General features: G+C 32.4%; 889 protein-coding genes, 4 tRNA genes, 1 rRNA gene, 1 other RNA gene, 7 pseudogenes, 4 riboswitches and 1 other annotated feature (1 of these 907 only partly in view). Of the genes and pseudogenes, 231 read left to right on the top strand and 671 right to left on the bottom strand.

Going from position 1 to position 922,746, the window contains the following annotated elements:
• Nucleotides 1-524 carry the end of a dihydrolipoyllysine-residue succinyltransferase gene (sucB, locus tag KA830_RS08500; RefSeq protein ID WP_204180019.1) on the top strand. The gene continues 754 nt to the left of window position 1, outside the view, so only the last 524 of its 1,278 coding nucleotides appear in the window; its start codon lies beyond the left edge, outside the window; its stop codon occupies nt 522-524.
• Nucleotides 525-1,057: 533 nt separating this feature from the next.
• Here the strand turns inward: sucB and KA830_RS08495 are convergent.
• Nucleotides 1,058-1,606, bottom strand: a complete 549-nt coding sequence (locus KA830_RS08495) for a helix-turn-helix domain-containing protein (RefSeq protein ID WP_064208960.1) — start codon at nt 1,604-1,606, stop codon at nt 1,058-1,060.
• A gap of 112 nt (nt 1,607-1,718) precedes the next feature.
• Between KA830_RS08495 and KA830_RS08490 the strand changes: the two genes are divergently transcribed.
• Nucleotides 1,719-2,306: a LysE family translocator gene (locus KA830_RS08490; RefSeq protein WP_064208961.1), complete on the top strand. Its 588-nt coding sequence runs from the start codon at nt 1,719-1,721 to the stop codon at nt 2,304-2,306.
• Nucleotides 2,307-2,324: 18 nt separating this feature from the next.
• On the opposite strand, the gene KA830_RS08485 is transcribed toward KA830_RS08490, so the two are convergent.
• A complete protein-coding gene (locus KA830_RS08485) occupies nt 2,325-3,203 on the bottom strand; it encodes an AraC family transcriptional regulator (RefSeq protein WP_046208278.1) in 879 nt (292 codons plus the stop codon).
• Between the two features lie 124 nt (nt 3,204-3,327).
• Between KA830_RS08485 and KA830_RS08480 the strand changes: the two genes are divergently transcribed.
• From KA830_RS08480 to KA830_RS08460, 5 genes are all read left to right on the top strand, one after another.
• Nucleotides 3,328-4,194 carry a sugar phosphate isomerase/epimerase family protein gene (locus tag KA830_RS08480; RefSeq protein ID WP_064208962.1) on the top strand — a complete coding sequence of 289 codons (867 nt, stop codon included), beginning with the start codon at nt 3,328-3,330 and terminating at the stop codon, nt 4,192-4,194.
• Nucleotides 4,195-4,275: 81 nt separating this feature from the next.
• Nucleotides 4,276-5,169 carry a sugar phosphate isomerase/epimerase family protein gene (locus tag KA830_RS08475; protein WP_046208280.1) on the top strand — a complete coding sequence of 298 codons (894 nt, stop codon included), beginning with the start codon at nt 4,276-4,278 and terminating at the stop codon, nt 5,167-5,169.
• A complete protein-coding gene (locus KA830_RS08470) occupies nt 5,166-6,311 on the top strand; it encodes a Gfo/Idh/MocA family protein (RefSeq protein ID WP_204180022.1) in 1,146 nt (381 codons plus the stop codon). Before KA830_RS08475 ends, KA830_RS08470 begins: the two co-directional genes overlap by 4 nt.
• 26 nt (nt 6,312-6,337) lie before the next feature.
• The gene (locus tag KA830_RS08465) at nt 6,338-7,345 is read left to right on the top strand and encodes a Gfo/Idh/MocA family protein (RefSeq protein WP_070038292.1); all 1,008 of its coding nucleotides are present in this window, start codon (nt 6,338-6,340) and stop codon (nt 7,343-7,345) included.
• A 198-nt stretch (nt 7,346-7,543) separates the two neighbouring features.
• A complete protein-coding gene (locus tag KA830_RS08460; RefSeq protein ID WP_046208282.1) occupies nt 7,544-8,107 on the top strand; it encodes a dihydrofolate reductase family protein in 564 nt (187 codons plus the stop codon).
• Nucleotides 8,108-8,284: 177 nt separating this feature from the next.
• On the opposite strand, the gene KA830_RS08455 is transcribed toward KA830_RS08460, so the two are convergent.
• A complete protein-coding gene (locus tag KA830_RS08455) occupies nt 8,285-8,485 on the bottom strand; it encodes a hypothetical protein (protein ID WP_046208283.1) in 201 nt (66 codons plus the stop codon).
• Nucleotides 8,486-8,700: 215 nt separating this feature from the next.
• Here KA830_RS08455 and KA830_RS08450 point away from each other — a divergent pair, with 215 nt between their 5' ends.
• The 5 genes from KA830_RS08450 (at nt 8,701) to brnQ3 (ending at nt 14,057) form a co-directional block, all read left to right on the top strand.
• Nucleotides 8,701-9,510 (top strand): VOC family protein, encoded by an 810-nt coding sequence (locus KA830_RS08450; RefSeq protein WP_204180023.1) that lies wholly within the window; start codon nt 8,701-8,703, stop codon nt 9,508-9,510.
• Between the two features lie 24 nt (nt 9,511-9,534).
• Nucleotides 9,535-9,738 (top strand): DUF6501 family protein, encoded by a 204-nt coding sequence (locus tag KA830_RS08445; protein ID WP_019468793.1) that lies wholly within the window; start codon nt 9,535-9,537, stop codon nt 9,736-9,738.
• 160 nt (nt 9,739-9,898) lie between these two features.
• On the top strand, nt 9,899-10,690 hold the full coding sequence (locus KA830_RS08440) for an ATP-binding protein (protein WP_046208285.1): 792 nt from the start codon (nt 9,899-9,901) through the stop codon (nt 10,688-10,690).
• Nucleotides 10,691-10,702: 12 nt separating this feature from the next.
• Nucleotides 10,703-12,592: a vWA domain-containing protein gene (locus KA830_RS08435; RefSeq protein WP_204180024.1), complete on the top strand. Its 1,890-nt coding sequence runs from the start codon at nt 10,703-10,705 to the stop codon at nt 12,590-12,592.
• 121 nt (nt 12,593-12,713) lie between these two features.
• Complete coding sequence (gene brnQ3 / locus KA830_RS08430; RefSeq protein WP_046208287.1) at nt 12,714-14,057, top strand: branched-chain amino acid-like transporter carrier protein BrnQ3; 1,344 nt, start codon at nt 12,714-12,716, stop codon at nt 14,055-14,057.
• 250 nt (nt 14,058-14,307) lie between these two features.
• Here the strand turns inward: brnQ3 and KA830_RS08425 are convergent, their stop codons facing one another.
• Genes KA830_RS08425 through KA830_RS08415 form a run of 3 tightly spaced genes read right to left on the bottom strand, consistent with a single transcriptional unit; the run spans nt 14,308 to nt 16,373 of the window.
• Nucleotides 14,308-15,441, bottom strand: coding sequence for a toxic anion resistance protein (locus KA830_RS08425; protein ID WP_145381155.1), 1,134 nt, complete (start codon nt 15,439-15,441; stop codon nt 14,308-14,310).
• Between the two features lie 28 nt (nt 15,442-15,469).
• Complete coding sequence (locus KA830_RS08420; protein WP_046208289.1) at nt 15,470-16,090, bottom strand: 5-bromo-4-chloroindolyl phosphate hydrolysis family protein; 621 nt, start codon at nt 16,088-16,090, stop codon at nt 15,470-15,472.
• A gap of 13 nt (nt 16,091-16,103) precedes the next feature.
• The gene (locus KA830_RS08415) at nt 16,104-16,373 is read right to left on the bottom strand and encodes an acylphosphatase (protein WP_046208290.1); all 270 of its coding nucleotides are present in this window, start codon (nt 16,371-16,373) and stop codon (nt 16,104-16,106) included.
• A gap of 337 nt (nt 16,374-16,710) precedes the next feature.
• On the opposite strand from KA830_RS08415, the gene msaA reads away from it, so the two are divergent.
• On the top strand, nt 16,711-17,016 hold the full coding sequence (gene msaA, locus KA830_RS08410; protein ID WP_019468786.1) for a regulatory protein MsaA: 306 nt from the start codon (nt 16,711-16,713) through the stop codon (nt 17,014-17,016).
• A gap of 184 nt (nt 17,017-17,200) precedes the next feature.
• The gene (gene cspA / locus KA830_RS08405; RefSeq protein ID WP_001831260.1) at nt 17,201-17,401 is read left to right on the top strand and encodes a cold shock protein CspA; all 201 of its coding nucleotides are present in this window, start codon (nt 17,201-17,203) and stop codon (nt 17,399-17,401) included.
• A 165-nt stretch (nt 17,402-17,566) separates the two neighbouring features.
• On the opposite strand, the gene lysA is transcribed toward cspA, so the two are convergent.
• From lysA to KA830_RS08355, 10 genes are all read right to left on the bottom strand, one after another.
• Nucleotides 17,567-18,832: a diaminopimelate decarboxylase gene (gene lysA / locus KA830_RS08400; protein WP_204180025.1), complete on the bottom strand. Its 1,266-nt coding sequence runs from the start codon at nt 18,830-18,832 to the stop codon at nt 17,567-17,569.
• A 3-nt stretch (nt 18,833-18,835) separates the two neighbouring features.
• Entirely contained in the window at nt 18,836-19,909 is a 1,074-nt protein-coding gene (locus KA830_RS08395) for an alanine racemase (protein WP_204180026.1), read from the bottom strand.
• On the bottom strand, nt 19,906-21,063 hold the full coding sequence (locus KA830_RS08390) for an amidohydrolase (protein WP_204180027.1): 1,158 nt from the start codon (nt 21,061-21,063) through the stop codon (nt 19,906-19,908). The genes KA830_RS08395 and KA830_RS08390 overlap by 4 nt, the downstream gene beginning before the upstream one ends.
• Before the next feature lie 209 nt (nt 21,064-21,272).
• Nucleotides 21,273-21,992 carry a 2,3,4,5-tetrahydropyridine-2,6-dicarboxylate N-acetyltransferase gene (dapD, locus tag KA830_RS08385; RefSeq protein ID WP_046208294.1) on the bottom strand — a complete coding sequence of 240 codons (720 nt, stop codon included), beginning with the start codon at nt 21,990-21,992 and terminating at the stop codon, nt 21,273-21,275.
• Nucleotides 21,993-22,013: 21 nt separating this feature from the next.
• Nucleotides 22,014-22,736, bottom strand: a complete 723-nt coding sequence (gene dapB, locus KA830_RS08380) for a 4-hydroxy-tetrahydrodipicolinate reductase (RefSeq protein ID WP_046208295.1) — start codon at nt 22,734-22,736, stop codon at nt 22,014-22,016.
• Nucleotides 22,733-23,620, bottom strand: a complete 888-nt coding sequence (dapA, locus tag KA830_RS08375; RefSeq protein ID WP_204180028.1) for a 4-hydroxy-tetrahydrodipicolinate synthase — start codon at nt 23,618-23,620, stop codon at nt 22,733-22,735. Before dapA (KA830_RS08375) ends, dapB begins: the two co-directional genes overlap by 4 nt.
• Before the next feature lies 1 nt (nt 23,621).
• The gene (locus tag KA830_RS08370) at nt 23,622-24,611 is read right to left on the bottom strand and encodes an aspartate-semialdehyde dehydrogenase (protein WP_204180029.1); all 990 of its coding nucleotides are present in this window, start codon (nt 24,609-24,611) and stop codon (nt 23,622-23,624) included.
• Between the two features lie 60 nt (nt 24,612-24,671).
• Nucleotides 24,672-25,880, bottom strand: a complete 1,209-nt coding sequence (locus KA830_RS08365; protein ID WP_204180030.1) for an aspartate kinase — start codon at nt 25,878-25,880, stop codon at nt 24,672-24,674.
• 81 nt (nt 25,881-25,961) lie between these two features.
• Nucleotides 25,962-26,140: riboswitch (Lysine riboswitch) on the bottom strand.
• Nucleotides 26,141-26,325: 185 nt separating this feature from the next.
• On the bottom strand, nt 26,326-27,156 hold the full coding sequence (locus KA830_RS08360; protein WP_073342151.1) for an aldo/keto reductase: 831 nt from the start codon (nt 27,154-27,156) through the stop codon (nt 26,326-26,328).
• A 266-nt stretch (nt 27,157-27,422) separates the two neighbouring features.
• On the bottom strand, nt 27,423-29,027 hold the full coding sequence (locus KA830_RS08355) for an ABC-F family ATP-binding cassette domain-containing protein (RefSeq protein WP_046208300.1): 1,605 nt from the start codon (nt 29,025-29,027) through the stop codon (nt 27,423-27,425).
• 143 nt (nt 29,028-29,170) lie between these two features.
• On the opposite strand from KA830_RS08355, the gene cvfB reads away from it, so the two are divergent.
• The 6 genes from cvfB to phoU all read left to right on the top strand — a co-directional run bounded on the left by cvfB (nt 29,171) and on the right by phoU (nt 35,026).
• Nucleotides 29,171-30,070: an RNA-binding virulence regulatory protein CvfB gene (cvfB, locus tag KA830_RS08350; protein WP_046208301.1), complete on the top strand. Its 900-nt coding sequence runs from the start codon at nt 29,171-29,173 to the stop codon at nt 30,068-30,070.
• Nucleotides 30,071-30,402: 332 nt separating this feature from the next.
• Nucleotides 30,403-31,362, top strand: a complete 960-nt coding sequence (locus KA830_RS08345) for a PstS family phosphate ABC transporter substrate-binding protein (RefSeq protein ID WP_046208302.1) — start codon at nt 30,403-30,405, stop codon at nt 31,360-31,362.
• A gap of 199 nt (nt 31,363-31,561) precedes the next feature.
• Nucleotides 31,562-32,491: a phosphate ABC transporter permease subunit PstC gene (pstC, locus tag KA830_RS08340; RefSeq protein WP_046208303.1), complete on the top strand. Its 930-nt coding sequence runs from the start codon at nt 31,562-31,564 to the stop codon at nt 32,489-32,491.
• A 1-nt stretch (nt 32,492) separates the two neighbouring features.
• Nucleotides 32,493-33,404: a phosphate ABC transporter permease PstA gene (gene pstA / locus KA830_RS08335; RefSeq protein WP_210134178.1), complete on the top strand. Its 912-nt coding sequence runs from the start codon at nt 32,493-32,495 to the stop codon at nt 33,402-33,404.
• Between the two features lie 92 nt (nt 33,405-33,496).
• Nucleotides 33,497-34,378, top strand: coding sequence for a phosphate ABC transporter ATP-binding protein PstB (pstB, locus tag KA830_RS08330; RefSeq protein WP_046208304.1), 882 nt, complete (start codon nt 33,497-33,499; stop codon nt 34,376-34,378).
• Between the two features lie 3 nt (nt 34,379-34,381).
• The gene (phoU, locus tag KA830_RS08325) at nt 34,382-35,026 is read left to right on the top strand and encodes a phosphate signaling complex protein PhoU (protein WP_046208305.1); all 645 of its coding nucleotides are present in this window, start codon (nt 34,382-34,384) and stop codon (nt 35,024-35,026) included.
• A gap of 111 nt (nt 35,027-35,137) precedes the next feature.
• On the opposite strand, the gene pepF (KA830_RS08320) is transcribed toward phoU, so the two are convergent.
• Nucleotides 35,138-36,952: an oligoendopeptidase F gene (gene pepF / locus KA830_RS08320; RefSeq protein ID WP_204180032.1), complete on the bottom strand. Its 1,815-nt coding sequence runs from the start codon at nt 36,950-36,952 to the stop codon at nt 35,138-35,140.
• A gap of 264 nt (nt 36,953-37,216) precedes the next feature.
• On the opposite strand from pepF (KA830_RS08320), the gene KA830_RS08315 reads away from it, so the two are divergent.
• Nucleotides 37,217-37,567, top strand: a complete 351-nt coding sequence (locus KA830_RS08315) for a hypothetical protein (protein ID WP_070038133.1) — start codon at nt 37,217-37,219, stop codon at nt 37,565-37,567.
• A 181-nt stretch (nt 37,568-37,748) separates the two neighbouring features.
• Nucleotides 37,749-38,504, top strand: a complete 756-nt coding sequence (locus KA830_RS08310) for a MerR family transcriptional regulator (protein WP_064208979.1) — start codon at nt 37,749-37,751, stop codon at nt 38,502-38,504.
• Between the two features lie 959 nt (nt 38,505-39,463).
• Here KA830_RS08310 and KA830_RS08305 read toward each other — a convergent pair.
• A complete protein-coding gene (locus KA830_RS08305) occupies nt 39,464-40,660 on the bottom strand; it encodes an SAM-dependent methyltransferase (RefSeq protein WP_204180033.1) in 1,197 nt (398 codons plus the stop codon).
• A 197-nt stretch (nt 40,661-40,857) separates the two neighbouring features.
• Between KA830_RS08305 and KA830_RS08300 the strand changes: the two genes are divergently transcribed.
• Nucleotides 40,858-41,379 (top strand): DUF308 domain-containing protein, encoded by a 522-nt coding sequence (locus KA830_RS08300; protein WP_204180034.1) that lies wholly within the window; start codon nt 40,858-40,860, stop codon nt 41,377-41,379.
• 399 nt (nt 41,380-41,778) lie between these two features.
• On the opposite strand, the gene KA830_RS08295 is transcribed toward KA830_RS08300, so the two are convergent.
• The 10 genes from KA830_RS08295 to KA830_RS08250 form a co-directional block, all read right to left on the bottom strand.
• The gene (locus KA830_RS08295; RefSeq protein WP_070658514.1) at nt 41,779-43,038 is read right to left on the bottom strand and encodes an aminoacyltransferase; all 1,260 of its coding nucleotides are present in this window, start codon (nt 43,036-43,038) and stop codon (nt 41,779-41,781) included.
• Nucleotides 43,039-43,070: 32 nt separating this feature from the next.
• Nucleotides 43,071-44,330, bottom strand: coding sequence for an aminoacyltransferase (locus KA830_RS08290; RefSeq protein ID WP_046208312.1), 1,260 nt, complete (start codon nt 44,328-44,330; stop codon nt 43,071-43,073).
• Between the two features lie 292 nt (nt 44,331-44,622).
• On the bottom strand, nt 44,623-45,282 hold the full coding sequence (locus KA830_RS08285) for a DJ-1/PfpI family protein (protein ID WP_204180035.1): 660 nt from the start codon (nt 45,280-45,282) through the stop codon (nt 44,623-44,625).
• 132 nt (nt 45,283-45,414) lie between these two features.
• A complete protein-coding gene (gene trpA, locus KA830_RS08280) occupies nt 45,415-46,146 on the bottom strand; it encodes a tryptophan synthase subunit alpha (protein ID WP_204180036.1) in 732 nt (243 codons plus the stop codon).
• A complete protein-coding gene (gene trpB / locus KA830_RS08275) occupies nt 46,139-47,353 on the bottom strand; it encodes a tryptophan synthase subunit beta (protein ID WP_073342178.1) in 1,215 nt (404 codons plus the stop codon). The genes trpA and trpB overlap by 8 nt, the downstream gene beginning before the upstream one ends.
• A gap of 2 nt (nt 47,354-47,355) precedes the next feature.
• Entirely contained in the window at nt 47,356-47,985 is a 630-nt protein-coding gene (locus KA830_RS08270) for a phosphoribosylanthranilate isomerase (RefSeq protein ID WP_204180037.1), read from the bottom strand.
• Nucleotides 47,982-48,764, bottom strand: a complete 783-nt coding sequence (gene trpC, locus KA830_RS08265) for an indole-3-glycerol phosphate synthase TrpC (protein WP_192945998.1) — start codon at nt 48,762-48,764, stop codon at nt 47,982-47,984. Before trpC ends, KA830_RS08270 begins: the two co-directional genes overlap by 4 nt.
• On the bottom strand, nt 48,748-49,764 hold the full coding sequence (gene trpD / locus KA830_RS08260; RefSeq protein WP_204180038.1) for an anthranilate phosphoribosyltransferase: 1,017 nt from the start codon (nt 49,762-49,764) through the stop codon (nt 48,748-48,750). The genes trpC and trpD overlap by 17 nt, the downstream gene beginning before the upstream one ends.
• Entirely contained in the window at nt 49,733-50,329 is a 597-nt protein-coding gene (locus tag KA830_RS08255) for an anthranilate synthase component II (protein WP_204180039.1), read from the bottom strand. Before KA830_RS08255 ends, trpD begins: the two co-directional genes overlap by 32 nt.
• Entirely contained in the window at nt 50,326-51,735 is a 1,410-nt protein-coding gene (locus KA830_RS08250) for an anthranilate synthase component I (protein ID WP_210122816.1), read from the bottom strand. The genes KA830_RS08255 and KA830_RS08250 overlap by 4 nt, the downstream gene beginning before the upstream one ends.
• Before the next feature lie 718 nt (nt 51,736-52,453).
• Between KA830_RS08250 and KA830_RS08245 the strand changes: the two genes are divergently transcribed.
• A complete protein-coding gene (locus KA830_RS08245; RefSeq protein ID WP_046208321.1) occupies nt 52,454-53,545 on the top strand; it encodes a prephenate dehydrogenase in 1,092 nt (363 codons plus the stop codon).
• A gap of 298 nt (nt 53,546-53,843) precedes the next feature.
• On the opposite strand, the gene panD is transcribed toward KA830_RS08245, so the two are convergent.
• Entirely contained in the window at nt 53,844-54,227 is a 384-nt protein-coding gene (panD, locus tag KA830_RS08240; protein ID WP_046208322.1) for an aspartate 1-decarboxylase, read from the bottom strand.
• A 126-nt stretch (nt 54,228-54,353) separates the two neighbouring features.
• On the opposite strand from panD, the gene KA830_RS08235 reads away from it, so the two are divergent.
• Nucleotides 54,354-55,226, top strand: coding sequence for an oxidoreductase (locus KA830_RS08235; RefSeq protein WP_073342186.1), 873 nt, complete (start codon nt 54,354-54,356; stop codon nt 55,224-55,226).
• A gap of 294 nt (nt 55,227-55,520) precedes the next feature.
• On the opposite strand, the gene KA830_RS08230 is transcribed toward KA830_RS08235, so the two are convergent.
• Nucleotides 55,521-56,792 carry a Y-family DNA polymerase gene (locus tag KA830_RS08230; RefSeq protein WP_073342188.1) on the bottom strand — a complete coding sequence of 424 codons (1,272 nt, stop codon included), beginning with the start codon at nt 56,790-56,792 and terminating at the stop codon, nt 55,521-55,523.
• A gap of 147 nt (nt 56,793-56,939) precedes the next feature.
• Between KA830_RS08230 and KA830_RS08225 the strand changes: the two genes are divergently transcribed.
• Nucleotides 56,940-57,125: a 2-hydroxymuconate tautomerase gene (locus tag KA830_RS08225; protein ID WP_204180041.1), complete on the top strand. Its 186-nt coding sequence runs from the start codon at nt 56,940-56,942 to the stop codon at nt 57,123-57,125.
• Nucleotides 57,126-57,487: 362 nt separating this feature from the next.
• Here KA830_RS08225 and KA830_RS08220 read toward each other — a convergent pair whose 3' ends face one another.
• Entirely contained in the window at nt 57,488-58,465 is a 978-nt protein-coding gene (locus tag KA830_RS08220) for an LCP family protein (protein ID WP_046208542.1), read from the bottom strand.
• Nucleotides 58,466-58,605: 140 nt separating this feature from the next.
• Between KA830_RS08220 and msrA the strand changes: the two genes are divergently transcribed.
• Nucleotides 58,606-59,106 carry a peptide-methionine (S)-S-oxide reductase MsrA gene (gene msrA / locus KA830_RS08215; RefSeq protein ID WP_046208543.1) on the top strand — a complete coding sequence of 167 codons (501 nt, stop codon included), beginning with the start codon at nt 58,606-58,608 and terminating at the stop codon, nt 59,104-59,106.
• Between the two features lie 59 nt (nt 59,107-59,165).
• Here msrA and KA830_RS08210 read toward each other — a convergent pair whose 3' ends face one another.
• From KA830_RS08210 to parE, 11 genes are all read right to left on the bottom strand, one after another.
• Nucleotides 59,166-60,077 carry a D-ribose ABC transporter substrate-binding protein gene (locus tag KA830_RS08210; protein ID WP_064208990.1) on the bottom strand — a complete coding sequence of 304 codons (912 nt, stop codon included), beginning with the start codon at nt 60,075-60,077 and terminating at the stop codon, nt 59,166-59,168.
• Between the two features lie 15 nt (nt 60,078-60,092).
• Nucleotides 60,093-61,040, bottom strand: coding sequence for an ABC transporter permease subunit (locus KA830_RS08205; RefSeq protein WP_046208545.1), 948 nt, complete (start codon nt 61,038-61,040; stop codon nt 60,093-60,095).
• Nucleotides 61,027-62,517, bottom strand: coding sequence for a sugar ABC transporter ATP-binding protein (locus KA830_RS08200; protein ID WP_073342193.1), 1,491 nt, complete (start codon nt 62,515-62,517; stop codon nt 61,027-61,029). The genes KA830_RS08205 and KA830_RS08200 overlap by 14 nt, the downstream gene beginning before the upstream one ends.
• 12 nt (nt 62,518-62,529) lie before the next feature.
• Nucleotides 62,530-62,919, bottom strand: a complete 390-nt coding sequence (gene rbsD / locus KA830_RS08195) for a D-ribose pyranase (RefSeq protein WP_070658492.1) — start codon at nt 62,917-62,919, stop codon at nt 62,530-62,532.
• Between the two features lie 49 nt (nt 62,920-62,968).
• A complete protein-coding gene (locus KA830_RS08190; RefSeq protein ID WP_204180043.1) occupies nt 62,969-63,973 on the bottom strand; it encodes a LacI family DNA-binding transcriptional regulator in 1,005 nt (334 codons plus the stop codon).
• A gap of 374 nt (nt 63,974-64,347) precedes the next feature.
• Nucleotides 64,348-64,914: a hypothetical protein gene (locus tag KA830_RS08185; protein ID WP_073342197.1), complete on the bottom strand. Its 567-nt coding sequence runs from the start codon at nt 64,912-64,914 to the stop codon at nt 64,348-64,350.
• Between the two features lie 432 nt (nt 64,915-65,346).
• The gene (gene mprF / locus KA830_RS08180) at nt 65,347-67,869 is read right to left on the bottom strand and encodes a bifunctional lysylphosphatidylglycerol flippase/synthetase MprF (RefSeq protein WP_210123859.1); all 2,523 of its coding nucleotides are present in this window, start codon (nt 67,867-67,869) and stop codon (nt 65,347-65,349) included.
• Nucleotides 67,870-68,143: 274 nt separating this feature from the next.
• Nucleotides 68,144-69,376 carry an AI-2E family transporter gene (locus tag KA830_RS08175; RefSeq protein WP_204180045.1) on the bottom strand — a complete coding sequence of 411 codons (1,233 nt, stop codon included), beginning with the start codon at nt 69,374-69,376 and terminating at the stop codon, nt 68,144-68,146.
• A gap of 387 nt (nt 69,377-69,763) precedes the next feature.
• On the bottom strand, nt 69,764-71,209 hold the full coding sequence (gene alsT, locus KA830_RS08170; RefSeq protein ID WP_145381774.1) for a glutamine transporter AlsT: 1,446 nt from the start codon (nt 71,207-71,209) through the stop codon (nt 69,764-69,766).
• Between the two features lie 251 nt (nt 71,210-71,460).
• Nucleotides 71,461-73,863 (bottom strand): DNA topoisomerase IV subunit A, encoded by a 2,403-nt coding sequence (gene parC / locus KA830_RS08165; protein ID WP_210134176.1) that lies wholly within the window; start codon nt 73,861-73,863, stop codon nt 71,461-71,463.
• Entirely contained in the window at nt 73,860-75,854 is a 1,995-nt protein-coding gene (gene parE, locus KA830_RS08160; protein WP_164987281.1) for a DNA topoisomerase IV subunit B, read from the bottom strand. Before parE ends, parC begins: the two co-directional genes overlap by 4 nt.
• A 202-nt stretch (nt 75,855-76,056) precedes the next feature.
• Between parE and plsY the strand changes: the two genes are divergently transcribed.
• Together plsY and KA830_RS08150 are read left to right on the top strand one after the other, a co-directional pair.
• A complete protein-coding gene (gene plsY, locus KA830_RS08155) occupies nt 76,057-76,665 on the top strand; it encodes a glycerol-3-phosphate 1-O-acyltransferase PlsY (RefSeq protein ID WP_046208729.1) in 609 nt (202 codons plus the stop codon).
• A 460-nt stretch (nt 76,666-77,125) separates the two neighbouring features.
• The gene (locus KA830_RS08150; RefSeq protein ID WP_046208554.1) at nt 77,126-77,422 is read left to right on the top strand and encodes a HesB/YadR/YfhF family protein; all 297 of its coding nucleotides are present in this window, start codon (nt 77,126-77,128) and stop codon (nt 77,420-77,422) included.
• Between the two features lie 207 nt (nt 77,423-77,629).
• Here KA830_RS08150 and menI read toward each other — a convergent pair whose 3' ends face one another.
• The 3 genes from menI to KA830_RS08135 form a co-directional block, all read right to left on the bottom strand.
• Nucleotides 77,630-78,091, bottom strand: a complete 462-nt coding sequence (menI, locus tag KA830_RS08145) for a 1,4-dihydroxy-2-naphthoyl-CoA hydrolase MenI (RefSeq protein WP_046208555.1) — start codon at nt 78,089-78,091, stop codon at nt 77,630-77,632.
• A gap of 221 nt (nt 78,092-78,312) precedes the next feature.
• On the bottom strand, nt 78,313-81,015 hold the full coding sequence (gene acnA / locus KA830_RS08140) for an aconitate hydratase AcnA (protein WP_046208556.1): 2,703 nt from the start codon (nt 81,013-81,015) through the stop codon (nt 78,313-78,315).
• Between the two features lie 260 nt (nt 81,016-81,275).
• Nucleotides 81,276-82,919 (bottom strand): BCCT family transporter, encoded by a 1,644-nt coding sequence (locus KA830_RS08135; RefSeq protein ID WP_371090931.1) that lies wholly within the window; start codon nt 82,917-82,919, stop codon nt 81,276-81,278.
• A 216-nt stretch (nt 82,920-83,135) separates the two neighbouring features.
• On the opposite strand from KA830_RS08135, the gene mscL reads away from it, so the two are divergent.
• A complete protein-coding gene (gene mscL / locus KA830_RS08130) occupies nt 83,136-83,486 on the top strand; it encodes a large conductance mechanosensitive channel protein MscL (RefSeq protein ID WP_046208558.1) in 351 nt (116 codons plus the stop codon).
• Nucleotides 83,487-83,945: 459 nt separating this feature from the next.
• On the opposite strand, the gene sbcC is transcribed toward mscL, so the two are convergent.
• The 8 genes from sbcC to sosA form a co-directional block, all read right to left on the bottom strand.
• Nucleotides 83,946-86,972 carry an exonuclease subunit SbcC gene (gene sbcC / locus KA830_RS08125; protein WP_204180047.1) on the bottom strand — a complete coding sequence of 1,009 codons (3,027 nt, stop codon included), beginning with the start codon at nt 86,970-86,972 and terminating at the stop codon, nt 83,946-83,948.
• Nucleotides 86,969-88,102, bottom strand: coding sequence for an exonuclease subunit SbcD (gene sbcD / locus KA830_RS08120; protein WP_064209000.1), 1,134 nt, complete (start codon nt 88,100-88,102; stop codon nt 86,969-86,971). The genes sbcC and sbcD overlap by 4 nt, the downstream gene beginning before the upstream one ends.
• A 175-nt stretch (nt 88,103-88,277) precedes the next feature.
• Complete coding sequence (locus KA830_RS08115; protein ID WP_046208561.1) at nt 88,278-88,745, bottom strand: CcdC family protein; 468 nt, start codon at nt 88,743-88,745, stop codon at nt 88,278-88,280.
• Between the two features lie 246 nt (nt 88,746-88,991).
• Nucleotides 88,992-89,177, bottom strand: coding sequence for a hypothetical protein (locus KA830_RS08110; protein ID WP_046208562.1), 186 nt, complete (start codon nt 89,175-89,177; stop codon nt 88,992-88,994).
• A 312-nt stretch (nt 89,178-89,489) separates the two neighbouring features.
• Nucleotides 89,490-89,729, bottom strand: coding sequence for a YneF family protein (locus KA830_RS08105; protein ID WP_019467986.1), 240 nt, complete (start codon nt 89,727-89,729; stop codon nt 89,490-89,492).
• A 210-nt stretch (nt 89,730-89,939) separates the two neighbouring features.
• Nucleotides 89,940-91,928 carry a transketolase gene (tkt, locus tag KA830_RS08100; RefSeq protein ID WP_145381769.1) on the bottom strand — a complete coding sequence of 663 codons (1,989 nt, stop codon included), beginning with the start codon at nt 91,926-91,928 and terminating at the stop codon, nt 89,940-89,942.
• A 76-nt stretch (nt 91,929-92,004) separates the two neighbouring features.
• Nucleotides 92,005-92,253 carry a DUF896 domain-containing protein gene (locus KA830_RS08095; RefSeq protein ID WP_046208564.1) on the bottom strand — a complete coding sequence of 83 codons (249 nt, stop codon included), beginning with the start codon at nt 92,251-92,253 and terminating at the stop codon, nt 92,005-92,007.
• A 123-nt stretch (nt 92,254-92,376) separates the two neighbouring features.
• Nucleotides 92,377-92,610, bottom strand: coding sequence for a DNA damage-induced cell division inhibitor SosA (gene sosA, locus KA830_RS08090; protein WP_107525846.1), 234 nt, complete (start codon nt 92,608-92,610; stop codon nt 92,377-92,379).
• Nucleotides 92,611-92,752: 142 nt separating this feature from the next.
• Here sosA and lexA point away from each other — a divergent pair, with 142 nt between their 5' ends.
• The gene (gene lexA / locus KA830_RS08085; RefSeq protein WP_046208566.1) at nt 92,753-93,376 is read left to right on the top strand and encodes a transcriptional repressor LexA; all 624 of its coding nucleotides are present in this window, start codon (nt 92,753-92,755) and stop codon (nt 93,374-93,376) included.
• 188 nt (nt 93,377-93,564) lie between these two features.
• Here the strand turns inward: lexA and KA830_RS08080 are convergent, their stop codons facing one another.
• From KA830_RS08080 to rpsN, 3 genes are all read right to left on the bottom strand, one after another.
• Nucleotides 93,565-94,581, bottom strand: coding sequence for a CAP domain-containing protein (locus KA830_RS08080; protein WP_107525847.1), 1,017 nt, complete (start codon nt 94,579-94,581; stop codon nt 93,565-93,567).
• 20 nt (nt 94,582-94,601) lie between these two features.
• Nucleotides 94,602-95,579, bottom strand: a complete 978-nt coding sequence (gene guaC / locus KA830_RS08075; RefSeq protein WP_204180048.1) for a GMP reductase — start codon at nt 95,577-95,579, stop codon at nt 94,602-94,604.
• Nucleotides 95,580-95,770: 191 nt separating this feature from the next.
• Complete coding sequence (gene rpsN / locus KA830_RS08070) at nt 95,771-96,040, bottom strand: 30S ribosomal protein S14 (protein ID WP_046208569.1); 270 nt, start codon at nt 96,038-96,040, stop codon at nt 95,771-95,773.
• A 223-nt stretch (nt 96,041-96,263) separates the two neighbouring features.
• Between rpsN and rpmG (KA830_RS08065) the strand changes: the two genes are divergently transcribed.
• Nucleotides 96,264-96,413 (top strand): 50S ribosomal protein L33, encoded by a 150-nt coding sequence (gene rpmG, locus KA830_RS08065; RefSeq protein ID WP_017724369.1) that lies wholly within the window; start codon nt 96,264-96,266, stop codon nt 96,411-96,413.
• Nucleotides 96,414-96,763: 350 nt separating this feature from the next.
• The gene (locus tag KA830_RS08060) at nt 96,764-97,012 is read left to right on the top strand and encodes a hypothetical protein (RefSeq protein WP_046208570.1); all 249 of its coding nucleotides are present in this window, start codon (nt 96,764-96,766) and stop codon (nt 97,010-97,012) included.
• Nucleotides 97,013-97,341: 329 nt separating this feature from the next.
• Here KA830_RS08060 and KA830_RS08055 read toward each other — a convergent pair whose 3' ends face one another.
• Complete coding sequence (locus KA830_RS08055; RefSeq protein WP_046208571.1) at nt 97,342-98,829, bottom strand: catalase; 1,488 nt, start codon at nt 98,827-98,829, stop codon at nt 97,342-97,344.
• Between the two features lie 223 nt (nt 98,830-99,052).
• On the opposite strand from KA830_RS08055, the gene KA830_RS08050 reads away from it, so the two are divergent.
• Both KA830_RS08050 and KA830_RS08045 read left to right on the top strand, forming a co-directional pair.
• Entirely contained in the window at nt 99,053-100,498 is a 1,446-nt protein-coding gene (locus KA830_RS08050) for an amino acid permease (protein ID WP_204180049.1), read from the top strand.
• A gap of 203 nt (nt 100,499-100,701) precedes the next feature.
• Entirely contained in the window at nt 100,702-101,016 is a 315-nt protein-coding gene (locus KA830_RS08045) for a hypothetical protein (protein ID WP_046208573.1), read from the top strand.
• Between the two features lie 274 nt (nt 101,017-101,290).
• Here KA830_RS08045 and KA830_RS08040 read toward each other — a convergent pair whose 3' ends face one another.
• The 4 genes from KA830_RS08040 to KA830_RS08025 are packed head-to-tail and all read right to left on the bottom strand — an operon-like array spanning nt 101,291 to nt 105,411.
• Nucleotides 101,291-102,094: a Cof-type HAD-IIB family hydrolase gene (locus tag KA830_RS08040; protein ID WP_064209007.1), complete on the bottom strand. Its 804-nt coding sequence runs from the start codon at nt 102,092-102,094 to the stop codon at nt 101,291-101,293.
• Between the two features lie 53 nt (nt 102,095-102,147).
• Nucleotides 102,148-103,059: a homoserine kinase gene (gene thrB / locus KA830_RS08035; protein WP_204180050.1), complete on the bottom strand. Its 912-nt coding sequence runs from the start codon at nt 103,057-103,059 to the stop codon at nt 102,148-102,150.
• A gap of 1 nt (nt 103,060) precedes the next feature.
• The gene (thrC, locus tag KA830_RS08030; protein ID WP_046208576.1) at nt 103,061-104,122 is read right to left on the bottom strand and encodes a threonine synthase; all 1,062 of its coding nucleotides are present in this window, start codon (nt 104,120-104,122) and stop codon (nt 103,061-103,063) included.
• 5 nt (nt 104,123-104,127) lie between these two features.
• Complete coding sequence (locus tag KA830_RS08025; RefSeq protein ID WP_192946296.1) at nt 104,128-105,411, bottom strand: homoserine dehydrogenase; 1,284 nt, start codon at nt 105,409-105,411, stop codon at nt 104,128-104,130.
• Between the two features lie 192 nt (nt 105,412-105,603).
• Between KA830_RS08025 and KA830_RS08020 the strand changes: the two genes are divergently transcribed.
• Nucleotides 105,604-106,971 carry an aspartate kinase gene (locus KA830_RS08020; protein WP_064209011.1) on the top strand — a complete coding sequence of 456 codons (1,368 nt, stop codon included), beginning with the start codon at nt 105,604-105,606 and terminating at the stop codon, nt 106,969-106,971.
• Between the two features lie 96 nt (nt 106,972-107,067).
• On the opposite strand, the gene KA830_RS08015 is transcribed toward KA830_RS08020, so the two are convergent.
• Complete coding sequence (locus KA830_RS08015; protein WP_210122819.1) at nt 107,068-107,661, bottom strand: hypothetical protein; 594 nt, start codon at nt 107,659-107,661, stop codon at nt 107,068-107,070.
• A gap of 111 nt (nt 107,662-107,772) precedes the next feature.
• The gene (locus KA830_RS08010) at nt 107,773-108,219 is read right to left on the bottom strand and encodes a DeoR/GlpR family DNA-binding transcription regulator (protein ID WP_239436888.1); all 447 of its coding nucleotides are present in this window, start codon (nt 108,217-108,219) and stop codon (nt 107,773-107,775) included.
• A 283-nt stretch (nt 108,220-108,502) separates the two neighbouring features.
• Between KA830_RS08010 and KA830_RS08005 the strand changes: the two genes are divergently transcribed.
• Nucleotides 108,503-109,366 (top strand): NERD domain-containing protein, encoded by an 864-nt coding sequence (locus tag KA830_RS08005; protein ID WP_046208581.1) that lies wholly within the window; start codon nt 108,503-108,505, stop codon nt 109,364-109,366.
• A 236-nt stretch (nt 109,367-109,602) separates the two neighbouring features.
• On the opposite strand, the gene nucI is transcribed toward KA830_RS08005, so the two are convergent.
• The gene (gene nucI / locus KA830_RS08000) at nt 109,603-110,136 is read right to left on the bottom strand and encodes a thermonuclease NucI (RefSeq protein ID WP_046208582.1); all 534 of its coding nucleotides are present in this window, start codon (nt 110,134-110,136) and stop codon (nt 109,603-109,605) included.
• Nucleotides 110,137-110,313: 177 nt separating this feature from the next.
• Between nucI and KA830_RS07995 the strand changes: the two genes are divergently transcribed.
• A complete protein-coding gene (locus KA830_RS07995; RefSeq protein ID WP_046208583.1) occupies nt 110,314-110,505 on the top strand; it encodes a hypothetical protein in 192 nt (63 codons plus the stop codon).
• Between the two features lie 103 nt (nt 110,506-110,608).
• Here the strand turns inward: KA830_RS07995 and KA830_RS07990 are convergent, their stop codons facing one another.
• The 6 genes from KA830_RS07990 to hflX all read right to left on the bottom strand — a co-directional run bounded on the left by KA830_RS07990 (nt 110,609) and on the right by hflX (nt 116,243).
• Nucleotides 110,609-111,157, bottom strand: coding sequence for a GNAT family N-acetyltransferase (locus tag KA830_RS07990; RefSeq protein WP_046208584.1), 549 nt, complete (start codon nt 111,155-111,157; stop codon nt 110,609-110,611).
• Between the two features lie 131 nt (nt 111,158-111,288).
• Nucleotides 111,289-111,489, bottom strand: a complete 201-nt coding sequence (locus KA830_RS07985) for a hypothetical protein (protein ID WP_046208585.1) — start codon at nt 111,487-111,489, stop codon at nt 111,289-111,291.
• 310 nt (nt 111,490-111,799) lie between these two features.
• Nucleotides 111,800-113,140, bottom strand: coding sequence for a type I glutamate--ammonia ligase (glnA, locus tag KA830_RS07980; protein ID WP_046208586.1), 1,341 nt, complete (start codon nt 113,138-113,140; stop codon nt 111,800-111,802).
• Between the two features lie 21 nt (nt 113,141-113,161).
• Nucleotides 113,162-113,530, bottom strand: a complete 369-nt coding sequence (locus KA830_RS07975; RefSeq protein ID WP_073342234.1) for a MerR family transcriptional regulator — start codon at nt 113,528-113,530, stop codon at nt 113,162-113,164.
• 242 nt (nt 113,531-113,772) lie between these two features.
• Complete coding sequence (locus KA830_RS07970) at nt 113,773-114,996, bottom strand: methionine gamma-lyase family protein (protein WP_064209013.1); 1,224 nt, start codon at nt 114,994-114,996, stop codon at nt 113,773-113,775.
• A gap of 14 nt (nt 114,997-115,010) precedes the next feature.
• Nucleotides 115,011-116,243, bottom strand: a complete 1,233-nt coding sequence (gene hflX / locus KA830_RS07965; RefSeq protein WP_046208588.1) for a GTPase HflX — start codon at nt 116,241-116,243, stop codon at nt 115,011-115,013.
• A gap of 103 nt (nt 116,244-116,346) precedes the next feature.
• Between hflX and KA830_RS07960 the strand changes: the two genes are divergently transcribed.
• Nucleotides 116,347-116,820: a glutathione peroxidase gene (locus KA830_RS07960; protein ID WP_046208589.1), complete on the top strand. Its 474-nt coding sequence runs from the start codon at nt 116,347-116,349 to the stop codon at nt 116,818-116,820.
• Between the two features lie 86 nt (nt 116,821-116,906).
• Here KA830_RS07960 and hfq read toward each other — a convergent pair whose 3' ends face one another.
• From hfq to KA830_RS07855, 21 genes are all read right to left on the bottom strand, one after another.
• Nucleotides 116,907-117,125, bottom strand: a complete 219-nt coding sequence (gene hfq, locus KA830_RS07955) for an RNA chaperone Hfq (RefSeq protein WP_046208590.1) — start codon at nt 117,123-117,125, stop codon at nt 116,907-116,909.
• A gap of 1 nt (nt 117,126) precedes the next feature.
• Complete coding sequence (gene miaA, locus KA830_RS07950) at nt 117,127-118,074, bottom strand: tRNA (adenosine(37)-N6)-dimethylallyltransferase MiaA (protein WP_210134175.1); 948 nt, start codon at nt 118,072-118,074, stop codon at nt 117,127-117,129.
• Between the two features lie 15 nt (nt 118,075-118,089).
• A complete protein-coding gene (locus KA830_RS07945) occupies nt 118,090-119,031 on the bottom strand; it encodes an alpha/beta hydrolase (RefSeq protein WP_046208592.1) in 942 nt (313 codons plus the stop codon).
• Between the two features lie 278 nt (nt 119,032-119,309).
• Complete coding sequence (locus KA830_RS07940) at nt 119,310-120,983, bottom strand: glycerol-3-phosphate dehydrogenase/oxidase (RefSeq protein WP_204180053.1); 1,674 nt, start codon at nt 120,981-120,983, stop codon at nt 119,310-119,312.
• Nucleotides 120,984-121,130: 147 nt separating this feature from the next.
• The gene (glpK, locus tag KA830_RS07935; RefSeq protein ID WP_046208594.1) at nt 121,131-122,633 is read right to left on the bottom strand and encodes a glycerol kinase GlpK; all 1,503 of its coding nucleotides are present in this window, start codon (nt 122,631-122,633) and stop codon (nt 121,131-121,133) included.
• A gap of 177 nt (nt 122,634-122,810) precedes the next feature.
• Entirely contained in the window at nt 122,811-123,629 is an 819-nt protein-coding gene (locus KA830_RS07930; RefSeq protein ID WP_210134173.1) for an MIP/aquaporin family protein, read from the bottom strand.
• A gap of 171 nt (nt 123,630-123,800) precedes the next feature.
• Nucleotides 123,801-124,835: a S66 family peptidase gene (locus KA830_RS07925; RefSeq protein WP_145381296.1), complete on the bottom strand. Its 1,035-nt coding sequence runs from the start codon at nt 124,833-124,835 to the stop codon at nt 123,801-123,803.
• A gap of 107 nt (nt 124,836-124,942) precedes the next feature.
• Nucleotides 124,943-125,476 (bottom strand): glycerol-3-phosphate responsive antiterminator, encoded by a 534-nt coding sequence (locus KA830_RS07920; RefSeq protein WP_046208731.1) that lies wholly within the window; start codon nt 125,474-125,476, stop codon nt 124,943-124,945.
• Between the two features lie 13 nt (nt 125,477-125,489).
• On the bottom strand, nt 125,490-127,451 hold the full coding sequence (gene mutL / locus KA830_RS07915; RefSeq protein WP_046208597.1) for a DNA mismatch repair endonuclease MutL: 1,962 nt from the start codon (nt 127,449-127,451) through the stop codon (nt 125,490-125,492).
• Nucleotides 127,452-127,466: 15 nt separating this feature from the next.
• Nucleotides 127,467-130,088: a DNA mismatch repair protein MutS gene (gene mutS, locus KA830_RS07910; RefSeq protein WP_481906240.1), complete on the bottom strand. Its 2,622-nt coding sequence runs from the start codon at nt 130,086-130,088 to the stop codon at nt 127,467-127,469.
• 433 nt (nt 130,089-130,521) lie between these two features.
• Complete coding sequence (gene thiW / locus KA830_RS07905; RefSeq protein WP_046208599.1) at nt 130,522-131,010, bottom strand: energy coupling factor transporter S component ThiW; 489 nt, start codon at nt 131,008-131,010, stop codon at nt 130,522-130,524.
• 34 nt (nt 131,011-131,044) lie between these two features.
• A complete protein-coding gene (locus KA830_RS07900) occupies nt 131,045-131,404 on the bottom strand; it encodes a YlbF/YmcA family competence regulator (protein ID WP_070812723.1) in 360 nt (119 codons plus the stop codon).
• Complete coding sequence (miaB, locus tag KA830_RS07895; protein WP_070658454.1) at nt 131,404-132,945, bottom strand: tRNA (N6-isopentenyl adenosine(37)-C2)-methylthiotransferase MiaB; 1,542 nt, start codon at nt 132,943-132,945, stop codon at nt 131,404-131,406. The genes KA830_RS07900 and miaB overlap by 1 nt, the downstream gene beginning before the upstream one ends.
• A gap of 380 nt (nt 132,946-133,325) precedes the next feature.
• Nucleotides 133,326-133,622 (bottom strand): thiamine-binding protein, encoded by a 297-nt coding sequence (locus tag KA830_RS07890; protein ID WP_046208602.1) that lies wholly within the window; start codon nt 133,620-133,622, stop codon nt 133,326-133,328.
• 83 nt (nt 133,623-133,705) lie between these two features.
• The gene (locus KA830_RS07885; RefSeq protein ID WP_070658451.1) at nt 133,706-134,605 is read right to left on the bottom strand and encodes an NAD(P)/FAD-dependent oxidoreductase; all 900 of its coding nucleotides are present in this window, start codon (nt 134,603-134,605) and stop codon (nt 133,706-133,708) included.
• 108 nt (nt 134,606-134,713) lie between these two features.
• A complete protein-coding gene (locus KA830_RS07880; RefSeq protein ID WP_064209022.1) occupies nt 134,714-135,112 on the bottom strand; it encodes an RrF2 family transcriptional regulator in 399 nt (132 codons plus the stop codon).
• A gap of 68 nt (nt 135,113-135,180) precedes the next feature.
• Nucleotides 135,181-135,804, bottom strand: a complete 624-nt coding sequence (locus tag KA830_RS07875; RefSeq protein ID WP_046208605.1) for a poly-gamma-glutamate hydrolase family protein — start codon at nt 135,802-135,804, stop codon at nt 135,181-135,183.
• Between the two features lie 114 nt (nt 135,805-135,918).
• Nucleotides 135,919-136,542 carry a poly-gamma-glutamate hydrolase family protein gene (locus KA830_RS07870; RefSeq protein ID WP_046208606.1) on the bottom strand — a complete coding sequence of 208 codons (624 nt, stop codon included), beginning with the start codon at nt 136,540-136,542 and terminating at the stop codon, nt 135,919-135,921.
• A gap of 144 nt (nt 136,543-136,686) precedes the next feature.
• On the bottom strand, nt 136,687-137,553 hold the full coding sequence (locus tag KA830_RS07865) for a 2-oxoacid:ferredoxin oxidoreductase subunit beta (RefSeq protein WP_046208607.1): 867 nt from the start codon (nt 137,551-137,553) through the stop codon (nt 136,687-136,689).
• A complete protein-coding gene (locus KA830_RS07860) occupies nt 137,554-139,314 on the bottom strand; it encodes a 2-oxoacid:acceptor oxidoreductase subunit alpha (RefSeq protein ID WP_204180055.1) in 1,761 nt (586 codons plus the stop codon).
• 110 nt (nt 139,315-139,424) lie between these two features.
• Complete coding sequence (locus KA830_RS07855; protein WP_046208609.1) at nt 139,425-140,216, bottom strand: TIGR00282 family metallophosphoesterase; 792 nt, start codon at nt 140,214-140,216, stop codon at nt 139,425-139,427.
• Between the two features lie 166 nt (nt 140,217-140,382).
• Here KA830_RS07855 and KA830_RS07850 point away from each other — a divergent pair, with 166 nt between their 5' ends.
• Nucleotides 140,383-140,598, top strand: a complete 216-nt coding sequence (locus tag KA830_RS07850; protein WP_046208610.1) for a hypothetical protein — start codon at nt 140,383-140,385, stop codon at nt 140,596-140,598.
• A 403-nt stretch (nt 140,599-141,001) separates the two neighbouring features.
• Here the strand turns inward: KA830_RS07850 and rny are convergent, their stop codons facing one another.
• The 18 genes and pseudogenes from rny to rbfA form a co-directional block, all read right to left on the bottom strand.
• Nucleotides 141,002-142,561, bottom strand: a complete 1,560-nt coding sequence (rny, locus tag KA830_RS07845; RefSeq protein ID WP_019468711.1) for a ribonuclease Y — start codon at nt 142,559-142,561, stop codon at nt 141,002-141,004.
• Nucleotides 142,562-142,892: 331 nt separating this feature from the next.
• Nucleotides 142,893-143,948, bottom strand: coding sequence for a recombinase RecA (gene recA, locus KA830_RS07840; RefSeq protein WP_046208611.1), 1,056 nt, complete (start codon nt 143,946-143,948; stop codon nt 142,893-142,895).
• Nucleotides 143,949-144,114: 166 nt separating this feature from the next.
• Nucleotides 144,115-145,266 (bottom strand): CinA family nicotinamide mononucleotide deamidase-related protein, encoded by a 1,152-nt coding sequence (locus KA830_RS07835; protein ID WP_064209026.1) that lies wholly within the window; start codon nt 145,264-145,266, stop codon nt 144,115-144,117.
• Nucleotides 145,267-145,492: 226 nt separating this feature from the next.
• Nucleotides 145,493-146,071 carry a CDP-diacylglycerol--glycerol-3-phosphate 3-phosphatidyltransferase gene (pgsA, locus tag KA830_RS07830; RefSeq protein ID WP_046208613.1) on the bottom strand — a complete coding sequence of 193 codons (579 nt, stop codon included), beginning with the start codon at nt 146,069-146,071 and terminating at the stop codon, nt 145,493-145,495.
• Between the two features lie 54 nt (nt 146,072-146,125).
• The gene (locus tag KA830_RS07825; RefSeq protein WP_080937823.1) at nt 146,126-146,518 is read right to left on the bottom strand and encodes a helix-turn-helix domain-containing protein; all 393 of its coding nucleotides are present in this window, start codon (nt 146,516-146,518) and stop codon (nt 146,126-146,128) included.
• Between the two features lie 31 nt (nt 146,519-146,549).
• A complete protein-coding gene (locus tag KA830_RS07820; protein WP_046208615.1) occupies nt 146,550-147,380 on the bottom strand; it encodes a DUF3388 domain-containing protein in 831 nt (276 codons plus the stop codon).
• A gap of 191 nt (nt 147,381-147,571) precedes the next feature.
• Nucleotides 147,572-148,276: an elongation factor P 5-aminopentanone reductase gene (gene ymfI / locus KA830_RS07815; RefSeq protein ID WP_046208616.1), complete on the bottom strand. Its 705-nt coding sequence runs from the start codon at nt 148,274-148,276 to the stop codon at nt 147,572-147,574.
• Between the two features lie 3 nt (nt 148,277-148,279).
• Entirely contained in the window at nt 148,280-149,566 is a 1,287-nt protein-coding gene (gene yfmH / locus KA830_RS07810; protein ID WP_064209027.1) for an EF-P 5-aminopentanol modification-associated protein YfmH, read from the bottom strand.
• Entirely contained in the window at nt 149,566-150,855 is a 1,290-nt protein-coding gene (gene yfmF, locus KA830_RS07805) for an EF-P 5-aminopentanol modification-associated protein YfmF (RefSeq protein ID WP_046208618.1), read from the bottom strand. Before yfmF ends, yfmH begins: the two co-directional genes overlap by 1 nt.
• A 10-nt stretch (nt 150,856-150,865) precedes the next feature.
• The gene (locus KA830_RS07800; protein ID WP_046208619.1) at nt 150,866-151,579 is read right to left on the bottom strand and encodes a GntR family transcriptional regulator; all 714 of its coding nucleotides are present in this window, start codon (nt 151,577-151,579) and stop codon (nt 150,866-150,868) included.
• Nucleotides 151,580-151,581: 2 nt separating this feature from the next.
• A pseudogene (locus tag KA830_RS13905) lies at nt 151,582-153,036 on the bottom strand (DNA translocase FtsK); the annotation flags it as partial.
• 105 nt (nt 153,037-153,141) lie between these two features.
• Nucleotides 153,142-154,014, bottom strand: a pseudogene (locus tag KA830_RS13900) (DNA translocase FtsK 4TM domain-containing protein); the annotation flags it as partial.
• A gap of 280 nt (nt 154,015-154,294) precedes the next feature.
• Complete coding sequence (gene rnjB, locus KA830_RS07790; RefSeq protein WP_046208620.1) at nt 154,295-155,968, bottom strand: ribonuclease J2; 1,674 nt, start codon at nt 155,966-155,968, stop codon at nt 154,295-154,297.
• Between the two features lie 352 nt (nt 155,969-156,320).
• The gene (gene pnp / locus KA830_RS07785) at nt 156,321-158,429 is read right to left on the bottom strand and encodes a polyribonucleotide nucleotidyltransferase (protein WP_046208621.1); all 2,109 of its coding nucleotides are present in this window, start codon (nt 158,427-158,429) and stop codon (nt 156,321-156,323) included.
• Nucleotides 158,430-158,584: 155 nt separating this feature from the next.
• On the bottom strand, nt 158,585-158,854 hold the full coding sequence (gene rpsO / locus KA830_RS07780) for a 30S ribosomal protein S15 (protein WP_019468698.1): 270 nt from the start codon (nt 158,852-158,854) through the stop codon (nt 158,585-158,587).
• Nucleotides 158,855-158,961: 107 nt separating this feature from the next.
• On the bottom strand, nt 158,962-159,933 hold the full coding sequence (locus tag KA830_RS07775; protein WP_046208622.1) for a bifunctional riboflavin kinase/FAD synthetase: 972 nt from the start codon (nt 159,931-159,933) through the stop codon (nt 158,962-158,964).
• Nucleotides 159,934-159,946: 13 nt separating this feature from the next.
• Nucleotides 159,947-160,864, bottom strand: coding sequence for a tRNA pseudouridine(55) synthase TruB (gene truB, locus KA830_RS07770; RefSeq protein ID WP_210134169.1), 918 nt, complete (start codon nt 160,862-160,864; stop codon nt 159,947-159,949).
• A 126-nt stretch (nt 160,865-160,990) separates the two neighbouring features.
• A complete protein-coding gene (rbfA, locus tag KA830_RS07765; RefSeq protein WP_019468695.1) occupies nt 160,991-161,335 on the bottom strand; it encodes a 30S ribosome-binding factor RbfA in 345 nt (114 codons plus the stop codon).
• A gap of 423 nt (nt 161,336-161,758) precedes the next feature.
• Between rbfA and KA830_RS07760 the strand changes: the two genes are divergently transcribed.
• Nucleotides 161,759-162,631, top strand: a complete 873-nt coding sequence (locus KA830_RS07760) for an HTH domain-containing protein (RefSeq protein ID WP_204180056.1) — start codon at nt 161,759-161,761, stop codon at nt 162,629-162,631.
• Nucleotides 162,632-162,698: 67 nt separating this feature from the next.
• Here KA830_RS07760 and KA830_RS07755 read toward each other — a convergent pair whose 3' ends face one another.
• From KA830_RS07755 to ylqF, 26 genes are all read right to left on the bottom strand, one after another.
• Nucleotides 162,699-163,694: a hypothetical protein gene (locus tag KA830_RS07755; protein WP_239436886.1), complete on the bottom strand. Its 996-nt coding sequence runs from the start codon at nt 163,692-163,694 to the stop codon at nt 162,699-162,701.
• Between the two features lie 316 nt (nt 163,695-164,010).
• On the bottom strand, nt 164,011-166,110 hold the full coding sequence (infB, locus tag KA830_RS07750) for a translation initiation factor IF-2 (protein WP_204180058.1): 2,100 nt from the start codon (nt 166,108-166,110) through the stop codon (nt 164,011-164,013).
• A 4-nt stretch (nt 166,111-166,114) separates the two neighbouring features.
• Complete coding sequence (locus tag KA830_RS07745; protein ID WP_046208627.1) at nt 166,115-166,432, bottom strand: L7Ae/L30e/S12e/Gadd45 family ribosomal protein; 318 nt, start codon at nt 166,430-166,432, stop codon at nt 166,115-166,117.
• The gene (gene rnpM / locus KA830_RS07740; RefSeq protein ID WP_046208628.1) at nt 166,429-166,713 is read right to left on the bottom strand and encodes an RNase P modulator RnpM; all 285 of its coding nucleotides are present in this window, start codon (nt 166,711-166,713) and stop codon (nt 166,429-166,431) included. Before rnpM ends, KA830_RS07745 begins: the two co-directional genes overlap by 4 nt.
• A gap of 16 nt (nt 166,714-166,729) precedes the next feature.
• The gene (nusA, locus tag KA830_RS07735; protein WP_046208629.1) at nt 166,730-167,926 is read right to left on the bottom strand and encodes a transcription termination factor NusA; all 1,197 of its coding nucleotides are present in this window, start codon (nt 167,924-167,926) and stop codon (nt 166,730-166,732) included.
• 23 nt (nt 167,927-167,949) lie between these two features.
• Nucleotides 167,950-168,417: a ribosome maturation factor RimP gene (gene rimP / locus KA830_RS07730; RefSeq protein ID WP_046208630.1), complete on the bottom strand. Its 468-nt coding sequence runs from the start codon at nt 168,415-168,417 to the stop codon at nt 167,950-167,952.
• A 207-nt stretch (nt 168,418-168,624) separates the two neighbouring features.
• The gene (locus KA830_RS07725) at nt 168,625-172,941 is read right to left on the bottom strand and encodes a PolC-type DNA polymerase III (protein WP_210134167.1); all 4,317 of its coding nucleotides are present in this window, start codon (nt 172,939-172,941) and stop codon (nt 168,625-168,627) included.
• A 385-nt stretch (nt 172,942-173,326) separates the two neighbouring features.
• Nucleotides 173,327-175,027, bottom strand: a complete 1,701-nt coding sequence (locus KA830_RS07720) for a proline--tRNA ligase (RefSeq protein ID WP_070658435.1) — start codon at nt 175,025-175,027, stop codon at nt 173,327-173,329.
• A 15-nt stretch (nt 175,028-175,042) separates the two neighbouring features.
• Complete coding sequence (gene rseP / locus KA830_RS07715) at nt 175,043-176,329, bottom strand: RIP metalloprotease RseP (protein WP_210134165.1); 1,287 nt, start codon at nt 176,327-176,329, stop codon at nt 175,043-175,045.
• A gap of 310 nt (nt 176,330-176,639) precedes the next feature.
• Nucleotides 176,640-177,416 carry a phosphatidate cytidylyltransferase gene (locus KA830_RS07710; RefSeq protein ID WP_064209034.1) on the bottom strand — a complete coding sequence of 259 codons (777 nt, stop codon included), beginning with the start codon at nt 177,414-177,416 and terminating at the stop codon, nt 176,640-176,642.
• Between the two features lie 17 nt (nt 177,417-177,433).
• Nucleotides 177,434-178,195: an isoprenyl transferase gene (locus tag KA830_RS07705; RefSeq protein ID WP_070658430.1), complete on the bottom strand. Its 762-nt coding sequence runs from the start codon at nt 178,193-178,195 to the stop codon at nt 177,434-177,436.
• 226 nt (nt 178,196-178,421) lie between these two features.
• Entirely contained in the window at nt 178,422-178,976 is a 555-nt protein-coding gene (gene frr / locus KA830_RS07700) for a ribosome recycling factor (RefSeq protein ID WP_046208636.1), read from the bottom strand.
• Between the two features lie 16 nt (nt 178,977-178,992).
• Nucleotides 178,993-179,715, bottom strand: a complete 723-nt coding sequence (gene pyrH / locus KA830_RS07695) for a UMP kinase (RefSeq protein WP_019468449.1) — start codon at nt 179,713-179,715, stop codon at nt 178,993-178,995.
• Nucleotides 179,716-179,849: 134 nt separating this feature from the next.
• Entirely contained in the window at nt 179,850-180,728 is an 879-nt protein-coding gene (gene tsf, locus KA830_RS07690) for a translation elongation factor Ts (protein ID WP_046208638.1), read from the bottom strand.
• A 93-nt stretch (nt 180,729-180,821) separates the two neighbouring features.
• Nucleotides 180,822-181,613: a 30S ribosomal protein S2 gene (gene rpsB / locus KA830_RS07685; RefSeq protein WP_040030607.1), complete on the bottom strand. Its 792-nt coding sequence runs from the start codon at nt 181,611-181,613 to the stop codon at nt 180,822-180,824.
• Nucleotides 181,614-181,982: 369 nt separating this feature from the next.
• On the bottom strand, nt 181,983-182,756 hold the full coding sequence (gene codY, locus KA830_RS07680) for a GTP-sensing pleiotropic transcriptional regulator CodY (RefSeq protein ID WP_046208639.1): 774 nt from the start codon (nt 182,754-182,756) through the stop codon (nt 181,983-181,985).
• A 23-nt stretch (nt 182,757-182,779) separates the two neighbouring features.
• Nucleotides 182,780-184,192 carry an ATP-dependent protease ATPase subunit HslU gene (gene hslU / locus KA830_RS07675; protein WP_046208640.1) on the bottom strand — a complete coding sequence of 471 codons (1,413 nt, stop codon included), beginning with the start codon at nt 184,190-184,192 and terminating at the stop codon, nt 182,780-182,782.
• A 112-nt stretch (nt 184,193-184,304) separates the two neighbouring features.
• The gene (gene hslV / locus KA830_RS07670) at nt 184,305-184,847 is read right to left on the bottom strand and encodes an ATP-dependent protease subunit HslV (protein ID WP_046208641.1); all 543 of its coding nucleotides are present in this window, start codon (nt 184,845-184,847) and stop codon (nt 184,305-184,307) included.
• A gap of 3 nt (nt 184,848-184,850) precedes the next feature.
• Nucleotides 184,851-185,741 carry a tyrosine recombinase XerC gene (gene xerC / locus KA830_RS07665; RefSeq protein WP_046208642.1) on the bottom strand — a complete coding sequence of 297 codons (891 nt, stop codon included), beginning with the start codon at nt 185,739-185,741 and terminating at the stop codon, nt 184,851-184,853.
• A gap of 119 nt (nt 185,742-185,860) precedes the next feature.
• Nucleotides 185,861-187,168: an FADH(2)-oxidizing methylenetetrahydrofolate--tRNA-(uracil(54)-C(5))-methyltransferase TrmFO gene (gene trmFO, locus KA830_RS07660; RefSeq protein WP_046208643.1), complete on the bottom strand. Its 1,308-nt coding sequence runs from the start codon at nt 187,166-187,168 to the stop codon at nt 185,861-185,863.
• Between the two features lie 149 nt (nt 187,169-187,317).
• Nucleotides 187,318-189,384 (bottom strand): type I DNA topoisomerase, encoded by a 2,067-nt coding sequence (gene topA / locus KA830_RS07655; RefSeq protein WP_046208644.1) that lies wholly within the window; start codon nt 189,382-189,384, stop codon nt 187,318-187,320.
• A gap of 192 nt (nt 189,385-189,576) precedes the next feature.
• Nucleotides 189,577-190,449, bottom strand: coding sequence for a DNA-processing protein DprA (dprA, locus tag KA830_RS07650; protein ID WP_046208645.1), 873 nt, complete (start codon nt 190,447-190,449; stop codon nt 189,577-189,579).
• A gap of 226 nt (nt 190,450-190,675) precedes the next feature.
• Nucleotides 190,676-191,581, bottom strand: a complete 906-nt coding sequence (gene sucD, locus KA830_RS07645) for a succinate--CoA ligase subunit alpha (RefSeq protein ID WP_046208646.1) — start codon at nt 191,579-191,581, stop codon at nt 190,676-190,678.
• A gap of 21 nt (nt 191,582-191,602) precedes the next feature.
• Nucleotides 191,603-192,769 (bottom strand): ADP-forming succinate--CoA ligase subunit beta, encoded by a 1,167-nt coding sequence (gene sucC / locus KA830_RS07640; RefSeq protein WP_046208647.1) that lies wholly within the window; start codon nt 192,767-192,769, stop codon nt 191,603-191,605.
• Between the two features lie 107 nt (nt 192,770-192,876).
• Nucleotides 192,877-193,647 carry a ribonuclease HII gene (locus KA830_RS07635; RefSeq protein ID WP_204180061.1) on the bottom strand — a complete coding sequence of 257 codons (771 nt, stop codon included), beginning with the start codon at nt 193,645-193,647 and terminating at the stop codon, nt 192,877-192,879.
• Nucleotides 193,648-193,656: 9 nt separating this feature from the next.
• Nucleotides 193,657-194,517: a ribosome biogenesis GTPase YlqF gene (gene ylqF / locus KA830_RS07630; RefSeq protein ID WP_210122824.1), complete on the bottom strand. Its 861-nt coding sequence runs from the start codon at nt 194,515-194,517 to the stop codon at nt 193,657-193,659.
• Between the two features lie 338 nt (nt 194,518-194,855).
• On the opposite strand from ylqF, the gene KA830_RS07625 reads away from it, so the two are divergent.
• Both KA830_RS07625 and KA830_RS07620 read left to right on the top strand, forming a co-directional pair.
• A complete protein-coding gene (locus KA830_RS07625) occupies nt 194,856-197,432 on the top strand; it encodes a YfhO family protein (RefSeq protein WP_204180062.1) in 2,577 nt (858 codons plus the stop codon).
• A 28-nt stretch (nt 197,433-197,460) separates the two neighbouring features.
• Nucleotides 197,461-200,079: a YfhO family protein gene (locus tag KA830_RS07620; protein WP_343283706.1), complete on the top strand. Its 2,619-nt coding sequence runs from the start codon at nt 197,461-197,463 to the stop codon at nt 200,077-200,079.
• Between the two features lie 83 nt (nt 200,080-200,162).
• Here KA830_RS07620 and rplS read toward each other — a convergent pair whose 3' ends face one another.
• The 4 genes from rplS to rpsP all read right to left on the bottom strand — a co-directional run bounded on the left by rplS (nt 200,163) and on the right by rpsP (nt 202,531).
• The gene (rplS, locus tag KA830_RS07615; RefSeq protein WP_019468465.1) at nt 200,163-200,513 is read right to left on the bottom strand and encodes a 50S ribosomal protein L19; all 351 of its coding nucleotides are present in this window, start codon (nt 200,511-200,513) and stop codon (nt 200,163-200,165) included.
• A 103-nt stretch (nt 200,514-200,616) separates the two neighbouring features.
• The gene (trmD, locus tag KA830_RS07610; RefSeq protein WP_046208652.1) at nt 200,617-201,354 is read right to left on the bottom strand and encodes a tRNA (guanosine(37)-N1)-methyltransferase TrmD; all 738 of its coding nucleotides are present in this window, start codon (nt 201,352-201,354) and stop codon (nt 200,617-200,619) included.
• Nucleotides 201,354-201,860, bottom strand: coding sequence for a ribosome maturation factor RimM (gene rimM, locus KA830_RS07605; RefSeq protein WP_064209040.1), 507 nt, complete (start codon nt 201,858-201,860; stop codon nt 201,354-201,356). Before rimM ends, trmD begins: the two co-directional genes overlap by 1 nt.
• A gap of 404 nt (nt 201,861-202,264) precedes the next feature.
• Nucleotides 202,265-202,531 carry a 30S ribosomal protein S16 gene (gene rpsP / locus KA830_RS07600; protein WP_019468468.1) on the bottom strand — a complete coding sequence of 89 codons (267 nt, stop codon included), beginning with the start codon at nt 202,529-202,531 and terminating at the stop codon, nt 202,265-202,267.
• A 197-nt stretch (nt 202,532-202,728) separates the two neighbouring features.
• Nucleotides 202,729-202,828: riboswitch (TPP riboswitch) on the top strand.
• 107 nt (nt 202,829-202,935) lie between these two features.
• On the opposite strand from rpsP, the gene KA830_RS07595 reads away from it, so the two are divergent.
• The gene (locus tag KA830_RS07595; protein WP_204180065.1) at nt 202,936-203,688 is read left to right on the top strand and encodes a 3-oxoacyl-ACP reductase; all 753 of its coding nucleotides are present in this window, start codon (nt 202,936-202,938) and stop codon (nt 203,686-203,688) included.
• A 19-nt stretch (nt 203,689-203,707) separates the two neighbouring features.
• A complete protein-coding gene (locus KA830_RS07590; RefSeq protein WP_064209042.1) occupies nt 203,708-205,018 on the top strand; it encodes an LLM class flavin-dependent oxidoreductase in 1,311 nt (436 codons plus the stop codon).
• A 254-nt stretch (nt 205,019-205,272) separates the two neighbouring features.
• Here KA830_RS07590 and ffh read toward each other — a convergent pair whose 3' ends face one another.
• From ffh to fapR, 10 genes are all read right to left on the bottom strand, one after another.
• Nucleotides 205,273-206,640 (bottom strand): signal recognition particle protein, encoded by a 1,368-nt coding sequence (ffh, locus tag KA830_RS07585; RefSeq protein ID WP_204180067.1) that lies wholly within the window; start codon nt 206,638-206,640, stop codon nt 205,273-205,275.
• Nucleotides 206,641-206,666: 26 nt separating this feature from the next.
• Nucleotides 206,667-206,999: a putative DNA-binding protein gene (locus KA830_RS07580; RefSeq protein ID WP_204180068.1), complete on the bottom strand. Its 333-nt coding sequence runs from the start codon at nt 206,997-206,999 to the stop codon at nt 206,667-206,669.
• On the bottom strand, nt 206,986-208,221 hold the full coding sequence (gene ftsY, locus KA830_RS07575) for a signal recognition particle-docking protein FtsY (RefSeq protein WP_070037893.1): 1,236 nt from the start codon (nt 208,219-208,221) through the stop codon (nt 206,986-206,988). The genes KA830_RS07580 and ftsY overlap by 14 nt, the downstream gene beginning before the upstream one ends.
• Complete coding sequence (smc, locus tag KA830_RS07570) at nt 208,218-211,787, bottom strand: chromosome segregation protein SMC (RefSeq protein ID WP_204180069.1); 3,570 nt, start codon at nt 211,785-211,787, stop codon at nt 208,218-208,220. Before smc ends, ftsY begins: the two co-directional genes overlap by 4 nt.
• Nucleotides 211,788-212,042: 255 nt before the next feature.
• The gene (rnc, locus tag KA830_RS07565; RefSeq protein ID WP_371090939.1) at nt 212,043-212,753 is read right to left on the bottom strand and encodes a ribonuclease III; all 711 of its coding nucleotides are present in this window, start codon (nt 212,751-212,753) and stop codon (nt 212,043-212,045) included.
• Between the two features lie 249 nt (nt 212,754-213,002).
• The gene (locus KA830_RS07560; protein ID WP_019467939.1) at nt 213,003-213,236 is read right to left on the bottom strand and encodes an acyl carrier protein; all 234 of its coding nucleotides are present in this window, start codon (nt 213,234-213,236) and stop codon (nt 213,003-213,005) included.
• A 162-nt stretch (nt 213,237-213,398) separates the two neighbouring features.
• Nucleotides 213,399-214,136 (bottom strand): 3-oxoacyl-[acyl-carrier-protein] reductase, encoded by a 738-nt coding sequence (gene fabG, locus KA830_RS07555; protein ID WP_204180070.1) that lies wholly within the window; start codon nt 214,134-214,136, stop codon nt 213,399-213,401.
• On the bottom strand, nt 214,129-215,055 hold the full coding sequence (fabD, locus tag KA830_RS07550) for an ACP S-malonyltransferase (protein ID WP_046208662.1): 927 nt from the start codon (nt 215,053-215,055) through the stop codon (nt 214,129-214,131). Before fabD ends, fabG begins: the two co-directional genes overlap by 8 nt.
• The gene (gene plsX, locus KA830_RS07545) at nt 215,048-216,034 is read right to left on the bottom strand and encodes a phosphate acyltransferase PlsX (protein WP_046208663.1); all 987 of its coding nucleotides are present in this window, start codon (nt 216,032-216,034) and stop codon (nt 215,048-215,050) included. Before plsX ends, fabD begins: the two co-directional genes overlap by 8 nt.
• Nucleotides 216,027-216,596, bottom strand: coding sequence for a transcription factor FapR (fapR, locus tag KA830_RS07540; RefSeq protein WP_046208664.1), 570 nt, complete (start codon nt 216,594-216,596; stop codon nt 216,027-216,029). The genes plsX and fapR overlap by 8 nt, the downstream gene beginning before the upstream one ends.
• 290 nt (nt 216,597-216,886) lie before the next feature.
• Between fapR and KA830_RS07535 the strand changes: the two genes are divergently transcribed.
• The gene (locus KA830_RS07535; protein WP_204180071.1) at nt 216,887-218,446 is read left to right on the top strand and encodes a M4 family metallopeptidase; all 1,560 of its coding nucleotides are present in this window, start codon (nt 216,887-216,889) and stop codon (nt 218,444-218,446) included.
• A 50-nt stretch (nt 218,447-218,496) separates the two neighbouring features.
• On the opposite strand, the gene recG is transcribed toward KA830_RS07535, so the two are convergent.
• From recG to KA830_RS07510, 5 genes are all read right to left on the bottom strand, one after another.
• Nucleotides 218,497-220,542, bottom strand: a complete 2,046-nt coding sequence (gene recG, locus KA830_RS07530; protein WP_204180072.1) for an ATP-dependent DNA helicase RecG — start codon at nt 220,540-220,542, stop codon at nt 218,497-218,499.
• 1 nt (nt 220,543) lies between these two features.
• Nucleotides 220,544-221,413, bottom strand: coding sequence for an L-serine ammonia-lyase, iron-sulfur-dependent, subunit alpha (gene sdaAA / locus KA830_RS07525; RefSeq protein ID WP_046208667.1), 870 nt, complete (start codon nt 221,411-221,413; stop codon nt 220,544-220,546).
• Between the two features lie 13 nt (nt 221,414-221,426).
• Nucleotides 221,427-222,092: an L-serine ammonia-lyase, iron-sulfur-dependent subunit beta gene (gene sdaAB / locus KA830_RS07520; protein ID WP_046208668.1), complete on the bottom strand. Its 666-nt coding sequence runs from the start codon at nt 222,090-222,092 to the stop codon at nt 221,427-221,429.
• A gap of 359 nt (nt 222,093-222,451) precedes the next feature.
• Nucleotides 222,452-224,113: a fatty acid kinase catalytic subunit FakA gene (gene fakA / locus KA830_RS07515; RefSeq protein WP_046208669.1), complete on the bottom strand. Its 1,662-nt coding sequence runs from the start codon at nt 224,111-224,113 to the stop codon at nt 222,452-222,454.
• Between the two features lie 14 nt (nt 224,114-224,127).
• Nucleotides 224,128-224,499, bottom strand: a complete 372-nt coding sequence (locus tag KA830_RS07510; protein ID WP_019467949.1) for an Asp23/Gls24 family envelope stress response protein — start codon at nt 224,497-224,499, stop codon at nt 224,128-224,130.
• 240 nt (nt 224,500-224,739) lie between these two features.
• Here KA830_RS07510 and rpmB point away from each other — a divergent pair, with 240 nt between their 5' ends.
• Nucleotides 224,740-224,928, top strand: a complete 189-nt coding sequence (gene rpmB / locus KA830_RS07505; protein WP_002483503.1) for a 50S ribosomal protein L28 — start codon at nt 224,740-224,742, stop codon at nt 224,926-224,928.
• Nucleotides 224,929-225,009: 81 nt separating this feature from the next.
• Here rpmB and KA830_RS07500 read toward each other — a convergent pair whose 3' ends face one another.
• The 15 genes from KA830_RS07500 to gmk all read right to left on the bottom strand — a co-directional run bounded on the left by KA830_RS07500 (nt 225,010) and on the right by gmk (nt 240,796).
• Nucleotides 225,010-225,645: a thiamine diphosphokinase gene (locus tag KA830_RS07500; protein ID WP_046208670.1), complete on the bottom strand. Its 636-nt coding sequence runs from the start codon at nt 225,643-225,645 to the stop codon at nt 225,010-225,012.
• 5 nt (nt 225,646-225,650) lie between these two features.
• Nucleotides 225,651-226,295, bottom strand: a complete 645-nt coding sequence (gene rpe / locus KA830_RS07495; RefSeq protein ID WP_046208671.1) for a ribulose-phosphate 3-epimerase — start codon at nt 226,293-226,295, stop codon at nt 225,651-225,653.
• On the bottom strand, nt 226,296-227,171 hold the full coding sequence (rsgA, locus tag KA830_RS07490) for a ribosome small subunit-dependent GTPase A (protein ID WP_204180074.1): 876 nt from the start codon (nt 227,169-227,171) through the stop codon (nt 226,296-226,298). It abuts the gene before it with no gap.
• A gap of 229 nt (nt 227,172-227,400) precedes the next feature.
• Nucleotides 227,401-229,446: a Stk1 family PASTA domain-containing Ser/Thr kinase gene (gene pknB, locus KA830_RS07485; RefSeq protein ID WP_210134163.1), complete on the bottom strand. Its 2,046-nt coding sequence runs from the start codon at nt 229,444-229,446 to the stop codon at nt 227,401-227,403.
• Complete coding sequence (locus tag KA830_RS07480; RefSeq protein ID WP_204180076.1) at nt 229,443-230,186, bottom strand: Stp1/IreP family PP2C-type Ser/Thr phosphatase; 744 nt, start codon at nt 230,184-230,186, stop codon at nt 229,443-229,445. The genes pknB and KA830_RS07480 overlap by 4 nt, the downstream gene beginning before the upstream one ends.
• 4 nt (nt 230,187-230,190) lie before the next feature.
• Nucleotides 230,191-231,285: a dual-specificity RNA methyltransferase RlmN gene (rlmN, locus tag KA830_RS07475; protein WP_046208675.1), complete on the bottom strand. Its 1,095-nt coding sequence runs from the start codon at nt 231,283-231,285 to the stop codon at nt 230,191-230,193.
• Between the two features lie 3 nt (nt 231,286-231,288).
• Entirely contained in the window at nt 231,289-232,596 is a 1,308-nt protein-coding gene (gene rsmB, locus KA830_RS07470; protein ID WP_348634550.1) for a 16S rRNA (cytosine(967)-C(5))-methyltransferase RsmB, read from the bottom strand.
• Nucleotides 232,597-232,598: 2 nt separating this feature from the next.
• Complete coding sequence (gene fmt / locus KA830_RS07465) at nt 232,599-233,531, bottom strand: methionyl-tRNA formyltransferase (protein ID WP_064209127.1); 933 nt, start codon at nt 233,529-233,531, stop codon at nt 232,599-232,601.
• The gene (locus tag KA830_RS07460) at nt 233,524-234,012 is read right to left on the bottom strand and encodes a peptide deformylase (RefSeq protein ID WP_046208677.1); all 489 of its coding nucleotides are present in this window, start codon (nt 234,010-234,012) and stop codon (nt 233,524-233,526) included. The genes fmt and KA830_RS07460 overlap by 8 nt, the downstream gene beginning before the upstream one ends.
• 200 nt (nt 234,013-234,212) lie before the next feature.
• Complete coding sequence (locus tag KA830_RS07455) at nt 234,213-234,902, bottom strand: GNAT family N-acetyltransferase (RefSeq protein ID WP_210122828.1); 690 nt, start codon at nt 234,900-234,902, stop codon at nt 234,213-234,215.
• 441 nt (nt 234,903-235,343) lie between these two features.
• The gene (locus KA830_RS07450) at nt 235,344-235,811 is read right to left on the bottom strand and encodes a GNAT family N-acetyltransferase (RefSeq protein ID WP_046208679.1); all 468 of its coding nucleotides are present in this window, start codon (nt 235,809-235,811) and stop codon (nt 235,344-235,346) included.
• Nucleotides 235,812-235,980: 169 nt separating this feature from the next.
• Nucleotides 235,981-238,389, bottom strand: coding sequence for a primosomal protein N' (gene priA / locus KA830_RS07445; RefSeq protein WP_046208680.1), 2,409 nt, complete (start codon nt 238,387-238,389; stop codon nt 235,981-235,983).
• A gap of 1 nt (nt 238,390) precedes the next feature.
• On the bottom strand, nt 238,391-239,593 hold the full coding sequence (gene coaBC, locus KA830_RS07440; protein ID WP_204180078.1) for a bifunctional phosphopantothenoylcysteine decarboxylase/phosphopantothenate--cysteine ligase CoaBC: 1,203 nt from the start codon (nt 239,591-239,593) through the stop codon (nt 238,391-238,393).
• A gap of 379 nt (nt 239,594-239,972) precedes the next feature.
• On the bottom strand, nt 239,973-240,173 hold the full coding sequence (rpoZ, locus tag KA830_RS07435) for a DNA-directed RNA polymerase subunit omega (RefSeq protein ID WP_046208682.1): 201 nt from the start codon (nt 240,171-240,173) through the stop codon (nt 239,973-239,975).
• Complete coding sequence (gene gmk / locus KA830_RS07430) at nt 240,173-240,796, bottom strand: guanylate kinase (protein WP_046208683.1); 624 nt, start codon at nt 240,794-240,796, stop codon at nt 240,173-240,175. Before gmk ends, rpoZ begins: the two co-directional genes overlap by 1 nt.
• Nucleotides 240,797-240,955: 159 nt before the next feature.
• On the opposite strand from gmk, the gene KA830_RS07425 reads away from it, so the two are divergent.
• Complete coding sequence (locus KA830_RS07425) at nt 240,956-242,653, top strand: Rqc2 family fibronectin-binding protein (RefSeq protein ID WP_064209059.1); 1,698 nt, start codon at nt 240,956-240,958, stop codon at nt 242,651-242,653.
• A 118-nt stretch (nt 242,654-242,771) separates the two neighbouring features.
• Here KA830_RS07425 and KA830_RS07420 read toward each other — a convergent pair whose 3' ends face one another.
• The 32 genes from KA830_RS07420 to bshC form a co-directional block, all read right to left on the bottom strand.
• The gene (locus tag KA830_RS07420) at nt 242,772-243,179 is read right to left on the bottom strand and encodes a VOC family protein (protein WP_046208685.1); all 408 of its coding nucleotides are present in this window, start codon (nt 243,177-243,179) and stop codon (nt 242,772-242,774) included.
• Between the two features lie 118 nt (nt 243,180-243,297).
• On the bottom strand, nt 243,298-244,152 hold the full coding sequence (locus tag KA830_RS07415; RefSeq protein ID WP_046208686.1) for a YitT family protein: 855 nt from the start codon (nt 244,150-244,152) through the stop codon (nt 243,298-243,300).
• 628 nt (nt 244,153-244,780) lie between these two features.
• Nucleotides 244,781-246,340 carry an MFS transporter gene (locus KA830_RS07410; protein ID WP_239436887.1) on the bottom strand — a complete coding sequence of 520 codons (1,560 nt, stop codon included), beginning with the start codon at nt 246,338-246,340 and terminating at the stop codon, nt 244,781-244,783.
• A 211-nt stretch (nt 246,341-246,551) separates the two neighbouring features.
• Nucleotides 246,552-246,737, bottom strand: a complete 186-nt coding sequence (locus KA830_RS07405) for a hypothetical protein (protein ID WP_046208688.1) — start codon at nt 246,735-246,737, stop codon at nt 246,552-246,554.
• Nucleotides 246,738-246,759: 22 nt separating this feature from the next.
• Entirely contained in the window at nt 246,760-247,371 is a 612-nt protein-coding gene (pyrE, locus tag KA830_RS07400) for an orotate phosphoribosyltransferase (RefSeq protein ID WP_046208689.1), read from the bottom strand.
• A complete protein-coding gene (gene pyrF, locus KA830_RS07395; RefSeq protein ID WP_046208690.1) occupies nt 247,364-248,068 on the bottom strand; it encodes an orotidine-5'-phosphate decarboxylase in 705 nt (234 codons plus the stop codon). Before pyrF ends, pyrE begins: the two co-directional genes overlap by 8 nt.
• Nucleotides 248,069-248,276: 208 nt before the next feature.
• Entirely contained in the window at nt 248,277-251,450 is a 3,174-nt protein-coding gene (carB, locus tag KA830_RS07390; protein ID WP_204180080.1) for a carbamoyl-phosphate synthase large subunit, read from the bottom strand.
• On the bottom strand, nt 251,443-252,543 hold the full coding sequence (locus KA830_RS07385; protein WP_046208692.1) for a carbamoyl phosphate synthase small subunit: 1,101 nt from the start codon (nt 252,541-252,543) through the stop codon (nt 251,443-251,445). The genes carB and KA830_RS07385 overlap by 8 nt, the downstream gene beginning before the upstream one ends.
• Nucleotides 252,543-253,817 carry a dihydroorotase gene (locus KA830_RS07380; protein WP_046208693.1) on the bottom strand — a complete coding sequence of 425 codons (1,275 nt, stop codon included), beginning with the start codon at nt 253,815-253,817 and terminating at the stop codon, nt 252,543-252,545. Before KA830_RS07380 ends, KA830_RS07385 begins: the two co-directional genes overlap by 1 nt.
• Nucleotides 253,801-254,715 (bottom strand): aspartate carbamoyltransferase catalytic subunit, encoded by a 915-nt coding sequence (locus KA830_RS07375; RefSeq protein WP_204180081.1) that lies wholly within the window; start codon nt 254,713-254,715, stop codon nt 253,801-253,803. Before KA830_RS07375 ends, KA830_RS07380 begins: the two co-directional genes overlap by 17 nt.
• Nucleotides 254,716-254,746: 31 nt before the next feature.
• Nucleotides 254,747-256,054: a uracil-xanthine permease family protein gene (locus KA830_RS07370; protein ID WP_046208695.1), complete on the bottom strand. Its 1,308-nt coding sequence runs from the start codon at nt 256,052-256,054 to the stop codon at nt 254,747-254,749.
• A 302-nt stretch (nt 256,055-256,356) separates the two neighbouring features.
• Nucleotides 256,357-256,884: a bifunctional pyr operon transcriptional regulator/uracil phosphoribosyltransferase PyrR gene (gene pyrR / locus KA830_RS07365; RefSeq protein WP_064209064.1), complete on the bottom strand. Its 528-nt coding sequence runs from the start codon at nt 256,882-256,884 to the stop codon at nt 256,357-256,359.
• A gap of 518 nt (nt 256,885-257,402) precedes the next feature.
• Nucleotides 257,403-258,320 carry an RluA family pseudouridine synthase gene (locus KA830_RS07360; RefSeq protein WP_204180082.1) on the bottom strand — a complete coding sequence of 306 codons (918 nt, stop codon included), beginning with the start codon at nt 258,318-258,320 and terminating at the stop codon, nt 257,403-257,405.
• Nucleotides 258,321-258,332: 12 nt separating this feature from the next.
• Complete coding sequence (lspA, locus tag KA830_RS07355; RefSeq protein ID WP_064209066.1) at nt 258,333-258,809, bottom strand: signal peptidase II; 477 nt, start codon at nt 258,807-258,809, stop codon at nt 258,333-258,335.
• A gap of 136 nt (nt 258,810-258,945) precedes the next feature.
• Nucleotides 258,946-259,740 (bottom strand): VOC family protein, encoded by a 795-nt coding sequence (locus KA830_RS07350; protein WP_204180083.1) that lies wholly within the window; start codon nt 259,738-259,740, stop codon nt 258,946-258,948.
• Nucleotides 259,741-260,051: 311 nt separating this feature from the next.
• Nucleotides 260,052-262,802: an isoleucine--tRNA ligase gene (gene ileS / locus KA830_RS07345; protein WP_046208700.1), complete on the bottom strand. Its 2,751-nt coding sequence runs from the start codon at nt 262,800-262,802 to the stop codon at nt 260,052-260,054.
• A 239-nt stretch (nt 262,803-263,041) separates the two neighbouring features.
• Nucleotides 263,042-263,677 (bottom strand): DivIVA domain-containing protein, encoded by a 636-nt coding sequence (locus KA830_RS07340; protein ID WP_046208701.1) that lies wholly within the window; start codon nt 263,675-263,677, stop codon nt 263,042-263,044.
• Nucleotides 263,678-263,811: 134 nt separating this feature from the next.
• Nucleotides 263,812-264,582, bottom strand: a complete 771-nt coding sequence (locus tag KA830_RS07335; RefSeq protein WP_210134200.1) for a YlmH family RNA-binding protein — start codon at nt 264,580-264,582, stop codon at nt 263,812-263,814.
• A 106-nt stretch (nt 264,583-264,688) separates the two neighbouring features.
• Nucleotides 264,689-264,979, bottom strand: a complete 291-nt coding sequence (locus tag KA830_RS07330; RefSeq protein WP_204180084.1) for a YggT family protein — start codon at nt 264,977-264,979, stop codon at nt 264,689-264,691.
• Nucleotides 264,980-264,991: 12 nt separating this feature from the next.
• Entirely contained in the window at nt 264,992-265,573 is a 582-nt protein-coding gene (locus KA830_RS07325) for a cell division protein SepF (RefSeq protein WP_046208704.1), read from the bottom strand.
• Nucleotides 265,574-265,578: 5 nt separating this feature from the next.
• Complete coding sequence (locus KA830_RS07320) at nt 265,579-266,253, bottom strand: YggS family pyridoxal phosphate-dependent enzyme (RefSeq protein ID WP_204180085.1); 675 nt, start codon at nt 266,251-266,253, stop codon at nt 265,579-265,581.
• A gap of 18 nt (nt 266,254-266,271) precedes the next feature.
• Nucleotides 266,272-267,060 (bottom strand): peptidoglycan editing factor PgeF, encoded by a 789-nt coding sequence (gene pgeF, locus KA830_RS07315; protein ID WP_070658380.1) that lies wholly within the window; start codon nt 267,058-267,060, stop codon nt 266,272-266,274.
• Nucleotides 267,061-267,298: 238 nt separating this feature from the next.
• Nucleotides 267,299-268,465, bottom strand: a complete 1,167-nt coding sequence (gene ftsZ, locus KA830_RS07310) for a cell division protein FtsZ (protein WP_046208707.1) — start codon at nt 268,463-268,465, stop codon at nt 267,299-267,301.
• Between the two features lie 29 nt (nt 268,466-268,494).
• On the bottom strand, nt 268,495-269,898 hold the full coding sequence (ftsA, locus tag KA830_RS07305; protein WP_064209074.1) for a cell division protein FtsA: 1,404 nt from the start codon (nt 269,896-269,898) through the stop codon (nt 268,495-268,497).
• Between the two features lie 105 nt (nt 269,899-270,003).
• Nucleotides 270,004-270,894: a cell division protein FtsQ/DivIB gene (locus tag KA830_RS07300; protein ID WP_107360190.1), complete on the bottom strand. Its 891-nt coding sequence runs from the start codon at nt 270,892-270,894 to the stop codon at nt 270,004-270,006.
• Between the two features lie 14 nt (nt 270,895-270,908).
• Complete coding sequence (gene murD / locus KA830_RS07295) at nt 270,909-272,258, bottom strand: UDP-N-acetylmuramoyl-L-alanine--D-glutamate ligase (RefSeq protein ID WP_064209076.1); 1,350 nt, start codon at nt 272,256-272,258, stop codon at nt 270,909-270,911.
• A 1-nt stretch (nt 272,259) separates the two neighbouring features.
• Nucleotides 272,260-273,225, bottom strand: a complete 966-nt coding sequence (gene mraY, locus KA830_RS07290) for a phospho-N-acetylmuramoyl-pentapeptide-transferase (RefSeq protein ID WP_046208710.1) — start codon at nt 273,223-273,225, stop codon at nt 272,260-272,262.
• Nucleotides 273,226-273,426: 201 nt separating this feature from the next.
• Nucleotides 273,427-275,709, bottom strand: a complete 2,283-nt coding sequence (locus KA830_RS07285) for a penicillin-binding protein (RefSeq protein WP_046208711.1) — start codon at nt 275,707-275,709, stop codon at nt 273,427-273,429.
• The gene (gene ftsL / locus KA830_RS07280; protein WP_046208712.1) at nt 275,690-276,094 is read right to left on the bottom strand and encodes a cell division protein FtsL; all 405 of its coding nucleotides are present in this window, start codon (nt 276,092-276,094) and stop codon (nt 275,690-275,692) included. The genes KA830_RS07285 and ftsL overlap by 20 nt, the downstream gene beginning before the upstream one ends.
• 14 nt (nt 276,095-276,108) lie before the next feature.
• Nucleotides 276,109-277,044, bottom strand: coding sequence for a 16S rRNA (cytosine(1402)-N(4))-methyltransferase RsmH (gene rsmH / locus KA830_RS07275; RefSeq protein WP_046208713.1), 936 nt, complete (start codon nt 277,042-277,044; stop codon nt 276,109-276,111).
• A 14-nt stretch (nt 277,045-277,058) separates the two neighbouring features.
• Nucleotides 277,059-277,490: a division/cell wall cluster transcriptional repressor MraZ gene (gene mraZ, locus KA830_RS07270; protein ID WP_046208714.1), complete on the bottom strand. Its 432-nt coding sequence runs from the start codon at nt 277,488-277,490 to the stop codon at nt 277,059-277,061.
• A gap of 149 nt (nt 277,491-277,639) precedes the next feature.
• Entirely contained in the window at nt 277,640-279,253 is a 1,614-nt protein-coding gene (gene bshC / locus KA830_RS07265) for a bacillithiol biosynthesis cysteine-adding enzyme BshC (protein ID WP_204180087.1), read from the bottom strand.
• Nucleotides 279,254-279,528: 275 nt separating this feature from the next.
• Here bshC and KA830_RS07260 point away from each other — a divergent pair, with 275 nt between their 5' ends.
• Nucleotides 279,529-279,969, top strand: a complete 441-nt coding sequence (locus KA830_RS07260) for an N-acetyltransferase (protein WP_046208716.1) — start codon at nt 279,529-279,531, stop codon at nt 279,967-279,969.
• Nucleotides 279,970-280,125: 156 nt separating this feature from the next.
• On the opposite strand, the gene KA830_RS07255 is transcribed toward KA830_RS07260, so the two are convergent.
• From KA830_RS07255 to zapA, 17 genes are all read right to left on the bottom strand, one after another.
• Complete coding sequence (locus KA830_RS07255) at nt 280,126-280,812, bottom strand: YjjG family noncanonical pyrimidine nucleotidase (RefSeq protein WP_107526117.1); 687 nt, start codon at nt 280,810-280,812, stop codon at nt 280,126-280,128.
• Nucleotides 280,813-280,978: 166 nt separating this feature from the next.
• Nucleotides 280,979-281,113, bottom strand: a complete 135-nt coding sequence (locus tag KA830_RS07250) for a beta-class phenol-soluble modulin (RefSeq protein WP_019469303.1) — start codon at nt 281,111-281,113, stop codon at nt 280,979-280,981.
• Nucleotides 281,114-281,161: 48 nt separating this feature from the next.
• Entirely contained in the window at nt 281,162-281,296 is a 135-nt protein-coding gene (locus KA830_RS07245; protein WP_046208718.1) for a beta-class phenol-soluble modulin, read from the bottom strand.
• 34 nt (nt 281,297-281,330) lie between these two features.
• Nucleotides 281,331-281,465, bottom strand: a complete 135-nt coding sequence (locus KA830_RS07240) for a beta-class phenol-soluble modulin (protein ID WP_019469301.1) — start codon at nt 281,463-281,465, stop codon at nt 281,331-281,333.
• A gap of 841 nt (nt 281,466-282,306) precedes the next feature.
• Nucleotides 282,307-282,380 (bottom strand) — tRNA-Arg (locus tag KA830_RS07235).
• A gap of 272 nt (nt 282,381-282,652) precedes the next feature.
• Nucleotides 282,653-283,162, bottom strand: a complete 510-nt coding sequence (locus tag KA830_RS07230; RefSeq protein WP_204180088.1) for a YfcE family phosphodiesterase — start codon at nt 283,160-283,162, stop codon at nt 282,653-282,655.
• Nucleotides 283,162-283,743 (bottom strand): XTP/dITP diphosphatase, encoded by a 582-nt coding sequence (locus KA830_RS07225; RefSeq protein WP_046207830.1) that lies wholly within the window; start codon nt 283,741-283,743, stop codon nt 283,162-283,164. Before KA830_RS07225 ends, KA830_RS07230 begins: the two co-directional genes overlap by 1 nt.
• A gap of 14 nt (nt 283,744-283,757) precedes the next feature.
• Nucleotides 283,758-284,552, bottom strand: a complete 795-nt coding sequence (racE, locus tag KA830_RS07220) for a glutamate racemase (protein ID WP_046207831.1) — start codon at nt 284,550-284,552, stop codon at nt 283,758-283,760.
• Nucleotides 284,553-284,925: 373 nt separating this feature from the next.
• Nucleotides 284,926-285,750: a succinate dehydrogenase iron-sulfur subunit gene (gene sdhB / locus KA830_RS07215; protein WP_046207832.1), complete on the bottom strand. Its 825-nt coding sequence runs from the start codon at nt 285,748-285,750 to the stop codon at nt 284,926-284,928.
• A gap of 1 nt (nt 285,751) precedes the next feature.
• Nucleotides 285,752-287,515, bottom strand: a complete 1,764-nt coding sequence (gene sdhA, locus KA830_RS07210; RefSeq protein ID WP_210134159.1) for a succinate dehydrogenase flavoprotein subunit — start codon at nt 287,513-287,515, stop codon at nt 285,752-285,754.
• A gap of 40 nt (nt 287,516-287,555) precedes the next feature.
• Nucleotides 287,556-288,167, bottom strand: a complete 612-nt coding sequence (gene sdhC, locus KA830_RS07205; protein ID WP_046207834.1) for a succinate dehydrogenase, cytochrome b556 subunit — start codon at nt 288,165-288,167, stop codon at nt 287,556-287,558.
• 337 nt (nt 288,168-288,504) lie between these two features.
• The gene (gene uvrC / locus KA830_RS07200) at nt 288,505-290,289 is read right to left on the bottom strand and encodes an excinuclease ABC subunit UvrC (protein ID WP_046207835.1); all 1,785 of its coding nucleotides are present in this window, start codon (nt 290,287-290,289) and stop codon (nt 288,505-288,507) included.
• A 345-nt stretch (nt 290,290-290,634) separates the two neighbouring features.
• Nucleotides 290,635-290,949 (bottom strand): thioredoxin, encoded by a 315-nt coding sequence (gene trxA, locus KA830_RS07195; protein ID WP_019469293.1) that lies wholly within the window; start codon nt 290,947-290,949, stop codon nt 290,635-290,637.
• An 81-nt stretch (nt 290,950-291,030) separates the two neighbouring features.
• On the bottom strand, nt 291,031-293,379 hold the full coding sequence (locus tag KA830_RS07190; protein WP_204180089.1) for an endonuclease MutS2: 2,349 nt from the start codon (nt 293,377-293,379) through the stop codon (nt 291,031-291,033).
• A gap of 9 nt (nt 293,380-293,388) precedes the next feature.
• The gene (gene polX, locus KA830_RS07185) at nt 293,389-295,101 is read right to left on the bottom strand and encodes a DNA polymerase/3'-5' exonuclease PolX (RefSeq protein WP_204180090.1); all 1,713 of its coding nucleotides are present in this window, start codon (nt 295,099-295,101) and stop codon (nt 293,389-293,391) included.
• A 111-nt stretch (nt 295,102-295,212) separates the two neighbouring features.
• A complete protein-coding gene (locus tag KA830_RS07180) occupies nt 295,213-295,734 on the bottom strand; it encodes a CvpA family protein (RefSeq protein ID WP_204180091.1) in 522 nt (173 codons plus the stop codon).
• A complete protein-coding gene (gene zapA / locus KA830_RS07175) occupies nt 295,734-296,000 on the bottom strand; it encodes a cell division protein ZapA (RefSeq protein ID WP_019469289.1) in 267 nt (88 codons plus the stop codon). Before zapA ends, KA830_RS07180 begins: the two co-directional genes overlap by 1 nt.
• A gap of 301 nt (nt 296,001-296,301) precedes the next feature.
• Between zapA and rnhC the strand changes: the two genes are divergently transcribed.
• Entirely contained in the window at nt 296,302-297,240 is a 939-nt protein-coding gene (gene rnhC / locus KA830_RS07170) for a ribonuclease HIII (protein ID WP_107526291.1), read from the top strand.
• A gap of 90 nt (nt 297,241-297,330) precedes the next feature.
• Here rnhC and pheT read toward each other — a convergent pair whose 3' ends face one another.
• The 6 genes from pheT to KA830_RS07140 all read right to left on the bottom strand — a co-directional run bounded on the left by pheT (nt 297,331) and on the right by KA830_RS07140 (nt 303,747).
• Nucleotides 297,331-299,733: a phenylalanine--tRNA ligase subunit beta gene (gene pheT / locus KA830_RS07165; RefSeq protein WP_204180092.1), complete on the bottom strand. Its 2,403-nt coding sequence runs from the start codon at nt 299,731-299,733 to the stop codon at nt 297,331-297,333.
• The gene (gene pheS / locus KA830_RS07160; protein WP_064209087.1) at nt 299,733-300,791 is read right to left on the bottom strand and encodes a phenylalanine--tRNA ligase subunit alpha; all 1,059 of its coding nucleotides are present in this window, start codon (nt 300,789-300,791) and stop codon (nt 299,733-299,735) included. The genes pheT and pheS overlap by 1 nt, the downstream gene beginning before the upstream one ends.
• 338 nt (nt 300,792-301,129) lie before the next feature.
• Entirely contained in the window at nt 301,130-301,870 is a 741-nt protein-coding gene (locus tag KA830_RS07155) for a TrmH family RNA methyltransferase (protein ID WP_204180093.1), read from the bottom strand.
• A 17-nt stretch (nt 301,871-301,887) separates the two neighbouring features.
• Entirely contained in the window at nt 301,888-302,832 is a 945-nt protein-coding gene (locus KA830_RS07150) for a M23 family metallopeptidase (RefSeq protein WP_080937831.1), read from the bottom strand.
• Between the two features lie 123 nt (nt 302,833-302,955).
• Nucleotides 302,956-303,129, bottom strand: coding sequence for a 50S ribosomal protein L32 (rpmF, locus tag KA830_RS07145; protein WP_019469283.1), 174 nt, complete (start codon nt 303,127-303,129; stop codon nt 302,956-302,958).
• A gap of 81 nt (nt 303,130-303,210) precedes the next feature.
• The gene (locus KA830_RS07140; RefSeq protein WP_046207843.1) at nt 303,211-303,747 is read right to left on the bottom strand and encodes a YceD family protein; all 537 of its coding nucleotides are present in this window, start codon (nt 303,745-303,747) and stop codon (nt 303,211-303,213) included.
• Between the two features lie 126 nt (nt 303,748-303,873).
• Here KA830_RS07140 and KA830_RS07135 point away from each other — a divergent pair, with 126 nt between their 5' ends.
• Nucleotides 303,874-305,016: a nucleotidyltransferase gene (locus KA830_RS07135; protein WP_204180094.1), complete on the top strand. Its 1,143-nt coding sequence runs from the start codon at nt 303,874-303,876 to the stop codon at nt 305,014-305,016.
• A gap of 269 nt (nt 305,017-305,285) precedes the next feature.
• On the opposite strand, the gene KA830_RS07130 is transcribed toward KA830_RS07135, so the two are convergent.
• From KA830_RS07130 to rsmD, 3 genes are all read right to left on the bottom strand, one after another.
• Nucleotides 305,286-305,807: a MepB family protein gene (locus KA830_RS07130; RefSeq protein ID WP_238394754.1), complete on the bottom strand. Its 522-nt coding sequence runs from the start codon at nt 305,805-305,807 to the stop codon at nt 305,286-305,288.
• Nucleotides 305,808-305,954: 147 nt separating this feature from the next.
• Nucleotides 305,955-306,440: a pantetheine-phosphate adenylyltransferase gene (coaD, locus tag KA830_RS07125; RefSeq protein WP_019469279.1), complete on the bottom strand. Its 486-nt coding sequence runs from the start codon at nt 306,438-306,440 to the stop codon at nt 305,955-305,957.
• 1 nt (nt 306,441) lies between these two features.
• The gene (rsmD, locus tag KA830_RS07120; protein ID WP_046207846.1) at nt 306,442-306,984 is read right to left on the bottom strand and encodes a 16S rRNA (guanine(966)-N(2))-methyltransferase RsmD; all 543 of its coding nucleotides are present in this window, start codon (nt 306,982-306,984) and stop codon (nt 306,442-306,444) included.
• A gap of 65 nt (nt 306,985-307,049) precedes the next feature.
• Here rsmD and KA830_RS07115 point away from each other — a divergent pair, with 65 nt between their 5' ends.
• The gene (locus KA830_RS07115) at nt 307,050-307,439 is read left to right on the top strand and encodes a DUF7147 family protein (RefSeq protein WP_046207847.1); all 390 of its coding nucleotides are present in this window, start codon (nt 307,050-307,052) and stop codon (nt 307,437-307,439) included.
• A gap of 84 nt (nt 307,440-307,523) precedes the next feature.
• On the opposite strand, the gene KA830_RS07110 is transcribed toward KA830_RS07115, so the two are convergent.
• A complete protein-coding gene (locus KA830_RS07110) occupies nt 307,524-307,775 on the bottom strand; it encodes a YlbG family protein (protein WP_046207848.1) in 252 nt (83 codons plus the stop codon).
• Nucleotides 307,776-307,906: 131 nt separating this feature from the next.
• Between KA830_RS07110 and KA830_RS07105 the strand changes: the two genes are divergently transcribed.
• Entirely contained in the window at nt 307,907-308,833 is a 927-nt protein-coding gene (locus tag KA830_RS07105) for a glycerophosphodiester phosphodiesterase family protein (RefSeq protein WP_046207849.1), read from the top strand.
• A gap of 67 nt (nt 308,834-308,900) precedes the next feature.
• Here the strand turns inward: KA830_RS07105 and KA830_RS07100 are convergent, their stop codons facing one another.
• Nucleotides 308,901-309,335, bottom strand: coding sequence for a YlbF/YmcA family competence regulator (locus KA830_RS07100; protein WP_046207850.1), 435 nt, complete (start codon nt 309,333-309,335; stop codon nt 308,901-308,903).
• Between the two features lie 11 nt (nt 309,336-309,346).
• A complete protein-coding gene (locus KA830_RS07095; RefSeq protein WP_046207851.1) occupies nt 309,347-310,396 on the bottom strand; it encodes a CAP-associated domain-containing protein in 1,050 nt (349 codons plus the stop codon).
• A gap of 180 nt (nt 310,397-310,576) precedes the next feature.
• Between KA830_RS07095 and KA830_RS07090 the strand changes: the two genes are divergently transcribed.
• On the top strand, nt 310,577-312,832 hold the full coding sequence (locus tag KA830_RS07090) for an ATP-binding cassette domain-containing protein (protein WP_204180095.1): 2,256 nt from the start codon (nt 310,577-310,579) through the stop codon (nt 312,830-312,832).
• A 165-nt stretch (nt 312,833-312,997) separates the two neighbouring features.
• Here the strand turns inward: KA830_RS07090 and KA830_RS07085 are convergent, their stop codons facing one another.
• Complete coding sequence (locus KA830_RS07085) at nt 312,998-313,474, bottom strand: DUF420 domain-containing protein (protein ID WP_046207853.1); 477 nt, start codon at nt 313,472-313,474, stop codon at nt 312,998-313,000.
• A gap of 24 nt (nt 313,475-313,498) precedes the next feature.
• On the bottom strand, nt 313,499-314,410 hold the full coding sequence (gene cyoE, locus KA830_RS07080) for a heme o synthase (protein WP_064209094.1): 912 nt from the start codon (nt 314,408-314,410) through the stop codon (nt 313,499-313,501).
• Between the two features lie 279 nt (nt 314,411-314,689).
• Between cyoE and KA830_RS07075 the strand changes: the two genes are divergently transcribed.
• Entirely contained in the window at nt 314,690-315,598 is a 909-nt protein-coding gene (locus KA830_RS07075) for a COX15/CtaA family protein (RefSeq protein WP_046207855.1), read from the top strand.
• 62 nt (nt 315,599-315,660) lie between these two features.
• On the opposite strand, the gene KA830_RS07070 is transcribed toward KA830_RS07075, so the two are convergent.
• The 3 genes from KA830_RS07070 to KA830_RS07060 all read right to left on the bottom strand — a co-directional run bounded on the left by KA830_RS07070 (nt 315,661) and on the right by KA830_RS07060 (nt 321,353).
• The gene (locus KA830_RS07070; protein WP_204180096.1) at nt 315,661-319,116 is read right to left on the bottom strand and encodes a pyruvate carboxylase; all 3,456 of its coding nucleotides are present in this window, start codon (nt 319,114-319,116) and stop codon (nt 315,661-315,663) included.
• Nucleotides 319,117-319,484: 368 nt separating this feature from the next.
• Nucleotides 319,485-320,720: a cell division peptidoglycan polymerase FtsW gene (gene ftsW, locus KA830_RS07065; RefSeq protein WP_046207857.1), complete on the bottom strand. Its 1,236-nt coding sequence runs from the start codon at nt 320,718-320,720 to the stop codon at nt 319,485-319,487.
• Nucleotides 320,721-321,077: 357 nt separating this feature from the next.
• Nucleotides 321,078-321,353 (bottom strand): Fpa/YlaN family protein, encoded by a 276-nt coding sequence (locus KA830_RS07060; RefSeq protein WP_019469266.1) that lies wholly within the window; start codon nt 321,351-321,353, stop codon nt 321,078-321,080.
• Between the two features lie 344 nt (nt 321,354-321,697).
• Between KA830_RS07060 and KA830_RS07055 the strand changes: the two genes are divergently transcribed.
• Nucleotides 321,698-322,180 carry a hypothetical protein gene (locus KA830_RS07055; protein ID WP_046207858.1) on the top strand — a complete coding sequence of 161 codons (483 nt, stop codon included), beginning with the start codon at nt 321,698-321,700 and terminating at the stop codon, nt 322,178-322,180.
• Nucleotides 322,181-322,354, top strand: a complete 174-nt coding sequence (locus KA830_RS07050; RefSeq protein WP_073342466.1) for a DUF2197 domain-containing protein — start codon at nt 322,181-322,183, stop codon at nt 322,352-322,354.
• A 613-nt stretch (nt 322,355-322,967) separates the two neighbouring features.
• On the opposite strand, the gene typA is transcribed toward KA830_RS07050, so the two are convergent.
• A complete protein-coding gene (gene typA / locus KA830_RS07045) occupies nt 322,968-324,815 on the bottom strand; it encodes a translational GTPase TypA (protein WP_046207859.1) in 1,848 nt (615 codons plus the stop codon).
• 100 nt (nt 324,816-324,915) lie between these two features.
• Between typA and KA830_RS07040 the strand changes: the two genes are divergently transcribed.
• Nucleotides 324,916-325,107, top strand: a complete 192-nt coding sequence (locus KA830_RS07040; protein ID WP_046207860.1) for a DUF5325 family protein — start codon at nt 324,916-324,918, stop codon at nt 325,105-325,107.
• Between the two features lie 193 nt (nt 325,108-325,300).
• Here the strand turns inward: KA830_RS07040 and KA830_RS07035 are convergent, their stop codons facing one another.
• Nucleotides 325,301-326,116 carry an inositol monophosphatase family protein gene (locus tag KA830_RS07035; protein WP_046207861.1) on the bottom strand — a complete coding sequence of 272 codons (816 nt, stop codon included), beginning with the start codon at nt 326,114-326,116 and terminating at the stop codon, nt 325,301-325,303.
• 246 nt (nt 326,117-326,362) lie between these two features.
• Between KA830_RS07035 and KA830_RS07030 the strand changes: the two genes are divergently transcribed.
• Complete coding sequence (locus KA830_RS07030) at nt 326,363-326,974, top strand: YktB family protein (RefSeq protein WP_046207862.1); 612 nt, start codon at nt 326,363-326,365, stop codon at nt 326,972-326,974.
• Between the two features lie 403 nt (nt 326,975-327,377).
• Here KA830_RS07030 and KA830_RS07025 read toward each other — a convergent pair whose 3' ends face one another.
• Complete coding sequence (locus KA830_RS07025; protein WP_046207863.1) at nt 327,378-327,884, bottom strand: DUF4064 domain-containing protein; 507 nt, start codon at nt 327,882-327,884, stop codon at nt 327,378-327,380.
• Nucleotides 327,885-328,122: 238 nt separating this feature from the next.
• On the opposite strand from KA830_RS07025, the gene KA830_RS07020 reads away from it, so the two are divergent.
• A complete protein-coding gene (locus KA830_RS07020; protein WP_064209130.1) occupies nt 328,123-329,448 on the top strand; it encodes an Nramp family divalent metal transporter in 1,326 nt (441 codons plus the stop codon).
• A 225-nt stretch (nt 329,449-329,673) separates the two neighbouring features.
• Here the strand turns inward: KA830_RS07020 and auxB are convergent, their stop codons facing one another.
• From auxB to KA830_RS06960, 12 genes are all read right to left on the bottom strand, one after another.
• Complete coding sequence (auxB, locus tag KA830_RS07015; RefSeq protein ID WP_210134157.1) at nt 329,674-330,867, bottom strand: lipoteichoic acid stability factor AuxB; 1,194 nt, start codon at nt 330,865-330,867, stop codon at nt 329,674-329,676.
• Nucleotides 330,868-330,941: 74 nt separating this feature from the next.
• A complete protein-coding gene (locus KA830_RS07010; protein WP_064209099.1) occupies nt 330,942-332,015 on the bottom strand; it encodes an ABC transporter substrate-binding protein in 1,074 nt (357 codons plus the stop codon).
• Nucleotides 332,012-332,824, bottom strand: a complete 813-nt coding sequence (locus KA830_RS07005) for an ABC transporter permease (protein WP_210134155.1) — start codon at nt 332,822-332,824, stop codon at nt 332,012-332,014. The genes KA830_RS07010 and KA830_RS07005 overlap by 4 nt, the downstream gene beginning before the upstream one ends.
• Nucleotides 332,825-332,829: 5 nt before the next feature.
• Entirely contained in the window at nt 332,830-333,633 is an 804-nt protein-coding gene (locus KA830_RS07000) for an ABC transporter permease (RefSeq protein ID WP_064209100.1), read from the bottom strand.
• A complete protein-coding gene (locus KA830_RS06995; RefSeq protein WP_046207868.1) occupies nt 333,626-334,720 on the bottom strand; it encodes an ABC transporter ATP-binding protein in 1,095 nt (364 codons plus the stop codon). Before KA830_RS06995 ends, KA830_RS07000 begins: the two co-directional genes overlap by 8 nt.
• 11 nt (nt 334,721-334,731) lie before the next feature.
• A complete protein-coding gene (locus tag KA830_RS06990; RefSeq protein WP_064209102.1) occupies nt 334,732-335,271 on the bottom strand; it encodes a helix-turn-helix domain-containing protein in 540 nt (179 codons plus the stop codon).
• Between the two features lie 170 nt (nt 335,272-335,441).
• A complete protein-coding gene (locus KA830_RS06985; protein WP_245337232.1) occupies nt 335,442-335,669 on the bottom strand; it encodes a UPF0223 family protein in 228 nt (75 codons plus the stop codon).
• A gap of 279 nt (nt 335,670-335,948) precedes the next feature.
• Complete coding sequence (gene lpdA / locus KA830_RS06980) at nt 335,949-337,355, bottom strand: dihydrolipoyl dehydrogenase (protein WP_046207871.1); 1,407 nt, start codon at nt 337,353-337,355, stop codon at nt 335,949-335,951.
• A 3-nt stretch (nt 337,356-337,358) separates the two neighbouring features.
• Entirely contained in the window at nt 337,359-338,657 is a 1,299-nt protein-coding gene (locus tag KA830_RS06975) for a dihydrolipoamide acetyltransferase family protein (RefSeq protein WP_064209103.1), read from the bottom strand.
• Nucleotides 338,658-338,802: 145 nt separating this feature from the next.
• Nucleotides 338,803-339,780: an alpha-ketoacid dehydrogenase subunit beta gene (locus KA830_RS06970; RefSeq protein ID WP_046207873.1), complete on the bottom strand. Its 978-nt coding sequence runs from the start codon at nt 339,778-339,780 to the stop codon at nt 338,803-338,805.
• A 3-nt stretch (nt 339,781-339,783) separates the two neighbouring features.
• Entirely contained in the window at nt 339,784-340,896 is a 1,113-nt protein-coding gene (gene pdhA, locus KA830_RS06965) for a pyruvate dehydrogenase (acetyl-transferring) E1 component subunit alpha (protein WP_046207874.1), read from the bottom strand.
• A 265-nt stretch (nt 340,897-341,161) separates the two neighbouring features.
• Entirely contained in the window at nt 341,162-341,788 is a 627-nt protein-coding gene (locus tag KA830_RS06960; RefSeq protein ID WP_046207875.1) for a YkyA family protein, read from the bottom strand.
• 122 nt (nt 341,789-341,910) lie between these two features.
• Here KA830_RS06960 and def point away from each other — a divergent pair, with 122 nt between their 5' ends.
• Nucleotides 341,911-342,462: a peptide deformylase gene (def, locus tag KA830_RS06955; protein ID WP_046207876.1), complete on the top strand. Its 552-nt coding sequence runs from the start codon at nt 341,911-341,913 to the stop codon at nt 342,460-342,462.
• A gap of 54 nt (nt 342,463-342,516) precedes the next feature.
• On the opposite strand, the gene KA830_RS06950 is transcribed toward def, so the two are convergent.
• A complete protein-coding gene (locus KA830_RS06950; RefSeq protein WP_064209104.1) occupies nt 342,517-342,789 on the bottom strand; it encodes a hypothetical protein in 273 nt (90 codons plus the stop codon).
• Nucleotides 342,790-343,283: 494 nt separating this feature from the next.
• Between KA830_RS06950 and KA830_RS06945 the strand changes: the two genes are divergently transcribed.
• Nucleotides 343,284-343,499 (top strand): DNA-dependent RNA polymerase subunit epsilon, encoded by a 216-nt coding sequence (locus KA830_RS06945; RefSeq protein ID WP_046207878.1) that lies wholly within the window; start codon nt 343,284-343,286, stop codon nt 343,497-343,499.
• On the top strand, nt 343,499-345,370 hold the full coding sequence (gene rnjA, locus KA830_RS06940) for a ribonuclease J1 (protein ID WP_064209105.1): 1,872 nt from the start codon (nt 343,499-343,501) through the stop codon (nt 345,368-345,370). The genes KA830_RS06945 and rnjA overlap by 1 nt, the downstream gene beginning before the upstream one ends.
• A gap of 228 nt (nt 345,371-345,598) precedes the next feature.
• On the opposite strand, the gene KA830_RS06935 is transcribed toward rnjA, so the two are convergent.
• From KA830_RS06935 to KA830_RS06925, 3 genes are all read right to left on the bottom strand, one after another.
• Nucleotides 345,599-346,258: a potassium channel family protein gene (locus tag KA830_RS06935; RefSeq protein ID WP_019467854.1), complete on the bottom strand. Its 660-nt coding sequence runs from the start codon at nt 346,256-346,258 to the stop codon at nt 345,599-345,601.
• A gap of 89 nt (nt 346,259-346,347) precedes the next feature.
• Nucleotides 346,348-347,364 carry a cytochrome d ubiquinol oxidase subunit II gene (locus KA830_RS06930; protein WP_046207932.1) on the bottom strand — a complete coding sequence of 339 codons (1,017 nt, stop codon included), beginning with the start codon at nt 347,362-347,364 and terminating at the stop codon, nt 346,348-346,350.
• Entirely contained in the window at nt 347,364-348,716 is a 1,353-nt protein-coding gene (locus tag KA830_RS06925; RefSeq protein ID WP_046207880.1) for a cytochrome ubiquinol oxidase subunit I, read from the bottom strand. Before KA830_RS06925 ends, KA830_RS06930 begins: the two co-directional genes overlap by 1 nt.
• A gap of 200 nt (nt 348,717-348,916) precedes the next feature.
• Between KA830_RS06925 and KA830_RS06920 the strand changes: the two genes are divergently transcribed.
• Nucleotides 348,917-349,156, top strand: a complete 240-nt coding sequence (locus KA830_RS06920; protein WP_070038015.1) for a glutaredoxin family protein — start codon at nt 348,917-348,919, stop codon at nt 349,154-349,156.
• A gap of 226 nt (nt 349,157-349,382) precedes the next feature.
• On the opposite strand, the gene ptsP is transcribed toward KA830_RS06920, so the two are convergent.
• The 5 genes from ptsP to auxA form a co-directional block, all read right to left on the bottom strand.
• A complete protein-coding gene (gene ptsP / locus KA830_RS06915) occupies nt 349,383-351,098 on the bottom strand; it encodes a phosphoenolpyruvate--protein phosphotransferase (protein ID WP_070038019.1) in 1,716 nt (571 codons plus the stop codon).
• 1 nt (nt 351,099) lies between these two features.
• Nucleotides 351,100-351,366, bottom strand: a complete 267-nt coding sequence (locus KA830_RS06910) for a phosphocarrier protein HPr (protein WP_019467646.1) — start codon at nt 351,364-351,366, stop codon at nt 351,100-351,102.
• A 165-nt stretch (nt 351,367-351,531) separates the two neighbouring features.
• Nucleotides 351,532-352,074, bottom strand: a complete 543-nt coding sequence (locus tag KA830_RS06905) for a DUF697 domain-containing protein (RefSeq protein WP_046207883.1) — start codon at nt 352,072-352,074, stop codon at nt 351,532-351,534.
• A gap of 58 nt (nt 352,075-352,132) precedes the next feature.
• Nucleotides 352,133-353,302, bottom strand: a complete 1,170-nt coding sequence (locus KA830_RS06900) for a class I SAM-dependent rRNA methyltransferase (protein WP_064209109.1) — start codon at nt 353,300-353,302, stop codon at nt 352,133-352,135.
• Nucleotides 353,303-353,512: 210 nt separating this feature from the next.
• Nucleotides 353,513-354,814: a lipoteichoic acid stability factor AuxA gene (auxA, locus tag KA830_RS06895; RefSeq protein WP_064209110.1), complete on the bottom strand. Its 1,302-nt coding sequence runs from the start codon at nt 354,812-354,814 to the stop codon at nt 353,513-353,515.
• Between the two features lie 237 nt (nt 354,815-355,051).
• On the opposite strand from auxA, the gene graF reads away from it, so the two are divergent.
• The 4 genes from graF to KA830_RS06875 all read left to right on the top strand — a co-directional run bounded on the left by graF (nt 355,052) and on the right by KA830_RS06875 (nt 358,740).
• Nucleotides 355,052-355,186: a glycopeptide resistance-associated protein GraF gene (graF, locus tag KA830_RS06890; protein WP_196296357.1), complete on the top strand. Its 135-nt coding sequence runs from the start codon at nt 355,052-355,054 to the stop codon at nt 355,184-355,186.
• 569 nt (nt 355,187-355,755) lie between these two features.
• A riboswitch (TPP riboswitch) is annotated at nt 355,756-355,857 on the top strand.
• 74 nt (nt 355,858-355,931) lie between these two features.
• Nucleotides 355,932-356,507, top strand: coding sequence for an ECF transporter S component (locus KA830_RS06885; protein ID WP_204180100.1), 576 nt, complete (start codon nt 355,932-355,934; stop codon nt 356,505-356,507).
• 12 nt (nt 356,508-356,519) lie between these two features.
• A complete protein-coding gene (locus KA830_RS06880) occupies nt 356,520-357,941 on the top strand; it encodes an ABC transporter ATP-binding protein (RefSeq protein ID WP_204180101.1) in 1,422 nt (473 codons plus the stop codon).
• Nucleotides 357,934-358,740 carry an energy-coupling factor transporter transmembrane component T family protein gene (locus tag KA830_RS06875; protein WP_046207888.1) on the top strand — a complete coding sequence of 269 codons (807 nt, stop codon included), beginning with the start codon at nt 357,934-357,936 and terminating at the stop codon, nt 358,738-358,740. The genes KA830_RS06880 and KA830_RS06875 overlap by 8 nt, the downstream gene beginning before the upstream one ends.
• Before the next feature lie 206 nt (nt 358,741-358,946).
• Here KA830_RS06875 and purD read toward each other — a convergent pair whose 3' ends face one another.
• Genes purD through purE form a run of 11 tightly spaced genes read right to left on the bottom strand, consistent with a single transcriptional unit; the run spans nt 358,947 to nt 370,182 of the window.
• Nucleotides 358,947-360,191, bottom strand: coding sequence for a phosphoribosylamine--glycine ligase (gene purD, locus KA830_RS06870; RefSeq protein ID WP_046207889.1), 1,245 nt, complete (start codon nt 360,189-360,191; stop codon nt 358,947-358,949).
• A 22-nt stretch (nt 360,192-360,213) separates the two neighbouring features.
• Entirely contained in the window at nt 360,214-361,692 is a 1,479-nt protein-coding gene (gene purH, locus KA830_RS06865; RefSeq protein ID WP_046207890.1) for a bifunctional phosphoribosylaminoimidazolecarboxamide formyltransferase/IMP cyclohydrolase, read from the bottom strand.
• Nucleotides 361,693-361,707: 15 nt separating this feature from the next.
• Complete coding sequence (gene purN / locus KA830_RS06860) at nt 361,708-362,274, bottom strand: phosphoribosylglycinamide formyltransferase (protein ID WP_046207891.1); 567 nt, start codon at nt 362,272-362,274, stop codon at nt 361,708-361,710.
• A gap of 2 nt (nt 362,275-362,276) precedes the next feature.
• Entirely contained in the window at nt 362,277-363,305 is a 1,029-nt protein-coding gene (purM, locus tag KA830_RS06855; protein WP_204180102.1) for a phosphoribosylformylglycinamidine cyclo-ligase, read from the bottom strand.
• A complete protein-coding gene (gene purF / locus KA830_RS06850) occupies nt 363,298-364,785 on the bottom strand; it encodes an amidophosphoribosyltransferase (protein WP_070038035.1) in 1,488 nt (495 codons plus the stop codon). Before purF ends, purM begins: the two co-directional genes overlap by 8 nt.
• Nucleotides 364,764-366,953, bottom strand: a complete 2,190-nt coding sequence (gene purL / locus KA830_RS06845) for a phosphoribosylformylglycinamidine synthase subunit PurL (protein WP_046207894.1) — start codon at nt 366,951-366,953, stop codon at nt 364,764-364,766. The genes purF and purL overlap by 22 nt, the downstream gene beginning before the upstream one ends.
• On the bottom strand, nt 366,946-367,617 hold the full coding sequence (gene purQ, locus KA830_RS06840) for a phosphoribosylformylglycinamidine synthase I (RefSeq protein WP_046207895.1): 672 nt from the start codon (nt 367,615-367,617) through the stop codon (nt 366,946-366,948). Before purQ ends, purL begins: the two co-directional genes overlap by 8 nt.
• Complete coding sequence (gene purS / locus KA830_RS06835; protein WP_019468141.1) at nt 367,617-367,877, bottom strand: phosphoribosylformylglycinamidine synthase subunit PurS; 261 nt, start codon at nt 367,875-367,877, stop codon at nt 367,617-367,619. Before purS ends, purQ begins: the two co-directional genes overlap by 1 nt.
• Nucleotide 367,878: 1 nt before the next feature.
• Entirely contained in the window at nt 367,879-368,580 is a 702-nt protein-coding gene (gene purC, locus KA830_RS06830; protein ID WP_204180103.1) for a phosphoribosylaminoimidazolesuccinocarboxamide synthase, read from the bottom strand.
• Nucleotides 368,580-369,713, bottom strand: coding sequence for a 5-(carboxyamino)imidazole ribonucleotide synthase (purK, locus tag KA830_RS06825; protein ID WP_204180104.1), 1,134 nt, complete (start codon nt 369,711-369,713; stop codon nt 368,580-368,582). The genes purC and purK overlap by 1 nt, the downstream gene beginning before the upstream one ends.
• Nucleotides 369,700-370,182 (bottom strand): 5-(carboxyamino)imidazole ribonucleotide mutase, encoded by a 483-nt coding sequence (gene purE, locus KA830_RS06820; protein ID WP_107360204.1) that lies wholly within the window; start codon nt 370,180-370,182, stop codon nt 369,700-369,702. Before purE ends, purK begins: the two co-directional genes overlap by 14 nt.
• A gap of 204 nt (nt 370,183-370,386) precedes the next feature.
• On the opposite strand from purE, the gene folD reads away from it, so the two are divergent.
• From folD to rihC, 7 genes are all read left to right on the top strand, one after another.
• A complete protein-coding gene (gene folD / locus KA830_RS06815) occupies nt 370,387-371,244 on the top strand; it encodes a bifunctional methylenetetrahydrofolate dehydrogenase/methenyltetrahydrofolate cyclohydrolase FolD (RefSeq protein ID WP_046207899.1) in 858 nt (285 codons plus the stop codon).
• Nucleotides 371,245-371,839: 595 nt separating this feature from the next.
• Nucleotides 371,840-372,157, top strand: coding sequence for an immunoglobulin-like domain-containing protein (locus KA830_RS06810; protein ID WP_046207900.1), 318 nt, complete (start codon nt 371,840-371,842; stop codon nt 372,155-372,157).
• Between the two features lie 263 nt (nt 372,158-372,420).
• Entirely contained in the window at nt 372,421-373,542 is a 1,122-nt protein-coding gene (qoxA, locus tag KA830_RS06805; protein WP_046207901.1) for a cytochrome aa3 quinol oxidase subunit II, read from the top strand.
• On the top strand, nt 373,542-375,530 hold the full coding sequence (gene qoxB, locus KA830_RS06800) for a cytochrome aa3 quinol oxidase subunit I (protein ID WP_046207902.1): 1,989 nt from the start codon (nt 373,542-373,544) through the stop codon (nt 375,528-375,530). The genes qoxA and qoxB overlap by 1 nt, the downstream gene beginning before the upstream one ends.
• A complete protein-coding gene (gene qoxC / locus KA830_RS06795) occupies nt 375,520-376,125 on the top strand; it encodes a cytochrome aa3 quinol oxidase subunit III (protein ID WP_046207903.1) in 606 nt (201 codons plus the stop codon). Before qoxB ends, qoxC begins: the two co-directional genes overlap by 11 nt.
• The gene (gene qoxD, locus KA830_RS06790; protein WP_046207904.1) at nt 376,122-376,412 is read left to right on the top strand and encodes a cytochrome aa3 quinol oxidase subunit IV; all 291 of its coding nucleotides are present in this window, start codon (nt 376,122-376,124) and stop codon (nt 376,410-376,412) included. Before qoxC ends, qoxD begins: the two co-directional genes overlap by 4 nt.
• Nucleotides 376,413-376,570: 158 nt before the next feature.
• Nucleotides 376,571-377,479, top strand: coding sequence for a ribonucleoside hydrolase RihC (rihC, locus tag KA830_RS06785; RefSeq protein ID WP_064209116.1), 909 nt, complete (start codon nt 376,571-376,573; stop codon nt 377,477-377,479).
• A gap of 391 nt (nt 377,480-377,870) precedes the next feature.
• Here rihC and KA830_RS06780 read toward each other — a convergent pair whose 3' ends face one another.
• Together KA830_RS06780 and KA830_RS06775 are read right to left on the bottom strand one after the other, a co-directional pair.
• A complete protein-coding gene (locus tag KA830_RS06780) occupies nt 377,871-379,049 on the bottom strand; it encodes a serine hydrolase domain-containing protein (protein ID WP_046207906.1) in 1,179 nt (392 codons plus the stop codon).
• Between the two features lie 18 nt (nt 379,050-379,067).
• Nucleotides 379,068-380,726, bottom strand: a complete 1,659-nt coding sequence (locus KA830_RS06775) for a phospho-sugar mutase (protein WP_204180106.1) — start codon at nt 380,724-380,726, stop codon at nt 379,068-379,070.
• A gap of 456 nt (nt 380,727-381,182) precedes the next feature.
• Here KA830_RS06775 and KA830_RS06770 point away from each other — a divergent pair, with 456 nt between their 5' ends.
• The 4 genes from KA830_RS06770 to KA830_RS06755 all read left to right on the top strand — a co-directional run bounded on the left by KA830_RS06770 (nt 381,183) and on the right by KA830_RS06755 (nt 388,070).
• On the top strand, nt 381,183-382,484 hold the full coding sequence (locus KA830_RS06770; protein ID WP_046207908.1) for an LCP family protein: 1,302 nt from the start codon (nt 381,183-381,185) through the stop codon (nt 382,482-382,484).
• Nucleotides 382,485-382,506: 22 nt separating this feature from the next.
• Nucleotides 382,507-382,977, top strand: coding sequence for a DUF2538 family protein (locus KA830_RS06765; RefSeq protein ID WP_019468155.1), 471 nt, complete (start codon nt 382,507-382,509; stop codon nt 382,975-382,977).
• Nucleotides 382,978-383,055: 78 nt separating this feature from the next.
• Nucleotides 383,056-383,478 (top strand): GNAT family N-acetyltransferase, encoded by a 423-nt coding sequence (locus KA830_RS06760; protein WP_145381238.1) that lies wholly within the window; start codon nt 383,056-383,058, stop codon nt 383,476-383,478.
• 236 nt (nt 383,479-383,714) lie between these two features.
• Nucleotides 383,715-388,070 carry a GW dipeptide domain-containing protein gene (locus KA830_RS06755; protein WP_210134153.1) on the top strand — a complete coding sequence of 1,452 codons (4,356 nt, stop codon included), beginning with the start codon at nt 383,715-383,717 and terminating at the stop codon, nt 388,068-388,070.
• 319 nt (nt 388,071-388,389) lie between these two features.
• Here the strand turns inward: KA830_RS06755 and KA830_RS06750 are convergent, their stop codons facing one another.
• Complete coding sequence (locus tag KA830_RS06750; RefSeq protein WP_046207911.1) at nt 388,390-388,812, bottom strand: MarR family transcriptional regulator; 423 nt, start codon at nt 388,810-388,812, stop codon at nt 388,390-388,392.
• 202 nt (nt 388,813-389,014) lie between these two features.
• Between KA830_RS06750 and KA830_RS06745 the strand changes: the two genes are divergently transcribed.
• Together KA830_RS06745 and KA830_RS06740 are read left to right on the top strand one after the other, a co-directional pair.
• The gene (locus KA830_RS06745; RefSeq protein WP_064209410.1) at nt 389,015-390,019 is read left to right on the top strand and encodes an acyltransferase family protein; all 1,005 of its coding nucleotides are present in this window, start codon (nt 389,015-389,017) and stop codon (nt 390,017-390,019) included.
• A gap of 120 nt (nt 390,020-390,139) precedes the next feature.
• Nucleotides 390,140-391,300, top strand: a complete 1,161-nt coding sequence (locus KA830_RS06740) for an aminotransferase class I/II-fold pyridoxal phosphate-dependent enzyme (RefSeq protein WP_070038056.1) — start codon at nt 390,140-390,142, stop codon at nt 391,298-391,300.
• Between the two features lie 402 nt (nt 391,301-391,702).
• Here the strand turns inward: KA830_RS06740 and KA830_RS06735 are convergent, their stop codons facing one another.
• The 6 genes from KA830_RS06735 to KA830_RS06710 all read right to left on the bottom strand — a co-directional run bounded on the left by KA830_RS06735 (nt 391,703) and on the right by KA830_RS06710 (nt 397,253).
• Complete coding sequence (locus tag KA830_RS06735) at nt 391,703-392,140, bottom strand: MarR family winged helix-turn-helix transcriptional regulator (protein ID WP_064209412.1); 438 nt, start codon at nt 392,138-392,140, stop codon at nt 391,703-391,705.
• 242 nt (nt 392,141-392,382) lie between these two features.
• Nucleotides 392,383-392,574 carry a hypothetical protein gene (locus KA830_RS06730; protein WP_064209413.1) on the bottom strand — a complete coding sequence of 64 codons (192 nt, stop codon included), beginning with the start codon at nt 392,572-392,574 and terminating at the stop codon, nt 392,383-392,385.
• A 47-nt stretch (nt 392,575-392,621) separates the two neighbouring features.
• Nucleotides 392,622-393,440 carry a 1,4-dihydroxy-2-naphthoyl-CoA synthase gene (gene menB / locus KA830_RS06725; RefSeq protein ID WP_046208091.1) on the bottom strand — a complete coding sequence of 273 codons (819 nt, stop codon included), beginning with the start codon at nt 393,438-393,440 and terminating at the stop codon, nt 392,622-392,624.
• A complete protein-coding gene (gene menH, locus KA830_RS06720) occupies nt 393,433-394,239 on the bottom strand; it encodes a 2-succinyl-6-hydroxy-2,4-cyclohexadiene-1-carboxylate synthase (RefSeq protein WP_070657725.1) in 807 nt (268 codons plus the stop codon). Before menH ends, menB begins: the two co-directional genes overlap by 8 nt.
• Nucleotides 394,226-395,908: a 2-succinyl-5-enolpyruvyl-6-hydroxy-3-cyclohexene-1-carboxylic-acid synthase gene (menD, locus tag KA830_RS06715; protein WP_070657728.1), complete on the bottom strand. Its 1,683-nt coding sequence runs from the start codon at nt 395,906-395,908 to the stop codon at nt 394,226-394,228. The genes menH and menD overlap by 14 nt, the downstream gene beginning before the upstream one ends.
• Nucleotides 395,901-397,253 carry an isochorismate synthase gene (locus tag KA830_RS06710; RefSeq protein ID WP_046208088.1) on the bottom strand — a complete coding sequence of 451 codons (1,353 nt, stop codon included), beginning with the start codon at nt 397,251-397,253 and terminating at the stop codon, nt 395,901-395,903. The genes menD and KA830_RS06710 overlap by 8 nt, the downstream gene beginning before the upstream one ends.
• Nucleotides 397,254-397,443: 190 nt before the next feature.
• On the opposite strand from KA830_RS06710, the gene KA830_RS06705 reads away from it, so the two are divergent.
• The gene (locus KA830_RS06705; RefSeq protein ID WP_064209416.1) at nt 397,444-398,382 is read left to right on the top strand and encodes a 1,4-dihydroxy-2-naphthoate polyprenyltransferase; all 939 of its coding nucleotides are present in this window, start codon (nt 397,444-397,446) and stop codon (nt 398,380-398,382) included.
• 84 nt (nt 398,383-398,466) lie between these two features.
• On the opposite strand, the gene KA830_RS06700 is transcribed toward KA830_RS06705, so the two are convergent.
• Nucleotides 398,467-399,018 (bottom strand): GNAT family N-acetyltransferase, encoded by a 552-nt coding sequence (locus KA830_RS06700; RefSeq protein WP_046208086.1) that lies wholly within the window; start codon nt 399,016-399,018, stop codon nt 398,467-398,469.
• 176 nt (nt 399,019-399,194) lie between these two features.
• Here KA830_RS06700 and KA830_RS06695 point away from each other — a divergent pair, with 176 nt between their 5' ends.
• On the top strand, nt 399,195-399,407 hold the full coding sequence (locus KA830_RS06695) for a TM2 domain-containing protein (RefSeq protein ID WP_046208085.1): 213 nt from the start codon (nt 399,195-399,197) through the stop codon (nt 399,405-399,407).
• A 108-nt stretch (nt 399,408-399,515) separates the two neighbouring features.
• Nucleotides 399,516-399,605 (top strand): SAR1012 family small protein, encoded by a 90-nt coding sequence (locus KA830_RS13895; RefSeq protein WP_019469096.1) that lies wholly within the window; start codon nt 399,516-399,518, stop codon nt 399,603-399,605.
• A gap of 400 nt (nt 399,606-400,005) precedes the next feature.
• Here KA830_RS13895 and KA830_RS13890 read toward each other — a convergent pair.
• Nucleotides 400,006-400,137: pseudogene (locus KA830_RS13890) on the bottom strand (MazG-like family protein); the annotation flags it as partial.
• Nucleotides 400,138-400,233: 96 nt separating this feature from the next.
• Here KA830_RS13890 and KA830_RS06690 point away from each other — a divergent pair.
• The gene (locus KA830_RS06690) at nt 400,234-400,575 is read left to right on the top strand and encodes a magnetosome magnetite crystal formation protein family (protein ID WP_204179795.1); all 342 of its coding nucleotides are present in this window, start codon (nt 400,234-400,236) and stop codon (nt 400,573-400,575) included.
• Between the two features lie 734 nt (nt 400,576-401,309).
• On the opposite strand, the gene KA830_RS06685 is transcribed toward KA830_RS06690, so the two are convergent.
• From KA830_RS06685 to KA830_RS06675, 3 genes are all read right to left on the bottom strand, one after another.
• Nucleotides 401,310-401,398: transfer RNA gene (locus KA830_RS06685), tRNA-Ser, on the bottom strand.
• Between the two features lie 2 nt (nt 401,399-401,400).
• A tRNA-Asn gene (locus tag KA830_RS06680) sits at nt 401,401-401,475 on the bottom strand.
• A gap of 153 nt (nt 401,476-401,628) precedes the next feature.
• Nucleotides 401,629-402,192, bottom strand: coding sequence for a competence protein ComK (locus tag KA830_RS06675; protein WP_046208083.1), 564 nt, complete (start codon nt 402,190-402,192; stop codon nt 401,629-401,631).
• Between the two features lie 251 nt (nt 402,193-402,443).
• On the opposite strand from KA830_RS06675, the gene KA830_RS06670 reads away from it, so the two are divergent.
• Nucleotides 402,444-402,662 (top strand): IDEAL domain-containing protein, encoded by a 219-nt coding sequence (locus KA830_RS06670; RefSeq protein ID WP_070657730.1) that lies wholly within the window; start codon nt 402,444-402,446, stop codon nt 402,660-402,662.
• 78 nt (nt 402,663-402,740) lie between these two features.
• On the opposite strand, the gene lplA is transcribed toward KA830_RS06670, so the two are convergent.
• A complete protein-coding gene (gene lplA / locus KA830_RS06665; protein ID WP_046208081.1) occupies nt 402,741-403,730 on the bottom strand; it encodes a lipoate--protein ligase in 990 nt (329 codons plus the stop codon).
• Nucleotides 403,731-403,927: 197 nt separating this feature from the next.
• On the opposite strand from lplA, the gene KA830_RS06660 reads away from it, so the two are divergent.
• Nucleotides 403,928-404,113, top strand: coding sequence for a YkvS family protein (locus KA830_RS06660; protein ID WP_002508073.1), 186 nt, complete (start codon nt 403,928-403,930; stop codon nt 404,111-404,113).
• A gap of 5 nt (nt 404,114-404,118) precedes the next feature.
• The gene (locus KA830_RS06655; RefSeq protein WP_046208080.1) at nt 404,119-404,721 is read left to right on the top strand and encodes a CPBP family glutamic-type intramembrane protease; all 603 of its coding nucleotides are present in this window, start codon (nt 404,119-404,121) and stop codon (nt 404,719-404,721) included.
• 190 nt (nt 404,722-404,911) lie between these two features.
• Here KA830_RS06655 and KA830_RS06650 read toward each other — a convergent pair whose 3' ends face one another.
• The 7 genes from KA830_RS06650 to KA830_RS06620 all read right to left on the bottom strand — a co-directional run bounded on the left by KA830_RS06650 (nt 404,912) and on the right by KA830_RS06620 (nt 414,390).
• Nucleotides 404,912-406,420 carry a bifunctional metallophosphatase/5'-nucleotidase gene (locus KA830_RS06650; RefSeq protein WP_046208079.1) on the bottom strand — a complete coding sequence of 503 codons (1,509 nt, stop codon included), beginning with the start codon at nt 406,418-406,420 and terminating at the stop codon, nt 404,912-404,914.
• A gap of 196 nt (nt 406,421-406,616) precedes the next feature.
• Nucleotides 406,617-407,975: a TrkH family potassium uptake protein gene (locus tag KA830_RS06645; protein WP_046208078.1), complete on the bottom strand. Its 1,359-nt coding sequence runs from the start codon at nt 407,973-407,975 to the stop codon at nt 406,617-406,619.
• A gap of 18 nt (nt 407,976-407,993) precedes the next feature.
• On the bottom strand, nt 407,994-409,748 hold the full coding sequence (locus tag KA830_RS06640; RefSeq protein WP_204179792.1) for a trypsin-like peptidase domain-containing protein: 1,755 nt from the start codon (nt 409,746-409,748) through the stop codon (nt 407,994-407,996).
• Between the two features lie 192 nt (nt 409,749-409,940).
• A complete protein-coding gene (locus tag KA830_RS06635) occupies nt 409,941-410,738 on the bottom strand; it encodes a TerC family protein (protein WP_204179791.1) in 798 nt (265 codons plus the stop codon).
• A gap of 363 nt (nt 410,739-411,101) precedes the next feature.
• Nucleotides 411,102-412,664 (bottom strand): peptide chain release factor 3, encoded by a 1,563-nt coding sequence (locus KA830_RS06630; protein ID WP_046208075.1) that lies wholly within the window; start codon nt 412,662-412,664, stop codon nt 411,102-411,104.
• A 12-nt stretch (nt 412,665-412,676) separates the two neighbouring features.
• Nucleotides 412,677-412,925, bottom strand: coding sequence for a YueH family protein (locus KA830_RS06625; RefSeq protein WP_261789502.1), 249 nt, complete (start codon nt 412,923-412,925; stop codon nt 412,677-412,679).
• Nucleotides 412,906-414,390 carry a UDP-N-acetylmuramoyl-L-alanyl-D-glutamate--L-lysine ligase gene (locus KA830_RS06620; protein ID WP_204179799.1) on the bottom strand — a complete coding sequence of 495 codons (1,485 nt, stop codon included), beginning with the start codon at nt 414,388-414,390 and terminating at the stop codon, nt 412,906-412,908. The genes KA830_RS06625 and KA830_RS06620 overlap by 20 nt, the downstream gene beginning before the upstream one ends.
• A 430-nt stretch (nt 414,391-414,820) precedes the next feature.
• On the opposite strand from KA830_RS06620, the gene KA830_RS06615 reads away from it, so the two are divergent.
• Both KA830_RS06615 and ltaA read left to right on the top strand, forming a co-directional pair.
• On the top strand, nt 414,821-415,996 hold the full coding sequence (locus KA830_RS06615) for a diglucosyl diacylglycerol synthase (protein WP_046208073.1): 1,176 nt from the start codon (nt 414,821-414,823) through the stop codon (nt 415,994-415,996).
• Nucleotides 415,974-417,176: a lipoteichoic acid biosynthesis MFS flippase LtaA gene (gene ltaA / locus KA830_RS06610; RefSeq protein ID WP_204179790.1), complete on the top strand. Its 1,203-nt coding sequence runs from the start codon at nt 415,974-415,976 to the stop codon at nt 417,174-417,176. The genes KA830_RS06615 and ltaA overlap by 23 nt, the downstream gene beginning before the upstream one ends.
• A 127-nt stretch (nt 417,177-417,303) precedes the next feature.
• Here the strand turns inward: ltaA and KA830_RS06605 are convergent, their stop codons facing one another.
• The 3 genes from KA830_RS06605 to KA830_RS06595 all read right to left on the bottom strand — a co-directional run bounded on the left by KA830_RS06605 (nt 417,304) and on the right by KA830_RS06595 (nt 420,315).
• Nucleotides 417,304-417,813, bottom strand: coding sequence for a YjcG family protein (locus tag KA830_RS06605; protein ID WP_019469079.1), 510 nt, complete (start codon nt 417,811-417,813; stop codon nt 417,304-417,306).
• Between the two features lie 85 nt (nt 417,814-417,898).
• Nucleotides 417,899-418,645, bottom strand: coding sequence for an esterase family protein (locus KA830_RS06600; protein ID WP_046208071.1), 747 nt, complete (start codon nt 418,643-418,645; stop codon nt 417,899-417,901).
• A gap of 98 nt (nt 418,646-418,743) precedes the next feature.
• Nucleotides 418,744-420,315: an alanine/glycine:cation symporter family protein gene (locus tag KA830_RS06595; protein WP_046208070.1), complete on the bottom strand. Its 1,572-nt coding sequence runs from the start codon at nt 420,313-420,315 to the stop codon at nt 418,744-418,746.
• Nucleotides 420,316-420,652: 337 nt separating this feature from the next.
• Here KA830_RS06595 and cozEa point away from each other — a divergent pair, with 337 nt between their 5' ends.
• The gene (gene cozEa / locus KA830_RS06590) at nt 420,653-421,738 is read left to right on the top strand and encodes a lipoteichoic acid biosynthesis protein CozEa (protein ID WP_064209421.1); all 1,086 of its coding nucleotides are present in this window, start codon (nt 420,653-420,655) and stop codon (nt 421,736-421,738) included.
• A gap of 85 nt (nt 421,739-421,823) precedes the next feature.
• Here cozEa and fabI read toward each other — a convergent pair whose 3' ends face one another.
• The 7 genes from fabI to KA830_RS06555 form a co-directional block, all read right to left on the bottom strand.
• A complete protein-coding gene (fabI, locus tag KA830_RS06585; protein ID WP_046208068.1) occupies nt 421,824-422,594 on the bottom strand; it encodes an enoyl-ACP reductase FabI in 771 nt (256 codons plus the stop codon).
• A gap of 303 nt (nt 422,595-422,897) precedes the next feature.
• Complete coding sequence (locus tag KA830_RS06580; RefSeq protein ID WP_204179789.1) at nt 422,898-424,736, bottom strand: monovalent cation:proton antiporter family protein; 1,839 nt, start codon at nt 424,734-424,736, stop codon at nt 422,898-422,900.
• 8 nt (nt 424,737-424,744) lie between these two features.
• Entirely contained in the window at nt 424,745-426,145 is a 1,401-nt protein-coding gene (mgtE, locus tag KA830_RS06575) for a magnesium transporter (protein ID WP_103161403.1), read from the bottom strand.
• Nucleotides 426,146-426,156: 11 nt separating this feature from the next.
• Nucleotides 426,157-427,011 carry an RluA family pseudouridine synthase gene (locus KA830_RS06570; protein ID WP_073342601.1) on the bottom strand — a complete coding sequence of 285 codons (855 nt, stop codon included), beginning with the start codon at nt 427,009-427,011 and terminating at the stop codon, nt 426,157-426,159.
• Complete coding sequence (locus KA830_RS06565) at nt 427,011-427,820, bottom strand: NAD kinase (protein ID WP_019469071.1); 810 nt, start codon at nt 427,818-427,820, stop codon at nt 427,011-427,013. The genes KA830_RS06570 and KA830_RS06565 overlap by 1 nt, the downstream gene beginning before the upstream one ends.
• A gap of 11 nt (nt 427,821-427,831) precedes the next feature.
• Nucleotides 427,832-428,467: a GTP diphosphokinase gene (yjbM, locus tag KA830_RS06560; RefSeq protein WP_046208064.1), complete on the bottom strand. Its 636-nt coding sequence runs from the start codon at nt 428,465-428,467 to the stop codon at nt 427,832-427,834.
• A gap of 16 nt (nt 428,468-428,483) precedes the next feature.
• Entirely contained in the window at nt 428,484-428,831 is a 348-nt protein-coding gene (locus KA830_RS06555) for a UPF0738 family protein (protein ID WP_046208063.1), read from the bottom strand.
• A 189-nt stretch (nt 428,832-429,020) separates the two neighbouring features.
• Between KA830_RS06555 and KA830_RS06550 the strand changes: the two genes are divergently transcribed.
• From KA830_RS06550 to yjbH, 3 genes are all read left to right on the top strand, one after another.
• Nucleotides 429,021-429,605 carry a CYTH domain-containing protein gene (locus KA830_RS06550; protein WP_046208062.1) on the top strand — a complete coding sequence of 195 codons (585 nt, stop codon included), beginning with the start codon at nt 429,021-429,023 and terminating at the stop codon, nt 429,603-429,605.
• An 87-nt stretch (nt 429,606-429,692) separates the two neighbouring features.
• Complete coding sequence (locus KA830_RS06545) at nt 429,693-430,064, top strand: globin domain-containing protein (protein ID WP_046208061.1); 372 nt, start codon at nt 429,693-429,695, stop codon at nt 430,062-430,064.
• A 16-nt stretch (nt 430,065-430,080) separates the two neighbouring features.
• A complete protein-coding gene (gene yjbH / locus KA830_RS06540; RefSeq protein ID WP_046208060.1) occupies nt 430,081-430,869 on the top strand; it encodes a protease adaptor protein YjbH in 789 nt (262 codons plus the stop codon).
• Between the two features lie 712 nt (nt 430,870-431,581).
• Here yjbH and pepF (KA830_RS06535) read toward each other — a convergent pair.
• From pepF (KA830_RS06535) to spxA, 4 genes are all read right to left on the bottom strand, one after another.
• Complete coding sequence (gene pepF / locus KA830_RS06535; RefSeq protein WP_204179788.1) at nt 431,582-433,390, bottom strand: oligoendopeptidase F; 1,809 nt, start codon at nt 433,388-433,390, stop codon at nt 431,582-431,584.
• Nucleotides 433,391-433,444: 54 nt separating this feature from the next.
• Nucleotides 433,445-434,446: a competence protein CoiA gene (locus tag KA830_RS06530; RefSeq protein WP_204179787.1), complete on the bottom strand. Its 1,002-nt coding sequence runs from the start codon at nt 434,444-434,446 to the stop codon at nt 433,445-433,447.
• Nucleotides 434,447-435,033: 587 nt separating this feature from the next.
• Entirely contained in the window at nt 435,034-435,750 is a 717-nt protein-coding gene (gene mecA, locus KA830_RS06525) for an adaptor protein MecA (protein WP_046208057.1), read from the bottom strand.
• Nucleotides 435,751-436,062: 312 nt separating this feature from the next.
• Nucleotides 436,063-436,458: a transcriptional regulator SpxA gene (gene spxA / locus KA830_RS06520; RefSeq protein WP_040030144.1), complete on the bottom strand. Its 396-nt coding sequence runs from the start codon at nt 436,456-436,458 to the stop codon at nt 436,063-436,065.
• Nucleotides 436,459-436,762: 304 nt separating this feature from the next.
• Between spxA and trpS the strand changes: the two genes are divergently transcribed.
• Nucleotides 436,763-437,752, top strand: coding sequence for a tryptophan--tRNA ligase (gene trpS, locus KA830_RS06515; protein ID WP_046208056.1), 990 nt, complete (start codon nt 436,763-436,765; stop codon nt 437,750-437,752).
• 395 nt (nt 437,753-438,147) lie between these two features.
• Here the strand turns inward: trpS and KA830_RS06510 are convergent, their stop codons facing one another.
• Genes KA830_RS06510 through opp3b form a run of 5 tightly spaced genes read right to left on the bottom strand, consistent with a single transcriptional unit; the run spans nt 438,148 to nt 443,842 of the window.
• Nucleotides 438,148-439,797 (bottom strand): peptide ABC transporter substrate-binding protein, encoded by a 1,650-nt coding sequence (locus KA830_RS06510; protein ID WP_070657767.1) that lies wholly within the window; start codon nt 439,795-439,797, stop codon nt 438,148-438,150.
• A 17-nt stretch (nt 439,798-439,814) separates the two neighbouring features.
• Nucleotides 439,815-440,756, bottom strand: a complete 942-nt coding sequence (locus KA830_RS06505) for an ABC transporter ATP-binding protein (RefSeq protein WP_150822840.1) — start codon at nt 440,754-440,756, stop codon at nt 439,815-439,817.
• Complete coding sequence (locus KA830_RS06500; RefSeq protein ID WP_046208053.1) at nt 440,746-441,831, bottom strand: ABC transporter ATP-binding protein; 1,086 nt, start codon at nt 441,829-441,831, stop codon at nt 440,746-440,748. Before KA830_RS06500 ends, KA830_RS06505 begins: the two co-directional genes overlap by 11 nt.
• A gap of 17 nt (nt 441,832-441,848) precedes the next feature.
• The gene (gene opp3C / locus KA830_RS06495) at nt 441,849-442,916 is read right to left on the bottom strand and encodes an oligopeptide ABC transporter permease (protein WP_046208052.1); all 1,068 of its coding nucleotides are present in this window, start codon (nt 442,914-442,916) and stop codon (nt 441,849-441,851) included.
• Entirely contained in the window at nt 442,916-443,842 is a 927-nt protein-coding gene (gene opp3b / locus KA830_RS06490; protein WP_064209430.1) for an oligopeptide ABC transporter permease, read from the bottom strand. The genes opp3C and opp3b overlap by 1 nt, the downstream gene beginning before the upstream one ends.
• A gap of 245 nt (nt 443,843-444,087) precedes the next feature.
• On the opposite strand from opp3b, the gene KA830_RS06485 reads away from it, so the two are divergent.
• Complete coding sequence (locus KA830_RS06485) at nt 444,088-444,462, top strand: DUF3899 domain-containing protein (protein WP_064209431.1); 375 nt, start codon at nt 444,088-444,090, stop codon at nt 444,460-444,462.
• Nucleotides 444,463-444,498: 36 nt separating this feature from the next.
• On the opposite strand, the gene KA830_RS06480 is transcribed toward KA830_RS06485, so the two are convergent.
• The 3 genes from KA830_RS06480 to KA830_RS06470 form a co-directional block, all read right to left on the bottom strand.
• Nucleotides 444,499-445,749 (bottom strand): MFS transporter, encoded by a 1,251-nt coding sequence (locus KA830_RS06480; protein WP_064209432.1) that lies wholly within the window; start codon nt 445,747-445,749, stop codon nt 444,499-444,501.
• 244 nt (nt 445,750-445,993) lie between these two features.
• The gene (fabF, locus tag KA830_RS06475) at nt 445,994-447,238 is read right to left on the bottom strand and encodes a beta-ketoacyl-ACP synthase II (protein WP_073342619.1); all 1,245 of its coding nucleotides are present in this window, start codon (nt 447,236-447,238) and stop codon (nt 445,994-445,996) included.
• An 11-nt stretch (nt 447,239-447,249) separates the two neighbouring features.
• Entirely contained in the window at nt 447,250-448,191 is a 942-nt protein-coding gene (locus tag KA830_RS06470) for a beta-ketoacyl-ACP synthase III (RefSeq protein WP_040030149.1), read from the bottom strand.
• 228 nt (nt 448,192-448,419) lie between these two features.
• Between KA830_RS06470 and KA830_RS06465 the strand changes: the two genes are divergently transcribed.
• Nucleotides 448,420-448,614 carry a YjzD family protein gene (locus KA830_RS06465; protein WP_046208047.1) on the top strand — a complete coding sequence of 65 codons (195 nt, stop codon included), beginning with the start codon at nt 448,420-448,422 and terminating at the stop codon, nt 448,612-448,614.
• Between the two features lie 257 nt (nt 448,615-448,871).
• Here KA830_RS06465 and clpB read toward each other — a convergent pair whose 3' ends face one another.
• Complete coding sequence (clpB, locus tag KA830_RS06460) at nt 448,872-451,481, bottom strand: ATP-dependent chaperone ClpB (RefSeq protein ID WP_204179786.1); 2,610 nt, start codon at nt 451,479-451,481, stop codon at nt 448,872-448,874.
• Nucleotides 451,482-451,799: 318 nt separating this feature from the next.
• Between clpB and KA830_RS06455 the strand changes: the two genes are divergently transcribed.
• A complete protein-coding gene (locus KA830_RS06455) occupies nt 451,800-452,219 on the top strand; it encodes a nuclear transport factor 2 family protein (protein WP_064209435.1) in 420 nt (139 codons plus the stop codon).
• 172 nt (nt 452,220-452,391) lie between these two features.
• Here KA830_RS06455 and KA830_RS06450 read toward each other — a convergent pair whose 3' ends face one another.
• The gene (locus tag KA830_RS06450; RefSeq protein ID WP_204179785.1) at nt 452,392-454,215 is read right to left on the bottom strand and encodes an acyltransferase family protein; all 1,824 of its coding nucleotides are present in this window, start codon (nt 454,213-454,215) and stop codon (nt 452,392-452,394) included.
• A gap of 231 nt (nt 454,216-454,446) precedes the next feature.
• Entirely contained in the window at nt 454,447-454,755 is a 309-nt protein-coding gene (locus KA830_RS06445) for a metal-sulfur cluster assembly factor (protein WP_019469047.1), read from the bottom strand.
• A gap of 113 nt (nt 454,756-454,868) precedes the next feature.
• On the opposite strand from KA830_RS06445, the gene KA830_RS06440 reads away from it, so the two are divergent.
• From KA830_RS06440 to KA830_RS06425, 4 genes are all read left to right on the top strand, one after another.
• On the top strand, nt 454,869-455,711 hold the full coding sequence (locus KA830_RS06440; RefSeq protein ID WP_046208043.1) for a Cof-type HAD-IIB family hydrolase: 843 nt from the start codon (nt 454,869-454,871) through the stop codon (nt 455,709-455,711).
• A gap of 29 nt (nt 455,712-455,740) precedes the next feature.
• Nucleotides 455,741-457,063 (top strand): CoA-disulfide reductase, encoded by a 1,323-nt coding sequence (locus tag KA830_RS06435; RefSeq protein ID WP_204179784.1) that lies wholly within the window; start codon nt 455,741-455,743, stop codon nt 457,061-457,063.
• 225 nt (nt 457,064-457,288) lie between these two features.
• On the top strand, nt 457,289-457,585 hold the full coding sequence (locus KA830_RS06430; RefSeq protein WP_002311824.1) for a hypothetical protein: 297 nt from the start codon (nt 457,289-457,291) through the stop codon (nt 457,583-457,585).
• A gap of 6 nt (nt 457,586-457,591) precedes the next feature.
• On the top strand, nt 457,592-459,544 hold the full coding sequence (locus tag KA830_RS06425) for a hypothetical protein (protein ID WP_000163792.1): 1,953 nt from the start codon (nt 457,592-457,594) through the stop codon (nt 459,542-459,544).
• A gap of 71 nt (nt 459,545-459,615) precedes the next feature.
• Here KA830_RS06425 and dfrG read toward each other — a convergent pair whose 3' ends face one another.
• The 10 genes from dfrG to KA830_RS06375 form a co-directional block, all read right to left on the bottom strand.
• Complete coding sequence (gene dfrG, locus KA830_RS06420) at nt 459,616-460,113, bottom strand: trimethoprim-resistant dihydrofolate reductase DfrG (RefSeq protein ID WP_000868795.1); 498 nt, start codon at nt 460,111-460,113, stop codon at nt 459,616-459,618.
• Nucleotides 460,114-460,411: 298 nt separating this feature from the next.
• Complete coding sequence (locus tag KA830_RS06415; protein WP_046208041.1) at nt 460,412-460,801, bottom strand: YisL family protein; 390 nt, start codon at nt 460,799-460,801, stop codon at nt 460,412-460,414.
• Nucleotides 460,802-461,027: 226 nt separating this feature from the next.
• Nucleotides 461,028-461,933, bottom strand: coding sequence for a fumarylacetoacetate hydrolase family protein (locus KA830_RS06410; protein ID WP_210134145.1), 906 nt, complete (start codon nt 461,931-461,933; stop codon nt 461,028-461,030).
• A gap of 119 nt (nt 461,934-462,052) precedes the next feature.
• Nucleotides 462,053-463,192, bottom strand: coding sequence for a DUF418 domain-containing protein (locus tag KA830_RS06405; protein WP_046208039.1), 1,140 nt, complete (start codon nt 463,190-463,192; stop codon nt 462,053-462,055).
• A 25-nt stretch (nt 463,193-463,217) separates the two neighbouring features.
• Nucleotides 463,218-466,889 carry a helicase-exonuclease AddAB subunit AddA gene (gene addA / locus KA830_RS06400; protein ID WP_204179783.1) on the bottom strand — a complete coding sequence of 1,224 codons (3,672 nt, stop codon included), beginning with the start codon at nt 466,887-466,889 and terminating at the stop codon, nt 463,218-463,220.
• Nucleotides 466,886-470,350, bottom strand: a complete 3,465-nt coding sequence (gene addB, locus KA830_RS06395; protein WP_210122936.1) for a helicase-exonuclease AddAB subunit AddB — start codon at nt 470,348-470,350, stop codon at nt 466,886-466,888. The genes addA and addB overlap by 4 nt, the downstream gene beginning before the upstream one ends.
• Nucleotides 470,351-470,579: 229 nt before the next feature.
• Complete coding sequence (lepB, locus tag KA830_RS06390) at nt 470,580-471,152, bottom strand: signal peptidase I (protein WP_064209440.1); 573 nt, start codon at nt 471,150-471,152, stop codon at nt 470,580-470,582.
• A gap of 18 nt (nt 471,153-471,170) precedes the next feature.
• The gene (lepB, locus tag KA830_RS06385) at nt 471,171-471,689 is read right to left on the bottom strand and encodes a signal peptidase I (RefSeq protein ID WP_204179781.1); all 519 of its coding nucleotides are present in this window, start codon (nt 471,687-471,689) and stop codon (nt 471,171-471,173) included.
• A gap of 4 nt (nt 471,690-471,693) precedes the next feature.
• Nucleotides 471,694-472,269, bottom strand: a complete 576-nt coding sequence (locus KA830_RS06380; RefSeq protein ID WP_105873816.1) for a TVP38/TMEM64 family protein — start codon at nt 472,267-472,269, stop codon at nt 471,694-471,696.
• A 229-nt stretch (nt 472,270-472,498) separates the two neighbouring features.
• Entirely contained in the window at nt 472,499-473,830 is a 1,332-nt protein-coding gene (locus KA830_RS06375) for a glucose-6-phosphate isomerase (RefSeq protein ID WP_145381506.1), read from the bottom strand.
• Between the two features lie 354 nt (nt 473,831-474,184).
• On the opposite strand from KA830_RS06375, the gene KA830_RS06370 reads away from it, so the two are divergent.
• The 6 genes from KA830_RS06370 (at nt 474,185) to KA830_RS06345 (ending at nt 480,303) form a co-directional block, all read left to right on the top strand.
• Complete coding sequence (locus KA830_RS06370; protein ID WP_064209443.1) at nt 474,185-475,387, top strand: argininosuccinate synthase; 1,203 nt, start codon at nt 474,185-474,187, stop codon at nt 475,385-475,387.
• Entirely contained in the window at nt 475,380-476,762 is a 1,383-nt protein-coding gene (gene argH, locus KA830_RS06365) for an argininosuccinate lyase (protein ID WP_204179780.1), read from the top strand. Before KA830_RS06370 ends, argH begins: the two co-directional genes overlap by 8 nt.
• A gap of 252 nt (nt 476,763-477,014) precedes the next feature.
• The gene (locus KA830_RS06360; RefSeq protein WP_046208030.1) at nt 477,015-477,329 is read left to right on the top strand and encodes an ArsR/SmtB family transcription factor; all 315 of its coding nucleotides are present in this window, start codon (nt 477,015-477,017) and stop codon (nt 477,327-477,329) included.
• Nucleotides 477,330-477,332: 3 nt separating this feature from the next.
• Nucleotides 477,333-478,622: an arsenite efflux transporter membrane subunit ArsB gene (gene arsB / locus KA830_RS06355; RefSeq protein WP_204179779.1), complete on the top strand. Its 1,290-nt coding sequence runs from the start codon at nt 477,333-477,335 to the stop codon at nt 478,620-478,622.
• Nucleotides 478,623-478,639: 17 nt separating this feature from the next.
• Nucleotides 478,640-479,035, top strand: a complete 396-nt coding sequence (gene arsC / locus KA830_RS06350; RefSeq protein ID WP_070039204.1) for an arsenate reductase (thioredoxin) — start codon at nt 478,640-478,642, stop codon at nt 479,033-479,035.
• A gap of 284 nt (nt 479,036-479,319) precedes the next feature.
• A complete protein-coding gene (locus KA830_RS06345) occupies nt 479,320-480,303 on the top strand; it encodes a glycerophosphodiester phosphodiesterase (RefSeq protein ID WP_210134143.1) in 984 nt (327 codons plus the stop codon).
• A 61-nt stretch (nt 480,304-480,364) separates the two neighbouring features.
• Here KA830_RS06345 and KA830_RS06340 read toward each other — a convergent pair whose 3' ends face one another.
• The 5 genes from KA830_RS06340 to KA830_RS06320 all read right to left on the bottom strand — a co-directional run bounded on the left by KA830_RS06340 (nt 480,365) and on the right by KA830_RS06320 (nt 486,099).
• Complete coding sequence (locus tag KA830_RS06340; RefSeq protein WP_019469653.1) at nt 480,365-481,609, bottom strand: Glu/Leu/Phe/Val family dehydrogenase; 1,245 nt, start codon at nt 481,607-481,609, stop codon at nt 480,365-480,367.
• Nucleotides 481,610-481,716: 107 nt separating this feature from the next.
• Nucleotides 481,717-482,907 carry an ornithine--oxo-acid transaminase gene (locus KA830_RS06335; RefSeq protein ID WP_210134136.1) on the bottom strand — a complete coding sequence of 397 codons (1,191 nt, stop codon included), beginning with the start codon at nt 482,905-482,907 and terminating at the stop codon, nt 481,717-481,719.
• Between the two features lie 445 nt (nt 482,908-483,352).
• A complete protein-coding gene (locus KA830_RS06330; protein ID WP_204179776.1) occupies nt 483,353-484,486 on the bottom strand; it encodes an NADH-dependent flavin oxidoreductase in 1,134 nt (377 codons plus the stop codon).
• Between the two features lie 186 nt (nt 484,487-484,672).
• Nucleotides 484,673-485,074 carry a S1 domain-containing post-transcriptional regulator Ygs gene (gene ygs / locus KA830_RS06325; RefSeq protein ID WP_046208025.1) on the bottom strand — a complete coding sequence of 134 codons (402 nt, stop codon included), beginning with the start codon at nt 485,072-485,074 and terminating at the stop codon, nt 484,673-484,675.
• Nucleotides 485,075-485,502: 428 nt separating this feature from the next.
• A complete protein-coding gene (locus KA830_RS06320) occupies nt 485,503-486,099 on the bottom strand; it encodes a peptidylprolyl isomerase (RefSeq protein WP_046208024.1) in 597 nt (198 codons plus the stop codon).
• A 67-nt stretch (nt 486,100-486,166) separates the two neighbouring features.
• On the opposite strand from KA830_RS06320, the gene kapB reads away from it, so the two are divergent.
• The 9 genes from kapB (at nt 486,167) to KA830_RS06275 (ending at nt 493,713) form a co-directional block, all read left to right on the top strand.
• Entirely contained in the window at nt 486,167-486,547 is a 381-nt protein-coding gene (kapB, locus tag KA830_RS06315) for a sporulation phosphorelay system protein KapB (RefSeq protein WP_204179775.1), read from the top strand.
• A gap of 128 nt (nt 486,548-486,675) precedes the next feature.
• Nucleotides 486,676-489,093 carry a Na+/H+ antiporter subunit A gene (locus KA830_RS06310; protein ID WP_204179774.1) on the top strand — a complete coding sequence of 806 codons (2,418 nt, stop codon included), beginning with the start codon at nt 486,676-486,678 and terminating at the stop codon, nt 489,091-489,093.
• Nucleotides 489,074-489,502: a Na(+)/H(+) antiporter subunit B gene (locus tag KA830_RS06305; RefSeq protein WP_080760407.1), complete on the top strand. Its 429-nt coding sequence runs from the start codon at nt 489,074-489,076 to the stop codon at nt 489,500-489,502. Before KA830_RS06310 ends, KA830_RS06305 begins: the two co-directional genes overlap by 20 nt.
• A complete protein-coding gene (gene mnhC1, locus KA830_RS06300; RefSeq protein WP_040030166.1) occupies nt 489,502-489,849 on the top strand; it encodes a Na+/H+ antiporter Mnh1 subunit C in 348 nt (115 codons plus the stop codon). The genes KA830_RS06305 and mnhC1 overlap by 1 nt, the downstream gene beginning before the upstream one ends.
• On the top strand, nt 489,836-491,332 hold the full coding sequence (locus KA830_RS06295; RefSeq protein ID WP_046208020.1) for a Na+/H+ antiporter subunit D: 1,497 nt from the start codon (nt 489,836-489,838) through the stop codon (nt 491,330-491,332). The genes mnhC1 and KA830_RS06295 overlap by 14 nt, the downstream gene beginning before the upstream one ends.
• Before the next feature lies 1 nt (nt 491,333).
• Nucleotides 491,334-491,813, top strand: coding sequence for a Na+/H+ antiporter Mnh1 subunit E (gene mnhE1 / locus KA830_RS06290; protein WP_070657792.1), 480 nt, complete (start codon nt 491,334-491,336; stop codon nt 491,811-491,813).
• On the top strand, nt 491,813-492,106 hold the full coding sequence (locus KA830_RS06285; protein WP_046208018.1) for a Na(+)/H(+) antiporter subunit F1: 294 nt from the start codon (nt 491,813-491,815) through the stop codon (nt 492,104-492,106). The genes mnhE1 and KA830_RS06285 overlap by 1 nt, the downstream gene beginning before the upstream one ends.
• Complete coding sequence (locus KA830_RS06280; protein ID WP_064209455.1) at nt 492,084-492,440, top strand: Na+/H+ antiporter subunit G1; 357 nt, start codon at nt 492,084-492,086, stop codon at nt 492,438-492,440. The genes KA830_RS06285 and KA830_RS06280 overlap by 23 nt, the downstream gene beginning before the upstream one ends.
• A 127-nt stretch (nt 492,441-492,567) precedes the next feature.
• Nucleotides 492,568-493,713 (top strand): NAD(P)-binding domain-containing protein, encoded by a 1,146-nt coding sequence (locus tag KA830_RS06275; protein WP_145381499.1) that lies wholly within the window; start codon nt 492,568-492,570, stop codon nt 493,711-493,713.
• A gap of 146 nt (nt 493,714-493,859) precedes the next feature.
• On the opposite strand, the pseudogene KA830_RS13695 reads toward KA830_RS06275, so the two are convergent.
• The 7 genes and pseudogenes from KA830_RS13695 to KA830_RS06245 all read right to left on the bottom strand — a co-directional run.
• A pseudogene (locus KA830_RS13695) lies at nt 493,860-494,028 on the bottom strand (transposase); the annotation flags it as partial.
• Nucleotides 494,029-494,343: 315 nt separating this feature from the next.
• Nucleotides 494,344-494,724 (bottom strand): hotdog fold thioesterase, encoded by a 381-nt coding sequence (locus KA830_RS06270; RefSeq protein WP_204179773.1) that lies wholly within the window; start codon nt 494,722-494,724, stop codon nt 494,344-494,346.
• Between the two features lie 29 nt (nt 494,725-494,753).
• Nucleotides 494,754-496,070, bottom strand: coding sequence for a Na+/H+ antiporter family protein (locus KA830_RS06265; RefSeq protein ID WP_046207525.1), 1,317 nt, complete (start codon nt 496,068-496,070; stop codon nt 494,754-494,756).
• Nucleotides 496,071-496,280: 210 nt separating this feature from the next.
• Nucleotides 496,281-497,756 (bottom strand): leucyl aminopeptidase family protein, encoded by a 1,476-nt coding sequence (locus KA830_RS06260; RefSeq protein ID WP_204179772.1) that lies wholly within the window; start codon nt 497,754-497,756, stop codon nt 496,281-496,283.
• Between the two features lie 170 nt (nt 497,757-497,926).
• Nucleotides 497,927-499,135: an NAD(P)/FAD-dependent oxidoreductase gene (locus KA830_RS06255; protein ID WP_046207523.1), complete on the bottom strand. Its 1,209-nt coding sequence runs from the start codon at nt 499,133-499,135 to the stop codon at nt 497,927-497,929.
• A gap of 237 nt (nt 499,136-499,372) precedes the next feature.
• Nucleotides 499,373-499,732 (bottom strand): HesB/IscA family protein, encoded by a 360-nt coding sequence (locus KA830_RS06250; RefSeq protein ID WP_046207522.1) that lies wholly within the window; start codon nt 499,730-499,732, stop codon nt 499,373-499,375.
• A gap of 13 nt (nt 499,733-499,745) precedes the next feature.
• Nucleotides 499,746-499,982, bottom strand: coding sequence for a YuzB family protein (locus tag KA830_RS06245; RefSeq protein WP_019469672.1), 237 nt, complete (start codon nt 499,980-499,982; stop codon nt 499,746-499,748).
• 441 nt (nt 499,983-500,423) lie between these two features.
• Between KA830_RS06245 and KA830_RS06240 the strand changes: the two genes are divergently transcribed.
• Nucleotides 500,424-501,488, top strand: coding sequence for an NAD(P)/FAD-dependent oxidoreductase (locus KA830_RS06240; protein ID WP_064209459.1), 1,065 nt, complete (start codon nt 500,424-500,426; stop codon nt 501,486-501,488).
• A gap of 92 nt (nt 501,489-501,580) precedes the next feature.
• On the opposite strand, the gene KA830_RS06235 is transcribed toward KA830_RS06240, so the two are convergent.
• The gene (locus KA830_RS06235; RefSeq protein ID WP_064209460.1) at nt 501,581-501,892 is read right to left on the bottom strand and encodes a YuzD family protein; all 312 of its coding nucleotides are present in this window, start codon (nt 501,890-501,892) and stop codon (nt 501,581-501,583) included.
• A 106-nt stretch (nt 501,893-501,998) separates the two neighbouring features.
• Between KA830_RS06235 and KA830_RS06230 the strand changes: the two genes are divergently transcribed.
• The gene (locus tag KA830_RS06230; protein WP_019469675.1) at nt 501,999-502,241 is read left to right on the top strand and encodes a NifU family protein; all 243 of its coding nucleotides are present in this window, start codon (nt 501,999-502,001) and stop codon (nt 502,239-502,241) included.
• Nucleotides 502,242-502,604: 363 nt separating this feature from the next.
• Here KA830_RS06230 and dltD read toward each other — a convergent pair whose 3' ends face one another.
• The 8 genes from dltD to KA830_RS06190 form a co-directional block, all read right to left on the bottom strand.
• Complete coding sequence (dltD, locus tag KA830_RS06225; protein ID WP_210134134.1) at nt 502,605-503,750, bottom strand: D-alanyl-lipoteichoic acid biosynthesis protein DltD; 1,146 nt, start codon at nt 503,748-503,750, stop codon at nt 502,605-502,607.
• On the bottom strand, nt 503,747-503,983 hold the full coding sequence (gene dltC, locus KA830_RS06220) for a D-alanine--poly(phosphoribitol) ligase subunit 2 (protein WP_046207518.1): 237 nt from the start codon (nt 503,981-503,983) through the stop codon (nt 503,747-503,749). The genes dltD and dltC overlap by 4 nt, the downstream gene beginning before the upstream one ends.
• 17 nt (nt 503,984-504,000) lie before the next feature.
• Nucleotides 504,001-505,215: a D-alanyl-lipoteichoic acid biosynthesis protein DltB gene (gene dltB / locus KA830_RS06215; protein WP_046207517.1), complete on the bottom strand. Its 1,215-nt coding sequence runs from the start codon at nt 505,213-505,215 to the stop codon at nt 504,001-504,003.
• The gene (gene dltA, locus KA830_RS06210) at nt 505,212-506,675 is read right to left on the bottom strand and encodes a D-alanine--poly(phosphoribitol) ligase subunit DltA (RefSeq protein ID WP_204179770.1); all 1,464 of its coding nucleotides are present in this window, start codon (nt 506,673-506,675) and stop codon (nt 505,212-505,214) included. The genes dltB and dltA overlap by 4 nt, the downstream gene beginning before the upstream one ends.
• A gap of 14 nt (nt 506,676-506,689) precedes the next feature.
• On the bottom strand, nt 506,690-506,836 hold the full coding sequence (locus tag KA830_RS06205) for a teichoic acid D-Ala incorporation-associated protein DltX (protein WP_046207515.1): 147 nt from the start codon (nt 506,834-506,836) through the stop codon (nt 506,690-506,692).
• A 446-nt stretch (nt 506,837-507,282) separates the two neighbouring features.
• Nucleotides 507,283-508,242, bottom strand: a complete 960-nt coding sequence (locus KA830_RS06200) for a 2-hydroxyacid dehydrogenase (RefSeq protein ID WP_046207514.1) — start codon at nt 508,240-508,242, stop codon at nt 507,283-507,285.
• 10 nt (nt 508,243-508,252) lie between these two features.
• Complete coding sequence (locus KA830_RS06195) at nt 508,253-509,032, bottom strand: TIGR01457 family HAD-type hydrolase (RefSeq protein WP_073343673.1); 780 nt, start codon at nt 509,030-509,032, stop codon at nt 508,253-508,255.
• Nucleotides 509,033-509,038: 6 nt separating this feature from the next.
• A complete protein-coding gene (locus KA830_RS06190) occupies nt 509,039-509,473 on the bottom strand; it encodes a DUF86 domain-containing protein (RefSeq protein ID WP_210122938.1) in 435 nt (144 codons plus the stop codon).
• A gap of 145 nt (nt 509,474-509,618) precedes the next feature.
• On the opposite strand from KA830_RS06190, the gene KA830_RS06185 reads away from it, so the two are divergent.
• Complete coding sequence (locus KA830_RS06185) at nt 509,619-509,885, top strand: DUF3055 domain-containing protein (RefSeq protein ID WP_046207511.1); 267 nt, start codon at nt 509,619-509,621, stop codon at nt 509,883-509,885.
• 300 nt (nt 509,886-510,185) lie between these two features.
• On the opposite strand, the gene KA830_RS06180 is transcribed toward KA830_RS06185, so the two are convergent.
• From KA830_RS06180 to sufC, 12 genes are all read right to left on the bottom strand, one after another.
• Nucleotides 510,186-510,572: a YutD family protein gene (locus KA830_RS06180; protein ID WP_064209465.1), complete on the bottom strand. Its 387-nt coding sequence runs from the start codon at nt 510,570-510,572 to the stop codon at nt 510,186-510,188.
• 171 nt (nt 510,573-510,743) lie between these two features.
• Nucleotides 510,744-511,673 carry a lipoyl synthase gene (gene lipA / locus KA830_RS06175; RefSeq protein ID WP_046207509.1) on the bottom strand — a complete coding sequence of 310 codons (930 nt, stop codon included), beginning with the start codon at nt 511,671-511,673 and terminating at the stop codon, nt 510,744-510,746.
• Nucleotides 511,674-511,754: 81 nt separating this feature from the next.
• Entirely contained in the window at nt 511,755-513,074 is a 1,320-nt protein-coding gene (locus KA830_RS06170) for a bifunctional metallophosphatase/5'-nucleotidase (RefSeq protein ID WP_046207508.1), read from the bottom strand.
• A gap of 20 nt (nt 513,075-513,094) precedes the next feature.
• Nucleotides 513,095-513,919, bottom strand: coding sequence for a sulfite exporter TauE/SafE family protein (locus tag KA830_RS06165; RefSeq protein WP_204179768.1), 825 nt, complete (start codon nt 513,917-513,919; stop codon nt 513,095-513,097).
• A gap of 12 nt (nt 513,920-513,931) precedes the next feature.
• Nucleotides 513,932-514,780, bottom strand: coding sequence for a DUF72 domain-containing protein (locus KA830_RS06160; RefSeq protein ID WP_064209466.1), 849 nt, complete (start codon nt 514,778-514,780; stop codon nt 513,932-513,934).
• 186 nt (nt 514,781-514,966) lie between these two features.
• Nucleotides 514,967-516,037, bottom strand: coding sequence for an NAD(P)H-dependent flavin oxidoreductase (locus tag KA830_RS06155; RefSeq protein ID WP_204179767.1), 1,071 nt, complete (start codon nt 516,035-516,037; stop codon nt 514,967-514,969).
• 65 nt (nt 516,038-516,102) lie between these two features.
• Nucleotides 516,103-517,122 carry a hemolysin family protein gene (locus tag KA830_RS06150; protein ID WP_046207504.1) on the bottom strand — a complete coding sequence of 340 codons (1,020 nt, stop codon included), beginning with the start codon at nt 517,120-517,122 and terminating at the stop codon, nt 516,103-516,105.
• A 237-nt stretch (nt 517,123-517,359) separates the two neighbouring features.
• Nucleotides 517,360-518,757: a Fe-S cluster assembly protein SufB gene (sufB, locus tag KA830_RS06145; protein ID WP_046207503.1), complete on the bottom strand. Its 1,398-nt coding sequence runs from the start codon at nt 518,755-518,757 to the stop codon at nt 517,360-517,362.
• A 136-nt stretch (nt 518,758-518,893) separates the two neighbouring features.
• Nucleotides 518,894-519,343 (bottom strand): Fe-S cluster assembly sulfur transfer protein SufU, encoded by a 450-nt coding sequence (gene sufU, locus KA830_RS06140; protein ID WP_046207502.1) that lies wholly within the window; start codon nt 519,341-519,343, stop codon nt 518,894-518,896.
• On the bottom strand, nt 519,333-520,571 hold the full coding sequence (locus tag KA830_RS06135; protein ID WP_046207501.1) for a cysteine desulfurase: 1,239 nt from the start codon (nt 520,569-520,571) through the stop codon (nt 519,333-519,335). Before KA830_RS06135 ends, sufU begins: the two co-directional genes overlap by 11 nt.
• Nucleotides 520,572-520,742: 171 nt before the next feature.
• A complete protein-coding gene (gene sufD, locus KA830_RS06130) occupies nt 520,743-522,050 on the bottom strand; it encodes a Fe-S cluster assembly protein SufD (protein WP_046207500.1) in 1,308 nt (435 codons plus the stop codon).
• A 98-nt stretch (nt 522,051-522,148) separates the two neighbouring features.
• Entirely contained in the window at nt 522,149-522,910 is a 762-nt protein-coding gene (gene sufC / locus KA830_RS06125) for a Fe-S cluster assembly ATPase SufC (protein WP_046207499.1), read from the bottom strand.
• Between the two features lie 365 nt (nt 522,911-523,275).
• On the opposite strand from sufC, the gene popT reads away from it, so the two are divergent.
• Entirely contained in the window at nt 523,276-524,127 is an 852-nt protein-coding gene (popT, locus tag KA830_RS06120; RefSeq protein WP_070039165.1) for a polyprenyl-phosphate transporter PopT, read from the top strand.
• A gap of 980 nt (nt 524,128-525,107) precedes the next feature.
• Here popT and KA830_RS06115 read toward each other — a convergent pair.
• The 3 genes from KA830_RS06115 to KA830_RS06105 form a co-directional block, all read right to left on the bottom strand.
• Nucleotides 525,108-525,476 carry a hypothetical protein gene (locus tag KA830_RS06115; protein ID WP_204196322.1) on the bottom strand — a complete coding sequence of 123 codons (369 nt, stop codon included), beginning with the start codon at nt 525,474-525,476 and terminating at the stop codon, nt 525,108-525,110.
• 181 nt (nt 525,477-525,657) lie between these two features.
• A complete protein-coding gene (locus tag KA830_RS06110) occupies nt 525,658-526,671 on the bottom strand; it encodes a Kiwa anti-phage protein KwaB-like domain-containing protein (RefSeq protein WP_204179765.1) in 1,014 nt (337 codons plus the stop codon).
• 177 nt (nt 526,672-526,848) lie between these two features.
• Nucleotides 526,849-527,256, bottom strand: a complete 408-nt coding sequence (locus KA830_RS06105) for a YjdF family protein (protein WP_204179764.1) — start codon at nt 527,254-527,256, stop codon at nt 526,849-526,851.
• 326 nt (nt 527,257-527,582) lie between these two features.
• Here KA830_RS06105 and KA830_RS06100 point away from each other — a divergent pair, with 326 nt between their 5' ends.
• On the top strand, nt 527,583-527,999 hold the full coding sequence (locus KA830_RS06100) for a VOC family protein (protein ID WP_204179763.1): 417 nt from the start codon (nt 527,583-527,585) through the stop codon (nt 527,997-527,999).
• A 78-nt stretch (nt 528,000-528,077) separates the two neighbouring features.
• On the opposite strand, the gene KA830_RS06095 is transcribed toward KA830_RS06100, so the two are convergent.
• The 11 genes from KA830_RS06095 to KA830_RS06050 all read right to left on the bottom strand — a co-directional run bounded on the left by KA830_RS06095 (nt 528,078) and on the right by KA830_RS06050 (nt 533,082).
• Nucleotides 528,078-528,668, bottom strand: a complete 591-nt coding sequence (locus tag KA830_RS06095; RefSeq protein ID WP_204179762.1) for a type 1 glutamine amidotransferase family protein — start codon at nt 528,666-528,668, stop codon at nt 528,078-528,080.
• A 38-nt stretch (nt 528,669-528,706) separates the two neighbouring features.
• A complete protein-coding gene (locus tag KA830_RS06090) occupies nt 528,707-529,051 on the bottom strand; it encodes a DUF4260 domain-containing protein (RefSeq protein ID WP_204179761.1) in 345 nt (114 codons plus the stop codon).
• A 178-nt stretch (nt 529,052-529,229) separates the two neighbouring features.
• A complete protein-coding gene (locus tag KA830_RS06085) occupies nt 529,230-529,403 on the bottom strand; it encodes a hypothetical protein (protein WP_239436873.1) in 174 nt (57 codons plus the stop codon).
• 189 nt (nt 529,404-529,592) lie between these two features.
• Entirely contained in the window at nt 529,593-529,772 is a 180-nt protein-coding gene (locus tag KA830_RS13690; RefSeq protein WP_239436872.1) for a hypothetical protein, read from the bottom strand.
• Between the two features lie 412 nt (nt 529,773-530,184).
• Nucleotides 530,185-530,430 carry a hypothetical protein gene (locus KA830_RS06080; RefSeq protein ID WP_204179760.1) on the bottom strand — a complete coding sequence of 82 codons (246 nt, stop codon included), beginning with the start codon at nt 530,428-530,430 and terminating at the stop codon, nt 530,185-530,187.
• A 166-nt stretch (nt 530,431-530,596) separates the two neighbouring features.
• Nucleotides 530,597-531,148, bottom strand: coding sequence for a terminase small subunit (locus KA830_RS06075; RefSeq protein ID WP_204179759.1), 552 nt, complete (start codon nt 531,146-531,148; stop codon nt 530,597-530,599).
• A gap of 44 nt (nt 531,149-531,192) precedes the next feature.
• Nucleotides 531,193-531,399, bottom strand: a complete 207-nt coding sequence (locus tag KA830_RS06070) for a hypothetical protein (protein ID WP_204179758.1) — start codon at nt 531,397-531,399, stop codon at nt 531,193-531,195.
• Nucleotides 531,400-531,401: 2 nt separating this feature from the next.
• Nucleotides 531,402-531,998, bottom strand: a complete 597-nt coding sequence (locus KA830_RS06065; protein ID WP_204179757.1) for a pathogenicity island protein — start codon at nt 531,996-531,998, stop codon at nt 531,402-531,404.
• 15 nt (nt 531,999-532,013) lie between these two features.
• Entirely contained in the window at nt 532,014-532,184 is a 171-nt protein-coding gene (locus KA830_RS06060) for a hypothetical protein (RefSeq protein WP_204179756.1), read from the bottom strand.
• Between the two features lies 1 nt (nt 532,185).
• Nucleotides 532,186-532,734, bottom strand: coding sequence for a hypothetical protein (locus KA830_RS06055; RefSeq protein ID WP_204179755.1), 549 nt, complete (start codon nt 532,732-532,734; stop codon nt 532,186-532,188).
• A 3-nt stretch (nt 532,735-532,737) separates the two neighbouring features.
• The gene (locus tag KA830_RS06050; RefSeq protein WP_204179754.1) at nt 532,738-533,082 is read right to left on the bottom strand and encodes a pathogenicity island protein; all 345 of its coding nucleotides are present in this window, start codon (nt 533,080-533,082) and stop codon (nt 532,738-532,740) included.
• Between the two features lie 1,012 nt (nt 533,083-534,094).
• Here KA830_RS06050 and KA830_RS06045 point away from each other — a divergent pair.
• The 3 genes from KA830_RS06045 to KA830_RS06035 are packed head-to-tail and all read left to right on the top strand — an operon-like array spanning nt 534,095 to nt 535,364.
• The gene (locus KA830_RS06045; RefSeq protein WP_204179752.1) at nt 534,095-534,232 is read left to right on the top strand and encodes a hypothetical protein; all 138 of its coding nucleotides are present in this window, start codon (nt 534,095-534,097) and stop codon (nt 534,230-534,232) included.
• A gap of 10 nt (nt 534,233-534,242) precedes the next feature.
• Entirely contained in the window at nt 534,243-534,380 is a 138-nt protein-coding gene (locus KA830_RS06040; RefSeq protein ID WP_204179751.1) for a hypothetical protein, read from the top strand.
• A 24-nt stretch (nt 534,381-534,404) separates the two neighbouring features.
• Entirely contained in the window at nt 534,405-535,364 is a 960-nt protein-coding gene (locus KA830_RS06035) for a hypothetical protein (protein WP_204179750.1), read from the top strand.
• Here KA830_RS06035 and KA830_RS06030 read toward each other — a convergent pair.
• A complete protein-coding gene (locus tag KA830_RS06030; RefSeq protein WP_204179749.1) occupies nt 535,344-535,523 on the bottom strand; it encodes an excisionase in 180 nt (59 codons plus the stop codon). The genes KA830_RS06035 and KA830_RS06030 overlap by 21 nt on opposite strands.
• Nucleotides 535,524-535,596: 73 nt before the next feature.
• Here KA830_RS06030 and KA830_RS06025 point away from each other — a divergent pair.
• Nucleotides 535,597-536,818 (top strand): annotated as a pseudogene (locus KA830_RS06025) (tyrosine-type recombinase/integrase).
• A gap of 128 nt (nt 536,819-536,946) precedes the next feature.
• Here KA830_RS06025 and KA830_RS06020 read toward each other — a convergent pair.
• The 7 genes from KA830_RS06020 to KA830_RS05990 all read right to left on the bottom strand — a co-directional run bounded on the left by KA830_RS06020 (nt 536,947) and on the right by KA830_RS05990 (nt 541,585).
• Complete coding sequence (locus KA830_RS06020; RefSeq protein WP_046207497.1) at nt 536,947-537,762, bottom strand: MetQ/NlpA family ABC transporter substrate-binding protein; 816 nt, start codon at nt 537,760-537,762, stop codon at nt 536,947-536,949.
• A gap of 18 nt (nt 537,763-537,780) precedes the next feature.
• Nucleotides 537,781-538,476, bottom strand: a complete 696-nt coding sequence (locus KA830_RS06015) for a methionine ABC transporter permease (protein ID WP_204179748.1) — start codon at nt 538,474-538,476, stop codon at nt 537,781-537,783.
• Nucleotides 538,469-539,494, bottom strand: a complete 1,026-nt coding sequence (locus KA830_RS06010) for a methionine ABC transporter ATP-binding protein (protein WP_046207495.1) — start codon at nt 539,492-539,494, stop codon at nt 538,469-538,471. The genes KA830_RS06015 and KA830_RS06010 overlap by 8 nt, the downstream gene beginning before the upstream one ends.
• 81 nt (nt 539,495-539,575) lie before the next feature.
• Nucleotides 539,576-539,681, bottom strand: a riboswitch (SAM riboswitch).
• 53 nt (nt 539,682-539,734) lie between these two features.
• On the bottom strand, nt 539,735-540,034 hold the full coding sequence (locus KA830_RS06005) for a thioredoxin family protein (RefSeq protein ID WP_046207494.1): 300 nt from the start codon (nt 540,032-540,034) through the stop codon (nt 539,735-539,737).
• A complete protein-coding gene (locus KA830_RS06000) occupies nt 540,031-540,423 on the bottom strand; it encodes a toprim domain-containing protein (RefSeq protein WP_046207493.1) in 393 nt (130 codons plus the stop codon). The genes KA830_RS06005 and KA830_RS06000 overlap by 4 nt, the downstream gene beginning before the upstream one ends.
• 248 nt (nt 540,424-540,671) lie before the next feature.
• Nucleotides 540,672-541,052 carry a glycine cleavage system protein GcvH gene (gene gcvH, locus KA830_RS05995; RefSeq protein ID WP_204179747.1) on the bottom strand — a complete coding sequence of 127 codons (381 nt, stop codon included), beginning with the start codon at nt 541,050-541,052 and terminating at the stop codon, nt 540,672-540,674.
• 179 nt (nt 541,053-541,231) lie between these two features.
• Nucleotides 541,232-541,585, bottom strand: coding sequence for an arsenate reductase family protein (locus tag KA830_RS05990; protein WP_046207491.1), 354 nt, complete (start codon nt 541,583-541,585; stop codon nt 541,232-541,234).
• A gap of 143 nt (nt 541,586-541,728) precedes the next feature.
• On the opposite strand from KA830_RS05990, the gene KA830_RS05985 reads away from it, so the two are divergent.
• Nucleotides 541,729-542,049 (top strand): thioredoxin family protein, encoded by a 321-nt coding sequence (locus KA830_RS05985; RefSeq protein WP_046207490.1) that lies wholly within the window; start codon nt 541,729-541,731, stop codon nt 542,047-542,049.
• A 122-nt stretch (nt 542,050-542,171) separates the two neighbouring features.
• Here the strand turns inward: KA830_RS05985 and KA830_RS05980 are convergent, their stop codons facing one another.
• Entirely contained in the window at nt 542,172-542,717 is a 546-nt protein-coding gene (locus KA830_RS05980; protein ID WP_046207489.1) for a nitroreductase family protein, read from the bottom strand.
• A gap of 66 nt (nt 542,718-542,783) precedes the next feature.
• Nucleotides 542,784-543,503, bottom strand: a complete 720-nt coding sequence (aroD, locus tag KA830_RS05975; protein ID WP_204180426.1) for a type I 3-dehydroquinate dehydratase — start codon at nt 543,501-543,503, stop codon at nt 542,784-542,786.
• A gap of 174 nt (nt 543,504-543,677) precedes the next feature.
• On the opposite strand from aroD, the gene KA830_RS05970 reads away from it, so the two are divergent.
• The 5 genes from KA830_RS05970 to KA830_RS05950 all read left to right on the top strand — a co-directional run bounded on the left by KA830_RS05970 (nt 543,678) and on the right by KA830_RS05950 (nt 547,663).
• Nucleotides 543,678-544,103, top strand: coding sequence for an organic hydroperoxide resistance protein (locus KA830_RS05970; protein ID WP_046207487.1), 426 nt, complete (start codon nt 543,678-543,680; stop codon nt 544,101-544,103).
• Nucleotides 544,104-544,590: 487 nt separating this feature from the next.
• Nucleotides 544,591-545,127 (top strand): GNAT family N-acetyltransferase, encoded by a 537-nt coding sequence (locus KA830_RS05965; RefSeq protein ID WP_204180425.1) that lies wholly within the window; start codon nt 544,591-544,593, stop codon nt 545,125-545,127.
• A 212-nt stretch (nt 545,128-545,339) separates the two neighbouring features.
• Nucleotides 545,340-545,606 (top strand): hypothetical protein, encoded by a 267-nt coding sequence (locus KA830_RS05960; RefSeq protein ID WP_046207485.1) that lies wholly within the window; start codon nt 545,340-545,342, stop codon nt 545,604-545,606.
• A gap of 172 nt (nt 545,607-545,778) precedes the next feature.
• Entirely contained in the window at nt 545,779-547,074 is a 1,296-nt protein-coding gene (locus KA830_RS05955; protein ID WP_070039157.1) for a CitMHS family transporter, read from the top strand.
• Nucleotides 547,075-547,426: 352 nt separating this feature from the next.
• Complete coding sequence (locus KA830_RS05950; RefSeq protein ID WP_210134132.1) at nt 547,427-547,663, top strand: hypothetical protein; 237 nt, start codon at nt 547,427-547,429, stop codon at nt 547,661-547,663.
• Nucleotides 547,664-547,672: 9 nt separating this feature from the next.
• Here KA830_RS05950 and KA830_RS05945 read toward each other — a convergent pair whose 3' ends face one another.
• Entirely contained in the window at nt 547,673-547,888 is a 216-nt protein-coding gene (locus KA830_RS05945; protein ID WP_046207482.1) for a sterile alpha motif-like domain-containing protein, read from the bottom strand.
• A gap of 311 nt (nt 547,889-548,199) precedes the next feature.
• Nucleotides 548,200-548,406, bottom strand: a complete 207-nt coding sequence (locus KA830_RS05940; RefSeq protein ID WP_019467917.1) for a TM2 domain-containing protein — start codon at nt 548,404-548,406, stop codon at nt 548,200-548,202.
• Nucleotides 548,407-548,682: 276 nt separating this feature from the next.
• Between KA830_RS05940 and tsaT the strand changes: the two genes are divergently transcribed.
• The 5 genes from tsaT to KA830_RS05920 all read left to right on the top strand — a co-directional run bounded on the left by tsaT (nt 548,683) and on the right by KA830_RS05920 (nt 551,407).
• Nucleotides 548,683-548,865 (top strand): type II toxin-antitoxin system toxin TsaT, encoded by a 183-nt coding sequence (gene tsaT / locus KA830_RS05935; protein ID WP_064209474.1) that lies wholly within the window; start codon nt 548,683-548,685, stop codon nt 548,863-548,865.
• A 568-nt stretch (nt 548,866-549,433) separates the two neighbouring features.
• The gene (locus KA830_RS05930) at nt 549,434-549,682 is read left to right on the top strand and encodes a hypothetical protein (protein ID WP_107359963.1); all 249 of its coding nucleotides are present in this window, start codon (nt 549,434-549,436) and stop codon (nt 549,680-549,682) included.
• 127 nt (nt 549,683-549,809) lie between these two features.
• Nucleotides 549,810-549,944: a hypothetical protein gene (locus KA830_RS13800; protein WP_256277551.1), complete on the top strand. Its 135-nt coding sequence runs from the start codon at nt 549,810-549,812 to the stop codon at nt 549,942-549,944.
• A gap of 149 nt (nt 549,945-550,093) precedes the next feature.
• The gene (locus KA830_RS05925; protein WP_204180424.1) at nt 550,094-551,056 is read left to right on the top strand and encodes an arsenic resistance protein; all 963 of its coding nucleotides are present in this window, start codon (nt 550,094-550,096) and stop codon (nt 551,054-551,056) included.
• A 162-nt stretch (nt 551,057-551,218) separates the two neighbouring features.
• Nucleotides 551,219-551,407 carry a hypothetical protein gene (locus KA830_RS05920; protein ID WP_046207477.1) on the top strand — a complete coding sequence of 63 codons (189 nt, stop codon included), beginning with the start codon at nt 551,219-551,221 and terminating at the stop codon, nt 551,405-551,407.
• A gap of 92 nt (nt 551,408-551,499) precedes the next feature.
• Here KA830_RS05920 and KA830_RS05915 read toward each other — a convergent pair whose 3' ends face one another.
• The gene (locus KA830_RS05915; RefSeq protein WP_225309938.1) at nt 551,500-551,739 is read right to left on the bottom strand and encodes a hypothetical protein; all 240 of its coding nucleotides are present in this window, start codon (nt 551,737-551,739) and stop codon (nt 551,500-551,502) included.
• 412 nt (nt 551,740-552,151) lie between these two features.
• Between KA830_RS05915 and vraX (KA830_RS05910) the strand changes: the two genes are divergently transcribed.
• The gene (gene vraX / locus KA830_RS05910) at nt 552,152-552,316 is read left to right on the top strand and encodes a C1q-binding complement inhibitor VraX (RefSeq protein WP_164996921.1); all 165 of its coding nucleotides are present in this window, start codon (nt 552,152-552,154) and stop codon (nt 552,314-552,316) included.
• Nucleotides 552,317-552,578: 262 nt separating this feature from the next.
• Here the strand turns inward: vraX (KA830_RS05910) and KA830_RS05905 are convergent, their stop codons facing one another.
• Nucleotides 552,579-552,965 carry a VOC family protein gene (locus KA830_RS05905; protein WP_046207475.1) on the bottom strand — a complete coding sequence of 129 codons (387 nt, stop codon included), beginning with the start codon at nt 552,963-552,965 and terminating at the stop codon, nt 552,579-552,581.
• A gap of 234 nt (nt 552,966-553,199) precedes the next feature.
• Between KA830_RS05905 and KA830_RS05900 the strand changes: the two genes are divergently transcribed.
• Nucleotides 553,200-553,400, top strand: a complete 201-nt coding sequence (locus KA830_RS05900) for a helix-turn-helix domain-containing protein (RefSeq protein WP_046207474.1) — start codon at nt 553,200-553,202, stop codon at nt 553,398-553,400.
• Between the two features lie 252 nt (nt 553,401-553,652).
• Here KA830_RS05900 and KA830_RS05895 read toward each other — a convergent pair whose 3' ends face one another.
• Nucleotides 553,653-553,835: a hypothetical protein gene (locus KA830_RS05895; protein ID WP_046207473.1), complete on the bottom strand. Its 183-nt coding sequence runs from the start codon at nt 553,833-553,835 to the stop codon at nt 553,653-553,655.
• A gap of 127 nt (nt 553,836-553,962) precedes the next feature.
• A complete protein-coding gene (locus tag KA830_RS05890) occupies nt 553,963-554,778 on the bottom strand; it encodes an alpha/beta hydrolase (protein WP_204180423.1) in 816 nt (271 codons plus the stop codon).
• 183 nt (nt 554,779-554,961) lie between these two features.
• On the opposite strand from KA830_RS05890, the gene KA830_RS05885 reads away from it, so the two are divergent.
• Nucleotides 554,962-555,234 (top strand): hypothetical protein, encoded by a 273-nt coding sequence (locus KA830_RS05885; protein ID WP_046207471.1) that lies wholly within the window; start codon nt 554,962-554,964, stop codon nt 555,232-555,234.
• 649 nt (nt 555,235-555,883) lie between these two features.
• Entirely contained in the window at nt 555,884-557,314 is a 1,431-nt protein-coding gene (locus KA830_RS05880) for a YfcC family protein (protein ID WP_210122950.1), read from the top strand.
• A gap of 347 nt (nt 557,315-557,661) precedes the next feature.
• Here the strand turns inward: KA830_RS05880 and KA830_RS05875 are convergent, their stop codons facing one another.
• From KA830_RS05875 to isaB (KA830_RS05860), 5 genes are all read right to left on the bottom strand, one after another.
• Complete coding sequence (locus KA830_RS05875; RefSeq protein ID WP_070039147.1) at nt 557,662-558,141, bottom strand: GNAT family N-acetyltransferase; 480 nt, start codon at nt 558,139-558,141, stop codon at nt 557,662-557,664.
• A gap of 159 nt (nt 558,142-558,300) precedes the next feature.
• The gene (locus KA830_RS05870; RefSeq protein WP_204180421.1) at nt 558,301-560,367 is read right to left on the bottom strand and encodes a heavy metal translocating P-type ATPase; all 2,067 of its coding nucleotides are present in this window, start codon (nt 560,365-560,367) and stop codon (nt 558,301-558,303) included.
• Between the two features lie 179 nt (nt 560,368-560,546).
• Entirely contained in the window at nt 560,547-560,918 is a 372-nt protein-coding gene (locus tag KA830_RS05865) for a VOC family protein (protein WP_046207467.1), read from the bottom strand.
• Nucleotides 560,919-561,128: 210 nt separating this feature from the next.
• Entirely contained in the window at nt 561,129-561,209 is an 81-nt protein-coding gene (locus tag KA830_RS13845; RefSeq protein ID WP_343283716.1) for a hypothetical protein, read from the bottom strand.
• 763 nt (nt 561,210-561,972) lie between these two features.
• A complete protein-coding gene (gene isaB / locus KA830_RS05860; protein ID WP_204180420.1) occupies nt 561,973-562,452 on the bottom strand; it encodes an immunodominant staphylococcal antigen IsaB family protein in 480 nt (159 codons plus the stop codon).
• A gap of 216 nt (nt 562,453-562,668) precedes the next feature.
• On the opposite strand from isaB (KA830_RS05860), the gene qac reads away from it, so the two are divergent.
• Together qac and KA830_RS05850 are read left to right on the top strand one after the other, a co-directional pair.
• Entirely contained in the window at nt 562,669-562,992 is a 324-nt protein-coding gene (qac, locus tag KA830_RS05855) for a QacCGHJ group quaternary ammonium compound efflux SMR transporter (RefSeq protein ID WP_046207463.1), read from the top strand.
• Between the two features lie 210 nt (nt 562,993-563,202).
• The gene (locus KA830_RS05850; RefSeq protein ID WP_070039142.1) at nt 563,203-563,391 is read left to right on the top strand and encodes a hypothetical protein; all 189 of its coding nucleotides are present in this window, start codon (nt 563,203-563,205) and stop codon (nt 563,389-563,391) included.
• Nucleotides 563,392-563,506: 115 nt separating this feature from the next.
• On the opposite strand, the gene KA830_RS05845 is transcribed toward KA830_RS05850, so the two are convergent.
• Nucleotides 563,507-563,890 (bottom strand): YxeA family protein, encoded by a 384-nt coding sequence (locus KA830_RS05845; protein ID WP_046207461.1) that lies wholly within the window; start codon nt 563,888-563,890, stop codon nt 563,507-563,509.
• A 364-nt stretch (nt 563,891-564,254) separates the two neighbouring features.
• Between KA830_RS05845 and KA830_RS05840 the strand changes: the two genes are divergently transcribed.
• Nucleotides 564,255-565,394, top strand: coding sequence for an MFS transporter (locus KA830_RS05840; protein ID WP_070039139.1), 1,140 nt, complete (start codon nt 564,255-564,257; stop codon nt 565,392-565,394).
• A 102-nt stretch (nt 565,395-565,496) separates the two neighbouring features.
• On the opposite strand, the gene KA830_RS05835 is transcribed toward KA830_RS05840, so the two are convergent.
• The 3 genes from KA830_RS05835 to KA830_RS05825 all read right to left on the bottom strand — a co-directional run bounded on the left by KA830_RS05835 (nt 565,497) and on the right by KA830_RS05825 (nt 566,690).
• Nucleotides 565,497-565,901 carry a hypothetical protein gene (locus KA830_RS05835; protein WP_210124023.1) on the bottom strand — a complete coding sequence of 135 codons (405 nt, stop codon included), beginning with the start codon at nt 565,899-565,901 and terminating at the stop codon, nt 565,497-565,499.
• Nucleotides 565,902-565,921: 20 nt separating this feature from the next.
• Nucleotides 565,922-566,251: a hypothetical protein gene (locus KA830_RS05830; RefSeq protein ID WP_204180418.1), complete on the bottom strand. Its 330-nt coding sequence runs from the start codon at nt 566,249-566,251 to the stop codon at nt 565,922-565,924.
• Between the two features lie 229 nt (nt 566,252-566,480).
• The gene (locus tag KA830_RS05825) at nt 566,481-566,690 is read right to left on the bottom strand and encodes a hypothetical protein (protein ID WP_046207460.1); all 210 of its coding nucleotides are present in this window, start codon (nt 566,688-566,690) and stop codon (nt 566,481-566,483) included.
• Nucleotides 566,691-568,272: 1,582 nt separating this feature from the next.
• Between KA830_RS05825 and KA830_RS05820 the strand changes: the two genes are divergently transcribed.
• Nucleotides 568,273-568,851 carry a hypothetical protein gene (locus tag KA830_RS05820; protein ID WP_210134130.1) on the top strand — a complete coding sequence of 193 codons (579 nt, stop codon included), beginning with the start codon at nt 568,273-568,275 and terminating at the stop codon, nt 568,849-568,851.
• A gap of 226 nt (nt 568,852-569,077) precedes the next feature.
• Here KA830_RS05820 and KA830_RS13885 read toward each other — a convergent pair whose 3' ends face one another.
• Complete coding sequence (locus KA830_RS13885) at nt 569,078-569,311, bottom strand: YolD-like family protein (protein WP_204180529.1); 234 nt, start codon at nt 569,309-569,311, stop codon at nt 569,078-569,080.
• 440 nt (nt 569,312-569,751) lie between these two features.
• On the opposite strand from KA830_RS13885, the gene KA830_RS05805 reads away from it, so the two are divergent.
• Nucleotides 569,752-570,312: a hypothetical protein gene (locus tag KA830_RS05805; protein ID WP_204180528.1), complete on the top strand. Its 561-nt coding sequence runs from the start codon at nt 569,752-569,754 to the stop codon at nt 570,310-570,312.
• A gap of 463 nt (nt 570,313-570,775) precedes the next feature.
• Here KA830_RS05805 and KA830_RS13675 read toward each other — a convergent pair whose 3' ends face one another.
• The gene (locus tag KA830_RS13675; protein ID WP_239436928.1) at nt 570,776-570,928 is read right to left on the bottom strand and encodes a hypothetical protein; all 153 of its coding nucleotides are present in this window, start codon (nt 570,926-570,928) and stop codon (nt 570,776-570,778) included.
• Nucleotides 570,929-571,423: 495 nt separating this feature from the next.
• A complete protein-coding gene (locus KA830_RS05795; RefSeq protein WP_210134128.1) occupies nt 571,424-572,434 on the bottom strand; it encodes a YrzE family protein in 1,011 nt (336 codons plus the stop codon).
• A gap of 568 nt (nt 572,435-573,002) precedes the next feature.
• Here KA830_RS05795 and KA830_RS05790 point away from each other — a divergent pair.
• The gene (locus tag KA830_RS05790; RefSeq protein WP_210134126.1) at nt 573,003-573,599 is read left to right on the top strand and encodes a hypothetical protein; all 597 of its coding nucleotides are present in this window, start codon (nt 573,003-573,005) and stop codon (nt 573,597-573,599) included.
• A 58-nt stretch (nt 573,600-573,657) separates the two neighbouring features.
• Here the strand turns inward: KA830_RS05790 and KA830_RS05785 are convergent, their stop codons facing one another.
• Nucleotides 573,658-573,894: a hypothetical protein gene (locus tag KA830_RS05785; RefSeq protein WP_210134203.1), complete on the bottom strand. Its 237-nt coding sequence runs from the start codon at nt 573,892-573,894 to the stop codon at nt 573,658-573,660.
• A gap of 706 nt (nt 573,895-574,600) precedes the next feature.
• On the opposite strand from KA830_RS05785, the gene KA830_RS05780 reads away from it, so the two are divergent.
• Together KA830_RS05780 and KA830_RS05775 are read left to right on the top strand one after the other, a co-directional pair.
• A complete protein-coding gene (locus KA830_RS05780; RefSeq protein WP_069796053.1) occupies nt 574,601-575,119 on the top strand; it encodes a hypothetical protein in 519 nt (172 codons plus the stop codon).
• A 1-nt stretch (nt 575,120) separates the two neighbouring features.
• A complete protein-coding gene (locus KA830_RS05775; RefSeq protein ID WP_069796050.1) occupies nt 575,121-575,492 on the top strand; it encodes a hypothetical protein in 372 nt (123 codons plus the stop codon).
• 71 nt (nt 575,493-575,563) lie between these two features.
• On the opposite strand, the gene KA830_RS05770 is transcribed toward KA830_RS05775, so the two are convergent.
• Genes KA830_RS05770 through KA830_RS05755 form a run of 4 tightly spaced genes read right to left on the bottom strand, consistent with a single transcriptional unit; the run spans nt 575,564 to nt 577,279 of the window.
• Nucleotides 575,564-575,899 (bottom strand): sigma factor-like helix-turn-helix DNA-binding protein, encoded by a 336-nt coding sequence (locus KA830_RS05770; protein WP_210134124.1) that lies wholly within the window; start codon nt 575,897-575,899, stop codon nt 575,564-575,566.
• Nucleotides 575,896-576,210: a hypothetical protein gene (locus tag KA830_RS05765; protein WP_069796046.1), complete on the bottom strand. Its 315-nt coding sequence runs from the start codon at nt 576,208-576,210 to the stop codon at nt 575,896-575,898. Before KA830_RS05765 ends, KA830_RS05770 begins: the two co-directional genes overlap by 4 nt.
• Nucleotides 576,207-576,743, bottom strand: a complete 537-nt coding sequence (locus tag KA830_RS05760; protein ID WP_210134123.1) for a pathogenicity island protein — start codon at nt 576,741-576,743, stop codon at nt 576,207-576,209. Before KA830_RS05760 ends, KA830_RS05765 begins: the two co-directional genes overlap by 4 nt.
• Nucleotides 576,744-576,769: 26 nt before the next feature.
• Nucleotides 576,770-577,279 carry a phage terminase small subunit P27 family gene (locus KA830_RS05755; RefSeq protein WP_069805117.1) on the bottom strand — a complete coding sequence of 170 codons (510 nt, stop codon included), beginning with the start codon at nt 577,277-577,279 and terminating at the stop codon, nt 576,770-576,772.
• Nucleotides 577,280-578,383: 1,104 nt separating this feature from the next.
• On the opposite strand from KA830_RS05755, the gene KA830_RS05750 reads away from it, so the two are divergent.
• Nucleotides 578,384-578,542, top strand: coding sequence for a hypothetical protein (locus tag KA830_RS05750; protein ID WP_210134122.1), 159 nt, complete (start codon nt 578,384-578,386; stop codon nt 578,540-578,542).
• 110 nt (nt 578,543-578,652) lie between these two features.
• Here KA830_RS05750 and KA830_RS05745 read toward each other — a convergent pair whose 3' ends face one another.
• From KA830_RS05745 to KA830_RS05695, 11 genes are all read right to left on the bottom strand, one after another.
• A complete protein-coding gene (locus tag KA830_RS05745) occupies nt 578,653-579,108 on the bottom strand; it encodes a hypothetical protein (RefSeq protein WP_210134121.1) in 456 nt (151 codons plus the stop codon).
• Between the two features lie 11 nt (nt 579,109-579,119).
• Entirely contained in the window at nt 579,120-579,749 is a 630-nt protein-coding gene (locus tag KA830_RS05740) for a hypothetical protein (protein WP_210133713.1), read from the bottom strand.
• A gap of 181 nt (nt 579,750-579,930) precedes the next feature.
• Nucleotides 579,931-580,383, bottom strand: a complete 453-nt coding sequence (locus KA830_RS05735) for a hypothetical protein (protein WP_210134120.1) — start codon at nt 580,381-580,383, stop codon at nt 579,931-579,933.
• A 5-nt stretch (nt 580,384-580,388) separates the two neighbouring features.
• A complete protein-coding gene (locus KA830_RS05730; protein WP_071560456.1) occupies nt 580,389-580,664 on the bottom strand; it encodes a pathogenicity island protein in 276 nt (91 codons plus the stop codon).
• A complete protein-coding gene (locus KA830_RS05725) occupies nt 580,651-581,454 on the bottom strand; it encodes a bifunctional DNA primase/polymerase (protein ID WP_210134119.1) in 804 nt (267 codons plus the stop codon). The genes KA830_RS05730 and KA830_RS05725 overlap by 14 nt, the downstream gene beginning before the upstream one ends.
• Before the next feature lie 165 nt (nt 581,455-581,619).
• The gene (locus KA830_RS05720) at nt 581,620-583,236 is read right to left on the bottom strand and encodes a phage resistance protein (protein WP_210134118.1); all 1,617 of its coding nucleotides are present in this window, start codon (nt 583,234-583,236) and stop codon (nt 581,620-581,622) included.
• 60 nt (nt 583,237-583,296) lie between these two features.
• A complete protein-coding gene (locus KA830_RS05715; protein ID WP_210134117.1) occupies nt 583,297-583,590 on the bottom strand; it encodes a hypothetical protein in 294 nt (97 codons plus the stop codon).
• Nucleotide 583,591: 1 nt separating this feature from the next.
• Entirely contained in the window at nt 583,592-583,879 is a 288-nt protein-coding gene (locus tag KA830_RS05710) for a hypothetical protein (protein WP_210134115.1), read from the bottom strand.
• Nucleotide 583,880: 1 nt separating this feature from the next.
• Nucleotides 583,881-584,060 (bottom strand): hypothetical protein, encoded by a 180-nt coding sequence (locus KA830_RS05705; protein WP_210134113.1) that lies wholly within the window; start codon nt 584,058-584,060, stop codon nt 583,881-583,883.
• Nucleotides 584,061-584,075: 15 nt separating this feature from the next.
• The gene (locus KA830_RS05700) at nt 584,076-584,294 is read right to left on the bottom strand and encodes a helix-turn-helix transcriptional regulator (protein ID WP_210134111.1); all 219 of its coding nucleotides are present in this window, start codon (nt 584,292-584,294) and stop codon (nt 584,076-584,078) included.
• On the bottom strand, nt 584,291-584,512 hold the full coding sequence (locus KA830_RS05695; RefSeq protein ID WP_210134109.1) for a helix-turn-helix domain-containing protein: 222 nt from the start codon (nt 584,510-584,512) through the stop codon (nt 584,291-584,293). Before KA830_RS05695 ends, KA830_RS05700 begins: the two co-directional genes overlap by 4 nt.
• A 151-nt stretch (nt 584,513-584,663) precedes the next feature.
• Between KA830_RS05695 and KA830_RS05690 the strand changes: the two genes are divergently transcribed.
• Genes KA830_RS05690 through KA830_RS05680 form a run of 3 tightly spaced genes read left to right on the top strand, consistent with a single transcriptional unit; the run spans nt 584,664 to nt 587,080 of the window.
• The gene (locus tag KA830_RS05690) at nt 584,664-585,326 is read left to right on the top strand and encodes a helix-turn-helix domain-containing protein (protein ID WP_210134107.1); all 663 of its coding nucleotides are present in this window, start codon (nt 584,664-584,666) and stop codon (nt 585,324-585,326) included.
• A 14-nt stretch (nt 585,327-585,340) separates the two neighbouring features.
• Nucleotides 585,341-586,447, top strand: a complete 1,107-nt coding sequence (locus tag KA830_RS05685; RefSeq protein ID WP_210134106.1) for a tyrosine-type recombinase/integrase — start codon at nt 585,341-585,343, stop codon at nt 586,445-586,447.
• Nucleotides 586,448-586,456: 9 nt separating this feature from the next.
• Nucleotides 586,457-587,080 (top strand): hypothetical protein, encoded by a 624-nt coding sequence (locus KA830_RS05680; protein WP_210134104.1) that lies wholly within the window; start codon nt 586,457-586,459, stop codon nt 587,078-587,080.
• A 107-nt stretch (nt 587,081-587,187) separates the two neighbouring features.
• Here the strand turns inward: KA830_RS05680 and ssrA are convergent.
• The 12 genes from ssrA to KA830_RS05620 form a co-directional block, all read right to left on the bottom strand.
• Nucleotides 587,188-587,547, bottom strand: a transfer-messenger RNA (tmRNA) gene (gene ssrA / locus KA830_RS05675).
• A gap of 99 nt (nt 587,548-587,646) precedes the next feature.
• Entirely contained in the window at nt 587,647-588,111 is a 465-nt protein-coding gene (gene smpB / locus KA830_RS05670; protein ID WP_046207457.1) for an SsrA-binding protein SmpB, read from the bottom strand.
• Between the two features lie 22 nt (nt 588,112-588,133).
• Nucleotides 588,134-590,506 carry a ribonuclease R gene (gene rnr / locus KA830_RS05665; RefSeq protein ID WP_046207456.1) on the bottom strand — a complete coding sequence of 791 codons (2,373 nt, stop codon included), beginning with the start codon at nt 590,504-590,506 and terminating at the stop codon, nt 588,134-588,136.
• A 35-nt stretch (nt 590,507-590,541) separates the two neighbouring features.
• Entirely contained in the window at nt 590,542-591,282 is a 741-nt protein-coding gene (locus KA830_RS05660) for an alpha/beta hydrolase (RefSeq protein WP_046207455.1), read from the bottom strand.
• 140 nt (nt 591,283-591,422) lie between these two features.
• A complete protein-coding gene (gene secG / locus KA830_RS05655; protein WP_019469442.1) occupies nt 591,423-591,656 on the bottom strand; it encodes a preprotein translocase subunit SecG in 234 nt (77 codons plus the stop codon).
• Nucleotides 591,657-591,724: 68 nt separating this feature from the next.
• Nucleotides 591,725-592,186 carry a hypothetical protein gene (locus KA830_RS05650; RefSeq protein WP_204180216.1) on the bottom strand — a complete coding sequence of 154 codons (462 nt, stop codon included), beginning with the start codon at nt 592,184-592,186 and terminating at the stop codon, nt 591,725-591,727.
• A 264-nt stretch (nt 592,187-592,450) separates the two neighbouring features.
• A complete protein-coding gene (gene eno, locus KA830_RS05645; protein WP_204180215.1) occupies nt 592,451-593,755 on the bottom strand; it encodes a surface-displayed alpha-enolase in 1,305 nt (434 codons plus the stop codon).
• A gap of 193 nt (nt 593,756-593,948) precedes the next feature.
• A complete protein-coding gene (gpmI, locus tag KA830_RS05640) occupies nt 593,949-595,466 on the bottom strand; it encodes a 2,3-bisphosphoglycerate-independent phosphoglycerate mutase (RefSeq protein WP_046207452.1) in 1,518 nt (505 codons plus the stop codon).
• Between the two features lies 1 nt (nt 595,467).
• Nucleotides 595,468-596,229 carry a triose-phosphate isomerase gene (gene tpiA, locus KA830_RS05635; protein ID WP_204180214.1) on the bottom strand — a complete coding sequence of 254 codons (762 nt, stop codon included), beginning with the start codon at nt 596,227-596,229 and terminating at the stop codon, nt 595,468-595,470.
• A 64-nt stretch (nt 596,230-596,293) separates the two neighbouring features.
• Entirely contained in the window at nt 596,294-597,484 is a 1,191-nt protein-coding gene (locus KA830_RS05630; protein ID WP_046207450.1) for a phosphoglycerate kinase, read from the bottom strand.
• Between the two features lie 129 nt (nt 597,485-597,613).
• Nucleotides 597,614-598,621: a type I glyceraldehyde-3-phosphate dehydrogenase gene (gap, locus tag KA830_RS05625; protein ID WP_019469448.1), complete on the bottom strand. Its 1,008-nt coding sequence runs from the start codon at nt 598,619-598,621 to the stop codon at nt 597,614-597,616.
• A 39-nt stretch (nt 598,622-598,660) separates the two neighbouring features.
• Nucleotides 598,661-599,635 carry a sugar-binding transcriptional regulator gene (locus KA830_RS05620; protein ID WP_239436901.1) on the bottom strand — a complete coding sequence of 325 codons (975 nt, stop codon included), beginning with the start codon at nt 599,633-599,635 and terminating at the stop codon, nt 598,661-598,663.
• Nucleotides 599,636-600,043: 408 nt separating this feature from the next.
• Between KA830_RS05620 and KA830_RS05615 the strand changes: the two genes are divergently transcribed.
• Nucleotides 600,044-600,271, top strand: coding sequence for a hypothetical protein (locus KA830_RS05615; RefSeq protein ID WP_046207448.1), 228 nt, complete (start codon nt 600,044-600,046; stop codon nt 600,269-600,271).
• Between the two features lie 142 nt (nt 600,272-600,413).
• Here KA830_RS05615 and KA830_RS05610 read toward each other — a convergent pair whose 3' ends face one another.
• Nucleotides 600,414-601,070, bottom strand: coding sequence for a DUF4887 domain-containing protein (locus KA830_RS05610; protein WP_204180212.1), 657 nt, complete (start codon nt 601,068-601,070; stop codon nt 600,414-600,416).
• Between the two features lie 281 nt (nt 601,071-601,351).
• Here KA830_RS05610 and KA830_RS05605 point away from each other — a divergent pair, with 281 nt between their 5' ends.
• The 3 genes from KA830_RS05605 (at nt 601,352) to KA830_RS05595 (ending at nt 603,018) form a co-directional block, all read left to right on the top strand.
• A complete protein-coding gene (locus KA830_RS05605) occupies nt 601,352-601,540 on the top strand; it encodes a hypothetical protein (RefSeq protein WP_046207446.1) in 189 nt (62 codons plus the stop codon).
• A gap of 365 nt (nt 601,541-601,905) precedes the next feature.
• A complete protein-coding gene (locus tag KA830_RS05600) occupies nt 601,906-602,802 on the top strand; it encodes a TIGR01777 family oxidoreductase (protein ID WP_064209495.1) in 897 nt (298 codons plus the stop codon).
• An 18-nt stretch (nt 602,803-602,820) separates the two neighbouring features.
• On the top strand, nt 602,821-603,018 hold the full coding sequence (locus KA830_RS05595; RefSeq protein WP_046207444.1) for a hypothetical protein: 198 nt from the start codon (nt 602,821-602,823) through the stop codon (nt 603,016-603,018).
• A 141-nt stretch (nt 603,019-603,159) separates the two neighbouring features.
• Here the strand turns inward: KA830_RS05595 and clpP are convergent, their stop codons facing one another.
• Nucleotides 603,160-603,744 (bottom strand): ATP-dependent Clp endopeptidase proteolytic subunit ClpP, encoded by a 585-nt coding sequence (clpP, locus tag KA830_RS05590; protein WP_046207443.1) that lies wholly within the window; start codon nt 603,742-603,744, stop codon nt 603,160-603,162.
• A 150-nt stretch (nt 603,745-603,894) separates the two neighbouring features.
• Here clpP and KA830_RS05585 point away from each other — a divergent pair.
• Nucleotides 603,895-603,966: transfer RNA gene (locus KA830_RS05585), tRNA-Arg, on the top strand.
• A 1,781-nt stretch (nt 603,967-605,747) separates the two neighbouring features.
• Here KA830_RS05585 and KA830_RS05580 read toward each other — a convergent pair.
• The 21 genes from KA830_RS05580 to KA830_RS05480 all read right to left on the bottom strand — a co-directional run bounded on the left by KA830_RS05580 (nt 605,748) and on the right by KA830_RS05480 (nt 618,464).
• A complete protein-coding gene (locus KA830_RS05580; RefSeq protein ID WP_081357272.1) occupies nt 605,748-606,080 on the bottom strand; it encodes a DUF1722 domain-containing protein in 333 nt (110 codons plus the stop codon).
• A gap of 81 nt (nt 606,081-606,161) precedes the next feature.
• Nucleotides 606,162-606,353 (bottom strand): hypothetical protein, encoded by a 192-nt coding sequence (locus KA830_RS05575; RefSeq protein ID WP_107523577.1) that lies wholly within the window; start codon nt 606,351-606,353, stop codon nt 606,162-606,164.
• A 398-nt stretch (nt 606,354-606,751) separates the two neighbouring features.
• On the bottom strand, nt 606,752-607,099 hold the full coding sequence (locus KA830_RS05570; RefSeq protein WP_150822751.1) for a hypothetical protein: 348 nt from the start codon (nt 607,097-607,099) through the stop codon (nt 606,752-606,754).
• Nucleotides 607,092-607,418: a hypothetical protein gene (locus tag KA830_RS05565; protein WP_064209742.1), complete on the bottom strand. Its 327-nt coding sequence runs from the start codon at nt 607,416-607,418 to the stop codon at nt 607,092-607,094. The genes KA830_RS05570 and KA830_RS05565 overlap by 8 nt, the downstream gene beginning before the upstream one ends.
• On the bottom strand, nt 607,415-607,951 hold the full coding sequence (locus KA830_RS05560; RefSeq protein WP_064209743.1) for a hypothetical protein: 537 nt from the start codon (nt 607,949-607,951) through the stop codon (nt 607,415-607,417). The genes KA830_RS05565 and KA830_RS05560 overlap by 4 nt, the downstream gene beginning before the upstream one ends.
• A 366-nt stretch (nt 607,952-608,317) precedes the next feature.
• Nucleotides 608,318-608,824 (bottom strand): phage terminase small subunit P27 family, encoded by a 507-nt coding sequence (locus KA830_RS05555; protein ID WP_181187453.1) that lies wholly within the window; start codon nt 608,822-608,824, stop codon nt 608,318-608,320.
• Nucleotides 608,825-608,904: 80 nt separating this feature from the next.
• On the bottom strand, nt 608,905-609,114 hold the full coding sequence (locus KA830_RS05550; RefSeq protein WP_210134102.1) for a hypothetical protein: 210 nt from the start codon (nt 609,112-609,114) through the stop codon (nt 608,905-608,907).
• Nucleotides 609,115-609,157: 43 nt separating this feature from the next.
• Entirely contained in the window at nt 609,158-609,574 is a 417-nt protein-coding gene (locus KA830_RS05545; RefSeq protein ID WP_210134100.1) for a DUF3102 domain-containing protein, read from the bottom strand.
• A gap of 1,599 nt (nt 609,575-611,173) precedes the next feature.
• Nucleotides 611,174-611,629 carry a hypothetical protein gene (locus KA830_RS05540; protein ID WP_210129266.1) on the bottom strand — a complete coding sequence of 152 codons (456 nt, stop codon included), beginning with the start codon at nt 611,627-611,629 and terminating at the stop codon, nt 611,174-611,176.
• Nucleotides 611,630-611,641: 12 nt separating this feature from the next.
• Nucleotides 611,642-612,280: a hypothetical protein gene (locus KA830_RS05535; protein WP_210129267.1), complete on the bottom strand. Its 639-nt coding sequence runs from the start codon at nt 612,278-612,280 to the stop codon at nt 611,642-611,644.
• Entirely contained in the window at nt 612,240-612,449 is a 210-nt protein-coding gene (locus KA830_RS05530; protein ID WP_210123251.1) for a hypothetical protein, read from the bottom strand. The genes KA830_RS05535 and KA830_RS05530 overlap by 41 nt, the downstream gene beginning before the upstream one ends.
• A 12-nt stretch (nt 612,450-612,461) precedes the next feature.
• Entirely contained in the window at nt 612,462-612,926 is a 465-nt protein-coding gene (locus KA830_RS05525; protein ID WP_210134099.1) for a hypothetical protein, read from the bottom strand.
• 465 nt (nt 612,927-613,391) lie between these two features.
• Entirely contained in the window at nt 613,392-615,125 is a 1,734-nt protein-coding gene (locus KA830_RS05520; RefSeq protein WP_107386561.1) for a DUF927 domain-containing protein, read from the bottom strand.
• Between the two features lie 13 nt (nt 615,126-615,138).
• Nucleotides 615,139-616,017, bottom strand: coding sequence for a primase alpha helix C-terminal domain-containing protein (locus tag KA830_RS05515; RefSeq protein ID WP_107386560.1), 879 nt, complete (start codon nt 616,015-616,017; stop codon nt 615,139-615,141).
• Nucleotides 616,018-616,116: 99 nt separating this feature from the next.
• Nucleotides 616,117-616,425, bottom strand: a complete 309-nt coding sequence (locus tag KA830_RS05510) for a hypothetical protein (RefSeq protein ID WP_107386559.1) — start codon at nt 616,423-616,425, stop codon at nt 616,117-616,119.
• Nucleotide 616,426: 1 nt separating this feature from the next.
• Complete coding sequence (locus KA830_RS05505; RefSeq protein WP_107386558.1) at nt 616,427-616,837, bottom strand: hypothetical protein; 411 nt, start codon at nt 616,835-616,837, stop codon at nt 616,427-616,429.
• 1 nt (nt 616,838) lies between these two features.
• Entirely contained in the window at nt 616,839-617,186 is a 348-nt protein-coding gene (locus KA830_RS05500) for a hypothetical protein (RefSeq protein ID WP_229767955.1), read from the bottom strand.
• The gene (locus tag KA830_RS05495) at nt 617,183-617,329 is read right to left on the bottom strand and encodes a hypothetical protein (protein ID WP_154409531.1); all 147 of its coding nucleotides are present in this window, start codon (nt 617,327-617,329) and stop codon (nt 617,183-617,185) included. Before KA830_RS05495 ends, KA830_RS05500 begins: the two co-directional genes overlap by 4 nt.
• A gap of 11 nt (nt 617,330-617,340) precedes the next feature.
• On the bottom strand, nt 617,341-617,601 hold the full coding sequence (locus KA830_RS05490; protein WP_192947445.1) for a DUF771 domain-containing protein: 261 nt from the start codon (nt 617,599-617,601) through the stop codon (nt 617,341-617,343).
• Between the two features lie 16 nt (nt 617,602-617,617).
• Complete coding sequence (locus tag KA830_RS05485) at nt 617,618-618,241, bottom strand: BRO-N domain-containing protein (protein ID WP_107523358.1); 624 nt, start codon at nt 618,239-618,241, stop codon at nt 617,618-617,620.
• Between the two features lie 10 nt (nt 618,242-618,251).
• Nucleotides 618,252-618,464 carry a helix-turn-helix transcriptional regulator gene (locus KA830_RS05480; protein WP_107523359.1) on the bottom strand — a complete coding sequence of 71 codons (213 nt, stop codon included), beginning with the start codon at nt 618,462-618,464 and terminating at the stop codon, nt 618,252-618,254.
• Nucleotides 618,465-618,618: 154 nt separating this feature from the next.
• Between KA830_RS05480 and KA830_RS05475 the strand changes: the two genes are divergently transcribed.
• Complete coding sequence (locus KA830_RS05475; protein ID WP_107523360.1) at nt 618,619-619,176, top strand: helix-turn-helix domain-containing protein; 558 nt, start codon at nt 618,619-618,621, stop codon at nt 619,174-619,176.
• Nucleotides 619,177-620,226, top strand: coding sequence for a tyrosine-type recombinase/integrase (locus KA830_RS05470; RefSeq protein WP_210129270.1), 1,050 nt, complete (start codon nt 619,177-619,179; stop codon nt 620,224-620,226).
• A gap of 374 nt (nt 620,227-620,600) precedes the next feature.
• Here KA830_RS05470 and KA830_RS05465 read toward each other — a convergent pair whose 3' ends face one another.
• The 20 genes from KA830_RS05465 to fakB1 all read right to left on the bottom strand — a co-directional run bounded on the left by KA830_RS05465 (nt 620,601) and on the right by fakB1 (nt 645,786).
• Nucleotides 620,601-621,446 carry a YitT family protein gene (locus KA830_RS05465; protein WP_046207442.1) on the bottom strand — a complete coding sequence of 282 codons (846 nt, stop codon included), beginning with the start codon at nt 621,444-621,446 and terminating at the stop codon, nt 620,601-620,603.
• A gap of 342 nt (nt 621,447-621,788) precedes the next feature.
• Complete coding sequence (gene whiA, locus KA830_RS05460) at nt 621,789-622,733, bottom strand: DNA-binding protein WhiA (protein ID WP_046207441.1); 945 nt, start codon at nt 622,731-622,733, stop codon at nt 621,789-621,791.
• A gap of 51 nt (nt 622,734-622,784) precedes the next feature.
• On the bottom strand, nt 622,785-623,771 hold the full coding sequence (locus KA830_RS05455) for a gluconeogenesis factor YvcK family protein (RefSeq protein ID WP_105873836.1): 987 nt from the start codon (nt 623,769-623,771) through the stop codon (nt 622,785-622,787).
• The gene (rapZ, locus tag KA830_RS05450) at nt 623,758-624,684 is read right to left on the bottom strand and encodes an RNase adapter RapZ (protein ID WP_046207439.1); all 927 of its coding nucleotides are present in this window, start codon (nt 624,682-624,684) and stop codon (nt 623,758-623,760) included. The genes KA830_RS05455 and rapZ overlap by 14 nt, the downstream gene beginning before the upstream one ends.
• Before the next feature lie 476 nt (nt 624,685-625,160).
• A complete protein-coding gene (trxB, locus tag KA830_RS05445; RefSeq protein WP_046207438.1) occupies nt 625,161-626,105 on the bottom strand; it encodes a thioredoxin-disulfide reductase in 945 nt (314 codons plus the stop codon).
• Nucleotides 626,106-626,170: 65 nt separating this feature from the next.
• Entirely contained in the window at nt 626,171-627,619 is a 1,449-nt protein-coding gene (locus KA830_RS05440) for a tetratricopeptide repeat protein (protein ID WP_210134097.1), read from the bottom strand.
• 23 nt (nt 627,620-627,642) lie between these two features.
• Nucleotides 627,643-628,119 carry an acyltransferase gene (locus KA830_RS05435; protein ID WP_046207436.1) on the bottom strand — a complete coding sequence of 159 codons (477 nt, stop codon included), beginning with the start codon at nt 628,117-628,119 and terminating at the stop codon, nt 627,643-627,645.
• Nucleotides 628,120-628,128: 9 nt separating this feature from the next.
• Entirely contained in the window at nt 628,129-628,965 is an 837-nt protein-coding gene (lgt, locus tag KA830_RS05430; protein WP_204180210.1) for a prolipoprotein diacylglyceryl transferase, read from the bottom strand.
• Nucleotides 628,962-629,900 (bottom strand): HPr(Ser) kinase/phosphatase, encoded by a 939-nt coding sequence (hprK, locus tag KA830_RS05425; protein ID WP_046207434.1) that lies wholly within the window; start codon nt 629,898-629,900, stop codon nt 628,962-628,964. The genes lgt and hprK overlap by 4 nt, the downstream gene beginning before the upstream one ends.
• Nucleotides 629,901-630,226: 326 nt before the next feature.
• Nucleotides 630,227-633,064, bottom strand: coding sequence for an excinuclease ABC subunit UvrA (gene uvrA / locus KA830_RS05420; RefSeq protein ID WP_204180209.1), 2,838 nt, complete (start codon nt 633,062-633,064; stop codon nt 630,227-630,229).
• Between the two features lie 5 nt (nt 633,065-633,069).
• A complete protein-coding gene (gene uvrB / locus KA830_RS05415; protein ID WP_176745312.1) occupies nt 633,070-635,055 on the bottom strand; it encodes an excinuclease ABC subunit UvrB in 1,986 nt (661 codons plus the stop codon).
• Nucleotides 635,056-635,363: 308 nt separating this feature from the next.
• A complete protein-coding gene (locus KA830_RS05410) occupies nt 635,364-635,594 on the bottom strand; it encodes a CsbA family protein (RefSeq protein WP_019469490.1) in 231 nt (76 codons plus the stop codon).
• A gap of 5 nt (nt 635,595-635,599) precedes the next feature.
• Nucleotides 635,600-636,241, bottom strand: coding sequence for a YfbR-like 5'-deoxynucleotidase (locus KA830_RS05405; protein ID WP_019469491.1), 642 nt, complete (start codon nt 636,239-636,241; stop codon nt 635,600-635,602).
• Between the two features lie 353 nt (nt 636,242-636,594).
• The gene (locus KA830_RS05400) at nt 636,595-637,515 is read right to left on the bottom strand and encodes a COG3942 and LysM peptidoglycan-binding domain-containing protein (RefSeq protein WP_204180208.1); all 921 of its coding nucleotides are present in this window, start codon (nt 637,513-637,515) and stop codon (nt 636,595-636,597) included.
• Between the two features lie 412 nt (nt 637,516-637,927).
• A protein-coding gene (prfB, locus tag KA830_RS05395; protein ID WP_107360125.1) for a peptide chain release factor 2 occupies nt 637,928-639,053 on the bottom strand; the annotation gives its coding sequence in 2 pieces (ribosomal slippage) (nt 637,928-638,980 and nt 638,982-639,053; 1,125 coding nt in all).
• Nucleotides 639,054-639,295: 242 nt separating this feature from the next.
• Entirely contained in the window at nt 639,296-641,827 is a 2,532-nt protein-coding gene (secA, locus tag KA830_RS05390) for a preprotein translocase subunit SecA (protein ID WP_046207429.1), read from the bottom strand.
• 279 nt (nt 641,828-642,106) lie between these two features.
• Nucleotides 642,107-642,673: a ribosome hibernation-promoting factor, HPF/YfiA family gene (gene hpf / locus KA830_RS05385; protein WP_046207428.1), complete on the bottom strand. Its 567-nt coding sequence runs from the start codon at nt 642,671-642,673 to the stop codon at nt 642,107-642,109.
• 66 nt (nt 642,674-642,739) lie between these two features.
• Entirely contained in the window at nt 642,740-643,288 is a 549-nt protein-coding gene (locus KA830_RS05380) for a ComF family protein (RefSeq protein ID WP_245335753.1), read from the bottom strand.
• A 110-nt stretch (nt 643,289-643,398) separates the two neighbouring features.
• Nucleotides 643,399-644,667, bottom strand: a complete 1,269-nt coding sequence (locus tag KA830_RS05375) for a DEAD/DEAH box helicase family protein (RefSeq protein WP_210122954.1) — start codon at nt 644,665-644,667, stop codon at nt 643,399-643,401.
• A gap of 255 nt (nt 644,668-644,922) precedes the next feature.
• Nucleotides 644,923-645,786, bottom strand: a complete 864-nt coding sequence (gene fakB1 / locus KA830_RS05370) for a fatty acid kinase binding subunit FakB1 (RefSeq protein WP_046207425.1) — start codon at nt 645,784-645,786, stop codon at nt 644,923-644,925.
• 138 nt (nt 645,787-645,924) lie between these two features.
• On the opposite strand from fakB1, the gene KA830_RS05365 reads away from it, so the two are divergent.
• Nucleotides 645,925-646,566: a YigZ family protein gene (locus KA830_RS05365; protein ID WP_046207424.1), complete on the top strand. Its 642-nt coding sequence runs from the start codon at nt 645,925-645,927 to the stop codon at nt 646,564-646,566.
• A 213-nt stretch (nt 646,567-646,779) separates the two neighbouring features.
• Here the strand turns inward: KA830_RS05365 and KA830_RS05360 are convergent, their stop codons facing one another.
• Nucleotides 646,780-647,838 carry a glycosyltransferase family 4 protein gene (locus KA830_RS05360; RefSeq protein ID WP_070039105.1) on the bottom strand — a complete coding sequence of 353 codons (1,059 nt, stop codon included), beginning with the start codon at nt 647,836-647,838 and terminating at the stop codon, nt 646,780-646,782.
• A gap of 408 nt (nt 647,839-648,246) precedes the next feature.
• Here KA830_RS05360 and gdpS point away from each other — a divergent pair, with 408 nt between their 5' ends.
• The 4 genes from gdpS (at nt 648,247) to pepT (ending at nt 652,210) form a co-directional block, all read left to right on the top strand.
• Nucleotides 648,247-649,317, top strand: a complete 1,071-nt coding sequence (gene gdpS, locus KA830_RS05355) for a GGDEF domain-containing protein GdpS (RefSeq protein WP_046207422.1) — start codon at nt 648,247-648,249, stop codon at nt 649,315-649,317.
• A 366-nt stretch (nt 649,318-649,683) separates the two neighbouring features.
• Nucleotides 649,684-650,445, top strand: coding sequence for a threonine/serine exporter family protein (locus tag KA830_RS05350; protein WP_046207421.1), 762 nt, complete (start codon nt 649,684-649,686; stop codon nt 650,443-650,445).
• Nucleotides 650,446-650,459: 14 nt separating this feature from the next.
• On the top strand, nt 650,460-650,960 hold the full coding sequence (locus KA830_RS05345; protein ID WP_046207420.1) for a threonine/serine exporter family protein: 501 nt from the start codon (nt 650,460-650,462) through the stop codon (nt 650,958-650,960).
• 11 nt (nt 650,961-650,971) lie between these two features.
• A complete protein-coding gene (gene pepT / locus KA830_RS05340) occupies nt 650,972-652,210 on the top strand; it encodes a peptidase T (protein WP_107525902.1) in 1,239 nt (412 codons plus the stop codon).
• 143 nt (nt 652,211-652,353) lie between these two features.
• Here pepT and KA830_RS05335 read toward each other — a convergent pair whose 3' ends face one another.
• The 4 genes from KA830_RS05335 to KA830_RS05320 form a co-directional block, all read right to left on the bottom strand.
• Complete coding sequence (locus KA830_RS05335) at nt 652,354-652,512, bottom strand: hypothetical protein (RefSeq protein WP_210134095.1); 159 nt, start codon at nt 652,510-652,512, stop codon at nt 652,354-652,356.
• A gap of 154 nt (nt 652,513-652,666) precedes the next feature.
• Complete coding sequence (locus KA830_RS05330; protein WP_064209511.1) at nt 652,667-653,791, bottom strand: glycerate kinase; 1,125 nt, start codon at nt 653,789-653,791, stop codon at nt 652,667-652,669.
• A 235-nt stretch (nt 653,792-654,026) separates the two neighbouring features.
• Nucleotides 654,027-654,347: a bacillithiol system redox-active protein YtxJ gene (gene ytxJ, locus KA830_RS05325; protein ID WP_019469507.1), complete on the bottom strand. Its 321-nt coding sequence runs from the start codon at nt 654,345-654,347 to the stop codon at nt 654,027-654,029.
• Nucleotides 654,348-654,500: 153 nt separating this feature from the next.
• Nucleotides 654,501-655,388, bottom strand: coding sequence for an EMYY motif lipoprotein (locus KA830_RS05320; RefSeq protein ID WP_046207417.1), 888 nt, complete (start codon nt 655,386-655,388; stop codon nt 654,501-654,503).
• 127 nt (nt 655,389-655,515) lie between these two features.
• Between KA830_RS05320 and KA830_RS05315 the strand changes: the two genes are divergently transcribed.
• The 3 genes from KA830_RS05315 to KA830_RS05305 all read left to right on the top strand — a co-directional run bounded on the left by KA830_RS05315 (nt 655,516) and on the right by KA830_RS05305 (nt 657,433).
• On the top strand, nt 655,516-656,058 hold the full coding sequence (locus KA830_RS05315) for a GrpB family protein (protein ID WP_204180205.1): 543 nt from the start codon (nt 655,516-655,518) through the stop codon (nt 656,056-656,058).
• A 124-nt stretch (nt 656,059-656,182) separates the two neighbouring features.
• Nucleotides 656,183-657,106: a UDP-N-acetylmuramate dehydrogenase gene (gene murB, locus KA830_RS05310; protein ID WP_046207415.1), complete on the top strand. Its 924-nt coding sequence runs from the start codon at nt 656,183-656,185 to the stop codon at nt 657,104-657,106.
• 12 nt (nt 657,107-657,118) lie between these two features.
• Nucleotides 657,119-657,433: a CHY zinc finger protein gene (locus tag KA830_RS05305; protein ID WP_204180204.1), complete on the top strand. Its 315-nt coding sequence runs from the start codon at nt 657,119-657,121 to the stop codon at nt 657,431-657,433.
• 128 nt (nt 657,434-657,561) lie between these two features.
• On the opposite strand, the gene KA830_RS05300 is transcribed toward KA830_RS05305, so the two are convergent.
• The 8 genes from KA830_RS05300 to nrdI all read right to left on the bottom strand — a co-directional run bounded on the left by KA830_RS05300 (nt 657,562) and on the right by nrdI (nt 666,157).
• A complete protein-coding gene (locus KA830_RS05300; RefSeq protein WP_046207413.1) occupies nt 657,562-657,891 on the bottom strand; it encodes a PH domain-containing protein in 330 nt (109 codons plus the stop codon).
• Nucleotides 657,892-658,147: 256 nt separating this feature from the next.
• Nucleotides 658,148-659,197, bottom strand: coding sequence for a ferrated catecholamine ABC transporter substrate-binding lipoprotein SstD (locus KA830_RS05295; RefSeq protein ID WP_210134093.1), 1,050 nt, complete (start codon nt 659,195-659,197; stop codon nt 658,148-658,150).
• 106 nt (nt 659,198-659,303) lie between these two features.
• Nucleotides 659,304-660,104, bottom strand: a complete 801-nt coding sequence (locus KA830_RS05290) for an iron ABC transporter ATP-binding protein (RefSeq protein ID WP_046207411.1) — start codon at nt 660,102-660,104, stop codon at nt 659,304-659,306.
• Nucleotides 660,101-661,060, bottom strand: a complete 960-nt coding sequence (locus tag KA830_RS05285; RefSeq protein WP_107360119.1) for an iron chelate uptake ABC transporter family permease subunit — start codon at nt 661,058-661,060, stop codon at nt 660,101-660,103. Before KA830_RS05285 ends, KA830_RS05290 begins: the two co-directional genes overlap by 4 nt.
• Nucleotides 661,050-662,018, bottom strand: coding sequence for an ABC transporter permease (locus tag KA830_RS05280; RefSeq protein ID WP_046207409.1), 969 nt, complete (start codon nt 662,016-662,018; stop codon nt 661,050-661,052). Before KA830_RS05280 ends, KA830_RS05285 begins: the two co-directional genes overlap by 11 nt.
• A gap of 465 nt (nt 662,019-662,483) precedes the next feature.
• Complete coding sequence (nrdF, locus tag KA830_RS05275; RefSeq protein WP_019469517.1) at nt 662,484-663,452, bottom strand: class 1b ribonucleoside-diphosphate reductase subunit beta; 969 nt, start codon at nt 663,450-663,452, stop codon at nt 662,484-662,486.
• A 238-nt stretch (nt 663,453-663,690) separates the two neighbouring features.
• Nucleotides 663,691-665,796 (bottom strand): class 1b ribonucleoside-diphosphate reductase subunit alpha, encoded by a 2,106-nt coding sequence (nrdE, locus tag KA830_RS05270; RefSeq protein WP_046207408.1) that lies wholly within the window; start codon nt 665,794-665,796, stop codon nt 663,691-663,693.
• Nucleotides 665,759-666,157, bottom strand: coding sequence for a class Ib ribonucleoside-diphosphate reductase assembly flavoprotein NrdI (gene nrdI, locus KA830_RS05265; protein ID WP_046207407.1), 399 nt, complete (start codon nt 666,155-666,157; stop codon nt 665,759-665,761). Before nrdI ends, nrdE begins: the two co-directional genes overlap by 38 nt.
• A gap of 710 nt (nt 666,158-666,867) precedes the next feature.
• Between nrdI and KA830_RS05260 the strand changes: the two genes are divergently transcribed.
• From KA830_RS05260 to KA830_RS05240, 5 genes are all read left to right on the top strand, one after another.
• Nucleotides 666,868-667,755, top strand: a complete 888-nt coding sequence (locus tag KA830_RS05260) for a DMT family transporter (protein ID WP_046207406.1) — start codon at nt 666,868-666,870, stop codon at nt 667,753-667,755.
• A gap of 13 nt (nt 667,756-667,768) precedes the next feature.
• Nucleotides 667,769-668,269, top strand: a complete 501-nt coding sequence (gene queF / locus KA830_RS05255) for a preQ(1) synthase (RefSeq protein WP_046207405.1) — start codon at nt 667,769-667,771, stop codon at nt 668,267-668,269.
• Between the two features lie 182 nt (nt 668,270-668,451).
• Nucleotides 668,452-669,966: a peptide MFS transporter gene (locus KA830_RS05250; protein WP_204180200.1), complete on the top strand. Its 1,515-nt coding sequence runs from the start codon at nt 668,452-668,454 to the stop codon at nt 669,964-669,966.
• Nucleotides 669,967-670,226: 260 nt separating this feature from the next.
• Nucleotides 670,227-671,735 carry a peptide MFS transporter gene (locus KA830_RS05245; protein ID WP_204180199.1) on the top strand — a complete coding sequence of 503 codons (1,509 nt, stop codon included), beginning with the start codon at nt 670,227-670,229 and terminating at the stop codon, nt 671,733-671,735.
• Nucleotides 671,736-671,942: 207 nt separating this feature from the next.
• Nucleotides 671,943-672,896 carry a diacylglycerol/lipid kinase family protein gene (locus tag KA830_RS05240; RefSeq protein ID WP_073343207.1) on the top strand — a complete coding sequence of 318 codons (954 nt, stop codon included), beginning with the start codon at nt 671,943-671,945 and terminating at the stop codon, nt 672,894-672,896.
• A gap of 238 nt (nt 672,897-673,134) precedes the next feature.
• On the opposite strand, the gene KA830_RS05235 is transcribed toward KA830_RS05240, so the two are convergent.
• The 6 genes from KA830_RS05235 to KA830_RS05210 all read right to left on the bottom strand — a co-directional run bounded on the left by KA830_RS05235 (nt 673,135) and on the right by KA830_RS05210 (nt 681,591).
• Entirely contained in the window at nt 673,135-673,683 is a 549-nt protein-coding gene (locus tag KA830_RS05235) for a 5' nucleotidase, NT5C type (protein WP_046207401.1), read from the bottom strand.
• A gap of 230 nt (nt 673,684-673,913) precedes the next feature.
• On the bottom strand, nt 673,914-674,969 hold the full coding sequence (gene hisC / locus KA830_RS05230; RefSeq protein ID WP_046207400.1) for a histidinol-phosphate transaminase: 1,056 nt from the start codon (nt 674,967-674,969) through the stop codon (nt 673,914-673,916).
• A gap of 188 nt (nt 674,970-675,157) precedes the next feature.
• The gene (locus KA830_RS05225) at nt 675,158-676,672 is read right to left on the bottom strand and encodes an ABC transporter permease/substrate-binding protein (protein WP_210122958.1); all 1,515 of its coding nucleotides are present in this window, start codon (nt 676,670-676,672) and stop codon (nt 675,158-675,160) included.
• Complete coding sequence (locus tag KA830_RS05220) at nt 676,669-677,631, bottom strand: ABC transporter ATP-binding protein (protein ID WP_204180198.1); 963 nt, start codon at nt 677,629-677,631, stop codon at nt 676,669-676,671. Before KA830_RS05220 ends, KA830_RS05225 begins: the two co-directional genes overlap by 4 nt.
• A gap of 287 nt (nt 677,632-677,918) precedes the next feature.
• Complete coding sequence (gene recQ / locus KA830_RS05215; protein ID WP_204180197.1) at nt 677,919-679,697, bottom strand: DNA helicase RecQ; 1,779 nt, start codon at nt 679,695-679,697, stop codon at nt 677,919-677,921.
• A 13-nt stretch (nt 679,698-679,710) separates the two neighbouring features.
• Nucleotides 679,711-681,591, bottom strand: coding sequence for an ABC-F family ATP-binding cassette domain-containing protein (locus KA830_RS05210; protein ID WP_204180196.1), 1,881 nt, complete (start codon nt 681,589-681,591; stop codon nt 679,711-679,713).
• 112 nt (nt 681,592-681,703) lie between these two features.
• Between KA830_RS05210 and KA830_RS05205 the strand changes: the two genes are divergently transcribed.
• Nucleotides 681,704-682,522 carry a ZIP family metal transporter gene (locus tag KA830_RS05205; protein WP_046207395.1) on the top strand — a complete coding sequence of 273 codons (819 nt, stop codon included), beginning with the start codon at nt 681,704-681,706 and terminating at the stop codon, nt 682,520-682,522.
• Between the two features lie 521 nt (nt 682,523-683,043).
• Here KA830_RS05205 and ltaS read toward each other — a convergent pair.
• The 7 genes from ltaS to KA830_RS05170 all read right to left on the bottom strand — a co-directional run bounded on the left by ltaS (nt 683,044) and on the right by KA830_RS05170 (nt 690,513).
• Nucleotides 683,044-684,984 (bottom strand): polyglycerol-phosphate lipoteichoic acid synthase LtaS, encoded by a 1,941-nt coding sequence (gene ltaS / locus KA830_RS05200; RefSeq protein WP_046207394.1) that lies wholly within the window; start codon nt 684,982-684,984, stop codon nt 683,044-683,046.
• Nucleotides 684,985-686,065: 1,081 nt separating this feature from the next.
• Nucleotides 686,066-687,070 carry a 5-oxoprolinase subunit C family protein gene (locus KA830_RS05195; protein ID WP_046207393.1) on the bottom strand — a complete coding sequence of 335 codons (1,005 nt, stop codon included), beginning with the start codon at nt 687,068-687,070 and terminating at the stop codon, nt 686,066-686,068.
• Nucleotides 687,058-687,765, bottom strand: a complete 708-nt coding sequence (locus KA830_RS05190; RefSeq protein WP_204180195.1) for a 5-oxoprolinase subunit B family protein — start codon at nt 687,763-687,765, stop codon at nt 687,058-687,060. Before KA830_RS05190 ends, KA830_RS05195 begins: the two co-directional genes overlap by 13 nt.
• 22 nt (nt 687,766-687,787) lie before the next feature.
• The gene (locus KA830_RS05185) at nt 687,788-687,991 is read right to left on the bottom strand and encodes a hypothetical protein (protein WP_071562148.1); all 204 of its coding nucleotides are present in this window, start codon (nt 687,989-687,991) and stop codon (nt 687,788-687,790) included.
• A gap of 197 nt (nt 687,992-688,188) precedes the next feature.
• Nucleotides 688,189-688,797: an aminotransferase class IV gene (locus KA830_RS05180; RefSeq protein ID WP_204180194.1), complete on the bottom strand. Its 609-nt coding sequence runs from the start codon at nt 688,795-688,797 to the stop codon at nt 688,189-688,191.
• On the bottom strand, nt 688,797-689,936 hold the full coding sequence (locus tag KA830_RS05175; protein WP_204180193.1) for a chorismate-binding protein: 1,140 nt from the start codon (nt 689,934-689,936) through the stop codon (nt 688,797-688,799). The genes KA830_RS05180 and KA830_RS05175 overlap by 1 nt, the downstream gene beginning before the upstream one ends.
• Complete coding sequence (locus tag KA830_RS05170; RefSeq protein WP_210122960.1) at nt 689,920-690,513, bottom strand: anthranilate synthase component II; 594 nt, start codon at nt 690,511-690,513, stop codon at nt 689,920-689,922. Before KA830_RS05170 ends, KA830_RS05175 begins: the two co-directional genes overlap by 17 nt.
• Nucleotides 690,514-690,763: 250 nt before the next feature.
• On the opposite strand from KA830_RS05170, the gene queC reads away from it, so the two are divergent.
• From queC to KA830_RS05145, 5 genes are all read left to right on the top strand, one after another.
• Nucleotides 690,764-691,435 carry a 7-cyano-7-deazaguanine synthase QueC gene (queC, locus tag KA830_RS05165; protein ID WP_046207388.1) on the top strand — a complete coding sequence of 224 codons (672 nt, stop codon included), beginning with the start codon at nt 690,764-690,766 and terminating at the stop codon, nt 691,433-691,435.
• A 1-nt stretch (nt 691,436) separates the two neighbouring features.
• The gene (gene queD / locus KA830_RS05160) at nt 691,437-691,862 is read left to right on the top strand and encodes a 6-carboxytetrahydropterin synthase QueD (RefSeq protein ID WP_046207387.1); all 426 of its coding nucleotides are present in this window, start codon (nt 691,437-691,439) and stop codon (nt 691,860-691,862) included.
• Nucleotides 691,855-692,571 carry a 7-carboxy-7-deazaguanine synthase QueE gene (queE, locus tag KA830_RS05155; RefSeq protein ID WP_046207386.1) on the top strand — a complete coding sequence of 239 codons (717 nt, stop codon included), beginning with the start codon at nt 691,855-691,857 and terminating at the stop codon, nt 692,569-692,571. The genes queD and queE overlap by 8 nt, the downstream gene beginning before the upstream one ends.
• Before the next feature lie 242 nt (nt 692,572-692,813).
• Nucleotides 692,814-693,407: a hypothetical protein gene (locus KA830_RS05150; RefSeq protein WP_070039048.1), complete on the top strand. Its 594-nt coding sequence runs from the start codon at nt 692,814-692,816 to the stop codon at nt 693,405-693,407.
• A gap of 63 nt (nt 693,408-693,470) precedes the next feature.
• On the top strand, nt 693,471-693,725 hold the full coding sequence (locus tag KA830_RS05145) for a GlsB/YeaQ/YmgE family stress response membrane protein (protein ID WP_145381720.1): 255 nt from the start codon (nt 693,471-693,473) through the stop codon (nt 693,723-693,725).
• A gap of 538 nt (nt 693,726-694,263) precedes the next feature.
• Here KA830_RS05145 and KA830_RS05140 read toward each other — a convergent pair.
• The 11 genes from KA830_RS05140 to norA all read right to left on the bottom strand — a co-directional run bounded on the left by KA830_RS05140 (nt 694,264) and on the right by norA (nt 708,310).
• The gene (locus tag KA830_RS05140; protein WP_210134091.1) at nt 694,264-695,364 is read right to left on the bottom strand and encodes a glycosyltransferase family 2 protein; all 1,101 of its coding nucleotides are present in this window, start codon (nt 695,362-695,364) and stop codon (nt 694,264-694,266) included.
• A 523-nt stretch (nt 695,365-695,887) separates the two neighbouring features.
• Nucleotides 695,888-696,727: an aldo/keto reductase gene (locus tag KA830_RS05135; protein ID WP_046207382.1), complete on the bottom strand. Its 840-nt coding sequence runs from the start codon at nt 696,725-696,727 to the stop codon at nt 695,888-695,890.
• A gap of 255 nt (nt 696,728-696,982) precedes the next feature.
• On the bottom strand, nt 696,983-698,335 hold the full coding sequence (locus KA830_RS05130; protein WP_046207381.1) for a hemolysin family protein: 1,353 nt from the start codon (nt 698,333-698,335) through the stop codon (nt 696,983-696,985).
• Nucleotides 698,336-698,633: 298 nt separating this feature from the next.
• Nucleotides 698,634-699,794 carry an N-acetylglucosamine-6-phosphate deacetylase gene (nagA, locus tag KA830_RS05125; protein WP_070039039.1) on the bottom strand — a complete coding sequence of 387 codons (1,161 nt, stop codon included), beginning with the start codon at nt 699,792-699,794 and terminating at the stop codon, nt 698,634-698,636.
• A 170-nt stretch (nt 699,795-699,964) separates the two neighbouring features.
• Entirely contained in the window at nt 699,965-701,902 is a 1,938-nt protein-coding gene (locus KA830_RS05120) for a PTS fructose transporter subunit IIABC (RefSeq protein ID WP_073343251.1), read from the bottom strand.
• Between the two features lies 1 nt (nt 701,903).
• Nucleotides 701,904-702,827, bottom strand: coding sequence for a 1-phosphofructokinase (gene pfkB / locus KA830_RS05115; protein ID WP_204180190.1), 924 nt, complete (start codon nt 702,825-702,827; stop codon nt 701,904-701,906).
• Nucleotides 702,824-703,582: a DeoR/GlpR family DNA-binding transcription regulator gene (locus KA830_RS05110; protein WP_046207377.1), complete on the bottom strand. Its 759-nt coding sequence runs from the start codon at nt 703,580-703,582 to the stop codon at nt 702,824-702,826. The genes pfkB and KA830_RS05110 overlap by 4 nt, the downstream gene beginning before the upstream one ends.
• A gap of 796 nt (nt 703,583-704,378) precedes the next feature.
• The gene (gene ybaK / locus KA830_RS05105) at nt 704,379-704,858 is read right to left on the bottom strand and encodes a Cys-tRNA(Pro) deacylase (protein ID WP_204180189.1); all 480 of its coding nucleotides are present in this window, start codon (nt 704,856-704,858) and stop codon (nt 704,379-704,381) included.
• Between the two features lie 75 nt (nt 704,859-704,933).
• On the bottom strand, nt 704,934-705,806 hold the full coding sequence (gene galU, locus KA830_RS05100) for a UTP--glucose-1-phosphate uridylyltransferase GalU (RefSeq protein WP_046207374.1): 873 nt from the start codon (nt 705,804-705,806) through the stop codon (nt 704,934-704,936).
• A gap of 164 nt (nt 705,807-705,970) precedes the next feature.
• Nucleotides 705,971-706,633, bottom strand: coding sequence for a hypothetical protein (locus KA830_RS05095; protein ID WP_348634549.1), 663 nt, complete (start codon nt 706,631-706,633; stop codon nt 705,971-705,973).
• A gap of 516 nt (nt 706,634-707,149) precedes the next feature.
• Nucleotides 707,150-708,310, bottom strand: a complete 1,161-nt coding sequence (gene norA / locus KA830_RS05090) for a multidrug efflux MFS transporter NorA (protein WP_204180187.1) — start codon at nt 708,308-708,310, stop codon at nt 707,150-707,152.
• Between the two features lie 216 nt (nt 708,311-708,526).
• On the opposite strand from norA, the gene KA830_RS05085 reads away from it, so the two are divergent.
• From KA830_RS05085 to KA830_RS13665, 3 genes are all read left to right on the top strand, one after another.
• The gene (locus KA830_RS05085; protein ID WP_107360218.1) at nt 708,527-708,946 is read left to right on the top strand and encodes a PPC domain-containing DNA-binding protein; all 420 of its coding nucleotides are present in this window, start codon (nt 708,527-708,529) and stop codon (nt 708,944-708,946) included.
• Between the two features lie 736 nt (nt 708,947-709,682).
• Nucleotides 709,683-710,348: a DUF1361 domain-containing protein gene (locus tag KA830_RS05080; protein ID WP_081357273.1), complete on the top strand. Its 666-nt coding sequence runs from the start codon at nt 709,683-709,685 to the stop codon at nt 710,346-710,348.
• Nucleotides 710,345-710,620, top strand: coding sequence for a hypothetical protein (locus KA830_RS13665; RefSeq protein WP_239436898.1), 276 nt, complete (start codon nt 710,345-710,347; stop codon nt 710,618-710,620). The genes KA830_RS05080 and KA830_RS13665 overlap by 4 nt, the downstream gene beginning before the upstream one ends.
• Before the next feature lie 76 nt (nt 710,621-710,696).
• Here KA830_RS13665 and mdh read toward each other — a convergent pair whose 3' ends face one another.
• The 5 genes from mdh to KA830_RS05055 form a co-directional block, all read right to left on the bottom strand.
• A complete protein-coding gene (mdh, locus tag KA830_RS05075) occupies nt 710,697-711,635 on the bottom strand; it encodes a malate dehydrogenase (protein WP_204180186.1) in 939 nt (312 codons plus the stop codon).
• Between the two features lie 238 nt (nt 711,636-711,873).
• Nucleotides 711,874-712,491: a DedA family protein gene (locus tag KA830_RS05070; protein WP_107360220.1), complete on the bottom strand. Its 618-nt coding sequence runs from the start codon at nt 712,489-712,491 to the stop codon at nt 711,874-711,876.
• Between the two features lie 43 nt (nt 712,492-712,534).
• The gene (locus KA830_RS05065; protein WP_046207367.1) at nt 712,535-712,834 is read right to left on the bottom strand and encodes a hypothetical protein; all 300 of its coding nucleotides are present in this window, start codon (nt 712,832-712,834) and stop codon (nt 712,535-712,537) included.
• 25 nt (nt 712,835-712,859) lie between these two features.
• Nucleotides 712,860-713,768: an aldo/keto reductase gene (locus KA830_RS05060; protein ID WP_204180185.1), complete on the bottom strand. Its 909-nt coding sequence runs from the start codon at nt 713,766-713,768 to the stop codon at nt 712,860-712,862.
• 37 nt (nt 713,769-713,805) lie between these two features.
• Nucleotides 713,806-714,732, bottom strand: coding sequence for a CobW family GTP-binding protein (locus KA830_RS05055; RefSeq protein ID WP_070657618.1), 927 nt, complete (start codon nt 714,730-714,732; stop codon nt 713,806-713,808).
• A 225-nt stretch (nt 714,733-714,957) separates the two neighbouring features.
• Between KA830_RS05055 and mgrA the strand changes: the two genes are divergently transcribed.
• Nucleotides 714,958-715,401, top strand: a complete 444-nt coding sequence (mgrA, locus tag KA830_RS05050; protein ID WP_046207364.1) for a global transcriptional regulator MgrA — start codon at nt 714,958-714,960, stop codon at nt 715,399-715,401.
• A gap of 242 nt (nt 715,402-715,643) precedes the next feature.
• On the opposite strand, the gene cydC is transcribed toward mgrA, so the two are convergent.
• Together cydC and KA830_RS05040 are read right to left on the bottom strand one after the other, a co-directional pair.
• Nucleotides 715,644-717,320, bottom strand: coding sequence for a thiol reductant ABC exporter subunit CydC (gene cydC, locus KA830_RS05045; RefSeq protein ID WP_192946467.1), 1,677 nt, complete (start codon nt 717,318-717,320; stop codon nt 715,644-715,646).
• Entirely contained in the window at nt 717,317-718,942 is a 1,626-nt protein-coding gene (locus KA830_RS05040) for an ATP-binding cassette domain-containing protein (protein ID WP_204180184.1), read from the bottom strand. Before KA830_RS05040 ends, cydC begins: the two co-directional genes overlap by 4 nt.
• 387 nt (nt 718,943-719,329) lie before the next feature.
• Here KA830_RS05040 and KA830_RS05035 point away from each other — a divergent pair, with 387 nt between their 5' ends.
• The 4 genes from KA830_RS05035 (at nt 719,330) to KA830_RS05020 (ending at nt 722,107) form a co-directional block, all read left to right on the top strand.
• Nucleotides 719,330-720,205, top strand: a complete 876-nt coding sequence (locus tag KA830_RS05035) for an undecaprenyl-diphosphate phosphatase (RefSeq protein WP_204180183.1) — start codon at nt 719,330-719,332, stop codon at nt 720,203-720,205.
• A gap of 160 nt (nt 720,206-720,365) precedes the next feature.
• The gene (locus tag KA830_RS05030; protein WP_046207360.1) at nt 720,366-721,067 is read left to right on the top strand and encodes a hypothetical protein; all 702 of its coding nucleotides are present in this window, start codon (nt 720,366-720,368) and stop codon (nt 721,065-721,067) included.
• Between the two features lie 5 nt (nt 721,068-721,072).
• A complete protein-coding gene (locus KA830_RS05025) occupies nt 721,073-721,537 on the top strand; it encodes a YaiI/YqxD family protein (RefSeq protein WP_204180182.1) in 465 nt (154 codons plus the stop codon).
• Nucleotides 721,538-721,540: 3 nt separating this feature from the next.
• A complete protein-coding gene (locus tag KA830_RS05020; RefSeq protein ID WP_046207358.1) occupies nt 721,541-722,107 on the top strand; it encodes an LOG family protein in 567 nt (188 codons plus the stop codon).
• 59 nt (nt 722,108-722,166) lie between these two features.
• On the opposite strand, the gene KA830_RS05015 is transcribed toward KA830_RS05020, so the two are convergent.
• On the bottom strand, nt 722,167-722,784 hold the full coding sequence (locus KA830_RS05015) for a LysE/ArgO family amino acid transporter (RefSeq protein ID WP_204180181.1): 618 nt from the start codon (nt 722,782-722,784) through the stop codon (nt 722,167-722,169).
• Between the two features lie 305 nt (nt 722,785-723,089).
• Between KA830_RS05015 and KA830_RS05010 the strand changes: the two genes are divergently transcribed.
• Nucleotides 723,090-724,520: an aminotransferase-like domain-containing protein gene (locus KA830_RS05010; RefSeq protein WP_204180180.1), complete on the top strand. Its 1,431-nt coding sequence runs from the start codon at nt 723,090-723,092 to the stop codon at nt 724,518-724,520.
• A gap of 202 nt (nt 724,521-724,722) precedes the next feature.
• Here the strand turns inward: KA830_RS05010 and KA830_RS05005 are convergent, their stop codons facing one another.
• From KA830_RS05005 to KA830_RS04990, 4 genes and pseudogenes are all read right to left on the bottom strand, one after another.
• Nucleotides 724,723-725,277: a GNAT family N-acetyltransferase gene (locus KA830_RS05005; protein ID WP_204180179.1), complete on the bottom strand. Its 555-nt coding sequence runs from the start codon at nt 725,275-725,277 to the stop codon at nt 724,723-724,725.
• Between the two features lie 94 nt (nt 725,278-725,371).
• Nucleotides 725,372-725,668, bottom strand: coding sequence for a hypothetical protein (locus tag KA830_RS05000; protein ID WP_046207354.1), 297 nt, complete (start codon nt 725,666-725,668; stop codon nt 725,372-725,374).
• A gap of 265 nt (nt 725,669-725,933) precedes the next feature.
• Nucleotides 725,934-726,132: pseudogene (locus tag KA830_RS04995) on the bottom strand (SA0632 family lipoprotein); the annotation flags it as partial.
• A gap of 53 nt (nt 726,133-726,185) precedes the next feature.
• A complete protein-coding gene (locus KA830_RS04990; RefSeq protein ID WP_204180178.1) occupies nt 726,186-726,647 on the bottom strand; it encodes a GNAT family N-acetyltransferase in 462 nt (153 codons plus the stop codon).
• Nucleotides 726,648-726,745: 98 nt separating this feature from the next.
• Here KA830_RS04990 and KA830_RS04985 point away from each other — a divergent pair, with 98 nt between their 5' ends.
• Nucleotides 726,746-727,429 carry a DUF1129 family protein gene (locus KA830_RS04985; protein ID WP_046207554.1) on the top strand — a complete coding sequence of 228 codons (684 nt, stop codon included), beginning with the start codon at nt 726,746-726,748 and terminating at the stop codon, nt 727,427-727,429.
• Between the two features lie 76 nt (nt 727,430-727,505).
• Here the strand turns inward: KA830_RS04985 and KA830_RS04980 are convergent, their stop codons facing one another.
• The 5 genes from KA830_RS04980 to KA830_RS04960 form a co-directional block, all read right to left on the bottom strand.
• Nucleotides 727,506-728,666, bottom strand: a complete 1,161-nt coding sequence (locus KA830_RS04980) for an MFS transporter (protein WP_046207351.1) — start codon at nt 728,664-728,666, stop codon at nt 727,506-727,508.
• A gap of 158 nt (nt 728,667-728,824) precedes the next feature.
• Nucleotides 728,825-729,313, bottom strand: a complete 489-nt coding sequence (locus KA830_RS04975) for a DUF456 domain-containing protein (RefSeq protein ID WP_107360323.1) — start codon at nt 729,311-729,313, stop codon at nt 728,825-728,827.
• A gap of 6 nt (nt 729,314-729,319) precedes the next feature.
• Nucleotides 729,320-730,528: a sugar efflux transporter gene (locus tag KA830_RS04970; RefSeq protein WP_046207349.1), complete on the bottom strand. Its 1,209-nt coding sequence runs from the start codon at nt 730,526-730,528 to the stop codon at nt 729,320-729,322.
• An 88-nt stretch (nt 730,529-730,616) separates the two neighbouring features.
• Entirely contained in the window at nt 730,617-731,471 is an 855-nt protein-coding gene (locus tag KA830_RS04965; RefSeq protein WP_046207348.1) for a LysR family transcriptional regulator, read from the bottom strand.
• A gap of 170 nt (nt 731,472-731,641) precedes the next feature.
• Entirely contained in the window at nt 731,642-732,358 is a 717-nt protein-coding gene (locus KA830_RS04960) for a ribonuclease FAU-1 family protein (protein WP_064209555.1), read from the bottom strand.
• A gap of 210 nt (nt 732,359-732,568) precedes the next feature.
• On the opposite strand from KA830_RS04960, the gene KA830_RS04955 reads away from it, so the two are divergent.
• On the top strand, nt 732,569-733,681 hold the full coding sequence (locus tag KA830_RS04955) for a 5-methyltetrahydropteroyltriglutamate--homocysteine S-methyltransferase (RefSeq protein WP_204180177.1): 1,113 nt from the start codon (nt 732,569-732,571) through the stop codon (nt 733,679-733,681).
• A 68-nt stretch (nt 733,682-733,749) separates the two neighbouring features.
• Here KA830_RS04955 and KA830_RS04950 read toward each other — a convergent pair whose 3' ends face one another.
• From KA830_RS04950 to KA830_RS04930, 5 genes are all read right to left on the bottom strand, one after another.
• Nucleotides 733,750-734,253, bottom strand: coding sequence for a cupin domain-containing protein (locus KA830_RS04950; protein WP_064209557.1), 504 nt, complete (start codon nt 734,251-734,253; stop codon nt 733,750-733,752).
• Nucleotide 734,254: 1 nt separating this feature from the next.
• Nucleotides 734,255-734,971 carry a YebC/PmpR family DNA-binding transcriptional regulator gene (locus KA830_RS04945; RefSeq protein WP_046207344.1) on the bottom strand — a complete coding sequence of 239 codons (717 nt, stop codon included), beginning with the start codon at nt 734,969-734,971 and terminating at the stop codon, nt 734,255-734,257.
• 566 nt (nt 734,972-735,537) lie between these two features.
• Nucleotides 735,538-735,894, bottom strand: a complete 357-nt coding sequence (locus tag KA830_RS04940; protein WP_046207343.1) for a transcriptional regulator, SarA/Rot family — start codon at nt 735,892-735,894, stop codon at nt 735,538-735,540.
• Between the two features lie 166 nt (nt 735,895-736,060).
• Nucleotides 736,061-738,211, bottom strand: a complete 2,151-nt coding sequence (locus KA830_RS04935; RefSeq protein ID WP_204180176.1) for a helix-turn-helix transcriptional regulator — start codon at nt 738,209-738,211, stop codon at nt 736,061-736,063.
• A gap of 460 nt (nt 738,212-738,671) precedes the next feature.
• Nucleotides 738,672-739,334, bottom strand: a complete 663-nt coding sequence (locus tag KA830_RS04930; protein ID WP_046207341.1) for a Bax inhibitor-1/YccA family protein — start codon at nt 739,332-739,334, stop codon at nt 738,672-738,674.
• Nucleotides 739,335-739,785: 451 nt separating this feature from the next.
• Here KA830_RS04930 and KA830_RS04925 point away from each other — a divergent pair, with 451 nt between their 5' ends.
• The gene (locus tag KA830_RS04925) at nt 739,786-740,595 is read left to right on the top strand and encodes a LysM peptidoglycan-binding domain-containing protein (protein ID WP_046207340.1); all 810 of its coding nucleotides are present in this window, start codon (nt 739,786-739,788) and stop codon (nt 740,593-740,595) included.
• A 582-nt stretch (nt 740,596-741,177) separates the two neighbouring features.
• Here the strand turns inward: KA830_RS04925 and KA830_RS04920 are convergent.
• From KA830_RS04920 to KA830_RS04900, 5 genes and pseudogenes are all read right to left on the bottom strand, one after another.
• A complete protein-coding gene (locus KA830_RS04920) occupies nt 741,178-742,185 on the bottom strand; it encodes an inorganic phosphate transporter (protein ID WP_046207339.1) in 1,008 nt (335 codons plus the stop codon).
• Nucleotides 742,186-742,198: 13 nt separating this feature from the next.
• On the bottom strand, nt 742,199-742,816 hold the full coding sequence (locus KA830_RS04915) for a DUF47 domain-containing protein (RefSeq protein ID WP_019468170.1): 618 nt from the start codon (nt 742,814-742,816) through the stop codon (nt 742,199-742,201).
• Nucleotides 742,817-743,493: 677 nt separating this feature from the next.
• Entirely contained in the window at nt 743,494-744,519 is a 1,026-nt protein-coding gene (locus KA830_RS04910) for a sensor histidine kinase (protein WP_204180174.1), read from the bottom strand.
• The gene (locus tag KA830_RS04905) at nt 744,512-745,186 is read right to left on the bottom strand and encodes a response regulator transcription factor (protein WP_046207337.1); all 675 of its coding nucleotides are present in this window, start codon (nt 745,184-745,186) and stop codon (nt 744,512-744,514) included. Before KA830_RS04905 ends, KA830_RS04910 begins: the two co-directional genes overlap by 8 nt.
• Nucleotides 745,187-745,199: 13 nt before the next feature.
• Nucleotides 745,200-746,113: pseudogene (locus tag KA830_RS04900) on the bottom strand (NAD-dependent epimerase/dehydratase family protein).
• 121 nt (nt 746,114-746,234) lie between these two features.
• On the opposite strand from KA830_RS04900, the gene KA830_RS04895 reads away from it, so the two are divergent.
• Nucleotides 746,235-746,741, top strand: coding sequence for a GNAT family N-acetyltransferase (locus KA830_RS04895; protein ID WP_046207335.1), 507 nt, complete (start codon nt 746,235-746,237; stop codon nt 746,739-746,741).
• 368 nt (nt 746,742-747,109) lie between these two features.
• On the opposite strand, the gene KA830_RS04890 is transcribed toward KA830_RS04895, so the two are convergent.
• From KA830_RS04890 to KA830_RS04835, 12 genes are all read right to left on the bottom strand, one after another.
• On the bottom strand, nt 747,110-748,141 hold the full coding sequence (locus KA830_RS04890; protein ID WP_070038992.1) for an alpha/beta hydrolase: 1,032 nt from the start codon (nt 748,139-748,141) through the stop codon (nt 747,110-747,112).
• A 147-nt stretch (nt 748,142-748,288) separates the two neighbouring features.
• On the bottom strand, nt 748,289-749,356 hold the full coding sequence (locus tag KA830_RS04885) for a YkvI family membrane protein (RefSeq protein WP_064209560.1): 1,068 nt from the start codon (nt 749,354-749,356) through the stop codon (nt 748,289-748,291).
• Between the two features lie 536 nt (nt 749,357-749,892).
• Nucleotides 749,893-750,393, bottom strand: coding sequence for a hypothetical protein (locus KA830_RS04880; protein WP_046207332.1), 501 nt, complete (start codon nt 750,391-750,393; stop codon nt 749,893-749,895).
• A 185-nt stretch (nt 750,394-750,578) separates the two neighbouring features.
• Nucleotides 750,579-750,944: a dihydroxyacetone kinase phosphoryl donor subunit DhaM gene (dhaM, locus tag KA830_RS04875; protein WP_204180173.1), complete on the bottom strand. Its 366-nt coding sequence runs from the start codon at nt 750,942-750,944 to the stop codon at nt 750,579-750,581.
• Nucleotide 750,945: 1 nt separating this feature from the next.
• The gene (gene dhaL / locus KA830_RS04870) at nt 750,946-751,521 is read right to left on the bottom strand and encodes a dihydroxyacetone kinase subunit DhaL (protein WP_204180172.1); all 576 of its coding nucleotides are present in this window, start codon (nt 751,519-751,521) and stop codon (nt 750,946-750,948) included.
• A gap of 31 nt (nt 751,522-751,552) precedes the next feature.
• The gene (gene dhaK / locus KA830_RS04865; protein ID WP_107360151.1) at nt 751,553-752,521 is read right to left on the bottom strand and encodes a dihydroxyacetone kinase subunit DhaK; all 969 of its coding nucleotides are present in this window, start codon (nt 752,519-752,521) and stop codon (nt 751,553-751,555) included.
• A gap of 238 nt (nt 752,522-752,759) precedes the next feature.
• Entirely contained in the window at nt 752,760-753,776 is a 1,017-nt protein-coding gene (locus KA830_RS04860) for a FecCD family ABC transporter permease (protein WP_204180171.1), read from the bottom strand.
• On the bottom strand, nt 753,773-754,774 hold the full coding sequence (locus KA830_RS04855) for a FecCD family ABC transporter permease (RefSeq protein WP_204180170.1): 1,002 nt from the start codon (nt 754,772-754,774) through the stop codon (nt 753,773-753,775). Before KA830_RS04855 ends, KA830_RS04860 begins: the two co-directional genes overlap by 4 nt.
• Before the next feature lie 8 nt (nt 754,775-754,782).
• The gene (locus tag KA830_RS04850) at nt 754,783-755,586 is read right to left on the bottom strand and encodes an ABC transporter ATP-binding protein (RefSeq protein WP_046207326.1); all 804 of its coding nucleotides are present in this window, start codon (nt 755,584-755,586) and stop codon (nt 754,783-754,785) included.
• A gap of 313 nt (nt 755,587-755,899) precedes the next feature.
• On the bottom strand, nt 755,900-756,736 hold the full coding sequence (locus KA830_RS04845; protein ID WP_046207325.1) for a YitT family protein: 837 nt from the start codon (nt 756,734-756,736) through the stop codon (nt 755,900-755,902).
• Between the two features lie 649 nt (nt 756,737-757,385).
• A complete protein-coding gene (locus tag KA830_RS04840; RefSeq protein WP_070657593.1) occupies nt 757,386-758,615 on the bottom strand; it encodes a NupC/NupG family nucleoside CNT transporter in 1,230 nt (409 codons plus the stop codon).
• A gap of 338 nt (nt 758,616-758,953) precedes the next feature.
• Nucleotides 758,954-760,672 (bottom strand): ABC transporter ATP-binding protein, encoded by a 1,719-nt coding sequence (locus tag KA830_RS04835; protein WP_204180168.1) that lies wholly within the window; start codon nt 760,670-760,672, stop codon nt 758,954-758,956.
• Between the two features lie 241 nt (nt 760,673-760,913).
• Between KA830_RS04835 and pbp4 the strand changes: the two genes are divergently transcribed.
• Nucleotides 760,914-762,206, top strand: a complete 1,293-nt coding sequence (gene pbp4, locus KA830_RS04830; RefSeq protein ID WP_204180167.1) for a penicillin-binding protein PBP4 — start codon at nt 760,914-760,916, stop codon at nt 762,204-762,206.
• A 202-nt stretch (nt 762,207-762,408) separates the two neighbouring features.
• On the opposite strand, the gene tagD is transcribed toward pbp4, so the two are convergent.
• The 4 genes from tagD to KA830_RS04810 all read right to left on the bottom strand — a co-directional run bounded on the left by tagD (nt 762,409) and on the right by KA830_RS04810 (nt 765,975).
• Nucleotides 762,409-762,807: a glycerol-3-phosphate cytidylyltransferase gene (gene tagD / locus KA830_RS04825; RefSeq protein ID WP_019468395.1), complete on the bottom strand. Its 399-nt coding sequence runs from the start codon at nt 762,805-762,807 to the stop codon at nt 762,409-762,411.
• Nucleotides 762,808-762,898: 91 nt separating this feature from the next.
• Complete coding sequence (locus tag KA830_RS04820) at nt 762,899-763,957, bottom strand: glycosyltransferase family 2 protein (protein WP_070038982.1); 1,059 nt, start codon at nt 763,955-763,957, stop codon at nt 762,899-762,901.
• A complete protein-coding gene (tarB, locus tag KA830_RS04815) occupies nt 763,954-765,045 on the bottom strand; it encodes a teichoic acid glycerol-phosphate primase TarB (RefSeq protein ID WP_204180166.1) in 1,092 nt (363 codons plus the stop codon). Before tarB ends, KA830_RS04820 begins: the two co-directional genes overlap by 4 nt.
• A 129-nt stretch (nt 765,046-765,174) precedes the next feature.
• Entirely contained in the window at nt 765,175-765,975 is an 801-nt protein-coding gene (locus KA830_RS04810) for an ABC transporter permease (protein ID WP_019468398.1), read from the bottom strand.
• A 365-nt stretch (nt 765,976-766,340) separates the two neighbouring features.
• On the opposite strand from KA830_RS04810, the gene tagH reads away from it, so the two are divergent.
• Nucleotides 766,341-767,135 (top strand): teichoic acids export ABC transporter ATP-binding subunit TagH, encoded by a 795-nt coding sequence (gene tagH, locus KA830_RS04805; protein ID WP_046207318.1) that lies wholly within the window; start codon nt 766,341-766,343, stop codon nt 767,133-767,135.
• Between the two features lie 156 nt (nt 767,136-767,291).
• Here the strand turns inward: tagH and tarA are convergent, their stop codons facing one another.
• On the bottom strand, nt 767,292-768,038 hold the full coding sequence (gene tarA / locus KA830_RS04800) for an N-acetylglucosaminyldiphosphoundecaprenol N-acetyl-beta-D-mannosaminyltransferase TarA (protein WP_210134089.1): 747 nt from the start codon (nt 768,036-768,038) through the stop codon (nt 767,292-767,294).
• Nucleotides 768,039-768,293: 255 nt separating this feature from the next.
• On the opposite strand from tarA, the gene KA830_RS04795 reads away from it, so the two are divergent.
• Nucleotides 768,294-769,043 (top strand): M50 family metallopeptidase, encoded by a 750-nt coding sequence (locus KA830_RS04795; RefSeq protein ID WP_204180164.1) that lies wholly within the window; start codon nt 768,294-768,296, stop codon nt 769,041-769,043.
• A gap of 404 nt (nt 769,044-769,447) precedes the next feature.
• Here the strand turns inward: KA830_RS04795 and KA830_RS04790 are convergent, their stop codons facing one another.
• A complete protein-coding gene (locus tag KA830_RS04790; protein ID WP_046207315.1) occupies nt 769,448-770,092 on the bottom strand; it encodes a metal-dependent transcriptional regulator in 645 nt (214 codons plus the stop codon).
• Nucleotides 770,093-770,213: 121 nt separating this feature from the next.
• Between KA830_RS04790 and KA830_RS04785 the strand changes: the two genes are divergently transcribed.
• The 3 genes from KA830_RS04785 to mntC are packed head-to-tail and all read left to right on the top strand — an operon-like array spanning nt 770,214 to nt 772,732.
• Nucleotides 770,214-770,948: a metal ABC transporter ATP-binding protein gene (locus tag KA830_RS04785; protein ID WP_046207314.1), complete on the top strand. Its 735-nt coding sequence runs from the start codon at nt 770,214-770,216 to the stop codon at nt 770,946-770,948.
• 21 nt (nt 770,949-770,969) lie between these two features.
• Nucleotides 770,970-771,800 carry a metal ABC transporter permease gene (locus KA830_RS04780; RefSeq protein WP_064209569.1) on the top strand — a complete coding sequence of 277 codons (831 nt, stop codon included), beginning with the start codon at nt 770,970-770,972 and terminating at the stop codon, nt 771,798-771,800.
• A complete protein-coding gene (gene mntC, locus KA830_RS04775; protein ID WP_046207312.1) occupies nt 771,800-772,732 on the top strand; it encodes a manganese ABC transporter substrate-binding lipoprotein MntC in 933 nt (310 codons plus the stop codon). The genes KA830_RS04780 and mntC overlap by 1 nt, the downstream gene beginning before the upstream one ends.
• 822 nt (nt 772,733-773,554) lie before the next feature.
• Here mntC and KA830_RS04770 read toward each other — a convergent pair.
• The 9 genes from KA830_RS04770 to KA830_RS04730 all read right to left on the bottom strand — a co-directional run bounded on the left by KA830_RS04770 (nt 773,555) and on the right by KA830_RS04730 (nt 782,438).
• Nucleotides 773,555-775,606 carry a cation:proton antiporter gene (locus KA830_RS04770; RefSeq protein WP_046207311.1) on the bottom strand — a complete coding sequence of 684 codons (2,052 nt, stop codon included), beginning with the start codon at nt 775,604-775,606 and terminating at the stop codon, nt 773,555-773,557.
• Nucleotides 775,607-776,013: 407 nt separating this feature from the next.
• On the bottom strand, nt 776,014-776,463 hold the full coding sequence (locus KA830_RS04765) for a Na+/H+ antiporter subunit G (RefSeq protein ID WP_046207310.1): 450 nt from the start codon (nt 776,461-776,463) through the stop codon (nt 776,014-776,016).
• Nucleotides 776,438-776,740, bottom strand: a complete 303-nt coding sequence (gene mnhF2, locus KA830_RS04760; protein ID WP_046207309.1) for a Na+/H+ antiporter Mnh2 subunit F — start codon at nt 776,738-776,740, stop codon at nt 776,438-776,440. The genes KA830_RS04765 and mnhF2 overlap by 26 nt, the downstream gene beginning before the upstream one ends.
• On the bottom strand, nt 776,737-777,219 hold the full coding sequence (gene mnhE2, locus KA830_RS04755) for a Na+/H+ antiporter Mnh2 subunit E (protein WP_040029960.1): 483 nt from the start codon (nt 777,217-777,219) through the stop codon (nt 776,737-776,739). Before mnhE2 ends, mnhF2 begins: the two co-directional genes overlap by 4 nt.
• Nucleotides 777,219-778,721 (bottom strand): Na+/H+ antiporter subunit D, encoded by a 1,503-nt coding sequence (gene mnhD2 / locus KA830_RS04750; protein WP_204180493.1) that lies wholly within the window; start codon nt 778,719-778,721, stop codon nt 777,219-777,221. The genes mnhE2 and mnhD2 overlap by 1 nt, the downstream gene beginning before the upstream one ends.
• Nucleotides 778,711-779,058: a Na+/H+ antiporter Mnh2 subunit C gene (gene mnhC2, locus KA830_RS04745; protein ID WP_019468411.1), complete on the bottom strand. Its 348-nt coding sequence runs from the start codon at nt 779,056-779,058 to the stop codon at nt 778,711-778,713. Before mnhC2 ends, mnhD2 begins: the two co-directional genes overlap by 11 nt.
• Nucleotides 779,055-779,480 carry a Na+/H+ antiporter Mnh2 subunit B gene (gene mnhB2, locus KA830_RS04740; protein ID WP_019468412.1) on the bottom strand — a complete coding sequence of 142 codons (426 nt, stop codon included), beginning with the start codon at nt 779,478-779,480 and terminating at the stop codon, nt 779,055-779,057. The genes mnhC2 and mnhB2 overlap by 4 nt, the downstream gene beginning before the upstream one ends.
• Nucleotides 779,467-781,863 (bottom strand): DUF4040 family protein, encoded by a 2,397-nt coding sequence (locus KA830_RS04735; protein WP_145381465.1) that lies wholly within the window; start codon nt 781,861-781,863, stop codon nt 779,467-779,469. Before KA830_RS04735 ends, mnhB2 begins: the two co-directional genes overlap by 14 nt.
• Nucleotides 781,864-781,886: 23 nt before the next feature.
• Nucleotides 781,887-782,438: a tyrosine-type recombinase/integrase gene (locus tag KA830_RS04730; protein ID WP_046207306.1), complete on the bottom strand. Its 552-nt coding sequence runs from the start codon at nt 782,436-782,438 to the stop codon at nt 781,887-781,889.
• Nucleotides 782,439-782,584: 146 nt separating this feature from the next.
• Here KA830_RS04730 and sroA point away from each other — a divergent pair, with 146 nt between their 5' ends.
• Nucleotides 782,585-782,791 carry a sigS mRNA-stabilizing protein SroA gene (sroA, locus tag KA830_RS04725; protein WP_046207305.1) on the top strand — a complete coding sequence of 69 codons (207 nt, stop codon included), beginning with the start codon at nt 782,585-782,587 and terminating at the stop codon, nt 782,789-782,791.
• 13 nt (nt 782,792-782,804) lie between these two features.
• Nucleotides 782,805-783,023: a DUF2922 domain-containing protein gene (locus tag KA830_RS04720; protein WP_046207304.1), complete on the top strand. Its 219-nt coding sequence runs from the start codon at nt 782,805-782,807 to the stop codon at nt 783,021-783,023.
• Between the two features lie 191 nt (nt 783,024-783,214).
• On the opposite strand, the gene KA830_RS04715 is transcribed toward KA830_RS04720, so the two are convergent.
• The gene (locus tag KA830_RS04715) at nt 783,215-783,463 is read right to left on the bottom strand and encodes a hypothetical protein (RefSeq protein ID WP_204180494.1); all 249 of its coding nucleotides are present in this window, start codon (nt 783,461-783,463) and stop codon (nt 783,215-783,217) included.
• Between the two features lie 252 nt (nt 783,464-783,715).
• Between KA830_RS04715 and KA830_RS04710 the strand changes: the two genes are divergently transcribed.
• The 3 genes from KA830_RS04710 to sarA all read left to right on the top strand — a co-directional run bounded on the left by KA830_RS04710 (nt 783,716) and on the right by sarA (nt 786,509).
• Nucleotides 783,716-784,645 carry a DMT family transporter gene (locus KA830_RS04710; protein WP_046207302.1) on the top strand — a complete coding sequence of 310 codons (930 nt, stop codon included), beginning with the start codon at nt 783,716-783,718 and terminating at the stop codon, nt 784,643-784,645.
• 203 nt (nt 784,646-784,848) lie between these two features.
• Nucleotides 784,849-785,772 (top strand): efflux RND transporter periplasmic adaptor subunit, encoded by a 924-nt coding sequence (locus tag KA830_RS04705; protein ID WP_070657581.1) that lies wholly within the window; start codon nt 784,849-784,851, stop codon nt 785,770-785,772.
• 362 nt (nt 785,773-786,134) lie between these two features.
• The gene (sarA, locus tag KA830_RS04700) at nt 786,135-786,509 is read left to right on the top strand and encodes a global transcriptional regulator SarA (protein WP_019468421.1); all 375 of its coding nucleotides are present in this window, start codon (nt 786,135-786,137) and stop codon (nt 786,507-786,509) included.
• A gap of 226 nt (nt 786,510-786,735) precedes the next feature.
• On the opposite strand, the gene KA830_RS04695 is transcribed toward sarA, so the two are convergent.
• From KA830_RS04695 to KA830_RS04615, 17 genes are all read right to left on the bottom strand, one after another.
• Nucleotides 786,736-787,539 (bottom strand): alpha/beta fold hydrolase, encoded by an 804-nt coding sequence (locus KA830_RS04695; protein WP_210134087.1) that lies wholly within the window; start codon nt 787,537-787,539, stop codon nt 786,736-786,738.
• A 220-nt stretch (nt 787,540-787,759) separates the two neighbouring features.
• Complete coding sequence (locus tag KA830_RS04690) at nt 787,760-788,470, bottom strand: hypothetical protein (protein WP_046207299.1); 711 nt, start codon at nt 788,468-788,470, stop codon at nt 787,760-787,762.
• 139 nt (nt 788,471-788,609) lie between these two features.
• Nucleotides 788,610-789,116, bottom strand: a complete 507-nt coding sequence (locus KA830_RS04685) for an SA0570 family protein (protein ID WP_046207298.1) — start codon at nt 789,114-789,116, stop codon at nt 788,610-788,612.
• Between the two features lie 150 nt (nt 789,117-789,266).
• Nucleotides 789,267-790,064 (bottom strand): alpha/beta fold hydrolase, encoded by a 798-nt coding sequence (locus KA830_RS04680; RefSeq protein WP_204180496.1) that lies wholly within the window; start codon nt 790,062-790,064, stop codon nt 789,267-789,269.
• 3 nt (nt 790,065-790,067) lie between these two features.
• A complete protein-coding gene (locus KA830_RS04675) occupies nt 790,068-790,766 on the bottom strand; it encodes an HAD family hydrolase (RefSeq protein WP_046207296.1) in 699 nt (232 codons plus the stop codon).
• Nucleotides 790,767-790,868: 102 nt separating this feature from the next.
• Nucleotides 790,869-791,819, bottom strand: coding sequence for a FecCD family ABC transporter permease (locus tag KA830_RS04670; RefSeq protein ID WP_070038959.1), 951 nt, complete (start codon nt 791,817-791,819; stop codon nt 790,869-790,871).
• A 228-nt stretch (nt 791,820-792,047) separates the two neighbouring features.
• Nucleotides 792,048-792,929, bottom strand: a complete 882-nt coding sequence (locus KA830_RS04665; RefSeq protein ID WP_204180497.1) for an ABC transporter substrate-binding protein — start codon at nt 792,927-792,929, stop codon at nt 792,048-792,050.
• 76 nt (nt 792,930-793,005) lie between these two features.
• A complete protein-coding gene (locus tag KA830_RS04660; protein WP_204180498.1) occupies nt 793,006-793,641 on the bottom strand; it encodes an endonuclease III domain-containing protein in 636 nt (211 codons plus the stop codon).
• A gap of 153 nt (nt 793,642-793,794) precedes the next feature.
• Nucleotides 793,795-795,462 carry an arginine--tRNA ligase gene (gene argS / locus KA830_RS04655; RefSeq protein WP_070657576.1) on the bottom strand — a complete coding sequence of 556 codons (1,668 nt, stop codon included), beginning with the start codon at nt 795,460-795,462 and terminating at the stop codon, nt 793,795-793,797.
• Nucleotides 795,463-795,915, bottom strand: a complete 453-nt coding sequence (locus KA830_RS04650) for a YwiB family protein (RefSeq protein WP_481906233.1) — start codon at nt 795,913-795,915, stop codon at nt 795,463-795,465.
• Between the two features lie 263 nt (nt 795,916-796,178).
• On the bottom strand, nt 796,179-796,691 hold the full coding sequence (locus KA830_RS04645) for a YwhD family protein (protein ID WP_204180500.1): 513 nt from the start codon (nt 796,689-796,691) through the stop codon (nt 796,179-796,181).
• A gap of 126 nt (nt 796,692-796,817) precedes the next feature.
• Nucleotides 796,818-798,134, bottom strand: coding sequence for an HD domain-containing protein (locus tag KA830_RS04640; RefSeq protein ID WP_174894800.1), 1,317 nt, complete (start codon nt 798,132-798,134; stop codon nt 796,818-796,820).
• Nucleotides 798,135-798,151: 17 nt separating this feature from the next.
• Nucleotides 798,152-798,631, bottom strand: a complete 480-nt coding sequence (locus KA830_RS04635) for a GNAT family N-acetyltransferase (protein WP_064209583.1) — start codon at nt 798,629-798,631, stop codon at nt 798,152-798,154.
• Between the two features lie 131 nt (nt 798,632-798,762).
• The gene (locus KA830_RS04630) at nt 798,763-799,302 is read right to left on the bottom strand and encodes a flavodoxin family protein (RefSeq protein ID WP_070038947.1); all 540 of its coding nucleotides are present in this window, start codon (nt 799,300-799,302) and stop codon (nt 798,763-798,765) included.
• Between the two features lie 295 nt (nt 799,303-799,597).
• Complete coding sequence (locus KA830_RS04625) at nt 799,598-800,533, bottom strand: aldo/keto reductase (RefSeq protein WP_046207286.1); 936 nt, start codon at nt 800,531-800,533, stop codon at nt 799,598-799,600.
• 237 nt (nt 800,534-800,770) lie between these two features.
• A complete protein-coding gene (locus tag KA830_RS04620) occupies nt 800,771-800,923 on the bottom strand; it encodes a hypothetical protein (RefSeq protein ID WP_210134086.1) in 153 nt (50 codons plus the stop codon).
• A gap of 309 nt (nt 800,924-801,232) precedes the next feature.
• A complete protein-coding gene (locus tag KA830_RS04615; protein ID WP_070038945.1) occupies nt 801,233-802,213 on the bottom strand; it encodes a ketoacyl-ACP synthase III in 981 nt (326 codons plus the stop codon).
• Nucleotides 802,214-802,492: 279 nt separating this feature from the next.
• Here KA830_RS04615 and KA830_RS04610 point away from each other — a divergent pair, with 279 nt between their 5' ends.
• From KA830_RS04610 to KA830_RS04600, 3 genes are read left to right on the top strand one after another with little or no spacing between them, the layout of a single operon-like run.
• The gene (locus KA830_RS04610) at nt 802,493-804,088 is read left to right on the top strand and encodes a xylulokinase (RefSeq protein WP_204180501.1); all 1,596 of its coding nucleotides are present in this window, start codon (nt 802,493-802,495) and stop codon (nt 804,086-804,088) included.
• 49 nt (nt 804,089-804,137) lie between these two features.
• Nucleotides 804,138-805,385: an MFS transporter gene (locus KA830_RS04605; protein ID WP_046207283.1), complete on the top strand. Its 1,248-nt coding sequence runs from the start codon at nt 804,138-804,140 to the stop codon at nt 805,383-805,385.
• A gap of 19 nt (nt 805,386-805,404) precedes the next feature.
• On the top strand, nt 805,405-806,187 hold the full coding sequence (locus KA830_RS04600; RefSeq protein ID WP_210134084.1) for an SDR family NAD(P)-dependent oxidoreductase: 783 nt from the start codon (nt 805,405-805,407) through the stop codon (nt 806,185-806,187).
• A 179-nt stretch (nt 806,188-806,366) separates the two neighbouring features.
• Here the strand turns inward: KA830_RS04600 and KA830_RS04595 are convergent, their stop codons facing one another.
• The 6 genes from KA830_RS04595 to pta form a co-directional block, all read right to left on the bottom strand.
• Nucleotides 806,367-806,705: a YuzB family protein gene (locus KA830_RS04595; protein ID WP_064209587.1), complete on the bottom strand. Its 339-nt coding sequence runs from the start codon at nt 806,703-806,705 to the stop codon at nt 806,367-806,369.
• A gap of 425 nt (nt 806,706-807,130) precedes the next feature.
• Nucleotides 807,131-808,207, bottom strand: coding sequence for a phosphomevalonate kinase (locus KA830_RS04590; protein ID WP_046207280.1), 1,077 nt, complete (start codon nt 808,205-808,207; stop codon nt 807,131-807,133).
• Between the two features lie 12 nt (nt 808,208-808,219).
• Entirely contained in the window at nt 808,220-809,203 is a 984-nt protein-coding gene (gene mvaD / locus KA830_RS04585) for a diphosphomevalonate decarboxylase (RefSeq protein WP_204180503.1), read from the bottom strand.
• A gap of 4 nt (nt 809,204-809,207) precedes the next feature.
• A complete protein-coding gene (gene mvk / locus KA830_RS04580; protein WP_204180504.1) occupies nt 809,208-810,131 on the bottom strand; it encodes a mevalonate kinase in 924 nt (307 codons plus the stop codon).
• 542 nt (nt 810,132-810,673) lie between these two features.
• Entirely contained in the window at nt 810,674-811,513 is an 840-nt protein-coding gene (locus tag KA830_RS04575; protein ID WP_070038936.1) for a lipoate--protein ligase family protein, read from the bottom strand.
• Nucleotides 811,513-812,499, bottom strand: coding sequence for a phosphate acetyltransferase (gene pta / locus KA830_RS04570; protein WP_046207276.1), 987 nt, complete (start codon nt 812,497-812,499; stop codon nt 811,513-811,515). Before pta ends, KA830_RS04575 begins: the two co-directional genes overlap by 1 nt.
• A 171-nt stretch (nt 812,500-812,670) precedes the next feature.
• On the opposite strand from pta, the gene hemQ reads away from it, so the two are divergent.
• The 3 genes from hemQ (at nt 812,671) to KA830_RS04555 (ending at nt 815,404) form a co-directional block, all read left to right on the top strand.
• Nucleotides 812,671-813,420, top strand: a complete 750-nt coding sequence (gene hemQ / locus KA830_RS04565) for a hydrogen peroxide-dependent heme synthase (RefSeq protein WP_046207275.1) — start codon at nt 812,671-812,673, stop codon at nt 813,418-813,420.
• Nucleotides 813,421-814,166: 746 nt separating this feature from the next.
• Nucleotides 814,167-814,940: a threonine/serine exporter family protein gene (locus KA830_RS04560; protein ID WP_046207274.1), complete on the top strand. Its 774-nt coding sequence runs from the start codon at nt 814,167-814,169 to the stop codon at nt 814,938-814,940.
• A gap of 11 nt (nt 814,941-814,951) precedes the next feature.
• Complete coding sequence (locus KA830_RS04555; protein ID WP_046207273.1) at nt 814,952-815,404, top strand: threonine/serine exporter family protein; 453 nt, start codon at nt 814,952-814,954, stop codon at nt 815,402-815,404.
• A 202-nt stretch (nt 815,405-815,606) separates the two neighbouring features.
• On the opposite strand, the gene KA830_RS04550 is transcribed toward KA830_RS04555, so the two are convergent.
• The 4 genes from KA830_RS04550 to KA830_RS04535 all read right to left on the bottom strand — a co-directional run bounded on the left by KA830_RS04550 (nt 815,607) and on the right by KA830_RS04535 (nt 818,590).
• Nucleotides 815,607-817,097: an APC family permease gene (locus tag KA830_RS04550; RefSeq protein ID WP_046207272.1), complete on the bottom strand. Its 1,491-nt coding sequence runs from the start codon at nt 817,095-817,097 to the stop codon at nt 815,607-815,609.
• Nucleotides 817,098-817,160: 63 nt separating this feature from the next.
• The gene (locus tag KA830_RS04545) at nt 817,161-817,523 is read right to left on the bottom strand and encodes a DUF423 domain-containing protein (RefSeq protein ID WP_046207271.1); all 363 of its coding nucleotides are present in this window, start codon (nt 817,521-817,523) and stop codon (nt 817,161-817,163) included.
• Between the two features lie 24 nt (nt 817,524-817,547).
• Nucleotides 817,548-817,919, bottom strand: coding sequence for a DUF5327 family protein (locus KA830_RS04540; protein WP_046207270.1), 372 nt, complete (start codon nt 817,917-817,919; stop codon nt 817,548-817,550).
• Between the two features lie 5 nt (nt 817,920-817,924).
• A complete protein-coding gene (locus KA830_RS04535; RefSeq protein ID WP_256277550.1) occupies nt 817,925-818,590 on the bottom strand; it encodes a uracil-DNA glycosylase in 666 nt (221 codons plus the stop codon).
• A gap of 244 nt (nt 818,591-818,834) precedes the next feature.
• On the opposite strand from KA830_RS04535, the gene thiD reads away from it, so the two are divergent.
• Nucleotides 818,835-819,665, top strand: a complete 831-nt coding sequence (thiD, locus tag KA830_RS04530; RefSeq protein ID WP_204180505.1) for a bifunctional hydroxymethylpyrimidine kinase/phosphomethylpyrimidine kinase — start codon at nt 818,835-818,837, stop codon at nt 819,663-819,665.
• A gap of 81 nt (nt 819,666-819,746) precedes the next feature.
• On the opposite strand, the gene isaB (KA830_RS04525) is transcribed toward thiD, so the two are convergent.
• On the bottom strand, nt 819,747-820,274 hold the full coding sequence (gene isaB, locus KA830_RS04525) for an immunodominant staphylococcal antigen IsaB family protein (RefSeq protein WP_019468208.1): 528 nt from the start codon (nt 820,272-820,274) through the stop codon (nt 819,747-819,749).
• 284 nt (nt 820,275-820,558) lie between these two features.
• On the opposite strand from isaB (KA830_RS04525), the gene vraX (KA830_RS04520) reads away from it, so the two are divergent.
• Nucleotides 820,559-820,729 (top strand): C1q-binding complement inhibitor VraX, encoded by a 171-nt coding sequence (gene vraX / locus KA830_RS04520; protein ID WP_019468209.1) that lies wholly within the window; start codon nt 820,559-820,561, stop codon nt 820,727-820,729.
• Nucleotides 820,730-820,976: 247 nt separating this feature from the next.
• On the opposite strand, the gene KA830_RS04515 is transcribed toward vraX (KA830_RS04520), so the two are convergent.
• The 9 genes from KA830_RS04515 to KA830_RS04475 all read right to left on the bottom strand — a co-directional run bounded on the left by KA830_RS04515 (nt 820,977) and on the right by KA830_RS04475 (nt 828,966).
• Nucleotides 820,977-821,417 (bottom strand): ASCH domain-containing protein, encoded by a 441-nt coding sequence (locus tag KA830_RS04515; protein WP_204180506.1) that lies wholly within the window; start codon nt 821,415-821,417, stop codon nt 820,977-820,979.
• 307 nt (nt 821,418-821,724) lie between these two features.
• On the bottom strand, nt 821,725-823,137 hold the full coding sequence (locus tag KA830_RS04510; RefSeq protein WP_046207266.1) for an MFS transporter: 1,413 nt from the start codon (nt 823,135-823,137) through the stop codon (nt 821,725-821,727).
• 186 nt (nt 823,138-823,323) lie between these two features.
• Entirely contained in the window at nt 823,324-823,590 is a 267-nt protein-coding gene (locus KA830_RS04505; protein ID WP_070657562.1) for a hypothetical protein, read from the bottom strand.
• Nucleotides 823,571-823,954: a hypothetical protein gene (locus KA830_RS04500; RefSeq protein ID WP_070657560.1), complete on the bottom strand. Its 384-nt coding sequence runs from the start codon at nt 823,952-823,954 to the stop codon at nt 823,571-823,573. Before KA830_RS04500 ends, KA830_RS04505 begins: the two co-directional genes overlap by 20 nt.
• Entirely contained in the window at nt 823,926-825,068 is a 1,143-nt protein-coding gene (locus tag KA830_RS04495) for a thiolase family protein (RefSeq protein ID WP_046207263.1), read from the bottom strand. Before KA830_RS04495 ends, KA830_RS04500 begins: the two co-directional genes overlap by 29 nt.
• Nucleotides 825,069-826,436 carry an AMP-binding protein gene (locus tag KA830_RS04490; RefSeq protein WP_343283712.1) on the bottom strand — a complete coding sequence of 456 codons (1,368 nt, stop codon included), beginning with the start codon at nt 826,434-826,436 and terminating at the stop codon, nt 825,069-825,071. It lies immediately after the preceding gene.
• A 503-nt stretch (nt 826,437-826,939) separates the two neighbouring features.
• Nucleotides 826,940-827,488, bottom strand: a complete 549-nt coding sequence (gene hxlB, locus KA830_RS04485) for a 6-phospho-3-hexuloisomerase (RefSeq protein ID WP_204180509.1) — start codon at nt 827,486-827,488, stop codon at nt 826,940-826,942.
• A gap of 1 nt (nt 827,489) precedes the next feature.
• Nucleotides 827,490-828,122 carry a 3-hexulose-6-phosphate synthase gene (gene hxlA / locus KA830_RS04480; protein WP_070039425.1) on the bottom strand — a complete coding sequence of 211 codons (633 nt, stop codon included), beginning with the start codon at nt 828,120-828,122 and terminating at the stop codon, nt 827,490-827,492.
• A gap of 115 nt (nt 828,123-828,237) precedes the next feature.
• Nucleotides 828,238-828,966 (bottom strand): glucosamine-6-phosphate deaminase, encoded by a 729-nt coding sequence (locus KA830_RS04475; protein ID WP_046207259.1) that lies wholly within the window; start codon nt 828,964-828,966, stop codon nt 828,238-828,240.
• Nucleotides 828,967-829,326: 360 nt separating this feature from the next.
• On the opposite strand from KA830_RS04475, the gene KA830_RS04470 reads away from it, so the two are divergent.
• The 5 genes from KA830_RS04470 (at nt 829,327) to KA830_RS04450 (ending at nt 832,820) form a co-directional block, all read left to right on the top strand.
• A complete protein-coding gene (locus tag KA830_RS04470; RefSeq protein ID WP_145381450.1) occupies nt 829,327-829,686 on the top strand; it encodes a YojF family protein in 360 nt (119 codons plus the stop codon).
• A 12-nt stretch (nt 829,687-829,698) separates the two neighbouring features.
• Nucleotides 829,699-830,364 carry a bacillithiol biosynthesis deacetylase BshB2 gene (gene bshB2 / locus KA830_RS04465; protein WP_019468220.1) on the top strand — a complete coding sequence of 222 codons (666 nt, stop codon included), beginning with the start codon at nt 829,699-829,701 and terminating at the stop codon, nt 830,362-830,364.
• A 14-nt stretch (nt 830,365-830,378) separates the two neighbouring features.
• The gene (gene folE2 / locus KA830_RS04460) at nt 830,379-831,257 is read left to right on the top strand and encodes a GTP cyclohydrolase FolE2 (RefSeq protein ID WP_046207256.1); all 879 of its coding nucleotides are present in this window, start codon (nt 830,379-830,381) and stop codon (nt 831,255-831,257) included.
• Nucleotides 831,258-831,638: 381 nt separating this feature from the next.
• Nucleotides 831,639-832,445, top strand: a complete 807-nt coding sequence (locus tag KA830_RS04455) for a helix-turn-helix transcriptional regulator (protein WP_204180511.1) — start codon at nt 831,639-831,641, stop codon at nt 832,443-832,445.
• Nucleotides 832,446-832,481: 36 nt separating this feature from the next.
• Nucleotides 832,482-832,820 (top strand): transcriptional regulator, SarA/Rot family, encoded by a 339-nt coding sequence (locus KA830_RS04450; RefSeq protein ID WP_046207254.1) that lies wholly within the window; start codon nt 832,482-832,484, stop codon nt 832,818-832,820.
• A gap of 135 nt (nt 832,821-832,955) precedes the next feature.
• Here the strand turns inward: KA830_RS04450 and KA830_RS04445 are convergent, their stop codons facing one another.
• The 3 genes from KA830_RS04445 to tadA all read right to left on the bottom strand — a co-directional run bounded on the left by KA830_RS04445 (nt 832,956) and on the right by tadA (nt 835,002).
• Entirely contained in the window at nt 832,956-833,522 is a 567-nt protein-coding gene (locus tag KA830_RS04445) for an NADPH-dependent FMN reductase (RefSeq protein WP_046207253.1), read from the bottom strand.
• A gap of 18 nt (nt 833,523-833,540) precedes the next feature.
• The gene (locus tag KA830_RS04440; RefSeq protein WP_204180512.1) at nt 833,541-834,413 is read right to left on the bottom strand and encodes a Cof-type HAD-IIB family hydrolase; all 873 of its coding nucleotides are present in this window, start codon (nt 834,411-834,413) and stop codon (nt 833,541-833,543) included.
• A gap of 79 nt (nt 834,414-834,492) precedes the next feature.
• Nucleotides 834,493-835,002, bottom strand: coding sequence for a tRNA adenosine(34) deaminase TadA (gene tadA, locus KA830_RS04435; protein WP_046207251.1), 510 nt, complete (start codon nt 835,000-835,002; stop codon nt 834,493-834,495).
• A 64-nt stretch (nt 835,003-835,066) separates the two neighbouring features.
• On the opposite strand from tadA, the gene KA830_RS04430 reads away from it, so the two are divergent.
• Both KA830_RS04430 and KA830_RS04425 read left to right on the top strand, forming a co-directional pair.
• Nucleotides 835,067-835,684 (top strand): deoxynucleoside kinase, encoded by a 618-nt coding sequence (locus KA830_RS04430; protein WP_046207250.1) that lies wholly within the window; start codon nt 835,067-835,069, stop codon nt 835,682-835,684.
• The gene (locus tag KA830_RS04425; protein WP_040029931.1) at nt 835,677-836,339 is read left to right on the top strand and encodes a deoxynucleoside kinase; all 663 of its coding nucleotides are present in this window, start codon (nt 835,677-835,679) and stop codon (nt 836,337-836,339) included. The genes KA830_RS04430 and KA830_RS04425 overlap by 8 nt, the downstream gene beginning before the upstream one ends.
• A gap of 525 nt (nt 836,340-836,864) precedes the next feature.
• Here KA830_RS04425 and KA830_RS04420 read toward each other — a convergent pair.
• Both KA830_RS04420 and KA830_RS04415 read right to left on the bottom strand, forming a co-directional pair.
• Nucleotides 836,865-837,254, bottom strand: a complete 390-nt coding sequence (locus KA830_RS04420; RefSeq protein ID WP_046207248.1) for a hypothetical protein — start codon at nt 837,252-837,254, stop codon at nt 836,865-836,867.
• 217 nt (nt 837,255-837,471) lie between these two features.
• Nucleotides 837,472-838,158 carry an HAD family hydrolase gene (locus tag KA830_RS04415; RefSeq protein ID WP_204180518.1) on the bottom strand — a complete coding sequence of 229 codons (687 nt, stop codon included), beginning with the start codon at nt 838,156-838,158 and terminating at the stop codon, nt 837,472-837,474.
• A 175-nt stretch (nt 838,159-838,333) separates the two neighbouring features.
• Between KA830_RS04415 and KA830_RS04410 the strand changes: the two genes are divergently transcribed.
• Nucleotides 838,334-838,840, top strand: coding sequence for a cupin domain-containing protein (locus tag KA830_RS04410; RefSeq protein ID WP_204180519.1), 507 nt, complete (start codon nt 838,334-838,336; stop codon nt 838,838-838,840).
• Between the two features lie 135 nt (nt 838,841-838,975).
• On the opposite strand, the gene KA830_RS04405 is transcribed toward KA830_RS04410, so the two are convergent.
• Both KA830_RS04405 and KA830_RS04400 read right to left on the bottom strand, forming a co-directional pair.
• Nucleotides 838,976-840,052 carry a branched-chain amino acid aminotransferase gene (locus tag KA830_RS04405; RefSeq protein WP_040029928.1) on the bottom strand — a complete coding sequence of 359 codons (1,077 nt, stop codon included), beginning with the start codon at nt 840,050-840,052 and terminating at the stop codon, nt 838,976-838,978.
• Nucleotides 840,053-840,580: 528 nt separating this feature from the next.
• Nucleotides 840,581-841,537, bottom strand: a complete 957-nt coding sequence (locus KA830_RS04400) for an NAD-dependent epimerase/dehydratase family protein (protein ID WP_046207245.1) — start codon at nt 841,535-841,537, stop codon at nt 840,581-840,583.
• Between the two features lie 408 nt (nt 841,538-841,945).
• Here KA830_RS04400 and fusF point away from each other — a divergent pair, with 408 nt between their 5' ends.
• Complete coding sequence (gene fusF / locus KA830_RS04395; protein ID WP_040029926.1) at nt 841,946-842,590, top strand: fusidic acid resistance EF-G-binding protein FusF; 645 nt, start codon at nt 841,946-841,948, stop codon at nt 842,588-842,590.
• A gap of 388 nt (nt 842,591-842,978) precedes the next feature.
• Here fusF and KA830_RS04390 read toward each other — a convergent pair whose 3' ends face one another.
• On the bottom strand, nt 842,979-843,869 hold the full coding sequence (locus tag KA830_RS04390; protein WP_040029925.1) for a LysR family transcriptional regulator: 891 nt from the start codon (nt 843,867-843,869) through the stop codon (nt 842,979-842,981).
• Nucleotides 843,870-843,992: 123 nt separating this feature from the next.
• Here KA830_RS04390 and KA830_RS04385 point away from each other — a divergent pair, with 123 nt between their 5' ends.
• On the top strand, nt 843,993-845,174 hold the full coding sequence (locus KA830_RS04385) for an MFS transporter (protein WP_070657531.1): 1,182 nt from the start codon (nt 843,993-843,995) through the stop codon (nt 845,172-845,174).
• Between the two features lie 151 nt (nt 845,175-845,325).
• Here the strand turns inward: KA830_RS04385 and KA830_RS04380 are convergent, their stop codons facing one another.
• Both KA830_RS04380 and KA830_RS04375 read right to left on the bottom strand, forming a co-directional pair.
• Entirely contained in the window at nt 845,326-845,802 is a 477-nt protein-coding gene (locus KA830_RS04380) for an SRPBCC domain-containing protein (protein ID WP_040029923.1), read from the bottom strand.
• A gap of 75 nt (nt 845,803-845,877) precedes the next feature.
• The gene (locus tag KA830_RS04375; protein ID WP_204180162.1) at nt 845,878-847,260 is read right to left on the bottom strand and encodes an amino acid permease; all 1,383 of its coding nucleotides are present in this window, start codon (nt 847,258-847,260) and stop codon (nt 845,878-845,880) included.
• An 834-nt stretch (nt 847,261-848,094) separates the two neighbouring features.
• Between KA830_RS04375 and KA830_RS04370 the strand changes: the two genes are divergently transcribed.
• From KA830_RS04370 to KA830_RS04360, 3 genes are all read left to right on the top strand, one after another.
• Nucleotides 848,095-849,339, top strand: coding sequence for a Glu/Leu/Phe/Val family dehydrogenase (locus KA830_RS04370; protein ID WP_107525619.1), 1,245 nt, complete (start codon nt 848,095-848,097; stop codon nt 849,337-849,339).
• Nucleotides 849,340-849,562: 223 nt separating this feature from the next.
• The gene (locus tag KA830_RS04365; RefSeq protein ID WP_210134082.1) at nt 849,563-850,507 is read left to right on the top strand and encodes an agmatinase family protein; all 945 of its coding nucleotides are present in this window, start codon (nt 849,563-849,565) and stop codon (nt 850,505-850,507) included.
• Between the two features lie 61 nt (nt 850,508-850,568).
• The gene (locus KA830_RS04360; RefSeq protein ID WP_481906239.1) at nt 850,569-851,744 is read left to right on the top strand and encodes an Nramp family divalent metal transporter; all 1,176 of its coding nucleotides are present in this window, start codon (nt 850,569-850,571) and stop codon (nt 851,742-851,744) included.
• 71 nt (nt 851,745-851,815) lie between these two features.
• Here the strand turns inward: KA830_RS04360 and KA830_RS04355 are convergent, their stop codons facing one another.
• The 5 genes from KA830_RS04355 to KA830_RS04335 form a co-directional block, all read right to left on the bottom strand.
• Complete coding sequence (locus KA830_RS04355) at nt 851,816-852,889, bottom strand: YkvI family membrane protein (RefSeq protein ID WP_064209867.1); 1,074 nt, start codon at nt 852,887-852,889, stop codon at nt 851,816-851,818.
• A gap of 291 nt (nt 852,890-853,180) precedes the next feature.
• Nucleotides 853,181-854,500 carry an MFS transporter gene (locus KA830_RS04350; RefSeq protein ID WP_204180159.1) on the bottom strand — a complete coding sequence of 440 codons (1,320 nt, stop codon included), beginning with the start codon at nt 854,498-854,500 and terminating at the stop codon, nt 853,181-853,183.
• Between the two features lie 31 nt (nt 854,501-854,531).
• Nucleotides 854,532-855,902, bottom strand: a complete 1,371-nt coding sequence (locus tag KA830_RS04345) for a flavin monoamine oxidase family protein (RefSeq protein ID WP_070039441.1) — start codon at nt 855,900-855,902, stop codon at nt 854,532-854,534.
• Nucleotides 855,903-855,934: 32 nt separating this feature from the next.
• Nucleotides 855,935-856,816, bottom strand: a complete 882-nt coding sequence (gene dapA / locus KA830_RS04340) for a 4-hydroxy-tetrahydrodipicolinate synthase (RefSeq protein WP_064209870.1) — start codon at nt 856,814-856,816, stop codon at nt 855,935-855,937.
• A gap of 27 nt (nt 856,817-856,843) precedes the next feature.
• Nucleotides 856,844-858,334 carry an aldehyde dehydrogenase family protein gene (locus KA830_RS04335; RefSeq protein ID WP_070039444.1) on the bottom strand — a complete coding sequence of 497 codons (1,491 nt, stop codon included), beginning with the start codon at nt 858,332-858,334 and terminating at the stop codon, nt 856,844-856,846.
• Nucleotides 858,335-858,511: 177 nt separating this feature from the next.
• Here KA830_RS04335 and KA830_RS04330 point away from each other — a divergent pair, with 177 nt between their 5' ends.
• Nucleotides 858,512-859,372: a MurR/RpiR family transcriptional regulator gene (locus KA830_RS04330; RefSeq protein ID WP_210134080.1), complete on the top strand. Its 861-nt coding sequence runs from the start codon at nt 858,512-858,514 to the stop codon at nt 859,370-859,372.
• A 100-nt stretch (nt 859,373-859,472) separates the two neighbouring features.
• Here KA830_RS04330 and KA830_RS04325 read toward each other — a convergent pair whose 3' ends face one another.
• Genes KA830_RS04325 through eda form a run of 8 tightly spaced genes read right to left on the bottom strand, consistent with a single transcriptional unit; the run spans nt 859,473 to nt 867,183 of the window.
• Complete coding sequence (locus tag KA830_RS04325; protein ID WP_070657517.1) at nt 859,473-860,294, bottom strand: SDR family oxidoreductase; 822 nt, start codon at nt 860,292-860,294, stop codon at nt 859,473-859,475.
• Nucleotides 860,294-861,325 carry a mannonate dehydratase gene (uxuA, locus tag KA830_RS04320; RefSeq protein ID WP_046207233.1) on the bottom strand — a complete coding sequence of 344 codons (1,032 nt, stop codon included), beginning with the start codon at nt 861,323-861,325 and terminating at the stop codon, nt 860,294-860,296. Before uxuA ends, KA830_RS04325 begins: the two co-directional genes overlap by 1 nt.
• A 2-nt stretch (nt 861,326-861,327) precedes the next feature.
• A complete protein-coding gene (uxaC, locus tag KA830_RS04315; protein WP_210122968.1) occupies nt 861,328-862,734 on the bottom strand; it encodes a glucuronate isomerase in 1,407 nt (468 codons plus the stop codon).
• A 15-nt stretch (nt 862,735-862,749) separates the two neighbouring features.
• Nucleotides 862,750-864,045 carry a TRAP transporter large permease gene (locus KA830_RS04310; protein ID WP_064209874.1) on the bottom strand — a complete coding sequence of 432 codons (1,296 nt, stop codon included), beginning with the start codon at nt 864,043-864,045 and terminating at the stop codon, nt 862,750-862,752.
• On the bottom strand, nt 864,042-864,551 hold the full coding sequence (locus KA830_RS04305; protein ID WP_107360019.1) for a TRAP transporter small permease: 510 nt from the start codon (nt 864,549-864,551) through the stop codon (nt 864,042-864,044). Before KA830_RS04305 ends, KA830_RS04310 begins: the two co-directional genes overlap by 4 nt.
• Nucleotides 864,526-865,563, bottom strand: coding sequence for a TRAP transporter substrate-binding protein (locus KA830_RS04300; RefSeq protein WP_204180155.1), 1,038 nt, complete (start codon nt 865,561-865,563; stop codon nt 864,526-864,528). The genes KA830_RS04305 and KA830_RS04300 overlap by 26 nt, the downstream gene beginning before the upstream one ends.
• A 28-nt stretch (nt 865,564-865,591) precedes the next feature.
• Complete coding sequence (locus tag KA830_RS04295; protein ID WP_064209877.1) at nt 865,592-866,563, bottom strand: sugar kinase; 972 nt, start codon at nt 866,561-866,563, stop codon at nt 865,592-865,594.
• 2 nt (nt 866,564-866,565) lie between these two features.
• Nucleotides 866,566-867,183: a bifunctional 4-hydroxy-2-oxoglutarate aldolase/2-dehydro-3-deoxy-phosphogluconate aldolase gene (gene eda, locus KA830_RS04290; RefSeq protein ID WP_046207228.1), complete on the bottom strand. Its 618-nt coding sequence runs from the start codon at nt 867,181-867,183 to the stop codon at nt 866,566-866,568.
• 145 nt (nt 867,184-867,328) lie between these two features.
• Here eda and KA830_RS04285 point away from each other — a divergent pair, with 145 nt between their 5' ends.
• Nucleotides 867,329-868,273, top strand: coding sequence for a LacI family DNA-binding transcriptional regulator (locus KA830_RS04285; RefSeq protein ID WP_204180153.1), 945 nt, complete (start codon nt 867,329-867,331; stop codon nt 868,271-868,273).
• A gap of 438 nt (nt 868,274-868,711) precedes the next feature.
• On the opposite strand, the gene cidR is transcribed toward KA830_RS04285, so the two are convergent.
• The 4 genes from cidR to isaB (KA830_RS04265) all read right to left on the bottom strand — a co-directional run bounded on the left by cidR (nt 868,712) and on the right by isaB (KA830_RS04265) (nt 871,443).
• Nucleotides 868,712-869,587, bottom strand: coding sequence for a cidABC operon transcriptional activator CidR (cidR, locus tag KA830_RS04280; protein ID WP_040029908.1), 876 nt, complete (start codon nt 869,585-869,587; stop codon nt 868,712-868,714).
• Between the two features lie 42 nt (nt 869,588-869,629).
• The gene (gene bla / locus KA830_RS04275; RefSeq protein ID WP_239436895.1) at nt 869,630-870,478 is read right to left on the bottom strand and encodes a class A beta-lactamase; all 849 of its coding nucleotides are present in this window, start codon (nt 870,476-870,478) and stop codon (nt 869,630-869,632) included.
• 232 nt (nt 870,479-870,710) lie between these two features.
• Nucleotides 870,711-870,866 carry a hypothetical protein gene (locus KA830_RS04270; RefSeq protein ID WP_192947283.1) on the bottom strand — a complete coding sequence of 52 codons (156 nt, stop codon included), beginning with the start codon at nt 870,864-870,866 and terminating at the stop codon, nt 870,711-870,713.
• Complete coding sequence (isaB, locus tag KA830_RS04265) at nt 870,856-871,443, bottom strand: immunodominant staphylococcal antigen IsaB family protein (protein ID WP_107360022.1); 588 nt, start codon at nt 871,441-871,443, stop codon at nt 870,856-870,858. Before isaB (KA830_RS04265) ends, KA830_RS04270 begins: the two co-directional genes overlap by 11 nt.
• Before the next feature lie 273 nt (nt 871,444-871,716).
• Between isaB (KA830_RS04265) and KA830_RS04260 the strand changes: the two genes are divergently transcribed.
• Nucleotides 871,717-872,022 (top strand): monooxygenase, encoded by a 306-nt coding sequence (locus KA830_RS04260; RefSeq protein WP_040029905.1) that lies wholly within the window; start codon nt 871,717-871,719, stop codon nt 872,020-872,022.
• Between the two features lie 129 nt (nt 872,023-872,151).
• Here the strand turns inward: KA830_RS04260 and KA830_RS04255 are convergent, their stop codons facing one another.
• Nucleotides 872,152-872,994 (bottom strand): sialate O-acetylesterase, encoded by an 843-nt coding sequence (locus KA830_RS04255; RefSeq protein ID WP_204180152.1) that lies wholly within the window; start codon nt 872,992-872,994, stop codon nt 872,152-872,154.
• A 229-nt stretch (nt 872,995-873,223) separates the two neighbouring features.
• Between KA830_RS04255 and KA830_RS04250 the strand changes: the two genes are divergently transcribed.
• On the top strand, nt 873,224-874,291 hold the full coding sequence (locus KA830_RS04250; RefSeq protein WP_046207223.1) for an acyltransferase family protein: 1,068 nt from the start codon (nt 873,224-873,226) through the stop codon (nt 874,289-874,291).
• Between the two features lie 156 nt (nt 874,292-874,447).
• Here the strand turns inward: KA830_RS04250 and KA830_RS04245 are convergent, their stop codons facing one another.
• The 10 genes from KA830_RS04245 to KA830_RS04200 form a co-directional block, all read right to left on the bottom strand.
• Nucleotides 874,448-876,964: a glycosyltransferase gene (locus KA830_RS04245; RefSeq protein ID WP_210134078.1), complete on the bottom strand. Its 2,517-nt coding sequence runs from the start codon at nt 876,962-876,964 to the stop codon at nt 874,448-874,450.
• A gap of 11 nt (nt 876,965-876,975) precedes the next feature.
• Nucleotides 876,976-877,917 (bottom strand): NAD-dependent epimerase/dehydratase family protein, encoded by a 942-nt coding sequence (locus KA830_RS04240; protein WP_204180150.1) that lies wholly within the window; start codon nt 877,915-877,917, stop codon nt 876,976-876,978.
• Nucleotides 877,918-878,407: 490 nt separating this feature from the next.
• Entirely contained in the window at nt 878,408-879,373 is a 966-nt protein-coding gene (locus KA830_RS04235; protein ID WP_204180149.1) for an ornithine cyclodeaminase family protein, read from the bottom strand.
• Nucleotides 879,374-879,382: 9 nt separating this feature from the next.
• Complete coding sequence (locus KA830_RS04230; RefSeq protein WP_070657494.1) at nt 879,383-879,793, bottom strand: hypothetical protein; 411 nt, start codon at nt 879,791-879,793, stop codon at nt 879,383-879,385.
• 147 nt (nt 879,794-879,940) lie between these two features.
• Nucleotides 879,941-880,591 carry a 3-oxoacid CoA-transferase subunit B gene (locus KA830_RS04225; protein ID WP_046207218.1) on the bottom strand — a complete coding sequence of 217 codons (651 nt, stop codon included), beginning with the start codon at nt 880,589-880,591 and terminating at the stop codon, nt 879,941-879,943.
• Nucleotides 880,584-881,288: a CoA transferase subunit A gene (locus KA830_RS04220; protein ID WP_070039461.1), complete on the bottom strand. Its 705-nt coding sequence runs from the start codon at nt 881,286-881,288 to the stop codon at nt 880,584-880,586. Before KA830_RS04220 ends, KA830_RS04225 begins: the two co-directional genes overlap by 8 nt.
• 159 nt (nt 881,289-881,447) lie before the next feature.
• Entirely contained in the window at nt 881,448-881,954 is a 507-nt protein-coding gene (locus KA830_RS04215) for a GNAT family N-acetyltransferase (RefSeq protein ID WP_070039462.1), read from the bottom strand.
• A gap of 24 nt (nt 881,955-881,978) precedes the next feature.
• The gene (locus KA830_RS04210; RefSeq protein WP_070039463.1) at nt 881,979-882,548 is read right to left on the bottom strand and encodes a GNAT family N-acetyltransferase; all 570 of its coding nucleotides are present in this window, start codon (nt 882,546-882,548) and stop codon (nt 881,979-881,981) included.
• Between the two features lie 107 nt (nt 882,549-882,655).
• Nucleotides 882,656-883,150, bottom strand: coding sequence for an AAA family ATPase (locus tag KA830_RS04205; RefSeq protein WP_204180147.1), 495 nt, complete (start codon nt 883,148-883,150; stop codon nt 882,656-882,658).
• A 195-nt stretch (nt 883,151-883,345) separates the two neighbouring features.
• The gene (locus KA830_RS04200) at nt 883,346-884,533 is read right to left on the bottom strand and encodes a glycine C-acetyltransferase (protein WP_046207675.1); all 1,188 of its coding nucleotides are present in this window, start codon (nt 884,531-884,533) and stop codon (nt 883,346-883,348) included.
• Between the two features lie 190 nt (nt 884,534-884,723).
• Between KA830_RS04200 and KA830_RS04195 the strand changes: the two genes are divergently transcribed.
• Nucleotides 884,724-885,896, top strand: a complete 1,173-nt coding sequence (locus tag KA830_RS04195; RefSeq protein ID WP_046207676.1) for a M20 family metallopeptidase — start codon at nt 884,724-884,726, stop codon at nt 885,894-885,896.
• Between the two features lie 160 nt (nt 885,897-886,056).
• Here the strand turns inward: KA830_RS04195 and tuf are convergent, their stop codons facing one another.
• The 28 genes from tuf to KA830_RS04055 form a co-directional block, all read right to left on the bottom strand.
• Nucleotides 886,057-887,244: an elongation factor Tu gene (gene tuf, locus KA830_RS04190; protein ID WP_046207677.1), complete on the bottom strand. Its 1,188-nt coding sequence runs from the start codon at nt 887,242-887,244 to the stop codon at nt 886,057-886,059.
• Nucleotides 887,245-887,459: 215 nt separating this feature from the next.
• On the bottom strand, nt 887,460-889,553 hold the full coding sequence (fusA, locus tag KA830_RS04185) for an elongation factor G (RefSeq protein WP_046207678.1): 2,094 nt from the start codon (nt 889,551-889,553) through the stop codon (nt 887,460-887,462).
• A gap of 118 nt (nt 889,554-889,671) precedes the next feature.
• Nucleotides 889,672-890,142 (bottom strand): 30S ribosomal protein S7, encoded by a 471-nt coding sequence (gene rpsG / locus KA830_RS04180; RefSeq protein WP_019468564.1) that lies wholly within the window; start codon nt 890,140-890,142, stop codon nt 889,672-889,674.
• Between the two features lie 71 nt (nt 890,143-890,213).
• On the bottom strand, nt 890,214-890,627 hold the full coding sequence (rpsL, locus tag KA830_RS04175; protein WP_019468565.1) for a 30S ribosomal protein S12: 414 nt from the start codon (nt 890,625-890,627) through the stop codon (nt 890,214-890,216).
• Between the two features lie 94 nt (nt 890,628-890,721).
• The gene (locus KA830_RS04170) at nt 890,722-890,976 is read right to left on the bottom strand and encodes a ribosomal L7Ae/L30e/S12e/Gadd45 family protein (protein ID WP_064209889.1); all 255 of its coding nucleotides are present in this window, start codon (nt 890,974-890,976) and stop codon (nt 890,722-890,724) included.
• Nucleotides 890,977-891,259: 283 nt separating this feature from the next.
• On the bottom strand, nt 891,260-894,853 hold the full coding sequence (gene rpoC / locus KA830_RS04165; protein WP_169926877.1) for a DNA-directed RNA polymerase subunit beta': 3,594 nt from the start codon (nt 894,851-894,853) through the stop codon (nt 891,260-891,262).
• A gap of 170 nt (nt 894,854-895,023) precedes the next feature.
• A complete protein-coding gene (rpoB, locus tag KA830_RS04160; protein ID WP_064209891.1) occupies nt 895,024-898,575 on the bottom strand; it encodes a DNA-directed RNA polymerase subunit beta in 3,552 nt (1,183 codons plus the stop codon).
• 199 nt (nt 898,576-898,774) lie between these two features.
• A complete protein-coding gene (locus KA830_RS04155; RefSeq protein ID WP_046207682.1) occupies nt 898,775-899,383 on the bottom strand; it encodes a class I SAM-dependent methyltransferase in 609 nt (202 codons plus the stop codon).
• A gap of 251 nt (nt 899,384-899,634) precedes the next feature.
• Complete coding sequence (gene rplL, locus KA830_RS04150) at nt 899,635-900,003, bottom strand: 50S ribosomal protein L7/L12 (protein ID WP_046207683.1); 369 nt, start codon at nt 900,001-900,003, stop codon at nt 899,635-899,637.
• Between the two features lie 40 nt (nt 900,004-900,043).
• Nucleotides 900,044-900,553: a 50S ribosomal protein L10 gene (rplJ, locus tag KA830_RS04145; protein ID WP_046207684.1), complete on the bottom strand. Its 510-nt coding sequence runs from the start codon at nt 900,551-900,553 to the stop codon at nt 900,044-900,046.
• A 76-nt stretch (nt 900,554-900,629) separates the two neighbouring features.
• Nucleotides 900,630-900,777: a sequence feature (ribosomal protein L10 leader region), on the bottom strand.
• Nucleotides 900,778-900,867: 90 nt separating this feature from the next.
• On the bottom strand, nt 900,868-901,563 hold the full coding sequence (gene rplA / locus KA830_RS04140; RefSeq protein ID WP_046207685.1) for a 50S ribosomal protein L1: 696 nt from the start codon (nt 901,561-901,563) through the stop codon (nt 900,868-900,870).
• Nucleotides 901,564-901,791: 228 nt separating this feature from the next.
• On the bottom strand, nt 901,792-902,214 hold the full coding sequence (gene rplK / locus KA830_RS04135; RefSeq protein WP_019468573.1) for a 50S ribosomal protein L11: 423 nt from the start codon (nt 902,212-902,214) through the stop codon (nt 901,792-901,794).
• A gap of 312 nt (nt 902,215-902,526) precedes the next feature.
• Nucleotides 902,527-903,075, bottom strand: coding sequence for a transcription termination/antitermination protein NusG (nusG, locus tag KA830_RS04130; protein ID WP_210134077.1), 549 nt, complete (start codon nt 903,073-903,075; stop codon nt 902,527-902,529).
• A gap of 14 nt (nt 903,076-903,089) precedes the next feature.
• Entirely contained in the window at nt 903,090-903,269 is a 180-nt protein-coding gene (secE, locus tag KA830_RS04125) for a preprotein translocase subunit SecE (protein ID WP_046207686.1), read from the bottom strand.
• A 127-nt stretch (nt 903,270-903,396) separates the two neighbouring features.
• Nucleotides 903,397-903,540, bottom strand: coding sequence for a 50S ribosomal protein L33 (gene rpmG / locus KA830_RS04120; protein ID WP_071560108.1), 144 nt, complete (start codon nt 903,538-903,540; stop codon nt 903,397-903,399).
• 122 nt (nt 903,541-903,662) lie between these two features.
• Nucleotides 903,663-904,244, bottom strand: a complete 582-nt coding sequence (locus tag KA830_RS04115; RefSeq protein ID WP_204180145.1) for a sigma-70 family RNA polymerase sigma factor — start codon at nt 904,242-904,244, stop codon at nt 903,663-903,665.
• 74 nt (nt 904,245-904,318) lie between these two features.
• Entirely contained in the window at nt 904,319-904,843 is a 525-nt protein-coding gene (locus KA830_RS04110) for an NYN domain-containing protein (RefSeq protein ID WP_019468577.1), read from the bottom strand.
• Nucleotides 904,840-905,589 carry a 23S rRNA (guanosine(2251)-2'-O)-methyltransferase RlmB gene (gene rlmB / locus KA830_RS04105; protein WP_046207688.1) on the bottom strand — a complete coding sequence of 250 codons (750 nt, stop codon included), beginning with the start codon at nt 905,587-905,589 and terminating at the stop codon, nt 904,840-904,842. The genes KA830_RS04110 and rlmB overlap by 4 nt, the downstream gene beginning before the upstream one ends.
• A gap of 7 nt (nt 905,590-905,596) precedes the next feature.
• Nucleotides 905,597-905,983 (bottom strand): Mini-ribonuclease 3, encoded by a 387-nt coding sequence (locus KA830_RS04100; RefSeq protein ID WP_064209902.1) that lies wholly within the window; start codon nt 905,981-905,983, stop codon nt 905,597-905,599.
• A 1-nt stretch (nt 905,984) separates the two neighbouring features.
• A complete protein-coding gene (cysS, locus tag KA830_RS04095; RefSeq protein ID WP_064209893.1) occupies nt 905,985-907,385 on the bottom strand; it encodes a cysteine--tRNA ligase in 1,401 nt (466 codons plus the stop codon).
• The gene (cysE, locus tag KA830_RS04090; protein WP_046207703.1) at nt 907,369-908,010 is read right to left on the bottom strand and encodes a serine O-acetyltransferase; all 642 of its coding nucleotides are present in this window, start codon (nt 908,008-908,010) and stop codon (nt 907,369-907,371) included. The genes cysS and cysE overlap by 17 nt, the downstream gene beginning before the upstream one ends.
• A 323-nt stretch (nt 908,011-908,333) precedes the next feature.
• Nucleotides 908,334-909,788: a glutamate--tRNA ligase gene (gene gltX, locus KA830_RS04085; RefSeq protein ID WP_210134076.1), complete on the bottom strand. Its 1,455-nt coding sequence runs from the start codon at nt 909,786-909,788 to the stop codon at nt 908,334-908,336.
• A 438-nt stretch (nt 909,789-910,226) separates the two neighbouring features.
• Nucleotides 910,227-911,285, bottom strand: coding sequence for a PIN/TRAM domain-containing protein (locus KA830_RS04080; RefSeq protein ID WP_204180143.1), 1,059 nt, complete (start codon nt 911,283-911,285; stop codon nt 910,227-910,229).
• A 74-nt stretch (nt 911,286-911,359) separates the two neighbouring features.
• The gene (gene radA / locus KA830_RS04075; RefSeq protein ID WP_073343636.1) at nt 911,360-912,730 is read right to left on the bottom strand and encodes a DNA repair protein RadA; all 1,371 of its coding nucleotides are present in this window, start codon (nt 912,728-912,730) and stop codon (nt 911,360-911,362) included.
• Between the two features lie 350 nt (nt 912,731-913,080).
• Nucleotides 913,081-915,543: an ATP-dependent Clp protease ATP-binding subunit gene (locus KA830_RS04070; RefSeq protein ID WP_046207694.1), complete on the bottom strand. Its 2,463-nt coding sequence runs from the start codon at nt 915,541-915,543 to the stop codon at nt 913,081-913,083.
• A gap of 11 nt (nt 915,544-915,554) precedes the next feature.
• Complete coding sequence (locus tag KA830_RS04065; RefSeq protein ID WP_046207695.1) at nt 915,555-916,565, bottom strand: protein arginine kinase; 1,011 nt, start codon at nt 916,563-916,565, stop codon at nt 915,555-915,557.
• Complete coding sequence (locus KA830_RS04060; RefSeq protein ID WP_046207696.1) at nt 916,558-917,109, bottom strand: UvrB/UvrC motif-containing protein; 552 nt, start codon at nt 917,107-917,109, stop codon at nt 916,558-916,560. Before KA830_RS04060 ends, KA830_RS04065 begins: the two co-directional genes overlap by 8 nt.
• 24 nt (nt 917,110-917,133) lie before the next feature.
• A complete protein-coding gene (locus tag KA830_RS04055; protein ID WP_019468588.1) occupies nt 917,134-917,595 on the bottom strand; it encodes a CtsR family transcriptional regulator in 462 nt (153 codons plus the stop codon).
• A gap of 156 nt (nt 917,596-917,751) precedes the next feature.
• Here KA830_RS04055 and KA830_RS04050 point away from each other — a divergent pair, with 156 nt between their 5' ends.
• Nucleotides 917,752-918,966, top strand: coding sequence for a NupC/NupG family nucleoside CNT transporter (locus tag KA830_RS04050; RefSeq protein WP_064209898.1), 1,215 nt, complete (start codon nt 917,752-917,754; stop codon nt 918,964-918,966).
• Nucleotides 918,967-919,026: 60 nt separating this feature from the next.
• Here the strand turns inward: KA830_RS04050 and pdxT are convergent, their stop codons facing one another.
• Complete coding sequence (pdxT, locus tag KA830_RS04045; RefSeq protein WP_073343643.1) at nt 919,027-919,602, bottom strand: pyridoxal 5'-phosphate synthase glutaminase subunit PdxT; 576 nt, start codon at nt 919,600-919,602, stop codon at nt 919,027-919,029.
• 1 nt (nt 919,603) lies between these two features.
• Complete coding sequence (gene pdxS / locus KA830_RS04040; protein ID WP_064209900.1) at nt 919,604-920,491, bottom strand: pyridoxal 5'-phosphate synthase lyase subunit PdxS; 888 nt, start codon at nt 920,489-920,491, stop codon at nt 919,604-919,606.
• Between the two features lie 97 nt (nt 920,492-920,588).
• Between pdxS and pdxR the strand changes: the two genes are divergently transcribed.
• Nucleotides 920,589-921,965 carry a MocR-like pyridoxine biosynthesis transcription factor PdxR gene (gene pdxR / locus KA830_RS04035; protein ID WP_070039494.1) on the top strand — a complete coding sequence of 459 codons (1,377 nt, stop codon included), beginning with the start codon at nt 920,589-920,591 and terminating at the stop codon, nt 921,963-921,965.
• A gap of 657 nt (nt 921,966-922,622) precedes the next feature.
• Here the strand turns inward: pdxR and rrf are convergent.
• Nucleotides 922,623-922,737: ribosomal RNA gene (rrf, locus tag KA830_RS04030) — 5S ribosomal RNA — on the bottom strand.
• Nucleotides 922,738-922,746: the final 9 nt, after the last annotated feature.

The raw sequence follows: 922,746 nt of genomic DNA, 5'->3' as shown, positions 1-922,746 counted from the left end.
GTTTCATGTCATTCTTTACAAAAGCATCAGTAGCAGCATTGAAAAAGTACCCTGAAGTAAACGCTGAAATTGATGGTGAAGACATGATTACAAAACAATACTATGACATCGGGGTTGCCGTATCTACAGATGACGGATTACTCGTACCATTTGTAAGAGATTGTGATAAGAAAAACTTTGCCGAAATTGAAGATGAAATAGCTAATTTAGCTATCAAAGCGCGTGATAAAAAATTAGGTTTAGATGATATGGTAAATGGCTCATTTACTATTACCAATGGTGGTATCTTTGGTTCAATGATGTCTACACCAATTATTAATGGTAGCCAAGCTGCGATTCTAGGTATGCATTCTATTATTACACGTCCGATTGCTATCGACGCAGACACAATTGAAAACCGTCCGATGATGTACATTGCATTAAGTTATGATCATAGAATCATCGATGGTAAAGAAGCAGTAGGTTTCTTAAAAACTATTAAAGAATTAATTGAAAATCCAGAAGATTTACTATTAGAATCTTAATCCACAACACAAAATAGTTTACTAACCTTAATACAACGGCGTTCAGCGTCGTTGTATTTTTATGTGCTTATTTCATTTTTGATAACATTCAAATGCACGCTCTAGTATTATTTTACTGTTGAAAGTCATTGTAATGATTTGAATATAAAATAAAAAGCACCTAAATTATTTAAGTGCTTTTGTATTATATGAAAGATATTATTACTAATAATAAAGCACAAGCTAAGCAGATGTAGCCTGTAACTTTAAAATTTTGCTTAAAAAATACATAACTTAAAATGAAAATAGATAGAGTTAGACTTAAGGTGGATAGTAGAACAGATACATGAATGATATTAAAACTTATGAAAATATGAAAAACAAATAACATTGTAGCTATTATTAATAATATTATTTCAAGTGGTTTTAAATCTTTCATTTGAGGATTGACCAAAATATTGTCCTCCCTGAATTTATCTAATTAAGCATATCCATATCATCAAACATGAAAAGCTGTAAAAATATTCATTTCAATCTATTGATATTATTACATATTAATAATGAATAGTCATATGTAAATACACAGGTTCATCATGTTGGTTTAAATATTGGTGAAATATATTTCCATTGAATTTAATAGCTTCATTTTTATGAATAACAAAGGTTTCTCCATCTAATATAAGTGTTAAGGTACCTTCATAGACTGTGATATATTCCATTGTATTTGATCCATGGGGCGACCCGTCCATTTGCCCTTCAACTCCAATAACAACCATATAGCTTTCAAACTTCTTTTCAATATCAAACTTAAATAGAGGATATGCTTTATATTTATTATCTTCTGAAATTAAGGGTTGTATTTCATTCAAACTAACTTTCTGTATAATATTGCTATTTTCTTGTGTTAATTCTGTGAATGATACTTTTAAACCATTTGCTATCTTCCATAATGTTGTGATAGATGGAATGGATATCTTACGTTCTATTTGTCCCAACATTGTTTTACTTACACCTGTGACATCAGATAATTGTTCCAAGGAATAACCACTTTGTTTTCTATATAATTTTAAATTTTCAGCTATAATGTCGTTAATTTCTCTCATCAATTTAAGCACCTCTATTTACAATATAACGTATAAACCATATACTTTAAAGACCAAACATTATAACGTAAATTTGGACGTTATAATGTTTTGATACGTGGGGGAGATTAAAATGTTAATAATATCTATGCTTATATATGCTGTTGTTGCAAGCTTTACACCCGGTCCTAATAATATAATGGCTTTGTTTTTTTCTCAAAATTTAAATTTTAAAAGCAGCTTACGATTTTCAATTGGTGTTGGATTTGGTTTTCTTTTGTTGTTACTAATATCCAGTATATTTAATACAACTTTGCATGCCGCTTTTCCTAAAATTGAATTTTTGATGAAAATATTTGCATTTATATATTTACTTTATTTAGCTTTAAAGATTTCTATGAGTTCTATTTATGGGACAAAGCAAACTTTTAGTCACAAGCTCAGTGGTTTAAAATCTGGTGTAATGCTACAATTCATTAATCCTAAAGGAATTATTTATGCTTTAACAGTAATTTCTACTTTTATCACACCTTTTTCTACGGATTGGCAAAAACAATTACCCTTTATTATCTTACTGGCTATTATCGGTTTTTTAGGTACTTTGAGTTGGGGTGTTTTAGGTTCTTTATTTAAATCATTTATATCAACACATGAACGTATATTTAATTTTGTCATGGCTGGTCTATTAGTTTATGTTGCTATAAATATTTTAATACACTAGTTATGAAATAATTGTTATTTAATGATTATCATATTGTTGTGAAAATTCGCGCGGACTACAACCATATGAGGTTTTAAATCTTCTGTAAAAATTCGAATAATCACTAAAACCACAATGAGTTGCTACTTGTTGTGGATTTTCTCCATTTTTTAATAACCTTTGAGCATTTTGCAAACGCAGATTTAATAAATAACGATATGGTGGATAGCCAACTAGTTTTGTAAATTGTTGCGTGATTTTATGTCGACTTACAAAAAATTTATTTTCAAGTTGCTCTAATGATATTTCCTGACTGTAATGTAATTCCATATAGTCTAATACCTGTCTAACTAAGTGACTAGATGGGTCATCACTATAATCAACGATACCTTCATTTTCTATTGCTACTCTATTAAGTATGATTAAAAACTGTGTCAGTAAAGATTTAGCAGCTAAATCTTTACCAAAAGCTTGATTATCTTGTTCATTAATTAAACCTTGTAACAAATAATATAATTCTCTTTTTTGATATTCCGATAACTGCAATAGATATTTAAATTTAGATGAATATTTATCAAAACACACGCTTAGATCACAATTTTCTACAGAAAGTTCATTTATTATTTCAGCATCAAATCGTAAGCCGATACGCTCTGCGTGACCATCCTTTTGTTCATCCAAACGATGGAATTCGTATGGTGGAATAATGAGCATTGAGCCAACCTCTAAATTAAAAGATTGTCCTTCTATGGTATAAAGCAAATTTCCAGATAATGAAAAAAATATTTCATAATGATCATGATAATGTAATTCATTTCCAAAATGACCGTCACTTATTTTATGCCATGCGGCGTATTGACCATCAAAGGGTAATGAAATTGTATCAAATTGTTGGGTAAATGTTTCTCTATCTTTCATGAAAATATCCCTCCTGCTCAAAAAACATACTTTTTTCCATGATTTACAATGTTGTTATTTTTCCCTCAAATTATAATTATATTATAACACTAAAATATAAATATTTTTGAAAGGAAGAATGAATATGACATCAACTCAAATTGGCGTTCAAATGATGATGCTCAAACAAAAAGTACAAGAAGAAGGATTATATAACGTACTGAAGAAAGTCAGTGATTTAGGTTATAATGCGGTCGAAATTTCTCAAATCGACATGAACCCACAGAATATTGAAGCAATGCAACAAGCGATTAATGATTTTGGAATGAATATTGCAGCAATGTCCTGTGGTGTAGAACATATATCTGCTAAACAAAAATATCCTGGAGATACATTAGAAGATGATTTCGATAAAATTGTAGCTGATTGTAAAGCTGTGAACTGTTCTATTTTGAGAATAGGAATGTTACCAATTAACTATATGGGATCCAAAGAAAGCACCTTACAATTTGCTGAAATTTGTGAAACTTATGCCAAAAGACTTAAAGAAGAAGGCATTGATTTATACTATCATGCCCATAATTTAGAATTTGTTCAATACAATGGACAATTTATGCTTGATTTAATGAGAGATCATACAAATCATTTAGGTTTCGAACTAGATATCCATTGGATTTGGAGAGCAGGACTTAATCCAATAGATGTCATTCCAAAATATGCAAATCGTATTCGTGCTATACATTTAAAAGACTATCGAGTAGGTGAAATAGATATGTCACAATACCCTGGCGAAGGACATGAAAAATTATATTATATGTTACATATGATTACTCAATTTGCTGAATTAGGAAAAGGCACTTTACCGCTTAAGGATATTATTGAAATTGGACGTGAAAGTGGCAGTGAATATTTCTTCGTTGAACAAGACGAGCTATACGGCGAAGATCCATATAATTGTTTAACAATTAGCCGGGACCACTTATATGATCTGGGTTATAAATCTTGGTTTTAATGTTTACTCTAAAATAAATATTCTGTGCTTATTTACATTTAATTAAGTAAGCGCTATCAAAATGATAAGGATGTAGATACGATGTTTAAAAATATTGAGATCTCTGGATTTTCTGATGAAATCGCTTCAGATTTTCAAACACAGTTAAAAACGGTAAATGAGCTAGGCATGAGCTATATTTCCTTACGTGGAATCGATGATAAAAATATTGGTGATTACTCAGTAGAAATGATTAAGAAAGATGTAATTCCTCGCTTAAAGCAATGGAATATCGGAGTATCATCTATAGGTTCACCAATTGGCAAAATTTATATAGATGATGAAGCAGCGTTTGAAAGACAATTAGTAATGCTCAAATCATTATGTGAAATAAGTCAATTGCTCAATTGTCAGTATATTAGAATATTTAGTTTTTATATTCCTAAAAAAGACAATTTTGATGATTATAAAAATGTAGTGATTTCAAAATTAAAGGAATTTGCAAAAATAGCTGAGCAATACAATATTGTACTGTTACATGAAAATGAAAAAGATATTTTTGGTGATATTGCTCGTCGATGTAAACTTATTCTTGATGAAGTAAACTCTCCAAATTTCAAGGCGATATTTGATTTTGCGAACTTTGTCCAATGTGGAGAAGATACACAGGACTGTTACGACTTACTTTCAGATGACATAGCGTATATCCATATTAAAGATGCAGTATACAAAGATAATGTTAATGTGCTATGTGGTACAGGTGATGGTCAGATTGAAAGTATCTTAGTACAATTTTTTGAATCAGGTTATCAAGGATTCTTAACACTTGAACCGCATCTTGTCGTTTTTGATGCTATTAAAGACTTAGAATTAGAACATTCAACTGAAACAATTCAAAATTCTGCTGCAAAAGATGGTGCAGAAGGATATAAAATGCAATATGAAGCACTTTTGAAAATATTATCGAATATAAACAATAAGGAGAATACACAATGAAAAAAATTCGTTTAGGCATTATTGGTTTGGGCGCTCAAGGTAGTACGTATGCTGAATTTATTAAAGCTGGTAAAATTCCACAAATTGAAATTGGAGCGATTTGCGACATCAATACTGAAAAGAAAAATGAAGTAAAAAATCATTATCCTAATGTACCATTTTATAATGACTATATCGCTATGCTAGAAAGTGGGGATGTTGATGCAATTGTTACAACCGTTCCTCATTATCTGCATACTGATATAGGTAAAGAAGCCTTAAAACGGGATATTCACGCTTTACTTGAAAAGCCGGCTGATATTTATGCTGAAAAAGTGAAAGAAATAAGTGAATTAGCAGCATCCAAACCACATTTAACATTTGCGATATTCTTTAATCAACGCACAAATCCACTTTATCAAAAAGTAAAATCTCTTATTGATGACGGTGTAATTGGAAATATTCGTCGTACGAATTGGATCATCACGACTTGGTGGCGTCCTCAAGCATACTATGATCAAAGTTCATGGAGAGCTACATGGTCAGAAGAAGGCGGCGGTGTTTTAGTAAACCAAGCGCCACACCAAATAGATCTATTACAGTGGCTATGTGGGATGCCAAAATCTGTGTTTTCAAATATTAAATATGGCTCTCAGCGTGATTTAGCGGTTGATGATGATGTAACAACCATTCTAGATTATGGCAATGGTGCGACAGGTGTATTCATTACATGTACCCACGATATTATCGGTACTGATCGTTTAGAAATCACAGGTGATAATGGCAAAATATTAGTTGAAGATAGTAAGACAATCACATTGACACGTTTAAAAGAATCAGAAACACAAATGAATCGAAATATGTCTTGGGAAGAAGCAGCTAAAATCTTTAAAGGCAACGGATTAGAAAATATTTATGATCAGCAAACATTTGAATTTGAAAGTGTATGGGGTGAGCAACATATAAATGTATTAGAAAATTTTGCTGCTAATATCATTGACGGGACACCTTTAATTGCGCCTGGAAATGACGGCATAAATGGCGTGAATTTAGTAAATGCAATCTATTTATCTAGTTGGACAGGTAAAGAAGTAACAGTTCCAGTAAATCCCTCAGAATTTAAAGATGCATTAAAGCAACAAATTCAAAACGAAGCACATTAAAAATGTTGAAAATCGGAGCTGGTAATATGTTGAAAATTGGAATTATAGGACTAGGTGATATTTCAGCAATACATCTCAATACGATAGAGGCAAATTCCAATGTAGCATTAGTAGCTGCATGTGATATAGATAACGCCATGCAAACTAAAGTACCCAATGCTCAATTTTTTACAAATTTTGAAAATATGTTAAAAGAAGTGGATCTAGATTGTGTACATATTTGTTTGCCTCATCATTTACATGTATCTGCGACAACTGCCTGTGTAGAAAGAGGTATACATGTTTTGCAAGAAAAACCTCTATCAATTAATGCTAAAGAAGGATTAAAATTAATTCAATTAGAGCAAAAATATCCAGATACTAAAATATGTGTTTGCTTTCAAAATAGGTTTAATGAAACATTTCAAACTTTAAAACAGATAGTACAAAGCAAAAAGTTTGGTGAAATCATTGGTATAAAAGGTATCGTTACTTGGTTCAGACCTGAATCATATTATACTGATAAACCATGGCGTGGAAAATTAGATACTGCTGGAGGTGGTGTATTAATCAACCAAGCCATACACACCTTGGATTTAATGCAATTACTTTGCGGCCCTGTTGATACAATTAAAGGCAATGTATCACAATTGTTAGATTATCATATTGAAGTCGAAGATACCGCTTCTGCACATATCAAATTTAAAAATGGGGCGAATGGAATGTTTTTTGCCACTAACGCTAATTTTGGCAATTCAAGTATCGAACTTCAAGTCATTTTTGAAAATGAAAAATTCACAATTAAAGATAATATACTTACACGTGTTAATAAAGAAGGATACAAAATTCATATTATTGAAGATAAAAAATTGCCAGGTACAAAATCATATTATGGACCAAGTCATGGGACACTCATAAATCAATTCTACGATTCCATTTATAATCACACTAAAAACTATATACACGTTAAAGATGCATTACCATCAATAGCAATCATAGATGCAATACAAAAATCTTCACAAACAAATGAGACAATTCATTTTACGAGTATTTAGCAAACAAATGAAATTTTGGTATTTTAATTTATTGTGGAACATAATCATAGCGATTAAAAGTAAACTCATTCAAGTTAATTAATGAACTGGGCAGAAATCCTTTTTATATCGATTTCTGTCCATTTTTATTATTCTTAGCTTTATTGTAAATAGTAATTTTATAAACTATAATGATAATAACCAAAATAAGGAGTAATCATGATGACCACAAATAAAATTATTTTAGATTTAGCGATTACATTGGATGGATATATAGAAGGGCCGAATGGAGAAGTTGATTGGTGCATCATGGACGAAGAAATGAACTTTAATCATTTTCTAGAACAAATTGATACTATTATATATGGTAGGAAAAGTTATGATTTATGGGGAGAATTTATGCCAAATTTAAAGGATGATCAATTTGGAGATAAAATGATGTGGGACCAAATTCATAGCAAGCAGAAATTTGTGTTTACTAACCAAAATTATAATGATAAAGCGCATACAAAGTTTATTAACGGTGATGATATCAGTAGCAAGGTTTTGAAAATCAAAAAACATAGCAACAAAGACATTTGGCTCTATGGCGGCTCAAATATTATCACAACTTTTATAAATCTTAACCTTATTGACGAATATAGACTTTCAATCCACCCAGTCATTTTAGGATCTGGAAAACCTCTTTTTGAACACAATCAAAATCGGGTCAACATCTCATTGTGTAATACACATGTTTATAAAAGTGGTGTAGTGCAAATGATTTATCAAAAAATAGACTAAACATAGAAGCAAAAATATCTTATTTTTGCATAAACAACTTTAAATGGGAAGTGGGCTTTATCTTATTTGCATTAAAATTAACAAAATGTCAATTTCTATAATTTTTCAATAGAAATTGACATTTATATTATTTCACCAATAATATTAAAATCTTTGGCTAATTTAAAGCGCGTTATTTTAAGCAATAAATACAAAAAGCTCAATAATCGCTAAAATTAAAAACACTAGAAAAACAATGCCATAAATATTATTTTTCTTAATACTTTCTTTGCTTGCTTTTTGCTGTTTTGCTTTATTATTTATATTGGAAAAGAAAGTAATACCTGAATAAACTGCAATCAGTACTGTGACACCAAATAAAATCCATGTACCAAACATATATATAACCTCCTTAAATAACTAAAATAAATTTTTTCATACATATAAAATAATTATTCCTATTATATACCTATATTAATACATTTCTGCTAATCCTCCAATGTTTAAAATTTACAATTTTGTAAATACAATCACAATCAGATACTTCATCATACAAATAACATGTAAAATAAGTTATAATGTATTGAAAGAATATGAATAGAGGGGTTAATATAATGAATGGTCTTAGAAGTGTAACTACAGGGACAAATGATTTAAGTAAAACCAAAGAGTTATTCTCCAGCATACTTGGATTAAATGTGGCAGATAAAGGACAAGCTTTACGTTTTGGTGATGCTGAATTAAATTCAGGTACACGTATACATTTTGTAGAAGTACCAAACTATATTAACAATAACAACCATATTGAAAATATCGGTTTAAGAGTTCCAAGTGATGAAGGACTTGAAGAATATCAATCAATTTTAGAACAGCATCAAATTGCTTTCGGTGCGCCTACTGATTTAAACGGTCATAAATATTTCAATTTCCAAGATCAAAATGGGCAGACATTTAATATTTATTCCAATGAACATAATTCTGGTACACCACTCGGTATACCAACCTTCGAAAGTAATGTAAACCCGCTGCATCAAATTCAAGGCCTAGGTCCTGTTATCTTAAAAGTTAACGATATAGTACTTACACAATCTATTTTAACTAGGGTGTTTGGCCTAGAACATTTTGCAGAATATACTCCTAACGACCATGCTAATTTTAAAATACAAGTTTTTCGTATTGGTGATGGTGGTTTAGGCGGCGAGCTGCATGTTTACGCATCAGACGAAGAAATTTTAATGCCGGAACATGGTATATTAGAACAAATTGAATTTGGAATAGAATCTAAATCACAATTCCAAAAGACTATTGAAGAACTTGAATCCATTGGAATCCCTTATCAAACATTAGATCAAGAAGGCGAAAGATCACTAAGAATCACTGAAAAAAGTGGTATTACATTCATTTTAACCTTAGAAACTTCATAATAAAAAAAGAGAGGATTTTTAGCTATGCTACATGAAACTTGGAAAGATCATACACCCATTAAAAAAGTAGAAGTTACACATACAGATGCACAAAAATTCACAGTGTCTGACATGTTAACTGTAGGACAACAATATGATGTAATAAATGAAACTGAAGAATATTATCAAATCATCGACAACTCTGGACTTGTCGGTGGCTACTTTAAAACCTATTTTAAAGAGGTATAATTTACAATATGAAACATGTGAAATAGAAAACGTGTAATATTAAATATAACTTAAATTAATAAGACTAGGGCTATATAATTTCAAACATTATCCAAGCCCCAGTCTATTTTTAATGATATGAATTTTATAAATTATTTTATTTTTAAAGGAGCAAGGAACAATGACGAATTCGCAATATATTAACAAAGATGAAACTGTGTTTGATGATGCAACATCAATGATGGCATTGAATAAAAATATTTTATTAAAAGGACCAACGGGCTCTGGAAAAACAAAGCTAGCTGAGACTTTGAGCGAAACAATAGATCGTCCAATGCACCAGGTCAATTGTTCAGTAGATTTAGACGCTGAAAGTTTATTAGGTTTTAAAACGATACAGACAAATGAAAATGGCACACAAGAGATTGTATTTATTGATGGACCAGTTATCAAAGCAATGAAAGAAGGCCATATACTTTATATCGACGAAATCAACATGGCAAAACCAGAAACTTTACCCATTTTAAATGGCGTATTAGATTACCGTAGAAAATTAACAAATCCGTTCACTGGTGAAATTATCAATGCTGCCCCTGGATTTAATGTAATCGCTGCAATAAACGAAGGATATATTGGTACATTGCCAATGAACGAAGCACTTAAAAACCGGTTTGTCGTTATTCAAGTAGATTATATTGATGGCGATATTTTAAGTGATGTAATTAAAAATCAAAGCCAATTATCAGATGATAAAACAATACAAAAAATCATTAATTTTAATGAAGATTTACGAACAATGACCAAACAAGGCCAAATTTCTGAAGAAGCAGCGAGTATACGTGCTTTAATTGATTTAAGTGATTTGGCTACCGTGATGCCTATAGAGCGTGCCATTAAACGTACAATTATCGATAAACTAGAAGACGAACGTGAACAGCAAGCCATATTAAATGCAGTAGAATTAAACTTTTAGTGAGGGATATTTATGAGCGATCGTTTTATATTATTTAATGACGAACAGCTAGATGCAAAGCAAGTAATGATGTTGCAAGATTTGGCTCGATTATTACTAAAAAATGAACAAACACAAGTTAAAATTCAAAAATTCCCATATTACGATCCAATCAATAATATGTTAATAACGAGTGCTTTTTGGTCGCATAGAAGAAATGACATTGAAACAACGGGGCTCAAGACTGATGTCATGCTTGCTGCTTACGGCTACAAATTGATGGATGAAACAGTTGTCAACGAAGTTATTCATAATAATACGTTTAAGCATCCAAAATTTTTCCAACAACTTTTTAAATTATTAGAAGATAAAAGAGTATTAAACGAAATAGTTAAACAACGGCCGTCTACTAAAGATGCTATTCACATGCGCAATGAAATTAGATTAAGTTATACTAGTACTCAAATCAATGTATATAAAACCAAAAAGACGTTTACAGATTTACTCTTTTTATATTTGGAATCATCGATTTTAAATGAGAACTTTTACGACATACCCCAAATTGGTCCACAAATTGATGATATTCTGACAAATATGTATCAATATTTGCCTAATTTTTTCTATAATGATTCGTCCGAGGATAATATGTACTTAGCTGAACGGATTATGTTCCAAATTGATGATATCTTAAATGAAGATATGTTAAATGAATATTATCATTTACCTAAAAAAGTATATGAAGCCATTCACGAACTCAAATTTGAATATATAAAACGAACGGATGCAAGTAATACTGATAAATCTTCAAACAATGACCATGACGAAGAAAGTGTTAGTGAAGATATAGAATCTAATCATCAAGATAGTGCTTCACAAGGTGGAGCATATTTAGAAATGGAACTACATGAAGGTGAAAATAGTGAGGTTGTTGGTGATAATGACACTGCTAGAGAAGGCGACAGCGGTGATGATATGACAGATATGCAAACTAAAAAAGGTAAAGGATCTACGAATCAAGTAGAAAGTGAAGAAGGTGGGTCAGTAGGCAATCATTCTGCTTTTGCATTAAAAGGGATAAACGCAAACGTAGACGTTAAATGGAACATACCTGAAATACTACCTGAATATCATAATGCATATCATGGTGTTGAAAAAGAAGTCCAATTTGAAACAAAAGACTTGATACAAATTATCAAAAAAACAATAGATAGAGAATACCAAGATGAGCGTCGAAATCTAACAAAAGGACGATTACAAAAAAATCTATTAAATTGGTTTATTGATGATCAATATAAATTATTTTATAAAAAACAAGATTTAAGTCAATCATTTGATGCAACCTTCACTTTATTAGTTGATGCTTCAGCAAGTATGCAAGATAAAATGTCTGAAACAATTAAAGGAGTCGTTTTATTTCATGAAACGTTAAAATCTTTAAACGTAAAACATGAGATACTAGCATTTAATGAAGATGCCTTTGATGCTGATGATACAAAGCAACCTAATATCATTGATGAAATTATTGCTTATGATCAATCAACTATAAAACGAGAAGGACCTAGAATCATGGCTTTACAACCACAAGATGATAATAGAGACGGTGTTGCGATAAGAATTGGCAGCGAACGCTTAATGCGTAGAGCGCATAATCAACGTTTTCTAATTGTGTTCTCTGACGGTGAGCCATCAGCTTATAATTATAGTCAAGATGGTATTCTAGATACTTATGAAGCTGTGGAAACAGCTCGTAAATTGGGTATTGAAGTTTTTAATGTATTTTTAAGTCAAGACCCAATTACAGAAGATATTGAAGAAACAATTCATAACATTTATGGCAACTATGCAATTTTCGTAGAAGGTGTAGAAAATCTACCAAGCCATCTTGCACCATTACTTAAAAAATTATTATTAAAATCTTTTTAGTACGTAATTTATTTATAAAATCACACATAAATTGAAATATTCAGAAATTTATATAGACGCATTCTTATAAATCGTGATAGAATAGTAAATATTATTTTATAGGCAAGAAGGAGAACGATTTATGAATAAAAATACATGGATTATAGGATTCACGCTGTTTGCTATGTTTTTCGGAGCCGGCAATCTTATATTTCCACCAAATTTAGGTTTAGATAGCGGCCAATTCTTTTGGCCTTCCATATTAGCATTTGCTTTAACTGGTATAGGATTGCCCTTATTAGGGGTAATCGTTGGTGCTTTAGATAAACAAGGTTATATTGGTTCTTTAAATAAAATTTCACCAAAATTTTCTGTGATATTCTTAATTGTCATATATTTAACAATTGGACCTCTTTTTGCAATACCACGTACTGCATCTACGTCATTTGAAATGACAATTACGCCAATTGCCCATACAAATAGTAGCTTAGCATTGTTTATATTTACAATCATTTACTTTTTAGTAGTTTTATATTTATGTATTAATCCAAATAAAATGGTAGATCGCATTGGGTCATTGTTAACACCATTATTATTAATTACTATTTTAGCGATGATTATCAAAGGGTTTGTTGATTATGGTGGTAATACACATAGTCAGGCAGCTGAAGCTTTTACTTCTAATTTTGCAGGTTTTTCACAAGGATTTACGAATGGTTATTTGACAATGGATGCGATTGCTGCCATTGCTTTTTCAATGATTGTGGTTAACGCGGTAAAAGCAACTGGTATCACGCACGCCAACAAAATTTTCAGACAAACACTATTAGCTGGAATTATTGCTGCAGTGGCACTTATGTTTATTTATATTTCCTTAGGATTTATTGGTAACCATATGGCTGTCCCGCAAGAGAAAGTTGCCAGTTTAATTGCTAACGATCAAAATATTGGTACATATTTACTAACGACAATGGCAAGCGCTGGATTCGGTGCTTTTGGAAAGTACTTGTTAGGTATCATCGTAGCTCTTGCTTGTTTAACAACTGCTTGTGGATTGATCGTATCTGTTTCAGAGTATTTTAATAGAATATTCCCAAGAATTTCATATAAAACTTACGTTATCATCTTCACGTTAGTGAGTTTTATTTTAGCAAATCAAGGATTAAACTCAGTGATTACAATGTCAGTTCCTGTTTTAAGTATTGTATATCCAGTAGCGATTACTTCGGTACTTTTAATATTACTAGCACGTTTTATTCCAACAAAACCAATTGCACAGCAAATTCCTGTAGCAGTAGTTTCTATTATTTCAATCCTTAGTGTGATTCACACACAAGGTTGGTTCAAGTTAAGTCTTATTGATAACTTACCACTGAAAGATTATTCATTAGAATGGTTCCCAATAGCAGTGATCACTACAATTATTGGTTATATTGTAGCACCGTTATTTAAGAAACAGAAAACTATCGTTTATGAAAAAGAATAATAAAATCAAATAACTCGTAGGGTATAAACATCCCTCATTTACGAAAAAACGTCAATTTCAATAGAAATTGACGTTTTTGTATATTAAGATTACTTGTTCTAGGTGAAAGGAGTACGTAACTGATGGATAGTAACAAGCTCATGATATAACAACCAAGACAAAATATACAATAAAAAAAGAGACCCGTAAATGAATCATTAAAAACATTCATTTGCGGGCTTAATATCTTATAAATTATTTTTTATCCATTTTATTTTTGCTGTTTCATACCTAATAATTGATTTTTCATTTCTGTTTCTAATTGGTTTAATTCAGTTTCTGCTTGTTTACGTTTATTTCGACCCTGTTCTTGGATTTGGAGGGTCTGTTCAATTGTGTCTATGATATCTTGCTGTGTTGTTTTTAAGGTTTCAATATCGACAACACCACGTTCATTTTCAGTAGCTGTAGCAACAGCATTTTGCTTTAAAAGTTCTGAATTCTTGAGTAACAAATTATTTGTAGTATCTGTTACTGCTTTCTGTGCAGAAACTGCATTACGTTGTCTCATTAAAGTCAGTGCAATAGACATTTGGTTTTTCCATAAAGGAATGCTCGTTAAAATTGAACTTTGAATTTTTTCTGCTAATGCATGATTCACATTTTGAATCATTCTAATTTGTGGCGCAGTTTGTATAGCAATTTGTCTGGATAGTTGTAAATCATAAATGCGTTTATCTAATCTATCTATAAATTGTTCCATATCTGATACAGCTTGTACATCCATTTGATTACCTGTGGATTCAGCTTGAGCATTTAATTTCGGCATATCTTCTTGTTGTATCACTTGTTGCTTTCTTTTAGCTGCTTCTATATACAGTGTTAATTCATCAAAATACGTTTTATTTAAATGATACAATTCATCTAGCATTTCAATATCTTTATTTAAATTATTTTTATGTTTATCTAGTTCAATTGAAATGCGATCAATTTGAGATCCTACAGATTGCATTTTTGAAAAAATTTCATTAACTGAAGCTTTTGTTCTTCTAAAAATACGTTTTAATTTTGATTGATTTTCTGGGTTTAACTCATCTGGGTTTACAGATTTAAGTTTGCTCATCAATCCATTTAAAGATTCCCCAACAGGACCAACATCTGTGGTTTTCACCTCATTAAGAATACGATGTGAAAATTGAGACATATCAGATTGTGCAGAAGTACCATAATTTAATAAGCTATCATTATCCATTGGTTTTATTTGTTTAGTTAATTCATCAATCTTCTGTTCATCTTCTTTAGTATATTGTTTTGTGCTGTTAATAATTTCTGATTCATTTGCTGATTGTTCATCAATATATTTATCCAATGGGTGCGAATTTAAAAAGTCTTGTTCTCTTACCATTTAATTTCACTCCACTTCTTTATATAAGTTACTTTTGTCTTTTTTGTTCAATTTTATTTAATTCCATTTCTATATCTAATTGGCTATAATCTTCTTCATTAATTCTCTTTAAATCTGCTACTAAAGTTCGTTTAACTTCATCTAAAGTGATGCGAGTTTGTGCTAACTTTTGCTTTTCTTCTTCTGATTTTTTTGGTGATTTTGCTAATCTCGTATAAGATTCAATGAGATTTAATGCATTATCAATATGAGAGTAGAAAAAACTTTCTACTTTAAAAAACATTCTGGGTTGTTGCTTTACTGCATAGTATATTGCTCGAGATATTCTATATATTTCGTTTACTTGTCTAAAATCTTTGATTGATCTTACGTTAACAAAAGTTTTTAAAATTCTTCTTATCTTGTCTTGTGCATTATTTAATTGACTATTTACAAAATGATAATCTCTTCGTGTTAAACCAATCTCATTTAAATATTTTCTAGAAGTTAAACGCTGAGTAGGGAAGTAGAATGCTATAAACGCTACTGCAGAAATAAGAAAATCAAAAATAAAATTTAACTCTAATGCAAATACACTAGAAATCCACGCGATAACAGCTATTGGAAAAGCAATAATGGTCCCATAAATTCGCGAAATATTATATCTCAAACTTCATCTTCCTTTATATTGTACTAAAATTTTCCCATGATTCATTCGTTTCTATCTCTTCAATTTCATAATCTTCAACTTGAGAAGCAGGTGAAGCACCTTCAGTGATAGCATTAATAAATGATGTTAGTGATGATTCATCTCCTTGAGCATAAATCTCTACATAATCAGATATATTTTGAACAGTACCTACAACATTATATTTTTTTGCTATCTTCTCAGTATAATAGCGAAAACCAACGCCTTGTACTATACCAAATACTTTAATATGTTTGCATTGCATATAATCACCTCTTATTATCATTATACGAAATTTTATCATACAAAACTAATATTTTTGTCTGAATAACAAGTGTCTATCCGTCAAAAGTATGAAACAGATAACTTGATTTTATATATGATACAGTTAAAATATTACACATAGCTATTTAGCAATATCTTTTGCGTATGGATGAATAAATTTTTTAAAATACGTTACATAACATATAGACAATATATAAAATTATATACAAATAATTCAAAATAAACGTAATAAATCATGATTAATATAATGATGATCATTACAATGATTTATTTGATAAGAGCAAGTATGAAGTTGAAAGTGAAAGGGTGTAATTTACATGTGGACAGTTGCAAAAATTCGGGCTGATTACGAAGGCTGGTGGTTATTTAGTGACTGGACTGATCATATCGTGGAACAATATCATTTTGAAAACTATGAAAAGATGCTAAATTACTATCAATCTATCATTGAAAATAGTAAAAAGCACTATGACAATTTTCTGGTTGGTAAATACAATATTCATGCATTTTATAATAATTGTGAATTAGGATTTTGTGAAGATTGTGATGAAGATTTACAGATTTTTTATAGTTATATTGTTTTAAATAATAATGAAGTTTATTATAAATTACCGATTGTTTAAGAAATTGTTTTTTCACAATTGCATTGCATTTTCAGCTATTATGGCTTATAATATGAGTCAAGCAATTGTTTTATTCCATATTGCAAAGAATATTGTAAGACAGATTTACACTGTGAAATTGTATTTTTTGTAATATGCGAATAATGCATATTGAATGAATATTAGTCTTGGAGGTTTCACATTTATGAAACAAGGTACAGTAAAATGGTTTAACGCTGAAAAAGGATTTGGTTTTATCGAAGTAGAAGGAGAAAACGATGTATTCGTACACTTCTCAGCGATTAACCAAGAAGGTTACAAATCATTAGAAGAAGGTCAATCAGTTGAATTTGAAGTAGTTGAAGGCGACCGCGGTCCTCAAGCTGCAAACGTTGTAAAACTATAATATAGATTGCAATATTGACTATAAAAAGAACCTTGTTAAAGGTTCTTTTTTAATATATAAATTTTTAAAATGTAATTTAAAAAGCTCTTTTTAAAGTGAATACTCGTTAATCGAGTACTTTAAAAAGAGCTTTAATTATGATTGATTCTTTATATTATTAACAAGTTATTTTGTATCATTTATGATTAATTGTCGCAATGATTGTCTTTTTATAACTTCTCTAGCTTTACTATCTTTTAGAAAGAATACTGACGGTTTTTGCATTTGGTTGTAATTAGATGCCATGGAATAATGATAAGCACCTGTTGATAAAACAGCTAGATAATCACCGCGTTTAACGGTACTAGGTAACTTAGCATCTTTAATTATAATATCTCCAGACTCACAAAGTTTTCCAGCTATTGTTACAGTTTCATCTTTTGGTTCATTTCTATTAACTAATAATGCTTCATACTGAGCATCATATAATGCAGTACGAATATGATCACTCATCCCACCATCAACTGATACATATTTGTTAACATTGGGAATCTCTTTAATTGTACCAACTTCATATAATGTTACACCGGCTTCTCCAACTATAGATCTACCAGGTTCTATTCCAATTTCTGGAAGAGGGTAGTTAAATTCAGTTGAAATTTCTTTTATCGCATCAGTAATTTCTGAAATTCCAGTTTCGATAGGGAAACTTACATCACCTTCAACATATCTAATACTGAAACCACCGCCTAAGTTAATCAGTTCAACCTCTATAGCATTTTCTTTTAACCATTGAATTACTATTTTTGCTGTTTCAATCATCGCTTCTGTGCCTTCAATTTGCGATCCTACATGAAAGTGAACACCTTTTAAATTTAAATGTTTCGTGTTTTTTACTTTTTCAACTGCTTGATTTGCCAATCCATGTTTAATTGACAAACCAAATTTACTATCTTCCTGACCAGTTTGAATAAATTCATGTGTATGGGCTTCAACACCAGGGTTTAAACGTAATACGACATTTACCGTTTCACTCGCATATTTATCTATGAGTTCTATTTCTTCTAATGCATCAATAACGATATAGCCAACTTTGCTTTCTAAAGCATACTGTAACTCATGCTTTGTCTTGTTGTTACCATGAAAATGTATATGCTGTGGGTCAAAACCGGCTTCCAATGCTGTATACAATTCTCCTTCAGATACTACATCAAGTTCAAGACCTTCTTCTTGTACTAATTTCACCATTTGTAGACAAGTAAATGCTTTAGAAGCATATGAAATGTTATAGTTTAATCCACTTTTCTGAAAAGCAGTGTGAAATCGTTGCATTTGTGATCTGATTTGATGTTCATCGTAAACAATAGTAGGGGTTCCGAAACTTTGAGCTATTGTTTTAAGACTTGTACCTCCCATTGTTAACTCGCCACGATCATTATATTCTACTACCATAATTTATCTATACTCCTTTATTAGTGAGTCGTGATTCATTGCACTTAATTGTTCAGAATTCGCGCCAACACCTTTAAATGTAAACTCGTCAACACGAATATCATTATTATATAATATTACTTCATCTTGTGCATGCACGTTGTTATCAACTTCAACAAACATATGGCTCATCATCAACGCACGAATAGGGTAACGCTTGCCGTTGATAAGTGCCTCATGTTTTGCTCTTGATTTAAGAATACCATCTCCATAGCCAATATCAACTACTGCTAATTTTGTGTGATTATGCGTAGCTTCGAATGCAAAACTATAGCCACAATAATCACCCTCATTTACTTCACGAACTTGGATAACATTACCTTTAACGGTCAGTGATTGTTCAATCTCATTTACATCAATCGTTTGATAAGGTCTAGAACCGTAAAGCGCAATGCCAACGCGCGCATGTGTATGGTTATCAAACACACCGTTTTCCCTATAATAACTTGCACTGTTTTGTGCATGTATCATTTCAAAGTGATAACCTTCGTCTAATAATGCGTCAACAATCTCTAACCAAGCTTTACGCTCTTTATGATATTCTGATACATCAAATTCATCTGCATATCCAAAGTGAGTCCATAAACCTGTAATACGCATTTTATCTTTACTTTCATCTTTCATATGATGGTGCAACACTTCTTTTATTTCATCTATACTCTTCAAACCTGAGCGATGCAGTAAATTTTCAAATTCTAAATGAACTTGAATACCTTGTAAATCTTCAATATGTTCATAATAGAAATTTAACGAGGGTAGGGTCATTTGAATTTGATAATCTCGCACTTTATCAAATTCATATACTGCATTCATTAAGAAAATCGTTGCATTAGGGGCTAATTGTCTTATGCGAACTGCTTCTCTTAGGGATGTCGTACTAAAAGTATTAATACCAGCTTCTAAAAATTGCTGTACTGCAAACTCCAAACCATAATGATAGGCATTATTTTTAACTACTGCCATAATTTGATTGTTTTGGATTACTTTAAGCACATTATTGTAAAATCGTTGAGTGTCAACAAACCAAACTGCGGTCATTGTGATTCCACCTCACTATAGGATTTTAAAATCGCTTCATAATAATCTGCAATTTTAATCAACATATGTTCATTAAAATTTAAAAGGGCAGTATGCAAACCTGTGACAAAACCTTTTGTCTCGTCTCGTACACCGACAAAAATAAAATAACTAGGTGCAAGTTGACTATAAAAGCTGAAATCCTCGCCAAATAAGTAAGGTGTAGGTTTATCAACTATTTTTAAGTTAGCAATGTTGAGACCATTTTCAATATGTTTACGTAATTCAGGTGAATTATATGTTGGTGGATAGCCTTCTTCAAATTTCACTTCACAATCAACGTCAAATAACAATTTTACACTTTCAGCAATTTTGTGCATTTGCAGTTTCACAGTTTCCAAATCATGGACATCATAAGTTCTAATAGTGCCTTCTAAATAGCCATTGCTTGGTACTGTGTTTATGGCTTCTCCGGCTTCAAAATGACCCATATGTACAATATTTCTCTTTAAGCCATTTAAATGGAATTGTTGTATCTGACCCACTTGACTTAAAACATGCTGCAGCGCTTCTCCAGCAGAATGTCCTTGTTCTTTATCTGCAACATGACTTGATAGACCAGTTAAATAAAAACGATACTCTGTAGCACTTGCTGTAATTTCTTCATCACGAATTACAACTCGACCTTCATCTTCAAAAGGCATCACGTGGATACCAAATATAGCTTCGATAGGGTATTTATCAAAAGCGCCTGCACGGATTAAACGGTTTGCGCCACCTCCTGTTTCTTCAGCTGGTTGAAAGATAAATACAATATTTTGAGGCAATGTGCCTTGATCAGCCATAGACTTACAACGTTTAACAAATAACATTAATGCAGTTGTATGCCCATCATGTCCACATGCGTGCATGACATGATCTGTTTCACTTCGATAAGAGACATCATTTTCTTCATAGATAGGCAAAGCATCTATGTCTGCGCGATAAGCAATCGTATGATTACCATTACCTGGTAGATAAGCAATCAAACCTGTTTCCAATGGACGATCGTATTGGACACCAAGTTCATCTAAAAATGCAGCAATATATTTAGTGGTTTCAAATTCATGGAGGCTTAATTCTGGATGTTGATGCAAATGACGTCTATGCGTTGTAACAAATTCTATCTCATTCATTAAAATCAAATCCTTTTAGTTATTTTAATATGTATTAATATAAAAAATGCTTATTTATGTATAAAAAGGAGGTTAGACGATTTTATAGTTACAAATTAATATATACATTAATAATAAATGAATACATTAGTAATAAAATGTTATATCGTCTAAAACCTCCTACAAATATTAAAAATTCAGTTTTTATGATCTATCTTCTTAATTCAGTATTAATCGTTTAATTTTCTTAGTGCTGAAACGATTTCTCTTTTTGAATCTTCAACTTCACTTGTTTGCTTAATTACTTTTGCTGGTGTTCCAGCAACCACAGAGCCGGCAGGGACATCTTGCGTAACGATTGCACCAGCTGCAACAATAGAGCCTTCGCCAACGCGAACACCTTCAAGTATTACAGCATTTGCACCAATGAGTACGTCATCTTCAATGATCACAGGTGATGCACTAGGCGGTTCAATTACGCCAGCTAATACTGCACCAGCTCCAACGTGAACGTTTTTACCTGTAGTAGCACGACCACCAAGTGTTGCGTTCATGTCAACCATCGTTCCTTCGCCGACTACAGCACCAATATTGATCGTAGCACCCATCATAATCACTGCACCATCTTCAATCGTAGCTTGTTCACGAATAAATGCACCAGGTTCTATACGTGCATTCGTATTGGTTAAATCTTTTAATGGAATTGCTGAATTACGACGATCCATCTCAACTTCTAATTCATCAATCGCTGATTGATTTTTTTCATAAAATTGTTTCCAATCATCCGCTTCACAAAAGATTACTTTAGAGTCAGGTCCGCCAAATACTTTAAAGTTATCAGGAAATATTACTTTATCGAACTTACCATTCACATAAACTTTAAGAGGTGTAGATTTCTTCGCATCACTTATATATTGAATAATTTCTTCTGCCGTTAAATGTTGTACCATAATTTTTTCGCTCCTTAAAAGTTATAAATTATCAAATGTATAAAAATCATTTGATTTATTAATTAATTTTTCTGCTGCACCAATCGCTCCATTGGCAAAAATATCTTTTGATTGAGCACGATGGGTGATTTCTATTGTTTCATCAGTACCTGCAAATAACACATCATGTTCACCAACAATCGTACCACCACGAATTGAATGGATACCAATTTCATCTTGTGTACGTTTTTCATCTAACTCATGTCTGTCGTATACTGGCGTTGTTTTTTCACGTAATGACTCAATGACATCATAAAGCTTTACTAATGTACCACTAGGTGCGTCCACTTTTTTATTATGATGTGCTTCAGTTAGTTCAATGTCAAAATCTTGAAGTAGGGGAACCGCAGCTTCCAAAATTTTAGTTAAAGCATGAACTCCATAACTCATATTTGCACTGAAAAATACTGGCATTTTACTACTTAATTCTTTTAATTTTGCAATAATTTTTTCTTTTTCTCCAGTTGTTGCGATAACTAATGGCAAATTAAATTCATCATCTAATAAAGGCAACAATAACTCTGGATTTGAAAAATCAATTGCAACATCGGCATCTTTAACGTCTGAAATACGTTGGAACGTTGGATAAGGGTATGATTTAGATGAATTAGGTACAATCACACCTTCAATTTGATGTCCTTTTGCTTCAGCTAATCTTGCTACACGTTGATTCATGGCACCATAGCCTATTAAAACAATGTTCATGTATTGTCACCTGCTTTAAATTGTTCGTATGCTTCTTCTAACGTTTGACGTTCTGCATCTTGCAGTTTCACTAGTGGAAGGCGTACTTCATAATTACCAAACCCTTCAACGGCTGTTAATGCTTTGATAGGAATAGGGTTAACATCAACAGCTAATGCATCTAATAGCGTTTGTATAGGTTGAAATTGTGAATTGATATCTTTTCCACTTTGTTTTGCATCGAATAATGACTGGAATGCATTAGGAATTACATTTGCAGCGACAGAAATGACACCGTTACCACCTTTTTCAAAATAATCTACCACATTATCATCATTACCGCTATACAAAGCAAAATGATTTAAATCTAAACGTTTTTTCAATTCATCCATATATTCAAAATCATTAGTAGCATCTTTTATCGCTACAATATATTCATTATCACTTAATGTTTCAACCGTTTCTGGATTAATAGTCATATTCGTACGTGAAGGTACATTATACAAAATGACAGGTAATTTTACTGCATTAGCTATCGTTGTAAAGTGTTCAATCAATCCACGTTGATTTGTTTTATTGTAGTAAGGCGTGATTAACATAATACCATCTGCGCCAATTTCTCTCGCACGTACTGAAGCTTGAATAGATTTTTGAGTATTATTCGTACCTGTGCCAGCAATCACTGGTACTTTGCCATCTACATAATTAACAACCGTCTCTAATACTTGATCTTTTTCTTCATCAGTTAATGTAGGGTTTTCGGCTGTTGTACCATTAACCACGATACATTTCGCATTATTTTCTAATAAATATTTTACATGTCTTCTAAGGGCATTTAAATCAACTTCGTTGTGTGTGAAAGGTGTTGTCAAAGCAACACCTACACCTTCAAAAATATATCCCATTTTATCTTACTCCTTTCAAACTCATTACTTGTTCTAAAACTTGTACTGCATTTAAAGCTGCACCTTTTAGTAAGTTATCTGAAGTACACCAAACATGGAAAGTATTATCTAACGAATCATCTCGACGAATTCTACCAACAAATATTTCATCCTTACCAGTTGCATTTATCGCTAGTGGATATTCATTTTGTTCTGGATTATCAATCAGTACGACACGTCCGTCATTGTCAAAAAGCTGCTGAATTGCTTGTACTGAACTTTCGCTTTCAAGCGTAACGCTCATATGCACACTGTGACTATCTTGAACAGGCACACGCACACAAGTTGCTGTTACTTTCAAATCTTCATCTTTTAAAATTTTTCTTGTCTCATCAATCATTTTTTGTTCTTCTTTTGTATACCCATTTTCTAAAAAACTATCGATATGTGGTAAAACATTATTATAAATAGGATGTGGATATGCTTCAGGTGCTTTACCATTCGCACCTTCAGATAAATCTTGTCTGCCTTTTACACCAGACCCTGAAACAGCTTGATATGTTGTATAAGCTACACGTTCTAATCCAAATGCTTCTTGCAATACTTTTAAAGGTACAACCGATTGAATAGTAGAGCAATTTGGATTAGCGATGATTTTTCTTTTTAATACAGGTTCATTAACTTCAGGTACAATTAAATCAATGTCATCTGCCATTCTCCATTGACTAGAATTATCAATAACAATGGCACCAGCTTGTTCAAAAATAGGGGAGAAATGGGCGCTGGTACTTCCACCGGCACTCATTAAAACATAGTCATAATGTTCACTTGCAGCTTCTTCAGTTAATTCTTTAACCGTATATGTTTTGCCTTGAAATTCAATTTTTTCTCCTGCTGAACGTGCTGAAGAAAACAATACTAATTCATCAAATGATATGTTTTTACAATCTACTGTTTCTAACATTTTTCTTCCAACTAAACCAGTTGCGCCTGCTATTGCTAATTTTGTCATATATTATACACTCCATTTTCATTTTAATAAGTTTGCTAAAATTAATTATATTTAGAAAATTCAGATATCAAAAGTTTGATACAAGGCATGAACTGCGCGTTCACCATTTTCAGAATCTATTACACATGAAATACTTATTTCGGATGTAGTGGTTTGATAAAATGCTATATCATTTTCAATCAATGTTATAAATGCTTTTGAAGCAACACCAGACATATCTCTCATACCAGAACCAATTAATGAAAGTTTAACGTATCCCTCATTTATCTTGAAGTCTAAAGCATTAAACCTTTCTTTTAAGTCATCTAAGATGTTTGTTATTTGAACAGCATCTGTATCTTTTATCGTGAAAGACATTTGTAACCCTTCCAAATTAACGATTTGAGAAATCATATCGACATTGACTGATCCTTCTTCTAAATGGTTGAATAAATCTGTCAGTAATCTATTATCCGGTAGGGGATAACTAATTGTAACATGTTGCATATGTTTATCTAATGCAACACCAGTAACTGCTTTTTTTTCTAATAATTCTGCTTGTGACATAATCCATGTTCCTTTCACATTTGATAAAGTTCTTCCTAAATACAAGGGGATGTTATAATTTTTCGCTAATTCAACGCTTCTCGTTTCAAGTACGCCTGCACCTAAAGCGCTCATTTCCATCATTTCTTCATACGAAACATACGACAGACGTTTCGCATCTTTGTAAACCCGTGGGTCAGTCGCATATACACCATCTACATCAGTGTATATCTCACAAGTCGTTTGGTTACTTGCAGCTAAAGCTACAGCAGTGGTATCTGAGCCACCACGACCTAAGGTAGTTACTTCTAATTCATCATTTACCCCTTGAAATCCTGCTACCACTAGTACATCGTTACTTTCAAAAGCTTGTTCAAATGTACTTGGGTCGATTTCAGCAATTTTACTTTTTAAATGATGACCAACCGTTTTGATTCCTGCTTGATATCCAGTCATCGCTTTTGCATTTATACCGATGTCATTTAATACCATCGATAAATAGGAAACGGTCTGTTGTTCACCAGTTGTTAATAACAGGGCCAATTCTTGATCTTTTGGTGTCGTAGTAAGTGTTGAAACATTAGCCATCAGCTCATCTGTTGTTTTACCCATTGCACTTACAACAACGATAAGTTGCTCACCTTCCTCAACTCTTGTTTTTAACATGCCTGCTATATTTTTAATTTTAGTAAAATCACTTACTGAAGAACCTCCAAATTTCAAAACACTTCTTTCCAATTCCATATCCTCCTCATTTGATAGGGGAGAATCACAGTGATATAAAAAAGAACAAGTCCGGAATGCGAACCTGTTCTATAATTTATATACAAGTGATGCACTCCATTATTTTAAAATAATGACAGACTCTTAGCTCTTAACCATAAAGTCCAACTTGTTATAAGCTGCTATTATAACTGTTTCGGCATCTCACCCTTTCAAAATTAGCTGCTAGCAGACAGGTTCTTCTAAAATTTACTAATGATTGATGCGCCTCATCAAAACTTATTTAATTTTTGTTTATGAATCATATTATACATATGCTTATATGTACTGTAAACCGCTTTTACAAAGTTTTTTAAATTTACTGAAAAATTAAACGTTTTTATAAACGTTTTGCTAATTAAGTGTAATTTATATACTTTTAAAAAGAACTAAAATATTAAACTTTTAAAATTTATGAGCTTTTTCTTTAAAATTCTTCATATATGGCTGGATCTTGGTCTTTACGTCTACCATCTACACGTGTTAATGCGTTGATTTTCTCAATGTCATTATTATCAAGGGAAAAATCAAAAATATCAATATTTTGTAATTGTCTTGATACTGTCGTAGATTTCGGAATAGGTACAACACCATTTTGAACATGCCATTTTAATATAACTTGAGGAATAGTTTTATTATGTTTTGTGGCAATTTCCACAAGGTTTTCATCATTGATAACACTAGAAGCACGACCTAATGGACTCCAAGCTTGAGTAACAATTCCTTTAGAAGTATTGTACTGAACCAATGCTTCTTGATTGAAGTATGGATGTAACTCAATTTGGTTCACAACTGGCAAAACGCCAGTTTCTTGTTGTAGTGTATCGATATGTTCTGGTAAAAAGTTACATACACCAATTGATTTTATTAAGCCAGCTTTTTGTGCTGCAATCATTGCTCGCCAAGCTTCAACATACTTTCCTTGTTTGGGATTAGGCCAGTGAATTAAATATAAATCAAGATAATCTACACCTAGACGATAAATTGATTCCTGAATTGCAGTCAGTGCATCGTCGTAAGTTTGATAACGACCAGGTAATTTTGAAGTAATCATAATTTGTTCACGTGAAACTCCACTCATCTCGATTGCTTTACCTACAGTACCTTCATTCTCATAATTATAGGCAGTATCTAACAAACGATAACCTTGTTCTAAGGCATTCACAATCGCATGTGTGCCATGCGCGCCATTTAACTTATATGTACCAAAACCAATTTGAGGAATTACTTGTCCATCTAACATATTTAACTGTTTCATTTGCATACCTCCATAACGAAATATGTATTTGATTATATTATGCTTAACCATTTATGCCTAATATTTAGACTCGTAGGGAGGAAGTTACTATAAATAAAAAAGCTAAGATATGTTAATATCTCAGCTTTTAACGTATGATTTCAATCATTGATAATATTTTGCATTTATTTTTAATAACGCGATTTACAATCTGAATTTTTGAAATATACAATACGTATCATCAATTCAATATGATACTTTATATATCGCTTTGTATTTTTAAAGGGTTATTTACTTAATACACCAGTTTCTTGTAAATAAGCTTCATAAGATATTTCTTTTGATAAACCACCAGTAGGGTTTAAGTCAATTACTCGGTTTGCAATTGTATTGATAAATTCAAAGTCATAAGATGTGAAAATCATAGAACCTTTGAAATTTTTCAAACCATCGTTTACTGCAGTAATACTTTCTAAGTCTAAGTGGTTTGTTGGTTCATCTAGCAATAGAACATTTGCGCTAGATAACATCATTTTACTTAACATACAGCGTACTTTCTCTCCACCAGATAAAACACTAGCTTTTTTCTTAACTTCTTCGCCACTAAATAACATACGACCTAAGAAACCTCTTAAGAATGTTTCAGTTTGTTCATCTTCAGGTGCATATTGACGTAACCAATCAACTAAATTCATATCTACACCTTCAAAGTAGTCAGAGTTATCTTTAGGGAAGTAACTGCGAGAAGTTGTGACACCCCATTTTACTGATCCTTCGTCTGGATCCATTTCACCTGCAAGTATTTTAAGTAAAGTAGTTTTCGCAATTTCACTATCTCCAATTAAAACCGCTTTATCATTAGGGTTCATTGTGAATGAAATATTGTCTAACACCTTATTACCATCAATCGTTTTTGATACATTTTCCACAAATAGCAAGTCATTACCAATTTCACGTTCTGGCGTGAATTTTACGTATGGATAACGGCGTGAAGAAGGTTGAATATCGTCTAATTCAATTTTTTCTAGTTGTTTTTTACGACTTGTTGCTTGTTTAGATTTAGATGCATTTGCAGAGAAACGAGCAACGAAATCTTGCAACTCTTTAATTTTTTCTTCTTTTTTCTTATTTTGCTCTTGTGCCATTTTCATTGCTAATTGACTTGATTGATACCAGAAATCATAGTTACCAACATAAACTTTTATTTTTCCATAATCTAAGTCTGCAATATGTGTACATACATTATTTAAAAAGTGTCGGTCATGTGATACCACAATTACTGTATTTTCAAAGTTAATTAAGAAATCTTCTAACCAGCTTATCGCAGGTATATCTAAACCGTTGGTCGGTTCATCAAGTAGGAGTACATCGGGCTTGCCGAATAAACTTTGAGCTAATAATACTTTTACTTTTTGATTATTTTCTAATTCAGCCATTTTTTTATCTTGTAAATCAGCAGATATACCCAATCCAGATAATAAAGAACCTGCATCTGCTTCGGCATTCCAACCGTCCATTTCAGCAAATTCGCCTTCTAATTCTGCAGCCCTGATTCCATCTTCATCACTGAAATCTGGTTTCATATAAATCTCATCTTTTTCTTTCATTACTTCATATAAACGTTCATGACCTTTAATCACAACATCTATTACACGTTCATCTTCATAAGCAAAGTGATCCTGTTTTAAGATTGCTAAACGTTCGTCTTTTCCCATAGATACATGACCTGATTGTGCATCCAACTCACCAGATAAAATCTTTAAAAATGTTGATTTTCCAGCACCGTTGGCTCCAATCAAACCATAACAATTTCCTTCTGTAAATTTAATATTTACATCCTCGAATAATTTACGATCACCAAACCGTAAACTTACATCAGTAACTTGTAACATGCATTTGCTCCTTTACGTTAATCTACCGGACAAATTATAACACACTTAAGAAGGAGTTTCGACCATTCACAATGAGGTGATGCTTGTTTCTTTATAGCATGTTATAATAGTTAAGAATAAATTTAAGTACGAAGGAGAACAGTATGGCCCAAGAAGAGAAAAATATTGTAGGTTCCATTGAATTTCTTGAAGTCGTTGGATTAGAAGGATCTACTTACAAGTTACAAGGACCAAACGGAGAAGAAGTTAAACTCAATCAATCAGAAGTTAATGAAGAAGACGAGTTAACGATAGGCGAGGAATATAGTTTCTTCATTTATCCTAATAGATCAGGTGCATTGTTTGCGACACAAAACATGCCAGACATTACTACTAGCAAATATGATTTTGTGAAAGTATTAAAAACCGACCGAGATGGTGCACATGTCGATGTAGGTCTTCCAAGAGAAGTTTTAATTCCATGGATAGATTTACCAAAAGTCAAAGATGTATGGCCGACACAAGGTGATGAATTATTAGTTACTTTGCGTATTGATAGTGAGAATAATATGTATGCTCGATTAGCAACTGAGACAATTGTTGATTCAATGTACACGCCAGTACACGATGATACATTACAAAATAAAGTTATTGAAGCAAGACCATACAGAGTTTTAAGAGTCGGAAGCTTTATGCTATCCAAAGATGGCCATAAAATATTCGTACATGAATCTGAACGTAAATCTGAACCTCGTTTAGGTGAAAAACTAGAAGTTCGTATCATCGGACATAATGAAAAAGGGGAGCTTAACGGTTCATTTTTACCATTTGCACATGAAAGACTTGACGAAGATGGTCAACATATTTTTAATTTACTCGTAGAATATGATGGTGAGCTTCCATTTTGGGATAAATCAAGTCCTGAAGCGATTAAAGAAGTATTCAATATGAGTAAGGGTGCATTTAAGCGCGCAATTGGCCATTTATATAAAAACAAAATTATAACTATTGAAACTGGTAAAATTGCATTAACTAATAAAGGTTGGAGTAGAGTCGAAGATTAGTTTCTACTATATAAAATAGTGTTTAGATACTTATAAATTAAATTTATCCTGTACTACATAAATCGTTGTGTAGTACAGGATTTTTTTGTTTTTATATTACAAAACAAACGTGTTTTGTAATATTTATATTTTTACAAATACCGTCATATCAACATTTCAAAAATCATAACATACATAGAATCTCTTATTGTGAATTTTGTAAATGAGGTCAATAAATACTTAACAAAAGATTTACATTATCTATATTTGTATTTAATAAAAGGTGTGTAGTATAGGAACTGTAAGAAATACATATAACTTTTGGGTTATTCACTTATTAGGAGGATGTTTCAATGAAAAAATGGCAATTATTTGGTACTACTGTAATCGGCGCTTCACTTTTATTAGGAGCTTGTGGCGGTGGAAATAGCGATTCTGGTAAAGGAAGTGGAGAAGTTAAAGGTGATGGTTCATCTACTGTAGGTCCAATCATTGAAAAATTAAATGAAAAATTCGCAAAAGATAATTCAGATGTAACTGTATCTAATGGTACAGCTGGAACTGGTGGCGGTTTTGAAAAATTCATTTCAGGCAGCACTGATTTCTCAAATGCATCTAGACCTATAAAAGACGAAGAAAAGAAAAAATTAGATGATAAAGGTATTAAATATGATGAGTTTAAAGTTGCTCAAGATGGTGTGACAATTACTGTAAATAAAGATAACGACTTTGTAGATGAACTTACTAAAGAACAATTAAATGAAATCTACTCAGGCAAAGCAAAAACATGGAAAGACGTTAATTCAAAATGGCCAGACAAAGAAATCAAAGCATTTTCTCCTGACCAATCTCACGGTACTTACGATTTCTTCTCTGAAGAAATTATGGACAAAAAAGATATTAAAGCAGAGAAAAATGCTGATACAAATACAATTGTTCAGTCAGTAGAGAAAAATAAAGATAGTGTCGGCTATTTTGGTTATAACTTCTATAAACAAAATAAAGACAAGCTAAAAGAAGTTAAAATCAAAGATGAAAATGGTCAATTAACTGAACCAACTAAGAAAACAATTCAAGATGGTTCTTACGCATTAAGTAGACCACTTTATATCTACACTAACGAGAAAAAATTAAAAGATAATGAAGGATTCCAAGACTTCATGAAATTTGTCATGAAGGATAAAGGAAAATCAGCTGAAGACGCAGGATTTGTTGCCTTACCTGAAAAAGATTACACTGAACAACAAAGCAAATTAAAAGACATCATTGGTAAAGATAGCGACAAAAAAGACAGCAAAAAAGAAGATAAATAAACATAATAGCAATTTTAAAGTTGGGATTCAGGAAGTAGATAGACAAATAGCATGATTAAGTTATCTATCTACTTCCAAGTTCAATTTATCTAGCGTTTAACAATATAGTGAAAATCGCTATGTTGCTCAACACTAGATGATGAACAATCCCGACTTTTATTTTAAATATTGGGAGTCTATAAGAAAGAAGGGTATTTACATGGCTAATCAGAATACTTCTGTTAGTGAAATGATTGCTAAAAACAATGCTAAGAAAAAAGGTATTAGCGATAAAATTGTACCGATCATTCTGGGAATCATTGCAATTTGCTCAATTTTAGCAACAGTAGGGATAATCGTTACATTATTAACAGAGACCATTACATTTTTTACACGTGTTCCAATTACTGAGTTTTTATTCTCCAAAGATTGGAATCCATTCTCATCAACACCACAATATGGCATTTGGGCATTGATCTTAGGTACGCTTAAAATAACAGTTATTGCAACAATTGTTGCTGTTCCTTTAGGATTAGGCGCTGCTTTATATTTAAGTGAATATGCTTCTACAAGAGTGAGAAAAATAATAAAACCGATTTTAGAAATATTATCTGGGATACCAACAATTGTTTTCGGCTTTTTCGCTTTAACATTTGTTACCCCTGTACTCCGTGCAATATTTCCTGAATTAGGTAGTTTCAATTCAATTAGTCCAGGTATTGTCGTAGGCGTTATGATTATTCCACTAATTTCGAGCATGAGTGAAGACGCGATGTCATCTGTGCCAAATAAAATGCGTGAAGGTGCACTTGGTTTAGGCGCAACAAAATTTGAAGTTGCCACAAAAGTGATATTACCAGCTGCTACTTCAGGTATTATGGCATCTATCGTATTAGCTGTCTCACGTGCAATCGGGGAAACGATGATTGTATCACTTGCAGCAGGTAGTACTCCAAGTTCTTCATTAGATTTAACCGGATCTATCCAAACGATGACTGGATATATTGTACAAGTTGCAACAGGAGATGCGACATTTGGCTCTGATATCTATTACAGTATCTATGCTGTTGGTTTCACACTATTCTTATTCACACTTGTGATGAATTTAATTTCACAATGGATTACGAAACGCTTTAGAGAGGAGTATTAATATGGCAGAGACAAATACTAAAGCGCTTGTTAATCAACAAAAAGTTGAGAAAAAACTTTCCAGTAGGTTAGCAACAAATAAATTCAATAAATGGGCATTTTTCACATGTACTTTAGTAGCCTTACTTTTTTTAGCTGCTTTAATTATAGATACACTCATTAAAGGTGCAGGGCATTTAACACCGTCGTTCTTCACCAATTTCTCATCTTCTACGCCTTCAATGGCCGGTGTGAAAGGCGGTTTAATCGGTACAATTTGGTTAATGATTACTATTATTCCAATTTCAATTATATTGGGTGTAGGTACAGCAATTTATTTAGAAGAATATGCTAAAGATAATGCATTAACAAGTTTTATTAAAGTTAGTATTTCAAACTTAGCTGGTGTGCCTTCAGTCGTTTTTGGTTTACTTGGCCTCACTATTTTTGTAAGAGGTATGGGTATAGAAGCGCTTGCTTTAAGTAACTCTGTACTTGCTGCGGCTTTAACTATGTCGTTACTTATCTTACCAGTCATTATCGATGCAAGCCAAGAAGCCATCAGATCGGTGCCAAGCTCTGTTAGAGAAGCTTCATATGGCTTAGGCGGAAACAAATGGCAAACGATTCGCCGTGTTGTATTACCAGCAGCGATTCCTGGTATATTAACAGGCTTCATTCTAGCATTATCTCGTGCATTAGGTGAAACTGCACCACTCATACTCATTGGTATACCAACCGTATTATTAAGTTTACCATCAAGTGTTTTCGACCAATTCCAAGCGTTGCCAATGTCGATTTACAATTGGGCAAAACTACCACAAGATGAATTCCAAAATGTTGCGTCGGCCGGTATCATTGTCTTGCTAGTGATTTTACTGCTAATGAACGCAATCGCAATATTCTTAAGAAACAAATACAGTAAAAAATATTAATGTTATTTCAAAATCAAATTTAATTAAGCGGTTATTTTGGGGAAAATTATAACTTTATAGTTTATAACATAATCGCAAAAGGAGTTTTAATTATGACTAAAGATACAATTAAAGAAGAAAAATCAAAAATCGCAGAACATACAAATCAAGATTCTGCACCAATTGCATCGATTGATAGAGAAACAAATAAAAATGACAATAAAATTCCTGATAGTGAGAAAAAAATAGTCTATTCTACAAAAAATTTAGATTTATGGTATGGCGATAATCATGCTTTAAAAAACATCAATCTAGATATTTTAGAAAATAACGTCACTGCAATCATAGGACCATCAGGTTGTGGTAAATCTACTTATATTAAAACATTAAATAGAATGGTAGAACTTGTGCCATCTGTTAAAACAGCAGGTAAAATCATTTACCGTGATCAGAATATTTTTGATGAAAAATATTCTGTTGAAAAATTAAGAACAAATGTTGGAATGGTTTTCCAACAACCTAACCCATTCCCAAAATCCATATATGATAACATCACTTACGGACCTAAAATACATGGTATTAAAAATAAAAAGATTCTTGACGAAATTGTCGAAAAGTCTTTACGTGGCGCTGCAATATGGGATGAGTTAAAAGACCGCTTAGATACAAATGCATACAGCTTATCAGGTGGTCAACAACAACGTGTTTGTATCGCACGTACATTAGCAATTGAACCAGATGTTATTTTAATGGATGAACCAACATCTGCGTTGGATCCAATTTCAACATTGAAAGTAGAAGAACTCGTACAAGAGTTAAAAGAAAAATATTCAATTATTATTGTTACACATAATATGCAACAAGCTGCGCGTGTTTCTGATAAAACAGCATTTTTCCTTAACGGCTATGTAAATGAATACGACGACACTGATAAAATCTTCTCTAATCCTTCAGACAAACAAACAGAAGATTATATCTCTGGTCGCTTCGGTTAAGATATGGTTATTAGAGAAAAATATGAAGGCCAATTAGACGAATTAATGAAAGATTTACGTCGACTTGGCCTTCACGTATATTATAATATTGAATATGCATTAAGATCGTTAAGTGAAGAGGATAGAAATTATGCGCGGCAAACAATTGCGAACGATAAGGATATTAATGCCTTAGAAACAGAAATAAATGAAAAAGTGATTATGTTAATCACTAAACAACAGCCTATTGCTACTGATTTAAGATTAATGATGGCTGCACTAAAAATCGCTTCTGATTTCGAAAGAATAGGTGATAATGCCGCAAATATTGCCGAAATTAGATTACGCGCTAAAATCACCGATGAATACGTGCTTACAAGATTGAATACTATGGGTAAACTCGCATTATTAATGTTAAAAGATTTAGATGATGCAGTAAAAAGAGATGATGTCACTTTAATTAAGGAAATTATCGAACGTGACGAAGATATAGATGATTTATATAAAAATATCGTTAACACAACTTATTTAATAGATAACGACCCTTTTGTTGCAGGACAAGCACATCTAGCAGCTAGACATTTAGAACGTATTGGTGACCACATTAGCAATGTTGCAGAAAGCATTTTTTACTTTGTCACAGGTGAACGTTACGAATCATATGATTAAATACAAATAGCACGATGTCGAATATTAGCTACATCCAGTTGGAAATCCGGATTTGCTTATTTTATCGGCATCGTGCTTTATATTTAAGATAGATCTTTGTTTATATTATAGTTATTGATCTTCAGCCTCGATTTCATCTGTAAGTTGTTCTAACTCATCTACCAAGTTACCTATATATGCAATTGTCGCTTTTAGTGGTTGATCTGTGCTAATATCAATACCAGCTAATTGAGCTAATTCAGCAGGTGATTGGCTACCTCCTGCTTTCAATGTAGTTAACCAATCATTCACAGCAGGTTGTCCCTCTTGTTGAATACGTTGTGACATTACCGTACCAATTGTTAAACCAGCAGAATACGTATACGAATATAATCCCATATAATAATGTGGTTGTCTCATCCATGTAAGTTCTGCACCTTTTGTGAATTTAACACTTTCTCCAAAAAATTGAGAATAAACATCCAACATAATTCGATTCAATAACGGTGCAGTCAATGATTCACCATCATCAACTTTTTTATATACCTCGCGTTGATACGCTGCTTCTAGTAAGTGCGTTACCATATTGTGATAATAAGTTCTAGAAACGATAGAACCAATTACCCAGCGCTTAAATTGAGCATCACTACTGTTTTTGAATAAATAATTTGCCATTAGCATCTCATTCATTGTCGATGGTGCTTCTACAAAATACATGGACGGTTCTGATTCTAAATAATTTTGATGACTTTGTGCTAAGGTAAAATGACCAGCATGACCTAATTCATGTGCTAAAACAAAGGTTTCAGTCATTTTTCCAGTCCAAGAAATAAATATATATGAATGTGTAGCATATGGACTTGCACAATACGCACCAGTATCTTTACCTTTATTTTGAGCAAAATCTATCCATCTATCTTGATAGGCCGTTTCAACCATATTTAAATAATCTTTACCTAAAACATTTAATGCACCATAAATATACTTTTTAGAATCCTCAATAGAGATATCGGGTTCGTAATTAGGATCTATAGATATTTTTAAATCTTCAAAATGCATGACTTCTAAGCCATGAACACGTTTAATCAATTTTGCATATTTTTGCATAATAGGTGCTAAATCACTCATAATAACATCAATTTGGCGATCAAACATATCTCGATTAATTTCTTGATCTTGTAATAGGTAATCTATTACAGAATCATAACCGCGTAAGTCTGCTTCAATTTTTTCTTGTTGTACTTGCATATTATATGTCGCAGCAGTTGTATGTTGATACTTATTTAATGCATCGCTAAATTTTTTGAAACTAATTCTTCTAAATGCTTCTTCTGGATGATCTTCATATTCATTTTCAAAAGTAGCATAATCTAAAGAGTATGTTTTGCCTTTATATTCAAATGAGTCAAACTCTATATCTAACATCTTCGTGATACCATATAATTCAAAAGGGCGTTCAAACACTGATGATAAACTTGCTAATGTTTTTTCAACTTCAGGACTAAGTTGATAAGGTTTGCGTGTCTTTAATTTTTCCAAAAAATGTGGGTATTTAGATGTTGAGATAAAACGCTTGAACGTTTCATCTGAAAGTGCCAATATTTCTGACTCAACAAATGATAATTCACTCGCAATTTTCCCAAACGTATTTGAAAATTTAGCACTTAATGTTTGTGCTTGTTCATTTGTTGTATCAACACTTAATCTCAACTCTGCATAATTTGCCATTTTATCTAATTCAATCAGGATATCAGAATATATAGCCAATGCCTTTTCAATTATAGTAGGATTATCCAATTGATGAACATAGTTTTCATTAAATGTTTTAGCAGCAGCTGTTGTTTTTTCTAAAGTTTGATAAAATGCTTCATCGGAAGAAAACAGAGCTGAAATGTCCCAAGTTATTTCATCAGAAACTTCATTTCTAAGTGGTAAAGTATCCGCCATTTAATCACTCCTAGTTATGTATAATAAATTCAATTTTAATTATACATGAAATCACCTTGTAAGATACAATTGTGCGTTTATATGCTAAATTCGCATCAGAAAACAAACTTTCTACTTGAACAAAACAAATGTTAATTGACGTGATTGAAGCAATATTTTAATATATTATTATACGATTCAAGATGGATATGATATATAATTTCGTTTAGTATAATAATATTGTTATAATGACAAATATGTCGATTTTTATAAGGAGCGCTATAAATGACTATTTTTGATTTACCCAATTTTTTATGGATTACAGTGGTAGCTGTTATAATAGTTACATTATTCTGTACACTTGTTTTAAATAAATGGTTTACATCAGCTATTTTAACATTTGTAATTTTAGCTATTGCTGCATTCTTAATACCTAATTTCGAAAATATTACTTACGAGCCATTATTAGGTTTTGCTGCATTTATGGCGGTACTAAGTTTAATCATGAGCTTTTTAATTTGGTATTTCACACGTGACTTTAGACGTAAACGTCGAGAAAAAAAGGCGCTTAAAGAAATGCGAAAACGTGGTATCTCACCTGAAGACGAAGCACATGAGTTTAAAAGAAGAAAATAATTATTTAAATGTAACATAGAAAATTAATCCCATAATAATTGCGTCAATTAATATGGTTAAAAGTCCCAGACATATTTTGTCTCAGGGACTTTTTTTATACTGCTATAAATTATGTAAAAAGTTATTATTGACCCTAACGTTCCGTTAAAGATTATAGTTATTATATAAGGAGGTAAATTAAATGCAAATGACAGTTAAACAGATTGCAGATTTAGTAGGTATCAGTGTGCGTACGTTACATTATTATGATGAAATTCATTTATTAAATCCTACCAAACTGTCTAAATCGGGGTATCGGCTATATTCAGAAGCAGACTTAGATAAACTACAACAAATATTATTTTTTAGAGAGCTAGATTTTCCTCTTAAAAAAATTAAATCAATCATTGCTAGTCCATCCTTTGATAGACAAGAAGCCTTAAAAATGCACAAACAATTGCTTATAGATCGAAAAAATCGAACCGATCAAATGATTCAAACAATCGATCAAACGTTACGCTATATGAGGGGAGAAATAACTATGACAAATGAAGAAAAATTCAAGGGTTTTAATTTTGACAATTTACCCAAAAGCTATGATGAAGAAGCACGTAAAAAGTGGGGCGATACTACCGTTACGAAAGCGAACGAGCATATCAACTCATGGTCAGATAAAGAAAAAGATGTAAAAACTAAAGAAATGAATGATATCTTTTCAACTTTTGCCAATTTAAAAAGTCAATCGCCAGAATCTGTTGAAGTCCAATCAAATGTGCAAAAATGGTATGATTATTTAAATTCAAACATAAATTTTGATTACACACTAGATATCTTTGAACGTTTAGGTCACTTGTATGTCGAAGACGAACGATTCAAAGTAAATATTGATAAATTTGGAACCGGCACCGCTCAATTCATTAAAGACTCAATTGAAGTTTATGTAAAGAACAATCAATAATAATATTGCCTTTATTAAATCAAAAAAATTACGATTTGATTTAATAAAGGCATATATTTTATATGACATTATCTGTTAATTACGTTAAATAACTACGTCAAAATCAACAATAATAAATTATAGATTTACAGCAAATATTTAACATACAATCTAACTTACTGGCTATAAAGACACATGGTCGTTTGATATTTACAGTCATGAATACAGTATTAATATAACTCATAATCTAATTTAAACAGAAACTAAAATATAAATTAATGCAAAATAGGTGCCCTATATCAAAATATACATAACTTCCTATAATATATATTATGTAAACTAAAATGCTAACTGAAATATGTATGCCGATTTTCGTCTTATTTAAAAGATATTTATCACTTACTTTATTAAAGTCCAAGTATTACTTAATCCAGCTTTGATAAATCATCAAAATCTATACGTTTAAAATGAATTGAAAACATACATTAACAACAATTTCAATTTCAATATGTCTATGTTAGTCATCATCATTATATGTATTTAGTTTCATTCATTTGCTCTTAATTTTTCAACAGCAATGCTCAATATATAATTTTTATAATCTTACTGTAGAGATCTAAATACCGATAACATATTTATAAACATATTTATAAACAAATTTTTGTTCGCTCATTTGCAATCATATCTACATTGATACACAAAAACGAAGTTCAACGTTCAAAAATCGACTTCTCAGCGCTTCAAAATGATATAGCTTTATTAAAATAATTATAAGTTTTAAAAATATAAGCGAGAATGCTATCAAACATTACTCGCAATATTCTTTAACTGTATGGTTTTTAATTAAACCTGTAATATTTATAGTTTACATAACATAAATAAAGTAAACTATAAATTCCGATTACTTTAAGTACTATATAAATATAAATGGTGTTAAAACAGAAAATTAAGTTTCAACACCATTTATCAAAATTTTTGTATTAATTATCACAGTATAAATAATCTCTTGTCATTGGAAGTTCATTATTAACACCTTTTGTGATTAAAAATTGGTGCAAATCGGAAACACCACATGTGAAGTTTGCCGCACATGCATTTAAATACAAACGCCACATTCTTATAAATCGCTCATCAAATTGTTCGCGTACTTTATTTATATTTGCTTCAAAATTTTCTGCCCAGTTACGTAAAGTTAAAGTGTAATGTCTTCTTAAGCTTTCTACATCTACAATTTTCAAGTTATTTTGTGACATATTGTCAATTAATGCTCTTATTGAAGGAATTGCACCTCCGGGGAAAATATATTTAGTGAGAAAGTCGTTACCTTCTACTTCAACAAGTCCAGTAATACAATGTAACAATGCAACACCGCCATCGTTCAATAACTTATGTGTATTTTCCATGAATATAGGAATATGATCATGCCCAACATGTTCTAACATGCCTACACTTACAATTCGATCAAAAGTTCTTTTTTCATTAATAAGTTCTCTATAATCCATTAACTTAACATCCACCTGGCCAATCAAACCTTCAGCTTTTATGCGTTCTTTTGTTTTGATATATTGTTCTTCACTTAATGTAATACCTAATGTTTGAACATTATATTGTTTTGCAGCTTCAATAATAAGATGTCCCCATCCAGATCCAATATCCAATAAACTCTGGCCAGACTGTAAATTTAACTTTTTTAATATATGGTTAATCTTGTTAACTTGAGCGGTATATAACGAATCTGCTTTCGTTTTAAAATATGCACATGAATAATTCATCGTTTTATCTAACCATAAGCGATAAAAATCATTGCCTAAGTCATAATGAAATGAAGCATTTTCTTTAGCATTTTTTTTAGTATTTTTATATTTTTTTCGAGAATGCACATGCTTTTGCTTAGGTTTATTTATAAAACTTCTTTGTTGTGAAAAAATGGATTCCATAATATATTCTAAATCCCCATCGACTTCAATATCTTTATCCATATAGCCTTCAGCTAATGCAATCATGGGATTTGTTTTTAGAAGTTTTTTATTTAACGGTTTGTTAAAAATTAAATGGAATTTAGCAACTCCATCGTTATAATTTACCACTGAACCATCCCAAAACGTTACACTAAACGGATCAGTAGCTAAATTTTTTAGTATCTTTTTATAAATTGATTTTTGAATCGAAATACCCATTAATCAAACACTCCCTAACGTAAAATGAATATTTATTTTAAAACCCTATATCTTATACATTGGACCTAAATATTGATTAAATCAAACAAAACAGATTACTTTGCTATTCGTTTTTGTTAACATAACATTATTATGATTTACCAAAGTGTTGAATTCTTTCATTACGGGTAAATGTTATTGAGATTGGAGTGTAAAACATGCAACAAAAAACGGGAATTAGATGGTCCAGTTTATTAATTGGTGTTTTCTTCTTGATTATAGGTGTTTTTATCATTAGTTTTCCTGAAGAAAATTTATTTGCTATTACTTGGCTAATAGGTATTTTATTCGTTATTAACGGTTTCATTGAAATTTTTGTGAGACGCATTATGAAACAAGCTACGCAAAAGGGTTCAAATTTGCTGATTGTCTTAGGTATTATCAACATCATCATCGGCATGCTTATATTATTTAATGTAGTAACAAGTACGACATTTATTGTTTACTTATTTGCTATATGGTTTATTATTAATGCCGTTTTAAATATGTTTACAATTACACCCGCAGAAGGTTCAAACAAACGATTTCATATGGTATCTATCTTATTAAATATTATAGAAATTATATTGGGTGTAATATTATTATTTAATCCATTGTTCGCTGCTGTTATTATCGCTATATTTATGAGCGCAGTTTTCTTTATTATTGGAATAACTTATCTCATAGACGCCTTACGTTAATTTATTCTTTTAAAAACGTATTTAAAATGTAAATGTATAGTAAGCACATTTTAAGATTATAATAAATTAATAATATAATATAAGAATTTACTATTTCAATTATAGAATAAAATAATATTGCGCTTCTTATGAGTGAGTTATATACTAAAAATGTGGAAACAACCAGAATAGACATCGCATGATTATCCACATAAAAGGAGTTGGCAGAAATCTAATTTTCAGCCGCGGCAAAAATGACTAGAATTGAAAAATTATTAGGGTTTATCAGAGCTTCAGTTCAGTCATCTATTGCCAAAATAAAATGAGGTTCGGCGAATACATTATGTCGCTACCTTTTTTGAACATAAGAAAGCATACTGGCTTAGGGCTTATATACCAGTATGCTTTCTTTTTTATTTTTTATTTTTTAATTTTTTTCCTAATATTGTTAAGCGTATTGAATAACTTATATTTTGTTTTTTTGATTGGTTTATAAAAATCACCAATTAATTCTTCGATTTGTACACCGAAACCACGCTTAAATCGGTAAACACCATAGTCTTCACTATTTTCAGTGAAGTCACCAGATAAGCCATAGAAATTATAACGACCATATCCGTGATCAAAACAATAATTAATCATAAACCAATGCATCATATATGGCCCCATATATTGATTGTATTTCTCAGATGACCCACCTGAGAAGTAATTCACTTCATATGCATTAGCAAAATATACGCCTGCTGCAAGATTTAAGATTGAGCCATCTGTCTGTCTTAATTCACTCGCATGTAATAATTCTTTTTTATCATGTTCAATTTGTTTATCGATTTCAGCAATTTTTTTCAATTGCTTGTCAGATTTATTCTCATTTTGCATCATTTGATCTCTACGTGCTTCTTTTTCATTAATACTTTCTTGTGTATGCGTAACATATTCATCTAAATCAATATAAGCTAGAGGAATCAAAGCTTTATCCCCATAATTATCTATGAAATTATAGAAATATTCATCCGTTTTGGATACAAAACCAGCACGTTTTTCAGTTTCACGATAAAGTGATAAAAAGATATCAAATTCTTCTCTTTCTAAAAATCTTACTCTCACGCCGAAATTAATAGCTTTATTTATATTTCGTTTTCTTTGACTATCAAACTGTTTTTTTAATGACGCAGGTGTTTTACCATCTAAATTAAGCACACCCATCCATCTAACCTGACTTGATGTATCATATTCTGTTGTAAACCCATGATGCGTATATCCATGAGATTTAAATAAATTAACAAGCGCATCATTTTCTTGATGATCAGCCATTGGATGAATATCTTTATCATAAATTTGGTATATCCAATAAGGGTCCATTTTTACATATAAGCAATTTTGTTTTTGAAGATAAGTATCTAATTCACGTAAATAGAAATCAACTAAACCTAAATCTTTATAATCCATGACTGGACCACGGTTTGAATAATAAACATAGCTTCCCATAGTTGGGATTTTAGAGAAAAGACTAGCTGCGATAACTTGATTATCATCATCTTTTAAGCCTAATAAAACAACTTGAAAACCATCTTCTTCTCTAGTAGCTATATTTTCTTTTACTTGAAAGTAATGACTCTCTAATGCTGGATTTTGTACAAAATTGTCAAATTCTTTGACAGTTAACTCTGTAAATTTCATTATAGCTAGTTCCTTTCTAAATATAATACGTATTACTTTTTATCTTTTAATCCCTTTAACATTGTATAAATTTTGTACATTGGCTTATTGATTGGTTTTATAAAATCACCAACATATTCAACTACATCAGCGTTGAATCCTTTTTTAAACTTCACAACACCTGCATCTTCTGCTTCTTCCGAAAAATCACCACTAATGCCATAGAAGTTATATCTATCGATATTATTATCGATTGCATAATTAATCATTTTCCATTGTATTGCATAGCTTCCTGCAAAATGTCTAAACTCGTTAGATGTTCCTCCCGCATAATACACTACTTCGTATGGATTGACGATAAAGAATGCTGCTGAAATTGGTAATTCATTACCGTGTTGTTCTTGTAATGATTTAGCTTCATCAATCTTTTGTTGATTTGCAATAAGTTGTTTTTCTAAATTTTCTTTTTTATTATATGCTTTTTTATTTTCTGGACGTTTTTCTATATCTTTAAGCGCTTTGTTAATATCTTTACTTAACACTTCACGCTCTGACTTGAGTTCATCGATGTATGCTTCAAAATCCATATAGGCTAATGGCACTAATACACGATTCTTATAATACTTCAGTCTATTGTAATAGAAGCTGTCTTCTCTATCATCAAAATCTTTCGATTCTGAAGTATCTTCCATAAACGAACGGAAAATTGGTAATTCATCTTCGCCTAAGAATCTGACTTTCACACCATTTTTTTGAACTTTTTTTGTATTACGTTTACGCAAACTATCCATATCATTTAGGACATCTTTTGCTGTCTTATCTTTTAAATCTAAAACAGAGTGGAATCTTATTTGAATAATTGGATCAAAACCAGTTAAAAACCCTTGATGTTTATATCCAAGTTGCTTCATTTTATCGAAAATCCAATCATGACCAGCATTTTCTAATACATCTCCATCATGATTTCGATATTGATATGCAAGGTATGGATCTACTCTTAAATACAATGCATTATGTTTTTTCACATATTTAGCTAATTCATTGAAAAAATAATGGACAAGTTCTTTATTTTCGAAATCAATCACCGGTCCACGATTTGTATAAAAATATTTGAATATTTTCATAACCGGTACAGCAGTTAATAAGCAGGCTGCTATAACTTCATTTTCATTATTTTTCACGCCTACCAAATGCGTTTCTGTACCTTCTGCAATTTTTAACTCATAATTCCCTACCATTTGTGTAAAATGACTGTTGGGCATATGGTCAACAAATGCACCAAACTCTTTTGCAGTTAAATTCGTAAATTTCATTTTATATACTCCTATTTGTCTATAGTACTTTATTTCGAGTTTAAACTTTAATCTTAATTATTATACAATATTCAATTATAAAACTAAATCGATACCCTAGTTAGAATTACTAAATGCTACAATTTACTTATAATTTATGTGTTGTTTTATTATAGCATTACTTTTATTCTAACAAAGAATAACTATTTAAACACAAATCTTAATTAAATTATGAAAAAATAAAAACTACTAACAAGTTTTATACTTGTTAGCAGCTTAGGTTATCTAAAATCACCTGGTTTTTAAAGACTAGCTATTTTAAGGCATCTTTTAGTGCTTTACCGATTGCTACACTAGATTGAGGATTTTGGCCAGTGATGAATTGGTTATCTGTTTCAACATGTTCTGTGAAGTTATCTTTTGGAACAAATTTAGCGCCTTGTTGCTCTAATTCTGTTTGCGTTAAAAATGGTACTTTATTTTCTAGTCCCATCGTACGCTCTTCATTATCTGTAAAGGATGTTAAAGTAACACCTTCTACAAGATATTTACCATTTTTGTCTTTTGCACCGACAAATGCACTTGGACCATGACATACAGAACTGATAAATTTGCCTTCATCTTTAAAATCAGACAATATATTCGCTAATTTTTGATTATGCGCGAAATCAAATACTGTACCGTGACCTCCTGGTAGGTATACTGCATCATATTCTGAAACATTAATATGATCTATATTTGGCACATCACTAATTTTTTCTACAAATTGTGCGTATTTCGTTAATTCATCATTTTGAGTTGAATTTGGATCTAAAGGAATTTCTCCACCTTCAATTGAAACGATATCTACGTCGATACCTGCTTCCGTTAAAATATGATGCGGTTCACTTGCTTCCTCTAACCATAATCCTGTTGGTGTACCGTCTTCATATTGTGCTCTACTTGTTATAATGAATAAAACTTTTTTATTCACGATTGTCACCTCTTCATTTATTTAGGTTTTTATCTGCTTGAACTCAGTTAGAATTCAATTCTGTGTTTCGATATTGACTATCTATTTCAAACAATACCCACCTAAAATAAACTTTACACATCAACCGTTAATTTATACATCATCTAACGCTGTTCTAATAGATTTTAGATATGCGATTGTTGATGCATTTTGATCTTGTTCAAACCGTTTAACAATTTCACTACCGATGACTACACCATCAGCTACTTCGCTAATATCATTAACATGAGCTTTAGTTCGGATACCAAAACCTGCCACTACAGGTACATGCGCTTTGTTTTTAATTTTTTCAATTTTTCGTTTCAGCTCTGGATGGAACTTTCCATTTTCTCCTGTTGTCGCATTCATTGTAACTGTGTAGATAAACCCTTCCGCATTTTCAGCAATTTGATTGATGCGTTCATCAGATGTTGTCATAGCAACTAATGAAATAATATTAACTTTACGGTGAGGATGTCTATTTTTTAATTGTTGGACAAGTTCATGTGGCAAATCAGGTATTATTAAGCCATATACACCAGCTTTCTCACATGCGTCAAAAAAAGCGTCTTCTCCATAATGATTAATGATATTGATATACGTCATAAGTACGTATTGACTGTTTATAGCATCACGATGTGCAGTCAGTTCATTAAAAATATATGTGATATTCACACCTTGTTGTATGGCTTTATTACCGGCTTCCATAATCACTGGTCCATCAGCTACTGGATCTGAAAATGGCACCCCTATTTCAATAATATCCGCGCCTGATTCACCTAATATTTTCATGTTTTCAATAAAATTTTTGTTCCCCATGATATAGGGAATAAATAATTTATGCATTACTTTCGCCACCTTGTCTCATGTAATTTCTAATTGTTTCCATATCTTTATCACCGCGCCCTGACACAGTAACAACAATGATTTGATCTTTATCCATAGATGGTGCTAACGCTTCTACAAAACTTAGTGCGTGTGCACTTTCTATCGCAGGTATAATACCTTCTGCCTGAGTGAATTTCACTAAGGCATCCATAGCTTGTTTATCGCTAGCAGTTGCATATTTAACTCTACCAATATCATGATAATATGAATGTTCCGGTCCTACACCCGGATAATCTAACCCAGCTGAAATGGAATGTGCTAATTCTATCTGTCCATTTTCATCTTGTATTAAATACATTTTCGTACCATGTAAAATACCTTCTTTTCCTTTATTTATTGCGAGTGCATGTTTGTCACTGTCAATGCCCTCACCTGCTGCTTCAACACCATATAGCGCCACATCATCTTGAATAAATGGGTAAAATGTACCAATTGCATTTGAACCTCCACCTACGCATGCAACCATCGCATCTGGTAAACGTCCTTCCTTAACTTTGATTTGATCTTTGATTTCATTACCTATAACTTTTTGGAAATCCCTCACGATAGTTGGAAATGGATCTGGACCTAAAGCAGACCCTAATAAATAATGTGTATCGTCTACATGACTTACCCAATATTGTAGCGCCTTATTAACTGCATCAGATAACGTACCCTGACCTTCCGTTACGGGTTCTACTTTTGCACCAAGTAATTCCATTCTAAATACATTTAATTCCTGTCTTTTGATATCTTCTTCACCCATAAACACTACGAGCTCCATATCAAACAATGCCGCTGCTGTCGCACTAGCAACACCATGTTGTCCTGCACCTGTTTCTGCAACTAATTTATTTTTGCCCATTCTTTTAGCTAAAAGTGCTTGACCCAAGGCGTTATTAATTTTGTGAGCACCGGTATGATTTAAATCTTCTCTTTTTAAATATATTTTTGCGCCACCTAGCGCTTTTGTATATGATGCTGCATATGTTAACGGTGTCTCTCTTCCTACATAATCTTTTAAATAATTATTCAGTTCATTCTGAAACTCAGGATCTATTTTAGCTTCTCCATAAGCTTGTTTAAGTTCTTGAATTGCTGGCATTAACGTTTCAGGGACATATTGACCACCAAAATCACCAAAAAATCCAAATTCATCTGCTTCTGTCTGTATGTTTTTAACCATATTTAATTAACTCCTTTTACAAGTTCTATGATTGCTTGCATTTTATTGCTATCTTTTATACTATTTGTTTCGATACCACTTGCAATATCATAACCATTGTGATTTAAATTAAGTTTATTTATACTTTGAATATTTTTATAATTCATTCCGCCAGCTATTAAAAAATCTACATCTTTTATATCTTTTAAGATTTCCCAATCATAGGATTGGCCAGTACCACCGTAAGCAATTGAAGGTGTATCAATTATAAATTGGTCTACAAAATCTTTATAATATCGAATGTCTTTTGCTAATGTATTTGCATTTTTTGCAGGCAAAGCTTTAATAATTTTTATATTACTTTTTTTCTGACGTATAAAATGAATAGTTTCTAATTTTTCTGTTCCATGTAATTGAATGGTAGTAATATTTGTATTATCTATGAGATGACTGATTGTTTGATGATCTGGATTTACTACAATTACTACTTTGTCTTTATCTTTTGGTATTAAATTTGCAAATGCCTGTATCTTATCAATTTCCACATAACGTTTACTATTGGGATAATGAATAAAACCTATTGCATCAATATTTAAATCTTTTGCCTTATTTACATCTTCAAGTGTTTTAAAACCACAAAATTTCAATTTCATCCTTTCACCTTATCTAACTTAAGACTTGGTAAAAACTGACTTAAATCATCACATTTCATTAAAGATTCACCAATAAGCAAACCATCAATACCTGCGTTTACAATGTTTAATACATCTTGTTGATTACGTATGCCACTCTCAGAAATATAATAATAACCTGCTTTTTTATTTTCTAAAATTTCATTGGTATGCAAAACATCTGTTACAAATCGTTTTAAATCTCTATTGTTTACACCAATAATTTTGGGATTCAACTTGTAAGCACGTGCCAACTCTTCTTTATCATGAACTTCTACTAAAACTTCTAAATTTTTTGAAGTCGCGTAATCATATAATTCTTTCAACTGCTTGTCGGTTAATACATTTACAATGAGTAAAATGATAGACGCTCCTGCTTTTTTGGCAACATCAATTTGAATAGGATCAACTACAAAATCTTTACACAATACTGGTAAATCTGTGACCTGTGTCAATGTTTGTAATCGTTCGTAACTTCCGCCAAAATAATGTTCGTCTGTTAAAATTGAAACTGCATTAGCACCAAATGCTTCATACGCCCTAACCTGTTGTGTTAAATCTCTTCCTGGAAGTTCAGATAATGTCGGACTTTTTGATTTTATCTCAGCAATTACTGATAATTGATCAGCTTGTGATAACTGTGATTCAAACGTTTGTTTATGCGTGATGTCTATTTGCTTAAGGTCAGATAATTTTTTTGTATAATAACCGCTTTGTAACAATTCCTTTTTATAAGCTACGATTTCATCCAATATAGTCATACGTTTTGCCTCCCATTTTGTTGTATTGTTTGAGCGCATCTCCATTTTTAATCAGCATCTTTGCTTTATGAACACCTTCTTGAATGGTGGTAGCTTTTTCAGAAACATATAAGGCAATGCCTGCGTTCAATAGCACCACATCTCTTTTCGCGCTTTGATCTTTACCATTTAATATTTGTTTTGTGATTTCTAAATTTTCCTGGGGAGTTCCTCCTATTAAATCTGCATTTGGGGCATAATCTAATCCTACATCTGTCGCATTAATAGTATAAGATTTAATATATTTATCTTTCGTTACTTCATATAGTGTGTTTTCCCCGGATAATGTAGCTTCATCCATACCATTGGCCCCATGTAAGACGATTGCTCTCTTTCTACCTAAATCAGCTAATGTTTGAGCAATTTTATTTAACTGTGAAGATTCATAGACACCCATCACTTGATAATCTAATTTGAACGGATTAATGAGTGGTCCAGTAACGTTAAAAATAGTTGGATTACTAATGGCTTTCCTTAACGGTTGGATATGTTTCATAATTGGATATGTTTCAGTCGCATTTAAAAAAACAAGCCCTTGTGCTTTTAAATGCGTTGCTGTTTCCTCAACATTTCGCGTTGGAATACACATTGCATTTAATAAATCGGTACTCCCTGAAGCTGACGTAACACTTCTATTACCATGTTTAATCACTGGAACACCTGCACTAGCCAATACAAAAGATACTGTTGTTGAAATATTAAAGCTATTAGATTTATCTCCACCAGTCCCACAAACGCACATACTATTAGGATAAGTTGGTTGTTCAGGGTACATAGATCCTATTAAACTTTTCGACATATATGTTAATTCTGCTTGACTCGGTTCTCTCTCTGAAAAGGCTTCTAACAGTTCTCTTTTAGTATCGATTTCTAATTGATCCGTGATCAATAATTCTATAAATTCATTCATTTGTGCTTGATCAAGTGGTTTATACTGTTTTATATGATTTTGTAGACTCAATATAATTGGCCTCCTCTACTATATTTAAAAAGTTACTTATGATTGCTTCCCCATATTCTGTCGCAAAAGATTCTGGGTGATATTGAATACCAAAATGTAAATAATTAATATGTTCAAATGATTGAATACTATCTTTTGTTTGAGCAGTTATTTTTAGTGTATCTGGTAATGTTTTTGGGTCACTAATCAATGAGTGGTACCTCATTATTTCAGAATATTCTGTAATATTCCGGTATAGTTTAGACTCACTTACAATCTGCATTGTATCTTTTTTTCCGTGACATATTTTTTTACTCTGGATAACATCTCCGCCGTGGTAACATGTCAATGCTTGTGATCCCAGACATACACCTAATATCGGTTTATATTTATAATGTTCAATAATATTGAGTAAATGGTTAGTATCTAGCGGATGTCCAGGGCCAGGTGATATAACCAAACCATCTATTTCTAAATCAAATATATCTGCATCGTCTGGATATTTAATAATTACATCAGAAGTCTTTCCTACAATATCGACTAAGTTATACGTAAAAGAATCGTAATTATCCACTACTAATATCATGGTGTAACCTCCAATAAACTTTTGGCTTTTAATTTTGTTTCTTCTAATTCTTTTTCAGGTATTGAATCATAGACGACACCACATCCTGCTTCTACATTGATATACGTTTCATCAATCATCATTGTACGAATCGCTAAGGCAAAATCTAGGTCATGATTACAGTTGATATATCCTATACCACCACTGTATACACCTCTTTTTTGAGGTTGTGCTTCATATATTCTTTGTATCGCTCTTAATTTAGGTGCGCCAGACACAGTACCCGTTGGTAATAAACTTGCGATTACAGTCATCGGTGAATAATTTGATTTCAGCTTTCCTGTTACCTCACTCACAATATGCATCACATGTTCATAGCGTTCTATTGACATTAATTTTTCAATTTTAGAACTAGCAATTTCACTTACTCTATGAATATCATTTCTACCTAAATCAACAAGCATGCTATGTTCGCTTATCTCTTTTTCATCGCTGATTAACTGTTTTTCATTTTCAAGATCTTCTTTGTCAGTCGCGCCCCGTTTTATTGTTCCAGCTATTGGGTTTGTTACTACATTTTGTCCTTTCACTTTGACAAAACTTTCAGGCGAACTACCTACAATAATTGGTTCATCAAAATTCAAATAATACATATAAGGACTTGGGTTTTGTCTCTTTAAATTTTGATAAAGCTGATAAGATAATTGTTGTAAATTCATTCCAAAATCATGTTTGTACTTATATATAATTGAAGGTACAACTTGAAACATATCTCCTTGTTGTATCAGCGATTTCATTTCGCTAACAGTTTTTTTAAATTGATCAGGAGCAATATTTGACTCAATTGCTTTTGCTTTTGTGTCATTTTTTATAGGTGCAGGATATATATTTACGTCTTGTAACTCATCAACATGACGTTTGACACGGCGTGCTAATTGTGCTTCACTTTCATTTGAAAACAAGTTTGTGGATATAACATATAGATGCTCTTTGTAATGATCAAATACATATACATCCTCTACCATGTAAAATTTAGCATCGTGTTGTTTATGGTCAGCTAAATCGATTTGCTTTAATACAGGAAATTCATGTCTTACTAAGTCAAAACTACACGATCCAACAAATCCCGATACAAACGGTAATTGTGCTAAATCTTCATCTTCTATTTCTGCTTTATATTGATCTATAAAAGCTTTCAACTTTTCATATGGTGCTTCGTTTTCTATTTCATTTTGCCTATCATTGTATTGAATGACCATATTTTCATTATCTAAAGTCACGGCGCCGTACACATCAAATATTACAATTGAATAGCGTCCTTTTACTTTAGATTGTTCTGTACTTTCCAATACTATTTTTCGTTTTTTCAATCTTGCCAATGCTTCTGGTGTTACTTCAGCATTTATCCTTTGATATTGTACTTTCATTTTTATTCCTCCTCATAAAAAAATCAGCATCCTTAAATATTAATTAAGGACGCTGATGCGCGGTACCACCTAAATTAGTAGACATTATCAGTTTCATCTACTCACTCATTTAATTATGCAATTTTAATCCAACAAAACCCAATTTCAGTATGTGTAGGTGTTAGTTTTCATCTACCACTAACTTTCTGCTTGCTACCATTCACAACTTACTACATTTTGTTTTTTTATAAAAAAACACCACACTAACGCATGCTGTAAGGACGCGTTACCGTGGTGCCACCTTAGTTAACAATTTCATTGCTCACTTTAAATGCTATTATATTATCCTCACGTTTAAAAGCCCAATTCACAATATATGTTGTGCTAATTTTCATCTGCCATTAGCTTTCTACTTGCTACAAATCATATACGTTACTTTATCTTTCAAACGGCAACTATCGTTGCAAAATGAATTAACTAGAATAATACAAGTATCATTTAATTTTGTCAACTCTTATTTTAAATTTCTTCAGTTTATTTAAAGTTACTTAGTGACTAACCTTTTTAAATATATAGCCTTTGTTTTAGTTAAATCATTTCGAATCAAAAGTGTTTTAAAATCGTGTCCTTATATGTTAATTCTGTTTATGAAATAGAAATTGAAACACGTATTGCGAATTAACTTCACCTACTATACAATGTTACTATTCTGAAAATTTTGATAGAGGTGGTCAGCAAAATGAAACAAATACTTTTTGTAGGTTTAGGCTTAATTGGTGGTAGTCTGGCCAGTAATTTAAGATATTATCACAATGACATTGAAATTACTGCATATGATGCAGATCGCTCTCAACTAGAAAAGGCTTTATCTATTGGAATTATTGATTATCAATCTAGTGATTATAAAGCCTGTGTAGAAAATGCAGATATTATTATTTATGCCACGCCTGTGCAACAAACAATCAAATATTTACAAGCACTACCAAACTATCAAACGAAGCCTAATGTCATCGTTACTGATACTGGCAGTACTAAATTGACAATTTTGCAATATGAGCAATATCTTTTAAATCACAATATCCACTTAATTGGTGGTCACCCAATGGCAGGTAGCCATAAGTCCGGTGTGCTCAATGCAAAGAAACATTTATTTGAAAATGCTTTTTATGTTTTAGTTCACGATGAACCTGCAAATGATAAAGCTTTTGATGAAATACGTTTATTACTTAGTACAACAAATGCTAAATTTATTGCTACCAATCCAAAAGAACATGATTTTGTAACAGGCATTGTTAGTCATGTCCCTCATATCATTGCATCGAGTCTCGTGCATTTAAATGCAAACCATGCGTCTCACTCTTCACTTGTTAAGACACTTGCTGCTGGAGGTTTTAGAGATATTACAAGAATTGCAAGTGGCAGTCCAATTATGTGGCGTGATATTACCATTGAAAATAAAAATACCATCGTTGATATATTAAAGGAATGGAAATCACAAATGGAAGATGTCATCACGCTCGTTGAAGAAAATAAACCGGAGGCGTTATATGATTTTTATAATGACGCAAAAGTATATAGAGATGAATTGCCACTTAAATCACAAGGAGCACTGTCTATAGAGTATGATCTTTATGTAGATATTCCTGACAAACCAGGTATGATCAGCCAAGTAACACACATCTTAAGTTTACATAATATTTCTATAAGCAACTTAAGAATATTAGAAGTTCGTGAAGATATTTATGGTGCATTAAGAATTAGCTTTAAAAATCCTGAAGACCGAAAAAAAGGCGCTGAAGCATTAAGCGACTTTGATACTTATATTGAATAGACTTTATCTTATCTTTATAATTTAATAACTTCATTGTGATTGTGTTAAGTAATTGCTTAATTTAATTTTTCTTTGCACAAATGCAAAACTTGAAAAAACATTTAAGTCAGTTACTTATTTAGAAGCTGTTAAATATTAATTAGTTCAATGTCAAAATAAAAACGTTTTAGTATATGACCAAATATGAGCCTAGCGCAAGTTTTATTAGAAAACTTGCGCTAGGCTCATATCATTTAGTTCTTTTGTCGATTTCATTTGAATTAAAACTATCCAATATATCATACGCTGTGCTACATATTTAATTTATCAATTTCCCTTCTTCTTCTTGTATCATCTCTATAATTTCATTATCTTCATTCATAAGTGCAACTTTTGGACTATGATTTAATGCTTCTTCTGCTGTAACTTGTACATAAGACATGATAATAATAATATCATTTACTTGAACAAGCCTAGCAGCTGCACCATTTAGGCATATTTTTCCACTATTACGTTCTCCTTCAATCACATAGGTTTCTAATCTTTCTCCATTGTTATTATTCACAATTGCAACTTTCTCATTTGGTAATATATCTACCGCATCTAAAATATTGCGATCTATCGTGATACTTCCTACATAATTAAGATTAGCTTCTGTTACACGTGCACGATGTATTTTTCCATTCATCATAGTTTTTATCATTTGTTTTATACTCCTGTTCAAAAAATTAATTTTACATTTTTAGTTGATTAACACTTTATTATTTATTACTATCATAAGCATATCTATTATAATTTTATTTTCTAAATAAACGGAGGTCAACTATAAATGAAAAAGATAGGTATTATTGGTCCTGGCGCTGTCGGTAGTTGTATCACAGTTCAACTTTTAACAACAGAACATAAAGTCTATTTAATTGGTAGACGTAATGCGTGCATTACCTATCAAGATCCTTCGAAAAATGTAAATATGACACTTAATGTTGTTACAGCATCGGACATTACCGAACCATTAGATATTATATTCATCGCTGTTAAAATCCCACACTTAGATGGATTATATAAACAAATTAACCATTTAACTCAAGATACTACTATTGTTATATTAGCTCAAAACGGATATGGACAACACTTTAAGCTCCCTTTCCAAAATATGTATCAAGCTGTAACTTATATTAGTGGTCAAAAGACTGATCAACACGTGATTCACTTTAGAGATGAGATACTTCACTTACAACAAGATGATAACACAGAGTCATTGAAAAAAACATTAGCTTCAAGTGGACTTTCACTTGTGTTACATAAAAACATTGAAGTGGAAATCTGGTATAAACTATTAGTTAATCTAGCAATCAATACAGTTACTGCGCTTGGAATACAGCCTGCTTCTATACTCAAACAACCTCATATTTATTCGCTATGTGTATCGCTATTAAAAGAGGGTTATATAATAGCTAAACACTCTGGCATTAATTTTTCTGAGGATGTTATTGATGAAATAATGACAATTTATCAAGGTTATCCAGATGATATGGGAACAAGCATGTATTATGATGTACTTGCAAATACTCCATTAGAAATCGATGGAATACAAGGTTTTCTATATCGACAAGCGCGAAAGTATAAATTAACGACACCGCACCTAGATACGATTTATGCTTTATTATTATCTAGACATCATGTTTTTTCAAATAATTCATAGTAAGCATGTGCACCCTATTATTTTATACATTGCTTCTTATGTTGATATTATATTTACAGTTTAGTGGGTGTGTGTTTATTTTATCCTTACGTAGTATAGACAAGACAATTCGTTAATGATGTTATAGATATATGATTTAAATTGTGTCGTTAAGCGCTCACTCAATTTGATTTAATAATTATTTTTGGAACGGGCCGCCCCATATAAGCTTATTTAAAATGATACCCGTTCCACATATTGATAATGAAGTTAATTTATAACTACTTTAAATCTTTAGTTTATCATTATTCCTTTTCACATTTTATGGCCGGCCATAAGCCCTAAACGCCCATGTTTTGTACCTGCGTCTGTATAAGAGATTGCTTTAGATACGATACCCTTACCAAATTTTTGATGTAACGCGTCAATCGTTTTGGCCAATTTTTCATTTCTTTTTCTTTCGTATTCATCTATAAATAAATTCAATTGTGTATTTCGCTCATCTATAAACTGTGTGAGTGAAATACTCACTGTTCTATATAGCATTGTTGAATCACATAATTTGTCAGCTAAAGATTCTACCACCTTGAAAATCGTACCTTCTAAATTAGTTGGATCCTCTAATGTGTATTGCTTATGCACCCCTCCATGATCACTATAACCAAATGAAAAATGTATCGTCTTAGCTAATTTATTTCTTGCTCTAACACGACTCGCTACATCCTCAATTAACTCCTGCATCACTACTTTAGCTTCCTCATAACGATAATCACGCATCAATATTTGACTTTTACAAATCGAGGGATTAACTACACTATACTTGTCTCTTATTCTACTTTGATCAATACCATTCGCATGTAAGTGTAAATCCACACCTACTGTACCAAAATCCCTTTTTAAATATTGATATGGATAATGCGCTAGATCTCCTATAGTAAAAATACCGCGTTTATTCATTTTTGCTTCTGTTTTTTTACTAATTCCCCAAAATTTACTCAATGGTGAAATAGGCCAAAGTTTGTGTGGCACATCTTGATATCTCCATTCAGCAATGAAACTATTAGTATGTTTTGCTTCTATATCCATTGCAACTTTACTCAATAACATATTTGAACCAATTCCTATTGAACAATGTATACCAGTTTCTTCTAGAATTTCATATTGTAGCTTTTTGCAAAAAGATTGAATTGTACTACTAAATCTGTGATAACTATTTGTTACATCCATAAAGAACTCATCAATGCTATATTGATGTAAGTCTTCCGGAGCGACATAGCGTAAAGCAATTTTAGAGATTGCTACTGAAACTTCCAAATATTTTCTCATGCTTGGATTGATAATATATATATCATTTCTATGAGGAATTTCGAATAATCTCGATCCTGTTTTAATACCTATAGCTTTTAGTGGACCCGTAGCAGCTAATACAACTGATCCCTGTCTCTTAGTATCTGCAACAACTGCTAACTTTTCTTTCATTGGATCTAGCCCTTTTTGTATACAAGAAACACTTGCAAAAAAACTTTTCTGATCAATACACAATATATCTCTTTCCTCTAGCAGATTGTAATCATAAAATTCATACATATGACATTCCTCCCCTAATCACTTATATTATACAAGAACAAATGTTCTATTTCAACTTAAATAAGAACGTTTGTTCTTATTGTTATTTTTATAATTTTGTGAATTTTCATGCTATAATATATAAAAATAGATTAAGGTGGGATTTAAATGCCAATAGTAAATGTAAAATTGTTAGAAGGTCGCTCTGATGAACAACTAAAAAATTTAGTCACAGAAGTTACTAATGCAGTAGAGAAAACAACAGGCGCAAACAAAGAAGCTATACAAGTTGTAATAGAAGAAATGAAAACTTCTCATTATGGCGTTGCAGGAATTAGAAAATCAGATCAATAATAATTTACATATCAAAAATATAGAACATAAACATCAATATCTATTGCATCATATAGATATTGATGTTTTTTTACTTTTGCCAAATCTAACTATACATGAATGGTATGCTTAGAGAAACGTATCATGTGTAGGCATATAAAACTGTTTCAACTACATCACTTAAAGCAATTGGGTAATTTGCTGACACCCGAGGAAACTGATATGCGAAAGAGACTATAGGCAAGAATCATATTCCTAGGCAAACTGCACAATCAAAATCGCAACATTCAAAATAAATAAGGACTAATCCATTGGCATACGGATTAGTCCTTATAGCGTGAAATTTGTATTCCATTCTCATTTAAATGAATTCACTAAACTCGTTATTCATTCAAAAATTTCTGTACTTCCTTTTTATTTTTGGCTTTATCGATTTCTAACGCACTACCATCCATTGGTGATTGGATATCTTGATAAGTGTTTTGTATAGGTAAAGTAATAGAATCTACCTTTTTATCACCACGTATTCCAAAATTCAAACCAGTTTGAATGAGTGCAGAATCAGGCATATTTGTATTTAAATAACCTCTCAAAATACCCGCAACTCGAGGTAATTTAGGTAGCGTATCCAAACTCGCTAATTCTTGTTTAAGTGATTGCATGACTTGTTGCTGACGTCTTACACGACCGAAATCGCCTTCTTCATCATGTCTAAATCTAGCATACCCTAATAATTCTTTACCATTTAATCGATGATGACCTTTCTTCAGTGACACACCTATATTTTTAGACATATCTTTTTCAACATCAATTGGAACACCATTAGGTTCCAATTCATCAATCATTTTTTCAAAACCAGTAAAATCAAGAATTGCATAATACTCAGGGTCTATACCTAAATTTTTCTTTAATGTTTGTCGCAATAGTTCAGGTCCACCGATAGAATAAGCAGAATTAATTTTATGTTGACCATTTCCCGGTATATCCGCATAAATATCTCGCATGACAGACATCATCTTCATTTTTTTATGAATATAATCATACTGTGCAATCATAATCGAGTCGGTTCTAGAAATACCACCTTGCTCTTTATCTGCACCTAAAACCATAATTGTGATTTTTCCATCATTTTTTTTAGCACCGTTAAATTTGTGTTGCTTGAGCGTTTTGCCCTGATCTTTTGCGTATTCAATACCTGATTTATAACCATGCACAGAATAGCCAACAATAATGGCTAAAATAATTACAATAATTAAAATTATAATTGGAAATTTTTTTAATTTTTTCTTTTTTGTCCTACGCATCGTCGGTTGTTCTTCTGTGTTTGTGCTTTCTTTACTTCTGTGTTTATGTTCATTCATATGTAATCAACCTTATATCTTCAAAATTGCACTGCTATGTACTATAATTAACATATATTAAAGTTATATAAAAACTGAATAAAAATCAAGTAATATCTTAATATATGGTACTAAGGTCTAATATGGAAAGGATGTTAAACATGAATATAAATAAAGCATACTTCGCTGGAGGTTGCTTTTGGTGTATGGTCAAGCCTTTCGACACATTTGAAGGGATTGAGAAAGTGACTTCTGGTTACATGGGAGGTCATAAAGATAATCCGTCGTATGAAGAAGTTAAGACGGGTGACACCGGGCATTATGAAACAGTTGAAATAGAGTATGATGTCGCTCTATTTTCATACAATAAATTATTAGAAATATTCTTTTCTGTAATAGATCCAACTGATGAAGGAGGACAATTCCAAGATAGAGGATCACAATATAAAACAGCAATTTTTTATACAAACGAAGACCAAAAAGCAGTAGCTGAAGATTATGTAGCACAATTAAAACAAACCATAGACAAAGAAAAAGCTATTGCTACAAAAATATTACCCGCTTCTACATTTTATGAGGCTGAAGCAGAACACCAAGATTTTTATAAGAAAAATCCCGAACGATATGCTCAAGAACAACAAGAACGTCAAAAATATAAGTAAACAAAAAAACCGGTGCTTTTGCATCCGGTTTTTATTTATTACTCGCACTTTAACATAAATTACTGCCGCTTCATTTCTAAAGGAATTTTATTCTTTTTCTCAACCTTTTTACCATTATATAAATCCATTATCGTTTTAACACTTTCTTCACCCATCAAATTAGGTTGTTGCGCCACTGTAGCAAATAACTTACCTTTTTCAACAGATTTAATCGCATCTTCATTACCATCGAAACCAACGACTTTAATGTCTTTATTTCCTATCGCTTCTACAGCACCTAATGCCATTTCATCATTTTGAGCAAAAATAGCTTGTATTTCAGGATGAGCTTGAATAATATTTTGTGTCACATTTAGACCTTCTGTTCTATTAAACTTAGCACTTTGTTTGGAAACTACATCAAGTGATTGATCTGCGACGTTATGGAAACCTTTACCACGTTCACGTGTAGCACTGGCACCTGGGACACCTTCAAGTTCAGCTACTTTCGCATCTTTACCTAATTCATCAACAATGAGTTTCCCTCCCATCTCACCGCCTTTGATATTATCCGATGCTATAAATGAAGCAACATCCCCTTTAGCTACATCTCTATCTAATGTAATGACTGGTATTGCCTCATCATTTGCGATTTGAATACTACCTGATATCGCATCAGAATCTGTCGGGTTTACAATCAAGTAATCTACTTTTTGTTGAATTAAGTCATCAATATCATTAGCTTGTTTCGCTGCATCATCTTGAGCATCTGCAAACTTAACTTTGACGCCTTGTTTCTTCGCTTCTTTTTCAATACCATCTTTAATTTTCACAAAGAAAGGGTTATTTAATGTAGAAATACTCACACCAATAACAACATCAGATTTTTTCTTATCTACTTTACCATTGTCATTTTTTTCTATAGGTGATTCTAGTGAACAACCTGTTAAAAATAATAATATAGCTGTTACAGTTATAAAAAGCTTTTTCAATACCAACACCCCCTGTTATTTGTTTTTTCTATCTATAAGTACTGCAATGATAATCACGACACCTTTAACCACTTGTTGGTAAAATGAAGATACACCTAATAAATTTAAGCCATTGTTTAAAACACCAATAATTAACACACCAATCAACGTCCCAACTATACGTCCTTTACCACCTGTAAGCGAAGTACCGCCAAGAACTACTGCTGCAATAGCATCTAATTCATAGGACATCCCTGCAGTTGGTTGTGCCGAATTTAAACGTGAAGTTAAAATTGATCCTGCCATAGCTGACATTAAGCCGGCTAAACTATAAATCATTATTTTAATTTTATTGACCTTAATCCCTGAAATAAATGCCGCTTTTTCATTACCACCCATAGCATAAGTCTGTCTACCAAATACAGTTTTATGCAGTAGGATATATAATATGATAAATGTAATAAACATCGTGACAGCTGGTACTGGAATACCTAAAAAGTAGCCTCTACCAAATAATTGAAATGCATAACTACCATTTAAATTTGTAATAGGATTTCCATCTGTAATAACAAGTGTTAGCCCTCTAAATACGGTCATTGTAGCTAATGTCGCAATGAAAGGCGCCATTTTACCTATCGTGATGAGCAAGCCATTTATAGCACCCAATACCGCCCCAAATATGCAACCTATAAATAAAGCTACAATAGAATCCATACCAGAAACCATTAAAATCGCAACAAATGCACTAGATAAGGCAAGTGTCGATCCTACTGATAAATCAATACCTCCAGTTAATATTACGAAAGTCATGCCAAATGCAATTAAACCATTAATTGAAACCTGTCTTAATAAATTAAATAAATTAGAAGGCTCTAAAAAAGCGCTATTTAATACACTGATAATAACAACTAATAATATTAAACCAATAAAAGGTATAATTTTTTCTAAATACGAATAAGAAAATGATAATTTAGACTGCTTCATTTAATTTTCCTCCTGTAGCTAAAGTCATAATACGCGCTTCCGTGATAGCTGAATCTTCTAATATGCCTGCAATGGAACCTTCATGTACAACAGCGACTCTATCACTCATGCCTATAATTTCTGGTAATTCTGATGAAATCATAATAATAGACATACCTCGGTCCGTTAATTCATGCATCAATTGATATATTTCTCGTTTAGCACCTACATCGATGCCACGTGTTGGTTCATCTAATATTAATACATGTGGTGCAGTCGCAATCCATTTAGCCAAAACAACTTTTTGTTGATTACCACCAGATAAAGTGCCACATATATCTCCTATTTTGCCTTTAATATTTAAACGCTGAATCATCTGTTCTGAATATTGTTCCATAGCATGTTGTGTTAAAAATCCAGAGCTTGAAAAGCTTTTTAAAGCTGGTAAAGTAATATTTTCTAAAATTGAATCTTGTAAAACTAACCCTTCTTCTTTTCTATTTTCTGTAATAAAAGCTAAACCTTGTGAAATAGATTGATTAGGGTTTTGAATTTGTAATTGTTGATTATTTAGTTTTACCGTTTTATTCCCTTTATCTAATCCAAAGAGTACTCTCATAATTTCTGAACGACCCGCACCCATCAAACCACTAAAGCCAAGTATTTCTCCTTTATGTAAATCAAAATGTATATCCTTTAAATGATGTTCATCTGAATCTAAATTTTCAACAGTAAGCACAACATCTTCTTGATGATATTGTCTAACAGGGTATTGATTATCTAAATCTCTACCAATCATAGATTTTACTATTTCAGCATGTGTCGTATTTTGTGTTTCCTTAGTTAAAATCGAACGACCATCTCTCATAACTGTAATACGATCTGAAATTGTAAAAATTTCTTCCATTCTATGAGAAATATATACAAAAGAAACGCCATCTTTTTTTAAATTTTTAATTTGTTCAAATAATGTATCTATTTCATTATTTGTTAAGGCTGCAGTAGGTTCGTCCATGATAATGATTTTTGATTTTTCCATTAATGCTTTACTGATTTCAAGCATCTGTTGCATACCAACAGATAAAGTGCCTGCCATACGATTTAAATCGATTTCAATATTTAGCTTTTTAAAAATGGACAAAGCACGTTGTTTCATTTTTTTATTATCAACAATGCCAAAAAATTTTGTTTCTTCTTTTCCTAAAAACAAATTTTCAAGTACTGTAAGATTAGGCCAAATATTTAACTCTTGCTGAATAAACGACACACCATTTTGTTCAGCATCTATTGTATTTTTAAAGTGTATCGGCTGACCATTTTCTAAAACATTACCACTATCCGCATTATATACGCCAGTTAATATTTTCATAAGCGTACTCTTACCAGCTCCATTTTCACCCATTAACGCATGTACTTCTGCATCATTGATTTCAAAATCAACACCTCTTAAAACATCGTTTTGCCCAAATGACTTATATATTTGATTCATTGTTATCATATTTTTCACCCCTTAAAATAAAACACCACTAGATAAAATTACATTAGCGTAAGGTGTCGCTTCACCTGTTCTTATAATTGCTTTAGCTTCCTTACTATACATTTTTAAAGTTTCATGAGATTCCGTGACCATATCAATATTTTCAGCTAATAATTTCACATATAACTCACTATTTTGTTTTATCATTTCATTTGCAATAGTAAGCTGTTCAATTGCCATATGTTCTTTAACTACATTAAATACTTCTTCAAATGATGGATGTCCAAAAGTTAATGCTAAATCTATTTTTTTAACACCATCTGGTACCGGCAGTCCACAATCAGCTATGATAATTGTATCTGTATGACCTAAATCACTAAGCACTTTAGAAATTTCGCTATTTAAAATACCAGTTTTATACATTTAAATCCCCTCTCGTTAAATCTTATTTTATGTAACCCGTTACACATTACTACTTAAATCTAATACTATTTCTGCGTTTAATTGATAACTTTAACCTATTATCTTGTTGTTCAATTATAGAATTTTTATTTAACTTTAATAAAATTGATACCGCTTGCTGCCCTAAAAAATATGCGGACTGATCAATAGTTGCAATTTGAGGAAACGTCATTGCAGAAAAAGGTATATTATCATAGCCCACAATTTGAATATCCTCGGGAACTTTCAATTGAAATTGTTGAATAAGGCCCATCGTTTCAATTGCCAGTACATCATTGCTGCATATAATACTATCAATCTGTAAATCTTTAATTAATGAAATAAATGCACTTTTATTATTTAATGTTTCTGCTGAGCAATCATAATAGCTCACATTATAGTTATTCAATTCTTGTTTAATACCATCTGTCCTTAATTTAAATGCCCGTATATTCAAATCTAAATGGAGGATCAAAATATTTTTTGCTTTACCTTCTAACACAAGTCGAGCTTGTAATTGTCCGCCTTCAAAATGATTCATAGAAATACCATTACCTTCATTTTCAACACGATCTACAAATACATAATGAATACCTTGTGACACTAATAACTTTTCAATTTGATCATCAGCAAATGCTGTTGCAATAACACCTACACAATTATAAGCATTGAAAGTGAATAAATACTCTTTCGCCTTATCAACATCGTTGTCACTATTTCCAATTAAAACTTGAAAACCGTGCGCAAGCGCTATATCTTCAACACCTCTTGCTATAAGTGTAAAAAAAGGATTACTGATATCTGGTAATAATAAGCCAATCATTTTTGACTTACGTTTATATAATGTACGTGCTGCTTCATTAGGTTGATAGTTAAGCTCATGAATCGCACGTTCAATTTGTATTTTTGTTTGAGCTTTGACATATCCATTATTATTTATCACTCTAGATACCGTTGCTACTGAACAACCAGCTAACTTAGCTACTTCTTTAATTGTAACTATAAAAATCACCTCTATTTTTGTAACCGTTTTCATATTATCATAATCATTTACATTTTGATAGTTTATTTGAAAATTTAATTATTGTAATATTTAATATCCTATATTTTTTTAATTTATTTATATAACACGAAAACGATAATTTATAGTAATCAAATCAGCAGTATAAATAATTTTTTATTTTATGATCAAAAAATTGGCGTTAACTTTTCTATTAAATAATTATATAAACAGTTGAAATCAGTTATATTAAATTCGTACTTATACAAATTTTTATTTAGCGCTTACCTCATTATGTTTTAAAATATATTTCTGTCATATCGTAAAATTCAAATAAAAAAGACCCATCCAGTAGTTCGGATAAGCCCTTTATGCTGATAATAAAATTTTTATTTTCTCACATTATAAATTTATTTTATAGTAGACACTTGATCTATATTCTCTATTGCCTTCACCTTTTTATTTGAATCAAAATATACTTTAACAGAGAAATGATTGGATGGATTATCATCGTATATCATCGTACCATTGTGATTATTGTGTACTCTATAACCATGTACTTGCGAAAATGATTCAATAGTAACATTATCAGGTACAACAAAAATTCGTTGAACTTTATTATTTTTGAATAAAAATGCCATGTCACCATATTTATGTGCTTTCATATTAGCAATTTGTATTGTTTTTTCACTATCACCAAAGTATGTTTCAACTTTGTGTTTGTCCATGCCTTTAGAAATGTGCATATAATGATTTCTTACATCACTATTCATAAAATTTTCACTGAATTGTTGTGACAAAACATTGATCTTAGGCAATTTATATTTGGTCTTTTTCTCCTGTTTAAATTTTTCGTTTTGAGCAGATTGATTTGAACCTTTGTAATTTGTATGTATGTTATCATATAACGATTTAATTGAGAGTGTTAACGCAACTAAAAGCATCACGATTACCAAACTAATTATAACTTTTTTCATTTCCCCACCCCATTGTTCACTCTGCAAACATTAATATTTACATATTACTACATTATATTGAAATTTTAAATGTATATTAATAATATAACAAATGAAAATAATTCAAAAAGCTAATGTTACTACAGTGTAAAAGAACAATTATATTTCAAAAAGAAACCAACTATATAAAATGTTAATTTTCATTCAAATAAGATGATATCATGATGTTGAAAGCGTTTTCTAATGATGATATATTATAAATACACCTTGAACAAAGGGTAACTAGAAATTCATAAATATAGTTAGAGTCAAAATGATATTTAGAAAGTATATCGTTAGTTTATTAAAAAGTAGTTAATAACTTCTCCGGCGTTAACTACAAAAACCATTAAAAACTATAACTCCAAAAAACAACCAACAATCATTAACGGGATTGTTGGTTGTTTTGTTTTATTATTTCTTTCTAATTACACGCATGACTTTTGTCATACTTACCCATAATGAGTTATCTTTACGATACACTAAGAACCTTGGCTGCCAATTGGGATTAAACTTTTCTTTATAACGTCTTAATCCTTGAAATCTATATAATCCATTGAAATGCTCAAATACTCTACCTGCAAGTCTTTCTCTATAAAAAGAAAAAGGTACTTTACCCACATTGGACAGTGTAGCCATGCCCATATTAAAGTATTGATACTCATTTGCCTTAGCCCATAACAGCATATGAAGATATAAACTATCCATCAGAGGTAAGGAGGTATCCGATTTCCAACGTATTAAATCAATAGACACAGTTGAATTATCATTAACAGGCATAAATGTACAAAAACCAATTATAGCATTCTCTTTATCTTTAATAACTCCGATCGGCGCCTTCGATATATAATGTTCACTAAAATGTCCTACTGAAAATTGCATTTCTGTAGAGCCTGATAACCAATCATCGCTTATTTGTTTTAATTCATCAAAAACGTTTTTTGAAAAAGGAGGTTCTAATATCTCAAAAGTACACCCCAAATCATCTAACTTATTTAAAGTAGCACGTAAACCACGCTTCTTTTTACCTGAAGTAGTGAAAGTTGATAAATCAATAATGGCTTCTTCGCCTAATTTAAAAAACTGATTTCCAAAATCATGATAAATTGACATATATTTATCAGTGACTTGATAGAAAATAATGTCGTAACCTAAATATTGAGCTTCATTATAAAATCTTTCGAGCAACTCATGGAACGAAGCACTATTTCCAATGGGGTCACCTAAAACAATATATGCATTCCCCTTATAACGATACATCACAAATGCGTCTTGTTGTTCATTAAAGAAAAACTTCTTATCACCACTGTATATGAGATGACTTAAATGATTTCCCCCAAATTTCTGAATAATCGTTTCACATTGTTCTAGTTTTTGACCACTGCCTGCAGATTTGAATCTTGCTTCAAACCACCACACAACAATACTGACTATAATTGCTACTGTAATAATCGTGAACCAAAAATAATATCTTAAAAGAGACGTATCTACTTCTATATGATAAATATCTAAAGTGTAAAATGTATTTTTTATAAACACATGATTAATGAATAACACAAGAGCCCCAATAATTACACTAGACAATAGTTTCGTATATCTAAACGGACGCTTTATGACACGTGCACTTCTATAAAATACAGCGAGCATTACAAACATAGTAATTAACCAACCTAAAAGTACCAAAGAAGGATAAGTATAAACAGTGACACTAAATATGATAATGATTGAACAAATTGCAAACAAAAGTGCTCTCCTAGATAAATGATATACACCTATCACATTTAATAATAGTAATAGACATGCACATGTATGAATAGAAGCGATAATATAATAAAACGCATGGTTATTACTATATAACCCATCATAAATTATTGTAATGTTATTAAAGAAAAATAAAGCACTCGTAAATAAAAGTAACAATGCAATGGAAAATGCTGGTATCCTAGTTAAGATATCTTTTTGATAAGATGCTAAAAGTGATGACATATCTTTCACAGGTATCATAATTTTAGAATCATCCAAATAACGTTTTGCCGTATTTCTAAATTCAAACGTTGAGAGAATAAGGGCAATTAAAACAGGAAATAAGTAATAAGCAAACCTGTAGAGCAATAAAGCTAAAACAATTTTTTCTTCTGGAATATTTAAACTTTTCAATCCTAGTAATAGTACCAAATCAAATGTACCAAATCCTCCAGGAATAAAACTGATTAACCCTGATAATGCACCAATGATAAATATTCCCATAAATACAGAGAAATGCACCTGTATACCAACAATTAATAATGCCATATATAATACTGCAGCAGCAATCATCCATTCAATACTAGAAACAATGGTGCAATAAATTCCAGTCAATTTACTTTCTTTATTTACTGGTTTCCAAATTGTAATAAAAATAAAAATAGGCAAAAACAACGCAACAACATACATTAACCATCTAACCCAAGGGAACGGACTAAATACATGTCTAACATCAAACACATGAAATACTACTAAAATAGAAAGCATACTTAAACCCGTCAACATGGAGATTAAAACAATAGAAATAGTATGCAGTAATGCCTTTTTATCTTCTGTAGTATCTTTATATAATAAAAATCTTACGCTCGCTCCTATGAATCCTCCAAAGCCCAATACTGCGTTCAAAGCATTTACAATATATCCTATACGTACGGTTTTAACTAAAGATATCTTCAAGTGTAAAACTTTAGCTAAAATCACATCATACATTGATAATACCAGTATGGCTAGACCACCACTCAAAAAAAGCACAACCAACCATACACTATTAATATCTTTTATAGAATGAATCGTTTCTTTTAAATTTATATTTGCTAGTTCTTTATATAAAGTAAAAACAACAAATATAAATAATGAAATTGCAAATAAAACTTTTATTATCGTTAATAATTTATTTCCTAGCTTCTTTGACATGTGTTCACATCACTTTTCTATATTCATATAACATTTAAAATATAGCACAATTTTTATTTTTTATAAATAATTTTTATACGAGTTAAATATTACAATATTGTTAGACCACACACTCAGTTACAAAAAAATATACACATACTTTCATTTTATACGCACAACAATAAAAAGTATCTTAATATATCATTTCACTTAACAACGTGTCATTCCACTTCAGTTATGATAAGAGGCTGAGACAATTAATTTGTCCCAGCCTCTGTCGTACATTATTTATAATTTAACTTTTACGAATTTCTTCATCAGAAGTAATTTCATATTCTCCTGCATCATCACCATAATATTTGTTATAACGACGTTTGTACATTGTATATAAATGCGAAACTAGTACTTTCAATATTGCATAAGCAGGAATACCTAAAATGACACCGACAACACCTAATAAATTACCTGCACTTAATAAGATGAATATAATTGTAAGTGGGTGAATTTTCAATGTTTTACCCATGATATTTGGAGAAATAAAATGCCCTTCAATAAATTGAACAGCCGTCCAAACTATCACTAACTTCAACAACATAATTGGTGAAGTAATTAAAGCAATAATAATTGCTGGTGATATCGCAATCGTTGGACCAATATATGGAACAACACTAGTAACTGCAGCGATCGAAGCTAAAATTAAACTGTAGTCTAAACCGATGATACTATATCCGATAAATAATAATATACCAATACAGAACGATACAATAATTTGTCCTTGGATATAAGAACCAACTTGTAGACTCATTTTATCTAATAAATCATGAAAGTCTTTTCTAAATTTAGGGGGCATTAAGTTTGTTGAAAACTCTTTGAAACGGTGCCCATCTTTTAACATAAAGAATAAAACAAATGGTGTTGTAGCAATTACCACGCCAACATTCACTAATGCTTCAGCAAAATTTTTAACTTTAGAACCAAAACCATTAAAGTAATCAGACACCATTGAAGGTAATTTTTTCGCCAATGAATCTAATTGATCTTGAATTTGACCATAAAAATTAGAAATTAAAGAGTATTTCGTTACACTATCTATAAATTTATTAACCTTATCTACATAGTACGGGAAGTTATTTCCAAAACTTTTAAACTGAGCACCAATTACAGGTATTAATAAATTAATTGCTAGCGCAATAACACCAATAATGACTAAGAATAATATGATTACACCCCAAAGTCTTGAAATATTATACCGTTCCATCAAATTAACTAATGGGTTAAATAGATAATATAATATAATCGATACAATAATCGGTGCTACAATTGTATTAAAAACAATTATAAATGGTTTAAAAATATAAGAAACTTGATCGAATATAAAAATAGCACAGCCAATAAATATTAATATGAGCAAAGCAAAAACTAAATCTTTGCCACCTAAAAATTTCATAAAGCGTGTTTCAGGGAAACTTAGTTTTAATCTATTTTTCTTAGATGTCGTTTCTTTTTTTAAATTATCTTCATTTGACATAACATCACCAAACCTTATTTTTCAAAATATATTGCTTATTTAGCGCATAGCCAAAAAATAATGCACCTTTGTAATACAATACATAACGTTCAATATTTAAAATAACTAATGTTAATCATAACACAATGACCATTTACCAAACATATATTTTGCCATGTTTTATTAAAAATTAACTAAACATCCATAATAATAGCAACGAACAATATGTATTAATACGATATAAGTATATTATACTAAAATATAAAAATGTATATTAAAAAGCAGTAATATAAAATCAAATGTTTATCATCCATTTTATATTACTGCTTATATATGAATTATTATTAAAGAAACTATGATAATGATGTTGAAGAAAATTCAAATCTTTGCATTAATGTTTAAATACAATTACTTCTTCTTCATTCCCCAACTCTCAATACCAAACAAGTTAATTTCTAACTCTTCAGGTTTAAATACAGGTTTTTTGCCAGCTTTACGTTGACGTTGGTAATCATTCATAACTGCAAAAGCAATGTTAGATAAACCAATAATAGCAACTAAGTTGACGATGGCCATTAGACCCATAAACACATCTGCTGTACTCCATACCGTTTCAGTTTTCACAACAGCACCGACGAAGACAAGTACAACAACTAAACATCTGAAAATAAATAATACTGTTTTATTTTCCCATAAAAATTCCATGTTCGATTGACCATAGTAGTAATTACCAATAACCGAAGAAAATGCAAATAAAGTGATAGCAATCGTTAAGAAAATACCACCTGCGCTACCTAAGTGTTCATTTAAGGCAGATTGTGTAACTGCAACGCCTTGTGCTGCATTCTCTCCAAATTCTAATCCTGTATATAATAAAATCATGATCGCCGTTGCCGTACATACTAGCATCGTATCAAAAAATACGCCCAATGATTGGATTAAACCTTGTTTAACTGGATGTGGCGCTGCAGCAGTAGCAGCAGCATTTGGCGCAGAACCCATACCAGCTTCGTTTGAGAACAAGCCACGTTTTATACCTTGCAGAACGGCTGCTCCAATCGCACCTCCTGTTGCTTGTTCAAATCCAAATGCATTTTTAATTATAGTTGCAATCATCGGTATGATTTGATTATAGTTAAATATTAATATTACAGCAACTAATCCTATATATATAATTGCCATCACAGGCACAATAATCGAAGATAATGTTGCAATACTTCTTACCCCACCAAATATAATAATAGCAGTAATAATAGCTAAGATTACGCCCGTTATAATAGGACTTACATTATATTGCGTTTTTAATGATTCAGCTATCGTGTTTGATTGTACTGTATTAAAAACAAATGCAAATGTCACTGTGATTAGCACCGCAAACACAATGCCTAACCATTTTTGATTGAGTCCCTTAGTTATGTAATAAGCTGGTCCTCCACGATAGCCACCTTCTTCATCGGGTACCTTGTACACTTGTGCAAGCGTTGCTTCAATAAATGCACTGGCTGCTCCGATAAAAGCAATAATCCACATCCAGAATACTGCACCAGGACCGCCTAATACAATTGCTGTCGCAACACCGGCTATATTACCTGTACCAACACGAGAACCTGCACTAATCGCGAATGCTTGGAATGGTGAAATACCTTTTTTACCATTTTCTAATGTTTCAGGTTTTTCTCCAATTGCTCGAAACATTTCCGGTATCCATCTTAATTGTACGAACTTAGATCCAATAGTAAAAAATATACCTGCTGTGATTAATAGTCCAATTAAGTATTGTGACCAGATTAAATCATTCCCGACTTGAACAAATGCTTTGAACCAATCCGGAATCAAACTATCAAAATTGCTCAATTTAATCCCTCTCATCTATACAATTTAATTTTCATAGTAAAATCAAGAGATTTATAGTCGCATTCATGTTTATAAACAAAATTCAATGCTTATGTAGACATGAAAATGAATGAATCAGTTCAGTATAAAACATTACGCCTTGCACTAAACTTTTTCACATTACTATAAATCTCTTGCTTCATTTTTGTTACACCTTATAGGTATTTTATCATTATATTGTTGTATTTACTAACAAAATTTTAAAATTAAAGTTATTTAACAATCATACTAACAACGTCGCCAAACTCTTTAACATCTACTACAAAGCTGCCATTAGTATATTGTTCTGATAAATGAATATCTTTAATATTGCCACTTTCTTCATGTTGTTTTGAATATATTGTATAAATCGTATGATCTGGCTGCACAACGTTAGCTGCTACGATGCGATGCGGTGATTTTTTAAGCTCTTTTAATAAAGTAATACCACGTTGTGCACGTTTGGCATTTTGTAAAATATTGAATCCTATGCGTTTTAATGAACCTCGTTGTGTTGCCATCAAGATCGTATTTTTTTCATTAACGATTTGGGTTAAGACAACAAAGTCTTCACTTTTAAGATTAATCGATTTAACACCAGCGGCTCTAAGTCCTGTATCTGATAACTCTTCACTACTGTAAGTTAATGACATACCTTTGTGTGTTAGCACGGTAATCGCTTGAGGTTCATCTAATCTCATTACATTTATCACTTCATCATTATCTTTTAGTTTCATAGAAACAAGTGGTTTGTTATATCTTGATGTTTTAAACATAGAGACATTGCTTTTCTTAATCATGCCATTGCGCGTAGCTAAAATATAAAATGCGTCTGGTCTAAAATCATTTTCACAGTAAACATCGATAACATGCTCGCCTTCATCAATGGGTACAATCTGTGATACATGCTGTCCTAAATCTTTCCACTTAATCTCTGAAAGTTTATGAACTGGAATATAAAGATGTCTGCCTTTATTCGTAAATACTAATGCTGTGTCTAATGTATTGACTTCTTGGTATTTGAGCATTGCATCGCCATCTTTCACACCTAGCTCTTCTACACCACTTGCATTAAAGCTACGTAACGATGTTCGTTTAATGTAACCATGTTTCGTAATACTCATAATCACATTTTCACTTGGCACCATAACTTCTTTATCAATCTTAATTTCACTGATTTCAGCTTCTATAGAAGATAAACGTTGTTGTTTATATTTATTTTTAATTTCGCTCAATTCTTCCTTGATAACATTTAACAAAGCATCATGATTATCTAATATATTTTTTAAATGTGCAATTTTAGCTTTTAATTCATCATGTTCTTCTTGTAGTTGTACAATATCTGTATTTGTCAGACGATATAACTGCAACGTAACTATCGCCTCAGCTTGTGCTTCTGTAAAATCAAACTCAGAAACTAAATTATCTTTAGCATCTTTTTTATTTTTTGAATTTCTAATGAGCTTAATAACTTCATCTAAAATTGACAAAGCCTTCATGAGACCTTCTACTATATGCATTCTACTCTCTGCATTATCCAATTCAAAACGTGTACGCTTTGTAACTACATCAATTTGATGATTGAGATAACTGTCTATAAATTGACGAATACCCATAAGAAGCGGTCGACCATCACTTATTGCTACCATATTAAAATTATATGCCACTTGTAAGTCTGTATTTTTATATAAATAATTAGCAACCGCTTCGCTATTAACATCTTTCTTTAATTCGATGGCAATACGTAACCCTGTACGGTCAGTTTCATCACGTACTTCTACAATACCATCTACTTTTTTATCTGCTCGCAGTTCATCCATCTTTTTAACAAGTGCACTCTTATTAACTTCATAAGGTAATTCAGTAACGATGAGTTCTTTTCTACCATTTCTTAATTCTTCAATATCAACTTTAGAGCGCACAACAATTTTACCTTTTCCGGTTTCATACGCTTTCTTAATACCGTCTATTCCTTGAATAATACCACCAGTAGGAAAATCGGGACCTTTGATATACTTCATCAACTGGCTTACTGTGATATTTGGGTTATCTATATACTTCAATGTTGCTTGAATAACTTCAGCGAGATTATGCGGTGGTATATCCGTAGCATAACCTGAAGATATGCCTGTACTTCCATTAATTAACAAATGTGGCAGTCTAGCTGGTAAAACCATAGGTTCCATTGTCGTATCATCGTAGTTAGGCATAAATGGCACTGTTTCTTTATTAATATCTCTTAATAGCTCTTCTGAAATTCTGCTTAATTTCGCTTCTGTATAACGCATAGCTGCTGCTGGATCGTTATCGATACTACCATTATTACCTTGCATTTCTATCAAAACATGTCGCAATTTCCAGTCCTGACTTAATCGAACCATCGCATCATATACAGATGAATCACCATGCGGATGATATTGTCCGATGACATCACCGACTGTTTTTGCACTTTTACGGAAATTTTTATCAAATGTATTACCACTAGCATACATAGCGTATAAAATACGTCTTTGAACAGGTTTAAGCCCATCACGAACATCTGGTAATGCACGCTCTTGAATGATGTATTTACTATATCTACCAAATCGGTCGCCAATAACATCTTCCAGCGACAAATCTTGAATTATTTCACTCAATTCATTTCCTCCTCATCAGAATAATCCTGTTCTAGTATTTGAATTTCATTATTATCCAGAATACTTTGATCTTCTTGAAGACCAAATTCAACGTGGTTTTCAATCCACTCACGTCTAGGAGCTACTTTGTCTCCCATTAAAGTTGTTACGCGTTTCGATGAACGTAACTCATCATCAACTTGTACTCGAATCAACGTTCTTGTATCTGGGTTCATCGTTGTTTCCCATAATTGATCAGCGTTCATTTCACCTAAACCTTTATAGCGCTGTAAACTAAATCCTTTACCTAATTTTTTTTGTAATTTTTCTAATTCTTCATCTGTCCATGCATATTCTATTTTCTTAGAAGCACCTTTACCTTTTTCCAGTTTGTATAATGGCGGTAAGGCTATAAATACTCTTCCTGCTTCTACTAAAGGTTTCATATATTTAAAGAAAAATGTTAGTAAAAGCACTTGAATGTGCGCACCATCAGTATCAGCATCTGTCATTATAATGACGCGGTTATAATTGCTATCTTCTAATTTAAATTCATTACCTACACCTGCACCTATTGTGTGGATAATCGTGTTAATCTCTTCATTTTTAAAAATATCTTCTAAACGTGCTTTTTCAGTGTTTATAACTTTACCTCTTAATGGTAAAATCGCTTGATATTTGCGGTCACGTCCCAATTTTGCAGAACCGCCAGCTGAATCACCCTCAACTAAATACAGTTCTTTTTTCTCTGTATTCTTACTTTGTGCAGGTGTTAATTTTCCTGATAACAACGTATCTTTTCGTTTATTTTTCTTACCAGATCGTGCATCTTCTCTTGCTTTACGTGCTGCCTCTCTTGCTTGCTGGGCTTTTAATGCTTTTTTAACGAGTGCTTTTGACAATTGTCCTTTTTCTTCTAAATAATAAGGTAATTTTTCAGATACAACAGAATCTACTGCACTTCTCGCTTCAGGCGTGCCTAACTTAGACTTAGTTTGTCCTTCAAATTGTAATAATTCTTCTGGAATACGAATAGAAATAATCGCTGTCAAACCTTCACGTATATCATTACCATCTAGATTCTTATCTTTTTCTTTCAATTCATTAATACGTCTAGCATAGTCATTAAATACTCTCGTCATGGCTGTTTTAAAGCCAACTTCATGCGTACCGCCATCTTTAGTACGTACATTATTGACAAAACTTAAGATACTCTCCGAATATTGATCATTATATTGAAATGCGACCTCTACTTCTATTCCATTAGCAGTTCCAACAAAATTTGCTACATCATGTAACACTTCTTTACCTTCATTTACATAACTTACAAATTCTTTAATGCCATCTTCATAATGGAATACATCTTCTCTTTCTTTACCAGATCTTAAATCCTTAAGCGTAATTCTAAGATTTTTAAGCAAAAATGCTGATTCTTGTAAACGTTCGCTTAGCACGTCATAGTTAAAAGAGGTTGCTGATTTGAAAATTTCAGCATCTGGTTTAAAGGTAACTTTAGTACCTGTTTTTTTAGTTTTCCCTAGTTTTTCTAGGCCTGTAGCTGGTATACCACCTTGACTGAATCGTTGTTTATAAATAGCGCCATCTCTGTAAATTTCTACTTCTAACCATTCACTTAATGCGTTTACGACTGATGCACCTACACCATGTAAACCTCCTGAAGTTTTATATCCACCTTGTCCAAATTTACCGCCTGCATGAAGTACTGTAAATATTACTTGAACAGTTGGTTTGCCCGATGTATGAATACCAGTCGGCATCCCACGTCCATCATCTTCTATAGTAATACTTTCATCTTTATTTATTGTAACTGCTATTTCATTACCAAAGCCGTTTAATACTTCATCGACGGAATTATCGACAACTTCATACACTAAATGATGTAATCCTCTTTTATCGGTAGAACCAATATACATACCAGGTCTTTTTCTAACGGCTTCTAGCCCTTCCAAAACCTGAATGGAATCATCCGAATAATTATTTTGTTTGTTCATTGCCAATCGTTTCGCCCTCCTACAAACGTACGTTCGTTTTTAAAACTATACATTAGTTATTCTTATATAAATCTTGATAAATTGCAAGTATCAAATTATATTTGAACCGTGTTTTACTACAGTTATAAATTTTTGTTCGTCTAACCGTGGTCATATGTGGTAAAATAATTTTAATGTCATTAAAGGATGTGGATTATGTATGGTGATGATAATAATCATGTTAATTTTAAGTTATCTCATTGGTGCTTTCCCAAGTGGCTATGTAATAGGTAAATTATTTTTCAAAAAAGATATTAGACAATTTGGTAGTGGGAATACAGGAGCAACAAATAGTTTTAGAGTGTTAGGTAAACCTGCAGGATTCCTAGTTACATTTTTAGATATATTTAAAGGATTTATTGTTGTATTCTTACCACTTTGGTTACCAGTACATGCAGATGGTGCTATTAGTACATTTTTCACAAATGGACTCATCGTAGGTGCATTTGCAATTCTAGGTCATGTGTATCCAATTTACCTTGGATTTAAAGGTGGAAAAGCAGTTGCCACAAGTGCAGGTGTGATACTTGGAATCAATCCTCTACTATTACTCATTTTAGCAGCGATTTTCTTTGGCATACTTTATTTAACAAAGTATGTATCACTTTCGAGTATCATAGCATCAATCTGTTGTGTTATCGGTGCGCTGTTAATTCGTGATTATATCTTATTAGTCGTGAGTTTCGGTGTAGGCGTCTTATTAATATTTAGACATCGAACAAATATCGTGAGGATTTTTAAAGGCGAAGAGCCAAAAATTAAATGGATGTAACTATTACAAAAGTCATTAGCAGTCAATAAAAAAATAGCAAACATTGCTCAGTCTGAGATATTCTTATGTCTCAACTATTGAAAAGTAGAAACGAATATTTGGCTAATAGAAAACGACAACACAAAAACTTGTTTATTAGCTAGTTTCCCAACATAGTGAAACAGAAATCTTTAACACAGACTTCTGTTTCACTATTTTTTTATTCATTAAAACAACAATATACACTTCAGAATATTATATTACTCTTAATTATGTCACACTAATTCACAACATTTTTAAAAATTCTTTGCCCTCACCCTAAAACATATTGAACAATTTGAATTTAAAGAAAATTATACTTAATTATGTTATACTACTTTTATTGTTACTCAAATTTGGGTAATAGATATAGTACTAATTTAAAAATTAGTAACCAATGGTCACAAGTTTTAAACTTGTGAAATGAGAGGGGACTTTTATTATGGATATAAAACTTTCAGATAACGCTGTATCTTGGTTTAAAGATGAACTTGATTTACCTGAAGATAACAAAGTCTTACAATTTTTCGTTCGCTATGGTGGAGAATTCCAATTAAAACAAGGATTTAGCCCTGCATTCAGTGTTGATCAAAAAGATGATGTAGAAATTGGTTACGAAAATCATTTTGACGGCTTAGATGTAGTAATTGCAGAAAAAGACTTATGGTATTTTGAAGACCATGATTTATTCATAGACGTCAATGATAGTGTCGATGAAATTTCATATTCTGCTAAATAATATTAGAACTCAATTCACATAACATAATTGATCATTCATATATAAATATATACTTAAAAAGAGCCTGGTTCCATTCCAGGCTCTTTTTATTTATCATTTTGATAATCTTGTGTACATTTCAAAAACACATTGCAAATCAATCATTGTATATAAATACATACGCATACACTTAATTATGCATTTATACATTTAACTACAACTATTATATTAAAGTATGCCATTTTTCACTTCAAATGTTTCTCCTGCTTGATTTCTTTTATCTACATCGGCATACATTGCATGCCATTCAGGAAAATATCTATCCAATCTAATAGGCTTAAAGTTATCCTTTCTAATACAAGTCAAAACAGTTGAACCAGTAGTCGCTAAATCACCTACTTCGTTATATACTTCATAACGATAAATTGATCTTAAACGCGTATATTTTTCAACCCATGTCTTAATTTTCACAGTTTCAGGATACTGTATTGTTTTTATATACTTAATATCTAAATCTGTAACCGGTGAAATAATACCAGATTCTTCCATAGCTTTATAGCTAAAACCTAATTTTGATATATAATCTGTACGTGCAACCTCAAACCATGTTGGATAATTACCGTGATAAATCACACCCATTTGATCTGTTTCTGCATAACGTGAAGGAATTTCTGTAATACTATAAATCATTATAAACGTCCTCTTTTCAATTGTTCGTAGTACTTATATATAAATATTAACATAAAAAAGAATGCAAGGCAGAAATCACATTTTAAAATTCGTTGATTATAGACTCACCGAGCTAAAGATAAAACGCTAACGTTTAAAAAATCTATTCAACGTTCGCAAATTAAAATAAAGGCTGAGACACAAAATATTGTCTCAGCCTTAACTATATTCATAATGAACAGTTAATTTGCTAGTTTATTTCTTAATACTAATTGTAAAATACCGCCATTACGATAGTAATCAATTTCTACATGTGAGTCGAAACGTGCAACTGCTTCGAAGTCAATAACTTCTCCATTCTCTTTTTCAGCAGTTACTTTTACTAAATCATGTGGTTTTACACTTTCATCGATATCTACTGAAATCGTTTCTGTACCATCTAAGCCTAAACTATCAGCAGATTCGCCATCTTTAAACTGTAAAGGTAACACACCCATCATAACTAAGTTAGAACGGTGAATACGTTCATAACTCTGAGCGATTACAGTTTTAACACCTAGTAAATTTGTACCTTTAGCTGCCCAGTCACGAGAAGAGCCCATTCCGTAATCATTACCAGCTAATACTACTAAACCAGTGCCATCTTCTTTATATTTCATCGCTGCATCATATATAGGCATTTGTTCACCAGTAGGCCAATAAGTTGTGAAACCACCTTCTGTACCTGGCGCTAATTGGTTTTTAATACGAATATTAGCAAAAGTACCACGAACCATTACCTCATGGTTACCACGACGAGAACCATAAGAGTTAAATTGACGAATAGGTACGTCATGATCTAATAAATATTTACCTGCTGGTGTATCTTTACCGATAGCACCTGCTGGAGAAATATGGTCAGTCGTAACTGAATCTCCAAATTTACCCATAATACGTAAATTATTTAATGATTTAATATCATCAGGTTCTTTAGATAAGTTTTGGAAGAATGATGGATTTTGAATATAAGTTGACTCTGGATCGAAATCATATAACGGTTGGTCTGTTACATCGATTTCATTCCACATTTCATTATTATTATAAACAGTTTCATATTCTTCTTTAAACAATTCAGGAGTAACAACACTGTCTACAGTATCTGCGACTTCTTTAATTGTTGGCCAAATATCTTTCAAGTAGATATCTTCTCCATTTTTACCTTTACCTAAAGGTTCATTTTGTAAATCAATATCGACTGTACCTGCAAGTGCGTATGCAACTACTAATTGAGGTGATGCTAAATAGTTCGCTTTTACTAATGGATGAATACGTCCTTCAAAGTTACGGTTACCTGATAAAACAGAAGTCACAAGTAAATCTTCTTCAGCAATCGCTTTTTCGATTTCTTCTAATAATGGGCCTGAGTTACCGATACATGTCGTACAACCATAACCTACTAAATTAAATCCTAAGTCATCTAAATATTCTTGCAGACCAGAATCTCTTAAATAACCAGTAACAACTTTAGAACCTGGCGCTAACGATGTTTTAACATATTCAGGTACTTTCAAGCCTTTTTCTACTGCATTCTTAGCTACCAAACCGGCACCTAACATAACATATGGATTTGACGTATTTGTACAAGATGTAATTGCTGCAATAGCAAGGTCACCTGTAGTCATTTGTGTTTTAGATCCATCTTTAAATTCAATTGTTGCTGTTTTATCAAATTCACTCTCATCAAAACCATGACCTTGGTTACCAGCTGGTGCAGTAACAGATTTTTCAAATTCTTCTTTCATATCACTTAAGAAGATTAAATCTTGTGGACGTTTCGGACCTGAAAGTGAAGCTTCAACTGTAGCTAAGTCTAATTCAACAACGTCTGTATAATCTGGTTCATCTTTATCAGCAGTAAAGAACATATTGTTTTCTTCTAAATATGTTTTAACTAATTCAATTTGTTCGTCTGAACGACCAGTTAAACGTAAATATTTTAAAGATTCTTCATCTACAGGGAAGAAGCCACAAGTTGCACCATATTCAGGCGCCATATTTGCAATTGTAGCTCTATCTGCTAATGGTAGATGTTCTACACCTGGACCAAAGAACTCAACAAATTTACCAACAACGCCTTTTTTACGTAATTCTTGTGTTACACGTAATGCTAAATCCGTTGCAGTAGCACCTTGAGGTAACGCATTGGATAATCTAACACCAATCACTTCAGGAATTGGGAAGTATGAAGGTTGACCAAGCATACCAGCTTCGGCTTCAATACCACCTACACCCCAACCTAATACACCTAGACCATTAATCATAGTTGTATGTGAGTCAGTACCTACTAAAGTATCTGGAAAAGCAACTGTTTCTCCGTCTACTTCACGTGCGTGAACAACGTTTGCTAAGTACTCTAAGTTAACTTGGTGTACAATACCAGTTGCTGGTGGAACTGCACTATAGTTATCAAATGCTTTAGTAGCCCAATTTAAGAATTGATAACGTTCATAGTTTCTTTCAAATTCTAATTTCATATTTCTTTCTAGTGCGTCTGGATTCGCATAGCTATCTACTTGAACTGAGTGATCGATAACTAAATCTACTGGCACTTCAGGGTTGATTTTGTTTAAGTCTCCCCCAACATCATTCATAGCTTTACGTAATGACGCTAGGTCAACAACTGCAGGTACACCAGTGAAATCTTGTAAAATAACACGAGATGGTTTGAAAGGTACTTCACCTTCTGTACCTTTATTGAATTCTGACAATGCTTTGATGTGCTCTTCAGAAATAACAAATCCATCTTCTTGTCTCAATTCAGATTCTAGTAAAACTCTAATCGAATATGGTAATTTGGATATCTTTGTTAAACCTTGTTCTTCTAAAGTTTTTAAATCATAGTATGTGTATGATTTCCCATTTAGCTCGAATGACTTTTTCGCTTGCTCTTTTAAATTAGAAGCCATATAAATCCCCCTTGAAAATTTTAGTAATTATATGCCGTTAATTAAATTGTATAATTATATGTAACTTAAAACAACTACCTACCATTATAAACCTCTATAATTTAGATTTGAATTTACAATCAGTATGTATAAGCAAAACTTATCGCGAGTGTATCGTGTAATAAGTTATTATTATTAATTGAGAATCATTATCATTAATTTAGAGCAATTAGTATCTAAACAAAAAACTGAGAGCCTATGTTGGCCCTCAGTTTTTAAGACTATTTTTCAGATTTTTCAGCGTCTCTTAACGGCGCTCTTCTATTAATTATATCATCTTCAAAATCTTCTTGTTGATATTGTACATAATCTTGTAATCTGTGTTTGTTAGGCGTTAAAGTTAAGCCTAAGAATTTACGTTCCTTATTTGCATCCTTGTAGAAAGAAATCATCATCATTATAACTACAAAGGAGAATGGTAACGCACTAATTATCGCAGCACTTTGAATTGCATTCAACGCATCTGCACCATTTCCTCCACCTGCAAATAGTAATACGAAAGCAATTAATGACTGAGCAATACCCCAAGTCACTTTAACAACATTTGAAGGTTCTAATGAACCAAATGTCGTTTGCATACCTAATACAAATGTTGCAGAGTCGGCAGATGTAATAAAGAATGATGCAATGAGTACTAGTGCTATCAACGACAATATAATTCCAAATGGTATTTCATTAAACACACCAAATAGTTGTGTTTCAGCAGTCATATTAAATAGTTCTGGATTTTTCTTACCAGTTTCAATACCTAATACACCAAATACGCTGAACCATACAAAACTTACTAAAGCAGGTACTAAAAGTACACCAGCAATAAATTCACGTACTGAACGACCTTTAGAAACACGTGCTATAAAGATACCTACGAATGGACTCCAACTTAACCACCAGCCCCAATAGTAAAGTGTCCAGCTAGACATCCATTCACGTTTTTGTGGGTTTTGAGCTGCTGTATCAAAAGTATTAAATAGGAATGAATTTAATAAACTACCTGTTGAACTTGTCATCATATTTAATATCAACACAGTTGGTCCAATAATTAAAACTGCAATCATTAAGACCGCACCCAAGCTAATATTTAAATTACTTAAGTATTGGATACCTCTACTTAAACCTGACCATGCACTCATAATAAATAGAATCGTAACGATCACAATAATGATTGCTTGTACCCAAATAGTATTTGGTACACCAAATAGGTAATTCAAACCACCATTGATTTGTAGTGCACCCATACCTAACGAAACAGCAACACCGACAACTGTTGCAAATACTGCTAACACGTCAATAATCGTTCCAATTGGACCTTCTACTTTATTGCCTAAGATAGGGCGTAACGTTCTTGAGATAAGTCCTGGTTCTCCTTTTCTAAACTGAGCGTAAGCAAGTGCTAATGCAACCACACCATAAATAGACCACGCATGGAATCCCCAATGGAAAAACGTAGAACGTAATGCTTCAGTATATGCTGCAGTAGTTTTAGGTTCCGCATTTGGCGGTGCAGCAAAATCTGCCATAGGTTCAGCAGCACCGTAGAACACAAGTCCTATCCCCATACCAGCACTGAATAGCATCGCAAACCAAGATATCGTATTAAACTCTGGTTTATCATTTGGTTTACCGAGCTTTAATTTTCCAATAGGACTAAAAATTAGGAAAATACAGAAGAAAACAATAAACGTTGTAAGAATTAAGTAATACCAACCCAATTTATCTGTAATCCATAGCTTAATTGTGTTAGTAACATTGTCAAATTGTTCTGGAACAATTGCCCCGATTAAAACAACGATACCAACAATAATCGCACTATAAATAAATACTGGGGATATCTTCTTACCGTTTGGTTGATTTTCAGAAGAATTCACAATTAATTACTCCCTTTCATATTCATATTAAATTTTTAAATCTAAATAGAAATTTGCAAAAATAAATTTATTTCTATTTTTTAGTTTAACCATTCATAAGAATAACAAACATCTATGTTAATATCAAATTCACTTTTAAAAAGTATTTTCATAATTTAATAAATATTGTATAATAACATTTATATTAAATATATTTAATTAAGAGAGGTTAATAATATGCTACAAGAATTTAAAGATTTTGCATTGAAAGGGAATGTCTTAGATTTAGCAGTAGCTGTAGTTATGGGTGCAGCTTTCAACAAAATTGTAACAGCTTTGGTATCATATATTATCATGCCATTAATCGGTTTAATCTTCGGTACCGTTGATTTTGCCAAAAGTTGGTCCTTCATGGGTATCAAATATGGTATGTTTGTACAATCGATTATTGACTTTATTATTATTGCATTCGCACTATTTATATTTGTTAAAATTGCAAATACATTGATTAAACAAGAAGAAGAAGAAATTGAAGAAAACACAGTACTATTAACAGAAATTCGTGATTTATTACGTGACAAACAATAAACGTTAACACGAAATATTATTTAGTACGCTCGTATTTTTGTAAGAAATTAGGATAAAATTCCTTAAACTATAATCCCGTAAATGAATTTTCGACATTCATTTACGGGATTATTTTGTTATTTGGACATTCTACCTTTAATTCATAAGACGAGCTAACTTGTTGCTATTTCCTTTTTATAATAAGACTCTTTGTTACAAATACTTCACCCCTAGTTTTAAATTTAGCGCTATTTGTCTAAGCTATTCTCAATAAAAAACAAGGCCTTTGCATATTATTAATAGATGATTAAACTAAACTTATAACCTAAATCAACATATCATCCATGTATAAACTTTCATTAAGTTTATTTTAAAATGAAATTATTTAAATAACCATCTTCAATGCCCTTATATACCCATTTCTTTAAGATTAAAAACAGTGAATTACTGTTCATAAAGTAATTCACTGCTTTTATGCTTTTATTGTTTTATAAACTTTGTTTTACTTTGGTATTGTTCTGTCTGCACTTCTAAAATAAGTGGAATACGTTGCTTTAATTCACTAACATGAGAAATAATTCCAACCATTCTTCCAGAAGATTTTAAACTAAGTAGTGTATCCAAAGCAGTTTCTAGGGTCTCCTGATCTAAAGTACCAAATCCTTCGTCTATAAACATCGAATCTAATGCAATGCCACCAGATTCCTGTTGTACTACTTCACTCAGACCTAAAGCCAGCGCTAAGGATGCCTGGAAGGTTTCTCCTCCTGATAACGAAGTAATATGTCTTTTCTTATTAGAGTGCGAATCAAATACATCTATTTCTAAGCCACTATACCCTTTTGAAGTTTGTTCCCTTCTAACTAATTGATACCTTTCACCTGTCATCAATGATAAGCGTTGGTTCGCATGCGCAAGTATACGTTCTAAATAATAAATTAAAACAAAATTTTCTAAAGTTAATTTTTGTTCATTTTTCCCAGATAAAACTTCTGCTAATTGAAAAACTTCTTGTTGTTCTTGTAGTTCTTTTTCTAAATGATTTATAATAGCATAAATATTATCAATTTTATTGTTGTTAAACTCAAGTTTATAATTATGTTTACTTAACATCGCTTTGGCATGATCTAGTTGTATTTTTTCCTGCTCATAATCTTTTTTTAATTGATTAATATCACATAATTCTTGGTCATTAATTTCTGTTTCCAGCTGTTTGATGATAATCTCAAATTGTTGTTTCTCTTGATTAAATTTGTTGATTTCTGCTTCTATTTTCGTTTTATTAGGAATTTCATTAATCGTGTGTTCTACATCTTTTAATGATGTAAAGCCAATTCTATTCATTTCATTGTTGATTTTATGGTCCGCTTCTTTAATATCCTTTTGCAAACTCTCTTCAGTATTGTCAAGATGTGCTTTGTTATTCATTTCTAGTGACAATGCGTTTTTAGATTCTTGAAGTTGCTGTACTAACCATTCATATTGCTTTTGATAATCATTGACTTTCACTAATGAATTGTCATAAGCAGTAATAAATTTATCCACGTCTGTATATTGTGTTGTATTTTCAAAATCATTTATCATCAATGTATTTTCATCTAATTTGAATTGTTGCGTTTTTAAATCCAATTCTAACTCATGTGCTTTCTGCCTTAGATTAAAAATTTTCTCTTGAAGGTTTCTAATTACTTCATTTTCCTCTTCTAGCAATCTTTTTTCTTTTAATAAGTTATCTTTAGTTAATTCCAGCTCAGTATAATTTGTTTTTTCTAAATCATCTAAGTTAAATCTATGTAACTGTTCTGAAATGTGATGCCATTCACTATCATATTTAATTTTTTGCTCTTTTAATTTTAGACGTTGTTGTTCTATATGATCAAGCTGACTATGTCTTTTGGTAAGTTCATCAAAATCTATATGATGTTCAATTTCATGAATTTCATTGCCACAAAGCGGGCAAGTATCACCTATAGCTAGCACTGATTGTAACTTAGATATCATATCTTGTTTATTATTTAAATCTATATTAGTTTTATCGATTGCTTCATATTTAGCGTCTAATGTACGCATTTCAGATTGAATATATTCAGTTTGGTTTGTTATGTTAGTTTGTCGCTTTTGCAAGTCTTGATATTCGTTTTTATTCAACTCATTTTGTTTGTTAACCTTAATTTCATAATCCAACTGATGTATTTTTTCATTAAGTTGTTCATTTCTTTTATAATCTGGTTCTCTGTCATTTAATTTTTCAATATATTGATTAAGTAGTTGTTTTTGTTGCTCATACGTTGATTTTAACTCGACATATGTGTAATTTAAATTTTCTCTTTGTTGATATATATCTTTATACTTATCAAATTTATTGTAAAATATTTTAGAATTTTCTATAAATGATTTCGATTTCTCTATTGTTTCAGATAGTTTCTGATGTTTTTCAAATTGTTGCTCGTAGTCTTCTAATTGTCTTTGTAAATTTGAAATGACTGCTTTTGTTTCTGTTTTATCTTTTTTTATCTCTTCGTGCTTTTTTAAAAGTTTCTCTTTTGAATCAAGTAAATTAGAAAGTGGTCTTACCTCATTGATCTCATTTAATAGTTTTATTTGATTTTTTATATGATTTTCATTGGATAACAAATCTTCTTGCTTTTGCTTATTTTGTTCAAGACTTGTCATAGCATCTTGAAGTTTTAAATTACGATTTAATAAATTTTCAGCTTGCTCAAATTTTTCAATACTTCTTTTTTCAGCTGCTAATAAATCATTTTGAATAGATTCGCCTATACTTTTGAATTGTGGTATTAATGCTTTAATTTTATCAGTTTGTCTTGAACTAACTTCTTTATATTCTTTTAACACACTATCATCAAAAGTATCCAAATCCATCCAATCCGTTTCAAGTGTATGATATCGCTTTTCAATATTCGCCCTTACCTCTTTAACATCATCATTTAACAATTTTTGTATTTCTTCAAATCTTTGACTATTAAACAATGTTCTTAGTATTTCTTGTTTTTCTATACTTTTAGATAATAAGAAACGTTTAAATTCACCCTGAGGAAGGATAAATAATTGTCTAAACTGTTCCGAATTAACTCCAAGTAACGATCTAATAAATTGATTTCCAGCATTCACTTTACTTTCACGTAATTCATATGTATCTTCAAGTTGATAAATCGAAAGTTGTCCAAGTGTTTTATTTTTATTGCCTTCTTTTACAAATGCACCTTGTCGATTAATTTTATAAATACTATCTCTCAATTTAAACTCGAACTCAACGACCATTGGTAATTTAGCATCTGCAAAGTGACTACGTAAATCCCCTTCGTTTCTATCTTTTGTCGATGCTTCACCAAATAAAGCGAACACAATAGCATCAAATATCATCGTTTTCCCTGATCCCGTTTTTCCGCTAATTAAAAACAATTGATCATTGTTTACTTGTTGAAAATCAATTGTTTCATCTAAAAAAGGGCCGAAATTAGTTAATTTTAAAGTTAAAGGTCTCATTTAGTCTGATCTCCTTCAAGTAAATGATTTAATACTTTACCAATTTTATTATTTTGAACGCTCGTTAATGTTTCATCCGTCATATTTTCAAAAAATTTATTAATGATTGTTTTATCATCTAATTTTTGTATTTCTATATTTTCATGATGTAACGAGGTATTAAATTCAAACGAACTATTGGTAAGTGACAACGTGTTTGGATAAATTTGTTTCAAATGCATCATTGGATCACTAACATGTGACATGTGTTTTAGTTTAAAATGTAAATAATTGTTTTTATCTTTTATGTCTAATTTTTCTTGGATAGCATCTTCGTAGTCCCCTTCAATGACTTCTAATTGTCTTAAAGGTGTTAATGGTTTAAATTCATTTTTTAATTTATGATCTATCACTTCAATTACCCTATAACCTTTAGGTTGTGTAGCTTCTGAAAAAGAATATTGTAATAAAGAACCACTATAATGAATAACATCCGAATTTATACTAAATGGATGATGTAAATGCCCTAACAATACTGCATCAAATTGTTGGAATGAATTTTCTGCAACTGATTCAACAGTGCCAATTGTCAATGCTCTTTCAGATTCGCTGCGAATACCACCTTGGACTGTGAGATGTCCTACCAGCATATTCACTTTATTTTCATTTATATTCTGCGTTATAAATTCTATTGATTTATTCACGGCTTGTTGATGCGTTTCAATCGTTTTATCATTAAAAAAATAACTTGTTTCATTCACAGTAGAAAATGGTAATGTATAAAAATCAATATTTCCAATCGAAATAGGATAACACATATCTTCTAATGAGGTTCTAATATAAAGTTGAGATTTTTCAAACCACTTTGAGCCATAATTTAACCGTTCTTTACTGTCGTGATTTCCACTTATAATCACTAAAGGAATGTTCATTTCTAAATTTAACGTATTAATTGTATTTTCTAATAACTGAATTGCTGCTTTGTTCGGATAACTTGTATCGTATAAATCACCTGCTATTACGATTACGTCTGGTTTTTCGTCGTTCATTTTATCTATAAATTGGTTTAATATATGTGATTGGTCTTCCAGTAAAGATTTTCCATTCAAAATCCTACCTAAATGCCAATCAGCTGTATGTATAATTTTCATTCTATCACTCCTAATAGAACATCCGTTCGATTTTATGATATAATACTCCAACTTAATACTCAAGTAATTTCTCAAAATATAAAACAGGCTACTTAAATTCCGTGATTTTTAAGGAAATTTAGTAGCCTTTTGTATCAAGCATATTCAATTACACTAGTATTATTACATATTTCGCTTATTTAATTAATGTTTTCTTAACTTTTTTATATTGATATAACATAGCCAATCTCCAAGGTACAATCATACAAAATGCTAGTAAGAAAAACATGCCAGCAATTTCACCTGGATCTATTTTATTACTAATAAATATTTTTATAATCGTTCTAATCAACAATAGCGAAATTAAGATAATAGGAAAAGCTTTAGATCGCTTCATATATATTTCACTACCGTATGTCTCAAAACGAGACGTCCAAATCAATATCGTTGAGAAAAGCACGCCTAATATAATGCATTCTATTATTTCCATACCTGTTAACCTGAAATAAGGAACAACATACATTAATGCACCTGTTGCCATAAAAAACGGCGGTAAAATAATTTTCTTTTCATTCACTGGATATTGTTGCGCCTTCATTCTTACAACGATTACCCCAATACCCATTAAAAAAGCTACAACTATAGAAAAAACTAAATATAACATGCTTACACCTTCTTTATGTTACTGGCTAAATCTCCACCTAAAATAGTATATCATTTTACTATTTAACATTCAGTAATTTTAATATGTTTCATTTAATCTGTATAACATGTTATTTAGCCTTATTTGTAGATTTCAAAATTCAATTATGTATATATCAAATGATTAATGCCAACGTCGAGAGGTATTGATAGAAAATTACTCAAAATAAAATAAGCCTTGTTTCAGACTTATCTTATTCATTGCTATTTAAATAGCGCGTGTTGTATCACAAGCTGACAATGCATTTTCTAAAGTATATCTAAGATAATTCATATCATGCATTTGCATCGCATTGTGATATTCTTTGAAAGCTTCATCAGTAGAAAAGTTAATATGCATATTTGCTAGTCGATCTAAAACTTCTTTGTCTTCCATGTCATAAGCACTCTTCACTTATTAATACCTCCCTTATATATACAAATTATAACAAATATGATTTTACAATCAAATATTTACTGAATATTTAAAAAATAAATTACATTCACTTTCACTTTAATTATTTTAATGCCCATTTAAAAAACTTAATCCATCTATAAAATTTCGAATCATTATAGTATGGTTTGCAAATAGCAAAATTAAGCACCATCACATTTATATGACCGAACCTAGATTATATTCTCATTTTTTAAATATAATAGGTATTTGTTCAAACCAAAAAAGCTGACGATTTACTAGTAGGTAGTAATCATCAGCCTTCACAAGACGTTATTTCTTCTTCTTGAATGCGTCGTCTTGATTTTTATTCATCATTGTCATCATTTGATTTATTTTCTTTTGAGATGGTTTTTGACCCATCTGCATCATCATCATTCGTAGCATTTCTTCATTAATTGGCGGGTTCTTTTTCAAATAATCCATCATATATTTTCTCGCAAGGAAAAATCCACCGACTAGTCCTAGAATAAGTGCTAACACGATTAATAAAATTGCTAACCAAGTTGCCATTGTTTCACCCACTTTCCTATCCTAATGCATTTTACTAAAATAAGCACTCCTTTTCAAGAGTGACTCAATTCATTTATATTTCCAACCTTATGTATTATATCAATTATAATTTCAGTTTGTAAATATAATCCAATTTTTATTTATAAATAAAAATTGGCATGAGAACAAATGCTCTCATACCAAAATATTAGCTATCTTTTATACAAATGATTAGAACGATTGAATTTGATTTAGGACGTTTTCTTTAGTGAAACCATATTTTTCAACTACTAAATCACCAGGCGCACTTGCACCAAATCCATCAATACCAATAACTTTACCTTCAGTACCTACATATTTATGCCAACCTAATGATGATGCCATTTCTATAGCTATACGTTTTGTAATTGAAGATGGTAATATTGATGCTTTATATTCATCTGATTGTTGATCAAATGCATGCCAGTTAGGCATTGATACAACACGTACACCTTTACCTTGTCCTTCTAAATCTTTAGCAGCTTCAATAGCTAAATTAACTTCTGAACCTGTAGCTAATAATAAGAACTCTGGATCTTTATCTGATTCAAACACCACATAAGCACCTTTACGTACACCTTCTTCAACAGTTTCTTTAGGTAAATCCATTGTTGTTAGGTTTTGACGCGTTAGTACTAAAGATGTAGGCGTACTTTCTGATTCCATCGCTACTTCCCAAGCTACACGTGTTTCATTACCGTCTGCTGGACGAATAACATTCATGTTTGGAATTGCACGTAAACCAGCTAATTGTTCGATAGGTTCATGTGTAGGACCATCTTCACCAACAGCAATTGAATCATGTGTAAAAATAAACGTTGAATTTAATCCCATGATTGCTGATAAACGAAGTGCTGGTTTTAAATAGTCACTAAAGACGAAGAAAGTTGCTCCATATGGGTGTAAACCACCATGAGCTGCCATACCATTCACTGCAGCCCCCATTGCAAATTCACGTACACCAAACCAGATATTTTTGCCTTCAGGTGTATCTTTATCAAAATCAACCGCATCTTTAACGTTTGATTTATTTGATCCTGCTAAGTCAGCTGAGCCACCAAAGAATGAAGGCACTGTTTTACTAAGTGCTTGAATGACTTCACCAGAATCTGCACGTGAAGCTCCACTATGTCCTGCTTCAAATTCTGGCAATTCATCTGAGTAGTTCGTTGGTAATTTACCACTGATTGCTAACTTAAATGTTTCAGCTAATTCTGGATATTTTTCACTGTATGTTTCAACAAGTTTATTCCAGCTTTCTTCTTTTTCATTAGCACGTTTCAACATTGTTTGTTGGAAAATTTCATATACTTCATCAGGTACGTTAAAGCGTTTTTCAGGATCCAAACCATAGTTTTCTAATGCTAATTTTCTTTCTTCTTCACCTAATGGAGCTCCGTGTACACCATGAGAAGCTTGTTTGTTTGGTGCGCCGTAACCTATGATTGTTTTTACTTCGATAATTGTTGGTACATCAGAAGCTTTAGCTTCTTTAATAGCATTATCGATAGCATCTATATCATTACCATCTTTAACTAAAATATGTTCCCAACCATATGACTCAAAGCGTGTTTTAACATCTTCAGAAAATGCTTTGTTTAAATCACCGTCTAAAGAAATGTCATTTGAATCATATAACACGATAAGCTTATCTAATTGGTTATGACCAGCTAATGATGCAGCTTCATGCGAAATACCTTCCATTAAATCCCCATCAGAAGCTATCACATAAGTATGGTGGTCTACTACGTTAGCGTCTTCTTTATTAAACTTACCAGCAAGATGTTTTTCAGCCATTGCCATACCTACAGACATAGCAAAACCTTGTCCTAATGGTCCAGTTGTTACTTCAACACCATCTGTATGTCTAAACTCTGGATGACCTGGAGTTTTTGAACCCCATTGTCTAAATTGTTTTAATTCATCCAATTCTAAACTACCTGAAACATGTAATAAACTATAAAGCAACGCAGAACCATGCCCTGCAGATAATACAAAACGATCTCTATCAAAGAAATCTTTTGATTGGGGGTTGAAATTTAAGTGGCGTGTCCATAATGTATATGCCATTGGAGCAGCTCCCATTGGTAATCCAGGGTGACCTGAGTTTGCTTGCTCAACAGCATCGATACTTAAAGCTCTTATCGTATCTATTGCTAATTGATCTTTTTCTTTATTCATCTAAATGACTTCCTTTCTTATAGCAAGTTTCAGTACTATTATACCTTATTTAGTATTTATTTAACAAAAAATTGATTTAGTTATTATCTTTTTTATCTTTAGAATCTAATATTTTTTTCACCTTTTCAGGTGTTACATCATTGCCCTCGGGATCAATGACTCTTGTACTTTCAATTTGTTTTTTAAAGCTTTTTCGGAAAGAATCTAAATATGCCTTCCTTAATTTCGATTGCTCTTTTGATTCAGATTCAGTTAACCCTTGTTCCTTTTTCTTTTTTGCTAACTCATTTATACGCTTAATATCTACGGCATCATTTTTCGCCATAATAAACCTCCGTAATTCATAATATAGAAAATATAACAAAAAAATAAGCGAAACTAAATAGTTACGCTTATTTTATCATTTTCCTAAGCAAATTCACTTTCACAATAAAAGTGGCTTAATATTTTATTTGGCTTTAGCTAAAAATTGATTAAGTGTCCGTTCGCTTTTTTCATCTGAGTTCATTTGATACTGTTCGTCTTTTGTAGAAACATTTGTCATTTGATGATCTGTCATTTCGTACGTCTGTTCTGATTCCGTATTATAATAAGCAGTCAATATGAATACAGTACATAAAACCATTGTAGCTAACAATACTGCAATATAAGGTTTGATTTGATATATATATAGTTTAAGCATATAAGTCACTCCTAAGAACGTTTGTTTGTAGCTATACTTTATCAGAACATCTGTTCTCTGTCAATATAAAAACGAACAAACGTTTGTAAACGTTAATAATACATGCTATAATAAAAATAAATTAATGTAGGGAGTGCCTATTATGAGAGAATTAACTAAGCGACAAAATGAAATTTTTGAATATATTAAGCAGACTGTTCATTCAAAGGGTTATCCGCCAAGTGTTCGAGAGATTGGTGAAGCTGTTGGTTTAGCATCAAGTTCAACTGTGCACGGACATCTTTCTAGATTAGAAGAAAAGGGTTATATAAAAAGAGATCCAACTAAACCACGTGCAATCGAAATCGTTACCGAACAATTAGGTGAAACTGTAAACATGGAATCCACAATCCACGTGCCAGTCATCGGTAAAGTAACAGCAGGTATACCTATCACTGCTGTCGAAAATGTTGAAGAGTATTTTCCGTTACCTGAGCACTTTACATCTACACATAACAGTGATATTTTCATCTTAAATGTTGTTGGTGATAGCATGATTGAAGCTGGAATATTGGATGGCGATAAAGTTATCGTAAGAAGCCAAACGATTGCTGAAAATGGTGATATTATTGTAGCCATGACAGAAGAGAATGAAGCTACAGTCAAACGTTTTTACAAAGAAAAAACACGTTACCGTTTACAGCCGGAAAACAGTACAATGTCGCCAATCTATTTAGATCAAGTTGCTGTGTTGGGTAAAGTTGTCGGCCTATTTAGAGAAATTTAATTTTATAGATAAAGACACTCTCAATAAATAAGAGGCTACGCTCTAAGCGTAGCCTCTTATTTATTGTCATTTTTTTCTAAAACATCTTTTACTTTTTCTAGTATATCTTCTGTTTGATCTTTTTTATTTGTTGTCATAATACCTCATCCTCACAGAATACAGATACCCTTTTCAACAATGTATAAACACTATCCCGTATAATTTTCAGTCCAATAAGGTTGTTTGTGTTCATTAAAATCAACTCCGACACCTAACGTACTAAATTCATCTTTAAGGATATTTTTTCTATGGCCTAAAGAGTTCATCAATCCTTGATGAGCATATATACTACTTGGTTGACCATAAGCTAAATTCTCGCCAGCTGCATTAAAATCATGGCCATCTTGTTCTAATCTATCAAATGGTGAATCACCAGATTGATTATTATGGTCAAAATAATTATTCTCAGCCATATCAGTGCTGTGTTTACGTGCTGTATCAGAGATAGCCGTCGAATAATCTAACGTATTTAACCCATGTTGTACTCTTTCAGCATTGACCAAATCAAGGTTTTGCAGTTCAAAACCTTTTGCTAAATTACGCGATGGTGTTGCATATTGATTTTGAAGTCTATTCTCCATTTTTTCACTTACTAATAGTAGCGCAGTAAGATTATTGTCATTATGTTTGTCATAAAAAGCAGTTGTGTAAATGTTGTCTTTTTTAAAATTGTCAAATTCATTATCGCGAACGTCTATACTTAAATGACCTTTGCGTTTTGCAGTTATCGGATCACCTAATCGTTCTCTAACTATATCTTTAGGAGTGTTGTATTTGATTTTAGATTTTGAAGAAATAACATTTTGATTACTGTATAGTCCGTTCACTTTACCTTTAATATAACTTACCATAATAAAACGCTTATAATTCTCCGAATAGTAAGTATACCATTGCGTACCATATTCATTTGAAGTAACACGTTTTGCCTTACCTAGTTTTGTTTCAACTTCATCCTTTGACATATTCATTTGAATGTTATTCAAAGCAAATTCTTGCTCATCAGGTACTTTTAAAGCATTTTCAGTTTGTGACTGTTCAGAAGAAGACCAACTATCTACTTTTGCTTTAAATTGTTGCTGTAAATTTTCTAAAGGTGTAAATGCTTTGATTGGAGTAATTAAAACAATACAAAGAAATACAATTACATATAATAAAAATCGTTTAATTTTTTACACCCACTAGTTTATTAGTCTCTATCTCCATTAAAGATTGAGTTTCTTACTATAACATAATCCACTTTAGTCAATGAATTTAAATCATTGCCACCTGCATATGAAATAGAACTTTGTAAATCTTGTTGCATTTCAATTAATGTGTCTTTCAATAAACCTTTATGCTCAACAAACATTTTTTTGCCTTCAACATTTTTGTGTTCACCTTTTTGGAATTCTGACGCACTACCAAAATATTCTTTATACATTTTTCCATCTAATTCAACGGTTTCACCAGGTGATTCTTCATGTGCAGCAAACAGTGATCCTACCATAACCATTGATGCACCAAAACGAATTGATTTAGCAATATCACCGTGAGTTCTGATTCCTCCGTCAGCTATTATTGGTTTTCGTGCAGCTTTACTACAATGGTTCAACGCGGCTAATTGCCAACCACCTGTGCCAAAACCTGTTTTAATTTTTGTAATACAAACACGACCTGGTCCAATACCAACCTTAGTTGCGTCTGCACCAGCATTTTCCAGTTCACGTACGCCTTCCGGAGTACCAACGTTACCAGCGATAACAAATGCTTCAGGTATGTGCTTTTTAATATGTTTAATCATATTAATGACAGCATCTGAATGACCATGAGCGATATCAATTGTTATATATTCAGGAATCACATTATCATGTGCTAATTTTTCAACAAAATCAAATTCACGCTCTTTGATACCAACTGAGATTGAAGCAAATAATCCTTTATCATGCATTTTCTTAACAAATGGTATACGCGCTTCTTCATCAAATCTATGCATAATATAGAAGTAATCATTTTCAGCGAACCATTCTGCTAACGTCTCATTCATTACTGTTTCCATGTTTGCAGGTACCACTGGCAATTTAAATGATTTTGGTCCAAATTTCACAGTAGTATCACATTCTGAACGACTATTTACAATACATTTATTTGGAATAAGCTGTATATCTTCGTAATCAAATATCTTCATAATTAAATAAACCCCTAACATTTATTAATAAAATAGTATTTAAAGGTAAGATTTTCAAATGAAATTCATAACTATAACTGAAAATACTTATACATACGATAGTTATTTCCGAACAATGACATTTAATTTATCTTTACCAATAGTTAATATACATGCTTTTACCTTAAATGTAAATGAACTAAAGTCTGAAATTACCAACTTGATTTTTTTACGCCTGGTATTTGACCTTTATGCGCATGTTCTCTAAATGCAATACGTGACATTTCAAACTTTCTGAGCACCCCTCTTGGACGGCCAGTTACTTTGCATCTGCGTGTCAGTCTTGTCGGTGAAGCATCTCTAGGTAATTTGCGTAATGCTTCATAATCTCCTTGCTCTTTCAATGCTTTTCTCAATTCGTAATATTGTGCTACTAAGCGTTCTCTCTTTTGTTCCTTAGCAATTTTGGATTTTTTAGCCATAATATTCTCTCCTTTTAAATCGTAATAATTACGTTTTGTATAATAACACATTCTATTCATTTATCAAACTAAAATAATTAAATGATTAAAATCCAAATAATAATTATCAATTTAAAATATAATTAACTATACACTTTTCAAAATTAAATCTTATTGAAATTAATAATAGAATATGGTAATATTTTAAAACGTAATGATTCCTGTTAAGAAAGAGGTGTTAACTTTGCGCGTAAATATAACATTAGCTTGTACTGAATGTGGTGATCGTAATTATATTAGCACTAAAAACAAGCGTAATAATCCAGAACGAATTGAACTTAAAAAGTTCTGTCCACGATTAAATAAATACACTTTACATCGTGAAACAAAATAATTCTGTGCTTTCATTATCTTTTTAATACGACACTTCAAGCTAATTGTCTGGGGTAAAACATCTCAGACTTAGCGTAAACGTCAATTCTATTTCATTACAATAGAATTGACGTTTTTTATTATATAGTCATTTTATTAGTTTCAACATTCATTGAAAAAATGGTGATTTAAAAACTTTAAATACATAAAATTACTATCGCTTATTACAAATTATAATTTATTCACCAATTTTAATAGTTATTTAACAATAAAGTGTTTAATTAACACTTTTAAATAAGTTAAGTGTCTATTAATCATGGTCCCCAAGCCTTATAATGAAATCGTATATTAAAAAATATGGAGGCGTTTTATATGGAAAATCGTCATATTACTGATAATCAAAAAAAGCACATAATCAATTCAATAACGGAGAAAACAAAAGATAAAAGCGTATGTAACTGTGAACATCCAAATATTGAAATATTAGATGGACATTATTTTCTACCATTGTTAACAGCTTCTTTAGGAAATGATCCAACACCTATGATAACTTTATTGTGTAATAATTGTGGGAAAATGCATTTCTATTCACAAAACTTCTTAGGTATAAAAACACGGTAAAGATTTTTAATAACTGTGTTATAAAATTAGGTATCATTCAGTCGAACATTATGTTGTTAGCGTTAATTAAACAATTCTTTAATAGCTTACAATTCTCCAACTTTGTAAGCTATTTTTATAAATGGAACAACTTAAAAACTAAACCATACTTAATACTTCAGCACGAAATATAAAAATGGATGATTTTTTACAATATAAAGTAAAAAATCATCCGTTTAATATCATATACGCATTACAGATAACTCAAATATTTAGAATAAATGAACTGTTTTCATATCATTCTATACGCGAATAGAACATGGTTATGCATGTATAACAAAATACACTTATTAATCTGCAATTTCTAGGTCTACATCATTAATGTCAATGCCTAGTGCTTTCGCAACACCTTTACCATACTCGCTATCCGCTTTATAGCAGTGACGAATATGACGATGTTGTACCTCTAAAGTAGTACCTTGCATTTCATTGGCTGTATTTTCAAAAATACGTTCTTGTTGTTCTTTTGATTGTAATCTGAATAAACGACCTGGTTGTTCGAAGTAGTTATCATCGTCTTCTCTGAAATCATATTCATAAGCTTCTCCTTCAACTTTAAGCCCAGGTTTTTTAAATTCAGGTTGATCTTCAAATGAGCCATCACTATTTGGATAGTAGTGTGTACCGCCACCTTGATTATTATCAAGAATTCTCATTTGACCATCACGACTGAATGGGCAAATATTTTCAATGCCTACACCTTTAGGTTGGTTAACTGGGATTTGCCAATGGTTCACACCTAATCTATAACGTTGCGCATCACCGTATGAGAATAATCTACCTTGTAACATTCTGTCTGGAGAGAAATCTATACCAGGTACAATATTTGTTGGTGCAAAAGCAGCCTGTTCAACATCTTGGAAATAGTTATCTGGATTACGGTTAAGTTCCCATTCCCCAACTTCAATAAGTGGGTAATCGCCTTTATACCAAACTTTAGTTAAATCAAATGGATTATCTTTATGATTTCTAGCTTGTTCTTCTGTCATTACTTGTATATATAATTTCCATTTTGGATAATCTTTATTCTCAATTGCTTCAAATAAATCACGTTGTGATGATTCTCTATCATGAGCAATGATATTAGCAGCTTCATCAGGTTGTAAGTTTTCAATACCTTGTTGTGTTCTGTGATGGAATTTTACCCATACACGTTCACCTTTGTCGTTATACATTGAGTACGTGTGTGAACCAAAGCCGTGCATATGTCTAAAGCCTTTAGGAATACCACGGTCTGACATTAAGATTGTGACTTGGTGCAATGCTTCAGGCAATGATGTCCAGAAATCCCAGTTGTTTTGTGCGCTTCTCATATTTGTTCTTGGGTCACGTTTTACAGCGTGGTTTAGACTTGCAAATAATTTTGGATCTCTAAAGAAGAATACTGGTGTGTTGTTTCCTACTAAATCCCAGTTTCCTTCATCTGTATAAAATTTCAACGCAAATCCACGGATATCACGTTCAGCATCAGCCGCACCTCTTTCACCTGCTACAGTTGAAAAACGTGCAAACATTTCCGTCTGTTTACCAACTTCAGAAAAAATGCTTGCTGATGTATATTGTGTAATATCATTTGTAACTGTAAATGTACCAAATGCACCTGAACCTTTTGCATGCATACGTCTTTCAGGTATAACTTCTCTATCAAAATGAGCCATTTGCTCTAAAAAGTACCAATCTTGCATTAATAATGGACCTCTAGGGCCTGCTGTCATACTATTTTCTCTATCTGAAACTGGTGCGCCAAATAAGCTCGTCAATTTTTTCTTGTTACTCATAATATTTCCCCCGCTTTTTCTTATTAATAATAATTATTACCTAGTACTTATTTTAATCTATAACATTTGTAAAAGCAACTCACAATACATGTATAAAATAACAATTTTCAAAATATTTGAACATTTTATGGCTTTAAAGTCATAAAAAGCATTGCTCTTAAATCATAAAACCATTAAAATGAAGAATATATTTAAAATTCAATAGACTATAGGAGACTGTATTATGGCACAAAACAATATGAATCGTGGTCTAAATTCAAGACACATTTCTATGATAGCAATTGGCGGTGCAATTGGCACAGGCTTGTTTGTAGCTACTGGAAGTGTAATATCACAAGCTGGACCAGGTGGTGCAATATTAGCTTACTTGATTATTGGTGTAATGTTATATTTCTTAATGTCTTCAATTGGTGAACTTGCTACCTTTTACCCTGTATCTGGTTCTTTTAGTTCTTATTCAACCCGTTTTGTTGATAGCTCCCTAGGTTTCACCATGGGGTGGCTATATTGGGCAATTTGGCTATTAGTTACAAGTGTTGATATTATTATTTCTTCAAGTGTAATTTATTATTGGGATTTCTTCCAATTTTTCAGCCCAGTTACTTGGAGTATTATCTTCCTTGCTATACTTTTCTTACTTAATATTTTCTCTGTAAAAGCTTTTGGTGAAACAGAGTTTTGGTTATCTCTTATCAAAGTTGCAACAATAATTATTTTCATCGTTATTGGTGTATTAACGATTATTGGTATCTTAGGTGGAAAGACATATGGTTTAGGTAACTACGTAACAGGAGAAGCTCCTTTTGTAGGAGGTATCTCTGGCTTCCTGGGTGTTTTACTTGTCGCTGGATTCTCTGTCGGCGGTACTGAAGTCGTAGCCGTAACAGCTGGAGAATCTTCAAATCCAAGTCAATCCATGCCAAAAGCAATTAAACAAGTATTTTGGAGAATATTATTGTTCTATGTTTTATCAATCGCCGTTATTTCAGCAATCATTCCTTACACAGATCCATTGTTATTAAACAAAAGTGAATCTGTCTCACAGAGTCCTTTTACAATCGTTTTTGATCGTGTAGGTATTGCATTTGCTGCATCTGTTATTAATGCTGTTATTTTAACTTCATTATTATCTGCTGCAAATTCAGGTATTTATACTACAAGTAGAATGTTGTTCTCAATGGCTGAAGATAAACAAGCACCTAGATTTTTGAGTAAATTAAATAAAACTACAAAGTTACCTTTAGTATCATTGTTCGTAACTTTTATGATCGTTTTATTAATAATTATAATTGCTCAGTTTAAATCAGATATCGTCTTTTCATTATTAAATATTATTGGTTCTTTAGTCATCGTTGTTTGGGCTTCTAGTATCGTAGCACAAATCCGACTGCGGTCTGCGATAAAAAAACAAAACAAGAACCCTAATGAAGTACTACCTTATAAAGCTCCCTTTTATCCATTAGGGCCAATCATAGTTATCATTGCGTTATTATTCTTATTCATAGGAAATTCAATTGGTGCAATTTTAGCAGGCGACATTAGTGTCTTAATTAGAAACCTATCGCCAATGATCATTTTAGCCATCATATATTTTGTCCATAAATTATTGCGACAAACTAAAATTGTTAAACTCGAAGACATTGATTTAAAAGAACATGATTATAATTAATGAACTGCACTGTAAAAGTATTTTAAGATACTTTTTGCAGTGCTTTTTTAATATTAAAAACCTTACAGTTATTTATTACCTACCTATTCTAAAATAAACCTTTATCATGAGATTTTATAATAATTAAAAACATATCATATTTTCAGATAGTCAAAATTAGGGTATAATGAAGTTAATAATTTAATGACTTAGAGGTGGAAATTATGATTGGACAAACAAACCTATTTGACGATATTTTAGAAACTGATGAACGTTTCGTTATTGTTGTACAATCACTTGAAGAAAGACATGATCAACTAATCAAACGCACATTAAGAGAGTACCCAAGTTTAGATCACTCACAAATGGAAAGTCTTTTTAGCCATCTTAAAGAACTATTTTCAGAAGAAGCATTTGAAGACAATCAATCAGCGTTTTCAATTACGGTTTATACCAATTTAAATTATGCAGCAGATAATGTCTATGCGCATGTTAAAAGACATCGAGGTAAAAATGAATGGACACATACTGCAAAATAAGTACTTACTTAAGATGAGTCTGAGATATAAAATTCTTGGACAAATGTGACGTATTTTAGCGAAACGCTTGAGGAAACAGGACAAGCTGAAGACTACAGGTTAAAGCTATCATTCAAAAGGCGAGTCAATAATAGGAAGTATTAAATAAATGAAGCACTCAGATGATATAATTTAATTCATCTGAGTGCTATTTTTAGATTTGTGCCCCACTCTCATCTATATTCAGAATGAGGTTTTTGAATAAGATTATCAATCAATGACATAATACAACATTTTAATTGAGTAAAGATTTCAGAGTATGTGGGATACCATCATTATCATTTGTTAAAGTAACTTCATCAGCAACAGCTTTGACATCATCATTTGCATTACCCATAGCAACAGCTTTACCAACTACTTTTAACATCGATATATCATTCGAACTATCACCAAAACCAATAACTTGAGATAAGTTTATATCTAATTTTTGACACAACTCGGTAATCGCATTGCCTTTTGATACGCCCTGAGCCATAAATTCTAAGAAAAAAGGTTTACTTGTAGTAACATCGATGTTTTCATTAAAATGACCATCTAAATTATTTCTAATACTTGTAATATTTGGAACATAATCAATGCCCATAACTTTAGGTACATCTTGTTGAATATATGCTTTTAAATCATCTACCTGTTTCATTGGCAGGCCTGTGAGTTCTGATTCAATGTTCATATATTCATGCTCACCCTCATAGACGATATAACCATCTTGATAAGTTAAAACAAACAAGCTATGTGCTCTACAAAAATCAACAATACTATCAAAATCAGATTTTGATACAGTGCGACTCACTTCCACTTTTTCATCAGAAACGTTAACCGTTTTTCCACCATTATAACTTATGACATAACTTTTATATTGGTCTAATTTCAAATGTTTTGCTGTAGGCATCATACCATCTGTTGGTCGACCTGAAGCAAGTACAACTTTATAACCTTGCGCTTGGATATTCATTAAATACTTGGCTGTTTCAGCGCTAACTTCGTTATCCGAAGTCATTAATGTATCATCCATATCCATCACTATTAATTTATATCCCATCTTATAATCTCCTTTCAACATCTACAAAACTATATTATAACAAATCAATCAAACTAATATACTACTTCAGATTCAACACCTGTGATATTGACTGTAACGAGTTCTGATCGACAATTCGTAAATTCACGTTTCAATTCTCTTACTAGTTCGCCGCTTCGTTCAGGTGCAATCAGGGTTAATACAGTTGGTCCTGCACCACTAATAACAGTAGCATAAGACTTATATTGTTTTGCAATCTGTTTAATCGTTTGGAATTCTGGGATTAAATGTTGGCGATATGGTTCATGAAAACCGTCTTGTTCCATCATTTTGCCTGCCAATTCATAATTCTGTTGTATTAAAGCACTAATCATCGTATTACTGATTGCACTATTTCTAACAGCGTTTTTATGCGAGAATGTTTCCGGCAAGACATTCCTTGAAAGCGTTGTACTCAATTCATTTGATGGTATTGTAATGATAATATCAGCTTTTGGCGGGTCAATATATGATACATCCGTCACTTTTGTTTCAGGATCATAATATCCTAAGACAAGCCCACCATAAATCGTGGGTGCCACATTATCAGGATGTCCTTCAAATTCAGTTGCCAACTGCAATAATTCATATTTAGAAAGCTCTATATCACCAAAATAATTCGCTATGTATAATCCACCTACGAGTGCAGAAGCAGAGGAACCTAAGCCTCTTGCTAACGGGATTTCACTTCTCATTTCAATAGATAGGGGCGGTAAAGTCACATCATATTTATTGGCTACTTGCTGTGCAATTTGATAAATATAGTGTGTTTCATCTGTTGGTAATGATTCAACATTAGGGCCTATATGTTTAAATGACCATCTATTGCTATTATTGATACGCACATCAAGATACAAAAATTTATTTAATGCCATTCCAATAGAATCAAACCCGACACCTAAATTAGCAGTAGATGCCGGTATTTTTAAATGTAAGTGTACACTCATACTAAAGTGCTCCTTTAATATATTCTAAAATGCTTTCTCTATCATTTGGTAGTGGCTTAATTGGGTTATCTAATAATGAAATAGCTGTATCTGGATCTTTTAAGCCATTACCAGTCAATACTGACACTACGCGTTTACCCTTAGGTAACTTACCAGCACGATGCAACTTAATCAAACCAGCAATAGAGGCATTACTTGCAGGTTCACTAAATATACCTTCTTTTTGAGCCATCAATTGGTATGCTTCTAAAATTTCTTCGTCTGATACACTATCAATGAGGCCTTGTGATTCTTTTAGGGCATGATTAGCTTTATCCCAACTTGCTGGGTTACCAATTCTAATTGCAGTAGCTACCGTATCTGGATTCTTCACTACTTTATTTTGAACGATTGGTGATGCACCTTCGGCTTGGAACCCGTATAAATGAGGAAGTTGTGTATCATTTACGTCATGATACTCTTTAAATCCTTTCCAATATGCTGAAATATTACCAGCATTTCCAACCGGAATCGATAATATATCTGGTGCTTGACCATTCAGCTGTTGAATTACTTCAAAAGCGCTTGTTTTTTGACCTTCAATACGATAAGGATTAACAGAGTTCACAAGCGCGATTTCACCATTTTTAGCCACTTCTTGTACAATTTCAAGCGCTTCATCAAAATTGCCTTCTATAGAAACAATTTCTGCACCGTACATAACTGCTTGTGACAATTTACCTAAAGCTATTTTCCCTTCTGGAATAACAACAATCGCTTTTAAGCCTGCTCTCGCAGCATACGCTGCTGCAGAGGCTGACGTATTGCCAGTTGAAGCACAAATCACAATTTTCTTGCCTTCTTCTTTAGCTTTTGCCATAGCCATTACCATGCCTCTATCTTTGAATGAACCTGTTGGATTTGCACCTTCATACTTAACATGTAATTCAATACCAAGCATTTCAGACATATTCTCGCAATATATCAAAGGCGTATGACCTTCATTTAAACTTACTTTTGGTGTATTAGCTGTCACTGGTAAATATGCTTTAAATTCTTCTACAAGTCCTTGCCAATTTTTCATAAACATTAAACTCCTTCAACTGGATATATTTTCTGTACTACATAGCCTGATTCTTGAATCGTTGCTATCGGTGATTCATCAATACCTATAATAACCACACCTGCAGTATGTGCATCACGTTCAGCCACTACTAATGATTTATGAACAGGTAATTCGCCTTTTAACAAGGTTTCAACTTGTTTTACATCTTCCCCATCTGTTTGGACTACAACATAATAACTTTCCTTACCTTTAATAACAATCGTATCTTCTTCTTCATTCATCATTTCTTTGGTTTCTTCAGTTTTTAATTCAAAATGCGGGGGTAACGTATGTAAATTAGTATCAAAATTAAATGTTACATTTAATAAATCACTGACAACAGCACTTCCTGTTGCTAAACTACCCGCACCTTTACCATAAAACATTGTTTCTCCAACAGCATCACCAATAACATAAATCGCGTTAAATTCATCTTCAACAGACGCTAACTGATGGCTTTTATCAATCAAAGTTGGTGCAACAGATGCATTGACCTGAGCATTTTCATATGTACCTTTACCTATCAATTTTATCTTATAGCCAAGTTTATCAGCTACTTTAATATCTGGTAGCGTAACATCGCTAATGCCATATCTATCAACTTCATCTAAATTAATTACTTGGTTAAACGATAAATACGAGGTAATGACGACTTTTCGTGCTGCATCAACACCTTCAACATCATCAGTTGGATCCGCTTCTGCAAACCCTAAACGTTGTGCTTCTGCCAAAGCTTCTTCAAATGATGTCTCTTCTTGAGTCATCTTACTTAAAATAAAGTTAGATGTACCATTTAAAATCCCCATAAACTTACTTATATTATTAGCATTTAAACCATTGTTTATCGCATTTACAATAGGAATACCGCCTGCAACACTAGCTTCATATTTTAAAGCAACGTCATTTTCTTGCGCTAAATGTTCTAACTCTCGTAAGTTTTCAGCCAACAAATCTTTATTTGCTGTAATCACATGTTTTTGCTCACTCAATGCGCGTTTTAACCATTCTACTGTAGGTTCAACGCCTCCGAGCACTTCGACGATGATATCTATTGAGTCATCATTAAATATATCTTCTATATCTTCTGTTAAGTTATATTTTGATGTGTTAATAGGCCGTTTTCTAGACTTGTCACGTACTAATATATGTCTAATATTAATATCTTTATTCATCGTTTCTCTAATTTGTTCTCTATTTTCTTCTATTATTTTTACTACACCAGAACCTACTGTTCCTAAACCAAGTAGTGCTACATTTAATTCTTTCATGTTTTCATTCCTCCGTTTGTTTATCTAAAAAATACAATTGTACAGTTGAAAAATACTTGAATATGGTATAGTATAAATTCATTCATTATTTTTGTAAAGTCTACGTATATTTAAAACGTATATATATATTATCACTCCTGTGATAAAAACTAAACTAAATTTTCTGATTTTTTAGAAAGGTTGTATAACATTATGAAAGTAACTAAATTCGGAGGAAGCTCTGTTTCCAATGCAGAGCAAATTAAAAAAGTATTAGATATTGTTAATTCAGATGAAGCTCGTAAAATTGTAGTTGTTTCAGCTCCAGGAAAGCGCGATAAAGATGATGTAAAAACCACTGATTTATTAATTCGACTTTACGAAAAAGTAATAGAACGATTGGACTACACTTCTAAAAAAGAGGAAATTATTCAACGCTACAAGGATATTATTAATGAACTCAACATGAGCGACACACTTTTAAAAACAATTGATGAGACTTTAGAAAATTACATAGCAACATTGAGGAAAAAACCATCAAGACTACTTGATGCTCTACTTTCATGTGGCGAGGATTTTAATGCTCAAATTATTGCAGAATATAATAACAGCCAAGGCATTCCAACGCGCTACATTTCACCTGGAGAAGCTGGTATTACCGTTACAGATTTACCTCAAAATGCGCAAATCTTAAATCAATCATATGAAGCACTGTATAAATTACGGTCATTTGAAGAAAAGTTAATCATTCCTGGATTTTTTGGTATTTCAAGACAAAATTACGTGGTCACATTTCCTCGTGGTGGTTCAGATATAACAGGAGCCATAGTAGCAAGAGGTGTGAGAGCGGATTTATATGAAAACTTTACAGATGTTTCAGGCATTTTTAGAGCCAACCCTTCTATTGTTAAAAACCCTGAAGTCATAAATGAAATTACCTATCGTGAAATGCGTGAGTTGTCTTATGCTGGTTTTGGTGTATTCCATGATGAAGCGTTACAACCATTACACAAAGATAGAATTCCTGTCGTTATAAAAAATACAAATAGACCTAATGATATAGGCACCTATATTAGACATGATAGAGAAATTGATTCAAATAGTGTTGTAAGTGGTATTAGCTGTGACAAAGATTTCACAGTATTAAATATTAAAAAATACCTTATGAATAGACAAGTTGGTTTTACACGTAAAATATTAGCTGTACTAGAAGACTATAATATTTCATTTGATCATATGCCATCAGGTATAGATAACATTAGTATCATCATGCGCTCTAAAGAGATACAAAACAAAGAGGAACAAGTACTTAATGATATACGTAAAAATTGTGATGTAGATGAGTTAAGCATTGAACATGATTTGGCAATTTTAATGGTAGTTGGTGAAGGCATGCATAGAATTGTTGGCACAGCTAGCACAATTACGCATGCACTTGCAGAATCAAATATCAACTTAAAAATGATGAACCAAGGCGCCTCAGAAATTTCTATGATGTTTGGTATCGATGTGACAGATGCCGAGAAAGCTGTCAATGCGACTTATGAATATTGTTACACTAAAAATTGTTTGAATATTTAAATAATAATTCAAAACTTTATGTCTATAAAAAAATCCTTCAAATCGTATAGTCTCATTTGAAAGTTAATGAATACTATTGAATGATTTGAAGGGTTTTTAAATTGCTTTTTTTTCAGATATAAGTGCTTGGTTAATACGTTCATCTCCGACTACTAAGCGTAAAATAACAAATTGATAATAACTTAATGAATCAATTACGCTTCTATAATTCGGTAATTGATGATAATCAATCGGATCTAATAATTCATACATTAACACAATTTCAGGTTTAATATAATCTACATCCCATTTGATAGAATGAAAATAAATATGCTTTTCAGGTAATCGAATATTGTGATTCCATCTAAACATCCATTCATCATTTTCTACGTCATAAACGATGATTGTCATGATTAACTCATCATTTATATAAATATTTGCGTGAGTAACATCTACAAATTTTAACTTTGAAAAATCAGTAGTAGTATTTGTACCGTCATGTAACACAATCGTATTATCTTTAGGTATAAACTTTAAAACTTCACCTAGATATTTTCTTTCGACACTAATATCAACCTTATCGTCTAAATTAAACTCATCATGAAGAAAGAGTTGTTTTGCGACTTCACCATTATATTTAAACAGTTCAGGTACATTTTCAGTTAAATTTTTTACAACTTCTTTAATATTTTTATTATTACTAACTGCCAAATCTGTACCTCCTATCAAAAGTAAGCGTTTCCATTAATAATCATTATATTATTTGTTGCCGTATTTTTCAATGTGAAAAGCACAAAAATGTGAACTTAAACACATTTTTATTTAAAACTTGCCAATATAGCTATAGTCTTGTCGATTTTGTAGGTTCAAAATGCTCGGTCTGTTAACAATAAATAATGCTTCTGAACTATGGTATAAAGCCAACTGAATTTTAGCAATTTCTGGCAATGTTTGATACAGCGCCTTATCTACCATGTAAGGTGCAGTTGCAAAATAGTAACGAATGCGGTATCTCGCAAATGTTTGGATCACTTCCGAACCAGTAATAATATGTAGTGCATTGTCTACTTTTCCATTCGGCATTATGATATTAAAATCAGTGTATCTTGCGACATATTTAATGATATCTGTTGAAAAAGTAATCACTGAAATTTTAAGATTAGCATCATATAATTCGTCAAGAATTTGATAATTAACTGGATGATTATCGAATGCAATAACATCTTCATTATTTATATTTTCTATTATGTAGTTGATATATTTTTTCATAGTCGTCAATTCAATGTCCTCCAAACAGACTTTTCAATACTTAGTTTCATTGATAATATATGTATTACCCGATTTAGCACTTATTTAATAGGCATATATGTTTTTTAATTCATTAATTTCTATAATAAATCAAATCGCTCTATTATATATTAAGTAGGAATTGCTTATAATTAAAAAATATGATTATACTAATATTGAACTTATTAGTTAGTTGTATTTGTACTAATATAAATAAAAGAGTAAAATATAGTTTATTAAAAATATTTAGATTAGGATGATACCAATGTTTTTCCCGATTATTTTAGCAATAATTATTGTAATACTATTATTAGTTATTATTATTGAAAGAAGAGTGATGAATCATAAGCTTGAGACTGAATCATACGCAAAAGATCAGTTAATAAATAAAATTAGTATCATCACGCGTGAAAACACATATTTAAAAAATCAAATGCTTGAAAAAGATGTAAATAATGATACACATCATCATGGATTAAGAAAAGCAAAACAGGATTTAAACGACATATTAAATCAATATCGAAGTGAAGGTTCAATTTCATTTTTTGATATTATCACAACTGGAAATTTAGCAGTGAAACATCCTTTGTTTGAATATGCTAGAGCTTTCGATTACATCGTCATTACTGAAAAAGGATTATTTAATATCAATGTGAAAAACTGGAAGCAAAAAACATTTTATCATTTCACGGTTGACCCAACAAATGACACACAAAATAATGGAAGCGATACAGTAAATCAAACGGTTGGACGTTATATTGCAAACCAATTCCACAGTCAATTTCAATCAACACGACCAACAACATACACATTTGTTGAAAGAATTAGAAATAATTCTATTATTTATGACTTTTATAACTATGATCCATATGAACAGTCTTCAAAAAATGCCAAAGCATTGGAAGATAGAATTGCAGACCAATTAAACCACAGAATTCAAAATATTGGTTTAGTTTATTTTACAGATGGCAGCGTCAATTTAATTGATGGACCTACAGAAAGACAAGATTTTGTAGAAACAGTTTCATCCAAATCTTCACTAAAAGAAGTCATTGGTGAGACGATTGTAAATGCTCAAGAATCATTAACTGAGGCACAATACAATGAATTGCTTGCACATTTTCACTAATTAAAAGGTATTTAAAAAGCTGCAATAGAGATTTTGTTACGTGACATCATATCTGAAAGTGATTTAAATGAAAGAATACAAACTTAGATTAAGTAAAGTTGAACACAGACAAACAAGCACGGTTAAAATCATAAAGATTTAAATATAAAAGAGAGCTAATCCATTAGGGTAGCTCTCTTTTTTGAGTATGGTTATTTATGTACCAGCCTCATTTGCGTTTAAGCCATTTGAAATTTTTAACTCCAAATATTTTCTTTATTGCTTTTAGCCATCTGTTCTGCTTTTTCGAATAAGTCTCTATATTTTCCATTTGGTGAAAAATATTTTTCTCTTGCCAATCCTTTTTTCACTAACAATTCATTGAACATGGTTTCTTTATCTAACCATACATATGCTAATGTGCGCCCATAACGATCTTCTTTTTCTTTATCATATTCTAAAAAGACATCTTTATCGGTTAAATGTTCTTTTGAAAAATCAGATGCTTCCTTACCATATGGTTGTACAGGTGTATTTGGTTTAACAGTCTCTGGCGTGTCTACACCTATCAACCTTACTTTAATTTGTTCATGCTGACTATTGTTTGCTACTAGTGTGTCTCCATCAACCACACGCGCTACATGTACTTTCTCAGTTTGTTTTGGTCCAGTATGATTGTTATTGGAATCATTAGATGAAAAAGGACCAGTACCATTAATAAACTGAAATGCCAGTACACCTAGTACAACTATACTTATAATTAATGTCGTAATTTTCTTTGTTGATTTCATTGTTGCACCCACTTTTTTTGAATATACCAAATTATCATATAGAAAATTAAAGTTTACGTCAAGATGCTCATTCCAAAGAAAAATTACGCTTTTACAACAAATGAAACTATAATAGTTCTTTATTTTAACTCACTTAACAAATCGTGCTATAATACTAAGATGATAGGAGTGAACAACTTGAGTATATTTAAGGAGAACATGATTACAGTTATTGCGATTGTTATAGCAATCATAGTGGGATTAATATTACAGTACCAATATCAATTCCCACCTCTTGTATCTGCAGTTGTAGCAATATTTTTAGGCCTTTTTATTGGATTTATTGTCTTTCTCATTCAAGTGATTGTAACTAAAAACAAGAAAAAATAGTACCTTCTGCCGAGTGTTTAAATCGGCAGTTTTTTATTTAAGTTAACATAATATTGTTATTTTTATATATAGTAAAAAATAAGTTTTGCTTTAGAAGTTATATTTATAAAATCGCTCGGTTTAATGTTTTTTCTAATAACGTCCATGCTTCGTAATCTTTTTCATTTGAAAGGATTGGTCTAAACCCATAATTTAGATACATATTAACCGCTTGATAACTAGTGGTTTGAGAAGTTAAAAACGCTTGGTTATGATATTGAGATAGGCGATTCATTGCTTCAGATAATAAAGGTTTAGACAATTGCTTACCTTGATACTCTGGGAGTATCGCCACCCAATGAATGCGTCCGCAAATTTTACTATCTCTTGTTAAATTTCCATACCATGCTGTTGTAGTACCTATGACTTCACCTTTAGGATTTTCAAGAAACAAACATCTTTGTTCCATTTCATGCATATTTTGTCCGAATTCAGTGTTAAAATGTGTCAATGCTTGATCTGTAGTATCAAATTCATTTACTTTCATTTCTAAATTTGCCCATTTTACTTCTTCTCCTATTTTAAAATTTCGAATTTTATATCCAACAGGCAATTCATACTGTGGAATACTTTCTAAATTTTCTCTTATCATCTGTACTTTTAAATATTTCATACCTTAATCCCCTCACTCACAAGCCATTTGTCATCAGAAAAAGGTTGAGACATGATGTTCGTCTCAACCTCAATTAGTATAGTTTTCAATTCACTGAACCTTACTTGCATTATAAATTATAACGCTTGTATTTACTCTACTTCTTTTATAAATGTTAATATAGCATGAAACTCTTCTTCATTTGCTGAGAAAGCACGCTCTTCCACTTCACGAACGGTTGAATTGAGTAATTGATAATCCGCTACTTCTTCATCTTTTAAATATGCATTTATGCTACTTTCTAATTCTTTTAAGGAACTCGCTTTTAATGTACTTAGTTTTACTTCTTGCATGTAACTACAACCCCTTTTAATTATTTTTAATCATTTTAATAAGATTAAAAGTTATTTTTACTTAAAAAACTATAAATATGATATGTTTTTTCAAAACCCCTAATCTTATTTTCAAAAATTATATCACTTCATACATATTTTACATAGTTTTTTTATTCTTTAATAGTTCAAACAATGCTTATCGTCCCCAATTTCCACCCAAAAAGCTTTAATTAATACAAATAGGTGCTTAAAAAAGCAATCCAAATCACTTATGAGTAAGTGACTCGGATTGCTTGTATACCTAGTGTTTGCCCCTTTTGCTTAGCACCTAGTATTGTTTTAAATATTGCTCTCTTTCCCATTCAGAAACTTGAGTTCTATAATAATCCCATTCAATAGATTTTGAATTTATAAATTGATTATAAATGTGATTACCCAAAGCCTCTTTAATAGAATCATTATCTTTCATTGCTTTAATAGCAGTATATAATGTTGATGGTAAGTCTTGAATACCAACGGCTTCACGTTCTTCACGATTCATTTCATATATATTTTGATTTACTGGCTCAGGTACTTCTAATTTATTTTCAATACCATCTAAGCCCGCTTGTAAAATAGCCGCTAATGCTAAGTAAGGATTGGCTGCTGGATCTACTGAACGAACTTCTACACGTGTTGATAAACCACGTGAAGTTGGTACACGAATTAATGGCGAACGGTTTTTACCACTCCAAGCAATATAGCATGGTGCTTCATAACCTGGAACTAAACGTTTATAAGAATTAACCAATGGATTACATACACCAGTTAAACCTCGTGCATTTTTTAGAATACCTGCGATAAAATGATATGCATCTTTAGTCATTTCCATATCGCCTTCAGGATCGTAAAAGGCATTTTCTTTACCCTTGAAGAGTGACATATTGAAGTGCATGCCGCTTCCATTCACACCAAATAATGGTTTAGGCATAAATGTTGCATGAAGATTGTGTTGACGTGCAATTGTTTTAACAACTAATTTAAATGTTTGGATATTATCACACGCAGTGATAGCATCTGCATATTTAAAATCAATTTCATGTTGTCCTGGTGCCACTTCATGGTGACTTGCTTCAATATCAAAGCCCATGTCCTCTAATTCTAAAACAATATCACGACGACAATTTTCACCTAAATCTGTAGGCGCAAGGTCGAAGTAACCACCATTATCATTTAATTCTAATGTTGGTTCACCTTTTTCATCTAATTTAAACAAGAAGAATTCAGGTTCTGGTCCTAAATTAAGTTCACTAAACCCTAAATCTTGCATGTTTTTTAATACACGTTTCAAGTTTGCACGTGGGTCACCTTCAAACGGTGTGCCGTCTGTTTTATAAACATCGCAGATAAGACGAGCCACTTTGCCTTGACCTGCTGTCCATGGGAAAATAACCCATGTATCTAAATCTGGACATAAATACATATCTGATTCTTCAATACGGACGAAGCCTTCGATTGAAGATCCATCAAACATCATTTCATTGTCTAAAACTTTTTCTAATTGGCTTACTGGTACTTCCACGTTTTTAATAACACCTAAAATATCAGTGAATTGCAAACGTAGGTATCTGACATTTTCTTCCTTAGCGAACTTGTGTATGTCTTCCTTGGTAAATGTACGTTTTGCCATTATAAATGTCCCCCATTAATTTTATTTGATAAATCGAGATAAGTCACCACGATTTATCGGAATCGCTTCTCGTTGTGGTTTCTGTGTAGCATCAACAATCATTTGTTTTCTCGTTTCTTGTTCATCATCAGAAAGGTGATCTTGTTCGTCATTTAAAATCTGTTTAATACCTTTTAAATTAAAGCCTTTTTCTATCAATCTTTTTATCTCTAAAAGGCGTTCCAAATCGTTTAACGAAAAAAGTCGTTTATTTCCTTCTGACCTATGTGGTTTAATCAGTTCATGTGTCTCATAATAGCGAACTTGTCTAGCAGTTAGTTCACTTAATTTCGTAACAACACTCATAGAGAAGACCGGCATGCTTCGTCGTATCGTATCTTTTGACTCCAATCCAATCACCTCTATTTTTGAACTTGTATTTAATTTAGCATAATTCTTAAAGCAATTCAAAAATATGTCAGGTTTTCTAACATATACTTCAAACCATTGATTTAATTAACTTTATAATGCACTTCCTACATTTAATCGCAGAATTTTCCGAAATTTTTTCTATAATTAGAAATAGCCACATATGCATTTTAATTTGCTATTTGACCTAGCTATAAATACAATGTGGCCTCTCTTTAAATTTATTAAAATATTTTTTCAACAGCTCTTGTTACAGCTAATTTAACGTGTTCATACGTTAAGCCACCTTGAACATAAGCCTCATACGGTGGTCTTATAGGACCATCTGCTGATAATTCAATTGAAGAACCTTGAACAAACGTACCCGCAGCCATAATGACATCATCTTCATAACCCGGCATATAAGATGGTTCAGGACTAAAATGTGCGTTAATCGGTGAAGCTGCTTGAATACTTTGGCAAAATTGAATCATCTGTTCCTTCGTATCAAAAGTGACCGTTTGAATTAAATCCGTTCTAGGCACATCAAATCTTGGTGAGGTGTGCATATTCATTTGTTCTAGTAACAAACTCGTAAATAATGCACCTTTCAAACTTTGGCTCACAACATGAGGCGCTAAGAAAAATCCTTGATACATTTCTTGTAACGAATATAGTGAGGCACCAGCTTCTTTACCAATTCCTGGCGCAGTTAAACGGTATCCACATCTTTCCACCAATGTTTCATTTCCAACGATATAACCACCGATTTTAGCTAGCCCTCCACCAGGGTTTTTAATTAAGGAACCAGCCATTAAATCAGCGCCGCACTCTATAGGTTCTCGTTCTTCTACAAATTCACCATAGCAATTATCTACAAATATTATGATTTCAGGATATTGCGCTTTTATTTGTTGAATTGCACTTTCTATTTTTGTTAAATCTATGGATGGTCGTTGATCATAACCTTTCGAACGCTGAATAGCGATGACCTTAGTTTGTGGTGATATTTTAGTTAATACCTTATCAATATCGATTTCACCGTGCTTTAAGTCTACTTTATTATATATTACTCCGTGTTCTTTTAAACTTTCTATACCATTACCATTAATACCTATCACTTCTAATAATGTATCGTAAGGATCACCTGTAATATACATTAATTCATCCCCATATTTCAAAGTACTTTGTAAAGCAATTGTAATCGCATGCGTACCAGAAATAATCTGAGGGCGCACTAATGCGTCTTCCGCCTTAAATGCATGTGCATATACAGCTTCTAAATGATCTCGACCTATATCATCATATCCATAACCCGTTGTGCCAAGTAAGTCACTTTCGGATACTTTAACAGCGTGGAACGCGTCCAACACTTTTTCTTGATTGATATAAGCAATCTCTTCTATATTTTTAAAATAAGGTTCTAGTTTCGCTTCTGTATCTGCTATTAATTGTTTCATATTTTTCATCGTAATTCTTCTTCCTATTCTTTTTTAAACCCTTTTACAGTATATGTTGCATCTTTCTCATTAAATATGATTTCTGTGACGAGTGTATGTTGTTTCAAGAAATATAATCTATCAGCATCAGCACTTGAGACATTTTCTTCATAAAAAGTTAAAGCTGATTTAACTTGCTCTATAAGTAATTGTTTCACTTTGTCTTCATCTTCTTCATTTTTACTTGAAACAAAAACTGATGGTAAATGAGTTGTTGGCATAGTTCCTTCGTGTAAATCTTTTTTATTAAAAATAATAGCTTGAGGAATATGCCCCATATCTAAGTCACCTATGATTTGGTTTACTGTATCATACTGAACTCGATATTCAGGATGACTAGCATCCACAACATGTAATAGTAAATCTGCGCCTTTCGCCTCTTCTAAAGTGGATTTAAACGCAGCAATGAGTGTAGTTGGTAGTTTTTGAATAAAACCAACCGTATCAGATATGATTAGGTTAAATCCATCATTGATTTGAATTTGTCTTGTTTTAGGATCTAGCGTAGCAAAAAGCAAGTTTTTCTCATAAGTAGCTTCATTCGCCAATGCATTAAACCAAGATGATTTACCAGCGTTTGTATATCCAATAAGTGCTACTTGAAACACATTATTTTGTTCACGTTTGTTGCGATATCGCTCTCGATGTTCAACCACCGTTTCTAATTGATGTTTGATTTCATTCATACGTGTTCTAATATGACGACGATCCATTTCTAACTTAGTTTCACCTGGACCTCTCGTTCCGATGCCACCACCTAATCTTGATAAACTACGCCCATGACCTTGAAGTCTAGGTAATAAATAATCTAATTGCGCTAATTCTACCTGAAGCTTACCTTCTTTACTTCTTGCTCGAAGTGCAAATATCTCTAAAATCAGTTGTGTTCTGTCGATAATTTTAACGTTCAGATTACCATTTAATGTTTTTGACTGGGCTGTAGTCAATTCATCATTAGCAACAAGTACATCTATATCATTCATTTCTATATAAGCTTTTATGTCCTCTAATTTACCTTTTCCAACGTAATATTTATTATCAAAATGTTGTCTGTTCTGGGTAAATTCAGCTTGTACATTTAATTGGCATGTTTCAGACAATGAAGCTAATTCTTCCATTGTTGATTCAAAATCAAACACTTCATCGGTTTGAGCTTGTACGCCAACTAAAATCGCTGTCTCTAATTCTTTTTTAGTCGTATGTGTTTGTTGGCTCATAACATGCACCTCTTTCAAAGTTTTCTTTGCTATTTTATCATAGTGTTTATATAAAGACTATCTTCTCAAATTATGTTAAATTAATAATAAGAGGTGACATGATATGACTATATACGATATAGAAGTTCAAAAACCAAATGGCGAAACTTACAAGTTAGAAGAATATAAAAATAAAGTATTACTAATTGTCAATACTGCAAGTGAGTGTGGCTTCACACCACAATTTGAAGGACTACAACACTTATACGACAACTATAAAGATCAAGGATTTGTTGTGCTAGGTTTTCCATGTAACCAATTCGGAGGTCAAGAACCAGGTACGGGTGAAGAAGCTACTCAAAACTGTAAAATTAACTATGGCGTTTCTTTCCCAATGCACGAAAAAATTGATGTCAAAGGCGAAAATCAACACCCTTTATATCAATTTCTGACAGAACAACAAAATGGATTTTTCAATGAAAAAATCAAATGGAACTTCACCAAATTTTTAATCGATAGAGAAGGTAATGTAACTAATCGATATGCGCCACAGAAAAAACCGAGCCAAATTGAAGCTGATATTGAAGCGTTATTATAAATAAATTACTGATTTAAAGAAGAAAGCTACACTTGAGTGTAGCTTTCTTCTTTAAAAGTATGCAAAAATAAATTGTTTTTTTAATGTTATACTTCTTCTACTGCATCATCAAGTGTGAATGTACTGATAGCATGTTTATAAATAAGATGTTGCTTTCCTTGTGTTAATAAACAAACCAAATTGTCATCATAATCTTCGATAATACCTTTCATTTGAAAACCATTCACTAAAAATACGATAACTTTCGTTTGATCAGCCTTAAATTGTCCTAGGAATTTATCTTGGATGTTTTCTGTTGTATTCATGTTATGTTCTCCTTTTCTTTATTTGGACTGAAACTTCATCTAACATCAATGAAAGTGACATTATCTCTCTATCTAACCATACTACGTCGAGCTTGTTTTTGAACCAAGTCATTTGTCTTTTAGCATAATTTCTAGAATGCTTTTTCAATTTATTTGTTGCTTCGGCTAGACTAGCCTCATTTTTAATTACAGGTAACATCTCTTTATATCCGATAGCTTGCATACTTTGACAAGTCTCAAAACCATCTTCAACGAGTTGTTTCACTTCATTTAGTAATCCGCGTTCCAACATTATATCTACACGTTTATTAATTCTTTGATATAAAGTTTCGCGTGACATTTCTATCCCTATTAATAATGTATCATAATTTTCTGTATATTGTTGATTTTTCTTGCGTGAACTTAAAAGTTTTTTTGTTTTTAAATAATATTCAATCGCTCTACGTACCCTTTTACGATTATTTGGGTGAATAGTATCAGCTGAATCTTTATCTATCGAAGCTAAATAATCATGCAATACTTCATTTGATAATGAATCTAATTCATTTAGCGTATGGTCTACTTTAATTTGTTGTGCTTCAGATATCGTTTCATCTTCGAAAGCATAATTATAAATTAATGATTGGATATACAAACCTGTACCGCCTACGATGATAGGCATACGACCTCTAGCCGTAATTTCATCTATTAAATTTTGCGCTCTATTTTTAAAATCATACGCAGAAAATGTTTCATCAGGTTCAAGAATATCTATCATATGATGTGGAATATCCGCCATCTCTTCTCTATTTATTTTTGCTGTTCCAATATCCATATGTTTATAGACTTGCATAGAATCTCCGCTAATAATTTCACCATTAAATCTTTTAGCCAATTCGATGCTTAATTCTGTTTTACCAACAGCTGTTGGACCAACTAATGCAATTATAAAAGGTTTATCGCTCTGCACTTATATCAACTCTCTTTATGCTTTATCTACTCTGTTATATTTTTTTAAAATTTGTCTTTCTATCCAATCATACATATGTTGCCACGTAGTCGTAGCATCTTTTTCAAATAATACTTCATGTCTTTTATTTTTGTATAAATGTACTGTAATATGATGAATTTTACCCTTTTTATATAGTTTTCCTAAATGTCTAATCCCTTTTCCATAATTGCCTATCGCATCATCTTTTCCAGAAATTAGTAAAATAGGAAGATCTGACTTCATTTTTTTTATGTTTTTTAATTTGCTTGTCTGTAACATATACTTTACTGTTTCAAAAATCAGTTGATTTGAGACTAAAAATCCAGTAAAAGGGTCTTTTTCAAATTTTTCAACTTCTTGGTCATCGCTGGATAACCAATCATTTTTCGATTTGTTGTTTTCTATATTTTTATTGAAAGTTTTATACATTATTTGGTTTAACCATTTCAAACGACGTCTTTTACCAGTTATTAAAGTGATAAGTTTTAAAATTATTTGTACGCATTTCCCTAAAAACTTAGGGTATTGCATTGTTCCTGATAGAATCATGCCTTGTGCAACATCTGGATATTTTTGGGTGAAAATTCTAGCAATAATAGAACCCATTGAATGCCCCAATATAATATATGGCGTATGCACAGTATCTGAATACAACGTCTGTGCAATTTCAAAAGTATCATCTGCCACTTGCTCCATACTATCAATGTGACCACGTTCATATGATGCTATATCTTTACCATGCCCTCTATGGTTGTGTCGTAGTACATCATATCCTTGTTGGTTTAATGAATCAATAAGTGCATCATATCGATCCATATGTTCTGCCATGCCATGAAGTAAGTGTATAACACCAATCGTGTCTTTTTTCGCCTTATTCAATTTCACTTCTAAAGTCGTTCCATCTGCAACAGTGATTTTAAACTCATTTCCACTCATGTTTTACCCCCAAATCACGTTTCATTTCATTCATCATACATTATACAATATACCTTCAAAATACACTGTTTTCAAATACAATGCTATTCGGCTTATCACTTGTTACAGCGCTATTATTGATAAAATTAAATGCAAAACCTCATTAAAAATATAAAAACCCCTCCAAAGTCTACATTTTTTAATGTCTACTTTGAAGGGAAAGAACTATTGTTCAAAATTTAAATCTACTAACTCATTATTGGATAAAGATCAAATGTTAGATTCGGACAATATTTAATTTATTCTTTAACTGCAGGTTGATTATTACCTGTTTGTGCTTCATCAATTGCAGTTTGAAGTTCTTTTGTAAACAAGTCTTTTTGAATATCTGTGTAACCTAGTAATTCAGTCATTACATCAATAACTTGCTCTTTATAATTGAGAACGTCATCTATTTTGAAATAAAGTTTACCAGTACGACGAATAAAGAAATCTGTTGGACGATGAACCATTTCGTTTTGAATAGAATAAATCAATTCTGTATAAATATCTAATGGTAAACCAAATTCTTGATATTGTGCTGTTTGAGCAATTTTGAATAATTCTTCTACATTTGAACCATATTTCGTTGCAAAATGACGTGCTGTCGCATCATCTATTTGATAAGCTTTAGCATCTTCAACTTTTTTATCAATAAATTGATCAAAGTTTGCACTACCACCAACATCTCCACCAGAAATTGGTAAGTGTTTTGTAGCACATTTATCAAATTTCAAACCGTATTCTGATTTTAAGCGTTTAGATAAAAGGTCTACAATTTCTAATGCCATATGACGATAACCAGTTAATTTACCACCAGCAATTGTAAGTAGGCCTGATTTACCTTCCCAAACTTCATCTTTACGAGATATTTCTGATGGGTCTTTACCTTCTTCTAAAATTAATGGTCTTACGCCAGCCCATGATGACTCAATATCTTCATCAGCTACATTTACATCTGGGAACATATAGTTGATCGCATCAATTAAGTAATCTCTGTCTTCTTGTGTAGCTAATGGTGATGTTTTATCGTTATCGTAAAATGTATCTGTTGTACCTACGTATGCTTTACCTTCACGAGGAATCGCAAAAATCATACGTCCATCTTTTTCAGTATCAAAGTATACTGCTTGTCCTAATGGGAATTTTGATTGATCAATAACAATATGAACACCTTTTGTTAAACGTAATTGTTTGTTATTACGTGCATAATCACCACTACGTACTTCATCTACCCATGGGCCACTTGCATTGATTACTTTTTTAGCCTTAATTGGATAAGTCTCACCAGAAATTTGGTCTTCTGCATGAATACCGTTGACCTTTTCATTTGAATCATATGTGAAATGTACTGATTTCGTATGATTGATTACTGTGGCACCTTTTTCAGCTGCACGTTTCATGACTTCAATTGTTAAACGCGCATCATCTGTACGATATTCAACATAAGATCCGCCACCTTTTAATCCTGATTTTTTAACAAGTGGCTCTTTCGCTAACGTTTCTTTAGCATTTAACATTGTTTTACGTTCTGATTTTTTAACGCCTGCTAGTCTATCATACATTGCTAAGCCAATAGATGTAGTAAATTTACCCATAGAGCCACCTTTATGCATTGGCAATAGCATACGTTCAGGTGTCGTTACGTGAGGCCCATTTTCATATACAATTGCACGTTCACGTCCAGTTTCTGCTACAACGCCAACTTGCAATTGTTTCAAGTAACGCAAACCACCATGCACTAATTTTGTTGAACGTGAACTTGTACCTTGTGCAAAGTCTTGCATTTCTACTAACGCGACTTTCATACCTCTTTGTGTTGCATCTAATGCAATACCTGCACCAGTAATACCTCCACCGATAATGACAACATCAAAAGTATCATTTTTTAAATCTTGCTTAATCTGTTCTCTTTTCAAAGTTGATAAACTCATAAAATCTAGCGCCTCCTAGTAGTAATAAAAAAAGAGAGACCTATCCCATACATATATAATTGTACGAACAGTGTCTCTCAATTCTCATCTCGATAATATTAACTTACCCTTATTATAGCATAAGAAACTTAGATAAGTCTAATTCTTTTATTCTTCGTCTAACTTAAAGACTTGAGTGGCCTCTACAGCTTTTTTCCAGCCTTTGTATAATTTATTTCTTTCTTTTTCTTCCATATCTGGATTAAATTCTTTTTCAAGTTTCCAACGGTTAGCAATTTCATCTTTACTATCCCAGAAACCTACAGCTAAACCAGCTAAATAAGCGGCACCTAAAGCTGTTGTTTCGTTAATTTCTGGACGTTCCACACTCACGTTTAATAGGTCTGATTGGAATTGCATAATAAAGTTATTTTTAACAGCACCACCGTCGACACGTAGGTTATTTACTGTAATATCAGAATCTTTTTCCATTGCTTCAAGCACATCACGTGTTTGATAACACAATGATTCTAATGTAGCACGAATAAAGTGTTCTTTTTCAGTACCACGCGTTAAACCAAAGATTGCTCCACGTGCATCAGCATCCCAATATGGTGTTCCTAAACCTACGAATGCTGGCACAACATAAACACCTTCCGTAGATTCTACACGTTCCGCGTAATTTTCTGATTGTGGTGCAGAATTAATCATTCTCAATCCATCTCTCAACCATTGAATAGCTGATCCTGAAACAAAGATAGAACCTTCAAGTGCATAATTAACTTTTCCGTCTAGTCCATAGGCAATTGTTGTTAATAATCCACTTTCAGATGCTACAGCTTCTTCACCAGTGTTCATCAGCATAAAGCCACCTGTACCGTAAGTGTTTTTTACATCTCCACGTTCAAAGCATGCTTGACCAAATAATGCTGCCTGTTGGTCACCTGCAATACCAGCAATTGGAATTTCTTGTCCGAAGAAATGATAATCAATGGTATTTGCATAAACTTCACTAGATTCTTTAACCTCAGGTAACATAGTATTTGGAATTTCTAATATATCCAATAATTCTTGGTCCCATTCTAAATCATGGATATTATAAATCAACGTACGGCTTGCATTCGTATAATCTGTAATATGAGCTTTACCACCAGATAATTTCCACACTAGCCAAGAATCAATAGTACCGAATAATAAATCTCCATTATCAGCTTTCTCTCTAGCACCTTCCACATTATCTAGAATCCATTTAACTTTTGTTCCAGCAAAATATGGATCTAGTAAAAGACCTGTTTTTTCTCTAAATTTATCTTCTAAACCTTGTTCTTTTAATTCTTGACAGATGCCTTGAGTTTGACGAGATTGCCAAACAATCGCATGATACACTGGTCTTGATGTTTTCTTATCCCATACTACCGTAGTTTCACGTTGGTTTGTAATACCAATACCAGCTATTTGATCTGCACCGATGTTTTCTTCATTTAAAACTTCCGCCATAACAGCTAAAACGGACGTCCAAATTTCATTGGCATCATGTTCTACCCAGCCTGATTTTGGAAAATATTGTTTGAATTCACGCTGTGCAACTCCTTTAATTTTTCCATCTTGATCAAATAGAATTGCTCTCGAACTCGTAGTGCCTTGGTCGATTGACAAAATATATTTTTCCATAATGATTAGCTCCCTCTTCAAATGTTCGTAATACGAATTACATATGTAATTCACATTGATATATATATTTCTCTGTACCCAATTTTTATTAGTTCACTCAACTAATAATTTTATATTAATACAATGACAATAATATCTAGTTATATTTTAACGTAAATACACTTAAATTAAACGTAATTAATATATAGTTTCTATACCTTTAGCATTTTTCGCTTTATTTAACGTTACGCCTAAAACAAGTGTGATAATTAATAATACGATAGCAACTACCGACATTGTATCAAATGCACCTTTGTAAAATAATCTGTAAATCACTGCACCAATCATACCACCAGTTACAGGCCCTAACACAGGTACAATTGCATATGACCAATTAGAATCACCTTTACCTGCGATTGGTAAAATCGCATGTGCAATACGTGGACCTAAATCACGAGCTGGGTTAATTGCATAACCTGTTGGCCCACCTAGACTTAATCCAATTGCAACGATTAAACTACCGACAATTAATGGATTTAAACCATCAGCAATTTTGTTCATACCAATGAATAAAAGCCCCATTGTTAAAATACCTGTACCAATAATTTCACTCATGAAGTTTGCAAAATAGTTTTTAATGGCAGGTGCTGTAGAAAATACAGCTAATTTTGTGCCTTGGTCTTCTGTGGCTTTCCATTGTGCTAAATACATTAACCAAACTAATGCACCACCAACGATACCACCTAGAATTTGACAGATAATATAGCCTGGCACCATAGCCCAACTAATGGCACCATCCATGGCAAATGCTAAAGTAACTGCAGGATTTAAATGTGCACCTGAAATATTACCTACCGCGTACACTCCCATAGTAACTGCTAATCCCCAACCTGTAGCAATAACAATCCAATCTGCGCCATTCCCATTACTTCTTTTTAAGTTGACGTTCGCAACAACGCCTCCTCCAAATAGTATAAGTATTGCTGTTCCCAAAAATTCAGCAAAATATTCACTCATAAAGACTCCTCCTAAAATAAGACAGGGAGACCCCTACAATTATATCCAGTTGTGAACCACCGGTTTAATTACTGTAGAAATCTCCCATTTCTGTTCTAAATATTAACTTGTGTACATCTTACACCGTTGTTGTAAGCGTTGTCAAATACTTTGTAAAAAAGTTGTCACAACTCAAGTTGATATCACACTATTTTCATCAATACTAAATTGACTAGTCAATGGGTCAATTTGTGCCGTTAACCCATAAGGAATCGCATGTTTGGGCTCGTTATGACCAAATGATAAATTATAAAAAACTACCATTTTAGGATTATTGCTTTTTTTAATTATTTTTAATATCTCTCTTTTATAATTTTCATAATATACATTATTAAATGGCTTACCAAAAATCATACCATTCAGGTGATTTAAAATCCCTTGCTTCAGCAATTCCTCTAAATATTTAGCAAACATATCAGGTGTAGGTGTGTCTTCTGAGGTTTCTAAAAATAATATTGCACCATTAAATGCTTCAATTTCAGGAAATATTGATGTATGCATTAAATCAACAAAAGTTTCTAGATTTCCACCTAAAAGGTGTCCGCTCACTTTTTTATTTCCATTTAATATTTCGTATCCTTTTTGTTCTATTTTAGCTCTACATGTATATTTGTTTTGTTTATTCCATTTTAATCCATATGGTCTCATATAAAATGCTGGTTCTATTTTTCCTATTTTATTTGTATTAAACCAACACTTGTTAATATTCTCTACTGTATATGTATCCATTGCTATATTTTCTGCAAAGTCAGTAAGTAATGCCTGACCATAAAAACTAACTATTCCCATTTTATAAAACATCAAATGTACTGTTGTTGTATCTGAATAACCACTGAATATTTTAGGGTTGTTTGCAATTGCTTGGAAATCTACATAAGGTAAAATACGTATCGCATCTTCTCCGCCAATACAACTAATAATAGCTTTAACTTCTTGATCTTTTACTGCTTCATTTAAATCTTTAGCTCTACATTCTGGATGATTGTGAATAAACGCTACACCTTTTAAGGCATTTGGCATTACTTTGACTTTTAAGCCAAATTCATTTTCCAAACGTTGAATGCCTTGTCGAGTTCGCCATAACATATTACTTTCACCTGCTAAACCAGAAGAAAGAGACACAATTGCTACTGTGTCTCCTACTTTCAATTGCTTTGGTTTTATCATTGTCGTCATCCCCTTATACTCGTTCACAACGATTGATTACAAATAAATGAACCAATAATATGGAAATAGTTAAATTTTTATCATTTTAGTGACAATACATGATTCGATTACCATAGTGATCGGTCACTAGTTGTAATATATTTTGCACCATTTGAAACTGCAACATCTACTTCTTCTTTGCTATTTATGAGCCCACCTGCAATTACTGCAGTATTTGTTTCTTCGTTAATGATACGTATTGCTTTAGTAGCAATACCAGGTAAAACTTCCACAAAATCTGGTTCTACACGCTTAATCAATTCGATACTTCTAGATAGTGCATGACTATCTAATACAAACACTCTGAACACGGTTGTAGTATTTAATGATTTTGCTTTATTAATTACTTTTGTCTTAGTTGAAACGATGCCTTTAGGATGATAATTTTGAATGATATATTCACAAGCAAATTCATCATGGCTCATACCTTTGATTAAATCGATATGCATGTATGTTTCAATCTTATTCTTGTTTAATAGACCCATAATACTTTTAACATGTCCGATATGCGCATCTAACATGACACATGCCTTGTAATCGGTCATCGTTAATTTTTCTAAATCTTTCATTGAGCGAACTGCAGGCAAAATATGCGGTTTCAACATGAATTCCTCCTTAGACAATACGTTTAAATAGGCGTTCTAATTCATAATTTGAGAAATTAATAATAATGGGTCTACCGTGTGGACAGGTAAATGGGTCTTCAGTGTCTCTCAATTGATTAACTAAATCTGCCATCTCGTTATTTTTTAGATAGTGGTTAGCCTTGATTGATTTTTTACAGCTCATCATAATCGCAGCTTCTTCACGAATTTTTCTCACGTCAACTTTTTTATGTTCTAATACATATTCGATCATATCCTTGATGATTTCTTCAGCTTCTTCTTTAGGAAACCATACTGGATAGCTATCTACAATGTAATCATGTCCACCAAATGGTTCTAAATGCACGCCTACTTTATCTAATTCATCTTTATATTGATTAATTATCATTAATTCATCTTTTGAAAAATGGAAAGTTAATGGAATCAATAAATTTTGACTTTCATTTACAACATCACCAATTTTTTCTCTGAAATATTCATACTTTATTCTTTCTTGAGCTGCGTGTTGATCAATCATAAACATACCATTTTCATTTTGAGCGATGATGTAAGTGCCATGCACTTGTCCAACAATTTCCATATAAGGTATTCTACGTGTTGGCGAAGCACTCACGCGCCCTTTAATATCTTCTTCACCATTGTCTTGTAAAATGTTATCCGCGGTTGATACTTCGTTATCAGTAGAATCACTACTTGTCGTTTCTAAATCATAAAGCAAATCATTTTGTATTTTCTTATAATCATCATAATCATTTTGTGACTCTTGAATGCCGCTTCGTTCATTATCCGGTTGATTTATATAGGATGTTGAATTGTCTGCACTTGCGTTATTTGCATTATTCACGTTTGGTTCACTTGATTGCTCAACATTTTGCTCAAGGTTATTTTGTTGTTGCCGTTTTTCGAAGTCCATTTTCTGTTGCTCAAATTGGTCTAATACCTTGTTTTTCTTCGTCATTTTATCCATATCATTTTGAGGAATTAAAATACGATCTTTAAATGCTTCACGAATTTTTGTCACAATTAATTCAAAAAGCTGGTCTTCTTTTGATAACCTTACCTCTAGTTTAGTTGGGTGCACATTAACATCTACCAATATCGGATCCATTTCAATGTTGATATAGCATATTGGATAACGACCGACCATTAATAAAGTATGATAGCCCTCTAAAATTGCTTTATTTAATAAGAAGTTTTTAATATATCTGCCATTAATAAAGATAGAAATATAATGCTTATTACTTCTAGAATGTTCTGGCTTTGCAAAATAAGCATCTAAATGATAATCACTTGTATCACCCGTTACATGAACTAGATCTTTTGCAATTTTCATACCATAAATTTCTGCCATGACTTCATTTGTTCTACCTGATCCATTTGTTTTTAATATTGTTTTACCATCAGAAACTAGTGAAATACGAATATCAGGATGACTCATAGCCATACGGTTCACGATATCTGTAATCTTTCCAAGTTCTGTATAGAGACTTTTAATATATTTTAAACGTGCTGGCGTATTATAAAACAATGACTCTACCAAAATATCTGTGCCTCTTTTTGCTTTAGCTGGTTTTCGATTTAAAACTTCCCCATTTTCCACATAAATTTCTTGGCCTTCTTGATTATCTGTACATGTTTTCAATGTCACCTTAGAAACTGAAGAAATACTAGCTAAAGCCTCACCGCGAAATCCTAATGTGCGAATATGGAACAAATCATCATCTGCATCTAATTTACTTGTTGCATGGCGATGGAATACTAAGTCTAAATCATCGATTTCTATACCAGTACCATTGTCAACCACACGTATAGAAGCGACTCCTGATTGTTCAACCTCTATGTTTATTTCTGTCGCTTGAGCATCAATTGCATTTTCCAATAATTCTTTCACAACCGATCCAGGTCTTTCTACTACTTCACCGGCTGCTATTTTATTTGCTAAAGATGTCTGTAATTCTTTTATTTTACCCATTGAATGACCTCACCTCTATTTTAACTGTTTTTGTAATTCACTAAGTTTTACTAGAGCTTCTATCGGTGTCATATTCGATAAATTTAATTGCTTAATTTCAGTCTCTACTTCACTTTGTTCCGCAGGATAATCAAACAAATCAAAAGCTGCTTGTTCAAATTGGTGGCTACTTTGTGCTTGCGTGTCATCGTTATAGCTGTGCTCGTTTTCAGATACAAATGATTTTTCTATCGGCGGTGCTTCCACGCCCGATTTAATAACGTTCATTTGTTCATTTGTCGCTTGTCCATGATTATTATTTTGTTCAAATGCATCTAGAATCACTTGTGCACGTGATATAACTGCTTCTGGTAAATGTGCTAACTTCGCAACTTGGATACCATAACTATCATCGACAGCCCCGTCTTTAACTTTGTGTAAGAAGATAAGCTCACCTTTGTATTCATTTGCTGCAACATGAACATTTTTCAACGAAGGCAACGACTGATCTAATGTTGTTAACTCGTGATAATGTGTAGAGAATAATGTCTTAGCATGAGAAGTATGTGCCACGAATTCAATCATTGCTTGTGCCAATGCTAATCCATCATAAGTAGAGGTTCCCCTACCTATTTCATCAAAAATAATTAAACTATTTTCTGTAGCGTTAGCGAGTGCTTTTTGTGCTTCCAACATCTCAATCATAAATGTACTTTTACCAGAAACTAAATCATCTGCAGCTCCAATTCTTGTAAATATTTGATCAAAAACTGGTAATACAGCTGTTTCACACGGCACATAAGCACCCATTTGTGCCATAATGCTTATGATTGCAACTTGTCTCATATAAGTAGATTTCCCAGACATATTAGGTCCAGTGATTAAATAGATAAACGTATCTTGATCTAAATTACAATCATTTGGCACATAGTCGTTGTGATCCATAACGCGTTCTACAACAGGATGTCTCGAATTTGTTAATTTAAGTGTTTTGTCTTCGCTAAATGCAGGTCTTGCATAATTATATTTTTGTGCTATCTCGGCAAAACTTTGCAAACAATCTAATTCAGAAATAACTTTTGCTTGTTTTTGTAAGCGTTCTGTATATGTCTTTATTTGTTCACGTAATTCAACGAATAATTGATATTCTAATTCAATCGCTTTATCTTCAGCGCCTAATATAATGTCTTCTTTTTCTTTTAATTCATCCGTAATAAACCGTTCTGCATTTGATAAGGTTTGTTTACGATGATAACCATATGCAGAAGGGTCAAAACCTTGCAAGTTGGCTCTTGTAATTTCAATAAAGTATCCAAACACTTTGTTAAAGCTAATCTTCAGTGATTTAATACCAGTGCGTTGACGCTCCTTAGTCTGAAGTTCAGCCAACCAAGATTTACCATTCTTCGATGCTTCTAAATATTCATCTAGCTCCTGATTAAATCCTTTTTTGAATAATCCACCTTCTTTAACAGATATTGGCGGTTCTTCTTTCAAACTATTTTCTAATAATGCTAACAGTTCATCTAAAGGTTCAAGAGCTTTAAATTGCTCAGTAGTTTCTGTATCTAAACGATCTAATAATTGCTTAATATTGGGTATTTCAGAAATTGAATGTTTGAGTTGAATTAGATCTCTAGCATTTACATTACCATAACTCACTCGACCAACTAAGCGCTCGATATCATATACTTGATTAAGATGTTCTCTCAATGTATCTCTCTCTATAAAAAAGTCTATAAATTGCTCAACTGTATCTAGACGTGATTCAATTTGATTTTTGTGGATTAACGGTCTATCAATCCATTGTTTTAATCTTCTTGCACCCATAGGGGTCTTAGTTTCATCCATCAACCATAGCAATGTCCCTTTTTTACTTTTCAGACGAATACTTTCTGTCAATTCTAAATTTCTTTTTGCATAAAAGTCCATTTTCATAAAATCTACTGCTTCATATTTAACAACAGTTTCTATATGAGATAGATCTCGTTTTTGCGTATGAAAAATATAATCAAGTAATAACTGAGTCGCATTGTATAAAGATTGTTCATTACTAGTATTTACTGCATAATGTGCATCTGATATTTCATTCAATACTGTAATCGTTTCAGTTGTTAAACTTATTTGACGTTTTAGTTCTTCATCAATATGCTCATTTACCACGATTTCATTTGGATTAATGGTTGTTATTTCATTTATTAATGTAGCTTGATCGTTAAAGGAAGTTACTTTTAGTTCTCCCGTAGATACATCACAATAACTTAATGCATAACAGTCATTTATTTGTACAAAGCTCAAAATATAATTATTTTGTTTTTCATCTACGCCACCTTGATCCATAACCGTACCTGGCGTAACGATTCTAACAACTTCACGTTTCACCATTCCTTTTGTCTGTCTAGGATCTTCCATTTGCTCACAAATAGCTACTTTATATCCATTATTAATTAATGTTTCAATATAGCCATCTGCTGAGTGGTAAGGTACCCCACACATAGGAATAGGATTTTCTTTTTTAGCATCACGCTTTGTTAATGTAATCTCTAGAACTCTAGAAGCTTCTTTCGCATCTTCAAAAAACATTTCATAAAAGTCGCCTAATCTAAAAAATAATAAACAATCTTGATATTGTGATTTTATTTTTAAATACTGTTGCATCATTGGCGTTTGGTTAGTCATTTAATCTTTCACAATCCTTCTATTAGTTTCTTACTGTTATTTACAATACATTAAATAAACTATTATTTATGTATGTTATATCATTAAATCAGATGGTTGCTCACTTGTTTAACTGATTGCTATTTTTACTTTATAACTAGTTTCTATTCTTATATTATTTCGTACTTTTAAACCATATTTCGATATTTTTATTGTCCATTTAACTCTTAAATTTTAACATAACTTTAGTTTTTACGCTTATGCTTACAAATTAGGATTGATGTAAAATGTTGTCGTTTAACTACTTGATGAATGATATTTATAAAATAAAAAAGATTAAGCTTCATTTGCACATACAATTAATTAATTACAAATCCACATTATAATTAAATCATTGATATGTTAAAAGCAATGAAACTTAACCTTTTCATATTTATAAGAATCGTTTTAAGATGCCTTTTCTTTTCATAACCATTAAAATAACATAACTAATCATTGCACCAATCACACTTGAAGCAATAAAAGCTATCATTAAAGGCTTGACAGCAAAGTTAGCAAAACCTAATACCCAGGCTAATGGTATACACATAATACTACCAATGATGCCTGTACCTATAACTTCACCGATTGCTGCCATAAAAATATGCTTGCGATAAAAGTAAAAACCACTTGCTAATAATACACCTACCATACTTCCAGGAAATGCAAAGAAACTACCGGTACCAAACACCATTCTTAACAGCGAAGAAATAAACGCTTGTGCCAGACCAAACCAAGGCCCCACAAATACCGCACATATCACATTGATTAAATGTTGTATAGGCGCCGCTTTGATAGGCCCAAGTGGTATAACAACAATGCTACTTAACACTACATTTATTGCAATCAATATCGCAGTCAGTGTTAATTTTCTTGTTTTCATATTGCTCATTTCCTTTCTACATATGGATTATGCATTAATCTTTATCTTGTTGAATTTCATTTAAACGGTTTGACATCGTACTAATCATCATTTGCAATAAGTCATTTGCCTGTGCTTGTGATTCTCTAAATTCTTCAACAATAGGTATAATATTGAGGTTTTGCTCGATATCTTGAATTTTATCTTCAGACTGACGCAGTGCCTGCTGTTTACCATAATTTTGTAAATTAACAGACTGTTTCTGCGTTTTTTTCAAGTCTTTCATACGTGTTTCAATATTTTTATTTTGATGAATTTGCTGTTCAATCGCTTGATATTCTTTAACAGTGTCTAATGATTGAATACGTTGACTGAGTTTATCTGCCTCTGCCAATATTTCATCTTTTTCATACATTATTGTGTCACCACTGCTTTTTCACTAACGCCTAAAAACGTACCATTCAATGAAAACTGTTTAGCTTCATCAACTTTTACATCAACAATCTTTCCAATCATTTCTTTAGGTGCTTTAAAATTAACTAGTTTATTTTTATTCGTATAACCTGCAAGTACAGTATCATCTTTCTTACTAGCACCTTCACAAAGAACTTGTACTGTTTGGCCTTCATATTGTGCCATAGCTTGTTCAGAATAATAGGCTACTTTTTTATTTAACTGTTGTAATCTTGCCTTTTTTTCCTCTAATGGTACATTATCTTTCATTTTAGCTGCTGGCGTGCCATCTCTTTGAGAATAAATATACGTATATGCATGTTCAAATGCTACTTCATCATATAAAGTCAATGTTTCTTCAAATTGTTCTGCAGTTTCATTTGGATAGCCTACGATAATATCTGTTGTTAAAGCAACATCAGGTATTTTTGACTTAATACGATTGACTAAATCGAGATAGCTTTCTCTCGTATATTTACGTCCCATAATTTTAAGAACAGCATTATTTCCTGATTGTACGGGCAAATGCACATGTGGAACGATGTTTCCACCGTTAGCAATCACTTCTATCATACGATCGGTGAAATCCCATGGGTGACTCGTAGTGAAACGTACTCTAGGAATATCTATTTTCGAAATATCTTCTAGCAAGTCGCCAAGTCCATATTCTAATCCATCAATATCCTTACCGTATGAATTAACATTTTGACCTAATAGTGTAACTTCTTGATATCCTTGACGAGCTAAATCTCTAACTTCGTCTATAATATCTTGTGGTCTTCTACTACGCTCTTTACCTCGTGTAAATGGCACAATACAGTATGTACAGAATTTGTCACAGCCATACATGATATTAACCCATGCTTTTATATTACCTTTTCTGACTTTAGGTAAATTTTCAATTACATCGCCTTCTTTAGACCAAACTTCTACCACCATTGCTTTTGAGAGATAAGCTTCTTCGAGTATTTCAGGCAGTCTGTGTATATTATGCGTACCAAAAATCATATCCACATTTTGATATGATTTTAATATTTTATTCACGACTGATTCTTCTTGAGACATACAACCGCAAACACCAATAACTGTTTCAGGTTTTTCTTTTTTCAAGTGTTTTAAATTGCCAATCTCGCTAAACACTTTATTCTCTGCATTTTCACGAATTGCACAAGTGTTAATTAAAATAACATCCGCTTCATCGATTTCTTCTGTTGGCTGATAACCTAAAGCACTTAAAATACCTGCCATTACTTCTGTATCATGTGCATTCATTTGGCAACCATATGTTTTTATTAAAAATGTTTTACCTTTACCCATACCACGATATTTTTCATCGATTTGAAAATCACGGTTATAATGTACTTCTTCTTTACCACGTTTACGTGCTTCTTTTAAACTTGGTGGTTGGTATACATGCTCAAAATACTTACTATAATCTTTTGTCTTCTTATCGCGCTCGGCCAAAACATCTATAGAAGTTTGCTTTCTTTGTTCTTCATTCACGCTAACAAAACCCTTTCTATATCATAAAAACTATGAACAAACGCATTAAAATAGATCTTATCTCGCTGTTTTACAATCGAGTCGTTCAAAGTTCTATAACTTTATCTATAATCATTATTTCATTATATTAAATTTAGCAATAAAGTGCAAAAGTCATCTACAATAATGAATGTTGATTTCAAAAGTACATTTTACAATAAAAACCATCTTGATTAAATATACTTTGTCCAATAACAAACATTTTTAATAAAATAATGATACAAAAATAAGGCACTTACGTATCATTTAATAACATTTATTAAATAAACGATGTACCTTATAGTTATGACTTTAATTTCAATTTTACACTATCATAATGCAATACCTTACAAGAAAACTACTTAGATTTCATCATATTTTCCAGTTAATGTTTCAATCGTTATACCTTCTGGAACATGATAAAATTTCACTTGACTGATAGTACTTGGTATTTCTAGTTCTACCATTCGCTCATTAAGCTTTTGGATTAATATTAAACATTCATTCATCTCACCTTGTACAGTTGTTTCTAAAGGTCCAACGCGATATTCCAAACCAGAATCATCGATCACTTGAATTGCTTCATCTACGTAAGGTATAACATCTTCACCATTAGCAGTTTTAGGAATAATTTGTACACTCATTAAAGTATCATTCATACTTGTTCAACCCCTTAAATTTTACTTACCTTCAGTTTACCAAAACATTAACTTAAGGTATAGAAATCGAAAGCTTTGTTTATTTATTGATAGGTTTCGTTTATAAGTGACATCATCATATTTTTAGCAACGTTACCACCATTTGAAGCCGCATCGATTAATTGGCTAGGAAAATTGTCCTTAGTCTCTCCAGTTACATATAATCCATTAATATTTGTTTCTCCATATGGTGATGATTTGATTTTGCCCTGTTCATCACGTTCTAACAATATATTATTTAGAAAATTGAATTCGGTATCCCACCCCATTTGTGTAAATGCACCTTCTATTTTTATGACACTACCATCTTCTAATTCGACTCCTTTTAATTGTCCCTGCTCTCCTAATAGTTTTTTGATTGTTGTTGAACAGACCTCAATATGATGTTGTTCTAAAAATTTAATTGCCTCTGGTTCTAACGTTTCAATACCATTAGTAAATACAGTGATTTTTTTCGAAAAATTTCTCAATAATTTAACAATGTGTATTACATCTTTATCAGAGTAAAATACGCCTAATTGAGTATGTTTCATTTCAAAGCCATCACACCAAGGACAATAAAATACCGTTTTACCGTAAAAGGATTCAATATTATTTATTTTAGGTAAATGTTCTCTAACACCTGTAGCAACAAGTATTTGCTTGGCTGTATAGGATTTTGATGCTGTTGATACTTTAAATCCGGATTCAATTTGTATAATATCTACGACCCTTGCATTCACTATGGATACATCTTTGTATTTGGAGACATCTTCTATAGCTTGTTGTTTAAATTTTTGTGGCGAAATACCATCTTGCGTTAAATAACCATGTGATAATTGAGTAACTTTATTTCGTGGTTTATCTTCATCGATGACTAATGTATGCATCATTCCTCTACCAAAATTCAATGCAGCGCTCATACCTGCTGGGCCACCGCCTATGACAATTACTTCATATTCCATCATTCCACTCCTTTTAATTACACGTCTATTAAAGACTTTTAATATCTATAATAGTTTTAAAAAAGTGTATAGAAATAGTTTATGCTTTGCTATTTCTATACTATAAAATTATTTAACTACAGGTTTTAGCAGACTCGATAGTTTCTTTTGCTTCAAAGTTGTTACCAAAGTTGTTTCAGCATCTTCCATTATAGCTTTGATAGGACAGCCTTCATCATGATTAAAAGTGTCTTCTAATAAACTTTGCTCCCCATCTATCGTAACAATGACTTCATAGATAGATACTGAATCCCATCCATTCTTTAATTGATATCCGCCTTTAGCACCACTACTAGCAGAAATGATATTACGCTTAACTAAACGTGTCATTACTTTTGATAAATAAGTTGTAGAAACACCTAAAACTGATGCTAAGTCTTGTACAGGAATCTTTTTTTGATCACCTTGATTATTAATCATAAATAACAGTGCATGTAAAGCATAATCAGTCGCCTTTGAAAATTTCATAAATTTATCATCTTCCTATTATAGATATAATAAATCTATAATAACTTATTTGTTTTTCTTTTTCAATATTACACTAAATTTTTAGTAGCATTAATAATTGCATCTGCAAAATCATACATAAACTGAGCCCAGTTACTACTGTTCTCTCTACTTTTTTTATTATAACGTTCATTTTCAAACAATTTCTTTCTTATTCCTGAGGTTAACTCGAGTTGGACACCTTTCTCAGTTTTACAGCAATTTACAATATTGTCATCATGCGCACCAGACATATGTGACGGGGCTTGTCTGACAATTATCCCTAATTTTTCAAATTCTGCCGTCATCTCATCCATTAATTGCTCATCCTTACCACCCATATAAACAATTTCATCTTCACCTTTACAGCCATGTATCGCGATGGCATATTGATTATTTGCAATCATTTTCATTAATTTAGGTTCATCATAATGTCTGGACGTCACATGTAATTCTGCATTACCTTTTGTTCTAATTGCTTTAAACGTAAAGTAGTCAAAACCACCTTTTTCAGCTGTTAATTCCGCCAATTCGGTAGTAGCAGGTTCTATTGCTCCGCCATGAATTGCAGTTATGATAACATTGCTATTTCGGTCAATTGAATTAATAATCCAATCCGTATTTTCCTCCGTTAGCTGCATTAATTCCGTCATAGATTTAAATCGATCAGCCATTGATTATCCCCCTCTATTTTATATGTACACTTTTTGTATACCACATTTTAGCGTCCATTATTTTAAATCACTGTTAAGTTTTTGATAATTTATTAACTCAATTTTTACAGTTAACTATTGCTGATTATTGATTGCTTTAATCATTGCTTTTGAAAACGCTTCTAAATAGGTTGACCAGTTCGAACGATTTTCTCGGTCATTTAAATTAAATTTTTTATTAACAAAACAATGCTTCCTAAAGTTAACAGTCAATTCTAACTGTACCCCCATACCTTTTTGACCACAATTCACAAAGTTATCCTGTTGTTTACCAGAAATATGAGAAGGTGCATCCTTTGTAACGATTCCTGTTTCATTTAACGTTTGTTTTATCTGCGTAATTAGTGCTTTATCTCTACCACCGATATACACTTCATTTTTCTTACCCATGCAACCATGTATAGATATAACTTGAGCATGTTCAGTCACAATCTTTTGTAATTTTGGCTCATCAAAATGAATTGAAGTTACATGAAGTTCATTGTTTTTATTTTTTCTTACACCTTTAAAACTATAAAAACTATAATTACCTGTTTCACTTAAATGTTGTGCAACTTCAGTAGTTCCTCTTTCTATAGCACCGCCATGGACAGCAGTAATAAGTACTGGTGAATCTCTTTCACACGTTTGAATTTCCCAATCTTTATCTTCATTTGTGTAAGTTAATAATTCCGTCATTGTTTCAAAGTAATCAACCATATCTCTCTAACCTTCCATTTTTCGTATATAAATATAAAACTAGCTGATTCACAAATATAAAACAATGATTTTTTCTATGAAAATCATCTTTTGTGATCAGCTAGTTATTTTACGCTATTGATTCTTATTTAAGTAGATAAACGCTTATACAAACTGCTTTGTTAAGTCTTTAAATTGTTGTTCATCAAGGTGAATATCTTTTTTGGCTAATGCTGTACCTTCTATTTCTTCAATTTGAGATTCATAAGAAGGTGTTTCCGTGTCTTGATATACAATGCCTTTAAGTAATGAATTATACTCTAAAACCTTTTGAGTAGCTTTTTGTTTGTCGGTCGCATCAAAATCTTCAATTTCATCAATACTTGTAAGATTTTCTTTAAACCAATCATAAGTGTTGACTTTATTATATGTTACACATGGAGAGAATACGTTAACAAATGAAAAACCGTCATGGTTAATTGCATCTTCCAACATTTTAGTTAATCCTTTAATATCACTAGAAAAACCTTGTGCAACAAATGTAGCACCTGAAGACAACGCAAGTTCTAATGGCGCAACATTTTTTTCAATATTACCTTTAGGCGTAGATTTAGTCACAAACCCTTGTGCTGATGAAGGTGATGTTTGTCCTTTAGTTAAACCATAGATTTGGTTATCCATCACTATATATGTCATGTTCATATTTCTACGCAACGCATGGATCGTATGTCCCATACCAATCGCATACCCATCACCATCACCACCAGAGGCAATTACGGTCAAGTCTTTATTAGCCATTTTCACGCCTTGTGCTAATGGTAATGAACGACCATGGATCCCATGTACACCGTATGAATTAACATAACCTGATAAGCGGCCTGAACACCCGATACCTGTTATAATTGCAACTTCTTCAGGTTCTAGCCCAACATTTGCAGCTGCTTTTTGAATAGCTGCTTGAACAGAGAAATCTCCACAACCTGGGCACCAATTGGGCTTCACATTATTTCTAAAATCTTTAAATGTTGCCACTTATACCAACTCCTTTAAATTTTTGGCAATTTCTAATCCTTTGGCTTCTATTTCATTTGGTAAGAATGGCGTACCATCATATTTCGTTTGATTAATTAATTTATCTCCAACGTTCACATTCATTTTTAATATATTAGAAAGTTGTCCTTGATAGTTATGTTCCACAACGACAACTTTTGAAGCTTTATCAACCGCTTCTTGTATCGTTTTGCTTGGGAAAGGATGTAGTTGTCTGATTTGTAAATGATTAACCTTCAATCCTTGTTGCTCTAACCTTTCTTTACCTTCTTGAATCGCACCTTTAGTAGAGATGAAACCTAAATAAAGTATGTCTGCTTCATCATGGACTGCATTATTTTCTACAGGTTGATTGATCAATAGATGTTCTGTTTTTCGCATCCGTTTATCCATTTGCTGTTGTCTGTTATCAGCTGCTTCACTTGTCTTACCTTCTTCATTATGTTCCACACCTGTGACATGGTGGATGCCCCCTTTAACTCCAGGGATTGGTCTTGGAGAGACCCCACTTTCAGTCAACGCATATCGTTTGAAGTATGTTTTATCATCTTCATCTCTTTCTATATCTGATTGAATCGTTTCTCCTCGGTTTATTTCAATTTTATTATAATCTAATGATTCTACAGTTTGTTTACCTAATGACAATTGTAAATCACTTAAAATAATGACCGGGCATTGATACATTTCAGCAAGATTGAAAGCTTCTATCGTAAGGTAAAATGCATCTTCAGCATCTGTTGGTGCTACAACTATTTTAGGTATATCTCCATGCGTACCGTAGATCATTTGCATAAGGTCTGATTGTTCTTGCTTGGTAGGCAATCCAGTGGACGGACCGCCGCGTTGTGTATTGATTACAACAAATGGCGTTTCCGTCATACCAGAAAGGCCAATTGCTTCCATCATGAGTGAAAGACCAGGACCAGCGCTCGCTGTAAATGCACGTACACCAGCATAGTTAGAGCCTATTGCCATATTTGCCGCAGCGATTTCATCTTCAGTTTGTACAACAGTACCCCCAACTTTGGGTAAATTTTCAATCATATATTCCATGATTTCAGATGCTGGTGTAATAGGATAAGCTGCCATAAATCGAGAACCAGCTGACAACGCACCTAGACCTATCGCATCGTTACCAATCATATATAGATGTGGTGTGTCTTCTGTTTTTTCTAAAACAAAATCACCATCAATATGACTTAATTGTTCGTTCATTAAACGGTAACCTTCATTCAATGCTTCAATATTCATTTCTACAACTTTATCACCTTTTTTAGTAAACATATTGGTGATAAGTGTCTCAAAATCTGAAATGTCTAAGTTCATTACTGCACATGTCGCTCCAACCGCGACCATATTTTTCATTAAAGTAGTGCCTAATTCTTTCGCAGTGGCAGTAAAAGGTAGCGCAACCAATTGTGCGTCACAATGTTCAGGTTTTTCTGGTTTAGCTTTACTATCAGCAATAATCACACTGTCTTTACGCATCTCATGGTGGTTCACTTCAATTGTTTCTTGATCAAATGCGATTAATATATCTAAATCATCACTAATTGCATGTACTGGTGATGTTGATACTCTAATTTTATTATTTGTATGACCGCCTTTGATTCTACTTGAAAAATGACGATACCCATATAAGTAGTATCCTTTACGGTTCATAGCAGTGGCAAAGATTTCACCTGTTGATTCGATACCTTCCCCTTGTTGTCCGCCCACTTTCCATGATACTTGAGATTTCATATCATCTAGCCTCCTAGTGGTTATAATAATTCATATTTCATCATACCAAAACAAACCACGCTTTTACTATGAAAAGAGCGGTTTATTTTAAAATTCATACTAATGGACGATTATTTAAAAGGATGGTCATCATTGATAAGGATACGTTCGATACGTTTTGTTTTACCATCTTTGTTTAAATCTATAATCACACCTGATAATACACTACGACCTTCATCAGGAACAACATGTCTTTGTGGTAAGCTTGTGATAAAACGCGTAATCACCTCTTCACGATTAATACCAAGAATACCATCATAGTATCCTGTCATACCTACATCTGTTATATATCCTGTGCCTCCAGGTAATATTCTTTCATCTGAAGTTTGGATATGTGTATGCGTGCCGACAACAGCACTAACTCTATTATCTAAATACCATCCCATTGCATTTTTTTCTGAAGTCGTCTCAGCATGAAAGTCAACAAAGATATAATCTGTTTCTTTTTTTGCTTCAGTTACTAACGCATCAGCTTTTTTAAATGGATCATCAATATCTTGCATAAATGCTCGTCCCTGTAAATTAATGATAGCCAATTTGATTTCGTTAATTTGAATGTAGCGCATACCAACACCAGGTGCTTCATCCGGAAAATTGGCCGGGCGAACCATACGATTGGCATTTTCTATAAAATCATAAATTTGTCGTTGACCATATGTATGATTACCCATTGTCATAAAATCAACGCCTTCTCTTAATAAAGATTTGTATATTTTTTCAGTCAAACCTTTACCATGTGCTGCATTTTCTGCATTTACGATTGTAACCGTAGGTTTATAAGTTTGTTTCAACTTGGGCAAATAGTTTGAAATAGCTTCTCTACCTATTTTACCAACAATATCCCCAATAAATAAAATTCTCATTTACGTGTCATCCTCTCTTACTGTTAGTTTAATTGAAATTAGCGATGATGAAAAGGCTCTTTAATAAATATTCATAAACATTACTTTGTTTTAAATTTATGATTGGTGGTAATATTTATATTATAGTTATGTATCATTTCAAAAAAATAGGAGTTGTATGTAAGATATGTCAATTAATATTGATCCACAACATTTTGCTGATTTAGTTGTTTCTGCAAACCCTTCAAATAGTGACAATCCGGAGGAGATTGCTAAAGATAGCTTGGAGTTATATATCAATGCTTATAGACTTGCTGAAAGATATGCCAATATCTCCACGAATTGTTATGACACTGCCGAAGTAATTAAAGAATTAAGTAAAGTAGATTTAGAATTAAAATAACTTAACGTAATTCACAGTAATAAAAGAGACTGAAGTATAGTGTTTAGTTTCAAAACAAAGGAGTCTGGGGAACATTATTGTTCATCCTAGACTCCTTTGTTTTTTTCCAGATTTCTAACCTAGTCTTTTGAATTAAAGCATGTACGAGTGTGATTGTGCTGTAATATGGTTTACATAATCCGATCTTGCAATAGCTCTCACAAATAAATCATTCTATCCAATCCAAGTGTCAGCTGTTACGAGTGAAATATGTTAAATCGAAAAAGGGTGAAGTTAACCACAATGTATTTTTACTTTAACTATACTTCTTAATAATATCGGTTTTACAAACTAAAAATAACCGCTAGTAAAATTTTACATCTCTACTAGCAGTTATTCCGTAACTTAATTAAGTTCTTATTTATTATTTTGCGTATTCAATTGCTCTAGTCTCACGAACAACTGTCACTTTTATATGGCCAGGATATTGAAGTTCATCTTCAATCTGACTCTTAATATCTCTTGCTAAGCGGTGTGACTTTAAGTCGTCGATAGTTTCTGGTGATACGATAACTCGAATTTCTCTACCAGCTTGGATTGCAAATGCTTTTTCAACACCATCATAACTTTCTGAGAGTGTTTCTAGTCTTTCTAACCTTCTAATATAATTTTCTAGGGTCTCTTTACGAGCACCTGGTCTTGCAGCTGATAGTGCATCTGCTGCTGCAACTAATATAGAAATAATAGAAGTTGGTTCTACATCACCGTGATGTGAATGTATAGCATTTAATACTGTTTCACTTTCAGCGTATTTTTTAGCTAATTCTACACCAATTTCAACGTGACTGCCTTCAACTTCATGGTCGATAGCTTTACCAACATCATGAAGTAGTCCAGCACGTTTGGCTAATGTAACATCTTCTCCTAATTCAGCCGCTAACATGCCGCTTAAATGGGCAACCTCTATAGAATGTTTTAACACATTTTGACCATAGCTAGTACGATATTGTAAACGACCTAGAATTTTAACTAAATCTGGATGCATATTATGCACATTAATTTCAAATGTTGCTTGTTCACCAGCATCTCTTATAATATCGTCAACTTCTTTTCGAGCTTTTTCAACCATATCTTCAATTCTTCCAGGATGGATACGTCCATCTGAAACAAGATTTACTAATGCAGTTCTTGCAATTTCGCGTCTAATTGGGTCAAAACCTGATAGAATAACTGCTTCTGGTGTATCATCTATAATTAAATCAATACCAGTTAACGTTTCTAACGTTCTTATATTTCTACCTTCTCTACCAATAATTCGACCTTTCATTTCGTCATTTGGTAAATTAACAACTGATACTGTAGATTCTGAAGTATGCTCTGCAGCTAACCGTTGTACAGTAGTTGCTAATAATTCTTTTGCATTTTTATCGACTGCTTCTTTTGCTTCTTTCTCTTTTTCCTTAACAAGTATTGCAATATCATGTGACAATTCTTCCTCGACTCTTTGAAGTTGTTCGTTAGCAGCTTCTTCTTGAGTGAGACCAGAGATGCGTTCTAATTCTTGTTCATGCTTATTTATTAATGACTGAACACTACTCTCTTTTGCATCTACTTGTTGTTGTCGTTCTTCAAGTTTAGACTCTTTTTGCTCTAAAATCTCATCCTTTTTATCTAAAAGATCAGATTTTCGCTCTAAGTTTTCTTCTTTTTGAAGAAGTCGTGCTTCTTGCCTTTGAAGATCACCGCGTCTTTCACGAAGTTCATTTTCACTTTGCTCTTTTAAGATTTGATTCTCTTCTTTAGCTTCAAGGAGCTTTTCCTTCTTAATATTCTCTGCTTCTTTATTACCATGTTCGATAATATCTTCTGCAGTTTGTCTTGCTTGTAATTGCTTTTGATGCAATATATTTCGGGCAATAATATACCCTACAACAACTCCGAGAATAATACCTAGCAAAATGAGTAGGAGGTTTAATAAATTCACACAAACACCCCCTTTTTCTAGGATTTTGCTCTGTATATCAAATTCAATATGATTATATGAAGTTATATAAGAATCATACAATGTAATTGTACGGTTTCAAACTAAGAAGTGTCAAGGTGTGCAACTACATTAATTAAATATTTGAATAGCTTCTTTTACATTAAAATAGTTACAGTTACTGCTATTGCTTATTTCTTGTTGTTTTTTCATCATAAAAAATTTTTATTTAATAATTTTGAACCTATATGCAATCACAAAAAAATAAGTATGTATTTATAAATACATACTTATTTTATAAGGAAAACTATTATATTTTAATTTAAATTATAAGTTACTCATCTTTTTCATCAAAAAGTGTAGCTGGTGCATCTTCTTCCTCTTTTTCATCTACGTCACCATCAAAAATACCAAGTTTTTCTCGCAATTTCTGATCGATTTCTTGTTTAACTTTTGGATTTTCTTTTAAATATAATTTAACGTTTTCTTTACCTTGACCCATACGCTCACCATTATATGAATACCAAGCACCCGATTTATTAACGATTTCATTTTCTACACCAAGGTCTATGAGCTCTCCTTCTTTAGAGATACCTTTTCCGTACATCATATCAACTTCAGCCACTCTAAATGGAGGTGCTACTTTGTTTTTTACCACTTTGATTTTTGTTCTGTTACCAACAATTTCTTGACCTTGTTTCAACTGTTCAGCACGACGAACTTCTAAACGTACAGAACTATAGAATTTTAATGCACGTCCACCTGGTGTCGTTTCAGGATTACCAAACATAACGCCAACTTTTTCACGAATTTGGTTTATAAATACAGCAGTTGTATTTGATTTAGAAATAGCACCAGACAATTTACGTAATGCTTGTGACATTAAACGTGCTTGTAAACCGACATGTGTATCGCCCATTTCGCCTTCAATTTCAGCCTTCGGTGTTAACGCAGCTACTGAGTCGACAACGACGATATCAACCGCACCACTTCTAACAAATGCTTCAGCGATTTCTAAACCTTGCTCACCATGATCTGGTTGAGATAAGTATAAGTTTTGAATATCAACACCTAATGCTTCTGCATAAACAGGGTCTAAAGCATGTTCAGCATCAATAAATGCAGCGATACCACCATTTTTTTGTACCTCGGCTATGGCATGTAATGCAACTGTTGTTTTACCAGAACTTTCTGGCCCATATATTTCTATGATTCTACCTTTAGGGTAACCACCAACTCCTAATGCGTTATCTAGTGTTACCGAACCACTTGATACACTAGAAACTTTACGTGCTTCATTATCACCAAGTTTCATTACTGCACCTTTACCAAATGATTTTTCCATATTTTTAATTACTGTATCTAAAGCTTTTTGACGATCATTATCCAAAACACTGGACCTCCTAAATGAGATTTATCTCTGAAAAATATCTTAACCATACTATACATTGATTTAAAGTATTCTGCAAGCATTTTGCGAATATTTGTTCGCTACTAATAGAACAATTCTTCACAAAAAGGGAACGTACGTACTAATCATTGTTTGTTTTGAATTATTAATTTTTTTCTCTAAAGTAGTTTAATAATCTAATCAATGAATAGTTTTGTGATCTTTTTTTTATTAAATTTCTATTCTTCGTCATTTTAAATGATTTAATGGTTAGGTATTCGTTTTCTAAAATACCTAAGTATACTGTACCATTTTCATGTAATAATGAAATACCAATTTCAGCATTATACAAATCTTTGACGATACGGCATGAAATTAGTAATTGATGCTCCATATCCTCTTTAGAATTTATAAACTGTTGGTGATGGGGTAACATACCAAATAGCTTATTTGAATAATCATGATCTTTCATTCTAGAATATAATTCGCCATCTGTTACACCATCATAGATTGCAAATGATTGTTTCATATGTGCTAAAAAGGATGATTCTATGGAATTATCATCTGACCCGTAATAATATTTACCTATACGTGACAGGATTTCTTTTTTTACTGGTGCTATTAGTGCTTCACACTCTTGTTTAGAGTTACCATTCGCCGTCAGTCTTATATTAACTTCATGCGTACCAGCTAATGGTGCAATAGTAGGATTTGTTTGATTATCTATCAAATCAATTAAAATAGTTTCAACTTTAGATTCACCTATCCCTGCAAAACGCAATAATTCTGAAAAAATAATACCTTCTCCAGTTAAAAAATATGGTAATAAGCCATCTTTTGCCATCGGTTGCATTTCTTTAGGTGGACCAGGCAATAGAGCGATGTGTTTATCGTTATATTCAATCAGCATACCTGGTGCCATACCTACTTTATTTTCTAAAACTGTTGCACCTTCAATGACTAGTGCTTGTTGTTTATTGTTCGGAGTCATTTCAACATTTTGATCTTTAAAATAATGCTCAATATACATCAATGACTTTTCATCCGTTACTAAATTGCGATCTAATATTTGAGCTACCGTATGCTTTGTTAAATCATCTTTAGTAGGTCCTAATCCACCAGTAAGAATAACAGCATCATATTGTTCCAATGATGAATGTATTGCTCTTTCAAGTCTATTAGGATTATCTCCTACTACAGTGTGTTCTACAACACTATGTCCTATATCATTAAATAATTTTGATAGATATTGACCATTGGTATTTGCAATTTGACCCAGCAATAATTCAGATCCAACTGCTATAATTGATATATTCACACTTTCCCCTCCTTGTCCGAAAGAAAAATTTCGCTATTTAATTTGTTAAACTTATTATTTATATTATAAATCCAATTCTATTTAAAAACTAAAATTTCGTTTGAAGATTATTCTGTCTTAATTAATAACGATTCTGTATCAAGATATACTATTTTAACAAAAAAACTGGAAAGGTGCTTAAAAACACTTTCCAGTTGAATTCATGTTTGCCAGAACCAAACTCATATTATTTAGCCTTAAATACATCTCTACCTTTATAAAAGTATTCAATACCAGATAGAATCGTAAAGAATACCCCTATGTATAATAGCACCTGACCTATTGGAAAACCAATCCATGTAGCTAATGGGTCGCCTAGTAAAATCCATACTAACGCAATCATCGTAACCGCCGTTTTAATTTTACCTAATTGGCCTGCTGCGCTTACAAAACCTTGTTCGATTTGTAATAAACGTAACCCTGTAACCGCAAATTCACGTGCAATAATAATAATCGCAACCCATGAGTTTGTTAACCCAATTTCAACAAGAGCAATCAAAGCACTTGAAACGAGTAATTTATCTGCTAATGGGTCTAAAAATTTACCCATATTTGTAACAAGCTGCCATTTTCTTGCTAAGTAACCATCTGCAAAGTCACTTAACGAAGCAACAATAAAGATAATACCACTAATCAATAATTCAATTCTAATTTCATATCCACCAATAAAAGTTACATTACCAAAACCAAAATCTACTAAAGCGAATAATAGAAATACTGGAATTAATATAACTCTAAAGACAGTTATCCAATTCGGAATATTCATTTCAAATCCTCATTTCTATATATATAACTTACAACAAAACTACAATAACATTTTTTATAAAAATAATACCGCTAATATCCACAGTATGGCAGTGATAATAATCACTAGACTTATTACTACTGCTAACTGCAGAGGTTCTTTGTTTTTACTACGATAAGTAGGTTGATGATCTGAAGAAAAAGCATCAATCGTTTCTTTCAAATTGTTATCATGATTAGGAATTTCATCTCTATGTGCATGAATAAGCTGTTCAGCATCAATATTTACAGCCTTTGCATATTTGCGAATAAAACCTTCTACATAATCTGCATTTTTAAGGGACTCAAAATCATTATTTTCAATGAGTGTTAAAGCTTGGCGTTTGATTTCTGTTCGGTTTTCTAATTCTGTTAATGTCATACCTAATCTTTCGCGACGTCCTTTTAAAGTTTGACCAACTAAACTCACGATGTTAGTCCTCCTCATCCATTATCTTTTACTATTCAAAAAATCCAAAACCACCACCGAAAACATCGTCACCGAAATCAAGATTATTTTTACTTTTTACGGTATGTTTTTTCATTTCTTCATAATGGATTTCTTGATTTTTATTTTCTCTTAGCTCAATGATATAATCAAAGTCACTCATCTCATAATCACTAGTTTCCACAAATAAATCTGGATGTTCTACAACTTTAATCGCTGGTAAGCTCATAACTTCTTTCACTAATTCTTGATGTTTTTGGTTAGATTCTCTGGCTGTAACCGCACCATCAATAATATAGACATGATCAGAATCATACTCACCTTTGATGAGCGAACTACGAACAGTTTGTTTAATTAGCGTAGAACTAATAAATAGCCAACGCTTATGGGCACAGACACTACCAGCAACAATCGATTCAGTTTTACCTACTCTAGGCATACCTCTAATACCGATTAATTTATGCCCTTTTTCTTTAAATAATTCGGCCATAAAATCTACTAATAAACCTAAATCTTCTCTTTCAAAACGAAATGTTTTTTTATCAGCAGCATCTTGTTCTATGTATCTACCATGTCGTACAGCCAATCGATCTCGTAATTCTGGTTTACGCAATTTAGTAATAGAGATGTCATCAATTTCACTAACGATATTTTCAAATCTACTAACTTTTTCAAGGTTATCTGATTTAATTAATAGACCTCTTCTGCCTTCGTCAATGCCATTTATTGTAACAATACTAATACCCATCATACCTAATAAACTGGAAACGTCACCTAATAATCCAGCCCTGTTCATTGTAATTTCATATTCTAAATACCATTCTTTTTTTGTAGCAACTGTCATGGCATATACACCCCTTAGTTTATAAATTGCAACAATGCGCTTTGACTAAAATCTATCACATTTTCAGTTATTTATTTAATGAAAAAAGCATAGTACCACATAAATAATTTAAAAAGTAATGTAATGAATGATATTGATATTATATCATTGAATGATTCACAGGTGGTTTATTTTTTCTATTATATCAAAAATTATAAATACCAAGCACCATTCACTTTTTGTATTGTACCAGTGACACTTTTGGCTAATGGATTACAAAGATAACTACAAGTATGGGCAACTTCTTCTGGTTCAATAAATCTTTGTTGTGGTAAATCTTGAGATAAAGTTTCAAGATCATTTTCTCCCCAAGCTTTTAACATATTACCACTTACAAAACCAGGTGCGATCGCGTTCACAGTGACTGAAGTCAATGATAATTCTTGACTCAGTGCTTTTACGAAGCCAATTTGAGCTGACTTCATCGCCGAGTAGACTGTTTCCATACTCGCACCTGTTTCTCCCCATATTGATGAAATAACTATAATCCGCCCATTTTGACTTTGTCGTAACTGATCTACAAAATATCTACACATTCTAATGAATTGGCGCACGTGAATTTGATAATGCTCATCAATCATTGCATCCGTCATATCTTGCAACTGACCATACAATGCAGTGCCACTCGCATAAATAAGACAATCTAAATTTTTTATAAAATGAAAATATTGGTTAAAATCATCTACGTTGCGCAAATCACATTGTACCAATTGCACTGAACTATGGTTGAACTGAAACTTTAATTTATTGATATCTGTATTATTATAATGAACGATGACTTCATACCCATCAGATAATAAGCGATTAACGATTGCAGAACCAATTGACCCTGAGCCACCTATAACTAAAGCTTTCATTGTTTATTTCATCTCCAAACGACTATCTACAATTTGGGATAAATTCAAACTCGATTGTGCCGTTTCATTTACGCTTTCCAACGTAATACTTTCAACAATATCTAATAGATCAAATAAACTTACACCTTCAAAATAAAGTTTTGTATATTGGTTCGCAATATATTCAGGCGAATTCAAACCAGATATAAACTCACCAATAAATTGCTTTTTCAATAAATTAAATGCTTCTGTATCAGTTAAATTGCCCTGTTTTGCTTCGAGTTCATCCAACAATAATTTTTTTAACTTATCTGGTTGTTGAGTCGCACTGGTAATCATGGAAAAACTATATGTAGGCTCTAATACAAATTGATACCCAAATGTTTCATCTATCAACTCTTCATTAAGTAACGTTTGATAAAAGTCAGTTTCTTCACCAAATAGTAATTCAAAAAACAAAGTCATTTCTAAATCTTTTTTTACCAATAATCTATCTGGCACATCAGTTAATGGCATATTTTTAAAGCCAAGCATAATTCGAGGTGATTGCAATTTCATCTTTTCAGTTACTACTTTTTCTTTTACACTATCCTGTTCTTTTAAAGAATCCCTAACTATTCGAGGTTGATTCGTTTTATCTCTTTGATTTTCATGGTCAGCAACAACATTGTAAATATGGTCTACATCTACATCTCCAACAACAAATAAAACCATATTAGAAGGATGATAGAATGTTTCATAGCATAGGTATAAATCTTCTTTAGTTATTTCATAAATACTTTCTACACTACCAGCTATATCTACACGAATTGGATGTGATTCATACATAGCTCTTAATGTATTAAACATTAATTTATATCCAGGTTGCTCTTGATACATTTTTATTTCTTCAGCAATAATACCTTTTTCTTTATCTACAGATGCTTCGGTAAAGTATGGTGTTTCAACCATGGTTAACAAGCGTTTTATATTGCTTTCAATATTATCTGTTGCACTAAACAAATAACTTGTTCGGTCAAAACTAGTAAAGGCATTTACTTGTGCATTATCTTCTGCAAATGCAGTAAACAAGTCTTCTTCCTCATTTTCAAATAGTTTATGTTCTAAAAAGTGCGCTACACCATCTGGTACAGTAACAAAATCTTCACTGCCATGTGGTTTAAATTTACGGTCTAAGGAACCAAATTGAGTTGTATATGTAACAAATGTTTTCTGAAAGCCAGTTTTAGGTATAACAAATAATTTCAATCCATTGTTTAACTCAGCTTCAAATACATTTTCATCTATTTGCTTATAGTATGTGCTTTGCATTAATAATTACCCCCTTTCGTTAAAACATAGATTGTATTGAGTTCTATATTTTTTGCTAAATCTATGATTTCAGCATGATCCACATCTTGAATGTGTTTAATGTACGCTTCCTCTGATATATCATGTTCTAATAGAATATTATTATTTAATATCTCTATGATACGTTTAGGACGGTCATATGACTCTTGACGCTGTGAAATAATAATCTTTTTAGCAAGTTCTAATTTTTCTTCGCTAAATTGACCTTGCTGGAACTTTTCAAATTCCGCAATAATTGTATCTTTCGCTACTTCATATTTGTCAGATGAAACACCACTAAGAACAAACATAAAACCATTTTTTGCATCTATTTGGGAATGAATTGAATATGCTAAACTTTGTTTTTCTCGTACTTCGTTAAACAAAACGGAAGATGGATCTCCGCCAAACATAGTATTAAAAACAACACTGGCAAAATATTGTTTATCTCCAAATTGTACAGGCAATTTAAATCCAATATTTAATTTAGCTTGATCCACTTCATCTGTTTCAATAATTTCTTGTGGCACTTTATCTGCTTGTGGCACTGGCGTCGCATGAGATTGTTTGAATTGGAATGGTTTTATATCAAAATAAGTTTTGATTTGAGATTTTACTTCTTGTTCATCTACATTACCCACGACATAAACAGCACAATAGTCGTTGTGTAGCATAGATTGATATGTATGATATAAATTTTCAGGTGAAATATCTGCTATGTAATCTACTTGTCCTGAAGCTAGGTGACGATATGGTTGTTCACCAAACATATATTTCAATAAATTTAAAAAAGATATTTGAGATTTATTATCAACCATTGCTTCTAATTTTTTAGTTAATAAAGCTTTTTCCTGTGAAACGAAGTTTTCGTCAAAACGATCATTAACAACTAAAGGATTCCAAATCATTTCTCTCAACAAATCTAAACCTTTTTCAAATAATGGGGTTTGATCAGTAAGATAGCGTTCATTCACTAATTCCAATGATATTGTGATGACATGTTTGTCTTTAAATTTTGAGACAAAGCTATTAACATACGCGCCATACAATTCTGAAAGATGACGGTTAAACGCCTTGTCTGTTGGCCATTTTTTTGTAGCACGCACGAGTAACTTACTGAGAATTGATCGAGCTGTCATGGTTTCACTATCTAATGGTGCCATAAATTTTAAAGTAATTGTGGTCGTTTTGAACTTTGTTGTTGGTAACACATTAATATGCAAATTATTTTGTTGTTCATTAATTTTCAAATTGTCAAACCTCACTTTCATAATTTTGTTATTATATACTATTTCTAACCGTTTTAAATTTTACTAAACTACTTTTGAAATAATTAAAAGAATAAAGTATTGGTTGATCATTTTTATCATAATGAATTAATTTCAATAACATAAGTCCTTCATGCGGCGAAGCATCTAAAACATCCGAAATATGTGGTTCATAACCAATAGCTTCAATCTCAGTTTCTGCATATGCCACTTTTTTCGAAGCATAATATTCCAAAGCATTTAACAAAGATTCATCACTATTTTGATACTCTGCACATGTTAAATCTTCAGCTGGTAGCTTATCCAAACAATAAACAACTGGCATGCGGTCAGCCATTCTCACACGTTCAATAATTGTCACCAACGCCTTTTCAGGAAGATTTAATCTTTTAGCATCTAAAGAGGTCGCAGGTTTTTCGTCTAAATTTATAAATTCTGTACTCGCATGATACCCTTGATCTTCTATCATTTTACTAATACTAACCAACTCATCTAATGGATAGAAGAATGGGTGCAGCTTTTTAACACTTGCACCTTCTTCTAAATTATTAGATAGCACTTGCTCAGTAATTAGTTCATCAACTGCATCGTATACATCATCTGTTTTAACATTTAATTTTCTAGCAACCGCAAGATTACTAGGTAAAGCATCTCCCGGTTTCAATCCTCTCGTACTTATCTCTTGAATCAGCCATTCTTTTACTTTATAAACAGAAGTTAATTCCATATTTACACCTCATCACTATCTAAATCCACAAGTATTTGTCTAGGTTTACTACCTTTTTGTGGTCCAATCACTTGATTACGTTCTAAATCATCCATCAATCTAGAAGCACGGTTGTAACCAATTCTAAATTGTCTTTGCAATAACGATGTACTTGCCTTTTGTTGTTCAATTACAAATAAATACGCTTCATCATATAAGGCATCTTCACTCTTCATTTCTGATTTTTCAACTGGAGCATCAGGTTCCATTTCTTTTACATAATTCGCTTTTTGTTGCTCTACGACATAATTTACGATGTCTTGAACCTCTTGGTCACTTAAAAATGCACCTTGAACTCTTGTTCTAGTTGATCCACCATTAGCTACATAAAGCATATCACCTTTACCAAGTAATTTATCTGCTCCGCCACTATCAATGATTGTTCTAGAATCAGTTTGTGAACTCACAGCAAAGGCAATTCTAGACGGAATATTATTTTTGATTAAACCAGTAATTACATCAACGGATGGACGTTGTGTTGCGATTATTAAGTGAATACCAGCAGCACGTGCCATTTGTGTAATTCTTTGAATTGCGTTTTCTACTTCTTTACCAGCAACCATCATTAAATCTGCTAACTCATCTACAATCACGACAATGTATGGTAATTCTGATTGCTTTTCATCTAACGCTTCATTTTGTTTTCTAATCGCTTCATTATAACCTTCAATATTTCTAGTAGAAGAATGTTGAAACAAGTCATACCTTCTTTCCATTTCTGCAACTACTTTTTCCAAAGCTTGTGATGCTTTATGAGGATTGGTTACAACAGGTATGAGCAAATGAGGGATGCCATTGTATACGTTTAATTCTACCATTTTCGGATCAATTAACATAAGTTTAACTTCATGTGGCTTTGCATTTAATAGGATACTTGTAATAATACCATTGATACAAACAGATTTCCCGCTTCCTGTAGAACCTGCTACAAGTAAATGAGGCATTTTGTTAAGTTCTACTGTGATTGGGTCACCTGAAATATCTCTACCTAGTCCTACTTCTAATTTATTCGAAGCTGGAAATTTTTCATCTAACACTTCTTTTAAAGAAACAAGTGAAATCTTATCATTTGGTACTTCTATACCAACAGCAGATCGGCCAGGTATTGGTGCTTCGATACGTATGTCCTTAGCTGCTAATGCTAACGCAATATCATTATGAAGATTAACAATCTTACTTACTTTAACACCTTGAGCGGGTTGTATTTCATATTGTGTCACTGCTGGACCTATTTTAATTTGAGTGACTTTAGCATCTACACCAAAGTTTTTTAAAGTGTTTTCTAACAACTGCCCTTTTTTCTGCACTTCAGCTTTAGAAGTTGATTTCTGTTTAGCTGGCTGTTTCAATAACGTTAATGGCGGTATTTTATAGGCTTCGTTTTCTACTTCTCCTGCCTCAGATATAGAATTTGAAGCTGCATCTTCATCATATGCTTCACTTTCTTCTAATTCGTTTAAAGGTTGCTCTGTAATTCCATTATCTTCTTGATTCATTTGCTGCGCCGCACTTTGATTATTTTGATCAAAAACACGTTTAGACCTTTTATTTTGAGGTTGTGCTTGTTGATTATCTTCATCTTTATAATCGTTATGACCATAAATCGGAATTGATTGTTGCTCAGTCGTGTTGCTGCTAATCTCAGGTAAATCAGTGACATCTTTAACGTTATTTTGAGATTGTGATTGCTCAGCTGCTTTTTCAGCTTTTCTTTCTGCTTTTATACGTGCTTTAGCATCTTTCTTAATTTTATTTTCTTTACGACGCTCTTTAAGATTTGCAGAAGCATCCTGACTTTTTATTTTCATTTTTTCAAAAGCAACTTTAGATACATCTCTATGTCTTTGTTTTGTCAATAAGATAAAACTAGAAGCGATTAATAATATCGTTACAATAATAACTCCGACAATTGAAATAAGAGGTATTAATAATGCCAATAAGTAATGTCCAAATAAGCCTCCACCAAAATTTGGAAATGTCGTATGTTCATAAGATTTATAAACATATGATAGCACAGGCTCTCTGAGCGATTGTGCTCTATGCATGAAATAGTATACTATTTGAGTCACAAGTAACAATGCAATTTGTAAAACAAATGCGCCAGTGGTACGTCTTGTCTTTGGTAACGCTTTATAATAAGTAATGAATACAGTACTAATCAAGATTAATATATAAGTTAAATACCTACTTGTACCAAATAAGTAATTGAAGAAACTATCTATCATGGTGCCTATAATACCCAATTGAAAAACACCAAGGATGATAGCAATAAAAATCACTATCGCAATAATATATCTTAAAGGACTATCACTTTTCTTTTTTTTATTATTTGCGGTTTTCTTTTTCGTATTCGATGTTTTTTTCTTTGTTGTTGAGCGCTTTCTTGTTTGTGCCAACATTCACACCTTCTTTTCAACTCTGTTTTTTCAATATGTATATGAACCATAAATGTGTATTTTAATTACAAGTGAAAATACACATAATAAATATGCTTTTAAATACTATAAAATCATTTTATTACATACTTATAATAACATAAAAGAGGTAAGACATTATTCGCTCCAGTATATTTAAAGGTTGTATATAATTTGTTTAGATATAACATATATACAATGTACTTTTAAATAACTTTACCAAAGCGTCTGTCTTAACCTCTTTATTTTAGAATAGAAATTATTAAATTTCAGAAATTACCGGAATAATCATCGGACGGCGTTTTGTATTTTCAAAAAGTAGTTTGCTTACTTGATCACGCATATTTTGCTTGATTTCTGACCATTCAATACGTTTTTCTTGTAAACCTAATTCAACGATTTCACGTACTTTTTCTTCAGCTTCATTTAATAAAGCCTCACTTTCCCTTACGTAAACAAAACCACGTGATTGAATTTCTGGACCAGCAGCAATTCTACGATTCTTAGGATCTAGCGTTACGACTGCGATAAAAATACCATCTTCAGCAAGTAAATGACGGTCACGTAATACGATGTTACCAACATCACCTACACCTATACCATCAATGAGCACATTGCCAGAATTAACTTTCTCATTTAAAATCATTTCTTCGCCATCGTAGTTTACTACATCGCCTTTTTCCACTAAGAATATTTTTTCTGGTTGGACGCCTGCCTCATTAGCTAACTTGGCATGGGCAATTTGCATTTTAAATTCACCATTTACTGGGATGAAATACTCAGGTTTCATGATATTAATCATCATTTTTAACTCTTCCATACAACCATGACTTGATGTATGAATTTTTTTACTGTTTGGAATGATTTCTGCGCCTGCTCGAACGAGTTCATTTAACGTATTTCCAACAATCACTTCCATATTAGCAGATGCAGTAATTGCTAAGAAGACGGAATCTCCTTCTTCAATATTCATGATTTTATGTTTCTTTTGAGCCATTTGACTTAAAGCTTCAACAGGTTCTCCTTGCATACCAGTAGCAATGATAATCACTTCGTTTTTGGGATAATTTTCCACTTCATTAATTGGTATTAGTAGATCCTTAGAAATATCAAAATAGCCAAGCTTTCTAGCGATATTAAACGAACTTTCTAACGAACGACCTAGGAAAGATACTTTTCTATTTAACCTTTGTGCAATGTTTAAAACTTGTTGAATGCGAATAAAATTAGATGCATAACATGAAACGATTAATCTACCTTTCACCTTTGTAAATGCATCATACATATGAGATTCTATCACGTTTTCAGGTGTATTATAACCTGGTTTTTCTGCTTCAGTAGAATCACTGATTAACGCAAACACACCATCTTGTCCAATCTCAGTCATCTTTTTCAAATCTGGTGCATAATGACCTTGTAAACTTTGATCGAATTTGAATTCTCCAGTGTAAACAATCGCACCATATGAAGTGTGTATACAAACACCTAAACTATCTGGAATACTATGAGTAGTATTAAAGAATGTGACATTAACACCCTTAAAGCGCATAATTGATTCATTATTAACAGTATAATATCTAACTTTCTTATTAACATTGCGCGCCTTCATATTTTCCTTGATTAATGCAATTGTTAATTTCGATCCATAAACAGGTGCATCAACTTGTTCAAGCACATAAGTTACAGCTCCTATCGCATGCTCATGCCCGTGCGTTAGGAATATACCTTTTAATCTCTCTTTATTTTCTATCACATATTGAATATCAGGAATAACAATATCTACACCTAACATTTCATCTTCTGGAAACATCAGTCCCGCATCTAACATAAACATTTCATCGTCTACTTCAACGATATACATATTTTTCGCAATTTCCCCAACGCCTCCGAGAGGGATAATACGAATATTTTTATTTTTTTTCTTAATTAAACTCAAAATGTTACCTCCTATTTAAATTACCCGTCCATATATAAACTCATAGTTTATTATAAGTGAAAATAGGCCTTATGTACACTATTAAAGTAGTTCTTTAGTTGTTTTAAAATATATCATTGGAGGATTTGTATTTATGTAAAAATTTTTCTCAGGAGCGTAATGTCGTATTAATCGCACTTTTTAATGTGCATTTTCAAATATGTATTTAACTTTTGACTTAATATTTTTTATTAGACTAGCTCAAACATTAAAAAAAGAAACCAGTGAACTGACTTGAACTTTTCTACAATAGAATTAAAGTAATTCTATTGTAAGCAGTTCTCATCATTTTACCAGTCTCTAGCAATAAACATTATTTAGAATGATTAGATAGTAATGCTTTATGCGAAGCATTTACTCTACCTTGTTTATCAATTTCTGTAACTTTAATTTTAAATGTGTCTCCTACTTTCAACACATCTTCTACTTTATCAATGCGCTCATTAGCAATTTGCGAAATGTGTACAAGTGCGTCTTTACCTGGGAATAATTCAACAAAGGCACCATATTTTTCAATACGTTTAACTGTACCATTGTATACCTCTCCAACTACCGCTTCTCGTGTGATTTCGTCTATGATACTACGTGCTTTTTCAATCGCATCTTTATCTACTGCACCAATAAATATCGTTCCATCTTGTTCAATATCTAATTTAACACCCGTTTCATCAATGATTTCATTGATTTTTTTACCACCAGGGCCAATGACATCTCTAATTTTTTCAGGTTTAATAGACATCGTAACAACCTTAGGTGCAAAAGCACTAAGTTCACTACGTGGCGTATCAATTGTTTTTAACATATGATCTAATATGGCTAAACGACCTTCTCGAGCCTGTTCAAGCGCTTCTTTAATAATTTCTTTAGTTAAACCATCAATTTTGATATCCATTTGTATAGCTGTAATACCTTCCGATGTACCTGCTACTTTAAAGTCCATGTCTCCAAGCGCATCTTCCATGCCCTGTATATCTGTTAAAATCGTATAACTATCGTCACGTGTCACTAATCCCATGGCAATACCCGCAACTGGGGCTTTGATTGGAACACCTGCGTCCATCAACGCTAATGTGGACCCGCAAATAGAAGCTTGTGATGATGAACCGTTTGATTCTAATACTTCACTCACTATTCTCACAGTATACGGGAAATCTTTAACGTCTGGAATGATGTGGCTAAGCGCACGTTCTCCCAACGCACCATGTCCAATTTCACGTCGACCAGGTGAACGAACTGGACCAGTTTCACCAACTGAATAATTTGGGAAATTATAGTGATGCATAAAACGTTTTTGTTCTTCTTCACCAAGACCATCTAAGATTTGGTATTCACTCATTGACCCTAATGTTAATACTGAAAGTGCTTGAGTTTGTCCTCTTGTGAATAAACCTGAACCATGTGCTCTTGGTAAAATACCTACTTCAGATTCTAATGGACGAATTTCATCTGTTTTACGACCATCTGGTCTAATTTTTTCTTCTGCAATGAGACGTCTAACTTCTTCTTTAACCAAGTCATCTAATATACTGTAGACCTCTTTGATTAATGCTTCATTTTCGTCATCATTTTCATCAACAAATTCTGATGCAACCTTTTCTTTAAGTTCATCTAAATTAATATCTCTTTGTTGCTTGTCAAATGTTAATACGGCCTCTTTCAAACCATATGATTCAGTTAATGATTTTACATTAGCAACGAGTGATTCATCTTTTTCAACAGGAATAAATGCTTTTTTCTCTGGTTGAATATGGTCGATAATTTCTTCTTGGAAGCTAACTAGACGTTGAATTTCTTGATGTCCAAAGAAAATCGCTTCAAGCATTTCATTTTCTGTAATTTCACTTGCACCAGCTTCTACCATATTCACCGCATCTTTATGACCAGCTACTTCTAAATCGAGTCTAGATACTTCTTTTTGTGCAACAGTAGGGTTAATCACATATTCACCATCTATATAACCAACGTTTACACCTGCTATTGGACCTTGAAAAGGTATGTCAGAAACACTTAATGCCATTGACGAACCTATCATTGCTGCCATTTCAGGAGAACAATCTGGATCAGCACTCAATACTGTATTCATAATTTGAACGTCATATCTGTAACCTTTAGGGAACAGTGGTCGAATGGGTCTATCAATTAAACGTGCAGTTAACGTGGCTTCATCACTTGGACGTCCTTCGCGTTTTTTAAAGCCACCAGGTATTTTACCTGCAGCATACATTTTTTCTTCATAGTTAACCATTAATGGGAAAAAGTCACCATCTCGTGGTTCTTTTGATGCTACTGCAGTAGATAAAACGACTGTATCACCATATCTAACAAGTACTGCACCGTTTGCTTGTTTGGCTAATTGTCCCGTTTCAATCGTTAAAGATCTATTTGCCCACTCGGTTTTGAAAACTTTTTTTTCTTGAGACATTACGAATCTCCTCTCATTTATCTATTAATCCTATCATATCATTTATTAATAAAGATTTATATTAGTATATAGTTTAATGTATAATTATAAATGCAAAAATTATAAAAAAGGGAAAGACCCCAAAGGTTCTTTCCCGATAAATATACGTCTAAAGATTAACGACGGATACCTAATGATTTAATTAATTCACGGTAACGTTGAATATCTTTGCTACGTAAGTAGTTTAATAGGTGTCTACGACGACCTACCATTTTTAATAATCCACGACGTGAATGGTGATCTTTCGTGTGTTCACGTAAGTGAGTGTTTAATGCAGTGATTTCTGCAGTTAACACAGCGATTTGTACTTCTGGAGAACCAGTGTCCGCTTCGTGTGTGCGATATTCTTTAATTAATTCATTTTTACGTTCTTGTGAAATTGCCATAGTCAATTTCCTCCTTTTTATTTTTATGCGCCTTTATCCGAGCAAAACGTCGGAGTCTCGAACTGCCAAGATAAAGGTGCCTAGTATGTGTGTTTAACACATCAGACTTAAATATTATATGATATTTCGTCACCAAAATCAACAGAAAGTAAATATTTCGCTTTTTCTTTATCTTTATTCATTTGTTCAACCAAAGGATCTATACCATCAAATTTAACTTCTGGTCTTAAATAATGATGCCAATAAACGATAACACGCTCACCATATATGTTTTCATGAAAGTCAAACAGGTTAACTTCTATTACAACTTGCGCTTTAGACGGATCATGAAATGTGGGTTTGACGCCAACATTGGCAGCTCCACGATAAACTTTATCATCTGCACCTATTTTCATACTCACGGCATAAACGCCATTTTTAGGCAAAACGTAATCTCCACTGGGCTCTACATTCGCAGTGGGAAAGCCAATTGTTCTCCCACGTTTTTCGCCTTGTACAACCATACCTTTAATTCGATATCGATATCCAAGTTCATCGTTGGCTTTTTGTAAGTCTCCTGTTTTGAGTGATTTTCTAATATCTGTTGTAGAAATTTTTTCCGATTCGAGCTCTTGTTTACTCACGATAGTCGTATTAAATTCCGTCATTTCATCTAAAATCATCATGTTTCCTTTTCCAAATTTGCCGAAAGTGAAGTCAAATCCTGCAACCACTTCTTTTACATGATTATTAATGATATATTCTCTTATAAATTCTTCGGCACTTACATTGGCGAATTTAGATGAAAAGTTAATAACGATACAATAATCAATACCGTATGATTCTAATATTTCTATTTTATCTTGAATCGGTGTTAAGTAATCTGTACGTTTAAGTTCGGGGTTTAACACAACAGAAGGATGTGGATCAAATGTCATTACAGCTTTTTTTAAATTCGATGCCTCTGCCTTTTTTTCTAAAGTATCAAATACCTCTGCATGGCCCTTATGCATGCCATCAAAAAAACCAAAAGCCATTGCTACATCTTCTGATATATACTGATTTTCTTGAATCGGATGAGTTACTTCAATTACTTTCATGGTTATTTCTCCTTTAGTTAAATACCTTCTTTGGTTTTATTTCATAAGGTTTATCAGGATGTGGTGTGTAAATTGCTAATGCCTTATTTTCTTTTGTGTCAAACATCACAACCAACGTGTTAATAGACTGATCAAATTCATTCTTACTAAATTTTTGACCATTCAATATTTTATTTTTCTGATTTTCGTTTGAAATATTGACTTTTTCCAAACCTCTCAAACCATATTCTATCGGAAAAAGATTTTCTTGTAATGTTTCGTGCTCATGTAGTGATTGTACATGTTCGATTGAAAGGCTATCTTCAATATCAAACCCACCACTTTGTATTCTTGTTAACTTTGACATATGTGCTGGTATATCAAGCATCTTTCCTATATCTGTTGCCAACGTTCTAATATAAGTACCCTTACCACACTTTACTCTGATATCAAATTGACAACCTCGATTTTCAAATCTTAAATCAGACGCTCGTTTAATATCGTAAATCTCAACTTCTCTTGAAGGCCTTTCGACTGTTTCATTTTTTCTTGCATATTCATAAAGCTTTTTACCATTCACCTTTACTGATGAATACATTGGAGGAATTTGCGTAATGACACCTTCAAAACGTGCTATTGCGCTATCAATCTGCGCCTCTATAAGTGTATTTTCCTCAATGTGCTTTTTTTCTAAAATTTCACCTGTCTGATCTTCTGTAGTTGTACTAAACCCTAAATATACAGTTGCAAAATAAGTCTTTCCCATTTCCATAATATAATCGCTTACCTTTGTTGCTGAACCTATACATATGGGTAATACACCTGATACTTCAGGATCTAATGTACCAGTGTGTCCAACCTTTTTTGTTTTTAAAATCTTCCTTAATTTAAATACAACATCATGGCTTGTTAAACCACGTTCTTTATAAACAGGTAAAATACCGTTATACATTTTAATGTCACCTTCAATCGTCCTTTTAATATCATTCCTTATTTATATTAACACGTCTCAATAAATAAATGGTTATAAAAAAGCTGAAACAAATATCTCAATGGGTATTTGTTTCAGCTTTTAAAGTTAATCATTTTTGTGTAAATCTTGAATCATCTTTTCAATTTTATTACCGTAGTCTATCGATTCATCGTATTCAAATTTTAAATCTGGAACAATTCTTAAGCGCATTCTTGAACCAATTTCAGATTTTATAAAACCTTTCGCTTTCTCTAAACCTTTAAACGTATCATCAATTTGTTTATCATTTCCAAGTACAGTTAAATAAATTGTTGCAATAGATAAATCATTCGTCAATTGAACTTCTGTTATTGTTAGGAAACCAATTCTAGGGTCCTTGACTTTATTATTAACAATATCCATAATTTCTTGTTTCATTTGTTCGCCAACACGTTCAGCTCTCATATTCATATTATATTTCACCTCACAAATATCATTCATACATGTATATTTATCTTACTTAAAGATTATATGACAGTTCATTTCACAACGTCAAACAAACTTCCTTCTTTTTTACGTTTAAAAATTTAATTACAAATTCATTATAACTCAAAAAGGTAATAGCTCTGAAACAATTAAACATGATTTCATAACAGTTAGGCACAATTATATTTCCAAAGTGTTATAAAATGAAACTTTATTACATTTTTGTTTTTTAAATACAATGATCATTTATGAAAAACTAAGTTTAATTTTATAAAAAATCACTACTTTAATATCATTTAAGTTTTTAATTTATTTTATAATGTTTTACACATTATAGAAAGTATCATGCTATAATTCAAACTAATAAAAAATGAATTTTTCTATTGAAATGATAAGGAGCGTGTATACTTGGATAAATCAGAAAGACTACTTTATATTTTCACTCGTCTATTTAACGGAAAAAAATTAAGCAAAGAAGAACTTGCACAACAATTAAACGTTAATGTAAGGTCCATACAACGAGATTTTAGTGATATAAATAACTTTTTATATGAAGACCATGAATGGGAAGGGCTAAATGCAAGGATTGTTTATGAAAATAATATAGGCCGACATCGCATTAGTATAGATCGCTATAAATTTAAAAATAATCGGTTACTTAACTTGCTATTTAGGATGAAAAATTTCACACCTCACATTCATATCGATACCTACAATTTAATTAGAGGGCTAAACAGTAATTCGAATCTAGCTGAAAAATTTTTATCTAATACATTACTTAATCAATTTACAATCAATCACGAATTAACAGAATCAACACTTATTTATAAAATTCAACTTGCTATACAAAACAAACAGATTATATTGCTAAATGATGTTGACAATCAAACGTATAAAGTCGTACCGGTATACACAAGATATTTCAAAAATAAATATTGGATTACTTATATATATCAACACGAAATTTTTACACAAGATTTAAACTCAATACATGATATCGAGCAATATGATGAAGCATTTGATGAAAATATCTTTCTGCAAGTTCCAACAGTCATTATGAAATTTCGCCCTTCCATATGGGAACAAATTCAACGGCAATTTATAGTACTAAATTCACAAAATAATGAAGCATTTATTGAAGCAGAACTCATAATCTCAAAAAACGAATGCCTAAATTTAGCATATGAATATCCACAAGAAATCATTTTATTAAAACCAGATCATTATGTAGAAGATTTTAAAAATCAAATCAAATCATTATTCAAGCATTATCATATTTAACTACATATTAAAGGTAACTTTCATATCATTTGAAATGAAAGTTACCTTTTTAGTCAGTTCAATTTTACTAACGCGGTAATGCTTCTTTATATTGAATAGCTTTAAGCTTTCTTATAAAATCTGAATTCCCTAGCTCTCGCTCTTTCTTTTGTTGCTGATTCCACTTATAATAATCTATTTTATTCAATGACTCTTTCTTTTTTAAACGTCTAATATGCTCTTTATAACTCAATACATTACATGCTGTAATATGTCTATTCTGTTTAGATGAAAGCACAAACAAATTGTCAACAAGATATTGATGTAAATCACTATTAGTAAAATTTTTAAAGATTGAAATAAAGAGTTCTTCTTCACTAACAATATAAATTCGACGCTTATCATCATTTATAATTTTTAGTAAGAGTTCAAAATTCATAACTTGTGACGGTAGATAATGGTTAAATGTTAAAAAATCTTTTGGTATACCTGCTGTATGACCAGTTTGATATGGAAAGAAATTCATAACCATCACTCTATTGGGATTAATATTGAATTGCTTCAAAATGGATCCGTTACTATATATATATTTCTTAAACCAACAATGATGATCTATATAAGGAATAAATACCTTATGACCGTTTAAATCTAATTTACCTTGTATGTCTTGCAATATTCTATTACGATAATGTACCACCATATCATCTGGTAAGGTAGGATCATTAATTATAAAATCATTTTCCGCCTTTTTTTTCAATATTACAATATCTGCTCTTTCAGGATTTCCAAAATACGGCCTTGCTATGGCTGGACTTAATTCTGCTTCATTTTGGACAATTCGTTGTCTATGCTTATTGATTTTTACTTTTCCATTTGCAAAATCAATCAACTTTTTAAATCTTGGTATGTTACTAAAATCTTCACCAAAATTTCTTTTTAAATATGCTAAATCTTGAGGGTGTAGAAAAGCAGTCATGTCATGTCTTTCTCTTATTTCATTTAAAGTTTCTAAGTCATAAATAGAGTTATATTGATCCAAGTATTCTTGCCAAAATTCATTTATTTCTTTTAAATATTCACTCATCACTTATAACCTCCTATTTATGCTAAGTTTAATTAAGTACATAGACAGTTAGTGTCCATATTAAAATAACAAGCAATTTTACTAAAAATTTTTTAACTGGTTTACAATGCTTAATAAATGGCTAATTTTACAAGTAACTATGCACTTAAAACAAAACATTATATTAAATTATAAAAATAAACAATTTTTTCAAATGCTTCAAAGCCACACCTTCTCTTACCCAAAAGATAACATATTTAAAATAAAAAAACCGTAAGCTAACATGATAAATTAGCCTACGGTTTAAAATTTTTGTATTTTCTTAAGATAACTGTCTTTATCTTTTAATTTCAACCATTTCGAAAGCTTCTATTATGTCGCCTTCTTTTAGGTCGTTATATTTTTCAATCGTAATACCACATTCATAGCCTTGAGCTACTTCTTTTGCATCGTCTTTATAACGTTTTAATGTGTCCAGTTCACCTTCAAATTGGACGATACCATCTCTGATAACACGGACACCCGCATTTCTCGTAATCTTACCATCTGTGACATAACTACCAGCTATTGTACCCACTTTTGAAACTTTAAATGTTTGGCGCACTTCTGCTTGGCCAATCACTTGTTCTTCATATTCTGGATCTAGTAAGCCTTTCATTGCAGCTTCTATTTCTTCAATAACACTATAAATAACACGGTGTAATCTCATATCTACACCTTCTGTTTCGGCTGCACGTTTGGCACCAGTATCCGGTCTTACGTTAAAGCCGATGATGATACCATTTGACGCATTCGCTAAAGTTACATCAGATTCATTAATCGCACCTACTGCAGTATGAATTATGCGAACATTAACGCCTTCTACTTCAATTTTCATTAGTGAAGCTGCAAGTGCTTCGACAGAACCTTGAACATCACCTTTAATGATGACATTTAAATCTTTCATTTCACCTTGTTTCATTTGTTCAAATAAATTATCTAGTGAAACGCTCTTACTTTCTTGACGTTGTTGTAAAACATTAGCTTCATGACGTGCTTCACCAATACGTCTTGCTTGTTTCTCATCTTTAAACACAACAAAACGATCCCCAGCTTGTGGTACATCATGAATACCTGTGATTTCAACAGGCGTAGACGGTTCTGCAGATTTAATTCTTTGTCCTAAATCATTAACCATCGCACGAATTCTACCATACGTATTACCAACAACCAAAGCATCTCCAACATGCAGTGTACCATTTTGCACTAGAAGTGATGCAGATGGACCACGTGACTTATCTAATTCTGCTTCTATCACTGTACCTACTGCTTTTTTAGCAGGATTTGCTTTTAGTTCTTGAATTTCAGATGTAAGCACAATCATTTCTATTAAATCTTCTATACCATCGCCACTTAAAGCAGAAAGCGGTACGAAAATTGTATCGCCACCCCAGTCTTCTGGAATTAAACCGTATTCTGTCAATTCTTGCATTACTCGATCAGGGTTAGCAGTTGGTTTATCAACTTTATTGACTGCTACAATCGTTGGTACGTTCGCTTCTTTGGCATGGTTGATTGCTTCTATCGTTTGAGGCATTACACCATCATCTGCTGCTACAACTAAAATTGTAATATCAGTTACTTGCGCACCACGTGCACGCATTGTTGTGAATGCAGCATGTCCTGGTGTATCAAGGAAAGTGATTTTTTTGCCATCATTTTCAATTTGATAAGCACCGATATGTTGTGTAATACCACCAGCTTCACCTGCTGTTACTTGTGTGTGACGGATAGAATCCAATAACGTTGTTTTACCATGATCAACGTGTCCCATAATAGTAACAACTGCTGGTCTTTCTACTGCATCTTCATCTTCAGATTCATCATCAAAGTAAATTGATAAATCTTCTTCATCAACAACAACTTCTTTTTCAACTTCAACACCATAATCATCAGCAATTAATTCTAAAGTTTCATCATCTAATGCTTGATTAATGTTAGCCATGATGCCTAATAAGAATAACTTTTTAATTATTTCTGAAGAATCAACATTGATTTTTTCAGCAAGTTCTCCAACTGTGATACCTTCTTGATAAGTGATGTGTGAAGGTATTTCTTTTGGTTCTTCTTGTTTAGTTTGTTTATTTTTGTTGTTTTTGCTGTTTTTCTTATTTTTGTTGTTATTTTTGTGGTTATTTTTGTTGTTTTGATTATTATCTTTTTTATTAGCATTAGACTTGTTATTTGATGGTTTTTGTTGATTTTGACCTTGTTGTTTATTTTCTGATGCATTCGATTTCTCTGGTTTATAAACCTTATCTAATGCCTTGATTTGGTCATCTTCTAACGTTTGCATATGGCTCGTTACCTCAACGTCCATTTTCTTTAACTCATCTATAATATCTTTACTTTTTAATTTTAAATCTTTGGCGTATTCGTAAATTCTTATTTTACTCATATAGTCACTCCTTACGATATTCATCTATCATTGACACTAACTTTTTAGCAAAGCCTTGATCAGTGATTCCAATGTTAACTCGTTCTGCTTTACCTAAAGCTTGTCCTAATTCAGCTCTTGTTCCAAATATGCGAAATGATATATGGTAACTTTCACACTTGCTCTGAAACTTTGTCTTTGTATTTTCAGAAGCATCAGTTGCAATAATTACGAGCTTTAACCTATTTTTCTTAATGTCATTTAAAATGACCGATTCACCTGTTTTTACTTTTCCAGCACGCATTGCTAAACCTAAAAAATTTACGATTTTCTCTATAGTCATTTAGGTATCTCTTCGCGATAAATAAGACGTATAATTTCCTTATATACAGGATCTAGAGTTTCTGCATCAACTTTAAAGTATTTTTCTAATACACCTTGTTTTTGTGCATCTTCTACTAATTTAACATCTTTTGATACATATGCACCACGACCTTGTTGTTTTCCTGTAGCATCAGCAAAAATTTCGCCTTCTTTATTAATAACAACTCGAATCATATCTTTTTTTGGATGCATTTCATTTGAAAGTATACATTTACGCATTGGAATTTTTTTCTTTTTCATAAAAGCTCACTCCAAATTATTTTTCAGCGTCATCTTCATCTATGCTATCTGTTTCATCATCCGTTTTTAAGTCATGCGTTTCAATATTCACATCTTCCAAATCAATGTTTGTATCCTGTTCAATATTTTCATCTTCTTCTATTTCTAGTGCTTCGTCTGTCGGATAAACACCTTCAGCTCTAGCATCACTTTCTGATTTAATATCAATTTTCCAACCAGTTAATTTCGCAGCTAAACGTGCGTTTTGTCCACGCTTACCAATCGCTAATGATAATTGATAATCAGGCACAACTACAATAGTTGATTGGTTTGCTTCATCAACAATCACTTGTAGTACTTGAGATGGACTTAAAGCATTTTTAACAAAGACCTTCGGATCTTCATTCCATTGAACAATGTCAATTTTTTCGCCACCTAATTCTTCTACAACCGCTTCAACACGAGAACCTTTAGCACCCACACATGCACCTACTGCATCGATATCTGGGTTATCTGAATGAACACTGATTTTAGAGCGGTCTCCTGCTTCACGTGCCACAGATTTTACAATGACTGTACCGTCAAAAATCTCTGGTACTTCTTGTTCAAATAAACGTTTGAGTAATCCTGGATGGCTACGAGAAACGTAAATTTGCGGTCCTTTTGTCGTTTGCTCTACTTTATTGACATACACTCTAATTCTTTCATTAGGAATATAACTATCATTAGGGCTTCTTTCAGCCTCAGATAATACAGCTTCTGTACGTCCTAAATTAACATAAACATAGCGGTGATCTACTCTATCAATAAGACCATTAACAATATCATCTTCTTTATCGATAAATTCATCATATAATATTTCACGTTCAGCATCACGTAAACGCTGCATTACTGCTTGTTTCGCAGCTTGTGCACCTACACGCCCAAAGTCACTTGGTGTTACATCTTCTTCGTATATATCACCAACTTCATATGCTGGGTTTTTAACTAGCGCTGTACTTAAGTCGATTTCTTCTCTATTATCCATTACTTCTTCTACGACTTGTTTACGAGCAATTACATGAAATGTACCTTCATCCATGTTTAACTCAACGCGTACACTTCTTGCACTGTCATAGTTCTTTTTATATGCAGTAATTAGCGCTGCTTCAATTGCATCAATTAATACTTCTCTTGGAATCTTTTTTTCTTTTTCTAAATATTCAGTTGCTAATAATAATTCATTACTTGACACGACTTATCATCCTCCTCATCACATTAAAGCATTACAGCATGACGTGCTTTAGCGATTTTATTTCTTGGAATTTCAACTTGTTTCTTCTTTGACTTTTCTTTTACTTCCATAATAATCGTTTCACTTGTTACTTCTTTTAAGATACCTAACCATTCTTTTCCACCTTCAATTGGCGCATATAAAGAAACGTATATTGGTTTTGTAACAGCATTTTGGAAATCTTTTTCTTTTTTTATAGGTCTTTCAGCACCTGGAGAAGCTACATCTAAATAATACATTTCTTGAATAGGATCTTCTTCATCCATAATTTCACTAATCTTTTCAGAAGCTAAGGCACAATCGTTTAAATCGACGCCACCTTCTTTATCAATGGATACTCTTAAGAAGTAATCTTTTCCTTCTTTTGTGTATTCGACTTCAACTAATTCAAAATTTAAGTCGTTAAGGACGGGTTGAATAATTGATTCAACTTGCTCAGTTACTTTACTCATACTGACCTCCTTTTTTGGCAAATAGAAAAGAGCGGGTATAACGCCCACTCTTCCTGCCTGAGTCTAATTTTTTAAGCAACATTATTATACCATATGTTTATTTCCTATACAAACAACTATATATTTTCATATAGTATGACAATAACTAATATCAAAATTTTATACATTTAACATTTTTTATTCCATGCCTACCAATATATTGCTCGATTACATATCAAATATTGATAATTGTGCTTTATCTGGCAAGTTAGGTAATGAACCAAGTTCATCTAAATACTCGATGACTTTTTGTGACAACCCAGCTTTTTTATTTAAATCTTCTTTTGATAAAAACGGTCCTTCTTCGCGTGCTTCAACAATACGTTGTGCAACGTTTTCACCTAATCCAGGAACAGCGATAAATGGCGGAATCAAACTATCACCTTCAATGATAAAATCAAATGCTTTACTTTTCTCTAAACTAATTGGTTGCATACGATAACCGCGTTGCGCCATTTCGTTCATGATTTCTAATACGGTTAATGTATCTTTTTCTTTTTTTGCTAAATCCATATAACGAGAATACATATCGTTTACTGTATTTCGAATACTTTCTTTATCCTTAATCATTGAAATTAAATCAAAATCAGATGCACGTACCGTAAAGTAACTTGCATAATAATAAAGTGGATAATGAACTTTGAAATACGCAATACGTACTGCCATCAATACATATGCTGCCGCATGGGCTTTAGGGAACATGTATTTAATTTTTCTACATGAATCTAAATACCAATCTGGCACTTCATTGTCTACCATTGCTTCAACCATATCGTCAGTTAGCCCTTTACCTTTACGTACAAATTCCATTGTCTTGAAGGCGAGTGAAGGCTCTAAACCGTTATACATTAAATAAACCATAATATCATCACGACAACAAATAACACTTGATAAATCACAAGTTCCTGAGCGTATTAAATCTTGTGCGTTACCTAGCCAAACATCCGTACCATGTGATAATCCAGATATTCTTACTAACTCTGAAAATGTAGTTGGCTTGGTATCTTCTAACATTTGGCGCACAAATCCTGTACCGAATTCTGGCACACCAAATGTTCCAGTTTTACATAAAATTTGTTCTGAAGTTACACCTAAAGGTTCTGGCGAACTAAAAATACCCATAGTTTCCTTATCATCAACAGGTATCGTTTTAGGATCAATACCTGATAAATCCTGCAGCATACGAATCATCGTCGGATCATCATGTCCTAATATATCCAGTTTCAAAACGTTATCATGTATTGAATGGAAATCAAAATGAGTCGTCATCCAAGCCGATGATTGATCATCTGCCGGAAATTGAACAGGTGTAAAATCATAGATATCCATATAATCTGGTACAACGATGATGCCTCCAGGGTGTTGTCCTGTTGTACGTTTTACACCAGTACAACCTTTTACGAGTCTATCAACTTCAGCGCCTCTTTTGTGAATACCTTGATCGTTTAAAAATCCTTTCACAAAACCGAAAGCTGTTTTTTCAGCCACCGTACCAATTGTACCTGCACGAAAGACTTTATCTTCACCAAATAATTCTTTTGTATAATTATGAGCTTGTGGTTGATATTCACCACTAAAGTTCAAGTCGATATCAGGAACCTTATCACCTTTAAAACCTAAGAAAGTTTCAAAAGGAATATCCTGGCCTTCTTTAATTAAATCACATCCACATGTGGCACATTTTTTATCTGGTAAATCAAAACCAGAACCAACGGATCCATCGTTAAAGAACTCACTTTCTTTACATTCTGGACAAATATAATGTGGAGGTAATGGGTTAACTTCTGTAATTTCAGTCATTGTCGCTACAAAACTCGAACCTACAGAGCCACGTGATCCAACTAGATAACCGTCATCTAATGATTTTTTAACCAGTCTTTGTGAAATTAAATATATCACAGAAAAACCATTCCCAATGATACTTTCAAGCTCTTTCTCTAATCGGTCAATTACAATTTGTGGTAAATCTTCACCATACAATGCTCTGGCGTTAGCATAACTCATATCTCGTATTTCATCATTAGCACCTTCCATGCGGGGCGTATACAATTCATCCTTTATCGGAACTACGCGTTCGATACGGTCTGCTAAGTCATTTGTATTTTTCACAACTAATTCATGTGCTTTTGCTTCACCTAAGAAATGTAATTCATCTAACATTTCATCCGTAGTTCTAAAGTGCGCCTCAGGTAAAGTACTACGATTTAACGGGTTACCTGGCTGTGATGCTATTAAAATTTTACGTGCAATACCATCATGTTCATTTAGATAATGCGCGTTTCCTGTTGCAATAACAGGTATATCATTCACATCTCCAGCTTGGATGAGACGTTGATAAATTTCATGTAATGTTTCATTATCTCTCACCAATTCTCTATCTATTAAATCTTGGTATAATGCAGGTGGTTGTACTTCAATAAAATCATAGTATTTTGCTATTCTTTCCACTTGAGATTGGTCTTTTTGCATTACTGCAGTAAATACTTCACCTTCATCACATGCGGAACCAACAAGAATACCTTCTCGATATTCATCTAAAAGTGAACGTGGAATTCTAGGTGTTCTATAATAATATTTAACTAAAGATGCGCTTACTATTTTAAATAAGTTCTTTAAGCCCTGTTGATTTTGCACAATAAGTGTTACGTGATTTGGGCGAGCACGTTTATAAGCGTCTTCATTTGATAAAGACTTATTAATATCTTGATGATTATAAACTTCTGCTTCTTCTAATTGTTTTAACATCTTTATAAAAATATAAGCTGTTGCTTCAGTATCATAAATCGCTCTGTGATGTTGTGTTAAATCTACACCATATTTTTTAGCTAAAAAGTTCAGACCATGTTTTCCATATTCAGTGTTGATGGTTCTAGAAAGTTCAAGTGTATCTATCACACCGTTAGTTGATGCGCCTAGGCCAGTTTTTTCATAACCGGTATCAATGAACCCCATATCAAATGATGCATTATGTGCTACAAATATCGCGTCACCGACCCACGCTTTAAACTCGGTTAAAACAGTTTCAATTTCAGGTGCATTGACGAGCATATCGTCTGTGATATGCGTTAAATTCTTGATTGTTTCAGATAAACGTTCGTGTGGATTACTAAAACGTTCAAACTTATCAATAATTTCTCCTTCTTGTACTTTTACAGCTGCGAGTTCGATAATTTTATCATACTGATTAGATAGACCTGTTGTTTCAACGTCAAAAACAACATATGTTGCAGTTTTTAAATCAATGTCTTGAGGCTTATACGCTATGGGCACACCATCATCGACCAACATGCCTTCCATGCCATAAATCATTTTAATATCATTTTTTTCTGCTGCAGCATGCGCATCTGGAAATGCTTGAACCACATTATGATCAGTAATTGCAATAGCTTTGTGGCCCCATTTAGCTGCTTGTTCTACATATGCACTTATATTCGGAATGCCGTCCATCTGACTCATGGACGAATGCAAGTGAAATTCTACGCGTTTTTCGTCTGCTTTATCTTGTTTAACTGCTTTTTTTATTTCTTCTATATCAGACATCATCATGACTAAATCACGTACGAATGTATCTTCTTCTATTCTGCCTTGTGCTCGAACCCATTTACCGACACTGAGAGCTTTAAAATGAGCTAAATCATCTTTATTTTTTCTAGTAAACATTTTCAATACTAAGGAGTCTGTATAATCTGTAACTTTTAGTTCTACAATATGGCGTCCACTTTTCAATTCTTTTAAATTAATATCAAAGATAACACCTTCAACTGCAACTTTAAATTCCTCTTCAATAATCGATTCAATTGGTTTTACATTTTCTATTTGAATTGGTTTTCCAATTTGACATTTAGCTACAGTACTTTCATTATTATCTTGTTGTTTAGCTTTTTCAGCACGCATCTTTTCTAACTTTTCAGTGGCTTCACGTGCACTTTGCTCATCTTCTTGTTGAATGTGTGCTTCTAACGATGCCAAATCGTCTCCATTAGATGTTTGGTCTGTTTCAAAAATGATACTGCTGATTGCAAAACCACATTGTTGAAATGCTTTAATCAAACTTCCATTGCACGCTTTGTCAAAATGATCTCGCTCTATATCATTCTGACACATGACTTTGAGCACATCCCCTGACATAATTAAGCGCTTTTGCTTAAGCTGACCTTTTACTTTAGGTGATAATTTTGTTTGGTCAATGCAATAACTAAAGTATTTCAATGCATATTCATCTTGATTCGCTTTATTTGTGATTGTAAAATTACAATCGACTTTAGCGATTGTTTTAAATTCTTCAGTAATTGCATTCATAAATAACAGATAATCTTCAATTGGTAAAAAATATGGAAATGTTATCTGAAATACCCAGGTACGATCCGTTGTTTTAACATCTACACGTGTTAATTCACTTTGTGCTAAAATTTCTGGATCCAAATGATCTGCAATTTTAATTTGATCAGCTAAGATCTTGAATTTTTCTTGATTTGTCATTGACATGACGATAACCACCTTACTATTAATTACACTACGTTACTAATTCATATAATTTCTTTAACTGTCGCGTATGTATTTTGTACATTATCTATCTTATAACGTAAAACCTTTAATTTCTAATACTTAAACTTTACTATTTTTACATTATGGTTTCTTATCATAAATAAGAGCGGGAATGAAATCAAACATGATTCATTCGATTTCGCTTTCCCGCTCACTAATTAAGGATGATCAAACATTAAAGTACAGGTTAAACTAAAAGTTTCATCTAATACTTTTAGCAATGATATGCATTTATATAAAGTATATGCGTATTAATGTTTTAACTTACATCTTAATTTTAGCAACGTATATGATAGCAATCATTTTGTTAAAGTTGACTGTTGACTTATATACTTAGGTATAAATCATTAATATAACTATTTAAGTTATCAATTTGAACATCTTCACTTTCACCTGTATCACGTCGTTTAACTTCTACGATACCTTCAGCAGCATTTTTACCAACTACTACTCTAATTGGTAATCCTATTAAATCGGCATCATTAAATTTAACACCTGCACGTTCTTTACGGTCATCATAAAGTACATCATATGTTTCTTTTAATTGTTTATATAATTGATCAGCCAATTCACGTTGTTCTTCTTTTTTAGGATTGATTGTAATTAAATGTAAATCAAATGGCGTTACTGATTTAGGCCATATAATACCATTTTCATCATTATTTTGCTCAACAATCGCACTTAAAGTCCTAGAAATACCTATACCATAACATCCCATTAATAAAGGTTTAGCTTTACCTTGATTATCCAGGAATGTTGCATTCATTGCTTCAGAATATTTAGTACCAAGTTTAAATACTTGCCCAACTTCAATTCCTTCGGCAAATTTAGCATCACCTGATCCATCAGCTAAAGGCTCTCCTTCTAAAATAAATCTAAAGTCTCCATAAGCTTCGATTTCAAAGTCACGCCCTACGTTTGCATTCAATAAATGGTAACCATCTTCATTAGCACCTACAACAATATTATTTAAATCTTTTATAAAATTATCAGCATATACTTTGATGTTTTTATCGAAAATAGGACCAAGTGAACCAGGAGATGCACCTAATAAATTTTTAATTTCATCTTCTGTAGCTAATTCGATGTGATCCGTACCAAAGAACGCTTTTAATTTCACATCATTAATTTCATGGTGACCACGTACAAGTACCATAATAAATTCACCATCAACATTAAATACCATGGATTTTGTGATTTCATCCAGTGGTTTTTCTAAAAATGTTGCTAATGCTTGTGCTGTATGTACTTGAGGTGTTTCTATTTTGGTTAATGACGCTACCTCATCATGCTTTTCATTGGGATGATATACAACCTCAGCTTTTTCAATATTAGCTGCATAATCACTATTTTCACTATAAACTATTGTGTCTTCACCAATTTCACTTAAAGCCATAAATTCATGTGTATGACTGCCACCAATAGCACCTGAATCTGCAACTACTGGTCGCGCATTTATTCCGACACGTTTAAATATGCGGTCATATGCGTGATACATATCTTGGTATGTTTCATCTAATGAAGTCTCATCAGCATGAAATGAATATGCATCTTTCATAATAAATTCACGACCACGTAACAATCCAAAGCGCGGGCGTTTTTCATCTCTAAATTTAGATTGTATTTGGAATAAAGTAAGTGGTAATTGTTTATATGATTTAAGTTCATCTCTGATTACAGATGTTATAAGTTCTTCATGTGTTGGTCCAAGTGCAAACTCACGACCATGTCTGTCTTTCAAACGCATCAATTCTGGACCATATGCACTCCAACGACCGGATTCTTCCCATAGTTCAGCTTTTTGTAACGCTGGCATTAAAATTTCCACAGCGTCGATACGTTCCATTTCTTGTCTTACAATACTTTCAATGTTATTCAAAACTTTAGCAGCTAACGGTAAATAGCTATAAATACCACTCGTACTTTGTTTGATTAATCCTGCTTTTAACAAAAGTCTATGACTCAAAGCTTCAGCTGCTGCAGGTACCTCTTTCATCGTTGGTATAAATACTTTAGATTGTTTCATTTACATGCTCTCCTTTTATAAGAAATAACGTTGAATGTCATTCCACGTCACTAAGACCATTACAATTAATACAAATACTGCACCAATTGCAATAATTGTCGTTTCTGCTTTTTTGTTTAATGGTTTTCTGAAAATCGCTTCATATATTACAAATAAGATTCGTCCGCCATCAAGTGCTGGGACTGGTAATAAATTCATTAAACCTAAATTGACGCTTAGTAAAGCTGTCCAAGAAATCAAATTAATAATACCTGTTTTAACAACAGAGTCAACTGTATGATAGATACCGACTGGACCATTTAACATATCAAATGAAAATTGACCGGTGAAAATGCTCGCAATCATGCTTAAAATCGCGGTAAATATCAGTTTTCCAGCTACAATTGTTTGCTTTACGCCTTCAGTAATCGGTTTAAATACCGTATGTTCTGTAGAAGCAGTATAACCTAACAAATATTTAGTTTCTGAATGTGTTTTAGTTACTTTTTGTTCATATTTTTTTGGTTTTACTTGCAAGGTTTCTGTTTTACCATCTCGTTCTACTTTAATTTGTGTCTTTTTGTCTTTAACCTGTGATATTGCTTGATCTATATCAGATTTACTATTGATAGATTTGTCAGCAATTTTCACGATAGTATCACCTGTTTTTAAGCCTGCGTGTGCTGCTGGGCTATCTTGCGCCACTTTATCAACTGTATTTGTTGGTGTACCTTGATAATAAGCTAAGCCAATAAATAATACTAATGTAAGTAAAAAGTTAAGTAATGGGCCAGCAAACAGTGTTAAGAATTTTTGATAAGGCTTTTTGTGTGTGAATTGTCGGTTTTTGGGAGCTATTTGAATTAAACTACCATTCTCAACAAAATAGGCTTTGTCAGCAATTTGATAATGATGTCTTTGCTGATCATATGCAGTTACACCTTCAATGTATAAATCTTCTTTAAAATCACATTGTTTAACTTCCATTGCTTCAATTTGTTGGAACTTATGTTGATCATCTAAAATGATATGTGTGATTTCATCTTTATCATTTAATTTTATCTTTACATGCATACCTGGTTGAACGGGTGGTTCCTCCAACCCGTCACCTGCCATTCTTACATATCCTCCAACAGGCAATAAACGAATGGTATATAAAGTTTCATTTTTTCTGAAACTAAAAATTTTTGGCCCCATTCCAATTGCAAATTCTGGACACATAATGCCAGCTCTTTTTGCAAAAAACATATGACCGTATTCATGAACTGTTACAAGAACACCAAATACGATTATAAAAGAAATAATTGTCACTAGAAAACTCAAATTGATACACCTCATATTTTCCGTAAGATTGTTCCATTATTTTTTATATTGCTATAATATATAAGCTATTTTAATGCTTTTGATTATAAAATTATAACATAACAATACTAGCTGATACACGTAACTTTATGCAGTAGAAAAAATTATCATGACTTAACACTTAATTTCTCTGTAACATATTTTAAAAACTTATGAAAAGGAGTTAAAAACTTAAATGTTTCATTTGATTTCTCATCGACATTTAAATTCATAACTCCTTTTATTGTTCAATTATACAATTTTATTGGCACTTCGTTTACCTTAAAATCACTTATATTAAGAATATGTTTAATAATGGTAAGACAAACATAAAACTATCAAATCGATCTAATATACCACCGTGACCAGGTAAAATGCGTCCAGAATCCTTCACACCAAAATGACGTTTAAAGCCTGACTCTACTAAGTCTCCTAACTGACCAAACATACTTAAAATAACCGTACATAACAGTAGTAACCATATTGCAATATCAAAATCTATAAACATCATCATTACAAGCGGAACTATCAAACTACAAATAATGCCGCCAATAAACCCTTCAATTGTTTTATTGGGACTGATGACAGGCCATAATTTATGTTTACCCATTAATCTACCAAAAATATACGCGCCAGTATCTGTAGACCACACAATTAAGAAAGCTAAAAGTATGTAATGTAATCCTTCTGATCTAGTTTCATATAGATACATGAAGCCTATCCCTACATAAGCTATAGACATTAAACAAAAGGCAGCATCCATAAAACTAAATCTATTTTTAGAAAGTACTGTATAACTGAGTAAAATAAAACTCATTGCTATTAAAGATTTTAATTGTAAATCGTTTACCCATGTACCTGCTTCTTGCGGTATCATAATAATTAATATTCCTAATGCACTTATAATTCCTGGGATGGATAGGAACTTTATCATATTCATATTCAACAATTCTTTGAGACCTATAAATGCTAATAAATAAGAAAAAAGCATTAGTACAAGGCCACCCTTTAACAATACAGGTAGAAAAACAATAAGTGCTATTATTGCTGTTAAAGTTCTAACTTTCATACTATTCTCCTAACTATTTATAATCCCCCAAAACGTCTTTGACGAGATTGATAAATTTTAATACAGTTTATTAATTCTTCTTTGTCAAAATCTGGCCAAAATTTTTCATTGAATATAAATTCACTGTAAGATACTTGCCAGATAAGAAAGTTACTAATTCGTTGCTCACCTGAGGTTCTAATTAAAAGGTCTGGATCAGGATAATCGTGGGTCATTAAATGTTCGTTAATCAATTGCTCTGTAATATGATCACTGGATAAGCCTTCTGAAGATAATTTTTCATAAATTGATTTTACACTATGGACAATTTCAGCACGTCCACCATAGTTAATTGCAAAAATTAATTTTAATCCTGTGTTTGCTTTGGTCTGTTCTTTTGCCTTATTAATCGCTTCAAGTGTTGCAGTTGGTAAATCATTTAAAAAACCAATCGTTTCTACTTTAACATTATTTTCTATTAATTCAGGTAAAAAGGTTTTTAAAAAGTTAACCGGCAAGTTCATGATATAATTGACTTCATTTTTAGGTCTTGTCCAATTTTCAGTTGAAAATGCATACAACGTTAAATATTTAATACCTAAATCACTAGCTTCTTTAGTTATTTTTTTAATCGTTTGCATACCTTGATAATGGCCTTTGATTCTAGGCAATTTTCTTTGTTTAGCCCAGCGTCCATTGCCATCCATAATAATTGCTATATGATTAGGTACATTATGTAAATCCAACTCATTGTTGGATGCATTAGGCTGGTTTTTTTTCTTGTTTAGCTTTTTAAACATGGTATTTCCTCCGAGCGTTATCATCTCTGCTTATTAAATTAGCTTCTAAATGCAATTATCTATCATTTTATCATACTAGATAAGCGCAATGAATAAACAAATAAAAAAACTGTACCAAAGTCTGATTTGATACAGTTCAGATAAATTTATAATATGCTTCATTTTCAATACCAAACAACTTAATGTTGAGTATTTACTCACAAAAAACATATCATAATTACCATGTTTATACTGACATAATATCTTGTTCTTTTTCTTCTAATAATTTATCAATGTCATTTATAGAATCGTCAGTTATTTTTTGTACTTCATTCGTTTGAGTTCTTAAGTCATCTTCAGTGATGTCACCGTTTTTCTCTTGCTTTTTAAGTTCGTCATTCGAATCACGGCGTACGTTTCTAACTGCAACTTTAGAATCTTCACCAATTTTTTTAACTTCTTTTACAAGCTCTTTACGACGTTCTTCTGTTAATGCAGGCACACTTATACGAATGACCTCACCATCACTAGATGGGTTTACGCCTAAGTTTGCTGCATTAATTGCTTTTTCAATATTAGCCACTGATGTTTTGTCGTATGGTGAAATGACTAAAAGACGAGCTTCTGGTACATTGATACTCGCTAATTGTTGAATAGGTGTTGGTGCTCCATAATAATCAACAGTAACACCGTTTAAAAGGTTTGAATTTGCTCTACCAGCACTAATATTAGCTAACTCTCTTGAAAGACTATCAATTGATTTTTTCATCTTTGTTTTCGTGTCATTAATTATGTCACTCATTTTATACACCTCTAAATTATTTTGTAATTAATGTTCCTATTTTTTCACCCATAACAGCGCGTTTAATATTTCCTTCTTCTGTGATAGAGAATACATTCAACGGGATATTGTTATCCATACAGAAAGAAGATGCTGTTGAGTCCATGACTTGTAAGCCTTCTTGTAACATTTGAATATGTGTTAAATGTTCATATTTAACCGCATTTTCATCTTTTTTAGGATCTGCAGAATAGACACCATCAACATTATTTTTGCCCATTAAGATAACATCTGCTTCAACTTCAGCAGCACGTAAAGCTGCAGTTGTGTCAGTTGAGAAGTATGGATTACCTATGCCAGCAGCAAATATAACAACACGCTTTTTCTCTAAGTGTCTAATTGCGCGACGACGAATATAAGGTTCTGCAACTTGTTTCATCTCTATAGAAGTTAATACACGTGTATCACACTCTAATTGTTCCAAACTGTCTTGTAGTGCTAAAGCATTCATAACAGTAGCTAGCATGCCCATATAATCTGCTGTACCACGATCCATACCTAGATCACTACCGGTTTTACCTCTCCAGATATTACCTCCGCCAACAATCACTGCAATTTCACAATCCATTTTTGCTACCTCAGCTACTTGTTGAGCAACACTTTTAATAATTATGGGATTTATCCCGAATCCATCTTCACCTGCTAGTGCTTCACCACTTAATTTTAAAACGACACGTTTATATTTAGAAGTTTGAGCCATTGTCTTATCCTCTCTATTGTGAAAATATGTATTTGATACAAGTAAAGAAGACACAGTAGAACTTCCAATATAAAAGTAAGTCTTTCATACGGAGCACAAAAAGGTGTCTTCTTTCTTGTTCAAACTATGAAATATTATTTCATTTGTCCTTTTACTTCGTCAGCAAAGTTTTCTTCACGTTTTTCCATACCTTCGCCTACTTCATAACGTACGAAGTCAACTAGTTTTCCACCTTTTGATTTTAAGAAAGCTTCAACTGTTTGATCAGGATCTTTAACAAAGTTTTGGTCAACTGCACAAATTTCTTGTAAATATTTACGTAAACGACCTTCAACCATTTTTTCAACAATTTTTTCTGGTTTGCCTTCGTTTAAAGCTTGTTGTTTCAATACTTCTTTTTCATGAGCAATTTCATCTTCACTTACTTGTTCAGATGAAACATATTTAGGGTTAATCGCAGCAATATGCATAGCTACATCTTTAGCAGCATCGCTATCAGTAGTACCTTCAACAACTGTTAATACACCGATACGTCCACCCATGTGTAAATATGAACCAAATGCATCATTATCTGATTTTGTTCTAACAGCAAAACGACGGATACTTAATTTTTCTCCGATTGTAGAGATTGCTTCTTTCATGCGTTGGTCTACAGTTTTACCGTCAGCTAATTCAGATTCTAATAAAGCTTCAACAGTATCAGCTTTACTCTCTAACACTTGTGTAGCAATTTCTTTCACTAATTCTTGGAAACCTTCGTTACGTGCTACGAAGTCAGTTTCTGAATTAATTTCTACGATTGCCGCTTCATTTCCTTTTTCTTCTACATGTACTAGTCCTTCTGCAGCGATACGGTCAGCTTTTTTAGCTGCTTTCGCAATACCTTTTTCACGTAGGTAATCAATAGCTTTATCAATATCACCATCAGTTTCTGTCAACGCTTTTTTACAGTCCATCATACCAGCGCCAGTTTTTTCACGTAATTCTTTTACAAGTTTAGCTGAAATTGCCATTTCATATTCCTCCATTATTTAATGAATTTTAATATATTTATTTTAAAAAAAGGTGATAAGCTTAAATATCTTATCACCCATTTTACATTATTCTTAGTTTGATTCAACAGAAGTGTTTTCTTCAGTTGTTTCTGCTTCAGTAGCTTCTTCTTTTGATTCATTTAAATCAATGTTTTGTTCAGCCGCTACTTCTTCATTTGATACACCTTGTTGACCTTCTAAGATTGCATCTGCCATTTTACCTGTTAATAACTTAACGGCACGGATAGCATCATCGTTTGCAGGGATAACATAATCGATCTCATCTGGATCACAGTTAGTATCCACAATACCAACGATTGGGATGTGTAATTTACGTGCTTCAGCAATTGCGTTGCGCTCTTTACGAGGGTCAACTACAAATAATGCTTGAGGCATAGATTTCATATCACGAATTCCGCCTAAGAATTTAATTAAACGGTCATATTCTTTTCTTAGTTCTACTACTTCTTTTTTAGGTAATACTTCGAATAAGCCATCTTCTTCCATTTTTTCAATTTCAGAAATACGTTTGATACGTTTTGAAATTGTTTTATAGTTAGTTAAAATACCACCTAACCATCTTTGGTTAACGTAGAATTGACCAGCACGTTCAGCTTCAGCTTTCACTGATTCTTGTGCTTGTTTTTTCGTACCAACAAATAAAACTTTTCCGCCATCTTCTGAAATTTGTTTTATAAAGTTGTAAGCTTCTTCTACTTTCTTCACTGTTTTTTGTAAGTCGATAATGTAGATACCGTTTCTTTCAGTGAAGATGTATCTTTTCATTTTTGGGTTCCAACGGCGTGTTTGGTGACCGAAGTGAACACCTGCTTCTAGTAATTGTTTCATTGAAATTACTGCCATAAATAAAATCCTCCTATTGGTTTTTTACCTCCATAAAAAGCTCATATAAACACGATAACAATTTATCGCACCCTTTATACTTCCGCTCTCTATGTGCGTATTGGCTTAATAGCCGTGAATAAATATATCATATTCATACATATAAAGCAATAGTTCAGCTTATAATTTCTCATTTATAATTGTGAAGATTCAAGTCATATTTTTATCAATTCAAATATCACTGTAACACTTTATATAGTAAGCAGTTTCCATTATAAAATGATATTGTATTTATTTTTTACATATTCACTAAATAAACGCATAACGCATGGATATACTAAATGATATGAAAGCGTATATAGCAATCACATTTAAAAGTGATTCTACATTTTATTTTATTCTATCTAATTCATCTAAGAATTTTTCTTTTTTAACTTTAATAAACGTACCTTTCATACCTAATGAACGTGATTCAATAACTCCTGCGCTTTCTAACTTACGCAATGCATTAACAATCACAGAACGTGTAATTCCAACCCTGTCAGCTACTTTAGAAGCAATCAACAAGCCTTCTTTACCACCTAATTCTTCAAAAATATGTTCAATCGCTTCACTTTCTGAGTATGATAATGAATTGATTGCCATATTAATCGCAGCTTTATCTCTAGCTTCTTGTTCAACTTCATTATGTTTTTCACGCAGAATTTCCATACCAATAACTGTAGCCGCATACTCACCTAAAACAAGATCATTTTCAGAAAAGTCGTCTTGTACACGTCCTAGCACTAACGTACCTAGTCTTTCTCCGCCACCTAATATTGGAAAGATAGTTGACTTACTATCTTTAAATACATCTTCGTTTTCAGGTGGAAAAACTGAAAGATCACTTTCGATTCCAATATTGGATTCTGTTTCTTTTACATCCATTAACTTATCTGTATATTCCACAGGTATGTGTCTATTTTCTAGCATTTGAATAATACGTTCATTTTTTAACAATTCATTTAAACTTGATCCTAAAATTTTACCTTTTCTTGACACAATGAAAACATTTGTCACTGTTACACTACTTATCGTTTGTGCGACGTCTTTAAAGTCTACAGCGATTCCTTTGTGCTTTTGCAAAAGTGTATTTAATTCTCTTGTTTTTGATAATAAGCTCATATTACTTCTCCTTTTTGTTTATATTATAAAATAAATGCACTTAAATCTTTATTTGTTGAAATTGATTTCAACTTATCATCAACATATTGAGGTGTGATATCTACAACGGCATGTGGCATGCTCGGTGCTTCGAACGATAAATCTTCTAACATTTTTTCAAGTATTGTATGCAATCTACGCGCACCAATATTATCTGTATCTTGGTTAACTTGAAAGGCAATCTCTGCCAAACGTTTAATCGCTTCTTCGGTGAAATTCACCGTTACTTGTTCCGTTTGGAGTAGCGCTTCATACTGTTTAATCAATGATAATTTGGGTTCAGTTAAAATGCTTACAAAGTCTTCCACAGAAAGGCTTTCTAATTCAACACGAATTGGGAAACGACCTTGTAATTCAGGTATTAAATCACTTGGTTTTGAAACATGGAATGCACCAGCACCAATGAATAGCATATGTTCAGTATTAACAGTACCATATTTAGTTTGAACCATGCTACCTTCAAGTATAGGTAAAATATCTCTTTGTACACCTTGTCGTGAAACATCTTGACCTGAATTTTGATTGTTAGTAGCCACTTTATCTATTTCGTCAATAAAAATAATTCCCATTTGTTCGGCTAGCTCAATAGCCTCTTGATTGGCAGTTTCTTGGTCAATCAGTTCATCCGCATATTCATCAGTCAAAATATTTCGAGCAGTTTTGACAGGGACTTCTCTTTCCACTTTTTTCTTAGGCATTAGTTGGTTCATCATATCTTGCATTTGTTGGTTTTGATTTGTACCTAACATACCTAAAGCACCTGGGTCCTGTTCAACTTTTAATCTCACTTTTTCTTCTTCAAGTGAACCATTTAATAATTGTTGTTTGATTTCAGAACGCTTTGTTTTGATTTCTTCAGTTGGCGTTTCTTCATCATCGTCCTCATTATTTTGACCAAAATTAGGTATTGCTCCGCCAAAAAGAGATTCTAAAGGGTTGTTACTGTTAGTGCTATTCGCTTTCTTCTTCATGCTTGGAACTAAAAGTTTAACTAATTTTTCGTTTGCTTTACTTCGCGCTTCATCTTCAACTAACGCTTTCTTTTGCTCTTTTACCAATCTAACAGCAATATCAACTAAGTCTCTAACCATACTTTCAACGTCACGCCCAACGTAACCTACTTCTGTGAATTTCGTAGCTTCTACTTTAATAAAAGGCGCACCAACCACTTTAGCCATGCGTCGCGCAATTTCAGTTTTCCCTACGCCAGTTGGTCCAATCATTAAAATGTTTTTCGGTGCAATTTCTTGTTTCTCTTCGTCAGAAAGTAGGCTTCGTCTATATCTATTTCTTAATGCTACTGCTACCTTGCGTTTAGCGTCATCTTGACCAACTATATATTCGTTAAGTTTTGAAACGATATCTTTTGGCGTTAATTTAATACCATTCGACTCCATATGAGAAATACCTCCGTTACTTTATTTTCTTCAAAAATCCATTATTTATTATACATTTATTTCATAAATTTTTACTTTTTGTTATTACAACATATTTTAAAATATAAGTTTTTTAAAGTTCTTCCACAACGATTTGGTCATTCGTAAACACGCAAATATCAGAGGCAACCTTTAAACTTTCATATGCCATCTCACGCGCACTTAAATCAGTAGCATGACGTTTTAATGCTCTACCTGCACTTAAGGCATAATTGCCACCGGATCCAATTGCAATTAAATCATCATCTGGCGCAATCACTTCTCCAGTACCACTTACGACTAGTATTGAATCTTTATCCATAACAATAAGCATCGCTTCTAGCTGTCTTAACTGTTTATCGCCTCTCCATTCTTGCGCTAACTCAACAGCGGCTCTTTCTAAATTACCGCTAAACTGTTGTAATTTTGTCTCGAACTTTTCAAATAGTGTAAAAGCATCTGCCACACTACCTGCGAATCCAGCTAACACTTTATCATTATATAAGCGTCGAACTTTTCTAGCGGTTTTTTTCATAATAACTTGTTCGCCAAGTGTTACTTGTCCGTCACCAGCCATTGCCGAATGTCCATTATGTTGTACTGCGTAAATAGTTGTCGCATGAATAGATGTACTCATATTTTAATTCTCCTTTTTTGCACGAGGATGTGCATTTAAATATACTTTTTTTAATTGATCATTCGTAACATGTGTATAACGACCTGTCGTCGATAAATTGACATGTCCTAGTAATGATTGCACTGTTCTTAAGTCAGCACCCTGATTTAACATATGTGTAGCAAATGTATGTCTTAATTTATGCGGATGTATATCTGTTACACCTGCAGTTCGTTTCACTACATCATTTAACACATAACGAATGCCACGCTCAGTGATAGGCGCACCGTTCATGTTAACTAACAAATAGTCGTGTTCAGTACCTTTTTTAGGACTAAATGCTTCTAAGTAATGTTCAATGCTTTGTTTACAAAATTCACCGAAAGGGATAAACCTTTCTTTACCACCCTTACCTAAAACTTTAACACCTGGTAAATTCATATCCAAATCTTGCTCTTTGATATTTACTAACTCTGATACCCTGATACCAGTAGCATATAAAAGCTCCAAAATAACACGATCTCTTAATCCTTTTTTTAAATCTTTATCTACTGTTTTAAATAATGCTTCCATTTCTTCTTCATAAAAAAAGTGCGGTAAATATTGTTCTTTTTTCGGATGAACTAATTGTATAAATGGATTTATGACACTTTCGTCTTGTACCATCCAATACTCATAAAAACTTCTCAGCGTAGAAATTTTACGAGAAACCGATGTTCTTTTCAAGTTTTTTGAATATAAAAAACTTAGGTAATTTCTAGCATCTTTATATTCAAAATTAGCTAAGCTTAAATGCTCTTGATTTAAAAAATCATTAAATTGCTCTAAATCATCATGATATGATTTCAATGTATGTTCAGAAAAATGTCGTTCTACTTTAAGCATGTATAAATAAGCTTGTTGGATTTCTTCCAATAAAAACCCCTCCATCGATATAAATTGTAGCATATCGATAGAGGGAACTGCGAAACATAACTATTAAATTGAGAAAAACTTTTTTTAATTTTCTGAATCAATATTTCACTATATTAACATTATAATGTTTCTTTAAAGTTGTCCAAATATGTCAAAGCTCTATGCGCAAGTTGTTCATATCTTATTTTTTTATCTTTAATTTTTTCATCTAAATCCGGTAGCAAACCAAAATTGGCATTCATCGGCTGGAAGTTTTTTTCATTTTTCGCATGAGCAATATAATAAGCCATGCTACCCAGCATCGTTTCTCTAGGGAAAATAACCCTTCCTTTATTTTCAACTTTATGAGCTACGTTGATACCAGCAATCAAACCGCTTGCTGCACTTTCTACATAACCTTCTACACCAGTCATTTGACCAGCAAAATGAAGAGATTCTCTTCCTTTTAATTCATAAGTTTCAGTGAGTACATCAGGGGAGTTAATAAATGTGTTTCTATGCATGACACCATATCGAACAATTTCAACATTCTCTAAACCTGGTATCAATCTAAGTACTTCTTTTTGTGCACCCCACTTTAGATGTGTTTGAAACCCTACTAAATTATACAAAGTACCAGCAGCATCGTCTTGACGTAACTGTACAACTGCATATGGTATTTCGCCAGTCTTGGGATCTTCTAAGCCAACTGGTTTCATCGGACCAAACAATAACGTTTTACGTCCACGTGCTGCCATTACTTCAAATGGCATACAACCTTCGAAATATTTTTCTTTTTCAAATTCATTCACTGGTGCGACCTCTGCTTCTAATAAAGCATCATAAAATCTGTTAAACTCTTTTTCCGTCATCGGACAATTTAAATAAGCAGCTTCACCTTTATCATAACGTGACTTTAAATAAACTTTATTCATATCAATACTATCTTTTTCAATAATCGGTGCTGCAGCATCATAAAAATATAGTTGATCTTTACCTGTTGCGTCAACAATTTCTTGAGCTAATTGATCTGTTGTTAATGGACCAGTAGCAATGATTGTATATCCATCAGGTATAGTGTTAATTTCTTCATTAATTACAGTTACATTCGGATGGTTTTTCAATGTTTCAGTAATATACCCTGCAAAATCATGTCTATCTACAGCTAACGCACCACCAGCAGGAACACGCGCTTTGTCTGCTGCAGTTATAACCAATGAATCCATTCGACGCATTTCTTCTTTCAATACACCCACGGCATTCGTAAGCGCATTGCCACGTAATGAATTGGAACAAACTAATTCAGCAAATTTATCTGTATGATGTGCCGGCGTTTGTTTAACTGGCCTCATTTCAATTAAATTTACATGAATGCCTCTTTGCGCTAATTGATAAGCGGCTTCTGAGCCAGCTAAGCCAGCCCCTACAACATTGACAATTTGAGTCATATATATATCCTCCTATACAAAAAAATAGCAACTACGACACTATTTTATAAGCTAAATAACATATCTCTACATTATAAATATGAATCGTAAGTTGCTAAATATTATTAAAAAATACAGTTTCCTTTTCTAATAATCAATTTATATATTTGTTATTTTTGTTCTTCTTCTTTGTAATCACAATTTGAGCAAACAACCTGACTTTTACGTCCTTGTTTTTTCTCAACTAAATAATGTTCACATTTTGGACAATCACGTCCAATAGGTTTATCCCAAGTTACAAAATCACATTCGGGATATTTAGAACAACCATAGAAGATACGATTTTTCTTAGACTTACGTTCAACGACATCGCCCTCTTTACATTTAGGGCAAGTCACACCAATTGTTTTGACGATTGCTTTAGTGTTTCTACAATCAGGGAAGTTTGAACATGCCATAAATTTACCATATCGACCCATTTTTATAACCATTGGTGCACCGCAAACTTCACAATCTTCTCCTGCAGGTTCATCTTTAATTTCTATTTTTTCCATTTCTTCCTCTGCACGTTCAACATCTTGCTTAAAACTATTATAAAAATCTGAAATAACTTTTTTCCAAGCAATTTCACCTTCTGCAACTTTATCGAGTAATGTCTCCATATTAACTGTAAAATCTACATCTATAATTTCTGGGAAATATTCTTTTACTTGTTCATGAACAATTTCGCCTAATTCGGTAGGAACAAACCGTTTACTTTCATTTTTAACATAGTTCCTTTTTTGTATAGTATCAATTGTCGGTGCATAAGTTGAAGGACGACCAATTTTCATTTCTTCTAAAGTTTTTACCAATCTTGCTTCTGTATAACGTGGTGGAGGTTGAGTGAAATGTTGTGAAGGTTCAATATTGGTTGCTGTAACCATTTCACCTTCATTGATATTAGGTAATTTATTTTCTTTACCTTCATCTCCATCATCTTTTGTTTCAACGTATAAAGTCATAAAACCTTTGAATTTAATTGTTTGCCCATTTGCTCTGAATTTCAAATCATTTTGTGTTAAATCTAATGCTACTGTATCTAAAATAGCAGGTGCCATTTGACTTGCTACAAAACGCTCCCAAATTAATTTATACAGTCTATGTTGGTCTCTAGTTAAATAATTTTTCATTTCGCTAGGTGTACGTAAAGTACTTGATGGTCTTATAGCTTCGTGTGCATCTTGATCTCCTTGACCTTTAGATTTACGATTCGAAGTATATTCATTACCATAAGTGTCTTTAATATAATCCTTGGCTTCACTTTTAGCTTGTTCAGAAATTCTAGTAGAATCTGTACGCATATAAGTGATTAAACCAACTGTACCTTGTCTTTTCAAGTCAATACCTTCATATAATTGTTGGGCAAGCATCATTGTTTTACGCGCTTTGAAATTCAATTTTCTTGCAGCTTCTTGTTGAAGTGTTGAAGTCGTAAATGGATTGGCAGGATAACGCGTCTTTTCTTTTTTTGTTACCTTTGTAACTTCAAATTGATCCCCATCAAGCTGTGACGTAATCGTCTCAACATCATTTTTATTAGTTAATTTGTATGGCTTGTTTTTATAATGTAAGAATTTAGCACTAAATTTAGATTTTTTATATCTAAATTCTCCTTCTATTTTCCAATATTCTTCTGGTTTGAAATTTCTAATTTCATTTTCACGATCAATGACTAATCTTAATGCGACAGATTGAACGCGACCAGCAGAAAGTCCTTTTTTAACTTTCTTCCATAAAACAGGAGAAATATTATAACCAACTAAACGGTCTAAAATTCTTCTAGCCTGTTGTGCATCCACAAGTTCCATTTCTATGCCTCTAGGATGTTTAAAACTTTGTTTCACTGCATCTTTGGTTATTTCATTAAATACTACTCTATTTTCAGTAGCGTCTTCTAAATTCAATATATTCGCTAAATGCCAAGCAATTGCCTCACCTTCACGGTCGGGGTCACTTGCTAAGAATATATTTTTTGCTTTCTTAGCATGTTTTTTTAATTCCTTAACAACAGGGCCCTTACCGCGTATAGTAATATATTTGGGTTCATAGTCATTTTCTACATCTACGCCCATTTGGCTTCTTGGCAAATCTCTAACATGCCCCATAGATGCGATAACTTTATATTTTTTACCTAAATATTTTTCAATGGTTTTAGCTTTTGCAGGCGATTCAACTATGACTAAATTTTCTGCCAAAGTAGTTACCCCCTTGCATTTCTAATTACAAAGATAAATGATAAACGGTCTATTTTGTTTTTGTCAATGTTTTTAATTTTAAATTTATTTAATCAAAGGCGTATTTAGAATTAAATAAAGGAAAAGACACTGTTTATACACATCTTTTTCAACTATAAAACAATTGTTCAAATAAATACATTGATCTAAATTTTAGTTAAAATCATCTATGATGTCTTTCGCAGATATAACAATTTTCGCCCCTTCTTGCGCACTTATTAAGTTCCCCATTGTCATATCATTGAACATCGAACCTGGCAAAACATATACTTCTCTATTTTGTTCTAATGCACAATTAGTCGTAATAGAAGTACCACTTTTAATTGTAGATTCTGTAATCAAAACCCCTTTTGATAAACCACTAATTAATCTATTTCTTTCTGGAAAATGATGTTTAAGCGGCTTTTGATATGGTAAATATTCACTTATGACTAAGCCAGTGCGCTCAAGTTGATTTCTAATATTTTGCGTTGATTTGGGATAATGATTAAGATGGCCAAATCCTAACACCGCAATCGCTGACATTTGATTGTCTAATGCATGTTGATGTGCTGCTTGGTCTGCACCTTCTGCTAATCCAGAGACTATGGTTAGATCTTTCTTTTTAAATGAAGGGAAAAGGAATTTCAATGCATCCCCTGTATATCGAGTAGCATGTCTAGATCCAACGATTGCAAGGGTTTGATCACGCGTTGTTAACGTGATATCTCCTTTATAAAAAAGTATAAGTGGAGGATCATGTATTTCGCGAAGCAATTTCGGATATGATGGATGGTTAATACCAATAAAATTAATGTTCCATTTATGTAATTGAATAAGAATGGCATCAATGGGATTGTTTACAAAATCTTGATATATTTGATCTTTCTTTTTAGATTTAATTGTTGATAAATATAGTTGTAATATTGCTTGCTGCTCGTGTTTATTGTAAAACATAAAATCATTCTTATATTTCAGCAATCGATGTATTTGATGTGTGGACAATCCTGAGAAACGCAATTTTAAAAATAAATAATCTATGTTCATATATCGTACTCCTTTATAAAATAATTATAAAGTAAAACAATATAAAGTTTGTTTACAAATTAAATTCATTTAGACTGTATTTGTAATCTAGTTTTAAGAAGAAATTTAAATACGTACCCCACACTACTTCAACACCATACAAAATTCAAACACTGAAAATAGCACAAACTCCAACATATTTTAGGAGTTTGTGCTCATTTTTAAGCTATTCTATTATTAAATTGCTTTATTTAATAGTAAGTAACTGTTCATAGATACCAGCTTCTTTTGCAGCATCAATTAATGTTGTGCCAATTTCTGATGGTGTATCAGCAGTTTTCACACCACAACTGTTTAGTGTTTTAATTTTCTCTTCTGCTGTACCTTTACCGCCAGAAACAATTGCGCCAGCATGACCCATACGTTTTCCTGGAGGAGCTGTTTGTCCACCAACGAAACCTACAACAGGTTTATTCATGTTAGCTTTAATCCATTCGGCAGCTTCTTCTTCAGCAGTACCACCGATTTCACCAATCATAACAACTGCTTTCGTTTCATCATCTTCATTAAATTGTTTTAATACATCAATAAAGTTAGTACCGTTAACTGGATCTCCTCCGATACCTACTGCAGTAGTTTGACCAATGCCTTCTTCAGTCAACTGATGTACAGCTTCATAAGTTAATGTACCTGAACGTGAAACGACGCCCACATGGCCTTTTTTGTGTATATAACCAGGCATGATACCAATCTTACATTCATCTGCAGTAATAACACCTGGACAGTTTGGTCCAATCACACGTGTTTTCTTGCCTTCTGAATAACGTTTTACTTTAACCATATCGATAACTGGAATATGCTCCGTGATACATATAGCTAAATCTAACTCAGCTTCAATACATTCTAAAATAGCATCTGCTGCAAATGGAGCAGGTACATAGATTACTGAAACAGTTGCACCAGTTTCTTCTTTAGCTTCTTCAACAGTATTGAAAACTGGTACGCCTTCTACTACTTGTCCACCTTTACCTGGAGTTACCCCTGCAACAATTTGCGTACCATATTCAAGCATTTGTTTTGTATGGAAAAGTGCAGTAGACCCTGTGATACCTTGTACAATTACTTTTGTATTTTTATCTATCATTACGCTCATCTTAGCGTTCCCATCCTTTCCTTACGCTTCTTTTACAAGTTTTACGATTTTTTGTGCGCCTTCTGCCATTGTTGCAGCTGGTTCAATAGCTAATCCTGATTCATTCAGAATTTCTTTACCTCTTTCAACATTTGTACCTTCTAAACGTACAACTAACGGTAAAGTTAATTCAACTTCTTTAACTGCAGCAACAATACCTTCAGCAATGATATCGCATTTCATAATACCACCAAAGATATTAACAAAGATACCTTTTACGTTTTCATCACCTAATATGATTTTAAACGCTTCAGTAACTTTTTCTTTCGTTGCGCCGCCCCCTACGTCAAGGAAGTTCGCTGGATTACCACCAAAGTGATTAATTGTATCCATTGTCGCCATTGCAAGACCAGCACCATTTACCATACAACCAATGTCGCCATCTAATGCAATGTATGATAAATCATATTTAGAAGCTTCGATTTCTTTTGGATCTTCTTCTTCTAAATCGCGTAATTCTTGAATATCTTTATGTTTAAATAACGCATTATCATCAAAATTAAGTTTTGCATCTAATGCAAGTACTTGTCCATCACCTGTAGTTACAAGTGGGTTGATTTCAACAATTGAACAATCTTTTTCAATAAATACATTATAAAGTGATACTAAAAATTTAGCTGCTTTATTAATTGATTCTTTAGGAATATTAATATTGAAAGCAATTCTTCTTGCTTGATAAGGCGCTAATCCAACAACTGGATCAATTGTTTCTTTGAAGATTTTTTCAGGTGTCTCAGCAGCAACCTTTTCGATTTCAGTACCGCCTTCTTCTGATGCCATCAAAGTTACTCTGTCAGTTGCACGATCGATTACAAATCCAACATAATATTCTTTTTGAATGTCGCAGCCTTCTTCTATGTAAAGGCGCTTAATTTCTTTACCTTCTGGCCCTGTTTGATGTGTTACTAATGTTTTACCTAATAATTCTTTCGCATATGTTTCCACTTCAGATAGTGATTTTGCAATTTTAACGCCGCCTGCATTACCTCTACCCCCGGCGTGAATTTGCGCTTTTACAACATATACATTTGAATCTAATTCTTTTGCCTTTTCAACTGCTTCTTCAACAGTAAATGCTACACGTCCTTCTGGGACAGCAACGCCCATTGAACGAAATATTGCTTTACCTTGATACTCGTGGATATTCATTCTCCATCCTCCTGTTTCTTAGGTTAAGTTCATATTTAATTATAGGAAATGAAAGCGCTATTGTAAACTGATTTAAACTACTTATTTCAATTCTTTTAATTTTTAGATTATTTATAAAGCGATTTAATTGGTTGAAATGTTTTTCTGTGGGCATTTAAAATGCCGTGATTTTTAATTGCATCTAAATGTTGTTGAGTTCCGTAACCAACGTTTTTTTCAAACCCATACTCCGGAAACTTTTGTGCAAGCTGCGTCATATATCTGTCCCTATTTTCTTTAGCTAGGACACTTGCTGCAGCAATTGATACACTTTTAGCATCACCTTTCACAAGTGATGTTTGATCGATATCTGTTTCTAGTGTCATCGCATCAATGAGTAAATGGGTAGGCTGAACTGACAATCCGTTGATCGCACGTTTCATAGCTAATTTTGTCGCTTCATAAATGTTGATTTCATCAATTTCTTCTACTGTGGCATAGCCGAATGCATAAGCATGTAATTCATCTAATAATTGGCGCTCTAATACTTTTCTTTTTTTGGCGGTCAGTTGCTTCGAATCATTGAGGCCTGTATAGTGATGATCATGATTTAATATCACCGCACATGCAACAACTGGTCCAGCGAGTGGGCCTCTGCCTACTTCATCGATACCACAAATCATCGCATTTCCATCATTTGCTAATATTTGATTTTCATAAAAAGTCATAGCTTGATATTGATTTAATAATTGTTGTTCCTTATCTAGTTGCTTGATTCGTGTTGCTATGGCTTTTTGGACACCTTTACGGTCATCTTTATAAAATGGTTGAAGCTGGATTTCATTAACTGAGTGTAAGGTGGCTAAGTGGTCTTTAATATCTTTGATTGTTTGCTTCATAAATTCACGTTACACTTCCATTTCTTTAATAACATCAAACGTATATGTTCCTATTTTCGCATTTCTAATTTCATGTATGATTAATTCAATGACCGCTTCATAGTCAACTTCATTACCACTACGCAACAATCCTCTACGACGTCCAACAGCATCAAACCATTCTATATTTTCTGCTTCTATCGGTACATCTATTTTATAATGATTTTTCAATCCTTCATAATCATGCGTTTTTAAAAATTCAAGACCGTAAATGGCAACTTCATCTAAATGAACGATACTATCTTTAATCGCACCTGTAATACTTAGTTTTTTTCCTACAAGTTGGTCTTCAAATTTGGGCCAAAGTATACCTGGTGTATCTAATAATTGGAGCGAATTGCCAACTTTGATCCATTGTTGTTGCTTTGTAACACCAGGTGTATTTCCAGTTTTAGCAATAGATTTGTGGGCTAACTTATTAATAAGTGTAGATTTCCCAACATTAGGAATGCCGACGATCATCGCACGAATCGCACGTGGTTTTAATCCTTTTTTCTTTTCACGATCAAATTTTTCTTGTGTTGCTTTAATAGCTGCTTGTTCTACTAATTTTAGTCCTTTTCCATGTTTAGCATCAATCGCCACAGGATAATAGCCTTTTTCTTTAAAATAAGACTCCCATTTTTCTAATTCTTTTAAATTCGCCATGTCTTTTTTATTCAAAATAACTACTCTCGGTTTTTGCTGTATAACATCATCAATCATTGGGTTTCTTGAACTATAAGGAATACGAGCATCTACTAGTTCAAAAACAACATCTACTTTCTTTAATTGTTCTGCAACTTCGCGTTTTGCTTTCGCCATATGCCCTGGATACCATTGAATTACCATGTACATCACCTTTCTCATACGTTTATGTTTCAAAATTATATGTTTTACTCATACCATTCATTGACCTTAAAATCATAACATGAGGGATGAATAGTTATAAATAAAAATTTGTATTTACTTTATTAAAAAACTCATTCACACTATTTTCCTATAATAATTACCAAATTGTCTAGAACTGTAGTGAAACTAACCAACTGAGTATCTTACCAATACTAAATTTCAAAATAAGTATAATATTTAAATTAATTTTCTTAAATTAAATAATGGTAATTTTTATCAATAAATCTAAAAAATCGTTACAATGGAATTAAAAATAATTCGATTACAGGAGACTACTCATGAAAAGGATGCTTTTTTACATATTATTATGCTTTATATTAGCAATCATTGGACATGGCTATGTTATCTATAGATTTATAAATGAGGGTGTTTTATTTACGGGGCCCAATGATGGCATGGAACAAATGATACCGATGCAAATGTATTTGTATGATAAATGGAGTCAAGGTCAATGGTTTTACGCCACTGATTTCGGATTAGGTGGAGATTTTTTCACTGACCTAAGTTACTATTTTTCAACCAATATTTTGTTTATACTTAATGTAATTTTCATCTTTCTCATAAAGTTAGCGATTGATTGGGACACGCAAGACATTATGTTTTGGATGACAAATGCTATTGTATTGTCCATTTTTAAATCAACATTAGCGATGTTAGCAACTTTTGGTTTTGTACGCTATATTACTCAAAATAAAAGCATCGCAGTACTAACGTCATATCTTTTTGTCATATCACCACTCTATTTTAGATTTACTGTATATTGGCCATTTTTCAGTGATATTTTTATATTATTACCGCTACTCTTATGGTCTATTGAATTATTTTTACAAAAAGAAAAAAAAGCCATGTTTATCATCGTAGTCACAGTTTCCTTAATAAATAACTTTTATTTTGCGTATTATCAACTCATCGTAGGTCTAATCTATTTTACAGTTAGACTAATATTTAAACATAGACATGATATCGTACCTAGGTTTAAAGCAATATATACCATCTTCATTGCTGCAATTTTAGCATTTGGTTGCAGTCTTTTCTTTTTTTATCACGGTTTACGTGCTTATACCAATAACAGACGTATACCTTTTAATGGAGACGTAGATTTTTTAGAACCTTTCAACCAAAACACGAATGTATTTTATGACAATTACTTAATAGTCATTTTATTTTTAGTAATACAAGCACTGTTATCATTTAAACTATACAAGCATTTTTATTTTAAGTTATTTGCAATTTTTATGATACTTACTATAGGCGCTAATTATTTACCATTTGTCGATCAGCTCTTTAATGGTTTTTCTGCTCCTCAAAAAAGATGGCATTATCTAATTGCTTTTAACGCAGCATTGCTCATAGGGCTATATGTAAAGTACTTTAGCACGCTAACAATTAAAAACTATATTTTTTCTTCAATCATCAGTTTAAGTTTTGTTTTTGTGAGCGCGTGGATTTATGATGATTTTGTTTCATGGCTCTGGTTTACACCTATTGTTTGTTTGATAGGCTTGCTGGTACTGTGTCTTAAAGCTCCAACTTATCGTAAACGTTTCATTTATTTTTATTATACTGCCATATTGATATTAGCAACACTTGTTGTAGCCGTTTTTATACGCAATCAAATTTATTTTGAAGATCATGTTGAACGAGCAAATCGCTATTATGTCAATGCAAGTCTATTTAACACACCGTTACAAAGACAATTAGTCTCTGAAATGAATCATTCAAAAACGGAAGACGAACGTATCGATTGGCGTGTTAATGAACAAGATAACACACCTATGTATCAATTCTTTAAAGGTTCAAGTTTATATTCAAGTATTTTTCATCACAACATTTTAGACTATTACTATGATGATTTGAAAATCAACCTTCAATCTGAATCTGTGAGTAGATACCAAAGTACTAATGGACGACAAAATATTGGCAGTTTATTTTCAATGAAATATTTAATGTTAAAAGATTACGAAAACAATGTGCCTAGTTATTTTAAAAATGTAAAAAGTGAGGGACAATACCACATTTATGAGAATACTTTAAACTTGCCTTCTGTAAAAGTGACTAATCAAATCTATAATTCTGACACTTTAAAAACGCCTATCGATCGAGAACATGCGATGTTGGATGGTGTTGTTATAAAAAATTCAGGTAAACCTTACACGGATAACGCACAAAACCTTATCGATGCGACCAAAATATCTTACCAAAATATAAAAATAAAAAATAATCAACAAATCAATCTGCCCAAAAACCAAGGTCAAATTAAAATTCACGTCCCAAATCACATAAGAAAACGTTATTCAGACTTTTATTTAAATTTAAAAGTTCGACGTGGTCAACCCGACAGTAATTATACAATTAATATAAATAATTATGCTAACCACCGGTTGTATAACAATTCGACCTATAAAACTGGTGTTGAAAACCAACTATATAGGACACAACCAGACAAAGATGGTAATATTAACATAGCTATTAACCCTAGAGGTAGTTATTATTTTGATATTCAAAGTCTTCATGGTGAAAATTATAGCAAACTCAAAAAAGCCTATAATAAGAAACAAAATCATTATTATAATGATATTAAAAATGGAGTAAAAGTGAAGTTAGCACCTCATACAAAGGGAATCGCAACGATTAACATTCCATATCGTGACGGTATGGTGGCTTATGTAGATCATAAAAAAGTAAAACCTAAAAAAGTAAATTATATGATGACTGGCGTACCAGTCACTAAACAAGATAGTGAAATTATCATTAAATACCGCCCTAAATATTGGTTTACGATGATTATAATTTCAGTTATAAGTATCTTAATAAGTATTTTTTGGTGTCTAAAGAAAAAATCTAAACTTAAATAAAGGAGTTTATCTGAGATGAGGTATGACCGTGTTTCATAGAATTTGGTCCCACAAACTAACAAGATTTTTAACAATTCTTTTAATGGGCGTCGGCGTAGCTTTATTAACGTTCACACCGTATATTTATCGCTATTTAACTGACGGTACTGTATTTAGTGGTCATGGTGATGGTTTTAGGCAAATGATGCCTTTCCAAATGTATCTTTACGAACACCTTAGCCAATTCAAAAGTTTTTATGACCATTCTTTTGGTTTAGGTGGAGATTATGTTAAAGATTTATCCTATTACTACGCAACCTCACCTTTTGTACTAATTAATTTTTTATTCGTATGGTTATCTGAAGTAATATTTAATAGCAACCCTAGCGACATCACGTATTGGGCAAGCAATCAATTAATAGTAGCTTTTTTCAAATGCATCGCTACATTTATCGTTGCGTTCTATTTCTTTAATTATATCAAGCTCAAAAAACACATAGTATTTTTGGCTTCAATGTTATATGCAGCTTCAACAACCGTTATTTATTTTAATTTTACTTGGTCATATTATGGAGATTTATTAATTTTTCTTCCCCTATCTTTGCTCGGTATTGAACGGTTTTACAAAGAAAGAAAAATAGGATTATTTATTTTTTCTATTGCTTTAACATTATTTTCTAATTTTTATTTTAGTTATTACGAAGCCATTGTAATTTTGAGTTACTTTATCTATAGATGTGTATTTCCTCATGCAAAAGATATTGTTACTAGGAAACAACAACTTTGGATGATTCCTACAGCTGTTATATTAAGTTCTTTAATTGCTATTTGGGGCTTTTATACTGGCGTTTCTTCTTTTTTAAACAATGATAGAGTAAGTAATCCTAATTTTAATTTTGGTGTCATTACAGATTTCGCACGACAAAAACATTTTTTTACAAACGGATTTTATATCACTGTGACTATCATCGCACTCATTGCCTTACTATCTTTTAAACTATATCGACATTATTATTATAAACTTTTTGCGATTGCAACTTGGATCATGCTTATAGGGTCACTAACCCCTCTTTTCGATAGTATGTTTAATGGGTTCTCAACGCCTGAACGCCGTTGGGTTTATATATTTGCACTTACTACTGCTGGATTAATAGCATTGTTCATTCATTATTTATCTGAATTATCTTTGAAGTCGTATATATTCGCTTCCCTTCCAGTATTAATGATTATGGGAATCATGCAAATGATCGTTAAAGACCAGAAAATGACATGGATGGGCATCTGTCTCGTAATTATGATTTTTATCGGCATATTGCTTTATAAAAAATCACTATTCAAATTAAAATGGCCGTCTATTGTGCTAATCATATTATTCATTATTCAACAAGCGATTATTTTAGATAACGACCATGTCAATAATGTTCAAAAATACGAATCAACAGTTTCATCAATGCATGATTCAAAATATAAAAGTCCTGCATTAGCGAATAAAATAGATAAAATTAAACAGCATCAAGACGATCCGTTCAGTAGAATTGATTACATGTCACAATACGGCTTGAATTCACCAATGATATATCATTTTAACGGTATTGCATTATATTCAAGCATTTTCGATGGCGACATTTTAAAGTATTATGATAAAACATTACAAATCAATATGCATACGGATAAAAACAGCACTTATCGTCTACTTTCAAATAGAGCAAATTTGATGGCACTTTGGGATGTCAATGATCGTATACGTCGCCCAGAAGACAAGAATATCCCCTATGACTTTTCTAAGCAAAGTACAATCAAACATTCTGATGAGGAATCCTTTATACATTCAACAAATAAAGCCAATTATCCAAGTGCGCACATTACAAATAAAGTATTCGATAAAAAAGATCTCAATTCGCCTATGGATAAAGAACAAGCTATGTTACAGGGGGTAGTTTTTGATCAAGCAGATGAATATTCTACAAATCAACAGTTCACACCAAATAAAAACTTACTATCAGAAACTTCTACCAATTTAATTAATGCAAAGCGTACACAAAAAAATAAATTAACCGTTTCTAAGGATGGTGGAGGTGTCCATTATCAGTTACCAGCATCTATTGCAAATCAGTATGAAGATCTCTATGTAGAGATGGATGTTGAATTGTTAGGGCCAGACAAGGCTCACAATGTTGGTGTGAATGAATATAATCAACATCGAAATAACCTATCTTATAAATACAGACGTTTCGTCACTCCAGTAACGATGCGAGTAAAATCTGTGCAAGACTTGAATATAAAATTATCTAAAGGTAATTATCGCTTTAATGTTAAAGGAATTTATGGAGAAAACTACGATGTATTAAAGAAAGCACATAAACAACTACATTCTGTGAAAGTTTCACAAAATCCACGTCATTATACAATTAAAAAAAATAAAAATGATGAAGGCTACCTCGTGTTGCCAATGCCTTATAGAGATGGAATGAAAGCTTATACAGACAAAGGCAAAACATTACCAGTTAAAAAAGGTAATGGTATCATGACAGTAATTCCTGTAGAGCAAGGACAAAAGACAATTACACTTAAATATACACCGCCCCATACATGGTTATTAGTAATAATAAGTATTATTGGAATCATTTTAAGTTTCGTTTATACAAAATGGATTTATATTAAAAAATAATATCATCTTCAAATTGATTACAAAATATAAAAAAGAAGCAGTTCCTAGTCGGAACCGCTTCTTTTTTATGACTTTTATGCTGATTAACGAATTTCTTTAATTCTAGCAGCTTTACCACGTAATTCACGTAAGTAATATAATTTAGCACGACGTACTTTACCGCGACGTTTAACTTCAATTTTTTCGATTTTTGGAGTGTGTAATGGGAATGTACGTTCCACACCTACACCTGAAGAAATCTTACGTACTGTGAAAGTTTCTGAAATACCTCCACCACGACGTTTGATTACAACACCTTCGAATACTTGGATACGTTCGCGAGTACCTTCAATAATACGTACGTGAACTCTTAAAGTGTCACCTGGACGGAATGAAGGTAAGTCTGTGCGTAATTGTGATTGTGTTACTGCTTCGATTAATTTGTGATTACTCATTATTTTTTCTCTCCTTCAACCTATGTTCTTGCCTAGACAAATATATAGCAGCGGATCATAGTGATTTTCGTGTGTCGCACACTTAAATTATGTTAGCACACTGTTATTCATTTTTCAATTGCTTTTTGTATCTTTCTAAAATATCTTTGTCTTTATCCGTAAGTGGATAATTTTCTAATAAATCTGGACGCTTTTCCCATGTACGTATCAGTTTTTGCTCATGACGCCATTGATCAATATGTGCATGATTTCCTGACAATAATACCTCTGGTACGTTCATATCTTGATATGAACGTGGTCTAGTATATTGTGGAAATTCTAATAATCCATCCTGAAAAGAATCATCTTCATGTGATTGTTGATTACCTAAAACACCTGGAATTAATCTTACAATTGCATCGGTCATTACCATCGCAGGTAATTCTCCACCTGTTAAAACATAATCTCCCATAGAAATCTCATCCGTAACTAAATGCTGGCGAATGCGTTCATCATATCCTTCATAATGCCCACAAATAAAAACTAAATGCTCTGAATGACTGAGTTCCTGTGCAATTTCCTGATTAAATGGTCGACCTTGTGGGCACATTAAAATCACGCGTGTATTTTCTGTTTTGTCAATGTCTTTCATTGCATTAAATATAGGTTCTGGTTTAAGCACCATACCTTGCCCTCCACCGAATGGATAATCATCTACTTGATTATGCTTATTTTCAGCAAAATCTCTAAAATCGACAGTATTAATTTGTAGCATTTCCTTATCTTGCGCTCTTTTTAAAATCGATTGATTTAATACACCGTCAAACATTTGAGGGAACAAAGTTAAATAATCTATCTTCATTACTCCAACAGTCCTTCCATAGGCGTAATATCAATTCGTCTACCTTCAATATCTATATGTTTAACAACATCTTCTATATATGGTATAAGATATTCTTTATCACCTTTGACAACCCAAACATCATTGGCACCCGTTTCAAAAATTTCTATCACTCTTCCAATAGGTGTTTCATTATCATCGAATACGGTACAGCCAATAATATCTGAGTAATAGTATTCATGCTCCCCTAATTCAATTTCTTCGTGGTCTCTATCTTGTAAAAGGATTTCACCTTTTAAGTGCTCAATATCATTAATATTGTTGATACCTTCAAAGGTCAACATGTGCAACCCTTTATGCATACGATATGTCGCAATTTTCAATTCTAATGTTGGTTCGTTTTGACGTTCTATCATCACAGTTTCACCTGGTTGAAAGCGTACATCTGTAAAATCTGAGTGAGATTGGACTTTAATTTCGCCTTTTATACCATGTGTATTGATAATTTTGCCTATTTCTACTTTCATATAAGCTCCTCCGATAATGTATATGTATCATTGAAATTCGTTATTTTTTATTTTTCGACTAAAATAATTATATCATGAATTGTTAGTATTATTTTAAACCTTCTCTATATGTTATGAGCTAAAATATTGTATAAATCATCTTAAGTCATTCTTGATCAATGTATTCACTCGTATAAGTCTACTAAATTGTTGATGTTGCTTTATATAAATGATTACCGGTATGCTAATTTAAAAGGCTGGGACAAACGAATTGTCTCAGCCTTTTATGATTATATTGGCATGCACAATGGTTAACATTCAACCATAGTCATCCATACCGAGATGAGTCGTCGAAATCATTTTAAATGACTACGATTTCCACGACTCTCTCTTTTTTTAAAATTTTTATGTGCTAATAATGACGATTATTTTTGATCGTCAAATTTTTTCAAGATACCTTCTCTTGATAAGATGTTGTGTACAGTATCTGTTGGTTTAGCACCATTTTTCAACCATTTTAATGCTAACTCTTCGTCAATTTTAACTTCTGGAGCATTTACATTATTTGGATTATAAGTTCCGATTTGTTCGATGTTACGACCATCACGTGGCGCACGAGCATCTGCTGCTACGATACGATAGAATGGATTTCTTTTTGAGCCTAAACGTGTTAAACGTAATTTAACTGCCATTTATATTCTCTCCTTTGATTGTTCTAATTTTTATTTTCTACAAGAAATAATATTAACAGTTATCTAGAAGTTTGTAAAGAGTTTCTTCTTTACCATTTTATACTTTTAATCACTTCATTGTACCAATATTATTTTCGATATCATCGTAAACTTGACATTAACTATTAAACACTATAAATTGAAAATAAATTAAATATTAAATGCACTAGGGGTGTTTTTTAACTGAGATGAGATTTACTCAAACCCTTTGAACCTGATCTAGTCCATACTAGCGGAGGGAAGTGTTACAAAAATAACAAAGCTATATCAACATATTAACTATAGATTGTAGATTTTTAGTACACAGCTTCTCTTATGGAGGTTGTGTATTTTTTTATTTAATAAATGATTCTAGGAGTGAAATGATGAGTAAAACAATACTTATAACTGGTAGCAGTAGAGGATTAGGAGCATCCATTGCAAAAACTTTAGGTCGCCAAGGGCATCATGTAATTATCAATTATTTTCAGAATAAGACATTAGCAGAAAAGGTTGTAGACGAAATTGGTCACGAACATGCAATTGCGATTCGTGCTGATGTCACAGACAGAGCACAAGTAGATCAATTAATTGCAGAAGCCACCAATCATTTTGGAAAAATAGATGCTGTTGTGAATAATGCGCTTATAGGGTTTAAATTTGATCCTTCTCGCCAAAAATCATTTAAAGACTTAAATTGGTCAGAATACCAACAACAAATTGACGGCACTCTAAAAGGCGCTTTTAATGTAACCCAAAGTGTTATCGACCAATTTATTGAGCATAAATCAGGTACTATTATATCTATCGGAACGAATTTATACCAAAATCCTGTCGTTCCCTATCATGAATATACTACCGCTAAATCAAGTTTAATCGGTTTTACAAGAAATATTGCTGCTGAACTTGGTCAATATGGCATCAAAGCTAATGTCGTTTCTGGTGGTTTATTAAAAACTACAGACGCCAGTGCTGCCACTTCAGATGAAGTATTTGATTTAATTGAACAGACTACACCATTACATAAAGTAACAACACCACAAGATGTAGCAAATATGGTGGCATTTCTAGTTAGCGATCAAGCTAATGGTATCACTGGTCAAAATATTACCGTAGATGGCGGTTTAACAATGAACTAAAATATGGAGGGCATCAATTATGACGCACGATCAACATCTCAATATAGGTGTATTAATTTACGGTTGTGGCCATCACCAAGCTGCATGGCGTATGCAAGATTCTAGTATTGAACGAATCGGTGATATCAATTATTATCAATCGTTAGCTCGACTATCAGAACGAGGCTTGCTAGATGCTATATTTTTTGCTGATAATCAATCTTTCCCTGCAAAAACGGATAATGATATGCCTGCTTTTTGGTTTGACCCTTTAATGAATTTAGCAGCAATTGCGCAAGTAACTCATCATATAGGTCTTGTTGCGACTATCTCAAGTACATTTTCGAATCCTTTTACTGCTGCAAGACAATTATTGAGTCTTGATCATATGAGCCAAGGACGTGCAGGTTGGAATTTAGTAACATCTATGACGGATTTAGAAGCTGCAAATCATAGCATGTCTAGTTTACCCGCACATCACGAACGCTACAAAAAAGCAGATGAATTTGCATGTGTTATGAATCAACTATTAACATCTTGGAGCTTAGAAGATTTTGTACATGACAAGACACAAGATATTCTAATCAATGCAAATCATATCCATGCCATTAGTCATACTGGAGAACACTTTAAAGTACAAGGACCTTTAACAACACCAAGTAGCCTACAAGGAAAACCTGTTGCTATGCAAGCTGGTGCATCCGACCCTGGTATTGCACTAGCTACGAAATACGCAGATGCCGTTTATGCAGTAGCTTGGAATATACAACAAGCTACTACATTTAGAAAAAGATTAAATCATCAACTGGAATTAGCAGGTAAATCAAAGAACAGTTTAAAAGTCTTTCCAGGACTAGTCACATATGTCGCACCAACATACGAAGAAGCTTATGCTAAAAAGCAAAAACTAGACACACATTTAGCAACTGAAACAGCATTAAATCAATTAGAATTTTTCATTCATCAAGATTGTCATAATTGGGATTTGGATGAACCGGTCCCACCTTTACCACCATTGGAATCTTTTAATGGCCCTAAAGGTCGTTACCAAACTGTATTGGAAATTATAAAAGATAAAAACCCAACTTTACGACAATTGTTAGGCTATCTCAGTGCAGGTGGTGGACACTTGACACTCATCGGAACGCCTGAACAGATTGTTGACGAAATGGAACGTTGGTTCAATGCAGGGGTAGCTGATGGATTTAATTTAATGCCACCAACTTTACCAAATAGCTTAGAAGATTTTGTAGATTACATCATTCCTGAATTACAAAAAAGAAATCTTTTTAGAATACAATATGAGGGTAAGACATTTAGGGAAAATATGAATTTACCTAAATCAAATTAAATAACTTCCCACCTACACATAAAATTTCATCATTTAATATTTTCCATGATTTTGTAACGCGCTGACGCCTAGGGTTATGATATGAGCGAGAGACTACTGGCTCGAGCCATATCCCCAGGCAAGCATGCACGAGCAAAATCACTTATGATTCATATAAAAAGGACCAATCCATTTTCATACGGATTGGTCCTTTACTTTGTAATATGCCTTATGTTCTACTCACTACTTTTACAACTATTTTATAGACAAAATTGTTAAAATGGTAAATTCATACTATTTAACATATTCTCCATTTGCTTACGTTTACCTTTTTTACCTTTGCCGCCACCAGAAAATTGCTTCATCATTTTCTTCATTTCATTAAATTGTTTCATCAATCTGTTAACTTCTTGAACAGTACGTCCTGAACCCTTAGCTATACGTTTTTTACGTGATACATTTAATGTTTCTGGATTATTTCGTTCATTAGGTGTCATAGATTGAATAATTGCTTTAATATGGTCAATTTGTTTATCATCCATATTAAGATTATTCATCCCTTTCATTTTGTTCATGCCAGGAATCATTTTCATAATGTCATCTAATGGACCAAGGTTTTTAACTTGATCTAATTGTTCTAAGAAATCTTCCAAAGTAAATGATGACGTACGCATTTTCTTTTCTAAGTCTTTCGCTTTATCTTCATCTACATCTTGTTGTGCTTTTTCTATTAAACTTAACACATCACCCATACCTAATATTCGAGAAGCCATACGTTCTGGATGAAATGGTTCTAAACCATCTAATTTTTCACTCATACCAACAAATTTAATTGGCTTTTGTGTCACTGATCTAATTGATAAAGCAGCACCACCACGTGTATCACCATCTAGTTTAGTCAAGGTTACACCTGAAACTTCTAGCTGTTCATCAAACGATTGCGCTACATTTACTGCGTCTTGACCAGTCATCGCATCAACAACAAGCATAATCTCATCTGGTTTAGTAATTTCTTTTACATCACTTAATTCTTCCATTAATGCTTCATCAACATGCAAACGACCTGCCGTATCAATAATAACAAAATCTAAATGTTCTTCCTTTGCGTGTTTAATGGCATTTTCTACAATTTGTTGAGGTTTTACTTGATCCCCTTCACTGTAAACAGGAATATCAATTTGCTTACCAACAGTTTGTAATTGGTCAATCGCAGCTGGTCTATAAATATCGGCTGCTACTAATAATGGTTTTTTGTTGTATTTTTTACGCATGAGTAATGCTAATTTACCTGCAGTTGTAGTTTTACCTGCACCTTGTAAACCAACCATCATCACAACTGTTGGCGGTTTATTGGCCATCTTGATGGTTGCATTTTCGCCACCCATCAGTTGTGTAAGTTCTTCTTGTACTATCTTAATGACTTGTTGTCCAGGTGTTAATGACTTCATTACATCTGAACCTAAAGCTCGTTCTGATACGGTTTTGACAAAATCCTTTACGACTTTAAAGTTAACGTCTGCTTCAAGTAATGCTAGTCGAACTTCTCGCATCATTAATTTAATATCTGCTTCTGTAACTTTTCCTTTGCCACGGATCTTTTGCATCGTCCCTTGAAGACGATCGGATAATCCTTCAAATGCCATATCATTACCCTCCTTTATACTCTCAATTATTCCAAATCTTCAAGCGTTTGAAGATACTGTTCAATTATTTCTGGCTCATCAATATGCTTTTTGATCGCTTCATATATGTTTTGTCGTTTTTCAAAATTTTGATAAAGGCCTAGTTTCATTTCATAATCTTCTACTAAATCACCAGTTCTTCTTATGTTATCATACACTGCTTGGCGGCTCACATCAAACGTATCTGCAATCTCACTTAAAGAATAATCTTGTAGATAAAATAGTTCTAGATAGTTACGTTGTTTTTCCGTTAATAATGATTGATAAAAATCAAATAAATAATTCATACGTATGGTCTTAATTAAATCATTTTGTGTCATCTGTATGACCTTCATTCTGTACATCCGTGCTATCTGTATGATCATCCGCAGCATTTGAATCATCAACATTTTGTTCAATCATATCAGCAAACAGTCCATATACATAGCTTTCTGGATTAAATGGTTGTAAATCATCTAATTTTTCACCTAAACCAACATATTTAACTGGTATTTTTAATTCATTACGTATCGCTAAAACGATACCGCCTTTTGCAGTACCATCCAGTTTAGTTAATACAATACCAGTCACATTCGTAACCTCTTTGAATGATTTAGCTTGGGACAAGGCATTTTGTCCAGTAGTAGCATCTAAACAAAGTAGGACTTCATGAGGCGCTTCAGGTACTGCTCTACCTATCACACGTTTTACTTTTTCTAGTTCATTCATCAAATTAGATTTGTTTTGTAAACGGCCAGCAGTATCACATATTAAAATATCTACACCCTTACTTTTAGCTGCATTAATGGCATCATACATAACTGCTGCAGGATCCGAACCTTCTTTTTGACTCATTACTTCTACGCCAACACGCTCTCCCCAAATTTTGAGTTGTTCAATAGCACCAGCTCTAAAAGTATCACCAGCTGCTAGCATCACTTTCTTACCTTCAGCTTGGTAGCGATGTGCTAATTTACCAATTGTTGTCGTTTTGCCCACACCATTGACACCTACCATTAAAATGACATTTAACCCTTCATTTTCAATGTTCATAATTTCTGAGTGTTCATCGTCTTGATGATAGATTTCTACAATTTTTTCTACGATAACTTCTCGCAAATCTTCAGTTTCTGAAATATTACGACGTTGTGCTTCGGTACGTAATTCTTCTACGAGTTCCATCACTGTGTTAAAACCAACATCTGCAGTTATTAACATTTCTTCCAGTGCTTCAAAGAAATCTTCATCAACTTTACGATAACGTGCAATTAAATTGTTTAACTGTTCTTGGAAATTTTCACGCGACTTTTCTAATCCAGCTCTAAATTTTGCACCAAGTTGTTGCGCTTCAATTTCTTCAAAGTCCTCAATTGAAATTAAACCGTCGTCATCAAAATCAGCTTCTTTTAATTTTTTTGGCTGCTTTGTTTTTTCCTTAGGCGCTTCGGATGATTGAGGTTGATCTACATCTAATTCAGATTGTTGTTCTTGTTCTAATTCGTCTGGTTTTTGATTTTCTGCAGACGTTGTGAATTTATCTTTTAGTCGTTTGAAAAAGCTCATACTTGTTCCTCCTTAATGACTTCATCAATCGTATTTAAATTGACACTTACTAATTTTGATACACCTGACTCTTGCATCGTTACACCGTATAAGCGATCAGAAAATTCCATTGTACCCTTACGATGTGTAATGACTATAAACTGAGTTTGGTTTGATAATGCTTTTAAATATTGTGCATAACGTATAACATTGGCTTCATCTAAGGCTGCTTCTACTTCATCTAAAATGACAAATGGTGCCGATCTCACTTTTAAAATAGCGAACAACAAAGCAATTGCACTCAAAGCACGTTCCCCACCACTTAATAGTGATAGGTTTTGCAGTTTCTTACCTGGTGGTTGAACAATAATATCTACCCCTGCTGATAAATAATCATCATCTGTCAAGCGCAACTCTGCTTGTCCTCCACCGAATAGTGATTTAAATACTTCAGAAAAATGACCTTGTACAGCGTGAAAAGTCTCTTTAAATCGTTCTTTCACTTCATTATCCATTTCTTCTATTAATTGTTCTAACGTCGCTTTGGCTGCTCTTAAATCAGCACGTTGTTCATTCAAGAATGTATAGCGTTCGTTGATTTCTTCAAATTGTTCAATTGCATTTAAATTTACGGGGCCTAATTCTTCTATAGACATTTTGGTTAATTTTACTTTTTTTCGTAAACTGTCAATATCCTCTTCTAGTGTATATATTTCACTTGCCCGTTCATAAGTAAGATGATACTGCTCGCTCAAATGGTCTATCGCATGATTGATTAGCACATCTAAACGAGATTGTTCTGCTTTAATATCTTGGTAACGATTTTCAATCGATAAAATATCTTGATTTGCTTCTTCCAACTTACGCTCTGTTGTCTCAATTGTATCATTCAAAGTTTGGCGTTGTGATTTAATAGTAGCCAAGTCTTCTGTTAATTGCGCTTTATTACTTTTACTTTGTTCAATATTATTTTGAATCGTTTCGAAAGCTTTTTCACCAGTTATCTCATCCGAATTAAATAATTCAATTTGCTCACTCAATTTTTGTTTTTGCTCTTTTAATTGTTTAAGTTGATGCGTTAACCTTGTTTCCGTTTGCTTTTGAGTACTTAATCTTTCTTTAACTACTGCTAAATCAGATTGTTTTTGATGTAATTTTTGTTGTATTAACGTTGTACTCTCTTTACCTTCTTTTGATAATTTTGTATAGATATTAATATCTTCTTCTAATTTTTGCAATTGCGTTTGGATTGTTGCCAATTGCGCTTTTTTTTCATTTAAGGTTTGCTTACTTGTTTCACTTTGGTAACCATCATTTTTCTCAAATTCAAATTCTTCATGCTCATTTTTTAAATGTGTTTCTTGTTTACGTAATCTATCTAATTCTAAGTCAAATTTATGTACGTTTTGTTTTATCGTATTATAACTTTGACTCGTATCGAAATAAGTATTACTTAACGCATCGGCTTCTTCTTTAATTGCTTGAAATTGTTTTTCAAATGAAGCAGTTTGTTGCTGATAATCTACTAATTGCGCACGCATTGTTGAGAGCTCATCTTTTTGAGATAAAATGCTCTTAGTTTTACGATCACCACCACCAGTCATAGAACCTCCTGGATTTACAATATCTCCCTCTAACGTTACGATACGTGTTCGATACCGAATTTTTCTAGCTAATTCGTTAGCATTTTTTAAGTTGTCTACAATTATTGTATTGCCTAATAAATTTTGAATCACATGTTTATAATCATTTTCAACTTGTATCGCACTTGAAGCAACGTTCACAAAACCAATTGAATTATTAGCTATCTTCAAAATATCGCTGGCAATATTACGAGGTTGAATGACGTTTAATGGTAAAAATGTAGCTCTTCCTAGACCATTTTGTTTTAAATATTGTATTGCTTGACGACCATCTTTTTCAGAATCCACGATGATATGTTGTAGCGAAGCACCTAATGCAGTTTCAATCGCTTTCGTTAAATTCGAAGGTACTTGGATAACTTCTGCTACTGCACCACGGATGCCAGAAAGTTTATTATCTTTCATTTTCAATATGTGTTTTACACCATTGAAAAAATAACTATATTCTTCTTGTTGTGTTGCTAAACTATCAATACGTGATTTTAATTTTTCATTAAATCTGTATGCTTGATGTAATTTCTCTTCGTATTCATTTTGTTGATTTTTAAGTTGCGTTAGTTTTTTTTCATAAGATGCTAAATCACTTTCTGCTTTTTTCAACTCTTTTTTTGCGATTGAACTTTGTTTCTCTGTTTCAGTGATTTGAGTTTGAATATTTTTTAATTCCTTATAGGCATCAAGCAAGCGTGAATCTAAACGTGATTGCTTCGTTTCATTTTCTTGAATTGTATGCTCTAAAAAGCGTATATCATTATTGACATCTGATTGTTCTGACATGAGTTGATAGTATTCATCTTTTATTGATTCTAACTTTTCATCATGTTGTTCATCGGACACATAAAGTTGTGATTCATATTGTTGTATCTCTTCATTTAGATCATTTTGTTTCGTTTTTAACTGTTTGATTTGTTCTTTTACTTCTGATTGCTCTTGCTTTAAATTTGTCACTTGTGTCTCTATGCTTTCTTGTTCTTCTTCAAATCGTGCATTGGTTTGCGATTGATTCTTCTTACGTTCTTCCAACACATTCAATTGTCCAGCAAATTTTTCAACTTCTTCAGTCGCTTTAACAAGTTTAAAATTTAAAGATTCTATCGTTTCATCTAATTGTTGCCGTTCAGATTTATATTGATTTAATGATTGTGTATGCTGTGCCTTTTCCGCATCTTTTGAAGCTTGTTGACTTTTTAAGCGATTGAGATTTTCGTCTAGTTCATAAATATTTTGATTATATTGTCCAATATCATAAACAGTGACCAACACATCACTTTTTTCCATTTCACTAGACAGATGTTTATATTCTTTTGCTATTGCAGCTTCTTCACGTAATGGTTCGACTCGACCCTCTAAATCAAATAAGATATCTTCTACACGCGTCAGGTTATCTTCTGTTTGATCTAATTTTTGCACAGAAGTTGCCTTTCTTTTTTTATATTTTAGTACACCTGCAGATTCTTCCAATATTTGCCTTCTATCAATTGGCTTTGCATTAAGAATTTCATCTACGCGACCTTGAGATATTATACTGAATGCTTCTTTTCCTAATCCTGAATCTAAAAATAGTTCTATAATATCTTTAAGTCGTGATCGGTCATTATTTAAATAATATTCACTTTCCCCGCTTCTATATAAACGACGTGTGACTACGAGTTCTTCTGTATCAACATTTAATTTACCTGAACTATTATCTAATTTTAATTTTACTTCAGCAAAATTTTGAGCTTTTCTATGTTCTGCACCAGAAAAAATAATATCTTCCATTTTTGCGCCACGTAATGATTTAGCAGATTGTTCACCCAAAACCCACTTAATTGCATCTGTAATATTACTCTTACCACTACCATTAGGTCCTACTATTGCCGTGACACCTTCATCAAACTGTACATTTGTATGTTCAGCAAATGATTTAAATCCAAAGGCATCAATAGATTTCAAATATACCATGCTATTCTCCTTTAAAGTGTTTCTCAGATGCGAGATAAAAACAACGTAATGCAAATACGTTCATGCTCTCGCTTCTATATGATTAGTGCATCAATAAATTTGTCACAGCGACTTGCAATGATTACATGCTTTATTAACTCATCTATTAGAAATGCTTTCATATCATTCATTAACGCATCTTAAATTATTTACATTTTCGTCCAACATGCGCTAAATCGTCTGTAAGCTACACCACAATATACGATGGAACTGACATTAAACCTCTTTATTTTTCAAGAGTTTATAAGCACTTTCTGCTGCTTGTTGCTCTGATTCTTTTTTCGTTTTGCCTTTGCCTATCGCAACCGGCTTGTTTTCTAAAATCACTTCCGACGTAAATAAACGATGATGTGCAGGACCTTCTTCATTGATTAAACGATAAGTAACGTCACCTTTGTTTTGCTGATGCACATATTCTTGAAACTGTGTTTTAAAGTCGACGACACCATCCAGTTTATCGTCTTCCACAAATGGAAAAATCACATTTTCAGCAAATTTCCAAACAGCGGTTAGGCCTTGGTCCAAATACAGTGCACCTACAAAAGCTTCAAATGCATCTGATACAAGTGAGGGTCTTGTTCTACCACCTGTTTTTTCTTCTCCTTTACCTAACAAGATAAGTTCGTGTAATGCAATTTTATTCGCGAATATTACAAGTGAAGGCTCACAAACAATTGTCGCACGCATTTTCGTTAAATTACCTTCTGGTAACTCTGGATATTTGTCAAACAAATAGCGTGAAACCGTCAATTCTAATACCGCATCTCCTAAAAACTCTAAACGTTCATTATGATCTAATCTATCCATATTGAAATCATTGATAAAGCTCGAATGTGAAAATGCTTGTTGATATAAATTCACTTTATTAAAATTCAAATTTAATTCTTGCATTTTTTTTGAAAACTTTTCTTGGAATGCATTAACCATTTCCTTTTTTTTATGATTCGTCAATACTTTTCCACCTCAATTTAAAGTAATTTTGTATATACTTATGCCTTTATATTTTACGTGAATTTATTATAAAACTAAAGGGAAAACTGCTAATCATACATTCATTTTATCATTTATAGAACATTAACCCTCTTTAACGATTACTATTGATATGATTACTAAAGTTAACTGCTTTTTAATAGAAAAAATCTGAGCCGTAAAATCCACGACTCAGATATTTGTTTATTATTTTTCCATACTATTGATAAAGTTAACTGCATCACCAACAGTGTTGATTTTTTCAGCTTCTTCATCTGGAATTTCAGTACCAAATTCGTCTTCTAATTCCATAACTAATTCAGCAATATCAAGTGAGTCAGCGCCTAAATCATCTTTGAAAGATGCATCTTGAGTTACTTTTTCAGCGTCAACACCTAAACGGTCAACGATGATATCTTTTACTTTGTCGAAGTTTTCCACGTCGATTCACCTCCTTTTAAAAGCCTATGATAGACTTTTATATTTTCCCATTTTATCGATTGAAATACAAGTAGTATTTCAATGAATTACATACTTAGAGCATGACATACATCCATAAGTCATATCAAGTCATGTTCAAAATGGTATGTCCGTACAGTTACACTATTCCATAAACATACCACCATTGACATGTATTGTTTGACCAGTAATATATTTTGCTTTGTCTGAAGCTAAAAATATTACTGTATTTGCAATATCAGTGTCTTCTCCAAATCTTGCTAATGGAATTTGTTGCAACATTTGATCTTTTAAATCATCTGATAATGCATCTGTCATGTCAGATACAATAAATCCTGGTGCAACGGCATTAACTGTGATATTTCTTGAAGCTAATTCTTTCGCAGCAGATTTAGTCAATCCAATAACGCCTGCTTTTGTTGCAACATAATTAGCTTGGCCTGGATTTCCTACTGCACCAACTACACTAGATAAATTGATGATTGACCCACTTTTTTGTCTTAACATTTGTGGTGTAACCTTTTGAATACAGTTAAATACACCTTTTAAATTAGTGTCGATAACGTCATCCCATTCACTTTCTTTCATACGCATCAATAAATTATCTCTAGTAATACCTGCATTATTGACTAATACATCGACTGTACCAAATTGGTTTACTACTTCTTTAATCATTGCTTTTACTTCATCGCCATTGGCAACATTAGCTTGAATTGCTAAGCTTTCTACACCTTTAGCTTTCACTTCTTCTACTACAGCCTCTGCTTTTTCTCTATTACCTGCATAGTTTACTGCTACGTTATAACCTTCTTCAGCTAACTGAATTGCTATACTACGACCAATACCTCTAGATGCTCCAGTTACTAATGCATTTTTAGTCATTTTCATTCCACCCTTTTACGTCTTCTAATGTTTGAATTGAAGTAAGCTTAACATCTCTATTTATTTTTTTTATTAATCCTGAAAGTACTTTACCTGGCCCAATTTCAATAAAATGGTCGACACCTTGATCAAGTAGCCATGTCACAGAATCTATAAATTGAACCGGAGAATATAATTGTTTAATCATATTCTCTTTAATTTCTTTAGCATCTGTTTCACCTTTAGCATTTACATTTTGTACCACTGGATAATTGGCGTCGTTCCATTCAAATTGTTCGATATAATTTGCAAAGTCCGATTCAATAACTTGCATCATGGATGAATGGAAAGGACCAGAAACGGCTAAAGGCATGACGCGTTTAGCACCCAAAGATTTTCCTTCAGCAACAAGTTGATCTATTAATGTTTTATGCCCTGAAACCACAATTTGTCCAGGTGCATTGATATTAGCAGGTTCTATGACTTCGTCTTCTGTTGAAAGTTGTTTGCAAATGTCATCAACTTCACTGTAATTTAATCCTAGGACAGCTGCCATGCTACCAACACCATCAGGAAAAGCTGCTGCCATCAATTGTCCACGTTTACGAACTATTTTTACCGCGTCCTCAAACTTTAATACGCCACTCGCTACTAGACTCGCGTACTCACCTAAGCTATGACCCATTGTATAATCTGCATCAATTTGTTTTAATGCCATTAATAAAGCGGTACTATGTGTAAGTAATGCTGGTTGTGTATTTTCAGTTTGGCCTAATTTACCTTCGGCATCTTCAAACATTGTTTCTAAGATATCAAAATCCAATTGTGCTTGTGCTTCATTTAGAATTGATGTTGCGGCATCACTTTCATTAAACAAATCACTAGCCATGCCTACTTTTTGTGACCCTTGTCCAGGAAAAATAATCGCTGTTTTACCCATTTTTTGACCCCACCGTTTCTCTCATTGTATCTACTATATTTAATTCTCCAGCAACCTTAGCTTGACGAATTGCTGAATAAAATGCCTTGGCATTAGAACTACCATGTGCTTTTACAACGATACCATTCAATCCTAGTAAAACTGAACCACCATATTCTGCATAGTCCATTTTTGTAGTTAACTCATTTAAATCTTTGCGTAAGACTAACGCTGCTAATTTATTTTTTAAACTACTTAAAAGTGTAGATTTCAACATTTTCCCTATAGATTTTGCTACACCTTCTAGATTTTTTAGGATCATGTTACCAGTATAGCCATCTGTGACAACGACATCTGCAGCATCATCCATTAATACTTTCGCTTCTACATTACCAGCAAAATGAAATTCTTGTTGTTCATCCATTAAATTAAACGCTTTTTTAGTTAATGTATTTCCTTTAGCTGCTTCAGTTCCTATATTAAGCAATGCTACAGAAGGTTGTTCAATATTACGTATTTTTTGTGCGTAAATATTGCCTAATTGTGCATATTGCAATAAGTGTTCTGCTTTAGCATCCGCATTTGCACCGACATCCATAAATACAAAACCTTTACCTGATACAGTAGGTAAAGTAAGCACTAATGCTGGTCTTTCTACACCTTTAATCCTACCAACAATAAATAGTCCTGCAGACATTAATGCACCTGTATTACCGGCTGATACACATCCATCCGCTTCACCAGATTTTACTGCTTCAGCCATGCGCACCATCGAACTATTTTTTTTCCGTTTAATTGCTCTTACAGGTTCATCTTCCATCGTTATCGCTTCTGTACAGTGACGTACTTCCACTCTTTCGTGATTAATATTACATTTATTTTGGTCTCCAAATAATATAATTTCTAAATCTTTAAAATCATTGACCGCTTTTTCAACAGCTTCTAAAACGATGCCAGGTGCGTCATCGCCACCCATCATGTCGATAGCTATTTTAACCATTTTGTTCATCCTCACTTGTATAATACATTTTGAATGTACCTCTAAATACTAAAGTATCTTTGACATACGAATTTACTTTTATCTTAAAATATTTATTCGTTATTTCGACAGCTTGTGCTTCAGCACGTACTGTATCGTTTAATTTAACTTGTTTTAAAAATGAAACATTACTTTCTTTAGTTAAAACGACTGGTTTATGTATAAGTGCCACACATAATGAATTGGCCTGTGCAAACAACACATGACCTCTGGCAATCTTATTTCTTGTAAATACTGAATCTTCATCAATATTAATCAGAGATGTTGCTTGATGATCTGGTTCAACGTTAATCACATCACCTATGATTTCACTTCCATCAATAGATCGAATACTTTCATGATTTTTTCTCGCAACGGATTTTATTCTTTTTCTCAATTCAGGAATATTTAAGTGTGTACGATCCAACCTTATTGTTTGGATACTGACTGAAAAAAGACTGCTTAAATCAAGATCAGTAATAAAGGGATTTTTTTCTATTTCTTTTTTTATCGCTTCACGACGTTCTTGTTTTTTTAACTTCATAGTTTACTACTCCCTAATTTTAGTACCAAGTCTTAAACATTCCTAACATATCATAACACTTTCTATTTCAATTGCTCAACTAAAAACATAAGACTTTCTCCATTATATTGAGTTAAAGCTGAACACTTTTATAACCAAAGCAAAAAAGTTTTTAAAGTTAATATATAACTTTTAATAATAATATGTTAAATTATATAAAAATAAAATTTATCGTTTTTAAAACGCTTAACTATTAAAATATTTTCAGAAATACATAGATTATTCATTCCAATTCAAAGGGGTTGTAAACATTGAAAAAAGTAGTGACCAATGCATTGCTATCTGCAACATTTTTTGCAGCTTTTTCCACTCAGAGTAACGCAAAAGAAATCAATAGTATCGTTCCTGAAAACTTAGAAAGTTCAACTGAAACAAAAATTTCCAATAAAATAGATGTAGAACATTTCCTACAAAACAACGCTACATCTGTGCTCAATACAAATAAAACTAAAACAGAATCTATTAATAAAAATGCATTTAAACAATACAAAGTAATCAATAGTAGTGTTGATTCAACTGGCGTTAAACATTATGAATTAAAACCAAAAATCAATCATATTTTAGCTAATGATAGCACAATTAAAGTCCATGTGAACTCTGATGGAAACGTATCACTTATCAATGGTCATATACACAGACAACATATCGACGTTAATAATACGGTGAAACTATCTTCTTCCCAAGCAGAAAAATTAGCCTTTAAAGCAATTGGTAAAAAAAGCAATGACGTTACAAACATCGATGGCTTTAAAGTAGTGTCTAAAAACAAACTAGATGTTAATAGTAAAAAAGAAAGATATATATATAATATAGAATTAAATTACATATCTCCTAAGCCTGCACATTGGCAAATACAAGTTGATGCTAGCACTGGGGAAATATTAAAAAAACAAAATGTGATTGAACACGCTTTAGAAAAAGGCTCTGGTATCGGAGTGAATGGTGATAAAAAATCACCACTTTATGTATCTAGCAACAATGGACAATATACTTTAAATGATACAACGACAGATGCACATATTAATACTGAAAGTGCCAATGGAACCACTGATCAATTTTCTCCTATCATAAATGATTCAAAATATTTTGATGAAAAACAACAACGTCCTGGCGTCGATGCACACTATTACGCAAAAGCAGTTTATGATTATTATTTAAATACACATGATAGAAATAGTTACGACGATAATGCTGCTGATATTAATTCAGTTGTCCATTTTGATAAGAACTATAATAATGCAGCATGGACCGGACAATATATGGTTTACGGTGACGGTGATGGTCAAACATTTAATCCCTTATCAGGCGCTAAAGATATTGTTGCTCATGAATTAACACATGCGGTAACTGAAAGAACTGCTAATTTAGAATATGTAAATCAATCGGGTGCACTCAACGAATCTTTCTCAGATGTATTTGGGTATTTTATTGACCCTGACAACTGGCTGATGGGTGAAGATGTATATACTCCCAATCAAGATGGTGACGCTTTAAGAAGCTTAAAAGATCCAGAAAAATACGATCAACCAGCACATATGGATCAATTTTATACTGGCGCTGAAGATAATGGTGGTGTCCATATTAATAGTGGTATTCCAAACAAAGCTGCATATCTAACGATACAATCAATTGGTAAAGAAAAAGCTGAGCAAATATACTATCTCGCATTAACTCAATATTTGACGTCCAATGCTGAATTTTCTGATGCCAAAATTGCCTTAAAACAAGCAGCAGATGAATTATATGGCCATAATAGTAACGAATCACAATCTGTAACACAAGCATGGACTAAAGTAGGTGTAGGCTCTTAAATATTAAAAAACAGCAGTTTAGCAAATGACATGCTAAATTGCTGTTTTTGTTAATCAAAACTAGTATATAGTAAATTATCTTCTACAAATGTTCTTAATCTTTGATACTCATCTTCAAAAAATGCACCGGATTGAATTAATTCTGCTGCCTCATCTCTCGCTACTTCTAACATTTTATAATCTTCAACAACATTCGCTACTAAAAAGTCAGGTAACCCACTTTGTTTCACACCAAAGAAATCACCAGGTCCTCTCATTTCTAAATCACGTTCACTTAATTCAAAACCATCTGTTGTTTGTGTCATTACATTCATACGTTCTATCCCTGTTTCAGTTTTCGGTGAAGCAATTAATACACAATAGCTTTGGTGTTCACTTCTACCAACACGTCCTCTTAATTGATGTAAAGTCGATAATCCAAATCGATCCGCATCATATATCATCATAAATGTTGCATTTGGGACGTTAACTCCTACTTCTACCACTGTCGTTGACACTAATATATCAATTTCATGATTACTAAATTGTTGCATCACTTGATCTTTTTCTTCTGAGGTTAATTTACCATGAAGTAGTCCAACTTTTCCTTTACCATAATAGGCTTGTAAAGATTCGAACAATTCAACTACATTTTGTACATCTTCTAAATGCTCTGAACTTTCTATCAATGGACAAATCACATATGCTTGTCTACCTTTTTTTAATTCAGCAGACATTTGTTGTAATACACTTTCATATGCTTCATGTTTAGACCAAGAGGTTATAATAGGTTTCCTACCCTTTGGTAACTGTTTGATTGAGGATACATCCATTTCTCCAAAAACAGAAATTGCTAATGTGCGTGGAATAGGTGTCGCTGTCATAAACAAAACGTTTGTCATCGCGCCTTTTTCTCTCAGCAATTGTCGTTGATTGACACCAAAACGATGCTGTTCATCTGTAATTACAAGGCCCACATTATTAAAGACAACATCATCTTGAATAAGCGCATGTGTACCAATAATACAATCTATCTCATTTTGCTCGAGCTGTTCCAACAAAATTTTGCGTTTTTTCCCTTTTACTGAACCTGTAAGTAAAGCAATGTTCATTCTGTCACCAAAGATTTCTGCAAGACTTTCAGCATGCTGTTCTGCAAGTATTTCCGTAGGTACCATTAAAGCAGATTGATAACCTGCTGTTTTTAATGCATACATACAAATTGCAGCTACGACTGTTTTTCCCGATCCAACATCACCTTGTAACAATCTATGCATGCGAATAGGCGCTTTTAAATCTCTAAATATCTCGTTTACACTTTGCTTTTGTGCCTCAGTTAATTCAAATGGTAAACATGATATAAAATTTCTTACTAATTGAATATCATAATCAATTTCGATTGCGTCATCTGATATTTTTTCCAACCTATTTAGCCATTGCATTCTAAGTTCAAACATAAATAATTCAATAAATGCGTAAGTTCTTCTCGCTTTGAGCAATGAAGTTTTGTCCGGTGCAAGGTGTAATGTTTTGATTGTATCTTCTAGTGTTTCTAATTTATATTTTTCTCTCAATGAATCTGATATCCATTCATGAATCGTAACATGTTCTAAAACTTGCCTAATCATATCACGTAATGGTTTTTGCTTTATCCCTTCTTTAATTCGATAAATGGGTTCAAATTGTACATCTTCCATTGCTGGTTGATTAAAAAACATTCGATTTCCGATAATTTCTTGCTTATTTCTATTCCATTTTCCTTTAATCGTAACCGTTTGGTGTAGTTCTAGTTTCTTTTTCAAGTAGGGTTGATTAAAAAATACACATTTTACTGCAATATTGTTAACCATTAAATGAACTGTCAACTTAGATTTATTCCTACCAAAAAAAGCGACAGTGGGTGTTGAGTATACTTCCCCAACAACAGTCACCATCGCTTGATCCTCTGCTTCATTCAAGTCAACTACAGTATTGTCTTCATAACGCGTTGGTAAATATAAGATTAAATCTTCTACTGTATAAATGTTCAATTCATTTAATACCGCTAACCGCTTAGGACCTAAACCCTTGATTTGTGATAATGGAAATGGGCTTTCTATTAAATTGACTTTTGACATTTTAATCACCAAATATTTCTTGTTTTAAACGCTGTCCTGTCGGTGTGCCTGCTAAACCTCCACGACCAGTTTCACGCAACGCTGAAGGCATCGTTTGCCCTATTTTATACATTGCTTCTATTACTTCGTCTGTCGGGATTCTGGAAGTTACACCTGCTAATGCCATATCGGCTGAGACGATTGCATTAGATGCCCCAGCTGCATTTCTTTTTACACAAGGTACTTCTACTAATCCAGCTACAGGGTCACATACTAAACCTAGCATATTTTTCAAACAAATTGCAAAAGCTTCCGAAGATTGTTGTGGTGTACCACCTGCAAGCTCAACTGTCGCACCTGCAGCCATAGCTGCGGCCGATCCAACTTCTGCCTGACAACCACCTGCTGCACCAGATATCGATGCATTATTTGCTACAACAAATCCAAATGCGCCTGAAGTTAATAAGAAATTCAACATATCTTTACGTGTAGGTTCTAATCGTGGTTTCAAACCAAACAGAACCCCAGGAACGACTCCAGCTGAACCAGCCGTTGGTGTAGCACAAATTTTACCCATTGCTGCATTTACTTCATTTGTTGCTACTGCTTTGCTCACAGCATCTAATAATGTTGCACCAGATAAAGATTTACCTGTTTTTAAATATTCTTTTATTAAAACAGCGTCTCCACCTGTTAGACCAGTCGTTGAAGTTACGCCTTCTAAGCCTTCATCTAATGCATTTTCCATAGTTTGTAAATTTTTATCCATATGTGCATATACTTCTTCTTCTGATAAACCAGTAACTTCCATTTCTTGCTCAAGCATCACTTCATATATTTTTTTATCTTCTGTCTCACATTTTTCAATGAGTTCTTTTACACTTTTAAACATTGATATCCCTCCATTAGGCGTCGCCCATGAGTGAGACTGTCACTACACCATCGACGTTTTTTATTTTTTCTATTATTTCATCATTGATAGCATCATCTAATTCACATGTCATTAATGCTTGGTCACCTTTTTCTTTTCTTGAAACTTGCATGCTGCCAACATTAATACTGGAATCACCTAATATATTAGCTACACGGCCGATCGTACCAAATGTATCTTTATGGAATACTAAAAGTGCTGGATAGTTACCACTAATTGCAATACTAAAACCATTGATTGCAACAACTTCTATCTTACCGCCACCAATAGACACACCTTCAACAGAAATTTCTTTTTCTCCGTCTCTCATATTAATAATTGCAGTGTTTGGGTGAGAGCGTTCTTCTGCCATTTCAATAAAATTCACTTTCATGCCAATTTCTTCAGCAGTCTCTAAACTTTTTTGGATTCGATCGTCGTCTGTATCATATCCTAATAAGCCACCCACAAGTGCTACATCTGTACCATGGCCCTTATATGTTTCCATAAATGACCCATACAAATATATATCAACTTGTTTTGGTATTTGATTAAATAAATCTTTAGCTACTAAGCCAATTCTGACTGCACCTGCTGTATGTGAAGATGATGGACCAACCATTGTTGGACCAATTATATCGAAAACTGTTTTATATTTCATAATGGATACCCCACCCTTATTTTTAATCATTCTAAAGTGTTGCGCTTACATTTTATTTGCACCTTTATTATTATAACAATTTAAGTTAACATTATAAACTAATTTTAGTTGTACTGCTTTTAATTCAAAATTATTACAAATTGCACACTATTGTGAATTGAATACACATATAAACATAATGAAAATAATTATTCTTTACCGTGAATATTATTACGATATTTACATCTATTTAGTATATACTTCTTTAAACATTAACTTCACCCATTTTTTTGCGTCAAAATAAATATACGTAACCAGATATGACACATACCTAATTACGTATATTGATAGAAATTTTTGTCGTTATCAACAAACTAACATTATTCCACAGAAAACAGATATTGATATACAGGCTGATCACCTTGATGTTGATCTATTTCAATATCTGGATACGTTGTTTCAATCCAGGATTCAACATTAGATGTTATATCACTATTGGCATCTTCACCGATAATCATAGTGATTATTTCACTTTCGTCCGTAATCATTTGAGACAATAACTGTTTAACAGTCTCAAATTCATCTTCATTGCTTGTGACAATTTTATCCTCGACTAATCCCATAAATGCATCTTTTTTTATTTCTACACCATCGACTTTGGTATCCCTAACAGCGTAAGTAACAGAGCCAGAAGTTATCACTTCTAATGATTCAATCATGCGTGCTTTATTATCAATTAATTCGTCTGATTCATCATAATTAAATAATGCAGCTATTCCTTGTGGTATAGATTTCGAAGGAATCACAATAGTTTCAGCATCTACAATTGATGCAGCTTGTTCACTCGCCATCATAATATTTTTATTATTTGGCAAGATGATTGCACGTTTACATTGGGATTGTTCAATCACTTTCACAATATCTTCAGTAGACGGGTTCATTGTCTGGCCACCACTTATTAAATGTGTCGCACCCATGGATTTAAACAATTCTGATATGCCTTCTCCCATAGAAATAGCGATGACAGCAGTGTCTACTGTTGAAGTTTCTTGATTAGATTGTTGTGTATTTGTACCTTTTTGTTCTTTTTTTACAACTTCACGATGTTGTTCTCGCATATTCTCAACTTTTAATTTAATTAATTCACCATATTGTTGTCCGTAATTAAAAACATCGCCAGGTTTTTCTGTATGTACATGAACTTTTACAATTTCATCATCATTAATAACTAATAATGAATCCCCAAATTGACTCATTTCTTCTCTAAAAGTATCTTCATCGAATACTTTTTTATTCACCCCAAAACGAACCATCATTTCGGTACAATATCCATAAACAATATCTTCAGTATTAATCACACCGTGGAAGTCATGTTCTTCATTCACTAAAGTTTCTGTATCTAATTTTGGAGTTTCTGCAGTTACAGTTTCACCTTTTAAAGCTTTTAGGAAACCTTCATAAACGATAACTAATCCTTTACCACCACTATCAACTACACCAACTTCTTTTAATACAGGTAACAAATTGGGCGTATTCTCTAAAGAAATTTGGGCTTGTTCTATAATATATGTCACAAGTTCAATGCAATCTTCTGTTTCTTGTGCCTTTTGTATACCTGCATCCGCAGCATCTCTAGCAACAGTTAAAATTGTGCCTTCTACGGGTTTCATAATTGCTTTATATGCAGTGTTAACACCAGCTTTAAAACTTTCTGCTAATTGCTGTGCATTAATTTCGCTAAAACTTTCTAAATTTTTGCTAAATCCTCTAAAAAGCTGTGATAAGATAACGCCAGAATTTCCACGTGCCCCCATTAATAAGCCTTTTGAAAATGTTTTACCTAACTCGCCAATATGCTGTGATAAATTCTCTTCTACTGCTTCTCTGCCTGATGTCATTGTTAAGTTCATATTTGTCCCTGTATCCCCATCTGGCACCGGGTATACATTTAATGAATCTACTAAATCTGAATGATTAGATAAATTTTGTGCCCCTTGAATAATCATTTCGGCAAATAATTTACCATTTATTTTACTAACCATCTCGTTATGTCCTCCTAGTTTTTCTTGCCATTATCCACTCGTACGCCTTGTACAAATATATTAATTGAATTTACTTTAACTTTTAATGTTTGTTCTAATGTATATTTGACAGTTGATTGAACATTGCTTGCAACTTCTGATATCTTTGTACCGTAACTTACAATGATATACATATCAACATCCAACACACTATTTTCTTCTCTCACAACAATGCCTTTTGCATAATTTTCATAACCTAAAATTTCAGCAATTCCATCTCTTACTTGTTGTCTAGAAGCCATTCCTACAATGCCATAACATTCTACCGCTTTACTACCCACAACTGAAGCTATTACTTCGTTTGAAATGTCTATGCTACCATAATCATTTGTAATTTCTAATGTCATTTTATTGGGCCTCCTAGTTTATGGTTCTCACTTTATTTTTGATACTTTAAAACTTTATATTAAGATTAAAAAATACAATATTATCCATAGTTTACAATTATATCATAAAATGAGTGTAACAAAAGTAGAAGCTATGTAAAGAAATTTTTTTCATTTTATTGCCATTATTTTTTTTATGTGGTACATTATTCAAGTATGTAGTAGATATGTGTATTTATATTTATTAAAGGAGGTACTTTCATGGGCAAACAATGTTTCGTAACAGGTCGCAAAGCTTCAACTGGAAACAATCGTTCACACGCTTTAAATTCTTCTAAAAGAAGATGGAATGCTAACCTTCAAAAAGTTAGAATTCTTGTAGACGGAAAACCTAAAAAAGTTTGGGTTTCTGCACGTGCTTTAAAATCTGGTAAAGTAACTAGAGTTTAATAAATATAATGCACGAAAAAGACCAATCCTTATGTGGAGGATTGGTCTTTTTTTGTTTATAATTAATTTTGCTACGATTTATCAATCTTTACTTTTAATCATTAATACGCTACCTGAATAAATAGAAACAGTACCTCGTGGTTTTATTAATTCATTAGATATTGTCAGCGTAGAACCGAGCTGTAAAGATGATTGCTTCAATTCATATTTAAAATTGGCTAATGAAATAACTGTAGGATATGTAATTGGGATGAATGATATATATGGATAATTAAAATCTCTTTCAACACAATGATCTTTAGCAGATAAATATGAAATTTCATTTTGTTGGTCAATGATTTTAATGTTAATTTTCTTTTTTGTATATTCTGGTTTCTCTAAAATTTGCAATGCACCCATAAAATGGTCTAAACGTCCACCGGTTGCTCCATAAACACATATTTCACTGTAGCCTGAATGGATTGCTTGATCGATACCCAATGCTAAATCAGTGTCATCTTTTTCAGAATGATATGGATTAATTGCTAGTTTTTCAGCCAAATAATCCCTTTCTTCTTTAGTTATTGAATCAAAATCACCGACTGCAAATTGAGGCATAATACCTGATTCAATCAATATTAATGCACCTCGGTCAACCCCTATCCATGACTCATTTGCCTTATTTTGTAAAATATTTTCTGGTAAATTTCTTGCACCACATAATAAATTGACTTTCATTGACTTCAACCTTTCAATGTTTGCGTCACTTGTTTATAATCTTTTTGTTTAAAGAAATATGAACCAGCTACCAACATAGTGGCACCGTGTTCGATAACAGTTGCAACTGTTTCATCGTTAATACCACCATCAACTTCGATTTCAAATGATAAGTTTAATGCTTTCTTTATCTTGACTAGTTCGTCCAATTTACTAATGCTATCTTGAATGAATGTTTGACCGCCAAATCCAGGATTAACTGTCATGACAAGTACATAATCCACCATTTTTAGCACTGGCATAATCGTATTCACCGATGTACCTGGGTTAATGACTACACCAGCTTTTACATTAGTATTTTTAATTTGTTGTATTACTCTATGAATATGCGGTGTTGCTTCCACATGTACTGAAATCATGTCTGCACCCTGTGCTGCAAAAAGCTCCACATATTTTTCTGGTTCTTCTATCATCAAATGCACATCTATTGGTAAATCAGTACCCTTTCTAACGGCTTCTAATATAGGCAATCCAATTGAAATATTTGGAACAAATTGACCGTCCATCACATCAAAGTGCACACCATCAACACCTGCATCTTCTAATGCTTTTAATTCCTTTTGTAATTGTAAAAAATCAGCTGATAATAATGATGGATATAATTTTGCCACTTAATATCTTTCCTTTCTGTTTGCAATTTCATTAAATAATTGTAAATAATGTTCATATCTAAAGTGAGCTATATTCCCTTTTTCTATTTCATGCTTAACATTACACTTGGGTTCGTTTATATGGTTGCAATCTCTAAATTTACAATGTTCACCATATTCATTGATTTCCATGAAATAATGTTTCACTTCATCTTTTTGAATATGATTAAAATCTAATGCGCTAAATCCAGGTGTGTCAGCTATAAAGCCATTTTTTCGTTCAAATAATTCTACATGCCTTGTAGTATGTCTACCCCTATTTAACGCTCTAGATATATGTTGTGTTTCAATATTCAATTCAGGAAAATATCGATTTAATAACGTAGATTTCCCAACACCTGATTGACCGCTTAATACTACTAGTCCTTCTCCCCATTGCATGAAAACTTCATCGATATGATCTTCAACACTTATAAATTGTGTATAATATCCCATATTTTCATAAACTTTTAGTGTCTGTAATATTTTGTTTTCCATGCTAGGTGAAGTAATATCACGTTTAGTTACTAATATGCGAGGTCTCATATGATACGAGTGTGCTATGACTAAAAATCTATCCAATAACTGAGTTGAAAATTCAGGTTCTACCGCACTCATCACTAATACTAGGTGATCAACATTGCTAACTGGTGGTCTTTTTAATTCATTTTTTCGTTCGTGAACATGGTGAATATAACCTTCTGTAATATTTTCAACTTCAAAATCTACAACATCACCAACAATAGGTGAAAATTTATTTTTTCTAAATAATCCACGTGGTTTTGTGTCGTACATTTCGCCATTTACATCTACGCGATATACACCACTTAATGATTTTATGATGCGTCCTGTTTTCACTTAGGCACCCCTCTTTTAAAAGCTTTACATACTATATTATAGCAAAGGCTTTTTAATTTAAATACGATTTGAGACTATTTCAGTTAAAAATAAATAACAGAGCATTATTACTACATGGAATGATAGCAATAATACTCTGTTATAGTCATTTTTTATAAGCAGTTCGCAGAAGCCTTTGGCTTCTGCATAAGCGCAACTAAACTCCCTTCACTTTGTTCGTTAAGTTGCGCTAAAAATCATAAGGAATATCTTTATCAGCTACAATCTTGCCATCAACTCGAATCGTATAACCCGCCGTCTCTCCTTTTTCAATCGTCATTGGAATAGTAACGGTTTTATCATCTTTAATTTTGAAGCTTTGTGCAGCTGATGATCCTTTGTCATCCTTGTCTCTCACATATACTTTCACTTCTTGGCTTTCATCATCATCACCCGTATAGGGAACTTGATAGGTTTCTGTATATGTTTTAGTTTGAGGTTTATCATCTTCTTTAGATGACTTATCTTCTTGCTCCTCAGAATCTTTATCTTCTTTTTTCTCTGATGCTTTCGGTTTACCTGTAGATACTACGAATTCTACGGTAGAACCTTCATCTACTTCTTCGTCTTTAGGTGATTGACTAATGACATTGTCCTTTTTAACTGTTTTATCAGAGCGTTTTTCTACAGTAACTACTTTAAATCCTTTAGATTCTAGTTCAGATTTAGCTGTCTTGAATGATTTTTTCTCATAATCATCCACATAAACTTGTTTAACACCTAATGATTCAGTCAATTTAATGTCACTATCATTTATTTTCACTCTATCACCTGGCGATATACTTTGTGCTTCAATTAAGCCTTTAGCTACATTTTGTTTCGTATAAGATTGATCTACTTTTTCATCATCAATTCCTAATTTTTTTAATTTATTTAATGCCTCTGCTTTTGGTAATCCATATAAATTTGGCATTTCTGCAGTTTTAGGTCCTTTTGATAATACAATGTCTACTTTACTTTGTTGTTCTAAACGTTCACCTTTACCAGGTGATGTTTTAATAATTTTATTCTCAGGATATTTATCACTATAAGCTCTTGTAGTTTTGCCTAATTCTAGTTTGTTATCCTTTAAAATACCTTCAGCTTCTTTTTCAGTCTTACCTATTAAATTAGGTGTTTCCAAATATTTATTACCAAACATTCCCATGGCCATAAAACCAAATAATCCAAACAACAGTAATACAATGATTAAACCATAGAAAAACTTTTTCTTTTTTGATCTTTTTTTCGGAGGCATTGTATATAATTGTTCCTCATTTGATTGAAAATATTGTTGATTAACAATTGGAATTTGCATGGTTTGATTCATGCTTTTTGCTTTATCTTCATCACGAGTCTGATTAGCAATCTCTGCTTTATCAATAGGCACTGTTTTAGTGTCAGCATCAACAGAATGATAGGGTGATTCATTTTCACGCTCTTTTGTCAGGACAGTAGACAAGTCATCTTGCATTTCCTGAACCGATTGATAGCGATCTTTCTTATCTTTTTCAGTCGCTTTAAGCACGACGTTGCTCAATGATTGTGGTACTTCAGAACGTTTGTTAGAAACATTAGGCATCGGATCTTGGATATGTTTTATAGCGATGCTTACTGCTGTTTCACCGGAAAAAGGAGGTTGTCCTACTAACATTTCATATAGTACAACACCAATAGAATATATATCAGTGCCGTTATCTGTTACATCACCGCGCGCTTGTTCAGGAGAAAGGTATTGAACCGTCCCTAAAACATGATTTGTTTGGGTCATCGTCGTTTCGCTTAATGCTTTTGCAATACCAAAATCTAATATTTTTAGTGTTTGATCACGATTCACCAAAATATTTTGAGGTTTTACATCACGATGAACAATCTTTGTATCATGTGCATGCTTTATTCCTTCAATAATTTGTTCAGTAAATTTGATTACGGTTTTGATGTCTAGAGGTCGATGTTGTTGAATATATTCTGATAAAGTGGGACCTTCTATGTACTCCATCACTAAAAAGAAATTTTCATCATTTTCAGTGACATCAAAAACATTAACGATATTTTTATGTGAAAGTTGTGTTAAATTGTGGACTTCACGTTCAAAACGCTTAATTGTTTCTTCTTTTTCACCAGAAGGTATCCTAATAGCTTTAATTGCTACATTGCGATTTAAAATTGTGTCATCAGCCAAATATACTGTGCTCATGCCACCGCCGCCAAGCTTTTTTATCACTTTATAACGTTCGCTTATTAATTTTCCAATCATACCTTATCTCCTTCAATTTCTGCTAAAACAATACTCACATTATCATTCGTTTCTTGAGATATTGCTAATTCAATAAGATTCCGGCCGTGTGTTTCTAAATCATTTTTTTGCATTAATTCTTCTTGAATCATATGATTTCTCGCAAAATCTGTTAATCCATCCGAGTTAAGTAATAGAAAATCATAAAAATTAGTTCTTTTTACAAAAATATCTGGTGTTACTACCTTATCCGTACCCATAACTTTTGTAATAATATTTTTTTGCGGATGATTGAATGCTTCTTCAGCACTAATTTGACCAATCATCACTAAATGATTAACGAAAGAATGATCGTTTGTAATTTGTTCAATCTCTCTACTATTAACCAAATATCCTCTTGAATCACCAATATTTGCGACCACTACATAATCATCAAATACTAACGCACAAACACAAGTTGTTCCCATGCCATAATAGTCTGTATTATCAACAGAGAGTTGATATAATTCACGATTAATCGCTTTTAGTGTAGTTCTCAGCCAATCCTCGGCTTGGTTAGGTTCAATTAAATTTTCTTCTTCAAAACGACGTTGCAATTCATCTGTTACAAATTGACTTGCTACTTCTCCTGCTAAATGTCCACCCATACCATCACAGAGTACAAGTAATTGTTGTTCTGTTTTATTATAGAACACACCACCTGCATCTTCGTTCTTATCACGATATTGACCTGTGTCAGTAAAAAATTGTGCTTTTAGCATACTATTACCTCGTTTCTACTTTTCGTTCCTTAGCTCTTAATTGACCACATGCTGCATCTATATCAGCACCTTGTTCTCTTCTTATAGTTGCATTAATACCTAGTCTCTTTAATTCTTTTTCAAATTTAAAGATATCTTCTTTAGGCGTCTTGACGTAATTTCTTTCTGGTACATGGTTCACAGGTATTAAATTTACATGACAGTTTAATTTTTGAATTAAATGTGCTAACTCTCTCGCATGCTCAACTTGGTCGTTGACGCCTCCAAATAGACCATATTCAAATGTAACACGTCTATTTGTTGTTTCTTGATAATATTTAATGGCTTCCATTAATTTTTCAACATTATACGCTCGGTTAATAGGCATTAATCGAGAACGAATTTCGTCATTAGCCCCATGTAAGCTTACTGCAAAATTGATTTGAATATCTTCGTCAGCAAAATCATAAATTCTAGGTATAATACCAGAAGTAGAAACAGTAATATGACGCGCACCTATATTTAAACCATTGTCATGATTAACAATCTTCAAAAAGTCCATCATTTCATCATAGTTTTCAAATGGCTCACCAATACCCATGATGACGATTTGAGATACACGTTCTTCGGTTTCATCTAATGCTTTTTGGACAGTAAGCACTTGAGATACAATTTCTCCCGCTTCTAAATTACGCTTTAAGCCACCTAGTGTAGATGCACAGAATGTACAACCTATACGGCAACCCACTTGAGTAGTAACACATACGGAATTACCATATTCATGTCTCATTAATACTGTTTCGATTGTGTACCCATCTTGTAATTCAAATAAGAATTTGATTGTACCATCTTTGCTTTCTTGTTTAACTACTGTCGTCATCACTGTCATTGCAAAATGATCTTTCAATAGTGCTCTTAACTCTTTAGACAAATTTGTCATTTCATCAATGCTGTCTACTCGTTTTTCATATAACCATTCAAAGATTTGTTTCGCTCTGAATTTTTGTTGCCCATTTTCCTTTAACCAATTTTCCATTTCATCATATCTTAAAGAGTATATAGATTGCTTTTCAAAATTGGGAAGAAATTTATTCTTTTTCTTCTTTTCTGCAGTTATCATTATTTATTGGTCCTTTCTTTTTATCCTAGTAATGAAAAAGCCATCAGAATTAAAATGCTGAGGTAACACTTGTAAAGTTTTTACCTTTTCTCCACTGATTGGATGTTCAAATAAATCAAATTCAAAATCTTTATTTTCTTTTAAAAATGTATATATTACATTTTCATTTTCTAACTGTTCTATTGTACAAGTTGAATAAACTAAAGTGCCTCCTGGACGTAAATGATGTTTCACATTATTTAAAATTTCTAGTTGAATATTCACTAAAGATTGAATACTTTGCTGACTTTGTTCGTATTTGATTTCTGGCTTATGTCTAAGTACACCTAAGCCACTACAAGGTGCATCTACTAAAATCTTATCATACACTTTATCATAATTTTCCGTCGCATCGTGACTAAAAGCGGAAATGTTAGATAATCGTAATTTTCGAATGTTAAAATCAATCAAATCAATTTTATGTTCATGGATGTCTGTCGCATCTACATGTCCAGTACCATGTAACCTTTCTGCTATATGACATGCTTTTCCGCCAGGTGCACTACAAGCATCTAATACAAGGTCGCCATCTTGAAGATTCATCACGTCAGCTACAAACATAGAACTTTTATCTTGGATAGATACTAAACCATCTTTAAATACGCGTGACTCTATAATCGGTTTACCACTAATATGTAAACAAATTGTAATGTCATTATCTTGCGTTACAGTGTAACCTTCTTCTTCTAAACGTTGCATCACATGTTCAACTGAAATTCTTGTCAAATTAACCCTTACAGTTGTTGTCACTTTTGTTAAAAATGATTGTGCAATTGCTTCAGTTTCTTCTATTCCAAAGTGTGTCACCCAGTGATCAACAAGCCATTTAGGCAAACTATACTGAATAGCAATTCGCTTCTTATCGTCCGAAATTTCATTGAAATTTGGTAACTCACTGCGCATAAGGGTTCTCAAGATTCCATTAACCACATTACCGTTATGTGGGCCGCCTTTATATTTTGCTATATTAACAGCTTCATTAATAATCGCATGTTCAGGAACTTTATCCAAATACATATACTGATAGATACTCATCCATAGTAACTGTCTGACCCAACCTTTAAGTTTAGTTTGTACAAATGGTTTCAAATAATAATCTAGTATATATTTTCTTTTTAACGTACCATATACTAATTCGGTTAATAAATTCTTATCAGCTCGATTTAACTCATTGTTTGTTAATACCTCATTAATAATAATATTACTATAAGCTTTATCATTAATAATATCTTGTAGTGTTTCAAAAGCTAATAACCTTACATTAGTTTCAATTGTCATTTTAATACCTTCCCAACGAGTGTTGATTGTACACCACTTAAGTAATTAGCTGTAGGCATTCTCTTTTTACCAGCAACTTGAATCTCTGTTAATGCAATCGCATCACTAGAACCTGTAGCCACAATAATTGCTTTCTTAGTTGTCTCTATTATTGTACCTGGCTCACCGTCTTTATCTTTTTCAATGCGTGAAGCATAGACTTTTAAGTTTTCTCCATCCATAATTGTGTAGGCAACCGGCCATGGAGATAGACCTCTAATATGGTTATAAACTACTTCAGCAGGTTCTGACCAATCAATTTTTTCATCTTCTCGACGAATGTTAGATGCAAATGTTGCTTCGTCTTCATTTTGAACAATACTTTCATTCGTACCATTAATAATAGAAGGAAGCGTTTCTTTTAATAATTCAGCACCTAAAAAGCTTAATTTATCATGCATTACACCAACGTCATCTTGTGGTTCAATATCGATTGCTTTTTGAGCTATAATATTTCCAGCATCCAATTTCTTAGCCATATACATGATAGAAATACCAGTTTGTGTTTCTCCATCTATAATCGCTTGATGTATCGGGGCTCCACCTCTATATTTAGGTAATAATGATGCATGCACATTGATAGCACCTAACTTTGGTGAATCCAATAAACGTTGTGGTAATAATTGGCCAAATGCCGCAGTAACAATTAAATCCGCGTTTAAATCAATCAACATCTCTAATTCTTCAGATTTTGACAGTTTTTCAGGCTGATATACAGGAATCGCATGTTCTATTGCAACTTGTTTCACTGGTGGTGGTGTTAATTTTCGTTTTCTGCCAACTGGTCGATCAGGTTGAGTAACGACTGCGATCACGTTATGTTCTGCAATTAACATTTCTAACACTTTTGTTGAAAAATCTGGTGTCCCCATAAAAATAATTTTACTCATTTTCAAAATACGCCTCCACTTCTGCTTCAGTCAAAATTTTATCTGCACGTTCTGTAAAAAGTTTACCTTCAAAATGATCAATCATATGCAATATCATGCGTGCAATATCATCATATGCAGTCATTTCTACTTCGTTTCCATTTTTATCGTTACTTTTAACAACAATCATTTTACTTCTTTCAACTTCACCATAAATGTCAGGTAATGAAATAGAGCCCTCTAACTCAGTTACTTTTTGGTCAGATTCTCGAATGATTTTTGGATTAATAAGTTGTAACAATCCATCTATTTCCATATCTATAATAGCTACCTTTTGTAAAATGCCAATTTGCGGGGCACATATGGCAGAAGCCTCAACTTCATACATTGTGTCTTCTAAATCGAGCAATAATTGAGCTAAGTTTTCGTCAAATCGTGATACATCCGGCACGTGCTTTTGCAAAATTGGATTTTCTGCTGTAACAAGTTGCTTTATTGTCATACAAATTACTCCTCATAAAAATTCATCATATCATTATAACTTATTTTAGTTAAATTTGCACCAAGCTTTGATGAAATACACGAACTGAAATCACATATATTTTCACTTTAATTTTATTCCGTCATCACAAATATAACCGTAAGCCCCCTATACAAGCTTACGGTTTACAAAATATTTATTATCCAGTTAATGTTGTAATATCATAGTGATAACTTATTTATTTGATTGCCAGATTCATCAAAATTATATTCGTTCAACCAATTCTCAAACTTAGTTTTATATACTGACCACTCATCATCTAACATAGCGAGCCAGTATGTATCTCTACTTCTTTGTTTATAAATAGTATGATTTTTAAACAAACCTTCATATTTAAAGCCAAGTCGTTTAGCTGCTTTTATAGAAGGCTCATTTAATGCATCACATTTCCATTCATACCTTCTATATCCCAAAGTGTCAAAGATATATTTTGCTAATAAGTAGTGTGTTTCTGTAGCAATACGTGTTCGTTTCATTTTATTAGCATAATGAATATGACCAACTTCAATTGTTGCATTTGGTTCATTTATTCTAAGTAATGATAAAATACCTACTACATCATTATCAAATTGATCTATTATAGCAAAAAAATATGGATCCTTTGTTTGTACTTTATTTTTTATATAGGTTGCAAAATCATCATAACTTTTAGGCTGCGCGTCTGGTAAATACGTCCAATTAGGTGCATCTTCTTGCTCCTTAAAATGAGTGAATAAAGGGTTAATATGTTTTGAAGCTAATTTTTCTAATCTACAATACTTCCCTTCTAACACATCAGTCGTTGGTGTTTTGGGTTGAGAGAAATCGATTAATGACTTACCGATAGGTTGTTCAAACTGATTATATTCCATTTATATCCCCCTTTTAATCAATGACTAGAGAACTTTATCGCATAATTTATCACGCTAAATATTAATCATTAAAATGTTTAGCAATTGCGTATAATACATCTATACCAATTTTTATAAATTAATATTATGTTATCATTATAACTTATAATGCGAAAGCATTTTTTATTAATCAGTTTATATTCTTTTTAATATTTTATAATATGAATTAATTAAAAAGTAGAAGTAAAAAGAAATAAATACTAGCTGAATGACATTCTTCTTACTTCTACTTTTTCATTTTATATTTATATTTAGATTTATTTTAACTATAGCAAGACATTACTTTATTATTTCTTCAATAAAATAAACCTTAAATTTATACCTTATATTAAAATTTAGTTTATTTAGAAACATCCAAAACGTTAAACTAAATAAACGATATAATAATTAGCTTTATATCTATTACTGTTTCGCTTCACTATTTGCTAACTCAATGGTCATGGATGATACATTTTTTATAAAACCAATTTTAGAATATAATGGCTCTGCTTGAGTAGAAGCTTTTAAATTAACGATATTCACCTGTTCTGTTTTACACTTTAATAAAAGCTCTTCTAGAATTTGTTTACTCAAACCTAATCCTCTATATAATTTAGTTGTATAAACATTAGTAATATAACCTTCTACACCATAATGATTATCATATGCAGGTGGTATCTGTTGGAAGACAACAGCTCCTGTTGCTACAACTTGATGATTATCTATCATAAATACTTGGTAGATGTTTCCTTTATCGAAAACATCTTTAAAATATGCTCTCATATTATCATCAATATCTTCAGTACCATGCATGCCTTGATCAAGTAATTGTTCTTTTCTTAATTTTATAATTGTTTCAATATCATTTTTATTTGCAATTCTCATCTCCATATCTAGTACTCCTTTAAAAAAATATGAGCAAATAAATTTACTATATCTACCAATCATATTCAACCATTAATATTTAATATTCAATAAAAAGAGAGCCTTAAAACCAATAAAATACTGATTTTAAGACTCCCCTTTTATACACTGCAATTAATCCATTTACAACAACAACCTACATCATCATTTGTGGATTGATGTCTATCTTCAGTGATAATTTGTCTTTTAAATACTGATCATGATAAAAATCATCTAAATACTTTAATGCTTCGTGCAATGAAGGTTCGCTTTTATATTTTATTAATATTTGGAAGCGATATTCATTATTAATCCGTGATAAAGCTGCTGGAGAAGGGCCTAGAACTAATGCCTTATCTGATAAATGCTGTAACAATATTTTGTGTATATGTTTAGAAGCTTCCATTACTTTTTTCATATTATTATGCGCAATCGTAAAATTAATTAAAAAGAAATATGGTGGATATTTACCTAACTTTCTATAATTCATTTCTTTTTCGAAAAAGGAATGATAGTCATTATCTTGAACATCTTTAATAGCATAATGATCAGGATTATATGTTTGTATAATCACCTGTCCCTCTTTTTCATGACGGCCTGCACGTCCTGAAACTTGCGTCAACAATTGATATGTACGCTCACTAGCTCTAAAGTCAGGCAAGTTTAACATCGTATCAGCATTTAATACGCCAACCAAAGTAATATTTGGAAAGTCCAAACCTTTCGCTATCATCTGTGTCCCCAGTAAAATATCCCCTTTACCTGAACCAAAGTCATCTAATAATTGTTCGTGTGCACCTTTTCGAGAAGTGGTATCAACATCCATACGAATAATTTTTGCTTCCTGAAAATTTTCTTGTAATAGTTCTTCAACTCTTTGTGTACCTGTGCCTACCTGTCTGATATGTTCACTTTCACAGTTGGGACACTTATTAGGTGGTACTTCTTGATGACCACAATAATGGCATTTCAATTGATCCGTAGACTTATGATATGTGAGAGAAATATCACAGTTAGGACATTGGGGGACATGGCCACAATCTCGACACAACATAAATGACGCATATCCACGTCTATTTAAAAATAAAACAACTTGTTCTTTTTTATCTAAACGCTCTTGAATCGCACTACGCAAATCTTCTGAAAACATAGAACGATTGCCAGAAGCAAGTTCAGCACGCATATCTACGATATTCACGTCTGGCAAAGCTTGCTGATTCACTCTATGAGGTAATGATAATAGTTCATAAACACCTTTAGTTGCACGTGCATATGTCTCTAAACTTGGTGTAGCACTGCCTAATACTAAAGGGCAATGATGATATTGACTGCGCCATTGTGCAATATCTCTAGCATGGTATCTAGGATAATCCTCTTGTTTATAGGAAGACTCATGTTCTTCATCAATAATGATCATACCTAAATCTTTGAAAGGGGCAAATACACTTGAGCGAGCTCCTACACTCACACTCGCTTTTCCATCTCTAATTTTTTGCCATTCATCATAACGTTCCCCTTTAGATAATCCTGAGTGTAAAACTGCTACTTCGTCTCCAAATCTTCGTTTAAATCTTAATACCATTTGAGGAGTGAGTGCAATTTCTGGCACTAACATCATCGCTTGTTTACCTTGATTGAGTACATTTTCTATAGTTTGCAAGTAAACTTCCGTCTTACCAGAACCCGTTACGCCATGTAATAAAAATGTACGTTGTTCACCTTTATTAATCGTCTCAAGTATCGCATCATATGCTTCTTGTTGTTCTTGCGTAAGTTGTTGCTTTTGATCTTGTTCAAATACCCGTGTTGCAAAAGGATCTCGCTCTACAGTTGTATCATATTTCTCAATAAAGCCTTTACGGACTAACGTCTCAATGCTAGATTTTGAAAAACCCATTTCTTCCAACTGTTTTAAAAAAACTACGTGATGATTTTCATCAATTAAATAAGCATATAATTCATATTGCTTTTTTGATTTTTCCAAAGATTCTAATACTGTATCATCATTAAAGCCTTCGACAATGCGCACTGCGCGTTGTTTCTTTTTCTTTAAACTTTGAGACAAAATCGTATCTTCAAGAATTGCACCTTGCTTTAAAAATGGTGCAATGAGCGTTAAGTCTTCATTTTTTTGTGCTACTTTATATGCATAATGTCCTTCCGAATCAAATCGTTTCAACAATTTTTCTGGTATGGCTTCAGTATCTTTAACTGCAAATACTTTAGTATATTTGGCTTTGATTGCGCTTGGAAGCATAACCTCTAACATAGAAATTCGTTTTGTAACAAAATACGTATGATACCAATCTGCAAGTTGTATTAATTCTTTCGTTAATTCAGGTTTAATATCTTGTATTTCTTTTATTGCTTTTAATTTTGATATGTCCATACTAGTGTCGGTTTGCTGAGTGATGTCCATAACATAACCTTGAATCGTTCTCGGTCCAAAAGGTACAATCACGCGCATACCAACTTCAACCATCGCTTGAAATTTTTGTGGAATTAAATAATCAAACGTAAAGTCAACACTTTTAGATGGTATATCTACGATTACTTTTGCTATCATTTTATTTCCACCTTGTTTCTAAACTGTCTAATATATGCTCCGCTAATATGACTTTTTTATGTTTCCCTAATGATATTGTTTCACCGTTTTTATAGTACATAGTATATGCATTATCATCAGAGCTAAACCCAATGGTACGATCGCCAACATTATTCGCTATGATGACATCTGCGTTTTTACTTTTTAGTTTTTTTTGAGCATATGATTCAATATTTTGTGTTTCTGCTGCAAAACCAACTAAAAATTGTTTATCTTTATGCTCACCCAAGTATTTTAAAATATCGGGTGTGCGTTTAAAAGTAACAGTCAAATCACCTTGTCGTTTTTTAAGTTTATGTTCTAATAATTCAGTCGGAGCGTAATCTGATACCGCTGCAGATTTAAAGACAATATCCATCTTATCGAATCGCGTTTTAACCGCTTCAAACATCTGTTGTGCACTTTCTACTTGAATGACTTCTACATTCTTAGGTGGTGTTAGATGAGTTGGACCAGATATAAGTGTCACGGTCGCCCCTCTTTGAGCTAAAGATTCTGCGAGTGCATATCCCATTTTACCTGATGAGCGGTTGGATAAATAACGAACAGGGTCTAGCTCTTCTATGGTTGGCCCCGCTGTCACCAATGCTTGTATACCGTTAAATCTACTATTTTTTGTCACTGACGTGTTGTTTTTAAAATACTGATTTAATCTTTCTACAATTTGTAAAGGCTCTTCCATTCTTCCTTTTGCTACATAACCACAAGCTAGGAATCCTTCACCAGGTTCTAAGAAATAATAACCGTCCGAACTTAATGTTGCTAAGTTATGTTGCGTTCTTTTGTTCTCATACATATGTACATTCATTGCAGGAGCGATAAATTTGGGTGTTTCTGTAGCTAATAATGTTGATGTAACCATGTCATCAGCAATACCATTTGCTAGTTTAGCGATGGTATTTGCAGTTGCCGGTGCTACAACAATCGCATCTGCCCAATCTCCTAAAGCAACATGCTGAATTTCTTCTGGATTGTGTTCTCTAAAAGTACTCGTATAAACAGGATTTCTACCAATAGCCTGAAAAGCTAAAGGAGTTACAAACTCTTGTGCATGATCTGTTAACATCACTCTCACGTTATAATCAGCCTGTGTGAGTTTACTCGTTAAATCTATTGCTTTATACGCAGCGATACCACCAGTGACAGCAAGTAAAATATTTTTCATCGTAGTTTTCCTCCAAATCGTTAATATCTTTCTATTAATTGTTTAACTTTGTAGTTTATATTTTGAAATTTTAAATATATCTAAATATAAACAAATGTTTTAATTCTGTATCAAGGTCGTACAAATAACTACACAATGTATTTTATGTTACTCAGCCAATGAATTATTTTATGCAATATCTTATTTTAGCTTCATTGCTTTAAATATAAATATGATTACTGCTTATTATACACAAATTATTACCCAAATTAAAAAAGCACACCTTGGCTATGAAACCTCAAAGTCATCACATGCGTCTGACTTTTGAAGTGCACATCATTAACCTGGTGTACTTTTCAAAAATATAAAATTATATGATTTAATATTCGCTTAGAAAGTGTTATTTTGTAGTTTCAGGATAAACTTCGCCGCCAGCTATTTCTTCCAAAGCTTTTCCCACTGCTTTTTCTGAATTATATTTGTTTAATAGTGTACTATTTGGATGCTCGTCCAACTCACGTGCACGTTTAGCTGCAGTTGTAGCGATTAAATATTTTGATGTGATTTTAGATGTTAAATCATTTAATGGTGGATATAACATTATTTTTTTGCCTCCAATATCATTTTTCTATATTTTGCTTCAATTCTTTCCCTTTTCAAATGCTCAGCTTCAACAATGGATTGAATACGTTGCTTAGCTAATTCTACTTCATCGTTAACGACAACATAATCGTATAAATTCATCATTTCAACTTCTTTACGAGCTTCAAGTACTCTGCTTTGAATTTTTTCGTCTGACTCAGTACCACGCCCTACTAAGCGCTCACGTAAATGATCTAAACTTGGTGGAGCTAGAAAAATAAATAATGCATCAGGGAATTTCTTTCGAACCTGTTTGGCACCTTCAACTTCAATTTCTAAAAATACATCATGTCCTTGGTCCATAGTATCTTTTACGTATTGCACTGGTGTACCGTAATAATTTCCCACATATTCTGCATATTCTATAAATTGATCTTGTTTAATTAACGCTTCAAACTCTGCCTTTGTTTTGAAGAAATAATCTACACCATCGACTTCACCTTCACGCATATTACGTGTCGTCATCGAGATAGAATATTTATAAGATGTGGTTGGGTCATCAAATATTTTTTTTCTAACTGTACCTTTTCCTACACCAGATGGTCCAGAAAGTACAATCAACAAACCTTTCTCATTATCCATGCCTTACTACCTCTCTAAGCTATTCTTCTATTATTAAACTATGATACCATAATGAGCGTTTGGTTGTATAGCATACGTTCAAACAAACTTTGCTCATGACCAAATCTTTTCACCATGTTACAATATGATGAATGACTAAAAATAAGGTGGCTGATAGTAATGGCATACGATGGTTTATTTACACGAAAAATGGTAGAATCTTTACAATTTCTCGTTGATGGTAGGATTCATAAAATCAATCAACCTGAAAACGATACAATCATCATGGTAATACGTCAAAATCGTAAAAACCATCAACTTCTACTCTCGATTCATCCTAGTTTTGCTAGAATGCATTTAACGAATAAAAAATATGATAATCCATTTGAACCACCAATGTTTGCAAGAGTATTCCGTAAACATTTAGAGGGTGGTTTCATTAAAGCTATAAGACAAATCGGAAACGATAGACGTGTAGAAATAGATATTCACAGTAAAGATGAAATCGGTGATACCACATACCGCACAGTTATTTTAGAAATAATGGGTAAACACAGTAATTTAATGTTAGTAGATGATCAACGCAAGATTATTGAAGGTTTTAAACATTTAACTCCAAATACAAATCAATATCGTACAGTTATGCCTGGGTTTCAATATGAAGCGCCCCCTACCCAAAATAAAACAAATCCATATAGTATTACGGGTACAGAAGTTTTAAAATTCATCGATTTCAATAGTGGAAAAATCGCTAGGCAACTGCTAAATCAATTTGAAGGCTTTAGTCCTTTAATTACGAATGAAATTGTCAATCGTAAACAATTTATGACGACCGACACGTTACCAGAGGCATTTAATTCAGTTATGAATGAGACAATGGAATTACCTACTCCTGTATTTCATAAGAATCATGAAACAGGAAAAGAAGATTTCTATTTTATGCACTTAAATCAATTTTACGATGATATGGTTGAATATGATTCTCTACATGATTTATTAGATAGATATTACGATGCTAGAGGAGAAAGAGAACGCGTTAAACAACGTGCAAATGATTTAGTCAAATTTGTACAGCAACAACTGCATAAATATCAAAATAAACTCAGTAAATTAATCGACGAACAAGAAGGTACTAAGGATAAAGAAATACAGCAATTATACGGTGAATTAATCACTGCAAATATTTATAGAATTAAACAAGGTGATAAGTATCTGACGACTACCAATTATTATGATGGTCAGGAAGTAACCATTCCCTTAGATACAACAAAGTCACCAGCTACAAACGCTCAAATGTATTATAAAAAATATAATAAATTGAAAACACGTGCACATGAATTAACGCGACAAATCGATTTAACAAAAGAAAACATCACATATTTTGAAAATATAGAACAACAACTCGCACACATATCTGTGGATGACATTGATGATATTAGAGAAGAGCTTGCTGAACAAGGTTATATGAAACAGCGGAAGCAAAAAAATAAGAAAAAGAAACCGACCATTCAATTGCAATCGTATGTTTCAACTGATGGAGATACCATACTTGTAGGAAAAAATAATAAGCAAAATGATTATTTAACGAATAAAAAAGCAAGCAAACAGCATCTTTGGTTTCATACGAAAGAGATCCCAGGGTCTCATGTGGTTATCTTAAATGATGCGCCAAGTGAAAATACTATTAAAGAAGCGGCTATGCTAGCCGGTTATTTTTCAAAAGCTGGTAATTCTGGTCAAATACCAGTTGATTACACTGAAATTAGACACGTTCACAAACCTTCTGGCGCAAAACCAGGATTTGTAACATATGATCACCAAAAAACACTCTATGCTACACCTGATTACGATCACATTCAAAAAATGAAGGTGACATGATAACACCAAATACTTTAAAGCATTAGTAACATGCTTCAATCTAAAAAACAAGGCTAAGATTATGAGTAAGCAGCACATGTAACACGTGCATGATACTTTATCTTAGCCTTTTTAATATTTATTTTTTATCTGGTAATGCAAGCTGAAAATTAACGCCAAATCTATCTACAATCCATGTAAATTCTCTGAATGGTGGCATTTCCGTTTTAGGCATTAAAATTGCTCCACCACTTTTCAATTTACTGAATAATCTTTCCATTTCTAACGGACTATCTACAGTGACATATAAAGACATTGCTGGATTCATGTCTACATCGACACCATTCATATTATCAATCGCCATAAAAACTTGATCTTTTAAGCGAAAGATAGCATGTTGTACGGCACCAGTGGGTTCTTTATCATCTTCTTCATATTTGACCATCGCTAATATTTCTGCATCTTCAAATGCATCTACATATAAATTGATTGCTTCTTCTGCTTGTCCATTGAACATTAGAAATGTCGTTATTTTGGGAATTGCCATTTAACTGCCTCCTTAAAACATCTTAATTCTAGAATAAAACAAATGCTTAAAAAAATCGAACGAATAAAATTTGCAATTAACAACACGTCACATGAAGTGCTCCTTTGCCAATCTATCATTAAGATAAATTTATAAATCCATTACCTAATACATCTCTCACATCATGAATGACTAAAAAGGCATTTTCATCTACCTCATTTACAAGCTTTTTAACTCTAGTTACTTGTGATTGTGGAACTACAACATACAACATGCTTGTTTCATGTTTACCATAACCACCTTTACCCTTTAAAAGTGTTGAACCTCTACCTGTAAAGCTATTGATTTCATCACTTATAATCTCATTTCTACTTGATATCACAGTCACCGCTTTTTTAGGATGGAACCCTTCTATAATGAATGCAGTAGCACGTTCAGTTATAAATATCATAATTACAGTAAATAAGACGTTTTCTAAAGGTAAGACAAATAAAAAAGACAAGACAACTAATCCATCTAAAACAAAAATGCCTTGCGATGTTTTGATGTCAAAGTATTTATTTAGCATCTTAGCAATGACTGATGTCCCACCTATCACACCACCAGAAGCAATTACTAATCCAATACCTACACCTACTAAAACGCCACCAAACGAAGCATTTATTACAAAATTATCAATACCTGTCTTAAAATTTTCAGTTAAATCTAAAAAGATTGAAATCGCTGTATTAGCAATAAACGTATATACTGCTGTTCTGGTACTTAAAAAACGCCAGCCTACAATAATGACCAATGTATTAATAATTAATGAGGATATCGCTGGTGAAAAACCAAAGGCATATTTTAATGCTAATGACATACCCACAGTACCCCCATCACCTAAATTAGACTCTAATATAAATGAATTTACAGCAATCGCACTTACAAATGCGCCAATTAAGCATACAATAATATTTTTAGTATGGTTTTTTAAAAGTTGCTTCATACGTTTCATATCATATCCCCTTACATTTGATAATATAAAATTAAATAAGGTAAGCTAAAAAAGTGTATTCAAATCATGCCTCATTTTAATTTTACAAATTTGTTTTTTATACTCACAAATCTATTTAAAACCAAAATAAATGAAAATATAACATTTGTTACAGTTACATAGTATAATTGCAAATGTAACACAACCCATTTCAATATACCACTTCATGTAGTTTGCAACATTAATTTGTAAAGTGTGTAATATTGAAAGCTTTGACGGCTTAAAACCATAAAATCACTTTACTTTTAAATATTTATAGTTAAAATAAATACAAATATAATTGGAGGTATTTCATGTTTTATTACATTATTCCATTACTGATTGCCGCTTTAGTGATACTCATTGGCTTTATCATCATTAAAATTATGATTCGTTAATCCATTTTATATCATAACTTTATAACGATACTTTTTAATCATTTTAATAACATTAATCATTTCAATCATTTTTGTATTATATTAAACAAAACACGCAGTAAAGTAGACATTAAAACCTTGTCTACCATACTGCGTTGCTGTTTTTTACGTTACTTTCTACAATTAATCTTTTTTTAATCTTTCTTTACGATTTCACCAGTTTATCAAATTTTTTATTTAAATTCTTTACTAAAGAGCGTTACAAGTAGCAAAATAATAAAAGCTGCAATAACTGCAGTTAAAAATATAGGCATATACGCAAGGTGTGTAGCATCCTCAATGCCATTTGTAATTGCATGTCTTAATGTATCATTAGAAATTTGATTCACTTGTTCTAATATTTTAGTAAGATTGCCTGAATTATGTTCCATCGTTTTCATTAACGAAACGGGTATATCTTTGAAACCAAAATGGGCTGAATTTATACTTTCTTTAATTTTACTACCCATTTGGCTATATCCGAATTGAATGAATGTCGTAAACATAGTCGGTGCAATTGTTATGCCGACTTGTCTAGAAACGGATAATGTTCCAATTACAGTACTATTATTTTTATCTGAATGTGCTGATCTAGTTGCTAATACAGTCATTGGTGCACCAATAGTAAAACCAAAACCTAAACCTGCGATAATTGAAAATATTAAAAATGGCGTACTTGAATAAGTTAAAAAGGCTAACCCTCCATACCCAATTATGCTAATGATACTCGCAATCACTAATGCAAATATCGGGCCTTTTTTATCAACAATCTTCCCGCCCATTGACGCGCCAATACCTGAAGCTAACGCTAAGGGTGTCATCCAATAGCCACTGTTCTCAGCTTTAACATGCAATACATTTTCAACAAAGGAAGGAATGAAAATAATGGAACCAATTAACATCCCTGATAAAACGCCCATAATCAATACTACTGAAAAAGCTGGTTTTTTTAATAAATAGAAAGGTAAGAATGCATCTATATCAGTTGCTTCGTTTTTATATTCTACTAAAATCAAAATACCATAACCAATGATTGCCAATATAAATAAACCAATCACTGAAAAGCTAAGTATACTATTAGCAATGTTATTCGTTTGTATATTATTAATCGCAAACATCATCAGCAACGTTGAAAATGAAAATATAATGATGGCGTACTTATCAATTTTAGTTTTAACTTTTTCTTGTGTTTCTGGCATTTTAAGAATCATAAAAATAACAATCATTACTGCCACTGGCACATTGATTAGGAATAGCCAATGCCATGTTCCACTTAGGTTAATTAATAAACTTCCTATATTTGGCCCTAATACCGAAGCAATACCATTCATTGCACCTAACCCACCAAGCATTCTACCTTGTTTTTCCTTGGTGTAAGTAGCTATAATATGTGAACTAGCGATTACAAATAAACCGCCTCCACCAAATGATTGAATTAATCGTGCAATAATAAATATTGTATAATTTGGACTTAAAGCAACTAACAATGATCCTAAACCAAATAAAATGACTTCAATAACAAATATTTTTTTACGACCATACATATCAGCAAGTTTACCCGCTATAGGTGTAGTTACAGCCATACCTAATGTGTAAATCGTTATGCCCCATGACCCCATTTGTGCTGAAATTTCAAAAGATTGATTTATTGTGGTTAACGCTGCACTAATAATGCCGTTGTCTAAAGCTGCCATAAACACACCAATGAGTAAAAATAGTGCAACAATATCAAATTTTTTTTGATTCAAGTTCATTCATTCCTTTCTATCTTGGAGTTTTATATGATACTCAGTATTTAAAACCTATTTTGTGAACTAAATATGAACAAAATATATTTATATATTAAAAAATGCCTAAAAGACCTTTTATCAATATATAAAAGTCTTTTAAGCATTTTTTAACCAATTTAATTAAATAAATTTTTAATGTTGTCTCAAATTCACATAATATATTTACATATATCGTTTATTTAATATGTCCTTTTTGCTTTAGATTTAATTTTGATTTTTTATAAATATTTGATTCTGTAGCGTTAAACAACCATTTATTTTCATCTTCTGAAGTTGTTTGTGCTCTATAGTCTTCTGATTTTTTGAGGAATTTATTTAAATGAGCAAAATGATTATAAGCTACATTTGAGTCTTTTGTCATAACATCCCCTCCATCTAACATTTTATGACAAGTTATCTCTCCAATCAACTAATGTAGTAATATCATTTTCAGAAATTTCTCCATTTTCTCTAGCAACCTCAATTAGTTCATTATAATTGCTTAATGTATAGAAGGGTATATCAGCTCGTGCAAATTGGTCATCTGCTTTTTTCAAACCATAAGTAAAGATTGCTACTACACCTAATACATTTGCACCTGCAGCTTTTAGTGCATCTACTGCAGTTATTGAAGAGCCACCTGTAGATATTAAATCTTCTATAACTACTACATTTTTACCTTCACTTGATGCGCCTTCAATTTGATTCTGTTTACCATGACTTTTGCTTTTTGATCTAACGTAATTCATCGGTAAGTTCATCACTTCTGAGACATATGCTGCATGTGGAATCCCGGCTGTTGCAGTACCTGATATAACTTCAATATCTTTAAAATGTGTTTCAATCAATGCTTGCAGGCCATCTCTAATATGAGTACGTACATCAGGAAAACCTAGTGTGATGCGATTATCACAGTATATTGGCGATTTAATACCTGAACTCCAAGTAAACGGATCATTGGGAGATAATGATACAGCTTTTATATCTAACAATGCTTGTGCAATTGATTTAGTCATGTGATTTCAACCAACTTTCTTTAATTTTTTGATAACTCGTTACCGGATTTTCACTTTGTGTAATCGGTCGTCCTACAACAATGTGTGTAGCGCCTAAAACACTTGCTTTTTCTGGTGTCGTAATACGTTGTTGATCATCTGAAGAAGTGTTTTCTGGTCTGATGCCTGGTGTCACTTTCAAGAAAGATTCACCTAATTCCTGTTTTACTAAATTTGCTTCAAGTGGTGAACATACAACGCCATCTAATCCTGATAATTGAGCTAGACGAGCATAATTCAACACTGCTTCATCCATTGTACTTTGGATATTTTGTTCATCACGCAACATTGTTTCTGTAGTCGACGTTAATTGTGTAACCGCAATAATTTTAATATTACTGTTATATTTTCTAATACCTTCTACAGCACGTTTCATCATTTCTGAACCACCAGCTGCGTGTACATTTACTAAATCGACATCTAATTTGCTTAAGCCTTCCATTGCTTTACCAACAGTGTTAGGAATATCATGCAATTTTAAATCTAAGAATATGCTATGACCACGTTTCTTAATATCAGTGATTAATGAAGGCCCAGTTTGATAAAAAAGTTCCATTCCAACTTTGACAAATAAAGGTTCATCAAATTGATTTAAAAATTGTGTAACCGCTTCTGCTGATTCAAAATCTAAAGCAATGATAGGTAGATTATTTTGCATATATATCGCCTCTCATCTATAGCTATTTTATTATATTTGCCAAGCGTGTATGGACATATGACAGCAATAATATTTTGGAATTTTTTTCATACTGACAAGGACGACTAAGAGAAAAATTTCATAAATATATTTTTATCCTAGCCGTCTATTGCCAATAGCATTTCTTTGCATTAAAGCATAAAAATTATTTCAGTTTTTTAATTATATTTTACATATTTTTCATCGTGAAAGTCATGCTTTCTATAACGGATGTTAATGCTTCTGCAGTATCTAATGAAGTTAGACATGGTACGCCATTTTCAACAGAGGCACGTCTAATTTGAAAACCATCACGTTCAACTTCTTTTCCTTTTGTCATCGTATTGATCACAATTTGAACATCATTCGTTTGTATACGTGATAATAAATCGTTTTCTCCACCAATTTTACCTACAGTTTCTGCAGTGATATGGTTATTTTCTAATTTTTTAGCAGTACCTTCAGTAGCTAATATTTTATAGCCAACTTCATTTAAGCGAGCCGCGATATTCACAATTTCATCTTTGTCTTTATCACTTACGGTCATCAATACCGTACCATAATCTTTTACTTCCATACCACTTGCTGTCAAACCTTTATATAATGCTTTTTCCATGGTTAAATCTTTCCCCATGACTTCCCCAGTTGATTTCATTTCAGGTCCTAAGGTAATATCTACATTTTTCAATTTGTTAAAGCTAAATACCGGAGCTTTAACAAAGACACCTTCACTATATGGTTGAACGCCCTCGTTATAACCTAAATCCTTAAGTTTCTCACCTACAATAGCGCGCATGGCCAACTGTGCCATTTGAATATGCGTAATTTTACTTAAGAAAGGAACTGTACGACTTGCACGAGGATTCACTTCTAAAACATAAACACCATCATGTGCAATGACAAATTGTATATTGATTAGACCTATGATATTTAGCCCTTTCGCTAAGCGAATTGTATAATCTTCTAATGTTTTAAGTTCATTTAGTGTCAAAGATTGTGGAGGATATACCGCAATCGAATCACCTGAATGGACACCAGCGCGTTCAATATGTTCCATAATCCCTGGAATAATTACCGTTTCACCATCAGAAATAGCATCGACTTCAATTTCTTTACCTGTGAGATATCTATCAACTAATACTGGATGATCCGGACTCGCTTTCACTGCTTGATTCATATAATTGGTTAACTCTTCATCGTTATACACGATTTCCATTGCACGTCCACCTAATACATACGAAGGTCTAACTACTACAGGATAACCGATTGTACGTGCATTATTGAGCGCTTCATCAGTTGACGTTGCTGTCTTGCCTTTAGGTTGAGGCACATCAATTTTATGTAACAGTGCCTCAAATTCTTTACGATCTTCCGCACGATTCAAATCTTCGAGTGACGTTCCTAAAATTTTCACCCCATACTTTTCAATTTTATCTGCTAAATTAATCGCAGTTTGACCACCAAACTGTACTACTACACCTTTTGGCTGTTCAATATTTATAATATTCATGACATCTTCTTCTGTTAATGGCTCAAAATATAATTTGTCTGAAATTGAAAAGTCTGTAGATACTGTTTCAGGGTTATTATTGACGATAATAGCTTCATAACCAGCTTGTTGAATAGCCCACACAGCATGCACAGTTGCATAATCAAATTCGACACCTTGACCGATTCTTATTGGCCCTGATCCCAAGACTAATATTTTTTCTTTTTCAGTGATAATGGATTCATTTTCTTGTTCATACGTGCCATAGTAATATGGTGTAGCTGATTCAAATTCTGCTGCGCATGTATCTACCATTTTATATACTGGTGAAATATTATGTTGTTTTCTTAAGTTATAAACTTCTGATTCTGACATATCAAAACGATGTGCAATAACGCGATCACTAAACCCATAACTCTTAGCAAATTTTAAATAATCTATATCTCCTTTGTGTACTTTTAAGTCATGTTCTATATCAATGATGTGCAAGAATTTATTTAAGAAGAAGTAATCAATCTTAGTCATTTCGTGTATTTCTTCTAAAGATGTACCTCTTCTTATCGCTTCTCCTATAAAGAATAAGCGCTCATCATCTTGGTCTTGTATACGCGCTTTTATATAATCTAAATCGTATGTTTCACCATTTGGTAATCCCAAATGATGCACGCCATATTCGAGTGAGCGAATTGCTTTTAATAAAGACTCTTCATATGTTCGGCCAATCGCCATTACCTCACCAGTTGCTTTCATTTGTGTACCGAGCACACGTTCACCCTTTTCAAATTTATCGAAAGGAAAACGTGGGATTTTTGAAATAACATAGTCCAACGTCGGTTCAAATGCAGCATAAGAGGTTTTAGTAATTGGATTCAACATTTCATCTAATGATAAACCTATCGCTATTTTTGCAGCTAATTTTGCAATCGGATAGCCTGTAGCCTTAGAAGCTAAAGCTGATGAACGTGACACACGTGGGTTCACTTCAATTATATAATATTTCATTGAGTGTGGGTCTAATGCCAGTTGTACATTACAACCACCTTCAATGCCTAAAGCACGAATAACTTTTAACGACACATCACGTAACATTTGATATTCAACATCTGATAAAGTTTGACTAGGTGCTACTACAATTGAATCGCCAGTATGTATGCCGACTGGGTCTATATTTTCCATGTTACATACAACGATGGCATTATCATTTTTATCTCGCATCACTTCATATTCAATCTCTTTAAAACCTGCGATTGATTTTTCAATTAAGCATTGTGTTGCCGGACTGTAATGTAAGCCATTCGTTACTACTTGTTTAAACTCTTCATCATTATGGCAAATACCACCACCAGTACCGCCCATCGTGAAAGCCGGTCTCACAATTAATGGGTACCCTACCGCTTCTTTAAATTCAAACGCCTGTTCTAGAGTATTGACGATATCGCTTTCTGGAACTGGAACATCTAGCTCATTCATTAAGTCTCTAAATAATTCTCTATCTTCCGCTTGTTGAATAGAAGCCAATTTAGTACCTAGTAATTGTACGTTGTTCGCTTCTAATACACCGCTATCATGTAATTGAATCGCCATATTAAGCCCTGTTTGACCACCTAATGTTGGTAACAGCGCATCAGGTTGTTCTTTACGAATAATACGTGCAATAAAGTCATGCGTTAAAGGTTCAATGTAGACTTTGTCAGCAATTTCATTATCTGTCATGATTGTAGCTGGATTTGAATTTACTAATATAACGCGATAACCTTCTTCTCGTAATGCTAAGCATGCTTGTGTCCCCGCATAATCAAATTCTGCAGCTTGGCCTATAATAATGGGTCCAGATCCTATAACTAAAATCGTTTTAATATCGTTACGTTTAGGCATTTGTCAAAATCTCCTTTTCTTTAAAGTCATGCATCATTTTAATAAATTCATCAAACAAATAATTTGAATCTGTAGGTCCAGGACTTGCTTCAGGATGATATTGTACTGAAAACGCAGGTAATGATTGGTGTCTTAAACCTTCAACTGTACCGTCATTAATCGCTATATGTGTTATTTCTAAAGGTGTACTGGCTAATGAATCTTTATCGATCGCATAACCATGATTTTGGCTAGTTAATGCTATTTTCCCACTCTTTAAATCTTTCACAGGATGGTTTGCCCCTCTATGTCCAAATTTCATTTTAAACGATGTAGCGCCTTGTGAAAGTGCAAATAATTGATGGCCTAAACAGATACCAAAGAAAGGAATTTTTCCTAAAATACCATTAATCATATTAATTGCAACTTTGACTTCTTCTGGATCACCAGGTCCATTAGACAACATGACTCCATCTGGTGACATTCTAATAATTTCTTCTGCTGTCGAATCATAAGGTACAACTGTAACATTACAACCACGTAAATTAAGTTCTCTCACAATATTTTGTTTTTTACCAAAATCTACAAGTACAACACTTAAATCATAACCCGTAGAGACATATGGTGTTTTGGTAGACACTGTTTTCACTTCATCTCTAGGTAATTCAATTACTTTCAACTCTTCTATTAATTGTGGAATATCTGCCTTATCATCTGTAAAAGCTGCTTTTAAAACGCCATAGTTTCTAATTTTTCGAGTAATACTACGTGTATCCACACCTGAAATACCTGGGATATCATAATCTTTTAACACTTCGTGGAATGTTTTTTGCATGCGAAAATGACTCGGATATGTGCTTGCTTCTTTGACAACAACACCATTCAATGTTGGTATCAAAGATTCAAAATCATCTCGATTAATTCCGTAGTTTCCTATTAATGGATAAGTAAACGTAATAATTTGCCCTGTATAAGATGGATCTGATATCGTTTCTTGATACCCAGTCATAGCCGTATTAAATACTATTTCGCCTTTCGTTAAATGGTCCGATCCTAATGGATAACCTTCATAATATGTTCCATCTTCTAAAACTAAATAGCGTTTTTGCAACATTACTTTTCCTCCTTAAATTTAACTTCACCTTCTACCAATGTTAATACTGGAGTTCCGTATACTTTTTCACCTATAAATGGTGTGTTTGACCCTTTTGACGCAAAATCTTCTGCCCTAATCTCTTTCTCGTCTTCTAAATTAATGGCAGTAAGGTCAGCTAAACCGCCCTCTTCTAATCTTCCATATGGTAAATCAAATATTTGAGATGGTTTAATCGTTAAATAGTCAACCAATTGTTGCAATGACCAGTTACCATTTTTTACAAAGTGTGTATACAATAATGGAAATGCTGTTTCACTACCAACAATGCCGAAAGGCGCTTTTGTCATTGGTTGTGCTTTTTCTTCTTTCGCATGTGGCGCATGGTCTGTAGCAATACAATCAATTGTCCCATCTAATAATCCTTCGATTAGTGCAGCTCGATCTGCTTTACTTCTTAAAGGTGGATTCATTTTATAAATTGCATCATCACCAGGCACATCATCTTCTGTTAATAATAAATGATGCGGTGTCACTTCTGCTGTTACATGAATTCCTGCCTTTTTAGCATCTCTTATAGCTCGTACACTTTCTTTTGTAGATACGTGACAGACATGGTAATGTGCACCTGCTGCTTCAGCTAGCAAAACATCTCTCGCAATTTGTACCGCTTCACAAATATTAGGTATCCCCGGTATGCCTAATGCTTTACTACGTTCCCCTTCATGCATAGCGCCGCCATATATCAAGCTATTATCCTCACAATGAGCAACGACTGCTTTATTCACTTTAGCTGCTTGTTGCATAGCTTCATACATCATATTTGCTTGTTGTACACCTACGCCATCATCAGTAAAAGCAAATGTGCCTAACTGGGCTAAAGCTTCAAAATCAACATGTTCAGTACCTGCTTGCCTAACTGTGATTGCACTATATGGTAAAACTCTGACGTGTGCATTTTCGTCGATTAATTTGTTTAAACGTTCTAAATTTTCAACAGAGTCAGGTACAGGTCGTGTATTTGGCATTGGACAAACTGTCGTAAAACCGCCTCTTGCAGCTGCTTGTGTTCCCGTTGCAATTGTTTCTTTATGTTCACCGCCTGGTTCACGCAAATGTACATGAACATCAACTAAACCTGGAGCAACAAAGTGTCCTTTTAAATCAATGATTTCAACATCGGCATCAACCTCTATGTCTGACGCAATTTTTTTTATGGTTTTACCTTCTATTAAAATTGAAGTGGTTTTAAGTTCACCATTTTCTAAGATTTTCGCATTAGTTAGCAATTTCATTTATTGCTGCCTCCTTTGTTTGTAATATATACTCAATTACTGCCATACGTGTATACATACCATTTTCCATCTGTTTAAAGATGCGAGATTTTTCTGCTTCTACTAAGCAATCATCTATTTCAACACCGCGATTGACAGGCGCGGGATGCATAACAATTGCAGATGACTTCAATCGATTATAACGCGCTTTTGTCAAACCAAAATTTTCATGATAATTTTGATTTTCAAAATTCATTATTTCTTCATCACCATGTCTTTCATGCTGTACTCTTAGTAGCATGACAATGTCTATGTCCTCTATGACTTTATCTATATCAACATAAGGTGCTTCTAAAGTGTCATCTCTCCACGCTTCTGGACTTGAGAACATCACATTTGCACCGAGTGCGGTTAAACTTTGAAAGTTACTTCTCGCTACACGGGAGTTTTTAATATCTCCACATATTAATATATTTAAATCTTTAAAGGTTTCATACTCTTCGTATATTGTCATTAGGTCTAATAAACTTTGTGTTGGATGCTGTCCACTACCATCACCTGCATTAATAATCGGTAACTTAAGTGAATTTAAATCATTATAGTATGTTGTATCTGAATGTCTAATTACTAGAACATCTGCACCTACTTGTTCTAATGTTTTACACGTATCGTATAAGCTCTCACCTTTTTGAACAGAAGAAGTGCTCGTTTCGAAATCAATCAGTTTTAATCCTAATTTTTGCTCTGCTACTAAAAAGCTACTTTTCGTACGGGTAGAATTTTCAAAAAATAAGTTTGCTACAAATTTGTCTTCATAATTATGTGGTTTAAATGATCCATTTTTAATACCACTTGCAATTTCTATTAGTTCATAAATCTCATTTGTAGTTAGATGTTCCATTGATAGTAAGTTATCCATTTTTTCAGCCTCCTAGTATTGAAATAGACGTTTATTTATTTGACTCAATCTCTTGCGGTAAAATTAAGTTTAGTAGAATACCTGCCAATGCTGCTAATGCCATCCCTTCAATTTCTAAATTTATACCTATACCATTCAGATTGAAGACTAGGTTGCCAATACCTATAACTAATATGACTGATGCGATGACTAGATTTCGGTTACTTGCAAAATCAACTTCACTTTCTACAAGCATTCGCAGACCACTTGCTGCAATAATTCCGAAAAGTAATATCGATACACCTCCCATAACTGGGGTTGGTATAGATGAAACTAATGCTGTGAATTTGCCTACAAAACCTAATATTATAGCGATGACTGCAGCACCTCCAATAACATATATACTATAAATTTTCGTGATAGCTAAAACACCTATATTTTCTCCGTATGTTGTACTTGGTGGGCCACCTATAATACTTGCAAACATCGTTGACACTCCGTCACCAATAATTGATTTGTCTAATCCTGGATCTTTAAAGAAATTTCTTCCTACGATTTTGTTAATCACCATTTGATGTCCAATGTGCTCACTAACTGTCACAAAAACGATTGGTATTAAGACAAGTACTAAACCTAGATGAAATGATGGTGTGTAATCTTTAAATGGTAGGTACACTTCTGGAAGTTGCAGCCATTTTGCTTCAGCTACAGGTTTAAAATTAACAAGCCCCATAAATATTGACACAATGTACCCCGTTATAATGCCGATTAATACAGGTATAAGGGACAAGAAACCTTTAAAGTATCCTTGAACTATAATCGTCACCAGCAGCGTAATCATTGCTACTACTAAATAACTTAAGTTATAGCCTTTCATATCTCCTGAATTTTCAAACATCGCCATATTGACTGCGGTAGGTGCCAGACTCAAACCAATCACCATAATAACTGGTCCAACAACAACCGGGGGAAGTAAGTGCATAAGCCACCCTGTTCCACTTAACCTAATAGCTAATCCAATAAGCACATACATCACTCCGCTCATAAACAATGCTACTAACATGTCACCTAAGCTATGTGAATTCAATCCAGTTATGATTGGTGTGATAAATGCGAAACTTGAACCTAAATATGCGGGTATTTTCGCTTGTGTAATTAATATATATAATAATGTCCCTATCCCTGATGCTAGTAAAGCAGATGATATCGGTAATCCAGTTAAAAATGGTACAAGGACAGTCGATCCAAACATTGCAAATAAATGTTGAGTGCTTAGAAATGCCCATTGTCCTAATTTAGGTTTATCTCGTACATCTAATACTGGTTTAGCTGTCCGTTCAAACATTGTTTCATTTTCCATGACTTTCCGCTTCCTCTCATAAAAAAAGTCCCTTTACATTGTTTTCATGTAAAGAGACTTAAAAAGTATCTATCCTCAAATCAAAATTCAGCTTGTTCAAACAACATTACGACTTAAATCATGAGCATTGCTGTTTGAATACTTAGCTTAAATTAAGTTCAGATGATATGGAGAGAATCTATAGTATATGTTTTTATAATATAACTATATTTTGAAGTGTGGCTTCCTAGAAACTTGCCTTTGACTTCCACATGATTCTCTTCCCTTTTTCAGTCTCTCGTACTGAATTAAAAGGTGTTGATTTATTCAATTACAACTGCATTTCTACTATCTATTTCACTAAGAAAAACCGAGACAGCTTCTTCTCTAGCGGTCGGTATATTTTTACCAACAAAGTCTGCGCGTATTGGAAGCTCCCTATGTCCACGATCAATAAGCGTTGCTAATCCTATTTTACTAGGTCTTGCATATTGAAGTACTGCATCAAGCGATGCTCTAACTGTACGCCCAGTATATAGAACATCATCCACAATAATCACGACTTGATTTGTTATATTGACATCAATTTCATACGTCTGTTCTGCAACTTGATCTATTGTCTGTTCTAAATCATCTCTAAATTGTGTAATATCAATCGTACCTGTTGGGACAGTTATTTCCTCAATTTGTTCAATTTTTTGTTGGATACGTCGTGCTAAAAATGCCCCTCTTGTTTTAATGCCTAATAAAATTAATTCATCAGTACCTTTGTTGTATTCTAAGATTTCGTGTGCAATACGTGTAACGGTTCTTTGTATTGCTGCTTCATCCATAATTACGCGTTCTGACATTTTGGGCACCTACCTTAATCTTAATGATATTAAAAAACCTCACATCTTCAGAAGACATGAGGTAGCGTAATAAAATATTACAAACAAAATGTAGAGACATATCTAAAACTTAGATGATTTCTCCATCATAACCATTTTTGTACTTGTGATTATGACTTTTATCGCGTTTTACGAAAAACTACGATGGCTTTAGCTATTGTTATAACTTAAATACTTTGTTTGTATATTCTATTTTCATTACATGTCTTCGAAGCCTCTCTGGACTTTCAATTAAAGACGTTCGTTCTTTATTAAACTGTCATTATATTATCATGAATAACATATCGTTGCAAGTCTATATTAGAATATCATTCGTTTTATAAAAGCGATCGTTTGCCTTTAAATCATTTTTTCACTTCTAGTCATCCTTGTTGGGGTGAGATAACGAAATCTAATTAATAAAATTAGATTTCTGTTCCAATCCCATTTATATATCATGGTATTATCTAAAATTCACGATATAACTTAGCAAAGCATTATTAATTATCAGATTTACGAATATCATTTAAGAGTTGCTCAAATTCCTCTGGTAAAGGTGCTGTCTTTTCAATATACGCTTGTGTAACTGGATGTTCAAAACCGATTACTGCAGCATGCAATGCTTGACCACCAATATCTAATGTTTTTTTCTGACCATATTTGGGATCTCCTACTAATGGGTAACCAATGTATTTCATATGCACACGAATTTGGTGAGTACGGCCTGTTTCTAACTGACATTCTATTAACGTATATTTATTAAAATGTTCTAATACATTAAAGTGAGTAATCGCGTCTTTACCATCATCAACTACAGCCATAGATTGGCGGTCATTCTTATTTCTACCAATAGGTGCATCAACAGTACCATAATCATGTGGAATGTTACCATGTACCAATGCAATATATTTACGCGTTACTGTTTTATCTATCAACTGTTCTACTAAACTACGATGTGCAACATCATTTTTTGCAATCATTAATAACCCGGAAGTGTCTTTGTCAATACGATGTACAATTCCTGGACGTATCTCTCCGTTTATACCAGATAAGTCTTTCATTTGATACATTAGTCCATTTACTAATGTACCCGTATAATGACCTGCTGATGGATGTACTACCATCCCTTTAGGTTTATATACAATTGCGACATCATCGTCTTCATAATAAAAATTCAGATTAAGATTTTCTGGTTTAATATCTGCCTCAACAATTTCTTTCTCAGTTACTATAATTTTATCATTTGACTTAGTTTTATAATTGGATTTTATCACTTTACCATTGACTTTAACCAGGCCTTCTTTAATCCAATCTTGCATTTGAGTACGTGACCATTCAGTATTAAATTCAGGCAATAATTTATCTATTCGTTGTCCTACATTAGCTGGGTCGTCTATATTAAACTCATGAAATTCCATACACTATCTCTCCTATTCTTCTGTCCTCATATCCCTTAATAATGCGATTATTACTAAAACGACGCCTATAGTTAAACTAGAATCAGCTACGTTAAATATTGGAAAATTATAACTAAATATATAAGTATCAACAAAGTCTACAACTTCACCATTTAATACACGATCAATAAAGTTACCTAAAGCACCAGCAAACAATAAACTTATAGCAATTTGCATTAACAAATTATGCTTCGCTTCTTTTATAAAAAAGACAATGAGTATGATCAGAATAATGACAGTTATAATATAGAAAAAAGCCATCTTTCCACTTAAAATTCCCCATGCTGCACCATTATTTCTATGTGAAGTGATACTCAAAAAATTAGGGATTACTTCAAATGAGTCACCAATTTGCATTGTTTTAGTTATTATAAATTTTGTGATTTGATCTAATATAAGTATAACAATTGTTATAAATATAGAAATACCAATATAGTACTGACGTTTCATGTCTGTACCTCCTATTTGTTCTTCGTGCGGTCGCTTTTTACAACAACTCTCATTATATCCTAATCAAACTTATAAAAAAAGTTACAGTTCAAATAATAAGTTGATTTTTTAAAATGTTATTAAAATAGACATTATTCTAGAGTACGGAATAATAATTAAACCTAAATTGAATACCATCAGGTCCAGCTAATAATTTATGTGTTGTTTCTGGAAAATGAAAATCTACACACGCTAAACCATAAGTTCTATGATTTTCTATACGTTTTACACTTGATAACCAATTATTCACTACGAGATGTTGGTGATAACCATTTGAAGCTAAATAAACCGCACTGTCAGTTTCTAAAGAAGAAGGTACCAAACCAAAGTAATTTTTATAATATTGCTTAACTCTATTTAATCGAATTGTTTTTAAATTTATATATCCAATAATACTTTCATCAGGAATACCTTGCCACTTCTCATCTGAGACATAAGTTAGTAATTTAGGTACATTTAATGGTTTTGTTTCTAAAACTGCTTTTTCATTTTCAATAGACCATTCATCAATGGGATTATCTACATAAAACTCCAAGCCGTTTCCTTCCGTATCTTCTAAATATAATGAAGTTGAAATGTCGTGTTCGCCACCATTGATAGGTATTTTATATTCACTGAATTGCACAAGCAAGTCTGCTAAGTCTGTTTTAGATGGTAATTTTATCGCTAAGTGAAATAAACCTGCTTCTGAAACAAGAGGTTCTCTTCCCATATTGATTTGATTAAGTGTCATGAAGTGATTCAGATTACCAACCTCATATTGAATTGTAGAATATGATTCATTTACTACATTTAATCCAACAATATCTCCATAAAATTTTTTCATTTCATCTTTATCTCTTACATTTAATATAATGCCATTTACAAAATGGGCACTTTCGTTATGGAACATATTTTACACCTTTCTAATTGCTTATTGCATCCATTATATCTGATTTATTTAATTTTAAATTTTAATATGCTCATTTTAATCTTACTTTTGGATTCGTGAAATAACTCGTTTCATTTTTATATTAGCGAAAAGAAAACCTGGGACATCGTACTGATGTCTCAGGTTTTTCAAAAATATTAGTCATAACTTGTTTTAATGTAAAAATACATATCGCACTTTTTATAATTCTATTTAAATACATCAGAACAAAACCGTTTAATATTTTATGAATAACGTATTTGCCATGTTCTTACTTTAACATTTATCAATATTTAAACAAGTGTTTTAACTACTGCTTGACAACGTGGACATAGGTTATCTAATTCACCTACTGAACCCAATGATTCACTATAGTTCCAACAACGTTCACACTTTTCTCCGTGAGCATGTTCAATGTGGATATCACCATATTGATATGATTCTCCATTTTCAACTTTATCAACTACCTCCGCTTGTGAAGTAATAAATAATTGTTGTAAGTCAGAGAATTGTTGTAAAAATGTAGTCGCATCAAAGTTATCATTGCTACCGATTACCACTTTGGCTTCTAATGATTTACCAATTACTTTTTCATTACGCGCAACTTCTAAAGCACGGTTCACATCGTCACGCAATTTCATAAATGTATTCCATTTTTCCATGAATTCAGCATCAACTGCTACACGTTCAGGCATACGTGTTAAATGAACACTTTCTTCCTCTACATGTGGGATATGTGACCACACTTCTTCAGACGTATGCGCTAGGATAGGCGCTAATAATTTTGTCATGTCTACTACAATTTGGTACAACACTGTTTGCATACTGCGACGTTTATGTGCATTCTGCTCTTCAATGTACAAGATATCTTTACCGTAATCTAAATAGAAATTACTTAATTCAACGTTAATGAAATTTTGTAATTCTTGATATATATCTAAATAATCATAATTATCATAATTGTCTAGCGTATTAGCAGTAAATTCACGTAATCTATTTAATAAATATTTATCTACTTCTAATAGCTCAGATTCTGCAATTGCATCTGTTGAAGGATTATAATCATTTAAATTACCTAACATAAATCTTAAGGTATTTCTAATTTTACGATATACATCAGAAGTTTGTTTTAAAATTTCATCAGAAATACGCACATCTGATAAATAATCTACACTACTTACCCAAAGACGCGCAATATCTGCACCTTTTTGTTTGACGATTTGATCAGGTACAATGACATTACCTAATGATTTACTCATCTTTTTACCTTCACCATCCATCACAAATCCATGTGAAAGTAACATTTTATATGGTGAAATTCCTCTCGTAGCAACAGAAGTTGTAATTGAAGAGTTAAACCAACCTCGGTACTGGTCACTACCTTCTAGATATAAATCAGCAGGATATGATAGTTCCGGACGTTCTTCTAATACACCACGGTGTGATGATCCAGAATCGAACCAAACGTCCATGATATCTGTTTCTTTTGTAAACACACCATTTGGACTGCTTGGATGTGTGAACCCTTCAGGTAGTAACTCTGCAGCTTCTCGCTCAAACCATACATTTGAACCATGTTCTTGGAATAAATCTGCAACATGATTAACAGTTTCCTTAGTCATAATAATATCGCCATTTTCCGCATAAAATACTGGTAATGGTACACCCCAAACACGTTGACGTGATATAACCCATTCGCCACGATCTCTTACCATGTTATAAATACGAGTTCTACCCCAATCAACCTTGAAGTGTGTATCTTCGATTGCATCTAAAATATCTTGACGTACTTTATCAATAGAGGCAAACCATTGTGGTGTTGCACGGAAAATTACAGGTTTTTTAGTACGCCAATCATGTGGGTAACTATGAGTAATAAATTCTAATTTTAATAATGAACCATTTTCTTTTAATAAATCTGTAATTTCTTTGTTCGCTTTATCGTAGAACATACCTTCAAATTGACCGGCTTCTTCTGTAAATACCCCTTTATCATCTACAGGGCTAATAACAGGCAAGTTATATTTTTGACCTACTACAAAGTCGTCTTCCCCATGTCCAGGTGCCGTATGGACACACCCTGTACCAGCATCTGTTGTCACATGTAATCCATTAATCACGAGTGACACACGATCAACAAAAGGATGTTGTGTTTCGATATACTCTAAGTCACTACCTTTGAATTCTTTTTCTAATTCAATGGCATCTTCATTCCATCCTAATGCTTCAGCAACATTAGCAACTAAGTCTTTACCGATGATATATTTGTCACCATTCACATTATATTGACCATAAATTAAATCTGGGTGTACTGTGATCGCAACATTCGATGGTAATGTCCAAGGTGTAGTAGTCCAAATAACGAATTTTGCATCTTCATCAACAATACCTTTGCTATCTTTAACATCAAATGCTACATAAATAGATGGCGAACGCTTATCTTGATATTCAATTTCTGCTTCAGCAAGCGATGATTCACTAGATGGTGACCAATAAACTGGTTTTTTACCTTTGTAAATAAGACCTTTATCAGCCATTTCACCAAATAAACGAATTTGTGCAGCTTCATATTCCGGTTTTAATGTAATATATGGATCAGCAAAATCTCCTTTAACACCAAGGCGTTTAAAATCTTTTTTTTGATTTTCTATTTGTTCTAACGCAAATGCTTCACATTTTCTTCTAAATTCAGCAATTGATAATTCTTTACGCTTAACACCTTTTTTAGTAAGCGCTTGTTCGATTGGTAACCCATGTGTATCCCAACCAGGAACATATGGTGTATAGAAACCTTGCATTGTTTTATAACGCGTAATAAAATCCTTCAAAATTTTATTTAACGCATGTCCCATATGTAAGTTACCATTTGCATATGGTGGACCATCATGTAAAATATAATGTTCGTTATCTTTATTTTTGTCTAATGCTTTTTGATAAATATCATTAGCATCCCATTCTTCTTGGATTTTTGGCTCTTTATTCGGTAATCCTCCACGCATTGGAAAATTCGTTTTCGGCATTAATAACGTATCTTTGTAGTCCATTTCCTACACTCCTTATTACAATATTCTGACTTGTTTAGTATTTAACAATAAAAAGAACTCTAAGTTCAATTAACAGGGACGATATATACCGCGTTACCACCCTGATTAACTCAACTTAGAGTTCTCTCATTGCATGTTATTCAGTTAAAACTACAGTGATATAAGAAACAAATATATATTAGGCTCACACTATCCCTAACTCGCTTGAATATATCGACTGTTTCTTACGCGTCTGCTGTTTATTGTTTATTATTCTCATTATCTGTTGAACCGCTGTTATCTGTTGCTTCTGCATCCGCCTCTGCCGTACTATCTGCTTCAGCTTTTGCTTTCATCGCTTTTTCTTCTTCAGTTAATTCATTTTCATTTAAATGATTAATATTCTCTTGTGTTACTTGTTCAGAATCAAGGTCATAATTTAATAAATAATCCCAATCATCATTTTTAAGTAAATCTAACTGTGCTTCTACTAACATACGGAAACGAGATCTAAATATTTTAGATTGGCGTTTCATATCTTCTGTTTGGAAAGAAAGGCGGCGAGCTTTTTCAACTGCATCATTGACAATACGATCTGCTTCGCTTTTTGCTTTAGCAATTGTTGCCTCTGCATCTTTATTGGCTGCTGCTTTCGTCTCTTCTCCAGCTTGTTTCGCTTGAACTAATGCATCGCTCACAGATTGATGCACATCTTTATAAGATTGAATATTTGTTTCTTTATCTTCGACAACTTTTTCTAGTTGTGCTTTATCTTCTTTTAAACGTTCAATTTCATTACTGAGCTGTTCTAGATAACTTTCAACTTCAGTTGGTTCAAAACCCGTTTTCACACGAGTAAAGGATTTGTTTTTTATTTCACTTGGTGTAAAAGCCATGCGTCATTATCCTCCTTCTATCATACACTATTTTGTAATTTCATTAAATATCATAAATAAAATTTCATCTTATATGGTATCATTGCTTATTTTAGTCGTTAAAATTCGGTTGTTCTACACTTTATAAGTATAACTTATTTAAATAAAGTTTTGTAGGAAATTCGTACTTTATCTTTTTTTGTTTTTCCACCAATATCAGTAATCATTGCTCTGCCATAACCTTGAATAGATAGTAAGTCTCCTTTATCCAGTTGGAAATCTGCAGAATCAATAATCGTATGATTAACTTTAACACGTTTCTTTTCGATTAACTGTTTGCTAATGAAACGAGATTTACGAATCATTTCTTTTAGAACGACATCTAAACGTAAACCAGATACGGTTGTTTCGGATGAGTGCCAGTTCTCTACTGATTGTATCATATCTTTTATTGGTAGCGCATTTAGTTTAACTGTCGCGCCTTTAATTTTATTTAATTCCAATATAATATATGATTCTAATTGCTTTGTCAAAGTAAATTGTATGCGATTATCTACAACAATATCACCTAATTGGTCTCTTTCGATTCCCAATGACATAATTGTGCCCAAGACATGTTGGTGTTGAAGTGTGACAAATTTTTGAGGATAATCGATTTCAAAAAGAATGATTTCAAAATCTTCCACCTCAGGTTGAAAGTAATCTGGTGCTATGATGGCTCTTTGTCTCTCAGCATATGGCCCACCATAAAAAGTAACTTCTAAATCTTGAAAACTACCAACTACAACATTTAATATATATTGGCCTCTGGGATCTAAAAAGGAAGTTAATACAGGTGCAAACTGGTCGTTGGCACGATAACACTTATCGATGAGTTGATCGATTAATTCATGTTCTTCTTTTCTAAAATGTTGATAAATATCGATGTGATTTCACTCCAAATATAAGTTAAAGCACCTCTCGTTTTTAACGTTAGGTGCTTAACATTTATTTTATAATTTATTCAAATATCATTTATCCTCAATACAAAACTTACACTAAATAATTTAAAATTAAATTAAAAATATTTTTTAAACCAGTTTGGAATAATACAAGTACAATTATTGCGACAATGGATGAAATATCAATCATGCCAATAGGTGGAATAATTTTACGGAATGGTTCTAAAAACGGTTCATACAATTTTGATAAAAATTGACCGAATTTATTTTCACGTGTGCCTGGAAGCCATGACATAAAGAAATATACAATCATCCCAAAGTAATAAATTTGAACCAAGAATAAAATAAATTGAAATATATTTGCTAATAAACCTATATCCATGAATGTTTACCTCTATTCACCTTGGTATTCCATATTTTCGATTTGGTCTGTTATGCTTCCTGCAACTTCAACATTATCTGGCGTACATAAGAATATGTCAGAACCTACACGTTGAATGTCTCCACCAATTGCATAAACGGTACCACTTAGAAAATCGATAATTCTTTTTGCAGATACTTTATCAATACGTTGTAAGTTCACTAAAGTTGCTCTGCGATTTTTTAATTCGTCCGCAATGTCTTGAGTATCTGAAAAGACGCGTGGTTCAAATAAACACATTTTAGAACTTTCTTGCGTAAAACCATAATTGTTTTGATCTTGATTATTCATGTTCACAACGTTCCTAGTATTATTTTTAGGTGCACTGTTATTCATTTGATACTTCCTTTCCCCGGTTGATTGTTGTAATCTTGTTGGTTGTTTTTTGGGTACGGACTGTATGCGTTGTCTTTCTGTATTGTCATTTTGTTGATTATTATAATTTGTTTGAGACTGCGCTTGTTGTCTATCTTGTTCTTCTTCAGGTGGCGCTTGTAAATCATCGTCTTCCTCTTCAACTACGAAAAAACCACTAAATAAATCTTTTAAAGCCACGGGGCTCACTCCTCTTTTCCTACAAGTTTAGTCCCAATTCTCACAAATGATGCACCTTCTTCGGCTGCTAAATGGTAATCATTACTCATTCCCATTGACAATTCTGTGCATGGTGCATAATTTAAATTGAGCGCTTTAATTTCAGCTCTCTTTGCTCTTAATGATTTGAATAAATCTTTAATATACGGTTCATCATCCGTATAAGGTGCCATCGTCATAAGACCAATTATTTCTATGTTTTCATATTGCTCTAAATCCTTAATAAACGTATCTACCTCATCTAAAGCGATACCTTGTTTTGACGTTTCTCCAGAAACGTTGACTTGAACAAAACATTTCACTTTATGTTCAGCTCTTTTATTAATCTCTTTTGCTAATTTCAGACGATTTAAAGCGTGAAAATAGTCGATATCGTTAATGACCTCTTTAACTTTTCTTGTTTGTAAAGAACCGATAAAATGCATGACTACATCGTCTGGTAAAGCTGCTTTCTTTTGTTGAAAACCTTCTAAACGATTCTCACCAAAATGTCTAATACCTGCTTGATAAGCATCATTAGCTCGCTCTATTGTAACATATTTTGTCACTGCTATCACGTGCGGGACTGTTGTAATATTACCTTTTTCGCAATGTATTTTCAATTGTTCATTTATTTGCGCTAAACTTTGTTGTACATCCAATTTTTATACACCTCTTAGTTATTGACCAATATAAGCTAACATACGACCTGTATCGCCTTTCTCTACTCTATATGAAAAGAACAAATTTAAATCTTCCGATGTCGCATAATTCGTTATATAAATATTATTTTTCGGAACACCATCATACTCTAACAACATAGCATTCGCCTTTTTTAGGTCTATGCCATGACGATTGTCACCTCTTGTTTCGATATATTGATGAGCATCTATAGGTAATTGCTCAAACTTGCTTTTAATATCATCATTAATTTCATATGAATTTGCAGTTGCTGGTCCAATAACAACGCTTAAGTCGTTCCAATCAAATGGTATACATTTTAACATTTGATTGACAATTTGACCTACTGTGCCACGCCAACCTGCATGAGCTAAGCCTACAAAGTGATGTTTTTCGCTATAAAAATAAATTGGTACACAATCTGCATAACACATAGTTAATAAAATGTCATTTTCAAATGTATACATACCATCTATACCATGTAATGCATTAGAAAGACTATCAATATTAGTACCTTTATCTTTGTTTGTAATTTCAACTACCTTATTTTCATGTGTTTGAATCGGGAAAACCCATTGATTTCTCGGAAACTGAATTACAGAAGCAAGTAACGCTTGGTGTCTCGTTACATTATCTTGATCATCATTAATGTATCTAGCCATATTAAATGCATCTTTCGGGTAATGGCTGTATCCTTCTTCTCTTGTTGTTATACCCAATTTCACATTCTTTAATTGATTATCGTCATATTTTAAAATATGGCGATCTTTGATAAATTTCTCTTGCATGCTATAAACCTCCAGCTATTCAACATTTATAAACTATCTAAAGATATTCGGGAGATTCTAAATAATTGAAAACTATATTTTTCTACATAATAATGTAGTTCACAACAAATGATATGCCAACTTCTAAATTCAAAAAAGTCATCAGATCTTTGGACCTGATGACATTTATATATTTTATATTGTCTAAATTATTATTAATTATTATGAAAAACTAACAGAAGAAGAAGTCCATTCGAGATTAACGTCTAGTTCTTCTAGAACGTCTTTCTTCACGATTTCTGATAAAGCTAGGAATATCATCTTCATTTGTAGTATGTGTTCTACCTTCATTTGCACTGTCTGTCGTTTGTGATGCACTAGAAGAGAATGAATCTTCTTTTGCAGTTGTACTTCCAGATGATGCACTGTTGCCAAATCCAGTATTTGAAGCTTTGCGACCTTGAGATGAAGGTTTATCTTCAAATCCAGTAGCAATGACTGTTACTACGATTTCATCTTGTAATTCTGGGTTAATCACAGTACCGAAAATCATATTAACATCTTCATCAGCTGCATCTTGAACAATGTCTGCTGCTTCTTGTGCTTCAAATAATGATAATGACTCTCCACCAGTAATGTTCATTAGCACACCTTGTGCACCTACAATAGAAGTTTCTAATAATGGAGAAGAAATAGCTTTTTTAGCAGCTTCTACAGCACGGTTTTCACCAGAAGATACACCGATACCCATTAATGCAGAACCTTGGTTAGACATAATTGTTTTAACGTCTGCAAAGTCAAGGTTAACTTCACCTGAAACAGCGATTAAGTCTGAAATACCTTGAACACCTTGACGTAATACATTGTCTGCTTCTTTAAATGCTTCCATCATTGGTGTTGACTTATCAACAATATCTAATAAACGGTCGTTAGGGATGACGATTAATGTATCAACAGCAGCTTTCATTGATTCTACACCAGCAGCTGCTTGTGTTTGACGCTTACGGCCTTCAAACCCGAATGGACGTGTAACAACACCAACTGTTAACGCTCCCATTTCTTTTGCAATTTTTGCTACAACTGGAGCAGCACCTGTACCAGTACCGCCGCCCATTCCTGCTGTTACGAATACCATATCAGCACCTTGGATTGCATCTTCAATTTGCTCACGAGATTCTTCGGCAGCTTTTTTACCAATTTCAGGGTTTGCACCAGCGCCTAAACCACGTGTTAATTTTTCACCAATTTGGATTTTAGACTCAGCTTTAGATAAGTTTAAAGCTTGTCCATCCGTATTGATTGAAATAAATTCAACATTATTCATACCATGATCAATCATTCGGTTAACAGCGTTATTTCCGCCGCCCCCTACACCGATGACTTTTAACGTCGCTAAATGATTAAATCCTTGTTCAAATTCTAACATTTAAATTTCCTCCTAGTTTTAGTGGCCAATCAATCGAATAGAGATTTCATAAGTTTCTTGAACTTACTTTCTTCTTTGTCTTGAGGTTTACTTTCTTCTTGTTCTATGTTGTCTTCATGTTCGTATGCCTCAGACGCTTCTGGTTCTTCTATATCAGAAGTTGATGTATGTGGCTCTTCTTGTTTGTTTGATTTCTTTTTGAACCAATCAAATCCGCTTGACTTCGTACTATTTTCTCGATCATTTGATTCTATGACTTCTTCTTCAAATTCTTCACTGTCATGATTATTTATTGTAACATAATCTAGTAATTCGTCGAAAGTAATGCTACTAGAAATCGTTGAAATCGCTGAAGAAAACTCTGGTTTTCTTATGCCCATTTGGGATGGTGTATGAATTCTTACTTTTTCACTTACCATGTCTTGCAGCAATTCTTTAACGCCTAGTAAATTGGCCGAACCACCTGTTACAACGAAACCACCATTTACTTTTGTAAGACCTAACTCTTGTAATACATCAAACACATTAAAGAATATATCTTCCACACGTGCTTCTATCACATCTGCCAAATCTTTTTGAGTAAATTGTGCTTCTTCTTCGCTATTTATTTGATCAATAGTAAACACATCATGATCCGACGCTGAATCAAAGAAAGCGTGACCATATTGATGTTTGATTTTTTCAGCCGTTTCATAAGAAGTATTTAAACCTTTTGCAATATCTTCCGTTATATCTCTACCAGCCATTTCTATAGCATCAGCATCTACAAGCTCTCCTCTTTCGTAAAATGCCAATTGTGTTATATCCTCACCAATGTCAATAATGCATGCGCCAAGTTCTTTCTCAGTTGCCGAAAGTACTGAGCCATAATTATATGCATCAGAGTATACATCCAATACATCTACACCACAAGATTCTACACATTTAATCATGTTTATTAAAATTGATTTTTGAATCGCAATAACACCAGCTTCAACTTTCAAACTATGTCTTGCAATGAGTTCTTTAGGATCTGACACTTCATTATCGCCATCCACAACAAATTTAATTGGGAAAGCGTTTATTATTTCTGTTTCGGGTACATCATTTTTTTCACGAATACCTTCAAGTACACGCTCAATGTGTGTACCATCTAGTTCAGTATCTTCATAAAATTCAATTTCATTTGACTCATCAAATACCTCAGTTCCGATAATTGGAAGTTTTAAAAATACTTCCTTAACATCGACGCCTGATGCAATAGAGGCTTTTTTGATTGTATCTTTAACCGCTTGTTTTGCGATGTCGAAATCATCAATAAGACCATTTTTTATACCACTTGTGTAGGTCTGTCCTGTACCTATCACATTTATTCCATTGTGAAATTTTTCGCCCACTATCGCTTTAACACTTGACGAACCGATATCTATACTTACATAATAATGCTCTTCCATAGATAGGCACCTCCTGACAATAACTTATTCATGTTCACACTATTAACAGTTTACAATACGTTTTGACGCTTGTGAACTATAAACACATGTATTTGTCTAAATTTTTTAATTATTTTTGTCTGATTCTTTATTTATCTTGTTTAAGGCACTTTGTAACTCGTCTTTCGCCTTATCTTCTTCTGTGTTTCCTTTGTCAACATTTTGATCACTTGTTGATTTAGTAGTACTTCCACCACTATAAGGAATAAAAGAAGCACCAACTGACAAATCAATGTAGCCTGATTTTTTTAAGCTTCCTGATTCATCACGTTCTAACGACTGTGACATTTGTGGATAATACTTCATTTTATTTGCAATAGTATTCAAATTACCCACAATTTGAATCTCATCTGTCGTATATAACTTGATTTGGTTTTGTAAATTTTCTTGCGGGTCATATTGCACTTCGGCGATCATGCTACGCACTTTTGTAGGCATTTTTGCTAATTCTTGTATTATTTTTTCTTTTTTCTCTTTTTTGAATCCTTCAAGGACGGGACCGTCATCTGTTACATTACTTTCTTCATAATTTTCTAATTCTGTTCCATCTTCAAGAATCGGTACATAATGATCTTTCTTTTTAACTAAACCAACGATTTGGCTTTCTGTCACTTTAACCTTCACCTTATTCGGCAATACTTTTGTTACTTCTGCATGCTTTATTAATTTATTCTTTTTTAAATTATTAACAGCTGATGAAGTACTATAGGTATACATTCTAGAGTCATCTTTTACATCTATCGCTTTTTTTATAGAAGCTTTAGATACATTGTCATTACCTTCAATTGTCACCGAGTTGATTTTACTCAATGGCGTGAACATATAAATAAGAATCAGTAAAATAATAAATAGCAAAATACCGAAGATTGCGTATTGGATTTGTTTTTGTTTTTTACGTCGTTTTGCACGTTTCTCTTTTAAATATTCAGAATCAAATTCACTAACTTTATCTGACATTTATTTCACAACCTTTAAAGTGAAGGTAAGTGCGCTTGGAAGCTCTTAATAAACTTATTTCCGCGCTCTTCAAATGTATTGTATTGATCCCAACTTGCACAAGCTGGTGATAATAATACAACGTCATTAGGCTCAATAACTGATTGTACTTTATCGACTGCATCTTCTACATCTGTGGCCTTTATTACATATTTACCTTGATTCTCGCCTAATTTCACAAATTTTTCTTGCGTCTCACCAAAGGTCACCATCACTCTGACGTTATTCATATATGGAATCAATTCATCAAATCCATTGCCTCTGTCTAAACCACCACACAACCAAATAATGGGTTGTTCAAATGAATTTAGAGCAAACTGTGTCGCTAAAGTATTGGTAGCCTTAGAATCATTATAATATTTATTGGTTTTGTTTGATCCTACATATTGAAGTCTATGCTCTATACCAGAAAAAGTTGTCAAACTATCTATTATGGCTCTTACTGAAACCCCTGCTAACAGTGCCGCTAACACAGCTGCGAGTATATTTTCTAAATTGTGTTCACCAGGTAATACTAAGTCATCTTTATGAATAAGTCGGAAACCTTTAAATGTAATATAGCCATCTTTTACGTATATACCATCAACCTCTTGTTGTGTAGAAAAGTAATACACTTTTGCTTTTAAGGATTCTGATTCAATCAGGTGACGTTGATGATAATTACATATTAAATAATCCTCTTCAGTTTGATTTTTATATATTTGTTTTTTTGCATTTTGATAATTCTCTAAATTCTCATGATAATCCAAATGTGCAGAATAAATATTTGTAATAATCGATATATGCGGCTTATATTGGTCGATACCTAGTAATTGAAATGAAGAAAGTTCAGTTATAAGGTAATCCTCTTCTTCTACTTCTTGTGCCACTTTTGAAGCTACATAACCTATATTGCCAGATAATTTACCAGTAATTCTACTTTTTTTAAACATATCACCTATTAAAGAAGTGACCGTTGTTTTTCCATTTGTTCCAGTCACGCCAATAATGGGCGCTTTGGAAACTAAATAACTTAGTTCTACTTCAGTAAGTATGTGTAATCCTCGACGTTCCGCTTCTTGAATTAACGGAACCGTGTATGGAATACCTGGATTTTTAAAAATGAGTGGTTCATTATCAAGTAAGGAAAATGGATGCGCTCCACCAACAACTTTGACACCCATATTTTCTAAATCGATTGCATGTGCATCTTGGCTTAAATCTTTGCCATCGTTAACAACGACATTTGCACCAAGTTTTTGTAGCAATTTCGCAGCTTCATACCCACTTTTTGCTAATCCTATTACTAATACATTTTTATTTTCTAAACCTGTATATTTCAGCAATTTAATTCACTCCAATCCATAAGCCAATAAGACCTGAAATAATACCAACTGTCCAAAATACAGTAACAACTTTTCTTTCATTCCAACCTACTAGCTCAAAGTGGTGATGTAGTGGTGACATTTTGAAAACTCTTTTTCCTGTAAGCTTATATGATGTGACTTGAATCATAACTGATAATGTTTCAGCTACAAATACAAAACCGATAAAAATAAGTGATAATTCTTGATTTAGCATAATTGAAATTGTAGCAAAAATACCGCCTAGAGCTAAACTACCTGTATCTCCCATAAATACCTTAGCGGGATTTAAATTAAAAGGTAAGAATCCAAGTAATGCGAAAATCATGATAATACAAAACAAACCAATAGAATTTGCACCTTGTATATATGCCATAAGCGCATACATAATAAATCCAATAATAGAAAGTCCAGTAGAAAGTCCATCTAATCCATCTGTTAAATTGACCGCATTAGAAAAACCAACCTGCCAAAATACAATGAAAATTACATATGCAATTGATAATGGTACTTCTAAACCTGTAAATGGAATATGAATTCCCGTTGAAAAGTCTGTTAGATTAAACACTTGGCTTAATATGAAGAAAACAACTGCAATAGCGATTTGAGCAAGGAATTTTTGTTTACTCGTTAATCCTTGATTGTTCTTTTTAACAACAATGATATAGTCATCAATAAAACCAATTAATCCAAAACCAATCGTCACAAACAACAACAATATAATCGGATTTGCATTATCCATAAAAATAATAGCTAATATTGATGTGACAATGATACTAAGTAGGAAAGTTAATCCTCCCATCGTCGGTGTACCTGTTTTTTTCATATGGCTTTGAGGGCCTTCTTCTCTTATACTTTGTCCAAATTTCATTCGCTTTAGTGTTGGTATCAATACAGGGACTAATATAAATGTTATTAGTAGTGCAATGATCGCTAGTAAATAAACCATATTATGCTCCTTTAATATTAAATTGGATTGATGTCGTTAATGCTAAGTGCAACTTATAAATCATATGTAACGAGGCAGTAAGTATGTTTCAAATTTCAAAATTATATTTTGTATTCAACATTTAAATTACTACCTCGCATCAATTTTCAAATGATACATTTTAACATGTTTTACCAGTGACGTCAGAAATACAATAAATTTTTATTCACTTTGTTTGTCACTGTTTGAATCTGAGTTATTATCATCTTTTTTATTAGAATCATCTTTGGACGATTCTTTTTCTTTGGATGATGTCGTCGAAGCCTCACCATTAACCGCTTCTGCAGATAACGTCACTTCTACTTTATCTTTTTTATCAACTTTTTGTCCTTTACTAACAGATTGATTAGAAACGAAGCCACTACCTTTTGTAGTTACTTTTGTTTGCGTCAAGGTTTCAAAAGCAATCACTTCTTCTTTTGTCCAACCTGTCATGTCTGGCATAGTTATATCCCCATCTGTCAGTAATAATACCTTACTATTCGGTAGCACTTCTTTATCTGGTGATACTGATTGTTTAACAACTTTATCTCCACTTCCTATGACAATTGGTTCGAGAGACTTACCATTCACCTTATCTTGTGCTTTTTGCGTTTCCTGACCTTGAACATCTGGCACTTTACTATACTTCACATCAGATTTATCTTTAGAATTTTTATCTCCTACGTTTAAGTATTTCAATGTGTTTTCCATAATAGGTTTAAACGCTTTACTTACACCCATTTCATAAGCTTCTTGGTCATTTTTTTGTGCTAAACTCATACCAGCATACACTATTACTTCTGGATCATCTTTAGGTGCATCACCAATAAAACTTACAAAGTATGGATTTTCCCCTTGAACATAACCACCATTATCAGAGTCAGCAACTTGTGCTGTACCTGTTTTACCTGCTACGTCATAACCATCAATTTGATAGTTTTTAGCATGACTATCTTCACTGTTTACAACTTTGTCTAATTCAGTACGCACTTTCTTAGCAGTGTCTTTAGTAATTGGTTTTCCTGCAAACTCTTTTTTACCCTTATAAAAAGTATCATCAGTAACAGGATTGCTCACGCTATCTACAAACCATGGTTGCAGCATTTTACCTTCATTATTAAAAGCGGATTGCGCTCTTAACATTTGGACTGGTGTTACGGTTGTAGATTGACCAAATGAGGATGTTTTTTGCTGTGCTTCATTATCCCAAGCTATACCGCCTGTAGATTCACCATCAAACATACTCTTAGTAGATTTACCAAAACCAAATTTTTCATACCATTCTTTCATCTTATCTGAGCCAACTAAATCTTGTAAGTGCATCATTAAAGTGTTTGAAGAATACGTGAAACCAGTAGACATTGAGATTTTTCCCCAACCTACTTTATTCCAGTCAGATATTTTAGAGCCCATTACTTCTCTAGGTTCAGCAGTATATTTTTTATCAGGTTTAAATTTACCTTCTTGAATTGCTGCCGCTAGACCATAAGATTTAAAAGTTGACCCTGGTTCATATGTGTTTTGATATAAATCATTTGCCCATTTTTTTCCAAAATCTTTACCAGTTTCTGGATTAAAAGTTGGTCTTTGACTAAATGCCAAGATTTCTCCTGTTTTCGCATCCATCACTACGGCAAACAAATCTTTTGGCTTATAATGTTCAACCATGCCATCTAGCGCTTCTTCAACGAAAACCTGTATATTTGAATCAAGTGTTAAATGTACGTCATCTCCACGTTTAGGCACTTTTTCTTTTTTGGTGTTTGGTGCAATATACCCCCAAATATCATGAATATACGATAAAGCACCTTTTTGTCCTGAAAGATAGCTATCAAATATTTTTTCAACACCTAAAGCACCTTTTAATTCTCCACTATCTGGATCTTTTTGAGCTATACCTATCAAGTGAGATGCAAAGTTTCCATTAGGATAAAATCTTTCAGTTTCTGGATATAACGTCACACCAGGAAGTTTCATTTTTTCAATTTTTTCTTTCTCTTGATACGTTAAATCTGTGCCTTTTTGACCAAATTCAACTTGAAAGGCTTTTTTATTATCTAGTTTTTTCTCAATTTCTTTTGCTGACATATCAATCACTGTCGCAAGTTTTTTTGCAGTTTCTTTTTTGTCTTTTACATGCTTAGGTTTATCGCTGCCTTCGCTTGCTTTTTTATCAACAACTGCCACAACTTTATACCGTTCCACATCTTCCGCTAACACTTTGCCATTTCTGTCATAAATCTTACCTCGTTCTGGTTGCTGCTGACTATTTACTAAGTATTTTTCGTTCGCTTTCATAATTAAATCTTCACCAGAAGAGTGTCCTGTCAACATAATATATGAGTATCTTAAAACCAACGTAAAAAAGAGCAGTCCAAATCCAAGAATGAGTAGGACTGCCCCTATTTTACTTTTTTTAATTGAAAACTTCGGTTTTTTTAATTTAATTCTTCGCTTCGCCATTATTACGCACTACCTTTACATTATCGTTCTTAAGGCTCATTCCATCTTTTTTGGCCTTATCGTAAATGCGTTCATATGAGGAGTTCTTTTTAATTTCAGATTTTATTGCGCTGTTTTCACTAGATTGTTTTTCAATTTTTGTATCTAAATCTGCAATTTTTTCTCGAGTTTCATACGCATCCATTTTTAAAGATAGCATATAAATACTTATTAAAGCAATCACTGTTATAAGTCCTATGTATAACATCTTTTCAAACTTAGTTAGCTTGACAATTACTTTACGCTTAACTGTCTGGGGTTGACTCTGGGGATGAGGCGACGGTTGCGTTTGTGGTATTTGTTGTTCTGCTCCACTATACGGTTGGTATATCTTCTCTACTGCCACTCAAAAATCACTCCTTATTTTAGTATTTCAGCTATACGTAACTTGGCACTACGCGCTCGATTATTTTTTTCTAAATCTTCATCTGTAGCAATAATTGGTTTTCGATTAACTCTTTTCAATTTTGGTGTATAAGCTTCTGGAATAACTGGTAAGCCTCTTGGCACTTCGGGGCCTTTTTCATATTCTTGGAACATTTGTTTACAAAGGCGATCTTCTAACGAGTGGAACGTAATCACAGATATTCTTCCGTTCACTTTCACAAGCTCGATTGCTTGTTCTAATGAATTTTCAAATGCAGACAATTCATCATTAACTGCAATTCTAATTGCTTGGAAAATCCTTTTAGCAGGATGCCCGCCTTTTCGTCTTGCCTTAGCAGGTATTCCTTCTTTAATAACATCCACCAGTTCTAAAGTTGTTTCAATTGGCTTTTGTGCTCTATTTTGTTCTATTCGTCTAGCAATTTGTTTCGAAAATTTTTCTTCGCCATAACGATGAAAAATTCTCACTAATTTTTCAAATGACCAATCATTAACTACTTCATACGCTGATAATGATTGGGTTTGATCCATACGCATATCTAATTTCGCATCATTATGATAACTAAAACCTCTTTCAGGTACGTCTAATTGGGGGCTAGACACACCCAAGTCATAATAAATGCCATCTACTTTTTCAATATTTAAATCATCTAAAATTTCAGTTAATTTTCTAAAGTTGCTATGGACGAAGGTAACTTTATGTATATGGTCTTTCAATACTTCTTTTGCATTTTCAAGTGCTGTTGTATCTTGATCAATTGCAATAAGTCTACCTTCGTCTCCAATTTGATTTAATAAATAGAGGGCATGGCCTGCTCCACCTAATGTACAGTCGACATATATGCCATCTTCTTTAATATCTAAATAATCTATAGTTTCTTTTAGCATAACGCTGACATGATGAAACAATTTAACGCCTCCATTTAAAAATCAAAGTCAATTAAGTCTTCGGCAATATCTTCAAAACTATCTTCTGATTCATCATAAAAATCATTCCAAGTTTCTCTATCCCAAATTTCAATACGGTTTGAGACACCTATTACCGTACATTCCTTACTCAAATTGGCATATTTCCTCAAATTTTGAGGAATATTTATACGCCCTTGCTTATCTAATTCCACTTCAACAGCACCTGAAAAGAACATACGCATGAATTTACGCGCATCTTTTTTTGTCATTGGTAAGGTTTTCATTTTCTCTTCAATTACTTGCCATTCTTCTAAAGTGTAACCAAATAAGCATTTATCAAGGCCACGGGTAATTATAAAACGCTCATTTAGGTCATAACGAAATTTGGACGGAACAATCATACGTCCCTTAGTATCCAATTGATGCTCGTATTCACCCATGAACATTTATAATCACCTCACCTTCTTATATATATAATTTACCACATCTCACCACTATCCTCCACTAATTATACAAATTTCACCAAAATTTCTTGAAACATAGAAAAAAACACCCGATTCATCTTTTAAATGAACCGGGTGCTTCCCTTGATACTCTAAGGTTTTATCAATATATGATCAAATGTGTATGAAAGTGGTGGATAAGTGGAGGGACTAAACACATCTATCCCAAAATCATTCATAATTTGAAGTGGATTCCAAATTCTTTCTTGTAATCCACCCATTGGATGGAGTGTTTGACTTATGAGCTCAAAATGTTTCATGCTAATGTCATTTTCTCTTTCAACATTCAATAAATACCGTTTTATTAAATAATCAAATTGCTTTTGGTGAATTTCGTTATTTTTGTTCAACAATACCTTATTATCATGATTGTCTTTAACTTCTGCCTGAAGAGATTGAAACAAATCATTTTGCTGTTCTTTTAAAGCTTCAATCTGTTCTATAAAAGATTGCGAAGCTTTAGATCTAATAAACTTTGTTTTATCTGCTTCAATTCCTTTTTCAATGATATTATTACAATTCAATCGATATTGTGCTACTAATTTTTCTATTCTGGTATTTAAATACGTAATCCTTAATCGTGGTAAAACGATAGGCATATCTACTTGTAATGTTCGAAAAACTTCACTTAATTCTGTCCAATATTTAATTTCACTAGGGCCGCCTATGAATGCTACTGTATTAAATAGCCATTCTTCCATTACTGGTCTCGTAACGACATTATTAGAAAATTTTTCTGGGTCTGTTTCTACCATATTAAGAAGTTCTTGTTCCGAAAACGATTTCTCTGATTTATTTAAATAGAAACGTCCATTTTCAAAAGTTAATAGTTGTCTTACACCACCATCATCCATAAACAAATGTACATTCGTCTCTGTCTGTATCATTTGATCTAAACCGTCAGTGATAGTTTGAGCCTGTGTTTGCCTAAAGGCATCGTCAACTAAATTATGATTTTTAATAATGTCCTTGAACATTGGCTTTTCTAAACGGCGCAATGCTTTATCATTTGCATCTATCAGTAATAATCCGTAATGTTTGAAAACTTCGTGTAATAACGCTTTAAACATATCAGTCCAACCATCATAGTTATCGATAATCTTTCTACACATGTTTAGTAGTTTTGGAGAAGACTCAGTTTCTTTTAATTCTTTGAAAAATTGATTTAATGCTTTATGTAACGCTTCTTTATCTGGCGTATACTTTGAAACACTAGATTCTGGAGGCGTCATAGTACTATATTTTATTTTTTGTAACGTTGCCGTATGTTCATTAAAAACATAAGTATGATTTACTTCATCAAAATCATGATCTTCACCTGCAATCCAAAAAACAGGGACAACATGTGTATCGTAATCTTTCGATAGTTTTTCACTTAATGTAATAATCGAAAATATTTTATGAAACGTATATAAAGGTCCACCAAACAAACCAGCTTGTTGACCACCGATTACAACTTTCGCACCTTTACTAAGTGCTTTTAAATTTTTATTTTGTTGATAATCTAATGTTAAATCATCCATATATGCTTCAATGATTTTGGCTAGAGACGCTTCTCTTCCGTTATTTTCTGAAAGTAGTCTTTTTTTATAATTTTGTTCATCCATTGCATCAAGATGATAATACTTAGCTAAAGTTGAATCACTATTTTTAATATTCGCTATAAATTGATCTTTTTCATTAAGTTTCGTTGTCATACAATCCATTCGTAATTCTCCTTACGTTACTCTATTCCTATTTATTATAAAGTTTATATTCAACATTGACAATTTTACGGCTTATAAATTTATTAGAAAATATACTTACTCTCTTTCAACATTGTAATCCAATGCTTATACATACGATCAGTACCTTTAAATATATTAAAACAAAGCACAAATTAATATTGATTTTACATAAAATGTTTTAAGCATTCATTTTTGTGAAATATCCAATAAAATAAGGTATAATAGTTAGTAATAAAGCAAAGGGGGAAGCTAAAGTGAGTAATGTTAAACGACTAGATATTAATTACAAAACAGATGAATTATTTGAAGATTTTAGGAACTTCGGAAATGAAGATTTATATTTAGTAGATGAATTACGCGGTGAAATGATAGATGCTAGTTCGGACTCACCATTTTATGGCATATATGTCGGTGATAGGTTAGGTGCTCGTATGGCTTTATACCGTAAAGGAGAAGTTGAAGAAGTATACTTCTCAGATTTTGATGATTATAATATTTTATGGAAATTAGAAGTTTTACGTGATTTCCAAGGTCGTGGTTACGGCGAAGCACTGCTAGATTTTGCTAAGGAACAAGGTCAACCAATTAAAGTCATTGCTCGTAATCAATCAAAAAATTTCTTCATTAAACATGGATTTAAAGATATCGAACAACAAAATAAAGACGGTCACGATATACTTATTTGGACACCATGATTTTCCTGTCCAATGCCACTAAAAAATGATACACGCATTTTTAATATATTGTATATGTTTTTTAATAAAATAAACTTTTTCATTTCTTAAATTATCATTAACATAATATGAAGCGTGAATTACAATCAATTTTTCTGATTATAATTCACGCTTCTTTTATTTTGCTATATCTAACAATTGATCAAGCGATTCGATAGTATAATCTGGATTAATTTCTGTATCATTTATTTTATTTCTTGGATTAAACCAACATGTTTTTATTGCCGCATTTTTTCCACCTAAAATATCTGATGTTATTGAATCGCCAACAATCATTGCATGAGCTCTTTTGTCATGACCGATTTTATTAAAAACAAAATCAAAAAATTCTGGCATAGGTTTTTGATATCCAGTTTGTTCAGATACAAACACACCTTTAAACCAATCTCCCATTTCTGTTTTTGCTATACGTCTTTGTTGTGTTTCCAAAACTCCATTGGTAACAATATATAGATCGTGAGTGTTTTTGAGCATACTCAATGTTTCCACCGTATTCATAAAATACTTTATTGGGGCATTTGCGAGTTCATCCCGAAAGATTACATCCGCTTCTTGCCCATTCACATTGATTTGATGTAAATCAAAATACACTTCAAACCTTTTACTTAACACTTCAGTTTTTGTTAATTGATTTTGTTGAAACGCTTCCCAATGTGCTTGATTTACAGTTATAAATTGATTTAAATCATTTTGATCTGTCTCTAAATTATATTTTTTTGTAAGTTGATGAAATGCATATGCTTCAGCATCATGAAAATCTACAATTGTATCGTCAAAATCGATAAGTAAACATCTTTTATTCATAGTATTTTCTAACCCCTTAATGAATTCACTTAATAAAGTCAATTAATTATGTCATCGTCAATGTATAAACATAGTCGAATTTTATTTCATCATACCATATTTCAAATATTAGCAAACAAAAAAGGCCAAGGTTATTACCTTGGCCAGTCCGTCATAGAAATTCAAATTAAAATCCGAATAATTTACTTGCTAAACCTACACCATTTTCTACGATATCTACAATACTAGTGCCTAATTTAGCACCGTCTCCTGCTATGCCAGCTTGTACTGTATCTTTAATTGCATTAAATAAACCTTCCATTATAAACACTCCTCATTATATTATTTAGAATAAATAATCTGCTATTTTTTAAAATCCGAAAAGTTTTCCTAGTAAACCTGCACCACTTGAAACGATATCTACAATACTTGTACCTAATTCTGAACCATTACCTGATTTTGCTGCTTCAACTGTGTTTGCAATTGCTTCTGCTAATTTAGTCATAATTTATTTCTCCTTTATTATTTATATATTTATATTAGAATCCAAATAATTTACTTGCTAAACCTACTCCGTTTTCTACGATACTTACGATACTTGTACCTAATTTAGCACCGTCTCCTGCTATGCCAGCTTGTACTGTATCTTTGATTGCATTAAATAAACCTTCCATTATAAACACTCCTTATTATAAGATAAATGCTTATGACTGTTTTTTTATGTTTTAAACGATACTGTTAATTTGTTATTTAATTAAGTATCGTTTGTTATCTATAACTATAAGACATTTGCATATAAATTTGTGATTTATTTCATACTTCGTTAAATAGTAGTAAAAACTGTAGCAAAAGATACATTGGTTTACAGTTTTGAATGCCCAACTGTATTTTACGCAATTCCATGTCATACAATTTACAAAATAGAATTTATTTATAAAATTTATATATAAATAAAATTAACAAATGCTTTAACGATGATTATATTTGTTGTGGTATTTCTCAATATTTTTATTTGACAGTTTATACATGCATTTATTGATTCGATACAAACACCAAAAAAGCGCCACTTCAAATTGAAGTAGCGCAAACGCAAATAATCATTAAATTATATTACCTTATAGTTATATATTCAATACCACTTAGCATTAGCCTAAAACATATTTATTGTCTTAATCGTCTATATACAATTTAAGCAACTAATAAATTTAAATGATTACAACAATATATAATAATAATTGTTATGCCATAACTATATGATCAAAGCCGTGTTTAAATTTACTAGCTAAAGCATTACTTTCTGACAAAACTTTCATATATTTTGAGTATAATTTACTTGATTCAATAACAAATTTCATAAGTAACCCTATTTTGCAATTAGCAGTTTAACTTTATTAAGCCATAAATTAACAGTATATGTTGTTCACTGCGCATGTAAAAAAACAAAAAAAAAGACCGCTAATATATTAGCGATCTAGTCAGTAAACACATAATTTATTATGTATTTTACGTTATTAGCGTCCTGGGAGGGATTCGAACCCCCGACCGATGGCTTAGAAGGCCATTGCTCTATCCAGCTGAGCTACCAGGACATTATCTTTTGAACACAAGAATAATTATATCTAATTTACACTGATAAAGCAATACTCTATCCCTTAAAAATAAATATGATTTTTCACTATTGTAAACTTTTTATCATAATATTGCTAATTTATTTAAATTCTTTAAATAGTACAATCCATTAACGTGAGCACTATTTTTACAACACTGAAATGTAAAATGTTTCTTACATTCAACGCTTTACAGTAATACGAAGATGAACCTACGATTCAATCATTTCTAGACGCAGATTCACCCCACCTATTTAGATTACAAAATTTTCACTACTGATGATTTCATGATTTCGATTACGGAAATTTAAAGTTGCTTCTAATCTCGTATCATCAATAAGCAATTCTGCATATGTTTCTTCAATATTACTTCTCGACTGTGAAATACTACCTGGATTTATGACATGCACACCATTTATTGTTTCATGTTTAGCAACATGTGTATGACCATAAAAAGCAAATTTACAGTCTGCTGCTTTTGCTTGTTCTGCTAAAGGCATTCTTGTACGATTCACTTGATATAAATGACCGTGAGTTAAAAATGCCTTAATATCATTTATATCGATTGTTTGCTCATTTGGAAACTCAGGATAAAAATCAGTATTCCCTTTTACTCTATAAAAGTAACTGAGTTCACTATCATCATAAGCGAATTCAGAGTCACCTAAGTGAATGGCAGCATCTATATCCTCATGCTGATTTATAATATCAAATAGCACACCTTGTTCAGTATGATTGTCACTAACTATAATCCATTTCGACATTATTGATCACCTTCTAGATATTCTTGTAGCTGTTCTATTGCTTTACCTCTATGACTAATTTGTCCTTTTTCTTCTGCAGTTAGCTGAGCCATTGTTTTATTTTTGTCTTCTACAAAAAAGATAGGATCATATCCAAAGCCATGTTCACCAATTTTATTTAGTGTGATTTCTCCTTGTACAGTTCCTTTAAATTGTACTGTATCTTCACCCGGTGCGCTCATGCTAATAACACAAACAAATTGTGCACTACGGTCTGTTTCATCACCTAACTGAGTTAGAAGTTTTTCAATATTTGCATTATCATCTTTTGTTTCTCCAGCATAACGCGCTGAATATATACCTGGCTCTCCATTTAAAGCAAAAACTTCCAATCCACTATCATCAGCAATAACACGCTTATTTAATGCTTCTGCAGCTGCTTCAGATTTTAGTCTTGCATTTTCTTCAAACGTGTCACCTGTTTCCTCAACGTCAAAATCTTCGATGAGTTCTGAAATGCCTATAACATTATAATCAGGGAAAATAACTCTAAAATCATTTATTTTCCCTTTATTATTTGATGCAATAACAATATCTTCCATTTTTACGCCTCACTTTAAACTTCTATTTTTTCAACTGTTGCTTTCATATTTAACCATTCTTCAATAATACGTTCGATATGTTCTGTTTCTCCTGTCGCAAAAAATTTATGTGCGGGCTGTTTCTTATAACCTGCGTGTTCATTACTGAATGTTAATAATGCACTCACTTCTCTGGCTGTTTCTAGTCCAGATGAAATAACTACTTTTTCTCCGTGAAAATAATCATTAATCGGCTGATAAAGTAAAGGATAATGTGTACATCCTAAAATAACTGTATCTGCTTTGCTATTTCTCCACTGTTTTAACGTTTGATGTATAACGATACTCGTAATCGTTGGATCCTTGTATCTCATTTGTTCTACGAGAGGCACAAAGCCTGGGCATGCCACACCAGATACTTCTACATTTGGATTTATTTGTTTAATGTGATGTCGATATGCCTCTGATTTAATCGTACCTTCTGTACCTAATATTAAAACATTTTGATTTTTTGTTGTCATAATCGCTGTTCTAGCACCTGGTTCAATAACGCCAATAACAGGTATTGCCAATAAGTTTTGTAAATGTTTTAATGCCACTGCCGTTGCAGTATTACATGCAATCACTAACATCTTGATATCAAACGTCATGAGTTTTTCAGCTAATTCTGTAGTAAATTGTCTTACCTCAGAAGCTTCTCTTGGTCCATATGGACAGCGTTTTATATCTCCTAAATAATAAATGGTTTCATTTGGTAATTGGCGCATGATTTCTTTAGCAACTGTTAAACCTCCAACGCCAGAGTCAATAACTCCAATTGGTTTCTCCATATCTTGTTCATCCTTATATATTTACTTGTCTTTTATTGTAGCATAGCTGCGTTTTCAAAATCATTTTCCAAGACCTAAAATACAAAATAGCAGACAATTCAAATGTTATACTTATCAATAGGTTAGCATCATTGATTCATAGAGTCACATCAGTTCTTCGCTATTTAACAAAATTCACAATATTACTAATGGAAAATTTTTATATAATCAGATAATCTATATATCAATATTTTAATACACTAATAAATTAAAAATTTTATTATAGTATATATACTTTTTTAAAGCTTAATCACTGTATTAAATTTGTATCTATAAAATATTTCATAAAAAAATGCCAACAAAGTTTAAACTTTGTTGGCATTTTCATTATATATTAGTTTACTTGGTGGTCTGAACCAAAGAATGATTTGAACATATGGAAAGAAGTTTCACGGTTTAATGCAGCAATTGATGTCGTTAAAGGAATGCCTTTCGGACATGCGTTAACACAGTTTTGTGAGTTACCACATTCTTGTAATCCACCTGCACCCATCAATGCATTTAAACGTTCATCTTTAGTCATTGAACCTGTTGGGTGTAAGTTAAACAATCTAACTTGTGAAATAGCTTGCGCACCAACAAAATCGTTGTTTCTTGTAACGTTTGGACAAACTTCTAAACATACACCACACGTCATACATTTAGATAATTCATATGCAGTTTGACGTTTTTTCTCTGGCATACGAGGACCTGGTCCAAGGTCATACGTACCGTCAATCGGTACCCATGCTTTCATACGTTTCAAATTATCAAACATTCTACTACGATCAACTTGTAAGTCACGAATAACTGGGAATGTACTCATTGGTTCTAACTTTATTGGTTGTTCCAATTGATCAACAATTGCTGTACAAGATTGTCTTGCTTTACCATTGATAACCATAGAACAAGCACCACAAACCTCTTCTAAACAGTTCATATCCCAAATAACAGGTGTTGTTTTCTCACCTTTACTATTGACTGGATTACGTCTAATTTCCATTAAACAAGCAATAACATTTAAATTCTCTTTGTAAGGAATTTCAAATTCTTCTTCATAAGGATTAGACTCTGCATCATCTTGTCGTTTAATGATGAGCTTAATTGTATTTTGATTTTGTTGTTGGCTTTGTTGTTCATCTTGCGCTTGAGTTTCATTTACTTCTTTAGTATCTGCCATTTTATTTACCTCCTTTAGAACTACTTGAATAGTCACGTTTACGAGGTGGGATTAAACTTACATCTACTGGTTCGTATGTAAATTTAGGCGCTTCTGTTTTTCCTTGATATGATGCTAAAGTCGTTTTTAACCATTCTTCGTCGTTTCTTTCAGGGAATTCAGGTTTATAATGTGCCCCACGAGACTCATTTCGGTTATATGCACCGATTGTAATTACACGTGCTAATACTAACATATTCCATAACTGACGCGTAAAGAATACCGCTTGGTTACTCCAAGTTTGAGTATCTTCAATATCAATATTTTGGTAACGTTCCATCAATTCTACGATTTTCTTGTCTGTTTCCAATAATGCTTTATTATCACGTACAACAGTAACGTTTGCTGTCATGACTTCACCAAGTTCTCTATGAAGTTTATACGCATTTTCTGTACCGTTCATTTTCAATAAATTATCGAATTTATCTTGTTCTTCTTTAACACGTTTTTCATAAATACTATCGTCTAAATCTGTATATGATTTTTCAATATTAGCGACATATTCAATCGCATTTGGTCCTGCAACTGTTCCACCGTATATGGCAGATAACAATGAATTAGCACCTAAACGGTTACCACCATGTTGTGAGAAATCACATTCACCAGCTGCAAATAAACCTTTGATATTTGTCATTTGATCATAATCTACATAAAGTCCACCCATTGAATAGTGCACCGCTGGGAAGATTTTCATCGGTACTTTTCTTGGATCGTCACCAGTGAATTTTTCATAAATTTCAATGATTCCGCCCAATTTTACATCCAACTCATGCGGATCTTTATGTGAAAGGTCAAGGTAGACCATGTTTTCACCATTAATACCTAATTTTTGATTTACACATACATCAAAAATTTCACGTGTAGCTATATCACGAGGTACTAAGTTACCATAATCTGGATATTTTTCTTCTAAGAAGTACCATGGTTTACCATCTTTATATGTCCAAATTCGGCCACCTTCACCACGAGCTGATTCACTCATCAATCGTAGTTTGTCATCTCCAGGAATTGCTGTTGGATGAATTTGAATAAACTCACCATTTGCATAAATCGCACCTTGTTGATAGACGATTGACGCAGCAGAACCAGTATTAATCATTGAGTTAGTTGTTTTACCAAATATGATACCTGGACCACCAGTAGCCATAATAACTGCATCTGAACCGAATGATTTTATTTCAGAAGATGTCATATCTTGAGCCACAATACCTCTAGCCATATTGTCATCATCTTTGACAATGCACAAGAATTCCCATCCTTCATATTTTGTAACTAAACCATCCACTTCATAGCTACGTACTTGTTCATCTAAGGCATACATTAATTGTTGACCAGTTGTTGCTCCAGCATATGCCGTTCTATGATACATGGTACCACCGAAGCGACGGAAATCTAGCAAGCCTTCATTTGTTCTATTGAACATTACACCCATACGGTCAAGTAAATGTATAATGTTTGGCGCTTCCTCTGCCATTGCTTTTACTGGTGGTTGATTCGCTAAGAAATCTCCACCGTAAACTGTATCATCAAAGTGAACAGCAGGTGAGTCACCCTCACCTTTTGTATTCACTGCTCCGTTTATGCCACCTTGTGCACATACAGAGTGTGAACGTTTAACAGGCACTAATGAGAACAAGTCAACATGTGCGCCTTGTTCTGCTGCTTTAATTGTTGACATCAGACCGGCAAGTCCTCCACCGACAACAATAATTTTCTTCTCTGCCATAAATAGTCACTCCCCTAAATATATCTGAAACATTTTTAAATTATACGAAAGCAAGGATAGCACTTATTCCGATATATGAAACTACGATAAATACAACAAGTGATACCCATGTAAAGATTTGTTGTGATCTTTTAGATTGTAAAACACCCCATGTAACTAAAAATGACCATAAGCCATTTGCAAAGTGGAATGTTACAGCAAGTAAACAGATGATATAGAAAATTAACCAAATTGGATTAGATACAATATCATGTACCATATCGAAGTTAACTTCTTCACCTAATGCACGCTGAATACGTGTTTGCCACAAATGTATTCCGATGAAAATAAACGTTATAATACCAGTCAAACGTTGTAATAAGAACATCCAATTTCTAAATTGAGAATAATGTCCTACGTTTTCTTTTGCCGTAAAGGCAATATGTACACCATATACCGCATGATAAAGAATTGGAATATAAATCACGATAAACTCCAATGCAATCAAGAATGGTAAAGATTCCATAAATCCAGCAGCCTTGTTAAACGCTTCAACGCCTTTTGTAGCTTGATGGTTAACAAGTAGATGCACTAATAAGAATCCACCTATCGGTATTACGCCTAACAAAGAATGTAAGCGTCTTAAATAGAATTGATTTTTCGAATATGCCAAAAGGAAGTCCCCCCTGTGAAACAATTAATTTTTTGGTATCTTTTTTTAAAGTATAAATGTGATGATACTTATCAACTAAAACTAAACAACAACATGTTATGCAATCGCTTTATATTTATAGCAATATAAACTTCAACATGTATGTATAAAACAATGAAGTAATACCCCTAGTTGAATTTGACAATTGTTTTATTATATAGATTTAAGTGATAACTTTTCTCAATTAGTAAACGCTTCCATATACTTTTAAAAAAAGAATTCCTGTTATTTGCTATTGTAACACTAATTCATAAAATTTTGGGCATGAGAATGATTCTCATGCCATATTCTTTTTTATCTATTTGTTATATAGTGCGTGATGAAGATTCTCAGCAACTTTTTGAGGTAAACCAGAAGATTTCAAATCCTCAATGCTTGCCTCCTTCATTTTCTTTATGGAACCAAAAGTTCGTAATAATTTAGTTTTTCGTTTAGAACCAATACCATCGACGGTATCTAATACTGATTGCAAGCCAGTTTTTTGGCGAGTTTGTCTATGAAATGTAATTGCAAATCTATGAACTTCGTCTTGTATTCTTTGAAGTAAATAAAATGCTTGGCTATTTTTTTTCAAAGGTACAATCTCTGCACTTTCACCGTATAAAATCTCTGAAGTTTGGTGTTTATCATTTTTACGCAACCCAGCGACTGGTATATCCAAACCTAATTCGTTTTCAAGCACATCGATAACCCCGCTCATATGACCTTTACCACCATCAACGATGATTAAATCTGGTAATGGAGTACCTTCATTTAAAACACGAGTATAACGTCTACGCACAACTTCTCTCATAGATTTATAATCATCTGGGCCATCTACCGTTTTGATTTTATATTTGCGGTATCCTTTTTTATTTGGTTTACCATCAATAAACGACACCATGGCTGAAACTGGGTGTACACCTTGGATGTTTGAATTATCAAAAGCTTCTATACGAATAGGTGTCTGAATTCCCATGCGGTCACCTAATTCTTCAATCGCCTTCACGGTACGTGATTCATCTTTAGCAATGAGTTCAAATTTATTCTCTAAAGTAACTTCAGCATTATGATTTGCTAAATCAATCATTTCTTTTTTCTTGCCCTTAATCGGCTGAACTATTTTTGTATCTACAACCGATTGGATAATATCTTTGTTTAAATTTTTAGGAATATGCACTTCTTTAGGGAGAATATGTTGATTTAAATCATAAAACTGACCTATAAAAGTATAAAATTCTTCTTCTTCTGTTTGCTGCAGCGGAATCATAGTAGCATCTCGTTTAATCATATTCCCTTGTCTTATGAAAAACACTTGAATACACATCCAACCTTTTGACACACTGTAGCCAAATACGTCTCTTATAGTATTATCTGAAGTAGTGATTTTTTGTTTCTTAGTTAAATTGTGAATATGTTGGATTAAATCTCGATACTCTTTTGCTCTTTCAAAGTCTAACGATTCACTCGCTTCGTTCATTTTCTGTTCTAAGTTATTCAGTATCGTTTTATCTTCACCATTTAAAAAATCAGTGATTTCTTTAGTCATTTCCGCATATTTATTTAAATCTACCGGGTAAACACAAGGTCCTAAACACTGACCAATATGGTAATATAAACACAATTTGTCGGGCATTTTATCACATTTTCTAAATGGATAAATTCTATCTAATAACTTTTTTGTTTCTTGAGCTGAATAAGCATTAGGATAAGGTCCAAAATATTTTCCTGTCCCTTTTTTAACTGTGCGTGTCACGATTAAACGAGGATACTTTTCTTTTGTAATTTTGATAAAAGGATAACTTTTATCGTCTTTCAACAAAATGTTATATCTCGGTTGATATTGTTTAATCAAATTAAGTTCGAGTAGTAAAGATTCTGTTTCACTCGAAGTTACAATATATTCAAAGTTTCTAATTTCTGAAACAAGTCGTGTCGTTTTAGCATCATGTGCACCTGTAAAATAAGACCTTAATCTATTTCTTAATTTTTTAGCCTTGCCGACATAAATGACTTGATCATTTCGATCTTTCATTAAATAGCAACCTGGTTCAGTGGGGACTACCGTTAATTTTTGTTTAATATCTTCTTGGTATTTTTCCATTTAAGTTCCCCTCCTTTCTTAATAAAAGTACATTGTTAAAATAGTAATTATAAAAATTTGCATAACAGTTATATAGAGATTAACGCTTGTTTGCAAATAAAACTTTTCAATTCTTACCTACATTATAGAATATACATTAGCATTAAACCAAAGTATTCATTTCCATATCAAAAATCTAACAACTAGATATTTTAATTGTTATTCATAAAATGCTTTCATCCTCAAAATGGAAGTGTGGCTCTGAAAAAAGACACTTCAAAAAACTTTGGCTTCAGTTGGAATAACAAAAAGTCACAGAAAAAACCTGAGACATTCATAGATGCCCCAGGTCGTTGCGTTGTACTTTTATAAATGTTTCTCAATAACTTCTGCTAAGTTTTCTTTAGGTTGGAAACCTACAACTTTATCGACAGGTTCGCCATCTTTAAATAAGATTAAAGTTGGGATACTCATTACTTCAAATTTAGCAGCTGTTGATGGATTTTCATCTACATCAAGTTTTAAAATATTAGCTTTTCCATCATAATCACCAGCTAATTCTTCTAATACTGGAGCAATCATCTTACATGGGCCACACCAAGTTGCCCAAAAATCTACTAAATTGACACCTGATTGAATATTTTCATCAAAGTTTGAATCTGTTACTTTTACGATTGCCATAACTGCCAATCCTCCTTAAATTTCAAATGATGAAGAAATTATAACAGACTTTAAGCAAATCTGCATACCTCTTGCTCACATTTATTTCAATTCTGCGACGGTCACGCCAAATCCACCTTCACTTGGCATGCCGTTCCTATATGATGACACATTTTTATGTTGTTTTAAATGTTTTTGCACACCTTTTTGCAACGCACCAGTTCCTTTACCGTGAATAATATATACTTGTTCGTAATTACTTAACACTGCTTGATCTAAATACTGATCAACGGCAACCATTGCTTCATCATAACGGTAGCCACGTAAGTCTAGTTCCATTTTAATACTTTGACGATTTTCACGTTTAACCATTTTAGAAGGTGCTTCTTTTGTCTTTTTTGTTTTTTCTAAATCGCTGGTAGGTAATTTCATTTTAATGATGCCCATTTGAACAACTGCTTCATTATCATCTAGTAACTCTAATATTTCACCTTTTTGCCCATATGTTAGAACTTTTACTTCATCGCCAACTTTAATTTCATCCCATTTTTTCTTTTCAACATTTTGTTTCAATGATTTGGCTTCATATTGATCATCTAACTGTTTCTTTTTATTGATGAGCTCATGTTCTTTTACATCGGCACCTTTTTTGTCTCTAAGTTCACGTAATTCTTTAATAATCTCATCAGCTTCTTTAGTAGCGGCTTTCACACGCTGATTGGCTTTGTCTTTCGCCTCGCTCATTAATTGTTTCTCATGATTACGATATTTATCGTATTCTTTTTCAAGTTCATCATGTGTTTCTTGAGCTTCTCTCAGTAAGCTATCTAATTCAATTCTCTGTTCGTCTACACGTTTAGAATTTTTCTCTAATGAAGCAATCATTTCATTTATTTCTTGTTCATCTTGTCCAATCATTGCTTTCGCATTTTGAATCACTTTCATATTAAGGCCTAATTTTTTTGAAATATCGAAAGCATTAGAACGGCCCGGCACACCCATGAGCAACTTATATGTTGGGCTTAATGTATTTACATCAAACTCTACACTGGCATTCATTACTCCTGATCTGTTGTAACTATATGCTTTAAGTTCAGGATAATGCGTTGTCGCCATAACTAATGAGCCTATTTCATGAACATAATCTAGGATACTCATCGCTAAAGCAGCACCTTCACTTGGATCTGTTCCAGCACCAAGTTCATCAAAAAGTATCAAACTATTTCTGCTTGTATGCTGTAAAATTTCAACAATATTTTTCATGTGTGATGAAAATGTTGATAGTGATTGTTCAATAGATTGTTCGTCTCCGATATCACAATAAACATTTTCAAAAATGCTTAATTTACTCCCGTCTAAGGTAGGTATCAACATCCCTGATTGTGCCATCAAAATTATAAGTCCCAGTGTTTTTAACGTTACTGTTTTACCACCTGTGTTAGGTCCAGTGATGATTACCGTTTCAATATCGTCGGCAAATTCAATCGTATTAGCTACAACCGTGTCTCTATCTAATAAAGGATGAAATGCTTTAGGTAAATAAACAGTTCGTTCACTTGTAAATTCAGGTTTCGTGCCTTTGATTGAACGTGCATAGCGCGCTTTAGCAGTTAAAAAGTCAATTTGTCCCATAATATTTTCCGAAATTAAGCAGGCATCTGCTTCAGCGGCTACATAACCTGTTAACTCAGTTAAAATTCGTTCACTTTCAGCCGCTTCATCATTGCGCAGACGACTAATCTGATTATTCATTTCAACAATAGACGCAGGTTCAATATAGAGTGTTTGACCAGAAGCTGATTGGTCATGAACAATACCATTAAAATCTTGACGATATTCTGCTTTTACAGGAATAACATTGCGGTCATTGCGTACCGTTATAATAGCATCTGACAATTTTTTCTGATTTGCTTGACGTTTTACAATTTTATCTAAGTTTTGTTTTATCCGTTGCGTCGTACCAGAAATTTTACTCCGGATACCTTGTAGTTCATAACTCGCATTATCGTATAAATCATTAGCATCACATTTTTGATGAATATGTTGATACAACTCTGAAAGTACAGGCAATTGTTCCATCCTATCATGTAGAATAGCATAATTCACTGCTTCCTCTTCTTCCAATAAATTATTATAAAATGTTTTATATTGATTTTGAATTTGAATTAATCTTTTAATTGTATTAAGTTCTTTAACACTTAATACACCACCAATTGTTGCCCTATGAATCAGTGATGAAACCTTTGATAATCCACTCAAACTAGGTAAACGGTGTTTATTGTATATTTGAGCAATTTCATCTGTTTCATTCATTTGAAATTCGACTGTTTGAATATCAGTTGCTGGTTCCATTTCAACAACTTTCTCTCTCCCTAAATCACTCATTGTTTCTTTTTCAACAAGTGTTTTAATTTTATCGAACTCTAGGACATTTAATGATTTTTGTCTCATACAATCCCTCTATTTCTTCAATTTTATATTATTGTCAATAAATGCTTTAAAAGATTCTCGATCCATTGTGTTTATAACTCTCTCTTTGTTTACAAATCCTTTTTGTGCAGTAGCTATACCGTATTTCATAAATTCTAAATGGTCTACGTGATGCGCATCAGTATTAATCGTTAGTTTCACATTTGTATGCTTTTTAACTATATCTGAATTTAAATCTAAGCGTTTAGGATTCGCATTGATTTCTAAAATAGTATTTGTTTCTTCTGCGATTTCACATAATTTATCAATATCAGGCCCATAACCTGCACGTTTACCTATGATACGCCCCGTTGGATGTGCAATATGACGGACATAAGGATTACGACATGCTTGCTCTAGACGATACATGATATCTTCTTGAGATTGGTTGAAACTTTGATGTATCGCTGCAATGACATAATCTAGCTGTGCTAATATTTCATCATCATAGTCTAAACGTCCATCAGGTAAAATGTCCATTTCAATGCCTGAGTATATATCAATATCATCATATTTTTTGTTTAGTGCTTTAATTTCTTCATTTTGTCGCAACAACCGCTCAACAGAAAGTCCATTTGCTACTTTTAAACTCTGAGAATGATCTGTAATAACCATAAACTGGTAACCTTTAGCGATATTAGCCTCTATCATATCTTCAATACTAAACGCGCCATCACTATATGTTGTATGCATATGAATATCTCCATTGATGTCATTGATATTGATTATATCTGTTAAATCTTTGTCAAATTCACTACCATCTTCACGTATTGAAGGTGCAATCCAATTTACTCCAAAATGATTATAAATTTCTTGTTCACTGTTATATTGAATTAATGAACCATCCGCTTCTTCTATACCATACTCACTAACCTTCTCATTTTTTTCTTTTGCCAATTGACGGATTCGAATATTATGTTCTTTTGAACCTGTAAAATGCTGTAGTGTATGGTAAAAAGCAGATGGCTCGATTAATCTAAAATCTACGCCAATGGTTTCATCATCATAGGTTAACTCTAACGAAATTTTCGTTGCTCCAACTGCTACTTCTTTAACCTTGTTAGGGATTTTTAATAAAGCTTTTTGAACTTCTAATGGTTGTTCTGTGCTTATAATATAATCTAAATCCTTACTCATTTCTTTATAGCGACGGAAACTCCCAGCAACTTCGTATTTTTCTATCGACTCGATTGAGGATAAATAATCGCTAACTTCTATATTGAGTCCTCTCATTTGATCAATTGGATAACGCTCTTTTTTCGCTCCTAATGCTTTTACTGCTTCAAGGATATTTTGTTCAGTTTTTTTAGCGAATCCACTTAGCTCACTTACTTTTCCTTCTTCACACGCTTTTTGCAATGATTCTTTTCCATCAATATTAAGCGCTTTATATAATTTCGCTATTTTTTTGCTACCGAGTCCTTGTATTTTAAGTAGAGGAATTAATCCTTCTGGCACTTCTTCTTGTAATGTTGCTAAAGTCGTAGAATGACCTGTTTCTCTATATTCATTAATCACCTCTCCTACGCCTTTACCAATACCTTTTAACTCTGTAACATCTTCGATTTGGTCTAAAGGTCGCTCATCTATTTCCAAACTTTGAGCGGCTTTTCTATAAGCAGAAATTTTGAAAGTGTTTTCGCCTTGTATTTCCATATATATCGCAATTTTTTCTAATAATTGAATAATTTCTTTTTTAGTCATTTGTTTCACTCCATAGAAAAAGGTCAAGACAGCATCACCTAACCATTTTGGTATTTAAGTTATGCCTTGACCTCCTAGTTTTTTAAAGCTATAAATTTCACATCACTATTTTTATAGTTGTGTGATAAACATTGAGATAAACGGAATATGTAATAATATATGTTCTGTTATAATCGAATTAGATAGTTGTTGCTGTATCATCCTATTAGGATAAATGGCACAACTATACAACAAAATTATATTAATAGTTACTGATGGAATAATACTTAACATCATACCAAATAACCTGCTTGTTATATTCGGTAATTTTTGTTTAATGGTATAATCGAATATAACGATAATGCCATAGCATATGACTTTTGTAATCAGCGCTATCGTTACAAATGCGACAATATGCTCAAATCGTTGCTGCAAATCTGCAAATTGAAATGCAAAATTCATATCGTAAGCGCGTGTCTTAGGATATGGCACAAATAACTCCAAACGCTGTGCTATCTGTAAATAATATTTTTGAGCCATCCACAAAGCAAAAATAGTTGCACTTAGATGTATCGTCGATAACCACATGCCTCTTCTAAAGCCAATGATGCCAATATATATGAAGATGACAACTATCGCTAAATCAAAAACCATTAATCTTCACTATGCTTCAATTGATTTATTTCTTGTCTTAAACGGTCATTTTCTTCTTCTACTTGCACTTTTTCATGCATGATATTAACCGCAGTAAGAATTGCTTTTCTAGTTGTATCTAAACCTGCACTTTTACTTGCTAACTCTTTGAGTCTCTCATCTACCAAATGTGCTACGTAACGGATATGCTCAGGATTATCTTCTCCGACTATTGTATAATGTTGATCATTTATAGTTACGTTAATCCGATTTTTAAACTCACCCATATAATAACTCCTGACTTTTAAATTTTATTTCTAATCTGAATGATTTTACTTTATTTATATTTATATGTTGGTAATTTATAATATTTATTACGAACTATTATACACGACAAGATATTTTTTTGTAAGAGGTGTGAATTGTTCTATTTGAAATATTTAATGATTATACAACAATTATTTAAATCATTTTTATTTCATATCATATTGCCATTTATATCATAAATAACTAACTTATTTAAATTTATGATATGATATGCATTATCCAATTTTAAAATAAGTTATATGAACAAAGAGAGGTCACTAAATGGCTAATATAGTACAAAAATTAACAAACCAAGAAATACAACAATTAATGACTAAAATTGATTTTAATACGACTAATCTTTCACAAGGTATGAAAGCACGGACGAAATATCGTAACACCGCTATTACGATATACAATTCTAATAAAGTAATGTTTCAAGGTAAAGATGCCGAATCTGTAGCAAACGCTATGTTGCCTAATAAATCAATACCTTCAAAAAGCAACACCAAACACAATCAAAGCAAACAAACTAAACAGCACATCTCCTATAATCAATTTCAATGTATCGGCAGCGACGAAGCAGGTAGTGGTGATTATTTCGGGCCACTAACGGTTTGTGCAGCCTATGTATCCAAAAAGCACGCTCAAATTTTAAAAACACTTGGTGTAGATGATTCTAAAAGACTTACTGATGCTAAAATTATAGAGATTGCCGAACAAATTATAACTTTCATCCCGCATTCTTTATTAACAATGCATAATGAAAAATACAATGAGAAACAAAAAGCCGGTTGGTCTCAAGTTAAAATGAAGGCAGTGTTACATAACGAAGCTATAAAAAATGTCGTTGCAAAAATTGACACGGATGAACTTGATTATATTGTGATTGACCAATTTGCTGAGCCTGGTGTATATAAAAGATATGCACTTAGCAATCTACCGTTTGAAAATAAGACAAAATTTGAAACAAAAGGTGAATCAAAGTCTATTGCAATCGCTGCTGCAAGTATTATTTCACGTTATGCCTTTGTGAAAAATATGGATCAACTATCAAAGCATGCAAAAGTTGAATTACCTAAAGGCGCTAGCAATAAAGTAGATTTAGCTGCTGCAAAAATAATTGATAAAAACGGTGTCCAATATTTAGACGCTATGACTAAAAAGCATTTTGCGAACAGAACAAAAGCTTTGAATTTAATAAATAAAAAACATCAATAAACGATAATCTATAACCCAAAACGTTCTTAATGTAAAAAACAAAGCCTTGAATCATCGCCACATTTGGCATAGATTCAAGGCTTTATAATATTATCTAATCGTCGCACCTTCTGCTTGTAACGCTTCTAAAATACGGTCGTGTACTTCATTTACTTTATCATCAGTGAGCGTTTGTTTTGTATCTAAATATGATAAACGAAGTGCAATTGATTTTTCATCTTCTGCCACATGTTCACCTTCATATACATCAAAGACTTCTGCATTTTGTAAAATGTCACCACCGTTATTTTTAATCACATTAACGATTTTGGCTGATGGCATCGCGCGATTAATGACTAATGCAATATCTCTCGATACACCAGGGAATCTTGGAATTGGTTGATAATTAATATAACCAACGGAAACTGACATCAACTTATCATAATTGAGTTCAAATACATAAGTTCGTTTTAAATCATAGTCGTTTTCAGTTTGTGGATGTAATTCCCCTACAAATCCAACAATTTCATTATTCAGCTTAACCAATGCAGTTCTGCCTGGATGTAATCCACTTATTTCACCAGCTTCATATTCAAATTGAACATCTAAAATTTCAGCAATACGTTCAACAACACCTTTTGCTACAAAGAAATCAATCGCTTCTTTTTTACTTTGCCAAGTATTGACAGCATAATCTCCTGTTAGTATACCACTTAAGTATTCTACTTCGTCTGGCAATTGATCTTTTCCATTGCCAAAGAATACACGGCCCAATTCATAAAGCGCAACATGATGATTACTTCGAGCAACATTATAAGACACATCATCAATAAGATGTGGAATCAAACTCTGTCTCAAAGTGGCATGAGCTTCACTCATAGGCATCAGTAATGATATCGTTGAGCGATCCTGCAATGCAAAATCAGTTGCACGTGCTTTATCTACAAGTGAATAATTAATCGCTTGGCTTAATCCAGCACCTTCTAATGTCGCTTTTACAATTCTTGTTTTTGCTTGTCTATCATTTAGTGTGCCTGGTGTTACGTGTTCAAAAACTGGTAACGTTGATGGTATTTCATCATAACCATAGATTCGAGCAATTTCTTCGATTAGATCTTCTTTTATTGTAATATCTTTACGACGCGAAGGAACCATTACTGTCAGTGTATTACCTTCTTGTGTCGTTTCAAATCCTAATTGAACAAATATCGCTTCAATATCTTCTTTAGATAGTTCAAAACCAATTGTTTTGTTCACTTTTTCAACTGTGATTTCAATAGGTGTCACAAATTGACCTAAATCGCCTTCAGCTACACGATCTTGTAGTACTGTTCCACTTGCATATTGTTGTAGCAAATAACATGCTCTGTCCACGGCTTCGTCTACAAACTCGGTTGCAATACCTTTTTCAAATCGACTTGAAGCTTCACTACGTAAGTTTAGTCGTCGAGAAGTATGTCTAATTGAAACTGGGTCGAAAATCGCACCTTCAATAATGACATTTGTAGTATTTTCAGTCACCTCTGAGAAATCTCCGCCCATCACACCTGCAATTGCAATTGGAGTATTACCATTAGTAATAACAATATCGCTATCTTTTAATATTCTCTCTTGATCATCTAGTGTTGTCATTTTTTCCTCTGCCTTAGCTTGACGCACTTCTATTTGATCAGAACCAATTTGATCTTTATCAAACATATGCAACGGTTGACCATATTCTAATAATACATAATTTGAAATATCAACAACATTATTGATTGGTCGAATACCTGCTTTAATCAATCTCATTTGCATCCATTCTGGTGAAGGATGAATTTTAACATTTTTCACTATTCTAGCACTGTAATAAGGCACCTTGTCCTGATTTTGAACATTGATACTTAATTCATTTGTGGCTTGTTCATTCGTTAATTCACTTTGCGTTTCTGGCTTTTTCATTGGCACATTATAAAGTGCAGCTGTTTCATAAGCAGTACCTATCATACTTAACGCATCTGCTCTATTTGGTGTTAAATCAAATTCCATAACTTGATCATTTAAATATAAAGCAGTAAGTGCATCAGTACCAGGTTGGACATCTGAAGTAAATACATATATACCTGATTCAAATTGTTTTGGAACAAGGTTTGGCGAAATACCTATTTCTTGTAATGAACAAATCATACCTTCCGAACGTTCACCGCGTAATTTTGCTCTTTTGATTTTTATGCCTCCAGGTAAACGTCCACCTACTGTAGCTACAATGACGCTCTGCCCTGCATCAACATTTGGTGCACCACAGACAATTTGAACTGGCGCTTCTTCACCAATATCAACTTGGCATAAACTTAATTTATCTGCATCTGGATGGGGGACTTTAGATTGAACATAGCCAACCACTAAATTTTTAATGTCTTTTGTGTAATCAATAATATCATCTACTTCAATACCTGTGCGTGTTATTTTTTCTGCAAGAACATTTACAGGTTGATTAATTGCTACAAACGACTCTAACCATTCTTTTGAAATAAACATTATAATTCACCTCTATCTTCTACCGCTTTAAATTGATCTAAGAAACGCACATCATTTGTATAAAAATGTCGTATATCTTCGATACCATACTTGAGCATCGCAATTCTATCTGGTCCCATGCCAAAAGCAAAACCTGTATATTTCGATGCATCAAATCCAGCCATTTCTAAAACATTTGGGTGAACCATACCAGCACCTAAAATTTCTATCCACCCTGTCTGTTTACAGACATTACAACCTGCTCCGCCACATTTGAAACATGATACGTCAACCTCTACAGATGGTTCAGTGAATGGGAAGTAGCTTGGGCGCAGACGAATTTCTCTGTCTTCACCAAATAGTTGTTTAGCTAACAATTCTAATGTACCTTTTAAATCGCTCATTTGAATATTTTCATCTACAACTAATCCTTCAATTTGCGTAAATTGGTGACTATGCGTTGCGTCATCAGAATCACGTCTGTAAACTTTACCAGGACATAAAATTTTCACTGGCCCTTGGCCATTACGTTGTTCCATTGTTCTTGCTTGAACCGGTGACGTATGCGTACGCATTAAGATATCTTCAGTAATATAAAAACTATCTTGCATATCTCTCGCCGGGTGTGATTTTGGCAAATTTAATGCTTCGAAATTGTAATAATCTTTTTCAACTTCATATCCATCTACAATTTCATAACCCAAACCTAAAAATAAATCTTCAATTTCCTCAATCGTTCTTGTTAACGGATGCTTAGCACCTATTGAAATTTTACGGCTAGGTAAAGTCACATCGATTTTTTCTTCTGTTAATTGTTGCTCTAATTTTGCATTTGCTAAAATCTCTCGACGTGATTCAATCTCACCTTCAATTGTTTGTCTCACTTCATTTACTTTTTGTCCGTATGCTGGTTTTTCTTCATTCGATAATTCTTTCATATGTTTCATCAAACCAGTCACAGAACCTTTTTTACCTAGATATTTGACTTTGACATCTTGTAGTTCTTTTTCATTTTGAGCTTCATTTATATCTACTAATGCTTGTTGTTTAATCTCAGACATTGCCTCTGTTTGCGCCATACTTTGCCTCCTATTTAAAATCTATTTAAAATCTATATTTTCAAATGATCAATAATTGCATACAAAAAAGCTTTCACCCCTTAAAACTGGGACGAAAGCTTTCCGTGGTACCACCCAAATTTATGCACACGCATACACTTGTAATCTTTGATAACGGAAATGATTTCCGACTTAAATTTCTTTAAGTAACCAAAAAGATGAAAAAAACTAATCACAGTGGATTATCTTTCAGTCTATGAATAATCTCCCTTGAACAACTGCTACTATTAGTTTACGTCTTTTTATAGGTTAATATTTTTCATTGATGTGTTTATTATATACGAAATTCATTCAAAGGGTCAACCTTTCAAATGATACAATAATATACTTCCTGCAATTGCAACATTTAAACTTTCGGCTTGACCATATATAGGAATGTTTAAATTCTGAGTCGTTTGTTTTAATAAATCAGGATTGACACCTTCTCCTTCATTTCCAAGGAGCAGTGCAAAACTTTCTTGATGCTTCACTTGATTATAAGGAATCGCATGCTCTAATGCTGTACCATAAACATTTCCATTAAAACCTTCGATAAATTCACTTAAATCTCTCGTTATAATAGGTATATGAAAAACGCTACCTTGACTTGCACGGAGTACTTTGTCTTGATAAGGATCTGCGGTTCCTTTTTCTAACACGATTAAATCGATGCCTGCTGCATCTGCAGTGCGTATTAATGTTCCCATATTTCCTGGGTCTTGGATACGATCTAGTAACAGTACTTGTTGATATGCTTTTTCCTCATAATGCACTTTTTCTATAATCGCAGAGAACCCCTGCGGCGTAACCGTACCAGACAGTGATTCTGCTACTTTTAAATTGATTTCATATACTTCTTCAACATCATTTACGAGTTGTTCATCTAATCTATCGATATCAATAGCAAATAATTGAACGATTTTGATATTACTCTTATGTGCTTCGTCAATTAAGTGTACGCCTTCGATAAGCACATGACCTGTTTTATCTCTTTCACGTTTCTTTTTCAATTTATTTGCGTTTTTAATCTTATTGTTTTGTGCAGAAGTTATCATTTCCATAATATAGCCTCTTTATTTCAAATTTTAAATATATGTCTTATATTTGAACTTAATTGTTTGCATCTTCTAGCTAAGTCAAATTGATTTTCTAATATTATACTATCTCCACTATAACTTACCATATCACCTTTTTCAGGCAAAACATTATCAAGCAACTTACACTTATATGTTTTAGCAAATTGTGGATTGCTTTGATTCATAATTTGAAAATGTACGTGCGGTTCCATTGTGTTGCCCGAATTTCCTACTCGTGCAATTAATTGTCCACGCCTTATCTGCTCTCCGACACTGACTTCAAAGGAATTTGGTTTAAGATGCGCTATCATACTAAACTCTTTGTCCGTGTGTTTAATAATGATGTAATTACCTTCTGGATGTTTCATATTATTTTCTCCTGGTAGTGCATCTGCTATACCGTCTACGATATCTATTACAACACCATTTGCTGGAGCAATCACACTTTGATTATAACTATAATAACTTTCACAGCAATTAGGATTGCCATGATAAGTCAGATGATTTTTCACTAGAATCAGGTCTAATGCATAACGTTGATTTTTGTATGAGTAATGATGATTTACAAGCTCATTTTCACCACCAGCGTATACAAACCACGTGTCTAGAACTGGTATCGTATACCTTAATTTCGTTTCTTTATGTCTGTTTGACAAATTCATAGGAATAAGCACGAAACCAATAATTTCATGATACTTATTTAACGTCACACTAATACCAGATGTTTTCTTTACATCTAACCATATGTATTCTTCTTTATAATTGAGTTGTATATGTTTGTATAATTTATTTTTATGTCTAATTGTATTATATGATTTCAATAATCTTTCTAACTCGTGATAGGAGGAAATTTCTTGAAAATAATCACTAAACTGATTATACAACCATTCGCTATCACTATTTTCTATTTTTTCTAATATTACTTGTGCATTTATTTCAATCATCATTTACACAACCCATCAATTGTATATAACATTACTATTAAAAATAAAAAATCGCTCATAAATTATTATATGAATAATTAATGAACGATTAATCTCGGCTAAACATTAGCCTTTAAATAAATGAAATTATTTAGATACAACTTCTTCACCTTTGTATGAACCACAGTTCTTACAAACACGGTGAGATAATTTGTATTCACCACAATTTGGGCATTCTGTCATACCAGGTACTGAAATTTTAAAATGCGTACGACGTTTATTTTTTCTTGTTTTTGACGTTCTTCTTTTTGGTACTGCCATGATATATCCTCCTTATATTCATACATTACTAAATTATTTTCAGACTCAATAATCTATTATACTATAAATTATTTAAATCCGCTATTGCTCTTCGTCATATAATTGTTGTAGTTTTTGAAGCCTAGGATCGATTTGCTCAGCTTCCTCTTCTTCAGCAAGCTCAACCGCTTGTTCCTCGTCAATAACTTCCCAACCATTACCTTCACGTAGCATCTGATCGCTATTATTTGCAAAAGCACGCATTGGCTTTTCTATAATAACAAGTTCTTCAGCAATATCTTTTAGATTAATCATGCCGTCTGTGGCATCATGATAATGCTCATCTTCTTCGTCATCACCTATATACGCGTTACCTTCCAAATCAAAAATTTCTTGTGATTTTATGTCAATAGGCACTTCGACTGGTACTAACGTACGCGCGCACGCCATCGTATAGGTTCCAGTTATATGCATATCTGCAATGACTTCATTTGATTTGACAGTTAGTTCACCCTCAACATCAATATCAGATAAATCTATTAAATCTAATGATTTTACTAAATGATCAAAATTCACCGTTTGATGGAACTCAAATGGTTTATCTTGGAATTTTCTTAATTGTGTTATTGACCATTTCATATGGCTTCACCTCTAACAAGCACAAAATTTATTTTAACTTTATAGACAAAAGTTGTCAAGATTTTTTCTTAACACAAATTAATCTGATACAATATCTATAATGAATTCTGAAAGGGAGAATTGCAAATGAAAAGCGTTGCACTAGTCACTGAATATAATCCTTTCCACAATGGTCACTTATACCATGCCCAGACATCAAAGTCAATAACTGCTTCTGAAATATCTATAGCCATTATGAGTGGTAATTTTGTTATGAGAGGTCAACCTGCCATATATAATAAATTTACACGTACTCGAATGGCATTGAGTGCAGTGGATTTAGTCATTGAATTACCAGCAGTAGCTGCATTATCAGCAGGCCAATATTTTGCAGAAACAGCTGTCCAAATAGCGAGTTACGTTGATGCAGATCATCTATCATTTGGTAGTGAATCAGGTGACATCGATTCATTTCATGAATTGCTACAAAATATCTCTAAAATAGAACAATCGCCTGAATTTATTAAGAAACTAAAAGAAGGCAAAAGTTATCCAAGAATATTAAGTGAACTTTTAAACAATCATACATTATTATCTTCACCCAATAATACATTAGGTATTTCTTATATGCGAGCGATTCAAAAGTTAGCACCTCATATCAAACCTTGGACGATACCAAGAGAAAGCAGTCACCACCATGATTCCAATATTTCAAATTTAGATTTCGCTAGTGGCACTTCCATTCGCAATGCAATACAAGCTCATAACGACCAATGGAAATCAGTTGTTCCCGACTCAATACAACAGCTCTATCAAGAACCACAAGCAACTGTAGAAGATACGTTTCCATATATTAAATATGCTGTTTTAAGTCATACGTCACAATCCCTGAAAAATATCTATACGATGTCCGAAGGATTAGAAAATCGCATATTAGATAAAATTAGATATGCTACATCATTCGAGCATTTCATGTCACTTATTAAAACAAAAAGGTATACTTATACGCATATACAGCGTATTTTAATGAATATTTTACTAAACTTTCAACAAAACCATAAACATAACGCTATAAATGCAGTGCACATTCTTGGTATGTCAGCAAAGGGTCAACAATATTTAAAATACTTAAAACAAAAATTTCCAGAACGTCATTTTATTACGCAAATAAATCAACAAAACGCGCATTTATTTGAACGAGAAATCCATTCAACACATATTTATAATTTGCTCACACACCATACAGAAACAGACTTCAATACACATGTCATACGTACTGAAAATGACTGAATCCTAATCAAAACAATTAAAACAATATCCTAGTAATAGAGCCTGTAAACAAATTTTTAGAATTTTATTTACAGGCTTTATATATAGCGTTATTTTTATTATTTAGCTTAATTTTCAATAGTAGTATCTCATAGGTATTTTCAGTAATAATGGTAATTAATTACCTACATTTTGACTTTTATCAAAATAAATCCGTTTGTCTCATTTAGTTTTCGTATTTATAGCGTACGAAAATGACTGATGTCTATATTAAACGGCTCGAATCAACACTATGTATATAATTCAATTAGTTTCTGTTCATCGACATCATATGATAAATCTACAAAATAGTCGAGTTGCCACTTTTGAGTAAGTTTTGCAGTTTTGTTTAAGTCTTTTTCCCAACTTGGATAAACACGAAAAGCCATCTTCCCTTTTTGCTTTTCAGAACTTAAAATATTTTTGCGCATAAGAATTTCTTTTTGAAAAATGAATTGTCCTTTTTTCACTCCATCTAATATATTAATAACTAATTTATCTTCCATCTCATCATAATTAAAAGGTACGTTGTTTCCTTGATCATTTTTACGCCATATCGCAACAAAATAGCCGTGTTTCTTTGGTGTTTTTTTAGCTAATCTACTTTTAAAAGTGACGTGATTAAACATAAAATTGATAGCTTCATATGCTTGATTCCAGTTTTCAATATTTAAGGCTTCAAACGAAAAGGCTAATTTCGTTTCTTTTAATTTATTAAATAGTGAGTTCGAATTATTATTAATGGTTATCATCCTTTTGATAGAAATTTTCATCACAGGTGTACATTGTTGACTTTCTCTCTGCTGCTCGAAAGCATAAGAATCACTAACCCAACAAGTTAGGAAGTGTATTTTGGATTACCTGAGCTTCTGCTCATGCATAAGAACCACTAACCCAACAAGTTGGGAAGTGGTTCTTTATCATTTCTTAAACTTTTCATTCAATGCTTTTTCAACATGTTCTGGTACAAAATCGGATACATTAGCCTTATATGCAGCCACTTCTTTCACTACACTGGAACTAATAAAGGAATAATTTGTACTTGTCATCATGTACATCGTTTCTACATTACTATTTAACTTTTTGTTCATTGAAGTCAATCTCAATTCATATTCAAAATCGCTTACAGCTCTCAAACCTCTAATAATTGTTTGCGCACCAATTTCATCACAAAAATCTACAAGTAATCCATTAAAATGATGTACTGTAACATTATCAAGGTGTTTTACAGATGCTTCTATTAACTCAATGCGCTCATCGACTGAAAAAGTGCCCGACTTGTTGTTATTTTTCAAAACACAAATGTGCAATTCATCAAAGCGATCGGCACTCCTATCAATGATGTCAATATGACCATATGTAATTGGATCAAAACTTCCTGGAATCACTGCTTTAGTTGTAGACATTTTAATCTCCTTTTTCTAATAACAAAGTGTCTGTTAATCCATAGTGATATCTTTTAATCACATGAAATGATTTTGTATCAATCTCTTCTTTATGATTGAACTCACAAACGATAATACCATTTTCTTTTAATAAATTAAACTTTATAATTCCGTCTAACGCTTCATCAATTAATCCCTTATCATAAGGTGGGTCTAAAAATATAACATCAAATTGTATTTCTCTTTTTGAAAGTGCTTTAAGTGCTCTATCTGCATTATTTTTATAAACTTCCGCTTGTTCATCAATGTTTAAATGTTGAAGGTTCGCTTTGATGATTTTTATTGCTTTGAAATTTTGATCTACAAAAATCACTTTTTCCATTCCTCGAGACAATGCTTCAATACCCAAGGCACCACTTCCGGCAAATAAATCTAACCCAATGCCTGATACTTCGTGTAGACTGTTAAAAATTCCTTCCTTAACTTTGTCCATCGTAGGCCGAGTGTTACGACCTTCCATACTTTCTAGTGGTTTACTTTTATGGATTCCAGAAATCACTCTCATTGAGAAACACTTCCATTCTTTAAGTTATTTTTATATAATACATACTGCATGAAAGGAGGGGCAAAATGAAACAAGCCTTTATACAATTGGGCGAGGGCCTTACAGACTTATTTGAATTTACAACGCTCATTGAATACAATCACGCACGAATCGAGCATATCGTTTACTTCCACACCCCTACTTTTGATAAACAATTATCTTCAGTGGCTATTATTATGAAACCTACTCAAGGTCAACATTTTCAGGCGATGTATATTATGGTAAATGCAGTTAAATATCCGTATCCGCATTCGAATAAAAAATTCAATTTAATTAATGAACAAGCAGCACGCTTCAACATTGATGTGAAAGAAATTGATGTGCAACCACCCGAGCATTTTCATTCCAACAGTATTTATTTCAATTATTTAATCAGTGTATTGAGACTTCAACGATGGATACCACCATTACAATAGTCTTAAATAAAACAAAGTCACGTAGTTATATTTAAAGCTAATGTGACTTTGTTTGTTAATAAAAAATATTTAAATTTAATACAATCACGAAAATTCATGTTGTTCTTTTGGATACTCTTTTTTAAGATATTTATAAGGAGAACCTGCTATATGTTTTACATATTTTAAGTTCATCAGTTTGTTTACAATAGCGTCAGCCTCTTCTTCATTTATATACATAATAACATAACGTTGTAACTTATTCGTACTGACTATATGTCCAAATTTTCTAATTTGGCGTTCGTGTTTCATATGTTTTAAATATATTACTAAACTTGTTCTAGATACAATATTCATACTATCATCACTCCATTTATTAGCCACTTTATAATATCATGCCTAATTCTATTAATAAATAACAATTATTTTGAACAATAGCTAACATTTGCTATATTACTGTATATACTCAAATCAAGGAGGATTTGCGCATGACAACAATAAACAAATTAATAAAAGGTGCATTTTTAGGTACGGTTGGTTTAGTAGGTAGTGTTATTTTCTTTTCTAAATATAAAGCTAAACCTACGAACCAAGAAGTTCCAGCTTTTTTCTCTAAGCCTGCACCGTACATTTTCGCACATCGTGGTGGTATGGCAGTAAAACCTGAGCTAACAAAACTCGCATTTGACAATGCTTTATCACATCACGTAGACGGATTCGAAATTGACGTGAGATTGACTAAAGATCAACAATTAGTGGTTTTTCATGATGCAGATGTTGATCGTACAACAAATGGCTCTGGAAAAGTAGCAACACATACTTTAACTGAATTAAAACAACTAGACGCAGGTTATCATTTCAAGGATTTAAACGGCTCAACACCTTATCGTAATCATCCTGACGCTAAAATACTGACTTTTGATGAATTATTAACATTATATCCTAACACACTGATAAATGTTGATCTTAAAGATGATTCACAAAGTAATCTAGGTAAATTAGCACCTAAAATAATTTACGATATCATTGTTAAAAACCACGCGCAAAATCGAGTTTTAGTTACTAGTTTTCAAAGCGATCAAATTAATTTGTTCAAAAAAGAAAGCAACCATACAATAGCGATTGGCGCAAGCCAAAATGAAGTGGCAGAAGGCTTCTTAAAATTCAAATCAGGTTTAGGTAACACGTTTAAACCACAAGCACATACATTTCAAATGCCAGTGAATTTTAATGGTATTAAATTGACTTCTCCTAGATTTATTCAGTGGTTAAATGAACGTAACATCGTTCCAGGCTTTTATGGCATTAACAATTTAGATTTAATGAATGATTTAGTTAAAACTGGGGTGCATACGTTAGTCACTGATAGACCTGATTTAGCAGAACGTTTTAAAAACACCTATCGAAATAAATAATTATACAAAAGCTGGGTCACTACAAGTGCCCAGCTTTTATATGAATTAACACTACAGCGTTGATTTGCTATAAAGAACAGCTACAAGAACCACCTGTAGCACAACCACTTGCATCTTTTTGGAAAAATGGATTGCCAGTTTCTATCTTTACATTTTCAGATACAGCATAAGCTATTTTCACGATAACCTCATCTATTAAGTTTTGTAATGCAACCTCTTTTTGTTTGTAATCCATAACTACAGGTAGCATTTCATAAGCACGTTTACGTTTACGTGTTTCTAACATCACTTTTTGGTAATCTGGATGATATTTACCAAATCTCATGATTTCATCATATTGTTCTTTTGATTTTAAAAAGGCTTGATAGAGTAAATGTGCTTCATCGTTTTCTTGTAAATTTTGTTCTGCTTTTTTAAATGAATGATATAATCGTGAATCAAGTATTTTATCACTTAAATGCTCAATATCATCAAGAATATTCACCGTTTCTTCTGTTATCATAATAATCTCTCCTACTTATCTTCAATGAAAATAATTGTATAATATCCGTTTGACACTTCGCCGCCAACTTCATTGTATTTAGAATTTAACATCCTTGATCTATGAATATCAGAGTTTAACCAACTGTGGATTAAAGTTGGTACTTCGTTAAAATCATAACCCACATTTTGACTAGTGGAAACAAAAGAAATATTTTGTTCATTCAGCTTTTGTTTTAATGCATCTTCTGTGAATTCTACACTGTCAGTATCAATAGCTTCGTATAAATTGTATGATGCGATATGAGCTACGTCATTGTTGATTTTTAAAGGTTTTGCATCTTTTAATTTACGCATTTCATTAGTTATTTCATAAAGTGTCATCAATTGATTTGCATTCTGTTCATATGGTATTTTTTTATAATTATTTTTCACCTTTTTATCTTCTTGTGCAGTTATCATTTGATAAGGTTTAAATGCCATTAATGCTTCACTATCTAAATATCTTACACCTACGATTTCGTTAGCTTGTTGATCAATATATATTTGTGCATAAACATCATTAAATTTAATTAATGTCTGTGTTTTCATATCTGAATCAGAAAGTTCTATTTCATACGTTTTGCCATTAGCTTTAATCGTCGGTTCCGGATTGATACTGTACTTTTCGAAAACATGAGATGCATTGTCACCAATTTCTACCGGATTAGCGTTAGCATTTTTACCAGTGGCATACACAGATTTAATCTTATTTTTTTTAGTTGTTACAAGATAATATTGATCTTTTTGTTTAAAGACGTAGTTTTTAAAACCACCTTTATATGCATACACTCTATCAGCTTGTCCATAATTTTCAGTTAAATTATGTAAATCTTGTCCAATCCAAGTACCCACACCTTTTTTAAGCTTTGGATTTTCAACATTTGTTTTTGTGTTTCGAAAATCTTTATTTTGTGTTGTTTTTGACGTATCTTTATTAGGATTTTCTAAAACATCGAATTTCAAACGCGGTGAGTAAAATAAATAAATTATAAAACAAATCAATACTAATACACCAATAACTTTAATTATCAGTTTCTTCATCGCTCATCCACCTACATTATTCTTTGGTTCATTGTACATGTTTATAACAGATACAAGCAAGGCATGTCCTCAAATTTATTGATTTGTAATCATCCCTTTACATTTTCATCATAGATTATCTTAACACGACTTAATAGACAATAAAATTTTGGGTATAAAATAAATAAAGGGGTGACAAAAATGTCAATCATTCGTATTCACGGTGCGAAACAAAATAATTTGAAAGATATTTCCGTAGATATACCAAAACATAAAATTTCTGTATTCACTGGTCGTTCTGGTTCAGGTAAGTCATCATTAGTCTTCAATACAATTGCTGCCGAATCTGAACGTTTACTTAACGAAACATATTCTACATATATACAAAACCAATTAAAACAATATAGTAAACCAAACGTAGACTTAATAGAACACTTACCCGTAGCTATGATTATCAATCAAAAAAGATTAGGGGGAAATTCACGTTCAACTGTAGGTACAATTTCTGATATATATGCTTCAGTCCGTTTATTATGGTCACGTATCGGTACACCATTTGTAGGATATTCTGATATCTTTTCTTTTAATAACCCAAAAGGTATGTGCGAAACATGCTCTGGCCTTGGATACATAGAAGATATTAACTTAGAAGAGTTATTAGATTTTGAAAAATCTTTAAATGAAGATGCAATCCGTTTCCCTTCTTTCAGACCGGATAGTTGGCGTGGTAAACGTTATTTATATTCAGGTTTATTTGATAATGACAAGAAATTAAAGCATTATACTAAAGAAGAATTGGATACTTTGTTATACACGAAACCTACCAAATTGAAAAATCCTCCTGAAAACTGGCCAAAAACTGCAAAATTCGAAGGGCTGATCCATCGATTCAGACGTTCATTTTTATTAAATGATAATTTCGAAAAAAATAAATTCAAAAATGATATTGAAAGAGTTGTGACGTCACAAAAATGTCCGACATGTGATGGCAAGAGATTAAATCAAAATGTATTAAAATCTAAAATTAACGGCTTAGATATTGCTGATTTCACACACTTATCTATTGATGATGCGATGCATTTCATAAAAAAACTAGAATCTAGTAAAGCACAATTTATAATTAACCCTTTGCTAAAGCAATTAGAATCTCTTAGTTATATCGGTCTTAACTATCTTACTTTGGATCGTGAAACGAAGACCCTGTCAGGTGGAGAGTCTCAACGTATTAAACTTATCAGACATCTAAATAGTCCTTTAAGTGACCTAGTTTATATCATTGATGAACCGAGTGTCGGGCTACATCCTGAGGATATTCAAAAAATAAATGAAATTATTCAATCGCTTAAAAACAAAGGTAACACAGTTCTAGTTGTAGAGCATGACCCTGACGTTATCAAAATCGCTGATCACATCATAGATTTAGGACCTTATGCCGGAAAAAATGGCGGTGAAATTATTTTCACTGGTAGTTATTCTAGTCTGTTATCATCAAATTCTAGTACTGGACAAGCACTAAAGAAAAAACACAAATTAAAATCAAAAGTAAGACCAACTCATGCGTTTATTAACTTAAACCATATGACGCAAAACAATTTAAAGGATATTTCAGCGCGTATTCCTAAACATGCAATGACTGTGGTAACCGGTGTAGCTGGATCTGGCAAGAGCACACTTATACACAGGGGCTTAAAAAATAATACTGATGCTATTATTATTGATCAAAAACCGGTGCACGCTTCAAGTCGTTCTCATTTATTAACGTATCTTGATATATTTGATGACGTCCGTAACTATTTCAGTAATCATACAGGCTTAAAGAAATCATTATTCAGTTACAACTCTGAAGGCGCTTGTCCTGAGTGTCATGGTAAAGGCGTGTTAAAAACTGAGCTTGCGTTTATGCCAGACTTCACTCAAATTTGTAATGTATGTGGTGGTAAAAGATATAAACCTGAAGTATTAAGTGCAACGATTGCAGGCTATTCAATAGCAGATATATTAAACTTAACGGTGGATGAAGCGTTAGATTTCTTCCATACAAATAGGTCTATTGCAGAACCTTTACAATCATTGAAAGCAACTGGCTTAAATTATATGAGTTTAGGTCAAACACTTGATACACTTTCTGGTGGTGAAATACAACGTGTTAAACTCAGCAAGTATTTAACACACACTGTAAGCGGCCATATCTTTGTATTTGATGAGCCTACCACTGGTTTACATGAAGATGATATACCAATTATTTTAGCTAGTTTTGATAATTTAATTGAGCAAGGGAACACTGTGATAATCATTGAACATAATTTAACAATGATGACGCATGCGGATTGGATTATAGATATTGGTCCATATGCTGGAAATAAAGGTGGCAAATTACTATATCAAGGGAAACCGGATGGTCTATTAACAAACACTGCTTCTGTTACAGCAAAACACTTAAATAGATATTTATCTTAGGTTAAGATGCTTCTACACTTAATTCATATTTTCACATTTTTATTAATATAAAATAAATCCAAATGTATCTGTAACCTTTAAATAAAAAATAACCTGCGACACAAAAGTGTCGCAGGTTATTTTTAGATATAATCAATATTTTAGCTAGATTAGTCTCTCGCATCCTTAGCTAAGTATATTTATAAAACCGAAAGTTGCTTTCAATAATGATGTCGTTTCTCCGCCTGGATATAATACATAGAGTAGTACATAAACCATCACGCCTGTGATAGCAGTACAAAACCAAACAATTGATGCAATTGGTCCTACAAATCTGTGAAGTTTAAACTTGTCTTTGAACGCAGTGATAATTTGGAAAAGTCCCAATAACCCACCAATGGTAGCTAAATTGATATGAAAAATTAAGAATATTGTATAATAAATCTTAATTGATTCTGGACCGCCAAAAGCAGTATTACCAATAAATATCGTTCTCGAAGCATAAATAATAAAAAATGTTAGCGCAAATACGGCAGCAAGTAACATAAATTTTTTATGACTTTCGATTTCTCTTTTCCATATTTTACGCCATCCGATTGCAATAAGGATTGCGCTTATCACTATACATGTTGTGCTAATTGTAGGTAAGATTGGTAAATTCATAAATTCCATCCTTATTAATATTTATTAGAACATTTTAATTAATGAAACAACAACAACGAGTACGAAGAAAACTACTAAATAGTTTAAAGAATAAACAAACATTTTTGTTGCCCATTTTGTTTGATCTGAATCTTTTTTAAAACTAGTTAAACCTAAATATAACCAGCCTAAGTTTAATAACGTAGCTAATACTATAAACGTTGTACCAAGATCACTCAATAATAATGGCAATGGTAATAACAATATTAGCCATATAAACATACTCACTCTCGTGCGTTTGAAACCTTTAACAGAAGGTAACATCGGAATATTTGCCAAGCTATATTCATCTTTACGTTTTATTGCCAATGCATAAAAATGTACTGGTTGCCAACAAAATATTACTAAGAATAGCGCTACAGCAATTATACTAATATTGCTCTCGATAGCTGTCCAACCTATTAACGGTGGTACAGCACCAGGAAAACTCCCAATTACTGTATTCCAAACTGTATGACGTTTAGACCAAATTGAATAAAATGACACATAGCCAACGATACCTAACAATCCAATTACACCGGATGGTATATTTAAAGCAAATAATAATGCTTCCCCTACGAGCATCATTCCAAAACTAAGTAATAATAAATTTCTATTTGAAATTTTTCCATTAACTGAAGGTCTTTGCTGTTTACTTGGCATGATACTGTCAATATCTTGATCATAGTAATTATTTAAAGCGCATGCGCCCCCCATAATTAATGTCGAACCTACCAACATCATTAAAATCTGTGGTATTGACGAGAGGAAGGAATGATTTGCCAACACAATTGCAAGCCATGAACCGGCAAACGCTGGAATTAAATTGCCCTGTACTAGTCCCATCTTAATAATTTGTTGTAACTCTTTAAACGTTACACGACTAGAATTATGCGACAAAGTTTGTTCTTTGTTCATAATTTCCCTCCTAAATTTTCCATATAATACAATGATATATCAATTTAAGGTCATTGACTACATTTATACAAAGTTATTTGTGACACTTTATCGACATTCACAAATAGTCATTTTTGTGACACAATTAGAAGTGTATTTCTTGTTATAATAATAATTAAGTTTTATTTAAAAATAAAGAAGTAAATGTAAAGAGTCTTTGGTTTACAGTATAATGGTTGTTATCATTTGAGCTGAACCATTACTCATATTCTGTTTTATTTATTTGTGGGGGGTTAATTCTTGTTTAACAAAAAAAACCTGAAATGGTTATCTGTATTGGCAGCGATAATAATGGCATTTGTACAGCTAGGAGGTGCCCTAGTTACTAAAACTGGTTCAGCTGATGGTTGTGGCTCTGACTGGCCGTTATGTCATGGTGCTTTTTTACCTCAAAATTTGCCTATACAAACAATAATTGAATTAAGTCATCGTGCAGTATCTGGTCTATCTTTAATTCTTGTTTTATGGCTAGTGATAGTTGCTTGGAAACATATTGGTTATATCAAAGAAGTTAAACCGTTATGCATGATTAGTATTGGTTTCTTATTATTACAAGCACTTGTTGGTGCAGCAGCAGTCATGTGGCAACAAAACGATTATGTTTTAGCGTTACATTTTGGTATTTCATTAATTTCATTTTCTTCAGTATTTGTTTTAGCGTTAATTATCTTTGAAGTAGACCGTAAATACGAAGCTGATGAATTATTTATTCGTAAACCACTTAGAATCTACACATGGATTATGGCAGTCATTGTATATTTAACGATTTATACTGGAGCTTTAGTTAGACATAAAGAAGCAAGTTTAGCTTATGGTCAATGGCCGCTTCCATTTAATGATTTAATACCTCATAACGTACAAGATTGGGTGAACTTCACTCACAGAGGTATGGCTTTAATCGCTTTTATTTGGATTTTAATTACGTTTATACACGCAATTAATAATTACAAAGAAAATCGAACAATTCGTTTTGGTTATACCGCTGCATTTATTTTAATAATTTTACAAGTGATTACAGGTGCTTTATCTATTATTACTGAAGTGAATTTATTAATTGCTTTATTGCACGCACTATTCATAACAATATTGTTTGGTTTAATTGCTTACTTTATTGTATTGATGCTAAGAACGATAAGAAGTGGCGGATAATCTACTTTAATTAACTTACAAAAATGCTGGGATACGTTAACCGTATCCCAGCATTTTTTAGTTTAATCTTCTTGCTCTTTTTCAATTTCTATTAATAAATCTCCTGTTTCAATCGCATCACCATTTTGTACTGTCACTTTTCTTAAGACACCATCAAATGGTGCTTGAATAGTTGTTTCCATCTTCATAGCTTCAGTAATCAATAATGCTTGCCCACTCGTCACAGATTCACCTTCTGTAATTTTAACTTCTGTAACTGATCCTGGCATTTGTGCACCAATATGATTTGGATTCAGTTTATCCGCTTTGGGTTTAACGCTGGCATTAGCTTTCACATTTTCATCTTGTATAAAGATACGTCTAGCCTGACCATTCATATCATAAAATATCGTACGTACGCCTTTTTCATCAGGTTCTGTAATCGTTTTAATTGTAATAATTAATCGTTTACCTGTATCAATCTCAATTTCTACAGTTTCATTTGCTCTCATGCCAAAGAAAAATGTTGGCGTATCTAGAAGTGATACATTGCCATATTGTTCTTGTGTCGAAATAAATTGTTCATAGACTTTAGGATATAACACATAACTGATTACATCTTGCTCAGTGACTTCTTTTTGTTGTTTTTCCTCTAATTCTTGTCTCACTGTTTCAAAATCGACTGGCTCTAAGTATTCTCCTGGTCGTTCAGTTAATGGTGTTTGACCTTTCAATATCACTTTTTGAAGGTCTTTATTGAATCCATTTACCGGCTGACCAATTTCTCCTTTAAAGAATGATACGACAGATTCAGGGAAATCTAATTTATATCCATCTTTTATTATCGTTTGTTCATCTAAATCATTTTGAACCATGTATAAAGCCATATCACCAACAACTTTTGATGAAGGTGTTACTTTAACAATATCACCGAATAAGAAATTAACACGTTTATACATATCTTTCACTTCATTAAATCTATTGCCTAAGCCTAAACTTTTCGCTTGTTGACGTAAATTCGAATATTGTCCACCTGGCATTTCATGTTGATAAATTTCTGTGTTAGGTGACTTAATATCACTTTCGAAATCGCTATAGTATTGACGTACAGTACCCCAATAATGTGATAATTCTTCCATACCATCAATATCTGCACGCATGCTTCTACCGAAACCATTCAGTGCATAATACAACGAATTACCACTAGGTTGACTGGTTAAACCACTCATAGATGCAACTGCTGTGTCAATGACATCTACACCTGCATCTATAGCTTCTTTATAAGTTAATAGCCCATTTCCGCTTGTATCATGTGTGTGTAAATGAATTGGTAAATTGACCGCTGCTTTTAATTCACCGATTAATTCATACGCAGCTTTTGGTTTTAATAAACCGGCCATATCTTTAATTGCTAAAATGTGGAATCCTTCTGATTCAAGTGTTTTCGCCATATTTATATAGTAATCTAATGTGTAAATATCAGAACGATTACTATTTAAGAAATCACCTGTATAGCAAATAGCGCCCTCTGAAATCTTACCTGCTTCTTGAACGGCTTCATTTGCCACTTTCATTTGATCTATCCAATTTAATGAATCAAATATGCGGAAGACATCTATACCTGCATCAGCACTTTCTTTCACAAATTTTTTAATGACATTATCTGGATAGTTTTTATAGCCAACAGCGTTAGATGCACGTAAAAGCATTTGGAATAAAACGTTTGGAATAGCTTTTCTTAATCTTTCAAGTCTTTCCCACGGATTTTCTTTTAAGAAGTTGTAAGCAACATCAAATGTTGCGCCGCCCCACATTTCTAATGAAAAACTATCTTTCATTACTTCTGCTGTTTTAGAAGCAATATTCATCATATCTTTAGTTCGTACGCGTGTGGCCAACAATGACTGATGTGCGTCTCTGAACGTTGTATCTGTAATTAATACATCTTCTTGTTGTTTTAACCATTCCGCAACTGCTTGTGGCCCTTTATGATCTAATAACTGCTTTGTACCTTCAAATTTTTCGACAACCTTTTTTGGAACCTGAGGAATTGGCGACGTTTCATAAATCGGTTTCGGCCTTTTTTCTACGTTAGGAAAACCATTGATAGATACATTACCTATATATTCTAATGTCTTTGTTCCTCTATCTAATGTAGGTTCAATATCAAATAACTCAGGTGTACTTTCGATAAACTTAGTCGTGTAATCTCCGGTCTTGAATTGAGTATTTCTCATTACATTAATTAAAAATGGCACATTAGTTTTCACGCCACGAATGCGCATTTCTTGTAATGAACGGTCCATTTTTTCATTTGCTTGTTTAAACGTCATACCATGTGTAGATAATTTTACAAGTAATGAATCATAATATGGTGAAATCTCGGCACCTTGGAAACCATCACCAGCGTCAAGTCTGACACCAAAGCCACCACTTGAGCGATAAGCAATAATTCTACCAGTATCTGGCATAAAGTCATTTGTTGGATCTTCCGTTGTAATACGACATTGAATCGCATAGCCTAATGTTTGAATATCTTTTTGTTGTGGCATGCCTATTTCATCATCAAATAGTTTTTCACCATCTGCTACAAGAATTTGAGTTTTAACAATATCTACACCAGTTACCATCTCAGAAATTGTATGCTCAACTTGTACACGAGGGTTAACTTCTATGAAATAGAAATCGTCTCCAGATACTAAAAATTCAACTGTACCAGCATTTACATATTCAATATTTTCCATTAATTGAATCGCAGCATCACATATACGCTCTCTTAAATCATCAGTAAGTGCAACAGATGGCGCAACTTCAACAACTTTCTGATGTCGTCTTTGGACAGAACAATCACGTTCATATAAATGAACGATGTTTCCATGTTCATCACCAATGACTTGTACTTCAATGTGTTTTGGATTATCTATATATTTTTCAATATAAACTTCACTATTACCAAAAGATTTCTCTGCTTCAGATTTTGCTCTGTGAAATGCTTCTTCCAATTCATCTTCTGAACGCACAATACGCATACCCTTACCGCCGCCACCGCTTGTAGCTTTAATCATCAATGGGTAGCCAGCTTCATTTGCAAAAGCAATTGCATCGGATTGATTATCAATTGGTCCATCTGTACCTGGAATAACTCTTAAATCAGCATTTATAGCTGTCGTTCTTGCCTTAACTTTATCCCCAAACATGTCTAGATGTTCGACACGTGGGCCGATAAACTTTATCCCCTCTTCTTGACAGCGTTTAGCAAAAGTTTCATTTTCACTTAAAAATCCATAACCAGGATGAATTGCGTCCACTCCTGCACGTTTCGCAACATCTAAAATGCGCTCTATATCCAAATATGATTCTGCTGGTCCTAAATCTTTCCCAACTAAATATGACTCATCAGCTTTATATCTATGTAAAGACCCTTTATCTTCGTTTGAATAAATCGCAACTGTTTTAATATTCAATTCTGTTGCAGCCCTAAAAATTCTTATTGCTATCTCTCCACGATTGGCTACCATAAGTTTATTAATTTGTTTCAAATCATGGTCCCCCTTAAATTTTGAATTTTCTAAAAAGTTGAATATAAAATTGATTATAGCAAAATACGAACTATGTATACAGTAAAATAGTTTTCACATTATTTAAAATTACAATAAAACCATTACTTTTATTTTAAAGATAAGACTAACTATTTTATTGTAATTAACACTGAAAAAATGGATACCTATCGTATTTAAGAGAGATTATATCACAAAAACAACATAATATAAAGTTATCATTATTAATAACTTAAACTTATCAAAAGAGTTACACTTATTAACTTTTTCAAAAGTAGCTTGTACAGATAAAAAAATAAGCAAACGTTTCCAACATTTGCATGTTGAATCGTTTGCTTATTTTGCACGTATTAATTATTTTTTGGCACGCTAAAATTTTTAGTATGTTTACGTTGCTGTCTTCTTTTCGATTCATCTACTTTAATTTGTTTAGCTGTAATTAACAATAGTCCCATTGCAATACTTAAGCTAATCATTGATGACCCACCAAAGCTAATAAATGGTAACGGGACACCAGTTAAAGGTATCGTGCCTGAAATACCACCTAAATTGACAAATGTTTGACTACCTATATAACTCGCAACACCTACACAAACTAATTTATAAAAGTATGAGCTTGTTTTACTCGCAAGTTCAAATGCACGATATACAATAAAGAATAATAGGCAAATGACAATTAGCCCTCCAACAAGTCCAAGTTCCTCACAAATAATAGAGAAAATAAAGTCAGTATGTGGTTCCGGCAAATAACCTAATTTCATAATACTATTTCCTAAACCACGGCCTAACAATCCTCCATTACCAATTGCAATTAATGAATTAGAAATGTGGTAACCTGTGCCACCTTCATTACTAAATGGATCTGTAAGGGTACTGAATCTAGCCGTTAAATAATCTGGCACGAGCCCTATGAGTAAAAATAAGCCACCAATAAGTACAACACCTGTAAGAACAATTAAACCATATTTTAACGATTTTTGAACGCCAATACCTGCATAAAATAAGATTGAGAAAAAAATTATTAAAATTAATAATGTTTGCCCTACATCGCGCTGTAAAAACACAAGGCCAATACAAATAGCAGATAAAATGATTGGTGAAGTCATTAATTTAGGATTTTTAAAAACTTTTGGCCTTTTCTTTTCAATCATATATGGAATATATAATATCAAAGCAATTTTCAACAGTTCTGAAGCTTGTAAATTCATAAAGCCTAAATTAATCCAACTTTTCGAACCATTAATATTACTTCCTACTAAAAGTGTTGCCATTAATAATAAGATAATCCCAAGCATCATCCATTTTTGAAACTTAATTGTTTCCAAAAACTTCACATTCATCACAAAAGCCATAATAAAAACAAGAATGATACTCATAATTACGTACATTAATTGCCTAGTGTAAAAATATGTTCCTGTCACAGGTACACCGCCTGTTAAAGAACCTTTAGTGGCTGCAACCATACTTGCACTATATACCATAACTAAGCCAATGAGACATAACAACAAATATGTAATTACTAACGGATAATCAATATATTTAGCATTCTTGCTAATATATTGAAAAAAACTCTTTATGTTATTCATTCGACATATCATCCAATTCTATTTTATATATTCTTTACATATTAATCATTTTTAATAAAAGTTTCAGAAACGTTACGTTATTCTAAAAACCGAAATTGTTTTTTAAATTAATTGTACCTTTAACAGTATATCAAAAATTGTATTCATTTTTCGAACAAATATAATTTGTTGTTCAATCATTAATATACTAATACATCCTTTGTTATCAAACAAAAAAAGTGGCTACGATACAATCAATATAATATTGACATCTTAGCCACTTCAAATATCTTATGTAGTTTTTTAACTACTTAATTTCACTTTATATCATTTTATTTAGTAAAAATAAATTTATACTTTTAAAATTACTGAATCCAATTAAACGTTTGTAAATGCCTCATGCAATTTGGACAATTCTTTTTCTAAACGAAGCATTAAATCTTTGCCCGCTTCTCTGTCTACCAAGCCTAGTTCAACAGCAAAATCAACTTCTTTTTGTAAACCAAACATTTGCGTATCAAGAACTTCTTCATACAATGGGCATTGAGGTAATGTAAGATTATCCATTTGAACTTTGATCAATTGAAGAATCCTGTCTGCATCTTTATTTAATTGGTCATATGCCGCACTGTTTAATTTTTGGCCCTTTACCATGACATACTCCCCCTATCAATTGTAACTTTATATGTAAAAGTTTATCTTACTGATACAGAAAAAGCAAGCGAATTCAGTAATATACTAAGGCTAGTTATTTATGATAATATTAGAAATAGTGATATATTTAGTTTAGTTACATATATAATTAATGAAACGAACTACACAAATCATTGTGCTATGAGCGTTCAAGCAATTAGACATTTTTATTTATATGAAGCATCTCATATGATATAAACTATTTAATTACGTCTAAATTCACAAAAATGTCAATTATTGTAACGGCTGAACTTTTTGTCGATTCGTTTTATTTAAAATTTTTATAATACATTAGGAGTGGGATTATGATTCAAATTAAGGGTGAAGTTAAATTTCCAATTACTTTAGATAGTACAACTTGGATATTTGATGATAGAAAAGTTAAATTAGAAGATTTAGAGAGTGGTGTTTTTGACGGCACTAAACCAATCAATTTCGATGACAATCGGGAATGGAATCGTGCAATTTTAGAAGGACAAACAAATCCTCCAACACTTAATTCAGAAATTAAATATAGAAAAAGAGCAGTTTTAGAAAATTCATTTGTAATTAATATGTCACCATTTTTCAAAAATGCTGAGCCTTATGATCATGCGAAAGCAATACGTTTATTTAATGATAATGACTCAATAGAAGTGCCAATAGATTTACTACCATATCTTTTCTTCCAATTCGCTCGTGATGGTAAAAGACTTTATGAGGATAACTTCGTAGATAGTTTTGTCTATATTCCAGAACAAGGTTATTCATATGAGTTCAAGTATGTTACTCACATCGAGGTGATTTAAATGATAAAAGTGCAATGTATTATCTGTGATACCGAAGTATTCATTGATCAAAATACATTAGAAGCTAAAAGATTAAGAAATGATCCAATGCACACTTTTATGTGCGACGAATGTAAAAGTCGTCTGGATACACCAAAACAACGTAATCAAGCAACAACCTTCGACCATCGATAATCTATTTGTACAGACTTACACATCTTTTAAACCAAAAAGCAAAATATAGCTTCATCATATTAGCAATCATTAATAGCTTTGACCATCGTCATCGACTGTTAATATTTTATTAGTCAACTGGAACCTTAATCTTAAAATACGCCCTGTGAAAGTTTCTATCAATTTGAAACTTTTATAGGGTTTGTTTTATATCACCATTGCTTATCAATTAACTTTCTTGATGTGAAACAACACTAATCCTGTATACTCAAGCAACTCATGATATACTTTGAAGTTTTATCAGTAACTACTATTCTAGATTTCACGATTACTTATCAAATATATTCGCTACAAAATCAAAATATTTATCTATCATGAATAAATACAATTAAATGATTTAATTTGATGTCATGTGTATAAAAGTTATAAGTTAATATAACACCTCTGCTTTACTAAAACGCCTAATTAATTAAAAATCGAACTAATTATATTACCAAATACAGATCATTTTTACTACTTAACAAGTGAATATCATAAAAAAAGCAACATCAATCTCTATATTATTCCAATAGAAATTGACATTGCCATGTTAATCAAAAGTATTTATTGCTCCAATACTATGATGATTTACTAATTACTCTTCTTCTTGCATTAATTGTTTGATTCGTTTTGCTTCTTTTTCACGCGCTGCTTTTTCTAAAATTGTTTTTCTAATGCGAATCGTTTCAGGCGTTACCTCTACTAATTCATCATCATTGATAAATTGTAATGCTTCTTCTAAAGTTAATTTTCTTGGTCGTTTCATTGTAACTGTTTGATCTTTTGTAGCTGAACGTACGTTAGTTTGGTGTTTTTCTTTCGTAATATTTACTGTTAAGTCATTTTCACGATTGTGTTCACCGACAATCATACCTTCATATACTTCAGTACCTGGTTCCATAAAGTTCGTACCACGATCTTCTAATCCCATAATCGCATATGAACTTGCTTGACCTTTGTCCATAGACACAAGCGCACCATTTCTTCTACCGCCTATACGGCCTTTAACACGAGGTTTGAATTCTTCAAAAGTATGGTTAATAATACCGTAGCCACGTGTCTGTGACATAAACTCAGTAGTATAACCGATTAAACCACGTGCTGGAACCATAAATATCAGACGAGTTAAACCATTATCAGTAGTCACCATATCTAGCATTTCACCTTTACGTTGACCTAATGATTCTATGACAGCACCAGTATATTCTTGTGGTACTTCACATTGTACACGTTCGAATGGTTCACATTTAACGCCATCAATTTCTCTTAAGATAACTTGTGGTTTTGAAACTTGTAATTCATAACCTTCACGTCTCATATTTTCAATTAAAATAGATAAATGTAGTTCACCACGTCCTGCAACTATCCATTTATCTGGAGATTCTGTTTGAGTTACTTTTAATGATACATCTGTTTCTAATTGTTCATCTAAACGCTCTTGAATTTGACGAGACGTTACAAAGTCACCTTCACGTCCAGCAAACGGTGAGTTATTAACTCTAAATGTCATTTCCAATGTAGGTTCATCTATTCTAAGAACCGGTAAAGGCTCTTGATGATCATTAGGTGTTACAGTTTCACCTACGTTAATGTCTTCCATACCTGAAACAGCAATTAAATCGCCTGCATAAGCTTCTTCAATTTCTTCACGTTTTAATCCGAAATAACCGAAAATTTTAGTTACTCTGAAATTCTTTACAGAGCCATCTAATTTTAATAAAGATACACTATCACCAACACGCATCGTTCCTCTAAATACACGTCCTACACCAATACGTCCAACATAATCGTTATAATCCAACAATGCTATTTGGAATTGTAACGGTTCTTCTCTATTATCAATTGGCGCTGGCACATAATCAATAATTGTTTCGTAAAGTGATTGCATGTTTTCATCTTGTTTTTCAGAATCTAAACTTGCAGTACCATTAACAGCTGATGCATAAACAACAGGGAAATCCAATTGTTCATCATTAGCTTCTAATTCAATAAATAAATCTAAAACTTCGTCTACTACACCTTCAGGTCTAGCTTCAGGTTTATCAATTTTATTTACTACTACTACAGGTTTTAAATTTTGTTCAAGTGCTTTTTTTAATACGAAACGTGTTTGTGGCATTGTACCTTCATAAGCGTCTACAACTAAGATTACACCATCAACCATTTTCATAATACGTTCAACTTCGCCACCGAAATCGGCGTGTCCAGGTGTATCTAAAATGTTGATTCTGTTATCTTTATAATTAATTGCCGTATTTTTAGCAAGAATTGTTATGCCTCGTTCTCTTTCTATGTCGTTAGAATCCATTGCTCTCTCATCAACATGCTCATTTTCACGGAAAATTCCTGATTGTTTTAATAATTCATCTACTAATGTTGTTTTACCATGGTCAACGTGAGCGATGATTGCGATATTACGAACATCTTCTCTTATTTTAGTCATTTTATATAATTTCCTTTCTCGAGTAAATTCCCACTTTTCTTTGCAACTTTTTTATTATATCATATAATTGGTTAAAGAAAACTATAAAGGTGTGGTTGGGATGCAACAAAAAAAATCTAAATCAATATTCTGGGTACTCGCTATCATAGCTGTTATATTTTTGCTTTTGTTTAGCTTTAGTATCGCTGCTACAAATGTTCCAATGATGATTTTAACATTTATACTATTCATTGCAACATTTGGGTGCGGTTTCACTTTAAAAAAGAAATATCGTGAGAATAATTGGTTATAATTATAAAATAAATGAGGACAGAAAATCATTAAAAAATGTATTTTCTGTCCTTTTTTATATGTTAATTTTATTTAAAAATGCTTTAAAGTTTGTATTTAACACGCTACTAATTAAACCATCATTGACTTTCTGTATCACATCACTTACTTTAAAAGTTAAAATTTGATTAGTTATATGATTCAAAACAATCATCTTAATGTTTTAATCGTTTTTGTAATGCTTCTATCATTTCATTATTTTTTTGAAAATGAAATTCTAATAGTTCTGCATGTAATTGAGGATTTGCCATTACTATGGAACTCGGTTCATATATGGACAAGGCATTTCCCATTAAATCTGTGCCTATGCCACCTACTTCTTGCAAAATGATTAAACCACCAGCAAAATCCCAAGGTTGTAATCTAGGTGTAATGTAGCCTCCTAATTTACCCGTAGCTACATGAATAATTTCTAAGGCAGCCGAGCCATAAGCCCTCGCACTTCTAGCTTCATCCACAATTGGTTTGAACACTTCACCTAACTTTGGCTTTGTAAGCCAATTTGGATTAATACCAATTATACTTGTTTTTAAAGGACTCGATTGAATAGTAGATAACGAATTCCCATTTTCAAATGCACCATCTCCAACTTTTGCATGGTAAAGTTTATCATTTATGACATCGTATACAAATCCTGCATATGGTTTGCCGTCATTAAATATGCCTATAGAAATTGCAAAGTTTTCTTTTTGATGTACAAAATTCAACGTCCCATCGATTGGGTCAACAACCCATACAATACCTGATTCATCTTTAAGGTCGTGTCCATGTCCCTCTTCACCAATTACTAAATGTTCTGGATAAGTCTGCTTAATATTGTCAAAAATATACTTTTCAGTCGCTTTATCAACATTCGTCACTAAATCATTGGGATTTGACTTAGTTTCTATTTCTATACCTTGTTTCATGATTTTTTTTACATTGATGCCCGCTTCTAAAATAAGGCCTTTTGCAAACTCATAAACAGTCATTGTATCCCTCTCCTTTTTCACGACTCACTTTTCATTAATATTTAATAAGATAAAGTTCTATATATTTAAAATAGTCAATTGTATGTAATATCATATTAGTTAATAATACTATGTTTTTACCCTGATTCATAGGTTTATACACGTTTCTGTGCAATGTAATATCGTTCAAAGAAAAATGCAATGGCAATGTTTATAGAATAATATTGTGCTAAAATAAAAATAATAATTACATACTAGGAGGTTAAAATGGCTAAATATACATTTAAAGCAAACGATTTTAAAGCATTTACTGTTGATGGCTTAGATAACAGAATGGAAGCTTTGAATAAACATGTTCGACCACAATTACATGAATTAGGAGAATATTTTTCCCAATATTTAGAGGCAACAACAGGAGAAGTATTTTATCCTCACGTTGCTAAACATGCAAGACGAAGTGTAAATCCGCCTAAGGATACATGGGTTGCATTTGCAACTAACAATCGCGGTTATAAAATGTTGCCTCATTTTCAAATAGGTCTTTTTGAAAACCAATTATTTGTCATGTATGGTGTTATGCACGAAGCAAAAGATAAAGCGCAGCGTGTGAAGGTTTTTGAAGAACAATTTCAAACCCTTAAAAACTTACCATCCGATTATAGTTTAAGCTTGGACCACATGTCTCAAGAAAAAACTTACATCGCAAACATGTCAGACGATGATATACAAAGTGCAATTGATCGTGTTAAAAAAGTGAAAAAAGGTGAATTATTTGTTGCACGCACACTTGCCCCAAATGCGAATGAATTAAAAACAGATAAAGCTTTCTTAAACTTTTTAGAAGAGACTTTCGCACAGTTATTAAAATTTTATAAATAATGTTTAACTCCGATTCTATAAAGCAACCAAGGTATAAATAGCTTAGACCTTATAAAAAGAGTGGGACAGAAATTTATTATTATTAAAAAAATTCGTCGTCCCACTCCAGTCATGTTGATTAGAATTTAAAAAAGAATAATATGAAAGAGTTTAGGTCATCGTTGAGTCGACCTAGACTCTTTTTTATGTTAATAAATGTACTTTAACGTATTTCGTTAACTAACTTTAAATTAACGGACAGAAGCAAAAAAATATATTTATTTAATTTCTATGTCTGTATCCTTATTAAATCCAAAAATTATACTCATAACTAAACTGCTAACATAGACAATACTTTGTTAGCAGTTAGCGTATATTTTCAATTTTTTATAAATCTTTTAATGGTACGAATCGTTCACATAATTTAATAAATATATGGATCCTCATCTTTTTTCTTTTTTAATTCTTGCTCTGGATTCATGTCACTTTTTTGTCGTGGATCATTATTCTTGCCATTTTCACTATTGTCATTTGACTTCATTTGATATTGTGATTGAATTTTGTCTTTTTTTACTAACAGCATAATACCAGCAATTATCCAAAGTATTAATGCGATAAAATTACCAGTAAAAATACTAATTAAAGCCGCTGCAATTAAAAGACACCCAGCTAAAATTCTGTTTCCTTTAATTGTAAAAACACCACAGAATCCTAGAATCGTCGCGAATAATAAAAATCCACCTTGCATTAATATCGACGCTTTAAGTGCATCTGCTGATATAGACATACCTTGCTGTTCATATATTTGATTTAATGCTTCCTTGGATTCGGGAAAATTCAATAAAATTAACCCCAAAATCATGAGTATTAAAAATAATAAACTAAGACCGTTTGCAATCCAAGCAAGGATTTTTTCTGCTTTCCGATTCATCATTTTTTCCTCCTATTCTTTCATTATCACTATCATAGCAAATTTAACAATATTACAAAATTACAAAGTATTATTTTCTATATTTCAAAATATTAATTTACTAATAAAAAATTAAAAGCAGTAAAATTTTAACCTAACATTTTTTCTTTGTTAGGTTGACCTAATAATTTTTTTGGAGTAATCTATAAAAAGTTAGTTAGAAGTATAGGAGGTATCACTATTGACTAATAATATAAAAATGCATAATAAAAGTTTAGAAGAAATCAACAATACGGTTTCTATTAATACCAATGGTAAATTTAGTCAAAAGTTATTATCTTATTTAGGTCCAGGATTATTAGTAGCAGTTGGTTACATGGATCCAGGTAACTGGATTACTTCAATGCAAGGTGGTGCACAATTTGGATACATTTTGCTATTCGTCATTTTACTCTCTAGCTTATCAGCAATGTTACTACAAAGTATGACGGTAAGATTAGGAATAGCTACAGGTATGGATTTAGCACAAGCTACAAAATATTACTTAAATAAACCATTATCTTTTGTGTTTTGGATTATTGCTGAATTAGCAATTATTGCAACCGATATCGCAGAAGTAATCGGAAGTGCGATAGCATTAGATTTATTGTTTGGCATTCCATTACTTGTTGGTGCGCTTATCACCGTATTAGATGTATTTTTATTACTCTTTATTATGCGATTTGGTTTCCGAAAGATAGAAGCAATCGTAGGTACGTTAATTTTCACTGTACTTGTGATCTTTATATTTGAAGTGTTTATCGCTTCACCACATGTCAATGAGGTTTTAAGTGGTTTTGTACCAAGCAAAGAAATCATAACGAATAATAGCGCGTTGTTTATTGCACTTGGGATTATTGGTGCTACAATTATGCCACACAACTTATACCTACACTCTTCTATTGTGCAGTCAAGAATGTATGATAGAAATAGTCTAAAATCAAAAGCACATGCAATCAAATATGCTACAATGGATTCTAATATTCAACTTTCGATCGCATTTATTATTAATTGCTTATTACTTGTTTTAGGTGCAGCCTTATTTTATGGTGTTAACACTGATCAATTAGGTGGTTTCTACGATTTATATCATGCTTTACAAAACCAGCCTATATTAGGAGCTTCTATGGGGGCAATTATGAGTACCTTATTTGCAATTGCTTTATTAGCATCAGGCCAAAATTCTACAATTACTGGTACGATGGCTGGACAAATTGTAATGGAAGGTTTTTTACACCTCAAAATTCCAAATTGGTTACGTAGACTGGTTACACGTCTACTTGCAATTTTACCAATTATATTCTGTATCATTATTTTTAAAAGTGATGAAGCTAAAATTGAACAATTACTAGTATTTTCACAAGTATTTTTAAGTTTAGCTTTACCATTCTCATTAATACCTTTACAATTGGCGACAAACAATCGTTATTTAATGGGACAATTTAAAAACAGAACTTGGGTTAATACGATATCGTGGTTATTAATCATTATTTTAAGCTTATTAAATGTATATTTAATATTAGAAACATTTAAAGAACTTATGTAAACATATTACTTAAATATATACAGAGTAATAAAACAGCAATTTCTTTATTGAAGTTGCTGTTTTGTTTATTTTTAAATCTAATACCTTTGTTTAATGACGATTTCTGTATGTTTTCATTATTATAGTGATTTTGTGAACGGTCAAAATTGTCAAATATTCATATAAAAAAAGCAAATCCATTTTGGATTTGCTCTTTTTTGTGCATAGCATAATAAAATACATGATTTATTTTTCTTTATCTGTATCTGCTGCTTCGCTTTGCATATTCTTACTTGATTGGTTTTGTTCTTCATCACTCTCTGATGACTCTGCAGATTGACTTGTGATTTTCTTTCGTTCTTCAAAATTCATTCTTCGTTGATTAACTGCACTGGGTTGTTGTTTACGTCTTTCTTTTTCACGCTGTTTACGTGCTTTCTTTTCTTGCTTGATCCGAGCTTTTTCTTCTGCTTTTTCTTGTTTCATTCTGGCAGCTTCCTCAGCCTTTTCTTGCTTGATTCGCTGTTGTTCTTCATATGCTTCTTGTTGAAGTTGTTGTTCTTTTTCAAATGCTTCTTGTCTACGTCTAGCTTCTTCTTCAGAGGCTTGGCTATCAAAGTTTTGATCTGCTTGGTCGTTTTGAAGATTTTCATCATTATCATTTGACTGCTGTTTTGATTTATAATTGTATTTGGCTTGTCGAGATAGTACTTGAGGTTCTTCCTCTTTTGAATTGATATCCGAATTTACTTTATTAGCAACTTCGGAACTATACCCACCTCTTCTTAATTGTTGTTCTTGATTTGATGGTTGTTCTACGTCAGAAGTATCTTGTTGTGCTTTGTATTGTGGGTTTGGTTCTGGTCTTGGTTCTGTCCTTGGTTCAAGGTTTGGTTCTGCTTTTCTTTCTTGTCGATAGTCATTATAACCACCTTGATAACCACCTTGATAACCACCAGAATAATATGCTGGTATCATTTCTACTTTATCTTTGCGTGCAAACATCATAATTGCCACTATTAAAAATAGAATCGGTATAATGAGTGGTACAAATAACAGAACTAAAGGTAAAGTTACGATTGTAGCTATTAAAAATAAAAAACCAGATAATATTCTAATATTCATTGATATTAAAGCTAAAAATGATATTAATAAACAAACAATAAAATATACGATAACTGCCCATATACCATTTTGTAACCAAATAACGAATTGAATCGTATTTAATCCATTATTCGCCAGTATTTGCTGAATAAAATCATTACCATTTAACGATGTTTCTAAATTTTGAATAGAACTTTCACTACTAAAAGAAACTAGTGCAATAAACATTGTGATGATTGTTAATAATAGTAAGAATATCCAGCTCAACCAACCCAATACCTTTTCTGCTAGTCGACTCACTGGACGCCTAACTTGAGTATATTGTTCTCCTGACATTTCTATACAACTCCTTATACTACTTATCAAACTATTATATCGAATAAACGATAAAATAACTACTATACTACGCTTTAATTTAACGACATTTTAAAATTTAAAAAGCGTTCATTATATTCACTTAATGTATCCTTACCTAAATCTTTATAGACTTCTAATCTTGCTTGTGTACGTTTTGAAGGATAAAATCGTTCATCGTCTTTGATATTTTTTGGTAATTGTGCTCTTGCAGTCTTATTAGGTGTTGCATAAGCTACCCATTCCGTATTTTGTTTACTATTCTGTGCATCTAACATAAAGTTGATAAACTTGTGTGCACCTGCTTTATTTTGAGCAGTCTTGGGAATAACCATGTTATCAAACCACAAGTTTGACCCTTCTTTGGGTACCACGTAATCAAAGTCGCTATTATTTTGCACAATTGGCGCTGCTATACCGCTCCACACAACCGCGATATTTGCTTCATGTTGTTCAAGCATCATAGTTATTTCATCACCAACGACACCTTTAATATTAGGACTTATTTGTTTCAAATCATGTTCAACTTCTGCTAAGTGTTGTGTTTTTTTATCATTTAAACTGTAGCCTAATTTGTTTAAACCTAAACCTATAACTTCTCTTGCACCATCCACTAATAAAATATCATTTTCATATTTTGGGTTATATAAACTTTCCCACGAATTAAAGTTATCTTTTGGATACACATTTTTATTATATAAAATACCAACTGTACCAAAAAAGTATGGTACTGAATAACGATTATCTCTATCAAATGACATGTTCATATAATCTTTATCTAAATTTTTTATATTTGGTATTTTCTCATGATTTAAAGGCAATAACAAACCTTCTTTTTTCATTTTTTCTATCGTATATTCACTTGGAAAAGCAACATCATAATTTGTTCCACCATTGCGTATTTTGGCTTCCATAGCCTCATTAGAATCAAACGTCTCGTACACAACTTCAATACCAGTTTCCTTTTGGAATTTTTTTACTAAACTTGGATCAATATATTCTCCCCAATTATACACATATATTTTTTCACCTGAAGCAGAGTGCTCTTTTTCAGTGAGTTTTTGACTTATCCATAGACATAGTAATCCAACAAAAATTGAGAGCAAGATTAATTGTAAAAATCGTTTCATTGTTGAGTCACCTGCTTCAATGCTTTATTTCGTTTGATAATTTTTTGTATCAAATAATATCCAAGAATACCTATGATTATTGTTATAAAAAGTATAGTCGATATCGCATTAATTTCCATACTTATACCTTTTCTAGCCATAGCATAAACTTCTACTGATAATACACTAAATCCGTTTCCCGTAACGAAAAAACTAACTGTAAAATCATCTAATGAATAAGTTAATGCCATAAAAAAACCGCCAAGAATCGCTGGGAATAAATGTGGTAACATCACTTTGTTTAACACTTGTAACTCAGTGGCACCTAAATCTCTAGCAGCATCTAACGTATGTGCATTCATTTCATATAATTTAGGCAACACAATTATCACTACAATTGGAATGCAAAATGCAATATGTGAAATGAGCACAGTGATAAAACCAAGACCTAACCCTGTAAAGTGACCAATTGCCGTAAACATAATCAAAAATGATGCACCAATAACAACATCGGAAGAAACCATTAGCACATTATTTAAAGTTAGTAATGAAATTTTTAATTTCTTATTCCTTAAATGATATAAAGCAATGGCTCCCATTGTTCCGATGACCGTTGCAATTGCAGCAGCTAATAATGCCACTGCAATCGTATTAAAAATAACCGATAACAATCTGTCATTGTTAAATAAAGATAGATAGTGCGCTAATGTAAAATGCTCAAAATGAATCATATTACCTGCTGAATTAAATGAATAAAACATTAAAAACAGTATAGGGATGTACAATACTGCAATTAATATACCGATATTTAGTTTGCCATACCATTTCATATGATTCACCCTTTTCCATTTGTAGATTTATTATTTGTGATAATTAAGACAAATGCCATAAAGAGAATGAGAAATAATGCAATTGTAGAACCCATTCCATAATTTTGAATTACAAGAAATTGTTCCTCTATCGCCGTTCCAATATTAATCACTTTATTTCCAGCAATTAACCTTGTAATCATAAACAAAGAAAGTGCAGGAATAAATGTAACTTGCACTCCAGTTAGTACACCTCGTTTAGTTAAAGGCATGATTACTTTTTTAAAAGTGGCTAAACGACTAGCACCTAAATCACTTGAAGCTTGTAATAAATTATTTGGTATGTCTTTCATATTATTAAAAATTGGTAAAATCATAAATGGAATATAAATATAACTTGCTACAATTATAAACGCTGGTCCTGTAAATAACAGTTCCGTTCTAGGTAAGTGTAAACTATATAATATTCGGTTGATAATACCATCATGACTGAACAATCCGATAAATGCATAGGTCTTTAGAAGTAAATTAATCCAAGTAGGTATAATTAATATCAATAACCATACATTCTGATGTTTTGATGTACGAATAAAATACGCCGCTGGATAACTAATAAGTAATGTAGTCAGCGTAATAAGTACAGCGTACAATACAGAGTCCCATAACATCAAAAAATATTTGGTTGTCATCATTTGTTTATAATTTTCTAAACTAAAATCACCATGGATATCAATCATAGAAAAATAAATTAACAAAATAACAGGCACAACAATAAATAAAATCATCCACAAAATGTATGGTACAAATAAAAATCCATTTATTTTACGCATTATCATTTACCTCATAACTATTAATGCGTTTATCAAATTCTGCTTCAGTTTCACCTGGTACCATAATATGAATCGCTTCTGGTTCAAAATATAAACCTACTTTACTGCCTACTTCAGTTTTCTTTGTAGAATGCACCATCCACTCATAACCCTTTCTATCTACACAATTGATTTCGTAGTGCACACCTCTAAATAACATGGATTCAACAGTCACTTCAAATAACCCGTCCCCAGGAGATACTAATGCAATGTCTTCTGGTCTGATAACGACTTCAACTTGTTGTTGACTCGGAATTCCCATATCAACACACTTAAATGATTGATCGTAAATATTAACGACATAATCTTTGACCATCGTACCTTGCAAAATATTAGATTCCCCAATAAAATCAGCAACAAATCGATTTACTGGTTCATCATAAATATCAATCGGCGTACCAAATTGTTGTATTTTTCCATCTTTCATTACAAATATATAGTCACTTAGTGCCAATGCTTCTTCTTGATCATGTGTTACAAATATAAATGTAATGCCTAATCTAGATTGAATTTCTCTTAATTCATATTGCATTTCAGTTCTTAGTTTTAAATCTAGTGCTGATAATGATTCATCTAGAAGTAAAATCTCAGGTTCGTTTACAATAGCACGCGCAATCGCAATTCTTTGCTTTTGTCCGCCACTCATGCCTTCTATCATTCTGTTTTCAAAGCCAGTTAATTTCACTAATTTTAAAGCATCTTGTACCTTAGTTTTAATGACTTCCTTGTTTAATTTTTTTATTTTTAATCCAAATGCGATGTTATCAAATACAGTCAAATGCGGAAAGAGTGCATAATCTTGAAAAACTGTATTTACTTTTCTCTTATTAGCAGGAACTTGATTAATTGATTTTCCTTGATAAATGATTTGGCCATGATCAACTTGTTCAAAGCCTGCAATCAATTTGAGAATTGTAGTTTTGCCACAACCAGATGGACCTAATAGTGTATAAAAATGTCCAGATTCAATATTTAAATCTATGTTATCTAATATTTGAGTTCCATCGTAAGCTTTGCTTACCGATTCAAATGTCAATAAAGGGTTCATGTATTGTCCTCCTATAAATATGATGCTGTTGCAACAACCATCACTTTCACATCTTGTGACGTAAGGTTCTTTAACCTATGTATTTGGTTTGCTTTAAAATATAACGCGTCCCCTTCTTCAGCGTGATAATAGTCACTCCCTAATAAAAGCGAAACCTCACCTTGTAAACAATATATGAATGTGTCGGAATCTGAAGGATCAAAACTTTTATAAGATGCATTAGGTCTTAAAGTAAGTATTAAAGGTTCCATTTCGAAATTATTTGATTGTGTAATTGGCCAATTCAATAAATATCCTCTATCAGATTCATCATAGTGAATTTGCTCATTTTTCTTATATAACACCTTAGTATTCGCTGAATCATTAAAAAATTCACGAGGGGTCGTACCTAACACTTCTAAAATATTAAAAAAAGTTTCCATACTTGGTGAAGCGTGTTCACTTTCTATTTGCGAGACATATCCTTTAGATAAATCTGTACGTTCTGCTAACTCACTTTGAGTAAGTTGTTTAATATTTCTTAGATTTTTTAATTTTTTCCCTATCTTCATTTTGTCACCTTATTTTATAACTTCTACTTTTACACATTTAAAGCTTAATTGTTAATCACAACGTTAGCATGCTCTACACAAAAAAACCATATTTTGTTTACTTTTATCAAACATTATGTTTAGTGCTTAATAAAAGTATCAAAATATGGCTAATATGACAATAGTTAAATTTATTCTGAGCTAAAATATTTTTGGTTAGAAGCCTCTTTGACTGATTTTACAGCTTTGTAGCTATTATAGCCACTTTGCTTCTCAAATTCTTTAAATATTTGCTTTTCTTGAGCTTTACCTGGAACTACTTTTTTAAATTGACTGTAGCGTTCTAACAAAAGCTTGCCCTCAACTTTTGACTCGTAGTATTGCTCAATGGCATTAAAAAAAGCTACCACTTGCATCATTTATTCATTTGTCCATTCAAGATCAATAGGATATGAATATTCCATATCATTACACTCCCTTTTGTTAACAAGTAGTTATCAAAATTTTAAAAAAGTAAAAAAAAGAGCGGGACAGAAACCAATATATTAAATTGATTTCTTATTCCCGCCCTATATATTTGTTATCGCCTTTAAATGTTTGAACATTGACTTGAAAGTGCGAGAACAGTGTTCCTGTTCATACTTCCTAATCACTTAAGTTAAAACGTCTAAAGCATAACAATTTGTGCTTATAAATTATTACATTGTATGAATTGGTAATCCTAAAGCTTTTTCAGCAGCTTCCATAGACATTTCACCTAAAGTTGGGTGAGCATGTACAGTTAATGCTAAATCTTCAGCATTCATACCAGATTCAATTGCTAAACCTAATTCAGAGATAATATCAGAAGCACCAGTACCAACTACTTGCGCACCAACAAGTGTATTATCTTCTTTAAGTGTTAACAATTTAACAAATCCAGTTGTGTCATCTAATGATAAGGCACGACCGTTAGCTGCATAAGGGAATTTAGAAGCTGTAACTTCTAATCCTTCTTCTTTTGCTTGGGCTTCAGTGTAACCTACTTGTGCTAATTCTGGTTCAGTGAAACATACAGCAGGCATACCAATGTAATCCACTTCTGATGCTTCTCCAGAAATAACCTCAGCAGCTACTTTCGCTTCATAGCTCGCTTTATGAGCTAATGGTAGCCCAGGAACGATATCACCAATTGCGAAAATGTTGTCGATAGAAGTACGGCTTTGTTTGTCTACTTCTAATAATCCACGATCTGCGAATTTAAGACCTAATTCTTCTAAGCCTAATTCATCAGTGTTTGGACGACGACCTACAGTAACTAATACATAATCAGCATCAATCGTTTGTTCTTCACCTTTAACTTCGTAAGTTACTTTAACACCGTTGTCTGTTTCTTCAGCAGATTTAGCCATTGCTTCAGTAACAATTTCAACGCCTTTTTCTTTCATACCTTTTTTAACAGGTTGTGTCATTTGTTTTTCGAAGCCACCTAAGATATCTTTAGCACCTTCTAAAATAGTAACTTCTGAACCAAAGTTAGCAAAAGCAGTACCTAGTTCTGAACCGATATAACCGCCACCAACTACTACTAATTTACCAGGAACTTCTTGTAAATTTAAAGCACCAGTTGAATCAATAACGCGATTGCCAAATTCGAAATTAGGAATTTCAATTGGTCTAGAACCAGTTGCAATAATTGCATGTTTAAAGTTATAAGTTTGAGCGCTCTTCTCATCCATAACACGTAAACTGTTGTTATCTACGAAATAAGCTTCACCTTTAACAATCTCTACTTTATTACCTTTTAATAATCCTTCAACGCCACCTGTTAATTTCTTAACTACTGACTGTTTGAATTCTTGAACTTTGTCAAATTTAAGTGAAACACTTTCAGCAATAACACCTAAATTTTCAGAGTTTTTAGTTTCATCATAACGGTGAGATGCGTGTAATAATGCTTTTGATGGAATACATCCAACGTTAAGACATACACCGCCTAATTCGCCTTTTTCAACGATTGTTACTTTTTGACCTAATTGTGCTGCACGAATTGCTGCAACATATCCTCCAGGTCCTGCTCCGATTACAATAGTATCTGTTTCAATTGGGAAATCTCCAACTACCATGTTTTACCCCTCCATTAATAATAATTCTGGATTATTTAATAAACGCTTGATATGGTTCATTGCATTTTGTCCAGTAGCACCATCGATTTGTCTATGGTCAAAGCTTAATGATAATGATAATACTGGCGCAGCTACAATTTCACCATCTTTAACGATAGGTTTTTGGGCAATACGACCAATACCTAAGATAGCTACTTCTGGATGATTTATCACTGGTGTAAACCATTGTCCACCTGCTGATCCAATATTACTAATAGTACAAGTAGCACCTTTCATTTCATCTGAAGTTAATTTACCATCGCGTGCTTTTACAGCTAATTCATTAATCTCATCTGAAATTTGGAACATAGATTTACGATCAGCATGTTTTACAACAGGGACTAATAAACCTCTGTCTGTATCTGCTGCGATACCAATATTCCAATAATGTTTGTGTACAATTTCGCCAGCTTCTTCATTAAATTCTGTGTTAAGCGCTGGATATTTTTTAAGCGCAGAAACGAGTGCTTTCACAACGTAAGGTAAGAATGTTAATTTAGTACCTTGCTCAGCTGCTACTTCTTTGAATTTTTTACGGTGATCCCATAATTCTTGAACATCGATTTCATCCATTAAAGTAACGTGAGGTGCAGTGTGTTTAGAATTCACCATTGCTTTTGCAATTGCTTTACGCATAGCAGGAATTTTTTCTGTTGTTTCTGGGAATTCTCCTTCACTAGAAACTGGCGCTGATTGTGCTGCGCTCGCAGAAGTTTCTTCTGCAGTTTCAGGTGCGCTCTCAGTTGAAGCTGCACTTGCATCTCCATTTAAGTATGCATCAATGTCTTCTTTCGTTGTACGTCCATTTTTACCTGAAGCTACAACAGCTTTAATATTCACACCATTTTCACGTGCATATTTACGTACTGAAGGCATTGCTTTAACACGTTTGTTTTCATCTACATCTGCATCAGCTGATGATTGTGTCGCAGCTGCTTCAGAACTTTCTTCTTTAGCAGGTTCTGCTTCTGTTTCTTCTGCAGATTCACTGCTATCGCTACCTTTAAATTCCATGTCTTCTGCATCAGGTGCGTCAATTTTAACAATTGTATCGCCGACAACAGCTACTGTACCCTCATCTACAAGTACTTCCTCTACTGTACCTGACACAGGTGATGGGATTTCTACTACAGATTTGTCATTCTGTACTTCAGCTAAAACATCATCTTCTTCGATATTATCTCCAGCTTTAACAAACCATTTTACAATTTCACCTTCGTGGATACCTTCACCAATATCGGGTAATTTAAATTCAAATGCCACGTTATTATCCTCCTAAAAATTCATATTTAGTCAAAAATTAGAAAATGAGAACGGAACTTATGATTCGCAATCTCATGCTGTTTTATTATTAATAATTGAAGCTGGGATAACATTTCAAAAGCTATCCCAAACTTATTAATATTTATTAAAATTCTAATGTTGCTTTTGCTTTTTCAATGATATCGTTTTTGTTTGGTAACCAAACATTTTCTGCTTGAGTAAACGGATAAACGGTATCAGCAGCAGCTACACGAGCAATTGGTGCTTCTAATGATAGGATTGCACGTTCAGCTAATTCAGAAGCAACTGTTGCTCCAACACCAGCTTGGCGTTGTGCTTCTTGAACTACAACTGCACGTCCAGTTTTTTCTACTGAAGCAACTAACGTTTCTAAGTCGATTGGTTGTACCGTACGTAAATCAATCACTTCCACTGAATGACCATCTTTTTCTAACTCTTCAGCAGCTTTTAATGATTCTTGTACCATGGCACCGTAAGCAATTAAAGTAATGTCATTACCTTCTTGTTTGACACTTGCTTTACCAATTTCAATTGTATACTCTTCTTCTGGAACTTCTTCACGGAAAGAACGATACAATTTCATGTGCTCTAAATATACAACTGGGTCATTACTTCTAATTGCAGAAATTAATAATCCTTTTGCGTCATAAGGGCTTGATGGAATAACTACATTCAATCCTGGTGATTGCGCTAAGATACCTTCTAAATTATCTGCGTGTAGTTCTGGAGTATGGACACCACCACCAAATGGAGCACGAATTGTTACTGGTGCTTGTTTTGAGTTACCAGAACGGAAACGTGTACGTGCAATTTGACCTGCAACAGAGTCAAATACTTCAAATACGAATCCTAAGAATTGGATTTCCATTACTGGACGGTAGCCTTGTGTAGTTAAACCTAAAGCTAAGCCACCAATTCCAGATTCAGCTAGAGGTGTATCAAATACACGGTCTTCACCGAATTCTTTTTGTAATCCTTCAGTTACACGGAATACACCACCGTTAACACCGACGTCTTCACCGAAAAGTAAGACATTTTCATCATTTTGTAATTCGGTTTTAAGCGCATTGTTAATCGCTTGAACCATTGTCATTTGTGCCATCGGTTACTTCGACTCCTTCTCTTTGTAGATTTCATATTGTTCTGCTAAATGTTGAGGCATTTCTTCATACATATTTTCCATTAAGTCTGTAACTGTTTGTTTTTCTGTATTATCCGCTTCTTTAATAGCAGTTTTAATTTCAGCTTTCGCACGATCGATTACTTCGTTTTCTTTCTCTTCAGTCCATAGACCTTTATTTTCTAAATGTTTTCTAAAACGAACTAACGGATCTTTTTTCTCCCATTCAGAATCTTCGTCTGAAGTTCTGTATTTGGTTGGATCGTCACCAGCCATTGTATGTGGACCATAACGATAAGTAATTGTTTCAATAAGTGTTGGACCCTCACCGTTCACAGCACGATCACGCGCTTCTTTAGTTGCTTGATATACTGCAAGTGCATCCATTCCATCTACTTGTATGCCAGGAATACCTACTGAAATCGCTTTTTGAGCTAATGTTTCAGCAGCTGTTTGTTTACTACGTGGCGTAGAAATCGCATAGTTATTATTTTGAATCACAAAAATTGCTGGCGCTTTGTAAGCTGAAGCGAAGTTTATACCTTCATAGAAATCACCTTGTGAAGAACCACCATCACCAGTATATGTGATTGCTACAGCTTGTTTCCCACGTTTTTTAAGTCCAAGTGCAACACCAGCAGTTTGTACATATTGTGCACCGATAATAATTTGTGGGCTTAGCGCGTTAACACCCTCAGGCATTCTATTTCCTTTGAAGTGGCCTCTAGAGAATAAAAACGCTTCAGTTAATGGCAAACCTTGCCAAATTAATTGTGGTACGTCACGATAACCAGGAAGAATGAAGTCTTCTTGTTCTAATGCGTATTGAGAAGCTAATTGTGAAGCTTCTTGTCCAGCAGTAGGCGCATAGAATCCTAATCTCCCTTGTCTATTTAAAGAAATAGAACGTTGATCAAGAATACGTGTCCAAACCATTCTTTCCATTAATTCTACTAATTGCTCGTCTGATAAATCAGGTACTAGATCTTCATTAACGATATTACCGTCTTCATCCAAAATTTGGATCATTTCAAATTGAGATTCAGTATCTTTCAATACTTTCTCTGCATCGAATTGGGCTTTTAATTTCGGAGCCATTCAATTCACCATACCTTTCCCGTATAATAGAAATTCATTTTATCCTTTAACATTGTATCACAAAACTGTTTCACTGTTAAACAAATATGAAAAGTTCTGTAATACAGTAAATAGGTACAGTTTTAAAACTGTATCACTAATTTCAAACTTGCTGTACTATATTTTTCTCAAGTTTCAAAGCGTCAATGTCCAAAAGAATGTAAGCGCCCTCATTTATAATGCTATAGTTATTTACATTAAATTTCAAATTAATAGCATTTTTATGTTAATTTAAATTATCAACATCTTGTTTTTCTTTATTTACTTTTTCCATTGCGTCTTTGTATTTATTAAACGATTTGTCCATAGTTTTATATGATTTGGATACAGCTTCTGTTTTTTTATTCATTTCTTCTTGATTAGCTTGATCACGTGAGCCATATTCAAATAAATCTTTTTCTTTATTCATAATATTTTTATATGAATTTGCATAGTTATCATGTGCCTTATATTTATCTTTCAAAGCATCATTTAACTCTTTCACTTCTTTTTTCTTATCTTTGTCACTAATATTATCTAAATGTTTTTGAGCTTTTTTAAACGCTTCTTCTGAATTTTCTAAAGCATTTTCTTCTTTTTTAAATTCTTTTTTTCTTTTCTCAACATTATCTACAATTTTTTCAGAAGTTTGTTTTGCTTCTTGTTGGTCTTTACCATTGATTTTTTTCACAAGTTTTTGTTTTTCTTGCTCTAGTTCGTTAAGTTTTTTGCCTACTGAAGAAACAGGCTTTTCTTCATCAAATGCTTGTTGTATCTTTTCATTATAATCTTTTATCTCACCTTTATCCGTTGTACATCCAGCTATAAGTACTGTGGAAGCTAGTATGGCACCAATACCATATTTAAATTTCATTTTGAAAAATCCTCCTTTTTCGTGTGCTATATTATATAATAAATTTTAATAAATCAAATGAATTACTGTATTTTATTTGGTAATCTTTGGTATATTTTATATTAAGGAAGGTGTATGAACAAATGTTAACAATGAAAGATATAATTCGAGATGGACATCCTACACTACGCGAAAAAGCTAAAGATGTCGAGGTTCCATTATCAAATGAAGATAGAGAAACATTAAAAGCTATGAGAACATTTTTAATAAATAGTCAAGATGAAGAAACTGCTAATAAATATGGTCTTCGTTCTGGTGTCGGACTTGCAGCGCCACAGATTAATATTTCTAAAAAAATGATTGCGGTTTATTTACCGGATGATGGCGAAGGTAAAAGTTATGACTTGATGTTAGTGAATCCTAAAATTATGAGTCATAGCATTCAAGAAGCTTATCTACCTACTGGTGAAGGGTGCTTAAGCGTAGACGAAAATATACCAGGCCTAGTACACCGTAAATATAGAGTTACTGTTAAAGCAAAAGATATAGATGGTAACGATGTCAAATTACGTTTAAAGGGTTATCCAGCCGTTGTAGTTCAACATGAAATAGATCATATTAATGGCATCATGTTTTATGATCACATAGATTCAGAACATCCATTGCAACCTCATGAAGATGCAGTAGAAGTATAAAAAAAAGAACTGTTAGTAAACATGCCAATCGCGTACGCTTACTAACAGTTCTTTTTACATAAAGTCGTCTCTTCTTTCATGATATATAATATTGAGCTCTTGTAACTCTTTTTTCAAAGCATTTAATTCTTGAATATCAATAAATACAGGGTCATGATTGTGTTTCACATAATTTTGATCTTCATTTACAGTGTCAATGATTTCATTATAATTGAAAAACATGATAACTTGTTCCGCACGTATTTCAAATGTAATATCTTGAAAGACCTTGTCAGTTCGTTGTTTCTCACTTTTAATATCTTCAACAATACGCTTCACTTTATCCATATCAATCATCCTCATCTCGTCTTTATTACTTTCTACTATTACTTTCTATTTTAAATTATTAATTATTATATTTCCTTTTAATCATAATTAATTTTTATTATTGACTCAAGCTATATGATGATTCATTTAATATTTGAATATATGTAGCCTAAATTTACTTAGTTAAATACCTTTTATAAAGTGAATCACTTTTTTCTACATATTAAGCTTTAGCAGAAAATAAAACTGCTTTATTTATTCTACTACATCATGTAAAATGAGAAATAACTGAAAACATACGAATATGTTCTATTTGTATTTTTCTATACGAACGAATTTAAAATGACCCTAGAAACATACTGGGCAACTGCTCGTATGTTCTCTTTATATAAAACGTAGTTTCAATTCACTTTTAGTGAAATTTATTTTATTTAAAATTGAGAAACTCACAAAATATTATACATTTCAGGGTTTATATAAATAATCTAACTAAAACTTAGGAGGAAATAGATATAATGGCAGTATTTAAAGTATTTTTTCAACATAACAAAGATGAAGTAGTCGTAAGAGAACACACACAAACAATTTATGTTGAAGCTCAATCAGAAGAACAAGTAAGAAGATATTTGAAAGACCGTAATTACAATATCGAGTTTATTACTAAACTTGAGGGCGCACATTTAGAATATGAAAAACAATCAGATCATTTTAATGTGGAGCAAGCTGAGTAATGAAACAAATTCATAAAAATGAAGTTGCGGTATATGCCCTTGGTGGCTTAGGTGAAATCGGAAAAAACACTTATGCCGTAGAATATCAGGATGAAATCGTAATTATAGATGCAGGTATCAAATTCCCTGATGATAATTTATTAGGAATTGATTACGTGATTCCTGACATTACTTATTTAGAACAGAATCAAGACAAAATAGTTGGTCTGTTCATAACACACGGCCACGAAGACCATATAGGTGGTGTGCCCTACCTATTAAAACAAATAAACGTGCCTATATATGGTGGACCATTAGCTTTAGGTTTAATCAGAAATAAATTAGAAGAACATCACTTGTTAAGAACAACAGAACTTGTTGAAATCGAAGAAAGTTCTGTTATTAAATCTAAACATTTCGAAGTTTCATTCTATTTAACAACACATAGTATCCCAGAATCATATGGTGTTATCGTTAATACACCAGAAGGCAATATTGTTCATACTGGTGATTTCAAATTTGACTTTACACCAGTTGGTGAACCAGCAAATATTGCGAAGATGGCAAAACTTGGAGAAGAAGGTGTCCTTTGTTTACTTTCAGACTCTACCAATTCATTAGTTCCTGACTTTACATTGAGTGAGCGTGAAGTTGGCCAAAATGTTGAAAAGATATTCCGTAATTGTAGCGGTAGAATCATCTTTGCTACTTTTGCATCTAATATCTATCGTGTTCAACAAGCTGTTGAAGCTGCAATTAAACACAATCGTAAAATTGTAACTTTTGGTCGCTCAATGGAAAACAATATTAAAATTGGTATGGAACTCGGTTATATTAAAGCACCACCTGAAACTTTTATAGAACCAAATAAAATTAATAGTGTGCCTAAACATGAATTACTAATTTTATGTACTGGGTCACAAGGTGAACCAATGGCGGCTCTATCAAGAATTGCTAATGGTACACACAAACAAATTAAAATTATTCCAGAAGACACTGTAGTATTTAGTTCTTCACCTATTCCAGGTAATACTAAAAGTATTAACCGCACTATAAATGCATTATACCGAGCAGGTGCTGAAGTCATACACAATAAGGTATCAAATATTCACACATCTGGTCACGGATCTAAAGGCGATCAACAATTAATGTTACGCTTGTTACGTCCAAAATTCTTCCTCCCAATTCATGGTGAATATCGCATGTTAAAAGCACATGGCCAATCAGGAATTGAATGTGGTGTGGAACCAGACAACGTGTTTATCTTTGACATCGGTGATGTTTTAGCTTTAACACATAATTCAGCTAGAAAAGCTGGAAGAATACCATCTGGCAATGTTTTAGTGGATGGTAGCGGTATTGGAGATATCGGAAACGTAGTTATCCGAGATAGAAAACTATTGTCAGAAGAAGGCCTAGTCATCGTCGTTGTTAGTATAGACTTTAAAACGAACAAATTACTATCTGGTCCTGACATCATTTCTCGTGGTTTTGTTTATATGCGTGAATCTGGTCAATTAATTTATGATGCCCAAAGAAAAATCAAAACAGATGTTATTTCTAAACTGAATCAAAATCCAGAAATACAATGGCATCAAATTAAATCATCAATCATTGAAACACTACAGCCGTATTTATTTGAAAAAACTGCACGTAAACCAATGATTTTACCAGTGATCATGAAGGTAAATGAAGATAATACATCTTCTCAAAATAAAAAAACACAAAATAAACCAAATCAGAAAAAAGACAATTCAAAAAAACACAATAGTAAATCTCAAAACAAAAATACAAAAGATACTAACAACAAAGATAATAAAAACATCGCTCAGAAAGCAAAACAAAAACAAAAAAATGATGGTAACCAAACGGACCAATCAACCAAATCATAATCAAACTCAATGCCTCATCCATTTGTAATGGATGAGGCATTTTTATATTAAACACTTGCTATTTTGACTGAGTACATTAATTAAAAGTTAAGTTTGAACCTTCGTATAACTTGTCTATTCACAAATATCAAAATCCCTTAAAGAATACACTTTACACAAAAAAGAAGAGTGTGGGACATCACTCACTGTTCTGTTCCACCTCTTCTACGTTAGTTCATATATTAATTTTTATCTTACTACCTTTTTTTCAAATCGGTTTAAGTCATTATCATGACCAATCATAATTAAAATATCCCCAATTTCAATATTTATGTTTGGGTCTGGAGATACGATAATGTCTCTACCTCTTTTAATGGCAATAATACTTATACCATATTGCGCTCTAATATCTAATTCTATAATGGTTTGTCCTGCCATTTTTTCACTAACTTTAATTTCTACTATTGAGTGTTCATCTGCTAGTTCTAAATAATCTAAAACACTAGCACTAGCTACATTATGTGCAATTCTCCTACCCATATCTCTTTCAGGATGAACAACGGTATCTGCACCAATTTTATTTAAAATTTTTGCATGATAATCATTTTGAGCTTTTGCCGTTACTTTCTTAACACCTAACTCTTTTAAAATTAAAGTCGTTAACGTACTCGATTGAATATTTTCACCAATTGCAACAATTACGTGATCAAAATTTCTAATGCCTAAACTTTTCATCACAGCTTCGTCAGTTGTGTCAGCAATTACCGCATGTGTGGCAATATCACTATATTCATTCACACGCGCTTCATCCATATCAATCGCCATAACATCCATATCTAAAGCATTTAATTCTCTAACAATGCTACCGCCAAAACGACCTAAACCTATAACCACATATTCTTTATCCATATGCGTCCTCCAAAAATAAGATAATTGAAATATATCAAATATCCGTAGCTTAAACAATAAACATCGCTACTATATTTAAGTATATTCGTCTATTTTTTACCTTCAACATATTTTTTATCAAAAACAAATAATCTCAATAATAATATTAGCGATGGAATTAGTAAAAGTAAACCTAAAATAAATGCGATGATTAAAGCAATAGCCATCCCACTATTCACAACATGTTCATCTATACGAATATATGGATATAAAATGTATGGTAACTTACTTACACCATAACCGAAGAACGCAAAAGCCATTTGTAAAATAACTAAGACAAATGCAAAACCATGCCATTTTTTCATCAATGTGAGTAACATTGTACCAGCAAAACATAAAAAGCTGAGTGCAAACATCCACCAATAATCAAATACCGCTGTATAGAAATGCGTTTCATTTTGCAATCTTAACGATAAGAATACAAATAATGAAATAGCGATCATTGGTGGTCCCCAAAATAAGAACCAGTATCTTAATAAATCATAAGCTGGTTTATCATTCGCTTTAGAAGCATAATAAGTTAAAAATCCAGATGAAATATAAAGTACAGATATGATTGCAAGAAATACAACTGACCATGAATATGGACTTAACAATAATTCAAACCAATTTAAATCTAAATGGTTGCTTGAACCGGTAATATAACCACCCTCAGAAATCGTTAATGTAGTGGCTAATGCAGCTGGTATGAATAATCCTGCTAAACCATAAAGTGCAAGCCATGGTAGTTTTGTGTCTGGTCCATAGTTTTCAAAAGCATAAAAGCCACCTCTTATGGACAACAATATCAACGCAATTGATGCTGGTAAAAGCAACACTGTGCCAAAATACATCGCGGAATCTGGGAAAAACCCAACCATTCCTACGAAGAAGAATACGAAGAAAACATTCGTTACTTCCCAAACCGGATTAAGGTAACGTGCAATCAAATGGTTTATTTTTTTATCTTGTTTTGTCAATTTAGCATGTAACGTAAAGAAACCAGCACCAAAATCAATTGATGCAACAATAATATAACAAAATAAGAATATCCATAGTACTGTGATACCTATATATGCGAATATCATCATGCATCACCTCTTTCCGATGAAGTTACTTCAAATTCTTTATATGCTGGTTTATTTTTAAACATCCTTATTAGTACATAAGAAGAAGTAACAATCAATATTAAATATAATATACCAAATAATATTGTTACGAACGTTAAACCACCTGCTTGAGTGGCAGCTTCAGCCACTTTTAGATAACCACGCACAATCCAAGGTTGACGACCTTGTTCCGTTAAGAACCAACCAAATTCTATTGCCAACATCGCTGCAGGTCCAGTTAATAAAGCGCCATATAGCATTGGTTTGGAATAAGTGAATTTTCGTAATTTTTTAAAGCATAATGTTAGTACAAAAGCAGCTGAAACAATTAAACAGAACACGCCCATCGACACCATTAAGTCGAAATAATAATGGACAATCATCGGTGGATGTAGTTCTTTTGGAAATTCATCCAAGCCTTTCACCTTAGTATTAACATTATTATCAGCCAAGAAGCTAAGTAGACTCGGAATTTTAATTGCACCAGTTACTTCTTGTGTTTCTTCATTTAAAGAACCAAAAAGCACTAAATCAGCATTGGATTCCGTATCAAAATGCCATTCATACGCAGCTAATTTTTCTGGTTGTTCTTGATGTAAAAATTTTGCAGATAAATCTCCTGCCAACATAGAACCTAACGTAAAGACAACGCCAAGTATCATTGTTAATTTTAAAGCTTTTTTATGATATTCTGCATCTTTTTTAAACTTATTTTTCACTAATTTGAATGCAGCAATGGCAGCTAGTACAAAAGCCATCGTCATAAAAGCAGTCGTTACAACGTGAAAAGATCTTATTAAAAATGAGTCGTTAAACATTGCCACCCAAGGTTCAACATTTATCATTTTACCATTTTTAATTTCAAAACCAGCCGGTGTATTCATAAATGAATTAACCGCTGTAATAAAGAAGGCAGAGAAAGAACCTCCAATAATCACTGGTATACTAATTAAAAAATGCGTCCATTTACCCTTAAATCTATCCCAAGTATATAAGTATATACTTAAGAAAATCGCTTCAAAGAAAAACGCAAATGTTTCCATAAATAATGGTAATGCGATCACATGACCACCCATTTGCATAAATGTTGGCCATAGTAATGACAGTTGTAAACCTATAATCGTACCTGTTACAACCCCCACTGCCACAGTAATCGTATAACCTTTAGACCATCTTTTGGCTAACGTTATATAATGGGAATCATTTTTTTTAATCCCTAAAAACTCAGCAACTGCAAACATCAACGGCACACCTACACCTATTGTTGCAAATATGATATGCACTGCAAGTGTCATTGCAGTTAGAAAACGAGCTAATTCAACTGAATCCATAATATCACCTTTTTAATTTATTTGTGACAAAAATCACAACGTCCATTCATTATAAACCCAATGGCTATGTTTTAAAATTAGTTAAACTCAGAATTAAGTGACAAATTAATGACCAATTACATGTAATTTTATAGCTTGAATTATAATTAAAAGTCACTTACTATTAAAGAAAATGACTTTGTAGAAAGGATTGATGCTGAATGACTGATATCATCATTTACACACAAAATGATTGTCCTCCTTGCACCTTTATAAAAAACTATTTAACTGATAAAGGTTTTAAATATATAGAAAAAAACATTGCTAATCAGCAATATCGAAATGAAATGATTGATTATGATGCATTTGCAACACCCTTTATATTATTGAATGGTGAACCAATGTACCAAGTTGATATGGATAAAATTAACCACGTTTTAAATATTGAAACAACGCATTAAATTTTACAACTCTATAAAATAACCTAAATCAACTAGGCTAATAAGGCAATTTATCACTTTAGTTGTTTTAACTAACCATAACCTAATTTCAGCTATATTAAACAAAATGAACAAGTAGATAGATGCTCCTTATCCACTGTTATATGTATATCTGCTTAGTATTAAAATAAATCGCAATATAACTAAAAAACTGGTAATCCATTATATAATGAATTACCAGCTTTTTTTATTTCGTATAATTACTTACTAAATCTTGTACTTCTTCAGAAGTAGCACAGTTAATCGCTTTTTGCGCTAACTCTTCCATCTCATTTTTACTTAATCCTTTAATTTGACGACGTGCTTTAAGAATTGATGTAGCACTCATAGAGAATTCGTCTAATCCTAGGCCCAATAGTAATGGAATAGCAATTTCATCTCCGGCCATTTCTCCACACATTCCAGTCCATTTGCCTTCTTTATGAGAAGCATCAATCACTTGTTGCACTAAACGTAAAATTGCTGGATTGTATGGTTGATACAAGTAAGATACTCGCTCTGACATACGATCCGCGGCCATTGTATATTGAATTAAATCGTTCGTTCCGATGCTGAAGAAATCTACTTCTTTAGCAAAAACATCTGCTAATGCTGCAGTTGAAGGAATTTCTACCATGATACCAACTTCTATATCATCAGATACTTCAATACCTTCATTTGTTAAATTTTCTTTTTCCTCTAATAACAATGCTTTCGCATCACGGAATTCTTTAATTGTCGCTACCATTGGGAACATAATATTTAATTTCCCATAAGCTGACGCACGTAATAAAGCACGCAATTGCGGTCTGAAAATGTCAGGTTGATCTAAACATAAACGAATCGCACGGTATCCTAAGAATGGATTCATTTCTTCTGGTAAATTTAAATATGGGAGTTCCTTATCTCCACCAATATCTAAAGTACGAACAACAACGCGTTTATCTTCCATTGTTTCAAGTACTTTTTTATAAGCTTCAAATTGTTCATCTTCAGTCGGCATTTCGTCTCTACCCATATATAAAAATTCGGTACGATATAATCCGACACCTTCAGCGCCATTTTCAATTACACCTTTCAAATCATTTGGTGTACCGATATTAGCAGCGAGTTCAGCATGAGCACCATCAACAGTTGTTGTTTCTTCATCGCGTAATTTTTGAAGTTCCTTTTTATCTTCAAAGAAACGTTCACGCTTGTTTTGATATGCAATGACTTCGTCTTCTGTAGGATCAATAATCACTTCGCCAGTTAAACCATCAACAATAATCATATCACCTTGTTTAACTTCTTGCGTTATTGATTTCGTTCCTACTACTGCAGCAATTTCAAGTGAGCGACTCATAATTGCTGAGTGAGAAGTTCTACCTCCAATATTTGTAACAAAACCTTGTACAAATTCCTTGTTTAATTGAGCAGTATCAGAAGGTGTTAAATCATTACCTATAATAACAACGCTTTCATCAATCATACTAGGATTTGGTAATTCCACACCCAATATATGTGCTAAAACGCGTTTTGACACATCACGAATATCTGCAGCGCGCTCTTTCATGTATTCATTATCCATCGCTTCAAAAATAGTAATGAATTGTCCAGTTACATCAGAAAGCGCAGTTGGTGCGTTAACTTGTTCATTTTTTATTTTATCTTCAATCGGTTGAATTAACTCTGGATCATCTAAGACTAGTAAATGTGCATCAAAAATAGCGGCTTTATCAGCACCAAGATTTTTTTCAGCATTATTTCTAATTTTTGTTAATTCAACTTTAGATGTTTCAATAGCATTTTGAAACTTAGCAATTTCTGCGTCGACATCTCGAATCTTCTCACTATCGTATGAAAGATCAGGTTCAACTAATAAATATGCTTTAGCAATTGCTACACCATCTGAAGCAGCAATGCCATTAATGTAATTAGACATATTATTTAGTTAATCCTTCTTTAGATAAGATATCAGTAATCGCTTCCATTGCATCTGTTTCATCGCTACCATCAGCATAGATTGTAATTTCAGCATCTTTACCTACACCTAAACTCATAACACCCATGATTGATTTCAAGTTAACTTTTTTACCGTTATATTCTAATTGAATATCTGAATCAAATTTTGATGCAGTTTGAACAAGCATTGTAGCTGGACGTGCATGAATACCTGTTTCGTCAATAATTACATATGATTTTTGTTCCATAATATGATGTCTCCTTCGTATAGTTAGAATCGTTAGTTTATTATAAAACCTAGCATAGTTTTATATAATAACATTACCAAATTATACATATAAATTCAATTCGTTGCACCCATGATATGACAATATTCAATGAATATTGTTACTTTTTATGAAAACGCTCCACCATTACATTAAAGATTTAACAACCTTTTCACATTTTTCAATATGATCATCACCGATTTTTTTCATAAAGTAATAACTGATTGAAGCCGAAATAGCTTGCCCTACAAGTGGGAACCATTTTGTTTGTTTAGCAGCCATACGTTTTGCAACATCTCTAATAACGACTTTTAATATGGCATTAGATACTTTTCTACCTATAAATTGACTACCCTGTATTGCAGCAGCTGTAAAAATACGTTCTTTTACATCTTCTCTCATTGAATTTACTTGTTTGTGATCTAAACCATAGATTTTATTAACGTCTTCTATAATATCTCTCATTAGCTTGATATCGACACCAAAGTCAAGGCCTGGTATTGGTACAATACTAACACTTGAAGATAACATTGATTTTTTTCTCACTATAGCTTGAGCGCGTTGACGACGTTCATCTAATTCTATGTTAGTCGTTGGTATATCGCTTTTATTTTTTATATCTTCAATATTTAAAACTTTATTTCCGACTTTCTGTGTTACATTATTAGTTATTTTATTTTTAAAACTCATGATATTCACTCCTTGGTAAAATCTTGTACTGTAAAAATATTACCCTCTTTCACAGAAATTACTGTATATTTACAAAAATAGCCTTCAAATATTTTGATGGTTTATAGTGTGGATGTGTTTTAAAATCTTTTGGTAATCCCATTACCTCTGATAGTTCAAAATCAACTTCTGCATTATTCAATGTATCTTTAATCATTTTTTTAAATGCTTTTAATGAAAATGTACTATTATTCGTACACAATAATAAAGTCCCATTTGGCGAAAGTACTTCCAAAGCACCTAGTATTAATTTATCGTAATCTTTCAATACTGAAAATGTTTTTTTCTTATTTCTTGCAAAACTAGGTGGATCAATAACGATTGTGTCATAAAGTAAATCATGACGGCGCGCGTAATTAAAATAATCAAAGGTATCCATTACAAATATATATTGTGTCTTTGGATCAATTGCATTTAAGCCAAAATTTTCTTCTGTTAATGTGCGTGATCTGTTAGCTAAATCAACGCTAGTAGTGACTTTGGCCTTTTCTGCTGAGACAACTGAAAAAGCACCAGTATAACTAAACACATTTAACAAATACCTATCCTCAGCAAAATGATCTCTTAATTTCTTTCGTACTTCTTTTTGATCCAAGAAAATACCTGTCATAGGGCCATCATTTAAATCCACATTATAAAATGTGAAATTTTCTTCGATTATAATAGGAAATTCTGGTGCTTCCCCATCAACAAACCCTCCAGCTATTTGAGCATCTTTAAATCTCATTTTTTCAAACACAGATTTGTATTCTAAGGTATTTTTTAATGCATTTAAAATTTGATAACGGTATTTATAAATACCTTTAGAATACCATTGTATTAAAAAGTGTCCGTTATAATTATCAATAGTTAGACCACCTACACCATCACCTTCACCATTAAATATTCTAAAAGCATTAGTACCTTCAATATTATAAAAATACGCTCTTTCTTGTATTGCGATTTCAAAAAGTCTCTCAAAAAATTGAGTATTAATCACTTCATTTTCATCATAGCTCAATACCCATCCAAGTCCTTTATGTTGCCTTCCGACGTACGCAGTTGCAATATAGGTTTGTTCATCATTTACTAACGAGAATAAATCGCCCTCTTTTAAATGGTCATGCGCATACACGTCATCATCATCGATTAATGGATATCCATTTAGATATTTCGTTTCTTTACCTTTATTTAATACGGCAGTTTTCATAATTATATGTCAGCCTTTCTTCTAATTTTATAATTTATGCTTTCTTATTCTATCATCTCAAGAAATATCGTAACATCATTTATCTATAATTGAATGATTTCTCAATTCAAACATTATATTATTGTTTTAAATCTTTTGTGTTATTTCAAACATGAATCAAAAAGGACTGGCATTTAGCTATAGCCAGTCCTTTAAAAATTTATTTACTTGTTAATCTTTTGAAGGTTCACGCAATTTAATAATAAATGATACAATTACTGCGATTAACATCACAAACAATATTGGCGTAATGAAAATTGACAATAGTAGGCCATGAACCATAATATTCATAAATTCTGTTAACAATTTGAAAAATAATATACTAACCATAAACAACTGCAGATAATAGAATTTATCTCTCAAGAAGTTCGTTAATGTCGTTAATATATAAGCAATAATAATCAGCATTAGTAATAATAAGGTAATCCATTCAATCACATATTGTGTTTGAGAAATTTCCCAATTACCTGAAACAAATAAAGCATTTCTATTATTAAATTCTATAATTGTAAAGAATAATAATACAACACCACAAAATATTTCTACATAAGCTGATTTAACCCATTTTGGAATTTTCATCCAATTTGGAATATCATCCTCTTGTATATCAATAATATTCTTCCATTTTTCGATAAATTTGTCTTTTTTATCTCTTAATTTTTGAATATCAACACTTCTACGTGTTTTCCGAGTAAACTCAGTTGTCTTATCTTGTAAACTTTTCAAATGCTCTTTCGTTTGGTTTGTAACTGTACCTTTGCTTGTTCTAGATAATTCAGGTTCTTCTTCACCTAATTCTTGTTTTGTTAAAGGAAGTGCCCTTCTTAAAAACAAGAAATTCCAAATTGACATTTGACCTAGTAACCACATTATTAAAAAGAATGTATTTACACTCAAAATATCAATAGGGATAATTTCGTCGCTATCTATTCTTCCATATAATACGATTTGCGTAATTAAATAACTTATCCCATAACTGAAAATAATTAATAAATAATGATATTTTCTGTGATCTGGATTTAGTTCATCTTTATATACAATATACCCAATATGAACTACAAATGGGATAATAAAAATGATAGCAAAGAAGCTATAAACTTGTGTCATTAAAATAAGTGTTATAATGAAGAACAGTATACCTATCACTAAGAAGAAGATTGAAACATCATAATCATATCTTGTTGTTCTTAATAGCGTGAATCCGAGTAAGATGACTGCAATACCAAATAAAATAATTAATACTGCACTTATAACAGGGAAATTCCCTATATAATTACTCATGACTCTTATGATTTCTGCAAAAAATGCATTTATAAAATCCCAAACATTATGAATATGTAATTCAATTTTACCTTTATCCTTTAAGTCATGGACCATAGATAAATTTATTAAAATGATGAGACCTGTGAAGAGCGAAACGATGCCTATTATATAACTATATAATATCTCAGCGTGTTTCTTTAAAAAAGACATACCATTCACCTCAAAGTTATTATATATTAACATTTAGTTCTTGTCTTTAATAAATCAATAAATAAGTCTATAGTATGATAGAAAATAGTTGTACAGTCAAGTTTCCACCAAACATAATCGATTAAACAAATATTTCAAATTTAACGTAATATACAGTTAGATCTTTGTGGTTTAGTTTCCAAATAAAGTGGTATATTGAAAACATAAGTCATTTGAATATTGAAGGAGTGTTTAACTATGAGTAAAGAAGAATTAAATAAAAAAGCAGCTGAAAAAGCAAAAGAAGCTGAAGATAAATTGAAAGATAAAAAAGAATCTGCTGAAGATAGTACTGAAGAAACGAAAAAAAATATTCAAGATACTTTAGATTAAACTAAATATGCTTGATTTCTATATGAACATTACAATTTAAATTAAAAGAGAACAATAGCATTTAATTTTTGTTCATTCTATCAAGGTTAATATTAAAAAATCTGAAACATCAATCTCATAATTAGTCTAAAGGACTAAAACCACTTTTACATGGTTTTAGTCCTTTATTTAATATCATGTCATTTGATTTTCATACTTCTTACTCAAAATATGATTCGAGACTATACTCTGACACACATATGAATAAATGGATGAAGCACACAACAACATCTTAACAATGATATATTTGGACAATAATTAAAAACACTTTCTTATAAATTACACTACATCATGTATTTATTGTGATATGTAACTGAACTTGACAATTCCCTTTTTCATTAAAAACGATGAATTAAACAAACTTAAATTAACAAAACCACACTGCTACATCACCCAATCCACTATACAAAAAGTCTTTATTTAACCTTATGTTATGTGCTGTGATTGAAGTCATAAATATCAAATTCAACGTTAATACACCTTGACATAACTAATTAAAAGTCATACATTATAGTTAAAATTAAATTTAATATTCGCACTAGGGGTGTTTAGTGACTGAGATGAGGTATACCCTCAAACCCTTTGAACCTGATCTAGATTAAACTAGCGTAGGAAAGTGTATCGTGATATGTTTTTCGGTATCCGTATGCCTATATTTAACGCGCAACTTCTAGATGGTTGTGCGTTTTTTATTGGAGGAGAATTTATGTCAAAAGGTTTAAAACTATCAGAAATTTTAGTAACCGTACTTATAGCTGTTGTGTTTGCTATCGTCTATAATATTTGGACTTTAGTATATAAGGCAGTGCAAGTTTCTGGTCTTCATATTGAAGAACTAACATATGGTGCATGGTTTATGGCTGCGATTGTTGCATATTTGATTATACCAAAAGCTGGTATTGCGATTTTAGCTGAATTTGCTGCTGGTGCAGGTGAAACAATTGTCATGGGAAGATTTGATATTCCAACAATGGTCTATGCATTACTTCAAGGATTAGCATGTGAGATTATTTTCGCTATTTTCAGATATAAATCACGTTCAGCAATAGTAGCTATGTTAGCAGGATTTTTAGCATCTGTTGCGACACTTCCTCTTGATTTTGCTTATGGTTATTTAGGAGAAATTGCAGGATGGAACTTAACACTTTATATCGTATTTAGATTGATTAGCGGTATTGTTGTGGCTGGATTGTTGTCCTATTATATTGTGAAAATATTAGATCAAACTGGCGTAACCAAATTATTCAGACCTGCAACACAAAAAGATTATGACAATTTATAAGGAGCATAAAAGTTGATAGTCACTGAAAATCTACGTCTTAAATATCCAAATGGACAAAAGAAAATATTCGACAATTTATCACTTGAAATTAAAGATAAAGAGAAGGTGCTTATACTTGGTCCCTCTGGTTCAGGTAAAAGCACGTTATTGAATGTTTTAAGTGGTATCGTACCAAATCTCATTGAATTGCCAATGAAATACGATAAATTAGAGATTGATCAAGATTGTGGTGTTATTTTTCAAGAACCTGATAGCCAATTCTGTATGCCAAAGGTATATGAGGAACTCGCCTTTGTCCTTGAAAATTTACAAACGCCACGACATAAAATGGATGCATTGATTGAATCAGCACTCGAGTCTGTTGATTTAAACGTCAATAAAGACCAATATATCAATAATTTAAGTGGCGGTATGAAACAAAAATTAGCAATTGCAGAAACATTATTACAACAAGCTAATACTTTATTTCTAGATGAACCAACCGCGATGCTAGATGTAACATCAACAGAAGAATTATGGAATAAGATTAAAGCGTTATGGCAAAATCAAACTGTGATTATAGTTGAACATAAAGTAGAACATATATGGCAGCATATCGATCGTGTAATATTATTAAACTATGATGGTGTTATTATTGGTGATGCCTCACCAGCTGACATATTAAACAACTATGAACACCTTTTATCCGAATATGGCGTTTGGCATCCAAAAGCTTGGGATGAAGCACCTTTACCTATAGATTTACAGCAATCTAATATTCAATATGCCAATGAGCATCTATTTCTTTTTGAACAAGGCACTATAAAAAGAAGTAAAAAGACACTTATCGATATACCAAAACTTAATATCACTAGTGGCGAATGGATTACAATCACCGGTACAAATGGCTCAGGCAAGACTTCTTTATTAGAATCGATGATGCAACTTATTAAATATGAAGGCACAATGTCTTTTGATGGCAAAAAGCTTACTAAAATCAAAGAAGCTGCTAAAAATATGTATCTTGTATATCAAAATCCTGAAATTCAATTTATTGCGAATTCAGTTTACAAAGAAATTTTTATACAAAACAAAGCTAATTATCCTTCTATATCAGAAGCTGAAGAAAAAACAATTCAAATGCTTAAAATGTTAAATTTAGAAGATGTTCAATCACAACACCCTTATGAACTGTCAATCGGGCAGAAACGTAGACTGAGTGTAGCTATAGCTTTAAGCTCTACATCAGAATATATTTTATTAGATGAGCCAACATTCGGTTTAGATAGTCATAATACATTTAATTTAATTAAATTATTCCAACAACGCGTTAGAGATGGCCAAACAATTATTATGGTTACACATGATCCTGAAATTATCGCACGCTATCCAACACGTAAATTGTGTGTAAGTCAAAAACAAATTCTAGAGATAGCAGGTGAGCATCATGTTTGAAATGTGGAAAAAACACTACTCTTTCATGGATGATGTGAATATCATTACAAAGTTAGCATTAGCTGTTTTTTTGTTTTTCTTTGTTATATTTGTACATCAATTCGATTTTATGATTTATATTTGTCTATTGATGTTCCTGTTTTTATTAATGTTCAATGGTATAAAATTTAAAATAACATTTGCTTTTATTTTCTTTACTATAACTTTCAGCCTAATTTCAGCTTTATTCATGATTTTTTATGGTGAAGGCACTCATATATTATTTAAATTAGGATTTATTCAAATTAGTACTGAAAGTTTAGTTAGAGGGCTGCATTTAGCATTACGTACAACAACTGTTTCATTTTTCGGTATTTTAATTGCTTTCACTTCTGAAATTGTAATGGTCTTTTACAGCCTAATGCAACATTTAAAAGTTAAGCCTAAAGTTGCTTATGCTTTTATGGCTGCTATAAGAATGGTGCCATTAATGATTAGCACTTTAGTTCAACTTAGAAAGTCTTTAAAAATGAGATATCAAATTATCTCTCAACAAAATTACAATTTATTTAGTAGAATCAAACATCTTATGATTCCACTTTTAAGCCAAAACATTAGAAAAGCACATCAACTTGCTGTTGCAATGGAGAAAAAAGGTTTTAAAGATGGTCCGCGCACCTACTATTATCATACACCTTTCTCGTATAAAGACTTTCTATTAATCATCGTTTTTATCATCATTTTGGTTGTTGCTTATTTCTTAGCACTTCACTTACCGATTACAGGTATAAACGATGTTCGTATAAAAAATATATATTAACGATTACCTTATTTTATCCAAAATTCATTACTATCCAATTAAGAAAAGATAAGACAAAAACTAAACCACTTTGTCTTATCTTTTTATATGTCAATTTACATAGATTGATCTGTGAACACATAGCTTTTAACGATATACAGTTTCAAAATTTAAAAAGTCGTAATTTCTATACACTTCTAAATAGAAATTACGACTTTTTTTAATATTTATAAATGTTTTATTGCTTTATTACTAATATCTTTTCGATAAAATAGTCCATCGCTTTGAATTTTTTCTGCAGCTTTATAGGCATTTGCTTTAGCACTAGTAATATCATGACCTTCTCCTAATGCTAAGATGACACGACCACCATTGGTGACAAATTTATCCTTATCTCTTTTCAAACCACTGACAAAATAATTACCATTTAAATCAAAACCTGAAACAGTCTTACCTTTTTCGTAATTTCCAGGGTACCCTTTAGAAGCAAGCATTACACCAACGACAGACGAATCTTTCCATTTAAATGCTATTTTCTTTTTAGCCTCTAAATCTAAGATATGTTGCATTAAATCACTTTCCAATCTCGTTAGTAATACTTGTGCTTCAGGGTCGCCAAATCTAGCATTAAATTCTATTACTTTCGGACCATCTGCTGTTAAAATCACACCAATATAAAGGACGCCAAAAAATTCATAACCTTCTTTATACATTGCTTGAGCTATAGGTTGTGCAATGATTTCATTCGTGAGGTTAAGTACTTCCTTATCTATATGAGGTACAGGACAATACGCCCCCATACCACCTGTGTTAGGCCCTTTATCGTCATCATATGCACGTTTATGATCTTGCGCAATACAATCAAATGGCACGGCATAATCACCATTTACAAATGTCATCAATGAGAATTCTTCACCTTCTAAAAATTGCTCAAAGACAACTGTACCAAGCTCTTGTGGATACAATGAATGAACCGCTGCTTCAGCTTCACCATAATTCTCAGCTATAATTACACCTTTACCAGCTGCCAAACCATCTTTCTTTAATACGATAGGATACTGGCATGTTTCAATATAATTTAGTGCATCAGATTTGTTTGATATTTCTTTATATTCTGCAGTAGGAATATGATATTTCTGCATTAACTGCTTTGCGAATAATTTTGATCCCTCAATCTGAGCCGCTGCTTGGTTTGGCCCAAACACTTTAATTTGTTTTGCGTTTAATTTATCTGCTAAACCTTCTGTAAGTGGTTGTTCAGGGCCAATAATCACCCACGAAATATCATGCTCAACAGCAAATTCAACAATCTGAGTGTGGTCCGTTTCCGCTATTTCACAATGTACATCTGCAATGTCTGACATTGCGTCATTCCCTGGAATTGCAAAAATTTCATTTACGAGTGAAGATTGTTTTAACTTGTGTGCTAAAATATGTTCTCTTCCGCCTGTGCCAATGACTAGTACTTTCATAAATAATTTTGCCTCCAATATTTTAATGTTTAAAGTGTCTAACGCCAGTCGTTACCATTGCAATGCCATATTTATTAGCCATATCTATTGAATCTTGATCTTTAATTGAACCCCCTGGTTGAATGATCGCTTTAATACCATGTTGCGCAGCTAGTTCTACCGTATCATCCATCGGGAAGAAACCATCTGATACCATTACGACATTATCATTAATTTCAATCGCACGTTCTATTGCAATTTGTGCTGATCCTACCCGATTCATTTGACCGGCACCAATACCGACTGTTTGTTTATCGTTACATAGGATAATCGCATTACTTTTAACAGAGGCAACCACTTTCCAACCAAGCAACATTGCATCCCATTGAGTTTCTGTAGGTGCATTTTCTGTAACGACTTTTAAATCATCACGTTTGATTAATACATTGTCTTTATCTTGTATTAAATATCCACCTGAAACAGATACTATTTCTTGCTCATTATTATCAATTGTCATATCAATTTCTAATAATCTAATATTTTTCTTTTTATTTAAAATCGCTAACGCTTCATCGGAAAATTTCGGTGCAATAATCACTTCCAAGAATATGCTGTGCAACGTTTCAGCCAAAGTAGCATCAACGGTTCTATTTAAAGCAACGATACCTCCAAAAATGGATTGGCTATCCGCTTCAAATGCACGCTGATAAGCTTCATAAATATTTGTTCCAATACCTACACCACAAGGATTCATATGTTTAACTGCAACTGCAGCAGGTGTTTCAAATTGCTTAACTAAAGATAACGCCGCATCTGCATCTTTAATGTTGTTATAACTCAATTGCTTACCATGCAACTGTTTCGCGCCACCTAACGTATGATTGGCATCAGATGTTCTTACAAATGATGCTTGTTGTTGTGGATTTTCACCATATCTTAAACTTTCTTTATTTTCTTTAAAGAAATCAACAATTGCATTATCATATTGATTCGTATGTTCAAATACTTTAATCATCAATGATTTTCTATAAGATTCATCTAATTGATTTGATTTTAGTTTTTCAATCACTTCATTATAATCTGATGGATGAACAATAGTAGTAACGTGTTTAAAGTTTTTAGCTGCTGCACGTAACATAGTAGGCCCACCAATATCTATATTTTCAATCGCGTCATTTTCTGTAACATCTGGATTGGCAACAGTCTCCTTGAATGGATATAGATTTACAACAACCATGTCTATTAAATCAATTTGCTGTTCTTTTAATTGTTCTAAATGTTCTGGTTTATTACGATCAGCTAAAATACCACCATGAACGGCTGGATGTAATGTCTTGACTCTCCCATCCATAATTTCGTCAAAATGTGTAAGTTCTGATATAGATTTAACTGCAATATTTTCATCGACTAACGTTCGCATCGTACCACCAGTCGAATATAACTCATAACCTAACTGTTGGAGTGATTGTGCAAAAGGGACAATGCCTGTTTTATTAGATACGCTTAAAATTGCCTTTTTCATGTTTATTGGCACCTCTTATTGAATAATTTTTGAAATAACTTCTGGATACAATTCATGTTCAATTGCTTTTATTCTTTCTTCTAATTGTTCTTTCGTATCATCCGGTTTTATTTCACATGTACGTTGTTCAATAATTTCTCCTGTATCCATCCCACTATCTACAAAATGTACTGTTGTGCCTGTGATCTTGTCACCACTATTTAATGCTTGACCAATCGCGTCTTTACCACGATATTTCGGCAATAATGAAGGATGAATATTAATGATACGTTTTTGATAGGCATTTAATATATTTTCACCGATTAATTTCATATAACCAGCTAAAATAATCCATTCAACTTTTTCGGTTGTTAACCATTCAATGATTTTCCGCTCATAATCTGCTTTAGAATCAAAGTTTTTAAGCTCATTAATATGTACATCTAAATGATATTTTCTTGCTCGCTCAATACAATAAGCATTAACCTGATCCGTATATAAAGCAGTCACTTCAATGTTCGGCAAATGACCTGCTTCTATTTGTGACATGATACTTTCAAAGTTACTTCCTGACCCTGAAGCAAAGATAGCAATTTTTGTCACTTTCATACCCCCGTCAAATGAATTGGCGCTTCACTTTTAGCAATTTCACCAATTCTATATGCATTTACTTGTGCTTGTTGTAACGTATTTAATACTTTAGCTTCATCATTAGCATCAACAACTAAGGTGAAACCGATCCCCATATTAAATACATTGTACATTTCTTTAGTCGAAATATTGCCTTGTTTTTGCAACCATTCAAATATCTTTGGTGTTGGAAATTGAGTTACATCAATTTTTGCACCTACACCCTCAGGCAATGCTCTTGGGATATTTTCAATAAATCCGCCACCAGTAATATGCGTCATCGCATGTATGTTTACGTGTTCTTTTACAGCTAATACAGGCTTGACATATAGTCGTGTTGGTTCTAAAAAGATATCTAAAAATGTGTGGTTTTGATCAAATTTGTCTTGTAGATTAATACCTGATTTTTTTATTAAATTACGTACCAAGCTGTAACCGTTAGAGTGTATACCACTTGATTCAAGACCTATTATTACATCACCTGGTTTCACGGCTGAACCGTCTATATACGCTTCTTTTTCAACAGCTCCTACAGCGAATCCTGCTAAATCATATTCACCTTCATGATACATTTCACCCATTTCAGCTGTTTCGCCACCAATCAGTGCTGTATTTGTAGCTTCACAACCGTCACTAACCCCTTTAACAATCTGTTCAATAACTTCTGGAACAACTTTATGTGTTGCAATATAATCTAAGAAATACAATGGTTCTGCACCAGTTGTTAAAATATCATTGACACACATCGCTACTGCATCAATACCTATCGTATCGTGTTTGTCATTATCAATCGCTAACTTTAATTTAGTACCAACACCATCTGTTCCAGATACGAGTAATGGTGCTTTCATATTTAACTGTGATAAATCGAATGTAGCACCAAAACCGCCTAATCCACCTAAGACTTCTTTACGCATTGTTCTTTGAACATGACTTGACATACGTTCAACCGCTTCATAACCTGCACTAATATCAACACCTGCTTGTTGGTATGCTTTAGACATTTAAATTACCCTCTCTATCAAAGTATTGTTTATGATTTGCTAAATATTCTTTTTGACGTTCGCTTAAATGTTCAAAATAATCTTGTTCATAATCATAAAGACCAGCAGGATAATCACCTGTAAAACTTTCTACACATAACCCTTTATAAGGAGCATCTACATCAAGGCCAATTGAATCTATTAAACCAGCTACAGTTAGATAGGCCAGAGAATCTGAACCAATATGTTCACTGATTTCTGATGGTGATTTGCTCGCTGATATGAGTTCAGCAGTAGTTGAAACGTCTATACCATAAAAGCTTGGAAACATAAATTCAGGAGAAGCAATACGTACATGCACTTCATTAGCTCCAGCATCTTTTAGCATTTGTACTATACGCTTACTTGTCGTGCCTCTAACAATAGAATCATCCACTAAGACGATATTTTTGCCTTGTACGATATCCTTTACTGCCGATAATTTGACCCTTACACCTTGCTCTCTTAATTCTTGAGTTGGTTGAATAAATGTACGCGCTACATATTGATTTTTGACTAACCCCATCTCATATGGCAAACCACTTTGTTCAGCATAACCAGAGGCTGCTGAAAGTGAAGAATTAGGTACACCAATAACCATATCTGCATTTTCAACTGGACTTTCTAACGCTAATTGTTTACCAGATTGTTTACGAATCGCATGAACATTTTTTCCTGCAATAGTTGAATCTGGTCTAGCAAAATAAATATACTCCATAGCTGATATCGCCGTATTCGTATGTCTCGTATAAGACTCTACTCGAATACCTTCATCATTGATAACCACATATTCACCTGCATGGATATCTCTTACATACGTTGCACCTAAAACATCTATAGCACAAGTTTCACTTGCGATGATGTAAGCACCTGTTTTCATTTTTCCTACAACTAAAGGTCTGATTGCATTTGGATCAACAGCACCATATAATGCATCTTTTGTTAATAACGCAAATGTAAAACCACCTTTTATTTTTCGTAAACTTTCCTGTAACGCTGCTTCAAAGGTTGGCGCTTTACTTTTACGAATTAAATGCATGATTACTTCAGTATCTGAAGAAGAATGGAAAATAGAACCTTGATGCTCAAGAGATTTTCTTAAACTTTGTGCATTTATAAGGTTTCCGTTATGACAAACTGCGACACTCATATCATAAAAATGGTACAAAAATGGCTGAATATTCTCTATACCTTTATTCCCCGATGTCGCATATCGTACATGACCAATCGCATGTTGATAGGACTTAAATGATTCCAACTGTGTATCTGAAATGGCTTCAGTCAATAAGCCAAGCCCTCTTTCTCCAGTGAGTTTTTGTCCATCAGAACACACCATACCTGCGCCTTCTTGACCTCTATGTTGTAAGCTATGTAAACCCATATACGTCAATTGTGCTGCTTCATGATGATTCCAAATACCAAAAACGCCACATTCTTCGTTTAATCCGTTGTAGTCATACATTTAGGAATTGCTCCTTCCCACTGTTCATTCAATTGTTTCACATCACGTGAAATTAACGTGTCCCCGTTAGAAACTACAAATTTTCCATCTTCTGTTAATGTACCAACTTTAATAGCATCTGCGATATCTAAAGGTTGGTCACCTTTTACTGCTACTACATAACGCCCTTGCGTTTCACTGAATAATTGCTCATTTTTTAGATTTAAAGTTACATTTAAGCCCATTTGATAATGTGCACTGATACGAGCAAAAGTCATTAACAGGCCACCTTTACCCACTGTTTGTACGTGGGATGCTATACCATTACGTATTGCCCTTTTAATCGACTCTCCTCTTTTGACTTCATTTGATAAATCAATGGTTTCAACTTCATGATTCACCTTACTGAAAAGTAATTTCTCAATTTGACTCCCACCAAAATCGCTAAATGTATCGCCTACAACATAAAGCGTATCACCCACTTTTGGCGTAAAATCATTGAAATAATCAATTTCTTCAATCAAACCAACCATACCTACGACTGGTGTTGGGAATATTGAAGTTTCTTTTGTTTCGTTATACAAGGATACATTGCCAGAAACGACTGGTGTCTTTAATATTTCACAGGCTTCAGCCATACCTTTAGTAGAATCTGCTAATTGTTGATAAATTTCTTTTTTCTCCGGTGATCCATAATTCAAACAATCGGTCATCGCTAAAGGTGTAGCACCTACAGAAATCAAATTACGGTATGCTTCTGCTACTACCATCTTTCCGCCTTCGTATGGATGATTAAAGACATATCGTGCTTCACCATCTATCGTAGAAGCAATTGCTTTATTTGATCCTTCAACACGAACAACTGATGATTGTAAGCCCGGTTTGACAATAGTATTCGCACCAACTTGTTGATCATACTGCTCGTATAAATAACGTTTTGAAGCAATCGTTGGATGAATGAGTAAACGATTAAATACATCTTCGACATCTATGTCACTGTATTCATTTTTAGGTTCATTATATTGAGGAGTTTCACCTTCAAGCACGTAAACAGGTGCTTCATCTGACAATGGCTGTACGGGTATATCAGCGAAAATTTCATCTTCATATGTAAGTACAAAACGATCTGTATTTGTAACTTCACCGATAACAGCACTATCTAATTCATGCTTATCAAATAAATTTAAGAATTTATCTTCAGATCCTTTTTCAACTACTAATAACATGCGTTCCTGAGTTTCAGAAAGCATCATTTCATAAGGTGAAATACCTTTTTCTCTTGTTGGAACTTTTTCTAATTGTAGATGTAAACCACTTCCACCTTTAGCAGCCATTTCAGAAGATGATGATGTTAATCCTGCTGCCCCCATATCTTGGATACCTACTAGCTCATCAAATGTTATTGCTTCTAAAGTTGCTTCCATTAATTTTTTTCCAACAAATGGGTCACCAATTTGTACTGAAGGTCTCTTACTTTCACTATCTTCACTTAGTTCTTCAGATGCAAAAGTAGCACCGTGAATGCCATCACGTCCTGTTTTTAATCCCACATATATAACTGAATTACCGGAGCCTTTAGCAGTACCTTTTTGAATTTTATCGTGATCAATGATACCTACGCACATTGCATTGACCAATGGATTGCCATCATATCTATCATCAAATTCTATCTCACCCGCAGTTGTTGGAATCCCAATACAATTGCCATAACCGCCAATACCGGCTACTACACCACGTAATAATCGACGATTTTGTTTTTCTGACAATTCACCAAAGCGTAAACTATTTAATAAATTTATTGGTCTAGCACCGATTGAAACAATATCTCTTATAATGCCTCCTACCCCAGTAGCAGCACCTTGATATGGTTCAACAGCAGAGGGATGATTATGTGATTCAACTTTAAATACTACTGCTTGGTTGTCACCAATATCTACGACGCCTGCACCTTCACCAGGCCCCATCAACACATGTGATCCTGACGTTGGAAACTGAGTTAAAAATGGCTTGGAATGTTTATAAGAACAATGTTCACTCCACATGACAGAGAAAATACCAGTTTCAGTAAAATTGGGCTCACGACCTAAAATTTCACATACTTTATCGTATTCTGACTCCGATAAACCCATATCTTTATATCGTTTTTCTAATTTGATTTCTTCCACACTTGGTTCGATAAACTTAGACATTTTGTTCCCTCCAACTATTAACCATTGCTTCAAATAACTTAACGCCACTATCAGTACCTAATAAAGATTCCATCGCACGTTCAGGGTGCGGCATCATTCCACAAACATTTCCGTTTTTATTTACAATACCTGCAATATCATTGTAAGAACCGTTGGGGTTATCCTTGTATTTTAAAATGATTTGATTGTTTTCTTCTAATCTGTCATACATTTCTGATGTACAATAGTAATGACCTTCCCCATGCGCTACAGGATATACTACATTTTCATTCTCTTCATATAAATTAGTGAAAGGTGTATGATTATTGACTACTTTTAGTAGTTCATTACGACTTACAAATAAATGTGAATCATTATGCAATAATGCACCTGGCAGCAAACCTATTTCTGTAAGAATTTGAAATCCGTTACAAACACCTAATACAGGTTTCCCTTCTTTAGCGAAACGTTTCACTTCTTCAGTGATAGGTGCAACACTTGCCATCGCACCTGAACGTAAATAGTCACCAAAAGAGAAACCACCAGGTATTAAAACACCGTCAAAACCTTCTAAAGATGTATTTCTATAGTCGACATATTCTGCTTCTACACCAGATTTCAATGCTGCATTATACATGTCCCTATCACAATTGGATCCTGGGAATTTTAGCACTGCAAATTTCATTATGCTTTCTCCCCTTCTTCCAATACTTTATAGCTATATTCTTCAATAACGGTGTTTGCAAAAAGTTTTTCGCTTAAAGTTGTAACGACATTGTGAACTGCAGCATCAGTAGCTTCATCAACTGTCATGTACAGTAATTTACCAACACGTATATCATTAACTTGTGTGTATCCTAAATCATGTACTGCGCGATTTAAAGCTTGTCCTTGTGTGTCTAATACTTGTGGCTGTAATGTGATATGCAATTCAATTGTTTTCATTTTATAGTTCCTCCAATTTATTAAGAAAAGTTTGATAAGTGTCTATGATTGAACCAGTATCTTCACGATAAACGTCTTTATCGAAATTTGTATCACTATATTTATCCCAAATGCGACATGTATCTGGTGAAATTTCATCTGCTAATAAAATTTGGCCATTCGTGCTACGTCCAAACTCTATTTTGAAATCTACGAGTCTTAGATCCATATCATCCATTAATTCAAGCAATACTGAATTAATTGTTATTGCTGCATCTTTTAATTTTTCAATTTCATCTTTACTAGCTATATTTAATAATTGTATGTGATCTTCTGTAATTAAAGGGTCATTTAAATCGTCGTTTTTATAAAAGAATTCAACTAATGGGCTTTCAAACTTATGACCTTTATCAAAGCCTAATCTCTTTGTTATAGAGCCTGCAGCAATATTTCTAACTACGACCTCTAATGGAATAATGTCTACAGATTTTACGAGTTGTTCAGTTTCTGATAATTGTTCGATAAAGTGACTATTAATATCACGATCTTGAATAAGACTGAAAATTCTAGAAGTAATTTGATTATTTAAACGGCCTTTACCTTCTATAAAATCTTTTTTTGCACCATTACCTGCTGTGACTTCATCCTTATATTTAATTCGAAGTACATCTGATTGTGCCGTAGAAAAAATTCTTTTCGCTTTTCCTTCATATAACAAAGACATTAGCCATGTCTCCCTTCAAAATAATTTAGTAAAGTTTGTTCTGTTTGTTCTACATTGTTTGTAAGCATTGTAAGATGACCCATTTTACGGTCAGGTTTACGACTTGATTTTCCATAAATATGTACATGCCATTCAGGATGGTCGCCGAATTTATGTTCTAACAGATCTAAATCTCTTCCTAATAAGTTCATCATTACACTAGGTTTTAATAATTCGATTTTTTCTGGTAAGTGTTGACCTGTCACTGCTAATATATGTGTATCAAACTGCGAATAATCACACGCTTCAATTGAATAATGTCCTGAATTATGAGGTCTAGGTGCAATTTCGTTCACAAACAATTGATTGTTTGAATCGATGAAAAACTCCACTGTAAACGTACCTACAAAGTGAATATGTTTGATGATCTTTTCAACTTCATTTCGTGCTAATTGTTCAATTTGTGAATCCACACGTGCAGGCACAACAGTCTTAAATAATATTTGGTTTTGATGTTCATTCTCTTGTAACGGGAAGTACGTAATTTGATTATTGTTACCAATCGTTACCGTTAAAGAAACTTCTTTTTGTAGATTTAAAAATTTTTCAGCGACACATTCTTGCTTTTCAATTAACGCTTTTGCATTGTCCAAATCTGTTTCATTTGTAATAAGTAATTGTCCTTTTCCGTCGTATCCACCAAATCTTGTTTTTATCATAAAAGGAAAACCAATTGTTTCTATAGCTTGAGATAACTCATCTGGGTCAGATAATTTTATAAATGGTGCTACTTGAGTTCCAGCACCTTGCAAGGTTTGCTTTTCAATCAATCTATCCTGTAACAGTTGTATAGCTTGATAACCTTGAGGAATATTATATTGAGAAACTAATGTTTGTAATTGATGCGCAGAAATATTCTCAAACTCATATGTGATAACGTCGGACAATTCACCTAGTTGAATAAGCGATTGTTCGTCATCATAGTTTGCTTTTATAAATTGATGCGCTACATATTGACATGGACAATTTTCATCAGGATCTAAAACGATAACGTTATAACCCATTTTCTGTGCAGATTGTGCCATCATTTTTCCTAATTGCCCGCCACCAATAATTCCAATCGTTGATCCAAATGTCAGTTTATTGAAGTTCATGTTGCATCTCACTCACTTTCTCAACCAATAATTTTTCATAATTTTCCAAATTCTTTTGGATAACTTTATTACCAATGCTGAGCATTCTTGCAGCAAGTATTCCTGCATTTTTGGCTCCAGATTTGCCTATAGCTGTCGTTGCCACTGGAATACCACCCGGCATTTGGACAATAGATAGAAGAGAATCTAATCCTTTTAAACTTTTAGATTCTATTGGCACACCAATTACTGGTAATGTCGTCATTGAAGCAACCATACCTGGCAAGTGTGCTGCTCCACCAGCACCTGCAATAATGACATCATAGCCATTGTCTCTAGCTCCTTTTGCAAATTCATACATTAATTGAGGCGTACGATGTGCGGAAACAACTTTCTTTTCGTACGGTATATCTAGTTGTTCTAACATTTGACAACTTTCTTTCATAGTCTCCCAGTCGGAAGAACTACCCATTATGACTACCACTTTCAAAATGAACACCCTTTCAGAAATTTGAAATGTTACGTCTATTAGATGTATATTACAGATATAGCATAACAACTAAAAATCGCTTTTTCAATCAAAAATCGAACTTTAAAGCAAAAAAATCTTTAAATTTTCGTCTTTTGGTTGAAAAACATGATGTTAATTATGTTAAAGTTAAGTAAAGTTCATACATTGGAGGAGGATTTTTTCATGGTCGCAAAAATTTTAGACGGGAAACAAATCGCAAAGGATTATAGACAAGGTCTAAAAGATCAAGTCGAAGCTTTACAAACTAAGGGTTACACGCCAAAATTATCAGTAATATTAGTAGGTAATGACGGTGCTAGTAAAAGTTATGTGAATTCTAAAAAGAAAGCTGCAGAAAAAATAGGCATGATTTCTGAAATCGTACATTTAGATGAAAGTGCTAGTGAAGAAAAAGTATTAAGTGAACTTCAACGCTTAAATGAGGATGACAGTGTCAGTGGCATATTAGTTCAAGTGCCACTACCAGATCAAGTTAGCGAACAAAAAGTTCTAGAATCAATTAACCCCGCTAAAGATGTTGATGGATTCCATCCTGAAAATATAGGTAAATTATATATTGACCAACAAACTTTTGTACCTTGTACACCTCTTGGTATTATGGAATTGCTAAATCATGCTGACATTGATTTAGAAGGAAAAGATGCTGTTGTTATAGGTAGAAGTCATATTGTAGGTCAACCAGTATCAAAACTATTATTACAAAAAAATGCATCAGTAACGATACTGCACTCAAGAACTAAAGACATGCACCAACATTTAAAAAACGCTGATATTATCGTTAGTGCTGTTGGACGTCCTGGACTTGTTACTAAAGAAGATGTTAAAGAAGGTGCAGTTGTAATTGATGTTGGTAATACACCAGATGAAAACGGAAAATTAAAAGGTGATATTGCCTATGATGAAGTTAAAGAAATTGCTGGTGCTATTACACCTGTACCTGGTGGCGTTGGCCCAATGACTATTACAATGGTATTAAACAATACACTTATGGCCGAAAAAATGCGTAGAGGTATTGAATAACAATCACACGCTTAATTTCAAAACATTTTAATAACAGGCAAAACTGAGATTTCGTATCTCAAACTAATGAATAAACGTCAATTTCTAAGTGATCACAATAGAAATTGACGTTTATTTTACTTTTATGAAATATATGCCGTGTTGATCTACTATCTTCCTTATATAAAACTTCAAATCATTTTTTACAAAACGAACAAATTGCGTAAGTGAGAATTGTTTGTAAGCTGAAGTTCAGTTAAATATTTTATACTTTTCAATTCAAATCATATATGGCCAGATAAGCAGACAAAATCTTTTTTCGTAAAATCAGATTTCTGCCCCACGCTCATATTCATTTTTAAACCATCTCCTAAAACAGCTCTTATTTTATTAAAACATCCATCAATAAGGTTTTATTCAAAAACACTCAATTTTCTTTAGTAGTTTTTACGTTTTTCAAAAATTTATTACAGTTAACTGAATTTTTTCGAAAAATTATAACTTAATTTACACAATTACGTTATATTAAGACTATAGTACGATGTAATTTCTATCAAAATAAAATATAGTGTATTTAAGATAAAAAATAAATGACGCTCATACGGAGGTTTACGTTATGAATAAATTAATGCAGTCATTATCAGCACTCGGGGTATCTGCAACCCTTGTTTCACCTAATCTAAGTGCAGAAGCTACAGAAAATTCTATCCCCGAATTAAAAGGAACAAACGATGTTATCATCGATAAAGGAAATAACTATAATTTATTAAATGGCGTACGTGCCTATGATAAAGAAGATGGTGACTTAACGCACAAAATTTCAGTAGATGGAAATATTAACACTGAAAAAGAAGGCAAATATAAAATTGAATATACTGTAGAAGATTCAGAAGGTGCAACGAATAAATCAATAAGATATATTGAAGTAAAATAAATAGTATATCAATACATATGTCATAATGAAATTCACTCAAACAATTAATTTTGGTGTGAAATTATCCTATCGCCTAAAATATGACACTTTTCACAAAATGTACACATAATTTTAACAAATCTTTGAAAGCCCGTCAGACGTTGAGTTTGTTGGGTTTCTTTTAATTTTACAATAATTTTTTTTGCACAAACACTTGTAAATATTGCGTAATATCTTAAAATTGATGGTAAGCCCTACAATTGTAGTATTAGGAGGTCAAAAAAGTGTCAAAATTTAAGTCTTTGCTTCTACTCTTTGGCTCACTAATTATACTTAGTGGTTGTTCAAATGTAGAAGTTTTAAACCCAAAAGGGCCGGTAGCAAGTGACTCGAAGTTCTTGATTATTTATTCAATCATCTTCATGCTTGTTATTATTGCCGCCGTACTTATCATGTTTGCTCTGTTCCTATATAAATATAGATTACACAAAACAGACGAGTCTGGTAAGATGCACCACAATTCTTTAATTGAAACAATTTGGTTTATCATTCCGGTGATCATCGTTATCGCTTTAGCGATTCCTACAGTAAAATCACTTTATATGTATGAAGCTAAACCGGAAAAACAAGACGATCCACTTGTTGTCTATGCAACAAGCGCTGGTTATAAGTGGTTCTTCAGTTATCCTGAAGAAAAAATCGAAACTGTTAACCACCTAACAATACCTAAAGATCGCCCTGTTGTCTTCAAACTCCAATCAATGGATATGATGACAAGTTTCTGGATACCACAATTAGGTGGTCAAAAATACGCGATGACTGGTATGACAATGGATTGGACATTAACTGCTAGCGAAGAAGGTACGTTCCGAGGACGTAACTCAAACTTCAACGGTGAAGGATTCGCTCGTCAGACATTTGATGTTAATTCTGTTAGCCAAAGTAAATTTAAGGATTGGGTAAAAGATGCTCAAAGTCAAAAGAAATTAGATCAAGATACTTTTGATAAACAACTTTTACCAACTACTGAAAATAAAAACTTAACTTTCAGTGGTACGCACATGGCGTTTGTTGATCCAGCAGCTGATCCTGAGTATATTTTCCATGCTTATGATCGTTTCAATTACGTACAGAAAGATCCAAACTTCAATACACCTGAAGAAATTAAAAAAGATGTATTGGATAAACCGAATAAACCTGCACGTAAACCTCAAATCACAAACGCAAACTATGAACGTCATGGTATGAAAGCTATGATTCTAGGCAATAATGAACCATATGATAGTGAATTCAAAGATGAAGAATCACATAATATGGATGAAATGGAAAAAATCTCAGAAGGTGCTAAAGATGAAAAAGCATCTAAAGCTGAGAAAAAAGACCATGAACATGGAGGTGGACATTAATGAATTTCCCATGGGATCAATTACTCGTTCAAGGTAACTGGATGATTACAATGGCGCAAATTGGTGCACCGTTTGCTATCATCGCAGTAATCGCAGTAATTACTTACTTTAAATTGTGGAAATATCTATACAGAGAATGGTTCACGTCTATTGACCATAAAAAAATTGGTGCTATGTATTTAATCTGTGCTGTATTAATGTTCGTACGTGGTGGTATTGATGCCCTAATGATGCGTACACAATTAGCAATTCCAGATAATACATTCTTAGAAGGAAATCACTATAATGAAGTCTTCAGTACGCACGGCGTAATAATGATTATCTTTATGGCGATGCCTTTCATCTTTGGTTTATGGAATGTTATTGTACCTCTTCAAATTGGTGCAAGAGACGTTGCATTCCCTGTATTAAATAACGTAAGTTTCTGGTTATTCTTCTCTGGTATGTTGTTATTCAACCTATCATTTATAATCGGAGGCTCACCTGCAGCTGGTTGGACTAACTATGCACCACTCGCAGGAGAATTCAGTCCAGGACCTGGGGTTAACTACTACCTTATCGCAATACAGATTTCTGGTATAGGTACCCTAATGACTGGTATTAACTTCTTTGTAACAATACTTAGATGTAAAACACCTACGATGAAATTTATGGAAATGCCAATGTTCACGGTTACTACTTTCATTACAGCATTAATCGTTATTTTGGCTTTCCCAGTATTGACAGTTGCGCTAGCACTGTTTACAACAGATAGAATCTTCGATACTGCATTCTTTACAGTCGCAAATGGTGGTATGCCAATGCTATGGGCTAACTTCTTCTGGGTATGGGGGCACCCCGAAGTTTATATCGTTATCCTACCGGCATTCGGTATTTATTCAGAAATTATTCCAACATTTGCACGTAAACGTCTGTTTGGTCACCAAAGTATGGTGTGGGCAACAGCAGGTATCGCATTCCTTAGTTTCTTAGTTTGGGTTCACCATTTCTTCACTATGGGTAATGGTGCATTAATTAACTCATTCTTCTCAATCACAACTATGCTGATTGGTATACCAACAGGTGTTAAATTATTTAACTGGTTATTCACTTTATATCAAGGTAGAATTACATTTGAATCGCCTATGCTATTCGCATTAGCATTCATTCCTAACTTCTTACTTGGTGGTGTAACTGGTGTTATGCTTGCAATGGCAGCAGCCGACTATCAGTACCATAATACGTACTTCTTAGTTGCTCACTTCCACTACACATTAGTAGCTGGTGTTGTATTTGCTTGTTTAGGTGCACTCATTTTCTGGTGGCCTAAGATGACTGGATTTAAGTTAAACGAGACATTAAACAAATGGAGTTTCTGGTTATTCATGATTGGATTTAACGTTTGTTTCTTACCTCAATTCATCCTTGGATTAGATGGTATGCCACGTCGTTTATACACTTATATGCCAGAAGATGGATGGTGGTTGCTAAACGCAATCTCTACTGTCGGTGCATTAATGATGGCACTAGGCTTTATGTTCTTAGTTGCTAGTATCGTATATAGTTTCTTCAAAGCACCACGTGAAGCTACTGGTGACAACTGGGATGGCTTAGGACGTACATTAGAGTGGTCAACTGCTTCAGCAATGCCACCTAAATACAACTTTGCTATTACACCAGATTGGAATGACTACGATACATTTGTAAATATGAAAGAACACGGTAGACACTACTTAGATAATCACAATTATTCTGATATCCATATGCCAAATAATACGCCAGTTGGTTTCTGGATGGGAATTTTCTTCACAATCGGTGGATTCTTCCTTGTCTTTGAAACTATACTTCCAGCCGTTATTTGCTTAATAGGTATCTTTGGTACTATGATTTACCGCAGTTTCCAAGTAGACCACGGTTATCATATTCCAGCTTCTGAAGTAGCAGAAACCGAAAAACGTTTACGTGAAGCACGTATTAAAGAAAGGGAGGCTGTAAGTCATGAGTCATGATGCAAACACTATTGATCAACGTTCGCATGAAGGTAATTTAAATAGACTTGGCTTTTGGGTATTCCTTACAGCGGAAGTCTCATTATTCGGTACGCTATTCGCAACCCTATTAACGCTTCAACACGGTGGCGATTATGGCGGTAAAATGACAACTGAAATGTTCGAATTACCCCTAATTTTAATAATGACATTTGCGTTATTAATTAGTTCTTACACTTGTGGTATTTCTATTTACTATATGAGACAAGAAAAAGCAAAATTAATGACAATATGGATGATTATCACTTTACTATTCGGAGTAGTGTTCGTAGGCTTTGAAATTTATGAGTTTGCTCACTATGTCTCAGAAGGTGTTAACTTAACTATTGGTTCTTACTGGTCTAGTTTCTTTATTCTTTTAGGAACACATGGTGCCCACGTATCTCTAGGGATTGTTTGGATTACATGTCTATTAATTCAAGTTGCAATGCGTGGATTAAATAAAGATAATGCTCCTAAATTATTTATAGTAAGTTTATATTGGCACTTCTTAGATGTTGTTTGGATCTTCATCTTCACTGCCGTATATATGATAGGGATGGTGTTTAGCGGATGAATACAATTGTAAAACACACAGTAGGTTTTATTGGCTCAATCGTTTTGACTATTTTAGCAGTATTCGTAACCCTATACACATCAATGGCACTAAATGCTAAGATTACAATCATCTTTGGCTTTGCCTTTATCCAAGCTGCAGTACAATTATTAATGTTCATGCACTTAACTGAAGGTAAAGATGGAAATGTACAAGGGTTTAAAGTTATATTTGCGGTTATCATTACTCTAATTACAGTTATTGGTACGTATTGGGTAATGCAAGGTGGACACTCAAGCCACTTATAATCCCAAAAAGACTTCTCGAAAGAGAAGTCTTTTTTTTATTCCCGTATCCATGTCCCCTATACCTTTCATTAAATAATTTACTTTGTAACATTTCTTTCTCCAAAAGATGTAGAATATAACTGATAATGCTATTTTTGTAACAGGAGGATTAGATAATTATGAAACAACCAATTATTATTGATACAGACCCAGGTATTGATGATGCAGCAGCGATTAGCTTTGCTTTAAACCATCCAGAATTTGATTTGAAAATGATTTCTACAGTCAATGGTAATGTTGGAATCGAAAAAACAACTGCTAATGCATTAAAAATCAAACGTTTCTTTAATAGCGATGTACCTGTACATAGAGGTGCTTCACAACCACTTTTATCAGCTATTGTAGATGCAAGTGAAGTACATGGTGAATCGGGAATGGAAGGATATACTTTCCCAGAAATCAATGAAAGTGATCTCGATTCTACTCATGCTGTTGAGGCCATGCGAGATGTTTTACTCAAAAGCGAAACGCCTATCACGCTTATTCCTATTGGCCCATTAACGAATATTGCATTATTATTAATGACTTATCCTGAAGTGAAAGCATACATTAAAGAAATTGTATTAATGGGTGGCTCAGCATCTCGAGGTAATGTAACACCATTAGCTGAATTTAACATTTATTGTGATCCTGAAGCTGCTCAAATCGTATTTAATTCTGGCCTACCTATAACAATGATAGGATTAGATGTTGCTAGAAGTTCTAGTTTGACACATGAAACAATTAATGAACTAAAATCAATCAACGAGACTGGTAAGATGTTGCATCAGTTATTCAAACATTATAGAGGAGACGATTTTGAAAAAGGTATTAATGTATATGATGCTTATACATTGCTTTATCTACTGCATCCAGAACACTTTGTTGTACGAGAAGCTGATGTTCAAATTGAAACAGATGGCAAATTAACCAAGGGTGCTTCAGTAGTTGACTTCAAATCTCAATTTCCTAATACAACCGTAGTAATGTCAGTACAAGCAAATATCTTTAAGCAGATGTTTATCGATGCTTTAAAGTATTGTAAGTAAAATTTTAATACACAAATCGCTTGACTCATCTTTTATTATTTACAATTTTTGATCATATGTATGAACTCAGATTCGTAATTAATCATATCTACGACAATCCAGTCTGCATCTTACAAAACAAAAAAGTATTTATTTTGCAGAAAAACTAACACACCTTTTCTAAGGAAATCCATGGACAAACTAATTTAGCGAGATATATCATGCATGTATTTATCTCTAATTAACATTACCGTATAAAAAGCATGCATTTTACGAAACATGAACTATAATTTGTCCTCAAAACATAAACAACTTATTATAAAAGAAAAACCGTCAATTTCTATCGTGGTTTGATAGAAATTGACGGTTATGTTTTAATCAGTGATATTAACACACCTATCACTATTCCCTTTCAATACAACTGTTTTACTCTATTATAATGACCATCTTGATGTAATAACTTAAAGTAAATATGTTTCATTTTATATTCATTATTCATTTTGCCGTTGTCATAATTCGTTGCTAGTACAATAACATAATTATCATTAAAATATACTGTGAATATATTGCCGAAAAAAATGCCATTAATTCTATTTTTATCAGCAAAAGAATAAAAGCCGTATCGGTATGGTCTAGGATATTGTGTAGTCAAACTTTCATGAATAAAAGGCATGGTCGTTGTTTCGTCAAAAATTCTATTGTCTTGTAAATTTAATACCACTTTCCCCATATCATAAGGAGACATGTAAAGGTTACCTGCCCCATCATATTGATTTAATATATTAGGTTTTTGACGAATACGTCTTCCAGTTAATTTATCATTTTTATAACCAACAGCCATATATTTTTGAAAATTTAAATTACTATAACGTGCCGTATATTCTAAATTATATGGTTTCACTAATCTTTCATTTAAATTCTGCATATAAGACTTATGTGTCACCGTCTCTATTACTTTCGATAATATTAAATAATTAGCATCGTTATATTGATATTTATTATATTCTAAAGGATTGATACCTCTCTGTTGTATTGCATGTGTTGCATCATTTAAATCTTTAAATTTTGGATTAGCTTTATATTTATATAACCCACTTTGATGTAACATCAGTTGCTTAATCGAAAGTGGATAAATTGAATCAAACCATTCTAAATAATGCTTTACTGGCGTCATCATATGAATCTCGTCTTCAATTTCTAATTGTTTTAACATGATACCTGTCAAAAATTTTTGTGCTGAGCCAATTAAAAACATCGTATTAGCATTATTTTCTTCACTCTTTTCAAAATCTTGATAACCATAGCCTTTATTCAATTTAAGTTTACCTTTTTCAAAAAGCGCAATGGTACCATTAAAATGAGTTTGTTCCAAATATTCATCTATTTTATTAATTTGTGGATGTTTGTGATCAACAACTGTTTTTAACTTTTTTTGTTTCTTAGATGATTGTTTTTCATTTTCCTTGGTTGAAATCTTTGAAGGACTAATATAATCTTTCATTTGTTTATAGTGTCTATAACCAGTAAAACTTAAAACCAAAAATATGAAAATGATTAAAACAATGATTATTTTATATTTGTTGACTTTCATGTTGTTGCCTCTTTGTTGTTATTTTATATGATTGATATATTCCTCTTTAAATTGATTTGTTAAAGCATCAATATCTTCTATATTTAATGAGAAATACAACTTGATTTTAGGTTCAGTACCAGAAGGTCTCAATGCAATGAAACCTTCATCAAAAATAAAGCGAATTAAATTGGTTTCAGGTAATGATAATGCCTCAGTACTACCCTCTCTTAAATTTTTAATGGTACCTAATTGGTAATCCTCAACTTGTGTTACTTCAAGACCACAAATCGTTGAAACATCTTTATTTCTAAATTGATCCATTATTTTAGTGATTTTTTCAATGCCTTCTGCGCCTTCAAATGTCGGTGATAGAGTTTTATCTTTATATGCACCGATATGCGCATAAATATCTTCTATTGTATCTTTAAATGTCATTCCGTTATTCGCTAATAAATTTTTATATTTGATTAATAAAGGAACCATTTGTATTGCATCTTTGTCTCTTGAAAATGGCTTTGCTAAATAGCCATGGCTTTCTTCAAAAGCAATTAGTAATTGCTTATCTTGATGAGCATTTTCTGTTTCCAATAAATTTGAAATGTATTTAAATCCTGTTAATACATTATTCACTTCTACATCTAATGCTATGGCTAACCTTTCCGCAAGTTCACTTGTGACTATAGATTTAATCATGTATAGTTGCTTACCTTCTTCTACTAAATCTTGGAATCTTAATTTAGTAAGCAAAATACCAATTTCATTTCCATTAAAATATCTGTACGTTTGGTCATTATAACGTTCAATTATACCCAATCTATCAGCATCAGGATCAGTCGCTATAATTAATTGTGCATCTGTATCGTTTGCGAGCTTAATACCGCGTTCAAAAACAGCCTCATCTTCAGGATTAGCTATCGCTACAGTTGGAAAATTACCATCTGGGGTTGACTGTTCTTTTTCAATAACAAAGTTATCATAGTTTAATTCTGATAATATATAAGAAGCCAAAGGTAAACTCGTACCATGTAAACTCGTAAGTACGACTTTAGCTTGTTTCTCAGGAATATCCCCTACTAAATCTTTCACTTCATTTTTATAAGCTTCAGTGACTTCATTTGACATATATGTGATTTTATTATCTTCGAGTAATAAATTAAAATCATCTCTATCAATCTGTAGTGGATGCTCAATAGCGTTAATATATTGACTTAAATGTTCTGATTCATCGGGTAATAATTGTCCACCGTTTTGATCGTATATTTTAATCCCATTATAGTTTTTGGGATTATGACTAGCAGTAATCATCACACCTGCACTTGTTTTTAAATATCTCACCGCAAATGATAATTCAGGTGTGGATTTGTAATTTTCTGATAAAATCGTAGTAATATTATTTTGAGCTAAAACAGACGCCATTTCTTCTGAAAATGCTTTCGATAACAATCTTGTGTCAAAATGGATTACGATGGATGGATTATCAAATTTTGCTTTCAAATATTGCGATAAACCCAATGCAACTTTGCGGACTGTAAATGCATTCAATCGACCCGGTCCTAAACCGAAAGTACTACGTATTCCAGCAGTCCCAAATGTTAGGTTTCCGCTAAACCCTTCTTCTATTTCTTTTTCTGTTTGTGCTTCATAAAATTTTTTTACTAAACTTTCATCTAATTTATCCAACCATTCTGATTTCATGGTTATATCCTCCTTGAAACTTCAATATATTAACAATTTATTCATACGGTATTATCTTTGATTTAATTTAATAAATACCAAAAATCGCTATGACTTTAAAATCTCTGCTTAAAAACTTGCTTAAGTAAAAATATTAATATTATCAATCATTGATAACATTTAACATATGCTAATTATATCGTAAGTTTATAAATAAATCATTTTAGCCATGTCGTTTTTCTTAATAATTATTTCTTTTATTTTCATTAAGAATATTTTAATGGTCAACTGTACGCCAATTTATAATTCAAACTTTAGTAGGATAAATTCTTAGTTGATATTTTTTAATGTTAGTTATAAAATTATAAGTTATAGTACAAATTTCTCTTTACAATAATTTAATGAAATAATCAAAAACTTAACATTAGATCAATATTGTAATATATACAAAATCACATACGATGGGGAGCTTCATACATGAATAAATTTTTAAAATACCTTTTAATATTTCTATCTTTAATTCTTGTAGTTGTTCCAGTTATATTTGCCGTTTTATTACTTAAATCGTCACAAGGTGCATTTGAGCATTCATTGAATACGAGCGATACTTCTAGAGAATCAAGTATTCGTGAATCTAAAGTAAACCCGTCTAAAGATCCAATCTCTATTTTATTTTTAGGTATCGATGATAATAGTGGTCGTGAAAAGAATGGGCAAAGTGCTGAACAATCAAGAACTGATGCAATGATATTATCTACTTTTAACGCAGATAAAGAACAAATTCGAATGTTAAGTATCCCACGCGATACAATCAGTTACATTCCCGAAGTCGGCTATTATGATAAAATTACACACGCACATGCATACAACGGCCCTACAGCTTCTATGGATTCAGTAGAAGCTACATTAAATGTGCCCGTTGATTATTATGTAAGAATTAACATGGAAGCATTCGTGGATGCCGTTGATGAACTCGGTGGCATTGAATACGATGTTCCATATAATATTTCTGAACCAAATACAAACGATACAGGAAAAATAAAAGTGAAAAAAGGTCACCAAAAACTAAATGGAGATGAAGCTTTAGCAGTCGCTAGAACACGTCATCAAGATTCAGATTTAAAACGTGGCCAAAGACAGATGGATTTAATTAAAAAGCTATTTATTAAAGCTCAAAAAGCAGATTCATTCAGTAAATTAGATGATGTAATTGAAATAGTAGGTAAAAACGCGAAGCATAATTTAAGTTACAAAGAAGTAAAAGCACTAGCTACATCTTACTTAAAAGATGATGTTAAAATTAAAAGTAAACAGCTAGAAGGTCAAGATGATTATTTAAATGGTGTTTATTACTATAATCCTAATATTAAAAATATACAAGATACTGCAAATCTTTTGCGCAGCGATTTAAATTTACCTAAAATTAAAGATACAGACGATTTCTTAAATAAACGTGTCATCGACTTTTATGGTACACTCGTACCACAAACAGAAATTGATAGTAGTTTATTACGTAAAAATCAAAAAGATAGCTCTGAGGAAGATGAAGACGATTCAAATTCACAATCGGAACAAAATAATTCAAATTCACAAGATCCAAATTCTACAAATGAAAATCAACAAAATAATATGAATCAAACAGATAATAACCAAACGACAGAGCAACCGAACGATTCAAATCAACAATCTGATTACAACCAACAAATAGATCCTAACCAACAGCAGCAGGATCCAAATCAACAACAAAACACACAAGAATTACAAACAAATCTATATTAAGCTGTAGAGAGGAGATCGCGACATGTCACGAAAAACATATGAAAAATTAGCGAATATAAACGGTATGTTTAACGTTTTAGAACAACAATTAATCCATAGTAAGGATATGGCACTTTTTAGAAATGAATTTTTCTATGTTAATCACGCACATCGTGAAAACTATGAAGCTTTACGAATCTACTACAAGGATAGTGAAACCAACCCTGTTGTAGACGGTGCATGTTATATCGTAGCACTACCCGAAATTTTTGATAAAGTTGATGTTTTTGAATCAGAACTACCTTTTTCTTGGGTTTATGACCAAAATGGTATAACGGAAACAATGAAAGAACTTAGTGTACCACTACAATATTTAATTGCAGCAGCCCTTGAAGTAACAGACGTCAATTTATTTAGGCCGTCAGGTTTTACTATGGGGATGAACAATTGGAATATTGCACAAATGAGAATTTTTTGGCAATATACTGCATTAGTACGTCAAGAAGCTCAATAATACATTAAATAATTACCCTATTACATTATAAATGTGATAGGGTAGTTTTATTATATTCAAAAGAAATGAGGTTTTATCATGTTCGAAGTGGTTACTACATCTAAAATGTTGGATGATGCATACGAAATTAGAAAAGCAGTTTTTGTTCATGAACAAGGAGTCCCGCTTGAAAATGAAATAGATCAATTTGAATCTACCGCTACTCATGTCATAGGTTATGATGAACTACACTCCCCTTTTGCAACTGGAAGGTTTAGACCCTATCAAAATGGAGCAAAAATTGAGCGCGTAGCAATTTTACCAATACATAGAAAATCAGGTCATGGCAAAGCTTTAATGCTTTTTATTGAAACAGTAGCAAAAGAACAAGGGTATAATATGTTAACGCTTAATGCCCAATGCCATGCACAACGCTTTTATGAATCTTTAGGTTATAAAGCTTCAGGTGATATTTTCTTAGAAGAAAATATTGAACATATTTTAATGAATAAAACAATTTGAACTAAATAATTTAATAAAGTTGCAGTTAATGTACATCTTTATTATGTAATATTCCAAAGAGTGTAATATTTTAATATATTTAAAATTAGGCGTATTTCCGCCTTTTCTTAAATTATTTCTACTTTTTTAGTGTCTTAATAAGATTAATTTTATATTACAAATCTATGAAATCAATTCAATTAAACTATCTTCGTATTATAATGGTATTAAATATTAATAATAAAAGGGGCAGTTAAATGACTAATAAAAAGTTGAATTATAAGGTACCTTCAATAGTTGCATTGACGTTAGCTGGTACAGCTTTGACAACCCATTATGCACATGCAGCTGATAATACACAAAATCAGAAATCAAATAAAAATGTGTTGAATGATGAAAATACCTTAAAGCAAAGCGAAGAAATAAAATCTGAAGTTAGTAATCCAACGACAAATATTTCAGGGACACAAACATACAATGATCCAAGTCAAGTGCAAGAACTCAAGTCAGATGAACCTGAAAATTATGATGCACAATTAGACGAACTAAACAAAGACACATCAAGTCAAAATACATATTCTACACAAAATCAAGAAAATCAAAATAATTCTGACAGCAATAAAAATACAGATGCCCAAGCAGTAAATAATGATGTTTCTATAAGTACTGATGTGAAAACCGACAGCACTAACGTAGCAGATCAGAATGATGATAACGCTAATGTTGCTCAAGATGATAATGCTTCTGATGTTGCTGACTCTGAGGTCGCTTCTGATGAATCAACTTCTGATTCTACAAACGATAATAGTACGGCTTCCAACACTAATGAAAGTAAAGACGACAACACTAACGTAGCAGATCAGAATGATGATAAAACTACTGTTGCTCAAGATGATAATGCTTCTGATGTTGCTGACTCTGAGGTCGCTTCTGATGAATCAACTTCTGATTCTGCAAACGATAATAGTACGGCTTCCAACACTAATGAAAGTAAAGACGACAGTACTAACATAGCAGATCAGAATGATGATAACGCTAATGTCGCTCAAGATGATAATGCTTCTGATGTTGCTGACTCTGAGGTCGCTTCTGATGAATCAACTTCTGATTCTACAAACGATAATAGTACGGCTTCCAACACTAATGAAAGTAAAGACGACAGTACTAACATAGCAGATCAGAATGATGATAATGCTAATGTCGCTCAAGATGATAATGCTTTTGATGTTGCTGACTCTGAGGTCGCTTCTGATGAATCAGCTTCTGATACTGCAAACGATAATAGTACGGCTTCCAACACTAATGAAAGTAAAGACGACAGCACTAACTTAGCAGATCAGAATGATGATAACGCTAATGTCGCTCAAAATGATAATGCTTCTGATGTTGCTGACTCTGAGATCGCTTCTGATGAATCAACTTCTGATTCTGCAAACGATAATAGTACTACTTCCAACACTAATGAAAGTAAAGACGACAGCACTAACTTAGCAGATCAGAATGATGATAAAACTACTGTCGCTCAAGATGATGATTCTGAGGTTGCTGACTCTGAGGTAACTTCTGGTGAGACAACTACAACAACTCAATCTGACAATGAAGCACAAACTGAAAAAGTGAATACTTTAGATTCAGATATAAATACGTCACCAAAAACAGTTCAAGTCTATAAAAGTGAGGCAACACCAAAATTAAGAATGGCTAGATCAGTTAGTACACCAACTATAGCTACAAGATCAGCTGTCAGTACTAAATCTACATCTAAAAGTTCATTACCTAAATATACGCCAAAAGTAAATTCGTCAATAAATAATTATATTCGTAAAAATAACTTCAAAGCACCTAACTATGAACAAGATATCGCAAGTTATTTACCAAAATATCAGTATCGTTATGGTAAACCTGAAGGTATCGTTATGCATGATACTGCAAACGATAATTCAACAATAACTGGTGAAATAAATTACATGAAAAATAATTATAATAGCGCATTTGTACATGCTTATGTAGATGGTAATCGTATTATTGAAACAGCTAATACAGATTATTTAGCATGGGGTGCTGGTCCAGCTGCAAACGAACGCTTTATTCATGTAGAATTAGTCCATACTCATGACTATGATTCATTTGCTCGTTCTATCAATAACTATGCAGACTATGCAGCTACAAACCTACAATATTATGGACTTGCTCCTGATAGCGCTGAGTATGATGGTGTTGGGACTGTTTGGACGCATAAGGCTGTAAGTAATTATTTAGGTGGATCAGATCATATCGATCCACATGGTTATTTAGCTAATCATAATTATAGTTATGATGAACTTTATGATTTAATTTATGAAAAATATTTAATTAAAACAGGTAAAGCTGCCGCTTGGGGTTCTACGTCATCTGGAAGTACAAGTGGAAGCAAAAATGAGTCAAGTGGTTCTACTACAAAACCGTCTACTAATACTGGTAAATTAACAGTATCAACGAACAACGGTGTTGGGCGCATAAACACAAATAATGATGGATTATATACCACTGTTTATGATCAAAATGGTAGAAAAACAAGTAAAACGAATCAAACGTTAAAAGTTACAAAATCGGCGACTTTAGGAAACAAAAACTTTTACTTAGTTTCTGATTATAATAAAGGTAATTTAATTGGATGGGTACATCAAAGTGATGTAAGTTATAACTCTGCTAAGCCAGTTGCTAAAAATAATCAATCTTATAAAATCAAACCTGGTGAAGTGATTTATACTGTACCTTGGGGCACCAATTCTCAGAAAGCAGGCACAGTTTCAGGCAGCTCTAGTCAAACATTCAAAGCATCAAAACAGCAGCAAATTGGCAAAACAAATTATATTTATGGCACAGTAAATAATTTATCCGGTTGGGTAAGCTTAAGTAAATTAACTTCAACAAGTAAAACAGCTACCTCCCCTAGTACAAGTAATAATTTAACTGTCAATACGCTTATCAATCAACAAGGTACAGTCGCTAAAACAAATCATGGTGTTTATACATCTGTATATGATCAAAAAGGTATTCAAAAATCATATGTTAATGGTAAAACTTACAAATTAAGTAAAAAAGCTACATTAGGTAAAAATTCATTTTATTTAATTACAGATAACAAAACAAATACTAACCTAGGTTGGATGCAAACAGGTGACATCACTGTTAAAGAAGCAGTTACAAAAGCTACTGCTACTCCTACAACATCTGTTAGTAAAATCGGACAATTAAACACAAACAATTCTGGTATTAAAACAACTGTTTATGATAAAAAAGGTAAAAATGCTTCTAAATTTGCTGGTCGTACGTATACTGTAACTAAGCAACGTACTCAAGGTGATAACACTTATGTGTTAATCCAAAATACAAAACAAAATACACCAATTGGTTGGGTTAATACTAAAGATATAAATACGCGTAACTTAAGCAAAACAAAAGCTAAAAATGGACAATATACTGTAAAAGCTACTAACAATGGCTTATATGCAATTCCATGGGGTACAAAAAATCAGCAATTAGATACCCAAAATAATATTAAAAACAGTAAATTTAACGCATCAAAATCTGTGTTTGTTGATAAAGACGAGTACCTATACGGAAACGTCAATAATAAAACTGGTTGGATTGCAGCTAAAGATTTGTATAAAACTCCAACACAATCAAAAATCACACCACAAAAATTCGACTATGTTATTTACAATGCCAATGGTAACTATTACCTTGATCCTAATGCTACAAAATCAGCTGGATCATTAAAAGGTTTCCATGAAAGCATCTTTACTGTTTTTGAAAAACAAATCATTAATGGGGTTACTTGGTATCATGGTAAATTATCGAACGGTAAAATTGTTTGGATAAAAGAAAGCGACTTACGAAAAGAGCTTGTAAAATACTATAAATCTAATCTCACTTTAGATCAGGCGGTAGCGTTACAACATGGTTTGAAATTCAAACCTCAAATTCAACGTACACCTGGAAAATGGGAAGATGCAACAAAGAGTGAGATTAAAAATGCTATGGATAGTAGTAAGCTTGCTAAAGATCCAACTCAAAAATACCAATTCTTACGCTTAGATAAATCACAAAATATTTCTGGTACTGATTTAGATAAACTATTAGTTGGCAAAGGCATATTAGAAGGACAAGGTGAGGCATTTAGTGAAGCTGCTAAAACTTATAACATTAATGAAGTTTATTTAGTTTCTCATGCCCTACTTGAAACTGGAAATGGAACTTCTAAGCTTGCTAATGGTGGTGATGTAGTAAATAATAAAGTTGTCACTAATGGCGCTAAAAAATATTACAATATGTTTGGTATTGGAGCCGTTGATAAAGATCCTGTAAAACAAGGTTTTGCTACCGCTAAAAATAATGGCTGGGATACTGTTAAAAAAGCAATTGTTGGTGGCGCTAAATACATTGCTAATTCATACATTAACCAAGGACAAAATACTTTGTATAAAATGCGTTGGAATCCTGATAATCCAGGCGTTCATCAATATGCAACTGATGTTGCATGGGCATCTCATAATGCTACACGTATTAAAGGTTTCTATGATTCAATGAATAAATTGGGCAAATATTTTGATGTAAACACATATAAATAGCATGAAATCATAATGTATAAGTTTTAAAACACAAATAAACCTTAGGTGAAAATTCACCTAAGGTTTATTTGTTTATATAGTACTAACATATTAAGTATCATTATACTAAACAGTTTTGTAAACGTCATAGAAACTTTTTAAAACTCTGTTATGACATATTGTTCTTTTCCAACATGAAAGCTTTTCCAATCATTGGATAGCTATTTATTGTTTCTGTTTCTATGCATTTTTGGTTCATTTGAACCCTATCATAACTTTGTATCATATCACTGTGTTACATAATAAAATGATGCTGAAAACTTTAGCCACCATTTGTCATTTACTTGATATAATGATGATGCGTATTTAATTTATTTAATAAATAATTTAGATTTTCAATATCATTTGAAGTTAAATTTTGACACCTTGCTTCTATCAAAGCCACCCTAACTTCGTTAATTTGTTGAACAAGTGCTTTTGTTTTTTCTGTAATCATTAAATCTTTACATCTTAAGTCTTTGTTTGACTGTTTACTAGTTATATAGCCCATTTGACATAATTTTTTGATCCATCTAGACACAATAGACTGTTCTTTATTAATTTTCATTGTTAAATCATATTGTGATAACACATTATAATGATATAAAATCCTTAACATTTCTAACTGTTCTGAAGTTAAATCTGTGCGTTGGCCAAACCTTCTACTGACTAAATTTAAATCATTACTTGTAAGTGTAATTAATTGTTCTAGTTGTTTATACATGTTGTTTCATCTCCACTACTTTAATTAAAATGTTCAATAGCATTTAAATTTATTATTTTATTTTCTAATATTATAATGTTATTCCTCATAATATACAATAATAATCTACAAATCAGTCGGTTTTGTTGCATTTGTCATATGTTTTATAATAAATTAGTAACAGTGATTATAAATTTTACCTGCATATAAAAGGAGCAACCCTATGACACAGTTAAAAGAAAGAGATTATTTCTTCGACAATGCGAGAATGATATTAATTTTTCTTGTTGTATTTGGTCATTTATTACAACCATATACTGAAGAAAGTAAATATCTTTCTTCACTTTATTTAACTATATATAGTTTCCATATGCCCTGTTTTTTATTCATCTCAGGTTATTTTGCTAAAAAAGCAGGCAAAGCTGGTTATCTAGAGAAAGTTTCAAAAAAATTGTTAGTACCTTATTTTATTTTCTTTGGATTTTTCACCTTTTACTATTATTTCACAGGAAAAGAGGACAGTGTTAAATTCGATCCATTTGATCCTGTTTTTGCATTATGGTTTTTACTGACATTATTCTTTTTCCATGTCATATTAGTAATAGTAAAAGACTATAAACCTTATTTTGTATTACCAATATCTATTATTATTTCTTTATTTGCAGGTTACTCAGATAATATTGACAATTATTTAAGTTTTTCAAGAACAATCATGTTCTTCCCTATTTTTTATTTAGGTTATTTATTTACGAGTGAACATACACGTGTGTTAAGAAATAAGAAATTCATACCGGTCGCTGTTAGCATTTTACTCCTTTTTTATATCATTTATACCTTGCATCCTATAAATGCTGATTGGTTATTAGGTGATTCACCTTATATGTCACTGGAAGGTAAACAAGATTTATATAGTCCAATTAAACGTTTGCTATTATACTTTATTATTTTAATTACAATGTTTTCTTTCCTTAATTTAATACCTGAAAAAGAAAGATTTTTCACATACATTGGGCGTCGCACTATGTATGTCTATTTACTACATGGCATTGTAATTGGTATTATACGTGGTTTTAATATTTATCCGTTTAAAGACCACATCTCTATACTGACTTATATATATCTACTCTTATTTACTAGTATAATTGTATATGTATTATCAACTAGATTTATCTCTAAGTGGACCAATCCAATTATTAACTTGCAATCCCCTTCGAATTTTAAAGATTAAAATAATTTCCAGCCGATTTGTAGTTGATTCAAATATGTTACGATGGTAGTAATTTGATATTTTAAGCTAGTCATACTTATTTAACTACAAATCGGTATTTTTATTTTGAGGTGAAAAACAATGAAGCTATCATTAAACGACAATTCTAAATTTTTAACAGCACCAAGTATTAGGCAATTTTCAAATAAAATTAAAGATATTGATGATTGTATCAATTTAACAATCGGTCAACCAGATTTTCCTATGCCTGATGTCGTAAAAAATGCATATATTACTGCAATAAAAGAAAATCAAACAAAGTATTCTCATAACAAAGGGTTACTTGAAACACGAAATGCAGTCAGTCATTATTTTAAACAGCGCTATGGTTTCCATTATAGCTCTGATGAAATTATTATTACAAATGGCGCTAGTGAAGCATTAGACACAGCTTTGAGAAGCATTATTAACCCAGGTGATGAAATATTAATCCCCAGCCCTATTTATGCAGGTTATATCCCTTTAATTAAAACACTTGGTGGCGTTCCTGTATATATCGACACTACAAAAACAGATTTCAAAATAACACCTGAAGCAATCAAGCAAAATATATCGTCAAAAACAAAAGCAATTCTTTTAAATTATCCGACAAATCCCACTGGTGTTATTTTGACTTATGATGAAATTCATGCACTTACAGAAATGTTAAAAAATGAAGAGATTTTTATCATTAGTGATGAAATTTATGCAGAAAATACCTTTAATCATCAACACACTTCTTTTGCTGAATTTAAATCCATCCGTGATCAGTTATTGCTCGTCAATGGATTAAGTAAATCTCACTCTGCTACTGGGATTCGCATTGGTTTTCTAATAGGTCCTGAATATTTAATTGAAAAGTTAACATTTATGCATGCCTATAATTGTATATGTGCTAATGTACCTGCTCAAATAGCTTGTATAGCAGCATTAAACGAAGGATTAGATGCACCTCACTATATGAACAAAGCATATATTGAAAGACGAGATTTTTTAATCACAAAACTACAATCTTTAGGATTTAAACTCGACGCTAAACCAGAAGGTGCTTTTTATATCTTCCCAAGTATTGAAAATTTCACAGAAAATGATTTTGATTTTTGCGTTGATGTACTCGAAAAAGCACACGTTGCAATGGTACCAGGTTCTTCATTTACAGACATTGGTAAAGGCCATGTGCGTATTTCTTATGCCTATGAACTCGATGCCTTAAAAGAGGCAATGAGAAGATTAGAACTTTATATAAAAGAACATTATGAATAACGCCTTGTTATTTTGTATTTAAAATTTATTTACCAATGATTACTACGCTAACTTCCATATTCTATGTAGGCAGTCAAAAAACTCAATTGAATATAATCAAAAAATTTTAGTGTGATTAATATCCGACATTCGATTAGTCGGTATAATGATTTAATAAATCGAGAAACTATATCAAATTGTTAATAATAGTAGGATTAATAAAGTGAATTTTTTAATGTGATTATTATGCTGAGGATTATGTGGAAAACTTACTTAGAGATAACTACGCACTTAAGCAGAGGTAATTTTCTTAAAAATATATCTGTTAAGAAGTATGACATAAAAGAGGCTCGTAAATGAATTTCTAAAAATTCATTTACGGGCTTCTTTTATATTACGCTTTATATTTCAAATATGTGCATTTTATTGATAAATATTTTTTTCAGCAAATTTTTTCATTAATTTATAATATATATCTATATCTTCTGAACTCATATTGAACTGAGTTAACACTTCATCTGAAATTTGCTCAAATTTCTCTTTTAACACACTTCCCTTTTGTGTCAATTGTACTTTAACTCTTCGTTCATCCTCTTCTGTTCTCATACGTTCAATTAGTCCTTTTTTTTCAAGTCTCTTAATAATTGGGCTTATTGTACCAGAATCTAAATATAATTGATCGCATAATGTCTTGATAAATACAGGATTTGAGTTTTCAATATATAACATCACTACATAATTTGGAAAGCTAATATCATACTGCTTTAGGTGTTTGTTAAATTTATTTACTATCTCTTTACTAGAAACATAAAACAGAAAACACATATCTTTCATAAGTTCTTTATTTTTATATTGTGTCATTCATTACTCTCCTCTGCCCTTTTTTATTATATTAATAGAAATTTTATTTTTGGTCAAATATAATAACAAAATGTTTAAAAGTTTTAACATTACTAGTATTAGTCAATAGAATATTCTGAAAACTAATTTTATCCAACTTACATGTTTTTCATTTAATTTTTAATAATAAATTTAAAACCTGGATTTTCATTTTATATTCTCATTTTTATCATTGATGAAAATGAATTTTTTTAACTTTAGATTCATTCATATAACCAGTCATTATGTATCATTTTGGTAATAAGGTGTATTCGTTCGAACCATGCATTGGTCAATTTGTCATTCAGCATCAAATAATCACTAGACAACTTTAAAACAATAAAAAAACCGTTAATTTCTAAATATTCACTAGAAATTAACGGTTGTCGTTTTAGTTTTAATACCATGACTTTCATTCAAAAGCCTCTATATTTATTGACGCGTTGTTACTAAATATCTTTACTTATGGAAATTTAGGGAATTGATCAAAATCAGGATTACGTTTTTCTTTAAACGCATCTCTGCCTTCTTTAGCTTCATCTGTTGTGTAATACAACAGCGTAGCATCGCCCGCCATTTGTTGTAATCCTGCTAATCCATCAGTGTCAGCGTTCATCGCTGCTTTTAAGAATCTTAATGCTGTCGGAGAATGTTGCATCATTTCTTCACACCATTTCACCGTTTCATCCTCTATATCAGCTAAAGGTACAACCGTATTTACTAAGCCCATGTCTAAAGCTTCTTGTGCATTGTATTGACGGCATAAATACCATATTTCACGTGCTTTTTTATGTCCTACAATGCGCGCTAAATATCCTGAACCATAACCTGCATCAAATGATCCTACTTTTGGACCTGTTTGACCAAATATTGCATTATCTGCAGCGATTGTTAAGTCACAAACAACATTTAATACATTTCCGCCACCAATTGCATATCCTCTAACCATAGCGATGACAGGTTTTGGAATAATACGTATCAATCTTTGTAAATCCAACACATTAAGACGCGGAATTTGATCTTCACCTACATAGCCACCATGGCCACGTACTTTTTGGTCTCCACCTGAACAGAATGCTTTATCACCTTCACCTGTAAGGACAATAACCGAAATACGTTGATCATCTCTAGCTCTTGTAAATGCATCTATCATTTCTTGTACCGTATTCGGCGTAAACGCATTACGAACTTCAGGTCTATTAATAGTTACTTTGGCTATGCCGTTATAAAATTCGTACTTAATCTCTTTATATTCTTTAATTGTTTCCCATTGTCTAGTCATTTTGCTCCTCCTTAAAAATAAAACCTAACACTATTTTATCAAATTCTGTCATTTCTTCCACATGTACAGTATGACCACTACCTTTAACTTCAAATAGACTCGTCTCTGGTATTAAGTCGCACATGTGATAACCAATTTTTATAAATTTTTCGTCGAAACTTCCTACAATTATGCAAGTCGGAATTGCAATATCTGATATTTTTGGCCATAAGTTAGGCATTTGTCCAGTACCATAATCTCGTAAAGCTTTTGCTAATCTCACAGGATTTTGTTGTAATCGCATTTGACGAATCTTTCGTTTTGTTTCTGTATTTAAATTATACTGACTTTGAAATAAAGGTAATTTTTCCCAATCATTTACAAAAATTTCTAATCCAGCAATTTCTAAAACTTTTGCACGTGCTTGATCAATTTGAATTCTTTCGATGCGGTCGTCTTCATCTGCAATTCCTGGTGAACTGCTTTCTAATATCAATCCATTTAAGTGGCACGTTCCATAAAGCGCATAATATAAAGCGATTCTACCACCCATAGAATAACCGTGTAAAAAAATACGATATGCCTTAAACAAAGCTAATGTATCGTCTAATAATTGGCAGATAAATTCGAAATTCCAAGTACTCGTTTCACTTGATTGATCAAAACCATGACCTGGCAAGTCAATGGTTAATACATTGATTTCATCCGTGAACGTTTTGATATGTTCATCGAATGTCGATTGATCACTTATAAATCCATGTAATAATACGATCAAATCATTTGAGTTCTTTGTAGATTGATGAAATTTATAATGTAACATCTATAATATCACTCAATTTCAAATAAAGATTTTGGTGTTGGCTTAAGTTTTCATCACGATTTGTAATGATTTCATATATATGTGCACCAAGTTTTGACAGTTCTGCATACTTAAAAGTTTCAATTGTTTCAAAACGTCTGTAAGAAAAATCATAAAGTAATGCAGCATGTTCAAAGTTTAATCCTGTCGGTGTACCAAATAGTCTTTCAAAATAAATATCAGCAGACGACTTTTGTGGTAAAAAGGAGAAAATTCCGCCGCCATCATTATTTAAAAGTATGATATTTAAGTTAATATCATTTAATTTTGACATAAGTAAACCATTCATATCATGGTAAAATGCTAAATCACCTATTAATAATGTGACACGTTTATGTGCTGCCATTCCTATCGCTGTAGAAATAACACCATCTATGCCATTTGCACCTCTATTAGCATAAATCTCTGCTTCACAATCTATAAATAAGTTATCGACATCACGGATTGGCATACTATTGCTAACAAATAATGCATCCTCTTTCGTCAATTTATCTAATAGATTTGCTACAAAAGCTGACTCATCCGTAGCAGTTCTCAAATAATCTTTGATTTTAATATGTGCTTGCTTTTCTAGTGATTGCCATTTTTCTAACCAATTTTTTCGTTCTACAGTTGGAATTTCAGAAAGCTGCCTAAAGAAATCATTGGCCGACATTTCGTAAGATACATGCGGTACCTTTGGAAATGCATCTGGTTGATCATTATTTTGCACTAATATTTGAAAAGCTTCTGTAGCTTTTAACCATTGATTTACTTTTTTAGAAATCACTGGTTTACCTACGCGAATAATAAAATCAGCATTTATAGATAACCCCGATCTATACAGTAAATCATAAGTTGTCACTACATTAGGATGATGTTCTTTACGTAATTGACTCAAAGGATCTGCCAAAATAGGCATGTCATGTATGGTTGCATAAGTAAGTATTTGATCTACATCTTGATGTTGCATATCACCCACAACAATGAGGCCTTTACGTTTTTGCATAATCGTTTTGATTTCATTCAAACTTGCTGTTTTTTGATAATGAGGCAAAATCTTATTATCTGAATTTAACCATTCTACTTTTTCTAGGTTCGGTGTTAATGGCTCTCTAAATGGCAAATTCAAATGTATGGGTCCACGATGCGGACCGTAGAAATATTGGCTTGCTTTTTGTATTTGAAATTTGATAGTGTTTAACAAATAATCTTGTGATTCATCGGCATCTGCTATTGGAAAATCAAATTGGTATTGAACATAATTCTCGAACATATTTGTTTGATTTATCGCTTGCGGTGCACCTATTCCTCTTAATTCATGCGGTCTATCACTCGTCAATACGACTAATGGTAAATGACTTAAATCACTTTCTGCAATTGCAGGCGTATAATTGGCAGCTGCAGTACCAGATGTACATAAAATTGCAACTGGTCTTTCACTACCTTTCATTAACCCCATCGCAAAAAAAGCAGCGCTACGTTCATCTGGATGAATCCAAGATTTCAGTTTTGGGTGTGCCTCTATAGCAATAGCTAGTGGCGTTGAACGAGAACCAGGGCTTATTACCACTTCTCTTATGCCATATGCATATAGTTCTGAGACTAATGTAAAAACTTGTTTTGTTAAAGCGTCTGTGTGATTACTCATATTTCTCTACTCCTAAAGCTTTCATCATCGGATTGAATTTAACCGCAGTTTCTTCTACTTCACTATCAGCATCAGAATTTTGTACAATACCGCAACCAGCAAATAAAGTAGCTTGATTCTTTTTAATTAACATCGATCTAATAGCTACGATGAACTCACAGTTATCATACATATCAATATATCCTACTGGTGCGCCATATAGACCTCGTGTACCAAATTCATTATTTTCAATATAAGAAATTGCTTCTTCCTTAGGATAACCACCTAATGCTGGTGTAGGATGAAGATTATCTAATAATCCAATATATGAATTTTGTAACAACCGTCCTTCAATTTTGGTATATAAATGATATAAATGATCATTTGTTAAAATTTGAGGTTTTTTATTAAATGTAATTTCTTCTACATAAGGTTTGATATCATTCAATATACTTTTAACAACAAAATGATGCTCATTTAAATTCTTGTCATCGTTTAAAAATGCATCAATATTTGCCTTATCTATGTCATCTCGATGTGTTCTTTTAATTGTACCAGCAACAGCTTTCGTCGATAACACGTCATCTTTGACTTCCATTAATTGCTCAGGGGTTTGGGAGAAAAACACACTATCTTGTGATTCAAGCACAAATAAGTAGCTATTATGTTCACCCTGCATTGCCCTATTGAGTATATATGGAATGTTAATGTTTTTATCAAACATAATAAGCCTTTTTCTTGCAAGGACAATTTTTTTATTTTCATCTAAAATATCAATTGTATCTTTAACTAACTCACGCCATTCGTCTTTATAAATATCGTCAATTCTTTTAATATCCCCTATTTCATCACTAGGTTGAACGTCCTTTTGTGTAAGTCTATCAATGATTGCTAAGAAAGTATCTATCTCAAACTTATCGGCTTCTACTGTATACGTTATAAATGATTGTCCCTGCTCCATCGTAACGAGTACTTCAGGTAAGACAAAATGATTAATACCAAACTCACGCCATTCATCACCTGATTTATGCGTTGAAAATTGGAAACCACCACAAATTTTCAAATGATGTCTTTCTGAATTTGGATGTATTAACTCAATATCATTTTTATACTTTTCCCACTCACGAAAAATAGATTGTTTATTTTCAAAATCGTTTTTAAATCTCGTGATAGCATGATAGCCAAAGAATGAAGTTTCGTTGTCATTTTTCTTGAAATAAAAACGGTCTCCCGCACAATCTTCGGTTAAATGAAATAATAATGTAGGCTCTAATTCATAATCTAATTTTGCTTCTACAGAAACCCAAGTATGGTTACTTTCGTATACCGCTTCGACAATTTCACTTTCCTTGACATCTAAAGTCATCTATTTCACTTCTTTCATTTCAATATCAGTTTACACTCATTATAATATTGTACCACTTTTCACAATCTGTGTACGTTTTTCAGCTTATTTCATGTAGACAATTTTTACGTAAGTTGACCTTTACAACTTCTTCTATTAAAATTAATTTGATAAAAATTAATTATATTAAAAGAATTCGAGGTAAATCATTATGGCATCTCAATACCAACAATATTCAACAGTCAGAAAATACTGGCACTTAATGCGGCCACACACATTGACTGCTGCAGTAGTTCCAGTTTTAGTAGGTACTGCAACTGCAAAAATATTCCTTCTAGGTAGTGAAGATCATCTAAAGCTTAGCTTATTCATTGCTATGCTAGTGGCATGTTTACTTATCCAAGCAGCTACAAACATGTTTAATGAATACTATGATTTTAAAAAAGGCTTAGATGACCATACTTCAGTAGGTATCGGTGGCGCAATTGTACGAAATGGCATGAGTCCAAAATTAGTCATGAACTTAGCCATAACATTTTATATTATCGCAGCGATTTTAGGTATATTTATCGCTTCCCAAAGTTCATTCTGGTTACTTCCTATTGGGTTAGTATGCATGGCAGTAGGTTACCTATATACAGGTGGACCATTCCCGATTTCATGGACACCTTTTGGAGAACTATTTTCAGGAATATTTATGGGTATGATAATTATTTTAATTGCCTTCTTTATCCAAACTGGTAACATACAAAGTTTAGCGGTATGGATTAGCATTCCAATCGTAATCACAATTGGTCTTATCAACATGGGCAATAATATCAGGGATTGGGTTAAAGATAAGGCAAGTGGTCGAAAAACATTACCCATTTTATTAGGGAAAAATAATGCTGTTCGCTTTTTAGCATTGATGTATATCGTTGCTTATTTGCTCGTTATCTATATCACTTTCTTTAAACCTGGTGGTTCGATTTTCTTCTTGCTAGCTTTATTATCTTTCCCAATGCCAATCAAAGCAGTTAGAAGATTTAAAAAGAACGACACACCTGAAACAATGATGCCTGCAATGGCTGCTACTGGAAAAACAAATACATTCTTTGGTTTCCTTTATGCATTAGGTATCTATATCAGTGCTTTATTAGGTGGGATTTAATAACACCCTGTATTTAATTTATTATATATACAAAATCGTTCTTCATTCATTTGATGAACGATTTTGTATTTTTACTAGTATATGCTAAACATGTACTAAGTGATAATGCATATGTCCATATAAATCAAATTCACTTTTAATTTCAAAACCTAATTTTTCATAGACACGTAATGCTGCAGTATTATCAACATCACAATTTAAACTCCATTTTTCATCTGGGTAGTTTGAAATGACATGTTTAATCAATTTCGTTGCTACACCATTTCCACGAAAATGAGGAAATGTTGCTACAGTTTCAATGTACCATTCATCATTAGCAGCCTCTTTCATCGGCATTGGTGTGCCATAAGATTTTATATCTTCCTCTAAATCCATGTCTAGCCATGCTTGTTCAAGTTCTAATTCTTTACTGCCAGGATATGCGATCAAACAGCCTGCAACGTTACCATCAATTTCATACACCCATACATTACTAATGTGCCCTCTATATTTTACATCTACCATGCTTTGTTCCATTATATTTAGCAAACGAAATTTTTCGACTTCCTTTACCATATCGATATCTAATTGACTCCAAATGATATAACATAATTCCGCAATATCTTTTTTGTCACTAGGCTTAGCTTTTCTAATCATTTTATTTCTCCTTTATTTATTACGATTATTAATTCCATTATATCTGAATCAATTTAAAATTTCGATGTAATAACAACCATATAATTCAAATTTTGTCACATTGTTTTATTTGTTCAATTTCACTATTTAAGAGATAATTAATACAATAATCTAGAAAATGAAAGGACATTATACACATGAAAGTAAACAAAGTTATATACGTCGTACTTGCATTTCTTTTGGGTTGGTGTGGCATACATAAATTTTACTCAAACCAATTACTACAAGGTATTATACATTTAATATTTTTTTGGACTGGCATCCCTTATATTATTGCTATCATTAGCGGGATATTAACAATTTTCTTTAACAAAGCAGATGAAAATGGTCTCATTACCCTCGAAAAATAGTTTTATACTAACTTGCTAAAAAATCCCTTACATTTTCATTACACTTATAAAAAATGGGTAAAGGTATGTAAGTAGCATGTATGAGTTTCGTTTAGGAGGTAAAATTTTATGAATATTATAAAACGTGTTTTTAGAACACTGATTGTCGGTTATATTGTAAGAGGAATTAGAAACTTAATAAGTAAAAAAACAAAATAAATTAAAGCCCCACTTCTCAATTTATTGAGTTAGTGGGGCTTATGCATGAGCTAGATCAGGCAATCCCTAATACCACTTCTCTATTTATTGAATTAGCGAGCTTATGTATGAGCAATGATGCTCTAGTCACATTGCAATAACGGAAAACAAATCCATATAATAATAAATCTCTCTCTTTTCTGCACCCATCCACATCTAAATTATTCATTTAAACTTACTTTTATGTTTTACTGAAAAGCAATTACTATTTGCTAATGTTGTCGCATAATTTTTATTACGTATTTATCGAAAATTAACCGGACGTAACAAAAAAAGTTAAATCAACGTATTATTTACATCAATTTAACGGGAATTCGGCATTACCTTTACCGTCTTTTAAATCTTCCATTTTGTTACGTTATAATGCTGCACCGACTTCGCCAGCTTCTTCATAGAATTTTAATGTTCGTCTATCTGAATTACCATTATGTAATTTTATATCTATACTCCGTTGTTCTACTTGTATTAATAATTGATCTAGTGTGTTCGTAATTTAAATATTCTTCCTTATCTAACAATATTGTTAGATTTTATATATTGCTTCAAATTTATTTTGTTAAGTGTTTTAATTGCTTTGGAGGTGATTATATTGAATCAATCTAATAAAAATCAAAATATTTTATCATCACTAAGTTATTTCAGTGTGTTTTTCGCACCAATTATATTTCCAATATTCGTTTGGATATTTGCTGAAAAACCAACTTCTACTCATGGTAGAAAAGCATTATTTAATCACATTTGGGTATATATTTTCTTATTCTTTGCAAATCTAGGTTTCATCTTTTCTCGAGAAGTTTTCGATAAACCTTTTGACAATCAAGAAGTAATATCTAATGTTTCATTCTGTATAGGCATTTTTTTATTACTCATTGCTGGCATTATATTTCTTTTCAACATCATTCGTGGTATCAAATTGCTTACGGATAAATAATATTGTCCCATCCTTAACTGGATGGCTTTTTCCATCTTTATATTCTCTCCCTTTCATCGTCTACATACTACAATCTATCAATACTGCCGTGACATTAATTACAAATAAAGCAGCTATAAAGACTTTAAAAAAGTTCTTGTTAGAAACAATGTTGATAATTTTACATCACTTTTGATAAGACATACCCATGCATCAATATATTAAAGTAAAGAATTTTCAATGCCATATATTAGTAAAAGATTAGGTCATGCAAATATTGAAATTACTTGGTGAGTATATAATCATTTGCTTGAATAATTGAAATCACAGGAAGATGATAAGCTACTTAAAGCCTTTAATTTCTAGCTGGACAACTCAACGGACAAAAAATTTTAAAAGTGTTCAAGTCGTCCCATGTTGACCAAAATTTATAGAATTCACTTTTGTATATTTTTCATAAAATAAAAAGAACGCTGATTTAACAACGTTCTTTTGTTATCCAAAGTATTTACTTGAAATGATTTTTCTGTTTTTACGGAAACAGTTAAAGCCGAAAACGATAAGGCTATTCAAGCGTTAGAAAGTATGGAAACTCACACCAATGCGTTGGCGTATCTTGTAAAATCTATATAACTATTAGCGTTTCATCGTCTTAAAAGTTCATTTAAGACACTTAACCAAACTTATCCAAATATAATAAAAACCCGTCAAATCAACGTTTTACTCACGTCAATTTAACGGGCTTATCTAATTTACGGAAACGGAGGGATTCGAACCCTCGCGCCGCTCTCGCGACCTACACCCTTAGCAGGGGCGCCTCTTCAGCCAACTTGAGTACGTTTCCAATGGCTCCACAGGTAGGACTCGAACCTACGACCGATCGGTTAACAGCCGATAGCTCTACCACTGAGCTACTGTGGATAAATATTATCTCTAATCAAGCACAAATATTATTATATCAATTAATAGCAAATTTTCAAGAGATATCGTAAAAAAATATGCAGAACATTTACACTAAATTAATATAATATTCCGCATATTCTACTTTTACATTAATATTTTTAATAAACTTTACTATTTACTTTCAAACAAAGAATACTTAGCAAGTGCTTCATATATATTTAATTGTGGTTTTGTATAATCTATAGGAGATTCTGGATCAAAAGTTGCAACTCTTGCCGCTCTATCCATCATATAATAATAATAAATACCATTTAAATATTGATGTTGCATGCTATGAGCTGAAATGTTTACAACGATAGATTGATTATCAACAAAGTTCACTTTGCATTTTTTATCTTTTAGTGATTTAATACTTTGAACATAATGGATATTAATCCATGTATTTTGTGTTTTTCTATCAGAATGTGTTGGAAAAAAATAAGTGGGAAATAAAGGAGTGAATAAAATCGGGGGCTTGCTGCTAATACCTGTAATTCGAATGGTATCCTCTTTTTTAAAAACATAACTACTACCATAAAATCTACAAGAGCGGTCAATAATTTTGTGGGTACGTTCTTTTATTGTACTTTCATCTTCTTTATACCTTAGCACTCTTGTACCTTCATATTGGCCAACGGGTAAATGGCACGGTTGCAATGACATATCACCTTTTTTAATAATATACGGTTGAATCATAGTTGTAACCTCCTTACAATTTTGGTGATACTCAAATAATATACTATCATCATTTTAAAATCAACTTATATTATAAAATATTTTCTATATATTCTACAATTAAATTTTAGTTACGAATCTTTTTCTATTTTTTAATTATTGAAAGTTTCGTTTTACACTTATTTTTTCGGAAAAGTCAGAATATTCGTTGATTTAAAAATCAAAACCTTGTATAATGTATTTTAAATATAGATAGAGGGGTTGTGTTGATAATGAAACATAATACACATGTAAAATACAATACTTTAGAGTCTTTTGTATCAACAATTAATGACTTAGGTATCGAATTAATCATTGATGAATCGTTAAGGAATGTCCGTAAGCAACAATTAGAAAATCTCATCGATCATGCACTTAAAAATAAAAACGAGAATGATTTCAAACGCTATACAAAAGAATATAAACTTTTGGAGGCATATCTCGTTGGTTAATTTAATTGTCATATATTTAAAATAAGGTCTATTCACTAATTAATTAAAGTTAGCGAATAGACCTTTTATATTGTTTATTTAAGACATTAATCTGATTAACTCATATCTATCAATATCTCCAAAATAGTGATAGATATCATAATCTGCTAATGCTTCTTCTATACTATCAAAGTCATGCAATGTGCCTTCCAATGCATGTTCTAATTCAGTAACGTCTCCCACACCAAAGAAGTCACCGAAAATTTTAGCATGTTCAATTCTTCCTTTTTTAACATCTAATTTAATTTGAACAAATCCCTTTTCAAATTTTTCTTCTCGTTCAAAATTATATTTAGGATTTCTACCGTAATTCCATTCCCAAGTACGATATTTTTCATTACTTAATTGCTCTATATTTGCCCAATCTTCGTCTGAAAGCTTATATTCTTCAACTTGTGTAGCCTCACCAAATATTGTTTTTAAAATAATTTCTTTAAAAGTATCAATATCTAATGGTTCAGTTAAGAATTCTGAGATATTAGCAACTCTACTTCTCACAGATTTAATACCTTTCGATTTAATTTTTGCTGGATTCACACGCAAGGCATTTTGAACTTCATTTAATTCACTGTTTAACATTAAAGTACCGTGGCTAAACATTCTATCTTTTACTTTGACCATGGCATTACCGGAAATTTTAGCTTTACCGATTTGAATATCGTTTCGGCCACTCATTTCTGCATCTAATCCAAGTGATTTCAATGCTTCAACTATAGGTTCAGTGAACTTTTTAAAATTATGAAAACTATTGCCATCATCATCCGTTATAAAACTAAAGTTTAGGTTGCCTGTATCATGGTACACGGCACCGCCACCTGAAATACGTCTGACTACATCTATACCATGTTCATCAATATAAGGTTGGTTCACTTCTTCAATCGTATTCTGATTTTTGCCAATAATAATTGAAGGACGATTGACATAAAACAGAAAATAACTATCGTCATTCGGCATGTGCTTTAATACATATTCTTCCATTGCCAAATTTAATGTTGGATCTGTAATATCATTATTACTAATAAATTTCATATACTGCACTCCTTTTCCTCTTAATACCCTTACCTTATTTATGCAATATTTTCATTAAAAATGCCAATCATTTAACTGATTTATACTAATTTTTCTAAAAAAAGAATGATAACTGTATATTTAAAGGTTATTTGTTTATTTGTCTGTCGTTTTTTTGTATAATACTATCTAGTTAGCATTTCTAGGGAGGATTCAATATGACTGTCGCAGAAGTCGGAAATATAGTAGAATTTTATGACGGTTTAAAAGGCCGCGTAGAAAAAATTAATGATAACTCTGTAATTGTAGATTTAACAATTATGGAAAACTTCAATGATCTAGACCTGCCTGAAAAAACTGTCATCAATCACAAGCGATATACAATCGTCGAACAAGAAGGATAGTTTATATGAATAGAATTTCAAACGCTTTAATCTGGTTTATTGTAAGCTTCATCGTATTTCACATTATTTTATATATCATGTGGGGTGAAAAGCAAGAATACTGGTACCTTTATACTGGTATCATGCTTATCGCAGGTATCAGTTATATATTTTACCAAAGAGATATTGAATCAAAAAGATTATTAACATCTCTAGGGATAGGTATTATTACGGGTATCGTACTCATTATTATACAGCTAGTTTTAGCAGCTATCTCATCAGATATTCAGTACGCATCACTGATTAAAGAGTTAACGCGAACAGGTGTATACTTTAAATGGCAAATGTTAGTTACTTTATTATTTGTGATACCGTGTCATGAACTTTATATGAGAACTGTATTACAAAAAGAACTACTCAAATTAAACATTCCAATGTGGTTAAGCGTATTAATAACAGCAATTTGTTCTGCTTCTTTATTTTTCTATCTAGATAAAATGTGGATTGTTTTCTTTGTATTCATCGTTCAAATTGTACTTTCATTAAGTTATTATTATACGCGTAGAATTGCTACAACTGTCATAGCACAAATTGTTGCAGTAGTTATTCTATTAATTTTCCACGGATAAATTGAAATAGAAACACAAGCTTATGAATGATGTAAAAAAGATTAAGATTTTACAGCTTATACCCCACAGTTTGAAAAAGATGAGGGCATAAAAGGTCTCTGAATGAAAATAAACGCCAATTTCTATTGAAATAATATAGAAATTGGCGTTTTCTTTGGTTTTAAGAGATTTTTATAGCACATAAATTTTATCAAATAATAACATTAAATGTTTGTTTTTGTTCGATGTGGTAGTCATTATCTTTTAAATTTCTAGCAATTAATTCAACCATCGTAATTTCACCCGTTTCGTGAATGACAGCATCTTCTAAATATTGCTTATAGTTTCTATAGCAGTAATCAGTCATACTTACACGATACATGTGGTCTAATTTAATATTTTCCAATGTCACACGATGGTATGGCTCTGCATTCATATCTATTGTATAGTTAACACCTTGCCAAAACGTACATAAGGTTTCATCTACGATTGTTAAGCTCAATGCGCCGTCACTAAAAGCTATATGTGAATAGCAATACTCTAAAATATCATGAATCTGTTGACCTTTCATTGTTAAATCAACTGGGACATCTGGATGAGGATAGGCATTAAATAAATCTTCATTTGTAATGATGCCATTGAGCCCCTCTTCACCACTCGTTGGTAAGTGTACACAAGATATATCATAATCATAGGCTAATCGAATACTATCATGTAATAACTGTGTGAATGGATGAGGTTTTGTTATAACATCACTCAAACCATTTACCTCTGCTGACAAAGCATTTTCGTTTATGCTTTCTTCACTCCAATTACAAACTGTTTTTCTATCATAAAAAGTCAAATCTAATAATGCTTGGTCTTCTGGATAATGATTTAAATCCACAATTTTAGAATTGACATCTTCTAATTCATACGAATTTGTGCGTTTTTTAAAGTTAATCTTCACATGTATAAGTTGTTCAGCATTTTGTCCTGCTTGTACATAAAGCGTCTGATCATCTCTACCGATAAACGTTTGATGTTGATGACCAGTAATTAATAAATCAATAACGCCTAGGGTCTGCATGATTTTTTCCGCTTCATTTACATTTTGCTCACGCTCATTAGAGGTTTTATTTAGTTGATTTAGTCCACCATGGTATATAACAATTAAAAAGTCTGGCATTTCGCTTTCATGAATAAATCGAATCCAACGTTTAGAAGAGCGTAATGTTTTTTCAATTCGTACATCATTTTCCATTTCAAAATGTTCACGCTCCATTAGCCCATCTGAAGTCAAACCCACTATTGCGATTTTGACACCTTCTATTTCTTTAATTGTATATGGTGTAGAAAAATATGGTTCTTTTGTACGTTTATATTCAATATTTGCCGATAACCATGGAAACCTAGACAATGATACTGCCCTTGAAAAGAATGACAGACCAAATTTAAATTCATTAGGACTAATACCACTTGCATCGTATTGCATAGCATTCATCAATTTTATCATTGGATGACGTTTATAAGGTGCTACAACTGCATAATAAAATGCTGCTAACGAACCTGCTAAACTACCACCACTGTCTAATAAAATAACGTGATCATTTGTTTCTCTAATACTTTTAACATAAGATCCTGCTCTATAAATATTGGAATTATTCTCACCACTTTGAAAATAACTATGCATATCAGAAGTAGTGATAATGTCTATTGCGATTTTTTCACTTTTTTTCATACGCCTCTCCCCTCATTAATATTAGTCTAACACGTTTCTAAAACAGCTTGAAATAATAATAAACATATATCATCAACAGTGAATATTTGCCAACTATACGCTTTTATCCTGAAACTAAAAGCACCAGTACATCATTTGTTAGATGTACTGGCACCATTGTTTCATAAACTATTCAGTTCAGATTTACATTTAACAATCAACCAATTTGTACGCGTTCTTTAGGATAATGAAATTTATCGGGTTCTCTACGTCCACCAATCATAATAATAAAACTGATTAAACCAACACGGCCAATTAGCATCAACACCATCAAGACACCTTTACTCATATCATTCACATCACCAGTAATACCTAATGATAATCCACAAGTTCCAAATGCCGACATAACTTCAAAAAACGCTTGTAAAAATGAAACCTTTCCATTTTCAACAACCAGTATAAAAATCATACTCGTAAAAGTTAATATGCTAGCCATGATAAAAACAGCAAATGAACGTTGAACATCAGTTATGTGAATTTCACGATTAAATGCTTTGATAGACGTTTTTTCAGGTTGGTTGCTAAAGTTTAAAAGGAATAATATTAAAATCGCAAACGTCGTAGTTCTAATCCCCCCACCGACAGAACTTGGGGATGAACCTATAAACATCAGTATACCCATAACGATATTCGTACCTTCTCCAAAACCACTTACATCAATAGTTTGAAGCCCTGCGCTCCTTGTTGTAGCTGATTGGAATAATGCATAAAATAGCGATTTGTGCCAACTCATATTCTGAAAAGCTTGGTTATGTTCGAATAAAAGGATAATTAATACACCGAAAATAAACAAACCAAAATAAGTGACCGTTGTGATTTTTGCAAATAATGAAAATCTAAAATTAGGAATTCGATTTTTGATATATGCTTTCACTTCTATCAATACAGGAAAGCCAATTGAACCTAACATGATTAAAAACATAACAATAGTTTGCACAAAATAGTCATTTGCATATGGTATAAGTGATTGTCCAGTTATATCAAGCCCACCATTTGTTGTTGCTGATACCGATACAAATAATCCTTGCATAATTGCATATTGAATGTCGGGATTATCTCTATAGAAATAAAATGCTAATAATGATGCACCAACAAGTTCTATGATAATGATTGTTCGAACAATATCTAAAATCAATTTAACAGTACCACTCATCGTATGTTTATTATTATCAAGCATGATTAATTGGCGTTCACGCATACCAATATGTTTACCTAAGACAACCCACAGCATAGTTCCAATGGCCATAACACCAATACCACCTAAATTTAGTATCAGCATGATAACCACTTGGCCAAATGTTGTGTAAGTATCAATAATGTTAACTGGCGTTAGACCTGTTACACTGACACCTGACACAGCAACAAACAAGGAATCAATTGGATCTACAGAGACATTGGACTTATGGACAAACGGCAAGTTCAGCATTAAAAATGCCACGATAATTGCCGCGATATAATACATTACAATCCCTTGTTGAGGACTTGATTTTTTTAACAATTGGTTGAAAATGGACAACGTTTCTTCACCTCAACGTTACTTCAGTTTAATCTTAATATCCTTTTCTTTACCATCCCTATATATTTTAGCTGGTAGCGTTTTTAAATCATCTTTATGATTAAAAATAATTTGTCTGTATCTAAGATTATCTTCTAATGCTTTACCATCTAATTCTACTATGACATCATTTTTTTGCAACCCGGATTTTTCACCTAATGAATCTTTTTTAACATCACCTACTAGCACGCCTTTTTTAACATCTTCTGGTAAATTAATAGATTGTTTGGTAGCTTCATCAACCTCACTAATATTAGCAATCTTCACACCTGTATTAGGATATTTAACTTCACCTTTATCTTCTAATTGCTTGGCAATGTCTTCAGCGTCATTGACCGGTATGGCAAAGGCAATACCTTCAACATTATCCATATCTATTTTCAAGGATGCTATACCTACTAACTTACTATTTCTATCAATCACGGCTCCACCTGAGTTGCCCGGATTTACAGGTGCATCTATTTGGAAAGCACTCATTAACACATCATATTGATCGTCTTTATTGATATCCACTGGTATGTGTCTGTTCAAACCTGAAATAATACCATCAGAAATACTTCCTTTAAAATCTACACCTAGAGGGTTTCCTACGACTATAATTGGTTCACCTAGTACTAAAGTACTGGAATCGCCTATTTTAATTGGTTTCACTTTACTATCCGATTTTACTTTAGCTTTAACAACGGCGATATCTGAATACTTATCCGTGCCAACAACTTTTCCAATCGCATAGTCATCATTACCATATGTAATCTTCTGTTCTTTTTTATCTCCAACCACATGTGCGTTGGTCATAATAAAAATAGAGTCGCCCACTTTTTTGTAGACGACACCTGAACCTAATTCATTTTCTTTACCTGCTTCTTGTGTCTCTTTTTCGGCAGAAGTTCTATCATCACTTGTATCATTTTCAACAGTTACTACTGAATGAATTGCACTGTTTGCACTTTTCATTGTTGTTGTATAAGCTTTATCTTTATTTTGATTATCGTTAAACACGCTATCATTTGAAGTACCATTTTCATCAACATTTTTGAATATAGCTTGTATGAGTGTAAGTAAAACAATAACTGCAACAACAATTAAAATTTTAGCCCAATGTTCAATAAAGAAAGCCTTAACTTTAACAGAAGTATTAGCTGTGCTTTCATGCTTAGTTTCATTGTTACGATTCGAATGTTCACTGGCACTTTTTTGGTGCTTCATTTGGAAAGATGTTTGTTCATCATTACTCAAATAATCATCAACTCTAGATTGTTGTGCATTCTCTGAGTAAAAGTTTTCTTCCTGCTGTTTTTCAGCTGGGACATGTTGTTCATTTGATTGTGCACTGTTATTTTGATCCACATTCTCAACATGTGATGATTTTGAATTTATATTATTTTTTTCATCCGCTATGTTCTCGTTTTCATTGTATGGATGATTGATATTGTCCGCTGAGGTTGACTCATCGTTTTCTGTTCTCTCTGGTGTATGTTTTGAGTTCCGTGCAGCAGCAATGGCTTGTTGTTGCTGAATTTCTTCTTGTGTAAGCTTTTCAATACGTGCTTTTCTTAAATTTTCTTTCACACGCTCTTCATTATTTTTAGCAAGTATTTCAGCCTTTTCTTCACGCTGTTTTCTAGCTTGACGTTCTTGTTGCACACGTTGTTCCCGTTCCTCGTTATGAAAGTACTCACGTCGTTTGCGTCCATACTTTACTTTTGGGATGACATGTTTTTTATTTTGCGTCACAATAAGCCCCCCTATTACTTTTGATTGCAATTCTATTATGACATATCAAATATAATTTTTCTGCTTTATTTTGTCATATAAAGTTAGCATACTACAGATTATAGTCTCTTTTATTAAAAAATTCTAACTTTATCTCATGAAAAATAAAACAAAGCCTGAGACATAGTTTTTTATGACTCAGACTTATTTATATTATTTATGTTCTTTTTTATTATTTTTAACAGAAGTTAACCAACCAATAATCACAAGTGCAATCATAACCGTCCAGAAAATAGATTGCCATAATACACTGTGCGGGAAGTGTTCCGGTAATATTTTAATATCTGGGTGCGCTAACACCATAATAACTAATTTAATACCTACCCAGCCTACAATTGCAAATGCAGCACCTTCTAAACCAGGATATTTATTCAATAGATTTACAAACCAAGTGGCTGCAAAACGCATGATGATTACGCCTAGCATACCACCTAAGAACATGACTGCAAACTGTCCAAGGTCCATACCACCAAAGTGTATACCAACAGTAGGTAAAGTTACTGCAATAGCAAGTGCAGCTAACATAGAGTCAATCGCAAAGGCAATATCTGCAAATTCTACTTTTAATACTGTGCCCCAAAATGCTTTTGGACTTGCATGCATTTCCTCACCTGACTCATCATAATGGTGGTCATCCGTACCATCTTCTTTTTGGTGATCTTTTTCATTAAAGAATGATATAAGATTCTTAATGGACATGTATAATAGGTAAATTGCACCCAATGCTTGAATCCACCAAAAATGTGCGATGATGCTTATTAAGAATAAAGAAATAAAACGGAAAATAAATGCACCTAACAGTCCATAAAACAATGCTTTTTTACGTTGTTCTGGAGGCAAGTGTTTAACCATGACTGCCATTACGACAGCATTATCTGCTGCTAATAATCCTTCTAAAAATACCAGTACTACTAGAACCCATAAATAAGGTAAAATTAAACTCGGATCCATTTAGGACAACTCCTTTAGTTTTTTACATAAAAATAGAGACCTAAGCTAAGTAAATGCTACACACATTTTCGATCATATACACGCCTATAGTAAATTAAACTTTTAGCTTTATATATTTTGTATGTTTGTAACATTTATAAGCAAAGGTCTCACTCGACAGTATTTTTCTGCCCATTTTACCGGAAACGTTTAACGTTTCGTAATGACGACAAAATGACTATGTTAAAAAGATATATAAAACAGACATTTCACAAAAATATTACTATCTCATATATCTCTTTAAAAACAGTTGAGTTACTCCCCTCCGACTACAAAGTCATAGGTATTCTATTAATAATATAGTATTATACACAATTAATCATATTATAACAAACTGTATAATTTAATTTCTGGAAATTTTTCTTCAAACCATCTCGTTGCAAACTCATTTTCAAATAAGAAAACGTAATTATCATAAACATCTTTAACAAGAATAGAACGAGAAGAGCTCATTTTATCTTTAATATCTTCTTCATTTTCAATCCATCTTGCAATTTTTGGACCAACTGGTTCCATGATGACATCGACATTATATTCATTTTTAAGTCTATGTTCAAATACTTCAAATTGTAACTGACCTACCGCACCAATAATAATTTGATTGGTATGCAATGCTTTATAGTATTGAATTGCGCCTTCTTGAACTAATTGTTCAATTCCTTTATGGAAATGCTTCTGCTTCATGACATTTTTGGCAGAAACTTTCATAAATAATTCTGGTGTAAACTGCGGTAATTCTTGGAAACTGAATTTTTGGTTGCCACCTACTAATGTATCTCCAATTTGGTAATTACCTGTGTCATACAAACCTATGATATCTCCAGCAACTGCGTGATTAACTGTTTCTTTATCATCAGCCATAAACGAAGTCGAACGTGTTATTTTCTGTTTCTTTTTCGTTCTTTGTAAGGTAACATCCATACCTCGTTCAAAAGCGCCACTAACTACCCTCATAAAAGCAATTCTATCTCTGTGTTTGGGATCCATATTGGCTTGAATTTTGAAAATAAAGCCTGAAAAATCCGTATCGTAAGGTGTAACTTCAATATCTTCTTTCGTTTGTCGTGCACTTGGCATAGGTGCATGATCAACATAAGCATTTAAGAAATTTTCTACACCAAAGTTCGCTAATGCTGATCCAAAGAACACTGGTGTTAAATCACCATTTCTCAAAGCTTCATTATCAAATGTTTCTCCTGCTTCTTCTACCAACATTAATTCTTCGATTGCTTGTGTAAAGGCGCTATCATTTTTAATATTATGATCTTCTTCCAGTTCATAATCATCATTTAAATGTAGTACATTTTGTTCATCTCTAAATGGCTCAATCGTATGTGTATCTCGATCAATGATACCAAAGAAATTTTGTCCCATACCCACTGGCCAATTCATAGGATACGTTTCAATTTCCAGTGTAGACTCGATTTCATCTAACAATTCAAATGGCTCTTTTCCTACTCTATCTAACTTATTGATAAACGTAAAAATAGGAATACCTCTCATTTTACAAACTTTGAATAGTTTTAAAGTCTGAGGTTCAATACCTTTTGCACAGTCTATAACCATTACAGCACTATCCACTGCCATTAATGTTCGATATGTGTCTTCGGAAAAGTCTTCATGCCCTGGCGTATCTAAAATGTTGATTTTATAATGATCATAATCAAATTGCATCACTGAACTCGTTACTGAGATACCACGTTCTTGTTCAACTTTCATCCAGTCACTTGTCGCAAACTTACCGCTCTTTTTACCTTTTACGGTCCCTGCTTCTCTTATTGCCCCACCAAATAACAGTAACTTTTCTGTTAATGTGGTTTTCCCAGCATCAGGATGTGAAATAATCGCAAAAGTTTTTCTGGATTCTACTTCTTCCTTTATACTCATTTGTTCTCTCCTTTAATTCTCAAATATCGATTGACCAATATCATCAGCAATTTGTACTGCTGTTGACTCATCAAGTAACGTAAACAAGTGTATCACAAGTTCCTCCTTGATATCATCATCATTTAACGAAGTATCAATTTCTAATGACCAATTGAGGTCTGGTATTGCCATAAGTAAGACATCAGCGTCATCATTTTTATAAATATAACTACGAACTGTTACACCATTCAGACTTATAGGCTTAATTTTCAACAGGACCACCGCCAAACTTTTTATAAGCCGCTTCTAAACCGATTAAGTCATCTCGATGCGGTACTTTTACATGACCAGGCATAATTTGATAAGGCTCACGCCCTTTTGACGCCAAGACAACTGTATCACCAGGATTAGCAATTTCAATAGCATGACGAATCCCTTCCGCACGATCTTCGAATTCAACATAATTACTATGCGTTGCGCCTTTAGCAAGTTCACTTGTTAATTTTTTTGGATCATCATTTGCTGGATTGTCAGGCGTAAAAATAACATAATCCGCTCTACAAGCGACACGACCCATTTTAGGTGTTTTCCCCATATCTCTTTCTCCAGCCATTCCACACAAGAAAATCAATTTCTGTTTTGCAAAAGGTTTCACTGCATCTATAAGTTTATCCATACCATCTGCTGTGTGTGCATAATCTATAATTAAATCAATTGGTAATTTTGGGTCTAAAACTTCAAGTCGACCCTCAACTGGTTCTAAGTTTTCTACCGCTTGAATAATTTCTTCTAAAGTAGCATCTTTTGCCCAAACAGCTATCATTGCTGCCATAATATTAGAGACATTGAAAATGCCTACATATGGTGACTTCACAGGAAATGTACCTTCAGGTGTATTAAAATCAAATGTTACACCTTGTAAAGACTCATGAATATTTTCAGCCTTAAATTGTGCATGTTCTTTGATGCCATACGTAAACACCTCGTAAGGTGTAACTGAAGCTAAATATTCTGAGAATTCATCATCTTGATTTAAAACAACATATTTTTCTTTTGATAAATCTTCACCTAACTGGCTGAATAATAATGATTTGGCATGACCATAAGCTTCCATTGTACCGTGAAAGTCTAAATGATCTTGCGTTAAATTTGAAAACACAGCAACATCAAAATTAACACCACTTAAGCGTCCTAATGATAATCCGTGGCTTGATACTTCTAAAGTCATAGCTTGTGCTTGTTGTTCTACAGCTTCATGAATTTTTTTCGTCAACGCAACTGTTTCAGGAGTTGTATTTGTACCTTTAGATTTTTCTTCGTTAATTTGAAAACCATTTGTACCTAAATAAGCACTACCTTTACCTAATTTTCTATATATGTGGTGTATCATTGTTGCTATAGATGTTTTGCCATTTGTCCCGGTAACACCATATGTAGTAAGTTGTTTACTTGGATAATTAAATAATACATTTACGAGTAAACTAGCAACACGCAACGTGTCAGGAACGATAACTTGCGTTACATCACCTTTCAACAGTTGTTCATGATTTACCACAATAACTTTACAGCCTTGATTCACAACATCTTGACAAAATTTATGACTATCGACGGTATAACCTTTAGAAGCAACAAATATGCTGCCTTCTTTAGCTGTACGCGAGTCCGTTGTTATATCATTCACATTCATATCTAATGTTCCAATCACTTGTTTAACTCTAATTTTTTTAAACAACTCGTTTGCATTCAACATTAACCGCTCCTTTATTTCCAATACTTCTATTATACACATTTTCAAGTGATTTTATAGAAACTAATATTGCATTTTGCCTTTTCTCTACCATTATATATTTTTTTCGTTTTTATTTAAAAACATTATAATTACCGTAAGTATAAACTAGATTTAAAATGTTAATCATATGTAATTAATTATGTAGATTTTCTTTTTTATTTGTTTAATTTCTTTTAAGATGACTTATTTTAAAAGCATGCGTGGTATGGTATAAATATAGAACAATCTAAATTTATCATGATATAATTTTTAAAAATAAGTATGAATTATTTTCTATGCGTTTGTAAAATGATATAATCTCTATTAATTATGTTTTTTCTTTCGCATGACAACAAAATGCGTTAAACTTAGCATGAGCTAAATTTATACTATTGGAGGGTGACTCAAAATGGTTACTCGTAACAAAAAAATATTGATTATTACTGGTTCTTTTGGTAACGGACATTTACAGGTTACTCAAAGCGTAGTAAACCAATTCAACGAAATGAATCTAGACAATTTAACTGTCATTGAACATGATTTATTTTTAGAAGCTCACCCAATTTTGACTTCTATATGTAAAAAGTGGTATATCAATAGCTTTAAGTACTTCAGAAATATGTACAAGTCTTTTTACTATAGTAAACCTGACCAAATAGACAAATGTTTCTACAAATATTATGGTTTGAATAAATTAATTAATTTATTACTAAAAGAAAAGCCAGATTTAATTCTACTTACCTTCCCTACGCCAGTGATGTCTGTATTAACTGAGCAATTTGATATGAATATTCCCATTGCCACAGTTATGACAGATTATAGATTACAAAAGAATTGGGTTACACCACATTCTCAACGATATTATTTGGCAACTGAGGAATTAAAAGATGAATTTGCTGAATTAGGCATTCCAAGAAATCAATTAAAGGTTACAGGCATTCCAATTTCTGATAAATTCGAACAAGATATCGACCAATCTGCATGGTTACGTCAAAATAATTTGAATCCTGACAAACCAACAATCCTTATGTCAGCAGGTGCTTTTGGTGTTTCTAAAGGATTCGATCAAATGATTAGCGATATTTTGACTAAAAGTCCACACTCACAAGTCGTCATGGTTTGTGGTAAAAACAAAGATTTGAAGCGCACATTATCTAGCCAATTTAAAAATTATGATAACGTACTGATTTTAGGTTATACAAAACAAATGAATGAATGGATGGCTTCAAGTCAATTGATGATAACAAAACCAGGTGGCATCACTATTTCTGAAGCACTAACGCGACAAATACCAATGATTTTCTTAGATCCTGCGCCAGGACAAGAGTTAGAAAACGCGCTCTATTTTGAAGAAAAAGGTTATGGTACAATCGCTTATTCACCCGATGAAGCTATACAACAAGTAGCCTCATTAACAAATCATCCAACTTCACTAGTGGAAATGTCTGAAGCAATGAGTGAATCGCGCATTCCATATTCAACATATAAATTATGCAAAGATTTGTTAGAACTTCTAGACCATTCGACACGTTATGAAGAAGTTTATGGAAAGGTTCCTTTATATGCAAAGCTCTTCGTTAAATAATACTAACTACAATTCAAGCACAAATTTTATTATTATGTTGATTATTTTATTTTTAATGGAGTTTGCTAGAGGTATGTATGTATTGAGTTACTTAGCCTTACTTCCAACGGCAACTTCTATTGCGGTAGGTGTTACATCTATCGCTATTTCTATTCACTTTATTGCTGATGCAACAACAAACTTTGTCATTGGTTTTTTACTTAAACGCTTAGGTACTAAACTTGTTTTAACACTTGGATTTTTATTAGCTTTTGGTAGTTTGTTTTTAGTCATTTGGTTTCCTACATCACCAATCATATTAATCACAAGTGCGATATTACTAGGTATCGCAGTGAGTCCGATTTGGGTCATTATGCTTGCAAGTGTTGATGAAAATAACCGTGGTAAACAAATGGGATATGTCTATTTCTCTTGGCTACTAGGCTTATTAGTCGGGATGGTTGGAATGAACTTAATCTTTAAATTCCACCCAACACGCTTTGCGTTTATGATGTCATTAGTCGTATTGATTGCATGGATTTTATACTATTTCGTTAAAATCAGGCTGACTAACTACAATACAAGACCTGTAAAGCAACAATTAGGACAAATTGTAAACGTGACCAAACGTCATCTCATTCTATTTCCAGGTATTTTATTACAAGGTGCTTCAATCACCGCCTTAGTCCCAATATTACCTACATATGCGACAAAAGTTGTCGGCGTTTCAACCGTAGAATATACAATAGCAATTATCATTGGTGGTATAGGTTGTGCCATTTCTATGCTATTTTTATCTAAAATTATAGATAACAATGGAACATTATTTATGTACAGTATCATTTTTGGTGGTTTCGTCTTATACACTATAATGATATTTGCTTTATCTATTATTACAGATATTAAACTAGTCTGGGGCTTAGCATTATTTATTGGCCTAATGTATGGTATCTTATTACCTGCATGGAATACTTTTATGGCTAGTCATATCCATATGGATGAACAAGAAGAGACTTGGGGCGTGTTCAATAGTGTTCAAGGTTTCGGGTCTATGATTGGTCCACTCGTAGGTGGTTTAATTACAGAATTCTCTAAATCTGTTAATAATACATTTTATTTTTCAGCATTAGTGTTCTTATTTTTAGCAATATTTTATGGCTTGTATTTTATTAAAAATAAAAAACAACACAATCACACTTAAGTATATGAGTACGTTTCAACATACAAAAGCGTCGCTATCATTTTAGAAATTATCTAAAAATATGATAGCGACGCTTTTAAAATTTCAATATTATCATCGATTAAAATGATAATTTTATATAAAAAAATTATGCAAAATTAAAATTCTCTAATACTTTCCATTTTTCTGCACTTTCATCATAGTAAACTAAAGAAAGTTGCTCAATTGCTTCTTTATAGTCAATACCCGCTAAGTTCAATTGACCAAAAATGTCTTCGAACTCTTGACTAGTCAAGCCTTGTGCAATTGTAAAATGTGGTACAAATGGATGTTCTGGACGACCATAAAAATCACCACTATTGAATTGATTAAATAATTTTTCTAAATTGTCCGTTTTGGCAACTTTAAAATAAATTACATTTGTAATTGGCGCAAAGTTTGATGCCTTTGTCGCGTGTACTTCAATCGGTGGTATCCCCTCGATTCTTGATTTGATTGTCTCTTTGACAGCGTCAAGATCACCTTCGTTTATTTTAAAATGCTCTTTAATCGTAATGTGTGGCATAATCGTTGCATAGTGAGCATCATAACGTTTACGGTATGCATTTACTTCATCTTGAAACGCTTTTGACGGAATTAATGCTAATCCTAAAATCATTTAAATTCCTCCTTTGTTTAACATAACTACATTATATCAAATTTCACAAAAATTCGTTACTTTTAACTAAATTTCCTACAGATAATTAAAAAGAAATATTATCTGATAAAAAATATTTTAATAAATCATCTAGTAAATGTTTCCAAGATTTCCATCTATGTCCCCCATCAAACTCTGCATAGTGATAAGTAATATCACTATTTTCGATAATCGATTTCAACTGGCGATTAGGTGTTAAAAAATCCGCTTGCTTTCCGGTCGTTGGTAAAGCAAAGTCTTTTTCTTCTAATCCAACTGTATGCCAAATCGTCAATTGTTCTTGAAATTGACATCGTTCAATTAATGTTTGTATTACCTCATCATGTTGAGGACTCAATAGACCTACTTGACTAAAAATTCTTGGATAGGATAAGGCTGTGATCAAAGCTGCACTCCCTGCTAAACTATCACCTAAAATAACTCTGCCATTTCCTACTTTATATGTTGGGAATTGAGCGTCTATAAACGGTAAAATTTCATTCGCCATACACTTTACAGTTAGTGCTGTTTTTGCTCCTTGAGGATGAAATTCTGCTCTTCTTTTTTCAACATCTTCATAATGAAAACCCACAAAGATTGCTCTTTCTACTTCATTTGCTTCCCATAATTTTTCATACGTTCTGTGTATTCTACCAAAGCTAAAAAAATCCAAACCATCAAAACAAAAGACGACCTTGTATTTAAATAATTCTGTGAAATCTTTAGGTAAATAAATAGAAAGTGTGATGTCTCTATCTAATATGTCGCTTGAAAAATTAATTTTATTAATTCGTCCTGCTTGAAAATTGTCCATAAAATAATGCGCCCCCTCATAGTCTTAATGACATTGTATCAAGAGACGCAATATTTTAAAATAACTCCTTTTTATTTAGCAAAGTAAGATATTATTTTTTAATCGTTAATATTCTCTTTTTTAAGGCGTTCAGGATAATCTTTTAGCCAAAAAACAGCATTGGGTACTTTTTCTGGGTCTGGTTTATAAATCGCTTTTCTACCAGATCCTAAACGCTTTTTCTGCAATTCATAATCTTTCAATGCGTTTATAGCTGGTTTATGTAATAGCCAAATCGCTATGATATTAAGCCATGCCATCATGCCTACACCTAAATCTCCCATTAACCATGCTATATCTGCCGTTTTCACTGCGCCATAAACTGTTGCTAATATCAATACAATACGAGTTATATTGATAAATATAAAGGAAGTTCTATAATTTGCAGATCTCGTTAAGTATGCAATATTGGTTTCTGCAATATAGTAATAAGCCAATATAGTAGTAAAAGCAAAGAAAAATAATGCAATTGCTATAAAGTAAGATCCGAATCCAGAGAATGATGGATCAAAATGATAACTTCCGCCTTGTAAAGCCTTATCTATACCTGCTTGAGCATACATTGCTGTACCAGAATAATCTTTATCTCCATTTGACATTTCAACAAAGATACCATTATCTTTAATCAAACTCGCTTTATCACTAGGTGTATTGCCACCATCCGTTACATTATATGTACCAGAAAGCAAGATGATTAGTGCGGTTGCAGTACAGACAAATAAAGTATCAACGTAAACTGAAAACGCTTGCACCAAACCTTGTTTTGCTGGATGTGACACCTCTGCTGCCGCGGCTGCATGTGGTCCAGTACCTTGACCAGCCTCATTTGAATAAAGACCTCTTTTGACTCCTATTTCAATCATTGCACCTACAATCCCACCAAATGCTGCTTGCATGCCAAATGCAGATTTGAAAATTAATGCAAACAATGCAGGAACCGCTTCAATATTAAGTATAATGATAATAACCGCCATTAATATATAAAACACTGCCATAAATGGTACAACTGCTGTCGCTGCATTAGCAATCCATTTGATTCCCCCAAAAATAATTAATCCGATAATGATTGCTAAAAATATGGCTACAACCCATGGATTTAATTGAAACGCATTTTTCATAGAACTGGATATAGCATTGGATTGAACACCTGGCAATAATAATCCGACTGAAATTACAGTGACAATTGCAAAGATCAATCCATATACTTTGCCCAGTTTCCCCTTTATACCATATTCAATATAAAATGCTGGTCCACCTCTATATTGTCCCTTCTCTTCTCGTTTATATATTTGTCCTAGTGTCGATTCTATAAAGGCGCTACTTGCCCCTAAAAATGCTGTAGCCCACATCCAAAATACGGCGCCTGGTCCACCAATAAATATTGCTGTCGATACACCTACAATATTACCAGTACCTACACGACCTGCTAACGATAAGGCGATTGCTTGAAAACTTGAAATACCAGTTGGTGACTTTTCCCCTTGAAACATAAGTCGAATCATTTCTTTAAAGTGTCTGACTTGGAAAAATTTCATAAATAGTGAGAACAATATACCAGTGATTAACAAACCATAAACTAATGGTTTGCTCCATACTATGTCATAAAGCCAAGTTAAAAAACCTTCTATCATAACGTATCCCCCTTGTTATACCATTAAAGAAAATGATATTTTTTAATATTATACACATATGTTATGTTCCGCGCAACGCATTATATAAGTTATTATTTTAACAATTTATATAATGTGTTATGAATTTTTTATATAAATAACATTAATATATTTAATACTTATATTATCTTATAACGTACTATTTATTATTAAGTAACAATTGTTACTTACCTGAAATTGCAGTCAACCACACGGTGCGACTAAGTACATACTTTCACAAATTTACCTTTTGTTCTATCTTTTTTTAAGATATACTGAATTATAAATTCAAATAAAGTTTTATAGGAGGAACCATTCTATGCTTAACAAAGTATGGTTTAGAACAGGTATCGCTTTATTAATCCTGTTTTTACTAATCAAATTGATTATGGAAGTACATAGTATTTTCACACCATTCATTATTATCCTTCAATCTGTGTTACTGCCATTATTATTGAGTGGCTTTTTGTTTTACATTTGTTTGCCTTTTCAAAAAATACTTGAAAAGAATCATGTGCCACGCTGGGGTAGCATTACTCTAATCTTTATAGGCTTAATCATAATTATTAGTATTGTTATTGGGGTATTAGCTCCGTTAATTGCAGAACAAATTGAAAACTTAGTAACTCAAATACCTGCATTACAACATGAAGTTCAAAACATCATTAATTTCGCTCTAGATCAAATGGAAAGATTGCCTAATGATGTAACAGATCGCATTAATAAAATGGTACAATCTATCAGCGACAGTACTGCTGATATTTTATCTAACTCTTTAGGTTACTTAACATCATTTATTTCAACACTTTTCTTACTGATAATGGTTCCGTTCTTTTTAATTTATATGTTAAAAGATCATGAACGTTTTATCCCTTTCATCGCAAGACTATTTAAAGGAGACAGAAAAGTTTTCACTGTAGAATTATTGAAAGATTTAAATGAAACTGTTAAATCCTATATTCAAGGCCAAGTTACAGTAAGTATCATTCTTGGAATTATCTTATACATTGGTTATTCAATTGTAGGACTTAACTACACATTATTACTCGTTATGTTTGCATGTGTAGCAAATATGATACCGTTCTTAGGTCCTTGGATGGCATTTGCACCCGCTGCAGTCATTGCAATTATTCAAAGCCCTACAACATTTATATGGGTATGTATTATCACGCTGATTGCACAACAATTAGAAGGTAATGTGATTACACCTAACGTAATGGGTAAATCACTTAGTATTCATCCTTTAACAATTATTGTAGTGATATTAGCTGCAGGTAATCTCGGCGGTTTCGGTCTAATCTTAATAGCTGTTCCATTATATGCTGTCATTAAAACCGTTGTCAGAAACGTATTCCGTTATAGACAAGAAATTATTGCAAAAGCCAATAGTGATGTCAAAGAATAAAATAATGATATAAAACAAAAAGACTATTCGTTTCAGTTGTTGAAACGAATAGTCTTTTTATATGTTAATAATTAAATATCTTTAATTATTTAACGATATGATAACCACTGTCTACATGGATATTTTCGCCTGTAACTCCACTTGAAAAATCACTCAATAAGTAAGCTGCAGTTTTACCTACTTCTTCTTGGTCTACATTACGTTTTAATGGCGCACGTTCTTCAATTTCTTTCATGATTGTGTTAAAACCACCAACACCTTTAGCGCTAAGTGTACGAATTGGACCAGCTGAAATCGCATTGACACGGATATTATCTTCACCCAAATCTAATGCTAAATAACGTACATTTGCTTCTAAACTCGCTTTAGCTACACCCATCACATTGTAATTTTGCACAGCATACTCGCCACCTAAATAAGTAGTAGCAACAATACTACCACCCTCAGGCATGATTTTTTTTGCTTCTCTAGCAACAATTGTTAATGAATATGAACTAATGTCTTGTGCCAATAAGAAGCCATCACGAGATGTATCTGAAAAACGACCTCTTAAATCTTCCATGTTAGCAAAAGCAATCGAATGATAAACACCGTCAATGTTACCTACTTCTTCTCCAATTTTTGCAAAACCATTGATAACATCTTCGTCTTTTTGTACGTCTATTTGATACATTCTAATTGTTTGTTGATCTAACTGTTCAACAAGTTTTTCCATTTCTTTTTTACTACGTTCTTTACGATATGTAAAAACTAAATTCGCACCTAATTTGTCTAATACTTTAGCTACACCAAAACCGATACTACGCTTATTAGCAATACCCATAATGACGAATGTTTTATTTTCTAAATTTAACATGAAAATAACTCCTTTTTTAAATTTTCATTGTAAATTGGTTCGAGATGTTAAAATCATACTTCCTATCACTTCGCTCGATGCCAATTCTAACAAACTTTATTTTAACATTGGTTTCATTGTTTAAACAATTCATTTTACATTCTATAAACGAATTCATCGTTTTTTGCTTTCTTTCGAGTTGAAATTTTGACCAACGCTTCATTCAATTAATCAGTACTAACAGCTTAAAGTAGCTTGCATATCGTTCTTTCACTATTTATTAATACATATTTTAGGACTTCAATATTATCCTAGATACAGATGTTAATAATAAAATTCTAATTCACGTTTTAACTCATCAACATATTCTTTAGATCCCGTTACAATAACACGGTCTTTATAGCGTAATTGAGTATCACCATGTGGTACAATCGATTCATTATTTCTAATGATTCTCACAAATATGATATCCCCATCAAACGGGAAATTACGTAATTGAATTTGATCATATTTATGATTTAGCATTGCAATTTCATATAAAGATGTTTCCACATTACTTAAAAGATTAAGCATATTGGGTGTTTCTATTAAACCTTTCAAGAGTATCTTATTACTCATAAAGCCACTAAATACTTCTATACCTTCACTTTGTAAACCTTCATCACCAGTACTCGCTTCTAACCTACATATAACTCGATTTACACCATGGCTTTTGGCCATTAAAGCCACTTTTCTATTAATATCGTCATCATTTGTAGAACAAACAACAATATCTCTTTCAAATAAACCTAAGCGTTCTAATAATGGTTCTTCATAATCTGCAATTTCAATCATCGAAATTGCATCTGATAATTTACGCTTATCACTTAAATCATTTCTATAATATAACGAAACTTGATAAAGCTGTGATGTTAAATTCTGAGCAATTGGTATGGTTAATTGGTTTTTACCTATTAAACTCACTTCAATCTGTCTTGTTGCTTCATCAGGCATCGGGAACATTTTCTTAAATATAATTGGTACAAAAACACATGTAATAACTGCACTTAATATTAAAATACCTGATATTTCAGATGATATTGTTCCAAGTTTTTCAGCAATTTTTGCAGAAGCAATAACCAACGATAAAGTTGACGTTAGCAAGAAAGCTGAAGAAATTGTTGTTTTCATATCAAACCATCGACGTATATAAAATACTGGTATTAATTTAGATATTAAAAAGGCCAATATTAAAAATGGAATGATAAGTAATAATGAAGGCTCTTTTATTAACATTGGTATATTTAAATCTACACCAACCATGATAAAGAATATTGGAATAAAGAATCCGTAACCAAAGGAATCTAATTTCTCTACCATATCCTCATCAGGACCCAGTAAAGAAACAATCACGCCGGCTAAGAAAGCGCCTAGAATATTTTCTGCACCAACGCCTTCCGCCAAAGCAACTAGCATGATAATTAACGCAAATACCGCACGTATACCAATTTGTGTTGTACCATCCATCAGTTTTTGCAAGAATTGTGCTTTCTTAAATAATCCACCTAGGAAATAAAAAACAAGCGCAAATACTACTAAACTACCTATTAACCAAAGTGATGTGCCACCTGAAGCGTGTAGTGTTCCGTACGCAGTTAATAATATCATTGTCACTAAGTCAGCTAATACTGCTACTAATAATATGAATTGTCCGATAGTTGTACGCATAATATTCATTTCTTTTAGTGTAGGTACTACAACACCTAATGAAATAGTAGAAATAATAATAATCATTAATAAAACATCATCAATTAAACCAAACCATTTAAATGCATATGCAAATACAATTGAAATAACCATAATAAATAAAAATACAGTAAGTGCTAATTGTAAATGACCGGGTTCTTTACTTTTTTCATTATCTTCTAATGAGCCTTTGTCTTTTTTAAATGCTTTAAAATCAATTTCTAAACCACTCAAAAACATTAAGAATATAAAGCCTAATGTAGATAAAATATTTAACATAGCATCACGTTCTACTATGTTTAAAAAAGAGTGCCCAATAAGAATACCCATTAATATTTCTGCTACAACAACAGGCAAGAATGTAATTCGCAATCTATTGATTAGTATCGGTGTAAGGAATGCTGCCATTACAACGACAACAAGTGATAAAAATTCCATGTAACCCCCTATAATAAGTAAGACATGAATGAAGTTGCTAATCCAAAGTAAATCAACATACTCACAATATCATTGATTGTAGTTATAAATGGACCACTAGCAACTGCAGGGTCAATTTTTAGTTTATTCATAACTAATGGAATCATTGATCCCACTAATGTACCTACTGTCATAGCAATTGTTAAACTGCTTGCCACGATCGTAGCTAAAATTGGCTGTCCATAAAGCACCATTATAATAATAAACAGCAATATAGCACAAATCAAACCACTTAAAAAACCGCTACCTGCTTCTCTCAATGCGACTTTAAAATTACTTTGTTCGTCAATTTCACCAGTTGAAATATTACGTACTGATACGGCAAGTGATTGTGTCCCAGAATTACCAGACATACCACTGATAATTGGAATAAATGCTGCCAATAATGACACTTGTGCTAATGTATCCTCAAATGATCCAAGTATCGTGGCTGTGATCATTCCTAAAAACGTTAAAATAATTAGCCATGGCAAACGTTTCTTAGCAGTTTTAATGACTGAATCATTGGTTGCATCAACATCAGATACCCCGGCTAAACGAGAGTAGTCTTCACTCGCTTCTTCATCCATAACATCTAAGATATCATCGATTGTAATAATACCTAATAAGTGATCTTGATAATCGACAACTGGCATAGCGATAAAATCATAATCACGCATTTTCTGCGCAACATCTTCTTGGTCATCAGCAGCATTAGCACTAATCACACGTTCGCTCATTATGTCTTCTATATAAGCATCATTTTCTGCTACGATTAAATCTCTTAGTGATAAAACCCCAGCTAATTGTTTATGCTCATTCACTGCAAATATGACATAAATTGTCTCAGCATCTGGCGCTTGTTCTTTAACATGCATTAAAGCTTCTTTCACTGGCATTGTTGATTTTAAAGAAATATATTCCGTCGTCATGATACCGCCAGCAGTATCCTCTTCGTAATGTAATAATGCTTTAATTTCTTTTGCATCTTCACGGTTCATCAGTGTCAACAAGCTAACAATTTTCTGCTTAGATAATTGATTCATAATGTCTACTGCATTATCGTATGACATATTTTCTAACACTTTGCTAGCATATGTAGCATCCATAGTATCGAACAGCGCTTCATACGCTTCTTCATCAATTTCTAATTGTTCAAAGAAATCTGCTACTTCTTCAGGGGACAATACTTCAAACATTTTTTGTCTAATATCTTCATCGCTGTCTTCAAAGTATTCACTTTGTTCATATGTGTGCATCGCTAAGAATTCTTCTCTAAATTCACCAATATGATTTTCATGCAGTAATTTATCTAGCATTTCTTGATCATATACTTGCTCATCTTCTAAAACGATTTGGTCTTTTTCATTTGCCAAAAGTCCCACCTCCATAGTTACTCAAATTATATCATATTAAATATGTTTTCTATTGCATCATATTTATCTTGTATTTCAATCTTTTGATCATAGATTGGATGTATAAAAGATATTTTAAAACATCGTAACAACTGATGTTTAAAATACGAATGTTCTCCTCCATATAAATCATCACCCACAATAGGATGTCCTATATGCTGAAGATGGACGCGAATTTGATGTGTCCGGCCTGTTAATAAAGTAACTTCACATAAACTGTAATTATTTTTATGGTCTAAGCATCTATATTTTGTTTTTGCTTGTTTACCATTTGAATTGACTTGTCTTGTAATAATACTAGCAGGATCTCGAGCAATAGGTGCATCTATGATTCCCTGTGATTGCAATTCACCATAGCATACGCATAAATAGGTTTTATCAATATGTACGTTTGACATCAGATGATGTAAAAAACCATGTTTAGCAATCACAACAATACCTGAAGTATTTCGGTCAATCCTAGTGACAATATGCGGTACGATGTTTTGTCCTGATTGTTTAAAATAACCTAGAACTTGTTCAGCTAAACTAAAATGTTTATGTTCCCTTGATGGTGCGCAGTTTTGAAAAGCTTTTTTAGAAACGATTAATAAGTATGCATCTTCATATAAAATATTTAAAGGCTTATTGAATGGGATTAAATTATTACTAGCTGTCTCGTAACCTAAATGTACCTCCACTATATCGCCGTTCTGTAATTGCTTACGCACAGTTTCTGCTTGTCCATTAACAATTAAAGCGCCATTATGCTTAATGGCGCTAATTGTATTCTTAGAATACCCTTGCTCCTGTAAAAAAGTTCTTAGCATTTGAGGGTCTCTAATCATATACGTAAATTGCATTATTCATCGTCTCCACTTGAAATAAAGGAATCATGTACTCTTTTCCAAAATGGAAATGGTCTAAACCTAGCAAATCTAATTTTTTCATTTGCCACCCTAAATTGAATTGCATTAACATTTTTATGTTTTATGCTGACGTGATCTATGGTCGTTAAAATCTTATCATGATTCACTGGTGTAATCAGACATGTATGATGTTTGGGCAATACTAATGGTGACCCAACCGTTCTGAATACTCTATTATTAATAGAAGCGATTTCGGCGATTTGCATCGCTTCCAAAGAAGGATGTATTAACGCACCACCCAACGCCTTATTATATGCAGTAGAACCTGATGGTGTTGACACACACAGTCCATCTCCTCTAAAGCGTTCAAATTGGTTTCCTCTAATATTCACATCCACAACAAGTGTAGAACCATTTTCAGTTTTCATCGTCGCCTCATTTAATGCTAAGTATCTCGTCTCATATCCATTATCGTTATAACGCACTATAATTTCTAATAGTGGATATTCTATAACTTGGAATTCTGAATTATTAATTTCAATAATCAATTTCTCTACTTCATGTGGCAACCAATCTGCATAGAACCCTAAATGTCCAGTATGTATCCCTACAAATGCGCACCTCGATAACATGTGACTATACTGATGGAAAGCCTGTAATAAAGTACCATCTCCACCAACTGATATGACTATTTCAGGATTTTCCGTATCTTCAACCATTTCAAAATCTTTCATGTGATTAATCATCTTATGCTTTAAAGCGTTCGACTTTGAATCACCTTTAGATAAAATTGTATAGCGCATGATTGCACCTCCTAGTCATTATCATGCTTTTTAGCACGTTTTTTGGAATAGTATTTTTGAGCTTCTTGAATTTCCTCTTTAATTTCTGACATTTCTTCATCAAGTAAAAACGCTGCTTCAGCCGCACGTTCTAGTCGGTGCTGAATTTCTGGCGGATAATCTCCATCATATTTATACCGCAAAGTATGCTCGATTGTTGCCCAAAAATTCATGGCTAATGTTCTGATTTGAATTTCTGCTAAAATTGACTTTTCACCTTTAAGTGTTTCGATTGGATATTCAATAATTACATGATATGAACGATATCCACTTTGTTTTGTATTACTGATATAATCGCGTTCTTCTACTACTTTGAAATCTTGACGTTGTCTCAAGAGATTGACCACAATATCGATATCATCGACGAATTGACACATTAATCTCAAACCTGCTATATCATACATTTCTTCATGTAATCGATCAAATGAGATTTGTCTTTTATTTGCTTTATCAATAATGCTAGTCATAGGTTTAACACGACCCGTCACAAATTCAATCGGTGAAGCATTATCTTCTACATCATATTGTTTTCTAAGCCCTTTTAATTTTACTTTTAATTCATCAACTGCTTGTCTATATGGAGATAAAAACTGATCCCATTGATTCATTGTGCTTCACTCCGCTTCACTCTAATTCGAAAGTATCTTCCACAACAGAAACAAACTCCTTACCATAGTTTGAATTACCTTGAATATTTTCTAATATATAATTAAATTCTCTATCGAATTGTTTTAGTTCTAAATGATCATTAACGATAATCTTTTTATTTTTATTTTCATGTAGCATAGACCAGGTTTCTTGAACAAAAATCAAATATGAATACGACTGGCCGTCATCTAAGATATATGCAAAGCTATAATTATCACTATCAACAAGCATTTGTCCTGCTTCTTGTAAGCCTTCTGTAGATTGTTCTGTATAACACTTTAAACTATCTTCTGTTACTTTAATTTCATTCACATAAATACGCATGCTTGTTCCTCCTTATTCTTCATTATTTTAACATAATTAAGACGTACATAACACGTTACATGACTATTATTATGTCATCAATTGACTTAACGTAAATATAATAATTTTCAGTGTATAATGCAATCTAATTTAAATTAACTTACAAGTCCTTTAAAATGAATTATCATATATATTTAAGGAGTGTAACGCGTGGCAACTAATAATGAAATTGAATTTAAACAGTTATTGTCTGAAGACGATTATCAAGCTATATACAACACCTATTTTTTAAATATCAAACCATTTAGTCAAACTAATTATTACATCGACACATTAAATTTCGATTTAAAATCTCATCAATCAGCTTTGAGAATTCGCGTTAAAGATGATGCATACGAAATGACGTTAAAAGTACCAGCTGAAATTGGTTTGATGGAGTATAATTTCGATACAATCGTTGAACCAAAACTAAACAAGCACATCAAAAGTCAGGATCTGCCCCAAGATATTTTAAACCAACTCCTAAAGATGGACGTAGATATTGATGCATTAATCGTATTAGGAGACCTAACTACCGAACGTATAGAAAAAGAAATTAACGGAAATCTACTTGTTTTAGATAAAAATTATTACTTGGATTTCCAGGACTTTGAACTTGAATATGAAGTAAATGATTATAATGAAGGATTAGTTCAATTTAAATCGATTCTTAATCAATTTAATATCAATCATGAAATTCCAAACAATAAAGTCCAAAGATTTTTCAATCGCAAACGTAAATTAAACAACAGCTAATTGCGCACAATATTAAGAAGTCGAATTACTTCCAAATGTAAAAATTCATGTTATATTAGTATTATATTAATAGGATATGGTGATACTATGACTCAAACACCTTACGAGGTTATCGGACAAGACGCCTTATTTAAAATGATTGACCATTTTTATGATATGGTTAAACGTGATGATAGAATCAATCATTTGTTTCCTGGAGATTTTGAAGAAACAAGCAGAAAACAAAAACAATTCTTAACACAATTTTTAGGTGGACCTCAACTGTATACAGAAGAACATGGTCATCCTATGTTAAAAAAAAGACACTTGGAATTTGTAATAACAACATACGAACGTGACGCATGGCTTGAAAATATGTATAAAGCTATTCAACAAGCAGATTTTTCTGCAGGCGTCGGGGATTATTTATATGAACGATTACGTTTAACAGCGAATCACATGGTTAATTCCGAAAATTAATTGTAGGTGAAAAAACATGGCTGAAGAATTAAAATTGATAAATGCTAATAGTCGTGAAGATGCAAATCTTTCACCTTTGAGTAAGATTGAAATTTATTCCTTTTTCGATCCATTCAGTAAAGAGTGCTTTAAATTGTCTGCGATACTTTCAAAATTACGACTTGAGTATAAACAATATATAAGTATTAGACATATTTTAAACCCTTCTTTACGCGTATTAACAAAATGCCAAGCACAAAGTACATCAAATTTAGATAATATTGCACTTGCCTATAAGGCCGCCGAACTTCAAGGTCGATTACGGGCGGAGCGTTTTATCCATCTTGTTCAAAATGAGATAATACCAAAACGAGATATTATCACTGAAGAGATGGTCAATAATTGTATAAGTAATGCTGGCCTTGATTATGAAGTCTTTAAAGAAGACTTACATAAAAGTGCTTTAAGGGAAAGCTTACAAGTTGACTTGCATATCGCTCGAGAAATGGAAATTGAAGAAGCACCTTCTCTTGTATTCTTTAATGAAGATATTCATGAAGAAGGTTTAAAAGTCGAAGGCTTGTACCCTTATCACATATATACGTACATCATAAACGAACTGATTGGTTCACCGATTGAAAAAGAACTCCCACCAAGTTTGGAAACTTACATCTATCAACAACAATTAGTAACCAAAGAAGAATTACTGACTATTTATGAATGGCCTGAAAAATTATTGAATAAAGAGCTGAAAAAATTAGCATTACAGCAAAAAATAGAAAAACTTAGCTCACCAGAAGGTAAATTTTGGAAGTCAAAAGTTTGAAATATTAATTTTGTTCATATCTATATCAATATACTGCACCATAAAACGTAGTATATTTTATGGTTAAAAACTTGTGACATACAACATGCTTACTTTCCGAACCAAAAGCTAAAAGCATAAGTCAAAATAAAATGACTTTAAAATATTTTATATAGGTTAATGATTTAGCTAGAAAATGTTTCATAAACTTATAAAAGTTAAATAAATATTTTGAATATACGCTAATATCATTGTAGATAGAATTACAAAATTTCATAAAAGTAAAGAAATGCCAACTTCTATATGAGGACTAAAGAAGTTGGCGTTTTTTATTTATTATTCCTAGTTATGATCACTCAATCACTTTTTTGTATAATATATACCTGCAATTACTTGCTTAGTAGTTACTAATAGTTAATCATTATTTTCAATATACATTCATGTTTTATATAAAATTCAAGTCAAAATATATGCTGAAATATCTGAATAGTTATTCAATTTCTTATACATATAAAAGTCTTTAAATTTGAACATAAAAAAACGCCGTGTCTGATTACACGGCGCTAAACAAAGGGGATGGGAGAAATTTTTCACTTCAAACAAAGGGGTATGTTTGTTATGTGATTAATTTCATGTATATAATATAACACGGTGTTATATACCTTTCAACCTTTAAAATTAAATAAATCTCCTTTGTCACAAACTTGTCATATTGTAAACGAATACATTCATACTAAGCTTTCATTAACTTTTCAAAAGCGTCTAATTTTTGTTCGAACACTTGGCAAGCTTGTTCAATTGGTTCTGGAGTTGTCATATCTACACCTGCGTTTTTTAAGATTTCAATAGGATAATTTGAACTACCTTTTTTCAAGAATTCATTGATATATCGCTCAACAGCAGGTTTACCTTCTGTTAAAATTTGATGACTTAAACTTTGAGCTGCACTGTATCCGGTTGCATATTGATACACATAATAATTCATATAAAAGTGTGGTATTCTAGACCATTCTTTACTAATATTTTCATCTGTTTCAACAGAATCTCCAAAATATTTTCTGTTGAGCGCTGCGTATTCTTCATTCATACGGTTAGCTGTTAATGGTTCTCCTGCTTCTTCTATTTGGTGGATTTTATGTTCAAACTCTGCGAACATTGTTTGTCTAAATAGTGTTGCACGGAAACGTTCAAGTTCTTGGTTTAATAGTAATAATCTGCGCTTGTCATCTAAATGTTTATCCATATAATCACTTAATAGTGCTTCATTACAAGTCGATGCAACTTCTGCAACGAAAATAGTGTAATCACTTAAATTAGATGGTTGATTTTGACGACTAAAGTAGCTATGTGCTGAATGACCAAATTCATGTACTAAAGTATACAAATCAGAAACAGTATTTGACCAATTTAGTAAAATAAACGGATTTGTTAAGTGTGCACCTGATGAATAACCTCCAGAACGTTTACCTTTATTTTCAAAGACATCTACCCATCGATGATTCAATCCTTCTTCTACAACTTTCATATATTCTTCACCCATCGGTTGTAATGCTTTCAACATCCAATCTTTAGCCTCTTCGTATGGCATTTCAAATTTAATATCTTTAACAAGTGGTGTGTAAACATCATACATTTTCATGTCATCTAAGCCCAATAGTTCTTTACGCAATTTAGTATAGCGATGAAGTAAAGGTAAGTATTTATGAACTGTTTTCACTAAATTATCATATACAGCTTCTGGAATGTGATTATTACTTAACGCTGCTTCTCTTGCTGTTTTATAGTTATGTGTTCTAGCGTTAAAAACATTTTTCTTAACTTCTCCAGCGAGCGTCGCACTTAGTGTATTATTATAAGCACCGTATGCTTTATATAAATTTTCATAAGCAGATTGACGTAATACGCGATCATCTGATTCCAGACATTTAATGAATGTTCCTTGTGTTAATGAATGTCGTTGGCCTTCACTATCTATCGCATCTTCAAATTCTAAATCCGCATTACTAAACATGCCATACACATTGTCAGGTGTAGACAATGCATCTTGTGCTTCAGTTAGTAATCTTTCTTTATCTGCACTCAATACATGCGGTCTTTTTTCATTAATTAATTTTAAATCAAATTTGTAACGTTCCAAATCATCATTTTCATCAATAAATTTTTGTATCGTTGCTTCATCTATTTGTAGAATTTCTGGCACTAAGAAACTCCATGCTGAGCTGAATTTTATGATTAATTGATGTGCTCTAGATTCATAACCTGTGTATTTATCATTCGCCGTATCTTGATCTTGTTTTAAATGTGCGTACACATATACTTTTTCCAACTTAGAACCTATTTCATCTTCTAGTGCTAATGCATTATATAGTGTAGATGAGCTATCAGCTAAGTGACCGACATATTGTTGTTCTTTGCCGATATTATTTTCTACTTCTTTAAATGCATCTTCAAAAGCATTATCAGATTCAAAAATGGTAGATAAATCCCAAGTATATTCTGGATATTTACGTTCTTGCTCTTCTCTTGTTAATTGTTGTGTCATAATATCTAGTAAACCTCCTATAAAGTCTATTAGTATAATTTTCTCACGTCATGATTATTTTTGCACGCTATAACACCCATGATTATTATAGAATTGTTTGAACTTTTGAACAACGCTATAGCTTATTTGCGTTTTATCTATTTCAACATTATAAAAATGATTTAATTCTATCAGTTGTTTAAATCGTGTCATGTTAAAAGTGTGTGTGTGCCACAAATATATAAGTTGTAATTGCCAATACACAGGATGTGACTTAATATAAATTTGTTCTGGGTAAATTATACCTATATATTTATTTACCCATGCATCCGTTAATTTTAAATTATACATTACACTTAAACTTGGTTCTAAAACTGAGTGTGTTTTACGGCAGTTTCTCAAATAAGTGCTTATAGCACTTTTGGATAATTTTAAGGGCTGTGTTGGTGCATGATAAACACGCTCTATTTGAAATTGATTAATTAATTGTGCAAATGTCATATAATGCCTTTTGGCAATAAATTGTTGTCCTCCTAAAAAATTAATCACTTTATAACCAAAAAGAATTTTATGTGTTGTATCCCACGATAATAATAATCTATTATGAATATTAATAAAATTTCTTTCGTATTTTGATAAATACAAAACACTATTACTTTTATTATATTTAACTTTTTTTGTTATCCAATACACTTTATACCCAGCATTTTGTAAAGTTTTACTGCGTTTTGAAATACATGCTGTCGTTACTTTTGAAAATTGTATTTCTAATACAATTTCATCATCAATGATTAAATCAGGATATTGGTAACTTTGTGGTACATAAGGTTCAATGTTAACTTTGTGATTTAAGCCTTTTAACTCTCGAGCAATATGGTATTTTAAATTAAAATGTTCTTGTGATTCATTTTTATGACAGTATGAACGATCATTACGGATATGCGCAAAATGAGGTGTATTGTATGTTCCTTTTTTTAATATCACTTTGCATTTACAAAATGGGCAACGATAATGCTTATTTTTTATCGCATCTTTTGCCCAAACGGCCTGATTTCGATTATTGTTCGCGTATAACATTTCTTCACCTCATTTAATTACACGTGTGAAGCCAACAAATTACTATACTTTATTTAGAAATCACCTTGTTAATACATAAAGAATCTGAGACATAAATCCTAGAAAAATAGCACGCAGATGATTTAATTCATCTGCGCGCTTCTTTATTATTCAATACTTCGTATTGTTGACTTGCTTTCTTAGAAAACAGCTTCATACTGCAGTCTTCAGCTTATCCTGTTCCTTCAGTACCTCACCAAAATACAACGTATTCATACGTAATTTCACATTAAAATACTTTAAAAACAACGTCTTATATCAACCAAAATGATGTTAACAATTATTCTACATGTAGACACCCAATCTGTATGCTCTGGTCGTACAATAGAAAAAGGTCAATAATGGTATCTGAATGATGTAGCTCTCACAGAATCAAATGCCTTACTTTAAAACAATACAGAAAAAGGCAATTTCTATATTATTTCAATAGAAATTGCCTTTTTCATTTGTCCAAGAACTTTATGTCCCAGACTGTCAGTTTCAAATTAATCTACTAATCAAATCATAATCATTGTTGATAATAATTTATATTAGTTTCTTTATCGTAGTTATTCTGTTGTATCAGGAAAATAACGACGTACTTGTGAAGCAACGTTATGACTCATAATAATTTTTGCGTAATCGTTTAAATATACTTCTGATTTATCAGTAGGATATGCGAACTCAAGTAATTGACTGTAACTATCGTTAATTGTTTCTTGTCCAACTGTTTCATCAAAGTGAACAGCGTAGTAATATACATTATTAAGACTATATAATAAATCTTCAAACTCATCTGTTCTTTGATTATTATGGTAAGCATAATCAATTACTTCTTCCAAGTCATTAAATCTAACTATAACAGTACGTGTATTTTGCGGCTTACGTTTGTTGCGTTCTTGATCTTGTTGCGTCTCTTTTTGTTGTTGTCGTTGTTCAAATAAATCCTCTAAACTATCATCTTGATCAAATGTTTGTGATAATAAATCATTAACTTGATGATCTAATTGGTCATTGTCTTCATCAGACATATTGATAAGATCTTCGTTTTTAGATTTAGAAATTGTTACTTCAACGCCCTTTTCAAAGGCATGTACTTGAATCCATAAAGGACCTTCAACAACAAAATCTTCTTCTTCATTGATTTCTTCCATCATGTTCCAAAAGAATTCTTCTCCACGTTTGCGATTAGTCCATAAATCTTCTCGTTTAAAACCTCTTGCTTCTATATCACTATATGTTATAAATAGTTTAACGGTAGTATCGTCAACTCGCTCTATTCTCATATCATCTCACTCCTTACAGTCGATGAATAGTAATCATTATTGTATTAGAACGTAGTAAGAATTACAATTAATTTGTTTGATTAATTTTTACTATTTTCTATTTGGTCTCTTATAATAACATATACCCTTATAAAAGGCCAAAAAACAGCACTTTTTATAGAGTGCTGTTTGAATTTAGTCAATAATTATTCACAATCGAATAATCGATTTGTTTGACGTAAGTATACATTTATCTGTTATGGTAAACACAACAAAACCACAAAGCAACATCACAATAACATTACTTTATGGCTTAATCGCTCTATTTATAAATTAATCAACCATACGTTGCGCTTCTTGCAATTGGAACGTACGTACTTTTCTAGGTAAAAAACGTCTGATTTCGTCTTCATTATAACCAACTTGTAAACGTTTATCATCTAAGATAATCGGACGTCTTAATAAACCTGGATTATCTTGGATAATTGAATATAAGTCTTGAAGTGGTAAAGCATCAATATCTACATTTAATTTTTGATAAGTTTTAGAACGAGTAGATATGATTTCGTCTGTTCCATCTTCAGTCATTTTTAAAATTTGTTTAATTTCATCAATTGTTAAGTGTTCTGAAAAAATGTTACGCTCCGTATACGGAATGTCATGTTCTTGTAACCATGCTTTCGCTTTACGGCAAGATGTGCAACTTGGTGAAGTAAATAATGTTACCATACATCTCACTCTCCTATTTTTCATGAATATAAATTCATTAGATTTCAATTTTTATATGATTAAGAAATTACAAAGTCATTTTTACCTCTCTTAACCTTACAATTAAAGTATACCCTATCAACATTAAAATTAAATGAGAATTCTCTAATTTTTTTAAAAATTTTCAAATAAGCTTAATTCCCAATCAATTTAGTTAGAAATATTGATATGTATACAGTTTAACATAACTTACAAATGATTGAAATACTGTTATACTATTACTAAAGTAGATAAATTAAATTATTAAAAAGGTAGGCATCAAAAAATGGAAACTTTATTTTCTGGTATCCAACCTAGCGGCATCCCAACGCTTGGTAATTATATTGGTGCGTTGAAGCAATTTGGTGAAGTCCAAGAAGACTATGATTGTTTCTTCTGCATCGTGGATCAACACGCAATTACAATTCCACAAGATCGATTAAAACTACGTAAACAAACAAGACAACTAGCAGCAATTTATTTAGCTTCAGGCATTGATCCAGAAAAATCAACATTATTTATACAATCTGAAGTGCCAGCGCATGTGCAAGCTAGCTGGATGTTAACAACTATTTCATCTATTGGTGAATTAGAACGTATGACACAATTTAAAGATAAAGCAGTAAAACAAACGGAAGGTATACCAGCTGGCTTACTTACATATCCTCCATTAATGGCAGCAGATATCGTTATTTATAACACAAACATCGTTCCTGTTGGAGACGACCAAAAACAACATATTGAATTAACTAGAAATTTAGTAGACCGATTCAATTCACGTTACAACGATGTTCTTGTAAAACCAGAAATACGCATGCCAAAAGTTGGTGGTCGTGTTATGAGTTTGCAAGACCCAACGAAAAAAATGAGTAAAAGTGATGATAACCAAAAAAATTATATCTCATTGTTAGATGAACCCAATGTTGGCGCTAAAAAAATAAAAAGCGCAGTAACAGATTCAGATGGTATTATTAAATTTGATCGTGACAATAAGCCTGGCATTTCAAATTTATTATCTATCTATTCAAGTTTAACTGATAAAACAATTGATGAACTCCAAACACAGTATAAAGATTCTAATTATGGTGAATTTAAATCAGATTTAGCTGAAATTGTAAAAGACTTTTTAGTTCAGTTCCAAGAAAAATATGAGTATTATTTCAACTCAGATGAATTAGATACGATTTTAGATAATGGTAGAGAGAAAGCTCAAAAAGCTTCATTTAAAACATTAAAAAAAATGGAAAAAGCAATGGGCTTGGGTCGAAAAAGATAATCTAAAAATCAAAAAATTGGCATACATCTCATTTTAAAACAGACCAATCCAAATTAAAGGATTAGTCTGTTTTTTTCAACTTTCGATACATATATTAATCTGGTTGTACTCAAATTTCATCATTCCTTCTACAACTATCCGTGTGATTTTAGCAAATTACAATTTTGTTTAGTTGATGAATGCTACATTAACACCGTAATTTTTGAAATATATCAATTAGGTCTTACAATATCAATAATCATTTATTGTCAGTTCTTCTGTTGGAAAGTAATTATTTAACAAGGATCAAAAATGTATGATATCAAAGAATACGTCACTCTCTATATAATGACATAGAAAGTGACGTATTTTCATTATTTCAATAAGTTGTACTCAAATTTCATTTTTCACTTCTTTTATTTCTTTTTACCAGTTTCACGGTCAATTGATTTATCAATGCTTACTTCTTTTAACGAAGTATCACCACCAATTTGGTGATAGAATAAACCTTTGACTTGTGGATTGGTTAAATGTGCTTCCCCTTTTTGATATATAGGTGCTACAGGTGCATCATTGAGTAATAATTCTTCCGCTTCTTTCATCGCTGCATTACGTTCTTCCGGTTTTTTCAATAATTTACCATTCGCATCTTTAACGAGTTGGTCGTATTTTTTACTACCCCAAGCTGTATTATTTGAAGGATTACCTGTTGTCATAATTTCCAAGAATGTTAGAGGATCTGGATAATCTGGCCCCCAACCTGATAGCGATGCTTCAAATGTTTCAGAATGTTCTTGGTTTACTCTCTGTTTAAACGGTAATTGTTTAATCTTCAAAGTGACACCTGGTAAATTCTTCTCTACTTGTGCTTTAATATATTCTGCTGAAATCTTTGCATCTGGTGTATCTTCAGTATTCATGGTAAACGTCAATTCTTTCACACCTAAATCTTTTTTCGCTTTTTCTAAGTGTTTCTTAGCTGCTGTCGGATTATATGCAAGTGGTGAATCTATAGATTCAGCAAAGTCTTTGCCGTCAGGTGTTTCTGCCGTTAATTTAGCTGTGAACCCATCTGTCGCTTTTGATCCATTATTTTTTACAGAATTCACATACCCCTCTTTATCAATCGCTTGCGAAATAGCTAATCGCATATCTTTATTTTTAAATTCAGGTACATTATCTTGATTTAGCTTCATATAGAACGTACTAGCCAACAAACGTTTCTTCAAACCAGGATTTCCTTGATATTTATCCACTTGGTCGGCGGTGATAGTAGTATCATCTACAGAACCAGTGTCATAAAGTGATGCTCCTGCTTGCTGGTCTTTTAACACTTTATAATTTACACGGTCTAAATGAACTTTTTTCTTGTCCCAATAATCTTCATTTTTAACTAATTGAATTTTATCTTCAACTTTCCAATCTTGAACTTTGAAAGGACCATTAAACACTGTTTTATCTGCAGTTGTAGCATATTGTTCACCATGCTTTTTCACAACTTTTTCTTTTTGAGGCAAGTATGTGCCAAATGCGAGCATTTCATTAATATATGGTATTGGCTTATTTAGTTCAATTTTTAATGTGTGGTCATCTAACGCTTTTACACCTAATTTATCAACATCTTTTTTACCCATATTAATGTCTTCAGCATTTTTTAAGTCATACATTATGTAAGCATATTCTGAAGCTGTATCTGGATTGACAACACGTTTCCATGCAAAAACAAAATCTTGTGCAGTAACTGGATCCCCATTAGACCATTTGGCATCCTTACGCAATTTAATTGTCAATGTCTTACCGCCATTACTTTTCTTTGGCATTTCTTTAGCGACACCTGGTTGTGCTTTATCATTCTTATCCAAAGTGTAAAGACCTTCATAGACTTGATTGAATAAATCAAAAGATACCGTGTCGGTCACTAGTGCAGAGTCTAATGAAGAAATATCTTGTGGTATCACTTTTCTAAATACTTGTCCTTTGTCCGAGTAGATACCTTCAGCACTGCTACATCCCGCTGTAATCACCGTTAAAGCTAATAAAACTATAAATAGTTTAATCCTTTTCATATTAATCCCCCTTCCCCTTATACTGATGGTGCTTGCATTTGAGATTTTAATGTTTCTGCTTCTTCATCCGTAGTAAATACAAAATGGCCAGGTTGTATTTCATTTAATGACCGTTGATTATTTTTGGATGTGTCTTCTTTATACACTGTTCTTTTTCGAGAACGTTCACTTTCAGGATCCGGTTGTGGTACTGCTGAAAGCAATGATTTCGTGTAAGGATGTAACGGATGATTGTATATTTCATCTGCAGAACCTAATTCGACAATTTTACCAAAATGCATTACTGCTATTCTGTCTGAAATATATTTCACCATTGAAAGGTCATGGGCAATAAATAAAAACGTAATATTGTGTTCTCTTTGCAACTTTAATAACAAATTAACGACCTGGGCTTGTATTGACACATCTAACGCTGATATTGGCTCATCTGCAATAATAAATTCTGGTTCTACTGCTAATGCACGTGCAATACCGATACGTTGTCTTTGACCGCCTGAGAATTCATGTGGATAACGATTGGCATGTTCTTTGCTAAGACCTACTGTTTCTAATAAATTGTAAACTCTTCTTTTTCGGTCTTTTGTCCCACTAGCTAGCTTATGAATATCTATCCCCTCTGCTACGATATCCATGACTTTTAACCTTGGGTTTAATGAAGCATACGGATCTTGGAAAATCATTTGCATCTTTTTATTAAACTTTAAAGAATCTTTACGGTTTTTTATTTTTTGAATATCGATACCTTCATAAAGTATTTCTCCATCAGTTATATCATTGAGTTTAATAATAGCTTTACCAGTTGTAGATTTTCCACAACCAGATTCACCAACTAATCCAAATGTTTCCCCTTTATAAATATCAAATGAAATATTTTCAACTGCACGCACTTCGTTACGCTTTCCTTCATTAAAATATTGTTTAACATTTTTCACTTGTAAAAGTATGTCTTTATTTTGCATCATCAAACGCCACCCTTTCTACTTGTTGTGGTTTATCGTAATTATTTGGCATCTTACGTAAACGTTTTTGTACCATTTCTGGTGGTTCAACATGAGGTGCACGCTCGTCAAGTAACCAAGATTTCACAAAATGTGTATCAGATATTTTGAACCATGGTGGCGGTGTTTTAAAATCCACATCTAATGCATATTGGCTACGTTCAGCAAATGCATCTCCTTTAGGCGGGTGTAATAAATCTGGTGGTGTACCTGGAATAGCTAATAATTCTGTTTCTGAACCAGTCGTTAAATCAGGCATCGATGATAATAGTCCCCAAGTATACGGGTGTTTAGGGTCATAAAATATTTCATCTACATCCCCTGTTTCAACCATTTGACCACCATACATAACAGCTACTCTGTCTGCTATATTAGCAACAACACCTAAATCATGAGTGATGAAAACGATTGAAGTACTTATTTTACTTTGTAACTCTCTCATCAATTCTAATATTTGAGCTTGCATCGTTACATCAAGTGCAGTAGTTGGCTCATCAGCAATTAATACTTTAGGCTCACATGCAAGTGCTGTCGCAATGACTATTCTCTGTCTTTGTCCCCCTGAAAATTGATGTGGATAGGCATTAAAACGTTTTTCAGCGTTTGGTAAACCGACAAGGTTTAATATTTCCAATGCTCTTTTTTTCGCATTTACTTTATTGTAATTTCTATGTTTCATTAGTGGTTCCATAACCTGCTTGCCTATTTTCATTGTAGGATTAAGCGAAGTCATCGGATCTTGAAAAATCATAGAAATATCTTTTCCTCGTAATTTAATTAACTCTTCTTCTGATTTTTGAGCTAAGTCTTCACCCAAGAAATTAATAACACCTTTTTTAATTCTCCCTGTATCACCTTGGAATAATTTCGTAATAGCTTTTGTTGTCACTGATTTCCCAGAACCTGATTCACCAACAATCGCTAGTGTTTCTCCTTTATCTAGAAAGAAATCCACGCCACGTACTGCTTGCACTTCCCCTGCGTCAATATCAAAGGAAACATGCAAATTGTTAACTTCTAATATTCTTTCTGACATAAAATGTTGCCCCCTTTTTATTTACGCATTTTCGGATCAAATGCATCACGTAATCCATCACTAAATAGATAGAAGAATAATATTAATAAACTTAAAATAATAGCCGGAATAAATAATTCATGTGGATGAATCAATAACATTGCGCGACCATCATTTACAAGTGAACCAAGTGATGTTCTTGGTGCTGGCACTCCAATACCAATAAAGCTTAGGAATGCTTCGAAGAAGATTGCATTCGGCACTGTAAACATAGATGTAACAACTATAACTCCTAGTGTGTTAGGTAATATGTGCTTAAATATTAATTTAAGTTTAGATGCACCTAATGTTTTTGAAGCTAATACAAATTCTTGGCCTTTTAATTTTAAGAATTCCCCTCTGACAACACGACTCATTCCAATCCAGCCTGTGATTGCCATCGCTAATATAATCGTCCATATAGATGGTTCAAAGATTAACACGAATAAAATAACAACAATCAATGTTGGTATAGACGCAACAATTTCAATAATACGTTGCATCACATTATCAAGTCGTCCTCCAAAAAATCCTGAAATCGCGCCATAAATGACCCCTATAAAAATATCGAGCAATGCTGCAACAACACCAATAAATAATGATACTTGTGCACCTTGCCAAGTACGTGACCATAAATCTCTACCTAATTGGTCTGTACCAAACCAGAAATTTTCTTTCACTCCAGCTTCTTCATAGGCATCTTTACCTTGAGCACCTTCACCATCAAATGGTAAAAATGAAATTTGATCTAGTACAGGTATTTTAGCTGGTAAGTTACGTCTTTCAACATCTTGTTCAGCATAGTCATGCGCACTAAATAATGGCCCAATTAACGCTAAAATAATGATAATAATTAACCCTATCATACCAACTACCGCTAATTTATTACGCTTTAATTGTGTCCATGCATCCTGCCAAAAGTTTTTACTTTCTCGCTGTATTTCAGGCTCTTTTTCAATATCATTGTTACTTCTAATAAAATCTGATGCTGGTATTGCTTCTGAGGTATGTGACATAACTGCATTTGAATAATCTTGATTTAAATTTTCATTTTTATTATCAGCCATTATTTTTTACCTCCTTGTACACGTATACGTGGATCAATAACACCATATAATATATCTACAAGGAAAATAGAAACTATAAATAGTGTACTGAATAAAATAGTTGTCGCCATAATTACTGGGAAATCGTTCGTGGTAATCGATCTTACGAATTGATCCCCTAACCCTGGCACACCAAAAATATTTTCAATTGTCAAAGTACCTGTTAATATACTCGCCAACATTGGCACAATAATTGTAATTACTGGAATCAAGGCATTTCTTAATGCGTGTCCAAATAATACTCTCATTGTTGAATTACCTTTGGCACGTGCAAGTAAAATATAATCTGAACTTAACACTTCTATCATTTCTGCTCTTATGTATCTTGCTACCGTCGCTAAAACTGCTGCTGATAGTGCTAAAGATGGTAACACTGCTGTTGAAATACCTTCCCAACCTGCTACTGGGAACCATTGCAATCTTACTGAAAATACATATTGTAATAAAACAGCTAAGACGAATGATGGTACCGATACTGCTATAACTGAAATTACTGTAGCTGTATAGTCAGCCCAGGTGTTTTGCCGGACTGCCGCAATGACCCCTAAAATCAGACCGAGTATGACACCAATCACCATCGCTGTTAAACCCATTTCTAAAGATGGTAATAACCTTGGTTTGATTAAATCCCAAACTGGCTGGTTATCATATTGGAATGAGTTACCAAAGTCCCCCGTAACAACATTCTTCAAATAACTCGCATACTGAACTGGTACTGGGTCATTCAAACCATATTTTTCATTTAGAATTTGCTTTTGTTCATCATTTAATTTTTCATCATTAAATGGTGAACCTGGCATAAGTTTCATCAAGAAAAAAGTAATGGTAATGATAATGAATAATGACAAAAACATATAACCCAATCGCTTTAAAACATATTTAAGCATATTGTATCCCCCTTTGAATCGAATTAAACATTCCCTTCACAATATTCAGAATATTTAATAACATTATACGTTTAGTTAAGATTTTAATCAATATTCTATTGCTTTACTTTATTAAAGAAATTAAAAATTAATTAATTTTAAACTTCTAATTAAATACTGTTGTTAACGAATTTATAGTAATTTTTATTCATTTTTTAGTTAACTTAAGTTACAATTAATTTAATTCTTTTTTGGGGGGCAACGACATGAAATATTTAAAACATCTCGTATTATTTTTACTTATTACACCTATAATTTCATTTATTTTATGGTTATTTTCAAACCATAATTGGATAAACTTTATTAATATTATATTCTATGTCTCTATCTTCTTAGCAATATTCTCTTTTATCATTTTGGTTGTGCAGGAAGGCGTTTTAGATCCTACAAGCTTTGGTTTTAGAAGATTAAAATATCAATTGATGAGAAAGAAACATAGAAGCTCGCTTGAAGATGATACGTTTTTTAAGCCTACTAAACCTAAAAAAGATATTTATATTGTTTCATCTTGGGTGAAAATTGCTTTTCTTTGTAATCTCATTTATGTCATTATCTCTATTTTAATATCATTTGCTATATAAAAAGACTGGATTAGTAATTGTATTTAATAACAATAACTAATCCAGCCTTTTTTTCTGTTGATTATCAATATTGGGATTACAAAAAAGTGCATAATAAAGTAGGATAAAGCCCAACAAAACAATGACTGCCACGTAGATAGACATCATCCATGGTAATATAAATGCGCCAATAATAAGTCCTAGACGTGCTAAAATATTTCCGCCGTAAAATGAAACCATTGCAAATGTACTATACGTACTTCGTTTATCTTCAGGAATCATCAAGAATCGTTGTGCATTTTGTATAGGTGAATATATTAATTCCCCTAAAGTAGCCAAAATTGAAAATAAGCATAAAATCCAAAACGATGTTGCAGACGTCAATACACTGTATCCTAATGTATACAAGACAATCCCAATCATAAATGCAATTCTAGTCGAAGTCGCTGCGACAATTCTGTTGACAGTAAATGTTAAAGTGGCGACAACTACTGTATTAATAATCATAATGACCGTAAACATTCTGACACCATCTATATAAAAACCTAAAATCGATAATGGTTCAAAAGCATCTTTCAACCTTACCACGACATAAGAATTTAAACTCAATTCAGCCATGATGACCATCATATAGCCCAAATTTAGCATCATATAATATTTATCTTTAACTACATCTCGATAGCTTTCAAAAAAATGTTTAAATTTAGTCGTAACGTCGCCCTTTTTACTAATAACTTGTTTAACATCATAATACTTCTCAAATAAGTACCAACTTACTAACATAGCGACAAAGAAAAGAATAAATAATAAATGTTTATGCCCCAAATATAATAATGCACCTAACGCCATACCGATGGCTGTACCGATATTAAACATCCAATAATTGAGTTGATATACATATGCCCTAACATCTTCATATATAGCATCCATAATAGCCGCTTCAAATATAGGTTCACTTGCAGCAAATAATAATTGAAAAACAAAAATAGCAATACAAAATATAACTAAACCAGTACCGTCCATAGTAACCGTAATACTTAGAATAATTAGGCAAATTGCATATAAAAAGTGAATATAATTCACCGTTTTCTTCCTATTATAATTATCACCTAAATATCCACCTAAAAAAGACACTATAAAACTCACTATAATATTTATAATTAAAAATGTCCCTGCAAAAACTGCGTTCACCTTGCTCGTTAAATAAAGTGCTATAAAAGGCATGATGGCTTGACTTGCTATAATCAAGATAAAATCTGCAATCATTCGTGTTTTCAAAGTTGTTGACAAAGTTGAAAAGCGTTTCATCTTGACTGCCTCCTTTTGAAGTAAATATAAAGCACATTATACACTAGATGCACACTATAAATATACAATATATCAAATTTAATTATGTATTTTACTATTAAAATATATATTATTTAAAAATTAAAACTATCTTCAATAGATATCATCGCTTATTCATATCACTCCGTATCTGTTAAATAATTTCAGCCAAAATAAATAAGGCTGGACAAATGAATTGTCTCAGCCTTTTATCATTACATATGATTTAGTCGTTAAATTTTTTCAAAACAAGGACGGCATTATGGCCACCAAATCCTAAACTATTACTCATAGCGTAAGTAATATCTAAATCTTCAGCTTTATTTGGAACAATGTCTAAATCACACTCTGGGTCTGGAGATTCAGCATGGATGGTTGGCGCGATGCGGCCATCTCTAATAGATAAAGCAGAGAAAATGGCCTCTAAACCACCTGTTGCACCTAATAAGTGACCAGTCATTGATTTTGTAGAGCTAATTTTTAAGTTTTTAGCTGCTTCACCAAATGTATTTTTAATCGCTTGAATTTCAGTCAAATCGCCAACTGGCGTACTCGTACCATGAGCATTTAAATATTGAATATCTTGGGGCTCAATGCCTGCATCATCAATCGCTGCTTGCATCGCACGTGAGCCGCCTTCGCCTTCAGGTGCTGGAGCTGTAATATGATAAGCATCACCTGTTGAACCATAACCAACTACTTCAGCATAAATTTCTGCACCACGTGCTTTGGCTGACTCTAAAGATTCAAGTACAACAATACCTGCGCCTTCTCCCATTACAAAGCCATCGCGGCCTTCTTGGAATGGTCGACAAGCTGTTTCTTTATCTTCATTCGTTGTTAAAGCACGGCTTGCACTAAAGCCTGCGATTGCCATATGTGTAATTGGCGCTTCAGTACCACCTGTAACCATAGCATCGGCATCACCGCGTTGGATAATCTTGAAAGCTTCTCCAATTGAGTTTGTACCTGTAGCACATGCTGTAACCGTAGCACCATTCGGCCCTTTTGCACCTAAATCAATAGATACTTGGCCTGTAGCCATATCAGGAATTAACATCGGAACAAAGAAAGGACTGACACGTCTAGGGCCACGCTCTAGCAATTGGCTATGTGATAATTCAAATGTTTCCATGCCACCGATACCTGAGCCAATCCAAACACCAATTCTATTAGCTGTATCTTCATTAATATCTAGTTTTGCATCCTTAACCGCTTCTCTTGCAGCGACTACTGCATACTGTGTGAATCGATCCATACGACGCGCTTCTTTTTTATCTATATGATCTTCAATATCAAAGTCTTTTAATTCACCAGCTAAATGAACTTTATATGCTGATGTATCTATACGTGTTATTTCATCTATACCACTAACACCATTTAGTGCATTTTTCCATGAAGTTTTTGCATCATTACCGATTGGTGATAAAACACCCATACCAGTAATGACGACACGATGTTCCTTGCTCATATATTATCCTCCTATTTTCCCCATCTTATTGTTACAGCACCCCAAGTAAGACCGCCACCGAATCCTACTAGTACTAAAACATCATCATCTTTAATTTTACCATTTTCTAATTCTTGTGCGATACTTAATGGAATTGAAGCTGCAGAAGTATTACCAAATTTATCCACTGAGACGCTCATTTTTTCTTTAGGTATACCTAATCGTTCTCTTGCAGATTCCATAATTCTAATATTCGCTTGATGTGGCACAAACATATCGATATCGTTTGGTTCTAAATTTGCTTTTGCAACTGCATTATTAGAGGCTTCACCCATGATTCTAACAGCAAATTTAAACACTTCTCGTCCATTCATAAATATCTTACCATTTTCTGGATTTAAATATAAATATTCGCCTCCAGAACCGTCTGATCCAAGTTCATAACTTAAAATACCTCGGCCTTCAGACACTTCGCCGATAACGACTGCACCAGCACCATCACCAAATAAAATAGCGGTTGAACGGTCTGTGTAATCTGTGATTTTAGATAATTTATCTGCACCTACAACTAAAATATTTTTATAATCGCCTGATTGTACGAATTGTTTAGCGTTAATCATTGCATACATGAAACCACTACATGCAGCTAACTGATCCATAGAAGCAACCTTTCCGATACCAAGTCTGTCTTGTAATATGTTAGCCACAGTTGGAAATGGAAAATCTCCTGTAGATGTTGCAACAATAATCATATCTATGTCCGTTGGTTCAATACCAGCATCATTAATAGCTTTAACACTTGCTTGATAAGCTAAATCAGACGTCTCTTCATCTTCATCAGCCCATCTTCTTTCTTTAATACCTGTCATTTTCGAAATCCATTCATCTGAAGTTTCTAAAAACGATTCAAAATAGGCATTCTCTACTACTTTTTCAGGCGCATATGCGCCGAAACCTTTAATACCCACGTTCATGGTTGTACACCTTCTTAATAATTTTTTAATACCAGGTATTAATTTAACATAATACATAATTTCAATACAAGAACTTCACCTAGTATACTCATTAAAATCACATTTATTATTATAATTTATAGTGAAAATTAGTACAATTAAAATCTACACTTTATAACTTACTACTATACAAATATCACATTCTTATTTATAATAAATGTATATATATTAAATTGGAGGCATTACATAATGAAATACCTCGCAGTGTTATTTTGGTCTATTGTCTTATTACAAATGGTAAATTTCGTGCTTAACAGTCTTTCAGGTGGGGGCGCACTTAATTTGATCACCCCTATTATTGGTGCTATTGTATTTACAATCATTGTCGTATTATTTGACTTGATTATTAAACCTTCAAAGCATGAAACGAAAGAACAACACTAATTATTTATCGCATACACATTTTTAAGAAGCGTTCGAAACGAAAATATCTCGAACGAATTTAAAAAGGCAATCTCTAAGTTATCAATTTAGAGATTGCCTTTTTTTGCTATAGAAAATTTCTAAGATTTTAAATGTACTAACTTTTTAATTAATCCAACATTAATATAATAGTAGCCCATAAATGAATTTCTCCAAATCATTTATGGGCATATTTTAATAGCGATGATGCGCAAACACTATTTTCTATTTATTTCTTCTTATATCATTTCTGGTTTAATTTCTTCAAATGTTAAACCATCATCAGATAAATTTATTTTTATTAACGTACCTTCTGGTAGATTTTCTCTAATCATTTTGCGTGCAAGTGGTGTTTCAATTTGTCTTTGAACAAATCTTTTAAGTGGTCTTGCACCAAATTGTGGTTCATATGCTTCTTCACCTAACCAAGTCTTAGCTTTGTCAGAAACTTCAATTGAAATACGTTGTTCCATCAGTCTAATGTTTAATTGTGTTAAAATTTTATCAACAATTAAACTCATATCATTTACAGATAATGGTTTAAATAATACGATATCATCCATACGATTAATGATTTCAGGTTTGAAGTATTGATTTAAACTATTCATAACTGCTTTTTCTGTTGATTCAGTTATTACACCTGTATCTTTTACATTTTCTAATAAAATTTGTGAACCTATATTACTCGTCATGATAATTATTGTATTTTTAAAGTCTACTTCTCGACCTTGTGAATCAGTTAAACGACCTTCTTCTAATATTTGAAGCAACACATTGAACACATCTGAATGTGCTTTTTCTATTTCGTCTAACAGAATGACTGAATAAGGATTACGTCGTACTGATTCAGTCAGTTGACCGCCTTCTTCATGTCCAACATAACCTGGAGGCGCACCTATTAAACGTGAAACAGAATGTTTTTCCATATATTCACTCATATCAATACGAATCATATGTTTTTCTGAATCAAATAAAGTTGATGCTAAAGATTTCGCTAATTCTGTTTTACCCACACCAGTTGGGCCTAGGAATAAGAAGCTGCCAATGGGTCTGTTAGGATCTTTAATTCCAGCACGTGCTCTGACAACTGCGTCTGCAACCAAATCTACAGCCTTATCTTGTCCCACAACACGTTCATGAAGTATATCAGATAAGTTCAAGAGTTTTTCTCTTTCAGTTTCAACTAATTTTGATACTGGAATGCCTGTCCAAGAACTAACAATATCACCAATTTCTTCATCGGTAACAATTTCACGAATGATGCGGTCATTGTCTTCATTTTGTTCATTTTGGAAAGCATCTTCTAGTTCACGTAATTCTTTTTCTAATTGTGGAATTTTACCGTGCTGTAATTCCGCTGCTTTTTCTAAATTGTAGTTGTTTTCAGCATCTTCTAAAGCTTTTCGATTTTCATCTAATTCTGAACGTTTCTCTTGCAACTTAGCTATTTTTTCTTTTTCTTCTTCAACACGTGATTGAATAGAACTTTGTTTTTCTTTTTCGTTCGCTAGTTCTTCTTGTAGCTCTTGTAAACGCTGTTTACTAGCATTATCAGATTCATTTTTCAATGCCGACTCTTCAATTTCCAGCTGCATAACACGACGATTCACTTGATCTAATTCTGTTGGATTTGAGCCCATTTCAGTACGTATCGTCGCACATGCTTGGTCTACTAAATCTATTGCCTTATCCGGTAAGAATCGATCTGTAATATACCGATCTGATAATTCAGCTGCTGCTACTAATGCTTTATCTTGTATACGAACACCGTGATATACTTCGTAACGTTCTTTCAAACCACGTAAGATAGAAATTGTATCTTCTACATTAGGCTCAGATACATTTACTTTTTGGAAACGACGCTCTAAAGCTGAGTCTTTTTCAATATATTCTCTATATTCATTTAATGTAGTCGCACCAATACAATGTAGTTCACCACGAGCTAACATCGGTTTAAGCATATTACCTGCATCCATAGCCCCTTCAGTTTTACCAGCACCTACAAGCATATGAATTTCATCAATAAACAAAATAATTCTGCCGTCAGAGTCTTTGACTTCTTTAAGTACTGCTTTCAATCTTTCTTCGAATTCTCCTCGATATTTAGCTCCAGCCACAAGTGCACTTAAATCAAGTTCAAAAATTGTTTTATCTAACAATGATTCTGGCACATCTTTACGAACGATACGTTGCGCTAACCCTTCGACGATTGCTGTTTTACCTACACCTGGTTCACCAATCAAAACAGGATTATTTTTAGTTTTTCTACTTAATATACGGATTGAATTACGAATTTCTTCGTCACGACCAATGACAGGGTCCATATTTCCTTGACGTACTTCTTCAACTAAGTCACGACCGTATTTTTCTAAAGCTTCATAATTTGCTTCTGGATTTTGTGATGTCACGTGATTGCCTCCTCTAACTTTTTTAATAATTTCTTCAATAACTTCTTTTTTATTTGCTACAAATTGTTTAGTCGTATCATCTATATCAATAGCAGCTAATACGATGTGTTCCATAGATATATATTCATCTTCATATTTTTTCATATAAGATTCAGCTTTATTTAATAAATTGTTAGCATTTTGGCTTATATATTGGCCATATTGGACATTATCTCCTTGAACGGATGGATATTTTTTAAGCTTTTCTTTATATGATTGATCTAATTTATCAGTGTCTATATGCGCTCTATCAAAAATACTTTTAAATAAACTTTCACTTTCTGTTAATGCCGCTGATAATACAGCTTCAATTTCAATATTTTGATTTTCATTTATTTTAGCCAGTTTAATAGCATTTTGTAATGTACTTTGGACTGCATAGGTCATTTGATTGATATCCAAATTGATTCACCTCACCATTTAATGATTGATCAATAAAGTAAGTTTGACTTTGACTTTCTTTGACCTTATTTATATTATATTACGCTTCTCGGCAATAATCAACAATAAAGGGTTGGTTTTTCAATTATTTTTTATAAGTTTTGAACGCTTACTATATCATAACTTTTACCAGATACATATATGTTAAAACATCTAGATAAATAATATAAAGCTATTAAATTCTATAGCAATATTTATATTTTCAACAATAGGACATTCCTCATTACTTTAAAGCTATGTTAGCATTATTGTAAATATACAAGATTGGAGGTTATCTATATGAAAGATGTAATCAAAAAGCCAACGCCGCCGTTTAATAAACAGACAGCTTTAGAAAAAGTTAAATTGGCGGAAGATGCATGGAATACTAGAGATCCTGAAAAAGTATGTCTCGCTTATACACTTGATTCACAATGGAGAAATCGTAATGAGTTTTTTGAAGGCCGAGAAGCAATCAAATCTTTTTTATATAGAAAATGGAATAAAGAACTTCATTACAAATTGATGAAAGAATTATGGTGTTACACCGATAACCGTATTTCAGTTAGATTTGAGTATGAATGGTATGATGCTTCAACAACTCAATGGATGCGTACCCATGGTAATGAACATTGGGAATTTAATAGCCATGGACTCATGACTAGAAGGGATATGAGCGCAAACGATTACCCAATCAAGAAACAAGATAGAAAGTATTAATATCAACTATGCTAATTCATTAATGGTAAATATATGTCATTTAAAGTACATCTTCAAATGACAGTTTTCTATTATAGATGTTCAAAAGCAAAGTAAACGCCAATTTTAACAAAAATTGGCGTTTACTTGTTAGTTAAGCTTCATTGATTTCATATTTCTCTAAGTTTTTAATTTATTTTGCATTGCTAGTTATATGTTTTAAAATTTCATCCGTCAATGCCTCTACACCTTTTGGTTCTAAATGAATACCGTCTGGTGCAAAGTATTCTGTATGATTTTCAGAGCGTTTGTACCAATCAACAAGCGTTACATTCTTGTGTGTGTGTGCAGCATCTGTCATCAATTTATTCACATGGCCTTCATAACTTCTCGGAACTCTCGTATTCACTAAATAAATTTGAGCATTCCCGAATTTATTGATTAACGTATCTAATTGTTCTTTACTAAAATCTCCATTTGTACCAAGCTCTAGTACAATTTTATCTGATTTTTTATTAAACGAATGATAATGTTTTTCTACAAGTGGAGCGACATCGTAAAGATTACGACCAACCTCACCATCAATTTGTGCATTGGGCACCCTTTTTTTAAAATTCTCACCAATATCAACCATCACTGAGTCACCAATGAGCAGTGGTTTAATATTTGTAAAAACTTCTGATTTGGAGGTTTTTTTAGCATTTGATTTACCAAAAAAGTTTACATCATCAATTGGTATAGGCCTCACTATTTGTTTATCAAATTCATTAGTCTTAAACGTAGTTTTTTTATCTGAAACCATATCTTTTCCTAATTTATCAAAGCTACCAGCTAAAACAAATAAACTTGGAATCATAAAAATTAATAAAACAGCTGTTCTTACTAATGGTATTTTTTTGTTTAATTTTATAGAAAGTGCTTTGAAACCTTTTTTTCTAAAAGGCGTTTCAATATAACGATACGATAATTCTGCTAAAATAATTGTCAATATGATATCTAATAAGTACACATAACTCGGTAATTGTCCATCAACGTAATATGAATGTACAAAACTAATCACTGGAAAATGCCATAAATATAAGCTATAGGACCTTTTACCTATCATAACAAAAATAGGATTTCCTATGACTTTAGCAAAGTAACCTGATGGATGAACAACACTCATTATGACAAATAATGTCATTACAGATATTAAATAAAAACCACCATTATAAATCCAATCGCTATTATCATTAACTTTATAAAAAAGTAAAAGCAAGATGAAAATACCAAAAACACCAATACCATCTATGATATGCGTTAATGTCTTTTTCGGATGTTTTTTCAACTTGAACGGAGGCCATAAAAACGCTAATATGACGCCTAATAACATAGTTTGAAGTCTTGTATCTGTACCAAAATAAACTCGAGAATGAGACATATGTGGTTGTGAAATGCTTATCATCACTAGTAAAGAAATTAACGAAATAATCCAAAATATCAAAACAACATTACGATATTTTTTAAAAGCTAATAAAAGGAATATAAAAAGAATTGGAAAAACTATGTAAAATTGCTCTTCAATTGCTAAAGACCACAAATGTTTTAATGGCATGAAAGCAAATTGTTCAAAATAATTGACATCTGTAGCGATGTACCACCAATTTGAAAAGTAAAAAATTGCTGCTATTGCATCTTTTTTAATATTAATAATTTCGTCTGGTTTTAATACCAGTGTTACCACAATGACAACAAATACTAAAGTTAATAATGCAGGTATCAATCTTTTAAAACGTCTTATCCAAAAGTTTTTTAAATTAATTATCCCTGTTTCTTCATATTCATTTAACAGTAAACTAGTAATTAAATATCCCGAAATAACAAAAAATGTATCAACACCTAAAAATCCACCGGTTAACCATTGCTTATTTAGATGGTAAATAATAATACCAATCACTGCAATTGCCCTTAAACCATCTAAACCTGGCATGTATCGCGTGCTACGTTTCACACGACAATTTTCAAGATTATTGTTCATTTTCCCACAAACTTTCCTAAAATTACATAAACATCTATTTTATTTACCTAGCCATTGTAATACTAATGTAATACAACTGCAATTATTTTAATGAATTGAACGATAGAAATAAATAATTTTAAAATAGCCTGACACAAAGTGGGTATATGTTGTTTAAATAAAAAAACTAGCTTAAGTTAGCAATACGTATCTCATCGCATTGTTACTTAAACTAGTTCTCTAATCTATATATTAACCTATGCCTAGCGCTATTTTTGCATAGCGTGACATCATTTCTTTACTCCATGGTGGACTCCAAACAATATTTACTTCTGTATCTGAAATCTCTGGAATTTCTGCTAAGACCATTTTTACTTGGTTCATAATTTGCGGTCCAAGCGGACAACCCATAGAAGTTAACGTCATTTCCACTGTACATAAACCTTCATCATCAACATCTACGTTATATACTAAACCTAAGTTTACAATATCGATTCCTAACTCAGGGTCTATGACCATCTCTAAAGCATTTAGTATGCTATCTTTTAATCCTTCGTCCATACTTTTCACCTCTTCGTATTTAATCATACTAACAATATATCAAATATCTTACAAAACGCCAATAAAATGCTATGATGTTCATACATCATTTATTAAATTCAAAGGAGATTTACATGAGTTCTTATTTAATTTGTTTAGACTTAGACGGAACACTATTAAACGATGACAAGAAAATTACACCTTATACAAAAAAGGTTTTAACTACATTGCAAAAGCAAGGACACAAACTAATGATAGCAACAGGCAGACCATACAGAGCCAGTCAAATTTATTACCATGAACTAAATATGGATACTCCTGTAGTTAACTTTAATGGTGCATTCGTTCACCATCCAAAAGATGATCATTTCCAAAATAAACATGAAGTACTGGATTTAGACTTATCACATGAAATCATTCAGTCACTGAACAACTTTGGTGTCTCCAATATTATTGCTGAAGTAAAAGATTATGTTTTTTTAAATAATTTTGACCAAAAATTATTCGATGGTTTTTCAATGGGAAATCCTAAAATTGAAACTGGTGACTTACTTTACTCCTTAAATGAATCGCCTACTTCCATTTTAGTTGAAGCTGAAGAATTTATGATTCCTAGAATCAAACAAATGCTAACCCGTTTCTATGCAGAAAATATTGAACACCGAAGATGGGGCTCACCTTTCCCAGTAATCGAAATCGTAAAACAAGGAATTAGTAAAGCTAGAGGCATAGATTATGTGAAAACTTATTTAGATGTAGACAGAAACCATATTATTGCATTCGGCGATGAAGATAATGACTTAGAAATGATAAAATATGCAAAACATGGTATTGCTATGGGAAATGGTTTAGATGAACTAAAACATGTAGCCAATCATGTGACTTATTCAAATAATGAAGATGGCATTGGTCGCTATTTAAACGATTTCTTTCATTTAAATATATCGTATGAAACAGTAGTAGAATCACATATTTAAACACTAAATTTATAGGGGGCAATAATACTATGAATAAAATTGTAGTGGTGGGTGCTGTTGCTGGAGGTGCAACCGTTGCTAGCCAAATCAGAAGACTAGACCATGAGAGTGAAATAACTGTTTTTGAAAAAGATAGAGATATGAGTTTTGCTAACTGTGCACTACCTTATTATTTAGGAAATGTCGTAGATTCAAGAGACAAAGTATTAGAAGCTACACCCGAGTCTTTCTATGATTCTAAAAAAATTGTTGTTAAACCTTACCACGAGGTAACTGCAATTAATGACAAAGCGCAAACAATTACTGTTTATAATAAACGTGACAATACAACGTTTGAAGAAGATTATGACACTTTAATTTTAAGTCCAGGGTGCAGTGCGAATACTTTAAACTTAAACAGTGATATCAGTTTTACATTAAGAAATATGGAAGATACTGATGTCATTGAAAAATTTATAGAACAGCAAAACGTTAAAACTGCCCTTGTCGTTGGTGCAGGATATATAGGTTTAGAAATATTAGACAATTTACACCATAGAGGTATCGAAAGCACATTGATACACCGTTCAACTCATGTAAACAAGTTAATGGATAGCGATATGAATCAACCCATTTTTGATGAAATGGAAGCGAGAGATATCAATTATCGTTTAAATGAAGAAATTCAATCAGTGGATGGTAATACAGTTCATTTCAAATCTGGTAAAGTTGAAAACTATGATTTGATTATTGAAGGGGTTGGAGTAAAACCTAATTCCGAATTTATTCAATCATCAAATGTAAGTTTAGACAGTAAGGGTTATATTCCAGTAAACGATCAGTTCCAAACTAACATTGAAAACATTTATGCTTTAGGTGATATTATTACTTCACATTATCGTCATGTGGACTTAAATGCACACGTACCATTAGCATGGGGTGCTCATAGAGCAGCGAGTATTATAGCAGAACAACTAGCTGGTAATGCATCTATACACTTTAAAGGTTACTTGGGTGCAAATATTGTAAAATTCTTTGATTATACGTTTGCCAGCGTTGGCGTAACACCACAAGAATTAGATAACTTTGATTACGAAATGGTAGAAGCTAACCAAGGAGAACACGCGGGCTATTACCCAGGAAATACTAAGTTACATTTACGTGTTTATTTCGATAAATCAAGCAGACGCATTATTCGAGCTGCTGCAGTAGGAAAAAATGGTGCAGATAAACGTATAGATGTTTTATCTATGGCAATGTTGCATAAGTTGACAATAGATGAACTTACTGAGTTTGAAGTTTCCTATGCCCCACCTTATAGTCGACCAAAAGATATTATCAATATGATTGGTTATAAAGCGCGCAACAAATAATTTCAGCTAATTTAATACGTGAAAATAAAAAGCGGAGACAGCTTAATGTAAGTAGTTCAGTTTTGGAGTACAAAAAGTGAAAATGTAAACCTAAATGAGTATCAAATTGCAACTGAATTTGATACTCGTTTTTTATTGTTAAATCAACGTTTGTTGTTAATTTACACCACAAAATGTAAGTTAAAATGTATATAAAAATGCGAACGTGAAATAATTATTGTAGGAATGCAAATTGGTGTGTTAAAATGGTTACAATTTACTAAGCAAAAAGGGGTGCATTTTCCTATGCAATTTCTTGAGCCAAAAAATAAGAACGCTAAGTCTGTGGATTGGGAAATATCAGAGCAAGTAAGGGTGATAGTTAAGCAATACGCTGAATATGCAGAGCGTACTGAAAGCGAAGCAGTGGATGAATTCTTATTGAACATTTTAGACGATAAGAAGTTTATTGAATGGATTGCCAACAAGCGAAGTAATAAGCGGATTGTTGAAAAAATGGGTATCAAAGATAGAGTGGGTTGATAGACAATGACCAAGCTTAAAAGATTAGCCACGAAGGAAGATGAAATTGTAGATGTTAAAATTCCGATTTCAAACGAAGAATTAAAAGATAGGGCTAAACAATATGATTTATTAACTCCAAAACGATTTGCAACAAGGTATAACAAAATGTTGTTCTTGCCAACGTCTTTTAAATGGAACGGTTCTGAATATCCCATTCAATATAATTACTGCATCAATCCGTTTTGTTGTAATTTTGGGAAAGAACAGCACAAATTCAAAGATGTAAAAGGGAAACCAAGTCGATATAAAATGACTGGTAGTTCCAAAGATAAAGGTCATAAAGGTATGTACTGCAATGACAATCCTATTGGCAGAGGTGTATCGCAAAACTGTACAGTAACCCCTTTATCTAATTGGTCTGTTGTTGAAGAAATTAAACGCCTTATAGAAATCAATAGCATCCAAGATGTTGAGCCAGATTATCAATTTCATAAAGAAGGCTGCTCGGAAGAAGAATCAACCCCATTCAATGAGCCGAAGCAATTTTACAAAAGGGGGAAAAGTAGGGGCAAATCTCAACGCTATCAATGTAAGGCGTGTAAGAAGTTCACTAATGTTCTACCAAAAAGAGAAGAAACCACTACTTATCACCAACAAAAGAACACCATTCTTCCAATGTTCGCTAAGATGGTTGTTGGAAGGGTTTCAGTCAGTCGTACTTGTGATATTTTAGGAATTGGAGTTGGAACCTACTATCATAAGCTGGAGTGGCTGTATAGGCGTTGTTTGGAGTTTTTAGAACGATATGAGACACAACCCCTTCAAACAAAGAAATTTAACGAGATGTGGCTTAATACGGACAAGATGCACTACTACCTAAATAACGTCCGTAAGAAAGGACAAGGTTCAAAGAAATATACGGGGTTTGAAGACCTTAATATGCAAACGTATATAGTTGTATCTGCTGAGGTCTTATCAAGATATGTGTTCCGTTCTGATGTTGCCTATGATTGGAATATTTCAATGGATGAATTAAATGAAGATACAAGAAAATTCAAAGAAGACCATCTCAATACTTTTAGTCGTAAAAATGATAGGTTAGATTGGTCTTATTATCCACAAGAACCATCCGCTAACGATAGCGAAAATAGGAATGCTTATCTTCACGAATTAGGGAAAATTACTAATAGGAGTAGATTTGTCGATGGTTTAAATGTTGATGCTCCTTATACTACAACTGCTCACTATTGGTTAATTAAACAAATGGTTAATGCCGACGAATGGCGAATGATTAGTGATGATGACTTCTCTATTAGAAACGCCTTTTATAGAGTATTCACGAAAGAATTAAGGTTGAGCGATGCACATCATTTTATTTGCCAAGTTAACAAGACGAAAAGCAGAAAACAATGCTTAAAAGAATTCGGACAAGCAAAAGCAGAACTGCTCGATTGGGGAGATATCAGAGGATTCAAAACAAAGTTTCTACGGACTTTGGCATCTCATTATCTAACTGAATTACTAACAAGTCATCAATTCCACGAAGAGGCTATTAGTAAAGATGGAGAAAGATATCGCAAATATGCCGATAACCCTATCAAACATCCATTAGCCACTAAGGATAAAGGATTTTATTCAGTTGATTGTAGAACGGATTTATCTGCTCTGGAACCAAACGAAATCGCAAAGATGCTATTAAATGTTAATGACCATTCGACCAATAGCTTTATTCAACAGATAAGACGTTATATATCATCTCTTGAAAGACCATTAACAACAGCTCGTGGTGATAAGAAGAGCTATATTTACGCTAACTTCAATCCGAAGTATGCTCAATTTGCGATTACAATTCTAAGAACTTACTACAACTTTTGTCGCCCTTTTAAATCAGCGGATAAAAAGGTTTTGACACCTGCTCAAAGATTAGGGATTACAGATAAACAATTTGATTGGAAAGATATAATTTATTTCAAATGACAAAAAGAGCTTGGAGTAATCCCAAGCTCTTGTGCTTTATCTTTACTGTTCTTCTTCAATTAACGCACCCGTTAACTCAATAAGTTTTTTCTTTCATATACATGAAAATAGTAGTTATACGGATTTTTATCATTCTTTATCCCTTTTTGGGCAAATACCTCATTCCATTCCTCATAATTCACTTCTGGAAAAAAAGTATCTCCTTCGAATTCATGATGTATTTTTGTGATGTACATTTTCTCAACATAAGGGAAAAACAAATTATAAATCTGTTCTCCTCCGAAAATAAAAATTTCTTCTTCGTTTTTACATAACTCAAAAACATCTTCTATTGAATGAACAATTTCACAACCATTAAAGGTAAACCCCTTATCTCTCGTCAGAATAATATTTCTTCTGTCAGGTAAGGCTCTTCCGATTGATTCAAGGTTCTTCCTACCTAATATTATCGGATGTCCCTTTGTAGTATTTTTAACATATTCCCAGTCCTTGGGAATCCTCCAAGGAATGTCATTCTCTTTGCCAATCACTCTATTCTTATCCATCGCAGCAATCAAAGAAACTTTCATTTATAACACAGCCTTTTTAACTAATTTACCATCTAATTTCTTATTTCTATCAAAAAACCTTTTCTCATTATCCTGCCCGTTAGTTGAATAAGCAATTTTTTCTATAAGTTATATTATCATAATACCACAAAATCACAAATTTTCATTCAATTATCATTTTCAATTGCATTTTATAAATCATTTTGTATGTAATTTGGTATGTAAGTTAAAATGAAAAAAGTAGTCCATTTTGAAGTACATTTTGTCATTTTGTACTCCAAAACTGAACTACTTAAGCTTAATGTCTCCGCTTTTTATATTACATACCAAACATTTGTGTGATTGGGCCTTGCGGTAAAATAACCCCAATAATGATAGTGATTATAATAACTGCAATCGTGCTCCACATCATACCATGACTTGCTTGTCCTTTTTTTCGTTTTGTAACTGTAACTTCCATTAATGCTACGACAGCCACACCACAAATCATTTTCAATGTTAATAACATGTGCCCGCCTGAATTTCCATCACCAAATGCTTGAATCCAAATCCAGAATCCTGAAATTAAGACTAAAACCATGAATAACCTTAATAACATATGAATTGGTTTAAAATAAGGTGTCGCACCTTGCTTTTCTGAGAAATTAAAATAAGCAGCGAAAAACAAGATAATTAGCAATACCCAACTTGCAATATGCATATGTAACATATTTAATACCCCCACACTATTTTTACTTTATAAAAATATCAATACATTGTTACTTTTAATTATAAAATTAAAAGCGTACTTTTTTAATCATACTGAAAAAGTAAATATTTTTCAAAAAAAGTTCTGCACTTCACATTTTATCTTCATTTTCAATTTATAGCAACATCATTACTTTATATCAAAAAAATTAGGCTAACTTATTATAATTAGCCTAATTCATTTATTATTATTTTTCTGCTATGACATTTGTTAAAGTACCAATATTATCAATCGTTACTTTTACTTCATCACCTGGTTGTAAAAATTTAGGCGGTGTCATACCTGCCCCCACACCAGCTGGTGTACCAGTAGCAATAATATCACCAGGATGTAATGCTACATATTTCGAAATCTCTTCAATCAATTCATCGATTTTAAGAATCATTTCTCCTGTATTACCATCTTGACGAATTTCATTGTTTACTTTAGTTACAATATTTACATCTTCAGGTGTCGGTAATTCATCTTTAGTTACTATATATGGACCAACTGGGCAACCACCAGTTAAACTTTTAGATAAGAATGCTTGATCCTGTTCATTTTGGGCTTTGCGGTCAGTAATATCATTAATGATTGTATAGCCATATACATAGTCAAGTGCTAAAGCTTTAGGAATTTTCTCACCAGATTTACCTATCACAATACCCAGTTCACCTTCATAATCTAACTGATCTGTAATATCTTTATGATTTGGTATTACACTATTATCACCAGTTAACGATGAAGCTGCTTTTGTGAAGACGTATAAACGTTGTACCTCATGATTTAATTCACTAGCATGGTCTTGATAATTACGTCCAAAAGCAATCACATTATTTGTTGGCGTGACCGGTGGTAATAATTCAATATCTGCAAATGCGACTTTATATTCTTCACCTCTACCACTATCTTCTGCCGCAACGACTGCTTTACGAACCTGTTCTTGGAAATCTAATATTTGGTTTTGTTGAAGACCATTCAATAATGTCTTAGGATGAAAGTCCCCTTCCGCAAAATCTGCAAAGACTTTTTTCAAGTCCCAAGCAGCTTCTTCTCTTTTAACTTTCACACCATAAGATGTCTGTTCATTATGTCTGAATGATAGAAATTTCATTCAATATCAGCTCCTCATCTATATCTTATTACATATTATAACTATATTTAGTAACAAATCACAAATAAATACCCATTATTTTCAAAAAATTCAATAAACATAGACATGATATTGTATCGTTATTTTAAATAAGTCACTTTACGCCACAACCATTCAATAGGGCCGTACCTATAAAATTTCAGATACACATAGCAGAAAATTAGTTGTAAGCTATATACAACCAATACGATTAAATAAGATTCATACAGTGGTAACTTATTATATAAACCTAAACCTACATAAATAAATGTAAAAATAAAACTTTGCATTAAGTATACTGTTAGACTCAATTTTCCTGGGTATTTAAAGATATTTACGGTTTTGGAAAATTGCTTAAATCGACAACAATAGATAAATAATAATATGTAGCCAAACGCTACAAGTGGCCCACCAATCATAGCACTAATGATTGCAAAAGCTTGGTTTCCAATGTCCACTACATATGGCATTTTAAAAGCGTATCCAACAATTAACATAAGGCATGCATATAAAACGTGACGATGACGATTTTGTGCGAATTGTACCTTTTCAACCAAGTTGTATTTTTGTGCTGCCATTCCTAAAAACACATACGGTAAAAATTCAAAATATGCAGAAAAAGTTATTGTATCTATAATATTATAGGTGTTTTCTACAACATTTACTTTTAAATAGTTAAAATATTCGCCACTTTGCTTTAGATTGACGATTTCAGAAACATTAAATCCGCTTATATTAATAGTACTATATGGATCATCTAAGTATGTTACTAAAAAAGTAGGTAAAATTAAGATAAATACTTTTATTGCATATAAAATAACACCTATTTTAAAGAGTTTCTTGCTACTTTTTTTAATACATAATACTGCAATCATCCCTGTAAATGCATAACTGAACAAAATATCTCCTGAAAATAGTAAAAAACCGTGTAATGCACCTAATATTAATAAAAAAGTTAATCTTCTATAAATAAAGGGATAATATTTCATCGCTCTTCTCTGACTATGTTTGTACATAATGGCTAAACCATAACCAAATAAAAAGGTGAAAATAGGATAAAAAGAACTGATTACAAACAGTGTAATAACTCTTAATATACTTTGATCTATCCCTTTCACTAAATCCGGTAAAAATGATTCCTCATATGGCATACTAAATGTCAATATATTCATCAATACAATACCTAACAAACTGAATCCACGTAAAGCATCCAGTTCGAATATTCTCTGTTGTGTCGACACTGTTTAGCACTCCTTTATCAAAGCATTATTTAATCGATTTATCATCTATTGAAAGCTGACCAAATTTAAAGAAGTATAAATAACCTTTAACAGGTTCGCCAAGTATGGTCTGTAAGGTATTTCTATAGTATTCCATTTGTATTTTATAACGCGCACGCAATTGATTTCCAACTTCTTCATCTGACATATGCAAGCGTCTATTAAATGCATCTGTTTTATAATCAACAAAGTAATATTGCTGATCTTTAATAAAAATCAAATCAATCATCCCTTGAATGATTGATGCGTCTGTTTCTACATCTTTCAACTGGTCTACTTTTGCTTGATTCACAACGAAAGGTAATTCACGATAAATATAATCACTTTGAGCAATCGTAAGATACAAGTCACTCTCAACAAATTTATAAATATCATCAAATTGAATATCAGCTTTTGCATCTTTAGGTATGATCGCTTTAACTATTAATTGGTCAACAAATATTCCAATTTCTTCTGCTGTCAGCCTTTCTTCTTTAAATGGTAAATGCTGCATTACCGTATGCATTAATGTCCCTATTTCATTTGCTTTTCTCTTTGTTTGTTGACTTAAGAAAGCTGGTCTTTCATATGAAGTTGTGCCAATACGATACTGACGAACTCTATCATAATTTGTATCCGCTTGTTCTGTTTCTAATTGTCGTTTTAATTCAGAAACGGACTGTTTTGAAGGTTTCATCATAGCTTCTTGATATGGATAGACGTAACTTAATTGCTGATGTATTTGCGTTTTTAATGTGTCATTGCCACTATTTATATACTCAATATCACTAACTGTACGCTGTTCACTATCTGAAATAACTTGTTCTGAAGCAATGTCTTCATAAAATTCTGTAGTCAAATTCACATAAGGTTGCATCGTTGAATCAATATCTTCTATTGATTGCTCAAAACGCATCTCTCTTGGTAAAGATGATGATTGATATTTTGCTAATATTGGGTATATCATATCAATCGGTCTTTGGGCTGTAATCCGATAACTGACTGGTAAATGTGTTTCCGAAACAGAAACCTGCTCTAATTGTGTTAATTCTTTCTCATCTTTAACACGGCCAATCAAAAATAATTGTTCCTTAGCACGTGTCAACGCCACATAAATTAATCTCATCTCTTCTGAGACCATTTCTTTTTCCGCGATTGCTTTCAAAGTGACTGATGATAATGAAGGATAAGCTAAATTTGATTCTACATCATAATACGTCATTCCAAGTCCATAATTTTGATTTAAAATCACAGGTTTATGTAAGTCATCTCTTCTAAACTTACGCGATAAGCCAGAGTAAATAACAAATGGAAATTCCAGCCCCTTACTGCTATGGATTGTCATCATTCTCACAACATCATCATTAGGACCTATGATGTTTTCTTCACCGAAATCTTTTCCTCGCTCCATAAGTTCATCAATAAATCGAATAAATTGATATAGACCACGAAAACTAGAATTTTCAAATTCTACTGCTTTATTAAACAAACCATATAAATTCGCACGTCGACCTTTGCCACCAATAAGACCACTAAAATATTGTATAACATAGTGATCATTGTAAAATTTATCAATCAGTTGATATACAGGATGATTTTGACTGTACGATTGATACATAGCTATATCTTTTAAAAATACTTCTAATTTTTTGACCAATTTCTTATTTGCCACGTCATTTTCCATATAATGTTGGATAGATTGATAAAAATAATCATCATGAGGACTAAATACTCTAATGTTTGATAATTCATCTTCTGTAAATTGGTAAATAACTGAACGCATTAAACCGACTAAATAAATATCTTGTAGTGGGTTGTCAATCGTTCTTAAAAAAGACAATATCAGTTGCACTTCTGTTTGTTCAAAATAACCTTCTTTACTATTAACATGGAACGGAATATTATGATCCTTAAATGCTTGTTGTATTTTTCGTGCTTGCCCATATGATCTCTCTAAAATAACAATGTCCTTGTAGTTAGGCTTTCGATATTGTTGGGCTTTAATATCAAAGATTTCACGTGTATTCATTATTTTTTCAACTTGTTGTACAATATATTCTGCTTCTTGTTCAGAACCATTTAACTCAGAAGATGCATCTTCTACTAGCATATTTAAATTCACATCATATGGCTTGTTGTCAAAGGGAGCTCCATAATATAACTGTGCTGCATCATCATAGTTAATCTCTCCTACAGATTCATCCATCATATGTTTAAATAAATAATTAGTTGTCGTTAACACTTCTAATCTTGAACGGAAATTTTGTGATAAATCTATACGTAAGCCATATGATGAGCCATCTACAGTAAAACGATTATACTTTTCGATAAACAAACTAGGATCTGCTTGTCTAAATTTATAAATCGACTGTTTGACGTCCCCTACCATGAATAAGTTGCCATCATGTTCCTCACCACGTTTAATACATGACAAAATCTTTTCTTGTACTCTGTTTGTGTCTTGATATTCATCTACTAATATTTCTTCAAACTGATCACGATAAGATTGTGCAATCATTGAAGGTGAACCATCATCATTTGTTAAAATTTTCAAAGCAAAATGTTCATAATCCGAGAAATCTAAAATATTTCGACTGCGCTTTTTTTGATTAAAAAGTTCTATGACATCTTTTGTAATAAGGCTAAGATAAGATACTCTAGGCGCTAAACGTTGCATATCTTCTTTTAGATTTTCTGAAGACCTTGAAAAATAATCATTCTTAACTTTTGACACTAATTTTTTATAATTATCATAATATGCTTTACCATCATCATAAGCATCTATCATCATTTCGTTTGCTTCTTTAATTTTTTTATCTTTTCGAGGAAATGTTTTTTCAAATTCGTGTTGTACGATTGCTTCATGATTGATATGGCCATTTTCCATAGCTTTGTTTAAAAATTGTTGTTCTTTTTCAATAACTGCAATTTGTTTATCGACTTGTTCCAGCATCATAAATAAATCATAACTTTTATTTAATGACTCTAAGGCAGACTCCATAAATATCATGGCCAACTCATTAAGTAATTTTAATAACGCTTCCTGCTCCACTTCATCTTTATATGGTGTTGCAAGACCGCTTAACCAATTCAAAGGATTGGGGTTAGCAACACTAAAGAAATACATTTTTTTTACAATGTCTCTGAGTTGTTCATCATTCCTATCTGAGGACAACTGTTCAGTTAAATCAACAAAATGAGGGTCTAAGATGTCATAATGTTGTTCTAAAACCTCATCTATGGTTTGTTCTAGTAATAAAATATTTTCCGCTTCACCACTTGTTTTAAAGTTTGGATCAATATCCAATACATCGTAATGTTGCTGAATTAACTTTAAACAAAAACTGTGTAGTGTAGAAATTTGAGCTTGGTGAATTTTGATGCGCTGATTCTTTAAATGCGTATTATCAGGTGATTCAATAAATGCTTCTTGTATTCGTTGATCTACACGTTGCTTCATCTCTCTTGCACTTGCATTAGTAAACGTTACGACTAATAAACGATCTACATCGACCTTATCTCTAAGAATGCGTTGAATGATGCGTTCTACTAAAACCGCTGTTTTACCAGAACCTGCAGCTGCTGCTACAAGTATGTCTTGATCCTTTGCAAAGATACTTTTCCACTGATTATCGGTCCATCTTGTGCCAGCTGGTTTTACAGGAATCTCACTGATCATTCTTCTTCCTCACTTTCTAACTCCATATTTTGTACTGCTTCAATTGGGTTGATTGTTTCGTCTACGGTTCTATAGCGTTTACTGTCAATCATGCCATCAACATGACAGACTGGTTTATAGTTACAGAAATCACATGGCAGTGTTTGATTATATTTCATTGGCGCTACTTCTGTGTGACCATCCATAATATTAGATGCTGTTTCTATAAAATTTTGCTTATTATGTTGAATTAATTTATAAATCGTCTTTTCGTCCGCGACCTTACTATTAGATTTAATGCCTCCATCTTTTTTTAAACCTAAAGGTACAATATCTGAATTATAGCTAGGTTCTATTCGAGTATCAAAAGCATCCAATACTGCTTCGTCACTATTTAATAAGCCACTTAATTTAAAGGATTGAATAAATTCTAAATCCCTTTTCGTTTCATTTAATTCATTCCACGCAAGTTTAATACGTGGTTCATGGACATGAAAGTACAATAACCCACCCGGCTTAGTCATATTGGTTAGGCCGAGCCTTGCTTTATTTTGTAATACAATATCCATATAAGTCATCATTTGCATTTGCATGCCATAATAAACTTTTGTTAAATCTAAGGTCCCACTATATTTTGATGATTTATAATCAATAATATTCACAAAACTTTCATTTCCGTGGTTATACGTATCTATCCTGTCAATTTGTCCTCGAATGTTGATAGGAACCCCTTGTTTAGTTTGTAAAGGCTGCGCATACAGTTCTTGATTGTCCCTAGGTTTTTTTCTGAAACTGGCTTCAAAGCGTTGCGGTGTGAATTTACTATAACTACCTTGATATTTTAACGCCGTTAAAGTTGTTTCTACTATTGAACCAATGCGCTGTGACAAATAGCGATAATAAGCTGTTGAATTTAATAGATTAAATTGTATCTCTGGTAGGATTTCAGATAACGCGTCACTCGTCAATTTGTGAATTTGCTTGATGTTTAAATTCTTAAAGTCGCCATTAATTTTTTCAGAGATAAATTTTAATACTTGATGGAATATATCACCTAAATCAAAGTTTTCTAGTTTATATTTTGTTCGTTCATTAAGTCGTAAACCATGTGAAGCAAAATGCTTAAATGGACATGATTGATACCCTTCAAAACGTGATACACTAGCATTTATAGTCGTACCATATAAATCTTTTGATAAAGATTCACTTAATTGTACAGTTTTATTATCGTAAGTGAGTGCTGATAACAAATAAGTAAGCCCTTCATTTAACTGCTCATCATCCCTCATAACTTGGTATGTATCTAACCACGTATCTGCGACGATTTCTTCATCAAGCCAAGCTTTAAGTGATTCAAATAATGCAATTTTTGTTTGATGTGGATGTTCCATTAACGTTAGCGGATTTGCTTGATGTTGACGCTGGATGTTTTGTACTTCAAGATCTGTAAACAATTGCTGAATTTGACCTAAAAATGGGCTCGCTTCTTTTTCCTCCCCATTTGATCCCATTAAGGAATATGAAAATGTCACCTCTGAACGCCCTCGTGTCATAGCAATATAGCAAACAAATGCTTCATCCATTTGTAATATATCTGATGTTGGACTTAATTCGATATCAGCTTGTTCTTCAAAATATTTTTTCTCCTCATCTGTTATTAAGCCTGAAGCATTCACAGTCTGTGGTAAAACGCCATCATTGACCCCAACTAAATACACATGTTCTTTATTATCAACTTTTGCTAGGTCCATTGTACCAATGCTAACTTGATCAAGCGTTTGGGGAATCATTACAAATTCCAATTGATCCAAACCAATATCTAATAACTCTAAAAATCTACTTTTTGTTAAATTTTGAGTTCCAAAAACCGTAACTAAATCATCTAATGTTTGAATAAATCCATGCCATATTTGATCAATTTCTTCTGATTTACGGTGTTCGCCTTCAGCGTCTAACGTATCACGTTCTGTCATTAACTGACTGGGCAAATCGAACGATTCAATAGCTTCGTAAAACGCTGTTGCAAAATCAACAGCTGTGGTTGCATCAGCCATTTGATTTTCAAAGCGCATAATTTTATCTATCACATCTGTTTTTAACTGAATAACCCTTTCAAATGTTTCACGTTCTTCTTCTGTTAATGGTTGTCGTTTTAAACCCATTTTCCTAAATTGTTCAACTTGGAAATATTTATCATCTATCCAACGTTTTCCATAAATACCACGTTCTAATACAAAATTTTCTAAAATATCAATTAAGTACTGGCTGTCTTTAAATTTTTTAGTTAAAATATTCGTTTTAAACAAACGCATTAGAGGCTCAAAGTTCCAATTTGTCTGAAGCACTTCAATTAACGAGCGAAACATTTCCATTATAGGATGATGAGTCATAGAAGCCTTGACGTCAATGTTATAAGGTATATCGTATTGTGGTAATATCGATTCCATTAAGTAGGCATATGATTCATCTCTATATAAAATAGCAATATCTTGAAAACGTCTACCTAATTCACGGTTTTCTTTTAAAATCCGTCTAGCAACTTCATTTATTTCTTCTCGCATCACTGATGATTTTAGGATAGAGATATGACCTGTTGATGCAATAGGTTCAAATTGCAATGCATTAAAGTTTTTCTCTAAATGCGATAAGTCATTATGAATAAATCTTTGTTGTTGATAAAATGGTTTAACATTTAAATGGATATTCAAATCATTTGCGATGGCTTGCATTTGTGTTAATGATTCTGACGGCTTTCTAAATAAACTAAAAACATCTTTATCTCCATCTGTAGTTAAAGCAACCGTAACTTGCTTGGTATGCTGAACTAATGAACGAATGATTTGATATTCAATTGTAGAAAAGTTATGAAATCCATCAATGTAAATCTCAGCACGTTGCAACCAATCGGATTGGTTCATCACCTCAATAAATCGCTGCAAACTATCCTCAGTAGAAACATACTCGCCACGAATCCTATCTTCTAAATGTTTATATATTAACGCGATGTCTTCTAATTTGTGTTTAGTCCTCGTTTGTAAGTGGTTGTTTGCTATATAATCTTCAATATGTTGTGGAGAAACTGCATATTTTTTAAAATCTTGAATTTGCTCATATAATTTTTCACTAAAGCCATAGTATTTTACTTGAGATTGATATAATTTCAATTCTGACTGATGTTGTTGAATAATGTCATAAATCATCATTTCAGTACCAACTTTGGATAACTGTTGTTCTGTTAATCCACCAACTTCTTGAAAAACACGGTGACTTAAACGTTCAAAATGGAGCACTTCAGTTCTCAAACTGCCATATAATGATGGATCTTTTACAAAAGCTTGCTCTAACTGAAACGTGTTTTGGGTAGGTGCGATTAAGATAATAGGATCACCTAATGGATTTTGTTTCATTTTAGTTTTTATTTCTTCTATTACACTGTGCGATTTACCAGTGCCAGCTCTCCCAATATAAGCATTAAATTCCATTGCGTGCAACAACTCCTTTGATTCATATTTTAACATATTAGGCATTACACTTTGTTTAATAGTCTATGTGATTTACCTACATTTAAGTTCATAAATGAATGATATACTGTGTAAGTTTAATATTTGAAAGGTGTCATTCAAAAGGTTCAAAAAGCACAAATTGAACAACATTAATATATAGAAAAACCTGAGACATTTTTATGTCTCAGGAAGTATACACATATGCTATCTATTCATAACTAACATCTGGGTTAAATCCAAATGTCATTTTATTTAACGGCCAATATCTAAATGAAACTTTACCTACTACCTTATCTTCATCAATCAAACCAAATGAGCGGCTATCCTTACTCACTTCTCGATTATCGCCTAATACTAACAATTTCCCTTTTGGAATTTTGTTTTTTCCATCAACCTGATTGATTTCTTTTGTTTTATAAGTACCTGTAATATATTCACCTAGTTTGTGTTTTTCATTGTAATCTAAATAAGGCTCATCAACTTTTTTACCATTAACATATAATTGATCTTTTTTATATTCGATGTTATCTCCGGATGTACCAATAATACGTTTCACATAATCTTGTTCCTTATTAGCGTGGAATACAATGACATTTCCCTTTTCTAAATGTCCTAGTTTTTGACCAATCATATTTACAACTACGCGTTCACCATCTTTTAAGGTTGGGTCCATAGAATCCCCTTTGACTGTGTATGATTTTGCAACAAAATTTGTAATCAATAGGACTAACGCTACTGCGACAGCAATTGACACAATCCATTCTAGTATTTCTTTTTTCACTTTTTACACCTCGTCTATTTATTTAAAGTTTACTGTGAAGTTGCTTAAAGGGTAATACCTTAAACTTACATCACCAATAATGTCTTCTTGTCGAACAAAACCCTCTGTTCTTGAATCGTTTTTTAGTTCCCGATTATCATTCAGTACAAAGTATTCGCCTGGTGGAATTATATCTCCTTCAGAGCCTTTAATATTTCTGAGGGATAAATCTTTCATACTTGACTCAGTATACATTTCATCTACTTGTCTGTCATCTCTATACAACTGATTATTTTTAAAGGTTATAGATTGGCCAGGCTTCCCGATAATTCTACCAATATGTACATCGTCACCTTTATGGTACATGATGATATCGTTAAGCTTTAACATATTAAAAGTCGTTTTGATTTTATTAACAATCACACGATCATTTTGTTTCAACGTTGGCGTCATACTTTTTTCTTGTATGACTGCTCCTGTAATAATAAAAGTCTGAATCAATATTACAATAATAATCGCAAATATTATAGAAATCAAATGTTTTACTACCCTACTCAAATTGTCACTCCTCTGGAGAATGCATAAAATATCGTTCAAGTTTTCTACCTATAAACCAAACGACAATAATAACAATAATGATGATGACCAACCTTAAAGGCTGTGTAAATAGTGTCGTAATATCATTGCCTAACCATCCAATCAAACCAATCATTATCAATTTCGAACTGAACAATACTACCAGATAAACGTGTGCTCTGATATGCGACAAGCTTACGACCAAGTTTACTAATGCACTTGGGGTAAAGGGGAAACATAATAGAATGAAAATAGGAATAACGCCTTTTCTATCTATAAAATGTATTAACCTTTGAACCGAGGTGCGTCGCTGTAATTTTTTCATATAACGTGTATGGTTCAATTTGCGAAAACCTAAAAATACAAGATAACTTCCTAAAACAGTACCCAACCATGCTAATAATGTACCCATCAAAAATCCAAATGCATTCACATTCACAATCACAAATACAATAATAGGTAGTACTGGGATAAATGCTTCAATAAAAGGCAATAAAAATCCTACGATATAACCTAAACTACCAAATAAATCAAACCAATACTGCACTTGTTCTTGAGTCATTTCATCAATCCCTACCAATGTTAGTCAACGATTATTATAAGTGTATTATAGCGATTTTAAAACAATTATGTATACTTTTGTGTAAATATCAGTCTCAAGTACCAAAACAGTAAATGACATTACACACATATGATAAGTTTTTTTATAAAATAGCACATAAAAAAATTTCCGCATTTTCAATGCGGAAATCATTTTCTCAGTCACTTATTAATCTAATGCACAGATAAAATTATAGACGTTTTTCTAATGCTTCTTTTTTATCTTCAAAACCTGGTTTACCTAATAATGCGAACATATTTTGTTTATATGCTTCTACACCAGGCTGGTTAAACGGATTTACACCAAGTTGATAGCCACTCATTGCGCAAGCCATTTCAAAGAAATAAACGAGATAACCAAATGTTTCTTCATCTAATTGTGGAACATTGATCACTACATTTGGCACGCCACCATCAGTATGTGCTAATAAAGTACCTTCAAAGGCTTTAGTGTTCACTTCATCAATTGTTTTACCTGCTAAATAGTTTAAACCATCTAAATTGTCATTATCTTCTTCAATTGTAATATTATGCTTTGGTGTATTTACTTTGACAACAGTTTCAAATAAGAAACGACGACCTTCTTGTACATATTGTCCAAGTGAATGTAAATCAGTTGTATAATTTGCACTGGATGGATAGATGCCTTTGTAATCTTTACCTTCTGATTCACCAAATAATTGTTTCCACCACTCGTTAAAATATTGCATTGAAGGTTCATAATTGATTAACATTTCAGTGTCATAACCTTTAGCATATAAAATGTTACGGATACTAGCATATTGATATGCAATATTATCTTCTAAGTTATCAGAAGAGAGCTCTTGTCGCGCTTTTGCAGCCCCGCCCATTATTGCTTCAATATCAATACCTGCGACAGCGATTGGTAATAAACCTACTGCAGTTAAAACTGAGTAACGTCCACCAATATCATCCGGCACTACAAATGTTTCATAGCCTTCATTTGTTGCTAATTGTTTTAATGCACCTTTTTCTTTATCAGTAGTAGCAAAAATACGTTGTTTTGCTTCTTCTTTACCATATTTATTTTCTAAGATTTGTTTAAATAGTCTAAATGAAACTGCTGGTTCTGTTGTAGTACCAGATTTAGAAATAACATTTACTGAAAAATCTTTACCATCTAAATAACTAATTAACTCTTGTGTATATGTCGAAGATAAATGATTACCTACAAAGACAATTTCAGGATATTCATTACTATTTCTAAATGCCGGTGTCAACATTTCAATTGCAGCACGTGCACCTAAATATGAACCACCAATACCAATTACAACAAATACATCTGAATTATTTTTGACACGTTTAGAAGCTTCTAATATACGTGAAAATTCTTCTTTATCATAATTAACAGGTAAATCAATCCAACCTAAGAAATCACTACCAGCACCTGTTCCTTCATGAATTGTATGATGAATTGATTTAACAATATCCTTTTGTTGTTTTAATTCATGTTCGCCGAAAAATTCTAAAGTTTTACCGTAATCTAATTGAATATGAGTCATCTAAATTGCCTCCAGTGTTTTTGATTTCATACATATTTTACTAAGTTTATTTTGACTATTCAAACAACTAGCCTACAAAACAAAATTTTTTATAATTATTTTAGCTTATTCATTTCTTATATAACAGACAGAACATCCAATCATATATTCACTGATATATACATCTTCATAAAACGCATATAACTTCAAAATACCTATAATTCAATATACAAGAAGACAGTTAAATTGTAAGAAATTTCTACAATTTGCATATTTATGTATAAAAATGGTTTTATTTTCATCATCCTTCTGCTATACTTACTAATATCAAATTTATAAACAACGTATTAAAAAATTCAATTGAGGTGTAACGGTATGAAGGAAAAAATAGTTTTAGCATATTCGGGCGGTTTAGATACAAGTGTTGCAGTGAAATGGTTGATAGATAAAGGCTATGATATAGTAGCTTGTTGTCTGGACGTCGGCGAGGGTAAAGATTTAGATTTAGTGCATCAAAAAGCTTTAGATATGGGCGCAGTTGAATGTCATATTATTGATGCCACAGAAGAATTTAGTGAAGATTTTGTTTCATATGCAATCAAAGGCAATTTAATGTATGAAGGCACATATCCCCTTGTATCTGCATTATCAAGACCTTTAATTTCAAAAAAATTAGTTGAAATTGCTAACAAAACAAATGCAGTAGGTATTGCACATGGTTGTACCGGCAAAGGTAATGACCAAGTTCGTTTTGAAGTGGCCATAAAAGCATTGGATCCAGAGTTAAAAGTATTTGCTCCAGTAAGGGAGTGGGCTTGGAGCCGTGAAGAAGAAATTGACTATGCAATCAAACATAATATTCCAGTACCTATCCAACATGATTCACCATATTCTATTGACCAAAATTTATGGGGAAGAAGTAATGAATGTGGCATTTTAGAAGATCCATATGCAGCACCACCAAAAGATGCATTTGACTTAACGAATGAAATTGAAGATACACCTGACGAAGCAGATGAAGTCGTACTTACATTCGAACAAGGCTTACCTACCGCTTTAAACGGTAAATCCTATAAATTAAGCCAATTAATTTTGGATTTAAACAAATTAGCGGGTAAACATGGTATTGGAAGAATTGATCATGTAGAAAATAGACTCGTCGGTATTAAGTCTAGAGAAGTTTACGAAACACCTGCAGCAGAGGTTATAATCAAAGCGCATAAAGCACTCGAAACGATTACTTTAACTAAAGATGTCGCTCATTTTAAACCTGTTATTGAAAAACAATTTTCGGAACAAACGTACAATGGACTTTGGTTTTCTCCACTAACTGATAGCCTAAAAGCGTTTGTAGATAGTACACAAAAATTCGTTTCTGGTGACGTACGTCTTAAATTATTTAAAGGTAATGCCGTTGTAAATGGTAGAAAATCGCCGCATACACTATATAATGAAAAATTAGCGACTTATACAAAAGAAGATGCATTTAATCAAGAATCTGCAGTCGGCTTTATTGATATCTTTGGTTTACCTACAAAAGTTAATTCTATGTTACACGGCGGATATTCAGATGAGTAATAAAGCTTGGGGTGGAAGATTTAGTGAGCAACCCGAAGACTGGGTCGATGAATTTAATGCCTCCATTCACTTTGATAAAACGCTCATCCAATATGATGTGCAAGGAAGTATTGCTCACGCTAAAATGCTAGCTAAACAAGATATCATAACCGATGAAGACTGTCAGCAAATAATCAATGGTTTAACAACGATTTTAAATGATTATGAACAAGGTAATTTATCATTCGATGTTTCTTTAGAAGATATTCATCTTAACATTGAGCATGAATTGATTAAACGTATCGGTGATGCAGGTGGTAGGTTGCATACAGGACGTAGCAGAAATGACCAAGTTGCTACTGATATGCACCTATATACTAAAGAAGAAGTTACTCAAATTATTGAGCTCGTCAATGAGTTGCAACAAACAATTGTCAATATCGCAGAACAACATGTCAATACAATTATGCCTGGTTATACACATTTGCAAAGAGCTCAACCTATTTCATTTGCACACCATATACTGACTTATTACTGGATGTTAGATAGAGATAAATCGCGTTTTCAAGATAGTTTGAAGCGAATCGATATTTCACCACTTGGTGCTGCTGCTCTAAGTGGAACGACTTATCCAATCGATCGTCATGAAACGCAAACTTTATTGAATTTCGGCTCTGTTTATGAAAATAGTATAGATGCTGTAAGTGATAGAGACTATATAGTAGAAACATTGCACAATATATCATTAACAATGATACATTTATCACGTTTTGCTGAAGAGATTATCTTTTGGTCATCAGCAGAAGCCAATTTTGTAACTTTATCGGATGCATTCTCAACAGGTTCCTCAATTATGCCTCAAAAGAAAAATCCTGACATGGCAGAGTTAATAAGAGGCAAAGTAGGACGTACGACAGGAAACCTAATGAGCATTTTGATGACGCTCAAAGGTTTACCACTTGCCTATAACAAAGATATGCAAGAAGATAAAGAAGGGCTATTTGATGCGGTGCATACGATTAAGGGCTCCTTACGAATTTTTGCTGGCATGATAGATACAATGACTGTGAATGTCGATCATCTACAACAAACTGTTTACAATGATTTTTCAAACGCTACTGAATTGGCTGATTACCTTGTAAATAAAGGTGTTCCGTTTAGATCAGCACATGAGATTGTAGGAAAAATCGTACTGTGGTCAATTCAACATAATGTCTATTTATTAGATGTGCCGTTGGAAGAATATCAGAAAGCGCATAAACGTATTGATTCAGATATTTATGATTATTTAAAGCCAGAAAATTGCGTTAGTCGTAGAATTAGTTATGGCTCAACTGGACAATTAGCGGTAGAACATCAATTATCAGTTATCAAGCAACATCTAAATACAAATTAATAAACCTTTAAAAACTGGAAGTTAAACCAATACTTAACTTCCGGTTTTTTTCTTCCATCCATAGTCCAACGTTTTAATCCATTTCACATTTTACGTAGCTCCCTCAACATATGTTTGTATAAATGTATTAACAGTACCCAACTCACCATATCTTGAATCCTATAGATAAAGCTATTTATTTATATGTCTCAAATCTATATAGACACTTTTCTATATAGATGTTAGTCTATTTAATGCTTAGGAGGTATCATTATGTCTTATAAAAAACTTTCAGCATTGCTTAAAGTTTTATCAGATTCAAACAGATTAGAAATATTAGATTTACTTTCTTGTGGTGAACGATGTGCATGCGATTTGTTGGAGCACTTTCAATTCTCGCAACCCACGCTAAGCCATCACATGAAAACATTAGTGGATTATGAGTTAGTGCATACACGTAAAAATGGAAATAAGCGTTTGTACCAGCTTAATCATGTTATTTTAGATGAAATCAATCAAAGTCTCAATATAATTCACACATCGAACCAACATTGCGCATGTCATAATATGAAATCAGGTGAATGTTAATCAATGACCATTTTAGCTATATTAATTTTTCTTTTAACATTAATTTTTGTCATATGGCAACCTAAGGGATTAGATATTGGTATTACTGCTTTAGCTGGGGCTATCGTAGCTATAATTACAGGTGTAGTTAGCTTTTCCGATGTATTAGAAGTAACAGGCATCGTTTGGAATGCCACGTTAACTTTTGTTGCTGTTATTCTTATTTCATTAATATTAGATGAAATTGGTTTCTTTGAATGGTCTGCACTACATATGGTTAAAGCATCGAATGGTAACGGGTTAAAAATGTTTGTTTTCATCATGCTATTAGGGGCAGTTGTAGCAGCATTTTTCGCAAATGATGGTGCTGCTTTAATCTTAACGCCTATCGTATTAGCCATGGTGAGAAATTTAGGATTTAATAAAAAAGTCATCTTCCCTTTTATTATTGCCAGTGGATTTATCGCTGATGCGACATCATTGCCCCTGATTGTAAGTAACTTAGTAAATATCGTTTCTGCAGATTATTTTGATATAGGATTCATTGCGTATTTTAGTCGTATGATAATCCCTAATGTATTTTCTTTACTAGCTAGTATTCTCGTATTGTGGCTTTATTTTAGAAAATCTATACCACATACATTTGATACTGAAAACATTTCAGTACCTAAAGATGCTATTAAAGATCCTAAATTATTTAAGATTTCATGGATTGTATTAGCCGTACTGCTCGTAGGCTATCTTGTAAGTGAATTTATCCAAATACCTGTATCAATCATTGCAGGTATGATTGCTTTTGTCTTTGTATGCTTAGCTCGTAAATCTAATGCAGTTCATACTAAGCAAGTAATTAAAGGTGCTCCATGGAATATAGTGTTATTTTCCATTGGTATGTACCTCGTCGTATTTGGGTTAAAAAACGTGGGTATTACCACAATTTTAGCCGACGTATTATCCAGTATTTCAAGTTATGGACTATTCAGTAGTGTTATGGGAATGGGCTTTATATCGGCCTTTTTATCATCAATCATGAATAATATGCCTACCGTTTTAATAGATGCAATTGCTATTGGCCAATCCAATGTCGTTGGCACTTTAAAAGAAGGTATGGTTTATGCGAATGTCATTGGCTCTGACTTGGGCCCTAAAATCACGCCTATTGGTTCTTTAGCTACATTATTGTGGCTTCATGTTTTAACACAAAAAGGTGTAAAAATTGCTTGGGGTACCTATTTCAAAACAGGCATCGTCATTACCATTCCAGTACTATTTGTTACCTTGTTAGGTTTATATTTCACGCTCGTTATTTTTTAAGAAAAGAGGTCTTAATTATGAAGAAGAAAATAATTTATTTTATATGTACTGGTAACTCTTGTCGTAGCCAAATGGCTGAGGGTTGGGGAAAGCATATATTAGGTGAAACATGGCATGTCTATTCTGCTGGTATTGAGACACATGGTGTTAACCCTAAAGCGATAGATGCTATGAATGAAGTAGGTATTGATATATCAAATCATACGTCAGACTTGATTGATAATGATATTTTAAAGCAAGCAAATTTAATCGTAACATTATGTAGCGATGCAGATAAAAATTGTCCAATTTTACCACCGAATGTAAAAAAAGAACATTGGGGTTTTGATGATCCAGCTGGAAAAACTTGGACAGAATTTCAACGTGTTAGAGACGAAATTAAATTAGCAATTGAAAATTTTAAAACCAAATAAATGTATTAAGTCACCGGCACAGCAGCTTTGACTACGCCAAAGCGTCCGTTTCAAATGAAATTGACGCTTTTTGTTGGTTTGAACTTATATATAGACATATGAAGTTAACGTGATTAAACTAATACATTCTATATATGCTAGAAAAAATTTTAATTAGTTTAATATATTGTTATAACAATATTAACTTTTTAAATCTTAAATTTTAATCGTGTAAATGTCATTCTCAAACAAACGTTTATTTTGTAGGGTTGATATGTAAATACATATCGAGGAGTGACCCATTCTTGCAAAATTTTAAAAAAGCATTATCAACGAGTCTAGCAACGTTATCTCTAGCTTTGATTGGAACGACATCTATAGCAACTGCAAGTGAAAATAACCACAATATTAATACACAATCATCTGCCACACCCTCAAAGCAACAAGGTAACAACTCACACAACCCAAACAGAGCTCAAAATCTAACAGGTGAAAAATATGCAACGATTGCTCATAGAGGTGCCAGTGGTTATTCACCAGAACATACTTTTTATTCATATGATAAAAGTCACAATGCAATGGGAGCATCATATATCGAAATCGATCTTCAGATGACTAAAGATGGTCATCTAGTTGCCATGCATGATGAAACAGTTGATAGAACTACAAACGGTACAGGTAGAGTTGATTCATATACACTAAAAGAATTAAAGCAATTAGATGCTGGTAGTAAATTTAATGCCACAAACCCTCAGTATGCTAATTCAAATTATGTAGGTGCTGAAATTCCTACATTAGATGAAATTTTAGAACGATATGGTCCGAATGCAAATTATTATATTGAAACTAAATCACCAGATGTGTATCCAGGGATGGAAGAAGCAGTATTAAAAACACTAAACAATCACAAAATGCTTAATGAGCAATCATTAAATCAAGGGCATGTCTTATTACAATCATTTTCACCTGAAAGCTTAAGTAAATTACATCGTTTAAATAGCAATGTCCCATTGATAAGGTTATTAGATAAAGGTGAATTACCCGCGTTAACCCAACAAGATTTTAATCAAATTCGTCAATACGCAATTGGTGTCGGCCCTGAATATACAGACTTAACTAAACAAAATGTTAAAAATCTTAAAAGAGCTGGTCTGCTCGTACATCCTTTCACCGTTAATAATGAAACCGATATGCACCGCTTAAATCGATATGGCGTTGACGGCGTTTTTACAAATTATCCTGATTTATATAAACAAGTCGTTCTAGATAATGAACAAAAAAATAAATAACAAAAAAGAAGAAGTTCTTGGGTTCAAGAACTTCTTCTTTTTCTAAAAGTTTAATATTTAATTAAGCCCAACCACGATAACGTGCAGCTTCAGCAGTACGTTTAATACCTACAATATAAGCTGCTAAGCGCATATCAATTTTTCTATTTTGGGATAACTCATAAATTGTATCGAAAGCTGTGATAAGTTTTTCACGTAATTTTGTATTTACTTCTTCTTCTGTCCAATAATAACCTTGATTATTTTGTACCCATTCGAAGTAAGAAACTGTTACGCCACCTGCACTTGCTAATACATCAGGTACGAGCAATTTACCACGTTCAGTTAAAATACGTGTACCAGCTGGTGTTGTTGGGCCATTAGCCGCTTCAACCACAATATCAGCTTTAATTTCATTTGCATTGTCTTCTGTGATTTGATTAGCAATCGCTGCAGGTACAAGAATATCACAATCAAGTTCAAACAATTCTTTATTAGAAATTGTTTCTTCAAATAAATTTGTTACAGTACCAAAGCTATCTCTTCTATCTAAAAGATAATCAATGTCAAGACCGTCTGGGTCATGTAAAGCACCGTAAGCATCTGAAATACCCACAATTTTTGCTCCCATATCATAAAGGAATTTAGATAAGAAACTACCTGCGTTACCAAATCCTTGAATAACGATACGTGCACCTTTCAAATCTAGACCTCTTCTTTTAGCAGCTTGTTCTATGGCAATAACTACTCCCAGTGCAGTAGAACGGTCTCTACCTTGTGATCCACCTAATACAATCGGTTTACCAGTAATAAACCCTGGTGAATTAAATTTATCTAATGAACTATACTCGTCCATCATCCAAGCCATGATTTGTGAGTTAGTAAATACGTCTGGTGCTGGGATATCTTTTGTAGGTCCAACAAATTGAGATATCGCACGTACATAACCACGAGATAAACGTTCAACTTCATGTATACTCATTTGTCTAGGATCACAGATGATACCACCTTTACCGCCGCCATATGGCAAGTCGACGATACCACATTTTAATGTCATCCACATAGATAATGCTTTAACTTCTTCGACATCAACGTCTGGATGGAAACGCACCCCACCTTTTGTTGGTCCAACTGCATCATTATGTTGAGCACGATAACCTTTAAATGTTTGAACCGTACCATCATCCATACGTACAGGAATGCGGACTTCAAGGAATCTTAATGGTTCCTTTACTAAATCATACATCCCATCATCAAATCCCAATTTATGCAATGCTTCTTTAATAATTTGTTGCGTAGAAGTAACTAAATTATTATTCTCAGTCATGATTCATTTCGCCTCTTTTTCGTTACTAATGATTTCGCTTTCACGATAATTGTAACATAAGATTTTGCTTTTTAAAGGGTTTTCAAAACTTAAGTTACAGAACATTTTTATTTAAAAACATTTCTTACTTTATCCAATGCAAAGTCCAGTTCTTCTTTGGAAATAATAAGAGGTGGTGCAAATCTAATTACTGTATCATGTGTTTCTTTACATAATAATCCTTCTTCTTTTAACTTTTCACAATAAGGTCTAGCATTTTCATTTAGTTCTATACCAATAAATAATCCACGACCACGCACTTCTTTAATCGCTGGGTGATTTATTTTTTCTAATTCTGATTTAAAGTACTCACCTAGCTCTAATGAACGCCCTGCTAAATCTTCATCAACTAATACATCCAACGCTGCAATCGATACAGCACACGCTAATGGATTACCACCAAACGTTGATCCGTGAGAACCAGGTGTAAATACGCCCAACACTTCTTCGTCAGCTAATACAACAGAAATTGGGAATACACCTCCACCTAATGCTTTACCTAAAATATAGACATCTGGTTTTACATTATCCCAATCTGTGGCAAATAATTTTCCTGAACGCCCTAGTCCAGCTTGAATTTCATCAGCAATAAATAATACATTATGCTCATCACATAATTCTCTAATTTCTTTTAAATAACCTTCTGGTGGAACATTGATACCTGCTTCTCCTTGAATAGGTTCGATTAAAATAGCAGCAGTATTTTCATTAATTGCTTCTTTAACAGCTTCTATGTTACCAAAATCAACTTTACGGAAACCATCTAATAATGGGCCGTATCCTCGTTGGTATTCTGGTTCAGATGACAATGATACTGGCGCCATTGTTCGGCCATGGAAGTTACCATTGAACGCAATAATTTCAGCTTTATCAGGTGCAATATCTTTCACATCATAAGCCCAACGACGTGCTGCTTTTAGTGCTGTTTCAACCGCTTCAGCACCTGTATTCATAGGTAAGGCTTTATCTTTACCGGCTAACTTGCATATTTTTTCATACCATGCCCCTAAGTTATCACTATGAAACGCACGTGATACTAAAGTCACTTTGTCAGCTTGATCTTTTAAAGCCTGAATGATTTTAGGATGTCTGTGACCTTGGTTTACTGCAGAATAAGCAGATAGCATATCCATATATTTATTTCCTTCAGGATCTTTAACCCATACACCTTCAGCCTCTGAAATTACAATTGGAAGTGGCACATAGTTGTGGGTACCGTAATGATTTGTTAATTCAATGATTTCTTCAGATCTTGACATAATATCTCCCCTTTGCATGAATTATATAATAATTTATTGGCATTACTCATTCATAGCATAACGTATTTATTCACTTACGAAAACTATTTTCCGAAAATACTATAAAATCATCGATTCAGAACTTACATTACAACTTTTAAACGTTAAATTTAGAATATAACCGTCAAAATGTAAGCCTTTACATTAATATAATGACACATTCTCGACCGTTTACACAAGCCAATTTTTATAAATTTAAAAATTCTTCTTGATTTAAATCCAGATTACAAGATTTATGCTAATTCTAGTGTTTATAATTTAAAATTTTATACAAACAAAAAACGTCAATTTCTATAATTTTTTCAATAGAAATTGACGTTTTTTTGCTAGTAAAATATTTATAACTTGTACTCACTTTGGCAGTTAGATAGGATTAATAAAGTTAGTATTTACGCATTCAAAACTTTTATTTATTATCAGTTCTAGGTAATGGATAAAAACCTTCATTAAATTGTTCCCATAATTTTGGTGGCAAGTGATGTTTATCTGCTCTTTGCGGATCAAATTGAGATAGAATTTCATCTTCTTTGCCATCTTTAATTTTACTTACAAAATTATGATCTAACAAGATTTCACGTCCTAGTGCGACCAGTTCTACACCAGTTGACTCAATTGCTTCAATAGCTTGTTCAGCTGTGAAAATAGATCCTATACCTATGAGTGGCATACGTCCATTCATCCACTCTAAAATAAGTTTAATACGCTCTTTGCCTTTGTATTGACCTTCACGCGTTTGTGAGTGAATATCCATTAACGATACATGTAAATAATCTAAAGGTTTTTCTACTAATAATTCAATCAACTCTTTAGTAATTTCCATGCTTATACCTGGAGATTCAGCTTCTTCAGGAGAAAATCTATAGCCAACGATAAAATCTTTACTTCCGTATTGCTTAACAGTATTTGTCACTTCATCTACCACGCTTGTAGCAAATTTATAACGGTCTTGTCCCCACTCATCATTACGACGATTATAATATGGAGATACAAATTGATGGATTAAGTAATGGTTTGCACCGTGAATTTCAACACCATCGAATCCAGCTTCAATGACTCTTCTAGTTGCTTCACCGAAAGCTTTTATTGTTGCTTCAATTTCCTCTTTTGTAATTTCACGTGCATCATGTGCTTCTTGTTCACCAAAACTCTTTAATGATATCGGGCTTGGCGCCGCAACATCACCATTAGGTGTTAAATTAGGTAAAGATTGCGCGCCACCATGATGTATTTGAACAACCGCTTTTGCACCATTTTTTTTCATAGCTTTTGCCAAACGTTTTAGACCTTCTATATTAGAGTCATGTGCTACTGAAGGTTGTCCAGGAAAAGCTTTACCTAAATCTGTTACATTGCTTGCAGCTGAAATTGCTAAACCAACATCTTTTGAACGCTGTTCCATATACACAACCTCTTCATTAGAAATTGTGCCATCGTCATTAGATGAAACATGTGTTAAAGGTGCTAGTACAAATCGATTGTCTAAAACAACTTGATTTGGTAATTTTAATTTTTCAAATAACGGTTGAAATTTTTTATCCATTAAATTAAATCCTCCTAAAATACAAAATACTTAAATGTCATTACATAATCACTTTAAGTGTTTTTAATTCTAACTTCCTTAGTTTTAAATATAAAATTATATGCTCACGCATATAATTTTATATTGCTACTCTTCCAATAAATTTTAGCTTATAAATAAAAAACACTAACATCTTAAAATAAAATGTTAGTGTTTTTTAAAAGATGACTGTTCATCTTTTATCGCGTTTTTGGACTGTTTAATCCAAACCGGTAAGCGTTCTTTAATTGTTTGAAACCCATATTTCTCGGTTTCTTTAATTTCATCTAATACTGATTGCTTTTCTTTTTTACGCTCATAATTTTTAAAATAGTCGTTATCTTTTAAAGAAAGATTTAACTTTCCTTCTTTATCAATTGAAATGACTTTTGCTTTTACAATTTGTCCTTCCGATAAAAACTTTTTTAAATTATGGACGTAATCATCCATAATTTCAGAAATATGGATTAATCCTTCAGTATTGTCAGGGGTTTCTACAAAAGCGCCATACGGTTGAATACCAGTCACACGAACTTTGATATGTTGACCTACTTTATAGTGATTATTCAACGTGATAACCCCTTAATTCGTTTTACTTAACATGTTCATAATAGCATAAATCATTCAATGGTACTAATATTACCTAGAAAAATTTCACGATTTATCAAAAATCAAGCTACACAACCACGGATTGAATTTCACTTATATCTCACTATACAAAGGCTTTTAAACCATTCCCAAGAACTGTTACTTTCATCAATACTTTCAAAATAAAAATTCTTAAGTTTTTGCCTATAATGGTATTTTATTGAATATATTACACCATCACGCTCCAATGGAGATAACTAAAATTGTCAAAATAAAATAAGAGGCTGAAACAATGAATTTGTCTCAACCTCTTAAACATTTTTTATTTTTAATATAACAGGTATTTAAAAACAATTTAAAAATGGTTAAATGCTTACTAGAGTTTACCATCTTTCAAACTTTATTTTACCTTATTTTTCAATAATATCTATTGAATCAATCGTGATATCATGTAAAGGTTTATCCTGTGGTCCTACCTTAGTAGCCGCAATATCTTCTAATGTAGATTCACCTTCTAATAATTGACCAAAAACAGTATGCTTTTGATCTAACCAAGGTGTACCACCCTTTTCACCATAAGCTTTCACAATCGGTTCTGGCCAACCACCATCTGCGAGTTGGCTAAGCATAGATTCTGGTACTTCTTTCATTTGAACAATAAAGAATTGTGAACCGTTCGTATTCGGTCCAGAATTTGCCATCGATAAAGCACCATATAAGTTGAATGCTTCTAGTGAAAACTCATCTTCAAACGGACCTCCATAAATACTTTCACCGCCCATACCAGTTGCTGTTGGGTCGCCTCCTTGTACCATGAAGTCATTGATTACTCGATGAAAAGAAATGCCATCATAGTAGCCATTTTTTGCATGTGTAACAAAGTTTTCTACAGTTTTAGGCGCAATATCAGGCAATAATTTGAAAGTCATATCACCCTTATTTGTATGCATAACCATTTTTATTTCATTTTCGTTTACTTCTGAATTTAACTGAGGATAGTTCGACATTTTTATTCTCCATTTCATGTTAAGATGATATATGTATTCTAACATAAAATGAGGAGTGTATTGAATTATGTTATATCGTTTTGCACATAAAACTGGAAGTTATGGTGTATCTATTATAGAAGAAGATGACAATCAAGTACTTGTTCAAATTGAACAGGTCATTAAACATCCAAAACAAGGAGACTTACATCACCCAAACGAAACGAACAATGTCTTTTTTCACGAACGCAAAGCTTTAAGTCAATTTGAAAAGCGCTATACTTCAAAATCCAAACTTAGACCTTTTAATGTAGAAGAACTGGATTATATACAATCTTTACAATTTGCCATTACGAATTTAGAAAACAAATTAAAAAAAGAAAATACCGAATTTGCACAATACTCACTTGCTAATTTAGCACAATTAAAAAAAGATTATTCAATTCAATACAAACAAAATTTTGAATAAAAATACCGTGTTTCTTCTTATTTAAAACAAACTTAAAATTAAAGCTCCACAAGGGTTAGCGTGGTTTTTCAGAATAGTCTTATTCATGTATAATGACCTTATACTATTTTTAAAAGGAGGATAAAATAATGAGTTTGATACATATAGCGGTGTTATTACCGTTAATATTTGCACTCATTATTCCAATTGTATATCGCATACATAAGCGGATACATTTAGGATGGTTTGTGTTACCTATCCCCGTCGTCTTATTTATATATTTTATATCAATCATTTCGACAACAATGTCAGGTGAAAACGTAGTACATAAAGCAAATTGGATGCCTCATTTTGGCATGAATTTCGATTTATACGTTGATGGCTTAGGCTTATTATTCAGTTTATTAATAACTGGTATCGGAAGCTTGGTTGTATTATATTCCATTAGTTATTTAAGTCGACAAGAGCAATTGGGTCATTTTTATTGTTACCTTTTGCTTTTTATGGGTGCCATGTTAGGGGTCGTATTATCAGATAATATCATTATCTTATATCTGTTTTGGGAGCTAACTTCATTTTCAAGTTTTCTACTCATTTCATTTTGGAGAACAAAACAAGCATCTATTTATGGTGCACAAAAATCAATGCTCATAACTGTTTTGGGCGGTCTTTCTCTGCTAGGTGGCCTTATTTTACTATCACTTGCAGGTAATTCTACCAGTATTCAAACGCTCATCAATCATGCGTCTGAAATTCAGACAAGCCCTTACTTTATATTGTCTATGATTTTTGTCATCATTGGAGCAATGACTAAATCAGCTCAGTTTCCATTTTACGTTTGGTTACCGGATGCTATGGAAGCACCGACACCCGTTAGTGCTTACTTGCATTCTGCAACGATGGTTAAAGCTGGCCTTTACTTAGTTGCTCGTATGACACCAATATTCGCACTTTCTCAAGGTTGGATTTGGACGATTACTGCAGTCGGCTTAATCACGCTGTTCTGGGCATCTTTGAATGCCACAAAACAACAAGATTTAAAAGGCATTTTAGCTTTTTCAACTGTCTCACAATTAGGCATGATTATGTCAATGTTAGGTATCGGGGCAGTAAGTTATCATTTCGAAGGTGCAGATAGTCAAATTTATGTTGCTGCGTTTACAGCGGCTGTGTTTCACCTTATAAATCACGCTACATTTAAAGGTGCATTGTTTATGGTAACTGGTGCTGTTGATCACAGTACAGGAACACGTGATGTCAATAAATTGGGTGGCTTAGTAACAATCATGCCAATTTCTTTTACGATTACATTAATTACATCATTGAGTATGGCGGGTATTCCACCGTTTAATGGTTTCTTATCTAAAGAGAAATTTCTTGAAAGTATGATTGAAGTTACACATGCTAATATCTTCAGTTTAAATAGTATTGGCATACTCATACCTATCGTAGCAATTTTGGGCAGCGTATTCACTTTTGTTTATGCAGTTAGATTTATTGGTCAAATATTCTTAGGTAGTTATAAACCAGATAATTTACCAAAATCAGCTCATGAAGTTTCAAAATTAATGCTAATCTCTCCAGGTATTTTAGCACTACTCGTCATTGTTTTTGGGTTCTTCCCTTCAATATTGACAGGTACGATTATTGAACCAGCTGTCAACGCAATCAGTAATAATACAAATGCAACAGCTGAGTTTCATATGTTCCATGGATTTACACCAGCCTTTTTCTCCACATTGGGCATTTATGTAGCTGGTATATTCTTAATATTTAGCTTTGGTTATTGGATTAGTTTATTAAAAGCACAACCTACAAAACTAACAATCAATTATTGGTATGATAAAGTTGGAACGGTATTCCCAGGCTATTCTAGTCAATTTACCAACACTTATGTTACTGGATTTACACGTAATAACTTATTAATCATTTTTGCGTCTTTAATCGTAATTACACTTGTGACGTTATTAGTAACACCATTCAGTGTTAACTTTAAAGATGTTAGTGAAATCAGACCATTCGAATTGATCATCGTAGTCATTATTATTACGGCAGCTTCAATGATTATTTTTGCTCGCTCACGTCTATTCAGTATTATCATGGCAAGTGCAGTAGGTTATGCAGTAGCAATCTTCTTTATTTTCTTTGGTGCGCCAGACTTAGCGCTGACGCAATTTGTTGTAGAATCTATTTCTACTGCATTGTTCTTATTATGTTTCTATCACTTACCAAATCTAAATCGACATAACGAGTCCACTTCATATAAGTGGCTGAATGTTTTGATTGCCATCGGTGCTGGTACTGTTGTAACAGTATTGGGTTTAATCACATACGGAAATAGACACTTTGGCTCAATTGGAGAATTTTATAAAGCGCATGTATATGATTTAGCTCATGGTACAAATATGGTCAACGTTATCCTAGTTGACTTCCGTGGTACGGATACTTTATTCGAATCTTCAGTATTAGGTATTGCTGGATTAGGTGTTTACACAATGATTAAACTTCGTTATAAAAATAAACCAAATGATGAAGGAGGAACTCACATTGAAAAGACAGAAAAATAATTTAATATTCCAATACTCTGCCATTGTGATTTTCTTCTTAATCGTTATGTTTGGTTTACACCTATTTCTAACAGGACATTATACACCTGGTGGCGGTTTCGTCGGTGGCTTACTATTATCAAGTTCACTTGTGATTGTAGCTGTGGCTTACGATATTAAAACGATGCGTAAAATATACCCATGGGACTTCAAAAAACTCATTGGTATCGGGTTGTTCTTTTGTTTAGCTACACCGATGGCGAGTTGGCTATACAATAAAAACTTCTTTACGCATACACCTTTTGAAATTCCATTAGGTATTTTAAAACCTATAGAAATGCACACTGCCACATTTTTTGATTTAGGTGTTTTATGTGCGGTTGTTGGCACAATAATGACTATAATATTAGCGATTGGAGAGAATGAGTAATGGAAATAGTGATGATTTTTGTTTGTGGTATTCTCACTGCAATGAGCGTCTATCTCATTCTTTCTAAAAGTTTGATACGCATCATTATTGGGACTACATTACAAACACATACAGCTAATTTATTTTTAATAACGATGGGTGGTCTTAAAAAAGGTGAAGTCCCTATTTATGAAAAAGGGTTCACTTCATATGTGGATCCAATTCCACAAGCACTCATATTAACAGCAATTGTAATTTCATTTTCAGTAACAGCCTTTTTCTTAGTATTGGCTTTTAGAAGCTATAAAGAACTAGGTACAGACAACGTAGAAAGCATGAAAGGGGTGCTAGATAATGATAGAGAGTAATCTTATTATTTCATTACTTGTCATACCAATGTTAACAATTATTGCATTAATTTTTATTGGTAAACGCCCTAAAATTAAACGCTACGTTGCATTAACAGGTACTGCAGTTACATTAATTTTTGCTTTTATAAATCTAAAGAATGTTCTCAGAGATGGACCTATAAAACTCGAGCTTGGTTCATGGGATGCACCGTATAGTATTGTTTTTGTTACAGATATTTTTAGTATCTTACTTGTGATTACAAGTTTGATTGTAACAATGTTGATTATCTTATATTCATATCAATCAGTAGGTATCGAACGTGAAACATATTATTATTATTTTGCCATAATGTTTATGCTCACAGGTGTTATAGGCTCATTTATAACTGGTGATATTTTCAACCTTTTCGTATTCTTTGAAGTATTTTTAATGGCATCTTATATTTTATTAGTTATTGGTGGCACACAAGTTCAATTGAGTGAAACGATAAAATATGTGCTTGTGAATGTGACATCTTCTGCTTTCTTTGTTATAGCCGTTGCAATGCTTTATTCTGTCGTCGGTACATTGAATTTAGCAGATATCAGTGAAAAATTAAGCCAACTATCAACACAAGACAAAGGAATTATCAGTATTATATTTATTATGTTCATCTTTGTTTTTGCTACAAAAGCTGGTGTGTTTCCAATGTATATCTGGCTACCAGGTGCTTATTATGCGCCACCTATAGCAATTATCGCTTTCTTTGGTGCATTGTTAACAAAAGTTGGGGTTTACGCAATAGCTAGAACAGCAAGCCTTTTCTTTGGCGATTCCTCTAATTTTTCGCTGTACACCATTCTATTCTTAGCCTTACTTACAATTATTTTTGGTTGTGTGGGTGCAGTAAGCTACTTTGATACTAAAAAAATTATCATTTATAATATTATGATTGCTGTTGGTGTCATTTTAGTAGGCGTAGCAATGATGAATCAGGCTGGCATGATGGGCGCAATTTATTATACTTTACACGATATGTTGATTAAAGCAGCACTATTTTTCTTAATTGGTGTGATGTATAAAATTACCAAAACACACGATTTACGCAAATATGGTGGCTTAATCAAACATTATCCTGTATTAGGTTGGTCTTTCTTTATCGCTGCTTTAAGTTTAGCCGGCATTCCGCCGTTAAGTGGTTTTTATGGTAAATACTATATCGTTCAAGCTACTTTCGAAAAAGGATTTTATCTAAGCGGTATAATCGTATTACTATCTAGTTTAGTCGTACTTTACTCTGTTATTCGTATTTTCTTAAAAGGATTCTTCGGTGAATCTGAAGGTTATGAAGTCAATCCTAAACTGCAGTACAAAGGTATCTTAACAGTAGCTATTATCGCAGTTGCCATATCAGTAATATTTGGCCTATCCGCTGACTTTTTACAGCCAATCATAAAAGATGCTGCTGAAACATTCTATAATCCTAGTGTATATATAGACAGCGTATTGGGGGGTAAATAGTATGGCAATTCAAATATTAGTAAATTTAATTTTATCTGTGTTTTGGCTATTCGTTACCGGCAGTTATACATTTAATAATTTCCTTTTAGGTTATATCTTTGGTCTTTTATTAGTATTCCTAATGCGCGGTGTCTTACCCGGTAGATTTTATATTATTACTATTTATAAAATTATTAAATTATTTATCGTCTTTTTAGTAGAATTGATTAAAGCAAATATTGATGTTATTAGAATCGTAACTAAGCCTAAAATCAACAACGAACCCGCCTTTTTTACTTATCCGACCGATTTAAAAAAAGATTGGCAAATTGTGTTGTTATCAAATTTGATTACACTGACACCAGGCACAATTGTTCTAGGCATTAGTGATGATCGCACAAAAATATACATTCACAGTATTGATTTTAGTACTAAGGAAGAAGAAATAGAAAGTATTAAATCATCACTTGAAAAAGTGGTAAGAGAGGTAGGCGAATATTAATGAACTACAACGTAATATTAATCGTGGCATTAGTTATCGTAACATTGTCAATGTTTGGTATGCTTGTTCGTGTCATTATCGGCCCTTCTCTTGCGGATAGGGTTGTGGCACTCGACGCAATGGGTATCCAACTAATGGCGATTGTAGCACTATTTAGTATTTTCTTAGGTACTAAATATATGATGGTTGCTATTTTGTTAATTGGTATTTTAGCATTTTTAGGAACCGCAGTGTTTGCAAAATATATGGATAAAGGTAAGGTGATTGAACATGATAACAACGATCATCATTAGCATAGCGCTTATCTTAGTTATCCTTGGCTCACTCATAAGTGCACTAGCTGCGATTGGCCTCTTGCGTTTAGATGACGTATATGCGCGCGCACATGCTGCTGGTAAAGCTGCTACATTGGGAGCAATGTTACTTATAAGTGGTGTTTTCTTATATTTCATCGGGCGTGAAGGTTACGTAAATATGCAATTACTTATTGGAATATTATTTATTCTGATAACAGGTCCACTAGCAAGTCACCTTATTATTAAATCCGCATATAATTTGAGAACACCCGCTTCCAAAAGAACAAAACGTGATGATATACAAAAAGACCTAAAAGATACAAAATTGTAAAGTCATTAACTTACGCATTCCAATTAACTGGGATGCGTTTTTTATTTTATAAAATTAATGATTGCTAAATTCGGTGTATGATGATATATTAAATCGTAATTATTACGTTTTAAAAGGAGCTGAAAATATGTCTACTTGGACCATAATCGGTGGCGGTATCCAAGCAGTTACAATCGCAATAAAATTAAAATCCATAGGTATCAAAGACCACGAACTAACAATTATTGATCCACATCAAAGTTTATGCGAGCAATTCGAGGATTATACTCAACGCATTCAAATGCCTTATTTACGTTCGCCGTGTGTCCACCATATACATCCTAATCCCTTTCATTTAAATCAATTTGCTAAATGTCATCAATATATTAATGCCAGTTATGGACCGTATAAAAGACCAAATCGAGCGTTATTTATAGACCATATTCACCATCTATTACATAAATTCAATTTGAACAAGAACCATATTGTCGGTTTTGCTAATAAAATCAGCTTCAACCAAAAACAATGGCATGTACAATTATCACAACACAATTGGATTACATCAGATTACTTGGTGATTGCAACAGGTTGTAATCACGTACCCTATATTCCACATAACTTTAAACATACACCAGATGTATATCATATTTTTGATTCACGATTAAATTTACATAAACAAACTTCTCATGTCGTCGGAAGTGGGATTTCTGCAGCACATGTCACTTTAAAATTACTACAACATCAACCGCAATCAGTCATTCATCTTTGGACAAATAAAGTCATTGACGTACATGACTTCGACGCAGATCCAGGTTGGTTAGGTCCCAAAAAAATGTCAAACTTTAGTGCATTAACTGACTCTAAAACCAAAATGAAAATCATTCAAAAAGAGCGCCATAAAGGTTCTATGCCTAAAGAATTAGCATTGAGGCTCAAAAAACACATGAAGCAAGGTAAATTAATAATGCATATCAATGAATTAAAAGATATACATCATCATCATATTTGTACAGAACAATATTGTATGTTCTATGATAGCGTAGTATTAGCCACAGGTTTCGAAGATACACTAATGCAACAACCAATTATCAAGCAGCTCGTTAAAAATTTTAATGCACCTGTGTCAGACGCGGGACTGCCTTCTATTTCATCTCATTTAGAATGGTTACCGAATTTATTCGTCACAGGTGGTCTAGCAGATTTAGAACTCGGTCCCTTTGCTCGCAACATCATGGGTGGCCGTGAAGCAGCAGCAAAAATTGCAACTGCTGTATTATCAAAAAAACCGTATTGAACATAAGATATATTTAACAACAAATAAACATATTCAAAAGAATCTGGGACATAAAGTTCTTGGACATGTGAAAAAGCCAATTTCAATTGAAATAATAATTAACTCATTGAGTTGCTACTTTGCTCATATTAAATACCATTAATACCAAGAAATAAAGATACTAATAAGACATCTACTTTAAGATTTACTTTAAAACGATTCATTGTTTTATAAAAGGTGTTTGATTTTGTGAGAGCTACATCATTCAGATACGATTATTAAGCATTTTTTCTATTTTACGATCAGTGTATACAGATTGGTGTATGCATGTAGAATAATTATTAATATCATTTTGGTTAATATAAGACCTTGTTTTTAAAGTATTTTAATGTGAAATGACATATGAATACATTGTATTTTGGCGTGTCGATTGAGGAAACAAGACAATCTGAAGCTGTTTCCTAAGAAAGCGAGACAACCATACGAAATATTGAATAACAAAGAAGCACGCAGATGTATTAATTAAATCATCTGCGTGCTATTTTTCTAGGTTTTTATCTCAAGCTCATATATAGTTTACATGTAATAATAATTAGCTTGAATACACGCTAATCATTAAGATTAAAATCACCAATCTAATACTTTAATTGCTCATTGCCGTTTACGTGGTTTTATAGCAACGGTTCCTCTCATTACACAAATCAATCTATTATTTTGGTCTCTGATATCTATGTTCCAAACTTGAGTCGTACTACCTTCATGTATGATTGTAGCAGTCGCAAATATTGTCCCTTCGGTTGTCGAACCTATATGATTCGCATTCATTTCTAAACCTAGGGGAATGTAATGCTCTGTGTCAATGATTTCAGCAGCCCCCATAGAGCATGCTGTTTCTCCGAGCGCTAAACTCGCCCCACCATGTAAAAAGCCAAATGGTTGTTTCACTTCATCTGTTACTGGCATGGACATAACCATAAGTCCATGTTCTTGTCGCTCTACCTTTATCTTTAAAGCATCAAGCATATTTGCCATTTAAGACACCTCTTTTTTTGTTCTTAGATTTATAATATCATAGCCGCTATTGTTCCAAAAATAATTAGAGGAATGTTATAGAAAACAAAGTTTGGAATACATGTATCACGAATGTGATCATGTTGACCATCAACATCTAAACCTGCCGTAGGTCCTAATGTTGAATCACTTGCAGGTGATCCTGAATCACCTAATGCACTTGCTGTTCCTATCAACGCAATCAATGCCATAGTACTTAATCCTAAAGATTCACCTAATGGCACAAATAACGTTGCAATAATAGGTATTGTAGCAAATGATGAACCGATACCTAATGTTACGACCAAACCAATAATGTACATGACAATAATACTAAATAATTTATTCTCACCAATAACATCGCTAAGCCCACTTACTAAATTACCGATATCTCCTGTTTCATTCATTACACCTGCAAATCCATTTGCTGATAAGATTACGACACCTATAAATGACATAATTTTAATACCATCTACAAATTTTTGGTCTAACTCAGTCCACTTGTATGCACGTGAGATGAAGAATACAAGCACACCAGCTAAAGCCCCAAATATCATAGAATCAGTGAACATTTGTACTAAAAACGTAGCAATAATAGAAATAATGGTTACTATGAGGACATATGGTCTAATTTCAATTTCACTCATATCTTTAATATCTTTATGTTCAGAATATTTTCTAGGTTTTCTATAATAATAAATACCTGCAATTAAGCCAACAATATAGCCTAATGAAGGAATCAGCATCGCTTTCCATATCATGCCCATTTCAATTGGATGATCTGCTTTAGAAAATCCGCTTTGAATGATTTGATGGAAAATCTGACCGAAACCATATGGCAATAATACGTATGGCCAACATAAACCAAAGCCAATGATAATAGCAATTTGTCTTCTATCTATATTAAGTTCATTGAACAAACTTATTAATGGTGGTATCACAATTGGGATAAATGCAATATGTACAGGTATTAAGTTTTGGCTCATTACACTCATAATTAAGAGGGCACCGATAATAATCACTTTAACTTTAATACGTGACATTTTACTGTTTTCCGCGTGAATAGCATTGATAATTTTATTTACTAAATAGTCAGTAATACCACTATAAGAAATCAACGCAGCAAACCCACCTAGTAAAGCATAGCTCAATGCCACTTCTGCGCCATCAACAATATTTTTACCAAATACAGATACAATGTCTGTGACGCTCATACCTGCGATTAAGCCACCAACTAGTGCACTGATAAATAAGCTTATAACAACATTTAATCTACATAAACAGAGTACAATCATCAGTACCACTGCTATAACAACTGCATTTATCACAAAAGCACAACTCCTTTATTACGTTATCGAACTAAAGTATCACGAGATTTATAATAACAATTGCTTATCAAATTGTCAATCCTATCTTGATATTTAGATAAAATATGAATCATTAACCTGCCAACCTTGTGATATAAGGTTAAAAAAACTTCAAGTTAATCTACTAAAATTAACTTGAAGCTTTTGTTTTTAATGGTAATATTGTTACATCTATAGTACGCGTAACCATTGTACGATTGTTGATATTAGATAACCTGTAGGTCCCACAGGCCCTTTATAACTTGATTTATTCGTAGTAGCAGGCCCTGCGATATCAAAATGTAAATGTGGTGTATTACCTGCAAAATGATTGATAAATGTTGCTGCAAACAATGCTTTACCTTGACCATTGGTATGGTTAACTAAATCAGCCACTTCACTTTTTCTTATCAGTGCTTGTTCTGTGTCAGTAATCGGTAATTCAAAGACTTTTTCATCCATCATTTGTGCTTGTTGTAGAATAGATTTTAACGTAGTGTCAGCATTTTGATTAAAAACGGCAGCTTTATCTTCACCTAACGCAGCTACAGCAGCGCCAGTTAACGTTGCAAAATCTAATATTATACTTGGCTGAAATTGATTTGCATAAAATACAGCGTCACCTAAAACAAGGCGCCCCTCTGCATCAGTATTTAATACCTCTACTGATTCTCCGCTAAGTGCTGTGTAAACATCATCTGGTTTCATTGCTTCGTCATTCACCATATTTTCGGCAGCGGCAATAATTCCAACAATATTTAGTGGCAGTGCTAATTGACGAGCAGCTTCGATCATTCCTATTACATTTGCTGAGCCACACATATCAAATTTCATGGTCTGCATACCTGTTTTTGATTTGATTGAATAGCCACCTGAATCATACGTAATGCCTTTACCTACGAGTGCAATAGGATTTTCTCCTGGTTTTCCACCATTATAAGTCAACGTTATTACGCGTGGACCATTTTTAGAACCTTTACCAACTGCATGAATTAACCCAAAACCTTCTTTTTGTAAAGTTTTATTATCTTTGATATCAACTGATACGCTAGTGTCATTAAATTGATTTTGTATCAATTCTGCATAATAAGCTGGTGTCAATATGTTAGGTGGTATATTACTATAATCACGTGCTAAATTAACAGCAGTTGCAATAGCCTCTCCTCGTTCAATAAACTCGACAATGTGATCTTCTTCTGTGTGAATCTCTATTGTTAATTGATAAGGCGCTGATTTATTAGTTTTATAACCATCAAAATGATAGATAGATTGTTTACTTTGTTTACCAAGAATTTCTGCTATTAATTCCGTTTCTACTTTTTGAGATTTAAACGTGTTAAACAACAATGATGCTTTAGTTATCCTTTTGCTATTTAAAGTTTGAAATAAATTTCCGAAGATTTTTAAATAATCATTATATCCTAATGTTTTAGTATTTCCTAAGCCCACAGTAATCAGTTTATGTGCCTTCTCATCTACTTTAAAAAATGTACTCGAAATCGCTCCAACATTGGTGCTGAAAATATGATGTTCTTTTAAAGGGGATAATAAGTCTTTTATGTCATTTCCAGCAATTTGTATCGACTCTAATTGATTTAAATGTTCAGGCACACCTACAATAATTGTTTCTTGTTCAATCTTAGAAGTGTTATTTATAACTGTTTTCATCAAACATCCCTCATTTCAATTTATTCTGTCACATTGTATCATTTTAATGTCGGATCATTATAAAAATGATAGATTATATCATACTATATATAAAATTTGAGGCTGAGACAATTTATGTCTCAGCCTCAATATTTATGGTCAATAGATACATATCTATTGGTTATCAGTTATTAAAATTTACCTTTTTTAAATGCTAAACCAATACCACCAAGTTTGAATACTGCACGTGTATCGATTACTTTTTTCATAAATGCAGCTTTTTTACCTTGGATATCTTTACCATAAACAACACCAACGCCATCGTTAGCACCTAAAGAACATACTGTACCGCGATCAACATATTCAAACTCTTGAGTAGGTTGACCTTCTAAAATATTTTTAATGTTTTTAGCAGTGTGCTCGCCTTCTTGCATTGCAATTTGTGCTGTAGTAGGTAATGGGCGTTCTTCACCAGCTGGAATAAATGCAGAACAATCACCTATTACAAAAATATCATTATAACCATCGATTGTTAAATCTTGATTTGTAACGATACGGCCACGTTTAACGCCTTCGAATGATTCTTCCATTAACTTACTACCACGAACACCTGCTGCCCATACAACTGTATTTGCTTCTAATTGTTGTTCTTCATCATTAACTTTAACTACGAAACCTTTTTCATTTGCAGCAACAATCGGTGTAGCAATTTTAAATTCAACACCTTTACTTTCTAAATAACTAACTGCATGGTTTACTAATTCATCAGAGAATTGAGGTAACATTTTTGGAGCAGCTTCTACACAAGTAATTTTAACTTTTGTTTGATCTACACCATATTTGTTACATAACTCAGGGATACGGTCAGTTAATTCACCTAAGAATTCAACACCTGTAAAGCCTGCACCACCAACGATAATAGCTAAATCTTTATCATCTTTATTTTTAGAAGCAGCGTAGTTAGCAAATTTGTCTTCAATATGGCGCGCTAATTTACGTGCAGTTAAAATATTTTCGATTTGGAAAGCATGATCTTTCATACCTTTAATACCAAATGTTTCACTTTCGAAACCTAAAGCAACAACTAAAATATCAAAATCAAAGATTCCTGCATCAGTTTCTACTTTTTTAGCATTGCGATCAATTTTTGTAACTTCTGCTTTAATGAAGTTTACTTTATTCTTATTGATTACGCTTTCAACTGGATATAAAACATCTTCATAACTAATTGTTCCAGCTGAAGCTTCATGTAACCAAGTTGCTTCATAGTGATAATCATTCTTATTGATTAATGTAATTTCAGCTTCATCAGCTGAAAGTTGCTTTTGTAATTTGGTAATAGTTTGTAACCCAGCGTAACCAGCGCCTAAAACTAAAACTTTTTTACGTTCTTGAGCCATTTCATTCACCTAAGCTTTCATAATTTTTTTGTTGCGATCGTCTTTTTATAATTTACTGATTTACATAGAAATTCACAAAAAAGACATTTTTCATCCAACACTAATTTTATAGTTTTTATAGTTTATTTTCAAGCCGAAACGCATATATTGTTTATTTTTTCACATAAACAGATAAAAGACTATAGTCCTAACCACATTTAGTCGAACTATAGTCCATAAACACTCGGTTTAAAATTTTTAACAATCTTCTGGTGAACCAGAAACTTTTGCAGTTCTGAATGAACTTCCACAACCACAAGATGCAATTGCATTTGGATTGTCTATTTGGAAGCCACCGCCCATTAACGATTGTTTGAAATCAATTTTTGTACCTTCCAATACTGGTATATCATATTTATCAACTAGCACTTTGACACCGTGAAATTCAAATATTTCATCATTTTCACTAGGTTCAGCTTCTGCAGACATACCATACGTTAATCCTGTGCAACCGCCACCATTAACTTTGATTTTCAAAAAGCCATCTGGCATATCATTCTGTTCCATCATATCTTTAACTTCGTATGCTGCCGCTTCTGTTAGTTCAACTACTGCCATTGAAATTACCTCCCTAAAAAATCCATGTTTCTTCTATATGTGAATAAATATTTTGTAATAAGTCGTCTGGTGATTCTCCTTCAACAATATCACCGTTTACTAATGCATACAAGCCACTTGAGCAAATGCCACAATTTTGCAGACATCCATATTCTAAAACGTCTACACCTGGATCATTTTCAAGTTGATTATATACATAATCTCCACCTTTCGCTAAATTCGAAATGCAGAACTCAACTATTGGATTCATATTACACCCTCTCAATTAATTATCAGTTTAACAATTATAACAAAATCACATCACTTTTGACCACTTACTAGCTTATATGAATTAATCATTCATTTTGTTGTTTTTGTAACAATTCAATTAAAACAAAACACGTTTTCGTATAAAATGCCATTCACACTAATTTTTTATATTGTTATAATCATATTGTATTTTTAAAGATTTATGTTTACAAATTACAATTCATCACGTTTATTTGTAGAAGTATATAAAAAAGCATATAATATATCTAAGTAAGCTTATTATGAAATTGGTATTTCGTTCAATGAAGACGAATATGATTTAACCAAATTGTGTTTATTGACTTACATTGACGACAAGAGATAAAAATATTATTTATTAACAAAAAATAAACTGTATTTTTATCAAATTGCTCAATATATTTTTACTAAAGGGGTATCATAAATGAAAAATTTAGTACTATTGGGTGGCGGATATGGAAATATGCGCATTATGTCTCATATTTTACCATCGGCACTTCCTGAAAATTATTCTATTACATTAATTGATCGTATGCCTTATCATGGTTTAAAACCAGAATTCTATGAATTAGCTGCTGGTACTAAATCAGACAAAGATATTCGTATGAATTTTCCAGATTCAGAACGTATTAATATTGTGTACGGAGAAATCAATGATATTAATTTAGAAGATCAAATTATTTCAGTTGGCAACACAAAAGTAGATTATGACGAATTAGTCATTGGACTTGGTTGCGAGGACAAATATCATAATGTCCCAGGAGCAGCAGAATACACACACAGTATCCAAACGTTATCAAGTTCACGGGAAACATTTCATCATATCAGTGAATTACCAAATGGAGCAAAAGTGGGTATTGTAGGTGCGGGTTTAAGTGGCATCGAATTAGCGAGCGAACTTCGCGAAAGCCGTAAAGATTTGCAAATATACTTATATGATCGAGGAGAACGTATTTTACGTCGTTTTCCAGAAAAGCTAAGTCGTTATATAGAAAATTGGTTTAAAAAGAACGATGTAACAGTAGTTCCAAATTCTGATATTAATCGTGTGGAACCTGGTAAAATTTTCAATAACGATGTACCTGAACCATTGGATTTAATCGTATGGACTGCTGGCATTCAACCTGTGGAAATTGTTAGAAATTTACCAATTGATATTAGCAGAGATGGCCGTGTCATCCTAAACCAATACCATCAAGTCCCAACCTATAAAAATGTATACGTAGTTGGCGATTGTGCAGATTTACCTCATGCACCTAGTGCACAACTTGCTGAAGTTCAGGGAGACCAGATTGCTGATGTTATGAAATTACAATGGCAAGGTAAACCTCTACCAGAAAAAATGCCAGAACTCAAAGTTCAAGGCTTCTTAGGTTCCCTTGGTGATAAAAAAGGGTTTGCTTACATCATGGATAGAACCGTTACGGGTCGTTTAGCTTCAATCTTAAAATCTGGTGTGCTATGGTTATACAAATATCACAATGGATAAATTTTAATCAGTAATTATAAAGACACGTCTTCCTATACTTTATTAACATGCGTAAAAAGTATAGGTACGTGTCTTTTTTTAAAATAATTAAATTAATGCGCATCCATAAATTGAGTGATATCTCTCAATTGTACATACCCATCTGAAACGTATTCATCATTCATCGTTACAAGCGGATAGAACAATTCATCATCTTGAATACGCTCAATATATTGTTGATCATGATCAGTTAAATTTTCAGTATCCTTTTCTATATCAATATACGTAAACTCAAATTGGATATCTGGATACTTTCTTTTGAGCAATGGTTGCAACCAATCAAAAGTATTACGCGCTGTTGGCGCATTAACACAGCTTGCACAAACAACATCTGCACCATAAACGACTACACTTACTTTATTCATTTTACTTATCCCCTTTTGTCTCGATTGATAGATTTTTCTTTATATATCTATTATAATAAAAAGATAGATAGAAAATGAAATAATATACTTGAAAGGAGGCATTTCCATGCCAACTGAAAACGTAACAATGTTTGATCAAGTAGCAGAAGTAATTGAAAAACTACGTCCATTCTTACTACGTGATGGCGGCGACTGTTCGCTAGTAGATGTAGAAGATGGCATTGTTAAACTTCAATTGCACGGTGCATGTGGTACATGCCCAAGTTCAACAATCACATTAAAAGCAGGCATCGAACGTGCTTTACATGAAGAAGTACCTGGAGTAGTAGAGGTAGAGCAAGTATTCTAGTTGATCAACTTATAAATAAATTAAACAACAAAAACGTCAAATTTTATAGAATTCTTCGTTTATGAATCTTTCATCAAATAGCTGATTTATAACAAAATGCACTTTCATTTAAACATGAAAGTGCATTTTTATATTAAAACCAGAAATAAAATTGAAAATTGTATGATAGCGAAGTGATTTGACTTTATTGCTTAAATTTATACAAGTCATTCCTGACGTAATCAGCACGCTGTTCATTTTTAATCAAAGGCACAACCGATAAATAAAATCAGTAAACACGATAGAAAATCCATAGTTGCGATTTCCTATCCTAGTCAACATTTTAATCATCATTCAAATCATTCATCCTTAATTTGAAAGTAGTTATTTGCGCATGTGCTGAGCAATGTGCTCACTAATATAAACCCAACCTTTCCATCCTATATGGACGGCATCACTGATAACATAAGGTTCATAATCTTTATCTGTCATGTCGTAAATTTTCCCGCCACGACTAATAACTGTGCTCTTAATTTTATTATATACTTTCTGACGTTTTTCTTTATTTACACCTATGTGATCGTACCATTTTCCATTTGATGGAAGACTAATATATTCAATATCAGCACCAGCCTCTCGCATATTATCTACCAATAACTCCAAATCTTTAAATTCTGGAGAATTACTATTAAATTCATAATCTCTGTTCACTTTACGCTTATGCTTTTTTATTAATTGCCAATACTCATCTCTAATTTTAAATATATTTGATTGTGAATGTTTAGCACCATAGTATTCAGCTTTATTGCGAAGCATCCCCCAACTGTCATCTTGTGCAGTTACCGGTGTAATATCTGCTAACTCAGTATTTGCAAGAGGTAAATTCGACTTTATTGCTTCAATTTTTTCAAATTGATTCATTTTAAATGATGATACATATTGGTCATTGTCACTAATTTTACCTTTAGCTACTTTTTCTAAATAGTTTCGATTTTCTACATTTTTAAATCTTAATAAACGTTTGGCATAGCGCTGTTTAAGTTCTGGGCTTAAATGCTTTTGCTTAAATAAGCGGTTCAACTGTGCTTTAGACATACGAGCATCAAAATTTTTATTAGTTAATCCATGGTTTGTAAACCATTGCGGCGATATAATAAGTGACATTTTCTTTCCTTTTAAATGATCATATTGTGAGGCTAATTCCACAGCATTAATTAAATCTGTAGAACCACCTGTGCCAATTAGAAATGGTTGCTTAGCATGCATATTGTTATCGCGCAACAATATAGATGGATTAAACGGGTCATCTTTCCCAAGTTCACTAGAACCGTAAATTGGATAAAAATGATTCGACTTAAACATCTGCTCTTGGATTAACGTACCTTTTAACACTTGATCTGAGAGTGAAGTACGTTGATTATCTAACGTTTTCTGAGTGATTAATCCACTAAACCAACTAGAAGGTAATATTAAGAAAATCCCAAATAAACATAAACTGATGATAATTGGTATAAAATGTTTTAATTTCATCTTAATTCTTCTAATACCGCTGCAATCTTATTTGGTGTTGCCCATTCATCTCTGTCAAAATCCATAATTGAAACCTCAATATCTAATTTGTTTTGAATTTCTAATAATAAACCGACCGTTTGAAATGAATCTATAATACCTTCTTCAAATAATTCAATGTCAGGATTTTCTTTCACGATATTATTTTCAGTTACTTCAACTAATAAATCTAATACTTGTTCTTTAAATTCCATTATTATTCCTCCTAATTTTAAAACAGTTTTCCTGAAAAAATCAGAAAACCAAATGTTACAAAATGAAATGTTACAACAATACTCAAAGCAGTTGTAAACTGGTTCTGCCAACGTGGACGATGTTTTTTTCTCCATTTTTCATAATAGCCATATCCAATAAATAATGCTGCATGATACAACCCATACAAAATGTAATAAAGTTCTATACCATGCCATATGCCCATTATTAAAAAGTTTAAGAAAAAGGCTATATTCGACATTGCAAATTGACTTTTTAGTAATTTTTTCTTTGACATAAAAAATAATGACCGCATATAAATACAATCTCTAAACCAAAATGATAGTGACATATGCCATCTATTCCAAAAATCTTTAATATTTTTAGCTTTAAATGGCTGGTTAAAGTTTTGTGGCGTTTGAATACCATAAATATAGCTAAACGCAATAGCAAAAAGTGAATATCCGGCAAAGTCAAAAAATAAATATAAACTGTATGCGTACATATATAACCATTTTGTGATAACACCAGAAAAATCGAGCATTAATGGATTAATTGCAAATGTTTGTATCAAATAAGCAATAATATATTTGTATAAAAATCCAAGCATAATGTAATGTATTGCTTTGACAAATAAACCATTATAGTCACTTCCACTCAGAATTTTATTGTCATCTTTCACAAAACGTTTGTAACGATCAATTGGTCCTGAGGAAATGGTTGGAAAAAAAGATATAAACTGTACGACTTTCCAAAATTTAATCTCTTTGATTGAGCCATCTCTAATTTCCATTAATAGTTGAACACTTTTAAAAGTAACATACGAAATGCCTAAAAATCCGATGAATTCTATGACTTTACTCTCATGTAGTTTTAACTGTGCCATTCCAAACCACGAACTTTGCATAACTTTCACAACAATAAGTGGCAAAACAGAGAGAAAAATAACCGATATAAATTTTGCTGTTGTATTATTTTTAGCACGAGAATTCCAGTAATATATGATAATCAACACTTGCCAAATTAAATAAAGGATAAAATTTATCAGTTCTAAACTCAAAAAAGCTTGTCCAAATAGATGATGCTTATTCGATGAAAATATTAATATAATCATGACTGCTGTACTCAAACCATTATAAATTTTGCTCTGCTTACCCATAAATCCTAATATAATAACTGGTAACAAAATAACAAATGCTATAAGAAAGAATGTAAAATCGCCGTATGGAATCATTTCTCTATAGCCTCAGCAATCTTTTTACGATCTAATTTTCCATTCATCGTAAGCGGTAATTTCTTCATATATATTAACTTTTTAGGAATCATATATTCGGGCAATACATGTTTTAATTCCGTTTTTATTTCATGAGTTAAAGTTTGAACGTCTTCGTGGGTTTCGCAATCACTTAAAATAACTGCAGCATTTAAATGAATGACTTTGTTATTTTTATAAGTTGGTACAACAACTGCATCTCTGATTTTTGCTAACTTTCGCAATTGAAACTCTATTTCTTCTAATTCCATACGATAGCCGTTTAATTTAATTTGATAATCTATTCTTCCATTAATAAACCATTGGTTATCAATCAATTGTGCTTTGTCACCAGTATAATAAGATTTCTCACCATCCGATTTGGTAAATACTTTTTTTGAACGTATGTCATCTTTGACATACCCTTCACTTACGCATTTACCTGAAATGATAAGTTCACCTTCGTCGGTTAACGATAACTTCGTTCCCGGTTGAGGTATACCTACTGGTAATGGATTATATTGATTTAAAACTTCATCTGTAACTAATATACTTGTGACTGCTACCGTAGCTTCTGTAGGGCCATATGTATTGTAAATGTATGCAGATGGGAACCGTTGAAGCAATAGTTCTGCTGTTTTATGTGCCAAAATCTCACCACAAAAGAAAAATTCTTTCAAATTACTATAATATGTTTCCGTTAAGCGTGGCAGCATAAGACACATTTCCATAAATGAAGGCGTAGATACCCATACATTTATTTTTGCTTCTTCTAACATTTGATTTAATAATTTTGGTTTATTTATCATTACTTTATCTACTAAGTTTAAGGTTCCAGCAGTCATTAAACACGGGTATATAGACATGACAGATAAATCAAATGAAAAAGGCGCTTGATTGAGCCATTGTTGATTTGAACCAACTTGATTGAGTTCTAACATCCAATTTGTAAAAAGATTGAGACTTTCATAACTGATTTGTACACCTTTTGGTGCTCCAGTAGAACCTGATGTAAAAATAGTATAAGCAATATCAGAATCTTTTATATTACTTACTGTGGTGTCATCTTGTTTTACACTTGATAATGAATCTTTTGAAATAAAAGAAACATGCTCTATTTCTATTTGTTCATCAGTAGTATTAAATATATATTGTGGCTCTATTTTATTTATAATTGATAGCATACGATCTTGAGGGATAGAAGTATCTAGGGGAACATAACCACAACCTGCCTTCATACTACCTACCATTCCTACAATCATATACGGGGACATATGCCCGTATAAAATCAATGGTGTTTTAGCATCTTTTAATATCATTGCAAGTTGGTTGGCTAACCGATTTAGTGCTTCATAGGTCAAAATTTCGTCATTATGTTTAACTGCAACTTGATTTGGACAGTTTTCTCCATGTCCTATTAAAGTTTGAATGATGTCTTTCATGATAGTCTCCTTAATTAAAATTCATTGTAAATAAAGTTATTGTGTGTATCACCTGTACCATAAATTAAATATAATGCAATTAATATAGTTAGGTACATTACTGTCAATAACCATGGCTTGAATTTTTGTAAAGCAGTATGTTCTTTATCGTTTTTGTGCATATTTCACCTCTAAAATTTATATAAATTCAACATTAATCATCTTCATTAAATTATTTTTTATATTTTACACCTTATTGTATATAAGTTATTAAACTTTTTCACCAATTAATTATACAATTTTTCCTACATCATTACAATTAAATATTTGTGCATATATATAACAAAATTGTTAGATAGTATATAAATAAATAGAGTATTATTTTAAAATTCAAAAAAACACACAATAAACTCATTTAAAAGAATTTATTGTGTATTAATTTTAACTATTCTAACCCAAGATATAGTAATATACATGAATGTAATGACCCTTTTTATCAAATGAGGTGAGCATCCTCGATTTATTAAGTAAGTTCAAATTACGCTATTTAATGTAATGTTACTAAAAAATAAGCTGCCAATCACCCGAGCTAAACAGGTAATAAGCAGCTTAAATTCGTTTCAATCATTTATACAACGGGCGTTTTAGGATCTTTTTCGTCTAATACTAGCTTTATATTATCTACGCACAGTTGTATCATTCGGTCTCTTGTTATAACCGATGCACTACCAATATGTGGAAGTATCGTTGCATTGTTCATTGAGAGTAATGGATGTTGCATATCTATGGGTTCCTCTCTTAAAACATCTAAACCACATGCTTTAATTTCTTCATTTTGCAACGCCTTCACTAATGCTTCTTCATCGACAACAGCACCTCTACCGATATTGATAAAAATCGCATCTTTTTTCATCATTTTAAATGCCTTATCGTCAAATTTATCACGTGTTTCTGCAGTTAATGGTGCCGTACAAATGACAAAATCACTCTCTTTTAATAATGTTTCAAATGAAACGTATAATGCACCAAGTGCTTCTTCATCATCTTTATGTCTGGTTCTATTATGATACATTATATTCGTATTGAAACCTTTTAGGCGTCTCGCGAATGCTTTTCCAATATCCCCCATACCATAAATACCAACGTTAGCTTGATATAAATCTTTACCAGCAAATAAATACGGCCCCCAACTCTGCCATTCACCGTTTTGAACATATGTTTCCGCTTCGACTACACGTCTTGCTACTGCAAGCATTAAGGTAAATCCTAATTCTGCTGTCGTTTCAGTTAAAACACCTGGTGTATTCGTCACAACAATACCCTTACTTTGCATCAAATCAATATCTATATTATCATAGCCTACTGCCATGTTTGCTATGACTTTCAGATTTGGTGCAGCTTCAATCACTTCTTCATCCATTATTTCACTTAATGTCACAAAACAAGCAGTTGCGTCTTTTAAAGCAGTTAAAAACTTTTCTCGTGGCATAGGGGTCAATGACGCATCCCAAACTTCTACTTCACCGATGTCCTCTAATTGCTTAATAAATTTCTGTGGAATTTTTCTACTAACTACGATTTTTTGCATTCAATCACTCCTAAATTTCGAGTTCTTTGATTACTTCATTTAAGTCTTTAAAACTATATGTTGGCGGTGTTGCTTTTTGATTAACATCATCTAAAGTTGATACACCTGTTTGAACATGTATTGTATCAACATCAACATTGATTCCAGAAAGTATATCTGTATCATATAAATCACCTATCATTGCAACTTCAGAGCGATCTAACCCTAAAATTTCCAAGGCTTTATTCATAATAATAGGTTCTGGTTTACCAATAAATATTGGTTCAACACCAGTAGAGACTGACACAACGCTTGTAATCGCGCCATTACCTGGTAAGAATCCACGTTCTTTGGGAATGGATACATCTTTATTAGTTGAAATAAATTTTGCACCGTTTCGAACACCTAGCGTAGCAGTTGCTAATTTTTCATAAGTTACAGCTTCATCCAAACCAATAACTACGTAATCTACATACTCATCATCTTTTATTTTCAAATGATGTTGCGTTAACGCTTTTTCTAAACCTGAGCCACCTAACATATAGATTGAAGCGCCTGGTTGTTCATCAGCAATATATTCTGCAGTTGCTAGAGCAGACGTCACGACTTCATCTGCTGTAGCATCAACTCCCATCGCTTTTAATTTTTCTGCTACTTCTGTAGGTTCTTTGGTAGAGTTATTCGTAACAAATAAATGAGGTATTTGATGCTTGTTTAAGTATTCAATAAACTGCGCTGCACCATCAATTTTTTCATTTCCTTTGTACATCGTACCATCCAAATCAATGAGATATGCTTTGTACTGTTTCATCAAAACTTACTTCTCTCCTTTTTGTCCAAATGCTGTTATAGGCACATTTTCATTATCCAAAAATTGTATTACCTCATCGATAAATTGTTGATAATAATCAAGTGTTTTATCAAAAAGTGGTTTTAACTTTGTAGTATCGAGCTCGTCATAATAATGAACGAATTGTTTTCTAACATCTACAGTTTGGTTAATATTACTTTGAGTATCTTTAGTGATTACATTTTCTAACTCTAAAATATCGATGACATCTTTATAATTGCCTGGATCTCTTAAAATAAAGCCATCAATAATCATATTACCAATATCTACCGATGATTCGATCAACATTTGTGAAATTCTTTCAAATGCATAGTGATTATCTCTATATTTCGGATAATCATTTACCAATTGTTGTAAGTAATTTATTTTTTTATCTAACTTTTCTTTATTAACAAAATACATCTATGTCACCCCTATCATTCTCATCATACCACACCTTTGCAGTCGAATTCATTTATGGTTATACTGTAAATTAAGACTTTTTATTTCATTAAATGATTCGAATGATAAAAAACTTTAATAACTCAATGATGAAAGGGTGTTTATTATGATAGATATGTACCTCTATGACGACGATGAATCATCACAGGTACAATTTGTAGGTTTCGTCGGAGAATATAGTCGTTATGATTTAATGCTCATACAAACTGATCGCCATTTTGGAAAAACAATGGTTTTAAACATGCAAACAAATAAATTTGGCATTATTGGTACAGATGATTTAGAAGAAGAAGGCTATATTGCTTATATTTTAGGTGTAACTGAAAATGAAGGCAATGAAATCACTGAATACCTCAATCAAGTTATACAATAATTACCACGATAAACGCACATGTTTAGATAATATTGCTTGCATAAAATCACTTCAATTTGTTAGCAATTAGTTTATCCAATATTGCTAATGAAATTAATGCACATGATATGTCACAATGTCATGAATCATTCAATAATAACTGCTTGATGTAAGGCTGAATCACCTACGATAATCAGCCTTTTTCATTAGGCACCATATTTCAATCATAGAAAAAGGCTACGATACTAAACCTTAAATCTCGGTTTAATATCGTAGCCTAACTTATTAATAATATGAAACTAACTCTAAATTTACATCAACTTAGTGCTCAGTATCTTGAATTGTTGGTTGGATTTTGACATCTTGTAATTTATTTTCTTCAAATGGTATTTCTGCATTTTCATCCTCTGTTTCAATTCGGGATTTAATCTCACTTTCAGGAACTTTTCTTAAAATAAAATACGGACATCCAAAATTGCAGTATTCTAATAAATAATCTTGAATTGTCGAAAAGCGCTTACTTAATTCAGCCTTTTTATTCGAGTCTTTATAGAATCCTTTTAACCTTAATTGATCATATCCAAAATCTCCTACAATATAATCATATTTATCTAAAATGTCTGCGTAACGATTTGCAAATAATGTTTCATCAAAACATTCTCTATATTCTTCTATAATTTCAAAATAAAAACTATTAACTTTTATCATTATACTCACCTAATCTAATTTTCATTACTCAATTTAACCATACAGTGTCTGACTTAAAAAGGTTAGTAATCTATTTTTATAATTGCTAATAAAAGACTTAGCCCAAAGTGAGTTAACGTGCGTCGTTAATTGCTCTAATTGAACTAAGTCTTTAAATACAATTTCTATATTTTAACTATTAGAATCCATGTTAAGTTGTTCTTCACCTAAGCGATGTCTTTCTTTTGCAGCTTCATTCACTTGCTCATCTGCATGATAAGAACTTCTCACAAGTGGTCCAGCTTGGCAATGTTTGAAACCTTTATCCATTGCTACTTTTCTTAATTTACCAAATTCTAATGGTGTATAGTATTTTTCAACTTTTAAGTGTTTACGTGAAGGTTGCAAATATTGGCCGATAGTCAAGATGTCTACATCATTTGCACGTAAATCATCCATTGTTTCATAAATTTCTTCGTGAGTTTCCCCTAGTCCTACCATTAAACTAGATTTTGTTGGTATATCAGGTTGTAATTCTTTAGAACGTCTTAAGAATTCTAAAGTACGGTCATAAGTCGCTCTAGCACGAACTCTTGGTGTTAAACGACGAACTGTTTCAATATTATGGTTTAAAATATCTGGTTTTGAAGCCATTAATGTTTCTAAAGCTTCGAAGTCACCACCCATATCAGATGGTAATATTTCTATTGAAGTATAAGGGTTACGCTCACGTACTTTACGGACTGTTTCAGCATAAACATTTGATCCAGCATCTCTTAAATCATCACGTGCAACCGCTGTTATAACAACATGTTTTAAATTCATTAATTCAACAGATTCTGCCACACGCTCTGGCTCATCTAAATCTAACTCATTTGGCAATCCGGTTTTAACCGCGCAGAAACGACATGCACGCGTACAAACTGCACCTAAAATCATAAATGTCGCAGTACGACGCTCGCCCCAACATTCATGTATGTTTGGACATTTTGCTTCTTCACACACTGTATGTAAGTTCTTTTCTCGCATCATTTTCTTAAGACCAGTGTAGTTTTCGTTAGTATTCAGTTTTATTTTCAACCAATCTGGTTTACGTAAAATTTCTTCATTTTTAGTAGCCATAACCGTACAATTCCTCCTGATTTCAAATCTGTAATCATTATAACGAAAATCGGATTAAATTAAAACGTAAAATGTAATATTTTAATATTCGAGCAATTTATCTTTATAAATATCTCTTAAAAATTCTGGCATTAAGTAATCTATAGATTGTTCTTTAAGCGTTGGGAAATAACGACCAAATGTATACATATCAACAGTACCTAGCACATAACTTTTATCGTCTTCAATTTCTTCTCCGTTGATAAAATATCTTGCTTCAGATTCGATTAATCCTAAATTATAAAGTATATAACCACCAAATATATCTCCTCTAAAACCTAAACCTTGTGCATGTTCATTTAGATATTCTTGCTTTTGACTTTTAATGATTATATTTTTTAATTCTAGACCGTTTAAGCGGATGCGAACAGCATTAATAGGATGAGGTAACATTTGATGTATATCAAATTCCGTCACTTGATCCGCTGAAATACCTTTTACAATCAATCCTGCATTAATAATTGTGCAGTCAGCATTCGTAAATTCAAATATACTTTCAGCTAACATATAAGACGTCTTTGTTATTACATCTGTCCTTCTCTGCAAATCAACTGGTCTATTAATAACTGGATCGCTTAACAGTGCTTTACCTTCTTTTTCGAAATGTGTTTCTACTTCCGGCAAAGTGTCTACTGGATAAATCACTGCTTGTTTATCTACAACTTTTTTTTGGTCTATCTCTAATGTTACTTCACCTAAAAAGTGACCATATTTACCAGCAGCTGCCATTAGCACACCATTATTCATTTCACCATTTTCAAAATAATGATGTGTATGACTACCCAATATTAAATCAATTTCAGGAATTTCTTGGCATAATTTTTCATCAAAAAACACACCCACATGACTCATAATAATCAATAAGTCATACGCATCTTGATGTGCGCTAATTTCATCTTTAATCGCTTCTAATGGATTCGTAACAACCCAATCCAAAGCCCTATAAAATGGTGTGAATGGCGCAGTGGCTGCAACAAATAAGATTCTCACACCTTCAATCTCTTTGATGATTGATGATGTAATATTTCGAGGTAAGTCACCCTGTTCGTCAAAAACATTTGCACAAGTTACATCAAATTCTGCATTGTCATAAAGTGTGTTTAATGCATCATGTGATATTGTCATACCTTCGTTATTACCAATAGTTGCTATATCACAATGTGCTTGATTTAAAAGCTCAACATTTTTGATTCCCATAGTAGCTTCTGTAACAGGAGCAGATAAATCTACATGGTCTCCAATATCTAAATAGAGCGAGGGATGATTTAATTTTGGTCTCTCTTGAGCTAAATATTCGGAAATACGAGCATACTCATGCAAATGACTGTGAATATCATTTGTATGGTAAATAGTTAATTTCACCTTGGTACCCTCCTCTTAGTTTATAAAAATGACTTAATAATTAAATATAGTCCCATTATAAGCATAACTGTTCTTAATAACATAACCACAGTATTTGATTGTATGGATTGATTGACTTTTACACCAATTTTCGCACCCAAATAGCTAGAGATGATTAATACAATAGAATATACCCAAGCTACATGTCCTTGTGCAATATGTCCAATAGAACTCATCACGCTGGAAAAGAATATCATCATCATACTTGTACCAACTGCGACATGTGGTGGAAATCTAAAAACAATTAACATTAGCGGTGTCATAAGTGCACCACCACCAATACCAAACAATCCCGTCAAAACACCTATAAATAACGTTGATATAAATGCCACAATTGGCGGAACACTATAATGATGTATTTTTCCATAACCGTCTACATATGTACGCTCATACTTAGGCTTAATAAACATTTTCATTGGTTTTATATTATTTCTTATCATAAGCAGAATTGCTACGAATATTAAGAAAATACCAAAATATAAATTAAAAGAATCTAAAGTTAAAAAACGACTTAAAATTGATCCAACCAAAGAGCCTGGTAACAAACCAAATAAAAAGATGGAACCATTTTTGACGTCAACTTGTTTCGTTTTTAAATAACCTAATGTTGACGATAGTCCTGTCACGATTAATATTAATGAAGATGTTCCTATGGCAATCTGAGGTGTGATGCCATGTAGTAAATCATTTTCTACGCCCAAATAAACTAAAGTTGGGACGATGATAATACCGCCACCAATGCCCACAAGTGAACCCAATATGGCTGATAAACCACCAATTAAAATCAAAATGATTATTGTTAACATATCTGACCGCTCCTAAAATAATTTTAATTGTTGTGGTGCTAAGCCTTCATAATCAATGCCTAATAATGTTTGGTATGTTTTAGCATTTTGTGCAGCATGACCACCGGAGTTATTATTAAACACGACATAAATATTTTTAGCTTTTTGTTCTAATAATTTCACTTTTTGCGCTAAATCATTAAGTTCTTGCTTATTATAATCATACAAATATCTAACGTCTCTCCAAGCTTCATCCGTCATGTCTTTTTTTGTCCATCCATGTTCGTTTCTACCATGATAACGCACAAATGCTGTTTCGTTTGTAATACGATTGACTAATGGTATAGAACCTTGGCCTACTTGTGGTTCATCACATACCGCATGTATCATGTCATGTTCAGTTAAAAAAGCTAATGTTTCTTCTTTATACTTATCATTAAACCAGGATTGATGTCTAAATTCTATACAGACAGGAAAATCCTTCAACTGTTCTCGTACATATCGAATATATTTAATGTTTTGAACTGTGCAGTCAAACCAAGGTGGAAACTGTACTAATACCATCGCTAACTTTTTTTCAGATTTTAATGGCGCTAACATCGCTTTAAACTGATCAAAAAGTATTTGTCTTGATTCTGCAAAATCATGATAATCTGCATGAAGTGTTAATGCCTGATGAATTTTAACTATAAATTGGAATCTCTCAGGCGTCTCTCTTATCCATTTTCTAATATTTCTTTCAGGTTGTATCGCATAATATGATGCATCTAATTCTACGATGGGAAAGTGACTTGCATATGTAATTAGCTTATCTGATTTACGCTGTAAATCTTCGTACAAAGTATCATGGTCTCCCCAACCTGTTAATCCAATATTTATCATAGTATCACCAGTTACATGATACCATAGATGATTTATAAGATTCACTTGATTAAATTTTATTCTTCAATTATTTCAACGGTTAAAGTTAAGAAAATCAACGGTCATTTTAAAAGATTCAATAGATACAAAAATCAAAAAAATTGCTATCATTTTTTAAATAGCAACTTTTATTAAAACATCTAAAGATTAATCATCATTGAGTATGCGTTCTGTTTCTTGTACGATATCAGCTATCAATTGAGCAGCTGAATTCGGTTGGGATAACCTTGGACTTTGTCCGCTCCATAAATGCGTCCATTGTTCCTTACCTAAATCAGCTGCAGTTTTACGAATACTATTCGTCAATTGATTTTGAATAGGATAATCTGGAATATCATCAGCATAACTTTCCATCTTGTGTATAAATTCATTATCGATACCTCTAGCTGGTTTTCCCGTAAAGGCTTTTGTGATAACAGTATCTGTTTCTTTGCTCTGCTGTATTGCATTTTTATATAATGTTGAAGCTCCACTTTCTTCTGAAGTTAAAAATGCTGTTCCCATTTGTACAGCCTCAGCACCTAGCACCATACTTGCAACCACACCACGTCCATCCATAATGCCTCCTGCTGCTATAACTGGAATAGATATATTATCCACGATTTGTGGAATCAATGACATGGTACCAACCAATGGCGTGTGTTCACCAGAAGTCACAGTGAAAGAACCTCTATGACCACCCGCTTCACTACCTTGAGCAATAATCGCATCCATTCCTGCGCTTTCATTGGCTTTCGCTTCTTCAACAGAGGTTGCTGTGCCTACCACAGTAATCTGACGCGCTTTCAATTTTTTGATAATATTTTGATTTGGGATCCCAAAAGTAAATGATACTACAGGAACCCCTTTTTCAATCACCATATCTATGGCATCGTTAAATTGCTGTTCTTCACTAATATCAATCACAGGTTCCTCTAAGTTTAAAGCTTTTCTATAGGGGTTTAACCATGCATTCATGTGTTCTACATTTTCTGGAATATATAATTGTTCACTTGGAACAAATAAATTAACGGCAAAGGGTAAGTCAGTTAATTCTTGCACATAAGTTATCTCAGAATCTAATTTTTCTGGAGTAAAATAACCTGCTCCAATCGTACCAAGTCCTCCACTATTACTGACAGAAGCTACTAATTCCGGTGTCGTACTACCTGCCATACCTGCCTGTATGATTGGAAGCTTGATATTCAACATTTTGGTCACCTTTGATGAAAAGTGCATACAAAACACTCCTTTTATTGAAATACAATAACCTAAATATCACTGAAAATTTATTACTAAAGTTTTTACTTTTTATTATAAGCTTGCATTTGTGCGTCTAATTTTTCTCGTTCTTGTTCATCCATTTCATCTTCAATTTCCATACCTAGCATCTCTTCAATCAAGTCTTCATGAGACACAATGGCATCTGTGCCACCAAATTCATCTAATACAATCGCTAAATGTTTGCGCGACACAGTCATTTTTCTGAGCACCCATTCTGCTCTATTATGTTCATTCACAAATAAAGGTTCTGAAGTATATTGTAAAATATCATTTGACTTTTCTTTACTCCATGCTAACAAATATTTTGAATGGAAAATGCCAATAATATGATCGATATCACCATCATATACTGGATAACGGGTATATGGATTCGTCACGACAGTGTCATATGCATCTTCATAAGATATATCAGCCGGAAACGCGGTTACATTAATCCTCGGTGTTGTATCAATATTGGTTATTTTTAATTGTTCAAAATCCATAACACCTTGGATTCGATTTCGTTCCATTTCATTAAATGCACCTTCGCTACCTGCAATTGTAACCATCTGTCTAATTTCTTCTTTTGATAACCGTTGTTGATCTTCTTGTCCTTTGGAAAGTAAATTATTAATCATATCCGTTAACCAGTTTAACAATTTCGTAATTGGTTTAAATATTATGACAAAAAATGCAATTGGCGTGTAAACCAATCTAGACATACGATCTGGATAAGTTGCAGCAACAGATTTTGGAATTACTTCAGAAATAATGATGATAGCAACCGTTGTCACTGCAGTAGCTATACCAACGTTCACGCCAATATCCACTGCTAAGACTGTCACCAATGTAGGTAAAATAATATTCGCAATATTATTTCCAATTAAAATTGTAGTAATAAACTCACTGGGTTTTGTAAGTAGTTTTGATAATTTAGCGGATTTTTTATCTCCATTTTCAGCTTCAGTTTGTATTTTCATCCTATTTGCAGCAGTTAAAGCTGTTTCACTACCAGAAAAGAAGAATGAAGCAAATAAAAGTATGATTATAGCAATAATCATATCAGCATAACTCCTTTTTGTGTTCTATAAAATTTTAAACGATATGTATCAATTCCCTCATATTACAATGCATAAACGCATTTCTAACTATTAGAACTACGTTTTCAAAACAATACGAATAAAAAAACACGAGGTGATACAAATTTGAATCCCAAAAGTATACGGGTATCAAAATAGTATCACTCGTGTTTTATATTTAATCATTTACTGTAAAACCAAATTTTTGATTACCAATTTTTAGCCGATTGAACCTTCCATTTCAAATTTGATAAGACGATTCATTTCAACAGCATATTCCATTGGAAGCTCTTTAGTAAATGGTTCAATGAAGCCCATAACAATCATTTCTGTAGCTTCTTCTTCAGAAATACCACGGCTCATTAAATAGAACAATTGTTCTTCAGAAACTTTTGATACTTTAGCTTCATGTTCTAATGAAATATTATCATTAAATACTTCATTGTATGGAATTGTATCTGAAGTTGATTCATTATCTAAAATTAAAGTATCACATTCAATGTTTGAACGTGCACCTTTAGCTTTACGACCAAAGTGTACGATACCGCGATAAATTACTTTACCACCGTCTTTAGAAATTGATTTAGATACAATCGTAGATGAAGTGTTAGGTGCTTTATGAATCATTTTTGCACCAGCATCTTGAACTTGACCTTTACCAGCGAAAGCAATGGATAACGTACTACCTTTAGCACCTTCACCCATAAGTACACAGTTTGGATATTTCATCGTTAATTTAGAACCTAAGTTACCATCAACCCATTCCATATTACCATTCTCATGTACTAATGTACGTTTTGTAACTAAGTTATAAACGTTATTAGCCCAGTTTTGAATTGTAGTATAACGCACATGGGCATCTTTGTGGACGATAATTTCAACTACAGCTGAGTGTAGTGAACTTGTTGTATAAACCGGAGCCGTACAACCTTCTACATAGTTAACTGAAGCACCTTCATCTGCAATGATGAGTGTACGTTCAAATTGTCCCATGTTTTCAGAATTAATACGGAAATACGCTTGTAATGGCGTATCTAGCTTAATATTTTTCGGTATATAAATGAATGAACCACCAGACCAAACAGCTGAATTAAGTGCTGAGAACTTATTATCTCCAGCTGGCACAACTGTTGAGAAATATTGTTTAAATAGGTCTTCATTTTCTTTTAATGCAGTATCAGTATCTTTAAAGACGATACCTTTTTCTTCAAGTTCTTTTTCCATATTGTGATAAACAACTTCGGATTCATATTGGGCTGAAACACCGGCAAGGTATTTTTGTTCAGCTTCAGGGATACCTAATTTATCAAATGTACGTTTGATTTCTTCAGGCACTTCATCCCATGAACGTTCAGTTTGTTCAGATGGCTTAACATAATAAGTGATATCATCAAAATTCAATTCTGATAAATCGCCACCCCATTGAGGCATAGGCATTTTGTAGAATTGTTTTAATGCTTTCAATCTATAATTAAGCATCCATTCTGGCTCTTCTTTCATATTTGAAATTTCACGGACGATATTTTCTGTTAAACCGCGTTCTGATCTAAAAATGGAAACATCTTCATCATGGAAACCATATTGGTAATTACCCACATCAGGTGCTTTTTTAGCCATTTAAATCACTCCTTTTATATATTAAAACGACTCGCGTCAAGACAACTTCGTTTGTAGTTACATCGTATTACAACTAATCTTGGTGTTATGTCTAGTGTGAATGGAAATTTACACAATGTCAACGTATCAACATGGATTAGTCTTCTGTATTTCCTTCTTTTTCAACTGTACCTTTTTCTAAAGCTTTCCAAGCCAAAGTAGCACATTTAATTCTAGCTGGGAATTGAGAAACGCCTTGCAGCGCTTCAATATCTCCCATTGCTTCACTGATTTCATAATCTTCACCAAGCATCATTTTTGTGAATTCTTGACTCATTTGCATTGCTTCAGCTAAAGAGTGACCCTTTACTGCTTCAGTCATCATTGAAGCACTAGACATTGAAATTGAACAACCTTCTCCATCAAATTTTGCATCTTTGATAAAACCATCTTCAATATCAAACGTAAGATGAATGCGATCCCCACAAGTTGGATTATTCATATCAACTGTCATTGCACCAGTATCTAAACGCCCTTTATTTCTAGGGTTTTTATAATGATCCATAATGACTGAACGATACAACTGGTTTAAATTATTAAAATTCATATGAGAAAAACTCCTTCGTTTGCTTCAAGGATTCTACTAATTGATCAATATCTTCTTTAGTATTATAAATATAGAAACTTGCACGTGCAGTTGACGATTGATTCAACCATTTCATCAATGGTTGCGCACAGTGATGGCCTGCTCTAACTGCAACACCTTCAGTATCCACTGCAGTCGCTACATCATGAGCATGAACATCAGCCATATTGAACGTTATAACACCCGCACGTCTGTCTTTTGGTGGCCCATATATTTCTATACCTTCAATTTCAGACATCTTATCATAAGCATACGTCGTCAATTCATGTTCATGTGCTTGTATCGCATCAAAACCTAGGTTTTCAATATAACGGATTGCTTCAGCCAAACCAATCGCTTGCGCAATTAATGGTGTACCCGCTTCAAATTTCGTAGGTAAATCAGCCCATGAAGCATCATATTTTTCAACAAAGTCAATCATATCTCCGCCAAACTCGACTGGCTCCATTTTATCTAGCAAGGCACGTTTACCATATAATACTCCGATACCCGTAGGTCCTAGCATTTTATGGCCACTAAAACTATAAAAATCAACATCTAGTGATTGCATATCTAAATCCATATGTGGCGCTGCTTGTGCACCGTCTACGCTTACGATAGCACCATGTTCATGAGCAATATCAGTAATAGTCTTAATGTCATTAATTGTACCTAATACATTTGAAACGTGTGTAATAGCGACAATTTTTGTATTATCATTAATTGTTGCTTTTATATTTTCAATTGTAAGTTCACCATCATCTGTCATTGGAATGAACTTTAAAGATGCATGCTTACGCTTAGCCAATTGTTGCCAAGGCACGATATTGGCATGATGTTCCATTTCAGTGACTACAATCTCATCACCTTCTGAAATATTCGCATCTCCATAACTATGTGCAACAATATTAATTGATGCTGTAGTACCACGAGTGAAGATAATTTCTTCAAAATATTTTGCATTAATAAAACGTCTGACTGTTTCACGTGCGCTTTCATAACCATCAGTTGCTAATGATCCAAGTGTGTGTACACCACGATGTACGTTAGAGTTATAACGCTTATAATAATCCGCTATAACATCAATAACTTGTATTGGTGTTTGACTAGTAGCAGTTGTATCTAAATAAGCAAGGCGATTATTGTTAACTTTTTGGTTGAGAATTGGAAAGTCTTTTAATATTTCGTTAACATTTAATGATTGGGTCAAATTATCCACAGACCTTTCTTAATTTAAAAAATCAATAAAGAAACCGTAGCAATTTAAGAAATACAACAAACTAACGTATATTATTTCATTTAATCTGAGCATTTTATAGTCATGTTCAATAACATTCTCTTAATCTTATTTTGCTGCGGATTCAATTGTATTCAGTGTTTATTATTTATTAACTTTTAATTCGATGACTTCACGTAACTTACGTTGAACATCTTCGATTGGCAATTCACGTACAACTGGGTCCAAGAAACCATGAATAACGAGACGTTCAGCTTCTTGACGTGAAATACCACGGCTCATTAAATAATACAATTGTTCAGGATCGACACGACCAACTGATGCAGCGTGACCAGCCTCTACATCGTCCTCATCGATAAGTAAGATAGGGTTCGCATCTCCTCGTGCTTTCTCAGATAACATCAGAACACGAGATTCTTGGTTCGCAATAGATTTCGTACCGCCATGTTTAATATAACCAATACCATTAAATACTGTTTGCGCACCTTCTAACATTACACCATGTTTTAAGATGTAACCATTTGTTTCTTTACCATATTGAACAATTTTAGAAGTTAAATTAATTTTTTGGCTACCAGTACCAACAACAACTGATTTGAGTTCACTTTCAGAACGGTCACCAATTAAATTCGTTGTATTATCAATGATTTGGCTACCTTCGTTCATTAAACCTAACGCCCAGTTGATAGTGGCATCTGCTTCAGTAACACCGCGACGAATAATATGCCCAGTGAAACCTTTATCTAAATAATCTACTGAACCGTATGTGATTTTCGAATTAGCTCCAGCACTCACTTCTGAAACAATGTTAAGTTGATTGCCTTCTCCACTGGCGATTGATAAGTAGTTCTCTACATACGTTACTTCAGCACTTTCCTCAGTTGCAATAATGACATGATTGAAGAAACTGGCATTTTCATCGTCATGCAATACTACATATTGAATTGGATGCTCAACTACTACATTTTTTGGAACATATACAAATACGCCACCATTTAACAATGCAGTATGTAGTGCAGTCAATCTATGTTCATCAACTGTAACAGTTTCATTCATAAAATATTTTTTCACTAAATCTGGATGGTTTATTAATGCATCTGCTAAGCCTTCAACGATAACTCCATCATTTTGAGCTGAATCAGAAACTTTTGTGAACGCTAAAGTATTATTATGTTGAATAACCAAATTTTCAGTGTTTTCAACATCAATTATCTCTCTAACTTCACTTGGCAATTCTTCTAATGACTCATATACGCTACCTGTTGTTTCATGTTGTTTAAATGAATCAAAGTCCCATCTCGTGATTTTTGTTTTATCTGGTTTTGGCATTTCTAAAGTTTCAGTTAATTTCAACGCTTCTTTACGTAATTCAGTTAACCAAGAAGGTTCATTATGGGCTTGTGAATATTCAACAAGTTGTGCTTCAGAAATGTTCAAAGTTTCAGTCGTCATACTTTTTTCCTCCCATTTGATGATTGTATGATTTAACTCATCGGTATAAATCAAAACCTAAATCTTCATCTATAATATTTTTTCATATGAATTAAGACTTATTCTGCAGCATTAAACTCTTCTTTAACCCATTCATAACCTTCTTCTTCAAGGCGTTTCGCTAATTCAGGTCCTCCTGAAGTAACAATTTTACCACCGTACATAACGTGTACATGGTCAGGTGTAATATAATTTAATAGTCGTTGATAGTGCGTAATGATTAATGAACCAAACGTTTCTCCGCGCATTTGATTGATGCCTTTTGAAACTACTTTTAATGCGTCAATATCAAGTCCTGAATCTATTTCATCTAAAATAGCAAATTTAGGTTCTAACATCATTAATTGAAGAATTTCATTACGTTTTTTCTCCCCACCTGAAAATCCTTCATTTAAATAACGTTGTGCCATATCTTGATCAATATCTAAAAAGTCCATTTCCTTATCTAACTTTTTAATGAATTGCATTAAGTTAATTTCTTCGCCTTCTTCACGTTTAGCGTTTATCGCTGAACGCATAAAGTCTGCATTCGTTACACCAGTAATTTCTGATGGATATTGCATAGCAAGGAATAATCCCGCTTTAGCACGATCATCAACATCTAACTCTAAAATGTTAACGCCGTCTAATAATACTTCACCTTGTGTTACCTCATAGCTAGGATGTCCCATGATTGCAGATGATAACGTCGATTTACCTGTACCATTAGGTCCCATTACTGCATGTACTTCTCCTGTATTAATTGTTAAATTAACACCTTTAAGAATTTCTTTATCTTCAATAGACACATGTAGGTCTTTAATTTCTAATGTTGATGGCATACATATTCCCTCCGTATTATATGATATGTTTTTCCTATCCAGTTTATAATAATTTTAATCTACAGTCAAAAGACTGAGCCCTTGTTACACCTTCTAATTATAACGCAGTTGTGTTGGAATATAAACCTTTTCAAGTGCTAAATTAAAATTGTTATCAAAATACAATGATTTTTGTTAGTGCATTAAAGAATTCTTTAACTGATAATATAAGATATGATGTTCTCAACTCATTTATCCCTATATTATTCATTATGAACAAAGCATATTCTATAATCATTTATTCATTTTAACTTTTGTTTTTAATATAGTTCTATGACAAATTGTGCTATCATTTTTAATATATTTTAGATAGAAAGGATTATGATATGTCAAAAATTAAGTGGTCAAATCTATGGAAAGGATTTGCAATGGGCACATCAGATTTAGTACCCGGTGTAAGCGGAGGAACTATCGCTTTACTTCTAGGTATTTATGATGATTTTATACGCTCTATTAGTGGAATATTTTCAAAGAAGTTTTGGGAAAGCTTAAAATTCCTGATTCCTATTGGGTTAGGGATGGTCATTGCCATAGGTTTATTAAGTAAAGTAATTAATTATCTTTTAAGTGAACATACCGTGCCAACGATGTTTTTATTTGTTGGTCTAATAGCAGGCATCATACCCTATTTATTAAACACAGCAAGAGTTAAACAAACATTTCAAACTTCTCATTATTTACTCGTTTTACTTGGTATTATAATCATTGTAGTGATTACCTTATTAAATGATGGTGATAAACATGCAGGAGAAACACTTGAATTATCAACTGGTCTTATTATTAAATATTTTATTGCAGGTGTTTGTGCTTCTAGTGCAATGTTACTGCCAGGTATTTCAGGGTCCTTTATGCTATTAGTATTTGGTGTATATGGTACTGTAATGTTTTCAATTTCAGAATTTATGTCTTTAAATTTTAACGCTGTACCTATCTTAATGATTGTAGGTATTGGAATTATTTGTGGTTTCTTATTTTCTAGTAAATTGATTCAGTACCTTTTAAACCATTACACATACTTAACATATGCCATTATCATTGGTTTTGTTGTAGGATCACTGTATGCAGTATTTCCTGGGTTACCAAGCGATGTTACTACATGGATTATTTCTATTATCACAATAATTTCAGGTTACTTTATTAGCTATAAACTAGGACATATTACGAGTGATGATTTTTAATACTTCTATGCAGAAATCATATTAATTTATCACTAGCTTACTAAGATTTTGACTTTGAAATCACGTAATAACATTTGATTTCTCCCCATATTAAAATATTAAAAGCCCGGAATGGTAATGATTCGTTGCAATAACTAGTTAAGTAGTTTAGTTACAAATCCATACCATATCCGGGCTATTTTACATTCATGCTTATACATCAACAGCGAAATGATATATGATGAACGCTTATATATATAATGACGCAACCTATATCATGATATAAGTTACGCACAATTTTAAGTTCTCCCTGTCACAGTTTGAATGATAATATAATATTGAATAACGCCTTCAATATTTTCGTGCTTTAAAGCAATTCACTCAAACATAATTTAATTTTAGTCTATAAAACTTTAATTTTCAAATATGCAATTTTTCTATATAAAATCACCTTGTAAACAAAACAAATGAATACCGCTTCAACTTAAAAGCCATTTTGTAGACCATTAAGCCCATTGAGTAATATTTCATAAGTTACTTGCATCAAATAGTTTTTGATAAGAAAATATGATCATCTTGAGTGAATAAATTTAGATCAATATAACTGTTTGGACGAATTTTCCGAGTTATACTGATAATTTCACACACTGTCCTTTTACTAAATTCAAACAAAAAGAACCCTTCAACTATTGAAGTTAAAGGGTTTGTTAATTGTGTTGCTATTATTTTGCTGGAATAATTAAGTAGATTATCAAGGAAGCTCATGAATAACCAAAATACTGTTATAGAGGCATTTATTGGCATATTTCGATAAACTCCAGTTCATACCATTGCACTTATTATCAAAATTATGCCCTTTTTTTGCCCTTGAAAAACAAATATATATAATCGACTCACTTATTAACTTAGTTAAACCCGTTCTTCATAAATAAAGTAAGTATTTGTAGGTAAGAAGTTAACTCTTGTATATATCCTTCTACTTTTAAACATTTAGTTTCATTTTAGCTGTATTCATCAAAAATGAAATACACATTATTAAAAATTTTTTTGTAGTAAACTTTTTTGTCTAAATCTATACTTTTACTAACAACTGCATAACCTTCAATTAATATATCAGCACTTTGCATATTAATTTTATAAACTTTAAAATTCCCAAGTAAAAATAATGGATTTATAATTATATAATCATTTTTAGTAAATATTATCACTATAAGCACCAGTAAAGTTATAAAAACCGTATAATCTAGTTTTGTATTAATATCTTCAAAGAGTAACGGCATAAACAATGTTAAGATAAAGTAACTATATTCACTTATTGGTAGTGTCTTGTTAGATTTGACGACACCAATTTTTTTAGTGTTTTCATTCAATTTACTTTTTTCATAAATTAAATAAAGTTTGCCTGAAAAAAAATATATCGCTACTGATGAGATTAGAAATAATATCGCGTATATCCACGAGTCGTTTAAAGACCTAAATACAATAATCAAAAATATCGGTAAATATGCTAAAAACCATAAAATAAACTGCTTTATTTTATTAGTACTAATCTCAATCACCTTTTTCTAAATAACCTATGGAAGCCTTAAATTCTTTTGTCAAAAAAGATTTGACTATTTTATTTTGTAATAAATAAAATACTGCATTCATATCGTTTTTATTATCTTCTGTTATAACAATTTTTCTATTCTCAAAATCAATAAATTTAAATAAATCAGTTATTATTCCCAAATTATCATTCGTATTTTTTTTCAGTGCTGCTAATTCATCAATTCTTTCATTGAAATGATTTTCTAAATTTGATATTAAATTTTCGTTAATGGTAGCTATAGATCTTGATCTAAGATATTTACTCGCTTCTTCTTTAAAAACACTCCCACTTTCATCACTTAGGAAGATATTTTTTTGAAGAATCTTTTCAATATTTTCATCTCTTTTTTTATTAATATGATCTTCATAATCAAAAGCCCATTCAAAAGGTCTTGGAGCATGAATATATAATACTTCATTTTCATCTATAATAAAGTCAAGAAAACCACCGATCTTTATTAAATCTGTATCTATTAATTTGTAATTTTCAGAATTAATAAGCCCTAATTTTTTATTAGATGAAGCTTTTTTTATCCCTTGATAATAAAACACATAACAACTCTTCTCTTTTGTTTGGTCAACCAATTTTATCGCTTGAAATTTGGCGTTTTTTAGAATCAAATCATTTTTAGAAAAACTATCTTTCATTTTATTAAACTTTTTATTCAATTCTTCGTTTTCATTTAACTTTATATTTGCTAAAGAATCATTGATATGAAATTCATCATTATAGGAGCTTATCGAAAATTCTCCATTATGTTTAAGTTCATTTAAATTATTCCCCAATATATCTCTTAAAAATGCAATTACATCATCTTTTAGAGATAACTCTAGCGCTTCATATACTTCTTTTTTATTTTTAAGTTTTCGTAATAAGTAAAATTCGATTTTAATATCGCTAAAATTATTTAAAAATTTTTGTATTATTGAATTCTCATTATTAATATAATCTGTTTTATTTGCTATTTCATTCATTCCCCTTAGCCTCTTTCTGTGTGTAATAATGAAAGTATACATTATATTTCGCACAATAGAAATAAAGATTATAAAAAACGCAACCAACATCGGGGAGACATTGGTTGCTACTACACCTTCTATTATACCAAATCAAGACAATTTCTACTAATTGCATACATTATTACACGCAATCAATTAATGCCCTTTATGCTTTTCTTTTGCTTTGTATTTCTTGATTTTTCTTTTTCTCTCTTTGAAAGCATCTATTTTGGCTTTATTTCGCTTCTTACTTTGTTTCTTTTTTAACTCTTGTTCTTCTTTCAAGGCTGATTGTGCTTTAGTTAAATCTTTGGGTGTTTTTTGTTCCTTAGCTACTTTCCTTTGTAATCTTTTGGGATTAACTCTTTGCTTTCGACTTTTAGTTCTGACACTAGTTTGAGTGTTTTCTATCAATATTAGCAAATAATTATCAATAAAACAGAGAATTTCTCCATCGTCTGGCTCTGTTCCAAAAGTATACTTAGCAAATTTTGATTTATTATCGTATTTATATTCAATCAAACCAATAAAAAACTGTCCGTCATGAAATATAGATAGCTCCATGCTATCCCTCCTCTTAATTAATTCAGAAATGATGGACGACCTGAGGAGGAAGGTTACTGACAAATAATCGTATTTGCATTGGGACTACCAACCCAATTGTGTTTTTACATTTCTATATATAATATAACTCAAATAATTTTATTATTAAAGGGTATTAAGTATTATCTAAATAGCAATCAAAACCCACCAACATTTCTGCTAGTGGTAATTGTTTATATACCTGTAAGAAGCGAACATAAGAATCTATGTTTTCCCAAAATTATTCTTGCACTTAACGTAACGTAATACTTTACACTAAACATAAATTCAAAAAAGGTGGTAATACAATGGAATTTTATCAAATGCCAATGTTTAATAAAATATTAGTCTCTGATATTGAAAAATCAGAAAAATGGTACGAAAAAACATTAGGATTCAAAAGTGTATTTAAATTTAAAAATGACAAAAGCGAGATACTTATGAATCATTTAAGATTAGAAAAATATCAAGATTTAATGCTTATTTGTAGTAATAATTTTGAAGTAGGAAACTCAATTTACTTAAATTTATTAGTTAAGGACATCGAAAACAAATCTAAAACTATTTCTCCAAAATTTGTTGTGAGTAGACTTGAAGAACAATCTTGGAATGCTAAGGAAATGACAATTAAAGATCCTGACGGACATTTAATCACACTTACTCAATCAAACATTAGCGATGCTGATTTCGAAATACTAATGAATCAAACTTCAAAAAAATTCTAATATATCTAATTTAAATATTTAATATTATAGTTGATATAACAAACCCACTCCTCAGATCAGAGATAGTGGGTTATATTATTAATTAAATGGATTTCCAAATTTTTCACAATACTTATAAAATCCAAATCTTTTCATATACATAGTTTTTTCAATATTTTCAAGTGTATCAAAATTAATTTCTTTTAAAATTTCTTTAGTGAATTCCAGAGGAGCCGTGCCATTGGCTGTAACTAATCCCCTATCATTTACTGCTTGTATTTCCAAAAATTTATCTTCAGATGTGTAGAACTCGTGATTTTTCCATAAATAAACTGAATTGCCAGTATGTTTATAGTCATTTAGAAAACCATTTTTAGCTAGATAATCAACAGCACCGCATATAGCTCCTATTACGATGTTTTTATTAAATGATTCTTCAATAAATTTAAAAAGTCTTTGATCATTAATATTCCAAGAATTACCTCCAACCAAAATCAACAAATCATAATCTTTAGGTTCAAAACCAATAATATAATCAACTAATACTGAAAATCCACCAATAGAAATTACTTTTTCTTTTAAAGAAATAGTTTTCACTGACCACTTTTCATTTTGATTTAAAATTGAAGATAGATGCGAGCCTTCCCAATCTGCAAAATCATCTAATAATAAAAACAATGCTTTTTTCATGTTTTTCTCCTTTGATATTATTAATGAACAACAACTTCTTAAACTTTTTGAATAGTAGTTTTATCGAAACCAATAGCATATTTGAGTCCATAACCAATTGTTCTATCCATACTAATGTGTGCTATCCAAATCAAAGATACTTGTAACAGTATAGACTCTTTAGTTAACAAATAACACAAAGTGATTAATATAGGTAATATATATGTATGACCAATATTATAAATTTTACTACCCACTTCTTTATTTATAATATACCCAAACATAGATATATCAGGTAACAATAGAAATAAAAGAAATATCCATAGTGAGAAATCAAAAATAAAATAAACACATAACGTGACAATAAATACAAATGCATTTTCTAACTTAATGAAGTTGCTCAAATTGTAACCCCCTTCGTTATATAGTGTAAAATTCAAATATATTTTAACATATATTCGAATAATTATGTATTGCGCACAAACCACCCACTCCGTGACGTGTGTGGGTGGTTTAATATATAATAACAAGACAAGAAGAAAATCGTTTCAAAACCTAAAAGCAAAACCAATTAGACTTCTCTTATTTTTGCTTAACCTCTTTAGACTCTTTCTTAAAAAACATATCGTAAACAAAAGATAATCCAGCTAATATAAAACCTAATGTTACCAACCCATTTAAATTTTTATTTTCGTAAATATTTATTAATCCTAAATTTCCAAGTTTACTCCAATATTTATTTAAACTAATATTCAAATCTATGTAATTTAACACAGTCGCTACTAAAAAAATAATTACGATAATAATAATAACGTCTTTAATTGCCTTAAAAAGTTTATTCTTAATACTTACACCTCCACAATTCTTAAATTAACATAATTGCTTTATTGACGTTGAGTCTCTGTACTCTTAACGATCAATAATTTTTTCAAGAAAATATGTGTGCTACTTTTTATCTTTAAATTTTTTTAGCACAAAGAAAAATGGTGTCATAACGAATGCAAAAATTAATGAAGAAATTAGATTTGCATATATATCAAATTCAATTGCTAATACTAAATCCAATAGAGAGTACAAAACAAAAAATGAAAGAAAAAAATATATAAATGACAAAAAGATCTTCAAAATACAACCTCCTTTTTAAGTGAACTTTATTTCAGTTTAATTAATCTAAATTCTAATATAAATATAACAAAAATAGGGTAAGCACATAAGCGCCTACCCGAGCAGTATTCTCTAGTGGAGACTAGATAGAATATAAGTAGTGACAAAAAATATAGTCTAAACAACTACAACTATATTGTACCCAATCATTTCACATTCAATCATCTAATAAAGTAGCCACCCATAGGGATGGCTCAAAAGGGAATGAAGTTCTGAAGGAACTTCATGAATACAATTGTATTACACCCTATTAGATTGTTCGACGCTATTTACAATATCTTAATACTACTCAGACAATTTAATTTTATTGATTTTCAAAATAGTGAAGATAACTACGATAGTTATTGTAACGAGGTCAAATGATCTTGATTTTTTATCCTTTCTTCCATGCACTGAATAGGCCAATTATGAAAATTAAAATAGAAACAAATAAACACAAAGTATACAAGCCATTAAACTCTGGAGTGTTATACAAACCAATTAATTCTAAATTGCTAAGATTATTAAGAAAACCACTATCATTAGGAGACATTTCTAAATGATCAAATATCATTATCAAAATAAATGTTCCTACAGCAAAAAAAATAGCAGAAATTAAATATTTAGATACTCGTTTCATATTCCCCCTCCTAAATATCGCTTAAAATATAATTTCATACTAACATACTTTTAAAAAACTTATATTGCCTATATGTACAAATTAACTTCCTAATCGTCTTATCAGCATTATTATATGTAACAACAACAAAACACCCACCAGAACATATACTGGTGGGTGGCTTGGTCTAATCCTCCAACGGAACATCATCTATAATTTTAGTTCTATTAGGGTATTTCTTATCCATTTCCTCTTCTTCTTCATCATCCCACTCACCTACATTAATGATTACCGGTGTGTCACCAGTAAGTTCATGCTTATCTGTAAATAGTGTATGGTATTTACCAAGTAGATCACGCGCTTTTAAACGGTCACTAATCTTGATAGGTACTTCCACCATCTCAACACTCTCATTATAGATAATGTTGTACTTCCCTGTGTCTGGATTCTTAACGTATTCACCACGTTTAGTGACGACCTCTTTCATCTCAGTTTCTTCCCCTACTGCTGCGTTAGATAGTAGATGTAGTATCTCATTCGCAGAAAGAACGTTATCATCAATAACCTTGCTTTTAACTTCATTCAGATAGTTTGCTATCTTTTTATTCTTAAGTAACCTATGGCCTTGTGTGTGGGCGCTCTGTGGGCTATACCCTGCCTTGATAACCGACTGCGTTAAGTTTAGAGTCTTTAGATATTCAGAAACAAATTTCTCTTGTCTTGGGTTTAATTCGCTCAAATAATCACCTCTTTTTAAAAGGCTAGGCAAACGCCCAGCCCAATTTATTTATCCTTAATTAATCTATTTTTCTTAGCAAGCTCAAGGATTTTATCACCAGAACTCTTTTCGCCTTTTGGCATGTTTGCTTTAATATCTGCATTAACCGCCTGCTTAAGTACATCAACAATATCATCATCAAGGTTAAGTGGTTTTCTAATTTCGTTTAGTACTTTATCTGTGTTATTTATTTTATATTGAGTATTTCCCATTATTATTTAGCTCCTTTAAATTGTAGTTTCTTATCGTGTATGAAAGGTAATTCACTAGCATTTATAAAATCACTATATTGTGTTTCTTTGAAGTTATTTCTTAACTCTGCTTTAATTGATTTATCATTTTGCGATTTCTTAAATATATCTTCACTCTGGTATACATCAACAAAGCGCGCATGTTCTTCCCCATAATCTTCATTTACACTTTCAATTTTTTCTATAACAGTATTATATTGATTCACAATAGATTTTAATTCTTCGATTAGTTCGGCTTTTTCGTTCGCATATAAGCGAGACAATTCTTTTTGATGTTTCAATAACTCAACAGTTTTCTTATCTCTAGCTTCTTGAGATACTTCCTTTTTAGTATCAAGACGCTTATTTATAGCATTTAACTTTTTATCATCTTTAGCAATCACAGAGAACAATTCATCAGCTTTGTCATCCTCACCATTTGCGATTAGTTCCTTATATCTAGATTGATTTTCCTTATTCCTAGACTGAAGTTCCTGTTTTTGTTTAGTTAAATCTGAAATACTTTGCTCTTGGTTGTTGATATATTCGTTATATTCATCGAATAGATGTTGTGTTTTCATTTTAACGCTCCTTAGCTATCTATTATTATGGTAAATAATTTTTTTATCTTCTAATACTTTTTCAAAGTCTTTATCACTTCCGTAAGTCAAGCTGTCGTCTACCTTCTTGATTCTTGGAGATTCCGTATCATTAATGATTCTAGTTAAATCTTTTTCATATTTTGCAAGTGATTTATATTCCGCCATTTCAACTTTGCACACCTTTATTTCTAATTTGTTTAGCGTGCGCTTCATTACGTTCACGCCGTTTGATTTCTCTTAGTTCATTTCTTTTTGTACGATCATCTATTACTATTTCATATAATTCCGACTTTAATCTATCTATAATATCTGGTATATAAGTAGCATTAGATTTCATGTATCGCTTAATATCATTCTGTTCATTAATGGTGTACTTACCTATCACCTTATAAAAGGCTTTTAGGTCTCTTTGACTCTTACGCACAAACTTATCAAGCTTCTGCTTTTGTTCCATTATCTCTATTGCTAAAGTTTCTAGTGGAAAAGCTTCATAATAGATTTGATGTAGGTATTCATCACTAGCTAAGTGAGGATAAGTACGGTCATACATCGCTTCTATATCTTCTTCTGCGCCACTTATCTTTTCTGAGATGTAGTAAGGATTAAACCTTGTAAGTAATTCATAATCACTAACTTCTTTTTTTATTTCATATGTCACTGGTGGCTCATATGTGCCATATGCAAGCTCCGGTTGATTATCAATAATAATACTCACCTACTATACCTCTAGTTTCTTAATAGCTTCATATCGTCTCACACTGCCATCTATAAGCCTTTGTATGCTAAGCATAGCTTGTTCTTGTTCTTCTTTATTACTAATCATGTAATAGCCACGCTGTGTCTTTTTATAGCTACACCCAATCGCATATCCATGTTGTTCAATTAAGTTACTAATTACTGATCTAATCCATCGTTCATTCGTACTATTTATCTCATAACCTAATTGATTTAATATCTTTTCTTTAGTAATATATTTATTCGAAGCATTTCTTATCACGTTGAGTACCTGCAAGTGGTCATCGGGTAAGGTTTGCTTCTTTTTTTCTGGCGTTGAAGTTGTCATTTAATCACCTCGTTTCCTTTTACTTTATACAGTAATTATACCATTATTACACGTTTACTACAAACTAACGTTCGTTATTTTACATTATTTCAAAACTATTAATCATCATTTAAATGACTGCAATTAAAGACTTTATACAGTATATTCATACATAATCACACTATACCATTAACAGAACTAATGTTCTTTTTCGAGTTGTTAACAACTTTAACTTTTAATGCTATCCTTATACAAAAAGGAGATTTCATATGAGTTTACCTGTTGCGATAATATTAGGGATTATTTTTGTACCAGTCTACACATATATAGGTATGCAGATAACATTCAAATATCATAATTACAGAAGAAAGCACTATAATATAAAGCCTATGTCTAATCTTCGTATTTATACTGAAACCTTCTTCCTTGTAATAGTTGGTATCGCATTTGTAGCAACACTCATCTATATAGCATATTTTAGCTAAGTTAGCTTAAAACCACCTTGCTGATCTAACTATCTCTCTATCTTCCCAACGTTCCGGGAAGATTCTTTGATAATGAGCTAATTCGCCAATTTAGCGTATTAGATGCTACTATAAATAGCTAGGGAAGGAACGATTCGTTCACCCCAGATCATGACGTCGTATTTCACGACCCCCTTTATATGCTTGATATAAGCATTTGTAATCGTTATTTGAAAAATATATAAATGATAAGTATTTAAGTGACTTGGAAAGAATCAATAAATATTTGGAATCAACTAAAGACACACCACAATCAGAGCATGAATAACCCCTACACAAAGGAGCATTACTATGGATATACTTATAGGAATTATAATCAAAGTCATAAATTTCATATTAAGCACAATGCTCGATGGTTACTTGTATACTAAAGAGTTTATTGAAGAGAGAAAGAAGAATAAGGAATAGCCACCCACTACGAGTCTTTGCACACGTACGCCCTATTTTAAGGTTGTGCGATACATAGTAATATTTAAATTGAGTAGCGTTGAAAGGAGAGGAGTGATTACATGAAATTCGGTAAGTATAAATACGATTACAACTATTTACTGATGGCGATACCACTCTTAGTAACATCTATATTTGTACCAGCAGTTTTTATAGCATTTCTAATCTGTTTAATATGCGGATTTGAGGAGCGTAAATAGGAGGGATATTATGAAATTCGGTAAGTACAAGATTGACGAGTTTTATCTAATCGTAATTGGTGGATTTTTAGTAACATCTATATTCGTACCATTCATGCTAATTTCAGTAGTAATAATGCTTATTATAGGATTAGAGAAAGAAGAATAATATATAACAAAGGGGAAATTAAAAATGTCAAATTCACATGAAACTTTACAACCTGAAATATATTTAGAAAAAATAAAAGAATCTTATTTAGAAGGTTATAAAGATAGCGTAGAAAATAGGATGTTATATCAATTCAAAAACTCTCCAGAGAACTTCCCTATTTTTAAAGATAGTAAATGGAATATTACTTTAATACAATTGGATAGTGACTTTTTTGAATATCCAAATGTATTATTAATTTCAAATAATCCAGAACAAAATGAGTATATTTATAAAGATAAACAATACGATAAAATATATCTATCTCAAAATTATTCTCAAGACGTAAATTCACCCGAAAAATACATATACAAAGAATTACCCATTATAGATTTTAATAATTCTGATTGGGTTATGGAAATCTTCTTTGGACCTATTGAAATTATAGATTACCAACTAAGTAATAGATTAGAAACCTATTATAGTGCCGGTAAAAGAAAAGCTAGTGAGCATCTGAGGGATTATAAAGAAGTCTCTACCCAAAAAATGAAAGATAAAAATCATCAAAATATATCGCCTTTTAATCATTTAAATTTAGACGATATGAAAAGAATTGTGCATGACGATACATTTGATTATCAAATAAATCAAGGGCTTGAAGCATATAAAAGAGAATTATATTTACCGGCTGCAGCCACATTTGCAGTAGCAATAGAAACATTTTTAATTAAACTTAAAGTGGCAAATAATATTAAGCATAAAAGTTCTGATACAACCATGTATGATAAATTGCTGGAAGATTTAAAAAGGGAAAATAAAATAAATTATAGAACTAAAAAGCGTGTGGAAGTGGCATATGCCATGAGAAACATTATTAATCACACACAGGCTGGTGCTGTAGCAAAAGCGGATTGTGACTTTTTATTAAACACATTAAAAGACTTAGTAGACAATAACCAAGAAACGATTACAGAGTATGATAAATCAATTGATGATTCGAAATAAATAGTCACTACAATATTTTGATTCAATTTTATTTACTATAGATTCAAAAGCTTCTTTCTTTTTTGATTGTTCTTCATCATAAATAACAAATTCATTACTGTAATTTTGTACTGATTCTTTAATATAAGCAATCTCTTTTTCATCAAAATTTATATTCAAATAATCACCAACTTTTTCTTTTATTATAACACTTTTTAGTATCTGGTACTAATTTTTAAGGAGGGATGAAAAATTGTGGTATGAACAATTCACTAATAAACATAATCAAACAAAGTATCGTTTCTATGAGAAGTACAAAGACCCATACACAGACAAATGGAAGCGCGTGAGTGTTGTTCTTAATAAAAATGGGAAGCAAATCGCAGAAAGAGGCTCAGAGGCTCTTAAATGAGCGCATAGAGAACAAACTAAATGACAAGACCCCAACAGACCTAAAAACACTTACCTTTCATCAAGCGTGCGATGAGTGGTTTAAAAATTACGTTAAAACATCTGGATCAAAACGAACAACAATTAAAACAAAGTTGAGTAAATTAAACACTTTAAAAAAATTTATAGATGAAGATATTTTAATCAATAAAATCACACTGTCATACGCACAACAAGTATTTGATGAAATAGATAATAAAGGTTATGTGTACCAAGTGAACAAAGAAGCATTAAGTATATTTAAACATGTATTTGAGTACGCAAGGCGTATTTATAATTTACAAAACTTAGAATTCTTAAAAGATATTACACTAAACAAAAAAATCAAAACGTATGATGAAATCAAGAACAAGCGCAATAAGTATCTTGAAGTAAATGAAATTAAATCTATTATAAAAGGCATTAATGCAAAAGTACAGAAACTTCATTCGGGTATTCATAAGAGATTTTATACATTCGTTGCACTCATGACTGAATTTCAAGCGTTAAACGGTATGCGTATCGGTGAAATGTTAGCCATTCAAAATGAAGATGTAGACTTTGAAAATAAAAGTTTAAATATTAATGGCACAATACATTGGTTTCATGATGAATCTGGTGGATTTGGTATCAAAGATACAACAAAGACTGAATCTAGTTACAGAACAATCGGATTAAGTAGCAGAAGTTGTGAGATATTAAGGAAAGCGATATTGGAGAACAAAAAAGATTCAAAATGGAACGATAATTACTTAGATAGAAACTTTGTATTTACTAATCACAAAGGTAATCCAATGCAGACTGAAAGATTCAATAAGATACTTAGGGAGTCAGCTAAAGATGTTGGTATCAAGAAAGAAATTTCTTCACATATATTAAGACATAGCCACATATCATTACTCTCTCAACAAGGTGTATCACTTAAAGCTATTATGGATCGTGTAGGTCATTCAGACCACCGTACAACCCTATCTATTTATTCTCACGTTACAGAACAGATGGATAAGGATATGATGAACAAACTTGAACAAGTAAAACTTGGATAATGCGCTCAAATCTGGGCGTATTTTTTATGCTTTAAATTCGATAATTTCACACACTGCCCTTTTACTAAATTCAAACAAAAAGAACCCTTCAACTATTGAAGTTAAAGGGTTTGTTAATTGTGTTGCTATTATTTTGCTGGTACTACGGCTCCGTCATATTTTTTATTGATGTAATCTTTAATTTCTTTAGACTGTAATACATCCATCAACGCTTTAATTTTTTTGTCGTCTTTATGGCCTTCTTTTACACCAATCAAGTTAGCATATGGATTATCTTTTGCTTTTTCTAAAACAATTGAATCATTTTTAGGACTTAATTTTTGATCAATTGCGAAGTTTGAATTGATGATTACTGCGTCAGCATCTTCTTTTTGATAAATCTTAGGTAAGTATTCTGCCGATTGTTTATTATTAAATTTGATATCTTTTTTATTTTCTACGATGTCATCAAATTTAGCATCTTCAGTTTTAACACCTTTTTTAATTTTAATTAATCCAGCGTCAGAGAAGAATTTTAAGAAACGTCCTTCTTCTGCAGGGTTGTTTGAAACATAAACAGTAGCACCTTTTGGTAATTCTTTTAAACTTTTATATTTCTTTGAGTAAACAGCCATAGGTTCTAAATGTACATTTCCTGCTGACTCAATTTTATAGTTTTTGTCTTTCTTTTCAGTATTTAGATAAGGCGTATGTTGAAAGAAGTTTGCATCTAACTCACCTTTATCTAATAATTTGTTAGGTGTTGTATAATCGTTAATCGTTTTAATTTTTAAGTCATAACCTTTATCTTTTAGAATTGGTTTTGCTTTTTCTAATATTTCAGCATGTGGTGCCGGAGAAGCGCCAACTGTAATTGTCTTATCTTTACCTCCGCCGCCATTACCACAAGCAGCTAATACTAATGCTAAAGCGATGATTGAAGCTAAACTAAATAATTTTTTCATATAATTGTCCCCTTTAACTTAACGTTTATCTATTTTATTAGTAACTTGATCTCCAATAAATTGGATGATAAAAACAATAATTAAGATTAAAATTGTAGAAACGAATATGACATCGTTTTGGTTTCGTGTGAAGCCAGTTAGGTATGCTAAGTTACCTAGACCTCCAGCTCCAATCACACCAGCTACTGCAGTAGAGCCTACTAATGCTATTGCTGTTACAGTTATTCCAGATATTAATGCTGGCATAGCTTCAGGTAACAACACTTTCTTAACTACTGTCCATGTTGTAGCTCCCATTGACCAAGCCGCTTCTATAACACCCTTGTCTATTTCTTTAAAAGCAATTTCCACTAATCTAGCGTAGAATGGTGCTGCACTGATAATTAGTGCAGGTAAAGCACCTGTTGGACCACTAATTGTTCCAAGTACTAAACTCGTAAATGGTATAAGTAGTAAAATTAAAATAATGAATGGTATTGCTCTGAATAAATTCACAATAAACGATACGATACTGTAAAACACTCTAGCTACTGGTGATTGGCTTTTAGCAGATAAGAATAAAAGCACACCAAGTATCAAACCAAAAATAAAAGCAAATATTGTAGAAATCAATGTCATATAAATTGTTTCATATGTAGCTAACCAAACTTCATCCCAACTTACATTAGGCATTGTTAGCATTTCCTGTAGAATCTCGCCGAATGAACTACCCATGCTTTAACACCTCCACAGAAACATGTTGTGCTGCTAAATCATTTTTGAACTTTTCGAATTTTTCAGAATTCACATCTAATAAATGTAATACTAAAAATCCTAGAGCACCATCTTTAGTATGCTTAATATTTGCTTCAAGAATATTAACATCTATATTATGTGTCTTTGTTATGTATGATACCAATGGTTCAGTTGTATTATTTCCTGTAAAATTCAATCGTACGATATAAGCAGTTTCATCTAATTCGATTAATTCAGAAATAGACTCATCAAACTCATCATTTAAGTCCTCTTTCACAAAGCGTTTTGTTACTTCATGCTGTGGATTTTCGAAAACATTTGACACTTGTCCTTGTTCAATGACGCGACCATTTTCCATTACTGCCACTTCATCACAAATACGTCTTATGACCTGCATTTCATGTGTGATAATAACTATTGTTAAATTTCTTTCTTCTTTAATTTTTAATAATAATTCTAGTATTTCATCCGTTGTTTGCGGGTCTAATGCACTTGTAGCTTCATCGCAAAGTAAAACATTAGGTTCATTTGCTAATGCACGGGCAATACCTACACGTTGCTTTTGTCCACCCGATAACTCTGATGGATAGGCGTTTTCTCTACCCTTTAGTCCTACCAATTCCACCAGTTCAATCGCTCTTTTTTTGGCTTCATTGCGTGATACACCAGCAATTTCTAATGGAAAAGTAATATTATTTAAAACATTACGTGACCACAATAGATTAAAATGTTGAAAAATCATGCTCACTTTTTGACGTTTTTTTCTCAATTCTGATTTTGATAATTTCCCAATCGTATCTCCATCAATGATGACATCTCCTGAAGTTGGTTGTTCAAGATTATTTAAAAGTCTTATCAAAGTACTTTTACCTGCACCCGAAAAACCAACCACACCAAAAATCGAGCCTGATTGAATACTTAAATCAACATGATCTACTGCTAACACATCGTGTTTTTTCGTCTTGTATCTCTTAACGATTTGATTTAATTCAATCATTGTCGTTTCCTCCTTGTATTGCTCATTCAATTAAAAAATGCTTTCTCTTTTCACTGAAGAATAGAGAAAGCAATGTCGCTTCTCTCATCTTCTAAAGTTTATCTACTTTATGTGAATTGGCACCATTTCTATTACAGACGGTTGCCGGGCTTCATAGGGCACATCCCTCCACCTCTCGTGATAAGAGTACATTATTTAATTATCCATAATCCTACCATTGTACTAAAGATTCGTCAATAATTATTTTAAATTTTCTAACAAATAAGGCACTGATTGAAATGCATAAATTCTTTTTTGTTCTTCACCTTTAGACATAAGCATAAGTATCGGTACCGATTGTATCTCATGTTGTTGACTAAAATCAGGATGAAAATTTAAATCTATTTTAGTAATTGGTAATTTTAAAATTTCATTCGCAATATCTAACATGCGTTCTGACACTTTACATGTACCACAAGTTGGCGTATAACCAAAAATTAGATATTTTTCTTTATCTACGTGTTCGAAAACATTAACACGCGTTTCATTCTTTACATTCATGTTAATAAACTGACCCTTTCAGCAATATAATCTAATTTGGCTTTTGCTACTTTTTCTTCATCTTTCACTATAAAACCATGTTTTGCTAACACTTTTGACAAATAGGCTTTAGGGCATCTCGCTACTTCACCATATTGTTTCTCTATGCGAATATGTTTACTTTCACTTAAATATTTTTTGAACCATTTACGTATCTTTTCACCTTCATCATCTGCATCCGCAAGCACATAAACTTGCTTGTCGTATAACGATTCTATCATCTCATCTAACTTATCAATTCCCATAGTACCGTTTGTACAAATGATTTCAATCGGTTGGTCAATCACCTGCTTCACCCGTTTCTTGTCTGTTTTACCTTCGACAATTATAACTTGGTTTAATATCGCCATGACAGTCACCTCTAAATGTGATAGTAAATTCAATTTTATATTTAGTTCTACACCATACATTATCAACATAAACATTTATTATAGTTTCTTATTAAAATCTTATAATTGAACCATCCATTTGTCACCATTGAACTTTTTAATGTTTTTGACACTTCAAAATCAATTAATATATTCAAGTGAAATTTAATCTTTTGTTATAGAAAAATAAAAACTCCATGATATATCGTATCGTGGAGTTTGATTTCATATTATTCACCGATCATTTCAGAATATTGGTCAGCTGACATTAACTCGTCTAATTGACTTTCATCGCTTAACTCAACTTTAACCATCCATGCTTTTTCGTATGGTGATTCATTAACGAATTCTGGACTATCTTCTAGTTCATCATTTGTTTCTACAACTTTTCCTGAAACAGGTGCATAAAGTTCTGAAACTGTTTTCACTGATTCAACACTGCCAAAAGATTCACCTTCATCAATATCGTCATCAGTTTCAGGCAATTCAACGAATACGATATCACCTAATTCACTTTGCGCATACTCAGTGATACCAATTGTTACTGTATTTCCTTCAATTTTTACCCATTCATGTTCTTTAGAATATTTTAATTCATTTGGTACTGCCACGAGAATCCCCTCCTAAATGTTTTTACATATTCATGATGCCATATGAAAGGCTTACAATCAACTATTTAATTGATTTTACAATACTTCTCATGTTTTACAATTCATCGCACAAAACTTTTCTGAAGTATATAACGGTTTTTTCAAAAGTTGTTAAAAATGAATTGTAAAAGCATGTGTGTTTACAACCAAGTTTCCTTGTATTGTTCCTCTTTAAAACCTACCGTTACTTTATCCCCTAATACTGCGAGTGGTCGTTTCACTAACATACCATTTGAGGATAATAAATCTAGTTTTTCTTCGTCAGAAAGGTCTTTCAATTTATCTTTAAGGCCTAGTTCACGATATTTTGCACCATGTGTATTAAATAGTTTATTGATATCTATACCTGTAGTATTTATGATTTCTTTAAACTCATTTTTAGTTGGTGTATGTTGCACAATATCGATGGGTTCAAAACTTACCCCGTATTCTTGTAAAAATTTAGCTGCTTTTTTACAAGTTGTACAATTAGGATATTGGTAAAATTTTATCATTTTTCAGAACCTCCTATGCTTAGTTAACACTAATATAACAAACTTATAACAAAAACGCTCTAATTATTAAGCTGATTTTTTTATTTACTGCAATTTGTCAGTTATAATGTCAATACTAATATCTTTTATAAAGGAGTCTAATTATGGAATCTATTAATACTAATGATCAATTTAAAAGCACAATACAAAGCGACGCACCAGTCATCGTTAAATTTGAAGCAGGATGGTGCCCAGATTGTAAAGCTATGGACATGTGGATTGACCCAATTGTAGAAAAATACAATAATTATAATTGGTATACTGTAAACCGCGATGAATTAGAAGATGCCGCGGCTGAAAATGACGTTATGGGTATTCCAAGTTTATTAGTTTTTAAAAATGGGGAGAAATTAGCACATTTACATTCAGCAAATGCAAAATCTCCTGAACAAGTTGAATCATTCTTAGCTGAAACATTTGAGTAATTTTTGCTTTAATTCTTTTATTTTAACTTTTAAACAATCATAATTTTAAAATAGACATTATTAGGGAGTGGATCAGAAATCTTTTTATTAAAAGATTTCTGATCCACTCCCTTTTTTCAAAATTAGAACTTATCAATGATTTGATTGTGTTGGCGTTCTCTGTGTGGCATTCTTTCTAAATCTTCCAAATCTGTTAAATATAATAACCCTACTAAACGTTCATCATCTTTCACACCAAATATTTTACGTATTTCAGGATTAAATATATAAGCCGGAGACTTCCAACATGTACCAATACCTGCTTCAAAAAGTAATAACATGAGATTTTGCGCAAATGCACCAAATGCCATATTATTCTCTAAACTTTCTTTTTGTCTTGGATCTTCTTTAACGATTAAAGCAAGCATACCACCTAAATTAGTAGCAACTTTATAGTGATCTTCCTGTTTTTTTCTTAGATTAGGAAAAGCAATTTCAGTTAATTGCTTACTCATATCTCCCAATCTATCTTTTGCGATATGAACCACTCTCCAAGGTGCTCTCAAACCGTGATTCGGTGCATCTGTAGCACGCTGTATCGCTTCATATAAAGCATCGTCATCTATATTCATATCTCTTCTAAAGACCTTTATACTTCTTCGTTGAGCTATTGCATCTTGTAGTTCCATCTAATATCGCCCTTTCACTATTGATAACTATTTTCAATTATAAGACAGGACGATAAGATTTTCAAACTACTGATATAACTTTAATTGCGCGCTTAAAGTTTCAACTTGAATCTGTCCAGGTGCTTTAGGATTATCTAAACAACCATATGATACTGCGCCTCCAAATAAACCTTGTGCAGTTCTCGAAATGGTGCCTAATTTTGACATTGCAATGCCAATGACTTGTTGCGGAACTGTATCTACTGTTGCTGATAATGCATATAATAAATTTAAAACATCTTCTTTACTTAAAGGCATGACCGCGACTTTTAAGTAATCTGGATTCATTTGATGCATTTTAAAATATAAATGTTTTAGCTGTGTGAGTGCTGGTGTTTTTTGAAAATCATGATAAGACAATATAACTTCAATATTATTTTTGTGTGCTTGGTCAATCAAGTTCAATATATATTGAGATTGTTGGTTAATTTCAAATTCTACATCAATCATATCTATGTGATTTATTTCAATTATGCTTTCAAGTAATTTAATGTACGAATCAAACGTCAAATCACCTTTACCCCCTTGTGATTGTGTCCGATACGTAACTAAAAGTTTTTTATTTAAATTTAATTCATATAATTTATCAATGACATTAGCTATATCATTTATCTCTGGTGTTGCCCAATGATCAACTCTCAATTCTATTATATCGATAGAAGTTTGATATTTTACTAATTCATGTAAAAAAGTTTGTGAAATTTTATTTTCTGGCTCTATCGTTACCGCAATTTTTACTTCAGACATTTTAAAAACTTCCTTTTCAATCAACATTAAAATTATTGTATAACAATCTTAAGAACTTACACAATCTTTAAAGCATACATTTAAACAAATAACAAAAATCCATTCACCTTTTATATGATTTAAATTTAATTTTAAGGGTATTGTTGTTATATAAGTAATTTAGGAGGTAATATAATGGCAGTAAATTATGAAACAAAAGCAACGAATACAGGTGGTCGTAACGGTCACGTGCAAACAGATGATAAAGCAATTGATGTAGCAGTCATTCCTCCAGCACAAGCTGATGCTGAAAAAGGTACTAATCCTGAACAATTATTTGCAGCAGGTTATGCATCATGCTTTAATGGTGCATTTGATTTAATTCTTAAACAAAACAAAGTCAGAGGCGCTGAACCTGAAGTCACTTTAACAGTACGTTTAGAAGATGACCCAGATGCAGAAAGCCCTAAATTAAGTGTTTCAATAGATGCAAAAGTTAAAAATGTTTTATCACAAGAAGATGCTGAAAAATATCTACAAGATGCACACGAATTTTGCCCATATTCAAAAGCGACACGCGGTAATATTGACGTAGATTTAAATGTACAAGTAGTAGAATAGTAACAATAAAAGCCCCCAAAATTCGATTAGAATTTTGGGGGCTTTTATTGTTAAATTAGTACTGCTTATGCTTATGTCGTGATGTCTTTTGATCATTTCCTCTTTTTTTAATTGTCTTCATCTTTATAATTAATCCATATGTAAATCATTAATATGGCAAAAGAAATCAAGATAAGCAAAATTAGCGAAACTATAATAGTCATTAAAGATTCCACTTATCGTGCCTCCGCTCATAATATATCACTCACCATATTATACCATAACCATCCTATCCATTCGCGTCATTTAAAAATTAAATAAAATACAATTAAACACTTAATAATTTTATATTTTTTTGGCTTTCGAAATAAACATGATTCCATGTTTTTGAATAAAATTAAATATAGTGTTGCTCAATTTTACTTTTTCCCTTAAAATCAAATTTAATACGGCGTTAAAATTAATTAAACTATTATATAAATGGTTTATAAAATTTAGGAGGCACTCAATGACAAATATACGTTACTTATCAATCGATGATATATCCAACTATAGAACATTATTAAAACGTGGCATTCATGAAGATCTTGACGTATTTGCATGGAAATTGCAAAATGATCGCTGCTTGGCCGAACTAAATTTACAAGATTTACTTTCTACCAATTCAAATAAATCAATTGTCATTGGAGCCTTTCAAAATAGCGTTTTGATAGGTGCTGTAACACTTATGTTTAATCAGAGTTATAGCTTGGCACACAAAGCAGTTATTGAGAATATGTGTGTTATGGGTGAAAACCATGAATCTAGAGAATATCTTGCTAAACAATTAATGGAATATGTATTCCAAATCTGTCAAAAAAAACAAATTGAAATTCTAATGACTTCACTTATATCAAATAATATTAGTGGCAAAGTTTTTTTTAGCAATTTAAATTTTGAATTACTTGCAATAGAAAAATTTGCTCGGAAATATGAAGTGGGTTATGTTGACGAACACTGGTTGATTTATTATTTCAACGGAGAAGATATGGCATTATTCGAATAACATATGACATAGTTATTGAAACCACCTCATTCAATCAATATACGTTCCACTACCAATGATCATTTAGCATTTTTGTTAATAACCTTTTTAATAAATGTTATGACATATTTAAAAATGACTTGCAATTAAATTGTTAAGCAAATATTATTTTATTAAGCTATCATTTAAAACATTAGATTAATAAAAGTATTTCTTAGAGAGGACTGAACAATTTGAAATATGCAACGACATTATTATCACTGTTCTTGTCATTAATTACATTAACTACCCCATTATTAGCTGTTAATAAAATTTTAGAAGAAGATATGCAATTATTAGCTGGTCTATTATTCATTTTAGGCGTACTACTCATTAATTTATATGCATGTTTACGTGGGGATCGTATTGCTAATATATTTGCAATGTTGGTATCGTTATTTTCATTCGCATTATTAAGTTATCCATTTTGGAAATCGTATGTAATAAACTTTTTCATTTAATTTTATGAATACATATTTTTTATAATATTTAATTATCAAAACACTTCATAACTATACATTTTAGTTATGAAGTGTTTTTTCTATATACATTTTTTAAAAAAGAAAAAAATTTTATTTTAAAAATTTTCTGAAAAGTATATAATGATTAAAACAAAGGGGGAAAATTGAATATATGAACTTAGCAATTCTCGGTTTTATTATGATTATCATCTTTATGGTATTAATTATGACTCGTAAAATGTCAGCTTTGACTGCATTAATTGTTATACCAACCATTTTTGCTTTAATCGGTGGTTTCTACTCAGGTTTAGGTAAGTTTATGCTTGATGGCATAGAAACTGTTGCACCAACTGGAATTATGCTGACTTTTGCCATACTTTATTTTGGCGTTATGATAGATGCAGGATTATTTGAACCAGTCATTAATCAAATTATAAAAGTCGTTAAAGGGGATCCAGTAAAAATAGCAATAGGGACCGTAATATTAGCATCAATGGTAGCACTTGATGGTGATGGTACCACTACTTTTATCATAACTGTAACTGCAATGATGCCGCTTTATAAAAAAATTGGTATGAGTCTGTATACTTTATCTACATTAGCACTTTTATCTATCGGGGTTATGAACATGTTACCTTGGGGCGGACCCACTGCACGTGCGATTTCATCTTTGCAAGTAACTACTGAGGAAGTCTTTGTACCAATCATTCCTGCAATGATTGCTGGTATATTATTTGCTTTTGGAGTTGCTTACATACTTGGAAAACGTTCAAAAAGATATCTCACATCAAATACAAATATTGATTTAAACGATATAAAACCTACTGATACAAAAGAAGAATCTTTATTAAAAAGACCTAAAATGCTTATTCCAAATGCAATACTTACAATTTCATTAATCATCTGTCTGGTTATCGGCTTAATGCCAATACCTGTTATGTTTATGCTATGGTTTGGCTTTGCAATTTTACTAAACTATCCTAATTTAAGTATCCAAAATTCTGTTGTGAAAAAACATGCTGGCGACGTACTTTCTGTAATTAGTCTTGTTTTCGCTTCAGGTATATTTACAGGCGTAATGAATGGGACAAAAATGGTTAACGAAATGGCTAATACCTTAGTACAAATTATACCAGATGCTATGGGGAACCACTTTGCACTAATCACTGCAATTCTGAGCGGACCATTTACATACTTTATGGCAAATGATCCTTTCTATTATGGTGTATTACCTATTTTAGCTGAATCTGCACAACAATTTGGCATTTCTAAAGTTGATATGGCCAGAGCTTCAGTTCTTGGTCAACCTTTACATGTATTAAGTCCATTGTATGCTGCTGGTTATTTACTTGTAGGTATGCTAGATATAGAATACGGTCAAAATCAGCGTATTGTAATAAAATGGGCAGTTGGCTCTAGTCTATTCATGATTTTAATTGCTTGTATTTTAGGAATTATACCGTGGTAAAATGTAATTCACAACTTGCAACTAGAATATATGTAAAGCAAACAAAATCGTTAGCTTTTGAATATAAAAAGCACTCATCCAATTTTTTAGTTTGGATGAGTGCTTTATTTGTATACGAGATGAATAATTTGTCTCACCAAGTTAATTAGTCGATGATACGTTTTTCGTACTGTGCTTATATTTATATATTAACGATGATAAATATAAGCTTTAAAACACTGCATAATAACAAATTTCAATCATTTATTATTTTTTCATCAATAAGTAGACAAATAACATAAAATTGTCGTTTTATTTTATGGGTACTTGGGTAAAACTTAACGTCGGATTTACAATGTTAAGGAGTGTTTTTATGGATCAGATTCATGAGTGCAAATATATTAATCCTTCAAAAATTTCTCTCGATTGGGAATGTTTTGTTCTAAGTAAAAGTGACATGGAATTGGATGGTTTACCTACAGAACTTATTAATACATGGATGACTCAAAATATTATTGAACCTTTTTCAATAAGAAATAATGAAATTAACTTTAGAACGGAAGACATTAAACATGCTTTAAAAATAAGAAATTGGTATTACGAACACTGAATCTTTATTTTAATTGACGCTTAAATTATTCAGATATAAACTTAATGCCCTTTTTGCAGATGTCATTACTTCATTGTAATTATAATTCGTTTTAAAGTATGCATATAATTCCTGATAACCAGTTGCATGTTTAGGGAAATTGTTATCTTTATTTATAAAATAGGCAAGTTGACCAAGTGGCGTGTCGTCATTAACAAAGTCAATAATAAAATCATAAAATGTCATAAGCATTACCTCGATTACTTAAATTTTAATCGTTACATGTCTTACTATTTAAAGCCTTTTCATAATCATAACAAATAATATTTATTTGTCTATCACTGTTCATTTTTAAAATTAAAAATGATGAGTTTAATTGTTGTTTCCATAGTATTTAACTAAAATTGTAAATATTGTAAAGTTTATGGGTTTCATTACTAAAGCAATAAAAATTTTATATCTTTTCACTTAAATTTTATTGTAGTCATTATTCTTTTACAATATATAAACAACCTAGGCGAAATTGTTTCGCTTAGGTTGTTTTTTATACACTAATTTTAAACTAAAACATTACCATTTTGATCTGCAGGTTTGAATACCGTAATAATTGCACCAATGATAGCTAAAATTTGTGGGATACCTGTCCAACAAAATACAAGGAACAAGAGACCCATTCCGGTTTTTCTAGCATAAAACTTATGAATTCCAAAACTTCCTAAAAACACTGCTAAAACAATATAAATCACTTTATTGACTTCATTCATTATTTTCTATCTCCTTACTTATTCGATTCACTACTATTATACAATGTTATACTAAATAAAATCTAAAATTTTAATGCTATACGCTTATTCTTTTCTAATGCGCAGACACTTTTCAAACTAAACGCATTAGAATATCTTATACTATGGCATCTTATGAATAAATGATAAAATAAGACTCAAACTAGCTTACTAATCTAAAAACAATTAATTTTTAAGTTATTGAATAAAATCATCAAATTGTACAATTAAGATGAAATGCAAAGGAGGGACAAGACTTTGAGTTTACATTTCATGATTATATTTTGGCTTTCACTCATATTTTTAGTTTGTGGAATTATTTCCTTAATAATCTATAAGTTAAAAGGTACACAACAAACAAAAGAATCTTTACTCGGACTGACTGTTATTTTAATTATTTTTGGTGTTGTAGGTATACTCTTCACTATCATTTTCGGTTAGTTCATTTTAAAACTTTCAATATACGTGCAAAGTGTAGCGATCAAACATGCTTAACTTAAACCAAACGATATTATAAACTTCTTGAGGTACCACTTAAAACAAATTAAATAAGTGGTGCTTTAGTATAAGCTTTCGCTCATATAATATTTAAAGTTCATTTTTCTTCCTAAAACCTTAACTCATTTAAAAAACGAATCAGGTATGCTTATACCTATGTTTAAGTATCGAACGTATCGATTCAGTTTGTAATAAAATGAAAAACCATTAAGAGAATAATAATTAATATAAAGAAATATATAAAACGTTTAATCGCTCTGATTTTTTCATGGCGTATTTCTTCCTTAGAGTGATTGACATTTTCATGCAACCTCGTATTTATAAATAAAAATGGCATCGTTGCTAAAAAAGCAAAAATTAATGCTAATATAATAGATAATAAAACAATCATGCTATCACCTCATATCAATATATTTATTGAACTTATTCCCTTTCGAGTTCAATTAATTCAAAATTTAAGATTCTACTGTAGAAAAATCTTAAAAAAGCACAATCATAAGGAGAGAAAAATATGAAGTTAACTTATTTACCTAAATGGCAAATAATAAATCAAAGTCAAAAAAATTTTATGATTCAAGAAGATACAACATCTATTTCTCTTGTGAGTCCAATTAATGAATACGCGATGGGCATTTTAAGCCAAATTTATTTTACGATTGAGCAAGGCAATGTTGTTAATACTACGATTGAAAATAATAGTGATGAATTGAAAGTAACTGTCGATGAAGAAAATTTAACACTTTATATCTTCGACATTTAAACAAACCAAACATGAAAGAAGCTCACTTCACCGTATTTTTATTCAATTAGTCGATGATTAGTGTATGATATATATAAATATAATTACTTTGTAACAAGCATATAAATTCATACAGGTAGGTGAAAAGATGAAACTATTAAAAAATCTGTTGTTACTTATATCTGGCGTTTTAGTGATTCGTGCATTGCTTTTAAGTATTGATAACACAAACGATGATAAAATCGAAAATAAAGTGAGCGTTCAAGATAAAAACAAAAAATAAAATCTAAACTAACTGTTCATATAAGAAGTGGGACTTGAAATCAAATGTCATACATGATTTCTCTCCACTTTTTTTGTTTCAACTATTCTGTATCACTGACTGTGTATGTACCAAATCCAAGAACAAAAATTAATATACGAGAGGTTATTATGCAATACATAAAATCCAAAATTGAAAAATACCAAATTTATATTTATTTTATTGCACTTTTTAGTGGAATAATCGTTGGCTTAATATCCAATGCTTTTGCTAATATATTAGAAACTATTATTTCTGCTAGCTTGTGTATCCTTATGTTTAGTATGTTTTCACAAATTCCATTTTTTAACATCAAACACAACTTACTTAATATAAAATCTATTTTGGCATTATTAACATCAAATTTTATAGCTATACCATTATTTGTTTTTGGTTTAATTCAATTGTTTGATGTTTCAAATGTTCCTATCATCATAGGGTTGTACCTTGTTTTACTAACGCCTTGTATTGACTACGTAATCGTTTTTAATGCTTTAGGAAAAGGAAATGAACAACTCATGTTGTTTGCTACACCACTGCTGTTTATAGGCCAAATTTTATTATTACCTTTATATTTTACGTTGTTTCTAAACATTGATATTTTTTCACAAATAGATATTTTGCCATTCTTAAAGTCATTTTTAATGTTCATAATTTTCCCTTTATTATCAGCACTTTTATTACAATATACCAGTGAAAAATCTGAAAGCATAAATCAAATATTAAAGTTAACATCTTGGCTTCCCGAAATTTTCATGGCACTGGTTTTATTTTCAATTGTAGGTTCACAAATAAATAAAATTATTTATAACTTAAATATTGTCTTTTCAGTAATACCTATTTATATTTGCTTTTTAATCGTATCCCCTTTTATAGGTACTTTATGTGGAAAATTATTTAAAGTAACACAAGAAACTAAAAGAACGATAGCTTTTAGTTCAAGTACAAGAAATGCACTTGTTGTCTTACCTTTAGCTTTAGGTTTACCAAACCATTGGGTAACCATTGCAACTACTGTCATTATTACGCAAACATTATGTGAATTATTAGGCGAACTTATCTACATCAAAATGATACCTAAATACATTAAATAATTATATTACTATTTATCAGAGGCTAATTATTATTCATTTACTCTTAAATATATTAAACTAATATATAATTAACATTTTACACCACTCTCATTAAATAGTTCATGAACTCTGTCTCATTTTAGCCAAACGCTAATTTTTCAATTTGAAAACGGGGTGATTAAGATGCAAATTTTAAGAAGCGTATCTGAAAATAACCGTACAACTTTCCACATTAAAACGGATTTAGGCTTAATTATTAAAGTTACTGTTGATAATGAATTAACTTCAAAAGATAACAAACTTTTACTAATAAAAATAGCTAACGACATGGATCAAAAACTCCAAGGCAATGTTGAATCTTTTAAAGCTTAGTGATTTTTGAATAAATGTATGCATACAAAAAGGAGTGAAAATAGGAAACCATCAGTAAAATATGGATTCCTTTTCACTCCTTTTATTATTTATTAATTAACCAGCACAATGATAAATCCAATAAATAGCACTAACATTGATAGCCTTGGCTTACTTTTTCCAAACAAACCACTCAATAATACAAATGCTAAACCTACAATTAATAATTGATTATTAAACGTTGTTAGCCCCATTAAATCACCAGCCATCATTATAACGCCATATATAACAACAATCGTTATCGCTAGGCTACATAAAAATGACAATATACTCAATAATCTCACAATATACATCCCTTTTTATAAATAGTTATACTATATGCAGTATAAAACAAAAACGCCGCTTCGAAAAGCGACGTCAATCTCGAAAATATATTCCACACTAAAGTTTGGAGGACTTTTTGTGCTTGGTTAGTTATACCCTTCTTTATAAAATAAAAACACAAAAAACTAATTTTTCCAAAAAATTATCATGAATTATAATTAACAGTTAAAAATGCATTGTTTTGAATAAGATTCAACAAGTTAATTAAATTAATTGAATCATACCAGTGGAAAAGAATTTAATAAAAAGTTATCCTATAGTTAAAGTATTAATCATTTCAATTATAAAATAATAATTTATTCGTCTTATAAAAGTAATGTTTCTATTTATGCATTATTTTATATTGTAGTGAATTGTTTTATAGAAAAAAAGGGTGATGAGATGAAAGTATTACGGAAAGTTTATAAAGACGAAGAACCAATTTACCATGTTAAAACCGATAAAGGTTCTGTTATTAGAATTAAAGGTTCTGACGAATTGACCGATGCAGAAACTGAAGAATTATTAACAATAGTTGCAGAGGATATTGATAAAATGAAAAAATAAATAATCAAATTTTGAACGATGATGTTTACGATGGACAAAGGGGTTACATCGTAAGTATCATCGTTATTTTACTGCTTGGTTAGGTATCATAACTGAGTCTTTATATATTATATAATGCTTTTTTAACAATGATTGATACTGAAATCACATTTTATAAAATACTTTGATGTAATAAATAACAAGCACCAAGTTTAATTTACATCAACATAAATTAAATTTAGTGCTTAACAAAAAATTACGGAAACTATTCGTAAATATATAATTATTGCTCAATCAATTGAATTAAATTACCACAAGTGTCATCAATGATTGCTAATTTAATTCCTTCAACCTCTTTTGGTACTGTATGGAATTTCACATCTAGATCTGACAGTGACTGATATGTTTGTTCTAAATTAGAAACGCCAAACATTGTGACAGGAATACCTGCATTAAATAAATCGTTTTGATATGTTTTTGCTATAGGATTCTCGTTAGGTTCAAGAACAATTTCTACCGGGTTGTCAGAATTGTTTTCTTTTACAGTTAACCATTTAAACCCGCCACCAATCTCCATATCATGTACAAGTTCAAAACCGAGCTTTTCTGTATAAAATTGTTTTGCCTTTTCTTGATCATCTACAAAAATACTCGTAGCAATTATTTTCAATTTATTTCCTCCTTTATTTATAAATATTTTTAATGTCTTCTTTTTATACCCAATTCTTGTCCCCTGACACTTTAAATATTCAACCAATGATTCATAGTTAAATTAAAAATATTAAAGTTGTTAGTAATGACAATGCCAATGAATACTAAATTATTAGTAATTTGAACATACCTTTTATCTGTACTAAAATAACTAATGTAAGTCTTATGTATTTAATTATGGGAGGTTTAAATTTTGGAAGCTTTAACTGAATTACGCGAAAAAAAGCATTTAAGTTTGTCTAAATTAGCGATTAATTTAAACAAAAGTTATGAGAAAAATTACAGAATATGTCAAATTTGGGATTGGGAACATGGATATAGAGAACCATCAGAGAATGACACTAAAATACTAGCTGATTATTTCAACGTATCTCAAAAAACATTTAATCAATAATTATATGAATTTAGTACGAATATTGAATTTATATAATTATTGATTAGATTGTTATCATGTATCACTATTTATATATAAACTAGACAACTATCATTTATTAAATCGTCTAGTCGACATGCAAAGTCACAGATAGTTAATGTATGTTTATTGTTAATGAAAGTCATGCAATAACAGTCATTTTCTAACTGTTCAGAGTCTGTATGTTGTTTGAGCCTGAAACATTTTCAGGCTCTTTTTTTGTAGTGTTATTCATTACTTTTTATAAACAATTGTAATAAAATAATCTACGCCTTCCACAGTGTTCGTAACAGAAGGTGTCACTGATACGAGTTCCCAGTGTTGTTTATCATCCACTTCATGTAAAAATTGGTTCACTCGTGCATCAAATTCTTCAAAACTTTCTTCGTATTCCATATGCAAAGTTTTAATAAACATATTTGTCTCCTTCTATTATTTTGTCTTAATTATTTTCTTATTATAAATCTTCCAAATTACTGAAACAAACATTTTAAAATATTTGAAGACTTAATAAACTATAAATTTGTAAATATACTTTAAAAACTTATGATAACTGCATTTCATTATTTAACCAATCAACAATTTCTTTAAAAATACTCTTATTAAAAGAAGATTCATTAAATATTTCATGTTGTAAACCATCATATATATGAATTGATTTGTGTTCTGAACCTATTTCATCAAATAATTGTAGTGAATCTTTATAACTCACCAAACCATCCTCTTTACCATGTAATATTAATGTAGAATCAATAAATTTAGAGGCATTTTCTTTTAAATACTTTATTCCCTCAAAGAGTGTTGATACTAGTCCCATTGAAATTTGTTTAGCGTTTAAATCATCTAATGCATATTTTTCAACAACTTCTTGATCAGAGCATAGTCCTTCACTAAGCACGTTATCAAAATAACTATTCATATCTATCTGTTTGTCTACTTCACCAAATAATTTTTTATTATATCTCGTTAAAGCTCCTGATGTTATGATGCCACTTACTTCATTCGGATGTTGTGTACCGAATAAAGTTACAGTATATCCACCCATACTATGACCAATTAAATAAATTTTACCTTCATAATTTTCTTTAACTTTATCAATCACTGCAGACAAATCTTCTACGATTTCATCCTTATTACTATAAAATGTCTGCTTTCCTTCCGAACGGCCGTGTCCACGTTGATCATATCTAATGACATTGAATTCATTTTCATTCAAATAACTAGTTATTTCATCATAACGATCAAGATGTTCAGCTAATCCGTGGACAATGATAATATTTGCTTTAGCCTTTTCAACTTCATTTATTTTTGTATAAAGTTTCGTGTTATCTTTGGACAATACATATTTTATATAATTCATTTTCACTTCACCTCATAGTATTAAAAATAAATTTATTTATACTATTAAAGTCCCCCTTTCAAATTAAAAACAAACTTAATCTGCCTATAATATTCCATAAATTCGTAAATGGTGATTGACCTCGACCTTCTTTCAACCTTTAAATCTTAGTTAATGATATGATTATATTGGAGGGCGATATGAATGGCGAAATATATATTATCCTATAATTTAAATTCTATTTCTTATGGATATGAAAAGTTACCATCAAAGTTAAATCTTGTAGGTAAACCATTGTACATTTATAAAGGACTGTGGTTATTAAAAAGTGACTTGGATCAAAATAGCATTTGTGAAAATATAAAGAGTGCTTTCAATTCAAATGATGATTTTTTAATATTTGAAATTAATCAAAGTCCTTTGGGCACTTTGAGTGCACAAAAGTACGACGAAATATTAAATTTACTTAATGATTAAACATATTCTTAAATTTGAATGTGTTTTTTATTTGTATTATTTAAGTTAATTTCATAAATATGTTATACTTTTTATTACTTAAAAGATTTATGTATAGTACAATTATATAAATGGTCAGTTTTGTACTTCAACCTATTTCACAGTTTCATTTGCAATTTCATAATTTTAAAACAATGACCATTGTTAAGGGGATATTTATGAAAATTATTGATTTCAAAATTAGTAACTATGATATAATCTATACTGTTAAAACGGATAACGGACATACGTTTTCCCACGCTCTACCAAAGGATACAACATCACAAAATGTTCATCGTTATTTGAATATATTGTGTATTAATGTTGACCGAACAAAGTAATATATACCTATAATTATTAAGAGGACAGCTCTTTTAACTGTCTTTAACTATCAAATAGATACAATATTTCTAACAAAGTCTAGCAAATGATCTGCAAAGTTCATTTACTAGATTTTTTTATTCTCATTAATTCATACTACATTCTTCAACTAAAATCATATCTATTTAATTCTTTTATAAAAATTTTGTTATAATTAAGTTTAAAATAATTTTTCAGAATATTAAGATTCTATTTTATATAAAATAATGATATTAGTTCAAAATTTATGTTAACTCAAAGGGGTGTATCAATGAAATTTTTAAAAAACAAAGGGAAAACAACAAATAAAAACAGAAAAAAGTTCGAAATGCCTCATATTTATGTCATATTATTTATATTTGGTGCCATCGCTACCATTTCCACTTACCTCATTCCTTCCGGAGAGTTTAATCGAATTAAAGGACCTGAAGGCAGAGAAATGGTTGATGCAGATTCATTTCATTACATAAAAGCTACACCAGTCAATATAATAGACTTTATATCCATTATTCCTAAAGGACTCATAGCAGCAGGTGAAATCGTATTCTTCACACTTATTATTGGTGGTATGTTTATGGTATTAAGACGTACTGGCATTATTGAAATTGGTGTTGATAAACTCGCGCGTAAATTTTTAAATCATAGTATCTTTATCATTCCAGTATTGACCTCTGTATTTGCAATTATTGCTACTTTAATTGGTACAGCTGAACTTTCGCTTGTATACATACCAGTTATCATTCCGTTAATTATTGCCTTAGGCTATGATTCTATAACGGCTACTGCAATTGCGTTATGTGGTACTGTAGTCGGTTTTACAGTTGGTGTATTAAATCCAATCAACACTGGATTGGCTCAAAAATTGTCCGGTGTACCTGTTTTTTCTGGTATTGGCTTACGACTCACACTCTTTATCATTGTGCTCTTTGTAACAATATTATTTATAATGAGATACGCTCAAAAAGTAAAACAAAATCCAAATATCAGTTTAGTTTATCAAGAAGACACAGAAAAAAGACAGACATATAAAGATATTACGAAGCACAAACCATTGGTTGCCACTCAACGTCAAAAAATCGGTATTGCTATAGTATTAACCTTTTTCGTCATACTTGTTTATGGCGTGACTACACAAGGTTGGTTTATGGTTGAAATGTCCGGCTTATTTATCATTATGGGCATTGTCGTTGGATTAGTTACCGGGTTGACTACACGTGAAATTTGCGAATCATTTAACGACGGATTTAAGGATGTTTTGATGGGAGCTATCATTGTTGGGCTTGCCCGTTCTATCGTGGTCGTTCTTGAAGATGGTAAAATTATGGATAGTATTGTCTATGGATTAGGTTCTGTTATTGAGGGGGCCACACCGACTGTCGCAGTCATTGGTATGTATATCGTTCAGGTATTAATTAACTTCATCATCTCATCGGGGAGTGGTCAAGCACTTGTCACTATGCCTATCATGGCACCTTTGGCCGATATGCTAGGTATTACTCGCCAAACAGCCGTTTTGGCTTTCCAATTAGGCGATGGTTTCACACATGTATTCTACCCCACAAGCGGTTATTTCATGGCTGCATTAGCTATTGGTGGCGTGTCTTATACCAAGTGGATCAAGTTTTTCTTTCCACTATTTATTATATGGGGACTTATTTCTATTGCTACATTGGTAATTGCGCAATTAATTGGCTGGTCCTAAATATGCTAATACTGGTCATTCGTATATCAGCACTATTGATAAAATTTTAGTCTTTTAAAACTTTTAATGAGTGCATAAACGTCAATTTCTATTGAGATGAAATAGAAATTGACGTTTCTTCTCTTTTATAAAAAATGATATGCTGTTGAACGATTAACCCTTTTGGCATACTTTGATAATCAATTCAAGTTCACGTTTCCCCTATGGATACAGTCAATCACCATTCTATTAAAAATCAATCAATCATTAATACATTCTAAAATACTACGGTTTTCATTTTCTTTGATTACCAATTTTTAAATTCCAGTTGCAAGATTATTCTCTTATTTTTAAATTAATGTTTTATGTTAATCATCATTCTCTATCACTTTTTCCATTCTATAATTAGTAGTTTGAAACCCTAACTTATGATACAAGGACACTGCCCGCCTATTATGACCGAACACATGTAAACCGATACGATGTATATTATTTTTTTCACAATAATCTTCGATACAAAGCATAGTTTTCTCACCTAATCCTTTCCCTCTATAATTGTCAAAAATATGTACATCATAAATAAAACACTTATTTATCTTTTTATTTTCCGCAAAATGCAGCCAGCAATATCCAATCGTTTCGTTCAAATAAACAACAGTAAATAAATATTGATTATCAGTAGCTAATCCGTGGGGCAGTAATTTTTCAAAATCTGAACGTGCCCTTTCAATAGCTCCTTCTGTTTCCCAAACACCGCTTTTTATATGTTCATGTGCATATTCATGTATGCTCTTTTCATAAACTTTATCAAAAGTTCGTTGCGTCATTGGTTCTAGTGTTAACGACATGTCATCCCCCTCTCTTTAAATTAACACTAGTTTAGCATAATTCATTTTTCGTTTACGAATTAAAAAAAGTGGAACAAACACGTTACCTTAAAAAAGATAGTGTCGTTCCACTTTATCAAAGTCACTATATTCGCACATTTATTCAAAATTTTTATAGTGCTATTTCAATTTCAATGTCATCGCATTAATGGCAACAATAACCGTACTTAAAGACATCAAAATTGCTCCGATAGCAGGTGATAAGATTAAGCCAATAAATGCTAAAACGCCAGCTGCGAGCGGTACAGCAACAATGTTATATCCAGCGCCCCACCATAAGTTTTGAACCATTTTTCTCATAGTATTTTTAGAAAGTGTAAGGAAATGAATAATGTCTGATGGTGCACTTTTAACAAGAATCACATCTCCTGATTCAACAGCAACATCCGTACCTGCACCAATAGCCATACCTATATCCGCTCGAATTAAACTAGGTGCATCATTGATTCCATCACCAACCATCATTACTTTATGTCCCTCAGCTTGATAGTCTTGAATAATCTTTTCTTTATCTTCAGGTAATAGTTGAGCATGAACATCATTAATACCTAGTTCTTTAGCGACTGTATTTGCCACTTCATTATTATCACCTGTTAACATCACTGGTGTAATATTTCTTGATAATAAATCTGAAACCATTTTTCTCGAACTTTCTTTAATTTTATCACCTTGTGCAATCACTCCAATGACTGCTTCATTATGAATTAAAAAGCTAACTGAATTACCTTGTTTAGCAAGTTTTTCAAACTGTTCTATATCATATTTCAAATTATTTTTTTCTAAATAACTTACATTGGTAATTTTATATTTTTGATTTTCTATTATACCTTGTAAACCAACACCTGGTATATTTGTTACTTCTTGAGGATTTTTGATTGTGATACCTTTATTTTTTGCAAACGTCACGATGCCTAAAGCAAGTGGATGGTTAGAATTACTTTCCAATGAAGCAAATAAAGATAAGATTGCTTCATTATCACTTTGAGGTGTATAGCTTTCATAATGATTAACTGAAAAATCACCTTCAGTTAAAGTCCCTGTTTTGTCCATCATAATATAGTCAATATGCTGAGCTAATTCAACAGAAGATCTATTTTTTATGATTAAGCCATGATGTGCACCAATAGAAGTAGAACGTGCTGTAACAAGTGGTATTGCTAATCCCAATGCATGCGGACAAGCAATAACCAATACTGTCACTAATCGTTCCAAAGCAAAATCTAAATTATTATGGATAATCATCCACACGATAAATGATATTAAACCAATACTCACTGCAAAATAAAATAGATAGCCTGCTACTTTATCTGATAATAATTCAGCGTCTGATTTGTCATTTTGTGCTTGATTGACTAACCCCATCACTTGGGATAAATAGCCATTTTCACCTGTAGCAGTTACTTTGACATTTACCGTACCTGAACCATTTATTGAACCACCAATCACTTCATCTTGTACATTTTTAACCATTTGCTTAGATTCTCCTGTGACTAATGATTCATCTACAGAAGTACTACCTTGAATAATCACACCATCTGCCGGTATGCTTTCTCCAGCTTTCACTTCTACGATATCATCCACTTCGATTTCTGAAATAGAAACTTCTTCTTTTTGTTCTGAATCTATGATTCTTATTGCTTTGTTAGGTAGAAGTTCTGCCATTTTCTTTAAAGCATTTCCTGCATTACCAACTGCATTCATTTCAATCCAATGTCCTAATAGCATAATTAATATTAATGTTGCTAATTCCCAGAAAAAGTCCATTACATGTCCTGATACATTGCTAAAATGATTCATATAAAATGCATATAAACTATAAACATATGCTACAGAAATACCTAGCGCAACAAGTGTCATCATACCAGGCTTTTTAGACGCAAGTTCATCTTTTGCACCAGTTAAAAAAGGTTTGCCACCATAGAAAAACAAAACTGTGGCAAGTACTAATACAATCCAATCAGAACCATTAAATGAGAACTGAAACGGTAATTTTATTCCCATCATTGGTGATAAAATGATGATTGGTATGGCAAATAATAATGATATAAAAAATTTACGCTTAAAATTACCATGATGATGTCCATGGTGTTCATGCATTTCATGTTCTTCATGATGATGTGTATGATGTCCTTCGTGCATCTGATGATCATGACTATCATGTGCTTCATGATTATTGGAACTTGTCATATTATATCCTCCTTACAAAGTGTATCGTTATTCTCTTAACATAAACGATTATAACATATACCCCTATAAGGTATAATAAATATGCTTACAATTACTAAAAAAGACTGAAACCAACGAATTTCATCGCCTTGATTTCAGTCCTTTTGATCACAGCTATTTATTTTAAGAAATACTAAATGCTATTCACTTACTGCAAAATAATTACCTTGTCCATCTTGAAAATTAAATACACGCGTTCCTGACATTTCAATAATATCATGTCCAGTTAAACCCATGTCTTTTAATTTTGTATAAAGCTCATCAAAATTAGAAGCTTTAAACATCAGTGATGGTGTTCCCAGATTAACGCCTGGGCTATATTTTTTTATAAATTCTTTCTCCATAATAGAGATAGATGTTTCAACTTCATTATTGGGAGCAATTTCTACTGCTTTATATCCCTCCGCTAATGCTTCTTCTGATAAAACTGCAAATCCCATGGTATTTTTCCAAAAATCAACAGCTTTTGACTGATCATCTACATATAGCATGACTTGATTTAATTTTTCCATTTCAATACACCTTTCAATTTTAGACATGCTTAAATATAGCCAAAACGATATACATATAAACGATTTATGTAAAAAATTTTTTCCTGTATATAAGTATATAAATTTAAATTTTAGTATTCTCATTAATAATTTAATCTTCTAAAGGATTCAAGTTCCTACCTAAACGCAGTGTGGTTATATATCATTGGTGGGATGAATTTATTATTTTATCTATGGGTTATTACTAAAACCACCGTCAACACCCATTTTTTTCATTTCTTTTCCTTCTTCTTGACTATTCAATGTAAACACATGAACTTTTAAACCGCTTTTTGTGAGCTCGTTTAATCAACAATTTTATAGTAAAATTCAGCAACACTGTGACATAAATAAATTATTATTATATAATATGAGCAAATAATTCATTTGTCATAGTTATTTCAAAATCATGATATGCTAAATCAAAATGAGGTGCTTTATGAGATTTAAAAAAAGTCTAAAATATTCTACTATTTTTTTCTTGATAATAACATTTATCACAATTTTAACCAGACCATCAGAAACAAAAATGAATGAAATTATGAACGCTTCTAATTTCAATACATTACTTTTGATTAGTAACGAATTTATAAAAACAATATCTATAAGTTTACCACCATCAATCATCATATTTTTGGTTTTTTATTTTTATATTTTAAGATCTCAACAAGATTAATATGCTAAATGCTTTTTTGGACAAACGTACTTATCTCTTATTACAACGCAAAAAATTGTTAAAAATAAATTTGTAATTAAAAAGTTAATGCTTCTCAAAGCACATGCTTAAATCTTTACTTCTAAAATTATACATATAATTATATTTATTCATTTAGCCTTAACCTATTAAACCCACTCTAAAAATAGTTTTTATTACAAAAACGCCCACCAATTGGTGAGCGTTTGTTTACTGAAATTTAGTTTTATAAAAAGAAGCATAAGCATCATCTATTAATCACTTTATGACTATGCATTTGTAAAGTACACACTGCTAAAAAATTTAAGGAATAATGTGCAACCTACTTTTATTAACTACATTTTAAGTATTAATTTGTACTTTAGTTACATAGCCATCATTTACATAAAATTTAATTGATGTACCATTATAATTACGTTCATACATATTCCCTGCTGGTGTGTCCGTTACATCTGAAGGTCCATATACTGTTAATAAATCATTTTTTGAAACAGTTTTACCATCTAAATCAAAAGTAACAGCATCTGCTTTATTTTCGCCAGTTTTACGAAATGATTGATCATATATATCTACCATCTCCGCTGTTTCTGCATCGCTATTTGTAATTTTATAACCATTAATTGTTAAATTTTTGTATTTAATTGCATTAATAAAATCTTGATCCAAAATAAATTCACTATTTGCTGATGTATAACCTGTATAGTTATAATATGGCGTTTCTGCTGCTTGGGTTTGTGATTTATGTGAATCGATTGCTGCTGCACCTACTGCTGTACTAAATACGAGGCCGCAAGATAACATTATCTTTGACACTTTATTCATATTAAACACTCCCTGTAAAAATTTTGAATCTCAGTTGATTCAATTGTAATATTACACTAATATTACAAAAAGTCAATTATTTACTGATTAATATAATACCCAAAATTTTTGAGTTCACAAAAATTGACACCTCACAAATCGTTAGAAAATTACAAGACTATTATTCATTAATTAAACAAGTAAAATGAAATTATCAATTATAAAGGAGAGAATATCATGCCTTATTTATTATTAATTTTAGCTATAGTGGGAGAAGTCATAGGTAGTGCATTTCTTAAATCATCTGAAGGTTTTTCTAAGCTTTTTCCAACTTTGGCAACAATTATTTCATTTCTTGCTTGCTTTTATTTTTTAAGCAAAACTTTACAATATTTACCATTAAATATTACATATGCTAGTTGGGCTGGACTTGGTTTGGTACTTACAACGATTGTGTCAGTTGTAATTTTCAAAGAACAAATTAATTTGATGAGTGTCATTTCAATTACTATTATTATTGTGGGTGTTGTATTACTTAATACTTTTGGGTCAACTCATTAGACACTTGATTTTTAAATTATTAGCCACCTTAGATAGGTGGCTACAGACTGTCCACAAAGTCTCCAACTTTGTTGGCAGTTTTTTTATACACGCTTTCCGCGGGCACTGCCTTAGCCTGTAGTCTTCGTCTAGTGCTATTCCCGCAGGAGTCGGAATAAATCACTGCCAACATTATAATATATGTAAATTAAGCAGTGATGGTGTTTTTTTATGTTGAATAAATCAATTGATAAAAGAGATCAATATGAAATGATTTCTATCTCTGACTTAGTCGCTAATAGTCATTTATTACGTAAAGTCGATGCGATATTAGATTTAAATTTTGTATATGAACTTGTCGAATACAAAGGAAGAATGAATATAAACATGGTCATAGTAAATTCGTTTCTGAAAAATTGAAATGTGCCTTATCTATAGTAAAAATACGACTTACTATAGAATCCTAATTCATGTTCATAATAAAAAAAGGAACTGTTTGAAAGTCCCTTTAAAGTGAGTTACCAAGTTATAATTTTTAATTTTCAATTTCCTTCAATGCCTTTTTAGGTATATCCATTTTATTCACTTCTTCATACGTAGCCACATGGGCTCCTTTATGAGTGATTTTCAAATATTTGTCTAGCTTTAAAGTTTTTGCAGCTGTGAAAGTTATATCTCTACTTTCACCATATTTATTATAAGCATTTTGTGTGTAGCTAACTCTATCATATTCGAGAAATTTATCAGGCTTTTTTGTTTTTACATAACTATTTTCTTGTTTCACTAGGGGGTTAATTTGATCAATTATGCCGGCAATTTCTCCCTCTTGCTTTTTTCCATTAGATACTATGTACATGCCTATTAGTATTATTGCTAAACCTAGTATTACAACTGGCATTAAAATCAATATCTTTTTCATTTAAAATCATTCCTTTCGTTATATAAAATATTTTATCAATCAATATGAATTAACTGTACTTACAATATTGTTATCTTTTTTCACTTAAAATTCAGTTGGATATATAAACTAATATAGTTTTAACCATACTTTTTAAATAAATAGAAATATTCTAAGTAATTATTTTCGTAAAAAATAAAATATTGTATAATATAATCATCAAAAGGAGGAGATTTTATGCTAGTCAGAAAAAATACATTAATAATTCAAATTAAAACTAAAACAACAGGAGGAATAAATGATTAAATCAATCAATTGTATAAATTTGCAAACAATATATGATTGAAATCTTACTTTTAATCATTTATTCCAATAAGGAGTTATAATGATTAAAAGAAGTTTAATTATTCCACTTTATATCAATATTTTTTTGGCATTTACTGGCATAGGACTAGTCGTTCCAAGTTTACCTTTAATAATTAAAGATTTATCTATAACTGGAAATGCTTTTGGAGTACTTATTGCAGTTTTTTCTTTTTTCCAAATGATTTGTTCACTTATAATTGGATACTTTTCTGACAAGTACCCCAAAAAGCACTTTCTATCGTTTGGATTGTTATTCTATATAATTTCAGAATGCTTATTCGGGATAGGTATGGATTTTTATACACTCTTTGTTTCCAGAGTATTGGGAGGCATAAGTGCTGCCTTAATGACTACATCTATTATTGGCATTATCGGAGATATCTCTGATGAAAAAAATCGTGATAAAAATTTCGGCACATTTTCAGCTATAACATCATTAGGCTTTATCATTGGACCAGGTATAGGAGCGTTGTTTTCATCAATCCACATAAGATTACCTTATTTTATAGCTATGGTAATAGGTATGATCATGTTAGTTATAAATTTAAAGTTAAGTATTCCACATATTAAAAATGAAGATGTACCAAAAAATAAAAATTTCAAAATAAAATTCAAAGACTTAAAACTATATTTATTACCTTCTATAATTATATTCTTATTAGCATTTGGACTAGCTGCTATAGAAGAGCTTTATCCATTATACTTAGTCGATAAAGCTGCGTTTACATCTATTAATATAGCTGCCGCGATTATAGGTGGATCTTTGCTAGGCGCTTTCACTCAATATTTTCTATATCCTAAAATTTCAAAGTATTTGAGTGAACTTTCGATCATCACTATTAGTTCTATGTATTCGATCGTCATATTATTTAGCTTGTTATTCTTAAATTCTGTAATATCCCTCATATTAATAAGTTGGATTATATTTATTGGATTTGATATCATACGCCCTACTATAACAGTGTATCTATCAAAATTAGTTCAAAACAAACAAGGTTTAGCAGGTTCAATAAACTCTACTTTTACCTCTTTAGGTACTTTAATAGCACCAATTATTGCTGGTTATTTTTACTCTCAAAATATAAATGCACCAGTTTATCTTGCTATGATTTCTATTGTCTTAAGTATTCTTACTTTGTTCATTTTTCCTAAAAAGTAAATACTGGATAATTAAAAAGGATAGGCATTCATTTGCCTATCCTTCTGCATTAAATCCAAAATGACCTGCTAGCTTTTCTGATTCGTAAAAAGTAGTTCATTTTTATATTTCTTTGCTCAATATATTTTTTATCTTTTCTTTAAAAAGTGGTGTATAAATATAGCGATAGCCTTTTAAAGTTGGGTGTGCATCATCAGCAAAAAGTGTATTATCATATTTTATTTGTTCATTTGCCCATTGATTGCCCCAAACATCTAAAATTTCAATATCCCATTTTTCTTTTAGTTTATATAAATTATATACCAAAAATTCATAATAAGGATCTGCTTTTCTAATACAAGTATAAAATAATATAGGCGTATCCAAGGTTAATTTAGCGTAACTAATAATATATTCCATTGCGCCAATTGTTGTTTCTACATCAAAAGCATTATGATCATATGCTTTTTTTATTTCACCTACAGATTTATTTAACCTACCATCATTCGTTGATAACTGACAAATCAACAAATCAAATTTGTTTTTACTTAACTTCTCTTTTTTATTCTTTGGACATATGAATTTTTTTCTGTTCCTGCCAAACTTGTACCCGAAATTGCTTCTTTCGTTGTGTTCATATGAGATTCTATATTTAAAAATTCAACAAATGAAATCCCATGAGAAGCCGCACCATATGTAATTGAAGAACCTAAAAAAAGAATGTTTTTATCAGTTAAACCATCTTCTCTTTTAAAAAATTGGGAGTTCGGTTTAAAACTACTTTTATTGCCTTTTCGTATATCATTAACAAAATTTGTCACTGCAGAAGCTAATTTCCCAACAATATACACGCTAATTAACATTATTACCTTTTTCAATTTTATAGCTCCTTTTGGATATTATCATATTAAATTCTCAAATATACACTTTAATTAGTTAGGTACATTGAATTACTAATTTTCATGATATTATAACTTGATTATGACAGAAAGTTTATAGTCTAACTGTATGCATAAGTCAATGAAAAACAACTCATGATATCAATATTTTTTATATTTCACATTGATAATCTTATTTAAGTATTCTATTTTATATAATTTAATCTTTTTAGTTCAAAAGTTCTACGTCTATTGAAATAATATTACTCACATTGATATATCTACCACTGTCTTTTAAGTAAAAGTATTCATGTTTCTTAATTGCTTTTTCAAACCTTTTTAAAGCCAATGCTTCACTAATTTCCCAAATATTTTCTACATACTCACGAAACATATTTCCATCGTTCGTTTTTATTTTAAAAACAAAAATTTCGTCCATCTATATTCACCCTGTGTAAGTATTATAAATTAATTATCCAACTAATTACTTAGCATTGCAAATTAGATACATTCCTAAATCGAAATACATTCTTACAATAATTTAATTGCTTTCAAAAATAATGCACAAGCACATAGCATATAGATTTTTAATAAAACAAAAGCCCTCAACCGCAATGGGTGAAGGCTCGGCTATGAAGACGCTGGGAGTTCGTTAAAGCGATTAACTATACATTTTTATAACTAATGCTATATCAACGTTTACATTGTCTTGATGCTGTAGTGTAAAATATTAAAATTGCAAAAACAACATAAATTTGTGCACTCTTAATGTATTCGTTCTCGCATGCAAGAGTTAATTACTTAAATACTTAATAATGTTATTAATCTGTTTCTTTAAATCGTTCTTGAGTAGCTGGCTCAGAACTTTTTTCTTCGGTTGTATTTTCAGAATGTTGCTCTTTTTTTATAGACTTCCCAATTGTACGTTTTTCTTATGTATTTTCAAGAGTCGTTCCTTTATTTTTGTCCACAATTACTTATGCTTAAGATGCCTCATTTTGACCATAAAAAGGTGTTTCTATGTAATAGTGATTTTCGTCACTTTTGCCTTTGTGATGTATTAATCACTCTTATTAAAAAATACTTGATTTTCCGTTTATAACTTTTCATTAGCAATTGTTTTCGCTTGATTGATAGTTAATTTTCCACCTTAATCATGTGACTTATCATCGACATTTTGTTTGTTATGTTTTGAATTACTTTTATAATTTTCATTCGACTTTTTATGGTCTTCATTGGGTTCATTTGAATTCCTCACATCATCCAGACTAATAAAATCACATCCACTCAAAAAAATTATAGTTACCAATGCTGAAATAAACAAACTTTTAATTTCACAATAAACTCTTATCTATATTCCTAGTACATATAACTTAGTAGAGATGTTTTTAACATAAAATACATAATTAAATATTAATATCCAAAATATTTATATATAACATATAATATTAATCCAATGGTTGGTCCACCAATTATTACCATAACCACAATACACCCAGTATCACCCAAAGCCCAATGCAATATTTTAAAGATTACTAGCCAAAATACAACAGTAACAACGATCCCTATAAGTAATATCAATAACATAGTAAAAATTCCAATTAAATCCATTCTATCCTCATTACTACTCCTTATACTGTTTTAAAATTTAACAAAGAATATTGTAACATTCTTTCACTTTCATTCAACAATAATGTTATTCAAAAAATATAATGTCCTATCATTAATTATTTACATATTGTTTTTCACTATCTAAAATGATTACAATTTTTAAATCTGCTATTCTTCTTTAGATTAATAACTTTCGTTACATATCCCATCATACATTAAGTTACTTAATATATTTCTGACATTTACTCTGTAATACATCGGGCAATGAATTTACGTATAGTTTTCGCTTTATTAAATAACCATAAGCATATTCACAAATATTAAATTTAACTATAACCTTTTGTTATCACTATTATTTTTTAAGTATAGTACAATTAAGTTAATAATTTATTTTTAAGGGAGAGCATTAAATGAAAAAGTTTTTATTTTTATTATTAGCAAGTTTTCTAGTTTTAGCAGCATGTGGGAATAAAGAAGAAAATAAATCAGAAGATACAAAAGAAACAAAATCATCATCAAAAGATGATAAGAAAAAATCAAATGATGATAAAAATGCATCTAAGGATAAGAAAACAAATAAAGAAGATAACTCTGATAGCGATAATCAAACTACTAGCAGTGACAGTCAATCACAAAATAGTGATGGCCAACAAGCTAACGTAGATAATCAAAATCAAACTACTAGCAATACACAACAAGCTAATTCAGATCAACAAGACCAACAAAATAAACAAATGAATGCTAACCAACAACAAAACACCGCTAACACACAACAACCGCAACAAGACAATCAACAAGCTAACGGTTATGATCCTAATAATCCATATATGAATATGCCTGACCAAGAATGGCGTAAAAACACTGGGGATGGTCTTTCATCTGGCGAAAAGCAAACTATGTATGCAATTGAAAATAATCAATATGAAGTTGAAGACGCAGAGCAAAAACTTGTAGCATTAAAATATTATCAAAATAAATATAGTCAATAATATTTACGATCACACTACTTGTGCATATATCTTTTATAAAACAACCCACCTAAACGATTAGGTGGGCTTATTTTATCTCCACAATATCTAATAAATTAACATTACTTAAACCAGTTACTTTATATAATTGTAGAGTTTCTGTGTACGGGTCTATTTTGTGTATGTAATTCACTTTTGTTTCAATATATCCACCTTCAAAGTAACGTATGTCAATTAATGGGTGGTTTTACATTTTTAATATTAATGTATCGTTTAAATCAGCAAGTTGGTGGTCATTTAATGTGGGCTTGTCTATCTTATTTTGGTCATTCATATACTGTTCTAATCTTTCGTACTGTTCGGGCATACTCTTGAAGGCCTGCCATTTAACCATTCCTCTGCCCTTTGGTATGCGTGGATTAAGATATTCACGTGGTATTTTAAGATAGTCAGTTTCATTTTTATATTTATTTGGCATCATAGTATCACCTCACTAAACACAACGGAACATTCGTTCGCATATGTAAATAAAAAAATAACCACCCAGTGACTAGTGTGGGTGGATTAAATCAAAACGGTACAGTTAGCTTCTTACTACTAAACGCAAGTAAGTCCACTGCACGTAATAAAATAAAACATACAACCAAATGATAGTATGCCAGTGTTAAACACTGTTTCCTCATTTATATTGTACCATAAAAAATAGGGAAAGCGCATATTGCCTATCCTAAACAGTATTATTAGAGAGCACTCTATTAAGGAATGGTAAAACTTATTCTAGTAATTTAAAATCATTTTATTACTTATTGATTTTAGTAAATACTATCAGTTTGGAATTTTATTGCAACACATATGAAAAATACCATTTTATTTTATATTATATTGTTATGTTAGTTATATAAATCAAAGGAGGTATTCATTATGAACAATTATGCGAAGTTTACTAGTATTGTATTAGCATCAATATTTACGTTATCTTTAGCCGGTTCACCTATCACACAAGCGAGTAAAGAAAACATTAATGTCCATCAAAAACAACAATTGAGTATAAATAACATACCAAGTGATGCACAAAAAGAAGGAGACCACTACGTTAAATATATTTCAGATCAAGAGTTAAAATCAGAATTAAATAAAAAAGGATATGATACTAGCGGTTTTGAATCAGCTGAAAGTAATAATAGTATCAATACTTATGCCGCTAAAAAAGGCGGAGTAACAAAAGCAGTATATGGTAAAGGCAAAAATTCGGATAAAGTAGACTTATACCTATCACATAGTGCAGCAACAGGTATAATAAAAGCTGGAGGGTCTGGTGCAGCTGGTGCGTTAGGAGCTTTAATTGGCGGTGTATCAGGTGGTTTTACAGGTTCGTTTGCAGGGTATCTAGTTAATGCATTTGGCGGTAATGCAGTTCCTAAAAATGGCATTATAATTAAAGGTAAAGTTGATGGTACTGTAGATAGTGTTGTAAATCAGTAGCAAATGAGGTGTTTTCTATTATTAAAATTTTAATTGTTTTTTTATCAGCCTTATTATCCACGTTGTACGCGTTGCTAATTTTAAATTTAGTTACCAATAAGACATTAAGTTCTATCTTAATAGGAATTGGTCTATTTATAATAGTATTTACAATTACTACAATTGGACAAAAGATGAATAATAACAAAAATAAATAAAAAAAGGGGTGGTTTTCAGCCCCCTTTTATTTACTTCATTTTATCCAATAAACTATTAAACATCTGCCTAATTCTTTGTGACTGCACACCAAATATACTCCCAGTTTCTTCAAATTTCACACCATTACTAAGTAATAAGAATAAATTATGTTCTTCTTCAGTCGCTACTCTTTCAACAATAGCCTCTAATTCATTAAAAAATATAACATCTTCAAAGCTTGTATCGTTATTATCTATTGTTTTATGGTAGTTTAATATAAATTCTTTTACAGTACCTTTATCATACTTCGTACATAATCTACTGTCTTTGCAACACGTTTTAATATAACTTCTTTTGCGTGTCTTAACGTTAATTCACTTATGCCCATCACATCAGCTATAACGTTCTCTGTATGGTTGTTATCATCCCACCATGACAATTTAATGATCTGTTGTACCTTTGTTTAGGTATTGTTGTATACCTCTGTAATGCCCTTTACAATCGATTCTAGGTTCATATATTGAAGTTCATCCATATCACTAGGTAGATTCTTATAAGTATCTACCATATTATGATAATTACACACGTATCTTTCTAGAACAACTTTCAATAAATTTCAAAATTTTTTACATGAAAAAAGCCCTCAACCACAATGATTGAAGGCTAGAGTATGGAGACGGCGGGAGTTGATTAAAGCGTTTATCTATACATTTGAAAATCGCTATAAGTATTGTCAAATCAATGTTTACATTGCCTTACTAGGTTAGTGTAAAATGTTAAAATTGCAAAAACAACATAAATTTGTGGCAACATATACGTATTCATTCCCGTATGCGTGAGATTTATATTCGCTAAATAAATGTAGTTGAAATTACAAAAATAAATTATCAACTACAATGATTTCACACAAATAATATTTTATCTTTTTATGACGTTATTTCTCATAAAATCCTAAAATATATTCATTTAAATCATTTTCATTTTTGAAAATCATTTTTTTATAGTAAAGTTTAACTTCAGCTAAGATCTCTGTCAATTCATCCTGTGCATCATTTACTATTCGGTTTATTTCATCAAATTTTTCTATTTCAAGTTTTATTGCTTCTTCCTTATATTTACCTTCTTTTTCATAAATGTAATTTTCATCTTCTCCTATTTGAAAAGAAACATAATCAGGGTCATAATTTTCATTTATATACCTTGTTAAATTTTCTTCATTTTTTATTGTATCTAATATAGTAACTTCATTTTGTATGATTTCAATTCTACATTCAACAAAATTAACTGAATTATCTCTATTTGGTTCAAGAAAAACTTTGTTAAAATTATCATATTCCTTAAGTATCAAATGGTTTTTATCAACATCTTGATTAAATTCTTTACTTATTTCTTTATAAATGATTTCTTCATATTTTTTTACCATTTTATTCTCGATATTATTTAAATAATCCTTTAAATAATAAAGTTTAATTCTATACAATTCAAAAGGATAAAACACACTATGAGATAATTCATCATCATATTTGATCCCACATTTTCCTACTTTCCTATTTAATTCATAAACAGAAAATTTATAATTTTGAAATTCTAAGGCATTTGATAATTCTCGTTTATTATGTATTTTCTTGATTAAAACTTTATCTATGTTCTCATCAAAATCTTTTAAAAAATTTCTATTATTAATAGAATACGTTTTTAAATCATCCATTATCATTTGATTTTTAGCTATTTTACTTGCATTTTCCCCTGATATTTTAGCACCTAAATAAGCACCACCAAATGTGGCAAATATTCCAATAAAACTAATCGCTATTGTATAACCTTCCAACTTATTTTCAGGGTCTATATTACTTAATATGTAGCCAATCGTAAAAATAAAAGCGAATATCATTAAACCAATTACACCAATAATAGTTATGACAGTTTTGCCATCCAATCTATTCAAGTTCTACTCACCTCTTAATTATTGTCATTTTAATTATCTTCTAAAAAGCACCCTAATACAAGATGAATTAAGAAATAATATTACTATTTACTTTTCATTTATATACAATTGGACTTTATCGTCCTTTGCTATCGTCTTTTTTGGATAAAAGTATGTGGTCATTTTTGACCGTGTATCGTTACATATTGGTTAAACACTTTTGTCTAACCAATATAAATACTCATTTTTGAGTAATAGCACATAAACTTTTTTGTGTGTGTACTTTTAATAAGACATTTTTGTCCGACCAATTTTACTGATTTTAAGTAACATCACACCTCTATCTTAAAAGATTACACCAAAATTACCAAATCCATTTAATTATCGACTCTGACATTCACTCTGTGCTGCATCGAGAAATGAATTAACGTATAGTTCGTTTGACGTTCTATAATTATGTCCATATTATCATTAAATATAAACAAATTCTTAAATTTTTATATTAACCATAACTTTTTGTTATCACCTTTATTTTTTATGTATAGTACAATTAAGTTAATAATTTATTTTTTTAAAGGGGATAAGTAGAATGAAAAAGGTCTTATTTTTATTATTAGCAAGTTTTTTAGTATTGGCAGCATGTGGGAATAAAGAAGAAAGTAAGTCGGAAGATAAAAAAGAAACTAAATCATCTAAAAAAGATGATAAAAAATCAAATGGCGATAAAAAGTCTAATGACAACAAGAAAACTGATGATGAAAAATCAACATCTAATGAACAAGTAGCAACACAAGAAGAAACTACTCAAACACAAGAGCAAGTTAACACACAAGAACAACAACCTGTTCAATCACAGAAACAAACACCTACACAACAAGAGCCTACTGACCAAGAGAAAATGGAAGCTAATGCAAAAGTTGCGAAAGAACACGGATTTACAGGTATTCCTAATGGCGATGTTGGCATGTTAGATGAAAATCAATCCCCAGACGACGATTCAGAACAAATTTATGATTATGAAAATAACGGAGTACAACGTACACCTAGTGAACAAAAAGCACATGAAGATTGGGTTAATGGGCAAGATGAGTGGATGAAAGCTAGTGAATCTGAAAGAGAAGAAATAAGAAAAGCTGATGCAGAAAAGTATGGATATGAATATGATCCAAGTGATTATGAAGAATAGTAATACAAATGCACCTCATGTCATTATATATTTTTATAAAATAAACCCACCTGTGGGTTTATTTTATAAAAATTCTATCATCATTCAAGTACGGGGATATAACAATTTTTCTATCTAAATTATTTTTGACAAGTATCAAAGCAAATTCTAATCGTATTGAATCTTGATATATTATTTCTAAGTCCTGCCATATCTCTTTTTCTTTGTCTGTCATTAAATCAGTATGCTTGATTGTGACTTTATTTAACTTTTTGGCACGTTCCACCATAGCGTTATAGTCTATACCTTTGTACATACAATCACCTCATCTATATGATAGAACAAGTGTTCGTGTATGTAAATAAAAAAATAAGCCCACCTAAACGGGTGAGCTAGTTAAGAGATTGTTTTAGAGTTTTGGCAAGCGTTCTATGACGCTTAATTTAATATACCACATAATTTTTAATATAAACAAAAACCCCACCCGAAGGTGAGGCATTTAATAAGTGGGAGCCACTACAGCTCCAATGGTAAGTATAACATAAAAAAAACAGGGCAAGCACCTAGTGCCTACCCTTTGTAGCGACATAAAAAATCATAACATAAAAAGTAGGCACGGGACAACGTACCTACTTTTAACTTGAAAATGAATAGCGATTGTATGGCTAAAATTATTTTATCATAAAAAAGACACCCCATAAAGAGGTGTAAACAAATGTATTTAAAAATGAGATAAAAATTCTGGAGAAAAAATTATCTAAATTAATTATATCATGCCCAAATAATATTAGCTAATTGTACCCAACACATATTACTTCTAAAAAATAACCACCCAGTGACATGTGTGGGTGACAAACGAGTTTTATTGTTTAATGTAGTCATACAATGCTACATGTAATTATAATATACCATAAAACAAAACCACCCACCAGTTGGTGAGTGTTTTTATTTACTATTCAAAACCCTCCCTTAGTTATAGTATGATAGTTATAATTATTACAATTTATTAGGAGGCTATAATAATGGAATTACCGAATAGCGATATAGAGATTCGTCCAACCTTAAGTAGTTATAACTTTTATATAGGTCAAACAGGAAAACCAGAACATAACCCATTATACAATTTCGACTTATTATATGATGGCGCTGAATTAGGTTTTTCTTTCACTTTAAGTGGTTTAAATAGGGTAAACAATCCATATGATTCAGAAAACAAAATATCTATTTTAATTATGTATTACATTAAAAATGGTCAAGTTGGTTTTAAATTAAATAACATGTGGACTATAGATTTAGATGAAAAGCAGATGCAAAATACTCATGAAAATTTCCAATTTACAATTACTAAAACATATTTAGAATTCGAACAAAAAGAATATGATATGTACAACACGTATCCACTATTAAAAATCATTGCTTTTCCTAAGAAAATAAACTTAGAAGAAATAAATGAAAACATATTATCTCAATGGATGACATGGAACCAAACAGGAGAACTTTTAAACGTCAAAATACCTATGTTTCCCGAAAGGAATGTATAATATGGGAGCAACAAAAGTGATTTCACAAGAGTATTTATTGAAAAGGAAAGGCTTAAAAGATACCGATATACCAGCTAATTATGATAAAATGGAATCATACAATGGAACTGGCTCCGAAGGAGGTAAAAAACTAATGAGTGATCACATAAGCAGAGAAGAATATGAAAATTTCAAAAATCATTTAGACACTAAATTTGATAGAATTATAGATAAATTGGATGAGAATCGTAGAGAAATCAAAGATGATATTATAACTAGCAGACAAGAGATGAAAGATGATATAAATGAATTTAAAAATAGAACGCTAACCGTATTTGGTCTAGCTGTGGCAGTTGTGGGTATTATAGTTCCAATTGTACTTCACTTTATATAATTTTGGACAGTAATACTGTCCTTTTTTTATGCAAAAAATAGGGCAAGCACATAAGTGCTTACCCTTATTTATCATCCCAACTTATCTAATACATTATCCAATATTTGCCTAACTCTTTCTGCAGATACTTCAAATATACGGCCTATTTCTTGATAAGTCTTGCCTTCTGCTAAAAGCCAAAATATGCATAACTCCTTATCTGTGGCCACTTGTTCCACTAACATTTCTAGCTCATTATAAAATATGCTATCTTCAATATGATTATCGTCTATAGGGACTGTTTCCACTTGATTATTCACACTAAAGAAGTCATCCAACGTTGTATCTTCATCACACTCATTATGATTATTCGTCGTCTTGTAGTAATTCAGTATAAACGCCTTAACTGTCTTTTTATCATACTTCATACATAATCTACGGCCTTTGCCACACGCTTTAATATAACTTCTTTCGCATGTCTTAACGTCAATTCACTTATACCTATCACATCAGCTATAACGTTGTCTGTATAGTTTTTATCGTCCCACCATGACAATTTAATAATCTGTTGCACTTTTACTTGGCTATTGTTGTATACCTCTGTAATACCCTTCACAATCGATTCTAGGTTCATATATTGAAGTTCGTCCATATTGTGAGATTCATTCTTATAAGTGTCTACCATTATGTGATAATTGCGCATGTAACGTTCTAATATAGGATAGTCTACATCAGTCATATTACTAACTCCTCATGTTCTTGATTTAATGAAGCTTTTGTTTCAGTTAAAAAGTTTTGATATATGACTTCACTTTCTTTTTGACGCTGTTTATTGCGTTCTACACGCTTATGATGATGGACTTTATACAAATCTTCCTGTAGCTTATCAATCGTCTTGTGTGGCTTCTCACTGCCATTTGATTGGAAATATCTCATGACTTCTTTTTGCTCTCTATGTGTGTATCTATGAATGATTTTCTTTAACAGATTCAGTTTCTTAGTGCTATTACGTTTAAAGCGATCGAGTTCATCTTTTTGTTCTATGATCCACAATACTAATTTCTCTAAAGGATAAGACACAGTGGTCACACCCTCTACTTCATCGCAGTACGTATGGCTCATATTTAAGTCATACATGGTATTAATCTGTTCTTGTATGGTACGAATCTTACTGTTAATCATCATTGGGGAGTATTGTGTTAAAAGCTCGTATTCGGTAATCTTAGGTTCTTCATAATACCAAAGCACATTTTTACTTCTTTTTAAAATCATTGCAGGCCTCCCTAGCACTTTATTATTTAATCGTTATTATCCATACCAAACTCTTCATATACCGATTGTGGTTTTTTACCATCTTCAAAAAATTCACTGAATGGATCATATTGTTGCTTAGGTTTCGGTTCCATGATTTTAAGCCGAGATTCAACTGTAAGTCCTAACTTAGGCGCAATACTATTTAACTGTGATAATGCATCACGTTTGATTGTATGATTAGGATTAAGTTTTGACCCTCTTTCAGTCACAACTACCGAATCTTCATTTTCTAATCGTTTATTGGCGTTGATGTAATCAGAATAGGCTTGACAATACGTTGATACTAACGCCAAATCTAAGCTCGCTACAGGCAACTCATTAAGTAGTGGATAAATTCTGTACCATTCCTTTGTAGCTTCTGAATCAAGCCAATCAGGTGCTTCTGGTGCTAATTTAGTAAGATTATTCATTGCTTCTTCAGTAGCTTTTCTTTGGTCTTGTACATCTTTTGTACGGTATGCTTTCTGTTGTGATAATAATTTTCTTTGTGACATCCATATCATCTCCTATTAGTATTATATGTATTGAAACAATAATTCATATTAAGCTCTGACAAACGTCTTATAGTGCATTGAAAGGCTTAATAGTCGGATATTAGGCCATAAACGGCTTAAATTAGGCTATTTTATCTATTGATATTGTGAATTTTTACACAATTTTAGCTTTTCATTTCAAGATTCGGTTACGGATAAGTCGGGCTCGTTTAATTCGTTTTCAAAAAGGCTGGGCGCAAATTCAACGCCCCCCTTTAAAATTAGAAATTATTTTTTTCAAATTTTATTTTCTTTTTTATAATCTCCAGTATTATTTTCACTGCCCGATTAAATTATCTATCCCATTAAAATTATTCATACCATCTAATTCACTCTTACTTTATTCAAGTATATTTATCGCTAAAAACTTCACTTTTAATCTATCTATTTAAACAGCTTTCACGCACTATATAACAGCTTGTAACACTTAATATATAATCATCTATACATGCGCTGTATCACTCTCTAAATGGCTACAAACACTATTGTATATAAGCAAACCATTTACGCTTAGTCATAACGATTAGTAACTCATTTATGTTTCTCATATTGTTGTTACTTATCATCTAATAACAATAATTAATATTTATATTTATTATTTGAAATCAGAATCTTAATTTAATTTTCGATTTACTTTTTAAATTTATTCTCACAAACATTTTTGTAATTCAAATCTCAATTTACTTTTGTCTTTAACATTTACTTTTTGATTTGGTGAATGAACTTCACAAATGAATTGAATAAACAATAGAAATCATTAATCTTCTGAAGTTAATCAACAATGAAACTAAACAGAAGAACATCAACAAACAATTAATGTTAATTAAATTAAGAACAAATGATTTAAGTTAATTGATTGAATTAATTTAAATTACATTTTGTTTCTTCTCTTTTATTATCAATGAACAATCACAACAAACAAATGAAACTCTTTACACAATGAGTTTGATCACTTAATGTAATGACCTTATAAACTCTGTGTTCAATAGACTGACCTTTAACATAGGTAGCTTATTCACTGTGTCCTTTATTGTGCAGTCCCTTGATAACTATACCTTTAATATATTGGCATCTCCTTATATATCAGCCACATTCAATCTACCCATACTTTCATCACACCCACTACTTATAAGAAAAGACCACCACCAATTAAATAGTGATGGCCTTCGTCAACGTGCACAAGATTACACAGAACTAGAACCTAATGAAAATAATAAGGAGTAATATACCCAATGGCTAATTTAGACTTTAATATTGAGCGCTCAGTATTAAAGATTTAAAATATCTTCAATATCTATATTATAACATGAACGCTGCCATAAAGCTACTTCTCACTACTTAGTATTAATAGAAATCGCACGAATATTATTTACTTTTTCAATATGGTTATTGTGAATCGTTAAAGCATCTGAATAGACTTGTACATTCTTAATCTTGTTCTGCTGTACCAACTTCACAAATTCTTTCAGTATAGGTCTTTCATCAACAGTTATTGCTATACCTAAGACACCTTTGTTATTCAATACGATAAGATTACCTCTTGAAACAGAACCGAGCACATTTCCTTCAGTATCATTGTCTAACATCACACATAGTTTGCCGTTATCCTTAACATCATTCAAAGCACCTTTGCCTATCTCAACAGGTTTAAAACTTTGATGTGTCGTGTCTGCACCTTTTGTATCACTCATTTCAGCTGATGCACCTTCAGCCAGCGCCTTAAATGTAATACGATTTTTAGCGTTATTATATTTAATATTATGATCTGATTGTTTAATTGTTCTAAGCATAAGCGACCTCCTTACCACTGTTTATGACCATAGTAATATTTTTGAAAATCATCACGAGAAACAGCTCCTAATTTCTTCTCTAGTTTCCACGCATAACCTCTAGGCGTTGTATCGTGTTTATCTTTATCCAAATTAACTTCATGGTCGAAAATTTGTCCTTTATAATGATTGTAAGTTGCGTTAGGCGCTAGTTTTTCTTGTTTAACGTATTGTTCACGAGAAACACGGCGACCTGCCTCATTTTTGTTTTCAACCATTTTACGGTAAATATCTGCCACTTCATTTAGCTTATTATTCATTTCTTCCGCTAATTTTTGATGTGCAGCCTTAAATTCTGACATTTCTTCGTTGTATGCCTTATAGAACTCTTTAAATTCTTCATCAGTCACTTTGAAATTTTCTTCATTAAGTTTATCATCTAATTCAACTAACTCATTCTCTAAATCTGACTGTTGTCTCTTCAATTTAGTAGCTTCAGCATAATCGTCATTTTTACGATGATATTCTATTTTATGACTGATATCTTTAATACGTTCCGTTAATTGATTATATTCTTGCTTGAGTTTTTTAGATCTAACGCCCTTATCATAAATTCCATTATCAAAGATATTGATTGTATTGTCTTGTACTGTTTTTGCCATAATTAAATTCCTTCTTTCGATTTTGATTTATAATTCGTTTTATTTCGTTAAAGTCTTTCTCTTTTCTAGCATATTTCCTTATCAAAGAACTAATATACCTATTCGATACATTGTTCACATGAGTAGGTAAACGCGCTAGAATCTGATATGCTATCCGTTTGTGATTCATGGAAACACTCCCTTAACTTATTTTCTGTGTATTACCTTTAATATGGTGTGTTGGCATAACATAGTGACTACTTCTATCAATTTCTAACATACGTTTATCATCTCTGTATTTCTGCCAATATTTAGCATCTGCAGTGAGTTTATTAATTTCATCTAGTAAATAATTAATCGCTAAATGATCACCGCGTAAATATATTGTCATATGCCCTACACTGTTATAGTTGAGTTTCAAATTATACCCTCTTAACCACAAGAAAATTGATTCAGTATTTAACCTTGATTGCAGCGTTGCCTGTCCTAAACCCGACAAACACCAATCACATGTTATAAAGTCTATTTCTAAATAGTGATACTTGCCCTGTGTTTTATAGATGTGACAAATAGGTTTGTTAGCAATTTCTAAATTCTTGATATCATTAATATTGAGTTTCTTATTATTTAATTTGAATGATTTCTTATAGCTCATATTCTTCATCCTCTATTCTTTTTAATATATCCCAAGTAATTTTTAGTACGTGCTATTACTAATTCAAATCCACCATGAGCAATCAATTTATAACTGGTACGTCTATTAGTATTAGGTACATAACTTTCACGCCATGCCACCCATTTTTCATCAATGTATTCGACATAGACTGCCGATATTTTACTTATTGAACAGAAATACATTTCTTCTGGTATTCCAACAATTAAGCCTATCTTTTCAGCTTGTTTATCATAATTTATTTCAATATTAGTAGCCTGCACTTCTTACAGTAGCCTCCCAACTTTTTTCATCGAAAACATCACCATTTTTATTATCCCCAATCAAAATACGCAATGGTTCAATGTCGATGTTACATTGCTTCGCATAGCTTGCTGCTTTATATAAATCATTATTCCTATATTCGCTTTCACCATTTACAATACGTTGATATGCTTGTTTACCTAATCCACCTTTACCAGCACCTAAATGGTCAAAATTGTGGTCTGATAGCACTTGTTTCATAGAATATGGCTCTAACACTTGTTGGGTGTAATTACCACGTTTAGAAAAAATGCGATTTTCAAATTCTCCATTATATTCCGTTACATCTTGGTCGTTATGTTTATAAATCCCCTTATGCGTTTGACTATTTGCTAACACGAAATAGTTGTTATCATGCGCCTTTATATCTACTGATGGTAAATAATCTATTTTTTGGCCGTATTCAATACCGACCCTTTTTTTGAATATTATGTGCTTGCCACCACTAGGCGTTGTTTGTACCAAAGTATTTTGAGCATTTGCTACAACCTCGTTATAAAAAGGAATCATCTTTAAACTTTCAAATCCGTTTTTACTTTTAACATGATCTACATCAATATCGATACACCACACACCACGTGTAAGTACACCCAATACACGCGTTTGATGATAAAAACTTGAATGATATTCAACGAAATCATCGGTAACATCTATATCTGCAAAAGTTACACTAGGTTTCTTGTACTGATTTAAAGGTATAACTTGAATATTCTTTTTTAATAAATATTTTGCTACATGATAACCTGTCATTGAATACCTCCTTACCTAACTCTTGTAGCGCTAAATTTTTCTATAGTAGCTAAAGTATTTTACACTTACAAAAAACGCTATAGAAATTAGAGTTACAAGAGTTAGTGACTGTTATTACAACGTTTTAAGAGTTATAATAAGAGTTAGTAAGAGTTATACTAACCCTTAATCTTCTGAAATTAATTCTAGCGCCATATTAAATAATTCTGCATTCCCAACATTGTGAACTCTAGTATTAACACCATCTATCCATTTTTGATTATTTATACTAACCCCAATTTTTTTCATATCATCTTTAGCTTGCTTGTATCGTAAACTGTTATAATCTTGTTCAATCAACTTTTGTAACGTTTCATCACCAGCAAATACAAAACTTTGCCTAGACAATGCTTTCAATAAAGAACCCTGTGTTTCAGTCAATTCATCTTCACTAAAATAATGTTTAAGTGTTACATCGTTGAACTGAAATTCTCGGCCAATTTCTTTCAGATATTCTAAACTTGCAATCAAGAATGAAACTGCAGCTGCTACTGATTTTTTACCGTTAGGTTGCACAAAATCCCAATAAGGCTTAAATATTTGATAACGTTCTTCGTCTGTTTCGTTAAGTGGTCTATCTTTAAGTGAAATCTTAATTGTACGTGTCGTATTCGCTGTAATTTCTCCTGTATCCACACTTTCATTTGTATCAAGAATTAAAACTGCGTTATTTTTAAATGTGAATGCATTTCTGCCTATACCTCGCCCCGAAATAACTTCACCAGTAGCAATTTTTCTTAAAATACGCATCATTACTTTTGTAATTTCACCAGTTTCGTTTGCGTGTGCAATATCTGCACCGTAAAAATTCATCCATTCGTTAGATGCTTCAAATCCACCTGAAATTAAGCTGTCAAAATTCACTTTATTAACTTGTAACAGTGCATCAAATGTAGTCATTAGTAAGCCTTTGCCCGAACGACCAAAATCCTTCATCAAAAACCATTTCTCAGCTTGTATAAGGTTCATCTTGCGATACATTGTATAAGCGTGCATTAGCATTAAATTATTTTTGCTTTTATCATTTTCTGTTACTAGATCATAGAAACATTTAGGTGTATCTGTATCAATCGCTGATGTATTAACATCATATTTTTTAGCGTATAATTCATCTGAATTGAGTGATTTTTTCTTAAACTCTAAGTTTCTACAATCGTATATCCAATCATTACCTGCAATGGTATATGGAAGGATATTATACCCATGTTTAACATTTAAGTGTTCTCGATACATTTCAAGCATCACTTCTAAAAAATCGTTTATTTGATGCTTATTATCGACTGGATAATTTAATGCAAAATTCGTATCGTCTATCACTTCATACGTGTTATTTTTCACTATTAAAAATGAATCTAATTCATCTGAATAAATCACTTTATCTGATATGAGATCAGCTATAAATCTTGCGTAATTGTTGAATGTATCTGATTTAAAACTTGCTTTCTTTTCCTCTTCGCCATTGTCATTTTCTGTAATTTTAGTATTTACAATTCCGTAAATAACACCAATTTCTTTAGGAATTATGATATAATCTAAAGTAAGATTATTAATGTAATCACCTATATCATTCTTTTCACGATGATACAAATTACCTTTATTATTAAAAACTTGTTTATCACTAGAGATAGAAGCGAAATTAATTCGCTTACTGATCTCCTTGATTCTGGATAAACTTGTTGTATTGATATAATCTAAATTTGAATGAAATTCAAAATGTTGTTTATAAAGTGTTGTTTCGTCCATACAATCAACCTTTCATATATGTTAGTATTTAGTTAGATATTTTTTGTTAAATATCCGTGTTTACGCGTTTCGTGATTCCTCGCCAAAGTTCTCACGGGACGCTTTTTCTATGCCTAATATTTCATCAAGTTTCTCATTTGCTTCTGATTCTGTTTTTTCTGCTGCATCATACATTGCCCATATTAAGTTGGCAACTTCGCTTAATTCGCTATATTCTTTACTATCTTTATCAGTGATTAAATCCATTTTTCTTACAATTAAATCCATTGATTCTCTAAATGCCTTAGCTTTAGCACCGTAATGAGCTAATTCTACTAATACTTCACCTTTAGTTACTTTTTCTTCTCTGACCATTTTATAACTCTCCTTCTATTCCATAATGTTTGTCAAACGCAATTTCTTTTGTTTCAAATTTAGAAGATTTTTCATCAAACTTATTAGCTTCATCTTCTAAATCTTTAGATATTATTTCTCGTAATTCTATTAATTTTGTAATTGCTTCAGCATCTTCATTAGTACAATTAGTTTTAATAAATAAATCAATTGCTTGAACCATTTCTTTATGTGTTTCAAATCTTCCGTATTGATATTTCACTTCTGCAAAAGTCATACAAAAATCTTTTAGTGGGCTTGTATTTTTCATATTATTTTTCCTCCAATAATTGTTTTCTAATTTTTCTATCATTAAACCATTCTGTTATTGCCCATGATGTAATAGCTAGTGGACTATATAAAGCCATACTATTAAAAATATCTTCTGTCACATAACCTACTGTAAATGAAGTCAATGAGCTTGCTGTGATAAGTGTTCCGAATAATTTCATTTTTGTATTCACCTCCTATTGTCCTACTGAAATTGAATTACTAAATAATTCATCAATTGGCATTTCATACAATTCAGATAAAATTTTAGCTTCTGGTAATGTGAAGTTGGCCTTTCCCAGCTCTTTAAGTCCGTACCTTTGTTTTGAAATACTCAACTCACGTGCAACTTGTTCTTGTGTGTGACCTTTCTCACGTCTTGCAACGAATAACATTGGGTATGCTAAATTTGTCATTTTATTTCCTCCTTAATTTCAAAATCAAATAAATAATCCATATTTACGTTTAAATTTTCCGATATCTTTTTTGCCATTTTAGGGCTTGGTGTAGCTTTGTTATTTACAATCAAACTTAAATAAGAAAGTGAAATACCACTAATTTTTGAAAAACTTCTTAAACTATGTCCTCTTTTAGCAATCAAATATCTCAATTCAGGTATATTAGTTTTTGTCATAAGTCCACCTCACTTTTTGTTACTTAAACAAGTAACATTTATTTGCTACACCCTAAATATAAACTAAATTAAGTTACATTACAAGTACAATTTTATAAATGTTATCTTTTTTTGTTACATTTATGATAAACTTCAGTTTGAGGTGATTAATATGAATCAAGATGGAACATTAGGTAAAGCAATAAGAAATGCTAGAAAAAGTTATCCACTTACACTTGAAGAATTAGGAGAAAAAGTAGGGGTAACTCATGCATTCTTGTCACGTGTTGAAAACAATAAAGTTATCCCAAACGATGAGTTACTTATAAAAATTGCCAATGTATTAGATTTTAATGATAGTCAAGATTTTTTAAATGAATTTAGAGTATTGGCAGGTATTTATGAAAATATAGAAGAAAACACAACGTTTTTTAATACTTTGAAATCTAGTGGCAGATTAAAAATTAATACATTTAACGGAGAAAAGAAAATTGTAGATAAACCATATTACAAATTAAATTATTTATTTGAATCTGAAAACAAAATTTTTTATGACATCAAAACTTCTGTTTTTGGTGAAAAAGTTGCGACTGTAGAACTACCACATGATCTGTTACATCAAATATATAAAATGTTAAATTTAGAAGTCATTAAAACAATTAAGAATAATCCTAGTCTTTTAAAAAGCATTGAAAACCCAGAAGTTATTGATGAATATCAAAATGAAAGAAAAGAAAAAAAGTCTGAGTTCAATGAGTATATGAAATACCTAAATCTAACAGATTCTATAGAAGATTTTATGCGTGAAATATATGATGATGAATATTTAACATGATAGAGGTGAACCTTATGCAACACGACCTTAAACTATCCCACAACATCTATAAAGATGCTAAACGTGGTACATATTACTTCCGTATCACATACTATGATAAGACGAATACAAGAAAAGAGATTAAGCGTACAGGATTTAAGCAACGTAAGGAAGCTGTGAAGGCTTGTAACGCTTATATGGATGAATTAGAGGGTATCGGCAAGATTAATCAATTGCCTTTTGATAAGCTAGTGGAAGAATATATTGATTGGTATACAGCAAGACGTAAATCATCAAGTGTGAAAGCATTAAAAACACATACCAATAATCATTTAGTACCCTATTTTAAATCAATGGACGTTTTCAATATGACTACACAAGATATTATGAAGTTTCAGAATAAGAAGATGAATGAAGGACGTTCTGGGGAATATTTGAAGAAAATGCATGTGTTTTTAGTATCAATACTTAACCATGCTATGAAGTATCATGATCTAAAGCAAAATGTTGCATCATTAGTCGGTAATTTTGAAATTGAAACACAGAAACGTTTGAATTACTGGACGTTAGAACAATTCAATCAGTTTTACGATATTTTGCCTACTATACAGCAAAAGCTATTCTTCAAGTTACTTTTCATGAGTGGCGCACGTAAGGGCGAGATTAGAGCGCTCACATGGGAAGATGTAAACTTTGATGATGATTATATCCATATAAACAAAACGGACTATCACGGTGAAGTGACAGCCCCTAAAACGAAAGCAGCCATACGTGATATTTACTTACCAACTCACATGATGGACGACTTACGAAATTATTTAACTTGGTATAAAGAGAATAACGTATATAAGGATAATTATGTATTGTTCGGAACATTCTTTAAAGCGTTCAGCGAATCCACCATTGATAGATGGTTTACTAATGCATTAAAAATTTTAGATGATGAATTACCAACTGGTGAAACATTTCCTCGTATTGTAATCCATGAGTTAAGGCACAGCCATGCCTCTATGCTAGTCAATCATGGTGCTAGTTTAATGATAATTGCACAAAGGTTAGGTCATTCGTCCATTGAAGAAGTAAGCTCACGTTATGGGCATTTGTACCCTAGTACACAAAAAGAAATAATAAAATATTTATGAGGTGAATAAATGAATGATTTAGGAAATACAGTTATTGAAAATTTTAATACATTCCCACCACCTAATACTTTTCTTAATTGGGTTAAAATTTTAGCCACACCAACTGCTACTATAATCGTTGGTTTATTGGTATATTGGTATACAAATGCACATCATAAAAGGACTTTGTTAAATGAATTAGATTCAAAATCAGAGTGGCGTAAAACTTTGTTTGTAATCGCTGGTAAAGATAAAATTACACTTGAAGATGTTTTTAAGCTAAGGGCATGCTTGCGATTCGATACAAAAGATAATCCACATAACATTTTTGATAAAAAAACAAATCAAATAATAGAATTCTGCGAAGAAATGAAAACAAAGTATGACAATAAATATTCTTGCGAAAGTAAAATATTGTTTACAAAGGATCGTGAAAAAGTAAGGATATATTCAAGATATTTACTAGCTAATCATTGGGAAATTTTGCAATTAACAAAAAAAGATTATAAAAAGTATGAAAAGCTTAGAAACAGAGAAATAGAACAAGACCAAAAGAAAAACAAAGAACAAAAACTTAATGCATCTAAAAGTTGGTTTAAAAAAGAAAAAGAACTGAATAAAAAAACAGAGGATTTAATTAAAGAACTTGATTAAAAGACACCTTAATTTTCGGGTGTCTTTTTTTATGTACTGTGGCACATCTGTGGCAATACTGTGGCAACAAAAATAAAAAGCCCCAACCACAAGGGTTGAGAGCTGTATAGTGGAGACGGCGGGATTCGAACCCGCGTCCAGAGGTCCTGATACTAATCTTTCTACGTGTGTAGTCTATCAAGGTATTTCGCATAATGTTAGGTGATAGACAGCCGACATTATGCTAGTTCGATTAATCTCTTCTAGGCAGACTTCGAACGGCAGTGCCTAGCGTATCCTATTAAGGTTGAATCGCGTTAACTGCACATAGGAAATGCAGTTAGGCGATGCAGAGTGCTATTAGGCAGCTACTGCGAAATTATTGTTTGATTTGTCAGTTAATTTTTAACTGTGTGTGTTGGTGCGGAGACAACCCTCCGACACGCTTAACTAGCTCGGGGACCCCTGTCGAATCCAAAAACGTCCCCTTAATAATATAATGTACTTTCTGCAGATTTAATCATCTATCTTTTTCAGAAAGCACATATTATATTACCAAAGATCGAAGTCTTTGGCAATATTTTCGCTTAATAACGCGCTTTAAGCGCTCTATCTACGTCACGTTTCATTGCTTTTTCTTTCAATGCCTGACGTTTATCATGTTTTTTCTTACCTCTTGCAACACCAAGTAAAACTTTGCATTGACCGTGTTTTAAATAGAGTTTTAAAGGAATGATGGAATAACCAATTTCTCTAGTACGTTCTCCTAATTTTGCTATTTCACGTTTGTGTAATAGTAATTTGCGTGAACGACGTGGGTCATGGTTAAATCGATTTCCTTCTTCATATGGGGCAATGTGCATATTATTTAAAAACATTTCGCCACGATTTACTTGCGCATAGCTATCTTTAAGGTTTGCACTGCCACGACGAATGGACTTAATTTCTGTCCCTTTCAACACAATGCCCGCTTCAATCGTATCTTCTATATTAAAATCATGTCTGGCCTTACGATTTTCAGCTAATGTTCCTGGTGATTTTTTCTTTGGCATTGAGTTTCACCTCTTTGTTGAATTATTTTTTCTTCTTACGAGCTTTATTTTTCACTTTTTTATCTTTGTAAAATGGCTTGTGTTTGGTGTTACCACTTGCTTGTTTGTTTTTATTGCGTTGGTTTTTACCTTTTCGTTGTTTCTTCTTGCCTTTTTTATCATTATTTGAGTTATCTAATGATTGACCGCGTGGCTTCGCTTGAATCGTCTTACCACGTGAAGGTCTTGGACTACGCTCTTTTTTCGGTAATGGCATACCGACAATTTGGAAATCGATCATACGCTCATCAACATCTACGTTAACAACTTTGATTTTAACTGGATCACCAATGCGGAAGACTTTAGCTTGGCGTTCTCCAATCATTGCCATTTGACGTTCATCGAAGTGATAATAATCGTCGGTCATCTCTGATACATGTACCATACCTTCGATTGTATTTGGCAATTCGATAAACATACCAAAATTAGCTACAGAGCTGATGATACCTTCATATTCTTCTCCGATATGTTGAACCATATACTCTGCTTTCTTCAATTCATCGGTGTCACGTTCTGCTTCGATCGCTCTACGTTCTCTTTGAGATGTATGATCAGCAATTTCTGGTAATGCTTCTTCCCATTTATTAAGTGTTTTATCATCCATTGTTTTATCAATAAGATATTTACGAATAAGTCTATGCACGATTAAATCTGGATATCTCCGGATCGGTGATGTGAAGTGTGTATAGTGTTCTGCTGACAGGCCGAAGTGACCTAGATTCACATCATCGTAACGTGCTTGTTGCATTGAACGTAACATCATAGTAGAAATGACCATTTGCTCTGGTTGACCTTCTACTTCTTGTTGAATTTTTTGTAAAGTTGATGGATGTACTTCTTCGCCAGTACCTTTAATCATTAAACCAAAGTTAGTAATAAAGTCAAAGAATTGGCGTAAACGTTCTGATTTCGGTTGCTCGTGTACACGATATATAAATGGTACATTTAATCGATCGAAATGTTCTGCTATCGTTTCGTTGGCTGCTAACATAAACGATTCGATGAGACGTTCACCTTCACCGCGTTTTCTTAATTCTACGTCTGTTGGAATGCCTTCATCATTGACAAGTACTTTGGCTTCACTGATATCGAAGTCAATTTCACCACGGCGTTTACGCATGTTGATTAAACGTTCAGACAAGTCTTTAGCTAAATCAAGCATTGGTGTAACTTCGTTATATTGTTTGCGCGTATCTTCATTTTGATCTGTAATAATTTCATTCACTTCATCGTATGTCATACGATAATTTGAATGAATCACACTATCAAAGATTTCATGATTAACCACATGACCACGTTCATCTAATTCCATCTGGCAACTTAAAGTTAGCCTATCTACTTGTGGATTCAATGAACAAATACCGTTACTAAGTCGATGAGGTATCATTGGAATTACACGGTCAACTAAATATACACTTGTTGCACGGTCGTATGCTTCTTCATTTAGTGCTGATCCTTCCGTTACATAATAACTGACATCAGCGATACTCACTGTCAATTGTGTATGACCATTATCTAACTTCTTGACACTAATTGCGTCATCTAAGTCTTTAGCGTCTGCGCCATCAATTGTAATAGTTAGCTCATTTCTTAAATCACGACGTCCTTCGATTTCAGATGGTTTGATTTCATCTGGTACAGCTTCAGCTTCTTCTAATACCTTATCTGGAAATTCTATTTCAATACCATGTTGATAGATAATCGACAAAATGTCGACACCTGGATCATTTTTATGACCTAAAATTGCTGAAACTTGGCCTTCTGGGTTATCGGTACCGTCCGCATATTTCGTGATTTGTACTAATACTTTATGCCCATCTATCGCACCTAAATTATGACCTTTAGGTATAAACACATCTTGCATAATGCGTTTATCATCTGGTAAGACAAATCCAAAATGTCGAGCTTCACTGTACGTGCCCACCACTTGGGTAACGGAGTGTTTTTCGATTGATTTTACTTCACCTTCCAGCTTACCTTTATGTTCACCTTTAGAGTTTTGTAATTCGACAAGTACAGTATCTCCATCCATTGCACGATTAATCTTTGTAGGTGGGATAAAGACATCATCCATCTCATCGTCTTCAGGACGTAAGAATGCAAAGCCTTTTTTATTTTGACTAAGCGTACCTTGTATTAATTTCGATTGTTTTGATTTTTTAGATTCCTTACGTTGGTATCTGTCTGTCTTCGTACGTTGAATTAATCCTGTTTGTTCTAATTCAACAAGTACCTTGATTAAGTCTCTAAATGAGTCGGCACTATTTAAACCTAATGCATCTTGAAAATCTGATACAGACATGGGTTCATAATCTGGTTGCTTAATAATTTCTTCTATGGATTGCTTTAAATTCATTATGCCCCTCCTTTCTATAATTAAATACTAAAAATTTATTTGGACCAATCTAATGATTCTAAGAATTGGTATATATCTTCAAAAACTTTTTCTTTTTCTTTATCAATTGTAATGACATGTCCTGAATTCGCATACCATTTAATTTCTTTATCATCAGACTCGCTGTCATTGTATATAATATTAGCAGAGTCGGTATTAATCATTTGATCTTGCTCCCCTTGGATAACAAGTAGCGGATCCATTACCTCGTCTACTTGATTACGTATACTTTGAATCTGACCTTGTAGATCTTTTAACGTATCTGTTGGATGAAACGCATCCATTTCTTTTTCTATTGTCGCTTCATCTTTGCCTTCGTATTTTTTGAAATTACGCGCATACGTTAAGACACCATCAAACATTGCACCTTCAGTCTTAATATGCATAGGTGAACACATTGTTATAATACCCTTTACATCTCTATCTAAGCTTATTTTTAATGCATAACAACCACCCAGTGATAAGCCAGCAACCACAATTTCATCATATCCTTTATCAACAAGGAATTCGTATCCATCTATTGCATCTTTATACCATGCAAATGGACTAGATTGCAATATCTCTTCTGGTGGTGCTGCATGACCATCATATTGTGGTGCATAAGAAGTGTAACCCTTTTTTTGTAAGAATCTACCTAACTGTCTTACATCTGAAGAATTCCCTGTAAAACCATGTAAAAGTAATACAGCACGATTACCTTCTTCAAAAAAGAATGGTTCTGGTAATCTAATTTGCATTGTGACTCAATCCCTTCATCCAAGCTATTAAAATAATTATGATATCAGTTGTACTCAAAATATATTCCCTACTTCGAATCATTTAAAAGTCGAATACTTCCATTATAAATAAAAAAGCCCGACTTTTACATTGTCGGACCTTATAAACCAAAATAACTTATGCCTAACATTAACAAGAAGAAAATGACAGACAATACAATTGTTAATCTATGCAAGAATAAATCAACGCCACGTTGTTTTTGTTTACCAAATAACTGTTCAGCGCCACCGCTTATCGCACCTGATAGTCCATTACTTTTACCTTCTTGGAGTAATACAACAGTCACTAATGCAATACAGTCTAAAATTAAAATGATCATGAAAAATGTATGCATAAAAATTGTCCTCCATTCATTATATACGAACCGCATTATATCACACGTTTATCTTATTTAGCAAACTTCTATCTATTAAAAGTGCTTTTACGTTTAATTGAAACAACCAACATATATATCGCTAAAATAAGTGACATGATCAATACAATTGTTAACGGTAAGATATTAATCATTGATTTTGTATCTAATATCGCTTCATAAACCGCATTGATATTAACTAAATTATATAAAATTTGTGAAGTGAATACTGCAAACATAAACCACCACAAATAAGTATGCCTATTCCAAATCGCAATAATCCCTGTTAAATTAGCAATCACATACATGATACCTGTAAATTGGAAACTGTTTTTTATCACACCAATTGCGTTTTCAGAAGGCTTTTGTCTACTATTTATTAACATTTGTTTTATTACACTATCGTCTAAAATAACGAATAAATGAATCGCATAAAGTATTGCTATAATTAGTGAAGTGTATGCAAGAAAATGACCTGTTCGAATTTCTATTGTTTTAGGTTGTGCCTTCATAATCAGTCAATGCTCCTTCTATAATTTACACTATTAATTATATCAGTTTCACAAACAAAGATGAACAAATTAAACAATGTAAATCTTGTATTTCATTAATATGTATGTTTCTCTGACACAATTGGTCATCATAACTGAAATCGACAGGTATCGCAATAACCTAACTGCACCATACGCATAGCGTATGGTTTTTTTATCCAATCAAAAAACACGCAAACCCATAGGGTTTACGTGTTAGCGCGTGAACTCATTTTTAGATAAACATTATTTATCTAAATTGTAGAATGATTTAATACCATCGAATTTGCCTGTTTCAAATAATTCATCTTCGATGCGTAATAATTGATTGTATTTAGCAATACGGTCAGTTCTTGATAATGAACCAGTTTTAATTTGACCTGCATTTGTAGCAACTGCGATATCAGCAATAGTTGTATCTTCTGTTTCACCAGAACGGTGTGATACTACTGCTGTATAACCAGCTTTTTGAGCCATTTCAATAGCATCAAATGTTTCAGTTAATGTACCAATTTGGTTAACTTTAATTAAGATTGAATTACCGATACCTTTTTCGATACCTTCTGATAATTTAACAGTGTTTGTAACGAATAAATCGTCACCAACTAATTGAACACGATCACCGATACGGTCAGTTAATACTTTCCAACCGTCCCAGTCATTTTCGTCCATACCATCTTCAATAGAAATAATTGGATATTTATTAACCAATTCTTCTAAATAGTCAACTTGTTGTTCTGCTGTAAGTTTTGAACCATTTTCGCCTTCGAATTTAGCATAGTTATAAACACCATCTTCGAAGAATTCTGATGAAGCACAGTCAAAGCCTAAGAACACATCTTTACCAGGTTCTAAACCTACTGCTTTAATCGCTTCTAAGATTGTTTCAACAGCATCCTCTGTACCTTCAAATTTAGGAGCGAAACCACCTTCGTCACCTACTGCTGTTTCTAAACCACGGTTTTTAAGGATTGATTTTAAGTTGTGGAAAATTTCTGCTCCCCAACGTAATGATTCTTTAAATGTTTCTGCACCAACTGGTAAGATCATGAACTCTTGGAATGCGATTGGCGCATCAGAGTGAGAACCACCATTTATAATGTTCATCATTGGAACTGGTAATTGTTTACCATTGAAGCCACCTAAATATTTATAAAGTGGTTGGCCTAATAAATCAGCTGCTGCACGTGCTACTGCAATAGAAACACCGAGAATAGCATTTGCGCCTAATTTACCTTTATTTTCAGTTCCGTCTAATTGAATCATCATTTTATCAATTGAAACTTGTTCTAATATTGAAAATTCACCTTCAACTAATTCAGGTGCAATAATTTCATTTACGTTTTCAACAGCTTTCGTTACACCTTTACCTAAATAACGTGATTTGTCTCCATCACGTAATTCAACTGCTTCGTGCTCACCAGTAGACGCACCTGATGGTACAAGTGTGCGACCAAATGCACCGCTTTCAGTTAATACTTCTACTTCCACTGTTGGGTTGCCGCGTGAGTCAAGGACTTCGCGAGCATAAACATCTGTAATAATTGGCATGTTTGTAATCTCCTTTATAAATAAGTAGTTTAGAAATATTAAATTTCATCTTTATTATAGCTATAAATACTATAAATACAAATAATTTAATTACTTCATTTTGATTAGGCGTGCCATCAGTCATTTAAGCAAATCTTAAAAATGACACGCCCTTATATTTCTGGTCTTTAGTCCATATTGTGTTTATATTATTTTAATGCTTGATAAGTGATTCACCAGTCATGTCTTCAGGTTGTTTTACTTGTAACAAATCTAATAGTGTAGGCGCTAAATCACCTAGTCGACCTGTTTCACGTAAAGTTTCACCCTCTTTAGTAACAATCACTGGTACAGGGTTAGTCGTATGTGTTGTCATTGGTTGCTCATCATCAGTGAGTACCATATCTGAGTTACCATGGTCAGCTGTAATGATAGCGTGACCACCCATATCAATAATTTTATCTACGACTTCACCTAAACACTCATCAACTGCTTCAATCGCTTTAATCGTAGGTTCAAGCATACCGCTATGCCCCACCATATCAGGATTGGCAAAGTTTAATAAGATTAAGTCTAAGTCACCTTTATTCAACTCTTCAATCAGTGCGTCTTTGACTTCATAAGCACTCATTTCTGGTTTAAGATCATAAGTTGCAACTTTAGGTGAGTCAATCAATCTACGACGTTCACCTTCGAATTCATCATTGCGTCCACCACTCATAAAATAAGTGACATGCGGGAATTTTTCAGTTTCCGCTATACGTAACTGTTTCAAGCCATTATCTTGTGCAACTTCACCAATTGTATTTGTTAAGTCGACTTTTTCAAAAACAATTTTTGCATCTACATTATCATTATATTTTGTAAATGTAGCGTAAAATAAGTCATTAACTTGATCTACTTTAAAGCCTTCAAACGCTTTATCTGTAAAGATTTCAGACAGTTGACCAGCTCTATCAGGACGGAAGTTATAGAAGATGACTGCATCTCCATCATTCACGCCATTATTTTGATCTTTGATGATAAATGGTTCGACAAATTCATCAGTTAAATCTTTAGCATAGTTTGCTTCAACACCAGCTTTAGCTGATTCAAATGTTTCTCCACCAAAGTTACGAATTGCGTTATAAGCTTTTTCTTCTCTATCCCAGCGTTTATCACGATCCATTGCGTAATAACGACCTGAAACAGATGCGAATTGGCCAATGCCTAATTCTTTAAATTTAGCTTCTGTTTCTTCGATATATTTAAGTGCTGATTTTTGGTCGACATCACGTCCATCTAAGAACGCGTGCACATAAACGTTGTCAACGCCTTGCTTTTTGGCTAATTCTAATAAAGCAAATAGATGCTTGTAATGACTATGCACACCACCATCTGACAATAAACCAAAAATATGAAGTGCTGATTGATTGCCTTTTACGTGTTGAATCGCCTGGTTCAATACATCATTTTCAAAGAAATCACCATCTTCAATGGATTTATTGATACGTGTTAAACTTTGATAAACAATGCGTCCAGCGCCAATATTCATGTGTCCAACTTCTGAATTACCCATTTGACCTTCAGGAAGTCCAACATCCAAGCCACTCGCTTCGATTTGTGTTGTTGGATATTGATTATAATAACGGTCAAAATTAGGTTTATTAGCTAGTTTCACAGCATTACCATGCTCACTTTCTCTATTTGCAAAACCATCTAAAATAATTAATGCAGTTGGTTGTTTAGCCATATTATTTTGCACCTTCTAACAATTGTACAAAATCATCCACTTTAAGTGATGCGCCACCTACTAATGCGCCATCGATGTCTGATTCTGCCATGTATTCTTTTATGTTGTTAGGTTTAACACTACCGCCATATTGAATACGTGTTGCATCAGCAACTGATTGTCCTGATAAGTCTGCAATCGTTTCTCTTACAAATGCACACATTTCATTGGCATCTTTTGCAGTTGATGATTTGCCAGTACCGATTGCCCAAATTGGTTCATATGCAATGACAACTTGTTTCAATTGTGTTTCAGATAATCCTTCAACAGCTTTTTTCACTTGGTTGCCAACAACTTCATTAGCTTTGCCACTTTCGCGTTCTTCGTCTGTTTCACCAACACAAATAATTGGAGTCATACCATGATTGAATACGGCATGTGCTTTTTTGTTAATATCTTCATTTGTTTCATGGAAGATTTCACGACGCTCAGAGTGTCCAATAACAACGTATTTTACGCCTAAATCAGCTAATGCTACTGGTGATGTTTCACCTGTAAATGCACCATTATCTTCATAAAAAGCATTTTGTGCACCAATTTGTAAACCTTGTGCTTTACCTTCATTAACTGCTGTTACTAAGGCATCTAATTGAATTGTTGGAGCACAAATGACAGATTCTACCTCTTTAGTATCTGGTAATGCTGGTAATTCATTAATAAAATCTTTAGCCTCTTGAACTGTTTTGTTCATTTTCCAGTTACCCGCAATAATTGGTTTTCTCATTATATACACTCCTATTAGTAAATTATGATTAATGTTTAATCAAGTTTTGCTCGTAAATTAACGATTATTTATTAGCAATCGCAACGACACCTGGCAGTTCCTTACCTTCAAGATATTCTAATGAAGCACCGCCACCAGTTGAAATGTGACTAAAGTCATCAGCATATCCTAATGAAATCGCTGCTGCAGCTGAATCGCCACCACCGATAATTGTGTTTGCATCTTTCATTTCAGCAATTGCTTCACAAACCCCAATTGTACCTTTTGCGAAATTACTGAATTCAAATACACCCATAGGTCCATTCCAAACTACTGTATGAGCGCCTTGTAGTTTTTCTTTGAATAATTCTACAGTTTTCGGACCAACATCCATCGCTTCTTGGTCGGCAGGAATGTTATCGACGGAAACTTCTGTAATCTTTGCATCATTAGAAAATTCTTTTGCAACTTTACAGTCTACAGGTAATACAATTTGATCTCCTGCTTTTTCTAACAATTCTTTTGCAAAGTCTACTTTATCTTCTTCTAATAAAGATAAGCCGATTTCTTTACCTTGCGCTTTGAAGAATGTGTATGACATACCGCCACCAATAAGCACTTTATCTGCTATTTTCAATAAGTTAGTGATTACACCAATTTTATCTGAAACTTTAGCGCCACCAAGAATTGCAACTACAGGTTTATCTGGGTTTTCTACAACACCACCGATATATCTAATTTCTTTTTCCATTAGATAACCTGCTACAGTTTCTAAGTGAGCTGCAATACCTACGTTTGACGCATGTTTACGGTGTGCCGTTCCAAATGCATCATTTACAAATACATCACCTAATGATGCCCAGTATTCACCTAATTCAGGGTCATTTTTAGACTCTTTTTTACCTTCTAAATCTTCAAAACGTGTATTTTCAACTAATAGCACATCACCTTCATTTAAATCTTTAATTGAGTGCTCTAATTGTGTTCCACGTGTTTCAGGAACAAATGCCACGTCTTTATTTAATTTTTCAGCTAATGCATTAGCTACAGGTTTTAAAGTTAATTCTGCTTTATCACTTTCTTCTTTAACTTTTCCTAAGTGAGAGAATAAAACGACTTTACCACCTTGTTCAATAATATATTTTATAGTTGGTAAAGCTTGAACGATACGATTGTCGTCCGTAATTTCACCGTCTTTCATAGGTACGTTAAAATCTGCACGTACAAGTACAGTTTTACCTTTTAACTCGATATCAGATACAATTTTTTTTGTCATGTAATCTTCCTCCTTTAGATGGATGAATAAAGTAAAATAAGCGGAGAAGCGTTGAGCTCCCCGCTTACTCCTAAGCTTATTGATTCAATTTCACAACGCTATACTTGTTAAACTAAAGTGAGCATCAAATTATTTAGCGTGACTTGCTAAATATTCTAATGTGCGTACTAATTGTGAAGTGTATGACATTTCGTTATCATACCAAGCTGCTACTTTAACTAATTGACGATCTCCAACAGTCATAACACGTGTTTGAGTTGCATCAAATAGTGAACCGTAAGTCATTCCGATTACATCAGAAGAAACGATTTCATCTTCAGTATAACCGAATGATTCGTTAGATGCATTTTTCATTGCGTTATTTACGTCTTCGATACTTACATTTTTATCTAAAACTACTGTTAATTCAGTTAATGAACCAGTTGCAACTGGTACACGTTGTGCTCCACCGTCTAATTTACCATCAATTTCAGGAATTACTAGGCCGATAGCTTTAGCAGCACCTGTTGAGTTAGGGATAATGTTTTCAGCAGCTGCACGTGCACGACGTTTGTCACCTTTTCTATGAGGCGCATCTTGTGTGCTTTGGTCACCAGTGTAAGCATGAATTGTAGTCATGAAACCTTCGATTAAACCGAATTCATCATTCAACACTTTAGCAACTGGTGCTAATGAGTTAGTAGTACATGAAGCACCTGAAACAACGTCTTCTGAACCATCTAAAGTATCATGGTTAGTGTTGTAAACGATTGTTTTCAAGTCACCTTTAGCTGGTGCTGAAATCAATACTTTTTTAGCTCCTGCATTGATATGTGCTTCTGCTTTTTCTTTATCTGTAAATAAACCAGTACATTCTAATACTACATCGATATCTAAGTCTCCCCAAGGTAATTTGCTTGGATCTGGCTCAGAAAATGATTTAACTTCTAATCCGTTAACGCGGAAACCATTCTCTTCAACTTCAACTTCTCCTGTGAAGCGACCTTGTGTAGTGTCATATTTTAATAAATGAGCTAACATTTCATCATCTGTTAAGTCGTTTACTGCTACTACATCGATTCCTTCTACATCTTGAATTCTTCTGAATGCTAAACGACCAATTCTACCAAAACCATTAATTGCTACTTTAACTGCCATTATAATGGCCTCCTTTAAAATGATATTTAAAAAGTGGAATCACTTTTTATTACTATTATTCGCGATAATACTTGCCGCTCCTTCATCTGTGATTAACACAGTGTTTTTGGGTGCAATCGAAAGATAAGCTTTAATTGCCTCTCCTTTTGATTTACCCCCAGCAACGGCAAAGATAAACTTTTTCGATACAAGGTCTTCTAATTGAAGTCCAATCGTTTTTACTTTGTGAACGATCTGCCCTTGTTCATCGAAATAATATCCAAATGCTTCTCCCGAGGCATTGTGATGTTGAAGTTTTTCAATAACTTCACTAGGTGATTGACGTCTACGCGCCATCTTCAGCGCATCACCAATGCCGTGGATTGTAATATTTGCTTCTTTAATTTTTTCTAAAGTGTGTATCACTGAAGGCTCTAACATAAGTGTATTATACGTTGTTTCACTGACATTATCTGGTACATAAAGCGTTGTATAATCTCCATCTGTTTGCTGTGCCATACTGGCTGCAATCGTATTGGCTTGATATACAACGTTTTCACCAAGCCCACCTCTTGCAGGTACAAAAAATACGTCGTAAGGTTGCCGATGCATAGCTTCACTTACGTATGCCATCGTTGAGCCACCAGTAACTGCTACAGTTGCATGATCGTATAAAACATCTTCAACTAGCTGTCCGGCTTGTTTAGATAATTCAATTTTAACCGTTTTATCAGTGTCTGAATCACCAGGAATGACATAAGCATCTTTAATGCCATATTTTTCTTTGATAATTTGAGCAAGGTGATGATCATCTGAATAAACGTTAAAATAACTATTGAGTTGGCGTACTGTCGTTTCACCAGCTTCAGTGATTTCCATACCTGTGGGTTTAACTTTGATAAGTGCTTGTTTCTTTAAAACATCTGTTTCAGACCGCAACACTCTTTCAGTTAAATCCATATATTCACTTAAACTACGTCTACCGACGGGTTGATACTGAGCGATAGTAGTGAGTATTGAAAAACGACGATACATCTTTTCAACAATTTCTGGGACAAGCTTTTGTTGAATTTTTATCAAGTTCTTCACTACTAACCTCCTCCGTTTCTATATACAAGGGTCAAGTTCTAACCATAGATTGACTTTTTACGTCCCTACTGGGACAAAAAAATATAACCTCTTATATTTGCTATAATACTACTATACATTTAAAAAAGCAAGAGAAATACTTCGGTCTTAAATAAAGTGAAATTTATACTTTTATAGTTCTATTCTCTATAGAAATATTTTACCCATTTTCTTTTTTTATTAATCATTTTCCACATGACATTTTTTAATTATATGTTAAACATAACATCATCAACATGCGTTTCTTTGAAACAATCTCCAATTATGCTTAAAATAAATATAAATTTAATGAGTTATTTTTCAGGAGGAATATACATGTCTAACAATAAACAACCAGAAGTTATAGACCCAGAAGATAAAAGATACAAAGATGACGATTACTTTAAACAAAAGAAAGAACATTCTCAAAAAAATCCATATCAATCATTTAATTACAACAAACACATTGGTTGTCATTTAGGTCCATTTGGTTGTTTAGGTGGCTGCTTATCAATCATACTGCTTTTGTCACTCATTTCATATTTAGTGAGCTTTTTATTTTAATCATTCTTTTTTTGTTTCATATGATTCTTACTACAATGATAAGCTGCGTTTCATTTTAGTGCTAAATTCACATTAATATTTATAAAAAACACGCACTGTATGTGACAGCACGTGTTCTAGAAATATAATTTTCTTTTTATATTTAATCTTCATCAGATGATTGCGAACTTTTTTCTGTGTTTGAATTATTATTTTGAGTTGAACGTTGTTGAGTATTTTGTTGCGTACTGCGTTGTTGTGTAGAAGGTTCACTCGTCTTCTCTTCTGTTGAAGGCTCAGATGTGCGCTCTTCAGTAGAAGGTTCACTCGTCTTTTCTTCTGTTGTTTTTTCTTCTGTTGAAGGTTCGCTTGTTTTTTCCTCTGTTGAGCGTTCTTCAGTAGTACGTTCTTCCTTTGTTTTTTCAGGTGAATCTTTTTCTTCCGTAGTTCTTCTTTCTTGTGTTCTAGGTTGCTGTGTCTGTTGGGTTTGTTGCGTCTGTTGTGTCTGAGGAACTTGTTGTGTTTGCTGTGTTTGCTGTGTCTGTTGGGTTTGTTGTGTTTGGTTTGTTTCTTCAGTTGATTTTTCTTTTTTCTTGTCTTTTTGTTCCTTAGTTTTTTCTTTCTTTTTGTCTTTTTCTTCTTGTTTTTGGTCTGCCAAACGTTCATTGGCTTTATTTGAATGATCTACGAATGCAAAAATTGCAAAAACTAACCCACCTATAAGTAATAGGACAATCAATCCACTGATCAGTTTTGCGAAACCACTCATTTTTTTATTATCTTTGTCATCAAAATTGTTATTTTGATTATGCTTAGGCATATGCTCCCCTCACTTCAATTTATATCAAATCATCATTTTCAAATGGCATTTAACTTCATGTTAGAACTATATTTTACACTATTTCATTGATTAAACAACCTTATTAACCACATTTTAATGTAGATGTTACTTTGATTTCCAAACTATAGTAAAATAATCACATACAACACTTTTATTGTAGCTTCAACTTAATACTAATCTAATTTCGAATATTGTTTCAATACTTTTATTTAAATTATTCTTTTACTATCAATAATATCATAACAGGATGTGACTAGATTTTGAAAAAGTACGACTTATTTAATGAATCAAATCAATCACAACAAAAGCCTACCCATTTGCGTCATATGATGAGCGTAAATGATAATGATGAATCAAAAATCCCAATTAAAACGCGCTATAAACTTTTTATACTTGTGCTATTTTTGTTTTTAATCGCTTTTGGCATTATCGGCTTATTTATTTTATAATATGTAGTACTTCAATTACACTATTATAATGACATCAAAATAATTTCTGCCGATTCAATGATGTATATTAAGAATCACAAAAAATTAGGCCTACACGATAATCGTATAGGCCTCTACTAAAGGGAGTCAAAATTTTACCTTCGCTAGTATATTATGGGGTATACTCGAAATAATTAAGAGATGATTAATTAATATCGAAGGTACCTTTATTATAACGACATATGATTTTATTTTAAATACATCTTTGACATAGTAAATGACATATTTTTGAACAAAATTCGAATAAATTTTGTCATACTCTTTATGAGATTTACTTGCATTTAAAACCTGAACGATTCCATACTACAATTCTATGAGGTGATACTATGAAACACTATCTAATTACAGGCGGTACTGGTCTAGTAGGTACTCAGCTAATCGAGGCAATACAACAAAGTGATTCCAAAATCACGATATTAACAAGACAAAACAATGCTACATCACATCCTAAAATCACATATGTTAACTGGTCAGAACCGAATTGGGAAAGCCAAATTCCAGATATTGATATCGTGATCAATTTAGCCGGTGCTAGCTTAAATAATCGCTGGACCTCCTCACATAAACAAAATATTATGTTAAGTCGATTACAATCTACTCAGGCACTATACGACCTTTTTAAAAACAGAAAGCAAAAGCCAGCTGTATTCTTTAACGCCAGCGCAGTAGGTTATTACAAACCTGATTTAACACGTACATATACTGAGCTGTATCAAACATTACCATTTGATTTTTTATCTGAAGTGGTATATCAGTGGGAACGTTTAGCACGTCAATTTGAATCATTAGGCACACGAGTAATTATTGGCAGATTTGGAATGGTACTATCAAATCAAGGTGGTGCATTACCATTGATGAAATTACCTTATGATTTAAATGTCGGTGGTAAAATAGGTAGTGGTAGACAATGGTATTCTTGGATTCATATTGAAGATTTAACAAGAGCGATACTCTACACCATAAATAATGAAAAAGCACGCGGTGTATTTAATTTCACATCACCAATTGCAGAACATCAAAATATGTTTGGTTATACCATTGCAAGAGAAGTTCATCGCCCACACTATACATGGGTACCTTCATTTGCACTCAGACTTATCTTAGGTGAAATGTCGACAGTTGTACTTGATACTCAAAAAGTTTTACCTAATAAGTTGCAAGCACTAGATTTTGAATTCAAATACCCAAATCTGAAACTAGCACTAGAAAATTTAGTTCATTAAGAAAGGGACTATTTAAAAATGAAACAAGATAGTATTAGCCATATCTTATTATTCATTGCAGGTTTACTCCTCATCACCAATGGTATTTTGGCATTTGAAAAACCTGCTATTATGATCGTCATTTCTATGTCTTTAGTAATCATTGGATTATTGACGTTAGTCATTTCGATTATTTTAATTTATAAAAAGAAACAAAATCTCTTAAATAAACACTAATCATACTTTCAAAATATTATTAAAAAAACAAGCCACACATGTCAACCACATCGTATATGCATCATGCATTTTAGAAATGGTCGTACATTGTCGTGACTTGTTTTTTGTTACTTGTATGTCATTATTATCTTACGCGATATATTATGATTCTGGCACCATAACATCATCGATTAAACCGTATTCTTTAGCTTCTTCTGCTGATAAGAAGTTATCACGGTCAGTATCTTTTTCAATTTGTTCAATTGATTGACCTGTGCGCTCAGCTAAAATTTTATTTAATTTAGCACGTGTTTTCAGAATATGATTAGCGGCAATTTCAATTTCAGTTGCTTGACCTTGCGCACCACCAAGTGGTTGGTGAATCATTACTTCAGCATTTGGTAAAGCAAAGCGTTTACCTTTTGCTCCTGCTGCAAGTAAGAATGAACCCATAGATGCAGCCATACCAATACAAATCGTTTGCACATCTGGTTTAATGTGTTGAATTGTATCATAAATAGCAAATCCAGCAGTTACACTACCACCTGGTGAGTTAATGTAAAGATAGATATCTTTTTCAGCATCTTGTGCTTGTAAAAATAATAATTGTGATACGATAGAGTTGGCTACGTTGTCATCAATTTGTGAACCTAACATAATAATACGGTCTTTTAATAAACGTGAGTAAATATCATAAGCACGTTCCCCACGGTTTGTAGTTTCAATTACTGTAGGTATTAAATTCATTAATATTGCCTCCTTATTTCTAACTGATAAATTTATTTTAACCTAAAAGTCAAATATGGTCAAAAAATAACGCTTAGAATTTCATTAAACATTATAAATTATTGTTGACCAACACTTATAAGATTTGTACACTAATATTATTGTTATTTACCCTTCGTAGTGTAATGGATAACACATAAGATTCCGGTTCTTAGAATAGGGGTTCGATTCCCTTCGAGGGGATTAGTAAGTCATTTTCTCATTTTCACCCGGTATCACTAGTTGTCAAAAATCTTGTGGTGTCGGTATTTTTATATTTTATAGTGTCATTCATTTTGATACGTTTTGAATTTCGCGCCCCCATTTAGTCCCCATTAACAATTTCGAATATATTAAATGATGAAAGATAACGCACTCAAACACTTTTTACTTTGATAAGTTGAAAATGAAATCTTAAATGCCTCTAATAACTTTACTTTTTATTGATCTTATATTGCTAACATTAGTTTACTTGCAACTATCTTTTAAGCAAAAGTAATAACGCTTTTTTATTACTTTTATCAAACCGTTTTAAAGCTAAACTTTCATCAATTTTCCAAACGTTTTCTACATACTCACTAAAAATGTACCCTCATTTAATTCTATTATAAAAAAACAAATCTCATTCATTTACAATTCATCCTATATAAGTATTGTATAAATAATTATCCATCTTAGAACTTCTTAATACAACACAAATCTTCTCTCAGAACGCAAAACACATCCCTACCTTTTATAAGATAAAGAAGTATGAGATTTACAAACTTATTATTACATTTATTACCATTTTTATATTGCTAAACATATATTCATATATATAAACATAAACAATATTAAAACTAGAGTTTTCATTAGTACACGCACTTTTTTTGAGCTGTTACTCAATTTTAAGTAATAGTGTAATAAAGAACAGGTAAAAAATCACCGAGTCTACAAATCTGGGGGGCAAATTGGATTTTGGCCTGCCCTAATGATTCATTCACTCCTTATGGGTTAGCATTTTACGTCCTCTCTATTTTACAAGTATTGCTATAGTTATTACCAGTTGGATAATCTAAATCACTCAGATATGAGTAAATTTTTTACAGACTCTTCAATTTAGAGTTCTCTAATATATTCAAATCCAAATGTATAACATCACGCTTAAAATTTGCTCAAAGTTATCAAATAACCTTAATGTATAGTTTTAACATTTGGTCTGCGTTGCATCAACTAATTAAAATACATATATTAGGGGATATTTAATGCGTCAATTTTGTCTAACTCGAAAATTATTTTTGTTAATAGAATCCCTAAGTAAAATGACAATCAACGAGCATGTAATGATAAATTTAGTTACTAACGCTCACCAACAGGTGAGTGTTTTTATTTTGCTTGACCAAACTATGAGGAAATGATAATTTTTAAATAGACATACAATTCACATTCCTTTATTATTATTATTAAAACACACAAGTAAGAAAAGACAGGCTTTGTGCTTGTCTTTTCTTATTAAATTGCATAATTTAAAATAATGTGTCAAATTGTAAAAATGGCCATTAAACATATAATTATAATTAACATACTATAGATTATAAGGTCTTTCTGGTCTGGATTTTTTCTTGTAATAATATAATCAAATCAGTCAACACACTTAACAAATTTATATGAAATAAGCCTATAGGTTTTTTATTTATTTAAAAATTCATTTAGTGTAGAGTTATCACTTTCTTTTTCAATAAGATTCTCTATATTTTCATTGTCATTTTCTTTTGAACTTATAAATCCATCATCTATTAAACTTTCAATTCTATTTTCTACTTCTTTCTACTTCTTTTGAGTTCCAACCTATTTTGTTGATTTCTTTTTTGTAATCCATATATAATCTCCTTGGTTATTTATTTGTAATATAATCAAATGTATAACATAAATAGCAATAAAGATATTAAATTAATTTAAATATTAAAAAGTAGATCAAAGTTATAATAACTACCTATAAATTATACTCACCTATTTAGATTTGGATCACTTATAATAGAGGACTGTTTTAAATAAGAAACTTCATATAAATCTGCTAACCTCTTAATAAAATCAATTAAATTTCTTTCATTTATTAATTGATTTTCAAAATCTGTTTTTAATTTTATAAATTTCTGTTTTTCTTGTTCGGTGCTTATCTTTTTGAAATACCCCCACATATGACAAAAGGCATTAATTATTGAACCTTTAGATGGTTTCTTACTTAATGCGTATTGAATTTTTTGCTGAACTAATTCGATTTCAGCATCGTTATTCATCAAATATCTAATGTCATTATAAGTATTGTGATCATGCCACAAAACTTCATATTTATATCTACTCCATAGTTTTTCTTTTTGAAGTCGTTTATTGATTTTAAATACCTACTTTCAATATTTAATTTAATAAAAAGGAATTCTTTTACTGGCTTCAATAATATCTTTAGTAAAGAAAAATTGTTTCCCTTGTCCAGTATATGCTGGATTAAGTATCAAATTTGCTTTAGCATTATATAACCATTCGGGATTTATTCCTGAATTCAAAATATCTTGAAACTCTTGAAACTCTTTATTCCAGTCTAAATTGGGTTTCATTTATAATCACCTCGTAAATATAATAGAACTCTAGTTCGTATATGTAAATAAAAAAAGACAGACTAGACCGTCTGCCTTATAAATTAAGAGTTATAATGCTAAAAACTGATAAATACATTTTAACATGACATTGAACTATCAAGCAAATAACCATCCCATAACATACTTGGGCAATTGTTATATGTAAAAATTAATAATTATAAAATAATATATATAGCTGTATATAAGTTTACTATAGCATTAAATATCAGAATAAGCCTATTTTATACTCACTCCAATGTGATTAAAAGAAAAAATTTAGTTGTATAATAACCAAATAAAAAAGACGACTTTAAAAGTCGTCTAGTGTGTATTCGTTTGAAAGTGATAAGTGAGTCCATTACCTATTATATACAATTTTAGTTATATTGCAAATATTTAATCATTTTAACTATTAACTTGTCTAACATCTGCTTAACTCTCTGCTCGCCTACTTCGAATATACGAGCCATATCTTTGTAAGTTTTCCCCTCTACCATCAGTAAAAACAAATTAAACTCTTTGAATGTTCCTACTGTTTCGGCGGCCAATTCTAGCTCGTTTAAAAATATCGCATCTTCTGTATTCATTTGATCTATACGCTTATGGCCAACTTCAGCACCTAACTCAAAGAAATCATCTGTTTCAATGGGTTTATCTTCATAATCATCGTTAATATGCTCGTGACAACTCAATATAAACTGTTTAATCGTCTTTTTATCATACATAGCCGATTTCACTCGCCAATCGATCTAATATAGACGTTCTAGCACGCAACAATGCCCTTTGTTTAATACCGATGATGTCGCAAATAACGTCATCTGATAAGTTTTCCTTGTCCCACCACGTCAACTTGATAACTTGTTGCTTTAATAAAGAAGAATCATTATATACAGCAGTAATCCCTTTAGCTATATCGCATATATTTCGATATTGAAGGTCATTAACGCTATGAGGTCGGTTAATATACCAGTCACACAATCTGTGATAGTTCAGCATGTACTTAGATAACATTTTATAATTTACATCTTGATACTCAATAATCATATAGCAAGCACCTCACGTTCATTTTGTAGGCTTTTACGTTTAGATTCGATATAATCGTTGTAAATAACTTTATTGGCTTGTGTGCGCTTCTCATTGCGTTCTGAACGCGCTTTATGATGTATTTGGTATAAATCTCTTTGAAGTTTCTCTATGGCTTTGTGTGGCTTATATGAGCCGTTTGATTGCATGTATTGAATAACGGCCTTTTGTTCATGCGGTGGGTAGCGTTTAATCAACTTTTTAACTAGGTTCAGTCGCTTATTGGATTGCTTTTTATATCTATCCAGTTCTTCTTTTTTATCCACGATCCAACATACCAACTTTTCTAGTGGATACGAAGTGGTGATAACGCCCATTACATCATCACAGGTCATATGCGATGTATTAAGGCTATACATACATTCGATTTGTTCCTCTATTGCTTGTATTTTACGATTAATAAACATAGGATTATAAGCAGTTAGCAGTTCGTATTCAGTAATCTTTTCAACGGGATAATATCTTAATACTTGCTTACAGGGTTTTAGATGCATGTTATAACCTCATTTCTTTATATAGTTATATAAACGCTTATAAGTTTCTGCAACAGTTACAGAAAACCATCTCTTTCCAAAATTTGGAAGGCATTATTATATATTTAAGTTTGTACAACGAGATTTGCTATTTATTAGTTTATACATTCCAATTAATTGTTGTTATGACTCTTGCTAAAATTACGCATCATATTTTTTGAGATTAAAGGATATACCAAAAACGTCACAACCTAAGTAGATAACAAAAATAGTTATGTAGTAACGGACATTTTTGTCTATAGCTAGATAAGTATTTAAAAATGTTGATTACGTAGCTATTACTCAAAAAAGAGTAACAGCTCAATTCGCCAAAGTTTTTCTAAACTATCAATCATCTTTGCCTATGCCAAACTCTTCATATACTGATTTAGGCTTCTTACCTGTCACAAAATCACCTACGGGATCATACTCATTTTTTGTCTTAGGTTCCATAATCTTGAGACGTGCCTCAACAGTTAAGCCTAATTTGGGACAAATGGCGTTCATTGTATTCACGCTATCCCTTTGTATTGTGTAATGAGGTGAGAGTTTACTTCCACGTTCAGTCACAACCACCATTCCTTTTTCTTGAATTTTGAGTGTGGCATTTTTGTAGTTACTATATGTTTGGCAATAAGTAGCAAGCAGACCTTTGTCTAAATCTTTTATAGGTAATTCATTAATAAGTGGAAGTACTCTATACCATTCTTGAATAGCATCATCGTCTAAAAAATCGGGTGGTTCTTTTGATAAAGGTGTAAGCTCATTCATAGCTTTCTCAGTCGCATTTCTTTGTTCTTGTACATCTTTGGTACGATAAGCTTTTTGTTGTGATAATAGTTTTCTCTGTGACATTTATATCATCTCCTATAAATATTATGTATTTTTTAAGCGAGCGCTCGCTCGTATTCTTTAGTAATAAAGTCAGCGCTGTCTTATTGTCGGAAAATCTCGACGCTAATTCTAAAGAATTCATACACAAATGCGACCACGTGGTCGTTTTTTAGTTGGTCGCCGTCCAACTGTTGGACTTCGTTGTAATTTTGAACGGAATTATAAATATTCTTTTTCATAACTTCTTTTTGTAATGACTTTGGTGCATTTAAGAAATTGTCTTTTTGAACGTTGTCCAGATTTGTGGACAACTCATTTAAATTAATATAGTAATAAATTTTAAACTTATTTAAGTTATTGCTTACGTGCAATCGATTCAGAACGTTGTGCTTGTTCCAGTTGGGATTGGAGTTGGGATTTTTCTTCCTGTTCTTGCTTGATTTGTTTTTTTAATTCTCGTAATTCTTTAACAGTCATTTCATCTGGTGTTTTAGTTTCTCCAGTTGATGTTGTGTGTTCTTTGGTACGCTCTGGTTCGGGTAACGTCGAGATTTCATAGAGAACATTTATACCTATTTGTTGCGACGTCGCAACATTTGAAAACTCTTCAGAAACCTTTATAAACTTGTGAGCTTGAGTTCTATCCATGTTGAATGTGCTAAGCCATTCCGACCATTCTCCATGAACAAGGTCATTTTCTTTCACATGTTTCAATCTACGTCCAATCTCGAATATCGATTGACCTGCAATGTTTTGGTAACTAACACTCACAATTATTTGCTTGTGTTGTATATTGCGCCTATCCACGAAAAGATGAAAGAGAATAATACAAAGCTTAATATTGTAAGCATTAATAGAGACGTAGTTATTTCATCAAAAACTAGGCTCTGTGAGAAGCTCTATATTGCATTGAATGAATAGTTACATGGATTACAGGTCATTACGTGCCGTAAATCGCTTAAATTAGACTATTTCGTTAGTAATCATTGTGAAAAAATACACAATTTTAACTTTTCATTTCAAGATGCGGTTACGGATAAGGCGGGCTCGTTTAATTCGTTTTCAAAAAGGCTGGGCGCAAATTCAACGCCTCCCTTTAAATTTAGAAATAATTTTTTCAAATTTCATTTTCTTTTTTATAATCTCCAGTATTATTTTCACTGCCCGATTAAATTATCTATCCGTTAAAATTTCCACCACTACTTTAATTATCTACTGGGCAAAATTAATTTACTTTCAATCTAAGTTTAGTTACTTTTTATTCTTTTCATACAACGTATTCTAAGCCCATTTAAGCCACATGTAAGATTGTTGAGTACAAAACATCTAAATAATAAATGTATGCTCTGTGTAGCTCTCTAAATGGCTACAAATGGCATTGTATAATGCAAAGTATTCATGCTTAATTATAACGTTTTGTATTTCCTAATTGCTTCTAACATTGTTCTTGCTTATCACTTTACGAACAACAATTATTATTTATATTTTTAAATATCATTTTGATTTTTTAATTTTTATTTTGAAATTAGAAATATTATTTTGAAAATAATTCTTTAAAACTTTTTTGTAATTCAAATCTGAAATTACTTTTTACATTTACTTTCTTCTCTTAATGAACTTCTTAACTGAATTGATTCAACAAATGAAATCATTTATCTTCTGAATTCAATCAACAATTGAATTTCAACAAATGAATTAACTTAAACAATTTATCTTAATTGGATTAATCATTCTTAATTAGAAATTAAATATCAATTACAATTCATTTCTTCTACAATTCATTTCTTCTCTTTGAATGTTGATGAACAATCACAATGAAACTTCTATGTGAACTATCTCATTAGTTGGATCTAATACTCATACTAAAAGTAGTGACCTTATAAACTGTATGCTTAATAACCCGACCTTTAATGTAGGTAGCTTAATCACTGCGTACTTTATTGTGCAGTCCTCTAAACTATCCACCTTAATAAGCAGTGTGCTTTAATACACAGTGTCTTTAATGCTTGGGCACTTTATAACAGATGGCGCTTTATTATCTATGCTCATTGTTTGCCTGCACCTTTAATACTTGGGTCTTATAACTGCATGTGCTTTTATATACTATGTTGAAGTATCTGCTACACATTGAATGCGTTCCACATATATCATTGTGATTACTTTCACATATATACTTTAAGAAAAGACCACCACCAATTAATAGTGATGGCCTAAACCAACGTACAGAAGAACTAGGAACAAATGAAAATAACAAGAGTTAAATGCCCAATGGCTAATTTAGACTTTAATACTGAGCGCTCAACATTAAAGATTTAGTACATCTTTAATATCTATATTATACCATGAACGCTGTTATAATACCACTTTACATTACCTAGTATTAATAGAAATTGCTTTTATTTTACCAATCTTTTCAATGAGCTTATTCATCGATGTCACTTCATCTGTATAGATTTGTACACTCTTAACTTTGTTCTGCTGCACTAACTTTATAAATTCTTGCATAATTGGTTTGTCATCCACTTCTATAGACAGTCCATACAGTCCTTTATTGACTACCACTGTTAAATTGCCACGATGTATCGATGCTAGGATATTACTATCCTTATTGTTGTCTAACATCACACATAGCTTGTCATTTTCTTTTAATGCTTGAAATACATTATTATCTAACTCATATGGTTTAAATGTCTGATAGTTAGGATCTACTGTTTGGGTCGTTCCCATTTCTACAGGTTTATCTGTCGTAAGTGCTTGTACTGTAATTCGATTCTTTTGCTTATTATATTTAACGTTATTATCTGATTGTTTGATTGTTGTTAGCATATACTCACATCCTTACCATTGTTTCTTGCCATAATGATATTTTTGGAACTCATCACGAGAAACGGTATCTAATGCTTTCTCCAGTTGCCATGCATAGCCTCTAGGAGTCGTTTGTTCGTCGTACTTGTTGCCATCACCTAAATTTATTTCATGGTCTAGCATTTGGCCTTTATACTGGTTGTGAATGTTACCAGCATTATTTTTCTCTTGCTTAACATAACGTTCACGAGATATACGACGACCAGCCTCATTTTTATTCTCAATCATTTTACGATACACTTTCACAACATCTTGCAGTTTATCCTGCATCTCTTTCGCTAGTTTTTGATGTTCATCCTTAAATCCTGTCATTTCTTTGTTGTATGCCTTGTAGAACTGGTCAAATTCTTCTTCAGTTACTTTATAATCTGATGAGTTAAGTTGTTCGTCGACTTCGATTAATTCTTGTTCTAAATCTGATTGTAGACTTTTTAATTTTGTTGCTTCTGCAAATTCATCATTATATTGATAATGTGTAATTTTACTATTAATCTGTTTAATACGATTTGTTAGCTGATGGTACTTCTGTTTAACCTCTTTTGCCTTAACACCCTTATCATAGATTTGATTATCAAAGATATTGATTGTATTGTCTTGTACTGTTTTTACCATAATTAAATGCCTTCTTTCGTTTTTGATTTATTATTCGCTTTATTGCACTAAAGTCTTTCTTATTTCTAGCATATTGCCTTACCAGTGAATCAAGATACCTAACAGATACATTGTTCACATGGGTAGGTAAACGCGCTAGAATCTGATGTGCTATCCGTTTGTGATTCATGAAAACACCCCCTTAACTTATTTTCTGTGTATTACCTTTAATATGGTGTGTCGGCATAACATAGTGACTATTTCTATCAATTTCTAACATACGTTTACCATCTCTGTATTTCTGCCAATATTTAGCATCTGCAGTGAGTTTATTAATTTCATCTAGTAAATAATTAATCGCTAAATGATCACCACGTAAATATATTGTCATATGCCCTACACTGTTATAGTTGAGTTTCAAATTGTACCCTCTTAACCACAAGAAAATTGATTCAGTATTTAACCTTGATTGCAGTGTTGCCTGTCCTAAACTCGACAAACACCAATCACATGTTATAAAGTCTATTTCTAAATAGTGATACTTGCCCTGTGTTTTATAAATGTGACAAATGGGTTTGTTAGCAATTTCTAAATTCTTAATATCATTAAAGTTGAGTTTCTTATTATTTAATTTGAATGATTCAGTCGGTATTAAATGGTTTACCATAATTTATTAGTCCTCCTGTTTTGAAATATGTTTAATAAGTTAATTCTATAATCACACGATTGTTACCGTTATTAGTTATTACTGTTCCATATCTGTTGCCACTATTGTATAGGTATCTCATTTTCTTAATCTCCTTTTTGTTGGTGTGAACCGTTCCGTTCTTACTCTCCCAATGCTTTCAAGAATCGTTCACATCACGGTTCACGTTTTTTCAAATAAGTGTGAACCACTCCACTCTTACTCTCCCAACGGATTAAGGGCAATGGTTCACGATGTTCACGTTTTTTTTGAAACATATGCCTTTATATAAAAGATAAAATACTTTACTTTTTATCTATATACATATGTATATTATTATTACCGTGAACTTCGTGAACTATCTACTCTAAACCCTTGACACTGTTGACTTCATGCGGTTCACGATTTCGATTTTTTACCGTGAACTCATCGTGAACTCCGTGAACTCTAATCATATCCATATGGATTGTGGTATTGACTGAAATCATAATCTAACTGATCTAAAACATCTTTTTTTATCATATAGCCATTGGGCTTTGTTCCTTTATGACTAATGCGTTTGGTACGTCTGCCATCTTTATCAATAATAAGATAATTATTATCGACCCAACCACCTGTGATATTGTTTACTTCGTCACCCAAGAAGTCTTTAACGGTTTGTGTAAGGATACATAAACCTTCTTTTTTATATATGGCCTTTACATCACCATGTGTAACTCGGCCGTATCCTTCGCCTTCAATGCTATTTCTATTTGCATCCAAGTAATCTAGTAATTCTTCCAGCATTTTTTTAGACTTATCAATATTTTTATTATTCTTTATCATGCTATTGAAAGCACTATGCGTAATAATGTATGGATCATGTTCGAAACCTTCAATATCATTTAATATTTCACCAGCCACTTGTAATAAAGCAAAACTTCTAGCGATTCTAACCATAACTTCATTACCTTCAGCCTTATCTATAAAAACTTTTTGAGCGCCCTTGAACGATGATTTATATTTATCCTTATCACTGTTATATTTTTCAATGAATAATTTACCAAGTAATCCATAATTGCTTTCGAATGTTTCGGCTATCTCATTAAAAATATCTTGTGACGTGTTGGGAAATGGATTATCTAACAATGTAATTACACGACCAGCTACGCCACCTTTTTCAGAAATATCTGGTGTTGAAACTTCCCCTGTAGATAATAAAATAGTATTCCATTCTTCAAATACATCAATACCTCTTTCTTTAGTAGCTCGCCCTTTTGACTTTCCACCCGAAAATTGGTAAAAAATCTGTGGTAAATCTTTATAGTTTGCTTTTCGAGTATCGTCCATAATTAAAGGGAATGAATTTAAAAATGCTGCCATTCGTTCAACACTGGTTTTTGTAGTGTTCCATTCCATTACTAAATCTTCATGCCAACCCCACACGCTTGCACAAACACGTTCTGTAAAAGTTTTACCTTTTGAAGTTCTAACTGCTTGCTCTATGATAATGGAATCTGTTCCAAATTCTTTAACTAATATTGAACCAACTGAACCATAAAACATCATCATAACCATTGGATTATCTTTGACATGTTTAAATAATCCATCTATATATTTTTCGATATTTCCTTTACTTCTAAACCCATCAATTATTTTTTGTTTACCTGGGTCAGAATTAAATAATTTAAAATCATTTTTATTATTATCTTCTACATAAGGTGAAATGAATTTTTTACCTATATGTCCTAATCGTGTAGCCACATCAAAATCTTTTATATTGTTCCAACGTCTGTATGCACTAAGGTAATGTACAAGAGAAGGCGATTCGTTTTGTGTAATTTCTAGCCCTTTGTTTGCAAGCTCTACTATATTTCTAGCCTGCGTTATATCTCCAGCATTAACACGCAATTTATGTTTACCTTTTTTGTCCTCAAATTCTAATTCGAAATATATATCTCCTGTTTCGATATCTTGATAACGTTCAGTAAGAATAGGTGGCGTACTTGTGATATAAATATCCTCAATCTTATCTTCTTTTTGAACATATTCAGTAATTTTACGATAATATAACCATTTTCCTTTGATTAAATAAGGTTCTGGAATAGTTGGTTTATCTTTATTGATTTCTTGAAATTTTTCAAGACTATTCATAGTTTCAAATACATCTTCTTTAGTTACTTCCATTTCCTCTACTGTCATATCCCGTCCCCCTCTAGTTATTCATATGCTTTTTGAGTATCGAGTTAAATGTTTTGTTTATCTCTCCATCGTCCATAGGTGGATTACATGATTTGCCCCACGCTATCACAAGGCCATATACTAGGTTGGCATCTACATATCTTCGCAGTAGGTATCCACTAATTGATGCTAGCGCTTGATTACGTTCGCCTTCTCCTACACCAAACGCAAGATCACGCCAATAAGACGATGTTCGCTTAGGATATTTTATAATATTGTTCTTTTTAACATTAGAATCCAAGGAACCAGATGTTACAAATAATCCAAGTTGTTCAATCGTAACTGCAGGTGCATCGTTATATTTAAAAATAAATGGTATATTCTTATCTGGCCTCACTGGTAATGCCATAGCTCTTGATGGTTGGAAACTACCCTCATCAATTTTGTAGCCTATTTTACGAGCGAGCGCTCGCGTGTACTTCCTATAATCATCTGCACTCACAGGCTCATTTACAGGCACCATAAGGCGTATACGTGGTTTATCTGTAGTGTGGTTATAAGTTGTGTGGAATGCCCACGAATAGCCCTCTAATTGCTTATGAATGGTATCGTTTAATCCTCTGAAATCAGTTATATCATCATAATCAAGTGCTAGGACTGAACGGTACAAAATATTAGCATCGTTCCTTTGTTTTTTAATGATACGGTCATCTTTTTCACCATCTTTAACATCACCGTAAATGACAGTACCACGTTTATATTTATAGTCGTTATTTCTAACAGTCTGTAATGTATTGAGCCAATCACTCCAAAGGTGCTCGTCTGCACTTTCAAATGATTCAGCAGATAAATTTTTATATTTAACTACATTTATTTTAAAGTCGTTTTCTAAATTTATTTGGTTAAATCCCATTGAATTTGCCCTCCTACTGTTAAAACAAGGCGTGAAATGGTATAATTAAATATATAAATAAGCCAAGTCACGCTTGTTTTTAAATATTCCAAATTGTGTTTAAGCGTTATCTGTTGAGTTTGCCGACTGTACAGATGCGCTTTTTTCTTGCTTAATATTCATTTGGATATCATCGTGCATATGCTCAATATCTGTTCTAATAGCTTGTAAAGTCGATGAGATAATGTAATTTTGTTTAATGTTATTATTAACAGCTTGATGATAAACAGGTTGATTCGTTTTTATTGCATGTTCTCTATCATCTTCTAATTGTGATGATTCCATACCGATGTAGTCGAGAACGCTCTGAATCTTATTTCTCAAATCTGCAAATTCCACTGACTCGTTAACTTTTTCTGTGTATAACATGTTATTTACTCTCCTTATAAAAATTAATGTAATTTGGTCTATTTCTCTCGATCACTTTGATTAACTTTTCAATTTCTAGCTTAGCAAGATAAAGATTGTTTAAGTCGTCTTCTCGTGAGAAGTAACTAATTTCATTTGCTATATCATAATTTTTAACTCGCATTTTCTTTAAGATGTTTGTTGCATATACTGACATTTGAGCCATCGTTTCAAAGTCTTGAATCATATCTAAAATATCTAATTCACCAATGTATTTATCGTTTACGCTTTGATGTTTCATGTATTCTTGAATTAGTTCCATCTCATGTACTTCTCTATCATCTTTACTTAAATTTCTATTATTGATACGCTCGCTTATTAGCATTAGTGTAATCTCTCTGCCATATTTGCTTTTAAATTCTTTAATTTTCATATTAATTTTCCTCCATCATTTCTTCATCATCTAGGTATACGTCATACTCATCGTCGAATTCACCATGAAATTCATTTTTACTAACAAAAATTCTAGATTCATCTTCAACAGTTAGGCCATATAGCAATTCAGCGAGACATTCTTCATAACCTAATTGTTTTAACGCTTCAACACGACGGATTCCGTCAATAATATATAAGCCATCTTGTCTTACACTGACTGTGATGTAACCTATAGCAAGTCTGTTGAAATTTTCCACAATACCATCAGCATTTGGATTATTTGTGGAACGATAACTATAATCTACTTTCAAATCATTAATTTTAACTGTTTCAAATTTTTTATTCATTTTGATTCCTCCAAATTTTCTAATTTAAGTCCGTATGCTGTTGCGACAATAAATAGTGCAAAGGCTACGTATATATCACTTAGTACACCTATAAAAACTGTGCCTATTGATAATATAAGCATGTATAACATGTATCTTTTCATTTAATGTCCCCCTAAGAGTTATATATTTCATTAAAATTTTTCTTGATATACTCTTTCATTGGTTCTGCTAAAAACTTGTAATGATCTGCTTGTGATTTAGGCTCATGTACATACCTTTCAATATCCTTTTTAAATTTTGGATTTAGCAATAGTTTTTTCATAATTGAATTCCTTGATAATTGCATGTGTGACTGTAAATCTTTGAATGACCACACAAGTTTAGGTTCATTGATAATCACAATACTTTCATTTTCTTGTAGTTGTTCTTGCATTATTTTCACCTCCTTATTAAGCAGTAGCTTGTGTATTTAAGTATTTATTGTAAATGGTTTTACTGACTGAAATATCTAAACCAAATTTGTTAATAGAAGTCATTAAATCGACTGTGTCATCTAAAATTTGTTGTCGAATAATTAACATATCTTCACTCATTTGATCTTTTTTTAAGGCTTTATCATAACCAAATAATGTTGAAACACATTTATTAACTACAGTCGCACATTTTATATAGCTAATTTTTTGGGGATTAGATAAACCTTGTTGCAAAACGTCCATAGCTTTTCGTTGATGTTGCTTATCCATTAAGTGGAATACTTCATGTTGCTTTAATCCGATTGATTGTCTTAACTCTCTAATAACTTGCTTAACCCACTTTTTAAATTCTTTTGCTTCATCACGTCTGCTATTCCAAATAGCTTCGTAAATACCAAATTCTGAAAGTATCGTTGTTTTTTGTTGTCCTCCAAGGGTACTCACAATGTGAACCCCCTTTTCATCTTCATCAATCATACGATTCATATTAGTTGTGACACTGTATCCTAATACATTTGCAACATCACCTGCTATTGCCCAATACTCCCCGTCTTTTTCAATAAAACGAATTTCTTTACCGTCAAAAAATTGAGTAATCATTTAATTCCTCCTATATTTGTAATTCTTGAATAACATTAAAGTTAAAAATTTTTTCCGGCTTTTCATTTAAACCTGAAGCGATTTTACTTATTGTTTCTAAACTCGGATTAGTTTTTTGATCCTCTAATTTATATATTGTAGTTCTACTAATACCTGATTTAACACTTAGTTGAGTAATTGAAATTCCCTTAGATTTTCTTATTTCTTCTAATTTGTTATTCATGATTAACACCTCCTATACACAGAATACAAAATTCCAAACAACATGTCAACCATGAATAACAAAAAAATATTTGGCTAATTTTGTTAATCCTGTTAATCTTGAAGTACAATAATATTATTGACATAAATTTCAGTAACTTATAGGAGTGTCTACGATGAACGAATTCGGAAAAAAAATAAAAAAGTTACGCGGTGAAAAATCTATTCGTGAAGCAGCCAGAGGCATTGGAATAAGTCATACTTATTTGGATAGTTTGGAAAAAGGCTACGATCCCCGAACTGGTAAGGAAAGAAAACCAACCATAGATGTTATAAGCAAAATTTCAATTTACTATAATTATGAATTTAGCGATTTAGTTGATTTAGCAAATGTTTTTGTTTCACTTAATGATTTACCTGAAGAACAGAAAAAGATTCAAGCACAAAAAATGTTTTCAAAGTTTGAAGAACACCAGAACTTATCGAACAAAAATGTTAAGAAAACTCTACAAAATATTATCAATAATGACATTTCATCAAATCAATCACGATTTTTAGCTAATTCTTTAGAGTTTTTAAATGATTCGGATGAAGACGATATCAGATTCGTTGGTATTCTCCTTTTAATGTTAAATAAAAACAAAAAATGTGAAAATGAAAATGTTTACGAAGACCTAAGTTTTGAATTCAATAAATTTTTAAAAAAATATCTTAATATAAACCGAGGTGATTAAGTGGCATACATTGAAAAGCGAGGTAAAACATGGAGATATTCAATCTCATATGTAGATGATGAAGGTAACCGTAAAAAAGTTCAAAAAGGTGGTTATCGCACTAAACAAGAAGCTAAACGAATTGCAGAAGATTTAGAATATAAAATGAGAAATGGTTATGCTGTAAGTAATGATATAACATTTGCAGATTACTTTTATCAATGGTATGAAGTTAATAAACTACCACACGTGTCAGAATCAACTAAAAGACATTATGAATCTGCATACAAGCATATTAAAGACCATTTCAGACACAAGTTATTAAAAGATATTAAACGTACTGAATACCAAAAGTTTCTCAATGAGTACGGTTTAACGCATAGTTATGAAACGATTAGAAAGTTAAATAGTTATATACGTAATGCATTCGATGATGCTATACATGAAGGTTATGTTATTAAAAACCCTACATACAAAGCAGAATTACACGCATCTATTCCAGCCAAAACAGAAGAAATGAAGTTTATTAATGAATCAGAATTCAAAAAACTTAAACATTATTTTGAACAAAAAAATACCACCTCATCACTTGTGCTATTAGTAGCACTTGCAACAGGTGGTAGATTTTCAGAAATTGCTAAATTGAAACGTGAAGATCTGGATATTAAAAATAATAAAATTCATTTAAGAGGTACCAAAACCGAAACATCAGACAGAATAATAAGTATTGATACAGTAACTATGAAACGTATTCAATCATTTATTGATTCACGACCTACTAATATCAGTGGTTACATCTTTACTGTTGATGGTAAAACGATAACTAACGCTGCTGTAAACAAAGTACTGAGAAAAGCATGTGCTAATCTAAATATAAAAGAGATAACTATTCACTCGCTAAGACACAGTTTCTGTTCTATACTCATACATCATGGCTTTTCAATACTATATATATCAAAACATTTAGGGCATTCCAATCCAGCCACGACACAATCGATTTACTCCCACTTACTTCAAGAAACTTATGAGCGTGAAGATGAAAAAGCAATGAAATTACTAGAAACTATTTAAGCCACTTAATTATAAATATTAGGTGGTTTTTTACTATAATTTATTTTTCAGTCCCCAAATAGTCCCCACAAAGTAAAGAAAAAGCTTATATAACAACGTTTAATAACTTTATAATATGCCCTTCGAGGGGATATTTTGGATAATCTTCCTTAAAACCATCAAACTGAACATTGAAGTTTTCGGGCTTTCATTGACATTTACTATCCGTTGATGAAAGTCTTTTTTTATTTTCACACCATGAAAAATACCAAACCAGTAGATTTGAAACTCGCTGTTATTCAAAACGCTTAAATTTCAACATTTAAGCGTTTAAGATTTTGTGAAAATGATTTTGTATTTATTTATCAATATTTAATAACTTAAGCATAACACTATTACTTTACATTGATAAACGTGCTGCCTAAGACATCTCGCACATCATGAATAACTAAAAAGGCATTTTCATCTACTTCATTGACTAATTTTTTCACTCTTGTCACCTGAGATTGCGGCACAACAACATATAACATCGTTGTTTCCGTTTTTGCATAACCACCTTTTCCATTTAATAAAGTTGAGCCCCGACCAGTAAAGGAATTAATTTTGTCACTGATGATTTCATTCTTATTAGATATGATTGTAACGCCTTTTTTAGGATTAAAGCCTTCAATTATAAATGAAGTCGCTCTTTCAGTAATGAATAGCATAATAATCGTAAACAAGACATTCTTTAATGGTAACACCATCAAGAATGATAAGACGACAATGCCATCTAGAATAAAAATACCTTGTGATGTCTTCATTTCTGAGTATTTACTTATAATTTTAGCAATTACAGATGTGCCTCCAAGAGTACTCCCTGTAGAAATTACAAGTCCAGCACCTATTCCTATAATTGCACCACCAAATACAGAATTTATAACAAAATCATCTATCCCTAAATTAATATTTTCAGTTACTCGTAAAAAGAATGAGAGTGCCGTGTTTGAAATAACGGTATAAACAGCGATTGTTTTACTTAAATACTTCCAGCCGATAAAAACGACTATGGTATTAATAATCAAAGAAGACCAAGCTGGAGAAAATCCCAAAGTGTATTTTAAGGCTAGCGCAATACCTACCGTACCGCCATCACCCAAATTTGATCCAAGTAAAAAGCAATTTACACCTATAGCGTTGATAAACGTTCCAATTAAACATAAGATGATACTTTTATAATGATTTTTTATTAATGCTGTCATTGATTCACTCCCATTCTATTTCATTTAAATTTTAATCATGTCACAGACTATCTGCCATAACCTGTACTAAATATGATACTTAGCTGTACCTAACCTTAGACTGCAATAGCATACGCTTAATCTTCATAATCTATTTGGTGTCAACAAAGTAAGTTGATGCTTCAGAAAATACAACTCCGTTTGAATCATATTAAAAAAGACACCTCATATGAGGCGTCATATATAAATCTAATTAGCATATTATAATATCAAAACGCAGTTTTTTTCAATAACATTTTAATATATTTTTAAAATTAATTTTATCACTGGTAATAAACGCCATTTTCTTTTACAGACAAATGATTAAAGTTCAATTGTTTCACCACTACGAATTTTATCAGCCATTTGGTTTAATTTTCTTAAACGATGATTGACACCGGATTTAGAAATTGTACCTGTAGACATCATTTCGCCTAATTCTTTCAGAGAAATTTCTTGATGCTCTATGCGTAACTTCGCTATTTCCCGTAATCGATCAGGAAGATTATCTAAACCAATTTCTTGGTCGATTAGTTGAATACTTTCGACCTGCTTCATCGCTGCACTAACGGTTTTATTTAAATTCGCCGTTTCACAATTGACCAATCGATTTACGGAATTTCTCATATCTCTAACAATACGCACATCTTCAAATTTAAGTAATGCCTGATAGCCACCGATTAAACTCAAGAAATCAGAAATTTTTTCAGCTTCTTTTAAATAAGCAATGCTTCCTTTTTTTCGTTCTAGATGTTTAGCATTGAGTTCATATTCATTCATTAAATTCGTAATACCTTCGGAATGGTCTTCATACAATGAAAATATTTCTAAATGATAAGAAGATGTTTCTGGATTATTCACTGATCCACCCGCAAGAAAAGCACCTCGTAGATAACTTCTTTTCATTTCATCTTCACGAATCATCGCTTCATCTATTTCATGCGTAAAGACACCATTTTTCAATATACCTAATTCATCTAAAATTTCTTTAGCACGTGCTTTAATTCTACAAATATAAATATTGTTCTTTTTTAATTTCATTTTTTTTCTTACAAGTAGCTCTACTTCAACATTAAACACTTTTTTTATTAAGGAATATATCCGTCTTGCTGTCGTAGCATTTTCAGTTTGAACATTAATCACAAATTGTTGATTGGAAAGACTGAGTGCACCATTCATCCGTATAAGCGCACTGAGCTCTGCTTTTGCATTTGTTTCATCTACTTCTATTCTAGTCAGTTCATTTTTCATTTCTGATGCAAAGCTCATACATCTTCAGCCCCTTCTTATCTAAGTTTAATACTTAGTTTTTTTACGATTTTATTTATCTCGTTTAAATTCAATCGTTTCTGTCTCTCTCATAGCGATCTCGTAAATCATTTTAGACAAGACCTCTGTATTGTGTCGAACATAATTTTCTTGTGATACTTCCACCAAGTTTTCGTGCGTAAAAACTTTGATGTTTTGTGCTTCCATATCACTCATATTGCATTTAACTGGAACTGCCCCATCTTCTTTATAACGTTGTAAGACATCAGTGTTAAAAGTTTGGGTACTACATATAGCATAGTTTATACATTGACGACCCATGTGATTATGTATTGCTTCGACATGATCTAAGGCAGTGTAATGATTGGTCTCACCAGGTTGTGTCATAACATTTGATACATATAGCTTAGGCGCATCACAATTTAATAACGAATCCGCAATACCTTTAACGCATAAGTTTGAGATTACACTTGTATATAACGAACCTGGTCCTAAAACGATTAAGTCTGCATCCTCTATCGCTTCAACCGCTTCTTCCATAGGTTCTACATTTTCTGGTTCTAAAAATACACGTTCGATTTTTTTATTTTTTTTAGGAATTTTTGATTCACCATAAACAATTTCGCCATCTTCCATCACTGCATTTAAGCGTACACTAGAATTTGTAGATGGTATCACACGGCCTCTTATATTTAAAATTTTACTTAATTCTTTTACTGCATGGCCAAAATCATCATTTATATTCGTTAATGCAGCTATCAATAAGTTGCCTAAAGAATGACCTTCAACTTGATTTTCTTTAAAACGATATTGAAACAATCTTTCAATTGTTGATTCAGAATCACTGAGTGCTGAAATTACATTTCGTATGTCACCTGGTGCAGGAATATCCATTTCATTTCTGATTTTCCCCGTACTACCTCCATCATCAGCAACTGTGACAATCGTCGTAATATCTATCGGGAAGTCTTTTAAACCACGTGCTAAAACAGATAAACCTGTACCACCGCCAATAAGTACAAGTTTAATTCTTTTCATTTTTTCGTTTCACGCCACTTTCAATTTGAGCATCTCTATGATGCACATATACATTATAGTCAAAATTTTCATTAAGCTCTGCACCAATACGTTTTGCTAAAGCTACAGAACGATGCTGGCCTCCAGTACAACCAATCGCTATCACAAGTTGTGATTTACCTTCTTTTTTATAACCTGGAATCATAAATTTTAATAAATCCATTAATTTCTCATAAAAAATATTTGTTGCTTTCCATTTCATAACGTAATTATATACTGCTTCATCTTCACCAGTTAATGGTCTGAGTTCATCTACATAATGCGGATTCGGCAAAAATCTCACATCAAACACTAAATCCGCATCCATTTGAATACCATGTTTAAACCCAAAACTTGTTACATTGATATTAAATGTTTGATAATTACTTTGATTAAAGTAATCTCCAATGCGCTTACGAAGCTCTTTAGGTTTCATAAATGATGTATCAATCGTATAATTTGCTAAACTTTGAATTTCAGCGAGTAAGCTGCGTTCTTCTTCAATTGCTTCAATTAATGAGCGCTGGCCTTGTTCGTTTAATGGATGTGCACGTCGCGTCTCTTTATAACGCGAAATCAACTTTTCATTGGATGCTTCTAGGAACATCATATCAACGATAATGTCTGAGTTGCTTTTGATTTGATCGATTTCTTTAATCAATGATTTGAAAAGTTCTTTCCCTCTTAAATCAATGGCAATGGCAACCTTTTGCAACGAAGGATTTCCTTGACCCATTAATTCTACAAACTTCGGCAATAGTATTGGAGGTAAATTATCTACACAAAAATAACCGATATCTTCTAAACTTTGAATTACAACCGACTTACCTGCGCCAGACAAACCAGTCACAACTAATAATTCACTTTTAGTCACTTCTTTTTCTTCTCGTTGCATTGCTTTACACCATCCAAAGATTATTTTTAATATTCCATTTATAATATTGGAATTTTTTATCCATATACGCAATCGTTTTAACTTAGTCAGTTTATGACCACTATGCTATCACATTATATTTTACATGAAAAACGACTTTGGTAGTAGTTTTATCACTTAATTCACCTTAACTGCTATTGCAGACTAACTTAAAAGTAACAAAGTTGTTGCCAAAAATGTTAAAGGACCTTTATCTCTTTTTCGATTCACATCATTTATGAAAAGCAGCATCTCTTTACGACGTTTTAAAAATCATCACGCATACATCTGCATAAAAAAACTAAAACGCATAACTAGCGAATACTTCAACCTTAAAATGCGATTATGTAAAAAAGCTAGAATGCTCAACCTACATGATTCGTGTAAGGTTGGTACATTCTAGCTCTGTCTGAATCTCGTTATTATTTAATTAATTACAGTAAATAACGCTTTTATGCCTATGCTTCTATAACATCTTTTAATTCTTCAATATATGAAATTGCACTTTGTGCTGCAATACTGCCATCGCCTGTTGCAGTTACGATTTGACGTAGACCTTTTGCCCGTACGTCACCAGCAGCATATACGCCTGGTATTTTCGTACTCATATCTTCATTAGTAACAATATAACCTACTTCATTTGTAATGCCTAAATTTTCAAATGGTGCTGTTAGTGGTTTCATACCAATGTATACGAAAACACCATCAGCATCTAATGTTTGTTCAGCACCATCTTTAGTAGATTCTAAAGTAACTGAACCAACTTTGCCGTCTTTTTCATTGATTGTTTTTAGAGTATGGCTCCAAATAAAATCGATTTTATCGTTTTTAAATGCACGATCTTGTAAGATTTTTTGCGCACGTAGTTCATCTCTACGGTGTACGATTGTTACACTATCAGCAAATTTTGTAAGGAATGTACCTTCCTCAACTGCTGAATCTCCACCACCGATAACAAATAATTTTTTGTTTTTGAAGAATGCACCATCACATACTGCACAATAACTTACACCGCGACCGCCTAATTCTTGTTCACCTGGCACACCAATTTTTTTATATTCAGCACCAGTAGATATAATCACAGCTCGTGCAGTAATTTCACTGTTTCCAAGATTTATAACTTTGTATTGACCTTTATCTTCTATTGATTTGATATCACCATATTGATATTTTGCGCCAAATTTTTTAGCATGTTCAAACATTTTAGTTGATAAATCTGGCCCTGTTATCATTTCAAAACCTGGGAAATTTTCAACTTCTTCTGTATTTGCCATTTGTCCACCTGGCATACCACGTTCAATCATTACAGTACTTAAGTTTGCACGCGATGCATATACGGCAGCAGTCATACCAGCTGGTCCTGCGCCTACAATTGCAACATCAAAATCCACTTGTTCAGCCATTTAAATTGCCTCCTGTTTATTAATTCATTATACGCATTATATACGATTTCTTGCATTTCATAAAATTATATGCTTACCAAATAATCTATCGTTTTATTCAAACGATAAGCTGTTATATCAAACCATTCCAATACTTGTTGCTTCGTAATCTTAGCATCCATACTACGATAATACATATAAACAAAAGCTGCCACATAATCATCTACATATGTTAAATCTGCTTGTTCTGCTATAATTGCCTCTGCTTTATCAATCCATACAATAAATAATTCTGCGTTATTTTTCAAATATTCAATATTATACAACATTAACATGCCTCTATGAATGAAATCTAACTTATTTAACTGTAAACCTTGAATAAGATAAGTTAAATATAGTTTTTCATAATCATTCATATCTTCTAAGACAGCCCATATATCTTGTGTGAGTAGTACTTCACGACCCTTTAATTGATTTAACAAGAAAATCCCGTATAACCTATGATGACTATCATCACTTAATAATAGTGGTAACACTTGCTCGTTAAAGTACGACTTGCTTTGTTCAATGACCCAAGGTGCATAACCTACATCTACCTTAGATATTTCTTGTAACTTGGACCAAAAAAATTTGCTATCTTCAATATTATTGAGATGATAATGATTATGGCTCAACGCATTATACATTTGTATAGAAAGAAATTTCCCTTTTCTATAAAGAGGTTGTAACAATTTTTGGGAAGCTTCATATTGTTTTAAATAACATAGGACAATACCTAATTTGAATGATTCATCATCATTCATAGGTACAACTTTACTTAAAATATTTAAATACCGTTGATACTTTTCTTGTTCATTAGTGTTATACAATAATAATGTGTAATGGCAAAGCGCATGTACATCAGTATTGTCCTCATTAAGCAAACGTTCAAACATTACTTTAGCAGTATCATATTCATTGAGATAAAGGTAACACATAGCTAATAAATTTCTAACCACTCGATGATCTTGAATCGCTTCATTTTGATTCAAAATAAAATTTCTTGCTTCAGGTAGTCTACCTTGTGAGAATAAATATTGAAAAATGAGTTGAACAGCAAATAATTGACATTCAATCTCTATCTTTTCTTCTGAGTTATAAGTAACTTCAAACATTTCTTCTAGCTCTTCTTGGTAATCATCATCTTCTGCTAAAATGACGTAATTCATTCCAAATAAAAAGGCTTTATTTGCTTCATTTAGTGTAATATTCAGTTGACTGAGTTGATAGTAACTATCCATGACTGATTCTTGCTTTGCAATCATTTCATAAAAAATATGTTCTGCTCTATTGTTATAACCAAGATGTGCGAGACACTCTGATAATTTTACTTTAATTTCAAAAACATCAAATTCCTGGGGTGACATTTCAAGCACTTTTTCATAGTATTCTGCTGCCTTTTTATAATCTTGTTGTTGATATTTTTGGTCCGCTAATTTCCTATAAAAAGGACTGTCAAGCTTCATTGAAATAATTTTATTGTTGTTTTGCGCCATCCATGTTCACCTCCTGTATTTAGTCATTGTTTCAGTTGCATTGGATTTCCGTACGCCAATGTGTGATTAGGGATATCTCTAGATACTACAGTACCGGCACCAACCTTCACATAATCCCCAATTTTCACACCAGGTAAAATGGTTACATTGGCTCCGATTAACGTATGATTTCCAATATCAACATGCCCTGTACGAAATTCATCCACTAAAAACTCATGCGTCAAAATAGTTGTATTATAACCTATGACACAGTTTTCACCAATCGTGATATATTCAGGATGCAATAAATCAGGTACGACTTTAAATGCAAATGCACTATGTCTACCTATATTCATATTTAATAAATTGCGATACATCCAATGCTTTAATTTCACATTAGGTAAGTAGCGACAAACTTCAACAACTACTGTTTGTTTAAACATTTTGACGCGGCTTATATAACGATACATATGCCACAACGGATTTTCACCGTCAACTTTTAACTTTTTTAAGTCACGCATTATATTCTATCACTTCACCTTTTGCTTTGACCATGTTAAAGGGCCAACATCTTTATATCGTGGTGCATTATATTTCAATCTTCTAACTATCATAAGGACAATTCCAGCAACTATAAGCACGACAGACATCAGTTGAGCAACACGTATATCTCCAGTGAGCATTAAACTATCTGTGCGCAAACCTTCTACAAAGAATCTACCTATAGAATACCAGATAAGATATAGTGCGAAAGTATCACCTATACGTAAGTGTTTTCTTAATGAGATTAATATAACAAATCCTAGAATATCCCATATAGATTCGTATAAAAACGTCGGTTGGTAGTATTGGCCATCAATATACATATTGTCAATAATAAAGTCCGGTATATGGATATTTTCTAAAAATGATTTAGACACAGGACCACCATGGGCTTCATGATTCATAAAGTTACCCCATCGACCAATACCTTGTCCTAAAATCAAACTTGGCGCAATCACATCACCAATTTGAAATGGATTGATATTTTTTTGTTTACACACGAAAATACCTGTGATAAAACCACCAATTAGACCACCGTGGATAGCGATACCACCATACCAAATCATTGGTATTTCTATTGGATGTTGTGCATAGTATGGCCATTGAAAAATAACAAAATAGATTCTGGCTGCGATAAAACCAAAAATCGCACTCCAAAAGATGATATCAATCAATATATCTTTATCAAAACCTATGCGTTTAACACTTTCTTGAGCGATAAAATATCCTAATAGTATACCTGCGGCGATGATAATGCCATACCAATGAACCGAAATAGGACCAAGCTCAAATGCGATTGGATCAATATAATTCAATAACATCATTGATTCTCCTTATTGTTGCTACCGTTACGCATAATTTCAGCATTTAAGCGTTCATTGAATTCTTCTGCAGTGTTAATGCCCATAATATTAAGTCTGTAGTTCATCGCTGCAACTTCAATAATCACTGCTACGTTACGACCTGGTCTAACCGGTATTGTCTTTTTAGTAATCTCAGTATCTAAGATGCGCAATGTTTCCTCATTCAAGCCAACACGGTCATACAATTTATCTTTATGCCAATTTTCCAAATGAATATTTAAACGTAAACGCTTTTCAGTCAAAATGGAACCTGCACCAAACAGTGTCATGACATTAATAATACCTAAACCTCTAATTTCTAATAAATGCTCTATTAATTTAGGTGGCCTACCAATCAATTCATCTTTACTTATTTCTCTAATTTCTACGTTGTCATCCGCGACAAGCCTGTGACCACGCTTGATTAATTCAAGTGCTGTTTCACTTTTACCAATGCCTGAGTCTCCTGTTATAAGCACACCGACACCATACACATCTACCAACACACCGTGCAATGAAGTTGTTCTTGCCAGCTCATGTTCTAAGAAAGTCGTTAAACGACTCATTAATTGCGTTGTTGCAACTGTTGATGTGATAAGCGGTGTATCAAACTCTTTAGCTGATGCTACAAGCTCTTCTGGCGGTTCTAAATCTCTTGTCACAATAATTGCTGGTGTTTCTGGCCGGCATAATTTTTTCATGCGTCCTTTGCGCTCTTCATCAGGTAGTAGGTTATAAAATGACAACTCTGTTGTCCCTAACAACTGAATGCGGTCGGATGCATAGTGAGAAAAATATCCAGCCATTTCTAATCCTGGTCTTGATATATCTGTGTTTTTTATTTGTTTATTTAAGCCTGACTCTCCAGCTATAAGCTCAAGGTTAAAGCGTTCAATTAAACTCTTTGTTGTTAACATAGATTCACCTCTATTAATATTTCTCCTGAAATTACATATGTCATTATCATATCAAAAAGGACTGATAATCTATATAAAAAAGTACAGAAGTCCAAAATAAATCCTATCGTAAACATCATACCTTATATTATTTATGAATGAAATTACTGTCACTGATTTAAACATTTAATTTATTTTAAATCATTGCGTTGACCACCCAACATGTCTAAATAAATTAAAATATTAGATATCAAAAAATACTCCATACATTCTGACATATGATGATGTCTACTTGTATGGAGTAACTAATATTTTATATGTTATTACAAAGTTTATTCAATATAACGTTATGCTTGAACAGTATCTCTTTCTAAAACTGGTTTTAAATATTGACCAGTATAGCTACCCTTCACTTTTGCGATATCTTCTGGTGTGCCTGTTGCAACAATTGTGCCACCACCATCACCGCCTTCTGGACCTAAATCAATAATGTGATCAGCCATTTTTATAACGTCTAAATTGTGCTCGATGATAACAACTGTGTCACCATTATCAACCAATTTATTTAATACTTTTAATAATCGACTAATATCATCAACATGTAAACCAGTGGTTGGTTCATCTAGAATGTAGATAGAACGACCTGTAGAGCGTTTATGCAATTCTGAAGCAAGTTTAACACGTTGTGCTTCACCACCAGATAATGTCGTAGCCGGTTGTCCTAAAGTAACATAACCTAAACCAACATCAACTAATGTTTTCAATTTACGATGTATTTTAGGCACATTTTCAAAAAAGTTTGTTGCTTCTTCGGCAGTCATAGCCAAGACATCTGCAATGTTTTGACCTTTGTATGTTACTTCAAGCGTTTCACGATTGTATCTAGTACCACCACAAACTTCACAAGGCACATAAACATCTGGTAAAAAGTGCATTTCTATTTTAATGATACCGTCACCTTTACACGCTTCACAACGACCACCTTTAACATTAAAACTAAAGCGGCCTTTAGAATAACCTCTCACTTTTGCTTCATTCGTTTGTGCAAAAATATCTCGTATATTATCAAAAACACCAGTATAGGTTGCTGGATTAGAACGTGGGGTTCTACCAATCGGTGATTGATCAATATCAATAATACGATCAAGTTGGTCTATACCGTTAATTTCATCATAATCTCCTGGTTTGACTTTAGATTTATTAATCTTCTTAGCTAATGACTTATACAATACTTCATTGACTAATGTACTTTTACCAGAACCAGACACACCTGTAACAACATTCATCGTTGAAAGTGGAAAATCTACACTGACATCTTTCAAATTATTACTACGTGCGCCTTTGACACTAATCTTTCTATCCGTAACTTCACGACGTGATTCTGGCACCTCAATTTTCTTCTTACCACTCAAATATTGACCTGTTAATGAATTTGTATTTGCCATAACTTGTTTAGGCGTACCACTAGCAACAATTTCACCACCGTGTTCACCAGCACCTGGTCCTACGTCTACTAAGTAATCTGCAGCACGCATCGTATCATCATCATGTTCAACAACGATTAAAGTGTTACCTAGATCGCGCATTTCTTTTAATGTGCTAATTAACCGATCATTATCACGTTGATGCAAGCCTATAGAAGGTTCATCTAAAACATATAATACACCAGAAAGCCTAGAACCAATCTGAGTTGCCAAACGTATGCGTTGCGCCTCACCACCTGATAAAGAGCCAGATGCACGATTTAAGGTTAAGTACTCTAAACCTACGTTATATAAAAATTCTAATCTCGAATTAATCTCTTTTAGAATTTGATTGGCAATTTTTCTGTCTTGTTCTGACAATGTGATATGTTCATAGTTATACAATGCATCTTTAATTGAACGTTCTACCACTTCACCAATGTTTTTCCCGTCCACATATACTGATAAGGCTTCACGGCTTAATCGTTTACCGTGGCAAGTTTCACAAGTGAGTTCTGTCATGTATTTGCTCATCATTTCTCTTACGAGTTCTGAAGGAGAATCATGATAACGTCTATTGATATTATTAATCACACCTTCAAACGCCATTGTACGTTTTCTCGTTTGGCCATTTCGTTGCTTGAATGTAAATTCAATTTCTTTATCTTTGGAACCATAAAGAATAATATCCTTTTGACGTTCAGTTAATTTTTTGAATGGTTTGTCCATATTTATTTTATAGACTTCACAAACACGATTTAATAATGTTGGATAAAAGTCTGAACTTGATGATTCCCAGGCAACGATTGCACCTTCATTCAATGATTTCTCTTTATCAGGAACGACTAAGTCTAAATCGACCATCAGTTTTTGTCCTAAACCATCACAAGTCGGACAAGCACCGAATGGGCTGTTAAAACTAAACATTCGTGGTTCTAATTCCCCGATTGAGAATCCGCAAATAGGACAAGCATGATTTTCGGAAAATTTCAACTCATCGCCACCAATAATATCTACAATTAAGTTACCTTCAGCTAATTGTAACGCCGTTTCTATAGAATCTGCTAGACGTGTTTCAATACCTTCTTTGATTACAAGGCGATCTATGACAACTTCTATCGTATGATTCTTATTTTTATCTAAATTCGGCACTTCATTAACATCAATAATTTCGCCATCAACACGCACACGTACATATCCCTTTTTACTAATATCATCAATTAATTTTTCGTGCGCACCTTTTCTATGAGTTACTACAGGCGCCAGTAATTGAATCTTACTACGCTCTTCAAGTTGTAAAACTTGATCGACCATTTGTTGCACAGTTTGAGATTCAATTTCGATACCATGATTTGGGCAAAATGGCTTCCCAACACGCGCATATAACAGACGAATATAATCATAAATTTCAGTAACTGTTGCAACTGTAGATCTTGGGTTTTTACTCGTTGTTTTTTGGTCTATTGAAATCGCAGGAGATAAACCTTCAATCGTATCGACATCTGGCTTGTCCATTTGTCCTAAAAACTGTCTTGCATAAGCACTTAATGACTCTACATATCTACGTTGACCTTCTGCATAAATCGTATCAAAAGCCAATGAAGATTTGCCTGATCCAGATAAACCTGTTATAACTATAAGTTTATTTTTAGGTATTTCAATATCAACATCTTTTAAATTATGGGCACGTGCCCCTTTAACTACAATGGATGGTTGTTTCATTTTCGTCACCCTTCTGCTTTTAATTCAAACAACATATCTCTGAGTTCAGTTGCTTTTTCAAAGTCTAAGTCTTTAGCTGCTTGCTTCATTTCTTTTTCTATATTATCAATCGTTTTCTCACGCTCTTTTTTCGTCATTTTCTTAGGTACTTCCGTACGTTTTGCTTCGTTTGTTTCATCTGTTTCAACAGTAGCACTGATCACATCATGAATTTTTTTATTAATAGTAGTTGGTGTAATATTATACTTTTCATTATATGCTTGTTGAATCGATCTACGACGCTCTGTTTCATCAAGTGCATAGCGCATTGAATCCGTAATTTTATCACCATACATAATCACTTCACCACCACTATTACGGGCTGCACGACCTACTGTTTGGACAAGTGATCTCTGAGAGCGTAAGAAACCTTCTTTATCTGCATCTAAAATAACGACTAGTGATACTTCTGGTATATCAATACCCTCTCTTAATAAGTTAATACCAACGATCACATCGTAGGTACCCACACGTAAATCTCGAATAATTTCAATTCGCTCTAAAGTTTTAATTTCTGAATGTAAATAATTCACTTTAATGCCTGCTTCTTTCATATACGTGGTTAAGTCTTCACTCATCTTTTTAGTCAATGTCGTTACTAAAACACGTTCATTTCGTTCAATACGCGTTTGTATTTCGCCAAGCAGATCATCAATTTGATTTTCTGTAGGTCTCACTTCAATTTTAGGATCTAATAATCCTGTTGGACGAATGATTTGCTCCACCATTTCATCTGTATGTTCTAATTCATAAGGTCCTGGTGTAGCAGATACATATACGAGTTGTTTCGTTTTTTCTTCAAATTCTTCAAATTTTAACGGTCTATTGTCTAAAGCACTTGGTAGCCTAAATCCATGATCCACAAGTACTTGTTTACGCGCACGGTCACCATTATACATACCTCTAATTTGTGGTAATGTCACATGTGACTCATCAATCATCACAAGCCAGTCATCTCCAAAATAATCAAGCAATGTATAAGGCGTGGAACCCATGGGTCTAAGTGTCAAATGTACAGAATAATTTTCAATACCTGAACAAAATCCCATCTCTCTCATCATTTCCAAATCATAATTCGTTCTTTGTTCTAAGCGCTGAGCTTCAAGCAATTTATTCTCAGAACGCAATTCTGATAATCGTTCTTCAAGTTCATTTTCAATACGTTGGATGGCAGATTTCATTTTTTCTTCTCGTGTAACGAAGTGAGAAGCTGGGAAAATAGCAAAATGATCGCGCTCTCTCAACACTTCTCCAGTTAAGTAATTAACCTCACGTATTCTATCTATTTCATCTCCGAAAAATTCAACGCGAATACACATTTCTTCACGAGAGGCAGGAAATATTTCTACAACATCTCCTCTAACTCGGAACGTACCACGTCTGAAATCTATATCATTTCTTGTGTATTGCACATCTACTAATTTTTTAAGTAACTCGCTTCTGTCCATTTCCATACCTACACGAACACTAACCACTAAGTCCCGATATTCTTCTGGATTACCTAAACCATAGATACAGCTCACACTAGCTATGATAATAACGTCATCTCTTTCAAATAGTGCACTTGTCGCAGAGTGACGCAATTGGTCAATTTCATCATTAATTGACGCATCTTTTTCAATAAATGTGTCAGTTGATGGTACATACGCCTCTGGTTGATAATAATCGTAGTAACTGACAAAATACTCGACTCTATTTTCAGGAAAGAATTCTTTAAATTCACTATATAATTGTCCTGCTAACGTTTTGTTATGGGCGATGATTAAAGTCGGTTTACCAACTTGTTGAATCACATTACTCATTGTAAATGTCTTACCTGTACCCGTAGCTCCAAGTAAAGTCTGATGTCTCTTACCCGCATTCACACCATCTACAATTTGTCGAATCGCTTCTGGTTGGTCCCCTTTAGGATCAAAATTCGATTGCAATTTAAATGGGTAGTGTTCCATAATGACACATGCCTCCTATTATATTTCTATCCGTTCGAACATAGTTTAAATATTTCATTTAATACGCGACTTATTATAGTGGCTGTAACTATATTTTACTTAAGTATACTATTAACAGTTTACATTTTAACAGATTTATTACCTTTAATACAAACATTTGTTCGCAAAAATGATGTTTCACTAAATAAAAACAAACACAGTATAATACCATGTTTGTTTGCGTTCATAAATTTTTATTCAGATAAAATGAAGTTAAATAATTATATACCTTTCATCATGCTATTACAATTAAGTTGCTTAACGCTTAATACTTAATCATCTTCTTTTTTATGGAGTTCTAGTTGGTCAATAATTAAGTAACCTGCTAATAACGAAGCAACGTCTATAAAAATAATCCATTCATCATGAAAAAATCCTTTTTCAATTGAAGTACCTATTAAAATCAAAGTTAAAATCGTACCTACCCATTTACTTCTAGTCAGTACGCTAAACAATACGACAAGTATGCATGGAAAAAAAGATGCAAGTATATACCAGATCATTCATGTCACCCGTTCCTATTATTTAAAATAGACATCGTTGTTTCTCGTAATTCCGATTTCGGTATAAATCTCTCTGTAAGCATTTCAGGAATAATATTTTCTATAAAATCTTGTACTGAATTCAAATGATCAAATTGCATGATTGTTTCTAATGACATTTCATATATTTCAAAAAATAGTGGTTCAGGATTACGTTTTTGAATTTCACCAAATGTTTCATATAACAAATCAATTTTATCAGCAACTGATAAGATTTGACCTTCTAGCGAATCGTCTTTTCCTTCTTGCAGTCGCTCTCGGTATATGGATTGATATTGCTCTGGTATTTCTTCGTTTATAAAATGATCTACCATTTCTTCTTCTACTTGTGAGAATAATTTTTTTAATTCTCCACTCGCATATTTGACTGGCGTTTTAATATCCCCTGTAAAAATTTCGGCGAAATCATGGTTTAAGGCTTTTTCGTATAAGCTTTTCCAATCTACTTTATTGCCGTGATATTCTTCTACTGTACCTAAATACTGAGCAATTTTAGTCACTTTAAAAGAATGTGCAGCAACATTATGCTCAAAATATTTAAATTTCCCAGGCAATCGTATTAATTTTTCTAAGTCTGATAAACGTTTAAAATATTGATGTACTCCCATGATAGCGCCTCCTCATTTATTTAATGATTGATTATACTTGATTTTATAATATCATTCCATATGTAAAATGTCTTTTTAATGCCGTTAAATATCATCAAATCGTTCTAATTTTAAAATATAACTTACTTTTTAGTCTTTCAAGTTTTACTCATTTTACAAGATTCAAAAATAATAAGACTGTAATAAATTTTAGTGAAAATCATATTGAGTGTAAAAAATACTGATTCTGACACGTTTAGCCTGCACGCAGGGCCTCTAAAATAATAAGCCCGAGACATGTTTATGTCCCGGGCTATACATTAAGAATATTGTTACAATTGCAGATGAAACTGCTAGATATAAGTTTTTATTTTTTAATGAATATAATTATATTGTCCTGAATTGTAAATCGTTCTATAGGATTTTTGTCCCAAGCCTTGCATGTTCATCTCTGAAACTAAAATGGAGCCATCACTGTTTTGACGTTCTACAATCCCTACATGACCATAATTTCCAGCGCTACTCTGTAAAATAGCACCTACTTCAGGTGTAGCATTAACCACATAACCATTTTGACGCGCAGCCGATGCCCAGTTATTAGCATTGCCCCATAAATTGCCTATAGATTTACCAAGTTGTTGACGTCTATCAAAAGCATAGTATGTACACTGCCCCCAAGCATAATAATTCTGCCCACCGGCTACATAGTGTTTTGATTGATAGCTATTATTGTGAAGGTTGTGACTATTTGAAGTGGTATTGCGCTCATCAACACTGTTATTTGACCAAGATTGCTGCTTTACTGGTATATAATCGTTCGCTAATCTTGTGAAAGCATTACTGTTTTCAGTTGTTACCACTGTTGTGAATGGATCATTATTCGAGTCACTTTGTACGTATGCACTCTGTAGTTGGTTGTCTAAATGTGACGATCCTTTTTCAGAAACTGCAATGAGTTGCCCAGGATAAATTGTTTCAGTAATGAATGGATTTAATTGATAAAGTTCATTTAAACTGAGGTGATGTTTATTCGCAATACTTTGAAGTGTATCGCCTTCTTTAACTTCTACAATATCTTCGTCAGGTAATACAAGCGTTTGCCCAACCTTAACCGACTGCACAAATTCCATATGATTCAATGATTGTATCGTATGAGTCGTTGTTGCGAATGCATGCGCTATATTTGATAAATCCGTATCTTCTTTCACTGTATGTACTTGATCAGCTGACGCTAGACCATTCATTCCAAAAAACAGTGCTGCAGAAGTTACAGAAAAAGTTAAGCCTTTCTTCATGATGTATTTCAATCCTTTGCTGTCTAATTTTATTCAATATTTAATCAATCATAATATAGCATATTCTCTGAATACTTTTACCCTTGTTATCGTTTTGTAATGCAAAAGATATTTTTGAATGAATCCCCTTTTAACGCTTTAATCATAGCTTTCTTATCTTTATCACAATAGTTTTAATCACCTTTGAATATCTGTTAACTTTAACTGTAATATTTAAGTTTGTATTTTACATATAAGTAGTAGTTTATCTAAAAATTACTGAAATAAATTAAGCAGTCGTTTCGTATGAACGTGTCAGTCTTGCCTACTTTATACTGCTATAAAAAATATGAGTAAGTTAGAAAACAATAAGTTATACATTGGTTTCTAGCTCACTCATAAAGTTATGAATAATAATTGTTCTATTTAAGTATTAATCTTTTTCTGAATGATTCAGATTCATTTGCTTGCGTAGATAAGCTTCGATAAACGGTCCTAAATCACCATCCATGACTGCATCGACTTTACCGGTTTCTTCGTTTGTTCTATGATCTTTAACCATTGCATATGGATGGAATACATAAGATCTAATTTGACTTCCCCAACCGATTTCTTTTTGTTCTCCACGGATTTCGGCCATTTCTTGTTCTTGTTCCTCAATTTTTAATTGATATAGTTTAGACTTCAATGTTTTCATTGCAGCCTCTCTGTTTTTGATCTGTGAACGTTCATTCTGGTTATTTACCACAATACCTGTTGGATGATGGGTAATTCTAATAGCAGATTCGGTTTTATTGATATGTTGACCACCTGCGCCCGAAGCTCTAAATGTATCAACAGTAATATCATCAGGATTGATTTCTACTTCTATTTCAGTGTTATTAAATTGTGGTATGACATCACATGAAGCAAAAGATGTATGTCGACGACCAGATGAATCAAACGGTGATATGCGTACGAGTCGATGTACACCTTTCTCGGCTTTTAAAAAACCATATGCATTATGACCTTTCACAATCATTGTTACACTTTTTACGCCCGCTTCATCTCCAGGTAAATAGTCTGCGATTTCAACTTTAAAGCCTTTTTGCTCACAGTAGCGTTGATACATTCTCAACAACATATTTGTCCAATCTTGTGATTCAGTACCACCTGCACCAGGATGCAATTCAATAATTGCATCATTCGCGTCATAAGGCCCATCTAACAATAATTGTAGTTCAAATTGGTTTAATTCGTTTTGAAAATGAGTGACGCTCGCTTCTAAATCGTCTTTCATCGACGTATCGTCTTCTTCTAACAATAATTCTCGTGTCGTTTCCATATCTTCTATATTTGCTTCTAAATCTCTGTACGCATTGACAACAGATTTTAAAGCATTATTTTTATCTATTACGTCTTGCGCTTTATCTTGATTATCCCAAAACGAAGGATCCGCCATCATTTCTTCGTATTCTTGTATGTTTGTCTCTTTTTCTTCTAAGTCAAAGAGACCCCCTAAGTTGTTCTAACTTTTCTTTATAAGCATCTAAATTACGCTTAATTTCAGATAATTCCATTATGCATCTCTCCTAAATTTTTCGAATGAAGTATAATTACTAAATTAATTACTAGACTATCATACATATGATACAAAATATAAACTGTTAATTTCAACTTAAGCACCAAATCGCTGCTAGCTTATGTTAAAAAAACATCTTTCACAGTTAAACGCTACAATTTAACTGTAAAAGATGCCTGACATATAAAAATAATTCAAATAGTGAAATCCTGTCTCACATGTGTATCATATTAGATAAACTTAAGCGCCATGACAGTTTTTATACTTTTTACCACTACCGCAAGGACATGGGTCATTTCTACCTATATGTTCATCTTTAACATAAGGCTCTGCTTTCGCTTTTTCTTTTCCATCTTCTGCTGATACATGCTCAGCTTTACCAAAATCAGTTGTCTTATCACGTTCTACGTCATCTTCAACGGAAATCACTGATTTTAGAATATATTTACTTACGTCTTCTTCAATGTTTTGCATCATAGTATCAAATAATTGGTGACCTTCATTTTGATAGTCACGTAGTGGATTTTGTTGTCCATACGAACGTAAGTGAATACCTTGACGCAATTGATCCATTGTATCGATATGGTCTGTCCAATGTGTGTCAATAGAGCGAAGTAAAATCATACGTTCAAATTCATCAAACTGACTACCAATTTTTTCTTTTTGCTCTTTTAATGCTATTTCTATTTTTGACCATACAACCTCAAAAATATCATCATTATCTTTTCCATTAATATCTTCAACTTTTAATTCACCTTCATTCAAGAAGACGTCTTCTACATAGTTGATGAATGGTTCATAGTCTGGATCGTCATCTTCTTCATTTACATAATATTGAATACTTCTTTCTAATGTAGAGCGTAGCATTGCGTTAATTAATTCGCTACTTTCATCGCTGTCAATAATATCATTACGTTCACTATAGATAATTTCACGTTGTTTACGCAGTACATCATCATACTCAAGGACACGTTTACGAGCGTCAAAGTTATTACCTTCAACACGTTTTTGAGCTGATTCAACAGCACGAGAAACCATTTTAGATTCAATTGGTGTTGAATCATCCATACCCAATCGATTCATCATATTTTGTAAACGTTCCGAACCAAAGCGCACCATTAACTCATCTTGTAACGATAGATAGAAACGGCTATCACCTTTGTCACCTTGACGACCTGAACGACCACGTAATTGGTCATCTATACGACGTGATTCATGGCGCTCCGTACCAATTACTGCTAAACCACCAATTTCTTCAACACCATCACCTAATTTGATATCCGTACCACGGCCAGCCATGTTGGTAGCTATTGTCACTGCACCGCGTTGGCCAGCACTTGCGATAATGTCCGCTTCACGTTCGTGATTTTTCGCATTTAAGACATCATGACGTACGCCATGTTTTTTCAATAAGTTAGAAATATATTCACTTGTTTCAACGGCAACAGTCCCTAATAAGACTGGTTGACCTTGTTTGTGCTTTTGAATGACATCTTCTACAACTGCATCAAATTTACCTTTTTGACTGATATAAATTAAATCTGGCTTATCAATACGTTGTACTGGTCTGTTCGTAGGAATTTGTGTAACTGTCATATTGTAAATATTTCTAAATTCTTCTTCTTCTGTTTTTGCAGTACCTGTCATACCAGATAATTTATTATACATTCTGAAGTAGTTTTGGAATGTAATTGAAGCCATTGTTTTGGATTCGTTTTGAATTTTCACACCTTCTTTAGCTTCAATCGCTTGGTGCAATCCTTCTGAAAAACGACGTCCAGGCATTGTACGTCCTGTAAATTGGTCAACAATCAATACTTCGCCATTGTTCACCATATAATCTACGTCTCTTTGTAACGTAACATGCGCACGTAACGCTGTATTAATATGACTGATGATATCAACATTTTTCACGTCGTAAAGGTTATCAATTTTAAACATACGCTCTGCTTTATCAATACCTTGTTCTGTTAATTGCACAGCTTTTGTCTTTTCATCATAATTATAATCATCTTCGTTTTTAAGCATTTTAGCAAAAACATTTGCTTGCGTATAAAGTGACGTTGACTTCTCCGCCTCTCCTGAAATAATAAGCGGCGTACGTGCTTCATCAATTAAGATTGAATCTACTTCATCAATAATCGCAAAATTAAGTGGTCTCATCACGCGTTCTTCTGCATAATTCACCATGTTATCACGTAAGTAGTCAAATCCTAATTCATTGTTGGTACTATAAGTAATATCACATGCGTAAGCTTCTCTTTTCTCTGCAGTAGTTTTACTATTTAAGTTCAAACCAACACTTAATCCAAGAAATTCATATAATTCTGCCATTTCTTCACTCTGTACACTAGATAAATATTCATTGACTGTAATAACATGTACACCGCGTCCTGTTAACGCATTTAAATAAACTGGCATTGTCGCCGTTAACGTTTTACCTTCACCAGTTCTCATTTCAGAAATGTCGCCACCATGAATGGCTATACCACCCATAACTTGCACTTTATAAGGAATCATGTTGAACACACGTTTTGACCCTTCTCTTACCAATGCAAAGGCTTCTGGTAAAATATCATCTAAAATTTTATTTTGCTTTTTAATATCGTCTTCTGCTTGAACTTGCGCTTGAAAATTTTTTGTCTTTTCTTTAATTTCTTCATCAGTTAATATCGACATATCCTCTTCTAGTGCAAGGACTTTGTCGGCTAATTTACCAAGGCGTTTTATTTCTCTTTTATTGCCATCTGCAATTTTTGATAAAAAACCCATTCTGTTCGCTCCTTTAGCTATATAACTCTTAGTTTACAACAATTTATAATATCATTTATAAGCCTAAATTTACACTTATTACGTTTATCGTGCCATCTATACTATATTTACTTACATGCTTTTGAATACAAATTATAATATTGACTCATTTAAAATATACACAACATACATGTTCACTTTCAAATTATTACATAATAACACAGCAAAAAATGAGCGTCCATGATTTCACTCAATCATGGACGCTACTACTTTTATAAATATGATACTAATTTAATTAAATTATTCAGTTGTTTCAATTAGTCCATATTTGCCATCTTTTCTTTTATAAACTATGCTCGTACCATCTGTTTCACGATCTGTAAAAATGAAGAAATCATGGCCCAATAAATCCATTTGCAATACTGCTTCTTCAGAATCCATAGGTTTTAAACTGAAATTTTTTGAACGAATAATCTCAATTTCACTATCATTGTCATCATTTTGAAGATTTTCTGCTTCTTGTTCTTCAGGTAATGATGCAAAAGCTTCTTGTTCGTCATTTTTTCTATTTTTACGATTTACACGCGTTTTATATTTTCTAACTTGTCTTTCCAATTTGCTATTAATTAAATCAATACCAGCGTATAAATCATCATGACGTTCTTCCGCTCTTAGCGTAACATTTTTCAATGGAATAGTTACTTCTATTTTAGTTGCTGAGTTTTGGTACGTTTTAACTTTAACGTGTGCAGTTGCATTTGGCACATTGTTAAAGTAACGTTCTAATTTACCAATTTTCTCCTCAATATAGTTGCGAATCGCATCAGTAATAGTGAGGTTCTCTCCGTGAATTTCAAATCTGATCATAGTAATCGACTCCTTTAAAACCTCTATATTGGTAATAGTGCTTATTTCTATAATACCACGAATAACCTAGCGTGCAAACGTAAACACATCGAATTTTCTGATTTTTCTATCAAGTAATAGCTGTGCCGCATTATGAACCGTTAAGCCCGTAGTATAAATGTCATCGATCAATAAAATACATTTTCCTTTTAAATCCACACTTTGTTCCATTACAAAAGGATTGGGTCGTTGCATACGTTTTTGTTTACTTAATTCTGATTGTTTAATATGTGAGTATGTGGCAAGCAGACAATGATACTTAACTTTTTGTATGTCTAATATTAGTTGTACGGGGTTAAATGTTCTTTCTTTATCTCTAAATAAAGGAGACGGTATGGGGATAATGTAATCATATTTGTAATGAGGCAATTTAACTTTTTCTGCGATTGCAACATCTCTTTGAAATTTATATTGTTGAATCATTTCTTTTACAATACCGTCATATCGGTAATAACAATACAATTTATTCATTAATTTAAACTTCGAAGCTAACTCGGCACAATCCGAACATAATATTTCAGTTTCATTGCGTAACTTCAAACATGTTGCACATCGATTCGTCGTCTTTAATTTCATTACCTCCCAGAGATGATTGCAATCATCGCACAATTTTGAAGCCTTTTTGTAAAACGTAAATGCATTTAAAGGTTCTGAATAATAGATGTGACAATATAAACATTTCGCAGTCAATCTATCCACCCTCTTTTTTGTGCAAGTTGATTCATTTTCCTTATCTGATATTGAGCTTTAATCATAGATAGTGTGATCCCTTCATGCATACAAAATACACTTCCTGTAGGTGCTTCTGCTTTTCTTCCAACTCTTCCTGATATTTGAATGATGGCACTCGTTTCAAACTGATGACTGTTTATGATTACAACATCGAGTTTTGCCATAGTAAAGCCTCTTTCTAAAATGGTAATGGTGAAAACAACGGTATGTTCCCCGTTTCTCAAACGTTTCACCTTATCAAAACGAAATACATCATTGCTGTAGACATATGTTAAAGATGGAATTTCAGCTTTATATAACTGATACAGTTGTTTCATTAAAGTAATATTGTTAAAAAAGACTAGCGTATATCGTCGTTGATTGACTTGATGTTGTAAAAATCGTAATAATTTATATTGCTTTTTATTGGGATTGATTCTAAGGAATTTAAATTGAGGCACGGGTAAAGGATGTCTATGAAAACGCGCAGGTAATTGAATAATTTCTAAATTGCTAATTTGTTTCATTAAAGCTTTTGTTGGTGTGGCAGTCATTAATATATGACAGTGTTTTAACTTCGAGGCATGCTGCAATGCTTGTATTAACGTTGGTTCTGTAGGTAAAGGAAAGGCATCTACTTCATCTACAATTATCACATCAAAATGTTGTTTGAAACGATAGAGTTGATGAATTGTGGCGATAACAAAATGGCCATTATATTGTTGCTGTGATGATTGATGCAATACATCTATTTTTTCTTCGTGAAAAGCTGCCTTAATCCTCATGCTGACTTCTAAAACAACATCAACTCGAGGAGATACAATTGCGACATTATAACAGTGGTTCCGCGCAAATTTAATTCCTTCAAATATCATCTCAGTTTTACCTGCACCTGTGACTGCATGGAGCAATAGTGAACGAAAGCCTGCAATCGCTGATACAATTTTGTCAGATGCAAATTGTTGTTGTTCTGATAATTTGAATGGTAATTGATAATGACAAGGTGTCATTACATGCTGACTTTCTATGATATAGATTTCAGTTATATTATCCATTCTACCCATATTGATACAATTTCTACAGTAGACAATCTCCTTATCTAACACTGTTGATAGATATTTGTAAAAATGCGTTTGTCGGCGTGAGTGACATTGAGCACATGTCCAATAGCCATTATCTAATACCACACCTTTCGTTGTTTGCTTTATACGTTCATCTGTTAATAAGGATTTATCATTAATCATTCTTCCATAATATTTAATTGTATGTTTCCTCCAAACCAAAAAGCGAGTCAAAAATTAAATTTCACTTTAATTTCAAAGACCCGCCATAAAATAAATGATTTATTTGTTATTCGTACAGTAATTTAAATGCTAAACAACTCATTTGTCATATTATGGTTGGCATCGATGACTGAACGAAGTGTTGGTTTCACTATACATCTCTTGCAAAAATACTACTTTTCTTAAAAATGATAATAAGACTTTTGAATCTATAATTTAGTCTATACGAATAGATCTACCAGTGAAACCTAAGCCCATACCGCCTGGTCCTAAATGAGCTGCGACCACAGGGCCTAAATTTGAACGGTGTACTTTATATTGTGGATAGTTTTTTTGTAATTCATTGTACAGCCAGTCTGTATCCTCTTGAACATCTCCACCTATAACTAATAACGTAACCTCTTCATAATCTTTAACGATATCAATCACTTTATTGATAATTTCTTTAAGCGCACGTTTTTTAGTGCGTATTTTTTCATCTGGCAAAATTAAACCGTCTTCAAACCTTAAGACTGGTTTCATTTTTAACATCGTACCAATCCACGCTTGGGCTCCAGTAATACGACCACTTTTTTGCAAGTTTTTTAAATCGTCTACCATCAATCTCGCACCAGTGACTTCTCGCATTGCTTCAAGCTCTTTAATGATAGCGTGGGGTGTTTCATTTTGTTCAATTAATTCAATTGCTCGTAATACGAAACTCCCCATTGCCATAGCTGAAATTTTCGAATCAAACGTATGAACATTAATACCTTCAACCATTTCACCCGCTTGTGTAGCTGTTTGATAAGTACCACTGATACCTGAAGAAAGGAAAACGCCTATGACATCCGTATAGCCTTCATCACGTAATTGTTCGTATTTAGTTACAAATTCACCGATTGCCGGCTGACTTGTCGTAGGAATTGTTTTAGATGCTTTCATTCTTTCGTAGAATTCATTTGCTGAAATAGATGCATTTTCTTCAAAATTTTCACCGTTATCAAAAGTTACACTTAGTGGGGCAATATTTATATTATATTTATCAATTAATGTTTGAGATAGATAACTCGTTGAATCTGTTAATACAGCAATTTTCATCATAATCCTCCTCAATTATACTCACAACTATGATACATTATTTTATATTAAAAGAAAATTTATTTTTACATTAAACTTGAATTCAGAACCATGTATAATAATAGATATTGATCGAAACTATGACTGGAGTGTTTAAATATGGATGAATCAATCATAACAATAAAGCAAGAACATATGATAGAAAATGTAATTAGCAAATCACGCTTTATTGCCCATATCAAACCTGTTGAATCTGAAGCAGACGCTAAAGACTTTATCAACTTGGTAAAATCAGAACATCGGGAAGCGACACATAATTGTTCAGCCTATACAGTTGGAGCACAGATGAATATTCAAAAAGCAAATGATGACGGAGAGCCAAGTGGAACTGCAGGCGTACCAATGCTTGAAATATTAAAAAAACTAGAAGTTCACAATGTTTGTGTCGTAGTTACGCGTTATTTCGGTGGTATAAAATTGGGCGGCGGTGGTTTAATAAGAGCATATAGTGGTGCTGTGAGAGATGTTATTTATGAAGTAGGACGTGTTGCTTTGCGTTCAGCAATACCAACTACAATCACTATCGATTATGATCTTACAGGTAAATTTGAATATGAATTAGCACAAACATCATTCTTCTTACGAAACACAACCTACACAGACAAAGTGAGTTATCAAATAGACGTGGTAGAAGCGGAGTATGACGATTTTATTGCTTTTCTAAATAAAATCACTTCTGGTAACTATGATTTAGATGAGCAAGCTATCATTAAGCTACCATTTGACATACCAACAAACTAAACCATTTCCATTTCAGTTTATGACCTTTCAAAAATGCATAACTGTCATACAATTATCAGCTAAACATAAACTTACCGCTATACATTGATGCATGTGATGAATGTATAATTTGAAAAATTAAGTATTATCAGTCGTGACTTTGTAAATCATTGTTAATCATATAAAATTAGAACCTGAGATATTCATATCTCAGGTTCTAATTAGGTAGTTTATCTATTCATCTTCTTTATGTCGCTCTTTATTTTCAATTAATTTTAAGAGCGGTCTATAATCATCATCGATTAATCCTGTAAATTCAACAATGAGTTCAATCGTAATGAGTATGAGCACAAGCATCATGAGTACACCCCATGGTTGTGATAAATACAAAATAATACTTGAAAGACTAAATAACAACGCGATTGAATATATCAGTATTACTGTTTGGCGATGTGAATAACCTAATTCTAGTAATTTATGGTGTAAATGCGATTTATCCGCTTGCATAATACGTTGCCCTTTTTTCACACGTCGTATCATAGCAAATAAAGTATCTATGAACGGTACTGCTAAAATAACAATCGGGAAGAATAAAGACACAAACGTAATATTTTTGAAACCTAAAAGCGAAAGAAAACCAACAATAAAACCAACAAGCAATGCGCCGCTATCACCTAAAAATATTTTAGCCGGATGAAAATTAAAACATAAGAAACCTAATAGCGCACCGATAAGCACACTACAGATCATAATGATAAATATATTTGCCTGTAATATTGCGATGAAACCAATAGTCATCAGAGCGATTGTTGCTACACCAGATGCCAAACCATCCAATCCATCAATTAAGTTAATCGCATTGGTAATCGCTACAATCCATATCACAGTAATCGGAACACCTAAAATACCAAAATGTATTGTCGGTCCAATCGGTAATGAGATGAAATCTATGGTTACGCCGTAGTAAACGACAACCAGAGCTGCAATCACTTGTCCTAATAATTTTAAGATTGGCGTTAAATCATAGATATCATCTATTAACCCTACTAAGTAGATTAATACTGCTCCAATGACAAGTGGCTTCACCTCTGTTTCAATTGGATGCCCTAACCAAATCCCCAATAAAAAGGAAAGTAGTATCACAGTACCTCCTAAGACAGAAGTTGGTTTTTTATGTACTTTCCTAAAATTAGGTTGGTCAACGACGCCCAATTTATGGGAAACCTTTATGACAATGGGAGTAAGTATTAAACTGACAATCATTGAAAAAATGATTAATAATAACGTATACATCAGTTCACCTTCATTAATTTAAGTCTTTATAATTTTGAATTTGAGTTTAAAGTCTCTATAAATATTCTAAATATGAAATCATATTTGGTTATGGATATACACTTGTATATTTTCAAAACATAGTTTACTTGATATATGTATCGAAAATTCTATAAACGATTCAATTAAGTCTATAATACACGATGTACTTTTAGTAATACAAATAGTAATGTAATCATTAGCAGAGTTCAACGCTGAAATTCACTTTCTTTTTTATAGAATAATCAATTTATATATTTTACAATCACTCAAATAAGTATTTTAACATGAATTTTAAACGAATGTTATTAATTTCTAAATATCAATGATGACAAAATGTAACTTTTCACTTACAATGACTAAGTGTTTATTTAAAGGAGCGTAAGAAAAATGTTTGAAGCTATTATTTATAATATTGCGGTCACTGTCGCAGGAATTTATTTATTCCACCGATTACAGTACTCTGAAAATAAGAATATGGTGTTTTCAAAAGAATACGTCACGATTTTAATGACCATTGTAGCATTATTATTATCTGTTAAACCTGTCCCTATCTTTAATGAGTATGTCCTCTATTTATCTTTTGTGCCGATTTTATTTTTAGGTAGATATACAAATATGGTTTATACAGTTTTAGCAGCGTTTATCGTATCTTTAGTTAATGTATTAATTGGTGATTATACGATTATAACTGCAATGATTTTAATTGTAATAGCCATCATTGTTGGAGCAATAGGTCCATTTTTAAAACAAAATGATATTATCTCATTACAAATACTCAACTTAATTACGCTAGTCATATTTGTCATCTTATCATTGATTAGTCCGTATTATGAATTTAAAGAAGTACTATATATGATACCGTTATCGTTCGTTTTAACCATCACTTCTTCGATTACATTCGTAGATATTTGGCATTTCTTCTCATTAGTAAATCGCTATGAAAATGAAGATAGATTTGATTATTTGACTGGTTTAGGCAATGTTAAAGAATTCGATAGACATTTGAATGAAACTACACGCATTGCAGAAGAAAATGATGAAAGCTTAGGTTTACTACTCATTGATATTGATGGTTTTAAAGATGTTAACGACATGTATTCACATGATTCAGGTGATGCTGTATTACGACAAATCGCACAATTATTAAAAAACTATGTGCCTGAACAATTTAGCATTTACCGTAATGGTGGTGAAGAGTTTTCTGTAGTGTTATATGACTACACACTAGACCAATGTGTTAAGTTAAGTGAAAGTATCCGTAAAGGCGTTGAACAATCTACTTTCCATTTACCAAACAAAGAAATGATTAAATTATCAGTCTCTATTGGTGTCGGATACCTAACTAAAGATGACTATAAATCTCAACGTACCGTCTTTAAAGTTGCAGATGATATGTTGCATATGGCTAAAAATGAAGGTCGTAATCAAGTGATGTTTAACCCTATAGTTAAATTATAACTAAATAAATGTATTTTCAAAGCTTGGGATAATTTAAATTATATATCTCAAGCTTTTTAATTTATATCATGGAACGGTCTATTCAAACATGGGGATTCAACATAATCCATAACAAATCACTTTTGAAAGTAACGTGCTTAAATCGTTAGTGTACACATGCAAATATGCTTAAGCTATAACAACTCATATGCATGACTTCAATATTTTTTATAATTAAACATATCATTTATAAATTTAAGTTTGTTACAATATAGGTGGTTAATGATAATAACAATCTGTACTGAAATAAATACTATTGAAAGTTACCTTCGTACACGGTAAACTTTCTATTGATTGATTTACGAAAAATTTAGGAGGTGCCCAGCTATGTCTGATTCGATCACTATCATTGATGAAGATAAAGTGATTGACGTTGTGCTCATCGCAGGCAGAATATTGCTTGAAAGTGGCGCTGAAACTTATCGCGTTGAAGATACGATGAATAGAATTTCAGCAAGTTTTGGCTTAGATGATACATATAGTTTTGTAACATCTACAGCGATTATATTTTCACTCAATAACCGTACAAATACAAGACTTATCCGTATACGTGAGCGTACGACTGATCTAGAAAAAATTGCATTAACAAATAGTTTATCTAGAAAGATTTCTAGTAATCAATTAAGTATAGATGAAGCAAAATCTGAACTCATACATTTACATCATGCATCACTACAGTTTTCATCTATCACTAAATTTTTTGCTGCCGCCATAGCTTGTGGCTTCTTCTTATTTATGTTTGGTGGAGTTATGAATGACTTCTTTTTTGCAATTCTTGCAGGAGCTGGTGCATTTTTAACTTTTGACTTTGTTCAACGTTATATACAAATAAAGTTCTTTTCAGAATTTATTAGTGCTGCAGTTGTGATTACGATAGCAGCTTCATTTTCAAAATTAGGTATGGCAGCAAACCAAGATATTATTACCATTGCAGGTGTCATGCCATTAGTTCCTGGTATTTTAATTACAAATGCTATTCGTGACCTTATGGCAGGAGAACTCATCGCTGGTATGTCTCGCGGTGTCGAAGCGGCACTAACATCATTTGCTATAGGCGCTGGTGTTGCAATCGTATTATTAATATTTTAAAAAGGAGTGCTCAAATGGTCATTGGCTACTATGTCTTACAGTTTATTATTAGTTATTTAGCAACGATGCTATTTTCTGTTATTTTTAATGCACCTCGACGTCTCCTTTTAGCTTGTGGTTTCGTTGGTGCTATGGGATGGATTATTTATAAAGTAACCCTTGATTTAGAATTAGGCAAAGTTATGGCTTCATTTCTAGGGAGTTTTATATTAGCAATTATGAGTCATACCATGAGTAGACGTTATAAAAGACCAGTCATCATCTTTATTGTGCCTGGCATTATTCCGCTTGTCCCTGGAGGACTTGCGTATGAAGCAACACGTTACTTAGTGAGTAACCAATATACACATGCCGTCAATACATTTCTCGAAGTAACACTTATTTCGGGTGCAATTGCTTTTGGTATTCTGTGTGCAGAGATTATTTATTATATTTATACACGCATAAAACAACATATTGGTAAAATGAATGGTAAAATATATAAGAAATCATATAATATGAATAACAGAGCATAAGGGGTGTTTTTATGAAAAATGATATTATTGAACGACTTACGCGATATGTCAAAATTGATACACAATCTGATCCACTTTCAAATTCAACACCTTCCACTAAAAAGCAGTGGGATTTATTGGATTTATTGAACGATGAATTAACTGATTTGGGTTTAGAAACTGATGTTGATGAAAATGGCTATTTATTTGCAACATTAGAAAGTAATGTAGACGAAGTTATCCCGACTGTCGGTTTTTTAGCACATGTTGATACTTCACCTGATTTCAATGCCACAAATGTCAATCCACAAATCATTGAGCGTTATGATGGGAAACCAATTCAGCTTGGTGATACAAATCGAGTTTTAAGCCAAGATGTCTTTCCTGCAATGAAACAAGTAGAAGGACATACTTTAATGATCACAGATGGTACTTCGCTATTAGGAGCAGATGACAAAGCTGGCGTCGTTGAAATTATGGAAGCTTTAAAACATTTGACGTCGCATCCAGAAATCAAACATGGTCGTATCAGAGTAGCTTTTACACCGGATGAAGAAATCGGTAAAGGGCCACATGCATTTGATGTCGAACGTTTTAATGCTGACTTTGCATATACAATGGATGGTAGTCAATTTGGTGAGTTACAATACGAAAGTTTTAACGCTGCCGAAGCGACTGTAACTTGTCATGGTGTGAATGTTCATCCAGGTTCCGCAAAAGATGCGATGGTCAACGCTGTACTTTTAGGCCAGCAATTCAATGCACTTTTACCACAAAATGAGGTGCCTGAACGTACAGAAGGTTATGAAGGTTTTTATCATTTAATGAAATTTGATGGTGATGTTGAGAAAGCAAAGCTTTACTATATTATTCGTGATCATGATAAACATGAGTTTGATTTACGTAAAAAACGTTTAGTAGAAATTAAAAATGATATCAATAGTCATTTTGAAGATGAACCCATTGAAGTTGAAATAAACGATCAGTATTACAATATGGGAGAAAAAATCAAGCCTATGCCACATGTTATAGATATTCCTAAACGTGTCTTTGACAAATTAGATATCCCAGCTAATACTGAACCAATCCGTGGTGGTACAGATGGTTCACAACTTTCATTTATGGGAATGCCAACCCCTAACATTTTTACTGGCTGTGATAATTTCCATGGTCCTTTCGAATATGCATCTATTGATGTCATGGAAAAAGCGGTTGAGGTTATAGTTGGTATCGCCCAAGAAGTAGTAGTAACTTATCAAAATAATAAGTAATATCGGTACCATATAAAGCGCTAGCTCAGGTAATCCTTAATATTGCCGCTCAATTTATTGCGTTATTAAGGCTTATGCTTGAGCTAGCTTATGTAATCACTTTTTACTTGCCAGGGTGGAACGACGAAATCTTTTTAATATAATCAGATTTCTGTTCCATCCTCTTTTTTAAATTTATGTTTTATCATTTTGGTTATGCATACATTTCTAGTCCACGTTCCCATACCTTTTGCAATGTTATGCTTGCTTAAAGCTACAATGCCATCAGGTGTCATCGTTATAATGGTGCTATTTTTCATCATCTCTAAACGCTATTAAAAAAACCGTCAATTTCTATTGTAAATCTACAGAAATTGGCGGTTTTACTTGGTACAAGATGTTCAGGGCACTTTTGCCGATGTTTAATTAGTAATTTTATCGTTCTAGCACATCAATAGACAACGATGCATGCTTGTTTTATTGATTAACATCAAATTGTGTTTTCAATAACTTAATCGCTTGAACCGTATAATGTCTAATTTGAATGCCCATTTTAAAATCTGTAAAGGATTGCGGCATTTCGATAAATGTATTAAACATTGCTGTTACACCCATCGATTCAAACAAATCAAATTTATCATCAGTAGCACAAATGGCAATCGACGGTTTATTATATTTTGTAGCTAACTCAGCTAAGCGAACGGTCGTCGTTTCTAAAATTTGATCTTGTTCGTTCACACCTTCACCAAATATTATTAAATCTGCTTGTTGAATTAATGATTCTAAATGTGTAATCTGATCCACTAGTTCATGACTTGTCATAATCTCAGCATCATATAAGCCGTTTAACACTGCAGCTATACCTCCACCAGCGCCACCTCTTTGAATAGGCCCTAGTGCAATTTTCAATTCAGCTTTAAACATCTCACTTAAATACCAAATTAAATTATCTACCTCAGCCGCTTCTTGATGCGAAATTTGGTAATTTTCATATGTTTGCATAATTTCACTATTTTTACCATATAATTTACTATCAAAATCTGACATAAGTTGAATTCTCATATCTTTCAATTTTGGATTAACTTGAGAAACATCTATACGTCTAATATATTTTAGTACACGACTGCCTTGCGTAACATCGATTTCTTGCGCTTCGTCATCATAAAATTTAGCTCCGAGTGCTTGAAGCATACCAGCACCACCGTCAAAACTACCAATAGCACCTAACGAAATAATTAAATGTTCAGCACCATTTTCTATTGCATCAAGTATAATTTCACCTAAACCATAACTTGTTCTTTCTATAATTGGTCGTTGTCCTTTTAAAAATAGATTGCCTTCAATAATTGTCATGCCATTATCTGTAATACCATAAACTGCTTCTACTTCATTCATATCTGCATCATGGGCAACCACTCTGTATTTGGTACCTGATTGCCATAAAAAGACAGAATCCATCAATTCATGCCGACCATTAAACAACGGTACTTGTACGATATCCGCTTTCTCTATTTGGCTAGCAACCGCTTCTTCTACATACCGATTGGCTTGATAGCTAGATATAATACCATTAAATTCATCCATCGCTACTAATACTTTCATTTTGTCACCTCTAATATTCATATTACCTTACATTTTTCATAGCTTTATTTTTAAATTGACGCGAATACCACGCCTGATAAAATGATCAATATTCAATTACCCGTGGATTTATGACTAATTCAACTTTATATTATACATGCCAAAACACAATTTTTCACATTATAAGAAACGCTTGCTAAACCTTTTAATATAACTTAAAGCTTAACAAGCGTTTCTTTTTTAAATATTTATTTTTTTACTCTTCAGCGCCTGCCAAAGATTTCACATTAATATGATCGTGACTTGCATTCCAAATCGCTTGTCCCTTCACAAAATAAAATGCTTGTGGCGATTCATGTTTTACATTCGTTTTTTCTTCTATATAATCTGATAAAGCTCTTTCTTGTTGTACGATTAAATAATAACCATCCATATCTCTTTCATATAAAAATTTGTTAAATTGATCAATAGCATTGGCTGAAATAGGACATGTTTCACTATGCTTCAGCACAAATACATATTTATTTTCTTCTAAAACTTGCTCAAACTGGTCAATCGAACTCAGCTTTATAGCCATTCTATTCACCTCTAAAAATATTTAACACACCACATTGTATCTAAAAGTGTGAAATTCCAATGATATTCACATATCATTGTTTCCAATTATACACAATTACCTTTTTATTGTTAACAGTTTATTACAAATCTCATAACTTAATTGAATAATTTATTATTGATATTTACCTTTTATTTCGGCATATTTTTTATTAAAATCCTTATCATATTGTTTTAAATCTTTACTTTCTTTCGGTAATTGATTGATGTCTATTTTAGCTATTGCTTCACCAATTTCAATTGTCTCTTCTCTTGTTTCATAGTAATTTTGTAAGCTGTAGTACATCTCAATCGTATTTTTACGCGCATCATTCACATAACCATCTGTAATTTCTGCCTTGTTTAAGTCTTTAATTTGTTTTTTTATTAATGGCATAATTTGATTTTCAATGGCTTGTTGCTCTGATTTAGCACTTCTAGCATTTGATTCTTTTTCCGCTGTATTTTTTAAATCTTTATTATTTTGTTCTAATTTCTCTTTAAAGCCTTTAACACTTTCACCTGCATTATTAGCTTTTTTCATATTTTCTTCTACTTGTGATCTATTCTTTTCAAAAAGTTTTGTATAATCTAAAATATCTTCATTTGCTTTAACTGACTGATTGTATAAATCAACAAATGTTTTAAGTTCGTCAATCGCAGCTTTTTTCTTTTTGATTGATGTTAAATATTTAGATTTTAATTCCTTGGTTTCTTCGGACTGTGCTGGCAGATTTTTTGTAGCTTTCTCATATGCTTCAAATTTAGGTGTTAACCTGCTATTCAAATTGTTTTGCAATTGATTAAATTCTTTTTTGTTTTTATCAGTCATATCTGTTTTACTTAAATCATTAATGTTTTCTAAATCAATAGAATCCATTTCTTTATTGAACGCCTTTTCTTTTTGCTTTACATCATTTAAAGTGCTATCGAAATCTTTAAATTCGTTGGCACCTTCATGTCCGCAAGCAACAATTACGACAGCAAAACAAACTAATAAAACAAAGCACATTAATTTTTTCATTTCTGCACTCCTTATCATTACGTATTATACAGAAACTTATTTAACTTGAAAATAATATATGATATATTATTCCAGAATTTATAGTTTAACAATTTATTTTGATCATTTAAAGGAGTGATTTATTTCAATGTATTCGGATGTTCAACCTTTTATCAAAGAAGATGTTCAGCAAACTTTTATTAAACAATATAAGATGCTACGTCATAAATTATTGACCCTTTTAGATACACCAGTAAAAACAACACATCATATTGGAGGGACTAGCCACTTCAACTACCCTACTGAACCTATTTTAGATGTATTAGTAGGGGTAGATGATTTACATGATATCACTGCTTTAGATGAAAAAAGACTAAATTATCAAGGTTTTTATAGACTTCATCATCCATATCACAAAAAAGTAGTTATGGCTCAATTTAATAATCTCATTGATTTAAAACAAATTGCTCGATTACATATTGTTCAAATAGACTCACAACTTTATAATGATTATCTGAAGACAAATTATTATTTAACAATCAATGCATCTTCAGCAACTCACTTCGGAAAACAAAAGTACAATTTAACAACTGATACAGCGCCAATTCGTGAATACGAAAATCAGAAACAATTACTTTTTAAACAACTACTCCGTGAAATTAATAAAGATTTATCGAACACACATCACTAACGTTTAATCATTAAAAGAATAAATAAACTGAATCGTTTTCAATAAAGCGATATACTGTTTAGCAAACAAGTTAAATCATTGGTATAATATATAAATGAATTCAACAGGAAAGGATGTTCTATAATTGCATAAAGATGACATCTTAAAAGAATTAGAAGCAATAGTTCCAAAAAATATTATAAAAGTTGACGAACCACTAAAACGCTATACATACACTGAAACGGGAGGTCAAGCAGATTATTACTTATCTCCAACGCAAAATGAGCATGTACAAGCTATCGTCCATTTTGCTTACACAAACGATATCCCCGTCACGTATTTAGGGAATGGTTCAAACATTATTATCCGAGAAGGTGGAATTAGAGGCATTGTCATCAGTTTACTCCAGTTAGATTATATTGATGTTTCAGATGATGCAATCATCTCAGGAAGTGGTGCTGCAATTATTGATGTATCACGTACTGCACGAGACAATGCACTAACTGGATTGGAGTTTGCCTGTGGTATCCCAGGGTCAATTGGCGGTGCTGTATTTATGAATGCGGGGGCTTATGGTGGTGAAGTCAAAGATTGTATCGATTATGCCCTATGCGTTAATGAAAAAGGAGACTTAATCACACTAACAAACAAAGAGCTTGAGTTAGATTATCGTAATAGTATCGTTCAAAAAGAACACTTAGTTGTATTAGAAGCTGCATTTACATTAACGCCTGGCAATCTACAAGATATCCAAGAGAAAATGGATGATTTGACTGAAAGAAGGGAAACAAAACAGCCACTAGAATATCCATCTTGTGGCAGCGTCTTTCAACGACCACCAGGACATTTTGCTGGTAAATTAATACAAGATTCAAATCTACAAGGCTATCGCATAGGTGGCGTAGAAGTATCAAAGAAACATGCAGGTTTTATGGTAAACGTAGATAAAGGTACTGCAACTGATTACGAAGATTTAATACATCACGTACAAAAAACAGTTAAAGCTAAATTTGATGTTGAACTTCATCCAGAAGTTAGAATCATCGGTGAGCATCCTATTGAACGTTAGGAGTGTTATAAGATGCCAAAAATATATGGTGCAACTGTAGATAGCGAGACACGTTGTACACACTACCATACACCGTTAGATGTAATAGCAATTAAATTCAAATGCTGTAATAAATATTATCCATGTTATAAATGTCATAATGAAGACACCTCTCACCCAATACAGAGATGGAAAACTGAAGCGTTTAATACAAAAGCTATTTTATGTGGTGTATGTAAACATGAAATGACAATCAATGCATATATGTCGATTGAAGCTTGTCCAAACTGTGATGCCCATTTTAATAATCGCTGTAAATATCATTACAGCACGTACTTTTCTATATAATTGGCGTTTAACAATAAGAGAGAGACAGAAATTTATTTTTCTAATTTCTGTCTCTCTCTTTGATATATTCAAATATCGTAAATCCATTTTAAACATAGTAAAGGCACGTTCTCTCAAACACTATCTTCTTATTGAATGTTTATTTTGTCCTTTACAAATTGTACAAACGCTTCTGCATCACCTTTTTGTATATCTTTCATCGGCATTGGTCCAATATTAAATGTGAAATGAATGCGACCGTCTTCGTATGTAATTTTCTCTACTTCATCATAACCTATACTTCTATAATAGAATTCCCCATTCATATCTACATTTAAAATAATGCGTTCGTTTGTAGCAATAAACGCACCTTCAAATTCTGTAGAACCTTGTACAGAATACTCTATCGTACCCAATACACTGGGACCTTTCTTTTCTGTTGGAAATAAATCATTTGGGTTCACATTATCTAAAATCATTTTTATGTCACCTTCTTTTACTATTTTTATTCATTATACAAGTTTTCAACTCAATTTATTACTTAAGTGCTCAATGTCATTTTAGTACTGAGCCAAACAAAAAACAATTGAGACTAATCAAGCGCATCCCTGTCACATTTATTAACAACCGGTAAGCAAGACTATACCATATTAAAAAAGCAGTGAATTCACGTTTAAAGTGATTTTCACTGCTTTTAGTATACGTTATTAAGACAATCCCCACTTATGCCTATTATTATTTTTTATCTAATGCTTTCTCAACTTCTTCAATTTGTTTAATTGCAGTTGTTGTTGAACCACTTGAGAAGTACCAAAGTTTTGGATCCAATTCATATACTTTACTATGTTTAATCGCATCAACATCTTTGATGACATCATTGCTCAATGCTTTTTTAGCAGTAGATTTACCTGCTACAGCTTGTCCGCGGTCCATCGCAAAAATAATACCAGGATTTTTTTCTGCAACATATTCATTTGTAACATTTTGTCCATGATTACTTTCTTTAATTTCTTTATCTGCTGGTGTAAAGCCCATTGTATTAAATATCATAGAACCAAAACGTTCACCTGGACCAAATGTTGATAATTCACCTTCATTTACTAATAAATATAACGCTTTTTGATCTTTTAAATCTTTTGTTTTTTCTTTTATACCTGCGATTTTATCGTCTAATTTTTTATTAAGAGACTTAACTTCATCTTCTTTTTGATAAATTTTACCTATTTTTTCAGCGTTGGCTTTAAGCGACTTAACTTCATCTTTATTATCTACGCCTATGTAAACAACTTTAGCATCTGGTGCTGCTTTTTTAAATTCATCCAAGTTTTTTTGGTTAGCTGTACGTCCAGATATGAATATTACCTCAGGTTTTGCTTCTGCAACTTTGTCAAAATTCACTTCTTTCAAACTACCAGTATTTAAATATTTATCACTTTTAAATTCACTTAAGAAATCTGGTAATGATTTAGCATCTTCACCTTTAGGAAGTGCTTTAACTTTATCTTCAAGTCCTAACTCTTTTAATGTATCTAATGCACCATAATCAAAGACAACTGCATTTTTAGGATTTACTGGAACATCAACTGATTCTTTTACAGATTTTGCGTCACTGCCATCACGCTTTTCGCCATTAGCTTTATAATTATTTTCTATCTTAACTGTTTTATTTGATTCATTATTATCTGATTTTGTGTCAGATGACTTTTTGTCGTCTGAACCTCCATTATTACATGCTACTAATAAAAACATTAAACCTATAACCATAAATAAAGCAAATTTCTTCATATGTTTAATCCTCCTGGAATAATAAAGTTAATCACCATTTCAATATGCCTTTTAAAATGAACAACGTTGCAGTTGCATCACTCCCTTCATTAACAACCATTTCATTTTAGACTGATTGTAATATCGATAGTTCATACTCTGCTGTTTCTTCATCAAAATATACACAAATACGTTGTCCGCGAATGTCTTCAATTTTAACGTCCATATCATATAGTGTCTTAAGCGTATCTTCTTGTATAACTTCATCTTTAGTACTTGCTTTGACCATTTCTCCATCTTTCAATGCAATGATGTCATCTGAATAGCACGAAGCAAAATTAATATCATGAATGACAACAACAATAGTTTTATTGAGGGATTTAGCAAGTTGACGTAATGTTTTCATAATTTGAACTGAATGTTTCATGTCTAAATTATTTAATGGTTCATCAAGCAAAATATACTCTGTGTCCTGTGCTATCGTCATAGCTACATATGCACGTTGTCGTTGACCACCTGACAATGTTTTTAAGTAACGGTGTCTAATTTCTTTAAGATTCAATAACTCAAGTGCATACTCAACTTGCGCTCGATCCGCCTCATTTAAGCGTCCTTTCGAATATGGAAATCTTCCAAAATTAACAAGTTGCTCCACAGTAATATTTAACTCAGTATGATTGGCCTGTTTCAAAATAGATAATTTTTTAGATAACTCATTACTTTTATATTCAGATATAGCTTTCCCCTCAATCTCAATAGTTCCTTTATCGAAATCAATCAAGCGTGTGATTGCTGATAATAAGGTACTCTTACCAGCGCCGTTTGGACCTATCATTGAAGTTAAACGCCCTTTACTGATTTCTACATTAATGTCATTTAAAATCGTTTTATCTTGAATCGTTTTAGTCAATCCTTGAACACGTATCAATTCGCATGTCTCCTTTTAATTAATAGATAGATAAAGTACGTTCCACCTACTAAGTCTATAATGATACTCACTTGCGTCGTCGCTTCAAATAAATTTTCCACTACACTCTGTGCAATAAATAAACTCAACCAACTTAAACAAATCGTTGCCGGTAATATATATTTATGTTCATAGGTTTTCATCAATTCGTGTGCTAGATTAACTGTTAACAATCCTAAAAATGTAATTGGACCTACCAATGAAGTAGAGATGGATACTAATATCGCAACAAGTATAAGTAATAATCTTGTAACCATTTTATAAGACAAACCTAAATTAATTGCTTGGTCTTTGCCTAATAAAAGTACATCTAAATACGGTATCGCAATCACTGTAATAAGAATTAATATCATTAATATAACTCCGCACAGCATCACCAATTTACTATTGGAAGCATCAAAATTGGCAAACATTGAACTCTGAACTGCCAAAAAGTCTTCAGGATTAATAATCAGTTCTAAAAATCCAGTGATACTTCTGAAGAAAGTGCCTAAAATAACTCCTATGAGTAAAATAAAGTATATTGACACATCACCAATTCTAAAGATACCTTGAAATAGTAATAGTGAAAATACAACCATTACTAACAGTGAAGTAGCAAAACTTAAATATATATTAGTAACAAATGCAGACTGTACACCAAACACAAATACTAGCAATACTTTCACAAACATATATACAGCATCAAGCCCCATAATCGACGGTGTTAACAAACGATTCGTTGTAATTGCCTGAAAAATGACTACTGAAGCTGCAATTGCTCCACCTACCAATAGCATAAGCACTAATTTTCTAAAACGGCTGATAAACTGGTATCTAAAAATTTCGAAATCAATACCGATGAAAAGATAAATTAAAGCAACACATAAAGTGATAGCGATTAATATCATTAACTTTGATTTAGCACTAATCTGCATAATTATGTCTTCCTTTCATCAATAAGATTAAGAAAATAATCGTGCCAAAGACACCAATTGTTAAACCAATATTTATTTCATATGGATAGACAATAATCCTACCAATTATGTCAGAAAACATAACAAATACTGCCCCTAACATTGCTGTATGAGGCAATGCTTGTTTTAAATGATCACCTCTAAAAATTGACACAATATTCGGAACAATGAGGCCTAAAAATGGTAATGTCCCCACTGTAACAACTACAAGCGCTGTTATAGTTGCAGTGATAAATAAACCAATATTTATTATTTTTTCATAGTTAACGCCTAAGTTATTACTAAAATCTTTCCCCATCCCTGCAATCGTGAAATGATTAGCAAATATATATGTAAGTATTAATAAAGGAATGCTTAAGTATAATATTTCATATCTACCACTCGTAATGATAGCAAAATTTCCGTTAAGCCAGTTGCCTACACTTTGTACAGTATTCGTTCTTAAAGCAAGAAATGTCGCTAAGCTAGACACAATACCACCAAGCATAATACCTAAAAGTGGAATAAAAATAACATCTGTGAATCGTATGTACTGTACTAATTTAACAAATAAGAATGTGCCACCGATGCTTAATATTACTGCAAATATTAATTTAATAATAATATTCTCTTGTGGAAAAAATATCATTGATATTAAAATACCTAACTTGGCCCATTCCATTGTCCCTGCTGTCGTTGGACTCACAAATTTATTTTGCATCATCTGCTGCATAATAAGTCCAGAAAGCGCTAAAGTACTTCCAGAGATTAAAATACTTATAGTTCTGGGGATCCTACTAGACACGATGATATTTATTTGTTCATGCGTTAAATGAAAAATATCAGTAATCGATACTTTACTAACGCCTATAAATAAAGAAAGGATAGTTAAAAAGAATAAAATAATAGCTAAGACAACGCCATTTAGTAAAAATTTCATAGTGAGTAATTAATCCTTTCATAAACGCTATATCGTATTGAATGTGATAATCATTATCAATACCTATAAATTAAATTTTATCATCTTTGCAAGTAAATTCAATAGCAATAATAGAGATTATCAAAACAATTCTCCATTTACGTTAAAAATATCTAAATTAGAAACTAAGACATTTAATCAAGTACTTTCATTTTATACTCAAGTATTTATAGAAATTTTTGTCGTTTCACTTGAATCACTCATTTAACTATTACGTAAGACAAAATTAGTGTTCGAATTAGTTGTATTGGCATAAAATTTGTAAATTGTAGTACATCGAACGAAACTTATACAAATTAAAAAAACGTCAATTTCTATATAATTTCAATAGAAACTGACGTTTTTTGGTGATTAAAAATTGCTTATATTTCAGACATCTGCAATCACTAAATTTTATATTATTATGATAGTTGAAATGGTCGCAATTTAGTCTTCAAAAATAAAATCTTCATCTTGTAATGCTTCAACGTTTAGCGCTAATGTATAACCATCGCCTTTAACAGAGAAGAAATCATGGTTTTTTGTAGATGTATCTAGCGCATTTTCGATAATTGGATTAAATTCTCTCTCTTCAAAGTAAGGATCAAATCCAAGGTTTGATAATGCTTTGTTACCATTATATCTTACATAGTTAAGCACATCTTCAGTTAAACCGATGTCATCATATAAAGATTGTGTATAAGAAACTTCGTTTTTATATAATTCATCTAATAGTTTATACATTTCTTGGTCTGCTTGTTGTTTTTCACTTTCAGACAATTCATTTCGTAAACTTTGCGCATCCATCCCAGTAAACACACCATGAATAGATTCATCTAATAAAATTTTACGAATGATTTCTCCTGAGGTTGTCATTTTACCTTGCCCAGCTAAATATAATGGGTAATAGAAACCAGAATAGAATAAAAATGTTTCTAGAAAAACACTTGATACACGTGCGATATATTGATCATAAATCGATGCTTCTTTACCCCATAATTTATGATAATTATTTACAATTTTATCCGATTTAAATTTCAAATGTGGCTCTTCTAGGACCCATTTATCTAATAAGTAGTTTGTTTCGCTAGATGGTAATAAAGTTGTAAAGATGTGAGAATAACTTTTAGCATGAATTTGTTCCATCATCGCCATAAAGGAATAAACCGCTTTTTTACGTAAATCTGTAGTATGTAACATGATTAATGGCATGCCATCATCTGCTTGGTGTGTATCCAGACCAGTTAAACCTGCTAATGCTTTTTTAAATGCGTTTTTTTCTTCATCGGATAATGTTTTCCAACTTGCAATATCTTTTGAAACTTTAAATTCAGTTTCTACCCACATTTGCGAAATATTTTGTCGCCAAAACATATTTGTCATATCTTCTTGAGTATTCCAATTGACTGCTTTCATTTAGATAATTCCCCTATCCAGTAAATATTTATTTGAATTATAAAACACAGAAAGTGGGACAGAAATCTAAATATATCTTTAGATTTACTATCCCTCTGCATAAGTGACTCTATTTCTATAATGTTGATACACTTTAATTTAAATCATGTTCACTTAATGCATTACCTTTTTGTTTTTAAAACATATGCGATATTTCAAGATTCATATTTCCTTGTTCATTAAATTAGATAGCCTCGTTTTATATTGCACAACTCGTACATTCTTCAACACTTAATAATTTATTTCTAGTGTAATATAAAGATTTCAACCCTTTATGATGTGCATAAACATATAATCTAGATAATTCACGTGTTGATATCTCTGAGTTTACATAAAGAATTGTAGAAATACCTTGATCAACATGTGTTTGGATCGTAGCAATTAAATCGATTAATTTCATTTGATCAGTATTGAATGCGGATTTGTAGTACCACATTGTTTCTGGTGATAAGAATGGCATTGGATAAAACGTTTCTGCATTACCGTAAGTACGGCGCTCAATTTGGTCAACTATCGGCATAACTGAACTTGTCGCATTTTGAACATAAGAAATGCTTTGTGTTGGTGCAATCGCTAAACGATATGCGTGGAATAAGCCGTGAGTTTCAACTTCTTTTTGTAATGCTTTCCAATCTTCAGGTGTAGGAATTTCTAAACCTTCAAATAATTTACGTACTTTTTCATATTTTGGTGCAAACGTTTGCGAAGTGTAAAACTCAAAATATTTCCCATTCGCATAATCTGATTTATCAAAGTCTTTAAATGTTTCTTGTCTATCTTTTGCAATTTCCATGGATCTTTCAATTGAATAATAGTTCATCATCATGAAGAATATGTTAGCAAAATCTTTTGCTTCTTCAGATTCATAACCAATTTTATTTTTAGCTAGATAACCATGTAGATTCATAACGCCTAATCCAACTGAATGTAATTCACTATTAGCTTTTCTAACACCTGGCGCATTTTGTATATTTGCTTCATCACTGACCACTGTCAATGCATCCATGCCTGTGTGCACTGAATCTTTAAATTTTCCAGATTCCATAACATTAACAATATTTAAAGATCCTAAGTTACAAGATATATCACGTTTTATTTCGTCTTCGATACCATAATCGTTAATAATAGACGTTTCTTGTAATTGGAAGATTTCTGTACATAAGTTACTCATTTTAATTTGACCAATATTAGAGTTAGGATGTACTTTATTCGCATTATCTTTAAACATTAGATAAGGATAACCAGATTGCAGTTGTGTTTGTGCAATCATATTTAGCATTTCACGAGCATCTTTTTTCTTTTTATCAACATTTGGATTGGCTACTAAACTTTCGTAGTATTCATCTAAATTAATGTCATCTAACGTTACACCATATTCATTATAAACTGTATGTGGTGCGAACATATAAAAGTCTTTACCTTCTTTTGCCAGTTCAAAGAATTTTGAAGGTACAATTAAACCAGTAGAAATAGTTGATAATCGTAAATCTTCATCCGCGTTAACTTTTTTAGTATCTAAAAATTCTTCTACATCATAATGGAAAATATTTAAGTACACAGCACCAGCCCCAGGACGTTGTCCTAATTGGTCAGCATAGCTAAATCCACCTTCAAGAGATTTAGCAACAGGTAATACACCTTTTGCCACGCCTTTAATACCTTTAATCGCTTCTCCTCTAGCACGCAATTTAGATAAGTTGATAGCAACACCGCCACCAATTTTACTTAACTGTTTCGCTGTAGAATCTATAAAATTGATTGAATTTAAACTGTCGTCTACTTCTAGTAAGAAACATGACACAAGCTCACCACGACGCGCACGCCCAGCATTTAAAAACGTTGGCGTTGCTGGTTGATAACGTTGTTCAATCATAGCTGAGATAAGTTGTCTAGCTGTTGGTTTATGACCATTTGCTAGATATAGTGCAACAATCACAACATGTTGCTTATAATCTTCTAAGAACTGTGTTTTATCGTTTGTCTTCAACGCATAGTCTTTAAAGAATTTACTTGCTGACATATAACTGGCAAAACGAAAGTCAATACTTTTAGCATAATCTGTAATTTCTTGTAAATCCGCTTCTGAATATTTTTCAAAAACGTCAAAATAAAAATCGTTATCCACGAGATAATGTAAGCGTTCAATTTCAGTATCAAAATAGATTGTCTTATCTTGAATCTCTTCTAAATAAACTGCTAGCGCTTCTTGATCCTTTTCCAAATTAAAGAAACCATTATCTTTTCTTTTTGTAACCTCATTGTTTAATTCAATATGATTGTATTTCTTCTCGTCCATAATCTTCATTGAAATTTCCCACCTTATCTTTAAATTCATCTATATCATCTGCAGTGCCCTGTACTTCAAACTTCAATAATAATGGAACTTGGTAACGTTCCGAAATTGATCGTCCAGCTTTTGCGAAATTTTGTCCCCAATTACGGTTTCCGCTAGCTGCAACAGCTTTTAATAAATCATCATTTACTTCTAAAAACGCTTGAACTGGTTGGGGTACCTCACCAAATCCTATTGTCCCAGTGACCAAAACGAATGGCTCCTCAATTCTCTCTGAACAATTATTTTGCGTGATTTCCATAACATTTGTCAGTTCGGTTTTTTTTATAAATCTGCGCACATTGCCGGAAAACGAAAAATATACCACTTTCATTGGCTCACCTTCTTTCTAATAGAAATACGTAAGTTGGAAAATCAAAAATTGTAAGGCTTTCGAGGTGTTGCTTTTGAATGTATTAAATGATTGAAATAACCACTATATATAGTAACTTGTAATTCTATAAGTAGGTATGTAAAAACTCAACATTTAAGTATTAATGCCTTATTTGTCATTATTTAAAGCCTGAAACTGTGTGATTTTACTTAAAATTTGATTTATTATAAATAAATTGACCACGTATCAAAACACAATATATAGTGTTTCGTCCTGGCCATTAATACTATATTATGTGTTTCATTATACATAACTCATCGCCTTATTAAAAGTCTTTAATTTATGTCAAAACAATGAAAACAGTATGAAAATGGCACCAATTCAACCTTAAACTCAATTTTAAATTTTTAAAAAATATTTTTTCGACTTTTAGAGGCTCAATGCTTGCTTTTTTTAATTTCTCTTTAAAGCTTGATATATCTGGATTATCTAGCCATAGGCCTTATATATTGCGCTTCATATATTATATTTTAGAACTAATTGCTATACTTAATTACTTTTAAAATTTCTTAATGAAACACTACATAAACAGAACGTTTGTTCGTATTTATACTTTAATATATTTCCCTTTTAAATTCAAGCATATATACATTTTCTAAATAACTATGCTAATATAGATACGTTAAAATTTTAAAATTGAGGCGATATATGTGAATCCAAAAATAAAAGGTATTATTGCTATTCTAATTTCTGCAGTTGGTTTTAGCTTTATGTCTGTTTTTTTTAGATTAGCTGGAGATCTCCCTGTCTTTCAAAAATCATTGGCAAGAAATCTAGTGGCAATGTTTATTCCTTTGTATTTTATATTTAAGTACAAACAACCACTTTTTGGTAAATTGAGTAGCCAGCCTTTATTAATATCTCGTTCTGCGCTTGGCTTAATTGGCGTATTATTAAATATATATGCCATCGACCATATGATTCTTAGTGACGCAGATACATTAATGAAATTAAATCCTTTTTGGACGATACTACTTAGTTTGATTTTCTTAAATGAAAAAGTACGCAATTACCAATTTATTGCTATGATCGTAGCCATTTTTGGTATGTTATTCGTTGTGAAACCTGAGTTTTCTTCTTCTATGATTCCAGCGATTGGCGGATTACTATCAGGTATCTTCGCGGCAAGTGCCTATACTTGTGTTAGAGCATTAAGTAGCAAAGAGGCACCATATACGATTGTTTTTTATTTTTCTTTCTTCTCTATAATAGCACTCATTCCATTTACGATATTTACATTCGAACCAATGTCTGTCATGCAAGTTGTTTATTTAATCGGTGCTGGCTTAGCTGCGGCTGCTGGTCAAATAGGTATTACCTTAGCCTATAGTTTTGCCCCGGCTAAAGATATTTCAATATTTACGTACGCATCTATTATATTCACCGCGCTATTTGGTTTTATTTTATTTGGTGAGTCACCAGATTTCTATGCAATTCTAGGTTATATCATTATTATTGGTGCAAGCTATTATATGTTTGAAAAAGCAAGACGCCAACCGTTAACCGTTCAGAAAAAGGAACAAAAATCTAAATATTAAAGGAGCAATTACGATGTCTGAAGGACGTAAACATGAAGATTTAAAAGATATTACTTTACTAGGAAACCAAAATAATAAATATGATTTTGATTATCGACCAGATGTATTAGAATCATTTGATAATAAACACCCAGGCCGTGATTATTTTGTTAAATTTAATTGTCCTGAGTTTACATCTTTATGCCCTATTACGGGACAACCTGATTTTGCTACTATTTATATTTCGTATATTCCAAATATTAAAATGGTAGAATCTAAATCATTAAAATTGTATTTATTTAGCTTTAGAAATCATGGCGATTTTCATGAGGACTGTATGAATATTATTATGAATGATCTCATCGACTTAATGGATCCACATTATATAGAAGTTTGGGGCAAATTCACGCCTCGTGGTGGTATATCTATTGATCCTTATACAAACTATGGTCGCCCTGACAGTAAATATGAAAAAATGGCAGAACATCGTTTAATGAATCATGATCTCTATCCAGAAAAAATAGATAATCGTTAATACAATAGGATAAACAAAAACCAAAAGTTGTTAAGTCTCGTTCGATAAAGGCTTAACAGCTTTTTTTATTAAAATATTTTATTTTTGTATTTTTGAATGTATTTTATATTAAATCAATTCATACTTGTTAAATTATGAGATACAGTATAAAATATATCCAACCGTTAAAGGGGAGGGAAATTATGAAAAGATCGAATTATACGCATGAAGAAATTATGAAAGACATCCCAAACAAAGGTTTCTTTGGGCATCCAAAAGGACTAAGCACTTTATTCTTCACTGAATTTTGGGAGAGATTCAGTTATTATGGTATGAAAGCCATTTTAATTTTTTACTTATATTATGCCGTGGCTGATGGAGGCTTTGAATTGCCGCAAAGTGTTGCCATGCAAATTGTCGCAATCTACGGTACTTTAATTTATATGTCAGGTATCATCGGAGGATGGATTGCAGATAGAATCACTGGTACACAAGATGCAGTTTTCTATGGTGGATTCCTCATTATGATTGGACATATTTTACTTTCGTTACCAAACAATTTAACACTTGTACTAATTGCACTTGGTGTTATTATCGCTGGTACAGGTTTATTAAAACCAAATATTTCTACAACTGTAGGAGAATTATACGAACGTAACGATGTTAGAAGAGATGCAGCTTTTACGTTATTCTATATGGGAATTAATTTAGGTAGTATATTTGCACCACTACTTACAGGCTATCTACAAACAAGAATCAGTTTCCACGCAGGTTTCTTAGCAGCAGCAATCGGTATGTTCTGTGGATTAGTCGTTTATATTTTAAAACGTAAAAAATATCTTGGCCTTGCAGGTCGTAATGTGCCAAATCCATTAACAAAACCAGAAATCAAAAAATTCACTTTAATCACTGTTGGCGTCATTGTTTTATTTTTAATCTATTTATTTATTTTACATTTAAATAATGCACTTACATTAGGAAACTTTAGTCTTTTAATCACAATTTTAGGAATCGTACTACCTATATACATATTTATTAATATGATTGTGAGCAAAGATGTTACAAAAGATGAACGTTCACGAGTATACAGTTACGTACCTTTATATATCACATCTGTGGCATTTTGGATGATTCAAGAGCAAGGTTCAACGATACTTGCGACGTTTGCAGATACAAAAACTCAATTAGAAATGAAAACATTAACCAATGGTTTAATTGATTTTTCAATTCCTGCTTCTTGGGCACAATCATTAAATCCAGTATTCATTGTGATACTTGCACCAGTATTTGCAACTTTATGGATGAAACTAGGAAAACATAATCCACCAACAGTTCATAAATTTGCTTTTGGGGCTATCATTGCAGGCCTTTCATATTTAGTGATGATTATTCCGTTAGCATCAGGAAATGAGTTGATTAATCCTCTATGGCTTGTACTAAGCTTCTTATTAATATCAATTGGTGAATTGTGTATATCACCTGTTGGTTTATCAACAACTACAAAACTTGCACCACTGACATTTACTGCACGTATGATGAGTTTATGGATGTTAAGTAACGCAACTGCACAGGGTCTTAATGCCCAACTTGTTGTTGTATATACAAAAATGAATCAAAGCGATTACTTCATGTACTCAGGATTAGTAGCAGTCGTTATTGGGGTTATACTCTTAATCATTTCACCAAAAGTAAAACGTGCGATGAAAGGTGTATATTAATTGCTTAAATTATGATATTTCTAAGTGAGCAATATAGAAATCTGATTCCAAAGATTTCTATATTGCTTTTTTTGTATAATAATACACTGCCACCCATTTAAATATAAATAAATAAAGATTTATGCTTATATAAATTGAAAATAAATCAGAATATTTCGAATATTGTTGTTTTAAGAATATTATTGAAATTTAATTTAATTAAGCGTAAAATCATTTTTATACATTCTTATAGGGAGTATGAAAGGACGGGGAATGTTTTTATGCAAAATCAAGATAAATCCCATGAACAAGCGGTTCAATCCATCCCACAAAAAGGATTTTTTGGACACCCTAAAGGGCTAGGCGTATTATTCTTTGTTGAATTTTGGGAGAGGTTCAGCTATTACGGTATGCGTGCCTTACTCATTTTCTACATGTATTTCGCTATTAAAGATGGTGGACTCGGCATGGATAAAAGTACTGCTCAGTCAATTATGGCAGTATACGGGGCACTGATATACATGACATCTGTACTCGGCGGATGGATTTCCGATAGAATTACAGGGACACGCGGAGCAACGTTTTACGGTGGTGTTCTAATCATTATTGGACATATCTTCTTAAGTTTACCTTTAGATATCATAGGATTATTTATTTCTATGTTCTTTATTATTGTAGGTTCTGGTTTAATGAAGCCAAGCATTTCAAATATTGTTGGTAGATTATATCCCGATAGAGATACACGAATAGATGCTGGTTTTGTTATATTCTATATGTCGGTTAACTTAGGCGGATTAATTTCACCTATTATTCTAGATCGCTTTGTACATACAGGTAACTTCCACGGCGGGTTCTTAATCGCTGCCATTGGTATGGCGCTTGGACTCGTTTGGTACATATTTTTCAATAAAAGAAATTTAGGTCAAATTGGTACAAAACCAACTAACCCATTGAATAAAAGCGAGAAGAAAAAATATGGTATTTTATTTGCTGCAATCATTGTAATCATTGCAGTTGTATTATTAATTACCGGCTTAACAGGCACATTATCATTTAATTTAGTTAGTACAACAGTACTTATACTAGGGATTGCCTTACCAATCGTATATTTCACAATTATGATTCGAAGTAAAGAAGTCACTGATGATGAACGCTCAAGAGTAATCGCATTTATACCGCTATTTATACTTGGCGTAATATTCTGGTCTATTCAAGAGCAAGGTGCTAACGTTCTTAATCTCTTTGCATTTGAAAGCAGTGACATGAAATTAAATCTATTTGGGTGGAAAACAGATTTCGGCCCTACACTCTTCCAGTCGATAAATCCATTATTTATTGTATTGTTAGCGCCAGTGGTTTCACTGATTTGGGCCAAAATGGCTCGACGTCAACCAAGCATAGCAACAAAATTTGTTCTAGGCGCAATATTAGCAGGTGCTTCTTACATAATGATTGGCTCTATTGGACATTCAGCTGGCGGAGCAGACATTAGTGTCAACTGGGTTATTTTGTCTTATATTATTTGTGTTATCGGTGAACTCTGTTTATCACCTACAGGTAACAGTGCAGCAGTTAAACTCGCACCAAAAGCTTTCAACACGCAAATGATGAGTTTATGGTTATTAACAAATGCCTGTGCACAAGCTATAAATGGTACTTTAGTGAAGCTCATTGAGCCTCTGGGACACAAAAATTACTTCCTATTTTTAGGAAGTATTGCAATTGTAGTTAGTTTGATTGTTTTAGCATTTGTACCAAAAATCGTCAAAGGTATGCGTGGCATTAAATAGCACACGTATCAAGCCCACTTCTCACTTTATTGAGTAAGTGGGTTTTTTCATGCGCTAAAGCTCAGATAAACATTATCCTATTCATCCTTGCAAAAAATTGTCACAGCAAAAAAATTTAAAAATAAAGTAAATGCCACCAACTCTTCCTATATAATTATAACTGTGAAAATATGGGTAAAGTGAATAAGCAACAAAATTTAAAAGAATATGGTGAAAAAATTGGAAAATACTAAATTCAAACACGGTGTCTTATTTTATCATGAATATAGTGGTATTAAAGATATATATCGGGGACTTGGAGATGTAGCAGCTTCCTTAACTACATTTTGTAAACATCTGTCGCTCCAACTAAGTGAAGACGAGGGTGATATTATAAGATTTTGTCAGAAGATTAAAGACCAAAGTTATAGTGACGATGTAGATATCATTTTCCTCCTTGGTGGCGATGGTACTGTCAATGAATTAATCAATGGCATAATGCAACATGAATTGAATATCCCTATTGGTATTATTCCAGGTGGCACATTTAATGATTTTGTTAAAACATTAAACCTGAGTCCACGTCATAAAATAGCCAGTCAACAACTTATTCAATCAGAGTTACAGTCTTATGATGTTATGAAAATCAATGATCAATACGCACTAAACTTTGCTGGATTGGGACTCATTGTTCAAAATGCAGAAAATGTTCAAAACGGTAATAAGGACATCTTTGGCAAATTGAGTTACGTAGGATCTACGGTTAAAACTTTGCTTAATCCGGAGCATTTTGATTATCAATTAACCGTTGACGGTAAAGTTATTGATGGTAATACTGCAATGCTCGTTGTTGCTAATGGGTCATTTATAGGAGGCAGTCGCATACCTTTAACAGACCTTTCACCTAGTGATGGTTATCTGAATTTATTTATTTTTAAAGAACACAGTTCGAGTGTATTGAGTGATATATTTAAACAAAGGGATAGCATGAACTGGAACCATATGACAAACGGTATTCAGCATTTATTATCTAAAGATATCAAAATAGAGACCACACCGGAAATGAAGGTGGACATCGACGGAGAAATTGCATTAAAAACACCTATCCATATTGAAGTCATACCTAAAGCAATACAAATTTTAACGTTACCTGAAAATACGCCAGATAATGAATATGAATAAATACACTATATATAATGTTTACTAAATAAAATCTTATTAAAAAGGACTAATCCACATACACAATGGATTAGTCCTCTTGATATAGCGTTTAGAAATGTTTACTCTCTTAAAGTATAGATAGGTACACTTGAACTTATCGCCCGCTCACTCATGGATTTTCAAGATTCTGCACATTTTAAGTATAGCATCATTAAAATTACATATTTAAACACACAAAGACACGTTCATGTCATTAAATTTATATATCGTAATCACGGTCACCTAAGAAATACTTTTCAACATCATACCAGTCATCTACACGTGTAAAACGATCATCGTTTACATTATGAGACGCAGTATACATGATTGGCTTACCTGTAAATATAGCTAACTGACGAGGGTTGTCATCTATGAGATAGTCTGCATTTACGATATCTTTACGCCCACAAAAAACAAAGTGCTGTGGATCTAAAAATGGAAAATACTCTCTTAACCATTCATATTTATCATGAAATGATGTAGGAACATCCATTGCAGCAGTAGCAATATAAACATCATAGTATTCAGTTAATTTTTTCACAACTTCTTGAGCATGTGCCATCACTTTTAATTTTTTGAAAAAACCTGGTTCGCGTAAAATTTCATGCAATAAGCCATCATGTTCGGGCATTGCGTGACGTAATTTTTTACCGTCCAGCATATCATAGGTTATACCTAAATCTGTACGTTTGTTCACATCTTCAATCAGTGCACCTACTGTATCAGCAAGTACTTCGTCCATATCAATAGCAATTGATTTTCTAGTCATCTCATACTCTACTCCCTTTTAAGTTCTCATTCACTAACAATGATCACGCATGATTACATTAATCATCTGACAACATGACCCTGTTTATCATTATTAGTATAGCAAAAAACGTTCAATGAAACCAAAATTGTACATAAGCCTATCATAATATACTATATAAATTAAATATTTTCGTTATATAGTTCAAGCTTTATACATTTTAATTTATTGAACGTTATAAATGATGTTTGTTATAAATCAAAGTTATTTAATACTTCGATCATTTTATCATTTTGCTCAGGGAAGCCAATCGTAATTCTGACACCATTCGGAAATTCTCTTGTAATGCACCCCTGTTTTAACAATGCTTCATACAATTCGTGAGGTCGTGACGTATTCACAAAAATGAAGTTCGTTTGGCTTGGATTTAATTTATGACTACTAACTGAATCAAAGAATTTTGCTCTTTCTCGAGCATTTTTTTCACGAATAGAATCTAAATACGCTTGATCTTCTAATGCAGCAAGTGCAGCGTGTTCTGATAACCGTCCTACATTAAATGGTGGTCGTATAATATTCCACTTTTCAATTGCTTCTTGAGCAGCGACTACATATCCAATACGCATACCTGCTAATCCATATGCTTTAGAGAACGTTCTAAGTAAAAAAGCATTGGAAAATTGCTCTTGTAGTGCTAATGAATTTGGAAAGTCTTCAGCTGTCACGAATTCAACATAAGCTTCATCTATAATTACTGGTATTTCTTGAGGCACACGTGACAAGAAACGTTGCAATTCATCATGTGTAAAATATGTACCAGTAGGATTATTAGGGTTACATAGCCATACAAGTTTAGTGTTATCATCAACTTCAGAAAGTATGCCTTCTAAATCAAACCCACCATCTTTTAGTGGTACCTGAACAACATCTGCTGCTTCTACTATGGCATTATGATAATATTGACCAAAAGTCATTTCACTTGTAACAATTTTATCTCCTTTAGTTAAAACAGCACGTGAAATCATTAATATCACTTCATCTAATCCTGCACCGAACAAAATACGTGCTGGATCAACATTCAAATGCTCACTTATTGCTTCTTTAATTAACGGAGAACCCGTTTCAGGATAAAATTGCAATTCATCTAAATGCTGCGTGATTGCGTCTTTCACTTTAGGTGACGGTCCATATAAATTTTCATTAGAAGCTAATTTATAAAGTTCACCCTCAATCCCGTATTGTTCTTTTAGTGCTCTTGGTGATAAACCTGGTTGATATGCTGATAATTGTTCTATTTGTTTTTTCATTGTTGATTCGGGCCTCCTTAAATTTACAGAAATTTCAAAACTTAGTAACCATTATATACCTTATTTCCATTGAAAATCAATGTAACTTTTTTTTGAAGTGAGAATTTAATCAAATATAAATACGAGTTCAACTTAATGTGTGCTTTAACATAGTAAAACACATTGTTAAACTCGTATTGTCTTATGAATTAATCAATTAAATTATGTTTTTCTAAATAGTTTTTAGCTACCTCATAAGGATCTTGTTTTTTCACTGTAACTTCATAATTCATTTGTTGCATATCTTCATCAGATATCTTACCTGCTAATTTGTTAAGTGGTGCTTTGATTTCAGGATGTTCCTTTAAATATGATGTTTTAAACATAGGTGCACCTTGATATGGTGGGAATACCTTTTTATCATCTTCTAAAACAACCATATCGTATTGTTTTAATTCGGCATCTGTTGAATATGCGTCAATTAAGTTAATATCTCCGCTTTCAACTGCTTGATATCTTAATTTCGGCTCCATCGTCTTAACTTCTCCAAAATCTAAATCATATGCTTTTTTAACAGCTGGATAACCATCACCACGATCATTAAACTCTAATGTGAAACCTGGCTTAATTTGGTCACTTACTTTGTTTAAGTCACCTATCGTTTTAAGGTTATGTTTTTTCGCAAAATCTTTTTTAACTGCCAATGAATAAGTATTGTTATATTTCATTGGTTTTAACATAGTCATATCGTATTTATCTTCTAAACTTGATTTTGCTTGTTGATATACCTTATTTTCTTGTTTAGATTTCAAATCTTCCTTTGTTAACTCTCCAAGTACAGTACCTGTAAACTCAAGGTAGCCATCTATATCGTCAGATTTCAAAGCATTAAATAGGAATGAAGTTTTCCCCATGCCGTCTTTAACATCTACTGTATCATCTGTTTCTTCTTCAATTAAAATTTTATACATATTTGTAATTACAGATGGTTCTGACCCAAGTTTACCTGCTAATGTAATTTTATCTCCTTTTTGAGCAAACATTGGTCCAATAATCACTAATAGCAGAATTATAATAATTGCACCTAGAGAAATAAGTAACTTTTTATAGGACAACTTTTGCATATACCGTAAAACTAAATCAAAAAGAATTGCTAATAAAGCTGCGGGAATCGCTCCAATAATGATCAATGATGTGTCATTTCTATCTATACCTAAAAGAATCAAATCACCAAGACCACCAGCACCAATTAAAGCTGCTAATGTAGCAGTCCCTATAATCAATACCATAGCTGTTCTAATACCTGCCATAATTACTGGCATAGCTATGGGTAATTCCACTTTCGTTAATCTTCTTCCTGGCTTCATACCGATACCCTTAGCTGCCTCAATTAATGAGCTATCCACTTCATTGATACCAGTGTATGTATTTCTTAATATCGGTAATAATGCATACACTACTAACGCAATCACTGCTGGTACCTTACCAATACCAAACAGTGGTATCATCAAACCAAGCAATGCTAATGATGGTATTGTCTGTAGTACTGCCGCAATATTCATCACAATTTCAGAAATCTTACGTGTCTTCGTGAGCAAAATACCTAATGGTACTCCAATTACTGCTGCAATGAGCAATGCAATAAATGATATTTGGATATGCTCAAATATCGTAGTTAACAATTGTCCTTTTCGATTTGAAAGTGTATTTATTAATTCATTCATCTTTGACCACCCCCTGTATGCTCGGATAAATATTTAAACATATCTTCGCGTTTAAGCACATGTTGAGTAGCAGTCGATTCATCATTAATAATGATAGCATCATGATTAGCTAAATCACTATAAATGTTTTTAATAGAGACGTCGCTGTTAACAATAGGATAGCCCTTGGTAGCTGCCTGTTCATCAATCGTTAATTCTCCAATAAGTTCTGATAGTTTAATATCTTTTTCTATTTTAAGTGATTTATCCCCAACAAATTGTTTTACAAAATCACTTTTAGGATGATCAACCATATTTTCAGGTGTATCTATTTGCTCTACATGTCCTTTGTTTAATAGACAAATTCTGTCAGCAAGTTTCATCGCTTCTTGTATATCATGTGTTACAAAAACGATTGTTTTCTTTATTTTTTGCTGTAATGCTATTAAATCATCTTGTAGTTTTTCTCGACTGATTGGATCTAATGCACTGAAAGGTTCGTCCATCAATATAACTGGTGGGTCTGCGGCTAATGCACGCACCACACCAACACGTTGTTGTTGCCCACCTGATAGTTCATCTGGTTTTCTATCTTTAAAAAGTTCTGGCTCTAAGCCAACCATATTTAACAACTCATCTATACGTTCATCAATATCCACGTCTTTCCATTTTTTCATTTGTGGTACTTGTGCAATATTTTCTTTTATTGTTAAATGTGGAAATAATGCAATTTGTTGCAAGACATAACCAATATCCCAACGCATTTCATATACTGGATAGTCACTAATTGGTTTACCTTTAAAATAAATAAATCCCTCTGTTAATGAAATTAAACGATTAATCATTTTTAATGTCGTTGTTTTACCACAACCTGAAGGTCCGATTAAAACAAAAAACTCACCTTCTTTTATATTAAAGCTAAGATCATCTACAGCCTTTTTATCCCCATAACGTTTGATTACATTTTTAAATTCTATCAATTTTTCACCCTCACTCTTTTCATTGCCTTTACTATCACTTAAAAAAATTCACATAGTTAACACATAACCGATTAATGTATCATTTAACCCTTTTGAACATAGTTAGATAAAACAAAAACGAAGTTAATTGAAACCGATCAATATCACTATTACATTTGTACTTGTATAGTATATTAATAGTTGTCAAATTAACTTCGTATTTATCGCAATTATTTCAATGTAAAATACTAATACCGTTAAAATTAAGTATATGAGATTATATATTCTAAAAACAATTATTTGCTCAACTAAATTTGAGCTTTATAAGATTGTATTGTTTCTAAAAATATTGGACAGTAGTGTTTTAATTTATAACTTCCAACACCATCAATTAAGATCATATCTTGCTTTGATTCTGGTTTTCTCTTGGCAAATTCTTCCAAAGTAAAATCTGAAAAAATACTTACTGGTGGAATAGTTAATTTTTCACTTAATTGTTTACGCACGGCAACTAATTCATCAAATAAGGCACGGTCTACGCCTTCTACGGTATTGATGTTAACTTTTTCTTTTGATTTACGTTTAAATGGTGTTGTATAAATTGAAATTTGATTATTTAGCAATTCCTTTACAGATACATCGCAAATCAATATTTCATCATGCTCATTTAAAAATCCTTTAAATCGCAATTCATCCATAAGATGACTGAGTTCAGATGTCGTATAGTTTTTCATAATGCCATGTGTGGACAATTGATTATAATCACAATAGCGAATATAATCAGAGTCTTCACCCCTTAAAACTTGAATAATAACACTATAACTTTCTTGCTGTTTCATACGTGCAATACAACTTACGATCATTTTCGCTTCGTTCGTCATGTCATATGTTTTATTTTCTCTAACACAATTACTACATTGCTCACACTCTTCTAGTTTTTCATTGGGTTCAAAATAATGTACGAGTGTTGCTTCTAGACACTTTTTAGTTTTCGTATATAGTAGCATTTTATTCAATTTTTCACCCATTTTTTCTTTGTAATCATCGTCTGCTTTTGAAGATGAAATAAAATATTGGTGTAAACCAATGTCTCTATCACTGAATAAAAGGATGCAATCACTTTTCAGTCCATCACGACCTGCACGACCCGCTTCTTGATAATACGATTCTAAATCACCAGGCATGTTATAGTGAATCACAAAGCGCACATTAGATTTATCAATCCCCATACCGAATGCATTCGTTGCAACTACGACACGCACACGATCATATACAAAATCATTTTGAGCTGCTTCCCGCTCTTTATTGGATAAACCAGCATGATATATTGTGCTGCTAATTTTATTGTTTTCTAATGCTTCATGTAGTTCTTCTACTTGTTTACGTGTCGAACAATATATAATGCCTGCTTCTTTTTGATGATCTTTAACATATTCTAATACGAACTTTTGACGCTGATACGTTGGATTAACTTGAAATATTAAATTTCGTCGTTTCGTACTTGTTTTGATTTCATCGTGTTTATCGATGTTTAAGCGATCCATAATATCTTTTTGTACTTCGATTGTTGCTGTTGCTGTTAATGCTACAATTGAAAAATCTTGTGGTAGTGCAAAAACTTTATGGATGACTTCCTGATAACTTGGTCTAAAATCATGTCCCCATTTTGAAATACAATGGGCTTCATCAAACGCAACTAAGTGTATATCTAACTGCTGTAATAAGCGCATAAAACTGGCATTATCAAAACGTTCTGGTGCAACATATAAAAATTGGATTTCCCCACTTTTCAGTTGTGTTTGAATATCTTTTTGTTGCTTTTGTGTCAAACTACTATTTAAATATGCTGCGCGAATCCCCATGGCCTTCAATTGATCAACTTGATCTTTCATAAGTGAAATTAATGGGCTGATTACGATTGTGGTACCACCTAGCATTAATCCCGGCACTTGATAACAAATTGATTTTCCCCCACCAGTTGGTAAAACGCCAAGCACATTACGATGATCCATTACTTTAGTTATTATTTCTTTTTGACCTGGACGGAATGTGTCATAGCCAAAATAATGTGATAATGTTGCTTCCATGTTATATAATCCCTCATTGTTCTTTTAATTCTTCAAGCTCGCTCCATCTTGTTATATCATCTTCATACAACGTATTAAGATTTTGTTGTTCTTCATTTAATTCTTTGACTTTAGCGTAATCAGAACTTGCTTCAACCATTTCTTGTTCGATCTCTTCTAATCTATGTTCGGTTGTTTCAATACGCGCAATAATTGTTTCATATTCTTGTTTTTCTTTATATGATAGACCCTTTTTCTTTTTCTTTGCATATGCTGGTTTCACTTTTGATTGTTGCTTTTCTTGCATTTGGCGTTTATCTATCTCTTTTTTATATGCTTCATAGTCATCAAAACTTCCTATGATACGTTCTAATTTGCCATCATGAATATACCAATATTCTTGAGCAACTTTATTTAAAAAATATCTATCATGACTCACCGTGATGACTGTACCACCAAAAGTAGCGATATAATCTTCTAAAATGGTTAAAGTTTCTGTATCCAAGTCATTCGTCGGTTCATCTAATAATAGAACATTAGGTTGATGTACTAATAATTTTAATAGATACAATCTTTTTTGTTCTCCACCAGATAATTTATACACCTTTTTTCCATGCGTTGCACTAGGGAATAAAAAGCGTTCTAACAACTGTGTAACAGAAACAGCAGTTCCATCTTTTTCTTTAGCTACTTCACTTTCTTCACGCAAGTAATCGATCATTCTGATGTCTCGATCTAAGCGCGCTTCTGTCTGTCTGAAGTAAGCAATTTTAACAGTTTGACCAACTTTCAATGCCCCTTCGAACGCTTGGTCATCACCATTCAAAATATTCAGTAATGTTGTTTTACCGGCGCCATTTGGTCCAACGATACCAATTTGTTGTCCATTTTGTATAATTTCTGTGATGTGTTCAAACAATACCTTATCGCCGATGTGTTTTGACACGTTTTCAAGTTCAAAAACTTGTTTACCTAAACGTGAATATGCAAGATTTAAAGAGGCTTTATCTTGTTGTTGTTGATTTTTTACATCATGTTCTAAATCTTTAAATCTATTTTTTCGTGCTTGTTGTTTAGTAGAACGTGCTTTAACTCCTGCACGCATCCAAGCTAATTCTTGTTTATATAATGCACGTTGTTTCGCTTGTTGTTTTTGCTCTACGACTTCATTTTCAGCGCGTTGTGCGATGTAATCTTCATAATTACCGGGATAAGTAGTTAATTTCCCACGATCTAATTCAATAATACGAGATGATACTTCATTTAAAAAATAACGATCATGAGTTACGAACAGCACTGTATGTGGGTATTGTTTAACATAATTAATTAGCCAACTAATTGACTCAAAATCTAAATGGTTCGTAGGTTCATCCAAGAGTAATAAATCTGGTTGCTCTATAAGTGTTTTAGCAAGACCAACTCGTTTTTGTTGGCCACCCGAAAGTTCTCTCACTTTTTTAGTCGTATCATTGATGCCTAGCTTTGATAAAATAGTTTTGATTTCAGCACTATAATCCCAAGCTTGATATGTATCCATTGCTTCTTGTGCTTGCATCATCTGTTGAAAATCTGTCTCATTCTGTGTCTCACTATATTTTGTTACAGCAGCTTCATATGAACGTATCACTTGAAGTGTCTTTGTCTCTGACGTTAATACCGCTTCAAAAACCGTTGAATTTTCTTCAAATTCTTGCTTTTGAGACGAATAACGTATGCGATATGCATTAGGATGTGAAACCTCTGCCTCGAAGTCTTCATCCAAACCAGCGATTACCTTTAACAAAGTACTTTTGCCTGTACCATTAATACCTACAAGACCTATTTTTTCTCCTTCAGAAATAGACAGATGCAAATCATCAAAAATGATTTTATCGGCATATGATTTATGTAAATGTTCAATTTTGTAGGCTTCCATCGTCCAACATCCTTTTTAATATCGAAAATTATAATTAATTCTGTTAAACTTAATTTCAGTTCTATATATTATACACCTTTTTGAACTCAAATGATACAAGGGAGCGTAGCTTATGTCAGATTTTTTTCAAGACTTACCTCCTTTTATCCAAGCACTCATCGCCGGTATCATCACTTGGTTGTTGACTGCATTAGGGGCTGCTGCAGTTTTTATATTTAAAAGAGTTAATGATAAAATACTGAACTCAATGCAAGGTTTTGCTGCAGGCATAATGATTGCTGCCAGTTTCTGGTCTCTATTACAGCCATCTATTGATTATGGTTCAGGTTCATCTATTGCATGGTTACCAGCAGCAATAGGTTTTTTATTGGGCGGTTTTTTTATACGCGCGTTAGATTTAATTATCCCACACATTCACCCAAACACCCAAGACACTAACCAATACCAAGAAGGTGTAGGAACAAAAAAACTCAATAAAAATACATTACTTGTATTGGCTATTACACTCCATAACATACCAGAGGGGCTTTCTATTGGTGTAGCATTTGGTGGTGTAGTAGCCGGTAATGGACAAGCCACTTTCTTAGGCGCACTTGGTTTGGCAATTGGTATCGGGATTCAAAATATTCCCGAAGGTGCTGCGCTTTCTATGCCTATCAGAGCAGCTGGGGCTTCAAGATGGAAAGCTTTTAATTATGGTCAAGCATCTGCAATTGTTGAGCCCATATTTGCTACTATAGGTGCTGCTGCAGTACTGTTCATTACACCTATGTTACCATACGCACTCGCCTTTGCCGCTGGAGCGATGATATTTGTAGTTGTAGAAGAACTTATACCAGACTCTCAAGCTAGTAATAATACTGATTTAGCAACATTAAGTTTAATGCTAGGTTTTACTATCATGATGATTTTAGACGTTGCACTTGGATAAAAGGTAAAAGAAAAAGAAATAACTTGAATCCATTTTTTAAATAAAAAAATGATGAAGCCGAGACAATTGTCTCAAGTTCAAAACAAAGATTTTGGGGTAAATACAAGAAAAATAGCACTCAGATGATTTAATTCAATTCATCTGAGTGCTTCTATTTTTTCAATACTTCATATTGGTGATTCACTTTCTTAGGGGAACAGCTTCAGCCTGTAGTCTTCAGCTTCTCCTATTCACTCAAGCGTCTCGCCAAAATACGTCACATTTGTCCAAGAACTAAATGTCTCAAACAATCTCATTTTGAGAATGGGGATTTATGTTCTAGCCTTTTTAGCATTCTTTTTTATAATGTGCATGTTTGCTCTGGATATGTACTAATCTGCTATCCTACCCTGCTTAAAGTTCACTCATATTAAATAATTCAATACAATCATCATGCGCATCATAAAATACCATTCAATACACTTACATATATATAAAAGCCCTAATCCATTTTAAATAATGGATTAGGACTAAAGTATTAATTATTTTTTCTCTTGTCCTTGTGGACCTGTTTCATATTTATAGTTTGATGGTTTCACTTTATCAAAGTCAGGGTTATCATAAAATCTCAATAAATCACCGTTTAGGACGTCATCACTCATTTGCAAGTCTTTTTCAGCTTGTTGTTTGCGTTTATCAAAATCGCTTGGTTTTTCTGTAACTGGCTCATTATTTTTATTATCATATATTCTACCATTTACATATTTGTAATCTTTCGTTACAAAGTCACCATTTCTAAACGGTACTGTGTCATTATGATCTTTTGACAATAAGTCTGTACCCATCATGAGATAATTTTTAGTATCAATACCCATTAAATGTAATAATGTTGGCATTACATCTGCTTGTCCAGCATAAGTTTTATCAACAGTACCTTCTTTACCAGGTATTTTCAACCAGAAGCCTGTTCGGTTTAAATCTGTAAACTTAGCTGGTGTAATGTCTTCACCTAATAATTTTTCCATCGCTTTATTATGGTTTTCAGAAATACCATAATGGTCACCATAAATCATAATAACGGAATCATCATAGATACCTTTTTTCTTCAATTCATTTACAAACTGTTCTAACGATTCGTCTAAATATCTCGCTGTCTGAACATAACCGTCAACTGTTGAATCACCAGTATTTGGTTTATCAATTGATGCATCTTCTGGAGATAATGTAAATGGATAATGGTTTGTTAGCGTTATTAAGTGACTATAGAAAGGTTCTTTTTCCTTTGCTAAATAATCAGCTGATTCATCAAAGAATTCTTTATCTTTCAGACCTAAGTTCTCTTGGTTTTCTTCTGACATATCAAAATATGTTGCATCATAAAACTTATCTACACCAAAATGTTTGTATACTTGGTCACGGTTCCAGAAAGTTTTATAATCACCGTGCATTACGCTAGATGTGTATCCTTGTTGTTGATGCATAATAGCTGGCAATGATTGGTACGTGTTATCCCCTTTAAGTGAGAATGCCGAACCTTGTGGTAAACCATATAAACTGTTATCCATAGTGAATTCTGAGTCTGAAGTTTTACCTTGTCCTGTCTGGTGGAAGAAGTTCGGATAATATCTAAAATCTTCATTACCAGAAGAAAGTTTATTTAAGAATGGTGTAACTTCCTCGCCATTTACTTTTTTGTTTATCAAGAAAGTTTGGAAACTTTCTAAGTGTATTTTAATCACATTTTTTTTCTTTGCTGCACCGAAATATTCTGGGTTTGGTTGTGTTTGTTTTTGTTTCGTATAATTTAAAACTTTTGTCAAATCATCTTCATTTGCTAACGCTTTTTGTTGATTATTTTGAATCGTTTTTACACCATCATAAACTGTGAAGTTATATGGACCTAAGTATTTCACTAAATATTTATGATCGAATGTACGCGTTAATAATTCTGGACGATCAGATTCTGCAAAAGCTAGGTTTAAGAAGAATAATGCAACAGACGCTGCCATGATTACTGGAACAAACTTCTTGCTAAACACACGCTTATCTAACCATTTTTGTTTGAAGATTAATACAAATAAATAAATGATTGTATCGATAAAGTAAACAAAGTCATACCATTTAAATGAAGCTGATACAGCGCCACCCATTGATTCAACATTTCCTACTTGATTTAATGTACTAAAAGTCAAGAAATCAGAGAAGAATCTGAAATATACAACATTTGCGTATAATAAGAAGGTTAAAATAAAACCTCCTATAAAGATAAACCAAAATGCTTTCTTACCTTTGAAGAATAAGAAAATACTCAATACTAATGCAATTAAGCTATATGGATTCATTAATAAAATTAAATTTTGAACTAACCCTTTAACACCTAAAGAAAAGTCAACATAGTATGAAAAATACGTTTTAGCAGTAACTGTTATAACAGTTAAAATAAAAAACGCAAAAAGAGTTAGTTTCTTTTTGTGTAGACTCATGTCTGTTCCCCCGATATAAATTAATAAAAGTTTGTGCTAATACCTAGCTAGATTAAATGCTTTGTACCCGTTGTTAGCGCGTAAGTGATAATTTCTACCAACATCTTTATCGTTATTTGCGAAAGTTAAAATTTAAGTTAAAAAACACGGTAACTCCTGTATTTTCTTTTAAAACACATCTTTTTTTCTTATGTCACTAATTTATTTTTATAAAGTAGCAATTTTTTATTTTCAATGAATTTTATTTGTTCTTTTGTGAAAAATTATATTTGTTGTAATGTAAATTATGTTAATGCGTTTTGTTATGTTTTACATCGTTTTTACACTGCGTTCACTCTGTAATATCATTGTAATAAAACGATTATAGTTCAATTAATAAATATAAAGCAATTCTTGACTAATATCAAGTAAAAACACACTTTTTTTAATTTAAAAAGCTGATTTAACCGTTTTATGAAGGTATCATTAACCTATTATGAATACGCGATTAAAATAAGGTTAAAATTTAAATTTCCTTTATAATTATACTTGTTCTATTTAATAAATTAATCAGGCCTTGGACCTATTTAAATAAAGGTTAAATTATACAGAATGACTTAAGTAATTACTAAATCTTATCATATCCGACATTCATGCTGTTGATAATAAATACGAAAGACCATAATTAAATCTACGAAATAATTGCTATAGCTGAACGCTTTTGAATAATCATTGACCAAGTATTGTAAACATTAATTTAGAACTATATTTTACTTAAGTATTTGTCGAAAGCAACAGACATATTATAAAAATCATCCAACATAAAAAAGCAGCTTGAGATATAAATCTATAGAAACTCAAGTACTAACTCAATGAGCTAACTATAAATAAAACAATATTGAAAAAGACAATTTCTATAATATTTCAATAGAAATTGCCTTTTTTTACTCGTCCAAGACACTTTTATTTGTTCTAAGATTCTTTAGCTCAAAAGCGTCTTAATATAATAATGTTTTATAGATTAACTGATTATTAATTTTAAATGCTAATGCTCTTAACATTTTGCTATACACACATACACTTCATTCTCTAATCGTGTACATTATTTTAACATTTCTAATTGCATTCTATACTCGATACCATGAAACAGTTGATTTAACCAATTAGTATATTTTATTAAGTTCTTTTCTGCAGTTTCAACATCTATAAATTGAAATTTCAATTTAGTACCAGGATGTTTTTGACCTAACTTAGTTAAATGGTAACTGGCAATTGTCCCAATTTGTGGATAGCTCCCTAACGTGTAATGATCATTTAACAAAATAATTGGCGTACCATCTCTCTTCACTTGAATTGTTCCTATTTGTACAGATTGATGTGCGGGCATATCTTCATAAAATGCTTTAACAGGTTGGCCTTCGACATACATGCCTACCCTATTCGCTTTACTTGTCACTTTATATTCCCCGTAAGTAAAACGATTTAAAGCATTTTGATTAAAATCTTCTGTTCCTTTATTTTTAATGACATGAAATACATCTGACATATAATTAAAAGAAAGCGCATAGCCATCTATACCCCAGTCAGTCTGATGTGTATGTTCAAGATTTTCAAAAAGTTTATGGTGACGTTCTGTATAATCACGTTTCATATTGATTTCGTCACCTTTTTCTAGTTTGCGCCCATGAAAACCACCAAGTTTAGACATAAAATCAGTTGAAGTAGAACCCAACCATTCATCTAGCTCGAATCCTCCACCAACGGCTAAATAGACTCTTGATGTCCGTGAAGTTTCTGTAAACTCGAGTACATCACCTTTTTCCATTAAATAAAGTTTATTGGGTAAAACTTTTAAATTAGCAGTTTTAGCTTTAAAACTGCCACCACTTAATGCAATTAAAGTAGGTTCAGTAAAACGAATACTTGCCATTCTATTGGTCATTTCTAAAGTAGCTTCATGTTTATCGTTGGCTACTAATCGATTTGCAATTTCATGTGATAATGGATCTAAAGCACCACTAGGGATTACACCATTGTGCTCATAACCGATACGCCCAAAATCTTGAAAACTTGAGAACAATCCTTCATTTTCTATTATGATTGACATGGTTTAAATCCTCCTAAATCCAATGCATCCTCTGACACAGCTTGAAATTGCACATTATCCCCTAATTTTAAAGTTGTAAAATCTGTTTGATGTGGATTAAATAATTCTACTGGTGTGTAGCCTATCACTAGCCAATCACCATAAGTATCAATTGTAGTAATGCCAGTTTTCTTACCTTCTATAATCACTGATCCTGCAGGAATAAATGCTTTTTTGCCACCTGTGTGATTGACAAATAAGCGTTTATCCATCCCTGTTAAATACGGAAATCCTGGAGAATAGCCCATCATTGATACGAAAAAATTCGAATTTGTATGTAATTTTACAAATTTGTCGAAATCCATTTTATAATATTTTAGCAAGGGTGCTAAATCTGGTCCAAAGTCTCCACCATATACTACAGGTATTTGAATGGGTGAGGGTGTTTCTTCTACATGTTTTATCTCTAATTGAACAGATTGCAAAAGTGCTTTCATATATAAAAAAGGTGATTTTATATTGTGATGTTTAATCATATCTCTAGCATCATAACAAATCATCATATCCGACTCTGTTGGTACAATTTCTGTAATAAAAGGATAATTTTTATTAATAAGATATGTTTTTAATGCGAGTAAATCATCAGTTAAATCTTTGGAAACTTCCTTTTCTATAGAAACCACAATTGCTTGGTCACCTTGACTATATATCTTCATAAATTCACCTCATCTATTGTGTCTATCGATAAAATACATTTAATATTTGTATTAAGTAGCGTATTAATTCTTTAACTAAACCATAGATAAATATAAATTGAATAGCACATGAAATAGTGATGACTAACTTAGTAATATAATATTTATGGTGATTCATTAAATAGGTTACATACCATTTTGTAAGGCCGATTAGCGTAATAATTAATAAAATCCAAATCCATATCATTATTTTGCCTCGCTTGCTGACATTAGATTTTTAAGACGCATATAACTTTGTTTAACTTACTTCATAACTTACAGTTAAACTATATCTATGTGTAGCATATTTGATACATTCAATTATGGATATCAAACACTATCGCAATAACGTTTTATCACAATTATTAGAATTAAAATTTATATTTTTCTTATACTTTCTATATTCTATAGATTTATTGCAACATCGGCAACCTCTCTTAAACTATTTATCAGAAAAACTTGAATTTGATTTTGCCTTAACTTTTGCTTAAATGTTGCCAAACTATAATCTTTTTCTATTAATTCACCTTCATCTATTAATTCTTGTCTCTTACATCCTTTTAAAAAATCATCATTAAATACTGGCGTATAATAATGATCTCCTTCTTTGATCATAATATTTCCAATATCAAATTCTAATATTTTTCCTGATTCGTCATAAAGTAAAATGAGGTCAGTTTCATGATTATGTGCTAAATGATCTCTATTTGTCGTTTTATTCGTAAGTATGCGTTTATCTTGAATTTGAGTTAATGGTACAATTTTTGCCGTAAAGCTATCTTTTTGAGGTAATTCAGCAACTTCATATTTAAAATTGCCATTGGGATATAAAATAATTTTCACTCTATAGGTCCCTGTAAAATAGTGGTTTTTAATTTCAGAAATCGTTTTATGCCATTGATCATCTTCAAATGTTATTTGGAATTGATTTGCTGAATGTTTTATCCTGTCATAATGATATCTCAACCTTGAAAATTTGCCTGAGTCTAATCGTAATGTTTCAAATAACTGCATTATAATCTCTCCAAAATTTTAGTCTTATCGATGAATTCTTGCACTTCAGATTCTGGGTTGGAATCAATTGTAATACCTGCACCAACCCCGTATACAGCTTTCCCATTAATATATTGAATCGTACGAATAGGTACATTGAAAATAGCTTTCCCATCGGGTAACAATAAACCAATAGTTCCGCAATAGCCATTTCTTGGTGTTTGCTCTAATTGTTTAATATATTTCATTGTGTTTACTTTCGGCGCGCCGGTAATTGAACCACAAGGGAAAATAGCTTCTAATACTTGCACTAAACTCACATGGTTTGCTAACTGCCCAGTAACCATAGATGTCATTTGATACACCGTTTGATACCTTTCAATACGAAACGGTTGATATACTTTAACTGTGCCAGTGTTGGCTACTCTACTTATATCATTCCGTAATAAATCAACAATCATGACATTTTCTGCTCTATCTTTGGTAGAGTTTCTAAGTTTTTCAAAATGGGCCTTATCTTCTAATTCTGTTTCTCCTCTGGCTATTGTTCCTTTCATCGGCTTACTTAATACAATATTGGATTGATTTTTAAATGGGCCAAATTGAAAAAATAGCTCTGGGGATAATGATGCTATTTGAACTTCTTTTGTATCAATCAGAGCAGAATAATGACCATGATTTCCGCCCTGAAGTACATGATAAAGTTCAGAAATCGGTCCTTTTACGTCATCACTCAATCTGGTTGTATAATTAACTTGGTATGTATTACCTTCTACAATCGCTTTTTGCACTTGTTTAATATGATCAATCATGCGCGCATGTCTATATTGAAATTTAAAATTATATTTACGCTGATATGCCAAAGCTTGTTCATTTAAGTCATCGTGTACTGATTCAAATACATATGCAGCAGCATACACAAATATACCTTTAGGCGTTATCGTTGCTAACTGATTATTAAAATAACTTGCCGCTTCATATGGTAAGTATAACGCCACATATTTACCTTTACTTTGATGTAATTCAGCAAATCGAATGACTTCTCCAACATCCTGCATTTGATATGCTATTTTTTTGCTCAAACATTCTTTAAATAGATATTGATACGTTTCGGTTTGTGTTTCATTTATATAATATTGGTAATTAAATTTTACTTGCATGATGCGCCTCCACACTTTCAATAAATAATTTAATTTGTTCGATACCATATTCACTCAAAAACGATTCAGGATGATATTGGACACCATAAATAGCACATTCTCGGTGCTCACAGGCCATAATTATTCCTTTATCATTGGTTGCTGTGACATTTAGCTCAACAGGAAATGTATGTATGTCTGCCATTAATGAATGATAACGCATTACATTAAATGATTTTGGTAAATCTTTGAAAATACCTTTGCCCGTGTGGGTAATTGAAGTTGTATGGCCATGGATAGGCTTATGATTCTTTACAATACGTCCCCCAAAATAAGTAATAATTTGTTGGAATCCCAAGCATACCCCTAAAATTGGTACATTATTCATAAATTGTGTGATGACTTCATTTATAATCGGATAATCTGACGGCGTTCCTGGTCCTGGCGATATGATAATCGCCAATGGTTTCATATCGATGAGCTTGTCTATATCAATCTCATCCACATCAACCACTTTGATTGTCCCTGTATAACATTGTTTGAGATAGTCCACGATATTATACGTAAATGAGTCTTTATTATCGATTACAAGTAACATTGAATCACCTCATTTGTAGTTATATATTATTCTAATATAGTTATTATCCCAAATCTCAACTTGATTTTACAGCTTAAATGTATTATTCTAGTCACGGTATAAATGTAACAGAGGTTTCTAGCTGACACCCTCTATAAAAAACTAGACACTTGAACGACGTCTATCTTTTTATAGAGATAGGCGTTTTTTTATGGCGTCATCAGTTTTATATGGCAAAGCTAGCACGATATTTTAAGGAGTGTAAACTATAATGACACAACAGCCATTAAACAATAATAAAGCCATCGTAGTATTTAGCGGTGGCCAAGATAGTACAACCTGTTTATTTTGGGCAAAAAAACATTTTGATGAAGTTGTCTTAGTAACTTTTGAATATGGACAAAGGCACGATACAGAAATTCAGGTTGCCAAACAAATCGCTCAAGAACAAGCAGTCGAGCACCATATACTTGACATGTCCCTATTATCTCAACTCACTCCTAACGCATTGACACAACATGATATGGATATAAATGAAGGAGATAGTGGTATGCCAAACACGTTTGTGCCTGCACGTAACTTGCTGTTCTTATCTTTTGCTGGCGCCCTAGCATATCAGACAAATACTAAACATATTATCACGGGTGTATGTGAAACAGACTTTTCTGGCTACCCTGATTGTCGAGATAGCTTTATTAAGTCAATGAACGTTACACTTTCCCTCTCTATGGATAAAGATTTCGTTATTCACACGCCGTTAATGTGGCTGGATAAAAAACAAACGTGGGCTTTAAGCGATGAACTCGGTGTATTAGAATACGTTCGAAAGCGAACGTTAACTTGTTATAACGGGATTATTGGCGAAGGATGTGGCGAATGTCCTGCCTGTAAACTACGCGCACGCGGTCTTAATGCTTATCTAGAAGAAAAAGGAGCGAATTAATATGTTCCAACAAAATTACCCTAGTGTTAACCACAATTACCAATTTGAACTTAATAAGGATTTTAATTTTTCAGCCGCACATTATATTCCAAGTGAAGACGCTGGAAAATGCATGCGTACGCATGGACATACTTACTTTGTCAACTTAACAATCGGTGGAGATACCGTAGACCATAATGGGTTTTTAGTGAATTTTAGTGAATTGAAACAACTCGTACACGGTCAATTTGACCATCAATTATTAAATGAGTTACCTCAATTTGAGGGTAAAAGTCCTTCAACTGAAATTGTGGCACAAACAATATATGAGATGGTTCAGTCTTCATTAAACCAAAGGCCAAACAAACCACAATGCTTGCAAGTTTACGTCAGAGAAACACCAACAAGTTATGTCATATATCGACCAAAGGAGCCAAACCATGAGTAAAATACCTGTGCTTGAAATTTTTGGTCCAACGATACAAGGTGAAGGTCGTGTCATCGGCCGCAAAACCATGTTTGTACGTACAGCCGGATGTGATTACCGTTGCAGTTGGTGTGACTCTAGTTTTACATGGGATGGCAGTGCAAAAGAAGAAATACGCATGATGGATGCTACAGAAATTTATGCGCAATTATATGACATTGCAGGTGAATCATTTAATCACGTAACAATTTCAGGAGGCAATCCAGCTTTAATAAAAGGCATTCAAACATTAGTTGATTTATTCGAAGACAAAGGCATACAAAGCGCCCTAGAAACACAAGGCAGTAAATTCCAACCATGGATGACACAAATTGATGATTTAACAATTAGTCCAAAACCACCTAGCTCAATGATGAAACCAAATTTACCTATTTTAGATGATGTTATTGCTAAATGTAAGCCAGAAACACTCAATCTTAAAGTAGTTATTTTCAATGATGAGGACTTTGAATTTGCCAAAATGATTCATCATAGATATCCTAACGTGCCATTTTATTTACAAGTTGGGAATCCATACCTAGACGGAGAATATGTTGAATCTCACACAGAAAAGTTACTTTCATTATATGAAACCCTTGTGAATCGTGTCATGGATAGTAGCGATATGAATAATGTATATGTATTACCTCAATTACATACTTTACTTTGGAGTAATAAAAAAGGTGTTTAAATTGAGTCAATGAACCGGTTCGTTGTATAATGCTCTTTGTCTATACAATAAACCGGTTTTTACTTTGTACATAAAACATAGCAATGATTGTCACTGTAAATATAATTATTTAAAATAATAACAATTTTACAATATGTCAGATAATGACTTATAATTTTTTAAAACATCAACTGTTATTAAATGATTAAATCTAACTTAATTGATATAATGTTGCAGTGAAGTATCTAGGTTAGGAGAGCAACATGCTAATAAATATAATCATAAATATAGCTACGGTAGCAATCATACTCGGTATTGATTTATATCGTCAGAATTTCAAACAACTTAAGTTTAGCTCTATACTTTTATCAATAACCATTAATAGTATCATTAATTTAGTCCTTGTTGGTAAATACGATTACATAACATTTTATACTTGCACCCATTTAATTATTTGGACATTGTTGCAATTGTATCTCAATAAAAAAACAAAAACATATGTCATAACTGATCAAAAATTTATTGGTTTTATTTTAACGATTATCATGAGTACATCTTTAATCCTTTCATACGATACAAGTAAAGATTCTTACTATATGTCCATTCCATATTTAGCTCCAGCTATTTTTCTCATAGGTGCAACTTTATTGTTCTATAGTACATTCCAAACACATGAAAAAGAACAAATTAAAATCTTGAATCGTATTCGCAAACCAGTAGTGATTGGCCAAATTATTATTGTATTATCTTTTACAATCATGCCTTTATTAACACCTTATTGGTATGCCTTTATAATTGTACATTTATTATTCTTACTTTTTTTATTATGGCAGAATATATTTTTTTCAAAAAAATGATTAGCAAATTATATTTTGTGGTATGTAATAATTTATTATGATATTTAAAAAGGAGGTATGCTTATGTTTGGATTTATTATTATGTTAATTGTCGGCGGTTTAATCGGCTGGATTGCTGGTGGTATCGTCGGTAAAGATATCCCTGGAGGTATTTTAGGAAATATCATTGCTGGTATCGTAGGTTCTGCATTAGGTTCATGGATATTAGGTGATTGGGGTTGGCATTTAGGCGGTATCGCTATCTTCCCTGCACTAATTGGAACAATTATTCTTGTTGCCTTTGCATCATTTATATTGGGAAAATTACGTAAAAAATAAATGGTTTGTTAATTTTTTAGTTTTAAAAGAAATTCCTGAAACTTAATGACATCGTTTCTATATCGTCAGAAGATGACTAAATAGCGAAAGCACTCAGGAATACTAAAATCTCAACCAAAAATAAGCGTCAATTTCTATTGAGATACTTTAGAAATTGACGTTTTTTGTTTTTTAAAGTGTTATTATCATGAGGGTTTATGATCTATCTTTTTTAAAATGTCATTCGTATCATCTTTAGTTGTTATTTTAACTTTGTGTGTACGGGCTCAACAATAACCTAAAATCTAAAACAACCTTTATAAAACTAAACATTACTTCTGTATCAAAATTTCTTTGACTATAACATTTTTATTTTTGCTTTTAAGAGTATTTAACTAATTTGGCTCTTATACAATTTTGTAATGTGATAATGCTTTAGATTGATATGCCGAAAGACACAGGCTCAAATCACCTCCTCGGACAACCATGCACAATTAAACTCAATTTTTAATAAACGAAACCCCCAGACTACGCTTTTAGCATAACCTGAGGGCAGTGATTATCTATGTTTAACAAGTGTTTTATTCTTTTCAGTTTTAACCTTATGAGAGGGTACATAAAAATGTTCTTCTCTATTTATACTGTTTTTATTTTGTTCTTTCGCTTCTTCTGGATATTCAGACATTTCTAATTCAGAGTCCAGCCCTTTCGTTTTGTCTACCTGCTTTAAATTAGATACTTGAACAATATATTTTGGTCGCTGTTTTACTTCATAATATATCCTACCGATATATTCGCCTACAATACCGATTGAAATCAGTTGGATACCTCCAAGTAATAAAATAGCTGCAATTGTTGAAAAGTACCCTGGTGTTTTCACACCATTAATCATAATATTTCCAAAACTAAATATAATATAAAGTAGACTCACAAAAAATACAATCAGTCCTAAATAAATCATAGCGCGTAATGGTTTATTATTAAATGAGATCAAGCCATCTATACCATAGTTCAATAATTTACCAAATGACCATTTCGATGTACCTTCTTCTCTTTCAACATTTTCATAAGTAAAAACTTTAGTATTATAGCCAATCCATTCATATAACCCTTTTGAAAAACGATTATATTCATTTAACGATGTTAATGAGTGTAACGCGCGTTGACTAAGCAATCTAAAATCTCCAACACCGTCTTCTAGTTTAATATCCTCGACAAAATGATTAATCACTTTGTAATAGCATTGCGTTAAAAATTTTCTTGAACGTTTTTCACCTGTTCTATCTCGTTTTGCGACGACTTGATCATAGCCATCCAAATAACTATCTATCATCTGTGGTATAAGCTCTGGCGGGTGCTGTAAATCAGCATCAATCATCACAACAGCATCACATTCCACACTGTGTTGGAAACCGGCAATCATTGCTGATTCCTTACCAAAATTCCTACTAAATGAAATATATTTTACATGTTCATCCTGTGCTGCCATTTCTTGAATATAATTAATCGTTTTATCTTGACTACCATCATCTACAAATAGCAAATCATAGTTATAGTGACGGTTAAGACTATCTTCATCTAATATTTCAGTTAACTTGTGATATATTTTTAATATTACTTCACCTTCGTTATAACATGGCACTATAACTCTTATATGCATAATAAACACCTTCATTTCAATTACTTCAATTTTACTTTACCAATATTTACAGTTATTTCGCCATTCTTTTCATTTAGGTTTACACAATTTTTATATTTCCTTAATAATCAATTATAAAACTTACACTCTTTTAAAAATTTTGAAATAGATAATACCAATAATTCGTGTCATTAAGAGACACTAAAATTTAGTTTTTAAATTTTTATGATGATGTAGAGCATATATACATATAAATATTGTTCAATATCTTTTTTGTAAAAAGTTGTAACATTGTCCATTTAGTTTATCAACTATTTGTCAGAAAAGGAAATAAAACATATATTCGTAAAATTAAAAAAGTAGGATAGAGAAACAAGTGTCATGAACACCATGCTCTATCCTACGTTATTTAAAATATTTAACGTTCACCTTTTTTGAAGAAACTACTAAAAAATAAACCTTGATTTGCAACTACTTCTCCATTTTTAGCTATCTTTCACTTCAAATTTTTATAAACAAAGCTAAATTTTGCTATTTTAAATCATTACTTTAAATCGCCTATACGCACTTTATCAGGATCTTTACCTTGGCGCGCATCTCGATTTAGATTATCAATCTCAGCAATATCCGTTAATTCTAAACTAAAATCAAAAATATCATAATTTTCTTTAATACGTTTAGGTGTTTTAGACTTTGGTATAATTAAACGGTTATGTGCTAAATGCCAACGCAACACGATTTGTGCAGGTGTTTTACTATAACGTTCGGCAATATCAACAATGATAGGATGTTCAAGTAAACCTTGGTTTCTCATGAGTGGCATCCAAGCTGTCACTGCAATATCATGCTTATCACAAAAATCTTGTAGCTCATGCTGATTGAAATAAGGGTGTACCTCCACTTGGTTCACAGCAGGCGTAATTTCTGTCTCTGCCATCAATTTTTCTAAATGATGTTGTTTAAAGTTACATACCCCAATGGCACGGATTCGACCATCTCTATATAATTTTTCCATCGCTTTATACGTTTCAATAAAAAGTCCATCTTCCTCACATGGCCAATGTATTAAAAATAAATCTAGATAATCAGTACCTAAATTCTCTATAGATTTTGTAAAAAATTCAATTGTTTTATCATATCCTTGATAATCATTCCATATCTTTGATGTAATAAATAATTCAGAACGTGGTACATCAGATTTTTTTAAAGCATTGCCTAATGCAATTTCATTTTTATAAAAGTAAGCTGTATCAAAAGCACGGTAACCAATATCTAAAGCGCTAGATACAGCATTTTCCATTTCCTCATCAGTGATTTTATACACACCTAAACCAACTTTTGGCATAGGATAACCATTATTTAAATAATATGTATCTTCTAACATACACTTATCCTCCTCATTTTTAATATCAATATATTTTCAATTTTACATAAAAACACGTTATGCATTTAGCTTTTCTATAAAGATAATTATAAAAAAACTGGAACATTCAATGATGTCCCAGTTTTTGCAATACCTACTTATATTTTATCATACAAGTAATATGCGAGTGGTGCAAAACATATGTTGATATCTTGCCAGCAAATGATGATTACTATGCTAAAAATTTCAACATTGCTAGTGCATCATACTCATAGCTTAATTATCATTGCTTTCTTCGTCTTCATCTTCTTCTGGAGTTGGACGTGTTTCATGATATTCAAATTCTAAGATAACATTGATAATTTGATGATTATCCACTTCTGATATAATCCAACGATCATATTGTGTATCTACATAATCATTGGGTTGTAAATTAGTATTATGTGCCTGTAACCAGCCACCAATTGTATCTATATCTTCAGAATCTTCAAATTCAATACCAAATTGATCATTTAAATCATCTAATAACACTCTACCGTTAATTTGGTATTTATTATCACTTAGTCTTACAACATCATTGACTTCATCATCATCAAACTCATCACGAATTTCACCGACGATTTCTTCTAAGATATCTTCCATCGTTAAAATACCTGCAGTACCACCATATTCATCGATAATCAAGCTAATGTGAACATGTTCACGCTGCATTCTAATAAGCGCATCACTAATCCTAGTTGTTTCAGAAATCATTGGTAAATCATGGATATAGTTACTTGCTTTCATCGGTTTACCAGAAGCATACTCTGTTAAAAATTCTTTTACATTAATAAACCCTTTAACATGGTCTTTATCGCCATCTTCTGTAATTGGGTAACGTGTGAATTGATGTTCCTTAATCGTTTCTAATAGTTCATCTACATTAAACGGTTCATTTAATGTAACCATTTGTGTACGCGGTACCATGATATCCTTGGCATGTCTTTCATCAAATGAAAAAATATTTTGCATATATGCTAATTCTGTTTGATTAATTTCTCCACCATTATAACTATTATTTATAATAATTTTTATTTCTTCTTCTGACATGGCATCATTATTTGCATCAGGATCCACACCAAACATACGAATAATCATTCTTGCTGAACCATTCATTAACCAAATTAATGGTTTCATTACAAATCCGAAATAATATAGCGGTCTAGCGTAAACCAATGCTAATTTTTCAGTATATTGGATAGCAAGTGTTTTTGGTGCTAACTCACCCAAAACAACATGTAGATATGTCACAATGATAAATGCTACGATAAATGAAATAGTTGTCGTCAGTGCTTCAGGTAAATGGATTAATTCAAATAATGGGTGTAGCAACTTGTTAAATGTTGGTTCACCTAACCAACCTAATCCTAAAGATGTCACTGTAATACCCAATTGACATGCTGATAAGTAATAGTCTAGGTTTTTAATCATTTTTTTAACAACACGTGCACTACCATTGCCTTCTGTTGCAAGTTGTTCAATCCTAGTAGTACGTACCTTTACTAATGCAAATTCTGAGCCTACGAAGACTGTAGTTAATGCTATTAAAAAAAAGAATATTACTAAATTTATTATGGTCACTGTTTCCAATTAGTTCCCTATTTCTAGGGATTCACCTCCAAATTTTGTGTCACAATAGGTGACTGTTTATAAAATATGATTTGATTGCTTAAGTTTGTTTTATATGCTAAATCCTTCCCATTGTAACACCTCCCTAAAAATACGCATTTCTTTTATTTTATCACAATACTTATTTCGAAAGTAATTTATACAAATTAAAATTTTATATTCACCTAATGTACCATTTAAACGCAAAATCACCTTCACGTCAACTTTCTAAATTTTACATCTTTTGTTCTGAAAATGTTTATATACTTTAAAATAATGCTTATTTTATAAAATGATGGATTTCACCATTTTTAATTGTTGTCTGAACTTCAATATCATCGTTCACAATGACAATATCAGCATCTTTACCTGTTTTTAGGCTACCTTTTTTATCGTCAATGTTCAAAGCAATGGCCTGATTTAAGCTCGTAACACGCCATAGATTATCTAGGGTATCACCTGTAAATTTAATAAGATTATTCAAACCAGTATTCATTTTTAAAATACTTCCCGCTAATGCTCCTGAAGCTAAACGTGCTTCTGAGCCTCTCACGATGACATTTTGACCTCCTAAATCATATTCTCCATCCGGCATTCCTTTTGCTCTCATAGCATCTGTAATTAAATAGAAATGTTCATTGCCTTTTTGCTTATATGCAATATTTACAGCAGCTGGATGTGAATGAATCCCATCGACGATAACTTCAGTGTTTAATTTTTCATTAATCCACGCAGCGCCGAATAGCCCTGGTTCTCTATGTTCAAACGGGGTACCTGCATTATATAAATGCGTAACATGTTTGGCACCGTTTTCCACCGCTTCATTGCTCTCATCAAATGTCGCAACCGTATGTCCAATTGAAAATATAATTTGATCTTTAAAAGTTGCCAACGTTTCTTTAGCACCATCGACTTCAGGTGCAAATGTGACGACTTTGATGTGATTATTCGCTATATTTTGGAAGTATTTTAATTTTTCTACTGAAGGTCGTTGGACATAACCAGGATTTTGTGCCCCTACCTTATGCTCAGAAATAAACGGACCTTCTAAATGGATACCCACAATTTCAGCTGTATTTTTCGTATCTTGTTGTGTTTGATATGTAGCAATATTTTTAAGTGCCTTTGTTATATTTTCATCTGATTGTGTCATTGTAGTTGCTAAATAACTCGTTGTGCCTTCAGATAGCAATGATTCTGATAAATGTTTTAAGCCCGTCATCGATGCATCCATCGCATCTTCCCCGTAGCCACCATGCATATGAATATCAATAAAACCAGGTAGAATATGATGCCCTTGTGCATCGATCGTTTGTAAATCACCTTCATACGTTCCTACACCTAAACCAGCAATTTTACCAGATTTAATGATGATATAACCGCAATCAATGGTTTCAGTTTCAGTATATATTCGTCCATTTTCAATTACATATTCAACCATTTATATTACCTTCTTTTCAATTATTTTAGGTTAAAATTTTCTTAAATCACTTATATTTTATTTTACCAAATTCAACGCTTATATTATATTCAAAAGCAAATAATTAAAAAAACCAGAAGTTTCACTCAATCATGAGTTTCTTCTGGTTTTCATTATGAACCTTTATAATTTTAATCATTCATCGCTTCTGAACTTTGTATCTCATCTTTAGTTAATTTTGGTTTTAACATACCATAAATAACTGCTGCTATGATAGCTCCGATAATGATTGCTATCAATGATTGTAATACGTGACTAAAGTCTGTTCCTAATATAACAATAATACCACCATGTGGTGCTTGAATGGATGACCCTAAGCCTAATGCAATTGCACCTGCTACACCTGAACCCACCATCATAGACGGGATTACACGAATAGGGTCAGCTGCGGCAAAAGGAATTGCGCCTTCAGTAATGAAGGATAGCCCCATCACGTAGTTTGGAACAATAGAACCTTTTTGTTCTTTTGTGAATTTTTTACGGAACAGTAACATTGCTGTGGCAATAGCAATCGGTGGCACCATACCGCCAATCATCGCTGCTGTAATTGGTGCTGCATTACCTTCTGTCAATGCAGCTACAGCGAATACGTAAGCTGCTTTATTAAATGGACCTCCCATATCAATCGCCATCATCGCGCCAATAACAAGACCCAATAGCATAATGTTAGTACCTGATAAACTTTGTAATCCATTCAGCAATAAATTATTTAACCAAGATGCTGGAGGATTTAAAACATAAATCATCAGTAAACCTGTTATAGAAACAGAGAATACCGGGAAAATTAAAGTTGGTTTTAAACCTTCTAGAGATTGTGGCATACCATTTGTTAATTTTTTGATGCCTAATGTTAAATAACCTGCTAAGAAACCTGCAAGAATGCCGCCGATAAAGCCAGAATCACCTGTACTAGCTAACAAACCACCAACCAAACCAGCAGCAAAACCTGGTTTGTCTGCAATACTGCGTGCAATATAACCAGCAAGTATAGGTATAATTAGCATAAAGGCGCTCTTGTTACCTATATTCCACAATTGTTCTGCGAACGCATTGTAATCTGAACTTTTTGGATCAAATGAGTTTGCACCAAACAAGAACACAATAGCCATTAAAATACCACCAGCTATAACAAGTGGTAGCATATTAGAAACACCGTTCATCAAATGTTTATAAATTGTCTTACCGACACCTTGTTTTTCATTACTTTCTGATTGTGCTTTACTTGAATCAGCACTCGCTACAAACGGTTTACGAGAAGTATCTTGTGCCATATTTATTAATTCTTCTGGGCGTTTAATTCCGTCAGCTACTGGTACTTCAACAACATTCTTACCATTAAAACGCGCTGTTTCAACATGCACATCTGCCGCTACAATAACGCCAGTTGCACGTTCGATATCTTCATTTGTGAGATGATTCTTTATACCGCCAGATCCATTTGTTTCTACTTTTATTTTAACGCCCATTTTTTCAGCTTGTTTTTTCAAAGCATCGCGAGCCATATAAGTATGTGCTATGCCCGTTGGACAAGCAGTAACCGCTAATATATAGGGTTCATTTGTGTCAGCTGAAGAGACAGAGCTTTCGGTTTCTTCTTCTACTTCTTCTGTAGCTTCATCATCAGCTTTATCAATGATTTGTAACACTTCTTGTGGAGACGTTGCATTTAGTAAATCTTCTCGCACTTTATCATCCATTAAAATACCTGATAGTTTTGCTAATGCATCTAAATGTGTTTGTGCGCCACCTTCTGGAGCAGCAATCATAAAGAACAGATGTGCCGGTTGCATATCTAAACTTTGATAATCCACACCCGCTTTAGATTTACCAAAGGCGATAGCAGGCGTATCTACCGCAGCTACTTTAGCATGTGGTATCGCAATACCTTCTCCAATACCTGTGGTACTTTGCGCTTCACGATTATAAATAGCTTCTTTAAAAACTGATACATCGTTTAATTTGTTTGCTTTATCTAGTTGATTCACTAATTCATCTATGACACCATTCTTATCAGTTGATGAAAGATCCATAGCTATTGTCTCTTGAGTTAATAACTCTGTAATTCTCATCTCATTCACTCCCTTTTAGCGTCGTAATTGTCACATGTTCTTTAATATCTTCAATGGCTTTGTATGAGGCTAAATCATCGTTAAAAGCAGTCGCTGTCCCCGCAGAAACCGCTTGTTTAAACGCGTTTTCAATCGTCAATCCTGTTTCAAGACCAGCTATCATGCCTGCAACAGTGCTATCACCGGAACCAACTGTATTGACAACTTGACCATGAGGTACTGACGCTTTCAAACTATGTTTATGATCAACATAAATTGCGCCCTCACCACCAAGTGACACAATCACAGATGATGCTCCTTGTTTCATAATTTCTTGTGCGTAATAGATAACATCTTCGTCAGAATTGATTGATGTATCAAACATCACTTCTAATTCATGTTTGTTCGGTTTAATAAATAGTGGGTTGTATTTTAATACAGATTCCACTAAATCTTTTTCAGCATCTACGACTAATCGAGCACCTGTTTGTTTTATGATTTTTGCAATTTGTTCATAAGCATCTTTAGGGACGCTTTTCGGTATACTTCCTGCCACGACTACTATATCTTTTTTTGAAGTTTGTTTAAGTTGTCTGAGTAGATTTTCAAATTGTGTTTGAGAAATATTTGGACCTGGTGCATTTATTTCTGTTTCATCACCAATTTTCAGTTTTACATTAATCCGCGTATCTTCATCTATCTCTATAAAATCAGTTTGAATACCTGCTTTTTTTAAAGTGTCATCTATAAATTGACCTGGAAATCCACCTGCAAATCCTAAGGCTGTTGAAGGGACATTCAATGTTTTCAATACCCTTGAAACATTGATACCCTTACCTCCAGCAAATTTAAAAGTTTCTGTCGCTCTGTTTAATCCATTTAATTCAAAATCATCAGCAAACATGATGTAATCAATAGAGGGATTAAAAGTTACCGTATAAATCATCGTGTACCTCCAATAAATGTATAATGTTCAGTATATTGCTTAAATATGTCACTCTCTTTTACTTTTTTAGAAGTAACAATGCTAACTTGTGTTTCGACAGGCACATGTGCAAAATACACCTTGTCGTATTTATCATGATCAGCTAAAACATACGCTTTCGAACCTAAATATATCGCGTGTTTTTTAATAATTGCTTCTTGCTCGTCTGGTGTAGTTAAACCATATTTTAAATCAATACCGTTCATACCAAGGAATACTTTATCAAAACGATAGCTTTTCAACGTTTCAAGTGCGCTAGCACCTACTGTCGCATATGTTGTCGATTTAATTTCTCCACCTAAAATAAATGTACGTATACCATGTTTAATTAACTCTTCGACATGCGTCAAACCACTTGTTACTACAATGATATTTTGTGCATCAATATAAGGAATCATCTCAAGTGTAGTTGAACCAGCATCTATAAAAATACATTCATTGTCTTCTATTTCTAGTGCTGCTAATCGAGCAATTTCTTGTTTTTCCTTTAAATTTGTACCGCGTTTATCTGCCAAATTAGGTTCTAAAATAGATGATTCATTAAGCATTGCCCCACCGTGTACTCTTTTCAACTTCCCAATTTTTTGTAATTTGGATAAATCTCGGCGAATTGTAGAAGCACTACATCCAGTTCGATCTATTAATTCTTGCAAGGTTAAAAAATCTTTTTTTGACAATTCAGTCAATATGAGCTCCTGGCGCTTTTCTGTAATCATCCCTTCACCTCATTTCATTTTCATTATAATGGTTGCGCTTTCTTTTTTCAATCATTTATTGTCAAAAACAATCAAAAACAATCATATATAACTAATAAAATTTGATGATTGACCCTTTTATAAATAATTATGCTCCATAACTATGTATTAATAACCATTTTGAGTATCTTGATAATACATCTCATTACGTTATAATGCACAATGTATAATACAATCTTTTTTATTCCACATATTTCTTACGAGGAGTGCCGTGAAGTTATGCAAAAATCATCTATAGTAAAATGGGAAAGACGAATCAGAATTAGTACCGCAATTATCTTTGCTATTTTAATGATGCTCAATATATACATAAGTGAAAAATTCAAAACTGATTTTGTGTTTTTTCAAACTTTGATAATATATATTTTGTTGTTTTTTCAAATGGCGTTTAACCTGTTACAATTTATTAGTCAAACATCCGACAAATATATACGAATGACCATGATTTTACTCTATACATATGCATATATTAGTAACTTTATCGCACTACTTATATTACTGTTACTCCCAATAGAATCTATGTTTGTTCTAACGATGGCTCTCACATTTTTTACATTGAGCCTTACGTTTTTAATGATTGTAGAACGTCAATTTAAAAAACGCATAAAAAAAAGAGTGCAAAATTCGAATAAAGATTCAAATCATTAATACACTCAATTTTATAAAATTACAAAAAATATTTAATTACTTATTGCCTGCTAAATAATCACGAAATGGAATCATGCCTATTTCGTGATTTTATTTATTTTTGCGTTGTTCAATGATGAGTGACGTGCATCACTTTTGCATTGGTGACTTCAACCAAATCATCTACTGCCATTTCAATCTGTATCCCGCGCTCTCCGCCACTAATATAAAGTGAATCTATACTTGTTGCTTGCTCATCAACAACGGTTTCAAATTGCTTTTTCATGCCAATCGGTGAACAACCACCTCTTATATAGCCTGTTACTTTTTTAAGATCATCTAAAGGCATTAATATCAGTTTCTTTTCATTTACCGCATGTGCCGCCGCTTTCATATCTAATGTGTTACTTACCGGAATAATAAACACAAAATGATGATGATCACTATTTTCTAAAACAAGTGTTTTATAAACATACTTATCCTCTATGCCTACTTTATTTGCTACTTCAGTACCATCTATATGTTCATCTGAAATTTCATAAATATTGACACTATAGTTTATCTTTTGACGATCTAACATTCGCATAGCATTCGTTTTCTTTTGCTTCATTTCGATACCTCATATGATTAAAATGTTTCATGTATATCAAAATATTTTCTATCTATAAAATAACTTGATCACAAATCATTCATCCAGATTAAGTTGCTTAATAAATTGCGTTAACGCCGCTTTCATTTCTTGGTCTTTTAAAGCGAATTCGATTGTAGTTTTAACGAAACCTAATTTTTCACCAACATCATAACGCTCACCTTCAAAATCATAGGCATAGACTTGGCTTTCCTTATTCATTCTTTCAATAGCGTCTGTCAGTTGAATCTCCCCACCAGCACCTTTACCTTGATTTGCTAAATATTCAAAAATATCAGGTGTTAACACATAACGCCCCATAATTGCTAGATTTGAAGGTGCAGTTCCTTGTTTTGGTTTTTCTACAAATTGATTCACTTCATATTGACGTCCGCTTTTACTTAATGGGTCAATAATACCGTAACGATGCGTATCGTTTTCATCCACTTCTTGAACACCGATTACGGATTTACCAGTTTCTTCATATGTATTCATCAATTGTTTGATGGCTGGCTGTGTAGATTCAACAATATCATCACCTAATAATACGGCAAAAGGTTCATCCCCAATAAATTGACGCGCTGAATAAATCGCATGTCCTAAGCCTTTCTGTTCTTTTTGTCTTACATAAAAAATATTAGCAAGTTCGGTAGAGTAATTCACTTTTTCTAATAAATCAGTTTTTCCTTTTTCTTCTAAAATCATTTCTAATTCTTTTTGATTATCAAAATGATCTTCAATTGCTCGTTTATGTTTACCAGTCACAATTATAATGTCTTCAATACCAGCACGAGCCGCTTCCTCAACAATGTATTGAATCGTTGGTTTATCTAAAATTGGTAGCATTTCTTTTGGCATAGCTTTTGTTGCCGGAAGAAATCTTGTACCTAATCCTGCTGCAGGTATAATTGCTTTTTTTATTTTTTTCAAAACATTCATCCTTTTCAATTTTTAATAATTTAATATTCATCAAAATATAAATCAGTTTAGTCTTAATATAATAATAACATCCATACATTTAACTTTATACTTTTTTATGATACTAAAAAACATTCAACTTCAATAGAATCTAAAAGTTGAATGTTTTTATTTCCCTATTTTAATGCAGGTTGACGTATGACATCACCCAATTTATTCACAATAACTTTATATTCTTTGTTTGCTGCCGCATCATAAAATGTATAGGACATACCTTGCTTTGAAGTTTGAACTTTTTTCAAGGTAGCATTATTTCCTAGTGCATCTTTTGCATATTTTTGAGCAATTACTTCTGATTCATGAGGCGATATTCTCGGTTTGTCTTGGTCTTGATGTTTTTGAACTTGATAAGCATCATCAAATATTCTTGCCTCATTATTTTGATCTACAGTGATTCTATAATATGTTTTGGGATGTTGCTTATTTTCGAAAGTAAAAATATAGTAATAAGTTCCCTCACATGTACTATCAATACCATAGTCATTATATTTATTTTCAGAATGGTTATCATTGTCTACCATTTTTTTCGCTTTATTTAGCGCTTCTGAAAATTGAGGCAAATTGATTTCTCCAGCCTCTTTATCATTCAAATCATGCGTTGCTAATTTTGCTATCGGCTCATGGTTTTTTGCATTATATGGCTTTTCTTTTTGCGCGTCATGCTTTTTATCGTTCGGCACGTTTGATTCGAAGTCTGTTTTTTCCGCGCTTGCTTTGGATTGAACAGTATTATTAGTATCGGAATAACTCGATATCGTTTCATGTACTTTGGCTAGCACTTGTTGATTAGTAACTAATACTAATAAAAATATGAAGCAGCATGTTAATAGAAAAGCCAATATTGATAATAGTAAATTCTTCAACTTTATCCCCTTAATCATCTCTCTTTAATAATCACAACAACATATTATCACAAATATTTAACAAAAAACTTATATAGACTACAATTTAAAACAATTGTAATTTCTGTAACATGAATATTACGTATGCAACTTAATTTAATATTCGTGTCATATTTGAAATTATAAATGAATAAATACAGCCCCTTTTTAAACCAATTAGGAGTATTAACATGACAAATCAACATATTTCTAAAGTTTGAATTGCTTTATTTTTCAAATTAAAAAGGAGTAAAATATGAAATTAAATTGGTAACTCCAATCTCATATCTTACTCCTTTAATATTAGTTTATTTGTGAGAAATCTAAATTATCTTTTATAGAATAGTGACTTATTTTCTCATGTCATATATAGCATTTCGTTTTAAGCATCGTAACTTGTCTGCGTTATTAATTTTATGATTTTTTTAGACGATTTCGAATTGATTTCTCAATAAATATTACTATCATACCAATAAACATTACTAATATTGCCATATAAAGTGGGAATTCAAAGTTAATATCGTATAATGTACCAGCTACTAATGGTCCTATAAAATTCCCCATGCTTGTGAAGGTCGAGTTTAATCCACCAGCAAATCCTTGGCGATTTCCAGCAATATTAGAAAAATAATTCGTAATTGCTGGTCGAATCATATCAAATCCAATAAATACTATAAAACTAATAATCATAATTGACCAGTAATTATGCATAAATGTCAACGCAAGTAATATAATTGCTGAATAAAGTAATGCATAAGTAATGAAAATAAGTTCTTCAAAGTATTTCATAAACTTATCAAAGAAAAACACTTGGAATATCGCACCAAAAATGCCTCCACCAGTAATTGCAAAGGAGATATCTATAGGTGAATAGTGTGCTTTATCAGCTGTATATAAAGGGAATAATGTTTCGAACGCCGACAAACCAAATGCGAGTACAAGTGTTAAAATAACTGGAGTGAGAAACACTTTCCAATTTATTTTAGACAATAATTCAGGTTGATAATGTGTAAAACCATCTTGCGTTTCGTTTTTTGGATTTTTAATTAAAGTGATAGATAATATAAGCGCTATCACACCGCTTGTACCAGCCACATAAAACGGTAATCTATGTGAAACTTCTGCTAGTAATCCACCTAAACCAGGCCCTAAAATGAAACCTGAATTAATGATTGCAGACATATAACCAAAATTCTTCGCTTTATCTCTTCCGATAGAAATATCAGCAATCATCCCTGTAACACCAGGCATAACCATTCCAGCACTAAACCCACCTAATATTCTAGAAACGATTAGTAGAGAAAACGTGTGGCTTGCGGCAAATAAGAATTCTGAAATCGCAAAAAGTGCAAGCCCTATACAAATAATTAATTTTTTACCTAATTTATCTGCAAGCGTACCACCAAATGGTGAAATAATCATTTGTGCGAGTGCAAAGACCGCAACAAGAATTCCTAGGTCACTACCTTTTAAACCTAAATCTTTTAAGTATACGGGTAACACTGGTACAACCAAACCGATACCTAAAAAGACTAAAAAGATATTAAAATATAAAATATAAAATTGTTTATTCACGTTTCTCACTCCATTCTTATACACATTTTTTAATCATCTTGTTTTGAATCGTTAATTTAGAGGAATGCATAATATTAGAACATTCTATAACATTTTCCTATAGAAAAACAATAGAAAAACAATAGAAAAACTTACATTTTCAAACACTATTATACATCTCATAAATAATTAATTGTATAATGATATTAACGTATTAATTTGAATGGAGGTTTTCAAATGGTATATCAAGTAGATGGCAATACTATCGTATTAGTTCTAGAGCAAGGTGAAGATATTGTTGAAGCTGTAACGGATATTGCTCGTGAGCAAAACGGTAAATTTGGAACGGTTAGTGGTATTGGAGCTTGTGACGACGTAGAATTAAATTTCTATAATTTAGAAACTAAAACCTATGAAAAAAAGGAAATTAAAGAACCTTTAGAATTAATTAGCCTGTTAGGTAATATTTCTCATATTGATGAAAAGCCGTTTGCACATTTACATGCAACTTTTGGTACTAACCAATATGAAACATTAAGCGGTCATTTAACAAAAGCAGTTGTATCTGCTACTGCAGAAATCGTCATTACAATGACAAACCTAGATATAAATCGTAAACACAATGCAGACATAGGCTTGAATTTATTAGACTTGTAAATTGTTGGTGTCCATTTAACAATAATGAATCATTAGTCCATAAAAACATTTACTGTGTTTAACTTCAAAAAATACAATTTATATATAGGCCAGGAATTATTTGTATACATTTAAACTATCTTAGTCAAAACACATGAACATTATTTGCTCTTGCTAAAGCATAAACGTTAATTTCTATTGAAATTAGATAGAAATTAACGTTTTTTCTGTATATACATTCTTTTAATATTGCCAACTAGCACACTTCAATTATTTTTGTACTAACATTTATCGATTACCATTTTGAAACGTCTTGACGCTCTGAGTTTGAATTTGTGAGAAATTACAACTCCAAATCATACTAATAAGCTTTAAAAGTAAACAACCTCATTGCTCAAAAACGGAAAATTTATAAATAATGTATATTAACTCAAATGCTTTATATTTACTTTGTTTTGAAAATAGCTATTTATGTATAACTTGTTTTTATTTTTAAAACGTTTTCAATAGGTTCGAATTATGTTTATAATTGAAATTTTCGTTTATAAATTGTATTATGAAAAATCACATTCGTAATTTTATATTGCTGTTCCCTTGATATTGAACTTTTTGAGGGGATTTTTATTTGCTATTTAAAAATTAAACTGCTTCTCATTAACTAAACTTAGTCAATGAGAATATTAAAAATACATTTTCAAACAAAGTCGTATTTTTAACATTAGCTAAAACTGTACCCCCTAAAAATAATTATATGATCATGTGTGTTTATCACATATATAAATCTAAAAGGAAAGTAGGTGTAAGTATCGCCCCTCGTTACATTGCTAGAACAATATTTTTAATATTAATGATTATATCTATTTTCTTTAACCAATTTTATCAATTTATGACACTCAATCTATTCTTAGCATATATTCCATTTGAATTGTGCTTACTATTAAATTTATTTAAACCGAAATATAAATATGAATGGCCATTATTTATCGTTTTTGTACTTATATTTTTATGCATGGTACCCAATACACTATATATGGTTACTGATTTAATACATTTAAATCAATTTACTTTCAATTTTTATCAAGGGCTAATCATCGTTGAATGGATGTATTTTACTTTTTTAGTTGCCGGTGTCTTATTAGCCTTATATTTATTAATTTTAATGTTTGTAGAAATGGAAAATTTTACAACGCATCGTTGGTTCAATAGAACTATTATATTAATAATGATGTTTTTAAATGGCTTAGGTATTTATATCGGACGGTTCTTACGTTTGCATTCTGTTTATATTATCAATGAACCACTTCGAATTTATAGAGAAGTCATCAATCATTTAGATTTTGATGCTTTCCTTTTTGTCATATTACTGGTATTGCTTCAAGTTTTAATTTATACATTTGCGAAAGGAGTACAACATACAAAATGACTTTTAATATTTTAATTTTACTTATTGTACTCGTCATATTTCAGCTAATTATTGGACATTTACTCCATGACATAGGATTTTCATACACAAAAAGCATTCTACTCATGTGTTTACCACTAGGTATCGGTTTATTTTATTTGCAATTATTCTATTACGAACGTAAATATCCTGATTGGCATGTTTCTATTAAAACAAAGTTAAGGTTAAAGTATATGTATATTTTAACTTTTCTTGAGTACGTTGCGGTGTATATCTGTATTTTCAGGATGTAATCACAAATTTAATTATATAACGAAACACCCACAGCAGACTTATTAGCCATGTTGTGGGTGTTTCTTTTTAAAAAAGTTATTTATTTTTTAGCGATTGTTTTACTTGTTGAACAGCATTTGCTGAAATTTGTAATTGTTTTAATTCTTCAGCAGATAGCTCGAGTTCTAAGATACGTTCTATACCATTTTCTCCTAATATTGTAGGGACACCTAAGCAAATATCAGAAAAACCATATTCATTCTCTAAATATGCAATAGAGGGTAATAAACGTTGTTGATCTTTTAAAATTGCTTCCAACATCGTATACACTGCTGAAGCTGGCGCATAATAGGCAGAACCAGTACCTAATAATTCTACTATTTCAGCACCACCTTTTCGAGTACGTTCAATAATTTGGTTAATAGTAGTTTCATCTAATAATTTAGTCAATGGTACACCATTAACATTTGTAGCATTAACTAACGGAAGCATGGTATCTCCATGACCACCTAGTACTAATCCTTTAATATCTTTAATCGAAACGCCTAAAGCTTCCGCTATAAATGTTTGATATCTTGCAGTATCTAAAATACCCGACTGTCCAAGAACGCGTTCTTTAGAGAAACCTGATGCTTTTAAGACCGAATAGGTCATTGCATCAACCGGATTAGTGAGCACTATTATTTTACATTCAGGAGAATATTTAACAATTTCTTTGGTAACATCTTCCATTACTTGTTCATTTATTTTAACCAAATCATCTCTGCTCATTCCAGGCTTGCGTGGCACCCCAGCAGTAATCACAACAATATCCGAGTCTTTTGTATCAGCATAGTCTACTGAGCCTGAAACATTTACATCAAAGCCATAAATTGGACTACTTTGTAATATATCCAGTGCTTTACCTTTAACCTGTCCTTCATTTTTAGGTTGATCAATTAATACTACATCTGCTAATTCATGTTTAGCTATAATAAAAGCTAATGTAGATCCTGTATTGCCAGCACCTATAATAGAAACCTTTTGTTTTGTCATAATATCATCCCCTTATAATGATAGATAAGTGAATTGTCTTAGTATGCTTGAATTACATTTCTCAATTATTGCGTTAGTGGGACTTATGCATGAATCTCAATCCTAGTCAACTTTGGCAAAGTGTGCACATACAATCAATTTGAATAAATTTAAGTGCTATCTCACACCATAAGATGTTAATAAGTAAACCATTCTTTAGTAGCTACTAAAATATTGTTCGAATTCGCAAAGCTTATGCTTAATTTTGCTTATGCTTTCGTTGACGTTTCAACCACTTCCAAATAATAAAAATAACTAAAATAATAAGTACGATATAAATCATTTTAGAGTAAATATCCATATAGTGCACAATCACATGCCAATTGCTACCAACTGTTTGTCCTAAATAAATTAAAACGATATTCCAAATCAATGTACCAATTGTTGTAAATAATAAAAACAAAGGCATATTCATGCGTGTTAAACCAGCAGGAATTGAAATTAAACTTCTTAAAAGAGGTACAAATCTACAGAAAAATATCGTCCAATAACCGTATCGCTCGAACCAATGCAGTGTTTTATCTAAATCACATCTTTTTACTCGTATTATTTTTCCATAACGATCTACAATTTTATATAAATTTCTTTCTCCTATCCAAGCACCTATGCCATAAAGAGCAATCGCTCCAACAATAGATCCTACAGTTGATGTAAGTGTTACACCAATAAAACTCAAGTTTGAGTGTGTAGTCATAAAACCACCAAACGTTAAGATGATTTCAGAAGGTATAGGAGGGAAGATATTTTCTAAAAATATCAGAAAAGCAATTCCCCAGTAACCAAATTGTTCCATAAAATGAGTGATCCATTGCTCCATGTATGCCCTCCTACTACTTATTTAGATCAAGTAATATTGTACATTATAGTAAATTATTTGATTTAGCATATAAATACATCGTCATTCCAAATAGTGCTAATGACATTAAGGTTAAGATAATTGCTAAGACCATCACACGTTTATAATGCTTTATAAACGCCACAAACAATATCCCACCATTGTATAAAAAGAACAGACCAAACAATGCCATCATGACATTTATGTCAGGATATACTATGTTTAATAAAGCAATTACTATTGCAAAACCTAAAAAAGGAAAGTTAATAAAATTGCGTTGAAATCTAAACTGATCTCTATGATGTTGTTCATTCTGAATACTCATGCTCTACGCTCCTTCTAATTATAATCTAAGGAATATCATGACCTAAGGAAGCTGTATAAATATCAAACCATTCTTGGTCAGTTAACGTTATTGTCATACCTTGTAATGCTTCATCAATACGATTAATCTTTTGCGTGCCTAACACCGGCATAATTGACGCTGGATGTTTTTTTAACCAAGACATTATAATTGCAGTTGTCGTAACGTTATACTTTTGTGCCAATGGAGATATAATCGCTGTGATTCTTGCTGATTTTTCGTCTTCAAGATCAAACAGTTTCCCTCCAGCCAACGGACTCCATGACATAATTTTAACATCATCTTTGTACATATAGTTAATGGTTCCATCTTCAATCGCATCTAATGTATAAGGAGAAACTTCTAATTGATTTAAAGTAATATGTAATTTATCACAAACTAAGCATTTACTTAATAAATCATACTGAGATTTGTTGAAATTTGACACACCGAACGATTTGATTTTCCCTTCTTTAACTAAAGATTTAACAGCTTCAGTGATTTCGTGAGGATCCATTAACGGAGATGGTCTATGAATCAATAATGAATCTAACTGTTCTACTTGCAATTGTTTAAGCGAACGTTCCACAGTTTCTCTGATATGTTTTTTACTGTGATCGTATCGATGTCCATTTGCTGCCGTCAAATGCTCTGATGGCAATACAATGCCACATTTAGAAACGATTTCAAGATGCTCCCGTAGATTAGGTGATAATTTAAGCGCTTCTCCAAAAATCCCTTCACAACTATAATCCCCGTATATATCTGCATGATCCATAGTAGTAATTCCACGCTCGACTAATTCATTAATATAGTAATTTAATTGTTGTGGTGTCCAATCCCAATCTTTTGCTCTCCAAAACCCTTGTATTACATTTGAAAAGGATACATGTTGGTTAATTTTCACTCTTTCCATAATGAATCAAACCCCTTCTTCAGTACATTAATTTAAATTAGGTAAATTGTAGCATATCTAATTGATTTCGTAGTTGATTTATATCTAATTGTTCACCAATCATAACAATCGTTAAGGGTACTTCTTTATCAATCGTTTGATAATCTGGTAATCCAAACGCATATTGAAATTCATAAATATCGTTGGGCATATCTTTAAATTTTACATATCCCTTTAATCTTAGAACATTATCTGGCAACCGTAAAATAAATTGATAAAATAATTGTCTATGAATAGGTCCAGAAAAATGATAATGTAGACGATTTATCCCATAATGATGTACATGGTTATTTATATTCATTTGGTTTCCATTTTCAACCAGAGCAATTTGATTCATATCCATATCTGCATATGTAGTAAAATATTTGGATGCTGTTGGATTAATTTTGCGGATTGCTTCATCAAGCTCATGTGTATGATTATCAATGAGATCCATTTTGTTCATCACTATGTCATGGCATACAGATAATTGTTCTTCCATCAATTGAATTGTATGGTTTGTATATTGAAAACGATTTAAGAAGCGAGGCCCATCCACCAAGCCTACTACTGTAGGTTGAGCGACTTGTTCAATAATTTCAGGATCCTGGCATGCTGCAATAATTTCAATTGGATGTGCTAAACCTGTCGCCTCAATTATTATATGGCGCATTGCACTTTTGCTTAGAAAATGTTTTAATTGTTTTATTAAATCTAGTTGCAAATCACAACATACGCAACCATTTAATATTGACGCAACCTCAATATCATCGCTAATAGCATAGCTATCTATATCTAAATTACCGTATTCGTTTACGATTACACTTGGGTTTTCATTGTTTTTTTGTAAATATTTTACATATTTACTAAGAAAAGTTGTTTTACCACTCCCTAAAAATCCTGTGATAATCGTAATTCGGGTTTTTTGATTGTTAATATTTTTCATATACTCACTCATTTCATAAATAAAATGTTTGCGTAAAACTTTAATTATTCTTATAATTAACCTTTCACTTGATAAAATGTTGACTTTCTTCTAAACTTTATACATACTTTATTTTAGCATGGCACAGTGTGAAAGTATGCTTGAGGAAGTGTTACACAACAATAGACGGATTCAAATCCGATAACAGAAAGAACAAAACGGATAGAATGTCTGGAGGAGAACTTTATGTCTGAACCACTTAATTTAAAGGATCAATTATGTTTCAGTTTGTATAATGCTCAAAGACAAGTAAATCGCTACTACTCTAACAATGTCTTTAAAAAATACAAATTGACATATCCACAGTTTTTAGTTTTAACAATCTTATGGGCTGACTCACCTGTTAATGTGAAAAAAGTCGTAACTGAATTAGCACTTGATACAGGTACTGTATCTCCATTACTAAAAAGAATGGAGCAAGTTGATTTAATTAAACGTGAACGTTCTGAAGTAGATCAACGTGAAGTGTTTATCCACTTAACAGATAAAAGTGAAGCAATTCGACCTGAATTGGACACAGCATGTCAAGATGTGGCAGTTGCATCTTCACTTAGCGCAGAAGAAAACAAAGAACTAAATCGATTACTTTCAAAAGTAATTAATGCCTTTACAGAAGAAAAAGCAAAATAATGCTAAATTCTAAATGTTAAGGTTAAACACTATGAAATTGATTAATTAAATATATTGATTTAAAGCTAGAGTCTAGGACATTATTGATTTGTCCTAGGCTCTAGTTTATTTTAAAGCCCCACTTCTCAATTTATTGAGTTAGTGGGGCTTATGCATGAGCTACAGCTCAGGTTTTCGCTTTAAATCTTTAACATTTTCCATTTACAAATCAAGTACTTATATTGCTGTCTTTTGTTAAAAAGTCACACTTGATTTAACGTGACCATTTGATATAAATAGCCTTTATTTGATAGTAACGATTGGTAATCTCCTTGTTCTATGATTTTACCGTCAACCATAACCACGATTTTATCAAATTTTGGTAGTAATCGTAAATCATGTGTTGCCACGATTAGTGTTTGAGATTGCTTGTGAATTTCATCCATCACATGATTCGTATGATAAATATCTAACGCTGTTGTAGGCTCGTCCAACACCCAAATCGGAGCTTCTTTCAATAATAATCTTGCAATACCCATTCGTTGAATCTCACCGCCAGACAGTGTATTACCTGAAAGTGTGATGTGTCTATCTAATTCAATGTGCGATAAACCTAGTGTATCAAAAACTTCTTTGATTACTGCATCATCTTTATCAGTAAATAAATTATCACGTACTGTACCATCAAATAACTGTTGTGACTGTAACAGAGCATTAATCGAACTGTATTTATTTGAATCTAAAAGGGTTGTAATATCTTGATTATTTATTAAAACCACACCATTTTCACTTTGATAAAGTCCCAATATTAACTGTAATAAGGTACTCTTACCTGAGCCAGAAGGTCCAATAATTGCTACATGTTCACCTTCATGCACCCGTAATTTCACTTCTTTTAAAGTGTAATTCGATTGATTCCAATATTTAAAATCAACATTTTTAACTTCTACGAAAGGTTGATGCACATCACTTTCTAGTGATAGTGGTTGATTGCCTTGTTGCATTGGGTGAGCAATAACTTCATTAATATTGCTCAATGCTTCATCCGTCTCGGCTTTATAATAAGCCACATTACTCATAGGGATTGCTTGTTCGAATAATGTTAACATCATCAAAACAATACTTGTTAAGTAAACAACATCTAATTGTTGATTTTGCACTTGTATAACACCTAAATATAAAGTTGCAAATAAAGCAATCATTGAAACCAGATTCAAACTATATTCATACAATGATAAGAATCGTTGCTCTTTTGCTTGTGCTTGTTCATACTGATTCAATTGATTTAACACCCGATGTTGATAATATGCTGTTTGGTCAAATCTTGCAAGTTCTTGATACCCTTCTTTATAATCGTAAAATTGATTTAAAAATTGGTCTTGTACACGATTAACATCTCTTTTTAATAATTGTGCTTTTTTCGCGCTTAACCAAGGGATTAAAACCAATGTTATCAACATACTTAAAAAGATGATAATTGCATGAACAAATGAAAAATAAAACGTCACAACCATTGCAATCATCGCCGTTAAACCAATGACTACTGGCGGATAATAAACTCTTAAATAAATATTTTGTAGTGCTTCTACGCTACCAACCATGCGTCCAAGTAAATCACTTGATTTAAATTTTCTATACACATCTGGCACGACAGGTATAATATGTTTGAAGAATTGTACTCTCACATTTCTCAACATAGTAAATGTGGCTCTGTGAGACAGTAATCTTTCAATATATCTTGCAACAGCACGTATAAACCCAAACATTTTAACAGAAACAATTAAAACCATTAATGCAAACAATGGTGCCCCTAATGCACTTTGCGTCACCATATAACCACTCAAGAAAAACATGCTTAATGCAGTTAAACTGCCCAATATACCTACAATAATAGATAAAACCAAATCTTTATCTACCTTAAATTGAATATGTGGTCTCAACAAAAGTCACCACCTTTATACGCATTTTTCTCGATTACTTTTATAGCTTCAACGGAACCTTCATTAATTTTTATACGTCTATCTGCGTTTTTTAGTGTATTTTCTCTATGTGCGATGGTGATGATCGTCGTATTTTCAAACTTTCTGTTTATCACAGATTGAATGACATGCTCTGTTTGTACATCTAATCCCGTAGCAGGCTCATCGAATATCAGTACATCAGGTTGTAATAATAATAACCGTGACAGTTCAATTCTTCGCATCTGCCCTCCAGATAGCATTTCTCCACCTTCACCAATCCAAGTATCAATACCATTTTCTAACGCATTGACAACATGTTTTAAGTTAACATCGTAAAGCGCTTCTAAAATTTTATCTTTTTCAATTTTTTGGAACATTGTCATATTATCTCTTATAGACGCATTAAAAATATAGGGATGCTGACTCAAAAAACCAATTTTTAACTGTTGTTTATAAATAACAGAACCATATTGCGGTTTAAAATGTTGTGCTATAACTTGAGCTAAAGTAGATTTTCCAGCTCCACTATTTCCAATTAATGCAATATGTTCCCCTTCATAAATACTAATGTTGATATCTTCCAAAGCATGTTGCTGTGCATCATTGTATTTATAATATATATGCTCAAGCTGTATTAATGGCTTTTGATAACTATTCGTTTGCACTTGTGGTTTCACATAACCTTCTTGTCGATCTAATAAATCGAAGACAACATCACTTGAGCCTTCACTTTGCTTTCCAGTATGAAAAGATTGACCTAAATCTTTAATAGCATTATAAAATTCCGGTGCTAATATAATTGCTATGGCTGCTGTTTTAAAATCTATACTATTAAATAATATTAATCCTAACCCCGCTTCTAAAGCAACAAGGCCAATTCCAAGCATACTGATAAACTCTAACATCAAACCTGATAAAAAAGCACTTCTTAAAATACGCATTGTTAAATTTCGAAATGTTGTACTTTCTTCATATAAAGATTGTTCTGTAGCTTCTGTTTTATTAAATAGTTTGAGAGTAATCAAACCCTTTATTTTATTTAAAAATTGTTGACTAAATTGATTTAAATAAGTCATTTTATCTTTTGACTCATCACGTGTTTTCAACCCAAAAATGATATAAAACATTGGTATAAATGGTGCTGTAACAATCATGATTAAAGCCGTGTTTAAATGTATGAAACACATTGCAATAATGATAAATAGTGGTATCATCATAGACTTAAAAACTTGAGGAAAGTAACTATTAAAGAATGGTGCTATACCATCTATATTTTCAGTCAATGTATTAATTTGAACACCAATAGGTTCTGAAGATTTATTTAAAATCAATTGACGTCGTAAATCATATTTAACGCGAGAAGACATACGATTACCTATCATTTGATTTATTGTGTTAAATGTCGCTCTTGCTAATAAAACAATTAATGTCACTAGTAGTAAAATTAACAAATCTTGATGTGTATGACGTAACATTGCATTTAAAATTTCTGCAATAGCAATGTTCTGAATGACTACAGTAATCGCTAATATTGTACTGATTACAAACATTAATATCGGATAAATTTTATATTTCATCGCTAAACTTGTTAATCTTTTCACAAATATCACCTGGTTCATATTATAAATGGAATGTATTAAAATGAAATGAATTGGCTCAAAAATTAATACATTTTTATTTACTTAATTCATATTTTTGCCATAATTATAATCAAATGATTGAATGCTTTAAATTCAAAAGTAAAAAACAAACTTTTTATAATTATATAATTAATAAATTATAAATAAAAATTTGCAAAAAGAAGTTTGACTTTCTGAATAAAATTTACAATAATTTATCTTTTATCTCATTTAACTGAAGTAAGTACTTTTTCTCTCAGTCTTTAGTCCAAAATCTTATTTATCTATGGCACTTTATAATTTTAATGTGCTATTATTATAAAATGAAAATGAATAAACTATAATCCATATTATGAAAGTAGGTTAATTATGATATTGCTTGAATTGATAAAAGGAATCATTCTAGGAATTGTCGAAGGATTAACTGAGTTTGCACCTGTATCTTCTACTGGACATATGATTCTTGTAGATGATATGTGGTTAAAATCAACTCAATTTTTAGGTTCAGAATCTGCGTTTACCTTTAAAATTGTAATTCAACTCGGTTCTGTATTCGCAGGTGCCTGGGTATTCCGTGAACGTTATTTTGAAATGTTACATATAGGGAAATATAGATCTGAACCTATCGATGGCATCGGTCAAAAACCTAAACGCTTAAACTTACTACATATTATCGTTGGTATGATTCCTGCAGGTATACTTGGTTTAATGTTTGATGATGTTATTGAAAAATATTTATTTAGTGTCCCAACAGTCATGATTGGATTATTTATCGGTGCAATATATATGATTATTGCAGATATATACAGTAAAAAAGTTACGAATCCACAAACTGTAGACCAAATTAATTATTTCCAAGCTTTTGTAATTGGTTTATCCCAAGCTATCGCTATGTGGCCTGGTTTCAGTAGATCTGGTTCTACAATTTCTACAGGTGTGCTCATGAAAATGAACCATAAATCTGCTTCTGATTTCACATTTATTATGGCAGTTCCTGTAATGTTAGCAGCAAGTGGTTTATCTCTAGTCAGAAACTTTGAATATATTCATTTAAATCACATCGGTTTTTACTTCCTAGGGTTTATCACAGCATTTATCGTTGGTTTAATTGCCATTAAAACATTCTTATTCTTAATTAGTAAAATAAAATTGATTCCATTTGCTATTTATAGAATTATATTAGTCATTATTATTGCAATCCTTTACTTTGGTTTTGGTATAGGTCAAGGAATCAGTGGACAATAAAACAGTTAGAGGCTGAGACAAGTAATTTGTCCAGCCTCTTCTTAAATTTCATGTCCAAAATTGCAGAAATAATTTCCATGAAAGTACGTGTATTTACCGTTTATTATGATGTATTATGGGGTAATAAGTAGATAGTATAAAATTATTGGAGGCAACGAGTATGGACAAAAAGCAATTAATTAAAACAATCATCACAGTAGCGCCTGTGTTTTTAGTACCGTTAATCGTTGAACGTAAACGTATTAAAGATCATCCAGATGTTAAAAAAGCTAGTGATGCAACTGCTAAAGCTTCAAAAACCGTAGCAAACAAATCTGTTCAAATTAAAGATACAGTAGTAGATAAATCTGCAAATGCAAAAGATTATGTTATTGATAAAAAACATAATATGGATCAAAAACGTGAATTAAAACGTATTGCTAAAGAACATGATCCTGCTTACATTGAGAAAAAAGGCGAAAAACTTGAAAAAGAGAATCGTAAAGAAGCAGACAAAATGAAGAAGAAATTACAAAAAAATATTGATAAACGCCACAATGAAGAAGAAAAAAAACGTCAAGATAATGAAAAACAACGCATTCAATCTATGAAAAAATCTAATAAACATATGGAAAAAGTTGGCATGACACCAGGAAAATTAGACAAAGAGACAGAACAAAAAGGCGAAAAACTTGAAAAAGAAAACCGCAAAGAAATAAATAAATTCAATAAAAAATTACAAAAAAATATTGATAAACGTCATAAAGAAGAAGACAAAGCTCGCGAAAAAAATAAAAAAGACCGTTTAGCGGAGTTCAAAAAATACAAAAATTATGTTGCTAAAAGCATTGTAAAGCAAAACAATGAAGAAAAAGGTAAATAATTATTATGACTCAAGTCATCATTGATGGAGATGCTTGTCCTGTTACCAATTCTGTTGTTGAATTGACAAAAGGGACAAGCATCTTTGTTACCATTGTCCGAAGCTTTAGTCATTTTTCTTCAAAAATGCAACCTGATCACGTCAATGTCATTTATGTTGATGATGGCCCGGATGCAGTCGACTATAAAATTGTTAAAATCACGCGATCAGAAGATATTGTAATAACACAGGATTATGGACTTGCAAGTTTATTATTAAACAAAGCTAAAGTTGTGATGCACCATAAAGGATTTATATTTGATCAAAATAATATCAACATTTTGTTAGAACAACGACATGCGAGTGCACAATTTCGAAAAAGTGGCGGGCGCACTAAAGGCCCATCTGCTTTTACAACAGATGACATTGCGATATTTGAACAAAAATTTTTGTCTATAATTAATGATGTGTCATTATTTACGGAGGAATAAAGTATGAAAAAAATTGCTGTTTATTGCGGTGCTAGTAAAGGTAAAGATGAATCTTACATGAAACAAGCTTACCAATTAGGCACTTATATGGCTAAACATAACTATGAATTAGTATTTGGTGCTGGTTCTGTTGGAATTATGGGAGCTATTCAAGATGGCGTATTAGATCACGGAGGTAGTGCTATTGGCGTGATGCCAAATATGTTAAATGAACGAGAAATTACTAGTACGAGACTAAGCGAACTCATTTTAGTTGATTCTATGCATGAAAGAAAAAACAAAATGGCAGAATTAGCAGATGCGTTTGTCATGGCTCCAGGAGGCGCTGGTTCTTTAGAAGAATTCTTTGAAATGTATAGTTGGTCGCAAATCGGTATTCATGAAAAACCAATCGCTATCTATAATATCAACGGCTTTTTTGAGCCTTTGCAAACATTGATTGACCATATGATTCATGAAGGCTTTATCGATAAAAAATATCAATCGCTGGCACCGCTATGTAACAATCCTGAAGCACTGTTCGAAGCGATTCATAACTATGAACCATTAGGTATTAGAAGTTACGACTAAATTTTAAAAGCAGAGATATGTGTGCACTACAAATGCCACTACCTCTGCTTTTCTTATGCTTAAACTAGTATTGCCAGTAATTGTTTTAATATTATTAATGCAACAATCACAATAATTATTGCTGAAAATTTATTTAATATTAAAATATATTTGCCTCTTTTATCAATATTACCTACGACTTTACCTGCAATTGCCAAAAATATAAACCAGATCCAAGAAACAGCAATTGTCGTCATCGTAAAAACCATTTTATCCACGCCTTCATATATTGCTGCATTCGTTCCTATAACACCAATAGTATCCATAATTGCATGAGGATTTAATAATGAGACTGACATGGCAAATCCAATTTGCTTTCGCGCGGACATTGATTGATAACGTTCAAGCGTTTGTGGTTTTTCATGCCATAATGACAAAGCCATGTAACTAAGAAAGATAAAGCCGACACAATAAATTACGATTTGTAACATCGGTAGTGATAGTAATAAGACTGACACCCCTAATACAGCTAATACTATTAATAATGTATCACATAACCCTGCAGCTATAATTACTGGTATAGTCTTAATTAATTGTTTTTGGTTTGCTCCTTGGTTAAATACAAATACATTTTGTGCGCCTAAAGGTAAGATTAAACCCAAAGCTAAAAACAAACCATGAATCATTGGTTGCAACATATTATTTCCTCTTTCTTCAAAACTAAATTATCATTAAACCGTACCAGTTTTCACTCAAACTTAACTAACGCAAAAATATGATATTCATAATAAATAAGAATTATTTATCATTATGTATTTATTGACGCATGATACGTGTGCAGTCAATAAATGAATGAATCCTATACACTAACCATAAGCATTAAATATTCAAATATGAGTTATGACCATTTTTCTATATATAATCATGATACAATATATTTAATTGATTTTTACCAACCAGTTATAATTTTAAAAACCCACCAATTACTTAAAGGAGATTTAGCATGTTCATGCCAAAATATAAAGCAATTATTGATGATATACTTTCGAAGATTAAAAATGGTGATTTAGAAGCAGGTATGAAATTACCTTCTCAGAGAAATTTGGCAGCTCAATATCGCGTCAATCGTTCAACTATTATTCAGTCTTTAGAAATACTACAAAGTTATGGAATTTTAGAAAGCAAAGCACGCAAAGGGTTATACGTTTCGAAAAGTAATTGGAATACTTATATTAATCATAATATGAATTGGCATGACTACATTAAAAATAGCGCTTCTAAAAATAATCAATACTTTATACAACGAATTAACGAATTAGAATTCGATGCGCATATCTTACGTTTAAGTACTGGTGAACTCAGTCCACAATTAATCCCAAACAAGCAATTTCAAGATATTTTTTCAAAACAAACGACTACTGCGCTTAAAACTAATTATGAACACCCCTTAGGTAATTTAAATTTAAGAAAAGCAATTGTAAATCATGTTAAAAAATTGGGGATTGAATGTGATGAAGCAAACATTTGCGTCACTTCAGGTGCATTGCAAGGATTAAAACTCATCGCTGATGGTTTACTGATTCCAAATTCAAAGATAATTATAGAAACGCCCTCATATATAAATTCTGTGCATACATGGCATAACATTCGAGCAGATCTTAGGTTTTTGACAATATCTAAAATCAAACAACAAATTAACACTATTTTCAATGCTAAAACACTGTATAAAAATAGCATTTTTTATTGTATACCGACTTTACATAACCCTACACAACACTCATATACGCAAACAGAAAAATATAAATTAATTCAACAATGCCAACAAACAGGAATCCCTATAGTAGAAGATGACGTTTATGGCGACTTGTGGTTCGAAGGAGATCGTCCTCAACCTTTAAAGTCATTAGAAGAGAATGATAATATCTTATACATTAGTAGTTTATCTAAAACAGTAAGCCCTGGTTTAAGGGTAGGATGGATTATAGGTAAACCATCAGTTGTTATGCACTTAGCGGATTTGAAAATGCAAAATGATTATGGTGCCAGTTCATTATCACAATTTATCGCAACTGAATGGCTAAATAACTCTTTTTACCATGAGCAACATGTAAATTATTTAAAACAAGCACTTATAGAGAGACGTGATAAATTTTTAGCATCTTTAAATCAACATTTTCAAGATTTAGGTACTTGGTCCATACCTAAAGGTTCTTATTATATTTGGTTCAAATTAAATGTACCAATAAACATGAAAGTACTGTTCGATTTAGCGATACAAAATCAAATTTTAATTAATCCAGGCGAAATTTATGATAAAAACGCACAATATCATATAAGATTTTCTTATTCCTATATAAACATTGAAGATATAGAATTCGCATTACAAAAATTAAGCCAACTTATTAAAAAACTAACATCAAGCAAAACACTTTAAAACACAGTCACCATACCGCTTTTATGTCATGCTGACGCCTAGGGAAATGATATGAATGAGAGACTAATGGCTTGAATCACATTCCCAGGCAGGCATGGACGATACAAAATCATAGTAAACAAAAAGACTAATCCATATATTAAAAATTGGATTAGTCTTCTTCATAAGAATAGGATTTATACCCCATTACTTATTTACAATTTTATTTTGCTTGTTTTGTTAAATCTTTATAATATCTAACATGTCTTTTAAGTGGATGATACTTACTTAATTCTGGATATTCAAAGAAATCATATAATTTCATACCTATTTTTTCCATAACCTTACGTGAAGGTTCATTATTTTCTGAAGTAAATGCATAGACCTCGTTAATCCCCAGCTGTTTTGCATATTCGAGTACCGCTTCTGCACCTTCAGTAGCGAAACCATTCCCCCACACTTCGGGGATCAAACGCCAACCGATTTCATAGAATGGTAGCTCATCAAACGTATACTTGCTGGCTTTAGGTACATAGTTCAATCCGATAAAACCAAGCCATCCATTTGTTTCTTTTAATTCAACAGCAAAAAGGCCTATATCATGATTGATAATAATATCATTCATCTTTTTCATATCATGTTCTGAACGTCGAAAACTTAATAAACTTGGAAAATATCTACGGACTTGGTGATTCGCGTTCATCTGCTGAAATGGAAGTAAATCTTCTGCTTGCCAGTCCCGTAACCTTAAACGCTCAGTTTCTATATAAACTGTCATACTGTTACACCTCTAAACTGGAAATTAAATTTCTATAGAAAATAACGCGTTATGATTATTCTCATACCGCGCTATCACATGGATTAAACATTGCTTATGCTCTTGAAATATAGCTAATCAATTCAACGTTTACAGCTACTTCTTTCAACCGACCACGTTCACTTTTGGGCGCCGTAAATGTTGCATCTATGAAATCATTTTTATGATTTAATTTGTAAGTAGCTACAAATGTATCTGTATCAGATTCAAAATTGGGTAAATGTGCAATAACACGTTTAATTTCACCAGTCGAATCTTTGATTTCTCTACCAGTAATACTTTCAATTTCTCTACCTAATTCTGGAAGCGTAATTGAACGCCCTTCTAATAATACAAAATCTTTTTCATGCATCGTTATTCCCTCTTTCTCCTAATGAAAAATGATTATTTATAAACTACGTATAATAAATGATTATTATAAAGTCACACTTAATATAAAGTAATACTAAGCAACTGACTCATAATTTCAAATCTATTTTTTAGAAACTTTTTATATTCATTACGTTAATGATACCCATTATAACAATTTGTAAAACGATAGTACAATAATTTCCTGGGAAATATTGCATGAAATCCATTTGTAACGCAATTAGTATAGAAGCTTATGTTTCAGCATTAACATCTTTTTCCAAATTCTTCGACTTATCTTTCAGTTTATCTTTCTCTTTTTCTAAGTCTTCTTTTTGTTTTTTCAAATCTTTATTTTGTTTTTCCAATTTATCAATATCTTTCTCTAACGTTGCTTTTTTCATCATTTTTCCCACATGCAGTCAATAAGACAGTGGATGCTAGTATGAGTGCTAAACATTTCTTCATGTAAGAACTCCTTTTGTTAATTTCATAATAATAATATAATTTTATCATTATTTTTACTCATCTTCATTATTTATTCTTAATCTTTTATTCATAGTCACCGTACTTATATAATATCCAAGTTTAAAATTCAAATCTTTCATGGCATGGTTGTGATTGACTACCGTGCTTTCAATTTCTGAAGCACCCCTCCTATATGCCCATATTTCAACCTCTTTTTTTAATGCTTTCGCGATACCTTGATTTCGATTGTCTTCCGAAACATACATCATTTCAATAATAACCTTTTGATATTGCTTTATATATCTTGCCCAAATAAAAGCAATCATTTGTTGGTCTTGTATTTCGGTAATCACAACATCAGTATTGGCTAATAATCCATTTTCAATCATTTCTTTGCGTAATGCAACAGAAATAGTAGTGTTTTGATAATGCTCATACTGTTGGTTAAGTTGTCGTTCATGAATTTCCGCAATTTCATTTAAATATTGTTGATGTGATTGTTTTAAATACTCCATTATTACTCCTTTGAAAGTGTTATTGATTTATAATACTATTTTCGTCATAATTAGCATTATAAATATATTTTATACATAAGAAGGAATGCCAAATGCCAATGAAATCTACTGATAAATTAATGCGTGAAAACAATGTGAAAGCATTACGCTTAAATAATACAGACAGAGATACGTTTGAAAACTACATGACTTATGTCAGAGCTGATTTGAGTGTCAACCCACATGATTCTGAAAAAATGTTAAACCGTGTTTTAAATCAGTTATTAGAAGCTGAAAAGGATGGCACATTAGCAATGGAATTCTTTGATCACGATCCTAAAGCCCATGCCAAAAGAGAACTTAGACGTTTACCAAATGAAACAATAAGAAACATTTTCAAATACATTATGCGTCATATTATGCTTTTTGTGGGTATTTTTTGTTTTCTCAAAGGGTTTGCTGGATTTTTTATTGGTGCAAAACGACTATATTTATATACTTTCCCGCTTACTTTAATCGTAGGTATTGCTATCATATTTTTCTTTATTTGGATGTTATTTAAAACTGTACAAATACGTTGTTTTAATACATCACACTTATCTTGGTTATTAACATATCTCGTTTTACTTTTATCTGTATGTGGAATATTTTATGTCTTTTTCATTCCACAGATGTTTTTAACTGTAGGCCCTTATTTATTAATTAGCAATTGGACTTTTATTATCATTTCATTTATATTCATTCCAATCGCATTATATATCGATCATCATTTTACTAATAAAAACACCAATGCTTCATTATAAATACTATTAAAAAACACGTTAGCACAAGCTTCTAAAATTCGAGAAGTGGCTGACGTGTTTTTAGTTTATGTTTCACCTATGTTGTTATATTTTCTTTCTTTTCTATTGCAATATTAATAAATAAGAAAATAAGACCAATCACTGTTAGAATCGGCGCAATTAAACTTAACGATGCAACTGGTAAATTTGTTACCACGACACCTCCGATAAATGCACCCAAAGCATTACCTAAATTAAATGCTGATTGGTTAAGTGTACTCGCAAGTGTTGGTGCATCTTGTGAAATTAACGTACTTTTATATTGTAGCGACGGACTCATACTGAAACCGATGAGACCGAAAAAGAAAATACCTGCTACCATTAATAATCCATTCATTTGCACAAAGTATAATAAAATGAAATATAAAATAAATACACTAAATATTATTTTTAATGCCTTATTTAAATTCCAATCTGCAAGCTTTCCACCTACAACATTACCTAATGTGACCCCAATACCAAATATAATCAATAAATATGAGATTAAATTTTCTTGTACATGTGACACATCAATGAGCACTGTTGATATATAAGTAAAGTAAGCAAATACACTACTAAATCCGAATAATGTAACAGCTAAGGTTAACCATAAACGCTTTTCTTTTAAAATTTTCAGTTCATTTAATACAGATGATTTAACTGTTTCTTTTTTCATCGGTACAAATATGATAATACCTATTAATGCTAAAGCTCCGATGACTGATATAATAATAAATGTCATTGGCCAACCAAAGTTTTGTCCGATTAAAGTTCCAAACGGCACGCCTAAAATATTACTCATGCTTAAGCCCATAAACATTAATGCCATCGCACTCGCACGCTTTTCTGGCTTAACCATACTCGCTGCTAATATTGAACCTATACCAAAAAATGAACCGTGAGCTAATGAAGTAATAATTCGACTCGTCATCATAAAGCCATAATTCGGGCTAAATGAGGCTGCAATATTTCCTACAATAAATATCGCCATTAATGCCAACAATAAATATTTTCTATTCCATTTAATTGTTAACATCACAATGATAGGCCCACCGATAGCTACACCTAAAGCATAACCTGTAATCAGTTGCCCTGCTTGGCTTACACTGACATCAAAATCTCTAGCAATGTTTGGCAATAATCCCATAATTACAAACTCTGTCATTCCGATTGCAAAAGCACCGATTGCAAGCATCCATATAGCAATTGGATATTTCATTTAAGACTCCCTTCCTTTTCCGCTTTTTAACACATGTGAGTGATTATACTAAAGTAGTAATTACGAAAACAAGAAGATTGCTTAAATTTCACTTTATTTATGCTATAAGTGCGCTCACCATGATTGTACACCGTTTGTAATATATTTCATCACATTGATTAATTGATTAATAATGCATCTATAAAAAACCAAACAACCATAATAATCATTATTATCGCTTGAGCGATGGAACTTGCTAAAAACGCAATTACTGAACCAAAACTTGCCTTTAAAGCTTTAGAAAAATTCGGCTCTTGTATAAATTCAACTACTAACACAGCTATAAATGGAATAATAATTATTCCAAATGGTGGAAAGACAAAACAGCCTACAATAACACCAATCAACGCTGCATACTCACTTAATTTTGATCCGCCGAACTTGCTGACAAAATATTTATTCATAATGAAATCTGCAATAATGATAAATATTGTGAACAATGCCATCGATACATAAAATATCCAAGACAGATGATGATTGTCAAAGCCGAATTGATAAATTAAGAAACCAATCCATAATACAAGTACTGACGGTATGATTGGCTTTATTAAACCAATAAACGCTAAAATAAATGATGCTATAATGCATAACCATAAAATCAATGTCATTTCTATCTACTCCATACTTTCTTCTGTAAATTTTTGTTCTTTTGTAAAATATATTAAAATCATACCTAAAAATATTGAACCTGCAGAAACAAAGAACACATTACCTAAGCCTACCCAGTGACTCATTATACCACCGAGAAGATTACCACATAATTGTCCGATAACCATCGCATTCGCAAATAATGTAGATGCATAACCAGGAAAATCAGGTAAAATATCTTGGAAATAACTAATCCCTAATCCAAGTAAAATAGCTAGAAAAATAGCTAGAAACACCTGTCCTATTATCATCATGATCAGACTATTAAATACGCCAATACTAAAATAAAATAATCCTCCGAATAATCCCCCAAGTATCAATAGCGTACGTGTCGACAATTTAGCAGATAAAATGCCTAATATGACCATGAAAGGTACTTCAAGTCCTGCACAAATACTAGCTAGCACACCTACTCGACTTTCTGGTTCTTTCAAAAAGTTCGTCACATACAATGGCATATTCAACGTGTACATCCATTGTCCTATATGTAATAAAATAAAAGCTAAAAAGGGTACAAATAAGACCTTGTCACGCAACATATTAGGTGCCGCCGCTTCAACATGTGTACTATCTGCTACTGTATGCTTTGTTTGAATATCTTTAAAGAAAAAAACTTGTAATAATAGTGTGAATAATATGATTGTTATCGTTCCGCCAAATAAACCCGCATATCCTTTAAAACTGAGTAACAATGCACCAATAAGTGGACCGAACAAGAAACCAAATGAAAACATTGAACGTAATACAGCGTTAGCAAATTTCGCTCTGTCCTTTGATGTAGAAGTATTGATTGATTCTCTTGCTGACGCATACATTTGAGGCATGGCTGGGGCAAAACAACCTTGGAAAATGGCATACATTACTATAAAAACCCAGATTTCATGAATGTAAAAATAAATTGAAAAGCTGACTGCCCCCATAAAAAGTGCAGTAATAATAATTGTCTTTCTGTTGATACTATGTGTATCAGAAAAGCGTGCTACAATTGTATTCATTGTAAATTGGCTAATTGCAGCTAATGCTAATAGCAACCCATATTGGCTAGAAGTCATACCTAAATCATTTGTAGCAAATAATACCAGATACGGTACAGTAATGGCGATGCCCATACCTAACATCATCATATTAACGACAAATAATTTGTAATTTTTTATATGTAACAATTCACTAAACATTTAGCGTCCTCTATTCCTATTAAATTCATATAACTCTTCATAAAGTTATATTTATCAATGAACCAAAATATTCAATTATCTAAAATTGTTATTCCACGTATTCCATTATTAAATTAATAAATGAATCAACTTGCGGCAACTGTAACATGCTTGGATCATAGCTTAAATAAGTAGAACGAATCAGCGGTTTATCGTCTATATCTACGCGTTGAAACGCAAACTGTTCCCTATCTAAGTGTTTCATCATGATTTCCGGCAATATGGTCACGCCAACGCCATTTAATAACATTTCTTTACATGTCGCCACTTGATCAACCGTAATCATCGCATGATAATCTTGACCAATTTGGCTGCCATACCATTCTTTAATTTGATTAATGTATATAGGATCAGCCTGAAATTCGATAAACGGCATCTTTTCTACTTCATCATTACGATTTTTAGGATGTATAAAATAATGTTCGTCATTAAATAAATGCGTGTTGCTTAAATTCATCATTTTATTCCCACGAATAATCATCACATGGTAATCTCTATGATTAGCTTTAATTTGTTCACTCGACCCTACTTGAACTTGGATTTCTACATTTGGAAATTGTCGTGTATACAAATTCAATACTACCGGCAACAACGTTTGCCCTATTAAGGATGAACAACCAATAGAAATCGTACCATTTACTTCACCGATATGTGCTTGCATCTTATCTAAAAACAGACGCTCTCTATTCAACATATCACGTGCATGTTCAATAATCATCATGCCTTCAGTCGTCGTTATTAATTGTTTTTTTGTACGAATGAATATGTCGACGCCAAATGCATTTTCTATCGCTTTTAATCGTTGTGTTACTGCTGGTTGAGAGATGTATAAAATTTCCGCTGCTTTTCTGAGCGTTTTCGTCTCATCTAATGTAGTTAACAAGCGATAATCGTCAATCTTCATAATTATCCCCCTATTTTTTACAAATACTAAATATCTTTATTTATGGTGGCCTTACTTTTATTTACTTTGCGCTAATGAATTACTTTTAATACTCTTCAATTCTCGCAGTGTTTACTATAACATGGTTAACGCTTGACTAATATAGGGAATTTTTTATAACAATTTCAAGATTATTGAGATGCATTAGAATCTTTTATCTTACTTTGATGTGATTTGCTATTATCTTGATTAGAATGATTATGATGCTTATTGTAATTTTTTATTGGCTTATGTTTAGCCTCATTGTACACAACGTTTTTATGCTTTTTGCCTTTAAATTTATGTTTATTAAAAGAGGATTGCTTTTGAGATTTCGACTTTTGTTTTATTTTATGGAAACAATACATAATTTTATTCTGCATAGTTGTAAAATCTGTATCAATTTTAATCATTAACTGATGCGCGATAATATAAGCTTCGTGATATTGCTTCTTGGTTATTTGGCCTTGGTTTAACGCGCGTAACAAATCGTCTTCATCAACAAGTTCGTATTCTCCATTAGGTAATGCTAATACGTCCAAGCATAAATCAATCGTACGTGCATTTCCTTTTTGCGTAACGTTTTTAATATTTATGTCAAAGTAATATTCTAATGGATTGCCATTGTCGTCTAACATCACTGTGATACTATAACGTTTTTTTTCAGGTAATATTTGTAACCACTGATAGTTATCATCAGCCACAACAATATTTTGTCCTACGACCGATACTTCTAGAGGTTCACGTACCTTTTTCATCGTTACTAACCCAATAATACCTTTAAATTTGTTATTATTCACTTTGACTTCCGTATATTCTCGGTCAATGATGCGACGCCAGTGACGTTTATCAATATATTTTACTTTCACTGCCACCAACTCCTTGTCATTATTATATAAAACTGAACCTTACATGTCATCTTATGTTTGTTACATTTAAATTTTTAATTAATAACGAGTAGATAATTATGTTTATTGTACTATATTTCATAGTGTAAAAGCGAAATTGACAATTGTTGAGAAGTTTGTTAAATTTTTAATATATTTTTCAGAAAATTCTTTAAAAAGGGAGATAGCCATATGTCAACGTCACAAAGACCATTTAGAGCAGATCACGTAGGAAGTTTACTACGTCCACAACGTTTAAAAGATGCACGTAAAGATTATCAAAATAACGTTATTAATGCTCAAACATTAAAAAATATAGAAGATGAGGAAATTGAACGCATCATAGATAAACAACTAGAAATTGGCTTACATAGTATTACTGATGGTGAATTCCGCAGAAGTTGGTGGCATTTTGATTTCTTAGAAAACTTAGATGGTGTTGAAGGTTACACATCAGAGCGTGGTTTAACATTTGAAGGTGTAGAAACTAGAAATCACAACGTCAAGGTGGTTGATAAAGTTACATTTAACCCAAATCATCCCCATTTTGAACACTTTAAATTTTTATATGAAAAGGTAAATGGCCGTGCAACGGCAAAAGTTTCTATTCCAAGTCCAAATCAATTGTTCCATCCTAATATTTTAAACGAAGACATTTATCCTGATATCATTGATTTTGCGCATGATGTAGCAAAAGCTTATCACGATAGTTTACTAAAATTCTATGATCTCGGTGCACGTTATATACAACTAGATGATGTGTATTGGGCAAATTTAACATCAGGAACACAAAACACACGTGGGCGTGATAGAAGTGAATCTGAAAAAGAAGTTGCACGTCAACTCGCTTATAAAGTTATCAATGAAGCAATCAGTGGTTTACCAGAAGATTTATTGATCACAACACATATTTGTCGTGGAAATTATCAATCTACGTGGGCTATTTCTGGTGGTTATGAACCAATCGCTCCATATCTATTTAAAGAACAATTAGATGGTTTCTTCTTAGAATATGATGATAATCGCTCAGGTGATTTCGAACCTTTAAGATTTTTCCCAGAAGATCGTTCATTTGCAGTGTTGGGATTATTCACATCAAAAAATGGTGAATTAGAAGATAAAACCACTATTTTAAAACGTATAAAAGAAGCACAAAACTATATAGATTTAGAACAAATTTGTCTAAGTCCACAATGTGGCTTTGCTTCTACTGAAGAAGGCAATAAATTAACTGAAGAAGAACAGTGGAAAAAGTTAGCTTATATTGTTGAAATTGCTAATGAAGTTTTTGGTACATCAAAATAATATTTAAAAAACTCGTATTACTTTCACAACTGTTTTAACGAGAAAGTAATACGAGTTTTCCTTTATATTTAACTATTAATGTCGATTATTGATAAAGCGTAACGATCATTAATGTGTTTTAAGGCTGGATATGTTTCGTTTAGCCACTCTTTACTCAATAACTCAAAATGTTTAAATTCAAATGCTGGATGACACATGCAACCAACAAGCGCATAACCAGCACAGCCTTCAATAGACGATGCAAAAATTGTGCCCTTTGGAACAACATGTTGCAATACATCACCGCTTTCGATGTTGGGGCCAACTGTTACTTTTTGATAATTGCCATCAGGGTATATCATGTGAACAGTCAAAGAATCTCCTGCATGATAATACCAGATTTCATCAGCATCTATTCGATGAAAATGTGATATATTATCGTGCGTTAAAAGAAAGTATATGCTCGAATAAGCCGATCTTTGATTTGAGCTAGTCGGTACCGCTTTGATAGTCTCTTTATAATAGCCACCTTCTGGATGCGGATGTAATTGTAATTGGTCAATCCATTTTTGTACTTCTTGATTTTTATTCATGCTATTTCAAATCCACGTTATGGAATACATTCTGAACATCTTCTAATTCTTCTAATGCATCAATTAATTGTTCAAATGTTTCCTGATCTTCTGCTGATAACTCAATATCTGACTGTGGTAACATTTCAAATTCCGCTACTTTAAATGTTTCAACACCTGATGCACGTAATGCATCTTGCACTTGGGCAAATTGATCAGGCTCAGCATATACAATGGTTAAACCATCTTCATCAATGACATCTTTAACATCTATCTCTTGTTCCATTAAGCTTTCCAAGACATCATCCGCTGACTTGTCTTCAACACCAAATACTGCAGTGTGTTCAAACATATAAGCAACAGATCCAGAAACTCCCATATTACCTCCATTTTTACCAAATGCAGCACGAACATCAGATGCAGTTCTATTTACATTATCAGTAAGCGCATCTACGATTATCATAGAGCCATTCGGGCCAAACCCTTCATATCGCAACTCATCATAATTTTCTTCTCCGCCACCTTTAGCTTTTTCAATAGCTCTATCTATAATATGGTTTGGTACAGAATATGTTTTTGCTCTTTCTAGAGTTAACCTTAATGCTTGGTTTGATACTGGATCGGGCTCACCAGATTTAGCCGCTACATAAATTTCTTTACCAAATTTAGCATAAATTCTACTCGTATTCTTATCTTTTTGGGCCTTTTTCTCTTTAATATTATTCCACTTACGTCCCATAATGTCATCTCACTTTCTAATTAAATGCGTATGTCAGTACATCATATTATACAATATTTTTATTATATCACATAGACTAACCTACTACTTTGCTTGTATTTTTTATTACGTCTCTCGAAATATCTATACCCTTTGGCAACTTATTAGTTTGTATCAAACATTGATCGTTTGTCACATAGAGTATCATCCATATAGAATGAATTAGCCCCTTTTAACATTATACATCGGTAATTTTAAGATATGAAAACCGCTTCTTTGAGTACTTAAATACATATTAAAAGTGATTTTAAAACATATAAAGAACCACTTCCCAACTTGTTGGGTTAGTGGTTCTTATGCATGAGCTAAAGCTCAGGTAATCCTTATTGCCACTTCCCAACTTGTTGGGTTAGTGGTTCTTATGCATGAGCTTAAGCTCAGGTAATCCTTATTAGAGGAGACGACGAAATCCAATTAATAAAATTAAATTTCTGTCCTACTTTCGTCACGAAGTATCATTATACTATTTAATATTTGTAACTGATTAAAGCTTTATTGTCATTATGTAAACATGAATTTTTAATATTTTAGTCTACCTGTGTTTCAATTTCATCTAACAAAGTGTGATACTTCCTATCATTTTCTTCAGTCATCGATAAATAAACTTTTCTCTCATCTTTTGTCGAACGTAATTTGCTTACACGATCTTGGTTAATTAATCGTCGAATTGATGCCAACACTTTTGTTCGACTCAAATCGAGTTCAGTCGTCGCAATTTTTAAAAATGGCTGCATCAGCATGTTTTGCTGTTGACAATTTTGTTGTATTATTTCCAAAATAGCAATGTCATTCATTGTTAGTTTATATTTATTTTCTACATAAGACATTACTTTATTATATTTTTTATAAATTTTTAATAACTGCGCCTTTTTTTCATCATTCATTGTTGCTACACCTCCAAATGCTAGTAAGCAATACAATTTCATTATCTCTAAAAAAAGTAACTCTGTCTTTATCATTTATTTTTATAGCTTTGTCATTATTACGAACAGCAGTAAATTGAATATCACAAAACATGTTAAATTAATTATATAATTTAGGATTAAGCATTTATTTATAAATATCAATAATGTGTACAGTATTATGATCGATTGCTACGCTTAAAGATTTGTCGTTAAATGAATGTTCGAAAACATTTATGCGTGGCTGATTATATGATTCAATTTTTTCTATAAATATATCAGACCACGGATATTTCTCGCGCAAATTGCAAGGTATCACACAATTGATATTTCCATGTGCATTATTATATGTCTCTTTAAAAATCAAATATTTTTTTCTTGACTTCAAATCTTTGAAATTGATATTAACCGACATTTTTGTTGTATAGTGCTTTGAAACTTCATTTTCCATAATTTGCCAATCACTGATATAAACGCTAATTTTATCCTCTTGATCAATAATAGTATAAAAATCATGTTCATAAACTTTATAACGTGTTTTTTCTATTAAACGATGAAACATAGTTCCTATCAATGTACGGAAACCACTTTTATCATATAAGTATAACGCCTCATTACCGTTCATTTGCTGTATCAAATCTACACCTATACCCGAAAAATGCTTTAATATTCTTTTAAACACACCGACTAACAATGGCGGACTTTCAATAATATTCATTGACTCGTCATGCAATAAAAAATTATTTCTTACATTTAATAAAAAATAATACCTATCCTCCAAACACATTTCTGCCATGATTTTCCTTATATAATTAAATTTAAAAATTTCTTTCGTCAACAGCATTTCATGTGATTCATTAAAATATGGCACCGATAACTTTTGATTATCTACAAAATAGTAATCAAAACCAATTCTCTTTAATTGTACTTCCATCATTTTAAAAGCATCTGGTTCATTAAATAAACGAGTAATATCAATACCAAATTTTACATTCTCTCTAAATTGTTTAATTTTGATAATATTCCGGTATATCTCTTTTATTGACATTGTACTTAAATCAAAACAATAGCTTATCTTTTTTAATAAATCTCTGTTTAAGTTTGTGCTAGTTTGCAAATAAGCCGCATAGGGTTTGCAAATCTGATTCAAATATATTTCAACATCTTGACTTTCGTAGATTTTAAGTACCAAATTAGCATTGTTTGATATGATAAAGTCAAAAGCATTATATGTTTTTTGTTCAGAAATGTATTGTTGAATATCTTTTACGTTGATATTGCAATAAATATAAATCTGTTCCTCATTTTCAAACAAATAACTCATTTTAGGATCAGTATACAATTGGTATAACTCTGCTATTGTGTAAATTTGAATAATCATGGATGAATTACGATTATCCAAAAAATGATCAGTACAAATACTAATTTCATTGTTTTGTACATAACTATCTTCTAATTTTGCAGTAAGTTGAGCCTTTAGTTGATCTTTAAATGTGTCATTCAATGTTTCATAAGGAAAATATAAATACTTATTGTATTTTGAGAGTTTACGATATTGATTAGGTGTGTAACCGTAATATTGTTTGAATTTTTTACTGTAAAGTGCTGCACTACTAAAACCGTATAAATCAGATATTTCTCCAATGGTATGTTGACTATCCAATAGCTCTTTCATAGATGCCGCCAATTTTAATGTATCCACATAAGTTTTAAAATTCATATCTAGCTTACTATAAAATTGACTAGATATATTTGATTGTGAAATAAATATATGGTCAGCAATTGACTTTAATGTTAATGGTTGCTTCAAATTACGATTTACATAATCAAGTATTTCTCCAGTAATACCAAAGTATGCGTGATCAGTTTGTTGGGATAAATAATCCGAATCTACTTTAGCTTCATTAGCAATAATTTCAACAATTTTGACCATGTAATTTTCATAAATATCATAACTTAAAGTATCGTTCAAATAGTGTTTCGTCAGCTCAATTAAGGATTTAGTTAATTGTGCTGTAGACTGAATCAACTTAGAGGCGTATTGATAATCAAAAAAAGGATAACCTCGTTCTAAAAACCAATCACTCGCTATATATAATAAAATGGTTGCTTCATTGCGTTTAATGCTAAAAATTTCTGTATGGTTTACGATTAACAATTCCGTTTCAACTTTTATATTAGCTGTAAATTGTTGAATTTCTAATACTCCTTTTATTGGCAGTAATACTAGTATGCCATCTGTTACACGTTTAGTAGGATAAAAATTATTAGAAATAATATTTAAACACTGTACTTCCATATTCCAACCTCTCTCATATTCTGTTATACACCATACATATAAAATCATTTTTATAAAATTGATTATTTCTTTTATATTTTCATCTTTTGAAAATAGAACATTCACTGTTTTAGTTTCAAAGTACATGTTTTACCATTACATAATTTTGAATATAATAATTTAATTTGTCAACATATTTTTTCATTCATCGTCCTTAATTCTAACTTTTTTATATTTTATTATTGATAAAATAAGTTGTTATATAACATTATTATGTAATCATAAATTAAAGTCATCGTTGCATGTCAATCTTATATTAGCTGAATATTGTGTAATGACCATTTTAAGATACTAGACAAATAAAAATTAAAAGCAAAATAATAATCTAAAAAACCGTAACTGAATTTCTGTAAAAATCCAGTTACGGCTCTCGCTTCTATTAGAATTTATAACTCATATTTTTTAATTTTAAATCTAATATTTACTTTTTAAATTTATTCGCAAGTCTTAGCACATATTTAATAATGTGTAATAAATTGATAAATAGGTTGAATCCCATTTCTCGTGGAGAATACTGACCACGTTTCATACGATTAAAATCATATATTGTATATAATAAGAATAATAGTAAGCCTACTACTGTAATGATTGTATGGAAAATTGGGTTATGCACAAACATACCAATAATTCCAGCAACAATCAGAGCCACTAATGTTACAAATAAGTATTTACCCATTCCTGAAGCGTTATCGACAATGAAATAGCCAATTAAACCAAATGCGATAAAAGCACCTATTGCTAGTAACACATTCTTATAAAACACTTCTGGTCCTAAATTTTGCAAATAAGCTGTAAATGTAGCATAGGACAATAAGCCGACAATAATTGCATATATATGTGAAATTACCAATCCATATTTACGTGCACGATTCGTTAAAACTGTAAATAAAACTAAAACTAGCAAGACGATAGAGAGTGGTTTTCTCCATTCCATGGGTAAAAACTGCCCAAAATAGCAACCAATGCCAAAAATAATCCAATAATAAATAAAGAATAACCATACTTTACCATACGCATGAGAATTGGATTTATCCTGCTTTGATTTAGATTGTTTTTGATTAATTTGTTGTGTTGATTCAGCCAATTATTTCACTCCTTAGATGTTATAACATCTTACACATTAATTAGAATGTATTCCTCAACATATCTGATTAATGTGCTTAAATGTTGTTAAAGTTTTGTTTATATAAAATACATTACTTTCATTTTCACTATTCCACCTAAAATCAAACATTTTAACTATCAATTCCAAAAAGATGTTAACGTTAATTGAATTCCACACGTTTTCTAATGTTACAAAGTCATAAATTTTTAAATGAATTTCAAAACCAAAATTTCGTTTAAAGTCCATAACAAAAGTATTTATTAGGTTTACATCTCAATGTTCTAAAATGTTAATAATGTTACATCTCTATAACAATAGACACAAGTCACCTAATTTTTGTTAGTATGTAACATGAATTCAATTAAAGAAAATCAAACAGATATATTTAATTTAAAATGAGTTATTTATATAGGTGTGAGGAGGAGTTCTTTTGAAAAAGTTTGCATTTGCAGTCACTGCTGCTTCAGGTGCAGCAGCATTTATTGCTAACCATGAAGCTGAAGCATCAACACAGCATACAGTACAATCAGGTGAGTCACTATGGACAATCTCAGAACAATATGGTGTTTCAGTAGATGAGATTAAACAAAACAATAACCTCGATAACAACATGGTATTTCCGGGACAAGTTATCGAAATTGGTGGAAGTGGTCAAAGCTCAAGTTCAAACGCTTCTTCACAAACATCAGGTGGTTCTTCACATACAGTTAAATCTGGTGAATCATTAAATATCATTGCTAACAATTATGGTGTTTCAGTTGATGCATTAATGTCAGCGAACAATCTAAATGGTTATTTAATCCAACCTGGTCAATCACTTAAGATTCCAAATGGATCAAGTGTTGGTGGTTCAGGTGGTTCTGGTAACACTGCTACACAATCGCCTTCTACTGGTAATAATTCTGCTAGTGACGCTAATTTATATGATTGGGGTCAATGTACATGGCATGTATTTAACCGTAGAGCAGAAACTGGACAACCAATTAGTACATATTGGTGGAATGCTGATCACTGGGCTAACAATGCTGCAGCAGACGGCTACACAGTAAACAACACGCCAACTGCTGGTTCTATCATGCAAAATTACGAAGGTCCAATTGGTCACGTTGCATATGTTGAGCAAGTAAATCCTGATGGCAGTATTTTAATATCAGAAATGAATTATAATACACCTCCAGGTACAGTAGATTATCGTACAATTCCAGCATCTACTGCTTCTAGCTATAATTACATTCATTAAAAAGAGGAAGCATCTTAAACCTCTAACATTAATAAATAAGCGTCAATTTCTATAAGGTTTTTATAGAAATTGACGCTTTATTTTGTTTACTTACTTTATTTATATATATTTTAATCTCGACAATCATTTATGACAACTACATAGCATTAGTCGAACACTACAAGCAAAGGCAGCGCACAGAAATGCACACACAAAAACACTACCTACTACCAATAAAGTCCCTATTATGTTGGTAGTATAAAATATTTTAGGATGATACGATATAGCATCTTGATAATTTAGTATAGTAGTGTTTATTAAATATACGTAAGTGCTTTTTTTAAGTATTTCAATATAAAATTATATATGTGTACATTATATTTTGACGAGATGCTTGAAGGAACAGGACAAGCTGAAGACTACAGGTTGAAGCTCCGTTCCTAAGAATACGAACCAACAATACGAATTATGGCATAAAACAAAGAAGCACTCAGATGAATTGAATCATCCGAGTGCTGTTTTTCTAGTATTTATGTCATAGAATCTTTATCTTGTATTTATTTTAAAGTCATTCAGCTATTTATTACTCATTTTTGTTAATATTTATAAAACAATATTAATTACAAAATATATTAAAGCAGCTAATAATGCTGAAATAGGCAATGTAATTACCCAAGTCACAATCATACGTTGTGCTGTATTCCATTTCACACCTTTAATGCGGTTAGAAGAACCCACACCTAATATAGATGAAGACACAACATGTGTCGTTGAAAGTGGGAAATGTAGTGATGACGCAACAAAAATAGTTAAAGCAGAAGATAAATCCGCTGCTGCACCATTAGCTGGACGTATTTTCATTATATTTCCACCAACTGTTTTGATAATTTTCCAACCACCAACAGCTGTACCCAACCCCATTGCAGTAGCACAGGCAATCTTAACCCATAATTGAGGCTCAGTGCTTGTACCTGTTTGGATATTCGCAACTATAAGTGCTAAAGTAATAATCCCCATTGATTTTTGTGCATCATTTGTACCATGTGAAAATGATTGTAATGAAGCTGTGAAAATTTGGAAAAATCTAAAGTTACGATTCGTTTTCGTTAGATTTGCATTTTTGAAAACTACTTTAACAATTGAATACATAATAAAACCAACACAAAACGCAATAACTGGTGATAAAAGTAATACTATGATTATTTTTGTAAAGCCTTGATAATGTAGTACAGCAAATGTACCTTGAGAAGCAATTGCTGCACCAGCAATTGATCCAATTAATGCATGTGAAGAAGAACTAGGTATTCCAAAAAACCAAGTTACTAAATTCCAAATAATTGCTGCCATAATAGCAGCTAAAACCACAACTAGACCATTTTCTAATTTAAATGGGTCTACAATATCTTTTGTTATCGTACTTGCAACTCCAGTAAATGTTAACGCACCAATAAAGTTCATAACTGACGCCAAAATAATCGCAGTTCTAGGAGTTAATGCACGTGTTGAAACAGCAGTAGCGACGGCATTGGCTGTATCATGGAAACCATTGATAAAGTCAAATATCAAAGAAAAAATAACGATAGCTACTGTGATAATCAAAATATATTCCATAAGTTAGGACTCCTTAGCTATTTTTCATTATTATTGTTTCAAAGTTATTCGCTACAGCTTGACATTTATCGGCAATTTCTTCTAAACTTTCATAAATCTCTTTGATTTTAATAAGCGTGATAGGATCAGTTTCACTGTTAAAAATATGTTTAATTGACTGACGTAATATACCATCACAGTTAGTTTCAAATTCTTTAATATTAATAGAATGAATGCGCATGTGAGATAATTTTTTATCGACAAGTAAGCCTACTGCTAATTTCATTTCAGCAATAGCTTTTTGGATATTATCAACAAATTCAGCCATATATTCATCGGTATATTCTATAGAGTACATTTCAAACATTGCTGATGTTTCTTCTATTGCATCTAAAACATCATCAATAGCGTTACATAAAGAGAGGATATCCTCACGTTCAATAGGTGTAATGAATGTTTGGTTCAAATCCGAAATCACTTGATGCATGAGCTCGTCACCATGTGATTCGTAAGTTTTAATATTATCTGAGTATGCTTTAAGGTCTAAGTGTGTATTAAAATCCATTTTACCAAATTCAATTGCTGCACGGTCTAAGTTGAAAACCATTTCTTCAAGTTTCACCATGAACTTATCTTTTTTCTTGTTAAACATTCAAAAAATCCTCCATTTACAGTGACCAATATAATCACCTTCAATAAATTTAAAAAATTACATTCTTTTCTAGACAAATTAAGATTGGCAAGATTTACAATAGACCCATTACTGTTTTAATTTTATTAAAATTATGTAAATGAGTTTTTGCTTACTAGGTTTAAAAAATCTCACAAATGTTGATTTGTCCTTATTTGAAAATAGCACAATTTTAACAATCCTACAATTAAATTTACAAATTCTTAACATTACATTTTCGTTAAATTAATAATTTTGTGTATATTGTTCTGCGAAATTTATACTTTTTCAAAAATGATTTTAAAATCTATAAATTCATATATCAAAACACACAATAGCAATATTTGCATAATTACTATTTTTAAGCAACAATTATTTTTCTATATATCAAACTTGATTTAGATACAATTAGTTCAAAAGAAAGTTGATTTTTTGAATTTGTAGATACTATCAAAAATTTCATTCTGCGCTCTATTTCATCCTAAATAAAGTTAAATATAGATATGTTTTATTTTAATTGCATCATAGATTGATAATAAAAAAGACAATTTCTCCATAAAATTAGAAATTGCCTTCTTATCGTTCATCGCATCATTTATGGGTCAAATGTCGCTTATTTAATGGTTATAGAGTTTTTTATACAACGTACATGAGCAATATCAATAATCAGATAACATGCTAACAATTTCATTTTGGTTTGGAAAAACAAATTGCACTTTCGTTCCATTATTAACTTCAGAATTGATATGAACAGTTATCCCTAATTTCTCTTTTACATTTTTCACCAAATATAAACCAATTCCAGAAGATGTCGTTTCATTACGATTTTCCGTTGAAGTAAAACCTTTATCAAAAATTCTCGGCAAATCTTTTTTGCTAATTCCTCTACCTTCATCCTTAATTTCCAACGTCACATGGTTTTCGAGTAGTTTGCCGCTTACATGAATCGTGCTGTTTTCACTGTATTTAACAGCATTGGAAAGAATTTGTCTTATCATCATGCGACACCATTTCGTATCTGTATATACTTTATAATTGTCATCAAATTCAAGTTCAAAATCTATACCTTTCGCTTGGCTAATATATCTAGTGATTTGTATTTCGTCTATAACTAAACGTTTTAAGTAAACATTCTCATAATACATATCTTTATTTTGCGACTCTAATCGAGTCAGAAATAGATGTTTATCTAGCATGTCATTGATACGTGTCCATTCAAATAAGAGTGCACGTCTTCTATTATCATCGCTTTCTTTTTCAATTAATAATTTTAAAGCAGTGACAGGCGTCTTAATATCATGCACAAAATCTGTTAACGCAGCTTCCGTAGATTTGATTTGTTGTTTTTGCTTAGTCACTAAACTTTTTTGTGTCGTAATTTGATGATATAAATATGATAACATTTCTTCTTGGAACGGAGTATCGGCCAATGATTTATGCTTTAACGCTTCGGGTTCTATATTATCATCTAAGTGCTTATAAAACTTAACTTCTTTTAAATATGTAAATAATAAGAAAATACAGCTTAACCCTATATTTAAAATAATTATATATAAAACACTATTTACATTTAAATCATAATCTAAAAAAGCAATACCTAAAAAGATGAATTGTAAAACAAGCAACCAAAATATCCAGTTTTTACGTGAACGCAAGAATAACCATACCCATTTCATACTATCCATGAGCCATATATCCCTTACCGATTTTCGTTTCAATTGCATCTTTCATATTAATATCTGCAAGCTTTTTTCTTAACCGATTCACATTGACTGTTAATGTATTATCGCTGACAAATGCTTCATCATCCCAAAGTGCAGTTATTAATGTATCTCTAGTAACAATCGTATCTTGTTTTTTCACTAACATCTCTAAAATAATCATTTCTGTTTTAGATAAATATATGACTTGATCGTCTTTATTAATACTATCCTTAGTAAGGTCCAATGTCGCTTGTTGCCAAGTTATGACTCTTTTCTCATCTATACTAAATTGATAAACGCGTCTATAAATCGCTTGTAGTTTAGCAATTAAAATGTTTGTATTAAATGGTTTTTGAACATAGTCATCTGCGCCTAATTCCATGCTCATTACCTGATCCATTGGATTATCTCTTGAAGATAAAAATAAAATTGGTGTGTTTGATATTTCGCGAATCTTTCTCGTCCAGTAAAATCCATCATATTTGGGTAGCTTAACATCCATAATAACTATTGCCGGATCAACCGCTTTAAACTTCTCTATTACAAGATTAAAATCATCGATACCATTAACATTAAAGTCCCACTGTTCCAACTCTTCACTAAGTTCCTTAAATAAAGTCATATCATCTTCCACTAATAAAATTTCCATAAGCTCACCTCAATTATTTTGTATATTTTATATTTTCCCTGGAGTTAATTCGACCTTGGTAATGTTTAATGCGGCAATCAATTTCAAATCCTCGCATCATTAAATCTTGGAAAGGTGATTGCATTAAGTAATAAACAGGCCAAGTTAATTTAGGAATATAATCAAACAAATGAACGATGACTTGTTGTGTGTCTTTTAATTTGCGAAATTCTAATTTCCCTTGCTTTTTTAAATTAGGTTTTACAATTCTACCACTCACAAGATGCAACGTAATGATGTCTTTTTCAGTGTTCTCTTTGCGCAGTACTAGTATAGGTGTTTGTTTTTCATGTACACAATGAAATTATCCCCTTGTTTTGCTGTATGCAACAATGTTCCTTTCGTTTCATCTAGCCACTTAAAATAATATGTTACCATTTGGCTTAATGTCCAATTCATCGGTAGTTGTATACTTAACGCACTTCTGACATCATCATATTTTGAAGTCTGTAACTCAACTGCTACGTGAGGGCGAGCGACTTCTGCCGTCGTTTCTTCTACTTCAGTACCGTATGCTGATAAACGCTGCTTCGTTTCAACATCGAAGCGACTACCACTAATATATATTATCTTACTCACACCTTGTTTGGCAGCAGCTCTCCCAAAATTATCTGCAGCTATCAAATTGATATCTCTAGCAGTTGCATGCGTCAGCTTAGCAGAATGCTTGGTTGGATCTAAATAAAATATTGCAATATCTATACCGTCCATAGCAGTTAAAACATCATTATAGTTATAAATATCTTTTTCTAGCCAAATAATTTCTTGATATTCTTTTTCTTTTGGATACTTAGACAATGTATATAAGATTCCTTCATCTTTAATGGATTCAATTAGATATTTTCCTATATAACCTGTAACACCCGCAAGCAATATATTTGGTTTCATTATACGACATCCTTTATCATATATTTTTCTTGTTTTAAATATTCCCTAGTAAATTCATGTTAATGATGTTAAGTTATACTATAACTGAGTTTTAAAAATTAGAAATGAGGAGTGGACATATATGGTTCATCAAATTCGAGAAATTGGTATCAACGATATAGAACCTTTTATAAAACTATTAAGTACAATCTATGATGAATCTGATTATTTGATATACAATCCTGGTGAGTATGCGCCCTCTAATACGGATGCTATTGCAACCTTAGAACATTATATAACTTCTCCTTCTAATGCAATTTATATTGCAGAAAACAATGGCGAACTCGTAGGATTTGCAATTGTCACTACCGAAAGTTTCGAACGTACACGACATGAAGCACACTTTTCTATGGGAGTTATAAGGCATTATCGTGAAAAAGGATTAGGACAATCATTAATTAATTCCATAGAAGCTTGGTGCTTAAACCATGACATTCACCGTATTGAAGTTGAAGTAGTTCCCGAAAATACGACCGCTGTTGATTTATTTAAAAGTGCAAACTATCAAGTCGAAGGAGAACTTAAAGATAAATTGTTTATTGATCATCGATATTATAATAAATATATCATGGCAAAATTACTAATTTAATGATTTTAATGTAATAAATTAGTAAATAGTTCCTTATTTGCAGTTTAATCGTTTTTGGATAAATATCCAAATGACAACTTCGTCTTCATCTATATTTTAACAATTAAACCATTATTGAAGTGTATATGATACCAACCAAACCTAGCTTGCTTACACCTTTATATTATCACTTCCATATGTTCTGTATATCCTTCTATTTCAATTTCAATCGTTTAGTCAAAAGAACGAGTAAGTTAAATCGAGTCTATACATTATTATTAAAAAACACTTCCGTATGAATACATCTCATTTGCATTCAACGAAAGTGTTTTTTAATTTCCTTAAAACATTGATGTTATTTAAATCAAACATAGTTACATCATCGATATCTAATATGGGTTTAATTCAACTCCATTTGGATTCGCTTCTTCAGATTGATATTCCGTTTCAACGCCTGAAGAAGTTGTATTTCTGCTTAAAAACCTTAAGACGTCTTTCATATTTTGCTGTGATTCTGGCAATTCCATATGAAATTGATACTGATGTCTCAATTTATGAGAACCGTCATAAAATAATGTATCCACCGGTACGTCTGTTGACTTTAATTTTTTATAGAATTCAATATTCTGACTATAAAATGGGTCGGCATCGCCCACTGATAAAAATGTTGGCGGATAATCTTCTGTAACTTGATTGATGGTAGACATCTCACTTATATACTTAAATTGTTGTTCCCAATCTCGTTTTCCAGTATAGCTTTCCATAAAGAGCTGAATTCTTGGGAATTCTGTCGCTCTAACTGTCTTCATGTCATAAAAGCCACCAAAAAAGATAGCTGCTTTAAGCTGATCTGCTTCAAATTGTTGCTTAAAGTTCATATCCTCTCTTAAAGATTTATTCGTTTGTATTGCTGTATATTGGCTTGATAACTGCGCACCTGCGGAATCACCGCCAAAAATAACTTGATTGAAATCAATTGGTAACTCATGTTTATTTCTCTTAATAAAACTTACCGCTTGATCAATCTGTTGTAACTGGGTAGGATATTTAAAATCTGGTGCAAGTGCATAATTAATATTCACCACAATATATCCTTGTTCAGCAATTTTAGATAATAATGGGTTTTTATATTGTTTATCTCCCGCAATAAATCCTCCGCCATGCATCCAAAAAATGACTGGAAGTTTGTTATCTTGATCTAATTCATTTGGCGTTAATATATCAAGTCGACTATTGGGTGCCCCTTTTCCATATGTGATATTTGTAAAAGCATTCACATTTTTATTATTAATTTGAACTTTTTCGTTTACTCTACTCGAGTTTTGTCTATCATACTGTAGTTTTAAAAGTACTGCCATAACTACTACAACCGTGACTATGATAAACGTTGTGATAAGGGTCCATTTATGTTTTTTCTTCATAGATTACCTTTCCTTTCGGAAGCATTGTACCATAATAAATAAATTCACAATAGTATTACAAGGATAATAAACTAGAAAACTCAGCTTGCATACGTTAGCAAGCTGAGTTATATCATATATCAATTTACAATTTTTCACTTTTAAAAGTTAAGCAATAAATTTCTTGTTTTGTCGTTTTCTACTGTAATACTTAATAAGTACTCCAATAACAACAATAAGACCAACATATCCCATTATTGGATATAAATAGTTGATTAAACCTGCGAAACCTACAAAGCTTAAACCATAAGCCACAAGTACCATAACTATGATAAAGATATGATATTTTTTACTATACGGTTCTGTAAATCTCGCTGCAAATGAATACATTAAACCAAGAATTGTATTATACATTACTGCTAACATAATTACTGATAACACTAGTGCTATCCAAGGATTAATTGCATTTGCTAATGTTAACATCGGAATATCTGCATCTTTGATTTTTGGAAATTCAGACTGTAATGCAAAGTTAATTAACGCTAATAACACGGTATAAATAATACCACCAAATAGCGCACCAGCGCCTGAAACACGACGCCTTGAAGCATCGCCGCCTATAGCGACAATAGTACTGAATCCTACCGCAAATGCAAGACCACCATAGTTAATACCTTTAAGTATACCTAACCATAAGCTGTCACTTGGTACAGTTTCGTTAACTTTACCTAATGAAATACTACCATTGAAAAGATAGTAAGCAGCAATAATAACTACTAATATAATTAAGAATGGCGTAACAATACCTAAAGCTCGTACGATTTTATTAAAGTCCATCAATAGTGTGATATATATTGCAATTACCATTATCAATGCACCTAACCACGTTGGTACACCGAAACTTTCTTGAAATGTTGATCCTGCTCCAGCAATCATAGTAACTGAAATACCAAATAAGAAAAAGATTAGTAAGTAATCTACGATTTTACTGAACGCATTTCCAAATAAGTAGTCCAAAGTTGATTCATGGTTTTGTGCGTCAAACGCAGTACCAATTTTCGCAACTTGTCTACCAATAAATCCTAAAATTAGCCCAGAAAGTAAAACACCAATATATGACCATAAGCCATATGGCGAGAAGAATTGCATAACTTCCTGTCCTGTTGAAAAGCCAGCACCTACTACGATACCGACGTAAGCGAAACCAATTTTTATAGCTTCTTTATTCAACCCCATGTGATAAATAACCTCCTCATAGTTAACACATTTTGTAATTATAACGTACTGACTGTAATTTGCAACATGAGAAAATTAAGATTTGTACAATTCATTAAAATTAAACATAATAGTTAAACAATATATTTCTTTTTAATCATTCATTTTATCTTTTAAAAATAAATCGTCAATTCCAAGATACACTATAAATATGAATAAATTCCAATAACTTTTTGCAAATTTATACATTTCTAAATTTCATAATAATTCAAAAATTATAATGAAAAATTTTTTGAAAAAATTTTCATTGCTTCATCATCTAATGTACCAAACAAATATAAAAAATAAATTTAAGTCTTATTTTCATTAATGTTATAACAATAAAACAAAGAAAACGGAGCAGAAACTTTACTGATTTAAAATAAATATCTGAACTATGCTCATGAAAAAGGCTGAGACAATCAATTTGTCTCAGCCTCAAAAAGTCATTTTCATATACAATTGTTTTCACATCAGAATTAAACACTATTCTATGATTTAACTGTCACTTACTCAAGTTAATGTGCATTTTTAAAACGATTAAGTTCATTGAAATCAACGACAACATTATCTAAACGTTTTGCTGTTTCTTTTAGTACATTACGCGCAACGCTATTAGTTGGATCTAGTTTAAGTATTTGACGAGAAATCTCTAATGCTTTTTTATCAGAAATGACTGGTTCAGGAACTGCATGTAATAACAACATCTGTAATAAGCTTTTTACTTCTTTGCCGTCAGTAAGTTTTATGGATGACTCTGCATGATAATATGCAGAATCTAAAGCACCTTGTAGTTCACTTAATGGATAAACGAGTAGTAGAAAAGCTAAGTCATGCATTTCTGCTGTTTCTTCAGTTTTCATCATATCTAAAATACATGTATAAAACATGATACTTTCCACTTCGTGAGCGCTTGAGATATAAGCTTCTTCAAATTCCATAAAATCTGTCTGGGACATAAGACGGTATACTGATTCAAATTCGCCGTTTAAGACATGCTTTTGTATCAATTCTTTCATTGCAATGTCCTCCTAGATATCCAGATTTCTTTAACAGTTAAGTCTCATTTTACCATATCTTAATTATATATTCATATAAAAAAGAATATTTTTGTCAAGTTAATTGAAGCAGTTAGAACGACATACGCTATATATATATATATCATTATAACTACTTGAAAGAGACCATTGATTTATACTTTGGATTAGCCAAATTTCGTATTCAACTCATCTAACACTTCATCTATAGTCTTTCCTACAGAAAGATTTACTGCTGCAGTAAAAGTACCTTCAACAATCGGGGCATCTATTTTTTCTAAACGATGCTCTCCCTCATACATCTCAATCGCTAAATCTGTATTCATTTCAGCAGAACCTATGTCATAAAAACATAATGCGTCGTCATCTATTTGATTCACCATTGTTTGGATATCATCGTATGATGTGCCAATTTCACCATGCACACCACCTTGTGCAGTAATCTTAATATTCTCTCCTACCATTTGATTTACCAAAGCTTTTGTACCATCTGCTATCTCTTTACTATGGCTTACAATAATAATTTGTGTCATATTAATCAGCTCCTATTAATGCGCTTAAAATATATACACTGCTTTGTGCACCCGGGTCCACATGCCCTTTTGACGCTTCTTTAAAATAGGCTGCTCTACCTTTCGTTGCTTCTATATCCTTAGTTGCTTCTGCCAAAGATTGTAAATCTTCAAATGATAAAGTTTCACCATTATTTATCGCTTTGTTGGTACGTTCAATAACGTCATACATTGTCTTTTCATTTAACTCTACTTTCCCACGTTGCGCAACTGCCTCCGAAAATGTGTTAAGCATTGTTTTTAAATTCTCTTTATCAATTTCATCACCAACAACTTGAGACATTTTCACAAAACTAAATCCATAAAGTGGACCAGAAGCACCACCAATATTAGACATTAAAGCCATACCAGTAGATTTTAATAATGCAGACACAGAGCTATCATCTAGCTGGTCGGGTAAAGCTTTAAACCCTCTTAACATATTTACGCCATGATCACCGTCACCAATTGCTCTATCTAATTCTGTTAATAATGATTCTTTCTCTTCAAAGACATCAACTAAATTAAGCAATCTATCTTTTAACTCTGACACATTCATTCCGCTTCACTTCCTAACCTATATTTTTTATTTAAGCATTAAAGTACGGGCTACTTGTCGGTGCAATCAATGCTTCATAAACTTGTTCCGTATATGGTAAAAATGTTATTGATAAACCTTCCATATCTAATGAAGTCATATAGTCTCCAACTAACCATAATTTCACATCTTTTTGTTTATCTTCGAGTTGTTGTGCCACGTATTTTGTTGCAATATTTAGTTCAGATAAAGGTGTAGCTCCCATACCGTTTATCATCACAATAAGTCGTTCATCATCTACCTCTTTCAATAGTTCGGCAATCAATCGTTCAACGACTAAATCTACACTTTCAACTTTTTGGCGTGAGAGACCTTTTTCACCATGTATGCCGATACCAATCTCCATAGATTCATCATCTATATCAAAGCCATATTGACCTGTTGTTGGAACCAATGGTGGCGTTAAAGCCATACCTATTGATTTGATAGTTGGTAATAATTCATTTAATTTTTCTTTAATTTGCGATAGTGAGGCTCCGTTTTCTGCTAAATATCCAGCTATTTTATGCACAAATACTGTTCCAGCAACGCCTCTACGTTGTGCTTCATCACTAACAGCAACATCGTCTTTGACCACAACGGTTTCTACTTGGATATCTTCCATTTCTGCCATTTCTTGTGCCATTTCAAAATTCATGACATCACCTGCATAGTTTTTAACAACAAGCAGTACACCATCTCCATTGTCCACAGCTTTAATCGCACTTAAAATTTTATCTGGCGTTGGAGATGTAAATACCTCACCACACACTGCAGCATCTAACATACCTTGCGCTACGTAACCTGCATGTGCTGGCTCATGACCACTGCCACCACCAGATACAATCGCTACGCCTTTTTCTTTTTTATGTTTACGTACAACCACCGTATCAGCAATTACTTCGACATTTTTATTTGAAATCGAAAGACCATCTAACATATCTGGTAAAAATTGTGTTTTATCTTTAATGAGCTTTTTCATATTGAGGACCTCCTGTTTTCACTATTCACTTATAGTATACCCTACACACAAATGTAAACGCTAACAACTCAAAGGGTTTATTTAAAAAAAGAGCGGGTTCTCAATCAATCTTTTTCAAAATTGATTCTAAAACCCGCCCATCTGTAAAGTTTTTCTTAAATGACTATTTAGTTATAACAAAATTTTATTGCATACTTATTTATTACACACAAACATTTAATGATTTCTATTTTCATATTTAAACTGATTTTGTTTTATACATTAAATATAAAAAATAAGGTGCGCCTATGATTGATACAACAATACCAGCTGGCATACCAGAAGGCTGTAATACCACTTGTCCGACAGTGTCTGCCAACACAAGTAAAAAGGCACCAATAAATATGGAAATTGGTAGAAACATTTGATGTCTCGGACCAACAATTGATTTAGCAATATGTGGACCTAACAAACCTATAAAACCAATAGCTCCTGCCACGGATACTGCAGCTGACGACAGAACTACTGCTATTAACAATAATACAATTCGTTCTCTACCAATTTTCACACCTACACCTTGAGCAATATGTTGATGCGTATTTAATAAATTTAAAACATTCGCTTTTAATAATAAAAACGGTATCAGTACAATGACCCAAGGTAAAAAGGCAATTACAAACGCCCATTCATCGCCCCAAATATTACCCGCAAGCCATGAAGCAATAAACTCTGATTGATCTTCGTCAAATGTTGACATTAACGTCAAGGACCCACCACTTAAAGCAGTAGCCATACCCACGCCTACTAACACCATACTTGCTGGTGTGATACCTTCTCCTTTATTATAACTAAATGAAAAAATAACTAGCGCAGTCAGTATACCACCGATCATACTTATAATTGGTAATACATATACAAAATTATCTGCATTCACTTGACCAACTACAATAAATAGTGCTATAGCAAACCCACTACCTGCATTTATACCTAAAATACCAGGTTCCGCTAAAGGGTTTTTAGTTACACTTTGTATGATAGCTCCGCTCATTGCTAAAGCAGCACCAGCTAAAATAGTAATAACCATTCTCGGAAATCTAAATTCCATAAGTATGAGTGTGTCGGTATATTCACCTTGACCTATAAGCGTTTTAAAAAAAGTACCTATAGACATCTTATATTCACCTGAAGTCATACTCCAAGCACATGCAAATACCACCAATATTATAAGAATAATCATGGTAATGAACTGTTTATATCTTAATTTTGGGTCTATCATGAAAAGCGTCCTCCTCGTTTAACCAAATACAAGAAGTAAGGTACGCCAATAAATGAAATGATTGCACCTACTGGAGCTTCACCTAACATGCGCGCTACCGTATCAGCAACGAGTAGCAATAACCCGCCAATAACAGCAGTTAATGGTAGAACACGAGCGTAGTCTGTACCAACTAAATAACGTACAATATGTGGAACCATTAGTCCTACAAATGCTATTTGACCCACCATTGCTACGGCAATACCTGCCATAACCATGGATATAATCAAAGCAATTGCACGTGTTAAAGCAACATTTTGTCCCAATCCAATTGCTAAAGTTTCACCTAAATTTAAAATAGTTAGATGTTTACTCATCGCAATAATGATAACTAATGCAATAATAATAAATGGTGCTGCCCAAACAAGCTGCCCCCAAGTCGTACCAGAAACTCCACCAGCGCTCCAAAACGTTAAACTTTGATTTAATCTAAACAATAACGCTACACCTTGACTCAAGGCTGTTAGCAAAGCACTTACGGCAGCTCCGGCCAGTATAATTCTCATCGGATTAAAGCCATCACTTCTTGACCTGCCAATCATCAATACAATAAATCCACCCATGATTGCTCCGATAAATCCTGCAATCATAAGCACTATAAATGGTGCTGTTGGATAAAATGCAAAAGTTAGCGCTAACATAAATGAAGCGCCTGAATTTAATCCGATTAAACTCGGATCTGCTAAACCATTTTTAGTAACGCCTTGAATGACTGCACCTGAAGTCGCTAATGCTACACCTACAAGCATTGCTCCTATATCTCTTGGTATACGTATTTCACTAATAATATTATGTTGTTGATTCTTATTATCATAATTAAATATCGCATCAAATATTGTAGAAATGTGAATTTTAGCATCTCCAATCAATATTGATAACGTCAAAGCAATGACTAATAGAACCAAACTAATTATTAATGTTGTTGTGAAGCTTAATTTTCCCTTTTTTTGCGTAGCCATGATTACACCTAAATTTCTGAATAGCTTTTTCTACATAAATCATAGGTAACTAGCATAGGTTTCCCTGTTCTAGGGTCTGTACTAATCTCTACATCTATATTGAATACTTTTTCTAAGTTTTCTTTGGTTAAAACATCTTCTGTACCTCCAGCAGCAACAATGTCTCCTTGTTTCATCGTAATCAGATGATCTGAGAATCGAACTGCTTGATTAATATCATGCAACACCATAATAATAGTACAACCTTGTTCTTGATTTAATTGGGTAATTAATTCTAAAATTTCTAATTGATGTGAAATATCTAAATATGTTGTAGGCTCATCCAAGAAAATAATATCCGTTCTTTGAGCCAATGCCATCGCAATCCATACTCTTTGACGTTGACCACCACTCAAATCGTTGATAGAACGTAATCGGAATTCATAAGTACCTGTTACATTCATGGCCCAATCAATTTCCTTTTTATCTTCCGCAGAAAGTCTCCCAAATCCTTTTTGATGTGGAAAGCGACCATATGAAACAAGCTCTCCAACCGTAAGTCCATCGGCCACTTCTGGTGATTGTGGTAAAATCGCAATTTTTTTGGCAACTTCTTTTGTTGATTGTGTATGCAGATTTTCACCATCTAATTTAATTTCGCCATCTTTAATCGGTAAAAGACGTGACAATGCTTTTAGTAATGTAGACTTTCCACAACCATTGGGTCCTATAATAGATGTGATTTTACCAGTCGGAATATGAACATCTAAATTATCTACAATAACATTATCCCCATAACCTATCGTAACTTGTTCTCCTTCTAATCGAGTCATAATTTCCCTTCTTCCTAATACAAAATGTACCAAAAACAATCTATATCTATGTCATTTTTATTCTAATTTGCCCTTTAAATGATAATCATTATCACAGATGATATTATATCATTTTTTAGATATGATGACTAATAAATGTTTTATGATAGCAAGCAAAATGTATGGTTTATGAATATATTTTAAATTGCCATACAGTTTTTTTAGCAATATAAGAAAATTCTTAGTTATCGGATTATTGTAGCGATACTCAAATTAAAACCTTGATGTAGGATCTAATCCATACACCAAGGTTTTAATTAGCATTTTTTCATTTTTAATGTTCATCAATTAAGAAACCATTACCATAAACATCACGAACATCATGAATCACTAAGAATGCTTCGTTATCAATGCGTTTGATTAAACGTTTCGCTTTACTAACTTGCGTTTTAGTAATAACAACATACAATATGTCTTTTTCTTGTTTAGAGAAATAGCCTCTCCCATTTAAAATTGTCAACCCACGTCCTACCTGTTCATCAATCACTTTAGCTATTTCATCTGGTTTACTAGAAATAATCGTCATTGCTTTTTTCGTATTTAAACCTTCTATGACATAATCCATTACTTTTGTACCGATATAAAGTGAGATTACTGTAACCAACGCACTCGGAACAGGAATTACTGTTAATGAAATTGCAACAACAATTAAATCAAAGAACAACAGTGCATAAGGTGTACTAACATCTAAATATTTATTAGCAATTCTAGCTAAAATCGTTGTTCCTGCAGTTGTCCCTCCAGCAAGTACGATAATACCAATACCTAGACCTACAGACATGCCACCAAATACTGCATTAACTAAAATATTACCTGTCTCAATTTTCCAACTCACTGTTAATTCTAAAAATAGTGAGATTAATATTGTCGCTATTATCGTTAAATACATACTTCTCTTACTCAGAAACTTGTAACCTATAGCGATAAGTACTGCATTAAATACAAAGTTTGTTACACCAGGAGATATGTGAAAGGCATAATAAAGTACGATAGCTATACCGGTCACGCCTCCCTCGCCTAAATCAGCAGATATGATAAAAGTATTAACGCCTGCTGAAAATATAAATGACCCAATTATAACGAATAACAAATCTCGTACTGTTTTATTCACCCACATGACCCCCTCATATTAACTTCAATCAATTGAATATTAGCAAACTATCGAACATACCACAACAATATTTGAAAAAAATTCTGAATCACTTACTTGTAAAACCTTGATATTATAAGATTTCTTTTTATTACACTTTTAAAAGTTCAAAAATTCTGAATTTTCGGTTTACTTATACACTTTCCTTTGCTATAATAAAATTTATCTTCTTATTGATTGCCAATAAGAAGCCATCTCCTTTGTGTTGTTTATAGTAACATACAAAACAATTTTTGCTCGAGTATATTTTTAGTACCTAGTCCTTACTATTAATATACAATTAATTCATTTCCCGTATAAGCCAAGTAATATTGCATGTGTCTCCTCACGTCAATTACTTGGCTTTATTTTTTATTTTAAAATCGTCATAATACATATACGAACAAGCATTAATATAAAAAAGGAGCGTTATTGACATCAATAATCAATTGATTTCTCACGCTCCTTTTTTTACCGTCTATTGATATCAACTAAGTAATTAATACAACTTTTACTTCAAGACGATCGATTATAAATTCACTGTATTTAATTTTCTTACATGCTTGATAGACCTAGACAATTATTTCGACATATATCATCTTTAAGTGAGTCATTCACTTACAACCAATCATTACCAAGCAAACAAACCAACAAATCCAGCTGTCATTAACGATACTAAAATTCCTGCAAGCAACATCATTGGAACATATTGCGAAACAAAATCAGATGTTTTCTTATCTACAATGCCTTTCAATGTTCCAATAATCATCCCTATTGTTGAGAAGTTCGCAAACGATACTAAAAATGTTGCAATAACTGCACGTCTGTGTGGTGAGTATGAATCAATAACATCTTTAATTTGACCCATCACCACAAATTCGTTTGTCACAATTTTTTTCGCCATTTGTTGTGCCACTATCCATGCCTCATCAAACGGTAATCCTAGTAATAAAGCAAATGGATACATAAAAGTACCGAGAATTTGATCTAGGCCAAAACTTCCTTTTATACCAGCCCAACCACCGATAATACCTGTGATTAAATTAATAAAACGGTCAATTAAATCAGAAAGTGCAACAAAACTGATAACAAAAGCAATGATGATTAAAATCAATTTACCTGCATTTAATACTGAATCTCCTAAAAATGAGAAAAACGGCTGTTTTTCAATTTCTTCATTACGGATACTATAAATAATATCTTCTTTTTCTTCCACAGAAACAGGATTTAAAATAGAAGAAACTATAATTGCATTAATGATATTTAATGGAATAGCAGTTAGCACTAAGTCACCTGGTATCATCGATACATACGCGCCAACAATTGCACCAGATATCGAACTCATGGACATCATTGCCACTGTTAACACACGTGTTTCTTTCATGCGTTTCAATTGTTCATTTGAAACTGCTAATGCTTCTGTATTACCTAAAAACATCATTTCTATACCAAAGAAAGATTCGAATTTTGGCTGACGTGTAATTTTAGCTAAAGCCCAACCAATACCACCTATAACTTTGGGTAAAATATTAAAATACATCAAAATATCAAAAAGTGGTACTACTAATAGAATTGGAAATAGCGCACTCACAGCCATATCCATCATTTCTGTATTTGTCCAACTGGCAAAAGCAAATCCCGTACCTACATGTGCAGAATCAATAACCCATGATATACCATTTGCCAATAATTGAACCGCTAACTTCCCCCAAGGGAAATACATAAAGAACCATGCTAAGAATAAGTTGATTACGACTAAAATGCCAATAGATTTCCACTGGATATCTGATTTCTTTCTGGAAAAAAGTACAGCAATACCTAAAAACACAATTAACCCAATAATATTAATAAGTAAAAACATCATACACCCACCATTTCTTATTGAATAAATAACTACTTGAATATTTAAAAGCAACACTCGATTATGTATAAGAATTATTAAGATGAGTATATCTGCTCTCGCTCATTAAGTTAATTATCAATTTTAATTATATAGCAGCGAATATACTCATCTTAAATTTTGTAATCCATTTATTTAATTTCATTCTTGATAAAAATCTATCATTCCCCAAATGATTGTCACTTATGAATTCACAATAATTATACCATGTATGTACATTATATAAAATAAAAATTTTATGGTTCGTTTATAGTCAAAAAATATATTTATCCAGCATCCAATCATACGTGTTTTCAATATTACTTCGTTAAATTTTGTGTTTGAACAAATTGTTGATATTTTTCATGATTACCAATCAAATCCTGATGAGTGCCTAAGCCTGTCACACTACCGTTATCAATAAAAATAATTTGTTCAGCTTTTTTAATTGTAGATAGTCTGTGGGCAATCACGATTGTTGTTCTGTTTTCCATCAATTCTTCTAAAGCATCTTGAATCTTTCGCTCACTTTCGCTGTCTAAGTTAGCGGTTGCCTCATCCAATAATAAGATATCTGGATTTTTAACAAAACTTCTGGCAATATCTATACGTTGACGTTGGCCACCTGACAATTTCAAACCTCGCTCGCCAACAATTGTGTCATATCCATCTTCAAACGCTATAATAAATTCGTGACAATTTGCTAATTTTGCATAGTAAATTAATTCTTCGTTTGAGACTTCACGATTAATGCCATATAAAATGTTGTCTCTGATTGAGCCATTCATCATTGAATTAGATTGCATGACATAACCTATTTTCTCACGCCAATGTCCTAGATCTATATCATAAATCGATTGGTCGCCATAAGTGATATCACCTTGTTCTATGTCATACATTCGTTCAATAATATTGAAAATTGTACTCTTACCTGAACCAGAAGGTCCTACAAAAGCAGTAATACTACCAGATGGTATATCAAAACTCACATTTGTAAGAATCGGTTTATTACCGTATTTAAAATGTACATTTTCAAATGTTAAATTACCATCAATCATTGGTTTTGCTTGTTCTATTTCAAAAACTTCAGTAGGTTCTTCCATGATTTCATATATACGACTACTTGCCCCTACAGCCTTTTTATAATCTGTAACCAAAGTTGATAAATTAATGATAGGTTGCGTAAGTTGAATAACATAAAAAATCATTGCAATTAAGGTTCCTGCTGTGATTGCTCCAGTAGAAATTCGAATTGCACCAAAACCTAAGATAACTGCAATCGTTAAAAGCATAATTACACCAGATATAGGTTGTATAATAGCTGTAATCTTAGCTTGCTTTAGTCCTAAAAAGTATATTTCTTGTAAATTCTTATGCGCATTATTTAACTCAATTTTTTCAGTACGTGAAACTTTAACTAAGCGCATTTCTGTTAATACACGACCTAGTAAGCCACTGAAATTCGCAATCTCTGCCTGTGTTTTTTTAGAAATATTTTGCATAATTTTACCTAATGGAATCATAATTAATACAAATATAGGTATCGTGATAAAAGTCAGCAAAGTCATTTGCCAATCCATCACAAATAACATTATTAAAGAGCCGATAATAGTCAATACTGAAGGCAATAAGTTGGGCAATTTTTGTGAAATAAATTCATTGATTACTTTTGTATCGTCTGTCAAACGACTCATCAATTGTCCACTTTCATTTTTATCAAAAAATGGCATTTTTAAGTGAATGATGTGTTTCCATAAAACGGATCGAATTGCATAAATGATTTTCTCACCAATTTTACTCAATAAATACAGTCCTATACCGCTAAGCAACGCATTCATAATAAATATAGAAATAAATGCTATGATAAACATCCAATTAATATTTTCAAAAGAAAATTTATCTACGAGCTTACCTGTAAAAAAAGGAACTACTAGTCCTGTAATACTACCTAATGAAGAAATTAAAACAGCTATGATAATCAGTCCAACAGGCCATGATAATTTTTTAAATAAGTAGAATAATGGATTCTCTTGATTCATATCTAAATTACCTCTTCTAAAAATATTTTAAATTACCTCTTACTTACATTAATTTTGAGCAGATTAATTTTAAAGTATTAAGTTAAATTAATTTCAATTTATTTTATCATGTTTTACACAATAATTTTCAATAAATTAGTTATAAAAAATATTCTTCTGTTTAATATTTTATAAACTACATACAATATGCTAAAATACCTCTATTGCAATAAAACAGAACATATTAAGAGGGAATGTAATTATGAGAAAGTTAATTCTGGCAATTGTAACTGTACTCTTCGTCGGTTCAATTATAACACCTTTTGCCAACGCTGAAACAGTCACACCTACACAGGCGGCAAATCAATATGGTTATAATGTTACTGATAATTATCAACCTGAAGGTGCAATAAATATTGCCCAAACCGGTCAAATTCTTTACCAATATAACGCTGATAAAGATTGGTATCCCGCTTCGATGAGCAAATTGATGACCATGTATTTAACACTCGAAGCCGTTAATCGTGGGGATTTATCTTTAGATGATAAAGTTAAAATCACAGACAAACATTACAGCATGTCTACCTTGCCTGAATTAAGTAATACCAAGCTTTATCCTGGAGAGACTTACACGATTAAAGAGTTACTCCAAATCACTGTTTCAAATTCAAGTAATGCCGCAGCGCTTATATTAGGTCAAGAAGTATCTAGAAACCTTTCAGATTTTACAGATGCAATGAACAAAAAAGCAAAATCAATAGGTATGAAAGATACACATTTTGTTAATCCAACAGGTGCTGAAAATAAACAATTAAAAGACTTTGCACCAAAAAAATATAAAAATGAAGAGAATAATACATCAACCGCTAAAGATTTTGCAATTTTAGCTCAACGTACCATTCAAGATACACCAAAAATCATTTATTTCACTAAACAATTAGCTCCAACGCAACACGGTGTTACATATTACACGTTCAATCACTCTTTAGAGGGTGCGGATATGAGTTTAGAGGGGACAGATGGTTTAAAAACTGGCTCTAGTGACATTGCAGATTACAATCACACTATCACTACAAAAAGAGATAAATTTAGAATTAATCAAACAATAATGGGTGCTGGTAACTACGACAACTTAGGTGGCGAGAAACAACGTAATATGATGGGCAATGCCTTAATGAATATGTCTTTTGATCAATATAAATATAAAAAAATTATTTCAAAAGGCAATCACAAAATTAATGGAAAAACATATTATGTAGAAAAAGACTTATACGATGTACTTCCAAATGATTTCGATAAAAATGATTATAACTATGTAATTGAAGATGGTAAATTGCATATTGAATATGATCGAAAATTTATTTCCGATAAATACGGCCCACCAACTGTTAAAGTAAGCAAACCAATTCTGCATCAAACTACGACAGTTGTGAAAACGACGTGGGATGAACATCCAATCCTCACTTTATTAGGAACGATATTAATCATAGCTGCAATCGCAATTATTATTTATCTTATTATCGAAACTTTCAAAAACAGAAAAAATCATAAATAAAGTCATGAATTATCAATGCCAAAATGATACCCCGAAAAGATGCTTTAACTTAGAAATCTTCTCGGGGTTTTTCATAGCTTGATCGTTCGATGACAAAACAAGTTGAGGCTGAGACATTACGATGTCCCAGCCTCACTTAATATATTTATTTAACATATGATCTATTAAAATTATAATTCAATATCAACAAATGACTGCTGATTTATTTTTCAGCATCACCATAAAGTTCTTTCTTGATTTTAGTAGTAGAAATACCTTCTGTACGGTTAAGGTAAATCACTTCACATTTATCTTTCAAGAAGTCAAACTCACCTTCCCAGTCGTGCCCCATTACAAAAGTATCTATTTCATAGCGATCGACGTCGATTTCTTTTTGTCCCCAGCCACTTTCAGGGATTACAAGATCAACATAACGAATAGACTCTAGCATCATCTTTCGTTGTTCATAATTATAATAAGACTTTTTATTTTTAATGCGATTAAATTCATCTGTAGATAGTGCAACTACTAAATAATCGCCCATTTCTCTAGCTCTTCTTAATAATTCAATGTGACCATAATGTAATAAATCATACGTTCCATAAGTAATAACACGTTTCATACGCTCATACTCCTTAACAAAATTTAATTAAAATTTACATTTTTTAAAAGTATAGCACACTGATTTGAAGTTTACGAACTATACCCAAAATTCATTTTTTTAATATTTGTTTTAATTTCATTTTACCTCTGAATTTTACACGTTTCGGTAACACTTCCATTTGAAAACGGTAATAATTCGGTCTACCAATGCCTACATTAAGTAATGCTTCTCGCCATTTTTTATATAACGCTTTATTCCAATTTTTTCCACATTGTTCAACAACCCTAATTATTCTAAACATTGCTTCTCCTGAATAATCTGCTTCTTGCATATTATTCATATAAGACGTTACGACATCTAAAAATGGTTCTGTTAATTTTTTATTATTTGTGAGAAATGCTTGCAACAAGTAACTGACAATGAGTTCATCCATACGATAACTGTAATAAATCCGTTCTTCTCTTAATAACAATGTGTGCATCACTCTATGTCTTACTTTAATCGCATCGCTCATATAATTTACAAAGCGATCTGCTCTTTGATCTGTCACCGATCCTTTTTCTTCATGATAACCATACACAATAAAAGGTAATAATTGCACATCTCGTGCTTTCTTATAAGCTGATATCATAAATGTATGCTCTTCACAAAACACTACATCTTCATCGAAGCGTAAATCTTTGAATGTCGCACTAAATAGCTTGCCTCCTGGACCGATAGATTGCATCATTTCAGGACATTGTGCTAAATTCACTTTATCAAATTTTTGTATGGGTTGGTGTGTATAAAAACTTTGCCACGCACCTTTATTTAGTCTTCCAATTTGTCCTAGTACAATATCTACATGTTCATCCTGTTGAAAGTAATCTGCCATAGCATCGATACTATTTGGTAAAAATTCATCATCTGCATCTAAAAACATAAAAGCATCACCAGTAACATACTCCAATGCCTTATTTCTGCTTACAGCTGCACCTTGATTTGCTTGATTAATAATACGAATGTTTTTGTATGCTTTTTGTAGTCTTTCTAAAACTTGTTTACTTTCATCTGTTGATCCATCATTGATACAAATAATTTCATAATCTTGCTTTGTATCCACCGAGCTTATTGCTCTTTGAAGTGTATTTGCTGCATTATAGACAGGTATGATAATTGATATTTTCATGTTTTCACCATTTTCTCTATATGATTTATAACCTGAGTTAAGCTGTTTTGAACATTATAGTCATGCCAATTTTTGAACAATGGCATTAATGCACTTGCATGTGTTTGAAGTATATGAACGATATCTTCTTCGCTATATGCTTTGTAAAATTCCGGAATTTCATAATAATATGAATTTAGCCCCCGTACTTTTTCATAATTTGCTTCATCATAGACATAAAAAAGCGTCGGCTTATTTAACAAACTTGCTTCTATTGCTAATGAGCTATAATCTGTGATGATAACGTCCGCCATAACCATAAGCGATTGTAGACTAATATTGTGTTGCTCATCTTGAGGTAGTGATGGATGTAACTTACTCATCAATGTGTATGAAGGTAATGCTGTTTCAAAACGCGCCTTATCAATAATCTGATTGGCTTGGTGATGCTCGCGATACGTTGGCACATAAAGCGCTAATTTATCATTGATACCATATTGTAACTTTAATGCTTGCTGCTTTTGTTTGATATCTAAATTTACATATGGAACAAGACGAGGCAATCCAGTTCTTAAAAATTGATCATCTTTCGCACCAAACGCGGATTTAAAACAATTCACCATTGGTTCGCCCCCTACTAAATATTTATCAGTAGCGCGATAAACATTTTTATATTGGTTCACCATTTTTTTATTATTTAAATCTACTTGGTGGTCAGTAAGTCCAAAATTTTTCAGTGCACCAACTGCGTGCCAAGTTTGAATGATTGTCTGTTGCGATTTCTTTTTGAAACCGCCAAACAATAAATAATATGTATCTATCACAATAATTTTTGCCGTACTCAAGGCCTTTATATGTTTAAAGACTTTTTTATTGCCCGCAGGTATAAATGTCACATTATCTAATTGTTCAACATATTTTCTATTACTTTCCTTGGCAATCACTGTCACTTCATAAGATTTTCGATTTAATGCTTCGATGATTGGAAGTACATCTTCAGCAAATGTCATCATGACGACAATATGATGATGATCTATTTTTTTCTTTATATATATCAAATTTAAAAAACTAATGATTGTCATATAAAGTTTTTTTATTAACTGTCTCAAATTTCCACCGCCGGTAATTATTTATTCTCTTTTATTATAGCTATTTTATATTTAAAATTATAGAAAAATCCTTTAATGACTTTTAAGCCACCAAAGGATTAAATATAAATCGTCTTTGTCTGAATTCCATTACATAAAGTCTGCAAAATGATCTCTATAACGCATATGCAATATAGATCCTATGACAAATAAAAACACAATGATAAAGAAGTTGTAAAATGTTAATTCCCAATGTGTAACAAAATACCATTCGTTATATAGAACCGATGCACGATACGCCTCAGCAAGATAATAAATTGGATTCAGTTGCATAACATCTTTAACAATACCTTCTGGCGGTACAATTAAAATAGATGAAGCAAAGAATACCATTCTCATCAATGCTTGAATTGCTGGTTGAGTATCTTTTACTAATACACCTAACGTAGAAGTAAACAATGCTACTGTTGTAGTAAAAATTAATGCAAATGGTACATATAAAAATAATTGTAATGTATAAATAGATGGATAATAACCACCTAACATACATAATAAAATAACAGCAACTAATAGTGCGATATGACCATAGAACCTACTCATCACTATATATGATGGTATAATTGATAACGGAAAATTCATCTTAGCGACATGATTATATTTACTTGCGATTGATTTCGTACCTTCTAAAATACCTTGGTTCACAAAGAACCACATACTAATACCAACGAGTAACCAATAAATAAATGGGACACCCTCGATTGGATTATTAGTTCTAATTCCTAGACCAAATACAAACCAATAAACCATAATTTGCATTGCTGGATTAATTAATTCCCAAGCCATACCAAGGTAATTATTGGTGTTAGTAATTTTAACTTGGAATTGTGCTAACCTTTGAATTAGATAGAAATTTTTAAAATGCTCTTTTAAGACTACCCACACTGCACTCATTTAAATAAACCACACTTTCAATCAATTTGCTAATCATAATTATGCTATAAAAAGTCTACATTCAAATCTAATATACGCTTTGTTATTCATCTTAACAACCTATATTTAATTGGGTAAATTAAATATTTTATGTAATAAAAGCGGATGTGCTTACTCATATGATTGTTGTATAATAGAAAAACAACAAAGCTAAAATAACCTCATTTCAGTTGATTTTATAACTTAAATTCAGTAAACTTTAACAATTGTATAAGAACGTTATCTTAAAATTTGTACTCACTTACTTTACAATAGGTTAATAAATTTAACAACTCATATATAATATAATATACTATATACTATCTGCAAATAAGGAAGGTAAAATTATGAATGTATCGGTTAACATTGAACATGTAACTAAAGAATACCGCATCTATCGCAATAATAAAGAGCGATTAAAAGACGCCTTAGTCCCTTTTAATAAAAACAAGACATTTTATGCGCTGAATGATTTGTCATTAACAGCATACGAAGGTGATGTTATAGGCCTTGTAGGCATCAATGGGTCAGGTAAATCTACGCTTAGTAATATTATTGGTGGCTCCCTATCTCCTACTGCTGGAGATGTGAATCGCCACGGTGAAGTTAGTGTGATTGCAATTAATGCTGGTTTAAATGGACAGTTAACAGGTATTGAAAACATAGAATTTAAAATGTTATGCATGGGATTCACAAGAAAACAGATTAAAGCCTTAACACCTGATATTATTGAATTCAGTGAACTAGGAGAATTCATTTATCAACCTGTTAAAAAATATTCTAGTGGTATGCGAGCCAAGTTAGGTTTCTCAATTAATATCACGACAAATCCAGACATTCTTGTCATTGACGAAGCATTATCAGTTGGAGACCAAACTTTTGCACAAAAATGTTTAGATAAAATTTACGAGTATAAAAAGCAAGGTAAAACTATTTTCTTCGTAAGCCATAATATGAAACAAGTGCGTGAATTTTGTACTAAAATCGCGTGGATAGAAGCTGGTAAATTAAAAAAATTCGGTGAACTAGACGAGGTTTTACCCGAATATGAAAAATTCTTAAACGGTTTTAAAAAATATTCCAAAGAGGAACAAAAAGCCTTTAGAAGTAAATTGGATAACTCAAGATTTGAAGTGAAATAATTTTATTGACTGTTAAATATCATAGATAACGACTGTACAATTGCATGATAATTTTAATAAATAAATCATAACTAAAATAAACTTATATTTGCTAAATATATCAAAGTCATTGTAGTAAAAAATCGGCTATAGCTTAACAATGCTATAGCCGATTTTTTATTGCTTTGCTTTTTGCTTAATCACTTTAAATACAAACTTTGGTATGGCTTTCATTCTGCCAAACCGTTTCCAATCAATGATAAAGCGATAAATCCATTCAATATTTAATTTACGAAATATTTTGGGCGCTCTTTTTTTCGTTCCGCTAAAAACTTCAATAGATCCGCCAACACCCATTAGTAATGTCTGTTTAAAATAATGATCATAACGTTCAATCCATTGTTCTTGCTTAGGATAACCCATCCCAACGAAAACATAATCTGGATTAAATGAACTCACGTGTTTCAATACCGTTTCATCTTCTAAATTAAAATAGCCATGGTGATAATCAAAATGAATATTAGGGTATTTTTCACTTAATTTCTTCACAGCTTGAACGACAACCTCATCTTTTGCACCTAATAAAAAAACCTTTTGATAATTAGCATTAGCAATTTTCAAACATGCTTCCATTAATTCTATACCTGGAACACGTTCTTTCAAAGGGGTTTTAAGCAGTTTTGAAGCCATAACTACACCTGTACCATCAGGAATGACATAGTCTGCTTTGTTAATTAACTTACGATATGCTTCATTTTCAGTAGAAAAGTCAACTATTTCAGGATTAGCAGTTACAATAAATAAATTTTTTTCAGATTGTGATTCAAAAAAAAGCTTTATACGGTCACGCATTTCTGTCAGCGTTACATTATCGAATAAAACAGATAATACGTTTACCTTTTCTAATTTATTAGCTCTTGTCATAATTGGTTATCTCCTAACTCAATTCTTTTTCTCGTTACCCTATAATACATTACTTGTAATATGAATACTGTTACTCTCGCATATATTACAATATTAATAAAACCTAGGTCAAACCGCTTTAAAATATAATATACATCAAAAGTCCAAATGATTTATGGATGATCTTACTTTATACTATTATATGTGAGATACTGTTTGATTATTATCGTATCTCGTAAAATATTAAATTTTCGTATTCTAAAAATGAGGTATTTCATGTCTAAGCTAAATGCGTTTTTCAGTTCTTCTATTCAATTACATCTTTATGGGATTGTTTTAGTGGCTATAATCTATATCATCATACATACTTATCGAAATAAACCTATCAACCAATTTTTAGATATCTATTTTAACTATATCCCTGTATTAACACATGAGTTTGGCCATATATTATTTAATAAATTGAGCGGTGGACGAGCGAGAGACTTAGTGATTGTGGCAAGACCAGCTGAGCGTCTAGCAACATCTCAACAAGGCTACGCCATAACACAATCAAAAAATAGTGTTGGTCAGTCCATCACTACATTCGGTGGCTACGTTATGCCGCCATTGATGTTATATATAGGATTTCTATCTACGCAATATCAATATCCAAGCTTGTTTATCACTGCTTACCTATTAATATTTATATATTTTGTATGCTTAACGTCTAGAAAGATATTACCAATGTTCATAGTATTACTTTTAATTTTTTTATTATATTGCTTATTTAAAAGTGATAATCAATTAGCGATACTTTATGTTATAACTATTACACAACATTTTATCTTAGGTGTTTTATTAGGAGAAGTTCTTCAATCATCTTGGACAATATTCAAATTGACTTTCTCATCAAATGAAATCACTTGGGATGGTAGCACTTTAAAAACATTGACTCATGTTCCAACCTTCATCTATAGCTTCATTTGGATAGCGATCAATTTATTTACTGTTTATCAATTATTCCGAGTTTACTTTATTCCTTAGACCTCTTCAAAAAGAGTCTAAGACATAAAGTTATTGGGTAAGTGAAAAAGCCAATATCCATTGAAATAATATAAAAATCGGCTTTAATAGGTTGTATTTTGATAAGACGCTTGAGGCAACAGGACAAACTGAAGACGACGGGCAGAAGCTGTCCTCTAAGAAAGCGCGCCAACAATACGCCGCAGCATTGAATAACAAGAAGCACACAGATAGATTGAATTAAATCATCTGTGTGCTATTTTTTAGGATTTATGACTCAGACTTTTTTCCTTTCAATATCACTATTAACTATTAAATATGACTACAATGTCCTTTTCAAGCTTTGTCTTATGCTTATTAGCTAGACGATTTCAATTTTTTAAATCCTTCTAAGTTGCATATAAAAAACTTCAGTATGCAAATTCTTATTTTTCTGCATAAATATGTTCTGCATTATCATAACTCAGTACTGTCACTTTTTCTTCTTTCTGCACCATTACTACTTTATTGGTATCATCTTTATCTAATATTTTTATTTGTTCACCAATCAATATAGATTTACTTGTTAAATAAACTAACAATTCTGTTCTATCTCGCACACGTTTTATCGTCACTATATCACCGGCTTCAAACGACAATAAATTTGTAGTATATATCTCTTTATATTTATTGTCTCTAGGGATAATACCACCGTGCGGACAAGTGATTGGGTAATCTAATAATTTGTCTAAACGTTCTACAAATAAGTGTGAAACTTTGTGTTCTAGCACCTCAGCTTCCTGATGTACCTCTTCCCAATTATATTCTAATATCTTAATTAAAAATAATTCTAATAATCGATGTCTTTTAATGATATCTAAGGTATATGTCAAACCTTCTTCTGACAATTGCACACCTTTATATGGCTTCGTTTCTACAAATCCCGATTTTTCTAAACGATTCACCATTTCACTTACAGATGGTGGTTTGATATTTAAATACTGGGATAACGTCTTGTTTGAAACGAAAGAATGATCGCCATTATGAGTCAAAATTGCTTTTAAATAATCTTCTTTTTCTTCAGTTAGCATGGTTTCACCTCTCAAGTCATTCACTTTATTGTATCACGAATCTACTTGACACGCTAAAAGTTAATGTTATATTATAAATTAAATTAGGTTAGCCTAAAATTTAATTTAAGGAGGTAGAAAAATGTTAGAAATTAATAACTTAAATCTCACTTTAGGGAATAAACATGTCTTGGAAAACATTAATTTAGAAATTCCCGTAAAAGGTGAAATTATAGGTATTATGGGACCCAATGGAGCAGGAAAATCTTCCTTACTCAAATCAATTATTGGTGAATTTAAGTCAACAGGTATCGCTAATTTACATAACATTGCTATACAACAAACACTTAAAAATGTTACATACATCCCACAAAAAGCACATATTGACTTAGACTTTCCAATTAAGGTAGAAGATGTTGTACTCTCAGGTGCCTATAAAGATATTGGTTGGTTTAGGTTTGTCACCCCTAAAACAAGAGCTAGACTTAATCAACTGCTATCAACATTAGAATTACAAGATTTAAGAAATCGACAAATTTCTGCACTCAGTGGAGGTCAATTACAAAGAGTTTTAGTAGCTAGAGCACTCATGACAGAAAGTACACTCTATCTTTTAGATGAACCATTTGTAGGTATTGATTTCCATAGTGAACAAATCATAATGACTCAATTAAATGAGCTTAAAGAAGCTGGGAAATTAATTTTAATTGTACACCATGATTTATCTAAAGCAGAAAAGTATTTTAATCGTGTTATTCTTTTAAACAAAACAATTCGTTTCTTTGGAGAAAGTCATGTTGCGATGCAACCTGACCATTTAAACGAAACTTTCTTAAACCCCACACAGGAAGAGCAACAAAAGTCAGAATCGGCATAAATAGAAAGGAAGTAACACGATATGGAATTTTTTCAACACCTATTTGAATACAAATTTTTAAGCAATGCATTGATTATTTCAATTGTTGTAGGAATCGTTTGTGGTACAGTAGGTTGCCTCATTGTATTAAGAGGCCTGTCCCTTATGGGAGACGCAATGAGTCACGCAGTTTTACCTGGGGTCGCATTATCATTTTTATTCGGCGTTCCTATGTTTGTTGGAGCGTTAGTGACAGGTATGATTGCTAGTATCTTTATCGGATTCATTACCAAAAGTAGTAAGACCAAACCTGATGCTGCGATAGGTATTAGTTTTACAGCATTTTTAGCTACCGGGGTCATTTTAATTAGTCTCATTAATAGTACCACCGACTTATATCATATTCTTTTCGGTAACCTATTAGCAGTGACACACGCTACTTTTTGGTCAACAGTCGTAGTTGGTTTAATCGTTATGATTTTAATTATAACTTTCTACAGACCATTAATGATATCCACATTCGACCCAATTTTTAGTAGAATGAGTGGTTTAAACACTACATTTTTACACTATTTCGTTATGCTATTGCTCTCACTCGTTACGGTAGCAAGCATACAAACAGTAGGTATTATATTAGTTGTCGCTTTATTGATTACGCCTGCTTCAGCTGCATTTTTAATCGCTAAAAAATTACATACGATGATGATCATTTCTAGTCTTATTAGTGTTATAAGTTCAATTGTCGGTATGTATTTTAGTTATATTTATAATATTCCAAGTGGTGCAACTATCGTCTTATGTGCGTTTATCATTTATATCATTATTTTCACTTGTAATAAAATGCAATTTTTCACAAAAAAAGGAGCAATTTAATGAAAAAACTATTAACAATTACAATGATTCTTTTATTATTTTTAAGTGCATGTGGTAAAGGAAACAACGATTCTAATTCTCAATCACATGAAAAAATAAAAGTTGTAACAACAAACTCAATCCTTTATGACATGGTCAAAAATGTTGGAGGCGATAAAGTAGATATTCATAGTATCGTCCCAATCGGTCAAGATCCACATGAATATGAAGTAAAACCAAAAGATATTAAAGCATTGACAGATGCTGACGTTGTGTTTTATAACGGGCTAAACTTAGAAACAGGTAATGGTTGGTTTAAAAACGCATTATCACAAGCTAATAAGTCATATGAAGATGGTTCTGTTGTTAAAGTTTCAAAAAATGTTAAACCTTTATACTTAAACGGTGCTAAAGAAGGCGATGAATCAAAACAAGATCCACACGCTTGGTTAAGTTTAGATAATGGTATTAAATATGTAGAAGAAATAAGCAAAGCCTTGATTAAGAAAAATGACAAGTATAAAGATGATATTCAAAGTAATACCAAAGATTATATCGCTAAGTTAGAAGATTTGAAAAAAGAAAGTCATGATAAATTCAATGATATACCTAAAGAACAACGTGCAATGATCACAAGTGAAGGTGCTTTTAAATATTTCTCAAAACAGTTTGATATTAAACCTGGTTATATTTGGGAAATCAATACCGAAAAACAAGGTACCCCTGAACAGATGAAGCAAGCTGTAAAATTTGTTCAAGACAATAACCTTAAACATTTACTTGTAGAAACGAGTGTAGATAAGAAAAGTATGCAAAGTCTAAGTGAAGAAACAAACTTAGATATTTATGGAGAAGTATATACAGATTCTATAGGTAAAAAAGGCACTAAAGGAGATTCATATTTTAATATGATGCAAGAAAATATCAATACTGTTCACGGTAGTATGGAATAAAATAAGGCTATTTAACCTACATTGTAGGTGAATAGCCCCATACCGTACGTTTCCCTCCTAATGACGTACGGTATGGTGGTATTCAAGCCTTAAATCATCTATCTCCCTTAACTCCATCAATGGTTGGCTCCTCCCCCCATTGATGGAGATTTTTTTTAGTCTTACTTTCAGCTTTGCTGAATTAGTAAGACTTATGCATGAGCAGCAGATCAGGCGTTCCTCTTTATACTTTCAGCTTTGCTGAATTAGTAAGACTTATGCATAAGCAGTAGCTCAGGCGTTCCTCTTTATACTTTCAGCTATAGCTGAATTAGTAAGACTTATGCATGAGCAGTAGCTCAGGCGTTCCTCTTTATACTTTCAGCTATAGCTGAATTAGTAAGACTTATGCATGAGCAGCAGCTCAGGCGTTCCTCTTTATACTTTCAGCTTTGCTGAATTAGTAAGACTTATGCATGAACAAAACGTAATATAAAAAAGAAGCTGGTACATAATCAATGCGTACCAACCTCATTTCATATTGACAGTAGATGATGAACTAAAAATTTAAAGTCCCACTTCCCAACTTGTTGGGTTAGTGGGACTTATGCATGAGCAGAAGCTCAGGTAATCCTTAAAACCACTTCCCAACTTGTTGGGTTAGTGGGGCTTATGCATGAGCAACAGCTCAGGTAATCCTTAATACCATCGTTGTCGGGTTAAACGACGACATCTGTTTAATAAAATTAGATATCGTCGCTCATTCCCTTAAAACTTGAAAAGAAGAGGTAACTCATGACTTCTTTTATTTAAGCATGAATTAAACTTGCTAATTTATGCGCTTTAATCTGTTAAACTATCTACGATAATCATTTCATCATAATTAATCGCTTCACGTAATTTTAGCGCAGTAACTTCACTAATTTCTTCATCTTCAGAAAGTTCATTCAAAACACGACGCTGTTCTCTAAGTGCACCCAATTTAATTTTAGTAATTGAAGTTTCACTTTTTGGATTAAAGAAATTAGAAGGCGTTAAGTTTTCTATTCTCATTAAATAACTATCACAAATCATACCAACTTCTAATTTATTTGCTTCAGTTGTTTCCTTACCTAAACGACTGACTACACGATAATGCACTGTTCTCATAACATTAGAAATTTCTCTCAAGTTTTCAATCACTGATAATGATGAAGCTGCATTTGTTCTCACTTTTGTTTTAATTCTACTTTTTAAGACAAACGTTTTCACTTCAACTTTAATACGTTGAATGAGAGATGATTGTTTATAAACCTGAGTACGTTCCGCATAGCGCATATAGTTATCTAGGATATTTGTTGTTATATCGCCATTAGATACCAAACTATTCAACGTATTATTTTCAACATCAAAAGCAATTTTTTGTAATCGTTCTAACTCTTTAGTATTTTCATCTTCGTTCTCAACAGTTTTAAGAAATGCTAATTTGTCATGGTATTCTTTGATAACATTTCCATATAAATAACTTGATTCTTCAGAGGATAATTTATTTAAGTGTTCTATAACTTTTTCTAAAATATACACCCGTGCTTGTTTAAAGTTCATACCGTGTTGCTTTGGTTGAACCGCATTAGGTGTCACAATAGGTAATAAAACCTGTGCAATAATTAAACTCATAATGACCATACCGGATGCGATAAATAATAAGTCATCTCTAAATACGAAAGAATGATGATCAGCCAACATATAAGGTAATGTCAAAGCAATCGCTAAAGATATTGTCCCGTGTACGCCACACAATGTCATAATAAAAGCATACATACCACGTTTCGGTGGTTTCTCTGTGACTTTCGTATTATCTTCATAATTCGTTAGTATTTTTTGGAATGGACTAATTGGTAAATAAAAATAAGGATATAAAACAAACACCCATAAAAATCTAAATAAATAAATTGCTAAAGCAATTAAAACTGTGACTACAATTAGAAAAATAAAATTATGGGGTTCATTTTCTATAATTCTGCCAACAAGTTCTGGAACTAAAAATCCTAAAATGGAAAAAACAAAACCGTTTAATGCATAACCCAATATATTCCAAGTATGGTTATAACTCATTTGTAATCTAGTACGTGCCTGTGCAATACGGTCACGTTCAAACCCATGAACCAAGCCTGCTACTACAGCTGCAATAATGCCTGACGCATGAAACATTTCAGCAACGAGATATGTAATAAAAGGCGTCACAAGTTGTATAAACGTAAACATATTTATATTTTCTATACCTCTTCTAGAAAGTGATACTCTAAACCTAACAAGTGCCACGCCAATAATTAAACCTACAATAAATCCACCAATAGAAGATATTAAAAACTGTTCAACAGCATTCACCATTGAAAAGCCACCCGTAATCAATGCAGCTACAGCAATTTTAAAAGATATGATACCAGCAGCATCATTTAATAATGACTCACCCTCTAAAATTGTCATAGAGCCTTTAGGGAGTACTTTACCATTCGTAATTGCTTGAACAGCAACGGCATCAGTTGGACATAAGATTGCGGCTAGCGCAAACGCAGCAGCTAACGGTAACTCGGGCCAAATCCAATGCACAAATAAACCAACTACGATTACTGTGGTTACTACAAGACCTAATGCCATCATTAAAACAGGTTTGATATAACGTCTTAAATGTACACGAGAAACTTTTACACCTTCAACAAATAATAGCGGTGCTATCAGAGCAACCATAAATAATTCTGAATCAAAATGGAATTCGACGGGAACTGGGGTAATATACAGTAACATACCGAGTATAATTTGTATAAAAGCTAAAGGGATTTTAGGTAATAAAATATGAACTAAAGAACTTGCGATTACTACAGCTAAAAATATAAGTATTGTTTCAAATATTTGCATGGTTTCACCTCTTTTCAACATTTAAACTTTCATAATTGCTGAGGTTGAAACAAAAATACAATCGTTTTATTTATGAACATATTGTGTCTCAAACTCTTTCATATCTTTGTTTGTATGAACAATGATATTTGTCAGATATGTACTTTTTAACATTAACACAATTACAAATATATATAATTTTATCATTTTTTTAGCAGACGCTAAAATGTATTGCACTTCAACAATGATAAAATTTTGTTATTCTACAAACACCACGATGCCAATCAAATAACATCATATATAGAAACAACAGCGGGTTGGAAATCAAACTTAACTTTGATTTCCAACCCGCTTAGTCAAATACATAATTTCCAAATCAGTTATTTTCAAGCAAATAAATAGATGCTTAAATAACTGATTTATTTAATTTAATACATATCCTGATCTTTTTCATTCATTTTACGTCTACGCTCTTCACGTATTTGAGCACGCTTTTTCAATTGTTCAAATGTATCATTTTCTGAAGCGCTTAATAAGATACTTGTTTGTTTAGGTGCATCACTTTTCCTGTACATATAAGCGCCCGTTCGGTATGCCGCTCTTGATATCAAGTGTCCACCTACTGGAGATGTTAAATTGATAAATACCAATGCCAAAATCATTCGAACACTTAAATAACCTTGTGAAGAAATAAAATAAATGACAACACCTACAAGTGTTAACAATACTGATAATGTTGAACTTTTCGTAGAGGCATGACTTCTTAAAAAGACATCTTGGAACTTAATCAGACCGATCGCACTAATTAAAGCGATAATACTACCCAAAAACATCATAAAAGCTGCAATTAAATTAACGATTTCGCTTGTTATTTGCATTAAAGACATGCCCCCCTTCTATAAATCTTGAAATAGAAACGGTGCTTACAAACGAAATGATCGCAATCAATAAGATAGAATCTAAGAAAGAAAATGTACCAAAGACAACACTTAACACACCGACAGTTGACATTAATATAGCACTAGCAGTATCAAATGCAACCACCCTATCAGCTGTCGTCGGTCCTTTTACTAACCGAAACAACGTTAAGATAAGTGCTATCCCAAATAAAATAATTGAACTTGTAATAAAGAAATTTATCAGTGATTCGATCATTCTGCCACCTCCAATATGAGTCCTTCATATTGTCTTATACTTTTAAGCAGTTTCTGTTTTTCTTTTTCAGAGATATCAATTGCATGTATAAAAATCTTTTTTCTCTCTTTTGAAATTCTAATAACCGTTGAACCCGGTGTAATGATAATTAGAATAGTCAAAAATGAAACTTCCCAATCAGTTTCTAAAGTCGTTTCATACCTAACTAAACCAGGATTTAAGTCTTTCGTTTTAAATAAAATGTAGTTGATTGTTGTCATACTTGATGTAATTAACTGATATAAGTATACCGTTAAAAATTTAAATGCTACCCAAACCTTTTTCAAATAAAATTGTTGGCCAAAAAAACGATGTAGGATATAAATAACGACTAAACCAATAAGATAACCTGAGAAGAAGGTAGAAGCTTTAAATGATTCTTCATCTTGAAATAACACCCATAAAAATGCAATGACCATATTAAGTAAGACTTGTCTCATTATTTCTCCTCCTTCACTAAATGAGGATTGACCATTTTTTCATATAATCCATCATCCATGTTTAAATGGGTAGCATTGTCAGTTACTTTGAAAATCAGTGGAGCTGCCAGCCCCATACCAATAATTGCGGCTACAAGGATACCAATCAAACCTTTACGATATTTAGGAATTGGTTTGAAGTCTATATGTTCACCTTTATCAGCATTACCTAAATACATTGTGAAGAAAATTCTAAACAAGCTAAACATACCAATCAGGCTAGTTAAAATCATCAAAGTTAAGCCTATATAATTACCATTTTCAACAGCACCTTTAAAAATAAACACTTTTCCTGGGAAACCGCTAAATGGAGGAACACCGCCAATGGCCAAAATCATTATCACAAATGCCACACCGAAGAATGGTTCTCTTTTAGCTAAACCATATAAATTTTTATATTGTCGATAACCAGTAATATATACTAAGCTACCAATAATAAAGAATAGTAAAGTTTTCACAACAATGTCATTTGTAAGATAAAAAATAGCACCATTGACACCTGAAATTGTATTTGAACCTAGACCTAAAATAATAAAACCGATAGAAAGAATCACTTGATATGCCGCAATTTTTTTAATATCTCGATAAGCTAAGACACCAAATGCGCCAATCAACATCGTGATACAAGACAAGACAACCAATAGTGGATGTGTAATACCACTATAATCATCAAATAACAATGTGAAAAAACGAATCAAGGCATAAGCGCCGACTTTTGTCATTAATGCTGCAAATAATGCTGCTAATTCTGTATTTAAAACAGCATATGCTTTTGGAAGCCACATGAATAATACAAGCGCAGCTTTTGCACCAAATGCAATTAAAAATACCATTGAAATAATTACTACTGAACTTTCACCCTGCATCTCAGTTAATCTTTGCGCTACTAAAGCAAAGTTTAAGGTGCCAGTAAGTTTATATAGTAAGCCGATACCTAATAATAATAACCAAGAACCTAAAATATTAAGTACAACGTAAATAATCGCTGCACGTAATTGTTCTACTGATTGTCCTAACGTAATTAACACAAACGACGCGAGCAACATTACTTCAAACATAACATATATATTAAATAAATCTGCAGTTAAAAATGAACCAATAACGCCTACTGTTAAAAACAGAATAAAACTCGGTAAGTAATAACGAATTGCTCTTTTTTCTCTGCTACCAAAACCATACGCCATAATTAACGTAACGACAAAACTAGATGTCGTGACCATGAGTAAACTCAATGAGTCACCAACAAATTGAATACCATAAGGCGCTTTCCAACCACCAAAATCTAAAGCAATTGGCTTATGTTGCATAACATAAATCAACAACAATAAAGATATGATTGTCGTAATAGACATTGTGCCGATTGAAAAAATTCTTGATAATCTGCTATGTGTACGGATAAATACGAGTACAAGTGCACAAATTGCTGGAAGAAGTAATGGCAGAATTAACAAATTACTCATCATTATCGTCATCACCTCTTAACACATCAATTTCATCTTCTTTAGTTACTCGATACGTTCTATATACGAGTACAAGTAAAAATGCAGTCATAGCAAAACCTATCACAATAGCAGTCAATACAATAGCTTGCAATAACGGATCTACGAAGTTTTTACTCCCTTCACCAATAAGCGGTTCTACCATATTCTTACCATAGCGTCCCATGCTCATGATAATTAAATTTCCTGCGTGTGTATAAATTGAAATACCTATGACGATACGGATTAAATTGACTGATAATATCATATACGTTCCTATAAATATTAAAAAGCCAATCACCATTAACAATATCAAATTCATGAGCGACCACCACTTATGGATAGCATCACTGTTACAACAACGCCTACGACCGCTAATACAATACCCGCTTCAAAAAGTGTCACAGTCGTTAAATGTACTTCACCTAATATCGGCAATTGGACATATGCATCGGTTTGGTAAAGGAACGGTTTACCAAAAAACATTGGTATCACAGCAGTAGCAAATGATACTAATGAACCGATAATCATTAATATCCTAAAATCAAGTGGTAAGGCGACTAATACTTGTTTAACGTCGAAGGCCAAGAACATAAGTAAAAATGCAGAACTGAATACAAGTCCACCGATAAATCCACCACCAGGATTATTATGTCCTGCTAAAAATAAGTAGAACCCGAACGTTAACAATATAAATACAACAATTTTAGTAATTGTTCGTAAGACTACATCATTCTCTTTCATCTTGACCCCTCCGTTCTTTAAAGTTAAGTAATGTATAGATACCCAATCCAGCGATGATTAATACCATACCTTCAAATAAAGTATCCATAGCACGAAAATCACCAAGAATCGCATTTACAATATTTTTACCACCTGCCAGTTTATATGCATCATGATAAAAAGTTGAAATCGTTGGCATCGTTTCACCCTGTTGTGCAATGAAGACAAGCGTGACTACAGTAACTGCCATCATCAATGAAACGATAATTTTAACAGCTTCTCGTTTCTTATGAACTTTTGAGCGTGGTACGTTTGGTAAGCGGGAAAAACTAACAATAAACAATATTGTAGTTATTGTTTCTACCACTAATTGTGTCAATGCTAAGTCTGGTGCTTTCATTAAAATGAAGAATATCGTTACACAATAACCAATAATACCGTTTAATATTACCATCGTTAAACGTTGACGAATAAACGTTAAAGCAATACCTAAAATAAAAACAACAATTAACGTGATGATTTCTAACGGCCCGAATTCACTGACATGTATCTGTTTAACGTCAGGAAAACCAGCTTGGATGATGCCATAAACAACAACTATAATGAAAACAGCTAACGTTAATATAATATAATGATTCAAACGGTTATTCATCAATGTACGAATACTGTACCCTGAATAATTTTCAAATTGCTTATATGAGTCTAAATAAACATCTGTTATAGATTTGACTCTAATTTTTTCAGATTGTTTTTTCCAATCAATTTTAAGCGCCGCTATAAAACCTACAACAATAACAATAAAACTTAACAATAGCGGTAAATTAAATCCGTGCCATTGTGAAATATGCGGTGCAACAGCATCTACTTTTTCTCCAATTGTGATACTTCGTAATGCCGGTAAAATAATATGATGTCCAAATAAATTTGGCACAAAAAATACAATCGGCAACAAAATCATCATAATTGCAGAAGGTAGCGTAAATAGAAATGGTTCATGAGGATTTTGTACTGGTGAATCATTATGTTTAATGTCTCCCCAAAAAGCTTCCTTAATCATGTAAACTGCATAAATGAGCGTGAAAATACTAGCAACCACGCCTATTACTGCAATAATAATTGTTAAAATGATATTAAATTGTGGTAATTGATATGAACTTACTAAACCATCAAAAAACATTTCTTTACTTAAAAAGCCATTAAGAAATGGAATACCAGCCATAGATAAAGCTGAAAGTAACATAACTACATGCGTAATTGGCAGTACTTTTCTTAATCCAGATAATCGACGTATATCCCTTGTACCAGTTTCATGATCAATGATGCCGACGCCCATAAACAAGGCACCTTTGAATAATGCGTGATTCATTAAATGGAAAAGTCCAGCGAAGAGAATAAGGCTATATACTTTAGACAGTTCACCTGTCGTATGTTGTGCAAAACCACCACCGAGACCGACCATAGAAACAATCATACCTAGTTGACTGATTGTAGAATAAGCTAAAATACCTTTTAAATCATATTGTCGCGTAGCATTAACTGCCCCAAAAATCATCGTTATCAAACCAACAAAAGTAACACAATAAATATAAAAGTCACTTAGCCCTAAAACAGGTGTGAATCTAAATAGTAAAAATATACCTGCTTTTACCATTGTGGCAGAGTGTAGATAAGCACTCACGGGTGTCGGTGCTTCCATAGCTTTTGGCAACCAAATATGGAACGGGAATTGTGCTGATTTCGTAAATGCACCTAAAAGCAACAAGATAATAATCGGTATAAACAACTGACTATCCGCTATTTTATCGCTTTGTGCGATTATCGATGTAATAGAATTTGTACCCGTAACAATATAAATCATGATAAAACCTGTTAATAGTGCAAGACCACCAAAAACTGTAATCATAAATGATTGGATAGCGCCAAATTGACTTGCACCTTTCCCGTACCAATAGGCAATGAGTAAGAAAGATGATACACTCGTCAATTCCCAAAATACATACATCAAAATTGTATTATTTGCTGTAACAATACCCAGCATGCTGAACATAAATAACAAGATATATATATAAAAACGTGGTAAATGATCATGTTCTTTTGATAAGTATTGTGTAGCATAATAAAATACTGCTAGACCAATGAGTGATATTAACAAACTAAAAAATAAACTTAATCCATCTAATCTAAAATCTATATTAATATCCAATAATGTAAGCCAAGGGATTTTAATTGCTACAAATTGCCCTTTCATTACTTGTGGCAATTGCCATAGAAAGTAAACAGAAGAAATGATCGGAGCTATTAAAGCGATTGGCCCAGCAAATTTATGAAAACTTCGTTTCGTCATTGTGAGCAAAAGTACCATCATAATTAAAACAATAGCACTCATTAAATAAACTAAACTCATCCTATACCCCCTTTAACTATAATTTACAAATTTAAAGCAATCGTTGTTTTGCTAGCTTTTGTAGAAATACCTATAAACTTCATCGTTTCAAAAGTTGTTTGATGTCCTAAGTACTTTTGAATAATCGATATTGAAATACCCGATTGATAAGCATGATATGCAAATGTTTTACGCAACGTCGTCAAACCAATATGTAACATCCCTAAATCTTCTGCAGCAAGATGAATAATACGATAAGCTTGCTGTCGGGATAGACCTTTCAATGTCCTATTAGACTGAAATAATAACTCATCATTCTTCAATTGTTGTTCTGATATATATGTCATTAATTCATTTCTCAAAGTTTCTGGTAACCTAATTTGAATTTTAGGTGCATGCATTTCTACCCAATAGTGTTTGATATCGTCATCCTCTATTTTTACATCACTTACATTTAAATTTAATAATGAGGAAAGTTTCACACCAGTATGTATCGCAAACTTAAACAATAGATAATCACGCATGGATTTGGCTTTTAAAACCTCATACATCGCTTTTATCTCATTAGTATTCCTAATAGGATCTACTTGATTCATAAATTCACCTCTGAATTAATTAATGTTGCATATTTAATGATATATCATGTTTTTGTCACATGAAAGTATTTTGTCTAATTTTTTCAAATTTTTTTAACCTATTTAAAATTAAACAACGATATATATAGTGAAAGGAGGTTAGACAAATGAATCAAATCAGTCACTTAGCCGTCACTATGTCGCGTCTAACATATGACAAAGATGGAAAAGCCACACAGTTTAAACGTCACTTCGCAAATCTGAATACGCAAGCAACAACGGATCAAATTAAAAGTTTTAAATCTATCATCGAACAAATCACTGGCGAAAAATTTGAAACAGTAGAAATCATCAAAACTGAAACAGTTAATTAAGGAGGTTAACACTATGAGTCAAACGTTAGAACTTATATTCAATGATGCTGTTAACAAAGACATTAAATTACAATTACCCAAAATAGAGCATTTCATCAATGAAAGTACGGTTAAAGATGGAATGAATAAATTAATTGCTTTAGATATCTTACGCCCTAAGTCGGGAATCCCTACAACAGTACGAGCTGCACAAATCATAGATAAATCTACAAAATTAATTTTTGAAAACTAAATCAATTATTTTTGAAACATATACAATTTTCTAGTGAAGTAGAATAGTCACAAAAAGTTGATGTAAGCAAATTACACAAGCAATAGCAGCAGCCCTATGTACCTATACATGAGGCTGCTCGTTTGTTTTAAATAAAAAAAGTGACAAAACAACGAATCAAATTGTATTCGCTGTTTGCCACATATACTATATTATAGATGATTACTTTTGTTTCTAAGCGGTCTTAGCCTAACAGTATCACCGAAAAAAATTTTACTTTTCCCTAATTTTTTACACATTGCGTACTGACCAAAAACTTCTGTCACTTGAGCAAGATTCTTATATGATTTTCTAGGATTTAATACTTCAATAAATTGTTCTTTTTGAATACCTTCATTACTTCCCGCACCTATAAAAAAAGTCTCTTCATCTAATAAGCGTATGATCGAAAGTTGTTTCAATGTAAATTGTCACCACTTCTATATATTTTTAAACCATCAAAAATTCATCTTACTAATTTTTATAGGTCTTGATGTTTAATTTCAATTTAATAATTTTCTTTTTATTATAACATCAACATAAGCATTTTATTATATTTCATTAATTGTGTACATTATTTTATACTTTTCTTCTCTTCGATAAATAGAAATGAGCATAGGAAAATCCACACCTTTCCTATATAATATAATTATCTTAGGAGAAAGCGTGATTTAATGATTTTTTTATATTTAGTGGGAATTGTAGCTGGGATGGTTGTTCCTTTTCAAACTTCGATTAATTCAAGATTAAGTCTTTATACGAAATCTTCATTCTATGCATCTACAATTTCGTTTGCTACTGGAACCATCTTTTTAATCTTAATCAATTTAGTTACCAATCCACATGTCTTTACTACTAACTTTTATACGAATCAGTCATTGAGTTACATATGGTTTGTCGGAGGTATATTAGGCGTTATTTTTCTTACAGGAAATTTATTATTGTTGCCAAGATTAGGTGCCTCTTTAACCGTCGTAATGACAGTTGCTGGTCAAATTATTATGGGCGTTACAATTGATACTTTTGGTTGGTTTGGCGCAGATGTTGAACCTTTTACTATTTTTAAAGTACTTGGCATTCTCTTTTTAATGCTCGGAATTATACTTATGAATTATGTGCGTAGCAACCCGAAAGATAAAAACATGAATACGCAAGTATACATTTGGTTGATTATCGGTTTCATATTTGGTTTTTGTCCACCAATACAGACCGCAATTAACAGCGCATTAGGTCAACAATTACATTCATCGATTTTAGCATCTTTAATTTCATTTGCGATTGGTACCATAACATTATTCATTTTAACTTTGCTCTTTAATAGAACGCTTAAAATGACGGCGTACAATCAGCACAAAGGTAAATTAAAACCAATTTATTTCATTGGTGGTGTTCTTGGCGTGATTTTTGTCACTACTAATATTATATTGATGCCACATCTCGGTGCTGCCTTAACAACAATTATTGTGATGTTAGGTCAAATGTTAATGGGCATTATTATTGATCACTTTGGATTATTAGGCACATATGTGAATAAAATTACGAAACGAAAAGTCGTTGGAATCATCGCCATGATGATTGGCATAGTGCTTTTAAGATTATTTTAAGTCATAACAGCTTAAGATGAAGGATAGTAGTTAATTTAGTTTAAAATGATTATGTCGTGCCACCTGCAATAATAGCAATGGTTCGGTGAACTTAATAATGAGAGGCTAAAACAATTAATTTGTTGTAGCCTCTTTTTTCTGTGGCGCAATCATTATAAACGCAGTATAATCAGTACAATAATACATCTAGAGGTGACCAATCTTTGAAACGTATCTTTATCATATTAGCCACATTATTAACCCTTTTTAGCACAATCGCCCTGTCCCTATGGTTTTATTTAAAATCACAAAGTAATAACTTTGAAAAACAAATTGAAACAATAAAAGTAACTTATAAAAAATCACCACTTCTTATCGGAAGACAAGAACCTTCTCAGTTAGTATCAATCAATTATAATCCTTCTCAAGGCGCTATCCACGACTGGTTCGTAAAAACCGAATCAAAAGTAGCACAAAACCAACCACTTTTTGAGTATTATAACCCTCACATTGAACAACTCATCACACAAAAACAAAAACTATTAGCTCAACTCACTAAGACGAGTAAACCTACTTCAACAGAACTTATTAACTTAAAAACTGAAATTTCCCACTTACAATCTAAATTGCGCACTACAATTTTTTCACCGATTTCTGGCACTATTATTATAAATCCATCGCGTATGTTTTCACAAAATCTTTCCTTTATTCAAATCTATGATCCTAAGCCTGTCATAAGAGCAGAAATTTCTGAGACAGAAAAAAATGTCTTACATATCAAAGACAAAGTGAAGATAACGAGTGATTTTACAAATAATAGTTTTGGTACGATTACACATATTGCTAAACTTCCAATCAATCAAACAAATTTATCTAAACCATCTAAATATTTGCTTGAAATTTCACCAAATTCTGATTACTTTTTTGGTAAACATGTAAAAATCGAAAAACCAACTACACAGATAGAAATACCAAGTACTGCAATAGGTAATGGACAATTTGTTTATTTACTAAGTAATAAAAAATTTATTAAAAGAGTTATTAAATCAGAAAAATCGGGTAATAAAAAAACTATGCTTATCATTGAAGGTTTAAAACCTGGAGATATCATAGCTAAAAATGTTGATACTGTGCGGCCCAAAAATTAGATGTACACAGTATAAACACATTAAATCTTTAAAATATAATTTGTTTTTTACAGTTTTTATCAAATAGTGGTAAATTGTAAATGTATAGCAATTATTATAATTAAATGATTGGTATTTAAATAATTGAATTAATAAATTTAAACATTACCGTACCGTTTAATCAGTTTTTTGTTTACTTGCTATTTTAATTTAGTTATAATAAACTAAATAATGCTAGTTTTAATATATTTTACCCAAATATATTAGAGCTGTAAATTATGACAAAAACTTTGTATTCAACTTTGAATTAAGACAAATTATTATACAAAAACATTTTTAATATGTATATTAGATTGGGCATATAAATTAGGGAGGAATTAAGAATGGCTATCACCAAAATTAATGATTGTTTTGAACTATTAGCAATGGTAACGTACGCTGATAAATTAAAAAGTATTATCAAAAAAGAGTTTTCAGTAAGTTTCGAAGAATTCGCTGTATTAACATATATTAGTGAACACGAAAGTGAAGAATATTATCTAAAAGATATTATTAACCACTTAAATTATAAACAACCTCAAGTTGTTAAAGCAGTTAAAAATTTATCTCAAGAAGATTATTTTGATAAGAAACGTAATGAACATGATGAAAGAACAGTTTTAATATTAGTTGATTCTAAACAACGCAAAAAAATCAATGAATTATTATCACGTGTTAATAAGCGTATTCAAGAAGCAAATGACGAAAAAGAAGTATAACTAACTTTAGCTTCCCACATATCATACCTATCAACACCAAAAACCACTTCGCTGAACGAATTCAGTGAAGTGGTTTTATATATGTTTTATATATGTTTTAAATAATTTTTAATGTTTTATCCTACCTGATTTGTGCACCTTTATGTTATTGAATGTATTGGACTTTTTGGCGCTAAATATTTATCGTTTGAAATCAAAAAATAAACATCGCATTGCTTCAACAATATCAGCGTTCTGAATATTCATTTGTTTTTACAAACGCTAAAAATACCTCTAGAAAGTGATTGGGTTCTTCTATATGAGGTGCATGTCCTGACTGGTTAAATTCAACCATTTCTAAATTATGAAACACTTGATCGTATTTGTGTTTCATTTCTTGAGTGATCAATGGATCATAAATTCCATTTACAATTAATGTGGGAATATTGGTTTGTTCAAGTACAATATTTTGATTAAATACAGGGAATTCCATTAATGCTCTTGTTGCTACTGCACTTTCTTCAGCTGACTGTCTATTATAAATCAACTGGGACTGAAACCATTTTTTAGCTTTTTCTTGATCTTTATACATATAAGGTAATAATAAGATTAAAGATTCAGATTTATCAAAGCCTTCTATTTCATCTTCATGTTCAATCATTAATTTATTTAACTCTAATACACTATCAATAAGATTACATGCAATTAACGTTAATGATTCAACCTTGGATTCATATTTATCAACAAAATGTTTAGCAATCAGTCCACCCATATCATGACCTACTAAATGGGCTTTTTCAATATTTAGCTGTTTCATTAATAATTTCAAATCTTCTACGTGGTCTTTTAAATGATATGCATTCGATTTCGATGATTTACCATGTCCTCTAACATCATAAGTAATAACATCATAATTTTCTTTTAATTCATCTTTCAAAGTACATAGGGAAGCTAGATTACCATCTAAACCATGAATTAAAATTACAGGAAAGCCTAGACCCTCACGGATGTATGCCAATTCAGTGTTACAACTAATCTGTACTTTTTCCATTGTGGGCCACCTCCTTATATGATTTATATACCCTCGTTTTATAACGCATATGCTCAATTTCAAATATTTAACGGCAATCTTTAGCTTCACTCTGACCCTACAATCTTGCCTTTTAAAACTAAAAAATACTCAACTCACAATTAATGTTTTTGACACATTAAATGCAAGTTGAGTATATACAACTGATTACACAACAATATCAGAAACCCATAAAGTAACTTTAATTTCTGGAAGATATTCTAATTGTGTAATAAATGATAACAATTAATAACAATACCCAAATGACAATAGACGCAATTTGTGTAATCACAGGATTACTAATCATCGCATCTATTGTTTTTTGACAAAACAACAACCCAATACCAGTAAACTCTAATCTTTTAAAATAGATGCCAGAAATACTAAATATGATACCTACAAAAAAGATAAATTGATGTGCATATAATGATACAGCGACAATGCCTAAATTAAACCCAAAAGCGTGTGCAAATACTAAGATAAGCGCTGCTGCTGCAACACTCAGCCCTATCACTCTTTCAAATTTATTACTATAGAGATAATTTTTCCAATCAATTCTCAAATAAATGAAGATTGAAATCGGTAAAATAATTAAACAATAAAAAATTGATAATCCAGTCGCTGCTTGGAACGGTACATACTGTTTATCATATAGATAGGATAATAAAATAAAATTGATAATAAAAAATACAATTGGGTTTAATTGTAAAGTAAATAAATTGCGTTGAATCGTTAAAATTATTTCAGCTGGTGATTTCTTTCTGTATTCGATATAATCCAAATCTTGTGCTTCTGATTTCTTTAACTCTTTTTTTAATTTTCCTTTAATATCATCGATAAGATTGGGAGAAAGACCTTTATGAGTGAAATAATCATTGATATTTTCTATTAATACTTTGTCATTAACTCTCATGATAGGCTCCTTTTTGTTAAATAAGTGCTTTATTCATTAATAAAATTAGACTTTCGCTTATTGTAACAATAAAATAACCGACAAGTATATAGCTTTAAACTTGTCGGTTTTGATTCATTTTAATAATTACAAGTGAAGATTATTTACTAATATCAATGCGATAAAGTTTAATATTTTTATCATTAGGTGATGGCGAACTAAATTGATAAGATACTTGATTATCTTGAACATATCCAAAGTTGCCTGTTACTTTATTATAATGTTCACGTGCAACTGCTTGGTTGCTTACAGCATTTTTCACTTCTTTATATGATGGTCCATTTGTATCGTTGTAACTCATTGATACACGTGTGATTTTACCATTATTTTTCTTACCATCTGCAGTTACCACTAGCACACCATTATCTTTTTTAAATTCATAATAATGTTCTGTACCATCAGGTTTATATGAATAAATTGGTTTTTTATTATTTTTTAATACTGATTGAATAGAACTTCCTAATTTCGCACCTTCTAATGATCGATCTCCATGTTGCAATTCATTAACACTTTGGATAGAGTTCCCTGATGCTGCTTCAACATTTCCTGCCGAAATACCAGAAAATGCCAAACCTGTAACTAAAACTGCTGCACATAATTTTTTCATAAGCACTCTCTCCTTTATATTTAACTTACCTTCATTGTGCTTATTCACATTGTACTATAAATATTACTAAAATAACAGTAATGTTACAAAAAGATTACAAAACAGTGTATTGCTGTAATCTTTTCTAGACATCTATCAAAGCTGAATAATTTAAGGTGCTAATTGAAGATGTTGTTCTATAAACTTTCTTACTTCATTGATAAATTTATCTTTTTCTTCTACGAATGGATATAATCCTGATTCTTCAAAAATTTCAAATTGGGTATTTCCGATATAATCCGCAACTTCTTTTGCTTCGAATACTGTAGTTCTTTCTCCATGCTGTCCAACAATAATTAATGTAGGTAAATCTAAAGCTTTTAAATAATGCATGACATTATTGTCAATAAATGATTGTTTTACCGCTTCTATTTCTGCTTTCGTAGACATGTTGTTCGTATTTTCAATTTGCTTTAAGAATTTTTTAGCTTTTCTTTTGGAATAATATAATTGTTTATCAAGGAATTTTTGTTGTGTCTCATCATCCCAATTTCTAATTTTATCTGAATACTTTCTATATAATCGCTCTTCAGGCGTGATGTCATTCAATAGTGTAGGATTCACCATCGTTAATGATGACACTAATTCTGGGTATTGTGTAGCAAATAATGCGGCAATAGAACCACCTAATTCGTGAGCTATGATAGAGCATTCATTAATATATAAATAATCTAATAATTCCTTAATATCTTTCGCATATGTTCTAAAATTGATGTCATTCGGTTTGTCAGAATAGCCATGTCCTCTTAGATCAATGAGCACTACCTGATATGCTTTATTAAATTTAGTTTCTAAATCATTAAATACTGAAAAGTTATCAAAAGCAGTATGAATCATGACTATTGCTTTACCTTCACCACTCGTCTTGTAATTTAAAGCAACACCATCACTTGTTGTAAATAGGTTCATCATTTATCTCCCTTTCTTATTAATTGATAAAATGGAAAGTAATTCTTCCGTAGTTTTAATCGTAAAATCTACTTCTTCTGGTAAAGGTGTTAGATCATTTTCATTATCTTCATTAAACCAAACACTAATCATACCCATGGCCCTTGCAGGTGCTACATCATTGAGTGGATCATCACCAACATATATTGTTTCTTCAGGTTTGGTACCTAATTGCGACAACATATCTTCAAAAATTTTAGGATGGGGCTTGCGGTAACCTACAGTTTCAGATGTAGATAAATAATTGATACTATCTTCGATACCTAAAGCGTGCAGACGAAATTGTTTGATTTTTGACTTACCATTTGCAATCACACCAGTCAAATAACCATTCTCTGTTAATTTTTCTAAAGTATACTGTGTATCATAATATGGAAATACATATCTGTAAAAATGCATTTCAAAATCACTAAACAAATCTTTCCAAGTTAGTCGATCTACATGAAAATCTTTAATGAGCGCCTTATATAATTCAGGTTTATCGTGATCTTCATCATCATCTAGTGCTATAAATTTACGTTTGAAGTCTTCCAATTGTATGCGTACAAAATAGTCATGAAACCTTTCAAACTGCTCTTCTATAAATTTTTCTCGAGATTTCTTTCTGTCTAATAATGTCCCTTCTAAATCAAATACAATCGCTTTTACCTGAGTTAAATCCATAATCATAACCTCTTCAATCTTAGGTTTACCTTTTACTTAACCTTAATTAATAAATATCATTATATCGTATAAACCATCTCGAGACGATAGTAATCCTTAAGTTTATTCTATGCTCCGTGGTTGAGTGATCATGATGTAAAATAGTACTGGTATGCCTAATAATGCTAAAATAATACTAGCAGGAATTTCAAATGGGCTTAACAATATACTTCCTAACCAATCCGACATTACCATCACTATACCACCTATAAACATATTTAGTACCATTTGTTGTCCAAGATTGAACTGCTGACCCTGGCGTCGTACAAGCTGTGGAATAATCATGCCTATAAAACCAATGATGCCTACATATGCGACAATTACTGCAGTAATCAATGAAGCAATTAATAACACGCAATATGTTAATGATTGTACATTTAAACCTAAAGATGTTCCTTTCAAATGGCCTAGCTGTAATATCTTAATTTTTGGTATTAAACTACATAATACAATAATACCGATGAATAACGTAATACCTATATATATTACCTCGTTATACTCTGCAGATGAGAAACCGCCAAACATATAATTCACAATATTATTCATCTTCTGTTGATTAAAAATAATCAATACATAAAGAAATGCATTAAACAATGCACCTATCATAATACCGGATAAGATGAGTGTCCTTATCGGATAGCCTTTAGACATAGCAGTAGTAAGTGAGATCACTGTAATTAATGTGATAACACTAAAAATAACAGAAAAAACTGGTAACCATAAAAACGATAACCCTAATACTACAGCTATACCAGAACCAAAAGTTGCCCCACTTGCTAAACCTAATGTAAAGCTGTCGGCTAATGGGTTATTTAATAGCGTCTGAAACATATGACCTGCTAATGTTAAACCAATACCTGCTAATAATGCTTGAAGTGTTCTAGGCACTCTAACTTGAAATAATATAGATTGTGACAATGCTTCATTAATATTACCGATATTCCAAAGCATGCTTAGTAGCATACTGATAATGAGTAGGACGATACAAATAATAAGTGCTTTATTATATTTCATGTCTTTGCCACGCTTTCAATAAAATCGTTCAGTTATATTGAATGATAAAAATATCTATTGTTCGTTATTAAAATGGTATATATTTTTATGCTAAAAGTAAATATCACATGATAAGAAATTCATAAAGAAAACGTCAATTCTATATCATTTCTATAGCAATTGACGTTTATTTGTTAGCGAAAGCTATTTAGTTCCTAGGCTAATCTATCTTTGTGTTTTAGTAAATTACTATTCATAAATAGATTCTTTCAATTTTTTCAATCCATCATCTATACGTGGACCTGGTCTTGATATTTCATCACCATTAACAGCTTTAACTTTATTGTGCTGTACCGCTTTAATTTGATTAAAACCACCACGTTTGTTAATCATTTTTTGATATTCAGATGATGAAATACCCATTGTTGATATCATCAAATCTGGATTTTGCTTAATAATATCTTCTTTACTCACCTTCTGCCAACCTTTTAAATTAGAAAAACTGTTTTCTGCTTTTAATTGTGTCAGCATATCATCAAAAAATGTTTCTTTACCTGCAGTGTATATTTCTGGTTCAGATGAAATTTCCATGAAAACTTTTTGCCCTTTTACATCATTAGGCACTGATTTTTTTACGTTTTCGATATTTTGTTTTGTTTCTTTAACGAGTTTTTTGGCTGCTTTTTCTTTATGCGTTACCTTACCAATTTGCATAAATGATTCATACATTTCATCAATAGATTGTGCATCTTTCACATAAACAACTTTCACACCACTATCTTTTAATCCTTTAAGTACTTTATCATTCGTCGCTTTTTGAGATTCATGTGCCAATATTAAATCTGGTTTGGCTTTCATCAATGATTCTTTATTAAGTTTCATCGCATCAAATTGTTTCTTATCTTTTACTTCTTTAGGATAATCATCTACAGTTGATACGCCTATCACATCGTCACCCAAACCGAGTTCATATAAAATTTCCGTATTACTAGGCATTAGAGAAATAATACGTTTATAAGTGTGACCCTCAGATTGCCCTTCATCATGCTTTTGGTCTGACTTCGTACCACAAGCAGTTAAGACTACTATAAAAACAAGTAACAAACATAATAATTTATTCCATTTCTTCATACCTTAATCTCCTAATAGTTATTTTATTCTATATTACCAAACTCTCATCTCAATCGTTAAGTCTATTTTATGAAATTTAATTTTCAAAATAAGGATCTAAAAATGTATACTTGTTTTCATTTTTTTCATTAAAGTAATTTTTCCCAAAATTATCTAATAACGCATGAAATTCATTAGCATCTGCATTAGTAAATGTTTCAGGAAGTTCAATATGTCGCTTCAATTTCTCATAACTTTCTGTGTTGGTATAGCCTAGTTTTTTAAAAATTCTTCTAGTATAACTATCTGGAATAAAAACAACTTCTTCAAAAACATAAACTAAACACACATCTGCCGTTTCACTACCAATACCTTTGATTTCTAATAAAGCATTACGCAATTGAAGTTGATAATATGATCTTACAGCTTGATAATCAAAATCAAAACGTTTCAACCAGGCAAGTATATTCAAAATCGTTTTAGCTTTATTTTTATAAAATCCGCTTGATTTTATAAGCATTTGCAAAGATTCCAAATTCAAATTTAGCATCTGCTCTGGATCAAATTCAGTCTTAACCTTTAATTGTTCAAGCGCATAAGCAGCATTTCTCCAATTGGTATTTTGTACTAAAATCGCTCCTAATATCACTTCGATTTTAGACTCAGCAGGCCACCAATGTTGTGACCCCATATGTGAAGATAATAATTTATATAGCGACTGAATATCTAACATGTTAGCATTACCCTCCCAGTGATCACGATGAAGTAACCAATATCAAAAAAGAGCAAGTAAGGTTTGGTGATAGTACTGACGGAAATGCATCAAACTATGATTAACAAACCTAAACTTGCTCTTAAATAAAGGACTACTTTAATTACATAATAATTACATTGACTCTGGCGCTGTTACGCCAACAAGGTTTAATGCATTATGTAATGTAATTCTCACTGCATCAATTAATGCAATCAACGCTTTTGTTTTTTCTAAATCATCTGTTAAAACTTTTTCATCATTGTAAAACTTATGGAAATGTGCTGCCAAATCTTGAATATAGTTTGTAATTCTATGTGGTGCTCTGTGCGTTGCGGCACTTTCAATCGTTGGTTCAAATTCAGCAATTTTTTTCATAAGCTCAGTCGCTTTATCGTTTGTGATAAACGAATAGTCTGCGTCAGTTGAAGGTTCAATACCTTTTTCTTTAGCTTGTTTTAAAATTGAACAAATACGTGCATGTGCATATTGTGCATAATATACCGGATTATCTTGTGATTCTTGCTTTGCTAATTCCATATCAAAATCAAAATGCGTATCAGGACTGCGCATCGTTAAGAAATATCTCGCGGCATCCACGCCTACTTCATCCATAATTTCACGTAAAGTAATTGCATTTCCAGTACGTTTACTCATTTTCACTTCTTGACCGTCCTGCATTAAGCGGACCATTTGCATAATTTGAATTTCAAGACGCTCGCTATCAACACCAAATGTTTCCATTGATGCTTTCAAACGCTGTATATAGCCATGGTGATCTGCACCAAATAAATTTATTAATATATCGTTACCACGTTCAATTTTATCAAAATGGTATGCAATATCTGGTAAAAAGTAAGTATAATTACCATCTTTTTTAATCAATACACGATCTTTGTCATCCGAGAAATCGGTTGTACGTAACCATGTTGCACCATCTTCTTCATAAGTGTAACCAAGTTCAGTCATTTTATTAAGTACTTGTTTGATTTCACCAGATTCATAAAGCGTTGTTTCGCTAAACCAATTATCATAATGTGTATTAAAATCAGCTAAGTCTTTTCTTAGTTTTTGCATTTCGTAATCGACGCCAAGTTGTCTGAATGTTTTAATACGTGCTTCTTCGTCTAAATCCTTTATTTCCGGTTGTTTCTCTGCCAAATCTTTACCAATATTGATGATATCTTTTCCGTGATAGCCACCTTCTGGCATTTCAAAAGAATCATCACCAAGCGCTTCAAAATAACGTGCTTCTATTGAACGAGCTAAATTGGTAATTTGATTACCAGCATCATTAATATAATATTCTCTTGTGACATTATAACCAGCCGCTTCTAATATATTGGCCAACGTATCGCCAACTGCGGCATTACGGGCATGACCTATATGTAAATCACCTGTAGGATTAGCCGATACATATTCTAATAAAATATTTTCACCATTTTTAACTTTTTTATGACCAAATTGATCACCATTATTGATTGCTTCAGTAATAATCGCAGTCAAATAAGCACTATCTAAATAAAAATTGATAAAACCAGGTCCTGCGATATCAACTTTTTCAACTTGTGCAGCCGTTGTATCCAAATTTTCAACAATTGCTGTTGCGATTTCGCGTGGATTACGTTTCGCTATTTTTGTTAAGACCATTGCTATATTTGTTGAATAGTCACCATTTTTATTATCTTTTGGTATTTCGATTTTAATTTCAGGTATTTCATTCACGTCGGCAAGTTGTGCTTGTTGAATACTTTTCTTAATTTCTTCAACCAACTTTTGTTTGACTTGTTCGATTATGTTCATTTACGGCATCTCCTTGTAAGTAATTTCATATTGATAAGATCCCATCTTCTCTTCATCTTGAATTAAATCATAATGCACTTTCAATTTTCCACCATTATCATTTACAAAATGTAAAATAGAATGTGTATAAACGGTCAATGGTATGCGACCGCCACTAATTTCATACAAAGTAATCGTTTCCTCACCTTCTACAAAATGAAGGTTTAACTTAATATCACCATTGCGGATAATCTTTACTCCTGAACTTTCAATTTTAACTGTCACATTAACGATTGCTCCGTCTATCTCTTCTTGATAACGAATAAAATCGGCTTTACGTTTTTGCCAAGATCCTGTAGTAGACAATGAGAATTTTTCCTTATTATCGAATTGTTTAACCACTTGTTTCGTTTGGATTGCAACATTGTTCTCCAATGTAAGTTTCACCCTAATCTTTAAAATAATACAAACCATTATAGCATACTTGAAATATGCAAAACAGTTGCTAAATTAATTTAAATTCAATAATCTCCATTTTCAAAGTTCGTTTACAACACCTTCACAATATTCAAAAATCACACATAAAAAAAGTAGAAAAAACAAAATCAAAATCTGATTTCGTATTTCTACTCTTTTCAAATGACGCAAATATCTCAATGCATACGTTACATGCATTTAAATACCGATGTTCTTATGTTCTTCGTTTAATATCGTTGAACTCTTAAAAACCAATGATATTAAACTGTTTCTAAAGCTTCATGCAATGAAGCATCAGAGTTATTCCACATATCTATATCATGCGATTTAAGAAACGATGCTAATATTTTTTTATTTTGGTCACCTATTTGATCGATTTCAATATTATGTTTCATTGATTTATCCATCATATTTACATGTTCAGGCATACTTTTGTAACCTCTACGAATACTTCTATTTACTAATAAATAGCATGCTGTTAGTCCGGCATAGTAAGGTCCATTTTCACCACGTTCTGTTGTAACCCAACACAACCAATATTCTTTCGCCTCTTCACCTTCAACGGTCGCCTTATCTTTAATCCATTTGACACCTTTTTCAACACTAGAACGCGCATGCATGCCTGCAATATCAATAAATGCCTCTTCGTTTGCAACATCGATAAACACTGGTGCTACGTTATCTAAACTTATAGAACCAATATTGGTACCTTTGTGACCATCCAACGGATCATTTTTAATAATATTGAATTTAAATCCCTTATTTTCAGCCATCAGCTTCCACCTCCATTATTAAAACAAGTAGCGCTGCAATTGTTAAATTACAATCCTACATAAGTTGTCTATATTAAAATTTTGCCATATTTAACAAAGTGATAAAAGTCATCAATTTTTAAGTGCTTAATTTAATTCATCTAATATACTATTAATAGCATTTCTAACTTGGTCATCTTCTATATCAGAAATAAATTCTTTTGGATAATATAATTTATAATCTTGTCTGTTAATGCCAGTTATACTATGAATAACTAAGGATTGACTACTAATTTCTCTTATTTTACCATTACGTCTCAACAAATGAATCGGCTGTCTGTCTGATCCTGGACGGTCATAATCATAAGGTAAATCAGAAAAGGATTCACTTACAAAGTAATAATTCGGATCTATACCTGCCTGTATAAACAAATCTGTTAATTCTGTAATTGTAATAATAGAACCATCAAATGGCATATATTTAAACAAATCCCGATTAATAAATCTACGAGACAAATCACTTAATATAGCGTCATCTTCATTAATCCATGCTTTTAAGTAATAAACTACAACCGCTTCATCTAAATCTACATACTGTTCAATCGTCATAGATTCTTCAAAGAACGGTATAAAATCGGCAGGATATTTTTTAAAAGTGTACCCTTCATTATAAAGTTGCTTTGCTCGTTTCAAACAATTATTAAGCAACACTTCTCCACCTCGACTAACTGGATGGAAGTAAACTTGCCAATACATTTGGTAACGGCTCATAATGAAGTTTTCTACTGCATGCATACCGCTTTCTTTAATAAGTACTTCATCTTTTGAAGGTCTCATCAATCTCAAAATACGTTCCATATCAAATTGCCCATACGTAACACCCGTAAAATATGCATCACGTTGCAAGTAATCCATTCTATCAGCATCTATTTGTGAAGAAATCATAGAGATGACCAATTTATTTTCATGTGTTTTATTAATAACATCAGCTACTTGCTGTGGAAAATCTTCAGAAACACGTCGTAATACACGATTTACTTCTGTCGGGCCAGTAATAATTTTTTGCGTAAATTGTTCATGATCTGTATTAAAAATCTTCTCGAAGCTATGTGAAAATGGTCCATGACCTAAGTCGTGTAATAATGCGGCACATAGTGCAAGTGGACGATCATCATTATTCCATGCTTCACGACCGTCAAACGAATCATCAATTAATCTTCGAACAATCTCATATACACCTAATGAATGTCCAAATCTACTGTGTTCAGCGGTATGAAATGATAAGTATAATGTACCCAATTGCTTTATACGACGTAAACGTTGAAATTCTTTCGTTTTAATCAAATCCCAAATCACTTGGTCTCTTACATGAATATATCTATGAATGGGGTCTTTAAATACTTTTTCTTCAGGTAACTTTTGTGTAGCATAAGTTGTAAAAGTCAATGTCGTCCTCCTATTCATACCTTGTTAATGTGCATCTATGATAAAGTTTTACGCATCAATGCTAAATCCATTTCTTCCCCATACATCACGTGCATATACGAGCGCACACGCTCAAACCCTTTTTGTTCATAAAAAGCTACCGCTTCATCATTCTTATTATCCACTTCTAAAAATACTTCATCATATTCGTTTTGGAAATATGCCAAGCCTTCTTTCAGTAAATCAGAACCATATCCATGATGTTGCCACGAAGGTCTCACGTAATGGGCTGATAAGAATAATTCAGTGCCATATATAAAGTTAGCAAAACCAATGATTTGATCATCTTCTTCGATGACTAAAAATAATTGTTCTTCTAACCTTTTAAGTAAATGTTGTTCATTATATGAAGCAGCCAATAATTCATTTACAGTTTTAGCTGCATAGATATTTAAATAAGTATTATACCAAGCTTTTGTTGCTACATCTCTGATGCCTACAACATCTTCTGGCGCTGCTTTCCTAACTTTGTGCATGTTGGTTCCCCCTATTTATAGTAGGTAATAATACTCATATTATAACATAATTTTAGTGTTCAAAATACTTAATCTATTCATATGAAAATAGCTTGGACAATAGATAACATTGCCCAAACTATCTCTAAATATTACTTATTTAATGTATCTTGCCATTCTCGTGCGCGGTTTAATGCATACGAATCTTTATCAATATCTCCTGGTTTTTCAGCAGTTCCAATAATATAACCAGATAGCGTAGCACCTAAAAACTCTAAGCTATACTTGATTTGAGTGATACATGGCTTCGCTTTTACTTTTGGAAAATCTCCGCCGACAATAATGAGTCTAAAATCTTTTTCAGCCATTTTTGCCTTAAAATCCTTATAATTAGGATCCATTAAAGTTTCAGACCAATGATCAATGAATGCTTTCAAAGAGGCTGATATACTATACCAATACACGGGTGATGCAAAAACAATTGTATCACTGGCTAACACTTGATCTATCATTTTTTTATAATCATCTTCATAAGTATCAATCGTTGTCCCATCATGTCTCACATCTCTCACTGGATTCAATTGGTACTGAGTTAAATCAAACCATTTGTAGTCATGTCCTGATAAGGCCATTTTAGTCAATCGAGCAGTGTTTCCCTCCGGACGACTGCCCCCGAACAAAACTGTAATCATAATAATCTCCTTTTCATATATTAAAATATTTCATTAGAGATATCTTAATAATTTTACACAAAACTTCATAAATATAACATGCGTTTACAATAGTATATTATAGCATTAAATGATTTGTAGGAAAATTTATATATTTCAACTAAAATTTAAAAACTTTATAAAATGGGCATAGGATAGAAACTTAATTTTCTTTTAAAAATTTCGTCATCTCAACCTGGAAATAATAACTAGAATGAATAAAAGTACACAGTGATGCCTGAGCTAAAACTTATACATAAGTCCACTCACTTATTTATTATTTTCTAGGAAATAGTTGATTTATTTTTTCAATCTCTTCTTGAGTTAAATTAACCTCTAAAGTTGTTAAATTGTCCACGACTTGATGTGGTTGCTTTGCGCCTGGAATCACGACATCCAATGAAGGTTGAGTTAAATAGAACGCAAGCACAATATGTGCAACATCTACATTATGATTATCTGCAATACCTCTCAACTCATCAATTTTCTCTAAATTTTCTTTGAATTTTTCACCTTGGAATTCTGGATTCTTAGCACGAATATCATCAAATTTTGTATTTTCAGTGTATTTGCCAGCTAAAAGACCTGATACTAAAGGAAAATATGGAATAAATGTAATTTGATTTTCTTTTGTATATTCAAACACATCTTCATTTTCGCGATTTAGTAAATTGTATTCCATTTGCACAACATCAACATAGCCGTCTTTATTCGCTTCTTTTAGTTGATCTAATGTAAAATTAGAAACTCCTATCGCTTTAATCTTACCTTCATCTTTTAAATCTTTTAATGCAGCAACTGCTTGATCTTTAGGCGTAGTATCATCTGGAAAATGAATATAATACAAATCAATATAATCTACTTGAAGACGTTTTAAGCTTTTTTCTACTTGATCTTTAAGAAATGCTGGATCATTAGACATTTTCACATTACCATCTTCATCAAAATAATGCGCACCCTTTGTGGCAATTGCAAACTCGTCTCTAGCAAATTCTTTAACCGCTTCTCCTACTAATTCTTCCGAACGTTCTGGACCATAAATATAGGCTGTATCTAACAATGTAATACCATTTCTAACAGCAGTGCGAACCGTTTCTTTACCTTTTTCTTCGTCTAAATCATTATAAAAATTATGTCCACCAACAGCATTTGTACCTAAAGCAATCGGTGATACCGTTACATTTGATTTTCCTAATTGAACTTTTTCCGTCAAAACAATCCAACTCCTTATATATTAATTTTGATATATTTATAGAATCTCTGGCTCAAATTGTTTTTGTATCCCTTCATTACGAAAGTTACTTTGACAATACCATCAACAAACGCATGAACTGCTGAATACTATATAATATATCTCTACCCTTTTTCACTCAGTTTAATAATATGTTATACATATCGTATTTATGCACATAACAAAAATTACTTAACTTCATTAGTAATCATCGCTATTTTAAATATCTTGTCTCTCTAAAAAAGTATTGCCATGTAATTCAATTGTTTCAACTATTGCTAGCACAATTTGTTCGGAACACATATGATTTAACACGTAATGTTGAGACATAACAATATTAAGTTGCTGAATAACTTTTCTACTACTACTCAAAATTTAGCATGTTTTTGATGAGACCTTGAAGTAAAATGCTTAAAAATTACTTTTCAAAAATTTAGACATAATGACATAATGGGACGTAGGACAGAATTCTAATTTTATTAAAATTATTTCGTCATCCACCTTTGCAAAGATGACTTGATTTGAAAAACATAAAATGATTTACCTAAGTTCAATCATCTACCTACAATATAAATGCACTGGGACAAATCAATTACAGAGATATACACATAAAAAAGTAGGATGCAATGCGTGTTACACCCTACTTACAAATCATTTTTATTTAATTATTGTAATATATTTTTAAAGTGTCCATTTAATTAATGTAGACGCATATGACAAGCCGCCACCAAACCCAACTAATAGCATGAGGTCACCTTTTTTAAGTTGATGCGCTTGGACAGCTAAGTCAATCGATAATGGAATCGTAGCCGATGACGTATTACCATAATATTTAAGACTCATTAGCGCTTTATCTTTAGAGAGGTTAGCCTTTTCACATATTGATTCTATCATTCTGGCATTAGCACTATGTGGCGCAAACCAGTCTATGTCCTCTTTTTTATAATTCGTGTTACGTAACGTATTGTCAATAATATTCGGAACATTGCCGACAGCCCATTTATATACGCCACGACCATTTTGAACAATATAACCAGGATTTTGTAAATCTTCGCCAAACATAGTATGAGAAAGTTCTGAACAATATAAATGATGTCCTTTATCACCGTCTGAGCCAGAACTACTAGATATAAAGCTCGTTTCATCTTCACTATATTCTACTAAAAACACACCTGCTCCATCACCAAACAAAATACATGTATTACGGTCTGTGTAATCTGTAATTCGTGATAGTGTTTCCGCGCCAATAACTAGCACTTTTTTATTTTGACCAGATGTAATCAGACCATTAGCTATATTCAAACCATAGGCAAAACCTGCACAAGCTGCATTAATATCAATGGCCCCTGCATTTTTCAATCCAAGTTTCGCTTGCACATAAGATGCGACACTTGGGGTTTTATAATCTGGAGTCAATGTAGCATTGATAATCATATCAACATCATTTAATTCCACTTGATATTTCTCTTGCAAATCCAGCACTGCTTTATAACTGATATCACTCGTATATTCATCTTCAGCTACAATTCTTCTTTCAACAATCCCAGTTCTTTGTTGGATCCATTCATCAGAAGTATCAACAATCTTCTCGAAATCATGGTTATCCATTCTTTTTTCCGGTACATAAGCACCTTGTGCAGTAATTTTAGCAAATGAATTCATATCATAACTCCTTTTATCAATCTATAACTTTAAAATTTCAAATTCTTATTATTTATCATACGCTTCATACTAATGAATGATAACACAATCAATGCAACACCTATAACATAAATAATAATTCCTAACTATAAATAAATTTAAATAATATTATTAATTTATAGTTATAATTTATCACATGAACTAAATGTATAATAATCTTTAATTGACTTTTCATAATTTTTAAATTAATATTCATTTTTGATAACGTTTACATTATTTTTTAAGTAAAGGAGCAACAAAATGGAAAGTGATGATATCAAGCACTTGATTGAATCAGGTCAACTATCTGTAGGCATTGAATTAGGCTCTACGCGTATAAAGACCATTGCTATCGCACCTAATTGCGAAACAATTGCAACAGGTTCTTTTGAATGGGAGAACAAATATGAAAATGGTTATTGGACTTATTCCATTAATGATGTATGGGTAGGCATTCAAAAAAGTTATGCTGAAATGTCACAATCAATTAAGGATAACTATCATGTTCAAATTAAATCCTTAGCTTCTCTAGGAATTAGTGGTATGATGCATGGTTACTTAGCATTTGATGACAATGATGATTTATTAGTACCTTTCAGAACTTGGCGCAATAACAATGCGAATAAAGCAGCAAAATTGTTACGCGAAGATTTTAAAGTAAATATACCAGAACGCTGGAGCATCGCTCAGCTGTTCCAATCAGCAATAGATGACGAAGCACACGTCAAACAAGTTAGTTATCTAACTACCCTAGCTGGTTATGTTCATTGGTATTTAACAGATAAAAAAGTATTAGGTATTGGAGACGCATCTGGTATGTTCCCAGTTGACAGCGAACGTAAGCAATTCCGTCAAGATCTATTAAAACGTTTTAATACATTATTTCAAAATTTAGGTTACTCGCAAGACATTAACGATATGTTACCAAATGTCATTGTAGCTGGAGAAATTGCTGGTTACTTAACAAAAACAGGCGCTAAACTCATCGACCCAAATGGTGAACTGGAACCAGGGTGTCCAATGTGTGCACCAGAATCAGATGCTGCAACAGGCATGGTGGCAACGAATAGCGTAGCACCAAAAACCGGAAATGTTTCTGCAGGAACCAGTATATTTTCAATGATTGTACTAGAGAAACCGATTACTTATGTTTATCCTGAAGTAGACATTGTAACTACACCTGATGGTTATGATGTTGCGATGATACATGCTAATAATTGTACATCTGATATCAATGCTTGGGTTCATTTGTTTGAAGAAGTCTTCCAACTCATGAATGTAAAATATGATAAAAATGAACTTTTTACCAAGTTATTTGAAAGCGCTTTTAATGGAGATGAAGACTTAGGAAAATTATTATCTTATGGCTATATCTCCGGAGAATTCATAACGGATGTCAATCAAGGTTATCCGATGTTCCTACGTCACGTTGATAGTGAATTCAATATTGAAAACTTTATGAAAACACATATTTTTAGTGCCTTTAGTACTTTGAAAATTGGTATTGATTTATTAAAAGAAAATGAAGATATTCAAATTGATAGCATGCTAGGCCACGGTGGTATTTTTAAAACAGACAAAATTGCACAATCCTATTTAGCTGCAGCATTAGAAACACCAGTCAGTGTTATGAAAACTGCTAGTGAAGGTGGCGCATGGGGTATCGCAATATTATCCCGTTATTTACTAGAAAATCAGTATACAAATTTGGCCAATTACTTAAACGTTAAAGCTTTTGATAATACTGACCAAATCACTTTAAACCCTAAATCTCAAGATGTTGAAAGTTTTAGAAATTATATTCAAAAATTTAAAACATTATTACCTCTCCAACGACAGATAGATGAGTATATTTAAAGTCGATTAACATTTTAGAAATCATATTTAAAGATTAGGAGAGATTTTTGTGAATACACTAAGTACAGATAGCTCTAAGCAATTTTTAGGCTTACCGTTAACTTTAATTTGGGGTTATATCGCAGTAGCTATTTTCATGACTGGTGATGGTATTGAACAAGCTTTTTTATCAAAATATATTGTTAGTCTTGGGTTTGAAGCACATCAAGCATCCGCAGTCTTAACACTTTATGGTCTTATTGTAGCAGTTGCATCTTGGCTTTCCGGTATTTTGGCTGAAATTTTTAGCCCGAGAAAAATAATGGCATTTGCGTTTATCATTTGGATTATTTTTCATATCGGTTTTTTAACTTTAGGGTTAGAGCAACATAGCTATCCAATGATGTTAATTATGTATGGTATTAGAGGCTTTGCCTATCCGATGTTTATCTATAGCTTCGTCGTCTGGATTACATATTCAGCTCCAAAACATCGTCTAGCTTCAGCTATGGGCTGGTTCTGGGCAATGTATTCCGTGGGTATCGGGTTTTTAGGAACCTATCTACCTAGTTTTACAATACCTTGGATTGGATTTATGGGAACATTATGGTCTTCCATAATATTCATTTTAATCGGTGGTTTAATGGCCATGTTTTTAGTTAAAGATAGAAAAGGCTCTGAGAAAGAATCCGATAGATTAACGCCCAAAGAGATATTACTTGAATTCGCTAAAGGTATAACCATTTTAAAAAATCCTCAAGTTGCTATTGCTTGCGTAGTTAGAATCATTAACCAATTAGCCTTGTTTGGTCTTGTCGTTATCATGCCAATCGTATTCACTGATACCGTAGGATTTACTACATCAGAATGGTTGCGAATTTGGGGATTAATGTATATCGTAACTATTTTTACTAACCTATTTTGGGGTGTGGTTGGCGATAAAATCGGATGGGTACGACAAGTGCGGTGGTTTGGCTGTATGGGAATGGTGATTTCTACATTAGCATTTTACTATTTGCCAATCTCGACTGGACCCAACATTTGGGTTGCTGGTGCAGTAGCGATTGTATTTGGTTTTGCTGTCGCGGCATTTGTACCGATGTCAGCCATTTTCCCCATTTTAGAACCAAATCATAAAGGGGCAGCGGTTTCTATTCATAATTTATCTGCTGGCTTAAGCAACTTTGTCGGACCAGCTATCGCAACGTTAACCGTACCGATAGGAGGTCCTGTATTAACTATTTGGACATATGCAATTATTTATTTCATAGGATTTATACTAACTTTCTTTATGAAAGTTAACCAACCAAATCATTAAAAAGGACAGGAGTTTTAACATGACAAATATATTAGAACAATTTAAATTAGATGGAAAAGTAGCAATTGTAACAGGAGGCGCGATGGGCTTAGGCAAAGCCATGGCTACTGCATTAGCACAAGCTGGTGCTAACATCGTTATCGCTGACATTAATGAAGCGGTAGCTAATGATACTGCACAAGAAATTCGTGAAACTGAAAGCGTAGAAGCGATCGCTCTAAAAGTAGATGTTACAAATCCAGATGCTGTAAATCAAATGGTCGAAGAAGTTACAAAACAATTTAATAAAATTGATATTTTAGTTAATAATGCTGGCATGACGATTAATGCAAAAGCTGAAGAAATGTCATTTGAAGATTGGAATAAAGTTATAAATTTAAATCTGAACGGCATTTTCTTAGTTGCACAATCCGTTGGACGTGTAATGATTAAACAAGGCTATGGTTCTATCATTAATACATCCTCTATGTCAGGACTAATTGCTAATAAACCTCAAGAACAATGTTCGTACAATGCTTCCAAAGCTGGTGTCATCATGTTGACGAAAAGTTTAGCTATGGAATGGTCAAAATACAATATTAAAGTAAATACAATTGCCCCGGGTTATATGAAAACAGAACTTACGAAACCCTTCTTTGATCAAGGTGGATCAATGATTGAAGACTGGATGGGATTCACACCTATGGGCAGACCAGGCACACCAAATGAACTTGGTGGTATCGTTGTATATCTTGCATCTGATGCATCTTCATTTGCACAAGGTAGTGTCTTCACAATTGATGGTGGTTACACAGCACTATAAACATTAATAACATATAATGGTCTAGTTTCAATAATATATTAAATTAAAAAACACTTTTGCTCAATGCACATACAATATGTCGACATGAACAAAAGTGTTTTTTTATATTCATTAGTACAAAAATGATTAAACTGCATTGTGCAATTCAATCATTTCATATGTGTCACCTTGAGTGTCTTTCACTTACTTTTCTTCTTAGCTAATTTTTCTTTCAGTTTGCGATCTTGTTCTTCCTTACGTCGTTTACGTTCCTCATTGCGTTTTCTAAGGCGCTCTTCCTCTTCAGGATCTCTAGGTTTTTGCAACTGTTTTTCAATTTTTTCCATAAGCTCATCTTCAGTTAAGGCTGCTAATGGGCGATTATTAACAAATGCAAAAGTTTTACGTCGACCAGGACCACAATACGATTGACAACCTATTTCTATTTCTGCATGAGGATCTAATTTTGTCAGTTTTTTCTGTAAAGATTTACAATTAACGCCCTGACAATCATCGCAGATTAAAAATTTATTTTGCAAAATCAATCCCCTCATCTTTCCAAACGTGAATGATTCACTCATTTTACTGATAAATTATGTGAAATATGCGCTCAATTTCCTATCAAAGCCACATCAATATATTTATAACGATAAATTACAACTCTAATTATTTTACTCTATTTTAAATTTTTTTCAAGTTATGCCCCATTAGATCTAAAAGTTGTGTATGAAAACATAGCATTTAACGTTCATGATACTACTTTTTTCTATATACTTTTCTGTCTGATTTTTATAAATCAATCAAAAATCGGCTGGACAAATCAATTGTCACAGCCGTGTCGCTTCTCAATTTATTATTACGATAGTATAACTTATATATGAGTTTCAACTCAACTAAAGCATTATCCCTGCTCATCCTTGCTAGGATTAGACAACGCAACATTTAAAAATTATTTTTCCTAAGCTTATTGTCCATGATAGATACTAAACTCTAACGGTTTCACTTCATTTTCTAGCCATTCTTTATAAATTGATTGTTTATCAACTTCATTATTAATGATTGTGATACCACAGTCACCGCCACCAGCGCCTGATGTTTTAGCAGCACCACCATATTTTTCAGCTACAGAGCATAACACTTTCAAATGTGCAGTTTCAATATCAATCGTAGCCTCATTATCCATGGATTGAATAATTTCACGATTCATCCGGATCATTTGCTGTACACCTTTGATATGATTCGTTTTAAAGGCATGAATTAATTTTTCTACGCAAGCATGTGAACGTTCTAAAAATTTCCCGTAAAATGTAGGGTCAGATTTCAAACGTTTCACTTCACTCACTAAGTGATGTGAAGAGGCAGGCGATCCTGTCCAACCAATTAAGACTTCCATATTTTCTGGTGGTTGTAGTGGCTCAATATGTAAACCTGGCCAGTTTTTATTTAGTACTTCGTTGACAGAGGTATCTTCAATTTGTTGTGAAACCCACTCATGATCAAATGTACTATAAGCAAGCCAACCTGTGTATACACTAACTGCGATATCTCCACAAGAACTCAAACTTTGCAATTTCATATTTGCAATCACTGCAAGTTTATAAATATAAAGATTTGATAAATGCATCTCATAAAATTCATTTAAAGCTTTTACTACAGATACAAGTACTGCTGCACTTGAACCTAAACCGTATTTATGACCATTTGCGTCATCTAGATTACTATCTATCGTTAAATTAAAATGTTTTAGGTCAATGTGATTACTACTCACAAATTGCTCAAAAACTTCTATAGCTGTGATGACGTATTTTAATTGCTTTGCTGCATATAAATCAGATAAGACTATCTTATCTTCTTCTCTTTGAAATGTAACTGGCTCATGATGTAATGTCTTTGAGTGGATTGTACCTTCTGAAGCATTAGAGTCTTCAATGGAAGCCGTTACAAATCTATTAACAGCTATTAACACAGATTTATACCCAGGTTCAGTAACAGCATATTCACCTGCAATATAGAGCTTACCTGGCGCTTTTACTTGAATCATGTTATCTCTTCCTTACTCAATAATTTCAACACCTGTACGTGTAATGTCACTTGCAATAATTTGATCATCATTAAATGATTTTTTCAGTGCATCAATGACTACCTGTTGATTTTTCTTTTCTACTAAAATTTTAACGTTGGGTCCTGCATCCATTGTGAAATAACAAGGGTAACCAGCTTCGCGACATTGATGTACAATATCCATAGCTAAATAACTATCTTCTACCATATATGTAAAAGGAGGCTGTGAACCTAAATTTGTTGCATGCATCCTCAAGCCATTCTCTTCAATAACTTCTCCTAAATACTTAAAATCTTTGTCTTTAATCGCATGCTTAACTGACGCTATGTCTTCATCTACATGATCTAACCAGTATTGGTAAAAACGAGATGTATCACGCGTATGTGACATACCAGCACGACTAGAAACTTTTTTTGTTTGATTATTGATCACGACAAATATCATTGACAAATCATCTTCCCAGTGATCTGCATCAATCGGGAAACTATATGATGATGCATCATCATGACCTTTTTCCCACTCTACAAAACCGCCATAGATACTTCTAGAAGCTGATCCTGATCCTCTTCGAGCAAGTCTAGATAATGCTTTACCCGTTAATCCAAGTTTTAAAGCTTCATTACATGCTGCTGCTAATGCGGCATAAGCACTTGCTGATGAGGCTAAACCTGCAGCTGTTGGTACGAAATTATCACTTTCGATATGCGCATACATAGATGTTTTACCCAGTTCTCTAACAATATCCATAAAACGACGAATTTTAGTTGCTTCAGCATCATCTACTGTTTGTCCATTTAAAATCAATAAATCTTTAGTATATTGTTCAGAAAAAGTTACTTTAGTCTCTGTATAAAACCGATCTAATGTTACCGACAAGCTATTATTCATTGGAATAATATAGGCTTCATCAGCTTTCCCCCAATATTTAATCAGTGCAATATTTGTATGTGCACGTGCTTTGCCACTACTAACCACCTTACTAACCTCCTAAATATTCAATCCATGTATGATGTGCACCTAACGATTGTGCACTTTCCACAATTTTTTCAGCCGTTTCTAAAGTAGAAGCTAGAACAATCATACTTCCGCCTCTACCTCCTCCAGTTAATTTACCAGCTATAGCACCTTGCTCTTTACTAACCTCTAACAATTGCTCAATTTTTTCATGACTAACAGTGAGTGTTCTTAAATTCTCTTGACACAAATTAAATACCATAGCAAGTTGTTCAAAGTTATGGTGTTCGATAGAATCTCGCGCCTCATGTACCAATTTGCCGATATGTTCGACAAAGCTAAGGTATCCACCATCTGCTTTACATAAATTATGTACGTCTTCTACTGCTTGTTTTGTTGAACCACGAATACCAGTGTCTATCACAACCATATACCCATTTAAATCTAAAGGCTTTAATGTAGTAACCTTTCCTTTTTGAAACCAAACTGGCTTGTTAGATACTATGGTTTGTGTATCTATCCCACTGGGTTTGCCATGCGCAATACGTTCTGCCCAATTCGCTTCTTCTATCAAAACCGCATCTGTTAATGGTTTATTTATATAATCGAAACTCGCACGTACAAATGCGACTGCCATTGCAGCACTTGATCCTAGGCCTCTTGATGGTGGTAAGTTCGTATCTATAGAAACTTTGATGGGTGTTGCAATATCATATTTATCAATAAACCTCGTTATTACTGATTTTAAGTGTTCAGGTGCGTAAACCAATTCACCATCATACACTTCACTTTTAATATAGGAAGACTCTGATGCATTTAAAGACTCAATTAATGCACTCACTCTCCCTGTCGTAAATGGAATCGCAATTGCAGGCTCTCCAAATGTCACCGCGTGCTCACCTATTAAAATCACCTTGCCATTCGCTTCCCCATAACCTTGTTGTGCCATATTTTCAATCACCTTTAGTATTTTCTTTAAATTTAAATAATATATGCTTTGCACCGCGATTTTTATTAATCTCAATTTCATTCCTAGTTATCTTAACATTTCCCGGGAAATTTTGTGTTTAATAGCATTTCGCTATAGTATTCATGCTTTTCATTTTTAATCAAGCAACCATTACGTGCATTTTTACACAACTCAATCGATTTTCACACAAATCAAAGTATATTATCTCACAAATTTCATATATTGGCATACGTCTCGTGACATAGTTTTTTAATTTGTATCAAAATTGAACGAAATGAGCAAAAAGTTAATACCTGCTACTAATTATAAACAATACTTATTTATTATAAAACGCGATGACCTATTATTCAAAAACTTCACTTTATTTTATTAATTTATTTTTGATTTTTAACGTATACTTTCACTATATTACTTATTTAATTACTATAATTCAACAAATTATAGTCATCTTTCCATTATGCAATTATAAATAAAAAGACTAAAAACGAATACATTATATTGTATCGTTTCTAGTCTTTGTCTCATTCGTCCATTTTTTGATTAACTTTAGCATTTCGTTCAATCATCTTGTCAAAATAACCTTCATATCGTTGCCACTCATCATCCGTAATGTCTTCCATCGTCAAATTGGCGCCTAAATCTTTTAACGCATATAGTAACTGGAACATCACATCTTGAACTGTTAATGTTCTGCCTAATAATTGCGATAAAGATGCCATGCATTGAGGGTCAATATCTGGGTATTCAAATTTAGTACGCTCGCCTTGTAATGCGCGTTCATAAAATGCTTTCATCAATGCAGCGCGTTCACTGCCATCGCCTTCAACGCATAGATATACTTGTACAGCTATGCCACCTCGAACACGTCTTTGCGAAATACCGGCAAATTTCTTTCCATTTATACTTAAATCAAATTTCCCTGGACAATATGATTGTTCAATCTCATAGGTCTCAATTTCAACATCATCGTCTTCAAACATTTTCGACACTAATAAGTACATGACTGAAAATGCTTCATCAATTGTAATATCATGCTTGCCTTTAAAAATAAGTGAAATATTGAGTACACCTTGGTCTAATACAACACCTAGACCACCCGAGTTTCTCACAATCGCATTATACCCTCGTTCTTCAGTTAAATAGCGAATACCATCTTGCAAGTGCGGTAATCTTGAATCATGGATACCTAAAATAATTGTATGTTGATGTATCCAAGTACGTACCACACTGCTTGATAAATTTTTGCCTACACTTTCTGACAAAGTATCGTCAAATGCAAATGACTGCATCGGTGCTAAACCAGAAGAATGATCTACATAACGCCAAGTGGCACTATTAAAGTACTTACTTGCTAAATCCATTATTGTAATGTTTGTGCAGCAGTGATGATTGATAAATTATACACGTCTTCTATTGAACAACCACGAGATAAATCATTTACTGGTGAATTAAGACCTTGTAATACCGGGCCTACCGCATCATAACCACCAAGGCGTTGTGCGATTTTATATCCAATATTACCCGCTTCTAAACTTGGGAAAATAAATACATTTGCATCGCCTTGAATTTGTGCATCCGGTGCCTTTTTCTTAGCAACTTCAGGTACAATTGCTGCATCAAATTGGAATTCTCCATCAATAACCACATCTTTAAGTTGATCAGTTTCAACCTTTTCTTGTGCTAACGCTACCGCATTGGAAACTTTTTCAACATCATCCGATTTTGCAGAACCTTTTGTTGAAAAACTTAACATTGCTACACGTGGAGACATGCCAAAACTTTGAGCAGATTTTGCACTTTCTACTGCAATTTCCGCTAAATCTTGTGCTTCTAATGTAGGATTAATCGCACAATCACCAAAGATATATTGTTCTTCACCTTTGATCATAAAGAATATACCTGATGTTTTAGTTACACCTGGTTTTGTTTTTATAATTTGTAGGGCTGGACGAACGGTATCACCTGTAGAGTGCGCAGCACCACTTACTAAACCTTCAGCTTTACCAGTATATACTAGCATCGTACCAAAGTAATTTACGTCTTTTAACATTTCTTGAGCTTGGGCTTCAGTTGCTTTCCCTTTACGACGTTCAACAAAAGCTGTCACTAACTCTTGTTTCAAATCACTCGTTTCAGGATCGATAATTTCTAAGTTTGAAATATCTAAACCTTTGTCTTTAGCTAACGCATTAACATTTGCTTCATTACCTAATAAAACTGGTGTTACATAATCTGTACTTTGTAATTGTGTTGCCGCAGTTAATACGCGTTCATCTTCTCCTTCAGGTAAAACAATTTTCACATTTTTTCCTGACAATTTCTCTTGTAATACATCTAATAAAGACATATGGGCCTCCTCAAATTTTTAATACTATTATTTTTTCCATTACTATTATACGTCATTTTTTTATAGAATTCCATGTCACCAATTTGTAATCATTTACTTATGTTTTACAGTTACCTTTATGATAGAATTTTCAGTGTAGATATAGAATTATTTATAAAGGAGCGATTCAATATGCCACAAGCGCCAGAAACTTTAGATGGTTGGTATAGTTTACATTTATTATATGCTATAGATTGGGCTAGTTTACGTCTAGTCCCAGAAAATGAACGTCAAACGTTAGTTGAAGAGTTGCAATCATTTTTAGATAAACACAAAGAAGCACGTACGAACCATGTCGGCGATCACGCATTTTATAATATTACTGGTCAAAAAGCAGATATTCTTTTATGGGCATTACGTCCTGAATTAAAAGATTTAAATGCTTTTGAAAATGAATTTAACAAATTGAAAATCACTGACTTTTTAATTCCGACATACTCATATGTTTCGATTATTGAACTCGGCAATTATTTAGCAGGAAAATCTGACGAAGATCCATACGAAAATCCACATATCAAACCGAGATTATATCCAGAATTACCTCAATCCGAATATATTTGTTTCTATCCTATGGACAAACGTCGTAATGAAACTTATAACTGGTATATGTTGCCATTAGAAGAAAGACAAGAACTAATGTACAATCACGGTAAAATCGGTCGTCAATATGCTGGTAAAATCAAACAATTTATCACAGGCTCTATGGGCTTTGATGATTTCGAATGGGGTGTCACGCTATTTGCAGATGACCCACTTCAATTTAAAAAAATTGTTTCTGAAATGAGATTTGACGAAACGACGGCACGTTACGGTGATTTCGGCAGTTTCTATGTGGGTAACATTATCACCAAAGATAGTTTACCAACACTTTTTGAAATATAATTTATCACTATATTTTAACTAATGTTGTTTTTAATACAAATTACAATCTTTCTTGTTTTAGAGTATAATTTTATTTTTTATAAACTATGATCAACCCCTTCATTTAATAATGGAGGGGCTTTTTATATATCATTTTTTGCATTCATATATAACTACAATTACGTCTCAAACGTATATATTTTAGACGCACTGCCATTTATATTTTGCACTTTTAGGTACAATCACAATAAATCATTCAATACCTATGTTTGAATTTGACTACTAAATCTCAAAAGATAGCTATTATCATAAGTTACATGTATTAGTCGCTCTAACTTTCTACTTCGTTTGATTTGGCGGTTCGCATGCTCCTCGCATGCATAAGTCGCTCTAACTTTCTACTTCGTAGAAAGTAGAGCGACTAAAAAAAGGCACACTTGAAATAAAACAAGTGTGCCTGTCTGAATGTAGTGTGTTTGGGAGAACTTTAATCACTACTTAATTTTAAGGGTCAACTGTTAAATATTGTCGCTACTCAATATTTTGTAACAGTCAACTAATACTATTTTAACCTATTTGAAATATTTGAAACATATTTGCATTGCTAAAGTTGTATAAAACTCATTTTTTTAAAACACAATATGTGTCTTTTTACCCAACATATCATTTGAATAAAGTGTTACAATAAAAAATATTAACTTACTTATATATCCCATGAAAATACAGTTACGAATAGTTTAGTTAAATAAAATATAATTGGTGATTAAATGACAAGAAATGTTCAATACTCAGAAAATTATGAAGAAAAAATAGCAAAAGATGTCATAATCCTCGCTGGCAGAATCTTACTTGAGTCTGGGGCAGAAGGTTCGCGTGTAGAAGATACAATGACGCGTATTGCTTTCACGTTAGGTTATACAGAAAGTAATAGTTTTGTTACAAATACAGTCATTAATTTTATGTTACATAATGAATCTTATCCAAGAATTTATAGAATACGAACTAGAGACACCAATCTACATCGTATATCAAGAACCAATCGCGTTTCTAGACAACTTTCCGAAGGGACGCTATCAGTTGAAGACGCATATCAAGAATTACAAAAAATATATCATGAACAAAGCATTAATCATGATTTATTTTTTAAATTTATTGCCGCTGCGATTATCTCAATCAGTTTTCTATATTTACAAGGTGGTTATTTAGTGGATGTATTCACTGCACTCGTTGCAGGTGCTTTAGGGTATCTAGTTGTAGAACTTTTGAATAGAAATTTACACACTAAATTCATTCCAGAATTTATGGGGGCTCTCGTTATTGGAGCAGTGGCAGTGTTTGGAAATGCCATCATACAAGGTGGCTCTATTTCAACAATTATTATATCAGCTGTGATGCCAATCGTACCTGGTGTTTTAATTACAAATGCAATTCAAGATTTATTTAGCGGGCACATGTTAATGTTTACTACTAAATCATTAGAAGCCCTAGTAACTGCCTTTGGTATTGGTGCAGGTGTCGGTACAATACTTATTATTTCTTAGGAGCAATGCTTATGTTTTGGATTTTAAATTTAATATTTAGTTATACCGCTTCACTCTTCTTCGGTATTATATTTGATGTTCCAAAATATTTATATAATGCTGTTGGAATTGTTGGTGCATGTGGTTGGATGGTTTATACATTGTTTTATGATGGTCTTGAACTTCATACAATTTATTCAAGCTTCTTTGGAAGTCTAGCATTGGGTTTACTTAGTCATGTAATGGCTCGCTATAAAAAAGAACCAGTGATTCTATTTATGGTACCAGGTATTATACCATTGGTGCCTGGAGGATTAGCCTTTGACGCTACTAAAAATCTTATTTTGTTAGACTTTAGTAAAGCTATTAACACGATGCTAGAAGTAACGCTAATTGCCGGCGCAATCGCTTTAGGCTTATTATTTGCTGATCAAATATCTAAACTCATCGTTTCTGGCACAAAATTTAGCAAAAAACACATATGAGCATTGAACATAAAAAATCTGAGGATCTTTAAAGTCCTCAGATTTTTTGTATTAAATATCATTATTTGATTTTAAAAACTCCTATCAATATGAACTTAAAGTCCACTGCTATTGATAGGAGTCGTTTCATATTCAAAATTTTTCAGAAAATCCGTTTCCAATGATTTATATGTTTATTTCATAAATAATCAATGATTAACTTCTATTTATGTGTTTGGTTCGTCACTTTATTCTCATTAATCAGATTCACTACTTCATCTTCAGAACGATTTAATATCAATTTACTTAGTTTATCATTATCCATTTGTTTTAATTTAGGATAACGAATTACGAAAAAGATTAATCCTATAATTAACCAACCAAATAATGCAATATAAGATGGCATTGATAGTCCAGCTGGTGAAACAGGAATTAATAATAGTAATAAGAAAACAAATGATACTACTGTACCTATAATCGCAAATGTCTTATATACCGGACCATAAGTGTTACTTGTTTTGTCATAGCTAAATAAACGCGCTGCTGATAAACATGTAATAAAGTAAGCGATTGAAACACCTGTAGATGACATATCAACGATCCATGTCAATGCTGTACGACCTAACCAAGGTGCAATCAATGTGATAGCTACAAGGAATATGATTGCCACATATGGTGTTTTATATTTACTATGCAGTTTACTAAATACTGAAGGCATAATACCTGAACGTCCCATTGAGAATAATAGACGACTTGAACTCATTAAAAATCCATTTAAACCAGTAAAAATACCCATGATAATAGCAATCGCTAAAATTGCTAAACCTATATAGCCGAATGCACCACTCGTGACGGCACCTGTTAACCATAATTGCCCGTTCAAACTCGTTTCTGAGCTACTTAGCCAGCCTGTATATAAAATCATTAACACATATGTGAATGCTGCTGCTAACAAACTATACACAATCAGTTTAAACGTTTTATTTGGAGAAAAATCAAATTCTTCGGCAGTTTGTGGGATATTATCAAAACCTACATAAGCCCACGGTGCTACTGCAACTATCATTACAATTGATGTAAGCCAGCCTTTTTCTTTGTTCGCTAATGGTTGTAAATTTTCCAATGAAAAATTATTACCAAAGAACGAGCCGAAAAATAGCAGTAAGATTGTAATGACCATTGCCACACAGAAATAAAATTGTAGTGAGCCTGAAACACTCGTGCCCTTAATCGCAATAAACATAAATACAATCAATAACAATGATGCAATTAATATTTCGGTAATATAAACATCCCATCCTGCGATGGTATATAATTTACCTGTTTCTAAAACATCAGGTAATAAAAATTTAATTAATAAACTGAATGCAGTTGCGTTTAAGGCTACCACACAAATATAACCAAAAGTTAAAAACCAAGATGAGAAAAAACTTACGTATCTACCAAAACCTAAAAAGCTAAACGCAAAAGCCCCACCAGAAACTGGGAAGCGTTCAACAAGTGCGCCGTAGCTTACCGCAATTAAAATCATTAATAATGCGCCAATGACAATACCTATAGCTGCTGGAATAGGTCCAGATTGACCAATCCAATCACCAGGTAAAATAAATGCACCCCAGCCGATACATGAACCATAGGCAATTGCCCAAACAAATTTCTCAGATAAGTTTTGTTTTAAATCTCCTCTATCTACTTTCCTATCATTTTTTCCCATAAATAAAATTCACCTCATGGGATGTATTATACCCCTAAGATGAATTCTATAACAATTATAAATTTATAATTTAATCGTACCAATCACTAACATTAACCAACCTATAATAAATAAAATACCTCCAATTGGTGTAATTGCTCCAAGTATACGAATTTGAGTTAATGCTAAAATATATAGCGAACCACTGAAAAATACAATACCTAAGAATAATAGCCATCCTGCCCAATTCACATTAATTGACGTTGTACCACTTATAATCCCAATTAATAGTAAACCAAGGCCGTGATACATTTGATAAGTAGTTGCTTTTTCCCATACGGATAAATATTTATCCGATAACTTACCTTCCAAACCATGCGCGCCAAATGCACCAGTACCAACAGCCATTAAAGCATTTAAAGCACCGAGAATAATAAATAATTTCATAAAAATTAACCTCTCTTTCTTGAATTAAAAATCAAATATTGAATCTCCATTACCAATTTCATCATCTGTTACCAATTTATTAGCATTTAGTGAAGTATTAGCATTTGCAAATTTTGTCGATGAGGCAGGTACTTTTCCGCCCATTGCTTGAATTTCTTCTGCTGAGATGCCTTGCTTCTTACTTGCAGCAGTTTGTTCTACATTTCGAGATGATTTGAATGAATCAGATACTGAATACGTATTATCTTTAAAATGATGTGTGTTATTTGAACTATTTACGAGTGACGTTAGTGTATGAATGGCATAGATATGCTTTTCAAATTCTGCATCATTTTTAGCTTCATCTGCTTGAACTAATTCTTGCTCAATAAGTTGAATAATTTTCTCTTTTTCCATTTATTTTACAACCCACTTTCACACCAGTTTATAGGTTCAATACCATTTTTTTGTAAATATGCATTTGTTAATGAATACGGTTTTGAACCGAAAAATCCGCGATATGCAGATAATGGGCTTGGATGTGGTGATTTAATAATATGATGTTTCGCTGTGTCAATCAGTTTTATTTTTTGTTGTGCAGGCTTACCCCACAATATAAACACAACATTACTCAAATTTTCTGAAACTGTTTTAATGACTTCATCCGTAAAAGTTTCCCACCCTATATCTCTGTGAGAATGCGCTTCTCCTTGTCGGACTGTCAAAACAGTATTTAATAATAAAACGCCTTCTCTTGCCCAATCTTGTAAATGTGGTGACTTTCTTACACAACCGATATCGTCTTCAAGTTCTTTATACATGTTTCTTAATGAAGGCGGAAATTTAGCATTTGGTTGCACAGAAAATGCTAAACCGTGTGCTTGATTTGGTCCGTGATAAGGATCTTGACCTAAGATAACAACTTTCACTTTTTCAAAAGGCGTTAAATCAAAAGCCTGATAAATATTTTCCCTATCTGGATATACTATCTTTGTCGTATATTCATTTTCTAAAAAATTATGCATTTCAGTAAAATCATGTTCTGTAGTAATTTTATGAAAAACATCCGACCATTCCATATCGCTCACCTCGATTAATATAGTAACATAAAGCACTACTTGCTCGCTCGTGTGATTAGTAGTACTCACTTTATCATAAACACAATTAAAATGAATATATTTTATTTCATTTTAATATGTATCAGTAATAGAATCAAAAGGATATACTAATTTATTCATCATTGTAACCTTATTACATTGTAAACGTCATGATTTAGAATAGTCGACAAACGTGGTATGATATATATAAAAGCATATTTAGGAGTGAAAATTAATGGCATTGAAAAAAACTTTAACCATTGCTGGTTCAGATACAAGTGCTGGCGCAGGCATGCAAGCAGATTTAAAAACATTCCAAGAGTTAGGAACATACGGTATTGTTACATTAACATCAATTGTAACAATGGATAAAGAATCTTGGTCTCATGATGTTACGCCAATTCCATTCGATGTTTTTGAAAAACAATTAGAAACAGCTATATCAATCGGTCCAGATGCAGTGAAGACGGGCATGCTAGGGACACAAGAAATTATCAAACGTGCCGGCGAAGCATATGTTGAATCTGGTGCGAACTACTTTGTAGTAGATCCAGTTATGGTATGCAAAGGAGAAAATGAAGTTTTAAATCCTGGCAATACTGATGCAATGATTGAATATTTGTTACCAAAAGCTACAGTCGTAACACCGAATTTATTCGAAGCTGGTCAACTTGCAAACCTCGGCACTTTAAAATCAATAGACGATATGAAAAAAGCTGCTGATATCATTCATCAACAAGGTGCACAACACGTTATAATTAAAGGTGGTAAAGCGTTAGATCAAGATAAATCTTATGACTTATACTATGATGGGGAAAACTACTATCAACTAACTACTGATATGTTCCAACAAAGTTATAATCACGGCGCTGGTTGTACATTTGCCGCAGCAACTACTGCATATTTAGCAAATGGCAAATCTCCAAAAGAAGCCGTCATCGCTGCTAAAGCATTTGTTGCATCTGCAATTAAAAACGGTTGGAAAATGAACGACTTCGTCGGTCCTGTTGACCACGGTGCCTATAATTGTATAGAACACATCGATGTCGTAGTTACAGAAGTTTAATCAAATATAAACTAAGCGCACGTCCATTTCTGATGATGAACGTGCGCCTTTTTAAGTTAATTTACTCATTTATGTTTTTATTTAACCACCGTATCCGCCATACCCAATATTCACTTCATTGACTTGACCATCTTTCATTTCAAAGAAAACGGTTGGGCCATTATTTTGAGATTGATATGCGTATACACCTGTACCTTTAGGCTGTTTATCTGGTGTTTTAATCTTACTTAAATCTTTTCCATAAGCATCTTTGACTTGCTCATAAGTTAAGTTCCCTTTTATAGAAAAATTAACGTTGCTTGCTATATTATCATCTTTTGAATAGTCTGAGAAAGTTTGGTCATATTTCTGAGTTGTCTTGCCACCCTCTACTGTTCTTGCACTTACATTCACGCCATTAAAAGTAACCTTGCCATATTTGATTCCATTTTTAAATTGTTCATTTAATAAAAAGCTAGGGTCGTTACCAGCATTTCCTTCATATTGATAATAAGGTGTTGTTGCTGCTTGTGCTTCGCTATGTGATACGCCTTCATCAGAAACGCTTATGCCTAATGTAGTTCCAAATACAATGCTTCCAGCTACAAAAGTCTTTGCAATCTTATTCATTCTGTATCACTCCATTTAAAATTTTGGAATCGCATTACGATTCGATTACAATATTACATAAATGTTTCAAAAAGTGCAAATATAAACCAAATACACAATATATTATTTTTATTTTTTAATAGCATAAACATTTAAGTGATAGTATTAATACAACAAAAATTAAAATAAAGTATTTTATGATTATACGACGTTCGACTGATAAAAAGTTGATACTGTAGACTCATGTATTTCGCATACATATCTATTATTATAATAAGTGTAGAGAGACAAGGAGGTATGACATCATGATTATCTACGAACAATCTTTTGAGAATGGTAACCCTATCTATGAAATTATCACCAAGACGTTCAAAACGATTTCTGTTAAATGCGATGAAAATTTCAGCAAGAATGAATTATATACGTTACTCTCTCTACTTGAAAGTGATGTTGATAACTTAAATGTAAGTTATTAGCTACACTTCAATACATCGATGAAAAAACAGAAGCGTAAGTTCCAAGACTAAAATTAGAAGAAACAGAACAAAGAATTCCCCTTTAGAAATATGCGCCATGTATATGTAACTGTCCCATTATATATACATGGTATAACACATCCCTTATAAACACTCACCCTAAGTGGTACATAGTTAGGCAAAGATTGTCCCCTTTGTTTGCTTGGAGAGCACACTCGAAGCGATCCTAACTTATGTACCACTTTACTTATTTATATAAAACTTTAAATTCCTCACACACTACAATAGTAGATTCGTTAAATGCCAATCCTAGAGATGCATAGTAAGGTTCAAAGAAATCAATATGTGCTTTACGCCAGTAAGCTAGTGACTTATCGCCTTCACCTTCTAAATAAGCGTGATGTTCAGAGACAGCATTAAAAGTTGTTTGATATACATGTGTTGTTTCAATCACACATTGTGGTTCCCCTTTTTTATTTAAAATCACGCTCACATCTCCCACTTGAGGTAGTGGTTCACCATCAACTTGATAAGTTTCGTAACCACTTGTCGTAGCCGTTTTTTCACCTTGTTTTACTAATTCTGCTAATGTATCCTCATCTACACCAAATGACCACGCTTCATATGTTTTGCCCTTATAAGATGGAAATAATTGTACAAATTTCTCCCAATATTGTTCTACTGTCATCATTTTCCCTCCCAAACTATGTATGTCCTTTTCTTTCTTAAACATAACATAAATAAGTGATATAACCATTGCTATCCTATGTTATTCTACTACCAAAATGAGGCAATACACTAAAATATAAATATCTAGATTATTGCAAGAAATCTATTCTTTCTTGCAATAATAGTGAAATTTACTAAAAAAATAGGTACTCACTTCCTAACTCTAAAAGGAAATGAATAACCTATTTTTAAATTTCTACTATTCCGTTTTAGTATCGATAGCTAGCATACTATTATCTTAATAGTCGTTTGTAATGTCATTCGGCTTATACGCGTTTATCGTCTGCCCACCATAAAGCTTTCTCAGGATTTTCCGTATAATAATCATATTCTTCATCGCTTTGAACATTTGGATATGAACCTTTAAGCGATTTACCTGCTGTGCTGACATGTAACAATGAAATAACGATAATCCCTATAACGCTCATTGCCGCTAAGTAATAAGCTGGTGAAAGCGGATCTCCTGTTTTCGCAACCAATGAAGATGCAATTAACGGTGTTGTTCCACCAAATAATGATACTGACACATTAAATGTTACCGCCAATGTTCGATAACGGATATGCGTATAAAACATCGTTGGTAATGAACCTGGCATCGTTGCTTCATAAGTAGACAAGAAAAATCCTAACGTAAATATACCTACAATTATTAAAACCAACGAACCTGATTGGAATAACGCAAATGCCACAGTACTAAAGATAGCTGTGCCACATAGCCCGATTAAAAAGACTTTTTTCTCTCCGATGCGATCTGCAACTCTACCAAACATTAATGCCAATGGAATCATTACTGCCATGACAACCGTGATAAGTACAGAAACCGTTGTGCTATCTAATTTAATTATTTGTTGTAAATAAGATGGCATATATGAAGTTACCATATAATTAGTACAATTAAAGAATGCTACAGCTACAAAACATACAATAATATCTTTGTAGTAATATCGAACAATTGTGAAAAATCCGATGTTATCTCGTTTAGGTTGTGTAGCTATTTCATTTTCAAATACTGGAGACTCCTCTAATTTTCTTCTTAAATAAAAACCAAATATACCTAAAAATAGACCCAAAATAAATGGTATTCTCCATCCCCATGTAGCCATTTGTTCCTCATTTAAAAAGAAAAATAGTAAGCCACTGATTACTGATGCGGCGATATAACCTGATAATGTACCAATTTCCAAACCTGAACCTAGACCATTTCTAGATTTATCTGGTGAGGATTCAGCAACATAAACCATCGCACCTGCATACTCTCCACCAGTTGAAAACCCTTGAAGCACTCTACCTAATAATAGTAAAATTGGCGCCCATACACCTATTTGATCATATGTAGGTAATAAACCAATTAACAAAGTTGAAAATGCCATCATGATAATGGTTGTCGTTAAAACGACTTTCCTACCAAATTTATCACCAATAATACCAAAAATAATGCCACCTACTGGTCTTAATAAAAATGCAATTGCAAATGTGGCAAATGTAAATATCGTTTTTAACTGGTCATTTTCTACCGAACTAAAAAAGTTTTGCCCCAATATAACTGCTAGGTAAGAATATAACCCGAAATCGAACCATTCCATCGCATTACCAATACCGGTTGCAAATACAGTTTTTTTCGCAGTTCTAGGATTCACCTTATTAATATTACTTTTATCAAAATCTTGTTCATAATCCACGATTTAAGTCACTCCCTTAACATGTTTACTTATTATACTGAGTTCGGAGTGTATGTCAAACTGTTTCAAATTTTTTAAATTCTATTTTTTAATTTTTATACAAAAATTGTAGTTGTTTTTAAATATGGAAAAATTTATTTTATTTTTAAGTTTGTTATCTAGTTAAGGGCAATTTTCAATGATTACTTATTTATTTTTCAAAATAGTAACTTTAACTTTATCACAATTATTTTTCACAATTAATTTATTATTGCTTTCAAAATCAAAATGAAGAAATTCATATGTATCAACTGGTTCAACATAATTAATTTTATAATTTTTCCAATTCAATTCATTGTATATCAATGCAATTTGTACAATCATTTGTCCTGGTACAATATGTTGATGCAAAGGATTCTCATCTTTGACAAGTCTCAAATATCGTTCTACATCGTTAGGTAATATCTGTATCATTTTTCACCTTCTCTAAAAACGTTTGCTTAATATATATACATTTAGTCAGATTTTTATTTATTTTCATTTCAAAGCCATATTTGATAAATTGACGAATCCTTTTTTGTTCGATTAATGTTAATTGTACTTGATATATGACATCAATTGCTAAGGGATGATATTGTTCAATTTCTGTTGATTTTAATAGTAACTTACTAGAAATAAACGGTTTGAACAATTCAAATTCGGGCCACAGGCTTGCACAATAAAGTGGTGAAACATCAACGCTATTCGTTTGTGCAAACAATTGATTATAAGCTTCTACATCTTTTTTTTGGAATATCATTTCTCGTTGTTCATGACCATCTTTCAAATAATGTGGCATTGCCCATACCTCCTCCAATACCCATAGTTGCAATTGTCCTATGTTTATGTTCCATATAGAATAGCCGTGTAACAAGTGCAGCACCACTTGCGCCATAAGGATGTCCAGTAGCTATCGCGCCACCATAAATATTTAATTTTTCAGCTGGTACGTTTAAAGCTTGTTGGCTTGCTAACACTTGTGATGCAAAAGCTTCATTTAATTCTATAGCATCGATATCATTTAAAGACAATTGCTGTTTTGCTAATAGTTTTTCTATAGCAGGCACAGGACCAATACCAAGTATATTTGGGTCTACACCTATAGTTACTTGGTCAATGAATGATAATCCACTGTGTATGCCATATGCTTTAGCAAGTGTTTTTTCCATGACAAGTAGTAGTACGGCACCGTCATTTTTCATACAACAATTGCCAGCAGTAATGCTCCCGTTTGGTAATAATGGCTTTAATCGATTTAACGTTTGTTGCGTTAATTTAGGTTTAATACTTTCATCTTGTTGAAATGTTTCTCCTTTAATCATCAGTGGTGTTATCTCTTGAGTAATCTTACGATGGTTATATGCATCAAGCGTTTTTTGATGACTGTGCCATGCGAATTCATCTTGTTCAAATCTTGATATACCATATCTTTCTGCAACATTTTCAGCTGCTTGTATCATAGATGGATCTTGGCCTTGAGGTGCAAATGATGCTCTTTCATAAAATTCTGGTAAATGTGTGTCATATACAGATTGTGGCCGCTTAATCTTCCAGGGTGCTCTGCTTGTACTTTCCACGCCACCTGCAATGTATATTGATCCTGCACCTGCTTGTATCATGCGACAGGCTTGATTTACAGCCTCTAATCCCGAACCACATTGGCGATCAACCGTCACACCTGGCACTTGTTGATTTAATCCAGCTTCTAAAAGTGCCTTTCGCGCAATATTACCTCCATTTCCGATAACATTACCTAAAATCACGTCATCTATATTATTAACAATTGCAGGGAAGTTATTTTTCAAATAATTGAATAGTGGCTGTAATAATAATTCAGGTTCTAAATGTCTCAATTTCCCACCATACTTCCCAAATGCTGTACGTTTCGCTGCTATAATTACCGCTTCATTCATTTATAATTCTCCTTTTAAATAGCATTGTTTCATACGTTCGCGCGCAATCTTTCCACTTGAGGTATAGACCATTCGCTTTACTTTAACTAGTTTCGATGGTATTTGGTAACGCGCTACATGATGTTTCATAATTTTTCTAAAATCGTTATAACGAACTGTATGATCACCGGTATATAGTAATACGGCAATTCCTCCAAATTTAGAATGTTTTTCACTGATAACAACTACTTCTTTGAATAAATTAATGGATTTTGCATGCTGTTCAATTTCAAACGGATAAACATTACGTCCACCAATAATCATACGATCATGCTTTCTACCATGTAAAAATAAATGTGCATGCGCGTCACATGATGCAAAATCTCCTGTTTCAATCCAACTATCATCGCTGACATCTTCATCAACATAACCACCAAATGACATATCACTTCTTATCTTTAGTAGGCCTATACCTGATACGTCAGGCTGTTCAATATTCACGTGCACGTTGTGAAACAATTTGCCAACAGATTCTGGTGGTGCACTATTATTGAAGTTATAACTAATAAAGCTAGCTTCTGATGTCCCAAAGAACTCAATTAGATCACTTTTAGGAAAACATTGTTGAATACGTTGACGAATATGTAAGCCAAGTTTATCCCCAGTACTTAAAATATAATGTTTTCCTTCTATTAAAATTTGAGTTGCAACGCAAGCTTGTATCATTGTTGGCACCATAAAACACGCTGTGTTTACTTTTTGGTGTTGGATTGTCTGCATTAAACGCTTGGCTTCAAAATATCGCTGTCCAATAAATGTTCTACCTGTATATAATGCATAAATACATGCATATAACGATAAAGAATGCGACAACGGACCCGGAGCAACAACTGTATTTATCATTCTGTCAAATAATTGATCATTTTTGGAAAAAGACTTAATCCAAGATAACGCTCCCCTATAATATGCTTTAGGTAAGCCTGTCGTTCCAGATGTAAAAGCGATATGTAACAAATCGTCATCGTCCTTGAAATTATCTTTTTGGGTCACATTATGTATACTTAAATCCTCTTCTTCCATAAGATATTGAACACCGTATTTTTCGACTAAATTGAAGGTTTGCACGCTCGACCATCTATCATCAAAAATACATGGTACACACTCACTTTTTAACAATGCTAAATAAATAATCATTGCCTTCTGCGGATGTCGTGTGACCAATCCTACAATGCTATGTTTAGGTATATTAGAAAATAAGTCCCTTTTGTTATTTAATTCTTTAATTAATTCATCATATGTTAATGCTTGTTCATCAAAGCGCAAAGCAACTTGATGCGGTTGTTTCTTAGCGTGATTTTCTATTTTTTCTAAAATTTCCAAATGCAACACCCCTTTGTTAACTTTTATACAAAATATATTAACATTTAGGGTGTGAAATAATATAATGAAAACATTTGGTTCCCAATGCCATAAACATCCCAAATTTTTAATTCAAATTGAGTCATTTTGAATCTTGTTTTCCTTAAAATACAAAAAATGGCACAATTCGTGGTGAATTATCCCAATTTTAAGCATATAAAGCTATATTTCTAAATCTTTTATTAAGTAAATGATTAAAAAATATTTCCATTAACACTATCGTTGGAATTAATATTGATTAACCAAAGCATCTTGTACCATGTTGACTGTTGTTCCCCCTGGAAATGATTGAAAATTTTTAATAGTTTTGCACTTGGATTATGTGAATCATATTATCAAGAAAACATCGCAGGCCAAAATTATTTTGTAAAATTTCTCATAAAAAAAGAGCTAACTATTTGAGGTTAGCTCTTTTCTATGAGAATGAGATTTAACTTTCACATCCTCAACGAAAAACGTTATATTCTAATACACTACTCTAAATTAGCATGATTACTTTGCATCGTTTCTTCATCGACATTAAGTTCGTTCATTAAATCTAATACTAAACTATCTAAAAAGACTTGCGCTGCTTGTTCAAACAAACTACCTAAGGGTTGTGCAGATCCTTCTGCATCATATTTTGTACCTGCAGGAAGTTCTATAACAGTGTTGGCCAATACGCCAATTGCTGAATTTGGATTCGTAGATAATAACACAACTTCTGCATCAACAGATTTTGCTTTTTCAACTAATAATCTCAAGTGTTCCGTTGAACCTGAACCTGAAATGACAATAAATAAATCATTTTCAGTAATTGAAGGTGTAGTTGATTCTCCAACAACATAAGCAAATTTTCCAAGTTGATTTAAACGCATAGCAAAACTATTTGCTACAAATCCAGAACGTCCTTTACCTGCTACAAATACATGTTTTGCTTTAGTCACTTGCGATAAAAAAGCTTGTGTTTCACTATCTCTAACATGAGATAACGTATGATCTAACTCGTCTAAAATCAAACGATAATTTGTAATTTCACTCATCTTATCTACCTTCAATCGCATCTCTACATTGTTTTGCTGCTTCAACTGGGTCATCTGCGTTAGCAATGCCGCCACCAACTACAACTAAATCTGGGTCCTCAGCTACCACTTCTTTAATTGTATCTGGTTTAATACCACCAATTACAGCAACTTTAGAATTGTTAATTACGGATTTAACTTGTCTTAAGCTTTCTAATGGTGATTCACCTTCTGCTTGTAAATCATAACCAGTATGAACAGCGATATAATCCGCACCTAATTCGTCTAATTCTTTCGCACGTTTTTGTAAATCTTGTACAGCAATCATATCTACAAGTAATTCTTTATTATTTTTATGTGCTTCGTCTACCGCAGCTTTAATAGATGCATCTTCTGCAACACCTAGGATTGTAACTACATCTGCACCATACTTAACAGCTTGGCTTACCTCATAATCTGCCGCATCCATAATTTTTAAATCTGCAAGTACTTTCACACCATCGATATTATTATCTAAATGTTGAACAGCCGGTAAACCTTCATTAATCACAATAGGTGTACCAATTTCTACAATATCAACATAATCTTTAACTTTATTTGCAAGTTCTGCCGCTTCCTCTTTATTTAATAAATCAATTGCTAGTTGTAATTCCAAAATGATCATCCCTTCTTGATTTAATGATAGGCATGGAAATCATGACCTAACTTACTTTATTTAAAAACTTACGCATAAATGCTTTACCCTTAAAGTCATAATTTAAACTGAGAGATTATAAGCGAGGTGCTGCAGCGTCATCAACGTAAATTTCAACATCAGGATGTGCAAGCAGAATCGTAGCTGGAACCTGTTTATTGACTTCATGCTTAGCTAATTGTTCAATTGCTTCTCTTTTTTTCTCTCCAAATGCTAACAAAATGATTCTTTTCGCTTTTAAAATTGAAGCTAAACCCATGGACACAGCTTGTTTAGGTACTTCACTTTCATTATCAAAATAACGACTATTTGCATTGATTGTACTATCAGTTAAATCCACAACTTGAGTGGTACTATTCATATCAGTCCCTGGTTCATTAAAACCGATATGACCATTTTCACCAATACCTAATATTTGTATATCCATTGGTCCTTTTTGATTGATTAAATCTTCATATCGCTTCGTTTCTTCCATTAAGTTTTCTGCAGCTCCATCAGGAATGTGTATCAAAGATTTCGTAAAATGTGGATAACGATTAAATAAAATATCATTCATATAACGATGATAACTTTGTTCATGCGTCGCCGATAAACCGACATATTCATCTAGATTAAATGTTTCTATTCCAGATACATCTAATTGATTCTTTTGCAGTAAACTAACTAGAAATTCGTAAACTTCTACCATTGTCCCACCTGTAGCTAATCCTAATTTACTATGTGGTTGTTGACTCATTTGTTTAAACAATTCACATGCAACATAAAATGAAGCATATGCACTAGACCCTAAATTTGTGATTTTCATGTTATTGCCCTCCCAAATATATTGAATTTGTCATTAGCTATAAACAAAATGTGAATACACTTCTATTATACGTGCTTTTAATCGTTTTTACAGAAAATCGATATTTGATAAATTGTAATGATTGTTTAAAATGACTAAAAGTATAATGAGCAGACTAATACATTTTCATCGCTGTTTTTAGTAAAATAAATAGATAATCAAAATTTTATGTATAAATCTAAGTTGAAATTCATTTTTCAGGTAGAAAATGTTTCAAAGTCAGTTTACACTAAAGATTAGACTGATTATTTTTATTAACACTTGTATCGTACAATTTATTGCATAAAAGTATAGGGGTTTGGAATCAAGGAGGCAAAAAGTTTGGAATCAATAATAGATGAAAAAGTACAAACATTACTTTCTTCATATGAAGATAAACCCGTGTATTTACATGTAGAGACGACGAATGGTGCATATGCTGCACATTTTGATCAACGTGTATTTAACGCGGGCACTTTTTTAAGAAATATTCAAATCACTTTTGAGCATGCACAGCTTAAAGGTGGTAATAAAGACCCATATCGTGTAGGTTTAAAACTAAAAGATGGCGGTTGGGTCTACGTTCAAGGTTTAACACATTACGAAATAAATGAGCAAGGTGAATTTCTATTAGCTGGCTTTAACTATGAAGGTCAACTAGCTGCTGCTTTAGAAATAAGCACTCAACCATTTAAAGCATAAGGAGGATGAATCATGACAGAGGAAAGCCATGTATTAGTTATTTTTCCACATCCAGATGATGAATCATTCTCATCTGCAGGGACATTGGCACGTTATATAGATAACGGTGTACCAGTCACATACGCTTGTTTAACATTAGGTCAAATGGGACGTAATTTAGGTAATCCACCATTTGCCACTCGTGAATCTTTACCTGACATTCGTGAAAAAGAATTAGAAGCTGCGATGGCTGCCATCGGTATAACTGATTTACGCAAAATGGGCTTACGTGATAAAACTGTAGAGTTTGAACCTCACGACGAAATGGATGAGATGGTACAGTCATTAATTGATGAATTAAATCCATCCGTCATCATATCGTTCTACCCTCAATTTGCAGTACACCCAGACCATGAAGCTACAGCAGAAGCAGTCGTGAGAACTGTGGGACGCATGAAGCCATCAGAAAGACCCCGTCTACAACTTGTTGCATTTAGTAATGATGCGCCTGAAAAATTGGGTGAACCTGACATTCTAAATGAGATCAGTGATTATAAAGAGGTAAAACTTCGCGCGTTTGAAGCACACGCATCTCAAACAGGACCATTCTTGAAACAACTTGCTACACCTGATGTTTCTGGAGAAGCGCAAAGCTTTTTAGAAGTTGAACCTTATTGGACTTATAACTTTGAATCTTAAGTGGAGGCAATATCATGACAGAATTTGATTTATCAACTCGAGAAGGTCGATGGAAACATTTTGGTTCAGTTGATCCAATCGAAGGTACAAAACCAACCGTTAAAGAAGAAATGAAAGATTTGCAAAGTACGAACAAAAACTACTTATTTGAAATTGAAGAAGTAGGTATTAAAAATCTTGTATATCCTGTATTAGTTGACCGTTTTCAAACAGCTGGAAACTTCAGTTTCTCAACAAGCCTTAATCAAGATGAAAAAGGTATAAATATGAGTCGTATTCTAGAAAGTGTTGAAAAACACTATGACAACGGCATTGAATTAGATTTCGATTCTTTGTATCGTCTTTTGCGTAGCTTACAAGAACGCATGGAACAAAATGCTGCTGGCGTTGATGTTTCAGCTAAATGGTTCTTTGATCGCTACAGTCCAATCACGAATATCAAAGCTGTAGGCCATGCAGATGTGACATACGGTATGGCGATAAACAAAGAAAATATTACAAGAAAAGAAATTACACTACAAGCTGCAGTTACAACATTGTGCCCTTGTTCAAAAGAAATCAGTGAGTACTCGGCGCATAACCAACGCGGTATCATTACCGTTAAAGCAATTTTGAATAACGAAACTATTTTAACAGATGACTACAAAGAAAAAATTTTAGATGCAATGGAAGCCAACGCAAGTTCTATACTTTACCCTATATTAAAACGACCAGATGAAAAAAGTGTCACAGAACGCGCTTATGAAAATCCGAGATTTGTTGAAGATTTAATTCGCCTTATCGCAGCAGATTTAGTCGATTTTGATTGGATTGAGGGCTTTGATATTGAGTGTAGAAACGAAGAATCTATTCACCAACATGACGCTTTTGCAAAAATAAAATATAGAAAATAGTAATTATAACTATAAATTAACACAGCAAATCATCAAAAATAGGCTACTTAATTTCTAAATGATATAGAAGTTTAGTAGCCTATTATTTTTTATTCAATTTTTATTTTAATTTCAAAACATTCTCTCAACAATTAAACTTTCCATCCTTACTAAATAATGTTATTTTTCTCCAAATTCATTAGTTAAATTTGTAATAGTAAAATTTTAATGGTTCATTTAAAAATACCACCACTAAATATATCCATCTACAACTAATTATAAAATAATGTATATTAACTGTTAAATTTTATTAATGTTCTATATACAATTTTCATATTAAAATAATTACAGTAGTAGTTTATAATTAATTTTTATTTTGATGTAAGTGGTGAAACCAATAAAATGGATGATACTTTTAAAATAAAACATGCGCAGTATGGCTCTATAAGCCAATTAAGCAGACCTCATTTTCTACATATTTTTTTAGTAACAGAAGGAGAATTTGTGGCTTTGAAAAACACTACTTTCCATCATTTTAAAGTAGGTGACATATTTCATATCCACGACTATGAATCCATTAAACAAATCTCTTTTAACGGTAGTTTAATCTGTCTTTCACTAAATAATTTTTACTATTATCAATACTTCCAGCAACTAAATTTTAACACGTTTAAACATATATCGTTAAAAAAAGAGATACGCCTCAAATTATTAGATATAATTGATACGATTCAACATCAATCTATAACCAATCCGAACAATGCCATTAAAGATTTAATTAAAAGTATAAAATATTCTGAGCATCAAAATTTTCAAAGTTCTGAATTACAATGCAGTTATAAAACATCTTTAATTAAAGATGTCGTACAATATGTTAATACGCATTTAACGACTAAAATTACCTGCAAAGAAATTGCTAATTATTTTTTTGTAAATAATAGCTTTTTATCAAGAGAATTTTCAACATTGATGAACTGTAAGTTATCTCAATATATTACGTCATCTAAAATTCATGCTTCCATATGTGATTTGCTTAATGGTGATCATTTAAACATTGTTCAACAACGCTATGATTTTCGTAGTCAAAATGAATATTGTTATCTGTTCAATAATGTTATTGGTTGCCAACCTTCTGATTTTAAATACCATAAGAAACTAGTCAGTAATTCAACATTTAAAATTCTATTTCTATCAACAATTTCAATTTAACGCATAAAAGCAAAATATTAAAAGTGTGGTGACAATATGAATACAATTATTTATGAAGAAAAAAGAGGATTGATTAATAAAGTAGTGAAACAAAATTTGAATCTTACGATTTCTGAGGTAATCATTTTGGATAAATTGCTCTATCTTAATAAGAATAAAATAAATGCCATTGAATTAAAAAAGTTATTACAAGTCCAAAATTCACCTGTTTCTTCACAAATCAACCATTTTATCGAACTTAACCTTTTAAAAAAATCTCGAGATCAATCTGATGAAAGATGTATTTATTTGCATGATATCAAGTTAGAAGAAATTAAACAGCTGATTGAACAGTATCATTTAATAGTTAATTCAATACTTCACAGTACTGCCTAATTAAACCTCAGCAACATAAGAGCGCATATGAAATCAAAGTAATGTTTGATTTCATATGCGCTCCAAAACCCTTTAGATTATGTACATAGTGAGATACAACTTGCATCGTAACCCCTATTCAAAAATGACTTCACATTATTTCAAGTGTTCATACGGACTATTTTTCACAAATGAAATAATTTGATCCACAAATAGTCTTGAACGTAATTGAAACTCCTCGTTATCCAAGTAATACGTGCCATCATCTAATTTATTATAGTCTGTATCATGCGTCGCAATCTGCGTTGGTACTGCGATTCCGAGTAATGAACGTACTATCAAACGTAAATGAGACAATGGTTCAGAGCTTACAATTCCACCACTGTTACCGATTAATCCAACTGGTTTCATTTTAAAATCATCCATTGTTAAATGATCCAATGCATTTTTTAAAATACCAGAATATGACCCATGGTAGTTTGGTGTTCCTAATATAAAGAAATCTGCATTTCGCGCTTTCGTTTGTAATAATGTTAAATTATTTTTATACACTTCACTTGGTGAAGAAACGCCAGAGACATCCAGTTGATGAATTGGGTGTTCCGCTAGATCAAAGATCTCAACCTCAAAATATTGGTCTTCAAAATGACCTTTTAAATAATGAGCTAAAGCATTTGTATGCGAGCCCATTTTAGCACTCCCTATTATGATTAATCCTTTCATTTATCCTTTCACCTCATGCTATGATTTGTTATTTTCTCTAAGTAGTTTCATTATCGCTTTACCAACACCACTTTGTTCATTAGAGTCAGTTTCATATTTTGCGATTGCTTTAACTTCTGGAGCTGCATTCTCCATTGCAACTGAATAACCGACGCGTTCCAACATTGAAACATCATTCATATTATCACCGATTGCCATAACATTTTCCATATCAATATTTAGACGCTCTACAATCGTGTTTAAAGCAATACCTTTTTGTGCATCTGAATGCGTAATTTCTATATTTCCGCGTGATGAAGAAGAAATTGCCAAACTTTCTGATTTTGCTAATGTTTCACTTACTCGATCAATTTTTTCTAAATCACTATCAAAAGCTAATATTTTCATCACAATTTCACCAGGTGTATCTTGAATTTTGTCATAATTCTCAACTACTTTTAATGTACCGTTATCTATACGTTTTTGAATGCCACTTTTAATTTTTTCTACATCTGCTTCTTGACCAGCACGTTGTGCAATATCAATATAAATCTCTAAGTCTCGTAATGGATTCTCAGTATAGATTCCTAAGTTTGTATACACTTGATAGAAAATGTTTTCTTTATTTAATTCTACCGTAATGCGATTTATGAGTTCTCTATTTAAATTTGAAGTGCTCATAATATTAAATGATTCGTCTCTGACTTCTGCACCGTTCAAACAAATATATGGCACTTTTAAGTCTGTTTGATTGATTGGTGCATTTGCTTCATAAAATGCCCGACCAGTAGCAATGACTACAGTTATGCCTTGTGATTGTGCATATTTGATAGCTTGGATATTTTCTTCTGATATTTCATGTGCAGCGTTCAATAACGTACCATCCATATCTGTTGCAATTAAATTTATCATTGATTTACCTCGTTTCTACTTTATCTCAAAACACCGATTGAATACTCATTTACAAATTGCCATAATTTTGTAACACATTTCATATTTTACCAAATGTTTCACTATTTGTATTATCCTCTGTTCGTATGATTTTCTTTTTTTGTCTAATATCTTTAAAAAATGTCTTCAATAAATGGCTACATTCCTCTGCTAATACACCTGTAGTAACTTTGGCCCGATGGTTAAATCGCGATTCTTGCAACAGATCCATCAAACTACCTGCGCAACCACCTTTTAAGTCTTGTGCACCATAGATTACTTCGGGAATACGACTCATGACGATTGCACCTGAACACATTACACAAGGTTCCAAAGTAACATAAAGTTTACAGGACGCTAACCTCCAACTATTAAGCTGTTTTGCAGCTTTTTGAATCGCAATATGTTCAGCATGTGCAGTAGGATCTTGAGTGGATTCTCGTAAATTGTGCGCTCGTGAAATAACTTCATTATCTTTCACGACAATAGCTCCAATTGGTACTTCTCCAATAGCACCAGCTTTCCGCGCTTCTTCTAGCGCAATTTTCATATAAAATTGGTCAGTATACATGTGTCTATCACCTCACATATGGTACAATATTTATTGTCTATTTTAACATTGGAGCGGTAAAAACATGAAAAAACAATTTATTGCTGTTGAAGGGCCGATTGGCGTCGGTAAATCTTCATTAGCACATAAACTTAGCCAGACTTTTAATTATTATGAAGAAAAAGAAATCGTAAATGAAAATCCTTTTCTATCCGATTTTTATGAAGATATTTCCAAATGGAGTTTTCAAACAGAAATGTTCTTTTTATGTAATCGTTACAAACAATTTCAAGATCTTGAAGCAATTTCTACAGGTATTGTAAGTGATTACCATATTTATAAAAATAAAATATTTGCAAATAATACTTTAACACCTTCTGAATTCAATAAATTTTCTAGAATTTATGATATTTTAACTGAAGATTTAGAAATGCCAAATGTGATTATCTTTCTAGATGCAGATTTAGAAATATTGAAAAAGCGTATCGCGTTACGTAATCGTAGCTTCGAACATCAGATTGAAGACGACTACTTACTTAATTTAAAACGTGATTACAATGCTTATTATCGTTCGTTAAAAGCAGATGGTGAAAGTGTCATTCGAATAGATACGACTGATTTAGATTTTATGAAGCAAGAAAATGATTATAATTATATTTTAGATTTAGTGCAACCATTGATTGGAGGAAAAGATGATGAATAAATACGGTATCCCTCAAGATGCTGTGATAACAATCGCTGGTACAGTCGGCGTTGGAAAATCAACATTAACGAAAGCATTGGCACAAAGATTAAATTTCAAAACATCATTTGAAAATGTAGATCACAATCCTTATCTAGATAAGTTTTATCATGATTTTGAACGTTGGAGCTTTCATCTACAAATTTATTTTTTAGCAGAGCGCTTCAAAGAACAAAAACGTATGTTTGAATATGGCGGCGGCTTTATCCAAGATCGCTCTATATACGAAGATGTTGATATTTTTGCTAAGATGCATGAAGAACAAGGGACAATGAGTCCAGAAGACTTCAACACATATTCCGAACTATTTAATGCTATGGTCATGACACCATACTTCCCAAAACCAGATGTACTTATCTATTTAGAATGTGATTATGATGAAGTGATTGATCGCATCAAACAACGTGGTCGACAAATGGAAATTGAAACAGATCCAGAATATTGGAAAAAATTATTCAAACGATATGAAGATTGGATTAGTGAATTCAATGCGTGTCCAGTTGTAAGAGTGAACATCAATGAATATGATTTACATGCAGATCCAGAATCACTAAATCCTGTTATTGATAAAATCCGTCACATTATTGAAACTTATAGAAATGTAGATCAACGATAATACGTTTGTTGCTTAAAACATTTGCAAAATCAAGAATAGTACCATATAAAACAGATTTTGTAATGTAGAATAAAATGCAGGACAACAATATCTTTTGAAAGAAATCAATTCTTTCCTGCACGCACCATCAAGTTAACCCATTACCTGAGCCATTGCTCATGCATAAGTCCCACTAACCCAACAAGTTGGGAAGTGCTTTAAAGGTTTACTTGAGCTTTCGCTCATGCATAAGTCCCACTAACCCAGCAAGTTGGGAAGTGGTTTAAAGGTTTACCTGAGCTTCTGCTCATGCATAAGTCCCACTAACCCAACTAGTTGGGAAGTGCTTTAAAGGTTTACTTGAGCTTCTGCTCATGCATAAGTCCCACTAACCCAACAAGTTGGGAAGTGCTTTAAAGGTTTACTTGAGCTTCCGCTCATGCATAAGTCCCACTAACCCAACAAGTTGGGAAGTGTTTTAAAGGTTTACTTGAGCTTCTGCTCATGCATAAGTCCCACTAACCCAACAAGTTGGGAAGTGGGACTTTATTCAATATGTTTACGATAAATAATCTTTTCTATCTCGTCTTCATCTACATACTTACTATAATAATATTCATCAGTTTGGTCGAGACCAAATGTACTTGCTTTATCTTCGTCTTCAGTACCTATATATAATTGCCCCTCTAAGTCTTGATATAAATCAAAAATAGCACCACTATATCTCGCTTCTTGATATAGTTCATAAAGTTCATCAACATCATCTCTCGCTACATGTTTATAATATAATGTATGTGCAGCGTGACGATGCGTTTGTGCTTCAAAACCATGTTCCGTAGCTCGTTCATCCTCAGTGACTAACAATACTTCATTACTTACAATTTCTACAACTTTATATGTTTCACCGCGATAATTTGCATATCTTCCATCAATCATTCAACCACCTCGTTTACGTTTTTTTACAAATAGAGACTAAGACATAATGGATTCGTGCCAGCCCAATCCCATATTGACAGTAGGTGATTGAACTGAAAATGCGCTTTAAATCAAGTTTTTTCAATTCTAGCCATACTTGCCAAGGTGGAACGACGAAATCTATTTAATAAAATTAGATTTCTGTCCCGCTCCTATATTTTGTGGATTAGTCCTATTATTATAATATGTCCACTACACTATTTGCAGTTTCAAAAATATAATCCGCTTTAGTAAATGATTCTTTTAAACCAACACCTGTTAAAACTGCAACTTTCAACCCTAATTTAGCATTGATGCCAGTTTGGATATCATTCGCAGTATCACCGATAATGGCTACATTTTCAGGTTCTACATCATATCTATAAAAAAGTGGATTTAGCACTTCAGGATTTGGTTTTTCAACGGCATCCGCTTCAGTAGAAATCACAATATCGAAGTAATGGTCGAATTGCGTGTATTCCAAGAATTGTTCTACCCCTCTTTTAGAATCACTTGTCACAATACCTAGTTTGTAACCTCTTTGCTTTAACGTATCTAATGTTTCACTGATGCCTTCAACTAAAACATTTTCTGGCACCCTATTATCGACGAGCACTTGACTTCTTTGTTGAGCCCAACTTGTTACATCTTGATTTGCAATTTTACAAAATGCCTCAATCATTTCATCTAATGCGCCTGAAGCCATAATCGTACCTGGTTGAATTTCACCATCTATAACACCTAAATACGCGTAACCTTCATTTATATCGTCAATTGCATCCTTATATGTTGCCATAAAATCATCAACGAGTTGCAATCCGATTTTCATCCAACTGCGATCAAAATATATGATTGTGCCATCTTTATCAAATAATATCCATTCCATGTTTTAAACAGCTCCTATATTTAACAATATGTATCCCTCAACTTACTACTTAATTTTAATATAAAAATCGTTCTTAAAACAAATAACTCAACTAACATACCGATTGTGAACACCGTTTAAAATCCTAATATTTAGGTTATGAGATATAGTAATACCTATAAAAGAGGTGAAAAGTTTGGCGCCTAACCCTAATGTTAAAATTGAAACCATTTCTTGCGACAGTGATGATTCAATTCCCAATAACCCTAAATATGCCGTGCTGCTATATAAAAATGTAATCAAACAAGAAGAAAGACCTCTAAATACTTTAAATAAAAACAATTGGTCAAACGCTTGGCGTAGCGACATATTTCCAATACATCATTATCATAGCAATACACATGAAGTCCTAATTGTCGTTTCAGGAAATGCCATCGTACAACTAGGTGGTGAATTGGGGCCTCATGTAGATATTCAGCAAGGCGATGTCATTATCATACCAGCTGGTTATGGTCATAAACGAGTTCACAGTTATCATAATTTTGCAGTAATAGGTGCCTATCCAAATGGTCAAGATTATGATTTTTGTACTGGAAACCCTGACGAATGGCCACAAAATATAGAGAACATCAAAAATGCAAGTTTACCTGACACAGATCCAATATATGGCAAGGATGGCCCGCTATTTAAATATTGGCATTAAGTTAAACCATCGCAGACTGTCTGTTAATAGTTTTCAACAAAAAAGAAGGAGCAAGACGCTGAAATCTTTAGTAACGTGAGATTTCTGACTTGCTCCTTTTATTGTGCTGTTTATTGTTATCTTTTGGGGAGAAATTTAATATCTTGGTACGACTACTCTCCAACCATTCGGATCCTCAAGCTTACCACTTTGAATACCAACATAATGATCATATAAATTTTGAGTTACTTCTCCTGTTTCATTATTATTAATAACGATTTCAGTATCGCCGTATTTTAATTGACCAACTGGTGAAATCACCGCTGCTGTTCCAGTACCGAACACCTCAGTCAATTCACCATTATGATGCGCTTCAATCAATTCATCGATAGATACACGACGTTCTTCTACCTCATAACCTAAGTTTTGCGCTAATTCAATAACTGTTTTTCGTGTGATACCTGGTAAAATACTACCATTTAATGCAGGTGTTACCACTTTTCCATTTTCTACAAAGAAGATATTCATACTGCCGACTTCTTCCACATATTTCTGCTCTACACCATCTAACCATAGTACTTGGTCATAGCCTTGTGCTGATGCATTTGTTTGTGCTAAAAGGCTAGCCGCATAGTTACCAGCTACTTTTGCATGACCAACACCACCACGGACTGCACGTACATATTCATCTTCTACATAAATTTTTGTCGGATTTAAAGAGTCACCACCGTAATAAGAACCTGAAGGTGATAAAATAATTAATAATTTATATGAATATGAAGGTCGTACACCTAAAATACCTTCTGTAGCAAATACATATGGTCGTATGTATAATGATTGGCCTTCTCCTTCTGGTACCCAATCACGTTCAATATCTACTAATTGTTTTAAACCTTCTAATAACGTATCTTCATCAACTTGAGGCATATCTAGACGTGCTAAAGAATTGTTAATACGTTTAAAATTTTCAGATGGACGGAATAAATCTACTTCGCCGTCATGTTTATAAGCTTTCAATCCTTCGAATACTGCTTGTCCATAATGTAATACTTGGGCCGCTGGAGAAAGTTCAATCGGTCCATAAGGCACAATTTTCAAATCATGCCATCCTTGATCAGTATCGTAATCGAAACTTAGCATATAATCTGTGAAATATTCCCCAAATCCTAAATTACTTGGATCTGGTTTTTCTTTAAGGCTTTCACGCTGTATCAATTTTATTTTTTCTGACATGACTGTTTCCTCCAATGTTCTATTAATAACTAATACATTAAATTATACCAATCAGAATAGTTTCATTCAATAATTTTCAAAAAATTTAAAAAATAACAACATCTTTGATTAAACTAATTAAACTAATTGATTCAAGTGTAACATCATATAAAAGATAATACATAGATGTCACTGATTAAAGCATGAACGTTCACATCATTTGAGATACTACGGAAATCGATATTGATATATCATAATCTATTAATATTAGTAACTAAGTTCAAAATTTTCATTGATATTGTGTAGTGAACGATAGGAAAAAGGCTTTTTTGAGTATTAAAAGCTGTGCAAAGCTATTGTACAACACTGACACTCAAGGAACGTCATAACTGCAAGATTATATGGCTAAACCATATATCAGACAAGAAGCATTCACGTACATAATGATATAATTTCAAATATAAAAAGCGCTAATCCATAGTGAATTAGCGCCCTTACTTTTTAAAATTTTATGCCTTACTCGCTTGTCATCGATTATTTCAAAAGTAATTATCTTACTTTATCTTTATTTGAGATTTCTTTAAGCATAACTTCTGTCATTTTAGTCAAATCATATTTAGGATTAAAGCCCCACTCTGCTCTAGCACAACTTGTATCAATACTATTTGGCCAACTGTCAGCAATACCTTGTCTGTCTGGGTCAACTTCGTAATTTAATTTAAAATCTGGGTAATGCTCTTGAATTGCCGCTTTGACCATTTCTGGTTCAATGCTCATCGCACTCAAATTATAGGCGTTACGATTAATTAATTTTACGCCGTCCGCTTCCATTAACTTGATAATAGCGTCAATTGCATCTTCCATATACATCATATCCATAAATGTATCTTTAGCAATATAGCTTGTATACTGACCTTCACGAACTGCTTTAAAATAAATATCTACTGCATAATCTGTTGTACCGCCACCAGGCTCTTTAATATGTGATATTAATCCAGGGAATCTAACACTTCTTGTATCTACACCAAATTTATCAAAGTAATATTGGCATAATAGCTCACCAGCAACTTTGTTAACGCCATACATAGAAGTTGGTCGTTGAATCGTAACCTGTGGTGTGTTCACTTTCGGTGTTGAAGGACCAAAAGCTCCAATTGAACTTGGTGTAAAGAACTGTAAGTCATATTCTCGAGCTACTTCTAATGCATTTAAAAGACCACCCATATTTAAATCCCATGCAAATTGTGGATTTTTTTCAGCTGTTGCAGATAATAATGCCGCCATATGCATAAATGTATCTGGTTTAAAAGACTCAACAATTTCCGTCATTCTGTTTTTATCTGTAACATCTAAAATTTCAAATGGTCCATTAGCAATCGCCGAACCTGTTTCTGGCTCTCTAATATCTGTGGCAAGTACATTATCATTGCCATATAACGCTCTACATTTTACTACGAGCTCAGTACCAATTTGACCTAAAGCACCTGTAATCATTATCTTTTTCATAATCAAAAACTCCCTTGTTTATTACAGAAATCGTAATGTATTTTCGTAGTGGACAAAAATCTATCATTTACAAACATTGTACTATAAAAGCGCTTTTTTGTATACTACGCGTGTACATGAATCAACTAATTATATTTTACGATATTGTCGTTGTAAGCTAATGATTGTTAAGCTTTTGACTTCTCGCTATATAGGAAAATTTTATAATATATAGATTTTGACATTTCTTTGGTAATTTGATATAAAACAAACAAATACAATATGTGGAGATGATGATATGTTGCATAACAATGCTTCATTATTAATACAAAGCAATTACTGTCTATAGTATGATGCTTTGTTTAAAATTTCTTTTCACAAAGCATCTTTTGCTTTTAAGAATTATAATGTGAAAGGAATTTAAAAAAATTGGAAAAACAAATTTATCCATATCAATTTAACTATATTAAAGAACGAATCGCACATTTACTTAATGCTTATAAATCAGTAAATGACTTAAATACAATTGCTTCTATAAAAGAAACAACTAAAATAGACATTTATCAGCAGTTTCATCAAACAGATGATACGTTGACTGAAGCGATTGAAAAATTAATGAACATACGTATTACTAAAGTACAAGTAGATAAAATATTAGAAACTTTACAGACATACGTTATACCCTTTGAACACCCTTCAAAAAAACAAGTCGAAAAAACTTTTCGTAAAATTAAAAAGCTTAAATCACCGCTTATTAGTGATGAAATTCTATTGGAAAGTACTTATATCGGATGGAACGATATCGCTTCAAACAGAAAATTTATCATCTATTATAACGAGCAAGGAACTTTAACAGGTTTTTATGGCGACATTGCTAACCAAACCGTTAAGGGCTATTGCGCAATTTGTAATAAAGAATCTAATGTCGCTCTATTTATGCGTAAAACACGTACTTCTGGTGATGGACAATATACCAAAAAAGGTGACTATATTTGTTTTGACAGTATCAAATGTAATCAACAATTGTCGGATATTACACAATTTTATCAATTCGTCGATAAAATCCACTCATAATTTTTATAGTTCCGCTAGTATGATCATTATGTTAGTACTTTAACTTCAAAATACAAAGGTTTACTTGAGCTTCCGCTCATGCATAAGTCCCACTAACCCAACAAGTTGGGAAGTGTTTCAAAGGTTTACCTGAGCTTTCGCTCATGCATAACTCCCACTAACCCAACAAGTTGGGAAGTGCTTTAAAGGTTTACCTGAGCTTCCGCTCATGCATAAGTCCCACTAACCCAACAAGTTGGGAAGTGTTTCAAAGGTTTACCGGTTTACCTGAGCTTCCGCTCATGCATAAGTCCCACTAACCCAACAAGTTGGGAAGTGCTTTAAAGGTTTACTTGAGCTTCCGCTCATGCATAAGTCCCACTAACCCAACAAGTTGGGAAGTGGGACTTTAATTTTTCAAATACTCAATAAAAGTACGAATGGTTTGTTCGTTCACGCGATCAACATTTGTTAAAGCTGTAAAATATATATAATAATCAAATGGTGAGCCAATGGGGAGCATCTCAATCAAACCATTAAGTATGAACGGGTCATCTTCTAGCATCAAACTCGATACAATACTTACACCCAACCCCTCGGAAACTGTTTTAATCAATACACTCGGATTATTCGTTCTAAACACAATTTTTAATGGACCATTTTCATCTTCAAATGCTTTAAAATTATTATGATAAAAATTGCGATCATACAAGACAAAAGGAAATTGTTTAATTGATTCCATTTCAACCATGCTTTTTAATGATAGTTTAGATTTTTTAGGTACAATTAATTTAAAGTCAGTAGATAAATTCAATGAATGTGGGACGATGTGATGACTAAAAGTTTCATTTTCAGTTTTTCCTATAAGCCCGATATCAATCTCATTATTTTCAATCATTTTTATAATTTCTTGTCTATCACTTTCAAATACTTCTACGTCAATATGCGCATAGTCTTTTTTAAAATTTGATAAAGCTTTTGGCACAATTTTATTAAATAAGGTTGGTATCGTCGCTATTTTCAATGAACCTTTGATATTACTATGCAATGCCTCTACTTCCGATAATAAACTCGTCTGAGCTTCTAAAATATCTATAATTAAAGGTATAAGTCGCTTTCCAACTTCCGTTGGCAATGTCCCTTTACGTGAACGATTAAAAATTTTATACCCTAACTCTGACTCTAAATTAGCAATAGACTGACTCATCGCTGATTGGCTAATATGCATTGCTTCCGAAGCGTGAACAATAGATTCTAACTCATAAATCTTTTTAACATACGATAATTGTTCAAAATTCATTGTATCCTCCTTATATCAGTAAAGCTTATGTAAACTTAAAAAATTCTAATTATACATTAGTATACATTATCTATTATAATAAATGATGAGTGAAAAAATTTATATTAAAGGACGGTATTAAATATGTACGATAAACTCTGGTCAAAAGATTTTATCTTCATTACAATGACAAACTTTTTAATGTATTTAATCCATTATACATTAATCGTAACTGTCACTATATTTACAATTGATAAATACCACGCTTCAGAAAGTATGGGTGGTTTAGCAGCTGGTATATTTATCATCGGTATGTTATTTGGACGCTTAGTTTCTGGCAGAATCATCGATAATCTGCAGCCTAAAAAAGTATTAATATATGGTATTATTTTCTCAATTATTACAGTTGGCTTATACTTTGCAATCAACAGTCTTCTTATATTAATGATCGTAAGATTACTGCATGGTATTGCTTTTGGTTTATCGTCAACTGCAACTGGAACCATTTCATCTAGAATTATTCCAGATAAACGAAAAGGTGAAGGTATCGGTTATTATGCATTAAGCGTAACGACCGCTTCAGCAATCGGACCATTCACTGGTATTATATTAAATCAAAGATTTGGTTTTGAATCTATTTTTATCGTTAGCTTGGCAGTCATTATTTTTGCTTTTGTTATCTCATTGTTTATCAATGGGTTACCAAAAGCAGAACCGTCAACAACAGACAATGATTCCAAGGAAAAAGGACTTAGTGCTTATATCCAAAAAGAAGCATTACCAATATCTGTTGTAATCATATTCGTTGGTATCGCTTATTCTAGTGTACTATCATTTTTAACTGTTTATACAGAACAAATCAATCTTGCTACGGCATCTAGTTTCTTCTTTATTGTATATGCAGTAAGTACATTTGTTACACGTCCGTTTACTGGAAAAATTTATGATCATTACGGTGAAAATAAAGTGATGTATCCAGTATTAATTAGTTTCATGCTTGGACTTATACTTTTAAGCGCAACACACACAAGTTTATTATTGCTTATTTCAGCAATTTTCATTGGCGTTGGATATGGTACTATCATTCCAAGCGCACAAGCCATTGCTATACAACAGTCTCCAGTTAAAAAAATTGGACTCGCGACTTCTACTTTCTATATGTTTGCAGATTTCGGCGCTGGTATAGGACCATTTATTTTAGGTGTGATTATTCCAATTATGGGTTATCGTAACCTATATATCACCATGGCTGCGCTCGTTATTTTATCAATTGTACTTTATTTCCTATTACATGGAAAAAAATCAGCTAAAAACAACAATTATTAATATAATCATTTATAATCTAATCATCTAAATGTGGATGTAACAAAATTTGTCATCTACCATATACTTGTATCACATTAATAAGGCAAGCAAACGAAAACGAACTGTCGTTTGCTTGCCTTATGTTTTGGAAGCATTTTTAATGCCTTTCACTTTAAATCACAGCTAAGCTGGCTTCAATTTCAGTTTTTTTCGCATCAAAATCACAATCCTGTTGTGATAATGGCTTGCCTGTTTCGGCAATACTTTTGATACTTTCGGTTTGGAATTGCCAACCAGCAAAATCTAATGTAATATGTGGAAATTCAAAAGGTAAATATTCATAAAAAATGAGTTCTACATATGATTGATGTTCAAATAATTCAAATTTCACTTTTCCAATATCCCATGTAAAACCAATCGTTTTATTTGGTTCGAAATGTGTAATACGCATTTCTAAATCTTCACTATCGTCTAAGTGAAACAACATTTTCCCGCCTTCTATTCGTTCTTGAAATGACAACTGCGGAAACCATTGTTGTATCCCTTCTGTAGTACTTAAATAATCAAAAATACGATGTACGTCACTCTTAATTTTCAAATTTATTGTTTGATAAACGCCTGATTTATCTTTAGCATACTGTATTGCCATTTTCCCCCTCCTAAAAATAGGAATATAACCTATCAGTAATCATTACTTTGGTTATATTCCCTAAAATTGTTTTTATTATACTTTTTCTTTAACTTGTGATTGAATCGCTCTTTCTTTTTTCGTGTAATTAAAATAGATAAGCCCCAGTAAGATAAACCATATTGGTGATAATACAACACCCATTCTTGTGTCAGGTACAATAAATAATATCAACAACACAAAGACAAAGAATAATTGTACAAATCTTGCAGTGTGAATACCACCTGGTAACTTAAACTGACTTTCTTTGTGATGGTTAGGATTTGATTTCGCATATTTTGCATACGCATGCATGATGAACATCCATACAACAACTAACAAAATAGTTGAAATTGCCGTTACATAGAAAAATACTTGAGTCGCATTTGGAATAAAATAATTTAACAGTACAGTTATAGACAGTAATGCACAAGTGACAAGTATTGCAACAAAAGGGACACCTCTATGATTCGTCTTCATTAGCAAATGGTGTGTTTGACCTTTTTCTGATAGTCCAAATAGTATTCTACTATTCGCAAAAATACCACTATTACAAGCTGATGATGCTGCAGTAAGTACTACAAAATTGATTAAACCAGCCGCAAATGGTACGCCTATTAATGCGAATAAGCTAACAAATGGACTATTGTTCGGATCTATATCTTGCCAAGGAATAATTGACATCATAACTGCTAAGGCACCTACATAAAATAATAAAATACGTATAGGCACACTATTGATTGCTTTAGGTATCGTCTTATGTGGATTTCTCGTTTCACCTGCTGTAATACCTAGAATTTCTATACCTGTAAATGAGAAAACAACCATTTGAAATGACATAAAGAAACCTGAAGCACCATGAGTAAATAATCCACCATTACTATAAATATTAGATATACTCGTTTTTCCAAATGGCGTTTGGATCGCAAATATAATCATCACTACACCTACAATTATGAGTGCTAGTATAGTCACAACTTTAATAATGGCAAACCAAAATTCTAACTCACCAAACATTTTCGTACTCGTTAAGTTGAAAGTCATGAGTATCAAGATACAAGCTAATGATGTAATCCAATTTGGTAAATCTGGAACCCAATATTCTACATATTTAGCAACAGCTGTAATTTCTGCCATACCTGAAGTTATCCATGTTAACCAGTACGTCCATCCTGTTACAAAACCAGCAAAAGCTCCAATTTGATCATGAGCTATATCTGCAAATGTTTTGTATTTCGTATTAGCAAGTAACATTTCCCCCATTGCGCGCATAAATAAAAATAAAACAAAACCTACAATTATGTAAGTGAGTAATATCGATGGTCCAGTCAAACTGATAGACTGACCCGCCCCTAAAAATAGGCCAGTACCAATGGCGCCACCAATAGCAATAAGTTGAATGTGTCTATTGCTTAACTCTCTGTTTAATTTATTTGTCATAAATTTGCTCCAATTCCTTTGTTTTAAAACATAATCAACATATAGAACTTAAAATCATACCCCTTAATTTCAAATTGCAAAATACTATAAATCAAAAATGTTTGATTGTATAATATTATTTTTTTCTGAAAATTACAACTATTCTTCAAAATTATTTTAAATAAAAATGTGTTATTACACTATTGTTTTATTTATACCATAAAGTTTATTAGTAATTTACTATTTTATTTATTTTTACTTTCATTGTACATCATGATATTTACGTTCTATATCTTTGTTGTGTGCTAAAGTCTATGGTAATTGTAAATAATTCATATTAAAAAAGTATGTCTCTTAATGCTTCACAGCTATAATAAAGTAGTTACATTATGGCATAGTTCTTAACTCAGATAGACAAGTCACAGTACAATGTGTAACAAAAAATATAGCCTTTCTAATAGATATACATGTATTTAATCATTACTATCCATTTACTCATCCCTATAAATCGATTGTAACTATAAACGATTACTCATATTTAAGTAACATTAAATTTTACTATCTACAACATCATATACCTTTCTATATCTATTAATTTTTCAGTATAATTAATCAATTATACGACGCTGTTTTTCAACACTATAAGCAATAACTTAAAGTTCTCGGCTATAATCACCCCCTATCTAAGCATAAAACTAGACAATTTCTCTCCAAAAAATCATATATTTTTTATTAATTGAATTTTCAAACTTTTATAAAAATTCAGTCATTATGTATTGATTTTATATCTTATTATCGATAACATTTATATATAAGTAACTTATAAGTATTGAAGTAATGATAGAGGAGATAAACATGACAGAAAACAATAACTTAGTAACTTCGACTCAAGAAATTATGAAAGAAGCCTTACATAAATTAGGGTTTGACGATGGTATGTATGAACTTGTCAAAGAGCCTTTAAGATTTTTAGAAATACGAATTCCTGTACGTATGGATGATGGCACTGTTAAAACTTTTAAAGGCTATCGTGCACAACACAATCAAGCCGTAGGACCTACCAAAGGTGGTATCCGCTTCCATCCTGATGTGAATGTTGAGGAAGTGAAAGCATTATCCATGTGGATGACAATGAAGTGCGGCATCACAAACTTACCTTTTGGTGGTGGTAAAGGTGGCGTCATATGTGATCCAAGAGAAATGAGTAATTTAGAACTAGAACGTTTATCACGTGGTTATGTTAAAGCTATTTCACAATTTGTAGGACCTGCCAGTGATATTCCAGCACCAGATGTTTATACAAACCCACAAATCATGTCTTGGATGATGGACGAATACAGTAAAATCAACCGCTCAAATGCATTTGCATTTATTACAGGCAAACCGCTTTCATTAGGTGGTTCACAAGGACGTAATCGAGCCACAGCGCTAGGTGCTGTAATCACAATTGAAGAAGCTGCGAAACATCGAAATATTAATATCGAAGGTTCTCGTGTAGCGATTCAAGGTTTTGGCAATGCCGGAAGTTTTATTGCTAAAATTTTGCATGATAAAGGGGCTAAAATTGTCGCGATATCGGAAAGTCGAGGCGCTTTATATAATCCTGAGGGGCTCGATATTGAACATCTTCTAGCATTAAAAGAGCAACATGGTCGTGTAACACCATTATTTGAAGACGTCATTCCTAATGAAAAATTATTTGAACTCGACTGCGACATTTTGATTCCTGCTGCACTATCTAATCAAATTACAGAAGCAAACGCCCATTTAATTCAAGCTAAGATTGTGGCAGAAGCAGCTAATGGTCCTACGACACAAGAAGCGACTAAAATATTAACCCACCGTGACGTTTTAATCATACCAGATGTACTTGCTAGTGCAGGTGGTGTAACAGTGTCTTACTTCGAATGGGTGCAAAATAATCAAGGCTATTATTGGTCGGAAGAAGAAATCATCACGAAACTTGAAGAAAAAATGGTTGAAGCATTTAATAAAATTTATGATTTAGCAGAAAATAGAAAAATGGATATGCGTTTAGCAGCTTATGTTGTAGGTCTAAAACGTACGGCTGAAGCAACGCGTTTCCGTGGTTGGGCATAATACTTTATTCCCTATTCCATGTTGCAAAAAGCTGATTCAAATTTGAATCAGCTTATTTTTTATACATTAATTTTCACACTCAGACTAAATTTCTATATAAAAATACTTTCCTATTAAAATATTTACATTTTCAAAAGGTTTAAAAATAGAATTTTCTGAATTTATTTGAAATAAAAAATTATCCAATATATACTTATTTACAACAAAGGGGAGGTTATACAATATGAAAAACAATATTTATGGTAATGTACCATGCTTTTTATATAGTAAAAATCTCACATCTACAGATAATTTAGATACAGATGTCATAATTTATGGTGCGCCTTTTGAAGGTGAAAGCACTTGGGGTGACTATACTGGCGTTGAGTTAGGTCCAAAGCAAATTAGAGTTTGCTCAGCACGTTACAGTCAATATTTACCAGAATTAAACCATATTGATATTAGTGAACATTTAACAATGGGCGATGTAGGTGATGTGCCTTTTGTTGCGCACAATAATCAACAAAGCTACGAAAACATTGAAAAATTCACTAAAAAGCTATGGGAAAGCGAGAAATTTTTAGTTGGTTTTGGTGGTGAACATGGTGTCACTTACCCTATTCTGAAGTCACTGGCGGAAACGGGTAAAAAAGTGGGCATTATACATTTGGATGCGCATTATGATAACATGCCCGATTATGAAGGAGAACCCTACGCACGTAACACTCCATTCATGAGACTATATGAAACAGATGGTATACGTAATGAAAGTATCATTCATACAGGTATTCATGGTCCTAGAAACAAACCAGAAACAGGCCGTTACGCTCAAGAAGCTGGTGCAGTAACACTTACGATCAATGATATTAGAGCTGCTAAGGATTTAAAACAATATGCTAGAGATATTTATGCACAGGCGAGTAAAGATGTAGATGTCGTATATTTAACCATTTGCAGTGATGTACTAGACTTTGCCTTCAATCCAGGTGGCCCAGTAGATGGCAATGGACTAAGTTCTTATGAGCTATTAACAATGATATATGAGTTTGGTGCATTAGGCTTATGTGGTATGGATTATGTTGAAGTTTACCCAATGCAAGACGCTAACCAGAACTCTGCCCACTTCGTTTCAACAGCTGTATTATATGTACTTGCGGGACATGTGAATTATTTAAATAACACAAAATAAATGAGGGGTGATGACATTGGTCAAAAATGTAAGGAAGATTATTAAATCTCTCGGTCCTGGTATGATTATCACCGCTTCATTTATAGGTCCCGGAACCGTTACAACGATGACACAAGGTGGTGCGGGGTTTGGTTATAGCTTGTTATGGGCTGTTGTATTCTCAATTGTTGCAACCATCGTACTCCAAGAAATGATTATTCGACTATCTCTTGTAACAAGAGAAGGTTTAGGCGAAGCGATACAAGAATTATTCGCTCATAAAGTAGGAAAACTAATTATTGTATGGTTTACATTAATAGCTGTAACCATTGGTTGTGCTGCTTACATCAGTGGCGATTTAATTGGAACTTCACTTGGTGCAGCATACCTATTAAATTTACCAGAAAACCTAGTAGCACCTGTCATCGGCTTTATTATTTTACTCATTGGGTTATTTGGTAATTATAAATTTTTAGAAAAAATAATGATTTTCCTGATGGTCATCATGGGCATTATCTTTATTACAACTATGATCGTCATTAAGCCTGATATTTTTGGTATTTTAAAAGGTGTATTTGTACCTACGATTCCGAACGGTTCTATAATAACTGTTATAGCATTAATTGGAACGACTGTAGTTCCTTATAATTTCTTCATTCACTCCACTGCGGTACACGAACGTTTTAATGGTATAAAAGAACTCAAATTTGCGCGTTGGGATACTATTATTTCGATTACTGTTGGTGGTATTATTTCAGCGGCTATTCTTATTGCTGCTGCCACATTAATTCGTGGTGACGAAGTCAAAAGTATTATACAGCTTTCTGGCCCACTCAGACCTGTTTTAGGCGATGCTGCCCCCTTTGCAATTAGCATCGGTTTGTTTGCAGCAGGGCTTTCATCTGCTATTGCTTCCCCTACTGGAGCGGCAGCTACAATAAGCAGCTTATTAGGGTGGAAAGGTGGCATGGAAAGCAAAAAATACAAGATTGTCTTTGCAGTCATTATCCTTATTGGTATTACAACATCCTCACTCGGATTTGAACCATTAGAAGTATTATTAGTGGCACAAGCCTTAAATGGTATTATTTTACCCATCGTTGCTATATTAATTTTTATTATCATCAACAAGAAAAATCTAATGGGCCGTTTTGTCAATAACATTTGGCTTAATATTATCGGTTTTGTTGTCGTTTTAATCGTTACTTTCTTAGGTCTTTATAGTCTAGTCGACGCAATTACTAGCTTTCTATCTTAAATAAAAAAGACGTATAGTCCAATTATATACAAAATTGGTTACTATACGTCTTTTATTTATGTTTTTAGTGATTACATTAAACGTTTTTCACTAAATTTATTATAAACCCATCTAACTAATAGCGCAGCACTGATAAACAGGCCGATATAACCGAATGTTTTAAACACGAAATTCACTAGATCGACAAAGCCAATAAAACTTAAGATAAACGCCACAATTAAAGAAATTGTTAATAGTGCAACATAACCTTTACTACTTGGTCGTGTAAATCTACTTAAAAATGGATACAACATACCGATACAGCTATTGAAAATAACACCTATCATCACCGCTGACATAAATATACCTATATAAGGGTGTATATCATTTGCCAATAATAATGTAGGAATGTCTACACTATTAGCGTTTTGGATATTAGCCATTAATCCACACGTCATAATTAATAACAATATACTAAAAGATAGGCCACCATAAAATGCTCCCCTGCGTGCTGTTTTATGACTCATAGCATCACTACCAACGATGGTTAAGAAACTAAAGCTATTGCCAATGATTAATCCTCCATAAACAATCGCATCCCACCACCATATGGAACTAGATGTTTTAGATGGTTTTGTGTAATGTTCTACCTCTGAAAATGGAATTGTAGGATTGATAATATTATAGCCCGCAATCACTAAAACTGCGATGACTAAAAATGGTGTCACTACACTTAGTATTGTCATGATTTTATTAAATCTAAGTTGTAGCACAATAAAAAGCAAAATTACAATTGCTAATGAACCTGTCCACATTGGAAGCCCAAATCCTTGATAAAGTGCAGAGCCGCCGCCCGCAATCATAACAACAGTTAAACCAAATAAAAAGAAAATAGTTAAATAATCTATAATCTTACCTACATATTTTCCGAAAATATGGTTCAATGAAATTTCATATGTATTCGCATCCAAGCGATAACCAATTTTTGAAATTTGCCTAGTCGCAAACGTTACAATAATACCTGTAAGAATTACTGCAATATATGCATAGTTTCCATGGTTAACAAAGAATTGTAATAGTTCTTGGCCCGTTGTAAATCCTGCGCCAACAATAAAACTAAGATAAGCGAGCGCAGTCTTAACTGCTGCCTTATTATCTTTACTCATTGATCATACATCCCCTTCGAAGTTAGTTACTGTGTACTATTTATCAGGCTTTCAAAACAAACAATCATTGTGCTAAAAGATTAAAAATACATATGTCGAAGCAAACAAGAGCGAGACAAACATCATACTTTTCTAGTAGATTCCTTTGTCCCGCCCAACAAAAGTAACTAGGATGAATGTACAGTTCATCTAGTCAACTTTTCACTTCATTCAACATATAACAATCATATTCAATCAAATCAAGGCCATTTAGCGATGCTTAAAAAACACCACAACACTTTAAATTTCAACCTAAATAGCTCCTGCCTCTTCTAAATTTTTCCCTTTTGTTTCCGGTGCCATATAAATCGACAGTATAAAACCAATAAATAATAGTGCCGATGAAATATACATTGTTACACTTAATCCATAATTTTCTAAAATCATCGGAAAGAAAAATGTACTTAAAGCAGATGCTAATCGACTCACAGTAGTAGTAAAACCTCCACCTGTACCACGTACATATGTAGGGAATAGTTCATATGGATAAATCCATTGATGACTGCCCATAGCTGTATTGAAAATACCGTAAATAATAAATAGTACAAGTATCATTAAAAATGGAGCGTTGCCACCAGATACTATACCTAATGATAACAAAGCTAGCGCAGTAATCAAGAAGGGCCATATCAAAGTAGGTCTTCTTCCATATTTTTCAACTAAGTATAATGCTGGAAAAATACCTATTAAATAAAACATATTAATAACAGCAGATCCTAAATATTTTTGTGAACCTTCACGGAATCCAAATTGTGAAAGAATCTCAGGGATATACGTTCCAATAGCAAATGTAGTCATCACTTGTAATGACCAAAACATGGAAACAAAAAATGTACGTCTGCCATAACCATTTTTAAAAATATCTGCCAAACTTGTTTTTTTATGTTCATGGTTTGTATTTGAAACAATCACGTCGTCACCAAATATTTTTTTAACAATCTGGGCTGCTTCTACACTTTTGCCTTGTTTTGTTAACCAATGTGGAGATTCTGGCATATTAAGTCGAGCTAATAATAAAAAGATAATCGGTAAAGCCCCGCTTAATAACATCCATCTCCAACTATCTGCACCTAATGGAAGCATAAAATAACCAACAAGATATGAAATGGCATAGCCAATAAACCAAAACGCATTAATGCCGCCTAACAATGCTCCTCTATACTTTTTAGGCGCAAATTCGCTCATTAATGAACCAGCTATAGGATAATCTGTACCTAGAGCAATACCAATCAACAGTCTCAACACTACTAACTGCATTGGATCTGTAACAAAAAATTGCGCAGTGGTAAAAACACCTAATAACAACATATCAATAATAAACATTTTCTTACGTCCTAATATGTCTGTAAAATAACCACCAACTAAACCGCCAATGACCATACCAGCTAATGTTCCCATACCTAGTAAGCCAACCATCGTCACAGACATTTCAAAATCATTTTGCATTACTGAAAGTGCGATGGCTATAATTCCTAAACTATAGCCATCAACAAAAGAACTGCCACTCGCATAAGAAAAGATTTTCATGTGAAATTTGCAAAAGGGCATATCCTCCATAGATTTATTTGTCATAAAAAAGCCTCCACATCATTTTTGTAAACGCTTACAAAACTTCTCGTAAATCTTCATTTTTGGTAAAACCTAATAGACTATTAATATTTTGCGCAGCGGTATACCCAGTTTGAATGGCTGTTTCAGTATAAAACGTACCTAAATAATCACCTGCTAAAAATAAACGTCCTTCTGGTTCTATTAATGTTGATTGTATATCAGCGCGTCCAGGATACACATACGCCGATCCATAAGGAAATTTATTAACCTTAGCTTCTATAACATAATCTCTAAAACCAGGAAGAATCTCTTCTAAATCATTCAGGTATATTTCTAATATTTCATCTTCAGATTTGTCAATCAATGCTTTACCTCTATTCGCAGGTGAAAATGTCATAAAACTACTACCCTGTTCACGATTTTTCTGTTGGGCATGAATGACATTAGAATTGTGTATTAATATATCAAATGACCGCTTCGGCGTAGCAAATGCGTATACATCATCCCAAATTTGTTTACCTTGTTCATTCGTTAAAAATGACGCACTTACATGCGGTCCATATTTAATTTGGCTAAGTGCATAATCTAGCTTTGCACTTAAATTTTTTGTGATTTTACGTGTGATGGGTGCCGGCGTAGTTATGATGGCGTACTTTGCGGTTTCCACAAACTCAGTTCCATTTTGTTGATACTTTACTGTTACAAAGTCTTGGTTATGAATGATTTCTTGTACGTGTGCATTGATTTCAACTTTATTTTTTAAATGGTTGGCTATTGTGTTTGTTAATGTAGATGGCCCACCCATTATATTTTGAGATAGCCCGCCTTTTTTATTCCAAATCATATGAAAGTAACCGATGCCTGCTCCAGCCGAAATTTGTTCAGGTTCACCTGTTGATCTACTTACGGTTGGTCTAAAAATAGCATCTGCATCAATCGGTAATTTTCCTGTGAATTCTGAAAATGTTTTATTATTCATAAAATCTAAAATACGTTGTTGTTGGACACAATAATCTTCAACTTCTTTCTTTTGAGCAACTTTTGCATATTTCATCACTGCAGCTCTTACTTTTGCACCTGCAGTTAACATTGCTAATCTCGATTTCCATGACATAGGTACTCTAAATGGATATAATTCTACTCGACCATCTAATAAAAGTTTTCCATTTAAATGCATAGCAGAAAGTTTTCCAGGCACTGGTAATGATTTAACACCTACCGATTTTAATAAATCGTCAGTTGCTGATCCTTCACCAGCATAAACGTGTCCACCCCAATTCATCCAATAATTACCACGTCTTTCAGACATTACACGTCCACCAACACGATTTTCTGATTCTAATAATAGTATATCGTGGTTACTTAATCTCCATGCTGCTGATAATCCTGCCAATCCACCACCGATAATAATGACATCTTTCATATTAGCACCTTCTTATTCTAATTTTCTTGCACTTAGTTATTTATTTCATTCAATAATTGTGTCATTTTTTTCTCAAATGATTTAGATGCTGGTTGTAATGGTAATCGACATGTAGTGTCTGAAATTCCTAACGCTTTCAAACCAGCTTTAACTGTTCCAGGTACAGTTTCTTCTTCTAATAAATTAAATAAAGGCAGTAATTTTTTATTTAATTCAGCAGCTTCTTTTACATTATTTTCTTGGATTAGCTCATACAATTTTGCAATTTTATCCGGAACTAAATTATGTACTAGCCCTATTGCACCATTTGCTCCTATTGATAATGAAGGTAAAAATAAATCTTCAAAACCATTTAACAACGCAAAATCTGTATTATCTTTCACTAGGTTAAGTAATTTAGATGTATGAATACCATCTGCTGTATTTTTAATACCAATCACACCTTCAATTTTACTAATTTCATGTATTAATTCAGGTGAAAGTTCTACGCCTGTTGCGTCTGGATAATGATAAATAACGATACCAATGTCAGTGTTTTTTGCTACAGCTTTATAATGATCTAATATTCCATCGTCACTTGTAACCATATAATACGGATTGATAACTAATGCTGAGTCTGCACCAACATGTTCTGCAAATTTCGTCAATTCGATTGTATCAAGTGTCCTATGACACCCCGTTCCAGCCATAACTTGAACTCTTTGATTCACTTGGGATGTTACAAATGCTATGATTTTTTTCCGTTCCTCGAAAGTCATCAATGAATATTCTCCAGTACTACCGCCGACAAGTACACCATGAATTCCACCTGCAATCACATGTTCTATTAATTTTTCAAATGATTCAAAATCAATGTCTCCGTTTTCTAACATTGGAGTAGGTAATGCTGCAATCATTCCATAAGGTTTATACATAATATATTCTCCTAATCTCTTTATATTTTAATCTATATTAATCATGACACTTTTAACTGATGTATAGCTTTGTAAACCATACTCTCCGCCCATCTCTCTACCAATACCAGATTGTTTATAACCGCCGAATGGCATCGTTTCTATTTCAAGACCGACCGTGTTAATCCACACTGTTCCCGCTTCTAGCTTTTTAGATATATAATGACCGTGTTTAATATTTTGTGTCCAAACACTAGAGGCTAAACCATACTGACTATCATTAGCTCTATTAATGACTTCATCAATATCATCAAACACAAAGACAGACATTACTGGACCAAATATTTCTTCTCTCGCAATGGTCATATCATCTTCTACATCTGCAAAAATAGTAGGTTCAACATAATAGCCATGTTCATATGTTTGCTGACCACCAAATATTAATCTGGCACCTTCTTTTTTTCCTTTTTCTATATAATCTATTACCTTGTCTTGTTGTCTTTTAGAAATCAATGGTCCCATATTATAATTATCATCCATGCTTGGACCTAGTTTTATTGACGCTGCTTTTTTCTTTAATCCTTCTAAAACAGTTTCATAAATATCTCTATGAACATAAACACGTGTACAAGCACTACAATTCTGTCCTTGGTTATACATTGTGCCAGCAAATGCACCTTCAATCGCTTCATCTAAGTCAGCATCTTTCAATAAAATAGCTGGCGATTTACCACCTAATTCTAATGTGACATTTTTTATTTCATCTGCTGCACCCTTCATGACATTCTTGCCTACATTTGTAGAACCAGTAAAAGCAATTTTATCTATTTTAGAATGATTAACGATAGCCTCACCTGCTGTGTTACCAGGTCCAGGCACAATATTAACAACCCCATCAGGAAATCCTGCCTGTTTAAATAACTGAGCTGCATACAATAACGATAATGGTGTTTCAGTCGCTGGTTTAATAACAATCGTACAACCCACAGCTAACGCGGCACCTAATTTCCAGGAAGCCATTAATAACGGGAAATTCCAAGGAATAATTTGTCCCACAACCCCAATAGGTTCATGAACCGTATAACTGACCAAATCATTTGAAATTTGAGTGGTTTTACCACTAATTTTTGTTGCAAATCCAGCATAATATTCAAATTGTTGAATTGTTCCATCAATATCATCAGCTAATGCAACATCATATGGCTTACCACTATCAATAGACTCAAGTTGAGCCAGTTCTTCTCGATGCGCTTTTAACAACTGTGCAAAAGCATAAATAATATTACTCCTTGTATGCGCTTCCATTTTTGTCCATTCACCAGTATCAAAAGCTGCTCTAGCTGAATCAACTGCATAATCAATATCTACTTCATCTGCTTCATGAACTTTAGTTATTACTTTTTCAGTAGAAGGATCCAAAACTTCAAACAGCTTGCCTTTTTTTGCATTACAATAAGCGCCATTAATATAAAGTTGGATATCTTCTTTCAAAAAAGATTGCACTTTTGGTTTTAAATTTTCAAATTTATAATTTAACAATATTATACCCCCTTGTTTTTATTAAATAGAATATTATCATTTATATGAATAGATGTAAACCCTTACATTAATAAAGGGATTGTTTTTGTTCTTTTTCAGAATTTTTATTTGCAATAAACCTTTGTTATGATATAGATAAAGTTATTTGAATCAACAGAAACGAGGCGCTTAGTTTTTATGAATCAAAATCCAGATTTAAAATCAAAAATTGTAAAAGTTAAAAAAAGTTTACCTAAAAAACAGCAAAAACTCTGCGACTTTATACTTAAACATTTTGAAGACTTAGGCTTAATAACAATTAAAGAATTGTCTCAACAGGCTGAAGTAGGCGTTTCTACAGTTATGCGTACCATGCACGCTTTAGACTATGAAAATTTCAATGATTTTCGTAAAGATATTTACAGTGAAGCCTTACCAAATGAAACTAAGTTTTCTCTTAAAAATGCTTTTGGAGACATCAATCGTGAACAAGGTTATGCATTGACTGATGTTTGGGATAAAAGCGTTGATTTATTAAATCAGTCATTAAAACCTGATTTGATTGAAAATTTTGCTACTGCTGTTGAATATATAGAAAATGCAACGAGTGTATGTATCCTTGGCACCCGTCCTTATAGGGCGACCGCTTTATATTTTGAGCATTTACTAAACGAATTTTATTTAAATATTCATCAACTTAGTAATGATACTGATGCTATTTTTGATAAAATTACTAAAATGACTAAAAATGATATATTAATTGTTTTTGCTTTTGAACCCTACACAAATTCAGTGATTCAAGCTGTCAAAGAAACAAAACGTCAAGGCAACCATATTATTTTAATCACAGATTATGACTCTTCACCAGTTTTAGAACATGCAACTATTACTTTAAAGCTTTCCGTTAGAAAGGATCATTTTTCAATCATTCCAATTATTGCGCTGATTGATGCATTAGTATTAGAACTCGGCAGACGTACTTCAGCTAATGCATTATCCAATTTAGAAAAATTAGAAGATGTATTATATCGCAATAATATTACTTACCATGACACATAGAATAACAACAATGTTAACCAGACAATCAAACAAAAAAATCAACACTTTCATCCTTATAACAATGAAAGTGTTGATTTTTATTTGATTTATTTTATTTAATTTATACGCCAGAATATGATGAGAAGCCACCATCTACTGGAACCACAATACCTGTTACAAAACCGCTCATATCATGGTCCATTAACCAATACAATGTACCTAAAATATCTTCAGGTACACCAAAACGATCCATTGGCGTTTGTGAAAGAATTTTTTGAGCACGTTCTGAATAAGAACCGTCTTCATTTCTTAGCAATGCCTTATTTTGATTTGTTTCGAAAAATCCTGGTGCAATTGCATTAACACGAATTTGCCCTGCAAAATAAGTGCTCAACCATTGAGTAAAGTTACTTACTGAAGCTTTTGCACCGCTGTAGGCTGGAATTTTTGTCAACGGCGTAAAGGCGTTCATAGATGAAATATTGATAATTGTTCCTGTTTCAGATGCCACAACATCTTTGCCGAATACTTGTGATGGTAAAAATGTTCCAGTATAGTTTAATTTAAATACATTATCTACACCTTCTTCTGTGAGATCAAAGAACGTTTTGTCGCCTGCTTTATCGTACATTTCATCATTCGTTGTCGCATCAGGATGATTACCACCGGCGCCATTGATAAGTATTGTAATTGCACCAAATTTATCATTGAATGTTTGTTTCGCTTGCTCTAAAGCTGATTTATCTAGCACATCTGCAACGAGCGCTACAGTTTGTTGTCTATTTTTATCAATTTCATCTTGTAATTCTATAATTTTGTCTTCTGAACGACCTAATATACCCACATTAGCACCTTTTTCTACAAGTGCTTTGACAAAAGTAGAACCAATCACACCTGTCGCACCTGTAATAACGACATTAACATCTTTGAATCGTATTGCCATTATTTACTCACTCCTTCTATTAAGCCATTAATATAAGTTGCACCTAAAGCTCTATCAAACAAGCCATAACCAGCTTTACCTGTTTCTCCCCAGATCATACGTCCATGGTCAGGTCTGATAGTCCCTTTGTAATCAATATCTCTCAGTGCTTCAGTAACAGCTTTCATATCTACTGAGCCATCTTTAGATAAGTGGCCTGTTTCTATAAATGAATTATCACCAATACGTTTAACATTGCGCATGTGTACAAAATGAATGTGATCACCAAATGTACGAATCATATTCGGTAAATCGTTTTCTGCTAATGAACCTAATGAACCAGTACAGAAACAAATACCATTATGTGTATCATTACTAATAGCTAATAAGCGTTCGTAGCTTTCTTTGTTTTTAATGATACGTGGTATGCCAAATATCGGCCAAGGTGGATCGTCCGGATGTATCGCCAGATCCACATCATGTTCGATAGCAGTGGGTAACACAGCATCTAAGAAGTACTTCAGATTGTCCCATAATTGTTCATCTGAGGTTTCACGATAGGATGTAATCAGTTGATTCATCTCTTCACGCGAGTAACTTTCATCCCAACCTGGTAGATTTAAATTCGTCGTTAGTGGATCAATATCTTTAATTTGATCATGGTTATAAATCAGTGTATTGGAACCATCTGACAAGTCATAGTCTAATTGTGAACGTGTCCAATCAAATACCGGCATAAAGTTATAAGTTACTGTTTTAACACCATTTTCTGCGAGATTAATCAATGAAGTTTTATAGTTTTCAATGAGTTGATCGCGTTTCTCTGTACCAAGCTTTATTTCCTCACTGACAGGTAAACTTTCTACAACTTCAAATTTCAAACCTGCATCTTCAATTGACTGTTTTAATGCTGCAATTCTTTCTTTAGTCCAAACTTCTCCAACTGGAATGTCATAAATTGCTGTAACAATTTGTTTCATATCTGGAATTTGTCTAATATTATTTAATGTTACTGGGTCATCTTCCCCATACCAACGAAATGATAATTCCATGGTTATACCTCCTCAAAGCCTTCTATTTTGAATAATTTTACTGCATTGTTATAACAAATATCTTTCACTATTTGAGTGATAGTTTCTTCTGATAATTGAATCTCACCTTTTTCAATTCTATCTCCTAAGAAATTACATAATATTCTTCTAAAGTACTCATGACGTGTATACGAAATCATACTACGTGAATCTGTGAGCATGCCTACAAATTTAGATAATAAGCCGACATTAGCATACTCTACTAAATGTTGTTCCATACCTTCTTTTGTATCGTTAAACCACCATGCAGCACCGAGTTGGACTTTGTGATGACTATTTGTAAAGTTCCCTGCAGTTGCTTGTACCATTAAATGATCATTGCCATTATTTGGGTAAATAATGGTATCTGATAACGCATGATTTTGCTCAAGATGATCTAGTAAAGCATTTAATTTTTTAGCACTCAACTGTTCACCTACACTATCAAAACCACTATCTGGTCCTGTAATTTTAAACATGTTTGAGTTATTATTTCTTGTTGGTCCAAGGTGGAATTGTACAACCCAACCTAATTCTTCATAAACTTTACTAATTTCAGTTAATATATAACCTGCTAATTCATATTGTTCAGTTTCTGTTACTTGTTCGCCGCGTTTGAGCGCATTATAAATTTCAGTTGCTGTGTCAACCGTTGCTGTTACTAAAGGTGTCTTTTCAAAACTTTGGTCTGAACTGCGCGCACCTTGTCTATCAAAATAATGTACACGTGCTTTTAATGCATCAATATAAGTATTTAAATCTTGGATGTCGCAATCAGTCGCTTGATTCAATTGGTCAATTTTTGTATTGATAGATTCATGATTTAAGAAAACATAACTATCCGGTCTAAATGTAGGTATAACTTTAAATGTAACGTTGCTATCTTCGTTTAATAATTTATGATATTTTAAGTCATCACATGGATCATCTGTCGTACATACCACCTTAACATTACTTTGCTTAATTAGATTTTGTGGTGTATGTGAAGGTTTTGCTAACTTTTTATTTAATGATTTATATAATTTACTGATATTCACTTTATCTAAATCTGTATCCTCATTAAAATAGCGTTTTAATTCTAATGCACACCAATGATACATCGGATTTACAATCGCATACGGTAACATATGCATAAATGCTTGGAATTTATCAAAATCATCAACACTGCCTGTAATAAAAGCTTCCTCAATGCCATAAGCTCTCATTAAACGCCATTTATAATGATCTCCACCTAGCCATAACTGTGTAATATTGTCATAATTTTTATTTTCGTAAATTTCTTTTGGATCTAAGTGACAATGAAAATCATAAATCGGTAAATCTTTAACTTTCTGGTATAGTTTTACTGCTGTTTTACTATTTAATAAAAAATTGTCATTAATTAAAGTCATATAATTGCTCCTTTTCTATAATCCTAATAATTTTGGAAGGAATAATGATAATTGTGGTATAAAAGTAATGATTAGCATTAAAATAATTAAAGCTACAAAATATGGAATTAAATATTTAAATACTGATTCAACACGTACACCGCCTACACTTGCTCCTACAAACAACGCACTACCAACTGGTGGTGTGATATTACCAATACATAAGTTAAAAGCGATAATGATTCCAAAATGAATGGGATCAAGACCTAATACTTCTGAAATCGGTAAAAAGATTGGTGTAAATATAAGTACTGCTGGTGTAATGTCCATAAAAGTACCAATGACTAATAAGATAACGTTGATTAATAATAACAGTGCAATTGGATTGTCAGTCATTGAGATAATGCCATTGGATATTGCTTCCGGTAAGCCGGTATAACTCATCACAAGTGAAAATAACGCCGAAGCGGTGATTAGAAATAAAATCATACCGCTAATTTCAGCTGTTTCTTTGATAACGTTGGATAATTGTTTGATTTTTAAGCTTTTATAAATTAGCGAAAGTACTACAGAATATAAAACTGCGACCGCTGCACCTTCTGTTGCTGTAAAAATTCCTCCGACAATACCACCAATCACTACTACTATTAAAAATAAACTCGGTAATGCATCTAATGTTAAGAATAATCTATCTTTCCAACTAATTTTCTCTGATACTTTATAACCTTGTTTTTTCGCCATGACATAAGCAACAATCATACAAGCAATACCCCATAGAATTCCTGGAATATAACCCGCGATAAATAACGCTGCAATGGATGTCCCGCCGCTGACTAATGAATAAACAATCAATAGTGAACTCGGTGGGATAAGTAAACCTGACGGTGCTGAAGCGATATTTGCTGCTGCTGAATATTCTTTTTTATAACCTTGTACTTTTTCCATTGGTCCCATGATACGACCCATGGCAGCTGCTGCTGCAACACTAGAACCAGAAATGGAACCAAAAAGCATATTCCCAACAATATTGGTATGCGCTAATGATCCTGGCAATCTGCCAACGAGTACCTTCGCAAAGTTAACTAATCTAAATGCAATGCCGCCGTTATTCATGATGATACCTGCTAGCACAAATAACGGAATCGCTAACATCGTAAAATCATCAATGCCCGTAACCATACGCTGTGCTGCAGTTACGATAGTGACATCGAATGGTAAGATCAATAATAGCGTAATAATAGAACTTAAAATAATCGCTAATGCAATTGGTAAGCCAATGATAAGAAAGATGAAGAATGTGATGAATAATACTAATCCCGCAATCATTGTCATAAGCCATCACCGCCTTCAAGCTCATCACGCGCTTGAATTGTAGTCATTGTCTCTTTACTAAATAAATTATAAAATGCATAGAAAATAATAAATATTCCTGAAACTGGCAATGCACTATACATTGCAGCCATTGATAAACCTGTTGACGGAGCGATTTGAGACCAAGTTAACTTCACAACTTCAAAACCGCCCCAAATCATGAGCACGAGTGCCACGATAATTAATATAATGTCCGAAATCTTTTCCAAGTATAACTGTACTTTCTCAGGCAATTTTTCTCTGATAAATACAATGGCAATATGCTGTTTGATTCCAAAGACATAGCTTGCACTCAATAACCCAAACCATATCAACAAGAATCTAACAATTTCTTCACTCGTCGTACTCGGTGTGTTAAAAATAAAGCGTGTTGCAACTTGATAAACCGATAAAATAACCATAACAAAAAGCGTTATACCAGCTAGCGTTAACAACAATTTATCAATGATTTGCTTTGCTTTTTTCATAGCGCTGTTCCTCCTTCTCGATTAGTTTATAATCCACTTTCGTATCCGGATTATTTTTAAATTCATCTTGAAGAGGTTTTGAAGTCGCTTTAAATGTAGATTTGTCTACATCGTGAAACTTCACGTCCATTTTTTCTGTCGCTGTTTTTTTAGCATCGCTCACTGCTTTATCCCAAATTACTTCATGTTTTTTTGTGGAATAATCTGCTGCATCTTTTAACCATTTTTGTTGTTGTTTCGTCAAGCTGTCATAGGTCTCTTTGTTCATGATTAAAATATCAGGTACGGTTGCATGTTCTGTGTAGTAATAATTTTTTGCAACTTCACCATGGTTATTCGTTGTTAAAGATGTTTCATTATTTTCTGCTGCATCAATAACACCTGATTGCATTGCAGTATACACTTCACCATAATCCATCGGTGTTGGCGTGCCACCTAACGATTTAATTAAATCTACACTTGTTTTGCCTGGCTGAACACGAATCTTCAAGCCTTTCAAATCTTTGTTGTCTTTGATTTCTTTGTCTTTCGTATAGATATTACGCATACCTGCATCATAATAAGTAATACCTAAAAATCCTTGGTCCCCTGTCGATTTAAAGAAAGCGTCTTGTACGTTTTTACGTTTCATTACGTGTCGATAATTTTCTTCTGACTCAAATAAATACGGCATATTAAATAATGAATACGTTGGCGAAAAACTTTCCAATGCCCCAGCCGAAACTTTAGTCATTTGAATTGCATTCGTCTGTGTCATTTCTATTGCTTCACGCTCACTACCGAGCTGACCATTCGGATAAATATTCACTTTTATTTGACCATGTGATTCTTTTTCTAATCTATCTTTAAAAATTTTTAAAGATTTATGGACAGGATGTTCCGTTGGCTGATTATGCGCTAACATGATCTCTTTTGTCTTTGTTTTAGCAATCGTCTCCTTATTTGTAAGCAACATCGATACCATCCCCATCGTAAAGAATGCGCTTACAAGAAGGAGTGTAAATTTCTTCATAAAGATTATACCCCTTATATTGCAATTTTTATCGTTTCAGTTCTCCAAAATGCGTTGATAAATTAAATACATCACTTTCTTGTACACTTAGTGCATCTTCATTTGTCGTATGTTGTAGAACAGAACATTTTGTTGCAAAATCTACTGTATCTTCTGGTTGCCATGCTTTATTCAATCCATGTAATACACCTGCCATAAATGCATCACCAGCACCGATTCTGTTTAAAACAGTGTAAGTATATGCTTGGCCTTCAATATATTTTTCTTTTGTCAGCATAATACCTTGTAATGTACTTTGTTCTATATTTCTATTACTTGAAGCCATCAAATCAATGTCGTATTCGGATTGAATTGTTTTTGCACATGTCTGTATATCATCATCTAAATCATTAGTTTCAAGCAAATGTGTAGCATCTTTTTTTCCAAAAAATAGAACATCGACAAATGGTAAAATTGACTTTATTATTGGTACTGCTGTTTCTTTTGACCATAAGTTACTTCTAAAATTAATATCGAACACTATGTTAACGCCTTGTTGCTTTAGTTGCTTTAATACATCGACAATTTGATGACGAATCATTTTATTTACAGCTAACGTAATACCTGTAAATACAAAGAAATCTCCACTTTGAGCATTGATTTCTTCCATTACATCTTCACCATGATTCGCAAATGTTGAATGTTCGCGATCATAAATCACTTTGCCACTACGAAAGCCGAAACTCTCTTCCATATAATATGTACCAATTCGGCCATTATTATATTTCACTGAAGCAGTACCTACACGTGTTTGAAACATTTTTTGTAATGCTAAATGTCCTAGCGCGTGATTGGGTAATACCGTTAACATTTCAGTCGTATGTCCAAATTGTGCTAGTGTCACAAGTGCGTTCAATTCTGCACCACCAACATTTACTTTAAACGTATTGGCATCTTTCAACTGTTCATAATTTGGTGGCGTGTAACGTAATAATACTTCACCAAAACCATAGACCGTCATTGTTATACCTCACTTTTTATTTCTGAAATATATCTTTCTAAAGCATCTTTTCCTTCTTGTTGATAAATTTTTGTTATTTCGCTTCCAATGCCAACTGCAAAACTTCCAGCATCTAACCATGCTTTATGGTTTTCTTTACCAACGCCACCTGTAGGCACAATTTCAATTTGTGGTAATGGCCCTTTGAAATCTTTAATTGACTTAGGTGTGAATTGCGTCGCTGGGAATAATTTAAGGACTTTGCAACCATAACGTAATGATTCAACCATTTCTTTAACAGTCATACAGCCCGGAATATATGGCACATCATATAAGTTAGCGATTTTCGCTGTTTCTTTATCAAAAGATGGGCTAACGATAAATTTCGCACCATTTAAAATGGCAGTACGTGCAGAAATACTGTCTAACACTGTTCCTGCACCAATCAATGCGTCGTCTCTTTTTGATAATTCAGCTATAATTTCTATAGCGTTCGGCGTTGTTAAAGTAACCTCAATTGTGTGTAGGCCTTTATCAATAATGGTATGTGCAATATCTAAAAAAGATTTTGCATCTTCAGTTCGCATGACAGCAATGTGTTTGCCTTGTTGAATCTCTTTCATTGTATTCATTGAATCCATGTCTTCAACCCCTCAAAAATGATATCAATTACAATACCCTTCAAAATAACAACGTTGTTATTTTTGTACAAAAAAATATTGTAATGCTTATCTCTATGGTATAATTAATTTGCATTTAAATCAATCAATTTCAAGGAGAAATTTTATGGCTGTAACTTTAAAAGATGTTGCTGAAGCCTGTGGTGTCAGCTATTCCACAGTTAGTAAAGCACTTAAAAATTCTCATCTCGTAAAACCAAAAACCAAAAATTTAATTCAACAAAAAGCTTTAGAAATGAATTATATACCTAATCATTCTGCTAGAGCACTTGTTTCAAAGAAAAGTGGCACAATTGGATTAATCTGGCCTTCTGTAGATCGTGTAGCGGTTACACACCTTATTTCAGAAATCAATCACGCTATCAAAGATTTAGGTTATGTCATGTTTGTGTCGATAGACGATGTCGCTGCCGCTTCGAAAAAATTTGTTGAATTCGGTTGTGATGGTATCGTCATTTTTGATGAAGGTGACGCAACAAACTTATCTCCAGAAATTTATAACAATGTCCCAGTCGTTGCCTATGGTGTCGATCGTGACATTCCTTATCCGATTATAAACGTAAACCATTCAGAAGCGATGATCATGGCAATTGAAGCATTGGTCGATCAGGACATTGATTACATTGATTATATTGGTGATATACATACAAATGATACACGTCAAATCGCAAAAAAAGAAGCGATTGCTCAATATTGTGACAAACACAAGATAAATTATCGTATCATTGATTCTACAAGTTTGAATGCAATTGAAACGGAATCTGCCGTCAAACAATTTTTACAAACACACGCACTTGCACCAGGCGTGATTTGTGGCAGCTATGATATAACAGTCGGTACAATAAATGCACTAGGACCACAAGATCACCCTATCTTGTATTCTTATGACAATATCCCTCAAATTAAAAAATTAGATTACCCAGTCAACGCGATTGGCGTTCCAACCGCTGAAATTGCTCAAACGATTGTAGCAACTTTAGATAAAGTTATTAAAGATGAAGCAACTGAGTCGGCCTATCATCTTCACCCTAAAATACAAACAAACATATAAACATGCCCAAACCTATTGCTAAGGTTTGGGCATGTTTATATGTTTGTTTGATGTTTGACAAGAGGGTCGTTTATTAAACTGTACTGATTTAGAAGATAAGCTTAGTTTTTAAATATCATTGCTCAATAATATAATAATGAATAAGAATAGGGTGTCCTTATTTTAGTGAATGAATGGGGAGAGTTATTATATTAGTTAAATTCTATATAAATTTGTTATGAGCTTTAAATTATGAAACGCTTATATAGTTAATATTTTGGCGCTAGGGATTATCATAAATGTTTTAACTTTTATTCTTCTATTAATCATCAGTACTTACTACCTCTATATGTCTATTATATTACGCACTGAAATATGATTAAAATACATAGTTGGAATATATAACATTCTGTTATGGAATACATATTTCATAAACTATAATCGCTTTGTTAAGCATCATTATCTAGTATCTTTTAAAAATTTAATCCATTCATGAGTTACATAATTCATATAGCTATCTTTTTTCCAAATAACTCCCAAATTCCATGACACATCTGCACCTGAAATTTCTATACCTACAAGGTCTTCATTTAAAATATTTACGATACTTTCTGGTAATATACTCACACCGATGCCATCTCGGATCATATTTTCAATAAAAGTAATTTGAGACATTTTAGCAACCGTTTTTGGATGAAAACCAACTTTTCTACAACTTTCAATAATTTGATCTTTTAAATAGTAATCATCATGAAACATAATAAAACGTTCATTTTTCAAATCACCTAGATAGACTGGTCCTTGTTTCGCAAGCATCGCATCTTTGTTTACGACTAGCAATAACTTTTCATTATATAGTGGGATAGCATGGTAGATATCATTATCTACAGGTAACGTAGTAATGCCAACATCAATTTCATCATTATTTAAATAAGACTCTACAGCTTTGCCTCCACCTTCAATGACTTCGTATGTCACTTTTGGATATTTACTATGAAAATGATTTAAACTTTCTGTAAAAAGTCTCACGTTCATAATTGCTGATATACCAACTCTAATATGGCCTTTTTCTAAATTTGTTACATCTCCCATTTCTAATGATAAATCGTCTAGCACCGCTAAAGCTTCCACGCATTTATCATAAAAAATCTGGCCGATATCCGTTAAAATAATATGCTTTTTTCTTCTATCAAATAAAGTGATATTAAATTCGTCTTCAATACTTTTAATATTTTTACTTATTGTAGATTGCGCAATATATAAATGCTCGGATGCTTGAGTCATCCCCCCATTTTTCACAACTTCTACAAAATATTTCATTTGCTTTATTTCCATGTTTAACCCCTCTGCACCAATCTAAGTTTCGCTTACGTGAATTTATTTTAATGACTTAATAGCTGTTTCTGCCGCTGTTTGAATAACTTTATCATCAGGTTTCGCATCTTTATCTGATTTTTTCGTGTAAATAGCAAGAATAATTGGCTTATTTTGCTTTTTTGGATATATAAAAGCTAAATCGTTTCGACTACCATAGGTTAAACCTTGACCACTTTTATCTCCTACAACATCATCCTTAGATACAGCTGCTTTTATTAACGTACCTCCAGTTTCATTATGAATCATTGTATGCTTTAGTAATTCAAGGTTAGCTTTGCTCATATTTTCACTCTGTAGAAGATGATTGAACGTTGTTGCAGCTCTTTTAGGTGTGGTTGTATCATCTGTACTTTGTGGATCATATAAATTTAAATCTGGTTCGAGTCTTTGTGGATTAGATATATGGTCTCCACGATGTATGAGTGCTTGTTGAAATTCTTTAATTCCACCTATTTCTTCGATGACTTTATTATTAGCTGTATTATCACTCTGCAACATAGAAGCTTTTATTAATGCTTTTAACGTCATTTGCTTGCCGATATATTTTTCAGTGACGGGTGAATAAGCGACAATGTCACCTTTGGATATCGCTATTTTTTTATTTAGTTCTGACGTTGGCCTGTTTTGTAATAATATACCACTTGAAATTGCTTTATATGTAGATGCAAATGCAAACCGTTCACCTGATCTGTGCTGTACCACTTTGCCATTAGCTGTATTGACACCATAAACCCCTACAATTGTATCATTATCTTGTTCTATTTGATCAAAACTTTTTGCATCAGCAACCATTCCTGTCACTGTGAGTAAAAAAAGCCCAAACAAAGCACTTAAATAGAATTTTTTCAAGTTTTCAATCCCCCTATTCACATTTGAAAGCAATACGCTATACTTACGTTTAACTATAATCATAAATATAACAAAACACAATTATCTTTATTACGCCTAACCATTAACGAGTAGAAATAATTGGGACTAAATATATACCTTCAGTAACTTTAAAATTTAAAAATACTGCAATTAAGCATTTCATCAACAAAATCTGCTACATTCACTCTTAATAAATACTTTATTTTATTGACTATACAACAGAATAGGCTGAGACATTTAATTTGCCCCAGCCAAAGCATACAATTTCAATTAAAGTAACTGTTGCTATAATCTCAAAAACGTGCGATTTCAAATCATCTCTGAGTTGAATCTTAACTTTTTTAATACTATTTAAACTACTGACCAATTGTTATTTCCACCAAATTATCATTTTGATCAAAGAAAGCAGTATAAAAGCCATTATTTGTTTCATATTTCACATAAGTGCCATCTTTATTGCCTAATTTACCTTCTCCTATGATTTCATTTGAAGTATGAGCCTTCTTAAATGTTGACTTAGATACTGAATCAGGTTTTGTGAAGAAAGTAAGTTGCACCACTTCATTGTCACTATTAAATTCTACGCTTGTATCATAAATTTTCTTAGAATGATCAAATTCTTTCTTGGCATTAGTGTCAACTTTATAACCATCAATCGTAACATTGTCATATTTTAAAGCACGTACAAAGTTATAATCTTGTGTAAAAGATGGATCATATGTTGTATAACCTTCGTAATTATACCAAGGTGTTGTTTGTGCTTGTGAACGAACACCATTTTCACTATTTGCACCGCTTGCGCCACCTTCACCGTGTCCCCACTTTTGGACTTGCTCTGCTGCTTGCGCTGTTGGACTACTCGTTGAGATATATGCTGCTGAAGAACCGACAACCAGTGTAGATACAACGACAGTTGCTGAAATTAACTTTCCAACTTTCCGCATAATAAATCACTCCTTATTTGTAGTCTTACATATGCAAAGTGTAATTGTTCACTTTCATCATACACCTATCCATTTTATTTTCAAGTAAAATTACACTTTTTTTATGAATATTAGTACAAATTAAATATGAAAATACTTTATTGATGTAGCTTTGATGTTATGTTAAACATTTTATTGTTTATATTAGAAAAGTGCTTGAGCTAAAACCATACTGCAATGTATTTTTTATTGGTATAGTAAACATAATAAATAATTTAAAAAGGATGGTTTATCATGATCTATATTTTACAAGTTGATTTTCCAATCGATGGTCCTTTTGGACAAGAGATGTCCAGACAATTCGCTGATTTAGCGAAATCTATAAATGGAGAACCAGGTTTTTTATGGAAAATTTGGACAGAAAATGCTGATGAAAAAGAAGCGGGTGGCATTTATGCATTTGATAGTTACAAAAATGCTAAAAACTATTTAAACATGCATAGTGAGCGCCTACAATCCATGGGTGTCCCAACTGTAAATGCTAAAATATTTGCTACAAATGACGCACTTACTAAAATCACACATGGACGATTAACATAACCGTATTAGGATGATAAAATACAACAAGCCTTTCAAATGTACACACATCTCGTGTGTTTTGAAAGGCTTTTTAGACATAGATTGAACGAAAAAAATAAATATTTTTAAAAATGATAATTTTCCAGATCATTATTTATTCATTTGTGACATTTCATTGATAAAATCTTGATACGTGATTTCATTTTTAGATAACCTAGCCACAAGCATATACATTTGTTCATTTTTAGTAAATTCAGTTTTATATAAATCTTGTTCTCTTTCGCTCTCATTATCTAAAGGATTGACGACGTTCTTTGATTTTGAAAATGCATCATAATACCTAATCCCAAACAAGCGTTGTGAGAATCCATCTATATGAATACCATCTGGATTTGCCGTTAAGCCTTCTGCTGTAACAAAGTAACAATCATGTTGTTTCTGCGCGACGTTCTTGATACTGTTATTGATTTCTTGATACTCTGTAGCACTAGCGCCAAACCCTTCTTTTCCTAAAAACGTTCCTAACAATCCAATGACAAAAGTAAGTTTAGGCAATTCAAGTGCTTCTCTAAAATAATCAATGAGGTGTGATAATTTTGTTTCATATGTTTGAAATTTATTATTTTGACTATCACTTTCACCTTGATGCCATAAAACACCAATCAATTCAGACGTTTCCATAGCAAATCTCGCTTCACTTACAGCATGCCGCGTCAGCATACTTTCATCTGACCATTCTTCAATAGAAGTACCTCCATCAGCACATGGAATGAACCCTATTGTTTCATTTGGATGATCATCGAGCCATTGCTTTGCAAACGATGCAGCTGGTCCAATACCAGCGACAGAACGATCGCTATGTATCGGTTCTTCCATCATTTGCCATCTACCATTTCTAAGCATAAAAATACGTTCATCAATGATGGGATTTACACTATCTAAAAACCCTCTTCCTGCCATATTTGATTGACCAATTAGTAAGATTGATTTCATAACGTTGTTCCTTTCAATTTTTTAGTTTTTTAATTAACTGCTAGTAGCTATTTTTCAGTGAATATTTTAAATATATGTAAGCATATCATTTTTTTCTTAAACTTACCCAAATTTCATATTAGAAAGTGCTAGGCTTTATATATAATTATTATAAAAATAAATTCATATAAACTTTACTTTTAATACTAATTATCATATTATGGAATGGATTTTGAGAGGAGTTTTTATTTTGGAGAGGAAAATGGAACTCACCTATGCTAGAGCGATATTTTGTATCGCAATAGTCATCGTCCATTGTTTAACCGGTTTAGTAAACGATTATCACATTTCACAATTTGAAAAATCATTTTATAGTTTTTTACAAGTTATTTTATTATTTGCAACACCTTGCTTTATTATTTTGTCCGAAACATTATTAGGTATGCGATATTCAACTAAAATTCCGCAAAATTTTTTACTTAAACGCATGAAATTTATTTTAATTCCTTATGCTATATTTGGTTTATTTATCACTTTTAGACTATTTCTTGGTGATAATTCAGATAAATCATTTTGGGAAATCTTTTTAAATATCGTAGTTGAAGGTAAATTTTTCGGATGGTTTGTACTTGTTATTTTTCAGTTTTATATATTACATCGCTTATTTTATAAATTATTGAGTAAAGCCAATCCTATTTTTGTACTTGTCGTTACCTTTATCATTAGTTTTGGACATTCTTATTTAATGTATTACAGTACTGCTTATCTTGAATTCTGGGATTTTTATCCTTTATTCAGTAGAACCATTATTTTATATTGGCTATTTTACTTTGTTGTTGGTTTCTACTTCGGTAAATATTATGATACTGTTATTCATTTTTTAAAGCGTCATTTAGTTTGGCTTCTATTGATTTGGCTATTGGCTTTATCCTATATGGCATTTAATTTTTCTTATTTAGACGTACATCTAAATGAGTCTAATCGATTTGATTTAGTCTTATTTTCTGCAATCAGTTTTGTATTTATCGTCTATTTATCTAAATTTTTAACTCGGTTTAATTTAGTATTTGTGTTTTTAATAAGCGAAATATCATTTTTCATATACTTAGCACACCAAATCATTGTAGATTTTATTTCTAGATCGCTAGCATCATTTGTTACATTCCCACCACTATTTTTAATCTTAAGTTCTATTTTCACACTTGGATTTTGTATTGGATTAGCGATAATACTATCTTTTATTCCATATATAAGAATTGTTGTAGGAAGAAATACACTACAGCCTATGGTTATCAATAATTATAAACATCATAGCTAAAGTGTAAAAGTTACTATATAAACATGGCATTTCAAATAAACAAGCACAGTATAAATTGAAGGCTTTTAAATATAAAAAGGACGCATCCATTTCATATGGATGCGTCCTTTATTTTGGGCTTGAGCATTATTTCTCATCCCTCAGTTATATGATACTTTAGTCATCTAATAAATGATAAAATTGTTCAATCGCTTCTTTATTATATAATTCTGGATCAAATTTGGCATAAACAGGTGTTTCCTTATTAATAAACTGTTGTATGCTTGTTTGTAATGATTCAGCATCATTAAAACTCAACATTCCATACTTGCCATAATCAAGTACATATTGATTGGCTGGTATATCTGATGCCAGAATATCTATACCAACAGTCAACGCCTCTAATAAGACCATTAATTGCCCTTCGTAATAAGACGGTAAAACAAATAGATCACAATCTCTCATAATATTAAATGGATTTCTTTTTTGTCCCATTAAAAATACATGCTCTGATAAATCTAATGACGTAATTAGTTTATTTAGTTGATTTTTGAGTGGGCCATCACCTAAAATGTATAATTTCGCGTTAGGATTTGCTTCCACCACGCCGCTAAACGCTTGAATCAAATTATCAAATCCTTTTTCAGGAGATAATCTTCCCATTGTCATCACTTTATAATCGGATTTATGGAACGGTACGCTTGTAATTTGCTTATCCTGTTCTCTTACAATGACACGTTCCCCATTTTTCATAAAGATATCATTATCTTCATCCACCAAATTATAAATTCTATCTAAGTTAATGGTATTCATCGATGATTTAAATTTATCTTTTGTTTTTCTATTCGCTATTTTGTTAACATTTTCCTGCTTAGTCACTTCAGACACACTTACGAGCTTATCATAATAAGGATATAAGGACATCACACCTTTTAGATTAGCGTAATGCGGTCTCACACCGTTCACTTTACGCTCCATATCCATTTTCATATCACTGTGCAAGTAGATTAATTTTCTTTTAGCCTTGCTCGCTAACAAGATTTCAGACCAAAACATCGCATAGCCACTGAAATCCATAACGACATCAAACGCTGAGTTACCAAACACTTTTCTAAATTCGCGTTGATACAATGCATCCGGATAAATTTTTTCTTCAATTTTCGATTTGATGCCTCTATTGCGTACCAATAGGTTACGATAGTATTCTGAAGTGTTTGCCAACAATGGTCCTTTTCTTAAAATAACCCTCACATTGTCATTTAAGCTATATAGATTATCTATCACATCTTTATTTCTATTGAATCCAAGATAAACCGTAATATCATATCTATCATAATCAACATTTTCTAATAAATTCAGGATCGATGTTGTTATGCCATTAGGTTTCATACCACCTGGATATATTAAAATACGCTCTTTTCTGTTGTTTTGAACGCCATTTTTGGGTGCATCATGATGAAACACTTGATTGACAACTCTTTCCGTGACTTGTCCATCATCGTAATTCACAAATTTTTGTTTATATTTTTGATAGTTCCCCTTATATTGTGCTAGCATGCGCTGTGATTCTTGGACAGTAGCTACCAATGCTTCAATTGAGTGCACACTTGGACCTGGAAGACTATCCACAGGAAGATAAAATCCTCTGTCTTCTTCATAGGCTTTATAATCGGGTGTATAAAAAATAATAGGTTTATCTGTAACTAAATAATCAAAAAAGATACTTGAGTAATCAGTTACAAGCAAATCAACAATACTGAGTAATTCATTCGTATCAAATGTATCTTCCACTAAGTATTTTTTTAATTTTTTATTACCTACTGCTTTTTTATAAATAAACGGATGCACTTTTAATAACACTTGATAATGTGTTTGTTTATTTAATGACTCAATCAGCGCTTCAATTTCTTCAATATTATCTTCTGGTGTACTGACCGTTTGGCCACGCCATGTCGGTGAAAAGAGTAAAATCGGCGCATCTGTTAATTTAATGCCTTGTTGCTTCAATTTCTGCGTAACTTCTTTTGACTGTGCATTTAGCGTTGCATCTATTCTAGGATAACCAATTTCTAAAATTGCTTCATCATTTAAACCGTCTAATTTAAATGCTTTTTTAAAAATATCTGTCGTATGTTGGTTAGGTGAAATAATATAGTCAGAACTTAAAAAGTTACGAATTGTATTTTGTGATTCTAATAAATTATGTCTGATATCTAATCCCATTGCTTTTAAAGGTGTACCATGCCAAGTATTAACATATATTTGATTTGGCTTTTTCGTAAAATACGTTGGAAACGTCGCATTATTGATGAGATATTTACACTTTGTTAAATAATGTAAATAGTCTTCACTTTCTTTAACAATAAATTTTACATTTTTATATTTACTATATTTTTTAGAAAATGCTTTTTGCATTTTTTGAGATGCTACGACCCAAATATGTATATATTTTTGATAATCAGGATGGCTCATTAAATATTTAAATATTGCATAAGGACTATCTGTCATACTTTGTCCATCTCTAACTTGATACAAAATATGCTTGTCATCTACTTCAATCGTTTTATATAGATTTGCATAATGCATAATATTTCTTGTGTATTTACTTCTAAATTGTAATTTCAATGGTTCCGAAATGAATTTTAATTTTCTTTTTGTCTGATTTAATACAAACTTTTTCGTTTTACCAATCATTCTTCCACCTCTTAGTTTTTCTTATCTGTATTCGAGTAATTAATATATTCAGTTAAACCTGACATAATATCATATTGTGGTTTATATCCTAGCGCTTCCAAACCTTTGATATCAGCACAAGAATGTTTAATATCCCCACTTCTTGATTCAGCAAACTGATAGTCTATAGATTTATTATAAACCTTTTTGAACTTATCAAAAATTTCTAATAGTGATATTTGTTTACCAGTAGCTAAATTGTATATTTTGCCATTCGTCACTTCATTATCGAGCACTGTTGAAACCGCTTGCACCAAATCCTTTACATATACAAAATCTCTCGTTTGCTCTCCATCCCCAAAAAATGTGAATGTTTCGTTATTTTTAAATTTATTATCTATAATAGATAATACACCAGAGTATGGTGAATGAGGATCTTGTCTCGGTCCATATATATTAAAGAATCTTAATGCAGTTGTTGGCAGATTGTATAGCGTATTGTAAATTTTTGTATATTGTTCCCCAGCATATTTTTCAACAGCGTAAGGTGATTCAGGATCAATGAACGTTTCGACTTGTTTTGGTAATCCTTCGGTATTACCATATACGGCTGCTGACGATGCAAAAATAAATTTCTTCAAATTATGATTATATTGACGATTGGCTTCTAAGAGATTTAATGTGCCATTTATATTGACAGACTGAGACTTTATAGGGTCATTTATTGTTTCTACAACACTAACTACGGCTGCTAAATGAATGACGATATCAAATTGTTCTTTCTCTACTAAGGATGTCACAAATGATGTATTAATCACATCATTTTCAATGAAATGCGCATCATCTATAAATTCGACATTCGAACGATGCCCTGTGCTTAAATTGTCTAATATAAACACCTCATTAGCTTTGTTAAAGTGTTCTGCTAAGTGCGAGCCAATAAATCCAGCACCACCTGTAATTAGTATTTTCATTATTTCTCCTCCTATATATTCAAGTCATAATATACTTATCGTCAATTTTATTAATAAAATCTAATAAATCATATAACTCACTTTTATCATAAAAAATACAACAATATTAAACGAAAATTATTATTTTAGTTAATGAACATCTTCTTTATATTAATACAAGTTTAACAATTTTGACGATCAAATCAAAAGAAATTGAGGTAAAAACTTAATAATAATTGAATTATAACACCATGCACTTTGCAAAAATTCATTTATCTGCATACCTAAACCTAAATATTGCTAATAACTGAATCTATGAAATTACTAATCTTTAGTATAAGTATGTTTTGATAAATATTAAATTTGTAAACTATCTTAAAAAGCGTTCCGCCATAAGTATCCTTTAAAGTATAAAATAATACCTACATTATACTATAAAGCAATACAGCGAAACGCTTAATAATTTTACTATAGCCTATCAAAATTTTACTTTATCGACCTTATATATAAATTACTGCACGTCATTATTTTTCTGTGCTTTTTGATAAAAATAGTTAGCCACAATAATATCTACAATGGCTACACCTACAGATTTAAATACGGTAATTTCTTCATCACTTTCGCGTCCAGCTAAAAGAGAACCGACAATTTCACCTAGTTCGCCATATAAATCTTTTTCTCCAAATAGACCTTCTTTTATTGGGGTAATTAAATCTCCTGTTTCTTCTAATGCCGCTTCCGATGCTTCTACAACTACTTTATCTGCATTGGCTATAGCGTGTGAAGGCAACTCTTGCATATCTGATTTAAAAGAACCTACAGCATTCACATGGACCCCAGCTTCTAATGATTTATTAAAAACAGGTTGCGTGGCGTTGGTTGCAGTGACAATAACATCAGCACTGGTCATAGCATCATCAACATTTTCCATCACTGTCACATCAACGGATTGATATTGCTGTTGAATCGTTTCTGCAAATGTCACTGCTTTACGGTGAGTTCTATTATACAGTTGAATATGTTTGATATCTCTAACAGCTAATACAGCTTCAATTAATCCTTGTGCTTGATCGCCTGTCCCTATGACACATAATGTTTCTGCATTTTCACGAGCAAGGTATTTTGTAGCTACGCCAGAAATTGCGCCTGTACGAATTTTGGTTAAGTAAGAACCTTCTAATACAGCTAATGTTTCACCAGTTTCATAATCTGATAATATGACAGAACCAACAATGGTATTTTTACCTATCTTTGTATTATTAGGGGCCATTGTTACTGTTTTAAGCCCCACAACTTTCAATTCATCAGATAAAGCCGGCATAACTAGATAACGATTGTCTTCATTAAAAGGAAGTACATAACGTAAAGGGGTATCCGTCTTCCCTTCAGAATAGGCCTGTAAAGATTCGGCTACCGCTTCAACGACTTCTTCCATGTTTAATAATTCAGCTTGTTCATGTGCATCAATAAATTTCATAAGCCACCTCTATTCTTTTACATTTTCTGACTCTAAAATGTTACTCTTCTTTTCAAATTTATTTTCAAATAAGATTATTCCTATAAATCCAACGACAAGCAAAGGAATGATAATCCAAGCCATATGATTATCGACATACACAGACACACAATATATCGCTAATAATAGTGTTATGGCCAACATATTTTTAATAAACAGCAACCAATAATCCGTTTTCACACTAAACCATGTTTGTTGCTGATTATCTTCTATTTTAATATGATATAACGTAAACTTTAAATGTGTAATCAACATATAAATAAATGCTAAAATACCGATTACCAACAAGATTTTATGAAATATGCCGTTAGGAACCACATCTGCAGCCGCTGCAAATATAATAGCGATAACAATACTTTTCAGTTCTGCATTTTTCTTCATATCAATCTCCGAACCTTTGTCATTAATTCAACCTCTATTGTTACAATAACATACTTACTCGGAATTTTAAGTTTGACTAAGAGCTAATCTTTTAAAAATAGATAATGATCTACCTATGAATACATCGTACAATATGTGGAAAAACAGCTAATGATTCAAGCAATTTATAAAATAAGCATCTGTATGGGTTTGTACCTGTTCAAGTGTGGCACCTTCTTGAAGTTCAACCAATTTCATAACTTTATCTTCAAATTTAAAAACAGCTAAATCTGTGATTAACGTATTAACAACACCTGCTCCTGTTAAAGGCAACTCACATTTTGATTTTATCTTAGATTCACCGTGTTTATTCATATGGTCCATGATAACGACCACTTTTTGAGCTCCAACCACCAAATCCATCGCACCGCCCATACCTTTTACGAGCTTGCCAGGAATCATGTAGTTTGCTAAATCACCTGTTTCCGAAACTTCCATACCACCAAGAATTGCTAAATCAATATGCCCCCCGCGTATCATCGCAAATGATTCTGCATTGTCAAAATATGATGCGCCTTTAGCAGCAGTAACCGTTTCTTTACCTGCATTAATCAAATCTGGATCCACTTCATCTTCAGTAGGATATGGGCCAATACCAAGCAAACCATTTTCAGATTGGAAAAAGACATTTTCCACATGATCATTCATCTCATTTGCTACAAGTGTTGGCATACCAATACCTAAATTTATTACCATATCACTATGAATTTCTTGTGCTGCACGCTGAATAATCTTCTTACGTTGTGTTTGTTTATCCATGTTGTACCTCCTTCACTGTACGTTTTTCTATGCGTTTTTCAAAATGTTTGCCTAGATAGATATAATCCACATATACACCTGATAGATGTACATCATCTGGGTCAATTTCACCTAATTCAACAATTTCTTCTACTTCAACGACAGTAGTCTTGGCGGCCATAGCACATAAAGGATTAAAATTACGCGCTGTTTTTTCAAATACTAAATTACCAAATGTATCCGCCTTTTGAGCCTTCACAATACCAAAATCGCCTGTAATGGCACGTTCCATAATGTACGTTTCACCGTCAAATTCTCGTGATTCTTTACCTTCAGCGATCAAAGTACCCACACCTGTTTTTGTGTAAAATGCTGGAATACCTGCACCGCCTGCACGTAGTTTTTCAGCCAACGTACCTTGAGGTGTTAGTGTTACATCTAACTCACCATTGATCAGTTGTTGCTCAAATATTTTATTTTCACCTACATACGAGCTAACCATTTTATCTATTTGTTTTTTCTCAAGTAAACGGCCCAATCCAAAATCATCTACACCACAGTTATTACTCACTACGGTTAATCCTTTTGTACCTTTTGTACGAATCGCTTCAATGGCATGCTCTGGTATCCCGCATAGCCCAAAACCACCGGCAAGTACTGTCATGCCATTTTCTAAATGCTCAAACGCTGTATGTATGTCTTGAATGACTTTAGACATGTTATAACCTCACTTCTTTTTTAAAATTAATACCTAGTGTTAAAACAATTATACTTGAAATTTTTTGCGAAGTCTTTTATTTCATGTTGCCGTTTTCATAAATAAACATAAAAAAAGTTGCCATTTTCTTACATGGCAACTTTTAATAATTATGCTATTTTATGCGATTTCTATCTGGAAGCGACGAACGACTGTGCCATCATCTAATGTTGAAGATTCTATTTCTTCCCCACCATTGTGTAAGATGACAGCTGCAGAGGCTTCATTATCTTTTTCACAAGTAATCAGCGCTTCTTGTACGCCAATACGTGATAAGTAGTCTAATGACTTTTTCAAAATTTTATTCCCAAAGCCCTTGCCTCGGTAGCTCTTACGAACACCGTAGCCAACATGGCCGCCAATAATTTTTAATTTTTCATTCAAATGATGGCGAATATTGGCAGCGCCAATAATCTTATCATCATCAATTAAAAACAATGTCGTATTATCTACTGTCTCATCATTAGATTTGTTATCTGCTAATTCATGTACAATTTCTTCAAAATTATTGTATTTGGTAATATTCGTAATCTCAGGCACTACCTTTTCATCGTGATCTATCCATTCTTTCATATAATCACAATATAATGTTTCGTCAGCCATTGTTAACTCTCTAAATTCAACCATGTTGACACTCCTTCCTTTTAGTTGCTATCCCATTGGTTCGTCATGTGTATTGAGATAATACACGTAGTTGTCAGTCCATTGTCCATGTTCGAAAATAAATCCTTTTCGAATACATTCAAATGCAAAGCCTAATTTTTCAATTAACTGAATAGAAGGTTGATTATCCAAATTGATGTGTGCTTCTATTCTATGAAACTTTAAAGTCTCTTTCGTTTGTTTCACAAGTTCTGATAAAGCTTCATAAGCATACCCTTGATGCCAGTATTGATTATGGATAAAATAACCGATTTCTGCCCATTGAAATTGATCGCGGCTTAAATTTTTAATGTTAAGCATACCAAGATGACGTCCAGTTTTATCAAAGATGCCAAATATATACAAATCATCATCTTTAATCGCTTGTTGATGCTTTAAGACCATTGCCGCAAACCATGGTTCCGTGGCATCTGACATGTCGACTTGGCCTTTATCATGCTTGTATTGCGCAGGATAACGATTAACAAATCCTGACAACCATGACTCATAATCATTTTCTTCTAACGGTCTAATGATAAGCCGTTGTGTAGTGAAATGCAACCCTAAATTATTTTTCATTGAAAAACCCCTTAACATAAGGCGTCAGCAACCAAAACTATAACATCATTTGGCATAAAATCAACCTTTTAATTTATTAAAAATATGAACTGCTTCTAAGGACGATTTCACTCGTCATGAAGATCATTCATGATCATCGTGAGTATATCATTTTGTGTCATCATTTCAGTAATCAATTTCTCATTTTTTACATTTAGTGTATCCTTTTCAACAAACCAGCTTGCAAGTTTTTGTGCACTGAAATCCGTATATGTTTTTGAGTGATGTCTTCTCACGGTTTCTGCATAAGGTAAGTCGAAATAATAAATATAGCTTTTAATATGCGTACTTGAAATAATGCTCTGTAACATATTACCATATTTTTCTTTATTGAAAATACTTTCTACAATAACATATTTACAATGTGCTATGCCAAATAGTGTAATGTATTTTATTAGCTCAATTGATAAATTGCCTGGTCTATCTGAGACGTTTAACATATGCCGTCTTATTTCATCTTGACCCACGCGCATGACACCATTACCCAACATGCTTTGTAAGTTACGGGCAATAGTCGTTTTGCCACTACCAGAGTTACCTCTTAATAATATTAGTTTTGTCATTGTATCGCCCTATCCTCTAGATAAATTGTGATTTATGTATATACTTTCATAAGTGTTAAACTTATACCCTATCAAAGTGATTAAAATCAAAAAAGCTAGACCCTTTATATCCATACAAATAGGATATAAGCAGTCTAGCATTTTGTTGCTTCATTTATTTTTTATATTCATTCGTTTTATAAATTGGAGTTAGCGTTAAATTGTACCTAGTTCTTTACCTACTTTTTCATATGCCGCTAATGCTTGATCAAGCATTTCTTTTGTATGTGCAGCTGTAGGCATATTACGAACACGGCCCGTACCTTTAGGCACTGTTGGAAAGACGATGGATTTCACATAGATACCTTCATCTTTTAAGCGGCTACTAAATGCTTGTGTTTCTTTTTCGTCACCTATGATTACTGGTGTAATTGGTGATTCAGAATTACCAATGTCAAAACCTAATTTTTTCAATCCGTCTTTTAAGTAATTACCATTTTCCCAAAGTTTATCGTGTAATTCTGTTGATGCCATTAATTTCTTAACAGCTTCAGTGATGGCTTTTGTATCACCGGGCGCTAATGATGTTGAGAATAAGAATGGTCTTGATTGTGCTTTCAACCAATCGATCAATGATTGTGTACCAGCTACATAACCACCGACAACACCAATCGCTTTAGATAATGTACCAATTTGGAAGTCAATTTTATCTTGAAGGCCAAAATGTTTCACTGTACCTGCACCATTGCCCATGACACCAGAGCCATGTGCGTCATCAACATATGTGATTAAACCGAATTCTTCTGCAATTTCTACGATTTCTGGTAATTTAGCAACATCGCCATCCATACTAAATACACCGTCAGTAATATACATTACTTTATTGTATTGTCCAGATTCAACAGCTTCTTTCGCTTTAGCGCGTAAATCGTCCATATCTGAATGGTTGACGCGTATAATTTTCGCTTTAGATAAACGACATCCATCAATAATTGATGCGTGGTTTAATTCATCTGATAGGATAGCATCATTTTTATTCATCACAGCTGAAATGGCTGCCATATTACAATTAAAACCTGATTGGTATGCAATCGCTGCCTCTGTACCTTTAAACTTCGCAAGTGTTTCTTCCAATTCGTCATGAAGGTCTAATGTACCGTTAATAGATCTTACTGCACCTGCACCTACGCCATGAGTGTCTATGGCATCTTTGGCAGCTTGTTTTAAATCTTCATCTGTTGCAAGTCCTAAATAGTTATTTGAAGACAAATTAACATAGTTTTTCCCGTTTATTTTAATCTCTGGTCCATTTGCACCTTCAATTGTATCAATTTCATTATAAAGTCCATTATCTTTTAAATATTGAATATTTTCATCTAAAAAGCCATGTAGTGACTGTACCACTGGAAATCCCCCTTTGAGTTATCTACTATTTAATCCTATCATAACCCATTTTCTTGTATCAGGAAAGTAGAATCACACGATTTATTAAAGCGTTTTCTACAATCTAATTAAAGTCACAATAATTGTCTCTACAGTAAAGTCATTTAAAATGATATAATAGAATAATCATTTTAAGGAAGAAGGGTTGAAGTTGTTTGATTGGTTTCAACTAGCAAGAGAAAAGGAAAACAGAATGATACAAATACGTCGCTATTTGCATCAATATCCTGAATTATCATTTGAGGAGTATCATACACGTGACTACATCCTAAATCAACTCAGCCAACTATCATGCGAGGTACGGTCGCCCGTTGGAAGAAATGGTATTGTCGCAACATTTAGTGCACAAGGAGACGGTCCAACGATTGCATTACGTGCTGATTTTGATGCTTTACCTATCAATGAACTCACTGAAGTAGATTACAAGTCTAAAAATCCTGGTGCAATGCATGCATGTGGGCACGATGGTCATACTGCAATACTACTAGCCGTTGCTGAAATCATCGACGCACATAAAAGCAAATTAAATGGTGATGTCGTGCTAATTTTCCAATATGGTGAAGAAATTATGCCAGGTGGCTCACAAGAAATGATTGATGATGGCTGCTTACAAAACGTAGATAGAATATATGGAAACCATCTGTGGAGTGGCTATCCTACCGGCACAATTTATTCTCGTCCTGGTGCGATGATGGCCTCTCCAGATGAATTCAACGTAACGATTCATGGTCAAGGTGGACACGGTGCGAAGCCACACGAAACCATCGATCCTGTTGTCATTATGGCTGAATTTATCATTAGTGCGCAAAAAATTGTTTCTAGAACGATTGATCCAGTAAAACAAGCTGTTATTAGCTTCGGTATGGTACAATCTGGTTCGGCAGATAATGTCATTCCAGATACTGCATTTTGTAAAGGAACGGTGCGTACTTTTGATACAGAAGTACAAGCACATGTGATGCACAAGATGGATAAGCTATTGCAAGGGTTGGCTGTTGCGAATGATATTACTTATGATTTTGATTATATTAAAGGTTATTTGCCTGTCCACAATAATCCTAAATGCTTTGACATCGTTAAACAAGCTTCAAATGAGATGAATTTAAGATTTAACGAATCTGAATTAATGATGATTGGCGAGGACTTTTCACATTATCAAAAAGTACGTCCAGGTGCATTCTTTTTAACAGGTTGTGGTAACCCTGAAAAAGATACCACACATCCACACCATAGCCCATATTTCAATCTAGATGAAAAGGCATTAAAATATAGTGCCAGCCAGTTTTTAAAAATATTAGAGTTGGAAAATGTAATTAAGCCCTAGGCCTGAATAGCCTAGGGTCTTTTTATTTCCAAATATCTCACACTTTAAATTTCAACCTTAATCATAATATTATTCAGTTGAAAAATAAATATTACATCAAAAATAAAAAAAGAGCCTCCAAAATGGAGACTCTTCAAATCTATATTAAAGATAAGATATCTTATTTGTAGATTTCAGTTACAACGCCTGATCCAACAGTACGTCCACCTTCACGGATAGAGAAACGTGTACCGTCTTCGATAGCGATTGGAGAAATTAGTTCAACTTCCATTTCAACATTGTCGCCAGGCATAACCATTTCAGTACCTTCTGGTAAAGTAACAACGCCTGTTACGTCAGTAGTACGGAAATAGAATTGTGGGCGGTAGTTACTGAAGAATGGAGTATGACGTCCACCTTCATCTTTAGATAAAACGTAAACTTCCGCTTTAAACTTTGTATGTGGTGTAATTGAACCAGGAGCAGCTAAAACTTGACCACGTTGGATGTCTTCACGTGCAACACCACGTAATAACGCACCAATGTTGTCACCAGCTTCAGCATAGTCTAATAATTTACGGAACATTTCTACACCAGTAACAGTTGTTTTGCTTGATTCTTCTTGCATACCGATGATTTCAACTTCTTCACCGACTTTGATTTGACCACGTTCAACACGGCCTGTAGCAACAGTACCACGACCAGTGATTGAGAATACGTCCTCAACTGGCATCATGAATGGTTTATCAGAATCACGTTCTGGTGTTGGAATGAATTCGTCAACAGCTTGCATTAAGTCTAAGATTTTTTGCTCATAGTCAGCGTCGCCTTCAAGTGCTTTTAATGCTGAACCAGAGATTACAGGTACATCGTCACCTGGGAAGTCATATTCGCTTAATAAGTCACGAACTTCCATTTCTACTAATTCTAATAATTCTTCATCGTCAACCATGTCAACTTTGTTTAAGAATACAACTAATGCTGGAACACCAACGTTACGTGATAAAAGGATGTGTTCACGAGTTTGTGGCATTGGACCATCTGCAGCAGATACTACTAAGATAGCTCCGTCCATTTGTGCAGCACCAGTGATCATGTTTTTAACATAGTCAGCGTGTCCTGGGCAGTCAACGTGAGCATAGTGACGTTTGTCAGTAGTATACTCGATGTGTGCAGTATTAATTGTAATACCACGTTCTTTTTCTTCTGGAGCGTTGTCAATCATGTCGTATGATTGTGCAACAGTGTCACCATTTTTTGCTAAAACAGTTGCGATAGCAGCTGTTAAAGTAGTTTTACCATGGTCAACGTGTCCGATTGTACCAATATTGGCATGTTCTTTTGAGCGATCGAATTTTTCTTTAGCCATTATAAAATCTCTCCTATTCGTTAGAAAAATAATTGTTAAATTTATCTCTCATGACAGTTTCTCACCATCATGAGAAGATGATTAATTTAGTTTAAAAGGACCATACAGTACCTTTATAATGCATTTTCCCTAAAAAATCAATTAATAAAACTGTAAGCCATATAATTATGCTTTACATGTATTGTACAGACTGTCACTGCACAATACAAGTGTAATTATTCAGCTGTTTTATTACCACTGTTTTTCTTAATTATATCTTCAGAAATTGATTTTGGAACTTCTGCATAGTGATCGAAGTACATTGTGTATGTTCCACGACCTTGTGTATTAGAACGTAATGAAGTTGCATAACCGAACATTTCTGAAAGTGGTACAAAGGCATTTACAACTTGTGCATTACCACGAGGTTCCATACCATCAACACGTCCACGACGAGATGTTACATCACCCATGATGTCACCCATGTATTCTTCAGGCATTTCAATTGTAACTTTCATCATTGGTTCTAAGATAACTGGTTCACATTTTTTAGCTGCTTCTTTAAGCGCTAATGATGCAGCGATTTTGAAGGCCATTTCTGATGAATCGACATCATGGTATGAACCATCAAATAATTTTGCTTTAACATCAATTAATGGATAACCAGCTAATACACCGTTTTCCATAGCATCTTTAAGTCCTGCTTCAACTGATGGAATGTATTCACGAGGAACTACACCACCAACGATAGCGTTTTCGAATTCGAAACCGCCGCCTGTTTCGTTCGGTTCAAATTCAATTTTAACGTCACCGTATTGTCCACGACCACCAGATTGACGCGCGAATTTACCTTGAACTTGTGCTGATTGCTTGAATGTTTCACGGTATGAAACCATTGGCGCACCAACATTACATTCAACGTTAAATTCTTTTTTCATACGGTCAACTAAGATGTCTAAGTGAAGCTCACCCATACCACCGATGATAACTTGTCCAGTTTCTTCGTCAGTGTGTGCATGGAATGTTGGGTCTTCTTCTTGTAATTTAACTAAAGCTGTAGTCATTTTGTCTTGGTCAGCTTTAGATTTTGGTTCAACTGATAAGTGAATAACAGGTTCTGGGAAGTCCATTGATTCCAAGATAATGTCATTTTTCTCACCACATAAAGTATCACCAGTACCAGTTTCTTTTAGACCTACCGCAGCAGCGATATCTCCTGAGTAAACTGTGTTAAGCTCTTGACGAGAGTTAGCGTGCATTTGTAGTAAACGACCTACACGTTCACGTTTATTCTTCGTAGAGTTTTTAACATAAGAACCAGATGTTAATGTACCTGAGTACACACGGAAGAATGTTAACTTACCAACATAAGGGTCAGTCATTACTTTGAACGCTAGTGCAGCGAACTCAGCATTGTCATCCGCTTTTGCGATAACTTCTTCTTCTGGATCATCAGCACGGTGACCGATAATTGGTTTAACATCTAATGGTGAAGGTAAATAATCAATTACTGCGTTAAGCATTAATTGAACACCTTTGTTTTTGAAGGCAGTACCAACAAGAACTGGGTAGAATTCAATATTATTAGTTGCTTGACGAATAGCGTCTTTTAATTCAGCTACAGTAATTTCTTCGTCACCAAGATATTTTTCCATTAATTCATCACTTGTTTCAGCTACTGCTTCAATAAGTGTTGCACGAGCTTCTTCAGCTCTTTCTTTTTGATCTTCAGGAATTTCAATTTCTTCAATTTCAGTTCCTAAGTCATTGTTGTATTTGAAACATTTCATTTCAACTAAGTCGATGATTGCTTCAAATTCATCTTCCGCACCAATTGGTAATTGGATTGGTTGTGCATTCGCTTGTAGGCGATCATGAATTGTGCTTACAGCATATTCAAAGTTCGCACCTAGTTTATCCATTTTGTTTACGAATACAATACGAGGAACGCCGTAAGTTGTTGCTTGACGCCAAACTGTTTCAGTTTGAGGTTCAACACCTGATTGCGCATCAAGTACTGTAACCGCACCATCAAGTACACGTAATGAACGTTCAACTTCAACAGTGAAGTCTACGTGTCCAGGTGTATCGATGATGTTTACACGGTGATCATCCCATGAAGCTGTTGTTGCAGCTGATGTGATTGTAATACCGCGGTCTTGCTCCTGTTCCATCCAGTCCATTTGTGAAGCTCCTTCATGAGTTTCACCAATTTTATGGATACGTCCAGTATAGTAAAGAATACGTTCAGTCGTAGTTGTTTTACCAGCATCGATGTGAGCCATGATACCGATATTACGAGTTCTTTCTAAACTAAAATCTCTAGCCATGTATTTTTCTCCTTCCAGTATAACTGCGAATAAATACTATAAATATGGCGATGCCCTAAGCATGCACCTAGATAGTAAACTATCAATGTGGAACATGCTCAGGGAAAAACCTACTATCCTACCAACGATAGTGAGCGAAGGCTTTGTTAGCTTCAGCCATTTTATGAACGTCTTCACGTTTCTTAACTGCACCACCAGTGTTGTTTGCAGCGTCTAAAATTTCGTTAGCTAAACGTTCTTCCATCGTTTTTTCACCACGAAGACGTGAATAGTTAACTAACCAACGAAGGCCTAAAGTAGTACGACGTTCTGGACGAACTTCTACAGGTACTTGATAGTTAGAGCCACCTACACGACGTGCTTTAACTTCTAATACTGGCATAATGTTGTCGATAGCTTCTTCGAAAACTTCGATAGCTTCACGACCACTGCGTTCTTGAACTAATTCAAATGCAGAATAAAGAATTTTTTGAGCTGTTCCACGTTTACCATCTAACATAATTTTGTTAATTAATTTAGTAACTAATTTTGAGTTATGAATTGGATCTGGTAATACGTCTCTTTTTGGTACTGATCCTTTACGAGGCATAATATAAATCCTCCCTTCCTAATTATAATATATTTTCATTCTTTATAACGAAAATTTACGCAATCTTAAACTTATTTTTTAGGTTTTTTAGTTCCGTATAATGAACGACCTTGTCTACGACCGTCAACACCTGAAGTATCAAGTGCACCACGTACGATGTGGTAACGCACACCAGGTAAGTCTTTTACACGTCCACCACGTACAAGTACAACACTGTGTTCTTGTAAGTTGTGTCCGATACCAGGGATATACGCGTTAATTTCGATGTTGTTAGACAAACGCACACGAGCATATTTACGTAACGCAGAGTTAGGTTTTTTAGGTGTCATAGTACCTACACGTGTACAAACACCACGTTTTTGCGGTGAGTTTAAGCTAGTGTACTTTTTCTTTTTACTGTTGTAGTTTCTGTTCAATGCTGGTGAATCATAGTTTTTTGATTTGCTTTGTCTTGGTTTACGTACTAATTGGTTAATAGTTGGCATGAAATATGTCCTCCTCTCTTCTTTTATAATCCCACACATCCAGGTGGTTCATTTTAAAGGTAAATAAAATTTAGTAAGAAAAATCTTACTAATCTCATTTCAATAATGCAACAACAGTCGCATTAACGTTTATACCTACATACTTTCCTAAAGCTTGTTTGCTTTCGAAAAATGAGATAGATATGTTTTTGTGATTGATTTGACTTAACACGCGAGTCATTAGATGAACTTCAACGTCTTCAGCGATAATCAATGATGTCACTTGATCTTTATTCAAAGCTTTTAGCGTCTGTTTAAGACCAATAACATAGTGTTGTTTGTTAAAGCGTGCAACTTTTTCATTAGACATCTAAATATCCTCCAAAGTTCTGCTTGCATCAACCTTAATAATAATAACATCAAAATTACTGCGTAGTCAACTTTAATTAACATTTTTTGCAGAAAATATATAAAAAAATAAAAGAGCGAAATAAAGATCAAATGTTACCATCTCATCTTTTATTTCGCCCAAAGTAAAATGGTCAGTCACTTAAGATATAGACACGTGTTGCAGTCCTACAACTTCAACACATGTCTATATGTTTATACAAGCTCAAATGAATGTTGAACCATTTCATATTTTAAAAGCAATACTAGATTTCAGTTGGTTGAATCTCTTCAACAACTTCTTCTGGTGTCGCTTTATCATACTGTACATCACTGTAACGTCTCATACCTGTACCAGCTGGGATGAGCTTACCGATAATAACGTTCTCTTTAAGTCCAAGTAAGTTATCACGTTTACCTTTGATAGCAGCATCTGTAAGTACACGTGTTGTTTCTTGGAATGAAGCTGCTGATAAGAAGCTTTCAGTTTCAAGAGAAGCTTTTGTTATACCTAGTAATACAGGTTTAGATGTTGCTGGACGTTTACGTTCTTTGAATGCTTCACGGTTCGCATCTGTAAAGTTATGAATATCTACAAGTGCACCTGGAAGTAATTTCGTATCTCCAGCTTCAATGATACGTACTTTACGTAACATTTGTCTTACCATAACTTCAACGTGTTTATCATCAATTTCAACACCTTGCATACGGTAAACTTTTTGAACTTCTTTTAATAAATAACTTTCTGTTGCATTCAAGCCAGATATAGATAAGAAGTTCTTAGGTTCAATTGAACCTTCTGTGAGTGCTTCACCACGTTCAACACTTTGGCCAACTTCAACTTTTAATCTTGAAGTACCTGAAGCTAGGTAAGATTTCGTTTCATTTGCGCCTTTGATGACGATTTCTTGTTGACGATCTTTGGCAACGCTAATGTCATCTACAACACCTTCAATTTCAGTCACGACAGCTTGGCCTTTAGGGTTACGCGCCTCGAAAATCTCTTGGATACGAGGAAGACCTTGCGTGATATCACTACCTGCTACACCACCTGTGTGGAATGTACGCATTGTAAGCTGTGTACCTGGTTCACCGATGGATTGGGCAGCAATTGTACCAACTGCTTCACCAACTTCAACTTTTTCACCAGTAGCAAGGTTTTTACCATAACATTTTTCACATACACCATGACGTGTATTACATGTGAATGCTGAACGGATATACATTTCTTCTATACCAGCGTCTGTGATTTTCTTAGCAATTTCTGCTGTTACTAACTCATCTGGACGAACGATGACTTCATCTGTTTCTGGATGGCGAATCGTTTCTTTAGAATAACGACCTTCAATACGTTCGCTGAATGGTTCAATCATTTCAGTACCTTCTTTAATATCAGATACAAGTAAACCACGGTCCGTACCACAGTCTTCTTCACGAACGATAACATCTTGTGCCACATCAACAAGACGACGAGTAAGATAACCAGAGTCCGCTGTTTTAAGTGCTGTATCGGCAAGACCTTTACGTGCACCATGTGTAGAGATAAAGTATTCTAACACTGTTAAACCTTCACGGAATGATGAAGTGATTGGTAATTCAATAATCTTACCGGATGGTGCAGCCATAAGTCCACGCATACCTGCTAACTGTGTAAAGTTAGATGCGTTACCACGGGCACCAGAGTCACTCATCATAAAGATTGGGTTTGTTTTTTCAAGTGATCCCATTAATTCGTTTTGAATTTGGTCTTTGGCATCAGTCCAAATTTCAACAACTGCATTGTAACGTTCAAATTCAGTAATTAAACCACGGTTGAATTGTTTTTGTACTTTTTCAACTAGTTTTTCATGTTCATCTAAAATTTGTTGCTTATCTGGTAAAACCACAATGTCAGATACACCGACAGTGATACCAGCTTTAGAAGAGAATTTGAATCCTAAGTCTTTCATTCTATCTAACATCATAGATGTATCTGTGATGCTGAATCGATTAAAGACTTCTGCAATGATATTTCCTAAGAAATTCTTGTTGAATGGTTCGATGAGAGGTTGTTCATCAAAATATGCTTTTAATCCACCCTCACCTAATTCTGTCGCAGAAACAAAGTATTTGTCTGGCGTACTGTTTTCAAGGTTATATTTTGTTGGTTCGTTAATATATGCAAATGAATCAGGAATGATTTCATTAAAGATTACTTTACCAACAGATGTTGTTAAAATTTTATGATTTTGCGCTTCAGTAAATGTTGGGTTATTAAATGAACTTGCATGCACACCTATACGTGTGTGTAAATGTACATAACCATTCGCATAAGCTTTCAACACTTCGTTTGTATCATTATAAATTGTACCAGTATTTACTGCATCTTTACGTTCTAAAGTAAGGTAATAGTTACCTAATACCATATCTTGTGATGGTGTAACAACAGGTTTACCGTCTTTAGGGTTTAAGATGTTTTGTGCTGCAAGCATAAGCATGCGTGCTTCTGCTTGTGCTTCTTTAGATAATGGTACGTGAACAGCCATTTGGTCACCATCAAAGTCAGCGTTATAAGCTGTAGTTGCAAGTGGATGTAGACGAATCGCACGACCTTCTACAAGTGTAGGTTCAAATGCTTGGATACCTAATCTATGCAGCGTTGGTGCACGGTTTAAAAGAACTGGATGTTCTTTAATGACGTCTTCTAGTACATCCCATACTTCATCATCCATACGTTCAATCTTGCTTTTCGCATTTTTAATGTTTGTCGCAATTTCACGTTGAACTAATTCTTTCATGATGAAAGGTTTAAACAACTCTAAAGCCATTTCTTTAGGTAAGCCACATTGATACATCTTCAAGCTTGGTCCAACAGCGATAACGGAACGGCCTGAATAGTCAACACGTTTACCTAATAAGTTTTGACGGAAACGACCTTGTTTACCTTTAAGCATATGTGACAATGATTTTAATGGACGGTTACCTGGTCCAGTTACTGGACGACCACGGCGACCATTATCGATAAGTGCATCAACTGCTTCTTGTAACATACGTTTTTCGTTTTGTACGATGATGCCAGGAGCACCTAAATCTAATAAACGTTTTAAACGGTTGTTACGGTTGATGACACGGCGATATAAATCATTTAAATCACTTGTTGCAAAACGTCCACCGTCTAATTGAACCATTGGTCTGATTTCTGGTGGAATTATTGGAAGTACATCCAATACCATCCAAGCTGGATTATTACCAGAATGTCTGAATGATTCAACTACTTCTAATCGTTTAATCGCACGTGTAAGTCTTTGTCCTGTTGCAGACTCTAACTCATCACGCAATTCTTTTAATTCTGTATCCAAATCAATTTCATCTAATAATTCTTTGATACCTTCAGCACCCATTTTAGCTGTAAATTGACCAGGGAATTTATCATAGTACTCTCTGAATTCTGCTTCAGACAGTAATGTCTTTTTCTCTAATCCAGTTGGGCCAGGATTTACAACAACATAAGAAGCAAAATAAATGACTTCTTCTAATGCTCTTGGTGACATATCTAATAATAGTCCCATGCGGCTTGGAATACCTTTGAAGTACCAAATATGTGAAACTGGCGCAGCTAATTCAATGTGTCCCATTCTTTCACGGCGCACTTTAGATTTAGTTACTTCTACTCCACATCTATCACAAACCATACCTTTATAGCGTACACGTTTGTATTTACCACAACTACATTCCCAGTCTTTTGTAGGTCCGAAAATTCTCTCACAGAATAGACCATCTTTTTCTGGTTTTAAAGTACGATAGTTAATTGTTTCTGGCTTTTTAACCTCACCAAAAGACCATGAACGGATTTTTTCAGGTGAAGCAAGTCCTATTTTCATATAATGGAAATTATTTACATCAATCAAGGAGCCTACCTCCTTCAATTTAGATTAGCTGTGCAAATTGATTGATTGCTCTTTATCAATAATAGATAAGGCCATAATGAGGCAAGTACGACAACTTTACCCCAAAATGGTATATCTTTTTATAAACTTAAATGCGATCTATATTAGTCAGTAATTTCTTTTTGTGATTGTGGCGCTTCTTTTTGTTGAAGGTCCACTTTACGTTCTACTGCATCTTCATCTTCGTTATCTTGCATGTCGATTTCATTGTCATGCTCATCCATAATCTTAACATCTAATCCTAAACTTTGAAGTTCTTTCATCAATACTCTGAATGATTCAGGAACACCAGGTTTAGTAATGTTTTCACCTTTAACAATAGATTCATAAGTTTTTACACGACCTACTGTATCATCAGATTTATAAGTTAAGATTTCTTGAAGTGTGTATGCAGCACCGTAAGCTTCAAGTGCCCATACTTCCATCTCACCGAAACGTTGTCCACCGAATTGTGCTTTACCACCTAATGGTTGTTGCGTAACAAGTGAGTATGGTCCAGTTGAACGTGCGTGTAATTTATCGTCAACCATGTGTGCAAGTTTCAACATATACATAACGCCGACTGAGATTCTGTTATCGAATGGTTCACCCGTACGTCCATCGTATAATACTGTCTTACCGTCACGTGCCATACCAGCTTCTTCAATCGTTGACCATACATCTTCATCACTCGCACCATCAAATACTGGTGAAGCAACATGAATACCTAAGTTTTTAGCAGCCATACCTAAATGTAACTCTAATACTTGTCCGATATTCATACGTGATGGAACACCTAGTGGGTTCAACATGATGTCGATTGGTGTACCGTCTGGTAAATAAGGCATATCTTCTTCAGGAACTAACTTAGAGATAACACCTTTGTTACCGTGACGACCACACATTTTGTCACCAACATGTATTTTACGTTTTTGAACGATATAAACACGTACTAATTGGTTTACACCTGGAGATAATGTGTCATCTCCTTCTTCACGGTTGAAGACTTTAACGTCTAGAACAATACCGCCTGCACCATGAGGTACACGTAATGATGTATCACGTACTTCACGTGCTTTTTCACCGAATATCGCATGTAATAAGCGTTCTTCTGCTGTTAATTCTGTTACACCTTTAGGCGTTACTTTACCTACTAAAATGTCTCCGTCATTAACTTCAGCACCTACGTATACAATACCACGGTCATCTAAGTTTTTAAGCGCACTATCTGAAACGTTAGGAATATCACGTGTAATTTCTTCAGGTCCTAGTTTTGTATCACGTGCTTCTGATTCATATTCTTCAATATGGATAGAAGTATATACGTCATCTTTCACTAGGCGTTCGCTCATAATTACAGCATCTTCATAGTTGTAACCGTCCCATGTCATGAATCCGACAACTACGTTTCTACCTAACGCCATTTCACCAAGTTCCATTGAAGGACCATCGGCTAAAATTTCACCTTTCGTTACGACATCACCTGTAGCAACGATTGGTCTTTGGTTATAACAAGTACCTGTGTTTGAGCGTTTGAATTTAGCTAACGGATAGCGATCGATTTCGCCTTCGTATTCTTGTCCATCTTCTTCGATAAGTTGACGTACAAGAATTTCATTAGATTCAACGTGTTCAACACGGCCTTTATGTTTAGCGACAATTGCAGCACCAGAGTCACGAGCTGCTACGTGTTCCATACCAGTACCTACGAAAGGTGATTCTGGATTCATCAATGGTACTGCTTGACGTTGCATGTTTGCACCCATTAATGCACGGTTAGAGTCATCGTTTTCTAAGAATGGAATACATGCTGTTGCTGCAGAAACAACTTGTTTAGGAGATACATCCATGTAATCCATTTTTTCTTTTGCCATAACTGTGTTATTACCACGGAAACGACAAACAACTTCATCGTCTAAGAAACGACCATTTTCATCTAGTTTAGAATTCGCTTGTGCTACTACATAGCTATCTTCTTCATCAGCTGTTAAATAATCGATTTGATCTGTGATACTATTCGTCTCAAGATCTACTTTACGATATGGTGTTTCAATGAAACCAAATTCATTTACACGTGCATAACTTGATAATGAGTTAATCAAACCAATGTTTGGTCCCTCTGGTGTTTCGATTGGACACATACGGCCATAGTGAGAGTAGTGAACGTCACGCACTTCCATTTGAGCACGTTCACGTGTTAAACCACCAGGTCCTAATGCTGATAGACGACGTTTATGTGTCAATTCTGCTAATGGATTGGCTTGGTCCATGAATTGTGACAATTGAGAACTACCAAAGAATTCTTTAATTGACGCAATAACTGGACGGATATTAATTAATTGTTGTGGCGTAATTGAATCTGTGTCTTGAATAGACATTCTTTCACGTACCACACGTTCCATTCTTGATAAACCAATACGGAATTGGTTTTGTAGTAACTCACCTACTGAACGTAGACGACGATTACCTAAATGGTCAATATCATCTGTGAATCCAATACCACTTAATAAATTAAAGAAATATGACATTGATGCGATGATGTCAGCTGGTGTAATACATTTCACTTCTGAATCAGGGAATGCATTACCAATAACTGTTGTTGTGCGGCCTTCTTCATCATTAGGAACATATACTTTAATAGATTGAATTTCTACTGGTTCATCAATCACAGTACCTTCAAGTTCAAAAACTTCACTGTTCGCATTAGATTCTAATACATCCATGATTTCATCTAAATTACGACGATCTAGGACAGTACCTTCTTCAGCTACAATTTCACCTGTTTCAGCATTAACAATTGGTTCTGCTAATTTTTGATTGAATAAACGGTGTTTTAAATGAAGTTTTTTATTCGCTTTATAACGACCCACGCTCGCTAAATCATAACGTTTCGGATCGAAGAAACGTGAGTATAATAAGCTTTTCGCATTTTCTACTGTCGGAGGTTCACCTGGGCGTAAACGCTCATAAATTTCTAATAGTGCTTGATCAGTATTTTCAGTACCATCTTTTTCTAATGTATTACGTAAGTACTCATTGTCTCCTAAAAGATCAATGATTTCTTGATCTGTTGAGAAACCTAAAGCTCTCAATAATACTGTTAGTGGTAATTTTCTTGTTCTATCAATACGTACATAAACTACATCTTTGGCATCAGTTTCATACTCTAACCATGCGCCACGGTTAGGAATAATTGTTGCATCATAGTTTGTGCGACCATTTTTATCTAATTTTTCATTAAAGTAAACGGATGGTGAACGAACTAATTGCGATACGATTACACGCTCAGCACCATTAATCACAAATGTACCTGTATCTGTCATTAATGGGAAATCACCCATAAATACTTCTTGCTCTTTCACTTCGCCTGTTTCTTTAATGATTAGACGTACTTTTACACGTAGAGGTGCAGAATACGTCGTATCACGGTTTTTCGATTCTTCTAAATCATATTTTGATTCTCCAAGTCTGTAATCAACAAACTCTAAAGACAGATTTCCTGTGAAATCTTCAATCGGTGAAATGTCTCTAAACATTTCATATAAACCTTCTTCTAAGAACCACTCGTAAGACTTAGTTTGAATCTCAATTAAATTCGGTAATTCTAATACCTCTGAAATTCTCGCATAGTTTCTACGTTTACGATGTCTTCCATATTGGACAAATTGACCTGCCAAACAGATTCACCCCTCAAAAATTGCGTGTTTACTTTTACTAAATCAGCAAATATAATTAGACAAAAAGAAAACGGTAGCATAACTCATGACACCATTTTCTATTTCACCTTATATACTTTGTTAATTTATACGTAAAAGCACACACTTATTGAACATAATTTTTTACATTCTATTACTATATCAGAACAGTGGTTTTTAATCAACCTTTTACACTTCTTAATATATAATAGCCTTTGTGCTTTTCTAATACTTCTACATTACCAAATGTTTCTTCCATTTTTTTCTTCGCAGATGGCATACCTTGTTTCTTTTGAATCACAACATAAAGGGCACCATTCGCTTTTAATTTATGATACGCATCAGTTAAGATGCTATGAACTACTTTTTTCCCTGCTCTAATCGGTGGATTCGTTAATACAAAATCAAAAGCATTATCCTCTACTTGCGATAACCCATCACTTTCTTTGATCTCTACATTCTCTAAATGATTTTGCGTTTTATTTTTAATCGATAAGGAAAGTGCGCGTTGATTTACATCAACCATCGTTATTTCATGGTGCGGAGACACTTTTGCAATCATCAAACCAATCGGTCCATAACCACAACCAACATCTATAATTTTTTTAGTAGGACCCGGGGGATTTTCTTTCAAAAAAGTATTGATTAATAAATCTGAACCAAAGTCTATTTTCCCTTTAGAAAATACACCTGAATCAGTAACTAATTTTAAATCATAGTTTTTGTAGGAATACGTAAAAGGAAGTTCAGCGCTTTCTACTTCAGGATTTTCATCATAGTAATGACTCATGACTACACCTCTTTTAATCTAATTCATTTTAGATTAATACTATACCCTCAACAAAACTTTGTAACAACAAACGATTCATTCAGGATAGATCAAATAAGATAAAACCCCGTTATAACGATAACGGGGTTTTCATTTCTCAAAGATTTCAGGATATCCACATTGCATTTAAGATTAGCGTATCGAAATAGCTAATGTGTTAAACTGCTTGAATAACCTTCAATATATAATTATGAACTGTTAGCCAGCTAGAATTATTTTAATTCTACTGTAGCGCCAACTTCTTCTAATGCTTCTTTAAGTTTTTCAGCTTCTTCAGTTGGTAAAGCTTCTTTGATTACTTTAGGAGCTCCGTCAACTAATTCTTTAGCATCTTTTAATCCTAAGCCAGTAGCTTCTTTAACAGCTTTAACGACTTTGATTTTAGATGATCCAGCTGATGTTAATTCAACATCAAATTCTGTTTTTTCTTCAGCAGCGTCTCCGCCACCTGCTGCACCTGCTGCTGCTACTGGAGCTGCTGCAGTTACACCAAATTCTTCTTCAATTGCTTTTACTAAGTCGTTTAATTCTAAAACTGACATTTCTTTAATTGCTTCAATGATTTGTTCTTGATTAGCCATTTTAATATTCCTCCATTAATTTTATTAGTTTTATGCGCAATTATTCAGCGCTTTCTTCGTTTTGTTCTTTATCTTCTCCAACAGCTTTAACTGCATAAGCGAAATTGCGTACTGGAGCTTGTAATACTGATAAAAGCATAGAAACAAGACCGTCGTGTGATGGTAATGTACCAACTGTGTTAACTTCTTCAGCAGAAATAACACTGCCTTCCATAACACCTACTTTAATTTCTAAAGCTTTATGTTCTTTAGCAAATCCTGCTAATACTTTTGCTGGAGCAACAACATCTTCTGTTGAAGTAGCAACTGCAGTAGGACCTACTAAGTGTTCATTTAAATCTTCTAAGCCAACTTGATCAGCAGCACGACGAACCATTGTATTTTTCAATACTTTGAATTCAACGCCAGCTTCACGTAATTGTGAACGTAATTCAGTTACTTCTGAAACAGTTAGACCGCGGTAGTCAACGATTACAGTAGATACTGAATTCTTTAATGATTCAGCAATTACATCAACTTGTTGTTTTTTAGCTTCGATGATAGCAGACATTTAGACACCTCCATAGTTTTTTATTTGGTGCTTTTAATCTTGATTACAACTGCTAATTATGTCAATTAACAACTTTATCTCAATAAAAAAAGCACTTTCTACCCACGGCAAAAAGTGCTTGAAAGATCTAAAAATCTTCACGTTCAAGTCAATTTTAGCCTCGGTAGGATTATTTTTAAGTTATGACTAACTCCTACTGTCTTAGGTAAAATAATACATTAACCAATATAACTGGTTAAATATAATATGTCAACATATTTTTAAAGATAAGACTGAATATATCCATCCAGTCTTATCATCATTTATATTTAAGATTAAAGTTTGAAGCTAGAAGTATCGACTTTTACGCCAGGACCCATTGTTGTTGTAACAGCAACAGATTTGAAGTAAGTACCTTTAGCTGAAGATGGTTTTGCTTTAGTTAACACATCTTGTAAAGCTTTGAAGTTTTCAACAAGTTTGTCAGTATCAAATGATACTTTACCAATAGAAGCATGTACAATACCAGCTTTTTCAGCACGATATTCTACTTTACCTGCTTTGATTTCTTCAACTGCTTTTGTAACGTCCATTGTTACAGTTCCAGTTTTAGGGTTTGGCATTAAACCTTTAGGTCCTAATACACGACCAAGTTTACCAACTTCACCCATCATATCTGGTGTAGCTACTACTACGTCAAAGTCAAACCAACCTTGTTGGATTTGTTGAACATATTCACCTTCACCAACGAAATCTGCACCTGCTGCTTCTGCTTCAGCTGCTTTGTCTCCTTTTGCGAATACCAATACACGTTGTGATTTACCTGTACCATTTGGAAGTACAACTGCACCACGGATTTGTTGATCATTTTTACGTGTATCAATTCCTAAACGGAATGCTACTTCAACTGATGCGTCAAAGTTAGCGATACTTGTTTCTTTAGCTAATTCAACTGCTTCTTCCACACTATAGTGTTTTTGGCGGTCAATTTTATTAGCTACTTCTTGAAATCTTTTACTTTTCTTAGCCATTTCATGTCCTCCTTTAGTGGTTTTAGCGGAATTTCCTCCCACATTTACTCGCATTTGCAAGTTAAGAGCAGATAACAGAGAGGTTTTAATCATATTTCATCTCAGGAAACACTTCCTAAATAAATGACAATTTCCCTCTTATTACGACAATATTGAACGCTTTGATCCTGTTTGTCATTTCTGTCATCTGCTTCATCGTCAATCTATGTTTTCGTTAATTTTTTAATATTATTGAACTGTGATACCCATACTACGTGCAGTACCTTCGATAATACGCATAGCTGCTTCTTCGTCTGCAGCGTTTAAATCTTGCATTTTTTGGTTTGCAATTTCACGTACTTGATCTTTAGTTACTGTAGCAACTTTGTTTTTGTTAGGTTCACCAGAACCTTTTTCAACGCCAGCTGCTTTTTTAAGTAGTACTGGAGCCGGTGGAGTTTTTGTAATGAATGTAAATGAACGATCTTCATAAACACTGATTTCTACCGGAATAATTAAACCTGCATCTTCTTGTGTACGTGCGTTGAATTCCTTACAGAATCCCATAATGTTCACACCTGCTTGACCTAATGCTGGACCAACTGGTGGTGCTGGGTTTGCTTTACCTGCAGGAATTTGTAATTTAACAACTTTTTCTACTTTTTTAGCCACGATGTGCACCTCCTTGATATCGTGATGTGGTCACAGGACTCAGTTTTGTCCTCCCACTCTTCTACATTTCGTGACGAAATGAACGCTCTATGAGCGCGACCACAGTATTATAACATCTACTCAAATCATAAAGCAAGAGTAAAATGGAACTTTTTTTATAGAACCCCTTATCATTTTAATGATTAGGGGTTCTTAATGCATGAGCCCTGGCTCAGGTATTCCTTACACTGAATCATTTTAATGATTAGGGGTTCTTAATGCATGTAATGTAATATTTCTTGCTTTAGCAAGTCTAGTATTACTTATATACCTTTATAATTTTTCAATTTGATCGAATTCTACTTCAACAGGTGTTTCTCTACCAAACATGTCTACAAGAACTGTCAATTTAAATTTATCCGTTTCAATTTCTTGAACTTCACCAACTTGATTCGCAAATGGACCTGATTTGATTTGAACTTGCTCACCTAAATCTAATTCAACATCAATTGTTTTTTCTTTCATGCCCATTTGTTTCAAGATGAAACGTGCTTCTTCAGGTAATAATGGATTTGGTTTTGACCCAGCACCTGCTGAACCAACAAATCCTGTAACACCCGGTGTGTTTCTCACAATATACCATGATTCATCAGTCATGATTAATTCGACTAATACATAGCCAGGAAATGTTTTTTTAGTTAACGTTTTAGCTTTACCATCTTTAACTTGTGTTTCTTCTTCTTCAGGTATAACCACTCTGAATATCAATTCAGTCATATTCATAGATTCAACACGTTTTTCTAAATTCTTCTTAACTTTGTTCTCATAACCAGAATAAGTATGCACAGCATACCAACGCTTTGCGCCAACTTCCTCAGACATGTCGTCACTCCTATCTATTTAATTAACTCTATAACTCTACCAATACCTAAATCTAAGACATAGAAGAAGGCTAAGAAAAATACTACCGTTGACACAACAATAATAGTATATTTAAATAATTCTTCTTTCGTTGGCCAACTCGTCTTTTCCATTTCTGACTTTACACCTTGAAAAAAATTTTCTTTTTTAGCCATTAGCAATACCTCCATATTAATTCGATTTTCTCATTTGCTTATACATACGACAAATTAAGCAAATACAATACTCACAACTAAATTGGAAGGTTATATTTACTCAATTACTAAATCTAGTATACCGACATTATTTCGCTTCTTTATGAACTGTATGTGCGTTACATCTTGGACAATACTTCTTCAATGTCAATCTTGATGTAAGGTTACTTTGCTTTGGAACATTATAATTTCTATTTCCACACGTTTCACAGCTTAATGGCACTTTTTTCATTTCACTTCACCTTACTCATTATAATACCAATCTACTATACATAACATCTCTGTCAATTGTCAATCTTCCACTATTGCTTTCTATTAATCCAAAAATCATTTTATACGTATCCATAACTGTTTTTAGTCATGATACTTTTGCTTAAAAACACGCTTTAATTTCAGTTTACATCTATGTATCGAATTGTAAACTATCTTAACATTTAGATTTAAGATATGGGCAACCTCTGATGGTTTATAATCATTTAAAATATATTTTATAATACCTTGTTCTAACTCTGTTAATTTTTCAACACTTTGATGCAACAAAACCAGGGTTTCTCTTCTTAAAATAATGTCATCCGGTTGCCTCACTTGCCTTAACACTTGGACACTACTTAACATTTCATTTTCTAATAACCTTTGTCGTCTTACATCAGCTAATTTTTTTCGTATATAATCATTTCTAGCATTTTTGATAGTACGATTTACGTAATGTGCTAATGGTATGTCTTTTGAAAAATCAAATTGATTTATCGCTTTGAATAATTTCAAAAGTATTTCTTGTTGTAAATCTTCTTTATCATCAGGATGTATTGTGAAATGATTTAAACATTTCCAAATATGTGGTTGTATTTGCTCTAGTAAATCAATTAGGAAATGAATGTCTTGCCGTTTGCTTTTTGAAACTGGTATTGATTCTTGATGTTTTATTCTTTGGTGCATGCTTTTTTATCCTTTCAATCAGAATAAAGTTAGCATACAAAGGACGCTATAAAAAAAGCAAGGGGACAATCTTCTTATTTGTGATTGTTACCCCTTCTAATTTTTTCAAATTCTTCCAAAATTTCATTTGATAGTTCTATACGTGTGCGTGGTTTCTGCTCATTGAACCCTTCGAGCTTTTTTGAAACCGAAACTTCATTTTCTCTCAAGTCTCTCCACATTTCTCTAGAAGAGATACGATAAGCTCCCGCACCAAATATAGCATGTTGTTCACTCATATCACTTGTTACCACTGTGATATGTCTTGTATGTTTGTCGTATAAATCATAAACATATTTTTCTATAAAACTATCTGCTGTTTCTTTTTCTTTAGTAAAGACAATCTTTACACCGTGATACATATATTCTGATGACATGCCGGATTGTTCATAGGCATCAAACACACATACAACCTCATCTGCTATAACTGCATTATAATTTGCAATCGCGGTTAATAGCTGATCGCGTGCTTCTTCCAAATTTTCTTGGGCTATTTGACTTAAGTCTTGTGATTGGCCAATCATATTATAACCATCTATAATCAAGAAACGATCCTTCATGATTTTTCTCCAATCTGATTACGTTTACGATAGACTTCGTACATCATTAAGCTTGCCGCAACAGAAGCATTCAAACTATTTACATGCCCTACCATTGGAATGTTTATATAAAAGTCACATTTATCTTTGGTAAGTCTGCTCATGCCTTGTCCTTCACTTCCGATAACAATCGCTAGCGACATACCAGCGTCCATTTCACGATAATCTGTTGAATTTTCGGCTTCTGTACCGACCACCCAGTATCCATGGTCTTTTAATGTTTCAATGGTATTCGCCAAATTTGTAACACGCATGACAGGGACATGTTCAATCGCGCCAGTAGACGCTTTTGCAACAGTCTGCGTAAGTGCAACCGATCGCCTTTTAGGAATAATAATGCCATCTACTCCTGAAGCATCAGCCGTTCTTAAAATCGACCCTAAATTATGAGGATCTTCTAAGCCATCCAAAATTAAAACAGTTGATAGTTTTTCATTGTTCTTTTGCTGTGCTAAAAACGCATCAAAATCTGCATATTCATATGGTGCGATGTATGCAGCGACACCTTGGTGAGGCGCATCAGACAAACCATCTAATTTTGATTTTGGCACTGCTTGTACAATGATTTTATTACTATTTGCCTTTTTTAAAATATCATTAATTTGTCCTTTTTTCACTGTATCTTGAATTAAAACCTTATTAATTGTATGTCCGGAAACAATCGCTTCTTTTACGGCATGACGACCTACTATAACAATCTCTTCCAAAGTCTCACTACCTTTCATCTACATTTTTTACGATGCGTTCAAGCAACATGGTGAGTCGCTCTTGATTTTTTTCTAGATATAAAAATCCGAGGATTGCTTCTAAACCCGAACTTTTTCGATAAGTTTGAATATCTGTGTTTTTCGCCTTAGTATAACTCTTCGCATTTCTACCACGACGAACAATATCTAATTCTTCCGCTGTAAACCAGTTATTTTCTAATAAGTGCTCAAGCGATTGTGCCTGACTTTTTGCAGAAACGTAACGCTTGGCTTCTTGGTGTAGTCGATTGGGCTTAGCTTTTAACTTCAATATAATGTACTCTCTTACGAATTGATCTAATACTGCATCACCCATATATGCCAAAGTTAATGGATTTAATAACTTATTATCCATATTAACCACGTTTGAATCTCACACCTTGTGGCGTATCTTCTAAAATAATATTTTGTTCTTTTAACTGGTCACGGATTTCGTCTGCACGTGCAAAATCTTTATTTTGTCGCGCCTGATTTCGTTCTTCAATGAGCGCTTCAACATCTTCATCTAATAATTCATCGTTGTTTGATGCTTTTAAAGGAACGCCTAAGACATCACTGAAAATTTGATACACTTCTTTAAATCGTGCAATCACTTTAGTAGATGTCGTATTTTCTAATACGTATTTATTCGCTAATTTTGATAAATCATACCAAGCTGTAATGGCATTAGCCGTATTAAAATCGTCGTTCATAACCGTTTCAAATTGGTCTAATATTTGATTGATTTCATCAATATAATGATCTTGTGTTTCAATATTAGTTGCAATTGTTTCACGTTCTTCAATGGCTTGATAACTATTGCGAATACGTTCTAACCCACTTTTAGCCGCCCCAACAAGTTCCATATTATAGTTGATTGGACTTCTATAATGTACACTTATCATGAAAAAGCGTAAGACGTCCGGATCAATTTCTTTAATAATGTCATGCACTAAGACAAAATTGCCCAATGACTTACTCATTTTTTCATTATCTATATTAATGAAACCATTGTGCATCCAATAGTTTGCGAATGGGGCATGGTTATGTGCTTCAGATTGTGCAATTTCATTTTCATGATGAGGGAATTGTAAATCTGTACCACCCGCATGAATATCAATTGTTGCACCTAGCTCGTGATAAGCCATCACTGAACACTCAATATGCCAGCCTGGTCTACCTTTCCCAAATGGACTATCCCAACTGATTTCATCCGGTTTTGCTTGTTTCCATAACGTAAAATCTAGAGCGTCTTCTTTTTGTTCCCCTTGTTCAATACGCGCACCTACTTTTAAATCGTTCAGCGATTGATGGCTTAATTTACCATAATCTTCAAACTTACGTGTTCTGAAATAAACGTCGCCACCGCTTTCATATGCATAGCCTTCATCAATAAGTTCTTTTATAAACTTAATAATATCGTCCATATGATTCATGACTCTTGGATTTGAAGTCGCTTTTTTGACATTTAATGCACCCACATCTTCATAAAATGCATCAATATAGCGATTAGCTATTGTATTTACTGGCTCATTTAATTCTTTAGAGCGTTTTATTAATTTATCATCTACGTCCGTAAAGTTTGAAACGTAAATCACTTCATAACCTTGGTACTCAAGATATCTTCTGACAACATCATAGTTAATTGCAGGTCTTGCGTTTCCAATATGAATGTAATTATATACAGTTGGTCCACAAACATACATTTTAACCTTACCTGGTTCTATTGACTTAAACGTTTCTTTTTGACGTGTGAGTGTATTATATAATGTAATCATCTTGAATCTCTCCATTTCTTGTTTTCTCAAGTTGTTTCTCTAATTGTTTTAATTGCTCATAAATTGGATCAGGTAAATTACGATGATCAAATGTTTTACCAATTCTTCTTCCGTCTTGTTTTACGATATGCCCTGGTATACCAACTACTGTAGAATAGCTAGGTACCGAGTTTAACACTACGGAATTTGCGCCAATATTAACATTTGAATTAATTTTAATATTACCGAGTACTTTTGCTCCTGCTGCAATTAAAACATTGTCTCCAATATCAGGATGACGCTTCCCTTTCTCTTTACCTGTCCCACCTAAAGTAACGCCTTGATAGATTGTGACATTATCACCAATCCTACATGTTTCTCCTATCACTACGCCCATACCATGGTCAATAAATAAACGCTTGCCAATTTGAGCACCTGGATGTATTTCTATTCCAGTAAAAAAACGTGTGATTTGAGAAATCAATCTGGCTAATACATATTTTTTCTTTTTATATAAAGCATGTGCAACTAAGTGACTCCACACTGCATGTACACCAGCATAAGATGTAACTACCTCTAATGTTGTACGTGCTGCTGGGTCTTGCTCAAACACCATATTTACATCATCTTTGATTCTTTTCAAAATTTCAAACAAGGTTGCGACCTCCTTATTAAAAAAGCACCTCCAACATCATACTGTTAGAGGTGCTTTGCACGGTTCCACTCTTTTTTAATAAGCTGATTCCTCAATCACATAGCAATACAACTTATATTGACTCATTTGCATTATTCAATTCATCAAACTAAAGGTGCATTCAACAATTTTTGTGTTGTGCTCACAGCGACCGCACACTCTCTTGACACATACCATTGCATACTAATCCTTTAGCTCATTCACATATTATAATAGTTGGTAACTTGTAATTTTTCAAGTGTTATACATTTAATCTATTTTATTCACACTATGCATTAAACGTATTTTTTTAAGCGTTGTAGCACTTTGTCTTTGCCTAAAACTTCAATTGTATTTGGCAGTTCTGGTCCGTGCATTTGTCCTGTTACAGCTACACGTATCGGCATAAATAATTGCTTACCTTTGATACCTGTTTCTTTTTGAACTTCTTTAATTGTTTTTTTAATTTCGTCAGCTTCAAAAGGTTCTAATGCTTCTAATTTGCCATATAAATGATTCATTAGTTCTGGAACTTGTTCACCATTAATAACTTCTTGCTCATCTTCACCTAGTGTTTGTTCGTCTCGGAAGAAAATTTCAGATAATGGAACAATTTCTCCAGCGTAACTCATTTCTTTCTGATAAAGTGCAATCAGTTTACGCCCCCACGCTTTATCTTCTTCAGAAGGATTTTCAGGCAATAATTCCGCTTTTACTAAATGTGGAAAAGCAAGTTCAAATACTGTTTCAGTATCTTTTTGTTTCATATATTGGTTGTTAATCCAAGCTAATTTTTGTTTATCGAAAAATGCAGGTGATTTAGATAAACGTTTTTCGTCGAAGATTTTGATAAATTCTTCTTTAGAGTAGATTTCATCTTCACCTTCCGGAGACCAACCTAACAACGTAATAAAGTTGAATAAGGCCTCAGGTAAGTAACCCAAGTCTCTATACTGTTCAATAAATTGAAGGATTTGGCCATCACGTTTACTTAATTTTTTACGTTCTTCATTTACAATTAGTGACATATGTGCAAATCTTGGTGGTTCCCAACCAAATGTGTCATAAATCATTAATTGTTTTGGAGTATTTGAAATATGGTCGTCGCCACGTATAACATCTGAAATTTCCATGTAATGATCATCAACAGCTACGGCAAAATTATATGTTGGTACACCGTCTTTTTTAACAATTACCCAATCTCCCATATTGTTTGAATCAAATGAAATTTCGCCTTTAACCATATCATCGAATTTATAAGTTGTATCTTTTGGAACGCGGAAACGAATAGAAGGTTTACGTCCTTCTGCTTCAAATTGTTGACGTTCTTCCTCTGTTAAATGTGCATGTTTACCACCATAACGCGGCATTTCACCACGCGCAATTTGTTGTTCACGTTCCGCTTCTAACTCTTCTTCAGTCATATAACATTTATATGCTTTATCTTCATCTAATAATTGTTGAATAAGCGGGTTGTATATTTCAGCACGTTCTGACTGACGGTAAGGGCCATAACCTTTATCCTTATCTACTGATTCGTCCCAATCAATACCTAGCCATTTTAGATTATCGAACTGTGATGATTCTCCATCTTCTAAATTACGTTTGCTATCTGTATCTTCTATACGTATTATAAAATCACCATCATAATGTTTAGCAAATAAATAGTTAAATAATGCAGTTCTTGCATTACCAATATGCAAATAACCTGTTGGACTTGGCGCATATCTAACTCTTACACGATTACTCATTATGTTCACTCCTGTTTAAAATTAATTTTTTATTTTCAATTTCATTGCTTTCATTTTTACTGTGTCTATCTATTACACACAGTAATATATCAATACGAATCCAATGAAGTTCATATTAAAAAATAATGTTTCAACATTTAAAGTATATTGCTTATTCGCTTACTTATAATATCATAGCTCATCATTTTTTAAAGCATCACTATATTAAAATCAAACATTTTTTGTTTTTAATTCCACGGCATAATTCTAAATATAGTAATACAATTTCGCTATCTATTGTAGCACTTTAAAGCTGATTATGATATTACCACGCTTAAATTTAATTGTTTATAAATGAATTCTTTTGTCACTTGGTCATTCAGTGTTTTTACGTAAAAAAGGTTTCATGTGAAACTGTAACTGTAGTTGCTACATTTCATATGAAACCTAACTGCTATTTCAATATATTTTTTTAGCAAAAATAATCCGACCCGAAGATGTTTGCAATAAACTGACGACTTCTAAATCAATGTGTTCGCCAATATGTTTTTTAGCATTGTCTACAACTACCATCGTACCATCTTCTAAATAACCCACTGCTTGTCCAGCTTCTTTACCCATCTTAGTTAACAATAAGTTAAGTCGATCACCTTGATGGACTGTTGGCTTAATGGCTTCTGATAAGTCATTAACATTGAGTACTTGAATGCCTTGTATATGACAAACTTTGTTCAGATTATAATCTGTAGTGATAATTTGAGCTCTATAATGCAGCGCGAGTTTAATTAACATAGCGTCTATATCACTGTGTGATTTTGTAGGTTGAATAATACGTGTAGGGTGCTGTGCATCGTGTAATGCATTAAGCATATCTAAGCCTCTTTGACCTTTTTCTCTCTTCACACTATCATTCGCATCCGCAATAACTTGCAATTCATTAATCACACCTTGCGGAATTAAAATCTCACCATCTACAAAGCCACATTCTAAAACATCTAGAATACGTCCATCTATAATTGCACTCGTATCAATCACCTTTGGCATCGCATTACGTGTATTCATAGCCATAGAACGCGTCATATTTTCTGGCAAAAACAAAAGCATTTCATCACGCTTACGTAAACCAAATTGAAATCCTAAATACCCCAATATGATTGTAACAATGATTGGTACAAAATGATTTAACACGTTGTTGCCAATAATTTGGAAAATAAATGAAATCATTACAGAAATAAGCAAACCTATAATGAGCCCAATTGTGGCAAACAATATTTCTATCGCACTTTGACGCATAATCATTTGTTCTAAATCTTTCATTGCTAAAGTTACTTTCTTAATAAACCAACCAAAGATAGCAAAAAACAGTATAATCCCTAGTAGTCCATTGAAATAATTATTTGTAAGTAGCATGAAATGACTCAATCCAGCATCTGCAATAATCTCTGGAATAAGATACACGCCTAAACTTGCGCCCAATATGATATAGCACAAGATTACAATGAGTCTTATCATGTTCAAATGCTAACGCTCCTTTCGCATGAAAGCTATTATGACTTCATAAGCCATGTAACCATTTAAATAAATGTCGCTGATCAATGTTTTGATAAGGCATATTTTAATGCCTCATGGACATTTGTCACACCAATGACTTTAATGTTGCTCGGGAATTCCCAACCCCCAATATTAGATTCAGGAATAATAATGCGTTTAAAACCTAATTTTTCCGCTTCTTGTACACGTTGTTCAATGCGAGAAACACGTCTCACTTCCCCTGTTAAACCAACTTCGCCGATAAAACAGTCTAAGCCATCTACAGTTAAATCTTTAAAGCTTGAGGCAGTAGCAATAATGATTCCTAAATCAACAGCAGGTTCTGTTAACCTTACGCCACCAGCTACTTTAATATAGGCATCTTGTTGTTGCAGTAAATAATTTTCTTTTTTCTCTAATACAGCCATTAACAAACTTAAACGATTGTGATCTATTCCTGTCGCCATACGTCTAGGATTATTAAATGTTGTGGGTGTTACTAACGCTTGAACCTCAATTAATAATGGTCGCGTACCTTCCATAGTAGACACGATTGTTGAACCTGGAACATTTGTAGAACGTTCTTCTAAAAACATTTCTGAAGGATTTTTAACACCTTTCAATCCACTCTGTTTCATTTCAAAAATACCCATTTCATTTGTAGAACCAAAGCGATTTTTTACCGCTCTTAAAATCCGATAAGCATGATGCTCATCACCTTCAAAATAAAGCACCGTATCCACCATATGTTCTAGCAAACGAGGTCCCGCAATCTGACCTTCTTTCGTAACGTGACCAACAATAAACGTCGCGATATTTAGTTGTTTAGCTATATTCATCAAACTCTGTGTACTCTCTCTCACCTGAGATACCGAACCGGGTGCAGAACTGATTTCAGGGTGAAAAATAGTCTGAATAGAATCTACAACAAGCAAATCAGGCTTCAATTGTTTAACTGTTTCATGTATCACTTCTAAATCTGTTTCTGCAAATACATTTAATTGACTTGAATCTTCATCTAATCGATCTGCTCTTAATTTTGTTTGATTTAATGATTCTTCACCAGTTATATATAAAACGTTTTTTTCTTGTGATAATGCTGCACATATTTGTAGCAATAGTGTTGATTTACCGATACCTGGATCGCCACCAATCAACACAAGTGAACCATTAACGATCCCGCCACCAAGCACTCGATTAAACTCTGCTGAATTCGTTTTAACACGTGGTGTTGTCTCATGCTTTATATCATTTAACTTCTGTACTTTGGATGTATTTTCACGACTGCGCACACCATGTTTCGGACTTGTCGATTTCTGTTCTATGATTTCTTCCATTTGATTCCATCCACCACAGTTAGGACATTTCCCCATCCATTTAGGTGACTGATAACCACATGCCATGCATTCAAAAATCACTTTCTTTTTGGCCAAAACTGCACCTCCATCTTTATTGAACAAATCTATTTTATACCTATGTTTATGTAAAAACAAATTTTATTTACAAATGATTTATTTTGATATTTTATATGCTAAATAAATAGCTTTATATTGTAATATATAAATGAATATATTGCAAAAATCTATTTTTAAAAATAACACTATTATGCCTATAGCACCATCAAAAAGATATACTTTATTGATATCCAAATTAGCCTACAAGGTCATATCATACTTTCACCATACTGTATCGTAGTTTTTGAAATTAAAAAAGCGTTTCTCAAGGTTGAAATAAATACTTGAGAAACGCTTTGGCACTATGACCTATATTGATTTATCTAATTTTATGATTCAGAAGTTTCTTTTTCTTTTTCATCTTCTGTTCTATCTTTAATGTTATATTTATATTCCTTACCGTCATGGTCGATATAAACATTTTTACCTTCAATTTGATTGCCGTCTAAGATTAACTCACTTAAGTTATCTTCAATCGTTTTTTGGATTTCTCGAATAAGTGGTCTCGCACCATATTCTGGATCGTATCCTTCTTCAGCAATGCGTTCTTTAGCTGCATCAGAAACGATAATATCAATATCTTGTTCTGATAAACGATCTGTAAGTTTATTTACCATCATTGTTACAATTTCTTTCAACTCATCTTGTGACAGTTTGTGGAATACAATGATGTCATCTACACGGTTTAAGAATTCTGGACGGAAAGCATTTTTCAATTCTTTCATCATTGTTTTACGGATAGATTCATAGTCTTGACCTTCTGATGCGCCACCAAATCCAGCAAAACGTTGATCTTGCAATTCTTGCGCACCCACGTTAGATGTCATAATAATCACTGTGTTACGGAAGTCTACTTGACGACCTTTAGTATCTGTTAAGTGTCCATCATCTAATACTTGCAACAAGATGTTAAATACATCAGGATGCGCTTTTTCGATTTCATCAAATAATATAACTGAATATGGTTTGCGTCTTACTTTTTCAGTTAATTGACCGCCATCATCATGACCAACATAACCTGGAGGCGCTCCTACTAAACGACTGACAGCATGTTTTTCCATAAACTCACTCATGTCAACACGAATCATTGCGTCATCTTCACCAAACATTGTTTCTGCTAGTGCACGTGCTAATTCTGTCTTACCGACACCTGTAGGTCCTAAGAATATAAAGCTACCTATTGGTCTTTGAGGATCTTTTAATCCTGCTCTTGCACGTCTCACTGCTTTACTGATTGATGTTACTGCTTCTTTTTGACCAATGACACGTTTGTGTAACGTATCTTCCAAGTTAAGCAAGCGATCAGATTCTGTTTCATTAATTTTTGTTAATGGAATGCCAGTCCAACCAGCGATAACTTCACCGATATCCTCTTCAGATAAGGATGTGTTCGCACCGTTTTGGCTATTTTTCCAATTATTGTTTGCTTCTTCGTATTGTTTTTCTAATTTAGTTTGTTTATCACGTAAATTAGCTGCATTTTCAAATTCTTGTGCATGTACAGCTGCATCTTTTTCATTTTTCACTTGCTCAATTTCTTGTTCCAACTCTTTTAAGTTTGGTGGTGTTGTATGACTTTTTAGTCTTACTTTTGAGCTTGCTTCATCAATTAAGTCAATCGCTTTATCTGGTAAGAAACGATCAGAAACATAGCGATGACTTAGTTTTGCTGCTGATTCTAAAGCTTCATCAGAGATGTTGATGCGGTGATGTGCTTCATAACGATCACGTAATCCTTTTAAGATTTCAATCGTATCTTCAACAGTTGGTTCATCTACTTGAACAGGTTGGAAACGACGTTCTAACGCAGCATCCTTTTCAATGTTTTTACGATATTCATCTAGTGTAGTCGCACCGATACATTGTAATTCGCCACGGGCTAATGCTGGTTTTAAGATGTTTGATGCATCAATTGCACCTTCTGCACCACCAGCACCTACTAATGTGTGTAGCTCATCAATGAACAGAATGACATTACCTGCTTGGTGAATTTCTTCCATTACTTTTTTCAAACGTTCTTCAAATTCGCCACGATATTTCGTACCAGCAACGACTGTTCCCATATCTAATGACATCACACGTTTACCTTTAAGTGTTTCAGGAACTTCATTATTAACAATTGCAAGTGCTAAACCTTCAGCAATTGCCGTTTTACCGACACCTGGTTCCCCAATTAATACTGGGTTGTTCTTAGTACGTCTACTCAACACTTCAATGACACGTGTGATTTCTTTATCTCTGCCAATAACAGGATCCAACGTGCCATCATTAGCAATTACTGTTAAGTCACGAGCAAGACTATCTAAAGTTGGTGTATTATTAGATTTGTTTGCCTGCGCATTTTTATTGCTCATTTCAGGGCTTCCTAAAGCTTTCACTACTTGCGCGCGTGCTTTCGTAATGTTTAAGTCTAGATTAGCAAAAACACGTGCAGCTACGCCTTCATTTTCTCTAATTAAACCAAGTAATATATGCTCGGTACCAACGAAATTGTGGTGTAATTTTCTTGCTTCGTCCATTGATAACTCAATAACTTTTTTAGCACGTGGTGTGTAATGTAACGCACCCATTTGTTCTTGACCGTGACCAATTAATTTTTCAACTTCTGTTACTACTTTTTCTTCAGTAATATCAAAGGATTCCAACACTTTTGCTGCAATACCTTCTGGTTCTTTCATTAAACCTAAAAGTAAATGTTCTGTTCCTATATTTGAATGATTTAAGCGAATTGCTTCTTCTTGAGCATGTGCCAATACACGTTGTGCACGTTCTGTCAGTCTACCAAATAACATAGCATGACCTCCTAATTTATATGTTCTCTTAAAATATCTGCTCTTTTTTCGTTAACTGTTCTATCATCTTCATCATCTAATAAGAATGGTGATTGAATAGCAACCATCAACTCATTAAACTTAAAGTCTTTTAAATCAATATAGTCTAAATCTATACCTAATTTCACTTCACTTAATCTAAATGATGCTTCTTCCATAGATATTAGTCTACTATATTTTAAGATACCTAACGAACGATATACTCTATCTAAAGTTTCAATTTTATTATGCTTGCTAAGTCGTTCGCGAATTTGCATCTCTTCGTTAATAATTTGTTGTACTACTTCAGTTAAACTTTCAATAATTTCTTCTTCTGTTTTTCCAAGCGTCAGTTGATTGGAAATTTGATAAATGTGACCGTATACTTGGGAACCTTCGCCATAGATACCTCTTATTGTGAATCCAAAACGATTGATTGTTTGAGCGATTCTATTCATCCGCTTCATAATCGTAAGTCCCGGTAAATGTAACATTACGCTGGCTCGCATACCAGTACCGATATTCGTCGGACATGTTGTTAAATAACCGAGTGTTTCATCAAAACTTACATCTAATTCACTGTCTAATGTGTCATCCAGTGCGGAAGCTTTTTCATATAATGTTTGTAATGATAAATCATTTCCCATGGCTTGAATTCGTATATGATCTTCTTCATTAACCATAATGCTTAAAGATTCATCTTCATTTAAAAGTACTGCAGCAGCAGGTCTTTTTATTAACTCGGGACTGATAAGATGTTTCGCTACAAGTTTATATTTACTCTGCTGGTCCATCGTGTCTAACCTCTGTATAAACATGTTAGGAAGCGCATCTTGAACTTCATTTATCACTCTATTACCATCTTGTTCGGATGCAAACATCAAAGGGTGTACATGATTTTCTAAATTTCTAGCCAAACGCAATCTCGAAGACATTACGATTGGACTTTCTGCTTCGTCTCTCATCCACTCACTAATGTGGGTGCTGATATCATTCTTACTCATCATGTTTCACCTCGCTGTCTTCTTTCAATGCCTTAATTTCATCTCTAACAACTGCAGCCTCTTCAAAATTTTGTTCTTCAATTAACTGATTTAAATAAGTTGTTTTCTCTTCTATTTGTTTTTTCAAAGCTAACTTTCTATGTGAAGAGCGTGGTGTTTTTCCAGTGTGTTCGATTTGACCACCTTGTACACGTCGTACAATATCGACAATGTCATCTTTAAAAGTTGCGTAGCAGTCTGCACAACCAAATTTACCAACATGCGCAATATCTTTTAATGTCATTTGACAAGTAGGACATCTCTTTTCTTCTTTAAATGCAATTTCATCGAAATCAATACCGTGTTTCGCTGCTAAATGTTGTAATATTTGTTTTACTACAAACGCACCTTCAATGTCATCTTGTGACTGCATTTGTTGGTTTTGAGTCCACGGGTTACCGCCTTGTGCGCATGTGGCACAAACCCATTTTTCATGTACACCATCTTGCCCTTTAACTGCTAACTTTACTTCTGCTTCATTTAAATGACAATTTTCGCACAGCACGACCAAACACCTCTCTTAATTTCTTTAATAATAATTTATTACATGTAATATTCGTTTCACTATATTAGCACGTATAATATCTCTTGATAATACATCCATTTTTAAAGTTTCTCTATCGATTACAGCGTAAATCATTTTTGCTTCGCGTTCACTGATATATGCTTTATCTAATAAACCATCTATGATGTAATAAGCTTGTTGCTGTGAAATAGATGGTCCGATGAGTTGAAGTAAATGATTAATGTAACCTGTTTCATCTTTGTTTTCAATTTTAGTGATTCGAATATAACCACCGCCACCTCTTTTACTTTCTATTTCATAACCATGTTCATTTGTAAAACGTGTTTTGATCACATAGTTTAGTTGAGAAGGCACACAGTCAAACCGCTGTGCAATATTGGCACGTTGAATTTCAACAACGTCTTCATTGGTGTCTTCAAATAATTTTTTAATGTACTGTTCTATGATGTCGGACATGTTATGCATGATTATCACCTCTTTTGACCTTCTTTGACTATATTATATGACCAACTTTGACCTTTTTCAACCAATATGTTTTAAATTTTTTCAATTTTGGATGTAAGTAAGCGCTTGTTTATTGTATTATAGGAGTTAAGAAAAAATTTAAAGGGATGAATTATTATGCATATTATTATCGGTTTAATTGGTATTGCTGTGTTTCTTGGGTTAGCTTTACTCTTTAGTTCTGACAGAAAAAATATTCGCTGGCAATACATTGGCTTATTACTCGTAATACAACTTGTATTTGCTTTTATATTATTAAAAACAAAATTTGGTATTACGGTCATTGGTGGCATTTCAGATGGCTTTAATTACTTATTAGCTAAAGCTGCTGAAGGTGTCAATTTTGTATTTGGTGGATTTGAATTTGTAGATCCTAAAAATCCTCCATTCTTCTTCAATGTATTATTACCAATCGTTTTTATTTCAGCATTAATTGGTATCTTACAATACACAAGAATACTGCCATTCATTATTAACTATTTAGGTTTAGCCATTTCTAAAGTAAATGGGATGGGTCGCTTAGAGTCATATAATGCGGTAGCAGCAGCAATTTTGGGTCAATCAGAAGTTTTCATTTCACTCAAAAAAGAATTAGCACATATCCCTAAACAACGTCTTTATACATTGACTGCTTCCGCGATGTCTACGGTATCGGCTTCTATTATTGGTGCTTATTTTACATTAATCGAGCCTAGATATGTAGTTACTGCAGTAGTACTAAACTTATTTGGCGGGTTTATCATTGCTTCTATTATTAATCCATATAAAGTAGATGTAAAAGAAGATAAATTAATCGTTGAAGAAAGTGAGACGGAAAAACAGTCCTTCTTCGAAATGTTAGGGGAATACATTTTAGATGGGTTTAAAGTTGCTGTAATCGTTGGTGCGATGCTGATCGGTTATATAGCAATTATCGCTTTGTTAAACGGTGTTGTAAGTGCTATTTTCACTGCAGCTTCAGGTGGAAGTATTACATGGGATTTCCAAACTTTAATTGGATTTATATTTGCACCATTAGCATTTTTAATTGGGGTACCATGGGACGATGCTGTTCAAGCTGGTTCTATTATGGCAACAAAATTACTATCTAATGAATTTGTAGCCATGCAAAGCTTAAATGAAGTTAAAAATATCAGTGAACACGCAAAAGGTGTAATCTCTGTCTTTGTTGTATCTTTTGCTAACTTTAGTTCTATTGGTATTATTTCTGGCGCAATCAAATCGCTTAATAATGAAAAAGGTGATATGGTAGCACGCTTTGGTTTAAAACTTTTATTTGGTGCCACACTTGTGTCATTTATTTCTGCAGCAATCGCAGGTTTCTTTATCTAATTAAACTGACAAAAAGCAGGTCAATCCATTTTGGAATTGACCTGCTTTTTTTATGTTATATTAAACTTGCTCAATTGTAGCCTTTGCAACAATATGTTCAATGAAATATTGCGTTACGCGATAATCTTCTGTTAACTCTGGATGGAAAGAAACACCTAAATAGCGTCCTTCTTGAACTGCTACTATTTTCTCACCAACCGAGCTCAATATTGTGGCATTCCCATGGACTTGGGCTATATGAGGGGCTCTGATAAATACCCCTTCTATATCTTCTGCAATGCCAGTAATATTTAAATGACTTTCAAAACTATCTACTTGTCTGCCAAATGAATTTCGTTGGACCGTAATATCTAATTTGTTGAGATATCCTTCTTCACCAACAATATCTTTTGCCATAACTATAAGCCCTGCACAAGTGCCAAACATAGGTAATTCAGATTGTTGTAATGCTTCTTTAAACCCATATAAATTCATTAAACGACGTAACGTTGTCGATTCACCACCAGGTAGTATGAGCCCATCAATTTCCTCTAATTGCTCCACATGTTTTATGGCAATACCTTCGTGTCCACTTAATTCAATATGCTTCAAATGTTCTCTCACAGCACCCTGTAAAGCTAAAACACCTATTTTCATATTACCAACCACGCTCTTGCATACGTTCTTCTAGTGACAAATCATTAATGTCTAAACCTTTCATTGCTGTACCTAACTCTTTAGCTAATCTACCAATTAATTCATAATCTTGGTAATGCGTCGTAGCTTGTACAATTGCTTTTGCAAATTTTTCAGGATCTTCTGATTTAAAAATACCAGAACCAACAAATACACCATCTGCACCTAATTCCATCATCAAAGCAGCGTCTTGAGGTGTTGCTACACCACCAGCTGCAAAATTCACCACTGGTAATTTACCGTTTTCTTTAATTGATTTTAATACTTCAAAAGGTGCACCTATGTTTTTAGCTTCCGTCATAATTTCATCATCATTCATAACTGTTATGCGACTCACTTCAGCATTGACTTGTCTAATATGTCTAACAGCTTCAACGATATTACCAGTACCAGGTTCACCTTTCGTACGTAACATTGCCGCTCCTTCACCTATGCGACGCGCTGCTTCACCTAAATTACGACAGCCACAAACAAATGGTACTGTAAAAGTATCTTTACGTAAGTGGTACTCTTCATCAGCTGGTGTTAAGACTTCTGATTCGTCAATATAGTCAACACCCATTGCTTCTAGTACACGTGCTTCTGTTATATGACCAATACGACCTTTAGCCATGACAGGTATAGAAACAGCATTCATTACTTCTTCAACAATCTTAGGATTTGCCATTCTAGCAACACCACCAGCTGCTCTAATATCAGAAGGAACACGTTCTAACGCCATTACAGCAACTGCCCCTGCTTCTTCCGCGATTTTCGCTTGTTCAGCATTGACAACGTCCATGATGACGCCGCCTTTTTGCATTTCAGCCATTCCTCTTTTGACTCTTTCTGATCCAGTAAATTTAGACATTTTATTTACCCCTTTACTTAGTTGATTAAATTCATTTTAAAAGATAAACTGGTATTTAAAAAGGTACACTTTCAAAATAATTTAGGGGGTCAGTTTATTGTCTAAAAATCATCTCTATATTAATTTATATGAAAATTTAAAACAACAAATCATAGAAGGTCAATACAAATCTGAAGATAAGTTTCCGTCTAAACGTGCATTAGGCCAACATTTATCTGTAAGCAATACAACAATTGAACATGCGTATCAGCTCTTATTAGATGAAGGATATATTTACTCCAAACCGCGTTCAGGCTATTTTGTTTCAGATATAGAAACGCTTCCTGTTATCGCAAGAAATATGGACCAATCCCAACATCATAATTACTCAAAAAATAATCATGAAGTGACACAATCAGTCCGGTCATTGGCATTTAATTTATCAGAGATTGATGCAGAATACTTCCCTATGAAACAATTTAGAAAATATGCAAAAGATGCATTTGAAGATGAAGAAATTGATTTACTACAACATGTTAATTCAAAAGGTGAGATTTCATTAAGACAAGAAATTGCACATTACTTATTTAATAGTCGTGGCGTTAACTGTAGACCTGAACAAATTATCATCGGTTCTTCAACAGAACAACTAATAAATCTTTTAACTGACATTTTAAATGACGGTCGTTTTTTAATAGAAAATCCTAGTTATCCACCCATTAAGCAAGTACTAGATAAAAAGCAAATTGCTTATCTTCAAGTACCTGTAAATAGTACAGGAATAGAAATTACGTCCTTTCAGAAATCCAATAATAATATCGCATATGTCACGCCATCACACCAATTCCCCACAGGCTATGTTATGAGTTTAAAAAAAAGAACCCAACTCATCAATTGGGCACAACAAAGTACTGATAGATACATTATTGAAGATGATTATGATTCTGAGTTTCGCTACTTCGGCAAACCAATACCTGCTCTACAAAGTTTAGACACTAAAGATAAAGTCATATATATTAGTACCTTTTCCAAATCATTATTTCCAAGCTGTCGAATTGCATATTTAGTTTTACCAAATAATTTACTTTCAAAATATGACAACTTGGCAAATAAAGAAGGAAACACAGTGCCGGCACATACACAAAAAATGATTTCACTCTTTATGAAATCAGGCAGTTTTGAAAGGCATCTTAATAAAATGAGGAACGTGTATCGCCATAAACTAACAACAATTTTAAATGCATTAACGCCTTATCAATCGCAATTAAAAATAGATGGTGCTTTAGCTGGTATGCATTTTACACTCACTGTCAAAAATCATTTGACTATGGGGCAATGCTTAGAACGTGCAAAGGAAAATGATTTAAATATAATACCATTTAGTAAATATGATAGTGATCAAAACACAGTTAAATTTATTCTAGGTTTCGGTGGTATTCCGATATCCCAACTCAAAGAACATACAGACGCACTAATCAAAACACTGACAGTCTAGTATATATATTATTGATAGTTTGACTTTTATATTTCTTATGAATTTATGTTATTGAAATACTGTGACTTATGCATGAGCTTTAGCTCATGCATTCCTTTTACTATTTCACGCTTTCCTCACTCACTTACCGCTTGTAAGCTCGTTTCGTCTCTCGTTTACTTCGTCAGCTTCAAACGCTTTCTTTTGTCAGTTTGCAGTTCTTCGAACTGGGAAGTTAAGCTCCTTTATGTAAAAAAAAGAGACCTCTCGGTCTCGGCTCATCGCATCCTATTTACTTGCCTGTAAAGTCACACTTCTTAATTTTAATTTTTACCTTTGACACTTATATATCTTATGAATTTATATGTTATTGGAATAGTGTGACTTATGCATGAGCTTTAGCTCATGTATTCCTCTTTACCTACTCTTGCGGAACGTAAGTCAGCTACCATCGGCGCTAAGCAGCTTTTCTGACTTCAGGCAAGCGTCCGCATCTTTCCTCAATTTCACGCTTTCCTCACTCACTTACCGCTTGTAAGCTCGTTTCGTCTCTCGTTTACTTCGTCAGCTTCAAACGCTTTCTTTTGTCAGTTTGCAGTTCTTCGAACTGGGAAGTTAAGCTCCTTTTATGTAAAAAAAGAGACCTTTCGGTCTCGGCTCATCGCATCCTATTTACTTGCCTGGCAACGTCCTACTCTTGCGGAACGTAAGTCCGACTACCATCGGCGCTAAGGAGCTTAACTTCTGTGTTCGGCATGGGAACAGGTGTGACCTCCTTGCTATAGTCACCAGACAATGTCAT

Source organism: Staphylococcus sp. GDY8P119P (assembly GCF_017892075.1).
GTDB lineage: Bacteria > Bacillota > Bacilli > Staphylococcales > Staphylococcaceae > Staphylococcus > Staphylococcus ureilyticus.
The sequence above is the reverse complement of the archived record's forward strand: the minus strand, read 5'-3'. Positions and strand labels throughout refer to the sequence as shown.

Coding starts and splice junctions, on each gene's coding strand:
- pstA (WP_210134178.1), top strand. CDS start 32,493: ATGGCAGAGACAAATACTAAAGCGCTTGTTAATCAACAAAAAGTTGAG.
- rpsP (WP_019468468.1), bottom strand. CDS start 202,531: ATGGCAGTTAAATTACGTTTAACACGTTTAGGCTCAAAAAGAAATCCA.
- KA830_RS05820 (WP_210134130.1), top strand. CDS start 568,273: ATGAAAAAGTTTTTATTTTTATTATTAGCAAGTTTTCTAGTTTTAGCA.
- KA830_RS04495 (WP_046207263.1), bottom strand. CDS start 825,068: ATGAATGAAGCGGTAATTATAGCAGCGAAACGTACAGCATTTGGGAAG.
- KA830_RS06450 (WP_204179785.1), bottom strand. CDS start 454,215: ATGAACAATAATCTTGAAAATTGTCGTGTGAAACGTAGCACGCGATAC.
- KA830_RS07725 (WP_210134167.1), bottom strand. CDS start 172,941: ATGTCAATGACAAATCAAGAAAAATTCAAGATCTTAGCTGATCAAATT.
- lysA (WP_204180025.1), bottom strand. CDS start 18,832: ATGGTAGTAGAATATAATGATCGTGGCGAGTTAACAATGGGAGGTACA.
- qac (WP_046207463.1), top strand. CDS start 562,669: ATGCCTTATTTATTATTAATTTTAGCTATAGTGGGAGAAGTCATAGGT.
- rplS (WP_019468465.1), bottom strand. CDS start 200,513: ATGAGTAATCACAAATTAATCGAAGCAGTAACACAATCACAATTACGC.
- KA830_RS06660 (WP_002508073.1), top strand. CDS start 403,928: ATGACTGTCGCAGAAGTCGGAAATATAGTAGAATTTTATGACGGTTTA.
- trpS (WP_046208056.1), top strand. CDS start 436,763: ATGGAAACTTTATTTTCTGGTATCCAACCTAGCGGCATCCCAACGCTT.
- isaB (WP_107360022.1), bottom strand. CDS start 871,443: ATGCGGAAAGTTGGAAAGTTAATTTCAGCAACTGTCGTTGTATCTACA.
- KA830_RS07625 (WP_204180062.1), top strand. CDS start 194,856: ATGAAAAGGATGCTTTTTTACATATTATTATGCTTTATATTAGCAATC.
- KA830_RS07870 (WP_046208606.1), bottom strand. CDS start 136,542: ATGGTTGATTACTTTGAAACAATGACGGAATTATTAACTTACACAAAT.
- ptsP (WP_070038019.1), bottom strand. CDS start 351,098: ATGTCTAATTACATTAATGGCATTGCTGCTTCAGATGGTGTAGCAATT.
- KA830_RS07360 (WP_204180082.1), bottom strand. CDS start 258,320: ATGGAATTTCATGAGTTTAATATAGACGACCCAGCTAATGTAGGACAA.
- KA830_RS06205 (WP_046207515.1), bottom strand. CDS start 506,836: ATGCACAAAAACGATAAAGAACATACTGCTTTACAAAAATTCAAGCCA.
- yfmF (WP_046208618.1), bottom strand. CDS start 150,855: ATGAAAGTGAGGTTTGACAATTTGAAAATTAATGAACAACAAAATAAT.
- mprF (WP_210123859.1), bottom strand. CDS start 67,869: ATGTCAAAGAAGCTAGGAAATAAATTATTAACGATAATAAAAGTTTTA.
- KA830_RS05535 (WP_210129267.1), bottom strand. CDS start 612,280: ATGGTAAAAACAGTACAAGACAATACAATCAATATCTTTGATAATCAA.
- KA830_RS06250 (WP_046207522.1), bottom strand. CDS start 499,732: ATGGCAGTAGTTGAACTAACAGAAGCGGCAGCATACGAAGTTAAAGAT.
- KA830_RS07130 (WP_238394754.1), bottom strand. CDS start 305,807: ATGAAAATTTCTATCAAAAGGATGATAACCATTAATAATAATTCGAAC.
- KA830_RS04985 (WP_046207554.1), top strand. CDS start 726,746: ATGAAATCTACTGATAAATTAATGCGTGAAAACAATGTGAAAGCATTA.
- isaB (WP_019468208.1), bottom strand. CDS start 820,274: ATGAATAAGATTGCAAAGACTTTTGTAGCTGGAAGCATTGTATTTGGA.
- argS (WP_070657576.1), bottom strand. CDS start 795,462: ATGAACATAATCGAACAAGTCAAACAAAAGTTGGTTGAAGAAATTAAG.
- cozEa (WP_064209421.1), top strand. CDS start 420,653: ATGCTTAACAAAGTATGGTTTAGAACAGGTATCGCTTTATTAATCCTG.
- KA830_RS06200 (WP_046207514.1), bottom strand. CDS start 508,242: ATGCAAAAAATCGTAGTTAGTAGAAAAATTCCACAGAAATTTATTAAG.
- KA830_RS07500 (WP_046208670.1), bottom strand. CDS start 225,645: ATGAAAGTCAATTTATTATGTGGTGCAAGAAATTTACCAGAAAATATT.
- KA830_RS04915 (WP_019468170.1), bottom strand. CDS start 742,816: ATGTTTAACAAGAAAAAAGATAAGTTCATGGTGAAACTTGAAGAAATG.
- KA830_RS05980 (WP_046207489.1), bottom strand. CDS start 542,717: ATGGAACTACAAGATGCAATAGCTCAACGAAGAAGTATAAAGGTCTTT.
- KA830_RS05895 (WP_046207473.1), bottom strand. CDS start 553,835: ATGTTTATTAAAACTTTGCATATGGAATACGAAGAAAGTTTTGAAGAA.
- KA830_RS06430 (WP_002311824.1), top strand. CDS start 457,289: ATGCAAATTGGTGTGTTAAAATGGTTACAATTTACTAAGCAAAAAGGG.
- KA830_RS07150 (WP_080937831.1), bottom strand. CDS start 302,832: ATGATGATTGAAATAAATGCACAAGTAATATTAGAAAAAATAGAAAAT.
- sbcD (WP_064209000.1), bottom strand. CDS start 88,102: ATGAAAATTATACATACAGCTGATTGGCATTTAGGTAGGATTTTGAAT.
- KA830_RS04110 (WP_019468577.1), bottom strand. CDS start 904,843: ATGAAGGATCGTTTCTTGATTATAGATGGTTATAATATGATTGGCCAA.
- KA830_RS06930 (WP_046207932.1), bottom strand. CDS start 347,364: ATGATATTCGCATATATAGGTATCACAGTACTATGGATATTCTTATTT.
- KA830_RS05235 (WP_046207401.1), bottom strand. CDS start 673,683: ATGACTAGAAAATCAATTGCTATTGATATGGACGAAGTACTTGCTGAT.
- mgtE (WP_103161403.1), bottom strand. CDS start 426,145: ATGGAGGTGGGACTTTTGGCAAATGAAAAAGACCAAATCGTTTTAGAA.
- KA830_RS04400 (WP_046207245.1), bottom strand. CDS start 841,537: ATGAAAAAGATAATGATTACAGGTGCTTTAGGTCAAATTGGTACTGAG.
- mutS (WP_481906240.1), bottom strand. CDS start 130,088: ATGCAACAGTATTTAAAAATAAAATCACAATATCAAGATTGTTTATTA.
- KA830_RS05000 (WP_046207354.1), bottom strand. CDS start 725,668: ATGCATGAAAAAGATTTTGTATTATTAGAAGGGCGTTCAATTACGCTT.
- KA830_RS04380 (WP_040029923.1), bottom strand. CDS start 845,802: ATGGCAATACAGTATGCTAAAGATAAATCAGGCGTTTATCAAACAATA.
- KA830_RS04910 (WP_204180174.1), bottom strand. CDS start 744,519: ATGGATAGTATGAAATGGGTATGGTTATTCTTGCGTTCACGTAAAAAC.
- KA830_RS04965 (WP_046207348.1), bottom strand. CDS start 731,471: ATGAAGATTGACGATTATCGCTTGTTAACTACATTAGATGAGACGAAA.
- truB (WP_210134169.1), bottom strand. CDS start 160,864: ATGTATAACGGTATTTTACCTGTTTATAAAGAACGTGGTTTAACAAGC.
- KA830_RS06165 (WP_204179768.1), bottom strand. CDS start 513,919: ATGTTAACAATAATCATTTTGATTTTAATTGGTGGTTTATCAGCCATA.
- KA830_RS08345 (WP_046208302.1), top strand. CDS start 30,403: ATGAAAAAATGGCAATTATTTGGTACTACTGTAATCGGCGCTTCACTT.
- KA830_RS05715 (WP_210134117.1), bottom strand. CDS start 583,590: ATGGTCAGAGAAGAAAAAGTAACTAAAGGTGAAGTATTAGTAGAATTA.
- KA830_RS08445 (WP_019468793.1), top strand. CDS start 9,535: ATGCTACATGAAACTTGGAAAGATCATACACCCATTAAAAAAGTAGAA.
- KA830_RS05630 (WP_046207450.1), bottom strand. CDS start 597,484: ATGACAAAAAAAATTGTATCTGATATCGAGTTAAAAGGTAAAACTGTA.
- nagA (WP_070039039.1), bottom strand. CDS start 699,794: ATGGTTGAATATGTAATTGAAAATGGACGAATATATACTGAAACTGAA.
- lipA (WP_046207509.1), bottom strand. CDS start 511,673: ATGGCTACTAAAAATGAAGAAATTTTACGTAAACCAGATTGGTTGAAA.
- KA830_RS06020 (WP_046207497.1), bottom strand. CDS start 537,762: ATGAAAAAATTATTTAGTTTAGCTTCAATCATCGCTTTAGCATTAGTA.
- thrB (WP_204180050.1), bottom strand. CDS start 103,059: ATGAGTGTACACTTACATTTAAAAATACCGGCATCTACTGCTAATTTA.
- KA830_RS07595 (WP_204180065.1), top strand. CDS start 202,936: ATGAGTAAAACAATACTTATAACTGGTAGCAGTAGAGGATTAGGAGCA.
- KA830_RS04980 (WP_046207351.1), bottom strand. CDS start 728,666: ATGAAATATCCAATTGCTATATGGATGCTTGCAATCGGTGCTTTTGCA.
- rpoZ (WP_046208682.1), bottom strand. CDS start 240,173: ATGTTATATCCACCATTAAATGATTTAACATCTAAAATCACATCAAAA.
- KA830_RS07635 (WP_204180061.1), bottom strand. CDS start 193,647: ATGAAGCAAACAATCAAAGATATTAAAGACCACTTAGCCACCTTACAC.
- KA830_RS08475 (WP_046208280.1), top strand. CDS start 4,276: ATGTTTAAAAATATTGAGATCTCTGGATTTTCTGATGAAATCGCTTCA.
- KA830_RS08115 (WP_046208561.1), bottom strand. CDS start 88,745: ATGTTATATTTAGTTTTTTCTATAGTTGTAGCTTTTTTAATGGGTATT.
- phoU (WP_046208305.1), top strand. CDS start 34,382: ATGGTTATTAGAGAAAAATATGAAGGCCAATTAGACGAATTAATGAAA.
- KA830_RS05295 (WP_210134093.1), bottom strand. CDS start 659,197: ATGAAGAAATTTGCTTTATTTATGGTTATAGGTTTAATGTTTTTATTA.
- KA830_RS04350 (WP_204180159.1), bottom strand. CDS start 854,500: ATGACAAATAAATCTATGGAGGATATGCCCTTTTGCAAATTTCACATG.
- gpmI (WP_046207452.1), bottom strand. CDS start 595,466: ATGGCTAAACAACCAACTGCATTAATTATTTTAGATGGTTTTGCAAAT.
- polX (WP_204180090.1), bottom strand. CDS start 295,101: ATGACTAAAAAAGAAATTATTCAATTATTAGAAAAAATTGCGATATAT.
- KA830_RS05940 (WP_019467917.1), bottom strand. CDS start 548,406: ATGAATGAAGTCAATAAAGTGATTTATATTGTTTTAGCAGTGTTTTTA.
- KA830_RS07450 (WP_046208679.1), bottom strand. CDS start 235,811: ATGGAGATGAGAATTGCAAATAAAAATGATATTGAAACAATTATAAAA.
- KA830_RS06925 (WP_046207880.1), bottom strand. CDS start 348,716: ATGGATTCAGTTGAATTAGCTCGTTTTCTAACTGCAATGACACTTGCA.
- KA830_RS04680 (WP_204180496.1), bottom strand. CDS start 790,064: ATGAACCTATTTACAACAAGTGATGGTGTTGCTTTAAATTACAAGACG.
- uvrA (WP_204180209.1), bottom strand. CDS start 633,064: ATGAAACAACCATCCATTGTAGTTAAAGGGGCACGTGCCCATAATTTA.
- hisC (WP_046207400.1), bottom strand. CDS start 674,969: ATGAAAAAACAAATAGAACAATTATCAGCATATCAACCAGGTTTATCA.
- rpsO (WP_019468698.1), bottom strand. CDS start 158,854: ATGGCAATTTCACAAGAACGTAAAAATGAATTAATTAAAGAATATCGC.
- KA830_RS04255 (WP_204180152.1), bottom strand. CDS start 872,994: ATGAAATCAATCTTACTAATTGGTCAATCAAATATGGCAGGAAGAGGG.
- KA830_RS05965 (WP_204180425.1), top strand. CDS start 544,591: ATGACAAATATACGTTACTTATCAATCGATGATATATCCAACTATAGA.
- dfrG (WP_000868795.1), bottom strand. CDS start 460,113: ATGAAAGTTTCTTTGATTGCTGCGATGGATAAGAATAGAGTGATTGGC.
- KA830_RS07745 (WP_046208627.1), bottom strand. CDS start 166,432: ATGACTATAGAGAAAATCGTAAATTTTTTAGGTTTAGCAATGCGTGCT.
- KA830_RS05555 (WP_181187453.1), bottom strand. CDS start 608,824: ATGTCACAGAGAAAACTATTATCACAACAAAAAGCTTATCGTACCAAA.
- rpoC (WP_169926877.1), bottom strand. CDS start 894,853: ATGAAAATAGGACTTGCTTCACCTGAAAAAATCCGTTCATGGTCTTTT.
- KA830_RS07930 (WP_210134173.1), bottom strand. CDS start 123,629: ATGAGTGAATATTTTGCTGAATTTTTGGGAACAGCAATACTTATACTA.
- kapB (WP_204179775.1), top strand. CDS start 486,167: ATGTTATATCGTTTTGCACATAAAACTGGAAGTTATGGTGTATCTATT.
- KA830_RS06445 (WP_019469047.1), bottom strand. CDS start 454,755: ATGGACGAAGGATTAAAAGATAGCATACTAAATGCTTTAGAGATGGTC.
- infB (WP_204180058.1), bottom strand. CDS start 166,110: ATGAGTAAAATAAGAATTTACGAATACGCCAAAGATTTAAAATTAAAA.
- trxB (WP_046207438.1), bottom strand. CDS start 626,105: ATGGCTGAACAAGTGGATTTTGATGTTGCAATTGTAGGCGCAGGACCA.
- acnA (WP_046208556.1), bottom strand. CDS start 81,015: ATGGCTTCTAATTTAAAAGAGCAAGCGAAAAAGTCATTCGAGCTAAAT.
- KA830_RS08395 (WP_204180026.1), bottom strand. CDS start 19,909: ATGACCGCAGTTTGGTTTGTTGACACTCAACGATTTTACAATAATGTG.
- KA830_RS07100 (WP_046207850.1), bottom strand. CDS start 309,335: ATGATAACAGAAGAAACGGTGAATATTCTTGATGATATTGAGCATTTA.
- KA830_RS06045 (WP_204179752.1), top strand. CDS start 534,095: ATGAAATTCGGTAAGTATAAATACGATTACAACTATTTACTGATGGCG.
- KA830_RS08205 (WP_046208545.1), bottom strand. CDS start 61,040: ATGAAGCAGTCTAAATTATCATTTTCTTATTCGTATTTAGAAAAAATT.
- pepT (WP_107525902.1), top strand. CDS start 650,972: ATGAAAAATGATATTATTGAACGACTTACGCGATATGTCAAAATTGAT.
- ftsY (WP_070037893.1), bottom strand. CDS start 208,221: ATGAGCTTTTTCAAACGACTAAAAGATAAATTCACAACGTCTGCAGAA.
- pyrF (WP_046208690.1), bottom strand. CDS start 248,068: ATGCAAAATAATCTACCTATCATTGCTTTAGATTTTGAATCAGCAGAA.
- KA830_RS08050 (WP_204180049.1), top strand. CDS start 99,053: ATGGCACAAAACAATATGAATCGTGGTCTAAATTCAAGACACATTTCT.
- KA830_RS05140 (WP_210134091.1), bottom strand. CDS start 695,364: ATGCATATAAGAGTTATAGTGCCATGTTATAACGAAGGTGAAGTAATA.
- KA830_RS07885 (WP_070658451.1), bottom strand. CDS start 134,605: ATGGAATATGAAGTAATTGTCATAGGCGGTGGCCCAGCAGGTATGAGC.
- KA830_RS05500 (WP_229767955.1), bottom strand. CDS start 617,186: ATGAATAAAAAATTTGAAACAGTTAAAATTAATGATTTGAAAGTAGAT.
- rplL (WP_046207683.1), bottom strand. CDS start 900,003: ATGGCTAATCAAGAACAAATCATTGAAGCAATTAAAGAAATGTCAGTT.
- dprA (WP_046208645.1), bottom strand. CDS start 190,449: ATGAACATAGATTATTTATTTTTAAAATTGCGTTTCTCAGGATTGTCC.
- gmk (WP_046208683.1), bottom strand. CDS start 240,796: ATGGATAATGAGAAAGGTTTGTTGATTGTACTTTCTGGACCATCTGGT.
- KA830_RS07755 (WP_239436886.1), bottom strand. CDS start 163,694: ATGAGTGAATATTTAAAAGAAATAAATGAATTTTGGCAAGAATACTTG.
- sucD (WP_046208646.1), bottom strand. CDS start 191,581: ATGAGCGTAATGATAGATAAAAATACAAAAGTAATTGTACAAGGTATC.
- KA830_RS07010 (WP_064209099.1), bottom strand. CDS start 332,015: ATGAAACGATTTTTACAATTAATCTTGCTCTCAATTTTTGTTGGATTA.
- KA830_RS04735 (WP_145381465.1), bottom strand. CDS start 781,863: ATGAGTTTAGTTTATTTAATGAGTGCTATTGTTTTAATTATGATGGTA.
- KA830_RS08460 (WP_046208282.1), top strand. CDS start 7,544: ATGATGACCACAAATAAAATTATTTTAGATTTAGCGATTACATTGGAT.
- KA830_RS04115 (WP_204180145.1), bottom strand. CDS start 904,244: ATGCACCAAAGAATAAAACATCAAGAATCAATACCAGTTTCAAAAAGC.
- secE (WP_046207686.1), bottom strand. CDS start 903,269: ATGGCTAAAAAAGAAAATTTTTTTCAAGGTGTAAAGTCAGAAATGGAA.
- KA830_RS07285 (WP_046208711.1), bottom strand. CDS start 275,709: ATGGCGAAGCGAAGAATTAAATTAAAAAAACCGAAGTTTTCAATTAAA.
- KA830_RS04450 (WP_046207254.1), top strand. CDS start 832,482: ATGAATACAATTATTTATGAAGAAAAAAGAGGATTGATTAATAAAGTA.
- KA830_RS07990 (WP_046208584.1), bottom strand. CDS start 111,157: ATGAAATATTTAAAAGTACAGATGATAAGAGAAAATTTAGAAAGTATT.
- KA830_RS08045 (WP_046208573.1), top strand. CDS start 100,702: ATGATTGGACAAACAAACCTATTTGACGATATTTTAGAAACTGATGAA.
- dltD (WP_210134134.1), bottom strand. CDS start 503,750: ATGAAATTAAAACATTTTATACCAATTATCATCAGTTTATGTTTATTT.
- KA830_RS07085 (WP_046207853.1), bottom strand. CDS start 313,474: ATGAATTTACCAATCTTACCTACAATTAGCACAACATGTATAGTGATA.
- dapB (WP_046208295.1), bottom strand. CDS start 22,736: ATGAACATTGTTTTAATAGGCTATGGTGCCATGAATCAACGTGTAGCA.
- KA830_RS07190 (WP_204180089.1), bottom strand. CDS start 293,379: ATGAGACAAAAATCATTAAATGTCCTAGAGTTCGATAAAATTAAAACA.
- KA830_RS06500 (WP_046208053.1), bottom strand. CDS start 441,831: ATGTCAGAAAGAATATTAGAAGTTAACAATTTGCATGTTTCCTTTGAT.
- KA830_RS04575 (WP_070038936.1), bottom strand. CDS start 811,513: ATGGATTTAGCAAGTAAGTACTTTAATAGTGCCACTTGGCGTTATGTA.
- codY (WP_046208639.1), bottom strand. CDS start 182,756: ATGAGCTTATTATCAAAAACAAGAGAATTAAATACACTTTTGCAAAAG.
- KA830_RS05785 (WP_210134203.1), bottom strand. CDS start 573,894: ATGTACAAAGGTATAGACTATAACGCTATGGTGGAACGTGCCAAAAAG.
- KA830_RS04545 (WP_046207271.1), bottom strand. CDS start 817,523: ATGAAATTATTTATTATTCTCGGTGCTTTAAATGCTTTAATGGCTGTT.
- KA830_RS06650 (WP_046208079.1), bottom strand. CDS start 406,420: ATGAAAAAAAGTGAAAAAATCGCAATAGACATTATCACTACTTCTGAT.
- trpA (WP_204180036.1), bottom strand. CDS start 46,146: ATGCATAAATTATTTATTCCCTATATCATGGGGAACAAAAATTTTATT.
- KA830_RS07135 (WP_204180094.1), top strand. CDS start 303,874: ATGAAAAGCGTTGCACTAGTCACTGAATATAATCCTTTCCACAATGGT.
- KA830_RS05245 (WP_204180199.1), top strand. CDS start 670,227: ATGCAAAATCAAGATAAATCCCATGAACAAGCGGTTCAATCCATCCCA.
- KA830_RS07940 (WP_204180053.1), bottom strand. CDS start 120,983: ATGAGTTTATCAACTTTGAAAAGAGAACAGATTAAGCAAGATTTAAAA.
- KA830_RS06275 (WP_145381499.1), top strand. CDS start 492,568: ATGTCTACTTGGACCATAATCGGTGGCGGTATCCAAGCAGTTACAATC.
- KA830_RS06985 (WP_245337232.1), bottom strand. CDS start 335,669: ATGATGCAAGTGGTAGCTTTTTTTAATGCCATTGAGCAATACTACGAG.
- KA830_RS06410 (WP_210134145.1), bottom strand. CDS start 461,933: ATGAAATTTCTATCATTCAGACATAATGAACAGACATCTTATGGTGTG.
- KA830_RS04765 (WP_046207310.1), bottom strand. CDS start 776,463: ATGCAAATAACAAGCGAAATCGTTAATTTAATTGCAGCTTTTATGATG.
- KA830_RS06695 (WP_046208085.1), top strand. CDS start 399,195: ATGAAAGTAAACAAAGTTATATACGTCGTACTTGCATTTCTTTTGGGT.
- KA830_RS05150 (WP_070039048.1), top strand. CDS start 692,814: ATGCTAATAAATATAATCATAAATATAGCTACGGTAGCAATCATACTC.
- sbcC (WP_204180047.1), bottom strand. CDS start 86,972: ATGAGACCTTTAACTTTAAAATTAACTAATTTCGGCCCTTTTTTAGAT.
- KA830_RS04855 (WP_204180170.1), bottom strand. CDS start 754,774: ATGGCTACGCAAAAAAAGGGAAAATTAAGCTTCACAACAACATTAATA.
- KA830_RS06995 (WP_046207868.1), bottom strand. CDS start 334,720: ATGAACCCTTTATTGACATTTGAATCGGTAAGCAAAGCTTACGATGGA.
- KA830_RS08495 (WP_064208960.1), bottom strand. CDS start 1,606: ATGAGAGAAATTAACGACATTATAGCTGAAAATTTAAAATTATATAGA.
- KA830_RS07480 (WP_204180076.1), bottom strand. CDS start 230,186: ATGCTAAAAGCACAATTTTTTACTGACACAGGTCAATATCGTGATAAG.
- KA830_RS05210 (WP_204180196.1), bottom strand. CDS start 681,591: ATGGAAGCCTACAAAATTGAACATTTACATAAATCATATGCCGATAAA.
- KA830_RS08225 (WP_204180041.1), top strand. CDS start 56,940: ATGCCAATAGTAAATGTAAAATTGTTAGAAGGTCGCTCTGATGAACAA.
- bshC (WP_204180087.1), bottom strand. CDS start 279,253: ATGGATTGTATGACAACGAAACTTAATGAAAAAGATCAATTTATAGCG.
- purC (WP_204180103.1), bottom strand. CDS start 368,580: ATGTCTTTGTTATATGAAGGAAAAGCGAAAAGAATTTTTTCTACGGCA.
- KA830_RS08470 (WP_204180022.1), top strand. CDS start 5,166: ATGAAAAAAATTCGTTTAGGCATTATTGGTTTGGGCGCTCAAGGTAGT.
- KA830_RS04650 (WP_481906233.1), bottom strand. CDS start 795,915: ATGGTTTGTATTATTTTAAAGATTAGGGTGAAACTTACATTGGAGAAC.
- KA830_RS08450 (WP_204180023.1), top strand. CDS start 8,701: ATGAATGGTCTTAGAAGTGTAACTACAGGGACAAATGATTTAAGTAAA.
- nrdI (WP_046207407.1), bottom strand. CDS start 666,157: ATGAAAGTGGTATATTTTTCGTTTTCCGGCAATGTGCGCAGATTTATA.
- KA830_RS05765 (WP_069796046.1), bottom strand. CDS start 576,210: ATGACTGATGTAGACTATCCTATATTAGAACGTTACATGCGCAATTAT.
- KA830_RS07060 (WP_019469266.1), bottom strand. CDS start 321,353: ATGGTAAAGGGCCAAAAATTAAACAGTGCGGCATATGACCAATTAAAT.
- KA830_RS04235 (WP_204180149.1), bottom strand. CDS start 879,373: ATGAAATTTATTGATGCACATGAACAAGCTGAATTATTAAACATGGAA.
- KA830_RS04950 (WP_064209557.1), bottom strand. CDS start 734,253: ATGAATAAAAATCAAGAAGTACAAAAATGGATTGACCAATTACAATTA.
- KA830_RS06920 (WP_070038015.1), top strand. CDS start 348,917: ATGACTGATATCATCATTTACACACAAAATGATTGTCCTCCTTGCACC.
- KA830_RS06570 (WP_073342601.1), bottom strand. CDS start 427,011: ATGCAATTTACGTATATGATTAGAGACCCTCAAATGCTAAGAACTTTT.
- KA830_RS07350 (WP_204180083.1), bottom strand. CDS start 259,740: ATGTTCCATAACGAAAGTGCCCATTTTGTAAATGGCATTATATTAAAT.
- KA830_RS05775 (WP_069796050.1), top strand. CDS start 575,121: ATGGGAGCAACAAAAGTGATTTCACAAGAGTATTTATTGAAAAGGAAA.
- KA830_RS05030 (WP_046207360.1), top strand. CDS start 720,366: ATGGACAAAAAGCAATTAATTAAAACAATCATCACAGTAGCGCCTGTG.
- thrC (WP_046208576.1), bottom strand. CDS start 104,122: ATGAAAAATTGGCAAGGACTTGTAGAAGAATTTAAAGCATATTTACCA.
- sdhB (WP_046207832.1), bottom strand. CDS start 285,750: ATGGCAGATACTAAAGAAGTAAATGAAACTCAAGCGCAAGATGAACAA.
- KA830_RS06310 (WP_204179774.1), top strand. CDS start 486,676: ATGAGTTTGATACATATAGCGGTGTTATTACCGTTAATATTTGCACTC.
- KA830_RS08300 (WP_204180034.1), top strand. CDS start 40,858: ATGCAACAAAAAACGGGAATTAGATGGTCCAGTTTATTAATTGGTGTT.
- KA830_RS04790 (WP_046207315.1), bottom strand. CDS start 770,092: ATGCTAACTGAAGAAAAAGAAGATTATTTAAAAGCAATTTTGACTCAT.
- KA830_RS05380 (WP_245335753.1), bottom strand. CDS start 643,288: ATGAAATTAAAGACGACGAATCGATGTGCAACATGTTTGAAGTTACGC.
- KA830_RS05865 (WP_046207467.1), bottom strand. CDS start 560,918: ATGGAAAAATTAAATCAAGTCATGCTATATGTAGATGATCAGTCAAAA.
- lgt (WP_204180210.1), bottom strand. CDS start 628,965: ATGATGTTATTGAATTATATTGATCCAATCGCATTTGAGCTTGGTCCT.
- menB (WP_046208091.1), bottom strand. CDS start 393,440: ATGACTAGACAATGGGAAACAATTAAAGAATATAAAGAGATTAAGTAC.
- KA830_RS06595 (WP_046208070.1), bottom strand. CDS start 420,315: ATGATAGAAGGTTTTTTAACTTGGCTTTATGACATAGTATGGAGCAAA.
- KA830_RS05240 (WP_073343207.1), top strand. CDS start 671,943: ATGGTGAAAAAATTGGAAAATACTAAATTCAAACACGGTGTCTTATTT.
- KA830_RS08025 (WP_192946296.1), bottom strand. CDS start 105,411: ATGAAAGAATTAAATGTAGCACTACTTGGTTTAGGAACAGTAGGTTCT.
- KA830_RS04420 (WP_046207248.1), bottom strand. CDS start 837,254: ATGATTGATGGAAGATATGCAAATTATCGCGGTGAAACATATAAAGTT.
- KA830_RS06080 (WP_204179760.1), bottom strand. CDS start 530,430: ATGAAACGAGTATCTAAATATTTAATTTCTGCTATTTTTTTTGCTGTA.
- KA830_RS06740 (WP_070038056.1), top strand. CDS start 390,140: ATGAAGCTATCATTAAACGACAATTCTAAATTTTTAACAGCACCAAGT.
- KA830_RS07900 (WP_070812723.1), bottom strand. CDS start 131,404: ATGTATGAAAAAGATGAAATATTGGCAGAGGCAGATAAACTCAGTCAA.
- hemQ (WP_046207275.1), top strand. CDS start 812,671: ATGCCACAAGCGCCAGAAACTTTAGATGGTTGGTATAGTTTACATTTA.
- KA830_RS06545 (WP_046208061.1), top strand. CDS start 429,693: ATGACTCAAACACCTTACGAGGTTATCGGACAAGACGCCTTATTTAAA.
- KA830_RS07095 (WP_046207851.1), bottom strand. CDS start 310,396: ATGAAGAAACTGATAATTAAAGTTATTGGTGTATTAGTATTGATTTGT.
- sdaAB (WP_046208668.1), bottom strand. CDS start 222,092: ATGAAATATAAAACAGTTTTCGATATAATTGGTCCAACAATGGTTGGT.
- KA830_RS04560 (WP_046207274.1), top strand. CDS start 814,167: ATGACAAGAAATGTTCAATACTCAGAAAATTATGAAGAAAAAATAGCA.
- purS (WP_019468141.1), bottom strand. CDS start 367,877: ATGAAAACAATTGAATTGCATATCACATTACAGCCACAAGTATTAGAC.
- purQ (WP_046207895.1), bottom strand. CDS start 367,617: ATGAAATTTGCAGTGCTAAAATTCCCAGGATCCAATTGTGATAGGGAC.
- carB (WP_204180080.1), bottom strand. CDS start 251,450: ATGCCTAAACGTAACGATATTAAAACGATTTTAGTTATAGGATCTGGA.
- dhaL (WP_204180172.1), bottom strand. CDS start 751,521: ATGAATGTGTCAGAGTTAAAAGATAGATTGCTTAATTTAGTTGATGTC.
- coaD (WP_019469279.1), bottom strand. CDS start 306,440: ATGTCTACAACTAAAGCAGTGATTCCAGGAAGTTTTGATCCAATTACA.
- KA830_RS05190 (WP_204180195.1), bottom strand. CDS start 687,765: ATGAAGATATATAGTCAAGGTGACCAAGCAATTGTGGTTTCTATAGAA.
- KA830_RS07090 (WP_204180095.1), top strand. CDS start 310,577: ATGTCAATCATTCGTATTCACGGTGCGAAACAAAATAATTTGAAAGAT.
- rpsL (WP_019468565.1), bottom strand. CDS start 890,627: ATGCCAACTATTAACCAATTAGTACGTAAACCAAGACAAAGCAAATCA.
- argH (WP_204179780.1), top strand. CDS start 475,380: ATGAGTAATAAAGCTTGGGGTGGAAGATTTAGTGAGCAACCCGAAGAC.
- KA830_RS05805 (WP_204180528.1), top strand. CDS start 569,752: ATGAACAATTATGCGAAGTTTACTAGTATTGTATTAGCATCAATATTT.
- KA830_RS07720 (WP_070658435.1), bottom strand. CDS start 175,027: ATGAAACAATCTAAAGTATTTATACCAACGATGAAAGAGGTACCTGCA.
- hslV (WP_046208641.1), bottom strand. CDS start 184,847: ATGAGTACATCTATTCATGCGACAACTATTTACGCAGTACAACATAAT.
- KA830_RS05145 (WP_145381720.1), top strand. CDS start 693,471: ATGTTTGGATTTATTATTATGTTAATTGTCGGCGGTTTAATCGGCTGG.
- KA830_RS05540 (WP_210129266.1), bottom strand. CDS start 611,629: ATGCTAACAACAATCAAACAATCAGATAATAACGTTAAATATAATAAG.
- vraX (WP_164996921.1), top strand. CDS start 552,152: ATGAAAGTATTACGGAAAGTTTATAAAGACGAAGAACCAATTTACCAT.
- tpiA (WP_204180214.1), bottom strand. CDS start 596,229: ATGAGAAAACCAATTATTGCGGGTAACTGGAAAATGAACAAAACAGTT.
- fabI (WP_046208068.1), bottom strand. CDS start 422,594: ATGTTAAATTTAGAAAATAAAACATTCGTCATTATGGGTATTGCTAAT.
- KA830_RS04230 (WP_070657494.1), bottom strand. CDS start 879,793: ATGAAGAAAAATGCAGAACTGAAAAGTATTGTTATCGCTATTATATTT.
- KA830_RS05475 (WP_107523360.1), top strand. CDS start 618,619: ATGAACGAATTCGGAAAAAAAATAAAAAAGTTACGCGGTGAAAAATCT.
- KA830_RS05850 (WP_070039142.1), top strand. CDS start 563,203: ATGTTGAATAAATCAATTGATAAAAGAGATCAATATGAAATGATTTCT.
- KA830_RS08185 (WP_073342197.1), bottom strand. CDS start 64,914: ATGAAAAAAGTTATAATTAGTTTGGTAATCGTGATGCTTTTAGTTGCG.
- KA830_RS07800 (WP_046208619.1), bottom strand. CDS start 151,579: ATGGAATTAACTTCTGTTTATAAAGTAAAAGAATGGCTGATTCAAGAG.
- trpB (WP_073342178.1), bottom strand. CDS start 47,353: ATGGTTAAAAACATACAGACAGAAGCAGATGAATTTGGATTTTTTGGT.
- KA830_RS06765 (WP_019468155.1), top strand. CDS start 382,507: ATGTCACGAAAAACATATGAAAAATTAGCGAATATAAACGGTATGTTT.
- auxA (WP_064209110.1), bottom strand. CDS start 354,814: ATGTCTTTTTTAAAGAAACACGCTGAGATATTATATAGTTATATAATA.
- KA830_RS05360 (WP_070039105.1), bottom strand. CDS start 647,838: ATGTATACGTTATTATTAATCATTTTTTCAATGATTGTCAGTTTAATA.
- isaB (WP_204180420.1), bottom strand. CDS start 562,452: ATGAATAAAGTGTCAAAGATAATGTTATCTTGCGGCCTCGTATTTAGT.
- KA830_RS04615 (WP_070038945.1), bottom strand. CDS start 802,213: ATGAATTCATTTGCTAAAATTACTGCACAAGGTGCTTATGTACCGGAA.
- KA830_RS06635 (WP_204179791.1), bottom strand. CDS start 410,738: ATGGATCCGAGTTTAATTTTACCTTATTTATGGGTTCTAGTAGTACTG.
- qoxC (WP_046207903.1), top strand. CDS start 375,520: ATGAGTCATGATGCAAACACTATTGATCAACGTTCGCATGAAGGTAAT.
- KA830_RS08355 (WP_046208300.1), bottom strand. CDS start 29,027: ATGTTACAAGTTACTGATGTAAGTTTACGGTTTGGTGATCGTAAATTA.
- KA830_RS07180 (WP_204180091.1), bottom strand. CDS start 295,734: ATGGTTTTTGATTTAGCGATAGTTGTCATCTTCATATATATTGGCATC.
- KA830_RS04500 (WP_070657560.1), bottom strand. CDS start 823,954: ATGCCACATTATTTGAAAGATGGTCATGAACAACGAGAAATGATATTC.
- KA830_RS06195 (WP_073343673.1), bottom strand. CDS start 509,032: ATGAAACAGTACAAAGCATATCTCATTGATTTGGATGGTACGATGTAC.
- KA830_RS07250 (WP_019469303.1), bottom strand. CDS start 281,113: ATGGAAGGTTTATTTAATGCAATTAAAGATACAGTACAAGCTGGCATA.
- purD (WP_046207889.1), bottom strand. CDS start 360,191: ATGAAAGTACTAGTCATTGGCACAGGCGGAAGAGAACATATTTTAGCA.
- KA830_RS08390 (WP_204180027.1), bottom strand. CDS start 21,063: ATGAATGAGATAGAATTTGTTACAACGCATAGACGTCATTTGCATCAA.
- sarA (WP_019468421.1), top strand. CDS start 786,135: ATGGCTATCACCAAAATTAATGATTGTTTTGAACTATTAGCAATGGTA.
- rpmG (WP_071560108.1), bottom strand. CDS start 903,540: ATGAAAAAAGTGCCATTAAGCTGTGAAACGTGTGGAAATAGAAATTAT.
- nusG (WP_210134077.1), bottom strand. CDS start 903,075: ATGTCTGAGGAAGTTGGCGCAAAGCGTTGGTATGCTGTGCATACTTAT.
- pheT (WP_204180092.1), bottom strand. CDS start 299,733: ATGTTTATTTCAAAAGAATGGTTAGAGTCGTTTGTAGCAATTAATCAA.
- KA830_RS08200 (WP_073342193.1), bottom strand. CDS start 62,517: ATGATAACAATGAATCAAATATATAAGTCATTTGGGCAAAACGATGTT.
- pbp4 (WP_204180167.1), top strand. CDS start 760,914: ATGAGAAAGTTAATTCTGGCAATTGTAACTGTACTCTTCGTCGGTTCA.
- mnhE2 (WP_040029960.1), bottom strand. CDS start 777,219: ATGAGACAAGTCTTACTTAATATGGTCATTGCATTTTTATGGGTGTTA.
- KA830_RS08005 (WP_046208581.1), top strand. CDS start 108,503: ATGTTTTTCCCGATTATTTTAGCAATAATTATTGTAATACTATTATTA.
- KA830_RS06285 (WP_046208018.1), top strand. CDS start 491,813: ATGAACTACAACGTAATATTAATCGTGGCATTAGTTATCGTAACATTG.
- uxuA (WP_046207233.1), bottom strand. CDS start 861,325: ATGGAATTATCATTTCGTTGGTATGGGGAAGATGACCCAGTAACATTA.
- pdhA (WP_046207874.1), bottom strand. CDS start 340,896: ATGGCTCCGAAATTAAAAGCCCAATTCGATGCAGAGAAAGTATTGAAA.
- panD (WP_046208322.1), bottom strand. CDS start 54,227: ATGATAAAAACTATGATGAATGGAAAAATACATCGTGCACGTGTAACA.
- KA830_RS05335 (WP_210134095.1), bottom strand. CDS start 652,512: ATGATGAAAAATAGCACCATTATAACGATGACACCTGATGGCATTGTA.
- menD (WP_070657728.1), bottom strand. CDS start 395,908: ATGAGTAATCACACAGACGCTTTAACAAAACAAGTTTTTACATTAGTC.
- whiA (WP_046207441.1), bottom strand. CDS start 622,733: ATGAGCTTTGCATCAGAAATGAAAAATGAACTGACTAGAATAGAAGTA.
- ffh (WP_204180067.1), bottom strand. CDS start 206,640: ATGGCATTTGAAGGATTATCCGATCGTCTTCAAGGGACGATGCAAAAG.
- KA830_RS08360 (WP_073342151.1), bottom strand. CDS start 27,156: ATGAAACAGTTAAATATGTTAGATGGACAAGTAATTCCTCAAATTGGT.
- rnhC (WP_107526291.1), top strand. CDS start 296,302: ATGGCTAATATAGTACAAAAATTAACAAACCAAGAAATACAACAATTA.
- KA830_RS06150 (WP_046207504.1), bottom strand. CDS start 517,122: ATGATTATTGCTATAATCATACTTTTATTTGCTTCATTCTTCTTTTCT.
- KA830_RS06510 (WP_070657767.1), bottom strand. CDS start 439,797: ATGAAAAGGATTAAACTATTTATAGTTTTATTAGCTTTAACGGTGATT.
- thiW (WP_046208599.1), bottom strand. CDS start 131,010: ATGAAAACAAGAAAATTAACACTGACTGCGATATTGATTGCAATAAAT.
- KA830_RS06235 (WP_064209460.1), bottom strand. CDS start 501,892: ATGAATAAAGTAAGTGTAGTCGTTTATGGTGCAGATGTTGTTTGTGCA.
- gap (WP_019469448.1), bottom strand. CDS start 598,621: ATGGCAGTTAAAGTAGCAATTAATGGTTTTGGTAGAATTGGTCGTTTA.
- KA830_RS06060 (WP_204179756.1), bottom strand. CDS start 532,184: ATGGCGGAATATAAATCACTTGCAAAATATGAAAAAGATTTAACTAGA.
- KA830_RS06015 (WP_204179748.1), bottom strand. CDS start 538,476: ATGGGTAGTTCATTCGGCGAGATTCTACAGGAAATGCTAACAATGCCT.
- KA830_RS08295 (WP_070658514.1), bottom strand. CDS start 43,038: ATGAAATTTACAGAGTTAACTGTCAAAGAATTTGACAATTTTGTACAA.
- KA830_RS05225 (WP_210122958.1), bottom strand. CDS start 676,672: ATGAATGAATTAATAAATACACTTTCAAATCGAAAAGGACAATTGTTA.
- auxB (WP_210134157.1), bottom strand. CDS start 330,867: ATGTCAGGAGAACAATATACTCAAGTTAGGCGTCCAGTGAGTCGACTA.
- KA830_RS04920 (WP_046207339.1), bottom strand. CDS start 742,185: ATGGAATATATTTTGATTATCACAGTAGCTATCGTTATTTTTTCTTTG.
- KA830_RS04215 (WP_070039462.1), bottom strand. CDS start 881,954: ATGGTTGAATTTAGAGAGTTAACAATGGCTGACGAAACATTATATTGT.
- KA830_RS04935 (WP_204180176.1), bottom strand. CDS start 738,211: ATGGAAGTACAGTGTTTAAATATTATTTCTAATAATTTTTATCCTACT.
- KA830_RS04330 (WP_210134080.1), top strand. CDS start 858,512: ATGAATCAAAATCCAGATTTAAAATCAAAAATTGTAAAAGTTAAAAAA.
- KA830_RS04895 (WP_046207335.1), top strand. CDS start 746,235: ATGGTTCATCAAATTCGAGAAATTGGTATCAACGATATAGAACCTTTT.
- KA830_RS06180 (WP_064209465.1), bottom strand. CDS start 510,572: ATGATAAAAGTTAATAGTTTTTATTTTGAAATTATAGAAGAATATAGA.
- KA830_RS07340 (WP_046208701.1), bottom strand. CDS start 263,677: ATGGCTTTTACACCAAGTGAAATAAAAAACAAATCCTTTACTCGTGTG.
- KA830_RS06330 (WP_204179776.1), bottom strand. CDS start 484,486: ATGGATAAAAAATTTCAACCGTTATTTGAAAAATTAAAATTACCAAAT.
- KA830_RS05520 (WP_107386561.1), bottom strand. CDS start 615,125: ATGACAGTAGAGGAAATGGAAGTAACTAAAGAAGATGTATTTGAAACT.
- KA830_RS08010 (WP_239436888.1), bottom strand. CDS start 108,219: ATGAAAAAATATATCAACTACATAATAGAAAATATAAATAATGAAGAT.
- KA830_RS06485 (WP_064209431.1), top strand. CDS start 444,088: ATGAAATATTTAAAACATCTCGTATTATTTTTACTTATTACACCTATA.
- lplA (WP_046208081.1), bottom strand. CDS start 403,730: ATGAAATTTATTAGTAATAATGATATTACAGATCCAACATTAAATTTG.
- KA830_RS05315 (WP_204180205.1), top strand. CDS start 655,516: ATGTATTCGGATGTTCAACCTTTTATCAAAGAAGATGTTCAGCAAACT.
- KA830_RS04345 (WP_070039441.1), bottom strand. CDS start 855,902: ATGAAAGATGTCATTATTATCGGTGGTGGATTGGCAGGATTATCAGCA.
- tagD (WP_019468395.1), bottom strand. CDS start 762,807: ATGAAACGTGTTATTACTTATGGAACGTATGATTTATTACATTATGGT.
- purH (WP_046207890.1), bottom strand. CDS start 361,692: ATGAAAAAGGCAATTTTAAGCGTATCTAATAAAACAGGCATTGTCCCT.
- KA830_RS04440 (WP_204180512.1), bottom strand. CDS start 834,413: ATGATAAATTTAATTGCAACAGATATGGATGGTACGTTATTGAACGCT.
- KA830_RS06730 (WP_064209413.1), bottom strand. CDS start 392,574: ATGAAAGTCATGGTATTAAAACTAAAACGACAACCGTTAATTTCTAGT.
- KA830_RS07590 (WP_064209042.1), top strand. CDS start 203,708: ATGACGCACGATCAACATCTCAATATAGGTGTATTAATTTACGGTTGT.
- KA830_RS07420 (WP_046208685.1), bottom strand. CDS start 243,179: ATGGCAATTCCCAAAATAACGACATTTCTAATGTTCAATGGACAAGCA.
- KA830_RS05180 (WP_204180194.1), bottom strand. CDS start 688,797: ATGCAGTTATTTGAAACATTACGATTAGACTCAGGCAAATTTTCAAGG.
- mdh (WP_204180186.1), bottom strand. CDS start 711,635: ATGACAAAACAAAAGGTTTCTATTATAGGTGCTGGCAATACAGGATCT.
- sosA (WP_107525846.1), bottom strand. CDS start 92,610: ATGCTTAAACTATATATATATCAAATCAAACCTTATATTGCAGTATTG.
- folE2 (WP_046207256.1), top strand. CDS start 830,379: ATGACAGAATTTGATTTATCAACTCGAGAAGGTCGATGGAAACATTTT.
- KA830_RS06945 (WP_046207878.1), top strand. CDS start 343,284: ATGGCAGTATTTAAAGTATTTTTTCAACATAACAAAGATGAAGTAGTC.
- mraZ (WP_046208714.1), bottom strand. CDS start 277,490: ATGTTCATGGGTGAATACGAGCATCAATTGGATACTAAGGGACGTATG.
- KA830_RS04295 (WP_064209877.1), bottom strand. CDS start 866,563: ATGACGGTCTATGGTTTTGGTGAAGTATTATTACGTTACACGCCACCA.
- KA830_RS05890 (WP_204180423.1), bottom strand. CDS start 554,778: ATGAATTATATAAAATATGTATTGTCCAAAGATAACACGAAACTTTAT.
- fabG (WP_204180070.1), bottom strand. CDS start 214,136: ATGACTAAAAATGCATTAGTAACTGGAGCATCTAGAGGTATTGGTCGT.
- KA830_RS05170 (WP_210122960.1), bottom strand. CDS start 690,513: ATGTTACTTGTAATCGATAATAAAGACTCATTTACGTATAATATCGTG.
- KA830_RS07925 (WP_145381296.1), bottom strand. CDS start 124,835: ATGATAAAACCAAAGCAATTGAAAGTAGGAGACACAGTAGCAATTGTG.
- KA830_RS05525 (WP_210134099.1), bottom strand. CDS start 612,926: ATGGTAAACCATTTAATACCGACTGAATCATTCAAATTAAATAATAAG.
- KA830_RS06555 (WP_046208063.1), bottom strand. CDS start 428,831: ATGCGTATTTATGTGAATGAAATTAAAGTAACAGAAGATAGTTTAAAG.
- vraX (WP_019468209.1), top strand. CDS start 820,559: ATGATTATCTACGAACAATCTTTTGAGAATGGTAACCCTATCTATGAA.
- KA830_RS08040 (WP_064209007.1), bottom strand. CDS start 102,094: ATGGGATATAAATTAATAGTGATGGATATGGATGATACATTAATGACT.
- uvrC (WP_046207835.1), bottom strand. CDS start 290,289: ATGGAAAAATACCAAGAAGATATTAAACAAAAATTAACGGTAGTCCCC.
- KA830_RS07960 (WP_046208589.1), top strand. CDS start 116,347: ATGACTATATACGATATAGAAGTTCAAAAACCAAATGGCGAAACTTAC.
- ybaK (WP_204180189.1), bottom strand. CDS start 704,858: ATGAAGCAAAAGAAAACGAATGCTATGCGAATGTTAGATCGTCAAAAG.
- KA830_RS05710 (WP_210134115.1), bottom strand. CDS start 583,879: ATGAAAAATACAAGCCCACTAAAAGATTTTTGTATGACTTTTGCAGAA.
- KA830_RS06990 (WP_064209102.1), bottom strand. CDS start 335,271: ATGAAGATAGGGAAAAAATTAAAAAATCTAAGAAATATTAAACAACTT.
- KA830_RS06010 (WP_046207495.1), bottom strand. CDS start 539,494: ATGATTGAATTAAATCAAATCGTTAAGAGATACAAGACGAAAAAACAC.
- KA830_RS05570 (WP_150822751.1), bottom strand. CDS start 607,099: ATGTATGATAAAAAGACGATTAAACAGTTTATATTGAGTTGTCACGAG.
- mscL (WP_046208558.1), top strand. CDS start 83,136: ATGCTACAAGAATTTAAAGATTTTGCATTGAAAGGGAATGTCTTAGAT.
- KA830_RS07410 (WP_239436887.1), bottom strand. CDS start 246,340: ATGAACTTGAATCAAAAAAAATTTGATATTGTTGCACTATTTTTACTC.
- spxA (WP_040030144.1), bottom strand. CDS start 436,458: ATGGTAACATTATTTACTTCACCAAGTTGCACATCTTGCCGTAAAGCG.
- KA830_RS07775 (WP_046208622.1), bottom strand. CDS start 159,933: ATGAAAGTAATTGAAGTAACTCATCCGATTCAAGAAAATCAGTATATA.
- ftsA (WP_064209074.1), bottom strand. CDS start 269,898: ATGGAAGAGCATTATTATGTAAGTATAGATATCGGTTCGTCAAGTGTT.
- KA830_RS04665 (WP_204180497.1), bottom strand. CDS start 792,929: ATGAAGAAATGGAATAAATTATTATGTTTGTTACTTGTTTTTATAGTA.
- nrdF (WP_019469517.1), bottom strand. CDS start 663,452: ATGAAAGCAGTCAATTGGAATACTCAAGAAGATATGACAAATATGTTT.
- KA830_RS06295 (WP_046208020.1), top strand. CDS start 489,836: ATGATAGAGAGTAATCTTATTATTTCATTACTTGTCATACCAATGTTA.
- KA830_RS06700 (WP_046208086.1), bottom strand. CDS start 399,018: ATGATTAGAAAAGCTAAGCCTAGTGACAAAAAAGATATTGCGGAATTA.
- KA830_RS08315 (WP_070038133.1), top strand. CDS start 37,217: ATGACTATTTTTGATTTACCCAATTTTTTATGGATTACAGTGGTAGCT.
- KA830_RS05015 (WP_204180181.1), bottom strand. CDS start 722,784: ATGTTGCAACCAATGATTCATGGTTTGTTTTTAGCTTTGGGTTTAATC.
- KA830_RS05690 (WP_210134107.1), top strand. CDS start 584,664: ATGAATCAAGATGGAACATTAGGTAAAGCAATAAGAAATGCTAGAAAA.
- KA830_RS05285 (WP_107360119.1), bottom strand. CDS start 661,060: ATGCAGATTAGTGCTAAATCAAAGTTAATGATATTAATCGCTATCACT.
- KA830_RS04220 (WP_070039461.1), bottom strand. CDS start 881,288: ATGTCTAAAGTCATTCAAGACATACATACAGCGTTTGAGCATTTAGAA.
- KA830_RS04550 (WP_046207272.1), bottom strand. CDS start 817,097: ATGGGAAAAAATGATAGGAAAGTAGATAGAGGAGATTTAAAACAAAAC.
- rimM (WP_064209040.1), bottom strand. CDS start 201,860: ATGAAAGTAGAAATAGGCAAAATTATCAATACACATGGTATAAAAGGC.
- KA830_RS05490 (WP_192947445.1), bottom strand. CDS start 617,601: ATGCAAGAACAACTACAAGAAAATGAAAGTATTGTGATTATCAATGAA.
- opp3C (WP_046208052.1), bottom strand. CDS start 442,916: ATGGCTGATAATAAAAATGAAAATTTAAATCAAGATTATTCAAATGCA.
- KA830_RS06970 (WP_046207873.1), bottom strand. CDS start 339,780: ATGGCACAAATGACAATGGTTCAAGCGATTAACAATGCGCTTAAAACC.
- brnQ3 (WP_046208287.1), top strand. CDS start 12,714: ATGAATAAAAATACATGGATTATAGGATTCACGCTGTTTGCTATGTTT.
- KA830_RS07880 (WP_064209022.1), bottom strand. CDS start 135,112: ATGAAATTTTCAAAGGCGACTGATTATGCTTTACATGCACTGTTATTT.
- KA830_RS04300 (WP_204180155.1), bottom strand. CDS start 865,563: ATGAAGAAATTTACACTCCTTCTTGTAAGCGCATTCTTTACGATGGGG.
- KA830_RS06280 (WP_064209455.1), top strand. CDS start 492,084: ATGATAACAACGATCATCATTAGCATAGCGCTTATCTTAGTTATCCTT.
- KA830_RS07155 (WP_204180093.1), bottom strand. CDS start 301,870: ATGGAAATGATAACTTCTGCACAAAACAATAAGATTAAAAACGCAAAT.
- KA830_RS07005 (WP_210134155.1), bottom strand. CDS start 332,824: ATGAAATGGTATGGCAAACTAAATATCGGTATATTAATTGCAGTATTG.
- rplJ (WP_046207684.1), bottom strand. CDS start 900,553: ATGTCTGCTATCATCGAAGCTAAAAAACAACAAGTTGATGTAATTGCT.
- KA830_RS05330 (WP_064209511.1), bottom strand. CDS start 653,791: ATGAAAGTATTAGTAGCGATGGATGAATTTAATGGTATTATATCTAGC.
- KA830_RS06735 (WP_064209412.1), bottom strand. CDS start 392,140: ATGACACAATATAAAAATAAAGAACTTATGAAAGATATGTGTTTTCTG.
- pfkB (WP_204180190.1), bottom strand. CDS start 702,827: ATGATTTATACGGTAACTTTTAATCCCTCTATTGATTACATCATGTTT.
- sroA (WP_046207305.1), top strand. CDS start 782,585: ATGAATCAAATCAGTCACTTAGCCGTCACTATGTCGCGTCTAACATAT.
- cidR (WP_040029908.1), bottom strand. CDS start 869,587: ATGGAAATAAAGCAAATGAAATATTTTGTAGAAGTTGTGAAAAATGGG.
- cysS (WP_064209893.1), bottom strand. CDS start 907,385: ATGATTACATTATATAATACACTCACACGTCAAAAAGAAACGTTTAAG.
- KA830_RS06775 (WP_204180106.1), bottom strand. CDS start 380,726: ATGAAATCAGAATGGTTGGATAAATTAGATGAAAGTTTAGTAAAAAAA.
- KA830_RS04720 (WP_046207304.1), top strand. CDS start 782,805: ATGAGTCAAACGTTAGAACTTATATTCAATGATGCTGTTAACAAAGAC.
- KA830_RS05735 (WP_210134120.1), bottom strand. CDS start 580,383: ATGAGCTATAAGAAATCATTCAAATTAAATAATAAGAAACTCAATATT.
- dapA (WP_204180028.1), bottom strand. CDS start 23,620: ATGGGATATATTTTTGAAGGTGTAGGTGTTGCTTTGACAACACCTTTC.
- KA830_RS06065 (WP_204179757.1), bottom strand. CDS start 531,998: ATGAAAACACAACATCTATTCGATGAATATAACGAATATATCAACAAC.
- pdxS (WP_064209900.1), bottom strand. CDS start 920,491: ATGTCTAAATTTACTGGATCAGAAAGAGTCAAAAGAGGAATGGCTGAA.
- KA830_RS07030 (WP_046207862.1), top strand. CDS start 326,363: ATGGCTAAATATACATTTAAAGCAAACGATTTTAAAGCATTTACTGTT.
- KA830_RS04635 (WP_064209583.1), bottom strand. CDS start 798,631: ATGCACAAAGTTAGGAAAGCAGCGCCAGAAGATGTTGTAGGCATCAGA.
- KA830_RS05455 (WP_105873836.1), bottom strand. CDS start 623,771: ATGAAAAGAATTAAACTTGTACTTATTGGCGGTGGTACAGGTTTATCT.
- KA830_RS04555 (WP_046207273.1), top strand. CDS start 814,952: ATGTTTTGGATTTTAAATTTAATATTTAGTTATACCGCTTCACTCTTC.
- KA830_RS06240 (WP_064209459.1), top strand. CDS start 500,424: ATGAAAAATTTAGTACTATTGGGTGGCGGATATGGAAATATGCGCATT.
- dhaK (WP_107360151.1), bottom strand. CDS start 752,521: ATGAAAAAGCTCATTAAAGATAAAACACAATTTTTACCAGATATGTTA.
- KA830_RS06480 (WP_064209432.1), bottom strand. CDS start 445,749: ATGAAACGCTTTTCAACTTTGTCAACAACTTTGAAAACACGAATGATT.
- pgeF (WP_070658380.1), bottom strand. CDS start 267,060: ATGCAAGAGAAATTTATCAAAGATCGCCATATTTTAAAATATGACGAT.
- gltX (WP_210134076.1), bottom strand. CDS start 909,788: ATGAGTAATCGTGTAAGAGTTAGATATGCGCCAAGTCCAACAGGTTAT.
- KA830_RS06040 (WP_204179751.1), top strand. CDS start 534,243: ATGAAATTCGGTAAGTACAAGATTGACGAGTTTTATCTAATCGTAATT.
- KA830_RS05610 (WP_204180212.1), bottom strand. CDS start 601,070: ATGCCTAAGCATAATCAAAATAACAATTTTGATGACAAAGATAATAAA.
- rpmF (WP_019469283.1), bottom strand. CDS start 303,129: ATGGCAGTACCAAAAAGAAGAACGTCAAAAACAAGAAAAAATAAACGT.
- KA830_RS06370 (WP_064209443.1), top strand. CDS start 474,185: ATGAAGGAAAAAATAGTTTTAGCATATTCGGGCGGTTTAGATACAAGT.
- KA830_RS05135 (WP_046207382.1), bottom strand. CDS start 696,727: ATGTTAGAAGATACATATTATTTAAATAATGGTTATCCTATGCCAAAA.
- KA830_RS07945 (WP_046208592.1), bottom strand. CDS start 119,031: ATGAGTGGAAATGAGTTTAAAATCACTGTTGCAGATGGAACGACTTTA.
- KA830_RS05920 (WP_046207477.1), top strand. CDS start 551,219: ATGCAAATTTTAAGAAGCGTATCTGAAAATAACCGTACAACTTTCCAC.
- KA830_RS05010 (WP_204180180.1), top strand. CDS start 723,090: ATGTTCATGCCAAAATATAAAGCAATTATTGATGATATACTTTCGAAG.
- KA830_RS05280 (WP_046207409.1), bottom strand. CDS start 662,018: ATGAAATTTTTACTAAATGGCGTTGTCTTAGCTATTATTTTATTCTTT.
- KA830_RS06565 (WP_019469071.1), bottom strand. CDS start 427,820: ATGCGCTATACAATTTTATCTAAAGGTGATTCAAAGTCGAACGCTTTA.
- KA830_RS04360 (WP_481906239.1), top strand. CDS start 850,569: ATGATTATCACCGCTTCATTTATAGGTCCCGGAACCGTTACAACGATG.
- rnpM (WP_046208628.1), bottom strand. CDS start 166,713: ATGAAAAAGAAAAAAATTCCAATGCGTAAATGTATACTTTCAAATGAA.
- eda (WP_046207228.1), bottom strand. CDS start 867,183: ATGGATTCAATGAATACAATGAAAGAGATTCAACAAGGCAAACACATT.
- parE (WP_164987281.1), bottom strand. CDS start 75,854: ATGAACAAACAAAATAATTATTCGGATGATTCCATTCAGGTTTTGGAA.
- KA830_RS04630 (WP_070038947.1), bottom strand. CDS start 799,302: ATGATTACAGTTTTGTTCGGGGGCAGTCGTCCGGAGGGAAACACTGCT.
- KA830_RS04355 (WP_064209867.1), bottom strand. CDS start 852,889: ATGAGTAAAGATAATAAGGCAGCAGTTAAGACTGCGCTCGCTTATCTT.
- addB (WP_210122936.1), bottom strand. CDS start 470,350: ATGGAATTTAATGCTTATATTGGGAGAGCTGGCACTGGTAAATCGCAC.
- recG (WP_204180072.1), bottom strand. CDS start 220,542: ATGTCAAAAGTCAATTTAATAGAAAGCCCATTTCCATTATCACAAATC.
- tsf (WP_046208638.1), bottom strand. CDS start 180,728: ATGGCAATTTCAGCTAAACTTGTAAAAGAATTACGTGAAAAAACTGGC.
- KA830_RS06340 (WP_019469653.1), bottom strand. CDS start 481,609: ATGACTGAGAATAATAATTTAGTTACTTCTACGCAACAAATTATTAAA.
- KA830_RS06630 (WP_046208075.1), bottom strand. CDS start 412,664: ATGAGTATAAAGGAAGAAGTAGAATCCAGAAAAACTTTTGCGATTATT.
- KA830_RS06670 (WP_070657730.1), top strand. CDS start 402,444: ATGAAACATAATACACATGTAAAATACAATACTTTAGAGTCTTTTGTA.
- eno (WP_204180215.1), bottom strand. CDS start 593,755: ATGCCAATTATTACAGATGTTTATGCTCGCGAAGTCCTTGACTCACGC.
- KA830_RS06580 (WP_204179789.1), bottom strand. CDS start 424,736: ATGGAATTTTTATCACTTGTTGTCGTTGTAATGGCAGCATTCCTTACA.
- plsX (WP_046208663.1), bottom strand. CDS start 216,034: ATGGTTAAAATAGCTATCGACATGATGGGTGGCGATGACGCACCTGGC.
- KA830_RS08055 (WP_046208571.1), bottom strand. CDS start 98,829: ATGAGTAACAAGAAAAAATTGACGAGCTTATTTGGCGCACCAGTTTCA.
- mvk (WP_204180504.1), bottom strand. CDS start 810,131: ATGGCACAACAAGGTTATGGGGAAGCGAATGGCAAGGTGATTTTAATA.
- KA830_RS06155 (WP_204179767.1), bottom strand. CDS start 516,037: ATGCACTTTTCATCAAAGGTGACCAAAATGTTGAATATCAAGCTTCCA.
- rbsD (WP_070658492.1), bottom strand. CDS start 62,919: ATGTATAAAACTGGTATTTTAAATAGCGAAATTTCTAAAGTGCTTAGT.
- KA830_RS05025 (WP_204180182.1), top strand. CDS start 721,073: ATGACTCAAGTCATCATTGATGGAGATGCTTGTCCTGTTACCAATTCT.
- rihC (WP_064209116.1), top strand. CDS start 376,571: ATGAAACAACCAATTATTATTGATACAGACCCAGGTATTGATGATGCA.
- cvfB (WP_046208301.1), top strand. CDS start 29,171: ATGGCCCAAGAAGAGAAAAATATTGTAGGTTCCATTGAATTTCTTGAA.
- KA830_RS05875 (WP_070039147.1), bottom strand. CDS start 558,141: ATGTCGTTAACACTAGAACCAATGACGCAACGAACTTTTGATAAAGTT.
- KA830_RS08150 (WP_046208554.1), top strand. CDS start 77,126: ATGGATATAAAACTTTCAGATAACGCTGTATCTTGGTTTAAAGATGAA.
- KA830_RS07020 (WP_064209130.1), top strand. CDS start 328,123: ATGCATAATAAAAGTTTAGAAGAAATCAACAATACGGTTTCTATTAAT.
- queF (WP_046207405.1), top strand. CDS start 667,769: ATGTCTGAAGGACGTAAACATGAAGATTTAAAAGATATTACTTTACTA.
- KA830_RS06960 (WP_046207875.1), bottom strand. CDS start 341,788: ATGAAATTTAAATATGGTATTGGTGCCATACTAGCTTCCACAGTACTT.
- KA830_RS04425 (WP_040029931.1), top strand. CDS start 835,677: ATGAATAAATACGGTATCCCTCAAGATGCTGTGATAACAATCGCTGGT.
- KA830_RS07510 (WP_019467949.1), bottom strand. CDS start 224,499: ATGACATTAGAAATTACAAATGATTATGGTAGCATAGACATTTCAAAC.
- KA830_RS08435 (WP_204180024.1), top strand. CDS start 10,703: ATGAGCGATCGTTTTATATTATTTAATGACGAACAGCTAGATGCAAAG.
- KA830_RS06435 (WP_204179784.1), top strand. CDS start 455,741: ATGAATAAAATTGTAGTGGTGGGTGCTGTTGCTGGAGGTGCAACCGTT.
- pepF (WP_204180032.1), bottom strand. CDS start 36,952: ATGGCGGATACTTTACCACTTAGAAATGAAGTTTCTGATGAAATAACT.
- KA830_RS05400 (WP_204180208.1), bottom strand. CDS start 637,515: ATGAAGAAAGGCTTAACTTTTTCTGTAACTTCTGCAGCACTGTTTTTT.
- KA830_RS05745 (WP_210134121.1), bottom strand. CDS start 579,108: ATGCTTAGAACAATTAAACAATCAGATCATAATATTAAATATAATAAC.
- purM (WP_204180102.1), bottom strand. CDS start 363,305: ATGTCTAAAGCATACCAACAAGCAGGTGTTGATATTAGTGCAGGTTAT.
- KA830_RS07405 (WP_046208688.1), bottom strand. CDS start 246,737: ATGACAAAAGACTCAAATGTAGCTTATAATCATTTTGCTCATTTAAAT.
- KA830_RS04065 (WP_046207695.1), bottom strand. CDS start 916,565: ATGAGTAAGAATGATATCAGCACCCACATTAGTGAGTGGATGAGAGAC.
- KA830_RS06470 (WP_040030149.1), bottom strand. CDS start 448,191: ATGAACGTGGGTATTAAAGGTTTCGGCGCATATGCGCCTGAAAAAGTA.
- purK (WP_204180104.1), bottom strand. CDS start 369,713: ATGAACTTCAATAAACTGACATTTGGATCAACGATTGGAATTATTGGT.
- KA830_RS05680 (WP_210134104.1), top strand. CDS start 586,457: ATGAATGATTTAGGAAATACAGTTATTGAAAATTTTAATACATTCCCA.
- clpP (WP_046207443.1), bottom strand. CDS start 603,744: ATGAATTTAATACCTACAGTAATTGAAACTACAAACCGTGGGGAACGT.
- KA830_RS08305 (WP_204180033.1), bottom strand. CDS start 40,660: ATGGGTATTTCGATTCAAAAATCAATTTATAAAAAGATACTAAAAAAT.
- ftsZ (WP_046208707.1), bottom strand. CDS start 268,465: ATGTTAGAATTTGAACAAGGATTTAATCATTTAGCGACGTTAAAAGTC.
- KA830_RS04690 (WP_046207299.1), bottom strand. CDS start 788,470: ATGAGAGTTAATGACAAAGTATTAATAGAAAATATCAATGATTATTTC.
- dhaM (WP_204180173.1), bottom strand. CDS start 750,944: ATGACACAAATTATTATTGTAAGCCATAGTAAAGAGATAGCAGATGGT.
- KA830_RS04695 (WP_210134087.1), bottom strand. CDS start 787,539: ATGGAAAAAGTACAGATTAGTTGTAACACTGAATTGGCATACATCCGT.
- KA830_RS05020 (WP_046207358.1), top strand. CDS start 721,541: ATGAAAAAAATTGCTGTTTATTGCGGTGCTAGTAAAGGTAAAGATGAA.
- KA830_RS04370 (WP_107525619.1), top strand. CDS start 848,095: ATGACAGAAAACAATAACTTAGTAACTTCGACTCAAGAAATTATGAAA.
- KA830_RS05885 (WP_046207471.1), top strand. CDS start 554,962: ATGGCGAAATATATATTATCCTATAATTTAAATTCTATTTCTTATGGA.
- KA830_RS08235 (WP_073342186.1), top strand. CDS start 54,354: ATGAAAAAGATAGGTATTATTGGTCCTGGCGCTGTCGGTAGTTGTATC.
- typA (WP_046207859.1), bottom strand. CDS start 324,815: ATGACTAAAATAAGAGAAGATGTTCGTAATATCGCAATCATCGCTCAC.
- rimP (WP_046208630.1), bottom strand. CDS start 168,417: ATGAGTAAAGTAACTGAGCAAGTTGAATCAATTATTCAACCCGTCCTT.
- KA830_RS06070 (WP_204179758.1), bottom strand. CDS start 531,399: ATGGGAAATACTCAATATAAAATAAATAACACAGATAAAGTACTAAAC.
- yjbM (WP_046208064.1), bottom strand. CDS start 428,467: ATGAATCAATGGGATCAGTTTTTATCTCCATATAGACAAGCAGTTGAT.
- queE (WP_046207386.1), top strand. CDS start 691,855: ATGAGTAAAATACCTGTGCTTGAAATTTTTGGTCCAACGATACAAGGT.
- KA830_RS05650 (WP_204180216.1), bottom strand. CDS start 592,186: ATGAAGGCACAACCTAAAACAATAGAAATTCGAACAGGTCATTTTCTT.
- KA830_RS07820 (WP_046208615.1), bottom strand. CDS start 147,380: ATGACAGTTGCTACAAAAAAAGAATGGTATTTAGAATATGAAATTACA.
- sufU (WP_046207502.1), bottom strand. CDS start 519,343: ATGAATTTTAATAATTTAAACCAGTTGTATCGTTCAGTCATTATGGAT.
- hxlB (WP_204180509.1), bottom strand. CDS start 827,488: ATGAGTGAAATTACAAATTATCGTTTGATTTTAGACGAGTTAGATCAT.
- KA830_RS07035 (WP_046207861.1), bottom strand. CDS start 326,116: ATGACTGTTTATGAGTTTGCAAAAGGCCTTATTTTAGAAGCGGGCATC.
- KA830_RS05110 (WP_046207377.1), bottom strand. CDS start 703,582: ATGATTACAGAAAAGCGCCAGGAGCTCATATTGACTGAATTGTCAAAA.
- KA830_RS04390 (WP_040029925.1), bottom strand. CDS start 843,869: ATGAATTTTGAACAATTATCGTATGTTAAAAAGATTTATGAGTTAGAA.
- graF (WP_196296357.1), top strand. CDS start 355,052: ATGAGTAAAGAAGAATTAAATAAAAAAGCAGCTGAAAAAGCAAAAGAA.
- KA830_RS05780 (WP_069796053.1), top strand. CDS start 574,601: ATGGAATTACCGAATAGCGATATAGAGATTCGTCCAACCTTAAGTAGT.
- KA830_RS08060 (WP_046208570.1), top strand. CDS start 96,764: ATGGAAAATCGTCATATTACTGATAATCAAAAAAAGCACATAATCAAT.
- KA830_RS13665 (WP_239436898.1), top strand. CDS start 710,345: ATGACTTTTAATATTTTAATTTTACTTATTGTACTCGTCATATTTCAG.
- KA830_RS06755 (WP_210134153.1), top strand. CDS start 383,715: ATGACTAATAAAAAGTTGAATTATAAGGTACCTTCAATAGTTGCATTG.
- mnhF2 (WP_046207309.1), bottom strand. CDS start 776,740: ATGATCGAATCACTGATAAATTTCTTTATTACAAGTTCAATTATTTTA.
- trmFO (WP_046208643.1), bottom strand. CDS start 187,168: ATGACTCAAATTGTCAATGTTGTAGGGGCTGGCTTAGCTGGCTCAGAA.
- ymfI (WP_046208616.1), bottom strand. CDS start 148,276: ATGAAAGCTTTAGTTATAGGTGGCTCAGGGTCAATTGGTTCTGCAATC.
- KA830_RS04415 (WP_204180518.1), bottom strand. CDS start 838,158: ATGGAATGGATATTATTTGATAAAGATGGCACAATCATATATTTTGAT.
- KA830_RS08480 (WP_064208962.1), top strand. CDS start 3,328: ATGACATCAACTCAAATTGGCGTTCAAATGATGATGCTCAAACAAAAA.
- KA830_RS05600 (WP_064209495.1), top strand. CDS start 601,906: ATGAAACACTATCTAATTACAGGCGGTACTGGTCTAGTAGGTACTCAG.
- KA830_RS08220 (WP_046208542.1), bottom strand. CDS start 58,465: ATGAATGAACATAAACACAGAAGTAAAGAAAGCACAAACACAGAAGAA.
- KA830_RS04835 (WP_204180168.1), bottom strand. CDS start 760,672: ATGAATCAAGAGAATCCATTATTCTACTTATTTAAAAAATTATCATGG.
- uxaC (WP_210122968.1), bottom strand. CDS start 862,734: ATGACTTTAATTAATGACAATTTTTTATTAAATAGTAAAACAGCAGTA.
- KA830_RS08365 (WP_204180030.1), bottom strand. CDS start 25,880: ATGGAATTGGAAAGAAGTGTTTTGAAATTTGGAGGTTCTTCAGTAAGT.
- KA830_RS06655 (WP_046208080.1), top strand. CDS start 404,119: ATGAATAGAATTTCAAACGCTTTAATCTGGTTTATTGTAAGCTTCATC.
- rnc (WP_371090939.1), bottom strand. CDS start 212,753: ATGGTTAATGCATTCCAAGAAAAGTTTTCAAAAAAAATGCAAGAATTA.
- KA830_RS05405 (WP_019469491.1), bottom strand. CDS start 636,241: ATGGGAGTACATCAATATTTTAAACGTTTATCAGACTTAGAAAAATTA.
- KA830_RS13885 (WP_204180529.1), bottom strand. CDS start 569,311: ATGATGCCAAATAAATATAAAAATGAAACTGACTATCTTAAAATACCA.
- cspA (WP_001831260.1), top strand. CDS start 17,201: ATGAAACAAGGTACAGTAAAATGGTTTAACGCTGAAAAAGGATTTGGT.
- KA830_RS05930 (WP_107359963.1), top strand. CDS start 549,434: ATGAAGTTAACTTATTTACCTAAATGGCAAATAATAAATCAAAGTCAA.
- KA830_RS05320 (WP_046207417.1), bottom strand. CDS start 655,388: ATGAAAAAATTAATGTGCTTTGTTTTATTAGTTTGTTTTGCTGTCGTA.
- KA830_RS04610 (WP_204180501.1), top strand. CDS start 802,493: ATGGAAAGTGATGATATCAAGCACTTGATTGAATCAGGTCAACTATCT.
- KA830_RS04455 (WP_204180511.1), top strand. CDS start 831,639: ATGGATGATACTTTTAAAATAAAACATGCGCAGTATGGCTCTATAAGC.
- mnhB2 (WP_019468412.1), bottom strand. CDS start 779,480: ATGAAAGAGAATGATGTAGTCTTACGAACAATTACTAAAATTGTTGTA.
- KA830_RS04055 (WP_019468588.1), bottom strand. CDS start 917,595: ATGCATAACATGTCCGACATCATAGAACAGTACATTAAAAAATTATTT.
- KA830_RS04670 (WP_070038959.1), bottom strand. CDS start 791,819: ATGAAATATAATAAAGCACTTATTATTTGTATCGTCCTACTCATTATC.
- KA830_RS07050 (WP_073342466.1), top strand. CDS start 322,181: ATGATAAAAGTGCAATGTATTATCTGTGATACCGAAGTATTCATTGAT.
- KA830_RS04600 (WP_210134084.1), top strand. CDS start 805,405: ATGACAAATATATTAGAACAATTTAAATTAGATGGAAAAGTAGCAATT.
- KA830_RS08245 (WP_046208321.1), top strand. CDS start 52,454: ATGAAACAAATACTTTTTGTAGGTTTAGGCTTAATTGGTGGTAGTCTG.
- KA830_RS04310 (WP_064209874.1), bottom strand. CDS start 864,045: ATGACAATGATTGCGGGATTAGTATTATTCATCACATTCTTCATCTTT.
- KA830_RS07300 (WP_107360190.1), bottom strand. CDS start 270,894: ATGTCAGATAAAGTTAGTGAATTTGATTCTGAATATTTAAAAGAGAAA.
- KA830_RS06375 (WP_145381506.1), bottom strand. CDS start 473,830: ATGACTCATATTCAATTAGATTACGGTAAAACTTTAGAATTTTTCGGC.
- KA830_RS08485 (WP_046208278.1), bottom strand. CDS start 3,203: ATGAAAGATAGAGAAACATTTACCCAACAATTTGATACAATTTCATTA.
- KA830_RS04225 (WP_046207218.1), bottom strand. CDS start 880,591: ATGGATAAACAAACACAACGTAAGAAGATTATTCAGCGTGCAGCACAA.
- KA830_RS07110 (WP_046207848.1), bottom strand. CDS start 307,775: ATGAATATTGTATCTAGAACAAGTTTAGTAATATATTTAAAACATATG.
- zapA (WP_019469289.1), bottom strand. CDS start 296,000: ATGGGTGAGTTTAAAAATCGGATTAACGTAACTATAAATGATCAACAT.
- KA830_RS05515 (WP_107386560.1), bottom strand. CDS start 616,017: ATGGGATTTAACCAAATAAATTTAGAAAACGACTTTAAAATAAATGTA.
- KA830_RS04100 (WP_064209902.1), bottom strand. CDS start 905,983: ATGGATAATAAGTTATTAAATCCATTAACTTTGGCATATATGGGTGAT.
- sdaAA (WP_046208667.1), bottom strand. CDS start 221,413: ATGTTTAAAAGTGTAAAAGAACTCATTGAAAAATGTGAGACAGAAGAT.
- sufD (WP_046207500.1), bottom strand. CDS start 522,050: ATGACGACTGAAACTTTGAACATTTCTGAAGCACAACTTGTTGAATAT.
- KA830_RS06005 (WP_046207494.1), bottom strand. CDS start 540,034: ATGAATGTAAAGAATGAAACGCGTGTTAATGTTTTCGAACACGTAGAT.
- KA830_RS06675 (WP_046208083.1), bottom strand. CDS start 402,192: ATGATTCAACCGTATATTATTAAAAAAGGTGATATGTCATTGCAACCG.
- hfq (WP_046208590.1), bottom strand. CDS start 117,125: ATGAATACAACAGAAAACATCCAAGATAAATTCCTAGGACAATTTAAG.
- KA830_RS06415 (WP_046208041.1), bottom strand. CDS start 460,801: ATGTTACATATGCATATTGCAAGTTGGGTATTGCTAATTATCTTGTTT.
- fabD (WP_046208662.1), bottom strand. CDS start 215,055: ATGGGTAAAACAGCGATTATTTTTCCTGGACAAGGGTCACAAAAAGTA.
- menI (WP_046208555.1), bottom strand. CDS start 78,091: ATGATTTATAGTATTACAGAAATTCCTTCACGTTATGCAGAAACAGAT.
- KA830_RS05565 (WP_064209742.1), bottom strand. CDS start 607,418: ATGATTATTGAGTATCAAGATGTAAATTATAAAATGTTATCTAAGTAC.
- KA830_RS04880 (WP_046207332.1), bottom strand. CDS start 750,393: ATGAAAGAATTGATACAAAAGCATGTCTTAAACGGCGAATTTGAATCA.
- KA830_RS04785 (WP_046207314.1), top strand. CDS start 770,214: ATGTTAGAAATTAATAACTTAAATCTCACTTTAGGGAATAAACATGTC.
- KA830_RS08370 (WP_204180029.1), bottom strand. CDS start 24,611: ATGACAAAATTAGCAATAGCAGGCGCAACTGGTTTAGTTGGAAGAAAA.
- KA830_RS05480 (WP_107523359.1), bottom strand. CDS start 618,464: ATGAATAACAAATTAGAAGAAATAAGAAAATCTAAGGGAATTTCAATT.
- KA830_RS05465 (WP_046207442.1), bottom strand. CDS start 621,446: ATGACAGCATTAATAAAAAATCATTATAAAAGTATCATCTTATGTTTA.
- KA830_RS06035 (WP_204179750.1), top strand. CDS start 534,405: ATGTCAAATTCACATGAAACTTTACAACCTGAAATATATTTAGAAAAA.
- yjbH (WP_046208060.1), top strand. CDS start 430,081: ATGGCTGAAGAATTAAAATTGATAAATGCTAATAGTCGTGAAGATGCA.
- KA830_RS04685 (WP_046207298.1), bottom strand. CDS start 789,116: ATGAAAAAATTATGTGCAGCAGTTTTAGTTACAGGTTTGGCATTTTCT.
- pyrR (WP_064209064.1), bottom strand. CDS start 256,884: ATGTCAGAACGCGTAATTATGGATGAAGCAGCAATACAAAGAACCGTT.
- KA830_RS06105 (WP_204179764.1), bottom strand. CDS start 527,256: ATGGAGCTATCTATATTTCATGACGGACAGTTTTTTATTGGTTTGATT.
- KA830_RS05770 (WP_210134124.1), bottom strand. CDS start 575,899: ATGAAGTATGATAAAAAGACAGTTAAGGCGTTTATACTGAATTACTAC.
- KA830_RS06095 (WP_204179762.1), bottom strand. CDS start 528,668: ATGAAAAAAGCATTGTTTTTATTATTAGATGATTTTGCAGATTGGGAA.
- lspA (WP_064209066.1), bottom strand. CDS start 258,809: ATGAAACGTCAGTACTATATTGGTATTTCTATATTTATAACAATTGTT.
- KA830_RS05725 (WP_210134119.1), bottom strand. CDS start 581,454: ATGACAGGTTATCATGTAGCAAAATATTTATTAAAAAAGAATATTCAA.
- ftsW (WP_046207857.1), bottom strand. CDS start 320,720: ATGAATAACATAAAGAGTTTTTTTCAATATATTAGCAAGAATGCTAAA.
- KA830_RS05575 (WP_107523577.1), bottom strand. CDS start 606,353: ATGAAACCCAATTTAGACTGGAATAAAGAGTTTCAAGAGTTTCAAGAT.
- KA830_RS07245 (WP_046208718.1), bottom strand. CDS start 281,296: ATGACTAAATTAGCAGAAGCAATTGCAAACACAGTTGAAGCAGCAAAA.
- KA830_RS05760 (WP_210134123.1), bottom strand. CDS start 576,743: ATGATTTTAAAAAGAAGTAAAAATGTGCTTTGGTATTATGAAGAACCT.
- KA830_RS04820 (WP_070038982.1), bottom strand. CDS start 763,957: ATGAAAATATCAATTATCATACCTGTCTATAATGCAGCAAATACACTT.
- guaC (WP_204180048.1), bottom strand. CDS start 95,579: ATGAAGATATTTGATTACGAAGATATACAGCTTATTCCAAATAAATGT.
- KA830_RS06185 (WP_046207511.1), top strand. CDS start 509,619: ATGATAGATATGTACCTCTATGACGACGATGAATCATCACAGGTACAA.
- KA830_RS04590 (WP_046207280.1), bottom strand. CDS start 808,207: ATGATTCAAGTAAAAGCGCCAGGTAAGCTCTATATTGCAGGTGAATAT.
- KA830_RS05070 (WP_107360220.1), bottom strand. CDS start 712,491: ATGGAGCAATGGATCACTCATTTTATGGAACAATTTGGTTACTGGGGA.
- trpC (WP_192945998.1), bottom strand. CDS start 48,764: ATGACTATATTGGATGAAATCGTAGCTTATAAAAAGGAATTGTTACAA.
- rpsG (WP_019468564.1), bottom strand. CDS start 890,142: ATGCCTCGTAAAGGATCAGTACCAAAAAGAGACGTATTACCAGATCCA.
- smpB (WP_046207457.1), bottom strand. CDS start 588,111: ATGCCAAAGAAAAAATCACCAGGAACATTAGCTGAAAATCGTAAGGCC.
- KA830_RS04205 (WP_204180147.1), bottom strand. CDS start 883,150: ATGACAAAACTAATATTATTAAGAGGTAACTCTGGTAGTGGCAAAACG.
- rplA (WP_046207685.1), bottom strand. CDS start 901,563: ATGGCTAAGAAAAGTAAAAGATTTCAAGAAGTAGCTAATAAAATTGAC.
- KA830_RS06465 (WP_046208047.1), top strand. CDS start 448,420: ATGAAATACCTCGCAGTGTTATTTTGGTCTATTGTCTTATTACAAATG.
- KA830_RS05510 (WP_107386559.1), bottom strand. CDS start 616,425: ATGTTATACACAGAAAAAGTTAACGAGTCAGTGGAATTTGCAGATTTG.
- KA830_RS05925 (WP_204180424.1), top strand. CDS start 550,094: ATGCAATACATAAAATCCAAAATTGAAAAATACCAAATTTATATTTAT.
- KA830_RS05620 (WP_239436901.1), bottom strand. CDS start 599,635: ATGTATCGTCGTTTTTCAATACTCACTACTATCGCTCAGTATCAACCC.
- KA830_RS04155 (WP_046207682.1), bottom strand. CDS start 899,383: ATGAGTCATTACTATGATGAAAATCCTGAAGTAGAAAGCGCTGAACTT.
- KA830_RS05970 (WP_046207487.1), top strand. CDS start 543,678: ATGGCAGTAAATTATGAAACAAAAGCAACGAATACAGGTGGTCGTAAC.
- mgrA (WP_046207364.1), top strand. CDS start 714,958: ATGTCTGAACCACTTAATTTAAAGGATCAATTATGTTTCAGTTTGTAT.
- KA830_RS04885 (WP_064209560.1), bottom strand. CDS start 749,356: ATGGGGTTGAATAAAGAAGCTATAAAAATTGGTTTCGCTTACGTCGGT.
- KA830_RS07330 (WP_204180084.1), bottom strand. CDS start 264,979: ATGGATATAGGTTTATTAGCAAATATATTTCAATTTATTTTATTCTTG.
- bshB2 (WP_019468220.1), top strand. CDS start 829,699: ATGACAGAGGAAAGCCATGTATTAGTTATTTTTCCACATCCAGATGAT.
- KA830_RS07850 (WP_046208610.1), top strand. CDS start 140,383: ATGTCAATTAATATTGATCCACAACATTTTGCTGATTTAGTTGTTTCT.
- mnhE1 (WP_070657792.1), top strand. CDS start 491,334: ATGGCAATTCAAATATTAGTAAATTTAATTTTATCTGTGTTTTGGCTA.
- KA830_RS06935 (WP_019467854.1), bottom strand. CDS start 346,258: ATGGATAAAGAATATGTGGTTATAGGTTTAGGTCGTTTTGGCGGTAGC.
- pknB (WP_210134163.1), bottom strand. CDS start 229,446: ATGATTGGAAAATTAATAAGCGAACGTTATAAAGTGATAAAAAAGCTT.
- KA830_RS06050 (WP_204179754.1), bottom strand. CDS start 533,082: ATGACAACTTCAACGCCAGAAAAAAAGAAGCAAACCTTACCCGATGAC.
- KA830_RS04430 (WP_046207250.1), top strand. CDS start 835,067: ATGAAAAAACAATTTATTGCTGTTGAAGGGCCGATTGGCGTCGGTAAA.
- KA830_RS05120 (WP_073343251.1), bottom strand. CDS start 701,902: ATGAGAATTACAGAGTTATTAACTCAAGAGACAATAGCTATGGATCTT.
- gdpS (WP_046207422.1), top strand. CDS start 648,247: ATGTTTGAAGCTATTATTTATAATATTGCGGTCACTGTCGCAGGAATT.
- KA830_RS08270 (WP_204180037.1), bottom strand. CDS start 47,985: ATGAAATTGAAATTTTGTGGTTTTAAAACACTTGAAGATGTAAATAAG.
- KA830_RS04375 (WP_204180162.1), bottom strand. CDS start 847,260: ATGACAAATAAATTAAACAGAGAGTTAAGCAATAGACACATTCAACTT.
- KA830_RS06455 (WP_064209435.1), top strand. CDS start 451,800: ATGAAAGATGTAATCAAAAAGCCAACGCCGCCGTTTAATAAACAGACA.
- addA (WP_204179783.1), bottom strand. CDS start 466,889: ATGATCAGTGAGATTCCTGTAAAACCAGCTGGCACAAGATGGACCGAT.
- ltaA (WP_204179790.1), top strand. CDS start 415,974: ATGCAAAGCTCTTCGTTAAATAATACTAACTACAATTCAAGCACAAAT.
- KA830_RS04990 (WP_204180178.1), bottom strand. CDS start 726,647: ATGGAGTATTTAAAACAATCACATCAACAATATTTAAATGAAATTGCG.
- KA830_RS08105 (WP_019467986.1), bottom strand. CDS start 89,729: ATGGCAACTTGGTTAGCAATTTTATTAATCGTGTTAGCACTTATTCTA.
- KA830_RS07000 (WP_064209100.1), bottom strand. CDS start 333,633: ATGCGTAAAATAAATGGATTTTTATTTGTACCATACATTTTGTGGATG.
- KA830_RS06900 (WP_064209109.1), bottom strand. CDS start 353,302: ATGAAAACTGCCGTATTAAATAAAGGTAAAGAAACGAAATATCTAAAT.
- KA830_RS07985 (WP_046208585.1), bottom strand. CDS start 111,489: ATGCAAGAAGTAAAACTAAGTACATTAAAAGCGAGTTCCTTAAAAGAA.
- rpsN (WP_046208569.1), bottom strand. CDS start 96,040: ATGGCTAAAAAATCCAAAATTGCTAAGGAACAAAAGAGAGAACGCTTA.
- KA830_RS06810 (WP_046207900.1), top strand. CDS start 371,840: ATGAATAAATTAATGCAGTCATTATCAGCACTCGGGGTATCTGCAACC.
- fapR (WP_046208664.1), bottom strand. CDS start 216,596: ATGAAGTTAAAAAAACAAGAACGTCGTGAAGCGATAAAAAAAGAAATA.
- dapA (WP_064209870.1), bottom strand. CDS start 856,816: ATGTATAAACCTTATGGAATGATTGCAGCATTACCTACTCCAATGTTA.
- KA830_RS04050 (WP_064209898.1), top strand. CDS start 917,752: ATGCATATTATTATCGGTTTAATTGGTATTGCTGTGTTTCTTGGGTTA.
- KA830_RS04710 (WP_046207302.1), top strand. CDS start 783,716: ATGATTTTTTTATATTTAGTGGGAATTGTAGCTGGGATGGTTGTTCCT.
- fakB1 (WP_046207425.1), bottom strand. CDS start 645,786: ATGAAAATTGCTGTATTAACAGATTCAACGAGTTATCTATCTCAAACA.
- KA830_RS06875 (WP_046207888.1), top strand. CDS start 357,934: ATGTTTGAAATGTGGAAAAAACACTACTCTTTCATGGATGATGTGAAT.
- KA830_RS05595 (WP_046207444.1), top strand. CDS start 602,821: ATGAAACAAGATAGTATTAGCCATATCTTATTATTCATTGCAGGTTTA.
- KA830_RS06160 (WP_064209466.1), bottom strand. CDS start 514,780: ATGATAAATATTGGATTAACAGGTTGGGGAGACCATGATACTTTGTAC.
- KA830_RS05695 (WP_210134109.1), bottom strand. CDS start 584,512: ATGACAAAAACTAATATACCTGAATTGAGATATTTGATTGCTAAAAGA.
- KA830_RS06705 (WP_064209416.1), top strand. CDS start 397,444: ATGGCATCTCAATACCAACAATATTCAACAGTCAGAAAATACTGGCAC.
- KA830_RS04505 (WP_070657562.1), bottom strand. CDS start 823,590: ATGATACAGATATTACCTAACGATGTAGAACGATATTTGAGACTTGTC.
- KA830_RS06530 (WP_204179787.1), bottom strand. CDS start 434,446: ATGTTATACGCGAACAATAATCGAAATCAGGCCGTTTGGGCAAAAGAT.
- KA830_RS05845 (WP_046207461.1), bottom strand. CDS start 563,890: ATGAAAAAGATATTGATTTTAATGCCAGTTGTAATACTAGGTTTAGCA.
- KA830_RS08310 (WP_064208979.1), top strand. CDS start 37,749: ATGCAAATGACAGTTAAACAGATTGCAGATTTAGTAGGTATCAGTGTG.
- KA830_RS05485 (WP_107523358.1), bottom strand. CDS start 618,241: ATGATTACTCAATTTTTTGACGGTAAAGAAATTCGTTTTATTGAAAAA.
- KA830_RS04365 (WP_210134082.1), top strand. CDS start 849,563: ATGAAAAACAATATTTATGGTAATGTACCATGCTTTTTATATAGTAAA.
- KA830_RS07855 (WP_046208609.1), bottom strand. CDS start 140,216: ATGAGAATTTTATTTATTGGGGATATTGTTGGTAAAATAGGTAGAGAA.
- yfmH (WP_064209027.1), bottom strand. CDS start 149,566: ATGCAAAGCACATACTATAAGCAAATAGATGAAAATGTATTTGAAGCT.
- KA830_RS06885 (WP_204180100.1), top strand. CDS start 355,932: ATGTCAAAAGGTTTAAAACTATCAGAAATTTTAGTAACCGTACTTATA.
- KA830_RS04780 (WP_064209569.1), top strand. CDS start 770,970: ATGGAATTTTTTCAACACCTATTTGAATACAAATTTTTAAGCAATGCA.
- KA830_RS07025 (WP_046207863.1), bottom strand. CDS start 327,884: ATGAATCGGAAAGCAGAAAAAATCCTTGCTTGGATTGCAAACGGTCTT.
- KA830_RS05175 (WP_204180193.1), bottom strand. CDS start 689,936: ATGCAAGTAAAATTTAATTACCAATATTATATAAATGAAACACAAACC.
- KA830_RS05435 (WP_046207436.1), bottom strand. CDS start 628,119: ATGCGTGACTTAAAAAAGTTAAAAGTTGACGGTGAAAATCCGTTGTGG.
- KA830_RS05880 (WP_210122950.1), top strand. CDS start 555,884: ATGAAATTTTTAAAAAACAAAGGGAAAACAACAAATAAAAACAGAAAA.
- KA830_RS04540 (WP_046207270.1), bottom strand. CDS start 817,919: ATGGAAAAAGAGAAAATTATTCAACTTATTGAGCAAGAATTAGTTCAA.
- msrA (WP_046208543.1), top strand. CDS start 58,606: ATGAATATAAATAAAGCATACTTCGCTGGAGGTTGCTTTTGGTGTATG.
- KA830_RS05060 (WP_204180185.1), bottom strand. CDS start 713,768: ATGGAAAGAGTGAAAATTAACCAACATGTATCCTTTTCAAATGTAATA.
- hflX (WP_046208588.1), bottom strand. CDS start 116,243: ATGAGCCAACAAACACATACGACTAAAAAAGAATTAGAGACAGCGATT.
- KA830_RS05350 (WP_046207421.1), top strand. CDS start 649,684: ATGTCTGATTCGATCACTATCATTGATGAAGATAAAGTGATTGACGTT.
- KA830_RS05300 (WP_046207413.1), bottom strand. CDS start 657,891: ATGATTTTAGATAATGTGAACCCAAATGATTTATTTCCAACAGAAAAG.
- ileS (WP_046208700.1), bottom strand. CDS start 262,802: ATGGACTACAAAGATACGTTATTAATGCCGAAAACGAATTTTCCAATG.
- KA830_RS06950 (WP_064209104.1), bottom strand. CDS start 342,789: ATGGATAAAGTGAAGCGTATTGTTGAAGATATTAAAAGTGAGAAACAA.
- KA830_RS04260 (WP_040029905.1), top strand. CDS start 871,717: ATGATCTATATTTTACAAGTTGATTTTCCAATCGATGGTCCTTTTGGA.
- KA830_RS08095 (WP_046208564.1), bottom strand. CDS start 92,253: ATGGCGAAAAATGATGCCGTAGATATTAAGCGTATAAATGAGTTAGCA.
- coaBC (WP_204180078.1), bottom strand. CDS start 239,593: ATGAAAAATATTTTACTTGCTGTCACTGGTGGTATCGCTGCGTATAAA.
- KA830_RS04170 (WP_064209889.1), bottom strand. CDS start 890,976: ATGTCTAATGAAAAAGTTGCACGCTTTAACAAACAACACTATGTTATT.
- KA830_RS08175 (WP_204180045.1), bottom strand. CDS start 69,376: ATGTCAAATGAAGATAATTTAAAAAAAGAAACGACATCTAAGAAAAAT.
- pgsA (WP_046208613.1), bottom strand. CDS start 146,071: ATGAATATTCCGAATTGGATAACTGTCTTTAGAGTTATATTAATTCCA.
- lpdA (WP_046207871.1), bottom strand. CDS start 337,355: ATGGTAGTTGGAGATTTCCCAATTGAAACAGATACTATTGTAATCGGA.
- KA830_RS04645 (WP_204180500.1), bottom strand. CDS start 796,691: ATGGCTGAAAATAAGGGATTTAAATTCAATATTATTAAAAATGATCCG.
- KA830_RS07385 (WP_046208692.1), bottom strand. CDS start 252,543: ATGTTGCAAAAACGCTATTTAGTTTTAGAAGATGGAACATATTATGAA.
- KA830_RS05990 (WP_046207491.1), bottom strand. CDS start 541,585: ATGATAAAATTTTACCAATATCCTAATTGTACAACTTGTAAAAAAGCA.
- KA830_RS06770 (WP_046207908.1), top strand. CDS start 381,183: ATGAATAAATTTTTAAAATACCTTTTAATATTTCTATCTTTAATTCTT.
- KA830_RS08490 (WP_064208961.1), top strand. CDS start 1,719: ATGTTAATAATATCTATGCTTATATATGCTGTTGTTGCAAGCTTTACA.
- KA830_RS06600 (WP_046208071.1), bottom strand. CDS start 418,645: ATGGACAATTTTCAAGCAGGACGAATTAATAAAATTAATTTTTCAAGC.
- KA830_RS06910 (WP_019467646.1), bottom strand. CDS start 351,366: ATGGAACAAAAATCATATGTAATTATTGACGAAACAGGTATTCATGCA.
- KA830_RS07255 (WP_107526117.1), bottom strand. CDS start 280,812: ATGAATAAAAGATGTTTACTTATCGATTTTGACGATACAATTGTAGAT.
- KA830_RS04660 (WP_204180498.1), bottom strand. CDS start 793,641: ATGTTAGATATTCAGTCGCTATATAAATTATTATCTTCACATATGGGG.
- dapD (WP_046208294.1), bottom strand. CDS start 21,992: ATGGTACAACATTTAACGGCAGAAGAAATTATTCAATATATAAGTGAT.
- KA830_RS07230 (WP_204180088.1), bottom strand. CDS start 283,162: ATGTCGAAATGGATTATAGTTAGTGACAATCATACTGAACAAGGTGTG.
- KA830_RS05705 (WP_210134113.1), bottom strand. CDS start 584,060: ATGAAATTATTCGGAACACTTATCACAGCAAGCTCATTGACTTCATTT.
- pta (WP_046207276.1), bottom strand. CDS start 812,499: ATGTCTTTATTAGATGTATTACAAGAGAAATTGTCAGGAAAAAATGTG.
- KA830_RS07455 (WP_210122828.1), bottom strand. CDS start 234,902: ATGGAATATAATCAGTTTGAACAACCTATCGGTAAGTCATTAATCGAT.
- KA830_RS05495 (WP_154409531.1), bottom strand. CDS start 617,329: ATGAAAAGATACATGTTATACATGCTTATATTATCAATAGGCACAGTT.
- ltaS (WP_046207394.1), bottom strand. CDS start 684,984: ATGAGTCTACACAAAAAGAAACTAACTCTTTTTGCGTTTTTTATTTTA.
- glpK (WP_046208594.1), bottom strand. CDS start 122,633: ATGGAAAAATATATTTTGTCAATCGACCAAGGCACTACGAGTTCGAGA.
- hprK (WP_046207434.1), bottom strand. CDS start 629,900: ATGTTAACAACAAAGAGTTTAATTGAACGCTTTAACCTTGAGCTTATA.
- KA830_RS05825 (WP_046207460.1), bottom strand. CDS start 566,690: ATGGACGAAATTTTTGTTTTTAAAATAAAAACGAACGATGGAAATATG.
- KA830_RS06615 (WP_046208073.1), top strand. CDS start 414,821: ATGGTTACTCGTAACAAAAAAATATTGATTATTACTGGTTCTTTTGGT.
- KA830_RS06320 (WP_046208024.1), bottom strand. CDS start 486,099: ATGTCGAACTATCCTCAGTTAAATTCAGAAGTAAACGAAAATGAAATA.
- KA830_RS07115 (WP_046207847.1), top strand. CDS start 307,050: ATGAAACAAGCCTTTATACAATTGGGCGAGGGCCTTACAGACTTATTT.
- KA830_RS08465 (WP_070038292.1), top strand. CDS start 6,338: ATGTTGAAAATTGGAATTATAGGACTAGGTGATATTTCAGCAATACAT.
- KA830_RS04245 (WP_210134078.1), bottom strand. CDS start 876,964: ATGATTGGTAAAACGAAAAAGTTTGTATTAAATCAGACAAAAAGAAAA.
- KA830_RS08290 (WP_046208312.1), bottom strand. CDS start 44,330: ATGAAATTTACGAATTTAACTGCAAAAGAGTTTGGTGCATTTGTTGAC.
- KA830_RS06780 (WP_046207906.1), bottom strand. CDS start 379,049: ATGAAAGTCAACAAATATAAAATAATCATTGTTTTAATCATTTTCATA.
- KA830_RS04730 (WP_046207306.1), bottom strand. CDS start 782,438: ATGAATCAAGTAGATCCTATTAGGAATACTAATGAGATAAAAGCGATG.
- KA830_RS04770 (WP_046207311.1), bottom strand. CDS start 775,606: ATGCAAATATTTGAAACAATACTTATATTTTTAGCTGTAGTAATCGCA.
- KA830_RS04385 (WP_070657531.1), top strand. CDS start 843,993: ATGTACGATAAACTCTGGTCAAAAGATTTTATCTTCATTACAATGACA.
- KA830_RS05345 (WP_046207420.1), top strand. CDS start 650,460: ATGGTCATTGGCTACTATGTCTTACAGTTTATTATTAGTTATTTAGCA.
- KA830_RS13800 (WP_256277551.1), top strand. CDS start 549,810: ATGAAACTATTAAAAAATCTGTTGTTACTTATATCTGGCGTTTTAGTG.
- arsB (WP_204179779.1), top strand. CDS start 477,333: ATGACCATTTTAGCTATATTAATTTTTCTTTTAACATTAATTTTTGTC.
- dltC (WP_046207518.1), bottom strand. CDS start 503,983: ATGGAATTTAAAGAACAAGTATTAGATTTATTAGTTGAAGTAACTGAA.
- KA830_RS05035 (WP_204180183.1), top strand. CDS start 719,330: ATGATATTGCTTGAATTGATAAAAGGAATCATTCTAGGAATTGTCGAA.
- pstC (WP_046208303.1), top strand. CDS start 31,562: ATGGCTAATCAGAATACTTCTGTTAGTGAAATGATTGCTAAAAACAAT.
- KA830_RS07970 (WP_064209013.1), bottom strand. CDS start 114,996: ATGAAAAATATGAAACAATTAATAGCAGATACAGAAGCGAAACTAGAA.
- KA830_RS05195 (WP_046207393.1), bottom strand. CDS start 687,070: ATGTCAATCATAATAGAAAATGAAGGATTGTTCTCAAGTTTTCAAGAT.
- KA830_RS06425 (WP_000163792.1), top strand. CDS start 457,592: ATGACCAAGCTTAAAAGATTAGCCACGAAGGAAGATGAAATTGTAGAT.
- def (WP_046207876.1), top strand. CDS start 341,911: ATGTTAACAATGAAAGATATAATTCGAGATGGACATCCTACACTACGC.
- KA830_RS06745 (WP_064209410.1), top strand. CDS start 389,015: ATGACACAGTTAAAAGAAAGAGATTATTTCTTCGACAATGCGAGAATG.
- KA830_RS05530 (WP_210123251.1), bottom strand. CDS start 612,449: ATGAATCACAAACGGATAGCACATCAGATTCTAGCGCGTTTACCTACC.
- KA830_RS04305 (WP_107360019.1), bottom strand. CDS start 864,551: ATGAAAAAAGCAAAGCAAATCATTGATAAATTGTTGTTAACGCTAGCT.
- KA830_RS05505 (WP_107386558.1), bottom strand. CDS start 616,837: ATGAAAATTAAAGAATTTAAAAGCAAATATGGCAGAGAGATTACACTA.
- KA830_RS05790 (WP_210134126.1), top strand. CDS start 573,003: ATGAAAAAGGTCTTATTTTTATTATTAGCAAGTTTTTTAGTATTGGCA.
- msaA (WP_019468786.1), top strand. CDS start 16,711: ATGTGGACAGTTGCAAAAATTCGGGCTGATTACGAAGGCTGGTGGTTA.
- tuf (WP_046207677.1), bottom strand. CDS start 887,244: ATGGCTAAAGAAAAATTCGATCGCTCAAAAGAACATGCCAATATTGGT.
- KA830_RS06710 (WP_046208088.1), bottom strand. CDS start 397,253: ATGACTTTAGATGTCAAGGAAAGTGAAATTGTCGAAGCGGTATACGAA.
- tagH (WP_046207318.1), top strand. CDS start 766,341: ATGAATGTATCGGTTAACATTGAACATGTAACTAAAGAATACCGCATC.
- pyrH (WP_019468449.1), bottom strand. CDS start 179,715: ATGGCTCAAACTTCTAAATATAAACGTGTCGTTTTAAAATTAAGTGGT.
- KA830_RS06905 (WP_046207883.1), bottom strand. CDS start 352,074: ATGAGTTTTAAAAATAAAATAACTAATAATGTAACACAGAAAGTCGGA.
- KA830_RS07710 (WP_064209034.1), bottom strand. CDS start 177,416: ATGAAAGTTAGAACTTTAACAGCAATAATAGCACTTATTGTTTTTCTA.
- KA830_RS06360 (WP_046208030.1), top strand. CDS start 477,015: ATGTCTTATAAAAAACTTTCAGCATTGCTTAAAGTTTTATCAGATTCA.
- dltA (WP_204179770.1), bottom strand. CDS start 506,675: ATGAAAGACATCATTCAAACTTTAATAGGACATGGAGAAAACTGTCCA.
- KA830_RS04905 (WP_046207337.1), bottom strand. CDS start 745,186: ATGGAAATTTTATTAGTGGAAGATGATATGACTTTATTTAAGGAACTT.
- recQ (WP_204180197.1), bottom strand. CDS start 679,697: ATGGAAGCAACATTATCACATTATTTTGGCTATGACACATTCCGTCCA.
- KA830_RS04955 (WP_204180177.1), top strand. CDS start 732,569: ATGTCAACGTCACAAAGACCATTTAGAGCAGATCACGTAGGAAGTTTA.
- dltB (WP_046207517.1), bottom strand. CDS start 505,215: ATGATTCCATACGGCGATTTTACATTCTTTCTTATAGCATTTGTTATT.
- KA830_RS04975 (WP_107360323.1), bottom strand. CDS start 729,313: ATGACATTGATTTTATGGTTATGCATTATAGCATCATTTATTTTAGCG.
- purL (WP_046207894.1), bottom strand. CDS start 366,953: ATGTCTAAGTTTATCGAACCAAGTGTGGAAGAAATCAAATTAGAAAAA.
- KA830_RS07860 (WP_204180055.1), bottom strand. CDS start 139,314: ATGAAATCTCAAGTATCATGGAAAGTGGGCGGACAACAAGGGGAAGGT.
- rnjA (WP_064209105.1), top strand. CDS start 343,499: ATGAAACAAATTCATAAAAATGAAGTTGCGGTATATGCCCTTGGTGGC.
- frr (WP_046208636.1), bottom strand. CDS start 178,976: ATGAGTGACATAATTAATGACACGAAAACAAAGATGAAAAAATCAATT.
- KA830_RS04325 (WP_070657517.1), bottom strand. CDS start 860,294: ATGGCAATACGATTCAAAGATGTTAATGTCGTTATTACAGGTGCGACA.
- KA830_RS06440 (WP_046208043.1), top strand. CDS start 454,869: ATGAGTTCTTATTTAATTTGTTTAGACTTAGACGGAACACTATTAAAC.
- KA830_RS13895 (WP_019469096.1), top strand. CDS start 399,516: ATGAATATTATAAAACGTGTTTTTAGAACACTGATTGTCGGTTATATT.
- KA830_RS05185 (WP_071562148.1), bottom strand. CDS start 687,991: ATGATATGGATTTGGATTTTATTAATTATTACGCTAATCGGCCTTACA.
- KA830_RS06505 (WP_150822840.1), bottom strand. CDS start 440,756: ATGCAAAATAAAGACATACTTTTACAAGTGAAAAATGTTAAACAATAT.
- KA830_RS04405 (WP_040029928.1), bottom strand. CDS start 840,052: ATGTCAGAAAAAATAAAATTGATACAGCGTGAAAGCCTTAAAGAAAAA.
- rbfA (WP_019468695.1), bottom strand. CDS start 161,335: ATGAATATGAGAGCTGAACGTGTTGGCGAACAAATGAAACAAGAAATT.
- KA830_RS07140 (WP_046207843.1), bottom strand. CDS start 303,747: ATGAAATGGTCAATAACACAATTAAGAAAATTCCAAGATAAACCATTT.
- KA830_RS05085 (WP_107360218.1), top strand. CDS start 708,527: ATGGTATATCAAGTAGATGGCAATACTATCGTATTAGTTCTAGAGCAA.
- nucI (WP_046208582.1), bottom strand. CDS start 110,136: ATGAAATCAACAAAGAAAATTACGACATTAATTATAAGTATAGTTGTA.
- fmt (WP_064209127.1), bottom strand. CDS start 233,531: ATGAGTAAAATTATTTTTATGGGGACACCAGATTTTTCAACAAAAGTG.
- KA830_RS05840 (WP_070039139.1), top strand. CDS start 564,255: ATGATTAAAAGAAGTTTAATTATTCCACTTTATATCAATATTTTTTTG.
- tarA (WP_210134089.1), bottom strand. CDS start 768,038: ATGACAAGAGCTAATAAATTAGAAAAGGTAAACGTATTATCTGTTTTA.
- KA830_RS06000 (WP_046207493.1), bottom strand. CDS start 540,423: ATGGCGATATTAAACCAAGTTATAATTGTCGAAGGTAAAACAGACAAG.
- KA830_RS05305 (WP_204180204.1), top strand. CDS start 657,119: ATGCCAAAAATATATGGTGCAACTGTAGATAGCGAGACACGTTGTACA.
- KA830_RS05560 (WP_064209743.1), bottom strand. CDS start 607,951: ATGCATCTAAAACCCTGTAAGCAAGTATTAAGATATTATCCCGTTGAA.
- KA830_RS08250 (WP_210122816.1), bottom strand. CDS start 51,735: ATGAAAGTACAATATCAAAGGATAAATGCTGAAGTAACACCAGAAGCA.
- pyrE (WP_046208689.1), bottom strand. CDS start 247,371: ATGACTAAATCAATTGCACAAGCATTGTTAGATATAAAAGCTGTATCA.
- KA830_RS05700 (WP_210134111.1), bottom strand. CDS start 584,294: ATGACAAATTTAGCATACCCAATGTTATTCGTTGCAAGACGTGAGAAA.
- KA830_RS07105 (WP_046207849.1), top strand. CDS start 307,907: ATGACAACAATAAACAAATTAATAAAAGGTGCATTTTTAGGTACGGTT.
- KA830_RS08425 (WP_145381155.1), bottom strand. CDS start 15,441: ATGGTAAGAGAACAAGACTTTTTAAATTCGCACCCATTGGATAAATAT.
- KA830_RS08455 (WP_046208283.1), bottom strand. CDS start 8,485: ATGTTTGGTACATGGATTTTATTTGGTGTCACAGTACTGATTGCAGTT.
- ylqF (WP_210122824.1), bottom strand. CDS start 194,517: ATGGTAATTCAATGGTATCCAGGGCATATGGCGAAAGCAAAACGCGAA.
- ytxJ (WP_019469507.1), bottom strand. CDS start 654,347: ATGGCTATAAAGCTGAGTTCGATTGACCAGTTTGAGCAAGTTTTAGAA.
- KA830_RS05950 (WP_210134132.1), top strand. CDS start 547,427: ATGGATCAGATTCATGAGTGCAAATATATTAATCCTTCAAAAATTTCT.
- hpf (WP_046207428.1), bottom strand. CDS start 642,673: ATGATCAGATTTGAAATTCACGGAGAGAACCTCACTATTACTGATGCG.
- KA830_RS04515 (WP_204180506.1), bottom strand. CDS start 821,417: ATGACAGTAGAACAATATTGGGAGAAATTTGTACAATTATTTCCATCT.
- KA830_RS05080 (WP_081357273.1), top strand. CDS start 709,683: ATGTGTGTTTATCACATATATAAATCTAAAAGGAAAGTAGGTGTAAGT.
- qoxD (WP_046207904.1), top strand. CDS start 376,122: ATGAATACAATTGTAAAACACACAGTAGGTTTTATTGGCTCAATCGTT.
- KA830_RS04210 (WP_070039463.1), bottom strand. CDS start 882,548: ATGAAAAATAATTTAGGGTTGCATTTCACTACACAACGGCTTATCATT.
- KA830_RS04840 (WP_070657593.1), bottom strand. CDS start 758,615: ATGTTTTTACTTATTAATATTATTGGGTTAATTGTGTTTTTAGGTATT.
- queC (WP_046207388.1), top strand. CDS start 690,764: ATGACACAACAGCCATTAAACAATAATAAAGCCATCGTAGTATTTAGC.
- KA830_RS05685 (WP_210134106.1), top strand. CDS start 585,341: ATGCAACACGACCTTAAACTATCCCACAACATCTATAAAGATGCTAAA.
- KA830_RS06605 (WP_019469079.1), bottom strand. CDS start 417,813: ATGATTTTAGGATTAGCATTAATTCCGTCAAAAGCGTTTCAAGATGAA.
- KA830_RS05955 (WP_070039157.1), top strand. CDS start 545,779: ATGAACTTAGCAATTCTCGGTTTTATTATGATTATCATCTTTATGGTA.
- KA830_RS04970 (WP_046207349.1), bottom strand. CDS start 730,528: ATGTTTAGTGAATTGTTACATATAAAAAATTACAAATTATTTGTCGTT.
- KA830_RS07580 (WP_204180068.1), bottom strand. CDS start 206,999: ATGACACAAAATGATTTAATTAAGACCATACGTATGAATTATTTATTT.
- KA830_RS05365 (WP_046207424.1), top strand. CDS start 645,925: ATGGATGAATCAATCATAACAATAAAGCAAGAACATATGATAGAAAAT.
- KA830_RS07375 (WP_204180081.1), bottom strand. CDS start 254,715: ATGGATAACTTACTATCAATGGAACATCTAACTACAAATGAGATTTAT.
- KA830_RS04675 (WP_046207296.1), bottom strand. CDS start 790,766: ATGGATTTAACTCAGGTAAAAGCGATTGTATTTGATTTAGAAGGGACA.
- KA830_RS05945 (WP_046207482.1), bottom strand. CDS start 547,888: ATGACATTTTATGATTTTATTATTGACTTTGTTAATGACGACACGCCA.
- secG (WP_019469442.1), bottom strand. CDS start 591,656: ATGCATACATTTTTCATGATCATTTTAATTTTAGACTGTATTGCATTA.
- racE (WP_046207831.1), bottom strand. CDS start 284,552: ATGGAGAAACCAATTGGAGTTATTGACTCTGGCGTTGGAGGTTTAACA.
- fabF (WP_073342619.1), bottom strand. CDS start 447,238: ATGAGCAAGGAACATCGTGTCGTCATTACTGGTATGGGTGTTTTATCA.
- pnp (WP_046208621.1), bottom strand. CDS start 158,429: ATGTCTCAAGAAAAAAAAGTTTTCAAAACCGAGTGGGCAAATAGATCT.
- KA830_RS06230 (WP_019469675.1), top strand. CDS start 501,999: ATGCCAACTGAAAACGTAACAATGTTTGATCAAGTAGCAGAAGTAATT.
- sdhA (WP_210134159.1), bottom strand. CDS start 287,515: ATGGCAGAGAAGAAAATTATTGTTGTCGGTGGAGGACTTGCCGGTCTG.
- mutL (WP_046208597.1), bottom strand. CDS start 127,451: ATGGGTAAAATAAAAGAATTACAGACATCTTTAGCAAATAAAATAGCA.
- glnA (WP_046208586.1), bottom strand. CDS start 113,140: ATGGCAAAACGTACATTTACCAAGGAAGACATACACAAGTTCGCTAAG.
- popT (WP_070039165.1), top strand. CDS start 523,276: ATGTCAAAAATTAAGTGGTCAAATCTATGGAAAGGATTTGCAATGGGC.
- fakA (WP_046208669.1), bottom strand. CDS start 224,113: ATGGTTAGTAAAATAAATGGTAAATTATTTGCCGAAATGATTATTCAA.
- KA830_RS08255 (WP_204180039.1), bottom strand. CDS start 50,329: ATGATATTAGTAGTGGATAATTACGATTCTTTTACGTATAACTTAGTC.
- thiD (WP_204180505.1), top strand. CDS start 818,835: ATGGCATTGAAAAAAACTTTAACCATTGCTGGTTCAGATACAAGTGCT.
- KA830_RS07875 (WP_046208605.1), bottom strand. CDS start 135,804: ATGGCTGATCGATTTAAATCTATGACGGAATTAATGCAGCTAACGGAG.
- KA830_RS05915 (WP_225309938.1), bottom strand. CDS start 551,739: ATGTATATTGTGAGATTATTGAGTATATTGTCATTTTTATGTAGCCTA.
- KA830_RS04070 (WP_046207694.1), bottom strand. CDS start 915,543: ATGTTATTTGGTAGACTGACAGAACGTGCACAACGTGTATTGGCACAT.
- KA830_RS06270 (WP_204179773.1), bottom strand. CDS start 494,724: ATGGCAAATATGCTTGATGCTTTAAAGATAAAGGTAGAGCGACAAGAA.
- tkt (WP_145381769.1), bottom strand. CDS start 91,928: ATGAATAAAGAAAAAGATCAATTAGCAATAGATACGATAAGAGCTTTA.
- smc (WP_204180069.1), bottom strand. CDS start 211,787: ATGGTATATTTGAAATCTATTGATGCCTTTGGATTTAAATCATTTGCT.
- KA830_RS05615 (WP_046207448.1), top strand. CDS start 600,044: ATGTCTAACAATAAACAACCAGAAGTTATAGACCCAGAAGATAAAAGA.
- KA830_RS07380 (WP_046208693.1), bottom strand. CDS start 253,817: ATGAAATTGCTAACTAATGCGAAAATCTTAGAAAATGGTGAACTTAAA.
- KA830_RS07240 (WP_019469301.1), bottom strand. CDS start 281,465: ATGGAAGGTTTATTTAATGCAATCAAAGATACAGTACAAGCTGGCATA.
- KA830_RS07370 (WP_046208695.1), bottom strand. CDS start 256,054: ATGGAAAATGAAACAATGTTTGAACGGACAGCTAAACCAGTATTAGAT.
- pheS (WP_064209087.1), bottom strand. CDS start 300,791: ATGGCGCAAACAGAGGCAATGTCTGAGATTAAACAACAAGCATTAGTA.
- priA (WP_046208680.1), bottom strand. CDS start 238,389: ATGATAGCAAAAGTAATCGTAGATATACCATCTAAAAGTGTTGACTTT.
- KA830_RS07890 (WP_046208602.1), bottom strand. CDS start 133,622: ATGAATGATACTTTAATGAGTGTACAAATTATTCCTAAAACTGCTAAT.
- KA830_RS06750 (WP_046207911.1), bottom strand. CDS start 388,812: ATGTATAAACAACTAGAACAATTAATTACACTTACAAGTAATGATTTA.
- mntC (WP_046207312.1), top strand. CDS start 771,800: ATGAAAAAACTATTAACAATTACAATGATTCTTTTATTATTTTTAAGT.
- cyoE (WP_064209094.1), bottom strand. CDS start 314,410: ATGAACAAAGAACAAACTTTGTCGCATAATTCTAGTCGTGTAACGTTT.
- KA830_RS05440 (WP_210134097.1), bottom strand. CDS start 627,619: ATGGCGCAAAACAACAATAAAATTATTTCAATGAAGCTTGACAGTCCT.
- KA830_RS06245 (WP_019469672.1), bottom strand. CDS start 499,982: ATGAATCCAATAGTTGAGTTCTGCATTTCGAATTTAGCGAAAGGTGGA.
- rsmD (WP_046207846.1), bottom strand. CDS start 306,984: ATGAGAGTGATTTCTGGAATCCATAAAAGTAAACCACTAGAAAGTATG.
- KA830_RS05740 (WP_210133713.1), bottom strand. CDS start 579,749: ATGGCAAAAACAGTACAAGACAATACAATCAATATCTTTGATAATGGA.
- KA830_RS07705 (WP_070658430.1), bottom strand. CDS start 178,195: ATGTTTAAAAAGCTAAACAAGAAAAAAAACCAGCCTAATGCATCCAAC.
- KA830_RS08230 (WP_073342188.1), bottom strand. CDS start 56,792: ATGTATGAATTTTATGATTACAATCTGCTAGAGGAAAGAGATATATTG.
- KA830_RS05055 (WP_070657618.1), bottom strand. CDS start 714,732: ATGAAAAATATTAACAATCAAAAAACCCGAATTACGATTATCACAGGA.
- KA830_RS05205 (WP_046207395.1), top strand. CDS start 681,704: ATGTCAGATTTTTTTCAAGACTTACCTCCTTTTATCCAAGCACTCATC.
- KA830_RS06190 (WP_210122938.1), bottom strand. CDS start 509,473: ATGTATTTTGTTAATAAAGAAAAGTTAGATAAAAAAATAAATTACTTA.
- KA830_RS06260 (WP_204179772.1), bottom strand. CDS start 497,756: ATGAAAACAGTTATAAATAACACTTCTAAGATTGAACAAGAAACAATT.
- KA830_RS06255 (WP_046207523.1), bottom strand. CDS start 499,135: ATGGCTCAAGAACGTAAAAAAGTTTTAGTTTTAGGCGCTGGTTACGCT.
- KA830_RS07415 (WP_046208686.1), bottom strand. CDS start 244,152: ATGAAACGTATGAAGCAACTTTTAAAAAACCATACTAAAAATATTATT.
- KA830_RS04810 (WP_019468398.1), bottom strand. CDS start 765,975: ATGAGTGCAGTGTGGGTAGTCTTAAAAGAGCATTTTAAAAATTTCTAT.
- KA830_RS08020 (WP_064209011.1), top strand. CDS start 105,604: ATGAAAGTAACTAAATTCGGAGGAAGCTCTGTTTCCAATGCAGAGCAA.
- mecA (WP_046208057.1), bottom strand. CDS start 435,750: ATGAGAATAGAGCGAGTTGACGATACTACCGTTAAACTATTTATAACA.
- KA830_RS05375 (WP_210122954.1), bottom strand. CDS start 644,667: ATGATTAATGATAAATCCTTATTAACAGATGAACGTATAAAGCAAACA.
- KA830_RS06110 (WP_204179765.1), bottom strand. CDS start 526,671: ATGAATGAAATAGCAAATAAAACAGATTATATTAATAATGAGAATTCA.
- sufC (WP_046207499.1), bottom strand. CDS start 522,910: ATGCCATCAACATTAGAAATTAAAGACCTACATGTGTCTATTGAAGAT.
- KA830_RS04850 (WP_046207326.1), bottom strand. CDS start 755,586: ATGACTCGATTAGAAGGAGAACAAGTTACGATAGGTTATGGGGATAAT.
- mraY (WP_046208710.1), bottom strand. CDS start 273,225: ATGGTTTATTTACTAGCGATCATTGCACTACTAATAACATTTATATTA.
- fusA (WP_046207678.1), bottom strand. CDS start 889,553: ATGGCTAGAGATTTTAGTTTAGAAAGAACTCGTAATATCGGTATCATG.
- rpmB (WP_002483503.1), top strand. CDS start 224,740: ATGGGCAAACAATGTTTCGTAACAGGTCGCAAAGCTTCAACTGGAAAC.
- arsC (WP_070039204.1), top strand. CDS start 478,640: ATGAAGAAGAAAATAATTTATTTTATATGTACTGGTAACTCTTGTCGT.
- KA830_RS04945 (WP_046207344.1), bottom strand. CDS start 734,971: ATGGGACGTAAGTGGAATAATATTAAAGAGAAAAAGGCCCAAAAAGAT.
- mnhC1 (WP_040030166.1), top strand. CDS start 489,502: ATGGAAATAGTGATGATTTTTGTTTGTGGTATTCTCACTGCAATGAGC.
- KA830_RS05410 (WP_019469490.1), bottom strand. CDS start 635,594: ATGATCTGGTATATACTTGCATCTTTTTTTCCATGCATACTTGTCGTA.
- pepF (WP_204179788.1), bottom strand. CDS start 433,390: ATGACACAACAATTAACAAGAGAAGAGCAAGAACGTAAATATCCAGAA.
- pstB (WP_046208304.1), top strand. CDS start 33,497: ATGACTAAAGATACAATTAAAGAAGAAAAATCAAAAATCGCAGAACAT.
- KA830_RS05755 (WP_069805117.1), bottom strand. CDS start 577,279: ATGTCACAAAGAAAATTATTATCACAACAGAAAGCATACCGTACAAAA.
- nrdE (WP_046207408.1), bottom strand. CDS start 665,796: ATGAAGATTATGGACGAGAAGAAATACAATCATATTGAATTAAACAAT.
- opp3b (WP_064209430.1), bottom strand. CDS start 443,842: ATGCTTAAATATGTTTTAAAGCGATTGGGTTATATGTTTTTGTCATTA.
- KA830_RS07425 (WP_064209059.1), top strand. CDS start 240,956: ATGGCATACGATGGTTTATTTACACGAAAAATGGTAGAATCTTTACAA.
- aroD (WP_204180426.1), bottom strand. CDS start 543,503: ATGTCTGAAGTAAAAATTGCGGTAACGATAGAGCCAGAAAATAAAATT.
- lexA (WP_046208566.1), top strand. CDS start 92,753: ATGAGAGAATTAACTAAGCGACAAAATGAAATTTTTGAATATATTAAG.
- trxA (WP_019469293.1), bottom strand. CDS start 290,949: ATGGCAATCGTAAAAGTAACAGATTCAAACTTTGATGAAAATATTCAA.
- rpsB (WP_040030607.1), bottom strand. CDS start 181,613: ATGGCAGTAATTTCAATGAAACAATTACTAGAAGCAGGTGTTCACTTC.
- tadA (WP_046207251.1), bottom strand. CDS start 835,002: ATGTATACTGACCAATTTTATATGAAAATTGCGCTAGAAGAAGCGCGG.
- KA830_RS07460 (WP_046208677.1), bottom strand. CDS start 234,012: ATGACAATAAAGCAACTTGTTACAGCAGAAAATCCAATTTTGCAAAAG.
- KA830_RS04475 (WP_046207259.1), bottom strand. CDS start 828,966: ATGAAAATCACAAATTTAGGGTCTAGTGCATATGCTTCATTTTATGTT.
- KA830_RS04890 (WP_070038992.1), bottom strand. CDS start 748,141: ATGAAGAAAAAACATAAATGGACCCTTATCACAACGTTTATCATAGTC.
- sufB (WP_046207503.1), bottom strand. CDS start 518,757: ATGGCTAAAAAAGCACCTGATGTGGGTAATTACCAATATGGTTTCCAT.
- KA830_RS05870 (WP_204180421.1), bottom strand. CDS start 560,367: ATGACAAGTTCCAATAATCATGAAGCACATGATAGTCATGATCATCAG.
- folD (WP_046207899.1), top strand. CDS start 370,387: ATGGTCGCAAAAATTTTAGACGGGAAACAAATCGCAAAGGATTATAGA.
- purF (WP_070038035.1), bottom strand. CDS start 364,785: ATGTATGACTACAACGGATTAAACGAAGAATGTGGCGTTTTTGGTATT.
- mnhD2 (WP_204180493.1), bottom strand. CDS start 778,721: ATGATGAGTAATTTGTTAATTCTGCCATTACTTCTTCCAGCAATTTGT.
- sucC (WP_046208647.1), bottom strand. CDS start 192,769: ATGAATATCCACGAGTATCAAGGTAAAGCAATATTTCGTTCAATGGGC.
- KA830_RS06100 (WP_204179763.1), top strand. CDS start 527,583: ATGGAATTTTATCAAATGCCAATGTTTAATAAAATATTAGTCTCTGAT.
- KA830_RS08190 (WP_204180043.1), bottom strand. CDS start 63,973: ATGAAAACGGTTACAAAAATAGAGGTGATTTTTATAGTTACAATTAAA.
- KA830_RS05985 (WP_046207490.1), top strand. CDS start 541,729: ATGGAATCTATTAATACTAATGATCAATTTAAAAGCACAATACAAAGC.
- KA830_RS04285 (WP_204180153.1), top strand. CDS start 867,329: ATGGCTGTAACTTTAAAAGATGTTGCTGAAGCCTGTGGTGTCAGCTAT.
- KA830_RS05005 (WP_204180179.1), bottom strand. CDS start 725,277: ATGACAGTTTATATAGAAACTGAGCGTTTAAGGTTACGGGACTGGCAA.
- trmD (WP_046208652.1), bottom strand. CDS start 201,354: ATGAAGATAGATTATTTAACTTTGTTCCCTCAAATGTTTGACGGTGTA.
- KA830_RS07225 (WP_046207830.1), bottom strand. CDS start 283,743: ATGGAAGATATTGTTATTGCATCAAATAATAAAGGGAAAATAAATGAT.
- KA830_RS08415 (WP_046208290.1), bottom strand. CDS start 16,373: ATGCAATGCAAACATATTAAAGTATTTGGTATAGTACAAGGCGTTGGT.
- rnr (WP_046207456.1), bottom strand. CDS start 590,506: ATGAATTTAAAGCAATCCATAGAAGAAATTATTAAGCAACCAGATTAT.
- KA830_RS06760 (WP_145381238.1), top strand. CDS start 383,056: ATGTTCGAAGTGGTTACTACATCTAAAATGTTGGATGATGCATACGAA.
- secA (WP_046207429.1), bottom strand. CDS start 641,827: ATGGGTTTTTTATCAAAAATTGCAGATGGCAATAAAAGAGAAATAAAA.
- menH (WP_070657725.1), bottom strand. CDS start 394,239: ATGTTACATTATAAATTTCATCAATCTACAAAGAACTCAAATGATTTG.
- rapZ (WP_046207439.1), bottom strand. CDS start 624,684: ATGCAACGAGAAGAAAAAGAAGTGACTAAAAGTGAATTATTAGTTGTG.
- KA830_RS04940 (WP_046207343.1), bottom strand. CDS start 735,894: ATGAATGATGAAAAAAAGGCGCAGTTATTAAAAATTTATAAAAAATAT.
- qoxB (WP_046207902.1), top strand. CDS start 373,542: ATGAATTTCCCATGGGATCAATTACTCGTTCAAGGTAACTGGATGATT.
- KA830_RS07040 (WP_046207860.1), top strand. CDS start 324,916: ATGCAACAAAAAAAATCTAAATCAATATTCTGGGTACTCGCTATCATA.
- hslU (WP_046208640.1), bottom strand. CDS start 184,192: ATGGAGTCGAATGGTATTAAATTAACGCCAAAAGATATCGTTTCAAAA.
- KA830_RS06380 (WP_105873816.1), bottom strand. CDS start 472,269: ATGACTCAAGAACAAGTGCAGTATTGGTTTGATTTATTTGGTAGTTTA.
- KA830_RS04445 (WP_046207253.1), bottom strand. CDS start 833,522: ATGAAAGGATTAATCATAATAGGGAGTGCTAAAATGGGCTCGCATACA.
- rlmN (WP_046208675.1), bottom strand. CDS start 231,285: ATGATAACTGCAGAAAAGAAGAAAAAGAATAAATTTCTTCCCAATTTT.
- KA830_RS04640 (WP_174894800.1), bottom strand. CDS start 798,134: ATGAATAGGAGGACGACATTGACTTTTACAACTTATGCTACACAAAAG.
- KA830_RS04240 (WP_204180150.1), bottom strand. CDS start 877,917: ATGAAAATACTAATTACAGGTGGTGCTGGATTTATTGGCTCGCACTTA.
- KA830_RS04795 (WP_204180164.1), top strand. CDS start 768,294: ATGTCTAAGCTAAATGCGTTTTTCAGTTCTTCTATTCAATTACATCTT.
- queD (WP_046207387.1), top strand. CDS start 691,437: ATGTTCCAACAAAATTACCCTAGTGTTAACCACAATTACCAATTTGAA.
- KA830_RS05065 (WP_046207367.1), bottom strand. CDS start 712,834: ATGAGTATTCAGAATGAACAACATCATAGAGATCAGTTTAGATTTCAA.
- KA830_RS04860 (WP_204180171.1), bottom strand. CDS start 753,776: ATGATAGACCCAAAATTAAGATATAAACAGTTCATTACCATGATTATT.
- mnhC2 (WP_019468411.1), bottom strand. CDS start 779,058: ATGAATTTGATATTGTTAATGGTGATTGGCTTTTTAATATTTATAGGA.
- pdxT (WP_073343643.1), bottom strand. CDS start 919,602: ATGAAAATAGGTGTTTTAGCTTTACAGGGTGCTGTGAGAGAACATTTG.
- KA830_RS07055 (WP_046207858.1), top strand. CDS start 321,698: ATGATTCAAATTAAGGGTGAAGTTAAATTTCCAATTACTTTAGATAGT.
- KA830_RS06335 (WP_210134136.1), bottom strand. CDS start 482,907: ATGTCAAGATCTGAAGAAATCATTGAATTAACAAATCATTACGGTACC.
- KA830_RS05250 (WP_204180200.1), top strand. CDS start 668,452: ATGAAAAGATCGAATTATACGCATGAAGAAATTATGAAAGACATCCCA.
- KA830_RS08440 (WP_046208285.1), top strand. CDS start 9,899: ATGACGAATTCGCAATATATTAACAAAGATGAAACTGTGTTTGATGAT.
- KA830_RS05720 (WP_210134118.1), bottom strand. CDS start 583,236: ATGGACGAAACAACACTTTATAAACAACATTTTGAATTTCATTCAAAT.
- KA830_RS05660 (WP_046207455.1), bottom strand. CDS start 591,282: ATGCAAATTAGATTACCAGAACCATTCTTTTTTGAAGAAGGTAATCGT.